The sequence below is a fragment of the Photobacterium sp. GJ3 genome (genome assembly GCF_018199995.1).
Taxonomy (GTDB): Bacteria; Pseudomonadota; Gammaproteobacteria; order Enterobacterales; family Vibrionaceae; genus Photobacterium.
Genome location: NZ_CP073578.1, coordinates 980003 through 1902748 on the forward strand (window position 1 = coordinate 980003; position 922746 = coordinate 1902748).

At 49.0% G+C, this 922746-nt stretch carries 780 protein-coding genes, 10 tRNA genes, 2 other RNA genes, 28 pseudogenes, 2 riboswitches and 1 other annotated feature (2 of these 823 only partly in view); of the genes and pseudogenes, 417 read left to right on the forward strand and 403 right to left on the reverse strand.

Annotated elements, in window-relative coordinates; genetic code table 11:
- The 4 genes from mepM to KDD30_RS04440 all read left to right on the forward strand — a co-directional run.
- Positions 1–898, forward strand: the 3' portion of a protein-coding gene (mepM, locus tag KDD30_RS04425; protein ID WP_211647573.1) for a murein DD-endopeptidase MepM. It extends 461 nt beyond the left edge of the window; the window shows 898 of its 1359 coding nt (coding positions 462–1359); the start codon falls outside the window, past its left edge; its stop codon occupies positions 896–898.
- Positions 899–1116: 218 nt separating this feature from the next.
- Positions 1117–1344 (forward strand): FeoA family protein, encoded by a 228-nt coding sequence (locus KDD30_RS04430; RefSeq protein ID WP_211647574.1) that lies wholly within the window; start codon positions 1117–1119, stop codon positions 1342–1344.
- Positions 1341–3647 carry a Fe(2+) transporter permease subunit FeoB gene (gene feoB / locus KDD30_RS04435; RefSeq protein WP_211647575.1) on the forward strand — a complete coding sequence of 769 codons (2307 nt, stop codon included), beginning with the start codon at positions 1341–1343 and terminating at the stop codon, positions 3645–3647. Before KDD30_RS04430 ends, feoB begins: the two co-directional genes overlap by 4 nt.
- Complete coding sequence (locus KDD30_RS04440) at positions 3644–3889, forward strand: FeoC-like transcriptional regulator (RefSeq protein WP_211647576.1); 246 nt, start codon at positions 3644–3646, stop codon at positions 3887–3889. The genes feoB and KDD30_RS04440 overlap by 4 nt, the downstream gene beginning before the upstream one ends.
- A 45-nt stretch (positions 3890–3934) precedes the next feature.
- Here the strand turns inward: KDD30_RS04440 and KDD30_RS04445 are convergent, their stop codons facing one another.
- Positions 3935–4363, reverse strand: coding sequence for an HIT domain-containing protein (locus tag KDD30_RS04445; protein WP_211647577.1), 429 nt, complete (start codon positions 4361–4363; stop codon positions 3935–3937).
- A 168-nt stretch (positions 4364–4531) separates the two neighbouring features.
- Between KDD30_RS04445 and KDD30_RS04450 the strand changes: the two genes are divergently transcribed.
- Positions 4532–5131 carry a DUF924 family protein gene (locus KDD30_RS04450; RefSeq protein ID WP_211647578.1) on the forward strand — a complete coding sequence of 200 codons (600 nt, stop codon included), beginning with the start codon at positions 4532–4534 and terminating at the stop codon, positions 5129–5131.
- 4 nt (positions 5132–5135) lie between these two features.
- On the opposite strand, the gene KDD30_RS04455 is transcribed toward KDD30_RS04450, so the two are convergent.
- Positions 5136–6188 carry a GGDEF domain-containing protein gene (locus KDD30_RS04455; RefSeq protein WP_211647579.1) on the reverse strand — a complete coding sequence of 351 codons (1053 nt, stop codon included), beginning with the start codon at positions 6186–6188 and terminating at the stop codon, positions 5136–5138.
- A 130-nt stretch (positions 6189–6318) separates the two neighbouring features.
- Positions 6319–8049: an arginine--tRNA ligase gene (argS, locus tag KDD30_RS04460; protein WP_211647580.1), complete on the reverse strand. Its 1731-nt coding sequence runs from the start codon at positions 8047–8049 to the stop codon at positions 6319–6321.
- Between the two features lie 391 nt (positions 8050–8440).
- Between argS and KDD30_RS04465 the strand changes: the two genes are divergently transcribed.
- Positions 8441–9022, forward strand: a complete 582-nt coding sequence (locus KDD30_RS04465) for a VOC family protein (protein WP_211647581.1) — start codon at positions 8441–8443, stop codon at positions 9020–9022.
- A gap of 51 nt (positions 9023–9073) precedes the next feature.
- Here the strand turns inward: KDD30_RS04465 and purU are convergent, their stop codons facing one another.
- On the reverse strand, positions 9074–9907 hold the full coding sequence (purU, locus tag KDD30_RS04470) for a formyltetrahydrofolate deformylase (RefSeq protein ID WP_211647582.1): 834 nt from the start codon (positions 9905–9907) through the stop codon (positions 9074–9076).
- Between the two features lie 222 nt (positions 9908–10129).
- Here purU and KDD30_RS04475 point away from each other — a divergent pair, with 222 nt between their 5' ends.
- From KDD30_RS04475 to rnd, 7 genes are all read left to right on the forward strand, one after another.
- On the forward strand, positions 10130–12082 hold the full coding sequence (locus tag KDD30_RS04475; RefSeq protein WP_211647583.1) for an ATP-dependent DNA helicase: 1953 nt from the start codon (positions 10130–10132) through the stop codon (positions 12080–12082).
- Positions 12083–12787, forward strand: coding sequence for a tRNA (adenosine(37)-N6)-threonylcarbamoyltransferase complex dimerization subunit type 1 TsaB (tsaB, locus tag KDD30_RS04480; RefSeq protein WP_211647584.1), 705 nt, complete (start codon positions 12083–12085; stop codon positions 12785–12787).
- A 23-nt stretch (positions 12788–12810) separates the two neighbouring features.
- Entirely contained in the window at positions 12811–13107 is a 297-nt protein-coding gene (locus tag KDD30_RS04485; protein WP_211647585.1) for a chromosome segregation ATPase, read from the forward strand.
- Positions 13108–13150: 43 nt separating this feature from the next.
- Positions 13151–13705 (forward strand): Slp family lipoprotein, encoded by a 555-nt coding sequence (locus KDD30_RS04490; RefSeq protein WP_211647586.1) that lies wholly within the window; start codon positions 13151–13153, stop codon positions 13703–13705.
- Between the two features lie 60 nt (positions 13706–13765).
- Positions 13766–14677: an alpha/beta fold hydrolase gene (locus KDD30_RS04495; protein ID WP_249199197.1), complete on the forward strand. Its 912-nt coding sequence runs from the start codon at positions 13766–13768 to the stop codon at positions 14675–14677.
- Between the two features lie 120 nt (positions 14678–14797).
- Positions 14798–16495 carry a long-chain-fatty-acid--CoA ligase FadD gene (gene fadD / locus KDD30_RS04500; protein ID WP_305800647.1) on the forward strand — a complete coding sequence of 566 codons (1698 nt, stop codon included), beginning with the start codon at positions 14798–14800 and terminating at the stop codon, positions 16493–16495.
- A gap of 277 nt (positions 16496–16772) precedes the next feature.
- A complete protein-coding gene (gene rnd / locus KDD30_RS04505) occupies positions 16773–17894 on the forward strand; it encodes a ribonuclease D (RefSeq protein WP_211647588.1) in 1122 nt (373 codons plus the stop codon).
- 52 nt (positions 17895–17946) lie between these two features.
- Here rnd and minE read toward each other — a convergent pair whose 3' ends face one another.
- Genes minE through minC form a run of 3 tightly spaced genes read right to left on the reverse strand, consistent with a single transcriptional unit; the run spans position 17947 to position 19712 of the window.
- Positions 17947–18207 carry a cell division topological specificity factor MinE gene (gene minE, locus KDD30_RS04510; RefSeq protein WP_211647589.1) on the reverse strand — a complete coding sequence of 87 codons (261 nt, stop codon included), beginning with the start codon at positions 18205–18207 and terminating at the stop codon, positions 17947–17949.
- Positions 18208–18213: 6 nt separating this feature from the next.
- Positions 18214–19026, reverse strand: coding sequence for a septum site-determining protein MinD (gene minD / locus KDD30_RS04515; RefSeq protein WP_211647590.1), 813 nt, complete (start codon positions 19024–19026; stop codon positions 18214–18216).
- Positions 19027–19046: 20 nt separating this feature from the next.
- Complete coding sequence (minC, locus tag KDD30_RS04520; RefSeq protein WP_211647591.1) at positions 19047–19712, reverse strand: septum site-determining protein MinC; 666 nt, start codon at positions 19710–19712, stop codon at positions 19047–19049.
- A gap of 227 nt (positions 19713–19939) precedes the next feature.
- Here minC and KDD30_RS04525 point away from each other — a divergent pair, with 227 nt between their 5' ends.
- Positions 19940–20221, forward strand: a complete 282-nt coding sequence (locus KDD30_RS04525; RefSeq protein ID WP_211647592.1) for a YcgL domain-containing protein — start codon at positions 19940–19942, stop codon at positions 20219–20221.
- 16 nt (positions 20222–20237) lie between these two features.
- Positions 20238–21209, forward strand: a complete 972-nt coding sequence (locus KDD30_RS04530) for a lytic transglycosylase domain-containing protein (protein ID WP_211647593.1) — start codon at positions 20238–20240, stop codon at positions 21207–21209.
- A gap of 129 nt (positions 21210–21338) precedes the next feature.
- On the opposite strand, the gene KDD30_RS04535 is transcribed toward KDD30_RS04530, so the two are convergent.
- On the reverse strand, positions 21339–21731 hold the full coding sequence (locus KDD30_RS04535) for an H-NS family nucleoid-associated regulatory protein (RefSeq protein ID WP_211647594.1): 393 nt from the start codon (positions 21729–21731) through the stop codon (positions 21339–21341).
- A gap of 372 nt (positions 21732–22103) precedes the next feature.
- Positions 22104–22284: riboswitch (Lysine riboswitch) on the forward strand.
- Between the two features lie 100 nt (positions 22285–22384).
- Between KDD30_RS04535 and KDD30_RS04540 the strand changes: the two genes are divergently transcribed.
- Positions 22385–23986, forward strand: a complete 1602-nt coding sequence (locus KDD30_RS04540) for a Na+/H+ antiporter NhaC family protein (protein WP_211647595.1) — start codon at positions 22385–22387, stop codon at positions 23984–23986.
- 179 nt (positions 23987–24165) lie between these two features.
- Positions 24166–24768 carry a thymidine kinase gene (locus KDD30_RS04545; protein ID WP_211647596.1) on the forward strand — a complete coding sequence of 201 codons (603 nt, stop codon included), beginning with the start codon at positions 24166–24168 and terminating at the stop codon, positions 24766–24768.
- A 113-nt stretch (positions 24769–24881) separates the two neighbouring features.
- On the opposite strand, the gene hisIE is transcribed toward KDD30_RS04545, so the two are convergent.
- The 12 genes and pseudogenes from hisIE to KDD30_RS04605 form a co-directional block, all read right to left on the reverse strand.
- Entirely contained in the window at positions 24882–25517 is a 636-nt protein-coding gene (gene hisIE, locus KDD30_RS04550; RefSeq protein WP_211647597.1) for a bifunctional phosphoribosyl-AMP cyclohydrolase/phosphoribosyl-ATP diphosphatase HisIE, read from the reverse strand.
- Positions 25514–26287, reverse strand: coding sequence for an imidazole glycerol phosphate synthase subunit HisF (hisF, locus tag KDD30_RS04555; protein ID WP_211647598.1), 774 nt, complete (start codon positions 26285–26287; stop codon positions 25514–25516). The genes hisIE and hisF overlap by 4 nt, the downstream gene beginning before the upstream one ends.
- Before the next feature lie 13 nt (positions 26288–26300).
- On the reverse strand, positions 26301–27035 hold the full coding sequence (hisA, locus tag KDD30_RS04560) for a 1-(5-phosphoribosyl)-5-[(5-phosphoribosylamino)methylideneamino]imidazole-4-carboxamide isomerase (protein ID WP_211647599.1): 735 nt from the start codon (positions 27033–27035) through the stop codon (positions 26301–26303).
- A 17-nt stretch (positions 27036–27052) separates the two neighbouring features.
- Positions 27053–27685: an imidazole glycerol phosphate synthase subunit HisH gene (hisH, locus tag KDD30_RS04565; protein WP_211647600.1), complete on the reverse strand. Its 633-nt coding sequence runs from the start codon at positions 27683–27685 to the stop codon at positions 27053–27055.
- Positions 27685–28755 carry a bifunctional histidinol-phosphatase/imidazoleglycerol-phosphate dehydratase HisB gene (hisB, locus tag KDD30_RS04570; RefSeq protein WP_371826066.1) on the reverse strand — a complete coding sequence of 357 codons (1071 nt, stop codon included), beginning with the start codon at positions 28753–28755 and terminating at the stop codon, positions 27685–27687. The genes hisH and hisB overlap by 1 nt, the downstream gene beginning before the upstream one ends.
- A 17-nt stretch (positions 28756–28772) precedes the next feature.
- Positions 28773–29827: pseudogene (gene hisC, locus KDD30_RS04575) on the reverse strand (histidinol-phosphate transaminase).
- 1 nt (position 29828) lies between these two features.
- Positions 29829–31151, reverse strand: coding sequence for a histidinol dehydrogenase (hisD, locus tag KDD30_RS04580; RefSeq protein WP_211647601.1), 1323 nt, complete (start codon positions 31149–31151; stop codon positions 29829–29831).
- Positions 31152–31156: 5 nt separating this feature from the next.
- Positions 31157–32053, reverse strand: coding sequence for an ATP phosphoribosyltransferase (gene hisG / locus KDD30_RS04585; protein ID WP_211647602.1), 897 nt, complete (start codon positions 32051–32053; stop codon positions 31157–31159).
- 47 nt (positions 32054–32100) lie between these two features.
- Positions 32101–32239, reverse strand: a sequence feature (His leader region).
- 161 nt (positions 32240–32400) lie between these two features.
- The gene (locus KDD30_RS04590) at positions 32401–32886 is read right to left on the reverse strand and encodes a YchJ family metal-binding protein (protein WP_211647603.1); all 486 of its coding nucleotides are present in this window, start codon (positions 32884–32886) and stop codon (positions 32401–32403) included.
- A gap of 3 nt (positions 32887–32889) precedes the next feature.
- Positions 32890–34104, reverse strand: a complete 1215-nt coding sequence (locus KDD30_RS04595) for an EAL and HDOD domain-containing protein (protein ID WP_211647604.1) — start codon at positions 34102–34104, stop codon at positions 32890–32892.
- 304 nt (positions 34105–34408) lie between these two features.
- A complete protein-coding gene (gene lpxH / locus KDD30_RS04600) occupies positions 34409–35140 on the reverse strand; it encodes a UDP-2,3-diacylglucosamine diphosphatase (protein ID WP_211647605.1) in 732 nt (243 codons plus the stop codon).
- A 48-nt stretch (positions 35141–35188) separates the two neighbouring features.
- Positions 35189–35686, reverse strand: a complete 498-nt coding sequence (locus KDD30_RS04605) for a peptidylprolyl isomerase (RefSeq protein ID WP_211647606.1) — start codon at positions 35684–35686, stop codon at positions 35189–35191.
- Between the two features lie 282 nt (positions 35687–35968).
- Between KDD30_RS04605 and cysS the strand changes: the two genes are divergently transcribed.
- The 4 genes from cysS to KDD30_RS04625 all read left to right on the forward strand — a co-directional run bounded on the left by cysS (position 35969) and on the right by KDD30_RS04625 (position 42298).
- Positions 35969–37348 (forward strand): cysteine--tRNA ligase, encoded by a 1380-nt coding sequence (gene cysS, locus KDD30_RS04610; RefSeq protein ID WP_211647607.1) that lies wholly within the window; start codon positions 35969–35971, stop codon positions 37346–37348.
- Positions 37349–37685: 337 nt separating this feature from the next.
- Positions 37686–39530 (forward strand): carotenoid oxygenase family protein, encoded by a 1845-nt coding sequence (locus tag KDD30_RS04615; RefSeq protein ID WP_211647608.1) that lies wholly within the window; start codon positions 37686–37688, stop codon positions 39528–39530.
- Between the two features lie 72 nt (positions 39531–39602).
- Positions 39603–41210: a D-arabinono-1,4-lactone oxidase gene (locus KDD30_RS04620; RefSeq protein WP_211647609.1), complete on the forward strand. Its 1608-nt coding sequence runs from the start codon at positions 39603–39605 to the stop codon at positions 41208–41210.
- 56 nt (positions 41211–41266) lie between these two features.
- The gene (locus KDD30_RS04625; protein ID WP_211647610.1) at positions 41267–42298 is read left to right on the forward strand and encodes a hypothetical protein; all 1032 of its coding nucleotides are present in this window, start codon (positions 41267–41269) and stop codon (positions 42296–42298) included.
- 36 nt (positions 42299–42334) lie between these two features.
- On the opposite strand, the gene KDD30_RS04630 is transcribed toward KDD30_RS04625, so the two are convergent.
- Positions 42335–43180: an ion transporter gene (locus KDD30_RS04630; protein WP_211647611.1), complete on the reverse strand. Its 846-nt coding sequence runs from the start codon at positions 43178–43180 to the stop codon at positions 42335–42337.
- Positions 43181–43797: 617 nt separating this feature from the next.
- Between KDD30_RS04630 and adhE the strand changes: the two genes are divergently transcribed.
- On the forward strand, positions 43798–46521 hold the full coding sequence (gene adhE, locus KDD30_RS04635) for a bifunctional acetaldehyde-CoA/alcohol dehydrogenase (RefSeq protein ID WP_211647612.1): 2724 nt from the start codon (positions 43798–43800) through the stop codon (positions 46519–46521).
- 132 nt (positions 46522–46653) lie between these two features.
- Here adhE and KDD30_RS04640 read toward each other — a convergent pair whose 3' ends face one another.
- From KDD30_RS04640 to KDD30_RS04680, 9 genes are all read right to left on the reverse strand, one after another.
- Positions 46654–47343 carry an SDR family oxidoreductase gene (locus KDD30_RS04640; RefSeq protein WP_211647613.1) on the reverse strand — a complete coding sequence of 230 codons (690 nt, stop codon included), beginning with the start codon at positions 47341–47343 and terminating at the stop codon, positions 46654–46656.
- Positions 47344–47596: 253 nt separating this feature from the next.
- Positions 47597–48118 carry a VC2046/SO_2500 family protein gene (locus KDD30_RS04645; RefSeq protein WP_211649546.1) on the reverse strand — a complete coding sequence of 174 codons (522 nt, stop codon included), beginning with the start codon at positions 48116–48118 and terminating at the stop codon, positions 47597–47599.
- Positions 48119–48206: 88 nt separating this feature from the next.
- Positions 48207–49355 (reverse strand): MalY/PatB family protein, encoded by a 1149-nt coding sequence (locus KDD30_RS04650; RefSeq protein WP_211647614.1) that lies wholly within the window; start codon positions 49353–49355, stop codon positions 48207–48209.
- Positions 49356–49463: 108 nt separating this feature from the next.
- On the reverse strand, positions 49464–50435 hold the full coding sequence (locus KDD30_RS04655; RefSeq protein WP_211647615.1) for an alpha-L-glutamate ligase-like protein: 972 nt from the start codon (positions 50433–50435) through the stop codon (positions 49464–49466).
- Positions 50436–50438: 3 nt separating this feature from the next.
- On the reverse strand, positions 50439–51944 hold the full coding sequence (locus KDD30_RS04660) for an inactive transglutaminase family protein (protein ID WP_211647616.1): 1506 nt from the start codon (positions 51942–51944) through the stop codon (positions 50439–50441).
- 100 nt (positions 51945–52044) lie between these two features.
- On the reverse strand, positions 52045–52800 hold the full coding sequence (locus tag KDD30_RS04665; RefSeq protein WP_211647617.1) for an ATP-dependent zinc protease: 756 nt from the start codon (positions 52798–52800) through the stop codon (positions 52045–52047).
- Between the two features lie 100 nt (positions 52801–52900).
- Positions 52901–53875, reverse strand: a complete 975-nt coding sequence (gene cmoB / locus KDD30_RS04670; protein ID WP_211647618.1) for a tRNA 5-methoxyuridine(34)/uridine 5-oxyacetic acid(34) synthase CmoB — start codon at positions 53873–53875, stop codon at positions 52901–52903.
- Positions 53876–53912: 37 nt separating this feature from the next.
- Positions 53913–54641 carry a carboxy-S-adenosyl-L-methionine synthase CmoA gene (cmoA, locus tag KDD30_RS04675; RefSeq protein WP_211647619.1) on the reverse strand — a complete coding sequence of 243 codons (729 nt, stop codon included), beginning with the start codon at positions 54639–54641 and terminating at the stop codon, positions 53913–53915.
- A gap of 160 nt (positions 54642–54801) precedes the next feature.
- The gene (locus tag KDD30_RS04680; RefSeq protein ID WP_211647620.1) at positions 54802–55677 is read right to left on the reverse strand and encodes a DUF72 domain-containing protein; all 876 of its coding nucleotides are present in this window, start codon (positions 55675–55677) and stop codon (positions 54802–54804) included.
- A 298-nt stretch (positions 55678–55975) separates the two neighbouring features.
- Here KDD30_RS04680 and aspS point away from each other — a divergent pair, with 298 nt between their 5' ends.
- From aspS to nadA, 18 genes are all read left to right on the forward strand, one after another.
- Positions 55976–57763 carry an aspartate--tRNA ligase gene (gene aspS / locus KDD30_RS04685; RefSeq protein WP_211647621.1) on the forward strand — a complete coding sequence of 596 codons (1788 nt, stop codon included), beginning with the start codon at positions 55976–55978 and terminating at the stop codon, positions 57761–57763.
- Between the two features lie 164 nt (positions 57764–57927).
- On the forward strand, positions 57928–58671 hold the full coding sequence (locus tag KDD30_RS04690) for a YebC/PmpR family DNA-binding transcriptional regulator (protein ID WP_211647622.1): 744 nt from the start codon (positions 57928–57930) through the stop codon (positions 58669–58671).
- A 3-nt stretch (positions 58672–58674) separates the two neighbouring features.
- Positions 58675–59196: a crossover junction endodeoxyribonuclease RuvC gene (gene ruvC / locus KDD30_RS04695; protein ID WP_211647623.1), complete on the forward strand. Its 522-nt coding sequence runs from the start codon at positions 58675–58677 to the stop codon at positions 59194–59196.
- A 170-nt stretch (positions 59197–59366) separates the two neighbouring features.
- Positions 59367–60824, forward strand: a complete 1458-nt coding sequence (locus tag KDD30_RS04700) for a methyl-accepting chemotaxis protein (protein ID WP_211647624.1) — start codon at positions 59367–59369, stop codon at positions 60822–60824.
- A 102-nt stretch (positions 60825–60926) separates the two neighbouring features.
- Entirely contained in the window at positions 60927–61547 is a 621-nt protein-coding gene (gene ruvA / locus KDD30_RS04705; protein WP_211647625.1) for a Holliday junction branch migration protein RuvA, read from the forward strand.
- A gap of 13 nt (positions 61548–61560) precedes the next feature.
- Positions 61561–62574, forward strand: coding sequence for a Holliday junction branch migration DNA helicase RuvB (gene ruvB, locus KDD30_RS04710; RefSeq protein WP_211647626.1), 1014 nt, complete (start codon positions 61561–61563; stop codon positions 62572–62574).
- 1049 nt (positions 62575–63623) lie between these two features.
- Positions 63624–65207: a cytochrome ubiquinol oxidase subunit I gene (cydA, locus tag KDD30_RS04715; protein WP_211647627.1), complete on the forward strand. Its 1584-nt coding sequence runs from the start codon at positions 63624–63626 to the stop codon at positions 65205–65207.
- Positions 65208–65232: 25 nt separating this feature from the next.
- On the forward strand, positions 65233–66369 hold the full coding sequence (cydB, locus tag KDD30_RS04720) for a cytochrome d ubiquinol oxidase subunit II (protein WP_211647628.1): 1137 nt from the start codon (positions 65233–65235) through the stop codon (positions 66367–66369).
- Positions 66370–66380: 11 nt separating this feature from the next.
- Complete coding sequence (gene cydX, locus KDD30_RS04725) at positions 66381–66500, forward strand: cytochrome bd-I oxidase subunit CydX (protein ID WP_211647629.1); 120 nt, start codon at positions 66381–66383, stop codon at positions 66498–66500.
- A complete protein-coding gene (gene ybgE, locus KDD30_RS04730) occupies positions 66481–66798 on the forward strand; it encodes a cyd operon protein YbgE (protein ID WP_211647630.1) in 318 nt (105 codons plus the stop codon). The genes cydX and ybgE overlap by 20 nt, the downstream gene beginning before the upstream one ends.
- 252 nt (positions 66799–67050) lie before the next feature.
- Complete coding sequence (ybgC, locus tag KDD30_RS04735; RefSeq protein ID WP_211647631.1) at positions 67051–67455, forward strand: tol-pal system-associated acyl-CoA thioesterase; 405 nt, start codon at positions 67051–67053, stop codon at positions 67453–67455.
- Positions 67456–68142, forward strand: coding sequence for a protein TolQ (gene tolQ / locus KDD30_RS04740; RefSeq protein WP_211647632.1), 687 nt, complete (start codon positions 67456–67458; stop codon positions 68140–68142).
- Positions 68143–68147: 5 nt separating this feature from the next.
- Positions 68148–68597 carry a protein TolR gene (gene tolR, locus KDD30_RS04745; RefSeq protein WP_249199198.1) on the forward strand — a complete coding sequence of 150 codons (450 nt, stop codon included), beginning with the start codon at positions 68148–68150 and terminating at the stop codon, positions 68595–68597.
- A gap of 8 nt (positions 68598–68605) precedes the next feature.
- Positions 68606–69652 (forward strand): cell envelope integrity protein TolA, encoded by a 1047-nt coding sequence (gene tolA / locus KDD30_RS04750; RefSeq protein ID WP_211647633.1) that lies wholly within the window; start codon positions 68606–68608, stop codon positions 69650–69652.
- A 13-nt stretch (positions 69653–69665) separates the two neighbouring features.
- On the forward strand, positions 69666–71012 hold the full coding sequence (gene tolB, locus KDD30_RS04755) for a Tol-Pal system beta propeller repeat protein TolB (RefSeq protein WP_211647634.1): 1347 nt from the start codon (positions 69666–69668) through the stop codon (positions 71010–71012).
- Positions 71013–71048: 36 nt separating this feature from the next.
- On the forward strand, positions 71049–71579 hold the full coding sequence (pal, locus tag KDD30_RS04760) for a peptidoglycan-associated lipoprotein Pal (protein WP_211647635.1): 531 nt from the start codon (positions 71049–71051) through the stop codon (positions 71577–71579).
- Positions 71580–71594: 15 nt separating this feature from the next.
- Complete coding sequence (gene ybgF / locus KDD30_RS04765; RefSeq protein ID WP_211647636.1) at positions 71595–72344, forward strand: tol-pal system protein YbgF; 750 nt, start codon at positions 71595–71597, stop codon at positions 72342–72344.
- Positions 72345–72498: 154 nt separating this feature from the next.
- Positions 72499–73560: a quinolinate synthase NadA gene (gene nadA / locus KDD30_RS04770; RefSeq protein ID WP_211647637.1), complete on the forward strand. Its 1062-nt coding sequence runs from the start codon at positions 72499–72501 to the stop codon at positions 73558–73560.
- A gap of 99 nt (positions 73561–73659) precedes the next feature.
- Here the strand turns inward: nadA and KDD30_RS04775 are convergent, their stop codons facing one another.
- On the reverse strand, positions 73660–74235 hold the full coding sequence (locus KDD30_RS04775) for a UPF0149 family protein (protein ID WP_211647638.1): 576 nt from the start codon (positions 74233–74235) through the stop codon (positions 73660–73662).
- Between the two features lie 245 nt (positions 74236–74480).
- Between KDD30_RS04775 and KDD30_RS04780 the strand changes: the two genes are divergently transcribed.
- The 3 genes from KDD30_RS04780 to KDD30_RS04790 all read left to right on the forward strand — a co-directional run bounded on the left by KDD30_RS04780 (position 74481) and on the right by KDD30_RS04790 (position 78261).
- Positions 74481–74568 (forward strand) — tRNA-Ser (locus KDD30_RS04780).
- Between the two features lie 763 nt (positions 74569–75331).
- Positions 75332–77167, forward strand: a complete 1836-nt coding sequence (locus KDD30_RS04785) for a M4 family metallopeptidase (protein WP_211647639.1) — start codon at positions 75332–75334, stop codon at positions 77165–77167.
- Positions 77168–77835: 668 nt separating this feature from the next.
- Entirely contained in the window at positions 77836–78261 is a 426-nt protein-coding gene (locus tag KDD30_RS04790) for an L-alanine exporter AlaE (RefSeq protein WP_211649556.1), read from the forward strand.
- A gap of 70 nt (positions 78262–78331) precedes the next feature.
- On the opposite strand, the gene mscM is transcribed toward KDD30_RS04790, so the two are convergent.
- Entirely contained in the window at positions 78332–81649 is a 3318-nt protein-coding gene (mscM, locus tag KDD30_RS04795) for a miniconductance mechanosensitive channel MscM (protein WP_211647640.1), read from the reverse strand.
- Between the two features lie 199 nt (positions 81650–81848).
- Between mscM and KDD30_RS04800 the strand changes: the two genes are divergently transcribed.
- The 17 genes from KDD30_RS04800 to KDD30_RS04885 all read left to right on the forward strand — a co-directional run bounded on the left by KDD30_RS04800 (position 81849) and on the right by KDD30_RS04885 (position 114937).
- Positions 81849–81936, forward strand: a tRNA-Ser gene (locus KDD30_RS04800).
- A 6-nt stretch (positions 81937–81942) separates the two neighbouring features.
- Positions 81943–82033, forward strand: a tRNA-Ser gene (locus KDD30_RS04805).
- A gap of 47 nt (positions 82034–82080) precedes the next feature.
- Positions 82081–82209: non-coding RNA, RtT sRNA (locus KDD30_RS04810), on the forward strand.
- A 47-nt stretch (positions 82210–82256) separates the two neighbouring features.
- Positions 82257–82385: non-coding RNA, RtT sRNA (locus KDD30_RS04815), on the forward strand.
- Between the two features lie 894 nt (positions 82386–83279).
- On the forward strand, positions 83280–84479 hold the full coding sequence (locus KDD30_RS04820) for a multidrug effflux MFS transporter (protein WP_211647641.1): 1200 nt from the start codon (positions 83280–83282) through the stop codon (positions 84477–84479).
- A 157-nt stretch (positions 84480–84636) separates the two neighbouring features.
- Positions 84637–85611, forward strand: coding sequence for a diiron oxygenase (locus tag KDD30_RS04825; protein ID WP_211647642.1), 975 nt, complete (start codon positions 84637–84639; stop codon positions 85609–85611).
- Positions 85612–85623: 12 nt separating this feature from the next.
- Positions 85624–86535, forward strand: a complete 912-nt coding sequence (locus KDD30_RS04830; RefSeq protein ID WP_211647643.1) for a cyclopropane-fatty-acyl-phospholipid synthase family protein — start codon at positions 85624–85626, stop codon at positions 86533–86535.
- 11 nt (positions 86536–86546) lie between these two features.
- Complete coding sequence (locus tag KDD30_RS04835) at positions 86547–91913, forward strand: non-ribosomal peptide synthetase (RefSeq protein ID WP_211647644.1); 5367 nt, start codon at positions 86547–86549, stop codon at positions 91911–91913.
- Between the two features lie 269 nt (positions 91914–92182).
- Positions 92183–93658: a phosphopantetheine-binding protein gene (locus KDD30_RS04845; protein WP_211647645.1), complete on the forward strand. Its 1476-nt coding sequence runs from the start codon at positions 92183–92185 to the stop codon at positions 93656–93658.
- Complete coding sequence (locus KDD30_RS04850; protein WP_211647646.1) at positions 93658–108966, forward strand: non-ribosomal peptide synthetase/type I polyketide synthase; 15309 nt, start codon at positions 93658–93660, stop codon at positions 108964–108966. Before KDD30_RS04845 ends, KDD30_RS04850 begins: the two co-directional genes overlap by 1 nt.
- On the forward strand, positions 108927–109742 hold the full coding sequence (locus KDD30_RS04855) for a thioesterase domain-containing protein (protein ID WP_211647647.1): 816 nt from the start codon (positions 108927–108929) through the stop codon (positions 109740–109742). The genes KDD30_RS04850 and KDD30_RS04855 overlap by 40 nt, the downstream gene beginning before the upstream one ends.
- 77 nt (positions 109743–109819) lie before the next feature.
- On the forward strand, positions 109820–110551 hold the full coding sequence (locus KDD30_RS04860) for a thioesterase II family protein (RefSeq protein WP_211647648.1): 732 nt from the start codon (positions 109820–109822) through the stop codon (positions 110549–110551).
- A 278-nt stretch (positions 110552–110829) separates the two neighbouring features.
- Entirely contained in the window at positions 110830–111402 is a 573-nt protein-coding gene (gene yeiP / locus KDD30_RS04865; RefSeq protein WP_211647649.1) for an elongation factor P-like protein YeiP, read from the forward strand.
- Positions 111403–111520: 118 nt separating this feature from the next.
- Entirely contained in the window at positions 111521–112039 is a 519-nt protein-coding gene (locus KDD30_RS04870) for a hypothetical protein (RefSeq protein WP_211647650.1), read from the forward strand.
- Between the two features lie 373 nt (positions 112040–112412).
- Entirely contained in the window at positions 112413–113174 is a 762-nt protein-coding gene (locus KDD30_RS04875; RefSeq protein WP_371826081.1) for a transporter substrate-binding domain-containing protein, read from the forward strand.
- A 70-nt stretch (positions 113175–113244) separates the two neighbouring features.
- Positions 113245–114192 carry an amino acid ABC transporter permease gene (locus KDD30_RS04880; RefSeq protein WP_211647653.1) on the forward strand — a complete coding sequence of 316 codons (948 nt, stop codon included), beginning with the start codon at positions 113245–113247 and terminating at the stop codon, positions 114190–114192.
- A 19-nt stretch (positions 114193–114211) separates the two neighbouring features.
- A complete protein-coding gene (locus KDD30_RS04885) occupies positions 114212–114937 on the forward strand; it encodes an amino acid ABC transporter ATP-binding protein (RefSeq protein WP_211649558.1) in 726 nt (241 codons plus the stop codon).
- A 202-nt stretch (positions 114938–115139) separates the two neighbouring features.
- On the opposite strand, the gene KDD30_RS04890 is transcribed toward KDD30_RS04885, so the two are convergent.
- The 3 genes from KDD30_RS04890 to KDD30_RS04900 all read right to left on the reverse strand — a co-directional run bounded on the left by KDD30_RS04890 (position 115140) and on the right by KDD30_RS04900 (position 117617).
- Positions 115140–115598 carry an RNA-guided endonuclease TnpB family protein gene (locus tag KDD30_RS04890; protein WP_211647655.1) on the reverse strand — a complete coding sequence of 153 codons (459 nt, stop codon included), beginning with the start codon at positions 115596–115598 and terminating at the stop codon, positions 115140–115142.
- Between the two features lie 33 nt (positions 115599–115631).
- Positions 115632–116900 (reverse strand): IS4 family transposase, encoded by a 1269-nt coding sequence (locus KDD30_RS04895; protein ID WP_211646538.1) that lies wholly within the window; start codon positions 116898–116900, stop codon positions 115632–115634.
- 90 nt (positions 116901–116990) lie between these two features.
- On the reverse strand, positions 116991–117617 hold the full coding sequence (locus tag KDD30_RS04900) for a hypothetical protein (RefSeq protein WP_211647656.1): 627 nt from the start codon (positions 117615–117617) through the stop codon (positions 116991–116993).
- A gap of 46 nt (positions 117618–117663) precedes the next feature.
- On the opposite strand from KDD30_RS04900, the gene tnpA (KDD30_RS04905) reads away from it, so the two are divergent.
- The 6 genes and pseudogenes from tnpA (KDD30_RS04905) (at position 117664) to KDD30_RS04930 (ending at position 121429) form a co-directional block, all read left to right on the forward strand.
- The gene (tnpA, locus tag KDD30_RS04905) at positions 117664–118068 is read left to right on the forward strand and encodes an IS200/IS605 family transposase (RefSeq protein ID WP_211647659.1); all 405 of its coding nucleotides are present in this window, start codon (positions 117664–117666) and stop codon (positions 118066–118068) included.
- Positions 118069–118240: 172 nt separating this feature from the next.
- Complete coding sequence (locus KDD30_RS04910; RefSeq protein WP_211647661.1) at positions 118241–118981, forward strand: 5-oxoprolinase subunit PxpA; 741 nt, start codon at positions 118241–118243, stop codon at positions 118979–118981.
- Complete coding sequence (gene pxpB / locus KDD30_RS04915) at positions 118978–119676, forward strand: 5-oxoprolinase subunit PxpB (RefSeq protein WP_211647666.1); 699 nt, start codon at positions 118978–118980, stop codon at positions 119674–119676. The genes KDD30_RS04910 and pxpB overlap by 4 nt, the downstream gene beginning before the upstream one ends.
- Positions 119658–120583, forward strand: a pseudogene (locus KDD30_RS04920) (biotin-dependent carboxyltransferase family protein). The gene pxpB and the pseudogene KDD30_RS04920 overlap by 19 nt, the downstream one beginning before the upstream one ends.
- Positions 120584–120614: 31 nt before the next feature.
- Positions 120615–121175 (forward strand): gamma-glutamylcyclotransferase family protein, encoded by a 561-nt coding sequence (locus tag KDD30_RS04925; protein WP_211647669.1) that lies wholly within the window; start codon positions 120615–120617, stop codon positions 121173–121175.
- Positions 121176–121177: 2 nt separating this feature from the next.
- Positions 121178–121429 carry a hypothetical protein gene (locus KDD30_RS04930; protein ID WP_211647671.1) on the forward strand — a complete coding sequence of 84 codons (252 nt, stop codon included), beginning with the start codon at positions 121178–121180 and terminating at the stop codon, positions 121427–121429.
- A 129-nt stretch (positions 121430–121558) separates the two neighbouring features.
- Here the strand turns inward: KDD30_RS04930 and KDD30_RS04935 are convergent, their stop codons facing one another.
- Positions 121559–122242: a DUF3108 domain-containing protein gene (locus KDD30_RS04935; protein WP_211647673.1), complete on the reverse strand. Its 684-nt coding sequence runs from the start codon at positions 122240–122242 to the stop codon at positions 121559–121561.
- 497 nt (positions 122243–122739) lie between these two features.
- Between KDD30_RS04935 and KDD30_RS04940 the strand changes: the two genes are divergently transcribed.
- Entirely contained in the window at positions 122740–122955 is a 216-nt protein-coding gene (locus KDD30_RS04940; RefSeq protein ID WP_211647675.1) for a hypothetical protein, read from the forward strand.
- A 187-nt stretch (positions 122956–123142) separates the two neighbouring features.
- Positions 123143–123628 carry a DUF2947 domain-containing protein gene (locus KDD30_RS04945; RefSeq protein WP_211647677.1) on the forward strand — a complete coding sequence of 162 codons (486 nt, stop codon included), beginning with the start codon at positions 123143–123145 and terminating at the stop codon, positions 123626–123628.
- A gap of 18 nt (positions 123629–123646) precedes the next feature.
- Here the strand turns inward: KDD30_RS04945 and KDD30_RS04950 are convergent, their stop codons facing one another.
- Positions 123647–124495 carry a pirin family protein gene (locus KDD30_RS04950; protein ID WP_249199199.1) on the reverse strand — a complete coding sequence of 283 codons (849 nt, stop codon included), beginning with the start codon at positions 124493–124495 and terminating at the stop codon, positions 123647–123649.
- Between the two features lie 124 nt (positions 124496–124619).
- On the reverse strand, positions 124620–126278 hold the full coding sequence (locus KDD30_RS04955) for a VRR-NUC domain-containing protein (protein ID WP_211647679.1): 1659 nt from the start codon (positions 126276–126278) through the stop codon (positions 124620–124622).
- Between the two features lie 223 nt (positions 126279–126501).
- Here KDD30_RS04955 and KDD30_RS04960 point away from each other — a divergent pair, with 223 nt between their 5' ends.
- Together KDD30_RS04960 and KDD30_RS04965 are read left to right on the forward strand one after the other, a co-directional pair.
- The gene (locus KDD30_RS04960) at positions 126502–128022 is read left to right on the forward strand and encodes a phosphatase PAP2 family protein (protein ID WP_211647685.1); all 1521 of its coding nucleotides are present in this window, start codon (positions 126502–126504) and stop codon (positions 128020–128022) included.
- A gap of 260 nt (positions 128023–128282) precedes the next feature.
- On the forward strand, positions 128283–131345 hold the full coding sequence (locus tag KDD30_RS04965; protein ID WP_211647686.1) for an FAD-binding and (Fe-S)-binding domain-containing protein: 3063 nt from the start codon (positions 128283–128285) through the stop codon (positions 131343–131345).
- Between the two features lie 70 nt (positions 131346–131415).
- Here the strand turns inward: KDD30_RS04965 and KDD30_RS04970 are convergent, their stop codons facing one another.
- The gene (locus KDD30_RS04970; RefSeq protein ID WP_211647690.1) at positions 131416–132252 is read right to left on the reverse strand and encodes a UDP-2,3-diacylglucosamine diphosphatase; all 837 of its coding nucleotides are present in this window, start codon (positions 132250–132252) and stop codon (positions 131416–131418) included.
- A 223-nt stretch (positions 132253–132475) separates the two neighbouring features.
- On the opposite strand from KDD30_RS04970, the gene KDD30_RS04975 reads away from it, so the two are divergent.
- From KDD30_RS04975 to KDD30_RS05000, 6 genes are all read left to right on the forward strand, one after another.
- On the forward strand, positions 132476–134401 hold the full coding sequence (locus KDD30_RS04975) for a diguanylate cyclase domain-containing protein (RefSeq protein ID WP_211647692.1): 1926 nt from the start codon (positions 132476–132478) through the stop codon (positions 134399–134401).
- A gap of 29 nt (positions 134402–134430) precedes the next feature.
- Positions 134431–134586, forward strand: a complete 156-nt coding sequence (locus tag KDD30_RS04980) for a hypothetical protein (RefSeq protein ID WP_211647694.1) — start codon at positions 134431–134433, stop codon at positions 134584–134586.
- Between the two features lie 324 nt (positions 134587–134910).
- Positions 134911–135459: a diaminobutyrate acetyltransferase gene (gene ectA, locus KDD30_RS04985; protein WP_211647695.1), complete on the forward strand. Its 549-nt coding sequence runs from the start codon at positions 134911–134913 to the stop codon at positions 135457–135459.
- Positions 135460–135482: 23 nt separating this feature from the next.
- Positions 135483–136748: a diaminobutyrate--2-oxoglutarate transaminase gene (gene ectB, locus KDD30_RS04990; protein ID WP_211647697.1), complete on the forward strand. Its 1266-nt coding sequence runs from the start codon at positions 135483–135485 to the stop codon at positions 136746–136748.
- A gap of 11 nt (positions 136749–136759) precedes the next feature.
- Positions 136760–137155 carry an ectoine synthase gene (locus KDD30_RS04995; RefSeq protein ID WP_211647699.1) on the forward strand — a complete coding sequence of 132 codons (396 nt, stop codon included), beginning with the start codon at positions 136760–136762 and terminating at the stop codon, positions 137153–137155.
- 151 nt (positions 137156–137306) lie between these two features.
- Positions 137307–138743, forward strand: coding sequence for an aspartate kinase (locus KDD30_RS05000; protein WP_211647700.1), 1437 nt, complete (start codon positions 137307–137309; stop codon positions 138741–138743).
- Positions 138744–138832: 89 nt separating this feature from the next.
- On the opposite strand, the gene KDD30_RS05005 is transcribed toward KDD30_RS05000, so the two are convergent.
- A complete protein-coding gene (locus tag KDD30_RS05005) occupies positions 138833–141121 on the reverse strand; it encodes a YgiQ family radical SAM protein (RefSeq protein ID WP_211647701.1) in 2289 nt (762 codons plus the stop codon).
- A 581-nt stretch (positions 141122–141702) separates the two neighbouring features.
- A complete protein-coding gene (locus KDD30_RS05010; RefSeq protein WP_211647703.1) occupies positions 141703–144084 on the reverse strand; it encodes a pentapeptide repeat-containing protein in 2382 nt (793 codons plus the stop codon).
- 386 nt (positions 144085–144470) lie between these two features.
- On the opposite strand from KDD30_RS05010, the gene KDD30_RS05015 reads away from it, so the two are divergent.
- Entirely contained in the window at positions 144471–146564 is a 2094-nt protein-coding gene (locus tag KDD30_RS05015; protein WP_211647708.1) for an endonuclease, read from the forward strand.
- A 123-nt stretch (positions 146565–146687) separates the two neighbouring features.
- Here KDD30_RS05015 and KDD30_RS05020 read toward each other — a convergent pair whose 3' ends face one another.
- The 4 genes from KDD30_RS05020 to queE form a co-directional block, all read right to left on the reverse strand.
- Positions 146688–148232 (reverse strand): PAS domain-containing methyl-accepting chemotaxis protein, encoded by a 1545-nt coding sequence (locus KDD30_RS05020; protein ID WP_211647709.1) that lies wholly within the window; start codon positions 148230–148232, stop codon positions 146688–146690.
- A gap of 450 nt (positions 148233–148682) precedes the next feature.
- Positions 148683–150083, reverse strand: a complete 1401-nt coding sequence (gene asnS, locus KDD30_RS05025; protein WP_211649569.1) for an asparagine--tRNA ligase — start codon at positions 150081–150083, stop codon at positions 148683–148685.
- Between the two features lie 211 nt (positions 150084–150294).
- Positions 150295–153147, reverse strand: a complete 2853-nt coding sequence (locus KDD30_RS05030; protein WP_211647711.1) for a hypothetical protein — start codon at positions 153145–153147, stop codon at positions 150295–150297.
- Positions 153148–153344: 197 nt separating this feature from the next.
- Entirely contained in the window at positions 153345–154013 is a 669-nt protein-coding gene (queE, locus tag KDD30_RS05035; RefSeq protein WP_249199200.1) for a 7-carboxy-7-deazaguanine synthase QueE, read from the reverse strand.
- Positions 154014–154300: 287 nt separating this feature from the next.
- On the opposite strand from queE, the gene KDD30_RS05040 reads away from it, so the two are divergent.
- Both KDD30_RS05040 and KDD30_RS05045 read left to right on the forward strand, forming a co-directional pair.
- Positions 154301–155518, forward strand: a complete 1218-nt coding sequence (locus KDD30_RS05040; RefSeq protein WP_211647713.1) for an ROK family protein — start codon at positions 154301–154303, stop codon at positions 155516–155518.
- A 141-nt stretch (positions 155519–155659) separates the two neighbouring features.
- Positions 155660–156025 (forward strand): thiol-disulfide oxidoreductase DCC family protein, encoded by a 366-nt coding sequence (locus tag KDD30_RS05045; RefSeq protein WP_211647715.1) that lies wholly within the window; start codon positions 155660–155662, stop codon positions 156023–156025.
- Between the two features lie 6 nt (positions 156026–156031).
- On the opposite strand, the gene KDD30_RS05050 is transcribed toward KDD30_RS05045, so the two are convergent.
- A complete protein-coding gene (locus tag KDD30_RS05050) occupies positions 156032–156601 on the reverse strand; it encodes an LON peptidase substrate-binding domain-containing protein (protein ID WP_211647721.1) in 570 nt (189 codons plus the stop codon).
- A gap of 146 nt (positions 156602–156747) precedes the next feature.
- Entirely contained in the window at positions 156748–158052 is a 1305-nt protein-coding gene (gene bioA / locus KDD30_RS05055; RefSeq protein WP_211649573.1) for an adenosylmethionine--8-amino-7-oxononanoate transaminase, read from the reverse strand.
- A gap of 147 nt (positions 158053–158199) precedes the next feature.
- Here bioA and bioB point away from each other — a divergent pair, with 147 nt between their 5' ends.
- From bioB to bioD, 4 genes are read left to right on the forward strand one after another with little or no spacing between them, the layout of a single operon-like run.
- Positions 158200–159249 carry a biotin synthase BioB gene (bioB, locus tag KDD30_RS05060; RefSeq protein ID WP_211647723.1) on the forward strand — a complete coding sequence of 350 codons (1050 nt, stop codon included), beginning with the start codon at positions 158200–158202 and terminating at the stop codon, positions 159247–159249.
- Positions 159239–160435 carry an 8-amino-7-oxononanoate synthase gene (bioF, locus tag KDD30_RS05065; protein ID WP_211647725.1) on the forward strand — a complete coding sequence of 399 codons (1197 nt, stop codon included), beginning with the start codon at positions 159239–159241 and terminating at the stop codon, positions 160433–160435. The genes bioB and bioF overlap by 11 nt, the downstream gene beginning before the upstream one ends.
- Entirely contained in the window at positions 160404–161231 is an 828-nt protein-coding gene (bioC, locus tag KDD30_RS05070) for a malonyl-ACP O-methyltransferase BioC (protein ID WP_249199202.1), read from the forward strand. Before bioF ends, bioC begins: the two co-directional genes overlap by 32 nt.
- Entirely contained in the window at positions 161224–161913 is a 690-nt protein-coding gene (gene bioD, locus KDD30_RS05075) for a dethiobiotin synthase (protein ID WP_211647727.1), read from the forward strand. Before bioC ends, bioD begins: the two co-directional genes overlap by 8 nt.
- A gap of 48 nt (positions 161914–161961) precedes the next feature.
- Here bioD and KDD30_RS05080 read toward each other — a convergent pair whose 3' ends face one another.
- From KDD30_RS05080 to KDD30_RS05090, 3 genes are all read right to left on the reverse strand, one after another.
- Entirely contained in the window at positions 161962–162630 is a 669-nt protein-coding gene (locus KDD30_RS05080) for a hypothetical protein (protein ID WP_211647729.1), read from the reverse strand.
- A gap of 642 nt (positions 162631–163272) precedes the next feature.
- Complete coding sequence (locus KDD30_RS05085; protein WP_211647731.1) at positions 163273–163953, reverse strand: hypothetical protein; 681 nt, start codon at positions 163951–163953, stop codon at positions 163273–163275.
- Between the two features lie 147 nt (positions 163954–164100).
- Positions 164101–164256 (reverse strand): hypothetical protein, encoded by a 156-nt coding sequence (locus KDD30_RS05090; protein WP_211647733.1) that lies wholly within the window; start codon positions 164254–164256, stop codon positions 164101–164103.
- Positions 164257–164536: 280 nt separating this feature from the next.
- On the opposite strand from KDD30_RS05090, the gene htpX reads away from it, so the two are divergent.
- The gene (gene htpX, locus KDD30_RS05095) at positions 164537–165418 is read left to right on the forward strand and encodes a protease HtpX (RefSeq protein ID WP_211647734.1); all 882 of its coding nucleotides are present in this window, start codon (positions 164537–164539) and stop codon (positions 165416–165418) included.
- Between the two features lie 91 nt (positions 165419–165509).
- Here htpX and KDD30_RS05100 read toward each other — a convergent pair whose 3' ends face one another.
- Together KDD30_RS05100 and KDD30_RS05105 are read right to left on the reverse strand one after the other, a co-directional pair.
- Positions 165510–166640, reverse strand: a complete 1131-nt coding sequence (locus KDD30_RS05100; RefSeq protein WP_211647736.1) for a PQQ-dependent sugar dehydrogenase — start codon at positions 166638–166640, stop codon at positions 165510–165512.
- Positions 166641–166740: 100 nt separating this feature from the next.
- A pseudogene (locus KDD30_RS05105) lies at positions 166741–168203 on the reverse strand (PLP-dependent aminotransferase family protein).
- Positions 168204–168303: 100 nt separating this feature from the next.
- On the opposite strand from KDD30_RS05105, the gene KDD30_RS05110 reads away from it, so the two are divergent.
- The 39 genes and pseudogenes from KDD30_RS05110 to KDD30_RS24460 all read left to right on the forward strand — a co-directional run.
- The gene (locus tag KDD30_RS05110) at positions 168304–169215 is read left to right on the forward strand and encodes a DMT family transporter (RefSeq protein WP_211647738.1); all 912 of its coding nucleotides are present in this window, start codon (positions 168304–168306) and stop codon (positions 169213–169215) included.
- A gap of 113 nt (positions 169216–169328) precedes the next feature.
- Positions 169329–169419: transfer RNA gene (locus tag KDD30_RS05115), tRNA-Ser, on the forward strand.
- 285 nt (positions 169420–169704) lie between these two features.
- Entirely contained in the window at positions 169705–184737 is a 15033-nt protein-coding gene (locus KDD30_RS05120; protein ID WP_211647739.1) for an interleukin-like EMT inducer domain-containing protein, read from the forward strand.
- A 53-nt stretch (positions 184738–184790) separates the two neighbouring features.
- Entirely contained in the window at positions 184791–186161 is a 1371-nt protein-coding gene (locus tag KDD30_RS05125) for a hypothetical protein (protein WP_211647740.1), read from the forward strand.
- A gap of 101 nt (positions 186162–186262) precedes the next feature.
- Complete coding sequence (locus KDD30_RS05130) at positions 186263–186598, forward strand: hypothetical protein (RefSeq protein ID WP_211647741.1); 336 nt, start codon at positions 186263–186265, stop codon at positions 186596–186598.
- A gap of 237 nt (positions 186599–186835) precedes the next feature.
- Positions 186836–187645, forward strand: coding sequence for an SPASM domain-containing protein (locus KDD30_RS05135; protein ID WP_211647742.1), 810 nt, complete (start codon positions 186836–186838; stop codon positions 187643–187645).
- Entirely contained in the window at positions 187645–187962 is a 318-nt protein-coding gene (locus KDD30_RS05140; protein ID WP_211647743.1) for a hypothetical protein, read from the forward strand. Before KDD30_RS05135 ends, KDD30_RS05140 begins: the two co-directional genes overlap by 1 nt.
- 596 nt (positions 187963–188558) lie before the next feature.
- Positions 188559–190151 (forward strand): radical SAM protein, encoded by a 1593-nt coding sequence (locus tag KDD30_RS05145; protein WP_211647744.1) that lies wholly within the window; start codon positions 188559–188561, stop codon positions 190149–190151.
- Between the two features lie 213 nt (positions 190152–190364).
- Positions 190365–190895, forward strand: a complete 531-nt coding sequence (locus KDD30_RS05150) for a tetratricopeptide repeat protein (protein ID WP_211647745.1) — start codon at positions 190365–190367, stop codon at positions 190893–190895.
- 48 nt (positions 190896–190943) lie between these two features.
- Positions 190944–192032 carry a tetratricopeptide repeat protein gene (locus KDD30_RS05155; RefSeq protein ID WP_211647746.1) on the forward strand — a complete coding sequence of 363 codons (1089 nt, stop codon included), beginning with the start codon at positions 190944–190946 and terminating at the stop codon, positions 192030–192032.
- Position 192033: 1 nt separating this feature from the next.
- A complete protein-coding gene (gene fliQ / locus KDD30_RS05160) occupies positions 192034–192297 on the forward strand; it encodes a flagellar biosynthesis protein FliQ (protein ID WP_211647747.1) in 264 nt (87 codons plus the stop codon).
- Complete coding sequence (locus KDD30_RS05165; RefSeq protein ID WP_211647748.1) at positions 192294–193076, forward strand: flagellar biosynthetic protein FliR; 783 nt, start codon at positions 192294–192296, stop codon at positions 193074–193076. The genes fliQ (KDD30_RS05160) and KDD30_RS05165 overlap by 4 nt, the downstream gene beginning before the upstream one ends.
- A 10-nt stretch (positions 193077–193086) precedes the next feature.
- Positions 193087–194136 (forward strand): flagellar biosynthesis protein FlhB, encoded by a 1050-nt coding sequence (gene flhB, locus KDD30_RS05170; RefSeq protein ID WP_211647749.1) that lies wholly within the window; start codon positions 193087–193089, stop codon positions 194134–194136.
- Between the two features lie 23 nt (positions 194137–194159).
- Entirely contained in the window at positions 194160–196193 is a 2034-nt protein-coding gene (locus KDD30_RS05175; protein ID WP_211647750.1) for a flagellar biosynthesis protein FlhA, read from the forward strand.
- Positions 196194–196874: a flagellar hook-basal body complex protein gene (locus KDD30_RS05180; protein WP_211647751.1), complete on the forward strand. Its 681-nt coding sequence runs from the start codon at positions 196194–196196 to the stop codon at positions 196872–196874.
- Position 196875: 1 nt separating this feature from the next.
- Positions 196876–197640, forward strand: a complete 765-nt coding sequence (locus KDD30_RS05185) for a flagellar hook-basal body protein (RefSeq protein WP_211647752.1) — start codon at positions 196876–196878, stop codon at positions 197638–197640.
- A gap of 89 nt (positions 197641–197729) precedes the next feature.
- Positions 197730–198320 (forward strand): flagellar basal body P-ring formation chaperone FlgA, encoded by a 591-nt coding sequence (flgA, locus tag KDD30_RS05190; protein WP_211647753.1) that lies wholly within the window; start codon positions 197730–197732, stop codon positions 198318–198320.
- Positions 198317–198895 (forward strand): flagellar basal body L-ring protein FlgH, encoded by a 579-nt coding sequence (locus KDD30_RS05195; RefSeq protein WP_249199203.1) that lies wholly within the window; start codon positions 198317–198319, stop codon positions 198893–198895. The genes flgA (KDD30_RS05190) and KDD30_RS05195 overlap by 4 nt, the downstream gene beginning before the upstream one ends.
- Positions 198896–198897: 2 nt before the next feature.
- Positions 198898–200028: a flagellar basal body P-ring protein FlgI gene (flgI, locus tag KDD30_RS05200; protein ID WP_211647754.1), complete on the forward strand. Its 1131-nt coding sequence runs from the start codon at positions 198898–198900 to the stop codon at positions 200026–200028.
- Between the two features lie 44 nt (positions 200029–200072).
- Positions 200073–200405, forward strand: a complete 333-nt coding sequence (locus KDD30_RS05205; protein ID WP_211647755.1) for a hypothetical protein — start codon at positions 200073–200075, stop codon at positions 200403–200405.
- Complete coding sequence (locus KDD30_RS05210; protein ID WP_211647756.1) at positions 200405–200818, forward strand: hypothetical protein; 414 nt, start codon at positions 200405–200407, stop codon at positions 200816–200818. Before KDD30_RS05205 ends, KDD30_RS05210 begins: the two co-directional genes overlap by 1 nt.
- Complete coding sequence (locus KDD30_RS05215; protein WP_211647757.1) at positions 200818–201093, forward strand: flagellar hook-basal body complex protein FliE; 276 nt, start codon at positions 200818–200820, stop codon at positions 201091–201093. The genes KDD30_RS05210 and KDD30_RS05215 overlap by 1 nt, the downstream gene beginning before the upstream one ends.
- A gap of 3 nt (positions 201094–201096) precedes the next feature.
- Complete coding sequence (locus KDD30_RS05220; protein WP_211647758.1) at positions 201097–202473, forward strand: flagellar M-ring protein FliF C-terminal domain-containing protein; 1377 nt, start codon at positions 201097–201099, stop codon at positions 202471–202473.
- Positions 202474–202603: 130 nt separating this feature from the next.
- Positions 202604–202861, forward strand: coding sequence for a hypothetical protein (locus KDD30_RS05225; protein WP_211647759.1), 258 nt, complete (start codon positions 202604–202606; stop codon positions 202859–202861).
- Positions 202854–203516 carry a hypothetical protein gene (locus tag KDD30_RS05230; protein WP_211647760.1) on the forward strand — a complete coding sequence of 221 codons (663 nt, stop codon included), beginning with the start codon at positions 202854–202856 and terminating at the stop codon, positions 203514–203516. Before KDD30_RS05225 ends, KDD30_RS05230 begins: the two co-directional genes overlap by 8 nt.
- Positions 203503–204822, forward strand: a complete 1320-nt coding sequence (locus KDD30_RS05235; RefSeq protein ID WP_211647761.1) for a FliI/YscN family ATPase — start codon at positions 203503–203505, stop codon at positions 204820–204822. The genes KDD30_RS05230 and KDD30_RS05235 overlap by 14 nt, the downstream gene beginning before the upstream one ends.
- Before the next feature lie 100 nt (positions 204823–204922).
- Positions 204923–205246, forward strand: coding sequence for a hypothetical protein (locus KDD30_RS05240; RefSeq protein ID WP_211647762.1), 324 nt, complete (start codon positions 204923–204925; stop codon positions 205244–205246).
- Positions 205227–206171 (forward strand): hypothetical protein, encoded by a 945-nt coding sequence (locus KDD30_RS05245; protein ID WP_211647763.1) that lies wholly within the window; start codon positions 205227–205229, stop codon positions 206169–206171. Before KDD30_RS05240 ends, KDD30_RS05245 begins: the two co-directional genes overlap by 20 nt.
- Positions 206149–206580 carry a flagellar hook assembly protein FlgD gene (locus KDD30_RS05250; RefSeq protein ID WP_211647764.1) on the forward strand — a complete coding sequence of 144 codons (432 nt, stop codon included), beginning with the start codon at positions 206149–206151 and terminating at the stop codon, positions 206578–206580. The genes KDD30_RS05245 and KDD30_RS05250 overlap by 23 nt, the downstream gene beginning before the upstream one ends.
- Positions 206581–206596: 16 nt before the next feature.
- On the forward strand, positions 206597–207739 hold the full coding sequence (locus KDD30_RS05255) for a flagellar hook-basal body complex protein (protein ID WP_211647765.1): 1143 nt from the start codon (positions 206597–206599) through the stop codon (positions 207737–207739).
- The gene (locus tag KDD30_RS05260; protein WP_211647766.1) at positions 207739–208455 is read left to right on the forward strand and encodes a FliM/FliN family flagellar motor switch protein; all 717 of its coding nucleotides are present in this window, start codon (positions 207739–207741) and stop codon (positions 208453–208455) included. The genes KDD30_RS05255 and KDD30_RS05260 overlap by 1 nt, the downstream gene beginning before the upstream one ends.
- Complete coding sequence (locus KDD30_RS05265; protein ID WP_211647767.1) at positions 208445–208720, forward strand: FliM/FliN family flagellar motor switch protein; 276 nt, start codon at positions 208445–208447, stop codon at positions 208718–208720. Before KDD30_RS05260 ends, KDD30_RS05265 begins: the two co-directional genes overlap by 11 nt.
- Positions 208721–208740: 20 nt before the next feature.
- Entirely contained in the window at positions 208741–208980 is a 240-nt protein-coding gene (locus KDD30_RS05270) for a hypothetical protein (RefSeq protein ID WP_211647768.1), read from the forward strand.
- Between the two features lie 28 nt (positions 208981–209008).
- Complete coding sequence (gene fliP, locus KDD30_RS05275) at positions 209009–209641, forward strand: flagellar type III secretion system pore protein FliP (RefSeq protein WP_211647769.1); 633 nt, start codon at positions 209009–209011, stop codon at positions 209639–209641.
- Positions 209642–209646: 5 nt separating this feature from the next.
- Positions 209647–210267 carry a sigma-70 family RNA polymerase sigma factor gene (locus KDD30_RS05280; protein ID WP_211647770.1) on the forward strand — a complete coding sequence of 207 codons (621 nt, stop codon included), beginning with the start codon at positions 209647–209649 and terminating at the stop codon, positions 210265–210267.
- A gap of 9 nt (positions 210268–210276) precedes the next feature.
- Positions 210277–210945: a M48 family metallopeptidase gene (locus tag KDD30_RS05285; RefSeq protein ID WP_211647771.1), complete on the forward strand. Its 669-nt coding sequence runs from the start codon at positions 210277–210279 to the stop codon at positions 210943–210945.
- A 23-nt stretch (positions 210946–210968) separates the two neighbouring features.
- Positions 210969–212303: a hypothetical protein gene (locus KDD30_RS05290; RefSeq protein ID WP_211647772.1), complete on the forward strand. Its 1335-nt coding sequence runs from the start codon at positions 210969–210971 to the stop codon at positions 212301–212303.
- Between the two features lie 57 nt (positions 212304–212360).
- A complete protein-coding gene (locus tag KDD30_RS05295; protein WP_249199204.1) occupies positions 212361–213248 on the forward strand; it encodes a glycosyltransferase family 2 protein in 888 nt (295 codons plus the stop codon).
- 347 nt (positions 213249–213595) lie between these two features.
- Positions 213596–214024 (forward strand): annotated as a pseudogene (locus tag KDD30_RS24460) (transposase); the annotation flags it as partial.
- A gap of 219 nt (positions 214025–214243) precedes the next feature.
- Here KDD30_RS24460 and rarD read toward each other — a convergent pair.
- Both rarD and KDD30_RS05310 read right to left on the reverse strand, forming a co-directional pair.
- Positions 214244–215158: an EamA family transporter RarD gene (gene rarD, locus KDD30_RS05305; RefSeq protein WP_211647774.1), complete on the reverse strand. Its 915-nt coding sequence runs from the start codon at positions 215156–215158 to the stop codon at positions 214244–214246.
- A gap of 100 nt (positions 215159–215258) precedes the next feature.
- Positions 215259–216197 (reverse strand): N-carbamoyl-D-amino-acid hydrolase, encoded by a 939-nt coding sequence (locus KDD30_RS05310; protein WP_211647775.1) that lies wholly within the window; start codon positions 216195–216197, stop codon positions 215259–215261.
- A 563-nt stretch (positions 216198–216760) separates the two neighbouring features.
- Between KDD30_RS05310 and dctP the strand changes: the two genes are divergently transcribed.
- From dctP to KDD30_RS05325, 3 genes are all read left to right on the forward strand, one after another.
- Positions 216761–217789: a TRAP transporter substrate-binding protein DctP gene (gene dctP, locus KDD30_RS05315; protein WP_211647776.1), complete on the forward strand. Its 1029-nt coding sequence runs from the start codon at positions 216761–216763 to the stop codon at positions 217787–217789.
- A 78-nt stretch (positions 217790–217867) separates the two neighbouring features.
- Complete coding sequence (locus KDD30_RS05320; RefSeq protein ID WP_211647777.1) at positions 217868–218377, forward strand: TRAP transporter small permease; 510 nt, start codon at positions 217868–217870, stop codon at positions 218375–218377.
- 36 nt (positions 218378–218413) lie between these two features.
- Positions 218414–219763 carry a TRAP transporter large permease gene (locus KDD30_RS05325; RefSeq protein ID WP_211647779.1) on the forward strand — a complete coding sequence of 450 codons (1350 nt, stop codon included), beginning with the start codon at positions 218414–218416 and terminating at the stop codon, positions 219761–219763.
- A gap of 677 nt (positions 219764–220440) precedes the next feature.
- Here KDD30_RS05325 and KDD30_RS05330 read toward each other — a convergent pair.
- The 4 genes from KDD30_RS05330 to KDD30_RS05345 all read right to left on the reverse strand — a co-directional run bounded on the left by KDD30_RS05330 (position 220441) and on the right by KDD30_RS05345 (position 223426).
- Entirely contained in the window at positions 220441–221697 is a 1257-nt protein-coding gene (locus KDD30_RS05330; protein WP_211647781.1) for a D-amino acid dehydrogenase, read from the reverse strand.
- A 42-nt stretch (positions 221698–221739) separates the two neighbouring features.
- Positions 221740–221943 carry a RidA family protein gene (locus KDD30_RS05335; protein WP_211647783.1) on the reverse strand — a complete coding sequence of 68 codons (204 nt, stop codon included), beginning with the start codon at positions 221941–221943 and terminating at the stop codon, positions 221740–221742.
- Positions 221940–222263, reverse strand: a complete 324-nt coding sequence (locus KDD30_RS05340; protein ID WP_211647785.1) for a RidA family protein — start codon at positions 222261–222263, stop codon at positions 221940–221942. The genes KDD30_RS05335 and KDD30_RS05340 overlap by 4 nt, the downstream gene beginning before the upstream one ends.
- Before the next feature lie 239 nt (positions 222264–222502).
- On the reverse strand, positions 222503–223426 hold the full coding sequence (locus tag KDD30_RS05345) for a LysR family transcriptional regulator (protein ID WP_211647787.1): 924 nt from the start codon (positions 223424–223426) through the stop codon (positions 222503–222505).
- A 281-nt stretch (positions 223427–223707) separates the two neighbouring features.
- On the opposite strand from KDD30_RS05345, the gene KDD30_RS05350 reads away from it, so the two are divergent.
- Positions 223708–225072, forward strand: a complete 1365-nt coding sequence (locus KDD30_RS05350; protein WP_211647795.1) for a dihydroorotase family protein — start codon at positions 223708–223710, stop codon at positions 225070–225072.
- A 33-nt stretch (positions 225073–225105) separates the two neighbouring features.
- Positions 225106–226035, forward strand: coding sequence for a hydantoinase/carbamoylase family amidase (locus KDD30_RS05355; protein ID WP_211647797.1), 930 nt, complete (start codon positions 225106–225108; stop codon positions 226033–226035).
- On the opposite strand, the gene tnpA (KDD30_RS05360) is transcribed toward KDD30_RS05355, so the two are convergent.
- The gene (tnpA, locus tag KDD30_RS05360; protein WP_211647659.1) at positions 226032–226436 is read right to left on the reverse strand and encodes an IS200/IS605 family transposase; all 405 of its coding nucleotides are present in this window, start codon (positions 226434–226436) and stop codon (positions 226032–226034) included. The genes KDD30_RS05355 and tnpA (KDD30_RS05360) overlap by 4 nt on opposite strands.
- A 46-nt stretch (positions 226437–226482) precedes the next feature.
- On the opposite strand from tnpA (KDD30_RS05360), the gene KDD30_RS05365 reads away from it, so the two are divergent.
- From KDD30_RS05365 to KDD30_RS05380, 4 genes are all read left to right on the forward strand, one after another.
- Positions 226483–227577, forward strand: a complete 1095-nt coding sequence (locus KDD30_RS05365) for an RNA-guided endonuclease TnpB family protein (protein ID WP_211647799.1) — start codon at positions 226483–226485, stop codon at positions 227575–227577.
- A 292-nt stretch (positions 227578–227869) separates the two neighbouring features.
- The gene (locus KDD30_RS05370; RefSeq protein ID WP_249199205.1) at positions 227870–228637 is read left to right on the forward strand and encodes a DUF1266 domain-containing protein; all 768 of its coding nucleotides are present in this window, start codon (positions 227870–227872) and stop codon (positions 228635–228637) included.
- Complete coding sequence (locus KDD30_RS05375; RefSeq protein ID WP_211647803.1) at positions 228634–231489, forward strand: J domain-containing protein; 2856 nt, start codon at positions 228634–228636, stop codon at positions 231487–231489. Before KDD30_RS05370 ends, KDD30_RS05375 begins: the two co-directional genes overlap by 4 nt.
- Positions 231490–231672: 183 nt before the next feature.
- A complete protein-coding gene (locus KDD30_RS05380) occupies positions 231673–232155 on the forward strand; it encodes a hypothetical protein (RefSeq protein WP_211647806.1) in 483 nt (160 codons plus the stop codon).
- A 63-nt stretch (positions 232156–232218) separates the two neighbouring features.
- Here the strand turns inward: KDD30_RS05380 and KDD30_RS05385 are convergent, their stop codons facing one another.
- Positions 232219–233898: an Hsp70 family protein gene (locus KDD30_RS05385; RefSeq protein WP_211647815.1), complete on the reverse strand. Its 1680-nt coding sequence runs from the start codon at positions 233896–233898 to the stop codon at positions 232219–232221.
- A gap of 260 nt (positions 233899–234158) precedes the next feature.
- On the opposite strand from KDD30_RS05385, the gene slyA reads away from it, so the two are divergent.
- From slyA to KDD30_RS05405, 4 genes are all read left to right on the forward strand, one after another.
- Entirely contained in the window at positions 234159–234641 is a 483-nt protein-coding gene (slyA, locus tag KDD30_RS05390) for a transcriptional regulator SlyA (protein ID WP_211647823.1), read from the forward strand.
- A gap of 6 nt (positions 234642–234647) precedes the next feature.
- On the forward strand, positions 234648–235706 hold the full coding sequence (locus KDD30_RS05395) for an HlyD family secretion protein (protein ID WP_211647825.1): 1059 nt from the start codon (positions 234648–234650) through the stop codon (positions 235704–235706).
- Positions 235707–235718: 12 nt separating this feature from the next.
- On the forward strand, positions 235719–236756 hold the full coding sequence (locus KDD30_RS05400; RefSeq protein WP_211647827.1) for a DUF2955 domain-containing protein: 1038 nt from the start codon (positions 235719–235721) through the stop codon (positions 236754–236756).
- 357 nt (positions 236757–237113) lie between these two features.
- Positions 237114–238730, forward strand: a complete 1617-nt coding sequence (locus tag KDD30_RS05405) for a methyl-accepting chemotaxis protein (RefSeq protein WP_211647829.1) — start codon at positions 237114–237116, stop codon at positions 238728–238730.
- Positions 238731–238741: 11 nt separating this feature from the next.
- On the opposite strand, the gene KDD30_RS05410 is transcribed toward KDD30_RS05405, so the two are convergent.
- Complete coding sequence (locus KDD30_RS05410; protein WP_211647839.1) at positions 238742–240418, reverse strand: EAL domain-containing protein; 1677 nt, start codon at positions 240416–240418, stop codon at positions 238742–238744.
- A 201-nt stretch (positions 240419–240619) separates the two neighbouring features.
- Between KDD30_RS05410 and KDD30_RS05415 the strand changes: the two genes are divergently transcribed.
- Positions 240620–242638: an alpha-amylase family glycosyl hydrolase gene (locus tag KDD30_RS05415; RefSeq protein ID WP_211647841.1), complete on the forward strand. Its 2019-nt coding sequence runs from the start codon at positions 240620–240622 to the stop codon at positions 242636–242638.
- Between the two features lie 61 nt (positions 242639–242699).
- Here the strand turns inward: KDD30_RS05415 and KDD30_RS05420 are convergent, their stop codons facing one another.
- A complete protein-coding gene (locus KDD30_RS05420) occupies positions 242700–244145 on the reverse strand; it encodes a diguanylate cyclase domain-containing protein (protein ID WP_211647849.1) in 1446 nt (481 codons plus the stop codon).
- A 337-nt stretch (positions 244146–244482) separates the two neighbouring features.
- Between KDD30_RS05420 and KDD30_RS05425 the strand changes: the two genes are divergently transcribed.
- The 4 genes from KDD30_RS05425 (at position 244483) to KDD30_RS05440 (ending at position 248516) form a co-directional block, all read left to right on the forward strand.
- Positions 244483–244992 carry a GNAT family N-acetyltransferase gene (locus KDD30_RS05425; protein ID WP_211647850.1) on the forward strand — a complete coding sequence of 170 codons (510 nt, stop codon included), beginning with the start codon at positions 244483–244485 and terminating at the stop codon, positions 244990–244992.
- Positions 244993–244994: 2 nt separating this feature from the next.
- Positions 244995–245555, forward strand: a complete 561-nt coding sequence (locus KDD30_RS05430; RefSeq protein WP_249199206.1) for a GNAT family N-acetyltransferase — start codon at positions 244995–244997, stop codon at positions 245553–245555.
- 154 nt (positions 245556–245709) lie between these two features.
- A complete protein-coding gene (locus tag KDD30_RS05435) occupies positions 245710–248052 on the forward strand; it encodes a glucose/quinate/shikimate family membrane-bound PQQ-dependent dehydrogenase (protein WP_211647852.1) in 2343 nt (780 codons plus the stop codon).
- Positions 248049–248516 carry a DUF1772 domain-containing protein gene (locus KDD30_RS05440; protein ID WP_211647853.1) on the forward strand — a complete coding sequence of 156 codons (468 nt, stop codon included), beginning with the start codon at positions 248049–248051 and terminating at the stop codon, positions 248514–248516. Before KDD30_RS05435 ends, KDD30_RS05440 begins: the two co-directional genes overlap by 4 nt.
- A gap of 40 nt (positions 248517–248556) precedes the next feature.
- Here KDD30_RS05440 and KDD30_RS05445 read toward each other — a convergent pair whose 3' ends face one another.
- Positions 248557–249246, reverse strand: a complete 690-nt coding sequence (locus KDD30_RS05445; RefSeq protein ID WP_211647855.1) for an RT0821/Lpp0805 family surface protein — start codon at positions 249244–249246, stop codon at positions 248557–248559.
- Positions 249247–249614: 368 nt separating this feature from the next.
- On the opposite strand from KDD30_RS05445, the gene KDD30_RS05450 reads away from it, so the two are divergent.
- From KDD30_RS05450 to KDD30_RS05465, 4 genes are all read left to right on the forward strand, one after another.
- Positions 249615–250715 carry a sensor domain-containing diguanylate cyclase gene (locus KDD30_RS05450; RefSeq protein WP_211647856.1) on the forward strand — a complete coding sequence of 367 codons (1101 nt, stop codon included), beginning with the start codon at positions 249615–249617 and terminating at the stop codon, positions 250713–250715.
- 43 nt (positions 250716–250758) lie between these two features.
- Positions 250759–251745 carry an alpha/beta hydrolase gene (locus tag KDD30_RS05455; protein WP_211647858.1) on the forward strand — a complete coding sequence of 329 codons (987 nt, stop codon included), beginning with the start codon at positions 250759–250761 and terminating at the stop codon, positions 251743–251745.
- The gene (locus tag KDD30_RS05460; RefSeq protein WP_211647860.1) at positions 251730–252170 is read left to right on the forward strand and encodes a DUF2214 family protein; all 441 of its coding nucleotides are present in this window, start codon (positions 251730–251732) and stop codon (positions 252168–252170) included. Before KDD30_RS05455 ends, KDD30_RS05460 begins: the two co-directional genes overlap by 16 nt.
- 130 nt (positions 252171–252300) lie before the next feature.
- Positions 252301–253668, forward strand: a complete 1368-nt coding sequence (locus KDD30_RS05465) for a glutamine synthetase family protein (protein ID WP_211647862.1) — start codon at positions 252301–252303, stop codon at positions 253666–253668.
- Between the two features lie 76 nt (positions 253669–253744).
- Here KDD30_RS05465 and KDD30_RS05470 read toward each other — a convergent pair whose 3' ends face one another.
- Positions 253745–254947, reverse strand: a complete 1203-nt coding sequence (locus tag KDD30_RS05470) for an MFS transporter (protein WP_211647864.1) — start codon at positions 254945–254947, stop codon at positions 253745–253747.
- A gap of 140 nt (positions 254948–255087) precedes the next feature.
- Between KDD30_RS05470 and KDD30_RS05475 the strand changes: the two genes are divergently transcribed.
- Positions 255088–255684: a TetR/AcrR family transcriptional regulator gene (locus tag KDD30_RS05475; protein ID WP_211647866.1), complete on the forward strand. Its 597-nt coding sequence runs from the start codon at positions 255088–255090 to the stop codon at positions 255682–255684.
- Between the two features lie 96 nt (positions 255685–255780).
- Here KDD30_RS05475 and KDD30_RS05480 read toward each other — a convergent pair whose 3' ends face one another.
- The 6 genes from KDD30_RS05480 to KDD30_RS05505 all read right to left on the reverse strand — a co-directional run bounded on the left by KDD30_RS05480 (position 255781) and on the right by KDD30_RS05505 (position 261538).
- Entirely contained in the window at positions 255781–256485 is a 705-nt protein-coding gene (locus KDD30_RS05480; protein ID WP_211647868.1) for an anti-sigma factor domain-containing protein, read from the reverse strand.
- Positions 256482–257015 carry a sigma-70 family RNA polymerase sigma factor gene (locus KDD30_RS05485; RefSeq protein WP_211647870.1) on the reverse strand — a complete coding sequence of 178 codons (534 nt, stop codon included), beginning with the start codon at positions 257013–257015 and terminating at the stop codon, positions 256482–256484. The genes KDD30_RS05480 and KDD30_RS05485 overlap by 4 nt, the downstream gene beginning before the upstream one ends.
- A 112-nt stretch (positions 257016–257127) precedes the next feature.
- Positions 257128–258255, reverse strand: a complete 1128-nt coding sequence (locus KDD30_RS05490; protein ID WP_211647872.1) for a HupE/UreJ family protein — start codon at positions 258253–258255, stop codon at positions 257128–257130.
- Positions 258256–258285: 30 nt separating this feature from the next.
- Positions 258286–259353 (reverse strand): lipopolysaccharide assembly protein LapB, encoded by a 1068-nt coding sequence (locus tag KDD30_RS05495; RefSeq protein ID WP_211647874.1) that lies wholly within the window; start codon positions 259351–259353, stop codon positions 258286–258288.
- 206 nt (positions 259354–259559) lie between these two features.
- Positions 259560–259928 (reverse strand): Ig-like domain-containing protein, encoded by a 369-nt coding sequence (locus KDD30_RS05500; protein ID WP_211647876.1) that lies wholly within the window; start codon positions 259926–259928, stop codon positions 259560–259562.
- 11 nt (positions 259929–259939) lie between these two features.
- The gene (locus KDD30_RS05505; protein ID WP_211647878.1) at positions 259940–261538 is read right to left on the reverse strand and encodes a DUF4331 domain-containing protein; all 1599 of its coding nucleotides are present in this window, start codon (positions 261536–261538) and stop codon (positions 259940–259942) included.
- A gap of 192 nt (positions 261539–261730) precedes the next feature.
- On the opposite strand from KDD30_RS05505, the gene KDD30_RS05510 reads away from it, so the two are divergent.
- Positions 261731–262342: a TetR/AcrR family transcriptional regulator gene (locus KDD30_RS05510; protein WP_211647880.1), complete on the forward strand. Its 612-nt coding sequence runs from the start codon at positions 261731–261733 to the stop codon at positions 262340–262342.
- A gap of 112 nt (positions 262343–262454) precedes the next feature.
- Here the strand turns inward: KDD30_RS05510 and KDD30_RS05515 are convergent, their stop codons facing one another.
- The 4 genes and pseudogenes from KDD30_RS05515 to uraH form a co-directional block, all read right to left on the reverse strand.
- Positions 262455–263825, reverse strand: a complete 1371-nt coding sequence (locus tag KDD30_RS05515; protein ID WP_211647882.1) for an 8-oxoguanine deaminase — start codon at positions 263823–263825, stop codon at positions 262455–262457.
- A gap of 106 nt (positions 263826–263931) precedes the next feature.
- Positions 263932–265325 (reverse strand): annotated as a pseudogene (locus KDD30_RS05520) (nucleobase:cation symporter-2 family protein).
- 151 nt (positions 265326–265476) lie between these two features.
- Positions 265477–266823, reverse strand: coding sequence for an NCS2 family permease (locus tag KDD30_RS05525; protein WP_211647884.1), 1347 nt, complete (start codon positions 266821–266823; stop codon positions 265477–265479).
- A gap of 277 nt (positions 266824–267100) precedes the next feature.
- Complete coding sequence (gene uraH / locus KDD30_RS05530; RefSeq protein WP_211647893.1) at positions 267101–267454, reverse strand: hydroxyisourate hydrolase; 354 nt, start codon at positions 267452–267454, stop codon at positions 267101–267103.
- 393 nt (positions 267455–267847) lie between these two features.
- Here uraH and puuE point away from each other — a divergent pair, with 393 nt between their 5' ends.
- The 4 genes from puuE to KDD30_RS05550 are packed head-to-tail and all read left to right on the forward strand — an operon-like array spanning position 267848 to position 271159.
- The gene (puuE, locus tag KDD30_RS05535; protein WP_211647898.1) at positions 267848–268771 is read left to right on the forward strand and encodes an allantoinase PuuE; all 924 of its coding nucleotides are present in this window, start codon (positions 267848–267850) and stop codon (positions 268769–268771) included.
- A 2-nt stretch (positions 268772–268773) separates the two neighbouring features.
- Positions 268774–269289 (forward strand): 2-oxo-4-hydroxy-4-carboxy-5-ureidoimidazoline decarboxylase, encoded by a 516-nt coding sequence (uraD, locus tag KDD30_RS05540; RefSeq protein ID WP_211649581.1) that lies wholly within the window; start codon positions 268774–268776, stop codon positions 269287–269289.
- Positions 269290–269309: 20 nt separating this feature from the next.
- On the forward strand, positions 269310–269855 hold the full coding sequence (locus KDD30_RS05545) for an ureidoglycolate lyase (protein WP_211647899.1): 546 nt from the start codon (positions 269310–269312) through the stop codon (positions 269853–269855).
- 47 nt (positions 269856–269902) lie between these two features.
- Entirely contained in the window at positions 269903–271159 is a 1257-nt protein-coding gene (locus KDD30_RS05550; protein WP_211647900.1) for a urate hydroxylase PuuD, read from the forward strand.
- Positions 271160–272289: 1130 nt separating this feature from the next.
- On the opposite strand, the gene nsrR is transcribed toward KDD30_RS05550, so the two are convergent.
- Entirely contained in the window at positions 272290–272721 is a 432-nt protein-coding gene (gene nsrR, locus KDD30_RS05555) for a nitric oxide-sensing transcriptional repressor NsrR (RefSeq protein ID WP_211647901.1), read from the reverse strand.
- Between the two features lie 113 nt (positions 272722–272834).
- Between nsrR and hmpA the strand changes: the two genes are divergently transcribed.
- A complete protein-coding gene (gene hmpA, locus KDD30_RS05560) occupies positions 272835–274007 on the forward strand; it encodes an NO-inducible flavohemoprotein (protein WP_211647902.1) in 1173 nt (390 codons plus the stop codon).
- Between the two features lie 262 nt (positions 274008–274269).
- Here the strand turns inward: hmpA and guaD are convergent, their stop codons facing one another.
- The 5 genes from guaD to KDD30_RS05585 form a co-directional block, all read right to left on the reverse strand.
- A complete protein-coding gene (gene guaD, locus KDD30_RS05565; protein ID WP_211647903.1) occupies positions 274270–275619 on the reverse strand; it encodes a guanine deaminase in 1350 nt (449 codons plus the stop codon).
- Positions 275620–275644: 25 nt separating this feature from the next.
- Entirely contained in the window at positions 275645–276490 is an 846-nt protein-coding gene (xdhC, locus tag KDD30_RS05570) for a xanthine dehydrogenase accessory protein XdhC (protein WP_211647904.1), read from the reverse strand.
- A 59-nt stretch (positions 276491–276549) separates the two neighbouring features.
- A complete protein-coding gene (xdhB, locus tag KDD30_RS05575) occupies positions 276550–278973 on the reverse strand; it encodes a xanthine dehydrogenase molybdopterin binding subunit (protein WP_211647905.1) in 2424 nt (807 codons plus the stop codon).
- Complete coding sequence (gene xdhA, locus KDD30_RS05580; protein WP_249199276.1) at positions 278966–280357, reverse strand: xanthine dehydrogenase small subunit; 1392 nt, start codon at positions 280355–280357, stop codon at positions 278966–278968. Before xdhA ends, xdhB begins: the two co-directional genes overlap by 8 nt.
- A 672-nt stretch (positions 280358–281029) precedes the next feature.
- The gene (locus tag KDD30_RS05585) at positions 281030–281215 is read right to left on the reverse strand and encodes a hypothetical protein (RefSeq protein ID WP_211647908.1); all 186 of its coding nucleotides are present in this window, start codon (positions 281213–281215) and stop codon (positions 281030–281032) included.
- A gap of 117 nt (positions 281216–281332) precedes the next feature.
- On the opposite strand from KDD30_RS05585, the gene uvrY reads away from it, so the two are divergent.
- From uvrY to KDD30_RS05620, 7 genes are all read left to right on the forward strand, one after another.
- Entirely contained in the window at positions 281333–281977 is a 645-nt protein-coding gene (gene uvrY / locus KDD30_RS05590; RefSeq protein WP_211647910.1) for a UvrY/SirA/GacA family response regulator transcription factor, read from the forward strand.
- Complete coding sequence (gene uvrC / locus KDD30_RS05595) at positions 281977–283812, forward strand: excinuclease ABC subunit UvrC (RefSeq protein WP_211647911.1); 1836 nt, start codon at positions 281977–281979, stop codon at positions 283810–283812. Before uvrY ends, uvrC begins: the two co-directional genes overlap by 1 nt.
- A gap of 86 nt (positions 283813–283898) precedes the next feature.
- A complete protein-coding gene (pgsA, locus tag KDD30_RS05600; RefSeq protein WP_211647913.1) occupies positions 283899–284456 on the forward strand; it encodes a CDP-diacylglycerol--glycerol-3-phosphate 3-phosphatidyltransferase in 558 nt (185 codons plus the stop codon).
- Positions 284457–285010: 554 nt separating this feature from the next.
- Complete coding sequence (locus tag KDD30_RS05605; RefSeq protein ID WP_211647920.1) at positions 285011–287896, forward strand: pyridoxal phosphate-dependent class III aminotransferase; 2886 nt, start codon at positions 285011–285013, stop codon at positions 287894–287896.
- Between the two features lie 69 nt (positions 287897–287965).
- Positions 287966–289210, forward strand: a complete 1245-nt coding sequence (locus tag KDD30_RS05610) for a carboxynorspermidine synthase (protein ID WP_211647922.1) — start codon at positions 287966–287968, stop codon at positions 289208–289210.
- Positions 289211–289291: 81 nt separating this feature from the next.
- The gene (nspC, locus tag KDD30_RS05615) at positions 289292–290425 is read left to right on the forward strand and encodes a carboxynorspermidine decarboxylase (RefSeq protein WP_211647924.1); all 1134 of its coding nucleotides are present in this window, start codon (positions 289292–289294) and stop codon (positions 290423–290425) included.
- A gap of 199 nt (positions 290426–290624) precedes the next feature.
- Positions 290625–290698, forward strand: a tRNA-Cys gene (locus tag KDD30_RS05620).
- 92 nt (positions 290699–290790) lie between these two features.
- Here the strand turns inward: KDD30_RS05620 and KDD30_RS05625 are convergent.
- The gene (locus KDD30_RS05625) at positions 290791–291426 is read right to left on the reverse strand and encodes a DsbA family protein (RefSeq protein WP_211647931.1); all 636 of its coding nucleotides are present in this window, start codon (positions 291424–291426) and stop codon (positions 290791–290793) included.
- The gene (locus tag KDD30_RS05630) at positions 291420–292286 is read right to left on the reverse strand and encodes an MBL fold metallo-hydrolase (RefSeq protein WP_211647933.1); all 867 of its coding nucleotides are present in this window, start codon (positions 292284–292286) and stop codon (positions 291420–291422) included. The genes KDD30_RS05625 and KDD30_RS05630 overlap by 7 nt, the downstream gene beginning before the upstream one ends.
- A 108-nt stretch (positions 292287–292394) precedes the next feature.
- Here KDD30_RS05630 and KDD30_RS05635 point away from each other — a divergent pair, with 108 nt between their 5' ends.
- The 19 genes from KDD30_RS05635 to KDD30_RS05725 all read left to right on the forward strand — a co-directional run bounded on the left by KDD30_RS05635 (position 292395) and on the right by KDD30_RS05725 (position 311333).
- On the forward strand, positions 292395–293309 hold the full coding sequence (locus tag KDD30_RS05635) for a LysR family transcriptional regulator (protein WP_211647935.1): 915 nt from the start codon (positions 292395–292397) through the stop codon (positions 293307–293309).
- A gap of 252 nt (positions 293310–293561) precedes the next feature.
- On the forward strand, positions 293562–295259 hold the full coding sequence (locus KDD30_RS05640) for a GGDEF domain-containing phosphodiesterase (protein ID WP_211647937.1): 1698 nt from the start codon (positions 293562–293564) through the stop codon (positions 295257–295259).
- Between the two features lie 266 nt (positions 295260–295525).
- Positions 295526–295723 (forward strand): hypothetical protein, encoded by a 198-nt coding sequence (locus KDD30_RS05645; protein ID WP_211647939.1) that lies wholly within the window; start codon positions 295526–295528, stop codon positions 295721–295723.
- A 741-nt stretch (positions 295724–296464) separates the two neighbouring features.
- Entirely contained in the window at positions 296465–296791 is a 327-nt protein-coding gene (locus KDD30_RS05650) for a hypothetical protein (protein ID WP_211647941.1), read from the forward strand.
- 5 nt (positions 296792–296796) lie between these two features.
- Positions 296797–303033, forward strand: coding sequence for a VCBS repeat-containing protein (locus KDD30_RS05655; RefSeq protein WP_211647943.1), 6237 nt, complete (start codon positions 296797–296799; stop codon positions 303031–303033).
- A gap of 5 nt (positions 303034–303038) precedes the next feature.
- Positions 303039–304166: an RHS repeat domain-containing protein gene (locus tag KDD30_RS05660; protein ID WP_249199207.1), complete on the forward strand. Its 1128-nt coding sequence runs from the start codon at positions 303039–303041 to the stop codon at positions 304164–304166.
- Positions 304159–304518 (forward strand): hypothetical protein, encoded by a 360-nt coding sequence (locus KDD30_RS05665; RefSeq protein WP_211647945.1) that lies wholly within the window; start codon positions 304159–304161, stop codon positions 304516–304518. The genes KDD30_RS05660 and KDD30_RS05665 overlap by 8 nt, the downstream gene beginning before the upstream one ends.
- Positions 304519–304774: 256 nt before the next feature.
- A complete protein-coding gene (locus tag KDD30_RS05670) occupies positions 304775–304927 on the forward strand; it encodes a hypothetical protein (RefSeq protein ID WP_211647947.1) in 153 nt (50 codons plus the stop codon).
- A 378-nt stretch (positions 304928–305305) separates the two neighbouring features.
- Positions 305306–305914 carry a hypothetical protein gene (locus KDD30_RS05675; RefSeq protein WP_211647949.1) on the forward strand — a complete coding sequence of 203 codons (609 nt, stop codon included), beginning with the start codon at positions 305306–305308 and terminating at the stop codon, positions 305912–305914.
- Positions 305911–306585 carry a hypothetical protein gene (locus tag KDD30_RS05680; protein WP_211647951.1) on the forward strand — a complete coding sequence of 225 codons (675 nt, stop codon included), beginning with the start codon at positions 305911–305913 and terminating at the stop codon, positions 306583–306585. Before KDD30_RS05675 ends, KDD30_RS05680 begins: the two co-directional genes overlap by 4 nt.
- A 265-nt stretch (positions 306586–306850) precedes the next feature.
- Complete coding sequence (locus KDD30_RS05685; protein ID WP_211647953.1) at positions 306851–307057, forward strand: hypothetical protein; 207 nt, start codon at positions 306851–306853, stop codon at positions 307055–307057.
- Positions 307057–307461, forward strand: a complete 405-nt coding sequence (locus KDD30_RS05690; protein WP_211647955.1) for a hypothetical protein — start codon at positions 307057–307059, stop codon at positions 307459–307461. Before KDD30_RS05685 ends, KDD30_RS05690 begins: the two co-directional genes overlap by 1 nt.
- A 556-nt stretch (positions 307462–308017) precedes the next feature.
- Positions 308018–308419 (forward strand): hypothetical protein, encoded by a 402-nt coding sequence (locus KDD30_RS05695; protein WP_211647957.1) that lies wholly within the window; start codon positions 308018–308020, stop codon positions 308417–308419.
- Between the two features lie 77 nt (positions 308420–308496).
- On the forward strand, positions 308497–308949 hold the full coding sequence (locus KDD30_RS05700; RefSeq protein WP_211647959.1) for a hypothetical protein: 453 nt from the start codon (positions 308497–308499) through the stop codon (positions 308947–308949).
- Positions 308950–309029: 80 nt separating this feature from the next.
- Positions 309030–309635, forward strand: a complete 606-nt coding sequence (locus KDD30_RS05705) for a hypothetical protein (protein ID WP_211647961.1) — start codon at positions 309030–309032, stop codon at positions 309633–309635.
- Positions 309629–310093: a hypothetical protein gene (locus KDD30_RS05710; RefSeq protein ID WP_211647963.1), complete on the forward strand. Its 465-nt coding sequence runs from the start codon at positions 309629–309631 to the stop codon at positions 310091–310093. The genes KDD30_RS05705 and KDD30_RS05710 overlap by 7 nt, the downstream gene beginning before the upstream one ends.
- A gap of 55 nt (positions 310094–310148) precedes the next feature.
- Complete coding sequence (locus tag KDD30_RS05715; protein ID WP_211647965.1) at positions 310149–310508, forward strand: hypothetical protein; 360 nt, start codon at positions 310149–310151, stop codon at positions 310506–310508.
- A 25-nt stretch (positions 310509–310533) separates the two neighbouring features.
- Positions 310534–310866, forward strand: a complete 333-nt coding sequence (locus KDD30_RS05720; RefSeq protein ID WP_211647967.1) for a hypothetical protein — start codon at positions 310534–310536, stop codon at positions 310864–310866.
- A 137-nt stretch (positions 310867–311003) separates the two neighbouring features.
- On the forward strand, positions 311004–311333 hold the full coding sequence (locus KDD30_RS05725; RefSeq protein WP_211647969.1) for a hypothetical protein: 330 nt from the start codon (positions 311004–311006) through the stop codon (positions 311331–311333).
- Positions 311334–311523: 190 nt separating this feature from the next.
- On the opposite strand, the gene KDD30_RS05730 is transcribed toward KDD30_RS05725, so the two are convergent.
- Together KDD30_RS05730 and aceB are read right to left on the reverse strand one after the other, a co-directional pair.
- A complete protein-coding gene (locus KDD30_RS05730) occupies positions 311524–311964 on the reverse strand; it encodes a heme-binding protein (RefSeq protein ID WP_211647971.1) in 441 nt (146 codons plus the stop codon).
- Between the two features lie 355 nt (positions 311965–312319).
- Positions 312320–313900: a malate synthase A gene (gene aceB, locus KDD30_RS05735; RefSeq protein WP_371826082.1), complete on the reverse strand. Its 1581-nt coding sequence runs from the start codon at positions 313898–313900 to the stop codon at positions 312320–312322.
- Between the two features lie 330 nt (positions 313901–314230).
- On the opposite strand from aceB, the pseudogene gcl reads away from it, so the two are divergent.
- The 4 genes and pseudogenes from gcl to KDD30_RS05755 all read left to right on the forward strand — a co-directional run bounded on the left by gcl (position 314231) and on the right by KDD30_RS05755 (position 319254).
- Positions 314231–316005 (forward strand): annotated as a pseudogene (gene gcl / locus KDD30_RS05740) (glyoxylate carboligase).
- A gap of 29 nt (positions 316006–316034) precedes the next feature.
- Positions 316035–316817: a hydroxypyruvate isomerase gene (gene hyi / locus KDD30_RS05745; protein ID WP_211647981.1), complete on the forward strand. Its 783-nt coding sequence runs from the start codon at positions 316035–316037 to the stop codon at positions 316815–316817.
- A 10-nt stretch (positions 316818–316827) separates the two neighbouring features.
- A complete protein-coding gene (locus KDD30_RS05750) occupies positions 316828–317715 on the forward strand; it encodes a 2-hydroxy-3-oxopropionate reductase (protein ID WP_211647989.1) in 888 nt (295 codons plus the stop codon).
- 264 nt (positions 317716–317979) lie between these two features.
- Positions 317980–319254, forward strand: coding sequence for a glycerate kinase (locus tag KDD30_RS05755; protein ID WP_211647992.1), 1275 nt, complete (start codon positions 317980–317982; stop codon positions 319252–319254).
- 3233 nt (positions 319255–322487) lie between these two features.
- Here KDD30_RS05755 and KDD30_RS05760 read toward each other — a convergent pair.
- A complete protein-coding gene (locus tag KDD30_RS05760) occupies positions 322488–323228 on the reverse strand; it encodes a GntR family transcriptional regulator (protein ID WP_249199208.1) in 741 nt (246 codons plus the stop codon).
- A 180-nt stretch (positions 323229–323408) separates the two neighbouring features.
- Positions 323409–324044: a transglutaminase family protein gene (locus KDD30_RS05765; RefSeq protein ID WP_211647994.1), complete on the reverse strand. Its 636-nt coding sequence runs from the start codon at positions 324042–324044 to the stop codon at positions 323409–323411.
- A 171-nt stretch (positions 324045–324215) separates the two neighbouring features.
- On the opposite strand from KDD30_RS05765, the gene KDD30_RS05770 reads away from it, so the two are divergent.
- A complete protein-coding gene (locus tag KDD30_RS05770; protein WP_211647996.1) occupies positions 324216–325283 on the forward strand; it encodes an alpha/beta hydrolase in 1068 nt (355 codons plus the stop codon).
- 135 nt (positions 325284–325418) lie between these two features.
- Positions 325419–326030 carry a 2OG-Fe(II) oxygenase gene (locus tag KDD30_RS05775; protein ID WP_211647998.1) on the forward strand — a complete coding sequence of 204 codons (612 nt, stop codon included), beginning with the start codon at positions 325419–325421 and terminating at the stop codon, positions 326028–326030.
- Positions 326031–326093: 63 nt separating this feature from the next.
- Here KDD30_RS05775 and KDD30_RS05780 read toward each other — a convergent pair whose 3' ends face one another.
- From KDD30_RS05780 to KDD30_RS05790, 3 genes are all read right to left on the reverse strand, one after another.
- Positions 326094–327401: an NCS2 family permease gene (locus tag KDD30_RS05780; protein WP_211648000.1), complete on the reverse strand. Its 1308-nt coding sequence runs from the start codon at positions 327399–327401 to the stop codon at positions 326094–326096.
- Positions 327402–327413: 12 nt separating this feature from the next.
- A complete protein-coding gene (locus tag KDD30_RS05785) occupies positions 327414–328532 on the reverse strand; it encodes an adenosine deaminase (RefSeq protein WP_211648002.1) in 1119 nt (372 codons plus the stop codon).
- Positions 328533–328640: 108 nt separating this feature from the next.
- Entirely contained in the window at positions 328641–329555 is a 915-nt protein-coding gene (locus KDD30_RS05790; RefSeq protein ID WP_211648004.1) for a LysR substrate-binding domain-containing protein, read from the reverse strand.
- Between the two features lie 133 nt (positions 329556–329688).
- Between KDD30_RS05790 and KDD30_RS05795 the strand changes: the two genes are divergently transcribed.
- On the forward strand, positions 329689–329955 hold the full coding sequence (locus KDD30_RS05795) for a hypothetical protein (protein WP_211648006.1): 267 nt from the start codon (positions 329689–329691) through the stop codon (positions 329953–329955).
- Positions 329956–330399: 444 nt separating this feature from the next.
- Positions 330400–331515 carry an alanine dehydrogenase gene (gene ald / locus KDD30_RS05800; protein ID WP_211648008.1) on the forward strand — a complete coding sequence of 372 codons (1116 nt, stop codon included), beginning with the start codon at positions 330400–330402 and terminating at the stop codon, positions 331513–331515.
- Positions 331516–332011: 496 nt separating this feature from the next.
- Here the strand turns inward: ald and KDD30_RS05805 are convergent, their stop codons facing one another.
- On the reverse strand, positions 332012–332659 hold the full coding sequence (locus tag KDD30_RS05805; RefSeq protein ID WP_211648010.1) for a murein L,D-transpeptidase catalytic domain family protein: 648 nt from the start codon (positions 332657–332659) through the stop codon (positions 332012–332014).
- Positions 332660–333139: 480 nt separating this feature from the next.
- Positions 333140–335446: pseudogene (locus KDD30_RS05810) on the reverse strand (chitinase C-terminal domain-containing protein); the annotation flags it as partial.
- Between the two features lie 405 nt (positions 335447–335851).
- On the opposite strand from KDD30_RS05810, the gene KDD30_RS05815 reads away from it, so the two are divergent.
- From KDD30_RS05815 to cyoE, 6 genes are all read left to right on the forward strand, one after another.
- Positions 335852–336610 (forward strand): sulfite exporter TauE/SafE family protein, encoded by a 759-nt coding sequence (locus KDD30_RS05815; RefSeq protein WP_211648014.1) that lies wholly within the window; start codon positions 335852–335854, stop codon positions 336608–336610.
- A gap of 508 nt (positions 336611–337118) precedes the next feature.
- Entirely contained in the window at positions 337119–338018 is a 900-nt protein-coding gene (gene cyoA, locus KDD30_RS05820) for a ubiquinol oxidase subunit II (protein ID WP_211648016.1), read from the forward strand.
- A gap of 8 nt (positions 338019–338026) precedes the next feature.
- Positions 338027–340054, forward strand: a complete 2028-nt coding sequence (cyoB, locus tag KDD30_RS05825; protein ID WP_211648018.1) for a cytochrome o ubiquinol oxidase subunit I — start codon at positions 338027–338029, stop codon at positions 340052–340054.
- Entirely contained in the window at positions 340044–340649 is a 606-nt protein-coding gene (gene cyoC / locus KDD30_RS05830; protein ID WP_211648020.1) for a cytochrome o ubiquinol oxidase subunit III, read from the forward strand. The genes cyoB and cyoC overlap by 11 nt, the downstream gene beginning before the upstream one ends.
- On the forward strand, positions 340649–340960 hold the full coding sequence (cyoD, locus tag KDD30_RS05835; protein ID WP_211648022.1) for a cytochrome o ubiquinol oxidase subunit IV: 312 nt from the start codon (positions 340649–340651) through the stop codon (positions 340958–340960). The genes cyoC and cyoD overlap by 1 nt, the downstream gene beginning before the upstream one ends.
- A 13-nt stretch (positions 340961–340973) precedes the next feature.
- Positions 340974–341837, forward strand: a complete 864-nt coding sequence (gene cyoE / locus KDD30_RS05840) for a heme o synthase (RefSeq protein WP_211648024.1) — start codon at positions 340974–340976, stop codon at positions 341835–341837.
- Between the two features lie 293 nt (positions 341838–342130).
- Here the strand turns inward: cyoE and KDD30_RS05845 are convergent, their stop codons facing one another.
- Entirely contained in the window at positions 342131–343321 is a 1191-nt protein-coding gene (locus tag KDD30_RS05845; protein ID WP_211648026.1) for a class I SAM-dependent methyltransferase, read from the reverse strand.
- A 179-nt stretch (positions 343322–343500) separates the two neighbouring features.
- Positions 343501–344901, reverse strand: coding sequence for a methyl-accepting chemotaxis protein (locus tag KDD30_RS05850; protein WP_211648028.1), 1401 nt, complete (start codon positions 344899–344901; stop codon positions 343501–343503).
- A gap of 87 nt (positions 344902–344988) precedes the next feature.
- Between KDD30_RS05850 and yccX the strand changes: the two genes are divergently transcribed.
- The gene (gene yccX / locus KDD30_RS05855; protein WP_211648030.1) at positions 344989–345261 is read left to right on the forward strand and encodes an acylphosphatase; all 273 of its coding nucleotides are present in this window, start codon (positions 344989–344991) and stop codon (positions 345259–345261) included.
- A gap of 38 nt (positions 345262–345299) precedes the next feature.
- Here the strand turns inward: yccX and KDD30_RS05860 are convergent, their stop codons facing one another.
- The 7 genes from KDD30_RS05860 to flgA (KDD30_RS05890) all read right to left on the reverse strand — a co-directional run bounded on the left by KDD30_RS05860 (position 345300) and on the right by flgA (KDD30_RS05890) (position 350355).
- Positions 345300–345629 carry a TusE/DsrC/DsvC family sulfur relay protein gene (locus KDD30_RS05860; protein ID WP_211648032.1) on the reverse strand — a complete coding sequence of 110 codons (330 nt, stop codon included), beginning with the start codon at positions 345627–345629 and terminating at the stop codon, positions 345300–345302.
- A 124-nt stretch (positions 345630–345753) separates the two neighbouring features.
- Positions 345754–346416, reverse strand: coding sequence for a Bax inhibitor-1/YccA family protein (locus KDD30_RS05865; RefSeq protein ID WP_211648034.1), 663 nt, complete (start codon positions 346414–346416; stop codon positions 345754–345756).
- Between the two features lie 230 nt (positions 346417–346646).
- A complete protein-coding gene (locus KDD30_RS05870; protein WP_249199278.1) occupies positions 346647–347723 on the reverse strand; it encodes an amino acid ABC transporter substrate-binding protein in 1077 nt (358 codons plus the stop codon).
- A gap of 231 nt (positions 347724–347954) precedes the next feature.
- Positions 347955–348728 carry a lytic transglycosylase domain-containing protein gene (locus KDD30_RS05875; RefSeq protein ID WP_249199209.1) on the reverse strand — a complete coding sequence of 258 codons (774 nt, stop codon included), beginning with the start codon at positions 348726–348728 and terminating at the stop codon, positions 347955–347957.
- Position 348729: 1 nt separating this feature from the next.
- Positions 348730–349161: a flagellar export chaperone FlgN gene (flgN, locus tag KDD30_RS05880; RefSeq protein WP_211648038.1), complete on the reverse strand. Its 432-nt coding sequence runs from the start codon at positions 349159–349161 to the stop codon at positions 348730–348732.
- A gap of 8 nt (positions 349162–349169) precedes the next feature.
- A complete protein-coding gene (gene flgM / locus KDD30_RS05885) occupies positions 349170–349451 on the reverse strand; it encodes a flagellar biosynthesis anti-sigma factor FlgM (RefSeq protein ID WP_211648046.1) in 282 nt (93 codons plus the stop codon).
- 91 nt (positions 349452–349542) lie between these two features.
- The gene (gene flgA, locus KDD30_RS05890; protein WP_211648048.1) at positions 349543–350355 is read right to left on the reverse strand and encodes a flagellar basal body P-ring formation chaperone FlgA; all 813 of its coding nucleotides are present in this window, start codon (positions 350353–350355) and stop codon (positions 349543–349545) included.
- Positions 350356–350430: 75 nt separating this feature from the next.
- Between flgA (KDD30_RS05890) and flgB the strand changes: the two genes are divergently transcribed.
- The 34 genes and pseudogenes from flgB to KDD30_RS06060 all read left to right on the forward strand — a co-directional run bounded on the left by flgB (position 350431) and on the right by KDD30_RS06060 (position 376551).
- A complete protein-coding gene (gene flgB / locus KDD30_RS05895; protein ID WP_211648050.1) occupies positions 350431–350790 on the forward strand; it encodes a flagellar basal body rod protein FlgB in 360 nt (119 codons plus the stop codon).
- Between the two features lie 5 nt (positions 350791–350795).
- Positions 350796–351230 carry a flagellar basal body rod protein FlgC gene (gene flgC, locus KDD30_RS05900; protein WP_211648052.1) on the forward strand — a complete coding sequence of 145 codons (435 nt, stop codon included), beginning with the start codon at positions 350796–350798 and terminating at the stop codon, positions 351228–351230.
- Entirely contained in the window at positions 351227–351901 is a 675-nt protein-coding gene (gene flgD, locus KDD30_RS05905; protein WP_211648054.1) for a flagellar hook assembly protein FlgD, read from the forward strand. Before flgC ends, flgD begins: the two co-directional genes overlap by 4 nt.
- 26 nt (positions 351902–351927) lie before the next feature.
- Positions 351928–353115, forward strand: coding sequence for a flagellar hook protein FlgE (flgE, locus tag KDD30_RS05910; RefSeq protein ID WP_211648056.1), 1188 nt, complete (start codon positions 351928–351930; stop codon positions 353113–353115).
- Between the two features lie 10 nt (positions 353116–353125).
- Positions 353126–353857 carry a flagellar basal body rod protein FlgF gene (locus KDD30_RS05915; RefSeq protein ID WP_211648058.1) on the forward strand — a complete coding sequence of 244 codons (732 nt, stop codon included), beginning with the start codon at positions 353126–353128 and terminating at the stop codon, positions 353855–353857.
- A gap of 17 nt (positions 353858–353874) precedes the next feature.
- The gene (gene flgG / locus KDD30_RS05920) at positions 353875–354660 is read left to right on the forward strand and encodes a flagellar basal-body rod protein FlgG (RefSeq protein WP_211648060.1); all 786 of its coding nucleotides are present in this window, start codon (positions 353875–353877) and stop codon (positions 354658–354660) included.
- Positions 354661–354683: 23 nt separating this feature from the next.
- Positions 354684–355346 (forward strand): flagellar basal body L-ring protein FlgH, encoded by a 663-nt coding sequence (gene flgH, locus KDD30_RS05925; protein WP_211648069.1) that lies wholly within the window; start codon positions 354684–354686, stop codon positions 355344–355346.
- Positions 355331–356467 (forward strand): flagellar basal body P-ring protein FlgI, encoded by a 1137-nt coding sequence (locus KDD30_RS05930; protein WP_371826083.1) that lies wholly within the window; start codon positions 355331–355333, stop codon positions 356465–356467. Before flgH ends, KDD30_RS05930 begins: the two co-directional genes overlap by 16 nt.
- A 21-nt stretch (positions 356468–356488) precedes the next feature.
- A complete protein-coding gene (locus tag KDD30_RS05935) occupies positions 356489–357007 on the forward strand; it encodes a rod-binding protein (RefSeq protein WP_211648071.1) in 519 nt (172 codons plus the stop codon).
- Positions 357004–358377 (forward strand): flagellar hook-associated protein FlgK, encoded by a 1374-nt coding sequence (gene flgK, locus KDD30_RS05940; protein WP_211648073.1) that lies wholly within the window; start codon positions 357004–357006, stop codon positions 358375–358377. The genes KDD30_RS05935 and flgK overlap by 4 nt, the downstream gene beginning before the upstream one ends.
- A gap of 10 nt (positions 358378–358387) precedes the next feature.
- A pseudogene (gene flgL, locus KDD30_RS05945) lies at positions 358388–359286 on the forward strand (flagellar hook-associated protein FlgL).
- Positions 359287–359301: 15 nt separating this feature from the next.
- Positions 359302–360339, forward strand: a complete 1038-nt coding sequence (locus KDD30_RS05950; protein WP_211648075.1) for a flagellin — start codon at positions 359302–359304, stop codon at positions 360337–360339.
- A gap of 282 nt (positions 360340–360621) precedes the next feature.
- A complete protein-coding gene (locus KDD30_RS05955; RefSeq protein WP_211648077.1) occupies positions 360622–360972 on the forward strand; it encodes a DUF805 domain-containing protein in 351 nt (116 codons plus the stop codon).
- Positions 360973–361037: 65 nt separating this feature from the next.
- Positions 361038–361592 (forward strand): zf-TFIIB domain-containing protein, encoded by a 555-nt coding sequence (locus tag KDD30_RS05960; RefSeq protein WP_211648079.1) that lies wholly within the window; start codon positions 361038–361040, stop codon positions 361590–361592.
- A 424-nt stretch (positions 361593–362016) separates the two neighbouring features.
- Positions 362017–362619: a DUF6624 domain-containing protein gene (locus tag KDD30_RS05965; protein ID WP_211648086.1), complete on the forward strand. Its 603-nt coding sequence runs from the start codon at positions 362017–362019 to the stop codon at positions 362617–362619.
- Positions 362620–362689: 70 nt separating this feature from the next.
- Positions 362690–363394, forward strand: a complete 705-nt coding sequence (locus KDD30_RS05970) for an acyloxyacyl hydrolase (RefSeq protein ID WP_211648088.1) — start codon at positions 362690–362692, stop codon at positions 363392–363394.
- Between the two features lie 105 nt (positions 363395–363499).
- Positions 363500–363904 carry a DUF1801 domain-containing protein gene (locus KDD30_RS05975; RefSeq protein ID WP_211648089.1) on the forward strand — a complete coding sequence of 135 codons (405 nt, stop codon included), beginning with the start codon at positions 363500–363502 and terminating at the stop codon, positions 363902–363904.
- Between the two features lie 104 nt (positions 363905–364008).
- Positions 364009–364389: a hypothetical protein gene (locus KDD30_RS05980; RefSeq protein WP_211648091.1), complete on the forward strand. Its 381-nt coding sequence runs from the start codon at positions 364009–364011 to the stop codon at positions 364387–364389.
- Positions 364390–364662: 273 nt separating this feature from the next.
- On the forward strand, positions 364663–365295 hold the full coding sequence (locus tag KDD30_RS05985) for a hypothetical protein (RefSeq protein ID WP_211648093.1): 633 nt from the start codon (positions 364663–364665) through the stop codon (positions 365293–365295).
- Positions 365296–365349: 54 nt separating this feature from the next.
- Positions 365350–366645, forward strand: coding sequence for an RNA polymerase sigma factor (locus tag KDD30_RS05990; RefSeq protein WP_211648095.1), 1296 nt, complete (start codon positions 365350–365352; stop codon positions 366643–366645).
- A gap of 107 nt (positions 366646–366752) precedes the next feature.
- On the forward strand, positions 366753–367604 hold the full coding sequence (locus KDD30_RS05995; protein ID WP_211648097.1) for a YciI family protein: 852 nt from the start codon (positions 366753–366755) through the stop codon (positions 367602–367604).
- 30 nt (positions 367605–367634) lie between these two features.
- The gene (locus KDD30_RS06000) at positions 367635–368024 is read left to right on the forward strand and encodes a YciI family protein (protein ID WP_211648099.1); all 390 of its coding nucleotides are present in this window, start codon (positions 367635–367637) and stop codon (positions 368022–368024) included.
- A 24-nt stretch (positions 368025–368048) separates the two neighbouring features.
- A complete protein-coding gene (locus tag KDD30_RS06005) occupies positions 368049–368402 on the forward strand; it encodes a DUF1428 domain-containing protein (protein WP_211648101.1) in 354 nt (117 codons plus the stop codon).
- A gap of 220 nt (positions 368403–368622) precedes the next feature.
- The gene (locus KDD30_RS06010) at positions 368623–369069 is read left to right on the forward strand and encodes an N-acetyltransferase (protein ID WP_211648103.1); all 447 of its coding nucleotides are present in this window, start codon (positions 368623–368625) and stop codon (positions 369067–369069) included.
- A gap of 229 nt (positions 369070–369298) precedes the next feature.
- Positions 369299–369946, forward strand: coding sequence for a class I SAM-dependent methyltransferase (locus KDD30_RS06015; protein ID WP_211648105.1), 648 nt, complete (start codon positions 369299–369301; stop codon positions 369944–369946).
- Positions 369947–370041: 95 nt separating this feature from the next.
- Entirely contained in the window at positions 370042–370446 is a 405-nt protein-coding gene (locus tag KDD30_RS06020) for a DUF2007 domain-containing protein (RefSeq protein WP_211648107.1), read from the forward strand.
- A gap of 162 nt (positions 370447–370608) precedes the next feature.
- Positions 370609–371295, forward strand: a complete 687-nt coding sequence (locus KDD30_RS06025) for a penicillin-insensitive murein endopeptidase (protein ID WP_249199210.1) — start codon at positions 370609–370611, stop codon at positions 371293–371295.
- Between the two features lie 300 nt (positions 371296–371595).
- A complete protein-coding gene (locus tag KDD30_RS06030) occupies positions 371596–373383 on the forward strand; it encodes a M28 family metallopeptidase (RefSeq protein WP_211648114.1) in 1788 nt (595 codons plus the stop codon).
- Positions 373384–373492: 109 nt separating this feature from the next.
- Positions 373493–374173: an HAD-IA family hydrolase gene (locus KDD30_RS06035; RefSeq protein ID WP_211648116.1), complete on the forward strand. Its 681-nt coding sequence runs from the start codon at positions 373493–373495 to the stop codon at positions 374171–374173.
- Positions 374174–374659 (forward strand): GNAT family N-acetyltransferase, encoded by a 486-nt coding sequence (locus KDD30_RS06040; protein ID WP_249199211.1) that lies wholly within the window; start codon positions 374174–374176, stop codon positions 374657–374659.
- 101 nt (positions 374660–374760) lie between these two features.
- Positions 374761–375213, forward strand: coding sequence for a hypothetical protein (locus KDD30_RS06045; RefSeq protein WP_211648118.1), 453 nt, complete (start codon positions 374761–374763; stop codon positions 375211–375213).
- Positions 375214–375240: 27 nt separating this feature from the next.
- Positions 375241–375450, forward strand: a complete 210-nt coding sequence (locus KDD30_RS06050) for a DUF3565 domain-containing protein (RefSeq protein ID WP_211648120.1) — start codon at positions 375241–375243, stop codon at positions 375448–375450.
- A 111-nt stretch (positions 375451–375561) separates the two neighbouring features.
- Positions 375562–376080: a GNAT family N-acetyltransferase gene (locus KDD30_RS06055; RefSeq protein ID WP_211648122.1), complete on the forward strand. Its 519-nt coding sequence runs from the start codon at positions 375562–375564 to the stop codon at positions 376078–376080.
- Between the two features lie 57 nt (positions 376081–376137).
- Positions 376138–376551: a hypothetical protein gene (locus KDD30_RS06060; RefSeq protein WP_211648124.1), complete on the forward strand. Its 414-nt coding sequence runs from the start codon at positions 376138–376140 to the stop codon at positions 376549–376551.
- On the opposite strand, the gene KDD30_RS06065 is transcribed toward KDD30_RS06060, so the two are convergent.
- Positions 376542–376997, reverse strand: coding sequence for a DUF302 domain-containing protein (locus KDD30_RS06065; protein WP_211648126.1), 456 nt, complete (start codon positions 376995–376997; stop codon positions 376542–376544). The genes KDD30_RS06060 and KDD30_RS06065 overlap by 10 nt on opposite strands.
- A gap of 109 nt (positions 376998–377106) precedes the next feature.
- Between KDD30_RS06065 and KDD30_RS06070 the strand changes: the two genes are divergently transcribed.
- The 6 genes from KDD30_RS06070 to KDD30_RS06095 all read left to right on the forward strand — a co-directional run bounded on the left by KDD30_RS06070 (position 377107) and on the right by KDD30_RS06095 (position 381082).
- Positions 377107–377769: a hypothetical protein gene (locus tag KDD30_RS06070; RefSeq protein WP_211648127.1), complete on the forward strand. Its 663-nt coding sequence runs from the start codon at positions 377107–377109 to the stop codon at positions 377767–377769.
- Positions 377770–377818: 49 nt separating this feature from the next.
- Positions 377819–378811 (forward strand): phosphotransferase enzyme family protein, encoded by a 993-nt coding sequence (locus KDD30_RS06075; RefSeq protein WP_211648134.1) that lies wholly within the window; start codon positions 377819–377821, stop codon positions 378809–378811.
- Between the two features lie 16 nt (positions 378812–378827).
- Positions 378828–379382 (forward strand): nucleotidyltransferase domain-containing protein, encoded by a 555-nt coding sequence (locus KDD30_RS06080; protein WP_211648136.1) that lies wholly within the window; start codon positions 378828–378830, stop codon positions 379380–379382.
- A gap of 158 nt (positions 379383–379540) precedes the next feature.
- Positions 379541–380140 (forward strand): SDR family oxidoreductase, encoded by a 600-nt coding sequence (locus KDD30_RS06085; RefSeq protein ID WP_249199212.1) that lies wholly within the window; start codon positions 379541–379543, stop codon positions 380138–380140.
- Positions 380141–380280: 140 nt separating this feature from the next.
- Positions 380281–380646 (forward strand): VOC family protein, encoded by a 366-nt coding sequence (locus tag KDD30_RS06090; RefSeq protein WP_211648138.1) that lies wholly within the window; start codon positions 380281–380283, stop codon positions 380644–380646.
- An 88-nt stretch (positions 380647–380734) separates the two neighbouring features.
- Positions 380735–381082, forward strand: a complete 348-nt coding sequence (locus KDD30_RS06095; RefSeq protein WP_211648139.1) for a DUF4144 family protein — start codon at positions 380735–380737, stop codon at positions 381080–381082.
- Here KDD30_RS06095 and KDD30_RS24465 read toward each other — a convergent pair whose 3' ends face one another.
- From KDD30_RS24465 to lafA (KDD30_RS06170), 15 genes and pseudogenes are all read right to left on the reverse strand, one after another.
- Positions 381083–381682, reverse strand: coding sequence for a hypothetical protein (locus tag KDD30_RS24465; RefSeq protein WP_249199214.1), 600 nt, complete (start codon positions 381680–381682; stop codon positions 381083–381085).
- Between the two features lie 207 nt (positions 381683–381889).
- Positions 381890–382474, reverse strand: a complete 585-nt coding sequence (locus tag KDD30_RS06105) for a polymer-forming cytoskeletal protein (RefSeq protein WP_211648146.1) — start codon at positions 382472–382474, stop codon at positions 381890–381892.
- Positions 382378–383328 carry a peptidoglycan DD-metalloendopeptidase family protein gene (locus tag KDD30_RS06110; RefSeq protein WP_211648148.1) on the reverse strand — a complete coding sequence of 317 codons (951 nt, stop codon included), beginning with the start codon at positions 383326–383328 and terminating at the stop codon, positions 382378–382380. Before KDD30_RS06110 ends, KDD30_RS06105 begins: the two co-directional genes overlap by 97 nt.
- A gap of 123 nt (positions 383329–383451) precedes the next feature.
- Entirely contained in the window at positions 383452–383763 is a 312-nt protein-coding gene (locus KDD30_RS06115; protein ID WP_211648150.1) for a hypothetical protein, read from the reverse strand.
- A gap of 57 nt (positions 383764–383820) precedes the next feature.
- Positions 383821–384785, reverse strand: a pseudogene (locus KDD30_RS06120) (flagellar motor protein MotB).
- The gene (gene motA, locus KDD30_RS06125) at positions 384785–385642 is read right to left on the reverse strand and encodes a flagellar motor stator protein MotA (RefSeq protein WP_211648152.1); all 858 of its coding nucleotides are present in this window, start codon (positions 385640–385642) and stop codon (positions 384785–384787) included. The pseudogene KDD30_RS06120 and the gene motA overlap by 1 nt, the downstream one beginning before the upstream one ends.
- Positions 385643–385657: 15 nt before the next feature.
- Positions 385658–386386 (reverse strand): FliA/WhiG family RNA polymerase sigma factor, encoded by a 729-nt coding sequence (locus KDD30_RS06130; protein WP_211648154.1) that lies wholly within the window; start codon positions 386384–386386, stop codon positions 385658–385660.
- Positions 386387–386393: 7 nt separating this feature from the next.
- Positions 386394–386879, reverse strand: a complete 486-nt coding sequence (gene fliL / locus KDD30_RS06135) for a flagellar basal body-associated protein FliL (RefSeq protein ID WP_211648156.1) — start codon at positions 386877–386879, stop codon at positions 386394–386396.
- A gap of 15 nt (positions 386880–386894) precedes the next feature.
- The gene (locus tag KDD30_RS06140; RefSeq protein ID WP_249199216.1) at positions 386895–387998 is read right to left on the reverse strand and encodes a flagellar hook-length control protein FliK; all 1104 of its coding nucleotides are present in this window, start codon (positions 387996–387998) and stop codon (positions 386895–386897) included.
- A complete protein-coding gene (locus tag KDD30_RS06145; RefSeq protein WP_211648158.1) occupies positions 387998–388303 on the reverse strand; it encodes a hypothetical protein in 306 nt (101 codons plus the stop codon). The genes KDD30_RS06140 and KDD30_RS06145 overlap by 1 nt, the downstream gene beginning before the upstream one ends.
- Positions 388296–388685: a flagellar export chaperone FliS gene (gene fliS, locus KDD30_RS06150; RefSeq protein ID WP_211648159.1), complete on the reverse strand. Its 390-nt coding sequence runs from the start codon at positions 388683–388685 to the stop codon at positions 388296–388298. Before fliS ends, KDD30_RS06145 begins: the two co-directional genes overlap by 8 nt.
- Before the next feature lie 10 nt (positions 388686–388695).
- Entirely contained in the window at positions 388696–390036 is a 1341-nt protein-coding gene (fliD, locus tag KDD30_RS06155; RefSeq protein ID WP_211648167.1) for a flagellar filament capping protein FliD, read from the reverse strand.
- Between the two features lie 553 nt (positions 390037–390589).
- A complete protein-coding gene (locus KDD30_RS06160; protein WP_211648169.1) occupies positions 390590–392125 on the reverse strand; it encodes a M28 family metallopeptidase in 1536 nt (511 codons plus the stop codon).
- Between the two features lie 460 nt (positions 392126–392585).
- Positions 392586–393467 (reverse strand): lateral flagellin LafA, encoded by an 882-nt coding sequence (gene lafA / locus KDD30_RS06165; protein ID WP_211648177.1) that lies wholly within the window; start codon positions 393465–393467, stop codon positions 392586–392588.
- 359 nt (positions 393468–393826) lie between these two features.
- Positions 393827–394705: a lateral flagellin LafA gene (gene lafA, locus KDD30_RS06170; RefSeq protein WP_211648186.1), complete on the reverse strand. Its 879-nt coding sequence runs from the start codon at positions 394703–394705 to the stop codon at positions 393827–393829.
- A 622-nt stretch (positions 394706–395327) separates the two neighbouring features.
- Between lafA (KDD30_RS06170) and KDD30_RS24470 the strand changes: the two are divergent.
- Positions 395328–395438: pseudogene (locus tag KDD30_RS24470) on the forward strand (IS110 family transposase); the annotation flags it as partial.
- Positions 395439–395528: 90 nt separating this feature from the next.
- Here the strand turns inward: KDD30_RS24470 and KDD30_RS06175 are convergent.
- From KDD30_RS06175 to KDD30_RS06220, 10 genes and pseudogenes are all read right to left on the reverse strand, one after another.
- Positions 395529–395798, reverse strand: coding sequence for a Txe/YoeB family addiction module toxin (locus KDD30_RS06175; RefSeq protein WP_211648201.1), 270 nt, complete (start codon positions 395796–395798; stop codon positions 395529–395531).
- A complete protein-coding gene (locus KDD30_RS06180; protein WP_211648209.1) occupies positions 395788–396045 on the reverse strand; it encodes a type II toxin-antitoxin system Phd/YefM family antitoxin in 258 nt (85 codons plus the stop codon). Before KDD30_RS06180 ends, KDD30_RS06175 begins: the two co-directional genes overlap by 11 nt.
- Positions 396046–396327: 282 nt before the next feature.
- Positions 396328–397134, reverse strand: coding sequence for a hypothetical protein (locus tag KDD30_RS06185; protein ID WP_211648211.1), 807 nt, complete (start codon positions 397132–397134; stop codon positions 396328–396330).
- Positions 397127–399219, reverse strand: a pseudogene (gene flhA / locus KDD30_RS06190) (flagellar biosynthesis protein FlhA). The gene KDD30_RS06185 and the pseudogene flhA overlap by 8 nt, the downstream one beginning before the upstream one ends.
- Positions 399220–399240: 21 nt before the next feature.
- Positions 399241–400371, reverse strand: a complete 1131-nt coding sequence (flhB, locus tag KDD30_RS06195) for a flagellar biosynthesis protein FlhB (RefSeq protein ID WP_211648225.1) — start codon at positions 400369–400371, stop codon at positions 399241–399243.
- Positions 400368–401147 (reverse strand): flagellar biosynthetic protein FliR, encoded by a 780-nt coding sequence (gene fliR / locus KDD30_RS06200; RefSeq protein ID WP_211648227.1) that lies wholly within the window; start codon positions 401145–401147, stop codon positions 400368–400370. The genes flhB (KDD30_RS06195) and fliR overlap by 4 nt, the downstream gene beginning before the upstream one ends.
- On the reverse strand, positions 401147–401416 hold the full coding sequence (fliQ, locus tag KDD30_RS06205) for a flagellar biosynthesis protein FliQ (RefSeq protein WP_211648229.1): 270 nt from the start codon (positions 401414–401416) through the stop codon (positions 401147–401149). Before fliQ (KDD30_RS06205) ends, fliR begins: the two co-directional genes overlap by 1 nt.
- Positions 401417–401427: 11 nt before the next feature.
- Positions 401428–402204 (reverse strand): flagellar type III secretion system pore protein FliP, encoded by a 777-nt coding sequence (gene fliP, locus KDD30_RS06210; RefSeq protein ID WP_211649608.1) that lies wholly within the window; start codon positions 402202–402204, stop codon positions 401428–401430.
- Positions 402205–402206: 2 nt separating this feature from the next.
- A complete protein-coding gene (fliN, locus tag KDD30_RS06215) occupies positions 402207–402605 on the reverse strand; it encodes a flagellar motor switch protein FliN (RefSeq protein WP_371826084.1) in 399 nt (132 codons plus the stop codon).
- A gap of 28 nt (positions 402606–402633) precedes the next feature.
- Entirely contained in the window at positions 402634–403449 is an 816-nt protein-coding gene (locus tag KDD30_RS06220) for a FliM/FliN family flagellar motor switch protein (RefSeq protein ID WP_211648239.1), read from the reverse strand.
- 513 nt (positions 403450–403962) lie between these two features.
- Between KDD30_RS06220 and KDD30_RS06225 the strand changes: the two genes are divergently transcribed.
- From KDD30_RS06225 to fliJ, 8 genes are read left to right on the forward strand one after another with little or no spacing between them, the layout of a single operon-like run.
- Complete coding sequence (locus tag KDD30_RS06225; RefSeq protein WP_211648241.1) at positions 403963–404850, forward strand: OmpA family protein; 888 nt, start codon at positions 403963–403965, stop codon at positions 404848–404850.
- Complete coding sequence (locus tag KDD30_RS06230; RefSeq protein WP_211648243.1) at positions 404850–406214, forward strand: sigma-54 dependent transcriptional regulator; 1365 nt, start codon at positions 404850–404852, stop codon at positions 406212–406214. The genes KDD30_RS06225 and KDD30_RS06230 overlap by 1 nt, the downstream gene beginning before the upstream one ends.
- Before the next feature lie 18 nt (positions 406215–406232).
- A complete protein-coding gene (gene fliE / locus KDD30_RS06235) occupies positions 406233–406583 on the forward strand; it encodes a flagellar hook-basal body complex protein FliE (RefSeq protein ID WP_211648245.1) in 351 nt (116 codons plus the stop codon).
- 3 nt (positions 406584–406586) lie between these two features.
- Positions 406587–408293: a flagellar basal-body MS-ring/collar protein FliF gene (gene fliF / locus KDD30_RS06240; protein ID WP_211648247.1), complete on the forward strand. Its 1707-nt coding sequence runs from the start codon at positions 406587–406589 to the stop codon at positions 408291–408293.
- A complete protein-coding gene (locus KDD30_RS06245; protein WP_371826085.1) occupies positions 408289–409299 on the forward strand; it encodes a flagellar motor switch protein FliG in 1011 nt (336 codons plus the stop codon). The genes fliF and KDD30_RS06245 overlap by 5 nt, the downstream gene beginning before the upstream one ends.
- Positions 409300–409302: 3 nt before the next feature.
- Positions 409303–410112: a flagellar assembly protein FliH gene (fliH, locus tag KDD30_RS06250; RefSeq protein ID WP_249199219.1), complete on the forward strand. Its 810-nt coding sequence runs from the start codon at positions 409303–409305 to the stop codon at positions 410110–410112.
- Complete coding sequence (gene fliI / locus KDD30_RS06255) at positions 410105–411442, forward strand: flagellar protein export ATPase FliI (RefSeq protein WP_305800644.1); 1338 nt, start codon at positions 410105–410107, stop codon at positions 411440–411442. Before fliH ends, fliI begins: the two co-directional genes overlap by 8 nt.
- Before the next feature lie 18 nt (positions 411443–411460).
- Positions 411461–411895, forward strand: a complete 435-nt coding sequence (gene fliJ, locus KDD30_RS06260; RefSeq protein ID WP_211648258.1) for a flagellar export protein FliJ — start codon at positions 411461–411463, stop codon at positions 411893–411895.
- A gap of 37 nt (positions 411896–411932) precedes the next feature.
- Here fliJ and KDD30_RS06265 read toward each other — a convergent pair whose 3' ends face one another.
- The 6 genes from KDD30_RS06265 to punC all read right to left on the reverse strand — a co-directional run bounded on the left by KDD30_RS06265 (position 411933) and on the right by punC (position 419504).
- Positions 411933–412565 carry a LysE family translocator gene (locus KDD30_RS06265; protein ID WP_211648260.1) on the reverse strand — a complete coding sequence of 211 codons (633 nt, stop codon included), beginning with the start codon at positions 412563–412565 and terminating at the stop codon, positions 411933–411935.
- Between the two features lie 379 nt (positions 412566–412944).
- A complete protein-coding gene (locus KDD30_RS06270; RefSeq protein WP_211648262.1) occupies positions 412945–414177 on the reverse strand; it encodes an OFA family MFS transporter in 1233 nt (410 codons plus the stop codon).
- 248 nt (positions 414178–414425) lie between these two features.
- Entirely contained in the window at positions 414426–414662 is a 237-nt protein-coding gene (locus KDD30_RS06275) for a YdcH family protein (protein ID WP_211648264.1), read from the reverse strand.
- A 329-nt stretch (positions 414663–414991) separates the two neighbouring features.
- Positions 414992–415342, reverse strand: coding sequence for a hypothetical protein (locus KDD30_RS06280; RefSeq protein ID WP_211648266.1), 351 nt, complete (start codon positions 415340–415342; stop codon positions 414992–414994).
- A 106-nt stretch (positions 415343–415448) separates the two neighbouring features.
- A complete protein-coding gene (locus KDD30_RS06285) occupies positions 415449–417911 on the reverse strand; it encodes a bifunctional diguanylate cyclase/phosphodiesterase (protein ID WP_211648275.1) in 2463 nt (820 codons plus the stop codon).
- Positions 417912–418289: 378 nt separating this feature from the next.
- Positions 418290–419504: a purine nucleoside transporter PunC gene (gene punC, locus KDD30_RS06290; RefSeq protein ID WP_211648277.1), complete on the reverse strand. Its 1215-nt coding sequence runs from the start codon at positions 419502–419504 to the stop codon at positions 418290–418292.
- A gap of 131 nt (positions 419505–419635) precedes the next feature.
- Here punC and punR point away from each other — a divergent pair, with 131 nt between their 5' ends.
- Together punR and KDD30_RS06300 are read left to right on the forward strand one after the other, a co-directional pair.
- Positions 419636–420538, forward strand: coding sequence for a DNA-binding transcriptional activator PunR (gene punR / locus KDD30_RS06295; protein WP_211648279.1), 903 nt, complete (start codon positions 419636–419638; stop codon positions 420536–420538).
- Positions 420539–420727: 189 nt separating this feature from the next.
- Positions 420728–420988, forward strand: a complete 261-nt coding sequence (locus tag KDD30_RS06300) for a hypothetical protein (RefSeq protein WP_211648281.1) — start codon at positions 420728–420730, stop codon at positions 420986–420988.
- Positions 420989–421054: 66 nt separating this feature from the next.
- Here the strand turns inward: KDD30_RS06300 and KDD30_RS06305 are convergent, their stop codons facing one another.
- The 12 genes from KDD30_RS06305 to KDD30_RS06360 all read right to left on the reverse strand — a co-directional run bounded on the left by KDD30_RS06305 (position 421055) and on the right by KDD30_RS06360 (position 433875).
- Positions 421055–421672, reverse strand: coding sequence for a CDP-alcohol phosphatidyltransferase family protein (locus KDD30_RS06305; RefSeq protein WP_211649614.1), 618 nt, complete (start codon positions 421670–421672; stop codon positions 421055–421057).
- Positions 421665–422318, reverse strand: a complete 654-nt coding sequence (locus KDD30_RS06310) for an ATP-binding cassette domain-containing protein (RefSeq protein WP_211648290.1) — start codon at positions 422316–422318, stop codon at positions 421665–421667. Before KDD30_RS06310 ends, KDD30_RS06305 begins: the two co-directional genes overlap by 8 nt.
- On the reverse strand, positions 422284–423978 hold the full coding sequence (locus tag KDD30_RS06315) for an ABC transporter permease (RefSeq protein WP_211648292.1): 1695 nt from the start codon (positions 423976–423978) through the stop codon (positions 422284–422286). The genes KDD30_RS06310 and KDD30_RS06315 overlap by 35 nt, the downstream gene beginning before the upstream one ends.
- A gap of 48 nt (positions 423979–424026) precedes the next feature.
- The gene (locus tag KDD30_RS06320; RefSeq protein ID WP_211648294.1) at positions 424027–425220 is read right to left on the reverse strand and encodes an ABC transporter substrate-binding protein; all 1194 of its coding nucleotides are present in this window, start codon (positions 425218–425220) and stop codon (positions 424027–424029) included.
- 9 nt (positions 425221–425229) lie between these two features.
- Complete coding sequence (locus tag KDD30_RS06325) at positions 425230–427452, reverse strand: FAD-dependent oxidoreductase (RefSeq protein WP_211648304.1); 2223 nt, start codon at positions 427450–427452, stop codon at positions 425230–425232.
- Positions 427449–428045, reverse strand: a complete 597-nt coding sequence (locus KDD30_RS06330; RefSeq protein WP_211648306.1) for a carboxymuconolactone decarboxylase family protein — start codon at positions 428043–428045, stop codon at positions 427449–427451. The genes KDD30_RS06325 and KDD30_RS06330 overlap by 4 nt, the downstream gene beginning before the upstream one ends.
- Positions 428046–428133: 88 nt before the next feature.
- The gene (locus tag KDD30_RS06335; protein WP_249199221.1) at positions 428134–428523 is read right to left on the reverse strand and encodes a hypothetical protein; all 390 of its coding nucleotides are present in this window, start codon (positions 428521–428523) and stop codon (positions 428134–428136) included.
- 184 nt (positions 428524–428707) lie between these two features.
- Positions 428708–429322 (reverse strand): TfoX/Sxy family DNA transformation protein, encoded by a 615-nt coding sequence (locus tag KDD30_RS06340; protein WP_211648308.1) that lies wholly within the window; start codon positions 429320–429322, stop codon positions 428708–428710.
- 130 nt (positions 429323–429452) lie between these two features.
- Positions 429453–429556, reverse strand: a riboswitch (cyclic di-GMP riboswitch).
- Between the two features lie 206 nt (positions 429557–429762).
- A complete protein-coding gene (locus KDD30_RS06345; RefSeq protein WP_211648317.1) occupies positions 429763–430776 on the reverse strand; it encodes a substrate-binding domain-containing protein in 1014 nt (337 codons plus the stop codon).
- A 373-nt stretch (positions 430777–431149) separates the two neighbouring features.
- A complete protein-coding gene (locus KDD30_RS06350) occupies positions 431150–431968 on the reverse strand; it encodes a heme ABC transporter ATP-binding protein (protein ID WP_249199223.1) in 819 nt (272 codons plus the stop codon).
- Entirely contained in the window at positions 431965–432969 is a 1005-nt protein-coding gene (locus tag KDD30_RS06355; protein ID WP_249199280.1) for an iron ABC transporter permease, read from the reverse strand. Before KDD30_RS06355 ends, KDD30_RS06350 begins: the two co-directional genes overlap by 4 nt.
- Before the next feature lie 66 nt (positions 432970–433035).
- Positions 433036–433875, reverse strand: a complete 840-nt coding sequence (locus tag KDD30_RS06360) for a hemin ABC transporter substrate-binding protein (protein WP_211648328.1) — start codon at positions 433873–433875, stop codon at positions 433036–433038.
- Between the two features lie 375 nt (positions 433876–434250).
- Between KDD30_RS06360 and hutX the strand changes: the two genes are divergently transcribed.
- Positions 434251–434739, forward strand: coding sequence for a heme utilization cystosolic carrier protein HutX (gene hutX / locus KDD30_RS06365; RefSeq protein WP_211649624.1), 489 nt, complete (start codon positions 434251–434253; stop codon positions 434737–434739).
- Complete coding sequence (hutZ, locus tag KDD30_RS06370) at positions 434736–435281, forward strand: heme utilization protein HutZ (protein ID WP_211648330.1); 546 nt, start codon at positions 434736–434738, stop codon at positions 435279–435281. The genes hutX and hutZ overlap by 4 nt, the downstream gene beginning before the upstream one ends.
- Before the next feature lie 62 nt (positions 435282–435343).
- On the opposite strand, the gene panP is transcribed toward hutZ, so the two are convergent.
- The 5 genes from panP to KDD30_RS06395 all read right to left on the reverse strand — a co-directional run bounded on the left by panP (position 435344) and on the right by KDD30_RS06395 (position 440547).
- A complete protein-coding gene (gene panP, locus KDD30_RS06375) occupies positions 435344–437017 on the reverse strand; it encodes a pyridoxal-dependent aspartate 1-decarboxylase PanP (protein WP_211648332.1) in 1674 nt (557 codons plus the stop codon).
- A 166-nt stretch (positions 437018–437183) separates the two neighbouring features.
- The gene (locus tag KDD30_RS06380) at positions 437184–437696 is read right to left on the reverse strand and encodes a hypothetical protein (RefSeq protein WP_211648334.1); all 513 of its coding nucleotides are present in this window, start codon (positions 437694–437696) and stop codon (positions 437184–437186) included.
- Positions 437697–437951: 255 nt separating this feature from the next.
- Positions 437952–438050 (reverse strand): MetS family NSS transporter small subunit, encoded by a 99-nt coding sequence (locus tag KDD30_RS06385; protein WP_211648342.1) that lies wholly within the window; start codon positions 438048–438050, stop codon positions 437952–437954.
- 1 nt (position 438051) lies between these two features.
- Positions 438052–439533 (reverse strand): sodium-dependent transporter, encoded by a 1482-nt coding sequence (locus KDD30_RS06390; RefSeq protein ID WP_211648344.1) that lies wholly within the window; start codon positions 439531–439533, stop codon positions 438052–438054.
- Positions 439534–439917: 384 nt separating this feature from the next.
- Positions 439918–440547: a hypothetical protein gene (locus KDD30_RS06395; RefSeq protein ID WP_211648346.1), complete on the reverse strand. Its 630-nt coding sequence runs from the start codon at positions 440545–440547 to the stop codon at positions 439918–439920.
- A gap of 393 nt (positions 440548–440940) precedes the next feature.
- Between KDD30_RS06395 and KDD30_RS24475 the strand changes: the two genes are divergently transcribed.
- The 5 genes from KDD30_RS24475 (at position 440941) to emrD (ending at position 446095) form a co-directional block, all read left to right on the forward strand.
- Positions 440941–441684, forward strand: coding sequence for a patatin family protein (locus KDD30_RS24475; protein ID WP_249199224.1), 744 nt, complete (start codon positions 440941–440943; stop codon positions 441682–441684).
- Complete coding sequence (locus tag KDD30_RS24480; protein WP_249199226.1) at positions 441681–442145, forward strand: DUF6363 domain-containing protein; 465 nt, start codon at positions 441681–441683, stop codon at positions 442143–442145. Before KDD30_RS24475 ends, KDD30_RS24480 begins: the two co-directional genes overlap by 4 nt.
- 270 nt (positions 442146–442415) lie before the next feature.
- On the forward strand, positions 442416–443708 hold the full coding sequence (locus KDD30_RS06405; protein ID WP_211648354.1) for an alpha/beta fold hydrolase: 1293 nt from the start codon (positions 442416–442418) through the stop codon (positions 443706–443708).
- A gap of 282 nt (positions 443709–443990) precedes the next feature.
- The gene (gene ribA / locus KDD30_RS06410) at positions 443991–444590 is read left to right on the forward strand and encodes a GTP cyclohydrolase II (protein ID WP_211648356.1); all 600 of its coding nucleotides are present in this window, start codon (positions 443991–443993) and stop codon (positions 444588–444590) included.
- 293 nt (positions 444591–444883) lie between these two features.
- Positions 444884–446095 carry a multidrug efflux MFS transporter EmrD gene (gene emrD, locus KDD30_RS06415; protein ID WP_211648358.1) on the forward strand — a complete coding sequence of 404 codons (1212 nt, stop codon included), beginning with the start codon at positions 444884–444886 and terminating at the stop codon, positions 446093–446095.
- A 65-nt stretch (positions 446096–446160) separates the two neighbouring features.
- Here the strand turns inward: emrD and KDD30_RS06420 are convergent, their stop codons facing one another.
- Positions 446161–446499 carry an HI1450 family dsDNA-mimic protein gene (locus KDD30_RS06420; RefSeq protein ID WP_211649626.1) on the reverse strand — a complete coding sequence of 113 codons (339 nt, stop codon included), beginning with the start codon at positions 446497–446499 and terminating at the stop codon, positions 446161–446163.
- Positions 446500–446698: 199 nt separating this feature from the next.
- Between KDD30_RS06420 and KDD30_RS06425 the strand changes: the two genes are divergently transcribed.
- Together KDD30_RS06425 and KDD30_RS06430 are read left to right on the forward strand one after the other, a co-directional pair.
- Positions 446699–447472, forward strand: a complete 774-nt coding sequence (locus KDD30_RS06425) for a nucleotidyltransferase domain-containing protein (RefSeq protein ID WP_211648359.1) — start codon at positions 446699–446701, stop codon at positions 447470–447472.
- 18 nt (positions 447473–447490) lie between these two features.
- Complete coding sequence (locus tag KDD30_RS06430; RefSeq protein WP_211648361.1) at positions 447491–449905, forward strand: DNA polymerase II; 2415 nt, start codon at positions 447491–447493, stop codon at positions 449903–449905.
- Between the two features lie 18 nt (positions 449906–449923).
- Here the strand turns inward: KDD30_RS06430 and KDD30_RS06435 are convergent, their stop codons facing one another.
- The 5 genes and pseudogenes from KDD30_RS06435 to KDD30_RS06455 all read right to left on the reverse strand — a co-directional run bounded on the left by KDD30_RS06435 (position 449924) and on the right by KDD30_RS06455 (position 455072).
- The gene (locus KDD30_RS06435) at positions 449924–450568 is read right to left on the reverse strand and encodes a response regulator (RefSeq protein WP_371826067.1); all 645 of its coding nucleotides are present in this window, start codon (positions 450566–450568) and stop codon (positions 449924–449926) included.
- The gene (locus tag KDD30_RS06440; protein ID WP_211649634.1) at positions 450540–451958 is read right to left on the reverse strand and encodes a cache domain-containing protein; all 1419 of its coding nucleotides are present in this window, start codon (positions 451956–451958) and stop codon (positions 450540–450542) included. Before KDD30_RS06440 ends, KDD30_RS06435 begins: the two co-directional genes overlap by 29 nt.
- 136 nt (positions 451959–452094) lie before the next feature.
- Positions 452095–453380: pseudogene (locus KDD30_RS06445) on the reverse strand (TRAP transporter large permease subunit).
- Between the two features lie 10 nt (positions 453381–453390).
- Entirely contained in the window at positions 453391–453915 is a 525-nt protein-coding gene (locus KDD30_RS06450) for a TRAP transporter small permease subunit (protein ID WP_211648371.1), read from the reverse strand.
- A 65-nt stretch (positions 453916–453980) separates the two neighbouring features.
- Positions 453981–455072: a TRAP transporter substrate-binding protein gene (locus KDD30_RS06455; protein ID WP_211648373.1), complete on the reverse strand. Its 1092-nt coding sequence runs from the start codon at positions 455070–455072 to the stop codon at positions 453981–453983.
- 414 nt (positions 455073–455486) lie between these two features.
- Between KDD30_RS06455 and KDD30_RS06460 the strand changes: the two genes are divergently transcribed.
- Complete coding sequence (locus tag KDD30_RS06460; protein WP_211648375.1) at positions 455487–455738, forward strand: DUF1289 domain-containing protein; 252 nt, start codon at positions 455487–455489, stop codon at positions 455736–455738.
- A gap of 59 nt (positions 455739–455797) precedes the next feature.
- Here the strand turns inward: KDD30_RS06460 and rplY are convergent, their stop codons facing one another.
- Entirely contained in the window at positions 455798–456076 is a 279-nt protein-coding gene (gene rplY / locus KDD30_RS06465; RefSeq protein ID WP_211648383.1) for a 50S ribosomal protein L25, read from the reverse strand.
- A gap of 354 nt (positions 456077–456430) precedes the next feature.
- Here rplY and KDD30_RS06470 point away from each other — a divergent pair, with 354 nt between their 5' ends.
- Positions 456431–458479: a TonB-dependent hemoglobin/transferrin/lactoferrin family receptor gene (locus KDD30_RS06470; protein ID WP_211648385.1), complete on the forward strand. Its 2049-nt coding sequence runs from the start codon at positions 456431–456433 to the stop codon at positions 458477–458479.
- A 71-nt stretch (positions 458480–458550) separates the two neighbouring features.
- Here the strand turns inward: KDD30_RS06470 and KDD30_RS06475 are convergent, their stop codons facing one another.
- Entirely contained in the window at positions 458551–460293 is a 1743-nt protein-coding gene (locus KDD30_RS06475) for a DEAD/DEAH box helicase (protein ID WP_211648394.1), read from the reverse strand.
- A gap of 122 nt (positions 460294–460415) precedes the next feature.
- Positions 460416–460910: an N-acetyltransferase gene (locus KDD30_RS06480; protein ID WP_211648396.1), complete on the reverse strand. Its 495-nt coding sequence runs from the start codon at positions 460908–460910 to the stop codon at positions 460416–460418.
- 330 nt (positions 460911–461240) lie between these two features.
- Here KDD30_RS06480 and rsuA point away from each other — a divergent pair, with 330 nt between their 5' ends.
- The 8 genes from rsuA to KDD30_RS06520 all read left to right on the forward strand — a co-directional run bounded on the left by rsuA (position 461241) and on the right by KDD30_RS06520 (position 472228).
- Entirely contained in the window at positions 461241–461930 is a 690-nt protein-coding gene (gene rsuA / locus KDD30_RS06485; protein ID WP_211648398.1) for a 16S rRNA pseudouridine(516) synthase RsuA, read from the forward strand.
- 293 nt (positions 461931–462223) lie between these two features.
- Positions 462224–463414, forward strand: coding sequence for a Bcr/CflA family multidrug efflux MFS transporter (locus tag KDD30_RS06490; protein WP_211648400.1), 1191 nt, complete (start codon positions 462224–462226; stop codon positions 463412–463414).
- A 33-nt stretch (positions 463415–463447) separates the two neighbouring features.
- A complete protein-coding gene (locus tag KDD30_RS06495) occupies positions 463448–464101 on the forward strand; it encodes a DUF2913 family protein (protein ID WP_211648401.1) in 654 nt (217 codons plus the stop codon).
- Positions 464102–464336: 235 nt separating this feature from the next.
- The gene (locus tag KDD30_RS06500) at positions 464337–465740 is read left to right on the forward strand and encodes an MATE family efflux transporter (protein ID WP_211648403.1); all 1404 of its coding nucleotides are present in this window, start codon (positions 464337–464339) and stop codon (positions 465738–465740) included.
- A gap of 369 nt (positions 465741–466109) precedes the next feature.
- Positions 466110–467774, forward strand: a complete 1665-nt coding sequence (locus tag KDD30_RS06505; RefSeq protein WP_211648405.1) for a GMC oxidoreductase — start codon at positions 466110–466112, stop codon at positions 467772–467774.
- A gap of 212 nt (positions 467775–467986) precedes the next feature.
- The gene (locus KDD30_RS06510) at positions 467987–468658 is read left to right on the forward strand and encodes an ABC transporter ATP-binding protein (protein WP_211648406.1); all 672 of its coding nucleotides are present in this window, start codon (positions 467987–467989) and stop codon (positions 468656–468658) included.
- Positions 468639–471101 carry an ABC transporter permease gene (locus KDD30_RS06515; RefSeq protein WP_211648408.1) on the forward strand — a complete coding sequence of 821 codons (2463 nt, stop codon included), beginning with the start codon at positions 468639–468641 and terminating at the stop codon, positions 471099–471101. Before KDD30_RS06510 ends, KDD30_RS06515 begins: the two co-directional genes overlap by 20 nt.
- The gene (locus KDD30_RS06520) at positions 471101–472228 is read left to right on the forward strand and encodes a lipocalin-like domain-containing protein (RefSeq protein WP_211648410.1); all 1128 of its coding nucleotides are present in this window, start codon (positions 471101–471103) and stop codon (positions 472226–472228) included. The genes KDD30_RS06515 and KDD30_RS06520 overlap by 1 nt, the downstream gene beginning before the upstream one ends.
- 4 nt (positions 472229–472232) lie before the next feature.
- Here the strand turns inward: KDD30_RS06520 and cra are convergent, their stop codons facing one another.
- Positions 472233–473219: a catabolite repressor/activator gene (gene cra, locus KDD30_RS06525; RefSeq protein ID WP_211648412.1), complete on the reverse strand. Its 987-nt coding sequence runs from the start codon at positions 473217–473219 to the stop codon at positions 472233–472235.
- Positions 473220–473495: 276 nt separating this feature from the next.
- On the opposite strand from cra, the gene fruB reads away from it, so the two are divergent.
- From fruB to fruA, 3 genes are read left to right on the forward strand one after another with little or no spacing between them, the layout of a single operon-like run.
- On the forward strand, positions 473496–474629 hold the full coding sequence (gene fruB / locus KDD30_RS06530) for a fused PTS fructose transporter subunit IIA/HPr protein (RefSeq protein WP_211648414.1): 1134 nt from the start codon (positions 473496–473498) through the stop codon (positions 474627–474629).
- Positions 474630–475625, forward strand: coding sequence for a 1-phosphofructokinase (gene pfkB / locus KDD30_RS06535; protein ID WP_211648416.1), 996 nt, complete (start codon positions 474630–474632; stop codon positions 475623–475625).
- Positions 475626–475635: 10 nt separating this feature from the next.
- Positions 475636–477381: a PTS fructose transporter subunit IIBC gene (gene fruA / locus KDD30_RS06540; RefSeq protein WP_211648418.1), complete on the forward strand. Its 1746-nt coding sequence runs from the start codon at positions 475636–475638 to the stop codon at positions 477379–477381.
- Between the two features lie 289 nt (positions 477382–477670).
- On the opposite strand, the gene KDD30_RS06545 is transcribed toward fruA, so the two are convergent.
- Together KDD30_RS06545 and KDD30_RS06550 are read right to left on the reverse strand one after the other, a co-directional pair.
- Complete coding sequence (locus KDD30_RS06545; RefSeq protein WP_211648420.1) at positions 477671–478429, reverse strand: hypothetical protein; 759 nt, start codon at positions 478427–478429, stop codon at positions 477671–477673.
- 279 nt (positions 478430–478708) lie between these two features.
- Complete coding sequence (locus tag KDD30_RS06550; protein WP_211648422.1) at positions 478709–479542, reverse strand: pyruvate, water dikinase regulatory protein; 834 nt, start codon at positions 479540–479542, stop codon at positions 478709–478711.
- Between the two features lie 220 nt (positions 479543–479762).
- Between KDD30_RS06550 and ppsA the strand changes: the two genes are divergently transcribed.
- Positions 479763–482126 (forward strand): phosphoenolpyruvate synthase, encoded by a 2364-nt coding sequence (ppsA, locus tag KDD30_RS06555; RefSeq protein ID WP_211648423.1) that lies wholly within the window; start codon positions 479763–479765, stop codon positions 482124–482126.
- A gap of 775 nt (positions 482127–482901) precedes the next feature.
- Positions 482902–483648: a hypothetical protein gene (locus KDD30_RS06560; protein ID WP_211648425.1), complete on the forward strand. Its 747-nt coding sequence runs from the start codon at positions 482902–482904 to the stop codon at positions 483646–483648.
- 89 nt (positions 483649–483737) lie between these two features.
- Here KDD30_RS06560 and KDD30_RS06565 read toward each other — a convergent pair whose 3' ends face one another.
- Positions 483738–484958: an MFS transporter gene (locus tag KDD30_RS06565; RefSeq protein WP_211648427.1), complete on the reverse strand. Its 1221-nt coding sequence runs from the start codon at positions 484956–484958 to the stop codon at positions 483738–483740.
- A gap of 191 nt (positions 484959–485149) precedes the next feature.
- On the opposite strand from KDD30_RS06565, the gene KDD30_RS06570 reads away from it, so the two are divergent.
- The 9 genes and pseudogenes from KDD30_RS06570 (at position 485150) to KDD30_RS06610 (ending at position 498214) form a co-directional block, all read left to right on the forward strand.
- Positions 485150–485917: an ABC transporter ATP-binding protein gene (locus KDD30_RS06570; RefSeq protein WP_211648436.1), complete on the forward strand. Its 768-nt coding sequence runs from the start codon at positions 485150–485152 to the stop codon at positions 485915–485917.
- A gap of 21 nt (positions 485918–485938) precedes the next feature.
- Positions 485939–486832 carry an iron-siderophore ABC transporter substrate-binding protein gene (locus KDD30_RS06575; protein ID WP_371826068.1) on the forward strand — a complete coding sequence of 298 codons (894 nt, stop codon included), beginning with the start codon at positions 485939–485941 and terminating at the stop codon, positions 486830–486832.
- Between the two features lie 26 nt (positions 486833–486858).
- Positions 486859–488835 (forward strand): Fe(3+)-hydroxamate ABC transporter permease FhuB, encoded by a 1977-nt coding sequence (gene fhuB, locus KDD30_RS06580; protein WP_211649644.1) that lies wholly within the window; start codon positions 486859–486861, stop codon positions 488833–488835.
- A gap of 203 nt (positions 488836–489038) precedes the next feature.
- Positions 489039–490823 (forward strand): IucA/IucC family siderophore biosynthesis protein, encoded by a 1785-nt coding sequence (locus tag KDD30_RS06585; RefSeq protein WP_211649646.1) that lies wholly within the window; start codon positions 489039–489041, stop codon positions 490821–490823.
- Complete coding sequence (locus tag KDD30_RS06590; protein WP_211648438.1) at positions 490810–491733, forward strand: GNAT family N-acetyltransferase; 924 nt, start codon at positions 490810–490812, stop codon at positions 491731–491733. Before KDD30_RS06585 ends, KDD30_RS06590 begins: the two co-directional genes overlap by 14 nt.
- The gene (locus KDD30_RS06595; RefSeq protein WP_211648440.1) at positions 491733–493487 is read left to right on the forward strand and encodes an IucA/IucC family siderophore biosynthesis protein; all 1755 of its coding nucleotides are present in this window, start codon (positions 491733–491735) and stop codon (positions 493485–493487) included. Before KDD30_RS06590 ends, KDD30_RS06595 begins: the two co-directional genes overlap by 1 nt.
- A gap of 10 nt (positions 493488–493497) precedes the next feature.
- A complete protein-coding gene (locus KDD30_RS06600) occupies positions 493498–494814 on the forward strand; it encodes a lysine N(6)-hydroxylase/L-ornithine N(5)-oxygenase family protein (protein ID WP_211648448.1) in 1317 nt (438 codons plus the stop codon).
- A gap of 168 nt (positions 494815–494982) precedes the next feature.
- Positions 494983–497210, forward strand: a pseudogene (locus tag KDD30_RS06605) (TonB-dependent receptor).
- 230 nt (positions 497211–497440) lie between these two features.
- Positions 497441–498214 carry a hypothetical protein gene (locus KDD30_RS06610; protein WP_211648450.1) on the forward strand — a complete coding sequence of 258 codons (774 nt, stop codon included), beginning with the start codon at positions 497441–497443 and terminating at the stop codon, positions 498212–498214.
- A gap of 87 nt (positions 498215–498301) precedes the next feature.
- Here KDD30_RS06610 and KDD30_RS06615 read toward each other — a convergent pair whose 3' ends face one another.
- A complete protein-coding gene (locus tag KDD30_RS06615) occupies positions 498302–499741 on the reverse strand; it encodes a glyceraldehyde-3-phosphate dehydrogenase (RefSeq protein ID WP_211648458.1) in 1440 nt (479 codons plus the stop codon).
- Positions 499742–500358: 617 nt separating this feature from the next.
- On the opposite strand from KDD30_RS06615, the gene KDD30_RS06620 reads away from it, so the two are divergent.
- From KDD30_RS06620 to KDD30_RS06650, 7 genes are all read left to right on the forward strand, one after another.
- Entirely contained in the window at positions 500359–501954 is a 1596-nt protein-coding gene (locus tag KDD30_RS06620) for an ABC-F family ATPase (RefSeq protein WP_211648460.1), read from the forward strand.
- An 84-nt stretch (positions 501955–502038) separates the two neighbouring features.
- Entirely contained in the window at positions 502039–502485 is a 447-nt protein-coding gene (locus KDD30_RS06625) for a YaiI/YqxD family protein (protein ID WP_211648462.1), read from the forward strand.
- Positions 502486–502724: 239 nt separating this feature from the next.
- Positions 502725–503321 (forward strand): hypothetical protein, encoded by a 597-nt coding sequence (locus KDD30_RS06630; protein ID WP_211648464.1) that lies wholly within the window; start codon positions 502725–502727, stop codon positions 503319–503321.
- A gap of 213 nt (positions 503322–503534) precedes the next feature.
- Positions 503535–504113, forward strand: coding sequence for a GNAT family N-acetyltransferase (locus KDD30_RS06635; protein ID WP_371826069.1), 579 nt, complete (start codon positions 503535–503537; stop codon positions 504111–504113).
- Between the two features lie 114 nt (positions 504114–504227).
- Positions 504228–504593 carry an STAS/SEC14 domain-containing protein gene (locus tag KDD30_RS06640; RefSeq protein WP_211648466.1) on the forward strand — a complete coding sequence of 122 codons (366 nt, stop codon included), beginning with the start codon at positions 504228–504230 and terminating at the stop codon, positions 504591–504593.
- 84 nt (positions 504594–504677) lie between these two features.
- A complete protein-coding gene (locus tag KDD30_RS06645) occupies positions 504678–505322 on the forward strand; it encodes an HAD family hydrolase (RefSeq protein ID WP_211648467.1) in 645 nt (214 codons plus the stop codon).
- 21 nt (positions 505323–505343) lie between these two features.
- A complete protein-coding gene (locus KDD30_RS06650) occupies positions 505344–506120 on the forward strand; it encodes a GNAT family N-acetyltransferase (RefSeq protein ID WP_211648470.1) in 777 nt (258 codons plus the stop codon).
- Between the two features lie 61 nt (positions 506121–506181).
- On the opposite strand, the gene KDD30_RS06655 is transcribed toward KDD30_RS06650, so the two are convergent.
- Positions 506182–507339 (reverse strand): ParB/Srx family N-terminal domain-containing protein, encoded by a 1158-nt coding sequence (locus tag KDD30_RS06655; RefSeq protein WP_211648472.1) that lies wholly within the window; start codon positions 507337–507339, stop codon positions 506182–506184.
- Positions 507340–507492: 153 nt separating this feature from the next.
- Positions 507493–507852 carry a glutathione S-transferase N-terminal domain-containing protein gene (locus KDD30_RS06660; RefSeq protein WP_211648474.1) on the reverse strand — a complete coding sequence of 120 codons (360 nt, stop codon included), beginning with the start codon at positions 507850–507852 and terminating at the stop codon, positions 507493–507495.
- 274 nt (positions 507853–508126) lie between these two features.
- Between KDD30_RS06660 and KDD30_RS06665 the strand changes: the two genes are divergently transcribed.
- The 5 genes from KDD30_RS06665 (at position 508127) to KDD30_RS06685 (ending at position 513960) form a co-directional block, all read left to right on the forward strand.
- Positions 508127–508480 carry a DUF3802 family protein gene (locus KDD30_RS06665; RefSeq protein WP_211648476.1) on the forward strand — a complete coding sequence of 118 codons (354 nt, stop codon included), beginning with the start codon at positions 508127–508129 and terminating at the stop codon, positions 508478–508480.
- A 230-nt stretch (positions 508481–508710) separates the two neighbouring features.
- Positions 508711–510750, forward strand: a complete 2040-nt coding sequence (locus KDD30_RS06670) for a methyl-accepting chemotaxis protein (protein ID WP_211648478.1) — start codon at positions 508711–508713, stop codon at positions 510748–510750.
- An 85-nt stretch (positions 510751–510835) separates the two neighbouring features.
- Positions 510836–511561: a tRNA-uridine aminocarboxypropyltransferase gene (locus tag KDD30_RS06675; protein WP_211648480.1), complete on the forward strand. Its 726-nt coding sequence runs from the start codon at positions 510836–510838 to the stop codon at positions 511559–511561.
- Positions 511562–511700: 139 nt separating this feature from the next.
- Positions 511701–512615: an N-acetylglucosamine kinase gene (gene nagK, locus KDD30_RS06680; protein WP_211648482.1), complete on the forward strand. Its 915-nt coding sequence runs from the start codon at positions 511701–511703 to the stop codon at positions 512613–512615.
- Between the two features lie 79 nt (positions 512616–512694).
- Positions 512695–513960, forward strand: a complete 1266-nt coding sequence (locus tag KDD30_RS06685; RefSeq protein ID WP_211648489.1) for a DEAD/DEAH box helicase — start codon at positions 512695–512697, stop codon at positions 513958–513960.
- A 68-nt stretch (positions 513961–514028) separates the two neighbouring features.
- On the opposite strand, the gene KDD30_RS06690 is transcribed toward KDD30_RS06685, so the two are convergent.
- The 5 genes from KDD30_RS06690 to KDD30_RS06710 form a co-directional block, all read right to left on the reverse strand.
- On the reverse strand, positions 514029–515111 hold the full coding sequence (locus KDD30_RS06690) for a ketoacyl-ACP synthase III (RefSeq protein ID WP_211649655.1): 1083 nt from the start codon (positions 515109–515111) through the stop codon (positions 514029–514031).
- A gap of 450 nt (positions 515112–515561) precedes the next feature.
- A complete protein-coding gene (locus tag KDD30_RS06695) occupies positions 515562–516932 on the reverse strand; it encodes a DASS family sodium-coupled anion symporter (RefSeq protein ID WP_211648498.1) in 1371 nt (456 codons plus the stop codon).
- A gap of 269 nt (positions 516933–517201) precedes the next feature.
- Positions 517202–517888: a vancomycin high temperature exclusion protein gene (locus KDD30_RS06700; RefSeq protein WP_211648507.1), complete on the reverse strand. Its 687-nt coding sequence runs from the start codon at positions 517886–517888 to the stop codon at positions 517202–517204.
- 178 nt (positions 517889–518066) lie between these two features.
- Complete coding sequence (locus tag KDD30_RS06705; protein WP_211648509.1) at positions 518067–519755, reverse strand: NAD-dependent malic enzyme; 1689 nt, start codon at positions 519753–519755, stop codon at positions 518067–518069.
- Between the two features lie 331 nt (positions 519756–520086).
- Positions 520087–520545 (reverse strand): TerB family tellurite resistance protein, encoded by a 459-nt coding sequence (locus tag KDD30_RS06710; protein WP_211648511.1) that lies wholly within the window; start codon positions 520543–520545, stop codon positions 520087–520089.
- A gap of 204 nt (positions 520546–520749) precedes the next feature.
- Here KDD30_RS06710 and hrpA point away from each other — a divergent pair, with 204 nt between their 5' ends.
- The 4 genes from hrpA (at position 520750) to KDD30_RS06740 (ending at position 543152) form a co-directional block, all read left to right on the forward strand.
- Positions 520750–524673 (forward strand): ATP-dependent RNA helicase HrpA, encoded by a 3924-nt coding sequence (gene hrpA / locus KDD30_RS06715; RefSeq protein ID WP_211648513.1) that lies wholly within the window; start codon positions 520750–520752, stop codon positions 524671–524673.
- Positions 524674–525343: 670 nt separating this feature from the next.
- Entirely contained in the window at positions 525344–534964 is a 9621-nt protein-coding gene (locus tag KDD30_RS06720) for a non-ribosomal peptide synthetase (RefSeq protein WP_211648521.1), read from the forward strand.
- A gap of 23 nt (positions 534965–534987) precedes the next feature.
- Positions 534988–539346: an amino acid adenylation domain-containing protein gene (locus KDD30_RS24485; protein ID WP_256449230.1), complete on the forward strand. Its 4359-nt coding sequence runs from the start codon at positions 534988–534990 to the stop codon at positions 539344–539346.
- Positions 539232–543152, forward strand: coding sequence for an amino acid adenylation domain-containing protein (locus tag KDD30_RS06740; protein WP_249199284.1), 3921 nt, complete (start codon positions 539232–539234; stop codon positions 543150–543152). Before KDD30_RS24485 ends, KDD30_RS06740 begins: the two co-directional genes overlap by 115 nt.
- A gap of 68 nt (positions 543153–543220) precedes the next feature.
- Here the strand turns inward: KDD30_RS06740 and KDD30_RS06745 are convergent, their stop codons facing one another.
- On the reverse strand, positions 543221–543916 hold the full coding sequence (locus tag KDD30_RS06745; RefSeq protein ID WP_211648525.1) for a DUF2786 domain-containing protein: 696 nt from the start codon (positions 543914–543916) through the stop codon (positions 543221–543223).
- Positions 543917–544155: 239 nt separating this feature from the next.
- On the opposite strand from KDD30_RS06745, the gene KDD30_RS06750 reads away from it, so the two are divergent.
- Positions 544156–545127: an FYVE zinc finger domain-containing protein gene (locus KDD30_RS06750; protein WP_211648532.1), complete on the forward strand. Its 972-nt coding sequence runs from the start codon at positions 544156–544158 to the stop codon at positions 545125–545127.
- A 58-nt stretch (positions 545128–545185) separates the two neighbouring features.
- Here the strand turns inward: KDD30_RS06750 and KDD30_RS06755 are convergent, their stop codons facing one another.
- Positions 545186–545656, reverse strand: coding sequence for a DUF411 domain-containing protein (locus tag KDD30_RS06755; RefSeq protein WP_371826070.1), 471 nt, complete (start codon positions 545654–545656; stop codon positions 545186–545188).
- 726 nt (positions 545657–546382) lie between these two features.
- On the opposite strand from KDD30_RS06755, the gene KDD30_RS06760 reads away from it, so the two are divergent.
- The 3 genes from KDD30_RS06760 to KDD30_RS06770 all read left to right on the forward strand — a co-directional run bounded on the left by KDD30_RS06760 (position 546383) and on the right by KDD30_RS06770 (position 549526).
- Entirely contained in the window at positions 546383–546739 is a 357-nt protein-coding gene (locus tag KDD30_RS06760; RefSeq protein ID WP_211648535.1) for a helix-turn-helix transcriptional regulator, read from the forward strand.
- An 84-nt stretch (positions 546740–546823) separates the two neighbouring features.
- Complete coding sequence (locus KDD30_RS06765; RefSeq protein ID WP_211648537.1) at positions 546824–547738, forward strand: Gfo/Idh/MocA family protein; 915 nt, start codon at positions 546824–546826, stop codon at positions 547736–547738.
- Between the two features lie 237 nt (positions 547739–547975).
- Positions 547976–549526 carry a BCCT family transporter gene (locus KDD30_RS06770; protein WP_211648539.1) on the forward strand — a complete coding sequence of 517 codons (1551 nt, stop codon included), beginning with the start codon at positions 547976–547978 and terminating at the stop codon, positions 549524–549526.
- A gap of 66 nt (positions 549527–549592) precedes the next feature.
- Here KDD30_RS06770 and rsgA read toward each other — a convergent pair whose 3' ends face one another.
- Both rsgA and KDD30_RS06780 read right to left on the reverse strand, forming a co-directional pair.
- Positions 549593–550651: a ribosome small subunit-dependent GTPase A gene (gene rsgA / locus KDD30_RS06775; protein ID WP_211648547.1), complete on the reverse strand. Its 1059-nt coding sequence runs from the start codon at positions 550649–550651 to the stop codon at positions 549593–549595.
- A 309-nt stretch (positions 550652–550960) separates the two neighbouring features.
- Complete coding sequence (locus KDD30_RS06780) at positions 550961–551671, reverse strand: DUF3581 domain-containing protein (RefSeq protein WP_211649658.1); 711 nt, start codon at positions 551669–551671, stop codon at positions 550961–550963.
- 669 nt (positions 551672–552340) lie between these two features.
- Here KDD30_RS06780 and KDD30_RS06785 point away from each other — a divergent pair.
- Entirely contained in the window at positions 552341–552658 is a 318-nt protein-coding gene (locus tag KDD30_RS06785; protein WP_211648549.1) for a hypothetical protein, read from the forward strand.
- Positions 552659–552661: 3 nt separating this feature from the next.
- Here the strand turns inward: KDD30_RS06785 and KDD30_RS06790 are convergent, their stop codons facing one another.
- Positions 552662–553888 carry a transglycosylase SLT domain-containing protein gene (locus tag KDD30_RS06790; protein WP_211648556.1) on the reverse strand — a complete coding sequence of 409 codons (1227 nt, stop codon included), beginning with the start codon at positions 553886–553888 and terminating at the stop codon, positions 552662–552664.
- Between the two features lie 130 nt (positions 553889–554018).
- On the opposite strand from KDD30_RS06790, the gene KDD30_RS06795 reads away from it, so the two are divergent.
- Positions 554019–554393 carry an MmcQ/YjbR family DNA-binding protein gene (locus KDD30_RS06795; protein WP_249199228.1) on the forward strand — a complete coding sequence of 125 codons (375 nt, stop codon included), beginning with the start codon at positions 554019–554021 and terminating at the stop codon, positions 554391–554393.
- A 44-nt stretch (positions 554394–554437) separates the two neighbouring features.
- On the opposite strand, the gene KDD30_RS06800 is transcribed toward KDD30_RS06795, so the two are convergent.
- Complete coding sequence (locus KDD30_RS06800; RefSeq protein WP_211648558.1) at positions 554438–554974, reverse strand: outer membrane beta-barrel protein; 537 nt, start codon at positions 554972–554974, stop codon at positions 554438–554440.
- 261 nt (positions 554975–555235) lie between these two features.
- Here KDD30_RS06800 and cobB point away from each other — a divergent pair, with 261 nt between their 5' ends.
- Positions 555236–556072, forward strand: coding sequence for a Sir2 family NAD+-dependent deacetylase (gene cobB, locus KDD30_RS06805; RefSeq protein ID WP_211648560.1), 837 nt, complete (start codon positions 555236–555238; stop codon positions 556070–556072).
- Positions 556073–556139: 67 nt separating this feature from the next.
- On the opposite strand, the gene KDD30_RS06810 is transcribed toward cobB, so the two are convergent.
- From KDD30_RS06810 to potA, 5 genes are all read right to left on the reverse strand, one after another.
- Complete coding sequence (locus tag KDD30_RS06810) at positions 556140–557162, reverse strand: extracellular solute-binding protein (RefSeq protein ID WP_249199286.1); 1023 nt, start codon at positions 557160–557162, stop codon at positions 556140–556142.
- 244 nt (positions 557163–557406) lie between these two features.
- A complete protein-coding gene (locus tag KDD30_RS06815; RefSeq protein WP_211648564.1) occupies positions 557407–558438 on the reverse strand; it encodes an extracellular solute-binding protein in 1032 nt (343 codons plus the stop codon).
- Between the two features lie 137 nt (positions 558439–558575).
- Positions 558576–559346 carry a spermidine/putrescine ABC transporter permease PotC gene (gene potC / locus KDD30_RS06820; protein WP_211648573.1) on the reverse strand — a complete coding sequence of 257 codons (771 nt, stop codon included), beginning with the start codon at positions 559344–559346 and terminating at the stop codon, positions 558576–558578.
- Between the two features lie 2 nt (positions 559347–559348).
- Entirely contained in the window at positions 559349–560206 is an 858-nt protein-coding gene (gene potB / locus KDD30_RS06825) for a spermidine/putrescine ABC transporter permease PotB (protein WP_211648580.1), read from the reverse strand.
- Positions 560190–561308: a spermidine/putrescine ABC transporter ATP-binding protein PotA gene (gene potA / locus KDD30_RS06830; RefSeq protein ID WP_211648588.1), complete on the reverse strand. Its 1119-nt coding sequence runs from the start codon at positions 561306–561308 to the stop codon at positions 560190–560192. The genes potB and potA overlap by 17 nt, the downstream gene beginning before the upstream one ends.
- Before the next feature lie 453 nt (positions 561309–561761).
- On the opposite strand from potA, the gene KDD30_RS06835 reads away from it, so the two are divergent.
- The 9 genes from KDD30_RS06835 to KDD30_RS06875 all read left to right on the forward strand — a co-directional run bounded on the left by KDD30_RS06835 (position 561762) and on the right by KDD30_RS06875 (position 569883).
- On the forward strand, positions 561762–562589 hold the full coding sequence (locus KDD30_RS06835; RefSeq protein WP_211648590.1) for a hypothetical protein: 828 nt from the start codon (positions 561762–561764) through the stop codon (positions 562587–562589).
- Entirely contained in the window at positions 562589–563350 is a 762-nt protein-coding gene (locus KDD30_RS06840; protein WP_371826086.1) for a glucosaminidase domain-containing protein, read from the forward strand. Before KDD30_RS06835 ends, KDD30_RS06840 begins: the two co-directional genes overlap by 1 nt.
- Before the next feature lie 2 nt (positions 563351–563352).
- Positions 563353–564018: a DUF2987 domain-containing protein gene (locus KDD30_RS06845; protein ID WP_211648608.1), complete on the forward strand. Its 666-nt coding sequence runs from the start codon at positions 563353–563355 to the stop codon at positions 564016–564018.
- Positions 564019–564158: 140 nt separating this feature from the next.
- A complete protein-coding gene (locus tag KDD30_RS06850) occupies positions 564159–564563 on the forward strand; it encodes an MbcA/ParS/Xre antitoxin family protein (RefSeq protein WP_211648616.1) in 405 nt (134 codons plus the stop codon).
- Position 564564: 1 nt separating this feature from the next.
- Positions 564565–565251: an RES family NAD+ phosphorylase gene (locus KDD30_RS06855; RefSeq protein ID WP_211648618.1), complete on the forward strand. Its 687-nt coding sequence runs from the start codon at positions 564565–564567 to the stop codon at positions 565249–565251.
- A 499-nt stretch (positions 565252–565750) separates the two neighbouring features.
- Positions 565751–566575 (forward strand): xanthosine phosphorylase, encoded by an 825-nt coding sequence (gene xapA, locus KDD30_RS06860; RefSeq protein WP_211648628.1) that lies wholly within the window; start codon positions 565751–565753, stop codon positions 566573–566575.
- A 15-nt stretch (positions 566576–566590) separates the two neighbouring features.
- Entirely contained in the window at positions 566591–567853 is a 1263-nt protein-coding gene (locus KDD30_RS06865) for a NupC/NupG family nucleoside CNT transporter (RefSeq protein ID WP_211648630.1), read from the forward strand.
- A 68-nt stretch (positions 567854–567921) separates the two neighbouring features.
- Positions 567922–568683, forward strand: coding sequence for a deoxyribose-phosphate aldolase (deoC, locus tag KDD30_RS06870; RefSeq protein WP_211648632.1), 762 nt, complete (start codon positions 567922–567924; stop codon positions 568681–568683).
- 309 nt (positions 568684–568992) lie between these two features.
- Positions 568993–569883 (forward strand): DMT family transporter, encoded by an 891-nt coding sequence (locus KDD30_RS06875; protein WP_211649662.1) that lies wholly within the window; start codon positions 568993–568995, stop codon positions 569881–569883.
- 91 nt (positions 569884–569974) lie between these two features.
- Here the strand turns inward: KDD30_RS06875 and KDD30_RS06880 are convergent, their stop codons facing one another.
- The 13 genes and pseudogenes from KDD30_RS06880 to ccoN all read right to left on the reverse strand — a co-directional run bounded on the left by KDD30_RS06880 (position 569975) and on the right by ccoN (position 583350).
- The gene (locus KDD30_RS06880) at positions 569975–570865 is read right to left on the reverse strand and encodes a LysR family transcriptional regulator (RefSeq protein ID WP_249199230.1); all 891 of its coding nucleotides are present in this window, start codon (positions 570863–570865) and stop codon (positions 569975–569977) included.
- Between the two features lie 327 nt (positions 570866–571192).
- Positions 571193–572680, reverse strand: a complete 1488-nt coding sequence (locus KDD30_RS06885) for a carboxypeptidase M32 (RefSeq protein WP_211648634.1) — start codon at positions 572678–572680, stop codon at positions 571193–571195.
- A 482-nt stretch (positions 572681–573162) separates the two neighbouring features.
- Entirely contained in the window at positions 573163–574092 is a 930-nt protein-coding gene (gene ttcA, locus KDD30_RS06890) for a tRNA 2-thiocytidine(32) synthetase TtcA (RefSeq protein ID WP_211648643.1), read from the reverse strand.
- A gap of 252 nt (positions 574093–574344) precedes the next feature.
- Positions 574345–575283 (reverse strand): universal stress protein UspE, encoded by a 939-nt coding sequence (gene uspE, locus KDD30_RS06895; RefSeq protein ID WP_211648646.1) that lies wholly within the window; start codon positions 575281–575283, stop codon positions 574345–574347.
- Positions 575284–575447: 164 nt separating this feature from the next.
- Positions 575448–576197 (reverse strand): FNR family transcription factor, encoded by a 750-nt coding sequence (locus tag KDD30_RS06900; RefSeq protein WP_211648648.1) that lies wholly within the window; start codon positions 576195–576197, stop codon positions 575448–575450.
- 75 nt (positions 576198–576272) lie between these two features.
- Positions 576273–576923 carry a sulfite exporter TauE/SafE family protein gene (locus KDD30_RS06905; RefSeq protein ID WP_211649666.1) on the reverse strand — a complete coding sequence of 217 codons (651 nt, stop codon included), beginning with the start codon at positions 576921–576923 and terminating at the stop codon, positions 576273–576275.
- Between the two features lie 23 nt (positions 576924–576946).
- Positions 576947–577156 carry a cbb3-type cytochrome oxidase assembly protein CcoS gene (gene ccoS, locus KDD30_RS06910; protein ID WP_211648656.1) on the reverse strand — a complete coding sequence of 70 codons (210 nt, stop codon included), beginning with the start codon at positions 577154–577156 and terminating at the stop codon, positions 576947–576949.
- A complete protein-coding gene (locus tag KDD30_RS06915; RefSeq protein ID WP_211648664.1) occupies positions 577149–579527 on the reverse strand; it encodes a heavy metal translocating P-type ATPase in 2379 nt (792 codons plus the stop codon). The genes ccoS and KDD30_RS06915 overlap by 8 nt, the downstream gene beginning before the upstream one ends.
- On the reverse strand, positions 579524–580015 hold the full coding sequence (locus KDD30_RS06920; protein ID WP_211648673.1) for a FixH family protein: 492 nt from the start codon (positions 580013–580015) through the stop codon (positions 579524–579526). The genes KDD30_RS06915 and KDD30_RS06920 overlap by 4 nt, the downstream gene beginning before the upstream one ends.
- 121 nt (positions 580016–580136) lie before the next feature.
- On the reverse strand, positions 580137–581114 hold the full coding sequence (ccoP, locus tag KDD30_RS06925; RefSeq protein ID WP_211648681.1) for a cytochrome-c oxidase, cbb3-type subunit III: 978 nt from the start codon (positions 581112–581114) through the stop codon (positions 580137–580139).
- 2 nt (positions 581115–581116) lie between these two features.
- The gene (locus KDD30_RS06930; protein ID WP_211648683.1) at positions 581117–581293 is read right to left on the reverse strand and encodes a CcoQ/FixQ family Cbb3-type cytochrome c oxidase assembly chaperone; all 177 of its coding nucleotides are present in this window, start codon (positions 581291–581293) and stop codon (positions 581117–581119) included.
- 9 nt (positions 581294–581302) lie between these two features.
- Positions 581303–581910, reverse strand: a pseudogene (gene ccoO / locus KDD30_RS06935) (cytochrome-c oxidase, cbb3-type subunit II).
- A 12-nt stretch (positions 581911–581922) separates the two neighbouring features.
- Positions 581923–583350 carry a cytochrome-c oxidase, cbb3-type subunit I gene (gene ccoN, locus KDD30_RS06940; RefSeq protein WP_211648690.1) on the reverse strand — a complete coding sequence of 476 codons (1428 nt, stop codon included), beginning with the start codon at positions 583348–583350 and terminating at the stop codon, positions 581923–581925.
- Positions 583351–583623: 273 nt separating this feature from the next.
- On the opposite strand from ccoN, the gene KDD30_RS06945 reads away from it, so the two are divergent.
- Positions 583624–584055, forward strand: coding sequence for a hypothetical protein (locus KDD30_RS06945; protein ID WP_211650169.1), 432 nt, complete (start codon positions 583624–583626; stop codon positions 584053–584055).
- 76 nt (positions 584056–584131) lie between these two features.
- Here the strand turns inward: KDD30_RS06945 and KDD30_RS06950 are convergent, their stop codons facing one another.
- The gene (locus tag KDD30_RS06950) at positions 584132–584821 is read right to left on the reverse strand and encodes an SDR family oxidoreductase (protein WP_211648692.1); all 690 of its coding nucleotides are present in this window, start codon (positions 584819–584821) and stop codon (positions 584132–584134) included.
- A 154-nt stretch (positions 584822–584975) separates the two neighbouring features.
- On the opposite strand from KDD30_RS06950, the gene KDD30_RS06955 reads away from it, so the two are divergent.
- The 3 genes from KDD30_RS06955 (at position 584976) to KDD30_RS24490 (ending at position 588743) form a co-directional block, all read left to right on the forward strand.
- Complete coding sequence (locus KDD30_RS06955; RefSeq protein ID WP_211648701.1) at positions 584976–586148, forward strand: FIST signal transduction protein; 1173 nt, start codon at positions 584976–584978, stop codon at positions 586146–586148.
- Positions 586149–586153: 5 nt separating this feature from the next.
- Positions 586154–588229 carry an ATP-binding protein gene (locus tag KDD30_RS06960; RefSeq protein WP_211648710.1) on the forward strand — a complete coding sequence of 692 codons (2076 nt, stop codon included), beginning with the start codon at positions 586154–586156 and terminating at the stop codon, positions 588227–588229.
- A gap of 364 nt (positions 588230–588593) precedes the next feature.
- Complete coding sequence (locus KDD30_RS24490) at positions 588594–588743, forward strand: helix-turn-helix domain-containing protein (RefSeq protein WP_249199233.1); 150 nt, start codon at positions 588594–588596, stop codon at positions 588741–588743.
- Positions 588744–588982: 239 nt separating this feature from the next.
- Here KDD30_RS24490 and KDD30_RS06970 read toward each other — a convergent pair whose 3' ends face one another.
- Positions 588983–591730, reverse strand: coding sequence for a DEAD/DEAH box helicase (locus KDD30_RS06970; protein ID WP_211648712.1), 2748 nt, complete (start codon positions 591728–591730; stop codon positions 588983–588985).
- A 288-nt stretch (positions 591731–592018) separates the two neighbouring features.
- Between KDD30_RS06970 and KDD30_RS06975 the strand changes: the two genes are divergently transcribed.
- Positions 592019–592402 carry a response regulator gene (locus tag KDD30_RS06975; RefSeq protein WP_211648720.1) on the forward strand — a complete coding sequence of 128 codons (384 nt, stop codon included), beginning with the start codon at positions 592019–592021 and terminating at the stop codon, positions 592400–592402.
- A 105-nt stretch (positions 592403–592507) separates the two neighbouring features.
- Here the strand turns inward: KDD30_RS06975 and KDD30_RS06980 are convergent, their stop codons facing one another.
- Positions 592508–592816: a DUF3634 family protein gene (locus KDD30_RS06980; protein ID WP_211648727.1), complete on the reverse strand. Its 309-nt coding sequence runs from the start codon at positions 592814–592816 to the stop codon at positions 592508–592510.
- A 45-nt stretch (positions 592817–592861) separates the two neighbouring features.
- Entirely contained in the window at positions 592862–593314 is a 453-nt protein-coding gene (gene matP / locus KDD30_RS06985) for a macrodomain Ter protein MatP (protein WP_211648729.1), read from the reverse strand.
- Positions 593315–593550: 236 nt separating this feature from the next.
- Between matP and KDD30_RS06990 the strand changes: the two genes are divergently transcribed.
- Together KDD30_RS06990 and fabA are read left to right on the forward strand one after the other, a co-directional pair.
- Entirely contained in the window at positions 593551–595263 is a 1713-nt protein-coding gene (locus KDD30_RS06990; RefSeq protein WP_211648731.1) for a Lon protease family protein, read from the forward strand.
- A gap of 68 nt (positions 595264–595331) precedes the next feature.
- On the forward strand, positions 595332–595847 hold the full coding sequence (gene fabA, locus KDD30_RS06995) for a bifunctional 3-hydroxydecanoyl-ACP dehydratase/trans-2-decenoyl-ACP isomerase (RefSeq protein WP_211648733.1): 516 nt from the start codon (positions 595332–595334) through the stop codon (positions 595845–595847).
- A gap of 129 nt (positions 595848–595976) precedes the next feature.
- Here the strand turns inward: fabA and rmf are convergent, their stop codons facing one another.
- From rmf to pepN, 10 genes are all read right to left on the reverse strand, one after another.
- Positions 595977–596150 carry a ribosome modulation factor gene (gene rmf / locus KDD30_RS07000; RefSeq protein ID WP_211648735.1) on the reverse strand — a complete coding sequence of 58 codons (174 nt, stop codon included), beginning with the start codon at positions 596148–596150 and terminating at the stop codon, positions 595977–595979.
- Positions 596151–596317: 167 nt separating this feature from the next.
- Positions 596318–598363: a DUF3466 family protein gene (locus KDD30_RS07005; RefSeq protein ID WP_211648742.1), complete on the reverse strand. Its 2046-nt coding sequence runs from the start codon at positions 598361–598363 to the stop codon at positions 596318–596320.
- Entirely contained in the window at positions 598363–600291 is a 1929-nt protein-coding gene (locus KDD30_RS07010; RefSeq protein WP_211648749.1) for an ABC transporter ATP-binding protein, read from the reverse strand. Before KDD30_RS07010 ends, KDD30_RS07005 begins: the two co-directional genes overlap by 1 nt.
- Complete coding sequence (locus KDD30_RS07015; protein ID WP_211648752.1) at positions 600278–600526, reverse strand: glutaredoxin family protein; 249 nt, start codon at positions 600524–600526, stop codon at positions 600278–600280. Before KDD30_RS07015 ends, KDD30_RS07010 begins: the two co-directional genes overlap by 14 nt.
- A gap of 33 nt (positions 600527–600559) precedes the next feature.
- The gene (gene rlmKL, locus KDD30_RS07020; protein WP_211648761.1) at positions 600560–602704 is read right to left on the reverse strand and encodes a bifunctional 23S rRNA (guanine(2069)-N(7))-methyltransferase RlmK/23S rRNA (guanine(2445)-N(2))-methyltransferase RlmL; all 2145 of its coding nucleotides are present in this window, start codon (positions 602702–602704) and stop codon (positions 600560–600562) included.
- A gap of 1098 nt (positions 602705–603802) precedes the next feature.
- On the reverse strand, positions 603803–604342 hold the full coding sequence (locus KDD30_RS07025; RefSeq protein WP_211648763.1) for a cell division protein ZapC: 540 nt from the start codon (positions 604340–604342) through the stop codon (positions 603803–603805).
- 409 nt (positions 604343–604751) lie between these two features.
- On the reverse strand, positions 604752–605771 hold the full coding sequence (gene pyrD / locus KDD30_RS07030; protein ID WP_211648765.1) for a quinone-dependent dihydroorotate dehydrogenase: 1020 nt from the start codon (positions 605769–605771) through the stop codon (positions 604752–604754).
- A 45-nt stretch (positions 605772–605816) separates the two neighbouring features.
- A complete protein-coding gene (locus tag KDD30_RS07035) occupies positions 605817–610646 on the reverse strand; it encodes an NAD-glutamate dehydrogenase (RefSeq protein WP_211648767.1) in 4830 nt (1609 codons plus the stop codon).
- Between the two features lie 422 nt (positions 610647–611068).
- Positions 611069–611290: a DUF2835 domain-containing protein gene (locus tag KDD30_RS07040; protein ID WP_211648769.1), complete on the reverse strand. Its 222-nt coding sequence runs from the start codon at positions 611288–611290 to the stop codon at positions 611069–611071.
- 88 nt (positions 611291–611378) lie between these two features.
- On the reverse strand, positions 611379–614003 hold the full coding sequence (gene pepN, locus KDD30_RS07045; RefSeq protein WP_211648779.1) for an aminopeptidase N: 2625 nt from the start codon (positions 614001–614003) through the stop codon (positions 611379–611381).
- A 401-nt stretch (positions 614004–614404) separates the two neighbouring features.
- Between pepN and pncB the strand changes: the two genes are divergently transcribed.
- Positions 614405–615601, forward strand: coding sequence for a nicotinate phosphoribosyltransferase (gene pncB / locus KDD30_RS07050; RefSeq protein ID WP_211648781.1), 1197 nt, complete (start codon positions 614405–614407; stop codon positions 615599–615601).
- A gap of 75 nt (positions 615602–615676) precedes the next feature.
- Here the strand turns inward: pncB and KDD30_RS07055 are convergent, their stop codons facing one another.
- The 4 genes from KDD30_RS07055 to KDD30_RS07070 all read right to left on the reverse strand — a co-directional run bounded on the left by KDD30_RS07055 (position 615677) and on the right by KDD30_RS07070 (position 619798).
- Positions 615677–616342, reverse strand: coding sequence for a lipocalin family protein (locus tag KDD30_RS07055; RefSeq protein WP_211648783.1), 666 nt, complete (start codon positions 616340–616342; stop codon positions 615677–615679).
- Between the two features lie 226 nt (positions 616343–616568).
- Entirely contained in the window at positions 616569–618572 is a 2004-nt protein-coding gene (gene prc, locus KDD30_RS07060; protein ID WP_211648785.1) for a carboxy terminal-processing peptidase, read from the reverse strand.
- A gap of 17 nt (positions 618573–618589) precedes the next feature.
- Complete coding sequence (proQ, locus tag KDD30_RS07065; RefSeq protein ID WP_211648795.1) at positions 618590–619228, reverse strand: RNA chaperone ProQ; 639 nt, start codon at positions 619226–619228, stop codon at positions 618590–618592.
- Positions 619229–619339: 111 nt separating this feature from the next.
- Positions 619340–619798 carry a GAF domain-containing protein gene (locus KDD30_RS07070; RefSeq protein WP_211648797.1) on the reverse strand — a complete coding sequence of 153 codons (459 nt, stop codon included), beginning with the start codon at positions 619796–619798 and terminating at the stop codon, positions 619340–619342.
- Between the two features lie 83 nt (positions 619799–619881).
- On the opposite strand from KDD30_RS07070, the gene KDD30_RS07075 reads away from it, so the two are divergent.
- The 5 genes and pseudogenes from KDD30_RS07075 to KDD30_RS07095 all read left to right on the forward strand — a co-directional run bounded on the left by KDD30_RS07075 (position 619882) and on the right by KDD30_RS07095 (position 628138).
- The gene (locus tag KDD30_RS07075; protein WP_211648806.1) at positions 619882–621714 is read left to right on the forward strand and encodes an ABC transporter ATP-binding protein; all 1833 of its coding nucleotides are present in this window, start codon (positions 619882–619884) and stop codon (positions 621712–621714) included.
- A gap of 52 nt (positions 621715–621766) precedes the next feature.
- The gene (locus KDD30_RS07080) at positions 621767–622957 is read left to right on the forward strand and encodes a paraquat-inducible protein A (protein ID WP_211648808.1); all 1191 of its coding nucleotides are present in this window, start codon (positions 621767–621769) and stop codon (positions 622955–622957) included.
- The gene (locus tag KDD30_RS07085) at positions 622944–625607 is read left to right on the forward strand and encodes a PqiB family protein (RefSeq protein WP_211648816.1); all 2664 of its coding nucleotides are present in this window, start codon (positions 622944–622946) and stop codon (positions 625605–625607) included. Before KDD30_RS07080 ends, KDD30_RS07085 begins: the two co-directional genes overlap by 14 nt.
- A 132-nt stretch (positions 625608–625739) precedes the next feature.
- Positions 625740–627176: a 16S rRNA (cytosine(1407)-C(5))-methyltransferase RsmF gene (gene rsmF / locus KDD30_RS07090; RefSeq protein ID WP_211648824.1), complete on the forward strand. Its 1437-nt coding sequence runs from the start codon at positions 625740–625742 to the stop codon at positions 627174–627176.
- Between the two features lie 369 nt (positions 627177–627545).
- A pseudogene (locus tag KDD30_RS07095) lies at positions 627546–628138 on the forward strand (FMN-dependent NADH-azoreductase).
- 113 nt (positions 628139–628251) lie between these two features.
- Here the strand turns inward: KDD30_RS07095 and KDD30_RS07100 are convergent.
- On the reverse strand, positions 628252–628566 hold the full coding sequence (locus KDD30_RS07100; RefSeq protein WP_211648826.1) for a DUF496 family protein: 315 nt from the start codon (positions 628564–628566) through the stop codon (positions 628252–628254).
- Between the two features lie 471 nt (positions 628567–629037).
- Between KDD30_RS07100 and KDD30_RS07105 the strand changes: the two genes are divergently transcribed.
- Entirely contained in the window at positions 629038–629247 is a 210-nt protein-coding gene (locus KDD30_RS07105) for a cold-shock protein (RefSeq protein ID WP_211648828.1), read from the forward strand.
- 384 nt (positions 629248–629631) lie between these two features.
- Entirely contained in the window at positions 629632–629841 is a 210-nt protein-coding gene (locus KDD30_RS07110; protein ID WP_211648830.1) for a cold-shock protein, read from the forward strand.
- 99 nt (positions 629842–629940) lie between these two features.
- On the opposite strand, the gene KDD30_RS07115 is transcribed toward KDD30_RS07110, so the two are convergent.
- Complete coding sequence (locus tag KDD30_RS07115; protein ID WP_211648832.1) at positions 629941–630423, reverse strand: tol-pal system YbgF family protein; 483 nt, start codon at positions 630421–630423, stop codon at positions 629941–629943.
- A gap of 14 nt (positions 630424–630437) precedes the next feature.
- On the opposite strand from KDD30_RS07115, the gene KDD30_RS07120 reads away from it, so the two are divergent.
- Positions 630438–630653: a cold shock domain-containing protein gene (locus KDD30_RS07120; RefSeq protein ID WP_249199288.1), complete on the forward strand. Its 216-nt coding sequence runs from the start codon at positions 630438–630440 to the stop codon at positions 630651–630653.
- Here KDD30_RS07120 and KDD30_RS07125 read toward each other — a convergent pair whose 3' ends face one another.
- The 11 genes from KDD30_RS07125 to KDD30_RS07175 form a co-directional block, all read right to left on the reverse strand.
- Positions 630654–631271: a LysE family translocator gene (locus KDD30_RS07125; protein ID WP_211648842.1), complete on the reverse strand. Its 618-nt coding sequence runs from the start codon at positions 631269–631271 to the stop codon at positions 630654–630656. It lies immediately after the preceding gene.
- A gap of 169 nt (positions 631272–631440) precedes the next feature.
- On the reverse strand, positions 631441–632049 hold the full coding sequence (locus KDD30_RS07130; RefSeq protein WP_211649668.1) for a pyridoxamine 5'-phosphate oxidase family protein: 609 nt from the start codon (positions 632047–632049) through the stop codon (positions 631441–631443).
- A gap of 168 nt (positions 632050–632217) precedes the next feature.
- Positions 632218–633621: a hypothetical protein gene (locus KDD30_RS07135; protein ID WP_211648844.1), complete on the reverse strand. Its 1404-nt coding sequence runs from the start codon at positions 633619–633621 to the stop codon at positions 632218–632220.
- The gene (locus tag KDD30_RS07140) at positions 633569–634780 is read right to left on the reverse strand and encodes a c-type cytochrome (RefSeq protein WP_211648846.1); all 1212 of its coding nucleotides are present in this window, start codon (positions 634778–634780) and stop codon (positions 633569–633571) included. Before KDD30_RS07140 ends, KDD30_RS07135 begins: the two co-directional genes overlap by 53 nt.
- Positions 634780–635340 carry a hypothetical protein gene (locus KDD30_RS07145; RefSeq protein ID WP_211648848.1) on the reverse strand — a complete coding sequence of 187 codons (561 nt, stop codon included), beginning with the start codon at positions 635338–635340 and terminating at the stop codon, positions 634780–634782. Before KDD30_RS07145 ends, KDD30_RS07140 begins: the two co-directional genes overlap by 1 nt.
- Before the next feature lie 125 nt (positions 635341–635465).
- On the reverse strand, positions 635466–635696 hold the full coding sequence (locus tag KDD30_RS07150) for a hypothetical protein (RefSeq protein ID WP_211648851.1): 231 nt from the start codon (positions 635694–635696) through the stop codon (positions 635466–635468).
- A 107-nt stretch (positions 635697–635803) separates the two neighbouring features.
- Positions 635804–637105: a hypothetical protein gene (locus KDD30_RS07155; protein WP_211648853.1), complete on the reverse strand. Its 1302-nt coding sequence runs from the start codon at positions 637103–637105 to the stop codon at positions 635804–635806.
- Between the two features lie 229 nt (positions 637106–637334).
- Entirely contained in the window at positions 637335–638318 is a 984-nt protein-coding gene (locus tag KDD30_RS07160) for a c-type cytochrome (RefSeq protein ID WP_211648855.1), read from the reverse strand.
- Positions 638319–638566: 248 nt separating this feature from the next.
- Entirely contained in the window at positions 638567–639481 is a 915-nt protein-coding gene (locus tag KDD30_RS07165; protein ID WP_211648857.1) for a hypothetical protein, read from the reverse strand.
- A gap of 95 nt (positions 639482–639576) precedes the next feature.
- Positions 639577–640542, reverse strand: coding sequence for a hypothetical protein (locus KDD30_RS07170; protein ID WP_211648859.1), 966 nt, complete (start codon positions 640540–640542; stop codon positions 639577–639579).
- A complete protein-coding gene (locus tag KDD30_RS07175) occupies positions 640521–640880 on the reverse strand; it encodes a hypothetical protein (RefSeq protein ID WP_211648869.1) in 360 nt (119 codons plus the stop codon). Before KDD30_RS07175 ends, KDD30_RS07170 begins: the two co-directional genes overlap by 22 nt.
- 424 nt (positions 640881–641304) lie before the next feature.
- On the opposite strand from KDD30_RS07175, the gene KDD30_RS07180 reads away from it, so the two are divergent.
- A complete protein-coding gene (locus KDD30_RS07180) occupies positions 641305–641535 on the forward strand; it encodes a hypothetical protein (RefSeq protein WP_211648871.1) in 231 nt (76 codons plus the stop codon).
- Positions 641536–641615: 80 nt separating this feature from the next.
- Here the strand turns inward: KDD30_RS07180 and KDD30_RS07185 are convergent, their stop codons facing one another.
- The 5 genes from KDD30_RS07185 to KDD30_RS24495 form a co-directional block, all read right to left on the reverse strand.
- Positions 641616–642140 carry a hypothetical protein gene (locus tag KDD30_RS07185; RefSeq protein ID WP_211648873.1) on the reverse strand — a complete coding sequence of 175 codons (525 nt, stop codon included), beginning with the start codon at positions 642138–642140 and terminating at the stop codon, positions 641616–641618.
- A gap of 581 nt (positions 642141–642721) precedes the next feature.
- The gene (locus tag KDD30_RS07190) at positions 642722–644710 is read right to left on the reverse strand and encodes a DUF3732 domain-containing protein (RefSeq protein ID WP_211648874.1); all 1989 of its coding nucleotides are present in this window, start codon (positions 644708–644710) and stop codon (positions 642722–642724) included.
- Complete coding sequence (locus KDD30_RS07195; protein WP_211648876.1) at positions 644707–645168, reverse strand: three component ABC system middle component; 462 nt, start codon at positions 645166–645168, stop codon at positions 644707–644709. Before KDD30_RS07195 ends, KDD30_RS07190 begins: the two co-directional genes overlap by 4 nt.
- A 43-nt stretch (positions 645169–645211) precedes the next feature.
- A complete protein-coding gene (locus KDD30_RS07200; protein WP_211648884.1) occupies positions 645212–646318 on the reverse strand; it encodes a hypothetical protein in 1107 nt (368 codons plus the stop codon).
- Positions 646319–646449: 131 nt separating this feature from the next.
- Positions 646450–646899 (reverse strand): tyrosine-type recombinase/integrase, encoded by a 450-nt coding sequence (locus KDD30_RS24495; protein ID WP_249199235.1) that lies wholly within the window; start codon positions 646897–646899, stop codon positions 646450–646452.
- 195 nt (positions 646900–647094) lie between these two features.
- Between KDD30_RS24495 and sbcB the strand changes: the two genes are divergently transcribed.
- From sbcB to cdd, 5 genes are all read left to right on the forward strand, one after another.
- Complete coding sequence (gene sbcB / locus KDD30_RS07210; RefSeq protein WP_211648893.1) at positions 647095–648516, forward strand: exodeoxyribonuclease I; 1422 nt, start codon at positions 647095–647097, stop codon at positions 648514–648516.
- Positions 648517–648814: 298 nt separating this feature from the next.
- Complete coding sequence (locus tag KDD30_RS07215; protein WP_211648895.1) at positions 648815–649363, forward strand: hypothetical protein; 549 nt, start codon at positions 648815–648817, stop codon at positions 649361–649363.
- A 62-nt stretch (positions 649364–649425) separates the two neighbouring features.
- Complete coding sequence (locus tag KDD30_RS07220; RefSeq protein WP_249199236.1) at positions 649426–649803, forward strand: CidA/LrgA family protein; 378 nt, start codon at positions 649426–649428, stop codon at positions 649801–649803.
- Entirely contained in the window at positions 649803–650480 is a 678-nt protein-coding gene (locus KDD30_RS07225) for a CidB/LrgB family autolysis modulator (protein ID WP_211648897.1), read from the forward strand. The genes KDD30_RS07220 and KDD30_RS07225 overlap by 1 nt, the downstream gene beginning before the upstream one ends.
- 226 nt (positions 650481–650706) lie before the next feature.
- Entirely contained in the window at positions 650707–651609 is a 903-nt protein-coding gene (gene cdd / locus KDD30_RS07230) for a cytidine deaminase (protein ID WP_371826087.1), read from the forward strand.
- Here cdd and KDD30_RS07235 read toward each other — a convergent pair.
- Positions 651594–651761, reverse strand: coding sequence for a hypothetical protein (locus KDD30_RS07235; protein WP_211648901.1), 168 nt, complete (start codon positions 651759–651761; stop codon positions 651594–651596). The two genes, cdd and KDD30_RS07235, sit on opposite strands and share 16 nt — an antisense overlap.
- Here KDD30_RS07235 and KDD30_RS07240 point away from each other — a divergent pair.
- Complete coding sequence (locus tag KDD30_RS07240; RefSeq protein ID WP_211648903.1) at positions 651753–652661, forward strand: DMT family transporter; 909 nt, start codon at positions 651753–651755, stop codon at positions 652659–652661. The two genes, KDD30_RS07235 and KDD30_RS07240, sit on opposite strands and share 9 nt — an antisense overlap.
- A gap of 61 nt (positions 652662–652722) precedes the next feature.
- Here KDD30_RS07240 and KDD30_RS07245 read toward each other — a convergent pair.
- From KDD30_RS07245 to KDD30_RS07260, 4 genes and pseudogenes are all read right to left on the reverse strand, one after another.
- Positions 652723–652944, reverse strand: a pseudogene (locus tag KDD30_RS07245) (transposase); the annotation flags it as partial.
- A gap of 173 nt (positions 652945–653117) precedes the next feature.
- Entirely contained in the window at positions 653118–654221 is a 1104-nt protein-coding gene (locus tag KDD30_RS07250) for an Ig-like domain-containing protein (protein WP_211648918.1), read from the reverse strand.
- Positions 654222–654229: 8 nt separating this feature from the next.
- On the reverse strand, positions 654230–655210 hold the full coding sequence (locus tag KDD30_RS07255) for an OmpA family protein (RefSeq protein WP_211648920.1): 981 nt from the start codon (positions 655208–655210) through the stop codon (positions 654230–654232).
- 90 nt (positions 655211–655300) lie between these two features.
- On the reverse strand, positions 655301–655513 hold the full coding sequence (locus KDD30_RS07260; RefSeq protein ID WP_211648922.1) for a hypothetical protein: 213 nt from the start codon (positions 655511–655513) through the stop codon (positions 655301–655303).
- Between the two features lie 956 nt (positions 655514–656469).
- Here KDD30_RS07260 and KDD30_RS07265 point away from each other — a divergent pair.
- Positions 656470–656792, forward strand: a pseudogene (locus tag KDD30_RS07265) (transposase); the annotation flags it as partial.
- Positions 656793–656917: 125 nt separating this feature from the next.
- Here the strand turns inward: KDD30_RS07265 and KDD30_RS07270 are convergent.
- The 3 genes from KDD30_RS07270 to KDD30_RS07280 form a co-directional block, all read right to left on the reverse strand.
- Complete coding sequence (locus KDD30_RS07270; protein WP_211648930.1) at positions 656918–658543, reverse strand: Ig-like domain-containing protein; 1626 nt, start codon at positions 658541–658543, stop codon at positions 656918–656920.
- Between the two features lie 260 nt (positions 658544–658803).
- Positions 658804–659784 (reverse strand): OmpA family protein, encoded by a 981-nt coding sequence (locus tag KDD30_RS07275; protein WP_211648932.1) that lies wholly within the window; start codon positions 659782–659784, stop codon positions 658804–658806.
- A 449-nt stretch (positions 659785–660233) separates the two neighbouring features.
- The gene (locus KDD30_RS07280; RefSeq protein ID WP_211648934.1) at positions 660234–660872 is read right to left on the reverse strand and encodes a response regulator transcription factor; all 639 of its coding nucleotides are present in this window, start codon (positions 660870–660872) and stop codon (positions 660234–660236) included.
- Positions 660873–661535: 663 nt separating this feature from the next.
- On the opposite strand from KDD30_RS07280, the gene KDD30_RS07285 reads away from it, so the two are divergent.
- On the forward strand, positions 661536–662462 hold the full coding sequence (locus tag KDD30_RS07285) for a LysR family transcriptional regulator (protein WP_211648936.1): 927 nt from the start codon (positions 661536–661538) through the stop codon (positions 662460–662462).
- Here KDD30_RS07285 and KDD30_RS07290 read toward each other — a convergent pair.
- The 9 genes from KDD30_RS07290 to KDD30_RS07330 all read right to left on the reverse strand — a co-directional run bounded on the left by KDD30_RS07290 (position 662459) and on the right by KDD30_RS07330 (position 673482).
- Complete coding sequence (locus tag KDD30_RS07290) at positions 662459–663070, reverse strand: response regulator transcription factor (protein WP_211648938.1); 612 nt, start codon at positions 663068–663070, stop codon at positions 662459–662461. The genes KDD30_RS07285 and KDD30_RS07290 overlap by 4 nt on opposite strands.
- 21 nt (positions 663071–663091) lie before the next feature.
- A complete protein-coding gene (locus KDD30_RS07295; RefSeq protein ID WP_211648949.1) occupies positions 663092–664273 on the reverse strand; it encodes an EAL domain-containing protein in 1182 nt (393 codons plus the stop codon).
- Positions 664263–665333: a hybrid sensor histidine kinase/response regulator gene (locus tag KDD30_RS07300; protein WP_211648958.1), complete on the reverse strand. Its 1071-nt coding sequence runs from the start codon at positions 665331–665333 to the stop codon at positions 664263–664265. The genes KDD30_RS07295 and KDD30_RS07300 overlap by 11 nt, the downstream gene beginning before the upstream one ends.
- Before the next feature lie 56 nt (positions 665334–665389).
- On the reverse strand, positions 665390–668023 hold the full coding sequence (locus KDD30_RS07305) for an ATP-binding protein (protein WP_211648960.1): 2634 nt from the start codon (positions 668021–668023) through the stop codon (positions 665390–665392).
- Between the two features lie 369 nt (positions 668024–668392).
- Entirely contained in the window at positions 668393–668794 is a 402-nt protein-coding gene (locus KDD30_RS07310; RefSeq protein WP_211648962.1) for a hypothetical protein, read from the reverse strand.
- Between the two features lie 157 nt (positions 668795–668951).
- On the reverse strand, positions 668952–671618 hold the full coding sequence (gene acnA / locus KDD30_RS07315; protein WP_211648977.1) for an aconitate hydratase AcnA: 2667 nt from the start codon (positions 671616–671618) through the stop codon (positions 668952–668954).
- 124 nt (positions 671619–671742) lie between these two features.
- Complete coding sequence (locus tag KDD30_RS07320) at positions 671743–672390, reverse strand: thiopurine S-methyltransferase (RefSeq protein ID WP_211648987.1); 648 nt, start codon at positions 672388–672390, stop codon at positions 671743–671745.
- A gap of 187 nt (positions 672391–672577) precedes the next feature.
- Entirely contained in the window at positions 672578–672871 is a 294-nt protein-coding gene (locus KDD30_RS07325) for a hypothetical protein (RefSeq protein ID WP_211648989.1), read from the reverse strand.
- A gap of 224 nt (positions 672872–673095) precedes the next feature.
- Positions 673096–673482, reverse strand: a complete 387-nt coding sequence (locus tag KDD30_RS07330) for a spore gernimation protein (protein WP_211648991.1) — start codon at positions 673480–673482, stop codon at positions 673096–673098.
- A gap of 345 nt (positions 673483–673827) precedes the next feature.
- Here KDD30_RS07330 and KDD30_RS07335 point away from each other — a divergent pair, with 345 nt between their 5' ends.
- Positions 673828–674295: a cell division inhibitor SulA gene (locus KDD30_RS07335; RefSeq protein WP_211648993.1), complete on the forward strand. Its 468-nt coding sequence runs from the start codon at positions 673828–673830 to the stop codon at positions 674293–674295.
- A gap of 118 nt (positions 674296–674413) precedes the next feature.
- On the opposite strand, the gene KDD30_RS07340 is transcribed toward KDD30_RS07335, so the two are convergent.
- From KDD30_RS07340 to phnW, 4 genes and pseudogenes are all read right to left on the reverse strand, one after another.
- The gene (locus tag KDD30_RS07340) at positions 674414–674818 is read right to left on the reverse strand and encodes a hypothetical protein (RefSeq protein ID WP_211648995.1); all 405 of its coding nucleotides are present in this window, start codon (positions 674816–674818) and stop codon (positions 674414–674416) included.
- 651 nt (positions 674819–675469) lie between these two features.
- Positions 675470–676279 (reverse strand): phosphonoacetaldehyde hydrolase, encoded by an 810-nt coding sequence (phnX, locus tag KDD30_RS07345; RefSeq protein WP_211648997.1) that lies wholly within the window; start codon positions 676277–676279, stop codon positions 675470–675472.
- A 35-nt stretch (positions 676280–676314) separates the two neighbouring features.
- Positions 676315–677700: pseudogene (locus tag KDD30_RS07350) on the reverse strand (aspartate aminotransferase family protein).
- Positions 677697–678833 carry a 2-aminoethylphosphonate--pyruvate transaminase gene (gene phnW, locus KDD30_RS07355; RefSeq protein ID WP_211648999.1) on the reverse strand — a complete coding sequence of 379 codons (1137 nt, stop codon included), beginning with the start codon at positions 678831–678833 and terminating at the stop codon, positions 677697–677699. Before phnW ends, KDD30_RS07350 begins: the two are co-directional and overlap by 4 nt.
- Before the next feature lie 264 nt (positions 678834–679097).
- On the opposite strand from phnW, the gene KDD30_RS07360 reads away from it, so the two are divergent.
- The 4 genes from KDD30_RS07360 to phnR all read left to right on the forward strand — a co-directional run bounded on the left by KDD30_RS07360 (position 679098) and on the right by phnR (position 683899).
- Positions 679098–680111, forward strand: a complete 1014-nt coding sequence (locus KDD30_RS07360; RefSeq protein WP_211649001.1) for a putative 2-aminoethylphosphonate ABC transporter substrate-binding protein — start codon at positions 679098–679100, stop codon at positions 680109–680111.
- Positions 680112–680284: 173 nt separating this feature from the next.
- Positions 680285–681361, forward strand: a complete 1077-nt coding sequence (locus KDD30_RS07365; protein WP_211649003.1) for a putative 2-aminoethylphosphonate ABC transporter ATP-binding protein — start codon at positions 680285–680287, stop codon at positions 681359–681361.
- Positions 681362–681373: 12 nt separating this feature from the next.
- Positions 681374–683104: a putative 2-aminoethylphosphonate ABC transporter permease subunit gene (locus KDD30_RS07370; RefSeq protein WP_211649005.1), complete on the forward strand. Its 1731-nt coding sequence runs from the start codon at positions 681374–681376 to the stop codon at positions 683102–683104.
- Between the two features lie 96 nt (positions 683105–683200).
- Positions 683201–683899, forward strand: coding sequence for a phosphonate utilization transcriptional regulator PhnR (phnR, locus tag KDD30_RS07375; RefSeq protein WP_211649014.1), 699 nt, complete (start codon positions 683201–683203; stop codon positions 683897–683899).
- A 74-nt stretch (positions 683900–683973) separates the two neighbouring features.
- Here phnR and KDD30_RS07380 read toward each other — a convergent pair whose 3' ends face one another.
- Together KDD30_RS07380 and KDD30_RS07385 are read right to left on the reverse strand one after the other, a co-directional pair.
- Positions 683974–684762, reverse strand: a complete 789-nt coding sequence (locus KDD30_RS07380; RefSeq protein ID WP_211649016.1) for a THxN family PEP-CTERM protein — start codon at positions 684760–684762, stop codon at positions 683974–683976.
- A 391-nt stretch (positions 684763–685153) separates the two neighbouring features.
- Positions 685154–685945, reverse strand: a complete 792-nt coding sequence (locus tag KDD30_RS07385) for a THxN family PEP-CTERM protein (RefSeq protein ID WP_211649018.1) — start codon at positions 685943–685945, stop codon at positions 685154–685156.
- Positions 685946–686320: 375 nt separating this feature from the next.
- On the opposite strand from KDD30_RS07385, the gene KDD30_RS07390 reads away from it, so the two are divergent.
- Positions 686321–687628, forward strand: a complete 1308-nt coding sequence (locus tag KDD30_RS07390) for an oligosaccharide flippase family protein (protein ID WP_211649026.1) — start codon at positions 686321–686323, stop codon at positions 687626–687628.
- Between the two features lie 63 nt (positions 687629–687691).
- Here KDD30_RS07390 and KDD30_RS07395 read toward each other — a convergent pair whose 3' ends face one another.
- From KDD30_RS07395 to folE, 9 genes are all read right to left on the reverse strand, one after another.
- Entirely contained in the window at positions 687692–690448 is a 2757-nt protein-coding gene (locus KDD30_RS07395; protein WP_211649033.1) for an immune inhibitor A domain-containing protein, read from the reverse strand.
- A 92-nt stretch (positions 690449–690540) separates the two neighbouring features.
- Positions 690541–690765, reverse strand: a complete 225-nt coding sequence (locus KDD30_RS07400) for a hypothetical protein (protein WP_211649686.1) — start codon at positions 690763–690765, stop codon at positions 690541–690543.
- A gap of 663 nt (positions 690766–691428) precedes the next feature.
- Positions 691429–691866, reverse strand: coding sequence for a GNAT family N-acetyltransferase (locus KDD30_RS07405; RefSeq protein ID WP_211649035.1), 438 nt, complete (start codon positions 691864–691866; stop codon positions 691429–691431).
- Between the two features lie 95 nt (positions 691867–691961).
- Positions 691962–693329, reverse strand: a complete 1368-nt coding sequence (locus KDD30_RS07410) for a hypothetical protein (RefSeq protein ID WP_211649036.1) — start codon at positions 693327–693329, stop codon at positions 691962–691964.
- 238 nt (positions 693330–693567) lie between these two features.
- Positions 693568–695001: a hypothetical protein gene (locus KDD30_RS07415; protein ID WP_211649038.1), complete on the reverse strand. Its 1434-nt coding sequence runs from the start codon at positions 694999–695001 to the stop codon at positions 693568–693570.
- 227 nt (positions 695002–695228) lie between these two features.
- Positions 695229–696626, reverse strand: a complete 1398-nt coding sequence (locus KDD30_RS07420) for a peptide MFS transporter (protein ID WP_211649040.1) — start codon at positions 696624–696626, stop codon at positions 695229–695231.
- Between the two features lie 415 nt (positions 696627–697041).
- On the reverse strand, positions 697042–698451 hold the full coding sequence (locus KDD30_RS07425; RefSeq protein ID WP_211649049.1) for an FAD-dependent oxidoreductase: 1410 nt from the start codon (positions 698449–698451) through the stop codon (positions 697042–697044).
- A 149-nt stretch (positions 698452–698600) separates the two neighbouring features.
- Positions 698601–700304 carry a murein L,D-transpeptidase gene (locus KDD30_RS07430; protein ID WP_211649057.1) on the reverse strand — a complete coding sequence of 568 codons (1704 nt, stop codon included), beginning with the start codon at positions 700302–700304 and terminating at the stop codon, positions 698601–698603.
- Positions 700305–700703: 399 nt separating this feature from the next.
- Positions 700704–701357, reverse strand: a complete 654-nt coding sequence (folE, locus tag KDD30_RS07435) for a GTP cyclohydrolase I FolE (protein WP_211649059.1) — start codon at positions 701355–701357, stop codon at positions 700704–700706.
- Positions 701358–701540: 183 nt separating this feature from the next.
- Between folE and moeA the strand changes: the two genes are divergently transcribed.
- Together moeA and moeB are read left to right on the forward strand one after the other, a co-directional pair.
- Positions 701541–702776, forward strand: coding sequence for a molybdopterin molybdotransferase MoeA (gene moeA, locus KDD30_RS07440; RefSeq protein ID WP_211649068.1), 1236 nt, complete (start codon positions 701541–701543; stop codon positions 702774–702776).
- 22 nt (positions 702777–702798) lie between these two features.
- A complete protein-coding gene (moeB, locus tag KDD30_RS07445; RefSeq protein ID WP_211649077.1) occupies positions 702799–703545 on the forward strand; it encodes a molybdopterin-synthase adenylyltransferase MoeB in 747 nt (248 codons plus the stop codon).
- Between the two features lie 77 nt (positions 703546–703622).
- Here the strand turns inward: moeB and KDD30_RS07450 are convergent, their stop codons facing one another.
- Positions 703623–705239: an ABC transporter substrate-binding protein gene (locus tag KDD30_RS07450; RefSeq protein ID WP_211649080.1), complete on the reverse strand. Its 1617-nt coding sequence runs from the start codon at positions 705237–705239 to the stop codon at positions 703623–703625.
- Positions 705240–705458: 219 nt separating this feature from the next.
- A complete protein-coding gene (locus KDD30_RS07455) occupies positions 705459–706298 on the reverse strand; it encodes a S1 RNA-binding domain-containing protein (RefSeq protein WP_211649089.1) in 840 nt (279 codons plus the stop codon).
- 275 nt (positions 706299–706573) lie between these two features.
- Here KDD30_RS07455 and KDD30_RS07460 point away from each other — a divergent pair, with 275 nt between their 5' ends.
- Both KDD30_RS07460 and KDD30_RS07465 read left to right on the forward strand, forming a co-directional pair.
- Entirely contained in the window at positions 706574–707917 is a 1344-nt protein-coding gene (locus tag KDD30_RS07460) for a hypothetical protein (RefSeq protein ID WP_211649091.1), read from the forward strand.
- 131 nt (positions 707918–708048) lie between these two features.
- On the forward strand, positions 708049–709518 hold the full coding sequence (locus KDD30_RS07465; protein ID WP_211649093.1) for a YdiU family protein: 1470 nt from the start codon (positions 708049–708051) through the stop codon (positions 709516–709518).
- 39 nt (positions 709519–709557) lie between these two features.
- On the opposite strand, the gene KDD30_RS07470 is transcribed toward KDD30_RS07465, so the two are convergent.
- On the reverse strand, positions 709558–710451 hold the full coding sequence (locus tag KDD30_RS07470) for a putative PEP-binding protein (RefSeq protein WP_211649095.1): 894 nt from the start codon (positions 710449–710451) through the stop codon (positions 709558–709560).
- A gap of 234 nt (positions 710452–710685) precedes the next feature.
- Between KDD30_RS07470 and KDD30_RS07475 the strand changes: the two genes are divergently transcribed.
- The 5 genes from KDD30_RS07475 to KDD30_RS07495 all read left to right on the forward strand — a co-directional run bounded on the left by KDD30_RS07475 (position 710686) and on the right by KDD30_RS07495 (position 716019).
- A complete protein-coding gene (locus KDD30_RS07475) occupies positions 710686–711747 on the forward strand; it encodes a 3-deoxy-7-phosphoheptulonate synthase (protein ID WP_211649104.1) in 1062 nt (353 codons plus the stop codon).
- A 72-nt stretch (positions 711748–711819) separates the two neighbouring features.
- Positions 711820–712305 (forward strand): YajQ family cyclic di-GMP-binding protein, encoded by a 486-nt coding sequence (locus KDD30_RS07480; RefSeq protein ID WP_211649106.1) that lies wholly within the window; start codon positions 711820–711822, stop codon positions 712303–712305.
- A 255-nt stretch (positions 712306–712560) separates the two neighbouring features.
- Positions 712561–714174 carry a glycoside hydrolase family 19 protein gene (locus tag KDD30_RS07485; protein ID WP_211649108.1) on the forward strand — a complete coding sequence of 538 codons (1614 nt, stop codon included), beginning with the start codon at positions 712561–712563 and terminating at the stop codon, positions 714172–714174.
- Positions 714175–714414: 240 nt separating this feature from the next.
- A complete protein-coding gene (locus tag KDD30_RS07490) occupies positions 714415–715032 on the forward strand; it encodes a DNA-J related domain-containing protein (RefSeq protein WP_211649116.1) in 618 nt (205 codons plus the stop codon).
- A gap of 144 nt (positions 715033–715176) precedes the next feature.
- Positions 715177–716019, forward strand: a complete 843-nt coding sequence (locus KDD30_RS07495; protein WP_211649119.1) for a pirin family protein — start codon at positions 715177–715179, stop codon at positions 716017–716019.
- A 57-nt stretch (positions 716020–716076) separates the two neighbouring features.
- Here the strand turns inward: KDD30_RS07495 and lpxL are convergent, their stop codons facing one another.
- Positions 716077–717009: an LpxL/LpxP family Kdo(2)-lipid IV(A) lauroyl/palmitoleoyl acyltransferase gene (lpxL, locus tag KDD30_RS07500; RefSeq protein ID WP_211649128.1), complete on the reverse strand. Its 933-nt coding sequence runs from the start codon at positions 717007–717009 to the stop codon at positions 716077–716079.
- A 519-nt stretch (positions 717010–717528) separates the two neighbouring features.
- Between lpxL and KDD30_RS07505 the strand changes: the two genes are divergently transcribed.
- From KDD30_RS07505 to KDD30_RS07525, 5 genes and pseudogenes are all read left to right on the forward strand, one after another.
- A complete protein-coding gene (locus tag KDD30_RS07505; RefSeq protein WP_211649688.1) occupies positions 717529–717822 on the forward strand; it encodes a helix-turn-helix domain-containing protein in 294 nt (97 codons plus the stop codon).
- 390 nt (positions 717823–718212) lie between these two features.
- Entirely contained in the window at positions 718213–718827 is a 615-nt protein-coding gene (locus tag KDD30_RS07510; protein WP_211649695.1) for a DUF2760 domain-containing protein, read from the forward strand.
- Positions 718827–720662 (forward strand): Hsp70 family protein, encoded by a 1836-nt coding sequence (locus tag KDD30_RS07515; protein ID WP_211649130.1) that lies wholly within the window; start codon positions 718827–718829, stop codon positions 720660–720662. Before KDD30_RS07510 ends, KDD30_RS07515 begins: the two co-directional genes overlap by 1 nt.
- A 149-nt stretch (positions 720663–720811) precedes the next feature.
- A pseudogene (locus tag KDD30_RS07520) lies at positions 720812–723630 on the forward strand (Hsp70 family protein).
- Positions 723631–723741: 111 nt separating this feature from the next.
- Positions 723742–723951 carry a helix-turn-helix domain-containing protein gene (locus tag KDD30_RS07525; RefSeq protein WP_249199238.1) on the forward strand — a complete coding sequence of 70 codons (210 nt, stop codon included), beginning with the start codon at positions 723742–723744 and terminating at the stop codon, positions 723949–723951.
- Between the two features lie 69 nt (positions 723952–724020).
- Here the strand turns inward: KDD30_RS07525 and KDD30_RS07530 are convergent, their stop codons facing one another.
- A complete protein-coding gene (locus tag KDD30_RS07530; protein ID WP_211649131.1) occupies positions 724021–724329 on the reverse strand; it encodes a hypothetical protein in 309 nt (102 codons plus the stop codon).
- Positions 724330–724872: 543 nt separating this feature from the next.
- On the opposite strand from KDD30_RS07530, the gene KDD30_RS07535 reads away from it, so the two are divergent.
- The 4 genes from KDD30_RS07535 (at position 724873) to KDD30_RS07550 (ending at position 728265) form a co-directional block, all read left to right on the forward strand.
- A tRNA-Pro gene (locus KDD30_RS07535) sits at positions 724873–724949 on the forward strand.
- Between the two features lie 122 nt (positions 724950–725071).
- Positions 725072–725254: a hypothetical protein gene (locus KDD30_RS07540; RefSeq protein WP_211649133.1), complete on the forward strand. Its 183-nt coding sequence runs from the start codon at positions 725072–725074 to the stop codon at positions 725252–725254.
- A 449-nt stretch (positions 725255–725703) separates the two neighbouring features.
- Entirely contained in the window at positions 725704–727173 is a 1470-nt protein-coding gene (locus KDD30_RS07545; protein WP_371826071.1) for an alanine/glycine:cation symporter family protein, read from the forward strand.
- Between the two features lie 564 nt (positions 727174–727737).
- On the forward strand, positions 727738–728265 hold the full coding sequence (locus KDD30_RS07550) for an AidA/PixA family protein (protein ID WP_211649137.1): 528 nt from the start codon (positions 727738–727740) through the stop codon (positions 728263–728265).
- Between the two features lie 118 nt (positions 728266–728383).
- Here the strand turns inward: KDD30_RS07550 and KDD30_RS07555 are convergent.
- The 10 genes and pseudogenes from KDD30_RS07555 to KDD30_RS07600 all read right to left on the reverse strand — a co-directional run bounded on the left by KDD30_RS07555 (position 728384) and on the right by KDD30_RS07600 (position 737236).
- Positions 728384–729278 (reverse strand): annotated as a pseudogene (locus KDD30_RS07555) (DMT family transporter).
- Between the two features lie 123 nt (positions 729279–729401).
- Positions 729402–730115 (reverse strand): AraC family transcriptional regulator, encoded by a 714-nt coding sequence (locus tag KDD30_RS07560; RefSeq protein WP_211649699.1) that lies wholly within the window; start codon positions 730113–730115, stop codon positions 729402–729404.
- Between the two features lie 146 nt (positions 730116–730261).
- A complete protein-coding gene (locus KDD30_RS07565) occupies positions 730262–731881 on the reverse strand; it encodes a peptide ABC transporter substrate-binding protein (protein WP_211649139.1) in 1620 nt (539 codons plus the stop codon).
- Between the two features lie 148 nt (positions 731882–732029).
- A complete protein-coding gene (locus KDD30_RS07570; RefSeq protein ID WP_211649141.1) occupies positions 732030–732362 on the reverse strand; it encodes a hypothetical protein in 333 nt (110 codons plus the stop codon).
- A 127-nt stretch (positions 732363–732489) separates the two neighbouring features.
- The gene (locus tag KDD30_RS07575) at positions 732490–733095 is read right to left on the reverse strand and encodes an HAD family phosphatase (RefSeq protein ID WP_211649143.1); all 606 of its coding nucleotides are present in this window, start codon (positions 733093–733095) and stop codon (positions 732490–732492) included.
- An 86-nt stretch (positions 733096–733181) separates the two neighbouring features.
- The gene (locus KDD30_RS07580) at positions 733182–733964 is read right to left on the reverse strand and encodes a transporter substrate-binding domain-containing protein (protein WP_371826088.1); all 783 of its coding nucleotides are present in this window, start codon (positions 733962–733964) and stop codon (positions 733182–733184) included.
- Positions 733965–734275: 311 nt separating this feature from the next.
- Complete coding sequence (locus tag KDD30_RS07585) at positions 734276–735058, reverse strand: DNA-binding response regulator (protein ID WP_249199239.1); 783 nt, start codon at positions 735056–735058, stop codon at positions 734276–734278.
- A gap of 484 nt (positions 735059–735542) precedes the next feature.
- Entirely contained in the window at positions 735543–735881 is a 339-nt protein-coding gene (locus KDD30_RS07590; RefSeq protein WP_211649145.1) for a nuclear transport factor 2 family protein, read from the reverse strand.
- Positions 735882–736017: 136 nt separating this feature from the next.
- Positions 736018–736275, reverse strand: coding sequence for a hypothetical protein (locus KDD30_RS07595; protein WP_211649147.1), 258 nt, complete (start codon positions 736273–736275; stop codon positions 736018–736020).
- A gap of 304 nt (positions 736276–736579) precedes the next feature.
- The gene (locus KDD30_RS07600; RefSeq protein ID WP_211649149.1) at positions 736580–737236 is read right to left on the reverse strand and encodes a haloacid dehalogenase-like hydrolase; all 657 of its coding nucleotides are present in this window, start codon (positions 737234–737236) and stop codon (positions 736580–736582) included.
- Between the two features lie 302 nt (positions 737237–737538).
- Here KDD30_RS07600 and KDD30_RS07605 point away from each other — a divergent pair, with 302 nt between their 5' ends.
- Entirely contained in the window at positions 737539–737850 is a 312-nt protein-coding gene (locus KDD30_RS07605) for a high-potential iron-sulfur protein (RefSeq protein WP_211649151.1), read from the forward strand.
- 86 nt (positions 737851–737936) lie between these two features.
- Here KDD30_RS07605 and KDD30_RS07610 read toward each other — a convergent pair.
- From KDD30_RS07610 to thrS, 12 genes are all read right to left on the reverse strand, one after another.
- Positions 737937–738010, reverse strand: a tRNA-Cys gene (locus KDD30_RS07610).
- Between the two features lie 146 nt (positions 738011–738156).
- Positions 738157–738939: a vitamin B12 ABC transporter ATP-binding protein BtuD gene (btuD, locus tag KDD30_RS07615; RefSeq protein WP_211649153.1), complete on the reverse strand. Its 783-nt coding sequence runs from the start codon at positions 738937–738939 to the stop codon at positions 738157–738159.
- Positions 738940–738944: 5 nt separating this feature from the next.
- Positions 738945–739937: a vitamin B12 ABC transporter permease BtuC gene (gene btuC / locus KDD30_RS07620; RefSeq protein ID WP_211649155.1), complete on the reverse strand. Its 993-nt coding sequence runs from the start codon at positions 739935–739937 to the stop codon at positions 738945–738947.
- 126 nt (positions 739938–740063) lie between these two features.
- Entirely contained in the window at positions 740064–741110 is a 1047-nt protein-coding gene (locus tag KDD30_RS07625; RefSeq protein WP_211649157.1) for a succinylglutamate desuccinylase, read from the reverse strand.
- 292 nt (positions 741111–741402) lie between these two features.
- The gene (ihfA, locus tag KDD30_RS07630) at positions 741403–741699 is read right to left on the reverse strand and encodes an integration host factor subunit alpha (RefSeq protein ID WP_211649160.1); all 297 of its coding nucleotides are present in this window, start codon (positions 741697–741699) and stop codon (positions 741403–741405) included.
- A gap of 439 nt (positions 741700–742138) precedes the next feature.
- Positions 742139–744526 carry a phenylalanine--tRNA ligase subunit beta gene (gene pheT, locus KDD30_RS07635; protein ID WP_211649162.1) on the reverse strand — a complete coding sequence of 796 codons (2388 nt, stop codon included), beginning with the start codon at positions 744524–744526 and terminating at the stop codon, positions 742139–742141.
- Between the two features lie 20 nt (positions 744527–744546).
- Positions 744547–745530: a phenylalanine--tRNA ligase subunit alpha gene (pheS, locus tag KDD30_RS07640; protein WP_211649171.1), complete on the reverse strand. Its 984-nt coding sequence runs from the start codon at positions 745528–745530 to the stop codon at positions 744547–744549.
- 248 nt (positions 745531–745778) lie between these two features.
- Complete coding sequence (locus KDD30_RS07645; protein WP_211649179.1) at positions 745779–747881, reverse strand: TonB-dependent receptor domain-containing protein; 2103 nt, start codon at positions 747879–747881, stop codon at positions 745779–745781.
- A 514-nt stretch (positions 747882–748395) separates the two neighbouring features.
- Positions 748396–748749, reverse strand: coding sequence for a 50S ribosomal protein L20 (gene rplT / locus KDD30_RS07650; RefSeq protein WP_027252114.1), 354 nt, complete (start codon positions 748747–748749; stop codon positions 748396–748398).
- Between the two features lie 40 nt (positions 748750–748789).
- Positions 748790–748984 (reverse strand): 50S ribosomal protein L35, encoded by a 195-nt coding sequence (rpmI, locus tag KDD30_RS07655; RefSeq protein ID WP_211649181.1) that lies wholly within the window; start codon positions 748982–748984, stop codon positions 748790–748792.
- Between the two features lie 96 nt (positions 748985–749080).
- Positions 749081–749632: a translation initiation factor IF-3 gene (gene infC / locus KDD30_RS07660; protein WP_211649718.1), complete on the reverse strand. Its 552-nt coding sequence runs from the start codon at positions 749630–749632 to the stop codon at positions 749081–749083.
- A 3-nt stretch (positions 749633–749635) separates the two neighbouring features.
- Entirely contained in the window at positions 749636–751564 is a 1929-nt protein-coding gene (thrS, locus tag KDD30_RS07665; RefSeq protein WP_211649188.1) for a threonine--tRNA ligase, read from the reverse strand.
- Positions 751565–751850: 286 nt separating this feature from the next.
- Between thrS and hutC the strand changes: the two genes are divergently transcribed.
- The 16 genes from hutC to KDD30_RS07745 all read left to right on the forward strand — a co-directional run bounded on the left by hutC (position 751851) and on the right by KDD30_RS07745 (position 767457).
- Complete coding sequence (gene hutC / locus KDD30_RS07670) at positions 751851–752558, forward strand: histidine utilization repressor (RefSeq protein ID WP_211649189.1); 708 nt, start codon at positions 751851–751853, stop codon at positions 752556–752558.
- A 299-nt stretch (positions 752559–752857) separates the two neighbouring features.
- On the forward strand, positions 752858–754081 hold the full coding sequence (gene hutI / locus KDD30_RS07675; RefSeq protein ID WP_211649190.1) for an imidazolonepropionase: 1224 nt from the start codon (positions 752858–752860) through the stop codon (positions 754079–754081).
- A gap of 12 nt (positions 754082–754093) precedes the next feature.
- Positions 754094–755101 carry a formimidoylglutamase gene (hutG, locus tag KDD30_RS07680; RefSeq protein WP_211649191.1) on the forward strand — a complete coding sequence of 336 codons (1008 nt, stop codon included), beginning with the start codon at positions 754094–754096 and terminating at the stop codon, positions 755099–755101.
- A gap of 25 nt (positions 755102–755126) precedes the next feature.
- Positions 755127–756809 carry a urocanate hydratase gene (gene hutU, locus KDD30_RS07685; protein ID WP_211649192.1) on the forward strand — a complete coding sequence of 561 codons (1683 nt, stop codon included), beginning with the start codon at positions 755127–755129 and terminating at the stop codon, positions 756807–756809.
- Positions 756810–756829: 20 nt separating this feature from the next.
- Positions 756830–758362 (forward strand): histidine ammonia-lyase, encoded by a 1533-nt coding sequence (hutH, locus tag KDD30_RS07690; RefSeq protein ID WP_211649196.1) that lies wholly within the window; start codon positions 756830–756832, stop codon positions 758360–758362.
- A 429-nt stretch (positions 758363–758791) separates the two neighbouring features.
- Positions 758792–759661: a fructosamine kinase family protein gene (locus KDD30_RS07695; RefSeq protein ID WP_211649198.1), complete on the forward strand. Its 870-nt coding sequence runs from the start codon at positions 758792–758794 to the stop codon at positions 759659–759661.
- A gap of 90 nt (positions 759662–759751) precedes the next feature.
- Complete coding sequence (hxpB, locus tag KDD30_RS07700) at positions 759752–760405, forward strand: hexitol phosphatase HxpB (RefSeq protein WP_211649208.1); 654 nt, start codon at positions 759752–759754, stop codon at positions 760403–760405.
- Between the two features lie 344 nt (positions 760406–760749).
- Complete coding sequence (locus tag KDD30_RS07705) at positions 760750–760953, forward strand: CPXCG motif-containing cysteine-rich protein (RefSeq protein WP_211649210.1); 204 nt, start codon at positions 760750–760752, stop codon at positions 760951–760953.
- A gap of 174 nt (positions 760954–761127) precedes the next feature.
- Positions 761128–761853 carry a riboflavin synthase subunit alpha gene (locus KDD30_RS07710; RefSeq protein ID WP_211649212.1) on the forward strand — a complete coding sequence of 242 codons (726 nt, stop codon included), beginning with the start codon at positions 761128–761130 and terminating at the stop codon, positions 761851–761853.
- 406 nt (positions 761854–762259) lie between these two features.
- Positions 762260–764065 carry a diguanylate cyclase gene (locus KDD30_RS07715; RefSeq protein ID WP_211649220.1) on the forward strand — a complete coding sequence of 602 codons (1806 nt, stop codon included), beginning with the start codon at positions 762260–762262 and terminating at the stop codon, positions 764063–764065.
- An 82-nt stretch (positions 764066–764147) separates the two neighbouring features.
- Complete coding sequence (locus KDD30_RS07720) at positions 764148–765518, forward strand: MATE family efflux transporter (RefSeq protein ID WP_211649228.1); 1371 nt, start codon at positions 764148–764150, stop codon at positions 765516–765518.
- 120 nt (positions 765519–765638) lie between these two features.
- Positions 765639–766691, forward strand: coding sequence for a DUF3080 domain-containing protein (locus tag KDD30_RS07725; protein WP_249199240.1), 1053 nt, complete (start codon positions 765639–765641; stop codon positions 766689–766691).
- 40 nt (positions 766692–766731) lie between these two features.
- Positions 766732–766992 (forward strand): DUF5062 family protein, encoded by a 261-nt coding sequence (locus KDD30_RS07730; RefSeq protein WP_211649236.1) that lies wholly within the window; start codon positions 766732–766734, stop codon positions 766990–766992.
- 160 nt (positions 766993–767152) lie between these two features.
- A tRNA-Val gene (locus KDD30_RS07735) sits at positions 767153–767229 on the forward strand.
- Positions 767230–767257: 28 nt separating this feature from the next.
- Positions 767258–767334 (forward strand) — tRNA-Val (locus tag KDD30_RS07740).
- A gap of 46 nt (positions 767335–767380) precedes the next feature.
- Positions 767381–767457: transfer RNA gene (locus KDD30_RS07745), tRNA-Val, on the forward strand.
- Here the strand turns inward: KDD30_RS07745 and KDD30_RS07750 are convergent.
- From KDD30_RS07750 to KDD30_RS07800, 11 genes are all read right to left on the reverse strand, one after another.
- Complete coding sequence (locus KDD30_RS07750; RefSeq protein ID WP_249199241.1) at positions 767446–768081, reverse strand: hypothetical protein; 636 nt, start codon at positions 768079–768081, stop codon at positions 767446–767448. The two genes, KDD30_RS07745 and KDD30_RS07750, sit on opposite strands and share 12 nt — an antisense overlap.
- Positions 768082–768186: 105 nt before the next feature.
- Positions 768187–769383: a phage tail protein gene (locus KDD30_RS07755; RefSeq protein ID WP_211649238.1), complete on the reverse strand. Its 1197-nt coding sequence runs from the start codon at positions 769381–769383 to the stop codon at positions 768187–768189.
- A gap of 324 nt (positions 769384–769707) precedes the next feature.
- Complete coding sequence (locus tag KDD30_RS07760; RefSeq protein ID WP_211649240.1) at positions 769708–769920, reverse strand: hypothetical protein; 213 nt, start codon at positions 769918–769920, stop codon at positions 769708–769710.
- A 433-nt stretch (positions 769921–770353) separates the two neighbouring features.
- Positions 770354–770923 carry a hypothetical protein gene (locus KDD30_RS07765; RefSeq protein WP_211649242.1) on the reverse strand — a complete coding sequence of 190 codons (570 nt, stop codon included), beginning with the start codon at positions 770921–770923 and terminating at the stop codon, positions 770354–770356.
- A gap of 688 nt (positions 770924–771611) precedes the next feature.
- The gene (locus KDD30_RS07770) at positions 771612–771794 is read right to left on the reverse strand and encodes a hypothetical protein (protein ID WP_211650171.1); all 183 of its coding nucleotides are present in this window, start codon (positions 771792–771794) and stop codon (positions 771612–771614) included.
- Positions 771795–771851: 57 nt separating this feature from the next.
- Positions 771852–772706: a M14 family zinc carboxypeptidase gene (locus tag KDD30_RS07775; protein WP_211649244.1), complete on the reverse strand. Its 855-nt coding sequence runs from the start codon at positions 772704–772706 to the stop codon at positions 771852–771854.
- Entirely contained in the window at positions 772658–773635 is a 978-nt protein-coding gene (locus KDD30_RS07780) for a hypothetical protein (RefSeq protein WP_211649246.1), read from the reverse strand. Before KDD30_RS07780 ends, KDD30_RS07775 begins: the two co-directional genes overlap by 49 nt.
- A complete protein-coding gene (locus KDD30_RS07785) occupies positions 773632–774486 on the reverse strand; it encodes an ABC transporter permease (protein WP_211649248.1) in 855 nt (284 codons plus the stop codon). Before KDD30_RS07785 ends, KDD30_RS07780 begins: the two co-directional genes overlap by 4 nt.
- A 5-nt stretch (positions 774487–774491) precedes the next feature.
- Complete coding sequence (locus tag KDD30_RS07790) at positions 774492–775415, reverse strand: ABC transporter permease (protein WP_211649250.1); 924 nt, start codon at positions 775413–775415, stop codon at positions 774492–774494.
- A 58-nt stretch (positions 775416–775473) separates the two neighbouring features.
- On the reverse strand, positions 775474–777009 hold the full coding sequence (locus KDD30_RS07795) for an ABC transporter substrate-binding protein (RefSeq protein ID WP_211649251.1): 1536 nt from the start codon (positions 777007–777009) through the stop codon (positions 775474–775476).
- Positions 776978–778885: an ABC transporter ATP-binding protein gene (locus KDD30_RS07800; protein WP_211649253.1), complete on the reverse strand. Its 1908-nt coding sequence runs from the start codon at positions 778883–778885 to the stop codon at positions 776978–776980. Before KDD30_RS07800 ends, KDD30_RS07795 begins: the two co-directional genes overlap by 32 nt.
- A 187-nt stretch (positions 778886–779072) precedes the next feature.
- Here KDD30_RS07800 and KDD30_RS07805 point away from each other — a divergent pair, with 187 nt between their 5' ends.
- The 5 genes and pseudogenes from KDD30_RS07805 to KDD30_RS07825 all read left to right on the forward strand — a co-directional run bounded on the left by KDD30_RS07805 (position 779073) and on the right by KDD30_RS07825 (position 784278).
- Positions 779073–779993, forward strand: coding sequence for a LysR family transcriptional regulator (locus tag KDD30_RS07805; RefSeq protein WP_211649259.1), 921 nt, complete (start codon positions 779073–779075; stop codon positions 779991–779993).
- A gap of 109 nt (positions 779994–780102) precedes the next feature.
- Complete coding sequence (locus KDD30_RS07810; protein WP_211649276.1) at positions 780103–780780, forward strand: SDR family NAD(P)-dependent oxidoreductase; 678 nt, start codon at positions 780103–780105, stop codon at positions 780778–780780.
- A 354-nt stretch (positions 780781–781134) separates the two neighbouring features.
- Positions 781135–782735 (forward strand): annotated as a pseudogene (locus KDD30_RS07815) (BCCT family transporter); the annotation flags it as partial.
- Between the two features lie 156 nt (positions 782736–782891).
- Positions 782892–783263, forward strand: coding sequence for a hypothetical protein (locus KDD30_RS07820; RefSeq protein ID WP_211649278.1), 372 nt, complete (start codon positions 782892–782894; stop codon positions 783261–783263).
- 133 nt (positions 783264–783396) lie between these two features.
- Positions 783397–784278 carry a TIGR00341 family protein gene (locus KDD30_RS07825; protein ID WP_211649280.1) on the forward strand — a complete coding sequence of 294 codons (882 nt, stop codon included), beginning with the start codon at positions 783397–783399 and terminating at the stop codon, positions 784276–784278.
- Between the two features lie 35 nt (positions 784279–784313).
- Here the strand turns inward: KDD30_RS07825 and KDD30_RS07830 are convergent, their stop codons facing one another.
- The 5 genes from KDD30_RS07830 to KDD30_RS07850 all read right to left on the reverse strand — a co-directional run bounded on the left by KDD30_RS07830 (position 784314) and on the right by KDD30_RS07850 (position 788339).
- Positions 784314–784907, reverse strand: a complete 594-nt coding sequence (locus KDD30_RS07830) for an MliC family protein (protein ID WP_211649288.1) — start codon at positions 784905–784907, stop codon at positions 784314–784316.
- Positions 784908–785008: 101 nt separating this feature from the next.
- Positions 785009–785431, reverse strand: a complete 423-nt coding sequence (locus KDD30_RS07835; RefSeq protein WP_211649297.1) for a MarR family winged helix-turn-helix transcriptional regulator — start codon at positions 785429–785431, stop codon at positions 785009–785011.
- 147 nt (positions 785432–785578) lie between these two features.
- Entirely contained in the window at positions 785579–786826 is a 1248-nt protein-coding gene (gene kynU, locus KDD30_RS07840; RefSeq protein ID WP_211649299.1) for a kynureninase, read from the reverse strand.
- 13 nt (positions 786827–786839) lie between these two features.
- Positions 786840–787469, reverse strand: a complete 630-nt coding sequence (gene kynB, locus KDD30_RS07845) for an arylformamidase (RefSeq protein ID WP_211649309.1) — start codon at positions 787467–787469, stop codon at positions 786840–786842.
- A gap of 78 nt (positions 787470–787547) precedes the next feature.
- Entirely contained in the window at positions 787548–788339 is a 792-nt protein-coding gene (locus KDD30_RS07850; RefSeq protein ID WP_211649311.1) for a tryptophan 2,3-dioxygenase, read from the reverse strand.
- Between the two features lie 149 nt (positions 788340–788488).
- Between KDD30_RS07850 and KDD30_RS07855 the strand changes: the two genes are divergently transcribed.
- On the forward strand, positions 788489–789364 hold the full coding sequence (locus tag KDD30_RS07855; protein WP_211649313.1) for a LysR family transcriptional regulator: 876 nt from the start codon (positions 788489–788491) through the stop codon (positions 789362–789364).
- Here KDD30_RS07855 and KDD30_RS07860 read toward each other — a convergent pair.
- The 8 genes from KDD30_RS07860 to KDD30_RS07895 form a co-directional block, all read right to left on the reverse strand.
- Complete coding sequence (locus KDD30_RS07860) at positions 789315–789806, reverse strand: GNAT family N-acetyltransferase (protein WP_211649315.1); 492 nt, start codon at positions 789804–789806, stop codon at positions 789315–789317. The genes KDD30_RS07855 and KDD30_RS07860 overlap by 50 nt on opposite strands.
- A gap of 39 nt (positions 789807–789845) precedes the next feature.
- Positions 789846–790265 (reverse strand): NUDIX hydrolase, encoded by a 420-nt coding sequence (locus KDD30_RS07865; protein ID WP_211649722.1) that lies wholly within the window; start codon positions 790263–790265, stop codon positions 789846–789848.
- 2 nt (positions 790266–790267) lie between these two features.
- Complete coding sequence (locus KDD30_RS07870) at positions 790268–790699, reverse strand: VOC family protein (RefSeq protein ID WP_211649317.1); 432 nt, start codon at positions 790697–790699, stop codon at positions 790268–790270.
- A gap of 35 nt (positions 790700–790734) precedes the next feature.
- Positions 790735–791481, reverse strand: a complete 747-nt coding sequence (locus KDD30_RS07875; protein ID WP_211649319.1) for a PhzF family phenazine biosynthesis protein — start codon at positions 791479–791481, stop codon at positions 790735–790737.
- Entirely contained in the window at positions 791468–792085 is a 618-nt protein-coding gene (locus KDD30_RS07880) for a DJ-1/PfpI family protein (protein ID WP_211649327.1), read from the reverse strand. Before KDD30_RS07880 ends, KDD30_RS07875 begins: the two co-directional genes overlap by 14 nt.
- 86 nt (positions 792086–792171) lie before the next feature.
- Positions 792172–793245 carry an endonuclease/exonuclease/phosphatase family protein gene (locus KDD30_RS07885; RefSeq protein ID WP_211649336.1) on the reverse strand — a complete coding sequence of 358 codons (1074 nt, stop codon included), beginning with the start codon at positions 793243–793245 and terminating at the stop codon, positions 792172–792174.
- 90 nt (positions 793246–793335) lie between these two features.
- Positions 793336–793926 (reverse strand): nucleotidyltransferase family protein, encoded by a 591-nt coding sequence (locus KDD30_RS07890; RefSeq protein ID WP_211649725.1) that lies wholly within the window; start codon positions 793924–793926, stop codon positions 793336–793338.
- Between the two features lie 4 nt (positions 793927–793930).
- A complete protein-coding gene (locus KDD30_RS07895) occupies positions 793931–794509 on the reverse strand; it encodes a DUF6151 family protein (RefSeq protein ID WP_249199243.1) in 579 nt (192 codons plus the stop codon).
- Between the two features lie 978 nt (positions 794510–795487).
- Between KDD30_RS07895 and KDD30_RS07900 the strand changes: the two genes are divergently transcribed.
- The 6 genes from KDD30_RS07900 to KDD30_RS07925 all read left to right on the forward strand — a co-directional run bounded on the left by KDD30_RS07900 (position 795488) and on the right by KDD30_RS07925 (position 798756).
- Entirely contained in the window at positions 795488–796507 is a 1020-nt protein-coding gene (locus KDD30_RS07900; RefSeq protein WP_249199245.1) for a DUF3289 family protein, read from the forward strand.
- Complete coding sequence (locus tag KDD30_RS07905; protein WP_211649339.1) at positions 796504–796827, forward strand: hypothetical protein; 324 nt, start codon at positions 796504–796506, stop codon at positions 796825–796827. Before KDD30_RS07900 ends, KDD30_RS07905 begins: the two co-directional genes overlap by 4 nt.
- A complete protein-coding gene (locus KDD30_RS07910; RefSeq protein WP_249199246.1) occupies positions 796752–797075 on the forward strand; it encodes a DUF3289 family protein in 324 nt (107 codons plus the stop codon). Before KDD30_RS07905 ends, KDD30_RS07910 begins: the two co-directional genes overlap by 76 nt.
- 3 nt (positions 797076–797078) lie before the next feature.
- Positions 797079–797402 carry a hypothetical protein gene (locus KDD30_RS07915; protein ID WP_211649341.1) on the forward strand — a complete coding sequence of 108 codons (324 nt, stop codon included), beginning with the start codon at positions 797079–797081 and terminating at the stop codon, positions 797400–797402.
- A gap of 247 nt (positions 797403–797649) precedes the next feature.
- On the forward strand, positions 797650–797967 hold the full coding sequence (locus tag KDD30_RS07920) for a hypothetical protein (RefSeq protein WP_249199247.1): 318 nt from the start codon (positions 797650–797652) through the stop codon (positions 797965–797967).
- Between the two features lie 177 nt (positions 797968–798144).
- A complete protein-coding gene (locus tag KDD30_RS07925) occupies positions 798145–798756 on the forward strand; it encodes a sugar O-acetyltransferase (RefSeq protein WP_211649342.1) in 612 nt (203 codons plus the stop codon).
- A gap of 57 nt (positions 798757–798813) precedes the next feature.
- Here KDD30_RS07925 and KDD30_RS07930 read toward each other — a convergent pair whose 3' ends face one another.
- The 7 genes from KDD30_RS07930 to KDD30_RS07960 all read right to left on the reverse strand — a co-directional run bounded on the left by KDD30_RS07930 (position 798814) and on the right by KDD30_RS07960 (position 809449).
- A complete protein-coding gene (locus tag KDD30_RS07930; protein ID WP_249199248.1) occupies positions 798814–799452 on the reverse strand; it encodes an imm11 family protein in 639 nt (212 codons plus the stop codon).
- Complete coding sequence (locus KDD30_RS07935) at positions 799452–800087, reverse strand: imm11 family protein (RefSeq protein ID WP_211649348.1); 636 nt, start codon at positions 800085–800087, stop codon at positions 799452–799454. The genes KDD30_RS07930 and KDD30_RS07935 overlap by 1 nt, the downstream gene beginning before the upstream one ends.
- Position 800088: 1 nt before the next feature.
- On the reverse strand, positions 800089–803292 hold the full coding sequence (locus KDD30_RS07940) for a PAAR-like domain-containing protein (RefSeq protein WP_211649351.1): 3204 nt from the start codon (positions 803290–803292) through the stop codon (positions 800089–800091).
- A gap of 298 nt (positions 803293–803590) precedes the next feature.
- Entirely contained in the window at positions 803591–806704 is a 3114-nt protein-coding gene (locus tag KDD30_RS07945) for an efflux RND transporter permease subunit (RefSeq protein ID WP_249199293.1), read from the reverse strand.
- Positions 806704–808092, reverse strand: coding sequence for an efflux RND transporter periplasmic adaptor subunit (locus tag KDD30_RS07950; RefSeq protein WP_211649354.1), 1389 nt, complete (start codon positions 808090–808092; stop codon positions 806704–806706). Before KDD30_RS07950 ends, KDD30_RS07945 begins: the two co-directional genes overlap by 1 nt.
- Before the next feature lie 10 nt (positions 808093–808102).
- On the reverse strand, positions 808103–808744 hold the full coding sequence (locus KDD30_RS07955) for a TetR/AcrR family transcriptional regulator (protein WP_211649356.1): 642 nt from the start codon (positions 808742–808744) through the stop codon (positions 808103–808105).
- A 102-nt stretch (positions 808745–808846) separates the two neighbouring features.
- Complete coding sequence (locus KDD30_RS07960; RefSeq protein ID WP_211649358.1) at positions 808847–809449, reverse strand: GNAT family N-acetyltransferase; 603 nt, start codon at positions 809447–809449, stop codon at positions 808847–808849.
- 203 nt (positions 809450–809652) lie between these two features.
- Here KDD30_RS07960 and KDD30_RS07965 point away from each other — a divergent pair, with 203 nt between their 5' ends.
- Positions 809653–810264: a beta/gamma crystallin domain-containing protein gene (locus KDD30_RS07965; protein ID WP_211649360.1), complete on the forward strand. Its 612-nt coding sequence runs from the start codon at positions 809653–809655 to the stop codon at positions 810262–810264.
- Between the two features lie 184 nt (positions 810265–810448).
- On the opposite strand, the gene KDD30_RS07970 is transcribed toward KDD30_RS07965, so the two are convergent.
- Entirely contained in the window at positions 810449–810850 is a 402-nt protein-coding gene (locus KDD30_RS07970) for an ACT domain-containing protein (protein ID WP_211649362.1), read from the reverse strand.
- 208 nt (positions 810851–811058) lie between these two features.
- Positions 811059–811253 carry a hypothetical protein gene (locus KDD30_RS07975; protein ID WP_371826072.1) on the reverse strand — a complete coding sequence of 65 codons (195 nt, stop codon included), beginning with the start codon at positions 811251–811253 and terminating at the stop codon, positions 811059–811061.
- A 1297-nt stretch (positions 811254–812550) separates the two neighbouring features.
- Between KDD30_RS07975 and KDD30_RS07980 the strand changes: the two genes are divergently transcribed.
- Positions 812551–813936, forward strand: a complete 1386-nt coding sequence (locus KDD30_RS07980) for a sodium:alanine symporter family protein (RefSeq protein ID WP_211649366.1) — start codon at positions 812551–812553, stop codon at positions 813934–813936.
- 257 nt (positions 813937–814193) lie between these two features.
- On the forward strand, positions 814194–814583 hold the full coding sequence (locus KDD30_RS07985; RefSeq protein ID WP_211649368.1) for a hypothetical protein: 390 nt from the start codon (positions 814194–814196) through the stop codon (positions 814581–814583).
- A gap of 91 nt (positions 814584–814674) precedes the next feature.
- Here the strand turns inward: KDD30_RS07985 and KDD30_RS07990 are convergent, their stop codons facing one another.
- From KDD30_RS07990 to KDD30_RS08010, 5 genes are all read right to left on the reverse strand, one after another.
- A complete protein-coding gene (locus tag KDD30_RS07990) occupies positions 814675–815424 on the reverse strand; it encodes an NAD(P)H-dependent oxidoreductase (RefSeq protein ID WP_211649370.1) in 750 nt (249 codons plus the stop codon).
- 40 nt (positions 815425–815464) lie between these two features.
- Positions 815465–816355, reverse strand: a complete 891-nt coding sequence (locus tag KDD30_RS07995; protein ID WP_211649372.1) for an EamA family transporter — start codon at positions 816353–816355, stop codon at positions 815465–815467.
- Between the two features lie 24 nt (positions 816356–816379).
- The gene (locus KDD30_RS08000; protein WP_211649374.1) at positions 816380–816952 is read right to left on the reverse strand and encodes an O-methyltransferase; all 573 of its coding nucleotides are present in this window, start codon (positions 816950–816952) and stop codon (positions 816380–816382) included.
- Between the two features lie 261 nt (positions 816953–817213).
- Positions 817214–817609 carry a hypothetical protein gene (locus KDD30_RS08005; RefSeq protein ID WP_211649376.1) on the reverse strand — a complete coding sequence of 132 codons (396 nt, stop codon included), beginning with the start codon at positions 817607–817609 and terminating at the stop codon, positions 817214–817216.
- 156 nt (positions 817610–817765) lie between these two features.
- Complete coding sequence (locus KDD30_RS08010; RefSeq protein WP_211649378.1) at positions 817766–817996, reverse strand: hypothetical protein; 231 nt, start codon at positions 817994–817996, stop codon at positions 817766–817768.
- Between the two features lie 139 nt (positions 817997–818135).
- Between KDD30_RS08010 and KDD30_RS08015 the strand changes: the two genes are divergently transcribed.
- Positions 818136–818660 (forward strand): TetR/AcrR family transcriptional regulator, encoded by a 525-nt coding sequence (locus KDD30_RS08015; RefSeq protein WP_211649380.1) that lies wholly within the window; start codon positions 818136–818138, stop codon positions 818658–818660.
- 21 nt (positions 818661–818681) lie between these two features.
- Here KDD30_RS08015 and KDD30_RS08020 read toward each other — a convergent pair whose 3' ends face one another.
- The gene (locus tag KDD30_RS08020; protein WP_371826073.1) at positions 818682–821054 is read right to left on the reverse strand and encodes an ATP-dependent helicase; all 2373 of its coding nucleotides are present in this window, start codon (positions 821052–821054) and stop codon (positions 818682–818684) included.
- Positions 821055–821070: 16 nt separating this feature from the next.
- Here KDD30_RS08020 and KDD30_RS08025 point away from each other — a divergent pair, with 16 nt between their 5' ends.
- The 3 genes from KDD30_RS08025 (at position 821071) to KDD30_RS08035 (ending at position 824449) form a co-directional block, all read left to right on the forward strand.
- Positions 821071–821244, forward strand: coding sequence for a hypothetical protein (locus tag KDD30_RS08025; RefSeq protein WP_211649382.1), 174 nt, complete (start codon positions 821071–821073; stop codon positions 821242–821244).
- Positions 821245–821266: 22 nt separating this feature from the next.
- On the forward strand, positions 821267–822370 hold the full coding sequence (locus KDD30_RS08030; protein WP_211649384.1) for a phosphoribosylaminoimidazolesuccinocarboxamide synthase: 1104 nt from the start codon (positions 821267–821269) through the stop codon (positions 822368–822370).
- Between the two features lie 210 nt (positions 822371–822580).
- Positions 822581–824449 carry a methyl-accepting chemotaxis protein gene (locus KDD30_RS08035; protein WP_211645322.1) on the forward strand — a complete coding sequence of 623 codons (1869 nt, stop codon included), beginning with the start codon at positions 822581–822583 and terminating at the stop codon, positions 824447–824449.
- A 79-nt stretch (positions 824450–824528) separates the two neighbouring features.
- Here KDD30_RS08035 and KDD30_RS08040 read toward each other — a convergent pair whose 3' ends face one another.
- The 7 genes and pseudogenes from KDD30_RS08040 to KDD30_RS08070 all read right to left on the reverse strand — a co-directional run bounded on the left by KDD30_RS08040 (position 824529) and on the right by KDD30_RS08070 (position 833647).
- The gene (locus KDD30_RS08040; RefSeq protein WP_211645323.1) at positions 824529–825038 is read right to left on the reverse strand and encodes a GNAT family N-acetyltransferase; all 510 of its coding nucleotides are present in this window, start codon (positions 825036–825038) and stop codon (positions 824529–824531) included.
- A 108-nt stretch (positions 825039–825146) separates the two neighbouring features.
- On the reverse strand, positions 825147–825743 hold the full coding sequence (locus KDD30_RS08045) for a DJ-1/PfpI family protein (RefSeq protein ID WP_211645324.1): 597 nt from the start codon (positions 825741–825743) through the stop codon (positions 825147–825149).
- Between the two features lie 327 nt (positions 825744–826070).
- Positions 826071–827615 carry a sodium:alanine symporter family protein gene (locus tag KDD30_RS08050; RefSeq protein WP_211645325.1) on the reverse strand — a complete coding sequence of 515 codons (1545 nt, stop codon included), beginning with the start codon at positions 827613–827615 and terminating at the stop codon, positions 826071–826073.
- Positions 827616–828018: 403 nt separating this feature from the next.
- Positions 828019–829614: an ABC transporter ATP-binding protein gene (locus tag KDD30_RS08055; RefSeq protein ID WP_211645326.1), complete on the reverse strand. Its 1596-nt coding sequence runs from the start codon at positions 829612–829614 to the stop codon at positions 828019–828021.
- Position 829615: 1 nt separating this feature from the next.
- The gene (locus KDD30_RS08060; RefSeq protein WP_211649734.1) at positions 829616–830671 is read right to left on the reverse strand and encodes an ABC transporter permease; all 1056 of its coding nucleotides are present in this window, start codon (positions 830669–830671) and stop codon (positions 829616–829618) included.
- Between the two features lie 25 nt (positions 830672–830696).
- Positions 830697–831793: pseudogene (locus KDD30_RS08065) on the reverse strand (microcin C ABC transporter permease YejB).
- A gap of 27 nt (positions 831794–831820) precedes the next feature.
- Positions 831821–833647 carry an extracellular solute-binding protein gene (locus KDD30_RS08070; protein ID WP_211645327.1) on the reverse strand — a complete coding sequence of 609 codons (1827 nt, stop codon included), beginning with the start codon at positions 833645–833647 and terminating at the stop codon, positions 831821–831823.
- Positions 833648–834029: 382 nt separating this feature from the next.
- Between KDD30_RS08070 and fusA the strand changes: the two genes are divergently transcribed.
- The gene (gene fusA, locus KDD30_RS08075) at positions 834030–836117 is read left to right on the forward strand and encodes an elongation factor G (protein WP_211645328.1); all 2088 of its coding nucleotides are present in this window, start codon (positions 834030–834032) and stop codon (positions 836115–836117) included.
- Between the two features lie 97 nt (positions 836118–836214).
- On the opposite strand, the gene KDD30_RS08080 is transcribed toward fusA, so the two are convergent.
- From KDD30_RS08080 to KDD30_RS08115, 8 genes are all read right to left on the reverse strand, one after another.
- Entirely contained in the window at positions 836215–836994 is a 780-nt protein-coding gene (locus KDD30_RS08080) for a DUF4922 domain-containing protein (protein ID WP_211645329.1), read from the reverse strand.
- Between the two features lie 470 nt (positions 836995–837464).
- Positions 837465–838637 (reverse strand): amino acid permease, encoded by a 1173-nt coding sequence (locus KDD30_RS08085; protein ID WP_211645330.1) that lies wholly within the window; start codon positions 838635–838637, stop codon positions 837465–837467.
- Positions 838638–839237: 600 nt separating this feature from the next.
- On the reverse strand, positions 839238–839537 hold the full coding sequence (locus tag KDD30_RS08090) for a metalloregulator ArsR/SmtB family transcription factor (RefSeq protein WP_249199039.1): 300 nt from the start codon (positions 839535–839537) through the stop codon (positions 839238–839240).
- Between the two features lie 24 nt (positions 839538–839561).
- A complete protein-coding gene (locus KDD30_RS08095; protein WP_211645331.1) occupies positions 839562–839981 on the reverse strand; it encodes a YeeE/YedE family protein in 420 nt (139 codons plus the stop codon).
- A gap of 4 nt (positions 839982–839985) precedes the next feature.
- Positions 839986–840408, reverse strand: a complete 423-nt coding sequence (locus KDD30_RS08100) for a YeeE/YedE family protein (protein WP_211645332.1) — start codon at positions 840406–840408, stop codon at positions 839986–839988.
- Positions 840409–840577: 169 nt separating this feature from the next.
- Positions 840578–840721, reverse strand: a complete 144-nt coding sequence (locus KDD30_RS08105; RefSeq protein WP_211645333.1) for a hypothetical protein — start codon at positions 840719–840721, stop codon at positions 840578–840580.
- A 193-nt stretch (positions 840722–840914) separates the two neighbouring features.
- Positions 840915–842570, reverse strand: a complete 1656-nt coding sequence (locus tag KDD30_RS08110) for an ABC transporter substrate-binding protein (protein WP_211645334.1) — start codon at positions 842568–842570, stop codon at positions 840915–840917.
- A gap of 79 nt (positions 842571–842649) precedes the next feature.
- Positions 842650–843261 (reverse strand): outer membrane beta-barrel protein, encoded by a 612-nt coding sequence (locus KDD30_RS08115; protein WP_211645335.1) that lies wholly within the window; start codon positions 843259–843261, stop codon positions 842650–842652.
- 374 nt (positions 843262–843635) lie between these two features.
- On the opposite strand from KDD30_RS08115, the gene KDD30_RS08120 reads away from it, so the two are divergent.
- The 3 genes from KDD30_RS08120 to KDD30_RS08130 are packed head-to-tail and all read left to right on the forward strand — an operon-like array spanning position 843636 to position 845929.
- Positions 843636–844340 (forward strand): CDP-alcohol phosphatidyltransferase family protein, encoded by a 705-nt coding sequence (locus tag KDD30_RS08120; protein WP_211645336.1) that lies wholly within the window; start codon positions 843636–843638, stop codon positions 844338–844340.
- Positions 844333–845265 carry a phosphatidate cytidylyltransferase gene (locus KDD30_RS08125; protein ID WP_211645337.1) on the forward strand — a complete coding sequence of 311 codons (933 nt, stop codon included), beginning with the start codon at positions 844333–844335 and terminating at the stop codon, positions 845263–845265. The genes KDD30_RS08120 and KDD30_RS08125 overlap by 8 nt, the downstream gene beginning before the upstream one ends.
- 7 nt (positions 845266–845272) lie before the next feature.
- The gene (locus tag KDD30_RS08130; RefSeq protein ID WP_211645338.1) at positions 845273–845929 is read left to right on the forward strand and encodes a lysophospholipid acyltransferase family protein; all 657 of its coding nucleotides are present in this window, start codon (positions 845273–845275) and stop codon (positions 845927–845929) included.
- 172 nt (positions 845930–846101) lie between these two features.
- Here KDD30_RS08130 and KDD30_RS08135 read toward each other — a convergent pair whose 3' ends face one another.
- From KDD30_RS08135 to KDD30_RS08165, 7 genes are all read right to left on the reverse strand, one after another.
- Entirely contained in the window at positions 846102–846605 is a 504-nt protein-coding gene (locus KDD30_RS08135; protein ID WP_211645340.1) for a hypothetical protein, read from the reverse strand.
- Complete coding sequence (locus KDD30_RS08140; protein WP_211645341.1) at positions 846580–846858, reverse strand: hypothetical protein; 279 nt, start codon at positions 846856–846858, stop codon at positions 846580–846582. Before KDD30_RS08140 ends, KDD30_RS08135 begins: the two co-directional genes overlap by 26 nt.
- Positions 846859–846921: 63 nt before the next feature.
- Complete coding sequence (locus KDD30_RS08145; RefSeq protein ID WP_211645342.1) at positions 846922–847908, reverse strand: serine protease; 987 nt, start codon at positions 847906–847908, stop codon at positions 846922–846924.
- A gap of 759 nt (positions 847909–848667) precedes the next feature.
- Entirely contained in the window at positions 848668–849927 is a 1260-nt protein-coding gene (locus KDD30_RS08150; protein ID WP_211645343.1) for a DegT/DnrJ/EryC1/StrS aminotransferase family protein, read from the reverse strand.
- 12 nt (positions 849928–849939) lie between these two features.
- Complete coding sequence (locus KDD30_RS08155; protein ID WP_211645344.1) at positions 849940–851298, reverse strand: hypothetical protein; 1359 nt, start codon at positions 851296–851298, stop codon at positions 849940–849942.
- 37 nt (positions 851299–851335) lie between these two features.
- A complete protein-coding gene (locus KDD30_RS08160) occupies positions 851336–852532 on the reverse strand; it encodes an MFS transporter (protein ID WP_211645346.1) in 1197 nt (398 codons plus the stop codon).
- A 536-nt stretch (positions 852533–853068) separates the two neighbouring features.
- Positions 853069–853494: a hypothetical protein gene (locus KDD30_RS08165; protein ID WP_211645347.1), complete on the reverse strand. Its 426-nt coding sequence runs from the start codon at positions 853492–853494 to the stop codon at positions 853069–853071.
- 127 nt (positions 853495–853621) lie between these two features.
- Between KDD30_RS08165 and KDD30_RS08170 the strand changes: the two genes are divergently transcribed.
- Positions 853622–854023, forward strand: a complete 402-nt coding sequence (locus KDD30_RS08170) for a YceK/YidQ family lipoprotein (RefSeq protein ID WP_211645349.1) — start codon at positions 853622–853624, stop codon at positions 854021–854023.
- A 146-nt stretch (positions 854024–854169) separates the two neighbouring features.
- Here KDD30_RS08170 and KDD30_RS08175 read toward each other — a convergent pair whose 3' ends face one another.
- The 14 genes from KDD30_RS08175 to KDD30_RS08240 form a co-directional block, all read right to left on the reverse strand.
- Entirely contained in the window at positions 854170–855615 is a 1446-nt protein-coding gene (locus tag KDD30_RS08175) for a S41 family peptidase (protein WP_211645350.1), read from the reverse strand.
- A gap of 67 nt (positions 855616–855682) precedes the next feature.
- Positions 855683–856990 carry an ATP-binding protein gene (locus KDD30_RS08180; protein ID WP_211645352.1) on the reverse strand — a complete coding sequence of 436 codons (1308 nt, stop codon included), beginning with the start codon at positions 856988–856990 and terminating at the stop codon, positions 855683–855685.
- Positions 856990–857721 (reverse strand): response regulator transcription factor, encoded by a 732-nt coding sequence (locus tag KDD30_RS08185; RefSeq protein WP_211645353.1) that lies wholly within the window; start codon positions 857719–857721, stop codon positions 856990–856992. Before KDD30_RS08185 ends, KDD30_RS08180 begins: the two co-directional genes overlap by 1 nt.
- A gap of 150 nt (positions 857722–857871) precedes the next feature.
- Positions 857872–858384, reverse strand: a complete 513-nt coding sequence (locus KDD30_RS08190) for a hypothetical protein (protein ID WP_211645354.1) — start codon at positions 858382–858384, stop codon at positions 857872–857874.
- A 316-nt stretch (positions 858385–858700) separates the two neighbouring features.
- Positions 858701–861343, reverse strand: a complete 2643-nt coding sequence (locus KDD30_RS08195) for a hypothetical protein (protein ID WP_211645356.1) — start codon at positions 861341–861343, stop codon at positions 858701–858703.
- A gap of 202 nt (positions 861344–861545) precedes the next feature.
- Positions 861546–862004 (reverse strand): GNAT family N-acetyltransferase, encoded by a 459-nt coding sequence (locus KDD30_RS08200; protein ID WP_211645357.1) that lies wholly within the window; start codon positions 862002–862004, stop codon positions 861546–861548.
- Positions 862005–862070: 66 nt separating this feature from the next.
- On the reverse strand, positions 862071–862478 hold the full coding sequence (locus tag KDD30_RS08205; RefSeq protein WP_211645358.1) for a GFA family protein: 408 nt from the start codon (positions 862476–862478) through the stop codon (positions 862071–862073).
- 145 nt (positions 862479–862623) lie between these two features.
- Complete coding sequence (locus KDD30_RS08210; RefSeq protein WP_211645359.1) at positions 862624–862992, reverse strand: DUF805 domain-containing protein; 369 nt, start codon at positions 862990–862992, stop codon at positions 862624–862626.
- A 160-nt stretch (positions 862993–863152) separates the two neighbouring features.
- Positions 863153–864163: a hypothetical protein gene (locus KDD30_RS08215; RefSeq protein WP_211645360.1), complete on the reverse strand. Its 1011-nt coding sequence runs from the start codon at positions 864161–864163 to the stop codon at positions 863153–863155.
- A 297-nt stretch (positions 864164–864460) separates the two neighbouring features.
- On the reverse strand, positions 864461–864880 hold the full coding sequence (locus KDD30_RS08220) for a DUF3010 family protein (RefSeq protein ID WP_211645361.1): 420 nt from the start codon (positions 864878–864880) through the stop codon (positions 864461–864463).
- A 105-nt stretch (positions 864881–864985) separates the two neighbouring features.
- Positions 864986–865552: a hypothetical protein gene (locus KDD30_RS08225; RefSeq protein WP_211645362.1), complete on the reverse strand. Its 567-nt coding sequence runs from the start codon at positions 865550–865552 to the stop codon at positions 864986–864988.
- A gap of 75 nt (positions 865553–865627) precedes the next feature.
- Complete coding sequence (locus KDD30_RS08230; RefSeq protein WP_211645363.1) at positions 865628–866104, reverse strand: DM13 domain-containing protein; 477 nt, start codon at positions 866102–866104, stop codon at positions 865628–865630.
- A gap of 117 nt (positions 866105–866221) precedes the next feature.
- Positions 866222–866629 carry a PaaI family thioesterase gene (locus tag KDD30_RS08235; RefSeq protein WP_249199294.1) on the reverse strand — a complete coding sequence of 136 codons (408 nt, stop codon included), beginning with the start codon at positions 866627–866629 and terminating at the stop codon, positions 866222–866224.
- 111 nt (positions 866630–866740) lie between these two features.
- Positions 866741–867013 (reverse strand): hypothetical protein, encoded by a 273-nt coding sequence (locus tag KDD30_RS08240; RefSeq protein ID WP_211645365.1) that lies wholly within the window; start codon positions 867011–867013, stop codon positions 866741–866743.
- Between the two features lie 269 nt (positions 867014–867282).
- Between KDD30_RS08240 and KDD30_RS08245 the strand changes: the two genes are divergently transcribed.
- Entirely contained in the window at positions 867283–867519 is a 237-nt protein-coding gene (locus tag KDD30_RS08245; RefSeq protein ID WP_211645366.1) for an RNA-binding protein, read from the forward strand.
- Positions 867520–867687: 168 nt separating this feature from the next.
- On the opposite strand, the gene KDD30_RS08250 is transcribed toward KDD30_RS08245, so the two are convergent.
- Positions 867688–868137 carry a hypothetical protein gene (locus KDD30_RS08250; RefSeq protein ID WP_211645367.1) on the reverse strand — a complete coding sequence of 150 codons (450 nt, stop codon included), beginning with the start codon at positions 868135–868137 and terminating at the stop codon, positions 867688–867690.
- Positions 868138–868233: 96 nt separating this feature from the next.
- Here KDD30_RS08250 and KDD30_RS08255 point away from each other — a divergent pair, with 96 nt between their 5' ends.
- Positions 868234–868386 carry a transposase gene (locus KDD30_RS08255; RefSeq protein ID WP_211645368.1) on the forward strand — a complete coding sequence of 51 codons (153 nt, stop codon included), beginning with the start codon at positions 868234–868236 and terminating at the stop codon, positions 868384–868386.
- Between the two features lie 48 nt (positions 868387–868434).
- On the opposite strand, the gene KDD30_RS08260 is transcribed toward KDD30_RS08255, so the two are convergent.
- The 4 genes from KDD30_RS08260 to KDD30_RS08275 form a co-directional block, all read right to left on the reverse strand.
- Positions 868435–868848, reverse strand: a complete 414-nt coding sequence (locus KDD30_RS08260; protein ID WP_211645369.1) for a hypothetical protein — start codon at positions 868846–868848, stop codon at positions 868435–868437.
- A gap of 209 nt (positions 868849–869057) precedes the next feature.
- On the reverse strand, positions 869058–869516 hold the full coding sequence (locus KDD30_RS08265; RefSeq protein ID WP_211645370.1) for a GNAT family N-acetyltransferase: 459 nt from the start codon (positions 869514–869516) through the stop codon (positions 869058–869060).
- Between the two features lie 465 nt (positions 869517–869981).
- Positions 869982–870392 (reverse strand): hypothetical protein, encoded by a 411-nt coding sequence (locus KDD30_RS08270; RefSeq protein ID WP_211645371.1) that lies wholly within the window; start codon positions 870390–870392, stop codon positions 869982–869984.
- A gap of 407 nt (positions 870393–870799) precedes the next feature.
- Complete coding sequence (locus KDD30_RS08275) at positions 870800–871399, reverse strand: LysE family translocator (protein WP_211645372.1); 600 nt, start codon at positions 871397–871399, stop codon at positions 870800–870802.
- 287 nt (positions 871400–871686) lie between these two features.
- Here KDD30_RS08275 and KDD30_RS24845 point away from each other — a divergent pair.
- A pseudogene (locus tag KDD30_RS24845) lies at positions 871687–871808 on the forward strand (IS110 family transposase); the annotation flags it as partial.
- Positions 871809–871862: 54 nt separating this feature from the next.
- On the opposite strand, the gene KDD30_RS08285 reads toward KDD30_RS24845, so the two are convergent.
- Complete coding sequence (locus KDD30_RS08285; protein ID WP_211645373.1) at positions 871863–873596, reverse strand: anti-phage dCTP deaminase; 1734 nt, start codon at positions 873594–873596, stop codon at positions 871863–871865.
- Positions 873597–873947: 351 nt separating this feature from the next.
- On the opposite strand from KDD30_RS08285, the pseudogene KDD30_RS08290 reads away from it, so the two are divergent.
- Positions 873948–874140: pseudogene (locus KDD30_RS08290) on the forward strand (IS110 family transposase); the annotation flags it as partial.
- Between the two features lie 40 nt (positions 874141–874180).
- On the opposite strand, the gene KDD30_RS08295 reads toward KDD30_RS08290, so the two are convergent.
- The 6 genes and pseudogenes from KDD30_RS08295 to KDD30_RS08320 all read right to left on the reverse strand — a co-directional run bounded on the left by KDD30_RS08295 (position 874181) and on the right by KDD30_RS08320 (position 882460).
- A complete protein-coding gene (locus KDD30_RS08295) occupies positions 874181–874723 on the reverse strand; it encodes a YniB family protein (RefSeq protein WP_211645374.1) in 543 nt (180 codons plus the stop codon).
- 550 nt (positions 874724–875273) lie between these two features.
- Positions 875274–875825, reverse strand: coding sequence for a copper-binding protein (locus KDD30_RS08300; protein WP_211645375.1), 552 nt, complete (start codon positions 875823–875825; stop codon positions 875274–875276).
- A 12-nt stretch (positions 875826–875837) separates the two neighbouring features.
- Positions 875838–878977, reverse strand: a pseudogene (locus tag KDD30_RS08305) (efflux RND transporter permease subunit).
- On the reverse strand, positions 878974–880680 hold the full coding sequence (locus KDD30_RS08310) for an efflux RND transporter periplasmic adaptor subunit (RefSeq protein ID WP_211645376.1): 1707 nt from the start codon (positions 880678–880680) through the stop codon (positions 878974–878976). The pseudogene KDD30_RS08305 and the gene KDD30_RS08310 overlap by 4 nt, the downstream one beginning before the upstream one ends.
- A 16-nt stretch (positions 880681–880696) precedes the next feature.
- A complete protein-coding gene (locus KDD30_RS08315) occupies positions 880697–882052 on the reverse strand; it encodes a TolC family protein (RefSeq protein ID WP_211649738.1) in 1356 nt (451 codons plus the stop codon).
- A 120-nt stretch (positions 882053–882172) separates the two neighbouring features.
- Positions 882173–882460 carry a hypothetical protein gene (locus tag KDD30_RS08320; RefSeq protein WP_211645377.1) on the reverse strand — a complete coding sequence of 96 codons (288 nt, stop codon included), beginning with the start codon at positions 882458–882460 and terminating at the stop codon, positions 882173–882175.
- Between KDD30_RS08320 and KDD30_RS08325 the strand changes: the two genes are divergently transcribed.
- From KDD30_RS08325 to KDD30_RS08340, 4 genes are all read left to right on the forward strand, one after another.
- Positions 882459–882773: a hypothetical protein gene (locus KDD30_RS08325; RefSeq protein ID WP_211645378.1), complete on the forward strand. Its 315-nt coding sequence runs from the start codon at positions 882459–882461 to the stop codon at positions 882771–882773. The genes KDD30_RS08320 and KDD30_RS08325 overlap by 2 nt on opposite strands.
- Positions 882774–882855: 82 nt before the next feature.
- A complete protein-coding gene (locus KDD30_RS08330) occupies positions 882856–883398 on the forward strand; it encodes a hypothetical protein (protein ID WP_211645379.1) in 543 nt (180 codons plus the stop codon).
- A gap of 1594 nt (positions 883399–884992) precedes the next feature.
- Entirely contained in the window at positions 884993–885247 is a 255-nt protein-coding gene (locus KDD30_RS08335; protein ID WP_211645380.1) for a hypothetical protein, read from the forward strand.
- A 38-nt stretch (positions 885248–885285) separates the two neighbouring features.
- On the forward strand, positions 885286–886626 hold the full coding sequence (locus tag KDD30_RS08340) for an IS4 family transposase (RefSeq protein WP_211645381.1): 1341 nt from the start codon (positions 885286–885288) through the stop codon (positions 886624–886626).
- 2269 nt (positions 886627–888895) lie between these two features.
- On the opposite strand, the gene KDD30_RS08345 is transcribed toward KDD30_RS08340, so the two are convergent.
- The 5 genes from KDD30_RS08345 to KDD30_RS08365 form a co-directional block, all read right to left on the reverse strand.
- Entirely contained in the window at positions 888896–889414 is a 519-nt protein-coding gene (locus tag KDD30_RS08345) for a protein disulfide oxidoreductase (RefSeq protein ID WP_211645382.1), read from the reverse strand.
- A complete protein-coding gene (locus KDD30_RS08350) occupies positions 889407–891518 on the reverse strand; it encodes a protein-disulfide reductase DsbD (protein ID WP_211645383.1) in 2112 nt (703 codons plus the stop codon). Before KDD30_RS08350 ends, KDD30_RS08345 begins: the two co-directional genes overlap by 8 nt.
- A gap of 59 nt (positions 891519–891577) precedes the next feature.
- Positions 891578–891943, reverse strand: coding sequence for a hypothetical protein (locus KDD30_RS08355; RefSeq protein WP_211645384.1), 366 nt, complete (start codon positions 891941–891943; stop codon positions 891578–891580).
- 151 nt (positions 891944–892094) lie between these two features.
- Entirely contained in the window at positions 892095–892484 is a 390-nt protein-coding gene (locus KDD30_RS08360; protein WP_211645385.1) for a DUF805 domain-containing protein, read from the reverse strand.
- A gap of 65 nt (positions 892485–892549) precedes the next feature.
- Positions 892550–893452 carry a LysR family transcriptional regulator gene (locus KDD30_RS08365; RefSeq protein WP_211649740.1) on the reverse strand — a complete coding sequence of 301 codons (903 nt, stop codon included), beginning with the start codon at positions 893450–893452 and terminating at the stop codon, positions 892550–892552.
- Between the two features lie 227 nt (positions 893453–893679).
- On the opposite strand from KDD30_RS08365, the gene KDD30_RS08370 reads away from it, so the two are divergent.
- Positions 893680–896496 carry an FAD-binding and (Fe-S)-binding domain-containing protein gene (locus KDD30_RS08370; protein ID WP_211645386.1) on the forward strand — a complete coding sequence of 939 codons (2817 nt, stop codon included), beginning with the start codon at positions 893680–893682 and terminating at the stop codon, positions 896494–896496.
- Between the two features lie 245 nt (positions 896497–896741).
- On the opposite strand, the gene KDD30_RS08375 is transcribed toward KDD30_RS08370, so the two are convergent.
- Positions 896742–898373, reverse strand: a complete 1632-nt coding sequence (locus KDD30_RS08375; protein ID WP_211645387.1) for a methyl-accepting chemotaxis protein — start codon at positions 898371–898373, stop codon at positions 896742–896744.
- Positions 898374–898957: 584 nt separating this feature from the next.
- Between KDD30_RS08375 and KDD30_RS08380 the strand changes: the two genes are divergently transcribed.
- The 7 genes from KDD30_RS08380 to KDD30_RS08410 all read left to right on the forward strand — a co-directional run bounded on the left by KDD30_RS08380 (position 898958) and on the right by KDD30_RS08410 (position 905308).
- On the forward strand, positions 898958–899776 hold the full coding sequence (locus KDD30_RS08380) for a phosphate ABC transporter substrate-binding protein (RefSeq protein WP_211645388.1): 819 nt from the start codon (positions 898958–898960) through the stop codon (positions 899774–899776).
- 93 nt (positions 899777–899869) lie between these two features.
- Positions 899870–900781, forward strand: a complete 912-nt coding sequence (pstC, locus tag KDD30_RS08385) for a phosphate ABC transporter permease subunit PstC (protein ID WP_211649742.1) — start codon at positions 899870–899872, stop codon at positions 900779–900781.
- A 74-nt stretch (positions 900782–900855) separates the two neighbouring features.
- Positions 900856–901674, forward strand: coding sequence for a phosphate ABC transporter permease PstA (gene pstA, locus KDD30_RS08390; RefSeq protein ID WP_371826089.1), 819 nt, complete (start codon positions 900856–900858; stop codon positions 901672–901674).
- 16 nt (positions 901675–901690) lie between these two features.
- Positions 901691–902440: a phosphate ABC transporter ATP-binding protein PstB gene (gene pstB, locus KDD30_RS08395; RefSeq protein WP_211645390.1), complete on the forward strand. Its 750-nt coding sequence runs from the start codon at positions 901691–901693 to the stop codon at positions 902438–902440.
- A gap of 274 nt (positions 902441–902714) precedes the next feature.
- Positions 902715–903047: a hypothetical protein gene (locus tag KDD30_RS08400; RefSeq protein ID WP_249199041.1), complete on the forward strand. Its 333-nt coding sequence runs from the start codon at positions 902715–902717 to the stop codon at positions 903045–903047.
- An 84-nt stretch (positions 903048–903131) separates the two neighbouring features.
- The gene (locus KDD30_RS08405; RefSeq protein ID WP_211645392.1) at positions 903132–904772 is read left to right on the forward strand and encodes a mechanosensitive ion channel family protein; all 1641 of its coding nucleotides are present in this window, start codon (positions 903132–903134) and stop codon (positions 904770–904772) included.
- Positions 904773–904873: 101 nt separating this feature from the next.
- The gene (locus tag KDD30_RS08410) at positions 904874–905308 is read left to right on the forward strand and encodes an META domain-containing protein (RefSeq protein WP_211645393.1); all 435 of its coding nucleotides are present in this window, start codon (positions 904874–904876) and stop codon (positions 905306–905308) included.
- Between the two features lie 12 nt (positions 905309–905320).
- Here the strand turns inward: KDD30_RS08410 and KDD30_RS08415 are convergent, their stop codons facing one another.
- Positions 905321–906997 (reverse strand): CHASE domain-containing protein, encoded by a 1677-nt coding sequence (locus KDD30_RS08415; protein ID WP_211645394.1) that lies wholly within the window; start codon positions 906995–906997, stop codon positions 905321–905323.
- A 203-nt stretch (positions 906998–907200) separates the two neighbouring features.
- On the opposite strand from KDD30_RS08415, the gene metR reads away from it, so the two are divergent.
- On the forward strand, positions 907201–908112 hold the full coding sequence (metR, locus tag KDD30_RS08420; RefSeq protein WP_211645395.1) for an HTH-type transcriptional regulator MetR: 912 nt from the start codon (positions 907201–907203) through the stop codon (positions 908110–908112).
- Between the two features lie 45 nt (positions 908113–908157).
- On the opposite strand, the gene KDD30_RS08425 is transcribed toward metR, so the two are convergent.
- On the reverse strand, positions 908158–908346 hold the full coding sequence (locus KDD30_RS08425; protein ID WP_211645396.1) for a DUF4250 domain-containing protein: 189 nt from the start codon (positions 908344–908346) through the stop codon (positions 908158–908160).
- 184 nt (positions 908347–908530) lie between these two features.
- Positions 908531–909202: a hypothetical protein gene (locus KDD30_RS08430; protein ID WP_211645397.1), complete on the reverse strand. Its 672-nt coding sequence runs from the start codon at positions 909200–909202 to the stop codon at positions 908531–908533.
- 312 nt (positions 909203–909514) lie between these two features.
- On the opposite strand from KDD30_RS08430, the gene KDD30_RS08435 reads away from it, so the two are divergent.
- Positions 909515–910738, forward strand: a complete 1224-nt coding sequence (locus KDD30_RS08435) for a GGDEF domain-containing protein (RefSeq protein ID WP_211645398.1) — start codon at positions 909515–909517, stop codon at positions 910736–910738.
- Between the two features lie 498 nt (positions 910739–911236).
- Here KDD30_RS08435 and cyaB read toward each other — a convergent pair.
- From cyaB to KDD30_RS08525, 18 genes and pseudogenes are all read right to left on the reverse strand, one after another.
- Positions 911237–911786 (reverse strand): annotated as a pseudogene (cyaB, locus tag KDD30_RS08440) (class IV adenylate cyclase).
- A gap of 47 nt (positions 911787–911833) precedes the next feature.
- A pseudogene (locus KDD30_RS08445) lies at positions 911834–912332 on the reverse strand (GrpB family protein).
- Between the two features lie 56 nt (positions 912333–912388).
- Entirely contained in the window at positions 912389–912922 is a 534-nt protein-coding gene (locus KDD30_RS08450) for a GNAT family N-acetyltransferase (RefSeq protein ID WP_211645399.1), read from the reverse strand.
- Between the two features lie 84 nt (positions 912923–913006).
- Entirely contained in the window at positions 913007–913210 is a 204-nt protein-coding gene (locus KDD30_RS08455; protein WP_211645400.1) for a hypothetical protein, read from the reverse strand.
- A gap of 713 nt (positions 913211–913923) precedes the next feature.
- Complete coding sequence (locus tag KDD30_RS08460; protein ID WP_211645401.1) at positions 913924–914712, reverse strand: DUF2071 domain-containing protein; 789 nt, start codon at positions 914710–914712, stop codon at positions 913924–913926.
- 120 nt (positions 914713–914832) lie between these two features.
- Complete coding sequence (locus KDD30_RS08465) at positions 914833–915369, reverse strand: AAA family ATPase (protein WP_211645402.1); 537 nt, start codon at positions 915367–915369, stop codon at positions 914833–914835.
- Positions 915370–915480: 111 nt separating this feature from the next.
- Complete coding sequence (locus KDD30_RS08470) at positions 915481–916350, reverse strand: PhzF family phenazine biosynthesis protein (protein WP_211645403.1); 870 nt, start codon at positions 916348–916350, stop codon at positions 915481–915483.
- Positions 916351–916446: 96 nt separating this feature from the next.
- On the reverse strand, positions 916447–916917 hold the full coding sequence (locus KDD30_RS08475) for a GNAT family N-acetyltransferase (protein WP_211649744.1): 471 nt from the start codon (positions 916915–916917) through the stop codon (positions 916447–916449).
- 60 nt (positions 916918–916977) lie between these two features.
- Complete coding sequence (locus KDD30_RS08480) at positions 916978–917493, reverse strand: hypothetical protein (RefSeq protein WP_211645404.1); 516 nt, start codon at positions 917491–917493, stop codon at positions 916978–916980.
- 65 nt (positions 917494–917558) lie between these two features.
- A complete protein-coding gene (locus KDD30_RS08485; RefSeq protein ID WP_211645405.1) occupies positions 917559–917993 on the reverse strand; it encodes an N-acetyltransferase in 435 nt (144 codons plus the stop codon).
- Positions 917994–918142: 149 nt separating this feature from the next.
- Entirely contained in the window at positions 918143–918739 is a 597-nt protein-coding gene (locus KDD30_RS08490) for a DUF998 domain-containing protein (RefSeq protein ID WP_211645406.1), read from the reverse strand.
- Between the two features lie 33 nt (positions 918740–918772).
- Positions 918773–919366 (reverse strand): LysE family translocator, encoded by a 594-nt coding sequence (locus tag KDD30_RS08495; RefSeq protein ID WP_211645407.1) that lies wholly within the window; start codon positions 919364–919366, stop codon positions 918773–918775.
- 235 nt (positions 919367–919601) lie between these two features.
- A complete protein-coding gene (locus tag KDD30_RS08500) occupies positions 919602–920051 on the reverse strand; it encodes a GNAT family N-acetyltransferase (RefSeq protein WP_211645408.1) in 450 nt (149 codons plus the stop codon).
- A 134-nt stretch (positions 920052–920185) separates the two neighbouring features.
- Entirely contained in the window at positions 920186–920554 is a 369-nt protein-coding gene (locus KDD30_RS08505; RefSeq protein ID WP_211645409.1) for a VOC family protein, read from the reverse strand.
- 194 nt (positions 920555–920748) lie between these two features.
- Entirely contained in the window at positions 920749–921219 is a 471-nt protein-coding gene (locus tag KDD30_RS08510; RefSeq protein ID WP_211645410.1) for a hypothetical protein, read from the reverse strand.
- Between the two features lie 109 nt (positions 921220–921328).
- Positions 921329–921694, reverse strand: coding sequence for a VOC family protein (locus KDD30_RS08515; RefSeq protein WP_211645411.1), 366 nt, complete (start codon positions 921692–921694; stop codon positions 921329–921331).
- 127 nt (positions 921695–921821) lie between these two features.
- Positions 921822–922328, reverse strand: a complete 507-nt coding sequence (locus tag KDD30_RS08520) for a GNAT family N-acetyltransferase (protein ID WP_211645412.1) — start codon at positions 922326–922328, stop codon at positions 921822–921824.
- A 42-nt stretch (positions 922329–922370) separates the two neighbouring features.
- Positions 922371–922746: pseudogene (locus tag KDD30_RS08525) on the reverse strand (MBL fold metallo-hydrolase); its annotated part runs 77 nt beyond the window's last position; the annotation flags it as partial.

A 922746-nucleotide genomic window follows, 5' to 3' on the forward strand; every position in this document is an offset into this window, starting at 1 on the left:
CGGGCGAATCAGTGAACTCTCCATTGAGCGTAGCCCGAAGTTTACCGACACCTATGTATTGTCGCCGACCGGATATACCCATCAGGAAGTAGAACGAACGGGTGAATTTAAGCCAGTGCGTCTCACAGGCCGGGTTTCTGGAAGTTTCTATCAGTCAGCTCGTGCTGCTGGTTTATCTCCAACGCAGATACAGACACTGGTGAAAGCCCTGCAATGGCGTTTTGACCTGGGTAAAGATGCTCGAAAAGGCGACCGTTTTGCCATCACGCTTGAACGTGAGTTTATTGATGGCAAAGCTGTCGGACAGGGCGAAGTGAAAGCACTGTATTACCTGAACGGTTCGAACGAAGTGTTTGCGATGCGTTACGACGATGGCGAGTTTTACGATGAAGACGGACGTAGCCTGAACCGGGCGCTGAACCGCTACCCGACCCAAAAACGCTTCCGGATCAGTTCTTCATTTGATCCGCACCGTAAGCATCCGATTACCCACCGGGTTTCGCCGCATAACGGGACAGATTTTGCTACGCCAATCGGTACCCCCGTTCTGGCTACCGGGGATGGTGTGGTCGTGAAAGCACAGAAGCACCCATTGGCCGGGAATTTCATCATGATCAAGCATGGCCGTGAGTATTCCACCCGTTATCTGCACCTGAGTAAAATCCTGGTGAAAAAGGGACAGAAAGTGCGGATGGGCGACAGAATTGCGCTGAGTGGGAATACCGGTCGTTCAACCGGGCCGCATTTGCATTATGAATTGCTGAAATACAACCGGGCCGTGAATGCAATGAAAGTGCCTTTACCTCAGGCAGAGCCTGTACCAAATAAAGCCCGCTCCGGTTACCGCAATCTGGCGAACCGGGAAAGGCAGAACCTGCTGGCTGTTATGCCAGGCTAATCTCTCAAAAACGCATCCAATCGGATGCGTTTTTATTTTTATCTCTGATGTAAACCGCTGTCCTGTTTCGCCTCTGCTCGTCTGGTTTCCAGACTGATTTCATTATTGAAAACATAGTGTTCAAAGTCTTCATCGGATCCGTTTGATATCGATCAAGTTTTATTGGACGCGCATCATTAACATTTAAAAATAAGAATGATTATTGTTGAGTGTTTTTCATGCGTTTATCAGAACTTTCTGTTGGAGATCATGCAGTGATCTCGGATATTGCAGGCTTGCCGTCTGAACAGCGAAAGCGTCTTGTCGCGCTGGGGCTATTGCCAAACACCCCGGTTCAGCTCATCCGCCGGGCGCCATTGGGTGATCCGTTGCAAGTCCGTCTCAGAGGATGTGATTTGGCCATTCAGAAAAGGATCGCCAACTGCGTCGAGGTCTGCCTGAAATGACCTCCCATATCATGCTGACCATTGGCAACCCAAACAGTGGTAAAACGACTTTGTTTAATGCTCTGACTGGTGCCCGTCAGAAAGTCGGGAACTGGCCCGGGGTCACGGTCGATAAGAAAACAGGCCGATATACAGCGCAGGACTGTCAGTATGTGATGACAGATTTGCCGGGACTTTATCAACTGGGCAGCGATGCCTCCGGCGCTGGCCTGGATGAAGCGATTGCTTCTCAGGTGGTGATGACGGAATCGGCAGATGTTGTGCTGAATGTCGTTGATGCTACCTGCCTGGAACGTGGACTGTATCTGACCCTGCAACTGCTGGAGTTAGGTTTGCCTGTGGTGGTTGTCCTGAACAAAATGGATGTATTACAGGCAAATCGTGAGCAGATCAACACAGAGAAGCTGGCTGTGCGTTTAGGGTGCCCTGTATTCACCGTTGCAGCGAATCAGGCTGAGTCTGTGGCCGGGTTTAAGCGTGCGCTGGCTCAGGTGCTTGCTGCGCCTGACTGGCAGGTCAGCAGGAGACAAACGGAACCTCGCTTTGAGGCTGCGATTGAAGCGGAAGTGGCGGTTTTACTGCAAATGGGGCTGAGAACAGAGGCAGGAAATGACCGCTTTCTGGCAACGCGAGGGATGGCGCTCAGAATGCTGGAAGGAGATGAACTGTTGCTCAAGGATCAGACGAAGACCTTGCAGCAGGCTGTTCAACAAAGCCGGTTGAGCATCGCATCACAGATCGATCCTGATATCAGTTTTGCAGAAACCCGATACAGTTTTCTGCATCAGCTCTGCACTCAGGTCCGTCGCCAGCAAGGTCAGTGCAGTCTGGCGGCCAGTGATGCGATTGACCGTTGGGTACTGCACCCCTGGCTGGGGTTGCCGATTCTGATGCTGGTGATGTATCTGATGTTTCTGGTCTCGATTAATGTTGGCAGTGCTTTTATTGATTTCTTCGATATCAGTGTCGGTACGGTGCTGGTCGATGGCGGACATCATGTGCTGGATGGCCGCTTGCCTGCATGGCTGGTGACCATTTTATGTGACGGGTTGGGGGGCGGTATTCAGACCGTGGCGACCTTTATTCCGGTGATTGCTTTTTTATACTTGATGCTTACCTTGCTGGAAAGCTCGGGATATATGGCCCGGGCAGCATTTGTACTCGACAAACTGATGCAAAAAATCGGCTTGCCCGGCAAAGCTTTTGTGCCACTGGTGCTGGGTTTTGGCTGTAATGTGCCCGCGATTATGGCAACCCGGACATTAGAGCAGGAGCGCGAGCGGCAGTTGGCTGCTGCGATGGCTCCGTTTATGTCCTGCGGTGCTCGTTTACCTGTCTATGCTTTGTTCGCGGCGGCGTTCTTTCCCCATCATGGGCAGCATCTGGTGTTTGCACTCTATCTGGCGGGGATTCTGGCCGCTGTGCTGACGGGTTTATTGCTAAGGCACACGCTTTTGCCCGGTTCCAGTGAAGCGCTGATCATGGAAATTCCAAGATATGAATGGCCTCAGGCCAGTGCTGTCCTGATACTCACCTGGCATAAGCTCAAACGCTTTGTGCTGGGAGCGGGGAAAACCATTGTGCTGGTGGTGACCTTACTGAGTTTCTTGAATTCAATCGGGACGGACGGGACTTTTGGTCATGAAGACAGTCCGGATTCTGTACTGGCGAAAACTGCACAGCTTGCGACGCCACTATTATCTCCCCTTGGGATTCAGCAAGAGAACTGGCCTGCAACGGTCGGGATCATGACGGGTTTGTTTGCCAAAGAAGCCGTTGTGGGAACGCTCAACAGTCTTTATGCCTCGCAGGACAACAGCAATGCGCCCTATGATTTGTGGGGTGGATTACAGGCGGCTGTAATGTCGGTTCCTGAAAATCTGGCTGCACTGAATTACAGTGATCCGCTGGGGATGAGTGTGGGTGATGTGGATGACACGACCATAGCTGCTTCTGAGCAGGGGGTCAGTGTTTCGGTCTACGACAGCCTCAGAACCGGATTCAACAGTGAGGCTGCGGCACTGTCTTATCTGATGTTCATTTTGCTTTATACCCCCTGTGTTGCGGCGGTGGGGGCGTATGCCCGTGAGTTTGGCCGCCGGTTTGCAATGTCGGTGGCGGCATGGACGATGTGGCTGGCCTTCAGTCTGTCGACTCTGTGTTATCAGGTGGCGCAACTGGGTAGCGGAAGCAGTGTCCGCTGGATAGCGGCAGTGCTGGTGCTGAATTGCCTCGTTGTCCTTGCTTTGAAACGTTATGGCCAGCGTCATATCAGCCAAAGGCTGAAGCGGGTACGGTCATGATCCTGCACCAGTTACGGGCACAGGTTGAACAGTCCGGCCGGATCAGTCGTCATCAATTGGCCCGGCAATTTGGTCTCAGTGAAGATGGGGTGGATGCCATGATGGCTCTGTGGCTGAGAAAAGGGGTGATTGGTCAGGAGCGTGGTGGTTGTCGCTCGGGAGATTGCTGTCTGCCCTCCGGTGAGGTCTGGTACCGGCTGCTCAAGCCGGATGAGCTACCGGTGACGGTGATCCTCAGATAATTCAGCAGGGAGAGCAGGGCTCTCCCTGCTTGTTTGATGTTTGAATTAGGCCGGTACGAAATCTGGCAAGACATGAAAAATAGATTTCAATTGCGCAACCAGGGCCAGCTCGTCATGGTTGCTGCGTTGTACCCCTTCTGTATTCCCCCAGACCGGGCCGGGCCAGGCAACATCAGTAGTGAAGCGGGCTATATGGTGAATATGCAGCTGTGGCACCAGATTGCCCAGAGCGCCGATATTGATCTTATCGGGATGAAAATGTGTCTCGAGCAGTTGTGCGGTGGCACAAGATTCAGTCATCAGTTGCTGCTGGTCTTCAACGGGCAGATGATGAATTTCGCGCAGGTTTTCGTACCTTGGCACCAGGATCAGCCAGGGGCCAATGGCTTCTCTGGATAGCAGGACCCGACATAAGGGTAAATCACCAATGACCAGAGTATCCGCGTTCAGTCGCGGATGAAGGTTGAAACTCATTGCAATATTCCTTCTTTTTATTAAGTGCTTCACAAGTCGGTTATCGGGTAGAAACAAATTCCATTCCCACCCGTTCAGCTCGCCCTAGGATAAACTACATATTGGAACGGCGGAAGCGGTGCGCCAAGCGTATCCCAAGCGACAAGAGACGAGGACAGGGGAAAATTCATGGCTGAAGATGAAAAGGTGTTAGATTACTGGTTTGGACCATTAAATGGCGATATCACTGAAGTGAATAAACAACGTCTCTGGTTTGAGGGGAGTGAGGCCATTGATCAGGAAATCACGGATAAATTTCGGATTCTTGTCAGTCAGGCGGGACGGGGGGAGCTGAATGGCTGGACGGAAACCCCCCGGGGCACTCTGGCGTTACTGATTTTACTGGATCAGTTCAGCCGGAATATCTACCGCGGGCTGGCGGCAGCTTTTCGTTATGATGTGCTGGCCCAGGCACTTTGTCGGCGCGGGCTGACAAAAAATTTTGACCGCGCCTTAGCCCCCATCGAACGGGTATTCTTTTATATGCCGCTTGAGCATTCAGAGGCACTGGAAGATCAGGAAGAAAGTCTGTTTCGTTTCGATCAGTTACGACAGTCGGTGTCACCTGAACATAAAGCGATGTTTGATGATTTTTATCAGTATGCGGTGAGCCATTATCAGGTGATCAAAGAATTCGGGCGTTTCCCGCACCGGAATGCAGCTTGCGGCCGCCTGTCCACGCGGGATGAAATCACTTTCCTCCAAACGGCATCCCGGTACGGACAATAATTGTTCAGCTCAAAGGCAGCACCCGGTTTCGTCCCAGATTTTTGGCCTGGAGTAAATATTTGTCCGCTCGGGCAAGGACTGCCAGGCCATTTTCCTTCCCGGACTGCTCTGCGACGCCCATCGAAGCGGTAATAGAGCGGACTGTTTTGCCAGACTGTTTGTCCTGCACGGCAATACTGGAAATCAGCTGGCGCAGTTGCTCTGCTTTTTGCCGCGCGAGCTGCAAATCGGCACCGGGCAGAATCATCACAAACTCTTCACCACCATAGCGATAAGCCTGCATACCTTGTTCGCACCAGGCTTGCAGGTGACGCGCAACCGAACACAGGACCTTGTCACCCATCAGGTGGCCAAAATCGTCGTTAAATATTTTGAAATGATCGATATCCAGTAAGATCAGGCTAAATGGGGTCTGGTATTGGATACAACTGTTCAGATCCTGCTGAAAAGCACGGCGATTGAGTAACAGTGTCAGTGGATCTTCATTGGCATGCTTCAGGCTGTCCTTGAGTGCTTTTTTCAGATTCTCGATTTCCTGCTGGGCATGATCCAACTGCTGATGGAGCAGGGTACTGGACTGATGCATGGTTTTGGATTCATCCAGTAGTTCCTGGACCAGTCCATTGGCTTCATGCACATTGACCCCCTGTGCGGCTTTCTGACTCAGCCGCTGACAGGTTCTGGTCAATGATTGCTGGAATGTATGGGTATCATTTCTGGATCCCGCCATGGTATGGCAGAGCTCATCCATAATGGCCTGCAGGCTGTGTGTAATCTGCCCCTGTGTACTGTCCGGCCGCTGAACTAAGTGGGTGCGGTAGAGGGAATCACTCAGGCTGGGCGGGCAATGACCATACTGTTCCAGACATTGATCCATGGCCTGATTGAGCATGGGGATCTGATTGGTGGTATAGCTGTACCACAATGCATAATTGACCGGTGTTGTCGGCACTTTATGCTTTATCATCAACGGAATTGTTTTACGCAACGTTTGAGTCGATGCGAGAAAATCGTCAGTTACACCGTTGTGGGTCACGTTTGAGTCGTCAAGGCTCATTACAACATTCCATGTAAAATTAAGCGTCAGATGATCCTGATTTACGGCATAAAAAAGCCTTCTTAGGATAACCCAGAAGGCTTTTTAAGTTTAGCACTGCTCTATTAGAGAACTGTGATATTCAGTCAGATTACATACGTTCTAACGTTTCGATACCCAGCAGATCCAATCCCTGGCGGATTGTTTTTGCTGTCAGCAGCGCCAGTTTCAGGCGGCTTTGTTTGACTGGTTCATCTGCATTCAGAATTGGGCAGGCTTCATAGAAGCTGGAGAAGTTTCCGGCCAGTTCGAACAGATAGCTGCACATCACATGCGGATGACCTTCACGGGCCACGGTCTCGACCGCTTCTTCAAACTGCAGCAGTTTCGACAGCAGCACCTGCTCTTTTTCGTCGTTGATGACCACAGGATGGGTTAGTTCATTTTCATTCAGACCCGCACGTTTGAAAACAGACATCACACGGGTGTATGCATACTGCATGTAAGGGGCTGTGTTGCCTTCAAAAGCCAGCATGTTATCCCAGTCAAAAACGTAGTCCGTGGTCCGATGCTTCGACAGATCGGCATATTTCACCGCAGCCATGGCAACAGTGGAAGCGATCTTCGCTTTCTCTTCTGCATCCAGTTCCGGGTTTTTGCTTTCGATCAGCGCAGTCGCACGGGATTCAGCTTCGTCCAGCAGATCGGTCAGACGAACGGTCCCTCCGGCGCGGGTCTTGAACGGACGGCCGTCTTTGCCCAGCATCATGCCGAAAGCGTGGTGTTCCAGAGACATGGTTTCAGGAATGTAGCCTGCTTTACGAACAATGGTCCAGGCTTGCATCAGGTGCTGGTGCTGACGGGAATCAATGAAGTACAGCACACGGTCGGCATTGAACTGCTCATGACGGTATTTTGCACAGGCAATGTCTGTGGTGGTGTACAGGAAACCGCCGTCGCGCTTCTGGATGATCACACCCATCGGCTCGCCGTCTTTGTTTTTGTATTCATCCAGAAAGACAACCTGTGCGCCATCATCTTCAACGGCCAGACCTTTGGCTTTCAGGTCTGCCACAATGCCAGGCAGCATCGGGTTGTACATGGATTCACCCATGACATCGTCACGCGACAGCGACACATTCATGCGGTCATAGTTGTGCTGATTCTGCTCCATGGTGATGTCGACCAGCTTCTTCCACATGTCCGCGCAGTACTGGTCGCCGCTTTGCAGTTTCACGACATAGTTTCGTGCACGCTCTGCGAAGGCTTCATCTTCGTCGTAAAGCTTTTTCGATTCACGGTAAAAAGCTTCCAGATCAGCCAGTTCCATGGAAATTTCGCCGGATGCCTGCTGAACACGCTCCAGATTGGCAATCAGCATGCCGAACTGAGTTCCCCAGTCACCGATGTGGTTGGCGCGAATGACGTGATGGCCCAAAAACTCCAGGGTACGGACCACGGCATCACCGATGATGGTTGAGCGCAGGTGACCCACATGCATTTCTTTCGCAACGTTCGGGGCAGAGTAGTCAACCACAATGTTTTGTTTTGGCTGGGTTGCAACACCCAGACGACTGTCCGCCAGTGCTTCTGATGCACGCTCAGCCAGCCATGCTTTATTCAGGAAAATATTGATAAAGCCCGGACCGGCAATCTCGACTTTTTCAGCCATGTCGCCCAGATCCAGCACATCAATGACTTTTTGTGCAAACTCGCGCGGGTTGGTTCCCAGCTTTTTCGCAACGCCCATCACACCATTGGCCTGATAGTCACCAAACTGAACTTTGGCGGACTGGCGAACGGCTGCAGGGCTGCCTGCAGGTGCGCCCGCTGCTTCCAGCGCCTGAGATACTTTGTCGTTAATGAGTGCTTGAATGTTCACACGTCTTTCCTTTAAATCGGGTCTGTCGCCTGCCGCACAGGCAAAACTCTTGGGTATTCAAAGTTGTATTCGTTACAGCCCAGTGCGATTACCGATGCTTAGCGTGGTCAGCAATGGCATCAGAAGGGAGCATTGACCACTCTGATGACAAAAAAAAGGTGATTCGGGTTACACTGACGAGAGCTTGATGGCTGCCTGAAAACGGCTGTATGAATACAAAAATCAGTTAGCCGTAATAATACCCATAAATACAGGGTATTTGGCAAGGTGAAAAGGCGAACATCGCCGATTTTTTTCCGGCTGAATGTCCGCAGCCTGCTTTCCCGGCAAGGCTTTTGCTGAAAAGGAATCTGTGGATAATGGGCGCCCTGAATGAGCGAGGAGAATTCATATGCAGGATTTACGGCAGGCAAACCTTCATCCGGAACAAATGCTGGCCCAGTTGCCTGAGTTTATGGCGAAAATTTCGGCACTGGCGGAACAGTTGGGGCTTGATTTATCTGCTTGTCAGGCCGATCACCTGGCACTGCGGGTGAATGATGCTGCCCTGGCCGCACAATTGCATCAGGCCTGGCTTGAGTATGGTGAGGAATGGTCAACCAATGAAATCAATGGCCGTCCGATAGTCGTGATTGGATTCCATCAGCTCCTGCAAGCCGGTGACTGGCAGATTGAAGCGCTTGAGCTGCCATATCCGGGCGATAAGCAATACCCGCAGCAAGGGTGGGAGCATGTGGAATTCGTCGTGCCTTGTCAGGCTGCAACGACGGATGCGCTGAAAACCGAGCTGGAAAATGTTTTCCCTGCGCTGGACTGGCAGGCGGTGGAACAGGCTGGCATACAGGTGAAAGCAAGCACACCCTCCGGTGAGAAAGAGCGGCTGGCAAATCCGACCTTTGCATTCAAAAAAGGGGGCGTTTGTATCAAGCTGCATCCCTGCTCACTGAAAGCTGTGATTGAAAGCGAAGGCTGAACTAAAAACGGGGAAGCTGGCTGGCTTCCCCGGCGGTTTGTTTTCTGAGCTTTACAGTACGACGGTACGGTTGCCGTAAACAAAAACTTTGTCGTCCAGCACCAGACTCAATGCTTTGCTCAGGACCGATTTCTCAACATCCCGGCCTGAACGGGCCATATCTTCAGCGCTGTAATTGTGATCCACTGGAATTACGTTCTGGGTGATGATCGGCCCTTCGTCCAAATCATTGGTGACAAAGTGAGCGGTGGCCCCGATGATTTTGACGCCGCGCTCGTAAGCTTGCAGGTAAGGCTTAGCCCCGATAAACGCCGGAAGGAAACTGTGGTGAATATTGATGATCCGGTGCGGATATTGGGCCACGAAATCCGGGGTCAGAATGCGCATATATTTTGCAAGTACCACGTAGTCTGGTGTGTACTGCGCAATGCAATCCAGTAGTTTGGCTTCGTGTTCTTCACGGTTCAGGCCTTCATGGTCGACGTGATGGAATGGAATCCCGAACTTTTCAACCAGATTTGCCAGCTTGTCGTAATTGCCCACCACGGCAGCAATGTCCACATCCAGCGTCCCGTCATAGGCTTTGACCAGAATATCACCCAGACAATGGGCTTCTTTGGTCACCATGATGACGATTTTCTTTCGCTCTGAGCTGACCAGTCGACGGTGACTGCCTTCCGGCAGTGCGCGGTCTAAATCGAACAGGAAAGTGTCATCATTGAATACGCCTTCCAGTTCGGTGCGCATAAAAAACTGGCGGTGGCCGTGATCGACAAATTCTTTATTGTGGACAATATTGAGCTGATGTTTGTAGCAGATGTTGGTGATTTTAGAAATCAGTCCCATTGCATCCGGGCAGTCGGTCAGCAGGGTTTTCTTTTCCATGGTGTCCTTCGTTGCGTGCATATTTTATGAGTTATATTGAGTGTCAGGCCATCCCCGTCGGGCATGGATGACAGAACCTCATTGTTTACATGGGATTGATCCCGGCGTCAAAACTTTTGTGATCTCTCTCAATAATTTTTTGGCAGCCTCGTGACTGGCTGTCACTCTGCTTTCTTGGCATAATCGGCCGATACTGGATAAATAACCAATAGACTGACCCGAATGATTGCGAAATTTTTTCAACCCGGCGGTGCGCTGGAAAAAGCCATTCCCGGATTTCAGGCACGCCAGCCCCAGATTGACATGGCAGAAGCGGTTGAGAACGCAATCAAGCATCAGCATCAGCTGGTGGTCGAGGCGGGCACCGGGACGGGAAAAACCTTTGCTTATCTGGTGCCTGCATTGGTGAAAGGCCATAAAACAATCATCAGTACCGGTTCTAAAAACCTTCAGGAGCAGTTGTTCAACCGTGATTTGCCTTTAATGACCGACGCGCTGGGATTTACCGGCAAAGTGGCATTACTGAAAGGGCGGTCGAACTATCTGTGTCTGGATCGCTTGAGCCGTCAGATCACTGAGAGCCACGGTGGGTTTGTCGATCAGGCTCAGCTCAGTCAGCTGGTGACTATCCGAAGCTGGTCTTCTGCAACCAAAACGGGCGATGTCAGCGAATGTGATGCCATTCCGGAAGACAGCCCGGTGATCCCCATGATCACTTCAACGAATGACAATTGTCTGGGACGCGAGTGTCCGTCTTATGAAGATTGTTTTGTGGTGAAAGCTCGCCGCAAAGCCATGGACGCGGATGTTGTGGTGGTCAATCATCACTTGTTCATGGCCGATCTCGCCATCAAAGAAACCGGGTTCGGTGAGCTGATCCCGGAAGCCGATGTCTTTATTTTTGACGAAGCCCACCAGATCCCGGATATCGCCAGCCAGTACTTCGGGCAGAGCCTGTCGAGTCGTCAGCTTCAGGAACTGGCTAAAGATATTACCATTGGCTACCGCACTGAAGCGCGCGATATGCGTCAGCTGGAGAAGATGGCCGACCGGCTCAGTATGGCTGCCTCGGACATGCGCATGGTTCTGGGCGAACCCGGCTATCGCGGCAACTGGCGCGATGCAGTCAGCAGCCCGGCGATTCAGCGGGAACTGACCCGGCTGAATGACGCGCTGGAACTGGCGCATGATGTGCTGAAATTGGCTCTGGGGCGGAGCGAATTGCTCGATGCCGCATTCGAGCGGACGACTTTACTCAAAGCCCGTCTCAAACGGTTGTGTGACACATCGATCACCGGCTATTCCTATTGGTACGAGTGCACGCCAAGACACTTTAGTCTGCATATTACGCCGTTGTCGGTCGCAGAAAAGTTTCATGAGCAGATTGAACAGCAGAAAGGCGCATGGATTTTTACATCGGCGACGCTGGCGGTGGACGAGGATTTTGGTCACTTCAGCCATCGTCTGGGTTTACAGCCTGCGGCACAGATGTCACTGCCCAGTCCGTTTGATTATGAGCAGCAGGCGTTGCTGTGTGTACCGCGTTTCTTGCCGGAGCCAAACAGTCATGGCATGGCCGCGAAACTGGTGAGCATGATGGCCCCCGTGATTGAAGCGAATCAGGGACGGTGTTTTTTCCTGTGCACCTCACATCAGATGGTCCGGGAATTGGCCGAAGGATTTCGTGAGTGCCTGTCGTTGCCGGTGCTGGTTCAGGGCGAAACCAGCAAACAAAAATTGCTGGCAGAATATCTGGAATTGGGAAATGCGCTGCTTATTGCAACAGGTGCGTTCTGGGAAGGCATCGATGTTAGAGGGCAAGCGCTCAGCTGTGTTATTATCGACAAACTTCCTTTTACCGCGCCGGATGATCCATTGCTGAAGGCCCGGATTGAGGATTGCCGCCTGCGTGGCGGGGATCCATTCTCGCAAGTTCAGATACCGGATGCGGTGATCACCCTGAAGCAGGGTGTCGGCCGTTTGATTCGGGACCAGCAGGACAAAGGCGTGCTGGTGATTTGCGATAACCGTTTGGTCACGCGCCCTTATGGCGCTGTATTTTTACGAAGCTTGCCGCCGATCCCCCGGACCCGGGATGTGAACGGCGTCGGGCAGTTTCTGTCTGGCCTGCATCAGGCGCAGGACATTGCAGACAGCCAGCATTCAGAGGCTTGAATGAGCAGTAAGATTTTAGCTGTAGATACCGCGACCGAGAATTGCTCCGTCGCGCTTATATCAGGAAGCGAAGTGATCGCACGTTGTGCGTTTGCGCCGCGTGAGCACACCACCAAAATTTTGCCTATGGTTGATGAAGTTCTGGCAGAAGCCGGATATCGTCTGGGCGAACTGGACGCACTGGCCTTTGGCCGGGGACCGGGCAGTTTTACCGGGGTTCGCATTGGTATTGGGATCGCTCAGGGATTGGCGTTCGGTGCAGATCTGCCCATGATTGGGGTGTCTACACTGGCGGCAATGGCTCAGGGGACGTACCGCAAACATCAGGCAGAATACGTTCTGGCAGCCATCGATGCCCGAATGGGCGAAATCTACTGGGGTCAGTATCAGCGTCAGGTCAATGGCGACTGGAAGGTTCTGGGCGATGAAGCCGTGTTCCCACCTGAATTGGCTGCAGATCGTTTGATTGCTGTGCCTGAAGCCCGCTGGTTGACCGCAGGGACCGGCTGGAAAAGTTATGAGGAACAATTAGCGGCGCTGGCGGTCGAAAAGCAAGTCAGTACAGTCCTTTATCCTGAAGCCCAGGATATGGCCTGGCTGGCTCAGTTTGCTTTGCAGCGTGGCGAAACGGTCGATGCTGAGCATGCCAGTCCGGTTTATCTGCGTGATGAAGTCACGTGGAAAAAATTGCCTGGTAGAGAATAAACGAATCAGGACATGACGCCTTTATGGTCACCATACCGCGTTTACCGACAACCACTCAGGCGCCGCAGCGAACCCGGCGGACGAACCGAAAGCAGAAAACTGAAATTTCTGCTTCGTCTGCACCTCAGCCGACTGTGGTGGCTCAAGTTGTTGCGGAAACGATCAAAGATCCGGCGCTGATAGAAAATGCGCGCAGTCAGGTGCAATACGATAGCCCGCAGGGCAAAAATAAACAGGCATTGTCAGCCTATATGGACGTATTGCATCAGGCCAAACGGGAAGAATACGCCCGGCTGCTTGGTATCGACTTGTTCGTTTAAGTGTTGCAGAGCTGTTCTTGAACGCTTCTTTGAAAAGGATCTTATGGTGAAAAAGTCAATTCTTGGCGTGACCCTGCTGTTATTGAGCGGCTGTAGCCAACTGCCGGAAAGTTTGCAAACCGCTGCCGAGCAGCCCATCACTGATCTGACGATGGTGATTGAAAATCCGCAAGGTGTGCAGGGTAAAGATGTCAGGCTTGGTGGCGTGATTGCATCCGTTGTGAATGAAGCCGATCGTACCCGGCTAGAGATCGCAAGCTTGCCCACTGATCGTTCCGGACGACCGGATATCCAGGCAAAGCCGCAGGGCCGCTTTATCGCTTATCTGGACGGTTTTGCCGATCCGATTGAATATGCTGCAGGTAAACTGGTGACCGTTGCCGGTCAGCTTCGCGGCAGCGAAATTGGTCAGATTGGTCATTTCGATTACACCTATCCGGTTGTTTTTGCACAAGGTCAGCAGGTCTGGCAGGTGAAAGAACGTATTCGTCTGGATGACATCGACGCCTATTACCGCTGTCTCGGGATACGTTGCCAGTATATTCACTACGGTTTCCGGCCGGGTGATGCGACCGTTCACTATCAACTGACGCCGTAGCCCTTTGTTTTACTGCGACCTCTGAATCAGAGATCAGCGCAGACCGAATGAGAATTCCCCATGATGCACGAATGCCGATTGCACCTGGCCGAAACTGAGTTGGCTGTCCTGGCTTCTTTCCAGCCCTGCCGGGGGGCCTTGCAGGCGGGAAGGCTGAAGGCGTTAGATTCGGAAAACCGGCCGATATTGCTCTGCCTGCATGGCTGGCATGATAACGCTGCCAGTTTTACACCTTTGTTTGAACCACTGAGTCAGGTATTTCATCTGGTTGCGATAGACTGGCCCGGACATGGGCTGTCAGCGCATCGCGATCCGGATAATTATTACTATTTCATGGATTACGTCGACACGCTGGCGCAGGTGATGCAGGCTATTTCCGGGGAATCTGTGATGCTGATGGGGCATTCATTAGGTGCGCTGGTGGCTGCTGCTTATGCAGGCGCTTATCCGGAAGCGGTGTCTGGCCTGATCCTTATCGAAGGACTGGTTCCGCTGTATGAAAATGCAGCCTTGGCTGCGGATCGGTTGCGCAGCGGGATCGACAGCCGGATGAAACGACGGCAACGACAGAAGCCCGCACTTAAGATGGACTCATTTCAGGCCGCATTGTCAGTACGTTGTCGTGTCAACGGACTAACTTCGGAACAATTGCTGCCTTTGGTGCAGCGCGCGATTTATCAGGATGGTGAAGGCTGGTCCTGGCGTCATGATGACAAGTTACGCTGTGACTCATTAATCCGGCTGACCGAGGCGCAGTCGAAAGCACTGGTCGCCAGCATTGAATGCCCGGTGCTTTCCATTGTTGGCGACAAGGGATTTGCTCACTTAAAAGCGCCGGAGTCAGGCTTGTCCTGGTTTGCCAGCGCAGATCAGATTGTCGTGCCGGGCGGGCATCATTGCCATCTGGAAAGTCCCCAAAAGGTTTGTGATCAGATTTTGCTGTTGACTTCAAAGTTCAAACAGCTGGTCTAATCAGTTGTGTTAATTCAATGTTAATTGTGCTGTAATGCTTGCTTAGAACAAGTGTTTGAATATTCCGCTACAGCAATTTTATGGCGTTTGAAGCCCAAAAAAATAAAAGGAGAGTGCATGGTGGATAAGGTTTGGCTTAACCGCTATCCGGAAGATGTACCGGCTGAAATCAACCCAGATAGTTACTCATCTCTGGTTGATCTTTTCGAACAGTCCATTCAGAAATATTCTGATCAGACCGCATTTATCAATATGGGTCAGGTGATGACTTTCAGGAAACTGGAAGAGCGGAGCCGGGCTTTTGCTGCTTATCTGCAAAATGATCTGAAGCTGAAGAAGGGTGACCGGGTGGCAGTCATGATGCCAAACCTGCTTCAATACCCGATTGCACTGTTCGGTATTCTCCGCGCAGGCTGTGTGGTTGTAAACGTTAACCCGCTTTACACGCCACGGGAACTGGAGCATCAGTTGAATGACTCCGGCGCGAAAACCATCGTGATCGTGTCTAACTTTGCACATACCCTGGAAAAAATTGTCGGAAACACAGCAGTTCAGCATGTGATTCTGACCAGCCTGGGCGATCAGCTGTCCCGTCCGAAAGGCACGCTGGTGAACTTTGTGGTGAAGTACATCAAAAAGATGGTGCCGAAATACCACCTGCCGCATGCCACGTCACTGAACCAGGCGCTGAAAAAAGGCCGTCGTATGCAGTATGTGAAACCTTTGATTGAGGCTGAAGATACGGCATTCCTGCAGTACACCGGAGGAACGACGGGTGTTGCGAAAGGCGCGATTCTGACCCACAGAAACATGATTGCGAACGTACTGCAGGCGAAAGCCGCTTATGGTCCGATCTTGTTTGAAGGCCGTGAATTTGTGGTCACTGCTTTGCCGTTGTATCACGTTTTCGCACTGACGGTGAACTGCCTGCTGTTTATCGAAATGGGCGGACAGAATTTGCTGATCACCAATCCGCGTGATATTCCGACCTTTGTCAAAGAGCTGAAGCGTTATCCGTTTACGGCGCTGACCGGCGTAAACACGCTGTTCAATGCGCTGCTGAACAATGAAGATTTCCACGAGCTGGACTTCAGCAAATTGCGTTTGTCTGTGGGTGGCGGTATGGCGGTTCAGCGCTCTGTGGCTGAAAAATGGCTGGCGACAACCAAGAACTATCTGCTGGAAGGCTATGGCCTGACTGAATGTTCGCCTCTGGTTGCGGCTTATCCGCATGATCTGACGGTCTACAATGGCTCAATCGGTCTACCGGTCTCTTCAACTGAGATTCGGATTGTCGATGATGAAGGCCAGGTGCTGGCGATGGACCAGACCGGCGAGCTGCAGGTCCGTGGTCCGCAGGTGATGAAAGGCTACTGGCAACGTCCTGAAGCAACCCGAGATGTGCTGACCGAAGATGGCTGGCTGTCGACCGGTGATGTGGTGCGTTTTGATGAAGACGGTTTCCTGCATATTGTCGACCGGAAAAAAGACATGATCCTGGTCTCTGGCTTTAACGTTTACCCGAATGAAATTGAAGACGTTGTCGCGCTGCACGGAAAAGTGCTGGAAGTGGCCGCCATTGGTCAGCCCCATGAAACCTCGGGTGAAGTCGTCAAAATTTGTGTGGTCAAACGCGATCCAAGTCTGACGAAAGATGAACTGCTGGCCCATTGCCGACAATATCTCACCGGTTATAAAGTACCGCGATTGGTTGAATTCCGGGATGAGTTGCCGAAAACCAATGTTGGTAAGATATTGCGTCGTGCTTTGCGTGAAGAGTCAGACCAGCAGGCTCAGAAAGAGACCGCGCAAGCATAATCTCGTAAAATACGATACACTGAACCCAAGTTTGTGCCGGTGGATTCGCCGGCACTTTAATTTTCATGCCACGTCATACCAATCGCAGTAAATAACTGGTCATCCTAGCTTGTTAAAATGTTCGATATCTGCGTTAGATTTTTTGATTGTAGAATAACTACTTATCTAAAAAATCTGCCTTGTTCTCAAACATTTTTCCTGCGCTATTTTTGATCACTTACTTACTTTGATTGGTATAAATTGAACAGGCTGATTTGGTCTGATGTAAAGGTGCGTTTTGAACTTTGAAATCATAACAACAAACGACAGACTCGCAGAAGTATGTCAGCTGGCCAGTCAGTACCCGGCAGTGATGCTGGATACCGAATTTGTCCGGACAAGAACCTTATTTGCCCAGCTTGGTCTGATTCAGCTGTATGACGGTGAGCGGTTATCATTAATCGATCCGCTGGCACTCACCGATATGTCTCCGCTCTGGGATTTACTTCAAAACCCGGCTGTCATTAAGGTGCTTCATGCCTGCGGAGAAGATCTGGAAGTCTTTCAGTCCGTGGCGGGCTGTATGCCGACCCCTATGGTTGATACGCAGATCATGGCGGCTTTCCTGGGACATGGTCTCTCAACAGGTTTTGGCGCACTGGTTCAGGAATACTTAGGCGTTGAACTTGAGAAAGGTGAGGCGAGAACGAATTGGCTGGCGCGTCCGTTAACGGCAAAGCAGTTGGATTATGCGGCGGCGGATGTGTTTTATCTGCTCCCACTGTATGAAAAATTACTGGCTGGTGTGGAAGCGAACGGCTGGATGGATGCCTTGCAGCAAGAGTGTAATACTTTGCTGGTGAAGCGTAGCCGGGTGATTGATGACATGCAGGTGTATCAGGACATCAAAAATGCCTGGCAGCTTTCCCCGAAGCAACTGGCGATTTTACAAAAGCTCGCGGCATGGCGTTTGAAGGAAGCCAGAAAACGCGATTTGGCCCTGAACTTCGTTTTCAAAGAGCTGAACCTCTGGAAAGTGGCGCGGTTTGAAATCACCTCGAAAGCTGTGATGGCGCAGGAAGGCTTTGACGAGCGTGAAATTCAGCGTCATGGCAACCGTTTGATTGCACTTGTCCGAGACGTCGAGCAGATGAGTGAGCTGGATTATCCCGCGCGTCTGACCCGGCTGGTTGATTATCCTGGCTATAAACAAATGGTGAAGCACATCAAAGATGAAGTGAATGCCGTGTCGGCACACACTGGCCTGGCGCCTGAATTCCTGGCTTCCAAAAAGCAAATTCACCAGTTTCTGAGCTGGGCCTGGAAAAAAGGCTGCCCTGAAGATGCATTGCCTGAAATGCTGTCTACCTGGCGGCACGCACTCTTTGCGCATCGCATTTTACCTTTGATTCAAAAATAAAATGCATCTCATCATTCAAAAAAATCCCCGGCCAGATGTGCCGGGGATTTTTTTATTTCTCATCAGGTAAGGTCACATTCAATTCCAGAACCGACAAATCTTCTTCTTTCTGGTCAAGATGTACCGTGACGTGTTCAGGGGACACGTCTACATACCGTCGGATGACATCCAGGATATCCTGCTTGAGTTGCGGCAGGTAACTTGGGTCTCCCATAGAGCCTGAGCGACGTTCAGCAACAATGATCTGCAGCCTTTCTTTCGCCACACTCGCGGTCGACTGTTTTTTGGGGCGGAAGAACTCTAGCAAAGCCATATGTCATTAGCCTCCGAATATTCGTTTCAGGAAGCCTTTCTTCTCTTCCTCAATGAATCTGAACGGGCGTTCTTCACCCAGCAAACGTGCGACCGTGTCCTCATAGGCTTGGCCTGCATCTGATTCTGAATCAAAGATCACAGGTTCACCTTTGTTTGACGCATTCAGAACAGACTGGCTTTCCGGAATCACACCCAGCAGAGGAATGTGCAGAATCTCTTCAACATCGGCCACACTCAGCATGTCACCCAGTGTCACGCGAGATGGGTTATACCGGGTCAGCAGCAAATGTTGCTTCACAGAAGATTCGCTGTTCTCTGCTCGGCGCGATTTGGAATCCAGGATGCCCAGGATGCGGTCCGAGTCACGAACGGAAGCAACTTCCGGGTTGGTGGTGACAATGGCTTCGTCTGCAAAATAGAGAGCCATCAGCGCGCCAGTCTCAATCCCAGCCGGCGAGTCACAGATTATGAAATCGAAACCCATTTCATCCAGTTCTTTCAGAACTTTTTCTACGCCTTCTTTGCTCAGTGCATCTTTATCCCGGGTTTGGGAAGCAGGGAGCACGAACAGGTTTTCTACGCGTTTATCTTTAATCAGTGCCTGATTCAGTTTGGCTTCACCGTTAATGACATTGACGAAATCAAAGACAACCCGGCGTTCGCAGCCCATGATCAGATCCAGGTTTCGCAAGCCAATATCAAAGTCGATGACGGCGGTCTTCTTGCCTTTTAGTGCGAGGCCAGACGCAATGGCCGCACTGGAAGTCGTTTTTCCAACGCCACCTTTACCTGAGGTCACCACGATAATTCGTGCCATCTGTTTATTCCTTTTCAAAGTTATACAGCCAGATGCTCTATATTTAAATTGTTGTCTGTCAGTGAGATAACGACACTCTTTCCCCAAAAGGTGTCGTGAATTTTATCGCTCAACCAGTAATTTCCGGCGATGGATATCAATTCCGATTGTAAATTATGGCAGAAAATCTGAGCGTGGTTTTCTCCGCTCGCGCCAGCAATCGCTCTGCCTCGCAGGCATCCATAAATATGAATGCATCCATCTGCAATGATTTCAGCACCTGCACTGACATGATTCAATACGACGAGATCGCAATTTTTAGCATAAATCTGTTGTCCTGAGCGAACGGGCGCACGGACAACTTTTGTCGGTTGCATGACTGGGCTCGTCGCTTTGGCCTGCTTCGCTGCGTTCATGATGGCAAAGCCTGCCGATTTCGCCTGCGCTTGCAGGTGTGACGGCTTACAACCACTGATCCCCACAGGAATCATGCCTGCATCCTGAATCCCTTGTCGAAGCTGTTCAAAATCCAGCTGCTCATGACTGGACTGACTGACATCAATCACAAGCGGTGCATGGGCAAAGAAAGCGGGCGCCTGCTCGACTTTATCTTTCAGGAAAGTGATTGCCTGATCCAATCCGCCGTCTGCCAAATGTAATGATGAGAGCGTGTAGCTGCTCCCTTTCAGTTCTGCCGTTTTTGTCATGGCTTATTCTTCTGCGCGGAGAATTTCGCGCTCAGGTACGTTATCACATAGGTTATAGCATGTTATATTCCCCGGCAGGTCTCAGCAAGTTCTCCATGTCAGAGTTCTGCATAAAGATTAAATGATGAGCATGAGAGGGCAGAGAAAAGCCCCTAAGGCCTCTGCAAAGGAATGTTTTCCTTTTCTCGTGGTCAGATAGTGGTGAAAGGTAACCTGCAGGTTGGTTTATGTTGTGTTCAATTTATAAAAGCCCAAAAAAAGAAAATACCTACTTATATATCAAGACAAAAGATGATTTCTCCGAGGTTCCGGAAGCCTTACTGAGCACATTTGGCAAGCCTCAGTTCGTGATGGTTCTGAAACTGGTTGAAGGGAGAAAACTGGCGCTGGCGGACATCAGTAAGGTCAGAGAATCGCTGACAACGCAGGGTTATTATCTGCAATTACCGCCACCAGTGACTAATCTTTTGGATGAATATAAAGCAAATAAATCACGGAATAATACCTGATGGTGAAAGGATGGATATGCGTAAGCAATGGCTCGTAGGTCTGGTGGCCTTAGGAATTGGTATTTCATCGCCGATGGCGTCGGCAGATGAAGGTTTTGATGACTATATCATTGGCTTGAAACAGGAAGCGCGTTCGAAAGGAATTGATGATTCAATTCTGGCGGAAGCATTTGCCGGTGTTCAGTTCATTGAACGTGCTGTCACAGCGGATAAGAATCAGCCAGAGAAAAAGCTGACACTGGATGAATATTTACCCAAAGCTGTGCCGCAATGGAAAATCGATCAGGCGAATCGATATTATCGCCAACACAAACAAGCGCTGGAGCGTATCGGGCGCCAGTATGGCGTACAGCCACGCTTCATCGTTGCGCTGTGGGGTGTTGAAAGTAATTTCGGTAAACTGACCGGCTCTTACAATGTGATCGAAGCACTCAGCACCTTGGCTTATGAAGGCCGACGGGAAGCTTTTTTTCGTGATCAGGTGATGGCTGCGCTGACGATCCTTCAGCAAGGTCACATCCATGCATCAGACATGAAAGGTTCCTGGGCAGGTGCAATGGGACAACCTCAGTTTATGCCAACGTCCTATCTGACTTTTGCCGTCGATGGAAATGGTGATGGGAAAGCGGATATCTGGAAGACTGAAGATGATGTTTTTGCGTCAGCCGCGAATTATCTGAGCAAGTCAGGCTGGAATGACACTTATACCTGGGGCCGTCAAGTCACGATTCCGGACAGCTTGAGTGACAGTCTGAAAGGGGTCGAGTTGCAGAAAGGAAAAACCTTATCTGAATGGCAGGCGTTAGGTGTGCGTCGACTGAATGGCGCAGCTTTACCTCAGGTGGATATTCAGGCGTGGCTGGTTCAGCCGGATGATAATCATGGGCGGGCTTACCTTGTGTATGGGAATTACCAGACACTCCTGAAATGGAACCGCTCACATTACTTTGCACTGGCTGTCAGCACACTTGCAGACAGTATTCGTTAAGCAAATCCTGAAGCATGGCTGGTATACGCAAAGTGCACTCAGGATGAAATGAAAAAGCCCGGCAATGTGAAGTGACCCCATAAAGTTGGACATTTCTGTTTGCCGGGCTTTTCTATTGAATCAGTACGATTAAATTTTGAAATCGTCCAGAGATTTACCTTCGTCCAGTGCTTTTTTCAGTGCACTTGGCGTACGGCCCTGGCCAGTCCAGGTTTTCTCTTCACCGTTTTCGTCGATGAACTTGTATTTTGGCGGACGAGCAGCACGCTTGGTTTTTGCTTTACCAATGTTTGCCATCAGCTCTTCCGGGTCAATACCATCAGCCATCAGCATGTCACGGTATTGCTTCAGTTTCTCTTCACGCTCTTTTTCTTTTGCGACTTCTTCAGCTTCTACTTCTTCACGTTCAGCTACAACGGTCTGAAGTTTTTCCAGTGCTTCTTTCAGTTGCTCCAGAGAATATTCGCGGGCAGTAGCACGAAGACTACGTAGATTTAATAGCGCTTTCATTGCATCAGACATTTCAAGATTCCTGTAGATGTTATACTAATAATTAGCGGTAAACTTTATAACAGCAATAGTAATACTTTTTAAAGCCATCTGCCAAATGAAATTTCTAAAACAGGAAAATAAATTGCGTATTTTTTATACGTGTCTGCTTAATTATCTTCAGAAAAAGGGAGAGGTTCACTTTTTCGCTTGTAATTAATTTGAGACATCTCTAATTCACTGAACCAATTAAATGCTCATCGGTTCATATTCTTTGCCTGTATTATCAGATGTAAATGTAAGTAAATTCAAACGAATGGTCAGTCGTGATTCAGCTCACTTGGTTAAAGTTGTGCTTTCATGGTTGCAAATTAGATAACAAAACGTAGAATACGCGATTCCTTGACTAAGGGTAGAGGTGCATTGTCTATCAGTAACTGACGGGAGGTGACCCCGATGAGCGTCAGTGAAAGGAGCCAGTGCCGAAGTGAGGTTGAACCGTCAATTCGCCTTGCTGGGGTTGTCATCGAACAGGGACAACACTGCCATAGTAACTTACAATTAACTATGGAGCGCTACTGTGGGGTCTGGAGAAGCATTTTGCTTCCTTCCTATGTCGCTTCCCAACACGGTGGAAACTGTGTTCAGCAGTAGATCTCCAACCTGAATCGGTTGTAGTAGAGATCATGAACCTTATCGATTTTTCCCAATCTTCAATTTCATTATTGCCGCCTTTAGTGGCATTAAGCCTGGCGATTTTGACCCGACGGGTCCTGCTTTCATTAGGTGTTGGTATCCTGATGGGCACATTATTACTCACAGACTTGAGTGCAGGTCATTCTATTACCTATCTCAGTCATAAGGTGAAAGCCCTCTTTATTGAGGATGGTGGCCTGAACACCTGGAATATGAGCATTGTTGCCTTCTTGCTCTTATTAGGGATGACAACAGCACTCTTAACGCTGTCGGGCGGAACCCGGGCGTTTGCTCAGTGGGCACAAACGAAAATCAAGAGCAAGCGTGGCGCCAAACTACTGGCCGCATTTCTTGGGGTCTTTATTTTCGTTGACGACTATTTTAACAGTCTTGCAGTCGGTTCTATTTCCCGCCCTGTGACGGATCGTTTTTATGTTTCCCGTTCGAAGCTGGCCTATATTCTCGATTCGACTGCGGCACCGATGTGTGTTCTGATGCCAGCTTCAAGTTGGGGTGCATATATCATTACAGTTGTTGGCGGTATTCTGGTTTCACATGGTGTTACTGAATATTCTGCGCTGAGTGCATTTATTCAGCTTGCCCCAATGAACTTTTATGCGGTATTCGCACTGCTCATGGTTTTTGTTGTGGCCTGGTTCCAATTGGATGTTGGCCTGATGAAAAAGCATGAAGTGCATGCCAGCCATGCCCGCGGATTTGACAGCGATGAAATACATGCTGAAGCAAAAGATCTGAATGATGAGCTGGAAATCGAAGAAAGTGAAAAAGGGAAAGTCGGCGATCTGATTATTCCGATTCTGGTTCTGGTTGCAGCCACCTTATTCTTTATGATTTATACCGGCAGCCAGAGTTTAGCCGCTGACGGGAAAACTTTCTCAGTTCTGGGGGCATTTGAATCAACAAATGTGGGTGCTTCGCTCTGTTATGGTGGACTGCTGGGATTACTGTCCTCGCTGATTGCTGTCGGTCGTCAGAAAATGCCGGCCAAACAAGTGCTGCACGCACTGTGGATTGGTGCCAAATCTATGTTCGGTGCCATTTTGATTCTGTTCTTTGCCTGGACAATTGGCAGTGTGATCAGTGATATGGCAACAGGTCAATTCCTGTCAACGCTGGTTCAGGGCAATATTGATCCGGTTTGGTTGCCTGTGATTTTATTTTTGCTGTCTGGCCTGATGGCTTTTTCTACCGGAACGTCCTGGGGCACATTTGGCATCATGTTGCCGATTGCCGGTGATTTGGCGGCGGCGACTGAAATTAGCTTAATGTTGCCGGTACTGGCAGCGGTTTTGGCCGGTTCTGTTTTTGGCGACCATTGTTCCCCGATTTCGGATACCACAATTCTGTCTTCAACCGGTGCCCGCTGTCATCATATGGACCATGTGTCGACCCAGCTCCCTTATGCGTTAGCTGTCGCGTTGGTTGCATCGGTTGGTTACGTGGTTCTGGGGATGACAGACTCGCTGGCTGTATCGTTTATGGCGGCAACAGTTACCTTCCTGCTGGTGTGTGTCGGCCTTGGCTGGCTGGCGAAGCAGCCGTTGAAAGGGACTCGCGAAGCCGTCCGGTAATTGTGTGCCACCGTGAAAAATTCAACCGGTTGAGCCTCTGCTCAACCGGTTTTTTTATGGGCGGAAGTTTGTTTCCTGCACGAATTGTTACGGAATGTCCTGATCAGCAGTGATCTGCTTCCAATGAACATCTATCTTCGGTAGCATCAGCCGTTATTCAGAGTTGAGCGGATAGCCTGATGGCACAAATGTATTTTTATTACTCGGCCATGAATGCCGGGAAATCAACGACCCTGCTGCAGTCGTCGTTTAACTATCGCGAACGCGGGATGAGACCGGTTATTTTTACCGCGGCGATTGATAACCGTTTTGGCACAGGTAAGGTCAGCTCCCGGATTGGCTTGTCTGAGGATGCAGAGCTGTACGGCACAGAGGATAACTTGTGGGAGAAACTGTCCCGGATGAATCAGGTGTCACGTGTGGATTGCGTGCTGGTCGATGAGTGCCAGTTTCTGACTAAAGCTCAGGTTCATCAACTGACTGAGGTCGTCGATAAACTGGATATTCCGGTGCTTTGCTATGGCTTGCGCACAGACTTCAGGGGCGAATTGTTTGAGGGAAGTCAGTATTTGCTGGCCTGGTCAGACAAATTGGTGGAACTGAAGACCGTGTGTCATTGTGGCCGGAAAGCCAATATGGTCATTCGGCATGATGCCTCTGGCAAAGCCATTGCTGATGGGGATCAGGTTGAAATTGGGGGCAATGACAGGTATGTCTCTGTGTGCCGTAAGCATTATAAAGAAGCGATTGAGGAAGCAAATGAGACGGCCGCATCACTCTGATCGGTTGTGTTGATTTGTATTCAAAGGAAGCCGAGAAAGGCTTCCTTTTTTTAATGAACTTTTTTCACTGATGCGGGATTCAAATCTGCCGAATATCAGAACACACTGACGGCTCAGCCGCCTGTGTGGCGTTCCTGAAGTTTTGCAATCACATCCGACAGACTCAACCCCTGGTCCTGAAGTAATACAATCAGGTGGTACATCAAATCCGCCGACTCAGAGATGACTTCCGCCTTGTCACCCGACGTTGCCGCAAGCGCGACTTCAACGCCTTCTTCACCCACCTTCTGCGAAATCCGCTTGGTGCCACGGGCATAAAGGCTGGCGGTATAGGACGATTCGGGATCGGCGCCTTTACGGGCTGCCAGCAATTGCTCCAGTCGGTGAAGAAACACCAGATCAGGGACAGTGGCAGATTCACCGTCGCTGGTGGTGCCTTGATCGAAGCAGGTCGTCGTTCCCAGATGGCAAGTCGGCCCGACAGGTTCAGCACTGACCAGCAGGGTGTCCTGATCGCAGTCGAGCTGGATTTGTCTGAGCTGCAGCACATTGCCTGAAGATTCACCTTTGGTCCAAAGACGTTGTTTACTGCGCGACCAGAAAGTTACCTGACGGGTTTCCAGCGTTTGATGCAGCGCTTCATCATTCATATAGCCCAGCATCAGCACCTGGCCGCTACGGCTGTCCTGGACGACGGCAGGCACCAGACCATTCACCTTGTCCCAATTAATTTCACTGCTCAGGTTCATAGTCGGATCTCCACCTGTTGTTGTTTGAGGTACTGCTTGAGTTCACCGATATTGATGACTTGCTTGTGGAAGACGGATGCCGCCAGTGCGCCGTCAACGCGTGCAATCTTGAAGGCATCTGCAAAGTGCGTCATTTCACCGGCACCGCCGGAAGCGATCAGCGGGACATGGCACAGATCGCGGACCAGATTCAGTTGGGTGAGATCATAGCCCTGGCGCACGCCATCCTGATTCATCATGTTCAGCACAATTTCACCGGCGCCACGGCGTTGGACTTCCTGAATCCAGTCTGCCGTTTCCCACTGCGTCACCTGAGTTCGGGTTTCATCGCCGGTGAACTGATACACCTGATATTGACCAGTCTCGGCATCAAAGTAAGAATCGATGCCGACCACGATGCACTGCACACCAAACTTATCTGCCAGCCGGGTAATTAAATCCGGGTCTGCCAGCGCAGGGGAGTTAATGGAAATCTTATCGGCACCAAATTGCAAAATTTGCTGGGCATCTTCTGCAGATTTAATCCCGCCTGCCACACAGAAAGGAATGTCGATCACTTCTGCGACACGTTCGACCCAGCTTTTGTCCACCACACGGCCATCACTGGAAGCGGTAATATCATAAAACACTAATTCATCGGCCCCTTCTTCGGCATAGCGTTTTGCCAGTGGGACAATGTCACCGATAATTTCATGGTTCCTGAACTGAACCCCTTTGACCACCTGGCCATCCCGAACATCCAGGCAGGGAATAATACGTTTTGCTAACATGTCAGGCTCCTTGTCATTCATTCCAGCAGGCAAAGGCCTGTTCTGCAGTAAACTTCCCGTCCAGCAGGGCGCGGCCAACAATCACGCCTGCAACGCCGGTCCCTTTCAGGGCAGCAATGTCATCTAATGAGCCAATGCCACCTGAGGACTGGAACCGGACATCCGGGTACTGTGCGCAAAGATCCCGGTACAGGGCGACGTTGGAACCTGCCAGTGTGCCGTCTCTGGAAATATCGGTACACAGTACATGCTTCAGACCCACGGTTTGAAAATTGTCGATCAGCGCTTCAATGGTGACGCCGGAATCTTCCTGCCAGCCGGAAACGGCAACTTTTCGCTGGCCGTCGGCATCAATATTGACATCCAGTGCCAGCACGATGTGCTCCGGGCCATATTTTTCCATCCAGCCTTTGACCATGTCCGGCGACTTGACGGCGGTTGATCCGACGACCACACGTTGTGCGCCGGCATTCAGCAGGTCGGCGACATCCTGTTCGGTTCGAACACCGCCGCCAATCTGAATCTTTGCCGGTGTACTGGCGAGCAGGGTGCGAATCAAATCCAACTGTCTTGCTGAAGTGTCTTTCGCACCGGTCAGATCCACGAGGTGGAGCCAGTCGGCACCAGCTTGATGGTACAGTGCAAACTGCTCTGCAGGGTTCACTTGATATTCAGTGACCTGGCCGTAATCCCCCTGAAAAAGACGGACGACCTGACCTTCAATTAAATCGAGTGCGGGAATAATCATAAGCAGTCCTTGTCATCCTACATTTCGAGAAAGTTTTTGATGAGCTGTGCGCCCGCTTTGCCGGAACGCTCCGGGTGAAATTGCACGCCGTAATAATTGCCGCTTTGAACGGCGGCAGTAAAAGGCTTGCCGTAATCGCAATGGGCGATGGTACGCCCTTGTTCAGTGTTGAAGGCGGGCATGGCGTAGCTGTGTACAAAGTAAAAGTAAGTGCCTTCAGGAATATCTTTGAAGAGCGGGTGTTCCGGTTCCGGCGTGATGGTGTTCCAGCCCATGTGGGGCAGAGGCAATTCGCCGGTCTCCATTTTTACAACCGGTGCCGGACACAGATTCAGGCAGGGAACCTGTTCTGTGCCATTCTGGCCCTGTTCTTCAGAATATTCGCCCAGTAACTGCATGCCGAGGCAAATGCCCAGCAGGGGTTGTTCGACCTGACTGACGAGGCGAATCAGATCGCGCTCAGTCAGATTTTTCATGGCTTCGCTGGCGGTGCCCACCCCCGGCAGAAAGAGTTTGTCAGCGCCGAGCACAACCTCTGGATCACGGCTGACGGTCACGTCATAACCCAGACGTTCAATGGCAAACCGGACCGAGGACACATTCGCGCAGCCGGTATCAATGATGACGACTTGTTGTGATGTTTGTGTCATTACAGGACCCCTTTACTGCTTGGCAGTTCATTCCCATCGACGCGAATGGCCTGACGCAGGGTGCGGCCGAAAGCTTTAAATAAACTTTCCACGATGTGGTGATCATTGTCGCCGTCGGAAGACAGGTGCAGGGTACAGGCCAGTGTATCCGTGAGTGAACGGAAGAAGTGCGGCACCATTTCGGTGGACAGATCACCCACGTTCTCGCGGCTGAAGCTTGCATCGAACTTCAGGTAAGGGCGGCCCGACAGATCCAGCGCACACTGTGCCAGACATTCATCCATCGGTAAGCTGAAACCAAAGCGGCCAATCCCGCGCTTATCGCCCAGCGCTTCTTTCAGCGCCTGACCCAGTGCCAGCGCAGCATCTTCGACGCTGTGGTGATCATCAATATGCAAATCACCGTCGACGGTCAGCTGGAGCTGGAACCCGCCATGGGTGGCAATTTGATCCAGCATGTGGTCGAAAAAGCCCAGACCTGTCTGGATGACGTTACCGCCTGACTGATCCAGATTGACCCGAACCCAGATATCGGTTTCCTTGGTTTTACGGACGACTTCAGCAATGCGCGGGCGTGTGGTGAGGTCGGTAACAATCTGTGCCCAGCCCATAGTATCGCGATTATACTGAATGCCACGAATGGCCATGTTATCGGCCAGTTGCAAGTCAGTCTGACGATCGCCAATCACGGCGGAGGTTGCAAAGTCGACACGGCCCTGTTGCAGATAATCTTTCACCAGCCCCAGCTTGGGTTTGCGGCAACTGCAATTGTCGTGGTCAAAATGCGGGCAGATCAGGACATCGTCGAACTGCACACCCTGCGACTCGAAAATGTCCATCATCATCTGATGGGGTGCATCAAAGTCAGCCTGCGGATAACTGTCTGTCCCCAGACCATCCTGATTGGTGACCATCACCAGCCGGTAACCGGCATCCTGCAATTTCAGCAGGGCAGGAATGACCGCAGGTTCAAGGGCCAGCTTATCCAAGCGATCGACCTGGAAGTCCACAGGCGGTTCGACAATCAGCGTGCCGTCACGGTCGATAAAGAGTATTTTTTCCTTGCTCACAATAGGATCCTTCCAAATTACGAAATCTTGTCGATCTGGGCACGAATGAAGGCCAGTGTTTTTTCACATTCATCCCGGCTGCCGATACTGATGCGAATGCAGTTTTCAATCGGGGAACGACGCAGAATAATGCCGCTGTCCCACAGGGCCTGAAATAAAGCGTTACCGTCCGGAAAACGCACCAGCAGGTAGTTGCCATAACCATCATAAACCGTGACGCCCGGCAGCATGCTCAAACCGGCCTGCAGATAAGCGCGATTGGCGCTCAGATCCAGGACCTGGAATTTGGTTTTCGCCAGTCCGGCAGGAGACAGCGCCTGAATCGCAATGTCAGCAACTGGTACGGGAACCGGATAAGGTGCAATCACTTTGAGCAGCAGCTCAATGACTGCCGGATTGGCTAGAGTGAAGCCACAGCGGAGCCCGGCCAGTGCGAATGCTTTGGACAGGGTGCGCAGAATCACCAGATTGGAATATTCCGCCAGCAGATCGACGGTGGATGCTTCCGGGCAGAAGTCAATATAGGCTTCATCCATCACCACGAGCGCTTTGTCCTGCGTTATATTCAGCAGCTCGATAATATCTTCACGACGGATCAGGTTGCCTGTTGGATTGTTCGGGCTGCAGACGAAAACCAGCTTCACGCCGTCCAGGTTGTCGCCGATTGCGGTCAGATCCAACTGCCAGTCCTGCGTCAACGGGACTTGCTTGACGCCGACATCAAAGGTTTCTGCGCTGATGCTGTACATGCCGTAGGTTGGCGGACAGTAAAGAATGCTGTCTTGTTTGGTCTCGCAGAATGTGCGAATCAGCAGTTCAATGCCTTCATCGGCCCCCGGGAGGTCAGCACCTGAGATGGATCCACTCCGGCATAATTCGCATAAGCTTCAATCAGGGCAGTGGGCTGGCAGGTACTGTAACGGTTCAGCCGATCGCACTGAATGTTGTATTCATTGACGAAAGGAGACTCGTTGGCATTCAGCCAGATATCACCGCTGCCACCCAGACGGCGTGCCGACTGATAGGGAGTCATGTCGCGAACGGTTTTACGAGCCAGTAGTTTAGGATTCATATTAAGCCTCTTTCATCGTCGATGGGCTGGTGGAAGACAGTTTGATTTTTTCGACCCGGATGCTGACCGCACGGCGGTGCGCATCCAGGCCTTCTGCAGTTGCCATGGTTTCAACCGTTGGGGCCAGGCCCAGCAAGCCGTCCGCACTCAGTTCCTGAACGGTCATGCGCTTGGTGAAATCGGCCAGCCCCAGGCTGGAGTAGGTTTTGGTGTAGCCATAGGTCGGCAGCACATGGTTGGTGCCGGACGCATAGTCACCGACCGATTCCGGCGACCAGTGGCCCAGGAAAATCGATCCGGCATTGTCCAGCAGGGAGACCAGTTCACGCGGGTTACGGGTTTGAACGATCAGGTGCTCCGGACCATAGTGATTTGAAATCGAGACGCACTGTGTGATGCTGTCTGCAATGATCATCAGGCTGGCGCCCAGTGCCTGCCGTGCAATATCTGCCCGGGACAGGCTTTGCAGTTGGCGGCCAATGGCATCGGCAACGCGATCGGCCATGCTTGGATCCGGCGTGACCAGCACGACCTGCGAATCCGGGCCGTGTTCAGCCTGACTGAGCAGGTCAGCCGCGATGAATTCCGGATCTGCCGTACTGTCGGCGATCACCATCACTTCCGACGGACCGGCAGGCATGTCAATGGCGGCGCCATTGAAGTCGTTGCTGACCTGTCGTTTGGCTTCGGTCACAAACGCATTGCCCGGGCCAAAAATCTTATCGACTTTGGCAATACTTTCTGTGCCGAAAGCCATGGCTGCAACTGCCTGTGCACCCCCTGCGTTATACACATCGGTAATGCCACACAGTTGTGCGACATAGAGAATCTCGTCTGCAATCGGGGGCGGAGAGCACAGAACAACGCGGCGGCAGCCTGCAATCTGTGCCGGTACACCCAGCATCAGGACTGTTGATGGTAGGGGCGCGCTCCCGCCCGGAATATACAGGCCAACGGCATTGATCGGACGGGTGACCTGCTCACAAATCACGCCGGGTTGGGTTTCCACCTGTAGCGGCTTGGTTTTCTGCGCTTTGTGGAACTTGGCAATGTTGCTGTAGGCCTGCTGGAGCGCTTGCTTCATGTCGTCCGACAAGCGGTTTGCGGCCGCTTCAATGGCTTCCGGCGAGACTTTGATGGATTCAGGCCGGATTTTGTCGAATTTCTCAGTCAGATCCAGCAGGGCTTCGTCGCCACGCGCACGAACATCGGCGATCACATCGCGGACGATGGCGGAAATATCCTGACCTGCTGAAATTGCCGGACGCTGTAACAGGGATTCACGCTGTGCTTCACTCAGAGATTGCCATACAACCGTCTTCATGGGGATCACTCCATCATTTTCTCAATCGGCAGAACCAGAATTGAACTTGCGCCCAGTGCTTTGAGTTGTTCCATAGTTTCCCAGAACAGGTTTTCGGAACTGACCAGGTGAACAGCTACGCGGGTTTTATCGTGGGACAGTGGCAGCACCGTTGGGTCTTCGGCACCTGGCAGAAGGGCGGTGACCTGCTCCAGACATTCGGTTGGCGCGTGCAGCATGATGTACTTGGATTCTTTTGCCTGAATCACACCCTGCATCCGGGTCAGTAAGCGCTCGATCAAGGCTTGTTTGTCGGCGCTGAAATCGCCGCTGCGCTGAATCAGCACGGCTTTTGACTGAAGAATGACTTCGACTTCTTTCAGGCCGTTGGCTTCCAGCGTTGCACCTGTTGAGACCAAATCACAGATCGCATCCGCCAGTCCGGCGCGAGGCGCAACTTCAACGGAGCCGTTCAGCATACAGGTGCTGAAAGACACACCTTGCTCGCTCATATAACGTTTTACCAATTGCGGATAAGTGGTCGCGATACGCTTGCCTTGCAGATCCTGAGGACCATTGTAGTCTTCATCCTTGTCGATGGCGATGGAGAGACGGCAACCACCGAAATCCAACCGGCGCAGTTTCACGTAGTTGCTCGGCTCATTCCGGGCAGCACGTTCAAGGCCGACTTCTTCCAGTTCATTTTCTCCAATAAAACCTAAATCAACCACGCCATCCATAATCAGACCGGGAATGTCATCATCACGAACGAGTAATAAGTCGATGGGCATATTTTCACTGTGAACAACCAAACGCTCACCGATCAGATTGAACTTCACGCCACAGCGCTTCAGCAAATCTTTACACTCTGTGCTCAGACGTCCTTTCTTTTGTATTGCGATTCTCAGTCGTTGTGTCTGCATGATGACATTCCCTATATGCTTGATTTCAATTTTTTATTGAGTGCTAAAACGAAAAACCCCCGGAAGATTTCTCTTCCGGGGGTCTGAATGCTGCTTTGTTGTAGCGACCACTGGAAGAGGCGAATTCTCGTCTTCCAGATGAGGCGTATCCTCCTGAAAGACTAGTCAGGATGATGGTGATGATGTTGTAGATTAACCATTGGGATACGCATAATTATTTGCTCTGTCTAAATCGTTATTGACTTTGAACGTGTCATTCACACTAACCAAGCTCTTGAGATTTTGCAACAGTTAATTAGTACATTTTCAAATTTTCTTGAGTGTCCGTCTGGCGCAGCGGCATGCGATTACAGGCAACATTTTTTAAATTTCTTCCCGCTGCCACAAGGGCAAGGGTCGTTTCTGCCTGTTTTCTCGTCTGCTTTCGGGGAAGGGTATTCGCCGTCGATGTAGAACCATTGCAGCTGGTTCCCGACCGTTTCCCGTAAAAAGCGTGAATTCTCGTGCAAACAGCACTCCTCGCCCTGTTCACGATAAAAGGCCTTGAATTCAACGTATCCCTCGGTATTGCTGGCAAGACTGCTGCCAAGGACTTCCAGGCCCAGCCATTCACTGTGAATGGACTCAGCAATAGCATCACGATACTGCCCTGCCTCACAACTGGGGTGATAGGTATTCACAACAAAATCAACCAGTCCCAGTACATGCGCACTGTAACGCGCCCGCATCAGCTGCTCCGGGTGGCTCGCAGCTGATGGGTTAAGATGGACGGGAGCACAGCAGGTTTCGAGTGGTTTTCGGCTGCCGCAGGGGCAAACAGTTGTATCTTTCATGGGTTATTGCAGTTCTTCAATGCGGGTGACCCATTCTACGGATTCCAGATAGCGCTTCGCAACGTTTTCGTTTTGCAATCCCAGCTGTTTGCACATCGCATCAACCTGCGACCAGTCTGCCTGATCGTAAGCACAGACGAGTGACAACAGATATCCCAGCTCACCATTGCGCTGAATCAGCGCATCCTGAATAGTGATATCCAGTGGCAGCATCGGGATCAGCACATCCATCGGCTGATCCAGTAATGAATCCAGCATGGAAAACAGGCCGGTCAGAAAGGCACGGTTACTGTTGAGTTTCGGAGAGATGTCCTCGGCCAGTAACTCACACAAATGCGCACGCTGTAAGGACAGGCAATATAAGGATGGTGGCTTGTTTTTGGTGACATGGGAGGTCGCGACAAAACTGATAAACCGGCGTAACCTTTCCTGTCCCAGATAAACCAGTGCCTGTTTGAACGATGAGATTGGTACGGCCCGGTTTGAAGTTATCGCATTGACGTGCCGGAGCAATTTATAAGAAAGAGATAAATCGGTCGCGATGACTTCTTCGGCGGCGTCGAAATTCACATCGTCCTGACAGATTTGCTGATACAGCCGGAGTGTTGTCAGTGCGGAGGGGCTGAGGGTTTTTTGCTGCATCATTTCAGGTCTGCTGAAGAAATAGCCCTGAAACAAATGAAACCCCGCAGCTTTTGCTTCCTGAAATTCCGCATACGTTTCTACTTTTTCTGCCAGAAACTGAATGGGTTTGTCCTGATGACGTCGAATAAAAAAGCGTGCTTTTTCAATCGGTGTCAATTGCAGATCAAATTTCACAATATGGACGAAAGGCAGAAATCGGTTCCATTCCACACTCGGATTAAAATCATCCAGTGCGATGAGAAATCCGCGTTGGAACAAGTCTTTGACGGTCGTCAGTAAAGCTTCTGAGGGGGTGCAGTCTTCCAGTACTTCAATGACGAAGCTGTTTGACGGGAACAGTAGAGGTGTACCTTGCAGCAGGCTTTTTTCAGGAAAATTGACGAATGCCAGCTTTCCACCACAGATGTCGTTTGAACCGTTCGAAAAAAAATTATCTAAAAGCAGGCGATTCGTCGCCTCTTCCGAAGGAACATTGGGAAAACAGTTCTTGGGACCGTCTCTGAAAAGCAATTCATAGCCAATGGTGGCTTTGTCTCGGTCTAATACGGGCTGTCTCGCAAGATAAGAATACATAGTATCAGTACTGTTTATGGTTATGTTGGCGAGGGGTTGCAAAGCCAGAAGTCCTTGTTGATGAGTCATCCGCATGACAGGGGTAGTCCATTAGATTACTTATAATTATCATTGATAGGTAATATTCGCAGCAGAACTTTCCACCGGATGTGAACTATCGCTGAGAAATTACGCGCCTTGTGATCTTCAGCCCAAAAGATGTGTTGGATAAATAAAAATAATCAGCACATCTGAAGGGACAACAGAAAGTATAATGGTCAATGATTGAGCTGATGAATGCCAGTGGCATGACTTTCATGTCATCTCAGGCTGCCTGAAATCGTCTGGTTTCAAGGTGATTCCCATCGGGTGTGCAGACGAGTACCGAACCCTGATCATACCAATCCCCCAAGACAATTCGTGTGGCCTGTTGATGGTCCACCTGAAGGGCATGGACAGCAGGGCGGTGCGTGTGTCCGTGGATCATGTGCTTCACCTGAGTTTGACGCATCAAATCAACGACGGCTTCAGGTGTAACATCCATGATCGCATCTGCTTTCATTTGATTCGTATTGCTGCTGTCGGCTCTCATTTTGCGACCAACAGCCTGTCGCCATGACAGGGGGAGTCGCAGAAACAGCCATTGAATCAGTGGATTGTGGACCTTTTTTCGATAGCGCTGATAACTTTCATCCCGTGTACACAGCGTATCGCCGTGAAGGATTAAGGTTGGGGTGCCATATAAGTCAATGACCGTGTGTTCGGGTAAGAGCGTCACACCAGTTTCGCGGCTGAATTGTTTGCCGATCAAAAAATCCCGGTTGCCGTGGATAAAAAAGCAGGGGACACCCGCATCCGTCAGCGTTTTGAACGCCTCAGTAATCTGCCGGTGAAAGGGAGTTTCATCGTCGTCACCAATCCACATCTCAAACAGATCACCCAGCACGTACAGTGCTTCGCATTGGGTGGCTTCTTCAGACAGAAATCGAAGGAAACAATTCGTAATATCGGGGCGATCTGCACTCAAATGCAAATCTGCAATAAAGCAAGTGGTCATAGCATCCAAAAGAACGTGACCGGTGAACCCGGCCACGAACAGAGTATTTTATTCTTCGATGGTGACGGAGTTGATCACCACTTCTTCAACGGGTACGTCCTGATGAACATAACCCCAGTTGCCGGTTGCAACGGCTTTGATTTTGTTCACAACATCCATGCCTTCAACCACTTCGCCAAATACACAGTAACCCCAGCCGTCTGGCGTCTCTGATTTGAAGTCCAGAAAGTTGTTGTCGTTCACGTTAATGAAGAACTGAGAGCTGGCTGAATGTGGTTCCATAGTGCGAGCCATCGCGATGGTACCCGTTTTGTTGCTCAGGCCGTTGCTTGCTTCATTTTTGATCGGATCGCGGGTTTCTTTCTCAACCATACCGGAAGCCATGCCGCCGCCCTGGATCATGAAGCCGTCAATCACACGGTGGAACAGGGTGCCATTGTAAAAACCATCACGGCAATATTGCAGGAAGTTGGCGCTGGTTTCTGGTGCTTTTTCTGAGTTCAGCTGAATTTTAATGTCACCAAAAGTGGTGTGAAGCGTTACCATGAGCTTATCCTTAACTGGAGTGTATTGCTTTAAACCCTGAATTCTAACGAACTAAGTCAAAGCGTCAATACACGTTGAACGGGCTGATTTTATCCCTTTAACTATAGAAGAGCGTTCTGAGAGGTAAAATCAGGCCGAAAACTCAGCGAACATCTGAGCCCGGAAGCGCTTGGGCACCGGACAGTAAAAGATGAAGTGGCCTGACTGCACCTAGCATCTTGAGGACACATGAGTATAATCAGTCCTTTGAATCGTAACCCCGAAAATGAGTAATTATCAGACATGTTAAAGATCTATAACTCACTGACTCGACAAAAAGAGGAATTTAAACCCATCGTGCCTGGCAAGGTCGGCATGTACGTCTGTGGGGTTACAATTTACGATTTATGTCACATCGGCCACGGTCGGACTTTTGTCGCGTTCGACGTGGTGTCGCGCTACTTGCGTTACAGCGGTTATGATCTGACGTTCGTCCGTAATATCACAGATATTGATGACAAAATCATCAAGCGAGCAGCAGAGAACGGCGAGAGCTGCGATATGCTCACAGAGCGTCTGATTGGTGAAATGTACGCCGATTTTGATGCGCTGGGTATGGCGCGTCCGGACGTTGAACCGCGGGCAACCAATTTTATTGCTGAGATTATTGCGCTGTGTGAGCGTTTGATCGAACGCGGTTTTGCTTATGTGGCAGACAATGGCGATGTCATGTTTGAAGTCAGTAAATACGACGAATACGGCCAACTGTCTGGCCAGGATCTGGAACAGCTGCAGGCCGGTGCGCGTGTTGATATCGAGACCGCGAAACGCAGCCCGCTGGACTTTGTGCTGTGGAAAATGTCCAAGCCGGGTGAACCCACCTGGGAATCGCCTTGGGGACCGGGTCGTCCGGGCTGGCACATTGAATGTTCAGCCATGAACTCAGCGATTCTGGGCGATCACTTTGATATTCACGGTGGTGGTTCAGATCTTCAATTCCCGCACCATGAAAACGAAATCGCTCAGTCTTGCTGCGCCCACGGCACCCAGTATGTAAATACTTGGATGCACAGCGGAATGGTGATGGTTGATCGCGAAAAAATGTCTAAGTCTCTGGGGAATTTCTTCACGATTCGCGATGTTCTGAATCATTATGATGCAGAAACCGTGCGTTATTTCCTGATGTCGGGCCATTACCGCAGCCAGTTGAATTACAGCGAGGATAACCTCAAGCAGGCACGTTCAGCGCTGGAACGTCTGTACACGGCGTTGCGTGGTCTGGACAGCACGGTTGCAGCGGCGGGTGGTGAAGCATTTGTTGAGCGTTTTAAAGCGTCAATGGATGACGATTTCAATACCCCGGAAGCGTATTCAGTACTGTTCGATATGGCGCGCGAAACCAACCGACTGAAAGCGGAAGATCTGACGGCTGCGTCTGCGCTGGGTGCGCGCTTGCGTGAACTGGGCGAAGTGCTGGGCCTGCTGGCTCAGGATCCGGAAACCTTCCTGCAAAGTGGTGCGAAGCAAGATGATGTCGCTGAAATCGAATCACTGATTCAGCAGCGTCTGGATGCCCGTGCTGCGAAAGATTGGGCTGCAGCGGATGCCGCGCGTGACAAGCTGACTGAAATGGGGATCATTCTTGAAGATGGTCCGCAGGGGACAACCTGGCGTCGAAAATAAGGTGTCACTGTTCCTGAGTGCATAAAATGAGACAGAAAAGAGCCACGAGAATTCAGTGGCTCTTTTTTTATGCTTATTTCCGGGAAATGCTAGGTTTTTCAATCAGAAAATTTTCAGCCTGTTTGTTTTTTGCTCTTATTAACTCATTCATAAATAAAATGAAGTGCTCTCACATCAGATTCTGTCCTGAAAAAACACTGCTAATAATGAACTTCTTTGTAAATGAGCTGATTTTTGCATGCGTATCTTGATGTATTTTGCAAAACCCTAAAACTTTCCTTTCATATAATGATTCACCGCTAGAGTTACGTTTACAGATAACCAGCGGATATTCGTGATGAAAAGAAGGTCTTTTTTAAAAGGTCTGGCTGGCGTGGCGATGACACCGGTCAGTCGTTATGCCTTTCCTTCGCCCGTATCCACCTCATTTCCCCAGAGCATTATGGATGCACATCTCACCGACCAGTCTGGTGAGTTGTCTTTGCTGTACGGGCAGTTGCCGGGTGACATGTTCGGGCATGTCTTTTTTGCGGAGGGCATCCCACTGGAAGAGGGGCATTTCACCCCCAGCGGTCGGGGAGCACTGACCCGGATTGATTTCCAGCCGAATGGCACCCCTCAGTTTACGCGTAAAATGATTCAGACGCCGTCTGTTCTCATGCAGCAGTCCATTGACAGCTGGCCGGATCGATTTCGCCTGCTGGGTGGCATGGTGCATTACAGCCCGACCATGGGGTTTGTGAATACATGCAATACTGCCCCGAATTATATGGGCAACAATCGCTTTGCGTTGAGTTTCGAAGGGGGTGTGCCCTATGAGTTTGATGCGATGTCGCTGGAGCTCATCACGCCGATTGGTCACTACGATGAATGGAAAAGCAGCCTGCCGCCTTTCATTGACGCACTTACGCCGGAAAAATGGTTATTTCCACAAGTGAGGACGACGGGACATCCTTATTTTGATCTGGAAACACAAGTGTGTTTCACCATCAATTACGGCGGCAATCTTGGCAACATTGGCACCGCAGAGGGTTTTGTTGACCTGATCCGCTGGGATCAACAGGGGGCACTCAAGCACTGGCAAGTGGTTGGCAGAGATGGCCGACCGGCGTTTATTGCTGCAACCGCGCACTCTCTGGGTGTCACCCGGCATCATATTCTGATTTTCGAAACGGCGGCCCAGGTCGAACCCCTGCGGATGATGGGCATTCGCAGTGTTGCACCGCAGCAGCACCGTACGCCGGTCTGGATTATCCGCAAGAAAGATTTGAAAGCCGGAAACACACAGGTTGTCGCGGACTATCTTGAGCTGAATTTCGACACCTCTGATGTGATGTGTAACTACGATGACCACGATGATGAAATCACGCTGTATGGCCAGTACTTGGGCGCCATGGATAAATCGGAGCCGCAATATCACTGGGAGCGATGCCAGTTCGGGGGCCGGGTGTCGGCGCGTATTGCCGGTTATCCGGCTGCACCGGTTGATGTGGGCGGACTGACCCGGACCCGGATTCAGGTCAAACCGGATCGCGTTCGCGAGATCCCCACAGATTTCCGGCTGCTGCGTGATGATCAGCTGTTCTGGGACATGAATGACCCTGCGTATCAGGGGCATTTTCAGTTTCCTGAAACCTTTGAGCATATCTACTGGGCCGCCGTCGGATACCGGCCTGAACATGTCGTGAAGCGGGTGGCCGATGCTTACAGCCAGTACCCGAATCGTTTCTACACCAACGACACCTTACCGCAGGAAACCCGACCTTCCGCTCTGGTTCATCTGGATTGCAACACCATGACGTTGACGGACGCTTATCAGTTTCCTGAAGACTGTGTCATGCGCACGCCCCAGTTTATGTCCAGGCCTGGTGCGAGCTCACAGCAGGATGGGTATGTGTTCACTGCAGTGGTGCGTCAGCAGCCGACGCAGGGGATCGGCAACGGGAAAGAGATCTGGTTGTTTGATGCTCAGAATCTGGCACAGGGACCCATGGCCATTTTAGGGCACCCTGCGCTGAATTTTGCCACCACCAATCATGCCCTTTGGGTGCCGGAGATTGGTCCGCGGCCAGACAACAGTTACCGGGCTGAGGTTGGTGACTTTTTCAGAAATCGTGCTGATGCGCACAGTCGTGCGGTCCGGGAAGTGATCGAAACTCAGATCTTACCGCGGTTTGGCTAAGGAAAACGGCCCCTTCACTCGTCCGGCGGTTCAGACAAACGGAAGGGCACAACACAGAAAAGGGAAATCCTCATGAAAAAAATCGGACGTTCGTTGTTTGTGCTGGTGGCCGCCGTCGGTGTGGCTTTTGTGATTCAGTCCAGTGAGCCGGAGACAACCCTGACCAATTATCAGGGCACTTATACCTGCCATCCGGGGGTGATTTATGATCCTGCCTCAGTCGAAGAAGTCGAGGCGATTGTGGCGTCAGCGCTGGCAGAAGGAAAAACCGTGATGACGGGAAACCGTAAATTTGCCAGCCAGATTGATGCGGCCTGTGCCGGGGAAGGGCAGGTTCAGATTACCCTGAAGAATATGGATAAGATTGTCCATTTTGATGCCGTTCAAAAGCAAGTGACGGTAGAAGCAGGAATGCGATTTAACGACCTGAATGAATTTCTCCGCGCTCAGGGACTGGCGGTGAATATGGTCACTGAACTGGGAACCTTTACCATCGGCGGCATGCTGGGCAGTGGGACTCATGGCTCGACGCTGGAAAAGCCCAGCAATATGCTGGCTGATTATGTGACGGCCATGAAAGTGGTGGACGGACAAGGGCAGGCCCGTGTCCTGACGGGTGATTTACTGAATGCGGCCCGGGTGAACCTAGGGGTGCTCGGCGTGGTGGTGGAAGTCACCCTGCAGCTGGAAGACGCGTTTAAGGTCAGGGCAAGCGTGAATGGCTATCGGAGTGATGACGGACTGGAAGATCAGGTGCTGGACATTGCTCGCAGTCATTATTCGGCCAATATCGCCTGGTTTCCCGGTCTGGGCCGCTATACCACAACCATTTATGAACCGGTGCCTTTAGAAACACCGGGAAATGCTTATAACGCGCAGGCGGATGTATCGGATCTGGAGGAGTTTTTCTTCGGCCTGCTGTTCAATGCGGCTCATGAGTTTCCGGGGAGCGGACTGCAGTGTCTGGCGGCTTCTGCCCGGTATCAGGCCAGAGCGGACTCTTATTTCCGGGATCTGGAGACAGGCCGGAAAGTGAGTGATCCGGTCGGGTATTCAGATCAGATGCAGTATTTCAAATGTAAAGATCCGAACCGCTGTATCTGGGACCGGTTGCCGATTGCGTTACAGGAAGTGGCGATTGATATCGAGCAATTACCGGACTGGATCCGGGATGTTCGCCAGATCGTTGCGGCTCACCCCAAAACTTGTTTCCCATTAAATGGGATCTATTTCCGCTTTGGTCAGGCTTCGAAAAGTTATCTGGGGATGAGTGCCGGACGGGATACAGCCTTTGTCGGCATCGAATATACCCTGCGTCAGGAAGGGAAGAAGGCCCCCAAAAATTACTTCGTGAATCTGGAAATCGAGCAGATGTCGCTGCGTAAATACGGTGCGCGGCCACACTGGGGCAAAAACTCGGTGGCGATCTTTGAAGACATGCCCTCCCGTTTCAATCGCTGGCCGGAATTCCTGCAAGCCAAAGAGACATTGGATCCTTTCAATGTCTTTACCAATCCGTTCTGGCAGCGAGTCAGTGGGGAAATCCCGCTGGAGGATTATCTGACCCCCGGCTGTAACACACGCGGAGAGTGCTACTGCCAGACCGACGCACATTGCGACACCGGAACAAGCTGTCAGGCCGGTTTGTACTTTGAAGATGCACGGATTTGTCGTCCTTAACCCTGTCACGGTGCGGCACGATGTTGTGCCGCACCGTGACTGATGGAGGCAGCAGCATGAAATTGATGGTGGCAGCCTGTGTGTTCTGGTGTCTGAGCTGGAGCACGCTGGCGACAACGTTGGACGACATTCGTCCTCATTCGCCGACGAGTCAGACGTGGAGTGAGCAATGGTTCTATTATCTGAATGATCCGCATGTCGGCTATTTCAAAATCAGCGCCCAGACGTATCTCACGCCAGAAATGACGACGCCACAAGAACGGGGTTACCTGCATGTGGTATATGCCCCGATTGGCGGTCCACAAGTGGTGATCGACCGGTATTTTGATCAGGTTGAACTGGCAGGTGCACCCGGTAGCGAAGCCTTCCGGTTTCATGTGCCTGGGTTGGTCGATATTGATCAGACCGGTATCCGGCTGTCTTTGCCAGATTTGTCTTTTGAGTTAGCTTATACCGGTGCGCATCGGCATTATGCCAACGGGAAAAATCCCGGTCAGAATCCGTTTGGCTGGATAGGTGATTTACCTGGTGTGGCGGTGAACTATTTTGTTTATACCCTGGGTACGCCCAGCGCATACCAGTTTCAACTGGGCAATATCCGCCATCAGGGTCAGGGCGTCACCTATCTGGATAAAGGCTGGTTTGATGCCGCGAAAAGTCAGGGTTTTATTTTTGTCGGCGCTTTTACGCCGCAACATCAGCTGATGCTGACCGGTGGTTCACAGGACGGATCGCCGCTGGAAATCTGGGTCGGCCGGATGATGTCTGAAGCGGTGGACTGGCGGATAGGGTCGTCACTGGTTGGTCTGAGTGTGACCAAAGAATCCGACGCTTGCCGGGGCTATCTGAAACTGACCGTGTCAAAGCTGGGCAGAAAAATGGAAGTGGAAGCCAGTTCGGATCTGACAGATTTCTATCTCTCTGCGATGCCATCTAAGGTGGTTTTCGACCAGACACTGCCAATCATGAAATCCATGAATGCGCAGATTACTGCGAAAGTGTACCACTGGGGAAAGCTGGTGGATGAAATGCAAGTGCCGCAGGGGCTGCTGGAATTCAGTGGCAGTGAAGCCTGTCCCCAGTTGTGAAGTGCCCGGCGCATTGCGTGCCGGGCAAGGTTGTTTTTAAGTGTCTGCTGATGGCACGACCCGGTGTTCCGGATCGGCCAGTTGGCTACCGCAATGTTTACAGAACATCGCGTCGGTTTCATGGCCGGACCGGGAACAGTTCATACATTTCACCAAAGTGCGGTGAAGTTGCGTTTGATGCCCGATCTCCGCGGAGATAATCCCGGTGGGGACAGCAATGATGGAGTAACCCATCAGCATGGTAAAAGAAGCCAGCGCTTTCCCCAGATCAGATTGCGGGACAATATCGCCGTAGCCCACGGTCGTCAGTGTGACGATCGCCCAGTAAATGCTGTAAGGAATACTGGTGAAGCCATTTTCCGGCCCTTCAATCACAAACATCAGCGAACCGAACACGGTGACCAGCACCGCGACTGTGGTAAAGAAAATCATGATTTTCCGGCTGGATTGCAGCAGAGAACGCAGCAGCAGGTTGGAGTCCTGCAAGTATCGCATCAGCTTCAGGACACGGAAAATCCGCATCACCCGCAGCAATCGGATGACCATCAGGTAATGCGCGGCCGGAAACAGAAAAACCAGATAAGTCGGCAATATGGCCAGCAAGTCGACCATGCCATAAAAGCTGCGCGCATAAGCCGCGGGTTTGGGCGAACTGTACAGGCGCAGCACATATTCAACAGTGAATATCAGTGTAAAGCACCATTCCATCCAGAAAAAAACTTTGCCCCAGCTCGAACCAATACTGCTGACAGAGCCCAGCATCAGGACGGTGATTGAAGCCAGAATAATCACAATTAAAGCAATGTCGAAGGTTTTACCCGCTGGTGTGTGCGTGCCAAAAATGGTGACGTAGATTTTTTCCTGAAGTGCTGAACGGGCCATAACATGTATCTGTTTGATTGAAAGACAAAAGCATACTGAAGTGTAGCGACCGTTGCCAAGTTGTTGTTCAGCGCCAGCGTGAAAATGGGAGACTGACTGTTTCTTTTCGCATCACTGCCGGATAGATGCCGTGCTTTTTATAATATGTGCTATGTTGCATTGATTCGTATAGAACCGTACAGGATGCGTTTTCAAAGAGTTCACGTTTTGGACGATTGTGGCTTAGGCTTTATGAGGTTTTCAAGCTCACCCGAAAGTGGTAGCTCAGCAAGAAGACGATTGTCAGAGGGCGCGGGTCTCCAAATTGAATCCACGTGTCGAAGAAATGTAATTTTTTTACATCAAGCAAAGCGCGATTAAATATTGATTTTGTGAATAACTCTTGAGTGAATTCTTTTAAATTGATGATTTTTAATGTATTTCATGGTGATTATCTTGGATTTGTGAACTGTGCATTTCACATGATCCAGATCAAATCTTATGGATGGATGAAGTCATAAAATCAGTTTTGAAAGCAATTTACTAAGTATGCGGAACCCAGGAAATACATCCGCCAGACAAGGAATCTGAGACGTATCCTTACTAAAAAGTTTTCAATCTTAAGTTAGGAGTTGACTATGCCTGTTACAAATTTGGCTGAACTCGATGCAATGGTTGCCCGTGTGAAAGCGGCTCAGAAAGTATTCGCGACTTTTTCCCAGGAGCAGGTCGATAAGATCTTCCGTGCAGCGTCGCTGGCAGCAAACAATGCCCGTATTCCACTGGCACAGCAAGCGGTTCAGGAATCTGGCATGGGGATTGTCGAAGATAAGGTCATCAAAAACCACTTCGCCTCTGAATTCATTTACAACAAATATAAAGACGAAAAAACCTGCGGTATTCTCGAAGAAAACGATGAGTACGGCACGCTGACAATCGCTGAACCGGTCGGCATTATCTGCGGGATTGTCCCCACGACCAACCCGACGTCAACCGCGATCTTCAAATCTCTGATTTCACTGAAAACCCGGAATGGGATTATCTTTTCACCGCATCCGCGCGCGAAAGAGTCCACCAATGCTGCGGCCAAACTGGTGTTGGATGCAGCGGTCGCCGCGGGTGCGCCGAAAGACATCATCGGCTGGATTGATCAGCCTTCCGTTGAACTGTCAAACGCGCTGATGAAGCACGATGATATCAACCTGATCCTGGCAACCGGTGGTCCGGGCATGGTGAAAGCGGCTTATTCTTCCGGTAAACCTGCCATCGGCGTGGGTGCGGGCAACGTACCTGTGGTGATCGATGAAACTGCGGATATCAAACGTGCTGTGGCGTCTGTGCTGATGTCGAAAACCTTCGACAATGGTGTGGTGTGTGCGTCTGAGCAGGCGGTCATTGTCATGGACGAAGTGTATGACGAAGTGAAAGCCCGTTTTGCCAGCCACAAAGGCTACGTACTCAACAAAGCGGAAGCCGATAAAGTGCGCAAGGTGATCCTGATTGAAGGTAACCTGAACGCGAATATCGTGGGTCAGCCAGCCACCAAGATTGCTGAAATGGCCGGTATCGCTGTGCCTTCAGATACAAAAGTCCTGATTGGTGAAGGGGTGGCCATCACGATTGATGAAGAATTTGCCCATGAAAAACTGTCGCCAACGCTGGGGATGTTCCGTGCCAGGACGTTCGAAGAGGCGGTCGAGATGGCCTGTCAGATGGTTGAACTGGGCGGCATCGGCCACACATCGGGTCTGTACACCAATCAGGATATCAATGAAGATCGAATCAAGTACTTTGGCGATAAGCTGAAGACTGCACGGATTCTGGTCAATATTCCAACCACACACGGCGGGATCGGCGACCTGTATAACTTCAATGTCGCGCCTTCTCTGACGCTGGGTTGTGGTTCATGGGGCGGCAACTCGATTTCTGAAAACGTGGGTCCGAAGCACCTGATCAACAAGAAAACGGTCGCGAAACGTGCTGAGAATATGCTGTGGCACAAACTGCCGAAATCAATCTACTTCCGCCGTGGCAGCCTGCCGGTTGCACTGACGGATCTGGAAGACAAGAAACGTGCGTTTCTGGTGACCGACCGTTTCCTGTTTAACAACGGATACGCAGATGAAGTGATGTCGCTGCTGAAAGCGCAGGGCATGGACGTTCATGCCTTCTACGATGTTGAAGCCGACCCGACGCTGACTGTGGTGAAAAAAGGCGCTGAAGCCATGAAAAGCTTCCAGCCTGATGTGATTATCGCGCTGGGCGGTGGGTCACCGATGGATGCGGCGAAAATCATGTGGGTGATGTACGAACATCCGGATACGCATTTCGAAGAACTGGCGATGCGCTTTATGGATATCCGTAAGCGAATCTATAAATTCCCGAAAATGGGTAAAAAAGCTGAGCTGGTTTGTATCACCACCACATCCGGCACAGGCTCTGAAGTGACACCGTTTGCGGTTGTGACTGACGATGAAACCGGTGCCAAGTATCCGCTGGCTGATTACGAGCTGACGCCTCAGATGGCGATTGTGGATGCAAACCTGGTGATGAATATGCCGAAATCGCTCACCGCCTTTGGTGGCTATGATGCGGTAACGCACGCACTGGAAGCTTATGTCTCTGTGCTGGCGAATGAGTACTCGGATGGTCAGGCATTGCAGGCGCTGCAATTGCTGAAAGACTATCTGCCATCCAGCTATGCCAATGGAGCCAAAGACCCGATTGCCCGGGAGAAGGTCCATAATGCGGCGACCATTGCGGGGATTGCATTTGCGAACGCATTCCTGGGGGTTTGTCACTCCATGGCACACAAGATTGGTGCTGAGTTCCACATTCCGCACGGACTGGCTAATGCGCTGCTGATTGCAAACGTGGTGCGTTATAACGCGAATGACAACCCAACCAAGCAAACAGCATTCTCTCAGTACGACCGTCCGCAGGCACGCCGTCGTTATGCCGAGGTAGCGGATCATCTGGGTCTGACTCAGCCGGGCGACCGTACAGCGAAGAAAATTGAGCGTCTGCTGAGCTGGCTGGATGAACTGAAAGACAATCTGGATATTCCGAAGTCAATTCAGGCGGCGGGTGTTTCTGAGTCAGATTTTCTGGCGAAACTGGATGAACTGGCTGTTGAAGCCTTTGATGACCAGTGTACCGGCGCGAACCCGCGTTACCCGCTGATTACTGAACTGAAAGAAGTGCTGCTGGCTTCTTATTACGGCAAAGCTTATGTCGAAGGCGAAACCGTGGAAGGCACCACAGTGATTCTGAAGAAAGCCGATCAGAAACCTGCGGAAGCCACAAAAGTTGCAGCTTCTGCACCGGAAGCGAAATCTAAGAAGGTTGCAGCGAAGGCTTAACTGCTGGCATGGGCTCACGCATTTGGGTCCAGTCATTCAGCAATGAAAGCTTGAATGCGTTGTGATTGCGACGAAAACCCCTTGATGAAAATCAAGGGGTTTTTTTATCAGAGAACGGAGAGGCGATGATACTCAGACCACCTCAGCTTCGATCATCCGGCCATTGAAATAGTCATTGGTGACAATATACTCCGCACTTCTGGCGATTTCATATTGCATCGGCATGCTGAGCAATGTACTGGGCGGCAGATCCTGACGCTCATCAAAGAGCAGGGGGAAAACACCCCCCACCCGGATGTTGTACTGGGCCAGCTCTTTCGACCAGCTTTGCGTAAACCCGGCCAGCATGGCTCGGGAACTGCTGGTGAGCGGAATCGGGTTGTCCGGGCGGCAGGCCGCCAGGTTAATGATGACGCCGTGATGTTGCTGCGCTCGCATGTAGCTGGCGGTTTGCTTCCCGAAAGATAAAAACGCAGATGTGCCTTCGGTCATCAGCTGGCAAAACTCTTCGACTGACGTTTGTGTCAGGAGCAAAGGCATTTCAACACCCAGCCAGCAGTTAATCAGAACGTCGATCTTTCCGAAGCGTTGGTGAATGGCTTCAATGGCATTGGCAATGGTGGATTCATGATGATCCTTCAGATAGAAAGAAAAGCAGTCAGCACCCCGGTTGCGGCATTCCTGATAATTAGACATCAGTCTGGCTTCATCGCTATCGACCAGTGCGATTTTTGCTCCAAGCGAAGCAAAATGAAACGATGCCGCTTTTCCAAGCGGGCAGCCTGCAGCCGTCACAAGAATAACTGATTCTGCAATATTCATAGCGCAATCTTCCTATGTGTGGATACATCGATGTAGTCATGATGCTCAATCAACAGGCGTCTTTCACCCACATGCTGTCTTTATTAATTAATTAAATAACAGCGGATTATTGTTAAATCTTAGTTAAGCAAAGATGGAAAGCGGCATTCAATTGTTCGGCTTATGACGGTTGTCACGAAATTTTACGCTTTGTGAACTTGCCCTAAGAAAATTTTTAATTAGCTGAAATGTAACAGAAATAATGGGGCGCTGATCAGTTGAAGGTGGCGACAGTCCCGTACATTTCTGCCGAGCGCTTGGCACGAATCAGATTCAGATACAGATCCTGAGGTGAGCCTTTCATCGGCTCCGTCTGAACGGGTGGCATCCGACGGCGCTCGTGACCTGAAAGGTTATGATAGAGCTCTTCCGGCAGGCCTTTGGTGTCCTGAGGTGGGAAGGTGATTGCGATCGGCTGCAGAGAACTGAGCAAGCGGGTTGCTGTCAGGCCGCCGACATGAAAAGCATTGGATTGTTCTGCGCCACGTGGGTAGCAGTACTCAGACGTGGTGAGTGGCCCGGGTTCCTGCAATTCGAAGTAGGTGCGTAGCTGTTCTTCCGTCGTGCTGGGCGGCAGTGGTTTCTCGGTCGGTGTCGTTTCAAGATAATCCGGCGACAACATTGCAAGCATCAGCGCGAAATCAGAACGGCGACCCTGCCCAACCGCATGGTTGAGAGAGTGACCGAGCTGCACTTCACTGATCAGATGTGCTTTGTCTAAGGTATGGATTTGCATGAAGTCCGACAGAAAATTAACCACGTGCACTTTCTATCGGACGCTTGAAGAAAATCTTTAGAAAAAAATAGTGTCGATTGCCGGAAAATTAACCAATTGAATCAATGGCTCGCTGCATTCGGCTCAGGGCAAGTTCCAGCGTCGCGCGGGTACAGCCAAAATTCATGCGAACAAAGCCGGGATTGCCAAAATCACGTCCGGGAGAGAAAGCCACCCCAGCTTCCTCGAAGAATTTATGTGGGTTGCTAACCGGTAATGCTGTCGCATCAATCCAGGCAAGATATGTGGCTTCGATCGGGTGCAGTGTCAGGCCGGGCATCTGATTGATTGCCGTCTGCAAGGTATCCCTGTGCTGACGTAAATAGTTCAGTTGCTGATCCAGCCAGGGCTGGCCGTCGCGATAAGCCGCTTCAGCGGCGGTATATGCCAAGACATTCACCTCTGGCACGATACCGGCTTTGGCCCGGTGAAACCGGCGTCGTAACTCAAAATTCGGAATAATGGCCATGGATGCTCCCAGACCGGCAATGTTAAAGGTTTTGCTGGGTGCAAGCAGGGTGATCGAACGCTGTGCGGCATCTTCATCCAGACTGGCGAATGGAATATGCCGGGCCTGTTCATCCAGAATCAGATCACAATGGATTTCATCAGAGCACACAATCAAATCATGTTGTTTGGCGAACTGATGCACTTCGTCTAAATCTTCCCGGGTGTGGACGGTGCCACCTGGGTTCAGCGGATTGCAAAACAGCATGACTTTAGCATTTGCCGGGACATCCGAAGCGGTGAAATCTGATAACCAGCGGCCCTGCTGTAAGGTGACCGGAACTTGGGCTAACGGGCGTTCTGCATGCTTGGCTGCGGCGAAAAATTTCGGATAAATGGGTGTCGGGCTGACGACTGCTTCATGGGCTTGTGTCGTGGCCCGGACTGCCAGATTCAACCCGCAAACCAAACCGGGCAGGTAGACAATCCACTCAGGCTTGATGTGCCAACCATACAGGGTTGCCATGCGCTCAACCAGCAGTTCACTCAAGGCTTCAGGCGCAGAACCATAGCCAAAAATGCCGTGGTCGACATGCTGATGCAAGGCCTGAGTGATGGCATCCGGCACTCTGAAATCACTGTCCGCCACCCACATGGGAAGAACATCCCGGCCCTGATATTTTTGCCATTTAATGCTGTTGCTGAGGGTCCGGTCAATGTGCTGATCGAATAAGTTCAGGGTGTCTGACATGAATGCTCCTGATGCCCTAGATGAATGTTGTTGATTCGAATAGAACTATTATGCGCAGAACCGGCGGGATGTAAAAAGCCCCAATCAAAAATTGGGGCTGAGCAGGGTTCAGAACTGAGGTTTCGCACCAAATTGCTCGGCGGCGTAGGCGACCCGCTCGGCAGGAGATGGCATCTTGTTTGGCGTACCCAGACTTTCAATATGATGCAGCCTGGGTAATAAACCACAGCCATTCGCGATCTGAATGGCCAGACCAGGGCGTGCATTGAGCTCCAGCACCATCGGGCCTTTGACTTTATCGAGTACCATATCGGTTCCCATATAACCCAGGCCGGTCATTTCCCAGGCGCTAGCTGCCAGCTCCAGTAACTTGTGCCAGTTGGGGACGGTCAGTTCGCTGAGCAAGCGTTCGGTGTCCGGGTGCCGTTCAACCGGCTGGTTAAACTGGACCGCCCGGACAGCTTTTCCGCTGGCAATATCAATCCCGACACCCACGGCGCCCTGGTGCAGGTTCGCTTTCCCATCCGAGGCTGCTGTTGAACAGCGCATCATCGCCATCACGGGATAACCTTTAAAGACGATGACCCGGATATCCGGTACCCCTTCAAAGCTGAATCCATCAAAGATATCGTCAAACTGGATCAGGTTTTCCACCATGGCCACATCATTTTTACCCCCCAGCGAGAACAAGCCTGCCAGCGTGTTGGTGATATGACGTTCGACATCCTGCTTATCGATGACGGCACCGGAAGGTTTGGTGTAGAAGCCATCGGCATGTTTGGTAATCACCAGAATCCCTTTGCCGCCTGAGCCTTGGGCGGGCTTGATGACAAAGCCCGGCCAGTCTTTCACCATGTCGTGAATATCTCTGACATGTACCTGGCTTTCGATCACGCCTATCAGTTCAGGCACGGTCGCGCCGGCACGCTGGGCCAGAATCTTGGTTTTCAGTTTGTCATCCACCAGCGGGAAAAGGCTGCGGTTGTTATACCGGCCAATGTAGCTGTGATTGCGTTTGTTCATGCCCATAATGCCGCGTTCGCGCAGCCGCCATGGCGTTGTATATCGGGATAGGAACATGGCTTAATCCTCCGCAAGCGGTTTGAAGCGGCGGAGCTCGCTCAGGCGGTAGCCTGTATAGTTCCCCAGCATCAGGATTAAGGCCATCACAATCAGTTGCAGGCCGATAAAGTTAAATGTCAGATGGCGCACCAGATCATTGGTCATGGCGACATAGACGATAATCGCCGTCAGCAGCGATCCGCCACCCTGGATCAGAACTTCTTTCGCTCCTTCTTCTTCCCACAGGATCGACATCCGTTCGATGGTCCACGACAAGATGATCATCGGGAAGAAGGTGATCGTCAGGCCTTCGACCAAGCCAATCTTAAAGGCAACCACGGTAAAGATAGAGATAATCAGGATCACCGACACGATTACGGCGGATATCCGGGCGACCAGCAGCAGGTTGAGCCGCGACAGATAACCGCGAATGATCAGGCCTGTCCCAACGATCAGCAGGAAACCGAGGACACCGGTGATCAACTGCGTCTGAACAAAGGCAACGGCAATCAGAACCGGCATGAAGGTCCCGGATGTTTTCAGGCCAACGATAACGCGCAAGAACACCACGATGAGAGCGCCAATCGGCACCAGCATAATGGTTTTGAACATTGCCTGTTCTTCAATCGGCAGACTGTGAATCGAGAAGTTCAGTAAGTCTTCAGCCTGTACTTTTTCCCGGGTGGCCTGTTGCGGCGTGATATCCTGAGAAATAATCGAAAAGCTGATATTGGAATTACGGCCACCGATGACGTCTAATAATGAATGTCCCTGCTGGTTCCAGACCAGCACATCATTGGGTTTACCTTCCTGACCCGTGTTGGGATCGAATAAATGCCATTTTTCGCCGCCCCAGACTTCGACCATGGGGGTGATACTCTGACGGCGTCGGCCATCTTCAAGCTGTAACCCCCCAACAATCCGGGAATGGATGCCTTCCAAAGACAACAAAGTGACCACGATGTTCTCTTTCTTGAATGCATTCAACAGCAAGGAAGCATTCTGGTTGTTCCTGTCATTGAGCTGTTTGAGGATTTCACGGGTCAGCGTTGTATTATCTGATGACAGTGTTTTAGCCTGAGCAAGAATTGCCTTGGCCGCAGTTTCCTGCGGGTTATCCAGGCTTGGCGCTTCAGGCTTGCCTCTGGGTTTGTCAGACGAGAAGGTTGCCTGTGGGTCGACCAGCATTTGCGTTTTGTAATACAGCACTTGCTTGCCGGATGCCTGACGAATAGACCATTCCGCACGACGGCCCTGATCCGTGTCGATCAAGGCAACCCCGTAGCCGGGGGAGGAGGTACTTTCATCAATCTGAGTAAAGCCTTTCTGGGTTTCCGGTGCAGCCATGGAAACTTTCACTGCCTGTCCGATCGCATCGAATTCTACCCGTGCTTCCAGCTCCCAGAGGGCACGCTTTTCACCGGGTGTCCAAGGCACGCCATAAACGTCATGGCGGTAAAGACTTAATGCAGTCCCGGCAATCACGAGCAAGGTGATCAGGAAATAAAACGGAATTCTTGACGTCATGACAACCTCTTTATTCTTTATCCTTTGTTGGTTGAATCAAGCAAAGTAATGAATATGAAAATGGGGCAGTGACAGAACGTCATGCCCCATGTAAATGCGATTACCGTCCCTGAACGAACTGTTTTCCGACGTCGACGAGTGCAACATCTTTAAAGAATTCGCGTCCGAGCAACACTGGATAAGTCATCTGTGTTCTGTCGGCCAGTGTAAACTGCGCTTTTTCGTGCAATTTCCCAAGCTTCAGCCACATTTCGACAACAGGGCGGCGCTCGCTGTCATCCGCGGACGACTGACGAATTTTAACCCAGCGGACGACCGGGGCTTCGACAATTTGATCGGCAGGCTGATTCTCTTCACCACTATGGCTCAGGTTAAATCGTGCCCATTGTTTCCCATCACGTTCGAAGACCTGAACATCCAGTGCATTAATGGATGAAGTGGTTGCGCCAGTATCTACTCTGGCCTTAAAAAAGGATTGCACTGAGTCCAGCCAGACCCATTCTTCCTCACCGAGGATCACTTTTCCGTGAGCAGTTTTCGGGTCGATGTCGATAGAATTTTGTGGTACCGGCACTATTTTTTTCTCAACAATTACTTCAGGTTTAGGGGGTGGAACAGAAGCCACTTTGTTCAAGTCTTCTGACATTGATGATAGCTCTTTTTCTAACTTAGCAATGTTTTCATTTTGTTCATTAATTTGCTGCGACATGCGATTGAGACGGAAATGAACATTGGTTTCCATCATTTCAATCGCTGTCAGCGTATTGGTGTCACGCTTCGGTGCGTGTTCGGCGCTGAGCATTGAGCAGCCGGATAGAAAAGTCAATCCAATAAAAATAGCGCTTCGGCCAAGCATTGTTACTCCCGAAAGTATGTTGTTTCGTTATAGGTTTTTTCTTTAGGGGCCGTAGTTTAGCTTACAAAAAAGGATGCGGAAAGCATCCTTTTGTTAACCTTTAGTCAGGATTTGTCGCTATGAGCACGGCCCGTCGTGGTGCGGGATACCCTTCAACCGTTTTCGAAGGATCTTCTGGATCCAGATATTCCGGCAATGAATTATTTGTCATCCAATCCGTCGAGCGCTGTTCATCGGTTGTGGTGACATTTTCATCAACAATACGAACATCCACAAAGCCGGTTTTTTCCAGCCAGACTTTCAGCGCTTTGGCCGACGGGAAGAAGTACACATTGTGCATTTGTGCGTAGCGGTGTGCAGGAACCAGCACCGCATTTTCATCACCTTCTATGACGAGTGTCTCCAAAACCAGCTCACCCCCGGTACGCAACTGGTTTTTTAACTGAAGCAGATGATCCAGCGGCGAGCGACGATGATATAAAACGCCCATACTGAACACGGTGTCGAACGCTTTCAATTCAGGCAGTTGCTCAATCCCCAGCGGCAGCAGGTAAGCGCGTTCATCTTGTCCCATCAGGCGTTTGATGGCTTCGAACTGGATCAAAAACAGGTTCGATGGGTCAATCCCCACGGTCAGTGATGCACCTTCGCCCAGCATCCGCCACATGTGATAGCCGTTGCCACACCCTACATCCAGCACTTTGCGGTGTTTGAGCGGTGAAATATGGGGCAGCACGCGATCCCATTTCCAGTCGGAACGCCATTCCGTGTCAATGTGGATTCCATGCATGTGATACGGACCTTTACGCCATGGATGCAGGAGCCGCAGCAGGCTTTCCAGCCTTTTCTGCTCACCGTCGGCAATGGGGACGTCGTTCTGTACGCTGACCTGAGTGTGCAGGTCGATGATATCCGGTTTGTCTGTCGGAAATTTTTTCAGCGCGCGCATCCAGCGACCCATATCGCCGTGCTGGGCGGCTTCCCAGTCGGATAATTGTTGCGGCAGGATATTGAGCCATGGACGCAGTTGCTCGTCGTTGGCCAGCAAGCGGTAAAATTCTGAAAAGCTAAACATGAGACGGAACGGATACCTTTAAATCAATCAAAGAGGCTTATTTGATGGCAAACAGAGAGCCGAAGTTGAAGCACTGGAACCAGACTTCCACACTGCTGAACCCAATATCGGTCAGGCGTTGGCGGTGAGTCGGAATACTGTCGGGGCGCATGACGTTTTCAATGGCACTGCGCTTCTGGCTGATTTCCAGTTCGCTGTAACCATTGGCACGCTTGAAATCATGGTGCAGGTCAATCAGCAATTCATGTGCCTGATCGTTTTCAAACACATACTTTTCCGACAGGATCAGAATCCCGCCCGGACGCAGACCCGCATAAATTTTTTCCAGCAACTGGCGACGGTCTTCCGGGGCCAGAAACTGCAGGGTGAAGTTCAGCACGACCACAGATGCATTGTGGATCTCGACATTCCGGATATCTGCTTCAACGATCTCGACCGGTGTATCCGAGCGGTAAGCATTCACATGTAAACGGCAGCGCTCCACCATCGCCGGAGAATTATCGACTCCGATAATCCGACAGCCAGGCTGGTTGATGTGGCGGCGCATGGACAGCGTTGCCGCACCCAAAGAGCAGCCCAGGTCATACACATTTGAATCCGGCATGGCGAAACGTTCGGCCAGCATGCCGATGGCAGAGATAATGTTGCTGTAGCCCGGCACCGAGCGCTGGATCATATCCGGGAATACTTCGGCGACCCGCGCATCAAAGGTGAAATCACCCAGCTTTTCAATCGGGGCGGCGAACAAATTATCGTGGCCTGCCATGTCTACTACCTCATTCAGTTACAGATGCCGGACGTTGCCTGTCCTTATCTGCCGTTCGGGGCAGATGTGATCCGGAGATTCCTTCCCCGCAGAAAAGGCGCGTATTGTAGATAAATTCACAACACTTGTCTTGTGCTTTGGCGACCCCGTCAGGGCGGGTTCAGAGTAAGGAAACCTGATCACCGCCTTCAGGCAGTTTCAGATCCGGTAGTGCTCCGGCGTGACCCGCCAGCGCGTGTTGTAACTGCTGATAAAGACGAACGGCTAACTCCGGCGCAAAATCATTGTCCGGCGTGTGAATGAACAGATAGGGCTGTTTGCCCTCTTCAAGCCAGTTCGGCAGGCGTTTCAGCCAGTTGGCAAAGAAAGCATCGTTCGCCGGCAAATCCGGATGTCCGATAAAGCGGACCACCGGATGCTGCGCCGTTGCGACCGCATGCACCGGAACTTTCGGCTTTTTCTGGTGGGCATCGATGACCGCATCTGTAGTCGGCGCAGCAGAGAAGACCGGGCGGGTATCCATGATAATCCGATTGGCCTGATGTTCCCACAGCAGACGATTGAGCGCGGTTTCAGCTTCCCCTTTCGCAAAGAAGGCCAGATGGCGGACTTCAACGCCAACGGTAAAATCCTGCGGGAATTGCTTCAGAAATGCAGACAGGGCAGGCAGTTCAGACGGGCCGAAACTGGCGGGTAACTGTATTTTCCAGATGCCGGTTTTTTCCGCGACTGGCGCCATGATGTGAAAAAACTCGCTCAGCTGGCTCTGACAATGCTGCAATTTGTACTGATGAGTAATGGTTTTAGGCAGTTTAAAGGTAAACCGGAATGAATCCGGTGTCGCCTGCTGCCAGTTGAGCACCGTGGCGGGCTTCGGCGTGGCATAAAACGTGGTGTTGCCTTCCACGGATGAAAAGGTTTCTGCATAGCGGCTCAGACGTTCGGTTGAAGGGCATCCCCGGCCATAGAGGCTGCGTTGCCAGGGAGCATGAGACCACATAGCCATACCAACGAAAAGCGGAGGAGAGAAATGCATTGTGAAACCTTTTCTGAGTCTTTGGGAACATCACCCGACAGTACATTGACGCGCATTTTGGAGAAGATCCCGCCATCTGGTCAACCTTGCGGCGGTGAAATGGCCTAATTTGCTTGATTTCAGTCCGAGGCTTTCCCTACAGTGGGATTTTTCATTTATAATGCCTCGTTATTTTCTTCCGGACGTTTGTGGCCAGTCATAAGCAGGGACAACGACCGGATTTGTCACCGTTGATGTCTGTCATCTTGATTGTGGGCGGACACACAGGATTGTAAGTAAACAGATCGGGAAATTCTTTATGCGCACCCAATATTGTGGTCACCTGAACAAGTCCCATGCGGGACAAACCGTGGAGCTATGCGGCTGGGTTAACCGCCGTCGTGATTTAGGCGGTCTTATTTTCATTGATATGCGAGATCGTGAAGGCGTGGTTCAGGTAGTGGTTGATCCGGATATGAAAGATATCTTTGAGGTCGCCAACCAGCTGCGTAATGAATTCTGTATCCGTCTGACCGGTGAAGTCCGCCAGCGTCCGGACAGCCAGGTGAACAAAGACATGGCTACCGGCGAAGTGGAAGTCATCGCCAAAGGTCTGGAAATCATCAACCGTTCCGATGTCCTGCCACTGGATTTCAACCAGAAGAATACCGAAGAGCAGCGTCTGAAGTACCGTTACCTGGATCTGCGTCGTCCGGAAATGAGCGATCGCATCAAGCTGCGCGCAAAAGCGTCCAGCTTTGTGCGTCGTTTCCTGGATGAGAACGGCTTTCTGGATATTGAAACTCCGGTTCTGACCAAAGCAACCCCGGAAGGTGCCCGTGACTATCTGGTCCCGAGCCGCGTTCATAAAGGCAGCTTCTATGCATTGCCGCAGTCACCACAGCTGTTCAAACAGCTGCTGATGATGTCTGGTTTCGACCGTTACTACCAGATCGTTAAATGTTTCCGTGATGAAGACCTGCGTGCTGACCGCCAGCCGGAATTCACTCAGATCGATATCGAAACCTCGTTCATGACGGCTGAAGAAGTCCGTGCCGTGACCGAGAAAATGATCACGGACATGTGGCAAGAGCTGCTGAATGTTGATCTGGGTGCGTTCCCGATCATGAAATATGAAGAAGCGATGCGCCGTTACGGTTCAGACAAGCCAGACCTGCGGAACCCAATGGAACTGGTTGATGTGGCGGATCTGCTGAAAGAGGTAGATTTTAAAGTCTTCTCTGGCCCGGCAAACGACAGCAAAGGCCGTGTCGCGGCACTGCGCGTTCCTGGCGGTGCGGCACTGACGCGGAAACAAATCGATGAGTACACCGCATTCGTTTCAATTTACGGTGCGAAAGGCCTGGCATGGCTGAAAGTGAACGATCTGAACGCGGGCATGGAAGGCATTCAGTCTCCGGTTGCAAAATTCCTGAGCGAAGCAATCATCAATGCCATCATTGAACGGACCGGTGCGCAATCCGGCGATATCATCCTGTTCGGTGCGGATAAAGCGAACGTGGTTGCAGAAGCCATTGGCGCGCTGCGTCTGAAACTGGGTAAAGATCTGGGCATCACCAATGAATCTGCCTGGGCACCGCTGTGGGTCGTTGACTTCCCAATGTTTGAGGAAGATGACGAAGGCAACCTGCACGCGATGCACCATCCGTTCACTTCACCACTGGGTGTGACGGCGGAAGAATTGGCTGCAAACCCTGCTGCGGCAAATTCGAATGCTTACGATATGGTCATTAACGGCTACGAAGTGGGTGGCGGTTCCGTGCGTATCCACAATGCAGACATGCAGGCCGCGGTATTCAACATTCTGGGCATTGACGCAGAAGAGCAGCAACTGAAATTCGGCTTCCTGCTGGATGCACTGAAGTTCGGTACACCGCCGCATGCGGGCCTGGCATTTGGTCTGGATCGTCTGGTGATGCTGCTGTGCGGTACTGAAAACATCCGTGACGTGATTGCCTTCCCGAAAACGACGGCAGCCGCGTGTCTGCTGACAGACGCACCAAGCCTGGCGAATCCGGCTGCGCTGGAAGAACTGGCGATTGCAGTCAAAGCTGCTGCAAAAGACGCTGAACAGAAAGAAGCCTGATCTGGCTAATCCCCGGGCTGGCGTCCTGCCAGCCCGATCACTCTTCATGACATTGCATTCTGCGATATATCTGTTTGATGTAAAAATGGCTCGCCGTGTTTTGAACAGTGATCAACGCCCCCGGCACGACCGGGAAACAACCCTCAGACAATTGGAGTATTGTGATGGCAGGTCATAGTAAATGGGCCAATATCAAACACCGCAAAGCGGCTCAGGACGCGAAACGCGGAAAAATCTTCACTAAATTGATTCGTGAAATTGTAGTGGCAGCCAAAGAAGGCGGCCCGGAAGCCGACAGTAACCCGCGCCTGCGCGCGGCGGTCGACAAAGCGCTGTCAAACAATATGACCCGTGACACCATTAACCGGGCGATCAGCCGGGGTGCTGGTGGTGAAGGGGATGACAACGTTGAAACCGTGATTTATGAAGGTTATGGTCCGGGCGGCACTGCGGTCATGGTGGAATGTATGACAGATAACCGGAACCGGACGGTCTCCGGGGTTCGCCATGCATTCAACAAAGCAGGTGGAAACCTCGGGACAGACGGGAGCGTGAATTATCTCTTTGATAAAAAAGGGGTGATTTCCTACGCGCCGGGTCTGGAGGAAGATGCGGTGATGGAAGCGGCCCTGGAAGGCGGTGCCGATGACGTTGAAAGCCATGAAGATGGTTCAATTGATGTCTACACCACGCCCGCTGAGTTTGGTGCGGTGAAAGATGCACTGGACAGTGCGGGCTTTGAAGCCCAGAACGCTGAAGTGACTCTGGTGCCTTCAACCAAAGCCGAGCTGGATGCCGACACCGCGCCTAAACTGCTGCGTCTGATTGACGTGCTGGAAGATCTGGACGATGTTCAGGAGGTCTACCATAACGGTGACATTTCTGATGAGGTTGCCGCGCAGCTTTAATCTATGGCCATTATTTTAGGGATTGACCCGGGCTCCAGAATCACAGGTTACGGGGTGATTCGGCAGACCGGCAGACAACTTGAATATCTGGGCAGCGGTTGTATCCGCACCAGCTGCGAAGATATTCCGGGGCGTCTGCATCAGATTTATGCGGGCGTGTCGGAAGTGATCACGCAGTTTCGTCCGGATACCTTTGCCATTGAAGAAGTCTTCATGGGCAAAAATGCCAGTTCTGCGCTGAAGCTGGGACAAGCCAGAGGCAGTGCCATTGTTGCGGCAGTGAATGCGAGTTTACCGGTGCATGAGTACGCTGCACGCCTGATCAAGCAAGCAGTGGTGGGAAAGGGCAGTGCCGATAAAACGCAAGTCCAGCATATGGTGTGTCATATGCTGAAGTTGCCCGGAACGCCACAGGCTGATGCGGCAGATGCCTTGGCCGTAGCAATCTGCCATGCGCACACCAATAAAACGCTGGTGGCGATGGCCGGGCAGGCTTCAGGTTCCCGGCGCGGCCGGTATCGTTAATCCACAAGACTCACACCTGTGCGACTTATCCCTTCCAGGTATAGTATGTGTCGGTCAGATCAAAAAAAGCAGCCGGGTGCTGCTTTTTTCTTTGTTAATTCATTGTTAACTGGAATATAGTGGTCGGAGCTGTTGGATAGCTCTTATAAAACAATGACAAGGATAACCACATGTCCCCAGTCGCTTTCTGGCGCGGTTTGTTCATGCCCTCCAACTCAGGGTGGCAAGGTGAAGAGGCCCGTCTTGTTGATACCCTGCTATTTTTTACGCTCATTTCATTTTGTGTTGGCCTGTACAGCTGGATCAAATGGGTCAGCCATGCCAATCCCCCTCTCGAGCTGACTTCTGTCACCTTGATGGGCGCAGAAATATTAGCCGGCTGCATCGTGCGCTGGATGAAGCAGATTGAGCTGGCTATCAATGTTGGATTTCTCGGCATGGTGATTCATGCCGTCAATATTGTTTATCAGAGCGGCGGCATTGTGATGTCGACGCAGGCGTTCTGGATGCCACTGCTCATTGTTGCCTTTTTTCTGGCTGCGAGGCCGGTTACCGCCATGGTCTGGAGCGCAATGGTGACTCTGATTTCAGCCTGGATGGTGAATGAACACATCTCGGGTCATGATTTTCCGCATTTGGTGCTGACACCCAGTGCAGAACGATTGGAAATCTGGTCTGGCTTGCTGCTGCCGCTGGTTGTGATTGGCATCGCACAGGCCTTTACAGTTCGTCAGCGGGAAAGCGCGCTGACGCAATCGTATGATGCCGAACGAGCCAGTACTGCGCTTGCGGAACAAGCGAAACAGGGTGAGCAGGCGCTTAGTAACGTGATGGTCAAAGCCAGTGACAATGCCGGTCAGCTTGCGCAGGTTGCAGAAGAGCTGGAAATGCAGTCAGAAACGCTGCACGGTCAGGTTAAAGCGCTGAATCAGAATTGTTTGTCTCAGGCCAGTGCCGCAGAACAGATGAGCCAGCAATTAGCACAGATGACTGAAGGTCTGGATGAGTCAGATCGCTTCGTCACTGAGTTGCGTCAGCGTAGCAGTACGATTGAACAACAGGCGCAACACAGTTCAGCGTCGTTGCAGGCATCGACGGATGCAATTGCCCGAATTTCCAGCTGTAATGCGGCAGTGATGTCGGCTGCCGAACTGATCACCGCAGTTGCCGAGCAAACTAATTTGCTGGCACTGAACGCAGCGATTGAAGCCGCGAGAGCAGGGGAGTCCGGGCGCGGGTTTGCGGTGGTGGCGGATGAAGTGCGTCAATTGTCGGCCAGGAGTAATGCATCTGCCACAGAAATCCGCGGCTTGCTCGAAAAAAGCCGACATGAAGTCGAAGCCGGACAGAAAGTCATTCACGCTACAGCGACCGAGCTTGGCAGCATTATTCATGAGATCTCCGGACTGTCTGAGGATGTCAATCAGCTGGCCGACACCCTGGGGGTTCAGGTGCAATCCCTCAAAGAACTGGATCAGGCCAGTACGGAGGTTGCACGAAGTGTGGTTGAGACCAATCGGGTGTCCGATCAGGTGGCGCACCAGGGCGCTGAACTTGCCAATCGTGTCGAAATGCTGAAAGGGTTGGCCGATGGACTGAATGGACTGGTTTCCCGTCATCAGGCTTGAAGCGGACCAAGAATCTCGGTGTCATTTCCACAAAGCGCTGGATATCCATCCAGCGCTTGATTATCCTAGGGCCAATTTTAACGGTGAAACAGAGGCAAGGCAGTGATTGGCCGACTAAGAGGAATCATCCTAGAAAAACAACCGCCAGAAGTGGTCATTGAAGTGGCAGGTATTGGTTATGAAGTCCAGATGCCGATGAGCTGTTTCTATGAGTTACCGGAGCCGGGAAAGGAAGTCACCATTGCGACGCATTTTGTGGTGCGTGAAGATGCGCAACTGCTCTTTGGCTTTAACAAGAAAAGTGAGCGGGATCTGTTTCGTGAAGTCATCAAAGCCAATGGTGTTGGTCCGAAACTGGGACTCGCGATTTTGTCGGCAATGACGGCCAGCCAGTTCGTGCTGTGCGTTGAAAATGAAGATGTGACGACGCTGGTGAAGATTCCGGGCGTCGGCAAGAAAACCGCTGAACGTCTGCTGATTGAGATGAAAGACCGTCTGAAAGGCTGGGGTGAAGGCGATCTCTTTACACCGTCACTGGACACGGCCGCCAGCCAGGCGCAACCGATGGTTTCTGACCAGAATCGTGCTGAAGACGAAGCCGTCAGCGCCCTGATTGCCTTGGGTTACAAGCCGCAGCAGGCGTCTAAAGTCGTGGCTCAGGTCGCACAGGACGGTATGGCGAGTGAAGGCATTATCCGTGAAGCGCTGCGTTCCATGGTGTGATGAGTGAGGCATTATGATAGAAGCTGATCGTCTGGTCTCGGGCAATTTTCCGATCAATAAAGAAGAAGAAGTCATCGATCGTGCCATTCGTCCGAAACTGCTCCAGGACTATCAGGGGCAGGATCATGTCCGTAGTCAGATGGAAATCTTCATACAGGCGGCCAAGCTGCGGGAAGAAGCTCTGGATCACTTGCTGATTTTTGGTCCGCCGGGGTTAGGCAAGACGACCCTGGCCAATATTGTGGCCAATGAAATGGGGGTCAGTATTCGGACGACCTCCGGCCCTGTACTTGAAAAAGCAGGTGATCTGGCAGCATTGCTCACTAACCTCGAAGAAAACGATGTGCTGTTTATCGATGAAATCCACCGGCTCAGCCCTCAGGTTGAAGAAGTACTCTATCCGGCTATGGAAGATTACCAGCTGGATATCATGATTGGTGAAGGCCCGGCAGCGCGTTCGATCAAAATCGACTTACCGCCATTTACATTGATTGGTGCGACGACGCGAGCGGGCTCTCTGACGTCTCCGCTTCGGGATCGTTTCGGCATTACTCAGCGGCTGGAGTACTACAAAGTTGAAGACTTGCAGGATATTGTCCAGCGCAGCGCCAATTGTCTTGGGCTGACCATGGCTTCTGAAGGCGCTTTGGAGATCGCGCGTCGTTCTCGCGGAACTCCCCGAATTTCGAACCGGCTGCTTCGACGGGTCCGTGACTTTGCTGAAGTGAAAGGTGATGGCCGGATCAGCGAGTCGATTGCCAGTCAGGCGCTGGATATGCTGGATGTCGATTGCAGTGGTTTTGATTACATGGACCGGAAACTGCTCATGGCCATCATTGATAAGTTTATGGGAGGACCGGTTGGCTTGGATAACCTGGCTGCTGCGATTGGTGAAGAGCGCGACACCATCGAAGATGTGCTGGAGCCATACCTGATTCAGCAAGGCTATCTGCAACGAACGCCAAGAGGACGCATTGCCACCCAGCGTGCTTATTTGCACTTCGGGTTAGATTTACCTGAAAGTTAAGCCGATACGGCTGAAATTGATGTTAACAACGGAGCCGTAAGGCTCCGTTTTTGTTTGTTTTTTCATCGATTCATTTCTTTTAAACGGCTTGAGTCACTGCATTTTTTTAACACATGACCGAGCGAAAGTGCCGGAGCCGGGCCAAAATTGGTCAGGAGCCTGCGTTAAAAATGTTCAAAAGCAGTCGTCTCCGCATGCTGAACACTTTGGGTGTTGAAATTTTAAGAAACTCTGGCACAGACCGACAGTGCTTAAAATGTGAACAGGCTCACCCTGGAACACATTGAGATTGTTAATAATCTGTCTCAGATCAATGCTTGAGGGGGATGTATTTCTGCGGCGAGTCCGTTGCAGTGAAAGAAGAACGCTGAGGTGGTGAATTAACATTATCATTAGAAAATATAATCCGATTTCTCCGGTGCGATTGTTGAGAATACACCGTAAGTGTCCCTGTTTTTCTTTGGAACTTCCCATAGTTATGCAATCGGGCTGGTCAAGTTTCACTGAGAAATTTTGCCCGTTTCAATCCCCGGATGCTGATATGCCCATTTGTGATTATTTTTTCATTTAAGGGGGTGGTTTTGTTTAAAAAATCACATTTATTTAAATTGTTAGCTACAGTTTTATGCATTTTGAAGAATTTTGATCTACCGCATGGTAATTGTGCGCAAACCTGATTTGAGGGTGATGCCGGAATGCAGCTTCATGCGCTTTTTGACAATTATCTTTGAACCTGACAGGTGAAGTCAGTAGTATTAGTTTAAGCTGACTGAGTTGTTGTTTTACATTAAAAACAATAATTCGAAACATGCCTGCAACATCCCTTGAACATGTCTTTGAGGACCCGTTTCAAGTCAATTTGAAGGGAAGGGCAGTGAGGTCAGCTGGAGTTTTCAGCGAAGTCTAATGATGAGCGTCGCGCGGTGAATTCACGAATCCATGATGACTGCCATATCAGCAGGTGTTGGCGGTGAGTCTCAGTGATAACTCAGCGTGCTCAATCTATCATGTCGTACGTTACCAGCTGGCTGGTGACTTAAGGAGTTATCATGTTTGATATCGTCGAACTATCGCGGCTACAGTTCGCAATGACTGCGATGTACCACTTTTTGTTCGTCCCATTGACTCTGGGGATGGCGTTTCTGCTTGCCATCATGGAGTCGGTGTATGTGATGACCGGAAAGCAAATCTACAAGGACATGACCAAGTTCTGGGGTAAGCTTTTTGCCATCAACTTTGCATTGGGTGTGGCAACCGGTTTGACAATGGAGTTTCAGTTCGGGACGAACTGGGCCTACTATTCTCACTACGTTGGTGACATCTTCGGTGCCCCGCTGGCGATTGAAGCCCTGATTGCCTTCTTCCTCGAATCGACTTTCGTCGGCTTGTTCTTCTTTGGCTGGGATCGTCTGACCAAGCGTCAGCACCTGCTGGTGACCTGGCTGGTGGCCCTGGGCTCAAACTTCTCGGCATTGTGGATTCTGGTTGCAAACGGCTGGATGCAAAACCCGGTTGGTGCTGAATTTAACTTTGAAACCATGCGTATGGAAATGGTCAGCTTCGCTGAGGTTGTCCTGAACCCGGTTGCGCAGGTGAAATTTGTTCATACCGTCGCATCTGGTTATGTCACCGGTGCCATGTTTGTGCTGGGTATCAGTTCCTACTACCTGCTGAAAGGTCGTGATATTCCTTTTGCGCGTCGTTCTTTTGCGATTGCTGCGTCTTTCGGTATGGCTTCGATTCTGTCTGTGATTGTGCTGGGTGATGAATCTGGTTATGAGCTGGGCGATGTTCAGAAAACCAAACTGGCCGCCATTGAAGCAGAGTGGTACACCGAAGAAGCTCCGGCAGCCTTTACCCTGTTTGGGATTCCGAATCAGGAAACCATGCATACCGACTACGCGATCAAAATCCCTTATGTGATGGGCATTATCGCGACCCGTTCTATTGATACACAAGTGACTGGCCTGCGTGATCTGAAAGACGAACACGAAGTACGAATCCGAAACGGGATGGTCGCTTACGGTCTGCTTGAAAAACTTCGCGCCGGTGAGAAAACGCCGGAAAATATCGCGGCTTTCGATGCAGTGAAGCAGGATTTGGGTTACGGCCTGCTGCTGAAACCATATACCGACAAAGTGGTGGATGCGACAGAAGAAGACATCGCCAAAGCGGCAGATGATTCATTGCCAACCGTATGGCCGCTGTTCTGGAGCTTCCGCATCATGGTTGCCTGTGGCTTCATTATGCTGGGCGTGTTCGCTGCTGCCTTCATCCAGACCTGTCGTCACAAGATCACAGAAAAGAAATGGGTGCTGCGTGCTGCACTGTATTCAATTCCATTGCCTTGGATTGCCGTGGAAGCGGGTTGGTTTGTTGCTGAATATGGCCGTCAGCCTTGGGCTGTGGGTGAAATTTTGCCAACAACCATGGCCGCATCGAACTTGGCCGCATCGGATATTCTGATTTCAATGGCTTCGATTATTGCCCTGTATACGTGTTTCCTGATTGCTGAAGTGTATCTGATGTTGAAGTTTGCACGACTGGGTCCAAGCAGCCTCAAAACCGGTCGTTATCACTTCGAGCAGAACGTTGCCCCGCATGATCTGACCGAACAACCCGCGATGAAATAATTCGAGACGGACAGGAGATTGATAAATGTTTGATTATGAAGTGTTACGTCTCATCTGGTGGCTGCTGATTGGTGTACTTTGCATCGGTTTTGCAGTGACGGATGGTTTTGATATGGGCGTGGGTGTTCTGACGAACGTGATCGGTAAAACCGACACCGAGCGCCGGATTATGATTAACTCGATCGCACCGCACTGGGACGGTAATCAGGTGTGGCTGATTACCGCAGGCGGTGCACTGTTTGCTGCCTGGCCACTGGTGTATGCAACGGCCTTTTCCGGATTCTATCTGGCCATGGTGATCACCTTAGCTGCGCTTTGGCTGCGCCCGTTGGGATTCGATTACCGCTCGAAGATTGAAGATCCAAAATGGCGCAATATGTGGGATCGCGCCATTTTCATCGGCAGCCTGGTGCCACCGGTTATTTTTGGTGTTGCGTTTGGTAACTTGCTGCAAGGTGTGCCGTTTGTGCTGAGTGACTTGCTGATCCCAACCTACAAAGGTTCGTTCTTCGGTTTGCTGAACCCATTCGCGCTGCTGTGCGGTGTTGTCAGCCTGGCGATGATTGTGACTCAGGGTGCGGTTTATCTGCAGATGAAAACCACGGATGAATTACATACCCGAGCACGCTTTGTGGCCTGCATCACCGCCCTGATCACCCTGGTTGCTTTTGCTCTGGCAGGCTTTTTTGCGAAGAACCTGGAAGGTTATGCGATGGTGTCTGAGATTGTGAAAGATGCTGCTTCGAATCCGCTGAATAAAGAAGTGACCCGCCAGACCGGTGCACTGATGGCGAATTTCAATGCCCAGCCGATCTTGTGGCTGGCGCCTGTGGTGGGTCTTGTGATGCCGTTGCTGACGGTTCTGGCGAGCCGGTTTGAGCGTGCAGGCTTTGCCTTCCTGTTCTCCAGCCTGACCATGGCGGGCATTATTCTGACCTTTGGTTTTGCGATGTTCCCGTTCATTATGCCATCGAGCGAGATCCCTTCGCACAGCCTGACGTTGTGGGATGCCACATCCAGTGAGCTGACGCTGAAAATCATGACCGTGGTTGCTTTCGTGATGGTGCCAATCATCCTGGCGTACACCAGCTGGTGTTATTACAAAATGTTCGGTCGTCTCGATAAGCAGTTTATCGAAGACAATAAGAATTCACTGTACTAAGGAGACTTGTCATGTGGTATTTCGCCTGGATTCTGGGAGTACTGTTGGCCTGTTCATTCGGCATCATCAATGCGCTTTGGTTAGAAACGACCGAGAACATGGATGCAAAAGATGGCGCAGACAGTGAGTAACGGACTCGACCTTTGGGTGAAGAAAAGCCATGCGTGGCTGGCCTGGAACCCATTGAGAGTGCTGGCTTTGATCATGGGGCTGGTTACCGGCGGACTGGTGATGTGGGATCCGGCCCTGTTTGCGCAGGCAATCGGTGGTTTTGGCCCTGTCGTGTCCCCGGCATTAATCTGGTCTTGTTGTGCTGCTATGATTTTCGGTGTGGGTTTCGTGCCGCACCGTTGGTATTGGCAACTCCTGTTCACGCCGTATCTGGCTTTGCCGATACTGGCCGTGATCCTGTGGCTTCGCTTGAGCTAAAGCGAAGTTTCCTCTCTGATAAACAGCCCGCTTTGATAGCGGGCTGTCTTTTTTGTTGCAATCAAAGATTCAAAATTCCAGCAGGGTCAAATTCTGAAAGGAAATTAAGCACACACAGGGCTGAGGGTTTCATTCTGTAATTTAACTCCGGTATAGTGATTGCTGGATTTTTTCTAGGACGTCATATTTTTGGCGTCTTATGCATCATCATTAACGCATCATCATTAACGCATCATCATTCGTGGTATTCAGATGACTGAAGAAAACGCCTTTGAGTGGCCAGTGACGATTTATATCGAAGATACAGACACTGGCGGTATTGTTTATCATGCCAACTACCTAAAGTTCTTCGAGCGGGGCAGAACGGAACTTTTCAGAAGCTTCGGAGTCAGCTTACAGGACATGTTGGCACAAGGATTTAGTTTCGTTGTCCGTCATATGGACATCGACTTTCTTAAAGGTGCAAAGTTAGACGATCACCTGAAGGTACGTACCTGGACAGCCAATGTACGTCGTGCCTCTATCGAATTTTGTCAGATTTTAGTAAACAATGAGGGGCAGTGCTTGTGTAAAGCCACTGTTCAGGTAGCCTGTGTCAACCCTCAAACAATGAAACCCATTGTGATCCCAAAGAATATATTGTCGGAGATAGCCTAAGTGAGTGCAGAACTTTCTATTCTGGATTTGTTTTTGCAGGCAAGCCTGCTGGTCAAGATTGTGATGCTCATCCTGTTGGGTATGTCAGTGATCTCCTGGGCGCTGATTGTGAAGCGTTCTCAGATCCTGTCTCAGGCAGCAGCAAAAGCTGAACGTTTTGAGGACCGATTCTGGTCGGGTATTGATCTGTCCCATTTATTTCAGGAAGTGCAGAGCCGAAAAGACAGCCTGACCGGTACGGAACAGATTTTTTACGCAGGCTTTAAAGAGTTTGCCCGTTTACACCGAAACAACGGCAAAGCACCTGAATCTGTGATGGAAGGTGCAGGTCGTGCGATGCGTGTATCACTGTCCCGTGAAGTGGAAGATATGGAAACACACTTGCCGTTTCTGGCAACTGTGGGTTCTATCAGCCCGTACATCGGTCTGTTTGGTACTGTGTGGGGGATTATGCATGCCTTCATCGCACTGGGTGCCGTAAAACAGGCCACACTGGCCATGGTTGCACCGGGGATTGCAGAAGCGCTGGTTGCGACAGCAATGGGCCTGTTTGCTGCGATTCCTGCAGTGATGTTTTACAACCGTTTGACGAACAAGGTTTCTAAGCTGGAGCATAACTACGCCACCTTCATGGAAGAGTTTTCCAGCATCCTGCACCGTCAGGCGTTTGCTGCAAACCAGGAGTAAACACCATGGCGGTTTATCAACCGAAAAAGCGCAAGATGACAGCAGAAATCAATGTTGTGCCTTACATTGATGTCATGCTGGTATTGCTGATTATTTTTATGGTGACCGCGCCATTTATCACGCAGGGGGTTGATGTTGAGCTCCCGGCGACACAATCTGCGAAAACTGCGGCCGAGTTAGCCGGTGAGAATGACAGTGGGGCACCCATTATTGTTGAAGTCGACAAAGACGGCCAACTGGGGCTGAGTGTCGACAATGCAGATATGGTGCGTGGCCTGGCGCTGAATGAGTTGCTGACCCGGGTCAAAGCAGAACTGCAATTGAATCCGAAAACACCAGTCATGGTGGGTGGCGATGCAAGAGTGCCTTATTCAGCCATCATCGAAACACTGGATGCACTGAATCAGGCGGGTGTCGGCTCTGTGGGACTGATGACTGAACCACTTGAGCAGTAGGAAAATCAATGAAAAAAAACAACTATACAGTTGCCATCGTTATTTCGTTATTTTTCCATGCTGTTCTGTTCGTTGCGCTGATCTGGGGCACCGATTTTACGATGTCCAAGCCGAAACCACACGGTTCGACGATTCAGGCTGTAGTGGTTGATCCAGCACTGGTGAATCAGCAGGCTCGCCAGATTCGTGAGCAGCGGGATGCGGCAAAACGTGCCGAGCAAGATCGTCTGGAACGTTTGGAACGTCAGGCTGCTGCGCTGGAAAAGCAGCGTCAGGCTGAAGAAGAACGTTTACGCAAGCTGAGATCCGATAAACTCGAGGCTGAAAAAGCAGCCCGTGAAGCCGATGCGGAGCGGGAGCGAATCGCTCGTGAGAAAGCAAAAGCTGCGGAAGAAAAGCGAAAAGCGGATGAAGATGCGCGATTGGCACGCGAAGCTGCGAACAAAGCTGAAGCAGAACGTCAGGCGAAGCTGAAAGCGAAACAGGAAGCGGAAGAAGCCGCTCGTCAGGCTGAACTGGCCCGCCAGAAGAAAGTCGAAGAGCAAAAACGTGCTGAAGAAGCTGCCCGTAAAGCGGAAGCGGATCGCCAGGCAAAAATAGCCGCGAAGAAGAAAGCGGAAGAAGAAGCCCGTAAAGCAGAGGCTGCCCGTAAAGAAGCTGAGCGGAAGGCGAAAGAAGCGCAGGAACTGCAACGTCAGCAGGAAGCTGCGTTGAATGACATGTTCGCCGGACTGGAAGCTGAAAGTGAATTGCGTGGGAGTGCCAAAGGGCAGTTTGTCACAGATGAGGCAACGCGTTATGGCGAAATTTATAAGCAAATGATCCAACAGAATCTTCTGTTTGACCAAAATTTTTCCGGCAAAGAATGCAATCTGCAAATGCGGCTGTCTGCGAATGGCTTGCTGTTAGATGTATCCGATGTCGGTGGAGATACCAGCCTTTGCCGTGCGGCAAAGGCTGCTGTTGTCAAAGTCAGTCAGTTTCCCATGCCTGAAGATCCGGCTGTGGTGGAGAAGCTGCGATCAATTCGCTTAACCGTGAAGCCAGTAAGTTAAGAGGGAAGGTGAAATGAAACGTTGGATTTTGGGCTTGTGTGCAGCCCTGCTCACCATGAGCCAGCTGGCACACGCGGAACTTGAACTCGTGATTACTGAAGGTGTCGATTCGGCGCGTCCGATCGGGATCATTCCTTTTCAGTGGCAGGGCGAAGGCGCTGCTCCTGTCGATATGGCGGCTGTGATTGCTTCCGATTTACGCCGCAGTGGTAAATTCAGCCCGGTTGCGCCAAACGAAATGCCGCAAACCCCGACCCATGATGCAGATATCAATTATTCTGCCTGGACGGCCATGGGCGTTGATGCACTGGTGACAGGGACCATCGAGAAAAATGCCGATGGAAATTATGTCGTTAATTACAAACTGATTGATGTTGTTCGTGGTCAACTGACAAATGGTGAAAGCCGCGGACTGGAAAACGGTCAACTGGTTCAGACCAGTGACCATATTTTGCTGCATAACCGTGCAACCATCCGACTGAACCGGATGCGTCAGTTTGCGCACCGGATTTCTGATGTGGTCTACGAGAAGTTGACCGGCGAAAAAGGGGCGTTTTTGACCCGGATCGCCTACGTCGTGATTGACGACAAATCAGGCTATCCATATCAGCTTCGTATTGCTGATTATGACGGTTATAACGAGCAGTTAGTGCTGAAATCCAAGCAGCCGCTGATGTCTCCGTCCTGGTCTCCGGATGGCAATAAACTGGCCTATGTCAGCTTTGAAAATCAGCAATCTCAGATTTTTGTTATGGACATTACAAATGGCACCCGAGAAATGGTCGCCTCTTTCCCAAGACACAACGGATCGCCGCGTTTCTCTCCGGATGGACGCAAACTGGCGATGGTTTTGTCAAAAAGTGGCAGTCTGCAGGTCTACACATTAGATCTTCAGACCAAACAGATGAAACAGGTGACAGACGGGCGTGCGAACAACACTGAAGCGTTTTGGGATCCAAGCGGTCAATCGATGATCTTCACGTCAGACAGAGGTGGTAAACCCCAGATATATCGAGTAAATTTATCTGACGGTTCGACCGAGCGTCTGACATGGCAAGGATCGCAAAACCTCGGTGGTCAACTGACTCCGGATGGTCGTTATTTGGTGATGGTGCACAGATCGGATTCTGGTTATAACATCGCCAAGCAGGATTTGAAAACAGGTGCATTGCAGATTCTGACGAAGACATTTCTGGATGAATCTCCAAGCATTGCACCGAACGGTGGCATGGTCATTTACAGTTCGGTGAATAACAAATCTAACGAACTGTCCCTGGTGTCGATAGACGGGCGATTCAAAGCGCGTTTACCTGCCACCAGTGGTCGAGTTAGGGCACCATCTTGGGGACCGTTTTTATAAGGTTCACCGCAATAAAGCGATATATAAGGAAAAATAATGCAACTGAATAAAGTTTTAAAGGGTTTGGCAATTGCGCTGCCAATGTTTACTCTGGCTGCTTGTAGCTCAACTGAGAGCACAGATAGTTCTGCGGCTCAAACGAATGCTGGTACAACTGGCTCAGAAACTACAGTTGTAACAACACCTGTAGATTCAGGTTCAGCGGCAATGTCAGAGCAAGAAGTTCGTAACCAGCAGCTGCGTCAGGAGCAGACGATCTACTTCCAGTTTGACAATGCTGAGATTCAGGAAAGCTACCAGGAAATGTTGGAAGCACACGCGGAATACCTGCGTAACAACAGCAACGTGAAAATCGTTGTTGAAGGCCACGCAGATGAGCGCGGTACGCCTGAATACAACATCGCGCTGGGCGAGCGTCGTGCGAATGCAGTGGCAAAATATCTGCAAGCGCTGGGCGTATCCTCAAGCCAGATTTCTATCGTAAGCTACGGTGAAGAGAAGCCGCTTGTACTGGGCCACACTGACGCCGATTACGCGAAGAACCGTCGTTCGGTTCTGGTTTACTAAGTTAAGGTAATTTAGATGAACAGTAACCTGATGCGAAACATCGCATTAACGTTGCTGATTGGTGCGGCGACCCCAGTGGTCGCCGCACCTGCTCCTGTGACAGAGCTGAATGCCAGCTCCTCAGGCAGTGACAGCAGTCTGCAACGTTTAGAACGCATGTTCGAAGCTCGGAGCCAGATGCAACTTGATATGCAGCGCCAACTGGATGAATTGTCCCGTGATGTTGGCGAGCTACGTGGCATGGTCGAACGGAACAGTTATGATATGAAGCAGATGCTGGAACGCCAGCGTGAGCTTTATCGTGAAATTGATAAGCTGAGCCGTTCAAAGCCAGCGGAAGTAAAAGAAGAAAAATCTGACAACAGTGGTGGTGAAACTTATGCTGCCAATGCAGATGAAAACTCGGCCTACGAAAGTGCTGTGAATCTGATTCTGAAAGAGAAAGATTACGTGGGCGCAATTACAGCCTTTAACGGATTCCTGTCGGCCTATCCGGAATCTGTCTATGCGGCAAATGCTCATTACTGGCTGGGTCAGTTGTACTTCACACAGAATAAGATGTCTGAGGCGCAATCGCATTTTCAATCTGTCGTAGATTTTCAGGATTCCAACAAGCGTGCCGATGCGCTGCTGAAAATGGGTGTCCTTGCTGAACGTGCGAACAAGCCGGATGAAGCGAAAAAGCTATATCAGCAAGTGGTCGCAGAATATCCCAATACCGCGACCTCACAACAGGCTGAAAAAAGCCTGAAATCCCTCAAATAATTCCCTACGTCATGCTGGCGTTTTGCTTCACCATCAACTTGTGATGTACAGGTTGGTGGTGTGGGCCTCGCTTTTACCGAGCATATTAGTATTACGGTGCAATTGCAGTGTATAATGCCCGGATTGAAAGGACGAGCTGGTAGAGCAAGACGTAATGAGCCTGACATTTGACCCTACAGAGATGGTTTACCCATTCCCGCCAAAGCCGATCCCATTAACGGTGAATGAGCAGGAAGACTACAAATCGAAGATCAAAGCCTTACTGAAAGAAAAAGAGGCCGTTCTGATCGCGCATTATTACACGGATCCGGAAATTCAGGCCCTGGCTGAAGAAACGGGTGGTTTTGTTGGTGATTCACTCGAAATGGCGCGTTTCGGGAATCAGCACCCGGCGAAGACCCTCATTATTTGTGGCGTTCGCTTCATGGGTGAATCAGCCAAAATCCTTACGCCTGAAAAACAGGTGTTGATGCCGACACTGGAAGCAGAGTGTTCTTTAGACTTAGGTTGTCCTGAAAAAGAGTTTACTGAATTTTGCGATGCGCATCCGGACCATACCGTTGTTGTCTATGCCAATACTTCTGCAGCCGTGAAAGCTCGTGCAGACTGGGTGGTGACTTCAAGTATTGCACTGGAAATTGTTGAGCATCTTGACAGTGAAGGCAAGTCCATCATCTGGGGCCCGGATCGTCACCTGGGCAGTTATATCCAGAAGAAGACAGGTGCAGAGATGTTGCTGTGGCAGGGAGAGTGCGTCGTTCACGACGAGTTTTCAGCCAAAGCTTTGAAAGACATGAAACACTTGCACCCCGATGCCGCAATTCTGGTTCATCCGGAATCTCCGGCGAGTGTGGTTGCTTTAGCGGATGCAGTGGGTTCAACCAGTCAGCTGATCAAAGCGGCGAAAAGCCTGCCGCAACAGAAATTGATTGTTGCAACGGACAAAGGCATTTTCTTTAAAATGCAGCAAATGGTTCCGGAAAAAGAATTGATTGAAGCGCCGACTGCAGGTGCAGGTGCAACTTGCCGCAGTTGTGCACATTGCCCGTGGATGGCGATGAATGGCCTGAAAGCGATTGAGACGGCACTTCGTGAAGGCGGTGAAAAGCATGAGATTTTTGTGGATGAGTCAATTCGCGTGAAATCTTTGATCCCGTTGAATCGGATGCTGGACTTTGCTGCGGCACTTCAGCTTCAGGTCAAAGGGAATGCCTGAGCATTCTTTAAAATAAAAAAGCGGCTTTGGCCGCTTTTTTATTGCCAGTTGTTTGCGCTCAGGACGGGATGTGTTGTCCCGTCCTGAAAACACAAGGGCTCAGCTGTTTTCTGTCAGTTGTTGTGCACGCTGCGTGAGCCCGCAGAGCATTTGCGGAATCGCATGATAGATTTCCTCAAACTGTGCCAGACCTTCGGCGCCTTGCTCAGACAAGGCTGCAATTGCATTCTCCGGATCATACAACAGGCTGACTGACAGCAACACGCCACCAAGCAGCGCATTGTCCTGGCTGTCTTCCGGCATAATCGTTTCCCAGTCATCACGGGCAAGCTGCCATCCCTGTAAGACGCCTTCAGCGAAGGCTCTGGTTTCTTCGGTTACCAGTTCTCTGTCGTCCAGTTGGCACGCCTCAGGCCATTGCCAGGCGCTCGTCAGCAGTGCCTGACGGGATTCATTCCAAATCTCGACAATCGCATTCGCATAGTTTTCGAGTTCTTCGGGCGTACTGAAAGGTGAGGTTTCCTCGCCACCCCAAAGGTAAGCCAGCCATTCAGCCGGATCCAGCAGATGAGGCGCAGCCGCCATTGCGGTGACAAAGCCTCGGGTTTGGTATTCAGACAGTAAGTGCTCACTCAGCTCTGTGTTTTGCAGGATTGCTGAAAGTTGTGCAGACATGTTGAGTTCTCTTCGCAATTGGGCAGACATTCCATCATGATGCCTGACTTTGAATGGCCCGTATTGTAGCAGGCAGAGCGGACAGACACAGTATTGAAGCGTTGAAAGGCATGAAAAAGGGGAGGTCGGGCTGGATTTGATTGAAAAATATTCACTTGATTTGTTTTGTGGGATATTCGGTTGACCCACAAGATACAGATCACTATAGTAACGCTCCGTCGCTGGCCAACAGTGATCAACAATTTGGTGAGGTGTCCGAGTGGCTGAAGGAGCACGCCTGGAAAGTGTGTATACGGCAACGTATCGAGGGTTCGAATCCCTCCCTCACCGCCATCTTCTGAAAAGACGTCTAAGGACGTCTTTTTTCATATCTGAAGGTGTTCAATGATTTGTTCCTTCTCCGGAATAGTCATGTGCTCAGGCTTACTTGCCGATCAGAATCCTGAAATCATCATTTCCGAGCCCATATCATTCTCTGGTGAAATAAAACTCCGGTATTTCCTTTTTGAGCTGGTCGAAAATACATCATCGTTATTGATTTTTAGCTGATTAATTTATTTTAACTGAGTGTAAAGGTAGATTATCTTTATTGGCTAAGCATGGTATGAATTTAAAATCAAATAAACTGAAAAAATTTCAAAAATATCTATTAGTCATTCTTCAAATATAAATGATTCTAAACTAGAATAAATTTGCGACTCACCATACAAAACTTATGATTTTATTGCATTTCATTTTTCAATTTCTCTATATCTATATATTCAATAAAGCCTATATGTAAAAATGAATATACACACAGATATGAATTAACTCTCTGTTTTCAAATGAGAATAGAGTAAAAACTCATAATTAATGTCTTTATTGTTACTAAGATGTTCATTTTCTTATACATTCCTCTTGGTATTTTTTGTATTTTTTGTTTGCAACAGATTGAAAAGATACGCCAAAGTTAAATTGCTTTAACAAAAAGCCAATTAATCGATAACAGGGCTGAAACAGGAAGTTCTCAGTTGTTTGGCGATGAATCTTTGAAGAAGTACTGATTTGTTGGTTGGGAGATGTAGGACAGCTCGCTAAAAATCTCTAGGAATGAGTAATGAAAACAAACAAACGACAAAAAGTAGCAGTATTAACGCTAGGATCTTTATTTACCTTACCAACACTAGCAGCAGACATGGTTGATGTCACGGATGTCTCTGTCTTAGAGCAGGGGCTGTCGGCACGTTCCGTGGCGCCTCTAAATAACAGTTTTAAAGCGGTCAAAACAGTGAATTTGCCGAATGGCAAACAAAAGGTTCGCTATCAGCAGCTCTATCAAGGGATACCCGTTTATAACACCGGTGTTGTGGCTACATCGAATGCCAAAGGGGTGACTCAGGTTCATGGTCAGATGGCTCAGAATGTTGAGCAGGATTTGCCAGCCGTTTTACCTGGTTTACAAGGAAAACAGGCACTGAATATTGCCAAAGCACATCATGCTGCGGCCCATGCACAACTGGCGCCGGAAGCACTGCCCGTGGAAAACGAGCAAGTGAAGCTGATGGTCCGCCTCAATGAAAGCAATCAGGCTCAGCTGGTTTATCAAGTGAGTTTCTTTGTCGCCAGTGAAGAGCCATCCCGTCCATTCTTTTTTGTTGATGCGAATTCTGGAGATGTGCTGGATACCTGGGAAAGCATTGCACATATTCAGGCACCGGGTACAGGCCCTGGCGGCAACACCAAGACCGGGCAATATCAGTTTGGCGTCGACTTTCCGAACTTCATGGTCGAAAAGAATGGCTCAACCTGTACCATGAATACCAGTGCGGTAAAAACGGTTGACCTGAACCATCGCACGTCAGGTTCAACGGCTTTCAGCTACAACTGTTCGACGGATGCAAACTTTAACGACCGGAAACAAATTAATGGTGCTTATTCTCCGTTGAATGATGCGCATTACTTTGGTCAGGTTGTTTTTGATATGTATAAAGACTGGCTGAATACCGCGCCACTGACCTTCCAGCTCACCATGCGTGTTCATTATAGTAATAGCTATGAAAATGCCTTCTGGGACGGACAGGCGATGACCTTTGGTGATGGTTATTCGACGTTCTACCCACTGGTCGATATTAACGTGAGTGCGCACGAAGTGAGCCACGGTTTCACCGAGCAAAACTCAGGTCTGGAATACCGGAACATGTCCGGTGGTATTAACGAAGCATTCTCTGATATCGCGGGTGAGGCGGCTGAATACTACATGCGTGGCAGTGTTGACTGGGTCGTTGGCAGCGACATCTTCAAGCAATCGGGCGGCTTGCGTTATTTTGATCAACCTTCCCGTGATGGCCGTTCGATTGACCATGCATCCGAGTACACTTCTGGTTTGAATGTTCACTATTCAAGCGGTGTCTTCAACCGTGCTTACTACCTTCTGTCGAATAAAGCGGGCTGGGATCCACGGAAAGGCTTTGAAATTTTTGCAGTTGCAAACCAATTGTACTGGACACCGAATTCAACCTTTGATCAGGGCGGTTGTGGCGTTGTGAAAGCGGCTCAGGATTTGGGCTATAACACGGCTGATGTTGTTGATGCGTTTAATACAGTCGGTGTGAACGCAGCCTGTGGTACAACACCGCCTCCAACGGGTGATACGCTGGAAAAAGGTAAACCAATCAGTGGCCTGACTGGTAATGCGAACGGCGAACTGCATTATACCTTTACCGTACCTGCCAATGTTTCCAGTGCATCAGTGAACGTTTCTGGTGGCGCCGGTGATGTGGATCTGTATGTGAAAGCGGGCAGCAAACCGACCACGACATCCTGGGATTGCCGGCCTTACCGTTACGGGAACAATGAAACCTGTAACGTCGCTGTGTCTTCCAATCAGACTTACTATGTCATGCTGCGTGGTTACAGCAGCTTCTCTGGTGTGACGCTGAGCCTGAACTACTAAGGGTACAGTCAGACCTTATCAGATGAAGGGAGCCTCAGGCTCCCTTTTTGTATTGCGCTGAGTGTGAATTAGATGTTACTCAATTTCATGGTTTATGTTTTTTTATTTCTGATGTGACTTGGAAGCTGCACGATTGCTTTCGTGTGTTTCAGGTCAGTTTCACTGGCATTGCTTAAGATTGGCTAAGAAAAAGCATCATTCTTTAGAGATTCCATTCATGAACCGGGCATGTGATTCCATTTTTGGTTGTTATTGAATCTTTAAGTTATTTATTTTCAATGAATTAGCGTCTGTTCTGATTTATTGATTCGATTTCATCGCGTATTGGTTCACTTGTCCGGCAGCGTGTAGAAATACGGTGTAAACCTTCCCGAACACTTCGGATCTCAACGGGTTTGTTGTCTGGTTTCAGTCTGTCTAAATCCCTGATTTCTTCTTTCTAGCACGTCACTGGTGCGTATGTAGCGGAAAATGCGGCTTTCATCACGCGATTAAGTTGTAAATTAACTACATATGGAAGAATATGGTGAGAAATTTTACGATAAAGCTGTTTTAATACGTCATATGACTGGGTTGATTGCTTTTATTTAGAGATATAGCCCGTTAATTTATTTTTTATCAGGCTTTATTTCTGTTTGGTCGGGGTGGCAGTGAAAGAACAATTTAATATGCGTCATGCTGCGGCAGACACATTCGCGATGGTCGTTTTTTGCTTTATCACAGGCATGATGATTGAAGTTTTTGTGTCTGGTATGACGTTACAGCAATCGTTAGCTTCTCGAACCCTGTCGATCCCGGTGAATATTGCGATTGCCTGGCCCTACGGGGTTTTCCGTGACTGGATGATTCGTCAGGGGACCCGATTGAGTCCGCAAGGCTGGATGAAGTTTGCTTCAGATATGCTGGCTTATGTGCTGTTCCAGTCACCCGTTTATGCCGCAATTTTGTGGGTTGTGGGGGCTGATGCTGATCAGATCATGACTGCTGTTGCCAGTAATGCCGTTGTGAGTGGGATCCTCGGAGGGGTCTACGGTCAGTTTCTTGAAGCATGTCGCCGTATGTTTAAAGTGCCGGGTTATTACCAGCAAGCCTGATTCATCTCTGTGACTCAATGTAAAAAGCAGCCACTGACTGGCTGCTTTTTGTTTTTCATCTCCCAACGGCTTAGCGACTCAACGGATGCCGTTGTTGCTTTTTGATGGCGACCTCGAGTTGCGGATGAGCAATTGAAATATCATGACGCAGGAATTTGCGTTTGATTCGGCTGTGCAGATCGTGTGTCAGGCTGAGCCGGTGCCCCGTTTCTGCAGCGTAGGCGCGTACTTCAAAGTTCTGTGCATCGGCGGTGATACTGAGGAAGAAAACCTCGGGCGCCGGGTTGTCCAGAACCAGCTCACATTCTTCTGCGGCATCAAACAGCAGTTGGGTGACCAGATCTGTGTCGGCGAGGTATTTGACACTGATGGAAATAGTGACCCGGGTGATTGAATCAGACAGTGACCAGTTGACGAACTGTTCTGTGACAAAGGCTTTGTTCGGCACAATTACTTCTTTTCTGTCCCAGTCGACAATCGTCGTGGCACGCGTGTTGATTTTGGCAACAACGCCGGTCAGATCGCGAATGGTCACCGTATCCCCGATACGAATGGGTTTCTCGAAGAGAATAATCAGGCCGGAAATGAAATTGGCAAAAATTTCCTGCAAACCAAATCCAAGACCCACACCCAAGGCCGCAATCAGCCACTGCATTTTCGACCAGTCAAATCCAATCAAAGCCGAGCCGATGATGATGCCAAAGAAAATGGCCAGATAACGGGTCAGCGAGGTAATCGCGTAGCCTGTCCCCGGACTCAGACTGATATGCTGCAATACCAACAACTCCATGGCACCCGGCAGATCTCGCGCCAGAATGGCGGTTAACCATAAGGCCAGCAATGCCAGCAGCACACTTTTCAGGGTGATATGACTGAGTTGCTCAATGCCATCAATGTTCGCATTGACATCCCATAAGGTAATATCCTCCAGAAAGCTGGTGGCCTGATATAAGTCTGAAGAGAGCAGGGCCAGCAGCGAAAGAAAGATCAGCAATAACAGGGATCGCAGCAGGCGCAGAGATTGCGCACTGATGATATCCAGATCGACTTCGGGTTCTTCGATGTCAATGTGCAGCTCATGACTGGCAGGCTCTTCTTTTTCTTCCAGTAATTCTGCTTTCCGCTGTGCCAGAATTTCCTGCCGTTTGGCTTTCGCCCGTTCAAAGGCGAGCCGCCGCCGCTGAATCAGCATTAATCGTTTGATCAGGTAATAGATCAGGAGCGTAAATACGCCAAGGACGGCTGCATATTCAAGTTTGGACATCAGCTTCTGAGCCGAACCGAGGTAACCCTGGAGCGCAAAATAGTTCAGCACTTGTGGCAGCAAAATCAGCAGCCACCAGAAGAGATGATGACCAATGTGCAACTGGCCTTGCGGCAAATCGCGATAGGTCATGGGAATCCGTTCATTGGCCATGCGCCAGAGAAAGAAACTGACGGCAAGGTTACTGATCAGAAATGCTAAACGACCCAGAGTCGCATTGACTTCGGAGTCATTGTAATCAATGGCGAAATTCTGAATGACCATCATCGGCAAGTACAGCCAGATCAGTCGCCGGTAATGACCAAAACACCGGGCCACCAGCGAAGGCTGCCAGTCGAAATGTTTAATGAGCAGACCATCCGGGCGGACCAGTTCACGCATAAAGCAGAACATAACCAGCGGCCAGGGCAGGGCTAGCGCCTGGCCAAGATGATGAATAAAGGGGAGTTGCCATAATGCAGTCAGCAACGCACCCACGACTGCAACAGTCAGAGGAACCGGCCATGCAAACAGCCCTGAGATAACCACGTTGATAGTGCTGAAACTGAATCTGTCTCGGGTGACTTTGCCGATCGATTGGCTGGTTTCACTCAGATATTTTTTCCAGCGTTTCCGGCACCAGCTTAAAGCCAGAATCAGCAGGCTGATAATGATCAGACAGAACCCAAGCAGGATTGGATCGGCAACAAAAGGAACTTTCAGCAGTCCGACCCAATGGGACGGCGAGAAAAACCATTGCAGTTTTTCCAATGTGTTTTCAACTAGTTTCAGGCTGAAGGCATTGGTATCCGGTGCCCAGAACAAAAGCCGGGCTGCATTATTTTTGAGCTGTTCCAGAGAGGTATTGAGTTTATCGAAAGCGACTTTTAACGTCGCCTGCTGATAAATCAGAATGTCGCTGCTATCAATCAGCTTTTCAAGCAGGGAGAGGTTGTTTTCAATCAGTTCTCCCTGCTGCGTTTTCTGCTCATCAGAGAGGTTCTTTGTCGGGGGAGAATCGGCAATATCCGAGAGATCTTCATATCGCTGCTGGTATTCGTATTTCCGAACCTGATTTTGAGCAATCTGATTGTCCAGTCCGCCCATGTTTGGCGGGCTGGGCAGCCGGCTCAGGCGGGTTCGCATGTTTTCACTGAAAGCCGGGCTGAGCGAAAGCCATTCAGCCATGTTGCTCAGATCTTCGGAGGTTTTGGCGACCTGCTCTAACTGATGATCCGTTGTTTCCTGTTGCTCCTGGACTTGATCGAGCTGGTCTGAAAGCGATGAAAGCACATTGGCATATCGTCGGTTCTCTTCGCTTAGTTGCTTCAGTTCCGGGGGTAAGTCTTCCAGTTCCTGAACCAGTGCATCCGTATCTTGTGCGGTTTGCTCGGCTTCTGTTCTGAGCAGCCGGTTCAGCATCAGCTGGAGATTATTCCGGTAAGCCTGCCGGGCTTCAATCTCGGCATTCACCAACTGAAGCTTTTGTTTGGTTAAGGTTCGGCGGTTATCTGCAGCAAGCAGTTCCGTTTCCAGCGCTGAAAGCTGATTATTGTAGAAAGCAAATTCAATGTTGTGGACCAGAAGCAGTTGCGTATCCCGGTCCCGTTCGGCTTGTTTCTGAGCTTTTTCAGCATCACCAATCTGCTGGTGAAGTTGTTCGGCTCGCTTTGGAAACGCGTCGATGTCGCGTTCAATATCTTCCAGTTCGTTGCGAAAGTTATGACGGCGCAGTTCCAGTTGTTCGAGCTTGTTGTCTTGATCTGCAATTTCAAGCGTCAGCTGATCTTGCCCCCATTGACTGAAATCGGGAAAAGTCGATGCATTAAAATCTTTGAGTTGCGCTTTCAGAGATTGCGTTTCTTCGCCGAAGTTATCCAGCAACTGGCGGCTCTCTTCAACCTGTTTCTGATAACTTTTGGCTTTTTCTAATTGATCCTGCGCCTGCAGCAGGCGTTCCAGCAACTTTTCATTCTCTGAAGTCGATTCCTGACTCTCTGTCAGTTCGATTTGTTTGTCCAGCGCTTGGCTGTACTGTACCAGTGGATCGCTGACCGGGGTGTCGGCTGCCTCTTCGCTTGCAACCGCAGAGCAGAGCGAGAAAAGTAACAGCAAAATAGAGAACGGTTCTAATAATTTGCGCATACTGAAACGACATGAAAGTAAAAGCGATATCTTACAAGTGTAGAAATATCCCCGTGTCAGGCCTAAGAAAAAAGCGATTTGATCTTTTCATCATCGTTTAAGCCAAGAAAGTGCAACTTCTTCAGAAAATTCCTTGACCCTCAAGGCTCCAGCCAGTACATTAGCCGCCGTTGCCGAGACAGAGCGCAACAAACAATTTGGTGAGGTGTCCGAGTGGCTGAAGGAGCACGCCTGGAAAGTGTGTATACGGCAACGTATCGAGGGTTCGAATCCCTCCCTCACCGCCACATTTCGGAGAGATGGCTGAGTGGTTGAAAGCACCGGTCTTGAAAACCGGCATACGTTAATAGCGTATCTAGGGTTCAAATCCCTATCTCTCCGCCACATTTTAAGAAACCGCTGAAGTCTCGGCGGTTTTTTTTCATCTGAACTTTGGCAAAATCGAGATAGGGTGCAGAACCCTAGCGTGGGTTCAGCCGAGCGGAGCGAGACCACGTTGCCTTCAGGCAACGCCCGTAGGGGCGCGAGCTTGCGAGCGATAAATCCCTATCTCTCCGCCACATTTTAAGAAACCGCTGAAGTCTCGGCGGTTTTTTTTCATCTGAACTTTGGCACAATCGAGATAGGGTGCAGAACCCTAGCGTGGGTTCAGCCGAGCGGAGCGAGACCACGTTGCCTTCAGGCAACGCCCGTAGGGGCGCGAGCTTGCGAGCGATAAATCCCTATCTCTCCGCCACATTTTAAGAAACCGCTGAACTCTCAGCGGTTTTTTTTCGTCTGGATTTTCGTAAGAACTTTGGCACAATCGAGATAGGGTGCGGAACCCTAGTGTGGGTTCAGCCGAGCGGAGCGAGACCACGTTGCCTTTAGGCGTACGAGCTTGCGAGCGGTAGGTCCTCCTCAATCGTCACCTGGCTCCATCATATTTATAAGTATCGGCTAAGCCCTAATGCTGAACAGTTCACTGATCCTTTGAGTGAGTCAGAATCAGCATTCATTCACTGATTTCCGATTTTTATGTCTGTTAACTCTTGCCTGGGTGATTCCGTCGAAGAGTCATCTGTCGATGTTTCTCAACTCACGACTTCGCTGAACACATCCCTTCAGAATGTGTAACCACTGTTGCATCCCTGCCATGTTGACATTGTTGGATTAAGGTTTTTATGGCCCAGATTTTTTCGTGAGAGCCCTGGTTTCATCTCTGTTATCGATGCTGGCAGGAGGCGACATAGCATACGCTCTTCTACAGTTATCTTGCTGATTTTAAATAAAAACACCCATGAAATGCTAATTTTTGGAAGCACTATTTAACATTGTGATCACAATAAATCAACTGCTTAGATCTTTTACTAACAATTTATACTAAAAAAACATTAAATAGATCGCATGATTAAAATAGTGGCAGTGCTATCAGTTGCATCTTTGTGTTTTATGTTTAACCTGTCATCAACTCAGCCATTTCATTGAATGAAAGTGATATCAACGGTTGAACTTTGGGTGAAGAAAACGCGCAACCAGCTGTTACGATTGGTTTTCTGGCCTCGTTGATGCTGGACGTGTTGTTCATAAACCCTTTGGAGCTACAGGCGACAGTACGCATTTTTTAATCGGTACACCTTTGGGGTTAGGTATGAGTAAAGCGTCAGGTAAAATGGATATCGTTCCATTTCTTTTATTGCTGTCATTATTGGCAGGTTGTATAGAAATAGATATGTCAATTCCGAGCTTTCCGGATATAGCTAAAGAATTCAACGCAGAAATTGGTTTAATACAGTTAACCATTGCGTTGAATTTTGTCGGGTTTGTGGTAGGTGCATTGATTTACGGGCCACTTTCTGAGAGCTACGGGCGCAGAAAAGTGATTCTGTTTGGTTCAATGATGATGCTATTGGGCGCGATTGGGTGTGTTTTTTCGACAAGCATTGAATTTCTGCTTTTCTCAAGGCTTATTCAGGGGATTGGTGCTTGTGCTCCAGTTGTCGTTGTTTTTGCAATTATTTCGGATAAATACGAAGGCGCAAAAATGTATGGCCTGTTTGGCCTTGTGAATGCATTTATGTCGATTGTGATGTCTTTAGCGCCGTTGGCTGGGGGCTGGGTTAACTATCACTTAGGTTGGCGAGGAAATTATGCTGTTGTTGCGATCATCACATTGATCTCATTCATCGCGTTAATGCTGTTTTTACCAGAGACGAAAAAAGATAAAGTCACTGTTAACTTGAAATTCTTAACCGACAGTTATCGTAAACTCGTCACAAGTTCAACTTTCTTGACTGCCTCTCTTGTTCCTTCTTTGCTGTTTTCAGCCTATATGGTATTTATTGCATCCTCAGCATTTTTGTATCGAGAAACGTTTGAGCTTTCATTATTTCAGTTTGTGATTCATTTCTTCATTGTTGTGGCATCATTTTCTGTCACCAGTTTACTTTCCACTAGGGTAACGACTTTGATTGGCGGTGCAGACAAAGCTGAGAAAGTCGGTATATTCATGGTGATCGCCAGCCTCTGTTTGCTTGTTATCTTTGGGGATGACGCAATACTGGTGACAACACTGATGAGTATTTTCTGTATTGGTTTTGCATTGTTGTATCCCATTGTATTTGGTCGTTCAATGAGTGTTTTTCCTGAAATGTTTGGTATTGCATCTGCATTTAATATGAGTTCAAGATCATTGCTTGTCGTTGGATCAACCACATTAAGTAGTTATTTATACACGGGAGATCCTCTAGAGATGGCATATATCATGTTGAGTGTTTCTTCAATTGCATTAGTGTTGACGATTATTTTTTACCTCCGAAAAGATAAGCAAACCTTCGCAGATTCATATTAAGATAAAATACCCGTCATTGAATATTCACTGAATTTTCATTGATGGGTATATTTTTGAACCAAGTAAACAAATATACTTTTAATCAATAGGTCGAACTGTAACCTATGGATAATTATCGCCTGAATTTATATTGATTGTTATCAGAGGAAATGAATTTATGGAAGAGAAGAGAAAAATCTCAATCAATGATAAAGATGCACGAGAAGGGCTATCACCCTTATATATACAGAAGTGGGAGAAACGATCTTCCATCAGAACGCGACCAGAAAAGAAAATTGACTTCACCATTGATGGCCATTTTTTCCCGGAGGATAACCAACCTGTATTACTGGATGAACGATTGAAAAATATCAGTGATGATGAAAAATCTGAACTCTTAATTCGGTCTCTTTTTAAATACTTAAATGATATTGTAACTTTAGAGATTAAGCTGATCAGCTCGGCGTGTAACAAATTAATCTACTCTGATTTACCTGTTTCTTATCCTGAGCAAATTAAAATGAACGCATACACGGTAATCATTGATGAGTATTATCATGTATATGTTGCTCGGGATTTAATGAATCAACTGAAATCCCAGTATCCTTACTTGAAGCAAGATGTTCTGCCTCAATCAGATTCTTATTATTCAGTCACAGAAATCATGAGTCGATTAGATGATGAGAATAAAGAACTATTCGAAATTATTGCAGTCTGTATATTTGAAACAACTTTGGTTAGGGAACTGGTCGAGTTTTTCAATGCAAAGTCTGTCCACCCATCGATCAAAAATTATGTAAATGATCATATGAATGATGAATCAAGACACTATATATTCTTTATGGAGCTCTTGAAATATACCTGGGGAGAGATGTCCGAATCATCGAGAAAAGATATTGGTCGTCATATCGCAGACTTCGTGAAAATGTACTTAAATGTTGAATCTGAGAAATCGTTTAATAAAAGCTACCTCGATAGCATGATTGATGATGAAGAAGAGAATAAGAATGTTATTGATAGAATTTACAAAGGTTTTGAAGTTACTCCTGATGTGCCTATCGTAAAAAATGTTATGCGTGCACTAAAGCGTACAGAATTATTAGATGACAAATATGTTAAGTCTGGTTTCATCAATGCTGGTTGGATTATTTAAAAGGTAAATACAATGACGACAATGGTTTCGCATAAGACAACATCTGAACTATCTCTTTCTGAAGAAACAAAAAATATTATATATGATATTAAAAATAGACTTATAGAAAACCAATCTAGTCTGATTCTTTCTTTAGAAGATACGTTGACTTTAGTTGATGAGTTAGCAACCTTCGATTTAGGCATTTTTCTACTACACAATCGTGGCTTGAATGGGTATTGGACGTCCTATATTTTCACGGAACAGTGTGATTCTGAGGATACACATCCACTGAAATACTGGCTGATGGAAAACTCATTGTTATGTCAGGCACGAGAAAGATTTCTTCGTTTTAAGCACCTCTTGAAAAATGAAATAGATCATGTGGATGCTATTGCCTCTATTCCTTGTGGCGTCATGGATGAGTTATTAGATCAGGACTATCGTGGTCGATCAGATGTGAAATTATTCGGTATTGATCTCGATCCGGAGTCTATAGCGTATGCGAAGAAAAAAGCACATCGCGTTGGATTATCTGATATATGCCGGTTCGATATTAAGGATGCGTGGTCTTTAGATTATTCTGATGAATTTGATGTGATTACAAGCAATGGTTTGAACATGTATGAATCCAACTCAGCACGTCTGATTGAATTATACCGTAACTTCGCGAATGCCCTTAAGCCAGGTGGAATCCTCTATATTAGTTTTCTGACGCCACCACCTGAACCGGGTGATTCTGAATGGCAGAAATATGGTATTCCTCAAGCTGATCTCATGAAAGAGTTTTCAATTTTTGGTGATATTTTACAAGCGACCTATTTGAATTTTGTCAGTGAAGATGAAATCAGAACTCAAATGGAGGATGCTGGTTTGGTGGTCACAGATGTTTACTACAACGAACGTGGCGTTTTACCAATATTGAAGGCAGTGAAGCCAGCGTAAAGGAGAAGGTCATGGGTATATTAAATATTTTAAGCCAAGTCAGTGATGATACAGTAAAGCAGGAGGTTATCCGTTACCTTGCTGATGCAGGGCATCAGGTTCACCTTGTGAGCTCTGAACTCTGTGATAGACCATCCATTGCTGAATACGACCATCATAATATTCGGCTTGTCTCGGCTCGGGATGTGGCGAATTATCAGATTGATTATGAGTTTTGTTATCCCGACGATACTTCATTTTCGGGTGCGAACAAGGTTCGACTTGGGTTAAATTGTTCTGAAGATCAGAATATTATATTTAATGCTATTGTAAGTTGTTCTGAAGTTGAAAGAGTTGTGTCTGTTTCAAATGCTTCAGAGGTTTATAGTAACTACCCAGAGACTTTGAATCTTCTTAAAGAATTGTTTATAGACTGTTTTATTGATTTAGGTCGTTCCGATTCTTTATCTCACTATGAATTATATCAGGGAAGCAATGATGCTCCACTCTGGTACGAAGGGAGTTTTATTAATCAGCAAGGAAAATATGAACTGAATCGGCAGGCAAAGTTACATGATGTGTTTATTACTGATGATGAAGTTAATCCTAAATGCTATGAGTCAATACAATTCAACTATGCTTGGAATAGTACGGAAACAACGTTGTTTCTGCTTTATATACAGTATATTTTAAATGCAAATCAAGAAACATTGTATGGGTTTCATAAGAAGGAAAAAAATAGTGAATTAACTCGGTATATTCTTCTGAAGGGGAATGCGCGTTATTCAGATCTTCTTCCGGAAATTAATGATGGCGATATAAGTAACATATTCATTGATCATCTTTATATACACTCGGATTTTCCTTTACCAAGATTTAGATTTTATGAACACTCTGAATTACCGTTATCTATGGATAGCGGTACCTTTTTTATTCAGATAGAATCCGATGGAATTCGCATGGTTTTCAATCAACATGTACCATTCTTTTCTCTGATTCAGAATTATATTGAAACCTTTCACAGTAGAATTGGCTGTTTTTTGTCAGGTGAATTAAATTGGGAAGAGTTGTGCCGTTTGCCAGAAGATACAGTTGCTTATTACTATCATGCAATGAATCCGGAAAAGCGAGCATACCCACAGAAAACCATCATCGAGTTGTTTCAGGAAAAGGTGACTCATAATCCTGACCGCATCGCATTGATAGCAGGAAAAACTGAACTAACTTATGCCCAGCTTCATTATCTTTCCGATGCTTTGGCTGGTTTCATTGCACATGAATTTAAGGTTCAACCCGGGGAAAGAATCGCAGTTCAAATGCAACGCGATGCCACATTAATCATCAGCTTGTTGGCGATACAAAAGCTACGTTGTGCTTATATTCCTCTTGATGAAAACTCTCCTGAGATTCGAATTCAGGCCATTTTGCAGGACTCTTCACCGGCACTGGTGTTATTGAGTGATGAGATGTCAAAGGCAAGGATACCAAGCCATATTTCAGTTCTGGCGGTAACGAAAGCGCTTGTGCATCGCTTAGAAAACACCAATTATCTATTGTCTCCGAGCCAGCCTAGTATTGATGATCTGGCTTACATTATTTATACCTCTGGGACAACAGGCACGCCAAAAGGTGTTGCTGTTCGACAGCGTAATTTTGTGAATATCGCATCTGACTTTTCGCAAAAAATTGGCTTAACAGAAGATTCCCGGATGCTTGCTTTAACAACACTGGCATTTGATATTTCTACATTAGAACTATTTATGCCTCTGATGTTCGGTGCTGGTGTGGTGTTGGCGGATCAAAAGAAGTTGCTTGATATGAACATACTCAAGCAGTCTTTAGAGAATAATGATGTTTCTCATATGCAAGCGACTCCTTCTTTTTGGCGGCAGGTTGTTTCTGATTTCGAAGGTCAATATCTGGACATCACTGTTCTTTGTGGCGGTGAAGCGGTTCCAATTGACGTTGCGCAAGGATTAGCGAAACTGACCCGTGATGCCTGGAATGTGTACGGGCCAACAGAGACGACAGTCTGGTCTACCGCATATCATCTGACGGCGACAAATCAGCGAGTCTATATTGGAAAACCATTAGCGAATACACAGTGCTATGTACTGAATGACGTCATGCAGCCGGTTGCTCCTGGTGTGATCGGGGAGCTGTACATTGCTGGTGAAGGGGTATCAGCCGGATATTTTAACCAACCGGAGTTGACTTCTGGTGCATTTCTGCCGAACCCATTCATAAAATATGGCGAGAAGCACAGTGACTATATGTATAAAACGGGTGATAAGGTTCGTTATTTACCCTCGGGCGATATCGAATTTATAAGCCGTGGTGATTTCCAGGTGAAGCTGAGAGGCCATCGGATTGAGCTGGGTGACATTGAGTTCGCAATGACGGAATACACGGATGTTCAACAAGCCGTTGTGCAGTTACAAAAAGATAAGGGACAGGACATCGAACCGTATTTGGTGGGATACTATACGGCGGAGTCTCCGATTCCTTCGGACATACTGAAACGATGGCTGGAGAACCGTCTGCCAGAATATATGGTCCCTGTTGATTTTATGTATCTTTCGTCTATTCCACTGAATATGAATGGTAAAATAGACCGAAAAGCTCTCCCTAAAATTCAACTCAGCAACCATGTGTTGTTTATTGCACCAGAAAGCACGAATCAGCGTAAACTATGCGAATTTTTTGCATCTGCTTTAGGTTTGGGAAATAAAAAAATTGGTATCAAGGATGACTTTTTCTCTCTGGGGGGGAACAGTCTTTCCGCGATAAAACTTGTTAATTTAATCAATACTAACTTTGATTGTGATATCAAGATTAAAGATATTTTTGAACAGAAAAATGTCTCATCTATCACGCCATTAGTTGAAGCGGGTAAAGGTGATTTCCTCTATCGGGATTATATTATTGAAGGGACTGATGTTGCCAGTCAATATCATCCGTTCACATTGAATAATGTACAGCAAACGTATTATTTTGGTCGGTTTAAAAACTTTGAGCTCAGTAATGTTTCTACGCATATTTATCATGAATATGTATTTGATTTTCTTGATCACAGTCGATTGGAAAATGCATTCAACCAGCTTATTCAACGTCATCCATCATTAAGAACTGTTTTTGAAAATGATGTTCAACGTTATCTCAATCAAGTGAGCCATTATAAAATCTCTTATCATGAGCTTTCAGATCCGCAAGAGCTTGAAGCAATACGATATGAGTACTCTCATAAGGTATATTCAACCGATACGTATCCATTGTTTGATATATTGCTTACAAAATGGCAGGGTAAATACATCCTTCATGTGAGTTTTGATGCAATTATTATTGATATGAAGAGTTTTGAAATTTTGTTTTCAGAATGGATTTCTCTATATCAAAATCCACACCTCATATTGCCTGAATTGCAGATTAATTACCGTGATTATCATATTCAGTATGAGCGAATCAGAGAAAGCGAACTCTTTGCGCAAGCTGAGCAGTATTGGCAGGAAAAGACACTTGAAATGTCATTCAAAATGAACCTGCCTTTGGTGAGTAACCCAGCAAGTGTGGAAAAGCCTCGCTTTAAGAGAATTTCTAAAACAATTCCGCATTCAATCTGGAATAAGGTAATTGAAAAATGTCAGGTTCATGATATCAGTCCAACGGCATTCATCGCTGAGTTGTTCTGTCGCCTTTTATGCTATTGGTCCGATCAGGATCGAATGACATTGAATTTGACCTTATTTAACCGACTGCCTTTACATGCTCAGGTGGATGATATTATTGGTGATTTTACAGTGCTCAGCTTGTTTGATTATCAACTGCGTTCTGATGTTTCTGCCCGGAGTCAGTTTGAAACCGTACACCAGCGATTACTTGAGGATATAGAGCATAATCTTTTTGATGGTGTTGATGTGCAACGGTTATTAAAAACTCACCATGGATTGCCCTCCAATCAAGTTGTTGCACCCGTTGTGCTAACCAGTGTGATAGGTATGAAAGGTCAGGCAAGTATGTTTGACCTGCCATTAGATGATAGTTATCAAGGCATGCAGTATGCCATTTCTCAGACGTCTCAAGTATGGCTCGACAATAAAGCCTATGAAACCGACGAAGGGTTTGTGGCGGAATGGGATTATGTTGAACAGTTATTTTCACCGCAGACTATTGAGGCGATGCATCAAGGCTATTGCACATTAATCGAGCAGGCCGTCGAACGTGACTGGGATCTGATGGCATTGCCGTCTGTTCGCTTGCCGGATTGGCAAGAAGAGATCATTCTTCATTTGAATAACACGGCTGAAAATTATCCTGCCAGAACACTCGTGGATTTATTTGAGCAGTCACCTGGTTTACTTGAGCCGTCAACCTCTGTTGCTGTAATTGATTCAGAGCTGAATCAGCGGTTTACTTATTCTGAAATTCATCAATGTTATGAGAATGTTGCTGCATCTTTGCTGCGTCGTGGAGTCGTAAAAGGGGATCTGGTTGCAGTTTTATCGGAAAAAGGTCACTGGCATGCCGTTGCCACACTGGGCATCATGAAAGCCGGTGCTGCCTATATACCGTTGCATCCGGACTGGCCGACAGAGCGTTTGAATGAAATCCTGTCACAATCCGGGTGTCATACCGTTGTCGCAACCTATGCGCAACGGACGAGGTTAGATGCTGAGCAATCTGTATTGCATGCATCTGTGCTGGACATCGAGACTCTCGCACAAGAAACGGCATCTCTTGAGCATGTCGCTTGGCCTGATGTTAGACCTGCAGATCTTGCTTATGTCATTTTCACATCCGGCTCTACCGGTCGGCCCAAAGGTGTCGCAATCAGCCACCATGGGGCAGTGAACACAATTGAAGCGGTGAATCGAAGATTTCAGGTGACTGCATCGGATAAGGTTTTTGCCTTGTCTGAGCTGAGTTTTGACTTATCTGTTTACGATATTTTTGGTGTTCTGGGGAGCGGAGGAACCGTTGTTTTTCCTCGTCAGGCGGATAGTAAGAATCCAGATGTCTGGTTGTCATTAATTCATGAACACCAAGTGACGTTATGGAATACAGTGCCGCAGTTGGCCGGATTACTGATTGATGAATATGATTCAAAGCCTGAAATACCGTTGAACATCCGGTTATTTCTTCTGAGCGGGGATTGGATCCCGATGAATCTTCCAGAGCGAATTTCAGCACTATCCCAGAAGGCTGAGGTTATCAGTCTGGGAGGAGCAACCGAAGGTAGCATCTGGTCGATTTGGTATCCAATCACTCAGGTTAATACGAACTGGACGAGCATTCCTTATGGAACTGCAATGCCAAATCAGGCGATGTATGTGCTTGATCATCGGGGTGAACACTGCCCGTTTGGTGTCACAGGGGAAATCTATATCGGGGGGATGGCGTAGCGCTTGAGTATTGGCATGCACCAGCATTAACGAAAGAGCGTTTTCTGAAGCATCCGAGACTTGGAAAAATCTACAAAACCGGCGATTTGGGTCGCTGGTCAGAGAACGGATACATCGAATTCCTTGGCAGAAACGATAACCAGGTGAAGTTAAATGGTTATCGGGTTGAACTTGAAGAGATCGCTGCACATATCAATAAACTTCAGGGCATTTCGCAGGCACTGGTTCAAATTCAGAATCGGGAAGACAACCCCGTGCTTGTAGCTTATTTGATTGAAGAGAAAGAACAACCAGTTCCGGTTTATGATGACAATAAAGATAGATTCATTCTGGAACAAAGAGGGATAGCCTCGACGGGTACGGTGGCTCATCAGCTGTCGCATGACCTTCGTCAGGACGACTACCTGATCCGTAAAAGCTATCGGAAATTTGCGGATTTACCGGTTGAATCATCCAGCATTCAGCGCGCACAGGAACATGTGCTGATGCAGTCTCAGTATTGTTTCTCCGCACAAGGAAGAACCGCGGTCTGGGAAGATTTGGCATATCTATTGTCGGCATGCGCTGCATTCACCATACCCGACCGAGCCCTGCCGAAATACCGCTATCCTTCTGCGGGTAGTACGTATAGTGTCCGGACTCAGGTTGGTGTTCCTACAGGGGCAGGTCTAGAGGACTACTATTATTATCAGCCGATCAACCAGACACTTCATACACTGACGCAGTCGGGTTCCGGGGCAAACTGTCCCTATATTGACTTCGTGATTTGCTGGGACGCAATTGTTCCTGTTTATCATGAAAGGGCAAAATCTCTGGCATTAAGAGAAGTCGGCCATATGCTGTCGTTACTGACCGGAAATTGTGCTGAATCGGGGATAGGATATCATGTGGAAGTCTTTGAGCCTGAAGATGGCGTTACGCAAACTTTAGCTTGCCGGATCTACCTTGAGTTCTCTAATGAATCAACGTTAAAACCTGAAATAAATATGGCCTTTATGAAACGTGATGGTCGTCAGTTTCAGGACCAGACAGGCGCTGCTGTGTATGACTTAGACGCGCAGTCCGTCTTTCTAAAATCGTCTGATATAAACCACATCATGAGCAACGCGCACGGTTTAATTCAATTAGAAGGTGAGCATTCAGCGTTGAATTATGTTTATTCAGGCTGGCTATTCCAGCGGCTTGGTGATGCCTTCATCGCTCAGGATATTGCAAGTTGTATGCTTGGTATTTGTTTGAATGAACAAAACCTGTATATGATGGCTATCGGCACTATCCGCAGAGAAGATAAATTGGTGAGTGATGTCACGGCAGAGGTGGCACCACTAAACACCGTGATCCGTGAACAACTGGCCCTGAGTTTACCTGAATATATGTTGCCTCAGCAGTGTATCGTCTTGCCGGAATTACCTTTATCGCCGAATGGAAAAGTTGATTTATCCCGGTTACCGAAAGTGGTCATTGAGAGTCAGATCAAATTGCCGTCGACCGAGATAGAAAAGCGTATTTGTGAAATCTGGGCTCAAATATTAAACCGAAATCCGGATGAAATTGATTGTGAGCGAAGCTTCTTTAACAGCGGCGGAAATTCTTTACTAGCCATGCGTATGGTTCGTCAGTTTGACCAGCAATTGAGTCTGCGAATCAAATTGGAAGATATTTATAACAATAGCTCCGTCTGTGCGATGGCAAAGATAGCAGAAAAACAGAATGGAAATCACGAACGGGAAATGGGAGTTCTGTAATGACATTAGTAAAACTGTTCAATGAATTAAAAAGTCAGCACATTTTTCTCTGGGTGAGCCGTGAGGGACAGTTAGGGTATTCATTCGACAAAGAAATTGGATTTCCAGAAGAAGTTAAGCAGCTGGTGATTCAATATAAAGAAGAACTGATTGAGTTGCTCAGTAATAATCAAATTCAAAGTGAAGAGCAAGCGAAACGAACACCGTATTTAGCGTTAGGAAAAGACCATTGGCCTCGAACCTTGTCTTCGATTCAGCAGGGAATGTATTTGCAGAGCCAAATCGATCATTTGCCATATACGTATACCATTCCATTATTTATCGCATTTCAGGATCTGGATGCAGTGCGTATGCATCAGGCAATTCATGCATTTTTAATGAGACATCCCATATTCTGTCAGGGGGTGAGTGACAATTTAGAATGGCATGCTTTGCCTGTATCGGATTTTGGATGTCCGGTCAGAGAAATCGCGGCGTCAGAGGTCAATGAATATAAAGACAGATTAGCCAAAACAGTTTTTCCTCTTTCAACAGGGCAATATACTTGTTTTGAGTTGTTACATATCACGGAGACAAACCAATGGATACTGGCCTGTATTCATCATCACATGTTTTCTGATGCCTATTCTGTGCCTGTGATTGCGGATGAATTGGCTCGCGCTTATGAAGATGTTGAAGCATATATGCAGGCATCGCCACAACCCGGCTATTTCGATTATTCTGCCTATGAACAGGAAAAAGAAATCGACCCAGCTGAGCATAAATTCAGATCGCAATTGATTTCTCAATTAAATGATGCAGATGTTCCTCAACTCAGAAAGCAATATTCAACGAAAGCACAGAATCATGCTAAACATCTGACCGCAGATTTAAGTGAGGCTGAGTATGATGTTTTGGTCAGTTTGTGCGGGCAGCATAATCTGACGCTCTATCCGCTGCTATTTACACATTTCATCCATGCAATTTCTGTGTATACAGGGCAGAAGTCTTCTTTTCCTGTTGGATTGACGGTTGCAAACAGACCCGAGAGCTTCCAGAGAGCGATCGGGCCATTTATCAGCACATTACCTATCGTGCCGAATCTCGATTTGTCGAAAAGTGTGCTCTGGAATGCGAAAGGGCTGCACCAGCACCTGATTCAATATCAAGCAATGAATGGGTTGAATCTGCAGCAATTGGTCCATGATATCGAAGGCGGCGCACCAAGGTTAAATGAGCTACTTCAAGTTTTATTTACACTCCATAACTTTGATGATTACTCAAGTGACGGGGTTCAGACACAATACGACATTCAGCCCTATACCGATCTGACTGAAAAATTTGGTGTGTCTCTGATCGCGGCTGTGAAATCCTCTGCTTTGTCATTTACGCTGACTTATGCATCCGATATCTATGAGTCTGAGCAGATTGAAGCCATTTTTCATCGTTTTGTGGATTCACTGCGGCAAAGCGATAGTCATGTTTGGCAGGCGCCATTACGTCAGCTTTTCGCTGTCTCTGATCAAGTGACATCTGATTTACTGGATCGCTGGAATAATACGGACTGTGCTTTCTCTGACCAGACACATGTTGCGGCAATTCTTGAAAACCAAGTAGAGAAAACCCCCGATCATTTGGCGCTGATTGATGAGGATACTCGTTTCACCTATCGTGCGCTGAACCGTCGGGCGAATCAGCTCGCGCATTATTTGCGCGATGCTGGTGTCAAGCGGGGCGACTTTGTTGCCTTATGTCTTGATCGCAGTGCAGAGACTGTGATGAGTATTTGGGCTGTATTGAAACTCGGGGCCGCTTACATTCCGGTTGAACCTGATTTTCCTCAAGATCGGATTGAATACATTCTGAAGGACAGTCAAGCGTCTGCTTTAATTATTCATCGTCAGTATGCGCCCGGACTGCATGATTTCAGCCATCAAATGGTGATCATTGATGAGACTGAAACAGAGCAGAAAATTAGCCAGCAGAGTATGGAAAATCTGTGTATCGAGGTGAGTCCGGATGATTTAGCCTATGTCATTTATACCTCCGGTACGACAGGTAAGCCCAAAGGCGTAATGTGTGAGCACAGAGGCCTGATTAACCGGATTGAATGGATGAACAAAGCTTATCCATTGTCTGAAAATGATAGAGTTCTTCAGAAAACCCCATATGTTTTTGATGTTTCTGTCTGGGAGCTTCTCTGGGCGAATTGGTATGGTGCTGCGATCGTGATGGCAAAACCAGGCGGACACAAAGATGCGGAATATTTGATCGACACGATCGAAAAAGAAGAAATATCCGTTATACATTTTGTCCCGTCAATGCTCAATGCATTTTCACAGTCACTGAGCACTTACAATCCGAAAGACGTCAATTTGTCCGGGTTAAAATATATGTTCTGCAGCGGTGAAGCTTTACATCTGTCACACGTGAAAGAAATAAAACAGTTGTTGCCTCATGTACAGCTCCATAATCTTTATGGGCCAACCGAAGCATCCATCGATGTTTTATATTTTGACTGTAATGACCCGGAATTGTCGAAAGTTTTGATTGGAAAACCAATCGATAATATCAAAATCTATGTTTTAGATGATGCATTGAATATTCTGCCTGTTGGCGCCGTTGGTGAGTTACATCTGGCTGGTGTCGGCCTGGCACGCGGATATTTGAATAATGTTTCCCTGACAAATGAAAAATTCGTAGATAATCCGTATCAATCTGAAGCGGATCAACGGTCTGGCAGAAATTCTAAACTGTATAAGACCGGGGATTTGGTTTACCAGCAGTCTGACGGTTCTGTTGTCTATCTTGGCCGGAACGACTTTCAGGTGAAGATTCGTGGATTTCGAATTGAATTGGAAGAAATTGCAGCTTGTCTGGAATTACATCCGCTTATCTCACGGGCTGCAGTTCAGGTTGTACAGGACAATCACCCTTGGCTTGCTGGTTATATTGTTGCAGATCAAAGCTGTAGTGATGCCATGATTCAGGCGTATCTGTCTGAAGCTTTGCCTGAATATATGATCCCAGAGGTTTATGTTCGGTTGCCGTCGTTGCCTGTGACAATCAATGGAAAATTAGATCTCAAAGCCTTGCCGATTCCTGTGCGCCAGGTTTCGGATGTGATTGATGAGCCTGAAAATGAATTGGAAGCTCATGTCCGGGCGATTGTTGCACATTTACTGGGGTACAAAGAGTCGCAACTTGGATGTACGTCAAATCTGTACCAGATGGGGTTAGACAGCATTATGGCTATCCGGCTGGTTAGCCAGATCCGGCAAGCGGCGCTGTTAGAAATCTCTGTAAAGGACGTGTTTGCCTTAAAAAATATCCGGGCAATCTGCCGTTTAGCGGATCAGAAAGTGACGCAGACAGCTTATCAGTCTGAGGAGGGTATTCTGGAAGGCGAGGCAACATTGCTGCCAGTTCAGTCGTGGTTTTTGACTCGTGAATTTCATCAGCCGTCGCATTGGAATCAGGCTTTCTGTATTGATGTGCCAGTACTGGATCAGCGTATTTTAGAAAATGCGCTCAATGCATTGGTCGGGCATCATGATGCGTTGAGATTGCATCTTGATTTGAACCATGGCGATCAACAACCACGTCAGCGGTATAAACCCGTTCAACCTGTCCATTTGATCACTGTGTCACTCAGCGAGCAGACAAGTGCTCAGGAACTGCATGACGCCATGACGGCGTGGCAAAGCCAGTTTGACCTTACGGAAGGCCCGCTTTATCAATTTGTTTATATTGAGGGACTGCAGCCAGATCGGGCGAAGTTATTCTGTAGTTTCCACCACTGGATCATGGACAGTGTGAGCTGGGGAATCATTGTTGAAGATTTACAAGCGCTGTATGAAGGAAGGAAACTGGCGCAAAAACGAACGAGTTACAGGCAGTGGGCAGCGTGTATGGCTCAGTATCCGCAGAACCATGCCGATGAGCTGGTTTACTGGCAGGGTATCATGGAGTCTTATGCTGAGCCAGATTTCAGCCACTTCATGGAAACGGAATTCACGGCTCATCAGGTTCGCTTTTCTGAGGGGGTGACCCGGCATCTGTTGGGGCGTTGCAATCAGGCATTTAACACGCAGATTGATGATATGTTAATCACGGCGGCAGACATTGCGCTCAAGCGAGTGACGAACAACGCGGTGACGCACATGACACTGGAGGGGCATGGCCGTGAATGGATTGACGATGCTCTGGACATCGACCGAAGCGTGGGTTGGTTTACAAGCCTTGCCCCCTATCGTCTGCAGTCTACCGCAGATCTCAAGCAATCATTCATTGGGTGTAAAGAACAGCGCCGAAAGATGCCGTCTAAAGGGGTTGGTTATGGTGCATGGGCACTGCAGGAGGGGCTGCCTTTCCCGCCGGTTTGCTTTAACTACCTGGGGCAACTGGATACGCCAGTTCAAGACGACTCCGTGCACAGTGTTCACTGGCGTTTGTCTGTGTCGGAGACAGGAGAAACGATAGGCAATCGTCAGGATTGGCCGTTCAGCGTGACTATTTTTGGCTATGTGGTTGATGGTCAGTTGTCTGTTGAAGTGAAGTCTTGTCTTGGTGAGGCATTTAATCAGGCTCTATTGAATCACTATGAGTCTGCGCTGAAAGATTTAATGGAACTTTGCGACCAACAATCGACACCTGTTTATACAGCAAGTGATTTCAGTCATATTCAGAGTGAAGCTGATCTCGCACAGTTACCACTACTTCCTCAACCGGATGAATCGCAAGATTTTGCGATGACTGAAATTCAAAAAGCGTATTTGCTGGGCCGGTTAGGACAATATGAAATCGGGAATGTTTCTAATCATATTTATAACGAATATGTTTATACGTCGCTGAATGTAGAAAGATTGGCGTCTGCCATGAATACACTGATTCAAGTGTGTCCGGTTCTGAGAACAGTTTTCGACGAATCGACATTACGTCAACGTTATCTGCCAGCGGATGCGATCGAACCTTATCAGGTCAGAGTCAATGAATTGAACCCGGCTCGGCAGGAATCGGAATTGATGTCGGTGCGAGAAAGACTGTCGCATACTGTTTATGATGTGTCTCGTTTTCCACTATTTCAATTTGAAGTCAGCCGATTGAAAGACCGTGATATTCTCCATGTCAGTATGGATTTAATCTTACTGGATGTACAAAGCCGACTGAAATTATTTACATTGCTGGATAAGTTATACAAAGGCGAAGACATCACTTCAGAACTCCCTGACGTCACGTTTAAAGATTATCAGGACTATACCGAAAACCTGCCGCATACACGCTGGTATGAACATGACAAGGCTTACTGGTTTGAGAAGCTGAAAACGCTGCCATTTCGCCCGAACTTGCCGCTGAAAACAGATCCGATGCGCGTAGATCACCCAACGTTTTCGGAGCATACATTGTATGTTGAGTCAGACATTTGGCAGCAATTTAAACAAAAAGCGCAGGCTTATCATGTGTCTTATTCGTCGGTATTGCTTGCATTATATGGTTATTTAATTGCGCGTTATTCAGGGAGTGATCAATTCCTGATCACGCTGACACTTTTTAACCGTTATCCGGTATGTCCATCTGTTGATGAAATTTTAGGTGATTTTACTTCAACCAACTTATTCCACTTTCAGGATGCGGGCAGCCAAATCCTGGAAACCGTCCGGCAAACACATGATCGGATGTGGGATGATGTAAACCATGCACTCTATAACGGCCTGAATGTGCAAAGAGAGCTGGTGAAGCAGCATCAGCTCGATGCCAATGCTGCCGTTTCACCGATCGTATTTACAGGTGTGGTCGGTCAGCAAACAGATCACTGGGATAAGCAGCGCTTTTTGGATGAGACTGAAATTCGTGAAGAGCGCTATTGGTGCGCGCAAACGTCTCAGGCATGGATAGACCTGCAGGCGGTTGAATCGGGTGATCGCTTTATGAGCAAATGGCTTTATGTCGATCAGCTGTTTGCCCCCGATTTTATCCCGCACCTTAATCAGTGTTACTGCGATTTGATCCGTTACTTGGCAACCCATGAATGGGATCAGGGTTTGTTGCCTGCATATTTGACGACAGTAGATCAGGAAAGTATTCATGCAACGAATGAAGCAACTCAAGCGAGCAGTGAATTCACCCTTCCCGGCCTGTTTGAACAGCAGGCGGAGCGACATGGGAATCGCACGGCTGTCTATGATGAACAGAGCGCAGAATACTATTCATACGCACAGTTGCAGCAGGACAGTGACTATCTGGCCGTGCAATGTGCCGAAATGGATGGTGACTTAATTGCGGTTTTAGCTGAGAAGGGATACAGCCAGCTTTGCGCTTGTCTGGCTGTGATGAAAGCAGGTAAAGGTTACTTGCCACTCCATGTTGACTGGCCGGAAGCCAGAATGAAAGGCGTGCTGGAACAAGCGGGCGTCAGTCAGCTTTTGGTCAGTCAGCTTCAACAGCAGCGGGATTTGACGCTGCTGGGTTCGGTGTCCCAGTGCTGTATTGAATCCGTGCTGTCTCAGTCAGAACCTGTGTCTGTCCCTTTACCACAGGTGCAACCGGATGATGTGGCTTATGTCATCTTTACATCAGGTTCTACAGGGAAACCAAAAGGTGTGACCATCAGTCACCGGGGGGCTGTCAATACTATCCTTGCTGTGAATACCGAATATCAGGTGAATTCGGACGATGCGATTTTTGCGTTGTCTGAGTTGAGTTTTGATCTGTCTGTCTATGACCTGTTCGGAGCGCTTGCTGCGGGAGCGAAGATTGTTTTCCCGGACCAGAACCATGTGAAATCACCTGACTCCTGGCTGGACTTGCTCAATCAGGAACAAGTCACCTTGTGGAATACCGTTCCTCAGCTAGCAGGGTTGCTGGAAGAAGCTGCGGAAGCCACAAAAACTGAAGTGCCTTCGTTACGCTTGTTTATGATGAGTGGGGATTGGATTCCGCTAAACCTGATCGACAAACTGGCGCAGACATTCCCGAATGCGGCACAAGTGAGTCTGGGAGGAGCCACGGAAGGGAGTATCTGGTCGATCTGGTATCCAATTGAATCCAGACATCCGGACTGGACGTCTGTGCCCTATGGTAAAGCCATGCCGAATCAGACCATGCATGTTTTAGATCAACAGCTACAGCAATGCCCGGTTGGCGTCACAGGGGAGATTTTCATCGGCGGGGTCGGTGTCGCATTGAACTATTGGCGCAATGATGTGCTGACAACTGAGCGATTTATTGAGCATCCGATGCTGGGACGCCTCTATAAAACAGGCGATTTAGGCCGTGTTGAACAAGATGGGAACATCATTTTTCAGGGGAGGAATGATTTTCAGGTTAAAGTACGCGGGCATCGCGTTGAATTGGGTGAGATAGAAAGTGTTATTGCTCAGTTTGAAGGTGTTGAACAGGCATTAGTGTTGACACAAAGCGTTGGGAATGATGCATCCGCAACTTATCTGGCAGGTTATTACGTCGCGAAATCATCCATTGATGAACAAGCGTTGCGCCAATTGCTCAGTGACAAATTACCTGAATATATGGTGCCGCGGTTCTTGATTGGTCTGGAAGCGCTGCCGCTGACTGTGAATGGAAAACTTGATCGCAGTGCGTTACCTGTGCCGCATACGGCATCGAAACCAACTTGTGTACTGGCCCGAAATCCGGTTGAGTTGCAATTGTCACAGTTGTGGTCTGGCATCCTAAACCTGCCAGCGGATCAATTGAGTGTTGAGGATGACATTTTCTCGTTAGGTTGCGATAGCGTGATGGCGATCCAGATGGTGGGTCGGATACGCCGGGAAATGCAGATTGAGATCGGATTGCGAGAGCTGTTCACTCATCGCTCAGTCGCTGCGTTAGCAAACTATATTTCCGAGTCTCAGGCTGAAGTTGAACAACCGGAAGAAGCAATAAGTCCGCAGGAACTGACAGGAGATGTTCCGCTGCTGCCTATCCAGCAATGGTTCTTTACGCATGATTGGGCTGAGATCAATCACTGGAATCAAACGGCGATGATTGTCACGCCAGCGCTGTCGTATGAACGATTGCAGCAGGCAGTTGATCGAGTGATTGCACATCATGATGCTTTTGCATTGCGGTTTCATGCCAATCCGCAGGGGGAGTGGCAGCAGCGTTATCAGTCAGAGCCGCCAGTGAGTCCGTATTGTCATTATCTTCATATTTCTGAATTGGCTATAGATGAGAGTCATGCGCAATTCAAGGATTGTCTGACTTCACGACTGGCTGTGTATCAGCAGCAGATCGATCTTTCTCAGGGCCCGCTGGGTGTATTGATTTATCTTGATGGCTTCAAAGACGGGCAGGGTCGGATTTTCATGGCCTGGCATCATTTGATCATGGATACGGTCAGTCAGTCTGTTTTGGTTGATGACCTATATCATGCATATCAGGGTGCGGTTCTGGGTAAAAAAGCATTGAGCTACCGTGAATGGAGTGCATCGGTTCAAGCGATTCAGGTTTCGGATGAACTGACGTCGTTCTGGGAAAACCAACGGCCGCAGGGCGAAAGAACGGCACTTGCCGAATTGGGTGGCGGTAAGAAAACAACCCATACAATTGCGCTGAATGCGGATGTAACCCATGCACTGATAGAAAAATTAAAGCCTTATGGGCTGCAAGTTCAAGATAGTCTGGCATCTGTACTCAGCGGGTATCTGCAACAACTGACCGGGCAACCCACGCACAGTGTATGGTTGGAAGGACATGGCCGTCAGTCGATTGATGGGTCACAGGATGTCTTCAGAACGCTGGGATGGTTCACCACGCGTTATCCAGTACGTTTTACCACGAACCCGGATGCACGGGCGCAACTGATCCAAACCAAGAATTTGCTGCGTTACTGTGCCGATCATAGCCTGGCTTTCGGGGCAGCCTTCCCAACACCATGTACCACACAAGATGGTGTCAGCCTGAATTACCTGGGGCGGGTTGATTCGCAGCAAGGCAGTGAATGGCAACTGGATATTCAGTTCAGTGCTTTGTCGAGCCATCCGGAAAACCCGGCAGAGCATCTGCTGGATGTGGTGTCATGGCTGGCCGATGGTCAGCTGGTTATCCTGGTGAAAACGCATCTGGCATCGCAAACGGCAGCTCAGGTTGCTGCATCGCTCGTCGCTCAGTTGTCCGCGCTGATTGATGATTTACCGGATGAAAATCGTACCTGGCTCACCGCTGCTGATGTGGATTATGTCATCGATCAGCACTATCTGGATCAACTGCAGCAACATCAGGAAATCGAGGCCGTTTTCCTGGCGAACAGTTTGCAACAGGGAATGATTCACCACAGTCTGATGTTTGGTGAGCAGGACTCAGCATACCGGATTGCAGTCCGCTGGGATTATCATGCAGAGGTTAACCCTGAACGACTGCACGCTTCATGGTTGGTGCTACAACAACAGATGTCTTGCCTGCGTTCGCGGTTTGACTGGCGAGGTGAGATCGTACAGGTCATTGATAAAATGGGGAGTTTCCCATGGCGCTATCATGATTTCAGTGGGATGGATAATATTGAGCAGCAACACGCCTTAGAAGAGATTCAACAGCAGGACAAAGCACATCCTTATGATCTTCAGTCCGGCGGCTTGTTCAGAGTGTGTCTGATTCGATTGGCGAAAGAACATTACTGTTGTTTACTCAATGTCCATCATGCCATTCTGGATGGATGGAGCAGCCCTCTCCTCATGTCATCGTTACATGAGATTTATGCAACTTTGGAACAAGGGCAAACGCCAGCTCCTTATCTGGACACGTTCCCGGCGGTACAACGTTACATGCAGCAGCATCAGCGGGATGATCAGACGTACTGGGAATCCTATCTTGACGATGTTGAAGAGGTGCAGCCATTAACGTCTCTGATGAATGCACATCTTGCGAAATCCGAGTTCAGAAGTCATCGTCAGGTCCGGGAGATGCGCAGACACCGTCTGTGCTTTGATCAGGCGCAACTGAACATGTTAACTGAATCGGCTCAGCAGCATGGCCTGACATTAAACTCTCTGTTCCTGTATGCCTGGCATAAATGGCTGGCTCTGTATTCTGGTGCGTCTAAGACGGTTGTAGGTACCGTTATTGCCGGTCGGATGTTACCCGTTTCAGGGATAGAAAATGCGATTGGCATGTTCCTGAATACGCTGCCTGTGAAACATGACCATCAGCATGCCGGCAGCTTTTTATCGCAGATTCAGTCGCTGCAGGATGCCGTGAATGAGGCGAACCATCGAGGGCTGGTGAATTTATCGGAGTTGCAAAAGCACGGGAACCGATTGTTTGATGCGCTTTACATCTTTGAGAATTATCCGGCACCAGCACAGCGAAACGATGAATGGCTTGAGCATGAGTTTGTGTCGCGTGAAGAGCACAGGGATTATCCACTTGCTCTTCAAATTGAGGTCAGTCAGACATCGCTGGATGTATATCTCGACTTCGCGGGTGAATGGTTCTGTTCAGAGAAAATGGCCAGTGCACTGGAGGTTTTGAAAGCGATTCTGTTACAGGTTTCTGACAATCCGCACGTTGGGCATTTAGACTTTCCTTCGATGGTACTGGAAGGGAAACCCATGCGGAATATGATCCCACAGATGCCTGCAGAACGGATGTCGGATGCAGTGCTTTGGCATGCAAGCCAGCAACCGGATACACCTGCTGTGCGTCAGGGAAGCCGCGTGATTAGCTACGCTCAGTTGAATCAGCAGATTTCTGCGATTGCTTATCGCCTGCAAACGGAGTACGGGATTTTACCGGGACAACGTGTTGCGATGCTGATGGCGAAAGAGACGACGGCACTGGCAACGATGCTGGCAATTGGACGGCTGGGCGCAGCCTATGTTCCTTTGTCTGATGACTATCCGGCCGAAAGGATTGCGTACATTCTTGAAGATTGCCAACCGAGTTGTCTGATCACAGATCAGGAGCATGAGACTTTGCTTGAAGCGGTTGCTGTTCCTGTTTTGCAACTGTCAGCATCAATCTTGGGCAGGATGGATGCGCTTCCTCCTGTGATGCAGTCTGAACCAGATCCAGACGCCATTGCGTATGTGCTTTATACCTCAGGCACCACAGGTAAACCGAAAGGGGTCGAAGTCCCCAATCATGCATTGATGGCCACACTGCATGGATTGTGGCAGGCACACTTTGACGGCCAGGCATCTATCAGCACCTATAGTATGACAAACATGGTCTTTGACATTTTCGGTGCTGAATATGGCTTGCCACTCTTGTCCGGTGGCTTGGTGACGCTGGGGGATTATCAGGAAAGCTATATTGATTGCAATGCCTATGATTTTATCCAGTCCACGCCCAGTATGCTGGAATTTACGCTTGAATCGTTTGAACAGGCAGAGCGTTGTGTTCTGATGGTTGGTGGCGAAGCGCTCCCAGGCCATCTGCTTGAGCGCGGACTGAAAAAGTTCTCGAAAGTCATCAATGTGTATGGGCCAACAGAAACCTGTATCTGGTCAACCAGTAAAACTTACACAGCAGAAACAGCACTGGATGAGTTGAGTATCGGCACCCCATTACCGGGCGAGCGCTGTGTCATTTTAGGGGAAGATGGCAAGGTTCTCCCTCAAGGTGCACCGGGTGAGTTGTATATCAGTGGGACGGGGGTTTCTCTGGGATACCTCAATCAGCGAGAACTCACATCGCAACGGTTTGTCACTTTGCCATTCTCTGATGAAATCTGGTACCGGACAGGCGACATGGTTCGGATGAATGAAAATGGTGATTTGGTATACCTCGGTCGTCAGGACGGCCAGCTGAAGGTGATGGGACACCGTATTGAGCGCGAAGATATTGAGCAGGCGATGCTTCGTCACCCTGCAATCAAACAAGCCACCGTTCAACTGATACGAACTGAAAACGCAGGTCAGTCTGAAATCTTGGTTGGATATTATGTTCCTGAATATCAATCAGTTGAACGCGAAAATTTACAGGCTTGGCTTCAGAGTCAGTTACCATCATATATGATTCCGGAGCAATTGATTGCTTTAGAAGCGCTGCCTATCTCAGTAAACGGAAAGTTAAATATCAGGGCACTTCCGGTTCCCAGCTACGAGAATCGTACCGAACCGGCTGGTACGCTGAATCAGAGTCATCTTCCCTTAGCTCAGCAATTACGGGAGATCTGGGAAAAACTGTTACCTGGGAAGCACATTGGACTGGATGATAAATTCTTTTCTCTGGGCGGGAACTCGATTCTGCTTACCCGGATGTATGGTCTGATGCCAGAAGTAATCCAAGCCCAACTGTCGTTGATCGACTTATTCAGGCTGCCAACAATTTCAGCGATTGTGAAGCATCTTGAGCACCTGTCGATGCCGAAAGCAGCACAAAGCAAGGTGCCAGAGAAATCTTCATCTGTCACTGATATTGCGATTGTTGGGATGTCCGGACGTTTTCCTCAGTCTGATTCTCTGGACGAATTCTGGGCGCATTTAAAAGCAGGAACGACGTTCACCACGCACTACAGCCGTGAGGACTTACAGGCGCATGTGCCAGAGGAGCAACTCAGGCATCCCAATTATGTGTATTCACAAAATAAGGTCGATGGGATCGAATACTTTGATGCTGGATTCTTCGGCTATACAGCCAAAGAAGCAAGGATGATGGATCCACAGCACAGGATCTTCCTTGAGTGTGTCTGGCACGCTTTTGAAGACGCGAATTGCGATCCAATGGCATATCAGGGAGAGATCGGTGTTTTTGCCAGTGTTGGTCAGAACCACTATGAGTCGGACTATGTTTTACCATCCTTAGGTCAAGCTGATCTCGCTGACCATTATCAGGTCATGATCAGTAACCAATCGCATTTTCTGGCGACCCGTGTTGCTTATGCCTTGGATCTGACCGGCCCAGCCATGACCATTCAAACGGCATGTTCATCATCTTTGGTTGCGGTGCATCAGGCCTGCCGTGCGATTCAGACGGGTGACTGCCGTATGGCGATAGCGGGTGGTATTTCTCTCGGGCAGCTTGAAAAGCAGGGGTATTTGTATCAGCCGGGAATGATCTTCTCGCCCGATGGACATTGCCGGCCTTTTGATGTCAATGCACAAGGGACGATTGAGGGGCAAGGCGTTGGTGTTGTTCTGCTGAAGTCACTTGCAGAAGCTATTGAAGACGGAGATCAAGTGATTGCGGTGATTAAAGGGACTGCAATTAATAATGATGGTAACCAGAAAGCTGGATTTACTGCACCGAGTGAGGATCGGCAGGCGGATGTGATTCGTAAGGCTATCGCCAGTGCACAAGTGACCCCGGAAGCGGTGTCTTATATTGAAACCCATGGGACAGGCACAAAATTGGGTGATCCGATTGAAGTTGCCGGCCTCTCTCAGGTTCTCTCCTCACCAAGTTCAGACCGAATCTGCCGGCTTGGAGCGCTCAAAGGTAATTTAGGACACTTGGATGTTGCAGCGGGAATTGCGGGATTGATTAAAGCTGCCCTGTGTATCCAGCACAAGACACTGGTACCGACCGTGAATTTTGCTCAGGAAAACCCAGCCTTGAAGTTACAGGCGCGTGGGTTCTCTGTGCAGCAATCCACGGAATTCTGGCCAGAAACGAACGGATTGCGAACTGCTGGCGTGAGCGCATTTGGCATTGGTGGAACCAATGCACATGCAATCTTACAGGAGTTCCCCGAACAGCGTTCAGATGAAGTCTCTGTCATTGAAGCGAGACCTTATTTGTTGTGCCTGTCTGCACCTGATGAAAAAGCTCTGAAGCGGCAGTCTGAGAAGATGGCTGAATTTATCAGAGATGCAGATCCAGAACTTCTGGTGCGCGCGGGTTATACCCTGATGCAATCGAGAAGACGATTTGCGTGTCAGCGCGTTGTCGTTGGGCAGACGCGGGAAGCCGTAATTCATGATCTGTCGATCAATAAACACAGTCTGCGTCCGATGATGGATGAACCTTCTCTTGTCTTTATGTTTCCGGGGCAGGGCTCGCAGTATCCGGGGATGACCGCAGCGTTGTATGAGCACGAACCCGAATTCCGCAATTGGGTCGATGCGTGTCTGGACCTGGTCAACCCGATGCTGACAGCAGCGTTAACTCGCGACGATATTCTGGCGACGAATTCACGCGTACACGAGACAGCGGTGACTCATCCGGCGATGTTTATCTGCGAGTTTGCTTTGGCGAAGTGGCTGATAGCGATGGGTGCAGAACCTGCCGCCATGATTGGTCACAGTCTGGGAGAGTATGTGGCGGCGTGTTGTGCAGGAGTGCTTTCTTTGCCGGATGCGCTGAAATTGGTGGTGAAACGTGGTCAGCTTCTGGCAGATTTACCTGCAGGGAGAATGGTTTCGGTACGTTGCCAGCCGGACGTGCTCATGCCGCTTGTGACTCGTGCCGATGTTGATATCGCGGTGATCAATGAGGATGCGTCTTGTGTTGTGTCGGGTTCACCAGACAAAGTGGCGGCGCTGGTCAAAGTTTTCGAGCAGGAAGAAATCACCTGGCGTGACGTTCAAGTCACCAGAGCGTTCCACTCGGCCATGCTTGATCCCGTGTTAGAGGAGTTCTCCCGTTTGGTAGAGACTGTGCAACTCAACTCGCCGACCATTCCTTATGTTTCCAATCTGGATGGTCATTGGGTTGATGCAGAGCAAGTTTGCCAGCCAGCTTACTGGGTGAAGCACCTTCGACAGACCGTGATGTTTGAAGCGGGTCTTTCCACGTTGCTCAAGACCCAATGGCTTTCAAGTGCCATCTATGTTGAGGTTGGCCCTGGGAAGTTTTTAAGCGGTCTCGTTAAACGGCATCCGGCCAGAAATCAGGTGTCTGTGATTCCTGGATTAGCTGAAAATGCCCCTTATGGATCCTTGATGGCAATGATTGGTCAACTGCATAACTTAGGGGCCAGTATTGACGTACAACGGTTATGGGGATTGAAGCCCGAACACAGGGTGAAATTGCCCGCTTATGCTTTCGAGCGTTCACGTTATTGGATCGGCGACAAAAAGAAGGCTCAGGAACTATGCGCTCCGAAAACGGTCTCGGAGCCCGTCTACCCGGCTGATGGCGATCGGGTTCAGCAAATTTCGGCGATTTGCTGCCATGTTTTGGGGGTAGACTGGGTCGATGCTGATGACGATTTCTTCGAACTCGGCGGTGATTCTTTGATGGCTGTACAGTACAGTGCAAAGGTGATGAATCAGTTTGGTTTAGCTGTTGAATTCATGCAGTTACCGCGTTTGAGTGTGAATGCCATTGTCAATGCCATAGAAACGGCAATGCTGGAGGAAGGGCTGACTCTCAGGGAAGTCTGGTTGCAATGCAGGCAGGGAACCCAGCATATCCAGCGATTTTCCTGATTCATCCAATCGGGGGAGATATTTATTTTTACCGGGACCTGGTGAAAGCCTTACCGAGTGAATATCCGATGTATGCAATCCGGTCGCCGATGCTGACCACTGAGGTTCAGTATCGTTCCTTGGAAGAAATGGCAAACACCTATCTGGAGATGATTGAGCCTTATCTGGGTGGTCTCACCCCAGTGCTTGCGGGCTCTTCTTTTGGCGGAATTGTGGCATATGAAATGGCCATGCAATATAAAGAAAAACATGATGTTTCTTTACCTGTTGCGATGATTGACAGCCCTTGTTATGGCAATTTGCCAGAGAGTATGTCTAGTCTTGAAATTCTTGATTACCTCATGACATTCGGTATGGCGGATATCAAACTGGATTGGAGTCAATACGATTCAATGGATAGTTTGGAGGAAAAAATTGAATATCTTGGTCAAGTGAGTCATGACACAGCATATGAATCTATTCTTTCTGCATCTTTCTTACCTAAGTATTTAAAGGTTTGGGAGTGTAATAATCAATTGATGCAGAACTATGAAGCGAAGGGCTCTGACAGTCATCTGTTATTTTTCTCCCATACGGAAGAGATTCCCGGATTTCCGACCGACCAGGATAAGTTCTGGAAGCGTTTAGGGCATGCCTCTTTCCGTGTTGTGCCGGCTTCCGGCAATCACTTAACGATGAATGGGCCACTGAATTCAGAATTTCTTGCTCGTCATCTCTCACAATGGAGTCAGGATAAATGTGTTGAAATGAGTGAACTTTCAGAGTCGTCATCATAATTGAGAGAAACGATTTGTAACAACGCTGGAGTTGAGGGCAACTCCAGCGATATTATTCTGAGTGAAAGGAATTTTTCATGTGGTTTGAAAAAAAGAAAGCCAGTCAATCTGAACATCAGGAACATATTTTATTTCTGTTTCCATATTCCGGTGGCAGTTCTGAGGTGTTTGATCAAATGATTGAAAAACTCCCGGTTCATGTCTCGGCCTATGTATTTCAGCTTCCGGGAATGGGGGTAAGGTTCACAGAACCTTTGAGTAATGATATTGATTATATTTTGAATGAATCTTTGAAAGTCATGGATAACATTCGAAATGGTCGAAATTTTTCTTTCTATGGTCATAGTACCGGGGCACTGTTTGCCTACTTATTTACCTTAAAAATGAACCCAAAGGGGGCGAGGCCGATGCATCTTTGGATTGCCGCGGAATCAGCGCCTCATGTAAATGAGTTTCATGAAGACCCAATCGTATTTACTGATCAGCAAATCGCGGAGAAGTTAAAAAGGTATGGAAAATTGTCTGATGAAGTGATTCATGATCCAGACTTTATGGAATTTTATTACCCCATCATGAGGAATGAATTTTCGATTAACTATCAGCTGAATGAAAGACTGAAGAACACTTGTCTTGATCAAGAATTAATTCTTATACATGGAGAAGAAGACTCGCATGTGAAGATTGATGAGATTTTGGCGTGGGAGTCTTATACGTCGAAATCAACTGCCGTACATCGGATTCAATCGGGTCATTTTTTTATTGAGGACAGAGCGCGTGAGGTTGTTCAGATCATTTGCAGCCAAATCTGAACACGCATGTGTTTCATGGCGTCACCAGCGAATGTAAACGAGCAGGGGATTACCTGGTATTCAATTGAAGTCAGTTCGGGCGATTCATCTGGGTTTGAAGCGCCAGCAAAAGTACTGAGATAGACGCACGTTTGATGACTTTTTCTATGCGTTTTAGCACCTTGTTCCGGTTTGGGATGCCAAGGGGTAAGAAAGCTCACTTTTTTTTCACTGCCTACTTGTCTTCATGCGGTTTCATGCTATTTTCTCGCCATCAACGATGAATCGGAGCGATAAAAATGCCAAAGGCGAGTGAGATTAAAAAGTCTGCAGCCATTGAACACGATGGTAAAGTTTATTTTGTAAAGGAAATCAATAAGCTGACGCCAAGTGGCCGTGCCGGTAGCAGTTTGTACCGGATGCGTATGTATGATGTTGCGACCAACGCGAAAGCGGATGTCAGCTTCAAAGCGGATGACATCATCACCCTGGCAGATTTCAGTCGTCACCCAGCGGCTTTTTCTTACATTGACGGTGAAGAGTACGTCTTCATGGACAATGAAGATTACACCCCGTATCACTTCCATAAAGATGTGATCGAAGAAGAACTGCTGTTTATCACGGAAGATACTCAGGGTTTGCATGTGTTGGTGGTCAATGGTGCGCCCGTGGCATTGGAACTGCCATCAACGGTTGATCTGGACATCGTCGAGACCGATCCGTCGATTAAGGGTGCATCTGCCAGTGCGCGGACCAAGCCTGCGGTGCTGAGTACAGGTCTGACGGTACAGGTGCCTGAATACATCGCAAACGGCGATCGAATTCGCGTTAACACGCTGGAACATAAATACATGAACCGCGTTGAGAAATAATCTGTATTTCTGAATGAGAAAGCAGCCGCCATTGAGCGGCTGTTTTTGTATCTGAAGATCGGAACCGGCCGTTTGGATCAGTCAAAGAAATCACGTTAAGCTATGCAACGGATTGGTTGTGATCACATGTCAAAAGGAAGGGCATTTTGCGAATGATAAGAAAGATACTTTCCCTGCTCCTGATTGTTTTGCTTCAGGGGTGCAGTGGCTATGTCGGGGGGATCTGGAAGATATTCAGATTGACCGCTATGTCCGCTATTGCGATGACACGCCGACAACCTATCAGATTCGGGTGACATCGAATGCCGTGAATGACTATGGCAGTGAGAATATTTCCGGCACCTTATCGACCTACACGCTGGGCCTGCTTCCAACCTACTGGCTTTCCCATGTCGATAGTAAAACCTCAATTCTGCGCGGTGGAAAAGAAATTTACAGCCGGGAAGACCAAAGCCGTATTCATACGTTTTATGGCATGCTATGGCTGATTTTTTTGCCGGAAACGGTGAATTCACTGCGGGCTGATGAGGGATCGGGGTTACGGGTCATTGAAGGGATCCGGGAACGGTCCGTCGCCAAAACCTTGCAGGAAATGCCAAAAGAGATTGATATTCAATCCGTTTGTCTTGTGCTTTGAGTGGCAGCAAAGGGGAAGGTTGCAATCATCCGATTTCAATACCAGCACGGCATATCTCAGAATGAGTGCTCGGTCATACTATCGAATAAAACATCATGCGTTGTGAATGCTTATGTTTTCCGGGATTCCGCCCGTAAACTGATGAGTATGTCATTATCTTCTGCTGCCAATGCTCTGTTTCGTGATTTTAAATCTTGGAATGGTGTTTCTACTTCATTCTGTGCTGGTCATTTTCTGTTCATTCTGAATTGAGCTCACAAGATTTTATTTGTTATAACCATTCTTGTATCAATCGAATTCTTCAATATTCAACAAAATTAAGGATACAAGGATGTTTAAGCGTAAATTTACCAGAATTATTGCTGCAGCCACGATGCTGATGGGCGCATCGGCGTCTGTTTCTGCCGGTCCGGTTCTGGACGATATTGTGAAAACCGGTGAACTCCGTGTCTGTTTTGACGCAGGTTATATGCCGTTTGAAATGAAAAGTAAAAATGGGTCATTTATCGGATTTGATATTGATATCGGTAAAATGATGGCCAAGCAGATGGGTGTGAAATATGTACCGGTGAATACCGCATGGGATGGGATTATTCCAACCTTGCTGACGGGCAAGTGCCACATGATTAACGCGGGTATGACGATTAATGCAAAACGGAATATGCGGGTGAACTTTGCAGAACCTTATATCATCGTTGGCCAGTCTATCCTGCTGTCGCCTGAGCTGGAAGGCAAAATCAAAAGCTATAAAGACCTCAACGACAGCAAATATACGATTGCGACCAAACTGGGTACTACAGGGGAGCAGGCAATCAAGCGTATGATCAGTAAAGCGAAACTGAATGTGTTTGAAACTCAGTCGGATGCTGTGCTCGAAGTGGCAAATGGTAAAGCGGATGCCTTCATTTACGATATGCCGTTCAATGCAATTTATGCGTCTCAGAATAACGGGAAAGTCGTTCACCTGGACCAGCCATTTACCTATGAGCCTTTAGGCTGGGCAGTGGCTCAGGGAGATATGGATATGCTGAATTTTCTGAATAACTTCCTGCGCCAGATTAAGGGAGATGGTTCCTACGAGCGTGTGTATAACAAATGGTTTAAAGATAACAGCTGGCTGAGCCAGGTGCAGTAACACCGATACCATGGCGGGGAAACCTGCCGTGGTATTGTTTCAGACCGCTAAACGGCTCAGGAAGAAGTAAATGAATAGGACGTCGAACCGTTGGTTGTGGCATGCAGCCTTTTTTGCCATTCTGGCTTTCTTGATGCTGGGTTTATATCAGGCATCGCAAAGTATTAACTACAACTGGCAGTGGCAGCGTGTGTTGCCCTTTATTATTGATACCTCGCCGCAGGAATACCGTGCTCAGGGAGATGGCACGGTTCAGATCAATGCAGATCACAGCATCACGATTCAACTGGATGACAGTGATGTCCCTCAGCGTATTCCGGCCTATGATCACCGGAATGTCCAACAAGGCGATTTAGTCTTTGAAGGGGATATCCTCGCCACCAGTCAGCAATGGACTATCGGACCTGTGACCATGGGGCTCTGGGTCACGCTCAAGATATCCGTCCTGTCCTTGTTCTTTGCGATCATTCTGGGCCTGATCGCTGGCCTGATGCGCATTTCCCATAATCCTGTCACCAAGAATATGGCGTTTCTCTATGTTGAGGTGATTCGTGGCACGCCATTACTGGTTCAGATTTTCATCGTTTATTTTTTTCTGGGCACGATCTTCGATCTGGAACGCTTTACGGCCGGTGTGGTTGCGCTGTCGATTTTTACCGGTGCATATATTGCCGAAATCATCCGCTCCGGCATCCAGTCCATTCCCCCTGGCCAGATGGAAGCGGCACGGTCACTGGGGATGAGTTATCCAAAGGCGATGATGTATGTCATTCTGCCGCAGGCGTTCAAGCGAACATTACCGCCGATGGCCGGGCAGCTCATTACCCTGATCAAAGATTCTTCGCTGGTATCTGTCATTTCTATTACGGATTTGACGAAGGCTGGCCGCGAGGTGATCAGTGGAAGCTTTGCCACTTTTGAAGTGTGGTTTGTGGTTGCAGCTTTGTACCTGCTACTGACGACAAGCTTATCCTGGGCAGTACAACGCATTGAGAAGAGGTTGGCGAGCAGTGACTAGAACATATCAGGGCGATGACATGATTATCGCAGAAGGCGTCAATAAAATTTATCCGAACCAATGCCATGCGCTGAAGGATGTGAGTGCGACTATCAAGCGGGGTGAAGTGGTGGTGATTATCGGCCCCTCCGGATCCGGGAAGTCGACTTTTCTGCGTACACTCAATCAACTGGAAGTGATTTCTTCCGGAAAGATTCAGATGGATGGCATGGATATGTACGCCAAGTCGACCAATATCAATGAACTACGTGCCAATGTTGGCATGGTTTTTCAGTCTTTTAACCTGTTTCCTCACAAAACGGTCAAGGGCAACGTGATGCTTGCGCCTCAGAAAGTGCTGGGCCGTGCGAAATCAGAGGTCGAAGCCGACGCAGAGCAGTTGCTCAGGCGTGTCGGACTTGCTGAGAAAATGGATGTTTATCCGTCGCAGTTATCCGGCGGCCAGCAACAACGGGTGGCGATTGCCCGTGCGTTAGCCATGCAGCCCGATGTCATGCTGTTTGATGAACCTACGTCTGCACTTGATCCGGAAATGGTGGGAGAAGTGCTGGATGTGATGAAAGATCTGGCGGCAGAAGGCATGACCATGGTGGTCGTAACGCATGAAATGGGATTTGCCAAAGAAGTTGCGGATCGGGTTCTGTTCATGGAAGACGGCGAATTGCTGGTGGGCGATATCCCCGAGCACATTTTTGATTCTCCCAAGCATCCACGTTTAGTGCAGTTCCTTTCCAAGCTTTTGTAGGCAGACCACGTCTTATTCACGTACAGGATAAGCGTCGGTGAACGGTGATCGCCTGTGACACGGAAGTTTCCCGGATGTCGCAGGCGATACAGCGTTTATTTTTTCCCTTTGTCTTTATGCTGGGCTTTGTCATGCCCCTTACCCGGATTATTGTTCCCCTGCACACTCCGGTTCTCTTGGTCTCTTTGACATCCTCCCCGAGCTAAAGCGCGGGGATTCCTACAGCTAGACGGCGATGCCCCGCCGCGAGAATATTGCTTGCCGCGTTTACGTCGCGGTCGTGCTCTGCTCCGCACTCAGAGCACACCCATTCTCTTATTCGCAAGCCTGCTCTACCTTTCGGACTGCTGTCGGGGATAGCCCCGCAGCACGAACAAGTTACGGTGGAGTACGATTCGTTGACTACTTCGAACACAACTGACCGCGCTATCGCTTTATATTCCAACTGTGTTTTGAGCATTGACCAACCAGCATCTAAAACCGATTTTGCCATCTTGGTTTTAACCAGCTTGGTACTGCTCACATCGCCAACGATTATCGCAGCGTTGTTATTTACAAGCTGCGTACTGAATTTATGTAAAGCATCCTTGCGACGATTTTTTATCTTCGCGTGAATTGCCTTAACTCGCTTTTTCTTATTCGCTCTCTGAGCGATACCCAAATCCGCTTCTAGATCGCGGTCATAGACAGGACCTTAAGCATTAAGCTTTTCATAAATTCCATCTAAGGTTCTGTCTTTCTTGGATTTTCTCTGAGCTGCTTTGCGAGCATTCATTGATATATATACCATAGCCCATTCCAGTCGCCCTGATATTTCAGACCTTGCTTGGTGCATCAAGCTTTCCAATATTGGAAGTAGCCAAACATCAACATTTTTTGCCGCTTTTAATACAGATACTGACGGCAGGCTGGTTATGGCAATACTTCGCCGAACAATCAGCGCTAGCAAACTGGCCCAAATCAGCCCCTCAGCAATGGCTTTTTGTGCCGTTACAAAACGACGCCAATTCGTATGCGACTTTAACTCCTTGAATAGCAACTCAATTTGCCATCGGCACCGATAGAGCGCCATGATATCGTCTGCTGAAAATTGTGATGTCGGCAAGTTTGTCAACCACAGACAAAAACGCTTTTCTTCAGCGAACCATCGACGCACCACCCGGAACTCGTACTTTCCTCGCTTGCATCTCAGGTCAAGAACTTCGGAGCGGTTAGTTTTTCGGCTAATATCCTTGAGTTTCATATCTATTAATCTTGGTAAACGCCGACCATTGCCATTGTGGGCACTAACAATTGTTGGGTTCAGTGATTTACCGCCACGGACGATAAAATGGCCGTTATGACGAGAAAGTTGCTCGAAATAGCTAAAATCCACATAGCCAGCATCGGCTAAAAGCAATTTTTTCTCTAGGTTGCCAGGTGTGGGCAAGTACGTCCGCTCAGATGCTGTATCTGCCGTTACTGTCATCGTTTTTGGTGACTGGTCAAACAGCGACATGGTCATATGACATTCAATCGCAGCAGGATAGTTTTTGAAGCGGCTTGGAAAAACCTCACGAAGTCCGTCGTGAACTCGAAAAGAACTGCCATCCTGCAGAATAACATCGTCGAAATGAGATAAATTTGCTGGCATTGAACGCGAACTCTTCTGGAACAGCTGAACTATTGCAAATTTGACCAGCTCTTTCATAAAGTCGGCAAAACTATCTTTTCGCAACTGGTTATGAAAAGGCTTATAAGCCACATTTTGCTTTTCACTCAGACACATCCCGTTGAACTGGCGATGAAGGTCGGCAATGGCGTGGCAATTGCCCTTGCTCAAAGCCGCGAGAAGGCTGAGTACCAATTGTTGAGGCTGAATTGCTCTGGCCCGCTGAGTAAAACCACACTTTCTTGCAGTTTTTTCGAGAAAACTGGCATCGAAGAATTGCACCAGTTGCTTTTTTAAAGAGATAATCGTCATCGGCTTCACGGTTGATTCTGGTTGTTTGTTTGGCGACGATTATCAGATCATAAGTGAAGCCTTTTTTCTATCTAAAATATGGGGTTAGAGCTAAAGATCCTGTCTATGACCACGCTCTAGCTTAGTGCCATCACTGCACGTCGCAGTGTCTTTAAGCCCTAAATCCACCCCAATGGCGGCTTTACCTGTGGCTGTGGGTAATTGCTCTACCTGTACGCACACATTGAAGTACCAACGCCCTCTAGAGTCTTCAGAGAAAGAACCAGAGGTGAATTCGTACTGTGAAAGCCCGTAGGTATCCCATACTTTAAAGATGTGCTTCGCAAACACTACCTGACCATTCTTCCACTTGGCCGAACCTTTCTTGAATGGAACAAAGCCCAGAGAGCGTTTAGAGCCAGAACTTACGCGCCAGCGTAACTTAGCACGTTTGAATTGCTTTCTTGCTTGAGCATGTTTGGCACATACCTCTTGCGCGGTGTGAGATGGGATAATAAACCCCGATTCCTTTCTGAACTTTAGAACAGGCTTTTGGGTGTCGTAAGCTGACATCCAGACAGGTTTAACCGCGCCAGCATCGCTATAGTTGCGACTAGCTTTCATGGTTAGTTCGTTAGCAAAGTTAAAGCACTGATTAACTTCATACGACATCTGCCTCAGCAGCTTCGCATGTTTATCTTTAACCCTAACACTTAAAGTTTTGGTCTGAATGCTCATATTCCTTTAACATAAGCGCTTTAAAGCTAATTGTAAAGGTTGGTCTATGGAGTTTCGGAAAGGGCGTCACTGTGTATTTTTGATGCACGTACACCTCATATTTATCACTAAGTACCGAGGCAAAGTGTTTACTGATGAGCACCTACAAACGATGCGGGGCATAATGGAAAAAGTCTGCGCTGACTTTGAAGCGGAGATCACAGAGTTCAACGGAGAGCAGGACCATGTTCATCTCCTGGTGAACTACCCGCCTAAAGTGGCTATATCGAAGTTGGTTAATAGCCTGAAAGGCGTATCCAGTCGGAGGTTGAAGCAACACCACCCCGAGTTGCATAAGCCAGCGTACCTGAAAGATGCTCTTTGGTCGCCAAGCTACTTTGCTGGCTCTGTTGGTGGTGCTCCGATAGAAGTGTTAAAACAATACATCGAACAACAAGATAGGCCGCATTAAGCTGCTTCGCAGCTTGCGCTATCCTTCTCCGCCCTACAAGGACGGAGCTTGTCGTGTTTTTTGGTCAGTGATCGAACCACTTGAGGTTGGCGGTGAATCTTTGGCAAACTCGTTATAATTGAATCAGGTAGATATTTTTTCAACGAGTTCTCAATGAGTGCTAAGGATTTGCATGAAACTGAACTGTGATATGGGCGAAAGCTACGGTTGCTGGCAGATGGGGGATGATCTGGCAGTGATGCCCTATGTTGATCAGGCGAATATTGCCTGCGGATTTCACGCATCAGACCCGGACACCATGGCCAGAACAGTGGCCAGTGCAGTGACACATCAGGTGACCATCGGTGCGCATCCGGGCTATAACGACAAGCCAGGATTTGGCCGTCGCAGCATTCCACACAGCCCCGAAGCCATTACCCATCTGGTGGCATACCAGACGGGGGCACTAGAAGCCATCTGTCAGTTACATGGCACGCAGGTTGCGTATGTGAAGCCGCACGGTGCCCTGTATCACGACATGATGAACCGGTCAGATGTCCTGGATGCGATTCTGAAGTCAGTCGCAGCGATGAACCGGCAACGGCCAACCCCGCTCGCGCTCATGGTGTTGGCGAAAGCCGATAACAGCGCCATTCAAGCCGCAGCAGCCCGGTATCAGGTGCCGTTACTCTTTGAAGCTTTTGCAGATCGGGCCTATGACGAACAGGGCAACCTGGTGGCGCGAAACCAACCCGGCGCGGTTCACCATGATCCGGTACAGATTCAACAGCAGGCATTGGCGCTGGCTACCGGTTCAGTGACCACGATCAACGGACAGTCATTGTCCCTGCAGGCCGATACCCTGTGTGTGCATGGCGATAATCCAGAATCCATTGCGACCATTGCCGAAATCAGAAAGGCGATGCAGTTATGATTCGCTTTGATACGGTCTCAGAAAGTACCTTGATGGTGCATTTTGCGGATGAGATTGATGTCAGCATGACGCCCTTGATTGCCCGCCTAACCAACCAGATTCAGGCCGACTTTCCGGAGCAACTGATCGATTTGCTGCCTTCCTATACGTCGATCCTGATTCATTTTCATCCGGACAAAATCACGGAGCGCGTGCTTCGTGAGCGTGTTCAGCATTGTTATCAGCAATGGCAAAACCAGCCTGTTTCGGCGCAGGGAAAACTGATTGAATTGCCCGTTTATTATCATCCGGATGTCGGGCCGGATTTGGCAGCCTTAGCCGCCAGTCAGGCGATGAGTGTCGACGAGGTCATTGCCCTGCACAGCGGCGCAACCTATACCGTCTGTGCCATTGGTTTCGCGCCGGGCTTTGCTTTTCTGGCTTCCGTGGATCAGGCTATCGCGACACCGAGGCATGCGGAGCCCAGACTTCGGGTGGCGGCGGGCAGTGTCGGGATTGCCAATCAGCAAACGGCGGTGTACCCGGCGCAGTCACCGGGCGGCTGGCAAATCATCGGGAACTGCCCCAAGCCACTGTTCAATCCGCATCAGGAGCCGATGACTCCATTTCAGGTTGGGGATCAGGTGCGTTTTCAGCCGATTGATCGTCAGACATTTCATTCGCTCGGAGGGGAAATATGGCCACACTGGAAGTGATCCGCCCCGGCACGCTCACACTGATTCAGGACACGGGTCGCCTGGGGGTTGCCCGTCAGGGATTAAGTCAGGGCGGGGCGGCAGATTTACATGCCTATTGCTGGGCGAATTATTTACTGGGTAATTCAATGGAGTGTGCCCAGCTCGAAATCACCCTGGGACAGGCCAGTTTTAAAGCGCATGCCGACATTGAATGCGCGCTGACCGGTGCAGAAATGCAGGCAACTTTAGACGGCGAACCCGTGGATACCTGGGCCACTTTTGTCATGCGCAAAGGGCAAACTCTGCAACTGGGCTATGCCCGCAGCGGGCTGCGCGCTTATCTGGCAATTCAGGGTGGATTTGAGACTCTCCCAGTCCTTGGCAGCCGTTCTACTGTGGTTCGTAATCAGCTTGGCGGGATCGATGGCAGCGCCTTAAAAGCGGGGGATGCGCTGCCGGTACAGTCCAGCTTGCTTCGCCACCGTCCCCGTTATGTGCCGCCCCGGTTTATACCAGACTACGACAGCCCGATCGAATTGCACCTGCTGGCCTCCTCGCAGTGGGAGTTTTTTCCACCGGACGCCAGAAATCAGTTTTTTGATAATCACTATCATGTGTTGCCTGAAAGCGACCGGATGGGATGCCGTCTGGAGGGCAACGCCATTCTGGGTGGTCCGGCCGGGATTGTATCTGAAGGGATTGCGCTGGGTGCCGTTCAGATCCCCCCAATGGACAACCAATCGTATTGCTGAACGACAGACAGACACTGGGCGGTTATCCGAAGCTGGGATGTGTCGCTCGTATTGATTTACCCAGACTGGCTCAGGCGCGCCCTGGAAAAGACATCCGATTTATTCGTGGTGATTTGGTATCATTGCGAAAAGCATGGCAGCGATTCTCGCATTTTTTTGGCCTGCCATTCTGAGACCAAAACTTTCCCGACAGAGGAGGAACGGATGTATATCTTTGGCTACGGTAGTTTGATCAATCGTGCTTCGCGTCAACGCACCGGACAGACCGGTGCAGCGATTCCGGCAGAGGTGGAAGGTCTTCAGCGTCACTGGGGGAAAGTGGATGGTTCTTATGCCATTTCCCCGCTGGTGGCGTCGCTCGGAGAAGGCCGCTGTAATGGCGTACTGCTGAAAGTTGAAGATCATTTCCTCGGCCATTTTGACCAGCGTGAACGCGGATACCAGCGGGTTGAGCTGGATCCGGCCCGAATTCTTCAGGATGAGCTTCTGTCATTCGATGCGCCAATCTGGGTGTATGTGAAAGAAAACCCAGCCCCGCCTTGCGACCAGCAACCGATCATGCAGACTTATGTCGACACGGTGCTGGCCGGATGCCTGTCGATTTCTGATGCCTTTGCCCGCACCTTTGTCGAGACGACTTCCGGATGGCACCACCCGCTGGAAAACGATCGAGAAAGCCCGAAGTACGGTAATCTTGCCGGGGTCGAGGAGGCGCATCTGCCTTGTATCGATCGCTTGGTTCACCGCTCCAGAAAGCCGTTCTGAACATGGCAAAACCCAATAAAAAAGGGCCGGAAAGGACGATTGAAATCTATTGCAGTCAGTGTCGGACGCTCTTGCTGAAATATCGCAAAGGCGGAAAGGGGGCGCTGGTGAAATGCTTTAAAGAGCGGATTGTCAGAGACCATACGACAACACCCTGCTGCTGCCCCGGATGTGAGCAAGTCTTTGCCCGCGATACGCTGGTTCGGGGCACACCCGCGTTCAAGATCATTGGTGGGAAAGCTTTTCAGAAATAGCCGGGAAGGGTTTATTTCCCGGCAGTCTGGTTTAATTTGCCAAAGCCGATTGTGCGGTCAACACATCCGGGTTGTTGCTGGTGAAATAGCTTTGCGGACACAGTTCTCGTTTGGTGCGCAGAACGGCTTTTAGGTCCAGAATTTTACGTTTGTACGTCCCCGGACCAGCTGATAATCCAGATCGGGAGAGAACCACAGGTGGACCTGACGATCTGGTTTTTTAATCTGTTCAACCCGGACAGTATTCACGGTGCCATAGTTGGTATTCAGTTTTTCTTCACCAGCCACCCGAAAATAGTAATGACTCACATCATCGGATTCCTGCATTTTAAAATCGAAGGTTTTCTTACCCTGAATCAGATTCAGCCGCATTTGACTGGCAACGGCTTCGACATCCAGTAAAGGCAGGTCGGCACTGTCAAACTTCATTTTTTCGCCGTCATTGACGATTTCGGAGTGTGTGCCATCCTGATTAAATTGAGCGCGGGTTTCACCATCCAGCAGACCTGTGATCGAACGATTGAAGGATTGGGTCAGGAAAGAGTTTTGGACGTCGGACCAAACCACTCGGGTGTGTTGCTCAAAGTTGGTTTTGGCCACAATGGCAGACAGACGACTGCGTGAGCGGATATCAACGGTCTGATTATTTTCCCAGCTGAGTTTGCGTTCAAAAAATCCAATTTTATGGCTGCCGTAGTACAAATCATAAGTCAGTGTTTTGACACACTGGTGCCATTCGGCAGGGGGAGAAGCCAGGACGGATAACGGGGACAGACACAGCATCAAGGCTGAAAAAAAAATAGTACGATACACGAAACCTCTCCCGGACTTTTCAATCTGAACCATGGGCCACATCAACCCACATTAATTAATTTAGCAAACCGCACAAGGGTTGCTCTCCATCATTGAGACAATAAACAATGAGAGGGAGTTCATGTCTGGCGTGATTGATGGGTGTATTTTGTCTGGATTTTCTCACCAGATTGCCTGAATCATCAGATGCTTATCCTATGAATTTGATGAAGTTTTTATGTCAGTTTCATGTCAGTAAATTCAGTAGGTTAGCTGAATGAATCAACATTGAGGCAGGAGGTTGCAGGCCGGAGATCGCCTAATTCACTGATCATGCGTTGGTGAACCCTGTCTTCGCTAGCACGCCAAGATGACAAAGAGATGTCGGAAATTTGACGCAATTTCACTCTGTACCTAAGGTTTATGGGCTCTGCGCATCTGCAACCACATCAAATGCCGACATGGTTGAGACGCAGACATGACCTGCCCGTAAAACCTGAAACGAGACGGAGGATTGCATGAAAAAGGCGAATGGTGCCTATCGGCTGCAGATTATTAAAGAGGTTGCAACAAAAAAGCGACTCGAAAGCAGTGATGATCCGATGGCAAACCATATTTATCATTTGCTGGAAACCAGAACGCACCCGGATAACCCTGAGCAACAGTTGTTCAATGGCAATCATTTTGATGATCACGCGGGCGGTTGGATCAGTAACTATTGGTCGGCAAAATAATGAGTAGACCCGAATCTGCGAGGTGATTTGGGTCTGCCTGTTGGTCTGTCGTGTACGGCCAGCCTGTCAGGCTGGCCAATTTCTGCCTGAAGTCTGTCTTTTACACTGGGGACTGAATAGACGCCGTCTGGCATCAGACGGCTATCTGCGGTACATTTCCCGGTCCTATTGTTTTCCGAATCAGATCATGCATTACATTGATATTAATACTTACTCCCGCAAGTGGATTTTCACCCATGCATCCATGCCTGTCCCGGCAGCGGATCTGGTCCAGATCCATCCTTTGACTCAGGCCCGATCGGCGACGTTATGGCGTGAACACATCAGTGCGCAAAGCCCGGATGCGGATCATTTCGGACAAGGGGACTGGCCAGCGCAAGATAAATGCTGGATTGACTCTGTGGACTGGCAAGATGCGTGGGATCATGATGATGACAACGCTTTGCCGGAAGCCCTGGCGGCTTTTCTGGCGTGGGAAGACAATACGCCGGTATATTTTTGCTACGAGAAATACAACCTGATTGAAACGCGCTGGGATGTGTTCAAGCGTCACTGGAAAAATTTCCTGTTCTTTGATGATGGCCCGATCCTGATCGCGAAAAAGCAAACACAAGCGGTGTGGTTCCAGTCTGACGGCACTTGCCGCATCGGTCATCGTGGCTCATCGGACTGATCTGCTGAGCGTGACCGCTCAACTGGGATCGGCCAGATGAACCGGGTGGCTTGCCATCAGGGCGGAAATGGTATCGCTGCCCTGATGTAAATTTTCGGGATTCGAGTGGACAGAACTGCCTGAGCTTAGCATCGGCTGGTTCAGCGGTTCACCCAGCACCAGGAAAAGGCGTGCACCTTTCTGACTGGTTTTGATATGAATCGGCAGTGTTGAGGGGTTCAGAATCCCCATTTGCTGGGGGTAAAGCTGATTCGCGCCGATATACACTGAGCCGGAGCGCATATACACAAAACCGGATACCAGTCGTTCATCCGGCTCCCAGTACCATCCTCCGTAAGGTGCAATCATAATATCCAGATAAGTCACCGGAATACTGGAGGCCAGTGGACTTTTCGCCTGTTTGTACTCACCAATCAGCACCTTCGTGGTTGCATCCATTTCTTCAACCAAAGGTAGACTGCCTGTCCCGATATACTGGCTGGATGCATCGGCCATTTCCCGTTCACCGGCTGGCAGTGCGGTCCAGAGGGCAAACGATTCTGCCCGGCCCCCGAGTGGCTGCATGGTGTCTCTATGAACGATGCCTTTGCCCGTCGTCATGATTTGCAGATCGCCTGTCTGCATGGTGACAGAACAACCGCACGAATCCATGTGATGCAAGGTACCGGTGACCGGATAGCTGAACGCTTCAATGCCAGAATGGCCGTGATAATCCAGCCCGGTTTCTTCTTTGATGCCATTGGCATCGAAATGATCCCACAGGACGAACGGATTCAGTTCTGAAAGGTTTTCCTGATAGATATAGGCTGTCATGGGGCCGGATTTCCGACCGTAGCGGATTTTATTGATCGTTCTTGTCGCCTGCATGATCACACCACTGAAATGCTGTACTTCTTATAGAAATAATCTTAGTTCATATGGTCTTTAAACGACTATTTGAACCGGGTTGTGTTCTTAAAATTAACCGGAATTTGACCTTTCTTGATAGAGTTCACATTTGCCAGATCACATGATTAATCCGGGCATCCAGCCCGATTTGCTGAAACAGCCGCAGCCAGCGTTTTTGATTCGCTTGCAGCGTATCGCCCGGTCCTTTGACTTCAACCCATCGGATCTGTCCGTTTTTAAACAGGATCAGATCGGGCTGGCCACTGCGGTTCTGCCGCGGATCGAACAGCAAGCGGGATAAAATGGTATGAAGGTGCTCATGGCTTAAGCAGGCAAGTGTGTTTGTGATGAGTTCAGGTGACACCAGCAGCCAGTTGACCCAATCGTTGGTGATGCCTTGCTTCTGATGAAATACCGTGAGCCATTCTTGCCACTGCCCGGTGCGGATGGCTTCCAGTCGCGAAGTCAGCATGGCCGCTCGTCGTGTTTTGAATTCGGGGTGGTACATATCTCTGGGCGCACGCTGGAAGGGATTGAGGAAAGCGCCGGATACCGGCGAAAAAATAATATCCCAGAAGGCCAGACCAAACAGCGCGCACAAGAGGGCGTTTTCTGTGTAATGCACCGTCCAGCCTTGCTGCTGGTAATACGCAGCAACGGCCAGCTCGACCCGTAATCCGGTTGCCGGTAAATGCAGGGTTTCTTCACAAAACTGCTCCCGGGCTGCTGGCTGGGCTGGGCGTTTAAGCATCCGGTTGAGTTTGAGCGTCAGCCGTTCCGCGATTTCCAGTTCTTCTTCATGGTGGGGTTGCTGGCGCATGGACTGGCAGATTGCCAGAGCCGTCTGCGGGCGGTTGAACTGAATCAGGATTCTAATCTGGCGCTCGCGACTGGGGGGCAGGGAACTTTGGCCGAATAAATACAACGCCAGATCAAATCGCCCGCAGCGCTCCAGATCGCGCGCCACCCGGTTCAGCAGGCGCTGACGACGGCGTTCAAGCGGTGGCCAGTCCGACGCAGGCGGCAAGGTTTTCGCGAAAGCTGCCATGGTATCAGGCTGCTTCGCGGGTGCGATGGTGTCGTAGTGCTGTGCCAGCGTTTCGAGTTGCAGCCACTGCACGATGTGGTGTCTTTGCTGGAACAATCGGGTGCTTGTGTCTGTCTGGTAGGATTCAAACCGATGCAATCCTAAATCGGCCAGAACAAACTGACTCAGATCCTGATACTGGTTGCCAAAAAATAACAGCAGGAAGGTTGTTAAATGGCGCTGATGTTCGACCCGGATCAGGCTATCGTTTAAGTTCAGGCAATCGGGAACCTGGCACACGATCGCTTCGATCAGAGCGTCTTTTTTCAGTTGCCTGAGCGCAGGATAGGCGTGCCATAACGCCGGAGACGAGCAGGCATCAAAAGATGCCAGCAATTCGGGTTTGGTAAACAGGTTCAGGAGAGATTCTTTCGGCCAGTTTGCCTGTGATTGCGTGATAAACCCGAAATGGACTAAGGATGTAATGGCCTGTCTGACTGTGTCTATTTCCGGGTAATTTAAGCGTGAAACCCGGAAAAATAAGCCTTTCCGTGAGAGCAGGCGAATATACAGCAGCTTTGCACAATCGGGGAGTTCGTGATATTCCGCCATCCAGCGACGTTCGGCCTGACTCAGTAAATCCTGATACTGGCGATCCACCTCCTCCAGCAGAATTTCAAAGTTCTGACGATAGTAGTCTGGAGCAAGCTCGGGGGATGTGGCTTGGGTCATCATTGTCTCACCAGTGAAAAGAGATGCGTCTATTGTGGGAACTTCTTGGGTATGCGTAAAGCCCGGCGATGCACCTGAGTCAAATCGAATTATGATGCCTGCGTTTTCTCAGTCTGCCTTTTCGGGCACTTGGGGATGCATCACACCCTGATGGATTTTTCGTGGTGGCATATGCTTTGCATTGTTAAAATTCTGAATTGTTAATGAGATATTAGAAAGGTTTCCAGTGAACAGACAGCGTGAACATTTTCGGCCGGCACAGGCCATGGCTGCCATGGCATTATTTTGCTTTTGGCTGATGTCATGGCCTTTGGCTGTGAATGCTGCAGAGGAAAACAGGGAAAAGTTTTTGCCGGAAACAAGCACTGTGGAACAACCCACAGATTTGGTTGGTGCTGCCTGCATTATCCGGCACGGAAAGCAGATGATCATGCTGACGGAAATTATCTCGCAAAAGTTATCGATTCCCGGTGGGTACATTGATCACCGAGATACAGCCAGTGTGACGGCACAGCGGGAAGCTAAAGAGGAAACCGGTCTAGACGTTGACGTTGTTCAGTTATTGCAATATCGCGATCGGGCTGCAATTTTTGCCTGTGTCACCAAGCAACCTATTTTAGTCGCGGAACGGATGGATCTGAATCAGCGGCATCAGGTTGCTTCCTGGAACGCCCTGCATTTTGGTTCAGAAGTAAAAAATGTGTATCTGATGTCGCCGTTGACGCTGGGGGAAGGGGAGTACCGCTATCCGGGGGATATTCTGTATTTATACCAGTGGATGCAGGCGACCCCGGAAAGCGACGTTGTGTTTTATCAGGATATCAGCGCGCAGGCGAACGGATTGCATCAGGTGGAATTGAAGATCATTCAGCATTTTCAGGCCTGGGGCAGTACCTTGTCATCGACGGCACGGACCTTGTTCGATACCCTGATGTGGTTGCTGAATCTTTCCGGTGAATACTGGTTCGTGTTTTTGCTGGCCGTTGGGATCGCGTCGCTGCTGGGGCCTGTTGCCATGCTGCAACTGGCGGCTGCCACCATCCTGGCGATCTTGTGTTCGACCTGGCTCAAAGATCTGCTCCATTCACCACGGCCCTTTTATCTGATCCCGGCTTTACAGCAGGGCGACGCCTTTGGCTTTGGTTTTCCGAGTGGTCATACGCTGCTGGCAACGGTTGTCTGGGGCATGATCTGGCTGAAATTCTGTGCGCGAAAGTCCTGGAGTCATGCGAAATCCGGTTTGCTGATCGTGATTGCACTGGTTGTGGGTCAGGCGGTTGCGCGGGTTTGGTACGGTGTCCATTTTATCAGTGATACACTGGCCGCCATGTTGCTGGGGATCTTACTTCTGGTGATTTTTGCCCGTGTGATCACTCCGGCAAGCATCCGCGGAAAGTCTATCTGGTTGGGCATCACAGTACTGACCGGATCGGCCGCCGGGTTGACGCAACTACCACAACATTCCTACCTGTTTGCCATTTCTCTGGGTGTGTTTCTGAGTCTGGACGCTTTACCGAAGCGCGCCCTGAGTTTGTCTGTGATGCGGCATATGCTGGTGGCTGTTTGCTTACTGGCCGGGGCGGGCAGCATTGCGTATTTCTCGACAGAACTGGCAGACCATTGCTCTGTCAGCCCGATTATTCTCAGCCTGCGGGCCGTCGGAGCTTTCTTACTGGCGATCTGGCTGGTTGCCGGTTCTTCCGTGATGCTGCGTTTACTGGCTGACCCTGAGCAGAAGCAATCATAAATCGTGAGAGCTATCTTTTTCAGCTTCACGTGTACGGGTGTTGATAGTCAGACCAACACCCGCAAGTGCTTTGTTTCATGCTTTGAGTGCGGTAAAGTGAGGGCAAACGATTATATCAATAAGGCATGTCCCTCATCTGCGGTGCTGAATCATACGGTCGGGAGCTGATCGGGTGAATGAGCCACTGCTTGTACGGGGAAACAGCCAGCATATTATGGAGCCAGTGGAAGCAGGAACGCCCGAACTGGACAAGGAGAGCAATGTTACCCGCACTGACTTACGAGCACAGTATCGATCCTGTCGTACTGTCATATCTGGATGCGCTGGAAGATGCAGGATTTTCCGGCGATATTGAACGCACTTACGCCAGCCGGTTGGCGGTGGCGACAGACAACAGCATCTATCAGCAACTGCCTCAGGCGGTTGTGTTTCCGAAAAGTGTGGATGATCTGATTCTGGTTGGAAAGGTCGGCCAGCAGGCTGAGTTTCTTCAGGTTAGTTTTTCTCCCCGCGGCGGCGGCACAGGCACCAATGGTCAGTCTTTGACTCCCGGTGTGGTGGTGGATCTGTCCCGTCACATGAACCAAATTCTTGAAATTAACCCCGAAAAAGGCTGGGTCCGGGTTCAGACCGGCGTGGTGAAAGATCAGCTCAATGATGCGCTGCGACCACACGGTTTCTTTTTCTCGCCGGATTTGTCGACCAGTAACCGGGCGACCATTGGTGGCATGGTCAATACGGACGCTTCCGGCCAGGGCTCGCTGCAATATGGCAAAACTTCAGACCATGTCCTGGCCTTGAAAGCTGTGCTGGTTGATGGCTCTGTGCTGGATACTGAACCCATGTCAGAAGCTGACGTCGCTACTTTTGCAGCATCAAGCGGGCAAGCCGCAGAAGCCGTGGCGGTGACGGCACGGGTTTGTCGTGAAAAGCGCCCGCAGATTCTGGACAAGTTCCCGCCCCTGAACCGGTTTCTGACCGGATATGATCTGAAACATGTCTATAACGACGATCTCAGCCAGTTCGATCCGGCTCGTTTGCTCTGTGGTGCGGAGGGCTCGCTGGCCTTTATCGCAGAAGCCAAGCTGAATATCACGCCCATTCCAAAAGCCCGAACGCTGGTCAACGTGAAGTACGACAGTTTTGATGCTGCACTGCGCAATGCGCCCGTGATGGTCGAAGCCAAAGCTTTGTCAGTTGAAACCGTGGATTCCAAGGTGTTGAATCTGGCGCGGCAGGACATCGTCTGGCATACCGTGAGCGATTTACTGACGGATGTACCCGGGAAAGACATGCAGGGCATCAATATCGTCGAGTTTGCCGGTAATGATGAAGCTTTGATTGCGGAACAGGTCAGTCAGCTGTGCGCGCGGCTGGAGAACCTGATTGGCCAGCAGGGCATTATTGGTTTTCAGGTTTGCGAAGAACTCGACAGTATTAACAAAATTTACAACATGCGTAAAAAAGCGGTGGGTTTGCTGGGCGCTGCAAAAGGCTGGCAGAAACCTATTCCTTTTGCTGAAGATACCTGCGTACCGCCGGAAAATCTGGCCGACTTTATTGTTGAATTCCGTGAGTTGCTCGATGCGAAGCAACTGCATTACGGCATGTTTGGTCATGTCGACGCTGGGGTATTGCATGTCCGGCCAGCGCTGGATATGTGCGATCCGGATCAGGAAAAAATGATGAAAGAAATTTCCGATCAGGTCGTTGCACTGGTCGCGAAATATGGTGGCTTGATGTGGGGGGAGCACGGTAAAGGCTACCGTTCGGAATATGGTCCGGCATTTTTTGGTGATGAACTCTTTACGGAGCTTCGCCGGATTAAAGCAGCGTTTGACCCGCAGAACCGTCTCAACCCCGGAAAAATTTGTACGCCACTGGACAGCGATGCAACGTTGGTGAAAGTGGATGGTGTGAAGCGGGGCAATTTTGACCGCCAGATCCCGGTACAGGTGCGAGACAGCTTCAAACAGGCGATGGAATGTAACGGCAACGGTCTGTGTTTTAACTACGACACCAGTTCACCGATGTGTCCGTCCATGAAAGTCAGTGCTGACCGTCGCCACTCACCGAAAGGCCGTGCCGGGCTGGTGCGTGAATGGCTGCGATTACTGGCCGCGCAGGGGGTTGATCCGGTCACAATCGAACGGGATCTGATGGAAAAATCCCCGACGGTGAAGCAGATTATGGACCGGTTCCGGAACAGCTTTGGCCGGAACCGCACTCAGTATGACTACTCCCATGAAGTCATGGAAGCCATGAATGGCTGCCTTGCCTGTAAAGCTTGTGCCAGTCAGTGTCCGATTAAAGTGGATGTACCCAGTTTCCGGTCACGCTTCCTGAATATCTACTACAGTCGCTACCAGCGTCCTGCCAAAGATTATCTGGTGGCTTATGTTGAAGATTACCTGCCACTAATGGCCAAAGCACCTTCGCTGATGAATGCTGTGATGCGCCCACGCTGGTCAAAATCGCTGACGGAAAAAATGCTGGGTTATGTCGACATGCCTGAGCTGTCGGTGCCAACGCTGATGCAGGGGCTGGATGGACATCATGCCACGCGGTTTGATTTGCAGTGGTTGCAGGCGCTGTCGCCGGAAGAGCGTCAACAATATGTGCTGATTGTGCAGGATCCGTTTACCAGTTACTACGATGCGGAAGTCGTTCGCGATTTTGTATTGCTGATCGAAAAACTGGGCAGAAAGCCAATGCTGGTGCCATTTCAACCCAACGGGAAAGCGCAGCATGTGAAAGGTTTTTTACGTCAGTTCGCGAAAACGGCTAAAAACACCGCTGATTTTCTGAATCAGCTGAGTGCGCTGAGCATCCCGATGGTGGGCGTGGATCCGGCACTTGTCCTCTGTTACCGCGATGAATATCAGGAAATTCTCGGAGAACAGCGGGGGGCGTTTCAGGTTGTGACGGCACATGAGTGGCTGACTCCACTGCTGAAAGAGCTGCGTGCTTTTGACCCGCGTGAAAATGAAGAACCCTGGTATCTGTTCGCACACTGTACTGAAAAAACGAAAATGCCAAATGCCGAGAAAGAGTGGGGCGCGATCTTCAGTCACTTCGGGGCCAGTATGAAAGCCGTCTCAGTCGGCTGTTGTGGCATGGCAGGTACATTCGGCCATGAAAAAGATAAGCTGGAGACGTCAAAAGGGGTGTATCAGCTGAGCTGGCAACCCAATCTGGCCACGCTTGACGGGGAACGTTGTATGGCGACCGGCTATTCATGCCGGACACAGGTGAAGCGATTCGAACATATTCGAATGAAGCATCCGGTTCAGGTGTTGCTGCGACTGGTCAGCACAGCCTGAAGTGACCGAAACTGTTGCTTGAAAGGATGACACCACACGGCGGACAGCACAGGCTTCCGCCTTTTTTGGCTCAGGCGACTTTGTCTGCCTGACGTTGCGGTTTTTCGATAATCACCCTTGGCGTATCGCGTTTGACCCGGAACTTATCTGAGCTGTTAAGCAACTCTGCTTGTTCAGTCCATCGAATCAATTCAATCACCCCGTCATGGTGTTCAGCCAGAAAAGTGCAATTCTCAATCCAGTCGCCATCGTTGAGATAAAGAATATCATCTTCTTCTGTAATTTCCGGGTGGTGAATATGGCCGCAGACAATGGCATCGACATCTTTGTGCTTGGCCATCGTGATCGCTGCGCGCCTGAAGCGGGCAATGGCAACATTCGCTTTTTCCACACGTGCCTTCAGATAGCTGGCCAGTGACCAGTAAGGCTGCTTCGTCATGCGGCGATATACATTCAGCCAGCGGTTCATAAATAATAAAAGGTCATAGCCCAGATCACCGAGCAGCGACGTCAGTCTGCTGTGGCAGACCAGACTGTCAAACTCATCGCCATGAAGTGCCAGAATGCGTTGTCCGTTTGCGCTGGTGTGAACGTATCGGTGGGCGAGTTCGACATTGCCCGGATTAAACTGAATGAACTTACGCACTGCTTCATCGTGGTTGCCGGGAATATAAACAATCCGACACCCTGCTTCAGCCTGTTCCAGAAGTAAACGAATCACACGGGTATGACTTTCAGGCCAGTGGTAACGGGACTTCAGGGACCAGAGATCCACGATGTCACCGACAAGAATCAGCGTATCAGCTTGATGGCGGGTTAAAAAATCCAGCAGATAATCTACTTTACAATCCCGGTTTCCCAGATGAATGTCTGACAGCCAAAGGGTACGGTAGGCGTTTTTTCCCATAGTCGATATGACCTGTTTATCAAGATATCAGATTCAGAAAAAGCGTAGTTTTTTAGTATGACGATGGGGTGTCGTAACGATGACGCATTCATTGCAATTGATACATAGAAAATGTGAAGAGCCGACCTTATCAGAGACTTAGACTGCGACATTCGTTCCACCCTTGGATATAATCGCTCCGATTCATATCTTACTTGGTACGCTTGACCGATTGATTTTTTAAATGGATTTAAAGCTTAAATATCTGATTAATTTAGTTATTCCTGTATTTCTGATATTGGTGACGGTGCTGATTTACGTCGGTTATTCCGATTACAAAGCCATTCAGCACAGTGCCTATGCGCAGTCACGCGCGAATGTAAATGTGGCGCAGGATTACTTGAACCAACACCATACGGCTGCTGGCAATCAGCTGTATTTGCTGGCTGAGATTCTGAAAAAGCAGGGCGATCTCAGCAGCTTTCTCAGTGCTGCTCAATATATTGTTGAGCGGCAGAATAAGTTTCTAGAAATTGGGCTGCTGATCGGGACGAGTTATTACGGCACGGATGGTTTCCGGGTGGATAGTGTTTCGGGCAAGGCTCCGGATCGCCCCTGGTACGACAAGGACCAGTTACCTGGTGAAACGTTTCTCTCACCCATCTATCAAAGTAAAAGCACACAGCAATGGTGTGTGGCCATGGTTCGGAAAGTTGCGGTTTCGGATCAAACTGATGTCCGGATTCTGATTGAACTGGATGTCAGTGCAATGTCGGCCGATCTTTCTGATCTGAAAACGATGGAAGATGGCTATGTATTTGGTGTGGATGTCATCACGCATGAGGTCGTCATTCATCCGGAACCGGAGCGATTAGGGACAAAGTCTGTCGGCACGAAATTAGGGTTGGTGAAACAAATTTCGGCTGGAGAGAAGTCGGGGGAAATCCCTTCCTACGAATACAAAAATGAATTTAAATTCAGCGTTTACGATACGAATGATCGCTTTGGCTGGGTCTTACTTTCGGGGACACGGAATCATGAAATCACCGCCAGTGCGCTGAAAATGGGCGTTGTCGGGGGGACGTTACTCATGATTCTGATTTTTATCCTGCTGGTTGGATATCTGTTCAGTCGGGTTCATCAGGTCGGCGGGCAATTACTGGATGCATTAGAATTTGAAGAATTGCATATCCAGTTGTCCAAACTGCTGAATGACACGATTGGCAGTAGTCAGGTCTATCTGTTTGTGATGAACGAAAAGGAAGGCATTCTTGAGGAACATTCTTACCACCTCAGGGAAAATGTACCGCCGGATTTATTTTGCCGCTTATCGGGTTGTCAGCAGTTAGGCCGCTACTGTCGACCCGAACAGGATCCGATCGTGCGACGTATCGCACCGCGGGAATCTTGCATCCGTTTGCCATTGGTGAATATGTCCCGTCACGGGGAGTCCTCCTGCCCGACGAAACAATTGATTGGCTTGCTTTACATTATCCGGCCGGGGATGACCTACCCTTTGTTTGCCAAAATGATTGTGAATTATGCCGTCAGTGCATTGAATCAGTTGTTGCTGGCGCACCATATTCGCAGCGAAGATCAGATGACCGGGCTGAAGAATAAGAACTTTCTCCGCAAGCAGATGGAAAGCCGGCTAGAAGATACAGACAATCGGTATTATCTGGCCATGATTGATATTGATGATTTCAAGTCGATCAACGACACCTATGGGCACCTGTTCGGAGATCAGGTGATTTTGCAGATTGCGGCGCTGATGCATCAAAGCTTTCATTCGAATACGGTGTTGTGCCGATATGGCGGTGAAGAGTTTGCGGTTTTAATGGAAGCTCCTGACAGCGAAACTGCCCGAGAAAAGCTGGTGGCTTTTTGCAGGAGTGTCAGTGCTGAGGACATCCATGCGCAGGATAAGCGATGTTCACTGACCGTCAGCATTGGTTTTTCGCTGCTCGCTGACGGGATGGAATTCACCATTTCTCAGGCCGATAAAGCGCTTTATCGGGTTAAATCGCAGGGAAAGAATCGGGTCCTTTATGCGGGGGAACTGAGTTCAGAGCCGCAAACTCCAGAGTCAGAGAGGAATGTGTCGCCAATCAGTGCTAAGTTGAAGAACAAAACGCCTTCTTCAGAAAACACGCACAGCCGCGAGTGTTGACTGTGGATGATGAATAACAGGGGAGTGGTATGCTGAAATTTGTCGTCATTGTGCTGTTGATTGCGTTGGCTTTTCTGCTCTCTCGCTTTCTTGATGAGCAGAAACAAAAGACACTGTTTATCGGGATGGGGATCTGTGCACTGATCGCCATTGCGGTGTTGATGGCCATTGAGCTTGCGCGCTAATTGTCTCTGTCCTCTGCTTTTTCCCTATCCGCGACACTTCATGACTCCCTTTTCAGGTTTCAATCCTTTTGACTTTTCTGACCCAGTTCAGAACTTTTCGTATGCCTTTCACACCATGAGCAGGCACGACTCCCCACTTTATGTGGCTTTGATGACACCTATATGATTAGTTCTGTAATAATTTGATTTGTAATCATTTTGTCTTTTTTATTTCTTTTAAATCAGATGTTTATACTTGAAATGTAATGGTTATCCAATTCTATGGGGTTGATTTAATTTATCTGAACCCTATAATTGTTTCTGAATTCATTAGAGCACTAAACAATGTGGCGACCAATGATTACAATGGCACCATGGGCAGAAGCCCCAGAAACATCGACCAAGACTCAGGAAGAGTTTGTTTTTCGAAAACCGGAGCGTTCAGATGGTTATCGAGTGCATTCACTGATCGAATCTTGTCCCCCATTAGATACCAACTCCTCCTACTGCAACTTCCTGCAGACGACTCATTTCAAAGACACCTGTATTGTCGCAGAGCTTGACGATGAGATGGCAGGATTTGTCTCGGCCTACCGGGTCCCGGAAAAAGAGCACACCCTCTTTATCTGGCAGGTTGCGGTCAGTGAGAAAGCGCGTGGTAAAGGGCTCGCTTTCAAGATGATTCAACAACTCCTGGCGCGTGATGACCTGAATGACATCAGGTATATCGAAACAACAATCACCCGCCTCAATAAAGCCTCTTGGGCGTTGTTTAAGAAGGTGGACCAGGCGAACGGCAACTTAGGTGAAGTCTCGCTGTTCCTTGACGAAGAGAAACATTTCGATGGTAAACACGATTCGGAATACCTCTATCGCATTCCACTGAAACAATAAATCACGACAAAACAGGATAAGTCATGAATATCTTTAATGCGCAGGAATCAAATGTTCAATGTTACGCCAACAATTTCCCGGTGGTATTTTCCTCTGCCAAGGGTTGCTGGTTGAACACCAGTGATGGCGAACGCTATCTGGATTTCCTGGCAGGCGCCGGTGCGCTGAACTACGGCCATAATAACCCTGTGCTGAAAAAAGCACTGATGGATTACATCGATCAAGATGGCCTCACGCACGGTTTGGATATGCATTCAGAAGCCAAAGCGGCTTTCTTAGAAAACCTGAAAAATTTCATCCTGACCCCGCGTGGTCTGGATTACAAAGTACAGTTTACTGGCCCGACGGGTACAAACGCCGTTGAAGCCGCGCTGAAGCTGGCGCGCAAAGTAAAAGGCCGTCAGAACATTGTTGCCTTCACCAATGGCTTCCATGGTGTGTCTTACGGTGCTCTGGCGGCGACGGGTAACCAGCACCACCGGGGTGGCGCGGGTATGGCTCTGACTGGTGTGACCCGTCTGCCATATGAAGGTTACGCTGAGCTGGATGGCCTGGCACTGTTCGAAACCATGCTGACTGATAACTCCAGTGGTCTGGATAAACCGGCTGCAGTAATTCTGGAAACTGTTCAGGGTGAAGGCGGACTGAACGTTGCTTCAAACGAATGGCTGCAACGTCTGAGCGACATCTGTCAGCGTCATGACATTCTGCTGATTGTTGATGACATTCAGGCAGGTTGTGGCCGGACAGGTACCTTCTTCAGTTTTGAGCCCGCAGGGATCAAACCGGACATGGTCACACTGTCGAAATCCATTGGTGGCTATGGTTCCCCGATGGCAGTCGTCCTGCTGAAACCTGAACTGGATAAATGGTTACCGGGTGAGCACAACGGTACATTCCGTGGTAACAACCATGCCTTTATCACTGCAGCGGCTGCCATTGAAGCCTACTGGCAGAACGATGACTTTGAGCAACATATCCATGCGCGTGCCGATCAGCTGAATGTGACGCTGAACAAACTGCTGAAACAGTATCCGGCAGTGTTTGAAAAAATCAAAGGCCGCGGCCTGATGCAGGGCATTGCCTGTCATGACGGCGACTTTGCTGGCGCCATTGGTAAGCTTTGTTTTGAAAACGGCATGATTATCGAAACCGCAGGTCCGAATGATGAAGTACTGAAGTTCTTCTGTCCGCTGACTATCAGCGAAGCCGAACTGGAAAAAGGCCTGCACATCTTCGAGAATGCTGTGGCCGAATTTGCGAAGTCTGAATTGAAGAAAGCGTCTTAAGGAGAATAAGAATGATTGTACGCACCCTGGATGAGTGCCGTGACAGCGACCGTCGCATTGTCGCAGAAAACGGAAACTGGGAAAGTGTTCGCATGTTGCTGCGTGATGACAACATGGGCTTCTCGTTCCATATCACGACAATTTTTGCGAACACCGACACCCATATTCATTATAAGAACCATCTGGAATCGGTTTACTGTGTTTCCGGTGAAGGTGAAATTCAGACCACTGCAGACGGTAAGACCTACGAAATTAAACCAGGCACGCTATATGTTCTGGATAAGCATGATGAGCACCAGCTTCGTGCGAATAAAGGTGTCGACATGGTCATGGCCTGTGTTTTCAACCCGCCTCTAACCGGGATGGAAGTACACGACAAAGATGGTGTTTACCCGGCTGCTGAATAACTGAAATCGAGACCATCTGATTTCCGCAAGCGAACCACCCTCCTTGCGATATCAACCCGAGGGTTCATCGAAAGGCGGTATCAGCCGCCTTTCAATCCCATCAAGTGTGAGATGAACTGTCTCCACTGGTGAAAAGAACAAGGAGTTCCCCATGACTCATACCGTTGAAAAAATCGGCGGTACTTCCATGTCTGCGTTTGATGCGGTGATGGACAATATCCTGCTGTATCCGGACAATCCTTATCAACGAATCTTTGTTGTCTCGGCCTATGGTGGTATCACAGATGCTTTACTGGAATGTAAGCGAACAGGTGAGCCCGGTATCTTCCGTCATATTGCAGAACGTAATGATGTCTGGCGCGAAAAGCTGAAAGCGCTGGAGCAGCGTATGCTGCTGATCAATGACACTATGTTTCCTGATCTGTTCTGCCGTAATCGCGCCGATAATTTCGTCAAAGAACGCATCGCAAATGCGATTACCTGTATTGAGAATATTTTAGAGACCTGTCAGTACGGACAGTTTTCACTGGCGAGTTATCTGCCGCAGATTCGTGAGTTTCTGTCTTCGATTGGTGAAGCGCACTCTGCATTTAACACCACACTGATGCTGAATAATGTTGGAATTCAGTCACGCTTCGTGGATTTATCCGGCTGGGGTGCGGAAAACAATGTGCAGGGTGATCTGGATGCGGTGATTCTGGATGCCATCAAAGACATTGATCTGAGCAAAGAGCTGCCGATTGTGACCGGTTATGTTTACTGCGATGAAGGCCTGATGAAGACTTACGACCGCGGTTACAGTGAAATGACTTTCAGCCGTTTGGCGGTGCTGAGTAAAGCCAGCCGCGCTGTGATTCACAAAGAATATCATCTGAGTAGTGCCGATCCGCGGATTGTCGGTCCGGAGCATGTGCGCCCGATTGGCAAGAGTAACTACGATGTGGCTGACCAGCTGGCAAATCTGGGCATGGAGGCGATTCACCCTAATGCTGCTTCTGGTTTGCGTCGTGCCGGCATTGAATTGGCGGTAAAGAATACCTTTGAACCGGATCATCCGGGCACAGTGATTTCTCAGGACTATCATCCGCAAACGGATAAAGCAGAGATCATTGCCGGACGGGATAAGGTTTTCGCGCTGCATCTGTTTGATCAGGCGATGGTTGGTCAGGTTGAAGATGTCAGTTACGATCTGATGGAAATTATCCGTGAGGAAAATGTTCAGCTGATCAGTAAAGAAATGAATGCAAATTCAGTGACTTACTATCTGGATGGTAGTACCTCAAGCCAAAATAAAGTGTTATCAAAAGCCGAGAAACGTTATCCGAAAGCTAAAATCACCGGAAAAATGGTGGCTTTAATCTCGGTGATTGGTTCTGCAATTGATACCAATAAAACCATGAGTCAGGGTGTGCTTTCACTGCTGGACAAAGATATCAGCCCGAAAGCGGCCCATGCGTCGCTGCGGAATGTGGATGTACAGTTCGTGGTGAAGGACAGTGACTATCAGGGGGCAATCTGCGCACTGCATGAGAGCTTTATGAGTGAAGACTCGCCAGTTGTGCCCTCTGCTGAGAAAGTTGTGGCTTAAGGTAAACGACTCACCAGATTCCCCTTCGGCATCAACAAAAGGCAAGCGCGATGCGCTTGCCTTTTTTATCGCTGTGATTTCAGCGCAGGTTATGCTCTGGCCCCACGTTTCCCAGCAGGTTTACTCCCTGATTGGGTTCTGGCGTTGCCACTTTGCTGAGGTTTCCCACCCGTTGCCGGGCGATTACTCTGCCCCTGTGACCTGGTTCTGTTTTGCCCTTTCCCTGAATTGCGTTGGCCTGCCGGTCCGTCTTTGCGGATATCTGGTTGGTTCGGGTGTTTGGTCGCAAAGCGCTTGGCACCATGACGGCTTGATCCCCGACGTTTGGCTGGCGTCAGTGAAGCTTCACTGCCTTCAGCCGGAATCAGGCATTCCGGACGATCGCCAATCAGGTGTTTTTTGCCCATACTGACCAGCGCTTCGCGCAGCAGCGGCCAGTTGGCCGGATCATGGTAGCGCAACAGGGCTTTGTGCAGACGACGCTGGCGATCACCTTTGGCAACAAACAGATCGTCTCGCTGTTTATACTTCACGCGTTTCAGTGGGTTGGTTTCCGAATGATACATCGCCGTTGCGTTACACATCGGAGACGGGTAGAAGTTCTGGACCTGATCGCACTGGTAATCATGTTTCTTGAGCCAGAGCGCCAGATTCAGCATGTCTTCATCGGTTGAACCTGGATGCGCTGAAATAAAGTACGGGATCAGGTACTGTTTTTTGCCTGCTTCAGCACTGTACTTTTCAAACAGTTCTTTGAAGCGGTCGTAAGTACCCATGCCCGGCTTCATCATCAGATCCAGTGTGTCTTTCTCGGTATGTTCCGGAGCAATTTTCAGGTAGCCGCCCACATGGTGCGTCACCAGTTCTTTAATGTACTCCGGAGACTCAATCGCCAGATCGTAGCGGACACCGGAAGCAATCATGATCTTATTGATGCCTTCGACTTCTCGTGCTTTTCGATACAGATCGATGGTGTGCTTGTGGTCTGTATCCAGCTTTTCACAGATCTTCGGGAAGATACATGACGGGCGGCGGCAGTTCTTTTCTGCACGCGGATCTGAACATCCCAGACGGTACATGTTCGCCGTCGGGCCACCCAGATCTGAAATGGTGCCCGTGAATCCCGGTACTTTGTCGCGGATATCTTCCAGTTCCTGCAAAATCGATTCGTGAGAACGGTTCTGAATGATCCGACCTTCGTGCTCGGTGATGGAACAGAAAGAACAGCCTCCGAAACAGCCGCGCATGATGTTCACACTGGTTTTGATCATGTCATACGCTGGGATCTTGGCTTTGCCGTAAGACGGATGCGGCACCCGCGCGTAAGACAGGCCAAAGACGTAGTCCATTTCTTCCGTGCTGAGTGGGATGGGGGGCTTGTTGACCCACAGCTCACGATCGCCATGTTGCTGAATCAGCGCACGGGCAGAGTATGGGTTAGCCTCCAGGTGCATGACCCGGCTGGCATGGGCGTACAGAATCCGGTCGTTCTTCAGTTTTTCAAACGAAGGTAAACGGACGGCGCTGGTGAAGGCATCGTGCCGCGATGGCTGAATCTGGACGGGCTGGGCTTTGATAGGCTCAGCTTCGGCTTTGTCTTTGTTGGTTTCACAGACTTCTTCTGTGGCGTACGGGTTCGGCATCACCATGGCTTTGCCCGGCTTGTCGATCCGAGTTGAATCGATAATCTTATACGCAGCCGGTGCTTCTTTCAGGATCACGGCCGTGCCGGCAATGTTGGTCATCGCCGCAACATCTTCACCTGCGGCAATCCGGTGAGAAACCTCAACCAATGCTCGCTCCGCGTTACCAAACAGCAGAATGTCGGCCTTGGCATCAAACAAGACAGAGCGGCGAACTTTATCAGACCAGTAATCATAATGGGCCAGGCGGCGCAGACTCGCTTCGATACCGCCCAGAACAATCGGGGTATCTTTATAAGCTTCACGGCAACGCTGAGAGTAGACCAGCACAGCACGGTCCGGGCGCTTTCCACCTTCGTTATTCGGTGTGTAGGCGTCGTCATGACGCAACTTCCGATCTGCGGTGTAGCGGTTAATCATGGAATCCATGTTGCCGGCGGTGATCCCGAAGTACAGATTTGGTTTCCCCAGTGCCATGAAAGCATCTTTATTTTCCCATTTGGGCTGAGAAATGATCCCAACCCGGAATCCCTGAGCTTCCAGCACTCGCCCAATCACTGCCATCCCAAAGCTTGGGTGATCGACATAGGCATCACCGGTCACAATGATAATGTCACAGCTATCCCAGCCAAGCGCATCCATCTCTTCCCGTGTGGTGGGCAGGAATGGCGCTGTGCCGTAGCATTCGGCCCAGTATTTTGGGTAGCGGTTAATTGGCGTGACGTCAGTGTGCATATTTTTGCCTCAGGTTCAGGAGGCGGGGATTATAACGGCTCCACATCACACTTACTAGTATTGTGAAACCCCGGGAATCCTCGTGGATGAACTTGCATCCGATTGCCTCCAAAAGGTGCCGTTAAAGCGTAGTTCATATGCGTTCAGAGCAGGAAGGAGGACAGGAAAACAGAAGGTTATGGTGCAGGTTTGCACCTGTAGACCTAGGTCGTAAGTCCTTTAAAATCAACCCTAAAATCACGTACTGGAAATAGTCAACGTTGAGTATCATACTTACGGCGTAAGGTGTTGTACTTGAATCAGCAAGAGGACAGAGTGATGGTCAAATCAAGAGGAAACAAAAAGTTATGGATTCTAATCGCACTGATCACTTTAACTTGCGCGCCTATGAGTTTTACAGCAAGTGCATGCCCGGATGGGTGGGTGCCTTGTAATAACGGGGATTGTTGTAAAGTATAAATTCAATCATGGCGTGGTCGGACTAAGATAGAATTATGCACAACTTTAATGGATTTTATAATTATTGACCCTAATACTCTCACCCTGTATGGATATCAGAGTGAGAGTAGTTTTGGTGATATTTATGACTTGTTTTCATGGCAGATTTTTTCATTTTCTTTCTGTGTATCATTAATTTTCAAATTATTGATAATTAATTTTACTTTTCTGGGTTCTAGAAAGCTGCTGTTGTAAATATATTTCTTATAGTTTTCAATGAATTCATTTTTTGACATGTTATGTTCGCTCTTTTGATAGAGTTTTGTTACTAGTCTATTAATAAGCCTAACTTCCATTTTTTCTGTACATAATAGTTTATTGTTGATTTCATTGCTTTTGTATTCAATTCCATCTTTGAGCATATCGCTAAGTATTGATAAAATGAATGGGTGATGCTCGGGGTTGATATATTCATTTTTCTTTAAGAATTTTCCATAGAAAGTCGAGTTTATCTCCGCGATGCTCTGGTCCTGAATTAGTTTTTTATAATCTATTTTTTGGAATTTTTTGTCGCTGGGTCCATATTCGGGCGGATAGATGATTTTAATGTCACTGTCGTAATTGTAGATATATTTTAAATTTTCATTATCTGTGGTGTGAAATTCCATTTCACGATATTTATTTGAATCAATTGATTTGTTGTTAATAAGTATTATGGTCGGTGTTATTTTTGTCTCATGGTTTAAAAAGTCAACTTTAATATCAGATATTCTATTGTTTTTAAATATTGAAGGTGATAAATCTGAAGCATCAACATTACAGTTGCAGTGTTTATCTTTATTATGTTCTGAACAGGATATGATATTTTTATTTATGTTTGAATTCTTTAGTGAAATGTAGCACATATTTAAGTTTTTTAATTGGGAATCTGTGATTTTTGTTGAGGAAATATCTGTATACTTCATTTTTGAATTGTTTAATATAACGTTGACTAAGTTAGAGCCATGAAGCTTAGCATAGGCAAAGTTAGTGTGAATAAGCTTGCTGTCTTCTATTTTTGAACCATCAAGATGAGCATTATAAAAATTACTATAACTCAGGTCACTGTTACTGATTCTGACTTGATATACTCTGCTATCTGTGAAGTCAGAAAATCGTAAATTCCTTTTGTTAATGATGAATGGTTCGATGAAGTGGCAAATATCATGACTGAGACTGACACATTTGTTCAGTGTTTGAATGTTCTTTGTAAATTCAATTGTATCTGAGTTGTTGATTTCAAAAAGTTGAGCAGATTTAGATAGTTCAAATATTTGTTTTTCAGATACATTAATGTTTGGGTATATATTTTTTATAAATGTTATCTTTTCAGAATAAAATTTCTCAAGAAATAATGGTGCACTGAGAAGTGTTATTAATATAACAGAAGTAACTAAAAACATATTTGTTGTTGAAATTTCAATAAAGCTCCACAGTTTTATACCAGAAAAATCCTTGATAGGGAATTTATGTTTAATACTACCCAGTGTTTTGAATGATTCTGCATGATGTAAGAGGAGTCTTATTTTTTCTGACTTCAAAGTTATGATTGATAATATAAATATAAAATAAACAATCTCAAAGTTTTCTAAGTAAGATTTAACGCAGTTGTAACTCACTAAAATGTCTAAAAAATAAAGAATAACTGGAATTTCAAGTGTGATAAAAAGCATCACGGTTGTGATTAAGATTGATGTGATATTGCGACAGAATATAGAGATTGAAACTAATCCAATGATATTGAAAACAAAGTCAGGGTAATTCTGTATTATGATGGATTTAATATCAAGTAGTTTTAAGTTGTTCTTGTCAGATAATAATATGTTTTCTTTGCTATAATCAAAGTGTGGAATAGGGTTGATATTGTTAGATGAGTTAATTATTTCGAATATTGAAGGATGGATTTGTATTGTCAGAAAATAAAACAGTGAGATTGTTATAAGAGACATTGCTAATGATCGACATGCAATACAAAGAGTGGGTGACTTTTTCTTGTAATATATTTTATTTCTTAACCTAAATAAAAGACGGCTAAACATTTTTTCATAGCCAACAATATATTCAGGGTTTGAGGTTCTCAACCAGTAATAAGCAGAAATTAAATAGGTTGAAAATACCATAATTAGGTGATAAAGGCTGATAGCCATATCTTGGTAATCAAGAAATCTGGCTAATAGATAGAATTGAATGAATATAGGGATGATTGACAATAAAATGGATATGCTAATAACAATTATTTTTTCTTCTAAATCACTATTGTTGTTATAAATTCTATTTATGAAGTTCAGGTTTATATTGTTTGTTCTTTCTTTAGTCAAAATACTATATGAGGGTTTATTTATTTTGTTTAAGTAAGTTAAAAGCAATTTACAATGTTCAAAGAGAGATGAATTTACAATGTAGGTAAGAAAGAAAACAAACAGCGGTGCAAAGATAAAAAAACTCACAACATCTACACTGAATCCCAGAAATGGAATGGCGTACATATCATTTCGCATTAGTAATTGCAGATCTGATACACCTGAGATTGTAATAAGGATGAAGAGTTCAGCAATGAGAAGAAACAGGAAGATGTATCGTATCTCATGTGCGGATTGATTGATTTCTGATTCTAACGCACTTAGATAAACTTGTCTTTTCATGTTCAACCTAGCTTTTGATGTTTTTCTATATAATATAAATCATCGTTTTTTGATGCATGCTCTAATTATAAGAATGATGACGTGTCATTTAAGTTTCAGTTCATTATCAAACTTAAGAGGCTCCAGAGGTCATTAGGCTGCAATACTCCTCTCAATGGCACCGTTTCAGTGCTTGAAACCTCTGGTGTCAGTGGTTTGCAATGTTCAGTTTGCAGCAGAAGGGCTAGGTAATGAAAGAGCGCACGAAATCATATTATAAGCTGCTGAGTGAAGTGGAAAAACGAATTCCTGATGTTGATGTGCAATTAAATCAACTGGATAAAGTACTGACAGGGAAGAAAAGCTGGCAGTCGATTGAAGAGAAAGAACGGGTAATGTTCAGACTCAAGAATATTACTCAGGAAAGAGAAGATGAAAAACGAATTGATTTGGACGATATTCAGGGTAGTTTGCTGGAACGCATCATCAAATTCAATGAACTATTGCCTATATCTTTTTTATATCGGGGGGCCCGGATCGCGAAAACCGTTGGCCGGGTAAACGTCCGGTCTGAATTAGGGTTGATCGGTCATGGGACAGCATTTATGGTGTCACCCCGGCTGATGATGACTAATAACCATGTGCTGGAAAATGAAACGACGGCCCGGTTCAGCATGCTGGAAATGAACTTTCGGGCGACGCCGACCGGAATGAGTCAGTCTTCTTTTTTCCGGTTGCTGCCAGAATTATTCTTTTTGACAGACGAGCACTTAGATTTTACGTTGGTGGCTGTCGAAGCGGTGAATCCACAAGGTGACCGAATTGCCGATTATGGATTTAACCCGCTCATCCGACAGACAGGGAAGGCGCTGGTCGGTGAACACGTGAATATTATTCAGCATCCGCTCGGCGAGCCAAAACAGATCTCTGTGCGTCAAAATAAAATTATTGGTAAGGAGGGTCCGTTCCTGCATTACGTCACCGATACTCAGCAGGGGTCATCTGGCTCACCTGTCTGTAATGATGCATGGGACGTGGTGGCGCTTCACCATGCCGGTAAACCCAAGCGGGATGAACGCGGGAATATTTTGCTGACTGATGGCAGTGTCTGGGACGGTAATCCGATGACGCAGGGGCAAATCCACTGGGAGGCCAATGAAGGGGTCAGGATCAGTGAAATTCTGAAAAAAACGGATGACCTCGTGGCTGACATGACTGCTTCAGCGCAGCAACTCTATCAGGCCATTTTCACAACAATACCGCCGGCAGGTGACATTGAATCTGCCGTTCATCCGCAATCCCGGCCGGACACACACCTGGCTCATCATGACGGACAGGATTCAGCGAATCTGTATTTTCGGGTGAATATTACACCGATGACAGAAGAAAAGCTGCGTCTTAGTCTGTTGGGAATACCGCACTCCGGAACGGATGTTGTCAAAGACGCAGAACGCCGGGAACCTCCGATTGTCATTTCTGGGAGTCACGCAGATAACATTCCGGACAGCCCCGCAGACCGGACCCGACTTGATTATTACGACCCCGATGCGGATAAAATCAGTCAAGAGACGTATTACGAGAATGTTGATCTGTCGCTGCCGCCGGAAGACCTGTATAAAGCCCTGTCGAAATTGCTCAGTCAAACACATACGACGCAGTTGTCCTATCGTGTGGCCCGTCTGGAGCATTTGTATCCGGTTGTTGATCGCCATGAATTCGGTAAGCTGAGAAATATCTATTCCGGAACAGTGCTTGATCCTGAAGAGGTGATTCGTGCTGAGAAAGCCATGATTCAACAACATGCGTCGGAAATGCGGATGCAGGTTGAATCGGAAGAGTTGTTATCTGAAGCGGCACGTGCGGAGGCGTTAGACATCCTGGAAGCATCACTCCCGTTCAATTGTGAGCATGTGGTGCCGCAATCCTGGTTTGAAAAGCGCAACCCGATGCGGGCGGATATGCATCATTTGTTTGCCTGTGAACCCGACTGTAACAGTTTCAGAAGTAATCTCCCCTACTGGCAGTTCGATCTGTTGGATGAATCCTTGCATACCGCCTGCGGTCGTCGTGAAGGAAACAAGTTTGAACCGGAAAACGGCCGCGGTGCCGTTGCCCGTGCAACGCTCTATTTCCTGCTGCGTTACCCGTTTGTTATTGGTGATGACCACAATGAGATGAAACTGGAGCGGCTGAATATTTTGCTGCAATGGCATCAGCAACACCCGGTTGATCGCTATGAACTGCACCGGAACAGTACAATCTTTGCGGTTCAGGGAAACCGGAATCCCCTGATTGATTTTCCGGAGCTTGCCGACCGAATTGATTTCAGCCTGGGATTTGCCTGAGTCGCGTTTGCTGAATGGCTCATGCGCCGGAATCAGCTCAAAGAACAAAGGCCGCATCAGCGGCCTTTTACCTAGATGCCATGACTCAAAAGTCACAGCGGTTTCAGGGGGAGCGATATGGGTTTAACCGAATGATTTACTCAGTCCTTCCAGTGAAGCAACTTTTGCTCGCATTTTTGTTGCAGCTTCTTCCATGCGGCTCATCATGGTCAGGTTGTTCGATGAAGAGGTCGAAATCTGATGCACATTGCTGCTGATCTCCTGGGCGACTGTGCCTTGCTCCTCGGCGGCAGCGGCGATCTGGGTCGAGATTTCCGCAATTTCGTCGACCATGGCAACCACTTCCATAATACTGGCGGCTGTCTCATTGGTATGGGCGACACATTGATGCGTTTTTTCGATGCTCTCTGCTGAGGTGGATTGCCACTGGTTCAGCGTCGCACTGATATTGACGATACTGGCCTGGATATTTTCGGTCGCCCCATGGGTGCGTTGCGACAATGCGCGAACTTCATCTGCGACCACTGCAAATCCCCGGCCTTGTTCTCCGGCGCGGGCAGCTTCAATGGCAGCATTCAGCGCCAGCAAATTAGTTTGCTCGGCAATGCCCTGGATTTCCAGCATCATGGTTTCAATTTGCTCGGAAACCTTCACCAGCGACTGTGCTGTTTGTGCGGCATTTTCCGTGTCACGGGCTAAGTCGTTAATATTGTTCTGTGTCTGTCCCAGCACTTTGGTGGTGTCTGCGCATTTTTGCTGTGCGGTAAGGACTTTCTCGGTGGTCAGTTGGGTATTCTGGGCGATTTCGGTTGCGACAGCAGACATCTGGGTGATGGCGGTTGCAATGTGTTGTGTGTCCTGATCCTGATTGGAAATCGAGTCACGAGTGGTGATCGTAATGTCAGTCAGCTCGTCTGTGACACCTTTAATGGTCGTTGCGGCATCGTCAATCCGACCCAGCACTGTTTTTAGCCGGGCGTCATCCAGTTTTAAATGGAAGTCTGCGATGGAAGCTGGTCCGTTACCACTGTAGATGATACGGGTCAGCGCATCGTAATTGTCAGATAGCTGCTGAAAAAAACGGGGTACTGCAAATAATTCACCCCGGCAAAGGATCGCAATGAATGCAAATGGCAACGCAGCGGAAAGGAAATCATATTCGGGAATAAAATAGTTTAATAAGCCAACAGTCATTGCAGTAAGAAGGGCGGTCAGCCCTAATTTACTCCAACTGGAAAGATGGAAGCCATATGGGTTTTTATTTTGATTCAATTGCTGGTAAATATGTGCGGCAGTTTCAATCATGTCTGAGGTTGGTTTCCGGCGAACAGATTGATAACCACACACTTTGTTGTTTTCATATAACGGGGTGACATAAGCATCCACCCAGTAATAACTGCCATCTTTACAGCGATTTTTTACAATACCCCGCCAGGGCTTTTCAGATTTTAAGTGGCTCCATAAGTCTCCGAATGCGGCTCTTGGCATATCCGGATGGCGAATGATGTTATGGTGCTGGCCTACAAGTTCATCAAAGCTGTAACCGCTGATATCTACAAATTCATCGTTGGCATAAGTGATCACACCTTGTAAATCCGTAGTTGTCACGAGCTGAGCATGATGATCAAGGACGACCTCGCGATCGGTCACCTGGCGGTTTTTACGCATGAGTTATCCCTCGTCGAAACGTATATTCAGAGTGCGTTTTAAATAGAACGCAGAGAAGCAGTGGGCTGCTTTTTTGTTTTATGACACGTCTGTCCCAACTCTAGATGACAGTAATTGATGGACCTATTGGAAATACCGGAGATTTGAAATGCTTCAAAGAATAAGTAAATGTCCCGAGAAAAAGTAAGCAAAGCTAAAATTAGTGATTATGATCAGTCTCTATAGATATTTTCTGCGCTCATCAACTAAGAATTGTTCTCGTCTTCCATGAATCTGCTGCCGCTTGAGTGTCGCAATACGCACAAAAACTGTAAGGAAATGGCGTCCTTTTTTGCCGGATATTTAGTTTTAAATGAAACTAAGTTGTTTGAATGGTGCTGGCTAGAGGGATGAGATCAAAAAGCCCTGCGGTGAGCAGGGCTTGAGTCGCTTTGTTCTGGCTTCTGAAAATCAGAAGTTTGCTGAGCGTGGCGTACGTGGGAATGGGATCACGTCACGAACGTTTGCCATACCGGTAACGTAAGACACCAGGCGCTCGAAGCCCAGACCAAAACCTGCGTGTGGTACAGTGCCGTAGCGGCGCAGGTCGCGGTACCAGTCCATGTCTGCCGGTTCGATGTTCATGGCACGCATACGCTCGTCCAGAACGTCCAGACGCTCTTCACGCTGTGCCCCACCGATAATTTCACCAATGCCCGGTGCCAGAACATCCATCGCAGCAACAGTGCGGCCGTCTTCATTCAGGCGCATGTAGAATGCTTTGATGTCTTTCGGATAGTTCTTCACAATCACTGGTGCTTTGAAGTGTTCTTCCGCCAGATAGCGCTCGTGCTCGGAGGACAGGTCAATGCCCCATTCAACATCAAATTCGAATGAGCGGCCAGAGGCTTGCAGGATGTCGATGGCATCGGTGTAATCGACCTGTGCAAAGTCAGAATCGACAAATTGCTCCAGACGGGTAATGGCTTCTTTATTGATGCGCTGCGCGAAAAATTCCAGATCATCGCGACGCTCAGCCAGAACAGCTTTGAACACATACTTCAGCATGTCTTCCGCCAGTTTGGCAACGTCATTCAGATCTGCAAAGGCAACTTCTGGTTCCACCATCCAGAATTCGGCCAGGTGACGGCTGGTGTTGGAATTCTCAGCACGGAACGTCGGACCAAAGGTGTACACTTTGCTTAGTGCACAAGCGTATGCTTCAGCGTTCAGCTGACCAGACACGGTCAGGAATGTTTCTTTTCCGAAGAAGTCTTCGTTGAAATCAACTTTACCATCATCGGTGCGTGGCAGGTTTTCCAGATCCAGCGTGGAAACGCGGAACATTTCACCGGCACCTTCTGCGTCTGCCGCAGTGATCAGCGGGGCAGAAGTCCAGAAGAAACCCTGCTCATGGTAGAAACGGTGAATGGCCTGAGACAGACAGTTCCGCACACGGGCAACGGCACCAATCACGTTGGTCCGCGGACGCAGGTGTGCTACTTCACGTAAGTATTCGATGGAATGACGTGTTTTTGCCATCGGGTAGGTATCCGGATCATCAACCCAGCCAACGACGTTGACAGCCGTTGCGGCCAGCTCGAAATCCTGACCTTGGGCCGGAGATTCAACCACCTTGCCGGTCACTTCAACGGAACAACCAGTCGTCAGTTTCAGAACTTCTTCCTGATAATTATTCAGTTCATTCGGGACCACGGCCTGAATCGGGTCGAAACAAGAGCCGTCATAGATGGCAAGGAAAGAGATTCCGGCTTTGGAATCCCGACGTGAACGGATCCAACCGCGAACAGTAACTTCACTGTCAACCGCGATTTTTCCGCTCAGTACGTCTGATACAGGCGCGTAAGTCATGATGTAATGATTCTCCGTTGAGGCACGACTGAGTGCTGTGCTTAATTTACAGTCCAAAGCAGCAATATTACCTGTCTCGTCTCAGGCATCAAGCTTTGATACGTGCTCCGGTGGGAAATAATCACATTGTGTCGGCTTTTGTGCTGAATTAGTAATCAGAAGCGGGGCTGAGAAAGAATCCGGCAGCGGTGAGGCTGCCGGATGGATGTGTTTATGGCGTGGTGGGGGGCGGGGTGAGATTACAGCTCAGTCCGTCTCGTAATACGGTGCCCGGGAATGGACTGCCGGGTTGTGGTGCATCGGTCGGGCTTTGTACCGACACAGATGGGGCACTGGCAGCCGGGATCAGTGTGACGATATCGCTCCACATTTCCCCTTGAGTTGTACTCAGGGCCGGGCTGGCACTTTCCCAGCGCGTGAAGTGGTTGAAACCTTTGATGGTCAGCTTGAGTCCGTCTGTGTCCGAGACTTTGATCCATTCCTGGAAATCTCCGGTCGGGAATCGTTTGGCACCGTTACTGAACACTGCATCGATTTCCGACTGTGCCATGGCATTTTCGTAATACAGGGTGCCGTCTGCTTCGAGTTTCCAGCGAATTGGAATATCGAAGCCACAACCGTCTGCATCGGTGTAGCGGCCCGTGTTGAACCCCGCTTGTGTGTCCGCCTGTGGGTTCAGCACCAGATGACGGGACGAATCCCCGGCAAACGTCAGTGCCATTCCAGCCAGCATGTTTTGGGTGAATCGCGGGGTGCGCCCTTCCCAGCTCACAATACAGCTGGTGGATTGATTGTCGAATTCGGTTTTGGTTCTTGCGGTCGCTGGCATCTGTGTACTGCTGTTCCAGCCCGAATCACTGGTTGTGCAGGCGACCAGCGTGTCCGGCGCATATTCCTTGGTCATCAGGTGGCTGATTTCTGTTTGATTGGCGCCCCCTAAATCCGTCTGACTGAAGGTTTTGATTGCCCAGAGCGGACGGGCGTCATATTTCTTGTGGGTCACGGCCCAGAGCGCGTAATCACTGAAAGTGTTGTGTCTGTCCTCGGTGAGCCGCAGGAAGCCAAGTTCATCCAGTGCCCATTCACGGTTGTCTGAGCCGGGTTGTAACACAGTATTGAGATAATAGTCCCAAGTTTTGTCACTGCGCAGAATGACAGCTTCCAGCTCGCCCAGCTCGGTCGAAATCTGCACCAGGTGCTGATCGGCAAGTGCATTTACACTGTCGGTTGTGAAGGTTTCATCGCCGCCACATTCGGTCACGGCGTTCAGGAATTGATCTTCTGTGGCCGGGGTGGTGTCGCCAAAGTCACAATCTCCGAATGGCGGCAGGTTATCGCGGGAAGCGACGGCATAAATCTGCTCTTTGGCGGCATTGTTAAATCCGGCAAAGTGGAAATCACTGTCTTTCAGCACGGCCTGTCCCTGATGGACGGCACCTTGATCAACGACCAGAAACAGATACGGCGTGTCGAACGGATAATGGTTCGCGAGTTGTTTGATCACGTCAGGGACCGTGAACTGGAACATCTGTATTCCCTGAGTGGTGACCGGCGACCAGAGGCCATCTTCAACGACAACCCAGTCATCCCCACCGATATTCACCCAATAGTTCACCTGATGCGTGTTATTGAAGACAAACTCCAGCACCACATTGTCGGTCAGATGATAGCCATTCACTTGCTCAATACTGCCTGAACCTGCCACAGAAACCAGATCCTCCAGCGTGGTGTAAGGCACACCCGGGTTGTCTCGGGGCGAGACGGAACACTCATCGCCGTTGACATCGGTGCTGCACAGCAGCATCCGGGTGGTTTCCGGATTCCAGGTGAAGTAATAGCCGGTTGAACCTTCTGCAAATGTGGCGTCATCGGGCACATAGCGGGTCATAAAGTGGTTTTCTTTGGTGGTCAGAAAATCATGCATGCGCTGGCCGGATAACGGATAGCTGTTGACGCGCATGGTAATGTTCCGGCTGTCACTTTCTGCCAGTCCTGCATCAGTCATGATGGCGGTGCTGCTGGAAGAGATCAGCACCTGAAAGTAATCATACAAATCTTTCCAGCCGCCTGAGGTCAGGATTTTCCCTTGAATGGCATTCTCTTTCTGATCGAACTGAACCAGTCCCTGCTCGCTGAGATAGCGAAATTCTTCGGCCAGGCTGATCTCACTGTCGCCGTTTTTGTGCCAGCGCCAGTCGATTTGCCGGGTTTCATTGGTTGCAGTATCCGGGCTGTTAAAGTCCATCATATCCGCTTCCAGTGTGCTGCCTGTCAGAGAACGCTGGCTGCGTAACCGCCAGAAGCCTGCATTGAACACCGTTTGAATCTGATCTTTCTGCGCGGTCAGCTCGGTGTATTTGCGGGTCATGATACCTTCAAGAATGTCATTGACGACGGTCAGAGACATCAGATTGCTCAGGCTGACCCCATTGAGGCCCAGCTTCGGAATCAGTGTGACGGCCAGTTCATCGGCCAGTTCGTTGATAAAGTCTCCAGCATCCCGGACATCAATATTGGCGGGTTCACTCACGGTTTCGATGAAGATGCCCCAGTTGCCGTCCCGGACAACGCGTTTGATGAGTGCCCGGTACGCCAGCGTGGTTTTCAGAGACAAAGCGATTTCTGTATCGGTCAGCGGCGTCATCAGCAGGTTGGTCGGCAGTTCATCCCCAATGGAAAATTGCGGTGGTTCCTCAAGGTTCAGCACCAGCACCCCCTGCAATAACAGTGGGCTGCGTGCCTCAATGATGTAGTTTCCATCGGTTTGCTGGAAGTTGGTGATTTCACCTTGTCCCATGGCTTTGCCCTGTGCATTCAGGAAAATGATGGCAAAGTTATCTTGAGTGAGAGTTGTTGTGGCTGCGTAGGCTTTGCTGATCAATTGCCAGCTGTTGCGCTGTTGTGCTGTCATGAGTCCGGCCGGTAAGTCGACGGTCACAGTGAACCTGGTTTTCGCCAGAGGCAGATCGGCGGGCTGAATCCCGCTCTCACCATCACCCCCACCACACGCAGAAAGCAGACCCGCCAAAATCAGGCTGAGCCCCATCATCAGATAGGCACGCATAGATTTTCCCCTGAACGATCAAAACTGTACTTTTATTCGAAACGCAAGATTGGTTTCGGTGTTTGGGGTGAGTATAGGTAAGTGGCGGGGAGGGAAATGTAAAACCAGACACCGTGTCTCACAGGCTGAGACACGGTCTGAGAATTAAGACAACGCTTGCCGGCATGGCCAGAACGCGCAGAAATTGCGGGTCAGTGTCAGGCGATGGACAGGTATTTGTGGGTTTGAATCGACAGTCGCCAGTTCCGGGCAATACAGGTTTCAATACACAGCTCGGTGGCCCGGGTTTTCTGACTGATCGGTTGCAGGGCAATGGTGACATCTGACCGGAGTGGGATGCCATCCAGAAGCGCATCCAGCTGATCGATATCTTTTTGGGTACCGACCGGATGTTTGATCTCATTGGCACGTTCCAGCGCGATTGGCAGGACAGGCAGTTTGCCTTTCATGTTAATTTTCGGAGAAACGGTGACCCAGGTTTGCGGAGTCGCAAGGACTTCGTAGGTGCCGCTGGTTTCAATCTGGCAGCGGAAACCATGGGCTTCCAGCAAGGTCGTGAGCGGGCGCAGATCGTACAGACAGGGCTCTCCGCCAGTGATCACCACATGACGAGCCGTATATCCCTGATCCAGCAGTAGTTGAACGATGCCCTGAGCATCCAGCGATGTCCAGGTGGGGGAATCACCACGTTTGTCCATCATGGCCTGAATGTTCACTTCATCCTGAGGTTCTGCACTCCAGGTTTGCTTGGTGTCGCACCAGGCGCAGCCGACCGGGCAAATCTGCAAGCGAACAAAGATAGCCGGTACACCTGTGAAAACACCTTCCCCTTGAATGGTTTCAAAGATTTCATTGATTTTGTACACGGCTGACCTCAAAACATCTGACAATTTTCACGGGGTCGCGGGTGTTTTGTTACCCGGAACGCTGAAGGGCGCGTATTATGTCAGAACCCGATGGGATTGTCTCTATTGCTGTGATTTCACATGAAGTGCACTGAGTGGCGCTCCGACATGTATACACATTGCCGGTGAAATTGCTGAAAGTTGGTGATTGGGTTCACGGCATTGGGATAAGTCGCTTCACAATTACTTCGCACTGTAAAAAAATTCAGTGCCTTGCGTATTTATAATCAGACAGAGGAAGTTCGCGCATGTACGTCGCTCAACCCGGTCACATCGATCACATCAAACGGAACAATGCCGGGAGCGTCTACAAACTTATTGATCAGTATGGCCCGATCTCCCGGATCGAGCTATCGAAAAAGAGCCAGCTGGCACCAGCCAGTATCACCAAGATTACCCGGGAGCTGTTCGAAGGCCATTTAATCAAAGAAGCTGAAATTCTTGAGTCCGGCAGTCGGGGACGACCGGCGATTGGTCTGGTTCCGGATAATGATGGCTGGCAGTTTCTTGGGATCCGGCTGGGTCGTGGATATCTGACGATTGCACTGCATGAGCAGGGGGGCGATATCCTGTTTGAAGAACGGCAGGACATTCTGGAACGCAAGCAGGATGAGGTGCTGAACAAACTGCTCACCGAAATTGACACCTTCTTTGCCCGTCATGCCAAATTGCTGGATCGGATCACGGCGATTGCGGTTTCGTTGCCGGGGCTGGTGAACTCTGAGAAAGGCATGGTGCTGCAAATGCCGCACTACGAAGTGAAAGACATGCCCTTGGGGCCCGCGATTCACAAGGCAACCGGCCTGCCTGTATTTATCGGTAACGATACCCGTTCCTGGGCACTGGCCGAGCAGTTGTTTGGCAACGCAAAAGATGTGGCCAATTCCATCCTGGTGTCTGTGCATCATGGGGTCGGGGCTGGGATCATTCTGGATAATCAGGTGCTACAGGGACGAATCGGGAATATCGGCGAATTGGGCCATATTCAGATTCAGCCGGATGGATTGCCCTGTCATTGCGGCAACCGGGGGTGTCTGGAAACCGTTGCCAGTCTTCAGGCGGTTCGGGAGCAGGTGAAAAAAGGCCTGAGTCTGGGCGAGGCATCCTCGCTTTACGGCCAGGACCTGACCATTGAAACGATCTGCGAAGCAGCATTGCAGGGCGATCCGCTGGCGCACCGTGTGATCACTGAGCTCGGGCATCACCTTGGCCGGGCGATTGCCATTATGGTGAATCTGTTCACGCCGGAAAAAGTACTGATTGGGGGTGAGCTGAATCAGGCCAAGAAGGTGCTGTATCCGGCCATTTTGTCTTGCGTGAAGGCGCAGTCACTCCCGGTTTACAACCAGGATCTGCAGATTGAAGAAACCAGCTTTTATACGCAGGCAACCATGCCAGCGGCAGCGTTGGTGAAGCAGGCGATGTACGACGGAACTTTACTGCTGAAACTGCTGGAAGAAGGCTGATTTTTGCAGCGTTCCATCCCTCCAAACGACATGATCCTGACAGCGGTTTCTGTCAGGATCAGCCAGACTTAAAGTAAACAGACCTCTTTGGGTGGCCATGGACACCCAAGAACACCCAAGAACAATTGAAGGCTGACACGCATGAAGAAAGAGAAGATCACGGTCTTTTATGATGGTGCCTGTCCCACTTGTGTTCGGGACCGGGTCTGGTATGAGACGTGGCTGGGACGTCATCCGGAGCTGGTGGTGTGGTATGACATCACCGGTGAAGACGAAGCGCTGAAAGCTATGGGGATCGATCCGGATAAAGCTTTGCGGGAGCTGCATGTGCAGGACCAGCAAGGCGTGGTCCATCGCGAAATGGACGCGTACATCCTGCTGCTCAATCAGATTTGGTGGTTGCGCCCGGTTGCCTTTCTGATGGGGCTCCCGGGCATCCGGCAGGGCTTGTCAGCAATTTACCGGCGCATGGTCGATCAGCGTCTGAACCGAGAAGGCCGGGGATAAGCCGGGTCAGAGATCGTCATGCTTGAGCTCCTCGTCAATCACATTGTGCAGAAAGGACAGCGCAGCACGGTGATCATTCCGGCTCATAAACCACTGTTTCTGATTGGTCTCCAGCGGGAGGATTTCCAGCCAGCGCTGGCACACCCAGGCCATGTCGGTGAAATCCGGGTCCGGATAATTCGACGCATAATCCGGGTACTCATCAAACAGCGCTTCCAGACTGCTCGCAATGGGCTTGTCGATGAACCGGGGGGTACTGGCAGCCCAGTTTCTGATTGAGCTGACTTCACCGAAGCGCAGACCATCTTTTTCCTGCCAATGATTGTTGATGACAAACTTTTCTACACCTTTGATGGTGATGCCCAGTAACCCGTCGGGGAGTTGTTCGAAATCGGTGATTTCGGCCCGGGTGCCGAAATGGCAGAGAGAATCTCCGTCTTTCATGCACAGGCCGAAACCGTGACCGGAGGACATGGCGAGCGTCACCAAGCGTGTATAGCGGGGTTCAAAAATCCGCAGTTTACTGACACCACCCGGTAAAACATAAAGCCGCAGTGGGAAAAGAGGTAACTGCATAAGAATCAGCCTTTCTGACGTCATATTTGCCTGGGCTGCCTGCCTTTCTGGACGATCTGACCTCCGAAAATGCAGGCATTCACCCTACTCTGGCGCTTCTTATGAGTATATCTGTTCAAAGATGAAGCTTTGTCTGTTTTTCGATATTACTGCAAGGATTGTAAAATAGCGAAAACCAGTTTTTTAAGCTGCTGATCCGTGGTGATAAAGGGCGGCATGATATAGATAAGTTTGCCAAACGGGCGTATCCAGACACCGTTGTCTACAAAACTTTGCTGAATGCTAACCATGTCCACAGGTGCATGCAGTTCCACAACACCAATCGCTCCCAGCCAGCGGACCGCTTTTACTTTGTCGGATTCCGTGAGGGCGGGCAGCAGTTCGGCGAGTTGCTGCTCGATCCGGTTCACCTGATCCTGCCATGCGTTGGTTGCCAGTAAAGCTAAACTGGCATTCGCAACGGCGCACGCAAGGGGGTTCCCCATGAACGTAGGACCATGCATAAAGCAACCCGCTGCGCCGCTGCAGACTGTATCTGCCACTGTTTTGGTGGTGAGCGTTGCGGCCAGAGTCATATACCCGCCGGTAAGGGCTTTGCCTACACACATGATATCCGGGCTGATCCCGGCATGCTCGCAGGCGAAAAGTTTGCCGGTACGGCCAAAGCCGGTGGCAATCTCATCAACAATCAGCAGTACGCCATAATCGTCGCACAGTTCCCGGACCCGACGTAAATAAGTTGGATGGTAAATCCGCATTCCTCCCGCACCCTGCACAATGGGTTCAAGAATCACGGCAGCCAGCTCCTGATGGTGCGCGGCAATCCTGGCCTTGAAATCTGCAATATCATCTTCCTGCCACGTGTCATGAAACCCAATTTCAGGTGAGTCTGCGAAGATGTGCTCCGGCAGAAAACCTTGATACAGGCTGTGCATGGAGTTCTCCGGATCCGTCACTGACATTGCTGCAAAGGTATCGCCGTGATAGCCATGGCGTAACGTCAGGAACTTGGCCCGTTGTTCTCCTTTGGCATGCCAGTATTGCAGCGCCATTTTCAGCGCAACCTCAACGGAAACAGAACCGGAATCGGCCAGAAAAACCTGCTGCAGCGGGGCAGGGCTCATGTCGATCAGTTTACGGCACAGCTCCACCGCAGGCTGGTGTGTTAACCCTCCGAACATCACATGAGACATCTGATCCAGCTGATCTCTGGCAGCCTGATTCAGCACCGGATGATGGTAGCCATGAATGGCAGACCACCAGGATGACATGCCATCAATCAGCTCACGACCATCTTCGAGGTAAAGATGCACGCCTTTCGCATGGCTGACCGGGTAGCAGGGTAAGGGGTTGATGGTGGAGGTATAAGGGTGCCAGACATGCTCGCGATCGTAGTCCAGATCGACCCCAGGCGCCTTACACTGGTTGGAGGTCTCGTTATTTGTGGTGATTTTTTGCACAGATGTAAACCTTGTGTTTTCTTTATGGTTGACAGTGTACCGACTCAAAGTAGACTTGCAAGCATTCAAACCCGTGGAATTCTTGCGGTTATCGTGACAGCGCAACGGGGATATAAGAACAATGAATGAGGTTTACACGTGGAAGTAAGACACGATTGGAGCATTGCAGAAGTACAGGCGCTTTTTGAAAAGCCGTTCATGGATTTGGTCTTTGAAGCACAGCAAGTGCACCGCCAGTATCATGAGGCGAATAAGGTGCAGGTCAGTACTCTACTGTCGATCAAGACTGGTGCCTGTCCGGAAGACTGTAAATATTGTCCGCAAAGTGCGCATTACCGGACCGATGTTGATCGTGAGCGGCTGATGGAAGTCGAGCGTGTACTGGATGCGGCTGAAAAAGCGAAACACTCCGGTGCGACCCGGTTCTGTATGGGCGCAGCATGGAAAAACCCGAAAGAGCGGGATATGCCTTATCTGCTGGAGATGGTTCGCGGTGTGAAAGCCATGGGTCTGGAAACCTGTATGACGCTGGGAATGATCAGTGGTGAGCAGGCAAACACGCTGGCCGATGCGGGTCTGGATTATTACAACCATAACCTGGATACCTCGCCTGAATATTACGGCAACATTATCACCACCCGGACTTACCAGGATCGTCTGGATACCTTATCCCACGTTCGTGATGCCGGGATGAAGATTTGTTCCGGTGGCATCATTGGCATGGGAGAAAGTGCCCGTGACCGTGCCGGCCTGCTGGTGGAACTGGCGAACCTGCCGGTACATCCGGAAAGTGTGCCTATCAATATGCTGGTGAAAGTGAAGGGCACCCCGCTCGAGAGTGTGGACGATGTTGATCCACTCGACTTTGTCCGGATTATCGCTGTGGCCCGAATCATGATGCCGAAGTCGGCTGTTCGCCTTTCTGCCGGCCGTGAAGGCATGAGCGCAGAAACCCAAACTTTGTGTTTCATGGCGGGTGCAAACTCGGTGTTTTATGGCTGCAAACTGCTGACCACACCAAACCCGGAAGAAGACAAAGACATGCAACTGTTCAAGAAGCTGGGGATTAACCGTCAGGAACAGGCGGCGAAACCAGATGAGATCCAGGAGCAGGAGCTGTTGGGCCAGGTCGCGCAACGCGTCGCTTCCCGTCCGTCGGCTGATGACCTGTTCTACGATGCCTCTTAAACAGCGCCTGCATCAGGCCCTGCACCAGCGAGAAGTGCAGGGTCTGTATCGTCAGCGTCGTACATTGGACAGACAGCTGTCTGAGGTCCGGCTGGCAGACAGCCAGCAACCGGTGCTGAACTTTTCCAGTAACGACTATCTGGGATTGGCGCAGTCACCTGAACTGATTCAGGCATGGCAGCAAGGGTTGTCTTCCTATGGTGCCGGCAGCGGGGCATCACCGCTGGTGACCGGTCATCACAGTCCGCATCAGAATTTAGAATCCCGGCTGGCGGAATGGCTGGGATTTGAGCGCGCGTTATTGTTCAGTACCGGATTCAGTGCCAATCAGGCCGTGTTGTTTGCGTTGCTTCAAAAAGGTGATTGCCTGATTCAGGACAAACTCAATCATGCTTCACTGATGGAGGCGGGCATGTTGTCCCCGGCGACCATGCAGCGCTTTGCGCACAATGATGTCGCTGCATTGCAGCAACAGCTGGCCAGACATGAGGGGAGTGATACGGCCCGGCTTGTTGTCACGGAAGGGGTGTTCAGCATGGATGGGGATCAGGCACCTTTGGCCGACATCGCATCCCTTTGTGAATCATCGCAAAGCTGGCTGATGGTGGATGATGCCCACGGTTGTGGTGTCCTGGGTGAAGCTGGGCGCGGCAGTTGCGATCAGGCCGGTATTCAGCCGGATCTTCTGGTGGTGACATTTGGTAAAGCCTTCGGCATGCAGGGGGCTGCCGTCCTGTGCAGTCAGGCAGTGGCAGAGTATCTGATTCAGTTTGCCCGGCATTACATCTATTCCACGGCAATGCCGCCTGCTCAGGCGTTTGCGTTGTGCACCGCGGTCGATTTGGTGCGTACCGAGCATTGGCGACGGGAAAAATTGCTGACCTTAGGTGAGATGCTGATCGAGACGCTGGCCCCGGACATTGGCCTGCAAGTCACTTCAACCCCGATTAAACCCATTTTGCTGGGAAACAGTGAACGGGCTATGTCGTTGTCGGCATCATTGGCGGAACAGGGCATTTGGGTCTCGGCCATTCGCCCGCCCACTGTGCCTGTCCATCAGGCGCGCTTGAGAATCACATTGACGGCGAGTCACACCGAAGCGCAGGTTTTGCAGCTTGCCCATTGTTTGAATGCGTCTTTTGAAGAGGTAACGGATGCAGCCAATCAAATCAATGAATCAGACTGATTCAGAATTATGGAATGTTCACTCTGCCGAGAAACAGGCCATTGCCGCTAGCTTTGGGAAAGCGGCATCGGGTTACGATCAATCGGCGGCATTTCAACGCCGGGTCGGGCATCTGTTGCTGGATCGGCGACCGGATGTCGTCACAGGAACACACTGGTTGGATGTTGGTTGCGGGACTGGCTATTTCACCCAGCAATTACAACAGTTGGAATGCCGGACGACAGCCATTGATCTGTCATTGCCGATGCTCGAACAGGCGCAACTGAGGTGCCAGCATCAGGGAGTGTTTCAGTTGGCAGATGCCGAAGCTTTGCCTTTTGAAGATCAGCGGTTTGATGCTGCATTTTCCAGTCTTGCGCTTCAATGGTGCCGTGATCTGAGTGTGCCATTGAAGGAGCTCCGGCGGGTCGTTAAGCCCGGCGGGTGGATTGGGTTCACCACGCTGGCCGCAGATTCATTATTTGAGTTGCAGCAAGCCTGGCAGGCGGTCGACCAACATCTGCATGTGAACGAATTCGACAGCCAGTCTGCTTTGCTCAGTGCAGTGAAAGCGGCAGGATTTACTCAGTTTGACCTCTTGCTTGAGCCTGTTGTGATGCATTATCCGAGTGCGATGGCACTCATGAAAGATTTGAAAGGGATTGGTGCTACACATTTGTCGCAACAGCGTCGGCAGGGTTTGTTTGGCCGCAATGCGCTCAAGCGGATTGAGGATGCTTACGCAAGTTTTCGGGATGATACGGGTCAATTACCAGCAACTTACCAGGTTTGTTTTGGAGTATTAAAGAATGTCTAAAGTTTTCTTTGTGACCGGAACGGATACCGACGCCGGAAAAACTGTGGCGACCCGAACCCTGATCGACGCGTGTGTGCAGGCAGGATTCCGGACCGCAGGTTATAAACCAGTTGCATCCGGCAGTACGCTGACGGCTTATGGAATGCGGAATTCTGATGCACTGTTTTTGCAGGCTGCCTCAAATCCTGAACTCCACTATGAAGCCGTGAATCCTTTCACCTTTGAGCCGCCCATTGCGCCGCATATTGCGGCAAGTCAGGCTGGTGTTGAAATCTGCACGGATAAATTGTCCAGTGGGTTATACCGTCTGCAGGAGCAATCGGATGTAGTTTTTGTTGAAGGGGCTGGGGGGTGGCGGGTCCCTTTGTCTGATTCAGTGAAGTTTTCAGACTGGGTCAGACAAGAGAATCTGCCCGTGATTCTGGTGGTCGGGATGAAACTGGGCTGCCTGAATCATGCCATGCTGACCGCGGAAACCATTGTCCGGGATGGACTGTTTCTGGCGGGATGGATTGCGAATCGGGTTGATCCGGAGGTCAGTTGTTATGCGGAAAATCTGGCTTATCTGGCAGCGAATCTGCCAGCACCCAAGCTGGGAGAGATACCTTATCTGCCGGATATCAGTAAACGGGATCTCACCGCATTTATTGATCAGGAACAACTGAAAGCCCTGATGTCATGAAACAATATGCCGCCAGTCCGGCGGCATGTTTGTGATTAGCGTGAATGACTATGCCTGTTGTTGTTTCTTGCCAATAAGCTTCGGCAGACAGTACCAGGCAGAGGCCGCGAGGATCAGGCTGTAACCCAGGAATTCTACCCCTTCTTCCGCCAGGTTTTTCGCTTCACGGACATAATTGTCCTGCATCGCGGTTTGCCACAGTTCCCCCATCCCGAATAGTCGTGAAAATACCATCAGAGTCGCCATACCACCAATCATCAGGCCAAAACTGGCATGTTGGCTGTAATTAAGAAGAGGCTGCCGGGTGCTTTGTGGGTGGTAATAAGCATAGGAAAGACCAGCAATGGCCACCAGCACTGCCGGAACTTTCCAGAAGCCATGTCGGATCAAATCAAAAACGCCATCCAGTTCGCGAATCAAGAGCACTAAAAAGAATGCCGATATCAATCCCGCAAAACTACTTTGTTCTGGATTCCTCATTGCAACAAATGCATAAAGCGTACTACAGATAACAAGATATAATTCCTGTGAATACTCGACGAGAGAATTTTCACCAAGATTGCCACTGAATAGAAGGATTTCAATTTGGATAATGAAAGCAGCGATAGCCGAAATACTCATCACAGCCAGAAAAATTGTCATTGGAACAAGGAGTTCGTATGCGGTTTTATTAGGTAATGTGCTGCCCAATGCATGTGAGTAGTCTTTGTTCATCATTTCATCTGTTCCATATCTATTATTTATTGTTGGGCTCGGTATCACGCAAATGCTTTGCGTGGTGAGGTGTTGGTTCCTTAATTGACCGATTCATCTTGATAAAATGACAAAGTTTAAATTTCGGGCTGAAGAGGTGAGGCAGAAGATCAGATATTTCAGTGTTGAATTATTGTGTGACTGAGATTGCATTCAGTTATTTACATCTACAGTTTCACTAAAATACTTTTTCGCATGCATGCAGAGAGCATTTTCACAATGAACTGTACAGTTTTCATTATGATTGATGGGGCTCAATCACTATGCTTAAATATAGGGTGAGCACCGGGAAAACCTTCCAAAAAGGAATATTTTAGTTTCAGTCAGAAATCTGAATTGGCAAGAGCAGAGGTTCCGAGCACACATTCCGTTTCCATAAGGAGAAATTATCTCCGTTCTATATTTTTGAACTTTCGTTTGCAATAGATAATGGATGGGATATATATTTTTTTTCAGGTGTTTTAATGTCGGATTTTTCTTTTTTCTTTTTTCTTTTGCTTCGTTAACCCTCCGTGGGTCCCGTTTTATTTGCCATTGGAATTTTCTGGCCAGCTATAAAATAAAACATGCCACCAGTTCGATGGCATGTTTTATCGTCAGTGTGAATTATTGAGCTTGCTGTTGTTTCTTACCGACAAGCTTTGGCAGACAGTACCAGGCAGAGGCCGCGAGGATCAGGCTGTAACCCAAGAGTTCTACCCCTTCTTCCGCCAGGTTTTTCACTTCACGGACGTAATTGTCCTGCATTGCGGTTTGCCACAGATCCCCCATCCCGAACAGTCGTGAGAACACCATCAGGGTCGCCATGCCGCCAATCATCAGGCCAAAACTGGCGTGTTTGCTGTATTGACGCAGGGGTTGCTGAGTGCTTTGCGGATGTTGGTACGCGTAGGCGATACCGCCAACAGCCACCAGAACCGCGGGGACTTTCCAGAAACCGTGTTTGATCAAATCCAGGACACCGTCCAGCTCGCGAATCAAGAGCACCAGAAAGAATGCCGATACCAGGACCGCAAAACCACGCAGTGCTGGCTTCTTCACAGCAACGGCTGCAAAAAGTGCGCTGCTCAGGGCCAGATACATTTCCTGCGTATACTCGACAAGTGAGTCCTCACCCAGATTCCCGCTCAATTGCAGCACCTCGATTTGGATGATGAAAGCGGCCACTGCAGCAATGACAGCGACAGCCATAAAGATTGCGATTGGAATGAGCAGTGTTCGTGCGTTTCCCTGCGTGTTGCTCTGCGTTGTTGCGCTATCCAATGCTTGCGAATAGAGCTTTTTCATAATTTACCTGCACAGTGTTCAGAATAATTTTTGGGACTAGTATCACATAATCAATCTGAATGAGAACTGTATTTACATTATTATGACGCAGAAATGACAAAGCCTCCTGTTAGGAGGCTTTGGATTTAGCACTTAATACAAGGGAAATTAGTTCGTGTTCAGCAGCGAAAGTGGGTCGATAGCTTCAGCGGATTGTGTCGCAGAAGGATCCAGTCCAAGCTCTGCACAGGCTTCTTCAGCTGTCATGCCAAGATGACAGCGCAGGATATCAATCGCAACTTGGTAGTTCTCGTGGTCAGCCATCTTGCCTCCTTTCTTTACTGAGTGAATTCCAATACCCAATGACAATAGTGAATGGCACGGTGAGAAACAATACGACCAAAGTCTAAGGAGTCGATTCAATGGAAAGAACTGGATGAAGCTCACAGGTCTGGTCAGGACTGGCTGGACTTACGAAAAGTAACAATTTCCCGCTTCCGCTTGTTTTATGATTAAACGACCATACTATAAATACTTGCTGAGACTGCATGTTTTAAGGCGTCGAAGCGTTGGATGGATTGACCTTTGTTGGAGAAAGAAAGGTATGAAACGAATTGCCTTGTTCCTGGCAACCAACCTGGCTGTCATGCTGGTATTCAGTATTGTGCTCAATATTGTATATGCCGTGACAGATTTACAGCCAGGGAGTCTGAGTGGCCTGCTGGTGATGGCGGCATTGTTTGGTTTTGGTGGCTCTCTGATTTCGCTCTTCATGTCGAAATCAATGGCTTTGCGTTCTGTAGGCGGCAGGGTGATCGAGCATCCCCGGAATGAATCCGAATACTGGCTGATGGAAACGGTTACGCGTCAGGCACAACAGGCCGGTATCGGCATGCCGACTGTTGCGATTTATGACTCGCCAGACATCAACGCATTTGCGACGGGTGCAAAGCGGGACGACTCGTTAGTCGCAGTCTCTACCGGGTTACTGCACAGCATGACACCGGAAGAAGCAGAAGCTGTGTTGGCTCATGAAGTCAGCCATATTGCGAATGGCGACATGGTCACCATGACGCTGCTGCAAGGGGTCGTGAATACCTTTGTGATCTTCATTTCCCGGATTATTGCGGGTGCCGTCAGTGGCGTGAGCAGCAATAATGAAGAAGGGGAAAGCGGTGGCAGCTTTATGACTTACTTCATTGTTTCGACCGTGATGGAACTGCTGTTCGGCTTCCTCGCGAGCATTATTACCATGTGGTACAGCCGTCATCGTGAGTTTAAAGCAGATGCCGGTTCAGCACATTTAGTCGGAAAAGAAAAAATGATTGCTGCCCTGGAGCGTTTAAAAGTCAGTCAGGAATCGCACCTGGAAGGGTCGATGATGGCTTTTGGCATCAATGGCAAGAAAAGCCTGTCTGAACTCTTTATGACACACCCGCCACTGGACAAACGCATTGATGCGCTGCGTCGTGGTGAACACCTGTAATCATTAAGAAATACGAAAGACTGAATGCCCCGGTTTGCCGGGGCATTTTTATTGATGTGTCTTTCTTTCCTGGGCTGGCCGCTTTGATGGATTATTGGGGCCGGATCCGGTATATCATGCCGCTGTCTGTCCCCAGGTACAGCCAGCCTTCCCGGCTCTGAGCCAGTGAGCGAATGCGTTCGTTCATGGACTCCAGCAGCCGTTCTTCCTGAACCGGATTGCCTTGCGCATCCAGTCCAATGCGATTCAGGTGCTGTAAAACCAGAGCGCCCGAAAATAAATTTCCTCGCCATGCGGGGAAAGCATCGCCGTTATAAATCAGCAGGCTGCCGGGTGCTATCGATGGGACATACACTTTTTTGGGCGTTTCAATACCGGTTTTTTCTTTGGCTTCGCCAACATCCAGTGGCCCCCAGTATTCTTTGCCGTGGGATGTCACTGGCCAGCCGTAGTTTTTTCCCGGTTGGATCAGATTGATCTCATCGCCACCCCGGGGGCCGTGTTCAATTTCCCAGAGGCGGTTCGTTGTTCGGTCAAACGCCAGCCCCTGTGGGTTTCTGTGGCCATAACTCCAGATTTCGTGGGAAGCATCCGAGCGTTCCCGAAACGGGTTGTCTTTCGGAATTGAACCATCCAGATTCAAGCGCATGATGGCAGCGGCATGATTGCTGAGATCCTGTCCGTTTGGTCGATGACCGCGATCGCCAACAGAGAAAAACACATGTCCCCGACCATCAAATGCGATCCGACTGCCGTAATGGCGACTGGTATCACTTTGGGAGCGGGTCACCAGTAAATCCTGCCAGTTTTGCAGTGTCTGTCCCGATAACTGGGCGCGTGCGAGTGTGGTCACACTGCTGTCACCAACGGGTTTACTGTAAGTGAAATAAAGCCAGCCCGCAGCCTGAGGATCCGGTGACAATTGCACATCAAGCAGTCCGCCCTGGCCCCGGGCATAGACTTCAGGCAAGCCCGAAACGTTTTGCTTTTGTCCGTTACGGGTATTGAAAAGCACGGCTTCACCCTGCCGCAATGTAATGAGCAATTTGTCGTCATCGATAAAAGTCATTCCCCAGGGCACCGGGAATCCCTCTGCGACTTTTTCGACCTGAAAAGCCATACCTTCACTGCGTCCGGTGGTGATGGGCTGTGCCAGTGCTGAGGCTGTAACTACGGCACAGAATAGCAAAGCGGAAAACGTAAAAAGTCGGGTCTGAATCATCTTTTTCCTTCCATAGATATCATGATGTTAAGGGGGTGCGCTGACAGACATGCTCTGTCATGAACTGCTGTGATCAACTCAGCGGATGGTCGTTTTAAGCCTAGCTGAACCCTGTTGATTCCGATGACATTGGTTGTAAATGTGAGGCAATCATCGCTGCCAGTGCAGTGATACCCTGTTGCCAGTCCGGTGTGTCTTCAAAGGCGGCATAACTCAACCGGAGACAGTGGCGATATTGCTTTTGTGTGCAGAACATACTGCCCGGCAGCAGGCTGATCCCAGCGGCGTGGGCTTGTTGATATAACTGATCACTGTCGCTGTGTTCCGGCAGGGACAGCCAGCATAAAAATCCCCCGTCTGGCTGATAAAGGTGGTAGCGGCCAAGCAGCCAGGGATAGCTATCCAGCGCAGTCGTCAGCGCATGGCAGAACTGCCGCTGATTTCGCTGATAATAACGTTGCACTTTTCGTAAATGAGCACGGTATTTGCCGGTTTTCAGAAACTCAGCAACAGCGGACTGCATCAGGTTCAGGCTGCCCATGTTATCGGCAAGCAGCCGTTTTTCAATCTGAGACTGATACCGTCCCGCAAGCAACCAGCCAATCCGAAGCCGGGAATCGAGTGTTTTCGACAATGAATTACAGTAGATAACACGCTGGCTGTCATCCAGACTGTATAAGCTGGCCGGGCGATCGCCGTAACCCAGATCCCCGAAGACGTCGTCCTCAATGATCGGAATGTCTTGGGTTAACGTGAGCAATTGCTGGCGAGCTTCGGCTGGCATGACTGAGCCGGTCGGATTGTTATAGCTTGGATTGATCAAAATTGCGGCCACCGGCCATTGTTTCAGGGCCAGAGCCAGCTGGTTTAAATCCATGCCAGTCAGCGGGCTGGCGGGAATTTCCACGGCTTTGAGGCCGAGAGATTCCAGCAGTAAGAGATTGCCGAAATAACAGGGTGAATCGATGACCACAGTATCACCGGGGCGGGTGAGTGCCTGAAGGGCCATGCTGATCCCTTGCTGGGCGCCATGGGTGATCAGGATCTCATGCGGGAATGCGGAAATCCCTAGCCACTGATTCACCGAAACCAGCTGTTTTCTCAACTGCTCATCACCCGGGGGAGCAGATAATGGCTGGGCTGTTGCGTTTGATATCGGCTCTGACGGCCGATTTCCGCATATAAAGACGTAATCGCCGGAAAGTGAGTATTGGGGTGGGCGCTTCCCATGGGCAAGAGATTACTGTTCAGGGTGTGCTGTAACACTTTCCGGCTGATGGATAACAAATCGACAAAATCGGGTTCGGGCAGTGTGCCCGATGAAGCCTGTGTCCGTTCGGCAACCCGGTACCCTGAACGCGGATGGGCTTCGATTTTCTGAGCCGCCTCCAATTCCTGATAAGCGCGAATCACCGTATTTTTACTGACGGCCAGTTGCTCACTCAACTGACGGATGGAGGGAAGCCGATCGCCGGCTTGATAGACACCTTGCGAGACGCGGACTTCCACTTCCTGTATCACCTGACGGTATTTGCTTTTGGAGCGGGGCGTCGATTGTTCCATGCTTTATCTGTACCCTAATAAATGAACAAAACTGTCACTTTTGTTAGTAACTGTACCCGCTATAGAGTAGAGAAACATTGGAGATTTCACCAGAGGCTTTGTGATGGCGCGTTTCATTCCGTTTATTTTTGTTCTGCTTTGGAGCACTGGCTTTATTGGTGCTCGCTTTGGATTACCTTATGCCGAGCCAGCGACTTTTCTTCTGATTCGTATGCTTGCGAACATTGCGATTTTTGCGGTACTGACTCTGGTCCTGAAATCTCAGTTGCCTAAAGGGGCAGCGTTTTATCATTGTCTGGTCACGGGCATGCTGATTCACGGTTTTTATCTTGGCGGTACTTATTATGCGATTTATCTCGGGATGCCAGCCGGACTCTGCGCCTTGCTTGTTGGGCTTCAACCCATCGTCACGGCCGTGCTGTTACTGGGACAGGAACGTCTTGCATGGTCACAATGGCTGGGTCTTTTACTCGGGATGCTCGGTATTGCTCTGGTGCTGCAGGGGAATATGAGCTGGCAGGATGAAACCCACCAAGCCGCTGCATTTGGTTTTGCTGGACTGGCCTTACTGGGAATCACCTTGGGCACACTGTATCAGAAACGTTTTTGCAGTCAGGTCGATTTGGTTGGCGGGTCTGTTGTGCAATACATGATGGCCGCCGCCGTTTTCATGCCGGTGATGCTGACGGCTGAAACCATGACGGTCACCTGGAACCTGACGTTTACGCTAACGCTCGCCTGGCTGGTGCTCGGGGTGTCGGTAACGGCAATCTGGTTGCTGCTTTATATGGTCAGGCACGGAGAAGCGTCTAAAGTCGCTTCCACCTTTTATCTGGTTCCTCCGGTCACTGCACTGGAAGCCTGGCTGGCATTTAATGAAACCTTTGATGCTTTCAGCGCCATCGGTTTTGCGATCGCCGCGGTGGCCGTTTTTCTGGTCATGCGAAAACCCGGTCAGTCAGTTTTCAGGAAAAAAGCGCAAGTCGATTCGCAAGCCAGCAGCACAATCTGATGAAACGTCCGGTAATATGTCTCATGAAAGAACGGATTGGCGATCATCTGCGCAGTCAGTTCAATGGGGTATTTACAACGCCGAATCGGCTGGGTATCATGCGCACCACTTACGGAGAGATGGCTGAGTGGTTGAAAGCACCGGTCTTGAAAACCGGCATACGTTAATAGCGTATCTAGGGTTCAAATCCCTATCTCTCCGCCACATTTGAAAGCCTCGTCGTCAGACGGGGCTTTTTTCGTTTTTGGCCAGGAAACGATTATCGGGATTTGAAAATCCCTCTATGCCTTGTTCTGAACGCATTCAACCCTTGCACCTTCACTCAATGTTCCCATATCCATCCCCATTGAAATGCAACTAACAAACCTATCATTTCACAGATAAGGTGACAAAAGACGTAAAAATCACTTTTTCTCGAAAAAAAATTAACTTTTCCCGGAAGAAACGTCCATTAGAGGGCGTCGATTATGAAATCAAAAGGGATTAGCTATGGCTGTTGTCATTGGTGGTGCGGGTTTAGGTCATTATGATGTTCTTGGACAAGCGGGAATTAAGCTGTCCAGCACCAAAGGGTTGAGTATCAATGCATCCACGGGGAATCTGGTTGTTCAGAGTAACGATCAGACCCTGGTGAGCCGGGGGTTAGATTTATCACTCGCTCGTACTTACAACAGCCAGGGCGCGAAAAACGATTTTGATGCCGATAACTGGCGTTTTTCGTTTGAGCGCCAGATCCGGGCGGTAGGCTCAGACCTGCACCGGATTACCGGTGACGGCCATGTCGCGATTTTTAAAAAACAGGAAGACGGCTCGTATCTGTCTGCGGCGGGTGGCGGTGCCCATGACACCATTGTCAAAGTCGGCAGCAACTGGGTGTACACGGAAGGCACCAGCGGGATTCGGGAAACCTATCAAAGTGCCGACGGCAAACTGATTCATTCCGAAGATAAACACGGCAACCGGGTGAGCTACCGTTACAGCGGTAACCGCCTGAGTGCGGTTTCAAATGCCAGCGGTGAAGAACTGCGTTTTGTCTATAACAGTAAAGGCCAGTTAACTCGCCTGGACAGTTATACCCAGGTAGATGGCAAGCTGACGCACTCCCACAGTAAAGTTCACTACAGCTACGATTCAAAAGGTCGCTTAAGCCAGGTCAAAGTTGACCTGTCTCCGGAAGATAAGTCGATCAGCGACGGTAAAGTTTTCACCACGACCTACACCTATCAGGATGCGAACAGCTACCTGCTGAAGTCCATCCAAAAAAGCGATGGCAGTAAAGTTTCATTCAGTTATCAGACGGTCGGCGGAAAAAACCGTCTGAGTAAAATTGATGACAACGGTATTGTGACCTTACTGAATTATCAGACGAACCGGGCCAATGGGCATCAGTTGCAAATCACGGATAACAACGGTGAAATCTGGTTCTATCAGCATGATGACAAAGGGCGTTTGGTGTCTGTCCTGTCGCCGGCGGTTGATTACAACGGGAATGTGGCGAATCTGCCGCGTGAAAACGGGCAGGTTCAGGGTCAGGTCACGTATCAGTATGACGATCAGGACAACCTGATTCTGGTCCGGGACAGTGCCGGAAAGACGATTCAGAACAAGTACGATGCGCAGGGCAATTTAACTGAAGCAACCCGCAACGGCGTGCTGTATCTGAAAAATGAGTACAAAAATAATCTGCTGGTTGCCAGCCATCAGTATGCTGGTGGCAAAGTAGCGTCGAGCGCTTACTTTGTGTATGACCAGCAAAATTTACGCTTTGAAATCTCTTCTGCCGGTGCGGTGACGGAATACCAATACAACGGCTTCGGTCAGCGGATCTCAATGCGACGCTATCTGGGTGCCGCCTTGCAGGCGACCAAACTGCCGGCATTGTCGGCCCTGACCTCTTGGGCGAGTCAGCAGAATCAACAATCGACCGAGCTGACGGAATACACCTATCAGCGGGGTGAACTGCACACGCAAACCACCTATCACCGGCTGGATACAGCGGGCCGCGGCGATACGATCCATGATCTGAAAATCACGTCATCCGGGTATGACTTTGCCGGATTCAGAAAAACGAACCGTGGCGTCACCATTGATGGCAAACATGCGGGCGGCAACGGACGGGGTCTGACGATCACGGTTGTTGATGCCAGCAATAAGCTGATCTCGACCAAAACCTTCGATACCTATGGTAAGGATGATGCCTCGGCACAGCTTGTGGCATATCTGAAAACGCTGAAAGCGACCACGACCGGCCACAAGATCATTGTCACTTCGTCTGACGAATGGACGCACCGTCTGAATCAGGACGCCAAAAAGGCGCTGAGTGGTCTGGGAATCGATCCGCAGACCCTGAAAAATGCGGAAACTCGCAGTGCTTTTATGGCGATTGCGGAAGCGAAAGACGGCAAGTGGGTGACGACCCATCAGGATTATCGCCCGCGTTACCCGGAATCTACCGTGAATTACACCCTGACCAATGCCGAGCATGTGCGAACGACCTATGATGCTTTTGGCAATTTGATTGGCACCCAAACGCTGACCGGTGATATTAAATCGGGCCGGCTGGATGTGAAGTCCACCACCACTCAGGTTTTTGACGGATTAAATCGCATCACCAGTACCACGGATGCTGCCGGTAACACCGTGGTCACTCAGTATCTGGATGCGAACCGACAGGTGTTGGTGACGACTGAGAATGGCGTCACAACACGACGAACTTTCAGTCAGCGGGGTGAGCTGATTTCTGAGACGGTGAGCGCCGCCGGAGAGTCGAGCCGTGAGCGTCAGTACATCTACAACAAGAGCGGCCAGCTGGTTGCGACGCAGGAAGCAAATGGCAGCCTCAGCGCCGTGTTCTACGATGATGCAGGCCGTCAGTGGATTACTGTGTCTGCTTCAGGGCAAATCACGGAATATCAGAGAGACAGTGAAGGCCGGATTATTCGTGAAATTCAGTACAACAGCAGTGTGAATACACAAAACTGGCTGTCGGGGGGGCAGTTGAGTGTGCGTGGTCAGGACGTGCTGGGTCTGATTGATGCTACGCAGGCGCACCGGGTGATCCGCAGTGAGTTTGATGCACTGGGCCGACTTTCCCGCACGATTGATGCTGAACAGCAGGTCACGGAATACATTTACGATGATCTGGACCGGCAAATTCAGGTACGCCATTACACCGAAGGCTATGCAAGCGCAGCCCGGGTGCTGAGCAGTCAGTATGATAATGCCGGACGTCTGACTGAGCAAAAAGATGCCGACGGCTTTGTGAAACGCTTCAGTTACGATGCCTCCGGCAAGCTGACGGAGACTCGGCTGTACAAGCCCCGCGGTGAGATGGTTTATCAAAACGGCCATGAAGTCGATTTAAGCAAATGGGAGGTGTACGACAAGTCTCCGGCAGGCGCGACCATGACCCCGAGATACGACGCGGCTTACGGCGGTGAAGTGATCGACCTCAGCGGTTCGGGGATGTCTAACGGCTACCGCTTTGCAAACAACAATGCGAACGAAAGCTGGAAAAACAGAGACATGCGCATGTTGAGCTGGGATATGAATTTCTCCCAGGACATGACGGTCTACATCAGCCTGCAAACGGAAAAAGGCCATCGTTATATCCAGTACCACATGGGTACTGGCGGCAGCAGTATTAAGAACGGCTATGCGCACCATTACATCGGCAAAATGAACAATGGGCAGTGGAATACCGTCACCCGTGATCTGGAAGCCGATCTGGCTGCGGTTGAACCGGACAATCAAATTCTGCATGTGAATGCGCTTTTAATCCGGGGTACCGGCAGTCTTGGTAAAGTTGCGCTTTCAGAGAAAGTGGCGGCAGGAAAAAGTGGAGCAGACCATTACGACAGTTCACATGTTTTCTATGACAGCCGCGGCCGTCAGCAGTACGCTCTGGATGAGCAGGGGTTCCTGACCGAAACGCGCTATCTGGACGGTGGCAAAGAGAAAGTGACTTACCGCTACACGAATGCGGTTGCCAACCGGCAGGGCGGAATTGAAAGTATTCTGCAACAGGCTGGCCGTGCGCAGCAAATCTCCCGGGATAAATTCGACGCAGCCGGCCGACTCATGTCAAGCGTCAATCAGCACGGCATTGAGACGCGCTATCAGTACGATGACGTGACGGGCCTGCTTCGTCAGCAAATCAGCGCCGCGAATACCAAAGAAAGCCGCTCAGTGTATATGGACTACAACAAGTTCGGTGAGCTGACCGGGCGTGTGGCTGTGGCGGGCAGTCAGGACTGGAAAACTGCGAACGTTACATCGCTGATTACGGCGCGCGGCAGCCAGTCGGTTTATAACACTATGGGCTGGAAAGTCAGCGACTATCACCCTTCGACCGGTAAAACGAGTTACGAATACGACAAGTCCGGGCGTCTGATTCAGCAAACGGACGCGCTGGGCAACACCAAGAGCACGGTGTATACCGCTTTCGGGCAGGTGAAACAGCAGCTGGTGGCCGGGGTTGTGAAATCTGAATATGCCTATGATAAAGCGGGCCGGGTGCTGCGTATTGTGGATGGTGAAAAAGCTGTCACCAGCTACGTGTATAACAAACAGGGTCATCTGGGCTATCTGGTGAAGCAGCACGTCAGTGATGCCTATCAGTCGTTCCTGTCCGGTACCGGTAACTATATCGCTCGTGACATCACGCACTACCGGTACGATGCGCGCGGGAATGTGATCGAACAGCGGGTCGCGAAAGATTATCGTGCCGGCAGCCGGATTTCCGGCGGGGATACGTTGTCAGATGTCCGCAAGCCGAGTGTACGTTATCAGGCGCAGTGGTCCCGGAAATATGATCACATGGGTCGTGTGGTCAGCGAGCGGGATGGTGCCGGTCGCGAGAAAATCGTGGATTACCTTCACGGCGGACGCGTAAAGACCGTGAAACTTTCCGGTGCATTGCAAGAGCGGATTGAGCTGGATGCACTGGGTCGGACGCTGTCACTGGCCAATGGTAAGGGCGAGACGACGCGTTATGAGTATGACGATACCCAAAATCAGGTGACTGTGGTTTCGCCGGGTGGCATTCGGACCGTGACTGAAAAGAACGCGCATGGCGAAACGACCTCGATCACCGATGCACTGGGTCATCGTCGTCTCTTCCATTACGACCATCAGGGTCAGTTGATCCGTTCAGAATTTATTGCCGCCGGCAGTACCACGCCTGAAATCCTTTCCCGCAAAGAATACGATGCCAACACGGGTCTGCTGAAATTCGAGACCAATGCCGAAGGTACACGCACTGAGTTCCGCTATAACGCGATAGGCCAGCAGTGGAAAGTGATCCGCGATGCGGATGGCGAGAAGCTGTCGACAGAATACGGTTACGACAAACAGGGCCTGCGGGTCTGGGAAAATACCGAAGACCAGCGGACTTATATCCGCTACGACAGCAACGGCAGAAAAGTCCGGGTCGAGCAGGGTGGGGTTGCAACGCTCTACATCTATGATGCGAATGGTCAGGTGCTGAAAACCGTAGAAGGGGCTGTGTCTGCCAGTGACCGGGTGCTTGAAGAGCGGGTCACTGAGTTCAGCTATGATGCAAACGGCAATCTGACCGGAAAACGCATCAAATCGGGCGCGGACTGGTCAGGCTCTGCGAGCAGTCAGACGACGTTGTACCGCTATGACGGCTCTGGCAAGGTGCTGGAAAAGGCCACGGCGATCGGTGCCACGACGCGGTATGTTTATGATGCACTGGGCCGGGTGAAATATGAAATCAACGCGCTGAACTATGTCACTCAGTTTGACTATGACGCGGCAAACCGGGTGGTCAAAACCACGCGCTTCAGCAAAGCGGTGGCACCTCAGGCGGTCTGGACGGAAGCGAGTCTGAAAGCAGCGATTACTGCCGATCCAGCGAAAGACAGAAGGACCGAAACCCGCTACGACAATGAAGGCCGGGTCGCCTTCGAGATCGATGAAAAAGGGTATGCGACGGGTTACGTCTACAATGCCAATGGCCAGGTCTCGACCACGACTCAGTACCAGAAGACGGTGCATGAGGCGAACTGGAACGTGAGTTCATCAAATAACCGTGTCAGCCAGTCGGTTTATGATGCACATGGTCGTCTTCAGTATGCGATTGATGCGCAGGGACGCATCAGTGAGCGCGGCTACGATAAAGAAGGCCGTATCACGCATACCATCCGTTACAACACCGATTTCCGGCTGGCAAACCGCTCGGCCACATCCATCAATGCGCTGAAAGCGCACTTGTCTCAGGAAGTGGAGGCGGGCAGGGTCAGCGCTGAACTCAGCGTCTATGACCCGCTCGGACGGCTCCGTTTCGCGATGGATGGTGATGGTTTTCTGGTGGAATATCAGTACAACCGTCAGTCTCAGAAGACCCGGAAGAAAGAGTATGTCGATAACACGGCGGTGCGCACAGCGCTGAATCACATCCGGGAAGGTAGTGCCACGGCTTCTGAATATGCTGTATTCCTGCAACTGACAGAAAGCCTGCAAAGTCTGGATAACGCCTCTGCGGAACTGAAGGCGAAGTTGTCTGAGCTGAATCACCAGCAGGGCCGGATTACCAGCTTGATTCAGGAACTGAATACACTCGAAGGGCAGATTGCGGCAACCAATAATGCCAACCACGATCTGGGGATCAGTATCGAGAATGCGAATCACCGGTTATCGGGTTTGCAGAACGAAGTGAAAGCTGAGCTGGTGCGTCATGGGAAATTGCAGGAAAAGATTGATGCCCTAGCCCTTGAGATTGCGAAGCAGGAAGCCCGTTTAAAAGGCCAGAATACGGCAGAAGTTGAGGCGGCAAAGAAAGCCGTTACAAATGCAGACAAGGCCCTTGCTGAAGCACGCAGTCATAAAGCACAAACGGCTGCTGCGGTACAGGCTCATGTGAAAGCCAGTGTACTCACCACACTTCATCCGGAATGGAAAGCCGATTACACAACGACCGGCGGCAAAATTCACGGGGCGGTTCAGAGTGATGCGGCGGCGAATGCGGCCTTGTCACTGATTGCCGGTCACCGGGACACGCTGGACCGCGAGAAAGCGACGTTGCAGCAGCAGTATCAGGCGGCGTTAAACCGTCAGGATACGGCGAAAGCCACACAGGCAAAAGACAAGCTGAATCAGGTCCTTGATGCCATTGAATTGCTGGATAAATTATCAGCTGATATTCAGGCGGATCGCACCGCTCGTTCAGGGGTAACCCACGCAGAGCTTGCATTGAATGCGGCGAAGCAGGCTCTGAATGAGGCCATTCAGAAGCAAAACAGTACCAATGCGGCGATCAACAGCAATCCGACCGTCCCGGCAGAACAGAGTGGCAGCGCATTGTCTCAGCCGCCCGTGTCAACCGGTGATGTGGTCATCCCGACGCCGGGCAGCACTACCACAGAAACGCTCGACAAAATTGATGCGCTGAAATCGAAACTCCAGATCTTAACGGCAAAAATCGATGCGCAGAAATCGACGCTTGAACTGACCGCAGCGACACTGACACAACGCGAGAATGAGTATGCGGTCGCCCGTGAGGCGTATAACAAAGCGCAGGCTGAACGTCAGGCGGCGATTAACGCGGCGAAGAAAGCGGTCAGTGACGCGCAGAAAGTCCGGGATACCGCCTGGGCTGAATATCAGGCCGCGTCGAAGCACCGGGACACGAGCCTTGCAAGTCAGAGTCAGAAACAACGTGCCTATAACACGGCGAAAGCAAATTATGATAAAGCACTGGCAGCGAAAAATTCAGCGCAGTCTGCGGCAAACAGTGCCAACAGTGCGTTAAATTCGGCGAACAAGAATCTTTCCGCGAAGCAGTCTGCATTCAATAAAGCACAATCTGATTACAACTATCACCACGGTGAATGGTCGAAAGCGAACACGCATTACCAGAATACCGTAAAAAACCGGGATGCAGCCAAGCGTGCACGCGATGCAGCAAAGAGAGACTATGATCGGGCTGCTGCAGAATATACGGCATACAGCAGACGAAGCTGGTACACCGAAGAGAACCCAAGCGGTAAAACCAGTGCAGGTCTGAACAGTCGCCGGGCCACACGTGATGCTAAATTGCGCACTTATCAGAGTAAAAATAACGCTTATAACTCCTGGGTAGATCAGGCTAATAAAGCCTACAGTGCCCGGAAAGCGAAGTGGGATACCCGAGCGCGTTATCTGAATACGCTCAATGCTGCGAAGAGCAACCTGAGTACCGCGACGACACAGAAAAATACAGCTCAGGCCAATGCCGACAAAGCAAATGCTGCACTGGCAGATGCGGTGAAAGCATTCGAGGCAACAAAAACGCCGCTGAATCATGCAACATCGGCCCTGAATAGCGCGAAAAGTACGTACTCAGCGGCGAACACTCGCTACAGCAAGGCGACTCAGGCTTGGAAGTCCGCCGAATCAACGTTAGCGGCGAAGAAGAAGAACCTTGAGGAAACCATTGCCACGCCTCAGGAGCAGGTTGACCTGGCTCAGGCGGCTTATGACTCAGCCATTGCAGAAAAAGCGGCTGCGGCACAGGCACTGAAGACGGCCACAACCTTGCGTGAGCAACTGTCGGCACAGCGTACGCAGCTTGCCGGTGAACGTGCGAAGGCACAATCCGGCTTTGATGCGATTGAGGGCAGTTATCAGAAAAGTCTCCGCGAACACACTGCTGCGGAGAAAAAACTGAATGACGCAGAGGCCGTGAAGCGAAATAGCGTTGCTGAACTCACGGCGGCTCAGAATAATCAGGCGAGCATCACGCAAGATCTGAAAAATGCACAAGACCGCTACAACAAAGCGGTGCCTGAAGTGAACGCAGCGAAGTCCAGACTGAACAGTGCCCGTCAGCATTTAAGCAATGCCGATGCCGCCTATAGGAAAGCGGTCGCCGGACGTCATACCAACGAAGAAGGTCATTCCTGGGGAACTTCACTGTCGGAAATTAACAGTAAGCGTGCAGCACGGGACAGCGCTGCAAATGCTGTGAAAGCCAGAGAGAATGAATATAACGCATGGGTGTCCAAGCGGAATGCGGCATCGAACGACATCAACCGGTTGAAAGTGGCAAAAGATACAGCGGCCACTGTGATTGATTCGGCCACCAAAAATTATAATGCGGTGTTGGTTACTGTCAGCACAGCGCGCGATGCATTGAGTCAGGTGTCGCGGCAGTTTGAAAGCATTTCGGCACAGTACCATAGCGCAGAAGCAAAACTCAGCAGTACGACCCAGTCTCACCAGCAGGTTGAAGCGCAATTTGCTCAGGCCGGTGTGCAAATTGAGGCAGCGCAGACTCGTGTGAGTGCGGCCGAAAATGCATGGGCCTCTGCGAAGCAAACGCTTGAGCTGCTGACCTCGAATGCGGCAGGTGATGCGACGACTGTTCAGTATGAAAAAGAAACCCGTCTGGCGTTGCAGGCAGCGAAAGCAGTACACGCGGATGCTGTCAGCAAACTGAATCAGTTACAAACGGAACGGGATCAAGCGCTTGAGGAACAAGCGATATTACTGAAAACATTGTCAGAAGGTGGCAAGGACGAAGATTCGCTGATTCATGCCACAGTTGACAGTCTGGACAGTGCAAATGCGGTGAAAGCGCAGGCGGAACGCGACATGCTGGTGAATCAGCAGAAAGTGACCGATCTGAAAGGCCAGCTTGTTGCTTTAGGTGACCGGATTGAGCAACAGCGCAACGAACTGGAAAAACAAAAACGAAACTATGATGAGAAGCTAGCTGCCCATGAGCAAAGCCGCAATAAGGCGGCGCGGATTGCCGATGAACTGAATGATCAGAACAATCTGCGTATCACCACTGAGTTGGAGATAATTTCCTGGGAAGAAGCGAAACGGACCGGGGCAGAAACCATTCGCGCATCTGAGCTGAATCTGGCCGGTAAAACACAGGTTCAGTCGAATGCATCCCATGCATACAACAGCGCGAACAGTATTCTGAGCAGCAATCAAGCCGTGCTGAAACAGCGGCAGGCGGATCGGGAAGCGACAAGAAAAGCGCTGGCGAATGCGGAAGCTGAGCTGAAAAAGGCAACAACCCATAAGTCGAATACAGCCACGGCGGTGAAAACGTTCCGTTCCTGGGGCGATGCGGTTTGGGTGGTTGAGGAAAACTTCCGGGATAAAGACGCGGTTTACCAGCATCGCTTAAATAATAAATACAGAAAGCTGTCTGAAGAACAGGGCGGTGGCAGTGTTGGTTATACGCAGGCACAGATTGATGCTGCGTTCAGAGACCGTAAGGCAGCCGCCGATCTGATGAACGGCTTTAAGCATCAGTTTACCTCGACTTCAGGCGCGATTTATCAAGGGCCGGACAGCAAAGCGAAGTCTGATACTGCATTGAAGCAGCAGAGTTATTATCAGGAGAAAGTGAAGTCACTGGCCGATCAGTTTTACGCCAGATATAAACATTCCCTGTCGGCGAAGAATACCAATGAGGAAGGCGTTTCTTCTAACGCCTATACACAGGCACAGATCAATGCATTTAAAGCGGAATCTGACCGTGCTGCCCGTGGTTTGAAATATGTCGCTGACGTTCGCACCAAACTCAATGATGATATTGATGCTCGGACGCGGCTTGAAAAAGCTCAGAGCGAAGTTAACCGGCTGAAAGGCAACCTGACAACCACAGAGAGTGCGCTGGCCGCAGCGACATCCAAAGTTGATCAGGCGCAGGCGGATGTGAATGCTGCATCCAGCGTTTTGAATACCGCGAATCAGGCGCTGGCGGCGGCGAAACAGAAAGTGGCCGATGCACACGCAACGATGGATCAGGCGGAAATTCATCTGGCAAAAGCCCGGGAAAAAATGGATGGCGTTGAGGATTCAATCGTCACCATTCGCCAACTGCTGGACGTTGCCAAATCTGATGAATCGAAAGCCCTGGCTGCGGTGGTTGCTGCCCGGAAAGAACTGAATGTTGCGCAAGGGGATCTGAACACCGCTAAAGGTGAATTGAATACCACGGTCAGTTATCTGAACAAGGTATACGCCGATCTGGATGCAGCCATGACGCTGCACCATCAAGTGAGTGCTTATCTGGATCGCGCAACAACTTATAAAGACCGGGCCGGTGCGACGCTTTCGGAGGCTCAGCAACTGGTGTATTTGTCGAAACAGGCGGTGTCCCGTGAAATCAATGCCGGTACTGTCAGCCATGATACCGACTACCGGTACGATGCACGCGGACAGCTGATTTCTGAACTGTCGGCGACCGTCAGTTATGTCGATGTGTCTGCCGACGGCAAAGTGATTCAGCATATCGGGCGGCTTGAAACCCGGTACCAGTACGACAGTCTGGGGAATGTGATTGCCAGTACCACGGCGGCCGGAACCAGCATGGCCAATACCAAGCGTTTTGTGTTCAATGTGATGGGGAACCAAACGCAGGCGAAAGGTCTGGCGGGCAGTTCGGTGATTTACAACGAACAGAATCTGGCGTCGGTCAATATCAACGCTGAAAACGGCCGTCGGGACAAAGTCTACGATCAACTGGGTCAGTTGCGCTTTGATGTGGACGAACTGGGTTTCGTGACGGAATACCGCTACGACGGCTACGGCCAGAAAACCGCCCAGACTCGTTACAGCAATGCATACAGTGCGAAACGTCCGGAAGGGACGGCCATTGCGCTGTCTGAGTTAGAAAAGTTTGTGGCGCAAGGCGGTGTCAGCCGCACGCTGGGCTGGCAATACGACCAGCGCGGACAGGAAATTTCAGCAACCCAAAGCAGCAGCGTGAACAGCGATACCATCCGGGATGACGTTGCTTATAACGCATTCGGCGAAAAAGTTTCCACGACACGCAGGGCTCAAAATGTATCGGTCACAACCGGACAACATCTGTACTCGCTGACCGGCCAGCTGCTGGCAACCCGAAACGCTGAAGGGTATGTCACGGCATATGGCTACAACGGTCAGGGCCAATTGGTTGAGCAACGTGAATTCACCAACCGCTTTACCGGCGAGTGGAGCCTGACAGCGCTTGAAGCCTGGCAGAATAAGCAGGGGACTGCACAACGGTTTGAAACCTATGGTTATGACCACCGGGGCAATCGTACGCAAGTCACCCGGCACAATGTGGTTTACCACGCCCACAATGGCAATACGGTCACCGAGAAAAAAGGTGACCTGATTACAACGACGTACCACGACTATGCCGGCCGGATGTATATGACGGTACAGGAAACGGATACGGTGAATGCGGCGAATCATGCGACGGCAGCCAATCGTGTTCTGCATGAGTTCGATGCCTTGGGCCGCCTGGTCACGACCTGGGGTAAGAAACGGGATTATGTGGTCACAAGCCTGTCGCTTTCGGTTGCCGGCGGCAATCCGCCTGAGCGTGATTCTGCGCACCAGCGCACCGATTATCTCTATGATGCTCAGGGCAATCAGGTCAGCACCATGACCGAAGGCCGCTCGACATTCCAGTACTTCAATCAGCAAGGTCAGCTGACCGGTCGTAAGGATGCCGAGGGGAACTATACCCGGATTGAGACCGATGCGATGAACCGTGTCGTCGGGGAAACGGTGAAGGTCTCTTCAAGCGGCGCGCTCAGCTATAGCTTCGACAGAGTGACCCGTTTCAGTTATGACAAAACCGGACGCCAGACGGCAACAACGGTGAATGCCTCTTCCGGCAATATTGCGGAATCTTCTGTCTATAACGCCTTTGGTGAAGTGACTGAAAAACGCCTGAATAACGTGGTGCAGGAAAAGTACCAGTATGATGGCTTTGGTCAGGTCACGACGGCTGAACGGAAAGGCATCACCAGCAATTATCAGTATAACTGGCTGGGGAAAGTCATTCGTGAAACGACTGGCGGCAGCCGGGTGGTGGTCCGCGATTACGACAAGATGGGGAACCTGACCCGCGAGCAAGGCGTGAGCTTTGACGGCAAGTCGCCGGTCACGACGCAGGTGCTGGATCGCTTCGGCAATGTGCTGTCCCGTAACGTGAACGGCAGTGTTTATCAGTTCAAATACAATCAGAACAATCAGGTGATTGAACAGACCGGTCCTGAGGTGGCGACAGTCGATGCCAAGGGAGCGCTTGCGAAGCGTAAACCGATCACCAAGATGTACTACGACCTGAACGGGAATCGGATCGCGGTTCAGGATTCAAACGGACACTGGCAGAAGAGTACCTATGACCTCGCCGGTCAAAAACTGTCGGATATCAATGGCGCCGGCGGGGCCACGTACTATTACCATGATGCCCGTGGCGATATGGTCGGCCGCATGAACACGCTGGGTCAGGGTGAACTGTTTACCTATAACAACAATGGTCAGTTGCTGTCCCGCTCCAGACTCGGGCTGGATAACAAATACGCCGAAGTGTATGCCAAATATTCTTATGACCAGCTCGGGCAGCGGTACAGCGAAGAGTGGGTTGGGGAAACCGGTTACACCCAGTGGACGCGCTTTGATCAGGCAGGCCGTGTGCTGGAAACCAAAGGCGGCGGCCAGCATCAGAAATTCACTTACGATGTATTCGGGAACAAGACCAGTGAAGCCTGGCTGGACGGTGGCAATGAAAAAGCCAGAAAGCGTGCGACGTTCTCGAACACCGGGCGTTTGCTCACCGAAACCCTGCTTGACGGCAGTGTGATCAGTTACAGCTACGATGCTTTCGGTCAGGTAACACGTAAGAGCGGCGGCGGCATGGATATCCGCTTTGAGTATTACACCAACGGATTACTGAAAAAGCAGGTTTCCGGCACGAAGCGTGAAACCTATGTCTATGACGTCAATGGCAAAGAAACACAGCGAACCCTGACGGACGGCGATCAGCAACTGGTGACGGTCAGCCAGTGGGACAGCCATGGCAGACTGGCCTCAATCGGCACCACCGCAGCGAAAGGCTTTGGGAAGACCCTTGAAAAATCCAGTGTCACCTATCAGTATGATGCTGTGGGCAACCGCCGGAAAGTGGCCAGTAAACGAGGCACCACGTCGGAAACACGCTGGTATCAATACGATGGCGATAACCGCATGGTGGCATCGCATCAGAATGCAGCCGAAACCCAGAGTATTGCCAATAAAGCTGGCAGCCGCCAGATTCAATACAATGCTGCCGGTCAGAAAGAAAGAGAGGTGGTCTGGACGTCCGTCACGCGGGACGGCAAAAAGGCCGTTGTGAAACAGGAAACTCTGTTTGGTTATGACGTGAATGGTCATATTCAGAGCATTCAGTCTTATGAATATAACGGTTCGACACGGTACCGCACCCGGTTCCTGACACAGACCAATTCGCGGACCGGACATGCGCTGGCGCAAAATGAACTGACAACCACTTATAAACATACCAATGGTCTGATTCGCGCCGGATCCGGGAAAACGGATACGACAAAAACCACCTATGTATACAGCGATGGGCGGCTGAAGCAGCAGGATGTGGTGACGAATAATAAAGCGACGCAAAGCTTGACGTTCACCTATCATTTCTCGGGTCAGCTTGCGAAACAGCAGACCAATGTGATTCAGGAGAAATTTACTGAAACGTATGTTTATGACTATCGCGGAAAAGAAAGCTTCCAGAAAGTGAAGATTACGGCGACGCGTGATCAAAAAGGCTACAAAACCGGGGTCACGGATTTCCGTTATAACTCAGCGGGTCATCTGACTCAGATCACCAGTACCAAGGATGCCAGTGAGCGTAAACTGCTAACCGGTTTCAATGGTCAGATCGCACTGCAACTGGAAGGCGGTAAGCTGAGTGCCGAACTGGCTGTCGGCGGGAACTCGCTGGCAAGACTGACTGACAGCAAACTGGATGCCGATTTGCTGAGTGACAGTGCAGCCGGTACGGGCGCTCAGCCCGGGGCTTACATTGTGAAAGGCAATGATACCCTGCAACGGATTTCGCAGGCTGTTTATGGTGACAGCCGTTACTGGTACCTGATTGCGGATGCCAACGGCCTGTCACCGAGCGACAAGCTGGTGGAAGGGAAATCGCTGGTCATTCCAAATCAGCATACGCAGACGTTTAACGGGGCAGAAAGCTTTAAGCCTTACAACGAAAGCGAAGTGCTGGGGAATGTGAACCCGGATCCGATTGCACCACCGCCACCGAAGAAAAGCTGTAACCCGATTGCGATGATCGTGATGGTCGTTGTGGCTGTTGTGGTGACTATTTATACCGCAGGTGCAGCAGCGCCAATGATTGCCGGAATGACCGGTGGCGTCTCGGCAACCGCAGCGACAACGTTTGGTGTGGGCATGGCAACCTTAGCGGGTGGCGGCAGCCTGGGGGTTGCGCTCGGTGCCGCTGCAATTGGGGGAGCCATTGGTTCAGCCGCTTCTCAGCTTGTTGGTAAGGGAATGGGGGTTGTTGATGACTTCTCCTGGAGCCAGGTTGCCTTGGGCGGATTGGCCGCTGCGGCGACAGCAGGTGTCGGGCACTATCTTTCTGGGGGGCAAACGCAGCCAATGGCGCGGCGAATGCCGGGGCTGCCGGTTCGACAACAAATGCTTCTCAAGCTGCGTCGGTGCCGCTTTCAACGAGAATCTCACATGGCTTAGTCCAGAGTACAGCGTCATACGCAACCCACTATGTTGGCAGTAAAGCGCTTGGCATGGATGCATCTTTCAGCTGGCAAAGTTTTGCGGCTTCCGCCGTCGGCTCTGTCGCCAGTGTGGGCAGTGCTCAGTTCACGTCAGAGCTCGGTATTCTGGGAGATACCCTGAATGGCTTCGCCGGCGCGGCGGCTTCCAATGCAATCCGGGGAAATTCATTCAGAGATAACGCCGGACAAATGATGACCGATGCCTTCGGCAATGCGCTGGCGAATGTGGCGAGACAGGGGATGCAGCGTCAGGAGCACATGGCAGCACTTGTTGAGCGGATGGATGCACATGATCGTTTGCAGGGTCTGAAAAATGGACAGATGGCGGTGGATCGTCAGGCATACGGTGCTGCATCAGAACGCCAAAGACAAGTTGCGCTCATGGATGAGGTGGGCAAGTTAAACCAGACCCGTGCAGATTCTCTGGCCGCGGACCGAAAGGCATATGTAGCCTCAGGGGCGACTCCGGTTAAACCGGCTAAAGTTGAAACGGTTGAGAGAAGGATGCCTTATGCTGCTGCCTCACCGTTTCCTGAAGTCAGGATTTGCACACCAGATAATCCGTTTGGATTGACTGCTGATGAAATGAAGGCAGGCGCATTAAGATTGGTTTCTGATTTGAATCGAAATCGAGCGGTTGATGCAATTAACTATCCTCAACAGGTACCCACAGGACATCGTTTAGAAGCGCAGCCAGCCGACTGGATGCAAAGACACATGGATTATCTGGAAGCGAATAGTGAGGCTGCGCAACGGAGAGAAGTCTTTAATAATTCAACTCACGGGAAAGTTGCTCAGGGGGTTGCAGATGCGGGTGCTGGGTTATTGTTAGCCAGAAATCCGGTGAAATTGACTGCTGTATTGGGAGGTGTCGAAATTGCAAAACAAACTTATGATAATAAAGATACGATTGTTAAAATTGCTAATGAATCAATGCAAAATGGTGGGGTTACAGTAGCTTTCGGGGTCACACCTAGCTTTTCGTTGGGATCTCAGCAGGGAGCGGTGGCTGGTGGTACATGGCTAGCATATGACCATGAAAATAGCTCTATGAACGGCGGTCTTTTTGGCAGTGCTGAGTATGGTGGAGACCTGTCTAGACCCAATATGACGTTTAATCTTGGTGTTGAAGTTACTGTTTACACCTCACCTGATTACTCTGGTGCTTTAAGTGGGTCATATCAGTCAGCTTCAACTGCTTATCATTCAAGCTCTGCGAGCTATATTCGTGCGGCAGATGGCGCGATCGATGGATATCAATATGCTTACGATTTCTACGGTAAGTCTGTCTACAATTACAAGCATGATGGGGCTGCGCAGGCAAGTTTCGGGGTCGGTGATTATCGGACCTGGTCACAAGTTGAAGAGTGGTTTAAGTAATGGTACATAGACGTGTCATATGGCCGATATTATTCGCTGCAATATTATTGATTTCTATTTTTATACTTCAACTGGATTCAAAAAAACTAGAGAAGCATATTGTGGAATTGAATAATCTCAGTTCTCAGTCTGTGTATCAGGTCCATGAGAATAAAGCCAGGCTTTATCATGTACCTTCACATGGGAGGTTGGGGGAAATGTATTCGTGCTTAAAAAGCTACCGCCCTCTGGCAACTCGTAAAGTGAAAAAAGAGGGTGAAGGTAAATCTGGCACGATAACGTTGGCGCTGGGAACTTATGAAATCTACCTTAGTGTTGCGCGGGGTGAGGCTTATGGAATGGTTCTCGAGAAATACAAATCGGATGGGAGTCTGGAGTGGCGAACGGGCCCATCCGCTGTAAATTGTGATCTGAATCTTCTGAAGAAGGAAAAATAAACTGAACAGATTGTTTGGTTGAAAACTCAATTGAAAAGCTCAGGCGAAGTTCTGAGCTTTTTTGTTTGACGGTTCGAGAGGGCGCAGGGCTACGGCCAGAAGTGGGAGGTGAAACTTGAATTAGCTTTTAAAGCTCAAAAGAACAATCCAAAGCTGCGATCAGCTTTCTCTTCAAAAAGGTGAGATTAAGTTGAGTCATCTAGAACCAGCACTAAGACAGCTATCACGAGACAGAACATGTGCTCATTCGAAAACAAAATTGACATTGTCGATATCACGGCAGGCGAACCCTTATTGTGTAAAACGCCCTTTCATCAGGTACTCGTCGATCAAAAGGGTGATTTGTACATCTGCTGTGGGTCACACATCCAAAACATGACGCCCGTTGCCGGGAACTTGCTTCAACAGGATGCGATGGACATCTGGAACAATGATATCTACAAGACCTTCAGAATGTCCTTTGCCGATGGCAGCTTGAGGTACTGTAATGACAAAACCTGCTCTGCGGCAGCCAATAAAGACAATCCGGCGCTGCGTCACCTGATCCATTCCGTGGATGAAATTGAAAACGATCCCGGCTTAAGCAGCAGTAACTTTTCCGACTATCTGAATGATCCGGAAGGTTTTGACGGCACACTGGGCAGCCCGCCGACCCGTCTCTATTTAGGCATGGATCCTTCCTGTAACTTGCAGTGCCCTTCATGCCGCAATGAATTGTACATGGAAGAGCAAGGGAGCAAGCGACTCGATACCATTTACACCAATTTGCGAAGTATTACGCCCGGGATTGAGTTTCTGGAATTCGATGGTGCCGGAGATGTGTTTGCCAGTCGCTGGTATCAGAAATTTCTTCATCAGTTTCCGGCAGATGATTTTCCGAACCTGAAAATGGTGACCTTGCGCTCGAACGGCATCCTTTGGACAGAAAAGAACTGGTATCGCATTCACCCTTATCTTCGTTCTCTGGTTGTTAACGCCTGTATTTCAGTGGATGCGGCCACTGCAGAAACCTATGTAAAGGTGCGGGGGCCTGTTATGAGACTCTGATGAAGAATCTGACATTTGTTCAGCGTTTGCGTCAGATGGGAGAAATCAGCGATATCACACTGGTGATGGTTTACCGAAAGAGCAACTATCAGGAAATTCCGGCTTTTATTGAGCTGGGGAAAACGCTTGGTGCAAGCTATCTGGTGATCCATCCGTTACAAGCCTGGTCTGAGTCGGCCTATGTGATTGAAGGAAATTATGACAGTGAGGCGATTCACCTGAAGTCTCATCCGCAACACAGCGAGTTTCAGGATTTTGTTTTGAAGCATGGCATTGTCAGTGGTTACAGTGAATCTGCATGGATTGATTTTGCTTAGTCGTTTGTATTCTTTTTATTGTGGTTGTTTTATGCGCAGGTGAAGACCGATGCTGAACATGAATCAACTCAGAACATCCGCCACACAGAATTTCAGACGCTTTCTTTCAGATTGAGGAATATCTTTTATTGTTGAGTGAAATTTCATCAAATATACCCTTGAAGTAATTTGTGACTGCTTGATGCTATTGATATTGCTCAAATGGGATGAGTAAATATCTTTTTGCTATTTCTTTCTTGGATCCATTATTTTAGTAAATGGATCAAATCAAATAAGAGTCCACCCACATTACATCTAATTAACCTTTCTTTAACTTTCAGCAGGCTGCTTATGTTATTTGGGTATATTTAGCTCTCGATTGAATTGTTTTTGAGAATAAATCTTTACGGAAGCAGTTTATCAAAAATGTAATGTCCATCATTTTTCACAATAAATGGAATCAACCATGAAAATATTTGCAATAACGTTGCAATAAATAATGTGAACGCTGCATATAAATCTAATTATTAATATTGTGGTGTCAAAATGCTGTCGGTATGATGCGTACAACGGATGGAGAGAGATTGCTTGTCGCTTATGAAATGAGCGAAAAAAGCATGGCTGTATGGTGTATGGATAAAATAGAAATCTTGGATGTCACAGACACGGAGGAAAATAACCTTCGCGTTTGGTTGAATTCGCAACTCGCACAACTGTGGGATGCGGATGCGTCTTCAATTTCTGAACTGATACAAAAGTACTTTGATGACAATCACCGTGCTGGACTGTACACCGTTGGCGTCACTGAAAGCTTCGGAAAACAGGAAGAACTGGTGTTTTCTGAGCATGAAACTGTTTATAGCGCCTGGAAGAAGACAAGCTCTCGTTCTTTTATCGAGTGGGCAAGAAACAATGGTCTGGATCAATTTCCCTATGTCATGAATGGCCGGGTATTTACAGACAATCGTGCAGATGTCATTCACCATCGCTTGCCATCCGATTTTATTACCTTGCGGTTACTGCGGAATTACCCGGCACCATTAAAAGCAATTTTGCAATGGAATGGTGTTCAAAGTCTGGATGCATTGAGTGCACTGGACGAAATTCAGCTGTTCCTGAGAAATGAACCGGCACTTCAGGACTGGGATTGGACAGAGGGCGTGCGGAATCAGAAAGGTGAAAACCTTTATTGTATTTCACCATTCCGTGAATTGATTCTGGTGAATGATGGTGCTTACTTTTGCTGTAGTGCCTGGCATGGTTATCCGAGTATCGGGGATCCCAGAGACGAAGCGCTCGACAGTTTATGGAATAATGAGGATGCGGCTGAATTCCGAAAATCGATTCTGGACGGTTCGTACCGGTATTGTCGTCATGACGTGTGCCCGAAACTGGTGAATCCGGAATCACAACTGAAAACCTTCAGGGAGTTACCTGATGCCATTCAGTACGGCATTTTGAAGGAGACCGGTGACTTAGAGACTGGGTTTGAGTTCATCAATTATGGTTTTGACCCTTCCTGTAATCTGTCGTGCCCATCGTGCCGGCATGATGTGATTCTTGCTGAAGGAAAAGCAGCCGATGATATCAAATTCATTGAGCGTCAGATTGAAGCAAACAGTGCAGATTTACAGGAGCTTTATATCTCGGGTGCCGGTGATGCGTTTGGGTCGCCGTTCTCAAGGGATTTTCTGGCACGGATGAAAGAGGAGAACTTTCCAAGCCTGAATTCAATTTTGCTCCATTGTAATGGTCAGCTGTTTAACGATTTTATCTGGCAAAAGTTACCGGATTTTGTCCGTGAACGTATTCACTATGTTGAGATATCTATTGACGGAGCTTGCCAGAAAACTTATGAAACCAACCGGCGAGGGGGCAGCTTCACAAGACTTCTGGAGAACCTGGAATTTATTCGTGAACTGAAGCAGCGTGGGGAACTGGGTTACATTAAATTCAGCTTTGTGGTGCAACAGAACAACTATCAAGAAATGCCTTCTTTTGTTGAATTTGCCAAAACCTATCATGCCGATTGTGCATTTTTCTCGCGATTGATGAATTGGGGAACCTTTTCAACCGATGAATATTTAGCCCGGGATGTTGCGAATCGATCACATGATCATTTTCCGGATTTGCTGCGGGTTTTAACTGATCCAGTTTTTAACAATGATATCGTTGATTTAACAAATTTGAATCATTTAATCAAAAATTAAAAATAAATGTTTTGCCGTGTTATGTGATGTTCAAAAAATACTCTTTGAATGATTGATATCATTGTTGTGAAATTTATTTTTGTGAAAAATATAATGAATATTACATTCTGTTTTGTGATAGAAGAATTCGAGGAACGTTTATCTTTTCTATAAGATCATCTTTGAAATAGTCTGAGCGAAAGACTGATCTATTTATTCGTGCGTGAGGAAACTATGCTGCACTTTGAAATGTTCTCTACAGAAGAGCTTTTGGCTTTTGCTGCGCTTGATCTTGAAAATGACAATCTTTTTCAAGGGATGGAAAAGCTTAAGCATTTAAAAAACAACCAGGTTGTATCGGACGAACTGGATTCAATGTTGGGCAGCGTTTATGCAAAGCTTCAGTTATTTGAACAAGCTGTTGAGCATTATTCAGCCCTGCTGGAAAGAACCCCCTCCCGCTTGCATGAACGATTTCAGTTGGGGATGGTGTACCGGGAAATCAATGAACTGGGGAAAGCCGCAGAATGCTGGGACATCGTGCTGGAGTCCGAAGAAAATTATCCGCCGGTACTGTTTCACAAAGCCTTGCTATTGATTTTGACCGGTGAAGACGCACAGGCCAAATCACTGTTGCAGCAACTGGTTGCGACAGCAGAAAGCGATAACTATTACGTCGAAAGAGCGCTTGGCGTCTTAGAGGAAATGGCGGCTGCGGTACAAGAGCCTTCTCCGGTGACGAAGAAGCTTGATCAGGTTCATTAATAGTAAGTGATAACGATGTCCCTTCAACGATTGAAAGAATTTCTTGAAATGGATCCCTCTAATGTGTTGCTGGCACTTGATCTGATCGAGGGGCTGGCGAAGCAGGGGGATGTTCAGGCGGCGCTGCACATTGTGAATCAGTCGTTGGCACTGAATCCGGATCATGCCGATTTGATCAGTTGGAAGGGACACTTGTGTCTGGCATTACAGCAGTATGATGCGGCTGTACAGGCATACCATGCATTGTTCCGGCATGGTTATACGCAGCCGGGGCTGAAAATCAATTGTGCGCTGGCATGTTTCCAGCAGGGGCAATATGAAGCGGCTCATGACCTGCTGGAACAGGTGCCTGAGCTGGATGTTGCCAATACGCTGCTGAAAGCACGCTGTCTGGCCCATATGGAAAACGTCTCACAGGCGATCGCAGAAACATATGGTTTGCTGACGGCGTGCACACCTGAGCAGCATGCAGAGGTGCATGGGCTGCTGTCGTTACTGTATCTGGATGATGCGCAGTACGAGGTGGCTGAAAAGCATTGTCGTGCATCGTTGCAGCTGGATCATCATCAGCGTGATGCTTTGATCACCCGCGCAAGTTTGTCTCTGTATCGTTTAGAGATTGATACAGCCTTGAAGGTTCTGGACCCCTTAATGGCGCAGTATCCGGAAATGGGACGTCTGATGGCGATGAAGGCTTTGGCCTTGATGTATGTTCATCAATATGATGCTGCCATTCAATGGTATGAAAAAGCCTGCCAGAAAATGCCGGGGCATGTCGGGAGCCGGGTGAATTTAGGCTGGTGTTATTTTTCGGTCATGAACTACGACGGTGCAGAATCCTGTTTCAAAGCCGGATTGAAAATCGACAGAAATTTTGCGGAATGTCATGGCGGACTGGCGATTGTGAATGCAATTCGGGAAAAATGGTCTGATTCGCAAGAACAATTCAAACGTGCGCTGAAGCTGGACGCAAATTGTGCATCGGCATTGTTTGCAAGAGCATTATATTTTCAGGTGAAAGGAAAAGCGAAAGAAGCTGAATCCATTATGACTGGGCTGATGGCATTCAAATCAGAGTTGAGTGCTGACAATCTGTCTGATGTTGTCATGAAAACGCTGATGAGTCGTCGGCATTAATATGGACAAAGATGCGGCCAGCTATTTGCTCAGTGAATTAATGCATGTGGCTTTTGTGATTTGTGGGCCGATTTTATTGGTGGCTCTTGTTGTCGGATTGCTGATCAGTATTTTACAGGTTGTGACACAAATACAGGAAATGACATTAACCTTTGTACCAAAAATGATTGCAGTTGCGCTCGTGATTATGGTGATGTCGAATTGGATGCTTGGGGTTTTATCTGAATTTACAATCAATTTATTTGAGTATGCGGCGAGTTTGTGACAGTAAATGCTGTATTAATTGACTGGCAATCTTATACGGTTGTATTTTTTCTCATCATTTTAAGAATTACTCCGGCCTTGGTGTTCAGGAGTATTAACCCGTTATCTATGTTACCGCCATTTATTAAACTGGTGGTGACCGTTGTAATTGGTGTGATGATTTCTCTTCACACAATCGATGACAATTTAATTCAACGCGCTGTGCAGTTAGAGGGTACGGCATTGGCGGTAGCGTGCCTGAACGAGTTCTTTATTGGTTTGGTTTTCTGGTTCGCTCTCGTTGTGACTTACGGTGCGATATTTACATTCTTGAAACTGCTCGATATGCAGGTGGGCTTTAACCCAATGGGGATATTTAATCCGGCGATGCAAGAATCGGAGCCGATTCTGACCCGGGCAATTATTATTTTTATTTCACTGATGTTTTTTGTCAGTAATGCGCATTACACCGTCATTGAATTACTGGCTGCTTCATTAACGCATTATCCGGTCTTGTCTGGTCCCGGAGAACCGCAATTAGAGATGATGATTGCATTGTTTTCATCACAGATGATTCTGGCTTTCCTTCTGGCGCTGCCTGTGATGATTGCCATCTTCTGGGTAGACCTGATTTTGGGGCTCTGTAACAAAGTGATGCCGCAAATCAACATTTACTTTGTCGGTTTACCGGCCAAGACTGCCGTGGCTTTCCTAGTTCTGGGGATTTCTGCCAGACATGTCAGTGAAATGACTGACCGGTTATTTGACGGTGTCTTTTCGTACTGGCTCTCGCTTTATTGAGGACACGCGTATGTCAACGGAAGAAAAAACAGAAGAAGCCACACAGCATAAGTTGCAGCAGGCCAGGCAGAAAGGGCAGGTATCCAAAAGCATGGATGTCAATGCGTTCGCGGGGTTGCTGGTCGTGCTGGTGACTGTCCTGTTCATTGCCAAAGAAATTGGTGAACAGCTGATGACGGTGATGCAGCACGTCTTCCTGTTCGCACCTGAAATTTCGGTGCAAAGTGATACTTGGCTGATCGGACAGATTTTTGAATCTTATCTCTATGCAACGATGCCTGTTTTACTGTTGGCGATTGTCGTCGGTGTCATTGTGAATTTCATACAAACGGGTGGGATTTTCAGTTTTCACCCGATGAAACCAGATATCAAGAAAATAAACCCGATTAAGGGGTTCAAGAAACTCTTCTCGCTGAAGTCGTTATTTGAGTTGGTGAAAAATCTGTTGCGGTTGTCTCTGGTGTCTGTTCTGGCCTATTTAATCTTCTACGATGAAGTTTTCACACTGCCAGATTCAATCAGTTACTCGCTGACGGGCACCTTAGATAAAGTGAATGATCTGCTGATTCAAACCATTGTCTTTTTCATTTTGGCGATGATTCCTTTTACGTTGTTTGATTTGATATTTCAGCGCTGGTCTTTCCGTAAAGAAATGCGGATGTCAAAAAAAGAAGTCAAAGACGAATATAAAAATCAGGAGGGCGATCCTGAAATCCGCTCGAAAAGGAAACAGATTCAGAAAGAGCTACGGGGAAAACTGGGTGCGCTCACGAATGTTTCCGATGCGGACATGGTGATTACGAACCCAACCTTTGTTGCGGTTGCATTGAAATATGATCCGAAAACCATGACTGCACCCAAGGTGGTCTCGAAAGGGAAAGGGAAGCTTGCATACAAGATCAGAGAAACAGCACGGAGCCATCAGGTTGTAATGAAAACAAATATCCCGCTTGCGCGGGCGTTGTATCAAAAAGTCAAAATTAACGCCGAAATACCGCCAGAACTCTATGACCAGGTTGCAGAGCTTTACCGTTGGTATTTTAACGCGCAGCATCAGTAAAGCTTTTAAATTAGGAATTCATCTTGTTTAAACAGTATATGCTTAAGGACTGGCATAGTAATTTATTTATCATCGGGGTTGTCCTGATTCTGATGGTGATTTTTTTGCCGGTTCCGCCTGAAGTGCTGGATTTCCTTCAGATTATTAACTTCAGTGTTGCCCTTTTAATTCTGTTGCTGACATTTTGTACGGACAAGCCACTCAGTTTTTCAACCTTTCCGTCTATTATTCTGATTGCAACTTTATTCCGGCTTTCCCTGAATATTTCTGCCACGCGTTTGATCCTGAGTGAAGGAGAAGCCGGGCACGTGATTGGCGCCATTGGGGAATTTGTGGTGGCCGGAAACTACGTGATTGGTTTTATCGTCTTCATCATTCTGGTGGTGGTTCAGTACGTTGTTGTGACCAATGGTGCACAACGCGTCGCTGAGGTTGCGGCACGGTTTACGCTCGACAGTATGCCCGGTAAACAGATGGCCATTGATGCTGACATGAACATGGGCCTGATTGATGAGCATGAGGCCCGGGAAAGGCGCTCGAATATCGAGCGGGAGGCGAATTTCTACGGGGCGATGGACGGTGCCACAAAGTTCGTCAAAGGTGATGCGATTGCCGGCATTATTATTATCCTGATCGATATCATTGGCGGGGTCTCCGTTGGGGTTGCGCAGCACGGGATGAAGTGGGGGGAAGCCCTCACGAAATATTCCCTTTTAACCGTCGGTGATGGCATTGTTACGCAGATCCCGTCGCTGATTATTGCCGTGGCGACCGGGATCATCATTACCCGCGCCGCGACAGACTATGAACTGAGCCGTGAGATTGGCCGGCAGGTTTCCTCTCATCCCAGAACCCTGATTCTGGTGACACTGGCGCTGATTCTGGCACTGTTTCTGGACGGTTTGCCAACGTTACCGATTTTGCTCGCCATCGCGATATTTGGCGGTTGTGTCTGGTGGGCCATCAAATCGAATCACGTGATTGAAGTGCAGGATACGGAAACGGATAGCAAAGACGATCTCGTGGATTACATCAAAATTCATCCGATTGAAGTGCGCCTTGGTAAAGAACTGAAACGGAATATTGAATCGGGCCACTGGGCGCTGGATAAGCGTCTGGAAGCGTTAAAAAAGCTGGTTGCAAAAGACTTCGGCTATATTCTGCCGGATATCCAGTTCAAGGCAGACAGTGAGCTGGGTGAAGATCGCTATGAAATCCATATTCATGGTTCCCGGATCGGGAAGGGTCAGATTCAAAGCAATCGCATGATGGTGATTAGCGCTCCGGAAATCCTGGCTGAAATGACCGGGGAAGCCACCAAAGAGCCGGCGTATGGCTTACCGGCTCTCTGGGTTGACGAGAGTATGCGGTCAATTGCGAAGAGCCGTTCCTGCACAATCGTTGAACCTGAGATGATTATTTTTACGCACATTTCTGAAGCGATTAAAAATAACCTTCAGGATGTGCTCTCCAGAAAAGACGTCGAACAGGTACTGAACCGCTTAAAGCAGGACAATGCGTCTCTGGTCGAAGAAATTGTGCCGCAGCTTCTGAGTATTTCTGATCTGCACCGGCTGCTCCGGCTCTTATTGAGTGAGAAGGTCAGCATTCGTCATATTGAGCTGATTCTGGAAGCCGCATCTGAACATGCGAGTGCGGAAGATAAAAATATCGAAAAACTGGTTGAGAAAGTCCGGGAGCGACTCGCGCTGCGACTGTGTGAGCGTTACCTGGATGCAGAAGAGCATCTGAATGTGATAACCATGACGCCGCAGCTGGAATCTATGCTGAAACGCGCGATTGGCGGTGACAGCCAGGACGGGCAGATTGCACCGGGTGAGGTTGAATCGGTACTTCAGCAACTGGTTCGCCAGTGTGAGAGCGTGATGGAAAAAGGTCTGGAGCCTGTCCTGCTGTGTTCCGGTACCCTGCGTGCCCCGCTGCGGAAGATCACAGAACGGGTGGTTCCCAGACTGGCAGTGATATCGGCGCAGGAAGTGAAAGGCATTCAGCTTATCCGTACTGTTGGTCAGCTCACCCATGGGGAAAGCCGTTAAATGGACAAAATTTCAGGCATCGTACTGCATTCCCTCAGCCGTGATATGCACACGGTGAATCAAATCAGCACCAATACGCAGCATGTGACGACGACCGGGTTTAAAGCCTTACTGGTATCCGATGCAGCGGTAACGGATCAGGTAAAAGCGCCGGGTCAGGTGATTGATATGGCACAGGGGGAACTGAAGCAGACAGGACGACATCTGGATTTAGCGGTTCAGGGCGCCGGATGGTTTGTGCTGAGGTCAGGCAAGACCGTGGCGCTGACCCGAAATGGGCAGTTCCAGCTTGATCGGGCTGGTTATGTGGTCGATAGCCGGGGTTTTCGGTTACAAAGCCTGAATGGTGATATTCAGTTAGACAGCACTCATATTCGCGTCGATTCGGATGGCAAAATCTCGGATACCAGCGGTAGTGTTGAGCATCTGATTTTGGCCAGTGTCGGTGAAATATACTCGGATCAATATCATCAGGGTCATATTCTTTACGAGAAAATGCCAAAACTTGAGATAGACAGCCAAAGTCAGGTTTTACAGGGGTATCTGGAGCAATCTAACGTGGATTCGGCTTCTGAAGTCGTGGAACTGATGACGGCGAAACGCCACATTCAAACCATGCAAAAAACATTAGCGGCATACGATCAGGTATTAAAGAAAACCATTAATGAATTAGGGAAATAAGATGATTGAAGCGCTGTCCAATGCAGAAATGGCACTCAGAACACAGCAAAAATATATCGACATGATTTCCAATAATGTCTCCAATATTAATACGCCTGGATACAAAGCCAGTACACCGGTCTTCAACAGTTTGCTGTCCGGCAGCACATCGACTGAAGGTGCTGAGCGAAATGCCACCGTTGGTGGCGGTGTTGAAATCAAAGATGCGATTTTCCGTTTTGTTGATGGCGAGTATAAATACACCGCGTCGCCGCTCGATCTCGCCATTCAGGGCAATGGCTTGCTTGAAGTGGAACTGGACAATGGTGAAACCGCCTATACACGTGTGCTGTCACTCCGCAAGCTAGAAGATGGTGCACTGGCAACGGTGCAAGGTCACCGGCTGGCTGCGAATATCATTGTTCCGCCTGATGTGGAAGAACTCAAAGTTTCCGGCGACGGTACAGTTTACGGGGTGATTCAGGGGGAAAGTGACATGCTTGAACTGGGTCAGCTGGAACTCACGGTTTTCGATGCTTTTGAAGCATTAAAGCCGGGCTCCGGTGGCGTGTGGTATCAGACGGAAGCGGCGGGTAAAAGACAATATCTGGTGCCGGGCGAAGAGGGGGCTGGCACCATTTTGCAAGGGTACACGGAAATGTCGAATGTGAACATGATTGATGAAATGGTGTCTTTGATGGCTGCACAGAGAGCCTATCAGTTAAATTCACGAGTCATACAGGCCAGCGATCAGATCTTAGAAACGATTAATAATCTCACCCGTTAATTGTTCTGCTCATGATTGGAAAAATATTATCCGCCGGACTGGTTTTGATGATGTTCTCGCCCGGTACATGTGCCAATTTGAAAACGCCGATGACGTACCTTTCAGATTATTTATTCTCGCAAGGATACGATAATTTAGTGATCAGCAAAGCCGGTTCTCATCCGGAAATGGATGCCGGATATCGGTTTCAGAAGATTGAATGTCGTTTTGAAATTCATCGCTGCCGGGTGAATGTAGAACAGACGGCCGCGGATGGGCGAACGACCACACATTCATTGTGGTACATCATTCGGAGTCAGCAGATCGGCTGGGAAGCAAAGCGCAATATCAGCGCGGGAGAAGCCATCAGAGAGAATGATTTCGTCTGGCGAATGACCGATGCCTTTTCCTGTAAAAATCAGTTGGCCAAATCAGACGATATCACCCGGAAGCCAGTGGTGATGACACGAATCAGAGCGGGTCAGGCCTTATGTGAATACGACCTGGAAAAGGGCATGGATGTACAGAAAGGTGACCTGATCACCATGGTCAGTCATTCCGATTCATTCGAAATAACCCTGAAGGTGAAAGCATTGACCGAAGGAAACAGAGGGGAAACCGTGAAAGTCAGAATTCCCGGTTCGGGAACCATGCTTGATGCAACGGTTCTCTCTTCAGGAAAAGTGGAGTTAGTCAGGTGACCAAAAATCGAAACATCTGGATGTTGGTTGTGTTGCTGAACATGCTGAGTGGTTATCCCGCTCTAGCTATCGAATTCAATATTGATAATTACCGGGCCAACTGGGCCGATCAGCGTGCCTATACCGTCGGGGATATTGTCACCATTCTGATTGAGGAGAATGCCAAAGCATCATCGTCTGCCGGAATTGATGCTGATAACCGGCATAAGATCGGCGTCAGCAATGATTTCCGAGGTGAGCAATTTAGCTTAGATGCCGGGCTTCAGAGCGAGATGGAAAATGACGCCAGCACTTCGCGCAGAGGGAGCATCAGTGCGACGATCACCGCCAGAATCATAGGAATTGACCCCTATGGTCTGCTGAGAATTCAGGGGTCTCAGTATGTGACGGTCAACGGAGAAGAGCAGCAAATCACGCTCAGTGGTTTTATTCGTCCGGATGATCTCAGTCCGCAGAATGCAATCATTTCTTCCCGGATTGAATCGGCACAAATTGAACTGAGCGGTGTCGGTGAAGTGAATGATAACCGGAAGCCAAGCATTTTCCGTTCTCTTTTCAGATGGCTGGGTTTTTAACGATGAACGTTTTGATTCAATCTTTAGTTATTTTTATCACGTTCGTTTTTGCGGCTAATAGTTTTGCCGCACAGACCTATGTCCGTCTGAAAGATATTGCCCGTATTGAAGGGGACCGGGAAAACGCCCTGATTGGTTACGGCCTTGTTGTTGGTCTGGCGGGCAGTGGTGATTCAAGACGGAGTAAGTCAACGATTCGCAGTATTTCCAATACGCTGCGCGAATTTGGACTGATTGTATCGGATGATGACATCAACAGCAGAAACGTAGCCGCGGTCATGGCCACCAGTGAAATTGGGAGCTTTTCCGAGCGTGGCGACCGGATAGATGTTGCGGTTTCAGCCATCGGAGACGCGAGAAGTCTGATCGGCGGTACGCTGCTGCTCACGCCTTTAGAAGCTATTGACGGGAAAACGTATGCCGTCGCTCAGGGGCAGATTTCTGTCGGGGGCTATAAATTTGAACAGTTTGGGAATACGGAACAAAAGAACCATCCGACCGTGGGGATTGTGCCGAAAGGCGGGACGATTGAGCGGGACAATACCGGTTCTCTGGTCAACAAGCATGGCAAGGTTGGGATTGTGCTGCGCGATGCTGACTTCGCGACCGCGATCAATATTACCGATGCCATTGCCACACTGGGTTATCAGGCGGAAGCCATTCATTCAGGCAAAGTTGAAGTGAGTTTGCCTTCAACCAACCGAAATGCGGTTGTCCGGGCCATTGCGAAGATTGAATCGCTGAATGTTCTGGCCGCTCAGAAGGCACTCATTATTGTGAATGAGCGAACCGGCACCATTGTTTCCGGTGGGGATGTGAAGGTGAACTCGCTGACGATTGCCCATGGCAACCTGGAGCTGAGTATCCGGACGCAATACAGTGTCAGCCAGCCGCGAGATGTAATTATCGGGCGACATATCGAGGGGAATCACAGTGAAACCGTTGTGGTACCGGATACGACGATCAATGTGAGGGACGATAACGCGAAAGTTGCTCATTTTAATAACACAACGACTGTATTCACATTGGTGAGTGAACTGAGAAAGCTGGGTTTATCAACGCGGGATATTATTGTGATTTTGCAGGCGGCGGATAAAGCCGGTGCAATTAACGGTAAGTTAATTCTTCAATAAATAAATGTTCACAATAGTTTTTGAATTTGAGAAAGGACATTTGAATGAATTTGGATATTCTTCTTGAGGAAATATCATCCTCGCTGAGTCGGTTATCTGTCGAATCCAGAGTTAATCATTATAATCTGGTCGCTGCCCGCCTTGGCGAGCAACAATATAAAGTGACGTTTTCTGAAACTTTGAATACAGAAGCTGTAACGCATCACGGTTCTCAATCTGGTGAACAAAATGCCGGTGTTCAGATTGAGCCACAGGAACAATCGATTGATGACATTTTGCTGAAGGCGATTGAATTATCCAGCCGGAATAACCGGCTGGTGACTTTGATGAATGCTCGGCTCGATTTGGAACGTATGATCATTAAAGGCGGCCGCTGATGGAAAAGCTGAGTGCCATCGATTTGATGTCTCTCTCCATGCAAATTGAAATGCAAAAAATGGAGACGGCAACTTACAACCTTTCCATCATCAATCAGTCTTTTGGCGACCGCTTGTCTGTGCCGCATGCACAGAAAGTGGATGTCGCAAACTTGCCGACCATTCACGATGTGGTTGCAGGTGTACTGCCGCAGGATGTGCAGGTGAACAGTCAGGATGACGGTAACGTCGTGGGGCGGGTGGTGTCCTATGAAAACGGCAAGCCTGTGATTGAATATCAGTCGGATATCAAAATTGAAGCACAAATGATTTCCCTGAACGAAGCCACACGGGCTTATGAAGCGAGCCTCAGGCTGTTCAATATTAACAAAGAAATGTCATCGAAAATCCTTCAAATCGGGAGTAAGCGATAATGAAAGTGGAAGCCATTTCGGGTGATTTACTGAAATCACTTCAGAGCGAAGCCTTATCCGGCGCTCAGCAAACAACGCAAGTCAATCAAACGAATTTTACCGAACAGCTTGCCAGTATTGACCAGCGTATTTTTGCTGTCTCGAAAGGTGAAAAGATTGAACTGCATGAATTAATGATTGATATCGAGCGCGCGAAGCTCAGCTTAGAATATTCAGTTGCATTGAGAGATAAATTGATCGATGCATATAAAGACGTCACCAGAATGCAAGTGTAGAACATGGAATTGAATCAACGAGGAAAAGTCCTACTGGCTGTAGGTGTGGCTGCGATTTCTCTGGCAGCAATATTCGCTTATTTTCTAATTCTGAATAAAGATTATGAACTTGTATTTACAGAACAGTCGCCGGAACAATTAGCCAAAGTTGCAACCAGCCTTGAAAACGCCGGCATGAAATTTCAGTATCCGGAATCCGGCCAGGGTATTCTGATTGAAAAAAGTAAGCTGGCCGAAGCAAGAGTTCAATTGTCAAAAGACCATGTATTCCAGAGTGATATCGCCGGGTTAGAAATTTTTGGCGAAGCACAGCATGCAATGTCTGATTTTTATCAGAAAATTAATTATCAGCGTGCGATTCAGGGGGAACTTGAAAAATCTCTGCTGGCAATTCAGGGTGTTGAAGCCGCACGTGTGCATTTAGCCATTCCGCGGGAAAGAACGTTTTCTCAACATAAAACCCCGGTGAAAGCGGCAGTGACGTTAACACTCTCTGACGCTGATCCGGTCAATCCAAGAGCATTGGTTGCCACGGTGAAACAGCTTGTGTCGAATTCGGTGATTGATCTGGATCCTGAAAATGTTTCTGTCCTGAACAGCAATGGCTTAATTCTTTCTGGTGGTGCCCAGTTGCTGGAAGAAAATGTCAGCTTTGGTATGAAGAAAGAAATTGAACAGGAGATTGAAAACAAAATTGTTCAGTTGCTTTCCGCTTATTTTGAACCGACTCAAATTGGCGTGTCTGCCTGGGCAATGGTGAACAACGACAAGGTGAAAGAGTCTTCCGAAGGGCTTGAATCTTCTGAAGCGCCGGTGGTGACCAAGCGGGTGACAGAAACGACTCAGGGCAGCAAAAAGCAGCCAAAGTCGACGGTGCTGAATGAGGAGTTCAGTTATAAGTCGGTGAAGCGGGATATTGATTACCAGCGCGGTAAACTGGAGCGTCTGACGGTCAGTGTCATGATACCGGCTTCGGAGCATTTCACCGCAGATGTGCTACAGAACCTGCTTCGCAGCGCGATTGGGATTGATGAGCGCCGCGGCGATCAATTGTCTGTGGTCTTGATCCCTGCCGTTGCGCTGAAGACAGCGGCTGTTGCTGCCGGGGTGGATCCGGTGCAGGAAGTGTCGGCGCCATTCACCGCGACAGAGGCGGTGGATACAGGCCGTGAAAATGCATCATTGAATTCAGGACAGGCCGCCTCAGGTCAGCTTTGGTTCTGGTGGGGCGTTGGTGTGGTCGTACTGCTGCTCGTCGCAGGTCAGCATATGTTGTACCGGCGTAAGCTGTTACTGAAGCAGGATGAAGAAGCGATGATCATGAAAGATGTGTCGCGATGGCTGGAGGGGCGGAACCTTGAGCAAGACATCAAACTATAGTTTTTTACTCTTAAAATCATCGCCCGAATTACAAGCGAAAATTCTGTCTCAGATGGATTCAGACCAACAGCATCTTTTGAAAGAAAAACTGCAAAACGTGCCCTTGGTCGGGCTTGAAAAGCTTCGGCAAATGAAAAGTCAGCTTTGCGCAGACACGTTGCCAACATTGTCTGAAACGCGGCTTGAGCCCGTGACCGGGATCATCCCTCAGGAAGAGATCTGTGATGATGCTGAGCCGATGCTCGACTTTATCATTCATTCGGATGTGTTTGATATTGAAACGCGACATGAGGCATCAGCCTGTTTGGCGCAGATGGAACCGGAAGCCATTCAGCTGATTCAGTCTTACATTCGGGAAACGCATCCAACGGAGTCTGGTGATGAGTGATTTGAATATGTCATCGCTGCCTTTGAGCGACCGCTCAATGAAAGGGTTTATCGAGAAAAACTTTCATGCTGAACTCGAACAGGCCTTTCAGGCGGAAAAGCAACGGGGCTATGAGGCGGGTCTTCAAGCCGGTCAGTTGCGTCTGTCTTCCCGGGAACGAGAGATCACGGAAAAGGAAGCCGAACTTCGGGAAAAAATGCAGCAATTTACGCTCAGAGAAGCGGCACTGACCCAAGAAGAGGCCATGCTGTCTCAGAACGCAGCACAGCTGGTGGCATTGATTGAAAATTTAGAAGCAACGGTTCAGCAGCACCGCGCGGATCACCGGGCGGATCTTCTGTTTGTTCTCTCCAGCGTTTTTCAAAGCGTTTATCATTCAGAACAAATGCAGCATTTGCTCATCGAACTGATTTCCGGTGAGCTGGATAAATTGTCAAAACCGCTGATTCATCTTGAAATTTCCGCTGAGACCCATGCATTGATTCGGAAAAATGACATTGAGATGCCGGGAGGCAGTCAGTTTAAGGTGGACGCTTCTTTGTCTCCGTTTGAAGCAAGAATTGTCACAGAAGCCATGTCGGTTAAAGTGTCTCCCAACCAGATCCGGCAAGTCTTTAAAAGCAATCTGATGGATTTGATCAATGCAATCGAATGAGTGGCTGCTGAAGTTACTGGCGGGCATTGCGGAAGCGCCGGTAGCGACTGAGTACGGACGTGTTGTGTCTGTTTCAGGGTGTTTCATTGAAGCATCACACACCGGTTGTGTGGTTGGAGAAGGGGTCACTATTTTTGCCCAGTCCCGGTCTGTGGCTGCGGAAGTCGTTTCGATTCAGGGCGATCGCTGTTTACTGGCTCCATTAACCGGTCTGGAGGGAGTTGGCGTCGGAAATGATGTGGAATACAAAAAGCAGTTGCCTTCAGCTGAACTGATGAAAAATCCGTTCGGCAAAGTCCTGAACGGTTTTGGTCAGGATATCTCAGCACCGCGGACTGACACGGAAATGACCGTTTCCGGAAGTGAACAATTAGCGCTGTCTATTGAACCTGCACCTGTGCATGCAAAGGAAGCCGTGACGGTAAAGATTAAAACCGGGGCAAGAATTATCGACGACATCTTTCCGCTGGGCATGGGGCAGAAGGTCGGAATTTTTGCCGGTTCAGGCGTGGGTAAATCGACCTTGCTGAACAAGCTGTATCAGGGCATGCAGGCTGATGTGAAAATTATTGCCATGGTGGGTGAGCGAAGCCGGGAAGTTGTTGATTTTTATCAGGAACAGATGTCTTCTGGTGACTGCGACGATACCATTTTAATTGCTTCTACATCGGATGATTCACCAAGCCTGAAACGACGAGCCGTATATGTCGCCCTTGCGTATGCCAGACATTTCTGCGCCCAGGGGAAAAATGTCCTGTTTGTGCTGGATTCGATCACCCGGCTCGCGCATGCCTTACGTGAAATCGGGATCTCCCGGGGCGAGCCGCCCGTCGCAAGAGGCTATCCGCCGTCTGTCTTTGCTGAATTACCTAAAATTGTCGAGTTATGCGGTAACTTTAAAAATCAAGGCAGTATTACCAGCATCATGTCTGTCCTGGTGGACGGGGATGATGAAAATGAACCTGTGTCAGACTTTATGCGGGGTGTGCTCGACGGTCATTTTATGCTCGATCGCAAGCTGTCGAACCATGGTTTATATCCTTCGATCAATATTTTAAAAAGCCGTTCCCGGGTGATGGAGAACTTATTTTCACCGGATGAACTGGCTTTTGAAAAGAAAGTCAGAGCGATCTACAGCGATTATGCCGAGGTGGATGACGTTGTCCGGACCGGGCTTTATCAGGAAGGCTCTAATGATGACATTGATCAAGTGATTGCCATGAAACGGCGCTTAGACCGGGCGTTGTATTGCTGGAAAAACCGTATGGATGAGGAGGTACGGAACGATGTCCTCAGGTATGAATAGCATCATCAAATTAAAAAGTATTGAGCAGAAAATTGAGGTGATGAAGCATTGGAAAAAAATTTCAAAGATAGAAAAACGGCAAAAAAAGATTCAGTCCCTCATGGGTGAAATTCATTCTGAATATCACGATTTAAATCATCATTTCAGTGTCAGTGAAAATGCTGAACTGAATGATTTGGCAATTCATCATGCCTCGTATTTATCTGCCATGCTGAAAAACCTGCACGACGAGTCTTCGTCTTTATCTGAAAAACACCAGCATGTGACGAAAGCACTGACGCTGGCGAATGCACGTGCAGACATTTTTGAGGATCTGGATAAGGAAGCATGTCAGCAAGCGGCTGCCAGAAAAGAGAAAGCGATGCTGGAATCTGACCTCACGGAAGCGACAGACAGGAAGAAGCATGACGCAGATCAGCAGTGAAACGTTTTTTCATCCGCAGCAATCTGGCGTTGAGAAGAAACAGTATCTAAAGCATCGCGACCGTTCGTTTGATGTATGCATGACAGAGAAAGCGGCGCATGTATTCCCGGGGAACGAAACCCGCAAGGCTCAGCAATTTGGTGCTGACGTCAATGCGAAAGAACAGATGGGCGATCCACGCCATGCTGAAAGTGAGCTGACAGCTGAACAGGAGATGCTGTTTCGTTTTCGTGACTCTGCATTCGAAGGAAAAGGGCACAGTACGCTGGTTGAACGGGCCTACCGGAATAACCAGAGAGAAAGCCAGATCGCTGAAGACCCGGCGGCTGAAGATTTTCATGATAACGCAATCAGTCAGGATATTGATGTTCTGGCTGTTTTATCCAATCGTGGCAATGAAGCAATTAATACCGGGAATTTCATTCATCAACTCGTTGCAACCGGACAGTTCGACAATATTCTCGTCATTGACGAATCCGGCGATATTCCGTTGCCATCATTGCATGGCGACACTGAACTGAATCGCTCAAACCACCAGATGCTATGGATCAGCACCGGGTTTCAGCCTCTCGTCACGGGTGAATATTCTGAGCGAATATCCTCAGCACCGTCTGTTTTCGCGGAAAGGGTTTTCTGGCGCGGGAAATCTCAGCAGTCGGCGAGAGCCGCTTTTCAGACTGAATCTGTGATGGATGCGTCTTATGTCCGGAAACCTGTTGTCTCAGAAGACTTTACCAAAACACTGTTAAAAACCTTTATTGAACCGGACAAAATCAGAGTCTGTTTCCGGGATTACGCCGGTCAGACCCATAAAGAATCGTTGATGAAGCTCATTCAGGCATTGCATGCGCAATCGAGCGGGCCAGTCTTCTTTACACATAACGGCGTGACGGAGGTGCATTATGGCAATACCACCCGTGGGTAGCGTGACGCAATCCCAATCGGCGACACAGCTGAATTCTGCGCTTGGACAAGACGATTTTATTAAATTGTTTATGTCTCAGTTAAAGGCACAGGATCCGTTGGAGCCAGTGAATAACCAGGATTTTCTGGCACAAATGGCTCAGTTTTCATTGCTTGAATCCAGCCGGATGGCCAATGAAGAACTGAGTCAAATTAAACAACTTGTTGAGTCAACACAGGGTGTTGGTTTGATGGGGAAATTCGCGGAAACACAGTCGGCGAATGGCAGTATTTTCGGTGAGGTTGTCTCGGTCGGATTTACGCAGAATGGCACCGTTGTCAGCCTGAAAATTAAAGATGAAAACGGTCAGGATTATTATGTGAATGATCTGCCCGTCACGAAATTAAGCCGGATATATGCCGGCGAATAACCGCAAAGGATAGAACATGTTTCAGTCTTTCTATAATGGCCTGTCTGGCATGCAGACAAGCTCAAAGGCATTGGATATTGTCAGTGATAATGTTGCCAATATGCAGACGCCAGGATTTAAAGCCAAAGATGTCTTTATGAAAAGCGTCAATGGCGGTAATCAAGGATTAGGGTCTCAGGTTGCTGAATCCGGTTATCGTTATACCAACGGGGAAGTTGCACAAACCGGCAATAATACCGATGTCTTTCTGGATGGCCGGGCATTATTTGCACTGAAAGATGGCGGCAATTTTTACTATACCCGGGCCGGAATGTTTACCCTGAACGATCAGGGGGTGTTGGTTGACCGACTCTCCGGGTTTGAAGTGGTTGGCATTGATGATGCGGGGAACCTGGGACCTATTCAAGTCGGCTCGAATAATGTGATTCCAGCTGTTGCCAGTACCGCTGTTTCGATTCAAGGTGAGATCTCCACCAAAGATACCAGCGTCGCGTTAGAAAAGGTCAACTATGTTGCCAGTGATGGCAGCCATCAGCAGCTCAGTGTGTCTCTTGAATATGATGAAAGTACAGAGAGCTGGGCCGTCAGCGTGAAAGATTCAGGTGGCAATGAAGTGGGCACCGGCAGCCTGGAATTCGATCTCGGCGGGACATTGAAAGTCGGAAAAAATGAAGTGACCGCAACACTCGCAGACGGTCAGACACTCAAAATTAACTTTGGGGAGGCAGGTTCACTCGCCGGTGTGACGCTCAGAAATGAAAATGATGAATCCAGCCTCAGCCTGGATGCTGTGGATGGTTCCGGTGAGTCACCATTTTCAGACATCAGTCTGACCAGTGATGGCCGGGTGATGCTTCAGTATGGTAATGGCGAACAACGAGAAATTGGTGTAATTGGCGTGGCGAAAGTGGAGAACTACAGCCATTTTCGTGTGAAAGAAGGACACCTGCTCGAAACCCGTGAAAAACCAGAGATACTTCAGATTGGCCGCGGACTGGATGCAAACCTGATCGCAGGTGCGGTGGAACTCTCAAACGTCGATCTGGCACAGGAATTTGGTGACATGATGGTGATCCAGCGATCGTATCAAGCCAGTTCACGTGTCATGAGTGTCTCGAATCAACTGATTGAGCAGCTGTATAACAGTACGGGTGGTTAATGAATAGTCCGCAAATCCAGCTCACGCATGATATCATCTCAGATTACTTGCTCGCTTCATTCCAACGAGTGTTTCAGGATTTAGCATGTCATGCTTGTTTATCCGTGGAAAGAAAACGTCCTGATCAGGTGAAAACGGAAGATTTGTATACTTCTGACCTTCAGGATCTCCCGGGCGTTACCCTGTTTTACAATGCTGGTTTTTCTTCTTTGCTGATGCGCAAAAGGTTTGGCGATAAGGTGAATGTTTCAAATCATGAAGATCCGTTCATCCGCCATGTTATTCAGCAGTGGCTTCTTGAGTGGTTTAAAAAAGAAGAGCTATTGTGGGATGCTTCGGAGCAAGATGAAAGAGCCACTTGTTTTCAAATTCGTTCCGGTGATGCTGAAATAACTCTTGTGTTTGCTCAGACGATTCTGAAGCGAATCCTGACTCAGAAATTATCATTAGATTTAAAGAAAAGGATAGACAGTCAGCGAATGCTGTCCTGTCTTCGTCATTCACCTGTGAAGTTAGCGATTGAGTTACCCAGTATTACGGCCACGGTAGAGGATGTTCGTCTCTTAAAAAAAGGCGATGTTTTAAAAACAAGCCGAAAGACAGACGATGGCTTAGTGCTGACTTTGGGCGATAAAGTGATCTCAAATCATGTTTTCGTTTCTTTTGACAACGGTGAAGCCAATTTAATTGTAGGGAGTGTATGTGATGAGCGTTGAACTGAAGAATAAAAGTGAGTCGGTTGAAGAAAAAGTATCGTTCAATACGTTTTCTGATATCGAAGTGAACCTTGATGTGTTGATTGGCGAGATTAAAACCGATATCGGTTCTTTGATGAATCTTTCTGCTGGTGACATTCTGAAATCAGATGTGAAAATCTCAAATAAAATCGACTTGAATCTGAACGGGAATAAAATTGCTGAAGGCATACTGGTCGAAGAAGACGGATATTTTGCCTTACAAATTGTGAGTATTCGCGGATGATGTTCAAGGAAGTGGACTCAGTGATGACACCGGGTTACTTTTTGCTGATTGCTTTCCTTTTTCTGACGTTGATTTTAGTCACTTGGTATAAACGAAAACTCAATCACCAGGAAGGAAAAGCAAACAGTAAAATCAGAGTGCTTGAGAAAGCATTTCTGGATAATAAAACAAAGTTGTTTGTGATTGAGTATGAAGGCAGTAAACATTTTATTGTTTCAAACTCAGCATCAGTCTCTGTCTCTCAAAAAATAGAAAATTAATTTTGTGTTCACCAGGAACATCATTTAGATGGATATCGATCTTACTCATCCTATTGTACAGTCATTTTTTCTGTTAACTGCTTCGGCATTTATTCCTGTTCTCTTGGTATCTGTGACCTGTTTTACAAGATATGTCATTGTCATTTCTTTGTTACGTACAGCGCTCGGATTACAACAAACACCGCCGAATATTGTCGTGATCTCGATTGCTCTGTTCATGAGTATCTTCACCATGGCACCTGTGTATCAGGATGTGAAGTCCGTGTCTTACGATCAATATGTATCTGGTGATATTTCACAGCAGGAGGCCATTGATAAAGGGGTTGAAAGTTTTTCTGAATTCTTAATTTCAAAGACATCAGAAAAAGACTATTACTTCGTGAAAAGTCTGAACACTCAGCAGATCGAAAATGAGAAGATATTAGAATTAACGACATTGATTCCAGCTTTTATGCTAAGTGAACTGAAGGCTGCATTTCAATTCGCATTTGTGATTTTCTTACCCTTTCTTTTGATCGATCTGATTGTCGCAAGTGTGCTGATGGCATTGGGGATGATTATGTTACCGCCCATTTCGATCTCACTGCCGATCAAGCTGCTTATTTTTGTGCTGATTGATGGCTGGACTTTACTGGTTGGAAGCCTGATCAGGGGCTTTTGATTTCTATGAATGCAGTCATTCAGAAAAATACAGCACTGAACACTGACGATGAGCATATAAGAGAGCAGCAGGCTACCTGGGGAAAGGTGGCGCCTTTGCTATCTTGGTGTGACATCATTGCAAAGCAGTTTGTAAGAAAACATAAATATAATCATGAGATGGATTTTGATGATTATAAGAATATTGCAGTAATTGCATTGTATGAAGCGCTTAATCATTTCAACCCAAATAAAGGCTCATTGAAACCTTACTGCTTTCAGTATATGTATTATGAGATCAATCGGGTTTTAATCCGATCGAATTATTATCTGTTTAATAAAGTCAGTCTTCATGCTGAAGATGGTTCTGATACAGAACAACTTCTGGAAATGCCAGGCATATCTGCTTTGTCTTCTAGCCTGAATGGCAGTCAGGAACAGGATGAGAATGAAGACGTTGCGGCTTTTATTTACATTGATAAGTACTTAACCGATTTAGGTCACGATAAGCAAAAAGTCATTTTAGAACATTATTTTAATGAGGTTCCATTGAGGGAGTTAGCGCTCAGTATGGGGCGTACTCCTTCAAGAATCTCTCAAATTCATCATAGTGCACTGAAAGAACTCAGCAGAAAAATAAATGTATAGGGTCAGACAATGGATCATCAATTAAGTTATCAAGAAATACTGAGATTAGCGGTTCATGCGGTTCAGAGTAAAGACTTCGTCACTGCGCTTCAGCTTTGTAAAAGCGTTGACAGGGATCAGATGCCGGATCAGAGCCTGAATTTAATTCATGCTGCAATCCTGAACCAAATTGGAATGTTCAGTGAATCAGTTGAGATCTATCAGATTGTGATTGAAAACGATCCGGAGAATCAACTGGCCCAGTTTCAATTAGGCATTGCTTATTTTTGGCGGGGTGACTTTTCTGAAGCAGAGAAACTTTGGGATGCGCTGCCGTATTTTGCGCATTTCACCACAGCCCTGCTGGAAGCGAAACGTAAAAATTATGCTGAAGCCGTCCGTTCTCTCAAAGCTTTTATGGCTGAAAACACAGATTATCCCGATTTGAATCTCGATGCTTTCAATCTAGCGGAACAATTTCAAACACTGATACCGGAAGTGAAGGCGAATGAGTCCGTGTCTGTTGAGTCAGTGCCTGTTGCGTCAAAGTCTGTTGATACGGCAGCAGACGCGATGGTGCGAAAGCCAGCTCAGGATGAAACGGCGACCCGCTTCAATATGGAAGACCGTCCAAAGGATGTGCCAGCAACCTCACTGAAAGATGTGAATGCACTTTTGTCTATTTATAAAGATGATTAATCACCGGAAGTGAGGGAAATCTGATGGAAACGGTACCGGTTCAGCTCAGAAAAAAAGTATGTATCAATTTATGGTCTGCGCCTTCAGTTGATGCTGAAGCTTTTCATTATCATGTCCGTGGTGAGGGAGCATTGCTGGAGGGGAAGGCTGATCGTTATGGGATGCTGGGCTCCGGCCGCTGTGCGATTGTTAATGGCGGGTTCATTAAGGGGGTGGGTCCGACACCGCTGGTGAATCAGGAACGACATTTTTATTCGACGGGGGGGTTGATTATCACCGATGCCATCATCGAAGTGATTTATCTCGATGCCATTGCCCGGCTCATTCCAGATGCAATTCAGCCCCTTTCCGTTTCTTTTACCGATCAGATGGAAGAAATTAATCTCGAATCTGCATTGGATGCTGGATACGACTTAGATGAAGTGCCGCTGGAGCGGAAAATTGACCATGGCTGTCTATTGGTCAGAGACATCCCGGTTCGGGTGGCTCATCTGTATCCGATGAATTTAACCCGGGAAGAAATACTCAGCTTCCTGGTGGCGCATAACCCGGAGATTGCCGATGAGAAGCCGTGCTTTATCATTCAGAAGTTCATCCGGAAGGTTTCAGATAATCTGGCCGTTTTATTCATGAACCGTTTTTCGGTCGGGACGACGGCTATCAGTAATTTCAGTATTCATGGTGTGCCTTTCGATGTGGCTTCCAGCTCATTTCTGCGGGATTTCAGAAATTGCTGGATTGCGAGCGGGAAAATTCCGGTCTGGGAAGAAAACCGATTCATTCTGAATGAGCTGGTCGCCTATATTGTCGATTTTCTGGGCATCTTTGACATCAATAATATTGATGAAGCGGTCGAGCTGATTGATGAAACCTATGACAAACTGGACTGGATCTGGGAGTCATCCTTAAAACGTGCTTCATTGCTGATGCTGGGGTTCACGCTGGATGAGATCGATCAGTTTGATCCGGATTCAGTCGTTGCGCTTCAGGATGGCATTCTGGGTTACTTGAAAAAAGACACCATTGATTACGATTTATATGACGGGGATATTGCAGACTGGCGCGCACCGAAGTGGGTGGGGCTGAATTTTGAGGAAGAGTTTCCTCGGTTGCTGATCGAGGGGACATCCACCTCATTTGAACCGCTGAATCAGGCTTTCAATGCGTTTGATTTTACTTTTTCAGATAAGCACATTCAGCGTTGTCAAAAGATCTGTGCTTCACGTTTGCCATTAACCAATGTGCCGACACTGGAATTAAAACTGCGCAATCTCCGTAATGTCAGCGGTGAGATCAATATAGACGGTTACCGTGCAGTTCTGGATGAAGCGATGGCCTATCTGGATGTCATTTTTTAAGTTCTTATTTGCCTGATGATGAAACTTAGTTGATAGATCTGGCTTACCGAGTAAATTATGCGCGACTTTATCGAAATTCTCATCGTCACCTCTTCGGCGGTGACTTGCCTGATGGCGATCATTTTACTGTTCACCTATGTCCTTCGAAAACCAGATGATCAGACATGCGAGCACCTGCCTGCCGTGACTGTTTTTGTTCCTTTTTTCAATGAAGAGGAATCGGTTCTATTAAAAACATTAGAGAAACTGGAGCAGCAAGATTATCCGACTCGCATTCAGGTACTACTGATTGATGACGGTTCAACCAACGGAGCATCTGCAGCTGCGCTTACCTGGATTAAATCAGCCCAACGACATCACTATCAATTTTTACGTCGGGAGGTCAATGGCGGCAGAAAAGGATTTGCCCTGGATTATGCGCTTGCGTCTGGTTTAGCTGAGGGAGAGATTTATGTGGTGGTTGACAGTGACACTTATATTGAACCAGACGGCATTCAGGAATTAGCCAGAAAGATCTGGAGTGATGAGCGTTATGCAGCGGTGTGCGGCTATATCGCACCGGAAAATCATCAAAGTTCCATGCTTGCGAAACTACAGCATTATGAACACATTGGCTATTACGGGGCAATTCGTTGTGCACAGGACAAGTTAGGGCTGGTGCCTGTTCTGGCAGGGGCATTCGTGGCACACCGTGCGCAAATCGTCAAAGAAATCGGTGGCTGGAGTGAATGGCTTGTGGAAGATATTGCTTGGTGCTGGCGGGCTATCGCTCATCAGTACCGCACCGGATATGCGCCTCTTGCTGTGGCTAAGACACAGTGCCCGGTGACTCATGCCGGGTTATTTAATCAGCGCAGACGCTGGGCGCGGGGCGGGTGGAGGCTTTTGCTGCTGCGTGGCATGTCTCTCCCTGGTCTGGAATCGCATCGACGCCTTGGTTTCTGATCACGACACTGCAGTATATTTTTCCTCCTGGATTATTATTAATTCCTGTGCTGATTTATTTGAATATCTTGCTGCCTTTGATGCTGGGCTGTCTAACGCTGTTGATTTACCTACTGCTATACAGTTTTTATGCAAAAAGCTATCCGAGGCAAGTTGCACAAAGCCATCACAAATTATTTGCGATTGCTTTTGCAACGATGTTGCTGGAGTTAGTTGTTTGGTTGCCTAACCTCCTTGGTTACCTTGATGAACTATTGGGAAAAGATAAGGCGTGGCTAACACGTTCATAGCGAGTGTGCCGATACACTGATTCGCGCTCTTCTTCCTCTTCCATATCATTAACAAAGCCCCTCTACCGCGCAAAAATGAAAGGACGCAAAAGTCAGCGGTCAGCCACGACGAACAGCTACCATCCGAGTTCGGCCAGCTACAGTCGGTCTGCAAAGGAAGCTTGGGTATTAGCAACGAACTTACCAGCTTCAGATATTAAACCCGTTCAGTTGGTGAAGCTGTACCGGAAAAGCATGCAGATAGAGGAAACCTTCCGGGATTTAAAAAGTCCGCTCTATGGCCTTGGTCTGAGACAAAGCCGTACACGCTGTCCGAAGCGATGCGACATCATGCTGCTGATAGCGCAGCTCCTCCAATTGGTTCTTTGGGGGTGGGTTTGATGGCGAGAGCTAAAGGTTGGCAAAAACACTTTCAAGCGAATACCGTTTGCACCCGAAACGTTCTGTCGGTCATCCGGTTGGGAGCAGAGGTTCTGCGGCACAGCGGATACCGATTAAGAAAACGGGACATACTCAAGAGCGCATTGCTGTTTCTTCGGGAAATCAGGAAAAACGGTGACGTATTGGCGTATTGATGAGGGGATCCTTCAGGGCAGAAGCCTGTGTGGGTTCACATTGTGAAAAGTGTTCGCATGTTCATTCGAATTCAAATTAAAAGTTCGTTACCTTGCTCTCTTTCCTTGTTGAAAGGCTCTCAACATCAATTCAAGCCGCAGGTTGAGATTGACGGGATTTGCGATTTTGATAGAAGCCATCGATGCTGAAAATCACCAGTGATGTCCAGATAAAACCAAAAGTTATCGTTTTATCCAAGCTGAACGATTCGCCATAAACGCCGACAGCCAGTAATAGCATCAGACTCGGACCAATGTACTGAAAAAAACCCAGCGTCGATAGTTTGATGCGGGTTGCTGCACTGGTAAAACATAGAAGTGGTGCGGTAGTCACCACGCCGGCAAAGAAAAGTAGCAAGTTCAGTGTCCAGCTGTTGGTTGTCAGATCGCTGGTGAATGAATTGGCAAAGCCAAACAGATATATCATCGCGGCAGGCAGCATGAGCATCGTTTCAATAAATAGCCCGGCTTGTGAATCGACCGACACTTTCTTTCGCAGCAAGCCATAACCACCAAAACTTAATGCAATGACGATGGCAATCACGGGGATGGAACCAAAGGCGATTAACTGAATGAAAACACCGATACCAGCGAGCCCCACAGCGAGCCACTGAAATGAACGTAATCGTTCCTGAAAGAAAATCATGCCCAGAATAACGTTCAGCAGAGGATTAATATAATAACCCAGACTGACATCCAGCATGTGGTGATGATTCACTCCCCAGATTAAAGTCAGCCAGTTGACACCAATCAGCACTGAGGTGGACAGCAAACAGATTAGGGTCGGTTTGTGGCGCAACATCCCGATCACTTGTCCCCAACGGCGGCCAAAATGCAGCAGCAGGGCCAGTAATACAAAAGACCAAATCACCCGGTGGGCAAGAATCTCGGCCGGACTAACCTGATCCACTGCCTTTAAATAAATGGGAGCGACTCCCCACATCGTGTGTGCAGCAATGGCATACAGCACACCTTGACGGACTTGTTGTTCTGAATTCATCGTCATTTCAGGTCACAGGATGTTGCGCGAAACACTGAAAATCAGTGCCATAGGTTTTGTGTCAACTTGAATCGGGAGCTCAGTGCTCTTTTTTGTTGCACCCATATCATTCTTCTGGGGGGACTGCGCCAGCTTGCTCTGTGATCAATTGGTAATACTCCGGCCGACGATGGGCCGTAAAATTGAACATATTTTCCTTGCCTTCAAGACACAAATCCAAGTCACAATCTGCCACGATCAACTCATCACCAAGACCTTGAGCCTGAGCGACAATCTCTCCTGTTGGAGCAACAATACAAGTTCCTCCGAACAGCTGATGCCCATCTTCAGTGCCTGCTTTCGCCACTCCGACAACCCAAGTGCTGTTTTGATAGGCGCCACTTTGCATACACAGGCGGCTTTGGAACATGCGCAGATGAGGATCCTGTTCAACTTTGCCATTGGTCGAGGGGGTGTTATAGCCAAGCACAACCATCTCAACACCCTGAAGTCCCATCACACGATAGGTTTCAGGCCAGCGACGGTCATTACAGATACACATTCCAAGAACACCCCCCATAGTTCGCCAGACATTAAAACCGGTATTGCCCACATCAAAGTAGTATTTTTCCAGATGCTGAAAGCGCCTTTCGTCTTCATATTCGGCATGACCAGGTAAATGTACTTTACGGTATTTACCGACAATCGTGCCGCTTTTATCTACCAAAATTGCGGTGTTGTAACGGCGGGTTTCACCCTGTTCTTCCACCAGTTCTGCATAGCCCAAGTGAAAACCCATGCCGAACTCCCGCGCGGCATCAAACAGAGGCTGGGTGACTTCGTTTGGCATTGAACGTTCAAACCACTGTTCAATTTCATCACGATCTTTCATCAGATAGCGGGGGAAAAATGTGGTAAGCGCCAATTCAGGAAAAACGATGAGGTCGCACTGCTTACGACGCGCTTGTTCCATTAATTGAATCATTCGGTTAACCGCTGAAGTGCGGCTTTCTGCTTTTTGTATCGGCCCGAGCTGAGCGGCTCCCACTGTAATCATTCTGGACATGGTGAGGATCCTCGCATTCGTTATTACTACTTTGTTGTCGTTTTGTTGCTCTCAGAGCTGAGAACGATTCCTGGATGAAAAAATCTTACGACATAAAAGTAGTCATGTCGCATGCCATTATTGGTCATTTGTAGTCCATTAGGTTATAGCAATCCGCTCATGCAATTTGACGAGCGAAACTTTCACGAAGGCGTTAATTACGCCATACAATCATGACCTTATCGCCCATATGGCAATGGATATCCCATGGCAGATTCTTAAGACCAGGCTGAAGCTATACCGCAGATCACGCAACAAAACATGATTGATTTACGGAATAACAGGTATAACCAAAATGAATAGATGATGACCTTTTTAGTATTTGATACAGTTGTCAGTTAGTGAAATATTAAATTTGTAAAGAGTATGTAATTGCCATGAGTGACTGTGGCCGGTCCTGAAGAGAGGCTACTCATTTCAAACTATGGAGAAATCAGATGTATTTCCTACAAAAGAAGAAACCTGCTATCCGTACACCATCGGTATATCGTTGTCTTCTCGGTACATTTCGGCACAAAGCCCGAATGCTGAGCACCGTTTGTCTGTTGATCCCTGCGTTGGGGATACTGAGTAGTGGAGCCAACGCTGCGACAGTTAAATATGTTGACCACGATCCGCTTGGCGGTATGCGACCACAGTTTATTAAAGACGTTTGGCTGAATGAGATAGAAAAACAGACAGACGGAAAAGTGAAATTTCAGGATTTTTTTGGTGGGACTCTATTCAGTTCCAAAGAATCTCTGAAAGGCGTTGGTGACGGCATTGCGGAAATGGGCTTTGTTTATCCCGGCCATTACCCCAAACGTTTGATTGCACACTCAGTCTTCTCGATGTTTCCAACAGGCCCCAATACATTTGAACAACAAGTCTGGTTGTATCGTAAAGCCTATGAAGAAGTCCCAGAGTTGAAAGCTGAACTGGCCAAAGCGGGTGTGATGCCTCTCATGCTCACCGCCGGACTTCCTGGTGCCTTTGCCAGTGTGAATCCAGTCACCAGCATCCATGATATCAAGTCTGAAAAGTGGCGTGCCGGAGGGAAATGGCTATTGCGTTATTTGCAAGCTGTAGGGGCTTCTCCAGTGGCTGTTCCATGGGGAGATATTTATGTGGCTCTGCAGACCGGAACGATTGATGGTGTCTTTACCAATTATGATGGTCTGCATGCAATGAAATTTGATGAAGTTGCACCCCATATGCTGATGTCGAAGCGGTTATGGTTCCCGGCACCTTTTATTCATGTTGCCAACATCCGGTTTTTCAATCGTCTGCCTGAAGAAGTTCAGGAAGCGATCCTGAACGCTTCTAAAATTGCCGAACAGAAATTCGCCCCCGTCTGGGATGCGGAATACGAAAAAATTAAGCGTGAGCAATTAGCCGCTGGTTATACCTTGACTGAGATGTCTGATGAAGACCTCGCGCTATGGGAAAACAAAGAGAAACTCACTGAATTACAGAATCAGTGGGTCGAAGAGGCCAAAAAGGCTGGTTTGACCGATGCGGCTGAGATTATGGAAAAAGTCCGTAAAATTCACGCAGTAGCTATACAGCAATAAACGCTATCGTCAATACCGTTCTCTGGAAGGCAATTGGCTGAATCGGGAACGGTTTTCTTGCTGTTACACGGAGGAATCATGGAAAAAGTAGTGAGCGCTATGAATCGGGCCCTCTCCGGCTTTACCGGGTGGTTGATGTTGATAATGATGCTGATCTTAGTCTGTGATGTTGTATTCCGGACGTTAGGCGCACCGATTCAAGGCAGTGCCGAGGTGAGCGTTTTCGTCATGATGATTGTGATTTATCTTGGATTAGCCCGTTGCGAGGAACGCTCCGAGCATGTTCGGCTGGAATTTATCCTCAATATGCTGCCAGGAAATGCAAAACGCAAAGTTAATTTTCTGGCTCAACTGCTTGCAGTGATCGCCGTAGGACTGTTGTTTTACGCCGTGACTCTGGATGCCTGGTCTTCTTATGAATCCGGAGATGCGATAGAAGGCACAGTCGAGTTGCCCATTTGGCCAACAAAGTTTGTCATGATTTTCGGGATGGTCTTCTTCCTGATTCAAACCATGATGAATCTTTTTTCTCCCAAATCCTCTGAAGAAGAAAAAACTGAAGACCCTATCAATGATGAATTACTTTAAATTCAGACTGTTTATTCAATAAAGGAGAATCGGCGCATGGATTTTATGACCGCCGGACTTATTTGCATCGGTTCACTGCTGTTTTTTATGGCACTAGGTGTGCAAATCGGCTTATCGTTTTTATTATCCGGTTTTATCTCCAGTTTTTTCATGTTGGGATTTGATAGTTCCATTTCCTTAATGGGGCAGGCGGCATATTTTTCGATTGCCTCACCGACATGGACCGCAATTCCACTCTTTATCCTGATGGGGGCATTCGCTTCAAACGGAGGGCTAGCGAGACTGGCTTATCAAGGGGTGCATGGGCTAAGTCGGGGTATTCCAGGCTCATTGATGGTCGCTACCTGCTTGAGTTGCGGTATCTTCGGCGCAGTCTCTGGTTCGTCAATTGCCACGACTGCAATCTTTGGCAAGATGGCTTTACCCGAAATGAACCGCCTTCGCTATGATAAAGCGCTATCTATAGGATGCATTGCATCTGCAGGCACTTTCGCCTCGATGATCCCGCCTAGCATGATGATGATCATTTATGCGCTGTTCACTCAGCAGTCCATCGGTAAACTTTTCGCGGCCGGAATCCTGCCTGGCTTGATGACCATTGTTGCCTATGCCGCTTTAATTATTTTTATGGTGAAGCGCAATCCAGCATTGGCACCCAATGATTGTGATTTACCGAGTTCGCATCCCCAGTCTGTCGGTGCGGCTGGCGTTCATCCTCGCAGAAGGGATGAAGTCATGCAAATGTGGCCGGTGATCGTCATTGCTGTTGTCGTACTGGGTGGATTATACAGCGGAATTTTCACACCAACCGAATCGGCTGCTGCGGGGGCATTGGTGACGCTAGGGTTGGCATTTTTCATCAAGAATTTTAAAGGCCTGAATCAGGTGAACTTCTCGATGCAAGAAGCGGCCAGTGTGACAGCGATGCTGTTTCTGATCAATATTGGGGCACTGTTCTACAGCCGGGTCCTCGCGGTTACACGCCTGCCAACCGAAATGACGATGCTGTTACAGCATGCGGATGTACCACCCTTTGCCATTTTATTGGGCATTTTGGCGATCATGTTTGTGTTAGGAATGGTCATGGTGCCTATTGGTATTTACGCGCTCACATTGCCGATTGTACTGCCTATCATTATGGAACTCGGCTACGATCCAATCTGGTTTGGTGTTATCGCTCTGAAACTGACTGAAATCGGTGCAATCACACCACCTGTAGGACTGAATGTATTTGCGATGAAAGGCGCGATACCCAAGGGGATGAATATTTCACTGGAACAGGTTTATAAAGGTTGCATGCCGTTCTTACTGGTGGATATCGCGATCCTGATCCTGTTGATTCTATTTCCTCAGATTGCACTTTGGCTCCCAGAAGTCATCGCGTAAACCATATATATAGTTTTTATTCGCCTGCCCCTGAATATTGACCTTGATATAAGGCAAAATTCAGGGGCGATTTCATTGGTGTATGAATTGGCCACTCGATGTGTCATCAGGTGCCACGCAGAAAGCGCCGCGACATTCAAAACATTGCAATGAAGCAGGCTTGGCGTCATGACGGTCGCTTCGTCGTGTAAACCAATATTGGTTGATGCAGATATATATCGAGCATTGCCTTGACGATTGGAATTGTTTTTATGGTTATCAACAGATAAGAAAGTGAATGAGTTGGAGAGAGGATCGTCTTGCCGACAACGTTTAATATCAATCGCAGTCAATCACGGGTCATCCTAGCTTGTTCAAATGTTCGATAACGGCGTTATATTTTTGGATTGTAGAATCACGACTTATCTAAAAAATCTGCCTTGTTCTCAAACATTTTTCCTGCGCTATTTCTGATCGTTAACTTACTTTGATTGGTAAAATAGAAATTCGGCAACGAATGAAAAGAGTGTCATTGATCGATCAGCTGGTGGAACATTGACTCACCCGCTGAGATTCACTGGCTGCTCCAAATCATACGCTGGAAAAGGCCGGTCAGCGTTACCCAACTGAGTGAGAAGGTTGCTGACCGGAGGATTGTCGCTGGCAGTCAAGAGCCAGTCACCCAAAGCAAAGAGTGGCTAGCGTTCGAGCGAAGTCATTCGCTTTTGGAGATTCATCGGCATCTCACTTCCGCCATCAATCATGTTCGCAACAATTTCGGCACTGCCACATGCTAACGTCCAGCCCAGCATTCCGTGGCCGGTATTGAGGAATAAATTATCCAGCTTAGAGCGTCCCAATAAAGGTGAACTTTGTGGTGTTGAAGGCCGTAGACCGCTCCACTGATGCAGCAGGTGATTGTAATCACCGGCTTTGGGAAAACGCGTTTTGGCCAGATTCAGCAACTGCTCAATTTTCTGATGTCGAACCGTTTCATCATATCCGATTAACTCAGCAATGCCTGCAATGCGCAATTTGTCACCCAGAGTGCAGTACACCATTTTATGAGCCGAATCGGTCACACTGATTTGCGGCGCGCCTGAAAGGGCAGGGACGGTGATACTGTAGCCTTTGATCGGATAAATCGGAATTTTAACCCCGATGGTTTTTGCCAGTAACGGACTGTGTGCACCTAAAGCAAAAACATAAGCGTCTGCTTCAATTTTTCCTTTATCTGTAAGTATATGCTGAATTCGATGACCAACACGGTGAATGTGCTCAACCCGATGACCCAATAAAAATTTGCAACCGTATTCCTGATGGCATATTTCCGCCAACGAGGTTGCAAACCGGTATGCATCACCCACTTCATCCAGTGGCGAATAAATTGAACCCGCAACGTCTGCTGCAATCTGCTTGAGTGCTGGTTCCTGATTCAACGTTTCCGTGGCATCCAGACATTCTATCGGGCATCCCAGTTCTTGTTTCCACTTCGATTGCAGGATTGCCTGCCGGAGATCGTTCTGGTGAGAGAAAACCCGCAATTTGCCTGCGATGCGGTGATCAAAATCAATGACACGCTCGTCAAGTAATTGATGCAGCACCTGGCGAGAATGCATCGCTAAATGAAAAACAGCCTGAGAGTTGTCTAACTCGCGCTTCGCCGTGCAGTTGCGCAGAAAACGAGTCCCCCATCCGAGCAGCTGCGGATCGAAAGAGGGGTGAATGGTAAAGGCCGGGTCTTGTCCGAGAATTAATTGTGGCAGTTTTGGGATCATTGATGGCGATCCCAGAGCATCGGTATAGGAATAACTTAACTGACTGCCATTCGCAAAACTGGTTTTATTCGCCACCGATGTTTCCGCATCGATAACCGTGACCTGATGGCCCTTTATGCCAAGGAAATAGGCGGTTGTGACACCGATAATGCCTCCACCCAAGACGACGATTTTCATAGCTTACAGCCTCTGTCATCGTGTTCAGCCTGCATCAGATTCTCATGAGACTGAACTGTTGTCATCTTTGGTGGATGATTCAATTTCAACCACCGCTTCAACTTCGACAGAGACGCCTCGGGGCAGAGAGCTAACCCCTACCGCTGCGCGGGCATGGCGGCCTTTGTCAGCAAACACTTCAGCAAATAAGTCAGAGGCCCCGTTGATCACCACAGAGTGTTGGGTAAATTCAGGGGTGGCATTCACAAAGCCCCCAAACGAACAATGCGCTTTACCCGACTCAAATCGCCGTCACAGGCGGCTTTGAGTTGAGCCAGTATATTGATTGCGCACAACTGCGCTGCACGATAAGCCTGTTCCGGGCTGATCGTGTCACCAACTTGACCGACAAAACAGGCTTGGCCGTTTTCCAAAGGAACCTGACCTGAAATAAACACATGGCTCCCCGAGATGACATAAGGGACGAAATTTGCCAGTGGCGTGGACGCCTCTGGTAAAGTTATCCCAAGCGACTGCAACTTTTCCTCTATGTTCTGTTGAACAACTTCCTGTGTATTCAGTGCCATGTTGAGTCCTTAATCGAATGACTGGATGCGCTTTCCTACCGTCTAGTGGAGGAAAGCCGCAAGAGAATTACAGAGCGTGAAGTTCATATCGTTCGGCTGTCTGGCTGGTAGTAAACTGACCTGCATGACCATAAAACCCTCGCTGCTGATAACTCTTTAAGGTTTCAACTTTTTCAAGAGGAAATCAAATACCAATAAAGTTGGATGGCATAACTATTAGTTATTCCAGGCAGACTCGATCATGATTCAGTGACCTGACCGACGGACTTGCTCACAGAGGCATACTCCAGAAATTTTTCTTCCAGAGAACGGATGAAAAGCTTGGCGACATTAGAAAGTGGCCTGTCTTTGGAATACAGCACGTACGCGGTGATCGGAATATTGGGAATAAAGGGTCTAACAACAAGGCCGTGATAGCTACCAGCATTGATAACGTATTCATCGACCAGCGCGACACCAGCGCCGCTTTCAACCAATGCACAAGCTGTATTACAAAATCGAGTTTCTACCGTCCACTTCAGCGTTTCTCCGGCCATCACAAAGGCCTTCTCAATTAATTTGCCCATTGGCGTCCCCCGTGTCATTGCGATAAACGGATACATTTTCAAATCTACCGGTCGAATCACATCCAGTTCAGCGAGTGGGTGATCTTGAGGGATAACGCAGACCATCTTGCCAATATGAACCGGGCGAGCAATAACGGATGGTCGTTCTGAGAAGGTGACAGCGACACCGACTTCGGCAATATTGGTTTCGATATGTTCGATGATGTCTTCCATTCGGCGAATATCCAGAGAAATCTGTACGCCGGGGCGAGCGGTTTGAAAGGCCTTGATTGCATGAGGAATGACTGAGTTCGCCATGCTGGGTATCGCGACCAGACGCACTCTGCCTGCTTTGGCATCACGAATATCATAAATACGATCCTGTACAGATTTAAGTGACTGAAACAATGGCGCAATTTCACGATATAGATTCTGTGCTTCTTCAGTGGGCACGAGGCGGCCATTCATCCTCTCGAACAAAATGATCCCTAAGCTCGACTCGGTATGCCGTATGGTCTTACTGACGGCAGGCTGAGAAACCCCGAGATCATATGCTGCAGCACTTGTGGTCCCTGCCGCCATGACGGCACGAAAAATTTCCAGTTGTCTTAGATTCATCCTATAACCTGAAGTTTTATTCTTGCTGAAATAAACTATACGACATTATTAATGCTGAATGCTACAGTTGATTAACATTGCATTAACGCGAAGTGCCTGAGTTCAGGGTACCATTCTCATAGTATTGATATGTTTATTAATTTGTGGGCTTTCACTGCTTGACCATCGTCGCTGACACAAAAATCGCAAATGCTAAACCGTCACATAACTAGAGCATGTGTGACATACCCGATCATGTTTTCAGGAAGGACTGAACCTACCAGTCGTAACAGGAGGTTAAAATGAGCAACGTCGACTTAGTGATCGTCGGTAATATCGTTACACCCGATATCGTGATTGAAAACGGATTTGTCAGTGTCACTGACGGTAAAATCACTGAAATTGGGGAGCGGTTTGAAGGTTCGGCCTCACGAACATTTGATGCAAAAGGAAAGTGGGTTTTGCCGGGTATCATTGACGGTCAGGTGCATACGGGCAGCCAAGCCGGTCGGGAAGGCATCGGTCTGGGGACTCGTGCGGCAGCGGCTGGTGGCGTGACGACCATTGTCGATATGCCTTACGACTCACCTATCCCGGTAACGACTGCAGAAATTTTTAAGCAGAAAGTGGATATCGTTGAACGCGATGCCCACGTAGATGTAGCACTTTACGGCACCATCGCAAAACAGGATGGCATGAGCGAAATTCAACCGATGATCGATGCGGGTGCCTGCGGTTTTAAAGTGTCTCAGTATGAAACGGATCCGAAGCGCTTTGCTCGTATTGCACCTTACGACATGCTCGAGGCTTTTCGTATTGTTGCGCCTTCCGGGCTGGCATGCGGGGTCCACAACGAAAATCAGGAAGTGGTCGATCATGCGATTGAATGTGTAAACGCCAGCGGCAATAACCATTACACCAGCTACGGTCTCAGCCGTCCGCCGATTTCAGAAACACTGGCCATCAATGAGGTGTATGAAATCGGCGTGGAAAGTCGTTGCCGGGCTCATGTTGTTCATTGTTCTCTGGACCGGGGCTTTGAGATTTGTGAATCCTATAAAGCCCTGAACTATTCAGTCTCGATTGAAACTTGCGTGCAATATCTCATGTTTTCAGAAGAAGATATGGCGCATCTCGGTGCCCAGATCAAACAAGGCCCCCCAATCCGTCCGAGCGAGCAGAAAGAAAAATTGTGGCAACGTATCGCCAAGGGTCATGTGGATTTCGTTTCTTCAGATCATGTCGCCTGGAGTCTGGATCGCAAACAGAAGGGGCATTTCCTCAGTAATTCTTCTGGCATGCCGGGATTGGAAACGTTGTTACCCGCTTTTTATACCGGCTGTGTGGTACGTCATATTCCAATCCCTGTGGTCGCCAAGCTGTTGTCTGAAAATGTGGCGAAACATTTCTGTATTTATCCGCAAAAAGGGGCGATTCAAGTCGGTAGTGATGCAGATTTCACTGTTTTGTCACCTGAGCCTTTCATTTTTGACGAGACCAAACAGCATGGCGCTGCTGAGTGGAGCCCGTTTCATGGAATGGAAATGGCTGGTCAGGTACAAGCAACTTTCCTCAGAGGCCAACAGGTATGGGATGGTGAAAATGTTCTGGCGCAGGCCGGTTACGGCACCTTTGTTCGTCCTCAGCATACGATAAAAAGCGCGTAACCTGCTTCAGCAACAGCAATGTAAGGATTCATCATGTCAGTTCAGATTCATAAGACGCGACTATGGGAAAGCATCGAAAAGCTGGCCGAATATACGGAGCCAGGTCAGCCATATACCCGTCGGTCTTTTTCGCCGATGTTTCTACAGGGACGGGAATGGCTGAAGCGCCAATTTATCGATGCAGGACTAGAGGTCGAAGTGGATGCCGGTGGGAATTTAATGGGTCAATATCCCGGACGAAACCCGGAGTTACCGCCGATTGTTTCGGGCTCCCACAGTGACACCGTTCCGGATGGCGGACGTTTTGATGGGATTGCCGGGGTATTAACGGCACTGGAAGTTGCTCGTACTCTGAAAGAAAACCATATTGAGCTCAACCGAACGTTTGTCGTCGTCGACTTTCTGGCCGAAGAGCCGAGCGATTATGGCTTGTCTCGGGTTGGCAGTCGGGCGCTGACCGGTGATCTGTCAGCAGACATGCTGCAATACACTGCTCCCGATGGTTCAACACTTGCGGAAGGGATTCAGCGGGTCGGTGGAAATAGCAGCGAGCTCAATCAGCCTTTAATGGCCCCTGGTGATGTCGCGGGCTTTTTTGAATTGCATATTGAGCAAGGACCGGTATTAGAAACGGAACAACTGCCAATCGGCATTGTGACGAATATTGTTGGCATCACCCGGGTCGACATGAGTTTTCATGGCAGACCGGATCATTCCGGTACGACACCCATGGATATTCGTGCCGATGCGCTTGCTGCAGCTGCTAAGGTTATCGCAACCGTCAATGACAATGCGCAAAAATGGCTGAAGCAACCAGAATATCTGGTTGCCACAGTAGGGAAGATAAATGTACAGCCTAATGCTTCTAATGTGGTGCCCGGCCGTGTTGATATGACCAAAAAACACGACAAGCTCCGTCCTTGTAGGGCGGAGAAGGATAGCGCAAGCTGCGAAGCAGCTTAATGCGGCCTATCTTGTTGTTCGATGTATTGTTTTAACACTTCTATCGGAGCACCACCAACAGAGCCAGCAAAGTAGCTTGGCGACCAAAGAGCATCTTTCAGGTACGCTGGCTTATGCAACTCGGGGTGGTGTTGCTTCAACCTCCGACTGGATACGCCTTTCAGGCTATTAACCAACTTCGATATAGCCACTTTAGGCGGGTAGTTCACCAGGAGATGAACATGGTCCTGCTCTCCGTTGAACTCTGTGATCTCCGCTTCAAAGTCAGCGCAGACTTTTTCCATTATGCCCCGCATCGTTTGTAGGTGCTCATCAGTAAACACTTTGCCTCGGTACTTAGTGATAAATATGAGGTGTACGTGCATCAAAAATACACAGTGACGCCCTTTCCGAAACTCCATAGACCAACCTTTACAATTAGCTTCAAAGCGCTTATGTTAAAGGAATATGAGCATTCAGACCAAAACTTTAAGTGTTAGGGTTAAAGATAAACATGCGAAGCTGCTGAGGCAGATGTCGTATGAAGTTAATCAGTGCTTTAACTTTGCTAACGAACTAACCATGAAAGCTAGTCGCAACTATAGCGATGCTGGCGCGGTTAAACCTGTCTGGATGTCAGCTTACGACACCCAAAAGCCTGTTCTAAAGTTCAGAAAGGAATCGGGGTTTATTATCCCATCTCACACCGCGCAAGAGGTATGTGCCAAACATGCTCAAGCAAGAAAGCAATTCAAACGTGCTAAGTTACGCTGGCGCGTAAGTTCTGGCTCTAAACGCTCTCTGGGCTTTGTTCCATTCAAGAAAGGTTCGGCCAAGTGGAAGAATGGTCAGGTAGTGTTTGCGAAGCACATCTTTAAAGTATGGGATACCTACGGGCTTTCACAGTACGAATTCACCTCTGGTTCTTTCTCTGAAGACTCTAGAGGGCGTTGGTACTTCAATGTGTGCGTACAGGTAGAGCAATTACCCACAGCCACAGGTAAAGCCGCCATTGGGGTGGATTTAGGGCTTAAAGACACTGCGACGTGCAGTGATGGCACTAAGCTAGAGCGTGGTAACTTCTACCGCGATCTAGAAGCGGATTTGGGTATCGCTCAGAGAGCGAATAAGAAAAAGCGAGTTAAGGCAATTCACGCGAAGATAAAAAATCGTCGCAAGGATGCTTTACATAAATTCAGTACGCAGCTTGTAAATAACAACGCTGCGATAATCGTTGGCGATGTGAGCAGTACCAAGCTGGTTAAAACCAAGATGGCAAAATCGGTTTTAGATGCTGGTTGGTCAATGCTCAAAACACAGTTGGAATATAAAGCGATAGCGCGGTCAGTTGTGTTCGAAGTAGTCAACGAATCGTACTCCACCGTAACTTGTTCGTGCTGCGGGGCTATCCCCGACAGCAGTCCGAAAGGTAGAGCAGGCTTGCGAATAAGAGAATGGGTGTGCTCTGAGTGCGGAGCAGAGCACGACCGCGACGTAAACGCGGCAAGCAATATTCTCGCGGCGGGGCATCGCCGTCTAGCTGTAGGAATCCCCGCGCTTTAGCTCGGGGAGGATGTCAATTCAATGTGTTTATCAGATGTAGGTACTGGACGGATCCAGTACCTATCGACTTGATTTCAGTCGAGCCCCACGCTCCCCACGACAGCTCAAACAATCACGACGTGCCCGTCTTTATCTCGTCAAAAATTTGGCATACGAAAGATCGGAGCCAGCCCCTGCAAACCTTTTTCAAACCAAGCTCACTCTCCCTTCACTGAAATGCCGCTCTTTATTGGCGCATGGCTTGAATCCGGCTATGCTACTGAACTCATTGTGTTTGATTCAGGAAAGCGGCATGTCTATCTCTGCTTATAAATTTGATCTCAGTCTGCCACATTGCCAATGGTGGTTAGCGATCACGTCTCCTCAGATTTGCTATAACCGCGAGCATTATGATTACGACATGCCCGGTATGCGGACATCTGAAGCGGGGTTGGCCGAGTGGGCAAAAAATATCTCGGAGTCCTGGGGGATAGAGACACGCCGCGACTGGCATCAGATGATACATCAACTGGCGATGGCTGAAGTGCATGGCAATGTGTGGCGCAGTGAGTTCAGTCGTCGGGCCTGTATGACCAATCAGGCATGGTTGCAGCGGATTGATGCGACAAAAAGTGAAGTAGCACAGGGCGAACTGCGATTTGTTGATGCAGTGTTCAGACATGTCGGTGTTGCCGGTTTCAAAGCCTGGGATTATTGCCGGGCCTCATTTCTGACCCGGGCTGGCTATGCCATCGGCAAAGTCACTCAGGAAGAGTTCGCTTTTCTACTGAATTATTTATCACGCCAGATTCAACGTGACTATTTGAGCTGGGAACAGTATCTGCAAAGTTTTATTTTTGGCCGGGCCTATTGGGAATACATGAATGATGAAGACGAGGATGAAGTGAACATTCCTTATTTGCTCAGTAATGGCTTTGGCATTGGTTACAGCCAGTTTTTCAATCTGATCGACAATGATCCGGACATTCCGATCCCGGCGCTGGCCTGGGACGTCAGGTTGCCGGACATTCAGGTGCCAGAATCTCTGAATGCATTATTGAATGAAACGAGTGAGGGATGACGATGAGCTGTTGGGACATTCTAGAGATTGCGCAAACCACCGACGAAAAAGCCATTCAAAAGGCTTACCGAATCAAGCTGCGTCAGCATCATCCTGAAGATGATCCAGAAGGTTTTCAAACCGTTCGGGCTGCTTATGAAGCCGCGATTGCCAGCCTCGAAACTCTGGCAAAAGGGCAGGACAATGCCCCGGTTCAGCCAATACTGGATGATGCCGAGGTTGTTCCGTTGGTACCGGATGCGCAGACGAACCGAGGGCGTGAGGGTAGCCCGCATGAGTTGATAACATCCCTGCAGCAATTACTGATGGATCCGCAACGACGGTTTCAGCCTGCGATGTGGCAAGACTGGATTGATGCAGTTCAGGGGTTGCCCATTACCCAGCAACAGGCAATTTCAGATGCAACCGTGACGCAGATCACGAACAACCGCTGGTTACCGGGCGAAATCATTGAACTGCTCTGGCATGGATTGAGCTGGGAGCTTTTATTGAGCGGGACACCTGAACAGAGCGAGCTGGGGGAGTTTCTCGAGGACTGGCGTCAGCAAGCGTTATCGATCACCTTGTCTCACCTGGATGCAATGCCGGGGGCTGAACAGCGGGCCGTGCTGAGCTTCTTGAGGCCATTTCATCTTGCCATGGGTTATGGCGAAGTCGCGGCGCTGAAGAATATTCTTTCGCAGCCGATGGCCACCAGTTTGGTTGCTTCCGTGACCTTTCGGGTCAGTCTGCTGAAGGGCTTTCTTGCCTGCCAGCAATTGCCGGAAACTCTGGCGGCGTATTTGGTTCACCAGCTGCTGGAGGCCGATCCCGACACCCTGACGCTTGGGCAGTGGGAAATTCTGGGTGAAGTCAGTCGCAAGCTGGGGGATCTGGAGGCAGTCCATCGGGTTTCTGAACGTTTGCTCGCGCTGAATGCGTTCGCCGAGGTGGCGGAGTTGCAATACCAGCAAACCGTACCGCATAACCGGCTGCTGGCACTGTGCTACGGGTTTCTTCGTCAGCAATGGCAACCTTTACCACAAGTTTACTGGCGTGCAGAACGTCAGCTTTTTCCACAACCGGAATCAGACCCGGAAAGCCGGCTGTTTTTGTGGTTGTATGGCCAACTGACCGGACATGATCACCCAGGATTCAGTCATCGGCTTGATTTTGCGGGCATGACCGGGATTGAAGCCTTGTTGACGGAGGCCTTCTGGGCCGGACGTTTTGGCAGTTGGGCGTGGCTGGCACAGATTCAGCAAAAACTGAATGCATTCGAAATAGCATTGCCTGAACACCAGTATGCAGTTGAGCTGACAAAAGCATGGGTACAACGACAATGCAACTTGAAGGCTGGCAGCACATCCTTACAGCAAAAATTGGATCTTTACGAAACAGATGCCTTCTTTCAGGTGGAGCCACTGACCGATCAGGAATTTGAATCGCTCAGTAAGGCGCAGTGGCTTGATTGCCTGGTCCGTCATCCGCTATTGCCGGATGCCTGGTTTCAAAAGTTCACTGAAACCGGCATCCTCACGCAGCAGGCGCTCTGGGATGCCAATACCTATCCGGCCTATGTTGATTCCCTGAATTTCTTCCGGTGTGTGAACCCCGATTTCCGGCTGGCCAGTTGCTGGCAGGACACGCCGTTTCAAGGTGTTTTTGATTGGGCATTGTTTTACTACGGGCATATGTCTCCGGTCGGGACGGCAAGGCAGTCGATGATTGATGCTTTGCCTTTACTTCCTGCAGAACAGCAGCAAGGGCCAATGGCGAAGTTGCTGCCTTTTGCGGCGTCGCCGGATACTTTCCTGCCGGATGCCGTTCAGGCGTTGAATGAATTTCCGGAACAGTTTGTTTACCGGACCCTTGTGGATGATCAGGTCACTTTGCTGACCCGTTCCTGCGATCAGACGCAATTGCTCGAGCTCGCACAAACCGGAGATATTACGGCTTGTTGCGCCTTGTCGCGTGTGCTGGCGAAGGATCATTTTGATGAAGCCATTGTCTTCTGGAACCTCACAGCGGCTGCGTTAAGGCAGCACCCGCATTTTCTGGATGTCGTGTCCTGGCAGCAGCAGTCTCTGATTCGTTTACGGGAAGAGAAAGGGCTGGATCAGGAGAACTATCGTGTGACTGAACCGACCTTTTTGTACGCCATGCTGACCCGAGATAAAGACTGGTTTATTCCGCCGGTAGAAATGGCTGATCATTCTCCGGTTGATGATGCCAAGAATTTTCATTATCCGATGTACCACCTGTTAACACAGTTACATCTGGGGTTGGGGGAGAAAGGGTATGACTTGTCTCCAATGAAGCATCTGGCTTACAGTCGAAAAGGGCAGACTGCGTTGCAGCAGGCAACGGCTGATATTGCGATTACCCATCTGGAGCAAATGTATCAGCATAAGCTGACGCAAGACATTCAGCAGAAAGGCAAACAAGCGGCGAGCTTCAGTCGTCGGCGTTTGCAGTGGCTGGCAATTTTCTTTTTTGTGTCCTGGTTGCTTTTCTTCACGCCAACGTTTTTTGAAGCCGACGGGCAGGCTCGTTCCCAGATTGCTGGCGTGAGTTTGCTGGTTTATCAGGTGTTGCTCTTTGTCTGCCACAGTTTTGTTGTGTGGCGAATTGGTCAACCCATCATTGAACGGCGAAACCGGATGCGTTATGCCGGCTATGCCACCTTTGTGCTGATTGCAGCCCTGTGGACGAAATCTCCGGTTCTGGCGTTGATCAACCTCATTACCCATTGGTTTACCGCAAGAGGGCTAACCCAGCTTTACGGAAATGGCGGATGGGAGAAAAAAGTGGTGAAAAAACGAACCGTCAATTTACGCAAATTGCTCGGGATGAAAGAAAAGAAAAAGTAAGTCCAGGAAGAGGCCGTATGGCCTCTTTTTTTATATCCTCGAGGGCTTTCAAGTTTGCAGGGCAGGATGCTAACGAATACATAGAAGTTATGCACTTTATTTCTTATCATGCATGTTTGTATCATTGCTATGGAAAGTTAATAGAATGAAAATAGCTATCTATTTGCCCCCCTAATCACTGGTTTGGGATTTTCTTCGTTTGCTGCTTCACTTGAATATGAGCCAGCTCAAGATTTGATTTTGGGTGAAAATGTCCAGGAATTACATATTGTTGACATTAATGGCGATCATCGTAAGGATCTGGTTTGGGTGACCACGACGGGCGATGTGAGATACCAATTAAAACGAAATGATTCGAAGGCAACATTGTCTAATTTACCGGGGACTCGCTGGCGTTTAGAGTACCGGAATGATAAGGGAATCAAATTTATTGATTTCACTTCTTCTGGCGGTGTCATGACAACAAGCAGTAACGTTGTTTATAAAATTAATCAGCTGATGATGACAGAAAATAATGAGCTTTCTTTCTGCACTGATGCTTCATCTGGTATGTCACAAACGGATTGTGAATGGGTTTACCGGGTTACAGATATTCAACCAAATACGATGACTGGTGTAGATGATAGAACTGGGCTTCTTTGGGATGCCTATAAATTAGTGCAATAGTGAGATTGAGCTTTCAGGGGCAATGATTGCCCCTGAAATTTTTTGAGTTCGATCCGGTACAGATTACGAAAAACCCCAGTGTTTCAACTGCACCTCAACTTCTTTCTTTGTATCCAGGATGATTTGTTGATTCTGGCTGTCCAGTGCCTGCGTAAATTGCAGGATCAGATGTTCAATCATTTCTCGCTCGTAGCCGAGTTTTTCTTCATAAAGTCGGTTGAGTTTTTCCGCCAGTGCGATGTTCGGTAACTGATCTCTCGGGTGGGTTTTCAGTTGCGCCAGACGTTCCTGACTGGCGCGCTTGTCGGCTTCGCTGAGGCCAACGGGCGTGCGATCAATCACCTGCTGGACTTTGGCATTGGTTGATAGAATCGTCACATCCACTTCGAGCAGGCCATTGATGTCATAACTGAAACGTACATCTATGGCTTCTTCTCCCGCCCGGTTCGGTGGTACTTCAATTTCAAACTCAGTGATGAAGATATTTTCGCGTGCCCAGAATCGCTCGCCCTGATAAACCGCGATCCGGACTTTATCCTGCTGGTCATAAGAGGTGTTGAAACGTTCGACCCGGGAGGTCGGAATCACGGTATTGCGTTCAATGATTGGGCTGAAGACATCCACTTGCCCGTTTCGGTTGGCGGCAATGCCCAGACTGAATGGGCTGACATCTGTCAGCACGATCTCCTGAACTGCCTGATCCCGAAGCCGACAGGCGGCCTGCGTGGCAGCCCCCATCGCAACAACCTGATCCGGGTCCAGCTTGCTCTGGCCAAACCGGCCGATCAGCCGGGTTGCCAGTTGCTGCACCTGACGCAGTCGTGTTGCGCCGCCAACAAAAATCAGTTCATCGATTTGATCGGTACTGATTCGGGCGTCACTCAGAGCACGGCGCAGGGGTTGCGAGAGCTTGAGTAAGGTGGATTTCCAGATGTCTTCCAGTTGAAATGGCGTCAGCGTGAACTGAGTATTGAATGGCTCAGGCAGGACGATTGTCATCTCAGGTTGCTGATTTTTTTTGGCAGCTTCGCAGGCGCTGAAAATCTTGGCCCGATCGCTCAGGCTGAGATCGCTTTCGCGGGTTTTCAGCTGATCTATCACATACGCTGCCAGCTGGCGCGTGAAATCTTCACCGCCAAGCTGGTTATCGCCCGCGGAGGCATGGACGTCGACAAAACCGTCCTGATGCTCAACCACTGTGACATCAAAAGTCCCGCCTCCCAGATCGAATACAAGAAAGCGTCGCTCATGGGTTTCATGCAGGCTGTACGCAAGGCACGCTGCGGTGGGTTCGTTGATCAGCCGGACGGCAATCAATCCCGCCAGTTCTGCCGCCTGATGGACTTGCTTGCGTTGTTGGTCGCTGAAATACGCCGGCACAGAAATCACGACTTCAAGAATCGCTTCGCCCAGATGTGCTTCGGCATCGGCTTTGAGTGATTGCAGGATCAGCGCGCAGAGTTCGGCAGGCGTATAGCGGGTCTGTCCGAGTAAATAGGTTTTTTCCGTGCCCAGAAAGCGTTTGAAAGCCGCGGCTGTTTCCTGCGGGCGGGTGAGCAACCTGGACTGCGCGGCTTCACCGACCAGTACCTGTCCCTGTTCATCAATACTCACCACTGAAGGTGTCAGAAAGTGGCCCAGTGCATTCGGGATCAGTTCGGCCTGACCATCACGCCAAACGGCAATGGCACTGTTGGTTGTGCCTAAATCAATCCCGATCGCCAGATGTTTGTTTGTGCTCACAGTAATCCCTATTGCATACCCACAGAAAGGCGCAGGATATCAAGAGATATGCTTTGAGCCAACGTGTTGATTTCAAAGATGTGAGACGTTGAGAAAAGCCTTGCTGATGGCATTGTGCTGCTTGGTTACCCAAAGCCGTCGGGTATTTCTGTGCATTCGCCTGCGCGTACAAGAAATGTGTGATTGAACTCACAACTATTTACTTGGCCTGCTGACTCGATTATATTACTTAGCAGGCTAACTAATTAGAGCGGTGAATCATGGTTCAGGACATCAATTATCTTCGGGATATGCCACTGGCAGAGCAACTGGGCCGTGTCTCCCGGTTATGGAAAATGGTCGCCGATCGTGAGCTGGCACCGCTCGGACTGACTCATCCCCGCTGGACAGCATTGTGGAAATTACAACGTCTGGGCGATCACGTCAGCCAGAAGACACTGGCCGAAGCGCTTGAAATCGAACTGGCGTCGTTGATGCGGACCCTGAAGCAACTGGAAGAACAGTCCCTGATCACCCGGCGATGCTGCGAGACCGACAAACGTGCCCGGATCGTCAGCCTGACTGAATCCGGCCGCCAGATGATTTTGCAAATGGAGACCCGCATCATGCAGGTCCGTCGTCAGTTACTGGCGGAGATTCGAGAAGAAGATTTGCAGCATCTGAGTCTGATGCTGGAGCAAATTGCGCATAACGCGCTGGATTCCCTGCACCGGGAAAGCGATAACCACGCACAGGAGAAGTAAGTCATTATGACACCCGATCAAAAATTCGCCCGCTGGATCCGCAATGCCTGTTTCGCTTTTATGCTTCTGTTCGCCTATTTTCTGGTGGCGGATCTGGCCATGCCTTTAACCCCACAAGCGATGGCAACACGGGTTGTGACCAAAGTGTCGCCGCAAGTGAGCGGACAGATCACCGATATTCATGTCAAAAACAACCAGGTGGTGCATCAGGGGGATGTCCTGTTTGATCTCGACCCGGCGCCGTATCAGCTGGCGGTTGAGCAGGCACGTCTGAATCTGGAAAAAGTCATTCAGAACAATGAACAGCTGGATGCATCGATTCTGGCTGCCCGTGCGGATGTAGAAGCCAATGACGCGGTGTTACAGCAGAAGAATCGCGAAGCGAACCGATTGAATGCTTTGTTTCACCGCAATGGGACCTCACAGCAACTGCGTGATGACGCACAGAGTGCCGCCAAGGCTGCAAAAGCAAATCTGATTGCTGCTCAGGCCCGCCTGAAAGAGCTGGAAGTTAGCCGGGGCGATGTCAGCGAGATGAACCTCAGTATCCGTGTTGCGAAAAACCAGCTGAAACAGGCCGAGTTGAATCTGTCTTATACGCAGGTGGAAGCCAAACACGATGGCGTGGTGACCAACCTGCAGCTTGAAAAAGGGGCTTATGCCGCGGCAGGAAATCCGCTGGTCGCACTCGTGTCCAAAGATGTTGATATCATTGCGGACTTCCGCGAGAAAAGCCTGCGCCATTTCTCACAGAACAGCCAGGCCATGATTGCATTCGACAGTCAGCCGGGCCGGGTCTTCACAGCGCAGATCAGCAGCCTGGATGCCGGGGTCAGTGCAGGTCAGTTTGATGCCAATGGCCGTCTGGCGTCACCCACGGAATCCAACCGCTGGGTGCGTGATGCACAACGTATGCGTTTGCATCTGAGCCTTGAGGGGGAATCGGTTCAGGCATTGCCTGCCGGTGCCAGAGCGACGGTTCAGTTGGTGCCCGAAAATGGCTTGCTGGCTTGGTTGGCCCGCACACAGATTCGGTTCCTGAGTGCCCTTCATTATATTTATTAATACGGAGTGGCTATGAAACTTTGGGATCACCCGATGTCGGAAAATGATTTCCGCCAGTGTCTGAGAATTGCTACCGGCGCCACGCTGGGTTTTACCCTCAGTAAACTATTTGGCTGGAATTACGGCGTATTTTTTACGGTCACACCGATGCTGTTGCTGGGCATGGTGCCGGTGATGAGCGCACATGCGGCCAGACAACTGATTGCTGCTGCGGTCGTTTGCGGGCTGGAAGTGGGCATGCTTGGCGGGTTGTTTGGCAGTCATCCCGGTATGATGACGATGATTGCGTTTGTGCTGTTTCTGTACAAATTTGCTTGCATGTCGAAGGGGCCGTTGTTTCTGTTTGGTGCCAACAGTGTCCTGAGTCTGAGTATCATGCTGCATTTCGCCAGCTATCCCAGCTCCGATTTAAATGATCTGATTTTCAGTAACCTGCTGGCCAATGTATTGTCTGTGGTGATTGCATATCTGATGACATTTCTGATTCCAGATGCGACGCCAAGGCCCGCGTCGGCCCGGCCGGTAGAGCCCAAAGGTTCGCACCGGATGCGTCATGAAGCTCTGATGGGGGCGACCATTGCAACGCTGTCTTTTATTGTGTTTCAGGTGTTTGATCTCAATGACTCCATGTCAGCTCAGGCGACGACTTTATTGCTTCTATTTCCGATGCATTGGAACGGTGCCTTGGGTTACGCCAGAAAGCGGGCAATGGGAACGCTGCTCGGCGTGTCGTTCGGTATGGCCGGACAACTGTTGCTTTATGATTGGTCAGACATGTTAATTCTGATTGTGCCTGTCCTTTGGATTGGTGCGATGATTTTCAGTTACATGCATGTGAAAGAGTCCAGTGGTTCGGGGGCAGGTTTTGGGGGATTAACGACACTGGGCATCTTGTTTGGCCAGTATCTGACGCCCGGGAATGATTTGATTTTCAGCGCCCTGTATCGCGTCAGCAGTATCTTTTTTGCCATTGTGGTGACGCTGCTGGTCACGTATCTGGTTCACCTGCTGCTCAACCGCTTTGAAGCGACCCGGTTCAGTGCCGCCTAATACCAATCGCAGTCAATCACGGTCATCCTAGCTTGTTCAAATGTTCGATCACTGCGTTAGATTTTTTGATTGTAGAATCACGACTTATCTAAAAAATCAGCCTTGTTTTCAAACATTTTTCCTGCGCTATTTCTGATCATTGACTGACTTTGATTGGTATAACAGATTCGATCCCGGTTATGCTTTGCTGCAACGGCACAGCAATCCACTGAATCTTCCTATGATTAATGTCGCATATCAGTGTTTTGGTTTATGCCTGAAGGGGATGATTTCCTATTTCTTTGACCTCAGATAAATAAGGGGAGACTTCACTCGGCCACAATAGGTGTTTTGTTGCTTATTTGGCATGGTGATCGCGTGAAATTAGGGAATATTTCGATAAAAATAAAATTACAGTTGCTGGTTGCCATTGCAGCCGGAATGATTGTCTCTGTCTGCATTTATAATCTGGCGTTACAACGCACGGCTGCTTTTCAGGAACGGGAAGGCAAATTGCGGGCACAAGTCGAAACGGCGCAAAGTATTATTCAGTATTTTGCCGGACAGGCATCTGAACTGGGCCAGACGCAAGCGCAGCAGATGGCTAAGCAAGCGATTGAACAATTGCGGTATGACAGCGACAACTATTTCTGGGTCACCAATCCTCGCCAGCAAGTGATCCTCCATCCGCTGAAGCCTGAACTCAACGGCGCGGATGCATCCTCGATCCGCGATGGGTCCGGCCAGTATCACTGGCAGGAAATGGCCCGGATTGCAGCCTCGGACGGACAGGGCTTTCTGGATTACACCTGGCGGGCGCCGGATGGCCGTCTGCATGACAAAATTTCCTACGTGCTTTATTTCCCGCAGTGGGACTGGATCCTTGGTTCCGGCATTCTTGTGTCTGATATTGAAGACGAGTTTTATCTCAATCTGGCCAAAGAAGCCGGTTTTGCGGCAGTTGCGATTCTGATCTTGGGTGGGCTTGGTTACCTGTTGGCACGAGACATTGTGATGCCGCTGAATGCGCTGGTCGATAAGGTCCATGTGATTGCGGACGGGAATCTGAAAGTCCGGCTGAACAAGCAGCGTACAGATGAAATCGGTGACATGGGCCGGGAAGTCGATCGCATGTTGGATAAGTTACAGGCCGCAGTGAAAGTCGCCAGTGATTCTGCCGCACAATCGCGGGATATGGCTAGCCGGATCGCTGGTGCCAGCGAGGAAACTGCCAGCAGTGTGGAGTCGCAGCATGTGCAATTGGAGCAATTGTCATCTGCGATGAATGAAATGTCGGCGACCATAAACGATGTGGCGCAGAACGCAGAAAGTACCTCAGAAGCTACGAAAGGGGTGTCGGCACAAGCCCATGACAGCAGTACGCGCATGAAAGCGACCAGCGATAACATACAGACGGTTGCGGAAAACATTACCGATGCAGACAGCCTGGTGAATCAGTTACTCAATGGTGTGAAAGATATTCATGCTGTGGTGAATGTGATTCAGGATGTGTCCGAGCAAACCAACCTGCTGGCACTGAATGCCGCGATAGAGGCCGCACGGGCCGGGGAAATGGGACGCGGGTTTGCCGTGGTTGCCGATGAAGTCCGAAATCTGGCGAGCCGGACCCAGCAGTCCACTTCAGAAGTGAAAGCCAGCATTGACCGGCTGACTCAGATTGCCGAGCAATCCAGCCAGACGATGCAAACCAGTCATCATCAGGCGGCAGCGTGCGTCGATGTGGCGCTGGCAACCCGAACGACCTTCGACACCATGGTGGCCGATCTGAATGAGACCACGGATCGGGTTGTGTTGATTGCTGCTGCAGCCGAGCAACAGGGCATTGTGGCGAATGAAATGAACGAAAATGTCAGCAGTATTAATCTTTCAGCGAATGCGATGAAAGAAGCGTCCATGAATCTGGCGATGGAAAGTCAGGCGATGGCAGAAGCCTCGGAACTGCTGAATCAGCACCTGGCGTATTTTAAAGTGTGATCGGAAGTTGCTCAGGGGGCGCTGCTCCCTGAGTCGGGTTGCTGTTTCTTTTGAACTGTGGCTTGCAGGGTATCGCTTTCTGCCGCCGGGAGTGTGGCCAACTGATCAAAAAAGTGCTCCAAAGCGAGAGGCTTGCCGTAAAAATATCCCTGAAAATAACGAATATGGCGTTGTTTGAGATAGTCTTCCTGGATTGCATTTTCAACCCCTTCTGCAACGACCTCAATATTCAGGCGTGCCGCCAGATCGAGCACGTTATCCACGATGTGATTTGGATGGTCCACAGTTTTAATCAGATTCGTGAAGCTTTTATCAATCTTAATGATATCGACATCAAACTGATTGATATAGCTGAGTGAGGAATGGCCGGTGCCGAAATCATCCAGCGCGATTTGTGCGCCTAACTGGTGCAGCTTTTCAAACAAATGATGTGTCTGACGTGTATCTTCAATGATGGCGCGCTCCGTCAGTTCCACAACCAATTGAAGCTTCCCTTCGGGAAGGTGGGACAGTAAGTTCAGACAGTCCTGATACAACTGGAGATCATCGCACTGGCTTGCACTGATATTGATCGCCAGGTGGAAATTGTCCGGTAGTAAGTGAATGTTTTGAATCAGGCATTCTTTCAATTGATAGAGAATCTGTGTGGTCATGATACTGATTAACCCCGTTTCCTCTGCCAGCGGAATAAAGAAATCCGGCCGGATAATGCCTTGGTTGGGATGTTGCCAGCGGATGAGTATTTCTGCACCGCATAATTGGCCTTGTCGATTAACGATAGGCTGAATAAAAGGAGAAAACTCTTGATTCAGGACTGCTCTTTTCAATTCTTCCTGAGGCGAACGGGGGCGATTTAACTGACGATAACGATAAGCGCTGACCAGAATGGCAATAAGGATGCAAAGGTATAAATGGATATAAAGTTCATGCTTCAAATAATTCATATACATCCCTCTGGTGATATAAGCTGAGATGGTAAACTCATTATTTATCGCACTCTGGGATATTTGAGTGGCGGCGGGCATATGAATACTAGCATGATTAAATTCCACAGACTGATGGTTGTTGAGGGTGATGGTCAGGGGAATATCTTTGGTGATGGTGTTCAGTAATTTTCTGACATAGCTGGTATCGATCATCGCTACCGCAAACCCATTGCTCCTTTGATGGCTGACAATTAAGGTTTTTCTATCGGGACTATAATAGCTCGAAGGAATCAGGAAAATGTTTCCCTGAATGGGTAGATAGCTGGTGATATTGTTTGAAATGGGCTGATTGAAAGCGGATGAACAATAAATGTGGTTATCTTTGACCAGATTGATTGTTCGAATATTTGAGTTGAGTATTGAAAGCCGCTTCAATTGATTTGATATGTCAAGGTTGCAGTCTTGGTCTAATAATTGGGCTGCCTGAAAGGTTGCGTCATATGCATCGTCGAGAATATTTTGCAGGAGCGTATTCAGAATCGTTTCTTTTTCGTAAATCTGGTTTTGAAGACTATACCTTGCATGAAGGTAAACACCTGAGAATCCAATTGCAATGATACCAAGAAAGATAGAAAGAGTGATGCAACATTGCCAGAGCGCTGTTCTATAAGAGGCCGTTTTTTTCTGTTGGCAACGAAAATTCATAATCAATAGTTCAGCATATTTTGATGAGAGGCTGAGTATTAGAATACCATGGTTCACTTTGTTTGGAATGTTATGTGAGCAAAACTGATAACAATATTTATATAAAACATCAAAATTGATCTACATCAATAAATGTGAATATCTGAGCAATCTCTCCACCCCCTGACTACGCCGGTAAAAAGAATGATAAGGCTGGTTTCTGAAAGAACGCCTTGATTGATAATACGGATCAATCATCAAGCGATCAGGGAGAGAAACATGAAGTCAGGACGCATATTATCGATTTTACTGTCCGGAATATTAGCCGGGTGCGGCAGTTCAGAAAGTTCGGATAACCCCGGTGATGCCCTGCGCATACCTTATGGGTGCCAGACAAGCATGGCGACGGAGGCAAATCAATTACGAATCTATCAGGTGATGGTTGAAAGTTTTGTCGACGGTGATCCTGCCGTTGGCCATGGCACGGGCTATGGTACCAGTCACCATCAGGGAGATCTGAAGGGAGTTATTGATTCGCTGGACTATATTCAGTCGCTTGGCATGAATGCCATCTGGCTGACGCCTGTGTTCGAGTCGAAGCCAATCATAGGGCAGGATCACTGGGCGGATAAGCTGGATGCGACCGGTTATTTTGCAACGGACTATTTCAGTATTGATCCGAGGTTCGGCACACTGGACGATGCACGGAATCTGGTTGAACAGGCGCATCAACGGGGCATGTATGTGTTCTTTGATGGTGTATTCGGCCATCACAAAGGTGAGGTGGTGCCGTCACCTTCGGGTCTGAAACCTGCCGGTGATTCGAACCCGGTCGGTTACCCGGAAAGTCTGCCGTTTTATCAGGAAGTAGCGGCATATTGGATCAGGGAACTGAAAATTGATGGCTGGCGTCTGGATCAGGCATATCAGGTCCCGCTGGATGCATGGCAGGCCATCCGCAAGACGGTTGATGAAGCCTCAAGGTCTGTGACTTACACCAATCATCAGGGAGTGCAGGTACATCCGCTGGGTTATATGGTGGCGGAAATCTGGAATAACGAGAATTATATCAACCAGGCCGGATATGGTCCGGAGGGATCACCGGGACTATGTTCGGCGTTTGATTTTCCATTGCGGTATCGCTTGGTCGAAATCTTTGCGGTGAACGAGAACGGCAATGGCGGGAAGGGCGGAGACTGGCTGGCAGAGGGCATGGATCTGCATCGCTTATATCCTTCTCATGCACAGCCGAGTTTGATGCTGGGCAATCATGATCTGGTTCGTTTTGGCGATTTGTTGCAGCGCGGCAATATTGCAGAACCTGAAGACGATGAATACTGGCAACGTCATCGTGCAGCCCTGTCTTTTCTGGCTGCTTATTCTGGCCCTGTGACGCTGTATTATGGGGAGGAAATCGGAGATGAAGTGTCGGGATTTGCGCAAAAAGTTTCCGGTGATACCTGTGCTTTGATCGGGCTTTGTGATGATCATGTGGCACGGTCCAGCGCGAAGATAGAAGGAATGACTCACTCACTGGATCTCCGGCAGCAACAATTAAAAGAGGATGTCGCCCGCCTGATGAGACTCAGAGCCAGTCATCCGGCTTTATATGCAGGGGAGCGGTTGAATGTTCTTGCCAATCCGCAGGTTTATATTGACCGCAAGCAACAGGCAGAAGACACAATTATTTTTATGGTGAGCACCACAGCGGACCGTCAAAACTGGACGCTGAATACCCGGGAGCTGGGTGCGCAAGGGCCGCTGACTGATTTACTGACGGGCCAGCAATTTCAACCGATTCAGGGACGTTATGATATTCCCCTCAATGGTTTTGAAGCCCGGTTTTTACAGGTTGAAACTCCGGTCACGCCAGTGATCAGCCGTACGCAGGCATCAACTTTACTGAGCGGCAGCGGCCGAATGGCAGATTGCCAGTTGCCGGATATTGATGAAACCGGCCCCGTTCGTGATCCTTTATATGTGGTCGGGGATTTCACGGATGCCGGCTGGCAGCATCGTCATCATCGTCAGCTCACCTATAAAGGTCAAAATCTCTATCAGGTGGTTGTCTCGGAACAGGCGGGCAGCTACCGGATGCAATATGCTGCAAAAGACTGGTCGCCGCAGTATACAGCGCAGGGACTTGTGCTTCGGCCGGGACTGGCAGAACCGCTGATCACGGGCAATTACGGCAAAGATACGGCAGCGACGTTGCCAGAGGATGGACGCTATGTCTGGAGTCTTTCTTTTACGGACACGGGCTTACCTGAGCAGGTGATGGTGTCAAAATGCCAATGATTGGCTGACTTGATGTGAACGACAGACTGGCGGTGGTTTTGAAATTTTCGTCAGTCTGTCCTTACGCTTTTTTACTCTGCATCAGCTCGGGTAAATTGGCCAGCGCCAGCTGAAACTGATTTTTGCCGTTCTTTTTGGCGCGATACATGGCTTGATCGGCGTGTCGGAGCAGGGTTTCCCGGCACTGACCATGGAGCGGATAAATCGCAATGCCAATGCTGGCACTCAACTGGATTTGTTTGCCTGCAATCAGGAACGGTGTCTGAAACAGATGCAGAATTTTATCTGCCACTTCACTGGCCGAATCATTGGAACTGATATTATCCAGAATCAGAATGAATTCATCCCCGCCAATACGAACCACGGTGTCCGTATCGCGAATTGAGTGCAGCATACGCATAGCAACCGCTTTCAGCAATTGATCCCCGGTTTCATGTCCGAAGCTATCGTTGACAGCTTTGAATCCATCTAAATCGACAAAAAGCAGCGCCATCTGGTTTTGATGTAAATGGCAGCGGCGAATCGCCTCGTCTAATTTCTCCTGACCGTAGCGAAGCGTTGGCAAATTGGTGAGGGCGTCATGGTTTGCCAGATGGCGTAATGTCATCACTAATTGACTGCGCTGTCTGATTTCATCCCGCAGTCTGAGAATCCAGATCCCCAGCAGCAACAGAATGACCAGCAATGTGGTCGCCCAGAGATAGGTGCGGCTATGATCCGTTGGGTCGACGACGGTAATCTGAGTCCATTTTCTCGAGATGTCTGTATGGGCTTGTGGGGTGAGTGCCGCGATGGCATCGTCGAAACGGGCAAGCAGTTCAGGTCTGTCTTTTCTGACGCCAATCGAAATAGGCAGTGAAAAATCCAGTTTGGCAATGATTTTTTTCTGAAAGGTGTCTTCTCTGAGTTGGCCCACCAGCGCATCTAATGGGGTGACAAAGGCATAGGCTTTGTCATCATCCAGCAGTTGTTTCGCATCAATGGGCGTCGCGGCATAGACTTGGCGAATCTCGGGAAAGTCTGCCTGAAGGCGAGTCATCACGGCGGTATTTTGCGGGCCGGCAATTGTTTTTCCGGCCAGCGAATTGAAAGAAGTTACCGTGGGCTTATCGGCTTTGGCAACCAGCACATTGTAAATCTGATAATAAGGCTGCGTGAAGTTAAGAAAATCTTGTCTGTCTTCGGTTGCGCTGATCGCCGGTAAAAAATCGCAATGGCCTTGCTGAAGTGCAACTAATGCTTCGCTCCAGTTTGGGGTGAAATACGGGATCAGCCGGATGCCCAGAGACTGTTCAAACAAGCGCAGGTAATCCGCGAAAATACCGATATGCTGCCCATTCTCAAGATATTCGTAAGGTTGCCAGAGCGGATTGAAGCAATAGGTGACCTCTGTTGTCTTCACCGGTGAAACAGACGTGGATTGTGTCTGTTGAAGGTGGACTGAATACAGTGGAGCCGGAGCGATTATCGCAACGAATACGACAAGATTGAGAAACAGGTTTCTCATTACTCCTCCCTGAATGAATCTATCCATGCCACTGTTTTAGAGAAAATGAATGTAAGTCTGAGATTGAAGTTTGACGAATCTCTCATGAGTCTATGCCAGGATAAAAAATATTCCGGCTGAAATGATGAAAATTTAACCTTCTGCACAAAGTTTATATGGCGCATCCTGAATGAGAATTGGACGCTTTATTACACATTCGCCTATGACATTGATGAGAAAGTAAGATTAATTCATGAGAGAAATGGATTTATGCAATCTGTTTTTATGCACTTCGGGTGTATTTCGCGCCTGAATTACGCTAGTTTAAACGTTTTTGAAAGTTGAATATGGATGAGCAATGAATATCAGACGCGTGAACCGGAATGATGCTGCGCAATTGGTTGGATTATTTGAGTCGCTGGATCATGAAACCTCATTTATGTTATTTGAACCGGGTGAACGGCAATTGACAGTCGAGGCACAATCAGAACTCTTACCGGGTTTTATTGATCACGCACATCAAGCGATGTTCATTGCAGAAGATGACAGCCAGAAAATCGCTGGGTTTGTGGTTGGGATCGGCGGAAAAATGAACCGCAATCGCCATGCGCTTTATCTTGTCATTGGTGTCCGGCAAGCGTATCAGGGGCATGGCTTGGGTCGGCGATTATTATCTGCCCTTGAACAATGGGCGATCGCGCAACAATTTCACCGGCTGGAACTGACTGTGATGGCGCATAATCAGGTGGCCAGAAAACTCTATCTTTCTGCGGGATTTCAGGAAGAAGGTGTCAAACGGGATGCGCTGAAAGTGGATGGTCAGTTTGTCGATGAAGTCTATATGGCGAAATTTTTAAATCAGGAGTGAGTATGGCAATGGCATTATTGGAAACAGAACGATTACTCATTCGCCCCTGGGAAAACAAAGATGCAGCGCCACTTGCGAAGATGGGTGCCAATCCGCAAGTGATGCGTTACTTTCCGTCTGTATTATCTCAGGAGGAGAGTGAAGCGTTACGTCATCGGGCACAGTCTCTGATTGAAGAGAACGGGTGGGGCTTTTGGGCGGTCGAGTTGAAAACAACCGGGCAGTTCATTGGCTTTGTGGGTTTGCATGCTCAGGATCTGGCGATTCCCAATACACCCTTCGTGGAAATTGGCTGGCGGCTGGACGCTGAGCATTGGGGGAAAGGTTACGCCCCAGAAGCGGCGCAACGTGCGTTGCAGTATGCGTTTGAATCACTGGATGCACCCGATGTGTATGCATTCACAACGGTGACGAATTTGCCTTCGCAGCGGGTGATGCAAAAGCTGGGGATGACCGACTGTGAGCAAAACTTCCTGCATCCGAAACTGCCTGCGGATCATGTGTTGGCAGAGCATTGTCTGTACCGGATTACCCGGGCAGAATGGCAGCAGAAAAAAACGTAACCTGTAAGCAAGAAATAAGGTATGCCCGCGTTTCAGCCGCAATGATCGGTTGATTCGGCGGTCAGAATTTCTGGCTTTCATCTGCTTGAATTCCTGTGCATCTTTACCGGATGGTCTACCCTTTGCTTGATAAGAACTTGAAGGGAATGGGTGTATGGGATTCATTGCTTTTCTGTATTCACTGATCGGTCTGGCGTTACTGGGGGGTGGACTGTGGCTGATTTCTCTGGGAGGGAGCTGGTATTTTGCGCTTGCAGGCGTTGTGCTGCTGCTGGTTGCAGCCAAGGTCAGAGCGAAACGGGGCAATGCTCAGTTGATTTACGGCCTTTTTCTGCTGGCGTCTCTGGTTTGGGCTTTGTGGGAGTCGGGGTATGACTGGTGGGCGCTTGCAAGCCGTTTAGGTTTGTTCCTGATCCTCGGGATTCCGCTTTTATTCTCTTATCGCCTGATGGGGCGTTCCAAAATCAGTCGCCTGACCGCTTACTGGTGGCTGGTGGCTCTGGTGACTCTGGGCAGCATGCTGAACACGACACACCAGCTGGAAGGCAAACTGAACACGTCGCCGCTGGTTCAGACCCCAAACTTAGGAGAGGTACCTGAAGGGGAATGGCACAGCTATGGTCGCAGCCTGCTCGGCCAGCGGTATTCCCCTCTGGAGCAGGTCACCCCCGCGAACGTCGGACAGCTTGAACTGGCCTGGCAGTATCAGACCGGAGATACCAAAGGCAAAGGGGATATCGGGGAATTTACCTACGAAGCCACGCCGCTCAAGATAGGCAATACCTTATATTTTTGTACCCCGCATAACTGGCTGGTCGCGCTGGATGCCGACAGCGGTGAAAGGCGCTGGCAGTACAACGCCAAAGTCGGGACCGACAATCAGCGCCAGCATCAGACCTGCCGGGGCGTGTCTTATCTGCCGCCAGCAACAGGTGAGCCTGTTGCGTTGACGGCTGCGGGATCAGCGCAAGCTGAAACACTGCCCAGTATTGCCTGCGATGCGCAACTTTATCTGCCGACATCAGACGCCAAGCTGATTGCACTTGATCCGGCCACAGGCGCACGCTGCCAGAATTTCGCAGACGATGGCGTGCTGAATCTGCTGCATAACATGCCCTTTACGAAGTCCGGTTATTATTACTCAACGTCACCGCCTGTGGTGGCCAAGGGAGTGGTCTTGGTGGCCGGTGCGGTAAATGATAATTACGACATAAATTCACCATCAGGCGTGATTCGGGCTTACGATGTCAAAACCGGTGTCCTGAAATGGAACTGGGACGCTGCAAACCCCACGGAAACCCAGCCCATCGCAAAAGATAAAATGTATGCGACCAGTTCTCCAAACAGCTGGTCTGTTGCCAGTGCCGATCCACAGCTAGGCCTTGCTTACTTCCCGATGGGGAACCGGACACCGGATCAGTTGGGCATGTACCGCACGCCGGATGAAGAAAAATATGCGTCCTCCGTCGTTGCCTTGCGGCTTGATAATGGCCAGGCCGAGTGGGTCCAGCAATTTGTGCATCATGATCTCTGGGATATGGATACACCGGCACAGCCCAGTTTGGTGGATATTCAAACCAGCAAAGGACTCATTCCCGGTTTGGTGGTACCAACGAAACAGGGTGATGTTTATGTATTGAACCGGGCCACGGGAGAGCCGATTCATCCGATCACCGAAGCCCCCGCACCACAGGGAACCATTGAAGGGGATTTCGCCTCTCCGACACAGCCTGTTTCTGCATTGACCTTTAATCCACCGCCGCTGGAAGAAAAAGACATGTGGGGCGCAACAGCCCTGGATCAACTTTATTGCCGGATTCAGTTCAGAAGCCTGCGTTATGAAGGACGTTATACGCCGCCGTCAGAGCAGGGCACCATTGTCTATCCCGGCAATTTCGGTGTCTTTAACTGGGGGGGCATCGCGGTGGATCCGGAACGTCAGGTGATGTTCGGCATGCCGCTGTACCTTGCATTTACATCGACTCTGATTCCAAAGGATACGAGCGATCTGGGCGAAGTGAATGTTGGGGAACATGGCGTGAATGCCAATGAAGGAGCAGATTATGCGGTAGAGCTGAAGCCATTTCTTTCGCCATTGGGCGTGCCGTGTCAGCAGCCGCCCTGGGGCTATATTGCCGGTGCGGATCTCGCTCAGGGGAAAATTATCTATCAGCAGAAGAATGGCACTGTTGAAGACCTGACGCCGCTGCCGCTGCCCATCAAAATGGGTGTGCCCGGTATCGGCGGGCCGGTGATCACCAAAGGCGGACTCGTCTTTATGGCTGCCGCCGTGGATAACTATCTCCGCGCTTATGATCTGGGCGATGGCGAGGAACTCTGGAAGGCCCGTTTACCCGCAGGAGGGCAGGCAACGCCGATGACTTATCTCAATAGTCAGGGGGAGCAAATGGTGGTGATTGTTGCGGGCGGGCATGGCTCCATTGGCACCAAACTGGGCGATTATGTCCTGGCTTATAAACTGAGAAGCCAGCGGTGATTCCCGCCGATCTTTTCAGCACTGTGGCTGACTTCGCAGGTGTGTTAGCGGCTTTCAGTGCCAGTTTGTTTTGCGGGGCAGCCAGTTATATCAGCCTTGTCGAACATCCTGCCCGGCTGGAATGCGGCGGAGAGCTGGCTGCAACCGAGTTTCAGCCCAGTTACCGTCGTGCCGCCCGGATGCAGGTGACGCTGGCACTGGTGTCGACGCTCGCGGCAATCACCGCTGCGGCGATGGGGGGACTCTGGCTGTGGCTGCTTGGTGGCGCGCTGATATTCGCGGTGATCCCTTTTACATTTCTTGCCATCATGCCAATCAACCGGCAATTACAGGCAACGGGGCTGAAGAAGCATTCGTCGGCGACCTTTGTATTACTGGAGCAATGGGGCAGGCTGCATGCCATCAGAACCGCGATGAGTCTGCTGGCCTGCCTGATTGATTTCACGGTTCTGATGGTGGATTAGTGAGTGGGATGTTATCCGCGCAGGAGCAACCGTACTGGCATTATCCGGTGGTCACGATTTCCCAGCGTCCATTGTCTAACTGGCAGGCGGTCCCCATCGCGGTGGCCGTCGTGTCATTGATGCGGGCTTCCTGAATAAATTCCCGGCAGTACCGGCCACTGGTGGTGGTGCCTTCCCGGGTAGGGGTGACCGAACCGGATGCGTTCTCCACCTGCCATTGGATGGCATTGCCCACGGAAACACGGGTTGCTTCAATTTGGGCCTGTTCAAGCTGACGTTGCTGGCGTTCTGTCATCTGATTGAGTAATTCAAAGTGGATGGCTGTAAATGCCAGCCAGGGTAAAGCTTCAGAATCTGTTTGCAGTTCACCGTATCCTGAGTACCAATTGCCATAAGGACGGGTGACCCGAATATCATGGACCATTCGATATCGGTTGGCTGGAACGGCTTGGATTTTTTGGTTTTTGATGGCCAGATACTGGTCGATATCAAACGACTGACGGCTGTCCATCACACCGTTTTTCAGTTCTTCTTTGCTGATCCGCCCGGTTTTCTTTTCAACAGGCACCTGAGGGTTATAAATGGGTTGCTGGGTACTGAGCAGGGCCAGCTGATGGCCTGCGCTGGGCATCAGGGGATTTGCCTGCGTGATGCCGGTCAGCGTGAGAAGCAACAGGGGAAATAACTGCACAGTAATATGATGGCGTCGGAAAAATCCTGTCGAAGACATGGGCGAATACTCCATATCAAAAGTAAACCTGATTGATATTTCTCATTCCATGATTGTTTTTTGTTCCCTGAAATCAGTATAGAAAGTGGAATCTTCGGGTTGAGGCTTCTCGATAGCTGTTCTCAGGATCAAGACGAACAGATGAGTTTACTTCAAGCTCGGGTGAGGAATGTTGATGTGAATCTTTGAATCCGCTCAATCGTCAGCTTACTCAGATCTCAAGATTGGCCGAATACAGTTTGTGCAAGGTGTTCCATAGACTATCTTTAGTGGGACTTATGCTGGCTATTGCATTTATTCCATGTATTTTTTCGGGCTAGCCAGTACTACGTCCAAATTGCAACAGCAGATTAAACAAAGGATTGTGTATGCAGGCTGAGTATTCTGAAAGTGAAAATGTCATTCGTCGTTTGCATGAAATTACCCAAGCCTATGACAAAGGGTTTAATGTTCAGATGGAAGCGCTCATTCGCCTGGGGATGGAACGTTTCAAGCTGGATATTGGGATTCTGGCAAGAGTTGAAGGGGACACTTATATTGTCGATAAATGTGTCTGTCCTGAACATATGCCGCTGAAACCCGGTGATGAATTTGAATTTGGCATGACCTATTGTGCCGTCACTTGCGAAGCGGATGGTGTAGTGGCTGTTGAGCATGTGGGTCAGAGCGATGTGCTGGGAACGCATCCGGCCTATCGTCAGTTTGGGCTGGAATCCTACATCGCTGTTCCGATCCATATCGGCGGAATGACCTGGGGCACGTTGAATTTTTCCAGCCCTGCGCCTTATCCCCGGGAATTCAAACCCAAAGATGTGGATGCACTTCAGTTGATGGCGAGCTGGATCGAAGTTGAAATGGTTCGGCGTCGACAGGAAGAACAACTGCGTACTCTGAATGCAAAACTGAAAGAGATGGCTTCTGTGGATCCGCTGACGAATCTGATGAACCGGCGTGCCTTTATGGATTTGCTTGAGCGTTCACTGAATCAGATGCAGCGATGTAAAAGCGGGGGTGAAGCCGCGGTGCTGCTGCTGGACATTGATTATTTTAAGTCACTGAATGATAACTACGGGCATCTGCTGGGCGACAAAATGCTGGTTGAATTCGCCAATGTCATGCAGCGGAATCTGAGAAGCTACGACGCAGTTGCCCGTTATGGCGGTGATGAATTTATTATCTGGCTTGGCGATACCAGTCGGGAAGGTATTGAGGCTGTGTGTGACCGCATGATGTCGGGTCTCAATCAATCGAAAGCCATTGATGAGAATGTGACGGTCAGTATTGGTATTTTTCATTTCAGAACCCGTGTGGCTGAGCAGGACTGGATGGCCGAATTTGTGCAGCCGGAACAGATTATTGATGTCATGATTGCCAAAGCCGATCAGGCACTTTATCAAGCCAAAGCGGCAGGCCGCGCGCGGTATCAATTTTACAGTGAAGGTTCTGTTTACCTGGATACACTCAGCTAAACTTTTCTGGCACGCAGATTGATGACGGAGCATCTGAGTACGTATGTCCCATCTCAATAGTGGTTTCAAATTATGGCTGTCGGCTTATCATGAGGCGTTGGCACATTTTGCTGCCTCGGGTCAGATTGCCACGGCCGACATGATTCGTGAGGGGCTGGCGACACTGACGTCAACTTACGTGACCCATGCGCCAGACGTCGCGCGGGTGATCGATACTTCTGTTCCGGCTGCATCTCACGTTATTCCGGTCCGGATGTATCACCCGGCGCCACACACGGCACTGCCAGTATTACTTTTTCTGCATGGTGGCGGGCATCTGGCGGGCAGTGTCGCTGTTTATGATTCGATCTGCCGTAAGCTGGCGGATGCGACCCGACAGATTGTGGTGGCTGTGGATTATCGTCTGGCACCGGAATCACCTTATCCGGCAGGACTGGAAGATGCGCGGCAGGTGCTGCGCCAGCTTGTTCCGCTGTGTAAACAACATCAGCTTCAATATCAGCCGGTGCTTTCGCTGGTGGGTGATTCAGCGGGTGGTGCGATGGCCGCGACACTCAGTGCTGATTTCCAGTCTGACCCTGACATTCAACTGGTCAATCAGGTGCTGATCTATCCCAGCCTGGATTACACCATGAGCCTGCCTTCCGTGGTGGAAAACGGCACCGGTCTGTTCTTGCAGCAGGAAAAAATGCGCTGGTATTTCGATCAGTACTTTCAGCATGGAGAAGACCGTCGGGCGGCATCGCCATTGTTTATGCCTATGTCAAAACACTTCCCCAGAACCTTAGTGATTACGGCGCAGTATTGTCCGCTCCGTGATGAAGGGGCTGCTTACGTTCAGCGGCTATCAGATGCCGGCGTATCGGTACAGCAATATCATCTGGATGACATGATTCATGCTTATCTGAATCTGGAAAACCTGGTGCCTGCACGATGTGAGACAACGTACCGGATGATTGCCGATTTTCTTGCCACTCCCCAAATACGGGACCCATCCACCAATCAGGACAAACGATGCTCGAACTCTTGATTCGTTATGCCCATTTTCTTGGAATTTTTATTCTTGTTGCGGTACTGGTGGCAGAACACCTGCTCCTCAAACGGCGTTTGACGGCTGAAGAAATGCACCGCCTTGCACGATTGGATGCGGTGTATGGTATTTCAGCTGTGATCGTTTTGCTGGCCGGGTTGTCGCTCTGGTTTCTGGTGGGCAAACCGCCCGAGTTTTATAGCGCTAATCCGGTTTTTCACGCCAAACTGACCCTGTTTGCGATTGTGGCAGCGCTGTCTGTGTTCCCGACGGTATTTTTTCTGAAACATCGCAAAACAACACGAGAGACGGTTCCGGTTCCCCCCATTATCGTGATGCTGATTCGTCTGGAGCTTTTGCTGCTCGCTGTTATTCCGTTGTTGGCGGTTTTCATGGCGCGGGGTATCGGATTGGGCTCGTCGTAGGGAGACCCTGTTTATCTTGCGGATTTCGCTGACGTCAGGGGCTGACTGACCCAAAACCGTATTCATCTCAGTCTCTTGCAAAATCATAGCTAAGCTTAAGAAAAGGCGGAGCCGGATAAGTGAGGTTGAGATGGATGCACGAGCGGTAAAAACCGTCGCAGATGCGATGGCGATTGTGGATGAACGAAAACTGACGCATATCAAAGTCGGGCTGTTTGATAACGATGGCATTATGCGTGGCAAATATATGTCGAAGGCCAAATTCTTTGCGTCTCTGGAAAAAGGCTTTTCGTTCTGCGATGTTGTGCTGGGCTGGGACGCCAAAGATCAGCTGTACGATAACACCACATATACGGGGTGGCACACAGGCTATCCGGACGCACCGGTCCGCATTTTACCGCACACTTGCCGGGAGGTTGTCGATGAACCGGGCATGCTGCTTTTTATCGCTGAATTTGCCGGTCAGGCCGAATCTGTCTGCTCGCGGGGCATCCTGAGAAAAGTGCTCGAAAAAGCCGATTCGCTTGGATTTGTGGTCCATGCGGCATTGGAGTATGAATTCTTTCTGTTTCAGGAAACCCCGCAGACTGCGCGGGAGAAAGGATTTCGAAATCTGCAGCCGTTCACACCCGACTGGTTTGGGTATTCCATGATCCGAAATTCAGTCGCCAATGAGTTGTATCACGACATTCTGTCGATGGCGGAAACCATGGATTTTCCCATCGAAGGCATTCATACCGAAACCGGGCCCGGCGTCATTGAAGCTGCGATTGCTGTGGATGAGGCAGAATCGGCTGCCGATAAAGCAGCATTGTTTAAAACCTTCATGAAAGTGCTGGCACAACGGCGAGGATTGCTGGCGACATTCATGGCGAAATGGTCCATGGATTATCCGGGCCAGAGCGGACACATGCATGTGTCGCTGCAACACAAAAGTGGTCAGTCCGCTTTTTATGATGCCAAAGCTGAACAGGGAATGAGCCTGATACAGCGTCAGTTTCTGGCCGGGCAGCAACGCCTGATGCCGGAGTTTTTGTGTTTGCTGGCGCCCACCATCAACAGTTATACGCGTATGGTTCCCGGTTTCTGGGCACCGACTCATGCAACCTGGGGGGTTGAAAACCGCACGACCGCACTGCGTGTCATTCCTGGCTCGGAAAAAACACAGCGCATCGAATACCGGCTGGGTGCGGCGGATGCGCATCCTTATCTGGCACTGGCGGCAGCCATTGCTTCCGGTCTTTATGGTGTGATGAATCAATGGGAACCGTGGGCAGCTGTTAAAGGGAATGCGTATGACCAGCCTCAACCTGATGCACTGGCGTTACCGGCGACACTCTGGGAAGCGGCGCAACGCTTGAAAGCATCGGATGCTGCCAAGGCGATGTTTGGCGAGCCCTTTGTTACCCATTATGCCGCCACCCGAGAGTGGGAAGAGCGAGAGTTCCGGAAACAAGTCACAGACTGGGAATTGAGCCGGTATTTCGAGATTATCTGAGCGGTTGCCGGAACTGGGCCATCTGAGCAGACAGGCGCTTTATCAGCGCGCCTGTCTGTTGTTCAGAAAATCGCCATTAAGCTGAGGCTGGCGCCTGGCTCGGCTTGCGTTGCAAGAGCCGGGAGCACAGCAAAGCGATCAGGAAGACGGCACCACCAGAAGCGATGGTGATAGCAAATCCAGCCTGAATGCCAAACGTATCAATCACCCAGCCAACAATGGCTGCCCCGGCAGCGATCCCAATCCCTAACCCAGTGATCATCCAGGTAAAGCCTTCCGTTAACTGACGAGCCGGGACGATGGTTTCAACCAGCCCCATGGTGACGATCATTGTGGGCGCAAAGAAGACGCCAGCGACAAAGACAGACATCGCCAGTGTTGTCGTCCCCGTCACCAGCAACAGCGGTAACGTGGTCAGGGCCGTCGCGAATGAGGCAATGAGTAATTGTTTTTCCAGCGGCATCTTGAGTTTGAGTGTCCCGAAGAATAACCCGGATAAACACGAGCCAGCTGCATAGGCCGACAGGACATAACTGGCGGCAACCGGATTGCCTTGCTGCTCGGCAAACGCCACACTGATGACATCAATGGTACCCACAATGGTGCCCAGGGCCAGTAACGCCAGCATCAGCATTTTCATCGAAAGCGCTTGAAGGGCCGATCCGCTGTGCATGGTGGTTTCCACTTCAATCGGGGGCTCCGTACGGGTTTGTCTGGCGAATAAGGTGACCCCGACACCCAGCAGAATGGCTGCGGCGAATGGCCCGGCTTCGGGCGCGACGGCAACACACAGGCCGACGGCCAGTGGCGGTCCGATAATAAAACACAGCTCATCCATCACGGATTCGAAGGAATAGGCGGTGTGGAGTTTCTCATTGCCCTTATAGAGTGCAGTCCAGCGAGCCCGGATCATCGCTGGCATGCTGGGCATAAATCCGGCCAGCGCAGCGAACAGGAAATAGGTCCAGACGGGTGCTTCATTGCGAATACACAACAGCAGGAGAAGGAGTGCGATGACACTGACGCCTGCCGCGTAAGGTAAGACACGGTGCTGGCCCAAGCGATCCACTGCACGGGAGATCTGCGGTGCCACAAGCGCCATGGTGAAGGTAAAAGTCGCTGCGACCGCACCTGCCAGCCAGTATGACCCGGAAAGTTGAGACAGCATGGTAATGATGCCGATGCCTGTCATGGATGTTGGCATCCGTGCGATGAGTCCGGACAGCGAAAAGGCCAGCGTGCCAGGCGCGCTGAATAATTCCTTGTAAGGGTTCGCCATGGTTTTCTCCATTGAGTGAAATCAAGTATTGTCGGGCCTGATATGCAATGCTTGCATACGCGGCGTATGTGAATCTAATTGACATACGCTGTGTATGTCAATTATAAAATGCAACAGAATGAATAAAAGAAGAGGAAGGCATGGCACGCCAAACACGCAACGAAATGATGGTGGAGACCCGGCTCAAACTGATTCGTATGGCCCGAAAGCAATTCGGCACGGTCGGGTTTGCAGGTGCCGTGATGGATGAACTGACCGGTGAAGCCGGATTAACCCGCGGAGCACTGTATCATCATTTCGGCAGCAAGAAAGGTTTGTTTCTGGCGGTTTATCAGCAGGTGGATCAGGAAATGGATCAGCGACTTCAGCAAGCTGAGCGCGATGCGGCGGATGTGTGGTCTGCACTGACAGGCAGATGCCAGGCGTTTCTGAGTATGGCCACAGAAGCGGATATTCAGCGGATTATTTTGCGGGACGCAGCCTCGGTGCTGGATAGTGAAGTTGTGCAGGCGGTACAGCTCAACTGTATTGCGGCATTGTCGAAACTGCTGAAAACACTGATGGATGAAAAGGTGATCGCACAGGCTTCCCCCATCGTGCTTGCACGCATGATGAACGGGGCACTCACCGATGCAGCCCTTTGGATTGCTCGCAGTAAAACACCGGCCCAAGCGCATTCAGAAGCATCTGAAACACTCCGCGTCTTTTTGAACGGATTACGGACAGATAACGCCTGAATCTTGCATCTGCCCCTGAATACAGGGGCAGGAAAGCAGACGCCTGATCCTGACTGAAGATCACGTTGTGACGTTGTCACTGGTTGTACGCTGGGGTCAGAACTGCACTAAATCAGCCGTGTAAAGTACCTTGGTTGGCAGCCCTGTCGGTGAGCCACCGAGCGGTTCTTCACTGACCGCCAACATTTTGATGTCAAGCTGATCAAACCGGGCATCCTTTGCCAGCGTCATGTCGCCTTGTTTGGGTAACAAACCCAGAGAGATCGGATTGGGTTCATGATTGGCGACCACCCAAAGCTCATAATCTCGGTTGGCTTCTCCCTGAAATGCAGAACCTGCTCGGACGGAGATCGCATCGGAATGGACTTCTACCAGCCAGTAGGAGGCAGTGTCTGTCCCTTTGATGACCGCGAGCTGCTCTGTTGGCGAGGCGGCAGGGAGCTGGATGGCTTGTTCCCGCCACAGGAAAACTGCCAGCACAAGGGAGGCCGCCGTCGCGACAGAAGCCAGCGCGGGCCACAGCCATGAAAGGCCACGGCGGTTGCTCTCGGGCTGGGAGACTGGGGTTTCATTGAAGCCTAACCGGCTGCAAATCTTTGTCCAGACCGCTTCATCGGGTTGAATCGCAGGAATCTGATGCTGGATGTCGTTGAGGTGATTTTCCCATTGCCAGGTGGCTTCGCGAATCCGGCCGGAGCCCATCATCAGCGACTGAAACCGTTTTCTGGCGGGGCCACGCAGGGTACCCAGCACATACTCGGCGGCAAGCATATCGATTAATGTCTGGTTGTCATATCTCATTGTGTCAGACACCTTTGCAACTGTTGAAGTCCCCGGCGAATCCAGCTTTTGATGGTCCCAAGCGGTTTGTCCAGATAATGAACGGCTTCCTGATGGCTGAACCCGTTAAAGTAAGCCAGATGAATCGCTTGTAGCTGTTCCTGGGGTAATTCATCGAGGCATTGGTTGAGCTGATGTACTGAGCCTGTATCAGCGAGTGTCTCCAGATCGATGGCATCGTCCTCTGCTTCATTGAACATGGGGTGTTCTTTGCGAACTTTCTGGTAACGCAATATATCGAGTGCGCGATACCGGGCAATGCTGATCATCCATGTGAGCACTGTCCCTTTGTGGCGCTGGTATTCAGCCGCGTTGTGCCAGATTTTCACATAAGCGTCCTGAATGGCCTCTTCCGCAAGTGCACGGTTGCCAAGCATTCTGATACAGATGGCCAGCAGCTTGCCGCTGGTCTGCCGATATAATTCGGCAAATGCTTTTCTGTCGCCCAGGGCTGTGGCACTGATCAACTTCAGATGAACGTCCTTCTCCATGGTCTTCCCTGTTTGCTGGCTGTTAACAGCCTGAATTTTAATACTGTTTTTAAAGCTAGCAGTTGAACCGGGTTAAGCCAAAAGTATTCAGTCTGTTTGGCATCTTTTGTTGTTACAGCCGCTCCAGCGACCATCGAATCGCCATCATTGCGATGAAGGCCGAACTCACTGGCATGATCCAGCGCTGGTAACTCCAGGTATGCCGCAGCCAGATCAGTCCGGGCAGAGCGATCAGTAAAATCGCAAGTTGTCCGACTTCAACTCCCAGGTTGAATGAAACGATGGCCAGAATGGTATGGCGGGCAGGTAAGCCTAAATCGCCCAGAACAGAAGCAAAACCCATCCCATGTAACAGGCCAAAACCAAAGGTAATCCAGCCGAGCCGCGTGACCAGCGGGAAGATATTATTCATGGCAGCAAACAGCACTGAGATGGCGATCATCAATTCGACCCATCGGTTCCCCGGCAATAAATCCAGAGCAGTTGCAGTCAGTGTGATGGAATGGGCCAGCGTAAATGCCGTGATGATCCATGTGGTGTTGATGAAAATTGATTTGGGGCTGTGGATGCCTTTCCAGCGCCCCTGATCACGGTACAGCACGCAGGTGAGCAGCAGAGCAAGCAGAAACAGGATGTGATCGGTGCCAATCAGAATGTGGATGATGCCCTGGTAAAGATATTCTTGCGCCGTTTCCAGACTGGAAGCACTGCCTGTAGAAAGCAGGAGTGTCGGCTGCCTAACGTCCAGAATCCGGTTCAGCGTTGCATCAGACAACATGATGTTGGCGATGAGTTTATGGCTTTGACTGAGTTCAAAAAAAGTTCCCTGATACTGAAGGCTGACCTGACCTGAATGCGGGCAGCCGACCCGGACTGGCAGCCATAAATAGGGCAGGTTAGCGTGAGAATCCAGCTTAAATCCGCCCGTTTGAGCCAGTGAGCAAAGCGCACTCTCCTGACTGAATTTCAGTTGCGCAAGGAGTGCGCTTGAAATCGTTTCTTCATGGTCTGAAATTTCGCGCCAGCTTAATTGTTGATCTGCGTTCTGATCCAGCGAAACCCCGTCCGCTGCCAGCAGTCTGGCCATATCGGTGAGTTGGACCTGCCAGTTGCCGGTGAAGTTTTTTCCGTCTTGCTGAAGGGTCAGATAAGACGTACTTAACTGATGTGCCTGAGCGAAACTGCTGATTAGCAAGAGTGAGCACAGCATCAGGATCAAATTTTTGATGTGGGATATCATGGCATGTCCTTTTCGGGTGATGACACTGACCTATGACTGAACGGCCATCGCTTGCTCAGCCAGACTCAAAAGTTGCTGATCGGCCTGTAGCCGATTGGTTTGCCAGTTCACTTTTGCCCAGTACAGGGCTTTGTCTGGTACAGGGCTGATTTCCAGGTAGTAGTGCGCAAGGAAGGCTGCATGGGAGATATCTTGCCGTTGCTCCCTTAATTGAACCCGTGCTTCAACTTGCTGGTGCCAGTCGCTTCGGGCGAGTTTGCGTTTTTCGGCCCGTGCCAGTTCAAGCAATAGTGCGTCATCCGGTAAGGCCGAAGACTGAACCAAATTGCCCAGTGTATTGAGGACACTTTCCGGGTCGCCAGCGGCGAGCTTGGCTTTGGCCCAGATTGTCAGATAGCTGATGGTCCGGTCAGGGCTGACAGGCAGCGCCAGATGTTGTATGGCTTCCTGAGGGCGATTCAGATCCAGTGCCATGGCCGCCAGCATCTCCATGACCCAGGCGGCAGAGGTTTCATCTGCCACCGCGAATCGCTCGGAGTACGAGGCCAACTGGCTATAGACAGCTGTTTGTTGGTCCGGGTGTGTTTGCTGATGAAAACTGGCATTCAGGCTACAGGCAGAGGTGATGAGCATGGGAGCCTGGTCAATGAGCATCAGGCATTGTTGTTTGGCAGCATCGAACTTGCCCTGAATGGTCATCACACTGGCCAGTAAGAGTCGTGCGGAACTGTCATCGGGTGATTGTTTCAATGCTTTTTGTAAGGTTTTTTCGGCATCGGCAAACTGGTGCTGATGCTGTTGAATTCTTGCGAGCAGGGACAATGCCTTGGCAGAAGCTGCGCCCGTCAGATAGGGCTGGAGTTGTTGCAAGGCCGTCTGAACGGTTTCTGGCGAAGCGCCAATGAATTGCGCTTGCATCATCAACGCTTCAATGCGATCCAGTGTGGCGGGTGTTGTCGATGGTGCCTGCATGTCTTGCGGGTTCAGTGCAATAATCGGCGCTTGTGGATCTTCAGGAATGCCGGGCTTCGCTGAAGCACTGGCGTGAGCGAAAGCCAGTCCTGTCATGATTAGGTAAACAGTTGCGTTCAGTTTCATTTGAAATCTCCAAAAAAGAGGCCTTCCCTGGCCGAACGAACACGAAGCGGTCTGAAATGCAGACCGAACACGCACACTTTATTCCGCCAGCAAATCATCATAAAAGTCAGGCTGACTGATATCGTTACTGACGTGACGCCCCCGCAGGCTTTTGGGCTCGCTGTTTTCCGAAGCGGCAAAAATCTCACGACTGAATGACGAGAAACTCAGTTGCAGGACTTCGATCGTGATGGAGACCACGGCGTTGACAGGCGGACTTTTGCCGTCTGAAACGCTGAAGGTGAACTGATCATTTCCGGTAAACCCAGTGATGGGGTGTAAGTAAACCGACCGTCAGGCTGGATCTGAACTGAGCCCTGCACGGGGGCGCTGACCAGTGAGAAGGTCAGTGCATCTCCGTCCGGGTCGTCAGCTTTCAGGTTGCCGGATAACGGTGTTTCGGTCTGAGTGACCCCTGAAAAAGGGGTCGCATTTGGCGCGGAATTCTCTGTACCTGCGCCATCATCGGAACTGCCGTTACATCCTGTCATTGCTGTGGCAATACACAGCAGAATGAGAGAGATCAAATACTTCATGGCTTTACTCCTCATTCTGCACCTGTGTCAACACCAGAGCCGGGCAGGGGCGGTGCCAGATAAGGGAAGCTGTCGTCCATCAGCGTGGCATTCACGGGTGCACCATCAGTGAAGGGAACATTGCCGACACTGGCATCTGAGGGTTCACACAGGCCCAGATCGGTTTCTTCACCATTCACCGGAATGGGGTAACACAGGCGGCCCATCACAACTCGCAGGGCAATATCAACCACGTCATCCCCGGGGCGGCGGCCATTAGGGAAGCCCGCCAGATCATCACCGGCCACGCCGAATGGAGATTGTTCCGCCACGGGTTTAGCTGGGATGCCTGTATTCAGGCGAAGCATTTCAGATGGCGTAACCGTTTTGAGCTGATTCACGCCTGGAAAACCGGTCAGAAAAGCGGTGACCAGATCATTTCGGGGAAAGTTGGTTGGTGCCAGCGTCGTGAAACTCGTCCCCAGAGTTGCATTGACAGCATCTTTGAATAGTATATTCAGCAGTTCAGGTAAGCTGGGGTGGGTCACATAGGTCGCAAACTGACCGTCATTCCGAGGCTGTGAAACGGAGAAGGTATCTTTATCTTTCAGACCGATGACCAGTTCGTTCACCAGCGGGTTTCCTAAGCGGGAAACTTGCGTAAGCGCACCCCCGTTAATTTCCGGACGGCTGAAGGTGGCGTAAGGATTCAGTATCCGGGCCTGCGGCAGGCTTGCCGTGGTCCATGCCCCAATCGTGCCATTCCCACTGCCTGTAATGCAGGACTTGGGCACTTCGATGGCCAGTTCGGTGACATTCTTAAATCTTAAATCATCATTCGACTGAGACTGTGTGATACCGCCTGGAAAACCGCCACCGTCGTTAGCGCCGGGGGCACTGTCCCCTTCAACCGGCACATAATTCACTAAATCAAAAGTTTTACCCAGATTGACAACAAAGGGATCTTTGCGCTGACCGGCAAACACTTTCCCTGCACCGGAACAACCCGGTATGCCAAATTCATACACGAACTGATTGGCATAATTGACGTATTCGCCTTCACTGCCAAAGGTTTTCGTGCCGATGAAATCCAAGGGCTTATGGAAGGTGTTTTGTCCGGTCGACAAGTTATTGAGTTTGCTTGCGTTGCCAAAACGCTGCTGACCTGTCACCAGACTCAGTGTGTAGGATTCACTGAAATTCGCAGCACTCTGATCGGCAGCGCTGATGCCCCCGACGACTTTCAGCGGGACAGCAACTGACTGGGTTTGACCGCTGTCGCCGATGTTGAGCATGACCCCCTGATTATTGTTGGGCAAAGCGTTGGTAAAACGGAACTGGAACGTCAGATCTTCAACGGCATCGCCATCGTTATCGATGTGAATGCTGTAGACCGCCGCAGGATCCATCGCGAAATAGTTTGGACCACCGTAGGCATCTTGCAGAGGGATGTAGTTAGCAATCAGGGTGACATACGCTTCACGGCCAGATTCATAACTGTTAAATGCATAGAAGTCTGTAGAGTCCAGTGTGGGCAAACGGGTAATGTTTGGTGCTTCCCGGTGGCTGGACGCAGAAACAATGCTTGAAATACTCAAGGCAAGGACACTGACAACGAGCTTGTGATACATGGTGAACCCTCATCTGTTGTTGTTCGTCCCTTTAGAAACGTGCGGGCAGAGGGTTTGGATGCAAACAATGCGCATTTTTCCGGAAAATTAAAATGACGCTGGATATCAGGTAAATAGGAGAGACAGACTTTGATTCGCGGGTCAGTTCGTCTAGTATGAGGCGTTCCATCGGTTGGAGGATGAAGTCAGGTTATGTCGCGTATTCGAGAAAAAAATCAGGAAGTGATCATTAAATATGCCGGGCGTTTGTTTGCCGAGCAGGGATTTGCCGCAACCAAAGTGGCGGATATCGCAAAACTGGCGGACGTACCCAAGCCGAATGTGTATTACTACTTCAAAACCAAAGAAAATCTGTATCGAGCGGTGCTGGAAAGCGTGACGGAACCTTTACTGGAAGCTTCAAAGCCGATTGAGGATCTGGATGATCCGGCGCAGGCTCTCACGTCGTACATTCATACCAAACTCCGGATTTCCCGCGATCATCCGTTTGCCTCGAAAGTGTTTGCCAATGAAGTCATGTCTGGCGCGCCTTACCTGCCGGAAGATATCCGCGAAGAACTGCTGGCACAGTCCCGGATGATCATCAGTAAACTGGAACGCTGGATTGAAAAAGGTGTGATGGCGCGCGTTTCACCGCAACATCTGATGTTTACCATCTGGGCATCTACACAGACTTACGCAGATTTCAGCTGGCAGATTTGCAATGTGCTTGAGAAAGACGCGCTGGATGATCAGGATTTCGCCAATGCGGCTGAGTTTCTGACCCAGCTTGTGATTCAGGGATGCAAGATTCAAGCGGCTTAAAACCTGAATCCCCCCGCAAAAGAAAGCGCTTTCGCCCCTGAGGAATCAAGACGAAAGCGCTTGGATTGTTCTGAACAGAGCGTGGTTTGTTTTACATGGTTGCTGAGGTGATTCAGCGGCGTTGCTGGAATCGTGCGACCAGCCGTTTCGCTGCGGCCTGATGTCGGTTCAGCAGGGCAGGTAAATCCACACCGATGACGTAGCCATCATGCACCCGCCACTGACCCGCAACCATGACCCGATCCGCCTGATGGGCACCACACAGCACCAGCGCTGCCAGCGGGTCGTGTGCGCCGGAGAAGCGGATGTCGTCCAGCCGGAACATCGCAATGTCTGCCTGTTTACCCACCGCCAGCGTGCCGAAATCTTCACGTCCCATGGCGCGTGCCGAACCGGAAGTGGCCCAGCGCAACGCATCAAAATGGGTGACTTCAGCCGAACCGTAGCGCAGTCGCTGGATGTACAGTCCCATCCGGACTTCATTCACCAGATTCGAGCCATCGTTCGAGGCGGAACCATCGACCCCCAGACCGACTTTGACGCCTGCGGCTTCAAGTTCTTTATTCCGGCAAATACCGGAAGCCAGCATCATGTTAGACGACGGGCAGTGACAAATCCCGACTTCAGCCTGACCTAAACGGTGGATCTCTTCGTCATTGAAGTGAATTCCGTGGGCCAGCCAGGTGCGGTGATTCAGCCAGCCGGTTTCTTCCAGATAGTCGACCGGGCGAAGGCCGAAACGCTCCAGACAGAAGTTTTCTTCATCGATGGTTTCACACAGGTGGGTGTGCACCATGACGTTTTCCCGTTCAGCCAGACGTGCCGTTTCTTTCATCAGATCCGTGGTGACCGAGAAAGGCGAACAGGGGGCCAGAGCAATCTGGGTCATCGCCCCGTCGCCCCGCTGGTGGTACTGACGGATCAGACGCATGCTGTCATCCAGAATCGTCTCTTCTTTCTGGATTGTATGGCGCGGCGGCAGGCCGCCTTCATCTTCGCCCAGACTCATCGAGCCACGGGTAAAGATAGAGCGGATGCCCAGTTTCTGAGCGGTTTCGACCTGAAGATCGATGGCGTGCTCCAGACCGGTCGGAATCAGATAGTGGTGATCCGACGCCGTAGTACAGCCGGACATCATCAGCTCCACCAGCGCCAGTTCAGTGGCTACCTGCATCATTTCTTCGTCCAGGCCAGCCCAGACGGGATACAGCGTTTTGAGCCAATGGAAAAGCTCTTTATTCAGTGCATCCGGATAGGCCCGGGTGAGGGTTTGATAGAAGTGATGGTGCGCATTGACCAGCCCCGGTGTGATGACATGCTCGCTGGCATCAATCACCTGATCGGGTGTCAGGCTGGGTTGTGCACCAAGCGGAACCAGCTCAATCACTTGAGTTCCCTGAATGACCACGCCGCCGCGGGCATCCTGTGCAGTGGTTGAGCCTGTGTAAATGGCTAAAGGGTTTTTCAGCCAAATGGTTTCCATTTCTTTCGTCCTTAGCCTTCTCTGCCGTTTCCGAGGAGAAGGTCTGATGGGGTTGACCCGGCCGAAACCGGGTCAGGGGTTAATAAAAGTATTGATGACCCTCTGTTCAGGATTGTTTTACGGTTTCAATGGTTTGCTTTTTTTCTGCTGACTCAGACGTTTGTACCGTCGATGCAGTTGCTTCGTCATCGTCAGCCGTTTCCTCAGTTTGATCGCTGACGGCAGATTCAGGCAGAATCTGATTCAGTAATACGGTAATGATGGTGCCTGTGGTGATCCCGGAGTGGAACAGGCTTTGTAAGTCATGCGGCAGATGCTGAATCAGGCGCGGTTCAATGGTCACAGCCAGACCCGAGGCCAGACCGACACAAATCACCAGCGCATTACGCTTGGTATCTGCGGCTTTAATCAGCATGCGAATCCCGGCATAGGCAATCATACCGAACATGATGAAGCCCACACCGCCCAGAACCGGTTTGGGAATGGTAACGGCAATGGCCGCCAGTTTCGGGAACAGGCCCCCAGAATCAGCAGACCGCCTGTGGCTGCAACCACATAACGGCTGGCAACGCCTGTAATTCCGACAATGCCGACGTTCTGACTGAATGATGCCAGCGGCATGGCTGTCAGGAATGATGCCAGGGTGCTGCCCAGACCATCGCCCAGTAAGCCACGCTTCAGATCATTGCCAGACAGTTTGACTTTACAGTTATTCGCCAGCGCCATGAAATCACCAGTTGCTTCCGCGATAACCACGATATAGACCAGGCTCATGCTCACAATCGCAGACAGACTGAAGCTCATGCCATATTCCATGATAGCCGGGCTGCCGACCCAGGCGGCGCGTGAAATCTGATCCAGATCGACCATGCCCATCGACAGTGCCACCAGATAACCACCAGCCAGACCAATCACGATGGCAGAAGCAGCAACGGCACCACGGCAGTAAATCGAGACAACAATGACAATCGCCAGCGAAATAAACGCCAGGAAGAGTTTCGGCATGGTGGCAAACTGTGCGCTGGAGTTCGGTGCATCGCCGACCCAGTTCATCGCTACAGGCAGGATGGTCAGGCCGATGAGTGTAACAACGACGCCGCTGACCACGTTTGGAAACAGCTGCTTTATCTTATCCATGAAGAAGCTGGCAGCGACCACGACAAAAGAACCGACCAGCGCGGCGCCCATGATGGCTCCGACCCCGCCGTCGTTGCCGATATTGATGGCTACGCCCAGAAAACCAAAGCTTGAGCCCATGACCACAGGAAGGCGAATCCCCACCGGACCAATCCCCAGACATTGCGCGATAGTGACAATGCCGGAAGCAAGAAGGGCGGCATTGATCAGCGTGACGACTTCGTCGGTTGGTAATCCGATCGAGGTGCCGACAATCAGTGGCACCGCAACGATACCGCCAATGGAGGCAAGCATGTGCTGAATGGCCAGGAGCAGGGTAATACTGTGGGGCGGTCTCTGGTTGAGCGTATAGAGAAGTTTCATCGTTATTTCTCCACAATTCATCCGATGAATTGGCAGCGTAGGGTTAATGTTGTGTTAACGTCTTTTTGGTTTTAAAGGGTGCAGGGACCCGCTTCTGTATCGTTGACAGAAGAGGTGTGCACCAAAATCGTTGCTGTTTATTGTTTTAGAATCAGAGGTATACCAGCTTGGCGACAAAGATTGCCGTCAGGATATACATACTGATGGAGACTTCTTTGGTCCGGCCGGTTGCGACTTTCAGAACCGTGTAGGTGATAAAGCCCAGTGCGATGCCGTTTGCGATTGAGAACGTCAGGGGCATCATCAGCGCGGTGATCGCTGCGGGAGCGGCATCGGTGAAATCGTTCCATTTCACGTGCTGCATACTGCCCATCATGACGAATGCGACGTAGATCAGCGCACCTGCGGTTGCGTAGGACGGGATCATCCCTGCCAGTGGCGAGAAGAAGATCGCAGCGACAAACAGCAGACCAATCACGATCGCAGACAGACCGGTACGGCCACCTGCCGCCACACCAGCGGCGCTTTCGACATAACTGGTGACTGGAGGACAGCCGACACAGGCACCGGCGACGCTGGCGATACTATCGGCTTTCAGGGCTTTGCTCAGACCTTCAATCCGACCGGTTTCTTTATTGCGCAGATGCGCACGTTCTGCCACACCCATCAGGGTGCCTGCGGTATCAAACATATTGACGAACAGGAAAGCCAGAATCACGCTGATCATTGAAATATTCAGGGCGCCGGTGATGTCCATGGCAAACAGGGTGGGTGCCAGACTTGGTGGCATGGAAACAACACCGTTGTACTGAACCAGGCCCAGCAGGAAGCCGACTAAGGTCACACTGAACATGCCGATCAGCACGGCACCGAAGATTTTTCGCTCGCTCAGGACTGCGATGATCAGGAAACAGATGGCGGCCAGCAGCGCTTGTGGCTGAGTGAAATCACCCAGGCTGACCAGTGTTGCCGGACTGTCGACGACAATCCCCGCTGTTTTCAGGCCGATCAGGCCCAGGAACAGACCGACACCGGCCGTCATTGAAAATCGGAGACTTTCAGGAATACTTTCGATAATCCATTCGCGGACTTTGTAGAAACTCATCGCGACAAACAGAATACCGGAAATAAAGACAGCGCCGAGTGCGACCTGCCAGCTGTAACCCATCTCCCCAACGACGGTGAAGGCGAAGAAGGCATTCAGGCCCATCCCCGGCGCCAGACCGACGGGCCAGTTGGCAAACAGACCCATAAGGAGTGTCCCAATCGCGGCACCAATGCAGGTGGCGACGAAGACTGCTTCAGCATCCATGCCTGAGGCCGACATGATCTGTGGGTTCACGAAAATGATATAAGCCATGGTGGCAAAGGTTGTTATCCCACCGACGATCTCGTTTCTCACATTGGAGCCGTGAGCTTTGAGTTGAAACAGGCGCTCTATCAGTGAAACCGGGCCGGCTTCAGAACGGCTGAGCGTTTCTGTTTTGGTATTGTTCATGACGACGCTTCCTTTTTGTGCCTGAAACTGCTGTGTGCTGGTAATTATTGGTATATCCAACTGCACAAATGAATCAGGGCTTCCCTCTATCTTCCAGGCCGTCACTTACTGAAATCCCTCTGGCGCGATGACTGCCCGAGACAACATGGTTTCTGAAGTGATTACGAATTAGCCTGCACTTTTGTATACAACTTCAAACTCTCTTGTCTGGTTTCCGAGACTGCATCTGACCTCAGCACCGGAAACCTTGTTTTTACTACTTTCGTTCTGTTTTGGATCAGCTGCCCCGGTATGTGGAGAAGCTGTACGGAGAAACCAGCAGCGGCACATGGTAGTGGCTTCCGGTATCTGCGATACCAAACCGAATCACCACATCATCCAGGAAAGGCACGGACGCCAGCTCGACACCTTGCTGACGAAAATATTCGGCTGTGTCAAAAATCAGCTGATATTTACCAGATGTCAGGGCATTGCCTTCCAGAATTGGCTGATCGGTTCGGCCGTCAGCGTTGGTATGAACGGTTTTCACCAAAACAAAATCTGTGCCTTCCTGGCGGTACAGAGAAACTTTGATTTCTGCTCCAGGTAAGCCTGAGGCTGTATCAAGCACGTGAGTAGTCAGTTTTCCCATGGATAACCTCGCGCGTTGCGCTCCTTAGTTGTACGAATATGGATGACGTTTTGCATACTTATTGTATGCCGTCGATGTGTGATTCGTTATCAGTTCGTCACATTGTATTTAACTATGTACACAACTTTGTCGATTAGTAAAGGCCCGTGTAACCGAAATGTTAACTCGGAAGTTAGGTGTTCTAAGCCCTTGTCGCGTATAGTATGTCATTAAGATATTGATCTTAAAGAAACCTATCTATAGATAACAAGCATTTAACTTTTTTTGATTGTTCACAAAAAATGTTAGGTACATTTTATTTACAAAAATTCTGGATATTGTATACAATCGCTGTTATAAATTGATTATCAGATGGTCAGGAAGAAGACCAATTAGGATCTAAAGGAGTCATGTGTGAGTAATGAGTATCCACGCAATCTGATCGGCTACGGTGCTGTGCCTCCGCACCCACGGTGGCCAAATGACGCCCGCGTCGCAGTCTCTTTTGTTCTCAACTATGAAGAAGGTGGAGAACGCTGCATTCTACACGGCGATAGCGAGTCAGAAGCATTTTTGTCTGAGATTCCAGCCGCACAGCCTTTTCCGGGTCAGCGTCATATCAGCATGGAATCTATTTATGAATATGGCAGCCGTGCAGGCGTGTGGCGTATTCTGCGCCTGTTTAAAGAATATGATGTGCCGCTGACGATTTTTGGTGTGGCTATGGCACTGGAACGTCATCCGGATGTGGCGAAAGCCTTTGTCGATGCTGGCCATGAAATCTGCAGCCACGGGTATCGCTGGATTGATTATCAGAACATGGATGAGTCCGCAGAGCGGGATCACATGATGAAAGCGATTGAGATCATCCGTAATCTGACCGGTGAGCGTCCTTATGGCTGGTATACCGGCCGTACCGGGCCGAATACACGTCGTCTGGTCGCAGAGGAAGGCGGTTTCCTGTATGACTCCGATGCCTATGATGACGACCTGCCATACTGGCATGAAGAGGGGCCAAAACCACAGCTGGTGATCCCTTACACGCTGGACGTGAACGACATGCGTTTCGCAACGGTTCAGGGCTTCAACGCCGGCGATCAGTTCTTCAACTATCTCAAAGACACCTTTGACACCCTGTATGAAGAAGGCGCGACCGCACCCAAAATGATGTCTGTGGGTTTGCACTGCCGCCTGATTGGCCGCCCGGGCCGGATCGCTGCACTGCGCCGTTTTCTGGATTATGTGCAACAGCACGACAACGTCTGGCTGTGCCGAAGAATTGATATTGCCAAGCACTGGCACGAGCATCACCCGCACCCAAGTATGAAGGAGTATTAATGATGGCACGTTTTTCGTCTTGCCAGCCGAGCCAAATGAGCCGGGAAGCTTTTGTTTCGCATTTTGCGGATGTGTACGAGCACAGCCCATGGGTGGCGGAAAAAGTGTATGACAATGGCATCAACGAAGCTGATGACGAGATCAGCACACTGCATGCCCGCATGGCCGATGTCTTGCTGTCTGCCAGCAAAACAGAACAACTGGCCCTGATCAATGCACACCCGGATTTAGCCGGCCGTGCAGCCATGAATGGTGAACTGACGGAAGCTTCGACCTCTGAGCAGGCCGGTGCAGGGATTGATCAGTGTTCCGCAGAAGAATTTGAAAAATTCAATCGTTATAACGACAGCTACAAAGCAAAGTTTCAGTTTCCCTTCATCATGGCTGTGAAAGGGGCCAATCGTTATCAAATCCTTGAGTCGTTTGAGGAGCGATTAGGTCATGAAATTGACGCTGAGTTCAATCAGGCGCTGAAAGAGATCAATAAGATCGCTTTGTTCCGCCTGCAGACAATGTAACCCGAACAGGAAGAGAAAGGATGAGTACTCCCGTGAGACAACTGACGATTGAACCGCTGACACGCGAAGCCTTTGCCCCTTTTGGTGATGTGATTGATAAAGAAGTCAGTGACTACTTTATGATCAATAATGGGTCGACCCGACGTTACCATGCGATGGCGAATGTGGATGTCGCAGAAGAAGGTGGCTCTGCAATCATCAGTATCTTCGAGGCCCAGCCACTCAGTTATCCGTTGCGGATAGCGATGATGGAGCGTCATCCACTGGGTTCTCAGGCTTTCATTCCTTTACTGGGCAATCCGTACCTGATCCTGGTGGCCCCGGCAGGGGAAACACCAGACCCCGCTCAGCTTAAGGCGTTTTACAGTAATGGACGTCAGGGCGTGAATTATGGAAAAGGGGTTTGGCACCACCCGGTGCTGGCACTGCACGAGAACGACCAGTTTTTAGTCGTCGATCGTTCAGGACCCGGCAATAACTGCGATGAAGTGTACTTTTCTGACGATGTCCGTATCGAATTATCACTGAGCAGTTTAGAGCAGGAAGCATCAACCGTCGTACTTTGATAAGCCAGAGAGCAATCAAAGAACGCATAACATAACAGGAGTTCGTTATGGATCCACATATGACGGAATGGCTGAATCTGGTAATCCGCTGGATTCACATGATTGTAGGTATCGCATGGATTGGTGCCTCATTCTACTTTGTCTGGTTGGAAAACAACCTGAACCGTGTCAACCCGAAAACCGGCCTGTCTGGTGATTTATGGGCCATTCACGGCGGTGGTATCTACCACCTCGAAAAATATAAGCTGGCACCGCCAAGCATGCCGGAAAACCTGCACTGGTTTAAGTGGGAAGCTTACTTCACCTGGATTACCGGTGTTCTTCTGCTGGGCGTCGTGTACTACCTGAATGCCGATATCTATCTGGTTGCGCCGGGTTCCGGTTTGGGAGCAACGGCATCGGTTGCTCTGGGTGTCGGTGCGCTGGCTGCCGGCTGGATTATCTACAGCCTGCTGTGTGACTCCGCGCTCGGTAAAAAACCGATGTTGCTGGGGATCATTCTGTTCTTCGCACTGGTTGGCGCGGCGTATGGTCTGAGCCAGGTCTTCAGTGGCCGGGGTGCTTACATCCACGTGGGTGCAATCATCGGGACCATCATGGTCGGAAATGTTTTCTTCGTAATTATGCCGGCTCAGCGTGGCCTGGTGAAAGCGATTGAAGAAAACCGCGAACCGGATCCGGTACTGCCTGCGAAAGGTCTGCTGCGCTCACGTCACAACAACTACCTGACGCTGCCGGTGCTGTTCATCATGATCAGTAACCACTTTCCAAGCACGTACGGGTCGGAGTACAACTGGCTGATTCTTGCTGGTCTGGCCGTGTTCAGTATTTTGGTTCGCCATTACTTTAACACCCGTCATGGCAGCCAGAAATATGCCTGGACCATGCCGCTGGCCGCGCTGGGCATGATTGCACTGGCATTTGTGACCTCCCCATACGCAAGCAAAATGGGTGAAACTGCGACGCCTTCAGCGAAGGTTGAGTCAACGGCATCACAGGCTGAGCAGGGCACAACGGCTTCAGCGCAGCCAGCAGCAGCGCAGGGCGTCAGTTTTGCTCAGGTCAATGATGTGATTCAGGAGCGTTGTACGGTTTGTCATTCGGCTCAGCCGACGCACGCCGCCTTTACCACAGCGCCTGCAGGTGTGATTCTGGATACACCGGAAGAAATTAAAGTGAATGCGCCACGCATTGTGGCCCAGTCGGTACAAACGAAAGTGATGCCACTGGGTAACCTGACTCAGATGACAGATGATGAGCGTCAGCTCATTGGCACCTGGGTGAAGCAGGGCGCGCAACTCTAGTGTTCCCCTCGGGGGCGAAAGCCCCTGTTATACCAATCAAAGTCAGTCAGTTATCGAGCATTTGAACAAGCTAGGATGACCAATGATTGACTGCGATTGGTATGATAGTCCGTTTGCCTGAACTTCCTGTGACTGCAGTCAGGCGGCATACAACGAATCGATTCACACAGATGGCAATCTGAATGGGTTCGGGGTAGGCAGCAGTCCGGGAGTGACGGCGACTCATCTCCTTTACATATCAATCCATAATATGTGACCAGCCCCATACGTGTTGTATCGGGGCTTTTTTTGTGGTTTCGAACGGCCCTTGCTGGATAAAAGGGGATGTGTTGTGACTTGTGATTCAATGAAATCACCACGCATTGAATTTACTCAATTTCATTATTGCGCGCAGGCGGGAGTCCATAGGGAGCCGAGTTAAAAGTACACGGAAATCATCATTGAAGAGATAGAATCACAACATGGTTCAGGCCATTCTGTAGCATCGTTCACAGCACTTAGACGAGACTCCATCGCATCAACGTCACTGGATTCCCGCCTGCGCGGGAATGACAAGGGTTTGGCATTTTATCTTGTGGTAAGATATTAAAACTGAAGGGAAAAATCATGCTTCTCAAGCAACACTCCCTCACACCGACAACACTCAATTTCGTCATTCCCGCGCAGGCGGGAATCCATAGGGCGCCGAGTTAAAAGTACACGGAAATCGTCATTGAACAGATTGAATCACAACATGGTTCAGGCCATTCTGTAGCATCGTTCACAGCACTTAGACGAGGCTCCATCGCATCAACGTCACTGGATTCCCGCCTGCGCGGGAATGACGATCTTTAAAAAATTCACTTGTCTGTTTGAATGATGAGTTTTCAGGGTGTTGTCTGCTGTTTTAATAATAAAAGATTAGAGTGTTATCTGTTTATTTAATATGAGTTTCAGAATCGAAAATCATGTTTTGTAATAGATCACTACACATCGAATGTATCCAGAATTCGTCATTCCCGGCAGGCGGGAATCCATCAATCACAGAGTTTGAAACACCAGAAGAATTTATTATTGAGATGATTCGGCAACAACAATGAGTCATGAAAATGAATCACTCTCAAGCCTCATCTGATGTTCGAAGGGGTTGTTCAATCCAGCGGCCGCGCCAACAATATCAACAATGCATCATTGTCGGTCAGCATATCGGCAATGGTGCATTCGTCCAGTTCAGCCAGAAAGGCTTCTTTGGCTCTGGCCAGATGGTTTTTCAGACGGCAGGCCGGGGTGATGTGACAGAACTCCGGTGCGCAATTCACGACTTGCAGTGGTTCTAAATCACGAACCACCTGGCCAATCACGATGGTTCCGGCTGGCCTGGCCAGACAGATTCCCCCGTTTTTCCCGCGGACTGTTTTCACATAGCCCAACTGACCCAGTTTATTGACTATTTTCACCATATGGTTTCTGGACACAGCAAAAGTCTCACTGACGTGAGTGATGCTGGTTAATTCCCCGTCTGGCAAGGATCCAAGCAGGATCAGTGCCCGTAGGCCATAGTCGGTAAAGTTGGTCAGTTGCACGGTTTTCCCTCATTTCGTTCGAAGGGCATTGTAATTCCTTTATTGACTGAAAGATATATTTCAGATACAACTTTAAAACATGCATTACAGATACATGTTTTAAGGAAGTCACTATGCTGAGTCAGAACACCATTGAAATCGTGAAATCTACCGCACCGCTGCTGGCCGAAACCGGCCCGAAACTTACCGCTCATTTTTATGACCGGATGTTCACCCATCACCCTGAGCTTAAAGACATTTTCAATCTGACCCATCAGGACAGTGGTCGTCAGCGAGAAGCGTTATTTAACGCGGTGTACGGCTATGCAGCCAACATTGATAACCTGGAAGTCTTGCTCCCTGTGGTTGAAAAAATTGCGCAGAAACATGCCAGTTTCAATATCACTGCCGAGCAGTACGCCATTGTTGGCGAGCATTTACTGGGCACTATCGATGAGATGTTTGCACCGGGTCAGGCCGTATTGGATGCCTGGGCAGAGGCTTACGGTGTTCTGGCGAAAGTCTTTACTGACCGGGAAGAAGCGATTTATCAGGCAAGTGAGTCTAAAACCGGTGGCTGGCGCGGATTGCGTGAATTTGAACTGGTTGCCAAAACGCGGGAAAGCGAGGGAATTACCAGCTTTGAACTGATGCCCACGGATGACCAGCCTGTTGCGGCGTACCAGCCCGGCCAGTACATCGGTATTTACCTCAAACCCGCACATTTTGAATATCAGGAAATTCGTCAGTACAGCCTGTCGGGTGCACCTCAGCAGAAGACGTATCGGATTTCTGTGAAGCGCGAATCGCAGGGACGTGTGTCGGCTTATCTGCACGATCACCTGAAAGTCGGCGATAAAGTACAGCTTGCGCCACCGTCCGGTGATTTCTTCTTCCGTTCGGATGCCCGAAAACCCGTTGCACTGATTTCTGCAGGTGTCGGTCTGACCCCGATGCTGTCGATGCTTGAGTCGTTGCAGGAGGCCCATCAGGCCCCGGTTCACTGGTTACATGCGGCAGACAACCATCAGCATCATGCATTTAAGAAGCATGTGGAAGCTTTGACGGCGGCATCAACGCAGATGACTCGTCACGTGTGGTACCGTGAGCCTCAGGGGGTTCAGGCTGATTTCGAAGGCTTGATTGATCTGACACAGCTTGAAGGCACGATTGACTGGCAACAGACCGATTTTTATTTCTGTGGTCCGGTTGGGTTCATGCAATTCATTGCCAGACAGCTACAGGAAAAGGGTGTCAGCACGTCGCAAATGCACTATGAGTGTTTCGGGCCGCATCAGGTGTTGTAATACCAATCGCAGTCAATCACTGGTCATCCTAGCTTGTTCTAATGTTCGATCACTGCGTTAGATTTTTTGATCGTAGAATGACGACTGATCTAAAAAATCTGCCTTGTTCTCAAACATTTGTTCTGCGCTATTTCTGATCATTGACTGACTTTGATTGGTATAATTTTCTGCGTTGAGCAGATAAAAAACGCCCGTCCTCGGCGGTTGAGACGTGAATACCGGGGGACGGGCAAGGATAGACGCATTGTGGAGACGCGAGTTTTTAGCTCGCTTTTTTCTTCGTTACCATTTCTGGTTCGGTTGGCGCTTCGACATCATAGGCTTTTTCGCCGTAGACGAAGGTTTTGCTGACCGTCCGGTCATCACCCAGACTCATCAGCACAAAGAGTTGTTCTTCCAGCGTTTTCGCCTGTTGCATCCGGAAGGACATCAGTGGCGTTGCATGCAGGTCCAGAACCACGAAATCAGCTTCTTTTCCGGGTTCCAGGTTGCCGATTTTATCGTCCAGATACAGCGCTTTCGCACCGCCCAGAGTTGCCAGATACAGCGACTTGAACGGGTGTAGTTTTTGCTGCTGCAATTGCAGCACTTTGTAACCTTCGCTCATGGTCTGCAGCAACGAGAAGCTGGTGCCTGCACCGACATCGGTTCCCATACCGACGCGCACGCCGTGGTGTTCCATTTTTGGCAGGTTAAACAAACCCGAGCCGAGGAACAGGTTTGACGTCGGACAGAATGAAATCGCAGAACCGGTTTCTGCCAGACGCTGACATTCGCAGTCAGTCAGATGTATGCCATGCGCAAACACAGCCCGCTTTTTGAGTAGCTTGTAATGGTCGTAAACATCCAGATAGGTGTCTCGATCCGGGAAGAGCTCCAGCACCCAGTCGATTTCTTTTTTGTTTTCAGAAAGGTGGGTGTGCATGTACACATCCGGGTACTCTTCCAGTAACTGACCAACAGTCGCAAGCTGTTCGTCTGTGCTCGTGGGCGCGAAACGGGGCGTCACGGCATAGAGCAGGCGGTCTGTCTTGTGCCATTTTTCGATCAGGGCTTTCGAATCCTGATAACCGGATTCTGGCGTATCGGTCAGATAATCCGGTGCATTGCGGTCCATCAGGACTTTCCCGGCAATCATCCGCAGTTTACGTTTCTGTGCTTCTTCAAAGAAAACGTCGACGGATTCTTTATGCACGGTGCCGAAAACCAGCGCGGTCGTTGTCCCGTTACTTGCCAGTTCATTCAGGAAAATGTTGGCCACCTGACGGGCATACACCGGGTTTTTAAACTTGAGCTCTTCCGGGAAGGTGTAGTTTTCCAGCCAGTCGAGCAATTGTTCGCCGTAAGAGGCGATCATCCCGGTTTGCGGATAATGGATATGAGTATCAATAAATCCGGCCGTGATGAGTTTATGCTGATATTCCGTCACCGTAAGTGAATCGGGCTGGCGAGCTAGAACGGCCTCCGCAGGGCCTAAATCGATGATGTGGCCGTTTTCGACAACCAGAACGCCGTCTTCAAAAAACTCAAAGCTGTTTTCAAGGCCCACTTCATGCGGGTCGTCAATGCTGTGTAAAATCGCGGAGCGATACGCTGTGCGTTGTGTTGTCATTTCAATATCCTTCGTTTTATCGCGATCAGGCGACTTGATGATCGAGGTTGTCATCAGATGCTGTGGCAGCAGCGTCGGCTTCACGTTTATCCGCAATGGGCGCGCCCTGATAATGGGCGATCAGTTCGCCGGCAACCGACACGGCAATTTCAGCCGGGTGCTTGCCTTTCACCGCATCAATCCCTATCGGGCAGACCATCCGACGCACGGTGGCGTCGTCAAAGCCGCGCTGTGACAGTCGATAATCAAACTTCTTCCGCTTGGTCAGCGACCCTATCATGCCAAAATATGCCATATCATTTCTGTTGAGAATTTCTCTCGCCAGCTCAAAATCCAACTGATGGTTATGAGTCATGACCAGGTAATAGATGTTTTTCGGCATATCCCGGATTTCGCCGACCGGATCGTCAGAGACCAGCTTGGTCACACCCAGTGGCAGCTCGGCAGGAAATTCGCTGTCTCTTTGGTCGATCCAGGTCACGCGGAAAGGCAATGTACTGACAATGTGGATCAAGGCTTTGGCAACATGACCGGCACCAAACAAAACCAGATGATGCTGTTGCTGCCCGATGGGTTCCAGGCTGAGTGTGGCCATACCGCCACAACACTGGCCGAGTCTGGCACCCAGATTGAAGTGCTCCACTCTGGGATGACGATCACCGGTCAGCAGCATTTCACGGGCCATCTTGATGGCTTTGTGCTCCAGATGACCGCCACCAATAGTGGCAATGATCTCATGTCGGGTCACCAGCATCTTGGTCCCGGCATCCCGCGGAACAGAGCCCCGTTCGGCCAGAACCGTCACCATGACACAAGGTTCTCCCCGTTGATCAAGTTCCGCCAGAGCATGAATCCAGTTGTCTTTAAACATTGCGCTTTCCTCATCAGGCGGGTCAGGGGAGACCCGCCAGTTACTGCTATGCCAGCGGTTTACTGGGTTTTTTCCGGTGTTGCTGTTTTCTCTGGCGCATTTTTTCTGCGACTCAGGAAAGGTTGCGCCTGTGAAGGCTGTACTTCATTGATGGCCCACAGCACACGTTCCGGTGTGGCTGGCGTATCCAGTTTCACCAGTGTCCCCGGTTCTGCGACAGCACGGATGGCGTCTTTAATTGCACTCCAAACGGACATCCCCAGCATGAACGGAGGCTCACCCACAGCTTTCGAGTTGAAGACGGTGTCTTCCGGGTTACTGCGGTTTTCCAGCAGCTGGGTGCGGAAATCAATCGGCATATCTGCAATGGCCGGAATCTTGTAGCTTGCCGGGCCACTGGTCATCAGGCGGCCCTGATCGTTCCAGATCAGTTCCTCTGTGGTCAGCCAGCCAACACCCTGAATGAATCCACCTTCAATCTGGCCGATATCAATGGCCGGGTTCAGGGATGCACCCACATCATGCAGGATGTCTGCGCGCAGAATTTTGTACTCACCCGTCAGCGTATCCAGCACCACTTCCGCACAGGCTGCGCCGTAGGCGTAGTAGTAGAACGGACGGCCCCGGGCTTTCTCATGATCGTAGTAAATCTTCGGCGTGCGGTAGAAACCTGTGCTCGACAGTGAGACCTGATTGAAATAGGCCTGTTGGATCAGTTCTTCAAAAGACAGTAAGTTCTCGCGGACCTGAACCATGCCATTTTTAAAGACGACTTCTTCCGGAGTCACTTTGAAATGACTGCATGCGAAATCGATCAGGCGCTGCTTGATGGTCAGTGCGGCATTCTGCGCCGCTTTACCGTTCAGATCGGCACCAGAGGATGCGGCAGTCGGCGAAGTGTTCGGGACTTTATCCGTATTCGTTGCCGTGATCTGAATCCGGTCAATATCGACCTGAAAGACTTCCGCGACAACCTGCGCCACTTTGGTGTTCAGGCCCTGACCCATTTCGGTCCCGCCGTGGTTCAGGTGGATACTGCCATCGGTATAAATGTGTACCAGTGCACCCGCCTGGTTCAGGAAGGTTGCCGTGAAGGAAATCCCGAATTTAACCGGTGTCAGTGCCAGACCTTTCTTCAGAATCGGACTGGTTTTGTTGAACGCTGCGATGGCCTGACGGCGCTCTTTGTATTCACTGCTGGCTTCCAGCTGCTCAGTAATGTCGTGGATGAAATTATCCTCGACGGTCTGGTAGTAGTGGGTGACGTTGCGATCTTCATGGCCGTAGTAGTTTTCTTTACGGACATCCAGCGGATCTTTACCCAGATACTGTGCGATCTCATCCATGATGTGCTCAATGGTCATCATGCCCTGAGGGCCACCAAAGCCACGGTATGCGGTGTTTGAAGCAATGTTGGTTTTACAGCGATGCCCGGTCACTGTTGCATCCCCCAGATAATACGCGTTATCGGAGTGGAACATTGCCCGGTCAACAATGGAGTTCGACAGGTCAGGGGAATAACCACAGTTCCCCGACACGGTAATATCAATGCCGTGGATTCGGCCATTGTCATCAAAACCAACTTTGTACTGGTTATAGAACGGGTGGCGTTTACCCGTCATGGTCATATCTTCCATCCGGGGCAGACGCATCTTCGTCGGACGACCGGTCAGTCGGGCAATCACAGCGGCCAGACACGCCGGACTGGCAGCCTGCGTTTCTTTCCCGCCGAAACCACCGCCCATACGACGCATGTCCACGACGACTTTATGCATCGGCACACCCAGTACTTCGGCAACCAGCTTCTGAACTTCTGTCGGGTTCTGTGTGGAGGTATAGACGATCATCCCGCCATCCTCAGTCGGCATCACGGAGCTGACCTGAGTTTCCAGGTAGAAATGCTCCTGACCACCGATGTGCAGATCACCTTCCAGCACATGCTTGGCGGTTGACAGCGCGTTTTCAGAATCGCCCCGTTTGTGCTGGTGGCTGCCGGACACGAAATGTTTTTTCGCCAGCGCTTCTTCAACATCCAATACGGCTTCCAGTGGTTCGTATTCGATGATGGCCGCCTGAGCGGCTTTACGCGCGGTTTCCATGTCATCTGCTGCGACGGCAATCACCGGCTGGCCGTAGAATTCTACGATGCCATCAGCCAGCAGTGGATCGCCCGGCAGCACGGGTCCGATGTCCAGCTGTCCCGGTACATCTTTGCTGGTAATCGCGATCGCAACGCCTTCAAACGCGTAACAAGGGCTGACATCCAGCTTGGTAATTTTTGCATGCGCATACGTACTGGTACGGGCATAGACGTGCAGCTGGTTCGGAAATTCCAGCCGGTCGTCAATGTAAATGGCTTCACCGGTCACTTGCTTTGTTGCGCTGTCATGCTTCACGCTTTTACCAACGCCAGTGGTGAGATCCTGCGCGAATTTCGCCACCATTTCATCGTGACTCAATGGATTCTGGTGATGACTAGACATAAGCAGTTACCCTTGTTTCAATTTGGCCGTTGGACTGTTGTTCGAGATAGAAACGGTGCAGCATGTTGGCAGCCGTGAGTGCACGGTATTCCTTGCTGGCACGGAAGTCAGACAGTGGCTCAAAGTCTTCCGCCAGCGCTGCCATTGCTTGTTTCACCGTTGCCAGATTCCATGGCTTGCCAACCAGTGCCGCTTCACAGCTGTCGGCACGTTTGGGGACGGCAGCCATCCCGCCAAATGCGATGCGTGCATCGGCAACTTTGCCGTCATCACTCAGGGAGATGTTGAATGCACCACACACCGCCGAGATATCGTCGTCCAGACGCTTCGACAGTTTATAGGCACGGAAATCGCTGCCGATGACTGGCTTAGGCACAATCACTTTTTCAATGAATTCCGAGGGCTGCTGCGCCGTGATTTTATAGCTGATGAAGTAATCTTCCAGCGGCATGGTGCGGCGGTCATTGCCGCGACGAAGCACGATGTGTGCATTCAGTGCAATCAGCAGCGGCGGGCTGTCACCAATCGGGGAGGCGTTTGCAATATTACCGCCCAGCGTGCCCTGATTTCGCACCTGTAGTGATGCAAAGCGATGCAGTAATTCACCGAAATCCGGATAGTACTTTTCAAGTGTGGCATAGCAGTCAGAAATCGGCAGGTTGGCACCAATTTCGATGCTGCTTTCCGTCTCTGTCATGATCTTCATATCACTGATCAGGCCAACGTTAATCAGCTTATCAATCGGACGGTGGAACTGAGTGACTTCCAGAGCCAGATCGGTGCCACCGGCAACCATCCGTGCATCCGGGTGGGTCAGAAGCAGGTTCGCCAATTCTTCTGAGGATGTCGGTGAGAAACCATACTGGCCGTCGTGTTTCAAAGTGGCATTGGACAGATTGATTTTTGACAGTCTGGCAACGGTTTCCTGTTCCAGAGCAGAGAACTGATCCATCAGTTGTGCTTCCTGACTCAGTGACAGGGCAGCATCGACAATCGGGCGGTAGCCCGTACAGCGGCACAGGTTTCCGGCCAGCGCTTCCATGACATCTTCTTTATCGGCAGCCGGTTTATTTTTGCTCAGGGCAAACATCGACATAATAAAGCCCGGCGTACAGTAGCCGCACTGTGAACCGTGATATTCCACCATGGCCTGCTGAACCGGGTGAAGCTGCTTGTCTTTCGACTGCAGATCTTCAACGGTGATCAACTGCTTCCCATGGAGAGAAGAAACAAAAGTCAGGCAGGAATTGACCGAGCGATATTGCAGCTTGCCATCGACAAGCTCGCCCAGCACGACGGTACATGCGCCGCAATCCCCGGAGCCGCAGCCTTCCTTGGTGCCTGTTTTATGAACATGGGTACGCAGGTAATTCAGTACCGTCATGTTGGGGGAGAGATGTTCTTCTTCCCGAACTTCCTGGTTTAGCAAAAACGTAATCAAGTGACCTCCTCACAGGCTCATGATCTGACCTATGAGTCAATTCTGGATTTACTTGACTCTTTAGTCAACTTTTCATGTTAATGCATTGTGATGACATCAGATGCATGGAAAAAGTAACTTAATGCCTATCAATCAATGATTTGATTGATTTTTAAACAGTTGTTTATATTTTTCTGTAGTCAATTTGTTTCGAAATGTTGTAAATTAGGTTGCATCGTATTGGATTGATATTGTTGTCATCAATAAAACAGTGAGAACCTCTGTAAATTCTAGTTCTTTTTAGTGAATTGTGTTGTTTCTGCTGGCGTTCAATTTGCGATGATTTTAATTTAAGTTGATGATTTTAAAGAGTATTGTTTAATGTTTCTCTTTGCTGAAAAGAATGTGAATACTCTGTGATCTGAAAGGCTTTTTTGATGCGCTCACTCGCAGTATGAAACAAGGACTGAGCTAAACTGAAGAGAGCAGAAAGCAGCTGATTTGCTGGACTCAGGAACGGTTGATACTGACACATGTTGTTCCTGATTGCTCTGAGGGGTGGGTCATTGATATAAAGAGACTTGTGAAGCGTTTTTTTTACCACACAAAATTAGTGGATAATTCATGATGAAATCATCATTGCGATGAATGATTGATAGCATGGTGTTTTTCATCCGGGTGGATTATAACACCGGATAAAACTGAATATTTTTCTGCACTGTTTCTTATGTGACTGTCCGGGTAAAGTTTTGATTGAACAGCTGAAAGTTGTTTTTGTTGCTTGACTTTGAGCGCAATGACACTGATTAAATCTTGTGCCATGGCGCATCAACAGTCAGCAATGGCGATTCCAAGTTCAGACAAAATTCGGTACTATCAGCAAAAGTTATCCCGCCAATTCCGGCAGGGTGCAGAGCCAAATCATATCGGAGATACAGCTTGATTAATGTATTCCTTGTAGATGATCACGAACTGGTTCGCACAGGGATCCGACGTCTTTTAGAAGATGTCCGTGGTATTAAAGTGGTAGGGGAAGCCATCAGTGGTGAAGACGCCGTAAAATGGTGTCGAAACGAACATGCCGACATTATCCTGATGGATATGAATATGCCGGGTATTGGCGGTCTGGAAGCAACGCGCAAAATTCTCCGGGTGAATCCGGATGTAAAAATTATTGTGTTAACGGTCCATACTGAAAATCCGTTCCCGACCAAAGTGATGCAGGCTGGTGCTTGCGGCTATCTGACTAAAGGCGCTGGCGCTGATGAGATGGTCAACGCGATTCGTACGGTCAACAGCGGTCAGCGTTATATCTCACCGGAAATTGCGCAGCAAATGGCATTGAGCCAGTTTTCTTCGAGTGCAGAAAATCCATTTAAGGATTTATCTGAGCGTGAATTACAGATCATGATGATGATCACCAAAGGGCAAAAAGTGACTGAGATTTCAGAGCAACTGAATCTGAGCCCCAAAACAGTGAACAGTTACCGCTACCGGTTATTTAATAAGCTGGATATTAGTGGTGATGTGGAACTGACCCACCTTGCAATTCGTCATGGCATGCTAGACACAGAGACGTTGTAGTGTCCGACACCTTTGATGCAAAAAGCTTTCTGAAATCAGTCACAAACCAGCCTGGCGTATATCGGATGTACGACCAGGCCGGTGAAGTGATTTATGTTGGAAAAGCGAAAGATTTAAAAAAGCGCTTATCAAGCTATTTTCGTGTTCAGGTTTCCAGCGAAAAGACCCGTGCACTGGTCCGTAACATTCAAAAGATTGATGTCACGGTCACGCATACAGAAACAGAAGCTCTGATTCTTGAGCACAATTACATCAAACAGTATCTTCCCAAATACAACGTCTTGTTACGGGATGATAAATCCTACCCTTACATTTTCCTGAGCGGTCAGCATCACCCCAGACTCTCTGTCCACCGGGGTGCAAAGAAACGGAAAGGGGAATATTTTGGCCCTTATCCGGACTCGGGCGCGGTGCGTCAGAGCCTGCATCTGCTGCAGAAAATTTTCCCGATTCGCCAGTGTGAAGACTCGGTGTATGCCAACCGCAGCCGTCCCTGCCTGATGTATCAGATTGGCCGTTGCCTCGGACCTTGTGTGAAAGGTCTGGTAAGTGATGATGAATACGCCGAGCAGGTGAATTACGTCCGGCTGTTTTTGCAGGGGAAAGACCAGCAGGTTGTCCATACGCTGGTGGAAAAAATGGAAGCCGCCAGTGCTGCACTGGCCTTCGAAAAAGCTGCACGCTACCGGGATCAGATTCAGGCATTGCGTCGGGTGCTGGAGCAGCAGTTTGTCAGTCAGGAAAGTGAAGACGATCTGGATGTGATTGGCATTGCGCAGGACAAAGGCATGGCCTGCATCCACGCGCTCTTTATTCGTCAGGGTAAAGTGCTCGGCAGCCGCAGTTATTTTCCCCGGATGCCAGCAGAGACCGATGTGACGGAAGTCATCACCAGCTTTATCAGTCAGTTCTATTTTAATCAGGCTGAAGGGCGGGTGATCCCATCGCTGATCTTGCTGGGGGAGTCACTGGGTGAAGAATCTGACAGTCTGTCCGCAGCGTTGACAGAAGTTGCCGGGCGTAAGGTGACGCTCCGGTCTCAGGTACGGGGCTATCGCGCCCGCTATCTGAAACTGGCGCAGACCAATGCCCAAACCGCGCTCATCAGTAAACTGAATCACAAGATGACGGTTCACCAGCGCGTGACAGAATTGCGCGAAACCTTGGGACTGGATTCACTTTCCCGTATGGAATGTTTTGACATTAGCCATACCATGGGGGAAAAGACGGTTGCTTCCTGTGTGGTCTTCAATCAGGAAGGTCCGGTCAAACAGGAATACCGTCGGTTTAACATTACCGGAATCACCGGGGGAGATGACTATGCGGCGATGGGGCAGGTACTGCACCGTCGTTACAGCAAACAGCTGGATCCGGATAAAATCCCCGACATTATTTTTATCGATGGCGGCAAAGGACAGTTGTCACGTGCGCATGAGGTTGTCAGCCCGCTCACGTCAGACTGGCCAAAAAGACCGTTGCTGGTGGGGGTTGCCAAAGGCACAACCCGTAAACCGGGACTGGAAACCTTGTTACTGGTTTCTGGTGAAGAATTTTCATTGCCGAGCGATTCGCCTGCATTGCATTTGATTCAGCATATCCGGGATGAGAGCCATGACCACGCAATCAGCGGTCACCGGGCGCAACGCGGTAAAGTACGGAAGCAAAGTACGCTGGAGGGCATTGAGGGGATTGGTCCGAAACGCCGGCAGGCACTGTTGAAATATATGGGGGGACTGCAGGAGCTGAAACGCGCCAGCAAGGAAGAAATTGAAAAAGTGCCGGGTATTAGCCGATCTCTGGCCGAAAAGATATATGACGCATTGCAACACGGCTAGCTTTGCGGCACCCTAAGGGACTGCTTTTCACCGAGTGGATTTCGGCGACAGGCAGTCACAATACGTCAAACATAAGAACGAACAATATGCGCTTAACAATTCCGAATATTCTGAGCTTCGTCAGGCTGGTGCTCATCCCATTTTTCGTGATTACCTTTTATTTGCCCTACGCTTGGTCACCCTTCGCGACTGCACTCATTTTCACCATTGCCGGGATTACGGACTGGTTTGACGGTTATCTTGCCCGCAAACTGGATCAGGCTTCGAGATTTGGGGCATTCATTGACCCGGTGGCCGACAAGGTGATGGTCGCTGCAGCCTTAGTGCTGGTGACTGAACATTATCACTCGGTGTGGGTGACCATTCCTGCAATGACCATGATTGGCCGGGAAATCATTATCTCTGCACTCAGAGAATGGATGGCAGAGCTGGGTAAGCGTTCCAGCATCGCTGTGTCCTGGGTTGGCAAAGTGAAAACAGCGTCTCAGATGTTTGCCTTGGTGATGTTGCTCTGGCACCCGAATGAGCTGCTTGAAACCATCGGATTTATTTCACTGTACATTGCGACGATTTTGACTTACTGGTCAATGTATCTGTACCTGAAAGCCGCCAAAGGTGATTTACTTCATCCGGATAACATGTGACAGAACAATACGCTACCCGATTAATAAAAGCGGCTTAGGCCGCTTTTGTTTTTTCTGAAATTGCCACATGAGAATGAATTTTTTTACTCAATCACAAATTCTGCTTGGCAATGAAAAGCCCGGTATGTTATTTTTCGCGCAATCTCAGGGGGCAACATATCTGAGACTCATCCGTCATCATGAATTCAGGCTGATTGCATGTTGACGATCCGTAGGTACTGCCGGCGATTGGCGCTGTCAGTAGAAGGGCATTAATCATGCATTCTTGCGACGTGGAAGCAAGAGCATCATTGAAGGAACCCAACTGTGAATATTTTAACGTCTCTTACCCAAATCAGCTTTGTCTTACCCAATTGCAGTATTATTACTGAGCCTTGATCGTCCGATCACCATGTCTTCAGCCGACAGTTTATCCAAGTACAGTGATGTGAATCGCTGGCGGGATTAGTTGTGTGCTGAGTCGCGCGTTTCCGGTAAGTATTTGACTTATCAATGTCTTTTATACTCAAAAGTACCACCGCTGGTGGGCTTCACTATTTTTGGATTACATACCAATGAGTAATGTGTTTGATTTAGACGATGTCAAGCATGCGTCCAATGTTCCTGTTGTTCATGACCTTTATGACCTGACCCCGGATGAGCTGCTGCTCAGTCAGGAGCACTATGAGTCGGAAGTGCGTTCATATCCGCGTCGTTTGCCGCTGGCAATCAAAAAAGCATCAGGTGTATTGGTCGAAGACACTCGCGGCCAGGTTTTTCTGGACTGCTTGGCCGGTGCTGGAACGTTGGCGCTGGGTTATAACCACCCTGAGATTAATCAGGCGATCATCGATCAGCTGAATGCGGGTCTGCCGTATCAGACGCTGGATATGACGACGCCTGTCAAAGATAAGTTTATCCGTGAAGTGATGAACTTCCTGCCAGATGAGTTTGCTGCCAATGCACGCATTCAGTTCTGTGGCCCATCGGGTGCAGATGCCGTAGAAGCAGCGATTAAGCTGGCGAAGCAAACCACAGGCCGAAATGTGATGATGGCTTTCCATGGTGCGTATCATGGGATGACTAACGGCACCATGGCAATGATGGGTAACCTGAACACCAAGGCTCGTCGTCAGGGTCTGATGGCCGACGTGCATTTCATGCCATTCCCTTACAGCCTGCGCTGCCCGTTTGGTATGGGTGGAGACGAGGGTGCGAAGCAAACCCTGCGTTATCTTGAGCGTATGCTGAACGACGACGAGAGCGGCGTTCAGAAGCCTGCGGCAATTATTGTTGAGCCGATTCAGGGCGAAGGCGGCGTGATCCCGGCACCGGCATTCTGGCTGCGTGAACTGCGCCGGATCACCAAAGAACATGGCATCCTGCTGATTTTCGATGAAATTCAGTGTGGTATCGGTAAAACCGGTTTCAACTTTGCCTTTGAAGAAGCGGGCATTCACCCGGACATTCTGTGCCTGTCAAAAGCCGTTGGTGGCGGTCTGCCCATGTCGATTCTGATCTTCGACAAGTCTGTAGACAGCTGGCGTCCGGGCGAGCACACCGGTACATTCCGCGGCAACCAGCTGGCGATGGCCACAGGTGCAAAAGCACTGGAAATCATCCGTCGTGACAATCTGGTTGAGCACGCACGTGTTGCGGGTCAGTACCTGCGTGAAGGTCTGGAGCGTATCGCAACTTATGTTGACTGCATTGGCGAGATTCGTGGTAAAGGCCTGATGCTGGGCATCGAGATCGTCAAAGGCGGCAAAAAGAATAAATTTGGCGAGCCGGAAGCGGATCCGCAGCTGACCATGCAAATTCAGCGTGCTGCGCTGGAGCGCGGTCTGATGATTGAAAAAGGTGGTCGTCAGGGGTCTGTCCTGCGCTTCCTGCCGCCGTTGATCATCAGTTTTGAACAGATTGATTTCGCGCTGGACGCATTAAGCAAAGCGATGATCGCAACAGCGGGCCCGGCCAAAGTGGTCGAAAAGTCGACAGTGACCGATGCTGACCAGTGGCGCTCGTTCTTCATCCAGACGGGTGAAGGTGGTGCTGATCAATTTGAAGCTGCACTGAATCAAACAACCAAAGTGCTGAAGCAAGTTTTTGAAGGCACGACGGCTCCTTACTCGGGGATGGCGCCTCAGGTTCTGAAAGACCTGATTAACAATCTGGAGCTGACCGATCAGCAGCAACCACTGGCAGCTGTGATTGATCAGGCGGGTGAACTGATTGCCAAGAACTCCATCATGGTTCAGCACCCGAATTGTATTGCGCACCTGCACACGCCACCTCTGGTTCCGGCTGTGGCTGCGGAAGCATTTATTGCAGCCCTGAACCAGTCGATGGATTCCTGGGATCAGGCAACCGCTGCAACCTTCGTTGAGCAGAAAGTGATTGACTGGCTGTGCGGCGTGTACGGTTACAGTCAGGAAGCGGATGGTGTCTTCACCAGCGGCGGCACGCAGAGCAACCTGATGGGTCTTCTGCTGGCACGCGACTGGTTCGCAGACAATCAATCTGGCCACAACATCCAGAAACAAGGTCTGCCTGAGTACGCGGGTAAGATGCGTATTCTGTGCTCGAAGAAGTCTCACTTCACGGTTCAGAAATCCGCGTCCCTGATGGGGCTGGGTGAACATGCGGTTGAGACCGTTGAGACACATCCGGACGGCACCATCAAGCTGGCATCTCTGGTGATGCGCATTGATGAGCTCAAGCGTGATGGCCTGATGCCATTTGCTGTGGTCGGGACTGCGGGCACAACGGATCACGGTGCAATTGATGATCTGGACGGTCTGGCGGATATCGCAGCACAGCACAATATGTGGCTGCATGTGGATGGTGCTTATGGCGGTGCGCTGATTCTGAGCCGTCACAAAACACGCCTGCACGGCATTGAGCGTGCGGATTCGATCAGTGTGGACTTCCACAAGCTGTTCTATCAACCAATCAGCTGTGGTGCCGTGATCATCAAAGACAAGAGCAAGTTCAAGTACCTGCTGCATCATGCAGACTACCTGAACCGCGAAGACGACGTTGTGCCAAACCTGGTCGACAAGTCTATTGCGACCACCAAGCGATTTGACGCACTGAAAGTGCTGATGACGATGCAGGCTGTGGGTACGCAGGCGCTGGGTGCGATGTATGATCATCTGCTGGGACAGACACAACAGGTGGCGGATCTGATCAACCAGTCTGAAGCGTTTGAACTGCTGGCTGATCCGGCGCTGTCGACTGTACTCTTCCGCTTTGTCGGCGCAGAAGGTGCTGATCTGGACAAACTGAACAAAAAACTGCGCTTCGAAGCTTTAGTGAGAGGTGTGGCAGTTCTGGGTGAAACCGTGGTTGACGGTAAGAGTGCCCTGAAGTTTACGATTCTCAACCCATGCCTGACCATGGCAGACTTTGAGAATCTGTTGAATGACGTTAACCAGCTTGCTTGTTCACTGGTTGACTGATACACGTGGCTTGCCTCAGTGGGGCTGGGGCAAGCCAATGATATATCTGAAGAAGACGGAATTATTAGTATGGCAATTTTACAAATCGGTGCTGGGGGTGTGGGCTGGGTAATTGCCCATAAAGCTGCTCAAAACAATGATGTGTTAGGTGATATCACTATCGCTTCGCGTACTGTGAACAAGTGCGAACAGATCATTGAATCCATCAAGGGTCGCAACAACCTGAAAGATCCGAGCAAGAAGCTTGAAGCACGTGCTGTGGATGCAGATGATGTCGATGCCCTGGTGGCACTGATCAAAGAGGTTCAGCCTGATCTCGTCATTAACGCTGGTCCTCCTTGGGTGAACGTTGCAATTATGGAAGCCTGTTATCAGGCAAAAGTGTCCTATCTGGATACTTCCGTGGCGGTAGACCTGTGCAGCGAAGGCCAGCAGGTGCCAGAAGCCTATGACCCTCAGTGGGCTTTCCGCGAGAAATTTAAAGAAGCGGGCATTACCGGAATTCTGGGTGCCGGTTTCGATCCGGGTGTGGTCAGTGTTTTTGCTGCTTATGCAGTGAAGCACCTGTTCGATGAAATTGACAGCATCGATGTGATGGATGTCAACGCAGGCGACCATGGTAAGAAATTTGCGACCAACTTCGATCCTGAAACCAATATGCTGGAAATTCAGGGCGATTCTTTCTACTGGGAAGATGGTGAGTGGAAGCAGGTGGCTTGTCACACCCGAATGATGGAATTTGACTTCCCGTTAGTGGGCAGCCACAAAGTTTACTCCATGGCGCACGACGAAGTACGTTCGATGAAAGAGTTCATCCCGGCAAAACGGATTGAATTCTGGATGGGCTTTGGTGACCGTTACCTGAACTATTTCAACTGTATGCGTGATATCGGCCTGCTGAGTCCGGATCCGGTCACACTGGGTGACGGCACCGTGGTTGAGCCCCTGAAAGTGCTGAAAGCACTGCTGCCTGATCCAACCACGCTGGCACCGGGTTACACCGGCAAAACCTGCATCGGTACCTGGGTTCAGGGCACCAAGTCAGGCGAACCACGCAGTGTGTTCATTTATAACAATGCCGATCACGAAGTGGCTTACAAAGATGTTGAGCATCAGGCAATTGCTTACACCACAGGTGTGCCAGCCATCACTGCGGCACTGCAGTATTTCCGCGGCGAGTGGGCGGATGCCGGTGTCTTCAACATGGAGCAATTGAATCCGGACCCATTCCTGGAGACGATGCCGAAGATTGGTCTGGACTGGCATGTTCAGGAGCTGGATCCCCGTCAGCCACACATCAATATTCTGAAATAATCACGATTGTGAATTTCATTGAATCGTACTCAGCCGGTGTCGGAAACGACATCGGCTTCTTTGAATGGAAGTGAAGCAAAAATGCAGCATCCAGAATTAAAAACCCCGTATTTCATGATTGATGAGACCAAGCTGATCCGCAATCTTGAAATCGCAAAGAAACTGAAAGAATTGTCTGGCGTGAAGCTGGTTCTGGCCCTGAAATGTTTTTCAACCTGGGGCGTGTTTGACATTATCAAACCGTACCTGGACGGCACCACCAGTAGCGGCCCGTTTGAAGTGAAGCTGGGTTACGACACTTTTGGTGGTGAAACGCATGCTTACAGCGTGGGTTACAGCGAAGACGACGTGAAAGAAGTCGCGGACATCTGCGACAAAATGATTTTCAACTCGCAGAATCAACTGGCAGCTTATCGTCATCTGGTGGAAGGCAAAGCAGAGCTCGGTCTGCGCCTGAACCCGGGTGTGAGCTACGCTGGTCAGGATCTGGCTGATCCGGCGCGGCAGTTCTCGCGTCTGGGCGTTCAGGTGAATCACATCAATGCTGAGGTTTTTCAGAACATTGATGGGGTGATGTTCCACATGAACTGTGAAAACAAAGACGTCGATGCCTTTATTCGTCTGCTGGATTCTATTTCTGATCAGTTCGGCCCTTATCTCGACCAACTGAAGTGGGTGAGCCTGGGTGGCGGTGTCTTCTTTACCTGGCCGGGTTACGATGTTGAGAAGCTGGCCGAGGCGCTGAAAGCATTCTCTGAAAAGCACAACGTTCAGTTATACCTTGAGCCGGGTGAAGCGATTATTACGCAAACCACCGATCTGGTCGTGACTGTGGTCGATATCGTTGAAAATGAGCTGAAAACAGCCATTGTCGACAGTGCAACTGAAGCGCATCGTCTGGATACTCTGATCTATAACGAACCCGCATCGATTCGTGGCGCGAGCGAGCAGGGCGATCACCGCTATGTGATTGGCAGCTGTTCTTGTCTGGCTGGCGACCAGTTCTGTGTCACGCAGTTCGATCAACCTCTGAAAATTGGTCAGCGTCTGCACATTATGGACAGCGCTGGCTATACCATGGTGAAACTGAACTGGTTCAATGGCCTGAAAATGCCGTCGATTTACTGTCAGCGTGCAAACGGCGATATTCAGAAACTCAACGAGTTTGGCTATGAAGACTTCAAACGCTCGTTGTCTCAGTGGTCTGTTCAATAATTGAGCATGACTAAAATTGAGGGCTGGTCGATGACCGGCCCTTGTTTTATCGGGCTCACAGCAGTATTGGTGCAGTTTTTGACTGGTTGAACGGAAAATTGAGCAACTGAATTAAAAATGACAATTAATGTTTGACTCAAAATTGAAAATCAGTAAATTAGCACCTGTACCGCGGCAACGTGAAGCGGTCTTACAAAATGGCGCGTTGGCAGAGTGGCTATGCAGCGGATTGCAAATCCGTGGACCTCGGTTCGACTCCGGGACGCGCCTCCATATTCGATTGAAGTGAAAGCATCACTTCGGTCCTGCAAGACATCAAGAACCCAGCTTTCCAGCTGGGTTTTTTGATCCAATCTGTATTGAAATCAGTCCGTTTCAGACAGGCGATTCAGAAAACTATCCCATGCATCCAGTTTGCCAAAGAATGACTGCACCGGAACCGATTGCCATTGGCCCTGTTTTTCCACCATCATGGATGGATAACCCTGAAGCTGATACTGCATCATTTGCCGGATTGATGCTGAGATAACATCCTGTTCATTCGTTGCTGTGAATGTTGCCTGCCAGATATCCGCCTCAATCCCCATCGTTTCTGCCAACTCAGCCAGTACCGCCGGATCATGCACGGTTTTTCCCTGCTGATAATGGGCAAGCTGAATCAGTTTCAGCATCTCGGTTGCTGGGAAACCACATTGCTCTGCCGCCAGAATTGCGCGAATTGGCAGCATTGAATCCAGGACGACGGTGTCTGCTTCACGCATTTTTGACTGATAAGATGGGCCAAATGCCACGCCACTGAGCGACTGAATCCGCTGATCGCTTTCCAGAAAATGTGCGCGGGTGCCTTTATCCAGCGCTCGGTTGTGAAACAGGCCACCCGGATGCATAACCAGCCGGATATCCTGACGCGTCTTCAGGTGTTCGATTAAAGGGCTGGCGCCGAAGCACCAGCCGCACATTGGATCGTAATAATAGTGAACGGTCGCAGCAGCGTTTACCATTTCATTTCTCCCATGTGGACTTTTGCACCAATGCTCAGTGCCATAGGCAGGCCGGCATCCGGATAACGGGCTGTCATTTTGTCGATGACCTGCTGACTGTTGTCACTGGATTTTACGGTGTGCTGGAATGCCTTCAGGTAGTCCAACGCAAATGTGATGTTTTCAGCCGTCATAGACGTGCCTGCTTTCATGTGGCCCGGAATGACCGTTTTTGGCTTTAGGGCCTCCATGGCTTCCAGTTGTTGTGTCCAGGCGTGTTGCTCAGCCTGAGACTGCGCATCCGCCATCCACAAATGAACATTGCCATAGACTGCAACATTGCCCAGGATGGTCTGGCTGGACGGGATCCACAGATAAGGACGGTGTGCCAGTTCGCCAGTGGTATCGCGAATCTCTACCGTTTCACCGTCAACGGTCAGTGTTGTTTTGTGATAAGCCTCTGGCAGCAAGGTTTGAGTGGGTGCGTTGCCGCCCATTTTTGGTGTCCAGAACGCGAGTTTGCCCGCCATTTTTTCCTTGATCACAGCGCGAACCGCAGGCGTGGTGATCAGGCGTGCTTCAGGAAACTGTTCTTTCAGAACCTGTGCACCAAAATAGTAATCCGGATCAGCCTGACTGATAAAGATCGTTTTCAGCGTCTTGCCGCTATCGAGCACCATGGCAGCGATACGCATCGCATCAGCACGGGTAAACCCGGTATCCACCAGCAGGGCATCGTGCTCACCATAAACCAGTGTGGCATTGACGTGGAAGCTATTGCCATCTGCGTTGTAAACCTGAGTGGCAAGCGGGGCTGCTTCGGCCAGTGTGGCAGTCGACAGTGCGATGAATGATGCGGCCATTAAGTATGTTTTTTTCATGGGTTTGCTCCAGAAGTTGACTTGGGAATGGCATGCATCATAGCGGTCTCATTTGATTGGATATAGAATCAATCTTCAACAACATTGTTTCTTAAATCGGACAAAAAGATGGACAGACTGACGGCTGCAAAAGTCTTTATTGATGTCGCAACCACAGAAAGTTTCACGGCGACAGCCGATCGGCTGGCGATGTCCCGCTCCATGGTGACGCGTTATATCACGACAATGGAAGACTGGATGCAGGCCAGACTGTTGCAACGAACAACCCGCAAAGTTGCATTAACGACGGCAGGTCAGCAATGCTTCAAAGAAATGAGGGTGTGGGTGGAGCAGGCAGAGCGAATTGCCGTCGCGCTTCAGCCAACCGGTCGGTTGTCCGGCCATATCCGGCTCACAACCAGTATGTCGTTTGGCCATGCACAGATGGCAGCGGCGTTACAGTCTTTCCTGAGTCAGCATCCGGACGTGTCGGTGGAAGTGGATGTCCGGGATCAGGTCACCGATCTGATTGCAGAGCGTTTTGATCTGGCCATTCGAATTGCCATGGCGCCGGACCCGGCACTGATTGGTAAACCCATTGCCCGATGTGATTCGGTTTTGGTGGCCTCTCCGGACTATCTGGCCGTTGCTCCGGAGATTCGCACACCAGCTGATTTAACCCGTCAGCAATGTCTGGGAAACCGTAGTTTCGAACAGCAGGTCTGGCATCTGACCCAATCGGGCCAGACGGAATCTGTTGAAGTGCAGTGCCGGTTTATTTCCAATGAAGCAACGGTGTTAAAAGCGGCAACCATCGCGGGAGCCGGGATCAGCATGCAACCGACTTATTTAGTTGCTGCAGAACTTGCCAGCGGCCAACTTCAGGCGATTTTGCCGGATTGGGCACCAAAATCGATGTCGATCTATGCCCTGTATCCTTCAAGAGAGTATCTGCTGCCAGCAGTCCGGGGATTGATTGATCATCTGGCAGAGGTTTTTGATGGGGTTGACTGGCTCTCGGGCTCAGCGATGGACGAACTGTAAATAAAACTGAACAAATTCAATCACACAGCGCAAAAATCATCCTATTCGTCAATTATGTAAGTCAGATATTCCGGAAATTGATACTTCCATAGCTTCATAATTTGACTTGAGTAGCAAAGTGAGTTTTTAACTGAGTTTTTTCTCTATATTGATTCATAAAGCACATCTTCGCTTTGTGGGTATATTTAAAACGTATCCCCGTGTGGTATATTGCGCGCTCATTTTTTCATCGGAACAGGGAACTGGTACAGCGTGAAATCAGGCATCATCGACATCAATTTAGCTGTAAATCAGAACCGTTTGTTAGAAATTTTTGATGCGGGCAGTGAAGGCCTGTGGGAATTGATGCCAGGGAATGTGGTCAAATTTTATAACACACGTTTCTACGAAAACTTCGAAGTGACTTTACATTCTTCGCCTCTGGAAGAATGGGTTGCGATTATGCATCCTGACGATATAGAGCAGTTCAAAAATAATGTGAATCAACAGGTTACAGAGCAGATTAGCTATTTCACCAGTCAGTATCGGATTCGAAACCGACAGAACGAATATCGTTGGATTGAAGCCATTGGCGTGCTCGGTACAGACGAAGACGGCGAACTGCAGTATTTGGTTGGCTCACACAAAGATATTACAGAAAAAAAGCAGCATGACGAAAAGCTGTTTCAACTGGCGTATCAGGATACGCTGACCGGGCTGGGTAATCGGCGTCAATTGGTTGAACAACTGAATGTGATGCAGACGGAGGGCACACCGGGCACCATTATTACTTTTGGTCTGAGTAAATTCAGCCAGTTTGTTGAAGTGTTTGGCTTTGAATCCGGCAATACGCTGATCAAAATGTGTGCTGAGGCCATCTCGGAAGTTTTCCCTGACACCGCGATGATTTTCCGTTCCTACTCCGACGAATTTGTCGTCATGCTCAAAGAGACCCAAGAAAGATCTTCCTTGTGCAGTACGATTAACCAGGCTATCACGGGCTTTGATCAACGATTCCGCGCGGCACACGACACAACCATTCAACGGTTAAGTGCAGGTGTCTATCAGTTACCGGGAGATCCAGCCGCGACTGAGGATGAAGAATCGATTCTGTATAAATCGATGCTGATCATGCGTTATGGCAAAGAGCATGACTCGCGCATTGCCTTTTATGCCGATGATGAACAGCGTGCAATTGAGCGACATTTATTCCTTGAAACAGGGATTGAAAAATCGATTCAGGATGATGAGTTCTATCTGATGTTCCAACCCATTGTCTGTGCCTCAACGGGCAAAATCAAAAGTGTTGAATCCTTGCTTCGCTGGCACAGTGCCTGTTATGGCGAAATTAACCCGGGGGAGTTTATCGGTATCGCGGAAGCCAATCAGGATATTATTCCGCTTGGCTATCATGTGTTACATCTGGCTTGTTCATTTATTGCTCAGTACCGTAAAACGCATCAGCACGACTTTAAAGTATCGGTGAATATTTCGGCAATTCAGTTGATGCAGGCAGATTTTGTGCAAAAGTTTCTGGCGATTGTCGAACAGCACCAGCTCTCTTCTGCGTATTTATCAATTGAAGTGACAGAATCTGTGGTTCTGGAAACCAATGTCTTTGCCGTTCAGCAACTACTGGCACTGAATAAACTTGGCTTTTCAATCTCACTGGATGATTTTGGCTCGGGATACTCTTCTTTAAATACGTTCTTTTCCATTCCGTTCACGCAGCTCAAACTGGATCGCTGTATTGTCAACAAAATGGCAGAAGATTCATCCGTCTTCTCATATGTTAAATTCCTGGTTGCGATTTGTCAGGAGAAAGAAATCATGGTGATAGCAGAAGGGATCGAAGATCTGGCACAAGCAGATCTGGTCAGAGAGGCGGGTGTCGATTTGATGCAGGGCTATTACTTCTACCGGCCGATGGTCGGGGAGAAGTTGATGGATCTGGCAATTCGCCCCGAGTAAAAGCCATTCTACGCCATGAATCAAGCAGGGCAGGTATTGTCTTGCTTGATTCAACACTTCACGTTGCTGCAATACTGATGTTTCCTCAAACGCCTTTCTGGCGATAAACAGATTGCGCTGAAAAGCCTCATCTCCTGATCCGTTTTCGTGGCTTTCAGCCCGAGTTCTCTGTCTTTTTGTCGTGTGCACTGTACAAGCTATTGTGATGAAGCAGTTAACTTCACATATTGGGTTTTTATCATAGAACGATGATCATGAAGTGAGAGATGACTGTATTGCAATACGCATTATATCCAGGGGGGAGCGAAGATAATGTATTCAAATTTGTTGCTGACTTTGCTGATGCCAATATCGCTATAATTACGCTTAAAATAAGAGTGAATGATGATTTAGATATTGCTGGTGATTTATTTTTTTGCATTAATTTCAACAGGGTTAAATGTGGGTTTAATGACTATTGGTAAAGTATATTTTTGTCCTGAGGGGGTTAGTCTTGGATTTTTCATTCGGCCTGTATTTTATGTATTCAGTTTACATGAATTAAATATCTATTTTTTTATGAGATAAATCTATTACCAATTCGAGCATTCCTCTCTTCAGCGATTGAACGCTGTTGGGTTGATGAATCAATCGGAGGCGATAAATGAAATGGCGCGAAAAAACGTTAAAAAATAAAAAACCTGACCATCAGCATATTATTCTTCTTTGAGCGGTTTACAATGGAGCAATCTTCGGTTCAGCAAACCAACCTCTTTTCTACTGAGCTATGACGGATTCCGAGTCAGCTTGGCTTTCAGTTTCACTGCATTATTTTGCTTTGGTCTACGATGCTTTATGCACGTTATTTCCTACCCAGTTCAAACAGGATTTTTGTATTGTCTCCTAAAAGACGAATGCCTTATTTCTATCATTCGAAAAGAGGTTTTCAATTGAATGCATAGATGTTGTTTTATCAATATAAGGAGTGAGAGAAGTGATGGGCGTGGCTATTTACGAGGGTGGCTCGATTAAAAATAGTCATTTTAGACTGAAAAATAGAATGGTCCGGACTCTTGTATTACATTTGCTGAACAGGGCTGGTTTCACATGCTCAGAACGGTTAGCATGAATGTATTCTATTCGGATATTACAATGTTACATTCTGAATATGGGTGTCAATAATTTAACGAATATTTACTGTAATCATCATTTCAGTTCCGGTAGGTATGAAAAAAATAACTTTGATATTGAGCATGACCCTTGTTGTGGCTTTAGGGAACTACTATCTCTGGTATCTGGATGGCCAGAAAAAACTTTCAGAAGCGCAGGAGCACCCACAAGATTCCAGCGACAGACAGTTTGTTGAAGACAGGTTTTCAGTTGATAAGCTGAACAATCAGGTCAGCGTAAAACAGTTGAGAAAACTTGTACTCAAGGATGAGCAAACAATATTAGAAGACTCTGCAAAGGAGCGGCAGGATACGGATGACTACGATCTCAATCAACTGGATGAAGAGATTTCCTCATTACAACAATATTTGAATAAGGAATAAAAATAATGTATCGCTTATTGTTGGCAATGTTCGTATTACTCACGCCTGTTTCTCATGCCAGTACAGTCGGAACTTTACCCGGTGAACTATTGGTGGATGCCGGTTCGGCGATGTATCAAATCCCGTTGCAGCTTCCGGAAGGTCGTGGTGGAAATACCCCGCAATTGACGATTGCTTATAGCAGTCAGGGTTCAGGTTATAGCTCATTGGGGCCAGGATTTTCCTTATCAGGGCTGAGTGTCATTTCGCGTTGTGGCTCAACATTTGGTACAGACGGATTTCAGCGATCTCCAAACTATACCTATGAAGATAATTTTTGTTTGGATGGCTCCCGATTGATTTCGGTTTCTGGTCAGCGGGGGAAAAGTGGATCGCGCTACAAAACGGAAATTGATCAGTATAGTCAGATCACGTTGACCGGCGATTCACTCGGTGCCTCAAGCCAGTTTATCGTCAGAACGAAGTCTGGTGATGTGCTGACTTATCAAAATGACTCAGAAAATTTAGTCTGGTTGCTCACTGAGTCAACGGATACAACGAACAAGAATGTTATCCGATACAAATACACTGACAGGCATCTGATTCGTCAGATGACTTACGATGTATACAGTATTGATTTTGCCTATCAAACCAACACATCGTCATTGCAAAATGGCCTGATCAGTAAGGTAAATGGCAAGGTCAAGCAGCAGTACGAGAAACTGTCCAAGGTAAGTATTGCGATCAACGGAAAACTAAAGAATACCTATCATCTGTCCTATTCAGGTTCAGATTTTCGGACGAATACTCCGACACGTCTTGTCTCTGTTCAATATTGCGGTGCAAACGGAAGCTGTTTGCCGAAAACAAACTTTCACTGGAACGGAAATTCGGCATTCAGTTTAAATCGCTCTTCTTCAGTCAAAGTCCCGAACTGGTCCTCTGGCGGTGTATCAGATGGGGCTTGGGTTGATGTTGATGGCGATAAGCAGCTCGATTATTGCCAGAAATATAACAAAGTCACAACAGATGGGCTCTACGAGTTTAGACCGAAGACAATCGATTGTAACTTAGGAAACGGGAGTTCTTTTACTCATACTTATCATTATAAAGCTGCGAGTGAAAGCTGGTGGCTGGATGTGAATAATGATGGGAAAACAGAATATTGTTCACTGTCTGATAGCCATTTATATTGTTCAAACTTTTCGAAAGGTGGCGTAACAAACTTTTCTATTCATATTGGTTCGTGGGGAACCGACAAAGACAGACGCTGGTGGCTGGATTTTAATGGGGACGGGAGAGTGGATTTCTGCCGCAGTGATGGCAGCCTGTTGCGTTGTAGTATGAATAAAGATGGCCGGTCTTTCTATGAGAAGAAATTTAATATCTCAAACTGGGGTGATATTCAACGAACCTGGTGGACAGATATCGATGGGAATGGCTTCCAGGATTATTGTCGTGCTGTGAGCGATGCGGGCCATGGCGGTACGTTGCGCTGTGACCTTTTTAATGGCGACAGAATCTATGCGACGAAAGATCTTCATGTTGATGACTGGGGCTATGACGATCGCCGTTGGTGGACGGACATTAATGGGGATGGAGCCAGCGATTATTGTCGTGCAGTCGGGGATAAATCAGGCGCAAACAGCAGGTTGCGTTGTTCACTGGGTTCTGTGGGGAAAGTGAATGACCTGAAAACAGGTTTTGAAGTTTCAGGGCTGGATTGGGGCTACAGCGATAAACGATGGTGGGTCGATTTCAATAAAGACGGCAAACAAGACTATTGTCGTGCCGTTGGTGGTAAACCCTACACCATGTTGTGCACTTCAATGAGTGGTTCGAATACTTGGTCGAACTACTCTTTTGTGATTTCGGATTGGGGATATACCAGCAAGAACTGGATCGTTGATATTAATAGTGACGGTAATATTGAATACTGTGGTCACGTTGGGAAAACCTCTGGATTAAATAGTTCTATTGCATGCCATAGCAATACGACAATCAAACCTTCTCCTGTTTTATTTACGGGTGCCACGAATGGTTTAGGGCATCATTCTTCCGTTGTATTCACAACGCTATTTGATAGTCAAACCTATCATAAGGATGCGCAATATCCTGGTGATACGCGTCAACTGAATTATAAATTTCCGCAACTGAATGCTTACGGCCCGATGTATATTGTGAAACAGCTCAAGTCTGAAAATGGTGCGGGTACAAATCAATTCAATACCTATGATTTCACGTATGGTACGGCCAGCTATCATTTGCTCGGACATGGTTTTTCCGGGTTTGCATGGATTCAGCAAAAAGAGAAAAACGGAAACAAGATTACGCGTGTTCGTGAGACTTATTACAATAACGAGTTTCCACTGAATGGCACGGTAAAAGAAAGTCGTGAATATTTTGGTCATAAGTCGGTTCTGTTGAATCAGAGCCAAAATACCTTTCATCAAGGTGTGACGTTAACATCTTCACATGTTGAACAGCAAGTTGCTGAAACGGTCAGCCTCAGTCCGATTTTTGGCAAAGTAGAGACACTGTCAACGGCAGAAACGAACCGCTATGAATTCTATCAGGCCAATGGGAAAAATTACCTGAAAACACCGGATCGATTTATTCCGATCCATAGTGATGTTGTGATTCCTGTTGTGATTCCATCTCATGAATTTTATTTATTTGATAAAGGGGGCGTTTATTCATATGACGAAAATGGTAACCCGATTCATTTAGCGACAGTCAAGAGTTTGTCTTCTGCCGAGATTGAAGCGGTGAGGCCACAACTTCAGGGGAAGTCTAGCGTTATTTATGAAATTTCGAAGGAGGGAACGGTATCGAATGGTCATCCGTACCAACTCTTAACGAAAACTGTTAACAAGGTGACGACGGCTCGGGTATATCAGGTCGAACAGAATAAAACAACAGAGAAAAGTTATGATCTGAGTGGCCAACTGGTTTCAACCGTGATCACTGAAAATGCAGACATCGATGAATTTGGAAATGTCGGCACAGTCACTGTATCAACAACCGCAAAGAACCCTGTTAGTTTCGCTGATGAAACGTTCAGTAAAGTAACGCAAAGCAGCTATAAAAATGACACATCGACATGGTATTTGGGCCGCTTAACAACATCGTCGGTGATCCATCGGGACCCAAGCGGACAGACTGAAACCAGAACGGCATCTTTCGAATATGATCCTGCAACGGGATTGTTGTCCAAAGAAGTCTCCGCTGCGGGAAGCTTACTGGCCTTAACGACCACATATACACGGAATGATGAGGGGGTTGTTGAATCCACTCTCGTCAGTGGTGATGCAGGCAATGGCGGTATTGCACAAAGACGGTCGACGGTTGAGAAAACTTACAGCGGTGATTTGGTCACGGTTGTGACAACAAATGCAATGGGGCAATCGTCAACTCAAATTATTAACCGCTATGAAAATACGGCGACGGTCAAAGACAGCAATGGGCTGGTCGCTGCGACTGATTACGATGAATTTGGCCGGGAAACGAATAAAGAAGTTCTGAAAGGAACAGCATCGCAACTCAATACTTCCATCCAGTATCTGCCAGTCAATAACTCGCAATGCCATGCGCTGAAACCCAACAATCAGATTGTTTACTGCGTGATCACCAAATCAGAAGGAAGCGGTGAAGTCAGGCAGTTCTTTGATCAATTCAAACGTGAGTGGCGTACGGCGAGATTGTCCGTTGGGGGCAAGCGTTGGATTCTGAAAGATACCTTCTATAACGAAAAAAATCAGATTGTCAGGGTCAGCCGCCCTTATTATCAGGGTGACACTCCCCAATATTCGAATACCACCTATGATGCACTGGGGCGCCTCCAGTCTGTTTCAGAGCCGGGGCCAGCAGGCAAAGGAGATGTATACGCTTCTTATGTTTATGCGCCGCTCAAAGTCACTGAAACCGATGCGCTCGGGCGGAAGAAAACAACCTACAGCAATGCCATGGGTTGGGTTGTTCGCATTGAACAACCGATGTCTGCAAGTGTGGTGAATGAATATAGCCCGACTGGAAAGCTGGTGAAAGCAACGGGCGCAGGCGGTGCAACCATCCTGAATACCTACGATGACCTGGGGAATAAGCAAACAACCCAGGATCCCGATTTAGGCTTCTGGCGATATGAATATGATTCGTTTGGCAATCTGCTGAAACAGACTGATGCGAAAGGGCAAAGCGTTGTGATGCAGTACGATGCGCTGAACCGGATGGTGAAGCGTATTGATGAAAAACTCATCGTTGAAAATCAGAAGCCGAAAAGCCAACTGACCGAGAGCAAATGGTATTACGACAGCTATGGGGGTGAAACCTGGCAGGGAGCACTGATTCGTTCAGAAACACCGGGTTATCTGAAGAAACTCAGTTATACCTCCCTCGGTCAATTGCAGAAAGAAGAGATTTTCACCGCGGATCATACGTTCGCGCGTGAGTTTGCCTATGACAGATTTGGTCGTGTGGTGAAAGATATCCGGCCCAATAACTTTACGCTTGAACATGAGTATGATGATGTGACTGGTGTGATGACGGGCGTGTATGGCGCACCGAGTCAGTTCAGGCTGGATTTCAATCCGACAGAATACAATCAGGTGATTAAGCCACTGCTGGCCGAAGCGCTGGCCAAAGCATCTGATTACGTCAGTAAGTCAAAAGAGCTTCAGCATCAGGCCGTGACTTACAGCCAGCGACGGGAAGAATACGAGTGGCTCTTGGATCAGGTGAATAACATTCGCGGTGGTGATGCTGATATTTATAGTCAGGTGAATCATAAAACGCTCTCGGTCTATCGTGATGCGCAAGGCGATCTGTATCTGGAAGTGCCGGATAACTTTATTCTGATTCACAATGACGTCAGTATTCCGGTGATCACACCACCGAATTACCATCTTAAACTGGTCGGTGATCAATTAAGTAAGGTGAGTCTGTCGGACTGGCAAAATAAAATCTCAGGTCTGACGGCCACCGGCGAAACCGCCTTCTTCGGGGATTACAACAACGATGGCCAGTATGATCTGACCCGGCTTGGAATCAGCAAGTCCATGCCTCAGATTTACGATAGTCTGGTGAGCACATACTTCCAGCGGTTGAATCAGCTGGCCGCTGAAATTCAGCGCCTTGAATATGTGGAAGCGCATACGCGGATGCAGGCGACCACTTATGCAGCAGCGGCGGCCCAACTCGTGACGCTCACCAAGCAAACGCTGTTGGTGGCTTCTCGCTATGAAGACATCGGTGAACAGAACCAGATCCAGTATGAGCAATTAACGGATCTGACCGAGCAGCAAATCAAGAAGAACCGGATTTATTACTGGAAACTGAACAGCTTGGATGCTGAAGGCAGGATTACGGCTGAGACTTACGGTAACGGGCTGCTCAACCAGTATGATTACAATGAAGGGAATGGGCAGTTACAGAACATTTCTACGCATCAGGGAAGAACGGCGAAACGATTGCTGCACTACCGTTATGATGCGATGGATAACGTTCAGTTGCGGGAAGATGTTATCACCGGGATTTCAGAGTCCTATACCTATGATGTTCTCGATCGTTTAAAAACGAATAAAATCGTCGATACGTTGGGTCTGAACCGTGACAATCCGCTGTTCAACAAAACCTATCGTGTGGATTATGACGTCAATGGCAACATCAGTTATAAATCTGATGTCGGCCAGTATGCGTATCAGGATAAACAGCATGTGCATGCGGTCACGCAAGCCGGTGACCAGACTTACACTTATGATCTGAACGGAAATATGCTGGAAGGCGATGGCCGGGTCTTTGAGTGGAGCAGTTTTAATAAGCCGACTCAAATAACCCGTGGCGAGCGCTGGGCTGCATTCAGCTATGGCCCGGACAGGGCGCGATATCTGAAAACGAATCACAAAGGGGACAAAACCTGGTATCTCGGTAAAGCATACGAACGGGTTGATTACAGCAACGGTGATGTTGAACACAAGCAGTTCATCAATGCGGGCGGTAAGCTGGTCGCGCTGAATATCGATAAGAAAACGACGAAAAATGATACGGAAGCATCTGTCGACAGGCAGTTGCGTTACTTCCATAGCGATGCGTTGGGCAGTGCCGATCTGATCACCGACATATGGGGCAATGTGGTCGACCGACGCAACTTTGATGCCTGGGGCAAAGAGCGGGATTTCGTCTGGGAAACGGACGCCTCTTTTGTCCAGCAGGCTTTAATGACCAATCGGGTTATACCGGTCATGAGCAGGTCGATGAGGTCGATCTGATTCACATGAATGGTCGGATGTATGATGCAACACTGGGCCGCTTTGTCAGCGCAGACACCTTCATTCAGGCACCAGACAATAGCCAGTCGTTCAACCGCTATAGTTATGTGCTGAATAACCCGATGAAGTACAACGACCCGAGTGGCCATTTCTTTAAGAAGCTGTTTAAGTCGATAAAGAAACATTGGAGAACAGTTGCTGCGATTGCAATTGCAGTCGTTGCGCCTTACGCGGCAGCATATATGTTAACCGTTGGATCGATTGCTGCAGCAGGTGGTTGGGCTGCTGCAATCGGTGCACTTTCTGCGGGGCAATTGGCCGCTGTTGGATTTGTCGCTGGCGCGATTGGTGGAGCGATTACCGGCCGATCCTTTAAGTCTGCATTACTTGGTGGTATCGCTGGTGCTGCTTTTGGAGCGATGCATGCCTGGAACCCGATGGGTTCAGAAATGGCTTTAAAGGCAATTGCTCACGGCGTAGCTGGTGGTTTTAGTTCAGTTATGCAAGGTGGTCAGTTTGGTGATGGATTCATTTCTGCATTTTCAACTCAAGCATTCACGTTGGCTGGTGGATTTGAAGCACTTGGGGCAACAGGCAGTCAGCGATTAGGGCAGAAATTGTATAATGCCATGATCAGTGCGGTTGTTGGTGGAACTGTCTCTTCTCTCTCAGGCGGAAAATTTGAGAATGGCGCAGTCAGTGGCGCATTTTCGAGGATGTTGAATGATACGATTCAAGATAAACTAGGTGTTGCTAAGTATAGTCGGGTCGTTGAGAAACAGGTTTTTAAAGATGGTATGCCAGTTCAAGAAGTTAGGCCAGTTAAAACTGGGTGGGTCGCTATTGAAGGTGCAAATGACTTTTTAGCTAAGGTAATAGGCAAAAACTTGAATGTTGAGTTAAGCGTTTTAGAGCAACAGAGCAAGGTCTTCAATCTTTATGAAGAAAATGTTTATTATGAAACGTATGGTTTAAAAGATGGAAAGTTACTTGAGATTTCTGACTTACAGCCAACAAATAATTTCCGATGGAGACCTACTGGCCAGGTGATTCAATCCAAGATTATAGATTTTAGGATTTGTCCTCTGAACTGTACTGTGATTAATTTAAGGGGAGCTCTAGGGCATGAATAAACATATTTATTTTGTGTTATTTTCACTGTTTGTTTTATGTGTGGCAGAAGCAGGAACAAGATATGTCTATAGATTTATTTCAAGTAATTCAGAGTACTCTGTTTTATTTGAGAAATTTAATGAAGACTATATGCTAACAGAGGAAGAGGTAGAGTTACTTGATCAGGCTCTAAGAAGAGAGAGTGAATCAAATGCATATAGACTAAGTAGCTCGTTTTTTATTCAATCTATCTTAAAATCAATTTCTTTTTTAGTGAATTTGTTTTTTATAATATATCTTCTTTTTTTGAGAGAGTTTAAGTTTTCATTTGGATTGTTTATGTTCAATTTATTTTACTGGTTGGTAGTTTGACTGTCACTTCTCAACCAGTGCCTATGGCGATTGTTAAGCGTTTTTTTGGGGACGATGTGTCATTTATAGTGGTTCTGTGATTATAAATGGCTATGATGATATTTTGGTTGTGAAAAAATTAATGCCATATTTTTTGGTGTCTAGCGGAAATGAAAAAATTTACTCATATAAGTCGTGGTGTTCAATGGGGGCAGATACAATTTAAAAAGAGAGCTTAGCTGACCGATATAATGATAATTGGAGGGGAGTGATTTTTTTGGAAACGGATGCCTCTTTTGTCCAGCAGGCTTTAATGACCAATCGAGGTTATACCGGTCATGAGCAGGTCGATGAGCTCGATCTGATGAACATTCTGAAAATAAAAGATACTATCGTTCACCTGATGACTGGCTACTCGTTTGGAGCCTAATGGTCATTTGAATACGAAGATTGAGTTGAAATTGATATCTCCTAGATGTTTCGGAATTTGCGGAGGTTCTGGAGTTAAAGCATGGTAACTTTCTTGATTATATTGGGTTTTATTTTTATTGTGGTGCTCGCTTTTAGAGGCGTTATATTGGCCAATATGCTTCAGTATCAGCTTGGCTTAAGGAAAGGGGGGCTCGAAGTTTACTATATCGTCCAGGTTGAAGCTTTTACACCAGGAGATTCAATATTTAACTTGGATGATGATAATAAAGTTTCGTTATATAAGTCGTGTGTAAATAATATCAGGCATATGTATTTTACAATATTTATATCAGTAATTTTAATATTTGTTCATGAACTTACTTAAACTGTCAGGTTGATGATGACGCGTGTAGCAGCAGTTCTTGACTGGACTGGTTCTGTGTTAAGTGGCGGGAAATTTGAGAACGGTGCTGTGTCAGGTGCGTTTTCGAGGTTGTTTAATGATGAGAGTCATCGTGAGCAAGAGGAGCAATCTATTGACGAATATATGCGAGAGAAGTTTGGGAAACTTGGAATTACGGATGAAGAGAGAGCTTTTGCTAAAGCTGATGACAGAAAAGCTTTTTGGACCTCACGTATGGAACGAGGTGACCCAATCGCAGCAGTCGCCCTTGGTATTGTTAATAATGAATCATTTGTGGGGTATAAATATGTTGGTGGGCGCTTGGCTAATATGTTTACGGGTCTAAAGGGAGAGGCACTTAATACATTAGGTGTTGACTTAATGGAGGCTCATATAAATTCTGTTGATTATGACTTTAATAATCACATTGGTATTCCTGGATTATTGAGTCCAACTCAAGCGGCAAATTATCACCATGAAGTATTTATCAACCATGGATTGTCGTCATGGCAATTTGGAGGAACACTCTTAAATACATCTCCAAATTTAATGAGAGCAATATGGTGTTCAGGCTGTGACTATGTCGGGGATAGAATTAGATGATAAGAAAAAAGTTAGTCGTTTTTTTGGTTTTTTTTGGACTTTTTTTGAGCCTCATGACTTGCGATGATAGGCAATATTCATTCACATTAGGTGGCTTTTCTTACAAAATACCATCTGATTATTTAGTGATACCACCACCTTATTTGGATGGTCGAAGCCTTGACAGTGATATTGGAATGGTTGCGTTGTCTTTTAATCGTGATGAAGTTTTTCGGGAGTATTTAGGTGCAAATTCTTGGCTTCCTAAAAGCTCTATTTTGGCAATTTTGTATTCACGGGAAGGTACAAAACTGACCGGGTTTTCACCTTCCTTTTCACAACTTGTAGACTTTTCGGTTGAAGGTAAGCAAGTTGTAGAGTTTGATACACTCTATCGAGTGTTCAAAGGTGATGAACGTACAGGTTGGCAGACAATTCCTAAGTTCGAAGCCAGTGTTGTCAATGGTGAAATCAAGGCAAAGTGGATGGCTGACTGTTTTCCTATGGGGGGAATGAAAGGGAGAAAAAAAAGTCGAGAATCCATAGATATTCCTACATCATGTAGTATAAATATTGAATACAAAAATGTGATTTTGAATCTGAAAACTTCTGAAAAAAACTTAGTAAATCATGTAGATGAAATTTTGAGATTGGTAATTAATAAAATAGATTCATGGATAGTTCGGCCTTAAAGTTTAAATGTTCTCTGTAGGGGGCTGTCTTGACTTTAAATGGGTCGAAGTACAAGTTGAGTTGTAGGACAGGTACCGTTCATACAGGCATTCACTTGTATGCTCTTTCTGGGGATAAATTTGAGAATGTGGCAGTTAGTGGTGGATATTCGAGGCTATTGAATGGTGCGGTCAAAAGATAAACAAGCAGAATAAAATTCACACAATCGGTTGATGGGGATTACCATAGATATTGTGTCAGTCAATTTATCACTCGGAGAATATTGTGGAAAGGACAAGTGTTAATATTACGCATAAAGGTCATGATTTTCACCCTGGTGATGTAACATATCAAGTTCATTTTGAGAAAGATAACTTATATTTTGATTTGATTGGAACAGGTAATGGTAGTGTACCATCTATAAAAAACTGGATAGGAATTCAGCTGTTTGTTCCTGGTGTTCAAGATGCAGTTAATAGGTTTGGACGATAATGGTTAACAAATTTTTAGTTATTCTTTTTTTTGTTGTTCAGTGTGTCTCCTGCCATTCTGAGGACATTCAACCATACAAAACATATATGGTTGAATATAATAATGTTAATAATGGCAAGGTTGAAAGTGTAATAAATGAGTTTTCAGTAAGAAATAACTTGTATTTATACAGGAAAGATGAAAGTAGCATGCAATATTTGAGCCTAGGTGAGCCTGCTTTTTTTAACGCTTTGTATTATCAGGATGATCCAGTTATTGTTATTACAAATGTTGGTGTTTCTGGAGAGTTGGTTATTACAGTTACAGATTATAAGAAGTTACCAGTTTCTACTTTGGATGGCTTGGCAACAGATTTGATAAGTATACTGGAAAATACTTTGAGCGTTGAAATCTATGAGCGTTGATTCATCTACTTTTCTAAATAGCTTATGACAATATGTATAAATTGTGGATAGGATGTATTCAAGTTATTGATTAGGTATTACCGTGAAATGCTAACGCCGGTGTTGTAAGGACAGACATTCGAATCAATCGGTAATGAATTGTGAGGAAGACACAATTCATAGTGGATTTTATTTGACCGTCTGATTATGGAAGGTTAGGCCATATTGTTGGAGAAGTTGGTTACGTCTTTGGATTGTTCGATGTTCGTCCAAGTATCACTGTCGGCAACAAGGCTATTCAGTTCATAGATAATCCTTTCACCCTGTCCAATACTACAATTACACTGGGAATACCATTTATTATGGCAGAGGTACTGGGCCGTCAAAGTATCGTTCGTATGGGGATTACAGTGTTCAATTTGGATTACACAAAAAAGCGCATACGTATCCATATCAGGCACTAGGGCCGTTATTTTTACCGACATATTTTATTGGAGGGGAAATATCTGGTCCGGCAGGAAATCCCTTTGAGAATGCAGCCATAAAATTATGGCAGGGGGAACGGAGGTTGGTGGCCATGGTAAAAAAAATGATGTCCTTACTATTGAACTGTGCTGTGCTACTTGGTTGCGATAGCTTCCCTGGGCCAACGCTCAGAAATGAGTTTCCTACTGAAATAAAAGTCTCGATTATATATGGCGATAGGACAAAATATTCAGAGACATGGCCATCATGTCGAACAGTTTCTGTAGGGGCTTCGGAGATTGGAAGATTTGGCGTAAGATCAAAAGAGGTTGGTATCGACCGGATAGTTGTTGAGGTTGAAAACAAAGTTGAGATTAACCTGGATAAGGAAGCGATAGATAAGCTCTTGGAAAGATCGACTAAAGAAAAGGGGGATCCGGTCTGGGTTTTAGATGGTTCTGGTATCCATTTTTCTACGCAGAGGGAATGTTCTTTGAACCAAGGCGGACAATGATCCGCCGAGTTGTGAGGACAAACATTTGAAATATCGCGATTGGTGGAGCGATTACCGGCCGATCCTTTAAGTCTGCATTGCTTGGAGGTATCGCTGGTGCTGCTTTTGGAGAGATGCAGGCACCAGACAATAGCCAGTCGTTCAACCGCTATAGTTATGTGCTGAATAACCCGATGAAGTACAACGACCCGAGTGGCCATTTCTTTAAGAAGCTGTTTAAAGAAATTGGGCGTTTTTTAAATAAATATGCGTTGACGATTGTACAGATTGCTTTAATCACCATGGCTTCTTTAGTTACTGGTGCAGGGCCATGGCTAGCAATGGGAATGGCTGCGATGTTTGGGTATGCGCAGGTCGGGGTTAGAGGTGCGTTAACATCTGTAGCGACAAGCTTGATGTTTATGGGGATTGGTAATGCATTTTTCAAATGCAAAAGTTGTATTTTGGGAAACTGTTTGGGCAACAAAAACACTGGTTCACGGTATTGCGGGTGGCGTTTCCTCAGTCATGGGAGGAGGAAAATTTGGTGATGGATTTCGGTCAGCTGCGGTGACCCAGGCGTTTGCTCCCAAGGATAACCGGAGATGGTGGCGTTGCAGTGATGGGCCGTGTGGCTGCTGCAGCGGTGTTAGGCGGGACTGGATCTGCGCTTAGCGGTGGAAAATTTGAGAACGGTGCTGTGTCAGGTGCGTTTTCGAGGTTGTTTAATGATGAAATACACTCGGATAGTTCTCAAGAGAGTAATAGCGATAATAAAAAAAGGAATAGACCATTGAATGTTTCTGTGGATTATATCGGGAAGATTTGGTCATTACCCAATACCATTATTGGTCTTATCTATGGAGGGTTAGGGCATTTGATTGGAGAGGTTGGACAATTTTTTGGCTTATACACAGCTGAACCGAGTATAAGTTTTGATAATAATGCAATACAATTTGAAAATAATCCATTAATGCTGAGCGCAATGACTTTAGGAAATGTAATTGTCTATGGTAATAGTACAGAGATGCAGCCAACATCTCTTAGATATAATGGTGCACATACCTTAGGTTTTGAAGAGATGCAACACACCTATCAAGCTCAGATATTAGGTCCATTTTATTTTCCGGCACATATCGTATCAGGATTGTCAGGGCTTATAAATAATGGTAATTGGCATGGAGGCTCAGCGTTTTTAGAGCGAGGCCCACACAGAAGGAGACCAACAGCATGGTAAGAAATAGCATCAAGATATTATTTTATATTATGTGCTTATTGCTTCTTCAAGGGGGCCCTAAATATGAAGAGATTATAATATTTAATAATACGGGAAACGATCTTTCTATAATACTTAAAGATAGTGTTGTCAATTTACCTAGAGATGAGTTTTTTATCTTAGATAAAGATATTCTGGGGCGAATGAAATGGGAAGAATATAGAGGGGTTTCCTTTCCTACCCTACAGGTTTTTCAGATGGGAGATACAATGACATATATCTTCGGTCGAAGAGGTTATGGCATACCTGAGGGGTATGTTAAGGATGTTCCTGGATCGTTTTTCAGTGTAAGTAAACACCAGTTTTACTTTCAGATTGAGAAGGATAATAATATGTATTTACGTTTTCCTTCTGAATCAATAGTTGATATTCAGAAAATAAAACAGCCTGTTGGATATCCTATTTCTCCTGAAAGTTAAGTTTTAAGTCAATGTGTTATATGATTTTTTAATTTTTCCAGTGGATGTTTATCGTATGCTATATAGATTTGTAAGAAATAATTTCAAACGATCAATGCTCGTTTTTTCACTACTGTTTGCACCTTTTTTGGCCCAGGCCAACTACTCCTGTGTTGGTGAAATCAAGCACTTTGGGATTGATACCTCAACGCTGCATGTCAGCAATGGTTTTGGGGTGCATAAACTGTGCAATGTCTCTGAGGAATATTGCAAAGCATGGATTTCGACTGCGCTGTCAGCCAAGATGGCGAACCAATCTGTGGTCATTTATTACAATCACCCATCTATTTCCGGAAATCAGAGTGGTGGCCGATGTCATGATATTGGTGATTGGGTCGTGCCAGAAGATAAAGTGTATTATTTCCAGGTTTGGTAAGTTCAATTTAAAAAAGGGAAGAAAAATGAAAAAATTCGTGCTATTTCTCGCAGCAGTCGCCTGTTCACCTTCGCATGTTTATGCAGAGTACAATGCGAACATAAGAGGGGTTGTGACTGAAGTGTTAACCTACACCGAAAGTAATATTATTCTGTTCCGGTTAAATAACCAGCCAGCCTCACATCCGACGTGTAAACCGGGTTATTTTTCGGTCGATGCAAGTGTGCCATCCGAAACCCGCCACCAGGTTTTATCCCGTTTATTGACGGCTTACGCTACAGGTAAACTGGTTAATATTGGTTACGATAAAGATGGAACCTGCTCAGGGACCTGGATCAGAACTCACCGGGTTGGATAAAACAATCTGACACGAATAAACCGCTCGGTTGGTTTGATGCTTTATGTTAGTTTCATGCGCTTCAATCTTATTTCAAGGGTGATCTCAAACACGCACTATCAATTGATTTGAAGGTGGGTGAGAGAGCAGGGAAATGCATGAACCAAATTTCCGCGAAAGAATTGCTGTGTACTGATGCGGTGCTGCTTTGCCCATCTTTGTTTCTGATTTGGGGAAAAGTGGCTCTCACGTTGCTGGCGCTGGGTGTGGTGATGTTGTTGGTCCGGGGATTGCCTTGGTTTCGTCGCTTTGCTCAATTCCCAGGGGCTCGCAGTTATGTGCACATCATTTTATGGGGAAGCCTGGGTGTTGCGCTGATGTCTCGGGTGTTCTCGCAATGGAACGTCTTCTTTATTTCTGCCTGGGCAATGTTTTATGTCTTACTGAGTCTCCGGCAGTCCGAGAAATGGATGAAGGGCCATCGATGATGGCCCTTTTTTTATTGTGATGAGACATTATACCAATCGCAGTCAATCACTGGTCATCCTAGCTTGTTCAAATGTTCGATCACTGCGTTAGATTTTTTGATTGTAGAATGACTACTGATCTAAAAAATCTGCCTTGTTCTCAAACATTTTTCCTGCGCTATTTCTGATCATTGACTGACTTTGATTGGTATTACTCAACTGCTTCGACTTCATCTGGGATGAGATTTGCAGCTTTAATCCCGGCGATGGCACAGAACTCATCAAGCTCTGATAAATCACCACTGATGCCGACGGCGCCCAGCAGGCACTGATCGTTACCACGAATCAGAACCCCGCCAGGGACGGGCAGCAGGTTTCCTTCTGCAAGCACATTCACCGCCGACATGAATGCCGGACGCTGCTGCGCATCCAGCGCCAGTTTGCGTGAAGAACAGCCCAGTGCCAGTGCGCCCCAGGCTTTTGCGATTGCAATTTCAGGACGCAACATGCTCGAACCGTCCTGACGCTGCAGGGAAATCAGTTTACCGCCACTGTCGAGTACAGCGACGGTCAGGGGTGCAGCACCTTTGGTCAGGGCAGTGCTGAATGCGCCCTTGGTAATTACCAGTGCATCTTCCAATGTTAAGCTCATAGTGATCCCTCCGATCAAGAATTAACTGACAAAACAATGCTTTTGATTCAAACGGCAACCTTTACTGTGGCTGCCGGGTATTCTGTTCTCTGTGCCACCAATCCTGCCCGGTGGGCGACGTGACTGATTTATACCCATCGCAGTCAATCACGGGTCATCCTAGCTTGTTCAAATGCTCGATTACTGCGTTAGATTTTTTGATTGTAGAGTGACTACTGATCTAAAAATCTGCCTTGTTCTCAATCATTTTTCCTGCGCTATTTCTGAACACTGACTGACTTTGATAGGTATCACTGTGTGACAAAGTCTACAGTCAACACCCTCGTCGCCCTGGGATAACGCCCTGAGCTTCGGATCAGCTCACCAGCAGCGGGTAGCTTGGCAGGGTCAGGAATGGTGCAAACTCGTCTGAGGTCGACAGCTCATCAAACAACTGCGCTGCATCATCAAACCGGCGTTGCGGGTGATTCGCATCCAGCTCCAGTTTCAGGCTGGCCACTTCCTGCGCCAGCCAGGTCCGGAACAGCGCTGTGGTAAACAGCTGACCGTCATCCAGCGTGACGCCGTGGTGAATCCATTGCCAGATGTTGGCACGTGAAATCTCGGCGGTGGCTGCGTCTTCCATCAACCCATGGATAGGCACACAACCCAGACCACGGATCCAGGCTTCGATATAAAGCAGCGCAATCCGGATGTTCTTGCGTACACCCGCTTCGTTTCTGTGGCCTTCACAAGGCGCCAGCAGATCTTCTGCTTTGATGTCGTTTGCTGCCGGTGGCAGATAATCAAGCTGATTCGGTTTACCGCCCAGACGCTGGTTAAAGACCGTCATGGCTGTTTCAACCAGCCCCGGATGCGCAACCCAGGTGCCGTCGTGCCCGTTGGATGATTCACGCTCTTTGTCTTCAATGACTTTTTCCAGAACCTGTTTCATCTCTTCCGGATCTTTGCTCGGAATGAAGGCAGACATTCCGCCCATAGCCAGCGCGCCACGCTGATGACAGGTCGCAATCAGCAACTGGCTGTACGCGGTCAGGAAGGGTTGCGCCATGGTGACGTCATGACGGTCCGGCAGGATGCGGTCTTTATGTTGTTTCAGGGTTTTGATGTAGCTGAAAATGTAGTCCCAGCGGCCACAGTTCATCGCGACAATGTAGTCGCGCATCGCATACAGGATTTCATCCATCTCAAAGACGGCAGGCAGGGTTTCAATCAGCACTGTTGCTTTAATTGTTCCGGTCTGCGCGCCAAAGTAGTTTTCAGTGAAACGGAAGACATCTGCCCACCATTCACCTTCTTCCATGGATTCGAGTTTTGGCAGGTAGTAATACACGCCCAGGCCTTTCCGGGCACGGGACTGGTAGTTATGGAAGAAGTAAAGGCCGAAGTCCATCAGGCAGCCTGGAATCGCTTTGCCCTGATACTGAATGTGCTGTTCAGGCAAGTGCAGGCCGCGCGGACGGGCAATCAGCAGCGCCGGCTGATCATTCAGGATGTATTCCTTCTGGCGGCGTTCGTCGACATAACGCATGTCGCCGAGATTGGCATCACGCAGGTTGATCTGGCCTTGCACCATGTTGTCCCAGCTCGGCGCAGTGGCATCCTCGAAACAACACATAAAGACTTTGGCGCCAGAGTTCAGTGCATTGATCACCATTTTGCGGTCTACCGGTCCGGTGATTTCAACGCGGCGATCCTGCAGAGGCTGAGGAATCCCGGCGATCTGCCAGCTTTTATCATTTCGGATCGCGGCGGTATCAGCACGAAAGCCCGGCAGTTTGCCCTGGTCAAATTCCTCTTGTCTGGCTTCACGTCGGGCCAGCAGATTGTCCAGACGACCAGAAAACTGGCTGACCAGCGCGGTCAGAAATGTCATGGCCTCATCGCTCAGGATCGCCTGATAGTCGGGTGACAGTGAATCAACAGCGAGCTGCAGGGATTCGGCTTGTGCCTCATGAGGTTGTTGGGTATCCAATTGCGTCTCCTTAGAACAAACGGTCTATCGTTTTGTATACATCTTATAATTTTCCTATTATCTATACCTCATCAGGCTAGCAGACGTAAAGTTGTTTTTATCATGATGTAAATCTGATGTTGTTTTTATGTATCTTATTTTTTGGTATTAACAGGTTGTTTTAAAATAACTTTATCCTGATTGGTAACATGAAGTTTGTTTTAAATTGAATCATGGCCCTTGCTAAGATCATTTTACTATGTCTAGAATACAATCATACACAACATTGTATACAATTATGCAGGAGGCAATATGGCGAAGATGAAGGCAATTGAAGCCGCCGTTGAAGTATTGAAAAAAGAAGGGGTTATTCAGGCATTTGGTGTCCCAGGTGCAGCAATCAACCCAATGTATGCAGCATTGAAAAAGCTGGGTGGCATTGATCATGTTCTGGCTCGCCATGTTGAAGGTGCGTCTCATATGGCTGAAGGCTACACCCGCACGAACACAGGTAACATCGGTGTTTGTATCGGGACTTCCGGCCCAGCGGGTACAGATATGATCACCGGATTGTATTCGGCCGCGGCGGATTCTATTCCAATTCTGTGTATCACCGGTCAGGCGCCGCGTGCGCGTCTGCACAAAGAAGATTTCCAGGCCGTAGATATCGAAAGTATTGCGAAGCCAGTCACCAAGTGGGCGACCACAGTGCTGGAACCAGCTCAGGTGCCTCGTGCATTCCAGCACGCCTTTCATCTGATGCGTTCCGGCCGTCCGGGACCGGTACTGATTGACCTGCCGCTCGATGTCCAGCTGGCTGAGATTGAGTTCGATATCGACACTTATGAGCCGCTGGAGCCCTACAAGCCAACGGCAAGCCGTGCTCAGGTTGAAAAAGCCCTGTCGATGCTGAATGAAGCGGAGAAACCCCTGATTGTTGCGGGGGTGGTGTGATTAACGCCGGTGCCTCTGATCTGCTGCAGCAGTTTGCTGAAATCACTGGCGTACCCGTGATTCCAACACTGATGGGCTGGGGCTCGATTCCGGACGATCACGAACTGATGGCCGGTATGGTTGGCCTGCAAACGGCGCACCGTTACGGGAATGCCAGCATGCTGGCGTCAGACTTTGTGTTCGGGATTGGTAACCGCTGGGCAAACCGTCATACTGGTTCTGTCGATGTGTACACCAAAGACCGTAAGTTTGTTCACATTGATATTGAACCGACCCAGATTGGCCGCGTGTTCTGCCCGGATCTGGGGATTGTTTCGGATGCAAAAGCAGCGCTGGAACTGCTGGTTGAAGTTGCGCGCGACATGAAAGCACAGGGCAAACTGGTGGATCGCAGTGCCTGGGTGGGTGAGTGTCAGGAACGCAAAGCAACGATGTTGCGTAAAACGCACTATACCGAAACCCCGGTCAAGCCAATGCGTGTCTACGAAGAGATGAACAAAGTCTTTGGTGAAGACACCTGTTATGTCAGCACCATCGGTCTGTCTCAGATTGCAGCCGCACAGTTCCTGCACGTCTACAAGCCAAATCACTGGATCAACTGTGGTCAGGCTGGCCCGCTGGGCTGGACGATTCCGGCTGCACTGGGTGTCCGGGTTGCCGATCCGAAGCGTCCTGTGGTTGCTCTGTCTGGTGACTACGACTTCCAGTTCATGATCGAAGAGCTGGCTGCGGGTGCGCAGTTCAACCTGCCTTACATCCATGTGCTGGTGAACAACTCTTATCTGGGACTGATCCGTCAGGCGCAGCGCCAGTTCGATATCGACTACTGTGTGCAGCTGGCGTTTGAAAACCAGAATGCTCCTGAACTGAACGGTTATGGCGTTGACCACGTTGCTGTGGTTGAAGGCTTGGGCTGTAAAGCGATTCGCGTTACGGATCCCGAGAAGATTGCAGATGCACTGCGTGAAGCTCAGGTGCTGATGAACAAGCATCAGGTGCCGGTTGTGGTGGAAGTGATTCTTGAGCGTGTAACCAACATTGCCATGGGCGTTGAAATTGACGGCATCAATGAATTCGAAGCACTGGCTGAAAGTCAGGACGACGCACCCACTGCCATTACGTTCAACCAATAATGTGCCACGAATAGCAAAAGGAATGTGACATGCCGAAATTAGCAGCAAATCTGTCCATGCTCTTCACGGAAGTTCCATTTATGGACCGCTTTGAAGCCGCCGCAAAGGCGGGCTTCCGTGGCGTGGAATACCTGTTCCCTTATGCCTTCGAAGCGGAGGCAATTCAGGCCAAACTGAATGCGTTGGGTCTGACTCAGGTGTTGTTCAATCTGCCTGCGGGGGATTGGGACGCTGGCGACCGCGGGATTGCAGTCGATCCAAAGCGTGTGGAAGAGTTTCGTGCCGGTGTGCCGGAAGCGATTCGCTATGCCAAAGCGCTGAACTGTTCACAGGTGAACTGTCTGGCGGGCATCGTCCCGGCTGGCGTGACACCGGGTCAGGCGGAAGCAACGTTTGTCGACAACCTGCGTTTTGCTTCGGCCGAACTGAAAAAAGCCGGCATTCACCTGGTGATTGAAGCAATCAACACCCGTGATATTCCGGGTTTCTTCCTCAATAACACCCGTCAGGGGCTGGATATTATTGAGAAAGTCGGCAGCGACAATCTGGAACTGCAATACGACATCTACCACATGCAGATCATGGAAGGCGATCTGGCGACCACGCTGAGTCGCGAACTGGGCCAGATCCGCCATGTTCAGCTGGCTGACAATCCGGGCCGCCATGAGCCGGGCACCGGTGAAATTAACTATGCCTTTCTGTTTCAGCATCTGGACGAGATTGGCTATGAAGGCTGGGTGGGCTGTGAATACAAGCCGCAAACCACGACTGAAGAAGGCCTGAGCTGGCTGAAAGCATACAATCAAATCTAAGGAGAGAATCATGACGACTATCGCATTTATCGGCACCGGTATCATGGGTAAACCTATGGCAGAGAACCTGCAAAAAGCAGGGCATCAACTGATTTTCTCTGACCATTACAATGAAGCACCGGCTGATCTGGTGGCGAATGGCGCTCAGGTTGTTCATTCAGCAAAAGCCGCTGCAGAAGCCGCAGAATATATCATTCTGATGGTGCCAAACACACCTCAGGTCGAAGACGTTCTGTTTGGTGAAAATGGCGTTGCACAAGCGCTGGATGCCAGTAAAACAGTTATTGATATGAGTTCAATCTCGCCGATTGAAACCAAGACCATTGCAGCGCGTGTAAAAGAAACGGGTGCCGATTATCTGGATGCGCCAGTCTCCGGTGGTGAAGTGGGTGCGGTCAACGCCACGCTGACCATCATGGTGGGCGGCAGCGAAGCCGGTTTTGCGAAAGCCAAGCCTCTGTTTGAAATCATGGGTAAGAACATCAATCTGGTGGGCGAAAATGGCGCAGGCCAGATTTGTAAAGTCGCAAACCAGATCATCGTTGCATTGAACATTGAAGCGGTTGCAGAAGCGCTGGTATTCGCCTCTAAAGCCGGTGCCGATCCTGCGCGTGTCCGTGAAGCGCTGATGGGCGGTTTTGCCAACTCGAAAGTGCTGGAAGTGCATGGTGAGCGTATGGTGAAAGGCACCTTTGATCCGGGCTTCCGCATTCAGCTGCATCAGAAAGACCTGAATCTGGCACTCTCGGGTGCTGAAGCACTGGGTATGTCGCTGCCAAATACTCAGTCTGCGCAGAATCTGTTTGATGCCTGTGTGAAACTGGGCGGCGAAGGCTGGGACCACTCAGCAATGATTCGCGCCATTGAAGAACTGGCAAATCATAATATCCGCCAGTAATCAGAACGTTGGCGGCCTTTCGTGCCGTAACAGGGTGCAGCAGCAGCTGTGGCTGCACCCTCATATTTTTCGTCACATAACAATTTTTGAGTCTCCTTTGGTTATGTGGTCCCGAAACCGCGGGTTGGATTAAAGGGGCTGGCTGCTTGTCAGAGGTGGCTCAGCTGGCCCCGACCAGTTCGATATCGTGTGGGTGACAGTGACGGTTTCGGGTTTTTTCCCCTGGTGAGCACCACCGGGAACAACTATGACGTGGAGCAAAACATGCACATGGAAACGCATGCATTTCTGACTGCACTGTTTAATCGTGCAGTACAACAGGCGCTGCCTGGTGAAACGTTAGCGCAATACCTGCCAGAAGATAAAACAGGGAAAGCTGTCGTCATTGGTGCGGGAAAAGCAGCAGCCTCAATGGCGAATGCACTGGAAGCCGTCTGGGAAGGCGAGCTGGAAGGTCTGGTGGTCACGCGATACGGCCATACCGCAGCGTGTCAGCAGATAGAAGTGATCGAAGCGGCACACCCGGTGCCTGATGATGCAGGCCGCGAAGTGGCAGAACGAATGCTGCATCTGGTGCAGGGGCTGGACGAAAACGATCTGGTGATTTGTCTGCTCTCCGGTGGCGGGTCAGCGTTGCTGAGTCTGCCTGCTCCCGGCATCACGTTCTCTCAGAAACAGCAGATCAATAAAGCACTGCTGAAATCAGGGGCAGCCATTGATGAGATGAACTGCGTTCGTAAGCATTTGTCTGCCATTAAAGGCGGCCAGCTGGCGAAAGCCGTCGCACCGGCAAGACTGATTACACTGGCAATTTCAGATGTGCCGGGCGATGAAGCAACCGTCATTGCATCTGGCCCGACCGTGGCGGACCCGACAACCAGCAAAGATGCGCTGGAAATTCTCAGCCGTTATCAGGTGAGTGTGCCCGATTCCGTAACGGACTGGCTGCACAGCCCGGAATCAGAAACGGTGAAGCCGGGGGATCCTTGTCTTGCGCGTGCATCATTTGAACTGATTGCCAGCCCACAACTATCGCTGGAAGCTGCGGCAGATGAAGCCCGGAAATGGGGGATTCCTGCCCATATTCTGAGTGATTGTATTGAAGGTGAATCGCGTGACGTTGCGAAAGTGCATGCTGCACTGGCCAAACAAATCGCGGAACGAGAACAACCTTTCCAGGCCCCTTGTGTGCTGCTCTCTGGTGGAGAAACCACAGTGACGGTTCGCGGTGAAGGCCGTGGCGGGCGAAACAGTGAGTTTCTGCTGAGTCTGTACCATGAACTGCAGGGTCATCCGCAGATTTATGCACTGGCAGCTGATACCGATGGGATTGATGGCGTTGAAGACAATGCCGGTGCCGTGCTGAATCCGCAGAGCTACCCTCAGGGGTTGGCCCTGGAACTGAATAGTCAGGATTATCTGGATAACAATGATGGCTACACTTTCTTCAAACAATTGGATTCATTGTTAACCACAGGTCCGACTTTAACGAATGTAAACGATTTTCGCGCCATCCTGATTCTTCCGAAGGAAGCGTGAACCCAGAATTACTCCTTGAGTGATGTTGTAAGTTGTAAGAGGCAACGGTAGGCACAGTTTTCTTTGTCCTTGGAGACTGTGTGCCCTTTTGGAATAGTGTCAGCGGCACTATTCCTTTTTTTATTTCTCACTGAGTGAATTGTCGTTACTCCTTTTTGATATCAATTTCTATTCACCGTTATTCTCAATAAAAATTCATACAATTCATGCGATTACCGTCATTCCTGCGCAGACGAGTGTCCAGTCAACGAGTGCATGTCTAAAATTGTGCGGGTATGTCGCGCTTGAGTTCAGTGTAAAATTGAACATTGTTTCATACGCGCCAGATACTCTTTGCTGGCACAAAGAGTACCCAGAAATGCCTTTTGTTTCTCTGGTGTAGGCCGGGCCGGTTGTAGGCGTTCCCAACGCCGACAACCTAAAAATTCATCCATGAATTTTTCCCTGGGGGTTGTGATTCCTTTTGATATCGCAAAAGCAAAAAACCGTCATTCCCGCGCAGGCGGGAATCCATAGGGCGTTGGGCTCAAAGCGCGTTCACAACATCATTGAGCAGATAAAATCACAGCGAAGTTCAGTCATTCTATAGAATCGTTCACAGCACCCAGACGTGGCTCCGGCGCATGAACGTCACTGGGTTCCCGCCTTCGCGGGAACGACAAATTTCATATAATTCATGAGATTACCGTCATTCCCGCGCAGGCGGGAATCCATAGAGCGCTGGGTTAAAAACGCACGAAAATCATCATTGAACAGATAAAATCTCAACGTGGTTCAGACCATTCTGTAGAATTGTTCACAGCGTTCAGACGTGGCTTCAGCGCATGAACGTCACTGGGTTCCCGCCTTCGCGGGAACGACAAATCACTTTAAATTCATCACCTTACCGTCATTCCCGCGCAGGCGGGAATCCATAGAGCGCCGGGCTTTAAGCGCATTCAAATCATCATTGAACAGATAAAATTTCAACGTGGTTCAGGCCATTCTGTAGAATCGTTCACAGCACCCAGACGAGCCTTCAGTGCACCAACGTCACTGGGTTCCCGCCTTCGCGGGAACGACAAATTTCATATAACTCATACGATTACCGTCATTCCCGCGAAGGCGGGAATCCATAAAGCGCCGGGCTTTAAGCGCATTCAAAACATCATTGAACAGATAAAATCCCAGCAAAGTTCAGCCTTTCTGTAAAATCGTTCACAGCACCCAGATGAGGTTCCGTCGCATGAACGTCACTGGGTTCCCGCCTTCGCGGGAACGACAAATCATTTTAAATCCATAGGGCGCAGGGCTCAAAGCGCATTCACAACATCATTGCACAGATCAAATCACAGCCAAGTTCAGCCGTTCTGTAAAATCGTTCACAGCGCTCAGACGAGCCTCCGGCGCATCAACGTCACTGGGTTCCCGCCTTCGCGGGAACGACAAATCATTTTAAATTCATCGCCCTACCGTCATTCCCGCGCAGGCGGGAATCCATAGAGCGCTGGGTTAAAAACGCACGAAAATCATCATTGAACAGATAAAATCCCAGCAAGGTTCAAGCCCTTCTATAGAATCGTTCACAGCACCCAGACGTGGCTCTGGCGCATGAACGTCACTGGGTTCCCGCCTGTGCGTGAACGACAAACTTGATAAAATTCATTTATTTATCGTCATTCCCGCGAAGGCGGGAATCCATAGGGCGCAGGGCTCAAAGCGCGTTCACAACATCATTGCACAGATCAAATCACAGCAAGGTTCAGCCATTCTGTAGAATTATTCACAGCGCTCAGACGAGCCTTCGGCGCATCAACGTCACTGGGTTCCCGCCTTCGCGGGAACGACGAACTTGATAAAATTCATACGATTACCGTCATTCCCGCGCAGGCGGGAATCCATAGAGCGCCGGGCTCAAAGCGCGTTCAAAACATCATTGAACAGATAAAATCCCAACAAGGTTCAGCCATTCGGCAGAATTGCTCACAGCGCTCAGACGAGCCTTCGGCGCACCAGCGTCACTGGGTTCCCGCCTTCGCGGGAACGACAAATTTCATACAATTCATACGATTACCGTCATTCCCGCGCAGGCGGGAATCCATAGGGCGCCGGGCCACAAACACACGGAAATCATCATTGAACAGATAAAATCCCAGCAAGGTTCAGCCTTTCAGTAAAATCGTTCACAGCACCCAGATGAGGCTCCGGCGCATCAACGTCACTGGGTTCCCGCCTATGCGTGAACGACAAACTTTATAAAATTCATACGATTACCGTCATTCCCGCGCAGGCGGTAATCCATAGAGCGCCGGGCTCAAAGCGCGTTCAAAACATCATTGAACAGATAAAATCCCAGCAAAGTTCAGCCTCTGTAAAATCGTTCACAGCACCCAGACGAGCCTCCGGCGCATGAACGTCACTAGGTTCCCGCCTTCGCGGGAACGACGAACTTCATAAAATTCATTTATTTATCGTCATTCCCGCGCAGGCGGGAATCCATAGATCGCCGGGCTCAAAGCGCGTTCAAAACATCATTGAACAGATAAAATCCCAGCAAGGTTCAGCCTTTCTGTAAAATCGTTCACAGCGCCCAGACGAGCCTTCGGCGAATCAACGTCACTGGGTTCCCGCCTGCGCGGGAACGACAAATTTCATATAACTCATACGATTACCGTCATTCCCGCGCAGGCGGGAATCCATAGAGCGCAGGGCTCAAAGCGCATTCACAACATCATTGCACAGACCAAATCACAGCCAAGTTCAGCCGTTCTGTAGCATCGTTCACAGCACCCAGACGCGACTTCGGCGCATGAACGTCACTGGGTTCCCGCCTGCGCGGGAACAACGAATGGCTTTAAATTCAACCATTTACCGTCATTCCCGCGCAGGCGGGAATCCATGGTGCGCCGGAGTGAAAGCGACGCTTTGACTTGATGTGATCTACTGAGCTTTATGTAGGTGCTGTTGAATGTGACCAGGCCCCCGCTGGTGCGATCATGGTAGTTATCATAGATTTTGTATACAAAGTGTGTATCTCATTGAAGCAAAGACAGATCAGGAAATACGAGGACATGGCACAGATGACTGGGAAAGCTTGGGCTAAAACAGGCGATTAGGGTAGGTGGGAGCGTGCAGCGACGACTTTATACAATACCGAACCGAACGCGTAGGCTGCATGCCCCACTGAAGTCAGTATAGGGCATGTCTAGATTGTATACAATGTTTGTTTTTGTTTTGTGGTGATATTGTTTCGGCTATCTGCGCTTTAAAACAACATCTGAGAATACTGCGTGCAGATCGCTGCTGATTGCCTCATCATCCAACGCCAGTTTGGCATTGATGTGGCCTAAGTGGTGGCGCATCAGCGTGACCGCTTTTTCTTTCTCGCCGGCTTCAATGGCATCCAGTAGCTGGTTATGTTCATCAAACGAACACTGGCCGCGGTTGCCCACTTCATATAAAGCAATGATTAAAGATGTCTGAGAAACAATACTGCGCTGGAAGGAGAGTAATGGCGGGTTGTTTGCCATGTGAGCCAACTGGATGTGGAATTCGCCCGACAGGCGGATTCCCCGGCCTACATCGCCCTGGTCGAATGCGGCATGCTCTTTTTCAACCAGTTCACGTAAAGTCGCCACTTGCTCACTGGTGGCATGTTCTACAGCCAGCTCGGTGATCGCTAATTCCAGCACTTCACGGGCCTTCAGTACTTGCCGGGCTTCTTCGACATTGGGCGCTGCGACAACTGCACCGCGGTTTGGCCGGATCTTAACAATCTGTTCTACAGACAGGCGTAACAAAGCACGCCGGATAATGGTCCGGCTGACGCCAAAAATTTCGCCCAGCGCTTCTTCATTCAGCTTGGTATTGGGTGGCAGACGCTGTTCAAGAATGGCGTCAAAAATATGGCCGTAAACAATATCGTCCTGAGTTTGTGCTGCACTTTCAGGGGGGGATTTCTTTAACGTTGACTTCTTTTTCACTGGCGTGGTCACTACTTCTCTCCTAAAGCTTCTCCAGCTGCTTTGTCATTGTATGCAATTGGCGTGAAAAAGCGAAATAACTTTTCAGCGTAAAATAAATATGCAGATGAAATCTGTGAACCAGCAGAAAGTGAGTCAGGGAGTGTCATTCTTCGAATGAATTGCACTCCGCTGACCCATGTTGATGAGTCATTATTGAAGCGGGGCCGTGTCATCAATGTGAAAAATGGCAGCAAAGCGAGGGTAAACCTCAACAGCGGTTTCCTGAATAAATTCAACCGGCATATCATCAAAATAACCGTGATATTTTACATACTCCATATGTTTGCTGCCATCTTTTGTGGCCGAATGGAGAATGGCATCATGTTCTCCATCAAATTCCAAAGCAGCCACATTAAACTTGTCACAAAGTGCCTGATGAAAGACGGGGGTCACTTTTATCCATCGGCCTTTCAGGAAGATCTCTGCATAGCCATGCAGTGCAAAGTAGTCTGTGCCCAGCCATTCGACTAGTGCCGGTGTTGATAAGTGATTGATAACATCTGCAAGTCCCAGACGTGCGGGGATCCCATTCAACCGGCAAAGTGCTACCATCAGCGATGCTTTTGGGATGCAATATGCCTGATAATTCTGTAAACAATAACTGGCTTTCAGGCTGGGTAATCCATCTTGCAGCGTGTAAGGGTTGTAAACAATTTCATCCCGGACAAGATAGTAAATTTGAATCGCTTTGTCTTTGAGGCTACGGGCAGTGACTTTATGATTAAAGGCTTCGATATCCGGGTGATGAAAATCGAAATATGCGGTTTCTTTCAGGTAAGCGTCCATGGTTGCTCTCTTGATTGTATTTTTATCCGTCTGGCATAGATTAGAGTCTGTACTCTAAGTTCGCGACTTCTCATGCTGAGTTTTGTCTCAATGCTTGAAGTGTTTCACATTGACTGAATCTTGACCTTCCTGGATGAAGCGCGGAAGCTTAGGAAAGCGAGGAGGGACTTTATGGTCTTAAAACATCGAATCAACCGGACGTTGCAACTGCTACTCAATGATCTTTCTGAGAAAGTGTCTGTCAACTCCACACAATGGAAGGCCGAGCTGGGGGAGTTGATTGAAACCGGATTACCTGCTGCACCGAGTGATTTAGTGATTGCAACACTCAATGGGGTGATGGGTGATGCTCTGGCGGAACGTCGGAGCCGTCTGGCGCAGACCTTGGGTTTCAGCAGCCAGATGGGGCGGCTGAGTCTGGATTCGCTGACGCTGGCGGGTCAACTGGTTTCTCCCCAGCCCCGGATTGCGATTTGTGTCCATGGCTGGTGCATGAACGACAGCCAATGGCAACGCAAACCACACGACCATGGCCGGAGCCTCGTTCAATTTGGCTATTCACCCGTTTATTTGCGCTATAACACAGGACGACATATTTCACAGAACGGAGAAGACTTTGCCCTGATGCTTGAACAACTGGTTCAGGCATGGCCGTGTGAAGTGAAAGAAATTGTCCTGATTGGCCACAGTATGGGTGGGCTGGTTTGCCGCAGTGCCTGCTTCTATGCCGCCAGACATCAGGTAGGCTGGCTGAAGAAACTGGCGACTTTGATGACGCTGGGCAGTCCGCACAATGGTGCACCGCTGGCCCAAATGGCGAGCTGGATTGAAGCACGCAGTGCTTCTGTCCCTTATTTGCGTCCCTTTTCAAATCTGACCGGCATGCGCAGTGCTGGCAGTAAGGACCTGAGCCGGGGCGTGATTTGCCACTCAGACTGGGAGCGGGATCCGCCTTATACCAGCCAGATGCGTCCGCCCTTGCCGGATCATGTGGCTTGTTTCGCGATTGCCAGTTGTCTGAGCCGGAGTGTGGAAGAAGAAAGGAATCGTCGCATCGGTGATGGACTGGTGCCGGTATCCAGCGCGCTGGGTGAAGCAACGCCACATCAACTGGCCGTGGAATTTCCGCCTGAAAACCAATGGGTTGGTGGCGGGATCACACATATGGAGTTACTGACTCATCCAAAAGTCGCGATGCAGATTCAGGGCTGGGTGCTCGGGAACAGTTTATCGGTATGATTGAATAAATTTGCCAGCATGATTGAATTTTTTTATCCATGAATTTTACTGCACGCATCCATGAATGAAATGATTTGAGTACCTGTGAGCGAGTGTCTATAAAGCCTGCATCTTAGGTTTACGAACAGGCTCACCATGGACATTGAAGCCATGATTGATGCTCTGCATATGCAGGGCTGGTGTGTGTGGGACGATTTTCTTTCGGTTGATGAAGTCAGGGCACTGTATCAGTGTCTGCCTTCCGAGTGGTCACAGGCTGGTGTTGGGCGGCAGGATGAGCATACGCTGGTGAAATCGATTCGCAGCGACAAAATCCATTGGTTGTCTGAAACCATGGGGCAGCCGGTTCAGGCTTATCTCGAGAAAATGGAAGCCATTCGTCAGGCGGCAAACCGGTCCCTGTATCTGGGCCTGTTTGAGTATGAGGCGCATTTTGCCAAATACGAGGAAGGGGCTTTTTATCAGAAGCATCGAGACAGCTTTCGTGGACGAGCCAACCGGAAGCTGACCACAGTTTTCTATCTCAACGATCAGGACTGGCAGGCATCGGATGGCGGCGAACTGGTGATATATCGGGATGATGAAAGTTTCCTGACACGGCTGACGCCTAAAGGTGGCCGGTTAGTGGTATTTTTATCGGAAGATTTTCCACATGAAGTTTTGCCCGCACACCGGAAACGCTTCAGTATTGCCGGCTGGTTCCGCCTGAACGGCGTCAATGGCGCAAGTCTGGATATTGCGGTGTAAGATTGCTAAAAAAACCTGCCGAGGCAGGTTTTTTTATTTCTGAATTGAAACAACGCCTGTCGATCAGTGGCCAGCAACGACGTAAAAGTAATAAATCATCGCCAGTGCAATGGCATAGACCGACCAGTGATCTTCTTTCAACCGACCGGTGGCCAGCTTCAGAAATGCATACACGACCATTGCCGCCGCAATACCATTGCCTGAGTTAAAGCTGAAGATAGTCATCGCCACACAAACGAAGGCAGGCAGGTACTGTGTGATGTCGTCGTAGTTCACTTTACGCATGGAAGACATCATCGAAAAGCCGATGTAAATCAGAACCGGCGCGGTCGCCACGGTTGGAATCAGTGTGACCAGCGGCGAGATAAAGAGCGTCAGCACGAAGAGTGCTGCAGTAAACACGCCGGTGAGCCCGGTCCGGCCTCCGGCTTCAACACCGGCAGAACTTTCCAGATAAGTGGTCAGAACCGGACAGGAAAACAGTGAACCAAAGGTTGTGGCACAGGAATCAACATGGAAGTTTTTCTCAATGCCCGGCAGGTTGCCGTTTTTGTCCAGATATCCCGCCTGTGCACCAACCCCCAGTAACGTCCCCAGTGTTGAGAAGAAATCCGGAATAAAGAATGCCAGCAGAAATGGCAGATATTGTGGTGAGAGTGCACCGGCGATATCGAGCTGGAACAGCAGGTCGTCGACACCACCTGGCATTGCAAACAGGTGATCCGGCAATTGAGTCACGCCAAGTGGAATCCCGGCCAGCGTGGTCAGTAATACGGCCAGAATGATGCCGCCCCGAGTCTTCCGGGCAACGAAAAACAGGACCAGAAAGAATCCGAAAAAGGCCAGTAAGGCATCCACGGAAGTGAGATCCCCGAAAATCAGCACATTCTTCTTTGCATTCGCGACGACAATGCCGGCCTGTTTCAGCCCAAGCAGGGCAATAAACAGGCCGATACCCACGCCGACGGATACTTTAATGCTTGGCGGAATGATCTGGACGATGAAGTTGCGGATCCCGAGGAAAGAAACCAGCATAAACAGCACGCCGCTGATAAATACAATGCCCGAAGCGACGGGCAGCGGAACGCCGCTTCCCAGCAGGGTGTATGAGAAAATTGCAACGCTGCCTAAACCCGGCGCCAGAATGAAAGGGCGGTTGGTGTAAATGGCCATCGCCAGTGTCGTCAGAATCGTCATGATGACGGTGACGGTCATCGCCGAGGCGAAAGGGATCCCGCCTTTACTCAGCATCCCGGGCACGACAGCCACGACATAGGCCATGGTGGCAAATGTGGTGAATCCGGCAATGAACTCAGTTCTGATGTCTGTGCCGTTTTCCCTGAGTTTAAAATAGTCCTTCAAACGTTCCATGGTTCTCTTCCGTTATTTTATTGTTTGTTCACGTCGATACCGGATCAGGTCTTCTGCACTGTCTCCGGGCTGGTCTTCAAGTGCTGCGTATAACGCATCGAACATGCGGCACCACTCAGCGGTCCACTGTTCTTTTTGAATCTGCGGCATCCAGCTGGCAGCCAGACTGTTGCACATCATGGTTTTCAGACTGAGTACATCAAAACCCAAATCTTCTACCATCACCTGATAACACTTGGTCGTGGTGGTGTCGTGCATATGCCAGTCATCCGTACACGGGATGATATTCAGCCCGGCTTTTGCCATGGCCCGGATTGGATGCTTCTGACACCAGGTGTCATGATCGGGCCATTGCTGCAGGAAGTAGGTGTTCGAGGGAACCACGGTGAAGGGAATCCCCAATGCCGCGTATTTCCGGGTCAGCGCCGGATTGTCGATGATGCTGTAGCCGTGATCAATGCGATCCACACCGATCAGCTCGATTCCGGTTTCAACATTGCGCCAGTGCAGTCCGAATTCAGAACAATGCGCGGTGAGCTGATAGCCGTGTCTGCTGGCCAGCTGATACGCTTTCCAGAAATGTTCGACTGGCGCCTGATGCTCTTTGTAATCAATGCCGATACCCAACACATAAGGGTGCGGGTGAGCAATCATGGCCTCGACCATGGCGACGGCTTCTTCCGGGCTTTTTTCACGGTTGATCGAAGGGATCAGCCGAATCGTGATCTCAAAGTCACGCTGGCTTTGCGCAATGGCTTTAATCAGTGCCTGATTCACGGTTTCATACGGCAGACAGACATCCGACGGATTCCAGAAAGTCTCAATATATTTCACACCGCTGTGGTGTGCATCTTCGGCAACTTCCAGTAAGACGCGTGCATAATCTTCCGCTTCCTGCATCAGGCTGTACAGAAAAGTCAACGCAGCAATCCCGCCCTTGCGGGGCCCGCCCGGTGTTTGATAAGCACGGTAGTAGCTTCTGGCCTCCGACTCAGGCAAATCGACGCCATACTTGCGGGCCAGATCAAGCATGGTCTCCAGACGGACGCCACCTAACAGGTGGTAATGAATGTCGGCCTTGGGCAGGCGGCGAATAAATTCAGTTAAACTCAGGGAACTCACAGCATCCATTCTCAGGGAATCACATCAATGACCGCAGTGTGTCGATCCCTGATGGCGTTGTGAAATGCCGTTTTTGGTATGTCTGTGCTGTTTCTGCATCGGCGGAGGTTGATGAAGCTATTGTTCCCGAATTAATTGCCAGCCTTGCGCAGTCTGTTGTACGAGAAATCGCCAGAAGGTTTCAGCCAGGTCCGGTAATCGTGCCTGATTGCGATACAGGCGGATTTTATAGGGAATCCGCCATTCATCCGGACGAATCAGGCACAAGGTATTCTGAGCGAGTTCTTCCTGAATCAGGCAATCGGGCAGCCAGGCGACGCCTTTACCTCGCAGTGCCATCTCTTTATGAAGCTGACACATGGAAGATTCAAAGACCGGATGACTGGGAAAACTGGCCGGTTGACCCAATGTTGTTTCGATGAGTCGTGCGGTATAGCTTTCGGGGGAGTATCGTAACAACGGTGTTTCTGAGCTGGCCGACGGCGTGAAGATCGGGGTCCCGGAAGGCTCGGTCGCTGAAACCAGATAAAAATGCCCCGTTCCGATGCAAAGATTCTGGAACGGCGGCTGGTGAAGTGCCAGCGAGTCAAATGCCAGCAGAAAATCACACCGGCCCTCGGCCAGAGACTCAATCGCATAGTCGAGCCGTAGAACATCCACGCTGTATTCAAGCGTCAGTTCCTTCGAGGCGATATCCATTAGGTTCATCAGTGTTGGCGAAGCCAGAGAATGCGGTGTTGCGATACGTAATGGTGTAAAAACAGGGCGCTGGTGGCTGTGGATCTGAGCAACACCCTGGTCGAGCTGACTGATGAGTGTCCGGGCTAAAGAGTGAAACTGCTTTCCTGCGTCGGTCAGGCTGACAGGGGTTGTACTCCGGTCAACTAACTGCATCCCGACGGCTTCTTCCAGTGATTTGATATGACGTCCGAATGCAGGCTGAGTGATGTGTCGGATTTCGGCAGCGCGGGAGAAATTTCTGACTTCACACAAAGCCACAAAATCTTCCAGCCATTTGGTATCTAAGTTCATTGAAGCTCACTTCTATCCTGCAACCCAGAGAAGAGTATACCCCGCTGGTGAAGCAATCGGCGAGAGTCATAGTGTTCAATGAGCCGCTGCGGTAGTATGAGCCTGAATTTCCCGATGAATGAAGGATAGGAACATGCAAGACGACGACATCATGACAGGCGAAATGCTTGTTGAAACGGTTGAGAACCAGCTGGCAGACGGCAATCCAATCAAAGTCAAAGAAACATTGATGCGTTTGGTGATGACTGGCACGCCAAGAGAAGAAGCGATTGAGATGATCGCTTGCGCGCTCTCCGTTGAAGTCTTCGACGTTGCCAAAAATGACGGTGAATTTAACCTGAAGCGCTATTCAGAACATCTGGATGCTTTGCCGGAAATGCCCTGGGAAGGGGACGAATAACCGCATTCAGAATCCTGAACATGCAACGCCACAGACTGTGGCGTTTTTTATGATCTCCTTGAAATCCTTTCTCAATAGTCATTCATCCCATTGAAGCGCGGTCTCAATCCCGCAGAACCAGCATTTAATTCGGTCTATCTAAACGACTCAGCATGACTGCACTTTTTTGATTTATTAATCTTATCAATAAGGATATATGTTCTGTGCTTTACATGATATTCAGACTTAAAGGCCATGATTTAGGGTTGAAACCAGTGATGGGGGCTGAAAATGGTGTTTTTTTTGAGCTTTTGTCGTGTGACGAAAGTCAAAAACAGCATGATATGCTGAGTTCTTGGTACTGATTGGTTTCATTTGTTGGTTTTAGGTTAAAAAACGGTGACACATTTCAGCTTTATTCCATTATTGTTTCCGCAACCTCTGACAAGCAGCAAGGAAACAAACATGATTATTGGTGTACCGAAGGAAATTAAAGTTCATGAGTATCGCGTGGGTATGGTGCCAGCTTCTGTGAACGAAGCGGTTGCACATGGCCACACAGTTTATGTTGAAACTCAGGCGGGTGCCGGTATCGGTTTCAGCGATCAGGACTACATCGATGCAGGTGCGAAAATTCTGCCAACTGCAGCGGATGTGTTTGCAGAAGCTGAAATGATTGTGAAAGTGAAAGAGCCTCAGGCTGTTGAGCGTGCAATGCTGCGTGAAGGTCAGATTCTGTTTACATACCTGCACTTGGCACCGGACCCAGAGCAAACGCATGACCTGGTGAACAGCAAGGCGGTGTGTATTGCTTATGAAACGGTCACCGATGATGCGGGTCGTCTGCCACTGCTGGCGCCAATGTCTGAAGTGGCTGGCCGTATGTCGATTCAGGCGGGCGCGTTTGCACTGGAAAAATCACGGGGTGGTAGCGGTATGCTGCTGGCAGGTGTTCCAGGTGTTGAACCAGCGAAAGTGGTCATCATCGGTGGCGGCGTCGTCGGTGCCAATGCAGCACAAATGGCTGTTGGCCTGCGTGCAAACGTCGTTGTACTGGATCGCAGCATTGATGTTCTGCGTAAGCTGGATGCTCAGTTTGAAGGCAAAGTTCAGTGCGTGTACTCAACGAAAGATGCGATTGAAAAGCACGTGCTGGAAGCGGATCTGGTGATTGGCGGTGTTCTGGTTGCCGGTGCTGCTGCACCGAAGCTGGTGACGGCTGAAATGATCAAGAAGATGAAACCAGGCTCTGCCATTGTCGATGTTGCAATCGACCAGGGGGGCTGTGTCGAAACTTCTCACGCGACGACACACAGCGAGCCAACTTTCATCGTTGACGATGTTGTACACTACTGTGTGGCGAACATGCCGGGTGCTGTTGCCCGTACATCAACGTTCGCACTGAACAACGTGACACTGCCATACATTCTGAAACTGGCAAACAAAGGCTACAAAGCGGCGCTGAAAGAAGACAAGCACCTGCTGAACGGTCTGAACGTTTATCGTGGCCAGATTACATGCCACGAAGTATCCACAGCGTTGGATCTGCCATTTGTTGATGCGGCTGAAGTACTGGCCTAAAAGCAACATCTCAAAAAGTATTGATAAATCCCTGCCTCGGCGGGGATTTTTTATTTTTATGACTCTTCGGCTCGGGTTGGTTTGGGTCACTTCGGAAAAGCGAAAGTGTGAGCATTTCATTGATGGACGTTATTGGGCCGCCAGTTCTTTCTATTTTCGTTCAGCGACGATCAGGTATTCATCACGCGGCAGGGAGAAATGAATCCTATTGAGGGGCAGGGTCAGGAAACTCAGAGAGAAGGCAGAAGGAAATCATCCATACATAAAAAATTGCCGGTATGACAACTGCGATTTATTTCAGAAACTAAGTCGGTTCTGTCTGAAGGTTTGGATAGTTTTGTCTGGGAATGAATTCATGGCAGGTAAAACAGAAACTGAAATTGAGATCACTGCATCAGAATTCGGGATGAAAGCAGGAATTGATATTTCTCTGACAAAGAAAAAAGCCTTTATGCGAACATAAAGGCAAAGATGAAAAGGAAGCAGATTGTTTGAATTATGCTCGAGCGTAGATCACGCTGCCACCTTTAATCGTATCAATGATTTTTTTCGATAAATGCTTCGGTAAAGCAGGGCAGCCCCAACTGCGGCCTAAATAGCCATGTCTGCGAATGAAATCTTCCGTTGCATAAGGCGCACCATGGACCACGATGTAGCGTCGACGCGCATTATCGTTCATCCCCTTGGTGAGTCCATCAAGACGAAGCGAGTAACCATTTCCACCGTAATACGTTGTATCGGTCAGAAATGTGCCCAAAGATGTCTGACGTGAATTAACGATGTTTGAGAAATGTTTTGCGGTTACCCCGCCACTGTTGACACCATGCGTGACATAGGTGTGAAAGAGAAGTCGGTTTGTTTTCAGATCGACCACAAAGAAACGTTTTTCAGTTGAAGGTTTACTGTAATCAATAATGGTCAGTAACTGTTTTTTACGGCCCTGCGCATTGTAATAAGCGTGATATCCATTTTTAAAGACATCGAAATCCAGCTTTCCTTTCAATCCAGCTTTCTCATACACATATTTTGCGACAAGATCTGTATTTTTTTGTGGTTGCTGAACCGTACTCTGAATAGTCGTTGCAGATGCAAATTGTGGTATATAACAAAAAATTAAAATAAAAAAGTAGATGGCTCGTTTCATTTCCCTGATAACACTCTTCTAATTGGTTTATGCCAAAGACAAAGCGACTCTATCATAGGATTTGAATTTTTTAGCCCTCTCTTTATAAGGATTTTGTCAAATCGAGTTAAGTCAGGGTCCTGTTAAATTTCTCACTCTTGATTCATTTATTAATATAAAACAGCACATTAAAAAATGAACATTGTTTAATCAAAGTTTATTTTTGTCATTTGTTTTGACAGACGATTGTTTCAAAATCGGAAATCTGAATCAGCTAGCTGTCTGTTTTCAAAAATAAAAAAACAAGACACAGCAGAGAAATAATAAAATTTACTCTATCCGTTCTGTTTGTTCGATTTTTGAGCTTTATCTCGAATTTTTTTGCCTAGCTCGTTTGTCTGTGGGTTAAAAAACAAACAGGCTGTATGCAGTGTTCTCGCAGGCGATGACAAAAAAAGCGGGCAAAACTGCCCGCTAAAGTTGACTCATCCTTTGAAAGGATTAAATGGTACAAACCGTTTCCCAACTGCCATCGCTGCCAGGGACAGAGCTCGTCCACCATTTGGCCTGATAGACAACGCCATTGTGGATAATTTTGTCACCGGTTGCTGCGTGGCTCGGATTACCTTGCCAGTCAGTTTGCGGCCAGTTTGGATAAGTATTCAAACCCGTTGTTGAGCAGGTACCGCCATTGTCACCGCCGCCGTTGTCACCACCACCATTATTCAGGTCAGCCAGTGGCAAATCAGGTTGTTCGAAGGCGAGGGCATAGTCTGTGTTGTTGATACGAACGCTGTAGTTTGCCGGACCGGAAATGGGCAGGAAGTAATTCAGCGTCAGTTCAAAGCTTTCGTTATTCGCCAGCTGTTTCCAGCTTGGCAGGGTGAAAGCAACACGATGGAAATTACCGTCCAGACCGCCGATGTTATCGCCACGGGTATGGCCGGATGCGATGACCTGCAGGTTTGCACCTGATTGATCGCTCATGTTGTCCGGCGTTGAGGTTGGAATATCGAACTGGAACTCTGTGCCGCCTGGCAGTGCCTGACCTGTTTTATTGGTCAGGGTCATGGTTGGGTTCAACGGATAGTTCTGATCACCAACTTTAAAACCGGACACAGCAACGTCAACGTTGACGGCATGTGTTGGAATGGCGCCTTCAGCAAGGGTATTGCCGTAAGGTGTCGCATTCGCAAACTTATCGTAGATGGCTTTGGTCATGGTATTACCCATGTGATATTCACCGTTGCCAGTTTTACAAGCGTTTTCTGTTGGATCGACAGTCGTACGGTTGCCGCTGGCATCCAGGTTATAACAGCTATAGTCGCCCGCCAGTTCCCAGAACATGATCCCGCCTATACCTTGATCGACGACGTAGTTCGCTTTGGTGTTGATAGACTCTTGATCCTCGGTAGACAGGAAGACTTTCTTCTCTGCATTCCATAGCCAAGGAGCAACAGAAACGCTGTCATAATGACGGGTGTAAGTACCGGTCAGTGCATCTTGCGGATCATTCACCGGATCCAGACCATAAGCGGCGGTATATGTCCCGTAAATACCGTTGGCCAGGTTCATTGCGTGCCACATTGGGTTCGAACCCGCGCCCATTTCATTGCCATTGGCATCTTTGTCGTGCCACATGTTGTCGATCCCAACCGCACCGTAACCACACTTGCTGGTTCCTGCACCTGTACCGGCAGGGCAGTCGCTCTGGTTTGGCAGAGCAGCCAGACCCCAGAGGCCGTTGGTTCCGCCATTCACGCCTTGCCAGCCACGCGTATAATACGGAACACCGATGTTAATTCGTCCGGCTGGCATGGAGCCGCGGAAGTAGTGGTAGGCCCAGTCGGTGTTCAGATAACCGGTTTTTTTGTACTGTGCTGTGCCGTAAACGTTGCCCGCTTCAAGCTCTGCATCCAGGCCGCTGTCAAACAGGGAAGCATTGTGACCGACATAGTCATTCCATGCCCCATGCAGGTCATAGGTCATGATGTTGACGTAATCGAGATACTTATTGATAGACATGGTTTCCATACCACGCAGCAGATAACCGGAAGACGGTGCTGCAATGGTCAGCATGTAGTGGTGTCCATCCTGCGCACTGGCTTGATCCAGCTTTTCACGCAACACTTTCATCAATTCATGGTAAGACTTCATCAAATGGGGGCGCATGGCATCTGAGTATGCGAAGTCATCCGGATTTCCTGCACCTTGCATGCTGGTCGGATACTCGTAGTCGATATCCAGACCATCAAATTGATATTGGCGCATCATTGCGACCGCAGAGTCAGCAAAGGTTTGGATTCCCTGATGATTGATGCTGCCGTCTGCATTGGTCGTCATGGTGTAGAAGCCACCATCAGCAACACGGTTGCCGTTTTCGTCGAAATGGCCACCGGTTTCAGCCCAGCCACCAATTGAGATGAGTGTCTTCACACCGTGTTTTGCTTTTGCTGTTGCCAGTGCACCGAAGTGACCTTTAAATCCAAGCGCCGGATCGACTTCAACACCAGGCCACTCTTTCCCAACGGCAGGGTTATTGGGATCGTTCACGTTCCCGATGTTCACTTTTCCGTCAGAACCGATACTGACAAAGGCGTAGTTAATGTGGGTCAGGTTTTCCCAGGGAATATCACTGACCAGATAGTTGTTCTGGTCGTCGCCACTGCTACGCCAGCTGGTGAAATAACCAATCACGCGTCGTGCATGATCGGCCCCCATTTTTTCACGGCCATCCTGATCATAAACCGTACAGTAAGGGACATTGACGCCCGGTGTTTGATACAGACCATCAGGCCGGCAGTTCGCCGCCGCCTGGGATTGAAAGCTTAATAAACACGCGGCACTCAGTGTGGCGAGCGTAAAGCCGCGCTTCGCATGCAGACAGTGCATTTTCAGGTTCAACATCACTATGGTTCCTTTAAGAGAAAAACAAACAAACAAAATAAGTAACAAGCTTAAAATTAGCTGTGAAATAACTATAGGATTTTTGTGGCAGATACCGAGCATATTTATTCATTTATTAGCTAATGATCACAATAAAAAAGCACATTTCTGTAACATTTATGATGTTATTTTGTGCAGGTAATCAAATCTCGCTTTAAATTTACAGGGTAAAAAATCAGGATCATCATGGCATTAGCGATACATTACAGATGAACTATGTTAATTTTCAGGTTTACATTCATTTGACAATTGAGGACAGGATTCCGAATGGACATCACCCTTTTCCATGCATCATTATTATTGTTCACGGGATTCATTGCAGGAATTATCAATACGTTAGCGGGTGGGGGATCTAACCTGACATTGCCTGCGCTGATGGTGATGGGGATGCCCGCTGAGGTCGCGAATGCGACCAACCGTTTAGGTGTTGTGTTACAGGCGATCACTGCAGTGTTTGGTTTTCGCCGTCACGGTAAACTGGATATGACGGACACCGGGCCCATTATGGTGCCAACGATCATCGGTGGTTTGGTCGGGGCCGCGGCTGCTGCATATGCCCCTTCGTCCTGGATTAAACCTTTGTTGCTGGGCACCATGCTGGCGATGGCGTTGATTATTCTGCTGAAACCAGCGGCAGTTGCGCCAGAGCCTGGCACCATTGCACGGAAAGTGGCAGACACACCCAGTTCCTGGTGGGGGTTGGGTCTAGCCGGATTTTATGGCGGATTCGTTCAGGCGGGAGTCGGGTTCGTCTTACTGGCGGCTTTGGCTGGAACATTAAGGTACGATCTGGTTCGGGCCAATGCGCTGAAAATGCTCTGTACGCTGATGTTCACTGTGGTTGCCCTGATCCTTTTTATATACGAGGGATTGGTGCTTTGGGTACCGGGACTTATTCTGGCTGCGGGCACCATATTCGGAACGCATCTGGCAGTTAAATTTGCGATTCAGGCCAGCGCAAAAACGCTGAAGTGGTTTTTGTTTTTAATGACCCTTTGTGGCTGTATCGCGGCAATGATTCATTAAATGCAAGGGATGATTTGTTAAATAAATGAACATCAAAACGGTGCCAAATTTATAAATAGCATGATTCGGCTCTTGCTGTTTTTATTATTCAATTTGTCACACATTCATACATGTTCAAATCGGAAAAAGCCGGGATTAACCTTTGTTGAAGTAAGGTTAATCCCGGCTTTTTTCTATTTTTGATTTTTTTTTAAGCATTATTTCAATTTGGGGATCTAAAGTTTCATTTTTAATGAGTGTTAACTCAGAAGCGAAAGTGGCAAACTATTTCAAGTGTAACAATTTGTATGGGAGTGTAACCAAAGCAGCGATAGGTATGTCAACTGTTACAATTTGGTTAACCAGTGAGCGTTTATGAAGCGTAGCACTGATTAGTCAGGTCAGCACATATTAGACATCAGCCCAATCCTGCGCATCTTGATTCAGATCAAAAATAATAACTCATGTAGTCACTGATTTGCGCTTGCAGATTTGATGACAACTTTTGCCCGAAAAGCTGAGAGAGAACATGAAAACCTCAAGATATAAAAATATCTTGTCGGGTGGTTTTGTCTTTTTGACAAGCCTTTTCCTGTCAGGATGTCAATTTGCGGTGCTTGATCCGAAAGGACGGATTGGGGTCGCAGAAAAAGAATTGATAATCACATCGATGTTATTAATGTTGATTGTCGTGATTCCCGTGATTTTGATGACGTTCTACTTTGCATTTAAGTACCGTGAATCAAATACCGGAGAAAAATATACGCCGGAGTGGGCTCACTCAACCAAGATCGAGCTGGTTGTGTGGACAGTGCCAATTATTATTATTGCCATTCTGGGCACGATTACCTGGCGTTCAACGCATGCGCTTGATCCAAGACAGCCCATCATTTCTGATGTGGAACCGATGAAGATCGAAGTGGTTTCACTTGATTGGAAATGGCTGTTTATTTATCCGGATCAGCACATTGCGACCATCAACGAAGTCGCATTTCCGACGGGTGTTCCGGTTGAATTCCACGTCACGTCGAACAGTGTGATGAATTCTTTCTTCATTCCTCAGTTGGGCAGCCAGATCTATGCCATGACAGGGATGTTGAACAAACTGAACCTGATTGCGGATGAGTCCGGTATTTACGACGGTATTTCATCAGGTTACAGCGGTCATGGTTTCTCTGGCATGAAATTCAAAGCGCTGGCTTTGCCTGACCAGGCAAGCTTTGACGAATGGGTTCAGAAAGTTCAGGGATCTGAGGAGCAACTGAAAACACTGAGCGACTTCCAAACCATCGCCAAGCCAAGCGAGAACGTACCTGTCAGTTATTACTCACATGTACCTTCCGACATGCTGCTGACCATTCTGAATCAGTTTGAAGGTTCTCTGACGTGTACCATCACGCCGGAATTTTCTGCTGAGCAAACATTCTAGGACATATTATGTTTGGACGATTAACACTGGACGCCATTCCTTTCCATGAGCCGATCCTCATGGCGACGCTGGCGGTCGTATTGCTGGGCGGTGCCGCCCTGGTAGGCGGCATTACCTATCTGGGTAAATGGCGCTACCTCTGGACAGAGTGGTTCACTACTGTCGATCACAAAAAAATTGGTGTGATGTACATCATCGTCGCGTTTGTGATGATGCTGCGTGGTTTTGCCGATGCCATCATGATGCGGAGCCAGCAAGTGCTGTCTGCCGCGGGTGAGACTGGTTATCTGCCGCCACATCACTATGATCAGGTCTTTTCAGCACACGGCGTGATCATGATTTTCTTCATGGCGATGCCGTTTATCATCGGCCTGATGAACATCGTGATTCCACTGCAGATTGGTGCGCGTGACGTTGCTTTCCCATTCCTGAACTCCCTGAGCTTCTGGCTGTTCGTTGTGGGTGTGGTGCTGATCAACCTGTCTCTGTTCGTGGGCGAGTTCGCGCAAACGGGCTGGCTGGCTTATCCGCCTCTGTCTGGTAAAGAGTACAGTCCCGGAGTCGGGGTTGATTATTGGATATGGGCACTGCAGATCTCCGGGATTGGTACGACCTTATCCGGGGTGAACTTCTTCACCACCATCATGCGTCTGCGTACCCCGTCGATGCCGATGATGAAGATGCCTGTGTTCACCTGGGCATCCCTGTGCGCGAACATTCTGATTATTATTTCGTTCCCAATCCTGACCGTCACCATTGCGCTGCTGACGCTGGATCGCTATCTGGGCACCCACTTCTTCACCGTAGATATGGGGGGCGACATGATGATGTACGTCAACCTGATCTGGGCGTGGGGTCACCCGGAAGTTTACATTCTGGTGCTGCCTGTCTTTGGTGTGTTCTCTGAAGTGGTTGCGACCTTCTCGCGCAAGAAGCTGTTCGGTTACACCTCGCTGGTGTGGGCAACCGGGGTGATCACCTTCCTGGCCTTTATCGTGTGGCTGCACCACTTCTTTACGATGGGTGCGAGTGCGAATGTGAATGCCTTCTTTGGGATTGCCACCATGGTCATTTCGATTCCGACCGGGGTGAAGATCTTTAACTGGCTGTTCACCATGTACCGTGGCCGGATCAAATTCACCACACCAATGCTGTGGACCATCGGTTTTATGTTCACCTTCACCATTGGTGGCATGACCGGCGTACTGCTGGCGGTACCTGCAGCGAACTTTGTGCTGCATAACAGCTTGTTCCTGATTGCGCACTTCCATAACGTGATTATCGGTGGTGTGGTCTTCGGATGCTTTGCAGGCTTTGCTTACTGGTTCCCGAAAGCGACAGGCTACAAACTGGATGAGAAATGGGGCGTTCGTGCCTTCTGGTTCTGGATCATCGGATTCTTCGTTGCCTTTATGCCGCTGTATGTGTTGGGCTTCATGGGAATGACCCGTCGTCTGAGCCAGCATATTGACCCGCAGTACTTCCCGATGCTGGCTGTTGCAGCCTGCGGTGCGGTTCTGATTCTGTGCGGTATTCTGTGTCAGATCATGCAGCTGTATGTCACATTCCGTGACCGTGAAGCGCTGCGCGATGTTACCGGCGACCCTTGGGATGCACGTACGCTGGAGTGGGCGACTTCGTCTCCACCCCCGTTCTACAACTTTGCCAAACTGCCTGAAGGCAATGAGCTGGATGCATTCTGGTATCAGAAAGAGCGCGGTGAAACGAATCAACCTATTCAGTATACGCCGATTCACATGCCGAAAAACACAGGCGCAGGCGTCATTATCTCTGCTTATGCGCTGCTGTTTGGTTTCGGTCTGATCTGGTACATGTGGTGGCTGGTTGCTGTGGGTGTGGTTGGCATGATCGGGACTTGGATCAAGCACAGTTTCAACGATGATGTGGACTATTACGTCACGGTTGAAGAAGTGAAAGCCATCGAAGAAGCTCATAAAGCACGTGTTGCGGGTGCAGCGCCGACACCAACTTCAAAAGACGACGAAGACGAGATGGAGGTCGACTATGCACACTAATGCGGTTGATCATCACGAGCACGACGAACACCATCACGATATCGGTGAAACCAAGCAGCTTGGCTTTTGGATTTACCTGATGAGTGACTGCATTCTGTTCGCAACGCTCTTTGCAACCTACGCCGTGTTGTGTGGCAACACGGCAGGTGGTCCGAGTGGTAAACACATTTTCGAACTGCCGTTTGTATTCACAGAAACCATGATGCTGCTGTTCAGTAGTATCACGTTCGGCTTCGGCATGATTGCGATGAAACGCAAAGATGTCGATGGCCTGAAACGCTGGATGTACGTCACCTTCTTGCTGGGCTTTGGCTTTCTGGCGATGGAAATTTATGAGTTCCATCACCTGATTGCGGAAGGTTACGGCCCGGATCGCAGTGCGTTCCTGTCTGCCTTCTTCACGCTGGTCGGAACTCACGGTCTGCACGTCACTGCCGGGATGATCTGGATGATTGTGTGCCTGATTCAACTCAATACTAAAGGGCTGAACGATGTCATGGAAACTCGTTTCCATTGCCTGAGTATGTTCTGGCACTTCCTGGATATTGTCTGGATCTGCGTATTCACCATCGTTTACCTGTTGGGAGTATTGTAATGGCGAAGCAAGAGCATCAAACCGGTTACGGTGATTACATCAAAGGGTTTATTGCGTCACTGATTCTGACCATCATCCCTTTTTACTTCGCAGCAACCAAAAGCCTGCCAACAACCGCAACGGTCGCCATTCTGCTGGTTTGCGCCGTGGTTCAGCTGGTGGTGCATTTGGTGTACTTCCTGCACATGGATCGCTCTGAGCAAGGATTGTGGAACTCCATGTCCTTTATTTTCACCGCGATTATCGTGCTGATTCTGATTGCCGGTTCCATCTGGATCATGGTGAATCTGCACGTGAACATGCTGCTGTAAACCGGATGACGATATGATCAAAGGTTATCTCTCGATTACTAAACCTGGGATCATCATCGGGAACCTCATTTCGGTGTTAGCCGGATATTTTCTGGCTGCGAAAACGGAGGGGCAGAATGGGCCCCTCCTCATCTACACCTTGATGGGCGTTGCACTGGTGATTGCATCCGGCTGCGTGATTAACAATATTTTTGACCGGGATATCGATCAGAAGATGTCTCGTACCCAAAGCCGCTTGCTGGCGACCGGGGCGATCAATGTTGATATTGCATTCGTTTACGCGATTGTACTGCTGCTGTCCGGGACAGTGCTGCTCTATCAACAGGCGAATCCGCTGTCTGCCGTTGTTGTACTGCTTGGGTTTGTGTTTTACGTGTTCTTCTACACCATGTGGTACAAGCGTACGTCGGTGTATGGCACCTTGGTTGGCAGTGTTTCGGGGGCCGTTCCGCCGCTGGTTGGCTATCTGGCTGTCACTAACTACATCAGCCTGGAAGCGATTTTACTGTTTTCGATGTTCTGCCTGTGGCAAATGCCGCACTCCTATGCGATTGCCATGTTCCGCATGCAGGACTACAAGAATGCTGGCATTCCGGTGTTGCCGGTTGTTGCAGGCATTCAGAAAGCCCGCCGTCATATGATGGCCTATGTCGTGGCATTTACCGCGGTCGCGCTGGCAATGTTTGCACTGGGCTTCAGTGGATATGAATACTTACTCGTGACGTCAGGTGTCTGCCTGTGGTGGTGTGTCGTCACGTTTCGTTCTCTGGATGAGAACAACTTTGTGCAGTGGTCAAAATCAGTCTTTAAGACATCACTGTTCGTGGTCACCGGGATCAGCTGTGTGCTGGGACTGGAGTTAATTCCGCTGGTTTAATGGCGGCACCACAAGTACCGATTCAACATGCTCTTGGCTAACAACTTTTATTAGCTACTTTTGTTCCGGTTTTGGTTTTTCCTGACTCGATACTATCTCCATCGAGTCAGTGAAAAACCATTTTTTTTTGTCGAATACCCGTCTTACTCGAAGCCGCAGCGGTGTTGGCTGCGTGCATTCCTGGAACGCCAGTCCGACCCAATCACATCGTTACCTATGGTCATGGGGATTCATTGACTTGCCGCCTACCTGCGACTCCAAGTCGTTTGGGTCTTGATTGAACACGAAAACGGTTACTTCACGTAACAGGCAAATCCTTTCAGATAAAAACCTTCAGGATAGGCAGAGTCCAGCGGATGATCCGCCGCCTGACTGAATCGTTCAATGAACTGAACTTCACGTTTTGCGTCCAGCGCAGCATCCGCAATAATCTTCTGGAACAGATTGTTGTCCATCAGCCCTGAGCAAGAGTAGGTCAGTAAGGTACCGCCTGGCTTCAGGATTTGCATCGCCAGCATGTTGATGTCTTTATAACCACGGCAGGCACCAACCAGCTGTGCCTTCGATTCCGCAAACTTAGGTGGATCCATGATCACCACATCAAACTGCTCGCCACGCTCACGATATTCACGCAGTAATTTGAACACGTCTGCATTGACGAATTCAGCGTGCTCAACCGGCAGACCATTGATTTCAGCATTTTGACGCGCAGTGTCCAGCGCAGGCTGGGAGACATCGACATTGATGACCTGATCAGCACCGCCTTTCAGCGCATAGAGGCCAAAACCACCGGTGTAGCAGAAGCAGTTCAGCACGCGTTTACCTTTCACGTACTTGATGGCTGCCTGACGGCTGTCCCGCTGATCCAGATAGAAACCGGTCTTGTGGCCGCCCACGATATCCACATTGATTTTAATTCCGTTTTCTTCAATGGTGACAACGGATGGCGGCGTGTCTCCATGCAGAACGCCCGTGCGTTGTTTCAGGCCTTCTTTCTTGCGGACAGACACATCTGAACGCTCATAGATACTACATTCCGGATAGCAGGTTTTCAGCGCCTCAACCAGATTGTCTTTCTGCGCTTCTGCACCGGCACTCAGCAACTGACACACCAGGAAATCCTGATAACGGTCAATGGTGATCCCCGGCAAGCCGTCAGACTCTGCAGCGATCAAACGGTAGCCCGTCAGTCCGTCACGTGCCGCCAGAATGTCACGCAGTTGCTGCGCTGCCTGCAGGCGTTTGATAAAGAACGCCGTGTCGATGGTATCGTTCTGGTCAAAAGTCCAGACACGGACACGAATTTGAGACTGCGGAGAATAGGCACCACGCGCCAGCCATTCGCCTTTGTGATCAAAGATGTCTACGGTCTCACCCAGACCCGGTTGACCTTCAACACGCTGAATTCCACGCGAAAAAACCCAAGGATGGCGGCGACGCAGCGATTTTTCACGCCCTTTCACCAGATAGATAGAAGCTGTCATGTTCAGACCAGAAGCAGTAAAAGAATGGGGGCGTATTATCTTGTCCGCAGGACGGAAAATCAACCGGAAGTCAGGGCATTTCAGGAATCGTGAAGTTCACCTGATCAAGGGGGAGCCTGGAAGGGATTTCCCTCCCCATGTGAAGGGGAGGGAAGACAGCAATTGCGGTTCGTTCTGAATCAGGCTCTGACGCCGTTCATCAGCACTTCGAGCTGTTGTGCCTGCTGGTTCAGGCGCTCAATGTCGGAAGCCGTCTGGCCAATTACTGCTTTGACCTGCCGGGATTGTTCCCGAACCTGTTCTACACTGCTGGCGATACCATCGGCGACAGTGCCTTGCTGCTCGGCGGCAGCGGCGATCTCGGTGCTGCGGTCCGAAATGTGCTGATTGCGATCGGCAATCTGTGTGATTTGCTGATCCACAGAATCCATCAGGGTCTCACTTTCCCCGGCATTGGTGACCGTACTTTGCATCACGCTCATCAGCGTCTGACTGTTTTTCTGCAGTGACTCAATCATCTGCTGAATTTCTACAGTTGCCGTTTGCGTGCGGCCCGCCAGTGTCCGGACTTCATCTGCAACCACGGCAAATCCGCGGCCTTGTTCACCGGCGCGCGCCGCTTCAATCGCTGCATTCAGCGCCAGCAGATTGGTTTGCTCTGAAATGGCATTGATGGTTGTGACCACGGCATCAATCTTCGCGGCATTGCTGTCCAGTTCATTCACCGCTTCAGCAGCCTGATGAATCTCGCGGGTCAGCTGGTTGATCGCTTGTTTGGTATTGCCGACCTGTGAACGCCCTTGCTCCGTCACTTGCTGCGCTTCTCGGGTCTGTTCAGACGTATCGTGCGCATGGGCAGCAACCTCGCGGATCGACGAAGCCATCTCTTCGGTTGCACTGGCCAGAGAATCGAGATGTTCTTGCTGCTCAGTCGACAGGCTTTCCGTTTTCATGCTGCGCTGGCGGAGCTCGCTGCTGATTTGCTGCATAAGAGCGGTGGCTTCCTGCGTTGCCAGCACCAGTTGTTGCTCTCGTTCAGCGACTTTATCAATCGTGATGGCAATCAGGCTGAACTCGTCACGGACTTTGAAAAAATTCAGACGCTGAGTCAGATCGCCATCTGCCAGCGTATTCAGGGCACGGTGTGTGGTAAACATCGCGCCGCCAATGAATGTCATGATGTAATAGACTGCCGCAAAAGTGATGATCATGATGCCAGCGGCTAACGTCAGTTGAAGTCCCGACAGAAAATCAAACAGGCCGGATTGATCCGTCGAAATCAGACTGTAATGCATGCCGGGTACCGGAACTGCATGTTCGCCGCGGCCAATCGCAATATGGGTTCCTTGTAATAACCCTGCTGCGTCCGGCTGAGACGCTTGTTGTTCAGCAAGTAAAGTGGCTGCAGATTCAAGATTGAGGGTGATAAGTGATTGATACTGCTTTTCACCAGCATCAGCTAAAATTGCACTGACAGTGATCATTCCCAAAAGGGGGAGGAGGAACAGTAAATAGAACTTCTCCTGAAGCTTGAGGTGAATGAGGTACTTGTCTATCCATCGAAATGCAACTTCTTTCATTTTCTCTTCCTGAATGAATGAGGTGTTGTGGCGTCAGTGAATACTAATCTTTTTATCTATGAAAACAGACTGATCTTGAGGTGATTTATGTCACAAATTTGTGTCATGGTTCGTGTAACGGGCCATGTTCAGGGGGTTGGATTTCGGTTTCATACCGCACATGAAGGGTTAAGAATTGGTCTGAGCGGATACGCAAAAAATCTACCGGATGGCAGTGTCGAAGTGCTGGCCTGTGGTAAGCCGGAGAAAGTTGAACAATTGGTTCAATGGCTGGAAACCGGACCCCGCACATCCCGGGTGGACAGCCTGAGCCGAGATGATATTGCCTGGCGGGCTTTAGATGGGTTTGAGATTATGTAGCCGGAGTGGTGGATACTCCGGCAGGTTATCGAACAGGCTTAAAGGCATTTGGCTGGTTTCGGCAGTCCCGCCAGTTTTGTGGCCTGTTTCGCCGGACCTTTTGGAAAGAGCTTGAACAGGTACTTTGAGCTGCCTTTTTCCTCACCGTACTGTTTTGCCATGGCTTTCACCAGCATTCGAATCGCTGGTGACGTATTAAATTCCAGATAGAATTCACGCACAAAATGGACGACTTCCCAATGGGCGTCTGTCAGCTTGACGCCTTCTTCCTGAGCCAGCAGCGGCACCAGTTCGGGAGCCCAGTCGGCCACATTCTTCAAATAACCCTGTGCGTCGGTTTCAATCGTTTTACCGTTCAGTTCAAGCATGGTACTTCTCGCAGTTGTTAACCCGGCAAGGATAGTGATTCCCGGAAAACGGTGCAAGTCTGGCTTGGCTGAAAAACAAAAAAGCGCCCCGAAGGGCGCTTTCGCAAGATGATGCGCGACTCAATTAGTCGTCGCTGCCCATCACACCCAGAATTTGTAGCAGGCTGATGAACAGGTTGTAAATCGACACATACAGCGTCACGGTCGCAGAGATGTAGTTGGTTTCACCACCACGAACGATATTCTGCGTGGTCAGCAGAATCGCTGCTGATGAGAACAGCACAAACATCGCACTGATTGCCAGCGACAGCATTGGTAATTGCAGGAAGATGTTTGCAACCATGGCAACGATAATTGCAATGAAACCAGCCAGCAGCATACCGCCCAGGAAGGACAGGTCACGCTTGGTGGTCAGCGCGTAAGCTGAACACACCATGAAGGTTAATGCCGTACCTCCCAGAGCTGGCAGAATCACGCTGCCCATGCCTGCGCCAATATAAGCATTCAGAATCGGGCCGAGGGTATAACCCATAAAGCCGGTCAGCAGGAAGGTGAACACCAGTCCCATGCTGTTATCACGGTTTTTCTCGGTCAGGAACAGCAGGCCATAGAAACCAACCAGCGTAATAATAATGCCAGGATATGGCAGGTTAAACGCCATCGAAACGCCAGCGACCATCGCTGACCACAGCAGTGTCAGAGACAGTAGGAAGTAAGTGTTTCGCAGCACCTTGTTGGTTGACAGTACGCCTTCGTAGCTATTACTACGGACAATACGATCGTTCATAAAATCTTCCCCTTAGGGTTATTGTTGAAATCCAGTATGCCTTATATGGCGACCATTTCGTCAGAAATCAATAGCAAGCGGTTGATTTCTTGAGCCGAAACAGAAGAAAAATATCTTACAGACCATACAGCTCATGATACTGGAGGACGTGTAAATCCCGAGTACAAAGATGTAACAGTCTGTAACTTTCTTGCCTGTCCGAGCCACAGAGCACGAAACTGAATCTCATGCTAGCGGATCGGGGGGGCATAGTGCAAGCCGCCTTGTGACCACAGATTATTTTGCGCACGCTGAATATGCAGGGGCGACTGGACACCCACAGTGCGATCAAAACTTTCGCCATAGTTGCCAACCTGCTTGATGATTTGATATGCCCAGTCCGGATTCAGGCCAAGGCTTTTGCCTTGCGGGCCGTCAAGGCCCAGGAAGCGGCGGATTTCAGGGATATCACTATTTTTCATCGTATCAATATTTTCTGACGTGATGCCCAGCTCTTCGGCATTGATCATGGCATTCAGTGTCCATTTCACGATGTTAAACCATTGGTCGTCGCCTTGCCGGACCACGGGGCCGAGAGGTTCTTTTGAAATGATATCAGGCAGAATCACGGCATCTTCCGCATTTTTCAGACTCAGGCGCAGCCCATAGAGGCCAGACTGATCTGCGGTCAGGACATCGCAGCGGTTTTCTTCAAATCCGACGATGGTTTCTTTGGCCGTATCAAAAGGCACCAGCGTATAAGTGAGCTGATTGAGCTTGAAATAATCCTCCAGATTCAGTTCCGTGGTTGTGCCCGACTGAACACAGATACTGGCGCCGGATAAGTCTTTCGCGGTATTGGCATTCAGCGATTTTTTGACCATAAAGCCCTGACCGTCGTAAAAAAGAATCCCGGCGAAGTGCAGTTCCAGCGCCGTGTCCCGCTGAAGTGTCCAGGTCGTATTTCGGGAGAGCAGATCAATGTCACCACTTTGCAGCGCTTTAAAGCGTTCCCGGGCATTGAGCGGAATGAATTTGACCTTGGCTTTGTCGCCCAGTGCCGCAGCGGCAACCGCCTGACAGAATTCGACATCCAGCCCATGCCATTCACCTTTGGCATTTGGCATGGAAAACCCGGGGAGTCCTGTGCTCACACCACATTCCAGATACCCTTTTTCTGTAATCTGCGCCAGCGTTGCAGAGAAGCTGATCTGATGACTCAGCCGCTCTCTCAGCGAATTGACTTCATTTTCCAGTTCAGTCACCCGGTTGGCATCCTGACTCAGGCTTATGGTGTCGGGTTGGGTGTCCAGCTGCTGTTCAAGCATCTCAACTTTATTTTCGAGGGCTTTGATCAGCGCTTTATTTTGTGCGTCTTCACGGTCACATCCGGAAAGCAGCAGACAAAAAATTCCAATCAGACCAGCCTGAATCGTCTCTGACATAACGTGTCCTTTTAGATGCACATGGAAAGGCCACTCATTGCAGGGCAAGTAGCGCATTAATAAATATATCAATGTTCAGTATAGGAACCGTTCGCAGATGTGCGAGGATCGCTGTTATAAGGCAATGAGGGGTTGGACTGGCGCCATATTGATGACGTTACGTTTGGCAAACAGATCCATCAGGATGCGGCTTTCCAGATCAGTCGGTGCCTTGGGGAGTGCCAACCAGCGGGCATCAGGTGATAACGCTGGGGGTTGCGTGAGTGCTTTCAAATCGACAACAGAGAGGAGCGCATGGAATTTATGGACATAGTCCCGGGTTTCACGGGGCAGAACCAGTTGACTGAACTGACGGCTGTTCGCACGTTTCATGGCACGGCTGACCCGGCCTTCACCGGCATTGTAAGCGGCCAGTGTTAACGATAAATCCTGATCAAATTTCTGGTACAGAAACGACAGATAAGCCACGGCTGCCTGCGTGCTTCTGGCGACATCAAACCGTTCATCGTGATCCTGTTCGACCCGAAGTCCGAAACGTTTTGCGGTGGCCGGGATTAATTGCCAGAGGCCGGCTGCATTGGCATGAGACACGGCATCAACCCGAAAGGTTGATTCAATCATGGGCAATAGAGCCAGGCTGAGGGGCAGGGATTTCTGCCGGAGCGATGTCTCAATCGCCAGCAGGGTCTCCCGGTTTCTCAGCAAGTGCCGTTCAATCACTTTTTTGTGTGGCAGAAGCCGGTCGACCTGGGCCTGCAGGGCTTCCGCACTGAGCGAGAAAGACGGGTTCGCCGGGTCAGCAGACGCAGTTCCCGGTATCCATAAAAACAGACCTGTCAGACACAACACAGCCATCAACCGGCTGCGGGTGCCGTGTCGTTTTTTCATCTCAGCTTTGCATTAACGCAGTGCCGTAATCTGGCTCACCTTTGAGCTGGCGTAAGACTTCGCCATAAGAAGCCGATAAATTGCCATTCACCTGATTGGTTTTCTGGCATGAATGAATCTGGCTTTCTAATTGCTGCCAGCTCTGACGTACCTTCAAGTTGAGCGGAGAAGGCAGTCGTTTCAGCAGCAACGCCATGCCGCGCTTGTCTCCGGGCAGACCCAGCGATTTCAGCAGGTCTGACCTGTGTTTTGCACTTTGCTGGAGCTGAAGCAGCAACGGCTCCTGACGACTGACCAGATCAGACAGAGAAGAGCCGTCGAATTGCAGATAACTTGCTTGCTGACGCAGCATCAGCTGACCCAATTGCTGATAAGCATGAAGATCGTGACGAATCCCCTGAATCAGTGTTTTCACTATCTGCTGTTTACTCATAAAAGACCTCAGTTGTGTCCGGTATGGAACTCAAGGATCGCACTGGACAATGTTTCTACGTCCAGTTTCAGATCACCTTTTGTCAGTGCTTGTTTAACGGCTGCAACTTTTTCCATGTCGATCTCCGGCAATTCGGCCAGCGCTTTCTGCGCCTCAGCAATCACTTGATTACTGGTGCTGATGACAGGTTCAAGGCTTTTCGATTTGCCTGCGGTTTCAAGTTGTGCCGGGCCGGATGGACGCTGAGTGGACGAGGCCACCTGAGAATTAAAAACTTTGTCGATTTTCATGAACTTATCCTGCCTGAAATTTTACCGCTGATTTTTGAATGAAGGTCAAATTACTTCCCTGAACAGGAAGGGCGACCGTTTCCGCCGGAAATTAAAAAATAGTTTGGACTTTTCCCCGGTCAACCACGATCACATCAATGACCTTGCCTGAAGTACTATTGCGGACAGAGATCTGCTCACCTTTAACCCCATTTTGCAGGGCCTCGCCTTTCATGCTCGCTTCCATCCCATTTTTACTTGCAATAATCATGACACTTTCGCCTTCCTCAACCAGCCACAGGGGCTGGAGCTGAAGCGGACTGATGACCTGACCACTGCGAATCCGGCGCAGCGTGCGCTGTCCGAGTACTTGTTCCGGGCGGGTCGCAAAGGCTTCATCCCGGCTAAGGGTGAGTGTCTGTGTTTTGAGCATGGTTGCCGAGAGTTTTGTATCCCGCCGGATATGGGTGGCTGCCACAATCACAGGAATTCTTAAACGTACCTGTGCCGTGACATTCAGTTTCCAGGGTTGTGAACCCGACTGGCATTCCACCTGACGTCTTAAATAGCCAACCGGCAGGTTCTGCTGATCCGCGGCACTGATATACAAAGCCGTCGGGCAGGCCGGCAAATGTTCTGCCGAGGCAGGAATACTGAGTTCAATTTCAGTTTCATAGTCAGGCCAGCGTTGTCTTTTCGCGTAACTGTCGATTTCCTGTTCGATTTTCGTGTTGACCCACGACGAAAGTTGGTTCGTTTCAAGCGGTGTTCTGTCACTGGCCTGCGCCGGCGACGCCAACACACTCAGGGTGATCAGGGCGGATATTTTAGCGCTGAATGCGACATTTCCTGACTTCCGCTTACGGGTTGAAATGCGGAAGTTCCGCTTCCCTTCCTCTTTGTAACTATCTGAAAAATAAGGCATAAAATATTGGCATGTTTCTTGTTTATGAATACAGCGTGACTAACTGCGTAAGCGTGACCGAATTAAGGAACAACAATGGCGATCAGTTTTGAAAATGCGCTCGGTGTTCATCCTGATGCGCTCAATTTCAGGGTACAGCGCAGCAAAGTATTGGCAAGCAACTTAGCAAATGTCGATACCCCTGGGTATTACGCCAGAGACCTGGCTTTTGAAACCGTGATGAAAAACACAAGCTCACGCGTGGATACCCCGCCACCGGAAATGGCTGTGAGTGCGAAATATCGCGTGCCTTATCAGAACAGTCAAACCGGCAATACCGTTGAACTGGGCGTTGAGCAAGCCAAGTTTGCCCAGAACAACATGGATTTTCAAACCAGCCTGACTTTCATGAACATGAAATTCAGCGGGCTGGCAAAAGCAATTGAGGGACGTTAATCACTATGGCTTTTACGGACATCTACTCAATCGCTGGCTCTGCCATGACGGCACAAACCGTTCGTCTGAACACGGTAGCCAGTAACCTGGCGAACGCCGATGCAGTCGCCAGCAACCCGAACGATACGTACAAAGCACTCAAGCCAGTGTTCGCCACAGTCTACGGCCAGACGCAACTGTCGGCCGAGAAAGACGTGTATCCGAATGCAGAAGTTCGCATTGTGGATGTGGTCAAGCACGAAGGCAAAATCGATAAGCGCTTTGAGCCGAGTAACCCACTGGCCAATGACGAAGGCTATGTCTTCTACCCAGGCATTGATGTGGTGGCGGAAATGGCAGACATGATGTCAGCCACGCGCAGCTACGAGACCAATGTGGAAGTGCTGGCGAATGTGAAAAGCATGCAGCAAGGCCTGCTGAGACTGGGAGAAGGACGATGAGTCTAGCACAGTACACCGCGCTGAACGGTGATTCACCGAATGCAGCGACAGGTGCCAATGCCGGTGTTCAGGCGAATGCGAACAGTGCACAGTCGCTGGAAAACGAATTCCTGACCCTGATGGTGGCACAGATTCAGAATCAGGATCCGCTGAACCCGCTGGACGGTACGGAATATGTGGGTCAGCTGGCGCAGTTCTCTCAGGTTCAGAGTACCGAGAACATGGCCAAGATGATGCAAAACAGCATGGTCTTGATGGACAACATGCAGGTGCTGGCAACCGCAGGTCTGGTTGGACAGACCGTGTATGTCGATACCAACGAGATGGCGCTGGATGAAGATAGTGTTCAGAGCGGAAAAATCGAACTGGCGCATGCATCAAACCAGGTCAACCTGATTCTGGAAGATGAATATGGCCGGAAATCCAAAGTTCCGCTGGGGGCGCATGGAGCCGGCGATTTAGATTTTTCGATTGATGCGGAAGAACTGGGGTTACCGAAAGGGAACTACACCGTATCCGTTGAATTGCAGGAAGGACAGGCTCAGCCAAAAATACTGCTGGCAGGTGAGGTTGAGCAGGTTCGAGTTCCGAGTAACGGGGGTTCTGCCCTGGTGAATGTTGCCGGTGTCGGCAGTGTTCCTTTCTACCAGATTAGCCAGTTCGGCAGCTGATTTTCATACAAGATAACGAGGATAACATGAGTTTTGATATCGCGCTGAGTGGCCTGGGTGCCACCAATACTCAACTGAATACCATCAGTAACAACATTGCGAACGTGTCCACCACGGGTTTCAAACAGTCCCGGACTGAATTCGCATCCGTTTACAACGGCCTGCAGGCTGGCGGTGTGGAAGTGGCTTCCATTTCCCAGAACTTTGATAAAAACGGCAACGTGTCCGGTACAGGCCGTTCACTGGATCTGGCGATTGGCGGCAGTGGTTTCTTTGTCACCAAAGATACGTCAGGTCAGGTGGTTTATACCCGTTCTGGTGTTTTCAACACAGATAAAGACAACTTCATCACCAGCAACACCGGAATGAAGCTGCAAGGCTACACCGTTGATGCCAACAACAACCTGCAGTCGGGCGCAACAGGCGATCTGCAGATTAAAACGGCTTCTCTGGCGGCGAAAGCGACCGACCGCATTGATTTTGTGGCGAACTTCGACTCCCGCGTAAATACCCCGGCGGTTGCACCGTTCAATATGACGGATCACGACACTTATAACTCGTCTTACACCACCAAGGTGTATGACTCGCTGGGTAACCCGCACACCATGACACAGTACTTCGTGAAAACGGGTGCGAACGCATGGGACATCCATGTGTCTGTCGATGGCGCAGCCCCTGCTGCACCCCAGGCAGCAACGTTCAATACTGATGGTACGCTGAATGCGCCGGCCGCGCCGTTTAACGTGGCATTTAACCCGGCGGGTGCAGACCCGATGAGCGTTGATATCGATCTGCAGGGCACCACGCAGTTTGGTGCAGACTTCGGTACCAGCACGAACAACCCGAATGGGTATTCTTCCGGTGAGCTGACCGGTGTGCGTGTTGAAGATAACGGCATGGTTTACGCCACTTACACCAATGGTCAGTCTCTGCTGCAAGGTCAGGTGATGCTGGCTGATTTCGCCAACCCGCAGGCGCTGGTGAAAGTAAGCAACACGGGCTGGCAACAGAGCTTCGCTTCTGGTGCTCCGATTACCGGTCAGCCAGGCAGCGGTACGCTGGGTGGTCTGACGCCGGGTGCACTGGAAGGTTCGAACGTGGATCTGACCAGCGAGCTGGTGAACCTGATGACGGCACAGCGCAACTATCAGGCGAACGCCAAAACTATCTCGACCACAGAGCAGCTGACTCAGGCGCTGTTCAACGCGATTTAAGGGTTCGTACATGGATAGTTTGCTTTATACAGCAACCAGTGGGGCCAGCCGGGTACTGAGCGCACAGCAAGTGCGCTCAAACAACCTGTCAAACGCAGACACCACAGGTTTCCGTGCCGACATGGAACGCGCCCGCAGCTACGCCATTGAAGGCCGTGGTTTTGATGGCAGCACCATGGTCGTGACCAACTCGGCTTCCACGCGTTTTGATTCAGGCGACATGGTGAAGACTGGTCGGAAACTGGATATCGCGGTGAACGGTGATGGTTTCCTGACCGTACAGCTACCGGACGGGACCGAAGCATATACCCGTGCCGGTAACATGAAAATCGATCAGGAAGGCAACCTGACCATCAACGGCTTCCCGGTGATGGCAGAAGGCAACCCAATCGTCATTCCGGCTTACCAGAGCATTGATGTGAGTGAAACCGGGATGGTTTCTGTGATTCCACCGGGTGGCGGCGCAGAACTTGAAGTCGGTCAGATCAAACTGGTGAAACCGGAAAACAATACAGTTCAGAAAATGAATAACGGTTTGCTTCAGGCGCGTGACGGCAACGATTTTGCTGCCGATGCGACCGTTAAACTGGCTCCGGAACATCTGGAAGGAAGTAACGTTTCCGCCATTGATGAACTGGTCAGTGTGATGTCTCTGACACGTAATTTTGAAATGCAGGTGCGGATGATGAAAACCGCAGAAAAACTCGCTCAGGCTGGTAACCGCCTGCTGCGCAACGGCTAAGAATAAGGAGAACTCGCATGCACTCTGCATTATGGGTCAGTAAAACAGGTATGGCGGCGCAAGACACGAAGATGACCGCCATTTCGAACAACCTGGCAAACGTAAACACAGTTGGCTTCAAACGCGATCGCGTTGTCTTCGAAGATTTGTTCTACACGATTCAGCGCCAGCCGGGTGCACCGGTGGATCAGGTGAACGAACTGCCGACGGGTGTTCAGCTGGGTAGTGGTGTGCGCGTTGTCGGCACCCAGAAGGTATTCACACAGGGCAACAACTCGAACACCAATCAGGAACTGGATATGGCCATCATGGGTGGCGGTTTCTTCCAGATCGAAAACTCTGACGGCGAGCTGATGTACAGCCGTAACGGCCAGTTCCACGTGAACTCTGAAGGCCTGATGGTAAACACTCAGGGTCTGCCATTGGTGCCTCAGATTGAGATCCCGAACAACGCAACCCGCATCAGCATTTCAGTCGACGGCATTGTGTCGGCGCAGGTTGCAGGCGATCCGCAGCCACAGGAACTGGGTCAGATCACTCTGGCGCAGTTCGTGAACCCGGCGGGTCTGGAAGCATTGGGCGGCAACCTGTATCGCCAGACTGAAGCCAGTGGTCAGCCGGATGAACTGGTGCCGGGCCTGGATGGTGCAGGCTCAATCAAGCAGGGCGCACTGGAAGGCTCCAACGTTCAGGTTGTGGAAGAAATGGTCGACATGATCACCACACAGCGTGCTTATGAAATGAACGCCAAAGTCGTTTCTGCTGCCGATGACATGCTGAAGTTCGTCGCACAGTCCGTCTAATGCTTACACCGAAAGGAAATCCTATGAAGTGGCTGATTCCATTTCTCATGGTGTTACTGACAGGGTGCACATTGCGCCCTGAATTCACAACACCGAAACCAGATGATGAAGCCTTTGCGCCACCGGTACTGGATTACTCATTGCCGGATGCAACCGACGGCAGCCTCTACCGAAACAACTATATGATGACGTTGTTTCAGGACCGTCGTGCATATCGGGTCGGTGACATTCTGACGATTGTTCTGGATGAAGAAACCCAGTCGTCGAAAAAGGCAGACACAACATTTTCAAAAGATTCAGAGGTGGGGATCACCGCACCGATCATTGGGAATTACACCGCCAATAATCTCTCGGCCAGCATTGATGCCAGCCGTGGTTTTGATGGGTCAGCGCAGAGCTCTCAGGGCAACAAGCTGAAGGGCGCGATCACGGTGACCGTGAACGAAGTGCTGCCAAATGGTGTGCTGCGCATTCGCGGTGAAAAATGGCTGCGTCTGAATCAGGGAGATGAATTCATCCGTTTGTCCGGCATCGTGCGTGTGGATGACATCAGCCGGAATAACCAGGTGTCTTCTCAGCGCATTGGTGACGCCCGCATTACTTACTCCGGTCGTGGCGCACTGGCCGACAGCAACTCAGCCGGGTGGCTGACGCAATTCTTCAACAGCCCATGGATGCCATTCTGATGAAATCGCTGAAAACTATTTTGCTGTTCACAGCAGTCGCACTTTGGGGGGCGCACTCCCTGACCGCCCAAGCCTCTGTGGCCATGCCAATTATGGATCTGGTCGATGTCCAGGGGATCCGGGGTAACCAGTTGGTTGGTTACGGTCTGGTTGTGGGTCTGGACGGAACAGGTGACCGGAACCAGGTGAAATTCACCAGCCAGTCCGTCACCAATATGCTGCGCCAGTTTGGTGTCCAGATCAGTGAAGGGACAGACCCGAAACTGAAAAACGTCGCGTCCGTCAGTGTGACCGCTTATGTGGATCCAATGGCCGGGAAAGGCCAGGAACTGAACATTGTCGTTTCTTCTCTCGGGGATGCGAAAAGCCTTCGCGGCGGTACATTGCTGCTGACACCGCTGCGCGGTGTGGATGGTGAGGTTTACGCGGTTGCACAGGGCAACGTGATCGTTGGTGGTGCCAGTGCAGAGGGTTTGAGTGGTTCGAAAGTCACCATTAACACCCCAACCACGGGCCGGATTCCGAACGGCGCGACGCTCGAGCGTGAAATTCCGACGGACTTCAACCAAAAGCCGCACATTACGCTGAACCTGCGTACCCCGAGTTTTACGACGGCGAAGAACATTTCCCGTGCAGTCAACAATACCTTTGGCCCGGGTGTCGCCACGGCGATCAACCAAGCCAAGATTGAAGTGCAGGCGCCGTTAGATACTCAGCAGCGCGTGACCTTCATGTCGATGCTGGAAGAACTGATGGTTGAAGAAGGCCGTCGTCCGGCACGTGTGGTCTTCAATTCCCGTACGGGCACCGTGGTGGTGGGTCAGAATGTGACGGTGAGTGCTGCGGCCGTCAGTCATGGCAGTCTGACCGTGACTATCCGTGAAATGCAGGCGGTGAGTCAGCCGAATGCTTTTGCTGATGGGGAGACCAAAGTGGTGAATAACTCGCTGGTTGATATCAATCAGGATGAAGCACCGATGTATATCTGGCCGGAAGGCACAGAGCTGAGCACCATTGTGGATGCGGTCAACAGCCTGGGTGCAACACCGGATGATCTGATGTCTATTTTGCAGGCATTGCATGAAGCGGGTGCGCTGAATGCGGAGCTGGTGGTTATTTAATCTGGCGAGGAAGGAGTCACCATGAAAATTGATGGTCAGGCCAATGTCATGCTCTATCACGACAACAGTGCCGTGAATAACCTGAAATATCAGGCGGATAAAAAGCAGGCACTTCAGGAAGTCGCCGGACAGTTTGAAGCGATGTTCCTGCAGATGGTGCTGCGCCAGATGCGGAGCAGCAGCGATGTGCTGGCCTCGGAAGACAGTCCGTTTTCCAGTAAAGAACAGGGCGTGTTCCGTGATTTTTATGACGGTCAACTGGCGATGAACATGGCGAAACGCCAGAGCGCTGGGATTGCCGACATGCTGATCAAGCAACTGAGCCCGGCCACGCCGGGCGCAGAGGGGAACGGTGATCACATTGCTGCAAATCATGCGGCGTATGAGCCGGTCGGCAAATTTAACGCCCAGTCAGGCCAGGCCGCCTTAAATCATGAGCAGACCAAGGCTGGCAATTCAACTTCTGCCATCAGCAGCATGGCATTTCAGCAGCCGTTAATTTCTAAGATTGATGCGAAAATGGAGCGCGGAACTGAATGAGTATTATCAATATTGCATTAACCGGTTTGAATGCAAACCGTGCAGGTCTTGACGTTACCGCGCAAAACGTTGCTAACGTCAACACACCAGGATACAGCCGCCAGCAGGCGCTGTATGCCGCGCTTGGACCAAGCGCTAAATTGGGCAACTCCGCGGGTAATGGTGTTGAAGTCACCAGTATCCGTCGTGTGTCTGATGAATATGTTGTGAAACAAACCTGGGCGACCCAAAGCCAGGCGTCCTATTCATCCCGCTATCTCAGCAATATGTCTCAGCTGGAAAGCGTGATGGGCGCGGACAGTTTCAATATCTCCATGGGGCTGGATAACTTGTACGCGGCACTGAACGATGCTTCGGTTAAGCCTGAATCGGCCCCGCTGCGTCAGCAGATTATCAGTGAAGCCGATGCCCTGACCCGACGCTTCAACACGTTATCGGAGTCTTATTACTCACAGCATAAAGACCTGAGCGATCAGCGTTCGGCTGCGGTAGCACTGAGCAACAGCCTGTTGCAGAACATCGCAGATGTGAATGACCGCATCGTCGAAATGAGTGCGACCAGCGGCAACCCGTCTCATCTGCTGGATGAACGTGATGCGTTGGTAGGCCAGTTGTCGGAACTGATGTCGATTAAAAGCAATAAGCAGCCGGATGGTAGTTTACAGGTGACACTGGCATCCGGTCAGCCACTGGTGTTGGGCGATCAGGCGGCGCAGTTGAAAGCGGTGCCTGATCCGGCGGATCCGTATCTGGCGGATATGGAGATTGATTTCGTTGGCCAACGCTTCCCGATTAAAGGTGATATTGGTGGAGAGCTGGGCGCGATTTCTGACTATCAGGTCGAGACATTGCTGCCATTCCGCCAGACGCTGGATGAAATGGCGGTAGCCATGGCAGATGCTTTCAACAATACCCTGGCAACAGGTCAGGATCTGAACGGAAATTCAGGTAAGCCGCTGTTTGCTTATGACCCGGCCAGCCCGTCTTCCAGCCTGAAAATTACTGCGCTGAAAGCCGATGACCTGGCATTTTCATCCGATGGTAAGCCTGGTAACAGTGATGTGCTAACGGATCTGATTGGTTTGAGTAACCGGACCTTTGCTATTACGGGTTACGGCAACGTATCAGTCAGTGATGCATTCACATCGATGGTCGGCGATACCGCCATTAAAGCGCGTCAGGTGACCTCGGATTCAAAAGCGGCCGATAAGCTGAATTCAGAAGCCATTGCGGTGAAAGAAAATCTGAGCTCAGTGAACAGTGATGAGGAAGCGGCCAATCTGATGGTGTTCGCAAATGCATATCAGGCAAACATGAAAGTGATTAGCACCGCAAACAACCTGTTCGATACCGTTCTTGCTATGTTTTAAGGGGTGACAAATGCGTATCAGTGACACTCAATTCAGCCAGATGATGCTTGCCAGCCTGCAAAATAATAATGTAGGTCTGGGCCAGGTGATGCAGCAGATGACGACGGGCGATCGTCTGACCAAGTTGTCGGATGATCCGATTGACTCAATCAAAATGCTCAGCCTGAACCGTCAAGGCAGTGCGCTGCTTCAGTATCAAGACAACATTGCGAACGTGAGAACAACGTTGTCAAGTCAGGAAGCATATTTAAATACGGCCAGCGAGAGTTTACGTAGTTTACGTGATCTTGTGCTATGGGGTGCGAACGGCACCATGACAACGGAAGACCGTCAGGGCATCATCTCGGAGATGGAGAGCCTGAAAGATGGCATGATGGCTGTCTTCAACGCTCAGGACGAAGAAGGCATTTATCTGTTTTCCGGCACCATGACCGGGACACAGTCGCTGACGGATACAGGTACCGGGTACACCCTGAACGGCAATGCGGACAAACGTCTGGTGACCGTGGCCAAAGGGGTCACCATGGAGTCCAACGTGACTGCGCAGGATTTGCTGAATCTGGGTGGCGGCGCAACGGTTTTCCAGAAAATTGATGATCTGATCGCCGAGTTTCAGGCACCGACAGCAAACTTCAGAACTGAAGTCGCTGCGACGCTGGACGCTATCGATGATACCTATGGCAACGTTTTAGGCGCCCTGACAGATATGGGGGGCGTCATAATAACCTGGAGCTGATGGCTGAAGGTCATGTTGATAACAAGCTGTTTGTCGACAAAGTTCAAGGGGACCTGAAGAATCTGGATTATGCAGAAGCTTCGGTTCGATTGAGTAACTATCTTGCAGCACTTCAGGCCTCTCAGGCCAGTTTTACCAAGATTAACGATCTGTCATTGTTCGATCGCTTATAAGGAAGAGAGAGCACTATGGTGAACTCGACTGCAGAGATCCGGCAACAGTCGGTATCTCTGCTGAAAAATGACAAGGCAACAATTACTCCACCGGCGCAAGCCGGTGGCTCTGTTTCCGCACTGAAGGAAACGCAAACGGTCAGTCGTCCTGCAGTGGTGCAGGGGGGTTACACAGCCGCCAGTGAACTGTTTTCACTAGGTCAGGAACAAGTCACACGGGGCCAGATTGCCTATCAGAGTCTGGTGTCGGTGGGACGCGACCTGCAGGGCATGAAGAAAATTCTGACTCAGATGCTCGGCAGTTCGACTGCCATTACACAGGGCAGAATTGATCAGCTTCAACGGCATCACAACCATGTGGGGCAAGCCCTGAATGCAGGCCGTTTCGAGGGTGATCGGGTGCTGAACAGCAAGCTGGAGTTTCAGGCGAAAGGTGAGCCAAAACAGGACTTCACAGTCAATGGGTTGAATCTGGTTCGTCAGCGCCAGCAAAGCGAGCAGCTGCAACTGACGATTCAGGATCGCGGTACCGTGCTGTTGTCACTGGATGCGACCAAAACAGACCGTCAGCTGACGCAGCACATCGATCGCGCTGTGATCCCGCTGGGTTTGCGCGCCGCGTCAAATGAGAATGGCGACATGGTTTTCTCTGCGGGTCATGCAGATTTTCAGGCCATGGGTCAGCATGTCACCATCAGTGGCCAAGGGCACCGCTATCCGGCAGGTCAGCCTAACCGGATTAAACTGCAGCCTGAGCCGCAGGGGATTGAGCATATGACCCTGAAGCTGGCGGATGGCGAACAAATTCGTCATACCATGCGTCAGGTGAATCAGGGGCTGCAACAGGTTTCGAAAGGGCTGGATCAGCTTCGTTCTTTCCAGAGCGATATGGATACCCGAATCGGAAAAGCTATGCCGGCGCAATCCTCAGAACAGATTGATGAGAAGCTTCAGAGCATGCGGAATCACCAGTCTTTTGCGGCGACTTTTCAGGTCGTGACTGCGCAGGCGAATGTCCACCGGCATACAGCGGTGGCACTGCTGAAATCATAAATCTGTCGGCTTTCGTCTCTCTGATTTCAACAAGAAGCGGTCTGCGTATGCAGGCCGTTTTTTCATACAGGTGAATATACGAATTAAATGTCCCTGATTTTAAATCATTCAATAAATATCAGTCTGAATTACTTAAGAAAATGTTAATGAAACCTGAAATAGGTCGCCTAAAGTCAACTGTGAAAGGTGTTTGATTGCAATCAAGTTGAGATTGAATTCTGGCTGAATATTTTCACAACTCATTATAATTGCATGAATTTAAGAAGGGAAAGGTTGGCTCAAATGACAAACTATATGCTTGTTCTCAAGAAATTTGCAGATTTCTCCGGTCGTTCAAGACGACGTGAATTATGGATGTTTAACTTAACAGCATTCATTCTGAATGTTGTGCTGATTGTGTTTGGTTATATCGTTGGGGTAAATGACCTTTTTATGCTATTGCATTCTTTATTCTTGTTTGTTCCGTCATTGGCTGTCGCCGTTCGTCGCCTGCATGATACGAATCGCAGTGGCTGGTGGCTGTTGGTTACATTGATTCCGGTTGTTGGTTTGGTATTACTATATTTCTTAGTGATTGATGGTGATGCTGGTGATAACCAATATGGTTCAAATCCGAAAGGTGTAACTGCTTAATCGTGTTTGATAGGAAGTGTTCATGACCTTTAAGCATAAACACTTCTTCGAAAAAGGTCGTATTCATGAAATGTACAAGCTGTAAACAAGGTCATTTAACCCCAAGCTTTATTGAAGGGCAGTTCAGAGCCCATACCTGTTCTTCATGCGAGGGGAACTGGATTCTGATTGAAGACTTCGTGGCCTGGAAAGACAGAAATCCCGACTATCAGTTTTCGGAGCAAATCAATTTCGAGCAGGATTCTCAGGATACGAAGAAAGCTTTATTGTGTCCGGTTACCGGCACCATTATGCACAAATTCCGTATCTCGGCACAAAACGATCATCGTGTTGATTACAGTGCGGCTGTTGGCGGCCTCTGGCTTGACCGGGGTGAATGGGAATTGCTGAAAAGCGAAGGTCTGGCAGGCACTCTGAATGCCGTTGTTACCAAACACTGGCAGCATCAGATCCGCGAACAAAGCACCCAACAAAATTTCCGTGATATCTATCAGGATAAATTCGGAGCAGAGAATTACGGTAAAGTGAAAGCCTTTCGTGAGTGGTTGCAATCTCAGCCGCAAAAAGCTGATTTGCGTGCGTACCTGCTGGCCGAAGATCCGTATTCTGCGGAAAAATAATGGTCGTAAAACAACCAGAAAAAGTGAGTAATTCGTGCTCACTTTTTTTGTTTTATTGAATCTGACTTTAGGGTGTACAGGAAGTTTTTCATGTCATGGCATGGCATGGCATGGCATGGCATGAATGATGTGACTCACTGACATGCACATGGAATGTCTTCTTCATCAGATTTGCTCAGCTAGGATCAACCACTCACAGCATCTCAACGGTCACCAGCCCTTTCGATACGGGGCCGTTTTCCTTCTCGAAATGTACTTTGCGCCGAACCACAGATATGCAAATAGACTCTCATTGTTTCGTGAAACTTGATCCGCAGCCGCTTATCATACCGTTTCGATGATTCCCTGCGTGGCTTGATTGCCATAGGCGGTAGCCTGCCTGTTGAATCCTAATGAGGCGTGAAATACAAAAGGTCTTCTGACAATGAAAAGTCTTTACTTCCTTATTCTGTTTTCCTTTTCAACCGTTGCTGAAGTCAACCTTCAATTGCAGTCTCAATTATCAGAGATGGCCGTAGTTGATCAGGATATCCGCCGGGTGCTTGGTCAGTCAGGCTGGCATCAAGCGCCTGAAGAATTACGCGCGCAGGTATCGGAGATAGATGAAGTGAATACATCGAAACTGAAAAGAATACTTGAAGGTCGTTCCTGGTTTACTGCCTCAGAGGTGGGTACGGAAGGCATTCGTGCCGCTTTTTTGATCATCCAACATTCGTCGGATTTAGAGTTTCAAGAAAAAATGCTCCCGATGCTCAGGCAATCTTATCTGAATGCTGAAGGGATCACCGGACAGCAACTTGCATTAATAACCGATCGAGTGCTCCTCGCAAAAGGCAACAAACAAATCTATGGCACTCAGGCTCGCTTTGATGAAGGCGCCATCGTGATTGAACCCATTGAAAATCCAGTAACAGTGAATGAGAGAAGAGCAGAAATGGGCATGCCGCCGTTGGATGATTATTTCAAACTTTTGGAAGAGATGTATGGCATCAAGGATCATCCTGAAATTAAAATGAATGTGTATTGAAATCGTATTGTAAGAAATCATCGAATAATTCCGTAATCTATCATTAGGATGGCATGAAACAGGCGGCGCAATGTTCAGTAAGCCGCCGACTATCCTGTATGAAGCACAGCAGGTTTTGCCTGCTGTTTCGCTTCACCCAATCGTTGAGGCAGGGGGCAAGTTGATCGTGACAGCAGCATCAAATCTCATGCATTGGCGGGCGCGGGACTCTGAATTCAGTGTCTCTGCTGTGTGGGGGCGGTTGCTGCTCATGTTCTGCGGTTTTTGCCTGTCGCCTCTGAGTGCAGCAGAAACGCTGAACTTAGAGAGCCTTAGCATTCGTGCCCGGATTTCTGAACAGACGCTGCTCGGCGAGGATGCGCCCGAGAATTTTGAGGAATATTCAGTCGCTGCGAACTATGGGTTTCCCTGGCAGCCTTATGCTTCGTCTAGGTGGGCCGTGCGGACTCGTTTGATGGCCAGTGGCGGCCTATTGCGAGGGGCGGGAGAAAGTGCACTGGTGATTTCTGCCATACCAGAAGTCACGCTGGGGACTGACGACAGTCGGTTCTTACTGGATTTAGGTGCCGGCGGCGCCTTATTCAGCCGACATCGGTTTGGTGTACAGGATTTCGGGGGACCATTTCAGTTTGCGCTGACTTTTGGTGTGTCTGTCCCTGTGTATGAATCGCTTGGCGTCGGCTACCGTTTTCTTCATTATTCAGATGCTGGCCTGAATGGGTCTGATACAACGGGGGCTGATTTTCACATGATTGAGTTCAGTTACCGGTTTTGATCATTTCAATACGCTGGATTGCGTTGAAACAATCCGAGGAAAAGTTACTTTTCAGAGGGCGTGTGCTCATGCGCGCTGCCACACTGACAGACAAAGGAATGCTCGATGGATAGAATTGTTTCTCAGCGTTTCGATGATTATCCGCAGGATGTCCGGTTAAAACTGCTTGAAATCAGAACGCTGATTTTTAAGATTGCGGATGACTTACAACTGGGGGATATCAATGAATCGCTGAAGTGGGGGGAGCCCAGTTATCACGTTCAATCCGGGAGTCCGATTCGTATGGACTGGAAGCTCAAATCTCCGGATTATTTTTACCTGTTTTTTAATTGCAATACCAAGCTCGTGGATACGTTTCGGGAGATTTACGGTGACGTGCTCACTTTTCAGGGCAACCGCGCGATTGTATTGAATCGCGGTGAAGCCATACCGGCGTCAGTGATTTTGCATTGTCTTACCCTGGGCATGACTTATCAGAAGGTGAAGCACCTGCCATTGCTCGGCGCTTGATCAGGAGACGAGAGATGATCGGCCATGTTCGCGTATGCCATTCATTCGGTGAGTGAGATGGGGCAATGAAGCTGTCGCCAACTGAACTGAAACACAGAAGTGCTGTGTGGGTTGCATTTTCTCATTTGTTTTTAGATGCGGATGTCGCCGAGAATTACCCATGGATTGTTCGGACCTGTGTTGCGTCTCCTTATGCTGTCGAAACACTAAAATCGATTTTATTTGATGAGGTTTCCCCTGCGTTATATCAAAACGTATTGAGCGTCGCGGGCGAGTGGGCCGGATTTGATGAAAACTGGCTTGTGGCAAGAATTGTCCAAATCAAGTCGGCACCTTATGCTTCGGTCTGCCGAATTCTGAATCTCAGATTGCAATGGTTTCATCGATCTTATCTCCGAAAACATTGGCATGAAATTGAAATCAGAATCCTGCGTGAAACTTCGCATTCAAATGCCAGGGTGAACGTGAGGGGGAAACAACAGTGAGATCTTTCTTTATCAGCGTACTTGTTTTGTATCATTCGGATGCTCAAGCATCCCGTTCAGCACAATGCTGGCGTTACGTTCTTTTGAACAAGCGGATTTTCTGAACCTTCAACCCGCATCGGTTTGAATTTTCTGTCGATGCCGATGTTGAAGCGATGCCGGAACCCATCGAAACGGCAACCCTCTCTGTGCTGTTGAAGCTATCTGATGAGAAGGATTATCTCACTCTGGTCGAAGATGCAGTACTCAATATAAAAGGATAATTGATTCAGCATGAAGTGGTGTTTGTTCCTAATTTTATCTTTAACGAGTTGCCAGACTGTTGCGATGGACATAAATAAGAATGAGACGAACCAATCTATTTTAGAAGCAATTCAGGTGCATGTCTGGGGAGGATTTGATACGCCAGATGATGTTCAATCAGTTATTTCTGATTTATTGGAAGAAGGCGCAGATGAGAATATGCTGCGTGATTCCGTCGGGACTGAGTTCAGCAAAAAGTTAGCTGCTGAGCCGTCCTGGCCAGAGGTAACTGATGTTGACCGACTCAAAAGTGTCTTTCAGGATTTAAAGAATAGAGGTGTTCTGTGTTTGCACAACGCAGGTTATACCCAGTCGGATGGTCATGAAGATGCGCAAGATGCAATCAATGCGTATCCGAAAGGTACATTCTTTGGCTATTGTTTTTATCACGGACAGGATGTAGAAAGTGCTTTGAATGGACGCGGTTTGTACCTTGCCTATGCGCATTTAAATTGGACCGGCCCTGAAATGCTCAACGTTGGACAAATGATACAGCAAGCGCTTGAGCGGGCTGGGTTTGTGGTGGACTGGAACGGTTCGGCTGAGCAGAGGATTCACATCCCCGAGTTGAAATGGCAACATCGTTCGCATCGTTCGAGATAAGGTTGCTTAGATGGCCGGGCTGATCAACTGATCGATGACAACAGAGGGAACGATATGACAGCACCTGTGGCAAAGCATGTTGTACAAGCCAGAATTGATGATGTGTACCGGCAGGAGGCTCGGAAAATCTATGCCAGCCTGATTCGCTTGCTGGGGGATTTTGATCTGGCCGAAGAAGCGCTTCATGATGCTTTCAGTACAGCACTTGCTCAGTGGCCGCAGGAAGGGATTCCTGAAAATCCAAGTGCCTGGCTCATTTCGGTTGGGCGTTTCAAAGTCATTGATCAATTGCGCAGACAAAAACGTCAGAGCGAGATTGTTTCGCAATTGCTGGATTCTCCTATCGAAACGCCCCTGTTTCAGCACAATCGTGAAGCGGCTTTTGAGTTCAGTGATGAAGTGATCGAAGACGATCAGCTTCGCCTGATTTTTACCTGTTGCCATCCGGCCATGGATGCCAAAGTGCAGGTCGCACTGACGCTCAGGGAAGTCTGCAGTCTGACGACAGAAGAAATCGCCAGCGCTTTTCTGGTGTCACCTTCCACCATGGCGCAGCGCATTGTTCGCGGTAAAGCGAAGATCCGGGAAGCCAACATTCCATTTCAGATTCCTGGCGAGGCAGAGTTACCCGACAGAATTGAATCCGTCCTGTCGGTGATTTATCTGGTTTATAACGAAGGTTATTCTGCATCCGCGGGAGCGCAGGTAACGCGTGCAGAACTGACCGCAGAAGCGATTCGACTGGCGCGCTTGGTCTTGTCTTTACTGCCAGATGCGGAAGTGGCTGGATTGCTTGCGCTGATGCTGCTGACTGAATCCCGCCGGGCAGCCAGAACGGATTCACAGGGTGATATTGTGTTACTCGAAGATCAGAATCGGCGTTTGTGGGATCAAGCGCTGATACAGGAAGGTTCCGCTTTGGTCCAAAGCGCGCTGGAGAGCAGAGATTTCGGGTATTACACCCTGCAGGCTGCCATTGCCTCGGTCCATGCCCGGGCGGCAGACAGTGCCCACACAGACTGGCACCAAATTGTGTCTCTGTATGCTTTGCTCTTACAGGTCGCGCCTTCGCCGGTGATTGAATTGAATCAGGCGGTGGCGATTGCAATGCGGGACGGTCCGCAGGCTGGTTTAGCTATCGTTGAAGCGCTGCTTCAGCAAAAAGTGCTGCAGCAATATCACCTGACGTATGCGACCTATGGTGAGCTTCTCAGCCGGACTGGCCGGGTACGCGAGGCGATCAGGCAATTTGAGCATGCCTTAACCCTGACTCAGCAAGTCCCTGAGCAGCGGATCCTGAGGAGAAAGCTAGCCCATTTATCTGACCTTTCACACAATCCCAAAAAATAAATTTTTTTTTCCGACGCTTGTCGATCGTCCCGGATCTCACTCGACTATTGTGTAGAGAGCTGAAAAGCGCCGCTCTTGAATTCATCTGAATATTATGGAGATGCACAATGAAAGTCATGGTAATCGTCAAAGCAAGCGACAGTTCAGAAGCCGGTCAAATGCCTGATCAGGCATTATTAACCGCAATGGGCGAGTTCAATGAATCGCTGGTCCAAGCCGGAATGATGATGTCTGGAGACGGCCTGAAACCCAGTCGTGAAGGTGTACGCGTCCGATTCAACGGTAGTGAGCGGACGGTGACCAAAGGTCCGTTTGCTGAAACTAATGAGCTGGTTGCGGGCTATTGGGTGTGGCAGGTGAACTCGATGGAAGAAGCCATTGAGTGGGTCAAGAAATGTCCGAACCCGATGACAGAAGCATCGGATATAGAAATTCGTCCATTTTACGAGATGGAAGATTTCGCAGATATTGATCGTGATGGTTCGGTTCGTGAGCAGGAAGACCAACTGCGGCAAACCATCGCCTTGCAGCAAGCGCAGTCGAATTGTTATCTGTTTTTCAATGGTTGCTGCGATGAAGCACTGGCGTATTATCAGGAACATTTAGGTGCCCGCATTCATCTAAAATTCCGGTTCAATGAAAGTCCGGATCCTGTTCCTGAAGGGATGCTGCCTCCGGGTTTTGAAAATAAAGTCATGCACTGCGAATTTACGGTCGGAAAGATGAGAATCTTTGCCTCGGATGGCTGTGGGGATGAAGGGCCATTTACCGGGTTTAATCTGACCCTGACGATAGATTCTGAAGCAGAAGCACGGCGTGTCTTCGATGCTCTGGCCGATGGCGGTTCCGTGCGGATGCCGTTGGATAAAACATTCTGGTCACCATTGTACGGCCAGGTCACTGATAAGTTTGGCATGGGCTGGATGGTGATGTTGCCGGGCGAAGAAGGTCAGCTGTGATTCGTTTATTCATTGGAGAGGATGACCAGAATGAAATATGTGGCTTTGGTGTATTACGACGAAGCGACAATGAAAACGCTGTCGCAAGCCGAATGGGATGCACTGAATCGAGAGTGTATGGATTGCGGTGAGTCGCTTCGTTCAAGAGACTATATGATCGGCGGTGAAGCGCTGCTGTCTGTTCAATCGGCAACCACGTTACGGGTGCGCAACGGTCAGGTGGATATCACGGATGGCCCTTTTGCTGAAACCAAAGAGCAGCTGGCGGGCTTTTATCTGCTGGATGTCCGGGATCTGAATGAAGCCATTCAGGTTGCCAGTAAGATCCCGCCTGCGCGCTATGGTTGTGTTGAAATCCGGCCGGTGCGTGAACTTCAGGCAGAAAACAATGTGAGTTATCAGGACCAAGATAGACGTTGAGCTAACCAGCAGAGGAGAATCATTATGAGTTATGTTGATGGGTTTGTTTGTGCGGTACCCACAGAGAAACGGGAAGTGTATCGTCAACATGCCGCCGAAGCGGCTGAAGTGTTTAAAAAGTATGGTGCACAGCGTGTTGTTGAAGCCTGGGGAGATGATGTCCCGGATGGCCAGCTTACGTCCTTCCCAATGGCTGTAAAATGCCAAGAGAATGAAACGGTCGTTTTTTCATGGGTTATGTGGCCTTCAAAAGCAGCGCGGGACGAAGGCATGGCGTTATTCATGAAAGATCCGATCTGTGATATGACGGTAAATCCTATGCCATTTGACGGAAAGCGTTTGATTTACGGTGGTTTCGAAGCGATTGTGGATTGTTAGACATATGCTTCAGGCTATCGAAAGGTGTTGAAAGACGAAGGGCGTCCTCTGCGATATTTCGTACTGAGGACGCTTTTGTCTGTTCTGCATCGGATTGGCAGCTACCGGGTGCTGTGGTTTATGGCACGCCGCTGAGAGCGGTTTCAGATTCACACTCTTGCGAATGATTTATATCAGATGTAAAAGATGGGGATGATCATCTCCAGGATTGTTTTTTTATATGGATATCAAATTACGACCCGTGGCAAAGAATGAATTTGAGCCATTATTTCACGTTGTAAAAAGAGGGATTTATCGGGACATCGAGTCAGTTTTTGGGTGGGATGACGCGTTTCAACGCGACAGATTAAAAACTCAATACCAATGGCATTGGTTTCATTGGATTGAGATAAAAGGCAAACGCGCAGGGTTACTGTGTTACAAATCTGTCGAGCGGTCCTTTCATGTACATTTCCTGATTCTGGAGCCCGGGTATCAAAATCAAGGGTTCGGAAAATCAATCATGCACCTCATTCACCGAATAGCCTGTGATCAAAAAAGAGAATGTATCACTTTATCTTGCTTTCAATGTAATGAAAGGGCGCTTTATTTTTATCAATCGCTCAATTACGAAATTGTCGAAAGTGATGAAGATTTTATCTCTTTAGCCTGCTACCTTCATTGCTGACACGCGCGACCTGACTGCGGAGCAGGTTATCCTGATCTTTGCACATTATCCGAAGCCTGGTCTTGGGGTTGGGTTTGTGCTTGGATTATGGATGGGTCCTGTTTATATTCAGAAGCTGACTACAGAAATACACTTTCAAAACGCGAAACAGCGTTGAAGCAAGAGCAATGTCCATATTGTTTATTCGGATTTGATTCAATCGGGTCTGGCTTTTTATATGGAGTTTTATATGTCACAAGAAAACCAATGGGAACAATTCGCACAAAACTTTGAAGCACGGAATAACTATGTTGTAGGTATGACGAATATTGACCTCCTCAAAGGTGAGCTAAGGGCGTTCTCGGATCCTGGCCGGCTGCTGGAACTGGGGTGCGGGAATGGTACTTATACCCAGTGTTTCCTTGATTCGGCGTCTGAAATCATTGCCACAGATATTTCTGAAGAGATGGTCCGCATCACTCAGGAACGCTTTCAATCCGCACTGAATGTGCGTGTTGAACTGGCAGATTGCTTTCAGCTGCCGTATCAGGATAGCGCTTTTGATACTGTGTTTATGGCGAACGTATTACACATTATTCCGAACCCGGAAATAGCGTTGGCGGAAGGTTTCCGGGTGTTAAAATCCGGTGGTCGTTTGATTGTCGCCAGTTTTACTTTGCATGGGATGAGCCTGATCCACCAGATGCTGATGCGATACCGGTACACGAAAATGTACGGCAAAAAATCTTCAACGGCGATTAAGCTGACACCAGGGTTGGCATCAGACATGGTGAGTGCCGCTGGATTCCATGTTGAAACGTGTCGGTTGATTGGCCATCACGTGAAAGCGGTTTATCTGGTTGCATGCAAGTCGGCCGATTCACACCGAATCTCGTAAACAGTCTATTTTTAACCCAAGTCAAACATCGATTGGTTGCTTACCGTAAAGGGGGCAACCCCTTTTCTGTTTCTCACCAAAATGAGAGGTTTCAGATGAAAGTTGTCGCAAGGTTTTCATTCCCACATGAAGCGCATATTGCGAAAGCGAGCCTTGAAGCGGCGGGTATTGAAAGTGTGATTGCAGATGAGCATACCATCAATGCGCAGTGGCTCTATTCTGATGCAATTGGTGGTGTTCGCTTGATGGTGACAGAGCCGGATCAACATGAAGCCATCGCAATCTTGGCAACCGATTTTTCAATGGCGGTTGAGCAAGGCACAGCCTTGAGTGATGAGATACGTTGCCCGCATTGTGGCGATCATCATTACACACCGTTCACTAAAGGCAAACGGCCAGCATTTGTCGTGTTTCTGCTGCTCGGATTCCCACTGTTTTATTATCAGCATGGTTATCAATGTCAGTCTTGTGGTGAATTTTTCAAGGCTGACGATGAGTAAAAAACCTGCAGGTTGATTGCATATGCTCAGCCGCGGATGGCAACTCAGTTGGAACGCCAACATTTATCATTGTCTTTTACTGGTCGCCCCATCAACTCGTTTGAGTCATGAACCGGTGTTCACCTCTGGTATTTTGTCAGCGATTGCAGGGACTGTTTGATTGTGAAAATTTTACTGAAATCAATTTTTTGCGTGCTGAGTGGTTTGGCCTCGACTGCGACTGCGACTGCTCAGGAAAGTATCTGTCACGGCACAACGTCAAACGGATCCCTTGAATATGGCGTACAGCTTCCTGCAAACGGAAATAACTTTACAGGGTACAGCACCATTGCCCGGTGGGCAGGGCGTACCTATGTCCACTCTGAAGTGGCGGACATTCTGCTGTCGGCTTATCAAAACCTTGAAACGTCAATGCCAGACAAAGTGTACAAATATGCAGAAACCGGCTTTGAATCTGGCGGTCAATTTAAGCCACATAAAACCCACCGAAATGGCCTGTCGGTTGATTTTATGACGCCTGTTGTGAATGAGAAGGGTGTATCGGTGCATTTACCCACTCATCCGCTGAACAAATTTGGGTATCGCATTGAATTCGATGCAGCGGATCAATACCACGGGATGTCGATAGATTATGACGCGATGGCTGCCCATATCGTCGAACTGCACCGGGAGTCCGTCAAACGGGGGCATGATTTATGGCGGGTGATTTTTGACCCCAAACTGCAGCCGAAATTATTTCAGACTCGATTTGGGGGATACCTGAAACAAAATATCCAGTTTTCCAAGCGCCGCTCTTGGGTCAGACATGATGATCACTACCACGTTGACTTCGCAATTCCATGTCAGTGAACCGGACATGATTGTTTTTTCTCCCGGTATCTTCAGAGAAACCAGCTTACTTTTTCAGCATCGTCAGTAGAGCCATCGGATAATTTTGTCAGGAGAAGCATTCTGTGTGTTTACTCAGTTTGTTGAAGTTGTGATGAAATGGAATACACTTTGCAAAATGGATTAAGTTGCAATGCGATTGGTTTGATATTGATTCCTTTTTCAAACATCCATTTGAACTTAACATATTTTTAACCTTGTCTTTCGACAACAATGATTGCGTTACATCGCTCATCGTTGACGAAAAACAAGGAGTCACTAATGCAAATGTGCATGACAACGAAAAGGACACTTCTCGCAGCAGCGATCAGTACAACCATGCTGAGTGGTTGTTACTGGAAAGACCCTAAACTGGCCGCGGCTTATGTCAGTAGCGAGATTGAACGTGAAGATGTGGTCGAACATTTAGTGGAATTAGAAGCCCGTGCCTCTAAAACCACAGATGGCAACTCAACAACCCGTGCTGCCGGCACAGACGGTTATCAATATTCCGTGGATTACATCATCGATGTGATGAAAGAGTACGGCTATAAAGTAACCACGCAAGCCTTTGATTTTCGTGCCTGGGAAGAATTGGCGGGCACAGCGCTGAATGTGAATGGCGTAGACTTAATCAGCACGCGTGAGGCGGGTGAAGGCGTTGAGCCGGATTACGCGGTGATGTCTTATTCAGGCGACTCAAATGGTCCGTTAAACGGTGAAGTTGTCTTTATCACACCTGATTTTAATTTCTCCAGCCCGAATTATGATGATACCGATGGCTGCGAAGCAACCGACTTCGACGGTAAAGCTGTCACAGGTAAAGTTGCTGTGATTCAGCGTGGTGGTTGTGCATTTAACGATAAAGTCGTGAATGCACAAAATGCGGGTGCGAAAGCCGTGATCGTCTTTAACCAGGGCAATGATCCGGGCCGGACGGATGTCGTGAACGGAACGCTGGGCAGTGATACCGCTGCGGTCATTCCTGCATTCGGTGCGCGTTATGCGCTGGGCAAAAGCTGGTTTGATCTGAGCGAAACGCAGTCTGTACCGGTTGCCCTGAACGTTGATGTGAAAGACGAAATGGTCGTGACGCAGAACGTGATTGCTGAAACCAAGCGTGGAAACCCGAATCAGGTGGTGATGCTAGGTGCCCACCTGGACTCCGTCCCAGAAGGTCCGGGCATCAATGATAATGGCTCCGGGACTGCAGGTTTGCTTGAGTACGCCATTACATTGGCTGAAACCAGAGCGCCGGTGAAGAACAAAGTTCGTTTTGCCTGGTGGGCTGCTGAAGAAGCCGGGCTGGTGGGTTCTGAGTACTACACCAAGGAACTGTTTGCACCGATTTATGATCAGGCGCAGCAAGAGATCATGGATGAACTGGGAATTGAAGATCCAAGTCAGCTGACAGAAGAGCAGATTGAACTGGTTGATGCGCGTTATTCTAAGTTGAATAAAGTGAAACTGTACCTGAACTTCGACATGATTGGTTCGCCGAACTATATCTTCGGTGTGATGGACGGTGACCTGTCTGATACGAAAGATAGTCCGGACAATGCCTACACCGGTGATTTCAAACCACCTTATGGGACTTCAGATATTGAAGCGACGTTCAACGAGTTCTTCACTGCGAAATCTTCTGCAACGGTTCCTCAGGCACTGTCGAAGCGTTCAGATTATGCAGGTTTTGCTGACTGGGGCATCGCATTCGGCGGCCTGTTCACGGGTGCCGAGAAGGTGAAAACGGCGGAAGAAGTCGAGCAGTTTGGTGGCGAAATTGATGTCGCATATGACAAGTGCTACCACCAGGCTTGTGATGATTTCAATAATGTCAGCCAGGAAGCACTGTATGTGAATACGCAGGCGCTGGCTTATGTAACGACTTACTACGCATTCAGTAAGCCGCTGTTCCCGCCGAAAGAAGCGCCAGCCGCGAAACCAATGACCCGCATGCACAGTGTTGAACAACCCACACAAAAACTGCGCATTGGTGAGAAGCTGAAAGCCGCAGACAGCCATTCTGACCACGGTCACTTCCATGGTGACTTTGACCAGGATCGTCAGTAATTTCGAGCGGATCATCCGTTTCTAAACCTGAAGAAAGCCACGCAGTTGCGTGGCTTTTTTATTTATGCAATTGTGTGCAATTGGTTTGAAATGATGGGGATGCCGTTCAATGGAAAAGAAGTTTGCTGCCATTTTGTTTGATCTGGATGGCACTTTAGTCGATTCAGCGGAAGCGGTCAGCCGGGCATGGGTTGCCTTTGCGACGAAATACAACATGGATGCAGCACAGATTCTGTCCTCGGTGCAGGGGATGCCGGGAAGCGAGGCGATTGCCCGGTTGCGGCCTTTGGCATCTGCTGAGGAAATAGAACAGGATGCACAATGGTTGGAAGATTTGGAAGCGAATGACACCGATGGGGTGGTTGCGCTGCCGGGTGCAATCGCATTACTGGAGCAACTGAATGCGCAGGCGATTCCCTGGGCCATCGTAACCTCGGGCAGTATTCCGATTGCCACTGCCAGAATCGCGGCTGCAGGGATTCCTGTTCCGGCCGTTTTGATTACGCCTGAAGCGGTGTCGCAGGGAAAACCTCATCCCGAACCTTATTTGCTGGGTGCAGAAAAATTAGGTGTTGAGATTGATCAATGTCTGGTGTTTGAAGATGCCCCCGCAGGCGTGACATCCGGGGTGAGTGCCGGTGCTTGCGTGATTGGCATCCAAACGCAATTTGATGCCGGGGTTTTAATGGCAAATAAGGCTGCAGCCTGTATTTCCGGGTATGAAGAAATTGTCGTCTCTGTGAATTGCGGCGAAAACAGATGTCGTATTCATCAAGCTTCAGGTGCTTAAGTGCTGCCTGTACTTGTCGGGCAGAAAGTGACATTACGTGCGATCAAAGCATCCGATGCAGAAGCGCTGCTGGCGATTTATTCTGATGTGAAAACGATGCGCTATATCGATGAACCTGTGTTTGATTCTATGGCAATGGTTGCACAAATGCTGGCGAGTGTCCGGAAACTGGCAGCAACAGGGGAATCACTCGAATGGGCGATTGAGTGCCATCAATCCGGCAATATGATGGGTACCTGTGGACTTCATAGTTTCTCAGCAGATAATCGTACCTGTGAAGTCGGCTGTTTGTTGGCTTCTGCATATTGGGGGAAAGGCTATATGTCTGATGCACTTCAGCAATTGATGCAATATGCCAGGGATCAAAAACTCAAAACTTTATGGGCAAAGGTTGACCCGCAGAATGGACGCTCGATACGATTGTTTCTCAAATTTGGCTTCCAGCCTGCTGCATCAGATACTTTTTATCTGTTTCTTGATAGATAAGTTATCTTTCGGCGTGAGCTTCAAGTATCGAGGGTGTGACGTTGCTTTCAACTTTGTTTCAGAAAAAGAAACCCAATATTTATTTGGGGACATTGGCTGTTGTGCCCAATAGCAAATTGAATCGATTTGAGAATTGGCAAAACTGGGGTGATGTCACGCTGGATGATCATTTAAGAACACTGATGGCATCGATTTTCAGTTTAGCGGAAGCAAGTTCGGTGTCTGAATTTGAAAAAGACGATTTGATTCTGGACGTTTTCATGGTTGATGTCAGACGGGGAGATTTTGGTTTACTCCGGGCTGACGGTGGCTTGTACCCGGTGGGTTACCGGCCCAAGATTCAGTTGATTTCAAGAATCCACCATGCCAGAACCGGACGCACCCGAAATACATTCCGGGTTTCACAGTCGGTTCGCTGGTCGGAATTTGTCCGCAAATCGATCAGCTTCAAAGGGCTGCTGGGCATAGGAACGCGCTATGGACAGGAAGAGATGGAAAAACTGCTGATGCTGGCCTGCCTTCAATTGCTGGATCAGATGCGTAAGACAGTATGAAGTGATTCGATTGGGGATGGGTGACGTATGAAGCAACCGATCACGGGTTACCATCTGGATGAGGCTGGCGATTGGGTTGCAGAACTCAGTTGCGGACACTTTCAGCATGTCAGGCATCAGCCCCCGTTTTTTTGTCGTCCCTGGGTGGTCACGGAACAGGGACGCGCCGCAATGCTGGGTTTCGAACTGGCCTGTAAAAAATGTGATGCAGGCGCACCGAAGGATGTTGGTGATTAACACTTTGGTTACGGTCTGGCGGTTGCATTCTTGAAACAACGTTAAACGGATAGACCAAAAATACCGGCTTTGTTGGGTGAAGACTAAAAAACAATAAGGAATTACATCACAATGGAACTCATCACGTTAGCACCTGAGCACGAATCGTCTTTTTTACACTTTTACCAGGATTTTGAAAAATTCGATCCGGAGAATGCAGGTTATTATGCTCAGGGAACAGAGAACTTCGCTGAGTACGTGAAACAATTATCGGATGAAGCGCAAGGGATCAATCTTCGGGAAGACTATGTTCCCTGTACCCATTTATGGTTGATAGATGACGGTGTGTTATTGGGAGCGATTCGGATTCGACATCATATTGAGAATGAGTTTCTGTCTCTGGAAGGCGGCCATATTGGATACGATATTGCACCTTCAGCGCGCAATCAGGGGCATGGCAAACGGATGTTGACACTGGCTTTGCCGGTCGCGAAAGCACTGGGAATTGAGAAAGCCTTGGTGACCGCAGATGAAGACAACCTGGCTTCAAGAAGCGTCATTGAGAAAAATGGCGGCAAATTTGAAAAAGTCATTCGCGGGAAAGTTTTTCCAGAGCCAATCGCTCGTTACTGGATCGAATGCACGGATTGATGTTCTCTGAATCGTGATTGAAACCGCAACAGCGATTGAAAGGCTAAGGAGCAGGGAATGACACCGGAAGCCATCTCAGCACTTGAACTGACAAGAATTGCTTTAGAATTCGTCAGATTTACCAACACTTTCTGGGGCGTGATAGCCACAGTGACGATTGCTTTACTGGGCTGGGTGTTTGGCAGCAACAAGAAGTGGGTCTTGATCCAGCGGGTGGCCACATCGGTTGCCTATGGATTGATCGCTTGCATTAATTGCCTGGCACAGTTGCGTTTCAATGGTTTGATTAATGCCTCTATTGCGGATTTGAAAGCGATGTCGGCGTCCCACCCTGAAATTGCAAACCTTCATGCACAACTCGTACATTTAGGCACGCTGGATGACGAGGTCATCGTGTTGATTTATGCCGTCATTGCCACAGCAGTGATTGTGATCACGCTCAGACAGAACCAGTTTGCCCATCAAGGCTGAGTCGCGATTTTGGCAAAGGACGCTAAAGCAAGCTCAATTTTCTGGATGACATCTTCACAACCTTCAATTTGGTGGCGGGCAACCAGATATTGCGGGTCGTTATACATGAGCCAGACCATGCCAAACTCATCCTGGCTGACCAGCATTTTCTGGGGGAGATCGAGTGCAACGCTTTGGGCGCAGACCATGAGTGGCGACCCGACTCTTGGATTCCCAAAGATGAGCAGGATGGTTGGCCGCAGGTGAATTCCCGCTTTTCTGGCCCCGGCAGCGTGGTCGATGCGAGCAAACACAGTCATGCCTTTCGACTTTAAGGCTGTTTCCAGCCGCTCAACAGTGGATGCCACCGAATGCGCACTTTTTAGCCGAATCAAGCCATTCTCCTGAGCGATTGCAGCAAGAGGAAAGCTCATCATGAGCACTAATGCAAGGGTAATGAATTTCATATTGCGTCCTGACTGTCGCATAAAGAGGGCACCAAAGTAATCATAAGCCTAGTGTGCTTCTGATCTGATGACAAACCTGAGCCGAGAGGCTGACAAGGAAAAAGGAAGGATGATGATTCATCGAAAAGGGTGTCTGATACGCTCAGTTGCGTGGTTGTCTGGCGTGTTCATTTCCGCGGGCGTTGCTGCGCAAAATGACGCTTTTCATTTAAAAGTGACTGAAATCTCTGCTCAGGAATTTCAGCAATATCAAGGGCAGGCACCTTCCTATAAGCAACCTGAACTGAAAAAGGTGACCGATTATCAGGCAACGCAAAAAGAACTCGGGAATCGGTTCAGCCTGAATGAAACGCTGGTGATTCAGGACTCCCTTGGGGAAGTGGTACGAGAAGAATCCTATTTTGAGGATGAATGTCAGTTTAATGCTTATTATCCGGTTGAAGAGATCATCTTTTTCACCTGCGGCCATGAAGCTGATACGTTGATTTCTCTTCAGACTGGCGAGGATTTACGCGGAAATCCGGAGCGAGCTGTTTATTCTCCGAATCATCAATACAGGTACATTGATGATTACAATGGGCAAGATAGTGAGCACTTTCTCCAGAAAAAGGTTGATCAGGAATGGGTGGATGTTTACGGGCATCATGAAAATGAAACTATGACGTTGTGGTGGGCAACCGAATTGACCTGGCTCAACGAGCAATCTTTTATTTTTAAGAAACCTTCCAATTCAGATTCAACATTGACCGAGTATTATCACGCGAAGTTTTGATCGAACTCATCCAATCCGCAGGGACAGGTGCGTCAGGGAAGACCACGACATGCAAGATGAAACCATCACGGATATTCTCCGGTTCTGGCCGAAAATATCGGGTGTGCAATCAGTGCACCCGGTTGCTTTGGGGGCAACCAATCGGATTTATCATGTAGCGGGTACAGAAAACTATTTTCTGAAACAGTATCAAACGCAAGATGCGGCTAAGGTGCAACGGGAGCATCAGGTGATATCACACTTATCGCAAATTCTGCCTGAAGTGATTGCACCAATGCCGACACAAACTGGGGCCGGGGAGCGTTTCGTTCAGGTTCATGGGGATCTGTATGCATTATTTCCCCAGGCAACGGGTCAACTGATTCCAACGGCGCAGCTGACCTGTCGGCATGCCAGTGCAGCGGGGAAGATGCTGGGTCGACTGCATCACTGTTTGCGGGACTATCCGGCCGAAGGGTTCCCGACAATCCCATTAGAATGGGACAACCAGCAATGGTGTCAGCGGTTGGAGCGGGTCATTGCCTTGATTCAGGCACAATCTGTGTTGCAGCAAGTCGATCACTGGGCGCTTCGCCGTGCAACCCAGCAAAAGCAATTTCTTCAGTGTACAGGACCGGTTTCGTCGTATCAGCCGCACTCACGTTTTCAGCTGATCCATGGGGATTACCATCAATACAATGTGTTTTTCGGTTTGGACAGTCAGGTTACTGGCATCATTGATTGGGATTTATTGATGCAAATGCCACCTGGTTACGAGGTGGCGCGTGCCTGTACCTATTTGTTTCAGATGCGTGTGAAGGAAAGTCTCTGTTTGATTCAAGCCTATTTGAAAGAGAACCCACTCACCGATGATGAACTACTGGACGGTGCCAACTGTTGGGGCATTTTTGCTGACCGCCATCTCTGGCCTCTGGAAGCCGTTTATCTTCATCAGAATCTTGCTGCGGCGAAGTTCATCCCGCAGCAGGATTTCGAACCCTGGGAGGCCCGCTGGCGGCCGGTTGAAACAATACTCAGAGCACACAGTATTGATGAGAGATAATTGAGGAGGAAAGGGTTTGGCAACCGAAAATGATCTCGTCGATTTACCCATTCAGCAGCAATGGGTCAACAGTGCGATTCAGGCGTTTGCGCCGGAATCTGATGTGGTCGCAGCAGTCCTAGTGGGGTCGCTTGCGAGTGGCAAAGGCGATCGGGTGTCGGATGCAGATGTACTTGTGTTTACGCAGCACGGTTTTCATCGCCGCAGTGGGCCTTGTTACCAGAGGTTTGAAACCGATAAAGATATTTTTTATCAGCTGGCTGGTGAACATCAGGGCAACGCCTGCTTCAAAAAGTATATTTTTGGCGATTTAACCAGCGCAGAAATCCATTGTGTTGATCTCACTGAGCCTTTCGAACTCTCTCAACCCTGTAAAATCCTCTTTGATAAGACAGGTATTGTTCTGACGAAAATGTCAGATAAGCCTGCACCAAGCCATGAAAATTTTCCGGTTTATACTCAAGGAGATGATGGCTTGATTTGGGAACTGTTTGACTGCATCAAATGGCTGAGCCGTGGCAATACAGCTCTGGCGAAAGATTACTTAAAGAAGCTGAGCGAGCAATTTTAAAGACGCCAGCAGCGCTCATCTGAGTTCTTGATCAAGGACTCAGGACAATCCGAAAACCTGAGAATGGGGAGCACAATCATGGAAACGATTTTCATCACCGGCGCGTCGCGGGGCATTGGTCTGGCGCTGACCCAAGCGTTTCTGTCAAGGGGGATAAAGTGATCGCGACCTATCGTGGTCAGCTTAGTCCTGCACTGGAAGATTTATCCAGTTCAGCAAATTTATATCTGCACCCGCTGGAAGTGACCGATGAGAAGGCGGTACAGTCATTCGCGGCTTCCATTGCGGATCATATCGATGTGCTGATCAACAATGCGGGTGTGATTGGACCGGAAGACCAGAGTCTGACCCAAGTGACAGAGAAAGACTGGCTGGAAACTTTTGCGGTGAATACCATTGCACCGCTGAGCATCAGCCGCGCATTCTTACCGCATCTGAAACGTTCTGAACGCCCGCGGATTGTGACCATTTCCAGCATGATGGGATCGCTCAGTGATGAAGGGACGGGCATGTATGCTTACCGGAGTTCAAAAGCTGCGGTCAACAAAGTGATGCAGGTGCTGTCACTGGAATTACGCGAGGATGGAATTACGGTGTGTCCTGTTCATCCGGGCTGGGTGCAAACAGACATGGGCGGTGCTAATGCGGAAATCACCCCACAAGCCAGTGTGGCTGGCATCATTGCGCTGGTGGATAAACTCACGCTGGACATGAGCGGTCAGTTTTACACCTGGGAAGGGAAAGAGCACCCTTGGTAATGATTGTGTGCGCTATGCAGTCAATTGACATTGTGACTGCCCGGTACACTGGCAAGGATTGAGAAAGCGACTTTACTGAAGTCAGTCAGGTCGTTTTTGAATGTGAAAACTGTCATTGGATCTTGTTCAGGAGTGTTGCGATGAACTCTCTTTTTCGTGCCGGACATAATATTGCCATGAAAATTCCAACTCACGAATACGCCCAAACCGTATCGTTTTACCGGGATGTTCTGGCTTTGCCCGAAATTGAAAGGGCGCAGGAAAGCGATACACCACGATTTCAGTTCGGGGATAAAGTGCTCTGGCTGGATAATGTTCCGGGCATCAGTCAGGCTGAAATCTGGCTTGAAATCGTGACACATGATCTGCACGCCGCCGCAGATTATCTGCAAAACAATCAAGTCATCCGGCGAGATGAAATCGAAGCCTTGCCTGAAGGATTTGCAGCCTTCTGGGTTGCAAATCCTGCCAACATCATTCATTTGGTTTCTCAGTCAGATGGCTAGCAGAGAGCGAGCACGGGTTTTTCGACTCGCTTGAAAGCGCGGGTCGTTGCAGGCATGATGCTTCTTTTCAGTTTTGGAGCAAACGCTCATGGTTGTCTGGCCTGCAATCCTCAAATACGACGGTGACCCAGAATTGTTTTATCTGCCGGCTCTGCAAAGCTGGCAGGAAGATGAAGATTTACACTTACTGGGATTTCAGCCGGAAGACCGATTGATTGATTCGGCGGGGCAGGTCTTTGCGATGCACTGGAAAAAAGGGCGGCCTGTTGAGTTGGTGAAAGCAGTTGCAGAGATTCCCCTGACGGAACTGTGTGAGATGATTCAGTCTCACCAGTCCAGTCAGGGGGCATGTTGCGCTGCAAAAGTCAGTTTCCGAACCACGGCTGAAGCCATCCGTGCCGTTGGCATCACTTGCCAGATGGCTCAGGCAGAATGATTATTCCCAGCCAAAGACGGCATCGAAGGTCTGACAGTTACTGACCAGCGATTCCGTACCTTCAAGATAGAGTTGCTGTTCGGCGGAGACAGGATAAGTCAGCCATTCAGAACACTGTGCGCTCTGACCATTGCCAATCACCAGTTTGCTGCCTGGGGTTAATTCACAGCGGGTCATTTTGTCCAGCGGCGACCATTGATAGCAGATTTCATAACCCTCCCGATACTGGGCAACTTTGCCGTTTGGCTGGCTGGTCGCCCACCAGGCACCAAACTGACTGTTTGGGTTGGTGCTGTTCCAGGCGCGGTAAATGGTCAGCGCTTCGCCATCTTTTACTTCATACACCTGTCCCTGACACAGCTTGCCTTGATTGGGTTCGCCGATGGCGTTGGTCAGTAAAGCGGGATCATCGACGGCAACTAATTTGCTGGCCCATGCAGCAGGGGGCTGTGTGGTTCCGATACACTGGCTGGTATCCAGAATGGTTTGTGTTGCCTGCGCAGCACTCGCCTGAGGGTTGGTGCTTTCCATCGTCGATGTACAGGCCGTTAAACTCAGTGTGGCAAAGATAACCGTGGTGAACGAGAGGTTTGTTTTCATCGCTGTTCCTTGTGAGGGTCTGATTTCCTTATGAATCTATTATCGTATCGGAATGTGGCCTTTTGACATGGCGTCGATTGCAAACCTGACTTTTGGGAAGCAGTTAACAATTTTCATGTAAGGCGCAAAATAGAGGGGATAACCAAAGAAAACCGGAACCTGAGGTTCCGGTTGAGAATGTGAGGAGCAGAAGATCAGGCGCTGGATTTATTTCCGGGCATTCGCTTGTTTTTTTGCATCAGTCACCGGGGTTGTTGCTGATGCAGTGCCTGATTTATGACCTGCAGCGCTGACTGTACCGCTCGGTGTTGTTTTATCCGTATTTGCAGCTTCGGCTGCTTTTAAAGGCGTTGGCGCAGGTGTTGCGGACTTTTGGTTTTCTGTTGATGCTGACTCGCCTTTCGCTGAAGTTTCTTTGTCGATGGTCACGACTTTTTCTTCATCTGCCGGATGGGTTTGACCCAGGAAGCAGCCACCACGTTCAATACAGATGTCGTTGGTGTAAATCACACCTTTGGCTTTACCTTTCTCCAGAATTTCGATGCTGTCGGCATGGCAGGCACCTTCGTGAAGACCGTTGATCACTACTTTGTTGGCATAGATCTCACCAGAAACGCGTCCGGTTGCACTGATAGACAACGTCATTTCAGTACGGATACGACCTTCAACGTAGCCATCCACCTGGATGTTGCCGCTTAATTCGATATCCCCTTTGAAGGAACAGCCTTGTGCAATGATAGTTGCAGTTGAGTGCTTGCCTGTGCTTCCAGCACTTTTACTAAAGAGTCCCATTGGATGCTCCTCTCATGGTTAAACAGATAGTCAAAGTTATCGGGCCCCCATTTCATAAAGTATTGAGGGTTTAACGCCCGACCCAGAAAACGAACCTCATAGTGGAGATGGGGGCCAGTTGAGGTACCACTGTTGCCGGATAGCGCAATTAAGTCGCCTTTCCGGACGAAATCCCCGGTTTTGACTTTGAACTTATGCAAATGTGCGTACAAAGTCATGAATCCATAGCCGTGGTCAACTTTCAGCAAGTTGCCATAGCCTTTCTTACTTGGACGAACCATTTCGATGACCCCATCTGCCGGAGCATAAACAGGTGTCCCCGTACTGGTGCTCAGATCGATCCCGAGGTGGCGACGTTTATTGCCATACACCGGGTGGTTCCTTGAGCCATAGCTGGAGGAAATCCGGCGATAATCTATCGGCGCGCCATTGGGGATCACTTTGAGCATGGCGACACGTACGGCAGAGTTGAGTGCAGCAGTATCCAGCCGTGTATCCAGCGGCTGTTCCCCTTCACTTTCAATGCCCAGTACGTTTTCCAGCTCATTCACCCGACCAGAAATCTGTTCCAGTTCGTAGCGTCGGTCTGCCAGATTCTGCTCGAGAGACTGTCGGTCGCTCTCCAGACTCTGGATTTCCTCCTTGAGCTCATTGGCGTGACGGCTGATCTGAGTCTTTTCCTGCTGTGACTGATCAACAGCACTCCACAGGTATTTGATGGAAAACGCCATCACGACCACAGAAACCATGAACACCAAAAACGTTGCCAGCAGGTTTCGTCTTAAATATTTTCCTAACTGAAAATGGTAAGAACCATTTATCGTTGATATCGAGATTGTGAGTTGATCTTTCATTTCGCTAAGCTCATTCGCTTTCTCTAATGCTTAGGCGACAAGCTGGTGGCAGGATTAACCTATATCAGGAAAGGGTGATGTAAATTTGTGCTCCCTGCCATGCATCATGCAATCTTTGTCCCTTCAAGCGATCAAAAAGAAAAAATACAGAAACAGAATAAAAGCCAGAAGAATGGCGGCCAGCGTCGGATAAATGATGTAGAAATCCCCGCTGCGTCTTGCCCGTTTAAAGCACAGGTAAGCCAACAGTCCGTTGTATCCAAACAACAGAAAACTGATGGTCGTCCCTGCATTTAACGTCATACTGTCCATGCGCAGCAGAAAATGACTGAGCAGGAAATAATCCAGAACAATCAGCCACAGGAATAACTTTTGCAGTCCATCTGGTCGGCGTTCGCGCGGAATCGCGGCAGAAGAAGATGCAGTTTTTTTCATCGGTAAACTTCGCTCATCGTGAACAGCCGGCAAAGAAAGTCTTTGCCGGCATCAGGCTTAAGAGTTTTTGACGAAATCCTGTCGAATCACAGGCTGGTTAAATTCAGCATGCTCACGGGCTTGCTGGACTGCCGGGCCATCCTCTACCTTTGATGGTCCTTTGAACAGGGTTTCCACCATACGGGCGGCAGATGTGGTCAGAACAAAGAGTTCAATCCGACGGTTCTCACTGGCATCCGGTTCATTCGGATTCAGTGGGGCCCGATCCGCCATGCCGGCAACCTGCAACACATGATTTTCAGGGGCTCCTCCGGCAATCAGGGTCTGGCGGGCAACATTGGCTCGTGACGCAGACAATTCCCAGTTGGATTTTTCACTGCGATTGCGGTTAAAGCGAACCGCATCCGTATGTCCGCTGATGATCAGCGGGTTTTGGATTTTGTGAAAAATCGGCGCCAGTTCAAGCAGTAAGTCCTCAAAGAAAGGCGTCAGTTCGCTGCTGCCACGATGAAACATGTTCTGCCGATAATCATCTTGCAGAACGATTCGCAGCCCCTGCGGAGTGACATCAACATGCACATTGCCTTCGGCAGAGGCTTGCTTTGCCAGTTCTTCTACAACTTTTGCTAAAACTTTCAGTTGTTCCTGTGTGTCATACGTCCCTGAACCAGCGATTCAGTGTATTGGCCGTCGCCATTGCCATCATAGAAAGAGGTGACGGTCATGGCTGCGTCGTGTGAGCTTAAATCAGACGCCTCACCCCCGAAATCAATCGGGGACATGCTGCTGGAACTGTCAAACGGGTTGCCGACGCCTTGGTCAAACAGGCTTGCACTGTTCATGTAAGCCACAATCGCCTTACGCTCTGACTGATCGACAATGGCTAGAATCCAGAGCACCAGAAACAGAGCCATCAGGGCGATCATAAAGTCGGCAAAAGCCACTTTCCACGCACCCCCATGGCCGACATCATGCTCATTGCGCCGTGCGCGTTTAATGATGATCTGATCGTGCCGTTGCATTATGCCTCCTGCTCAGACAGCCATTTTTCCATGTCATTGAAACTTGGTTTGATGTCCAGCTGAATATGTTTACGGCCTGCGTCAATCGCCAGCAAAGTTGGTTTTTTCGCGACGTAAGCAACCAATGTGGCACGAACACACTCGAATGCTGTCATATCACGTTTTACACGCTGAGAAATCGCATTACTGGCCGGGTCCAGCACACAGTAACAACCAAAAATACCCAGGAAAGTACCCACCAGTGCGGCGGCAACTTTGTATCCAATTTCAGCGATTGAACCATCAATGAACTGCATGGTGATGATGATGCCCATCACGGCAGCCAGAATCCCGAAACCGGGCAGGGCTTCAGCAGTGCGGTGCAGAGAACGGGAAGGCAGCAGCAGGTCGTCTTCAATCGCCATGATTTCCTGCTCCAGCAGGGCTTCCAGTTCATGGGGAGACATCTGACCCATGGCCATCAGGCGCAGGTTATCGGTAATAAAGGCAATCAGATGATGGTCTTCTTTGATCAGCGGATAACGCTCGAAGAGCTCACTGTTCTGCGGATCTTCGATGTGGCTGTCGAGTGATTTGAAACCACCGTTGCGGATCGTTTCCAGCAGCAGTTGCATCAGCCCCATCAGCTGCATGTAATATTCCTGCTCATTTTTCCGAGGCTTCATAATCTGGCGTAACTGAATCCGCATCTCACGAATCACGTGGGGTGGGTTACCGATGATGATTGAGCCCAGTGCTGCACCGGTGATAATGAGAATCTCAGCAGGCTGCCAGATGGCCATCAGCGTACCACCGGCCCAGAGATAACCGCCGAATACGCAGAGAAGAATGACGATTGCGCCGGTAAATTTTTGCATTTGAATTTGCTCCTGTCAGCAAAGATATTGGTTCAGTTGTTTCAGGGCCTGCTTGTGAAGCTGGCACACGCGTGGCGGTGTCAGGTTGAGCACCAGTGCAATTTCGTGCAGGTTCATATCATGTTGATAGAACAGCGTCAGTAAGAGTTGCTCCCGTGGTTTGAGCTTTGCCAGCGCGACGGTGAGCGTGCGACGAATATGTTCATGACGGACAGATTCACCGCCATCGTTGGTCATGGAAAAGTCGTTGCCGCTTTCGAGCAGTTGATCCAGGCTCTGCATTTCGCTGGCCATTGAGGCATTCAGGCGTTGCAGATAGTCGGCCTGATCCGTGCCAAGCGCTTCGATGATTTCCGCTTCGTTGGGTTGTCGGCCGAGTTTTTTCATTAAATCCCGGGTGACGTCATTGAGCTCGTGTGCCTGCTGGCGGGTCTGACGTGAGCGCCAGTCAAGGCGGCGCAATTCATCCAGAATCGAACCACGAATCCGGCAGACTGCAAAAGAAGGGAAGTTTGGATCTTCAACATTGCCATAACGACGACCGGCTTCCAGCAGACCCATTAGCCCGATTTGCTGCATATCTTCCAGACTGCAATGGGTACTGACATGGCTGCGGAGCTGGTTCACGACACGCTTCACAAGGATCAGGTGGTCACGAATGAGCTTATCTTCGTTGATGACCGGGCTGTTACGCCCGGTATCTTGCTCTTTCTCGTAATGTTCAGTCGGGTTGATATCAAGCATAGTCGCCTCACTGAATCACATATTTGGTCAGCAATACGTTGTCGATAGCGTGGGCGTAACGGGTTTTGTCAAAAGCTTCTAACAGCGTGCTCTTGACTTCATCCTGAAGCTCATCAATCGTGCGATCGTTTTGCAGCTGTTCGTAAGTTTTGTTGCTGAACAGCTTCAGCAGAGAATTGCGGACAACCGGCATGTAATTATCAATCCCTTCAATCGCTTCCGGACGACGGGTTTCCAGAGCCAGCTCCATCATGATGAAGTGCGTTTGACGTTCACCTTTCACAGACAGCACCAGTTTCTCCAACGGGTGGAAAATAGGATCGATGTTTTGCGGTTGAGAGAAGGGAAGTCTTAAATTTCCACCGCCATCGCCATGGTAACTTTTGACGTACCAAAGTGTGCCGCCGACGCTGGCCGCAGCCACCAGAATGCTGGTGATGAGCATGATGATAATGATCAAGACGAGGTTACGATGGGTTTTTTGCTGAGTCATGAAAATAGCTCCTCATCAGGCTCTGGTTGACAGCCAATGGCCTGAATCTGTTGTAGTTATCTGGTTGTCATCGGATGTTTGATTCGCAAAGATGACGGGTTGTGAGTCTTGATCTGCATGTTCCTGCTGCTGCCCCTGACGACCGTCGCCGACGTTGACATCCACATGAACAAAATTTTGATCCTGCAATTCAGCGCGAAGGCGCTCCGATACCTGCACCAGTGCATCACGGACAGCCGTCTGGTTGGCATGAATCTGAACACTGAGGCGATCACCATCCAAACGAACAGTGAGATCCAGTTTGCCCAGTTCCGGCGGATCCAGACGAATACGTGCTTCCTGAAGATTCTGGCTGGCCTGAAGTTGTACTCTGTCCTGAAGCACTTGCATCATTTGCTCGCCCCATTTGCCCTGCTGGCCCTGTGGCAGTTTGACACTGGCCCATTCAATCGGGTTTGCGGCTGAAGCTGCCTGAGCAGGGGCTGTTTGGGTATGTGATGCGCTTGCTGGGATATCAGCGGCCAGATTGTTCATCAGGGTTTGCAGCGCGGGCGAGCTGTTGGCAGCCCGGTTTTCCTGCATACCTGGGAAAGCACTGTCCTGCACTGAAGCTGGCTGGCTGCGCTGCCCAATGGATGAAAGACGCTCATTCGTTGCAGCCGTTGTCATCAGGCTGTCAGAGGACGTTGCCTGAGAGCCCGTTTGGCTTTGCTGAGAACCAAGATTCCCCATGGCTGCAACAGATGCAGCGCCTGCAGCCATGCCACTCACAGATTGAGCCTGCGTGCTGGCTGCCTGAGCCGACACGGTCCCGAGCTGTTTTTCAGCCTGGGCAAGCAGATTCGCGATAATGTCGGCGGCGACGGCAGGGGTCAGAGATTCTGCTGTCGGTGCCTGTTCCGTACTTTCTCCGCTGAAAGAGGCCTCAGTTGTGGCTTCTTTGTCGGTGGCGTGTTTCGTCAGCGCCTGACCTTGCTCAGAGGCAGTGGTGTTTGATTGCAAGGTGTCTGTGAAGCTGGAAGCTTTGTCACCATTTGCCGGCTTCACTGCACCACTCTTCATGTCGCTTTGTTCACTGCTGCTTTGAGTGAGTTTGGAGTGCGAGACGATAGTATTCATTAAAGCTCCATGTTCATGGCCATCTGATAGGCCAGAAGTCCTTCTTTGCCTTCACTGACGGCATTCATATCTTGTTGTAATTTATCTCTTTGTGCTTTCACTGCACTGACCGCAGCAAGGTGGCTGCGCTTCAGGTGAGTCAGCGCTTGAATCTGTGCTTCACTCAATGTGAATTGCTGCAAATTCAGTAAGACCTTTTGCAAGGTTTGATCAAGCTGCTGCAGGCGTTTCCAATCCTGACCCGCAACAGCGCGATCAATGTTTTGCACCAGGTTCTGCAATTGCGTCACCGTGATCTCAGCCATGCTGACCAAACCCTTCCCAACCTTCACGGATATTGGTCATCACGTTTTCTACCGTATCGAGATGCTCTGTTTTATTTTGCGAACTCGCTTTAAAGAGTTCGCCAATGCAAAACTCGTACAGGTCGTGCAGATTGGCAGCCAGCTCACCACCTGCTTCGATATCCAGTGCACTGTCGAGACCAATCAGAATATTCATGCATTTACTGATGCTTTTTCCTTTGGCTTCGAGACGCTTGGCTTCAATGTGACCTTTGACCCGGACGAGTTCATCCAGCAGGCCATCAATCAACATCAGCACCAGCTGATGGGGGTTTGCAGAAGCGGCCTGAGCATCCAGATCAACGCTTTGATAAGAATCAAAGCCCGAGTTTTGCATTAGCATGGGGAACTCCTTAAATTGAGAACAGACCGTTTGTCTGGTTCATTTGGGTCATTAACTGATTCATTTGAGTAAATTGAGCCAGATAGCGGTCATAAGACATTTTGTATTTGCGGTCCAGCGAAGCCAGTTTGTCGTCAACACGGCTAATGTTCTGCTGCAGGCTGTCTTTACGGCTTTTGAAGACACCGTCGGAGAAAGACAGATATGGTTTAACCGTCGCTTCCAGCGAGTCAAACAACTGATCTGTACCGTTAAACATTTCATTCAAGGCTGCTGGATCGGCTGCCTGTGCTTCCTCAAACTTCTTGTTATCAATGGATAACTTGCCGGTGCGGTCAATGCTGACACCAACAGAGTAAAGGCTTTTATCGCCGTAAGTTTTGCGGAACAGGGTGCTGATTTGGTTTTCCAGCGAGCGGATGGTCCCGTCACCGGCTAACACGCCACGTTTTTCATCTTCAGAACCGACTTTGGTGTACTTGTCGATTTCAGACATCAGGGCATTGTAAGATTCCACCAGCTTATTCAGCTGTTCTTTGGTGGCTTCTTTATCCGCACCGACCGAGATACCAATAGGCTGATCACCACTTGTCTGAGCCTTGGTGACGGTTAGGTCAACGCCATCAATCACACCTTCAAAGGTGTTGGAAGCGTTGGTCAACTTCATGCCAGTCCCTTCCGCACCCAGCCAGATCACCGCATCTTTTGGGGTGCTGATATCAGTGCCACTGGCAAAGGCCGTTTCAAATGCGGCATCACCAGTCCCGGAGACATTCACCGAAACGGTATTGGCAACGCCGGTTTCTTTACCAGCCAGCATGAAGTGCGTTTCACCGTTGGCGCGAACCAGTGTTGCATTCACGCCAGGGTTGTTTTCATCATTGTTGATGGCATTGGTCAGCTCCTGCAGTGTGGTGGTGCCATCACTGTCGGTATCAATTGTGGCCAGATCCAGATTCAGCGTTTTGCCGTCCATGGTGATCATCATGGTACCGACAGCCGGAATCGCTGTATCTGCTGTGGTGCCAGCGCCCAGGTCAATCCCCATCTGATGCGAAGTGGCCACCTGCTCAACAAACACCTGATATTCGCCAGCCAACGCTTTGGCGTTTACATTGGCTGAAATATTGCCTTCCTGTGAAAATGTTGCGCCATTTTTGACAACACTATCGTTCAGGCCATTCATATCTTCGACTGCGGTACGGAATGTACGCAGTGCGGACTCAATCTTGCCGTAAGCAGTAATCTGGCCCTGAAACTTATCTGTTTGTGCCTGATAACGTTTCTGGAAAGGCTGTACCTCATAGGTCGCCAGATTTTGCGCCATACTGATCGGATCAATGGAACTCATGGAAAAACTCCTTTATTTATTGCTACTAAAGCAAGTAGCGTGCCATTGGTTTATCTTGCTGAAATTAAGGGAATTTATCTGTATTAACTCCGATTGGCGGAAACGGGGTTTCCGATCAGGTTTCCGCTTTTTCTTCCGGTTATCGGCAAAGACTTCCTTGGGGGAAAATCGCAGCACCGGTTGCGTTGATAGATATCCCTGGAGGTTGTTCATCATCGCTGTCGCAGTGATGCAACTTCCATAGTGTTAGGGCGGCATATTGGGAAGGGGCATTAATACCAATCGCAGTAAATAACTGGTCATCCTAGCTTGCTAAAATGTTTGATAACTGCGTTAGATTTTTTGATTGTAGAATAACTACTTATCTAAAAAATCCGCCTTGTTCTCAAACATTTTTCCGGCGCTATTTCTGATCATTGACTTACTTTGATTGGTATAAGGTATGCAGGCTGCATTGTCGGCAGGGATAGACATAAAAAAACCGGACACCCTGAGGTCTCCGGTCGATTTTTGTTCTGAATTAAGCCCAGGGCTTTTCTCTGGCATTCACAGTTTATTGAGTGGAAGCTTTTAGTGTCACACCATTGAATTGAGAATAGCCATTGAGCAGGATGGAGTAGGTTCCTGGTGTTGCACCTGAGAAAGTACAGACTTCGTTATTCCCGTAGCGGTATGGCCGGCAATCCCAGTTTTGTTTGGTGGCCTCAGAACCAAAAGACACATAAAGATCGACATCTCCGGTCCCGCCACTGGTGCTGATTTGTAAGGTTTTCTGTGCTGGTAGTTCGAAGCTGTAGCGCACTTCACTGCCAGCAACACCAGATAAACCTGTGACAGGAACGCCATCTTTCAGCACATGACCGCCCGGAGGCGGTGGGGTTCCGCCGGTTGCATTGGCCATTTCAATTGCATAGGCCAGGCCCAGTTTGGTGAATTTTGTGGCATGAGCGCCAGTTGGATCGGAATTGGCCAGTGTGTCATGCGGGGTATGGATCATTGGATTGTAATCATTGAACTTCGCTTCAAAAGGCATGGCTGCAGAGAAACCGGCTTTATGCCAGGAAGCATGATCGGAACAGGCATAACCGCAGCGGTCGAAACCATACGTTAGGCTTGGCAGGTATTCGTCCACCAGCCGGGTCAGGAAAGTCGTCAGGTTACTGTCGGTATAATCAGTAATGAACACGATATCTTCCGCAGAACCCTGATAGTTCGTCATATCCAGTTGCAGGGCGGAAACCACATTTTTCCCTTCAGACTGATACTGATTCGCCAGATCCTGAGAGCCACGCAGGCCGACTTCCTCAGCCGCATACGCCATAAAGGCAATACTGCGTTTCGGCTGGAAGTTGTTTTCTGATAACACCCGGATAATTTCCGTCACGCTGGCAATCCCGGACGCATCATCGTCAGCCCCTGGTGCAACACTATTCTCGCCGGTGTGAGAACCAATGGTGGAATCCAGATGCCCGCCAAGGACAATCCACTCATCGGGCTTTTCTGAGCCAGTGATCGTCAGAACGACAGATTTCTGGTTATAACCGTAATGAGAAACCTGCTGAACACTGGCATTGGGCAGGGAGGCTGTGAGTGAGCGCCATTCGTTTGCGAGCCAGTCAGATGCCTGTGCACCAGAAGTTGTTGTATAAAAACGGTTGATGAAACTGGTCAGCGAGGTGATGGTGCCGGTAATGGCAGATGGACTAATCTGTGGCAGCCAGGCGTTCACGGTATCCTGTTGCGAAATATCCGGAATCGGAAAGGCGGCCAGCGATTGTGGCATGGTGCTGGCTGCGATCGCGCTTTCAGCCGTGTTGTGCACCATATAGCCGCCACAACGGTGATGATCTTCATGCATATGGTGAGATAATTCTGCCAATTGTTTGTAATTGACCTGACCTACCCAGGCTTGTCCTGCGCTGGCAAGTGATTCCGGCAGCACGGAACGGGCATTGGATTGCATCACAGATTTCAGCGTGTGCGTCGCATCGGAACCGATAGAGATCCACACTTTCTGATCTTCATTGGCATAAGCCTGTGAACAGAGTGCCGAAATAATCAGCGCCAGTGCCGTTGTTGTGTTTTTCATTCTTTTCTCCCTGTTGTGTTTTTGTTAAATCAACAAAACTTAAGTCAGAACAGAGAAAAAGCGAATTTTTCCTTTGACATCAATGTGTAATGACAGGTTGTCACAAGTCTATCAATAGGGGGTGAGGGCCGAAGATTTACCTTCATCGTTGTGATGAAATGCTTAATCAGTGCGAAAATTCAGATTGATATACAGATAAGTTCCGAAAGGTTAGTGTAAAAAATGGGATGAAGAAAATGATCCTGAGTTTCATTTTTGCGAGCGACTGCGAATTAAGCGTGGGGTATTTCTGGGTGACGAAGGGGTGAATCAAAGAGGATGCTTTCGTGATTACTGATTCATTTTCGTGAGCAATCACAGGTATCTGATTTTGTCGTGTGGTTTGTCACCTGGAGAATGAAAAAAAGCCCCGTAAACGGGGCTTTCCAATGGAGTGTCTATCTGTATGCTAATCCGGGGATTAACGCAGCAGTGACATTGCCATGCCAGACAGCTGGTTGGTTTGAGACAGTACGTTTGTACCGGCTTGCATCAGCATCTGGTTCTTCGTCATGTTTGAAGTTTCTACAGCGAAGTCGGTATCAGTGATACGGCCTTTCGCAGCAGTGGTGTTCTCAACCATGTTACCCAGGTTAGTGATGGTGTGTTCCAGACGGTTGATGTTCGCACCCAGTGCTGCACGAGCGCCACCGATAGTGTCCAGAGAAGCAGTGATTGCATCCATTGCCAGGCGAGCGTTACCTTGGTTCGCTGCAACAGTTGCACCAGTGTCACCGAAAGTTGCCAGAGAAGCAATTGTACCACCAGCTTGCAGAGCAGTCACTGCTGCGCCAACTTTACCGTCGATAGAAGCTGCGAAGTCCAGCTGCTCAGCAGAAGAACCACCGATTTGCAGAACGATACCGCCGCCCTTCACACCAGCTGCGTCAAACACAGTCTCGCCAGCATACTTGGTGTTTGCCATTACGCTGCCCAGCTCGTTGGTCAGTTCAGTGAATTCTGCGTACAGTGCTTCCTGGTCGTTTACAGAGTTCGTACCGTTCGCAGCCTGAGTTGCCAGGTCGTTCATGCGGTACAGGATGTTTGCTGTTTCGTCCAGTGCACCTTCAACAGTTTGCATCATGGAGATGCCGTCTTGTGAGTTGCGCATTGCAACTGACATGCCACGAGTTTGTGCTTCCAGGCGGCTAGAGATTTGCAGACCCGCTGCATCGTCAGCAGCAGAGTTGATGCGGTAGCCAGTCGCCAGACGCTCCATGGCTTTGTTCAGCATGTTACCTGTGCCGTTCAGCGTGTTTTGCGTAACCAGAGATGCGTAGTTGGTGTGCATTGATAGAGCCATGAAAGTTCTCCTTTGTTTTACATCTTTTATATCGTTAAAACTGCCACACAAGCTTGTATGTTGTTCCGTGTGGCCGTCATTCCTACTCGCTAATATGAGGCGGAAGATGCTCTGAGAACATTAATCATGAAAAACAAAAAATTGTTATTTAGGGATGTTTTTATGCCTCTGGGGTAAGGGTGGGTGGTGTTTTATTTCTTATTATTCAGTAATTTAAGGTTATTATTTAATGCTAAAATAAATGAGGTTTTTTTTTGAGAAAAACGAAAAAAGCCTCCCTTCGGAGGCTTTCGAATATCGGCTCACTGGTATGATGAGCTGAATAAAGCGGCTTTTTTTGTTCTGCTCTGAAATTAAAATTAGCGCAGAAGTGACATGGCCATACCAGACAGCTGATTCGTCTGAGACAGTACATTTGTGCCAGCTTGCATCAACATCTGATTTTTTGTCATGTTTGATGTTTCCACAGCAAAATCAGTATCCATGATCCGGCCTTTCGCAGCATCGGTATTTTCAACCATATTGCCCAGGTTCGTAATGGTGTGTTCCAGACGGTTGATGTTTGCACCCATTGCGGCACGTGCACCACCCAGAGTGTCCAGGGTTCCCTGAATTGCGGTCATTGCTTTGTGGGCTTCAGCCTGGTTCTCCGCAACGGTTTTGCCTGTATCACCGAAAGAAACCAGTGCACCCAGCGTTCCGCCTGCTTTCAGCGATGTGTGTGCTGCGGTCACCGCGGTATCAATTTTTGCAAAGCTCAGGGTTTCCGCGGTTGAGCCACCAATTTGCAGTGTCAGACCACCGGTTTTAATCCCCTTGTCGCTAAACAGTGCTTCACCGGCAAATTTAGTGTTTGCAATGATGCTGCCCAGCTCGGATGTTAATTCAGTAAATTCGGCTTGAAGTGCAGACTGGTCATTCACGCTGTTCGTACCATTCGCTGCTTGTGTTGCCAGATCGTTCATACGGTACAGAATGTTGGTGGCTTCATCAAAAGCACCTTCTGCCGTTTGCAGCATGGAAATACCATCCTGAGAGTTTCGCATTGCCACAGACATGCCACGGCTTTGCGCCTGAAGGCGGCTGGCGATTTGGAGGCCGGCTGCATCATCCGCCGCAGAGTTGATCCGGTAACCCGTGGCCAGACGTTCCATTGCCGTGTTCAGCATATTACCTGTGCCATTCAGTGTGTTCTGAGTGACCAGAGACGCGTAATTGGTATGCATAGATAGAGCCATGAGATTTCTCCTTTGTGCATTCAAGGTGGAATGCGATTGTTGTGTTCTTCGTTGTGGAGGATTCCTCCGTTCATGGTGATTAGGCGGTTTCGATCTGGCGTAAATTAATGTTTTTGGTTTGTTTTTCGGTGTATTCTTCTGTGAAATTAATATTTGTAGTGATAGATCTTGAAGGGGATGATTCTAGACCTGGACATGTGTACAAAAATTTTTTTGAGTATCGTGAATGATCATCGGGTATGAAGTGTTACGTATGACTCAAAATTAGTGCCCTGACTTTAATGTGATTCTCTTCGCATTTTTGTTTTTGTACATCGAGATGACAGATGAATCACTCTGATTTTCACACGGATCAGACGAGCGGAAACCCAGTGAGGCTAGAATCGTTCCAATCAGAACAGGCGGGTAAATCCAGCTTTGGCACTGAATTCATCTCACGCGCGAAGGAGCGGGGTAGGGCAATACCAATCGCAGTCAATCACGGGCTATCCCAGCTCGTTAAAATGTTTGATACTGCGTTCGATTTTTTGATTGTAGAATCATGACTTATCTGAAAAATCTGCCTTGTTCTCAAACATTTTTCCTGCGCTATTTCTGATCATTGACTGACTTTGATTGCTTTCACCCGGCATTCAAGAGCAGCGATCAGCGACTGCTGGTTGACAGGAGCCCCCGAAAAGTGGCGATCATCGCCTGTGTCTGGAAGGTGATTGTTATCTTAAATTCGATGTAGCGTGATGGCGTCTTATAGGAGGTAAAATCTGCTTGATTTTAAAGACTGACGCCATCGTCGTTTGTTAGTTACCGAGCGCTGGAGGTAGAATTAGTAGTGATAGCGACATGAAATAATCGTAATCGCTTGATGATCAACTGCGTAAACTAGCCGATTTGTATCATCAATACGGCGCGACCAAAAACCAGATAAGTTCTCCTTTAAGGGCTCGGGCTTACCAATCCCTTCAAATGGTGAACGCTTTACATCGTTGATTAATTTATTTATTCGCTTCAGTGTCTTTTTGTCTTGGGTTTGCCAGTATAGGTAGTCACCCCAAGCTTCATCAGTCCATGTTAGTAAACGTTGGCTATGACTCATCAATCAGGTCTCGTGTTGTTGTTTGACCAGCACGATACTGCGCTATTGAACGATTCAGGTGCTCTGCATTTTCAGGAGAGCGAAGCAGGTGCACTGTTTCCATCAGACTATTGTAATAATCCAGTGACATCACCACTGCATCTTCTGAATCTCTGCGTGTGATAACCGTTGTGTCAGCATCGTTCACGACACCATCGAGCACGGCTTTTAGGCTATTTCTAGCTTCAGTAAAAGATACGATTTTCATAGAACCTCCACACGTACATTTAGTGGAACAAGTATAGTGCTTGAAATTACACATGTACAGTCAATGGTACATATTAACCGCTCAAGTAGCGAACGCCTGCTTGAATCGCAGACTATGCACAAAATCAGTCATCTCACGCACGAAGGCGCGTGGCAGGGCCATACCAATCGCAGTCAATCATGACTGACTTACTTTGATGGGATAAGGCGGCGCTGTATTGCAAAGATGGGGGTTCCCTCATGCTGACTTGTCTTCATGAGGGAGAGAGACCCAGTGAACGGCTTACTTGACGACTTTCAGCTTACGCGGGGCAGCAAACGAGGTGGGGATGTCGCTGATGTAGCCAAAATAATAGCCAGCACCCAGACGGCGGAAGCGGATTAAATCGTGTTGCGTCGCGATGCGGCCCGCCACAAAATCCACTTCATGCTGTTTGAGAAAGCGAATCACAGGTAACAAGCCTTGCTTGAAGGTTGTGTCCTCGTTGACCTGAGCGATTTTGATCGCCATGGGCGGATAAACTTCGAGCAAAGGCAGATAAGGCGTTGGCAGCCGGATATCTAACCAGAACATCGGACAGACATCACTGAGCCAACTGAGTAATTGTTTCAGTTTAGGCTGATCTAAATCGGGCTGGAACAGTTGAATACAGGGAACAATTTCCCGCATCGCCTTACCGTGGTGTTCATAGAGTGCCGATAAAAACGTATGCCCCGGCTCCCAGTTCAGCAGGGTTTCCGCCTGCAAAGGAACCACCAATGGGTTGATCAGACTGGTGTGAATGGTTTCCTGCTGGAATTGAATATGCCGGATGGCCAGCAGTAAACCAAACAGATCCAGTGCATAGCGCATTTCATCCGATAAATTGAAGCGGTAAACACTTTGCTCACTGTTGCTGCCGAATCGTAACGTCAGATGCTGAAAGGAAACGGCATTGGTTTCCGTATGTCGGATGGGCTGACAGGCATGTCGAATGTCATTGTACTGCATGGCTTCAAGGAGGATGAAGTCATCCGGAGTTTGGGCTGCCTGAATCAGCAGCCCTTTTGCATGCTCGCCAAGGGCGGCATCGGTAAACAGCTTAGCCAAGGTTTCCTACCACGTTAATTTGCTTATGCTCTGGAATCTCATTATATGATAAGACGGCCAGACCCTGCGCAAATGTACGTGCATAACGTGACAGAAGTGGGCGAAGTTGCGGCATCACCAACAGAACGGGTGGCATGTTTTGTTGCTTCAGCTGCTGTTTCACCAGCGGCAGGTTTTGCTGGAACTGCTGCAGGATGTTCGGTTCCACCGGGAAACTGTCGAGCATCACCTGACCATTCGACTGTGCTTGCTGGAGTGATTGCAGCAGAATCTGCTCCAGATCATCGGCCAGCGTATAGACATTTAAATCTTTGCGATCACCATTGATCAGATTTACCAGTGTCCGGCGCAGGCTGCAACGCACATCGGCTGCCAGCAGAATCGGGTCTTTGGTGTTCTCCGTGCTGTCGAGCATCGTATTGGCGATGGTGCGGATATCTTTCAGCGGCACCTGATCCTGCAGCAACTGACGGAACACTTTCAGTTGTTGCGCCGGTGCCATGACGTTCCCCAGCGCTTCCGCCAGTTTCGGTGCCTGTGCAGACAGACGCTGCATCATGTTTTCCACGTCATCGTGTGTGAACAGTTCTGCCAGATTATTTTTCATGATCTTGCTCAGGTGCGTTGCAATGACGGTTGCATCATCAATCACCTGATAACCCATGTTCAGGGCTTTCGCTTTATCCCGGGGCTCAATCCACACGGCAGGCAGCTGATAGGCCGGGTCGGTTCCCAGAATGCCATCAATATCCCCATAAGTTTCGCCGACCGCAATAGCCATCAGGCGATCCGGCTCAATTTCGCCCTGTTCGATGATCTCGCCATGGACGGCAATGGTGTACTGATTCGGGCGAAGGCTCAGGTTGTCCTGAATACTGACTTCAGGTAACAAGTAGCCCACCTGCTCAGACAATGTTTTGCGGATCCCGCGGATGCGCTGAGAGAGTGGGGCGCCTTGATCTTTATTGACCAGATGAACCAGACGGAAACCAAGCTGCAGCGACAGACTGTGAATGTGCGGAATGTCATCCCAGGCAAGTGTCTGCTCACTTTCACGGCGCATGGCATGACCCAGTTGTTCAACCTGATCCAACTGATGATCATGCGTGGGAGACTTCGACTGTCGCCAGCCCGCGTAAGCAAGAACCCCGGCAAAGGCATAAAATGCCAGATGCGGCATACCCGGAACACTGCCGACAATGGCCATAATTGCAGCGGCGGTAAACAGCGTTGACGGTGTCGCCAGAAGCTGATTGCGCATGGACTCAGCCATGTCGTCATCGCTGTCGTTAATGCGCGTGACAATAATGGCCGCCGAGGTCGCCAGCAACAGAGATGGATCTGTGCAACCAGACCATCACCAATGGTCAGCAGGGCGAAGGTTTTGAACGCTTCGGCACCTGTCATGCCATATTCGAAGACGCCAATGCTGATACCGCCGATAATGTTGATAAACAGAATCAGCAGACCGGCGATCGCATCACCGCGGACAAATTTGGACGCACCGTCCATCGAACCATAGAAATCGGCCTCATTGGCGACGTCTTTCCGGCGTTGCTTTGCGCGCTCCTGGTCGATCAGACCTGCGTTCAGGTCGGCATCAATCGCCATTTGTTTGCCGGGCAGGGCATCCAGCGTGAATCGGGCTGCAACTTCAGAAATTCGTTCACCACCTTTGGTAATGACGACGAAGTTGATGATCATCAGAATCACGAAGACCACCATACCCACGACATAGTTACCGCCGATGACGACTTCACCGAAGGCCTGAATCACTTTACCTGCCGCGTCACCACCGTTATGGCCTTCAAGCAGAACCACCCGGGTTGAAGCCACGTTCAGTGTCAGTCGGAGCAGCGTAGCAACGAGAAGAATGGTCGGGAAAATCGAGAAATCCAGCGGCCGTTTTGCGGTTGTACTGACCAGCAGCACCATGATCGCCAGCACAATGTTGAAGGTAAACATCGCATCGAGCAGCATGGGCGGCAAAGGCAACATCACCATAGCCAGTATCATGAGCAGCGCAGCAGGAATACTGATCGTACTGCGCTTTAAATGGTTGAGTTGGGGTAGCCGGTTTAGCATGGGTTTGATCTCTCTCCTGCCTTAATACTGTAAGTGGCGTGGGATAACAAAAGTCGGTAGAGCCTGAGGCTGGCCGCCTTTCCCGGAACGGAAGGCTTTCAACTGCATCACATAAGTCAGAATATGTGCCACGGCAATGTACAGCTGGTTCGGCACGGCCTGTTCCAGCTGAGTCGTGTGGTAAATCGCTCGGGTTAATGGGGGAGAGTTGAGCACTTCCACCTGATTCTCTCGGGCAATCCGCTGGATATGCTGAGCCATTTCATCGACACCTTTAGCGACGACAAAAGGGGCGTCGTACATGGTTGGATCATATTTAATTGCCACGGCATAGTGAGTCGGGTTGGTAATGACGACATCTGCCTGAGGCACCATTTTCTCCACTTTCCGTCGCGCGAACTGTTGCTGGATCTGCCGGATGCGTTGTTTGACTTCCGGGCGGCCCTCGCTGTTTTTGAATTCTTCTTTAATTTCCTGCTTGGTCATTTTGAGCTGCTTCATGTGCTCCCAGCGTTGATAAGGCACATCCAGCAAGCCGAAAATCAGCAGCGCCACCCCCATCAGCAATACGCCGTCGAACAGAATACTCATGATCGTGACAATACCCTGACGCAGCGGCTGGTTTTGCATGGCGAGCAATTCGGCAAGGTGTGAATCCAGATAGAAATAAAGCAGCGAAAAAATGACCGTTACTTTGAGCGTCGATTTCAGCAGTTCGACCAGCGAGCGGGTCGAAAACATCCGCTTGATGCCGGAAATCGGACTGATTTTAGATAGTTTTGGCAGAACGCCCGCCGGGTAAAACAGCCAGCCACCCAGTAAGAGACTGCCACCCATGGCGGCCAGAAAAATCACGCCAAATAAAGGCAGCAGCAGTTCAATGACAATAGCCAGGCTTTGGCCGACGTGTTCTATGCCTTGCCAGGGAGATTCCAGATCCGCACGCGTCAGTTGCATATTGAACCGGAAGATCCCGCTGATCGCATTCCAGATGGCATCTAACTGCACTGAAAAGAAATACACGACCACCAGAAAGATGACCGCGCCGGTCAGATCTTTCGCCCGGGGAATCTGCCCCTGCTCACGCGCCTTCCGGATTTTCTGGGGCGTGGCCTTTTCTGTTTTGTCCTGCGTTGTACTCTGATCACTCATATGCCGGTTCCTGCGACGTAACTTGTCAGTGCTTGCAAGGTGGTATGGACAAACTGGGTATAACGACTCGGCACGCCGCTGATCGCAATCAGCATACTGAACAGGCCGAGCAGCATGGTCATGGGGAAACCCAGCGCATAAACGTTCAGGCTGGGGGCTGCACGGTTCATCACACCGAAGCTGATGTTTGCCAGCAACATCGAGATAATGGCTGGCATGGACAGCGCCAGTGCAGAGGCAAACATCCAGCTCACCATCGACACAACCTGATGAAGCGTGGCTTCACTGATCCCGGAGCCGACCGGCCAGATATAAAAACTCTGAACCAGAATATCAATCACCAGCAAGTGCCCCTCCAGGGCCAGAAACAGCAGGGTGCTGAACATCAGGAACATTCTGCCCAGTAACGCAACAGACATGCCGTTGACCGGGTCATTCATGATGGCCATACTCAGGCCCATCTGCATTGAAACGATCTGGCCCAGCATGGTCATGGTGGTGAACAGCAAATGGAGAAGGAAGCCAAAAAAAACGCCCCAGATGGCTTGCTCAAAAGCCAGCATGATGGCTTTGACCGACAGTGGGTCCACCGCAGGCATGGCGGGCATCAGCGGCGCAATCAGAATACTGATTGAAAGTGCGAATAAAAGACGAACCCAAATCGGAATGGCGCCATCACCAAAAAATGGCATGGCGACCAGCGCCGCACCCAAGCGGAAGAAAGGCCACCAGACTTGCCCCAGCCAGGCTGTGATTTGCGCAAAGGTCAGATCCATCAGCCAATCATTCCCGGAATGTTATGGAATAAATAGGTAAACAGATCAATCAGTTTCCTCAACATCCAGTGCCCGGCAAAAATCACCATCAACAGGGTGACCAGCAAACGGGGCAGGAAACTGAGGGTCTGTTCATTGATCTGGGTTGCCGCCTGAAAGACAGCAATCAGCAAACCAACCAGCAAGCCCGGAATCACCAGGACCATGACAATGGTAATGATCATCCAGACGGCGTTGGAAAACAGTGTGACCGCGAGTTCCGGTGTCATCCTGAAACCTCCTAACCGAAACTGGCCGATAGTGTGCCGACCGTCATGGTCCAGCCATCTGCCAGAACAAACACAACCAGTTTGAACGGCAACGAAATAATCAACGGCGACAACATCATCATGCCCATTGCCATCAGCACACTGGCAACAACCAGGTCGATGATCAGGAAAGGAATGAAGAGCATGAAGCCAATCTGGAAGGCTGTTTTCAGTTCACTGATCACAAAGGCCGGTAGCACAACTGCAAAAGACATGTCTTCCGCTTTCTGATCCAGCGGTTCATTGGCAATGTGCAGCATTTGTTCCAGAGAACTTTGCTGTGTCTGCTTCAGCATGAAATCCTTGACGGGTTTTTCTGCAATGGAAAACGCTTCCATCAGTGTGATTTCGCCGCCGTCGTAGGGTTTGAACGCATGCTCATAAATATCTGTCCATACCGGACGCATGATCAGCAGCGTTAATGACAACGCAATACCGACCAATACGCGGTTCGGCGGGCTTTGTTGCAAACCCAGGGCCTGACGCAGAATCGCCAGTACAATGATAATTCGGGTAAAGCTGGTGGCCATCAGCAAGAAAGCGGGAAGAAAGCTGAGTGCTGTCATCAACAGCAGTACCTGAAGCTTCACGCTGTATTCCTGATTGGCCGCACCGTCGGAGACGGTCATCAGCGTTAAACCACCGGTATCAGCAGCCCAGACAGCCTGAGAGGAAAATGTAAATAACAGAAAGCCGGCCAAGCATAGCCCGCCGGCGCGGGCTAGAACACGACAAAAATTGCGGAGCATCATCAGGATTCCACGGAGTTCAGCGGTGAGTCCACAATATCGATTAAACGCAGGCCGTATTTATCATTCACCACGACCACTTCGGCATGACCCATCAGAGAACCGTTCACTTTCACATCTAATGGTTCGCCATTCAGTTTGTCCAGCTCAATCACGCTGCCTTCACCGGCTTTCATCAGTTCGCCTAACGAGACTTCCGTGCTGGATACTTCCAGCGTGACCGTGACCGGAATTTTCTTGAAGAAGTTAATGTCGCGTGAAGGCACTTCATCATAGGGAATGAAAGGAGAAGCGTCAGATTCCTGCTGAAGCTCTGCATCGCTGTCCAGCTGGTCCAGATCCAGATCATCAAAGTTCAGATCGTCCTCGCTGAATGCGTTTACGTCAGTCATCTCATTCACATCAGTCATTGTTGGGTCCTGTAATTGTTTATTTGTCATTTAGAATCAGAACGAGTTGGCCATCTTTGTCGGCCACGCATCCGTTAAAAAGGTGTTCTTGCCCGATACGAACAGGCACATGAGTCAGCAGATCAATATTCAGCACATCATCCGGGCGGAGTTTGAGCACATCGTCCAGCGGCATTTTCTTTTGGCACAGTGTCGCGTTCAGGATGACAGGTGTGTCTTCCAGAACTTTCCGAAAGCCCTCGCCGAGTGACTCGTTGGTCTGAACTGCCATCTCGTCCATCAGCGACTGCAGCATGGTTTCATTCAGATACACGGTGAATTCCGCGGTTTTCTTGCGGTAGCCAACCATGAAGGTGGCCAGCAGCCCAACACCGACACTCAGGGTCTCATCTGTCATTTGCCAGCTGTCATTGTCGTCGATCAACGCACACAGCCGTTTCAGCAGGCGATGCTGTAAACGAAGGTCACTGGCGGTCAGCTTTGAAGCAGCATTTGCCAGATCACTGCGGTCAATATCCGCGTTGTAAAACTTATCCGACAAAGACAACAACATTGAAACATCAAGTTGTGCCTGAATCAGTCCGCCAGAGGAATGGCGAATCACAGAGGTGTGTTCCGTGTGCTCGGTCGGCTGTCTGCTTGCCAACTGAATGTCAGACAACCGGAACGACAGGTTCTTATCCTTCACCCAGCGTTGCAGATCCTGGGTGATTGACGAATCTGCCTGCGAGAAAGCTTTTTGTAACGATTCCCGGATGACATGGATTGGACGTCCTAAATGTTCAACGTTCAGCTTTGGGAATTGTTGAGCACTATTTAACTCAATTTTTTTCATATGGCATATCCGTCAGAACTCATATGCAACGAATTAAACGTTGCGGCTTTAATTACTGCTAAAAATATTCATCAGTATTAGTTTTACCTAAGTCTAGCCTGAGCTATTTCTTGTGTTTTAGTTATTGATTTTAAATTTGTGATGTTAGTCCACATGTTGATTATCGAGTCATTTATAGGGTTTTCTTATATATGAATTGATGAGACTTTTATGTCCGCTATAAAAAGCGCATTGTTTCAATCAGTGATATTAATCCCAACTTGCTGTTTTTGAAGCTATATCAAAGATTATTGGCGTCAGAAAACTCTGTCATGCTGGTGTCAATTTAGTGTCAGCGGTGCGTCAAATATAAATTGAATCAAGATCACCTTTGAGGTTTTAAAGTGATTTTGAGCAAGAAAAACAGACAAAGAAATATAAAAGCGATTTGGCTATTTAATAATATTGGCTAAGTTGGTTCTTACGGGCAAAAAATGATTTTTTGGTTATTTCCGAAATCAGAGAAGGGCAAAAATGTTAATTTCATTCAACAAGAAATACACATTCTTATTAATGACTCTTGCGGCGGCTTCCTCTGCTGAAGCACAGGTTGTTTCTACGCCAATGGATCTTGTCGAATGGAAATACCAAGGCGGCAAATTTCAGTGTTCATTAAACCAGCAGGTGCAACAGTTTGGTGAAGTCAGCTTTATTGCTGATGCCGGGGAAGAGCTGGTTCTGAAAGTCAAACCTCTGCGTCCTGTCGCTCAGTACGACAGTGCAGGCCTCTATCTGCAGGATGGCCCTTGGGTGGAATCACCGACTCAGAAACCATTGACTCCCGGTCAGCAAATGAGTCCGTTAGAAGTCACGTTTACGGGCATGGCTGATGCACTGCTGGATGGCATGATGGCCGGACAGTGGGCCAGGGTTTCCCTGATGTATCAACGCCCGAGTACGCCGGTTGATGTCATGCTTTCCAGTGTCAATATGTCCGGCCCGCTGGCGCAGTTCAATGAGTGCCGTTCCCGTTTACCGGCGATGTCCTATAAACAGGCTCGGGATCTGGTGTTCCAGTTCGAATTGGGGCAACGCACGGTGAGTACATCTCAAAAAGAAACCTTAAAGAATCTGGCGGATTACATTCGCCGGGATACATCGATTCGCAAGGTTCTGGTTGATGGCCACACAGACAGCGTTGGTTCCAATCTGGGCAACATACAGGTTTCAAAAGTCCGGGCGGATGATGTCGCCAGTTTTCTCCGGGAAGCAGGTGTGAAGGACGGCTTAATTCAGACAAGGGCACACGGTTCACGATACCCGGTCGCCAGCAATCAAACAGCTGACGGACAAGCGTTAAATCGCCGGGTCACGGTGAGGGTACTGCGTGCTGATAATCATGAAAAAAGCAGGGTGCAGTAATGTTCACAAAAACGATTCAGCTCATTGAGCCGGACAGACAGCAAGCCCAGCAAGTGATTCAGGTGCTGGAACAGGCAGGCTATCAGGTTGATTATCTCACGTCAGGCAAAGCAGGCCTGCAATCCCAGCGGGCTCTGATCACGCTGGTGAGTTCTGCATTGCCGGATATGTCGCTGACGGAGTGGGTACGCTTCAGCCAGACGGCTGCGGATCCTCAGCAACGCCGGATTGCGATTGCAATTGTCGATCAGCACGAAGGATTGCTGGCTGCAGAAGCCATGAAAGCGGGGGCGACAGATTATCTGCTGAAACCTTTTGAACCGGCGCAGTTGCTCAGTCTGCTGGCCCGGGTCGAAGCGTTGCAAAAACCGATGTCTGACATCGTGGCTGAATCGTGGCGAAGCAAGCAGATTCTGCAATTGGCGCACCGGGCGGCTTGTACCCATGCTAGTGTGCTGATCACAGGTGAATCCGGGACGGGCAAAGAAGTGCTGGCGCGCTATGTGCACCAGCAGTCGCCACGCAGCAAGATGCCTTTCGTGGCGGTGAACTGCGCTGCAATCCCGGAATCCATGCTGGAAGCCGTATTGTTTGGTCATGTGAAAGGTGCGTTTACCGGCGCAATCGGCAGCCAGAGCGGTAAATTTGAAGAAGCGAACGGAGGCACCATTCTGCTGGATGAAATTGCAGAAATGTCTCCACCGCTGCAAGCCAAATTACTGCGTGTGTTGCAGGAGCGTGAAGTTGAGCGTGTCGGTAGCCACAAAACCATCAAGTTGGATATTCGGGTGATTGCTTCTACGAACAAGGATCTGCGGATCGCTGTTCAGGAAGGTACTTTCCGTGAAGACTTGTATTACCGGTTAGATGTCCTGCCGCTGCACTGGCCACCTTTGCGCGAACGTCCTGAAGATATTCTCCCGCTGGCAGATTTTTTCATCCGTAAATATCAGCAGGGCAGTGCCTGTCAGATGTCATCAGATGCACAGCAGATGATGATGCACTACCACTGGCCGGGCAATATTCGCGAACTGGAAAACATCATTCAGCGGGCACTGGTCATGCGTCATGGTGATTTCATTACCGCTCAGGATCTGATGTTGCCGATCGACAGCAGTAAAGTTCAGGCTATCAAGCCGGACTATCTGCCAGCCGTCTCGGTCGCCATGGGCACGGAGCAGGGACATATCGGTGCGAAAAAACAGGCTGAATTTCAGTATGTGCTCGATGTGCTTAAACAGCATGACGGCAATCGGACCATGACCGCAAAAGCACTGGGTGTCACCACCCGGGCTCTGCGATACAAATTAGCGGCAATGCGTGAGCAAGGCATTGATATTTCACAAATTGGCTCAGCAGCTTAACGACTAGGAGACACAAGTATGCTTGCGACGAATCTGACGCAGACAACCACAGCCCAGCAGCTCATGCTGGATAAAATGCAGCTCATGCAAGCACAGGCAAATCAGGAATTTGCTGTGAAAGCCAACCCTTTGGATCAACAAGTCAAGCCACTTTCTTTTTCTTCGGCAATGACAGGGGTACTGGACCTTGTGAACAACCATCAGGCGCATGCGAGTGCGAAAATGACTGCGGTAGAAACCGGTAAAAGTGATGATCTGGTCGGGGCAATGATTGCCAGCCAGAAGGCCAGCCTGTCGTTCTCTGCGCTGATGCAGGTGCGAAACAAGGTGGTCGGTGCGTTTGAAGATGTAATGAAGATGCCGGTGTAAATTATGACCATGATTACTCAAGCAGAAGCAGCCGAGCTGACCGCTTCTGACCGTTCAAATAATCTGCTGAACCGGGCCAAGCTGGCCTGGCAAAGCAGTCAGCGCAATCTTGTTCTGTCTGCCGCACTGGCTGCTGTTGTTGCGGCGATTATCGTTGTCGCGCTGTGGACATCCACTCAAAGTTACCGCCCGCTTTACAGTCAGCAGGAACGTTTTGACACCAGTGAAATCATCTCCGTGCTGGAAGCGGAAGGTGTGCCTTACCGCTTGCAGGAAACCAACGGCCAGGTGCTGGTTGAGGAAGGCCGTGTCGCCGAAGTCCGCATGCTGCTGGCTGCGAAAGGCGTCAAGGCGAAACTGCCGACCGGGCTGGAAACACTTCAGAATGACTCTTCTTTAGGCACCAGCCAGTTCATCGAAACCGCGCGTTATCGCCACGGTTTGGAAGGTGAGCTGGCCCGGACCATTATTTCTCTGAATGCAGTCAATAATGCCCGGGTTCATCTGGCGATTCCGCGTCAGACACTCTTCGTCCGTCAGAACAGCGAAAAGCCGACAGCTTCAGTCATGGTTGAACTGAAATCCGGCGAAGATCTGAAGCCGGAGCAAGTGGAAGCCATCGTGAATCTGGTTTCCGGCAGTGTGACGGGCATGTCCATGGAACAGGTATCCGTTGTGGATCAGTTTGGTCGTCTGCTCAGTGTGGATATCGGTTCGGATTCCGCAGGCCGGATGAATACCAAGTATCTGGAATACCAGAAGAATCTGGAAAAGCAGATCATTCAGCGTGCATCCGACATGCTGACACCGATTGTCGGCCCGAGTAATTTCCGCGTGCAGGTGGCTGCAGATCTGGACTTCAACCGTATTGAAGAAACCCGTGAAATTGTTGATGACAATCCGGTTGTTCGCTCTGAGCACAGCATCGAGAACAACTCCATCGATAAAATTGCACTGGGTGTACCGGGTTCACTGAGCAACCAGCCGCCAACGGTGGAAGAAGACAACAATCCGGATGCGCCGAAAAATACCAGCGAGCGTTCTGAAGTGAACCGCCAGTTTGCGCTGGGCAGCAGTGTGCGCCATACACAATATCAGCAGGGTCAGATTAAGAAGCTGAATGTCTCTGTACTGTTGGATGACAAGTCCGCACCGGACGGCACGGCATGGAATGACGCCCAGAAAGCGGAGATCAGCCAGATGATTTCTGAAGCGGTCGGCCTGAATGCCCAGCGGGGTGACAGCCTGAGTCTGATGAATTTTGCCTTCAAGCCGGTCACGATCGAATCCGCCGCGCCAATGCCATGGTGGCAGGATACGGCACTGCAACAGCCGCTGCGCTACATCATTGGTGGTTTGCTGGGTCTGGCGATGATCTTCTTTGTCCTGCGTCCGCTGATCCGTCACCTGACCGGTGTCGATAAAGCGCGCCGCGAGATGGAAATTGCCAGCCTGCCAGATGACATTCTGAGCAAAGAACTGGATGAGAAAGCCCAGGAAAATGAGCTGAACCGTCGTCTGTCTGACCGTGGGTTAAGCAATACCACCAACGGTCTGGATGCTGATGCTGAAATGATGTTGCCGCCTTCCGGTTCACCATTGCACATCCAGCTGAAGCACCTGACTTTAATTGCCAGCGAAGAGCCGCAGCGTGTTGCTGAAGTCCTTAAACAATGGGTGAATGGAAATGAGCAAAACCGAGACAATTAATCCGGCAGATCTGGAATCGCTGAGCAGTGTTGATAAAACTGCGCTGGTTCTGTTGGGGATGGGTGAAGACGCAGCGGCACAGGTGCTGCGTTATTTCTCCCGCGAAGAAGTACAACGTGTCACCCGTTCGATGGCCAAACTCACGGGCATTAAAAGCGAGAATGCCAAACATGTGATTCAGCGTTTCTTTGATGATTTTCGTGCCCACAGTGGTATCCGGGGCGCTTCGAAAGATTATCTGTCGAACACCCTGTCGAAAGCGCTGGGTCAGGACCTGGCTAAAGGTGTCCTGAACAGTATTTACGGTGACGAACTGCGAAATAACATGCAGCGTCTGCAATGGGTCGATACGGATGTGATCGCCAAGTTCATCAGCCAGGAGCACCCGCAGATGCAGGCCATTTTCCTGGCCTATCTGCCGCCGGAGACGTCGTCTCAGGTGCTGAGCAAATTGCCATCAGAGCAGCATGATGAGCTGATTTACCGCGTTGCCCGCCTGAGCGAGATCGACCATGAGGTCGCACAGGATCTGCATCAGCTGGTTGACCGCTGTATCCAGCAGGTGTCTGGCGGACAGGGCGCATCTGTTCTGGGTGCCAAGCAGGCTGCCGATATCATTAACCGCTTTGAAGGTGATCGTGCTCAGCTGATGGAAATGCTGAAACTGCACGACGAGAAGATTGTCAGCGAAATCGAAGAAAATATGTTCGACTTCGTGATTCTGGCACGTCAACGCGAAGCAACGATGGACCGTCTGGTGCAGGAAATCACCATCGATCTGTGGGCAACTGCACTGAAAGGTGCCGATCTCAAGCTTCAGATGGCAATCAAACAGTCGATGCCGCAGCGGATGGCAAGTTCACTCGACGACGAAATGGCGATGCGGGGTGCGATGCCGCTGTCCCGTGTTGAGAAAGCACGTCAGGAAATCATGCAGGTGGTCCGCGAACTGGCAGATGCCGGTGAGATTGAACTGAGCCTGTATCAGGAACAAACGGTGGAGTAATCAATGCGTTCATTAAAAGTGATGCGCCTGACCCCCGGTGAATACCGTTCTCACCGCTTCCCGCCGATGGTGAAACCTGTGGTGCATGGCAGCGAAGAATCGGTGCAGGATCTGGATGGCTTTTCGGGCGAAACGCCGCTGAACACTCAGGAACATCAGGCTGCACTGCAAAAACGTCTGGAAGAAGGTTTCCAGCAGGGTTTGCAGCAAGGATATGACGAAGGACTGCGTCAGGGGACCGAGCAGGGTCGCCAGCAGGGCTTCAACCTGGGTCAGCAGGATGGCTTTCAGCAGGGCTACACCAAGGGTGAAGGTCAGGGACGTGAAAAGTATGAGTCGGTGATTGCGCCGTTGCAGGCACTGGAAACCCATATTCAGCAGTGGCAGAACGAGCGGGAACATGCGCAGCGTGAGCAAATCTGTTCGCTGGTTCAGAAAGTCGCGCAGCAGGTCATTCGCGCCGAACTGACGCTGATGCCTCAGCAGATTCTGGCGTTGGTTGAAGAAACCCTCGACAGCATGCCGGGGAACAGCGACAAAGTTGTGGTTCACCTCAATCCTCAGGATCTGGAGCGAATCAACAATCTGAGTCCGACCCTGCATCCGAGCTGGAAGCTGGTGGCGAACAAAGAGATGCCCATCGGTGGCGTTCAGCTGGTGACCGAACATGCTGAAGCCGATGCCAGCAGCGATGCGCGACTGGAAGCCTGTATGGAAACGCTCCGTGAGCACCTGCTGGAAGAAAATCAGCAGCCCGCTGCAGCAGCGGAGACGCAACCACAAGCGGTAAGCACGGAGGACATCCGTGAGTGACCCTGCTTTCCATGAGCGCTTGAACGATGCGATTGCATCAATGTCATCCATTCCGATTGCCCGGGTCACCGGGCGGTTGGTGAAAGTGAACGGCCTGATGCTTCAGGCCGTTGGCTGTAAATTCCGTCTGGAACAGCGTTGTCTGGTCGAAACCGATGATGGGGAAGCCATTGAAGCCCAAGTGGTTGGATTCGATCGGGATGTTGCTTATCTGATGCCAGTCCGGCAACTGGGTGGTCTTTATGCGGGTGCCAAAGTGGTGCCGCTGGATGGCGACAGTACGGTTTCACTGGGTGAGCACTGGCTTGGCAGGGTCGTGAATGGTCTTGGCGAGCCTTTTGACGATCTGGGGCCTTTAAAAGGCGGCGAAAAGGTTTCCTTAAATCCTGCCCCGATTAACCCGATGAAACGTCGATTAGTCGACACGCCGCTGGATGTCGGTATCCGGGCGATGAACGGGATTCTCACGTTGGGAAAAGGCCAGCGGATTGGCCTGATGGCAGGCAGCGGCGTGGGTAAAAGTGTCCTGATGGGCATGATCACCAAAAACACCAAAGCGGATATCGTGGTGGTCGGACTCATCGGCGAACGGGGCCGGGAAGTGCGTGAATTTATCGAGCGTAACCTCGGTGAAGAAGGTATGAGGCGTGCGGTGGTGATCGCTGCTCCGGCTGATGAATCGCCGCTGATGCGTCTGCGTGCGACCAAACTGTGTCACCGGGTTGCGGAGTATTTCCGCGACAAGGGCAAAGACGTTTTGCTGATGATGGACTCGCTGACCCGTTTTGCCATGGCGCAGCGTGAAATTGCCCTGTCTCTGGGCGAGCCACCGGCTTCCCGGGGCTATCCGCCTTCGGTGTTTGGTCAGTTGCCTCAGTTGCTGGAACGCGCCGGAAACGGGGAGCATCCGGATGGCAGTCTCACGGCGATTTATACCGTACTCGCAGACGGTGATGATCAGCAGGATCCTGTGGTGGATTCTGCGCGGGCCATTCTGGATGGTCATGTCGTGTTATCACGTACACTGGCTGAACAGGGTCATTATCCGGCGATTGATATCAATGCCTCGATCAGCCGTTGTATGGGCAGTTGTACCGAAAGCTCACATGTCACGGTGGCAAACCGGTTCCGCCAGTTGAATGCGAACTATCTGCAAGTGAAAGAGTTATTGCCGTTAGGGGGTTATCAGCCGGGACAGGATCCGGAGTTGGATCTTTCTGTTCGGCTTCATCCGCAGCTGAAAGATTTTCTGGTGCAGCAAGTGGATGAGGTGACCGATTACCAGCAGTCTCTGGTCCGTTTAGCAGAGCTGTTTACACAGACTCAGTAAAGCAAGTACAGGTGTGTGATGAAGGGTAAATTAAAAGCCGTCAGCCAGCTTCAGCAAATCGCGGAACAGCAGCGTGATCAACAGGGGCAGGATTTTGCCCGGCAACAGGAGCAGGTTGGTTTTTTTGCCCAGCAATTACAGGCTTTGGCTGTACTGAAACCGGGAAATGTTCAGCAAGGTGCAGGCGGTGTGAATCCGCTTGCGCTGCAAAACTCCACACAGGTGAATGCCATGCTGAACCGCCTGATCACCCATCAGCAGCATGAAATGGCGCTCATGCACGCAGAAAGCCAGCGCACGAAAAAGGCGCTGGAACAGAGCCAGGTGAAGGTGAAAGGCCTGGAAACCGTCATGGAACGCTGGAAAGTCAAACAGCGCTATGAACAGGCCAAAAAAGAGCAAAAGTTCATTGAAGACTTAATCAACGCCCGCTGCAAACGCAGAGCATTATAAGAAAAGCGCCGAAAGGGCGCTTTTTTCATAGATAGATTCAAGATGTTTGTCTGAAAAAAGCCAAGCCGGACGCCATGGCGACCAAGACAGAAGCAGAGGTTTTATTCAGAAATCTCAGACGCCGAAACGACAGGTATTTTGCCGCCTGAAATCCAGCCGTGGCGTAAGCTAGCATGACGGCGATATCAATGAGGATGGTGCAGGTTGCGTAGAGTACATACTGCATCAGGACAGGTTGGGTGAGATCAAGAAACTGCGGCAGAAATGCGCCAAAGAATAGCAATCCTTTGGGGTTCGATAAAGCGGCAAATAAACTCCGGCGAAAAGCGGCAGCAGGGCTGTGTACTTGTGCTTTTTTGAGTGTGTCTGAGGTGTAGGCATCAACAGACGGAACGCTGCGCCATAATTGATACGCAAGCCAGAGCAGATAGGCCACGCCACAGTATTTAACGACGAGAAACAGGCTTTCGGAGGCAGCCATTAATGCACCCAGTCCCAGACCGGCGGCACTGATTAAAATTGCGTCTGAAAGCGCCGCCCCCAGAATACCGTAAAACACAATGGTTTTGTTTCTGGAGATACCGTTCGTCAGTGACAGCAGCATTGTCGGACCAGGAATGATGGTGACGGTAAAAGAAGCGATGCAGTAAAGCAGGAGTGTACTCAGCAAAATAAAATCCTCTTATCCTTGAGTTGAAAAATATGCCGCAGGTTAGGTGCATTGTTGCATTTGATCTCGGCTGCCTCAATCCATTCATCCTTGAATCAGCAACATCAGTGATTTTATTGAAAAAATGTTTAATCAAACCAAAAATTGGACGCCTTAACTATTTGCTACCTGAGTACCCATGAAGATTGTTGTTAAGCCAATCGCACAGTCTTCAGCCGTGGTACTGAATAGCGCATATCCTGTTCCCGTTAGGAACATTTTCACCACTATTTGTTTACCCGATATCTTGTTGGTATCGGGTTTTTTTTGCCTTCAGAATATGAACCAATAAAAAAGCACAGCCAGTGGCTGTGCTTCTGTGTTTTCGGATCGCTTGTTGTTACGCAGCGGTCGCTAATTTTTGTTGCAGTGCCTGTGCGTTCACGGGTTTGGTGATGAATGCCAGCAGCACAGCAACGCCCAGCATGGCGGAACACACGGTGTAGGCCAGCGTATAAGTGCCTGTCATGTCCACGGCAACAGCAGCAACCACAGGACCAATGAAGCCACTCACACCCCAGGCCGTGTAGAGTACACCATAGTTTGCACCGTAGTTCTTCAGGCCGTAGAAATCTGCCGTAATGGATGGGAATACCGCCAGCAACGTACCGTAACCCACACCGGCAACGGCCGCGCCAACCATCATGCTGAACTCATTGTCGAAAGTGGCGAACATCACCATATTGATGGCTTGCATCACGAAGGCGATCAGCAGGGTTTTAACACCACCGATTTTGTCAGACAGCATTCCTGCAACAATCCGGCCACCTGAGTTGAAGACCGCCAGAATCACCACCAGAAACGCAGCATCAGATAAATCTGCCTGTGCCGCTGCAATCGAAGTGATGTTACCAATGATCATCAGACCCGCAGCAGAAGCGAATGCATACATCACCCACAGAGAGTAAAACTGAGGTGTCTTGACCATGCCGCGCCAGGTAATATCCACACTCGGTGCCTGTACAGTGTTTGCATCAGTATTGGCGGGTGCTTCAGGCTGATAGCCTGCTGGTGGGTTGGAGATCGTGCAGGCCAGTGGTACAGCAATCAGTAGCACGGCTACGCCCAGGATCAGGAAGCTTTGGTTAATGCCGTAGTCAGCAATCAGCGAAGCTGTCAGGGGCGCAAGATACACAGCTGCCAGACCAAAACCTGCAGCGATCAGGCCATTCACCATGCCTTTTTTAGACGGGTGGAACCATTTCATGGCCGAAGGGCTTAAACAGGCATAACCAAACCCGATACCACAACCGGTCAGGACACCAAAAGTCAGTACCAGCAACAGTGGGGTGGTAGCAAAACTGGAGATAATCATGCCCAGACCGACCATGGTGGTTCCTAACAGCAGAACTTTCCGGGGACCAATTTTATCCTGCAGAATACCCGCCATTAACAGGGACAGAGAGAAAGTAATAATGGCGACGGTGTAGGGAAGTGATGCGTCGGCATTTGACCAGCCCAGATCGACAACCAGCGCTTTCTTAAACACACTCCAGGCATACAAAATGCCCATACATAGGTTAATACAGAAGCCTGCCAGCAGGATTTGCTTGGCACGATCAAATGTTTTCATAGGACTCTCTATTGCGGAAAAGCTAACTGCTTCATTCGTTAAACAATTTTTGATATTAATCAAAAAAAGATGTATTTCTTGATAAGGGCGCGGATTCTATCAATAAATGTTGAAGAAATATCGAAGGGTAATATTTTGTTACAAATGGGATGATCAACTCGGAAGATGGTTCGGTGCTGATGTCTTCACCTCCATGGCGTGAAGGTGAAGACAGGGTGGATTTCCTGGGTGGGTACCTCAATGTTTGATTAATTCGTCAGGATGCTGTGAAGCTTATCCTTCAGTTGTAAACGTTCCATTTTCAGTTGGGTGAAGTGGTGGTCTTCGGTTGGAATATTGGTGCATTCCAGTCCCCGGATTTTGTGGTCAAGTTCGTGGTATCTGTCGGACATGGCTTTGAAGTTTTCATCCTGCGACTTCAGATCTCTGATTTTTTCCTGCATCTCGGGGAACTCAATGAAGAGTGCGTGATTTTCACCTAACATGTCTGTCACTCCATAGTTTTACGTGAATGAAAGCCCTGCTTTTTCTCCTTTAATTCTTATTCATATGCATCTGATGTGGTTTCAGGTCGGAGATTGATGCTGCTTTTTGCATTCCTTGCAGTCTAAAGTACGGCAGCACATTGTTAAGGATAGTCGAATCGTGCCACTTTCAAGCGAGTCAGCCCGAAAATGAGGGAAAGGAAGATGATTTGAAGTGACGTTGTCACAAAGGGTTGTGACAAACACAGCGTCAGAACAAAGCAGTCACGAAAGGGGAGTATCAAGGGGGCTGTCATCCATCACTGGCTCAGTGATGGATCATCATCGAATCAATTGCCTTTGTATTTTTTACTGCGCAAGTTTTTTTTCAGCGACTGAATGTAAGCAATGCGATCTGGGTTTGCCGGTGCAGCCTGAGTTTGCAGCTTTGTTTTGGCTTGTGCTTCTTCTGCGGTGAGGTAGCGGCCATTTAAGCGGACGTGCAGCGCTTTGGATTCTTGTTCCGCACGTTCAGAAGCATCTTCCTGAGCTTTTGCCAGCGCATCTCGGGCCAGACTCTGACTGGTTTTATCTTCCTGGCGTTGCTGAACCCAAAGGGGTTGCTGCTTGGATTGGGCTGGCTGTTTGGCTTGTTGCTGGCGTTGCTTGAGCACATTGTCCAGATAATCACTAAAGTCCATGGCGGCCTCCTCTTGGCTGGGCGCAATATTGTAAACCTCTGCCATCGAATGGCAAAGCAGATTCACGCCGCTTTTGTGCAAAGTTTCGAACCCATGCTGCTTCAGATCAGGAAATCGAGTGGCGTTTGAGATCAATCACAGCTGTTAAAAATTCAGTTTCAAATTGCGCAACGGGCAGGGGCTGACAGTACAGAAAGCCTTGAAATTCTTCGACACCGATACTGGCCAGAAAATCTGCCTGTCCCTGATTTTCGACACCTTCCGCAACCACGCGAATGTTCAGGTTATGTGCCAGTTCAACAATCGCATTGGTGATGGTGACTGATTCCCGGTTAATCGGCAGATCACGGACAAATTCCCGATCGACTTTCAGGATTTGAATGGGAAAGCGGCTTAAGTACGCCAGAGATGAGTAACCGGTACCGAAATCATCAATCGCGATTCTGACACCCAGCGCGTTGAGCTGACGCAGTTTGCTGAGTGCCTGTTTTACATCGGACATCAATACACTTTCAGTGATCTCCAGTTCCAGATAACTTGGGTCACACCGGTTGCTCTGGATGGCTCTCTGTATGGTTGAAACGATATCCGAATTCAGTAATTGCCGGGCGGAAATGTTCAGCGCAAAATGCAGCCAGTGGCCTTGTAACTGCCATTGTCGGAGTTGTTTGCAAGCCTGGTGAATCATGGCTTCACCCACATCAATGATGAGGCCCGTGGTTTCAAGAATGGGGATAAATTCTGTCGGAGACTGCATTTCTCCCTCATCGTTGTACCAGCGCAGCAAAGCTTCAACACCACAGAGTTTTCGGCTTCGTGAATCAAAGCGGCCCTGATAGTAGAACTGATATCGGTCTGAGCCACAGGTCTGCCGTAATTGCGCCTCCATCTCCAGCCGTTTCACACTGTTGACGCCCATCTGCCGGTTATAGACCCGGTACTGATGTTGCTGGCCTTTATCCTTGGCTTTATAGAGCGCGATGTCGGCCTGGCGGAGTAAATCTTCGCTGCTGGTCTCTTCCTGTTCGCAGTACGTGATACCGATGCTGGCGCCAACGACGACTTCTTTGTTGTCGATCACAAAAGGCTCATGAAGCTGATCCAAAATCCGTTCGGCAAGTTGTTCCAGCACCGGAAATCTCTGTTCTGAAACCACCAGAATCGCAAATTCATCACTGCCCAGCCGGGCAAGAATATCGTGTTCCCGCAAGGTATTTTGCAGACGCTGGCTGACAGCAATCAGCACCTGATCCCCCGTATCGTGGCCGAGGGATTCGTTAATCTGTTTAAAGCGATCCAGATTCAGCGTCATCAGCCCCATTTGAACAGCTGACGGCTGCTTCCTGAGCATGTCGATGTGTCTTTTGAGCATCAGACGGTTGGGAAGCTGAGTCAGTAAATCAAAGTGTGCCAGCTTTTCCAGCTTGGTTTCAAAGAGCACGCGCTCGGTAATATCTTTGCCTGTCGTAATGTAGTGGCTGATTTTGCCGCGGTTGTTACGAATCGGTGAGATTCTTTTTTCCAGATATCGCAGGCTGTTGTCTTTTTTGCGAAGTGAAATGATGCGGTTGACCGTTTGACCGCGGACCAATTGCTGCTGCAGTTTCTCCAGTTCGCTCGGACTTTGTAACGTGGCCAGGATCAGATGCGCGGCGTCGCTGCCGATCAACTCGTTGGCTTGCATGTCATTGATTTTCTCAAAGCTGTGATTCACATACTCAATGATGCCTCTGTCATTGGTAATGATGATCGAATCATCACTTTGCTCGAGTGCGCGTGACATACTTTTCAGCTTTTCTTCACGCTCAACCCAGGAGGTGATGTCACGGATATTCAGCAGTAACTCGTTCCCGTCGAGATAGGTCGTTTCAATTGCAATGAGCTCAAGGTGCTTAGGAGGGCTCATATGCAAAGTTATTTGCGTGCTGACGGGCTGGCTTTCTCCCTGGCGCATGGCTTGGTGAACTTGTTCCAGTAAATCCTGCACCTGCGCTTTGGCCTTCGGATCCGAGAGCAGATCTTCAATATGCATATTGCTGGCTTTGCCTTCTGCCGTTCCCAGAATCTGGCAGGCCGATTGGTTCAGGGTCACAATCCGATTGTCCTGGCTCAGAATGACCATGCCGTCCGGGGCGTATTTCAGCACATGGCCATATTTTCGCACCATGTCATGGAGTTTAGCTTTGAGTCGGCGTTCATGTCTGAGCGCTTTGTGTAAATGCCAGGCCAGCAGTAAACAGGCAATCAGGAAACCAAAAGAGACTAAAGAGAACAGGGTGAATTTTTGCAGTTTTTCCTGAGAATAAAGGTTGTTGAGGATGAAATGGTTCACACTGAACTGATTCAGAAAGGAATGCAGATCGCTGGCATTTTTCCATTCTTCTGCAATCCGGTGATAGGCGTAGGTGACATTCTGCTCAGTCACAGCAAGTGAGGAAGACGCGGTATCGGCTGGTTGAGCAGCGGAATCTATCCATGGCCCGCTGAAAATAACAAACAGAGCGATAAGAAGTATCAGAGGGACGAGCAAGAGTCGACGTTTCCGGAATAGGAGTAGATTTCTCTTCATATATCATCCATGACAGAACAGGCATCCAGTCACTGAGTATAGAAACCGGAATTCGGTTATCACAAAAAAGTCCTGTGAGTTTTTATGATGCTCTGATGAACAATAGACGATCTTCTGGCAGAGGAAAAAAATATACCCAGTATCCTGAGGTTACCGGGTATATAGAGGGGTACGTTTGACGCTGCGGGATTCATACCAATCGCAGTCAATCACTGGTCATCCTAGCTTGTTCAAATATTCGATCACTGCGTTAGATTTTTTGATTGTAGAATCACGACTTATCTAAAAATCCACCTTGTTCTCAAACATTTTTCCTGCGCTATTTCTGATCATTGACTGACTTTGATGGGTATAAGCGCGTCGTAAATCAGTGAAGGATTAACTGATGGCGGTGGCCGTCCCGCGGGTTTCTGCGGCCTGACTTTTCATCACCAGCGCAAAACCGGCCAGAACAAAGACACAGGTGCCGGCAATCCCGTAAGCGACAATATCCAATCCTTTATCTGCGTAAGCTGCCACAAGCGAGCTGGCTGCAAAACAACCCATGGTTTGCAGGAAATTCAGCAGGCCGGCTGCCGTTGCGCTGCAGTGTTTGAAATCTTCCAGCGCCTTGCTGATCACGATCGGGTAGATGGCACCATTGGCAATCGCAATAAAGCAGAAAGGGATCAGAATGGGCCAGATGGTGTCAGGTTGGGTCTGAACGGTAATCACCAAAATCACCAGCGCACTGCAAATGAACAATTTCAGCAGCCATGGCAGAATTTTTTTCCCTTCAGTCCGGCCCAGCAGCGCACGACAGCCGTAGCCGCCAATCAGGAAGGCAATTGTCTGTGGCACATAGCTCAACCCGATATCTTCGCTGGAATAACCCATGGCAGACATGACAAAAGGAGAGCCGGTCAGGTAGGCAAAGAATGCAGCCGAGCAAGCTGCAAAAATCATCATATTACCGATGAATTTTTTTGACTTGAGCAGAGAGCGATAGTTCACAGCCATTTCAGACAGCATTTTTTCCTGCTTGTCTTTTTTGGCTGCGCTTTCCGGCTGCCATGCGGTCATGAGTGCGAGTACGGCACCAAGCAGGATCAGGCTCAGGAAGATGGCACGCCAGCCAAAGTGAGACTGAATCGCTGCACCCACCAATGGCGCAAGGGCGGGTGACAGGGCAACCAGCGGCATAATTGTGGCAAACACCTTTTCAGCGACTTTGCCCTGATAGCGATCGATCACAATGGCTTGCCACAGGACGGTGGCACTACAGGCGCCCAGCGCCTGGAGGAAACGAAATGCCAGCAGGGTTTCGACATTCGGAGCCATGGCACAGCCAACGGTTGCCACACTGAACAGGAACATGGCGCCTAACAGGACTTTCTTTCGTCCCAGACGATCGGATAGCGGGCCGTAAATCAGCTGACCCACAGCCATGCCAAGTAAAAAGATGCTTAACGTCATGCCGATCAGGCTCGACGAAGTGCTTAAATCTGCCTGCATTGCACTGAAAGCAGGCAGATACATGTCTGTTGCCAGAAAGCCCAGCATGCTGAGTAAGGCAAACCAAACAAGTGTGGTGGCGGATGGTTTTGTCGTCATTTTATTTAAACCCGTTAAAACATTGTGTTTCAGATTTTAATCTTGGTGTTTTGTGCTGTGAAACGCTAAAATTTCAACATTACTTTCAAAAAATTTGATGCCAACTGTATTCTATTTTTCTCGAGATTAATATGTTTTCTTTCAATGATTTACAGGTTGTAGATGTGGTGGCTCGCCGGGGTAGTTTCTCCGCCGCTGCTGAAGAACTGCACAAAGTCCCCAGTGCGATTAGCTACACCGTTCGTTTAATGGAGGAAAAATTAGCGGTTGAATTGTTTGAGCGTCATCACCGGCAGGTCGCGTTGACGCCTGCAGGACGCTATTTCGTAGAAGAAGCCCGGCAACTGATTAAACACATGGAACTCATCAAACATCAGACGCAGCGGGTCGCCAATGGCTGGGCTGAAAATGTCTCGGTTGCACTGGATACCGTGGTTCGCCAGAGCCGGGTGAGCACCATGGTCCGGGATTTCTATCAGGCGTTTCCAGATGTTGAGTTGCATTTGACGATGGAAGTTTACAACGGGGTCTGGGATGCGCTGGCAGATGGCCGGGCGGATCTTGTGATTGGTGCCACTGCAGCGATTCCGGTGAGTGGTGATTTTGATTACCGGGATATGGGCAGCCTCAACTGGGTGTTTGTCATGTCCCCTGAACATCCGCTGACTCAGTGCCAGAACACGCTGGATGAATCCGAGCTGGCGAAGTATCCCGCAATTTGTCTTGAAGATACGTCTCGTGTCTTACCGAAACGAACCACGTGGCTGATGAACAATCAGCGTCGGGTCATGGTACCAGATTGGTCGAGTGCGTTTCAGTGTCTGGAAGCCGGGTTAGGTATTGGCGTGGTGCCAGAGCATATGGCGATGCCAAAACTGAAGGAAGGCGTGCTGGTGACCCGACTCTTGCCGAATTCACCACCGGTCAGTCCCTGTTGTTTAGCCTGGAATAAAGCAAGCCTGAACCCGGCATTAAATTGGTTATTGCAATATTTGGGAGACAGTCAACAACTTCATCAGGAATGGATGCGTTAGCACTGGTCCGACTTAATGTCTTTCTGACTGTGTACGCTTAGTCTGAGGGTGAGGCAGGGGTCTGGGTTCTGGGTGAAATTTGATCAATCAGGCGATTATCTCCACTAAAGTTGCGCTAAGTCATATTACTTTCATTCAAAGTCTTTAGGATGCCCTGCGTTAAATTTAATAAGATACTAAAGAATGACTATGGATCAGAATCTACAAGACAATCACGTGAAGTTGGCTACGGCGATTGACTATATCTATCACGCTTTTCCGAACCTGAGCTACCGGCCCAGACCGGATGATGTCAAACTGCTGGCTGCATTTCTGCAGAGCCAGAATCCGGACTCTCCTGCATTTTTAGGGGAACTGATGAAAAGCAGTTACGACGCGATTGAAATTGAGATCAATAAATTTCACAGTCGTTTGGTTAAACAGCATCAGCAACTGCCAGCCTTCAGTTAACAGGACGCTGTGTCAGTGAAGAAAAAGCTGCTCGGGAAGAGCAGCTTTTTTTATGGGGGGAGAAACTTATTCGTTGGCTGGTTTGAGTGTCTGATAACCCGCCCAGATTCGGGTCGCTGTGGTGATCCAGCATAAGGATCCGAAGATCCATGCGATGAGCGCAAAGTGCTCAGGCAGTAGGCAGAACAGGACGAAACAGGCGATGGTTTCACTGCCTTCCGTTAATCCACCCAAGTAGAACAATGATTTATGCTGGTACACCGGGTTCTCAATCTGACGCTTGCTGGCCATAATCGCAAATGCCAGAAAGCTGGAACCCGTACCGACGAAGGCAAAGATTAAGAATGCCCCCGCAACCGCATTCTGTTCGGGTTGGGCCAGGACAAAGCCAAAAGGAATGAGCGAATAAAACAGAAAATCTAAAGTAATGTCTAGAAACCCCCCGCAGTCTGTAATCCCTCTTCGACGCGCCAGAGCGCCATCCAGACCATCGAACAGCCGGTTCAGCAGGATCAGAATCAGTGCCAGCCAATATTGCTGTAAAGCCAGCGCCGGTAATGCCAGCAAGCCAATGACAAATCCTGCTACCGTGATTTGATTGGCGCTGAAAGGGCTTCTATCCAGCAGTTTTCCGAATTGATTTAAAGGCAGTCGAATCAGCTGTATTGCGTAACGGTCAAGCATCGTCATTCTCGCTCTGTTGCTCGGGCCAATGCAATAATTGTCCTTCGGGGGGCACATCATCCTGATCATGGGTCACCATGAGTGCCGGTATGTTTTGTTGACGGATTTGCTGAAATACGAAATCCCGAAACTGTACCCGCAGGGTTTTATCCAGCTTACTGAAAGGTTCATCGAGCAACAGCGCATCGGGTTCGGCCAGCAAGCAACGCATCAAACTGATGCGGGCACGCTGACCGCCTGAGATCTGATCGGGATGAGCCAGCGCTAAATCCAGCAGTCCAAGGGTATGTAATGTCTCCATGGCTTTTGCCTGGCGTTTTGCTTTCTTCACTTGGGGCGGCAGGCCGAAAGCCAGGTTTTGCCAGACATTCAAATGAGGAAAAAGCAGATCATCCTGAAAGAGCAGGCCAATCCGGCGCTGCTCGGGCGCTAACCGGTGAATGTCCTGATCGTTCAGACGGATCTGGCCGTTCGCTTGTGTGTCCGGTGCACTGTGCCCGGCAATCACATTCAGCAAGGTGGATTTACCGCATCCGCTCGGCCCCATCAGGGTGAGAATCTGTCCTGGCGGCACAGAGAACGAGAGCGACTTCAGTAAAATTTTGCCCCCGTTATTTATAGTGAGGTTTTTCACGGATAAGCACATCAGGCTCAGGCTTCCTTGTTGATGAGTGAGCAGTCATCTTCGACTGGTAAAAGCGGTTGGCCAGCATGGCTGCGACAAAGATCAGAAAAGGCACCAGGCCTTGCAGTAAACCGTAAATTGCGCTGATGCGCCGATCCTGCCCGCTGGCCAGTGCAACGGCTTCTGTTGTGAGCGTGCTGATGCGTCCGGCACCCAGACTGAGTGTGGGCAGATATTGCGCCAGACTGACACTGCAACCGACCGCAACAGCCAGACAAATGGCTGGCATCAGCATCGGACGTTTGACCTGCCACCAGGCTGCCATGGCTGAATATCCCAGACTCTTGGCGGTTTGTGTGTAACGGCAGTCGTAAGTCTGCCACGGACCGTCCAGCGCTAAAAACAGGTACGGGAAGACAAACAGGACATGGCTCCAGATCACCCAAACCACGTAATGTTGTCCGGGCACCAGATAAGTGGAGACTTGAATGCCAAACAGCAGCGAGACCTGCGGCAGCACCATGGGCATAGCAATCAGCCATCCGGGGAGGCCGATGCCGGTTTTGTCTCTGAATTCGAGACAGCCGATGGCCAGCAGTAACGCGATCAGGGTACTGATCACCGCCAGTAGGATGCTGGTGGTTGCAAGATCTGTGACGAACGCTGTTTCCTGTTGCCAGAATCGCACACTCATTTGGCTGGGGAGTATGTCCGGAAAACGCCAGCGTAAGCTGAGAGACCACAACAGCAGTACCGGGATCACCGTGAACGGGACGAGGATCAGCGGCCAATGCAGCGTCCTGCCCGGCAAACGGTGGACCCGCTTCCCGCTGAACTGCCAATGTGGATAGCCGTGGCAAATCAGCCATTCCAGAAACCGGAAAACAGCAATGCACAGCATCCCCAGTGTTAATAAGCCAAGGGCGCCCATTGCAGCTCTGGGCATCAGGCTGATATCCGGATCATTGAACCATTGCCAGACCAGCACAGCAAATGTCGGTGGCCGGTTGGGGCCCAGAATCATGGCCATATCGACCACAGACAGTCCGTAAGCCAGTACCGCATAGACGGGCAACCGCATCCGTGGCAACCATTGCGGCAGGATCACTTTGAGCCACACTGTTGTGCTGCTGTAACCTAATCCGTTTCCGGCAGCCAGTAAACGCTCGATATTGAGCTGTTGCAGCACGGATAAACTCATCAGCAGCAGGAACGGCGTTTCTTTGATGGCGAGTGCCAGTGTCAGCCCGATCCCCAGAGGATCCTGAATCAGATGGAAAGACTCAGTGTCCACACCGAATGTGGTCAGAAGGCGGGCGAGCATACCCGTTGAAGAGAAAGTGAACGCAAATCCGATGGCAAAAGCGACATGTGGGATCGCTAGGACAGGTGAGAGCCACGACTCCAGCCGGTGCCAGCGTGTGGTTCCCCAGCTTTTCTGAAGGATCAGAAAGGTAAAGAGCATGGCCATCAGTGTGCTGAGCACACCTGAAGCCAGCGTGAGCCCGATGGAGGTCGGCAGACCGGGCCAGGCCAGCATCATCTGCACAGCCTGTAGGTCCGGTGAATGAAACCCTGTGCCGGGTTGCCAGAAAAATGCGGGCAAGAGAATCCCGAATAATCCGGGCAGCAATGGCAGGCAGCACAGGATTAGCGTGGCAATAAACAACAAATACAACATATTGCAACGTGACTCTTTTCAATCAAAACATCGGCTTGCCGGGCTGACTTAATGCCCATAGCGTTGTTGCCAAGCAGCTTCAAGGGCGGTCTGCCAGCTTGGGTGTGGTTCGGCAATCGCGCGGAATAACTCGAACGTATGCGCTTCATCGGCACCGCTGAACGCATCGGTTGTTAACACGGACGGATCCCCCCAGATTTGACTGTTGGCCTTTCTGGCCTGGGCTTCAGGGCTCATCAGGAAATTGATGACCACGCGTGCGCCTGCTTTCGCGCTGGCATTCCAGGGGATCGCCAGAAAATGAATGTTGGACAAAGCGCCTTGTTCGAATGCAAAGGTTTGTGCGGTTTCCGGGAGTTCGCCACGGAGAATGGCTGCTTTGGCTTCATTGGGGTTAAAGGTGATCGCAACCAGCAACTGACGGTCATCCAGTAACTGCAGCATTTCCGTGGCGCTGCCTGGAAAGCGTTCGCCCTGTTGCCAGGCCACCGGATGCAGTTGATCCAGATAGCGCCAGAGTGGGGCGGTCATGCGGTCAAACTTCGCTTGATCTGCTGCAGGATCAATCGGTTCATACAGCGCCGGGTCTGCGTTGGATAATTCGATCAAGGCTGCTTTCAGAAAACTGGTCCCGTGAAACGCAGGTGGCTGCGGGTAAGTCACTTTTCCCGGAAAAGCTTTTGCAAGACTGAGGAGTTCGGTGAAGCTGGCTGGTGGATTTTTCAGCGTTTGAGTGTCATGAATGAAAACCAGCTGACCGATGCCCCAAGGGGCTTCCAGACCGTCGGTGGGTTCCGTGAAATCTTCGTATACGGGTAAGCGTTTATCTACGTGTTGCCAGTTCGGCAGTTTGGCCACAAAAGGGCCGTCCAGCAGATCATTGGTTTTGAGGGTCCTGAAGTTCTCACCATTAATCCAAACCAGATCGACACTGCCGCCACTGGCTTTTCCGGCTGCTTTTTCTGCCAGTAACCGCTGCGAAGTTTCTGCAATATCGGCAACTTTGACATGATTCAACGTGATACCGTAACGGCTTTTCACTTCGCGGGCGACCCAGCGCAGGTAGCTGTTAATAGGCTGGCTGCCGCCCCAGGCGTTGAAAAAGACCGTCTGTCCGCGCGCTTGTTGCTCAATTTCCTGCCAGCTCATCTGACTGGCTGGCTGCTTTTGTTCTGCAGCAGCAGCCATCCCGGGGATGGCTGCTGCAACGGCCAGACAAAGGGCGATCCATGTCTGCTTCATTTTTGTTCCTTATTTTTCCTGCAAGTGTGTTTGCTTATCAGCAATTGTCGCGTTCTGCGGGTGGTCGCTTGCATCTGAACCGCCCCGTTGCCAGTTGTGGAATTTCTCAAGCCAGCGCAGAACTCGCTCCGGTTTGTGGGCTTGTTTCCACACACCTGCTGTATATTTATTGGCTTCGCTCATGGTCGGGTAAGGGTGCACTGTGCCTAATATTTTATTCAGGCCCAAACCATATTTCATGGCCAGTGTAAATTCTGCAAGCAGTTCACCGGCCTGATTCCCAACAATGGTCGCGCCGAGGATGGTGTCTTTTCCTTTTGGCGTCAAGACCTTCACCCAACCATAGTCTTCTCCGTCGGCAATTGCGCGATCTAAATCATCAATCCCATAGGTGGTGACGGCAACTTCCAGTCCTTGTGCAGCGGCTTCTTTCTCGTTCAGACCGACTCTGGCTACCTCTGGTGCAGTGTAGGTGACGGCGGGCAGGACACGGTAATCGGCTTTGAATTTTTTGAAGCGGCCAAACAGACTGTTCACGGCTGCATACCAGGCTTGATGACCCGCTGCGTGAGTCAGCTGGAAAGGACCGGCGACATCGCCAACCGCGTAGATGTTGGGATAATTTGTCTGGAGATACTCGTTGATCTCGATGGTTTTGCGGGGGCCCAGTGTAATGCCTAATGTTTCAAGGCCAAAGCCTGTCACATTCGCCGCGCGGCCCAGCGCCAGGATTGCTGCATCGAACGGGACGTCATGATGCTGGCCCTGGTCGTCTTCCAGTACAACCCATTGCTCTTTTCCTGCAGCCGTTTCCTTTGTTCTGAATTCTACTGCTTTGTGGCGCAGGCGGATATCCACCCCATCGCGCTGCAGGCTGTCGAATACCAGCGCGGCCGCATCCGAATCTTCCCGAACCAGCAACTGATCGGCCATTTCTACCTGAGTGACCTGACTGCCTAAGCGCTGGAAGCTTTGCGCCAGCTCGCAACCAATCGGCCCGCCACCGAGCACCAGCAGACGCTTGGGTTGTTCGGTGATCGACCAGAGTGTATCCGAAGTCAGGTAGTTGACGGATTCAATCCCCGGAATGGGCGGCACGACAGGCCGGGCGCCTGTGGCAATCACCATATTTTGAGTTGTGATCCGAGTGCCGTTCACCTCAACTTCCCAAGGAGACAATATCCGGGCTTCTCCCTGAATACAATTCACCCCCAATTCACTGTAACGTTCGACGGAATCATGGGGTTCTATCGACTGAATCACACCGTGGACGCGCTTCATCACCGCGGCGAAGTCCACCTGAGGCTGTGCGGTGTCAATGCCAAACTCAGGACTGCGGGTGATGGTATGCATGGTGTGGGCTGCACGGATCAATGCTTTTGAAGGGACACAGCCGGTATTCAGGCAGTCTCCCCCCATTTGGTGCTTTTCGATCAGGGTAACTTTAGCTTTGACAGCGGCAGCAATATAGGCACTCACCAAGCCGCCGGCACCCGCACCAATCACCACCAGATTCTGATCAAACTTTTCCGGACGCTGCCAGTGCTGATACACGCGGCGACGCTGAATGAAAGCCATGACTGCTTTGGCCAGAAAAGGGAATATCCCCAGAAGCACCAGAGAGACCAGAACCGGGAAAGAGATCAGTCCAGACAAGGTTTGGATTTCACCGAGCTGGGTCCCTGCGTTTAGATAGACCGCTGTTCCAGGCAGCATTCCGAGCTGACTGACCCAGTAGAAAGTTTTGGCGCGCATCGGGGTGAGCCCCAAGAGCAGGTTGACCAGAAAGAACGGGAAGACCGGAATCAGGCGCAGTGTAAACAGATAAAAAGGTCCGTCTTTTTCAACCCCCTGATTGATCGCACCCAACCGGCGTCCGAATTGTTGCTGAACCCATTCCCGGAGTAGAAAACGGCTTGCCAGGAATGCCAGTGTCGCACCCAGAGTACTGGCAAAAGACACCAGTAACAGGCTCCACCAGAACCCGAATAACGCTGCACCCAGAAGTGTCATCACGGCAGCGCCGGGGAAGGAAAGTGCGGTGACAATGACATAGACAGCAAAGAAAATGGCACTGGATAAGATTGGCTGATCAGCAATGCTTTGCTGCAGTGAATGCTGATACGCTTTCGCCTGTTCCAGCGTGAAGTAAGCTCCCAAATCGAAAGCAAACCAAGCGATGATGGCGGCTGCGATCATCGCCAATAAGAGTGGCTTTTTAATATCTTTCATGAATCCTTACTCGTGTTGTGTGTTTGCTGTGGTTTTTCTGCGGGTGCCGTGGATTCCAATGGAATCGAGCAAAATGCCTGCGCGGGAACATCCAGTGCGGTGTTAAATTTAGCCGACAGGTTCTGAAAACTGACTAATGCTGTCAGTTCAATCAGCGCATCGTCGTCATACCATTTCCGAAGTGTATCCACCATGTGTTGTGTAACTTTATTACCAGTGACTGTCATGGCTTCTGTATAGACCAGGACTGCTTTTTCTTGTTCGTCAAAATGCGGGCTTTGCTGCCATTCGGCAAGCGCCTGTATTTTCTCGACAGAATGGCACCGTTCAGCCAACCGCATGCCGTTCGCATCCACGCAGAAAGCACAGTTGTTCAATTGTGAGACCCGAACACAGACTAAAGAGCGCATGACAGCTGACAGCGGGGAACCTTTGCGATCCAGATATCCGAAGAAACTGGCAACAAGATAGAAAAGTACCGGGCGCCGACCCCATAAGAGTGCCGGATTCAGCGGTTGCCCAAAATGGCGCTTTTGCAACCACAGTAAAGGGCGAATCAACATTGAGTAGCGGTTTTTTGGAGGTACACGCACCTGAATTCTCCGGACTGATCGTTTCAAATACCGACCGAGTCATGCCAGACAAATTTCAATTTTAGTGCGATTGAGTCAGAAAAAGTATTTAGTTGATTGAAATCTGAACAGAGCGGCTCAAAGGCTGGCTGGCAACGGCTTCCGGGGATACAGAATTCAGGATCAGATAGGTACTGATCAGGACGGGTAACAGGGCAACCAACATGGTTTTTCCGATGTGATATTGACGATACCAGTACTTACGGGCCTTCAGTTTCAGAACCATGCCCCAGCAGAAAAGCGCGACGTTAAAACTGGCAGCGATCAGACAAGGCGCCTGTAAACTTTGGTTATCAGCCGTCATTTGAGAAACAATCAGCAGAAATGCTGCGGGGAGCAGACTGACCAGCACTAAATAGCGCATCAGTTTTGGCCATTTGTGAAATTTATCTCTGAAGATGTTGTCGTTTTGGCCCGGAAAGGGGGTAGATGAGCGCATTTGACCTCCCTGCTGATGTAAAAATATACATTCTAAAGGCGGCGAGGCTGAAGAAAAGTTAACTGAGTGTTTTGTTATTAATGTTTGTGACTGGCGTCTGCCTTTTACACAGCCCTGACAGATGTCAGGGCTGTAGGGCAGGTCATTTCAGACCACGCAGGGGAAACAGCGTGATGAAATAATCTTAGTGGTGAGCGCTTGAAACAGGAGATTCCAGTTTCGAGAGCAGCTCATTTCGGCGTTGTGGCGTAATGACAGACCAGTGTTTACCACTGACTGCACCTTCCAGCGCCCAGAGCAAATCCAGACTCAAAGATTCGTGATGAGATTCCTGTAGTGCCTGAAACGCACCAATTGCACCCACTTCGAATAATTGGTCAACAGAGCTGATGCCCGCTTTTTTCAGCATGCGCTCGTTGGCCAGTCGAAGGTTCGGCAGATCTTTAATGCGATTCGGACTCGCCTGCATCTTTTTCTCTTTATCTGCCTGAGCAGCATTCAGAGAACGCTCCGCATGTTCCAAAATAATTTCTGTGTTATCCCACCAATTATCTGGAATGGCGTAGTGTTTTGTGACGACAGGAAAACCGCGTTTTTGATAAACGTACGGTTTCAGGCCAGCTTGCTTGAAGGCTTCTTCGTTTTTCGCATTTGCACGAAGGTGCAGCTTATCGTTTACGACCAGAGCAAACATCGTTTCGCCTGCGAAAATACCAAACCCGCCAAACATTGAGCGAGATTTTATTTGACCAAATTTCTCAAATAAACGAATTGAATCTTTCAGTAGTGGTTTGTCCATGCTTCTTTTCTCGGTGATGAATTTCAAAAAAGAAGTCACCAAACAACGGAGCGTGGATTCAATTGTGCATAAGATTATGAACCTTTTGTCATAGAAATGACAAAATTAGTCCAAAACCTTCACTTCATCCATCGGCAACCCCGCTACCATGAGCAATAACATTGTCACTAAGTCATTGCTTTTAGGCCGGAAGCTTTGCGTCCCATCCTTTCAAATGGTTTGCCTTGTTCGTGACTGTTTAATCATATATCAATAAGTTCGGTTTGATATTGATCGCACAAAAAAATTGTGAGATTTATCCCAATAAAAGTCGTCCTTTAACTACAAAAAGTAAGACTTTATTCCGAAAATTCCTACATGTGGTAGTAATATTCCATATGCAAATAGCCAATAAGGGGATAATTATTGGCTATTTTTTGTTCGATTCGAAGTTATATCGTTTATTTCTTATTTGAAATTGTCTTGACCGAATGACGAATCACCAGTTCCGGATTAATTTCAAAGGTTTGAAAGGCATGATTCTTATCTTTCACGCGCTCCATTAAGATTTCCACTGCGGTTTTACCCAAACGGCGTTTGGGTTGGTGAATTGTCGTGAGAGGCGGGGAAAAATAGGGCGCCAGATCAATATTGTCATAACCAATGATGGAAACATCTTCCGGTACTTTGATCCCTGCCTGTGCAAAAGTACTGATGAGCGCCATGGCCATGATATCGTTAAAGCAGAAAATCGCCGTCGGGCGGTTTTCCATCGCGATAAAGACTTTCGCAGCATCCACAGCAGATTCACACTCGAAGTCACCTTCAATAATCCAGTCTTCATTGACCGGGAGCCCTGACTCACTCATGGCTTTCCGGAAGCCCTTTAATCGTTCACGGCAGGTCGACTTGTAGGTCTGGCCGGAAAGGCAGCCAATGAGCGTATGGCCATTGTCAATAAAATGACGGGTCGCCAGATAGCCACCGAGTTCAGCGTTATCCTGAATATTATCGCTTTTCGGACGAGCAGGACCCCAGTCCATGATGACCATGGGCAGATCACGCTGTCTTTCCAGCTGTTCCAGCAATTGATCATCCAGATCCGAACACATCACCAGCAAGCCGTCGACCCGTTTCTCAGACAGCATCCGGAGATAATCTTTCTGCTTCGCGAGGTTCCCTTCGGTATTACACAGAATCAGTGTGTAACCTGCTTTGTAACAGTACTCTTCAACGCCATGCACCAACTCTGCAAAGAACGGGTTGGTGGATTTTGTCACCAGCATGCCAATGGTGCTGGTGGTATTACATTTCAGGCTGCGCGCGACGGCACTAGGTGCGTAGTTCAGTTCTTCTACTGCAGCCAGAACCTTCTTCTGGGTTGCTTCTGCCACGAAGCGTGTTTTATTGATTACGTGTGAGACTGTGGTCGTGGACACACCAGCCATACGCGCAACATCTTTAATCGTTGCCATAATTATTCTTCTAGTCATCAGGCCAAGGGTGTCTGTATACCCTATGGCCGGTTTATACCTGAATTTCAGCCAGACGCTAAAACGCCGCTTCTGCATCAGAAAGCGGCGGAAAAAGTGAGGCTCAGCCCCGGTGCTTACAATACATGACACCAGATAAGAAGTCTGACCTTGTCTATTACTCTTCGTTTCATAGGTTAATCGCTTGCGATCACATTTTACAAGGACTCTCGCACAGTGCAACGTTTCTCTTGATCAGTCGAATGAATCTTGATGAAGCTCAATAATGAGCTGCAACGATTGCACGGGTAAAGGGCGGTGAAAGAGATGATCTGAAATGAATTCAGGCATCCGAATTGATGCCTGTGGGTTGATCTTATGCCGAGAGCACAACAGGAAAATGGCCGCGGGGATGAGACTCTATCATCACGGGTGATCCATAAACAGACTGAATGTTTTCTGCGGTCAGCGTATGCCAGGCATCGCCATCGGCTTGAATTTTACCTTGATTGAGCAGAACAAGCCGGTCGGCATATTCGGCGGCCAGGTTGAGATCATGGATCACCAGAATCACGGCCGCGCCCTGAGCTGCCATTTCTTTTGCGAGCCGAAGACAACTGTGTTGGTGCGCCAGATCCAAAGCCGAGGTGGGTTCGTCCAGCATCAGGACACAACGTTCCCCCGCTTCACTGAGCTGTGCAAGGACACGGGCAAAATGAACGCGCTGTTTTTCACCGCCAGAAAGCGTGGGGTATAGTCGCGGGCCAAGATGAGCAATCCCGACATCTGTCATCATTTTTTGTGCAAGACGCTGACTGTCATTCTGCTTTAACCCCAATGGCATCGTGCCTAATTCTGCAACTTCTTGTGCCGTAAAACCAAACGACAAGCTGCTATGTTGTGGCAGCACACCTAAATGTTTTGCCAGATCTGCCGGTGCCCATTGTTGTCGCTTTTCTCCAAAAAAATACACATCTCCTTTGGACTGGACTTCACCACATAAGACTTTGAGCAGTGTACTTTTACCCGCACCATTTGGACCCAGCAAAGCTGTTAGTTCACCGCCGTGGAAACTGATACTTAAATTGTCGAGTAAGGTTTTCCCCCCCAGACTGAGGCGGAGTCCTTCCGCTGAAATGGCCGAGCGCATTCCCGCTGCTGGCTTAGAACGTGGACGAACGACATGGTGAATCATTGTAAGCGACCTCGTTGTTTCATCAGCAGTGTAATAAAGAAGGGCGCCCCGATCAGAGCTGTGATAATCCCAACGGGGAGTTCTGCCGGAGCGGCCGCTACACGGGCAAGCATATCTGAAATCAAAAGGATCAATGCACCCAGCAATGCGGACAAAGGCAGTAATGTTTTATGGTTTGGGCCAGCAAGCATTCGTCCGAGGTGCGGGACAATCAAGCCGACAAAACCGATCACCCCGGATAATGAAACCGCGACGCCAACCCCTGCCGCACAGAGCAGGATCAGCAGCCGTTTGAGCTGTTGGACATGAATGCCCAGATGCTTGGCTTCGGATTCGCCCAGCAAGAGTGCATTCAGTGCGCTGGCTCGCCGGTTAAAGAGCCAGAACAGGATGGCCAATGTTGAAAAAGCTAACGAGATCCCGGGCCAGGTCGCCCCTGCAAGCGATCCCATCGTCCACAGAGATAAATCCCGGAGCGCTTGATCATCGGCGTAGAAATTCAGCAGCCCTAATGCAGCACCCGACAGCGCACCAATTGCGACCCCTGCCAACAGCATGACGGTGACTGAAGTCCCGGAGCGGTCTGTTCCCAACTGATACACCACCCAGGTGGTCACAACACCGCCGATGAACGCGAACGCCGGAACGGTGCCGAGTGTCAGCAGGAGCGGGTAGGAGACAGCAAGGCCGCTGAACAAGACGATGGCCATTGCTGCCCCCAGACTGGCGCCGCCCGCAACACCAATAATGCCCGGATCGGCCAGTGGGTTGCGGAATAAGCCTTGCATGACGGCCCCACACAGCGCAAGTATCGCTCCAATTGCAATGCAAAGCAGTGTCCGGGGTAGACGGACTTGTTGAATAATCAGCTCAATATGTGGGGCAACGGTTCCTTTTCCTGGGAGCAGCGCCCAAAGCACATCTGAGACGTGGATGGACATCGGCCCGACAAGGATAGAGGAGATCGATGCAAACAATAACAGCCCCATGATCAGCGGCATCAGATATGCTGCCGGAATGCGTTGCCAGATGATGCGCCGTGCGCGGTTGATGACTGTGATCATGAATTACTGACCATAGATCGCTTGATTCAATCGCTCTGCTTCTTCCAGGCTTTTCAGGTTCAGTCCGCCAATCAGGGCAGTACCATCAATCGTTAATATCTTTTTCTGCTGGCCAGCAGGAGTCGCAGCAAGGAGTGGCAGTGTTTTTAACAGGCCATCAATCCCGCCAATCGTCTGGCTGGTATGGGTACTGAGTAGAATGATGTCTGGCTGCATGGCCAGCATGGCTTCTGCGGACAGCGGTTTGTAGGATGCAATTTGTTCTGCGGCAGGATTGATACCGCCAGCCAGTTGAATCAAGGTGTCGGCAGTTGTATGACGTCCGCCCACCATGGGTGCTCTGCCGCCATGAATGGTCAGGAAAAGTATCCGCTGGCGATCTGATTGTGCGGTCAGGCGTTGCTGGATGCTGGTCACCTGTTGATGAATGGTGTCTACCAGTATTTTTGCTGCTTCCTGTTTGCCGGTGAGTTCGCCAACCTGAATGACGCGGGACGCCAGATCCTCAACGGTTTCGCCAGAATTCAGAATATCAATTTTGATGCCCGCCTGACGCAGCAGGTTTAGCGTTGTTTCAGGCCCCATGTCTTCTGAGCCGAGCACACGATCCGGATGCAGAGCGATCATACTCTCAGCGGAGAGCTGTCTGTGATAGCCCAGTTTTGGCACATCTTCACCCACATAACTCTTACTGGTGATGTCTACAGCAACGATCTGGTCTTCAGCCCCAACGGCATACATGAGTTCAGTTATGCCTGAACCTGCGCTGATGATGCGTTCTCCTGCCCAGGCAGTGGTGGATGTTGTCAGAAAGAGCAGGGCGGATAATGCAGCATGTTTCATTCAAAGGTTCCTCACTTCACTGAAATATAAGGATTTCAGCAACATATTGGTCAATGTGTGAACAGATATATCAATAGCGCATAAAGTGTGAAAAGTAGCTCAATTTTGTAAACGAGAGCGCTATCAAAAGTGATAATTATTTTTAATTAAGAATGATTATCCATGAATGTCAAACAATATCAATTATCATTTGCAAAAGGGAGGGGCGGGCCTTATCATTTTCTGAAATACGATTCATTATCATTATTTTTATTGATGATTGCAGTGTGCGCGATTTCTTGACATGAGGTCAGGGAACTGCAATCGCGATGGAAGGAGCACGACGAAGTGTTTGAGAAGTTCAGTCTGCCTGAGTTAAAAGAAAAAGTCGGCACGATGTTAGAAGAAAATCCGAGCCTGCATGCCGTTTTGATGGCTGATGAGCTGGGTGTAACCGAGGGCGAGATCATCATGGCATTTCCTGATGAGCTGGTGACTCGGATTCAGGGGCATCATGCCCAGGCCATTTTAGAAATGCTGCCTGAATGGGGAATGATGACGACCATCGTGCATTCAATGGGGTCAATCTTCGAAGTCAAAGCCCCTTTCCCGAAAGGGAAAGAAGCCCGCGGTTACTATAATCTGATGGGGAAATCCGGAGAAATGCACGGTCATTTGAAATTGGACCGTGTGTCTGATGTCGTGCTGGTCAGCAAACCGATGCGTGGTAACGAAAGCTATTTCATTGGTTTTCTGGCAGAAAATGGTGAGTGTATCTTCAAAATTTATCTGGGCCGTGATGAGAAGCGCCAGCTGATTCCGGCTCAGGTTGAGAAATTTAATGCGTTAAAACAAGCTTTTGTGGTTGGAGAAGAAGCGTCATGAGTGAAGTCAAACAAGAACGTTTGCAGAACCGTCTGGGTCCTCAAATTCAGGAATTTCGTGCAGCATGCCAAACCGTGCAACTGGCAACCGTCGATGCCGATGGGAAACCGAACGTGAGTTATGCACCTTTCGCGTTACTTGAAGATGGTTACTACGTGCTGATTTCAAAAATTGCACGTCACGCACGAAACCTGCTGGAAAACCCACAGGTGTCTTTGATGATGATTGAAGACGAAGCAACGTCGAAAACCATTTATGCGCGTACCCGTCTGACATTCGAAGCAAATGTTGTTTTGGTTGAGCGTGAGACTGAGCGTTGGCAGGCAGGCGTCGAAGCGCTGAAAGCACGTTTTGGCGAAATCATTGATGGACTCAGTGGCCTGGAAGATTTCAAATTGTTCCGCCTGGAACCAACGCAGGGGCTTTTTGTGAAAGGTTTCGGTCAGGCATTTCAGGTCAGTGGTGATGATCTGGTTGATTTTGTTCACCTGACTGAAGGCCACAAGCGTATTGAAGACGGTCAGGAAGTCAAATCGGCCTGATTGTTCCGCTGCTGAATGAATCAACCGGACAGATTGGTTTCTGTCCGGTTTTTTTTGGTTGCTTAAGCGTGAGGGGAAGTGGTTTTCCCGGATTGGGCCAGGATTCTCGCTGTAATCGCTTTCACTTTCGGCAGGCTCTGCTGGCTGGTGAGTGCGAGTTCCTTCTGCTCGGCAAGTACATCTTTCAAAATGTCAGGTGTGGTCAGTGGGTTAGCCAGAACCACACGGAAGACCGTGGTGATTCGTCTGTCCCATTGTTCTGGCATCAATCGGGTTCTCGATACGAAAGATTTCCCGGATTCGCGCTGCCGCTTCTGAATGTATTGCGTGAGATCATTGAGCGCTTCATGAATGGCTTGCTTGTCTTCATCATTCGCTAAGGCCAGCGCTTTTTGCGTCTCTTCAGGCACATAGCGGTAAGTCAGCAGACAAAGTTCTGGTTCTGAAATTAACTCAAAATCAGGATCGTTTTTGATCAGTTCGGAAAAATAATGTGCTTTTTCAATACTGTGATTGATCAAGAGCTCATAACCCTGCCGGCTGATGATATTCAGGCTGGCATAGAGCAGCATTGCCATACCACTGCGTGATCCTTCCAGTGTATGACTGCCAAGGTCTTTGGATCCTTTTCGCAAAATGTATTCTGCGTGATGTTCAATAGCAGACATCAAGGCTGGGTTTTTAAAGATCACCATGCCAGCGCCCATTGGAATATAGAGCTGTTTATGAGCATCAATTGTCACGGAATCGGCTCGTTCAATTCCTTTCAGCAGCGTACGATATTGGTTCGACATCAGCGTCGCACCCCCCCAGGCTGCATCGACATGGAAGTGACAATTGTGGGCTAATGCAATGTCAGCCAGTGCATCCAGCGGGTCGATATTCCCGGTTTCAGTGGTACCTGCAACGCCAACAATCGCGAAGGGTTTGATGTTCCGGGCTTTGAGTGACTCGATGGTTGCTTCCAGATCCTGAGTACAGATTCGGTTGTTTGCATCGGTTTTCACCGCAACCAGATTTTCCCGTCCGATTCCCAGCACGTCTGCAGCTTTTTTCAGCGAGTAATGACCCCGTTCCGACACCAAAATAGCCAGATCATCATAACCGTAATGCTTCATGGCTCTGAACAGGCCTTCCTGCGCCACACCTTTGAACTCGCCGTCTGGCTTCAGCAGATTGTTACGAGCGACCCAAAGTGCCGTGATATTCGCGATAGTGCCGCCAGAGCAAAATGCGCCCAGTGAGTGTTCTGCACTGTGCATCCACCGCTGATAAAACGGCTCGGTTTCACCGTAGATCAGATTATGCAAAATCCCCAGCACCTGACGTTCTAAAGGCGTGAACGCTTTCGACGTTTCAATCTTGACCAGATTCTGGTTCAGGCCAATCATGATCTTTGAAAGTGGCATCAGAAAGTAGGGGAGTGCCGAAGTCATGTGACCGATGAAAGTCGGTGCCGAAGTATGTACCGACTGTGCGACCAGCTTGTCCAGCAGGAAATGCGTGTGCTCGGATACAAAACTGGGTTGCTCTGGCACGGTTGCTGATGAGAAATCCTTTTCGATTTCTGTCAGCGGTTTTTCCTGTGCAGCAATGTGCGTTTGTAAGAAAGCGTTGAGGTTTTCAGAGATCTCTTTCTCAATACGGCCAAGTGTTGAGTCTGGCGCTTCCGGCACGGTAAAGATCCGGTGCAGAGTTTCAAGAGATGCTTCAGCTTGTCTGTTTTCCACTGCCATAATCAGTTGTTACTTTTCGTTAACGTCGGCAAATCCAGCTAATGTACTGGAAATGAGAATGATTGTCTTGGAGAAATTCTCAAATCTACCCAGTGTACGCATGGTCTGCAGTGATCAGTGAGGATAATCACCGGACGGGGGTTCGTCCGGTGTGGTAGGGGTAGGCTTATGGACACACCGTTGCAGCAATGGCGCTCATTTGCTGGTTGTATGCTTTCAGGGGCTCGTCAATATCGTCCGGGTGGGTCAGCAGTTCAGCAAACGCGCTGCGCAGTTCGTAGTTTTTCGGATGAGGTGCACCCTGACGATCTTCGAACACTTTTTTCGCGTAATCGCCCAGTGTACCTTGCTGTTCAGACAGGGTTTTAATGTCCTGCTGTGTCAGCTTCAGCCATGATTCTACAGACTGAGATAAATCTAAATGGCTTTTGTCGTGTGTTAAATACCAGTCAACGGCCTCACGTTTCAGCTCAAAATGATGGGTACGACCTTCGAGAAACCAATCGCCGACTTCTTGTAAACCTGGATCCTTTTGTACGGTGAGTTGCACCAGTGACTGATACCAGGTCAGAGAGGCGTCGATGTACTTGTGGTATTTATCACTTTCACAGCTTTCTGTTGAAGCGAAAGCAGAAACGGGCAGCAGGGCTAATGAGAGAACAAACGCTGGAAACTTCATGGGCTTTCCTTGAACGATTTATTGTCATGCATTCTGGCACTTCATATATAACGTGCCGTTGCATCAGGATTATTTTTTTCAAATTGTAGCGGTAGAAGCTACTGAAAGGAAAGAAATCTGATGCGGATTGCGCCTGAGATTCTGCAGAATATGAAATAAAGCGCACTTTTGATGTGGTTTTAATGAAGTCTGTTGAAAACTTTCCCCAGAAAGAGGTAAAAGAAGAGGCCAAATGGCCTCTTCAGAATTGTGTTGCTATGCTTTGTTTTTCATCGCAACAGAGATGCAGTAAGCTGCGCCTCCCCAGGTAATTCCCAGGCCAAAAAGCATCATGATAATGGCACCAGCAGTCATATTATACCTCTCCGTTCGTGTTTGGTTTTGAAGCAACATTGATGAGCACAGCAGCAACGAACATCGCAGCAACCAAACCCCAGCCCAGCATCAGCAGATCAGACATGGCATAGCCGCCATAACCATCATTGAATGTATTCACCAGGTTTGTACCCAGAATAACAATCAACATAATCGGACTGATGAAGCGGATGCAGATCTCAAACCATTTACCGATTGAAAACTCAGAAATGCTGTTGACGTACGCACGAATGTCCGCGACTTTCAACAGCCAGCCGATCACCAGCAGTTCAATCAGGCAGCTTGCCAGCAGTGCAACGTTGTTGATGAAGTAATCCACCAGATCCAGCAGCAGCAAGCCGCCGTTTGTTGCAAAAGCCATCGAAACGACAAAGCCGATACCACACACCACAGAAGCGGCTTTTTTACGGCTCCATTTCAGTTTGTCCATCACGGCAGAGGTGACCGCTTCCAGAATTGAGATGTGTGAACTCAAACCGGCAACAACCAGCGCAAGGAAGAACACCGGACCCAGAATGTAGGGTGCTGGCAGCAGGTTAATTGCCGCGGGCAGGGTGACAAATGCCAGGCCTACACCTGCAGAAACAACTTCGGTCAGCGGCTTCGCTTGCTCTTGCGCCATGTATCCCAGCACTGAGAAAATCAGGACACCTGCAACCATAGAGAAACCACAGTTGATCAGCACTGTCATGAAGGCGTTATTGTTAATATCTGACTTTTCAGGCAGATAGCTGGAGTACGCAATCATGATGGCAAACCCGACACTCAGAGTGAAGAAGATTTGTCCGTATGCGGCTGACCAGACTTTGGCATCCAGGATTTTACTGAAGTCAGGCTGGAACAGATAGTTCAGGCCGTCCATTGCACCTTCCAGGAAGATCACCCGGGCAATCAGTGCCAGAACCATGATGAACAGCAGCGGCATCATGATTTTGCTTGCGCGCTCAATCCCGCCTCTGACACCAGTGAAAATTGCCGCAAACGTAATCCCCCAGGCAATCACCATTGGAATGGCAATGTGCAACTGCAGGCCGCCCAGATTACTCGGTGAGTTGTCGCCTAATTTCAGATACTCACTGAAGAAGAAGGCGTTTGTGTCTGTGCCCCAACTTTGTGTGAACGAAAAACCGACATAGGAAATTGCCCATCCGATGACTGCGACGTAATAAACAGCAATCACTGCGGCAATGAACACCTGAAACCAGCCAAGCCATTCCAGTTTGACACCCAACTTAGAAAAAGCTCTGGGCGCAGCCCCACGTAATTTGTGGCCCAGACTGAATTCCATAATCATGAATGGAATCCCTGCGGTCAGCATTGCAAAAAGGTAAGGAATAAAGAATGCGCCGCCGCCATTTTCATAAGCCATATAAGGGAAACGCCAAATATTCCCCAACCCAATTGCAGAACCCACGGCCGCCAGAATAAATCCGGCTCGGGTTCCCCATTGTTCGCGTTTCATAAGTATCTCCTTATGTACTGCTATTCTCCATGAAACAGCATTATTTAAGATTATTATTCTAAATATTTACTTCCTGTATCGTGGAATCTGGTTTGATACCCCACGAGATGAAATGAGATTAACCACTGATATTGGCTAGCGCAATAGACAGTAAGTTTTGTTCGATCTGTCAATTGCAGGGATAACTTTTGCGATTGACCTCCGTTCTGCGTGATTCACGACTTGTTAACAAAATGTATAGAAGATCTCACCACACACGACTTCTTACTGAGTGATTTATTTTCTTTAATTATTTGGTACCTATGACTAATAAATAGTCAAAAATTAGACTTTTGCAACATTATGACTATCAAACTCCCACAGCGCAGAGTTTAGTGTGGTTACTCAAAATACAAAGCTGACCCCCAGGTTGGTTTGATAAAAACTCAGCCAGTCAATATCTATATTGATATCACACGCTTGTGGGCCAGAATCCGTGTCGCAACTTGCGCTGGTTTTTCCATCAACACGGTTGGCAATCCAGCGCGCTTCCAGTCTAATTCTGACATTATTGTCAATAAAGAAGTCGGAACCGAAAAAGGCCCCGCCGGAGAATAAAATATCCTGTTTCGACCAGCTGGCTTCAATGAGGGTGCCGCCAACACTCAAGCCGATGAAGCTGGTCAGCATCGGTGCGATACGGTAATGGTTACTGGCCTGAAAATGAAAAATGCTGACACTTTCATCATTATCGGTAAATCCGTCTGTTTTCATGTTCATGTGCTGTGCTGTAAAACCAATTCTTCCGTTTTGATACCGTTGTTTTCCGTAATTCCCTTCGACGGTAATCCCAATGAGATCATTGTTGTCTGGGGCGATTTTGAGGCCGCCATCGGCATCAATGTTGTCAGGAAAGGCATAACCCCAGTAAGGCGTGATATAAACGGGATGGCTGTCGCTCGCGAACGCTGATGCTTGAAACCCCAAGAGGAAAATGCCGAAAAAATAAGGTAAGTATTTGTTATATAAAAGCATTAAGCTCTCCTTATACTTGGGTCGGGAACTGTGACCATCATCCTAAAACCATTTTTTCTGTATGGTCAAAGGCGAGGGATGACGCTACAATTTTTGAATATGTTACTTTTTGTTGCAGGCAAATTGATTGCGGCAACGTTCCAGGAGCTTTTATGAATCATCTGACCCCTGAATTTAAGGCTGCTTTGGTCGTGGCCTTCATCATTATGATAGTCCTTTTCGGATTTGGCCTGACGGCAATCACACACTAAATCTGTCAATTTCCGAGCTTTTTGGCTTTTGGGGACCAATAAAGATAAGTCCCTGCAAAATTTTTTCCCGGCCTCTTGATGTGCATCGCGCTTCAATAAGAGAATGGGGAACTGTTTGTTTTTGCTGAAGTGAGTATGTTGGATGAATCACTTGCCTTTTAGTCTCGGGGATTTGGATCTGAATCTGGTCGATACATTTGCGAACCAGCTGTCGGGGACCAAAAAGCAAAAAATTGCACTCGTGGTTCAGGGGGGCGGCCAGCGCGGTATTTTTACGGCGGGTGTGTTCGACGCATTTCTGGAAGCTGGCTTCGATCCTTTTGAGCTTTATATCGGGACTTCGGCTGGCGCTTTAAATCTCTCATCCTTTATTAGTCGCCAACACCAGTTTGGCCATAATTTCATTGTCAATTTAACGACGCAGCAAGAGTTTTTTAATCTCTATCATTATCTGAGCCAGCAAAAGCCCATGAATCTGGACTGGGCGTTTGACCAGCTGGATCAGCATGGTCATACCCCGCTTGATCTTGCGACTGCACGCCGGGTGCTGACTTATCGTCAGGCATTTGCCTGCGCGACTCGAAAGGATACCTTGCAGGATATTTATCTGCCGATGTATCAGGACAACTGGCGTGATGTGCTCAGGGCAACCTGTGCCATCCCATTGTTATACAATCTGCCGGTGAGTCTGAATGAACTGGAGTGGGTTGATGGCGGCGTCAGTGCTGCGGTCCCCGTGAAAGAGGCCTGGCACCGGGGGCTGATCTGGTTGTTGTTGTGCGAACCGAACCCCTTCAAACGGCTCAGCCATCTGCTGGAAAATTCGATGACTGGCGGGAACGGATTGAAGTTGCTTTACCTGAATATATTGAACGCTTCAGTTTGAATGAGTCGCTGGAGAAAGTGAAAGCGGTACACAGCGATCTCACCGAACGATTTGATCACTGGAAAAGTGCATGGCTGACGAAAGCCCAGCAGGGGATGGATGCGGCAAATGCTTTAAATCAGGAACTCGAAGACGATAAAAAAGCGGTAAATGGCTATCGGAAATGGCTCAGCGGATTAAATATAGAGCGATTTCTGTCACTCACGGGTAAACGTTCAGAAGTGCTTGATATGTTGAATAAGTACTATCAGAGCTATAAAGATCTGAATGAGTTTATGCTTTATCCGCCTGATTCCCTGAAGGTTATTCAGCTGGCACCAGAAAAAGCGCTGCATAGCAAGGCGCTGCTCAGTAGCCAGCAGGATCTGACGCTTGATTACCAGCATGGGCATCAGTTAGGCCGTGAGTTTCTGGAAAACTTTGCTGATATCCTCAATCGCCATACCAGCGTGCGGTCCTGAGTCCAAACTCCCTGAGACACTTCGTCATAAAAATGATTCGGACAATCGGCCTTCCGGGCTGATTGTCTCTGAATTTGATCGAACCTCCGCTACCCGGCTTTCATGGGCGCCATGTGTTTCTCTCAACGACTGTCGCATGATATGGGACGACCTTATCCCGAATTTGACACTGCCGGGCCAATTGAGCGAAAAGCCAAGGGATCTTCGGCAGTTTCAGGCATTTCCTGATAAAGTAGCGCAGTTTTTTAAGTCTGTGTTCATGGAGGATAAATGCAACAGGGCTTTTTTGTGGATGATATGTTTTGCCAATCCCACCAATTTCAACTGCCATTGGATTACCAGCAGCCGGGCGGTGAGCGGATTCAGGTGTTTGCGCGTGAGGTTGTTGCCAGAGGGCAACGGAATGCTGATTTACCCTGGCTGGTTTATCTGCAGGGTGGGCCGGGGTTTCCGTCGCCACGGCCTGAATCGGAAAGTGGCTGGCTGAAACGCGCGCTGAAAGATTTCAGAGTTTTACTGCTGGATCAGCGCGGGACAGGCCAGAGCCAGCCAGTGCATGCGCAAACACTGTCTGGGCTGACGCCGGCACAGCAGGCTGAATACCTGAGCCATTTCCGTGCCGACAACATTGTAAGGGATGCGGAAGCCATTCGTGAATCGCTGGGTGTTTCCCAGTGGTCGCTGCTCGGGCAGAGTTTCGGCGGATTCTGTGCGCTGCACTATTTGTCTTTTTACCCGAAAAGCCTGCATCACGTTTATATGACGGGCGGTGTTCCACCGATTCACGGTCATGCGGATGCGGTGTATCAAGCAACATATCGCCGGGTGCTGGAAAAAAATGCTGCGTTTTTCCGCCGTTTCCCTGACGCTCAGGCCCAATGTAACCGGATTGCAGATTATTTGCTGGCCCATGATGTCCGGCTGCCAAATGGACAGCAATTTACGGTAGAGCAATTTCAGCTGATTGGTATCAACTTAGGACGCAGCGGTGGTGATCTGGCGCTCTATTATCAATTGGAGAACGCGTTTGTTGACGTGAATGGCCAGTCTGAGCTGAGTTACAGCTTTTTAAATGCCATGCTGGCCGAGCAGGCGTATCAGACGAATCCGATCTATGCCATTTTGCATGAGTCGATCTATTGTCAGAAAGAAGCATCGCGCTGGTCTGCGCACCGGGTGCGTGACGAATATCCGCAGTGTCATTATCAGACAGGACAGAACTTTTGTTTCACGGGCGAGATGGTGTATCCATGGATGTTTGATCAACTGGAAACACTCAAACCGCTTCAGGCTGCTGCCGAACTGCTGGCTGAGAAATCCGACTGGCCCGTGTTGTACGATGCAAAACAACTGGCGCAAAACACAGTGCCGGTTGCTGCGGCTGTCTATGTTGAAGATATGTATGTTGAGTTTGACCTTAGCCGCCAAACGCTCAATGGGATGCCAAACAGCGATGCCTGGATGACAAATGAGTTCGAACACAATGGGTTACGTGCTGCGGGTGAGCGAATTCTGGATACACTCATTTGTAAAGCGCAGACGATTCAGGATCAATTGGACTGATAAAACAGTTTTGGTTTTGTTCTGTGCCGGTCAGGGCAATCGGGCTGGTTGTCCTGACTGATGGAAAAACCGGGTATCCAGACAAAATGTGTTATGTTATAACATCTTTTGTTGGCGCAAAAACAGAAGTCCTGAGACTGACTGTTTTCGTGTCATAATTTTAGATATTATCAGTCCCACATACAGACCGAGTGAGCCAAAGCGGATGCCGAGGTATTGCGGTAGATAACTGAGCAATCTTGTGTTGTCAGGCACGGATTGTGAGAGAGGTAGTAGAACAAGATGGTAAAAGTAAGGGCCAGAGTCCCCTTTAAAGTCGGTATGAACAGCCATATCCCCGCCGACATTCTCTCTTTTGATGGCCTGGATTCCGGTAAAGAGCATGTTGCTCTGATTTTTCGAAGTGCCGACAAGCAAACCACACCGCCATTAGTGCGCATGCATTCTGAGTGTCTGACGGGCGATGTATTCCATTCGTCACGGTGTGATTGCGGTGAGCAGTTGGATGAAACCATCGAGCGAATGGCTGAAGAAGGTGGGATTTTACTCTATCTGCGTCAGGAAGGTCGTGGCATTGGGTTGTACAACAAAATCGACGCATACTTGCTTCAAAGTCAGGGAATGAATACCTACGAGGCCAATAACCATTTAGGCTTTGGTGACGACTTGCGTGATTTCTCCGAGGCAGCGGAAATGCTCAAAGCACTGGGTGTGGCATCGATTCGGTTGATCACCAACAATCCGAAGAAAATTCAGGATCTGGAAGCTTTAGGCATTTCTATTGCTGAAGTTGTCGGCACCAAAGCACATCTGAAAGAAGGCAATGAAAACTATCTCCGTGCTAAAGCAAGCCGGGGCAAGCATCGTTTTCATTTTGACTAAGCTTTTCAGACACCAGATGAAGCGAGCTACGGCTCGCTTTTTTTTGCCTGGAACTGGTTGGTTTTTGAATTAGAAATTCTAATCCGAATCATAACAAACTATCGTGCTGTTTCACAAAGGATTTACTTGTTGTTCTATCAATCTGCCATTACTATCCCGCTCGAAGTGTTGTCATAGCGGCGCTCGCGACAAATCGGGTTTCTGAATCCACATCTCAATAATCGATTGTCGTGCCGCATTTTCGATGACCTGTATTTATCTTAAACCCTTCGTATTATGTAAGGAGTGAGGTTGTGCAAGGGCAATCTTATTCTGCCAGTGTGGCAAAAATTCTGTTTCTGATCATCATTCTGGCCGCTGTGGGACAAATGACCCAAACCATGTATGTGCCAGCGATTCCACAAATGGCTGCTGAATTTGCTGTGAAACCTGCTTTTTTACAGGCAGTGATGGCGGCATATCTCATTCCGTACGGTTTATCCCAGTTTATTTACGGGCCATTATCGGATCGGATTGGTCGTAAACGCGTCATGCTGATTGGCATGAGTATTTTCGTGGTGGGAACGACGTTTGCGTTGTTTGCGCCGACTTTTGAAATCTTCCTGATGGCCAGTTTCATTCAGGGGATGGGTACCGGCTGTGGCGGTGCCATGTGTCGGACTGTCACCCGCGATTGTTATGAAGGCGCTGAGCTGCATCGCGTGAATAGTCTGGTCAGCATGGGGGTGATTTTTTCTCCGCTGATTGCGCCGGTTCTGGGCGGCTATCTTTCAGAGTTATTCGGCTGGTCTGCGAGTTATGTGTTTTTGCTGGTGTTGGGTACGGCAGTCACGCTGATTATTCTGACGCAGTTTACGGAGACGCTACCTGTTGAAAAGCGCCGGATCGAGAAAGTCACCACCAGTTATCAATATGTCCTGAGTAACCGAAAATTTCAGGGTTATGTGCTGTGTCTGGTCGCGACTTTTGCCGGACTGGCAGTCTTTGAAGCCGCCGCCGGGGTATTGCTTGGGAACGTCCTGAAGCTGGATCCGACGACAGTCAGCTGGCTCTTTGTGTTGCCATTGCCCGGCTATTTGCTGGGATCGTTGATGTCGTCGAAGCTGGTGAAACGGATGGGACAGCAGCGCGTGTTGTATCTTGGCTTAGTGGCCCTGGCCTTTGGCGCGCTGACCATTCTGTTGCCTGGAATCATGGGCATGGTCACGGTGAGTTCGTTGATTGGGGGAGCATTCCTGTATTTCATCGGATCAGGGGTGATTTTCCCGGTCACGACAACGGCGGCAATTGAACCTTTCCCATACCATGCCGGCACTGCTGGTGCGGTGCTGGGTGGGTTGCAGAATCTGGGCGCAGGTTTGGCAGCTTTGGTCGCATCCATGTTGAGTGCGAAAGATCAGCTCAGCCTGGGAGCGATCATGATTGCGATGGTGATGATTGCGGTTGCCAGTCTGGTCTGGGTCAGACGCAGCCCGCAGGAAGAAACGCCAGTGCTGGTTGGATAACAGGGCCAGAAAAAACAGAAAAGCGGTGCTGATTCAGCGCCGCTTTTTCGATTCTGATGGGGGAATTAATCCCGTTTCCACAGAATATGACAGAATTTATTCTCTGGATCGCGGCTGATCAGCATGCGGGCAAAGATATCATCCAGCTCATCATTCGCTTCATTCACCAGGCCGATACGAACTTCTGCATAAGTGTCGTCTTCCACCGGAAAACCGACATGCTCTGGCCAGTCTGCACCGGTCTCAACCACTTCCGCAGCGCCACGGTCATCAAACTGCGCGGTAAATAACAGCACATCAGCGGGTTCTAAACTGTCCTGAGCCATTTCCAGGAAGATATCGTAAGCCGCTTCAATGACATCATCGAATGAGAGCAGCGCTGTATGCAGATCTGAGTTTTCCATGTTTTGTTCAACCTTGAGTGAATCAAGGGCGCAGTATATCAAGCCTGAACGGGCAAAGGCTACGCGGGAGTATGCTTTTTCTGTCCCGGACGATGAGAAGGCGATGCCGATTTCGGCAGTCAGAATGGCATCTCCCTTAATCACAATGACTTTCGTGCTATGATGCAGGCAGTTTATGTTGTGATCCAGGAAACAGCTTTTGGCACTTCTTCTTCCCGTCATTGATAATCAGCGTCCCTTTCAGCCCGTATTTCAGCCTTGTATCCATGAAGCTTTGCAGCATTTGAATGCATTGTTTAAAGATGCCCTGCACAGTGTTTATCTCTCTGGTAGCCTGGCTCGTCGGGAGGGCATTCCGGGCCGGTCCGACCTGAATCTGACGCTGGTGCTCAAGCGGCCGCTGAACGACCAGGAAACCAGTCGTCTGCACAGCCTGAACTGGCAAATTGCCAGACGTCACAAAGCGATCACCCGGCTGGATTTGAAACTCGCTTTGTGTGAAGACGTTCTCTCGCTGGAAGGTATTTTTGAATGGGGATTCTGGCTGAGGCATTGCTGTGTGTGTTTGAGTGGAAAAGATCTGTCCGACAGTTTTGGTGATTTTGAACCCAGCTGGGATGCGGCCAAATCTCTGAACGGCCCTCTGGAGCCCATCTTGAATGAGTACCGACAGAAAGTTCTGAAAACCCGCGTGGCTGAGCATTATCTCGACTACTGTGAATACATCGGCAAGAAAATGTTATGGACCGCGTTTACGCTGGTGATGCACAAAGAAAAAACGCTGGCGCTGTCGTTAAGTCAAGCCACGGCGTGCTTCTTACGAATATATCCGGATAAATCGCTTGAGGCCGAGCGCGCTGCCATGCTGGCCAGCCGGACGCAGGTCCCTAAAAAAGCAACCCTGTATCTGATGCAGCATTTTGGCCTGTGGATTGCGGATGAGTGGCAAAAAATTGAACGCAAGATCGGCTGATCCCCAGATAAGAGCATCATGAATCAAGTAAGCATACCGAAATATCAGCCAGACAACAGGCAGCAAAGAACAGGCTTCGTACTGACCCGGCAGAGCCGGGATGTGCAGGGCCGGACTCAGATTACGCTGTGGGTGAAAACCGAACAGGGGCCGTGCAAGCTGGTTGTTGAGGGGGACAAGCCTGTCTGCTTTATTCCCGCAGACGATCAAACACATGCTGAACAGTTACTGACCCGGCATGGCGTGCCGGCGACTTTTCGTCCGCTGGACCTGAAAAATTTTCAGCATCAACTCATGTCTGCCTGCTATACCGAGACGATTTCGACAAGCCAGCAGGCCAGTATTTTACTGGCATCTGAAGGGATCAAAGTTTACGAATCCGATATCCGGCTTGCCGATCGGTATCTGATGGAGCGCTTTATTCGCGGCGGGATTGCATTTGCCGGTCACGTGAGTGAACGGGCGGGGTATGCCGAATTTACGCAGGTCAAAACCAAAGCTGCGGATGATCAACCGATGCTGTCTGTCGTGTCTCTGGATATTGAGTGTTCAGAAAAAGGCATCTTGTATTCTGTCGGCCTGCATAGCGCGCAGGACAGCCGGGTGATCATGGTTGGCCAAGCTGCTGAAGACGCAGAACCATTGGATTGGATTCAATGGGTGAAGGATGAGAAAAGCCTGCTGATGGCACTGCAGGACTGGTTTACCCAATTTGACCCGGATGTTGTGATCGGCTGGAACGTGATTGACTTTGACTTCCGGTTGCTGCTGAGAAGGGCGGAGTGGCACCAACTCCCGTTACGAATTGGCCGGGGACGACAGACCCCGCACTGGCGGCAATCCAGTCAGAATCCGAATTCAGGCTTTATCACGTTACCGGGACGGATCGTAATGGATGGAATCGATACACTCAAAACAGCGACGTATAATTTTCGCTCCTGGTCACTGGAATCGGTGTCGCAAGCATTGCTGGGAGAAGGCAAGGCGATTCACAACGTGTATGACCGGATGGCTGAAATCAATCAGATGTTCCGGGAAGATAAAGTCTCGCTGGCCAGATATAACCTGCAAGATTGCAAACTGGTGACACGGATATTTGAAACCACCCATTTGCTGGATTTCGCGATTGAACGCAGCCGGTTGACGGGTGTTGAGCTGGATCGGGTCGGTGGCTCGGTTGCGGCTTTTACCAACCTCTATTTACCGCAATTGCACCGGGCTGGGTATGTGGCGCCGAATCTGGAAAGTGAAAACTGGATTGCCAGTCCCGGCGGTTATGTCATGGACTCCAAACCCGGTCTGTACGACTCCGTTCTGGTGCTGGATTTCAAATCGCTGTATCCCTCCATTATCCGTACCTTCCGAATCGATCCCATGGGGCTGGTGGAAGGTTTGCTGCTGGAAGAAGGCAGGGCTGATGATCAGGCGATTGCCGGTTTTCGTGGCGGACGTTTCCATCGCGAGAAACATTTTCTGCCGGAAATGATTGAAGATTTGTGGGCAGCCAGGGATCAGGCCAAACGGGATGGTGAAAAAGCGTTTTCTCAGGCCATTAAGATCATCATGAATTCCTTTTACGGTGTACTGGGATCGTCAGGGTGCCGTTTTTTCGATCATCGTCTGGCGTCTTCAATCACCATGCGGGGTCATGAAATCATGAAAATGACCCGTGAGCGGATCGAGGAACAAGGTTTTGAGGTGATTTATGGCGACACAGACTCTACTTTTGTGTCCCTGAAAAAAGCACACAGCGGCGAAGCGGCAGATGCGATTGGTAAAATGCTGGTCGCGGAGATCAATCAGTGGTGGACCACCTATCTGAAAGAGACCTACAACCTGACTTCTGCGCTTGAACTGGAGTACGAAACCCATTATCACAAATTTCTGATGCCCACGATCCGGGGGCAGGAAACAGGCAGCAAGAAACGTTACGCGGGCCTGATTGTCCGGGATGGGCAAGAAGAAATGGTGTTTAAAGGATTGGAGACTGTCCGCACCGACTGGACACCGCTGGCACAGGAATTTCAGCAAACCCTGTATCAAAAGGTGTTTCATCAGGAAGATATTGAAGAATACGTGCGTCAGTATGTCGAACGGGCCGCACAGGGCGAACTGGATGACAAACTGATTTACCGGAAAAGGTTACGCCGTCACCTTTCCGAGTATCAAAAAAATGTCCCACCCCATGTGCGGGCTGCCCGGCGGGCAGATGAAGTGAATCAGAAACTGGGGCGTCCCTTGCAGTATCAGACCGGGGGCTGGATTGAATACGTGATCACAACCAGTGGTCCTGAGCCGGTTGAAGCCCGGCAGAGCCCGATCGACTACGACCATTATATCGACAAACAGTTAAAACCCATTGCTGACGGGATTTTGCCTTTTATCGGCAAAAACTTCGATGATCTGATCGCGCCTCAGCTCGGACTGTTCTGATGCCACACGAGGCGTTGGTTAAATCAGGTTTTCTTTGACGGCGTAGGCTGTTATTTCAGCCGTAGAATTCAGATTCAGCTTGTGCTTGATATTTTGCCGGTGTGTCTCAACGGTTCTGGTACTGATCCCTAATTCCAGTGCAATCTTTTTACTGCTTTTTCCGGAAGCCACTTGCCGCAAAATCGTTTCTTCCCGTCGGCTCAGCGCTATCACCGGGGAGGTTGGAAGGGCAGACTGCGGCTCGATTGGTGCTGAAAACAGGGTGTTGGCTACCAGACGGCAGAAGTAGCTGCCGCCCTGATGAACCGCTTCTATCGCCTGGACCATTTCTTCGGCAGAGACTTCTTTGAGGATGTAACCACTGGCCCCGGCTTGCATCACCTGCAGAATGTATTCCCGGTTATCATGCATGGTCAGGATCAGGACTTTGATTGCCGGGAAGTCGCGGCGAAAAATGCGTGTCGCTTCAATGCCGTTCATTTCCGGCATACTGATATCCATCAGAACCACATCCGGCTGGTGTAACTGGGCCTGCTTGAGTGCTTCCGCGCCATTCGTTGCCGTTGCGACCACATCAATGTTTTTTTCATTGTCCAGCCGAGCCTGAAAGCCCTGCATGACGACCTGATGGTCATCAACTAGCAGGACGCGAATATTCGTCATCAAAGTCCATTCCTTTTGTTGTGCTCAGTCTTGGGGAATCTGTGGTGAGCGGGAGATTCACCATGACCTCTGTGCCTTCGCCGGGTTGACTGCTGATATCTAATTCACCACCCAGAAATTCCAGCCGCTCCCGCATATTCCGCAAGCCGATGCCTTTGCCATTCATGGCTTGTTGTACATCAAATCCGATCCCGTGATCACGGATAATAAACTGAAGCGTGTTCTGAATCACCGACAGCTCGATATCGATCTTTTCGGAATGAGCATGCTTGCTGATGTTCACCAGAGATTCCTGCGCCACCCGGTATAAAGTCGTCATGACATCGGTTGGTAAACACAGGTGATTGAGAGTCAGCGACCGATTGATTCGGGTGCCTGTGGAAGCGGCAAAGTCATTCAGCAGGTTATCCAGCGCTGCGACCAGCCCGATATCATCCAATGAACTGGGCCGGAGGTTGTGTGAAATTCGCCTGAGTTCTGCAATGGCCTGTAAAATGGCGGCTTCACTTAATTCGCGATGATAGAGGGCTTGTTCGGTGTTGGTTTGCATGAGTTGATGTTTCAGCAACTCCAGATGACATTTACCGGAGACGAGCAACTGATTTACCCCGTCGTGTAATTCCCGGGCAACATGCTTCTTCTCTTCCTCCTGAAACATCACGGTTTTATGTGCCAGCTCTTTAAGCCGGCTGTCGGCCAGCCGATGTTCATGCAAGTTGATCGCCAGGGTTGCGATCAGAATCAGCAGGGTGGTGATGGCCACCAAGACAATCACGGAAATAAAAGTCGTCTGAATATTGGCCTGAACAGCTTGCTCAACCTGACTCATCTGCAGCCGGATATCTTCAATATAAAGGCCTGTGCCTATCATCCACTGCCATTTGGGCAGCCATGCCGCGTAACTCAGCTTGGTGACGATTTGCTCGCTGGAAGGCTTATGCCAGAGGTACTGATGAAATCCCCCGCCTGATTTGGCCGTTTCAATTAAGGCCCGGATCAGGTAATCGCCGTTGGTATCCTGTAAGTCGATCAGATTTTTTCCGACCAGCTCCGGCAGGATGGGATGGGCCAGATTGGTTCCGTCTTCATGGTAGACAAAAAAATAGCCATCATCCCCGTAACGCAAGCCGCTGAGAATGCGCGTCACTTCTGCTTTTGCCTGCGCATCATCCGGACCCGCTTGCTGATAAATATGATGAATACTGTCGAGAGCCAGATCGACCGTATCTTTCAACGCTTGCTCTTTGGCGGCGATCAGGCTGGCCCGAAAGGTCGCGACTTCCTTCTCGCCCAGTGAGGTGGCCTGATGAATAGCAATCCAGCCAATCGCTCCGCTGATCAGGAGCAGCGGTAGCAATGTGAGGAGAATGAGCTTCACTTTGAGGGGCATGATCGCAACAACCTGTTTTATCTGCATGATTTGGTCAGCTCAGAATGTTAACAATTTGTTGAGGTGAACAAAGCAAAAAGACGGCACTTTGTGAGAAAAGTGCCGACTGACGCGACATTTATTGCGATTCATGTTGTCACGAAATACCGTAAAAGCCAGGGAAGAGCAGTACGGAAGCGAGCACCATGATCTGAATGGTAATAAACGGCATGACCCCTTATAAATATCCCGCGTCGTTATGCCGTCTGGCGCAACGCCTTTCAGATAGAACAGGCTAAACCCGAAAGGTGGCGTCAGGAACGAGGTTTGCAGGTTCATGGCAATCAGGATCGCAAACCACAGCATGTTGATACCCATCGCATCTGCAATCGGTGCCAGAATCGGGACGACAATGAAGCAGATTTCCACGAAGTCGATGAAAAAGCCCAGGATCAGAATGATCAGCATGGTCAGAATCAGGAAGCTCCATTGCTCGCCGGGCAATGCCATCATCCATTCTTCAACCAGATAATCCCCGCCAGTATAAGTGAAGGCCATTGAAAACGCAGTTGCCCCCAGCAATATTCCGAAGACCATGGCTGTGACTTTGACGGTTTCAAACGCGCTGTCATACAGCATCTTCCAGGAAAACTGACGATAAAGCAGAGACAGCAAGACGGCACCCATACCGCCGAGCGCAGCAGATTCTGTGGGGGTGGCAATTCCCGCGAAGATGGAACCCAGTACAACAATGATCAGGGCCAGCGGGGGAATCACTGCCTTCAGCGCGGTCATGACTTCCTGCTGGCGGGATTGGGTCGGATCTCTTTCCATCGGCTGTGTGGCGTCCGGGTTCATCCAGCTGTAGATCATGATGTAAACAATATACGCCAGCACCAGTACAAGGCCTGGCCAGACGGCCGCCTGAAACAAATCGCCGACCGGGATACCCAGGACATCACCTAAAAGAATCAGCACGATTGACGGGGGAATAATTTGCCCCAGGGTTCCTGAAGCACAAATGGTGCCGGTTGCCAGCCCTTTGCTGTACTGATACTTCATCATAACCGGCAGTGAAATTAATCCCATCGCGACAACAGACGCACCGACAACCCCCGTTGAAGCAGCCAGCAGCGAGCCGACCAGCACCGTTGAAATCGCCAACCCGCCGCGAACACTGCCAAACAGTTTGCCCATGGATTCCAGCAATTGTTCAGCCAGACGGGTTTTCTGCAGCACCAGTCCCATAAACACAAAAAGCGGCACTGCCATCAGCACAGTGTTTTGCATGATGCTCATGATCCGGAAAGGCATGAATGCGAAAATATCCGGACCTTCGGCCCAAAGTCCAAACAGGAGCGCAATGCCACCGAAGGTAAATGCGACCGGGAAGCCCAGCAGTAGGGCAAACAGGGCCACGATGAACATGATAATACCAACCACGGAATACTCCTTATTTATCGTGGAACAGGCTTGGGTTAACCAGGCGGTTGATGTTGTGCAGGATCATCCCGATCCCAGAGATTGCCATGAACAGAAATGACACCGGGATCAGGCTTTTGATCAGCCACCGGTGAGGCAGGCCGCCGGGGTCACCACTGGATTCGCCCAGCGCGTAGGATTCTTTGGCATAGTCGAGGCCATACCAGAACACGAGCAGACAAAAAGGCAGCAGAAATAAGACGGTTCCCAGCAGATCGATTAACGCTCGCGTTTTCAGGCTGAATCTTTCGTAAAACACATCCACCCGAACGTGTCCGCCTGCTTTCAGCGCATAAGGAACGCCCAGCAGGAACACCGCAGAAAACAGGTGCCATTCCATTTCCTGCATGGCAATCGAGACATTGTTAAAGACATAACGCATCACAACGTCGTAAAAGACATTCAGCATCAGCAAAATAAATAAGGTACTGGCTATCCAGCCAAGCAAATCGGAAAACCGGTTCAGGATTTTCTCAAGGGCAAAAAGGCTTCGCATAGAGACTCCGTCGCGAGGCAGCATGGAAGAAAAATACGCCGGATTGTCCGGCGTATGGGGTTGGATTATTCCTGTTCGGCCTGACTGTCGAGATAGGCTTTATCAGCAATCAGCGTCCATTCACGGGCTTTCTTCAGATAAGCCGCTTGAGACTCCAGGATTTCTTTTGCCAGCGGATCATTTTTGGCCTGCTCGGCAAGCAACTCATCGTTGGCTTTGCGAATGGCTGCCATGACTTCATCCGGGAAATTCATCACTTTGATATCCGGATACTCTTCTTTCATGGTTGACCAGTTCTCTGCACTGGCATGGGTATTCTGGATATACATGTCATAGGCAGACAGTCGCATTGCCACACGCAGAATTTCCTGTAAATCGGCAGGCAGGCGATCCCAGGAACGCTTGTTCACCAGAAATTGCAGTTCGGTTGCTGGCTCATGCCATCCGGTATAGTAGAACGGAGCAATTTTGTGGAAACCCATGCGTAAATCCAGCCCCGGACCGACCCATTCCAGTGCATCGATGGTGCGGCGTTCCAGCGCAGTATAGAGCTCACCGGGTGCAATATTGGTCGGGCTCGCACCCAATTTGGCTAGAACTTCGCCCGCGAAACCCGGAATCCGGATCTTCAGGCCTTTCAGATCATCCACGGTTTTGATTTCTTTCTGAAACCAGCCGCCCATCTGGACGCCGGTATTCCCACCGGGAAATGACAACAGGTTATGCGGCCCATAGACTTTTTCCATGAGCGCCATGCCACCACCATGGTAGAACCAGGCATATTGCTCTGCCGCAACCATACCAAAGGGCATGGTTGTGAAATAAAGGGTGTTCGGTACTTTGCCTTTCCAGTAATACGATGCGGAGTGGCCGATGTCGTACTGGCCAGCTTTCACCATGTCGAACACGCCGAGTGGCGCTTTATGTTTGTTGGCGGAGTCGATGCGGATCTGCAGTCGCCCGTTGGACATTTCCTCGGCCATTTTGGCCATGGATTTCGTGGTGTCGCCGAAAATCGGAAAGTTTGCGCCCCAGGTTTCAGCCAGTTTCAGGCGATAGACTTTTTCAGCTGAATAAGCAGCGGTACTTGAAAGTAAAACAGCAACTGCGCCGGCGGCAACCAGCGCGTTGCGTACAGTGCGTTTTACTAAACTCATGTTTCACGTCCTCATGATTATTGTGATATTGGGGATATAACCCTCTGCAATCAAAGCATTGAACAAAGCATAGGCGGGAACAAGCGCAATAACACGGAGTTGATTTGATTGTTGGTGAGGCGAATTCTCGACCAAGGTATTAGGTAGATCTACTGAGTGTCTCGGCAATGTATGTCTAATATTTTGTTTTTTATTGCTTTATTCAGAGTGGCATGAGGCGGATTTTGCGGCGTTTACGGAGTAAGACTTTTTGCTGATAATGTTCATTAAATGTATCGATTGTGAGTTGGCTCACTGAGGCTGGCTTGTGTCAGAACTCAGAAACGGCGAGAGCCCGTCAACTGGCGTTCTGCAGGCAAACCCGTTAGTATCTCGGTATGTCTATTTTTTCACCAATATCAGGCGGAGGCAGGGGTGGAGCAGTTAGAATTCTTTATCATCCCCAGTCCGTGTATTGGGGTCTGTCAGGTGAACAATCGCGGCTACTGTAAAGGCTGTCTGAGAAGCCGGGAAGAGCGTTTTCACTGGCAGGGAATGAGTAATGATCAGAAGCGGCATGTGATCAAACTGTGCCGGCAACGTTATCAGCGAATCAAGCGGCGTCAGCGCGAATTAGATGCCCAGGCTGCACAACAGGCTGAAAATCCACAACAAAGCTTGTTTTAAAAGGTACAAAAAAAGCGCCCAGAGGGCGCTTTTCTTTCAGCGTTTCCGCCAATCCACAATTAGATGCGGATGAAGTCCATGTGCTGAACTTTTGGCTTGAACGGGTGACGCTGGATGTCTTGAGGCTTCACGTTCACTTCTTTGCCGTCGATAACCAGAGTGATTGCTTCGTAGAAACCAGCTTTATCCATTTGGTTGATCACGTCATCGTGGTTCAGTTCGATAGAAACTGGTGCTTCTTCGCCACCGTAGATGATTGCAGGGAACTTGTTAGTGTGACGCAGGCGGCGGCTCGCACCTTTACCCAGGTCAGAACGTACTTGTGCTTCAAATTTCATGATGCTTACTCTTTATTGAGTGAATGAAAAAGGTATTCCGTAATGCGACCTTACCGAATACCGTCAAATCGAGCGCGGATACTAACACCCCGAATCTCCCCAGACAAGCAGATTTCCCGAAAACATCCCAAATCAGCGAAAAAATAAGCGGTTGCACGAATTGAGGTGTGATCAATGCTTTTTTTGGATATGCAATGATATTGGTCAAACGGGTTTCATCATTCGGACGGAGTTCCAAAATAATCGTGTAACTGTGATACAAATAACATTGAGATTGATAGTAATTCTCATTTTCTTTTGTATAATCCATGCCAATGACAAATTTTACTGATAAAGAAATTGATAGCAGGGATTATGAACCACAAACAATTATCACTGATTGCCAGTGCTGTGCTGCTGGCCCTTTCTCCTTCATTGCAGGCCCAGGAAGCGTCTCGCCAAGCCGATGAAACCATCATTGTCTCTGCTTCAAGACTTGAAGCGACACAGCAGGAAAAAACACGTTCAATTGATGTCGTTGACCTGAAACAACTGGACGAAACACAGCCGAACTCGGTGGCAGAGGCGTTGAAGTTTGAGCCGAATATTTCAATTGCCGGTGGAAATGTGCCAGGAAATCAATCGGTGAATATCCGGGGTCTGGAAGGGAATAAAATCCTTCAAATCGTCGACGGTAATCGTCAGAACTTTGATTATGACCATCGCCCGTCTTACTTCCTTGATCCTTCACTGCTCAGCAAAATTCAGGTCATTAAAGGGCCAATCAGTTCTCTCTATGGTTCAGGTGCGATTGGTGGGGTTGTTGTCCAGAATACGATTAACGCCACAGACCTTGTGGATGGCGAGGGGCTGGGGGGGCGTATCAAAACGGGCTATCAGGATAATGGCGATGTCTGGACCAATACGGCTGCAATCGCGCAGCAGGCAGGCCGTATCGATTGGTTAGTGGCGGGCAGCGTTCGGGATACGGGCGTGATGGAGCAGGGCAACGGTTATCAGCTGTATGGCACCGAGTCGACTGATTCCACAGGACTTGCGAAATTGAACTGGCAGGCGAATGATGCGAATCGTCTGGGTTTCAGTCTGCGTTACTCTGATCGTGACGGCCATCCACCAGTCGTCGGGACCACTGATCCAGCGGCAGTAAATACCTTAATTGACCGTGCAACTGAAGATCACAATGTATCGCTGAGTTATCAATTCAATCCTGCCAATGCGCTGATTCATCTGGATACGCGTGTTTATTACAATCAGACAGAAATCTCAGAAACGGCCGCCACAGGAACGGGCAAAGACCTGAGTAAAATCAAAACGACAGGTTTCAGTGCGACGAATCAGTCTGATCTGGGAGCGCTTCAAATTTACACAGGTGTTGACGGCTATCAGGATAAACTGAATGCAAAACGTGGCAATGGCGAGCAAGGCCGTCCGACACCGCCTGATGGTGCCAAAACAACAACACTGGGTGCTTTTGCTTATGTGAATTATGCGCTGACAGATACGATTGGTCTGGATGCCGGTGTGCGTTATGACACGTTCAAAGCAGAAGCCGATGGCCAGCAAGATAATGATGAATCGGCGGTTTCGCCATCCGCAGGTATCAGCTGGCAGGCTGCATCCTGGATGCAGTGGTCGCTGCGCTATGATGAAGCTTTCCGTGCCCCGACCACGACTGAACTTTACATGGATGGCACACACTTCACCATGTTCAGTATTCCTGGGATTGGCCCGGTAACGAATACCTTTATTCCAAATCCGGATCTGAAACCGGAGAAAGCTCAGAATATTGAACTGAAGGGCCAGTTTGATTTTGAAAATCTGATTGCTGAAGACAGACTGAGCCTGACGGCAGCGGTTTTCCGCAATGAAGTGGAAGACTTTATCAATTATGAGGTGATTGCTCCAACGGAAGCGGCGATGATGGGCTGTATCATGGGCAGTGGCTCAGGCATTGGTTGTGCTGGAACAAGCCGCTCAGTGAATGTTGATCGGGCTGAATTGAAAGGTTACGAACTGTCTGCTGCGTATCAGATCGCGAATCTGACAGCGGGTGTTTCTTATGGCCAGACCCGTGGTAAAGATAAATCCGATGGTTCCTGGCTGAATAATGTACCGGCTGATAAGTGGGTTGCGCAATTGGAATATGCTCTTTGGCAGATTGACACCAATGTTGGTACAAGAGCGCTGTTTGCGAGTGAGCAGGATCGTGTTTCCGGAAACGAGACTTACGACAGTTATAATACAGTCGATTTCTATGCAACATGGGAGCCGCTTTCCAATCTGGATGGTCTGAAAGTTGACTTTACCGTTGCGAATGCCTTTGATGAGAATTATCGCATTGCATGGAATGAGGTGTATCAGCCGGGACGTTCTTTCCGTTTGTCGGCGCAGTACACCTTTTAATAAACGCTGAAAGCAACATTAAAAATTTAGCCGCACGAGAGTGCGGCTTTTTTCTTTCTGAATCATCAGAGTTACTGTTTGTACTGATCCAAATCGAACAACTTATCCCGGATTGCCCAGAAGCGGCCGCTTTTGCGGGCGATAATGATTTCCGGCGGGCGAAGCCGGTGTTCGTTGCTGGCCACTTTGGTGGGGGCTGTCTCGGTAAAGGGCCGATGGCGGTCTACCAGATGCGGATTGATAAATTTCTTCAGGAATTCGGATTTCTGAGTTTTGTTCGTCAGTTGCCAGGTTTCACTGATCTGGCCGTCCTCTTCACTGAAATAGGTGACTTTCAACTGGGGTTTCCCGTATTGGTTTTTACCCGGCTCAAGCTGCATGTCGGTACATTTCATGATCATGGCGTCTTTGAGCTTGAGTGCATCCCGCAGCTTTTTGTCCGGATCGACCATTACCGCGTCGCACTGATGACAGCGCCGTGCCGCAATATCGTTGTCTGCACCGCATTCTTCACAGTATTTGGCCCGGAAACGGTAACCACATTCTTCCCGTTCACCCGTGTCATCGTCTTCAAAATAGCCCTGACAGCGGCGACCATAATGTTCGATCAGAAATCCAGCCGGATCGAGTTTGCCCCAGAAGCTGTTTTTAAAACCACAGGCCGGGCAGGGCACCATAATCACTTCGCTGGTGCTGTCCGGTTTAGGGTCGCCGACTTCCGGCTGATAGAGGTCATAACAGTTCCCGGCATATTCCAGCACCAGACAATCGGTTTTCCCTTCAGATAAACGCAAACCACGGCCCACAATCTGCTGATACAGGCTGATGGACTCGGTCGGACGCAGGATAGCAATCAGATCGACATGAGGGGCATCGAATCCCGTGGTGAGTACAGAGACATTGACCAGAAATTTGATCTGCTGGTTCTTGAATTCGGTGATGATCCTGTCCCGCTCTTCCAGCGGGGTATCTCCGACAACCAGTGCCGCTTCTTCGCCCGACAGATAGCCCATAATTTCTTTGGCATGATTCACTGTGGAGGCGAAGATCATCACGCCTTTGCGATCTGTTGCGTAATCAATGACCTGCTCAATAATCATGGGCGTCGCGCGTGCGGATTTGGCAATCACGGCGTCCAGATCCGCTTCGCGGTAATGACCATGATTGGCCGGTTTCAGGCTGGAAAAATCGTAGCCAATCACCGCCATATCCATCACTTTGGGTTCGGTCAGAAACCCTTCATCCAGCAGATAGCGGATCGGCAGTTCAAAAATGCAGTCCCGGAAGAAGCGGTCCTGCTCCGTACGGACCTGACCGCGCGTGTGATATTTGTAGATCCAGCCCATACCCAGCCGATAGGGTGTTGCGGTGAGCCCCAGAATCTTGATACCGGCATTGATGGCCTGAAGGTGTTGGATGACACGCTGATAAGCACTGTTCTCATCGTCCGGCACCCGGTGACATTCGTCGATGACCAGCAGAGAAAACTCTGCATCAAACTGATCCAGGCTGTTAACCATGGACTGCACCGAGGCAAACACCACCTGCTGATCGGTTTCTTTCCGCCCTAATCCGGCAGAAAAAATCGAAGCTTTTAAGCCGTAACTTTCATACTTGGCATGATTTTGCTCGACCAGTTCTTTCACGTGCGTCAGCACCAGTACCCGGCCCCGGGCAATCCGGGCCAGCTCGGCAATGACCAGGCTTTTTCCGGCACCGGTTGGCAGCGCCAGCACTGCTGGTGTGCTGTGTTTACGGAAATAGTGCACTGTGGCTTTCACACAGTCTTGCTGATAAGGACGCAGGGTATACATGGATTAGACTTGATTGATGAACAGCGCAGAGGAGTGTAACGGCTTTGAACTGTGGGAGACAAGTCTTGGTGCGACGGGTGTCATCAGGGCTCGTTGTGCAGAGCCCTGTGTTGATGTCGGATTCAGGACGCCATATTCAGTGGCAATTTTGTCGGTTTGATGGTTTTGGTCATCATGCAGAACTGACGGCGCGGGATAAAGTCATGTCTCTCATAGAAACTCCGCGCACCTTTGTTCCCGATATTGACCTCCAGTGTCAGTGCATGCACACCGGCTTCGGCGCAATGCGCTTCAATTTGTGGCATCAGCTCGGTCCCGATGCCTTGCTGACGCCATTCTGGTTTGAGATAAAACTGGTCGATCAGTGCGATACGGCCGCCGTGTTCCAGGCTGAAGCTGTAGCTGAGGATGATGTGACCGGCAATCATGGTGTTATCGCCGTCTTTTACTTCGATAAACCAGGCTTGCCCCAGCTCAGCGTTATTCAGGATCTGATGAACTGCCTGTGTGGTTTGCTCGCGTTTTTGTGGCAGGACTTCATATTCAAAGAGTTCCCCAACAAGTGTAAGCAGCATGTCCACAGAAGACAGGCTTGGCGCTACAAGTGAGATGTTCATAAGTCAACCTTAGTTGTTCGGTGTTATGGCATTGTAGTGATTCGCTTTAGCTAAGTGGTTATACGAATAACCCACACCACATGTCTATAAGTGAAGACCGTGAAAGTGGAGAAATGTTCTACTTTTTGAGCTTAGTGGCAGTTCAGGGAAACCGATGTAAAAATTTGTGATCAGGGGTTGCAATGAGTGATATCCCTCCAGCCTTGCTGTGCAGGCCGCTGGCGAAAATTTCGTCATCCTCACCCGGCAGCGCGGTCCGATCTTGCTGAACCGAGCATCTTGGTCAGACTTGCGTATATAATGGCGTTTTTGCAACACGTGGAGCCAGCCATGCGGCTTGATAAGTTTTTAAGTACGGCTTTGGGAATTACCCGTAAAGAAGCCGGTAAGCTATTAAAAGAAAAAAGAATTGAAGTAAATGAGGCAGTCGTGAAAAACGGCGCGCTCAAAGTCACACCAGACTGCGAAGTGACTTTTGATGACCATCCGCTTCAGATGACTGGCCCGAAATATCTGATGCTGAATAAGCCGCAGGGATACGTCTGCTCACATGTGGATGACTTTAACCCGACTGTTTACGTCTTACTGGATGAGGTTAGTCCGGAGAAACTGCATGTGGCAGGTCGCCTGGATGCGGATACAACGGGTTTGGTGTTGCTGACAGATGACGGTCAGTGGTCTCACCGCATCACATCTCCGCGTCATGTCTGTGAAAAAGTGTATTACGTGGAAACTGCTGATCCGATTCCGGAAAGCGCCATTGCCGCCTTTGCGGAAGGCGTCCAGCTTCGGGGTGAGAAAGAACTGACGCGTCCGGCGAAGCTTGAAATTCTGGGTGAGCGCGAAGCCATGATCACGATTTCTGAAGGAAAATACCATCAGGTGAAGCGGATGTTTGCGGCCATTGGAAACAAAGTGGAAGCGTTGCACCGGGAGCAGGTGGGTGCTGTGGGGCTGGATGAGACGCTGGAACCGGGTGAATATCGCCCGTTGACTGAAGAAGAAATCGCCAGTTTCTGACGCGAATGAAGTCTGCCCGAATGGCGCTGGATTTCTGTAGAGTCCAGCGCTATTGATGTTTGAGGGACTGGATTGCTGTCTGCACAGGCAAATAAACAATTTGAAAAACTTCACTCTCAGGCAAGAACCGTGAAATTTTTGGGATGTTTTTTGATCTTACGGACCATATAGCTCACAATTATTTGCTATCACACCGTCGAAAGAAAGTTATCATTTCCTGTCAGGAAAGATTCGCGTAGCGAAAATTGTCGTACAATCACATTCTTTCCCTTTTATCTTCTATTAAGTGGTTTATGAGTAAATCTGACAGTCCAGGCCTGAGTTTCACATTAATTCTGATCCTTGGTGCGATTGCCGCGCTGACCCCCCTTGCGATTGATATGTATCTTCCTGCGATGCCAACCATCGCGAAAGACCTTGGGGTGACACCAAGTTCGGTTCAGGTCACGTTAACGGCTTATACAGCCGGATTTGCAATTGGCCAGTTAATTCATGGCCCACTGTCAGACAGTTATGGCCGACGTCCGGTCCTGATCATTGGTGTGATTCTGTTTGCGCTTGCTGCGGTTGTCAGTGCTCTGAGCCATGATATTACTGAGCTGACCTGGATCCGTGCCGCTCAGGGTTTCGCCGGCGCTTCTGCCGCTGTCATCATTCAGGCGCTGGTGCGCGATATGTTTGAGCGCGAAGAGTTCGCCCGGACCATGTCTTTCGTCACGCTGGTGATGACAGTCGCCCCACTGGCTGCGCCATTAATCGGGGGCTATTTGTCCGTCTGGCTGGGATGGCGCTCGATTTTCTGGTTCCTTGCGTTGTTTTCGGTCATCGTGATTCTGGCGGTTCTGAAAATGATCCCGGAGACGTTACCGGCAGAAAAACGCCTGCCATTCCATTTAGGGTCAACGCTGCGAAACTATGCCCGTATGCTGACTTCACGCCCTGCCTTAGGCTTAGTGATGAGCAGCGGTTTCTCATTCTCTGGCATGTTTGTGTTCCTGACTGTGGGCTCTTTTGTTTATATCGATCTTTACCACGTCAGCACAGAAAACTTCGGCTTACTGTTTGGCTTGAACGTTGTGTGTCTGATCGTGATGACAACGCTGAACGGCAAACTGGTCCGGAAAATGGGGTCGCACTATATGCTGCGACTGGGCCTGAACATTCAGCTGATTGCCGGGATCGGGCTGGTGGTCGGACAGATTCTGGATCTGGGGCTTTGGGGCACTGTGATTCCTGTGATGTTGTTTGTGGGTGCCATTTCGACGGTTGCCAGTAATTCGATGGCTTGTTTATTAGCCAAATACCCGCATATGGCAGGTACAGCGTCTTCTCTGGCTGGTACAATGCGCTTCGGAACGGGGACGGTTGTCGGTGGTGTGGCTGCCTTAATGCCGGATACATCGGCCTGGCCGCTGGCGGGGACAATGGCAGCCTGTGCAATCCTTGCGTCACTGTTCTACTGGACGATGTCGAAAGACGCCTGATGGCATTAACACAGCAGAAAGAAAATCAATTGTATGGCTGAGTTTTATCAAGAGCTGAATCAACTGGTGAATGACGGTCTGTCAGCTTTGCAGACCTCGATTGCCGAGGGTAAAACACCGAATAACCCGGTGAGTGAAACGCACTTTATGAGTGCCTGGATTACCAAAGTCATCAAGCAACAGCGTTATGATCATTGTGTGGCGAAAACGCTGGCTGGCTGGCAGCAACAAGCCCGGAGTATGGGCAAGCAAGCGCAGCTGAAGCAAAAATTTGAGCATATTGCCTGGACTTTGTCGGGTGTGCTGAATGAAGCGGGGCAAACGAAGCCGCTGACACAGCAAGCTGTGCAGCACTGGTATCAGGCCCTTGAAGATGCGGGCTGGATGATCACCACAGAATACGAAGTGGATCGGAAAGTCACGCATCACACAGACGGACAGGCTTCGTTGGTGGTGTGCGCCAAGCAGGCAAGTACGGCATTTGAAGACGACACACTGAACAAAGCTTTGTCTGTGTATGTGCGGGGTAACAGCCAGCAATGTATCGATTTGGCTTATCAGTGTGGGTTGTTGCTGTATAAGGTGACCGATTATAAGTCTCTGGTGAAATACCATGGTGAATACCGGCTATATCCGGCAAATGCCGGGAACCATTTGCCGGAATTACCGACTCGCTTGAAAGACTGAGCAACACAGAAGAATGCAGCATCTGGCTGCATTTCTTTTGCCATCAATAATCATGATCCATGAGCGTATGACCGATAGTCTTCGCATCTTATTTTGTGTGATTTCACCACGGGGACGTTGCAGAAAGTGAATTGTGCTAAAATATTGAAAAATTTATATAAATCAATACCTTTTCGCTTGTGATTCTTCCCGGCCATTTTACACTAATCGTTCTTTCATCAATGGGTGTTACGACATGAGTTCTTCCCAGTCTGCTGTGCCATTTATTGAATGGGCTTTTGTGCGTCGCCTGATGGCGATTGCATTGCCCATTGCGTTGCAAATCGCATTGTTTTCCAGCCGGAGTCTGGTCGATATCCTCATGCTGGGTCAGCTCAATGAGTTGGATGTCGCTGCAATCGGCATTGCGGGCCGGGCTTTATTCGTCGTCACCATTATGCTGATTGGTGTCACAACCGGTGGGGCAATGCTGTCCGCACAGTACTGGGGGGCTGGGAATGCCCGCGGTCTGAAGCAAAGCGTGGCACTGACTTTGCTGATGACGACAGTGGTTGCTGGTTTGTCGGCACTGGTCTTCGTTCTGATGCCGCAGCAGGTGATTGGCGTTGCGACCGATCATCCTGAAGTGATCGCCCGTGGCGCGGAGTATTTGCAGATCACCGCAATCAGCCTCTTTGCTATCGCCTGGGGAAGCAGTGTCTCGGTTGGCTTGCGCGCCATGCATCAGCCGGGCATCAGCACCTTTTTCAGTACGGTCGGGATTGCGCTGAATCTGTTCCTGAATTGGGTGCTGATTTTCGGCAATCTGGGGATGCCGGCTTACGGAATTGTTGGCGCAGCCTGGGCAACAGCGATCAGCGGGCTGGTCGAAATCGTCCTGCTGTTTGGCTATCTGCATTTTAAACGTCACCTGACTGCGCTGACTTGGTCAGTGTTTCCAGAGGTGATGGACATGCAGATGATCAAACGTTTTCTGAAACTCTCTTTACCCACCACCTTGAATCATCTGGCCTGGTCGGGCGGCATCTTTATGTACCACGCCATTATCGGTCAGGCAGGTGTCGACGGGCTGGTGGCGCTGTCGGTGATGACGCCGATTGAATCACTGGCGCTGGCGTTGCTGATTGGTATTTCAAATGCGTCTGCGGTTCTGATCGGTAATCATTTGGGCGGCAACCGGATGGAGGAGGCTTACCGTCAGGCCTGGGCTGTCGTTGTGCTGAATCTGGCTTGTGGGATTGTGATTGCCGGGGGCATGTTGCTGATCCGGGATCCGATTCTGGATCTGTTCGCCGCAATGACACCACAAACCCGCGAATTAACAGAACATTTCTTTCTGATTTTCTGCATGGCGATGATTGTCAAAAGCCTGCCGATGGCGATGATCGTGGGCGTGCTCCGTGCCGGGGGTGATATTCGGTTCTGTTTTTATCAGGATCTGGGCGCGCAATGGCTGATCGGTATTCCGTTAACAGCATTTTGTGCCCTGATACTCAAGTTCCCGCTGGAGTGGCTGTACGCCATGCTGATGCTGGAAGAGTTTGTGAAAACTGCCGCTTCGACCTTGCGGATTCGTTCCAGAGCATGGATGAACAATCTGGTGGCTGATGAATCTCAAACCAGCCAGAACCCCGCCTGACCCAAACCAGTACGCTTTGCGACAGACATCATCACAGCCCAGTATGTGCCGGGCTGTTTCAATCTTCTCCCGGTTGTTAACTCCTTCACACTCCTGTGAAATGCCAATACAGCATATCTGTGATGTTTTCAGCCCAGGATTCATTTCAAACAAAATGATGCGGTGATCCGGCAATTAAATTGTGCTTTCTTGGCTTCCTTTTCTATTCGTTAGTCACCGTCAGACACGCCTGTTTGAAAGGCGTGACATGGCTTGGAAGAACAACAACGTCAGAAAAGGATAGAGATCATGGGAACTGCCGCAGCAAGTAATAAATTACAGTACGGATATCCAACACCTGGACCGCAAAGCCCAACCGGGCAAAAGGTGATGGATCATGTATTTTTCCTGTCGAATGCTGAGTGGAAAAAAGCCCGGGAAGACAATGATTACGATTATGTGGTTGTCGGAACAGGATTCTGTGCCCTGGCTTTTGCAGAGCGCACGTTAGCGCGCAATCCGTTTGCCCGGATTCTGATGATCGAACGCGGACCGTTCTTTTTACCGGAGCACTTCCAGAACCTGCCGTTACCATTCAAAGATACCTTAGGTGGATTGTCTGAAACCTTTCCCTGGACCATGTCCGCCAAGAATCATCTGGGTCAGGCTGGGACCATTCACTGGCAGCACGGTATGGTTCCATTTTTCGGCGGACGGTCAACGCTCTGGAGCGCGTGGTGCCCGCGGCCGAATGATGAAGAGTTTGCTGGCTGGCCAGCCGAAACGATTGCCGCCGCACGCAATAATTTCAAATCAGCAGAGACCTTGCTCAGAGTGCAGAAAGCCGATCAGATTGATGCAGGCCGCAGTAAAACCGAGCAGGCGCTGATTTCCGGAAACCGTCCGGTTTATGGTGAACTGCAACGCACAGTGCAGCATCTGCTGGAGCAATCCGGGACCTCGGTGAACGGCATCTACCGGACAGAAGCTGCACCGCTGGCATCTGCTTCCGAGAATATCAACGGGATTGATTTTCAGAAGTTTTCAACACCGGGCAGCATTCTGGCTCTTGCCGATCGGCAGGCAGCACTGCATGAGGCAGGCAAGGGGGCGAAGCTGGATATCGTGACCGATTGCGTGGTGGCACAAATCATTCAGCAAACGGTTGATGGTACGCCGCGTGCGACGGCACTGGAAACGTCCCGTGGTGTATTGCCGCTTGGTGCTGCACAACTGGTGCTGGCGATGGGGACTTTGCCACCCACCACGTTGCTGAGAAATTCTTTCCCGGATTATCCGGGCTTGGGTGAACGATTCTCTGCGCACTTTATCAGTTCGATTGTGGCCCGGGTGCCGAAAGCGGATCTCGATCCAAATGGTGCGTGGGGGAATCTTGAACTGGGTGCCTGTTATGTCGCAGGGGTCGCCAACAACAGTTTCGAACAGCAATATCATATTCAGTTATCTGCATTGTCGGATGACAATCCAATTGTGAACTCGTCAACCGCTTTACGTTATATGCCAGATGTTGTGGCCACGGCTTCTATGGCGCAATTACTGTCTTCAAAAGAACATGTCGTCTTTGTTTGCGCTGTGCTGGGTGAACTGGATTACACCAATCCGGGCAGTTGGTTTAAACAGAATCCGGATGACGGGGATATCACAACGAATTCTCTGCTTCAGATTGAAGAAAACGGCAGAGATAAAGAAACCTGGTCGGCGATGGATGAAGCCACATTCAGCATTTTGGAAACCGTGCTGTCGCCCAAAGGAAAATCGGCTGTCCAGTACTGGCATGGCAGCCCGGACCAGGGAGAATGGGCAGAAGCCCGTCCGAATACCCAAGCCATCCGGGTGGATGCACCGGTCCATGAAAGTTCCACACTGCATATCGGCAGTCAGCCGGATGCGCCGGTTGATCTGGATTACCGCTTCAAAGGTGCCAGCAATGTCTATGTCACCGGCGGTGCCCTCTGGCCGCAGGGTGGCTCATGGAACCCAACCCTGACAATGGTCGCACTGGCTCAGGATCTGGCGGATAAGTTGCAAAAGTAACCGTGTTCTGAAGAACCATTGAGATAAAAAAGCACTTTTCACTCTGGGAAGTGCTTTTTGCTTCACGGCCCTTTTTGTTTGTTTCCCGCGTCTGAATTGCCTTGTACTACACTTAACTCCTGAAACAGTCGTTCTGAAAATGGTTCAATTTCAGAAGGATACACATTGAATCATCCATCATTGTTCAGGATTTTGGGTCTTCGGAGGCAGGAATGTTACGACTTGTCGGGCTCTGCAAGGGATATCAGGATGGTCATGAGTACCATGCTGTGATTCAGGGGGCTGAGTTCTGTCTGGCAAGGGGCGAGCAAATTGCCTTAATGGGGGAAAGCGGGTCAGGGAAAAGTACCTTACTGAATCTGATCGCCGGGCTGGATAAGGTGGATGACGGGGAGATCTGGCTGGGTGAGACGCCGATTCACGGAATCTCTGAACGGATGCGGACGGCATTCCGGCGGCACCATATCGGATTGATTTTTCAGCAATTCAATTTATTGCCCACCTTAACAGTTCAGGACAACATTGAATTCTGCCGTCAGCTCAAAGGTCTGCCCGCGCAGCCGGAGCTGTGGCGCACCATTATTTCTGCACTCGATCTCAAACCGCTTCTGAGCCGTTACCCCGAGGAGATTTCTGGCGGTCAGCAACAACGGGCGGCGATTGCGCGCGCGCTCTATATGGAGCCGGATATTTTGCTGGCGGATGAGCCAACGGGCAGTCTGGATGAAAGAAATGCCACGGCAGTGATGAGACTGTTAATCAGCCTGACGGCTCATATGAACTGTTCCCTGTTGCTGGTCACGCACAGCCCGCAGGTGGCAGCCTACCTGAATGGCTGTGTGATGCTGAAAGGGGGCGTACTGGATGCACAATCCGGTCTTTAAAGCGTTATGGGGACATTACCGGCGTCATCCGTTACAGGCTGTGCTGCTATTGCTCGGGCTGGTGATGGGGATTGCATTGCTGGTTGGGGTGCTGGCTGTGAATCAACAGGCAAGGGCCAGCTATCAAGCAGGAGAAATGCTGTTTTCAACCCCTTTTCAGTTCGCGATTCGCCATCAGCAACCCGGCATGACGGTGCCACAAGGGCTGTATATTCAGTTGCGACGTTCTGGCTATGCGCAGTGTGTGCCTTATGAACAACACCGGATTGAGACTCAGGAAGCTGGCAATCTGACATTGGTTGGGATTGACCCTTACGTCATGCTGCCCCTGATGCAAACCGGTTCTCAGCGAACACAAACCGCCTTGCTGACCCGGCAAAGCAATCGTGTGCTGGTCAATCGTCAGATGGCGCAGCTCAAAAACTTTTCTGAAGGGCAGCGACTGACGCTGGTCACCGGAGAAACCGTCGGCGTGCTGCACATCGTTGAGGACAGCCGGGTTCAGGGGGCCCGGTTAGTGGCTGATATGGGGCTTGTACGGCAGCTGTTTCCGAGATCCGGGTTTACGGCGGTGTTGTGTGGTCAGCTGAATCAGGCGGCGCAACAAAATATCAGCCATTTGCTTCCCGGCGGGCTACAGCTGACGGAGAATGATCACACGCATCTGGAGCCGCTGACCCGGGCATTTCATCTCAATTTATTTGCGATGGGCATGCTGGCTTTCGTTGTGGGTTTATTCATTTTTTATCAGGCAATGTCGTTATCGCTGACACAGCGACAGTTTCTGGTCGGATTGCTGCGTCAGAGTGGTGTAACGGTACCGCAACTGGCGCGGGCTTTGTCGGCTGAACTCATCCTCTGGTTCAGTTTGGGAGTGATCGGCGGCAATCTACTGGGGCTGTTTCTGGCACAGCAACTGCTGCCGTCCGTCGCATCCACCCTGAGCGATTTATATCAGGCCAATCTCTCTCTGACGACAGAATGGCGCTGGCAGTGGGGGCTTTTCAGTCTTGCCATTGCTTTTCTGGGTACCTTGCTGGCTTGCGGCTGGCCATTGGTACGCCTGATCCGAACGCCGCCGGCCCGGTTAACTGCACAGATGACGATGGTCCGGGGGAACTGGCGAGAGTATCGCTGGCAGGCTGGGATGGCGGTTATTTTCATCCTGCTGGCAATGGTGATCTATGCGCTGGAACACAACCAGCTCTCCGGTTTTTTATTGATTGGCTGCCTGCTGGCAGCATCCGGCTTACTCATGCCGTTTCTGCTCTGGGTCGTGTTTAAAGGGCTGTCGAAATGGAGGCGTTCTCCCCGGATACGCTGGTTTTTCAGCGATGCGGCGGCAAGCCTGAGCCATCGGGGTGTCGCTGCCATGGCTTTTATGCTGGCGCTGGCAGTGACCATTGGCATGGATACCATGGTCGGCAGCTTTCGTCAGGCAACTCAGCAATGGCTTCAGCAACGTTTGGCGGCTGATCTGTATGTCATGCCTTCTGCGCCGCAGGCCTCGGCGATTGCGGATTGGCTGTCGAACCGGCAAGGGGTCAAAACCGTCTGGTGGCGATGGCGGACAGAGATTCCCGGCCAGACGGAGGAACAGCAGTTACAGGTGCTGAGTCTGGGCGCTTCACTGGGGGAACAACAGGCGTTGCCGATGAAAAGTGTGCTGGAGAATTACTGGCAGCAATTACATCAGCCTGGGCAACAGGTGTTTCTGGCCAGTGAATCGCTGGCATTGCGTCTGGGCTGGGAACCGGGTCAAAGGGTCGATTTGCCCCAACGATTGGGAAATGGCTGGCTGCTGGGCGGCATTTATTACGACTACGGCAATCCATACGGACAGGTGTTCATTTCAGAGCCAATGTGGCAGCAGCGATTTCACCGGCAGGGCAAAGTCAGCCTGGGTGTCCACCTGAATCAACCCGCGGAGGTTTCAGCTTTAAAGGCACGACTGAAAAATCACTTCGACCTGAGAGACACTCAGGTGAGCGACAATACGCAGATCATGGCTCAGGCCATGGCTGTGTTTGATCGGACATTCATTGTGACTTCCACGCTGGGAAAACTGACATTACTGGTTGCTGTGGTCGGATTGTTTATTGCCACGGTTGCCAGCGAGATTTCCCGTCAGCGGCAGTTTGCGCTGCTGCGGTGTATGGGGATGACGGGCAAAGAACTGGCGTTGCTGGGGGGCGGGCAACTGTTGGCGATTGGTTTGATGACTGCTTTGATTGCACTCCCGATGGGGTTATTTCTGGCACAGTTGCTCATTGATGTGGTGCTGAAATATTCGTTTGGCTGGACCATGCCTGTTCAGATTTTCCCGCTGCAGTATCTGCTGACACTGGGGACGGCACTGGCAGCATTATTGCTGGCTGGCGCCTGGCCAGTCTGGCAGTTGGTGAAGCGTTCAGCCATGTTGTCGCTACGGGAAGCGTTCTGATGGATGGCCGAATCCGATCGCTGATGAAATGCAACCGAATCGGGCTGGATTTGAGCAGGGGTTGGCTGTTATGGGGCGTGCTTCTGGCGGGTTGCGGACCACAACAGACGCCTGACAGTGCGATGAACCTGCTAACTCAGGGAAGTGATCCCGGATTTGAAACAGTTGTTCCGGGCAGAACATTTCGCTTCCCGGCGGATCACCTCAGTCATCCGAACTTCAGGACTGAATGGTGGTATCTGACGGCGAATCTGGCAACAGAGCAGGGCGAATGGCTGGCCGTACAATGGACACTGTTCCGCAATGCATCTCGTCCGGTCAGTCTGGCGAACCCAGAAAGCGGCTGGCAGAGTCCGCAGCGGTATATGGCGCATGTGGTGGTGACGAAGGCAGATCAGCGATATCAGGCAGAACGCTTTGCGCGTGGCGGGATCGGCCAAGCCGGTGTGCAAGGCCAGCCTTTTGCACTCTGGCTGGATAACTGGCGCTGGCAGGGGCAGGGGAGTGCGCCTTTTCCGGCGCAGCTTTCATTTCAGGATAAGGACATGGCGGTCCGTCTTGATATGCAGAATCGTGGTGGTATTGTGCTGCAAGGCCAGCAGGGCTACAGCCAAAAAGATCCGGCCGATCCGGCGCTCGCTTCTTATTACTACAGTATGCCGTTTGTCAGGTTGCGCGGAGACATTGTACTGGACGGTCAGCGCTATCAGGTCAGCGGCAATGGCTGGTTTGACCGGGAATGGAGCAGTCAGCCGTTATCCGCGCATCAGCAGGGCTGGGACTGGTTTTCAATTCATCTGGATGACGGGCGTGCCCTCATGCTGTATCAGTTGCGAAGCCAATTACATCCTGCACATGTGTTTGGCAGCCTGAGCCAGCCAGACGGGCAAACCGAGATCATCTCCCCCCAAGAGGCTAGCCTGACTCCCATTCAGACGGCAGACATTGCCGGGCGGGATTTTCCGGTGCGATGGCGGATTCAGATCCCGTCGCAGCACATTGCACTGGAAGTTCAGGCCAAAAGAACCGATCAGTTGCTGCCTTTTATTTTTCCTTACTGGGAAGGACCGATTGCTGTATCAGGTAGTCACACCGGCCAGGGATTCATGGAACTGACCGGCTATTGATGCATCAGCGAATTTTCAATTGACGGGGAATCACTTCGACACCCGGACAATAACGGCCTGCCGTGGCGTTCAACGCCAGCTCCAGCGCGCTGTCGGCGATCGCCTCAAATTGTTGGGGCAGGGAATGGACCCGGATCGGCAGAAAATCGAGCAAGCGGTGATCACCAAAGGTTGCCAGTTGCGTTGTTTTCATCAGGGTCGGGTGGGACAACAGGCAATCCAGCATGCCTTCGAAGAGCGCATACGACGTCACCAGAATACTTTCAGGCACCTGATTGTCGTCGATCCACTGCTGCAACAGCCGCTGTCCTTCTTCGGGGCTGAAATGATCGCCATACAGCGTTCGGGTCACCAGCGTGGCTTCTCCCTGATCGCGGACTGCAGCCAAAAAGCCCATTTCCCGCTGCTTGGAAACCCCAAGTTCAGGGACAGCGCCAATCAGGCCGACAGAAGCGGGGCCCGATTGGAGCAGTTGTCGGGTCAGCGCGTAGGCACCATCATGATCCTCGCTGATGACATTGGCAAAACATTCGTCATCTAAGCCTCGGTCGATGGCAATTACGGGCACACCCGCGCTTTGGATCTGACAATAAAAGCTGTGGTCGGCAGGCAGACTGCTGGCGACAATCAGCGCGTCAATTCGTCTGCTGATCAGTGTTTGCGCCACCTTCATTTCCGTGTCGATGTCATCATCAGAGCAACTGATAATCAGCTGGTAGCCTGCTTTGCGTGCATCCCGTTCCAGTAACTTGGCCAGTTTCGCATAACTGGAGTTTTCCAGATCCGGAATGATAAAACCGAGTGAATGTGAGCTGCCGGCACGTAAGGCGCTGGCTGCATGATCTGGTTTGAAATTGTGCGCCTCAACCACAGCCATGACTTTTTGCTGGGTTTTTTCACTGATGCGGTATTGGCTGGCTTTGCCGTTTATCACGTAACTGGCTGTGGTTCGGGAGACACCAGCCAACCGGGCTATTTCATCTAACTTCATTCTATTGATCACTCAGAAAGCAGCAAACTGTGGCTTGGATCATAGATTGAAAAAGGATCCGAACCAGAGTGTTTGCAATTTATGCTGAATCGTTACAGCATGTGTGCTGAAAGGTTTCAGCAAAGACAATAGTCTTATTCTATACGCTCTGGTGCATTGCTGAAACTTTTTATTTACAGGTTTGCTGAATCGTTTCAGCTTGGGTGAAACCAACATTAGCCACGACACTCAGGGCAATCCGGCCACAAAGAGCCGCGAAGACGAGGGGACCGAACCATGTTGTCACTGACGCAACAAGATATTGTGCTGAATCAATCAGCGACCGATAAAACCGCTGCAATTTCTGCGCTCGCCGGCGAACTGTCTCAGCACGGGCTGGTTGCGGATGGGTATGTCGATGGCATGCTCGCCCGGGAAGCGCAAAACTCAACCTTTCTGGGCCATGGGATCGCCATTCCGCATGGCACCACAGACACGCGGGATCTGGTGAAGCACACAGGTGTCAAAATTCATCACTATCCGAATGGCGTGAACTGGGGAGAGGGCAACACCGTCTATCTGGCCATTGGGATCGCTGCGAAATCCGATGAACATCTCGGGATTTTGAAACAACTCACCCGAGTGCTGTCCGCCGAAGGAGTGGCTGAACAAATTCAGCAGTCCACCGATGCCAGCAGCCTGATCGCTTTGCTCAACGGAGAAACGCAACTGGAAGCGGATGTCGATGCCTCTCTGATTGCCCTGAATTTTCCGGCGACAGATTTGCTTCAACTCACAGCCGTCGCGGGTGGCTTACTGAAAAACCATCAGGCTGTGGGGCGGGACTTTGTTGCTGATGTGATAGCGAAAGACGCCACTTATCTGGGTCAGGGGCTGTGGTTGGCAAGCAGCCGTCAGGATGTTCAACGGACCGCATTGTCATTTGTGACGCCGTCACAAGAGTTTCAGGTTGAAGATAAACCCGTGAAAGGCTTGCTGATGATTGCGGCAGGCAATGCTTCTTATCAAAAGCCGCTGAAGCAGGTATCGCAATGGGTGTATCAGCAACAAGTGCAACGGTTGTTTGAAAGCGATGCGGCCAAGATTTCATCTCTCTTTGCTGACTCTTCTGAACCACAGGCCAGTGCCGATGCCAATACGGCAGTGTACAAGATTCGCAATGCACACGGCTTGCATGCGCGTCCGGGTGCCATGCTGGTGAGTGTTGCTAAGAAATTCGAGTCCACGATTCAGGTGCGGAATCTGCAGGGCGATGGCAAATCGGTGAATGCCAAGAGCCTGATGAAGGTGATTGCTTTAGGGGTGAAGCATGGACACGCGCTGGAATTTACCGCAGAGGGTGCCGATGCCAGCGAGGCACTGAATGCGATTGGCGATGCGATTGCGACCGGATTGGGTGAAGGAAAATAAATGAATACCGAAGCCACAAAAGCCACAACACACCCGAAAGTGGTGGCTGTGAACCTGAATCCCGCACTGGATCTGACCGGCAGCTTGCCGCGTCTTCAGCCCGGTGCTGTGAATCTGGTCGAACAGGGCACTTTGCATCCGGCCGGTAAAGGGGTGAATGTTGCCCGTGTGCTGGCTGAACTGGGTGCGGCGGTGACGGTAACGGGCCTGCTGGGCACAGAGAATCAGGACCCGTTTTGTGAACTCTTCAGGCAATACGGCATTGAGGATGCCTTTGTCCGCGTCCCTGGTGCCAGCCGGATCAATGTCAAACTGGTTGAAGCCGATGGCCGGGTGAGTGATATCAATTTTCCCGGTGTCGCCGTGAATCCGGACGATGTTGCGGCGATGGAGCAGCAGCTTTTCGCCTTGGCCGAACACCATGATGTGTTTGTGATTGCGGGCAGTCTGCCCGTGGGTCTGAGCCCGCAAACCTGCGCCGGCTGGATGGCAAAACTCAAGGCACAGGGAAAGAAAGTCTTGTTCGACAGCAGTCATCAAGCCCTGAAAGCGGGAGTGGGGGCTGCCCCCTGGCTGGTCAAACCGAATGATGACGAATTGGCTGCATTGTGCGGTAAAACACTGGAAACGCAGGACGCGCTGCAGGCTGCGGCAGAAGCCTTACACCATCAGGACATTCAGAATGTGGTGGTCTCGCTGGGGGCTGCGGGGGTGATGTGGCTGGATGAATCGGGCTGGTTGCAGTCGCAGCCGCCGAAAATGGCCGTGGTCAGCACAGTGGGTGCCGGCGATACGCTGGTGGCGGGGTTGTGCTGGGGCTATCTGAATCAATGGTCAAAAGAAGAAACACTCAGGTTTGCAACAGCGCTGTCGGCGCTGGCGGTCACTCAGGTGGGCGTCGGTGTGCCGGATGAGGCGGTACTTTCGCAAACGCTGGCAAGTGTTCGGATGCTGAACGAGCAGCCTGTTGGTCAACACGTGAATTTGGAAGGATAAAGGTGACGACATGAAGATTGCAATTCTGACCGCTTGTCCGAGCGGTATCGCAAACACCGTGATTGCGGCCGGGCTGATGGAGCAGGCGGCTAAAGATCTAAACTGGACCGCCGAGATTGAATGCCAGTCCAGTATTGTACCGGCAAGCCCGTTGTCTCCGGCAAGTATTGAAGCCGCCGATTGCATTGTGGTTGTGGCAGATAAAGCGGTTGCTTTGACTCGCTTTGTCGGAAAGAAAGTCTATCAGGGCGGGATGGCGACTTGTTTTGCGGATCCCAAAGCGTTTCTGCAAAACGCTGTTGCAGGCGCTTCGGTTCTGAAAACAGCACCGGCAGTTGAACAGGAGCCTGTTCAGAGCACGGTTGATTCTGCCCCCGTTGGAAAACGTATTGTGGCGATCACGGCCTGTCCGACGGGTGTCGCACACACCTTTATGGCCGCGGAAGCGCTGGCCGAAGAAGCGAAGCGTCAGGGGTATGACATCAAGGTTGAAACCCGGGGATCCGTCGGGGCAAAAAATCAGCTGAGCGAGCGCGATATTGCCGATGCGGATCTGGTGATGATTGCGGCGGATATTGAAGTTGATCTCAGCCGTTTTCACGGGAAGCGGCTGTATAAAACAAGCACAGGGGCTGCACTCAAGAAAACGGCGCAGGAAATCAGCACAGCGTATGCGACCGCAAGTGTGTATCAGGGCAAGGCGGCCTCGGTTTCAGACAAAGTCAAAGGAGAAAAGACCGGACCTTATCAGCACCTGATGACCGGGGTGTCTCACATGCTGCCGCTGGTTGTTGCGGGTGGTCTGGCGATTGCGTTGTCGTTTATCTTCGGGATTGAGGCATTTAAAGAAGAAGGCACTCTGGCAGCCGCTTTGATGCAGATAGGTGGCGGTTCAGCATTTGCGCTGATGATTCCTGTGCTGGCAGGCTATATCGCTTACTCGATTGCTGACCGTCCGGGTTTAGCGCCCGGCCTGATTGGCGGTATGCTGGCCAGTTCGACCGGCGCCGGATTCCTTGGCGGTATCGTGGCAGGTTTTCTGGCAGGTTACAGCGCAAAAATGATTGCTGATTCTCTGCGGTTACCGTCCTCGATGGAAGCATTAAAACCCATCCTGATTATTCCCCTGATTGCCAGCCTGTTCACGGGGCTGGTGATGATTTATGTGGTCGGTGGTCCGGTTGCAGCTGCAATGAACAGCCTGACTGAATTCCTGAATACAATGGGATCGGCCAACGCGGTGCTGCTGGGTATTATCCTGGGTTGTATGATGTGTTTCGACCTGGGGGGCCCGGTGAACAAAGCCGCATATACCTTTGGGGTTGGTTTGCTGGCATCTCAGACATACGGACCGATGGCCGCGGTAATGGCGGCGGGTATGGTGCCTGCTTTAGGCATGGGACTGGCCACTTTTCTGGCAAAACGAAAGTTCAGCCCGCCAGAGCAGGAAGCCGGAAAAGCGTCGTTCGTACTGGGGCTGTGTTTTATCTCTGAAGGGGCCATTCCTTTTGCAGCCCGCGACCCGATGCGCGTGATCCCAAGCTGTATGGCGGGCGGTGCGCTGACAGGTGCGTTGTCAATGCTGTTCGGTGCAAAACTGATGGCGCCTCATGGGGGTCTGTTTGTTCTCTTGATTCCGAATGCCATTACCCCGGTGCTGATGTATCTGGTGGCGATTACCGCAGGCACCATCCTGACGGGTGTCACCTATGCTTTCCTGAAACGCACAGAAGAAGCAAAGCTGGCGACGGCTTGATTTGAAGATGAAAAAAGCCCCAGGCATTGAACGCCTGGGGCTATGCCACCGCTGCCTACTGAATCTGTCGATGACTGCCCTGATTTTCTGCTCCATTTCCCCAAAAAACGCAAGCTGAAGCAGAATTGGTATCATCGTTTTATTTTACGTAGGCGCTCCGTGCGAGTGAGTGTCGCCATTTGGCGAATGCGCAATATTCCCAGTTATTGTTATCAGCCTCAATGTCATCAGTGATGCATTGATGTTGTTATACCCGTCGCTGTCGTCAGTTTGTGTTGTTTTTATGGGGTTATTCTTCCACAGCATAAAGAATGTCGTCATCACTGGTGATAACCAGATAAGAATCGCCGGGTTCCAGATCCGGAATGCTGCATAAATCCAGCTGAATCGGGTCCAGATTATTGCCTGCTTCCCCTTTCGTTGCCGAGATTTCAAACTGATCGCCGCAACTGGCCATCAGAATCGGGGAGGACACCTTGCCGGCACCGACTTCAGCCGATCCGCTCGCAGTGGCCGACTCATAATCGATGCGGATATCTTTGTTCGGAAAGACCCGGATTCGGTATTGATCATCCGGCACATTGTCATCGTTTTCGCGGCGAATCGTTGTGACACGGAAACTATTGGTGGTTTCACCATCCAGCCACACGACAGTCCACCAGTCTTCCCCGTTATTCAGCAGGGTATTGGTGAGTGCGGGTTCTTCTTCCAGCTGATATTTACTGTCCCAGATCCCAATGGTGACGGACAGAGCTGAATTGTTCCCCCAGCGGTGCGTGTATTCGCGGTGAGTCCTGTCGACCAGATTGCCGCTTTTCAGATTGCCTTGCTGGAACAGGGTGGAATTTGATGCGTTTTCACCATTCGTGACAAACACATCCACGGGCTCACGTGCGGTGTTCACGAAGGTCAGGCGTGCTTGCCGATCCAGGAGATTACTGCCGTCCGTTCCGTTGCCGGAATCTGAACCCCCTGAGCCTCCGCCGCAGGCCTGAAGTGTCAGCGCAACCCCAACACTCAATGTCAAAAACCAAAAAGGCTTGTTCATCTGCTACCTCGATGGGATTAATTTATTCCTTTCTCAGTAAGCATATTTCAAGGTGTGGCGCTTTTTTGATGAATCCGGGCATGTCAGAAAAGTTTTCATTAATTAGTTCAATTTATGAGCTTTTTTGACTCTCATCATTGAGACAGGGTGATGGAAGGCCGTTTGTCATGAGGCGCAGACGGGGATCCCGTGGTGTGGCAAGCCGGGAAGTGTGAAAGAAAAAGCCATAGCAACGAACTATGGCTTGGTTAATTTTATAACATTATCAATATAATTTTATTAACACATTTTCCGTTTCAGCCCGCTGATATCTAACAGGCGGGTTGAAATTTCTTCGACCGACAGAGATGTGGTGTTCAGATAGGGAATCGCTTCGCGTCGGAACATGGCTTCGACCTTCGACAGTTCGCTCTCACATTGTCCTTCGCTGGCGTACTGGCTGTTGGCATAGCGCTCGTTTCTGATCGTCACCAGTCGCTCGGTATCAATCGTCAGGCCGTAAGTTTTATAACGGTAGGGTTCAATTTCTTTGGGCAGCTTCAGGCTGGTCATATCATCTGCGATGAAAGGGTAGTTGACGGCGCGAATCCCAAACTGCATCGCCAGATACAGGCTGGTGGGTGTTTTGCCGCAACGGGAAACACCAAGCAGAATAATATCTGCCTTATCCAGATTATTCAGGGAGATTCCATCGTCGTGGGCCAGTGTGTATTCAATGGCAGCGATGCGGTCCTGATAGCTGGCCGCGTCGCGGTTGATGCTGTGGGAGCGGCCAAGCATCGCATTGGGGGTCATGTTGAGATCTTTACTGAGCGGCTGCACCAGTGCATTCAGGACATCGTAAAGTTTTGCCTGACTCTGGTTGATGATCGCTTTCACTTCTGGCAGCACAATGGAGTAAAAAACCAGCGGTTCGATCCCGGATGCCTGATAAGCCGCGTCAATTTTGTCTTTCACCTGCTGTGCGCGTTCGACAGACTCAACAAAAGGCAGTGTGGTCTGACGGATCTCCAGGTCGAACTGACCCAGAACAGCATGTCCAAGTGTTTCAGAAGTAATCGCTGTACCGTCAGAAACGTAAAATACATCACGAAAATCAGATTTGCGCCGCATAATAAGTTGAGTCCTTTAAATGTTCCTGTAACGATTGGGGCCATCAATCAATTTATAACTATAACCCTACAGGGTAAGTGTTCTGCTGAGCAAGGTTTTGCCAGCAGTTTGTCTTGAGCGGACTCGATTCTGACGCAAGTTTTTTTTGAATGCCAAAGCAATCGTTTTCGTTGAGAGTTTGCCCACACAATACAGCTGATCCAATACAAGGAGACTTCCCGTGCAACAGAATGTTGTTTGGTATGACGCTTTATCAATGAACGATGTCGATAAAGTTGGTGGTAAGAACGCATCGCTGGGCGAAATGGTCGCCAACCTCGCGAATGCTGGCGTGAAAGTACCGAATGGATACGCAACAACATCTTATGCATTCAACCAATTCCTGGAAGCCAATCAGCTGAATGATCGGATTTACGATCTGCTGGATAAGCTGGATGTAGATGATGTGAACGCGCTGAAGCAGGCTGGTGACACCATTCGTAAATGGGTGTACGAAGCACCACTGCCAGCTGATCTGGAGCAGGAGATTCGTCGCTGCTACGTGGAACTGGGTGAAGGCGACGACATGTTGTCTGTCGCGGTCCGCTCTTCTGCAACAGCGGAAGACTTACCGGATGCCTCTTTCGCAGGTCAGCAGGAAACTTTCCTGAACGTTCGTGGCATCGATTCTGTCATCGAAGCGGTGAAACACGTTTTTGCCTCGCTTTTCAACGACCGTGCAATTTCTTACCGCGTGCATCAGGGCTTCGACCACAAAGGTGTGGCTCTGTCTGCCGGTATTCAGCGCATGGTGCGCTCCGACAAAGCCGCTTCTGGTGTGATGTTCACGCTGGATACTGAATCTGGTTTTGATCAGGTTGTTTTCATCACCTCGTCTGTTGGCTTGGGCGAAATGGTGGTTCAGGGTGCTGTTAACCCGGATGAATTCTATGTTCACAAACCAACGCTGGTCGCGGGTAACCCGTCTGTCGTACGTCGTACGCTTGGCTCGAAGATGCAGAAAATGGTCTACGGCGAAGGCAAGGAACTGGGGACTCAGGTGGTCATTCAGGAAACGACCCCTGAAGAACAAAACAGCTTCTCACTGACCGACGACGAAATCGAATCGCTGGCGAAACAAGCCATGATCATCGAAAAACACTACGGTCGTCCGATGGACATCGAGTGGGCGAAAGATGGCATCACTGGCGAGCTGCTGATTGTTCAGGCACGTCCGGAAACTGTGCGTTCCCGTGATGATGCCAAAGTGATGGAGCGTTTCCATCTGAACGGTCAGGGTAAATCTCTGGTCGAAGGCCGAGCAATTGGTCAGCGTATCGGCACGGGTGTGGTCCGTGTCGTGAACCATCTGGATGAGATGGATCAGGTGCAGGCGGGTGATGTGCTGGTGGCCGACATGACAGACCCGGATTGGGAACCTGTGATGAAGAAAGCAGCAGCCATCGTCACCAACCGTGGCGGCCGGACCTGTCACGCTGCGATTATCGCGCGTGAGCTGGGCATTCCGGCTGTCGTGGGCTGCGGCAATGCAACCGCTCTGCTGCAGGATGGTCAGACTGTGACTGTTTCCTGTGCGCAGGGCGAAACGGGCTACATCTACGAAGGCGAACTGGATTTCGAAATCCGTCGTTCAGAGGTTGATAACCTGCCTGAACTGCCGCTGAAAGTGATGATGAACGTGGGCAATCCGGATCGTGCCTTCGACTTCGCTTGTATTCCGAACGAAGGGGTTGGTCTGGCGCGTCTGGAATTCATCATCAACAAGATGATCGGTATTCACCCGAAAGCACTGCTGAATTACGATGCGCAATCGGATGAGCTGAAAGCCGAAATCGACCGTCGCATCGCGGGTTACTCGGATCCGGTTGAGTTCTACATTCAGAAACTGACTGAAGGGATCTCAACGCTGGCTGCGGCATTCTGGCCGAAGCGTGTGATTGTCCGGATGTCAGATTTCAAATCGAACGAATACCGCAATCTGGTTGGTGGTGTGAACTTCGAACCGGTTGAAGAAAACCCGATGATTGGTTTCCGTGGCGCGTCCCGTTACGTGTCGCCTCAGTTCCAGGATTGTTTTGCACTGGAATGTGAAGCCATTAAACGGGTGCGGAACACCATGGGTCTGCGCAACGTCGAAATCATGATCCCGTTCGTGCGTACCGTGAGTGAAGCGGCATCTGTGATTGATCTGCTGGCGAAATTCGACCTGCGTCGCGGCGAGAATGGTCTGAAAGTCATCATGATGTGTGAGTTGCCATCGAATGCCATTCTGGCGGAAGAGTTCCTGAAGTACTTTGATGGCTTCTCGATTGGCTCAAACGATATGACACAGCTGACGCTGGGTCTGGACCGTGACTCCGGTGAAATCGCCCATATGTTTGATGAGCGCAACGAAGCGGTGAAAGCCATGCTGTCGATGGCCATTAAAGCAGCGCGTAAAGCCGGAAAGTACGTCGGCATCTGTGGTCAGGGTCCATCCGACCATGACGACCTGGCCGACTGGCTGATGGAGCAGGGCATTGACTCTGTTTCTCTGAACCCGGATACCGTGGTTGAGACCTGGCTGCATCTGGGTAAGAAATAAGCACAAGTCAGCGAAGCTGAAATAAAGAATCAAAGCCCGCGCCAGTCGCGGGTTTTTTTACATCCGTGCCCACAGCAAACGCTTTCAGTTCCTCCCCCTTTTCAAGGGGGAGGCTAGGCGGGGGTTATTTGGCGGAGTCGCCAAATCTGTGCTCGGTTTACGACCCCCCTGATTCTCCCCTTGCCAAGGGGAGGGAATTGCTGAGCTCATAATGAATTCGGTTCGGTTCCTCCCCCTTATCAAGGGGGAGGCTAGGAGGGGTTATTTGGCGCAGTCGCCAAATCTGTGCTCGGTTTACGAACCCCATCCTGACCCTCCCCTTGCCAAGGGGAGGGAATAGTCGAGCTCACAACAGATTCGGTTCGGTTCCTCCCCCTTTTCAAGGGGGAGGCTAGGCGGGGGTTATTTGGCGCAATCGCCAAATCCGTGATCGGTTTACGAACCCCACCCTGATTCTCCCCTTGCCAAGGGGAGGGAATTGCTGAGCTCATAATGAATTCGGTTCGGTTCCTCCCCCTTATCAAGGGGGAGGCGAGGCGGGGGTTACAGGGCACAGGCGGAAATTCGTGTTCGTTCATTCATCAATTCATCGTTTTATTTCAATAAGTTAATTTAACCACTTTCCCTCAATATCACACTTGTTGTCTAAGCAGTGTGATCCTTATGCATAGAGTAAAAGCACTATATTGATATGCAATTCGCTCAGTGAAACCCTATGTGCATCACAGGGAGGAACCTGTTGATTTCATTTCATATTGCATATTGAGAGAGAAAGATGTTTAAAAAGAAATTATCCGTCGTTATGTTGGCATCGCTGGGCTTATTTGGTTGTGACTGGAATGACAGTGATAAAAAAGCGGTTGAAGAGGCCGTGAAAGAAAGTGTGACTGAGGAAGTGGTCAAGCCGGAAGGGATTAATGTTCAGGTGGAGTTGTATAATCAGATTCCTGAGTTGCTGACTGAAAATCAAGAATTGAAAGTTGATTTTGCTTTTGATATTGATAATTCAGGGAAAATTGAAAATAGCAGGGATTTTATGATTGTAGCCAGATTTAGAAATGGGAAGTCCAATATCTTTTTTGAAGCTATGTCATCATCTATAAGTGAAAAGAATGCTGAATTTAGAACTCGTAAATTTGTAGAACAGCTGGGAACGGCAAAGATAGAAACGATTGATGGTAAGTCTATTGTGAGCATCAATATTTTACCACAACCAATTTTGGCGACAGAAAAGGTTAATGAAACAGATATTCTGGTTGGTTCAGAGAAAGATGACCCAGTCCTGAATGAATACCTGGCGAGAATGGCTGCAGCAAAACAAGCACCAGCGATGAATACAGGAGTATTTTTTAGAGATAGCACACCAGATAACTATCTGGAATCTGGCGATACTCTCACAGACCTCAATGATTTTACAGAAGTGGTTCAGTTGAACTCTAACTCTATTCATGATTCAAAAGATGATTATACCGGCAGTTTGAATTACGCCGACATCGAGCGAGTTTCATTTAGCTTCGACTAATAGTGATCCATAATTTTTTATAAATAAGCCCGCATTTGCGGGCTTATGTGTCTCTGAAAATAAAAACTACCGTCATTCACTGTTTTATTTCACCGCTCCTCAACCACACGCACCACGGGTTTTTCCTTCCGTCGGGTAAAGGCAATCCCGGTGACCAGAACTGAAAACCCGAGACAGACCCACACCGGAAGTTGCGGGGAAATCACCACAGCACTTGCCAGCAGAGAGGCCAGACCATAACCCAGGGTGTGTGACATTGAAATCAAACCGGCGATTTTACCCGATTGATCCGGGTTGGTTTGGGTGGCCATGGACGTATAGGCGGGCACCAGTAAAGCAGCGCCAATCGCAGAGGCAACCATGGCGAGGGTAAAGATCCAGAATGCCGTGTTGAGAAAAAGCACAAAACCGATCAGCAGGGCAATGGCGCCCAATCGGTACATGGATTCGATGCCAAGCTTTTTCTTTTTGATCACCAGCACCTGCGTCAGCAAAGTAAAGGCGGCGCTCAGTGTCAGCAGTAAACCAATGGCCTGACTGATCTCATCTGTGGTCCAGGTGGTGATTGAACCGATCAGAGGTGACAGACTGTATTGCAGTAAAGCCACAACGGCACAGAGCAGCAATCCCGTGAGGAGAAATGGCAGCAGGGAGACATCAGGCAATTTGCGTTGCTGCTGTGTTGTTGGTGGGGTTGTTGGCGTGAACACAGGTTTCGGCAGCCAGCAGGCGCCAAGGAAAGCAACGACCGGAAATGCGACCATCAGTATCAGCGGTGCGTAAATATGAAGTTTGAGCGCGCCCATCGCCAATAAGGGACCAACCAAACGACCTGTACTTAACCCGATACTGACCGAAGTAATGGCCTGCAGTCGATGCTGACTGCCACAAAGTAAAATCGCCCAATGCTGGCTGGCGGGCACCATGCCAGCCACGGTACAGCCGTAAATAATCCGTGCGAGAACCAATCCGGCCAGCCACAGGTAGGTTTGTTCGCTGAATGTATCACTCAGAGCGGTGAAGATCAGCAGCAGCAGGAAGCTGATCGCCATACCTGCCAAGGCTTGCAGCACAACACCTTTGGGACCGTTTCGGTCACTGTAGCTGCCCCAGAAAGGCGCAGCGGGCAGGAACAGGAAACTGCCGATTGCAATCACCACCGACCAGGTGGGCAAGCCAAACGCTGAGTGTTCCACCAAAAAGGGGAGCGAGACCAGCAAACCGTTTTGCCCGATGCCCATTAAGGCGGCGATCAGGCCGATCAGTGTCAGATGAAGTCGATGAGAGGGACGGCTGGCATCTTGGGTCATGGTTCCTTCCTGATTGGAATGTAGAGAGAGTGCAGCGAACCTGCATAAAAACAAAGGAGAACTATTCGTGTTCTCATTCGATTTGGTGACGGGTATCCTACATATAAATATTGAATCTGAAAACTATTATCATTCACAGCCTGCTATGGTAGAGTGCGTCAAATCTGTTGTGCAACCCGTTTATCTCATTCATGTACCAACTTATTGACGCTGCCTTCGACGTCGAGGGAAAGCGGATTCTTCATCCGACCTCACTCTCATTTCAACCCGGAAAAGTGACCACCTTGCTGGGCCATAACGGTTGCGGTAAATCAACCCTGATGAAACTGCTCAGCCGGCAAAATACGCCCTCATCCGGACAAGTGTTGTTGAATGGCGATCCTGTCTGTCAGTTAGACAGTAAAAAGTTTGCACTGAATGTTGCTTATTTGCCTCAACACCCGCCCATCACCGATGGCGTTACAGTTCGGGAACTGGTGTGCTTTGGTCGTTATCCTTGGAAAGGGGCATTTGGTCGTTACAGTCAGGAAGATTACAACCTCGTGGATGAAGCAATTGAACGGGTCGGACTGACGCCATTTTCAGCACGTTTTGTTGCCACGCTATCCGGTGGCGAGCGGCAGCGGGCTTGGGTGGCGATGCTGCTGGCACAACAGAGCAAATGTATTTTGCTGGATGAGCCGACTTCTGCACTGGATGTGGCGCATCAGTACGAATTGCTGCATTTGATCCGGGAATTGAACCAAACGTTAGGGCTGACCGTGATCATGGTGTTGCATGATGTCAACATGGCGGCGAAGTTCAGCGATCATCTGATTGCCTTACACTCCGGTGAAGTGATTGCGCAGGGGACACCTGAAGCCATGATGACCCCGGAGACGCTCCGAGAAATCTACGGTATGGAGCTGGCTCTCTTCCAGCATCCGCAAACGGGGCAGCCCATCAGTTACATTCCATAACAACAAGAACAGGGAAAGACAGTGAAAAAATTCATTGCATTGTTTGTCGCAGTCTTTGCGATTCAGGCTGAGGCCATGACCGTTCAGCATGAACTGGGTGACGTTGAGATTGCTCAGATTCCCCAAAAAGTCGTGACCCTGGACTGGGCACTGACAGAAACCGTACTGAGTCTGGGCGTGACCCCCGTCGGTGTCGCTGATCAAGCAGGCTACCGGACTTGGGTCGGAGAGCCACAATTACCAGACGCTGCAAAGAATGTGGGCTCGCGTCGCGAACCGAATCTGGAACTGCTGGCCGAGATGAAGCCGGATGTCATTTTAATCAGCGAACACATGAGCCCGGTGTACCAGCAACTCAGCGCGATTGCACCAACGCTGGTCTATTCGGTGTACAACAAGGCCAAAACACCGTTGAACAATGCTGTGAGCATCACGCGTCAGTTAGGTTGGGTACTTGGCAAAGAAACGCAGGCGAATCAGGTGATTGAGCACACCATGGCCGTATTAAAAACCAATGGTGATGCTGTGAAAGCTTCGGATTCGGGTCATAAACCTCTGATGTTCATCCGTTTTATTAATGATAAAACCCTTCGCATCCACAGTGAGGGATCACTGGCACAGGATACAATTTCGGCCATGGGGCTGAAAAATGACTGGCAGGAACCCACCAATCTCTGGGGCTTTACAACAGCTGGTATAGAAAAAATGGCGGAACATCAGTCCAGCAATGTCATGATTTTCGGCCCTCTGAAAGCCGAAGAGCGACAGAAACTGACTGCATCGCCTTTGTGGCAGGCCATGGCATTTACCCGCGACAATGCTGTTTATGAATTGCCTGCAATCTGGACCTTCGGCGGACTGGTCTCTGTACAGCGTTTCAGCGATCACATCACTCAACAACTCACGAATCACTGATGCAGTCACAAGTTTCATCCATCCGAATGTTCATCCGATCGGGCGGAATTGCCCGGTCGTTTTTTGTGTGTGGCCTTTTACTGACCATCCTGGGTTATCTGCTCAATCTGACTGTGCCTTATGCGCAGGGGCTTCCTTTACTCTGGCAGACGCTGTTTCATTATGATCCGGCCAATTATCAGCACCTGATTGTTCATCTCACTTATCTGCCACGATTAAGCGTGGCCGTTTTATGTGGTTTTTCTCTCGCCGTTGCCGGTGCCGTGATGCAGTTTGTTCTGCGTAACCCGATTGCATCACCGACCACACTGGGCGTGGCGTCCGGGGCAGAACTTGGCATGGTGCTGGGTATTCTGCTGTTACCGGCTTCTTTGCATGTTTCTGCTTTTATTCCTGCATTTCTGGGCGGCTGTCTGGCGACGGCTCTGGTCTTCCTGCTGTCGGCGAAGCGGGGGTTTGCCCCCGTGCACATGGTTCTGGCCGGGATGGTGATCAGCCTGTTCTTTGGTTCCGTGAACACCATGCTGCTGTTACTGCATGAGCAAAAATTGGCCTCTGTTTTTGTGTGGGGAGCCGGATCGCTCAATCAAAATGGCTGGACATCGGTTCAGACGTTACTGCCCATGACGGTGCTGCCTTTGGGGGTGCTGATGTTGTTACAGCGGCCACTGGCATCGCTTCAGTTGGGAGAAGGCGTTGCGAAATCTCTGGGCGTGAATGTTAAACAAATCAAAGTGTTGTGTTTAGGTCTGGCCATCTTTATGACGGCTGCCGTGGTCAGTGAAGTCGGTTTGATTGGATTTGTGGGGATCGTTGCACCAGCCCTTGCAAGAATGATGGGCATGCGAAAGCTTTATCTGCAAATTCTGGTGAGCGGCGTGTTGGGATCCCTGATGCTTTTGCTGGCAGATCTGCTCATTCAGCCATTTTCAGGGGTTGGCGGAGAAATGCTGCCCACCGGTGCCATGACGGCGCTGATCGGCGCACCGTTTCTGTTGTGGTTACTCCGTCGGAAAACCATGCAGTCCGAATTGCGGGCAAGGGAAGAAGCCGTTCCCCAGTATCATCAAAGAGATTTTCATCAGACAGCCTGGTGTTTAACCGCGTTTGCTGTGTTTTGTGTGATCGCTGCGATAACGCTTGGCAAAGGGCAGCAGGGCTGGGCGTTAACCTTGTCTGACGCTGCCTGGGAGTATCGTGCCCCCAGAGTCATGGTTGCTTTGCTTGCAGGGGTGGGACTGGCACTGGCCGGCACCATCATCCAGCGTGTGACAACCAATCCCATGGCGAGTCCGGAAGTTTTGGGCATCAGCTCTGGTGCCGCCCTCGCGCTGGTGATCGGGGCGATGATGGGCATTTCAGTTCAGCGGCATGAACAGGTCTTGCTGGGCACTGCGGGTGCTTTACTTGCGACCGGCGTGATTTGGTTCATGGGGAAACGACACAAGTTCGCACCCACGCAAACCTTGTTAACCGGGATTGCGCTCAGTGCTGGACTGGATGCTTTTCTCCGGATTGCGATGACATCCGGGCAAGACAATGTCAGAGCATTGCTGACCTGGTTGTCGGGGTCAACCTATCTGGTTTCAACGCAGGATGTGCTTTTGCTGACGGTCGGTGTTGGTCTTTTGCTTGTTGTGACGCTGTCACTCAGCAGGTGGATTGATTTAATCGGGCTGGGTGAGGTGAGTGCAACCAGTGTCGGGATTGACTGTAAACGTGTGCGTCAGTGTTTATTGTTGCTGGTTGCCGCGCTGACAACACTCTGCACCATTGTCATTGGCCCGCTGAGTTTTGTGGGCTTGCTGGCCCCACATATGGCGCGTTCACTCAATCAGTACTCAGCGTTTCGTCAGCTGACCATTGCCTGTCTGCTGGGGGGCTGTCTGATGGTGATCGCAGATTGGATCGGACGTAATTTATGGTTCCCCTGGCAATTTCCGGCAGGATTGCTGGCATCCGTTATTGGGGGAGGATATTTCTTGTACCTCATGCGGAAATGATCTGATCCTTTTTCCATACATTTCGTCATGATAAGCCAGCGTGAATCGCTGGCTTTTTTATGCCTGAAGCGCCACATTCGGCGTTGAATTCATCGGTTTAAAGCAACGCTGAAAATTTAAAGGAGAATTCACATAAAAGTTATTGATTATGTTTTTGAGAATCATTAGCATTTGACATCATTGTTAAATGTAATGAGTAAATGATGAAAATACATAACGATTCGAATGAGATGTCAGTGGCTGGTCAGCATGATGTGGCTGCTGCATGTTTCCTTAATGCCCTTGCCCGCGAGTGCCGGGCGATTCAGTTTGAAACAATTTCAGGTGAAACCAGTTACATCATTCCGCTGTCGGCTGAACGCCGTATCCGCATTCCACTTAAGTATTATTCTGAGTTAGGCGTTCATGAGTATCGTTTTCCGGCGTGTCTGGAAAGTCAGATATCGGAGGCCATTTCATTTCAGGATGTGATGGCACTGATTCTTGCGGAGCAGGCTTTAGTCGGCCTGGTGACGGATGAGCAGAAGCACATTTTTACAACGCGCGTTCTGGAAAGTCACCGCAATACTTACGCTGCCGCCAGCCAGAATCCTTATGGTGAAACACTGTTTACGCAAGCTCTGAATTTTCAGCAGGCAGAACAGGGACTGTTGATTGGCCATTCTTTCCATCCGGCACCCAAAAGCCGCGAGCAGTTCAGCCAGGAAGATGCGAAAAAGTTCTCCCCTGAATTCGGCGGTCATTTTCCGCTGCGCTGGCTCGCTGTCGATGCATCCATCGTGATCTCAGGCAGTTCAGCGGATCAATCGGTTGCCGCACGAATGAACAGTCTGCTTGATGCGGATACGGCCTTTCCGGCGGAGATGCGCACTCAACTGAGCGACAATCAGGTACTGCTGCCAGCGCATCCCTGGCAGTGGCAGGTGTTCAGTCAGCATCCGGATGTGATTGATTATTGTGACGCCGGATTAATTCGGGATCTGGGCGAAGCGGGGTCGGACTGGTATCCGACGTCTTCAACCCGTTCACTCTATGCACCAGCGTTGCCTTATATGCTGAAGTTCTCGCTGAGTGTCAAACTGACGAACTCAATCCGGAACCTTTCCGTGAAAGAAGTGATTCGTGGCACCCGCCTGAATCAACTGTTTGCCGACACTGGCATTCAGGATGTACTGGGGAAAGGGGAAGGATTCCAGCTGATGCAGGAACCGGCTTACCTTGGACTGATCGATAAAAATGGTCAAGCCATTGATGAGTCGCTGGTGGCGTTTCGTGACAACCCACTGGCAGACAAAGTGGATGAAGAGGCGGTTGTTCTGGCGACGCTGGCACAACAAAACCCATTTGGCGGGCACAGCCTGCTGGCAAACCGGGTTGCGGCTTATGCTGCTGGTCAGCATATCGATCTGGAGCAAGCAGCCAAAGCTTGGTTTGCCGCGTATTGCCAGCATTGTGTGCTGCCGTTGTTCAACCTGCAGGCCAACCATGGCGTGGTTTTTCTCGCACATCAGCAAAACATTGTGATGCAGCTGAAAGACGGCTTCCCAGTCGGTATGTATTACCGGGATTGCCAGGGCACCGGCTATACAGATCTTGCGTTTGAGCGGTTCCCTGAGGCGCTGAGCGATACCAAGCAAGACATTGAGAATTACTGGAATCAGGACAAAGTCCGCCGGTATTTCGCTTATTACCTGATTATTAACTCAACGTTCAATGTGATCGGTGCAATCGGTGCTGGTACTGGTGTTGATGAAATGGCACTGGTTGCGATTCTGCGTGACCAATTGGAAGCGCTGAAAGCCAGTGGTGTTCGTGATTCAGCCTGTCTGGACTACGTGCTGAGTGACGAAGGTCTGTGCTGCAAAGGAAACTTCTACTGCTACCTGCAGAATTTCAATGAAAACTCCATTCCGGATCCTGCCGTGATTTATTTTGATTTAGCCAACCCACTCATCCAAGCCAAGGAGGCACTTCATGCATCATGCTAAGACTTTTCAAATCACGGAAGCGCAGGGGGAAGGGGTTTGGATTCAGCTGACGTTATCTGAGGCGGATTTTCAAAACCCGGCAGTCATCGGGCAGCTCTATGAGGATCTGGATCATGAATTCAGTCAGCAGCTGGAATGTGATCGCTTCTTCATTGATGCACCTCGGGATCTGTTTGCCCATGTTGCCGCACTGTTGCCTTTGAGTGAAGGCAACCTGCTGTATAAATCCATGTTTTATCAGTTGCCGCTGCACTGGCATTTACATAAGCCGTCCAGTCTGTTTCCACGGATTGAAGTTCAGTCCAATCCTCAATACCGGCACCATCCGTTGCGTCCTGCAAAACCGACGGGCACCGTCTATCAGCGCGATGACCATCAGGCTGAGGTGACCATTTCATTCCGCGTGTTTGAGATGGAACGAGACTTAGACCGCTTTGTTCGCTGGATGAACGATCCCCGTGTTGCTCATTTCTGGGAGCAGGCCTGGAGCCGGGAAAAGTTGCAGGAGTTTGCACAATCTCGCTTGAACGATGCCCATATTCTGCCATTAATCGGCGAGTTCAACGGTGAGGCCTTTGGCTATGTGGAAGCTTACTGGGTGAGCGAAGATCGTCTTGCGCCTTACTATGATGTGCAGCCTTACGACCGCGGGATTCACTTGCTGGTGGGTGAAGATCAATTCCGTGGCCCGCGTTACTTTAACTGCTGGATGCGCGCCATCAGTCATTACCTCTTCATTGATGATCTGCGCACAACCCGGATTGTGCTGGAGCCCCGTGCGGATAATCAGCGCTTGTTTAACCGGATCAAAGAAGTGGGATACCAGAAGCAGTTCGAGTTCAACTTCCCGCACAAACGTTCAGCCTTCCTGATGCTTGAGCGAAACGCCTTCTTTGGAGAACAGTGGTAATGATGCAACAGGCAATTCAACAATACTGGCCTAAGGCGAACCGCGCCATCGTCGCCAAAATGATCAGCGAGTTTGCTTATGAGCAGGCATTTCGTTTTGAGGTCACTAAATCGGGTTATGAGCTGAAGCTGGATAACGATGTTCATTATCAGTTTCGGGGGAAGGAAAACATTTGGGGGCAAGTGGTGATTGAACCTGAGTCCGTGACCCGAACGCCAGCCATTGAGCCCGTCCTGGCCACGCAGTTCATGATGGATATTCAATCCTTACTGAATATGCCGGATGAAGCGATGGCAGAGCATTTCGAAGATCTCAATGCGACCTTGCTGGGCGACTGTAAATTGGCCGCGAAAAAGCAGCGCCTGACCGCGAAGGATCTGACGCAGCTGAGCTGCGAATTACAACAAACCTATTTTGATGGACATCCGAAATTTGCATTTAACAAAGGACGCAGAGGTTGGGGGACGGACGATTTAGATTTGTATGCACCGGAATCTCAGCGAGCATTTCAACTGGGCTGGGTGGCAGTTCATCATGATATTCTGCAGCAGTCGACGAATGAAACCACGCGTTGGGAACAGCTGCTTGAATCTGCGATGACAGACGTTGAGCTAGACAAGCTGGCCCGGGCATTGGATGCATTTGACGTCGAACCGCAGGATTACACCATCATTCCAGTGCATCCCTGGCAGTGGTCTCAAAAGCTGTCGTTGCTGTTTATGCGGGAAATGGCAGAGAAAAGCCTGCTGTATCTGGGTGTATACGGCGACCATTTCCTGCCACAGCTTTCGATCCGAACGCTGAGCAATGTGTCGCGGCCGCAGGGCTACGACATCAAGCTGCCGCTGACCATTATGAACACCTCCTGTTATCGGGGAATTCCAGGGCGCTACATTCTGGCAGGTCCGATGGCATCAGACTGGATTGATCAGATTTTTCAAACGGATCCGCTGCTGAGCGGAAAAGGTGCTGAAGTCTTGCAGGAGCCAGCCGCAGCTTATGCATCACAAGCTGATTATCAGCGTCTGGCACAAGCGCCGTATCGTTATCATGAGCTGTTGGGTGTGATCTGGCGGGAATCGCTGGCATCGAAACTGAAAGACAATGAAACCGCCATCCTGATGGCAGCGCTGATGGAATCTGACGGCCAGGGACATCCCCTGATTGGCGAGTACATTGCCGCGTCTGGACTCTCGACGGATGCATGGCTGACCCGGTTATTTGATGCTGTGGTGATTCCGTTCTACCACTTACTGACCAAGTACGGTGTGTCCCTCATTGCGCACGGTCAGAACATCACCATCGTGATGGAGAATCATGCGCCGAAACGTATTTTACTGAAAGACTTTCAGGGAGATATGCGTTTGGTTGAGCGTGAATTGCCGGAGCAAGCTTCGCTGCATCCAGCGGTGAAAGCAGCCACAGTTCGTCTGCCGGAAGAACTGATTATTCATGATTTACAGACCGGACATTTTGTGACGGTGCTGCGCTTCATCTCACCACTTCTGGAAAAGCTGGGGTATCCGGAAAACCACTTTTACCGATTACTGGGCAACCGGATTCAGCATCACATGGAACAACATCCTGAACTTGCTGACAGGTTTGAGCGTTTGGATTTGTTTAAGCCGCGGATTTTGCGCCTTGGCTTAAATCTGGCGAAGTTCCGCCACAGTACAGACAGCAGTGCATCCCGGATGTTACCGGATATGGATGACATGCTCGACAACCCGCTCGTTTTGGCTCAAGAAAAATAAGGAAATCATCATGGAAAAGAACAACCACAAAGAATGTCTGGATTTGGCTGGTGTTGGCGTTGGCCCGTTTAATTTGAGTGTTGCGGCCCTTCTGGACACGAAAACCGAACTGAATAGTTGCTTTTTTGAAGGCCGGGAATCTTTCTCTTGGCATCCGGGGTTATTGTTAGATAACACCAACATGCAAACCATGTTTCTGAAAGATCTGGTGACGGCCGTTGATCCGCAAAACCCGTATTCTTTCCTTTCATATCTGGTTGATCAGAAGAAATTCTATCGATTCTTATCTGCAGAGCTGGGCTGTATCAGCCGTCATGAGTTCTCTGATTACTTAGCCTGGACGGCGCACCAGCTCTCTAATGTGCAGTTTGCCACGCGTGTTGAGCAGATTGAATATACAGGCGATGCCTTTGAAATACAGACCAACCAAGGATCTTATCTGGCGAAAAACCTGTGTATCGGAACTGGCAAGGTGCCTTCCATTCCTGAATGTGCGAAACCACATATCAGTGACAAAGTATTCCACGCGGCCGAAATGGGGTTGCGCGACCGTGACTTCACCGGGAAGCGCGTCATGGTTGTTGGCGGTGGACAAAGTGGTGCCGATATTTTCCTGAATTTGCTGAACGGGAAATGGGGCAAGGTGAAAAGTCTGGACTGGTTGTCCCGTCGTGCCAATTTCCAGCCACTGGATGAGGCTGCCTTCACCAATGAGTTTTTCACGCCTGAATATGTGGAAACCTTCCTGGGGCTGGAGCCCACGGTCAAACAAGCCGAAATTGATGCTCAGAAATTGACATCAGATGGGATCACTCAGGCCGCACTCCTGAGTATTTATCGCGAGCTTTACCACAGATTCGATGTTCTGAAAGAAGAGAAGTGGGTGCGGTTGTTACCCCACCGGAGCATGAGTTCTCTGGAAGATCGGGCTGGCAGTTATACCGTTCAGGCATTGAATGCGCTGAGTCAGCAAGCTGAAATGCATGAAGCCGATATTATCATTCTCGCTACGGGTTTCAGTGCGCCTTATCCGCAATGTCTTAAATCGATTTTGCCTTTGCTGGACTTGGATGAGAAAGGCCGTTATGGCATGACAGGAAACTTTGAACTGAAGTGGAAAGGCAGTGCGAAAAATAAAATTTTTGCTGTGAATGCTGGCATGCACAGTCATGGGATTGCAGAACCGCAACTGAGCCTGATGGCTTGGCGAAGTGCAACAATTATCAATCAGTTATGTCAAAAACCTGTGTTTGATCTTGAAAGTGATAAAGGGATGATTGAGTGGGTGACAGAAAGTTTGGTGACTGAGTACGCGAAAGCATCTTGATCAACTCAGCGTGTCGGTCAGGCCTTACAATTTCCTTAAGAGTTGTAAGGCCTTAAAAAAGTTCAATAAATTTGAACTTTTTTTTGGACGAATACTGGAAATAAAGTGGCAAATGAGTATTATTATCAAACTCTATTAATGATTAACTTAAAACAATAAGTGGTAACAATGGCAGTGAAAAAAGGGATGTTTCAATTGACGACAGTGGCGGCAGCCGTTGCTGCAACCACCTTGGTTTCTACTTCAGCATTTGCTCAAGAATACAAAACAACTGAAGATAAAATGGTCGTGGTTTCCAGCCGCGCACCCAAAGCAATCAGTGATATTCCAGGGACAGTCTGGTATGTCGACAGCGCTCAGATTGAGCAAGAGTACCGTGGCGGTAAAAGTCTGGGTGAGATTCTCGCCGCAGCCGTACCGTCAATGGATGTCAGCAGCCAGGGTCGGACCAACTACGGACAAAACCTGCGTGGTCGTCCGATGCTGGTCATGATCGACGGTGTGTCTCTGAACTCTTCCCGTTTGATCAGCCGTCAGTTAGATTCGATCGATCCGTTCAACATTGATCGCATCGAAATTCTTTCCGGTGCAACGTCCATTTATGGTGCGGGCGCGACGGGCGGTGTGATTAACATCGTCACGAAGAAAGCAGACAGCACTGAATTGCAGTTTGAAAGTTATGTCAGTACCACATCTGGCTTGAACAGCAGTGATGATTTCGATTACAAACTGGCTCAGTCCGTCAGCGGTGGCAATGAGCTGGTGAAAGGTCGTGCCTCTGTGGTTTATGGCGAAACCCAAGGCTATTACGATGCGAATGGCGATATCGTTGTGCCGGACATTACGCAGGGTTCTGTTCAGTTCAATGAGGTCATTGATGTATTGGGTACTTTGTCTATCACGCCGACAGACACGCAAACCATCAATCTGCTGGCGCAATACTACAGCAGCGAGCAGGACAGTCCTTACGGTATTTACTTTGGCCAGGATCTGGCTGGCGTCGATAAAAATATTACCGGGAATCCGGGTGACAAGAACCTAATTGAAGTTCGGGACGGGTTTGAGTCCGATCGCCAAGGTTCAACTGAACGCTGGATGCTGAATGCAGACTACATTCATTCAGATTTCCTGGGCCACGAGTTACTGGTTCAGGCATCTTACCGTCATGAAACTTTGAGCTTCATTCCTTTTATCTATTCGACTTACCTGGCGGCATCTGAGCAGGAAACAGACGTGATCAGTCTGCGTGCCGCGATGATCAAATCGCTGGAAAACCTGACGCTGACTTATGGTGTGGATGGTTACGTTGATAAACTAGACAGTAATCAGATGCTGTTTGACCGTCAAACCAGCTACAACTCGGGTGGCCTGGTGAATCGTCAGGCGTCAATGATTGGCCGTTATCCTGGCACCGAAGTGTCTTCCATTGCTGGCTTCGTTCAGGCGGATTATGCAATCACCGAGAACTGGCGTGTGGAAGGGGTTATCGTTTCCAGTACATGCAGAATAAAGTCGATGACTTTGTTGCTGGTGCTACACAGGTTGCGATTGCACAGGGCACAGGTACTTCTGCTGATCCGGTTCCTGGCGGCGAAACAGATTATGATATCGGTCTGTTTAACTTAGGAACCATCTACCACCTGACCGATACGGATCAGGTTTGGGCCAACTTCGCACAAGGCTTTGATCTGTCAGACCCGGCGAAATATTACGGTGTTGGCACGTATTCTGGCCCGGATGCCAACGGCCATTACAATCTGACTGGCAGCATCAATGTGGATGATTCCAGACTGTCCGGGATTAAAACCAACAGCTATGAAGTCGGTTATCGTCATGACAGCGGCGACCTGAACATCCAGACAGCCGTTTATTACTCACAATCCGATAAGAAAGTGGGTGCCAATAAGAAGACACTGAATATTGAAATTTCTGATAATAAGACGCGTGTCTATGGTTGGGAAGGTCAGGCTGCTTACTGGTTGAACGATGCCTGGCAGGCGGGTGTGAATGGCCACCTGGTGAAATCTGAAGTGCAGAATGCGAATGACGATTGGGTAAAACAATCCATTAACTATGCAAGTTCTTCGAAAGCAGGTGCGTGGCTGGCATGGTTCGAAGATAGCTATGCACTGAAACTGCAGAGCCAGACGACGTTTGATTTGAAGGATGATAAAGGCAAAGAAATTCATGGCTACACCGTCCTGGATCTGGTGGGTCATTATCAGTTGCCTGTCGGCAGCCTGGGTTTTGGTATTCAGAATCTGTTGGATCGTGAATACAGTACCGTTTGGGGACAGCGTGCCACAGGTTGGTACTCAAGCTATGGCCCAGCTGAAGTCTTTGATTATAAAGGCCGGGGCCGTACCTTCACACTGAACTATCAGGTGAAGTTCTAAAGTTCCATTTCGATTTATTACTGCCGAAAAACCGCCCGAATCATTCGGGCGGTTTTTTTTATATTCTTTTTTCTCCCGATAATGACAGATATTCAAAGTGAATTTGTGTAGTGATGAGGCATCGATCAAATTGCAAAATCATGCATTTATTGACTGTTTTGAAAAGGCCGCATTCCCAAGTGATACAAAAATGTTTCATTAAAATACAAAACGTAACATGAGGAGTACAAATGCGTAAAACAACACTGGCTGTCTTATTGTTTTCAGTGCTGGGTTTATCGGCCTGTGGGGGTGGTTCTTCAAGTTCAAGTCAGACAACGACAGGGGGCACTCAGGATTCAACAGTCTCTGGCGGCGGCACCATGAAGGAATATGCCGCTGTCCCAATGCAGATTCAGGTGAACTTCGCAGAGCAACTGCCAGCGGATTTTCCGGTTGATCAGCTTTTCGAAGTTGCTGTGAATTTTGATGTGAACAATTCAGGGGCGGTCGATGAAGGTGATGTCCAAGTCAGACTGAGACATACTGGCTCAGAGTGGATCAGCGCCACATCGAACCTTTACTATATTTTTGTTCAGGACGGCGGAAATACCGTGGTCTTTGATGAAGCGACCTCTTTTAAATCTGAAGGCGGGCGCATTACGCATTTAGGTGTCACTCAGGTGGGGACCATTGCGCAAACCGATGCCATGAGCAAAACAACCTTAACGTTTGATCTGGTACTGAATCCACAGCGTTCAGTGAATGGTGATCTGAATGGATCCGATGCTGTGTATACAGCCTTCGAGCAAGCGTTAGGGCAAATTAATCAGACAACACCGGTCAATGCCATTGTTGGCCTTGCTGATCAGAGTACTTCTCCGGCATCAACGGTGAGTTACGATGAAGTTCCTGATGGTGGTACTTACTTCCAGGGCAGTAATTCAAGTATTGATGATAATACGTCCGATTATTCAGGTGTCAGTGGTGAAGCGGATATAGAAAAGCTGTCGATGAGCTTCTAATGTCCGGTCAATAAAAAAGCCGCCTGAGTTAACTCGGGCGGCGAAAGTTCAGCAAGAGAAATCGTTATTATTGTTGTGGAGTCGGAATTACTTCAATGCCGGGAAGGTCTGATAACGCACACCCATCATTTGTTCCATACAGTGAACAACCTGGCAGCTGTAGCCGAATTCATTGTCGTACCAGATATACAGTACGCAACGTTTGTCCTGAGCAATGGTCGCGGCACCATCGACAACACCCGCATGACGAGAGCCAACGATGTCACTGGAGACAATCTCAGTTGATTGCGTGTAATCAATCTGGCCAGACAGCGCTGAATTCAGCGCAATGTTGCGCAGGTAGGTATTCAGTTCTTCTGCAGACACATCTGAATTCAGGTTCAGGTTCGCCACAGCCATCGACACATTCGGTGTCGGAACACGAATTGCGTTGCCCGTCAGTTTACCCGCCAGTTCTGGCAGAGCTTTCGCCACAGCTTTCGCTGCACCGGTTGAAGTCAGAACCATGTTCAGTGAGGCAGAGCGGCCACGGCGTTCGCCTGAATGGAAATTGTCGATCAGGTTCTGGTCGTTGGTGTAAGAGTGAACGGTTTCGATATGGCCGTTCAGAACACCGTATTTGTCATTGACAGCTTTCAGGACTGGTGTAATCGCGTTGGTGGTACAGCTGGCGGCAGAGATAATTGTATCTTCGCTCAGGATATCGGTTTCATTCACACCGAAGACCACGTTTTTAATGTCGCCTTTGCCTGGTGCGGTCAGCAGCACTTTTGCAGCGCCCGGACATTTCAGGTGCTGGCTCAGGCCATCGGCGTCACGCCAGATTCCTGTGTTATCAACAATCAGTGCATTGTGAATACCGTAAGTGGTGTAATCCACTTCTGCCGGGCTGTTCGCGTAGATCACTTGAATGTAGTTACCGTTGACAATGATCGCCTTGCGCTCTTCATCAACCGTGATGCTGCCGTTGAACTGGCCGTGCACAGAATCGCGGCGCAGCAGGCTGGCACGTTTTTCTAAATCGCCGTGTTTACCGCCACGAACCACAATGGCACGCAGACGCAGCGGATAACCTGCACCGCTTTTTTCAATCAGCAGACGGGCCAGCAGACGGCCGATCCGGCCAAAACCGTACAGAACAACATCGCGCGTCTGCAGAGAATCAGTGCTGCTCAGTGAGTCAGCCAGTGCGGTTTGCAGGAAATCATCCAGCGCACTGTCATCCTGATGATCTTTCCAGTAAGTGCTTGCCAGTTGGCCCACATCAATCCGGCAGGGGGACAGGTCCAGCTGGTTCAGCTTTTCGATAATCGGCAGGGTCAGAGAAGGGGAAATTTCTGTTTCTGTGTAACGTTTGCCGATGCGGTGGGCTTTAATCAGTTCAATGACAGATGCATTGACAACCTGACGACCGAACAACAGCACTTCGACGCCTTTTTGTCGATATAGCTGGCCAAGAATTGGTGAGATGGATTCAGCATTGGTTTGACTGGTTTGCCAGTCGAGGAGGTATTTTTCCGGACTCATCTTTACTTAGGACCTTTCACATATAGGGAAGAAAAACAGGCATTTATCCTGTGAACTGTTATCGTTTTTATGGGCAGGGATTGTAACGGTGAGGTTGTTTTTATCCTAGTAAAATTAATCACTTGTATTTGTGATCTTGATCTTTTGTAACTTGTGATCTCTATCATTAACGCAGAGAAATATACTGATAAAACTGTGATCCCAAAAATTACTTATTTCATGCGGATTATTAGGTTGTTTGTAATAAAACAAGATAATTTGCCGGTTTGACTTCAATTCCTGTCATTCGTTGGTATTTTTACAAAAATATTGAGGGCAACTGCGCCAAATGCAGGTCAAGAGGGGCCGGAAGGGCGGCCAGCTTGAAATTGAAACGTTTGCCTGCCTGTTTTTTCGTCATTCAGTTCCAAAGTTCCGGCTAAAGTCGCCGGCAGCGTGATTTTTGTGTGTTTCAAGAGAAACACCTGTCGGCGTCAGACAAAGGCCGGTGAAGGCTGACCGAGACAAAGCGTGATAAAACTCACGTCATCTGGTAGAATGCTGCCAATTTCAACAAAAAGCTGCCAGCAGTCACGGCAGCTTTTTTCATGTCTGTTTCAATGTTGTAGGAACTTATTTTGATCACAACAGCCAACATCACCATGCAGTTTGGCGATAAGCCACTGTTTGAAAACATCTCCGTTAAGTTCGGCGAAGGAAACCGTTATGGCCTGATCGGTGCCAACGGTTGCGGTAAGTCGACTTTCATGAAAATCCTGAGTGGAGAGCTGGAGCCTTCTGCTGGTGTGGTCAATAAAGATCCCAATGAGCGTATGGCAAAACTGGGTCAGGATCAGTTCGCTTTTGAAGAGTTTACCGTGGTCGATACGGTGATCATGGGTCACAAAGAGCTGTGGGAAATCAAAGCCGAACGTGATCGGATTTATGCTCTGCCTGAAATGTCGGAAGACGACGGCATGCGTGTTGCGGATCTGGAAACAGAATTTGCCGAGATGGACGGCTATTCTGCAGAAGCACGCGCCGGTGAACTTCTGCTGGGTCTTGGGATTCCTGAGCAGCTGCATTTCGGCTTAATGAGCGAAGTCGCGCCGGGCCTGAAAGTCCGTGTCCTGCTGGCGCAGGTTCTGTTTGCCGAGCCTGAAATTATGCTGCTCGACGAACCCACGAACAACCTGGATATTAACACCATCCGCTGGCTGGAGCAGGTGCTGATGCAGCGCAACTGCACCATGATCATCATTTCGCACGACCGTCACTTCCTGAACATGGTGTGTACGCATATGGCTGACCTGGATTACGGTGAGCTGCGGATGTTCCCGGGGAACTACGACGAGTACATGACTGCTGCAACTCAGGCGCGTGAGCGTCTGCTGGCTGATAACGCAAAGAAGAAAGCCCAGATTGCAGAACTGAACTCCTTTGTGAGTCGTTTCTCTGCGAACGCATCGAAAGCGAAGCAGGCGACTTCTCGTCAGAAACAAATCGATAAGATTCAGCTGGAAGAAGTGAAAGCCTCCAGCCGCCAGAACCCGTTCATCCGTTTTGAGCAGGAAAAAGAACTGTTCCGTAACGCACTGGAAGTGGAAGGTCTGAAACAAGGCTATGGCGACAATATCCTGATCAATGGCGTGAATCTGATGGTGGAAGTCGGTGAGCGCATTGCCATTATCGGTGAGAACGGGATTGGTAAATCCACTTTCCTGAACACGCTGGCAGGTGCAATGGCACCGATGTCTGGCCTGGTGAAATGGTCTGAAAACGCCAACATCGGCTTCTATGCACAGGATCATTCCGATGATTTTGAGACAGACATGAATCTGCTGGACTGGATGAGCCAGTGGAAGAAAGAAGGCGATGATGAACAAACCGTTCGCGGTATTCTGGGCCGGATGCTGTTCTCTCAGCACGACATTAAGAAATCTGTACGCGTGATTTCGGGTGGTGAGCAAGGACGGATGCTGTTTGGTAAACTCATCATGCAACGACCGAATATTCTGCTGATGGATGAACCAACCAACCACATGGATATGGAATCGATTGAGTCGCTGAACCTGGCCCTTGAAAACTACAGGGGAACCCTGATGTTCGTTTCTCATGACCGTCAGTTTGTTTCGTCGATTGCAACGCGCATCATTGAAATTACCAAAGAAGGCGTGAACGACTTCCACGGTACTTACGATGAATATCTGCGTAAACAAGGCATTGAATGCTGAGTTGAATCGTGAATCAGCCGCCTGGGATGGGCGGCTTTTTTCGATGTGTTTTCTATTGATAGCAGACGATAAAGGTATGATTGGATGAAGATTTGGGTGGACGCTGATGCTTGTCCAAATGTAATCAAAGAAATCATTTTCCGGGCCGCCAACCGTGTTGGGGTACAAACGATACTGGTCGCCAACCATGCAATTCGTGTTCCGGCATCGCCTCATATCCGGGCAGTTCAGGTGATGTCAGGGTTTGATGTGGCGGATAATCACATTGTTCAGCAGACAGAGCCGGGCGATCTGGTTATCACAGCGGATATTCCGTTAGCAGACGAAGTGATTACCAAAGGGGCGCATGCATTAAATCCCCGCGGTGAGATGTATTCAAAAGACACCATCAAACAGCGTCTGCAAATGCGTGACTTTATGGAAACCATGCGCAGCAGCGGAATTCAAACGGGTGGACCTGCACCACTCAGCCAGGCCGACCGACAGCAATTTGCCAATCAGCTTGATCGGTTTCTGCTCAAAGCTAAATAACCCGTACAATATGTATTCAGTCTGAGAATGATGTATGTCTGAATACATATTCAATTCACTCGGAAGTTGAACCCTTCCACAGTTTTATTCATCTCATCAATTTCAATATTTTGTTCTTTGATGCAACTGTTAATATAAGCCGCCTCTTTGAAGGGATTCAATTTTGTATTGATTACAATCGGACTGAATCGATTTCATTGAGCAGGTTATATTCAGATTAATATTATTCGAGAATTAAAATGCTGAAAAAGAATGTGATGTATGCAGCAGTAGGATTGTCTGTATTCAGTTTTTCTGCCCAATCAATTGCGGAAGTTGATTTTATTATCGGTGCTGGCTACGACTTTGGTGGCGATACCCTGTTGACAGCGTATTACACTGATGGGAGCTCAACCGATGTGAAATCTGCCGAAGGTTTGTCATTCTTTGGTGGTGTTGATTACTTTTTGCAAGAGTCGTTGAAACTCCGGGGAACTGTCGGGTATAAATTCTCATCGGCCAGTGCATCGAATGGCGAAGTGACCTTCAGTCGTATTCCGGTTGATTTTTTACTGCTGCGTGGCTATCAGCGACATCAGTTTGGTGCTGGTGTTACCTACCATACCGGCGTGGAATTTGAATGTGATGTCGGCGGTTATTATGGTGGTTGTGATGGTACGATCGAGTTTAAAGACAGCTTTGGCTTTCTGGTTCACTACGAATATCGCATCCCGCTGGAAAACAATAATGCCTTTGTGATTGGTACACGATACACACATATTGATTACGAAGTGAAAGATTTCGATTCAGAATTTGATGGTAGTGGATTCGGGGTGAATCTGGGCTTCACTTTCTAACCTTGTTCAAGATAGTGTGTAAAGAGAGCTTGATAAAAAAGCTCTCTTTTTTTCTCTTTTGATTGTGTATTTTTTCAATTTCCTTTCTGAATTCTCATTTTTTACCCTTGCGACTGACTCTTCCTTGTTGATTTATATAGAATCATGATATACAACACGTTTCATTTTGTGGGTGTTATCTTTCTGATGACTCAAATAATCAGGGATATGGAAATGATTCAGTTAAACACGGACAGGCTGGTGTTACGGCCGCTGACATTCAGCGATGCTGAACCATTATTTGATATTTTTTCAGACCCGGAGGTGATGCAATACTGGGACGGTTCGCCATGGCACACCCTTTCACAGGCGTATGAGGACATCCAATCCTCAAAGGCTTCACTGGATGAGCCAGAGAAACTGGTCTTGGGTATCTGTGATCGCGAAAGCCAGACATTCATTGGTAAATGTATGCTCTTTAATATTCATCCGACTTCCCGAAGAGCTGAAATTGGTTTTGGTATTGCGAAGGCATATTGGGGCAAGGGTGTCGTGTTTGAAGCCGCATCTGCACTGATTCGTTTTGCATTTGAAGAGATGAATCTGAACCGGCTTGAAGCAGAAATTGATCCGATGAACCGAGGCTCAGCTAAAGTGCTGCAAAAGCTTGGTTTTGTGGAAGAAGGCTATCTCCCCGAGCGATGGATTGTCGATGGTTATCTGTCTGATTCTGCCCTTTATGGTTTACTTGCGAAACAGTGGCAGAAACACCAGCAGTCATCCTCAATCGTATTGGCACTGAGTGAAAGATAACGATGTATCTGAAGAAAGATTTTAAGATTCACGAGGGTCATTCAGTCTAGCTCTAGCCGGACTGGCTGGCATAGGTAATACTTAATCACATTGTAATCAATCAAGGGGGTGCTGATGTTTCGTGTTGAAAATGTCGGTGACGACCGCCTGGATATCACCATCAGTGGCAAGCTGGACGCAGCAGAAATGCGGCTTGCGCTGGATGAACTTCGCACAAAATCGGTCCGGATTGAAGCAGGGAAAATGTTGTTCGATGTGGTGGATTATCACTTACCCTCCTTTGCTGCCATCGGTGTCGAGCTGTCCCAAATTCCCGGCATGATCAGGTTTATCCGCAAATTCCAGCGTGCTGCCGTGTTGTCGGATCAACAATGGGTGAAGAAAATCAGCGAACTTGAAGGCGCGTTGATTCCAGGCCTCACCATCAAAGCATTCAATCGGGAAGACAGGGAAGCTGCTGAAGCCTGGCTGGAAGGTTGAACGGCAGTGTAATTTTTCTGGCTGAAATGGCCGGGCGGAAAACATTCAGCAACCCAAACATAATAACGAAGGATAGTTGCAGGCATGTACCATGTGATGTTCGATGTAGACGATACGCTCATTCGTTCCAGCGGATTTGATGCGCACTGTTTTATGGATGCGGTGAAGCGCGTGACCGGGCTGGATTTAAACCGGGGACTGGATGAATACCCCCATGCAACGGATCGGGGAATTTTACGGACCTTTATTCAGAATCAGGCACCAGATGAACAACTGGACTGCCTGGAAGCGCGGGTCAAATCTGTATTTATTCAAAATATCCGGCTGTACCTTGAGCAGCATCCGGTTCAGGAAGTCAGGGGCGCAAAAGCTTTCTTACATTGCTTGCTGGCAGATGAACGATTTGTGGTTTCTGTTGCAACAGGTGGTTGGGGAGAAACGGCTCTGCTGAAATTGCAAGCCGCGGGTTTTCAGACCGACCAGCTGTTGATGGCTTCTTCAAACGATCATTATGTCCGGACTCAGATCATGATGAAGGCACGAGAAATAGCCGGGGATGTGAACGATTTACCACTGACCTATTTTGGTGATGCGGCGTGGGACCGCCAGGCCTGTCAGGATCTGGGGGTGAATCTGGTGATTGTCGGTGATAAAGTCAGCCACCATCAGCAAGTCCGTGATTTTCTGGACGTTGATCGATTGCTGCGCTTTATCTCCGGGAGTCGTTAACACAATGGGTAGGGAAACAAGATGAATCAACAGGAAGTCATGGCTGCCTATAATCATTATGAGCGGATCACGATTGAAATACCGGGTTTTGAAAAAAGTCTGTCCGATGGTCTGGTGCGTTTTCGTTCAGCCCAGGCGCAGGGTGGTTTTATTTCATTTTTTGATCTGGATGAGAACAATCTCAGTTCAGTGATTCACCGTCAGATTGCATACTTTTCGGAGGGGGCGCCATTTTTCGAGTGGAAAACTTACAGCACCGATCAACCTGCCAGTATCGGGCAATACTTAACGTCGCATGGTTTTCAGCAAGGCGCGCCCGAGTCCTTTATGGTTTTAGATCTGGCTGAAGTAACACCCGTGCGGCCTTCTCCCGGACTCATCACTGAGGTTCATGATTTCAAGGGCATTCAGGATGCCATGAAGGTTCAGGAAGCGGTGTGGCAAACGGATCAAAGTGACCATCTGGACAATTTGCTTTATCTGAAACAAACGCAGCCGGATACCGTCTCTGTTTATGTGATTTATGAACAGGAGGAACCAGTGAGTTCAGCCTGGATCATTTTCAACGGCCAAAGTCCTTTTGCGGGTGTGTGGGGGGGAAGCACGATCGCACGATGTCGGGGGAAAGGGTACTACACGGCTCTATTGCAGCAACGGATTGACGATGCTTGCCGACGTGGAAAACGTTATTTAACCATCGATGCCTCAGAAATGAGCCGGCCGATCGTCGCACGGCACGGTTTTCAGTGGGTTGCTGAAACCGTGCCTTATATTTATCGTGCTCCGGAAATGAGCTGAAGCCAGGCCATGAAACAGGCGAAGCTGAGCTTCGCCTGATTTACGGAAAGACTGGCACTGCCTATTGGCTTTCGTTTGTCTGGTTCTCTTCTTTTGTTTCAGCAGAAGTCGCTTCATCTTGTTTCGCTTTTTCTTCCGCTTCTTTGGCTTTTCTGGCTTCCAGCACCCGTTTCGGGGTTGATTCTTCTTGTTCACGAATCCGGTAAGCCATCGCGTAATGCCAGCTGGAGGTTTGTCGCGACAACAGTGAATCAAGCACTTTGGTATTCATTTCTTCAAATTTACCCAGTGCCTTCGCGGTTTTGCCACTGCCGGGGATTTCTTCATCATCAGGCGCGCTGACGATAATCGAAGCGGCTTCTTTTAACGCAGCCGTATATTGTTCCGGGTCATCCAGATCGTATTGTGAAATTTTCATGTGCTTGCGTAAATACTGGGCCCAGTGGTATTGCAGGTAGGGCACAGACATCGGCCGGATGAGTGGATTGGCCATTGGAAAATCTTTATCCGGATCATTGTAAGCGACGTTTCGCAGGAAAAAGACCAGCGAAAGGTATTTATCATGTTTGAGTTGCTTCATACCCAGATATTGCGGCAGATCCGAAGGCTTGATTTTATCGCCACGCGTATTATAGAGCCAGATTTGCCCGGCTTTTTTCATGGCATCCCATTTTTCATCAATATCGCCCTCAGCAAGACTGTGGGTGACTTTCACCAGCACAGGGACACTGGTCCCCCCGTTTGGCATATCCCAGAAGGTTGAAAGAATGTGATGACCGGAGAGCAGATACAGTGTTTTTCCGTCTGGTGCCACGAGCACGGTTGGCAGCGCATCTTGCTGGCTGCCTGATTTTTGTTTACAGGTATAGCTGTCCAGATCGGTCGGTTTGGAATCTTCATGCCAGGTTTGAATGCCACCGCCGCCGTTGGTCAGGCACAGATCATCGAACAGTTGAGCCGGTCGGGCTTCATATCGTCCCAGGCTGGCGAAAATTCTGTCGTACGCTAACACAGGCTGTGTCGGCAACAGTTCGTCCAGTTTGACAGTCAACACATCGCCAACCTGAATGTCAGAGTTCGCAGGTGCAGAGGCGTGATCGTTTTCTGCTGGAACGGCCGCCGCCGATTTTTCCTTTTCATCTGCCTGTGCTGAAACTGTGCCCGATAAAGCAGCACTCACAACTAGAGCTAAAAAACAGGCGATACGATGTAATCGCATGGGGGATCCTCATAAATCGTCGTGGCAAGTTGAGTGTAGCAAAACGCTAACCGTTGATTGTATAAGAAATAATACTGAAAAGAAGCCGGGCGAGTATCAGATGGTTGTCAAATGATTGGCGATGCTCCCGGCTGAGGCAGCCGGGAGAGTCATTCAGGCGAAACGTGTTTCTAAATACTGGATAATATCTTTTGACTCATACATCCATTCAATCTGACCGTCGTCTTTTTCAATCCGAAGACAAGGGACTTTGCGGCGACCGCCACCCTGAATCAGTTCCTGTTCAAATTCAGGTTGTTTTGCATCCTTGGTTGTCAGAGGCAGCGCCAGACGTTTCGCACTTCGACGGACTTTGACACAAAAGGGGCAGGCATCAAACTGATAGAGCTGCATGGCTTGAACTGCCTGATCGACAGTCTGTTGATCTTGCGTGGAGCGTTTCATTGCTTTTGGGGAAAAGACAGCATTGAGCAGCAGGATAATCTTGCCCAGAATCCAGCGAATAATTTTCATGACGTATCGTTCTCTATTGTTCCGTGTTGAGACGCGAAATTGTATACCATTTAGGGTCAGGTCGTCATCTGGATTACTTTTATCAGCAGTGGATTGCATTGTCCGGCTGATATCGGAGTCAGTAAATATTCTGCTGTGATGCTCACTGCTAAATTAGCCTTTTCTTATTGATAAATAAAATAGTTAACTTGTGCACAGATGCCATCAGCATGCTTGAAAATCGTCGCTGACACACTATGATCCGGGGTAGTGTAGGATGAATTAAGCAAATCATATGGTTGTTGAATCTGAAGGTTATCACGCGCTGATAGAGTATTTTTCCGAAAACTTACATGTGTTTGAGGAATCAGGAACAGACGCGAGTGAAGAAACCGTCGAAAATGTGGTCACGGATCTGATTGCGACTAACCTGATGGCGGTTTTCAATCAGAACCCTGACCTGAAACCAGATTTCCGATTTAAGCTCATGCAGGAAGCAGATGCTGTGCTGGAAGACTTATCCGAAATCCTGGGCGGGCTCTGGTTAAAACACCCGGGCGTCGAGCAAATTTCTTTTCTGGAAGACTATATCAGTCTGGTGAAGAACTTATTTGATAGCGTCATCAGTGAGCAAACCTCATTTGCTTGATTCTGGGTTCCTTTCAACAAAAAAAGCAGCAGGAGCTGCTTTTTTTGTCTCTATACCGCTCAGGTAACCATTCGTTTTTGTTACGCTTTTTTGTCAATTGACATGTTTTTGTCACATTGTTTCCGTATTTTACGGCGGAAATCATTTAGATAAAGATCACAATTGATGGCTCATGATTCTGACTCACGGAAGAGCACAGCCAGCAATTCTGATTGTGACAAAGGTTTATCATGACGAAAAAGCATACATATCAGACACGGCTGTCTGTTGTATTCCTGATACAGTCTGTATTTCTGCTTCTGGTGGTGATCGGGGGATTGCTGTCACTGTTTGGAAATCAGGGCCTGAATCGGGTTGCCGCTCAGTTCAGCTTGCTCAGCCAGCAGGCATTGCCGGTTGCATCTCTCAATGCCGACATGGTGAAAGGTTCGCTGGCTTCGGCGCAAAGCCTATCTGAACTGATGAACAGTCGGTCGATTGAGCATCTGGAGTCTTCTCTGGCGTCTCTTAAGGCCAATGAACAGCGTGTGGAAGATGCTGTCCGCAGTCTGGAAACATTAGCGAACCAGAACCAGCTCGGCTGGCTCTCGGATAAAGTGGCAAACTTCAGAACCGATCTTGCTGCGTTCAATCAGCTTGTTCAATCCATTTTTCAAACCCAGCAGCAGATTCTGACCCATCAGGCTAAGTTAGCGTCTGAGAAAGCGACGATGAACTATGCCATCACTTCCGTCCGTTCAGAGATGAGCCGAATCAGTATTGGGCTCTATGCCGGGGATCAGGGAGCAATGGGGCATGTGACGAATTTTATTAATCATTCTCAGGAAATGGGGACCAACATGATGGCCCTGTTGTTTGAAAGTGATTTGGCGAAAGCTGAAGCCATCGTGAAAGATCTGAAACGAACCAACCTTTCCGGGATGGAGTACGGCTGGAAAGAGCTGAATCGCATCAATCCGGAACTGGCCGAGTTCACCAGTCTGACCGTGCCATTTGAGATGGTGCAGGCACTTTTTGGTGAGCAAGGGATGGTGGCGCTCAAGCTGGAGACGTTGCGGTTGATTCAGGCGCAGGCACAGCAGGCTGCTCAGGCGAAGGCGCAGGTGAGTCAGATCATGCAGCAACTGACTGTTTTAGAAGCTGATTCCAGTCAAATGATGCATCAGAGTGAGCAAGGTGTGGTGACGGCCAGTGAGAATGCCAAGCTGATTTTTGTGGTTTTGAGTGCCGCAGGGCTCTTACTCGCGATTGCGAGTGGGATCTGGGTGAGCAAAACGGTTCGGCAATCTTTGCAGCGTCTGGATGATGTGGTGAAAGCAAACAGTCTGGGAGATCTGACGGTGCTGGCGGACGAAAAAGCGCCGCGTGAATTTGCAGAGCTTGCCGCGCTGCTGAACCTGTCCAACCAAGCGAACAGTCAGGCCATGGCTCAACTGAACCATAACAGCCAGCAGCTGAACATGGCCGCCGAGCGAAGCCAGTCTGCGTCAACACAGTCACGACACGCGATGAGCCAGCAAAGTGATCAGCTCAGTGCGATTGCCGCTGCAATTACAGAGCTGGAAGCATCCATTAAAGAGATTGCGCTCAGTACCACAGACTCTGAATCCGAGGCAGAAGCTGCCAATCAACTGGCGCAGGAGGGTGTGCGTATTATTGGCCGCAGTACTGAACGTCTGCAGTCGCTGGATGCACAATTTGCCCGCAATGAAACTTGTATGAAAGCGCTGGATACACATGTGAACAGGATTACGGAGGTTGTTGAGCTCATCAGCTCGATCGCCAATAATACCAACCTGCTGGCGCTCAACGCCGCGATTGAAGCTGCCCGCGCAGGTGAGCAAGGACGCGGTTTTGCGGTGGTTGCTGATGAAGTCCGCCAGTTAGCCCGCCAAACGAATCTGCAAACGGAGTCTATCCGCCAGACGATTGAAGAATTGCATCTGGCTGCATTGGACGCAAATACTGCCATGCAGGAAAGTCGGCGTGAGATGACGGCCTCGATTTCACTCAGTGGTGATGTTGAATCCGCAATTCACAGGATTCAGGGAGCCATTGCCCGGATCTCAGATAAAGTGATCACCATTGCTGCAGCCACGCAGCAACAGGAGAATGCTTCCGTCGAAGTCGGCCGGAATGTGGAAGAAGTGGCCGGTCAGGCGAACCTGAACAACCAGCAGCTTGCAACGTTAGTGGAAGAAGCCGCCAAAGTCGCTGACATTGCCCGCGAGCAGGAACAGTTGCTGACACGCTATAAAATTCGGGCGTAAAACACGCCGAAAACCGCTGACCGTCTTGTCACCGGATAACCAACGCCAGTAGAATGCTGGCGTTTTTTCATTCCGGAATATTTCTATGCGTATTCACGCCGTTCATCAGCTGTATGATGCCCGACTGGCCCGATCAACCCGTCCTTTTCTCGCCCGTGGCGGAAAAGTTGAGCGGTGCCGGTTTTGTATGCTTCGGGCGCATCTCTGTATTTGTTCTTTGAAGTCTGAAGTGGAATCAGACGCCGCGTTTATGCTGGTGATGTATGATGATGAAGTGCTCAAGCCCAGTAATACCGGGCGGCTTATTGCTGATCTGTTCCGGGATACCTTCGCCTTTATCTGGTCCAGAACGGCGCCTGATCCGGCTATGCTTGGCATCCTTGCGGATCCGCAATGGCAACCTTATGTGATTTTCCCGGCCGAATATGGGACGCCTGAGCGTGTTGCCACACAGATTTCCGTGGCACCCGGCAAACGTCCGCTGTTTATTTTGCTGGATGGCAGCTGGTCCGAAGCGAAGAAAATGTTTCGTAAAAGTCCGTATCTGGATGGGTTTCCGATGCTGTCGATTACGCCGGATTCACGTTCCCGTTACCGGGTGCGGGAGGCCGCGAAAGAGAATCAGCTCGGGACGGCGGAAGTTGCCGCACGGATCGTGGATGCTTATGGCGAATCGCAAAATGCCGAGGCATTGGATTTGTGGTTTGATGTGTTCCGGGAAAGCTATCTGGCGGGGAAGCTGAATCGCCCATTGCCGGAAGATTCTGCCGTCAGTCGGCTGCGTCAGACGGCCAGCGCTGAAGCGGTTTGAGCAATCCAGAAATTACATGATTTACTTGTTTTAAATGTGCACTGACGCTGACTGATGACTTGCTAAATAAGGCTCAGGTCACAGTCTGTATATCCTGAACGATGGATAATTTTCGCAGCGTAAAATAATGGAGAGAACGATGTATTACGGCTTCGATGTCGGTGGAACCAAAATTGAATTTGGTGCTTTTGACGAACAACTGCAACGCGTGGCGACCGAACGTGTCCCGACACCGGGTGATGATTATGACGCGTTAATCGAAACGCTGGTGGACCTGATTCAGCAAGCGGATCAGACTTTCGGCTGCGAAGGCAAAATCGGTATCGGGATTCCCGGCATGGAAGATGCGGAAGATGGCAGTGTGCTGACTTCAAACATCCCGGCTGCGAAAGGCCGCTTTTTACGCCGGGATCTGGAAAACCGCCTTGGACGCGCCGTGAGCATTGATAACGATGCCAACTGTTTTGCACTGTCTGAAGCCTGGGATGAAGCCCTGCGTGATGAGCCTTCTGTGCTTGGATTGATTCTGGGGACAGGTTTCGGTGGTGGTTTGGTTTTCGGAGGCAAAGTTTTCTCCGGCAAAAACCATGTCGCAGGGGAGCTGGGCCATACTCGCTTGCCGATTGATGCCTGGTTTCACCTTGGTGAGAAAGCACCGTTGTTCCAGTGTGGCTGTGACAATCGGGGTTGTATCGATAATTATCTGTCTGGTCGTGGCTTCGAACAGCTTTATGCGCATTATTACGGCGAGAAAGTACCAGCGATTGAGGTTATCCAGCGCTATCAGCAGGGTGAAGCCAAAGCCGTGGCGCATGTGGAGCGCTTTGTTGAACTGCTCGCTATCTGCCTTGGAAACCTGCTGACCGGGCTGGATCCGCACGTGATTGTGCTGGGCGGTGGACTCTCGAACTTCGCTCTCTTGTATGAAGAACTGCCGAAACGCTTGCCAAAACATTTACTCTCTGTAGCCCGTGCGCCGAAGATCATCAAAGCCAAACACGGCGATGCGGGAGGCGTTCGCGGCGCGGCGTTTCTGAATATCGAAAAAGTTTAAGCATCCATCGCCATTTCATTGGCAACATGAAGCAGCAGGGGCTAAAATCCCTGCTTTTTCGTATTCAGGTAACAACAACATGGCATTTTCCGGGTTAGGGCTACAGGCAGACATTCTTTCTGTCGTCGACAGACTGGGTTTTTCAGAACCAACGCCTGTACAGCAACTGGCGATTCCCGTTGCTTTGAAGGGGCAGGATGTTCTGGCCGCCGCGCAAACGGGAACAGGAAAAACCGCCGCATTCGGTTTGCCATTGATTCAGCACCTGCTGACCAAACCTGCGCCGGAGCGGTCGCAGGAGAGTCGTCAAGGCGCGCCCATCCGGGCACTGATTCTGACACCCACCCGAGAACTGGCGCAGCAGGTGCAGGATAATCTGACAACCTATTGTGCGTCACTGCCGGTGACTTCCGTTGCCGTTTATGGCGGCACCAGCATCAATCTGCAAACCAAAGCGCTTCGCGCATTCCCTGAGATTGTCGTCGCGACACCAGGCCGCTTACTGGATCATGCCCACATGGGGAATGTCGATCTCAGTCAAGTGGAGTATCTGGTGTTTGATGAAGCCGACCGAATGCTGGATATGGGGTTTCAGGTTGAAATTCAGCGGATTCTGAGACGCTTGAAGGCGTCTCGTCAGACCTTGCTGTTCTCGGCTACGTTTTCACAGGCCGTGAAAGCGCTGGCCTATAAAATGATGCATGAACCTGAAGTCATTGAGGTGACGCCAGCCAATACAACGGCAGAGACGGTGAAACAAATCGTTTATCCGGTGGACAAGCACCGGAAAGCTGAACTGCTGGCTTATCTGATCGGCTCCCGGAACTGGCAGCAAGTACTGGTGTTTACCAAAACCAAGCAGGGCTCAGATGCGCTGGTGAAAGAGCTCAAGCTCGATGGCATTCAGGCCGTATCGATTCATGGCGATAAAAGCCAGGGCGCACGCCAGCGGGCGCTGGATGATTTTAAAGCCGGTAAAGTCCGGGCCTTGATTGCGACAGATGTCGCCGCGAGGGGACTCGATATTGAGCAGTTGTCTCAGGTGGTTAATTTTGACCTGCCTTATCAGGCAGAAGATTATGTCCACCGGATTGGCCGGACAGGTCGTGCCGGCAGTGAAGGGCTGGCAGTTTCGCTGATGAGTCTGGACGAAGAATGGGCATTAAAAGCGATTGAGACCTTGCTTGATACACGATTGCCTCAGGAATGGCTGGCGGGTTATGAACCGGATCCGGCCATCGCTCCGCCTGAACATGCCCCGAAAGGGCGTTCTGCGGATAAGCGGCGGATGAAAAAGCAGATGAAGATCCATCAGGGGCGCGGCAAACGCACACAGCGCCGGTAAATCAGGTTCGAGAAGCATGAAAAAAGCCACTGTCATCAGTGGCTTTTTGGATCCATGGCGGCGAAAAACTATTTCACGCCGGTACAGTGATCAATCGCATTCTGCATGATTTCGCGCGCGGATTGGTCGCATGGCGGTAAGCAAGCGTCAGAAGTCCCTATTGGTGTGACTCGCTGTCCCCACTTGATAATGCTGGCTCCCCAGGTCAAACCGGCACCGAATGCCGCCGAGAGAATGGTATTGCCCGGTTTGATGAAACCCTGTTCGACCGCTTCACACAGCGCAATCGGCACGGTTGCAGCCGACGTGTTGCCGTATTGCTGGATATTGATAAAGGCCTTCTCCAGCGGAATGCCTGTGTGATCGCAGAGCGCTTCAATAATACGCTTGTTGGCTTGATGGGGAATGACGACATCAATCTCATCTTTACTCAGTCCTGCACGGTCAAGAACCGTGCTGGCGGCTGAGCCCATGCCGCGTACGGCGCGGCGGAAGATTTCACGGCCAACGAAATTGAAGGTGAAATGGCCCGGGTCGGGATCAAACCGATCCATGGACGTCCCAAAGTCAGGAATGGCCAGCACATCCCGTCCTTCGGCATCACAACCCAGCTGAGATTCCTGAAGACCGGTATTCTCTTCGGTCCGGCTGATGACGACTGCACCTGCACCGTCACCAAACAAAACAGCCGTATCACGTTTGCTCCAGTCAATCAGCCAGGACAGGCGCTCGGCCCCAATGACCAGCGCATGGCGGTAGTTACCGACCTGAATCAGACGGGTGGCTGTTTCAAGACTATATAAAAAGCCAGTACAGGCAGCGTTGATATCGAAGGCTGCCGCGCCGGTTGCACCCAGTTCAAGTGCAACTTTTGATGCAATATTTGGCAGCAGGGTGTCTGGCGAGCAGGAAGCGATAATCACCAGATCCATATCTTGACCGGTGAGTCCGGCGGCGGCCAGCGCATGGGCACCGGCGACTTCAGCCATCTGGGATGTGTTGACATGACTGATCCGACGTTCCTGAATTCCGGTACGGGTTTGGATCCATTCATCGGTGGTTTCGACAAACTGGCTGAGTTCATCATTGGTCAGAATTGCAGGGGGAAGGCATTTACCCCAGCCAGTAATTTCAGCGTGGTACATAGCGATTCTCTTTATTGTCTGTGGCAGGCTGAAGGATTCGCCTTTTGTGAATCCGTTGTCTTCTCTGCAGAAAAATGCAGGAAAATCGTTGAAAAAGTTTCTATTCAGTTCTTCATCTTACTTCAAGCGCTCAAGGCCATGCAACGACGAGGCGGCGGAGATTGTCAGTGTGATTGAAGAATTCAGACATGCGTTTGAAAATGGGCGTCAGCACGCTGATTTCGCAGGGGCGTAAAGGCTCAGGCAGGGTGCAAGAGATTTGGCGTGGACGCGAACGGAATAAAAAAAGGCGGCCGAGGTGACCGCCGGGAATAAAAGATATGGGTATTACTATACCTGAGACACTGTAGCCACGATGCAGAATCGATTGGCCGCCGGGCCACAGGATCTTCGGTATATTGTTATTATTATCAGGGAATAGTGTTCTTGATTGTTCCTGAACCGTTACCGGAACCGTTACCAGAACAGATATGCAATGATGGTCAGCAGCACTATCGCAACCAGATTCAGGTAGATTCCGGCGCGCATCATTTCACTCTGCTTGATATGCCCTGAGCCAAACATGATGGCATTCGGCGGTGTCGCAACCGGTAACATGAAGGCACAGGATGCAGCCACACCGATCAGCACCGACAGAATCACAGGTGAGACGCCCAGTGCTTCTGCAACGGATGCGAAAACAGGCACCAGCAATGCAGCACTGGCTGTATTACTCGCAAATTCAGTCAGGAAGACCACAAAGGCTGCAATGACCAGAATTGTGAACAGCAGGCCAGCCTGATCCAGGAAGCCACTCAGGCTGTTCGCCAGAAAGACGCTGGTACCCGTGTCTTTCAGAACGTTGCTCAGACAGATACCGCCACCAAACAGCAGCAGAACGCCCCAGTCGGTTGTTTTCTCGATTTGTTTCCAGTCAACCACGCGGGATGCACCCAGCAGCGCAATGGCAAACAGGGCCACCAGCGTGTCAAAACTACTCAGACCGCCCAGCATCGCGTTGATCGGCTTGCTGAAAATCCACAGACAGACAGTAATGGCAAAGATGACCAGTGTGATTTTTCTACCGTTCGTCCACTCAACAGGCTGATGATTCAGTTCGAAGGTATGGTTCAGGTTCGGCTTCAGCAGGAAGTACAGCACGGCTGCAGCCAGTGGCAACAAGACAATCGTAATGGGCAGACCAAACTTCATCCAGCCAGTAAAACTGATACCTGCCTCTGCAGCAGCGATGGCGTTTGGCGGGCTGCCGACCAGCGTCGCGATCCCACCGATGCTGGCGCTGTAGGCGACGCCCAGCAGAACAAAGACATAAGTGTTGCGCTGATCTTTGGCATCGACTTTGGCCAGAACACCCAGCACCAGAGGCAGCATCATGGCGGCAGTCGCGGTATTACTGATCCACATCGAGAGTCCAGCTGTTACGCCGAACAGCATAAAGACGGCGACGGACATTTTCCCTTTCGCCATCAGTAAGACTTTGTCGGCGATGGCCTTATCCAGCGCTTGGGTGCGGAGTGCAGCAGCCAGGGCAAAACCGCCTAAAAACAGGAAAATAATCGGGTTTGCGAAATTGCTCAGCGCAACGTTGGTTTTGAATACACCAAACCCAACGGCTAAGAGCGGGACCAGCAGGGCCGTGATGCTGACGTGAACGGCTTCGGTTAGCCAGAGAACGGCAACGAAAGCAAGAATACTGAGACCGGTGGCAACTTCCTTCTCAACGGGCAGCGTGTTGAGCAGAACGAAGAAGAGTGCGATATCTGCAAGCAGTATCAGGCTGTTCCGGTCAAACAGCCACTGTTTCAGTGTGAGTGCTAAGGCTGTCATAGAGGTTCCTTCAGATTGACTGTTGTTATTTTGGGTGTGTTGACACTGTGTTCGGAAACCCTTCACAGTGTTGTCAGGCTGAAATGTTGCATTTTTTTTAACGGTTGTTAACGCGTTTGTGGCCTGCACGGCAAGAAGTGATTGCTTTTGTGAGGTGGTGTTTTTTGAATGTGTGGGAATCCACCCATTGCTGAACCGGATCAACGTTGAAACGGGTCATCCTGTGCTGAGTCGGATGAGCTCAGGCATGCCCGTTTAGAATGTAAACATCAGGAATTCAACGGGCTGGGGGGCGTAGTTTCTGGCTGAGGCGGTGGCGTGAATATCGGTTCTTTGGGGCCGGGGAATCGCGGTTGTTCGTCCAGCACGTACAGATCGAGCCAGGCTTTTACGCGTGCCAGCACTTCCCGTAATCTGATTTTAAATCCGGCAACCCCATGCGGCGCAGGCACGGCCAGACAAATGGCATCAATCTGTTTATGCTCCGCAATAAAGAGCGCCCGCTCGCAGTGAAAGCGCTGGGTAATGATGGTGAGGCTGTTGGCTTCGAAGACATCCCGGGCGCGCATCACGGAGTCCAGTGTTCGGAATCCGGCGTAGTCCAGAACAATCACTTCATCCGGAATATTGGCTTTCAGCAGATCCCGCTTCATGGTCCAGGGCTCATTGTAGGAACGGTGCGCGTTGTCACCGCTCAGGAGCAGAATCTGGATTTTTTTCTCGCGGTACAGTTCAACGGCGGCATCCATGCGGAAGTTATAGTAAGGGTTCAGATTGTGGGCAATATATTTGCTGGTGCCCAGCACTAAGCCCACGGTGCGGGCTGGCACCTGTTCGATTTGGGTGTAAATACGATCAGACGTGGATGCAGCCACCCAACGATCCAGAATCAGGGAAACACCACATAAAAGAATGAGAAAAATGGCGGCATAACGCAGAAAAGAGCGCAGCTTCATAGGGTTCCAAAATATATAAATGACCTCGTTGACTCGGATAAGTGTAACCTAATTCGTTGATAATGTTGTGTAAAAATCAGGTCATACTTGTGATCATTTTTGGTTGGTATTTGCGCAGGTTGCGGAAATAAAAAACCCGCCACTGGCGGCGGGTTTGTTCAGGTGTGAGACCAGCGGATCAGAACGAAGTCCGTTTGTATCGGCGGTAACCGGATTCCCAGAAGTTCGCTTCAATCTTTTCCCGGATACGCTCATCGGTATTTTTCGTCGCTTTGCGTTGCTCAACCGCTTTCTTCGCCACGGCAAATGCGATATGGCGGGAAACGTTCTGGATATCTTCCAGTGGTGGCAACAGGGCGCCACGGCCGTGAATGGCCAGTGGAGAACATTCTGCCAGTGCACGACTGCTTTCCATCAGCATTTCATCGGTCACCCGGCGGGCACCGACAGCGAGCACGCCCAGACCAATGCCTGGGAAGATGTAGCTGTTGTTACACTGTGCAATCGGGTAAGTCTTGCCGTTGTAAACCACAGGCTCGAAGGGTGATCCCGTCGCAACCAGTGCCTGACCGTCCGTCCAGCGAATCAGATCTGCCGGCATGGCTTCAACACGACTGGTTGGGTTGGACAGCGGGAAGATGATTGGACGCTCACAGTGGGCGTGCATTTCGCGGATCACTTCTTCACTGAACAGGCCCGGTACGCCAGAAACACCAATCAGAATGGTTGGCTTGGCATTGCGCATCACATCCAGCAGAGAGATATTGTTGTCATCGGTTTCCCACTCGCTGATGCTCTGACGGGTCTGAACCAGTTTTTTCTGGAAATTCACCAGATTTGGCATGTCATCCAGCAGCAGACCCCAGCGATCCACCATGAAGACCTGGCAGCGTGCCTGTTTCTCTGAAATGCCTTCAGAAACCATCTGTGCAATGATTGCTTCTGCAATGCCGCAACCGGCAGAGCCAGCGCCCAGGAAAGTCACACGCTGTTCAGACAGTTTGCTGCCTGCCGCTTTACATGCAGCCAGCAGAGAGCCGACCGTCACTGCGGCAGTGCCCTGAATGTCATCATTGAAGCAGCAGACTTTGTCTTTGTAACGCTCCAGTAATGGCATGGCGTTTTTCTGTGCAAAGTCTTCGAACTGGATCAGGGCATCCGGCCAGCGGTGTTTCACGGCCTGAATGAACTCATCCACGAAATCTTCATATTCTTTACCAGTGATCCGGGTATGACGCCAGCCCATGTACATCGGGTCAGACAGACGTTGCGGGTTATTGGTACCCACATCCAGAACAACCGGAAGCGTATAGGCCGGGCTGATCCCCCCACAGGCGGTGTACAGCGACAGCTTTCCGATAGGAATACCCATACCGCCAATGCCTTGGTCGCCCAGACCCAGAATTCGCTCACCGTCCGTCACCACAATCACTTTGACGTTTTGACGGGACGCATTGTTCAGCATATCTTCAATGCGGTCACGGTTCGGATAAGAGATAAACAGACCACGGCCACGACGGTAAATATTGGAGAAGTTCTCACAGGCTGCGCCAACAGTCGGCGTATAGATGACTGGCATCATTTCCGTGATATGGTTTTCAACCAGACGATAAAACAGGGTCTCATTGGTATCCTGAATGTTCCGCAGATAGATATGTTTGTCCATATCGTTATCAAACTTCAGGTATTGCTGGTAAGCACGCTCCGTCTGTTCTTCAATGGTTTCAATCGCTTCGGGTAAAAGGCCTTCTAGGTTAAAGAACATTCTCTCTTCGACAGAGAACGCGCTTCCTTTGTTCAGGAGTGGAGTTTCAAGCAGGGCCGGTCCGGCGTAGGGGATATATAGGGGTCTTTTATCGTCTTTCATGCAATAGACTCTGTTTTTGGCTGAAATTGTGGCATTTCTTGTTATGAGTGGGACATCGTAGTCCTATCAACCTTTATATTCAAAGAGAAAATTCAAAAATATTGTTAAAAAGATCAACATTCTCAACTTTTGTTGAACATATCGAGGAATATTCTAAGAATCGAATAACAATAGAGAATAAATTTTGATTGTGGTTGACAATTGGTGGATTAAACTTGTTTCGGTGGATTTCTGGTGATTGACGCTAAGAATAGGGTGATTGGCAGAAATAAACGCTGAAATCACCCGTTTTCCGTCTTGTGCAGTGCGAATGACTGATACGGCTGAGGTATTACTCTGAAGCGCCGGCCTGTGCGGATAACTTCGCTTTAATGAAGGTTGCATGATCCACATAAATCAACTCGGCAACCTGACGAATGACCGCTTCTTCCAGCGGGTCGAGTACGCCATCTGAAAATGCAACCTGCCACATAGCTTCAATGAGCTGATAGCGTTCTTCAGGTGAGAGCGCCCGCAATTTACTGGTGAATTCATAAACGGAGACCGATTGCTCGCTGCGGGTCTGAGCATCGTGCAGCAAGGTCCGGGCCTGAACATCATCGACTTCCAGCAATTTCATCAGCCAGTGTACTTTTGCGGTTTCTTCACTGGGATCCCGGCTGTGATCGGCATTGGCAACCTCACACAGCAGCGAGGCGATGGCCAGATGCAGCGCGGGGGTATCGACAGCGCCGTCTTCACTGCCATCATTCATGATTTGGCGAAAGAGAATACGTAATTGCTGGAACATAGCCGTTTCCTTTTCAATAACTCATGACTGTATCATTGCAGGGGCAAAACCCAAATTGCAAGAGATTGTTGAAGTTTGCACTTGGCTGGGTTCTGTTGAACCGGAAAGTCTGTGTTAGAATTGCGCCAGTTTTATGATGATCGTGCTCCGGCTCGTTTTCTACCTCATGGCCAGAGCAACCTACTGATACAAGCAGGAATTCACTTGACTCAGTCTACAACGCCTCAATCTGAGCGAACCGACGTTCGTAACAGTGAAAAAACATTAAAAGCCGCGATTCAGGATTGCTTGATCCGTGATCGTTTCCGACTGCACAAACGGGTGCAGGGTGCGGCGAAGATTCAGAACGAGCAGGCTCGTCATGCCGTATTTGATGAGATTGCAATGGAGATTGCCCGATCGATGCAGGCCGTTGAAACGCGCCGCAAGAGCTGTCCGGCTATTCATTACCCGGAACTGCTGCCAGTTAGCCAGAAGAAAGATGATATTGCCGAAGCGATCCGCAATCATCAGGTGGTGATTGTCGCCGGTGAAACGGGTTCGGGTAAAACAACTCAGCTGCCTAAAATTTGTCTGGAACTGGGCCTAGGCACGACGGGAACCATTGGCCATACACAGCCACGACGGCTGGCTGCCCGTTCGGTTGCGAACCGGATTGCAGAAGAGCTGAACTGTGAGCTGGGCGCAACCGTCGGTTATAAAGTCCGGTTTAACGATCAGGTGTCTGACAAAACCCAGGTCAAGCTGATGACCGACGGTATTCTGCTGGCCGAAATTCAGAATGACAAATTTCTGAATCAATATGACACCATCATTATCGATGAAGCGCATGAGCGCAGTCTGAATATCGATTTCATTCTGGGATATCTGAAGAATCTGCTGCCGAAACGCCCGGATTTGAAAGTGATCATTACGTCGGCAACTATCGACCCGGAGCGTTTTTCCAAGCATTTTAACAATGCGCCGATCATTGAAGTGTCCGGCCGGACTTATCCGGTTGAAGTGCGCTATCGTCCGATGGTAGATGACAGCGACGATTCAGAGCGAGACCAGCTTCAGGCCATTTTTGATGCCGTCGATGAATTGTGTGACGAAGGGATGGGCGACATCCTGATCTTCATGAACGGTGAACGTGAAATTCGCGATACCGCCGATGCATTGAACAAACGTAATCTGAAACACACGGAAATTGTCCCGCTGTACGCACGCCTATCTGCCAGTGAGCAGAACCGGGTGTTCCAGTCGCACAGTGGCCGTCGCATCGTGCTGGCGACCAACGTGGCGGAAACCTCGCTGACTGTGCCGGGGATTAAATATGTGATCGACCCGGGCACGGCGCGGATCAGTCGTTACAGCTATCGGACCAAGGTTCAGCGCCTGCCGATTGAGCCTGTTTCCCAGGCTAGTGCAAATCAGCGGAAAGGTCGTTGTGGCCGGGTTGAGGCCGGGATCTGTATCCGTCTGTACTCGGAAGACGATTTTCTGTCGCGTCCTGAATTTACCGACCCGGAAATTCTGCGCACCAATCTGGCCTCCGTCATCCTGCAGATGACGGCGATTGGCTTGGGTGATATTCAGGCCTTCCCATTTGTTGAGCCGCCGGATAACCGCAATATTCAGGATGGTGTTCGCCTGCTGGAAGAGTTGGGTGCCATCAACGATAAAGCCAAAGACCCGCGGAAACGCCTGACCGAAATCGGACGCCAGCTGGCGAAGCTGCCGATTGATCCGCGGTTGGCCCGGATGGTGCTTGAAGCGCCGAAACAGGGTGCTTTGCAGGAAGTCATGATTATTGCGTCGGCGCTGTCGATTCAGGACCCACGTGAGCGTCCGATGGAGAAGCAGCAGGCATCTGATGAAAAACACCGCCGTTTTTATGATAAAGAGTCCGACTTTCTCACTTTTGTGAACCTGTGGGATTACATCAAAGAACAGCAGAAAGCACTGTCGGGCAATCAGTTCCGCAAACAGTGTAAGAGCGATTATCTGAACTATCTCCGGGTGCGCGAGTGGCAGGATATTTACTTCCAGGTTCATCAGGTGGTCCGCGAACTGAAACTGCGGCATAACGATGAACCAGCCAGCTATCAGTCGGTGCATACCGCACTACTGGCGGGCATGCTGTCGCATATTGGTCAGAAAGATCAGGAAAAAAATGACTATCAGGGCGCGCGGAATGCCCGTTTCCATATTTTTCCGGGCTCTGGCATTTTCAAAAAGCAGCCGAAATGGGTCATGGTGGCGGAGCTGGTCGAGACGTCTAAACTCTGGGGCCGGATTGCAGCTAAAATCCAGCCGGAATGGGTTGAACCGTTGGCGCAGCATCTGATCAAACGCAGTTACAGTGAACCGCACTGGGAGAAGAAACAGGCCGCCGTTCAGGCATTTGAAAAAGTCACGCTATACGGGATTCCGATTGTCCCGAAGCGTAAGGTGAATTACGGCAAAATTGATCCCGTGATTAGCCGGGAGATTTTCATTCGTTCTGCGCTGGTGGAAGGTGACTGGGAAACCAAGCACAAGTTCTTCCACCAGAACCGTCAGTTACTGCGTGAAGTCGAGGAACTGGAACATAAATCCCGTCGGCGGGATATCCTGATCGATGATGACGCCCTGTATGAGTTTTATGATCAGCGGGTTGATCATACCGTAGTCTCCGGTCGTCATTTTGATACCTGGTGGAAAGAAGCGTCCCGCAAAGACAAAGAGCTGCTGAACTTTGAACGGGAGATGCTGTTCCGGGGCGATGCCAGTCATATCACTGAGCTGGATTATCCGAACTTCTGGCATCAGGGCAGCCTGAAACTCAAACTGAGTTATCAGTTTGAACCGGGAGAAGATAACGACGGCGTGACAGTTCACCTGCCGCTGCCTGTCCTGAATCAGGTGGAGCCGGATGGGTTTGACTGGCAGATCCCAGGCCTGCGTCATGAATTGGTGGTCGCACTGATCAAGTCATTGCCTAAAACGTTACGACGTAACTTTGTGCCAGCACCGAATTATGCTGATGCTGTCCTGGCACGTGTACAGGCGATGTCGGTTCCTTTGCTGGATGCACTGGAAAAAGAACTGAAACGGATGACTGGTGCGACCGTATTGCGGGAAGACTGGAATCTGGAACAGGTTCCCGAACACCTGAAAATCACGTTCCGCGCGGTGGATCACCGTAATCGTAAGCTTCGTGAAAGCAAAGATTTATATGCGCTGAAAGACAGCCTGAAAGAGAAAGTACAGGAAACCTTGTCTAAGGTTGCTGATGACGATATTGAGCAGAGCGGACTGACGACCTGGAGCTTCGGCGCGTTGCCTGAGCGGTATCAGCAGAAGCGGGGCGGCTTTGAAGTGAAGGCGTATCCGGCCATTGTGGATCAGAAAGACGCAGTCGGGATCAAGTTGTTTGAAACCGAAGAAGAGCAACAGTCTGTGATGAAGCAGGGGCAACGCCGGCTGGTGCTTTTGAATGTCCCTTCGCCGATCAAATACCTGCACGCCAATCTGCCGAACAAGTCAAAACTTGGACTGTACTTTAATCCCTACGGCCGGGTGATGGACTTGATTGATGACTGTATTGCCTGCGGTGTTGATAAGCTGATTGAGCAAAAAGGCGGCCTGGCATGGGATGCTGAAGGTTTTGAAGCCCTGAAAGAGCACATCAGAGCGGAGCTGGGAGATACGGTGGTTGAGATCGCCAAGCAAGTCGAAGCGATTCTGACCACGGCTTTTTCAATCAACAAAAAGCTGAAAGGTAAGGTTGATTTGTCGATGGCTTTTGCGTTGTCGGATATCAAAGCGCAAATTGAAGGTCTGATCTTCAAGGGATTTGCGACCGAGTGTGGCTGGCGACGTTTGCCGGACATTCTGCGTTACATGAAAGCGATTGAGCGAAGAATGGAAAAGCTGCCGATTGATCCGAACAAAGACCGGATGCATATATTGAAGGTGGAGTCAGTAACGAAAGACTATCAGGAATTGCTGAACAAAATTCCAAAAGGCCAGCCTGTTCCGGAGAAAGTGAAGGAGATTCGCTGGATGATTGAAGAATTACGGGTCAGCTTTTTTGCGCAGCAATTAGGCACACCTTATCCGGTTTCTGATAAGCGAATTAAAAATGCAATCTCTGAGTGCTAATATTTTTATTCACGTAATTTTCATTGAGCTTTCATCCTGAATAAACAAAAAGCGGGTTTAAACCCGCTTTTTTTATTATGGACGTTTTTGCGGTGCTGAATATTTTTTTTGAAAAATTAACCCTGTTCATTTCACTTGCTTTGACATGGTTTCACTTAGCAATTCATCAAAAGTGATGTTCGGTGCAATCTTTCTTAAGCTTTTGAAAGTTAACATATATCTCCGGGTTTGATTCAAGTTTTTTACTTGCAGTTTTAATGTGAGATTAATCGTAAAAATTAAACACCTGTTACACAAAAATGTCACAAATCTTAAGATTTCCTGCTACGCAGCAAATTATCTTTTGCACTTTTTCTATTTGATTTTGCTTGCTTTTATATTGATTTCAATCTCAGTTACATTGAATTACACCATGCTTTCTTGTCACACGCAAAAACGCTTCTTCTCACTTGATGTGCTTTAGACAACTGAAACTCTCTTTTCTAAACTTCATCTCGCCGAGACGGGAATCAGGAATATCAGACAATAATATTTATATCCCGTTTCTAAATCCCCGGTTTTGATTAACCCAGGACATTTAATTTTCACCAGTTCTGTCAGTTGGTGTGTTGTTTGTATGCAGACCGGACGGTGAGTTCAATTGCGTATTAACAATATGATAGGGAATGTTATGAATAAACAGGCTCACTTCAGAGGAAATGAAATTCAGTCTCATCTGTCCAACCTTTCCGAAGAAAAAGAATTGCACGCGATCACGACGGCCCAGCATGAACTTTGGCTGAGTGAACGTATGGCCGCTGAGCAAGCGTATAATTTTTGGGGGTATGGCGTGGTTCATGGGGCCATTGACCGATCACTGCTTGCCCAAGCGGTGGATGCGATGATTTTCGATACGACGGCAATGCAGGCCAGATTTATCGAGGAAGGCGGAGAATTGTATCAATATCATGCCAGTCCATCATCAAATGTTCTTGAATTTATTGATTTTTCATCAGAGCCCGATGCGTTTCAACGTGCTTTGACCTGGATGCGCCTGGATGCGGATACTCCAATTTCGGCATTCGATCAAAAATTGTCTCGTTTTGTGCTCATCACGTTGGCACCTGAAAGCTATATTTTTTATCGCCGTATTCACCACATGCTGATTGACGGCCGGAGTGGTGAGGAATTTTCCCGTCGTATTGTGCTTTGCTACAACGCATTGGCGCGTGGGGAATCGGCGCCTAAGTTTGACAATTGCCGTTTTACCCAATTATCTGACAATGACCTCAAATACCAATCGTCTTCAAGACCCGCCAAAGACAGCCAGTTCTGGCAGCAATATATAGCGAATACGCCGCACACACTGACCCGAAAGGAAAAGCGGGTCAATTATTCTGAAATGAACATCAGCACGCACACACTGGTTCAGGCGGAGCTTGAACAAATCGAGCAGTGTGCGGCACAGGTTGGTGCACATCGTGCGCATGTCCTTGCAACTGCAGTGGCGGCGTGTTTTTACAGCCTGACTCAGCAGCCATCACTGAATTTCAGTTTGCCAGTCACCGGTACAATGGAGCGAAACAGTCTCGGGATGACCGCAAACGTTGTCCCGCTGATTTTCCAGCTGGACCCGCACGCTGATCTGGCAAGCCTGACCAAACAAGTTACAACAGAAATGGGCAAAGTCGTCCGGCGTCAGCTTTATCGGGGCGAAAACATTCGCCGTGACCGAGCAACCGCTGATAGCGCCTGGTTCGGACCGACCATTAACATCGTGACCTTTGATAATGGCGACAGTTTTCTGAACTGTAAAACCCGCTGGCATTACGGTGGCAATATTGCCGTCAGTGACATGCAGATTCTGTTTTTTGAAGACAGACAGGCTCAGGTGATGGATGTGATGTTTGTCGATGCACCCCATATCCATACGCTGGCGCAACTGGAACATTTACAGCAAAGGTTTCAGCAGATTCTGAAAGCCATTTGCCTGCATCCGGAGATGAGTCTTAAAGCGCTTGTACAGGAAGTGAGCCAGAAAGACAAAGCACATCTGGCCGATAATTTTTATGTCTACCGTCAGGCACCGCCTGCTGGCGGTGTGCTGCGCTGGGATCAGCCTGCGCAGGCGATGATCCGGCTTGATCATGCACTCAGCCATCCGTCTCAGGGATGTCCGCTCAAACTTGCTCTGCCAAATCGTCTGATTGGGATCGGGCAGATTGAAATTGAGAAGGATAGGTCGGATGCCTTGCCGGGCACTGTACTGAAAATCACTTCAGATCACTGGGAGGTTGCCATGTCGGCAGGGACGGTGAGAATTGGTCACTGGTTCAATGCGTCTGGCCCCATCACCTGCGGTGTTCGGCTGGCGCAACAATACGACATTCAGACGGGGCACACCTTGCCGATGCTGAATGACAGTCAATCCGCACAGCTTGCCGAACGTTTTTTGCAGGGGGCTGATTTTGCCTCTTTCTGGTCTTCCCGCCTGAATCAGCCCATGCCTTCCGCGTTTCCGGCCCGGCATCACAAGCAGGGCCAGACTGCATGGCAAACTTCGGATTGGGTGACCACGGGCGATACCCGGCTCGAATCTTTGCTCTCGGCTGTTGCGGTCTATCTGGCGCGAATGGGGTCACAAACCGATTTTCAGATTGGTTGGCTACAGCGCACTAAAAACACGCTGCTTTCTCATGCCATTTTGCCGGTACAGGTTTCGCTGGATCTGACGAAAAACTTCGCGGAAACCCAAGCTTTACTGCAGGTTGAATGTGAGCGCGTTCAGGCGCATTTACCTTTTCACCCTGAATTACACGCATTGCTGACGCCATCGTTCCGTTGGCCGCTGGCCGTTGAACTGATTGCTGAACCGCAGGCAGCCCCCGCGCATGCGCCGCAGACCTCCGTTTTGCTGCAGGTGTGTAAACATCAGGGGCAATTTCGCTGGGTGTATGATGAAGCCGCACTGAGCTCGGCCATGATCGATGCAGCCAGCCAGCATTTGCTGCAATTTCTGTCACAGGCGCAACTGCATTCGCAACAGTCCTGCCAAAGTCTGACATTCATCAATGCGCAGGAAACGCAGTTTCTGACGGAAACCTTGAATGCAACGGCCATTTCTCTTCCAAATAGCCCCAGCGTGCACGCCGGGATTGAAGCGCAAGCGGCTCAATCGCCGGATGCCATTGCGGTCCGTTGTGGTCATCAAACCCTGACTTATGGCCAGTTAAACGCCCGGGCGAATCAGCTTGCCCGTGAACTGATTCTGTATGGCGTCGGGGCCGAGTGTCGCGTCGCGGTCTGTGCTGCGCGCAGCCCGGAAATGATTGTTGCTTTACTGGCCGTCCTGAAGGCGGGCGGGGCTTATGTCCCGCTTGATCCGGCTTATCCCGGTGAACGGCTGAGTTATATTCTGCGCGACAGCGATCCCGTGCTGCTGCTGGCGGATGAAACCGGTCGGCAAGCCTTGGGGGAAACACATCTTCCGATGCTCCTGCTGGATGAGTCGTTACCGGCCACCATTGCTGCGGATAATCTCGCGGTCCAGATTCAGCCGGATCAACTGGTGTATGTGGTGTATACTTCCGGCTCAACCGGCCAGCCTAAAGGCGTGATGATTGAACATCAGCAATTACAAAACCTGATTGGCTGGCACGTTGAAGCCACCGGCCTGACAGCGGATGATTGTACAACCTCCATGGCGGGGCTGGGCTTTGATGCCTGTGTCTGGGAGATCTGGCCGACATTGTCCATGGGGGCGACCTTACTGATGCCGACGCCCGATCTGCTTGGTGACAGCGATGGCTTGCTGAACTGGTGGCAGAACAGCGATGCTCAGATCTCTTTCATGATTACGCCACTGGCCGAAATTGCACTGGCCAGCCAGCGCTTGCCTTCGCAGTTACGCATCTTGCTGATTGGCGGCGACAGCATTCGCCGATGGCCGCTGGAGTTACCGGAAGGCCTGACTTTGCTGAATAATTACGGCCCGACGGAAACCACGGTGGTGGCAACATCCGGTAACCCGGATACCGGTGCCACGGTGCCATCCATTGGTCGCCCGATTGCCAACACGCGGCTGTATCTGCTGGATGATGGCGGTCAGCCAGTGCCATTCGGTGCGGTGGGAGAATTGTATGTCGGTGGTGCGCAGGTGGCCCGGGGCTACCTGAATCAGCCGGAACTCACCGCAGCACGTTTTCTAGCGGATCCGTTCCTGGCCGGTGGCCGGATGTACCGGACCGGGGATCTGGTTCGCTATTTACCGGATGGCAGTCTGGAATATCTGGGCCGGAACGACCAGCAAGTGAAAATCCGGGGGTTCCGGATTGAGCTGGGTGAAATCGAAGCCCAACTGACAACGCATCCGGCTATATCGGATGCTGCGGTGGATACGATTGCCGATCAGGGCGATGAAAAGCGCCTGGTCGCCTGGGTGGTGTATCAGGCGGGTCAGGATGCAGCAATCAACCCCGTTGATCTGACGGCGTATCTTGCCGAACACCTGCCGGACTATATGATTCCGGGGGCATTTGTGACGCTGGATGCGCTGCCGTTGTCACCCAATGGTAAGTTAGATCGCCGTGCCTTACCTGAACCGGATCTGCACTCGCAGGGCCGGGCAGGTTATGAAGCGCCGCAATCGGAGGCGGAGAAACAACTGGCGGAGATCTGGCAATCTTTGCTCGGGGTTTCACAGGTTGGCCGGCAGGATAACTTTTTTGAACTGGGCGGACATTCGTTGCTGGTGGTGAAGCTGATGGCTCAGCTTCGCGACGCTGGGCTTTCCGCGGATTTACAGGCCATCTTTGCCTCGCCCACGTTAGCAGAACTGGCGCAAACACTGGGGATGCAAACCGAAATCCGGGTCCCGGAGAATGGGATTCAACCGGACAGTCAGCAAATTACACCCGCAATGTTGCCGCTGGCCGATTTGGCACAGGAGGATGTTCATGCCGTGATCCGTTCTGTGCCGGGTGGTATTGCTCAGGTGCAGGATATCTATGCGCTGTCACCGCTACAGGAAGGGATCTATTTCCACCATTTGATGGCTGAAGCAGGCGATCCGTATCTGTTGTCGGCGACTTTGCGTTTCGACAACCGGGAAAGGCTGGATGACTGGCTGGTCGCCATGCAGCAGGTTGTCAATCGTCACGATATTCTGAGAACGGCTTTTGTCGGGTCGGGCGCGGCGTCTCCGGTGCAGGTGGTCTGGCGCACGGCAACGTTGGATCATCGGGTGATCCAGCTCGATCCGGCAGAGGGCTCTGTCAGCGAGCAACTGTCCACCCGATATGATCCGAGTCATACCCGGATGGATCTGACGCAGGCGCCGTTATTTCATCTGGTCTCAGCACAGGAAGCGGATGGCAGCTGGTGTCTGCTGCAGCAATGGCATCACCTGATCGGCGATCACTCCACATTAGCCTTTATGGTCGAGGAAATGTCGCAGCTGATGTCTGGGCAGGCGGTATCGCTGAAACCGGTGCAGCCATTCCGAAATGCTGTCGCTCAGGCACGGCTGGGCGTCCGTGAAAGTGAGCATCAGGCATTCTTCCGGGACATGCTGTCTGAGATTCATGAGCCAGTGCTGCCATTTGGTTTGAGTCATGTCTACGGCGAAGGTTTACGAACGAATGAAGCCCACCTGACCGTCCCGGATTCACTCGATCAGGCGTTGCGCTCGCAGGCGAAGCGTCTTGGGGTCAGCTTGGCCAGTTTGTGCCATCTGGCCTGGGCGCAGGTGCTGGCACGAACCAGTGGCCAGAATACGGTCGTGTTCGGCACTGTTTTGCTGGGCCGGATGCAGGCAGGCGAGGGTGCCGATAGTGCTTTGGGTCTGTTTATCAATACGTTGCCGCTGCGTCTGGACATGGATGATCGGAGTATTGAAAGCGCGGTGCGTCAGGCGCATCAAAGCCTGAGCGGCTTGCTGGCGCATGAACATGCGTCTCTGGCACTGGCGCAGTCTTGCAGTGGGCTTACGGCAGGCACACCTTTGTTCAGTGCACTGCTGAACTACCGTCATAATGAAGGCGCAGAGCTGACTTTGCCGCAGGGCGTCAGCCTGATCTCAGCGAAAGAGCGGACCAATTATCCGTTTGCTCTGAATGTGGATGATGGGATGGACTCGCTGTCACTGACGGCACAAGTGATTGAACCGGTTGATGCGGCTCGTGTGTGTGCCTATATGCAGCAAGCTTTAAGCGGACTCGTCAATGCGCTGGCGAAGACGCCGGATTTACCGGTCTGTGAATTGCCGATTTTGCCGGATGATGAATATGACTTGCTGATTAATGAGTTGAACAGCACAACACGTGATTATGATCAGTCGGCGTGTCTGCATGAATTGTTCGAGGCGCAAGTCGTCCGGACGCCGGATGCGACAGCACTGATTTGTGGTGACGCGCATCTGACCTATGCGCAGCTGAATGCGCGGGCCAACCAGCTTGCCCATGCGCTCATGGCCCGGGGTGTCGGGCCGGACAATCGGGTTGCCGTCTGTGCAGAGCGCAGCCTTGATATGGTGGTGGCACTCTTTGGTATTCTCAAGGCTGGTGGCGCTTATGTTCCCCTCGATCCGGCATATCCGGGAGAGCGGTTGCAATACATCCTGCAAGATGCTGATCCGGTGCTGTTGCTGGCTGATCCGGCGGGTCGTGATGCGCTGGGTGAGCATCCGGTCCCTGTGCTGCCGCTGGAGCAGCGACTGCCAGCCGATCTCAGTGCGGACAATCCGATCCCGCAAGCCACCCCGCAGCATCTGGCTTACATGATTTATACCTCGGGCTCGACAGGCAAACCTAAAGGGGCAATGAATGAACATCAGGCGATCGTGAATCGTCTGATCTGGATGCAGGAAGCCTATGGCCTGACACCACAGGATAAAGTGTTGCAGAAAACCCCGTTTGGGTTTGATGTCTCTGTCTGGGAGTTTTTCTGGCCCCTGATGTACGGCGCTCAGCTGATTATGGCGAAACCGGAAGGCCATAAAGATCCGGATTATCTCAGTCAGACCATTTCTCGTGACGGTGTCACTACATTGCACTTTGTGCCCTCTATGTTGCAAAGCTTTCTGGCTTATAACGGTGCCAGTGAAGGGTGTGACTCTGTGGTGCGGGTGTTGTGCAGTGGTGAAGCCTTGCCCGCCAGTCTGGTGACCGAATTCTATCGCCAACTGCCGGAAGCGGAATTACATAACCTGTATGGCCCGACAGAAGCCGCCATTGATGTCACAGCCTGGCATTGCAGCCGATCCCCGGCGCTGGTGACCGTGCCGATAGGTAAACCTGTGGCGAATACCCGTATTTATCTGCTGGATGAATATGGCCAGCCAGTGCCGCTGGGAGCGGTGGGTGAACTCTATATCGGAGGGATCCAGGTTGCACGAGGCTATTTCAACCGCCCGGAACTGACCGCAGAGCGTTTCCTGAGCGACCCATTTTACGCCGGGCACGGTGGCCGGATGTATCGTACCGGCGATCTGGCGCGTTACCTGCCCGACGGCAATATCGAATATCTGGGTCGAAATGATCAGCAGGTGAAAATTCGTGGCTTCCGTATTGAGTGCGGTGAAATTGAAGCGGTTCTGGCTGCGCATCCTCAGATCCGTGAGGCGGTTGTTGATGCCAGAGAGGATGCGCACGGGGAGAAACGTTTATTGGCCTGGGTGCTGCCGACAGAAGACGGCGTGCCTGAATCGGTGCAATTGCAGGATTATCTGACCGGGCGGTTACCCGACTACATGGTCCCAAGCGCTTTCATTCCGATTCATGGGGTGCCGCTCTCACCCAACGGTAAATTAGACCGTCGCGCTCTGCCTGATCCAGAGGCGGTTGAACATCAGCGTGCCGTCTATGAGGCACCGGCGACGGAAACGGAACAATGTCTGGCGGAACTCTGGGAAACCTTGCTTGGCGTTGAACAGGTCAGTCGCCATGATCATTTCTTTGCACTGGGCGGTCACTCGTTACTGGCGGTCCGGCTGGCTAACCGGATGCAGCAGCTGGGCTATCCATTGCCGCTGCAGCAGCTCTTTGCTAATCCGGTGTTGCAGCAGTTAGCCCGCCAGATGGATCGGGCACAGCCAGCGCAATTACCGGCAATCCAGCCCGTGGCACGTGAATCACGTCTGCCGCTTTCTTTTGCGCAGCAGCGCCTGTGGTTCCTGACTCGCCTTGATGGTATGAGCGAGATTTATCACATGCCGATAGCCATCCGTCTGCGGGGTCGCCTGGATATTCACTTCTGGCAGCAGAGCCTGAACACGATTGCTGAACGTCATGAAGTGTTCCGGACCCGGATTTTGTCTGAGCAGGGTCAGCCTTATGCACAGGTGGTTGAGGCAGGCCAGTTGCCACTGTCGCATCATGATCTGCGACCGGAAGCCGCGGAAAACGAAACGGAGGCTGAGGTGCTGGCCCGTCAGTTGATTGCGGATGAGGCCGCAAAGCCTTTTGATCTGGACAACGGACCGCTGGCACGGGCAGCTTTGATTCGTCTGGCAGACGATGACCAAATCTTCTGCTTTACCTGCCACCATATTATTTCTGATGGCTGGTCCAACGGCATTCTGCTGCAGGAACTGGCGGCAACATACACGGCTTTGGTGAACCACCAGCCCAACCCGCTGCCTCCGCTGGCAATTCAGTATGTAGATTTTGCACACTGGCAACGGGCGTGGCTGACGTCCGACCGGCTCACCGAGCAGGCTCGCTACTGGCAGCAGCAACTGGGCGATGCGCCTGCGTTACTGACGCTGCCAACTGATCGGCCCCGCCCGGCGGTTCAGTCATTCGAGGGTGGTGCTGTTCCGGTGAAGATCGGACCGGCGCTGGTGCAGTCTCTCAGACAACTGAGTCAACAGCAGGGCACCACGCTCTATATGACGATGCTGGCGGCATGGGGGATCGTGCTGTCCCGGATGTCCGGTCAGCAGGATCTGGTGATTGGCACACCGGACGCCAACCGGCGACAGTTGGAGACCGAATCGCTGATCGGCTTCTTTGTCAGCACACTCGCGCTGCGTTTGGATCTCACCGAGGATCCGTCCGTGCCTGCATTCCTGGATCAGGTGAAACACACCTTGCTCGCAGCGCAGGCCCATGGGGATTTGCCTTTCGAGCAGGTGGTGGAGCAGATCAATCCACCGCGTCACCGGGGCTATACGCCATTGTTTCAGGTCATGATGAGCTGGCAGGATGGCAGTGTGCATCAAACCCGCTTGCCCGGACTGACTGCCGAAGCACTGATTGCAGATTACAGCGCGGCCAAATACGACATGACTTTGGATCTCACGGATCATGGTGATCAGGTGGAAGGCTTGCTGTACTTCGCCACAGCCTTGTTTGATCGCAGCACAGCGGCCCGCTATGTCCGTTATTTTGAGCAGGTATTGCAGGGAATGGTTCAGGCATCGGCTCAGGGGGCGGCGTTGCCAGTTTCCCGGATTGATTTGCTGACAGAGGACGACCGCCGGCAAATCCTGACGGACTGGAACCAGACCGGACAGCCCGCTGTTGATCTGGCGTGTATGCACCACAGATTTGAAGCCCAGGCTGCGCTGACACCGGATGCCATCGCCATCGAATATGGCGACGAGCAACTGACTTATCAGGCGCTGAACCGTCACGCGAACCGGCTGGCGCATCGGCTGATTGAACAAGGGGTTGGTCCGGATCGCTTCGTGGCGCTGTGTACCGAGCGCAGCCTGAACACCGTGGTTGCCATTCTGGCGATTCTGAAAGCGGGGGGCGCCTATGTGCCGCTGGATCCGGCTTATTCCGGTGAACGTCTGGAATACATTCTGGCAGATGCGAATCCGGTTCTGCTGCTGGTGGATCAGGCCGGACAAGATGCTCTGGGTCAGCAAGATGTCCCACAGCTGGTGCTGGATCAGCATTCACCCGAGGAAAGCACTTCCCCAGAACAAAACCCGCAAGTTCCGGGACTGACGCCTGAGCATCTGGCTTATGTGATTTATACCTCCGGCTCGACCGGTCAGCCCAAAGGCGTGATGGTTGAACACCGTCAGGTGGATCGCCTGTTTACTGCCACTGAGGCTGAATTTGGTTTCCGCGCCGACGATGTCTGGTGCCTGTTCCATTCCTTTGCTTTCGACTTCTCGGTCTGGGAGCTCTGGGGCGCGTTGCGTCATGGCGGCCGTCTGGTTGTGGTGCCGCAGTCGGTTGCCCGTTCGGCGACCGCGTTTTACCAGCTGATTTGTCAGTCGGGCGTCACGGTACTCAACCAGACCCCGAGTGCCTTTAAAGCGTTGATCCAGGCGCAGGATGAGACCCCCATCAACTGAGATACATCGTCTTTGGCGGCGAGATGCTGAATCCGGCCGATTTAATGCCGTGGTATGCCCGTCATGCTGACAATGCGCCTTTACTGGTGAACATGTATGGCATTACCGAAACCACGGTGCACGTGACTTACCGGGCGATGTCTGTTGCTGATGTGCATGCGGGAGGCAGTCCGATTGGTCACCGGATTTCTGATTTACGTCTGTATTTGCTGGACACACACGGACAACCGGTACCGCATGGCGCAGTGGGTGAGCTCTATGTGGGCGGCGAAGGGGTCGCCCGGGGGTATCTGAATCGTCCGGCACTGAATGCCGAGCGTTTTCTGGCGGATCCTTTCCATGCTGGTGGTCGTGTGTACCGTTCCGGAGATTTAGCGCGTTATCTGCCGAACGGTGCGCTGGAATATCTGGGCCGGAATGATCAGCAGGTGAAAATCCGCGGTTTCCGGATTGAGTGCGGCGAGGTTGAAGCCCGGATTCTGTCGCACGATCAGGTGCGTCATGTCGCCGTGGATGCCTGGCAGGGTGATGACGGGGAAAAACGTCTGGTGGCTTGGGTGGTGCCTCAGGCACAAACGGCGCGTGATACCTTTGCGGCAACGTTGCGCCAGTTCCTGAGCGGATTGTTACCGGATTACATGGTGCCTGCAGCGTATGTCTGGATGGATCATCTGCCGCTGACCACCAACGGGAAGCTGGATAAACGTGCTTTACCGGCCCCGGACAGTGGGGCGGCTGTGCGTCAGGCATTTGAGGCGCCCCGTGGTGAAAAAGAACAACTGCTGGCGACGTTGTGGCAATCCCTGCTCGGTGCTGAACCGGTCAGTCGGCTGGACAATTTCTTTGATTTAGGCGGCCACTCCTTACTGGCAGTCCAACTGGCAAACCGGCTGGAACAGGCGGGCTGGGTGATGCCACTTTCAGCACTTTTCGGGTCACCTGTGCTGCATGAACTGGCCACAACGCTGCGTGCTGTTCAGGACAGCCAGACCTTACCGATCCCGGTGATTGCCCGCGAGGGTCAGTATCCGCTGTCTTATGCGCAGCAGCGTTTATGGTTTCTGAATCAGATGGACAGCAGCAGCGACACCTATCACATCCCGCTGGTGCTGGATCTGAAAGGGCATTTGGATCGGGAAGCGTTTTCCCGGAGTCTGGATGCGCTCTATGCCCGTCATGAAAGTTTGCGCAGTATTTTTGTGGCTCAGGACGATCAGCCTTCTGTGGTGCTGTTGCCGGAAGGCAGCATGCCTGTTGCGTGGCACGATCTCCGTGGCGAGTCGCTTTCGAAAGCAGGGGTGATGGCACAGATCCGGGACGTGATGAAGGCACCGTTCGATCTGACAACAGGGCCGCTGATCCGGGCGCATCTGTGGCAGCTTGATGAAGAAAACACGTGCTTCCTGCTTGTCTGTCACCATATTGTGTCCGATGGCTGGTCAACCAAAATTCTGCTGCAGGAACTGGGAACGCTGTATGGGGCATTCAGTCAGCAGCAGCAAAATCCGCTGCCACCGCTGAGTCTTCAGTATGTGGATTACGCGCACTGGCAACGGACGCATCTGACGCAGGATAAGCTGGATGCACAAGCGCAATACTGGCGCGAAACGCTGGGACAGGCGCCGACACAGCTGACTTTACCCACCGACAAACCCCGGCCTCAGGTGCAGTCTTTTGCCGGGGCGTCCGTACCGTTTACCATTGAGCCGAAGCTGACTCAGGCGCTGCGGGCACTCAGTCAGCAACAGGGCACATCACTGTTTATGACGGTGTTGTCTGCCTGGGGCATCGTGTTGTCCAAACTGGCGGGTCAGGATGAAGTGGTGATCGGAATGCCGGAAGCTAACCGGGGGCGGCTGGAAGTGGAGCCCATGGTTGGATTCTTTGTCAGTACACTGGCCCTGCATTTGGATCTGCGTGACAACCCCTCCGTTGCCATGTTCCTGAGCCGGGTGCGACAGTCTGTGCTGAGCGCCCGCGAAAACAGTGATCTGCCATTCGAGCAAGTGGTTGAGGTGCTCAATCCGCCCCGGCAGCTCGACCGGACACCCGTCTTTCAGGTGATGTTGTCCTGGCAGGATGGTTCGGTTCACGCCCTGAGTATTCCCGGTCTGGATGTGACGGATGCCGGGCTGGATTATGACATTGCCAAGTTTGATCTGACGCTGGGCATGACCGAAACCGGGGATCATCTGACGGGCTCACTGAACTATGCTACGGCCTTGTTTGATCCGCAGACCGTGACGCGATTCACCGGCTATCTGAACGAGATCCTTGAATCGATGGTGTCGGATCCGGCTCAGCCCGTTTCTCAGCTCAATATGTTGCCTGCGTCGGAGCGGGAGCAGTTGCTGGTGCAATGGAATCAGACGGAGCGTCATTATCCGGCCAGCCGATCGGTGCATCAGCTGATCGAAGCGCAGGCCGCCCGGTCACCTCAGACGGTGGCCGTGATTTGCGGTGATGAAGTGCTGAGTTACGGCCAGCTGGACAACCGGGCGAACCGGCTGGCACAGGCGCTGGTGGCGAAAGGCGTCAGGGCAGAAACCCGGGTGGCCGTGTGTGCCGCACGGCGGCCGGACATGCTGGTAGCCCTGCTGGCGGTGCTGAAAGCCGGGGGCGCTTACGTCCCGCTGGATCCGGCTTATCCTGGTGATCGACTGCAATACATTCTGCACGACAGTGATCCGGTGCTGCTGGTGGCGGATTCCTGTGGCCGGAATGCGCTGGGAGAAATTCAGCTGCCGGTTCTGGCACTGGATGAACCCCTGTCGACGCCGGTGACGGCTGAATTACCGGATGTGGATGTCCGTTCGGATCATCTGGCTTATGTGGTGTATACCTCGGGCTCAACGGGGCACCCGAAAGGCGTGATGGTGGAACATGCCCAGTTGATGAACTTAATCGGCTGGCATCTGGAAACGACCGCTCTGCAAGCCAGAGAAAAAACAACCTGTATGGCCGGTCTTGGGTTTGATGCCTGCGTGTGGGAAATCTGGCCTGCCTTGTCGCAAGGGGCGACTTTACTGTTACCCCCGCCGCAGGTCACCGGGGACAGTGATGCCTTGCTGAACTGGTGGCATCACAGCGGTGCGCAGGTGTCCTTTATGGTCACGCCGCTGGCTGAAGTGGCATTGTCTGCTGGCCTGGTACCGCCGACATTGCGTCAACTGCTGATCGGGGGAGACAGTCTCCGTCGCTGGCCACTCACTGTGCCGCCGGGACTGACGGTGGTGAATAACTACGGTCCGACGGAAACGACGGTGGTTGCGACATCAGCAATCCTGGATCTGACGGCGCCCGTGCCAAACATTGGTCGCCCAATCAGTAACACGTGTATTTACTTGCTGGATGAAACCGGGCAGCCGGTTCCCCGCGGCAGTGCCGGTGAACTCTATGTCGGGGGCGTGCAGGTGGCTCGGGGTTATCTCAATCAGCCGGAACTGACCGCGGAACGATTCCTGACGGATCCCTTCCGTCCGGGCGGTCGGATGTACCGGACCGGGGATCTGGTTCGCTATCTGCCGGATGGGCAACTGGAGTTTTTAGGCCGGAATGATCATCAGGTGAAAATTCGCGGCTTCCGGATTGAGCTGGGCGAGGTGGAAACTCAGCTCGGAATGCATCCGATGCTGAAAGATGTCGCGGTTGATGCGCTCCCCAGCCGGGCGGGTGACAAACGTCTGGTGGCCTGGGTGGTGCCTGTCGCTGATGAAGAGCGCGTAGATGAAGCCACGCTGTCGTCATCATTGCGGGCGTATCTGGCGGAGCGGCTTCCGGATTATATGATTCCGGCAGCCTTTGTACCGATGACTGCGTTGCCGTTGTCTCCGAATGGCAAACTGGAGCGTCGCGCCTTGCCGTCCCCGGCAGATGAATCGGGCCGTGTTTTCGCAGCCCCGAGCGGGGCGATGGAGAGACTGCTGGCGGGTATCTGGTCGCAAGTGCTGGCGATCGAACCGTCGCACATCAGCCGGCATGATAATTTCTTTGAGCTGGGCGGACATTCGCTGCTGGTGGTGAAACTCATGGCTGCGCTGCGCCGCTATGGTTTGTCAGCCGGTGTGAATACGCTGTTTTCAGCACCGACGCTGGCTGCACTGGCTGCCGCGCTGGAGACACAAACGGTGATCGAAGTGCCTGAAAACCGGATCACCCCGGAAACCACTCAGATCACCCCGGCGCTCTTGCCGCTGGCCAATCTGACTCAGCCTGAGATTGATCATCTCCTTGCCACGGTTCCCGGGGGATCGCCAATGTGCAGGATATTTACGGCCTGTCGCCCTTACAGGAAGGGATTCTGTTCCACCATCTGCTCAGTGAAACCGGTGATACGTATCTGCTGTCAGCCATGTTGCAGTTTGATACCCGGGATCGCCTGAATGCCTGGCTGTCGGCGCTGCAACAGGTGGTGGATCGCCATGATATCCTGCGGACCGCCTTTGTCAGTCAGGGACTTTCGGAACCGGCGCAGATCGTCTGGCGTCAGGCTCGTCTGCCTGTGACGGAACTGGCAGTGGATCCGGCGCAAGGGAAAATTGCCGACCAACTGCTGTCGCGGTTTGATTCCCGCCATTCGCGTTTGGATCTGACTCAGGCACCGTTACTGAATCTGGTGATCACACAGGATGAAACCGGACGCTGGCTGCTGCTGCAACAGTGGCACCACCTGATTGGCGACCATTCCACCTCGGCGCTGATTGAAAGTGAAATCGCCACGATTCTGGATGGTCAGGCAGAGGCGCTGAATCCTGCACCGCATTATCGCGAGGTGATTGCACAGGCGCGGCTGGGGATCAGTCAGGCGGAACACGAAGTCTTCTTCCGGGAGATGTTGGCGGATATCGACGAGCCGGTGTTGCCTTTTGGTCTGAGTGACATTCGCGGGGATGGGCAGGATACGGTGACATCTCATCTGCGTGTTCCGGCAGCGCTGAATCTGGCGCTGCGGGAGCAAGCGCGGCAACGGGGCGTCAGTCTGGCCAGTCTGTGTCATCTGGCCTGGGCGCAGGTGCTGTCACGGATCACCGGGAAAGATACTGTGGTGTTCGGCACTGTCCTGTTGGGCAGGATGCAGGCCGGAGACGGTGCAGAGCAGGCGATGGGGCTCTTTATCAATACTTTGCCGTTGCGTCTGGATCTGAACGGCACGGATGTGGTGAAAGCGGTGCAGCTGGCGCATCAGCGGCTGAGTAGCTTGCTCCAGCATGAACATGCCCCGCTGGCACTGGCCCAGCGATGCAGCGGCATGGGGGCTGGCGCACCTTTATTCAGTGCCCTGTTGAATTACCGGCATAACCAGGGCAGTGAACTGGTCCTGCCTGGAGGCGTGACCTTACTGAGTGCCGAAGAGCGGACCAACTATCCGTTTGTGATGTCGGTGGAAGACGGCGGTGACTCGCTGGGTCTGACCGCACAAATTGCTCAGACGGTGGAAGCCGACCGGATCTGCGGTTATATGCTGCAGGCGCTGACGTCACTGGCGCACGCCCTGAGTGAAACCCCTGCCATGCCGGTGAGCACGCTGGAGATTCTGCCTGAAGCCGAATATCGCCTGCAGCTGGAACGCTGGAATCAGACCGCAACGGATTATCCGGCGGCAGCCAGTATCCAGACGCTGTTTGAACAGCAAGCTGAACGCAGCCCGTCTGCCATTGCGGTGACCGACGGCGCGACACAGGTCAGCTATGCGGCGCTGAATCAGCGGGCGAATCAACTGGCGCATACTTTAATCGCGCAGGGGGTTGAGCCCGGTGATCGCGTCATTCTCAAGCTGGGACGCAGTCTGGCGCTGGTTGTTGCCCAACTGGCGGTTCTGAAAGCCGGGGCTGTGTATGTCCCGGTTGATCCGACTCTGCCAGAGGTTCGTCAGGCCTGGATTATCGCCGATAGTGGGGCGCGTGTGATGATTGCCCGACAGGCGGGAACAGAAGGGTTGGTCTGGATCCGTCCGGATGCACTGTCGCCTTGTCAGGAGAATCCTGGCGTCTCGGTTTCCAGCACCCAGGCGGCTTATATCATGTATACCTCGGGATCGACCGGTCAGCCGAAAGGCGTCATGACGCCGCATCAGGGAGTCACGCGTCTGGTGATTAATAACCGGTATGCGGCATTCGACCAGACAGATACCGTGGCCTTTGCCGCGAATCCGGCTTTTGATGCTTCGACGATGGAAGTCTGGGCGGCGTTGCTGCACGGGGGCAAGCTGGTGGTGATTGCACCGGATACCATGATGGATGCGGCTCAGTTCGCACAAACGCTGGCAACCCATCAGGTCACAACGCTGTTTCTGACAACCGCGCTGTTTAATCAGTATGTCCATGTGATCGGGGAGACGCTGTCGCAACTCAGGTATCTGATTTGTGGCGGTGAAAAAGAAGATCCGGCCGCATTCGAGGCACTGCTGGCTCTGGGGGGGCGTGTCAGACTGATCCATGCTTACGGGCCTACGGAAACGACGACTTACGCCACCACGGCGCAGATCGATCGTGTGTATGGCCGCTCACGGTTGCCAATCGGTAAACCAATCGGTAATACCCGCACCTATGTGCTGGATACACAAGGCCGAGTCGTTCCTCGCGGAGCAGTCGGGGAGCTCTATATTGGCGGTGTCGGTGTCGCACTGGGGTATCTGAATCGTCCGGAACTGACTGCCGAACGCTTCCTGCCGGATCCGTTCAATACCGGCGGGAAGATGTACCGGACCGGCGATCTCGTGCGTTATCTGCATGATGGGAACCTTGAATATCAGGGACGGAATGACCGACAGGTGAAAATCCGGGGTTTCCGGATTGAAATGGGTGAGATTGAAGCGCAGCTTCTGAATTATCCTGCGCTGCGCGATGCCATTGTCGATGTCCGCAATCTGGGTGAGACACAAGGGCTGGTGGCCTGGCTGACGACCTCTCAGCCAATCCGGCCAGCTGTCGCAGAGATCCGTCAGTATCTGAGTGAACATTTGCCGTCTTATATGCTGCCGTCGTCTTTTGTCTGGCTGGATCAACTGCCGCTGACTCCCAATGGTAAGGTCGACCGCCGTGCACTGCCGGAACCGGAGAGTCAGGATTTTGCCGGTCTGACTTATGTGGCGCCCGCAGGGGAAACGGAAATGCTGCTGGCACAACTGTGGTCTGAATTGCTGGGGGTTGCACAAATTGGCCGTCAGGATCATTTCTTTGAACTGGGCGGTCATTCTTTACTGGCTGTGCGGCAAGTCAGTCTGGCGCAGCAACTGGGACTGGAGATACCGGTACAGGCGATTTTCGATTATCCGGTTCTGGCGGATTTGGCCGCGCATCTGGATCAGGCGCACACCGGCCAGCGTCCGCGTGTGGCACTGCCAGCACGCCGTTCAGGTCAGCAGTCCCCCTTATTCTTCCTGCCGACGGGCTTTGGGGATTACAGTTATGTCTATGAGATGGCAAAAGCCCTGAATCCGGATCATCCGGTCTATGCCGTGCCCTGGCCGGATATGTCGGAAGCATTACCCGACACCATGGCACAGATGGCGCAACGCTGCGCAGAGATGATCCGTCAGGTTCAGCCGCACGGGCCATATCATCTGTTTGGCTATTCTTCCGGCGGCGTTCTGGCTTATCAGGTGGCAGCTTTACTGGAGAACACCGGAGAGCCGATTGCCTTCCTTGGGCTGTTCGATACCATGCGTCCGCAACAGGCAATGCAACGTGAGACACAGTTGTTCCTGAGCTGGCTGGAAGTCGAGCATACTGATCTGCCGGAAGAATTGATGGCGCGTTTCCGGGCGATGCCCCTGAAAGACATCTTACTGACGCTGAACGAGATGGGGATCCGGACACTGATGGCCGATCCGCTTCAGGAACTGTCCCTCTGGCAGCAGCGATACCACTATGCAACGCTGGTGGGCAAGGCGCAGATTGTGCCGCAGCAATTCAGTCTGCATCTGTTCAAGGCGAAAGAGATGATGCCACCGATTCGCAGTGAGGACCTGATTCAGTACTGGAACAGCATCAAACCGGCCGGGTTCTGCCGGGACGATGATTCTGCACTGGGCTGGGAATCTCTGTTGCCTGCGTCGCTACTGAAGGTACACCGGGTGGATGGGGATCATGGCACCATGGTGTCGGATGCGCAGAACCGGGCGCAGCTGGGGGATTGCATCAATCAGCTCCTCTCGCCGGATGCCGTCAGGAAGGAGGCTGACGTTTAATCTGACGGATCAGAGATAAAAAAACCGGTGCGAGAGAAGCACCGGTTTTTCTTTGCATCCGTTTCGGGTCAGCTCAAGAGTTTAGTGGCTTGTTTCTGAGTGCCACCCACAGGCCGGTTGACCGAAATCGAGCGGCCTTTTTTCATGCCTTTCTCGTAGTCATCCGTCATGGCTTTCATCGCTTCCTGCAGCTGTTTCTTAAAGGTTTCCCGATCCAGGTTCTCGAATTCACGGTCGATGAAATTCGACATTCGCTGATCATGGTCATCATCGGTATTGAGTTCAGGCAGCTTTTCCAGTGCGCCTTCAATCCAGCCCGCAAGAAATGACGATACCCGGCGGGTCACTTCGGTCTGGCTCGCGCCGGTCCCGGCAAAACTGTTCCTGAACTGGCCGGTTTGCTGATTCATTTCGCGATACACCACATCAAAGGCAAAAGCCGCGAAAATCGCCCGCTCGGCGACCCCGATAAATTCAGCCTGCTTCAGGCCTTTGTAGTTCGTTAAGACGCATTCAACGCCGAAACGCCGGTTGATGCCGCGGATAATTTTCAGAATCTGCGGGCCGATGTCTGAAGGCAGCAGGGTTGCTGACTTTGTTTTCCCCATCTGAATAAATTCAATGTCATCTTTTTCCAGACCATATTTGAGCATCAGACGATGCGCCATTTTGATGGCCTGTGCAGCTTCATTGACATTCGCTGAGTTACCTAACTCAAGGCACTTCGCTATTTTTTTCAGTGCCTTTCGTTTCTGTTCAGACATCCACAACACCTAGAGTAAAAAAACGGTCACGTATTTTAGCGTGTTCGCGGTGAACTTGGCAAAGTTCTGCGTTGGTGATTTTTTGTTCTGAGTCTCAGGAGCGGGGTGTTTTCTGAAAGAGGGGATGTAAACAGGCAGAGGTCTGAACAGGGATATCATGACAATTGAGTGACTTACCTTGTACTGGCTGGGGATGGCACGCATAATGCCCCCGAGTGAATCCGAAGAGAGCCTGCGTCATGACGACCCTTCCGTCCATTGATGTTCCGTTTGAATATCGCCATACCTGCTGGTTTTGCGGGGAACCTTATTTCGAATGCCATACGTTCCGGCCGGTGCCGAACTATGACGGTGAATCACCTGTCCGGGTCCCGTGCTGTGAAGAATGTTATGGCATTTGTGCCAAGACCAAAGCCAGTGGTCTGGATATCCTGCGTGATCGCGTCAAAGAAAAGCTACACAGTCAATATCAGAAGCATCTGCAGATCGGGGTGCAATGGACCAAAGAAGAGCTGGAAGATTCTGAGCTGGAAGGGAAAGCCTTCGAAGGGTTTAAACACAGTGCCTGGCGGATGTTTGAAATTGCCAGAGAACGAGTGAATTACCCGGGCTGGCCGCTGGCGATTGATGGTCAGCCCGTTGGACAGGTCAGCAGTGCATTTCAGGTCACCCATGACGGGATCGTGTATCCGAGTCTTTCCAGTGCTGTGGAACAACTGGCGAAAAGCTATGCCATCCCTCAGGCCTATCTGGAACAGACGGTTGAACTCGTGGGCCGTGCACAATTGGGATTTGCGATTCGTTTCTGTAAAACCACGCATGGTTTTTCGGAAGCTCAGCAGGCGGCCAGTCTGGCAAGCCTGAAGGAAAGACTGGCAGAAGAAGCTGAGCTGGAGAAACCCAGTGCTGCTTATGCGGGAATTGAGGTTGCCCTGAAATTAATCGCGCCCCAAATTCTGCACCGCACGGAGATTTCGCCGTATGCGGTGCAATGGGCGTTACGACATGGGATTTGTACGCTGGCGCAATTGGCGGAACAGGAAGAGCAGTTTTTGGCGCATTTTGGTCAGGATTCGGAACTGACGGCATTTCATTATTTTACGGGCTTGCAGGTGTATCTGGAAAAACGGGCGGAAGATCCGCATTGGGCTGCACAAGATGATCCAAACCGGCAATGGTTTCAGAAACTGACAGGCAAACGAGAACGTTAGATTCGACGTGTGACATGAAAAAGGCCAGTCTGTGACTGGCCTTTTGTGTTTTCAGGGGTTACTTGGTTTGTGGTTGATGATGACTGGACCAGACAACCGTTTTCCCGTTTTCATCAAACGCCAGGACGTCATAGGGCGTGATCTGATTGTTATATTCCATCCCAGGTGAACCCATGGGCATGCCTGCCACGGCCAAGCCTTTCAGATGGTCTGGCTTTTCTGCCAGGAAACGTTTGACCTCTTCTGCCGGGACATGGCCCTCAAAGGCATATCCCTGAATGATGGCCGTATGACAGGATGCATATTCCGGCCGGATACCGCTGTCCTGCTTGATCGGATGCAGGTTGTTTTCAAAATTCATTTTCAGGGCAAAGCCATTCTCGTTCATGTGCTTGACCCATGCCTTGCAACAGCCGCAGGTCGGCGTTTGGTAGTTTTCACCCTGAATGGCTTCTTCCGCCAGAACTGGCATCGTGAACAGGAACAGGGATGCGGTCAGGGCTTTGATGTTTTTATGTTTGATTGTCATTGTATTTTCCTTCGATTGATTCTGATGAACCGTTTTTACACGGGATTGAGTCGGAGGTTCTGTTTCAAAACAGAACGGTCGGATAACTCACAGAAGAATCGGAGGCTTCAGAAATGACGTGACGGGTTCGTCCCAGTGTCGCAGCTGATACGGATGCAAAGCGAATTCGGAAACAGAGGCAGACAGCACAATCGTTGGTGTCAGGATTGAACAGGGATGCTGGCAGGAGGGCTGACAGAGCTGACTGCAATGGACTTGCATATCAGACGAACAGTCGCTGGACATCTTGTTTGATTGCATCTGAAGGTCATCGCAACAAGGCATCTGTTCGATCATGGGGGGGCAGTTCGGATTGGAACTCTGGAACGACACAGAGGATGCGTTGGCAAAAGGCAGAAACAGCAACGACAGGATCATCATGCATATCCTGAAAGCACTTGAACGAAGCGGTTGACTGTACACCTTTGATAACATGCGAATTGTGTATTCTTGCCTGTGCGTGGAGAACTTCAGGAGTATAACCCGCACTTGTTTGCGTTGCATAATCAAGATCAAGAAAACGTCAGATTTCTAACGTTCTGAAATCTCACCAACTTGCATAAACCCAGGTTTGATGCGGCTTTGCGGGGTTCTCATTTGAAAGAAGCCTAACGTTTTTCTGACATTTCCTGTCTGCCTTTAGGCTTTAATTGCGCTGAATTGAGATTTTTTGCGCTAGGAACAGGTATGCAATATACAGAAGAAGACAGAAAAGTCCTGTACGAAACATGGATGAGCTACAAGGCGAAGATGCGGGTCACTCAAATTGAGATGGCCAAGAAGCTGGGGGTCAGTCAGCTGTTCTTTTCCGATATCCTGCGGGGGAATTTGCCGCTGGAGCATCGTTTTGTCAGTCAGTTCTGTCAGTACATGGGGGTGGACCCGATTCTGACTATTCCGTCTCTGCGGGAGCAAATTGGGGGGGCGTTACCGAATACCGTGACCTTGACGAACACCTATATCGTTGATGGTAATATTAAAAATGTGCGTTATAGTGGAAACCAGATTGTCGTTGAATACGAACATAATGTGACGACGCATTGATTGGCATTGAAAGACGATGTCTTTCTCAGAAAGTTCTTGTCACGGATAAGGGCTTTTTTTGTGCCTGAAATATAAGGAGAGATGATGAAAATCGGGATGATTGGGTTAGGGGATATTGCTCAGAAAGCCTACCTGCCAGTGATCACGCAGTGGCCCGGCGTAGACCTGGTGCTGTGTACAAGAAATGCAGAGACGTTGCAGCGGATTGCCTCGGTTCACCGGATTCAGTCTTTCGTGACGGACTATCGTGCGCTGGTGGACTTCGGTGTGGATGGCGTGATGATTCATAGTGCGACTTCTTCTCATGCAGAGATTGCCAGTTTTTTTCTGAATCATGGCATCGCGGTCTTTGTGGATAAACCACTGAGCGATCATTACGCCGATTGCGAACGTTTATGTGATCTTGCCGAGCAGAAACAATTGCCGCTGTTTATGGGGTTCAATCGTCGCTATCTGCCTTTGGTCAGCCCCTATCTGACGCCCGATAAAGTCACGAATTCGCTTCAAGCGATTCGCTGGCAGAAACACCGGCTGAATCAACCGGGGGAACTGCGAACCTTTGTGTTTGATGACTTGATTCATCCGCTCGATAGTATCAATCTGACCGGGACTGTCAGTGCCGATATGCTTCACGTACGCACGCAACATTATCAGGGGCAGATTGCGCGTCTTGATGTTGAATGGCAGCAGCACGAGACGCTGTTTCAGGCCGCCATGAACCGAATGAATGGTGTGACCGCAGAGCAGATAACGCTGAATTTCGAAAATCAGACTTATCATTTCGATTCTCTGGCGACGGGGACGCACTGGGAAAGGGGCGTTGAGACGACACTGGCGCTGCCAGACTGGACACCGATGCTCGATAGTAAAGGCTTTACCGCGATGATTGCGCATTGGCTTGAGGTGGTGAAAGCCGGGAAAATGGCGACGGCCCTGATGCAGCGGAATCTGAATTCTCATTTTCTTGCCGAAGCAATTTGTCAGCAACTGGATCCATAAAGACGCATTTCGCGATACTTTCTTCAGGTCAATCTGGCGCTCAGGTTGACCATTTTATTTCGAACTCAAACTTTTTAAATGAATGCAAGGCGTCTTTTGCAAGCTTTGTATGAGTGACTAATTTCTGCTCACTTATGTTTGCTTACATTGTTTTTGTGCGAAAAATGTCCGATTCCGTTGGATTTACGAAAATGAAGCTGGTAGTGTGCGTTCCCTCACACAACTAGTGAGAAATTTATGTACTCCACCAAACAATTCGGAGCTGATCGATTGGTTTCAGTTCTAACGATTGGCTTCCTGAGCCTCTTTCTGATCGCAGCGATTGTCGATCTGTCTTGGGTATCTTCTGTCATTCAAACCTTATTTGGCCAGTCGACGGCGGCTTTCGGTCATTTCTGGCAGTGGTTGATGCTGCTGAACTTCATTCTGGCCGTCGCCATGGCGCTGTCACCTTTGGGTAAAGTCAAACTGGGTCAGGCCAAGCAACCAGAGATCGGTCAGTTCCGATGGACCGCCATGATCATGTGTACGCTGCTGGCTGGTGGCGGTGTGTTCTGGTCTGCTGCAGAGCCTATCTATCATTTTGTGACAACGCCACCAACCTTTGATGGCTTGCAGGCGGCTTCTGCTGAGGCCGTTGCGCCAGCGCTGAGTCAGAGTTTTCTGCACTGGGGCTTTTTAGCCTGGGCAGTGCTGGGGACGCTGGCAACCATTGTGCTGATGTATGCGCATCATCAGAAAGGCATTCAGCTTCGTCCGAGAGCTTTGCTCTATCCATTGCTTGGGGATCGGCTGGAAAACCATTGGCTGGGTTCGGTCATTGATGCATGTTCTATTATTGCGGTCGCTGCGGGGACCATCGGTCCGATTGGCTTCCTGGCTTCGCAACTGGGTTACAGTCTGCATGTTGTGGCTGGGCTGGATAATTCGGTGCTGACACAAGTGATGTTGCTGGCAGGTGTCGTGACCATTTACTCACTGTCAGCGGCAACCGGGATGGATAAAGGCTTGCAGTGGCTCAGTCGCTTTAACGTGATTGTGGCGGTGTGTTTGCTGGTGGTGATGCTGCTGTTAGGGCCAACCGGTTTTATTGTTGAACATTTTTCGCAGGCGATGCTCGTTTATATTCAGCATTTGCCGGAAATGAGCCTGACGAATGAATCTCCCGGCTGGAATGCCTGGTGGACCTGGTTCTTCTGGGGATGGTTCATTGGTTTTGCACCCATGATGGCGATTTTCATTGCCCGTATTTCTGTGGGTCGCAGCATTCGTGAGCTGGTGATGACGGTGGCGATTGGCGCGCCATTGGTGACGCACTTCTGGTTTTCTGTGTTGGGCGGTTCCGGGATCTTTTTCGAACTGATGCAGCCTGGCGTGATTTCCGAGCCGCTGAATGAAGGTGGTTTACCGGCGGTATTGCTTGCAACACTGGCTCAGTTGCCAGCGAGCGACTGGTTGATTCCTGCATTCCTGGTGCTGACCACGACTTTCGTTGTCACAACCGGAGATTCAATGGCTTATGCGATAGCGATGGTGACATCGGGTAAAAATGAACCGATGACCAGTCATCGTGTATTCTGGGCTGTCGCCATGGGTGGTGTTGCTGCAGTCCTGTTGATGGCTGGAGATGGTGGCCTGAATGCATTACAGTCATTTATTGTGATCACGGCTGTCCCCGTTTCTTTCCTGATGCTCTTTACTTTGCTGACGGGTCCTCAGGCGGCGGTACGAATGTATCGCGCGACTGTTAAGCCAGAGCGCAACGCCTCACTGGCCACAGAGTCGTGAATAACGACTCGCTCAGTGAGACGACAGGTTGATAAAAAGAACGCCCTCCATATGGAGGGCGTTTGTTTAGGCTCGGTTTTTTTGTTTCCGATTGTTTTTCTGAATGGCGTGATAATATCGGCCAAGTTGTTTTGATTTTGCACGCTTCTCGGCAATACTCGCTGAGTTGAATGCGATTTCCCGATTGAGCTTGTGATAGTTTCTGAGCCGTCGCTCGTCCAGATCTCCGGATTCAATGGCTTGCTGTACAGCGCATCCCGGTTCTTGCTGATGCGAACAATCGCCGAATCGGCATTGCGTTGCCAGTGCTTCGATATCCGAGAAGGTTGCAGTGATGCCATCCTCGCAATCTGCGAGTTGTAACTCCCGCATTCCCGGCGTATCAACCAGCAGTGCACCTTCAGGCATCAGATGAAGTGAGCGCGAGGTGGTCGTATGCCGACCTTTACTGTCATCTTCCCGGATACCGCCGGTTTGCTGTGCTTCGGTGGCCAGAAGCGTATTGACCAGCGTTGATTTACCTGCACCGGATGAGCCAAGAAAAGCGACTGTTTTTCCCTGGCCGCACCATGGCGATAATCTGGCGACGCTTTCCGGATCAAGCCCATTGATGGCTTCGACCATCAGCATGCCATCGATTTGCTGAACCTGCGCCTGAAGCTCGGCTGGATCCTCAACGCAGTCGGCTTTCGATAACACGATGACCGGTTCCACGCCAGCCTGATGGGCCAGCGCTAAGTAGCGTTCAATCCGGCTGAGATTGAAATCCTGGTTTAATGAGCAAACGATGAAGACCGTATCCAGATTACTGGCAATGAGTTGTTCTTCAACTTTACTGCCGGCAGCTTTGCGCCAGAAACAGGAAAATCGATCCAGTAAACGGACAAACTGCTGTTGGGGGGTGATCAGCACCCAGTCTCCGACAGCGAGCGAGGGCATCGCCGGCACAACCTGAAGTGACACGGAGCCATGCTCAGCAATGACTTCGATTCGGCTGCGATGGACAGCGCTGACGCGTGCAGGCTGACAGTGTTCCCACTCATCGAGAGACAGTTGTTGTTGTAGAAATGGTTTCCAACCCAGTTGATGTAGTGAAATGACTGGTTGAGAAATCAGTGTTGTCATGATGTGTTTACCCCTGACGCAATTGCGTCATTGACTGAAATAGAAAATTTTCAGGGGCAATGCGGCCCCGGTCAGAATGAACCGGGCAAGAATTGGGGAAGGGGCAGAAGCGAAGCGGTTGATGTATCGCGTATCGCTTACTGGCTCAATACCTGTGTCTGTGCCCGGCGGGTCATGAATACAATCATCTTGTGTCCTCCAAAATTAGGTCTTTTAAGTGCCTGAAATTTAGCAGGCAATCTTTAGCGTGTCCAGAACCGGCACGGAAAATTTGTGTTTGGTTCCGGACACAGCAGCAACTGAGCGAAATTAGGCGGTCAGAAAGGCATCTTTACGAGCGTTAAAGCGCTTAACCAAATCATCAATCTGCGTTTGACAGTATGGGCGCAAACCGCTCATCAGCATTTTTTTACGACCTTCGCCGACGACTTCACCATCTTCTGTAAAGCTGAATGCCAGCGTGACGCTGCCACGTTTGCCATCAGACTCAATGATGGAGTCTGTCAATTCAACTTGTGGGGATTCCAGATCCAGACGGCTGAATTCGAGTGCCATGCTTTCATAAATCACCAGCGGGCGGGCAGGGTTGATCATCACCTGCTCAGATTCCATCAGCGGCACCATAATATGCGGGAAATTCATTCCGGAAAACTTCACGTAGTTTTTCGTGACAGTCTCAATCAGCTTGGTGTTGTGTGAAATCTCACCATCGCGCGTGACATGCAGATATTCTTTTCCTTTTTCATCAACCAAAGATAAATCATTGGCTGATTTGGTGTTGATGGTCAGCTCAACGCCGTCAGTAATCATGCCAGCAAATTCAACGTGCATTTTCTGGCTCAGGCCTGTTTTGGCCAGCATCACTGAAAACAGCAGATCACCCGGAACGCAGAATCGTTTGTTGTCTGCATCGTGAATCGGGTTAAAGTCACCGGCGATTTTTTTAGCAAAATAGCTGGCTTGCTCACGGGAAAAAGAATAACGACCGCTGTGTTCAGCGAAGTAAGCATCTAGAAACATCAAGTTGTAACTACCTTAGATCATCGTAATCCGGGTAGTTTAACCGAAAAAAGTGGATTCAATGGTCCAGCCAGATGGGTGCTGTATCAGAAATAAGACATTGTTCGGGACTTTCAATAAAAGTGATGCAACAGATACCCTACTGGGGTATTATCCCGAGCCATTTGGGTAACCCCGAAACCGATCTGGACGTGTAGAAGAGGCCAGAGACTATAAGCGGTAGGGAAACTGCATTCGAAAAGGTGCTCAGACCTATGAGTCTGAGCACCTTATTATCTGGTTCAGTGTGAATTTGGTTTATGTCTGGCTGAATTCTGACGATCACAAAATCATCAGCAACAATCCAACAGCAAGAATGCAACCCCCGGCAATGGCTGTTCTGCCAATCAGTCCGATGAGACTCGGAACGATCATTTCATCATGATGATGCATCGATACCCTCCATTTGTTTTTATCATTTATTTATTCTGACCACCAAGATGCCCGTTGAATCATCAGCACGATGGTCTTTTTCTTCAGTATAGTCCAGGGCAGGAAGGGTATTGTTTCTGCAAAATAAAATTAATATTCCCTAGGATAAAAGAAGCGCCCAGATAAAGCGTACCTGAATCAAACATGCGTCTATACTCACAGAAAACAACAGCAAAAAAGTGGTTTGTGGTGAAAAAAATGACAATCTTCTTATTAGCATTGGGTGGTGTGATTCAGGTTGCTGCGACTTACGTGGCTTTTTTTACGCAGTTTTCCGGCCATTTGTATCTGGCTACTATTCTGATGGTGATCGCTTTAGCTAGTTTAATGGCCATTCGCAGTTTAATTGCCCCGGTTTGTTTGCTGGCTGGGATTATTATTGGCTTGGCAATTTCTCAAAACCAGGCTGATCTGAAATTCCTGAATCAGATGAATCAAATGATGAATCTGACTCACCAGCCTGAGCTTCATTTCAGCCCAAGTGTTTCCAAGGTTCATGACGCTGTGGCTGAGTAAACGTTAGGGTTGAACCGTTACCGGAACCGGAACCGGAACCGAAATCGGAACGAACAAGCGTTGCCCCACTTGAATTTTACTATTCGCGAGTTGGTTCACCTGCTGAATTGTATTGATAGAGGTGTCATTTTTTTGGGCGATTTTCATTAAAGTATCACCAGGCTGAATGAAATGAATCCGGTATTGATGCTTCGTATAGTGCGATTTATTATCCTGATAAAAATGCGCCAATTGTTTTTGTGGCAACAGTAAAATATTGTCGGTGTTTTTCAAGGTCAGGCCAGTACGATAAGCTGGATTTAATCGATAAAAAAACGCGCTGGACAAACCTGCATCATGCGCAACTTGCTTGAGTGGAATTTGCTGATTAATGATCACTTGGGTCAGTACGGGATGATCAGGGATGAATGCCAGGGTTGATTGCCAGGGTTGATAATTTTTCAGCAGTTGGCTTAATGCAAGCAGCTTTGGCACATAGTGTTCTGTTTCTTTAGGAAGATCTAAAGACCAGAAGTCGGTTGGTTTGCCCTGAGATTTGTTGCGTTTGATGGCTTTCCGTACCCGGCTTTCGCCAGTGTTATAGGCGGCAATGGCATGAAGCCAGTTTCCATCAAACCTCGCATAAAGATACTCAAGTAAATCCAGCGCAGCCTGTGTTGATGCAACAATGTCCAGTCTGCCATCATAGCCAGGCACAATGGATAACCCGAAGGCTTTTCCAGTGGCTTTGGTCATTTGCCATAATCCGGCCGCACCTTGATGCGAATAAGCATCCGGATCAAAAGCGCTTTCGATAAAGGGTAATAAAGCGAGCTCTGCCGGAAGCCCCCGGGACTGCACATGTTCGTAAATATAGAAGAGAAAGGGTTTGGCTCGTTCAGATACGGTGCTGATGTGTAAAGGGCGACTGTGATACCAGTGGCGATAGTAGCGTATCCGGGGCTCATCAGGGATGGCCATGAAAGAATCTCTTGAGATCCGATCCCAGAGACTGGCTTCTTTCATTAATGACAACTCAGGCAACGTCGGGCGCTGATAATTGCCGGGCAAGCCTGTTGCCAGATAACGGCCAGCCAGTTCATGATGGCCAATTGTGCACTGGCGAATCGTGTTTGGTGTCAGGGTGAGGGCTGTTTTAGCATTGGATTCTTTTGTTTCTGAAACAGACAGAGAAGAGCAACCGGTCAATATCTGAAATGAGAAAAGAAACAACGGTATGGCATACTTCATGGTTAAACCTGCCGGGGTGAATGAGACCAAGTTCAGACTTTTTTGTTGTGCATTTAAGATATAGCAAGACAACTTTGTGCAAACTGTCTGCATTTTGATACGGTTGCGCAATTGGTAGAGGAGAAGTGTTGTGTCCCCGCAGAATCAACGATTGCAGCAGATTGAAGAACACCTTCAGGCAATGATGGGTGTACAGGTGGAATTCCCGTTCGGACCTGAGCCGAAAGTGTTTAAAGTGGCTGGAAAGATGTTTGCCTGGACGGCTGTGAAAGATGGAATACCGGTAATGACGGTGAAAGCATCACCGGGCGATGTCGCTTTCTTAATTGATGAGTTCCAGGACATTACACCTGGGTATCATATGAACAAGCGTCATTGGGTCACGGTTCGTCTAAACGGGCAGGTTGAGCAAGGCATGTTGGAAGATTTAGCCACCACATCTTATACCTTGGTGGTTCGAAAGCTGACGAAGGCCAAACAAAAGTCGCTGGGTTTCACGGAATAATCAACGCCACAAAAGTGGCGTTGAAGCATAGGGGGGAGTTTGGGTCAGAAGTAGAAACGTGTACCGAATACGAAACGGGTAAAGCTGTCTTCTACACCATCTTTGGTCACACTGATGTCATCAGTCGCGATGTTATAGTTGACCTCAGCACTGATAGCGACATGCTGGTTGATAAAGTATTTCACACCCCCAGCAATCTTAATGTTCAGCGCTGTGACGTCTTCAATATCAAAGTCGACATCCTCATCATCATTTGCAGAAAGGTTCGCTAACTGTGCTGCAGCGCCTAAGTAGGGCACCCAGTTACTGTCGTTGGTAAAGTTATATTCGGTGAACATACCTAACTGGAAGGTTTTGGTACTGTCACTCATGTTGACATCAAGCACACCACCAAGCTCCCAGTTTTCTTTCAGGAAATAGCCGTATGATGTGTTTAACAGGAACAGGTAATCGTCAATATAGTCAAGATCCAAGCTCCCTTGTAAACCAAACTCTTGTGTACCTTCTTCCAGAGTCACTGCAAGAGCAGCCGGACTAGCCAACAGTGTTGAAACCAGTAATGCCAATGCTTGTTTCTTCATTTCTATCACTCCATTGTTTTTGTGATACAAAGGAAGCATAGACGAGCCTGTAAAATATTGCTCAAATGGCAATAAATTTTCACAAGATGTCTGTAAGGTATTTTGTGCTTTGTGTTGCGCGCTTACATCTTGAATTTCTTCATGTTGGTGTTCGGAAATTCTGAAGAGATGTATCCGTGCTGCTTGTCTTACTTGTAAGAAATTTGATCTACCTCTAATGCACTATAACTTGTAACCTTTGTCTATAAATCAATACATTCAATGTGTTTATTGAACCAACTCATTCACGCACTAAGACCATGGTCTGACAGGAAAGAAGTTAAATTCAGATCAGGTCAGTGGTATAACAAGAAGAAATGTGAACAAAGGCAAGGAAAGATGCATTTTCCCTATCGAAATATCGTCATACTCACTGGAGCAGGGATTTCTGCTGAGTCTGGCATCAAAACTTTTCGCGATCAGGATGGGCTGTGGGAAAACCACAGAATCGAAGATGTTGCGACCCCTGAAGGCTATCATCGCGATCCCGCTCTTGTTCAATCGTTTTACAATCAGCGGCGTAAGCAGCTCGAAAGTGGGACGGTGAAACCCAATGCTGCACACGACGCACTGGCCCGTTTAGAACAAGAGTTGGATGGCAAGGTGACCATCGTGACACAAAATATCGATAATCTGCACGAAATGGCGGGCAGTCATCAGGTCATCCATATGCACGGGGAACTGCTGAAAGCACAATGTAGTCATAGCGGGCAGACGATAACGTGGTGCGGTGATATCTCTCTGGATGACAGTTGTCATTGCTGCCAGATTCCAGCACCGCTTCGTCCGAATGTTGTGTGGTTTGGTGAAATGCCACAGAGTATGGATAAAATCTATTCGGCTTTAGTCGAAGCGGATCTATTTATTGCGATCGGGACATCCGGCTCAGTGTATCCGGCTGCTGGTTTCGTGCATGAAGCGGCGATGAATGGTGCGCATACAGTTGAGTTAAATCTGGAACCCAGTATTGTCGAAAGTGAATTTGAAGAAAAACGATATGGCCCTGCTTCAGTGATTGTGCCTCAAGTTGTTGAGGAACTGCTCTCAGCGAAAAATTGATGGTTAAGATCGACAAAGGCGCCATTTTTGGCGCCTTTCATGAGAATCAAAATGCTTTAGGCGACTTTTACTGTCCGGCTTTCAGCTTTTGGAAATACTCTTCATACAGTGTGACAGCATCGCCAACACTGTCCTGCCATTCGCCGGCATCCAACACTTCCTGAGGCGGATAAATGCTTGGGTTGTTGACAAATTCTTTTGGCAGCTTATCTTTCGCGGTTGCCACTGGGGTCGGGTAGCCGATTTCCAGCGCGATCTTCGCTGCATTTTCAGGCTTCAGCAGGAAGTCGATCATCTTATGAGCGGCTTCTTTGTGCTTCGCGCCAGCTGGGATGGCCAGACTGTCCATCCAGAAGATAGCACCTTCTTTCGGCCAGACAATCTCAATCGGGGCGCCTTCCTGGCGAGCCATATATGCCGAACCGTTCCACAGCATCCCCAGAGAGGTTTCGCCAGCCATATAAGGGTTTGCCGGGAAGTCTGAGTTAAACAGCAGGACGTTTGGCATTAGCTTTTTCAGTTCTTCATAAGCGGCTTTGATCTCATCCGGATTCTTGGTATTCGCCGAGTAGCCCAGTTTACGCAGTGCCATATGGAAGAACTCGCGGGCATCGTCCATCATCATCAGCTGGCCTTGCCACTTGCTGTCCCAGAAATTGCTCCAGCCCTTGATTTCTTCTTGGTTGATCATATCGGTATTGACCCCGATCCCCGTCGCACCCCAGATGTACGGAATCGAGTAGTCGTTACTCGGATCAAAAGGCTTGTTCAGAAAGTTAGGGTCTAATTCTTTGAAATGGCTCAGCTTAGATTTGTCGATCTTTTGCAGCATGCCTTCATCACGCATCTTAGAGACGTAATACGTGGAAGGAACAACCAGATCATAACCTGTGCCGTAGGTCTTCAATTTTGCATACATCGACTCATTTGATTCATAAGTCGAATAAATGACTTTAATGCCGGTTTCTTTGGTGAAGTCTTCCAGCACGTCGGCAGGAATATATTCAGACCAATTGTAGAAATACAGCTCTTCATCTGCTGCCAGCGCTGCATTGGAAACCAGTGACAGGGCGAATACACCGCCAGTCATAACTGAAGACCATTTGTTCATGTTTTACTCCTAACTTCGGGAGCCAAGTCGGGCTGCCCGGCCGGTATAGCTATGCCCACCTCGCTTGCGGACAATCACGCCAATCATGGTGACAATTTGATGTCAGAAAGACATTTCAAGTGCTTTCTAACGCATGGAATTCCTTCAAGAATCAGTGGGAGAGTATAGCAGAGGGGGGAAGAAAAAAGGCAACCAAAATGGTTTGGTTGCCTAAAGAAAAGACTTATTGACCAGCTTTCAGCTTCAGGAAGTTCTCTTCGTATTGTACATTGGCTTCGCCAACAGCATTCTGGAACTCACCGCGAGCCAGTTCTTCCTTCGGTGGGAAGAGGGTCGGGTTGTCTTTGTATTTCGCGTTTGATGCAGCAACACCGGTCAGATAACCGGTTTCTTCAGAAATCTTCGCTGCAACATCCGGACGCAGCAGGAAGTCGATCATCTTGTGAGCTGCGTCAACATTCTTCGCGTTATTGGTGATGGCCAGATTATCAACCCAGTAAATGCCACCTTCTTTTGGCCAGATCAGCTCAATGGGCAAGCCTTCACGCTGTGCTTGTGCGGCAGAACCGTTCCACAGCATGCCCAGACCAACTTCACCCGCCATGTATGGTGCCGCAGGGTTATCTGAGTTGAAGACCAGAACGTTAGGCATCAGCTCTTTCAGTTTTTCATAGGCTTCATTAATTTGTTTTGGATCTGTGGTGTTACCTGAGTAACCCAGGATTTTCAGTGCGATGTGGTGAACTTCACGGGTATCATCCATCAGCATCAGCTGACCGCGATATTTCGGATCCCACAGGTCTTCCCAGCTGTCGAAGTCAGCAGGGTCATACATTTCGGTGTTCACCGCCAGGCCCGTAATCCCCAGTACATGAGGAATGGAGTATTCATTGTTCGGGTCAAACGGCTTGTTCAGATAGGTCTCATCAAGATTTTTGAAGTTTTTCAGCTTCGACTTGTCGATCTTCTGCAGCATGCCTTCGTCGCGCATTTTGGCAACGAAGTAGGTTGAAGGAACAACCAGATCGTAACCTTCCGGATGTGCTTTCAGTTTGGCATACATGGTTTCGTTCGACTCATAAGTCGAATAGATGACTTTAATGCCCGTTTCTTTAGTGAACTGTTCACGTAATTCCGTAGAAATGTACGGACCCCAGTTCATAAAGACTAATTCTTCATTAGCTGCATTCGCACTACCAGATACCAAAGTAGCAGCGCATGCGGCGCTGGCCAGAAACGCGGACCATTTTTTCATTGATGTGATCACTCCAAAATCCCTGTTGGGATGGTTGATTAAAACAGGAGTCTTCTTCTCCTGCGTAAGCGGCCAGACTGAACAAAGCCTGGCCGCATTTCTTGCCTGATTATCAGGCAGAAAATTTTTAACGCAACTTATTTTATCTTGTCGCGGGTGATGACTTGTGACAGCACAACCAAAGTCAATGAAATCAACAACATTACCGTCGCCAGGGCATTCACTTCAGGTGAAATTCCCACTTTGACCATGGAATAAATCTTCAATGGTAAGATTTCATAAGTTGGGCCAGTGACAAATGAGCTGACAATCACGTCATCCAGCGACAGAGTGAAACTCAGCAGCCAGCCAGCAAATACAGCAGGTTTTGCCAGAGGCAGGATAATCTGTTTCAGAATGACCCATTCACTGGCGCCTAAGTCCCGGGCAGCTTCCAGCATCTTCACGTCAAACCCTTTCAGGCGGCTGTATACGGTGACCACGACGAAAGGCAAACAGAAGGTGATGTGAGACAGTAGCAAGGTCAGAAAGCCCAGCTTAGCGCCCATCAAAATGAAGAGGGCAAGCAGGGAGATGGCCATGACAATATCCGGAGACATCATGACCACAAACAACATGCCGTTTACAAAGCCTTTGCCTTTAAACTGGTAACGGAACAGGGCCACGGCGGTGAGACTGCCTATGATGGCCGCTGCCGTTGCCGAAAACACGGCGATATTGAGCGAGTGCCATGCGGCCTGCATCAGGCTGTCGTTGTTGACCAGTTGCTCATACCATTTGGTCGTAAAGCCTCCCCATTTCATACCAAATTTACTGGCGTTGAAGGAGTTGACGATCAGAATAATGATTGGGATATACAGAAATGCATAAACCACAGACATCAGGCTGAATTTAAAAATACGTCCCACGATTATTCCAGCTCCACTTTTCGATTCAGTAGCTTACCAGCGCGATAATAGGCATAGAGTAAGACGGCCATGGAGAGAGTCAGCGCAATACTCGTTGCTGCACCAAATGGCCAGTCTCGCGCATTGAGCACCTGGCTCTTAATCACGTTACCAATCAGCAGATTTTTGGCGCCACCCAGCAGGTCTGAAATGTAGAACATGCCCATGGCTGGCAGGAACACCAGCAGACAGCCTGCGATTACGCCCGGCATTGTTAATGGGGCGATGACACGAACAAAAGTCTGAAACTTATTTGCCCCTAAATCACGGGCGGCCTCAATGTAGGTGTTGTCCAGCTTTTCAATCGCTGAATACAATGGCAGCACCATAAATGGCAGCAGAATGTAAACCAGACCAACCATCACGGCATATTCGGTGTACATAATACGCAGCGGCTTATCAATGATGCCCAGCGCCATCAGGCTGCTGTTGAATACGCCTTGCGTCCCCAGCATGAGTTTCAGGCCATACGTTCGGATCAATGAGTTGGTCCAGAACGGAACGATGACCAGAAACAGCATAAACGGACGCCATTTTTCCGGCATTTTGGCAATACTGTATGCAAACGGATAACCCACCAGCAGGCAGAGCAGGGTCGCCATACCCGCCATATAAAACGAATGCAGCATGACCTGTGCGTACAGGGGATCAAACAGACGGACATAGTTTTCGAGCGTGAACGTCAAATCGATCAGATTTGCATCGTCACGGGTCAGAAAACTGGTTCCGATAATCATCAGATTCGGGATAAATACAAATAGCAGTAGCCACCCGACAATGACCGAAATGATGATATTTTGCAGATTAAGCTTCTTCGTCATCAGCCAGCACCACTTCCCAACTTTCAACCCAGGTAATCGCAACTTTCTGATTCAGCGAATGGTCAACGTCCGGATCATCTTCGTTAAAGAATTCACTCACCATGACAGATTTACCCGTTTCAATTTCAACGACCGAGTCCAGCGTCATGCCTTTATAGGTCCGCTCACGAACGTGACCCATCAGCCCCCAGCTTTCTTCATTCTCGTTGATTTCTTCCAGGCGAATATCTTCAGGACGGAGCAGCACTTTCAGAGCTTCGCCTTGCATCACGTCCAGATCGCAGTGGACCACCGCTTCACGACCTTCCACAATGGCCTTGATGCGCTTTTCATCCAAGCGCTCAATAACCTCTGCATCAAACACGTTGATCTCACCGATAAAGCGCGCAACGAACAGGTTGCTTGGTTCTTCATAAATCTCACGTGGTGTACCATCCTGCTCGATTTTTCCGTCCCGCATGACAATGATACGGTCGGACATCGACAGGGCTTCTTCCTGATCGTGGGTTACGAAAATAAACGTGATCCCCAAGCGTCGCTGAAGTTGCTTCAGTTCCAGTTGCATTTGTTTACGAAGTTTGTAATCCAACGCGGACAAGGATTCATCCAGCAGTAAGACTTTCGGTTTGTTGACCACAGCACGGGCGATTGCCACACGTTGTTGCTGGCCACCAGAAAGCTGATGCGGTTTACGCGGTGCAAACTGGTCCAACTGAACCATTTGCAGCGCTTCCATCACGCGAGGTTTGATGTCGCTTTCCGGCACTTTTTGCATACGCAGACCAAAAGCGACATTGTCAAATACCGTCATGTGCGGAAACAGGGCATAACTCTGGAACACAGTGTTCACATGGCGTTGTTCAGCATGAACCTGAGTGACATCTTGGCCAGCAATAATAATCTGTCCCTGGTCAGCATCTTCAAAACCAGCAATCAGACGAAGAACCGTGGTTTTACCACAGCCTGACGGACCCAAAATGGTTAAGAACTCACCGTCATTGACGTTCAGATCTAACCCTTGAATGATTTGTTTACCGTCAAAGCTCTTGCTCAGCCCTTTGAGCTGAATAACCGGTTCTTTGGATGTGATGTTTGTGTTCAACTCTACCTTGTCTCCACATCGTTCAATGCAACATTTTGTTTGCATTTTTTGGTCAATTTCAGGAGGCGGATAATAGACTCCTGTTCTTATATTTCAAAGCGTTTTTTCAGTCAGAAATGCGACTTTTTTGTACGCGTGTTTTGCCATAGATTTCTGATGATTTCATAGCAAAATTTCATGTTTTTCTAGGGTAATGATGCGGATTTTAGATTGCAAATTGACGACCGAAAATACATGAAGTCTGAACGAAAGTTGAACTTTCTTCGTCTCGTAACCTGACATTTTCACCCGTCACAGATAATGCAGTGGGATCCACCAGCTTCGAACTGCTCCAAGAAACAGACTGATTTTGTGGCTTTGAAGCATTTTTTAACCAACGCACGATTTGTTTAGCGGGAGGGGTAGCGTACAATCCGAGGCATTGTTTCGAATTACATTGAATGAACTATCTGCATGAATAACAAAAGTCTTCAGGTTGGCGGCTCCATCGAAAAAGCAGTTTCTGGTCAATCAGAGCTGCAAGCTGTCTCGGTATTGCAGGAAGCTTGGAAAGTGACTGCAAAACATTTTCTGACATTTTTTCCTGCGGTTGCGGGTTGGTTTCTGGCACAAATGGCCCTGTTGTTACTGGCGCTGAAAGTACAGCTTGGTGATCCCAATATCTTTTTTAATGCATTCATTTCTGGTGAAGGCCTGACGCCAGAAGTCGTCCAGGCAGGGGTGATGGCGAATTTTTGGGCGGAAGTGCTGAGCGCGCCGTTATTTGCCGGTGTCAGTTTAATGGCGCTGAATCATGCCGTTGGATTACCAACGAAACCCCGCCATCTGGTAAAAGGCTTTCCGTTTGCGGTGGTTTCTGCGGTCACCGTACTGCTGACGTCTTCCCTGCAGGGGGTGGGTAACGTTCTGTTCCCGATTTTGGGCTTGTTTCTGGCGATGGCTTTCAGTATGACCATCACCTTGGTGTGTGAAAAGCGCGTCAGCCCTTTGAAAGCCATTCAGTACTCGACTGTGGCCACTTTCCGTAAGATTCTGCCAATGTCTGCCATTTTTATTGTTGTGCTGATTTTGTTTTTCCTGTCTTTCGCAACCTTCGGGCTGGGTCTGATCTGGACGATTCCGTTTTTCTTTAACGTGAAAGCCATTATCTACCGGAATTTATTCGGGATTACGTTACAGGTCACAACGGTTCGTAAAAATGATGAAGATGACAACGACGATCAGGGTAACGACAAAGAAAATCATAATAAAGAAGAAGATACAAAGGTGTTCAACGCGTGATAAAAAAAATAAGACGAAGTGTGATTGCCAGCGGGGCACTGCTGCTTTTTGGCTGTGCCGAGCCGGAAAAGGTTGCTGAGGAAACAAAACAGGATACCCGACCGGATTTCAACGTCATGGAAGACGTTAACGCCAAGAAACAAGCTTTTTTTGATTTCCTTCGTCCTGCTGTTGTGGCGGAAAATGCCAGAATCAGTGAAGAACGAACCTTCTTACTGGCAATTCAGGCTCAGACACATGCTGGCCAGTCGATCAATCCGAGTGACTTGGATGAAGCCCGCCAATTGGGGGATTCATATAATCTTGAACTGACAGAAGACCAACTCACAGAACAGTGGCTGAATAAAATGCTGATTCGTGTCGATACTTTGCCTGAAGCACTGGTATTGAGTCAGGCAGCCAATGAATCAGGTTGGGGCACTTCCCGTTTTGCCGTCGAAGGAAATAATTTCTTTGGCCAGTGGTGTTACACACCAGGCTGCGGCATGGTACCCAATGCAAGAAGCGAAGGTGCCAGACATGAAGTTGCTGTCTTTTCCGATGCCAAACAATCCGTGCATGCATATTTTATGAATGTGAACCGTAACCGGGCTTATGCCGAGTTAAGAGAGATCCGTGCCCAGCAACGGGCCTCCGGCAATCGCTTGACCGGCCTCAAACTGGCAGAAGGGCTGCGCCGTTATTCTGAGCGTGGGCAGGATTATGTGAGTGAAATTCAAGGCATGATCCGACATAACAAACAGTATTGGCAACAGGGTTGAACATGATGAAACAGACTTTTTTATCGGTTGTCCTCGCAACTATGGCCTTGGGTGCATCGTCGCAGGCATTGGCTCAGAATATTGAAATGCGTTACAGCAACCTGTTCAGTAAACTCAAACATAATATCGAAGAATCACACCCGGATGTGAAAATCGCGCTGTATCTGATTGATCAGAAAACCGGCCAGACTTGCGCTGTTCATCAGGGCTGGATGCAAAAAGAAGAGCACTATGAAGAGTTGGTGATCCCGTCAGACAACGCATTAGTGATTCCATTGGACAACAACCTGCGGCAGGCAAACCCGGATGTCACCTTTGTGATTGACGATGGCATTACCTGTGATGTTTCTATGCAAGTGATTGCCAGCAAACCATTCGGGGCTTCGGTCAGCAAAGCTGAGCTTGCCGCATTACTGCCGCAAATGGACACACTGTTGAATGACTTGGGTGGCATGTTCTCATCCTGGTTTATGCCGGAAGTGGCGGGCGTCGTGATGCATTTCCCGCAAGAACAACAGGGCAGCATTCAAGTTTCAGCGCAACAAAGCATTGAGATTCAGCAAGGTAAAGCAGTCATCGTTCTCAGTGATGTGCCTGAAAATGCAGTGCTTTCCTTGCCTGCATCTCCAGAAAAAGTCACCCCGTGGCTGGCAAAATCTTCACAATAAACACTTCTTCCGGGGCTGTTGCTGTGTCCTCAGCCCTCATTTCCAATCTGACCCAAGCCTGTCTGTTTGTTTGAGCTTACAATGTTCATTAGTGAACATTGTGTTATAATATGTTCATAAATGAACAGAAGGAGAAGGTGATGAATTCGCATTCTGTCGCCGCGAATACGCCCCTTGAGAGTGCCGGGAATCAGGTGTTACCTGTTGTTTTCAATATTCTCGATAAATGGGATTGTAACCAAAACCAGCAAATGGCATTGCTGGGACTGTCCAGTCGTTCAACGCTGAATAAATACCGCTCACATCCTGAATCCGCTAAGGTCTCTAAAGATCTGCTGGAACGAATGAGTTATCTGCTGAACATTCATAAGTGCCTGAGAATTCTCTTCACTCATGAAGAAAGCGTTTATCGCTGGGTTCAAAAGCCAAACAGTCATCCCTTTTTTGCCGGTCGCAGTGCCATGGAGGTGATGGCGCAAGGGCGGGTCGCAGATTTATATGAAGTGGCAACCCGACTGAATGCATGGCGGGGAGGTCGCTCCTGACATGCAGAATCCGTATCCATCGAAGCAGTTTGAGGATCAGTCCTGTTTCCGGTTGATCCCTTCAAAATATCCGCCGATTAATCTTTATGAAGATGTCGCTGAACCGGAGCAGCTGGAAGCAATTTTTGCCGTCGAGGCGCTGACCAATCCGCGTTTGGCAGAAGAAACCGGTGATTTTTCCCGCGTGCCGGCAGATGAAAGGTTGGTCGGCATTCCGCATTGTAGTTTTGTGATGGCTGCGTTCACGCATGTGAATCCGGATGGCGGCCGTTTTAATACGGCAGATTTCGGGGCTTATTATGCTGCAAGTGATGTGAATACTGCGCTGAAGGAAACGGTTTATCACATGGAAAGAATTCTCGGATACACCAGGGAGCCTTCACAAGATATCCAGATGCGCAGCATTCAGGCCTGGTTTACAGCAGATCTGACCGATTTAACAGCACAGGCACACTTAGACTCAGCGCTGTATCATCCAACGCATTATGGCGCTTCACAGGCATTGGCGGTGACTCTGAAAGAAAGCCGTTACGACGGCGTATGGTATGAATCTGTTCGTCACTGCGGCCACCATTGTTTTGCTTTGTATAAACCGAATCTGGTTCATAAAGTGTGTCAGTCGGCCCATTATGTCTACAAATGGAATGGCAGTGCGATCAATACCGTCCTCGAAATGAGTATGGTTTAGTGAGTAAAAAGGGGCCAATTGGCCCCTTATCTGTAGGATTTACTTCAGGTAACGGTTTTCCAGGCGTACTTCTCCAGTCAACTGAATGTTGATCTGTTGGTGCTGGCGAAACAGTAAGGCTGAGCAACGCGACACTCTTCCTAAAGCAGCCTCTGAAGAAAGTTGAAGTATTCATTGCTCTTAATTCTCTCGACCTGATTTGGCATACCTCAAAAATTGTGACCAAGAAACGAAATAGTGGTTATTTCCACTAATCATTTTGCCCTTGTCCTGGATTTATATCACATTAATATTCTTGCTTACCCCTAGATAACTCTGTTGATTACGTGAGCTGAGTCAAATTTGCCATTCGCCTTTCTCTTTGCCTTGATACAAGTGAGCCTTCTGCGCATTTTATTATGCCAGTAAAAAGCATGATAACGCGTATTTTAACGATGGTTTTAAATCAGTATTGGCCATTACTATTTCTATAGACCTCACTAATAATAGAGATGTAGTTATGTCGTATGATCCAGTTATGAACGCCCTACAAACCATTCGTGAACGTAAACCCGGCTTTGCTCCGAAAGCAGCATTTATCCTTGGCTCAGGGCTTGGCGTGATTGCCGATGAACTGACAGACAGGGTCAGCATCCCTTATGAAGAACTCGATGGATTTCCGGTAAGCACCGTTCAAGGCCACTCTGGTGAGCTGGTCCTTGGTTCAATGAACGGCGTCGATATCGTGTGTATGAAAGGCCGTGGTCACTACTACGAACACCAAACCATGAAAGTGATGACGACACCAGTACGTACATTCAAAAAACTTGGTTGTGAGTTTCTTTTGGTGACAAATGCTGCGGGTTCGTTACGCCCTGAGCGTATTGATGTTGGTTCACTCGTGATTTTTTACGACCATATTAACACAATGCCCGACTCTCCAATGACGGGCGCAAATGATGAAGAGTATGGACCTCGATTCTTCAGCTTAGCGAATGCCTATGACAAAGACCTACGTTGTGAAATGAAGACGATCGCGAAGAAGAACTCGATCCACCTCAATGAAGGGGTCTTTGTTTCTTATACCGGTCCGAACTTTGAAACAGCGGCTGAGATTCGCATGATGCAAATTATTGGTGGTGACGTCGTTGGTATGTCTGTCGTGCCTGAAGTCATTTCTGCGGCACACTGTGGTTTACCTGTTGTCGCCCTGTGTGCAATTACCAACATGGCGGAAGGCTTAGGTGATGTCGAGTTATCGCATGACCAAACGCTGAAGTGCGCCAAGCTGGCCGAAGCAGATTTTATTTCCCTGATTAAAGCATTCATGGCTGAACACTTTTAAAACCAAGGAGCGACAATGTTTGCGATCGGATTTTTAGGTATAGCTGCCTTATTAGGCATTGGGTACGCAGCATCGACAAATCGTAAAGCGATCAAATTTCGAACCGTGGGTACCGCTTTTGTGTTGCAAATGGCTATTGGTGCGTTCGTGCTCTATGTTCCATGGGGACGCGCTGTTTTAGAAAGTATGTCCCATGGTGTTCATGCAGTTCTAAACAGTGGTAAGTCAGGCATTAACTTTCTGTTTGGTAACTTAGTTAACTTTTCAGTTGATGGCATTGGCTTTGTTTTTGCTCTGAACGTACTCCCATTGGTCGTCTTTTTCTCTGCACTGATTGCGGTCCTATACCACTTAGGAGTCATGCAATATGTGATTCGCATTATTGGCGGTGCGATGGCCAAGTTACTGGGTACATCGAAAGCCGAATCCATGTCGGCGGTGTCAAATGTTTTTGTCGGCCAAAGTGAAGCGCCGTTAGTGGTTAAGCCATACATGCCCAAAATGAGCGACTCAGAATTTTTTGCGGTGATGTGTGGCGGCATGGCGTCAGTCTCAGGCACCGTGCTCGCAGGTTATGCATTGATGGGCGTCGATATGGAATACCTTTTGGCGGCATCCTTCATGGCGGCTCCAGGTGGATTGTTATTTGCCAAACTGATTATTCCAGAAACCGAGCAGTCACAATATACGGTGAGCAGTGATACAAGTTTTGCTGAAAATCGCGCTGAGAACATCCTCGGGGCAGCAGGAGAAGGGGCGGCAAGTGGGGTAAAACTGGCCGTGGCGATTGGTGCTATGCTCATCGCCATGATTGGTCTTGTCACCTTGGTCAATACCGTGCTGGGTGGTATAGGTTCGCTCGTAGGTACGGATTTGTCACTGGAGTTAATTCTGGGTTGGATTTTCTCACCACTGGCTTTCTTGCTCGGTGTGCCAGCTGCTGACGTCACTATTGCAGGCTCGATGATTGGTAAGAAAATTATCGTGAACGAGTTTGTTGCGTATTCTGATTTAGCACCTTACCTCAAAGAGCCAAGTGTCGTGCTGGCGCAAGGTCTGCATGTTCTGGACGAGAAATCTAAGGTGATCATCAGTTTTGCATTGTGTGGCTTTGCCAATATTGCCTCAATGGGAATCCTGATTGGTGGTCTGGGCACGCTTTGTCCTCAGCGTACCAACTTTATTGCTAAAAATGGCGTGAGAACACTGATTGCAGCCAGTTGCTCGAACCTGATGAGTGCAGCAATTGCCGGTATCTTCATCTCGCTTGTTATCTAATCTCTTCCTTTGGAGGAGTGTCATTCTTAACGCGCTCCTTCTCTTTAAACACGTTACAAGGAAATGTCATGAACACACTTTCAACGGTGGCTCAACAAGCTATTGGGCTTTTAGATCTGACAACTTTAACGAATACAGAGACGGATGATTGTATCATCAAGCTATGCCAAAAAGCAGCGACCCCTTTTGGTTCCACAGCTGCTATTTGTCTCTATCCAAGATTTATTCCTATCGCCAAAAAGCAGTTAAAAGCGCAAGGAACTGAGGCGATTAAGGTGGCGACGGTGGTGAATTTCCCTCATGGCCATGACGATCTAGATATTGCGTTAGCAGAAACCCGTACAGCGTTGGCTTACGGCGCTGACGAAATAGATATCGTCTTTCCTTACCGAGCTTTAATGGCAGGCAACGAGCAGATTGGTTTTGAGATGATCCAATCTGCGAAAGCACTGTGCGGTAATGTTGCTCTTAAGGTCATTATCGAATCGGGTGAGCTTCAAACAGAAGCGTTGATCCGTAAAGCGACGAAGATTTCTATTCGTGCTGGTGCGGATTTTGTGAAAACCTCAACCGGTAAAGTGCCGGTTAACGCGACGCCAGAAGCGGCACGTATTATGGTTCAAACTATTTTCGATTTGGGCGTACAGCACAAGGTGGGTTTTAAGGCGGCGGGTGGTGTAAAAACTACGGAAGATGCAAAGCTCTACCTAGAGTCTGCAGCCGATATTATGGGTAGCGATTGGGTGACAGCGAAACATTATCGTTTCGGCACTTCTAGCTTATTGGTTGATTTACTCAACACATTAGGTGCTGAGTCTCAAATGGAGTAAGGGGATTATTGAGGTCATAAAAGGCCACCGTACTCGTCCTTGATCTCCTTGGTTTTGCTTACACGGCAGTTTCTGCGTTATACAACGATAAAGGCACCCACACGCTGGGTTATATCCCAGATTGGCGCTTGGAGAGTCACGTCGCTTAAGCTTCCTTAGGACAAGACGAAGTGATGAATGCGGCATCAAACAATGACGTGCTTGGTTCTGACATCGTGATTGAGGCAATAATTGCTCAATACGTTGGACTTTCAGCTCCTGAAAGTGGGCACTCTTTCTTACAGTCATAATATTAACTTACGTCTGACCATGAACATTCTATTCGCTATGATCCCTGCCTTTTTGTGGGGAACCACTTATGCGGCGACCCAGTACACTTTACCGGATTGGCCGCCTATCTTGCTTGGCGCACTAAGAGCATTGCCAGCAGGGTTACTTTTACTGCTTATTCGCCCTTCTTTGCCGACTGCTAAAGAACTGAAAGCATTGAATATATTGGGAATATTCAATATTGCAATTTTCTTTACTTGTATCTTTATTATGGCCTTAACGCTTCCATCAGCAGTGTCTGGCGTGGGGATGATATCTGTTCCGGTTTTTGCCATGATTTTTCATTGGATTATGGCGAGAAAGAAACCTACGGGTATACAAATGTTGAGCGGAGGGTTACTGGTTGTTTTAGCCTGGGTGTTGTTTAACCCAAGCTCATTAACGCTGAATCCAATCGGATTGATGGCGATGCTAGGGGCGATCGTGTGTCTCGTACTCGGCAGCAGTTTAACCAAGCAACTAGCCTCTGAAATGCATTGGTGGAAGGTGCTCACATGGCAACTGATTATTGGTGGTAGTCTCTTGCTGGTGCTTTCTTTCATCCATGCAATGTTCGATATAGATCAATACCGGAGCCTGATGAGTGAAATCCGTTTGAGAAACTTCCTAGGTCTGGCATGGCTGATCATCTTCACCACAGCCATTGCCTATGGACTGTATGTTTGGTTGCTACAACGCATGACCGTAGTTGAATTTACCTTTGGAGGGATTGCTAATCCAATAGCGGGAATCCTGTCTGGGATGCTGCTAGTCGGTGAAGTCTTTTCTGCTACGCAATACACCATCATGGGGCTAATGATTGCAACCAGTTTGCTCCCACAGATTTATACTCGGCTAAAGCAACCTAATTTTAAAATAGTTAAATCCTAGTCATATAGCATGGGGTAGCTGTGAAGACATCGACGCTAATCCAGCGTATTACTCATACCCCACTCATTGTAAGTGGGGTATTTTTTATGGATTAAAATTGCCCAGTAAAAGTTTTGACGGTAGGAGACATATCGCGAGGATCGTAGATCATACAAAGTCCTGCGGGTAAGTTTTCCTTGAGATTAACAAAATGAATGTGGTCCCAAGTATGCTGAGTAAAACTAGACGGGACTGCGGTGATGGTCATACTGGTCGAAACATAAGCCATCAGCGTCGTTGGTTCGACAAACTCATTTTTTATCAACGGGGTAAACCCTTGATGCATACAAGCGTCCATTACCAAGGCTGCTGAGGCAGAGTTTCGTTGCACCAAAAAGGAAAACTCTTCGTCTTTAAGATCCGCAAGGGACAATTTTTTCTTCGCTCGCAGGGGATGCTCATCTGACATTGCAATCACAAAGTTTTCATCTGTGATTCGTTTAGAGATAAGCGGGTATACATTCAACGCATCGGCAAATCGAGATAGGCCGACATCAATTTTTTTTTCAAGCAGTTGTTGTTTTTGTTGTTCAGGGCTGAGTTCTAACAGTTCGACACTAAAGTCAGGATAGAGATGGTTAAATTCTTTCAGCATTCGACCAAAGCCTGCCCAAAATGCCGAGCTGACCATACCAACTTTAAGCGTATTGGTTAGGTCACGGCTGGCCTTTTGGACACGGTAGAGAGAGCGGTCGACACTGCGAAAAAGTTGCTCACATTCGCCGTGAAGAATCTCTCCAGGTGACGTTAGCACTACACTTCTAGAGGTTCGCTCTAACAATGTTACGCCCAAAATCGATTCTAGTTCTTTAATTTGCGCACTGAGAGGAGATGGCGTGATGTTGAGGTTTTTCGCTGCTTGGTTGAAATGACCAGATTGGGCGACTTCATAAAAGTAGCGCAACATTTTTAATGTTACACGTTCAGAAAAAAAATCAGACATAGTGATCCCTATATAAAATCCCAAACCCAGAAACCTATCCACGCTGATGATGCAACATAATGAAGGATACAGGTTGCATTTGTGTAATTGAGCTGCTCCTCAAAAAAACGAGTCCAACCGAACCTGCGATATGCATTTTTATAACAACAAGCTTGGTGGCCTTGAAGCATGACTCATACTGCAATGCAGAAAGAAGAAAAAGCCTGCTCTCGAGCAACAAAGCTGTCTGAACTGGTTGTCCAAACTTGAGCTGAACTCATCAGCAGACTGCTTCAACTCCGTGCTAAACCATTCAGCGCAGCCAACGGCTGCGCTAGTGGGGTTTCATCAATTGTTCAGGTAACGGTTTTCCAGATGCGTTTTGAAGAAGGTCGGGTTCAGACTTTCTCCCGTCGCTTCTTTCAGCAGATCATCCGTTGACAGGAAGCTGGCTTTTTTCCAGACGTGTTTATCGAGCCAATTGAAGATAGGTTGCAGGTTTCGTTCACGGATCAGGTTTTCGACATTCATTTCACGGCTCATCGCAGCCATAAACTGAGCGGCATACATAGCACCCAGTGTGTATGACGGGAAGTAGCCAAAGCTGCCATCTGTCCAGTGGATATCCTGCATACAGCCATCCGTGAAATTTCCTTTCGTGGAAAGGCCCAGATATTCTGTCATTTTCTTGTCCCATAAATCCGGGATATCTGCGACTTCAATTTTACCTTCAATCAAATCACGTTCGATTTCATAACGCAGGATAATATGAGCCGGGTAGGTCACTTCATCGGCATCAACACGGATGTATCCAGGCTCAACACGAGTGCAGTACAAGGCCATGTTCTCGGTGCTGAGTGCTTTGTCGTTATTCCGATCGAAGACTTCACGGGCAAGTGGCGCAAGCACTTCAATAAACGGCTGGCTGCGTGATAACTGCATTTCAAAGAACAGACTCTGGGATTCATGAACGCCCATTGAGCGTGCTTCACCCACAGGTAAGCCAGCCCACTGAACAGGTAATCCCTGCTCGTAACGGGCATGGCCTGTTTCATGAATGACACCCATGAGCGCGCTGGTGAAGTCTGCTTCGTCATAACGCGTGGTGATCCGAACGTCTGTTGGGACACCGCCGCAGAAAGGGTGAGTACTGACGTCCAGGCGGCCGTGTTTAAAGTCGAAACCGAGTTTCCCCATAATGTCCAGGCTGAGCGTTTTCTGCTGTGCGACAGGGAATGGACCTTTGGGTGTGATGACTTCGTCACTCAATTGTTTCTGACGTACATCCTGAATCAGCTGTGGCAGCCAGGTTTTGACATCCCCAAAAATCTGGTCGATTTTTTCACAAGTCATTCCCGGCTCATACAGATCCAACATCGCGTCATAGCGGCTCAGTCCTGTGGCTTCTGCACGGATTTGTGCTTCCTTCCGGGCTAATTGCACGACTTTTTCCAGGTTCTGGCTGAACTCATGCCAGTTATTCTCTTTGCGCTGTGTGCGCCATGCATGCTCACAGGCAGAGCCCGCGAGTGATTTTTGCTCGACCAGCTCAGAGGGGAGCAGGTTTTCCATTTGCCACCGGCGTTTCATTTCTTTGAGGCTGATTTTCTGCTCAGCAGACAATGATTCAGCAGCCGCTTTTTCGTACCACTCAGCTAATTGAGGTGCTGTTGCCAGCTCATGGTGGATCAACGCCAGCTCAGCCATAGCTTCAGACCGTGCAGCATTGCCGCCTTCAGGCATTTTGGCAGCCTGATCCCAGCTGCAGATGGCTGATAGATGAGAGATTCGGGAAAGCTTTTGGGCATGTTGTTCCAGTTTTTGGTAATAAGTCATTTTTAATCCTTTATTGTGACTCGTGGCGTGCAGGACCACTGCAGATTGGATCGAATGTTGTTTTGTGTCTCTTATCATCAGCATGTGTCAGGCGAAAAAACACGGGTTTCAATAGATACAGCTCAGAAACCTTAAGGTGCCATGCTGAAAAATACTGGTCGTCCATTCAGCGATAAATGCGTTATGTAGCGGTGAGCCGTTGTGGCTCATGTGATGATAAGGACCAGAATACAGCAGTACCGAGATACATTGTGTATCATACGGCGAATGTTGCCACATAGCAGCCCGTTTTTCATTGTAAGTTTAGCGTTTTGTTAAAATAAATCACTCAGAAGTAGCATGTTTGTCTTCAGATGACGGCTTTACAGCAATCATCGTTTCATGGAGAACAAGTCAGGGGCAGCGTTTGGGATTTGAGGCTGAGATGCGGGCTAAGAATGATAAAGCCGCAGAATGAAGTGCGGCTTTATCGTCAAAGTTGGTTAATTGACCTGAAGGATATCCAGTTTTTCACCTGGATCAAACTCAGCAACCTCATCCTGAATGGCCGGGGTAGCAGGTAACTCTTCTTTATCAAAAGCGATATCGCCTCCATTGATCGCGCCTGAATCTTTATCGATGGATTTAAAATCAAACAGATTGAAATCAGCAAGATGCGAAGGCACCACGTTTTGCATCGCAGTAAACATGGTTTCGATGCGCCCTGGATAGCGTTTGTCCCAGTCACGCAACATTTCTTTGATGACCTGACGCTGCAGGTTGGGTTGAGAGCCGCACAGGTTACAAGGAATGATTGGGAAAGCTTTCATTTCGGAATAGCGTTCAATCTCTTTCTCACGGCAGTATGCCAGCGGACGAATCACCACATGCTCGCCATTATCGGAAACCAGTTTTGGAGGCATCCCTTTCATTTTTCCGCCATAGAACATGTTCAGAAACAGTGTTTCTAGCATGTCATCTCTGTGGTGACCCAGAGCAATCTTGGTTGCACCAAGTTCTTTGGCTGTCCGGTATAAAATGCCGCGACGCAGACGAGAACACAGTGAACAGGTTGTTTTCCCTTCCGGCACTTTTTCTTTCACGATCGAGTAGGTATCTTCATTGACGATTTTGTACTCGACACCAATAGATTCCAGGTATTCAGGCAGGATATGCTCCGGGAAACCCGGCTGTTTCTGATCCAGATTTACCGCAATCAATTCAAAGCTGACAGGGGCACTACGCTGCAGGCTACTGAGCATCTCAAGCATGGTGTAACTGTCTTTACCGCCGGACAGACAAACCATAATGCGATCACCATCTTCAATCATGTTGAAGTCTGCAATCGCCTGACCCGTGTTGCGGCGCAGTTTCTTTTGCAACTTGTCAAAGTTGTATTTCTGTGCCTTTGTAAGCTCTTGATTTGGATTCATTTTATGTCTCTGTTGCTGTCGCATAGCAAACCGAGGGCATGCGACGAAAAATCTTCATTTCACATTTTGTTCCGGAAAATGCAGACAATGGTCCGTTGGGAATCATTTGTCTGTCTCCGGTATGGAAAAGTATGGCGCGTATGATACGGATTCTTGTGACGGATTCCAGTTTGTTTTATGCAGAATAGGCAACATGGCGTGCATGGAAGTGAATTTTAATCGCCGCCTCGTGGAAGAGGCGGCGGAGTGCGGTTATTGATTTGGGTCCAGTGGGCTGATGTAACCTTCAGGCTTCAGAGCCAGCAGATCGCAGTTCAGGCTGTCGATGGTGTGCTCGGCGGTATTCCCGATGAAAACAGCAGAGATTCCGGTTCTGCCCGTTGTGCCCAGGATCACCAATTCAGCATCCAATTCTTCGGCAACTTTGGGGATGACATCTTCTGGCAGTCCTTCAACCACATGTGTATTCTCCTCATCAATCCCATGCTTTTGCCGCAGGGCTTTCATACTGGTCAGATGGTGTCCGCGAACAGCATCTGTGTAAGTAGCCGGGTCAAATTCAGGCAGTTCAATGGTAATGTTGACCGGCGTTGCCGGATAGGCATTGACCAGATTGACCTCTGCATTCAAGACCGCTGATAAAGACTGCGCTTCTTGCACAATTTTGTCGTTCAGGGCCTCATGGGTATCGTTTTCCGCAGCCAGGTTCACACAGGCGAGTACCTTTCCGTTTTCTGGCCAGCTGTGTTCTTTGACCAGCAGGACAGGGCAGGGACACTTCCGCAATAAGTGCCAGTCCGTAGGTGTGAAAATCACAGAACCGATTTTGTCGTGTTCATGGGTTGCTTTAATGAGCAGGTCATGATGCTGGCTGTAAACTTCAGCAATGATGGCCTCATAGGGTCGGTTATGCCAAACCACAACGATATCAATCTCAAAGCCATTCTCTGTATGAGGACGAGTAATGTCTTTTAGCCATTCTTCCCGCTGTTGAACAACCCCGCGACGCATGGCCTGACGTTCGTCAGAAGAGAGCATTGAGGTCATTTCATATGAAAAGTCATAGATGGCAAGAAATACCGTGATACGGGCTTGATCGGACTTTTCTGAGAGGTGGACTGCGCGTGACAGAGCAGGCTGATGATCCTGAAGTGGATCTGCGACGACCAGAATATTCTTATACACATTCATAACTGCCCCCTTTCTCGACGGAATAGCAATCGTCTGACCAGAAAAAAGCTTTGTATTCAGATTAGTATATTCACTGTAATGGATTGCTGCGAATAAGTTGAGGACTTTAGAAAGGAAATTCAGGAAAAATTGATGGGCATCAAGCCCACCAATTGTTGGTTAATTTATTTACAGGTGTTAGCGCCAGCAAGTTCTGCAAGCTGCTCACGTTGATGGATCGTGATGTATTTGCCTTTCACGCCGATGATTTCTGCTTTTTGGAAGCGACCCAGCAGACGGCTGATGGTTTCCACGGTCAGGCCGAGATAGTTACCAATATCGCCGCGTGTCATGGTTAACCGGAACTCCCGCGCCGAGAAGCCACGTTCTGAGAATCGGCAGGAGAGATCGTATAGGAATGCAGCCAGACGTTCTTCTGCATTTTTCTTCGACAGTAGCAGAATCATATTTTGATCGCTTTTGATCTCATGACTCATCAATCGCATAATTTGTTGTCTGAGTTTGGGCATTTCGCCCGCCAGATCATCCAGCGTTTCAAAAGGAATTTCACACACCATGGACGTTTCAAGTGATTGTGCAAAACTCTGGTGTTTGTTGTTGTTGATTGCATCAAAACCAACAAGATCCCCTGCCAGATGAAATGCTGTGATTTGTTCGTCGCCTTGCTCGGTAATGGTGTAGGTTTTTACCGTGCCAGAACGAATCGCATACAGCGATTTCAGTTCATCCCCGGCCTTGAAAAGTTCCTGGCCTTTTTGAATCGGTTTTTTACGTTCAATGATGCTGTCGAGTTGATCTAACTCCGACTCATTCAGTGTAAAGGGAATGCATAACTGGCTGATACTACAATCCTGACAATGGATTGCACATCCGCCTGACTGGATACGTTTTGTGGGGATTTTATCTGGATTCATAAACTATGGCCTAACCAAGCTCGGATACTGAGTTCACTTTACCATATTCTTATTCATGATGACGAGTATAAAACATTAGGAAAATTGTGTGATTGCGATATAGCCCGTGTGAATACCGTATACCAGCAGCAAAACTGCGCTTGTTTTCTTAAATATCTGATTAGAAAGCCAAAGCTTGAGGCGTTCAGCCATTGTTCCCACCAAAATCATGGCCGGAAGTGTGCCAAGGCCAAAGGCAAGCATGACGCCAGCACCAGAGACGGCATTCCCAGCAACCGCAGCCCAACTTAGGGTTGAATACACCAAACCGCAGGGGAGCCAGCCCCAAAGCAGCCCAAATGGAAATGCTGAAATTGGGGATTTGAGTGGCAGCATTGACTGTGCCAGTGGGGCAATGCGTCGCCAGAGAATTTGCCCAACAGCTTCAATTTTGGTCACCCCTTGCCACCATTGTCCGAGATACAGGGCAAGTAAAATCATCATGAGCGCCGCGAGCAGGCGAAGGTAAAGCAGGGTCGTGCTGAGGCCACTGAGCGAAGCCATACCCGCAACAGCGCCACCAATGAGTGCGCCCGCAGCGGCGTAGGAAACCAACCTGCCCAGGTTATAACACAACAGAAACGGGAATCGGCGTTGTTGTTGCTGACCGGGCATCCCCAGTGTAATTGCTGCGGCAATACCACCGCACATGCCCAGACAGTGGCCTGCACCGAGCAGGCCAATCATAAATGCTGCGAAAAAATCCGTGCTCAAGACGCTTGGTCCTTACCTTCAGGATGACTCGGCTTCTCAGAAGTGGCGGATGTTTTGTTTTTTTCTTCGTTTTCATCAAACAAGATGTCAAATCCCTGCCTTTCGAGGTCTTCAAACTGTTCAGATTTAACTGCCCAGATGAATACGGCCACGGCGATGCAAACGAAAATAATGGCAATAGGAATCAGCAAATACAGGCTAGCCATCTTCTTTTAACAACCTCAGCGAGTTAGATACGACAATGATGGAGCTGGCTGACATCCCGAGTACAGCAATGTAGGGAGCAACCAGTCCCGCGACAGCTAATGGGAGGATAACAAGGTTATACCCCAAGGCCCAGGCCAGATTTTCACGGATGATTTTTCGAGTCCTGATTGCCAGCTGGCGTGCTTCCAGAACCCGGTCAAGGTGATCCCCCAGTAAAACCATATCTGCAGAGGACTTGGCAACATCGGTTCCGCTGCCCATCGCCAGAGATAAATGGGCACCGGCCAGAACAGGTGCATCGTTGACGCCATCGCCGATCATGAGTGCAACCTGACGCTTGTCCAGCGATTGAAGGTATTGCAGTTTTCCCTGTGGCGAAGCACCACTGATGAGTTTGTCGACTGCCAGTGTTTCTGCAACACGGGTTGCATTCTCTGAATGATCGCCTGTCAGCATGGTCACCTGAATGCCTTCGGCCTGAAATGCACTCACGAGAGATTTACTGTCGCTCCGGATTGGGTCATCCAGCCGGAATGCTGCAATTGCTTGACCTTCGCAGGTCAGCCAGACCTGAAAATCCTGAGCAGAAGGTATCTGGTTTTGATCAGTAAAAGCAAATGCCTGTTTACCGATTCGCCATTCCTGATTAGCCCGGAAACCTTTCAGGCCAAAGCCGACTTCGTTTTCAACTGTGTCAAAAGCAAAATCAGCGTTTCTGTAAGCCGAGAATGCACGGGCAATCGGGTGGTTTGCATAGCGCTCGAGTTCAGCAGCAATGGAGAGAACATCATCTTCCGGAACATCGGAAAAACACGCAGTGGTCACAATTCGCACGTTGCCTTCTGTCAGTGTTCCTGTTTTGTCGATGACGAGCTGATTGACATTACACAGTGTTTCAAGCACATGCCCACGACGAAGCAGAATGCCAAAACGACCAAGCCTTGAGGTTGCACAGGTCAGGGCTGTCGGTGTTGCCAGTGAAAGTGCGCAAGGGCAGGTGGCGACCAGAACAGCCAGCGTGATCCAAAGTGCGTCTTCAGGCCGGTGTTGGTGCCAATAAAACCAGGTGCAGGCAGAGATGAGCAAAATCGTGGCCACAAAATAACGGGCGACGATATCAGCAATTTCGGCAATTTTCGGTTTGGATGCCTGCGCTTCATCCTGAAGACGGATAATGTTCGAAATCAGTGAATGCTGGCGATCCTGGGTGACTTCAATGCTGAGGTTTCCGTCTCCGTTGATGGTTCCGGCATAGACATCATGGCCTGGTTCCCGGCGAACAGGTAAAGGTTCACCGGTCAGCATGGATTCATCAATGACACTGCTACCTGAAATAATCACACCATCCGCAGGAAGGCTTTCACCCGGCAGGACAGTGACAACGTCACCAACTTTTAAGCTCTTGGCTGCAATCTGGCTGCCGTCTGCAAGGGTCGCCATCGCTGGAATCAGCTTCAGCAGGTTCGCACTGGCTGCTGCTGCTTTACGACGGGCGCGCATTTCCAGGTACCGACCGATCAGCAGGAAGAAGGTGAACATGGAGATGGATTCGAAGAATACTTCTCCTTGCTCGGTGACCGTTGCATACAAGCTGGCACAATAAGCGAAGATCAATGCAATTGAAACCGGGACATCCATCCCTAATGTTCTGGCTCTCAAATTCCGCCAGGCGTTGAGATAGAAAGGCAGTGCAGAGTAGAGCAGCACTGGCGTGGCAAACAGCAGACTAACCCAGCGGAAATAGTTTCTGAAGGTTTCATCCAGATCGCCAAAGACTTCAAAGTAGAGTGCAACCGCCAGCATCATCACTTGCATCGTTGCCAGGCCGGCAATGCCTAAACGATACAAGTAACTTTTCATGGTGTCGTGATAGTGCTGTTCCTGGTTATCTGCTTCAAAAGGTGCGGCTTTGTAACCCAGACGATGAATGGCAGACAGCAGTTGGCTCAGTTTGGTTTGTGCGGGATCCCAACTGAGTAAAGCGCGGTGGGTTGTTGTATTCACGCGAATATTGACCACGCCAGCTTCTCGCTTGAGGTGCTTTTCGATCAGCCAGGCACAGGCGGCACAGGAAACACCTTCCAGTGACAGTGTCACTTCATGGGTGTTTTCATTTTCACGGACGAAATCCTGTTGGATATCTTCGTTGTCGTAGAGTGACAATGATTGTAACTGCTGCGGCACGAGATCAGCTTTGTCTGCTGTTGCTGTCCGGTACTCATAATATGAGGTCAGCCCGCTGTCTACAATGGTTTGAGCAACAGCTTCGCACCCAGGGCAACACATTTGACGTGCTTGCCCCAGGATTTCAACGGTCCAAGTGGTGTCCTGCGGAACTGGATCACCACAGTGATAGCAAGGTGTATTCATCCCTGATTTTGTCCAAACAGCTGAATCGGATCACTGGAAGGGAGGTTCAGTCGACCATGTAATTTCCAGTCGCCTTTGAATGGCTCGACTTCAACAAACCAAGGGCCATCAATGGGCTCAGCTGTGCTGAAGCGGTAATGGCCTTTCATGTCAGGACTGACCATCAGGGTAAAATCTTGATCGGGTAGTGTACGATGCGTGAAGGTAACACGCAGGGTTGGATAGGCTTTCAAGTCACCTTTATTAAAAGCTAACACGATATTGGATTCAGCGACTGAAATGTTCGCCTGAAGATGCAGTGCATCTGCAACACGGAGGCGGGAAAAGTCCTGATTGATGCCTTTTCCTTTCTTATAGTAATCCTCTGCGACCAAATCCACTTTGTTCTGAGAGAAGAGATACAGTGCGGTCATACTGTATGTAATGGAAGTGGCTGGAATCGCAATGATGAACCAAGGCCAAAACTGCTTATACCATGGCTTTTGCATTCTGAATTCCTTTAAGTATGAATAAAAAGAGCCCCTGATTTTAACAGGGGCTCTGTGACAAGGCTTCAGTGAAATTGTCAGCAAACGTCAACAATTGACTGATTCGTAACAGAAATCGAAATTACTGTTCGCTATTGCTCAGACCCCAGACATAAGCAGAGATAAGCTGAACTTTCTCTTCTCCCAGGATGTTTTCCCATGCTGGCATCACACCTTGGCGTCCATGAGTGATTGTATCAACGACGGCGCTGCGTGAACCACCAAAGAGCCAGATATTATCTGTCAGATCCGGTGCACCAAACGCAGGGTTACCTTTACCATCTGTACCATGACAAGCCGCACAAACAACGAAACGTTGTTTACCAGCGGCAGCTTCTTTGGCATTCACTTTACGGCCTGACAGGCTCAGGGCATAGCTGGTCACTTCTTGTACACCCTGTTCGCCCAGCGTGTCAATCCATGCCGGCATTGCGCCCTGACGGCCATGCATAATGGTCGTTTTGATGGTTTCCGGTTCGCCACCGTAGAGCCAATCGTTGTCTGTCAGATTCGGGAATCCTTGCTGGCCCCGTGCGTCAGAGCCATGGCACTGAGCACAGTTTTGCAAGAACAAACGCTGACCGACACGACGAGCATCCTGATCGGCTGCAATCGCTTCAATCGGACGAAGGTTGTTTCCAGATTCATCGTAGGCAAGTGATTTAAACAGCTCACCGTAGGATTTCTCTGCGTCACCCAGTTCCTTGGCATACTGATCCAGCTCTTTGTTGTGCTGAGACTGAGCAATCGATGCTTTTGATTCAGCCACGGTACGGACCGTCTGGTCCGAACTCTGCCATCCCAGAAAACCTTTGAAGTTTCCTAAGCCCGGATATAGCGCCAGATAAACCAGTGAAAAGATAATGGTGCCCCAGAACATGTAGGACCACCATTTCGGCAGTGGGTTATTGATTTCACGAATACCATCGTACTCGTGTCCCATGTCTTCACCTTCTTCAACGCCCATTTTATCCCGGCTACACCAAGCCAGAATAATGGCAATACCTGCCAGGGTGCCAAGCGTGATGACTGAAACCCATATACTCCAAAACGTTGACATTCTTATTTGCTCCTGTCTTCTTCACGCGTGGCCGTATCTTTATCCTCATCTGCAAACACAAGGTTTGCAGCTTCTTCGAATTGAGATTTACGGCGTTTGCTATAGGCCCAAAGGACAATACCAATAAAGCTGCCGAACAGGATGACTGTCCAAATGCTATGAATGGTTCCAATATCCATGGTGCCTCCTTACTTCATCGCGTGACCTAAAGACTGAAGGTAAGCAATAAGTGCGTCCATTTCAGTCTTGCCTCTCACGTCATCACCAGCTGTTGCGATTTGTTCATCTGTGTATGGAACACCAAAACGATCGCGGAACAGCGCCAGTTTCTGAGAAGTGAATTCCCCGTCAAGTTTGTTGGTTTCCAGCCAAGGGAAGCCAGGCATATTTGATTCAGGCACAACATCACGTGGATTGATCAAGTGAACGCGATGCCATTCATCAGAATAACGACCACCAACACGTGCCAGATCAGGCCCCGTACGTTTTGACCCCCACAGGAATGGGTGTTCCCAGACACTCTCACCAGCAACAGAGTAGTGGCCGTAACGTTCCGTTTCAGAACGGAAAGGGCGGACCATCTGGCTGTGACATACGGTACAACCTTCACGGATGTAAATATCACGGCCTTCCATTTCCAGAGCGGTATATGGGCGTAGGTTTTCAACTGGCTCAGTGGTCTGGTCCTGATAGATCAGGGGGTAATTTCTACCAGAGCACCCAAGCTGATCGCAATGATGATCAGAATGGCCAGCAAACCAGCATTTTTTTCAACAAGTTCGTGACGAAAGCTCATCTGTTTTACTCCTTATGCTGGTTGCTCAATGGCTTTCAGGCTGTCTCGTGGTGCAGCGATAGTTCTGTAGGCGTTGTAAGCCATCAGAAGCATACCTGCAACGAAGATCAGACCACCACAGAAGCGCACGAAGTAGAACGGATAAGAAGCCTGAAGTGCTTCAACAAAGCTGTATGTCAGGGTTCCGTCGGTGTTCACTGCACGCCACATCAGGCCTTGCATTACACCAGAGATCCACATTGCAACGATGTACAATACAGTCCCGATTGTTGCCAGCCAGAAGTGAACGTTAATCAGTTTGATTGAGTACATGCGCTCCTGACCAAAGAGTTTTGGAATCAGGTGATATACCGAACCGATTGAAACCATGGCAACCCAACCCAATGCACCTGAGTGTACGTGACCGATGGTCCAGTCTGTATAATGCGACAGGGCGTTGACTGTTTTAATCGCCATCATCGGGCCTTCGAAGGTTGACATGCCGTAGAACGACAGAGAGACAACCAGGAAGCGCAGAATCGGGTCATAACGCAGTTTGTGCCAGGCACCGGACAGGGTCATGATACCGTTGATCATGCCGCCCCAAGACGGTGCAAACAGAACCAGCGACATCACCATACCCAGCGACTGAGTCCAGTCTGGCAGGGCAGTATAGTGAAGGTGGTGCGGACCTGCCCAGATATACAGAGAAATCAGTGCCCAGAAGTGCACGATGGACAGACGGTAGGAATAAACAGGACGACCCGCTTGTTTCGGAACGAAGTAGTACATCATTCCCAGGAAGCCGGCAGTAAGGAGGAATCCTACAGCGTTATGTCCATACCACCATTGAACCATCGCATCGACTGCACCGGAGTAAACAGAGTATGACTTCGTCATCGAGACAGGAATCGCCATGCTGTTTACGATGTGCAGAACTGCAACGGTCAGGATGAAGGCACCGAAGAACCAGTTTGCCACATAGATGTGGGAGGTTTTTCGTTTAATCATCGTACCAAAGAATACGACAGCGTAAGCAACCCATACGATGGCGATCAAGACATCGATTGGCCACTCCAGCTCTGCATATTCTTTACTGGTTGTTAATCCTAACGGCAGTGTGACCACTGCAGACAGGATAACGGCTTGCCATCCCCAGAAGGTAAACGCCGCTAACTTGCCACCAAATAACGTGGTTTGACAGGTGCGCTGAACGACATAGTAGGATGTCGCGAACAGTGCACTGGTACCAAATGCGAAAATCACTGCATTAGTATGCAGCGGACGCAAACGGCTGTATGTCAACCAAGGGGTGTCAAAGTTAAGTGCCGGCCATACCAACTGAGCGGCAATAAATACACCAACGCTCATTCCGACAATTCCCCACAGTATGGTGGCTATAGTGAATTGGCGGACGACCGTATAGTTGTAGTTTTGATCAAGCTGCTTTACTTGGCTCATGTTGCATGCTTCCACTAAAAATTTTCAACTACACTCTTGTTTCTATGCGAACAACTATATTTCGCAATGCCACCCAAAGCTTAGCAATATCCAGTGTTGTTTTTATAACCAATTCGACACGGAAATTGCTATTTTGTTGTAAAAGTGGCATTTTCAGCACGCATAATACTTTAGATAGAAAATGAATGACAGTGTGATGGTGGCGCACTTGTTAAGGCGCACTGTTTTTCTGCGAAAAATTTGAACTCTGTAACATGGGAAATGTATACAATCATGGCCGCACAAAAATTAACGAAAGCGAGGCTCATTCAAATTCTCTTCTTACTTGCAGTGTTGATCACAGCATTTACATGGAGAACAATTACATACGATCAATCCGAGGTTGCAGATGAAATTGCTGTAAGTTGCCAGAGTGATACAGGGGATTGTGTTGATCTATCCGTAAACAGGCAGAATGAAATGCGCTTATTTTATTTAGCTGATAAAGGTGGAAATCAATACCGCTTGGTATTGCCAATGTCTCTGGGGAATATGGAAGCCAACCTGATTTCAGCCAGAAATCTTGAATCTGTTACAAAGATTGTACTGGATACATCCAACTCATTCAAAATAGGAGATTTTTCACTCCCTGCCAATGCAAAGGATACTTCCGGTTATTTAGTGAAAGTTGAAACTGAAAAGATGATTTATATTTTGAGTTTTTGATTTGATAAAATTGTTTATAAACATCAACTTATGATTATTTAGCGCTAAAAATAAGACGCATGAGATCATTTGTTAGTTAAGTGTGTTTTTTCTCTAAAGCGCGGTCAGTGACTTTAAAAACTTGTCCGTTGATATGTGCTGTTTCTTTGCTCACCAGAAAACGTACCATAGCAGCAACATCACTGTATTGATTTACATCATTTTTTTCATCTGTTGATCGATTCAGATAGTGGCATACCGCATGAACCCGGACAGAAGGTGCCAGGCTATTCGCCAGTGATTCGGACAAACCGATCAGTCCCTGACTGCACACAGACAGCACTTCGCTGTGTCGGTCATCTTCATTCGGTGTCGGAATCACGTTCACGATTGCGCCCTGAGAAGATTTCAGTAAAGGGTAGCTCAATTGTGCAGAGAAAACTGCCGCAGTTAATTGTTGATGAAGCGCTTGATTCCAGTCGAACAAATCCAGTTCATGAAATGAAGTGAGATGGCCGGGAGGTGTGCTGGGTGGGTTATATATCAGTGCATCAAGTCTGCCGAATTGTGCTTCGACTTCTTCCAGTACAGCGCGAACATCGGACTCTTTCTGACTGTTTGCCTGACGAAAGCGAACTCGTGGATCTGATGCGACTAAATCGTAGCCTTCATTTTCGTTCGTACTCAGTGCAATCACGATGGATTGGGTTGCTGCAATTTCTTTGCAGATACGTGCACCTAAGGTTGATGTTCCTTCTGTAACGATAATCACTGGTTGTTTTGTCATGTCCGTATCTGCTTCTGTAAGTGTCGGTAACTACTAATAACGGTAGATTGCACGCAGACTTAAGAGTTTTTTTGATAAAAATTCAATCGCCTGCTGATCCTCAAATTGAAACTGTCTATTATGTGGAAGATACATTAGCAACCGCGAAAGAAGCATGGAAATTGTTACCAGTTACTCTACTTTGGATGTTACAGAGTCCGCGATTGGCGAGGCAGTTGAAAAACTGAAAGCCAGGTTGGTGCGCCCAAGCCTTTTGCTTGTCTATTTCTCAGGGCACGATGACGCTGCTCGCATCCGTCAGCTCCTGACCGATCATTTCCCGGATACGCAAATTTTAGGATGTTCTTCCTGCCAGGGCATTTTAACCGACCAGGGTTATTTTCCTGATCAAGTGATTGGGCTTTGGGCTGTTTTTGATTTTAACGGCGCCTATGGTTCTGCGTTGGTCTCGACCCATCAACAGTCGGGACAAATGGCCAGACAGGCTGTATTGAAAGCCATTCAAAACACAGGGCGTTCCGGAGAACTGCCGTCCATGATATTGCTGCATGCCAGCCCCGGTGCCGAGGAAGAAGCCATTGAAGCGATTTCTCAAGAGTTTGGGACCCCTGTACCCATCATTGGCGGGAGCGCGGCAGATACACACGTGTCTGGACAATGGCAGTTATTCACTCAGGATCATACGGCCACTGAAGGCGTAGCGGTCAGTGTGTTTTATCCGTCTTGTGAGGTGAGTTTTTCATTTCAGTCCGGATATGCGAAAACAGAGTTGTCAGCCGTCGCGACCAAAATTGAAGGCAGAGAGATTCTCGAGTTAGATCATCGGCCTGCAAAAGAAGTGTATGAAGAATGGATTGCTCAACCTCTGCGTTTCGGTGAGTCAATTATGTCGTTATCAGCACTCCATCCGTTGGGGAGAGTTGCAGGGAACTTGCATGGTTTACCGTATTTTAAGCTGGCACATCCCAATTCTGTGACTGAACGTGGTGGGATCACATTGTTTGCCTCTATAAAGGAAGGAGAGCGGTTCTATTTAATGACCGGGACGGAAGATAATCTGATCAATCGTGCCGGCCGTAATGTGGATGGCCTGTTGAGTGAGGGGCATGATGAGATCGAAACCATTGGTGGCATCAGTATTTATTGTGCGGGATGTATGCTTCAGGTGAAACCCAGAATGGCTCAGGTTGCTGATAAAATGCGTCAGGCAATGCGTGAAGCGCCTTATATTTGTCCCTTTACCTTTGGTGAGCAGGGGCAATTCATCGGTGGTGAAAATGAACATGGCAATTTGATGATTTCGAAAGTTTTATTTTATCGGGAATAATACGCATGACAGGGAGAGAAACAGAAACATTACAGGAAACCCTGCTTGCACTGCTCCGGAGTCAGGAACGGGAAAAACAGCTCAGAGATGAGTATTCAGCGATCTTAGCTGGCATGTCTGCGATGGCTGGCGCCAATAACAAGCGCCAGGTTTTTAACAGCCTTCTTGCGGTATTACGTAAGTATATTGGCTTTGAACACGCACTGGTGTTGACCCGGGAAGATGAGACTTCTCAGTTGGAAGAGCTGGTCACGACTTGTGTTCATTTCGAAGGATGTCAGTGGGAAGTCAGCCAGACCTTTATTCGTGCAATGAATGGCGAAAGTATTGCATTGTTTGATCCGGCACGAGTGGCGGAGTTCCGGAAATTACCGGATGATCGAATCCAGCTTTGCCGTTCAGTATTGATGACGGGGGTTAAAGTCAGTTCTGGGGATGCATTGCTTTTATTCATTCACTCCAAACCTGGCCAGTTTGGCGCCTCATGTAAACGAGTGTTGTCTCGCTTCAGACCGCTTTTGGAGCGTGCCATCATTGATATCGATTACCGAGAGCGATTACAGACCTTGGTTACTGTCCGGACTCAGGAACTCTTGCACAGTCAGCAGCGCTTTAAAGATTTCGCGAATACTGTGGGTGACTGGTTCTGGGAAATTGATACGGAGTTTCGTTTTACTTACATCTCTGCGCCCGATCTTTCTAACCATGTGATCGACAAAAAGAGCTTGCTAGATTTATTCGATGGCGAAAAAGACTTTCAGACGAAGCTCCGGAATAAACTGCTGAAGAACGAAGATTTTGAAGATCTGGAATGGCAATTGCCTGGTAACGAGGGCGGGGCATGGATCAGTTTCAGCGCCAGCCCATATTTCAGTAAACACGGTGAACTCCGGGGATACCGTGGCACTGCAAAAGATATTACCAGCAAGAAGCAACGTTTAGTTGAACTTCAGCAAGCCAGACAACAGGCAGAGTCTGCGAACGCAGCGAAATCACAATTTTTAGCCATGATGAGCCATGAAATCAGGACACCACTCAATGCTGTGTTAGGCCTGATGGATACATTGGCTGATTCAGGATTGAATTTCGAGCAGCTGAAATGGATTAATCAAATGGAGCAATCGGCACAGCTCCTGTTAACGATCATTAACGACATTCTCGATCTTTCCAGAATTGAATCTGGGAAGTTTGATTTGTATCTCGAGCCAATGTCTGTTGTCGATTGCGTGAATCTTGTTGTTGAGCAGCTTGAAGATCAGGCCATTAAGAAGGATATTTCTCTCAGTGTCTCGATAGATGATTTCGTTCCGAAGCAAATGCTGGGTGACAAAAATCGGGTGACGCAGGTCATGTTTAACCTGATTGGGAACGCGATTAAATTTACTGACCAGGGCTCGGTGCGTGTCACAGTTTCCACGGAAGGTGAAGATCTGACCGTAAATGTAATTGATACAGGTATTGGCATCTCAGCCGAAGCGCAGAAAAATCTTTTTAATCCGTTTGTTCAGGCTGACGGTAGCATCACACGCAAGTATGGTGGCACGGGTTTGGGATTAGCGATCAGCCGACATCTGCTGGAAAAAATGGAAGGGAGAATCTCGCTTCAGAGTACCTTAGGTCAAGGTAGCTGTTTTACAATCCATTTGCCCATTAAAGAAACGGAAGTCCGGGAAGAAAAAAGTGTTTATCAGCCAGCCAAAGCGCTTCGACGTCCGCTGAAAATATTACTCGCGGAAGATAGCCAAACCAATCAGATGGTCGCTAAACTGATGCTTGAAAAACGTGGCCATCATGTTGAGGTTGCGGATAACGGGCAGATTGCGTTGGACATGGTGTCCGCATCGCCGGAATGCTTCGATTTAATCTTGATGGATATTTCAATGCCGGTGATGGACGGCATGGAAGCGACCCGAAAGATCAGAGAGAACCATTTGAAACTGCCAATCATCGCATTAACGGCAAATGCCATGCATTCTGATCAGATTGAATACAGTAAAGCTGGGATGGATGGGTTTCTTGCCAAGCCAATCCGTGTGCCTGAGCTGGATAAGATGCTCAGTATGTACGCTGAGTTGATCTGATCACCGGACCAAACGAACGTTTTCGCGTTCGTTTGGTCCAGGTAATTACACGATCATTGAAGGACCAGGCAAACTGACCATTTGCAGCAGAACTTCAATAAAGTGTTAATTACCTATTTTATGGTAAATCAGCGTTATGGTTAAATGGCTCGTTTTTCAACGACGTCATGCTTAAAAAGAGCAGGTGCGGGGTTCCCAAAGACGGTTGATAATGGAGCTACCGGACACTCCATTTAACATAATGTACATAATACGTACTTAAGGTGTAAGATCTAGTTAGAAATGTCAGGTTTGAGCCAGATTGAAATGTCATGTTGTTCTAGCTTCAAAACACGCTTTCTTTAACCGTGTTTGGAGCCCGTGGATGCTATTAACCATGACTGACAGTGAATTACTGAGAATCAAGCTCATCCAAGACATCTGTGACAAACGGCTCACCGGTGTTGAGGCTGCCCGCTTACTTAAACTGAGCCCGCGCCAAGTTTATCGTTTGGCCAAACGTGTCGCCGAATAAGGCATAGCCAGTTTGAATTGGCTTCTTTTAGCGTGGCAAATCTGCTAATCATCGTTATGATGATCAATGAAATTGCAGACATGCTGCTGTATATGTCTGAGTTATCTCTGCATAAAACATTGGATATTTTAAAAGTTACAGGATCACTTATTTGTATTGGATTCTCCACGGCTTCCTCTCGTGGATGTTTTCATGATCGCTTCACTCGAGGGACTGCTTTTTATGGCTTCAAGTTCCCATTAAGTGACGGCGTCACTGATGTTGAGTCTTTCTAAAATCTCAGTGATGACGCGCTCTGGCTCCTTCTTCCACAGTTTGTATGGAACCGGGAGAACAGATAAGCCAGCACGCTGAAATGTACGATGCGTGTGAATATCAAAATATGATTCAAACTCGCCTTCATAACCGATCAAGTCCAGGCCTAATGTGTTGCCCTGGTGTTGGCAAATGATATCAATGTTTTCGCCGGCAACTGCCGAGTGAACCCAATACTGAATGCCAGCGTGCTCAAGTGACGCTTTCATCTGCTGAGCAAAGTCGCATAGGATGACGGTTGCTGAGGCTGGTTCGGCTGTCTCTTGATGGTTTTCCTGCAAATAACGTCGGAACAGATTCTGAGGGCTGAGATCGGTTGCCAGAACAGAATGCACAACGATTTGGGCTTGTCTGGCACGAGTGATCATGACATTAAACATATCTTCACGATTTAAATAAGCTGCTGCCCGGTTGCTTTGTGCGTCGATTGCCATGGATAGAATCATCAGATCCCGCTCCTCGCCCTGAAAACCAAAGGGCGTGGAAACTCTGATGGCGTGCCTCTGAATCACCTCATGTGGGAAAAATGATTCAATGGCTGACTCAAGATACATCGCCTGTTCGCGATATGGCGAAATCACGCCAATACTCAGAGGCAATGCTTCCGCTGTACTGGCGAGAATGTGTGTTTCAATCAGAGATAGCACGGCAGCCTTTTCCTGATCATTTTTACCTGTCCGACTTCTCTGGCCATCGGGTATGTATTGAAAACTTAATGCAGCCTGCTGTGACGCTGCCGGCCTGGCTTTCATGACTTTTAAGCGATTTTGATAGAAATACTGGTTACTGAAATGAATCAGATCAGGCTGACTTCGAAAGTGTTCATCCAGAAAAGTGACAGCAGTTTGATCGGTAATGCATGCAGAAACTAAATCAAGCAATGAACGATCTCGATACGCATACTTTTCGAGTTCACTTGGCGGCAGGTTTTCCAATTGCCAAAACTGAGATTGTTGCGCTCTGGAAAGAAATGAAATATGCCTGAGTTGCTTCACATCACCTGCGACTACAGCGCGTTTCGCGCGATAGATTGCAGGTAAAGCACTGGCAATATCACTTTGTGATGCTTCATCAAATATCACGAGATCAAACATCGATTCTTGTCGTGGTAACGACTGACTCAGCTCTTCAGTTGTCACCAGCCAAATTGGAAAAGCTTGATTAATGATTGAAAAGTCCGTGTTTGCAAAACGTTCTTCCTGAGTTTTAGAATGTCTGGCTTTCAGGGCATCCCAAAACTGATGTAGTTGTGCCCTGTTCTTCTGAAGGACGCGTTCGATTTGAGTCGCCCGGACTCGGTTGATTTCAGTCATTGCAACCTGATGATACAACTGCGTTGTTTCATGCAAATGCTTTTGTTTGTCCCAAAGCTTGTGATGGTCATTCCATAAGCTGTGAACACGTGCTTGAAGCTTCTTGAACCAGACGCCGGAGTTTTCACCACTGGCGAATCGAGAAATCCATAGAGCTTTGGAAAAGGTACGTTCTGCATGACGAAGCTGCTTTGCTGCGCTTTCGAGTTTCCGCTGCTGCGCTTGCGGAAAATTACCATGTGACGCTGTTACATTTATGCCGGAATGAAGAAGTTGCTCCAGATACTGCCGCATTGTCTTATTGAAAGAAAGACTGGTTGCGTGAACATAGCCATTGTCCAGGCCAAAGCTATCTCGCAGCTTTTCGGCAATCACGTCGATGGCCTGCTCAGTTTTCGCAACAATCAGTACAGACTCGCCCTGCATCATTCGGTCGATTGCCATGGCTGCAATAGTAAAGCTTTTCCCAGTACCAGGTGGTCCGGAGATCAGGCTGAGTGGATAATTAGCCGCATTATTCAGCGCGGCTTGCTGAGGGAGACTGAGTTGATAAGGTAGGCTGCAGTGGAATGTTTGATTCACATTTTTTTTGCTGGCCGGAGTGAAATCAGGTGCCACTTGCCTTGGGAATAACGCATTGAAAGGTTGTGAAAATGCGGTTTCACTGATCAGCTCATTTAATTCATGTAGAGTACCGCGTACTCCCCGACTTCTTTCGGCAAGGAATAACAGGCTTCCACATGACAGTTCCACTTTCCCTGTGCGAGGCATTTTCATCACTGCCTTGGCTGACTCTAATTGCGGCCAGTTGGCTAGATGTTCCAGGGCTGAAATTTGAGTATGAACCCTCAGCCAGTGACCCATTTGTGAAATATCGATGTCGCGAACTGGATAATCCGGCATTGGGAATGTATCGATTGTTTGCGGGTCGATATCCGGCTTCAAGATTTGCCGGAGGATGTCTCTGTTTAGTCTGATATCGTCAGTTTTTGCTTGAATGCAAAGATGGCCACTTTCATCTTTCTGGAACTCAGCCGGCATAAAAATGATGGGAGAACAAATCTGTCTTTCTGTTGAAAAGCCATGAGAAACACTGATTTTCCCTTTGACTAGGAATGTCCCATAAATTAAGCGTTTTTCTCGGCGCGATAAATCAGCTTGTATGGACAGAGATTCAGCGTCTGGATGGCTGACAGGTAACATTGGCAACATGCCAGAGAAAAGTAATTCTTCTTCTTCAATGACAACCCTGCGATCCGCACGTAATTTGGCGATATTCGAAAGAGAAAGATCCTGACTATCTTCACGATAACATCGTCGGAAGTAACTCAGATATGAATGGATTGGAGCGGCAGACACAAAATCACCTTACAAGCATTTGGTGTGGGTTTAGCTCAGGTAACATAGCATCAGAATGTCCAAGCTGTATGAGAAGTTCTTTGCAGCGTGAGTAACATCAAGGAATCTTCCTATGAAAGCTGTTGAGTGATGTTTCACTGTTTTGTGAGGATATAGATATTTTTAGTAAATACATAAGTTATAGTGCACTAGATGCATCAAGTAAGAGCTAATATTCCTAGAACAACGCTTAAAGTTTATCTACTTTAGCAATAGATAAATCTCTGGGAAATGAAAAGGATACTGTGAATGAAGAATGTGCTGATTATCGAAGATAGTAAAGTCATGGCGCAAATACTGGCACAGCTTCTTCGGAACAGTATTCAACCGCAAACACTGCTCTATGCGGGTTCAATCACGCAAGCTGAAGCGATATTGGAAAAGTCTAAACTGATTGGCCATACGCTCGATTGTATCTTCCTGGATTTGAATCTGAACGAACCACTTGATGGCTTGGCCTTACTCTCTAAAGTCAAAGAAGACAGCCCAGATCTGCCCGTTGTCATTGTCACCGGAGAGAATGAGATAGAGACGGTGAAAACGGTCATCTCCCATAAACCGTCAGGCTATATTGTCAAACCCCTTTCAATGAATAAGCTGAACCAGTGTATTGAGAAAATAACGCAATCCTAGTTTGTGATTTCGTTATTCTAAAGCAATGATTGACTCTCTCATAAGTTATAGTGCACTAGCCAAACGCAATAAAGCCTGCACTTGGCAGGCTTTTCTCAGCGAAAATCAGGCTTGCTTCTTGCCCGTTTTACGATTACTGACAGCAAACGGGAACACATTGTGAATTTTCTGTTTGACCTTCGCGGGAACACTTTTTGAGAAAACCAACTTCGTCGTGAATCGGTTCTTATACACTTTTATTTTCCCGGTGAATGGCTCTCGGTGTGCGATGTCTTTACAACCGTTTAAAAAGCCAGTGGGAATATTCCCTTTTGTTTGCTTGAGTTGACCCTGTTCAAACTGTAAAACCATCACAGGGCGATCTTTAAAGACCAGAATCAGTACCGCAACAGCTACTAAAAGAACATATTCCATTATTTCCGTCCTCAAAAAAACAGCGCTTGGTATAGGTATAGTGAATCATTCGATTTGAAGCAATTTACTTAAGTCTTGTTTCAGATCCTGGACCTTTTTGCTTGCTTCAACGGATTTGCTGCTCTCACTCAACAAGTATTCAATTGTGTCAGAGAGCGTGCAATCGAGCTCTCTGGACTTATCAGCAAGCTTCTCCCACACACGATAATCCAGATCGATGGACTTTTTCCGTGTATGAATCTGTTCAGCGTTAAAGTGGCGTTTCCGCTTTGCCCGGATTGCCTGTTTCATCTTGTTTTCCAGCACCGGGGACATATGCTTGTGAATCCAATCCATGACTTTGGTTGGCTCATGTTCAAGTTCCAACAACAATTGAACTGCTGCTTCAGCTTCACTGGTGTCAATGTACCGAGTGATGATTTCACCCTCTTTGTACTTTTTGACCAGATATCCCCACTTCCAACCTGCTTCCAGATTTTCCAATTGCTGATATTTCATAATCCGCTGCTTATTCGAGTTGTTGATGATGACAATGACTATACTGTGACAGTGTAACCAAAGGTCTTCCTGAGTACAACGGTGCAAGCACAGTAAACATTTGTTTTTAGTGCCGTGCTGAAGTCAGATCACGTCTGTATCGTATTGAAATGTTAAATCTGCACATCACCTATTATGCGACGTGCGATTCCATTATACTGCTGTCTTTTTCACAGTAACGGAAATTACACCAAGTTATGCAAGAAGAATCCTGGCGTACCATGCTTCCAGATTACTCGGCTTATCAGTCGGTTCTGGAGCAATATACAACTCAATCCCCTGCACCTACAGGCATTTTACAAGATCGTCTGTGCGATGCTGTACGCCGATTCACTGCTGTGAACATTCAACCCAGAGTGCTGAGAATCACAGCACCCGATAATCAGATCTATCGTCATTATATGATTGATTTGTTGAGACATTTCGATCGCATTCACCGTACACCTACCGATGAACCAACCGTTGTGATTGCAGGTGACAACGTCACTGAAGTCAATCTGTTCGGGGCGGTTTACCCGCCACTGGAAGATGGCAAAATTACTAAGCCTCAGGTCAAGCACGGCTTGCTGCATCAAGCTCACAATGGCTATCTGGTTTTATCTGTGGCTAGCATTCTGGCCAATCCAAGCCTCTGGCCCCGACTCAAAGCCGTTTTGATGAATGGACAGTTAGACTGGCAACCAATCACGCAAAAGAAACTCTACCCGCTACCAGCGACTGAAACACTGAACGTCAAGCTGGTTTTGATCGGTGATCGCTTTCTGATGGCTGAGCTTGAAAATGCAGAGCCTGATATTTTATCCGGATTCAGTATGTATGCCGAATTTGAACAGGACTTACGTTTGAATCAGGAAAGCCTGCCGAAATATCTGGCTTATCTGAAATCAGTCATTCGCAATGCCAACCTGCCTGATATCGCTGACCCAGAAGCCCTGAAGCTTCTGATGCGCACAGGTGCAAGACATGAAGAAGATCAATATCGTCTGCCTCTGTGTCCTATCTGGCACCAGAGCCTGCTGTGTGAAGCTGCGATTGAATCTCAGGGCGGCCCGATTCATGCTGAACATTTGAAACAGGCCCTGAAGGCGAAAGAATACCGAAGCTCATATCTGCCTGAACGCGCGATTGAAGACATTCATCACGGTCAAGTGATCATCAACTGTCAGGGACAAGAAGTCGGTCAGGTCAACGGACTGACCGTGGTTGAGATGCCAGGCCACCCGACAGCCTACGGTGAACCTGCTCGTATCTCCTGTGTCGTTCATTTTGGTGATGGAGATATCTCCGATGTTGAACGCAAGGCAGAACTGGCCGGAAATATCCATGCGAAGGGCATGATGATTATGCAGGCCTTTATCAGTGCCGCGCTGGACCTGGATCAACCCCTGCCATTCGCTGCATCCATTGTTTTTGAGCAATCCTACAGTGAAGTCGACGGAGACAGCGCCTCTCTGGCTGAGTTGTGCTCTCTGGTCTCTGCGCTGGCACAGCAGCCTATCAATCAGCAAATTGCCGTCACAGGTGCCGTCGATCAGTTTGGTCGTGTACAGGCGGTGGGTGGCATCAACGAAAAAATTGAAGGATTTTATAAGGTTTGTGCCTTCCGTGGCCTGACGGGCAAGCAAGGTGTCATCTTACCGAAAACAAACCGGAGTAATCTGTGCCTTTCCGATGAGGTTCTGGATGCCATTCAGCAAGGCAACTTCCATATCTGGACTGTCGAAAGTGTTGATGAAGCACTACCCTTATTAACGAACAAAGCCTTTCGCCGGGATAAGCACAACGAGGAAAGTGAAGAAACCACCTTACTGGATGTGATTGCAGAACGTATTGCTCATGCACATCATGGTCATGAGGAAGGCAGACCAGGCTTATTTACGAAGATGAGGAACTGGTTGGGCCACAACTGATCCGAGTTGTTTAGCGTACAGGTGTAAGCTAAATTGCCCCAATAATTTCAAAGAGAAATAAGCATCCAATGAAGAAATGCAATTCTTACAACCGTGACGATCTCCTCGAATCAAGCCAGGGTAAACTGTTTGGTCCTGGCCGCCCGCAATTACCAGCACCAAACATGCTGATGATGGACCGTATTGCCAAAATCACTGATGAAGGCGGTGCGTTTGGTAAAGGCGAAATCATTGCCGAATTAGATATTACCCCGGATCTGTGGTTCTTTGACTGCCACTTCCCGGGCGACCCGGTCATGCCTGGTTGTCTGGGTCTGGATGCCATGTGGCAGCTGGTTGGATTTTTCCTGGGCTGGATCGGTGGCGAAGGCAAAGGCCGCGCTCTGGGTGTTGGTGAAGTGAAGTTCACCGGCCAGATCCTGCCAACCGCTAAAAAAGTCACCTATGAAATTCAAATGAAGCGCGTGATTAACCGCAAGCTAATCATGGGTGTTGCTGATGGCCGCGTTCTGGTAGACGGTAAAGAAATCTACGTTGCCAAAGACCTGAAAGTGGGCCTGTTCCAGGACACTTCAACGTTCTAAGGTTCAGTAAGCTTTGTATACCGATAAGGCCGCATCTTGCGGCCTTTTCCTTTTATGGAAGCCAGATAAAATGAAGCCCCTACTCCGAAGGGGCTCTGTATGGTTGGATATGAGGGGGAAAGACTATAATTATTTCATTCGGCCAGAGTGCAGTTCTTCTCTTGCATCTCGCCAGCCACCTAGCCAATTCATACGGGCATCCACAGTTTGATATGGACATGTGTCACTGGAACGACCACTTAAACCAGCTTGATAGCCTCGAGATTGTGCGCGTTCCAGACGATCCCGCTTTTGTCTCTTCATAGTTCGATCCTCATCCTTATTCGTATTGATCATTACCATTACATAATGATGGAGCTTTTGTGACTCCACTTCTAAGGATTGGATATTTCGACTCAGATATCAACCTACAAAAAAAATCAGGCTCACAACTTGTGAGCCTGATTAAAAATTGAACAAATCTGACAAAATTACCGTTTCCGGCGTAACCCAAATAATGCAAGAAGTGACAACGTCACCAAACCAATTGAGCCACCTTTCCGGGATACCGTTTCTTTTTCTTCAACACGCGGTTGTACCGTCGCATCAACACGAGGCACCAGCTTCACCGCGACTAAACGTTCATCACCTTCACACTCAGCAGACTTACTCAGACTTTTATAGCCAGTGTCGCATTTCAGTGCAGTTGCCGAGATCACACCCGCATCATTGATGCCTGTGGCCTGAGCAATGCGAAACTGGTTCGCTTTACCACCCACAACATCATCATTCGTCAGGTCATCAAGCAACCAGGCTGATTTCGCTGGCAATGCATCCGTGACAACGTCACTACCGGACAGGTAAGTAAAAGCGCGTTGACGGCGCTGACGACCGTTCACCTGATTGACCGTTTCGGTATCGACCCAACCGACAATCTGGCCATTGTCATTGATCTCACTGGCGAACCCATTCGAACCCTGGAAGAACAGGCTGCTGACAGAGCTGTCCAACCAAGAGAAAGTATTATTGTTCACATCAAACAGGTACATTCTTTCTGCGAATGAACGTTCTTCAGAGCGGGCAGACTTGGCCACACCGATCACTTTGCCCTGCCCGTTAATATCTGTGGCAATGGTATAGCGATAGATACGATCGTTACCCGATTCAATATTCAGGTTCGGAATATAGGAAAATGTCCAGTCGTCTGCTTTCGGTGGCTGTGTGGTATCCACACCCTCTTTCAGTTTGTACACAGCAGCGCGGACCGCATAGTAATCGTTATCCACGGAATCTGTGGTGTAACCGACCATCACCGGTTTCTTATCTAGTTCACTTTCACCAACCAGTGCAACCGCACGGGCAGATGCCTGGAAAGAACGATTGCTGTCGTCCGGGTCGAGTGCAGGCCGGTCCGAAGGACGCGCGGCAAGCCGCTGCGCTTCCGGATTCGTTGAACCATCAACATTCCAGAACACGGCATCGTTGGCAAACACCATAAACTGACAAGCCCAGGACGCCTGATCCGTGCCAAACAACTGGGCTGGATTTGAAGCCTTAGTTTTACAGTTATTCAGATCCCCCCGGCTGATTGGCACATCGTCTGGCAACTTGATGTTGTTATTCAGCTCAGACGGTGAAAATGCCGCGCTGCCGACCACCAGCAAGTTACCTGCCGGAAATTCAACGGCATCTGTTGCCAGCGTTTGTCCTGTGTGCTTCACCAGGTCATTGCCTGCAATCGGTAACAGAGAAACCATATTACTGCCCAAATTCACAAAGCCACGCTTATTGAACTGACGGGCATAGCGATTGTTTTGGGTAAAGTATGCTGAACTGGTGACGCCAAGCGCGTAATCACCCAGTGTCGAAGATCCCACAGCACTCACCGCGCCGTTGGCAGAAACTTGGTCACCGCCATCCACCAGCGTCCCCAGTGACGGTGTCACAGCTGCATCATAACCGGTGGCGCTATTCGCGAACGTTGTCACACGATCGAAAGCGTCTGAGCCGTTGTCGAGCATTGGCAGCGTATTGGCATAATAATTGTTCCGCCAGGCAAACTGCTCTTTGCGCAAGCCCCCGAAGCCCTGTCCGTCTTCGGGATTATCTGTGTTATACCCCGTACCAAAGAAACGGGTATTGGCCCAGCTATCGCAGGTATTAAAGCCGAGGGATGCATCACAATAACGCTCTAGAGACCACTGGTCGTTGATCTGCTGAAAGTTATCCAACTGATACGGGATTTCATCGCGAATATCGATACCATCACTACCAAACCGGCTTTCACCAAACACTTTGTAGTTTGCTGCCGTACAGCTGGTTTCAAAGCATTTTTCACCGGAAGACTGGCTGATCCCCTGACCGTAAAACTGAACATTGTCTGTCAGTTCGCTTGTATTCTTATCGTAATATTGCAGTGCATCCACACCACTGCTGTCGCCAGAGACTTCAACGATGTCGTAGACAGCCGCCTGAGCCTGAGTCGCACTGGCGATCAAAACCGCCAGTGTCGAAAACGTAAACGTCTTATGTCGCATTAGGATTCCTTCTGCATTGCTTCTAGCTCTTCCCAGCGCTCAAATGCAGCTTCAAGTTCCTGTTCCGCCTCCGCAAGGCGTGACAGGGTCACTTTCGTGTCATCCGATGCGCTCTGGAAAAAGGCAGGATCATTAATTTTCACCTGCAGTTCAGCAATTTCATTTTCCAAATCTTCTAAACGAGCCGGCAGATCTTCAAGTTCCTTCTGGAGCTTATAAGACAGCTTCTTCGCAGGCTTCGCCCGGTTGGCTTGCTGCCGCTCTTTGTTTTCGGTCTTCTTCTTTTCAGCCTCAATGGCTTCAGCTTGTGCTTTCGCACGTTGGGCAACTGAGTTAGCGCGTTGTTCCTGAGCATCATGGTAACCGCCAACATACTCATTCACGACACCCTGACCTTCAAAAATCCAGCTTGTGGTCACTGTATTATCCACAAACTGACGATCGTGACTGACCAGAAGCAAAGTGCCTTGATAATTGGCAAGTATTTCTTCCAAAAGTTCCAGAGTTTCGATATCCAAATCATTCGTTGGCTCATCGAGTACCAGCAAATTATTCGGTTTCAGGAAGAGTTTGGCCAGCAACAGGCGGTTTTTCTCCCCACCGGAAAGCGCTTTGACCGGCGTTCGGGCACGTTTCGGATGAAACAGGAAGTCCTGTAGGTATCCCAGCGCATGACGGCTACGGCCATTGACCATGACTTCCTGCTTGCCTTCTGCCAGGTTGTCCAGCACTGTCTTTTCCGGATCCAGAATTTCACGATACTGATCGAAATAAGCCACTTCGAGCTTGGTACCACAATGGAAATGTCCTTCGGTCGCCTGCAGCTCACCCAGCATTAGCTTGAGTAAGGTACTTTTACCACAACCGTTCGGACCAATCAGTGCGATCCGATCGCCACGCATCACATTAAAGCTAAAATCTTTGATAATGGGCTTGTCATCGTAGCCATAGCTCAAGTGTTCAGCTTCAAAGACAACCTTACCGGAGCGACGCGCTTCCTGAAGCTGCATGTCGGCTTTACCCGTGACCTCACGGCGCTCGCTCCGCTCAACACGAAGCGCCTTCAGTGCACGTACCCGACCTTCATTACGGGTACGGCGTGCTTTGATGCCCTGACGAATCCAGGCTTCTTCCTGTGCAAGCTTCTTGTCAAACTCGGCATTCTGCTCGCTCTCCACGCGCAGCAACTCTTCTTTCGCATCCAGATACTTGTCGTAGTCTCCCGGGAAAGAGTTGAGCTGTCCGCGGTCAAGGTCAACAATCCGGGTCGACATCGAACGGATAAATGCCCGGTCATGCGAGATAAAGATGATAGAGCCCCGGAAATCTTTCAGGAAACCTTCCAGCCACTCGATCGTTGCAACGTCCAGGTGGTTCGTCGGCTCATCCAGCAGCAGAATATCGGGCTCACTGACCAGCGCACGGGCCAGCGCAGCTTTACGTTGCCAACCGCCCGACAGATCAGACAGTAATGTGGCCGGTTGAAGTTCAAGGTGCTCCAGAACCGCGGTGATCCGATTATCAAACTGCCAGGCATCCGCATGGTCGAGTTGCTCCTGCACCTTTGCCAGACGTGCAAAGTTCGTTTCGCTGGCGTCGGAGGTAATCGCATCAAGCAAATGGTGATAATCCCGGAGCAAGCCACCCACTTCAGCCAAACCCTCGGCAACATAATCGAACACATTGCCTGCTGCATCTCGCGGGGGATCCTGTTCCAGACGAGCCACTTTCAACTCGCTCATCCGCTGAATACTGCCATCATCCAATTGGACTTCCCCAGCGATGACTTTCATCAGCGTGGATTTGCCAGCGCCGTTTCGGCCAACCAGACACACTCTTTCATTCGGTTGCAGTAAGAATTCTGCGCCATCCAGTAAGGGATGGTCGCCATACGCCAGTTGGGCGTTGCTGATTTTAATTAATGCCATGAGTCTTTAACCAATTCGACAGTTCGCTGGCATCAAAAGGCCAGCCAAGCTCAGAAACAGAACCATTGATATTCAGGGAAACCACAGGAATAGTGACGCCGTAACGAGAAAACAGATCGTCATCGAACGCAATATCAATCACGCTGACCTGCCCGGCAACACCGACTTCTGTGAGCAGCGCATATGCCTGCTCACAGAGGTGGCACCCTTCTGTACTGTAAAGGATGATAGACAAGAAAAAATCCCTTAAATCTCAAACACAGGCGATTCAGGCATCGCCATCCTTATGGGTGATAATCCAGCAGTTATGAATCTGCTGATTTCGTGCAAAGTCCTGCGGTAATGTGGAAGCAGAGATATTCTTCGCCTGCAGGCCCAGCTCAGCAAGCTTCTCGAGATCCATTTTGAAATGGCGCTTATTATTCGAGAACACAATCTCTCCGCCCGGACGCAACATCCGCTTCAGATTTTCCATCAGCATGATATGGTCGCGCTGCACATCAAAGCTTTGTTTCATGCGCTTCGAATTCGAGAACGTTGGCGGATCAATAAAGATCAAATCAAAGGACTCATCCACTTCCTGCAGCCACTGCAGACAATCCGCCTGAATATATTCATGCTGACGGCCCACCTGGCCATTCAGCGCCATGTTTTCCTGTGCCCAACGCAGATAGGTATTCGACATATCGACGGTTGTCGTCGACTTCGCACCACCACAGGCCGCATGGACAGTCGCAGAGCCGGTATAAGCGAACAGATTCAGGAAATCTTTGCCTTCCGCCATTTCACCCAGTCGCCGACGGGTAATCTTATGGTCGAGGAACAGGCCCGTATCCAGATAATCAAACAGATTGACCTGAAGTTTTACGCCGTACTCCATTACAGTCATGTAACGTGAGGCATTAGACAGCTTCTGATATTGACTCTTCCCTTTCTGGCGTTCCCGAACCTTCAGAACCACCTTATCGCTCTCAACGCCAGTCACCTGAATCGTTGCACGCATGATATCCATCAACCGGCGACGGGCAGTTTCTTCCGGTACTGATTTCGGTGCTGCGTATTCCTGAATCACAATATGATCTTTGTACTTATCAATCGCAGCATTGTAATCCGGCAAGTCAGCGTCGTAGACGCGGTAACAGTCCAGCTTTTCTTTTGCAGCCCACTTGTCCAGTTTGGCCAGATTCTTCTTCAGACGATTCGCAAAATCCGGAGCAACCTGCTTCTCTTCGAGCTGCCCTTCATCCGCACCTTCAACCTGCTTCACACCACCGGCCGTAATCAGGTAAGTTTTCAGGACACAATCCAGCGCACCATTGCGCAGCTTGAATTGTTTGTCGGCTCGCATCCGCAAACAGCTCAGCAGTTCGTTGGACGATGAATAAATGGAAGCCACAGAACCCGCAAACGCCAGTTTCAGACGATTCCCGAACTCCGTATACAGAGAAATCAGCTCAGGCGTTGTGCCCAAACGCTCACCGTACGGCGGGTTACACAAAATCACACCGGCTTCAAAGCCATTCGGCTTGACCAGTTGCGTGGCGTCACCGTATTCAAAATCGATGAGCTCACTGACACCAGCGCGGCCCGCATTGTCTCTGGCCACACTCAGCATGCGTCGGTCTTCTTCCCGGCCGAAGAAACGGCAGGTGACTTTACCGACACCACGGCGTGCTTTCACGGAAGCTTCAGCGTGAATCTCTCTCCATGCTGGCTCATCAAAGTCGTTTAAGGCTTCAAAGCCCCAGCGCTTGCGTTTCAGGCCTGGCGCAATATCTGCCGCAATCAACGCGGCTTCAATCAACAGCGTGCCGGAACCACACATCGGATCCAGCATCGGTTGCTCAGGTGTCCATCCGCTTTTCATCACTAACGCTGCAGCGTGTGTTTCACGCAGCGGGGCTTTACCCGCCTCGGTCCGGTAACCGCGCTGATGCAAGCCACTGCCCGCCATATCCAGTCCGATAATCGCTTTTTCACCCGATAAACGAACATGAATCCGCAGGTCCGGACGCTCACGGTCGATGGTCGGACGCTGTTCATTGCTTTTCACAAAGCGATCCACAATGGCATCTTTGACTTTCATCGCACCGTACTGGCTATTGCGGATTTCGCGGTTGGTCCCGTTAAAATCAACAACAATACGTGTCCGGGAACTGAAGTATTGCCCCCAGTGAATCGCTGTCGCACCCAGATAAAGATCCAGGTCATTTCTGACATTGAATTCACTCAGCACCTGAACAATCCGTGAAGATACACGGGTCCAGAGGCAACACCGGTATGCTGTATGCTGTTCAGCAGAAAAACGGACCCCGGCATGCACGACTTTGACCTGTGATGCACCCAGTTGTGTCAGTTCATCGGCAAGGAGATTTTCCAGGCCACGGGAAGTAATAGCGAGATATTGGTTCATGAGTTTCTTTTCATACAAATGTTGACGGCGATTATAACTGATATCCCCGCCAAACGCCTGTATCACAACAATCAGCCGCACTTTTTTTGAAAAGTATCCTCGCAAGCGATTTGAAAACCACCAACCTGCATCCTTCAGGGACTGAAACAGCTTTGCTCTCTTGCCCTTCAAAGCACTGCACCCGCTCATTTTGCCATCGACAGATGTCAAGCAACCCGAAACCATCGTTTCCACAGGGAAACAAATTGATGGAAGTCACTGAAAAAACAAGCAGAACATCAAGTCTGTAAGCGCCCACACTAAAGCCCCACAATCGTTTCCTAAAGGAAACAATAATATTTAGTCATTTATTATCAATGCATTATGATTGGTAAAGATACAGATTCAGCCAGGTTCATCAGAACAAGGAACATTCGCCGGCTCTTCAAAGATGGTAAGCGCTCGCCTCGGTGCTGGCTTTGTATAGACAAGGACATCATTCTTTCCCGCTAGGAAATCATCGATTATTTCCCATCAGGAAATACAAAGCATGGCTCACTTTCACCTGTGTTTCTGAATTACAAAATAGAGGAAAACGAGGAAATATTGACACCTGTAGACAAAAAAAGACGCTGGATGATTGGCAATTTTTTGCCATTCTGTGACAAAAAGAGGCATGAAAAAGTGCAAAAATTTACTGTATTTTGACTTGGTTGCCACTTTTTCACGGGTACGGCATGCTGGTTATTCGCCCGATTGGGTGAAAAATCCCTCTGACAAGCCGCTCTATACCCCCAGGGATCTCTAACGGATGGGGACATTCACATGAGGTTTGTTTTCGTAACCTCGCTATGCGCTACCCGATTTTCGAATGGCAAATGAGATAGAACACATTCGCAGTCATCCCTGCATCAAGACATTGTCGGGCTTCTGTATGAACACAGATTGATTGAAGTCTCTTAAGAATCAGAAAATGGGGGGCAGATACAGTAACTGGTCAGTACTGTTCACAACATTGAAATTCAGATGATTGGCGTAGATTCAGGGGAGGAATTCGTGCGTTCAGGGTGGTAGATTGGTTTCAAAGAGGATACAGGCGGGACACGCCCAGGCCGGCTTTTAACCGACTAAAGCGAATCCCAGCTCCTGATTGAGCTGCACCGGCTGCATTCTGTCGTTCATCACCTTAATGACACAACAAAAGTCCAGATCTTTCCCGACAGCCAGGCGATGCGCATTGACATCAGCCAGCATACACAGGCTCGCACAGCCACTATTCTCGATCACTAAATAGGCAGCCGAACCAAATTCGGTGTCCAGCATGATGATTTCACCGTTCTGAGGGCTATATTCCCTCTCCTGCTGGGTGAAGAACCAGCTTTTCGGCATCATCGGTTTGTGAAAGCGGCTTGCCGCCACGGCGTTTAATGCCAGCTCAACCTTACGGGGTGCAGAAAGCGACAGCGCTTGAATGTTTTCAAGAAATGTTTGATACGTGCTGGCATCATCCACGGTGAATTCACCGCGGGTAAATGCACAGCTGACCAAATGCTTGCTCGGAATGGAAACGCGGAAAACCATCTCTTCGCCCAGATCGAGCATTAGAGAGTCATTCTTCTGGTCGTAATACCACGTCCACGAATTGTTTGGTTTTAACACGGTAGGCTCCAATGTCAGTATTCAGACTGTAATCAAAGCAAGAAAATGAGTACGTAAAGGGAATTGTACTAAGCAACTGATAAATTAAAAGGGGAAAAAACTTAAGAGATCATGAGGTTATAATGTGTAATTTTGACAATTTCGAGTGTTTTATCATGCTTATACCAATCAAAGTAAGTCAATGATCAGAAATAGCGCAGGGAAAATGTTTGAGAATAAGGCGGATTGTTTAGATCAGTAGTCATTCTACAATCAAAAAATCTAACGCAGTGATCGAACATTTGAACAAGCTAGGATGGCCAGTGATTTACTGCGATTGGTATTTCATATGAAAAAACGCTCACAAAATCGTGAGCGCTTGTCTGAGCATCTGAAGGTTATTCTGTGACGGCGTCACAAAAAGATTGGATTAACGCAGATCGCAATGCATCACGATGTCTTTGACCAGCTTAGGACCGTGATAAATAAAGCCTGAATAAATCTGAACCAGGCTTGCACCTGCCAGTAGCTTCTCACGGGCAGAAATGGCGGAATCAATGCCACCAACGCCGATAATCGGGATCTGGCCTTTCAATTCATGATTCAACATCCGAATCACTTCCGTGCTGCGATGCTGCAATGGACGGCCACTCAGGCCCCCTGCTTCATCACAGTGCGGCATGCCTTGCACCAGTGTACGGTCCAGGGTTGTGTTCGTCCCGATCACGCCATCGATCTCATTTCGAACCAAGGAATCCGCAATCTGGATCAGTTCGTGATCTTCAAGATCCGGTGCGATCTTCAGCGTCAGAGGGACATAGCGATTATGTTTCGCTGCCAGTGACTTCTGACGTGCTTTCAACTGCGTCAGCAAATCGTCCAGCGCCTCACCATATTGAAGCGTTCGCAGCCCAGGCGTATTCGGGGAAGAGATGTTCACAACGATATAGCCAGCATGCTCATAAACCTTATCCATACAGATCAGGTAATCCTCGGCACCCTTCTCTACCGGTGTATCTTTATTCTTACCGATATTAATGCCGATGATGCCGTCGTACGTTGCTTTCTTCACGTTTTCGACCAGATAATCCACCCCATGGTTGTTAAAACCAAAGCGGTTGATAATGCCTTCAGCAGGTTTAACACGGAACAGACGAGGCTTGTCATTGCCAGGCTGAGCTTTCGGGGTGACCGTGCCTACTTCTACAAAGCCAAACCCCATGGCACCAAACGCATCGATGCATTCGCCATTTTTATCCAGACCAGCAGCCAGACCGACAGGGTTTTTAAAGCGGAGTCCCATCACTTCAACAGGACGTTCAGGGAGGTGTTGACGGTAAAGAATATCGAGAGGTGTACCGGTGAAGCGAGAAAAGTTCTTAATAGCCAAATCATGCGCTTTTTCAGGGTCTAACTGAAACATGGCCGAACGCGCGAGGCGGTAAATCATTATACCTCCTTAAAAAAAAGCCCCGTATAAACGGGGCCACATTATTCACTGATTTGGTTTGCAATTCAAATTTAATAGCACCAATTCTCGCATAGCAACTGAGAATTTTGCGAATTCATGGGCTGTCCCAACTTTGAACTCAGCAAGCACACTTTCCCAGCGCTGAATCGCAGGATGATGATGTTCAACCCACAAATCAATCAGCGTTTCAGGCGCCTCTCTGCCCTGACCAGCACCAATCACAGCGGAAGTCAGCTGGCGTTGCTGCCAGTCCAGATCTTCACGGAATGATGCACGAGCCAGTGCCTGCCAGTGGTTTTCTACCGGCTGGTTGTGAACCTGCTGGAGGAACCAGTGCAGCGACAACTGCGCACCCAGTACGAAGTAAACGCGGGCAATAAAGCCAACTTCTTTGTCCATTTCCTTCGCAATCTGCGCGATATCCATGGCTGAGTACAGGCTGCTCAGGCGGGCAATGTTATGTGCCAGCGCTGCTGGAACGCCCTCTTTTATCATGCCTTGCGCCTGATCATCATGCTCCTTCACTTCATCGGCAACCAGGTAGCTTTCCAGATTGTCGCGCAGATCGTTCAGGGTTGGCTGATAGAAGGCAATCTGTGCTTCGATGCCCATCTTACGGTCGCGGTTGCGCAGGAACCAACGTGTGATTCGGCGCAGCATACGGCGGCAACGGTACATCATTTCGTATTGGATATGCGCCGGAACCTGATTATCCAGTTCACGGATTTGCTCGAAGAAGGCTTCAAAACCAAAGACTTCACGACCAACCGAATATGCTGAAGAGATTTCAGCCACTGTTGAGCCTGTCTCTTCCTGCAAACGTGTGACGAAGTTACAGCCCATTTCGTTCGACATCTGGTTTGCCAGAGAGGTTGCAATCAGCTCACCTTTCAGCGGGTGATTTTCCATCTGATCACGATATTTCTCTTGCAGCGCTTTCGGGAAGTAAGCCGGCAGCAGACGGTTATGATAAGGATCTTTGGTGATCTCATCCGTGACCAGTTCTTCTTTCAGAACCATCTTGCCATAAGCAACCAGTACAGCCAGTTCAGGACGCGTCAGGCCCATGCCTTCTTTCTCACGCTCAACCAGCGTGTCATCATCTGGCAGATACTCCAGCGCACGATCCAGCTTGCCTTCTTTTTCCAGGTGATGGATAAAGCGGATCTGCTCTTTCAGCAGGTTGACATGCAAATGCTGCGTGACAGAAATTGACTCACTCTGCGTATACGCATCATCCAGAACAATCTCACCCACTTCATCTTCCATCTGCTCCAGCAACTCATTGCGTTGCTTGTAAGTCAGATCGCCTGCGGCAACCAAGCCATTCAGCAGGATCTTGATGTTCACTTCGTTATCTGAACAGTCAACACCACCAACGTTATCGATAAAGTCAGTGTTTACACGGCCGCCATTCTTGGCAAATTCCACACGGCCCAACTGAGTCATCCCCAGGTTACCGCCTTCGCCAACGATCTTCGCACGCAGCTCATGACCGTTCACACGCAGACCATCGTTTGCACGGTCGCCCACATCGGTATGTGTTTCTGATTCAGACTTCACGTAAGTGCCGATACCACCATTCCACAGCAGATCAACTTCCATGGTCAGGATCAGTTTGATCACTTCGTTTGGCGTCAGAGTCTGCTTGCGCGTGCCCAGAAGCTTCTGGATCTGCGGCGTCAGTTTGATGGACTTGCTGCGACGGGAGAAAATACCACCGCCTTCAGAAATCAGCGCACTGTTGTAATCTTCCCAGCTTGAACGTGGCAGGTTGAACAGACGATTCCGCTCTTCCCAGCTGCTCGCTGCATCCGGATTCGGATCCAGGAAGATGTGCATGTGGTTAAACGCGGCAACCAGACGAGTATGTTTGGACAGCAACATGCCGTTACCAAAGACGTCACCAGCCATGTCACCGATACCCGCACAAGTAAATTCGGTCGTCTGGCAGTCCACGCCGATTTCGCGGAAATGACGTTTCACGGATTCCCAGCCACCTTTGGCAGTGATCCCCATCTTCTTGTGGTCATAACCATTCGAACCACCGGAAGCAAACGCATCCCCCAGCCAGAAGTTGTAATCAGCAGAGACAGAATTCGCCAGATCAGAGAATGTTGCTGTGCCTTTATCGGCTGCAACCACCAGATACGGGTCATCTTCGTCGTGACGAACCACATTGGCCGGATGACTGACGTCACCTTCAATGATGTTGTCCGTGACATCCAGCAGCGCTCGGATGAAACGCTTATAACAACGCTGACCTTCGGCAAGAATTTCTTCGCGTGTTGTCATTTGCGGCTGGCGCTTACAAACGAAGCCACCTTTCGCGCCCACAGGCACAATCACGGTGTTTTTCACTTGCTGCGCTTTCACCAGACCCAGGATCTCTGTCCGGAAGTCTTCCTGACGATCAGACCAGCGCAGACCGCCCCGTGCGACTTTTCCGCCACGCAAATGAACACCTTCGATATCTGGTGCGTACACGAAGATTTCAAAGAAAGGCACCGGTGCCGGAATCTCAGGGATCTCAGATGGACGTAGTTTCAGTGACAGCCAAGGCTTCGGCTGACCGCTTTCGTCCACCTGGTAGTAGTTGGTCCGCTGGGTCGCCAGAATCATTTCCATGTAACGACGAATGATCCGGTCATCATCCAGGCTTTCGACCGCTTCCAGTTTCTCGTTAATCTTCGCAATCAAGCCATCTTGTGCTTTCTCGCTGAATTTACGGGAAGGATCAAAACGCAGGGCGAAAAGATCGACCAGATCACGTGCCAGATCCGCATGATTCCCCAGCGTATCTTCGATATATTGCTGGCTGAATGGGAAACCCACCTGACGCATGTAACGGGCATAGCTTCGTGCGATGGTGATTTCTCTTCCGGTCAGACCGGCACAGAACAGAAGGCGGTTGAAACCGTCACTTTCCAGCTCACCATGCCAGATAGCGTCAAAGGCTTCCTGGAAGCGATCGCGAGCATCAGACAGATCGATCTCGTGACAGCCGTTGACCAGCATTGCGAAATCCAGAATCCAATACACCGTGCCATTGGCAGTCACGATTTCATACGGCGATTCACCAATCACACGCAGGCCAAGGTTTTCCAGCATTGGCATCACGTCGGACAGATGGATCGGTTCATCACGGTGATACAGCTTCAGCTTCACGAAGCGGGAGTCAGTCGCAACTTCCTGAGGACGATAGAACAACATCCCCAGTTTTTTGTCTTCACTCAGGCTTTCCAGTAACTCAATGTCTGCAACCGCAGAACCAGGCAACATCTGCTCTTTATAAGAACGAGGGAATGCACGCCCATAGTTTTTCACCAGAGGCGTTCCTTCATTTTCACCAAAATTGGAAATCAAAGAATCGCTGAGGCGATCTTCCCAGGAAGCCGCAGCTTCAACCAGGTTTCTCTCAATGGCTTTGACATCTACATCAAAATTATTGTTATCGACACGCACGATATAATGAGTTCTCGCTAGTGGGCTCTCGGAGAAGAATGTGGTGAAATCCACATTTTGATCAGAGCCAAAGTAATCTTTAAAAATCTTTTGCGTCTTGATACGCAGTTCGGTGTTGTAGCGCTCACGCGTGACATAAACCATGCATGAGAAGAAGCGGCCGAACGGATCCCGACGGACAAACAAACGCAGTAAATCACGGTCCTGCATACGAACGACGCCGCTGGCCACATCCTGCATTTCTTTTTCGCTGGCCTGGAACAGCTCATCACGCGGATAAGTTTCCAGAATATTGTTCATTGCTTTCCTGGAATGTGAACCTTCTGAGTAGCCGCTGCTTTCCAGAATACGAACCACTTTGTTGCGGATCAGCGGAATGTTCATCGCCGTCTGATGATAAGCGGTTGCTGCATACAAACCGGTGAAACGATGTTCACCAATCACATTGCCGTCTTTATCCAGACGCTTAATGCCGATGTAGTCGGTATACGCCGGACGGTGAATCTTCGATTTACCGTTGCTTTTCGTCAGAATCAGTAAGTTCGGTTTTCTCGCTTCAACACGTGCTGATTCAGGCAGGTCAGACAACATGAGTGAGCGGGCTTTCCCCGGCTTACTCAGCAGACCCAAGCCTTTTTCATCACACGGACGTAATTCAAAGTCGCCTTTCACAGGCACCAGATCATATTGGTGGTAACCCATAAAGGTGAAGTTATGGCGAGACACCCAGTCCAGAAACTCAATCGCTTCCTCACGATGGCTCTGTTCAACCGGGACTTTGGCAGATTTCAGCTCTTCTGCGATCTCAAGCATTTTGCTCTGCATGGCTTGCCAGTCATTGACGACTAGCTCAATATCTTGCAGCACCTGCTCAAGTTCATTTTTCAGCGCATCCATCTCGGCTTTATCAGAGAGACGATCCACCTCGATGTGGAATAAGGTTTGCAGATCGCCTGTTTCTCCACACGCTTCGATGATGACCCCTTCCTCATCGCGCTTGAAGAAATACGGGCCATTGAACATCAGATGGCTGGCAATGCCCTGACGATTCAAAGTCATCCGTACAGAGTCGACCAAGAATGGATGGTCAGGCGTCACAATTTCCACAACCGTGTGGGTTGACTGCCAGCCATAACGACTCAGTGTTGGGTTGTATACACGAACAGAAATTTGGTCGGGTTTGTTTTGTACCAGATGATGCCAAAGGCTGAGAACGGCACCATACAAGTCAGATTCATTCCGTTGAAGCAGATCGTCATCTGCCAGTTGTCCTAACAATCGTTGAGCAAACACTTCGACTAATGACTGCTGAGGGGTTTCTATCTTGTCCTGGATTAAGCCATACACTTTTTCAAGCAGTACCGGCACTATTGGGTCAGGTGCGGTCATAGCAGATGCTCCATCGTTATTACTTTTATCAATCTAGTATAGGGTTTGATAACGACGCCCTGAGTTCAGCACTAAAAAACTTCTCTCTGGCGAGGTTTTGTTGACTCGGGAGCTATTGTAGGGCGTTTTGTTGCTAAATGGTTACGATAATTACTCTGTATTTAGAAGAAAAAATCGAATATGTGACTAAGGTAGATGTTTTGAATGCCTAGGCCCGGAAAGGAATTATTTTCCATGCAATAACGGGCTTTCAAGCCGTTCTATCTGGTCTAACCATCTAGAAATAAAATAGTTTTTTCTAGCTGCGAAACTAGTCAAAAGTGAACAAACTGAAAGCAAAACGCTGTTGCCAGCGCCAGATAAAAACTCTCCATTCGCATAATTATGTAGAACATTTGTTAATATCTGACTAAAGAAAGGATTTAAGCGACTTTCTCCAACATTTCGAGCCGGTTATCTGGTGTCACACTCACCCGGAAACGTCCCCGGATGCCGACCTGACTCAAAAATGGCCGGAGCCGGCTCGCAGGTAGCTGCAGGCGTAATCCTTCGTCGGTGTAGACCAGCACAGCACTGGCAGCACCTGAGTAATGCTGGAGAAAAGTATGATAGGAAATGTCGACTGAAAAGGTGTATCTCTTCATGTGCACAGCCTGAATCTCGGTCCTGTGGGATTAGAGAATGAAAAAAGCTCCCTCTTGAAAGGGAGCTTTTGATTAAAGCAAACCAGTATTATTGTTCAAGTGCTTTTTCCACTTTCTCGAACAAATCTCTCGCCAGATTCTCCATCTTCGCCAGTTTTTCCAATTCGGCACGCATCAATCCCTGACGGGCTTCATCGTACAAGCGATACTTCAGGAAAGGCTCAATCAAGCGGGAAGCCACCTGAGGATTCGTTGTGTTCAGCTCGGTGAGAATCTCCGTCAGGAACTGGTAACCGCGGCCATCCCTTGCGTGGAAACGCGACGGGTTGTTGGCACAGAAACTCGCAACCAGACTCCGGGTCCGGTTCGGGTTTTTCAGGCTGAATGCGGGATGTTTCATGGTTTCATACACGGTATCCAACGCATTCTCAGCCGGATTTTTCCCTTGAAGAATAAACCACTTGTCCATCACCAGACCATCGTGCTGCCACTTCTCGCTGAAGTCTTGCATTTGCGCTTCGCGGCACGTCAGTTGTGCTTCGTTGGCTGCTGCCATCGCTGCCATGGTATCTGTCATGTTATCTGCCTGCGCATACTGAGCAGCAACCAGCTTTTCTCCCTGCGCTGTCAGCGCCAGATAAGACAGACAGCGATTCCGCAGTGAACGTTTGGCAATGGCTTCATGGGACACAACATAACCGGATTGTTTCAACGAATGGTAAATCGCAGCCAGTTCATCTTCCAGTTCTGTCGCCAGAATGGTTTCAAGCGCGCCCATCACGGTGTGAATGGCATCCACATCGATCACGTCATACCAGCCTGCCACTTCATTTTCGCTTGGCAGGGTCAGCATTTCCGCAATAAATGCCGGATCCAGTTTCTCATCCAGTAATGCACCTCGGAATGCATCTACCACAGTTTCAGGGAAGACAATTGTTTCACCCGACTGAACGGCAGACACATTCCGACGAATATATTTCGCCAGCAACATCTGACCTGCATCCCAGCGAGCGAACTCATTTCGCGCATAGGTCATCAGGAAAACCAGTGCTTCATCGCTGTAATCGTATTCCAGAACAACCGGCGCAGAGAATTCACGCAGCATCGAAATGACCGGCTGCTCGTATACTTCATCAAAGATGAACGTCTGCTCTGCCTGTGTCACATTCAGTACTTGTTCGACGGGCTCCCCGTGACGTTGTAACTGAATGACGTCACCTTTACTGTCATAGAGTTCAATGTCGAACGGGATATGCAGGGGTTGCTTGTCTTTCTGACCTGCGGTTGGCGCTGTATGCTGCTTCACCGTGACGTGGTAACGTTGTTCATCCGCATCATAAGCCGTTGTGACATTTACCACAGGTGTCCCTGACTGGCTGTACCATAAGCGGAACTGCGTGAGGTCCACACCCGAAGCATCTTCCATTGCCTGAACAAAATCATCACAGGTTGCAGCGGTGCCATCATGACGCTCAAAATACAGCTTCATCCCCGCCTGAAAGCCAGCCTCACCCAGCAACGTATGCATCATCCGAATGACTTCACTCCCCTTTTCATACACAGTCAGGGTATAGAAGTTATTCATCTCAATCACTTTTTCCGGACGAATCGGATGTGACATCGGGCCTCGGTCTTCCGCAAATTGCGGACCACGCATGATGCGAACATTGTTGATGCGGTTGACCGGACGCGAGCCCAGATCGGATGAGAATTCCTGATCGCGGAATACAGTCAGACCTTCTTTCAGACTCAGCTGGAACCAATCACGACAGGTCACCCGGTTGCCGGTCCAGTTATGGAAGTATTCATGACCGATGACGGATTCAATTCCCAGGTAATCGGTATCTGTGGCTGTGGCCGGATTCGCCAGAACGTACTTCGAGTTGAAGATGTTCAGACCTTTGTTCTCCATTGCCCCCATGTTGAAGAAATCAACGGCGACAATCATGTAGATATCCAGATCGTATTCCAGACCAAATCGCTCTTCGTCCCACTTCATCGAGTGAATCAGCGAGTGCATGGCGTGTTCAGCACGGTCCAGGTTGCCTTTGTCGACAAAAATCTCCAGCGCAACTTCTCGGCCACTGCCGGTTTGATAGGTATCGCGCAGAACGTCAAAATCACCACCGACCAGCGCAAACAGATAACACGGTTTCGGGAACGGGTCCTGCCACTGTACCCAGTGCCGGCCATTCTCCAGCTCACCACAGCCGACTTTATTGCCGTTGCTCAGCAAAAACGGGAAACTGGCTTTCTCTGCAATGACTTTGGTCGTAAAACGGGCCAGTACATCCGGACGGTCAAGGTAATACGTGATACGCCGGAAACCTTCCGCTTCACACTGAGTACAGAAACCACCGCCCGACTTGTATAAACCTTCCAGTGAGGTGTTCGCTTCAGGATTGATCTCTGTTTCAATCGTCAGCTCAAATGCAGCAGGGAGTTGACGAAGGATCAGACCCTGGCTGGTTTCTTCATAGTCTTGCCAGCGCTCACCGTTCACTTCCACCCGGCACAAGGTGAGTTCGTCGCCATCCAGTGTCAGTGACGTTACGCCTTCATTGACCTGCTTGACCTGGCTGACTGCAACAACCCGAGTTGCCGTATCATGCAGATCAAACGTCAAATCGATATCGGTAATGGTGAAATCCGGTGCCTGGTAATCAGCACGAAATTTAGCAGTCGGTTGTGCGGCAGTCGGTTGATCAGCCATATAAATCCTTCCTTAATCATCCATATTGGCAGTCTCGCGGTTTCCATGTTTTCATTCAAACTCAGCTTGCGAGACTGAAACGTTGCAAAAAACCCTCAGCGACAGGCCAACGGGTCAAACAGCCATAAAGGCAACCAACTCCCGTTGTCAGAACAACAGGTAACAATGCTTAAAAGTTGGTCAACTATACTTATACGTAATGTATAAAATGAAACGCTTTTTGCCTTTACACTGAATTAAGACAAAATGTTAGCAGATACCACTTGGACTGAAAATCTTATCTTTTTTACTTGTTACCTCTGTCTCGTCGCGTAACAATGGCAAACTCAAAAAAAATTCCAATTCTGACACTTTGCCCAAGCCAATTGATTTTAGTCGTTTAACAGGAATAACTCAGTCATATGAACCAAAATATTCAGCCTTGGATCATTGATTCATTGCTTGATACAGATGCGTATAAGCTCCATATGCAACAAGCCATCTTTCATCTTTACCCGGATGTCGATGCCGCTGCGGAGTTCCGGTGCCGCAGCGATGAAGATCTTCGTCCTTATCTGGCCGAAATTCAGCAACAAATTCAGCACCTGGGTGAACTGCGATTTACACAGGACGAAATCGAGTATCTGGCCAGCCTGCCCTTTTTCCGACAGGATTATCTGGATTTCCTCAGAGATTTCCGACTGGATCCGTCACAGGTTGTGGTGGGAGAAGATGAATCGCAACTGACAGTTCGCATAGAAGGTAAATGGCTGGATTTAATTCTCTGGGAAGTCCCTTTACTCGCGATCATTTGTGAAATTCGTTGTCGTCAGCTTTATCCGAACGCAACGCCTGAACATGCCATTGCCCATCTGAAAAGTAAGTTAACTCACTTCTTAACGTTAGCCGGCGATACTGATGTCAGGCAGTTCTCTCTGGTTGATTTTGGCACACGCCGCAGATTCTCAAAAGCCGTTCAGTATGCCGTTGTGGATCATCTGAAAGCTCATTTCCCGCAACTTGACGGGACGTCTAATTATCATCTGGCCCGAACCCGCCATCTGACGCCAGTCGGAACACAGGCACATGAATGGTTCCAGGCGCATCAGCAACTGGCAGGAGAGCTGGCCGATTCGCAGCAACTTGCGCTCAACCGCTGGTTGCAGGAATATCCGGATTCACTGGGAATTGCACTCACCGACTGCATCAATATGGATGCCTTCCTGCGTGACTTTGACCTAAGATTGTCTCAGCGATTCAGTGGTCTTCGTCATGACAGCGGGGATCCGATTGCCTGGGGCGAAAAAGCCATCGCACATTACCAGTCACTGGGAATAGACCCGAAAACGAAAACCCTGGTGTTTTCCGACAGTTTGACACTGGAACGAGCGCTGAATATCTATCAGCATTTTTATCATCGCATCAATGTCAGTTTTGGGATCGGCACCAATATGACCTGTGACATCCCTGGCGTCGACACCTTGAACATTGTCCTGAAACTGACTGAATGTGAAGGACGGCCCGTCGCAAAAATTTCAGATGAACCGGGCAAAAGTATTTGTCAGGACGAAGCATATCTCGATCAACTTCGTGAAGCTTTCAAGATAGCGAACGATTAAGACATCCTCATGAATCACTGAAAAAAAGAGAGAGGCTTTACGCCTCTCTCATCGTCATGTTGTAAAAAATCATTCTTACTGCCGTTGCATCACGGCTTCCATCCCAAACTGTTGGTTGGTCAGGGTCAATGTATTGTCCTTTCCTAACTTGAAGTGACTGTCATGTTGCCCGTCTTCATAAATCAGCACGATACGATCATCTTCAAGATAGTAAATTCCTTTGTGCTCTTTACGGGTACCATCCTTCCCAACCACCTGCGCTGAAAACAGAAAATCGGGCCTTAACGATAGTTTCAGTTCAGAGACGCTCTTATCAACATCCTGCCCTTTGATCATCGAGGATCGCCAGTGGCCGGGCAGATTTTCAGGAGCCAGTTTGGTAAACCGGGCGCCGTCTAACAGGAACTGATTATAACTCAAAACATATTCGTGCTGTTGCGATGGCTGGTCGACAGAGTTCATCGTGATTGTGGTTTCATCAATGTCATATTTCCCGCCCCATTCGTCAATCCGGCCGTTGGTTCTGAGTAAGCGTACCGTGAACCGATACGACGAATTGAACTTGATGTTCATCGCCCGGTAATGAATCCCTTCACTTTCAACCCCCTCATCTGTGGTGCTGAACCAGTACCAGTCACCCAGCAACAGTGGATAATCAAACTCTGTGAGTTCATCTGCAGTCGCAGACTGAACCCAGGACAAGACCCCAATCAGAAAAGAAAAAAGTACAGCTCGCAGCATGATAATACCCCAGAAAAATATCATCCCCTCTTATCACACTAGTTCCGCTTGCATTGTTGCGTGCAAGAATCTGACAAAGGTCACAGGTATTACACGCCATGTTTCAAATCCGAGACAGGTTGACAGAGGAAAGTTATCCGGGAATGCTGTGGTTTCACAGCATCATTCAACGAAAAAAACGGCGCATGAGCGCCGTTTTTACTGAGACATTTTTATCAGATAAGCATCAGCTTTGTTCTGCTTTAACCAGATCAGCGGTAATCGCAACCGCTTCATCCAGATACGCATCAGGCGCTTCATAATCTTTCGGGACATCTTTCAATGCCAGGAAAGGTTTTTTGCCCAGCGCTTTCTGGCGGGTATTCAAGCGTTCCAAACGTTCTTTCTCTTCCAGATCCTGCTCCATCCGTCGCTTCTGTTCATTCAGCGACAAGCTGTTCAGATCTTTTTCAGCTTTATACTTCGAAATATCATCGAAGATAAAACCAAACTCACGATCCTGCTTGATCCGCTGCATATGCTGCGCACGAAGGGATGGCAGTAATGGCGAGAAGTCATACATCTTCTGATAACCAGCGGGTTTAATGCTGTCCCAAGGCAAAGCGTTGTCTTCAACACTTTCACCGGTATCTGCCGGATCGACAGCCGTTGGGAAGCTGATGTCTGGCACAACACCCAGATTCTGTGTACTGCCGCCATTAATACGGTAGAACTTCTGAATGGTGTACTGAACATGACCCAAGGGCTTATCAAACAAGTCATAAATATGGTTCAGAGAGCGGTGCTGCTGCACTGTGCCCTTACCAAAGGACTGCTCACCAATAATGACTGCACGGCCATAATCTTGCATTGCTGCTGCAAAAATTTCGGATGCAGATGCACTGTATCGGTTAATCAACACAGTCAACGGGCTGTCGAAATAAACGCGGTCATCAGAATCCCCGTTGACTTTCACCCGGCCATAGCTATCACGCACCTGAACAACCGGACCACTATTAATGAACAATCCAGTTAATGCCGTGGCCTCGGTGAGTGCACCCCCGCCATTGTTCCGCAAGTCAATGACAATGCCATCCACCTGCTGCTGGTTCAGTTTCGCAAGCTCTTTCTTGGTATCTTCAGACAAACCCACATAGAAGCTTGGAATCTCAATGATACCAATCTTACGGCCCTGATAAGTCTCTACAGAAGACTTCGCTGCCCGATCTTCCAGGCGAATTTTATCGCGAACAATCGTGACACTGTAACTCTTAGCGTTCGATCCTTCCGGCAGAATTTCCAACCGGACTTTACTGCCCTTCGGTCCTTTAATGAGCTGGACGACATCGTCGAGACGCCAGCCAACTACATCGACCATATCTTTACCGTCCTGAGCAACACCGACAATGCGGTCGCCAGCAGACAGCTTCTTAGAGTTTGATGCCGGACCACCAGCAACCAGTGAACGAATCACCGTATATTCATCATCCACCTGAAGCACGGCACCGATCCCTTCCAGAGACAGATTCATTTCAGACTGGAATTGTTCGGCACTTCGGGGAGACAGATAGCTGGTATGGGGATCGACTTCGCGGGCAAATGCATTCATGTAAATCTGAAATACATCTTCGCTGTGACTCTGAGTTAAACGCTTTAACGCATTGTTGTAACGTTTACGCAGTGTTTCCTGAATATCTTTCCAGTCTTTACCTGCCAATTTCAGGTTCAGCTCATCGGATTTCACGCGCTCACGCCAGATCTCATTCAGCTCATTGCGATCTTTCGGCCAAGGCAGTTCTGAACGATCAATCACCATATCTTCCTGAAGACCGAAAGACATCGGCTTATCCAGTAGTGTTAATGCGTATTGATATCGATCGAAGCGACGTTTCAAAACGGTATTGAAGATGTCGTAGGCCGCCGTGGTTTCGCCACGTTTGAGCTGATCATCTAACTGATAACGCCATTGTTCAAACTGCTTGATGTCTGACTGGGTCAGGAAGCTCTTGTTGTAGTCCAGCATTTCCAGATATCGGTTGAAAATGTTGACTGAGAACTGATCATCCAGTGCAAACTGGCGATAGTGAGAACGAGTAAATCTGGAGGCAACTCGTTTGCTGGCGGTGGCATGCTGTTTTTCCGGTGTTAAAACAGGCAATTCACTTTGTGTGTGTGTGGCTTCCAGAGCCTGAGCTGATGCTGCCAGCACAATACCGGCAGCAATCAGTGAGAAACGGAATCGACAGTTCATACGTCGAGCATTCTCCTTTATGAACGCAGGTGCTCCGCTTTCACAACCATGGTCAGGCCATTAGTCAAACGGACACGCACATCGTCCTTATTAATTTCCACAATCGTGGCCGGCATGTTGCCAGTGCCCATATTCACACTGACATCCTTACCCACGGTCACTTCATCAGAAGACAAAGCGCGAGTGGTTTCTACCGGCTTCTTATCTAGCTTAGACGTTTTTGGTTTAACGTTTCTAGCTTTAGGCGATTTTGCTCGATCTTTCTTTGGCTTAGCGTCACCTTCTGTAGCGGCTTTCGCTGCAGCCTGCTCTTTACGTCGAGCACGAACCTTAGCTTTGCTTTCTTCAAGCGCTTTCTGTGCGTGCTCGACATGTTCCTGTTCTAACACACCACACTCATTGCCATCAAGGTCAATACGGCTAGCGCCGGCTTTAACACCATGAAGATAACGCCAGGAAGAAGTGTACTGACGAAGCGCTGCTCTCAACTGAGTCTTGCTGACTTTAGGATCGTCACTCAGTCGTTCAGCGAGGTCTTGGAAGATACCAATTTTTAATGGTTTAGCTTCACCTTCAACAGTAAAACACTTTGGAAATTGCGCAGCAATATAGGCAATCACTTCTTTACTGTTCGTTAACTTTTCAGAGTTTTCCATGGACTTTCCTGACAAAGCGAGAGTATCTCGCTGTTAGTGCTTTTTAATTAAAACCAATAAGTGCGGGCTATTATAATTACCTAATACTGAAAAACCACCGAAAGCATACAATTAGAGCTTAATTTGTAGTTCCTCAATGAATGAAGCTAGCCCGTCTTCGTCTTCCTGGTCAAATCTTGACAGACTTGGACTATCAATATCCAACACACCGTACAACTGACCATTCACCGAGAATGGAATCACGATCTCAGAATTGCTGGCCGCATCGCATGCAATATGCCCTTCAAATTGATGCACATCACTGATACGTTGAACTTTATTTTCTGAAATCGCCGTCCCGCAAACTCCCCGGCCGACCGGAATCCGGACACAGGCAGGTTTGCCCTGAAACGGACCGAGAACCAACTGATCTTCTTTCAACAGATAAAAGCCAACCCAGTTGATATCCTCTAACTCCATGTTGAGTAAGGCACTAATATTAGAAATATTCGCAATGACATCCGGCTCACCGTCAACCAGTGCAACCGCTTGCTGGGTCAGACGACGATAAAATGCTGGTTTGTTTTCCATGGCTTACTCCTTATATAGCCGCTAAAATGGCACTTTTTCCGAAAATAGGAATCGTTCTCACTGTGAAAGATACGACGAATCAAATGATTAACTGGTCATGGTTGATAAAGCAAGCAAAACATCACAAAAAGAGACTGGTTGCTGCCAATCTCATCGCTGTGGTTGCGACGCTAATCAGTGTCCCTATTCCATTGCTGATGCCTCTGATGGTCGATGAAATCCTCTTGCAACAACCAGGACAGGGCATCGCTTTACTGAATCATTTTCTCCCTGAATCCTGGCAGGCCCCCGCTGCCTATATTTTGCTGGTCCTGCTGATGGTTGTCCTGATGCGAACGGCCAGCCAGGCGCTGAATATCCTGCAAAGCCGTCAGTTCACGCTGGTTGCCAAAGACATTACGTATCAGATGCGCCGTCATCTCATTGACAAACTGGGCCGCATCAGCATGCGTCAGTATGAAGAACGTGGCAGTGGTGGGATTACCTCACACCTGGTGACTGACGTTGAAACCATCGATAAATTTGTGGGCGATACCCTGAGCCGTTTCCTGATTGGTGTGCTCACGGTGCTGGGAACTGCGATCGTTCTCTTATGGCTGAACTGGGAACTGGGCCTCTTTATCCTTCTGGTCAACCCTGTTGTCATCTATGCCTCCCGGAAAATGGGTAACCGGGTCAAACACCTCAAACGCCATGAGAATCAGGCGTTCGAAAAGTTTCAGCAACGGCTGGTGGAAACCTTAGACGGAATTTATCAGCTGCGCGCAGCAAACCGGGAAAAAGAGTTCCTGAATCACCTGAAATCGCATGCCGATGGGATCCGTCACAATGCCGATAAATATGCCTGGCAATCCGAAGCTGCCGGACGCATCTCTTTCCTGCTGTTTTTGATTGGGTTTGAGCTGTTCCGCGCCGCTGCAATGCTGATGGTCCTGTTCAGCGACTTAACCGTTGGTCAGATGTTTGCCGTTTTCGGTTATCTCTGGTTCATGTTAAGTCCGGTTCAGGAACTGCTGGGGATTCAGTTTGCCTGGTATGGCGCGTCTGCAGCCATGCAGCGTCTGAACCATTTGATTCAAATTGAAGAGGAAGTTCGCCCGGTTCCGAAAGTCAATCCGTTTACTGCACAGGCGCCAATTGCCATTGAGATCAACAACCTCGATTTCGCCTACGATGATGATAAAAAAGTCCTGAACGGTCTGAATCTATCGCTCCCAGCCGGCAAGCGCATCGCACTGGTCGGTGCATCCGGCGGCGGAAAGTCGACCTTAATCCAACTCCTGCTCGGCATTTATCAAAAAGACAGTGGCGATATTTTCATTAACGGCCATCCGGTTGAAGATGTCAGCTACGAAGCGCTGCGGGAAAAAATGGCGGTGGTCTTACAGCAACCCGTACTCTTCAACGACACTTTACGTCAGAACCTGACCCTTGGCGCTGAATACGAAGATGCCCAGCTCTGGCAAGCGCTGGAAATTGCCCAACTGACGGATGTAACACAACGTCTGAATGATGGCTTAGAGACACAGATTGGCCGGCAAGGGATTCGTCTGTCCGGCGGCCAGCGCCAGCGTCTGGCGATTGCGCGCATGATCCTGAGCAATCCAGATTTTGTGATTCTCGATGAAGCGACTTCGGCGCTGGATACCGCGACAGAAGCTGCATTACATACAGCCCTGAATGAGTTCTTGTGTGATAAAACCACCCTGATTGTGGCCCACCGGCTGTCTGCCGTGAAACAGGCCGATCTCATTTACGTGCTGGAAGATGGCCAGATGAGTCAGACAGGGACGCACTCCGAGCTGGTCAGGACATCCGGTTTGTATCAGACCCTCTATGGCTCTGTGCAGACTGGAGAGACTGAACCAAGTTTGAATCATGAGGGTGCGGCAGTAGCCAGGTTCAATACAAAATAATATAGTGTCAGTCAGCTGATATCTTTGATGAAAGAAGAGGACGGACCCGCCCATGTCAACAGTAAGACTCTGCCCTTGCTGTGATTTACCTTTGACCCCGATGGTGACACGTCTGGGTCAGAGCGCCTTCTGTCCCCGATGTGAATCTCGCTTATACCACGGCGGCATGCCTTCGCTCCGCGGTGATTTAGCCCTGGCACTGGCAGGGCTGATCCTGTTCTTGCCGGCCCACTTATATCCGTTGATTACCATTCGGCTGTTCGGGGTGATGATTCCTGCAACGATACCTTCAGGTGCCGTCACCCTGTCCGCCGATTTCCCTGCCGTCGCTGCATTGATTTTGTTTTGCAGCACGCTGGCCCCTTTTCTGGTTTTTGCTGCGGTACTCTCTGCCCAATACGGGTTAGCACGGCGACAACTGCGTCTCTTTAAAACATCTCTTTGGCTGATTGAAAAGCTCAAGCACTGGGCCATGTTTGATGTCTTTCTGGTCAGTCTGGGGATCGCCTGTTTCAAAGTGAAAGACTATGCCGACATCCATGTTGGCGCCGGATTATTTTGCCTTGTGATGATGCAGTTACTGATGGTCATCATGCTGACCCGGATTCATGTAAAACGCTATTGGGAAGCCTGGCAGCCCGAAACAGACCATAACAGTGAAGTGCTAAAGTTACATTGTCACGTATGTCATATGAGTCAGTCCAGTGGCTCCGATTGTCAGCGGTGCCAGGGGCCTATCCATCATCGTCAGCCTCATTCTGTCCAGAAAACATGGGCTTACCTGATCACCGCTGCTATCTTTACCATTCCGGCAAATCTTTATCCGATCTCGATATTTCTCAACAATGGCAAACGAATCGAAGACACAATCCTGTCTGGGGTCGCGAGCTTGATCAGTTCCGGGATGGAAGGGATTGGAGCCCTGATATTTTTTGCCAGTATTGTCGTGCCAATTGCCAAAATTTTAGGTCTTGCCTTTATCTTGCTTTGCATCCACTTAAAACTAGAGATCAACCACTTACACCGAATGAAACTGTATCGTATGATTCAGTGGATTGGAAAATGGTCAATGATGGACTTATTTGTGATCGCAATCATGGTGACACTCATTGACCGCGGACAGATTTTAGATTTTACCCCAGGCCCGGGCGCGATTGCCTTTGCGACTGTCGTTGTATTGACCATGCTCGCCGCTGAAAGTCTGGATCCTCGTTTGATTTGGGATAAACATGACAAAAAATAACAGCCCAGCGCAACCGCCTTTTGGACCACCAGTCGGTCCCCAACTCCCCCATCCGGTGAATGTGAAAAGAGACAGGCAAATATCCCCGCTTTGGATATTGCCCATTCTGGCACTGGGGCTGGCTGCCTGGCTGGTTTTTCAGGCTGTCAGTGAAGCCGGACAACGCATTACGATTCATTTCGACGATGCCGCCGGTCTGGAAGCTGGCAGAACCATGATCCGTTATCAGGGACTTGAAGTCGGAATCGTGCGTGAAGTCAAACTCTCCGAGGATTTACAGAGTATCTATGTCACCGCAGATATTTACCCGGAAGCTGTTCAGGTGCTCCGAAAAGGCACCCGATTCTGGCTGGTGAAACCCAAAGCCTCTATTACCGGCATCAGCGGGTTAGATGCGCTGGTTTCCGGCAACTATATTGCGCTGCTGCCCGGCGAAGGTGAACCTGAATCTCAGTTCACAGCGATCGATGGCCAACCCGCTGAAATGCCTGTCGGCAATGGGCTGACCATTCAATTACAGGCACCGGATCTGGGCTCAGTTTCTGTTGGTGCGCAGGTCTACTATAAAAAAATCCCGGTCGGTGAAGTCTATAACTATTCACTGAGCCACAGTAAGAAACGCGTACTGATTGATGTTCTGATCCAGCCGCAGTATGCCAATTTAGTCACCAACAAGAGCCGTTTCTGGAATGTCAGCGGCGTCAGCGCCAATCTCGGATTCAGCGGTGTGGATGTTCAATTCGAAAGCCTGTCTGCGCTGATCGCAGGCGCGATTGCTTTTGATTCACCCGATGAAGGCTTGCCTATTCAGCCCAATCACCTGTTTCGTCTCTATCCTGATTTAAATACCGCAGGTCGGGGAATTGCGATCACCATCGATCTGCCCGAGGACAATCAAATCAGTGCAGGCGGTGCACCGATTGTTTATCGCGGGCTTCAGATTGGTCAGATTTCGGATCTTCGACTGGATCGAAACCAACAACGCGTGGTTGCCCACGCTGCAATTGAACCCAGTATGAGCGATCTGCTGACCACTGGCACTTCCATGCGCTTAGAGGAAGCAAACCTTTCTTTGACTGGGGTGAAGAATCTGGGCAACCTGATCAAAGGGAATTTTCTGACCCTGATGCCCGGTGACGGTGAGCCAGCCCGCCATTTTCAGGCGTTCACTCAGGCACAGCTGGAAGAAAAGCGTCCTGGTGCCCGGGTCATCACACTCAATGCCGATCAAAGCTACGGCATCAGTCGCGGGACTGCCGTGACGCATAAAGGGATGCCAGTCGGCAGCGTCAAACAAGTTCGGCTGGATGAAACTAAAGTTCGCTTCGATCTCATTATCAAGCCCGAATATGCCTCACTCGTTCGCAGCCAGAGCCGCTTCTTTATTGATGGCGGGATACAAGCCGACATAAGTGCTGCAGGCATGCATATTTCCGTACCACCAGCTGAGCAACTCATCAGCAACAGCATCGCTTTTACCAGTGCTGGACAGGGTGCCCCGCAACAGCATTATCCGTTATACAAAAGCAGAGCGCTGGCAGATCTGGCCGGAAATCAGCAACAAGGCAGTGCGACTGTTACAATTTTTGCCGACACACTGCCTTCTGTCAGTGAAGGCAGTCCGGTGCTGTATCGGAACCTGCCTGTTGGAAAAGTACTTAGCTATGCCCTGACACGTGACGGCGTCACGTTGAAATTAGCCATTCAAAATCAATACCGGCACCTGATTCAGTCCGACACCGTTTTCTGGGACCGGTCTGGCGTAGAAGTGGAAGCCGGTTTGGGCGGCGTAAATATCAAAGCCAGCCCACTCACCACATTGATCAAAGGCGGGATTGCATTTGACAGTATGCCGGATGTACCCAACCGGGTCGGAAAACAATTCAAACTCTTCCCAAGCCTGAAAGACGCAAAAGAGTTCGGGACTCAAATCAGCCTGACCGCTACTCACGCCAAAGGCATCTCCCCGGGGACAAATATTCAGTATCAAGGGGTGACCGTGGGTAAAATTCTGACGCTGACGCCAGACTTTAAAACCGGACAGATTCAAATTGATGCCAGACTCTTCCCGCAATTCGCTGAAACACTGGCCCGGGAAAACTCTCATTTCTGGCTGGTGACGCCCAAAGTGGACCTCACTGGCGTTCAAAACCTCGACAGTATTCTGAGCAGTTATATTGAGGTGGCTCCGGGTGACGGAAATTATCGCCAGACATTCACCCTGTCGGAACAGAGTGAAAAAACCTTCAATGGCCTGACCGTCATTCTGGAAAGCATTGCACGAGCCTCTGTGCGTCCGGGAACACCACTTTTGTTCCGTGATATTCAGGTCGGTCAGGTCAGTAAAGTAACTTTGGGTGAACTGGCCGACCGTGTGCTCATTGAAGCGCAAATCGATCCCGGCTACAGGCACCTTGTCCGGAGTGATTCCGTGTTCTGGAATACCTCGGGGCTGGATGTCAGCCTTGGCCTGACTGGCGCGAATATTCAGGCAGGAACTATCGATACGTTGTTGCGAGGCGGGATTGGGTTGTCCACACCAGAAGGCCAGCCACTGTCTGCCCCCGCTCAAACAGGCGATCGCTTTTTACTGCATGAAAAAGCCAATCCCGAATGGAAAAAATGGCGGACAGCCATTCCTGCCGAGTAAATTGCTACGCTGATCAAAGGCAAGCCATTGTGCTTGCTTTTTTATGGCTTCTGTCTATGGCACCGGGCAGTTTTCCCGGCAGTCAGTTTGAGATAGACTTGCCGCCTCTGCATTCCAACTGAGAAAGATCAAGTGCATCAGTCCATTTATATTCCAGACGATTTCATTCAACATATTCAGAAGATTCTGCCCGACGGTCTGGACATGGAAAGTTTCCTTACCTGCTGTCGCACCCCTTTGCGCCGTAGTATTCGGGTGAATACATTGAAGATCTCCGTCAGCGATTTTCTGGAGCGGATCAAAGACAAAGACTGGCAACTGACGCCAGTTCCCTGGTGCCGGGAAGGGTTCTGGATTGAGTACGATGAGCAGCAAACGGAATCGCTGGGTAATACCCCGGAACATCTGGCCGGGCTGTTCTATATTCAGGAAGCCAGCTCCATGTTACCCGTGACCGCGCTACTGAGCGGAAATGATCAGCTTGACTGTGTGTTGGATATGGCCGCAGCACCGGGTTCAAAAACAACACAACTCGCTGCTGCGATGGAAAATACAGGCGCGTTAGTTGCCAACGAGCTATCGGCCAGCCGAATTAAAGTCCTGCACGCTAATCTTCAGCGCTGTGGTGTTTCTCATGCAGCAATGACTCATTTTGATGGCCAGATCTTTGGCGACTGGACGCCAGAAGCTTTCGACAGTATTTTGCTGGATGCCCCCTGCTCTGGTGAAGGTGCCATCCGTAAAGATGAAGATGCCATGGCGAACTGGAGTCTGGCACACATTGAGGAAATTGCGGCCATCCAGCGCAACCTGATCGTTAGTGCATTCCAGGCGCTCAAGCCAGGCGGCGTGATGGTTTATTCAACCTGTACGCTGAATCAGAGAGAGAATCAGGATGTATGCCAACACCTGAAAGAAACCTTTGGTGACGCCGTCACGTTTGAGTCACTAAAAACCCTCTTCGACGGCGCTGAAAAAACCTGCACACCGGAAGGGTTTCTTCATGTATTCCCTCAGGTCTACGACAGTGAAGGATTCTTTGTAGCCCGGATTCGAAAGCTGGCTGCCGTCGAAACAGAGCCGGTGAAAAAACGAAAAGCGAAGTTCCCTTTCTCGCCGGCTTCACGCAAAGACAGCGAGCTCATTCTGGCGCAACTGAACCAAGATCTGTCTCTCTCAGTGCCGGACGATCGAGAGATCTGGCTTCGCGATCAGGAAGTCTGGCTCTTCCCTGCCCGACTTCGTCCATTATTGGATCAGATCAGATTCCAGCGTATCGGCATTAAACTGGCTGAACAGCACAAAAAAGGGTATCGGTGGCAGCACGAAGCAATCATGACACTGGCAACAGGTCATGAAAGTCAGTGTGTTGCATTATCTGATGAAGAAGCCAATGAATGGATTATGGGACGAGATATCCGGCCAGAAATCGTTTCAGGCAAAGGCGAAGTCATTGTCACGTATCATGGATATCCCTTCGGGATCGGTAAGTGGGTCGGAAATCGTATCAAAAACGGGTTACCCAGAGAGCTGGTCAGAGATACAGGTTTATCTGGAAATCGCAGCTAATTTTGGAGCAGAGCATTCATTAACGGAAAGATCTTAGTAGCCTCCGCTGTCTCAGGGCTAAAACTGGCAAAAAATGCTGCCTGAACTAAGATTAATCATGTAATTGATCTCCATTTACAAACCAGTTAGCGCAAGGCTCTCACGAGCCATTCCCCTAAGCCCGAAACAGGAGTCGTTTCGGGCTATTTTTTATCCCGTCAGCCCCTGAATACCGCAGTCAATCTGCCTGCTTACGGCACCAAATCGCCTTCTTTCAAAAATGTCGAACGACTTACACAAGTTTTTGAGCTTTTAGTCAATGCCCTAAGCCTCTAAGATAAGCATCAAGTTAGAAACATGGCTCAAATATTCAATCTCAGAGGCTGCATTATGTCTAAAGTTCTCGTTCTGAAATCCAGTATTCTTGGTGGTTACTCTCAATCTAATGCTTTGATTGAGCATCTTCTCAACGTAAAAGAAGATCAAATCACGACGATCATCGAGCGTGATTTAGCCATCACCCCACTCCCTGTTTTAGACGGTGAATTAGCGGGTGGCCTTCGGGGGGTGACAACCTGACACAACGCCAGAAAGACGCGATTGCACTGTCTGACCAGTTGATCGAAGAAATTCAGGTAAGCGACACCATCATTATTGGTGCACCGATGTATAACTTCAGTATTCCGACACAACTGAAAAATTGGTTCGATCTGATTACCCGTGCTGGCGTGACCTTCTCATATACAGAAAATGGTCCCGTGGGTCTGCTGAAAGACAAAAAAGTCATCGTTGTGACTTCTCGTGGTGGGTTGCATAAAGACAACGCCACTGACACCATGGTGCCTTACCTGAAAACCATTTTAGGTTTCGTCGGTATGACTGAAGTTGAATTTGTCTATGCCGAAGCGCTGAATATGGGTGATGAACTGGCAGACAAAGGTCTGATCACCGCAAAAGCACACATCGAATCCGTCGCAGTTTAAAAACAAACGACCATTCTGAACCACAAAAAAGCCGCATTCATAATGCGGCCTTTTTAGGTTGTCTGACTTTGAACTCACAATGTGGCTCAAAGTGTATTGCAGACAAGAGCACCTTACTTCGAAGGACGATTCGCAAGTTCTGTGCGCTTTTGCTCTTTTAATTGCTTGCTGGCTTCCCGGCGTTCTTTGGAGAGTTCTGCACTGATGATGATATGGTCATCTACACGATCTTCATAATCGCCTTTCATGGTTTCAATAATGCTGACAATTTCATCATGCGTCATTTCAGGCTGAATATAGTCAATCAGATTTTCAAGCAATTCAACACGCTTGCGGTTATCCCTGATTTTGCGGTCGTTATCCAGAATCTCACGTTTCAGCTTATTTTTGCGTCTGGCAAGACGAACCAATTCCAGGATGTTGTTCATAATTTGTCCTTTACTGTGAACTTTGAAAGCCCTAATTGATTGGGTTATATCAGAAACTCCGCAGATGACTCAAGTCAGATCTTCATTAAATCAAAGCACCCTTCAATTCATTGATCTCACACAAAAGTTGACTCATTTCCCGAGATAAGACGCACAAAGTATAGAGTCAATCTTTACAGTTCCCATGACAAAAGTTTTTCATTTATGCGACAAGGAGTTAAAAACAAAATATGCGCATGGTTTCTTGTTAGCTGACTCACAATCTTCCGCTGAATAATTTGCTTTTAATATCCCAGAGCCTACTCTTTTCAGGTACCAGTAGTGATTTGGAAAAATGATGCAACGCAAGTGCGACACTTCTCGACAGAGTTCTCTGATGAAAACTGTTTCTCTGAAGCGAGCGATATGTTGTTCTGTTGATTCAAAAAATTATTGGTAAGCAACGTAAGAGTTAGAGATTCAGGAGACAACATGTCTAAAGCAACAGGTACCGTTAAGTGGTTTAACGAAGAAAAAGGATTTGGTTTTATCACTCAGGATAACGGTGGCGCCGACGTATTCGTACACTTCCGCGCGATTACTGGTGATGGCTTCAAAACTCTGGCTGAAGGTCAGAAGGTCACTTACGACGTTGAGCAAGGTCAGAAAGGCCTGCAAGCGGCGAATGTCGAAAAGATATAAGTGAACAATACGTTAGCGACAAAAAGGGCTCATTTGCCCTTTTTTTGTATCCAGTGCTCGGACCAATATTCGCAACACATATCAACTCTAAAAGTTTGAATCTGTTTCAAAATTCAACACATCTGCTGAACTCTTCACAAATTATCAGGAATTTTTAGGTCCAACTCACTATTTGCTTGCTGTAACCCGTGCATTGTGGCCTAATGGGTTTGCCTATAATGCAACGCTATTTATGCAACAAAGTGAAAAGTATACTTCGTTACACCCGCTTCACCTAAGCGCCGTTGTCCTGAAGAGCTACATCCTTGTCCATAAGTAATCCATTATATTGGCATGAAGCACGCCCTATGGCGTTATTTATTCCTATATTTCAGGAGACATACAATGTCTAAAGCAACTGGTACTGTTAAGTGGTTTAACGACGAGAAAGGTTTCGGTTTCATCACTCAAGATAACGGCGGTGCAGACGTATTCGTTCACTTCCGCGCTATCCAAGGTGATGGCTTCAAATCTCTGGCTGAAGGTCAGAAAGTGAAGTTCGACATCGAACAAGGCCAGAAAGGCCCTCAAGCTGCAAACGTAGAGCGCGTATAAGCCCTCCTCGTTACAGAACATGATGAAGAGCGCCCAAGGGCGCTCTTTTTGTATCGTTCGTTGATATATGACCATCTCAATCTCATACAGCAATCTCCCTTACCACTGTTTATCTAAGTTTTCAGCATATAAGCGGATCGCACGCTGGTAAGCTTGAATTTGAGTGCTGGAAGTCGTTTGCAATAACAACTCAAGTAACATTGCCATCGCTTCCTGATGACGTCCCAAATTGTGTAAACACATCGCGTGAAAGGGCTGAACCTCGATCAAATCGGGAAAATCATGTTTTGTTTGCTCAAAATATTTCAGCGCTTCATGATAATTTCCCAGACTTCTCAAAGTACTGGCCAGTCCAAACACCGCATCAAAACGCTCATTCTCAGAGATTGGACCTTTCAACGCGGCTTCATAATGCGCCACCGCTTCTCTTTCTTTACCTTCATTATCATAAGACCAGGCAATTTGCAGATGTGCCTTCGCCTTCAGCGCCTCTTCTTCCAGCATCGTGGTCAGGATAGTTCGGGATGCTTCATATTGCTTTGCTTTACGAAGTGCCAAAGCTTCTTCAAACTGAGTATTCATGGCTAGAGATTCCTATCTTTGAAGAGACACCAACGGGTACTGTTCAGTGGTTTAACGACGAGAAAGGTTTCAGTTTCATCACTCAAGATTACGGCGGTGCAGACCTGTTCGTACACTTCCGCGCGATCCAAGTTAAAGGCTTCCAATCTCTGTTTGAAAGTCAGAAAGTGACGTTCAACATCATACAAAACGGCAAACGAAGAGCGCCCAAGGGCGCTCTTATACAATAGCTAGCGCTGGCCTGACAACGCTAAACCTGCCCCAAAAAATAAATAACATCCACCACCAGCACGCGTGACCCACAATTGCCCTTTTCCCTCAGACAACCTCGCCTTCAGCCTGCCAGCACACATTGCGTAAAACGAATGTATAACAATGACGATCACACTGAAAGTCACAGCAAGAATCATCAACTGCATCGCATGATCTGCCTCTCCGTGCACGAATTGCGGAAAAAGTGCCATAAAAAAGAAGAGCGGTTTGGGATTCAACATCGTTATCGCCACCCCTTCCAGAAATCTCCGGCTGATGCTTCTGGGTGCTATAAGTTGTTCATTAAACGAAATCGTAGATGTAGAACGCAGCATTTTGATGCCAAGGTAAATCAGGTAAGCAGCACCAACATATTTCAAGAGCGTAAGGATAGTTGCAGATTGCGCCAATAAAACGACCAAACTCGTCGACGATATCATGGCCAGGAGCAACATCCCGATTGCAATTCCGACGATACCAGGCATTGCGCTTCTTCCGCCACACCGAACCGCCTGTGACAACGTCAGAATCACACCAGGCCCTGGGCTTGCAATTGTTGCAATGGCAACAGTAATAAAAATAAGATAATTTTCCATAAGTTAGCCAATAAACTCGATAAAAATAGCGACCATAACAGAAATTTCAAAGCACACATATCCCCTAACATGTTCTTCCATTATCCTGCCCCCAGACGGAAGACCCACTGCGCCGATCTTTTGGTCGTTCAAGATGTTCATCTGGATTCCGTCCCTCAAACTTAGCTTGTTACAGCGACTCGCGATAATAAGCTATCATTTCTTCCTGACCCATCACCTCTTCCTGCATATTTTGCTGGGCTTTCATGATCTGAGCCAGCGACGGCAGGATGTTACGATCCACCCGATAATGATTATCCCAGAGTCTGGCGCGCATGATCGCTTTACCGCAGTGGAAATATGCCTCTTCAACAGCCACTTTCATCACAAGCTTGGCGGGTTTTGCGCCGTCTGGGCAACGTTCTGAATAATGTGGATCAGTGTGCAGACTCACTCTGCCCTTAATTCTGACAACTTCGTCAACGCCTGGCACTAAAATCATCAGACCCATTTGCGGACGTTCCAGAAGATTCCGAAAGCTATCGATCCGATTATTGCCCGCACTGTCGGGAATCAGCAAAGTCTTACGATCCAGCACTTTCACAAATCCCGGCTGTCCCCCTCGTGGAGACACATCGGTAAACCCGTTCTGATCTACCGTCGAAAGAACAATGTACGGACTGTGCTCAATCATCGTTCGACTGAAATCATCGATGTGATCCATGGCTTTGTTTTTTGCGCGCTTGCTCGGTTCACCATACAAAGCACTTAATTGTTCCAGAGAAGTTATCTGGCTCATCATTACCTACAACATTGATGTACTGCGATCAGGTCTTTCATCAGTACAAATGGTTCAAAATGGATATCCCACCTGAAAGGACAGGCCATATGCTACCGCGGGAATATCCATTTATCTATGACTGATTCATTTTATGGCGAACATGGAAACATCTGATGGCTTGACGTTTTAAGGCATCATCGCTTGCAAAGCTTCACGGCTGATGCGAAGGTTTTGCTGATGCTGGAAATGGGTATCAAGGCATGCGGGCGTTTGTGCCCAACGTACCTGCATATGCCAGCCACCATGTAAACATTCAAGATACATATGAGTTTGCGGATTGGATATCAGAACATTCGGACCAAAATACAGATCAATTGATTCTTCGTGACGACTCGCTCGTGACCGGTTCACTGCAAACCTCAGTTCCGGCTTCACTTTCACTTCGGCAGGAACAAAAAATGAAATACTGCTGTTTGCGATAGGAATCATTCGCTGCTCAACGCGTGTTGCTGCGGGAGAGACGTGTCTCTGAACAGGATGTCGCGGAAACACCCAAACCGGAACAAACACCTTGTTATTTTTTAATACGTTAAAAATCGCCTCCGTGATTAAATCTACATCGTTGTCGGCACCATAGGTCTGCAGTGAAAATGGTGCATTCTGTCCAATAAGTGCAGCGTTTACCCACAGACGAATTTTTCTTTTGATGTCACTGAGCGACAGCAATGCAGGGTGAGCATTTTCATAAACCGTAAACTGCTGAACAAGCCTATCCCAATGAAGATACATTTGCCCGCGCGGTTGATTGTAATGTGTCTCCAGTGACCAAACCGTCACAACCTGTAATTTATCATTCCAGTTTTGCCCGGCCGCCGGATCGTCACTTGGTAAATGAATTCCCATCAGTCCTTTTAAGGTTTCCCGCCAGGAAGGCACCGTCATTCCCCGAAATCCAACGTAATCACTCATAGTATTTTCAGGAAGCACTGTGTCCAACTTTGCGACAAATTCCGCGGGGTGCCTTCTCCCCTGCTGATCAAAAACAAAGCACATCGGGAAATCTCCCAGCATGGTCTTCATATGCGTCGAACAATCTAAATCCAGGCTCTGTACATCCACCCCATCGACAATAAAGTAGGTTTCAGCAGCCTTCGGTTTCGCCGCCAGAATCCGGTACCCCTTTTGTGCCGCTAAACGTGACAAAACTGCGATATCCCTTTCAAGCCCTCGTGTATCAAAAGCGCCGCTGAACCAAACCAGCGCTTCACCGGGATAGTAATCTGGGTGGTCACTGACAATACTGCCAATATCAAACTCTGGCTGATTAAACCCAGTGTTATCCTGAGCTATCGTACCGAACTTGGGGACGAACCAAATCAGACCGGGATCCTCGGTATCCCCGAATAAATAAAACTTGCTGAGGACCTCATAGCCAAACTCAGATTCCACGTTCCTGATCGTCGGATCAACAGGCGCAGCCATCACGACTCGCACAGAAGCGAAAAGGATGAAACACTGAAAGATGAACATTCCGATTTTATGATTCTTGGTCATTCCATTTACCCTGACATAACTGTTGATGTGTTTCATTTGGGCAGCCTGATTTAATCCAGATGCCCAATAGCTGAATGAGTTGCGAAGGGAGCGGGCGGCCTGTTGCTGGCATGCCCGCTTTCGCTGCCCCCATGCCAAACGCTTCTTCTTTCTCCCGGATCGCTAATCGCTGATACAAGGCTCTGGCATCTTTTGTCTTCAGCCAATGCTCAATTTCCCTTCGGCTGGCCATACTGAACGCATCTTTGGCACGCCCTTCGATACCATGGCAATGCACACAACCGGTATCCCGCCAGAAACGGTGCCAGATATACTTCAGTGCTTTCGCTGAAAGAGGTTTTTGAGGTAATCGCTCGAAGTTCAGTTCGATTTGTGAAACGGCCTGAGCCAATTTGGATTCGCTGCGGGCCCGGACATCCTGAAAATACGCATAGAGATCATGTGCATCCCGACGCGACACTGTCATTCGAGGCATACTTCTGCCTGCGACAACTTGTCCGTTCGCGTACTGCTCAATCCAATGTGCAGAGAACAAACTCATCGCCGTCGCGTTGTAGCCAGACGGCTGACTTGCGTCGTGGCATGTTGCACATTTCTGGTCAAACAACGTTTTTCCTCTCTGAACAGAGCCCTGCCGTTCCCACTGTGTTTCCGCCGGAATGGCACTGAAATGTTCACTGATAGCAAGAACATCAATTTCAGAAATGCCGGTATAAGCCATCATTTTTGGTGCAACACATGCGTCATCACTGCACGTTCCGTGCGGCGCATTTAAAAAATTCACGAGTGTCTTCCGATTCACTCGGGCAGATTTGGATTGAAATACGGGCCAGACTGGCGCATCCAAATAAGAAAGCGGATAATCCGCCATCGACTTCAGCCGCTCGTTCTTGACAGGCAAGGCCACATATCTGAAGTCATCGATCCCTTGCCGGTAATGACTTGCCACTTCATCGATCTCGGTATGGCATGCGACACATTTTTGATCTGTCCATCGAGATGCACCATTCGCTAAAGTCCCGACTGGCTTCATCCGGTTCTCAAAATGACAGCCATGACATTCCTGCGCTATCGCATTGTGATACACGCGCTGATCCAATTCGACCGCAGACAAGCCGAACGAAATGAAGCCGAGAGCAATCCATAAAATGGTAAGTCTCAAACACGTTGGATTACGGCCGACCACATGAAGCATCAATACGAGACCTCGAGCAAAGGCGTTGAGGGGACGGGTGCCGAGATTACGATTTTCTCAGCCGCGGATTGCTTGGAAATCATCTTTAAATCTGGATGTCCCTCCACGGGCTGAAATAAGTCAACCAACTGACTCCAGCGCTGGAACAATAACGCGGAATCAACCGGCCCTTCAGCAAACCCAAATAAAACCGGATCGAGCTGAGCGGTGTAAAAATGAATGCCACGCTCAAAGCCATACCAGTCCGTCTTGAGGTGAGAGCCCGTCGTTGATGCATCCCCAGCAGAGAGCGGCCATTGCTGTTCCAGTACGTTGCGTTCGGCCAGATGCTGAACAATACTGGGCACCTCAATATAAACCCCAGGCACAGATTGACTCTCCGGGTCAGACAAGGCGAATTTCAGATGCATCAGTCGTTTCGTATCGATCAACTGAAACAGTTTTTCTTCTTTTTCCGCAGTTGTCTGGTAACGAATCACCAAACTGCACAACTTTGGATAGCCTTGCGGGCGTGTGGATACCGAAACATATTCAAAGGTGGCCAGTAATTGTTGCAACACCTCCGTTGGCTGACAGAGCGTCGCATTTTCAGGAAGAAGTACTTTTCGGTTCGGACGGAGATTGTACGCTTCTGTGAATGCTTTCAACGCACCACTGAGAATACTCTGAGGAACAAAACTAACGGTCAGCGTTTTCGTTCGGTACGCGCCAGGCGCGGGTAAGACATAATCATATTCATAGTCACGAAACCAAACATACCCCGTCCCCGGGTGGAATTTTTATAGGGTGCAAACACAATGTCACCATTGTCGATCGCGGCATTAAAATCTAACAATGACAATTGATATTGACTGGCATGCGCCGAAGCCGCCGTCAATAATGCAGCACTCGCAAATATACAGATGAATCTAAACATCGGTCGTCCTTGAAATAGCCCACATCGCTGTGGGCTGAAGATTGTACTTATGTCGCAGAAAATCATCCGAGATTACGGCAGACACCGTAATCCCGGCATCCATTCAGTTAAGGTGTTGTCCAATCATCAACAATGGCATGACACCCTGTATCCGTACTCCATGCCACAGGCGTGCCAAATCCACCCTGAACACAGTCGACACTCATTTCTGTTTGAACAGCCTCCATTGACATCCCAGGATTCCAGTTAATCATTCGGGTTTCGTGGCGTTTCAGGACTTGCTTCTCGTAGTTCGCCCGTAATGTCCACATCGCATTGGTTCTCGTATCGACCAGCCCAAGCTGTGATTGACTGTATTCCCGAATTTGGTCAAACAGCTCGGCTTGCAGATCGGCCCGAACCCCTTCAACCGCCCGGATGAAAGCCGCCTGATTTGGCGCCTTGGTTTCGTACTGTCGGGTTTCAGGGTTGTAGTACTCGACATAAACACCCTTCCCTTCCTGTACGAGCTTTTTGAAGAAGCTCTGCAGCTCTATGTCGACACAGGCATAATTGTGATAAGCCGCAAAAGCATGCGCTTGTTCAAAGGTCTGATTCCAATCCACGGTCACCCGAGCAACACGGGTTTCTCTTTCAGTTTCTAACTCCCAGTCAACAACCAGACTAAAATATGGTGCCAGACTGCTTCCGACGGCGAGATCCTGCTCTATTAAATTGCTCATTTCATTATTTGGCAGTGTCATGAGCTGAAACGGGATGTTCACCGAGGCACTCGTTCTGCCACTGGGCACTTTGGCATAGGCTCTTTCAATCACTGTCGCTGGATATTGCCTGCCATCCACAGCGGTGACAGAACAATTTTGAATATTCGCCGTGTATTGATTTCCGAATTGATCTGTCATGGTTAACGGATAGGATTCACATTGAACATCCACTCGCCCATCGGCGTCCACATCAATCCCATCTACGATTAAACTCGCAGTCCCGCGCTTTACAACAGCAGGCGAGACGCTGAATCCCACTTTTTCTGCTTCAGTCTTCAGGAAGTTCACATCTTCAAGACGACCCATGGTGTTGAATGATCCCCCCATCCGAATCTGCGACTCACCAGCCCGAAGTGCAGCCCAGATTCCAAATTGAGGTACATAGCGTGTCGCATTAAAATTCGGACGCGTGTTTTGCCCGCTGCCCCGGTACGCGACGTAACCCGTTTTAGGGACATACCAGATCAGATCCTTTTTGTGAGAATCTGTATATAAGTAGTACTTGCTCTCTAATTCAGCCGAGACACTGGCAGGAAAATAGCGGTATGCATTGTCATCATTTGGATCCATGGGGGCAGCCATCACCGCACCACTGATCAATGCTGAAGCCGCAGCGGCCAGCTGAAGAGTCTGAGTTTTTTTCATCTTTTCCTCAAATTAATAAAAGAATTTATAATTCAAGCGCTTGAGTGATGAGTATGCTCAGCGATGTGATCCAAGATGAAGGAATCCCTCTCAGATATGCAGACTCGTTCGAGAACACAAACTGATAAAATCCTGGCCTTCTACAAATTTATGAGAGTGAATTCATGCTTTTATGGATGATTGGTATGTCAGTAAGCGAGAACAACAGAAGCAAATACGGCTCCAAATATTACCGGTCTTCATGCATTGCGGTTTCACTTGGAATGCATATCTTTTCATTCTTTTCATCTGGACAGCCTGACTGAATCCAAACCCCGATTAAACTGAGAAGCTGAGGCGGTAACGGTTGTCCAGTTGCAGGCATCCCCGCAGGGATCGCTCCCATCCCGAACGCCTGCTCTTTCTGCTTTATTGCTAATCGGCGATACAAAGTACTGGCATCACTTTCATTCAACCAATGCGCTATATCTCCCCGATTCGCCATGCTGAATGCATCTTTTGCCCGACCCTCGATCCCATGACAATGGACACAGCCTGTATCCCGCCAAAAACGATTCCAAATATAAAACCGGGCTTTGGCTGACAGATTTCCTTCTGATATTTGATCAAATTGCGACTCAATTTTTGCAACAGCCTGAGCAAGTTCCTTTTCTCTGCTCGCTCGCGAATCCTGAAAATACGCATAGAGATCATGTGCATCCTGCCGTGAAATCGATAGTTTTGGCATCGTTCTTCTTGCGCCTAATTCGCCATTGGCGTACTGCTCAATCCAATGTGCAGAGAACAAACTCATCGCTGTCGCGTTGTAGCCAGACGGCTGACTTGCGTCGTGGCATGTTGCACATTTCTGGTCAAACAACGTTTTTCCTCTCTGGACAGAGCCCTGCTGTTCCCGCTGTGTTTCCGCCGGAATGGCACTGAAATGTTCACTGATAGCAAGAACATCAATTTCAGAAATGCCGGTATAAGCCATCATTTTTGGTGCAGCACATGCGTCATCACTGCACGTTCCGTGCGGCGCATTTAAAAAGTTCACGAGTGTTTTTCTGTTGACCCTCACCGTTTGATTTTCAAAAACTGGCCACATCGGTGCATTCAGATAAGGAAGGGGGTATTTTGCCATCGATTCCAGTCGCTCGTCCTTAACCGGAAGTGCCACATATCTTGGATCATGAACCTTATTTCGGTAGTTCTGGGCAATATCATCGATCACGGTATGGCAGGCAAAACATTTTTGATCCGTCCATTGTCGAGCCCCATTCGGTAAAGTACCCACAGGCTTGATTCGGCTATCAAAGTGACAACCATGGCACTCTTGTTCAATTGCATTCTTATATACATGCTGATCAATTTCGAATGCGTACAGATTCAAAGACATCCATAACGTTGCGCCCGGTAAAAATACCGGAACGCAACGAAACCATATAATACACAGGACATTCATGAAACGATGCATAAGCATCAGTAAGAGACCTCAATAAATGGCGTTGAAGGTAAAGGTTCTGAAATCACGATTCTTTTCTCCGCATGTTCATCAGGAATGACCCAATAACCGGGTTGCCCCAAGACGGGTTGAAATAGTTCAATGAACCGAATCCAGCGTTGAAACAACAGTAATTTGTCTACGCCTCCATCATCAATCCCGTACAACGTGGGATCAATATGAGACGAATAAAAATTAATTCCATGATCAAGGCCATACCAGCCAATATCTATATGAGGAATACCCAGTTCACTCGGGGTCGGCGGTAATGGTAAATCCTGCTCGAGTATTTTCTGGTCAACCAGCTGAGATACAATCGTGGGAACTTCAATATAAACCCCAGGCGCAGATTTATTCGGATCATACAGCGCAAATTTAGCGTGCATGAACTGCTTTGTGTCCACAAGTGCAAGTAACCTGGCTTCTTTTTCTGCACTCGTATTGTAGCGGATCACCAAACTACAAAGCTTCGGATATCCCGGAGGTAAGGTCGAAACTGAAGCATATTCAAAGGTCATCAGTAACTGGGTGACCGCTTGTGTCGGTTCACATAGCACGGCATCTTCAGGAACAATGGTTTCCCTGTTTGGACTGATGTTGTTTTCTCGCACAAACAGATCAAACTCTCCGCTTTGGATACTTCTCGGAACAAAATTCACCTTCAGTGTTTTTGTTCTGTATTCTCCAGGAGCCGGCGTTAAATAATCATATTGATAATCACGAAACCAGACATAGCCCGTGCCTCGCGTCGTTTTTTTAAACGGTACAAAAATAATGTCACCATTGTCGATCATAGAATTGAAGTCTAACAATGATAATTTGTAATCATTCGAATAGGCTGAAGTCGCCGCCATGAGTGCGGCACTCGCACATATATAAGTGAATTTATTCATGGTCATTCCTTGGAACAGCCCACAAACAGCGTGGGCTAAATCAGGTAAAAACGTCACAATGAAATAACGTGCGTTATGGGATACTCGGTACGCTTTTAAAGCTTTGTGACATCATCAACAATGGCTTTGCAACCAACATCCGTACTCCACTCAACCGGCATTCCAAAACCACCAACAACGCAGTCGATACTCATTGATGTCTGAACGGTCTCCATCGACATACCCGGGTTCCAGTTAATGTTTCGGGTTTCGTTGATTTTCAATATTTGCTTTTCATGATTCGCACGTAATGTCCACATTGACGTTGCGTTTGTATCCACTTGTCCGAGAATCGGATCACTGTACTCCTGAATCTGATCAAACAGCTCTGCTTGCATGTCAGCTTGAATCCCTTCAACAGCCTGGGTGAAAGCAAGATCGTTTGGCGCTTGATCCTGGTACTTTCCAGTTTCGGGATTGTAATACTCGACATAGACCCCTTTCCCTTCCTGGACTAACTTCTTAAAGAATTTTTGGATTTCGATATCGACACAAGCAAAGTTATGTAGAGCAACAAAAGAGCTGGCTTGTTCAAACGTCTGGTTCCAGTCTACGGTAATCCGTGCTGCACGGGTCGCGCCTTCCAGTTCCAGCTCCCAATCAACAATCAGGCTGAAATATGGGGCCAAACTGTTCCCAACCGCCAGGTCAGTCTCAATGGCATTGGTCATATCAGAGTCAGGCAGTGTCACCAGTTGAAAAGGGACATTGACAGAAGCACTGGTTCTTCCACTGGGCACTTTAGCGTACGCTTTTTCAACAATTGATGTTGGGTGCTGTGTACCATCAACCGACGTCACATAACAATTATTAATGACGATATTGAGAGTCTGACCCGTCAGTGGATCCGTAATGGTCAATGGTTGATCAATACATTCGACATCAATTCGTCCATCAGCATCTGCATCGATACCATCTACAGCAAAAATTGCTTTGCCTCGTGTCACCACTGCCGGAGACACACTGAAACCCACTTTTGCAGCTTCCGTTTTTAAGAAAGTTACATCCTCAACACGTCCCATGGTGTTGAATGAGCCCCCATTCGTATTTGCGATTCTCCCGGACGAAGGGCTGCCCACATCCCAAATCTGGGCACGTAACTCGAGGCGTTAAAGTTAGGGCGGGTATTGCTACCCGTACCAAGGTAAGCAACAAAACCTGATTTCGGTACATACCAGAGCAGATCATTTTTATACGAATCTGTATACAGGTAATATTTACTCTCTAACTCTGCCGATACTTCCGCCGGGAAATGACGGTAGGCATTATCATCATTTGGATCCATTGGCGTCGCCGCAGCAAAGCCACTGAAGAAAGCTGCAGCGATGCCGATCAGCTTAAGAATCTGAGTATTTTTCATATTTTCCTCATTATGTTTAAAGCCAACTGAATAGAAGCGTTTTTATACAACCAGAGGAATATAGGTTGGGGTATCCAAGAAGACACACATAGTGAAGATAGTATTTACCATAATGTGAACTCTTCTGCATATCTATATGAAAATGACAATAATTATCAATTTATGATGGAATTAAGATCTCGGTATCAAGACTTTTGGCGCTCCTTTTTGAAGTATTGAACAAAGGAAGAAACGCTGAATGTCTTCATCGTCAATGGCACTTGGCCATCAAACTCCGACCTGAGAAGCAGAAACTGCAGATCCATGAAATCTCCAGCCAGAAAACAAACCAATATCCTGATCAGTTTTGCCAACATGAGGACTTCTCAAGTACCCAAAGTCTGGTGAATATCTGTGTACAACATACTTTGGTCGTTATGCTTATATGCAGATGATGCGGAGTGGTACGCTAGAATTCAATGTTAAAACACAAGATGCGTTTGCCAACATCGGCCTCACCTATGTGGATACAACGGATGTGAAACGCCTTGTTTCCATTGATGAAAAAACTGTTTTCATCTCAACTCAGGGTGAAATGAGCTTCTTCCTTGCTGATTCAGATGAAGATAATTCAGGGAAAGTACTTCTCAATATTAAACGCGTGAATATCGATTAAATCGGTCCACGATCAGTCATGTTACGGCTCGATTCGGATCAAGCCGCCACATTTTTGTTTGCCAGAATGATATCCGTCATCTACTTTTCCGTCGCAGGTATTGAGATACCGTCCTCCTGTACCCCATTCATTTCTAATTCAATGGCCCAATTAAACAGATAAGTTCTGACTTTGTTTAATACTCGGATAAATAAAGAACGAGAAATGACAATGGCATACTGTGGTTGATTCTGAGTGGATTTACTGAACCAGTGCGGTTGTTCGCCATAACACGGATGGTAAATTTCATGACCCATCCGATTCAGCGCATTCTCTATTTCTACTATTGAATCATATAGATAAGCCGTTCCACTGTTGTTTTCATCCCATTGAACCGGCACCCAGCCATGACCATAAAATGCACCCACCTGCCCACGCAGTTTACGATATTCAGGTAACTCAGACTCTGAACAAGCATATCCTTCCATTTCATTTTTCAGCCATCGTGAGAAATCCGTCAGCGCCAAATTCTGAGCTAAGGCGAAGGCTTTCATTAGCAATAGTGAAAGAGAACACTCTGAATTCAGCGCATCCTCCTGAATTTCTTGAATAATTGACTTACTCACCCTATGCTCCCAGTTTCATCACCAGCCACTGTGTATAAAATATAGAGTGAATCTGTCATATTTCTAATTCAAAGTTTGATCCTGATAGCAAAACAGTCTTTAGTATTTTTATGATTCTTATTTGAACGCTGTAGAGAAGGAAGTGTTCAAGAGACGGAACGCATCACGCCAAAGATTGATTGAGCTATCGCAATAGGGACAACTTTTCTGGACCAGGGATGATACTGTAATCCCCCCGCTGTCGATGTATCGTATAAGTGAATACGCCCAAATAAGTGACACCGTCACACTTTAAATCTGAGAAAAATCATGAGCATTCTCCCCCACCTTAGACTTTGGCAGAAGCAACGGACCAGTCGACACCACAGTTAATCAGTCATATAGAAGTTCTGCGATGTTCCAAGTCAGTAGCAAAGCCACAATTTACAAATGGCGGCAGAACCGCGGCTTTCCTGATCCGGTAACACTCATGCCCCTACGCTGGCTACGGTCAGCGGTTGAGGAATGGAAAGATAGTGTTGGGGGTTTGGGCGTTAATGGCTAAAAGCGGCCGGGTGGCCGCTTAGATAGTTTCTGCAAAATTAAGCAATAAAGCCTCTGTTTCTCCAACGTGCTCTAACATATTTATCAAATTTTCTATCTTTGCTTAATTTTAAATTATCCGCATGATCGGTAATTATGATTTGAGGCATAATTCCAGTTTCTTCTTCTGTTGACTCACAAAAATCAATAATTTCATTAAAGAAATTTTCAACTGACTTTATATCCTCATCAACTTGATACTGCTTCCCTTCCTCAACTAAGTTTCTTGGAACAAACTCACCTTTATTGTCCGAGCTAATATTAGGGAAATAAACTTGTGTAGGCTGATCAATGAAAAGAATTGGTGGTATCATACAACTCTCTTTTCTCACACAGAATAATTTATGCATGGACATGAAAAGAGCTAAGTGACAATATAACCAATTTGCACCACTTCCCATAGAACGTAAAAAGACTTTATTTTTGCCTTGTTTGTGCCAAATATCAAAAGTGTCAAACGAAAAACCTAAATTAATAGGCATGTATGACTTTTCAAAATCTAACCTATTGCCTATTTCATTCATTGTTTTTGAAATAAACAATTGAGCATTTTTCATCTCAGAATCAACATTATATTCATGCAACTTATCTTCAACGTCTTTTATTCTAGTTTTTAATTTACCAACTTCAATTTCTAAATCTGTAGGCTTTTCATCATAAGTCAAATCTTCTAAAAAGTTTTCAATATTTAATTTAGACTTTAAAGCAACTTCATATAGTGATTTTTTCCTCTTAAGCTCATTGTTAGCTTCATTCAGTAATCTAAGCTGATTATCGAGTTGATAAAGCTCTTTCTTTTTATTAAATATTTTTCTAGATACTTCTTTTTCTTTAGCCTTATAAGATTTACTTAAGTATGGAGTTTTCCGTAGTTCTGAATTTAACCAGTTGACTGCCTTAGAAAGCTCATCATATTCATTTTCAATTATATTTGATTCACTTTCACAGAAAGGACACAAAGAAATGGTTTCCACCACTTCATTGGGATAATTTAATGTTGACAAAAATTCCTTATACTCTTCAACATACTTAATGGAAGACTTATATTCTCTTTGTATTCTTTCTAGTTCTCTAAGGTCTTTCGTCAACTCCAATCTTTGTGTTTCTTTTTCTTGAATAGCTTTAGTGTTTTCATCTGAAGTACTATCGATGTTAATATTGATTGACTGAATTACTCTTAGCCATTTGAATGGATTTCTTACAAGATTTGAAGCGTCAACATCAACTAAACTGGTTCCAGAAGCAGATTTATACTCATGCAATCTAAAGTTTAACTTTGCTAGTTTCTTATTAAACTCTTCTCTCTTTTTAGGTATTAAGTTTTCTACTTTTCGCACCTCCCCCCTTAACATATTTAATTCTTGGTTTAATAAGAAGTAGTCTTGATCTGCCATTCCCAAGAATATTTTAATGTGCTCAATTACTTGATCTCTTTTTTCCTTTTGATCAAACCTAAAAAAGACAGCATGCTTATTTGCAATCAAATTTTGGTGTTGAAGCATAAAAGAGGTAAAACTTCTAACAGTAGGGGAAGCACTTTTCTTTCGACGATACGTGATATCATCTAGATTTACATCAACATCCGTAATATCCAGACCAAAATAACCACCTAGCTCCTTATTAAAATCCGTAAGAGGAAGAAAATATTTTTTCTCAAAAAAATCAACTGGAAAAATAGGTTCGTCATCAACTATAGAAATACAATCAACATCTCTGATAAATACTTTTTTGGACTTTGGTTCTCTCGCTAAGACTAAAAAGCTATTCTTCAATTTAAAAATCACAAAATAAACAGAACTTTTATTAGTTATCTCACCAACAGGAATTGTAAAATCAGAACTACCGAAGCAATAATCAAATATCTCCATCAAAGCACTTTTGCCAGTAGATGATTTACCGGTAATAACATTCAACCCTCTATCAAAAGAAACAGAATGTGTTTTTTTGTTTTTATCTATCACTCCAATAAATAATATATATGGCTTCATAGCTCTTTAATCCCTAATATTCTAAAGCAATCAACAACCTGATAGTCATTTAATAAAATAGCCAAATTTTTCGTAGCTCGCATTTGATCTTTATGCAATGCAGATGAATCAATATTGTACTCATTAAAAGAGACTAAAAAATTATCATGCAATCTAAGAGAATCAAACTTAAACGTTAAGAAAAGACATGAATTTGTTGATTTTTTGTAGTCTTCAACTCTCTCTTGAAGCCCGGAAAGTAGTTCTCTATCACTAAATAGAGTATGTAAGGTTGAATTTTTATTGGCATATTTTAACTTTCCCATTGTTTTAGGGGTAAGAATTAATGGGAGAACTAAATACGACAATAATAAATTTTTTTCTTTCTCTTTCAGATGAAAATAGAAACACTCAAAAAGAGGTCCAAAAATATAAGGATTTCGATTAAGAGTCCCTAAGTAATCAATTGCTGTACCCATTATCTAAGCTTCCACTTTATATCTTTATCTGAATCATCCATATTCATATGCAATATACCATTCCTAAAACTTTTCGTGGCTGATTCATATCCGGAGAATGGTGGCGGGCTAATAACATACAGTCATCATAAAAGTCTTGTGAATCTCTGATGACATCTGACGAACACCCCCTAGATGAGCGCTTAAACTGCCTTTTAAAATCCGAAATAACAGAGTCTTGGAACTCATTCAAATATTTTTGCAACGTTCCAAACTTAAATTCTTCAGCAATAATCAAAGATGATGATATATAATCATCATAAGCTTCTTTAATTTCATCACTATAGTTGATATCAATGATTTTCTTTATAAATAGCCTATCATCCAAATTAGACTCATTTTCAATAGTTTCTAAATCTGGCTTGCTTGGAAAAACTCGGCTATTTGACTGTAATTTCTGTGTTAACACACCAACTTCAGTTGTGAAATCTTGATATGATATTTTCCAACCATTTCCTTCCACAACCATTGGTGTGAGTATAAAACCGAGTTGAGCATTAATAAATGTCTCTCTGTTTTTTTCCAACACAGATTTACCATAAATATCTAATAATTGATTATACCTTTCAGTGAAAATTGGTGATGAATCAAGTATTATAAACTTCTCAAGTACATTTTGTATCTTCTGAGTGTCGATGTTATCGATAACACTTCTAATGTACTTAGGAGGACTAGGTTTATTTTTCTTACCCGTTGTATTACTGCTGTATTTTTGTAAAGATAATTCATATCTTTGTTCAGCACTTTCAGAAATTTTTTTTAAAACTTCTATTTTTTCATCTAAATTACTTTCATTCCATCTGATAAATTTACTACGATCACCGATAGGTTGGGTGGTTAATAGAATTAGATACTTATAATTTGAATCATCAAAGCTATCATTCAACCAATTTGATAAGGTCTTCCAGAAGTTATCATGAGAATCTGTAAGAGAATCACCATAGTTCTTAACTTCAATGTTGGATTGATCTGAAATCGAGATATCTCCAAACTTCTCAATATATAAAGACTGCCCTTTTGTAAGTTGCCAACACCAATGAACAGCCTCATAAAACTGATAAAGAATCCCTTTGATTGCTTTGCTAGCATCCTGGTTAACTATCTTGCTCAACTTTAACCTACCTTTGTCTTCAGCATCGCATTTACCATAATAAAGATAAATTATGCACAACCCCTCTATTATTGTCATCATATCATGACAAAAAAGACTATAAATCAGTACATTGTTTAGTGTACAAGCTGTTAACTTTGGGGGGTTATATCCATCATTAACCTCTCAGAATACAACTCATACCCCTCCAACTGCTCTTCCAACCAGTCGTGCTTGTTGTAAACGGCCAGTACGCCGCCCAGCTCATGTCCCAGCATCTTTTCAACCACATTCGGCATCACATCAAGCTCTGAAGTCCCGGTTGAAAGAGAACTTCTGAAATCATGGGTCCGCCACTCTTCAAGCGGAAGGCTAGCGCGTATGCGACGAATGTAACGGTTGGCAGCTGAAATGGTGATTGGAGTATTGAGAGCATGCCCAGGGAACAACACGTCATCGTAGGTTTCCATGACACGCTCTAAAATGGCCCAAGTTTTGGAAGGGGTTGGTCGTCGAATCGGTTTAATCGATTTGCTAAGCGTTTTGTTGGCGGTACTGCCGCGGCTACGCTCAATCGCCTGCCAAATCCCCTCATTTTCCACATGATTTGTGGTTCCACCTTGCCTCCCTCTGGGTAGTTGCGGGATACTTACTCCTTTGAGATTCACAGGCTGCTGCCGTTGGATCGACGCACTCTGGAAAGTAAGTGTTTTCGGTGGGTGATTTCCGGTGCAGTGAGACAAAGCCACGTTGAGAACAAACACTTCATACGAATCCGGTGGCTTCAGGAAACAACGATGAATGATACAAATACGCCAACCCTGTTTTGGCTCGACTATGAAACCTTTGGTGCCAACCCTTCGATTGACCGCCCGTGTCAGTTTGCCGGGGTGCGAACCGATATGGATTTAAATGTGATCGGTGAGCCGCTGGTGATTTACTGCCAGCCGCCGAGCGATTACCTGCCGTCACCGGAAGCCTGCCTGATCACGGGGATTACACCGCAGGAAGCGATGGAAAAAGGGCTGCCCGAACATGAGTTCATTGCCCGGATTCATGCGGAATTATCTAAGCCGAATACCTGCGTGATTGGGTATAATAACGTTCGTTTCGATGACGAAGTCACCCGTTATACGTTGTATCGCAACTTTTATGATCCCTATGCCTGGAGCTGGCAAAATGGTAACTCCCGCTGGGACATGCTGGATATCATGCGTACCTGCTATGCATTGCGTCCGGATGGCTTGAACTGGCCGACGAACGACGAGGGCTTTCCGAGCTTTAAGCTGGAAGATCTGTCTGTGGCGAACGGCATTGAGCACAGTAATGCGCATGATGCGATGGCGGATGTGTATGCCACCATTGAACTGGCGAAAAAAATCAAAAACAGTCAGCCCAAACTCTTCAGCTATCTGTTCAATTTGCGCCACAAACGCAAATTGCAGGAGCTGATTGATATTGCAGAACTGACCCCGCTGGTGCATGTCTCTGGCATGTTTGGTTCTGAGTGCGGCAATACCAGTTGGATTGTGCCGATGGCCTGGCATCCGGACAATAAGAATGCGGTGATTTGTGTCAATCTGGCGATGGATCCTGCCCCGCTGTTTGCGCTGGATGCCGATGAGCTGCGTGACAGACTGTACACCAAGCGTGCCGATCTTGGGCCGGATGAATTACCTGTCCCGCTGAAGCTGGTTCACTTGAATAAGTGCCCGGTCCTTGCACCAGCCAAAACCCTGACGGCAGAGGATGCCGCTCGCCTCGGCATTGATCGGGAACAGTGCCTGACGCATCTGAAAGCGCTGAAAGCACAACCCCAGATTCGCGAGAAACTCCTGAATGTGTTCAGTCAGGCACGTGAATTTGAGTCGAATGACAATGTCGATTCCCAGCTGTATCAGGGCTTTTTCTCGACAGCCGATAAATCGACCATGGATATCATCCGTGGCACAGCACCGGAAGAGCTGGGTAAGCTGGAACTAAATGTGGATGACAAGCGAATCAAGCCATTGCTGTTCCGTTACCGTGCACGCAATTTCCCGATGACGCTGAATCATCAGGAGCAGCAACAATGGAAATATCATTGTCAGGATTTCTTCGAATCCAAACTGCCTGCGTATATGCAAAATCTGGAAGCCGTTGCGATGGAACATCAGAGTGATGAGCGAAAGATGAAAATCCTCAAAGATGTGTACGACTACGTAGGCAGCCTGGTTTAAAGATTCGATCACAACACAGATGGCGAGCTCAACGCAAACCACCTGATCAGTCAGGTAAATTTCTCAGCCCTGATCGCGCCTGCGCTCAGGGTTTCTTTTTTCAGACACTTTTCCCGCCACTGAGGTTTGAACTTCAGACAAAGGGCTATAACACTTAAGTCAGGGTCAAATGGCCCCGGGCCGGAACGTTCTGTCTTGGAGACTGCAAGGATTCTGGCTTTGGCTGGCTCTCCCATGGTGTTTATTGCCAGACAATGAAAGGAGTACATTCGGCAATAATTTGGAAGAAGTATTGGATATGGCAACTGAATCTCTTACCCGTTGTTACCGGTTCAGCCGGGTTGATTTTGAACCTGATCTGAGGCTGCTTGTCTGGCCGGATAAATCAGAAACGGCACTCACTCTGCATGAAACCCGTCTGTTGGAAGCACTGTGCTACTTTGCCGGTGAAGTTCTGAGTCATCAGGTACTCTCAGATAAAACCTTTTTTCCTCAGGATTCCTTATCACAGGTTCAGCAAATCGATCTGGCGTCGGTCTTCAATTCCCTGCGCCGCAAGCTGACGGTGAACGGCGTGATGGCCATCCCGGTCGAGGTCTTACCCCGTTACGGATTTCGAGTGCCGTTGCCGAAAGAAACCTGTCGTCACATCCATCGTTTTCAACAACCAGAGACGCTGCCTGCACAAGTGCCTGAGCCATTGGCCAAAACAAGCCAGAAACCACGACGGCCAAAACCCAAAGTGTCCGCCACCGAGCACATTGTGAAACACAGTTTAATGCACAAGCTGTCTGTCATCCTCTTGGCTGCTGCGGGCGTTGCCATGGTGATTGTTTCGAACTTGTAATCTGTTGCGCCGGATCAACGGCTTCCCTCAAAGAAGTGTGGTGTAGATCTCATCTTTTTTGTATGATTGCGACACCATTCATCTTCATCCTTGTGTATATGAGCTACCTGCGTTCATTTGCCATCATTGCCATTTTCCTCATGGCCGGGAAAGGATTTCAATCTCTGACTCAGATTCCGATCCCAGGCAGCATTCTTGGCATGCTTTTGTTGTTTACTGCACTTTCCACGGGCTTACTTCCGCCGAACTGGGCCAAACCGAGCTGTCATCTGCTGATTCGCCATATGGCGATTCTTTTTGTCCCTGTCGGTGTCGGCTTAATGAACTATCTCGATTTGCTTCAGGCCAATGCCCTGCCAGTGTTGGTCAGCACGCTGGGGAGCAGTCTTGTCGTGCTGCTATTCGTCGGCTGGTATGTACAGCGAAAGGAGTCTGACTGATGTGGATTCTGGTCACTGTAGTGGTTTTTTGGCTCGCCCGTCTTTTATCAAAACGCTTCCAGCACCCTGTTTTGAACCCGCTTTTAATTTGTCTGGTTGTGATTATTCCTTTGCTGCTGGTCCTTCAGGTGCCCTATGAAGTCTATTTTGAAGACAACAAATGGATTCACTACTTGCTGGAGCCGGCTGTCGTGGCACTGGCGTTCCCTTTATACGAGCAGTTGCCTCAGATCCGCAGTCGCTGGAAAGTAATTGTCACCGCCGGTCTTTGTGGCAGCGTGCTGTCAATGATCACTGGCACCGCCATCGCCCTGGCCCTTGGGGCCGACCTGCAACTTGCCGCCAGCATTTTGCCCAAATCAGTCACAACGCCGATTGCAATGGCAGTTGCCGAACAAATTGGCGGGGTGCCTTCGCTGGCTGCGGTTATGGTGCTGATCGCGGGTGTCTTCGGCGCCGTCCTTGGTTATCCCCTGTTTCAACTGGCCCGGATTTCTCATCCGATGGCCAAAGGTCTCAGCATGGGAACGGTGGCGCATGCATTAGGCACGGCTAAAGCTGCTGAAGAAAATTATAAAGACGGGGCATTCAGTTCGCTGGCGTTAGTCCTATGTGGTGTCATCACCGCTATTCTGGCTCCTGTGATCTACCCGATTCTCTTGTCTGTTTTCCAGTAAATTTCCATTCACTCAGTAACCAGCAAAAGCCCGCTACCACCGTTGCGCTGCAAAATCGTAGTGCATTGCTATGCGGCCTTTACTGCATTGAAAATGCATACATTTTTCTCACAAAACATGTGAGAACACTCACTATTCAGTGAAAATAATGAAATGACACGACACCAAAGGTGATCATTGTCACTAAAAATATTCCTTAACGCTCTACAATGCGAAAGTGAATTCAATAAGGAGAATCACTATGCGCGCTGAAGTATTGGAAGCTTTAAGCAAACTTCCCCATGAGCTGTCGCAGGCACTGAAGCCAATGATGACCGCTCCAGGCTTTGACGCCTCCCTGAGCCCGGAAGAATTTCAACACCTGATGGCAGTAAGCCAGTTATCCGATGCCGAACTCCGGATTCAATTACTCAGCATTGCTGCAGCTTATTCCATTGCCAGTATTTCGAACTTCTATGTGGGTGCGATTGCCCGCGGCACTTCAGGTCGCCTGTATTTCGGCGCGAATATGGAATTCGAGTCAACCTCAATGTCACAAACCGTGCATGCCGAGCAATCGGCAATCAGTCATGCCTGGTTGAAAGGTGAAGAAGGAATCAGCGATATTACCGTCAATTACTCTCCCTGTGGTCATTGCCGACAGTTCATGAATGAACTGAGTACCGCACAAAGCCTGGTGGTTCAGCTCCCTGAACGAACGCCAAAAGCGCTGCAGGAATATCTGCCGGAATCATTCGGCCCCACAGATCTGGGCATCACCGATTTGCTGTTGTCTGATAAAACGCATGATTTACAGCTTGATTCAGAAGACGCGCTGCTGACGGCGGCCTGTCAGGCGGCAGATAAATCTCACGCACCGTACAGCAAAAACTTCGCTGGGGTTGCACTCAGAGCTAAAGATGGCCGGATATTTTCCGGTATGTACGCAGAAAACGCAGCATTCAATCCAAGCCTGCCACCATTGCAAGTCGCCATGATCCACATGAATATGGCGGACTATCCACTTTCAGAGATAACGGAAGCAGCACTGGTAGAGCAGAAAAGTGCGCCAGTCAGCCTGCTGGCAGATACCCAGACGACACTGGAAACCTTCAGTCCGGATTTACAGCTCGCCTACGCTGCAATCTGACCTGTTTTTTCTTTCTTTTCCTTGCAACCGGCAAAGCATCCTGTTTTGCCGTTTTTTTCGCCTGATGCCTCGAAGAGAATTATTTTGAGGTCTGCCGTGATCAGCGTATGATTCCAGATTATTTTTGATCTGATTAATACGTTATGACTCATCGACATAATCCAATTCAGGGTGCCTGCTGGATGTTAACGGCGGGAACAGCCTTTGCTGTTGTCAACAGTATGGTGCAGTACCTGAGTGTGGTCTTCCATCTGCCTTCCACCACTGTCGGGCTGATTCAGTACTTTATCGCTCTGATTGTCATGCTGCCTTGGCTTCAAAAGATCGGGCTGCGCCAGGCATTAAAAACCCAACATTTTGGTATGCACTGTTTTCGGGTTTTCCTGTCTGTGATTGGCATTCAGTTGTGGCTGTGGGCTTTGGCCTATCCGGTACCGATCTGGCAAGGGATCGCACTGCTGATGACTTCTCCGCTTTTTGCGACGATCGGTTCGGGATTATTGCTGAAAGAAAAGGTTGGTTTTGTTCGCTGGATGGCCACACTGGCAGGATTCGGCGGTGCCATGATCATCCTTGAGCCCTGGTCTGATGATTTCAATTGGGCATCTGTACTTCCGGTGGGGGCTGCATTTTTCTGGGCAAGCTATTCCCTGATGGTGAAAAAGATGTCTCATCATGATTCGCCAACGACCATGGTTGTCTATCTGCTGATCCTGATCACACCGTTTAACCTTTTTCTCGCGGTGCCTGATTTCACCATGCCGGCGAACCATCAAACCTGGCTCCTCTTGCTCGGTGCAGGCATGTTTACAGCACTGGCAAACTGGGCCATTGCAAAAGCGTATGCCATGGCTGATGCGTCTTTTGTGCAACCTTTCGATCACGCCAAACTGCCATTGAACGTACTGGCCGGGTTTATGGTGTTTGGCTGGGTCCCTCCGGGCCGTCTCTGGCTGGGCGCAACCATCATTATCGGCTCTGTCGCTTTCATCACTCAATGGGAACGACGCAGACCTGTGATGCCATCCAAAACCATTGGCGAAACCTCCTGACGCCCGATTGTATTCACTAGCAAATAGCCGCCTTCTCTGTGAAGGGGGCTTTTTGACGTTGTCAGATTATCTTCAGCGCTAATTGAGCCTCGTGCTCTAACTCTTTCTTGTCTTGATGTCTTACATATCGCCTGACTATCACTTTATTCACTCCGGCTGTATCGAAAAAGTTTCCTCGCGCCCAAAAATGATTCCCCCATAAGTTTTTACGAATAAGTGGAAACTGATTGAACAGCCGAATCGCCGAGTGCCCCTTCATCACTCCCATGAGCATTGATATTGAAACATTCAAGAGCACTATCGCGACTCAGCGAATATAGTTCTGGGTGAAACTCGTGGTAAATCAGAGGAGTACTTCAAACATGGGCATTTCTTCGGTCAAATAGCCCGAAAGAACAATCACCACCGCCATAGGCGGTGGTTTAGGGATGACAATGAAACGCCCCACTCATTACTCTAAAAAATAGTTGCGGTGCAGGTTACGTAGAGCGGAACAACCGGATTAGCAGAAAGGTAAATGCCCTGATTCAGATCATACTCAGCAGAGCTTCTTGATCCACGGCTTGCGCTATGTACGTAATTTGTCCCGGTCGGCCAACCTCGTATTGCATACACATTGTTGCTGAGCCTATTGGTTAAAGTACCTATCTCATCTGCTGTTGCTATATACCATTCGGAGAGTCCAGCGAGCTTCTGAGTATTATATAAATCACATAATGATTCCACTTCTTCGTTCCAGCTGAATAAGTAAAAATCTCCTACAGGACCTTTATCGCCGGTTTCTGAAAAAGTCCCGCCATTGACACTACCACCGAGACGGTCCAGATAAGCGACTGAAGGTGAGCTGGTATACAGCAACAGCCCTCCCTTGAAAGAATAAGTTTTCGTATCGACGAAGACATCAATACACGGACCAGCTAAGTCGCTGCAAACATTCACCTCTACCGGATTACTGATGATGCCATCTTTCATGACCGTGAGTGTGGTCGTCCCCACTTCAACGCCGGCCACTTCAACACCGGATAGCACGTTAGTTGGGTTCACTGCAGCGATACTGGTATCCAGCAACCACGTCAAGGAATCACTCACATCAGTTGAAGTGTTGTCACTGTAGGTTAATGTAACGGTGATCGGCTGAGTCCGGCCTTTAACGACACCGACATACTCAGGTACCACGGTAATACCCGTAATCACAGCGTCAGTCACATCAACATCCACAGTGTGACTGGCGAAGCCATCTTTCAAGGCCGTGACTGTCGTCCCCCCCACTTCAACACCGGTCAGTAAACCCGCGGGAGTCACAGTTGTAGTCGCTTCATCGACTGGCATCCATGTGACAGTATCACTCACATCAATTGACGTGCCATCACTGTACACTGCCATCGCCGTCAACTGCTGAGTCTGACCTCTGGCAACTCTTACAGTCTCAGGCGTGACGACAATTTCCATGAGCACCGCTGAAGGATCAGAAAAAACACCTTCCGAATTACAGCCACTAAGTAGCACCACTAAAGGTAATACTATTGCGGCTAATAATCTTTTAATAATATGTCTCATCATAATACAACCTATTGTTGATACTGAAAATCTGGGATAGTAATTTCAACTCTGCGATTTTTAGCTCGCCCTGCCTTCGTGCGGTTATCAGCCACTGGGCGAGACTCGCCTTTACCCAAAACCTCAATTTGAGCTGGGTTGACCCCTAAAGCAATCAGTTGATTCCCGACCAGCTTTGCACGTCTTTCAGACAGTACCTGATTATCCGCCTCTGAGCCGATTGAATCCGTGTGGCCCACAACCACTACATGAGATTGAGGGTAAGTATCCAGTACTGAAACAATTTCTGATAAATTATCAATTAAGTGTTGACTGGGTTTAGCCGAACCAAACTCAAAGGATTCATGCAAAGTTTTCGTTAAATAAGTCAATGTTTGAGGTGGTGATTCAACTGGCACAGGTTCGTTAGCAGGCGTTGATAAGTTTTCATCTAACGTAGGTTTCGTTGAATCACCAAAGGTATAGCGAATCCCGACCAATAATCCATGGCTGTCATATTTACCCGTATTCGACTTACCAATACTGTCGATGTACTGATAACCGGCAGAGAGCCGCAGGTTTGGGGTCAAAGTATAGTCAACACCCACTTCGCCAAGTGGAGATAAACCTGTCGCATTCAGCTTATCTGAAGCACGGTTCGTTTTTTCTACATCCCAGTAAGCAGCACCCAGTCGACCATATAAACTCAGGTTATCTTTCACATACCAATCGTAACGGATTGCACTTTCAATCAGCCAGGTTTTAACGTTGATCGATGAAGAATCCGCTGTTAAATCATCATGATATTGATAGCCGACATCCCAACTCCAGGCAGGCGTGAATTGTAATCCACTATAAACCCCAAAGATCGCACCGTCTGGATCTGAATGGTTATAATTGTCGTCCGCAGCCCATTGATAACCTCCCTTTGCACCAATAAAAAAACGAGGTGATTCAGGCGTCGCCCATGCAGGGAGACTAATAAAACTAAGGCATAAAATTATTTTTTTCATATGGCTTCTTCTTTTTAAAAAATAAATTAATTATAATAAACAGTTATTGAACAGGGACATTGGACTCTAAAATAATATCTTCAGGTGCAGTCAAAACAACCCAAAATAACCACCAAAAATGGTTTCATCATTGTCACACGCTCTAGCACTTGATTCACATGCATCATGATAATGTGACCAACCAGTTCGAAGGCCGATATAAGCTCCATGTTCATTTTGAGCTTGTGTTGGAGATACCGTATTCGAAAGGGCCACAGGGCTAAATAAAGTTAGAAAAGCAAATAAACGAGATCTGATTAGCATAGACTACACCTCTACCTTGACATGAACAATAAACATATTTACTTCATGTAAAATGAAATTCAGATAAGTGATGAATTCAAGAGATTTATCAGAAAGTTTAATTATATAGTTAGTACTTATGACACTCTCGTCACTTGTAAACCTTGAAAAATAAAATTCGCAAAATAGCGATATTCTTTTTCACCCTCAGTGCGTAAAGATATCTTACATAAATACACAACCCAGTTCTATGATCATATCTAATAAAAATCATCAGATAAATTCACCAATTCAATAAATTAATATCGCTCTGAAATAATTTCAATTAAAAATCACACTCATGATACTTAAAGCGCTACGTTTACGATTAATTAATATTAACCGTGTATTTTAAAATCAGCAAACAGGCAGAAGATATCAAATATACGATATTATAATGAAAAATCAGGCCTTTACTCCCCAATGTAGGTAAGGGAAAACCTTGTCAAAATAGATTTATTTAGAATATTTTCTTTGTAAATACAATCATTAACTCAGAACTTTCCGCTCAAAAAAACAAAGCGCACTCTATCGAAATGAAGAAAAAACCTACACCATAGCAATCAGAACGCTTCGTGAAAATCACGAAAAATAAGACTATTCTGACAATTTAAATGACCAGATTAATTTTAATTACGACCTTTTTAAAACAGAACACAGCAAAGGACTCACACATAAACCCTGAATATATTCGCGCATGTAGGAAAAGCAAACTAGAAAATAAGAATTATCTTACAAAAAAATATTTCAGATCAAGATCTCGGAGAAACACCTATTCACAGACCAGGGAGGGATTTAACGATATTTAAACTAAAAATCATTTCGGCTCTAAACGCTGGGCTCCAACCCACCCGTCTTCACTTAGGCTTTGTTAATGATATGGACACTTCCACTCACCACCTAAACTAACAGTTGGTGAACTGAATAAGGAAGAGACCATGACCATTGCAACCTTAGGTATCGATTTAGCCAAATCATCTTTTGCTCTGCACGGCGTAGATTCATTCGGAAAGGTTCTTCTTAAGAAAAACGTCAGCACGAGACGTTAATCATTATGCCTCCCTGCCTTATTGATATGGAGGCTTGCGCCAGTGCTCACTATTGGGCAAGAGTATTCAAGCAATTTGGTCATGACGTAAAGCTTATGCCGCCACAGTTTGTTAAGCCCTATGTGAAATCAAATAAGAATGATACCACTGATGCCGAAGCAATCTGTGAAGCCATGACTCGTCCCAACATGCGCGTCGTGCCTATAAAATCGATTGATGATCACTGACTCACTTCGATTGGTATAAATCAGCGGATTCACATTCAATTTCCACTAAAAAAAACGCCAGTCCGAAGACTGGCGCATAAATCATAAAACGTTCAATACTATGTTCGATATTATGGTTCTGAGACGCAGGTCGCGAAGCGCCCATTGGCCGGGAGAAGGCTGCCAACATCGCCGGTACTGATACTCACAAGGAAATAGTAAGTATCATTAGTCTTCGATGAATCAACCTCCGATGACCAGTAACCAGCACCGTTCGGCCAGCCTCGCGCGGCATTCAAATCCCCAGGCACACCCACCAACTCCACTTTGAGTTCATTTACAGTTGGCACACGCCAATTGGAACGCCCTGCGAGATTCACACGATTATATGTATCGCACAATGTGTTCGCGTTGCCCCAGTTGAACGGAGGAAATATAAAGTTTTCCGGTGGGACACTTGTTTCACTTCCCCCGATACTGTTCAGGTAAGCGGTTGATGGTGTGTTGGTGAACAACTTCCCACTCCCCGCATCGAAGGCATCAATGCATGCATCTTCGAGTGATCCGCACACATTCACATAGACTGTGTTACTGGTGATGGCATCTTTCAGGGCAGTGACTGTTGTGGTCCCCCCTGCCACACCAGTCAACAACCCAGCAGGCGTCACTGTCGCGATCGAAGTATTCACAGGCACCCACGTCACCGAATCACTCACATCGGATGACGTGCCATCACTGTAGGTTGCCATCGCCGTTAACTGCTGGTCTGATATACCACTGATCACATCCACATTCGCCGGGGTCACAGTAATCTCCGTCACCACTGCTGCGGTCACATCGACATTTACCGTGTTACTGACGATGCCGTCTTTCGAGGCAGTCACTGTCGTAGTCCCAACGTCAACACCATGCAACAAACCCGCAGGCGTCACTGACGTGATCGAAGGGTTTGCTGGCGTCCATGTCACGGCATCACTCACATCGGATGACGTACCATCACTGTAGGTTGCCATCGCCGTCAGAAGCTGAGTTTGACCTTTAGCCACAACAATAGTCTCAGGGGTCACGACAATACCCGTCATCACTGCCGGGGTCACATCGACATTCACCATGTTACTCACGATGCCGTCTTTCGCGGCAGTCACTGTCGTGGTTCCAACGTCAACACCATGCAACAAACCATTACTCATTAATACCGCAATCGAAGGGTCTGCTGGCGTCCATGTCACGGCATCACTCACATCAGATGACGTACCATCACTGTAGGTTGCCGTCGCCGTCAAGAATTGATTTTGACCAATGGCCACAACCACTGTCGCAGGAGTCACGGTAATACCAGTCAGCTCTGCTGTGGTCACTTCTACATTCACCGTGCTACTCACGATGCCGTCTTTCGAAGCAGTGACTGTTGTGGTTCCCCCATCCACACCGGTCAGCAAACCCGCAGGCGTCACTGTCGTGATCGAAGGGTTTGCTGGCGTCCATGTCACGGAATCACTCACATCAGATGACGTACCATCACTGTAGGTTGCCGTCGCCGTCAGCTGTTGCGTTTGCTCTTTTGCAATGCGAACGCTCGCAGGTGTCACCGTAATCTCCATCACCCTTGCTGCGGTCACATCGACATTCACCGTGTTACTGGAGATGCCGTCTATCGTTGCAACCACAGTGACAGAACCTGGCGAATGACCACCGGTTAAAATACCCGGTGCATCAAAATACCCCCTATCAGTGTTACTTGAGCGCCAATTACTCATCGTTAAATCAGTTAATGTTCGCGACGATCCATCCGAATAGTAACCCACTGCGACAAAGGTTTGTGTATTCCCCGCAGCCAACGTCAGGTGACTCACTCCTCGTGTTGCTACTGGCGAAGGAGTGATATCTATACGTTCTAATTTTACGGTTGACTCGGAAAAAGCACCGTCTGAATTGCAACCCGTCAATAGCATCACTAAAGGTAATACTATTACTGCAAATAATCCTTTAATAATATATCTCATCATAATACAACCTATTACTGATACTGAAAATCTGGGATAGTAATTTCAACTCTGCGATTTTTAGCTCGCCCTGCCTCGGTTCGGTTATCAGCCACAGGATGAGACTCTCCTTCACCCCGGGCCTCAATTTGAGTTGGGTTGACTCCTAAAGCAAGCAGTTGATTCCCGACCAGCTTGGCACGTTTTTCAGACAGTACCTGATTATCCGCCTCTGAGCCGATTGAATCCGTGTGGCCCACAACCACCACATGAGATTGAGGGTAACTCTTGAGTACTGAGGCAATTTCTGATACCTGCTGAATTAAATCTTGGCTGGCTTCAGTAGAACCAAAATCAAAAGATTCATACAAAGTTTTTGTTAAAAAATTCAATGTTTGAGGTGGCGCTTCAACTGGCACAGGTTCGTTAGCAGGCGTTGATAAGTTTTCATTTAACGTAGGTTTCGTTGAATCACCAAAGGTATAGCGAAGCCCGACCAATAATCCATGGCTGTCATATTTACCCGTATTCGACTTACCAATACTGTCGATGTACTGATAACCGGCAGAGAGCCGCAGGTTTGGGGTCAAAGTATAGTCAACACCCACTTCGCCAAGTGGAGATAAACCTGTCGCATCCAGCTTATCTGAAGCACGATTCGTTTTTTCTACATCCCAGTAAGCAGCACCCAGCCGACCATATAAACTCAGGTTATCTTTCACATACCAATCGTAACGGATTGCACTTTCAATCAGCCAGGTTTTAACGTTGATCGATGAAGAATCCGCTGTTAAATCATCATGATATTGATAGCCGACATCCCAACTCCAGGCAGGCGTGAATTGTAATCCACTATAAACCCCAAAGATCGCACCGTCTGGATCTGAATGGTTATAATTGTCGTCAGCAGCCCATTGATAACCTCCCTTTGCACCAATAAAAAAACGAGGTGATTCAGGCGTCGCCCATGCAGGGAGACTGATAACACTAAGGAATACAACTATCTTTCTCTTCATATAGTTATCTCTGGATTATATTTTCAGGGTGGGATCAGGCCTACTCTATTAATTTCAATATAAACCTGTCATTTTTATCCCGAATGGCAATGATGGCTCCAGATGTATGGCGCCAATCATCTTTTTAAATAGATAAAACAATTATTTAAAAGCTACCCAACGCATACAAAAAACAAATCACAACAGCTCTTAAATTAGAAAATTACGACACATATATCATAATGGATATAACTTTCATCAATCAAACTTAAAAAACAGCTCACAATAAGTAAGGAAAAATCCTACAAGTAGCCGACCGCATTCCCACGCTGTTATAGAGAGCTACTTCAAACAATTATTAAAAAATTCAGTCCATGACTTAAATTAATCATCCACAATACCGGACAGAGCTCGACAACGATAACCAACATATTGCCATCGTCAATAGATCCTACATTGTGAATATAACGCTAAAATAGAGGCGAATATTTCTTATTCATATTCGCAACGTGATCTTGGTGAGACTTTAATTCGATCACATTATTTACTTGATATTTTGTGAAGATACGTTTTTTGTATGTACTTATCGTCTTTTCACTGAGCGATAATATTTGGGATATCTGCTTATTCGTATGCCCTTTCATTAGATAATTCAAGACTGTATTTTCCCGATGAGACAGAGAGCGAGATTTAGATTGTGTTTTTTCACCACAACTTTGCTTAAAAACAGTAAATCCTAAACAAATTTGTCTGACCGAATGAAGAAGAAAAGCCGTGCTTTCTAATTTAGACACATATCCATCTGCCCCAGCCTGCTCGGCAGCTTGAGAATATTTTTCGTAAGGCAGGCTTGAATACACTAAAACTTTGGGTGACATCGCTTGACGACGGTAAATAAACTCCAATGAACACCCATCACTCAACTCAACTTCAGTAATAATTAATTGAATTGCCTGTTTTTCCAGGACTTTTCTAGCCGATGACAAATCGCTTACGCTAAATATTTCAGCATACATCAAGCCTTGAGGTAAGATTTGTTTCAAAGCTTCTTGCATTAAGGGTTGGGGGTCAATATGTAAAACTTGATAATTCATTGGCATTTTCATCATCAAACCTCATCGCTTCCAGGTGTAATACAGACCTGTCATGATCCCGCCAATTTTGGCAACATCAGCCGATCATGTATCTACTTCATTTGGTATTTTCATCTTGAACATCTGTTCAGTCGCCCGTTTATCATGAAAATAGAACGATTCACGCCACAAAATACTGACACGGGTTGCATGGTGAATCACGCTTAACCGAAATAAACACGACTCTTCCAATCGCACAATCACTGAGATTACGTCCAATTTTATGTTCAGACTTAAGCGGAGATGTATTCAGGGGGATATGCGGATATCATTTCTTGCTGACCGTCATCTGTTGGCCTTCCGCATCACACTCAATCCCTGAGCGCATTCTCTATTTATACTAAACATCGTCGAGCAAGCGCTCATCCTCTACAGGTGTCGATACCTTACCGGACACTTCATGGGCGGCTCACTCGCAGTTTTTGCTTGAACTCAACAAGCTTACGCTTGTTTCACTTCTGGTTCACGACCCATAGAGCCACTTGTTCAGAATACCTTTTTCGCTATACACATCACTTACCCAAGTCATTACAGACATATTCTTACATGTATCTGTCTAAATCTAGGAAATCCTTTCTTTCCAAAATGGAAATTTTGGGCTATTTGTAATAACAAGGTAGTTAATGAATAGATTTCAAAATGAACGGACAATCCGATATTGATTTAAATTTGCTGCGAACCCTACGGGTTTTGTGCCTGAAAGGTAGTATTAAAGCAACTGCGCATCAGCTAAAAATTTCCGAGAGTGCAGTCAGTAAGCAGATATCCAAACTGTCCAGTCAATTAGGCCAAACACTTTTTGAACGTAATCATTACGGAATGCAACCGACTGCCTATACACAACAGATCATTTCAAGATTAGAAAAAAACTTAGACCAAATTGAACTCCTGCTTACACCGGAGAATTTTGACCCCGATCGTTATCAAGGACATATCTCTCTCGCCCTACCCGCAATATTAATTGAAAGCCATGGCTTTGAATTATATAAAATTTTTCATCATCTCTTCCCACGGAGCAAATTATCTTTACTCACCTGGAACCCCAAAACTGTCGAACAAATTGAACGTAATGAAATCACTTTAGGTGTCAACGTTTGGCATGATTCTTTCTCACAGAAAATTTATCAGACTAAAATATGTGATTTTGATGTTGGCTTAGTGTCAGCGAAACATTTTAATATTCACGGGGAAAAAATGTTAGAATTACCTTTTATCCATATGGAAATCCCTGGGTGGAATGACAATAAAAGGTATGTATTAGATTACTTGATTTCTTCTGGAATACCCATCCAGATTGATTATTACCTAGACAATATATCACTATGTTGGGAAATTTCCGATAAGCAACCTGTAACTTTCATTGTTCCTGATTGTTTTGTCAAGCCTAACTTTAATTTTTTTTGCCTTAAAGACATGATAGAAATTAACCTTCACATTGGTGTATACCTCCCATTAATTCAGCGAAGCAGTCCGTTACACAAACTGATTGTCTCTGAATTGCAACGCTTTTTTCATAGTTTGTATCACCAAGATGAAGCAATCATAGCGCCTTCAGCCAAGAGTTAGTGCAGCAAAGACTCATTCACACCCATTAGCTCAACAATAGAGTTAACTTTAAATTTATTCAAAATACGTTTCTTATACGTGCTGATCGTTTTCTGACTGAGTAGCATAATCTCTGCAATCTCTTTATTATTTTTACCTTCAATTAAATATTGAAAAACAATCGCCTCACGATTTGATAGTTTCACTTGTGATGCTGCGGGTTTTGTATCCAGCAGATGTTTAAACTTAAAGAAACTGTAACCATTCATGATCGCGTCAATGGCATCATGGATGAGAGACATATCTTCACTTTTACTGATATAACCATCCGCACCCAGTCCAAAAGCTGTTTCTGAGTATAAAAGAGAACTATTACCAGATACGTACAATGCCTTTCCTTTATATCCATGTGCTTTTACACGACGTAAAAATTCAAATCCATCACTATTTTCCAGGCTAACATCAATAATCAGCATATCAACTTGATTGCTCTTGATAAAACTTATTGCTTCTTGAGTATTTGTAAAAGTATAAATGTGAGTAAAACGCTCAGTTGGTCTCAACATGGCCACAATCGCGCTACACACAAGCGGATGATCATCCAAAATGACACAAGTTTGACTATTCATCGATGAATTTTCTCCTAATTATTATTTATCCATAAGTAATAGCATTTCTTCAAAAGGAATAGGTTTAGAAAGGTAGTAACCTTGAGCCTTTTGTATACCTAATGTTGTGATATAATCCAATGTCGCCTTATCTTCAATGCCTTCTGCTACAACTTGTGCTCCCAGACTTAATGCGAGTTGCGACGTAGTTGTGACGATTGATTTACACCGGTCATCCAGTAAACAACTGGAAACAAAAGAGCGATCAATCTTGACTTCACTGAATGGTAATAAAGCTAATTTGTGCAGCGAGGAATATCCAGTGCCAAAGTCATCCACAGACAAAGAAATACCGTGGATGCACAAACGAGCAAAATTTTCTAACATATACGACGTTTTGCTGCATTCCTCAGACTCCACTAATTCAATCGTGATTCGTGAAGGGGGAATCTGATACTGATGGCAAAGTTCTAACACGCGATCAGAAAATCCATGGCGGTCAAAGCTCATATGACTGACATTAATTGCAACATTTTCCGGCATCACCTCATTTTGCATATGCTGTAAAATCATCTCCAACATATAAAAAAAGATCTTGTCAGCATGCTCTGCGTCGTTAATCAGAGATAAGAAAGCATCTGGAGGTAGCAAACCATAAACTGGATGTTGCCAACGAATTAAAGCTTCGCAACCGATAATATCCCGCGTAGTAAGACAAAACTTCGGTTGATAATATGTAATGAACTCACGGCGACTCAAACCTAGAATGACATCCGAAATGTTGATATTCCTGATGCCTTCACTTAACTTTCCAGAATCTTCTTTCTCATAAAAATAACTTACATAGCGATAACTCATCGCCTCTTTCAAACCATCTAATTTTACAGGCTTTGATATTTTTTTGATAAATTGAAAGCCACAGTCATCACACATCCGAAGCGCAACATCGATAATATTCTGGCTCTTACCACTGACGATGCAGACACCTCCTCTGTAATTTGCCGCATCCAATCGACGTAAAAAAGTTAAGCCATCCATTCGCGGCATATCTAAATCACAGACAACGAGGTCAAACTCTTGCTGGCTACACAGCTCCAAAGCATCACTACCACATTCTGCAAGACTGATATTTTTAACCCCTAATTGGTTGAACATGTTTTTTGTCACATGAAGCTCAATCAGGTTATCATCCACGACCAAAATATTATGGGAGCTAGTTTGCATTGTGTTTTAACCATTTCTCGGTTTGTTGGATATACTTATGCATGACCTGAGTCAAACTGGATAAGTAAATATCCAGATTTTCATCACGCCGCTCAGTCGCCTCTTCCAAACGTTTGGCATGATCACTAATCTCATCAATATTGATTGACAAAGCTCCCCCTTTAATACGATGGGATAGTTGTCGAATTGAGTTATGATCACCCTGATTTTTCATTTGGTATTTCTTCAACTTATCTAAATCACCAGACATCGATTGCAAAAATATATTCGCCATAATTTCCTGCTCATCGTCACTAAAATTTTCCCACCAATGACCTTGAGCCACTTCTACCGTTTCTTCTTGGCTGACGTTATTCTCTAAAGGCAGGTAAAGGCTGAGTAACCTCGCCATTTTATCGATGCCATAAGGTTTATACAGCATATCGTCAAATTCATACTCATATGAACAGTTTGGTTTTGCTCGCACATCAGCAGCAGTGCAACCAATAATCGGCTTATCATTAAACTGCGGTAACTCTGAACGAATCTTATTCGTCAATTCGAACCCATCCATATTTGGCATATGGCAATCGGTGATTAACAAATCAAAATCCTGGTGATGTTGTTGCAGAAGACTATAAGCAGCCTCACCATCAGAGACGATTTGTACATCAACCCCTAACTTGGTTAATTGCTTGCGAATAAGTAACTGATTGATTTGATTATCTTCTGCAACCAATACACTCCCGATAAACTGGTTCACGATATATAAGGGCTCATCCGTCACCCCGCTACTGATACTGATTAGAGAGTCGAGCAATAAGTCTGGGTACAGTGGTGAAGCCAATAATTTAGTCAATTTTCTATCTGTACGTTTGAAGTCCGTTACAGATTGGCATAATAATATATGGTGTGAATTTTCACTTAATTTAAAATTCCCGTGATGATATAGTTCCACATCAACTTCATGATCAACACAACTCTCACCGGTCCAAATTGTTAACCATTGTTGGATATGTTGTTCATCACCAGAGTAGGCCGCATTCAATGAGCTTAGATTTTGTGAAAAATTGGAGACCACTTGTAATGGAACCCAAAAATTTACACGTGTCCCTAAACCAATGATTGAATTGATTGTTAATTCCCCCCCATTAAAGAAACTAAATCTTTTACAATAGTCAGTCCTAATCCTGTCCCACCATATTTGCGAGAAATTGAACCATCAGCTTGTACAAAGGGATCAAATACTTTTATTTTTTGTTCTTCAGTCATCCCGGTACCAGTATCGCTAATATTCACATCAACCCGGTCCATTTGAATGTTTACGTGAACAGTGACCCCACCCCGTGAGGTAAACTTAATCGCATTAGATAATATATTGTGAAGAATCTGATTCAAACGCAAGTTATCAATTTCAACTTCATTAATATCTGTCGGCTGGAAATCAAGTTCAAAATAAAGATTTTTCTTGTTGGCTGCCACATGATGCGTACGAAGGACTTCACAAATCTCACGAATAAGGCAGGTCTTATTCAAGTCTAATTGTAACTGATTCGCTTCCAGCTTAGAAAAATCTAAGATATCATTCACTAACATATGTAAGTTATGTGTCGCAGCCGCAATATTATCGAGAATCAATTTTGATTCACTTTCTTTCAGTTGCATCATCAGCATTTCAATCAAACCAGACATTCCAGCAATGGGCGTCCGTAACTCGTGACTCATACTCGCCAGAAATTGCTCACGAGCAACGACGGCTCCTTTTGCTAATTCAGTCGCCGCGATCAACTCTGCTTGTTGTTCTTTTTGCTTTGTGACGTCATTAATTGCCGTTAATACAAGAGGACCTTTGCCCCGATTATTTACAATACACTTCCGGTAAATATGAACAGCTTTCATTTGTAAACGGCAATTTTTAATTTCAGTCACACGATCGACAACGTCGTTATCCTGAATGACACGCTGAATTTCTTGTGGATTTTCTATTAAATAATCGGAGTTTACCATTTCAGGTTTCATTTCGCAGCTTGTACAACGACCGTGGATAAACTCTTCACAATTGGTCAGCAACAGTTGATTGTTGCTATTGTGAATGAAGACTTGGATAGGCAATCCGTTAATAATCCCTTGTAATAGATCCAACTCCTTTTGTGTATGCTGTGCTTCTTTTTTACTGTGAGATATTTTTCTGCTTAGATTCTTCCATCCCCAATACCCCACTAAAATAAGAAAGACAAATGCCAAGATACCAGCAACAATGATTTTGATCACTCCAGTTTTTTCGTAACCATAAGATACATTAAACATGGTGTAATTTCGTTTCAGTTCTTTTAACTCAAAATCATTTAATGTCATGAATGTGCCATTGAGCACATCCGCAAGTAACCGATTATTCGCTGAAACCCCCATCGATAAATTCACACTACGATAAACATCAAAATTCACGACAAATCGCTGGTCAATTTGCTGCGCAATAATGAGATCAACAACATTTTCACTCACAAAAGCCCGCTGTATCTCATGATCATCCAGTGCAACGACTAATTGCATGAAGTCAGTAAAATATTCAACATGATCACCAAAATCAGACTCATTTAATGAATCCATATAGCTTTCTTCATGTTGACCAGCGAGCAAGACACCGACTTTTTCAATCGAAGGATCGACACCTTCCTTTAGCTCCATGCTCACAAACTTTATTTTCAAATAAGGTTTTGTTGACCTGATTTGATTCACATCACGTGTTTCATTGATAATAATTGGTAACAAATCCACCTTACCTTCAGCCAGCATTTCCTCTGGTGTTTCCCCCTCGATAAGAGGAACGTATTCAAAATTTAAGTTCGATCTGCTTTCCAATCGATTTAGCACATCTAAAACATAACCTGTCACATGACCAGATACTGTTCGATAAAACATTGGGTAGAGATCATTTTCTAAAGTATATCGAATAGGTTCTTTGAAAAGTTCATTTTTTTGTACCATTGCATTGATTTTATCCGTTTTATGGTACGGACTTTCAGATACAATCGTATGTTTCGTCTGGCCTAATTTTTCTCGCTTTAATACCTTATTAATGACATTGATCAGTAACTGATTATCTGGTCGAGCAAAGGCTGAAACCTTCAGTGCTTCTGCCCACATGGGTGTGTAAAGTTTACCCATCACAATATTCGTGTCATTAGAGTATTCAATCAACGACACATAGCTTTCTAAAATCGTATCAGATTCACCTTCATTCAATGAATCAACAGCTTCAAAAAAACTGTTTACTTTTTTAATATGTAAATAGCCACGTTCTTCTAAAATATCACAGTAGATTGTATCGCTGACACAAACCCAATTCAGCTCACTTTCTTTTTCTAATACTTTATCCGTATTCCGATATCCAACAGCAATCGTACTGCTGTACATACTATCCGTGAATATGAAATGATGCTCACGTTTAGCTGTCCGTGTAAACCCTGAGGCAAGATCAACCTCCCCTGTAAGCACAGCGGAATAAATGTTCCTGACCGATGGATAGCTGATCACTTGAGTTTTCAGGCCGAGTTCATCTGCTATTCCTTGAATATAATCAATACTGATATCAAAAAATTCATCGTTGCGATCGACCCGTTCCTGTTCATCATTATTTTCAGACAGCACAGCGACGCGCAAAACTGATTTATTTTGCACATAACGACTCTCTTCTTCACTCAGTGCAATCGGCATTGCCCAGGATGCAGTACTCATCGCACAGAATAAGAAATATAAAAAATACCAATGCATGATATCTGCCTAAAAATATGAATCATGTAATAGTATTCCGGCGTATCATACTGTCAAATTACTCAAATACGCGACAGCGCATTAATAATCTGATTTAAAAGGTTTTTCTAATTTTAGTTCAATGATTCCTACAAAAAAAACAGAGAAGGACTACAAGCCTGGAGAGCGACACACAGGTAAATTAGAATCATCCGTACAGCATTCATGACACAAATGTTGTGCATAAAATACCGCTCATCGAACACGCAAAGATGACCAAATCTATGAATAACGCTGTAAAGTTGTGCTGGCCACGCTCAAATAGGCAGAAGTCTGACCACAAAAAAGCTGGCAGTTGCCAGCTTTCTTGTGGTTCGTGAATTGAATTTGTCAGAAACGGACTCTCACACCCATCGCCGCTTCCAGTTCGACATCGACATCTTCAACCATATACAGGGTTGGACCCACTTCGCCGTAAAGCTCAAACTGGTTCACCGGGATTTCAATCCCCACACCGGAACGGACACCTAACTTATCCCAGTGATCATCCACAAACTGAGCACCGACAAAGGTGTAACCCATGTTCAGTTGCGGGTTGTGCGTCAGTGTTCCCAGATTAAAAGTTTTATCGACGGCAAATCCAAACTCGTCCAGACCCAGTGAGAATCGTAAATCGTTATGCTTCAGTTGCACACCGCTCATCGGCGAGCCCAGAAAAATACCGGCGGATTGTGATGCAAACGCAGACGTCGACAGTCCGCACAATAACAAACCAATCAATGACTTCTTCATGTTACTGTCCATATTCCTTGAACTTCGCTCTACTAATAGAGTTGTTTTTAAGACTTAAACTCTACTTTATCTGCTATTTCGCGGCAATACGAACCTGTTGCACCACAAATGACAAATAATTGACATGGGTGATGTCAACAAATTAGCAATGAAGGTGTCAATCAGCCTTTATCCTCGCTCTCAGAACGTAATGCAGTATCCCACCTGCTTTCAGATAGGCCAGCTCAGTTTGCGTGTCTACTCTGGCTTTCACCTGAGACTCACGGTTGTTACCTTGTTCATCCGTGATCACCAGCGTTAGTGAAGCGCCCGGGGCCAATGTCTCGATGCCTTTCAGTGATACACGCTCACGACCCGTGAGCGACATGCTGTCCCGTAAACCCGCAGGTAATTCAACCGGAATGACTCCCATACCCACGAGATTGGAACGATGAATCCGCTCAAAGCTTTCTGCCAGTACCGCCTTCACCCCAAGCAAATTCGTTCCTTTGGCGGCCCAGTCACGGCTGGAACCGGTGCCGTACTCTTTTCCGGCGAAAATCACCAGTGGCGTGCCCTGCGACTGGTACTGCATGGCCGCATCATAAATCGACATCACTTCTCCGGACGGTTGATACAAGGTATAACCGCCCTCTTTGCCATCCAGCATCAGATTTTTGATCCGGATGTTGGCAAACGTCCCACGCATCATGACTTCATGGTTACCACGTCGGGAACCATACGAATTGAAGTCGGCGGGGTTGATACCATGCGCCTGCAGATACTGACCCGCGGGACTATCAGGCTGAATACTGCCAGCCGGAGAGATATGATCTGTGGTAATCGAATCCCCAAACAATGCCAGAATAGCTGCATTGCTGATATCCTGCAGAGGTTGTACTGGCTCAGCGATACGTTCGAAAAACGGCGGCAGGCGCACATAAGTCGAGTCTGGTTGCCATTGGTAAGTTTTACCTGCATTCACCTGTATCTGCTGCCAGATATCATCTCCGGAGAAAATATCGGCATATTCCTGCTCGAACAACGTGCTTTTGACTTCTTTCATTGCTTGCGAAATTTCATCCTGGGAAGGCCATATATCCCCCAGAAAAACGGGCTGCCCTTGCTGATCGACGCCCAGCGGCTCCTGCGTCAGATCGATTCGGGTTGTCCCGGCCAAGGCAAAAGCAACCACCAGCGGCGGCGATGCCAGCCAGTTCGCTTTCACTAACGGATGAACCCGACCTTCAAAATTCCGGTTTCCTGACAGTACAGAAGAGACAGTTAAATTGCCCTGCTGAATCCCTTGCTCAATGGGCTGTAACAAAGGCCCGGAGTTCCCGATACAGGTTGTGCAGCCGTAACCGACCAGATGAAAACCGAGTTCATCCAGATAAGGTTGCAGGCCGGAATCCGCAAAATAGCGGGTGACCACTTTTGAACCCGGCGCCAGTGACGTTTTTACCCAGGGTTTGCGCTTGAGCCCTTTCTCAACGGCTTTTTTCGCCAGTAAACCAGCGGTCAGCATGACGCTGGGGTTAGATGTGTTGGTACAGGACGTAATCGCCGCAATCACGACATCGCCATGTTTGAGCGCAAATCCACCGTCCTCAGTCTCGACCGGGACTTTCTGATCCGGATCCAATCCATTCAGTGACAACAGATCCGACGTTGCCGATTTGATCGCAGGTAACGAAACCCGATCCTGTGGCCGTTTCGGGCCAGCCATACTGGAAACAACATCAGTCAGATCCAAAGATAAGGTGTCGGTATATAACGGTTCCGGATGACTGGAGTCCCGCCACATCCCATTCGCTTTTGTATAGTGTTCAACACGAGCCAGAATCGTTTCATCACGGCCGGACAGACGCAGATAGTTCAGCGTTTCTTCATCGATGGGGAAAAAGCCACAAGTGGCACCGTATTCCGGTGCCATATTGGCAATTGTCGCTCGGTCAGCCAGCGGTAAGCCGTCGAGACCGGGACCATAAAACTCGACAAATTTGCCGACGACGCCCTTCTTGCGCAGCATGTCCGTGACGGTCAGCACCAGATCAGTCGCAGTGACTCCCGGCTTGAGTTTGCCACTGAGACGAAAACCGATCACTTCAGGAATCAGCATGGAAATCGGCTGCCCGAGCATGGCCGCCTCAGCTTCAATCCCACCCACACCCCAGCCCAGCACGCCCAGGCCGTTAATCATCGTGGTATGAGAATCGGTACCAACCAGGGTGTCCGGAAAGAGCGTATCTTCATCCTGCCAGACCGACTGGCCCAGATATTCCAGATTCACCTGATGGCAAATGCCAGTGCCCGGCGGGACCACACGAAAGTTTGAAAAGGCCTGCTGCCCCCAGCGAAGGAACTGATACCGCTCGCTGTTGCGCTTCATTTCCAGTTCAACATTGCGGGCAAATGCACCTTCCGACGCATAGACATCGACCATCACCGAATGGTCAATCACTAAATCAACAGCCGACCTGGGGTTGATACTTTCCGGATCTTTGCCAGCAGCGGCGATGGCATCCCGCATTGCGGCCAAATCAACCACAGCCGGAACGCCGGTGAAATCCTGCATGAGAACGCGCGCGGGACGATACTGAATTTCACGATCAGATGAACGCTTTTCCAGCCACTGAACAATGGCCGTAATGTCGTCTTTCGTGACCGTTTCACCATCTTCAAACCGAAGCAGGTTTTCCAGTAATACTTTCAGCGAAAAAGGTAATCGATCGATATCGCCAAGATGGCGCAGCGCCGACAAATTGAAATACTGATACGGCGTTCCGTCGATATTGAGAGACTGCTTGCTTTGAAAACTGTCCACCGGGTTTTCTGATTTCATTGCTCACCTCCATCCTGCCTCTTTCATGAGAGACTAAAGTATTGATGGAATAAGCCTAATCTTCAAAATACCCGGCTAACAGCAAGGTTGTTTGATCTGTGACCAAACACACAAATGCAGAGGTTTAAGCAGGTGTCTGAATCAGCCAGACTTCTTCCGCAAAGCGGGATAATCCTTGCTGCATTCTTGGGTGGGAAGCGTCCGCATCCTCACGTCCCAGGTGTTTGACATCGCAGCCTTTAAACAGCGATTCAACATCGGGTGCGGGCACACTGAATGGTGGGCCAGACATTTCCTGTTGTGGGTAATCGAGTGTCACCAGCAAAATTTTCCCGCCTGGTTTCACCCGTGACAGCAAATGCTGAACATAACTTTCCCGCATTTTTTCGGGCATCGCGATGAGTGCTGCCCGGTCATAGACTGCATCCACAGTGTCAACAGGTACAGTGAAAAAGTCCCCGCAATAAATCCGGACTTCATCAAACTCATATAACGTGTGGCCATTTCCCAGCGTTGTCACTGTCGGAATATAAAGGTGCTCAGAAAAGTAGGCACGGACTGCAATCTCACTCAGTTCTACGCCAATGACTTGATGATGGCGCTCTGCAAGCCAGGTCAGATCCAGTGATTTTCCACACATTGGGACGAATACGGTTTCATCACGGCTGATGCCCAATTGTGGCCAGAATTGCGGTAATACAGGATTCGTCTCACTCAAATGGAAACCAATTCGGTTTTCAGCCCAGCGGTTGTGCCAAAATTCTGAATCCATGGATGCTCTCTCAATCTCGATTTACAGATAATGGGCCGTATCAGACCATAATTCATCCTGGAGATCCAGCCGTTGCCAAGCCACTTCTGGCGACAAACACAAGCAAAAAAAGATGCCGAAGCATCCTTTTTGAGCCACCAGCAAGCCAGCGGCGAATCCGTTTTTATTTCTGTATGCGAGACGGATATCAACCGATACGGAACAGTTTGATGGAATCGCGACGAACAGTCACGCCACGGAAAGTGACAGGCTCAAGCAGTGTCATCAGTTGTTTCGACACAAAAAACTTGCCGCCATAGCTGCGATCACCACCACGGTTAACCCACGCTGCAAATTCATCTGCCAGGTTGAACATTGAGTTCCCTACAAGTAAAACCAGGACTTTCGCAACTTCACTGTCGTTTTGCTTATTGAATTCTGAGTCACGAACCTTCTTGCGGTATTCATCGACAATTCTCTCAAGGCACTCAAATCTGCTCATATACACCACCACACAAAAAAGAGGTGCGGATACTACTGTTCAATCCCCCCGAAATCAACCCATCCGCGTATGAATTTGGCTATTGCTAACACAAATCAGTCTGGTGCTATCAAAATCGCAATGAATCCATCAAAAAGGCTCAAAATCCCCAAAGAATCGATAACGAATCATTCACTTATTTAAGATTTTGGTTACTCGTCAGCATCGAACAAAGCCCAATCACCTCAACGGTAATAGTCGATCACCTGTACACGAATCGGTGTTTTCTGAGGTTGAATCAGCATTTTAAACTGAGATTGACTTTCGACACTAAGACTGGAGCCTGCTTCACCGGTCACACTCACCCCTTCAATCTTGGTAAAAGGCTGTTCCTCGCCGTAAAACATGTTCACCACCAAATCCGTTTCCTGGTTGGTGCTGAGTTCAAACTGACATATACCGCGAGGACAATAGACGTTTAAGACCCGATCATTGATGTCTATCTGGTCAACATCCTTCACGGGCTCAGCAGAAATGGCAAAAGGCTCACTGCAGCCTACCGTGAACAGATTTACCGACAAAAGAAAGATCCCTGCAACCTTTGTCGCAGCAAAACGGGTTTGTTTTTTCATTGGGCAAACGTCCTCTCACACTGTTGTTTGTCACTCAGTCTACTGTATCAACCACTGTATAAACTACTGTATAAACGCCAGTCTCTGCGTTTCCCGCGCCAACCTCAGACTGAATGACAGGTTTACCGTCAAACTAACCAAAACGAAGAAAAAAAACAAAATTACACTTAATTTACAATTGCTTATATAAAAACAACGCACAAACCCACCCTGAAACCTGAGCCAAGATGTGAAGTGTTCCCGAAAAAAAAGCTTGCAACCCCTGAGGAAGAAAACTACTGTATAAGCATACAGCATGTACAGATACACACTATTCGGTGAATTTTTTCAGAGGATGGAACTCTCATGACAGCACAATTAGACAGCTTCCAATCGGTAACCGCTTCTCAGGTGTATAAATCAACGTTTCTGTCACCCACTTCTCCCCTGAGTTCCATCCAGGTTCAATATCCGATTGAAGTCAGTTTCTGCGATCAAGAACAAGCCCAACTGGCCTATTTACTCCGGTTGCTGAAACAAGCCAGTGCGCAGAACCGCTGGATCATGTTCATTGGTCATGATGCATTATTGGATCGCAATCTGCTGAAAAGCGCAGGCGTCGATCTCAATAAAGTCATCCTGCTCAATAAAAAAGACGGGCAACAAACTCAGGCGCTCATGGCCAAAGCATTGCAAATGGGGAATTGCAGTGCAGTCATTGCCTGCGGTGACGTCCGTGATTATTGCAACCGGACCATCCATGAAGCAGCAATTCACGGGAACGCCATGGCATTCGTTATCCGCCGAAGTACGCACAATCCACTGCTACACTGAAAGCCACACAGTGAATAAACCCGCGTCACGGTCTGCAGACTAGTCTCAATGAAAAACGCCTGTACAACAAAACATGCTATACAGGCGTTTTTCTCGAAGAGCGATTGGCCGTTTCGCTTCAGAGCGGATTCAATCGGATGTGTAACTGCTCTCCATGACTTCCGACTTCCTGAATCTCACAGGAAGCTTTTTCCTGAATCAAAGCCAGCTGTGTTTCGTCCAGTGCATAAGGCAGGCAGACATTCAGTTCGGATATCTGCTCCATTCGCGCCAGTCTCAACAATCGAATCAGATTGTTCACATCACTGGTATTGGTCGACAGCACCTTCAGGGCCTGGCTCTGTAAGCGCTCAGTTTTACTCGAGTACGAGCCATAAGTCCTGCCCCAGGAAAATTCCAGTGCAGGCAGCATCACTTTGAATGCATCCCACAACGTTGGTCTGTAATGACACAACACAGACAGAAAGGAGGTGTAATCAAACACAATCTCTTTCGCTTGTTGGGCTTCAACTGATGATTTCATAATTATCCTTCACAAGAATTCAACAGCATAAATCTGCAAGCTAAAGTAAATTGGACGAGTGCCACACACTATATAGTCATCCAGTCCTGCTTACTTTTTTATCTCTTCAATTTTTTGCGCGTGATCTTACTTTTTCTTGCTTTGCAGCAATTAAAAAATACTGAAAAAACACTTGATTAACATGAATTGCACGTTAATTAAACAACCACTCACGCTTTGTAATTTGTCTGTTTCTGAGCTGTTCGAACACGCTTCGAGACAATCACGTTGTATTCCATACCAAACTTTTACATTCCATTTACTTTTTCATCGCTTTCCCTGTTGCTCAAAGAATCAGAATGACACAGCAATATCTAAGCCAAATTCAATAAGCATTCAAAACGAACAGGAACGGATCTATAAAATATCGATGAAAAACAATGCATTAAAAATTATACTTCCCGATGAAAAACGTCGTGTGTCATCCATTCGGAGAGAGAATGATGTTTAAAAATCATGCATTTGCACTCATTTGGTCAGGCGAGACCTGAAAATTCAGGAAACAAATTAAGTGCAACAAAGAGATGAGAACCAGACAGCTCAGCAGATAAAACCGCAAGTCATTCCTGAACCGTCTGGCAAAAGAGGGAGAGTTAAGTCATCAAAATCAGGTTAAGGCCGCTCACCTGCCGCTAAACGTCGATTAATATCAACAATGACTGCAGGTAAATCAGCAATGGTGTCGATTTGATAATGTGCATGAGAACGTTCAAATGCTTTTTTCGATTTTGCTCTGGCTAAGTCCAGCGCTGATTCAGATGCATTCAGGAATTCCTGTTCTGTCAGACCCGCTTCATTCCCAGACAGCAAGAGTGCCACCGTCCACATCCCCGCATTGTGCCCTTCTTCGATCCCTGGGACGGAGTCGTCAACTTTGATGCAGGCAGCAACATCTTGTATGCCTAATGCAATCACGTTCTGCAATGCCATGAACGGCCCCGGACGCCCACCGGCAGCCAGATCATCGGTTGCCACCACGTAATCGGGTTTAAAGCCATTCGCTTCCGCAGCCGGGAGTAATTCATCCATCACTACGCGTGGATAGCCGGAGCAGGAGCCCATTTTGATTCCGTATTCCCGCAGGTGACTGACCACATCGAGCGTCCCCGGAATCAGATCCGCATGCTGGGCAACCTTTGCAACCTGTAACGGCATAAAAGTCTGGTAGATATTATCGATGTCTTCCCGCGTCATTTCCCGGCCAAATTGCGCCTGCCAGCGTGCGGCCACTTCAGGTAACGCCCCCACCGCCTGAATGTGATCCCATTTCCCAAGCCCCATGGGTACCCGCGCTTCTGCCAGTGAAATATCGAAATCATATTCGCGCTTGAACGCTTCTACGAAAATGGTGGTCGGCGCAAATGAACCAAAATCAACCACGGTTCCGGCCCAGTCGAAAATTACGGCTTGCACTTGTTTCATGTTTCTCTCTCTTATTCATCAAATACTGAATGTTGTCAGCTTACGAAATTAAAGTTGGCTCACTTCTGCAATGGCCTGCTCGACCCAATCCAGCGCCTGAACCAGTGCTTCGCGGGAAATAATCAGCGGCGGACTCAGTTGCAAAACATTGCCCTGCGACACCTTAAAACTCATTCCCAGTTCCAGGCAGCGATACATCACCTGCTCTGCGGCGGCAAAAGCACGGCTTTTGGTTGTCCGGTCTTCCACCAGTTCGATCCCCCACAGTAAGCCGATGCCACGAACATCGCCGATGAACGGGTATTTCGCTTTCATGGCTTGTAGTCGATCGGCAATATAAATCGCATCGTCCCGGACTTTCTGTAACAGGTTTTGCTGTTCAATCACTTGGATCGTGGCCAGCGCGGCAGCACAGCCAATCGGGCTTTTCTCGTGGGTGTAATGCCCGAGTGAAATCTGAGTGGCTTGGTTATATTTGTCTTTTGTCAGCATGGCCGCCATGGGCACAACGCCGCCACCCAGACCTTTGCCGATACAGAGAATGTCCGGCTCAATCCCGAATGCCTGATGGGTGAACCAGTGACCGGTCCGTCCCATGCCATTTGGAATATCGTCAATAATCAGCATGACCCCATGCCGGTCGCAGATGTCCCGCACGCGCTGCCAGTAGGCTTGGCTGGGCACCTGCACGTCGGTATTGCGCACACCTTCAGCAATAAATGCCCCGACACCGCCTTCTTTTTCGATCACATACTCCAGGTAATCGGCATAATGCAGATCTGAACCATCCGGTGATGGCAACGCGCCCCGATAACGAACGGGTGGCGGAATCCGCTCGACCCCGGCCATCAGCGGTCCCATACCTTCACGGAAGCAGGCTTCCCCGCCGACAGAAATCGCATCCATCGACGCGCCGTGAAATGAATCCCACAGCGAGATCACTTTGGTATTGCCGGTAATGTAACGGGCAAGCTTGAGCGCCATCCCAACAACCGAGGTGCCCCCGGAGCAAAAAGCACCCGGTTCAGCTCCCCACCGGCCACCCGCGTGAGCGCTTTGGCGCAATCGACTGCGGTCTGATGGGTAAAGCGACGCGGCGCAAAGGGCAATGTCGCGAGCTGTTTCTGAATCGCGGCAAGCACTTCAGGATGCCCGTACCCCAGCTGATGCACGTTGTTCCCATGAAAATCCATGTACTGTTTTCCGGCAACGTCAGTCAGATAGATGCCATCCGCGCTTGCCAGTGCATCCAGACAAGGCGTCGACATGGCCTGATGCAAAAAATACTGACTGTCTTCTGCCAGCAGCTGCTGTGTCGCCGGATCGGCAAGGGTCTCCGTCCAGCGGGCTCTTGAAGGCGACGTATTGGTGTCGCCTTCGCAGGCATGTGCACGCTGGCTCAAACCGGACGCTTGACTCATGCCTGTTCTCCTGCCTCAGCCGTTTCTGCAGTCCAGTACATCGACGCTTCGATTGCCGTGAGCAGGCGTTCAATATCCGCCGGATACACATCACCAATATTCCCGATCCGGAAACAGTCCGCATCCGACACTTTGCCCGGATAAATCACAAATCCCTTGGCTTTCAGGCTGTCATAAAATCGCTTGAAGTTGTAAGACGGAGATTCCGGAGAATAAAACGAGGTAATGATCGGAGAATGTAAGGTTTCATCCAGCAGGCAACAAAAGCCAAGTTTCTGCATGCCTTTCACCAGCGTGGTTTGATTGGTGTGATAGCGCTGGTAACGTGCAGACACACCACCTTCCCCGGCCAGTTCCGTCAGTGCCTGTGCGAAAGCGCGAACCGTATGGGTCGGAGACGTAAACCGCCATTTCCCCTGATTCACTTCCATGCAATGCCATTGATCGTAAAGATCCAGACTCAGCGAACGCGCCTGACCTTTGCATGACTCAAGCAGTGCGCGCCGGGCAATCACGAAACCAAAACCCGGTACACCCTGAATACATTTATTCGCCGAGCTGATCAGGAAATCGATTCCCAGCTCGCCCATATCCATCGGAATTCCACCAAAGCTGGACATGGCATCCAGAATCATCACTTTTCCGGCAGCCTTCACGCGCTGTGCCACAGCTTCGAGCGGGTTCAGCATCCCTGTCGTGGTTTCACAGTGAACCATCGCCACATGGGTGATCTCTGGCTGATCAGACAGCAACTGAGACAATGCGTCGAGATTCGGCTGACTGACCTCCCCCAGATCCCAGTTCAGGTGGGGAATATTCAGAACCTCAGCAATTTGTGCGATCCGGGCCCCATAGGCACCGTTATTGATCACCAGCACACGACCGTCTGCCGGGATGACAGAACCCAGAGTCGCCTCAACAGAGGCTGTGCCGCTGCCCTGCATAAGCACGCTGGTATATCCGTCGTGGCAGGTTGCAAGCTGAACCAATTGCTGACGGATATGCTGAACAACGCCAAGGTTGTATTCATCGTCCCAGGTACACCAGTCTTTCAGCATGGCTTCGCGAACGGTGCGAGAAGTCGTGAGAGGGCCCGGAGTCAGAAGCAGATATTGATTATCAGAGTGTGCCATTGTCTTTTCCATTTGGACTATACCAGATTTACAACGCACTATAGCGAGGGCCTCGCCACGCTGTAAACGGACCGGAAGGACTCTTCATAAAAGATTCATAATGACGATGTTCGGCGATCTTTCGCGTGAATTTGCGCTGGATCACGATCACATCACGCTCATAAAACTGACATCTACAAATCATAGAATTGTCACAAAGCCCGCCTAGCATTTGCCGTGTTGAATAAATCTGGTACAGACCAAATTGACCTTTAGGATGAATCAATGAAAAAGACATGGCTTGTTGCACCACTGACCGCGCTGATGGCGCTGACCAGCACACAAACGTTCGCGGCTGAGGAATTAACGGTTTACACCGCATTTGAAACAGACATGCTGGCGAAGTTTAAAAAGGGATTTGAACAGGCAAACCCAGACATTGAAATCAAATGGGTGCGCGATTCAACCGGTATCATGACGGCCAAGCTTCTGGCTGAAAAATCCAACCCTCGCGCAGATGTCGTCTGGGGGCTGGCGGGCTCTTCTATGGCTCTGCTGAAAGAAGAAGGGGTCCTGAAGCCTTATCAGCCAAAAGACCTGAAGAAAATTCATACCAATCTGATTGACCCGCAAGCAAACCCGGCCTGGTTCGGGAACGATGCCTTTTTCAATGCGGTTTGCTTTAACGAAAAAGTGGCCAAGCAGCTTGGCCTGAAAAAGCCAGCATCCTGGGAAGATCTGCTGAAGCCTGAATACAAAGGCCAGATTGCGATGCCGAATCCGGCCTCTTCCGGTACCGGCTATATGCAGGTTTCTGCCTGGTTACAAACCATGGGTGATCAGCAGGGCTGGGACTACATGTCAAAGCTGGACAAAAACATTGCCCATTACACCCACTCGGGTTCTAAACCTTGTGTTCAGGCAGGTATGGGTGAAGTCGCCATCGGAATTTCTATGGCCATCCGTGGGGCCAAACTGAAATCTCAGGGCGCACCGATCGACATTATCCTGCCGAAAGGCGGTGTGGGCTGGGAAGCCGAAGCGGTCGGTCTGGTCAATACCCAATCCGATGCGGCGAAACGTCTGGTGGACTGGTCGCTGTCGAAAGACGCCAACAAACTTTACAACGAGTTTTATCCGGTCGTGGGTCATCAGGAAGTGAACAAGCCCGTGAAAAACTACCCGAATGTTCAGCAGGCCATGGTGAAAATGGACTTTTCGAAAATGGCAGTCAGCCGCGAAGCTGTGCTGAAAACCTGGTCTGAGAAGTTCGACGCAAAATCTGAACCGCGTTCTTAATCCTCCCTCACCGCTGACATCAGAACAGCCAGTATTGACTGGCTGTTTTTTTATTTTTTTGATTTGACGCACAACGGGACATCCGCTGTCTTTTTTTCGTCAAGCTTCTGTCATCGAAGTGTCACTCACGCCATCTAAATTTGGTATATACCAAACAGAGAAATGATTTTGCTATGGAAACTTACCTGAAAATCTCGCATGTCGGTAAACAGTTCGGCCAGTTTACTGCCCTGGAAAACATCTCGCTTGAAATGAACAAAGGCGAATTTATCTGTTTTCTCGGGCCGTCCGGCTGCGGAAAAACCACCCTGCTGCGTGCCATTGCCGGTTTGGATCTGGCAAGTTCCGGCACCATAGAGCAAGCGGGAAAAGACATTACTTACCTGCCGCCGGAAAAGCGTGACTTTGGCATTGTGTTTCAATCCTATGCCTTATTTCCAAACCTGACCGTCAGCGAAAATCTCAGTCTGGGGCTCCGCAATCAGGGCAAATCTGTGTCAGAAGTGGCCGACATTGTGACGCAATGGCTGGAAACCATTGCCCTGCCCAACGCCGGACACAAGTATCCTAACCAGCTTTCCGGTGGTCAGCAGCAGCGGGTTGCACTGGCCCGAGCCTTATCATTATCGCCAGGATTGTTACTGCTTGATGAACCCCTCTCGGCGCTGGATGCAAAAGTCCGGGGACACCTGCGGGAAGAAATTCGCCGCTTACAGCGTCAGATGGGCATTACCACCATCATGGTGACCCATGATCAGGAAGAAGCCCTGGCAATGGCAGACCGCATTGTGGTGATGAATCACGGCAGTGTTGAGCAGGTTGGGACGCCGCAAGAGATTTATCAGTATCCGGCTTCCCGCTTTGTCGCTGAGTTTGTCGGTCAGATGAACTTCCTGCCTGCCTCCGTGGTCAGCGAACATCAGATGCGAGTCGGTGAAACGCTGCTGCCTTTACCGGCAGAGCAATTGAAACGCGGCGAACAGGTCGAACTGGGGTTACGTCCGGAAGATTTACATTTTCTGCCAGCCGGAGAGCAAAGCGACAGCAGCCTGCTGGTCCAGGTGAAAGATCTTGAGTTTCAGGGCACCTTTCTACGCGCCGACTGCCAGCTTCAGGGGGCACATCGTCTGCCAAGCATCAAAGTGGACGTGCCGATTCGGGAAACCCGGCAGCTTGGCCTGAGCCGGGGTCATTATCTGCACCTTCATATTGCAGAGAAACACATACAGATTTACCGCACAAGCCAATAACAGGACGCGATCATGACTCAACTGACACACTCGCAAGTTGCCGTGAAACCGGGTCTGTTTCAGTCCCTTATCCACCTGAGACACAGCCTCGGCAGGGATAACCTGACACTCGGGATACTGCTGACTGGCTTCGCCGGTCTGATGGCCCTGTTCATCGTTGCCCCTTTGCTGGCCATGCTGCAAAAAAGTATCGAAAACGCAGACGGTGAGTTTGTCGGCCTGGCGAATTTTGCAGAATACTTTGCTTCACCTGCGTTATGGCTGTCCCTGCAAAATACGCTGGTCATTGGCGGTATTGTCACTGTCTTCGTCGGTGTTCTCGCTTTTGGTTATGCTTATGCGCTGACCCGGAGCTGTATGCCACTGAAAGGCCTGTTCACCATCATTGGTTCTGCACCAATTCTTGCACCCTCACTGCTGCCAGCGATTAGCCTGATCTATCTGTTCGGTAATCAGGGCATCGCCAAAGACATCCTGATGGGACACAGTATTTACGGTCCGATTGGGATTGCCATCGGCCTGATTTTCTGGACTTTCCCTCACGCACTCATGATTGTGACAACGTCACTCAAAACGTCCGATGCCCGCCTGTATGAAGCGGCAAAAGCGCTTAACACATCGCCCATCCGGACTTTTTTTCTGGTCACCCTGCCAGGAGCGAAATTTGGTCTGATCAGCGCTTTGATTGTTGTGTTCACTTTGGTGGTCTGTGATTTTGGTGTGCCCAAAGTCATTGGTGGCCATTACAACGTGCTGGCCACAGATATTTTCAAGCAGGTTGTCGGACAGCAAAACTTCGCCATGGGAGCCGTGACCTCTGTCGTGCTCTTACTCCCGGCTCTGCTGGCTTTCGCCGGAGATCGCTGGGTTCAGAAAAAACAACAACATCTGTTCGATGCCCGCTCAGTCGCTTACCAGCCTGAGCCAAACCGCCTGCGGGATGGGTTTTGCCTGGTATTTTGCACCGTAATTGCGCTGGCGATTCTCACTGTGATTGGCATGGCCATTTATGGTTCCCTGGTCACTTTCTGGCCCTGGGACACTTCTCTGAGCCTCAATAACTACAACTTCTCAGAATTCAGCACTTACGGCTGGACTCCCTATTTCAGTTCCCTGAAACTGGCCGCTGCTGTCGCCCTGATCGGGACAGGGGTCATTTTTACCTGCGCTTACTGCATTGAAAAAGGCCGCAGCTTTGCCCCATTAAGAAACCTGCTACACATGCTGGCAATTCTGCCGATGGCTGTGCCGGGTATGGTCCTTGGTCTGGGTTACATTTTCTTTTTCAACCAGAGCGAGAATCCCCTGTCCTGGTTGTATGGCACCCTGACAATTCTGGTTGTGAATACCGTCACCCACTACTACACCGTGGGCCATATGACAGCGCTGACAGCCCTGAAGCAGTTACCGGGCGAAATTGAAGCCATCTCTGCTTCTTTGAATGTGTCGCAGTTCAAAACGTTCTGGAAAGTCACGGTTCCGGTCTGCATGCCTGCCATTCTGGATATCGCCGCGTATTTGTTTGTAAATGCGATGACCACAACGTCGGCCATTGTCTTTCTCTACGCGACCGATACCATGCCAGCATCGGTCTCGGTCCTGAATATGGATGATGCAGGTCAGACCGGGGCTGCGGCAGCCATGGCGGTGATGATTCTACTCACAGCAGCCGGAATTAAATTACTCCACCTTGGTGCCAGTAAAATCAGTGACCGCTACACTCAGGCTTGGCGAAAACGTTAAAATCTGAGCATGCTGAACAGACTGCGCTCACGACAAACGGCCATGAGCGCCTATCATATCGAACCGCAAGAAACGGTCGGAACAGGATAATTAAACGTGCAATATCTAAAAATCATGGAAGCCATTAACGAGCAGATTGATGCGGGCCTCCTCTCCGGCGGGCATAAACTGCCAGCGGAACGAAAATTGGCAGAGTCTTTCAGTACAACGCGCGTGACGCTGCGTGAATCACTGGCGTTGCTGGAAGCAGAAGGCAAACTTTACCGGGAAGATCGTCGTGGCTGGTTTGTCTCGCCTGATCCGCTGATTTACGATCCGACCTACACCACGGATTTCCCGGCCATGGCAGCGTCTCAGGGACGGAGAGCCCGCTCAGAGCTATTATCAGCCAAGCGTGTTCCGGCAAGCCGCCGTGCAGCATCTTTACTGAATGTGAAGCCGCTGACCGAAGTGTACCGGATTGATCGGTTGCGTTTTCTAGATGAGCGGCCCGTTGTTGTTGTCACCAACTTTATCTCGCCCCAGCATTTCCCGGATCTCTTTGAGCACGATATTACGGACTCGCTCACCACAACCTATCGCGAGCAATACGGCGTGATCTATTCCAAAACTCGGTTTCGGGTCCGGTCAACCTCTCTGATGGCAGAAACAGCGCATCACTTGCGCGCCACCTCAGGAACACCCGCCATGTTTGTGGAACGGGTCAACTACGATCAGCACGGCAATCTGATTGACTGTGATTTAGAGTACTGGCGCCACGACGCCATTCTGATCGAGTCCACAGCGACTATCTGAGATATTCAGAACCTGCCATCCAAAAGAAAAGGCGCGATGCGCCTTTTCTTTCCAATCAGCTGTATCACTCGATCTTATTTGCGTTTTTGATTCATCCGACGGCGCATCGCAGCCAGACCCAATAACGCCGTTCCCAGATACGCAATGCTGGCAGGCTCCGGCATTGGCACACCGACACCCGTGGCAGAAATATTCGCGATGATCACTGCGGTATTAATATTCTCTTCAATGGTTTCAAAACCAGTCGCAAACCCACCATTTGCCAGAAAGCCCTGAATGTTGATCGTATAGTTGATGCCATTCACCGTCACCACATCGGTAAAATCAGCGGTTGTGACCGTGATGATATCGGCGCAGCCATTGATATTCACGCCCGAGCCATTTGCCCCCCCATTTGCACAAGGATCGTCCCCGTTGGGCGTTTCGTTATGCGTAAAGCTAAAGACAAAATCAAGGTTAATGGGGGTGCCACCGTCAATGGTGACTGTGGTACTCAGCATCAGATCGGTCGAGAGCAAGCTTGCACCATCGCCTGAGATGATATTATTACGATGTGTAAACATCCCCAGCTGGAAATCCGGGCTCATCATGGCGTCGGTATCAAAAGCTGTAGAAAACCCTGTGACGGCGTCAAAATCATAACCACTTTGCGGGCCGCCCGTGTTAAACGGAACCCCCCATCGTAACAGTGGGTTGCTTGTTCCATCACCCAATGCAACCGGCTGGCCGCTCCCGCCTGTCGCAGTGCTGTTCACCCAGGAACCGGTGAAATCTCCGAAATCGACCTGTACAATGGCTGCACTCGCTTGTGCACCAGCCAACATCATCACACTGTATAACGCATATTTACTGAACTTTTTCATGGTACTTCTCCACTTCCCCAAACAACATTGTTGTGTACGAAACAGATCAATCAAAGTGCGTGCCAACGGCAGTTACATCGCTCTCAGGAATAAGAAAAATACCAATACGCCCATGCCGTTTGCTGAAAAAACAATAGGTTGTCAACATCACTTTTCTGGAAACTCAATCAGCCGGAGGACACCAGTATGACGCAATGTGGCCGAACCTGACCCCGGATGTAAAGATTCCTGACAAGGATGTAGAGATGACTGAAAAGGATGTCTTGATGTTTGTTGAGATGATTGGGGCAGGTTTGACATTTCTGGAGAGAACAACAGGCGGTTAGCGTTTCTATAAAGCAAAAGGCGCGTAAAGCGCCTTAAATCAACCGATGTCAATTTTCGTGACAGATCACCGACGCCGGCCTAAACGACGGCGGATTGCCGCAAAGCCCAGTAACGAGGTGGCCAGGTAGGCTAAACTGGCCGGCTCAGACACAGGCACGCTGATATCCGTTGCCGAGATATTGGCAATAATGGTAGCAAAGTTGGTGTTTTGCTCAATCGTCTGAAAACTTTCAGCGTACATCCCATTCGCGAGGAAACCCTGAATGTTGATGGTATAAGCAATGTTATCAATCACAATCACATCGCTGAACTGTGCTGTCGTGACTGTAATGATATCTGCGCACCCATTAATATTCACGCCACTGCCGTTTGGCATCCCGTTTGCGCAAGGATCCGCCGGATTTGGTGTTTCGAAATGTGTAAAACTAAATACAAAATCGACATCAATCGGTGAACTACCATCAATAGATACGGTTGTACTCAACTGCAGATCCACTGATTGCAGACTTGAAAAACCGTCGCTGATGAAAATTGGGTTATTTAAGTGTGTAAACATACCTAGCGAGAAATCTGTACTACTCCCGGCATCAGTATCAAAACTGGTTGCCATAGCGGGCATTGATTGAAAGTCGTATCCACTTTGTGGATCATTTGCTGAAGGCGGTGTTCCCCATCGTAGCTGAGGGTTGCTTGTTCCGTTTCCTGTTGCGACGGGTTGTCCCGCTCCAGCCGTCGCAGATGCATTGATCCACGAACCAGTAAAATTACCAAACTGAACTGTCACGATATCTGCATACGCATTTCCGGCAGCAATCAGTGACAAACTGAATAAAGTTGTTCTAACCAGACGTTTCATGTTCGCTCTCCTTCTATAAGGTGCACACTCAATGCAATTCATGTGTTACAAGGAGCATGCCAATTCTGGTGTGTCGCGACGGCCTCTTACCTCACCAGAGATTGAACATTGGAAAAACGCTTATTGAAACAGCCTGTTAAAACAAAACTTTTGTCACACTAAAATTTTAATCTCCCTACGTGGCAGCTCTTAAAATTAAGAATCCAGTCTCAGAATTCAGCCAAATGTAAAATCCGCTGACACTTTCCCGGACATGAGAAAGCTGCGCGTTCCCAAAGATTGCGCTCAAAACCACAACGCTGTTCGTATCATCCTTTGGCACAGGCATACTTCTCTTTTATGCTTGCTTGAACATCAGCCCAAAGAGTGATTTGAATGGACGCAACCACTTTTCCCCGTCAAACACAGACGGCCTATCTGAAATCCGGCAGTTTAATCATGTTGATGAGCCTGTTATTCGGATTTGCAGCCGACTATGGATTTAATCTGGTTCTGAGCCGGGTCTTGTCCCCTCACGCCTACGGCGACTATAAAGTTGCCTATGCGTTTGCGGTGTTATCCAGTGTTGTGATTTTGCTCGGTGGCGACAGAATTGCGCCCCGGATGCTTTCAGCGGCAATCGTCAAAAACGAAACCGGATATATCTTCTCGTTTGTCCGTTTCTATGTGTGCCTCTCGCTGATGTTGTCGGTGATTCTGATCCTGGCGACTTATCTGGGGGGCTTACTCCATCTGGGAACCACCGATCCCGAAGCGCATCATCCCATGTTGCTGATGTCATTTTTTATTCCCGTAATTGCATGTGGTGCGCTGCTGAGCCGGGTTCTTCAATCTGCCAAACTGCTTGCCTTATCGAACTTACCCTGGCGGGTGGCATTGCCTTTGCTGAAAATGGCAGCAATCGCCGTCCTGCTGTTCGTGATGCAGGAGGTCCAGCTCTGGCAAGTCATCGTCTCCGGCGGGATTGTGGCGACGGCAATCGCATTATGGCAATGGCGGAAAACCCAGTCGCTCGGATTACTGATTTACCATCCAGATATATCAGCGCTCAAAGAAAAACGTCAGCTCCTGTCGTTATCCGTTCCGATGATGCTGGCGATGCTGATCACAATGGCACTCAATCAGATTGATTTGCTGATGCTGGAAGCACTGGCCGAGGAACATCAGGTTGGCTATTTTGCGGCGGCGGCAACGACTGCGCATCTGTTACCCGTCGCACAGGTCACCATTGCCGGGATCTTTCTGCCCTTATTTGGCACGGCAATGGAATCATCCCTTGATCAGGCAAAAGTACTGTTCTGGCAGGCCCAGAAAATCATTCTGGGTGTGATTATCACACTCGCCTTAGCGGGTTTTGCAGGCGGCGACAGGTTACTTTCCTTTTTTGGCCCCGATTTCCTTGCAGCAGAGCCGGCGCTTTATTGGTTGATCGGTGCTTACGCGCTTTGGGGTGTCAGCGGATTAGCCTCGACCTGGCTGCAATATACCAACCGAGGCCAGGATGTTGTCGTGATTGGTTTGATCGCGCTGATCACCGATGCCGGGCTGAATGTCTGGCTGATTCCGGCTTATGGCATTCAAGGCGCTGCAATCGCCACCTTTGTCTCAATGCTGATGGCGGGTGCTTGTGTCTGGTACCGATTCTTTTCTCCGGTAACGACCGATCTGGTAACCACTGAATAATCAAACAAAAAAAGCGCAACCCCTCAGGATTGCGCTCTCATTTGATGGCTTACGAACGTTTGATTACAGGTTGACCTGAATCACTTTCGTCGTAATACCGCCATCATTGTCCATGATGCGCAATGTCACTTCATGCGTACCGTAGCTTGGGAAAATCGAGGTAAAGATGCGGCCTCGTTTTACCTTGCCGTTCGGCAGTGTCCACTCTGTGTCCACAATACGGCCATCGCTGTCTGAACTGGTTGACCACATGGTCACCCAGCGACCCAGATGAATATACTCTGCGCTCGCTTCAGGCAATGCATTCGGCGCTTCAACAGTCACGGTATAACTGTAGGTGTCGGTTGCACCTTTATCGTCAGTCACCTTCAGGCTCACGGTGTAACTGCCTTCCTGTGCATACTGCCAGCTCGGCGCAGCTTCATTGCTGTATTTGCCGTTGCCGAAGTCCCACTGATAGCTGATGATCTGGCCATCTGTGTCGACGCTCAGGTTGGTTGCAGACACAGACAAACCGTCCACATTCAGCTCAAAGCTCGCTGTCGGAGCCTGATTCTGATCCGCCACTTTCGACAGACGCACCACGCCGTATTCATTGTTCTGGTCCTGCTCGACAACGTCGATCATCAGGCCAAACTCCGTCAGCTTGCGGCCAGAATCCGGTGACATCGGTGAACTGTAATCTTCAGCATCCGAGAAGTTCGCGTTGCCAATCAGGCTCATGTCTTCCAGCACATCACCGGTTGCATCGACCAGACGCAGTGGTGCCTGATCGTTCAGCGAGAATGCAGCGTCACGAACCTGGAAGCGGGTCTGTGCTGCCTGACCTGAATTTGCCCAAACCAGCGCATTCTGATCCGCATCGACAACACCTAACCAGCCTTCACCCGGGTGTTTACCCACCCAGTTATCTGTCATGGACTCATCCACGTACCAGACAATCAGGCCCGGTTCGAATGACATGAGCTGCCCCATACGTTTGATGTTCGCCAGGCCTTCATCCACACCCGTGTGGTTCCGCCATTGCAGCAGATAATAATGTGCAGCATCGTGGAAGCCGTCAGACAGTTTGTAACCGTTGAACGCAAACGTCGAACCACTTTCGCCATTATCAATAGCAGTCACTGCGCCATCCACGTCCAGCACCAGATTGTCCAGATACAGACCATCCATCGCCAGACCGCCATCGGTCACATAATCAAAGCCCAGTGTGACTTGCTGGCCTGCCCACTGGCTCAGATCAAACTCAGCGTCAATCCAGCCGTTTGAATCACCACCGATCCCCGGGACCAGACCTGTGTTATACGGGTCATCCATCGAGGTGATGTTCCCGCTCACTGCCTTGCCATTGATCAGCACGCGCGCGAAATCGTAGTCTTTCTCAATCTGATACCAGACTTTGAATTTCAGCGTTGCTTTCGCTCCTGCCGGAATCGTCAGCGTACGACTCATGCCGTTCCGCAGATCATCGCCTTTACCGGAATGGAACGAATACTGACCTTCAAATGGCTTCAGTGTTTCAATCCGCTTGCTTGGCAGCGTCACTTTCACCATGTTTGGCTGTGTATTGTCCGTGGTCTGATACAGCTTGAATTCGCGAGGGGCGTTTTCCAGCTCGTGAATTGCAACTTCCTGATTGTTGACCCACTGGCCACCAATCGACTGCTGCAGGAATTGCTTCGCCCAAGAACTGAAGGCTGTAGGTTGCGTGCCGCCAATCTGGCCTGCCCAGCTACCGGAAGACATGATGGACCAGTAAGACACCGGTTCACCCTGCCCAGTGTATTGCGTGTCGTACTCATCCGGCAGACCCAGGTCATGACCATACTCATGAGCACACACGCCCGCGGCCGCATCAATAGGCTGAATCGTATAATCAAAAGCAGCGTACTGACCATTGAATCGGCCCGGTACATTGCTCTTGGTGCCAGACAGCACATGATACTGACCCAGATTAAAACGGTGAGACCAGATCGCATCCGCACCCAATACACCACCACCCGCTTCTTCGCCTACAGAAGAATGGAACACCATCAGGTGGTCGATCACACCATCCGGTTCACGGTAGTTGCCATCGCCATCGTAGTCGTAACGATCTTCAACATCGTAATCGGCCAGATTAATATTCGGATCCTGCGCCAATTGATTCAACGCTTCACGAACCAGTTCCTGTGCGTTCAGATCGTTATCTGTTGTTGGTGAGTTTCCACCATAGAATGCAGCATTCTTCGATGCACGATACCAGCCAGCAGCTTGCCCCATGACAGAATAAGAATGACCGGACTCCTGTTCGTAGAACTGACGCATAGAAATCAGGTTCTCGCCGTTCGGACCGGTGTAACCTGCGCCGGAGAACAGCAGCTCCTGATAATGACCAGGCAGATAGCTGTCATACAGCATTTCAGTGTGTTCTTTGGTCAGACGATTGTCATTCCAGGGTAAGTCCGGAAAATCAATCAGCAGGGCCAGTACTTTGTCGGTGCGCTTTTCACCCATTTCCAGCGCAAAGACATTTGCACGTTGTTTGCCATTTGTTTTTTGAATGGCTTTCAGAACCTTCGCGCGTTTTGCTAAAGCTTCTTTGCCAAACTGAGCATCACCTTTAAATCCGGAACGGATTTTATTTTCAAGATATTTATCTAACGCTACATGCTTTTCTTCTGGGGTTGCATTCGCATCAACCACACCATTTCGCACCAGCATTTCGATTAATTTATCTTCATTCACCACACCCATATCAACCGGTGTATGCGCATAGCCACTGCCACTAAATAAAGTGAACATTGCTGTTGCCAGCAATGTTTTCTTCATATGTTTCATTTACTGTCCTTATTTATATTTTCCATCGTCAAGTTGTCAAAACCCCAGCCGAACCCAAGGGGTTCAGCTGTAACAACACAGGTCATCAGAGATTATTCAGGCGAAATACATTCGACTTTTTCAGTCTCTGATAAATCTGAATGCTTTGTTGTGTCTTTCACTTTCTGTTTTTGATTGTTCAGGCTGGCTTTGCGGCTGAGGTAGATTCTGAGGGCTTCTTGCTTTTCAGCATAGGTCAGTCCCTGGCAAATCACGCCTCTTTCTTCCAAAGCACGAATGAGTCGTTCGTCATCAGGCTGTGCCTGAGCAAAGCTCATCAGAGGAAACAACGAGAAAGCGATGAATAGACATGCACCTTTCACAGCTCACCCTCCTTTTGTAAACAATGTGTAACAAAATATATGCAACGATTTTGTCCAACAAGCGGGCAATACAAGACAAGTGGCTGAATATCACATCTTCAACAGATTGAGTGAACTATCAACTTTAGAGTAAATACTTAACATGTGATTTTTAAAGCACTTTCCCAGCATAAAAAACCACAACCACACCTTATCCTCACGCACAAAAACCAATCAAATTGCATATCAGCCATTTATGACTCGGTCACATCTTTATATCCACATAGAACGAACCAATGATAAAAACAGCGTCAAAGTGAATAGAAATTTTTGGACGGTCATCATTTAACCTGTTGATTATTCTTTGAAGTGAGTCGAAATATTGCTTCCATTTCAATAAAATAGTTCAAACATATGAATATCAATGAAACATGCGAATAAAAATGGAAGCAGCTGAGATAAATAAGAACTTTATCCCGTGAACAAGATTGCATGAATTGCTGCGCGAGTTCATTGACTGAAGCGCATATGAAGCTGTGGTTTTCCGCAAGTATAGGCAAAAGATGGAATCAGGGGATCCCAAACGGAAAATTCCCCCAGCAAAGCAAGATCATTCGGGAGAGAATGAGGTTCAGGAGGTTATGTCAAAGGCAGGGCAAACTTGTAAGATGTCCGGTGAAAACCCGAATGTTCGTAGAAAACCGCTGTTTGCTCACGTATTTCGGAGCTGGTGACTTCCAGACAGACACAATCTTGCTCCGCCGCCAGTAGCCGGGCATGCGCCAGTAGTTCAGTGCCGATCCCCTGCCCCCGATAGCTGTGTTCAACCACAAGTGCCGTGATCCGTGCATACCGGGCAGCCGCTGGCAGATAGTCAAAATAGACCAGAGAGATCAGCGCAACAAGCTGATCGTTTACTTCTGCCACGACGATCGTTTCAGAGTCCGAGTCAGCCACATAAATCATGTGCTCGAGCCGTTTCGGATCGGTCTCATAACCCAGCTGGGCCATCAAACGTATGAGGGCAGATGCATCGGCAGGTGTTGCGGGACGGATGTGAAGCTGAGGTGAATGCATGAAGAAATCCTTTTGATGAAGTGAGAGCTCGGATTCGGTTTTCCATACCTTACCCCAGTTCCCACTTCATCGTCATGCCGTTCCAGATGAAAGGTTTATTGCCAATGCTTGTGTAACGCTTTCGCTAAAGCTTTGTTCTGTGTCATGAGGATAGTCTGAGGATTGTCATTCACAATGTTCTGCTTCAGCAACGTGACCCCAGCCTTTGATGTATCTGTATCCAGAATCATTGTGTTGTTATTGCTGAACTCAATTGTGAGGGTCTGGAAACTCTCGTTTGGATCGGATGTAAAACCCCACTCCGCTTCATAGGCGTCCGCCCCCATCGGATTGATCGACACACGGGTGGCAGAAAGAAAGACGAGCTCATTGAGTTCAGGCACCGGAGGCTCTTCTTCTTTTGCTTCTGGTCCGGCGGCATCTCTCAGGAGGTACCAGATTTGCCCCGTGAAATCCTCTTGGGCCAGATCAGTGCTCCCGTTCAGATAATCCGCCTCGGATTGCCAGAACGTCAGAAACTTCTTCGAAGGATCATGATAGACATAACCCAAGGCGATATCCGGGGAAACATACACAAAATCGATCTTCGTTTCTGGCTGAGAAGCCATGGTCACGGATGTACCTGAAACCTGATAATCCGTACCTGCCTGAATGTAACCAATACTGCTGCTGGTAATTTTTCCATCCGTAAATGTGAGATGGTGTGGGATATCAATTGAAGCATTGAGCCACTGCAGGAATTTCACGCCCGTATTTCCTTCGAGGAAGGGCTGGATTCCTTTCACACGCTCAGACTGACTGAACTGTCCGTTCTTACCCAGCGTTAAAGTGACGGTATCAAAATCGACCTGATTATTTTCCAGTTCCTGAATTTTGTTTTTCAGGTTCTGAATCCAGATTTTCTGCCCTTCTAAATCATTTTCAGACAGCGTTGCTCCGAGCATCGCATTCATCGTCCGCGCATACAAATGGACTTTCTTGGCATCAGGATTCGACGATTTTAACGCCACATAGTCCTGACTGAGCAGATTGGCATCCAGATTCAGGCTGGCCGCGTAATCAGCAAGGCTTTGACCGTTTAAATACGCCAGCGTCGAAAAAGGGCTCAGAATGGTTTGGCCAGCGGGGGCATAGAGTTCAGCATCCTGCCAGACAAAACCTGGATGATCACTGTCTGAAGATTCACCGGCAATCACTCTGGCAATCAACGGGTACTGGCTGTCACTTGCAGAAATGATGATTTGACCGTTGCCATTGGTTTTTTCAATCAACAGTTCGCCTGTATCACAGTGCGCATTGCGATTTCGGTCGACACACAGTTGCGCATTCGACAAATAACCGTCAATCACCTGAACAGTGACCTTGCCGTCGAGATTCTTCCCATCGTCATTATCTGAGTCCGAACCCCCGCACCCAGATAAAATGGCTGCTGTCACCACAACCGATAAAAGCGATTTCCTCATACGCAACCCTCACATTCAAAGCTGAATAAATATCAAACAATATTCATCTAGGTTATGAGTTTATGGCGCCATATGTCCACCCACGCATAACGACAGCGTGCGTGTAATCGAATACACACTTTGAGAAGCAGGTCGCAAGAACGCAAAAATTTACATGGAGTATCAGATAAAGAGAAACGGAAGCGCACTTATTCGCTTGACTTCATTCCGTTTCTCTTTGTGGAACTACAATATGACGCTATTGCTGCCAGGCTTGATAAATGGCTTCCGCCAATGCTTTATTCCGGGTCAGAAGCACGATAGATGCCGCATCGACCTCGCCTTCATCGAATCTGATGTTCATCATCTCTTTGGCAATCACAATATCCTGATGATGAAACAGCGTTTGCAATACCATACCTTTTGCACCCGCTAAGCTCTCTCGCAATGCGATGTCGCCATAAGGGATCCGGATGATTTGCATGTAAGGCGGGTTGTTCGGATTGGGCAGTTCATTCTTTGGCACGATGGTCCAGCTGGCATCAAACGCCGCTTCCCCACGCGGCTGAATTTCAATTTGGCCCTCAGTACCGAACCTGATCTCTGTGAATGCAGGTTTCGATGCCGCGGCTCTGCCATCCCGGATACTTGCCAGATCACGCAGGTGATACCAGGTCTGCCCGACAAAATCGTCTGCCGTCAGATACGTATTATCGCCACTGGCAACATCTCGCTCCGACCAGACACTCAGCAGATTATAGGCGTTGGTATTCTGATCGCGATCAGGCGTCATAAAACTCAGGGCAACCGCATCATCCACATAAAGAAAATTGGTATGCAGCAGATCCGATTTCAGTTTCAGGCCTGTCACTTCATATTCAGACGTAAAGCCTGTCGCAGGATCATGAATCGTGCCATTCTCGAAGATATTTTTCCGTGGCTGGTATTCGAAGGTATTCAGAAACGTTGTGTACAGGGTTCTGCTCTCCAGATACCCGGCTAAGTCTGTAAAACGCGCGGAACGGGTAACCGTCCCCTGTGCATCGACTGACAAATCAACGGTACCCAGATCCACATTCTGATTCACCAGGTTCTGAATAAAGGCTTTCAGTTCCTGCACCTGTACTTTCTGGGTTTCTGTATTGTTGGCCGCTAAGGTGCTCCCCAGCATCTTCATGATAGAACGTGCGTATAAATGAATTTTTTCAGCTTCGGGATTGGTCGCTGCCAGTGCCACGTAATCCTGAGTCAAGAGGCTGGAATCCAAATTCAGGCTGGCCGCAAAGTCTAACATCGTTTGTTGGTTGAGATGTGCCATCGTCGTGAAGGGTGACAGGAACAGGCTTCCGGCTTCGGCATAAAATTCAGTATCCTGCCAGACCACATCGGGCTGATCGTTGTCTGACGTTTCACCGGCGATAATACGGGCAATGAGCGGATACTGGCGGTCCTCAGCTGAAAGGGAAGTCTGCCCCTTCGTATCCGTTCTTTTGGCAAGCAATTCGCCAGCATCACAGGCTTGGTTACGGTTTCTGTCAACACAGACTTCGGCATTCGAGAGATAGCCATCGATCACCTGAATCGTGACCGCTCCCTTTTCATCCGGATTTGGTCCGGCATCAGAATCAGAACCCCCACCGCACCCCGCCAGCATGACCGCCGGAATCACAACGGCTAACAGCGACTTTTTCATACACGACTTCCCTTTCCATATGGGTCAAAATAATGCAACAATTTGCAAAGGGTATGTTTCAGACTTTCAATGTGTCCAATGGTTTATATTCACGTCGTGATTGTAATCGTATACAGGAAGTGAGAAGTAGCTCGCAATACCAATAAAATATGAATTCAGAATTTCACGGATAAAAAAACGGGAGCCAATGCTCCCGTGATTCAAACTCACCCTGACATGTTGGCAGGTTAGGCTTCTACTGGTTTGCCATTTGGCCCAGTTTCCGGCTGTGTGGCGACTTTCCCTTCTGCACCATGCATCCAGCGGATCAGTTGATTCGAGAATACGACCAGAATCAGACCAGATGCTGCGGCAGTCAAAGCAATACCACCGAAGATGGCTAATGGGCCAGATTCACCCACGTGTGCACCAATCATACCGGCAACATAGTTTGCAATGGCGTTGAAACCGAACCACACGCCCATCATCAAAGACGCCAGGCGCAGTGGCGCAAGTTTGGTGATCATCGACAAACCAATCGGGGACAGACACAGCTCACCCATGGTGTGGAAATAGTACGCGGCCACAATCCACAGCATGGAAGTTTTCGCTGTCATGTCATCACCTTGCTGCAGCACCGCACCAACCATACACACAAAACCAATGGCCAGCAGGAAAAGTGCAATCGCAAATTTAATCGGTGAACTCGGTTCCTTATCCCCCATTTTCACCCACAAAGAGGCCAGTAAAGGTGCCATCGTGATAATGAATAATGGGTTCAGGGACTGAAACCAGGCCGTTGGCACTTCAAAACCACCAATCATCCGGTCGGCATATTCCTGCGTGTAAATGTTCATCAGGCCACCCGCTTGCTCAAAGCCAGCCCAGAAGACAACCACAAAGAGGCCCATGATCATGATCACTTTCAGGCGATCAATCTCCTGCTTTGTTAACACCTGATTTCTGCCTGTCTGAGACATTGACGCCGCACGCTTGGCTGCAGGGACCTTGCCCACATCACCCAGTAGTTTTTCTGCAAACAGCATCTGAAATACCAGGCTGAACACCATACCAATCCCTGCTGCCAGAAAACCGGCTTTCCAGCCATAGGCAGCTGTTGCTGCACCCGCGACAATCCCTGCCAGCAAGGCACCCAGGTTGATCCCCATATAAAAGATGGTAAAGGCACCGTCACGGCGATGATCACCTTCTTCGTACAAGTCGCCAACCATGGTTGAAATATTTGGTTTAAACAGACCGTTACCCACGATCAGTAACGCGAGACCTAAATAAAAGGCTGTGGTTGCATTGGGGTCAACCATAGAATGAGGTAAGGCAAGCGTAAATTGACCCGCCGCCATCAGCAGGCCACCGATAATAATAGAACGACGCTGACCCAGAAAATTATCTGCAATCCAGCCGCCGATCAGGGGTGTGATATAAACCAGACCCGTATAAATACCATAGAGACTCAGTGCGTCTTCAGTGGACCATCCAAGACCACCACTGACAGTTTTATCTGTCAGATAAAGTACCAAAATGGCACGCATCGCATAGTACGAAAAGCGTTCCCAAAGTTCAGTACCAAACAGCAGGAACAAACCTTTAGGGTGCCCAAACAGGGTCCCACTTCCTTTGTTGCTCATAATTATTCTCTTCGTTGAGGTAGATATGTATCCATAAATCCGCCCCATTTTATAAATCACAAAGTAAAACACTGCAAATATTAACATTAACAGAACAAAACACGAACAATTTAAGTTTTTGATTTATAAGGATTAAATTTATAGACTCAAATGTGAAACATTACTTTCCACCTCAACGTAAGAATAAAACACCAAAATCATGAGTCTAGCGATATGAAAAACCACATCTATTTAGAGTATTGGTTTTTTATTTTATTTTTTACACTCATTCATAGAAATGGCGCATTACAGGACAAGCGTGCAAAAAACATTCAGGTTCAGTGCTTTTAAAATACGTACATTTTGGCAACACGATGAATAAAAAAAGCAGGCTTATTCACCTGCTTTGACGCGCATCATTGATCCAGGATGAAAATCAGGCCTTATCCGCTTTCCCTGCAAAATTTGCGAATTTTGCCAATTGACGGTCTATCCATCGGGGCGTTTCGTGCTTATCTTCCGCGAACTCTTTGCGGCGAATCGCATTCCTGACAAGATGCGCTCCAAACCAGCGGAATGGCTCTGGTGGAAATTCGCTGACAGGGCCGGTAGCCAGCGGGGAGCGCGTCCATTCATTGTCTTCGCCTAAGATCAGCGAAGAAAGAATCTGTCCGCCGATCCAACTCTGCACCACACCATTACCGGAATATCCCAAGCCGTAAACGATGGCAGGATTCTCCGGAAAACGACCAAAGAAAGGCATCCCGGTTGCAGAGCGGTCAGATGCGCCTGTCCAGGTCGTTTCGATGGCTTCCGGGCCGATTGCAGGGAAAAAGCGCTGAAACGCTGAGCGGAGAATCTGCTGATAACGGCTGGGTTGATCGAACACGGCAGACATTCGGTTCGCAAATGCAAAGTAGTTACCGCCCTTCCCCAGCATCAGTCTGCCATCTGGCGTTGAGCGGTAATAATGGACAAATGTTCTGCCATCCACCACGCTTTTCCCATCGTTCAGACCGAGTTTTTCCAGCTGTGTTGGGATCGGACGCGTGATGGCCATATCTGAGGACACCAGCACAACCGTATTTTTCAGTGCAGGAAATACTGCCGGAGTCCAGGCATTGAGTGCCACAACTACTTTTTTAGCTTGAATCTGTGCTTGTGGCGTCGAAACGGTGACCGGAAACGTGTTGCTGTCCATCGCCGTCATCGGTGTTTGTTCATAAATCCGGACGCCCATTTCTTCAGCGACTCGTTTCAGTCCTCTGGCCAATAACGCGGGCTGAACACTGGCGGCAGCCCCAGAGAAGTGTCCTTCAAGGTGTACGTCTGAACCAGCCGAAGACTGAACCCGCGAGGTTTCCCAGGCTTGCCACGCATTGATCCCAGCATTGTCTAGCGCAGAAAGCACTGGATCAAGGTTCCCCATTTGTGCCGGATTCGTTGCCGTATAGAGGGTGCCGTGTCTGCGCAGCTGTGCATCAATCTGATGGTGCTGGCAAAAAGTATCAATCGCTTCGACGGCCTGTTCAGAAGCCATGACCAATCGTTTGGCTTCTGCTTCGCCATAATGCTTTTTCAGACTCAGATATTTCGTCGACCAGGTCAGCATACAGCCACCATTCCGGCCTGAAGCACCACTGCCACACAGAGACTTCTCTATCACGGCGATCTGAAGCGACGGCTCCTTTTGCTTGAGCTGAATCGCAGTCCACAATCCGGTGTACCCCCCGCCCAAAATGCAGACATCAACCTGAATATCCTGCTGTAAGACGTTCACAGCCGCATCCGGCTCACGCGCCATTGCCTGCTGAAACCAAAAAGAACTGTGCTGAGAAGTATGCATCGGATCACCAAGTGGTCTATACCAAGATGGCGTTACTTTACGCAACACAATGGGTTGACTCAAGAGGTCAACGGACCTTGCCACAGAAAATTCATCGAAATGAAAAATGCCCCGTTCATCGGGGCATTTGAGAGCTTGGCTCGGAACACTCAACGATAACGATTCATCGCAATATAATCGTGCTCTGCAGGCACTGAGGATTCATCATCATAACCATAGATATCCTCCCGGATTTGCAGCCGCCCCTGATCATCCAGCCAGGCGGTACGATAAATGAAATCAACAGCCAGTGTTTTTCTCAAATTGATGGTTGCTGTCGTGCGCTTGCGCAGCAGGTTCTGATAGCTGGCACTTTGCCCTGCCCGTTGACGTTCCAGCAAATAATTAGCCAAATCATGTGCACGTTCCACCCGGACACAACCCGAGCTGAAGTCACGTTTACTTCGGTTGAACAAACGTTTTGCCGGGGTATCGTGCAAATAGATTGAATAATCATTGGGCATCATAAACTTCACCTGACCTAAAGCATTGCTTGGACCGGGCCGCTGCTGAAATTCATACGGGAAGTTACTGGCCGACACCGTGCTCCAGTCGATCTGGCTGGGATCAATGGATCCAGCATCACTCCATCTGGAGACCATTCTCATATTATGTTGCGCCAGATAATCCGGTGAACGCTTCAGGCTTGGGATCACATCTTCTTCTTTAATCGTTTCCGGCACATTCCAGGTCGGATTCACCACCATATGATTGATCGCAGAGGAGAATAAGTAAGTTGGCCGTTGGCTGCGTCCGACAATCACTTTTGACTCAAACACAACTTTATCTTCATCCAGTATCCGCAGCATGAATTCAGGAATATTCACCTGCAGCACCTCCCCCGGATAATGACGCTGCAAAGCACGGCTTCGCTGCATATTCAGCGCCAGTAACTGCGCCACCTGCTGGTAGGAACGTGTCAGATTGCGGGCGGTTGCAGGACCAATAATGCCATCATCCTGCAATCCGTGACGCTGTTGGAAACGGCGAATCGCTTCATGTAGAACCCCACGGTTGGCATAAGGATCGCCAATCCGAATGATGCCAGCGGCGGCATCTTCAGGCTGGGCGGAAGCCAGGTTGGTATAGTCCTGGTCAGACAAATCCCCATACACATTCAGCATTTTTGCCAGCTTTTCACCACGCGGGATCGGATCACCAAATTCTATCGCAGGCCTGCCAGAGAGGTGAACACCATGGGGGGCTTGCTGCTCCAGTACATTCATCTGCGCAACCAGTCGTTGGAAATTCTCCTCCACCGGCCGGAGCTGTTGTAACTGAGCCATCGAGACTGGCAAGCTGAATGCCGGGATGCTTAACTGATCCTGTGCTGTCAGCTGAAATACTGCAGACCGGTACAGTGAGCTGGGATCCCGTTCCATTTTTGCAATCACGGCCTGATAAACTAGATAGGTATCCGAGGCCAAGAGATCAAATCCTCTTGAATCCCGATCCGCCCGGAGTTGCTTCAATTCCTGCAATCGCTGCATCATCCCCGGAACCCGGTCACTTTCCGCCAGTGCCGACAGTTGCAGGAAAAACTCCTCCACAAGACTTTCATCCAGCCAGACAGGCATGAATTCATGGCTCGCATAAAGATTCTGTAACTTATCAGGGAAACAGAGCTGATCCGTCTGTGCCGGACAAAGCGACCGTGAGCTGTGCAAGGTCAGATCAGCTAAACCATGCCGCCCCAACTGAGGGGTGAATACACTGGCAGAGACGATCGCCGTGGGCACAGCAACAGGCCGGATCATCCCCTCCTCGGCAAACACGGACGCGGTCGAAAGCAAGGCCGTAAAACCAATCAACAAACCCATTCCTGAAACACGTCGTTCCGATACCCTGTAACGTTTAAAATAACGCATCACTGACAACCCCAGATTCAGTTAAGCGTGAATGAATGCACCTGAACTCTCCCGCAACGTCTTTGGATAAGTCCATGGCATCAGGTATTCACAGCACGGTTGGAAGTTTCTTAGTTCAAGTTTATGCAAAGACAAATGGTGACGGTGTTCAAATTTTAATAATCGCTAAACTAAAATCTCACCACAGGTGAACAAAGAAGTGTCAGGTTAATCATCGGTGATTTTTACCTGAAATATCATACAAGATTTCGTAATTTATTCTTGCGGATATGGATGGTAGCAGAAAGAAGCCAATACAATGCGTCACTGTATTGGCTTCTTCAAACTTTCAGAAAAAGACTATGGTTAACGTAAACCGTGCAGGAACTCCGCCCGAGTTGCAGGAATACGTTTAAAAATACCACCAAGCGCTGTTGTAGTTGTCTCGCTGGTTTGATCCATCACACCCCGGGCTTTGACACAATAATGGGTCGCATCAATACGCACGGCAACATCATCACTTTCCAGCAGCGTTTGTAACGCAACCAGGATTTGTTGTGTCATGCGCTCCTGAACTTGCGGTCGCTGTGCAAAGAAACGCACAATCCGGTTAATTTTAGACAAACCGATAATTTTCCCGCGTGGGATATACGCGACGGTCGCCTTGCCATCAATGGTCACTAAATGGTGTTCACAGGTGCTGGTTAGCGTAATGTCTTTCACACGAACCATTTCGTCACAGTTCATTTTATTATCAATCACTGTGATTTTCGGAAAGTTGGCATAATCCAATCCGGAGAAGATTTCATCCACATACATCTTCGCGATGCGTTTTGGGGTATCCATCAGACTGTCATCCGTCAGATCCAGAGACAGCAACTCCAGAATCTCACGCATGTGGTATTCGATACGCTCTTTTTTCTCGGCCTGATCGACGACTTTATCTGTCATCGGTGTTTCCAGCCCACGTGCTTCAAGCGCCTGACGGACTTTCAATGCTGATTCGCTTAATGCTGTCATACTCTCCTCCAACTGGCTCAGGCCGGGGTTCAAGCCTGTTCTGCCTTGCCAGTAAACACTGAGCCCGAAGGATACCCGTATTTCAGATGAATTACACCCCGAAATTGTTCGGGCCATTCGTTCTGCAGAGATTTTTTTGTCATAATAGTCAGCAATTAAGCATATCGACGAAGGAAGAACATCATGGGCGTATGTGAGGCACCAGGCCTGATGCCGGTTGAAGAAGCAATCCAAAGAATGCTGGATGTTGTCCAACCCATCAGCCATACAACACACTTACCACTTGAAGAGACCCTTGGACGAGTCCTCGCTGCTGATGTGATTTCGCCCATCAATGTCCCGCCTTTCGCCAATTCCGCCATGGATGGTTACGCGGTGAAACGGGCTGAACTCGATGCCCGTGACACACTGACACTGGCAGGCCAGTCTTTCGCGGGTACCCCGTTTTCCGGTGAATGTCAGCCCGGTCAATGTATCCGCATCATGACAGGTGCTGAATTACCCGCGGGTACAGATACCGTGATCATGCAGGAAGAAACCGAAGCGAATGGCGATCAAATCCGCTTTCTGGTTCGCCCGCGCGCTGGCGACAATGTCCGCCCCGTCGGTGATGATATTCACCAGGGAGAAATCGTCGTTGCCAAAGGGACCCGAATGACGGCAAGAGAGCTTCCCTTAATTGCTTCGCTGGGCATTGCGGAAATCCCGGTGGTTGCGCGTCCGAAAGTGGCCTTCTTCTCCACCGGCGATGAACTGCGCCCGCTGGGTGAACCGCTTGCTACCGGACAAATTTACGACAGTAACCGGTACGGCATTCGCGCACTGCTGAAACAGTTTGGATGTGAGGTACTGGATCTGGGCATCATTCCGGACGATCCGGTGCAACTCGACGCAGCATTTACCCAAGCCACCAGCGCGGCAGATGTGTTGATTACTTCAGGGGGTGTAAGCGTCGGCGAAGCCGACTACACCAAGGATATTCTGACCAAACAAGGCGAAGTTGGCTTCTGGAAAATTGCCATGAAGCCCGGCAAACCTTTTGCGTTCGGAAAAGTGAATGAAACCTGGTTCTGCGGGCTGCCTGGCAATCCCGTTTCCGCCATGCTGACCCTGTATCAGATTGTCCAGCCAATGCTGGCACAGCTTTCAGGCCATACTCAGTATCAGGGGCCGCAACGCCTGCCTGCTGTCGCTGGCACCGTTTTCAAAAAACGTCCGGGGCGAACAGACTTCCAGCGCGGGATCTACCGGGTGAATGCGCAGGGCCAGATTGAAGTCGTAACCACAGGCAATCAGGGGTCCGGGGCATTCAGTTCCATGCATCAGGCGAACTGTCTGGTGATTCTGGAACAGGAACGCGGCAAGGTTCAGCCCGGTGAAATCGTGACGATTGAGCCCTTCAACGCCACCATGTATTAACAGACGGTAAGCAGGAGTCAGAATGGAAGAATTATCTGATCAGGAAATGCTGCGCTATAACCGGCAAATAATTTTGCGGCAATTTGATTTTGAAGGACAGGAGGCACTGAAAGCCGCCCGAGTCCTGATTCTTGGCGCTGGTGGCTTAGGCTGTGCTGCCAGCCAGTATCTGGTCGCAGCAGGCACTGGTCACATCACCCTGATCGATGACGATAAAGTTGAACTGTCAAACCTGCAACGGCAAGTGCTGCATCACGATGAAACCGTTGGCATGCTGAAAGTTGAATCGGCAAAACTGGCGCTGACACGGCTGAACCCGCACAGTCAGATCGACACCATTGCTGAACGATTGGATGACGCCGCCCTGCTGGCTTTGATTCAATCGCACACCCTGGTTGTCGATTGCTCTGATAATTTGCTAACCCGAAATCAGCTCAACCGCTTGTGCCATCAAACGCAGACGCCTCTGGTGTCTGGTGCCGCCATTCGCATGGAAGGTCAGGTTTGTGTCTTCACCTATCAAGCGGAAGAACCCTGTTATGCCTGCCTGAGCAGCTTGTTCGGAGAACAGAATCTAACTTGTGTTGAAGCCGGTGTCATGTCGCCGCTGGTCGGTATCATCGGAGCCGTTCAGGCCATGGAAGCCATTAAAGTGATTTCAGCCATGGGAACGCCTGTCACCGGAAAAATTCTGATGTTGGATGCCATGACCATGCACTGGCAGGAAATGAAGTTAATGAAACAGCCCGCCTGTCCGGTGTGCAACTGAAATCAATGCTGAAAAAAAAGAGCCTGTATCAGGCTCTTTTCTCATTCGTTGACGCACCCGTTTTCGGGCACGCTCACTTACTTCATCAGGTACAGATCACGTGTATATCGGTATGCTGATGCATTTGTGGTCGAATATCCCCCGACTTTCGGCGACTTTACGACGGTTTTGGTATAGAAATAAAGCGGAATCGCAGGCATCTCTTCCGAGAAAATCCGCTCGGCTTCCTGATAAAACTTGTTCCGTTCTGTTTCCGATGTTGCCGCCAGTGCATTGGCCATAGCCTGATCATACGCCGGGTTAGCCCAACGGGAATAGTTCATCCCTTTGCTTTCAAAGTAAGACAGGAAAGTCGACGCTTCGTTGTAATCTCCCACCCAGGCATAACGAGCCAGACCAAAATCTTTCTGTGCCAGCTTTTCTAAGAACGTTTTCCATTCCTGATTCGCCAGATCCACTTCAACCGGCAGGCTTTGCTTCCACATGGACATCATTGCCAGCGCAAGTTTTTTATGCGCTTCATTAGTGTTGTAAACCAGCTCAAATTTCAGCGGCTTATCTTTACTGAAGCCCGCTTCAGCCAGCAATGCTTTTGCTTTCTGATTCCGCTCTTTCTGGTTCAGTTTGGACCAAGGCAATACCGGGGCATCAAAACCAGCCACTGCAGGAGGCGTCACACCGTAAGCAGGAATCTGCCCCTGACCCAGAATAATCTTCGTTACCACATCCCGATCAATGGCATACGCCAGAGCTTTCCGCACACGGACATCATCAAACGGTTTCTTCTCTAAATTGAACAGATAGTAGTAAGTCGCCAGCGACGGCATGGTCAGTAACTCATCCGGACGCTCTTTTTTGATCTGCTTATACTGTTCCAGCGGGAAAGTCGATGTAATATCGATTTCACCGGTTCGGTAGCGGTTGTATTCAGCCGTTTGGTTTTCAATCGCGAGGTAAGCCGCTTTATTGATCACTGTTTTGGCGTCATTCCAATATTTCGGATTTCGCACCAGATCAATCCGCTCATTCACAACCCAGTTGGTCAGCGTGTATGCACCAGAACTGACAATATGTTCCGGACGTGTCCAGTTGTCACCAAATTGCTCAACAACCTTCCGGTACACCGGGAAAGTCGATGGATGAGACAGTGTTTTCACAAAATAAGGCGTTGGCTGCGTTAACGTGAACTGGACGGTGTGTTCATCCAACGCTTTCACGCCCAGCGTTTCTTTTGCTTTTTTGCCGTCTGTGATTTCAACTGCATTCAGGATATTGGCTGTTGCCAGATACCAGGAATAAGGCGCTGCTGACGCCGGATCAGCATTTCGCTGAAAGCTATACACAAAATCGGCAGCCGTCAGGGGTTCACCATTTGACCATTGCAGGCCGTCTCGCAGATGGAAAGTCACGGTTTTACCGTCCGCTGAGGTTTCCCAGTGCGACGCTAAAGCCGGAATAATATTCCCTTCCGTATCTTCTGTGACCAGACCGTCAAACAGATCGCTGATGACTTTGCTGCTGGAGTCATCTGTAGTCATGGTCGGATCAAGCGTTGGCACCTCAGTGCCCAGGCTCCAGACGATTTCCTGTTTATCTGCTAATTGAACGCCAGCCGGGACTTCGGCGGCAAAAGTTGCACCAGAGAGCAGCAGCGTAATCCCTGCTGCCAGTGCTTTCATCTTCATTCCTTGCATGTTTTTTCCTTGTCACACGAGATGATGTCAGGTTGATTGACCTTGGATGGGCACCTAACACGCTGACGAATGATGGCTTCATTCCTTAGCCACCCCGGCCTCCCCTCAAGGGACAGGCCCAACCAGACAAACATACGCTGATTATGAAAACGAGGGAATAACATGCGTCACAAAAAAGCCGGCGATGATCACCGGCTTGAGACAAAAAATGCAGAATCTTTAGTTATCGTTGAGACGAATGCCACCATTTTCGATCACGATCAGTCCTTTCTTATAGAGACCACCGATCGTTTTCTTGAAGGTCGCTTTGCTGGTCCGGAACACCTGGAAAATATCTTCCGGTGAGGATTTATCGCTCAGTGCAATAAAACCACCCTGCCGTGCCAGCTCAGACAGAATTTTATCCGCTAAATCATCAACTTTTGCCTTACCGGCTTTTTGCAGCGACAGACTGATTTTGCCATCAGCCCGAATTTCTTTGATGTAGGCTTTCAAACGTTTACCGACAAACAGTTTGCCGAACGATTCAGTTTTGAAGATCAGACCCCAGTGCTGATCTTCAATCACGGCTTTATAACCCAGGTCAGACACTTCTGCGATCAGCACCTGAACTTCCTGGCCGACTTGATACTGTGGCGGTGTTTTGTCCAGAAAGCGGTTAAATTTGGTGGAACCGACAATGCGGCCAGAAGCTTTGTCCGTATAAACGCGTACCATAATCTTCTGGTCGACTTCCAGACGACGACGCTGCTCACTGAATGGCACCAGCAGATCTTTCTCCAGCCCCCAGTCGACAAAAGCGCCGACGCCAGAAATGCCCACAACCTTGAGCTGCACAAAATCACCCACTTGAGCCAGCGGTTGTTTGGTTGTTGCAATGATCTCATCATTCGAGTCGAAATAGACGAATACTTCCAGCGTATCTCCCAGAGATGTTCCTTCAGGAACGGACGACTTCGGCAGCAAAATATTGCCAAAATCCTCACCACCATCCAGAAACACGCCAAAATCTACCATTTTTACGACTTCTAACGTGTTGAACTGACCAATTTTAATCATAAATATGTCACTCTCAGGGTAATATCATCCGGCGACTATCCGCCTTGGTCTCCCGATACTGCACGGACTGTCAGCATTCAGTGAGTACAGCAGCGGCTGCGCAATTTTCGAATCGCGTATTATACGTGATGTTGATTCCGCCTGCCTGACCAAAATGGGATTTTCTGAGCAAAAAAACCGCTTTCAAGCCATAAGTGATTGTCAAGTGGTGCTATTTCACCTCGTGTTCAACTAGAATTACTGAATTACATAAAATTGAGAGGAATATCCGTAAAGTGATCACCGTTGAAAAGAAAGATGGCCATAACCTGAAGTTGTCCCATGTCATCCATGAGGCAAAAAATCGTCAGCTTGATATTTTTCTTTTTATCCCCGGTGAGCTTGGCCTGAATGCCAATATCATGGCGGAAGACGAGTTCTACCATAACGTGATTCACGGCAAACGGACCTACTTCAGTGATGTTCACCACCTGCCACTGGTTCACAGCCGGTTAGCCAGTCGGGGAAACCTGTCTTCGGGGCAATATCGTTTAAGCCTGAGCCTGTTTGCTTACCAGTATGCTGTCGCTTTAGAAGAAACCGTCCACCAGTTGCTGGATGATAAAGTCGAACGAACGACAGAGGAACTGGAAGAGATTTTGCAGGTTTCATCCGGGATCCTGAAACGGCTTCGCCGGAATGTTCCGAGCGATGAAGAACTGCTGAAATACTATCAGAACATCGACAATTACCTGTCGTGGTTTACCGAACAACGCTTCTTATCGCTGGTTGCACACCTGCCCCGGGCAGAAAATTATGGCGAGATCAAAAACCAGTATCTGGAGTTTTGTCAGTCTGAATCGGATCATCGCTTAACGAATCACTACAACTCAGAACGCGCCTCGGCCGATCCAACCCGGATGTCGAACAAAATGCGTCTGCTGCGGCGTTTAATTGAGTACCCAGTTACCATGAAAGAAAACACCATAGAGCTCGGGAATACCACCAAGAAAGTGGTGACTGGTTTTGCGGCAGGCTTTGTGATGATTTTTGTCACCATCATGCTCATTGAGGCACGCGGTGTCCTCGGCGACATTACCGCATCTTTCATTTTGGTCCTTTCCGTGATTTATGCTGCCCGCGAAGTTTTCAAGGATGACCTCAAACATGCTTTGTGGCGGTGGGTCCGTAAGGGCAAACCCAAGTGGCGAAAACAGTTTATCGACAGCAACAGTAATCAGCTGATCGGACGACAGCTTGAATGGCTGGAATATTTGAAATACGACGCGCTGGAAGATGACGTCAAAAAAGCCCGGAAGCACAAGGTTTCAGCGAAAGAAGAAGCCATTCTGCATTATAAAAGCACCACGCGAATGTCGACGACCAAATTTCTGACTGGCTACGAGCAAACCAAAGAATCCATTTTGTTTGATCTGCGGTTTCTGTCCACGCTGATGGAGAAAGGCTCTCAAAAGATTTATGTGGTGCGGGATGGTCAGGTGGCACGCGAGTCCGTAGAAAAAAGGCATCTGGTGAATCTGATCACCCGTGAAAGTGACGAAGGTCAGGCGCCCAAAATTCAGCGTTGGAAAATCATCCTGAACCGTTCCAAAATCGTTGACATTGAAGCAATTGATTAAGCTCAAATTCACTGACAGCCTTATCGGCCTCTTCTAAGATCAGTAGAGGCCCACAACCCTACTTTTTGTCTCTTGTTAACCGGCCACATCTTGTTACCCTAGTGGTCTATTTCTTCTTCATGGCGGCACGCATGCGAAAACTCTCCGAACTGATTTTCAATAACACTTACAGTGAGTTACCCAGCCATTTCGGGACACGCGTGATCCCACAACCTTTGGATAACCCTTATCTGGTCAGTGTAAATCCTCTCATCTGCGATCTGCTTGAGCTGGACCCGGCAGAAGCCGGCACTGCCGATTTCGTGGATGTGTTTACCGGCAATGACGATTTGCCCGGGTTTGAACCGCTGGCCATGAAGTATACCGGCCATCAATTTGGCCAGTATAATCCGGACCTTGGGGATGGACGGGGGTTACTCATGGGTGAAACGCTGACCTCCGCCGGAAAAAAATGGGATATTCACCTGAAAGGTTCCGGGCAGACGCCTTATTCCCGTATGGGAGACGGACGCGCCGTGCTGCGCTCCAGTATTCGGGAATATCTGGCCAGCGCAGCCATGAAAGGACTGGGGATTCAAACTACCCATGCGCTGGCCGTTTTCGCCAGTGACACCCCTGTTTACCGCGAGAAAACCGAAAAAGGTGCGACGCTGGTTCGGGTGGCAGAAAGCCATCTGCGATTTGGTCACTTTGAATACTTGTTTTATACCCAGCGCCATGATGACCTGAAGCTACTGGCAGATTACCTGATCAAACACCACTTCCCAGACTTACGGGTACATACCTCCCCTTATGCAGCCATGTTTCAGCGCATTGTCGATTTAACCGCTGTCCTGATTGCCGACTGGCAGGCTGTCGGGTTCGCTCATGGCGTGATGAATACCGACAATATGTCGGTCCTGGGGCTGACGTTTGATTACGGCCCTTACGGATTTCTGGATGACTATGTCCCGGGATTTATCTGTAACCATTCGGATTACACAGGCCGATACGCTTTTAATCAACAACCATCGATTGCAATGTGGAACTTATCTGCACTGGGCTATGCGCTCACGCCATTGCTGGATAAAGAAGCGATCGACACAGCCCTGCACAGTTATCAATCCAGACTCCAGCAGGAATACAGCATTCGTATGCGAAACAAGCTGGGACTGATGGCGCGACATGAATCAGACAGCGGCCTGTTCAGCCAGATGTTTGACTTACTGGCCAGTCAGTCCGTTGACTACACCTTGTTTTTCAGAACACTGACGGGCATTCCGGCTGAAGCGCTTTCTGAAAGCGCTCCTGCATTTTCGGAACTTGTTTCGGACCTGTCTCCGCTGCAAACCTGGCTGAACACTTATGCCAAACGACTGACCCTTGAAACTCAGGAAGACAGCGCGCGTCAGAGACTGATGCAAATGCACAATCCAAAATTTATTCTGCGAAATTACCTGGCACAGCAAGCCATTGAGCGAGCGGAAAACGGCGATCACCAGATGGTTGAAGATCTGCTACACGTACTCGCCAATCCTTATGACGAGCATCCGCAATTCAGTCATCTTGCTGTCAAGCCCCCCCAATGGGGAAAAACACTGGAAATCAGTTGTTCTTCATAAATCATGGCAACAGGCGCTCAATTGAGCGCCTGAAGAAAACTAACCCTGCAATAGCCGGGAGACATCCCGCTCCTGAAGCCAGCGCTGGCATTTTGCCGACTGGCGTACAGATTCACTGATGAGCAAGGTGCAGGGTTTACTGACTGCCCGGCTCATTTTCAGCGCATGCTGAGCCTGAAATAACACGGCATCATGATCGTGAACAGCATAATCCAGCGCCTGATTATCCGGATCAGTCGCCAGTGTAAAACTGGCCAGCTGCGGCATATCCACAACCATGCCATCAAAATAATGCAGGAACTTATCTGCCATCAGTGCATTGGCGGGTAAATCACACATAAAATACACCTGCAGCCCCGATTTTCCCCGGAACAATCCATGCTCGGCCAGCAAGTCATGGACAGAAGCCGCATCACTGTATGTCCGGATAAAAGGCACAACAATAGCCAGTGGCAAATCCCCGGTCACATGCCGGAGACGTTTCACGATCCGGCATTGCAAAGCAAAGATTTCACGCCAGGCCGGATGGAGATAACGAGACACACCCCGCAGGCCCATCATGGGATTATCTTCAGCCAGAACAGACGGTTCCATAATTTCTGCCCCGCTCAACTTGAGCTGAAGAACCGGTTGAGTGATCCCGGCAGCAATATGCTTTTGCGCAAAATCAGACAGGGCAGCCACGAGCCTATCCACCCGCTCCTCCGTTGCTGACTGATTGTTTTTTATCCGGTTCAAATCTGCCTGTTGCTGCGCATTCGGGGTATCGGGGCAGCAAAACGCCGTAAAATCGATACCAACCTCCTGAAACAACCCCTCCAGCGCAACCAGACCAATCTTTGCAGCTTCAGCGGTCGGCACGTTTAATTGGGCACAAGTTGAAGCAATCCCCCATGTTTCAGCCTGTGTTAACTGTGTTTGCGAGCCTTCCATGTCTCGATTCTCCCTTACGATAATCCGCCAGTTTGACTATTTTTAATGCATCAACATAGCAATTCTTTTTCGTGCCTGACAATCTTGAATTGAAGACATGAAGAGGATTCATCAGAATGAATGACGCAGCCCAGAGCGCCGTAAACACAAGACAAATGAAACGTTTGGTTTATTCCTGAAGGCTTTTAAGCTATCTTTACCCGTCATGATGTTATCCCTGAATACAGGCGTATTATGCCAAGAAAAACCGATGAACTTCGCACTGTGAGTCTGGGTCGGATGCCCACCCCGGATGAAGTCGAAGCCGCGCACCCCATAACAGATGCCATTGCCGATCACGTTGATCAATCCCGCCTCGACATCGAAAACATTCTGACCGGAAAAGACCAGCGACTGCTTGTCATCGTCGGCCCCTGCTCTGTTCACGATCCGGAAGCAGCTCTGGACTATGCACAACGTTTACTGGTGCTGAAACAGCAATATCAGGATCAGCTTTGCATTGTCATGCGCACCTATTTCGAAAAACCACGGACTGTGGTCGGCTGGAAAGGTCTGGTCTCAGATCCCCATCTGGATGGTAGTCTGGATTTAGTTGCTGGCTTATATAAAGCCCGAAAACTTCTGCTCGATATCAACCAAATGGGCATGCCCACGGCAACTGAATTTTTAGATATGATCACCGGCCAGTATATTGCAGATCTGATCAGTTGGGGGGCGATTGGTGCCCGAACCACAGAATCACAGATTCACCGTGAAATGGCCTCAGCCTTGTCTTGCCCGGTTGGCTTTAAAAACGGCACCGACGGGAACGTGAAAATCGCCATTGATGCCATTCGGGCAACCCGGGTTCCGCACGTTTTCTGCTCCCCGGCCAAAAATGGTGACATGACTATCTACAAAACGGCGGGCAACCCGCATGGCCATATCATCCTCCGTGGCGGAAAAATGCCAAACTATCATGCGGAAGATATTCAAGCAGCCTGCACGGCACTGGCAGATGTCGATTTACCGACCCGTCTTGTGGTCGATTTCAGCCATGGGAACTGCCAGAAACAACATCAGCGTCAGTTGGATGTCGCCGCCGATATCTGCCGCCAGATCATGGATGGCAGCCTGTCTATTGCGGGAATCATGGCAGAAAGTTTTCTCGTGGAAGGCAACCAGTCTCTGGAAGAGGGATTGCAGCATGGCCTGACATACGGACAGTCCATCACGGATCCCTGCCTGAGCTGGGAAGACACTGTCGATATGATTAAAATGCTGGCATCTGCCGTAAAAACCCAGCAAGCGCGCTGACACTCACTACCTTTTCGCCCGGGTTTTATGTTATAAAGCGCACATTAAACAATGATGAGCAGGAATTAAATCATGCCTTCTTTTGATATCATCTCTGAAGTCGATACTGTGGAATTGAAAAATGCAGTCGACAACAGCAACCGTGAACTGGATACCCGGTTTGATTTTCGGAACGTTGAAGCGTCTTTCAGTCTGAATAAAGAGGTTGTTAAAATCTCTGCAGAAGCTGAATTTCAGGTCCTGCAAATGCGTGACATCCTTCGTGCGAACCTCGCCAAACGTGGCGTAGATGCACGTGCCATGGAGCCTAAAGAAATTGTGCATTCCGGCAAAACCTTTTCTCAGGATGCCGTGTTTAAGCAAGGGATCGATACCCCCATTGCGAAACAAATCGTCAAGCTGATCAAAGACTCCAAGATCAAAGTGCAAGCATCCATTCAGGGTGAGCAAGTTCGTGTCACCGGGAAAAAGCGTGATGATCTTCAGGCTGTGATGGCTTTGATCCGAAATTCTGAAGAACTGGACAAACCTTTCCAGTTCGACAATTTCCGCGATTAATCTCCCAGTACACTCGACAGGAAGGCAACCTCAGTCTTCCTGTTTAAAACAATACCCTCACTTTTTATCCACCACCAATTAAGTTATTGCTCAGTATCACAGATTCAGAGCAACGACTCAGTACATACACTCAACCCCGTTGAATCCTCTCGCATATTGTTCATTCCCTGCAGGAAAATTCTTCTGAAAGGGTTACCTTGAAACAGTCTATTTTTCCGGCCAGTTTGCCGGGTTACTGCACTTAAGGAACCAATCATGAACAATCGCTTCCCACAAAGGACGCTCAAGACCTTACTGGTCAGTAGCGCCTTATTTTCGGCCAGCGTTCTGGCCACCGCGAATTATAATGCCAGTGGTGTTTATCAAGCTGGCGAACAGGTCGTCTATCAGGGTGTCACCTATCAAGCGCTGCGACTCACAGAAAATGAAGCACCGGACGCTTATTTGAACGATGCATGGCAACCTGTGAACACGCAGGTTGCCTCTGCCACTGCCAGTTATCCAGCTTATCAGGCCAGCGCCGTCTATGTGGGTGGCGATCATGTCTCTTACAGTGGCCAGATTTACAAAGCCAAATGGTGGACACAAGGCGAAGCGCCGGATGCATCCCCCAGCACTGGTGTCTGGGAATGGGTCAGTGTCGACAACAACCCGGATCCAGGCCCAGGTCCCGGACCTGATCCAGAGCCAACGCCGGATCCTGCCAACGGAATCATCGGCCAGAACCCGGATGGCAGCTACATCATGAGCAAAGCCTTTCTGGATGCCCGTGAAGCTGAGCTGACCAGCGCTCCGGAATTCACCAAAGTGCTTGAATCGATTAGCACACGTGATAACGCCATTGTGGATGCCGTCCTTCCCGGCGCTTCAACCAATCCGGATAACGTGAAACGTGTCGAAACGCTGATCAACGAACAAAAATGGGATCAACTGTTTCCAGAACGTAATGCAGCCTATACCTACACCAATTTCCTGAAAGCCGTCGCAAAGTTCAAAGGATTCTGTGCCACGTATACCGACTCGCGTGCTGCACAGTCGGATGACATTTGTGCGAAATCCCTGGCGGTGATGTTTGCCCACTTCACCCAGGAAACCGGCGCGCATAACCCGCACTCCCCGTTTGAAGAATGGCGACAAGGTTTGTACTTTGTCCGTGAAGCCGGCTGTTCGGATGATCCGTCATCCTGTGGCTATAACAGTGAATGTGCAGCCACCAACTGGCAGACTGAACAGTGGCCATGCGGTAAAAACCCTGACGGCAGCTATGTGAAGTACTTCGGACGCGGCGCGAAACAGCTGTCTTACCATTATAACTACGGCCCGTTCTCCGACTTCATTTTCAATGATGTCAATGTGCTGCTCCAGGATCCGGATCGCGTTGCCAGCAGTTGGCTAAATCTGGCATCTGCTGTGTTCTTCTTTGTCTATCCGCAGCCCCCGAAACCTTCAATGCTCCATGTGATTGATGGCACCTGGCAGCCCACCGCAACCGACATCGCTGAAAAGCGTGTCCCCGGCTTTGGCGTCACCACCATGATCATCAATGGTGGCATTGAATGTACGCTGGAAACGGAAAAACCGCAGTCAGTCAATCGTATTAAATACTATCAGGGCCATGCTGCAGCACTGGGTGTGCCAGTTCCTGCCGATGAACAGCTCGGCTGCGCAGGGATGAAAGCCTTTAAGAAAACCGGCGACAGCACTTTTGGCCTGTACTGGGAAAATGACTGGAGCTACAACCCGAATAATCCGGGTGGCAGCAGCTTCGCCTGCCGGATCGAGTCAGGCTACCAAACCGCGCATACTACTTTGAAAAAAGGCGACTACGCCAAGTGTGTTCAGAAATACTACGGCGTCACGATTGAGTAATCGTTCGACCTGATTTCAGGCACCTGCAAGCCGGGCTGAATCATTCGCCCGGCTTATTTTTTATTTGAGCCATCACTTTATTTCATACGAATAGTGCTCAGGCTGTGACACTGATTCCCCTATCTGTGATTTACCGAGAGATTTCTTTCTGTCCTGGACACGAGTTTGCTAGAGTCCAAGTGTCTGATCCTCAACAAAACAGCTTTGGATGACTTTACCTGATAACGAACGGAAATTTGCATGACTCTGCCCGAACGCCACAGCGATGAACAACCGGAAAACCCGCTGATCTGGCCTATTCTAGGCATCCTGGAAAAACAGCATGATGGCTGGATGGTTCATACTCTGGCCGATGCACTCAAGCAGCAGGACTTGATGAAAACGCTGGATGACGCGCCTGATCAGGACTTATTCAAGCGCAATTTTCTGCTGATGAATGCCCTGTACCAATTGCAGGAAATGCTGTTACCGGAGCAGTGGTTGCAAGCGCATGCAATGGATATCCGGCTGATGGCCAACACAGGGACACAGCAGATTGATACAGCGGATCCACTCAGAGAATACTATCTGGACTGGCAAAACTATGAAACCGACGGAGATGCCATTCGTGAACTGCTGTCTTCGTTCTGGAAACGCTATCAGCAGCATATTGGCCAGCGCAATGTCAGCAATAATGTTTCCTGGCAACACGATCTGGCCATTTTAGAACTGCCGGCTGACGCCAGTCCGGTTCAGATTCGCCGACAATGGCGCAGACTGGCACTACGCTGGCACCCCGACCGCCCTTCCGGCGACAGCGACAAGTTTCGTGAAGCCTGTGAAGCCTGGCAGCGCATTCAAAGCCGGTTACACAGCTAACCAAGCCTGTGAATGCCGAACACACGCTTATTCGATTTTTTCTAATATCCTGTTCGTCGGGCTGAACTGTTCTGGGGACTCTACCCGGCGTACACTGCTCTCCAACAACCGGACAACCCCGGTACCAGAGACTTGGAGGCAATTATGGCAATCAGAGGAATCAAAAGTATCCAGCGTTCGCACCCCTCATCTGATGGTGATGGTGTAAAAATCCAACGAGTCCATGGCTTTGATCATGCTGCTTTTTCACCCTTTCTGATGATCGACGAACTCAAGTCCGATCAGGCAGCTGACTATATTGGCGGCTTTCCGCCACATCCGCACCGTGGCATTGAAACCCTGACCTATATGCTCAAGGGCCACTTCCAGCATCAGGATCATTTGGGCAATACGGGTGAGCTGAAAGATGGCGGTGCTCAATGGATGTCTGCGGGACGTGGCGTGATTCACAGCGAAATGCCCATGATGTCTGATGGACAGCTCCACGGTTTTCAGATCTGGATCAATCTGCCTGCCAGTAAAAAAATGCTGCCCGCGCAGTATCACGACTTTCAGTCGGAAGTCATTGCAGAGAAACAGCTCGGCAAGAGCAACCTGATCCGGGTAATCGCCGGTGATCTGACGATTGATGGTGATACGATTACCGGTCCGCTACAGGAAACCGGTGTACCCACAACCATTGCCGACTGGCGGGCGACAGCGGGATCGCATCTGAATTCATGCCTGAATCCGGATTTCCAGGCCATGCTGTATGTCTATCGGGGTGCGATTGAAATTGAAGGCAAACAGGCCGTAGCCGGAGAGCTGGTGATGCTGGAAGCCGGAGAAGGACTCGCCATGACCGCGCTGGAAGACACAGGATTACTGTTGCTTTCCGGGATGCCAATCCACGAAACCGTTGTGCACTACGGGCCGTTTGTGATGAATAGCATGGATGAGATTGAACAGGCGATTCGGGATTATCAAGCGGGGACACTGACCGGCTGATCGCAGCGACTCACCCCGGCAGTTGAAAAAGGCCCGTCATACGGGCCTTTAGTTTGTTCATGAATATAATGACGCTTCACCTTCAGGACGCGTTTTAAAGCGCCGGTGCAACCACATATATTGTTCAGGCGCTTCCTGAATAATCGGCTCAATGGCATTGCGGTTAATAAACTCAGCTGCCGCCTCTGGATCTTTGTGCGGAAAGCCTTCAAGCGGTTTAAAGATCTTCAGAGTATACAAACCGTTATCAGTATCCCGAATGATCGCGATGGGCACAATGGCACAGTCGGTTGCATCCACCAGAATACTGGTACCCGTGGTTGTACAGGCTTTATCGACCGCAAAGAAAGGCGCGAACGTTGATCGGCGCGGACCATAATCATGATCCGGAGCATACCAAACCCGCTCACCTTCACGTAGTGCTCGCAGCATGCCTTTCACGTCTTTTCGATCCAGCATGTAACGGTTCGAACGAACACGACCTTTAAACTGAAAATAATCAAAGCACGGATTGTTATTCGGGCGATAAACACCCACACCCGGGGCCCGGACACCAAATGCACGGCCACCGATTTCCAGATTCATGGAATGCGCCGCAACCAGCAAGACGCCCCGCCCCTGCTGCTTCAGTTCATCCAGATACTCCACACCCTCAAAACGCACATGGCGTTTGATGCGCCACTCAGGCCAGAACCAAGCCATACCGGTTTCAAATAATGCCAGCCCCGCATTATCGATATTCTTCTGAATCATGACTTTTCGTGCTTCCGGTGTCATCTCCGGAAAACACAGTTCAAGATTACGCTCAATCGTAAAACGCCGCTTTTTCATCAATTTGATGGCAAGCCTGCCAATGCCCTTACCCATCAGGAACTGAATGCGGTACGGAAGTAAACTGATGAGCATCATGGTGCCAAACATCAGCAAAGTCGGCCAGTAGCGTGGGAGGAGAAACTCGGCTTTGAATGCCGGTGCCGTCAATTTGCTCATAACAGAGACGATTTTCCTTATTGTTTAAAGCCAAGCCTGCGCTGTCTATCGTCACGGCAGACAGGAAAAGAACAATGTATTGTATACCAGCATCCTCAGCATGCAAGATTCGCTGTTTTCGCTCGGTGTGATGCGCACGCCATCCAAAAAGAAAAGCCACCCGAAGGTGGCCCAGTTGAAATTATAGTTTTAGTCATTTCTTATTATTATCTCTTATCCCCGCAAATGATCAGCGCGTCCCCTAAGCCCTGAAGCAGTGATAAAAGGCTCCCTCTACACATCGGAATGGTTGTGGACAGTTGTCTGTCTCATCGGTGCATAAATATAAGCATGAATCGGGCCAGCTTTTTCATATCACAACATTTCAACATGTTAGCTGCTGCAGCCATTGAGCCCTGGTTGAACATTGTCAAAAAAGCTGACAGTTTCTCTGCGACCACCTTATGCCCGTTCATCCCTGCCGCAATTAGTGTTAACCTGACTTTCTTGCCAAACGTAAAGGGAGTTCACACTGCAACCATGTCTATTAGCAAAACAAAATCAAGCTTTTACCGTCGCCTTTATGTGGCCCACTTGATCGATAAAGGTATTGCCACCGTCCCGGCCCTGATTGAATACACAGGCATGCCGAGACGAACCGCTCAGGATACCATCAAGAGCCTGTCAGACTTAGATATTGTCTGCCAATTCAAACAAATTGAAGGCGAAAGAAACCGGATCGGGCGATATGAGGTACTGGACTGGGGCGCCATCAACAAAAACTGGATCGAAGAGAACCTGACTGAAATAAAATCAGTCCTTGATTATCCCTGAATAACGTTTTCATTTTGCGATGAGTTGCAACTTGCAAATCATATTGCAAAGCATTCTGCTCTCTCCGCTGTCCACATCGGTCTGGTTACACAAAGCGTCAAAAAATAGACTAAAAAGAAGATGGGGTCGTAAAAAAGATTGCTTTCAAGAGACTTGTGTTCCGTTTTCTTGCCCCAATACCATAAGACGAACCAGTCAGTGACAGGAATTTGTCATAACGACTTGGTTGCAAAGTAACCTAAGGGGCTGTTTCTCGTGTAATTCGCGCGAAAATAGCGTGCTCACTGGCTGTATTAGCAATCTGTTGTGTTAGTATTCGGCCAAATTTTTCCAATAAGACAGTTTGTCACGGACAAAGAGAAGACGAATATGGCTTTAGACTTTTCAAACATGACGGTGGATTTATCCGCAATGCCAACCACGATTGATATGGGCCACGCTTGGCTTGCCGCGCTGGTTGTGATCCTTTTACTCTTGTATGTCACCAAAAAGGGTAAACCAGTCGAGGTTGAAAAAATCGTTGAGAAAGAAGTCGAAGTTGAAAAAATTGTCGAAGTCGAAAAACCGGTTGAGAAAATCGTAGAAGTCGAAAAGATCATCGAAGTCGAGTCCAAGCTCAAAACCGCGGAAGCGGATGCGGCGCTGCAGTTATTATCTCTGCTTCAGAAAGAAGCACGATTCATTGATTTTATGCAGGAAGATTTAAAAGGCTTCGCCGATGCTGAAATCGGTGCGGCTGCGCGTGTAGTTCACGAAGGCGGGAAGAAAGTACTGGACGAATACTTCCGTTTTGTTCCTGTTCGTGTCGAAGAAGAAGAAAGCCGCGTCACGCTGCCGGAAGGATTCAACGCCGCTGAAGTCCGCCTGACCGGCAATGTGGTTGGCAGCGCACCATTCACCGGCACGCTGACTCACCGTGGCTGGAAAGTCACCGAAGTAAAATTACCCAAAATGGCAGAAGGCCACGATCCCCGTATTCTGGCTGCTGCTGAGGTAGAGCTCTAATGCAAGACATTCAAGCACATAAATTCAGTGTGGGGATCGACCTCGGGACGACCCACTGCGTTCTGTCTTATGTTGATTTACAACAAGACGAAGCCCCTGTCCATGTGATGCCGATTGCCCAGCTCACCGCTCCGGGCAGTGTTGAAGAGAAGTCTCAGCTCCCTTCATTTATGTACCAGGCGCATGAATCTGAATTGGCACAGGGCGACACTGCCCTGCCATGGGATGCGCAACCGAAAGCCCTTGTGGGCACTATGGCCAGAAACCTGGGCAGCAAAACGCCAATCCGCTTGATCGCCAGTGCAAAAAGCTGGTTGTGCCATGGTGGCGTCAACCGCCGTGATGCTTTCCTGCCACTCAATGCGCCGGAAGAAGTCGCGAAAGTCTCGCCTCTGGAAGCAACCCGCGCCTATCTGGCACATCTGGCTCAGGCATGGAATCACCAGCATCCGGACGCTTCACTGTTTGATCAGGACGTGACAATTACCGTCCCGGCTTCCTTTGACCCAGCAGCGCGTGATCTGACGGCTGAAGCAGCCCGGGAAGTTGGCTTTAAACATCTGACGCTCCTTGAAGAACCACAGGCTGCTGTTTACAGCTGGATCAAAAACAACGATGACACCTGGCGTGATCAAGTCAGCGTTGGGGATGTGGTTCTTGTCGTCGATATTGGTGGCGGAACGACCGACTTATCTCTGGTTGCTGTGACCGAAGAAGAAGGCAATCTGACCCTGAACCGTGTCGCGGTCGGTGATCATATCCTTCTGGGCGGCGACAACATGGATCTGGCGCTGGCCTACCGACTGAAAGCCAAACTGGCTCAGGAAGGAAAACAGCTGCAACCCTGGCAGATTCAGGCCATCACCCATGCCTGCCGTGATGCCAAAGAAGCGCTGCTGAATGATCACAATTTGAATGCTGTACCCATTGTCGTCCCGAGTCGGGGTTCTAAACTTCTGGGCGGCACCCTTCAGACTGAACTGACGCAGGATGAAGTACAGCAAACTCTGGTTGAAGGCTTCTTCCCGCAAACCCGTGTTGAAGAGCATCCGGTTGAAATGCAGCGCGGCGCTTTAACTCAAATGGGCCTGCCCTATGCGCAGGATGCCGCGATCACACGTCACATTGCTGGATTTTTAAGCCGACAGTCTGCTGCGGTCGATGAACTGTTTGATCACTTTGAACAGATTCACGATGGCTTTATCCGTCCGACAGCCGTGCTTTTTAACGGCGGTGTGCTCAAATCTGATCTGCTGGCAACTCGTTTGATGTCGATCATCAATCAGTGGCTGGCAACGGCTGGCAGCCCAGAAGCCAAACGCCTGCAAGGACTGGATCTGGATCTGGCGGTTGCCCATGGCGCTTCATACTATGGCTCGGTCCGGAAAGGCAAAGGCGTTCGGATCCGCGGTGGGATAGCCAGCAGCTATTATGTCGGCATTGAAAGCGCTATGCCTGCGATTCCGGGAATGGAACCGCCAGTAGAAGCCTTGTGTGTTGCACCATTTGGCATGGAAGAAGGCAGTCATGCCGACGTTCCAAACCGAGAGTTTGGTCTGATCATCGGTCAGCCGGTCACCTTCCGCTTCTTTGGATCCACAGTCCGCCGTGAAGACCAACCCGGCACTCTGATGGACTGGTGGCAACCGGAAGAGCTGGAAGAACTGCCTGCGATTCAAGTGACATTACCTGTCGCGGATGGCCGCAGTGCCGGACAGATTGTCCCGGTCAGACTGGCTGCCCGTGTCACTGAACTGGGCACCTTGTGTCTGGAAGCAATCCCGACAGACGGCGGCCAGAAATGGCAGGTCGAATTCGATGTCCGGGAAAACTAATCAACTGACATTGATCTTCTTAACGGCGCATTGATTGCGCCGTTATTTTAGCTGGCCGCAGCAGCATTATCATCACAACAAGCCGCAGTCAGAGATCCGTTTTCACCATCCACATCAGGATCTGATTGGAAAAAGGCACGGAGTTATACATGTCTTCTCCCCGTTATCTGGTGGGTATAGATTTAGGCACCACGCATACTGTTGTCGCTTACTGCCCGATTACCCCGACCCTACAGCATGAAATTGTAAAAATTTTCGACATTGATCAGCTCATCGGTCCCGGTGAAGTGTCGCGCAAGCCATTGCTCCCCTCATTCCGTTACCATCCAACACCCGGAGAAATTGCACCGGAACAATGTGTCCTGCCCTGGGCGCCCACACCGGTTGAAGGTGATTTTCCCGAAGCGATCATTGGCGAATATGCCCGTGAACTCGGCTCGAAAGTCGAAGGCCGGCAAGTCACCAGTGCAAAAAGCTGGCTTTCACACACAGGTGTCGATCGCAATCAGCCCATTCTTCCCTGGGCTGCTGCCAAAGGGGTGCAAAAAGTATCTCCGGTCATTGCCAGTGCCAGCTATCTGAATCACGTGCGCCAGAGCTGGGATTATCATCATCCGGATGCCAAGCTTGCCAGGCAGGATGTGGTTCTGACCATTCCGGCTTCATTTGATGAAAGTGCAAGAGCCCTCACGGTTGAAGCGGCAAAACTGGCTGGGCTGAACAACATCGTCTTACTCGAAGAGCCTCAGGCAGCATGTTATGACTGGTATGCGCGCCATCAGGAACAGGCAGCGACACAACTGAAAGATATCCCACTCTTGATGGTCTGTGATGTCGGTGGCGGAACAACTGACTTAAGCTTGATTCGAGTCAGTCACGAGCATGACAGACTGAAGCTGGACCGGGTTGGTGTGGGCGATCATTTAATGCTTGGGGGTGATAATCTGGATCTCACACTGGCCCATATTGCAGAAGGCCAGTTGAATCAAGGCGGTCAAAGGCTCAATGCAGCCACGCTATCAAAGCTCATCCAGCAAACCCGCCGTGCAAAAGAGCAACTGCTGGCAGAGCATGCGCCTGAGTCCGTGAATATTACGTTGTTGGGCAGTGGTTCCAAATTAATTGGCAGCAGCCGTTCAACCGCGCTCAGTCAGCAACAAACCCGAGCAGTCACACTGGATGGCTTTTTCCCGCTTTCTGACATTGAAGCCCATCCAGAAAAACGCCAGAGTGCAGTGGTCGAATTTGGACTGCCCTACGCCGCTGACCCGGCAATTTCGAAACATCTGGCCCAATTCATCAGTGAGCACCAATCCGTTTGCCGGGATGCCGTGTCAGCGCACTCAAGCCTTGCCGATGAAAGCCACACCATCATTCCACCCGCCGTATTACTCAACGGCGGTGTATTCAACAGCCCGCTACTTTCGAATCGCTTGCTGGATATCTTCTCAGCCTGGAAAGGTGACAGGGTCACTCAACTGGATAACCCACACCCAGATTTAGCAGTCGCATTCGGCGCTGTGGCTTACGGTAAAGCCAGACATGGTGCACAACTGAAAATTGGTGGTGGCTCGGCCCGCTCATTCTTTCTGGCGCTGGATCAGCCCCCCGCTGCTTCAGGCGTGTGCCTGCTCCCCGGGGGACCGAAGAAAGCATCGAGCTTCAGCTTCCCGACCGAAAATTTGCGCTGACCCTTGGTGAACCCGTTCGCTTCAATCTGGTTGCCTCAACGGATGATACATCGGTTCAGGCAGGGGATCTCACCCCCTTAGATCACGACCATTTAGTTACCTTGCCCCCATTTATTGTCACGCTGGACAGTGAAACCGACAGAGCCACACTGGCAGCCAACCAAAAAGAACGGGTTGATGTGACACTCGCCTGCCAGTTAACCGAAGTTGGCACACTGCAACTTGAATGTATCAGTACCGAAAATGCAGCGCAGCGTTGGCAGGTTGAATTCAGTATCCGAAAAAACACGTCAGCCAAAGCAACCCAAGCGCCAACAGAGTCACCGGAATCCGCAAAATTAGATCAGGCTGAAGCCCTGATCAAAAAAGCCTATGGTGGCAGTAAATTACATGCCGATGATAAACCCGCCAAGTCCCTGCGCACAGACCTGGAAGCGCTTCTCGGAAAACGTGAACACTGGGACATGTCCACGCTGAGACCCTTAGCGGATACCTTACTGGACAGCAAAAAGCGTCGCCGCCGATCGGCGGTACACGAGAGAAACTGGCTGAAACTGGCTGGATTTACCTTGCGGCCGGGATTTGGTGATCCGGTTGATGACTGGCGTATCAGTCAAATTTGGCCGCTTTATCAGCAAAGCCTGCAATTTCATCAATCCACTCAGAGCTGGAACGACTGGTGGATTTTCTGGCGCCGGATAGCCGGTGGCTTGAATCAGACACAGCAAGAGCTGATTTACAAAGAGATCGCAAAATACATCAATCCAAGTGCTGCGCGTCAACCAAAACTCAGTAAGGAAATGCAGGAAAAGGGCTATGAGCAAATGGTGCGTTTGCTTGCATCGCTGGAACGTCTCTCTTTCGAAAAGAAACTCCAGCTCATTGAATGGTTATTTGCCCGTTTGCAAAAGCCACAGTATGCCCAGGCACACTGGTGGGCCATAGGCAGGATTGCATGCCGGCACCCACTTTATGGCAGTCGCCATAATCTGCTTACTGCGCAGCATATCGCCTATTGCCTGCCCGAGCTCATGGATTATGACTGGCGGAAAGAGCCAGAAATTGCACTTGCAGCCGTGATGATGTGCCGGAAAACTGGCGACAGAACGCTGGATATTGATGATGATTTACGTCAGGAAGTCATCGAAAAGCTCGAACAGAGTAAAGTGCCGGAATCTTGGGTTGCGATGGTCTCGGAAGTTAAAGTACTGACTGAAGAGGAAAATTTACGTGTTTATGGAGATTCGCTTCCAAGCGGCTTGATGCTTATCGAGTAAACTTCTGCTTATTAAGCTTACGTTAGGGTATAGCTGTTATCATTCCGCGAATCAGAACTGTCTGGATTGGTATACTCAGCAGTCCTAATAAGGAATAACAAGCGAGAAGTTATGGCAATGACACGAGAACAATATAAAGTAATTGCGGATCGCATTTTCAAGTCCCAAAATCAACGCGTCGCTGTTGAAGCTGTCGTCTTCGAAGGTTTATCAAGCTACGAGGCAGAAAAACGGTTTGGCGTACCAAAAGGGACGCTTTCACGAAATGTCCGTAAATATAAAAATGAAGTTGACTACATCACCACAGTAAGTCTAGCGTAATAAAAAAGGAGAGTTCAGACTCTCCTTTTCTATTTCTAAATACGCTCTTTCAGCCAAAACACAATCAGACTATTCTTCCGCTGACGATGCATCAAACAGTTCTTCTGGATGCACGCCATCTTTTTCCATCATGGCCAGAATCTCAGTCATTCTCACCTGACGCGCTTCTTCTTTAAATTCATTCAGAACGGCGATGAGATCATTGATCTTTTGTAGTGGAATGCGTTTGATAACAGCTCGCTGTCTGCCTGGGACTTCATCAGCAAAATCAATCAGCGTCTGGCGGTAGTCCGTTCTGGCATCCTGTGGGCCTTTACCATTCTCTACATTCTTAAGCATTGCACTCAGTGCTTTTTCCGCATCTGAAAAGTTTGTCATGAATTACCTCTAAACACTATTTTCGTCAAATAGCACTTTCTTGTCATTGCGACAGTTCATGATGACAACCTCTGTGCTATTTGAAATAGAGTAAACATTAATAAAGATTAAATTCTTGTTCCGGTGAGCAGTTACGGGAACTGCATTCAGCCAATAAACTAACGTTCTGACCCTCGCTGGCGCGTTTGTGAGAAAGCGGATCACACATAATTATAATAGAGAACTCTAACGAGGATGAAAGAGTCGTCAGCGAATCCTGAAATAATACTCTCAGTCTTTGCCCTTGTGAACATAATTTTTGTCAGCTTGACAATTCTATGGCCAAAGAATGCGAATCAGCTTAAATTGCCGGATAATTTGACAACAATATATGCATTGATGAACGAAAGACAGTCCAGACTGCTGGCTTTCAAGCGTTCAGTCTCTTCAAAATGTTCATGTGGCGAAAATATCGCCTGTTTCTCAACAATTTAGCTTTGCCAAAGTCTCAAGTGCTTGCTAATATAGCGCTCGTTGAGTTAACTTAACAGAAAAGCTCTTTGGCGGACATTAGCGCAGTTTGGTAGCGCACTACTCTGGGGGAGTAGGGGTCGCTGGTTCGAATCCAGTATGTCCGACCAAAGGGCTTTTTTATTTTCTCTTCTTTTTGTATAAATTTTGTTCTTCATCGAACTTTTGCTACCCAGAACTTTAGCATTTGCTAATAAACACTATCCTGTGCTTTACAACGAAGGAGCATAATATGGAACAGATCCCATATTGTAAGGCATGCGGTCAGGATGAAGAATTCATTGTCATTGATGAATATAAGTTCGTCTGTATCTGCGGTTATCAATTCACATCAATATCAATTCTTCCTGCGATGACTCCCGTTAAAAAAGAAACCAAGCCCCTGCCGATACCGTTTGAGTTTCATATTCATTAAGCCTTAAATTGCTCCCAGCTCAACAGTTCCGCTCTGTTTCTATCCCACTTGCGCACCACCAAAACCCAACGTATCAGAATAACTTCCCGTATGAAAAACCACCAAAAAACGTTAAATCCAGTTTAAAATTTTGTTATCGCACCATGATTTTCAAGTTTTTATCCTGTATCAGGCAAATTCACCAGAAATATATTAAACCCATGAAAATAAAGGAATTAAACATCGTTTCATTGTAAATTTTTTGATATGACCCTTCATCATCCCAGCAAAAACGTGATCAAGATCCTGCTCACTTTTCAGGATTTTATGCTAACTTCTGCCTCGCAAATTAAGTAATCATATCAATACATGGGGATTCCTTTTGCTGCGATGGCATCGGATTGCACCCATCACTTGGAACATCTGTTGTTGTTCCGCTTTTAGTCAGTATGACATCACAGGATCATTCTATGAATGCAACGATTAACACGCTCAATGAGCATTTAATGGCTGTCATTGGCGATATCAATGGAGTACTCTGGGGTCACCTTCTTGTATACCTGCTTGTTATTGTGGGTATCTACTTTACCGTTCGCCTCGGATTTATTCAGATTCGCCAATTTGGTCATGCCATTTCTGTCCTGAAAAAAGGGAGAGACGTAGAATCTGGCATCAGTTCTTATCAGGTATTCTGCACCTCAATGGCAGCCCGTGTGGGCACCGGTAATATGGCAGGTGTCGCTGTTGCCCTGACCGCTGGTGGCCCGGGTGCTATCTTCTGGATGTGGGCAATGGCAATGTTCGGTATGGCAACTGCTTTTGTCGAATCCACGCTGGCTCAGGTCTATAAAGTCAAAGATGTTGACGGCCAGTATCGCGGTGGCCCGGCCTATTACATGGAGCAAGGTCTGGGGCTGCGCTGGATGGGAACACTCTTTTCTGTCTTCCTGATTATCGCGTTTGGTCTGGTATTTAATGCGGTACAGGCCAATACCATTACAGACGCACTGAACCACTCTTTCGGTTTCGATCGCTCAATCATGGGCATTGCTATCGTGGCAGGTTCCGCTTTCTTCATTATGGGTGGCTTGAAATCTATTGCTCAGGCAACGTCACGCATCGTTCCAGTGATGGCGATTGGTTATCTTGCCATTGCCCTTCTGATTGTCGTGATGAACCTTTCCGAGTTGCCGGATGCTATCATGCTGATTGTGAAGAGTGCATTTGGCTGGCAGGAAGCTGCTGCTGGTGGTGTTGCTTATACAATCGCACAGGCAATGCAAAGTGGTATCGCCCGTGGCCTGTTTTCTAACGAAGCCGGTATGGGCTCCGCTGCCAATGTTGCTGCAAGTGCGACCCCGAATCCAAACCACCCTGCATCTCAGGGTTATGTCCAGATGCTGGGTGTTTTTGCGGACACCATTGTGATCTGTACTGCCTCTGCAGCCATGATTATGTTGTCTGGTGTGATGGAGCAGCCGGATGCAGCTTCTGGAATTGGTCTGTTGCAACAAGCACTGACAAACGAGCTGGGCGATTGGACCACATACTTTATGGCCGCTGCCATTCTGCTGTTCTGCTTTACGTCCATTATTGCAAATTACAGCTATGCAGAAACCAACATTATGTTCCTGAACGGCAACACTAAAAAAGGCCTGTTTGCTTTCCGTCTGGTTGTGTTGGCCATGGTAATGTTCGGCTCTGTTGCATCACTGCCGGTTGTTTGGAACATGGCTGATGCATCGATGGGCATGATGGCTTTGATTAACATTATTGCCCTGGTCTTATTGTCCAACCTGGCCATTAAAGTGATCCGAGACTACGAAGTCCAGGTGAAACATGGCAAAGTGCCAACGTTTGATCGCAGCAAGTTCCCTGAACTCAAAGGTTTGGACAGTGCCTGGCACCCAAGACCCAACTCTGCGAAAGACGCCAGATAATACATCCGTATCTTCCCCACGAAAAGCCAGCATTGCTGGCTTTTTTTCATGGGGCCACACGTTCATTCGCACCCGATTCACATCTCTTACTCAGTGAATCATTGAAGTCATACTCTGACTCCCCAGTTCAATTTTTGCTCCTGTGTGGCGAAGTATTTTTCATGCTCCAGCAATCCTGAGCGTCAATCGCTTCAAGACGCGCGACTGTTCTCATTGCATCAACGAATCGACTCGTCATGACAAAATTGATGAATGTAATTTTAGAGGGATAATGATTACACCTAGATTTGCGGTGAATCGAAAAAAGATGACCTGTTTATCCCTCATTTTATATCCTACTGAAAAATAAGAAATTTATACTTTTTTCTGCCTTTCATAAAATTAGACCTTCATAAAATCTTTGCTAGGCTCAGACACATAGAGAGACGACTGATTGAATGATGTGTTCAATTTCATTCAAGACTTTCTTTATTCATTTCCGGTGTATTTGAGAGCACGAAAAACCGCATTGTTCGTGATCTCAAAATGGAATCATCTTCCAGATATCAAGAGGGACAATACATCATGGCTACAATAAGAAAAGTAGAAATTGTGATTGATTGTGAGTCAGTTGAGCATGGCGCTTCCGGTAGCTCTGTTGTACAAATGTTTTCGGATCCGAGCATTGTCTTGGATAATTCACAAGGCAGCTATGAACTCAGCATTCAGGTGAACAATGATGATGTGATTCGCTGGTCAGTGTATCCAAAAGTGACAGAGTCTGAAAGCGGCAGTCACTACTCTGTCATCATTGATGCGAAGCATGACTGGAACAACGATACCCTGCTGAAAGAGTGGACGGCTTATCAGGGACATACTCAGGTGTTTGTATACGATCAAGATGCCGTTCCAATGAATGAGTTTGTAGATGTGCCAGTGTCCCGACAAACCGCCTATATGCCTTTTGTTCAGGCAAATGCAACACTGCCTGGTCGCCCGAATGTGGGTGACAAACAAAAAGAAGCTTATACGTTTTATGTGAATGTTTACAAAGATGATACGCTGATTGGTCAAATCAATTGGGACCCATACGTCACAGTTTATCAGCCATAAATCGATCCTCTGTTTCCATCACCATCAATAGCGAGAGATTTCACGCTCGCTATTTTTATTATTTTTTCTGCCGAGATACACCTTTCAGACAGAACATCACGAATGAATCGATCAACAGTCAACTTTTCGACTGCATGAATAAGCAGATAACAATCAATGCCATTCCAATCCATCCAAAAACAGAAATAGATTCACCCACAATCAAGACTGCCAACCCAGCCGCAACAACAGGCTCGAGTAATGTCAGTAAACTCGCACGGCTCGCTTTCACGTATCTGAGCCCGAAACCAAAAGCGAGATAAGCAAGACACATAGGAATCAATGCCATATAACCAAGCACGTACAAATTCATCACCGAGCTGAATAAAGCTTCCCCAGTGAAGAGTAATGTGGGGAGTAACAGCATCGCCCCATCCCGAAAATGCCCCGAGAGCAGATTGAGACTGAACCCCTGCATCTATCATCGCTTTTGCAGCCCAGGCATAAATGGCATACGTCAAGCCTGCAACAAAGCCAAGCGCAATCCCGAGTTGTCTTGAACCCTCCTCAGGCTGAAGCACGCTTGTTGATTCAGCAGAAACAAGCAGCACAATCCCCAACAGACCCAAAACGAAACTGAGGAGCCATGCGCTCGTTAAACGACCATCTTTGCTAAAAAGACACTCCAATAACATCGTGAAAAATGGCGCCGTTGCTATTGAGATCACTGTGCCTATTGCTACACCAGCAAGTTTCATTGACGAATAAAAAGCCAGCGGATACACCGCAAGGGCCAGTGCACTCACTGTGAGTATCTTCTTATGCCGCAGAATGTTCCCCCAATCACTTCTCAGGTTTTTGAAGGATAAACACGCCTGAAGCAGCCCACCAACGCCCATCGAGAAGGCGCCAACTGCCAGTGAATTGATTTCCGGAGCAAAGCTTGCTGCGGTTCCTGTCGTGCCCCACAATACAGATGCGAACAATATAGACAAGCAACCATACTGGTATTGTCTGGAAGGGTTTTGAATCATTGCCTTTGTCATTACGTTTTCGACCCATTGTCAGATATTTCATTCTGAGAAGAATCTTAATCAACAAATGGCATCTCTATTTTGCAGAAAAGACGCAATTATTGCTCAGACAGACTGGATAAGTCAGGAACGCGAAAACGTTCGTGGCGACATTCCAAAATATGCAGAAAATCGGCGACTGAATGCAGACAGATCGCTGTAACCCACTTTTTCAGCAACAAGCTGAACTGGTAAATCCGTATGGGTCAGCAGCGCTTTGGCTTTTTCCATGCGTTGCTGCGTAATGAATTTGTGAACACTGGTCCCCAGATTTTCTTTGAACGTTTTTTTAAATTGCGTTGGGCTGAGGTATGCAGCCTGAGCCAGCGCCGTAATGGACAGCGGCTGATCCAGCTGTTCAATGATCATCGCTTGCACCGCACGAATACGCGGATCGATCAGTTGAGTCACTTCCTGCTGCCCCAATAACATTGTAAAAACTTGGATGATCGATGCTTCAATCCCACTATCGACCTGAGATTCAAGTTGCTTTTCAACAAATTGGATAAAGCTGAGCAAAGGCAGGCTGATTGAAAAAACCGCAAACGTACTCTGAAGTAAATTGGCTGGCAACTGATCCAGATCCGCTACAATGAAACGTGCCGCTTCATCAGCCTTAAAAGCATGTGCGACACCCTTTGGAATGACGACACATTCACCTACCGTCACTTTACCTGTATAGGCTCCCGTATCAATACTGATATTGCCCTGAATCGGCAGTACGAGTTGATGGTAACAGTCATGCACATGACTGTTCAGTTGCTTCGTGTAGGAACGGATACTTAAGCTCGGTTTCATCACAACAGTCAGCTCGTTCGGGTGAAAAACAGGAACATCTTACTCAGTGACAAACAATCACCCACGAAGATTACCCACATCACAATAACCACCGCCCCTGGCGGTGGTTCGATTCATGGAAAAGATCGAAAGATCCTGGCTTACTGTCACTTGGCGATGAAGTACAGATCCTTCGCGTAAATATTTCCCTTGGGGTTATTGCTCGGGAAACCTTTGAGGTTACTTTTCACCAGCCGGGTGTGGTTGTAATGATATATCGGCATCACGGGCATGGATTGATCCAGAATTTGCTCGGCCTGACGATACAAGCGATAACGTTTTGTTTCATCCTGTTCATCAGAGGCACGTTTTAGCAGCGTATCAAACTGGGCATCACAAAAGCCGGTTTCATTGTTCACATGGTGACAAGTGAAGCTGTTGAGTACAGAAGAAGGCTCCGCGTAATCCCCAAACGCATAGGAGCGTGCAACCGTATAATCTCCGGCGGCCTTGGCTGCCAGATAGGCATTCCATTCCATATTTTCCAGCGCGACCTGAACCCCTAAAGTTTTCCACATCGAGGCAATGGCAAGCGCCAGCTTCTTATGATTTTCACTGGTGTTGTAGGTCAAAGTCACTTTCAGCGGATTCGACGCGCCATATCCTGCTTTGGCCAGTAACAGTTTTGCTTCACTGAGACGTGACTGATGCGCCTGTGTCTGGAAGGCAGGCGCGAAATTAGTGTAATGCGGAATCATATCCGGCACCACGGAAAACGCTGCAGGTTCGCCCTGCCCTGTGACTTTTTCGACCAACACATTCCGATCAATCGACATGCTCAGTGCGCGTCTGACATCAGGATTATCAAACGGCGGCTGTTTAGTATTAAAGGCGTACACATAAGAGCCCAGCAAGCGCAGTGACTGAATCTGTTCCGGACTTTCTTTGAGGAGTTTCTGATAATACTCAAGCTGAACCCGGTTCGTCATGTGGATTTCACCGGCCTGATAACGCATCATTTCGGCATTTTGCGAAGATAAAGCCAGATAAGTCACCTGATTGATTACCGTATTACCGTTATCCCAGTAACGTGGGTTTCTGACCACTTCGACGCTCTCATTCGGTGTCCACTGCTTCAGCACATAGGCACCATTCGAGACAAAATGCTCCGCACGTGTCCAACCATCACCATAGGCTTTCACCTGATGCTCCGGCACAGGGAAAAACGTTTTGATGCTCATCAGGCTGAGAAAATAAGGCGTCGGTTTACTGAGGCTGACCACGAGCTGATATGGATTTGGCGCGACGACGCCTAGTTTTTCAGCGGATTGCTGTCCTGCGAGAATAGCCTGAGCATGTTCAATGTTTGCGGTCACCAGATTAAAGCCGCTGTTGTTGCCTGTGGACGGATCGACTGCCCGACGCCAGGCAAATACAAAGTCCTGCGCGGTGAGTGGCTTTCCATCCGACCATTGCAAGCCTTTACGCAGCTGGAAAGTATAGGTTTTTCCATCCGGTGAGACCGTCCAGGATTCTGCTTGTCCCGGACTCACCTCACCTTGCAGGTTTTCAATCACCAAGCCTTCAAATAAATCATTAACGATGACATCACCAGGGCTGCCCGAACCAACAAAGCCCGGATCGATGGTGCTCGGCTCTGCGCCATTTGCACGAACCAATTGCTGCTTTTGGGCTAATGAAACACCTTCAGGGACTGTGGCAGCGTGCGCTGGTGACAATACGGCGGTCAATGCCAGGCTGAGGCTGGAAACGAATCGTTTATCCATAATGCAAAATCCTTTTACGACAGGCTTTTGGGGAGCAGAAAAATTGTGTATCGCAGATCAATAAGGAAGAACGGATGGGAAGTAAAGAGAAATGATGCCAGACCCACAATTCTGTGAAGTCTGGCATTCAGAGCGATTGGGCACTCAGTTATTTCGGGATATTAAAGTTTTTGTCGTTCAGGCACGTAAATGTGTAGTAATCCGAACGCTCATTAAAATGACTAAACCCTTTCCCCTGGCAGTAAGCGCCATTCAGCTCATTCATCACGGTCAGCGTCTGCTGACTCTTGACTGAGAAATAGCTGTCATTGTCACAGACGACCCGGATCTTGCCATCATCTCCCTGAGAGAATGACTGTACTTTTGCTGCACACAGCGAATAACTGACATCAACAAAGTCATTGGCTCTCTCGTCAACCGAGGCACTACAACCTGCAAGTAAGACCGCTGAGACTGCAGCGAGACTAATTAAGGCTTTCACGATCATCTCCTCTCAAAAATACCTCAGTAAGATTGTAGTGCGACCATAAATAAATCGCATTAATTAATTGCTGATGAATCAAAAATAAGTCGCATGGAATCATAAATTTAGTCAATTCTAATATTGACTAATCTAACTGCGAAACGGAAGTAAACGCCTTAATTTCCCCCGCTTCGATGAGAAAACAGTCCATTCCTGCCGCAAGTGCAGCCCGGCGACCCAGTGCAGTATCTTCAAAAACGACACACTGATGCGGGGAAAGGCCCATTTGCCTTGCCGCTTCCAGAAAAGTGTCTGGGTGAGGTTTGTGGTTTCGGACATCATCTGCGGTGACGAGCACATCTAATGAAGGCAAAATATCCGTCACGGTCAGCAATTCAAGTGCGTTGCGCTTTCGGCACCCCGTGCCGACTGCAATTTTCTTGTCACCCCGGTATTGCATCAGCAAATCGTAAGTCACCGGGATCACATCTCCTTTGTGAGGAAGCTTGTCAAAATATGTCCATTTGGCGTCTGCGACAGCTTCTGCATCATGATCCAACTGGTATTTCTCATTCATGAGCCCGGCCGTTTTGATCGTTGGTGAGCCACCAAGGCTCAGGAGCCATTCTGGCTCGAAAGGGATCTGAAAAGCCTGACACGCGGCTTGCCAGGCATCCAAATGAGCAGGCATTGAGTCAATCAACGTCCCATCCATGTCGAAAATTAATCCTTGATATTGAGACAAATCCATCTTTCACCTCCTGCACGTCGCTCATGCCATATTGACTTAAAGCGACAGCGGAAATCCAGCGCTGTTTTATCTATCCGCTCAGAAAGCTACTCGATCTCCATCACAACCAGTCCCCACTTCTCGGCAATTCGATCAAAAAAACCCTGCGTTTTCTTCAGCTCAATCCAATGATTGATAAAGTTAATCCAGACCTGATCATCTCTGGGCATTAACATTGCGAGCGGGGTCGCCCGACGCATTCCCTGTACATGAGGCACCGCCAGTTGCGGAAAACGACTGGTCAGTGTCGCGGCTTCAATATTGGACGTCACAATGACATTGGCACGGTTTGAGAGGAGTTCCTGATAAGGCTTTCCGCTTTCCAGTACTCGCTGCCTGGCTTTTGGAAAAAATTCCTTCACCATGGTTTCTTCGACCGAATTCTGGCGCGAAGCAACGGTCACGCTTGCCGTGTTAAAGTCAGCCCAAAACCGGAATCGGCTTTGATATTGTTTCTGGGTTATCGGGACAAAGGCCAGATAATAATAAGGCTGACTATAGCCCACAATCTTCGCCCGGTTAATATTGAGCGCAGCACTGCCCGTCAGATCATATTTTTCCGTGACGATGCCACTGACCAGAGCTTTCCAGTCTGTCGCCACATACTCAACCGTGACGCCAAGATCCTTGGCTAACTCCGTGGTGATATCAATATCGTATCCTTTGTAAAAGTTTGTGGCGGGATCTCGCATCGTCATCGGGCCCCAATCTCCAGTCGTTCCTACACGCAGCACACCTCTGTCGATCACTTTCTGTAAGCGGCTTGATGCCGCATGTGCCTGATTCAGCAAAACAAAGCTCATGAGAAGAATAGGAAGAACGCGCTTCAGGAAAAAGGTGAATCTCATTGGGACACCCCCGAATACTACGATGCATTTTGATTTTCTTTTGAATAAAGATAGCAGTGTCTGGGTGAGATTTTGCGCTGGGGTTGTATTTATTTGTGTATCAGTTTTGACATTGATGGAAAAGATTCAGAATTTGGATAAGAAATCAATCATTGTCTTGTGGATGAGAACCTAACAGCAAAAAAACTGCACTACCGGGTAATGCAGGAATAAGAGAATAAGAGAATAAGAGAATAAAGAAGATTGAATATTACCCATATCTCTGTAACGGATATTCATTCTGTGTGTCCGGTTCAATTATGATTCAGATTATGTTTCCGCATCCGAAATTCACCGGGTGAACATCCCATATGCTTTTTAAAGACCCGTGAGAAATAAGAGACATCCTTAAATCCTGCCGAGTTTGCGATTTGAGAAATTTTCTCACGGTCAGAACTCAGTAATCCACAAGCCAGATCCAATCTTTTCTTAATGATGTACTGCTTCAGCGTCACCCCCATAATGCTATGGAATAAACGCGAAAAATAGGTTGGAGAATAATGACACGCGTTGGCCAGATCCTCTTCACGTAAAGGAGAGCTGAGATTTTCATCAATGATCTTTAACGCAGGTCTGATTGACATTTCCCTGTTTTCGAATCCAGGCTCGACATCAGACTCAACATGATGTGTATGCAATCGGCTGAAACATTCCTCCAGATCTTGTCGGCTCGCATTCGCCGACAGGACATCTTCACCACCAGCTCTCAAAACATTCAGAGCCAGATTTCCATCCAGATTATGATACACAACAACCACCTTGGCTGCCGGGAAGCGACTTTTCACAGCGCGCAAAAGTTCAAATCCTTCTGATGTCGAGTCAATGACCTCAAGAAATATGAGTTCTTGCCCAGTCATTGATGACAATAACTCGTAAGGCGAGATCTCGACGACTTTGTGCGAAAGCTTCAGGTTTTCTTTCGCTTCAACCTGTTTGTCATGATGACTACTACTGACCCAAATCACACATTCACCTTCAACTACTTGTGTCATATTCCCATACGCAGAATTACCATGCGCATGAATGGCGGTTGACACTCCTTGTCGATGAATAAATTTTAATGATAAGAATTCGTATGAATATCAGGGCAAAAATGTTTTTACATAAAATAATTAATGTTCAAAAAACTAAATAAATCCAGCCAGTCTGATTTGTTTCAAATATAAGTATCAATTTATAAAAAGTCTGCTATGAGTAAGACATCAATCAGTTGGAATCGTTCGGACAAAGCGAAAAGCAATTTTCTTATCACGATGTATTCTATGCGATAGCCTTTATATCACAAACAAGTCTAACTTTTTCACATTCAAATCATGCTGAAAAAAATTCTCAAGCACAAAAAAGTCTGACAGTTCTGGCCAGAATGCGTGTCATTTTTCAGGAATAACTTGAAATTCAAGCACAAATGATTTGTGAATTACTTCAGATAACCTGTGAGTTGCTGGTACAAATCGAAACTGCTGTCTTCCAGCCAGCATTCAGAGATTTGCCCCTCTTCATGCCGAAATTGAATCATGCCTGTCATTTGAATGACTTGCTTCTTCCCCGGAATACTGAGCCAGCCCCCTGGTATTGTGCCTGGCAGCGATACCGGACCACCGTCAGTGGCGGTTGACTGATGACGTCTGCGATAGAAAAGGTCAGGGACTTAAACTTTTGGCGCCAGAGCTGGAGATAGGTCAGATAACTTTCATGTGAAATCTGCTGCCTGCGGCCACCCGGCAAATGAAAGATAAATGGATCCGTCACGTTGGCGCTCAAACTGGCACTGCTGGCATTGGTCCAAATCTCCAGAAACCAGGCATCTATCCATGCCATGGTTTCCTCTTCAGCCACAGTGCTGCTTAAATTGAACACCATAAAGATCCTTTCACACGATGCCATCCTGTTCATGGCATCAAAAACATCGTCTCAATTTATCCTAGACCCGTGTCGGATCCTATGCCGAAGATACCGAATTCAATATTTTCTTCGCTCAACATCAAATTTACCCACGCTAGTGTTCAGCAAACTGCCGTTTCCACTGCAAGCTGAGCCGATAAAAATCCTGCCGGGTTGATTCCGGTACAGCGTCTAAAAATGGCTTCGCCTGCTCCAGATAGAACAAAGCTTTCTGACTGTGTTCCAGCAAGAGATGGTGATGGACAATCAGACCAAGCAAGTCTACAAAAACACTTTTATCATGACTCTGGCTTGCCTGAGGTAGCATCGACTGGAAGATCATCAGGCTAACTTCCGGTGTGTTCGCAGCCATTATCTGCGCCAGATCCGGCCGGCGCGTTTCTGAGGTTGTATAACAATAGGTTTTGATCGGATCCGCCCATCCCCACTGACTCAATAGTAAAGCGTAAAAGACAATCCAACACCGGCAAAAGTTCTTCATCGACAGTTTGATGCTCCAAACACAAATGACGCATCTTTATCACCTGTTTATCCTCTTGCCGAGGTATTTTAGCTGACTTTGTATCCCACTTATCACAGAGCAGGTAACAGCAAGCAAAATTACACCAAACGCTTGCATACTGTCAGCATTTTTAAGATAGCCTCCCACGATTTGATTAGGACATATTCAGACGGGACAATACAGCCTGAAAGTAACTCAGGCTGGGAATATGGAGCTGATGACTGAGTTTTCTCCCGACAGCCACAAAGTCATAGCCCAGTTCCTGAGAGGCCCGGTGATTCCACTCCCCTTCAGCAAAAACAATCCGTCGTTTAAATGTCATGCCTGTATCCTGCTTTGCCCGAAAGGCTGCCAGCGCCATAATCTCGGTCCGGCTTGTCGCATCTGAGGACGATGCAAACGTCATCCGCCCCACATCAATACCCACAGCTTGAAGCTTCAGACGACTGGCGGACGCCCAACCGCTGCTGGTAATGGCAATATGTGTATCCTGTCGCTGTTTCATCTGCTCCAGAAACTCCCGGCCGCCACACATCAGGGAAGCGCGTTCAGGCAAAGCATTTAACTGCTCACCCAAATATGACAGATACTGTTCTTCGACCTGTCTGTGAACCATCGAACGACTCGTGCTTGTGGGAAAATGAAGCAAGATTTCATCCAGCAGCGCCGGATCGGTTTCAACCCTTTCCTGATAACGTGATTTATCTAAAGTAATGCAGAGTACCGCTTCCACTGCCCGAACAAAGCAGTCTCTGTCGATTTCTTTGAAATCCACCAATGCGCCATCGACATCAACTAACAACAGATTCATCAATTTTCCTTTATCCCGGACATCTTTAATCAAGGCACACAGCATAGAATGTAAATAAAATGTTGCAACAACAAATTTGTTAAACATGATAACTTCTTGAAAAAAGTCATGCCTTTACCAGGAGCTTCAATGCAGCGATAAGCCAGGCTGTTCTCCAGCTTGCCAGCAAAACTATCCGTGATGACAAAAACTTAACACGGTGTTTTCTTAGCAGAATCCTGAATTCTTTCCCACAATTACCCCGTTCACCTGATTTTTGCGTGAACGGCATGTGAGCAAAACAACGATAAAGGATAATCCTCATGAAAGGATCAACAGACCGTCGACGTTTTCTGCGTCTGACCATGGCGGGCATTATTGGTCTCACCTTAGGTGATCAGGTCTTAAGGCGCCAGGTTCTGGCCAGTGAAGAACTGCCTCACTTGGCTGAAGATAATGCACAAGCTGCCGCACTGAAATATACCCATCAGTCTCCTCAGGAAGATCAACACTGCGGTAACTGTATATTGTTACAAGGTAATGAAGGTGATGAATGGCGTCCGTGTTCAATTTTCCCGGGCCATACTGTCAATGTGAAGGGCTGGTGCTCGGCCTGGACGGCAAAACCTGCGTGATCGACAACAAAGCCCGTTCTGCGGGCTTTTGTTTGCGAACGAAGCGCAGACAATTTGAATCAATAGGACTGAGAAAAGAAGATGAATGGAGGCGCGTCCCGGAGTCGAACCGAGGTCCACGGATTTGCAATCCGCTGCATAGCCACTCTGCCAACGCGCCTGAATTGAAGCTTGTCTCAGAAGACGTTGCGCATTATCCAAATCCTGACAGGAAGTACAAGCCTTTTCTCATTGTTTTGACTTAACTGATGATTCTTACAGCAATCAGGACCTCTCATTTGATTCGAACCCTCCAATAAAATCAGCTCAGTGAAAAAACAACCCGATACGATCCTGCAATTGGACCTGCTCTACTTTCGTGGCAAAGGTTCCCTCAAGACACGGCACGGTCATCACCTGATCCGGGCTTCCCTTCGCAACACAAGAACCACCTTTCAGCAATAAAACCCGATCCGCGTGCCTCAGTGCCCGGTTCAAATCGTGATTCGCCATAACAATCGCAATCCCCTGTTCAGACAGATAAGACAGTAATCGATACAAAGCCGCTTCCTGTCCGATATCCAATGCCGTTGCAGGTTCATCCAGCAGAAGTAAACACCCTTCTGGATTCAGTGATGGCCAGATTTGAAGGCATGCCGCCGCGATTCTGACCCGCTGCCATTCCCCACCCGACAATTGCTGAATATGCCTTGTCAGCTTATCCGTGATGGATAACCATGCACTTACCGACAGAATAGCCTGATGGATCATGTCTGAACCAGGCTCAGGCAACGCAGAAACAGACAGCTGCAGATACTGATACACACCCACGGCGAAGCCCGGTTTGTCCTGCTGAGAGAGATAACTGCGATATCTGGCCATATCTGCCAGATTCATCTCAGTCAGTAATGTACCCGCCAGAGCGACTTGGCCATGACAGGGAAATAAACCAGACAGACACTGAATAGCCGTGCTTTTCCCGCTGCCATTCGGCCCGATAAAATGAATCACCTCACCCCGGCGAACGGAAAAACTTAAGGGCAATAAGCGTGGCGGCATTGCGATATTTTCTGCCTGCAGGATAGTTTCCGTATTGTTTGTGATTGTCATCCGGTTTACTCCACCTGTGACCGCAGCAACATCCAGATAAACACAGGTGCTCCCAATGTTGTCGTGACGACACCCACAGGTAATTCTGCTGTTGGGAGTGCCACACGGGCAAGAACATCAGCAACAGCCAGCAGTAACGCGCCAAAGCCTGCGGACAGAGGCAATAAGAATCGATTCTCCGCTCCCAAAGCCAGTCGCAGTAAATGCGGAATCACCAGACCAATAAATCCAATCACGCCCGCCAGCGCCACAGAAGCCCCGACAAGCAATGCGATCACCAAGATCAACCGCCAGCGTAAAGCCGGAACATCCAGTCCGAGCTGACGAGCATGAATGTCGCCCAGCATCAGCACGTCCAGCTGCTTGCCACGGGTACAAAGCCAGACCAAGGCAGGGAAAAGTAATATCAATACACTTAAGTGCGACCAGCTCACGCCCCCGACGCTCCCCATCAGCCAATACATCAATTGCCGCTGACTGAGATCATCACTGAAATAGAATGCCCAAGTCACCACAGCGCCCGATAATATCCCCAGCGCCACGCCAATCAGCAGCAACCTTGTGGTCGACACCCGACGCATCCGCGCCAAACTGACCAGCAGAAAGGTAAAAACAAGCGCCCCTCCCATGGCAACCAGCATGGTCAGCCAGGGACCGGGAACCCAGGGTAAAAGAAAGAGTAAAATGACTAACGCCAGACTCGCTCCGCCCGAGATCCCCAGAACACCCGGCTCAGCAAGCGGGTTTCCGAGTAACACCTGTAACACAGCGCCTGAGGCCGCTAACGCCGCACCAATTGCCATTGCCGCAATCAAACGCGGCATACGAAGCTGCCAGAGTAATTGTTTTTCCAGCTCTCCCTGAGGCATCCAGGGCAGCATCCAAATTTCGCCAACCGACAGGGACAATAAGCCGCAGATCACCAGTAAAATTGCGACCAGCCAGAAACTGACTTTCCATTTCCATTGCCGCTGCTGCAATGTACGCTCTAAGTGCATGAATTTGATTATTTTCGATGGATGAACTCAGAGGGGAAACATACAGTGTCTGGCATAAAATGAAAAGCAAGCCGTTTCCGTTGGCTTGCTTTTTCAGTGTGACGCTTAAAAATAACGGAGATAAACTCAGATTTTGGCGATCACTTGATCCGACAATTCAATCTCGGCCTGTTGCACCAGAAGACAAGCGCGCTGCCCCAAAGCAACATTCGGATTTGGAAATACCACGGACTCCCCGCCTTTCGCAGCAATAAAAGTTTCACCTGCATCTGAGCCCAGCAGTTCACCTTCCGGGAAGTAGGTGAAATTGGCCTGATTGGCCGGGAAGGTAAATGAAAAGCCCTCTGTCCGCTTAGTTAAAGTCCGTGTCACCCGATAGACACAGACTTCTTTGTCGCCATCGTAGGCTGCCAGTGCATCTTTTGAAACCAATGCCAGCATCGCCTGATGAAATGCGTCCAGGCGCTGCAAGTCATTTTCCCCAAAACGGGCGACCCGGCCCAGCTCCATCGTCAGTGCCTGAGCGCCATAATAGTGCGCGCTGTACCAGCTGAATGTCGGTGAAGCTGAACCTGAAAGCATCATGGCTTCGATTTCAGCATGATGCAGGAAATTAAAGAGCGCCAGACCCCGGGTCTTCTTCTCACTGTAAGGGCTGACTGCAAAGGTATAGTGTGCAGAATCGCGAATCGCACTGTGTAAATCCAGATGCCAGCGCTCGGCATTTGGCTGCGGTGAATGCTGATAAAAATCATCCACGGCTTCCATCAGACGGTTCGCCTGAGTGCGATCCACATTGGTTTCTTCATTCACACCCGCGAATAGCCGGTTCATGTTTTCATCAATAAAACGGGTGTGCGCGTTAATTGCCTGCGGGTGTCCAATCATGAGTAGCAAACGGTGTTTTGGTACCAATTCGCCCAGCATGATTTGTTTAACCATCTTCTGAAGAAGCTCGATTGGCCCAGTTTCATCACCATGAACCCCAGAAGAGAGAATGATATCTTTGCTGTCAACTGACAGCGAAGGGGGCGTCACGGTCAGCACACCACGCGCGGCTAAATTGCAGCGAACGCCATTGTCCAGTTGCCACTGGCCTGCTTCAAAAGGTGCTGAAAGATTCAGCGTTGCAGAAAGGAAATCCCCTTGTTGAACAGCCGCTAGCAAAGTCATTGAACCTCCTCGTCCTTGCCATGTGATGTTCTTGAATGAAGGTTTTATGCAGCAGATGCAGATAAATAACCAAGAACACCAAAAATTGACATAATTTCAGCGAAATAAACTGCATTCACTATACATCTTGGCTACATAGTTTCAACAACATCTTGGGTCGAACGGTGAAGAATGAGACAACAGAAAGGTCTGGACGCTATGACGCTGGATACGAAGGGAGAACAGTGCATACGCACAAATGAAAAACCCAAGTAAGTACATCCCTTACTTGGGTCTTTAGAACTTAAACCGCTTACTTTTCGATTTTGATATTCTCAACGCGTGCTTTAAGCTTCTGGCCCGGGCGAAATGTCACCACTCGACGAGCCGAAATTGGAATATCTTCACCGGTTTTCGGGTTTCTTCCAGGCCGCTCATTCTTGTCACGCAGATCAAAATTACCAAAGCCAGATAATTTCACCTGTTCGCCACTTTCAAGTGCCTTTCTGATCTCTTCGAAGAAGACTTCCACCGTATCCTTGGCGTCCCGTTTGCTTAGTCCCACATTCTCAAACAGGTTCTCAGCCAAATCGGCTTTTGTGAGCGCCATAGATAACTCCCTCAAGACTATGTTGAACGATTAGTAAGCATATCCGAATATGCTTACTGCGAATTAGCCATTATTAGTCAGGTTTCCTACTATGCATTTAAATGCATTATAGACGTCACATCAGTGGCTGACCTTAACTAGTCACAAGTTTATGCCAACTAGCTGATTTCCGCCAACTTTTTTAGGTAAACTTATCGTCAAACCCTTGATTTAAATATACCGAAAAAGCATGACAACATGCATCTGGTTGTGCTTAAACTTGCAATCCGACAACAATAAATGCCAAAAAAACCACCCATACCAGTCAATATGACTGATAAAGTTAAGCGTATAAGGAATTTTTACTATTTATCAGAATCTTAGCTTTCTCTGGAAAAAAATCAAAAAAAAGCAGCCATCATGGCTGCTTTTTCATCAATTTCAAATGAAATACAGAAGCTTAGTCACGTAAGCTGGCGCCAAAGCGCTCACCCAACACAGCGACGATTGCTTCAACTGCTGTGTGAATATCTGCTTCTTCCAGGGTACGCTCCGCAGATTGCAGATAAAGTGCGATCGCCAGGCTCTTCTTCCCTTCTTCCACACCTTTACCACGGTACACGTCGAACAGGTTCACATCGGTCAGCAGATCTCCGCCGTTCATGCGGCATGCTTCAATAATATCACCCGCGGCAATTTCTTCTGCCACAACAACAGCGATATCACGACGGTTGGCCGGGAACTTAGAAACCGGTTTTGCCTGTGGAATCGCACGGCTTGCAACGGCCTGCCACTCGATTTCGAAAACAATGGTACGACCATTCAGATCGAACTTACGCTCCAGCTCCGGATGAACCGTACCGATAAAGCCAACTTCTTTGCCATCAATCAAGATTGCAGCAGACTGACCCGGGTGCAATGCCGGATGCTTCGCAGCCTTGAACGTAAAGTCAGCATTTTTCGAAGTCAGTTCCAGAACCGCTTCCAGATCACCTTTCAGATCAAAGAAATCAACGGTGTTTGTCGCGATGTCCCAATGCTCTTCACTACGGGTACCGGCAATCACACCAGCCAGCATGGTTTCCTGACGGATACCATTTTCAGCAGATGCGTCCGGAATAAAACGCATACCTGATTCAAACAGACGAACACGTGGCTGCTGACGCTTCTGGTTGAACGCAACCGTATTCAGCAGGCCAGGCCACAAGCTCAGGCGCATCGCAGACATTTCGGCAGAAATCGGGTGCGGCAGAATGATCGCATCGACATCCGGCACAATCAGTTTCTGTTGCTCAGGTTCAACAAAGCTGTACGTAATTGCTTCGTGGTAACCCCGGTCAACCAGCAGGTCCCGAACACGTTTCAGCGGCTGATTGGCTTCCTGATGCAGGTTCATGCTCAGGGCAGCAACAGGTGACTGAGTCGGGATATTGTTGTATCCGTAAATACGACCAACTTCCTCAACCAGATCCTCTTCAATAGCCAGGTCAAAACGCCAGCTTGGTGCGACCGCACGCCAGCCAGAATTTGTCGGCTCAACAATACAGCCCAGACGGCCCAGAATTTCCACGACATCTTCGTCAGAAACAAAGTGGCCCAGCAAGTTGTCCAGTTTGGTGCGGCGCAGAATAATACTGCGTTGTTCCGGCAGATGTTGTTCAGACTCTGCTTCAACGATCGGCGCAACGTCACCACCACAGATTTCAACCAGCAGCGCAGTTGCCCGCTCCATCGCTTTCGTTTGCAGCGCAGCATCAACACCACGCTCAAAACGGTGTGACGAATCCGTATGCAAGCCATAGCTGCGGGCACGGCCACGAATCGTATCCGGGGCGAAGAAAGCACACTCCAGCAGAACATCTTTGGTGTTTTCGCTCACACCAGAGTGCTCACCACCAAAAATACCCGCCATAGCCAGCGCTTTAGACTGATCCGCAATCACCAGCGTGTCGCTGTTCAGTTCAGCTTCAGTCCCATCCAGCAGCGTCAGTTTCTCGCCCTGCTCTGCCATGCGCACAATAATACCGCCGTCGATCTGATTCAGATCGAACGCATGCATTGGCTGACCCAGTTCAAGCATTACGTAGTTGGTGATATCAACAATCGGATCGATCGAACGAACACCACAACGACGCAGTTTTTCCTGCAGCCACAGCGGGGATTCAGCTTTCACGTTCACATTGCGAATAATGCGGCCCTGATAACGCGGGCAAGCTTCCGGTGCTTTGACTTCAATGGAGATTGTGTCGTCAATCGCAGGTGCAACCACGTCAAATACAGGTTCAGTCACCGCGGCACGGTTCAGAACACCCACTTCACGTGCCAGACCGGCAATGCTCAGGCAATCGGCACGGTTTGGTGTGAGATCAACATCAATGATGACATCATTCAGGCTCAGGAATTCGCGGAAATCCGTGCCGATCACAGCACTTTCCGGCAGTTCCAGAATGCCATCCGAATCCACATCAATGCCTAATTCAGAGAAAGAACACAGCATGCCGTGTGAAGGCTGACCACGCAGTTTCGCTTTTTTGATTTTGAAATCGCCTGGCAGAACAGCGCCCACAGTTGCCACTGCAACTTTCAGGCCCTGACGGCAGTTTGGTGCGCCGCAGACGATATCCAGCAGTTCTGCTTCACCCACATCAACTTTGGTGACACGCAGTTTGTCTGCATCTGGATGCTGACCACATTCAACGACCTGACCGACTTTGACACCGCTAAAGCTGCCTGCAACAGGGTCAATACCATCAACTTCCAGGCCCGCCATGGTGATCTGGTGAGCTAGTTCTTCGCTGTTGTTCGCAGGATTCACCCACTCGCGTAGCCAAGATTCAGAGAATTTCATAATTTGCTAGCCCCTAATGCTTACTTGAACTGTTTCAGGAAACGAAGATCGTTTTCGAAGAATGCACGCAGGTCATTCACGCCATAACGCAGCATGGTCAGACGCTCGACACCAATACCAAAGGCAAAGCCAGAGTATTTTTCCGGGTCGATGTTTACAGCGCGCAATACATTAGGGTGAACCATACCGCAGCCTAGGATTTCCAGCCACTTACCACCTTTACGACGAACATCCACTTCAGCTGAAGGCTCTGTAAACGGGAAATATGAAGGACGGAAACGAATTTCCAAATCTTCCTCGAAGAAGTTTTTCAGAAAATCGTGCAGAATCCCTTTCAGCTGTGCAAAGTTGACGTTTTCATCAACCAGCATCCCTTCCACCTGATGGAACATTGGGGTGTGAGTCTGGTCGTAATCGTTCCGGTAAACACGGCCCGGCGCAATAAAGCGCAGCGGCGGCTGGCTGGCTTCCATCGTACGGATCTGCACACCAGAAGTGTGCGTACGCAGCATCAGATCAGGATTGAAGAAGAAGGTATCGTGATCGGTACGAGCCGGGTGATCTTTGGCAATATTCAGTGCATCAAAGTTATGGAAACCATCTTCGATTTCCGGGCCGGACTCAACAGTAAAACCCAATTCACCAAAGAAGCTTTCAATGCGCTCCATGGTGCGGGTCACCGGATGCAAACCACCATTTTCAATACGGCGGCCCGGCAGGCTGACGTCGATGGTTTCTGCAGCCAGTTTGGCTTCCAGCTCAGCGCGCTGAAGTGCATCTTTACGTGCGGCAATTGCCTGCTGAACAGCCTGCTTCGCCAGATTGATCTGCTGACCGGCTTCGCGACGCTCTTCAGGTGGCAATTTACCCAAGCTTTGCAGTTGTAGGGTCAGTTCACCCTTTTTACCCATATACTGGACACGGACTTCGTCCAGAGCAGCGACTGAATCAGCCTGCTCAATTGCTGCCGTTGCGTTGGCAATAATCTCTTCTAGATGTTGCATCGTTTCCTCATCCACACTCAGGTGGCGTCCTTCAAGGGAGATGATAAATTCGCGTAACGATACATATTAAAGAAAGCTGGTGCTAAATCCAAACGCAATCGCGACTTAGCGGTGTATTTGCTTAAAAAAATTACCAGCTTGACCAATGAAAGTCAGGAATCCCTTCCTTTGTACAATCACTTTGCCTCGTTATCCCTCCGACTCCCGTAAATCAGGGAGCCGGACGCGCTCCCCTCAGCGCAATGGCATCACCATTTGTAGGCAACCGTCAGACGAAGATCACGCCCTGGACCCGCGACGCCGGATGACAAATAAGGTTCGTCATACCGATCCGTCAGATTTTTCACCGCGAGTCGGGTGATAAAATCCTGATTCGAAGGAACCGGTAGCCACTCCGCATAGAGCTCCTGCAGTGTATACGAGTTACTCGGCACGGATGGATAGAACAAATCATCTTTCGGTGTGGTTCTGTGCTGTTCATCGTACCAACGTACTGCCCAGCCAGTTGTCAGTCCTTCATACCACTCATAACCCAACCCCAGGTTCACATTGAGCGGTGCAATACCCGGCATGTACTCATTCCTGCCGGTGCTGTCTGCCAACGAGCCTTCATGTTTCCCACGCAGCAGACTGGCGGATAAATCCGTATACCAGCCATTCAGACGATAAAAGGCCCGGAAATCTGCACCATAAATATGGTAACCATCCAGATTCGTACGCCAGCCCTGTAACTGCTCCGTCGATTTTTCTCGCCGGCGCTGCGCGACATCATTTTCAACCTGATTCCAGTGCAGCGTCAGCTCGGCTGCAAGGTGGTCTCCATTGGTCAGGAAACCTTTTTCCTGATGCAGCGCGCCTAACTTATAGGCATGGATACGTTCCGGCTCCAGATCGCGGCTGCTGCTGATAGCTTTGCTCGCACGGGCATACTGAACCGAGTAAAGATCATCAATACTTGGGGCTTTCAGGCTGTAAGCATAAGCAAAGTTAAATTCTGTGGTCGGCAGCCACTGGTAATTAATCGCCAAACGGGGACTCCAGCCACGATGAGTCACTTCGCTGTAATCATGGCCAGCTTCCGGGTCGCTATAATCACTCGCCAGATTCCCCTTCCCTTCACTGACAATATAGTCATACCGAATAGAAGGCGTAATCAGCCATTGATCGGCCAGGTGATAATCATCTTTGAGATAGAAAGAATAGGTATCCTGCGTTCCGGAAGGCTCAAAATATGGCGTGTAGTAGCCATAATTTTTATTTTCACTCTTCGCTGCACTTTTATTGTACACATGGGAGTTTCGGTCGATCGATTTGTACTGCAATCCGGTTTCAACGACATGCTTGCCCAATTGGGCAGTGTTGGTCAGGCTGGCATAATCGCGACTGTAACTCAGCCAGGATTCATGACCGTAGTTCCCAACGCTGACGTACATGTTTTTCCAGGCGATGTCTGGGCGGATCCAGTGACGTTCGTTACTCGAGTGTGCCAGAACCAATTCGACATCAACCCACGGACTCATCGGAGAATACTGATAATTAAAGGTGGTCGTTTCATCCGTGAACGTATTATCTACGGTATAGGCATACAATGCTTGCTCGTAAGAACCGTACTTATCAATCAGCCGATCCATGATCTCCGGCATCTTATCCCGTCGTGTTGCCCATGGTTTCTGCCCGGTATCCTCATAACGGCTGTGGCTCAGCATGACACGATGATTCAGGCTTTCGTAAGTCAGTTTGGCCAGCATGTTTTGCTGCTCGTAAGCGGAATACGCCAGTTGTTCTCCATCACCGAGCGTGACATCCTCTGATTCACGGAAAACCCCGTTCACCAGATACTGCCAGTTTTCCCCCAGTAATCCGTAAACCGTCGCGCTGTAGCGTTGCAAATCATCGTTCGTGTGATAGCCAGCTTGCAAACGCACCCCGAAGGTATCACTGCCCCGCAAGAAATCAGATGCATCCTTGGTTGTCAGTTGCATGGTGCCGCCAAAACCACCATTACCGGTGCGGACTTCATGCGCTCCTTTGGTCAGATACACTTCACTGATCAATGCTGGATCGAAGAAAAAGCTGCCGTAACGATATTGCTGAAATCCAATCGGGGCGCCGTCTACCATAATATTGATGTCATCGGGATCAGAAAAACCCCAGATATTGATACGTTCACCACTGGAACGCGCGCCCCCATCAATACTCACCCCTGGAATGGCATCTGCCAGCTCAGCAAGATTTGTTGGCTGAAGCGCCTCAATTTCATCCAGAGTCATGGTGACTTCACCCGGCTGGGTCAATACGACAGGTTTGGTCATCCGTTCACCGATAACATCGATGGTTTCAACACCAGACATGTTTTCAGTCAATTGACTCGCCGACGTGACAGAAGAAGACAACGCGAGCAGAACCGCTGCTGAGCAGCTACTTAGCCTAAATAACATCATTTTTATCAAAAATTTAACCTGAGAATAGATAAACCGACCGAATATTATCCCAGCAGCGCATCCGATTAAATGAAAATAGTTATTATTTAGACAAAGAGAGATTTAAGTGCTGCGTTTTTCAGCAGAGCAAACGAAGTCATAAAGGAACGAGGTTGCTGCGAACAGGTGTATACAGCAAAGGAATCATGCCATTCAAAGTCAGTGAGTGTGATCAGAATAGCGCTGGAGAAATGTTTGAGAACAAGGCAGATTTTTTTCGATATGTTGTGATTCTACCATCAAAAAAATCTAACGCAGTTTTCAAGCATTTGAACAAGTTAGGGTGACCAATGATGAACTGCGATTGATATCAATAGAACGCTTTGGACAAACCAAAGAAAAAAGGAGAGCCGAAGCTCTCCTTTTCCATCAAACTGAACTGAAATTACAGTGCAGCTTTCGCTTTTTCAACCAGAACGGTGAAAGTCGCTTTGTCGAAAACAGCGATATCAGCCAGGATCTTACGATCGATTTCGATAGATGCTTTCTTCAGACCGTTGATGAAAGTGCTGTAGGTCATGTCGTTTTGACGTGCCGCAGCGTTGATACGTGCAATCCACAGTTGACGGAAAGTACGTTTCTTGTTGCGACGGTCACGGTAAGCGTATTGACCGGCTTTAGTAACTGCTTGGAAAGCTACGCGATATACACGTGAACGTGCACCGTAGTAACCTTTAGCTTGTTTAAGAACTTTTTTGTGACGTGCACGTGCTTGTACACCACGTTTTACGCGAGGCATAGGAAACTCCTAACTAAAATTAAACGAAAACCAAAAACAATTAAGCGAACGGAAGCATACGTGCAACTGCTGCCACTTCACATGCTGGAAGGATAGAGTTTGGACGTAGCTGACGCTTGTTCTTAGTAGTACGCTTAGTCAGGATGTGACGCTTAGTCGCACGCTTGTACTTAAAACCACCAGCAGTTTTCTTGAAACGCTTAGCAGCACCTTTGTTGGATTTCATCTTAGGCATGATGAGACTCCGCATTGTTGATAGTGAATAACATAGTAATCAGGCGAACAAAAAGCGCTGCGTTCAGCAGCGCTTTGTGCTACTTGAAGGCCTGAATTACTTCTTCTTAGGGGCAAGCATCATGGTCATTTGGCGACCTTCAACCCTAGTCGGGAAGCTCTCGACGACAGCGATGTCGGCCAGTTCATCCTTAATACGGTTGAGCAAGTCAATACCCAGACCTTGGTGGGCCATTTCACGACCGCGGAAACGCAGCGTGACTTTACCCTTGTTGCCCTCTTCTAAAAAGCGAGTCAGGTTGCGCAGTTTTACCTGATAATCGCCTTCATCTGTACCAGGACGGAATTTAACTTCCTTCACTTGGATTTGTTTTTGCTTTTTCTTTTGCTCTTTAGCAGCCTTGCTCTTTTCGAACAGGTACTTGCCATAGTCCATCACACGACAGACAGGTGGCTCGGCATTAGGGCTGATTTCAACGAGATCGACACCAGCTTCATTCGCTGCATTGATTGCTTCTTCAATCGAAACAACACCGATAGATTCGCCATCGATTCCAGTTAAACGAACTTCGCGTACGCCACGGATCTCACCATTGACACGGTGTGGGTTTTGCTTAACTGGTGCTTGAGTTCTTCTTCCGCCTTTAATACCTTATTCCTCCAAAACATTGAGCTTTCGACTGCTAATTTCTTGCTGCATGTAAGCAACAAAATCATCAATCTTAAATTTACCCAAATCGTTACCCTTGCGAGTACGAACCGCAATCTCGCCTGCTTCGACTTCTTTGTCGCCACAAACAAGCATATACGGAACTCGCTTCAAAGTATGTTCGCGGATTTTAAAGCCTATTTTCTCATTTCTCAAGTCCGCGTTGACTCTGATGCCACTTTTTTGCAGTTTTTCTACAACTTCACGTACATATTCTGACTGGCTGTCAGTAATATTCATGACGACTGCTTGTTGTGGCGCCAACCAGGTTGGGAAATAACCCGCGTATTCTTCAATGAGGATACCGATGAAACGCTCAAGTGAACCCAGAATCGCGCGGTGAATCATCACAGGTGTGTGACGTTCGTTATCTTCACCGACATAAGTGGCACCCAAACGCTCAGGCAGAGCAAAGTCTAGCTGAACTGTTCCGCACTGCCAAGCACGATCCAGACAGTCATGCAGCGTAAATTCGATCTTCGGACCGTAGAATGCCCCCTCACCTTCCTGAATTTCATAAGGAATGCTCATCGATTCCAGTGCAATTTTCAGGTCAGATTCAGCGCGATCCCACATTTCGTCAGAACCCACACGCTTTTCAGGACGAGTCGACAATTTCACAACAATATTATTGAAACCAAATGTTTCATAGGTGTCGTAAACCATCTTAATACAGGAAGTCACTTCTTCTTGTACCTGATTCTCGGTACAGAAAATGTGGGCATCATCCTGCGTAAAACCACGGACACGCATCAGACCATGCAACGCGCCTGACGGCTCGTTACGGTGGCAACTGCCGAACTCAGCCATACGCAATGGCAAGTCACGGTAAGATTTCAGCCCCTGATTGAAGATCTGAACATGGCCCGGACAGTTCATTGGCTTGATCGCATACTCACGCTTTTCAGACTCAGTCGTGAACATGTTCTCCGCATATTTGTCCCAGTGGCCAGAACGTTCCCACAGCACGCGGTCCATCATCAGCGGACCTTTCACTTCCTGATAATCATATTCAGTCAGTTTGTCGCGAACGAAGACTTCCAGCTCACGGAACACAGTCCAACCATTATGGTGCCAGAACACCATGCCGGGTGCTTCTTGCTGCATATGATACAAATCAAGCTGCTTACCCAGTTTACGGTGGTCACGCTTCGCGGCTTCTTCCAGACGAGTCAGATGCGCTTTCAGCGCCTTTTTGTCGTGGAATGCAGTGCCGTAGATCCGCTGAAGCATCTTGTTGTCGCTGTTTCCGCGCCAGTATGCGCCAGCAATATTCAGCAGTTTAAAGTGCTGACAGAAACTCATATTCGGCACGTGCGGGCCGCGGCACATGTCGATATATTCTTCGTGATGGTACAAACCCGGGCGATCATCGCGCGAAACGTTCTCGTCCAGAATTTCCATTTTGTAAGGTTCGCCGCGAGATTCAAAGGTATCTCGCGCTTCCTGCCAACTGACTTTCTTCTTGATGACTTCGTATTTGGTTTTCGCCAGCTCGACCATACGTTTTTCGATCTTTTCCAGATCTTCGGTGGTCAGCGGCTGCTCCAAATCGACATCGTAATAGAAGCCGGAATCAATTGTTGGGCCGATCGCCATTTTCACATCAGGATACAGTTGCTTGATCGCATGACCGAGCAGGTGAGCACAAGAGTGGCGAACGATTTCCAGACCGTCATCGTCTTTCGTGGTGATAATTTCCAGATTAGCGTCGTGCTCAATCAGATCAGACGCATCAACACGGGTACCATCAACACGGCCGGCAATACAGGCTTTCGCCAGACCAGGACCGATTGATAGCGCAACGTCCATCGTCGAAACCGGGTTATCAAACTGGCGTTGACTGCCGTCAGGAAGTGTAATTACAGGCATTCATTGATCCTATGTTCAGTGGTGCCACATACCAAGTAGCACATGCAAGTTTTTGTTTGACCGACTGCCAAGATGCAGTACGGTGATGAGATTGTGTCTGTTTCGGTATGAATTTTGGTACAAATCAAAATTTCTGACCCCAGACTAAGACGCGAATTGTAATGGATTGACTCATAAAACTAAAGGAGGAAAAGCCTTTGGGATGTGAGTCACTTGCAAAAAAAGGCAAAAGTTGCTTTCATTTGTATAGGCAATTTAAAAGCGTGTACGGCGCAGAGACAACACCATGGCAAACGCACCGCGTTATCAGCAAATCAAAGATTATCTCGATCAGAAAATTCAGAGCCGTGAATGGCCGCCGGGTTTCAAAATCCCAACCGAAATTGAGCTGTCCGAACAGTTTGAAGTCAGCCGGATGACGGCCAATAAAGCCATTAAAGAGTTAGTCAATGAAGGCTACCTGGAGCGAACACCACGTCTGGGGACATTTGTGTGTAATAAGAAGGCAGAGTCTCCCCTGATGGAGATCCGTAACATTGCCGCCGAAGTCACCAGTCGCGGCCACAAATATTCCAGTAAAGTGATCACCCAACAGCAAGTCAAAGCCAGAGATGATATTGCTTTAAGACTGGGTGTTCGCCATGACACCACGGTCTACTTTACACAAATCGTTCATTATGAAAACAGTGTCCCGATTCAGTTGGAAGAACGCTGGGTCAATCCGCATTTTGCCCCGGATTACATTCATCAGGACTTCACTTCACAGACCCCGAACGAATACCTGATGCAAACCTGTCCGCTGAGTGACATCGAGCACACGGTTGAGGCCATTTTACCACCGCCGCACATCAGCGAACTGCTTGAAATCGCTGACGCATCGCCATGCCTGCTGCTGAACCGTCGTACCTGGAGCAGCACCAACCTGATCAGCACCGCATTGCTTTACCATCCGGGCGACAAGTACAAACTGAGCTCAAGAACACGCGTGAGCTGATCCCGCCCTCGCCCCCTTCGACGCATTCAACACACGATCCTGTCACCAGCACCTGAACACTGATTCAGGTGCTGGCTTCACATTCACCACACCATTTCAGCCTTTCCTTTGCAGATGCCCCCAATCGGCTATGCGCCTGGTTGTACCTCAAAGCTGGATTTTTTCTGTATTGAATCAGATTGTTAATAGAATCATTCAATATCGATCACATTTTTATTACATCATGTCTTGAGTTTTATCTGATTTCAGACTTTAATTTGTATATACATAAACAACACACTCAAGAGACGCTGCATCCTATGGAACGCATTCTGACCCATCTGAACCTCGTCACCATGGCACCTGATCACGGATATCAGGTCATTGAGAATGCCATGGTGATCATCCGTGAAGGCAAGATCAGCTATGCCGGTCCCTATCAGGCTGACTTACTGAGCCAAACCAAGGGTGAAGTGATGGATTGCCAGCAAGCCCTTGTGACACCGGGATTGATTGATTGCCATACCCATCTGGTCTTTGCCGGTAACCGGGCCAATGAATTTGAGCAGCGTCTGAATGGCGTCCCCTACGAAACCATTGCCAAAGCTGGTGGCGGTATCTTGTCGACGGTGCGTGCAACCCGCGATGCCACAGAAGATGAATTGTTCTCGCTTGCGATGGAACGTTTGGCGGGCCTGAAGCGTGACGGCGTCACGACTGTCGAAATCAAATCCGGGTACGGCCTGACGACAAATGATGAACTGAAAATGCTTCGTGTGGCCCGCCGGATTGGCGAACAGGCCGATATCAAAGTCTCAACCACCCTGCTGGCGGCCCACGCGCTGCCCCCTGAATTTGCAGGACGCAGTGACGATTACATCACGCTGGTATGCGACGAAATTATTCCTGCAGCAGCAAAAGAAAACCTTGCAGATGCCGTAGACGTGTTCTGTGAAGGGATCGGATTTTCAACGGCACAAAGTGCACGAGTTTTCGAAGCAGCCAACGCCCACGGCCTGATGATTAAAGGCCATACAGAACAGCTTTCCAATCTGGGCGGCAGTGCACTGGCAGCCCGGATGGGCGCAAAATCAGTCGACCATATTGAGTATCTGGACGAAGCCGGTGTCGATGCGCTGGCAGCACACAACACAGTCGCGACCCTGCTACCGGGCGCCTTCTATTTCCTGCGGGAGACACAGCAGCCCCCGATTGCATTGCTTCGTGAAAAAGGCGTGCCGATGGCAATCTCGACCGATTTCAACCCCGGCACCTCTCCGATTGCTTCACTGCGCACCATGATGAACATGGCCTGCACTTTCTTCCGCTTAACGCCAGAAGAGTGCCTGCGCGGTGTCACCGTGAATGCGGCTCAGGCACTGGGCATGCAGGAGAGCTGTGGTCAGATTCAGGTCGGCATGGCCGCCGATCTGGCCCTGTGGCGCGTCAGTTCACCGGCAGAGCTGTCCTATCGGATGGGGGTTCCGGATTTAATTGCCCGCGTCGTGGACGGTGAATTCTTTTATCAACCGGACAACCGGTAAACAGGAGGCTGTATGCCAATCGAAATGAATGTCTGGCAAGGACGCAGTGATCCTGAAGACGGCAACAAAGGCTTGCGCTGGCATCAAAAAGTCCAGCCAGCCGATCAGGCGAATGACAGCGGCATAATGCTGCTGGGTTTTGCCTGCGATGAAGGCGTTTCCCGCAATAAAGGCCGGACAGGTGCCTATGATGCCCCCGTGGCGATTCGTCGCGCGCTGGCCAATCTGGCCTGGCATCACGAAGGACCCGTCTATGACGGCGGCAACATCAGCTGTGATGACGGCAATCTCGAGCTGGCCCAGTATCGTCTGGGGGAAGATGTCAGCCGCGCCCTGCGCCAGAAGCACAAAGTCATCGTTTTTGGCGGCGGACACGAAGTTGCCTGGGGCTCCTTTCAGGGGATTGGCAATTATTTGCTGCAAAAACAGCAGGTGATCGCAGAAGGCAGCGACGCCGCTCATCCGCCTCGGATCGGCATCATCAACTTCGACGCTCATTTTGATCTGCGCAACCCGCCGGGTGGCCAGCAATCAGAAAAAGGCAGTTCAGGCACCCCGTTTCATCAGGCTGCCCGCTTTTGTGAGCTGCACAACTGGCCGTTTAAATATGCCTGCCTGGGGCTGGCTCGCACCAGCAATACTCAGGCGCTGTATGAAAAAGCCGATCGCCTGGGCGTGCTGTACAAAGATGACCATGAACTGACTTATGCAAACATCGAGCAGACGCTGGTCGAACTGCAACGTTTCATTGACCAATGTGATCATCTGTATCTGACCATTGATCTGGATGTCTTCCCGGCAACCGTTGCCCCCGGCGTCAGCGCCCCGGCAGCACGCGGCGTGCCATTCGACATCGTTGAAATGCTGCTGGAACCGATTTTAAAAGCCAGAACCCCAAAAGGTGAATCCAAGATTCTCGTGGCGGATCTGGCGGAATACAACCCTCGTTTTGACATTGATCATCAAACTGCACGGTTAGCTGCACGGCTGGCCTGGACAATCGCCCGCGCGATTCGCTGATGCGAAAAGCGGCAAGGAGAGCAACATGACACAACAAGATTCACGACTGGACACAACCCGGACTATCAAAGCGCCAACCGGCACTCAGCTGAACGCAAAATCCTGGCTGACCGAAGCCCCGTTGCGCATGCTGATGAACAACCTGCACCCGGATGTGGCTGAACACCCACATTCGCTGGTTGTTTACGGTGGCATTGGCCGTGCAGCCCGTAACTGGGAATGTTATGACAAAATCGTTGAAGTACTGAAGCGTCTTGAAGATGACGAAACGCTGCTGGTTCAGTCGGGTAAACCTGTGGGTGTTTTCAAAACACACAGCAACGCACCCCGCGTCTTGATTGCCAACTCAAACATTGTTCCGCACTGGGCAAACTGGGAACACTTCAACGAGCTGGATAAAAAAGGCCTGATGATGTATGGCCAGATGACTGCGGGCAGCTGGATTTACATCGGCTCTCAAGGCATCGTTCAGGGCACATACGAAACTTTTGTTGCCATGGCCCGCCAGCACTTTAACGGTGATGCATCTGGTCGCTGGGTACTGACCGGCGGCTTGGGCGGCATGGGTGGTGCTCAACCTCTTGCTGCAACCATGGCTGGCTTCTCGATGATTGCGGTTGAATGTGATGAATCACGAATCGATTACCGCCTGCGAACTGGCTATGTAGATTGCAAAGCAACCACGCTGGATGAAGCTTTGGCGATTATTGAAGAATCAAAACAAACCGGCAAAGCTGTTTCCGTGGGCCTGCTGGGCAACGCCGCCGATATCTTCCCTGAGCTGGTGAAGCGTGGCATCGTGCCAGACTGCACCACAGACCAGACCTCAGCGCACGATCCGCTGAACGGCTATCTGCCAAAAGGCTGGACCATGGCATATGCAGCAGAAATGCGTCAGAAAGACGAAGCCGCCGTTGTCAAAGCTGCAAAAGAATCCATGGCCGTTCAGGTTCAGGCGATGCTGGATCTTCAGAAAGCCGGTTCTGCAACCGTAGACTACGGCAACAACATCCGTCAGATGGCACTGGAAGAAGGCGTAGAAAACGCATTTGATTTCCCTGGATTTGTACCGGCTTACATCCGCCCACTGTTCTGTGAAGGCGTCGGTCCGTTCCGTTGGGCTGCCCTGTCCGGCGATCCGGAAGATATCTATAAAACAGACCAGAAAGTCAAAGAGCTGATCCCGGATAACCCGCACCTGCACAACTGGCTGGACATGGCACGTGAGCGTATCCAGTTCCAGGGACTGCCGGCACGTATCTGCTGGGTCGGTCTGAAAGACCGTGCCCGTCTGGGTCTGGCATTTAATGAAATGGTTCGTAACGGTGAGCTGAAAGCGCCAATCGTCATTGGCCGTGACCATCTGGACTCAGGTTCTGTCTCCAGCCCTAACCGCGAAACCGAAGGCATGATGGATGGTTCAGACACTGTGTCTGACTGGCCGTTGCTGAACGCTCTGCTGAACACAGCGTCCGGGGCAACCTGGGTTTCACTGCACCACGGTGGTGGCGTAGGCATGGGCTTCTCCCAGCACTCTGGTATGGTGATTGTGTGTGACGGGACGGATGAAGCTGAAGAGCGCATTCGCCGCGTCCTGCGTAACGACCCAGGCACAGGTGTGATGCGTCACGCTGATGCCGGTTACGACATCGCCATCAACTGTGCCAAAGAGCAGGGCCTGGATCTGCCAATGATCACTGACAAATAATTCGAGCAGGAACACACACTATGTACGCATTAGAAATCATCCCGGGAAAACTGAATCTGAAGCAGCTGCGTGAAGTCAGCCGCAACCCGGTCACCTTATCTCTGCATGATTCTGCGCTCGAAGGCATGCGAATCAGTACCGAAGCTGTCGAGAAGATCATTCGTGAAGACCGTGTCGTATACGGCATCAACACCGGTTTTGGCCTGCTGGCCAACACCCGGATTGCGGTTGAAGATCTGGAAACACTGCAGCGCAGTATTGTCCTGTCACACGCCGCCGGTATTGGCGAATTCATGGACGACGCCACGGTACGTCTGATGATGGTGCTGAAGATTAACAGCCTGTCCCGTGGTTTCTCCGGCATCCGCCCTGAAGTGGTGAATGCACTGATCACGCTAGTGAATGCAGAAGTTTACCCATGCATTCCGAAGAAAGGTTCCGTCGGCGCATCCGGCGATCTGGCACCACTGGCACACATGAGCACCGTGTTACTGGGTGAAGGTCAGGCACGTCACAACGGCGAAATCATTTCTGGTGCTGATGCACTGAAAATTGCAGGCCTGGCACCGATTGTTCTGGCCCCGAAAGAAGGTCTCGCGCTGCTGAATGGTACGCAAGCGTCCACAGCCTTTGCGCTGGAAGGCTTATTTGCCGCAGAAGATCTCTTCTCTGCAGCGACAGTTTGCGGTGCAATGTCTGTTGATGCAGCGCTGGGCAGCCGTCGTCCGTTCGACCCGCGCATTCACAGCGTTCGTGGTCATCGCAGCCAGATGGATTCCGCAGCCGCTTATCGCCACATGCTGGATCACAACAGTGAAATCGGTAACTCCCATGTTGACTGCGAAAAAGTACAGGACCCATACTCTCTGCGCTGCCAGCCACAGGTGATGGGCGCGTGTCTGCAACAAATCCGTCAGGCGGCAGAAGTCCTGCTGGTTGAGTCGAATGCAGTGTCCGACAACCCGCTTGTTTTCGCGGAAGATGACGACATCATCTCAGGCGGTAACTTCCATGCAGAACCGGTTGCTATGGCCGCAGATAATCTGGCTCTGGCGATTGCCGAAATTGGCAGCCTGTCTGAGCGCCGCATGGCGCTACTGATTGACAGCGCACTGAGCAAACTGCCACCGTTCCTGGTCGATAATGGCGGTGTGAACTCAGGCTTTATGATTGCGCAAGTCACGTCAGCGGCACTGGCAAGCGAGAACAAGACCCTCGCCCACCCGGCTTCCGTCGACAGCCTGCCGACCTCTGCAAATCAGGAAGACCATGTTTCCATGGCAACTTTTGCGGGGCGTCGTCTGGCCGATATGGCAGAAAACACCCGTGGTATTCTGGCCGTCGAACTGCTGGCTGCGGCACAGGGTCTGGACTTCCGCACGCCGAATAAGAGCTCTGAGCGAATTGAAGAAGCGAAATCGCGTCTGCGTGAGCGTGTCACCTTCTACGACAAAGACCGCTTTTTTGCGCCGGATATCGAAAAAGCGAATCAGTTGCTGAAAGAAGCAAGCTATAACAACCTGATGCCTGAAGCGCTGCTCCCAAGCGTGTAATCCATCTGAGTTCGTGCATTTAAAATTGAAGCCGGGGAGATTGAACTGCCCCCGGCTTTTGTTTATCCACGATAGTCAATGTTCGCAGAGCTTCAGGCCACGCCTTATCCTTTCTCGTTATATCAATACGTTCTGATATAAATATTGAATTTCCTGCATCCCAATTGCCTGTTTTTGCTATTTAAGTCATTTCATCCACAAAGAAATAGTCTAAGCTGTGATGAGGTAAAGCCCAGGGCAATCAATTTCAGTCAATCAACAGGACTCATTCCAACAAATCATATTGACCTTATCCCGAAGCATTCAGTGCTGAGGATAAATATGTTGCCCTGATATTTGGCGTCATTTTCTTTTTACATTCAGCCCGACCCGGCTGTGTGGTTGTATGTTTTGATTTGTACCCAAACTGGTTTGTACCCGGAGGATGCTATGTGGCAAGCGATTTCCGATCAACTGTCAGACGCGCTTGGACAACCTTTCAATATTCAGGAACGGGACTCGCTTCCCGGTGGTGATGTCAACGATTGCTATTGCATCAGCGATGGCGACCAGAGGTACTTCATCAAACTCAATGAGAAAGAGTATTTAGGTGTGTTTGAAGCGGAAGCCGAAAGCCTTCGTGTACTCGGTGAAACCGAAACGGTCACGGTTCCGAAAACGCTGCATATGGGAATCAGCCGTGACAAAGCATTTCTGGTGCTGGATTTTCTCCCCATGAAAGCCATGGATACAGAGGCTGCGCATACCCTTGGACAACAACTCGCCCATTTACATCAATGGGGAGAGCAGCCCGAGTATGGCTTTGACATGGACAATTTTATTGGCCTGACCCCGCAGCCAAACCAGTGGCGGCGGAAGTGGTGCCGATTCTTCGCTGAACAGCGCATTGCCTGGCAGTTGCAGCTCTGTGAGGAAAAAGGCATCGACCTCGGAAATATCGATGTAATCACTGGCAATGTGATTGATATTCTCTCTGCGCACCAGCCCAAACCTTCCCTGCTTCATGGCGATTTATGGCATGGCAACACAGCGCTGAGTGTTGATGGCCCGGTGATTTTTGATCCTGCCTGCTACTGGGGAGACCGGGAATGTGATATTGCCATGACTGAATTATTCGGCGGCTTTCCCGACAGTTTCTACAATGGCTATCAGTCCGTCTTCCCGCTGGATGAGCACTACCACCAGCGTCGTGATCTGTACAATCTGTATCATCTGCTGAATCACTGTAATCTTTTCGGCGGCGAGTATCTGGATCAGGCCGAGCATTGCATTCGCAAACTCAACCTGGATCACAGATAAACCACCGGGAGAATCAACTACCGTCTTTATGGCTGAAGTGATAAGGTTCACACTCTTTCCTTTATCATTTCAGCCCGAGACAGGATTTACATGTTAAAAGCAGCAATTTTCGATATGGATGGCCTTCTGGTCGATTCTGAACCTTTCTGGCAACGTGCTCAGGTCGAGGTATTTTCATCGCTGGGTGTGACAATTTCTCAGCAGGAAACACTGGAAACCATGGGGCTGAGAATTGATCACATTGTGGATCTCTGGTTTGAACGTCAACCCTGGCAAGGCTCGAACTGTGCAGAAGTGAATACCCTGATCACCAAGCGTGTGGAAGCACTGGTGAAGGAACATCAACCCATGCTGCCGGGTGTTCGTGAGGCGATTCAAGCCTGTCAGGAACTGGACCTGAAAGTTGCGCTGGCGTCTTCCTCTCCGATGAGCCTGATTCACGCCACTCTGGATGCACTAGCGTTAACCGATGCTTTCAGTGCGCTGTTTTCTGCAGAGCATCTGCGTTTCGGCAAGCCTCACCCGGAAGTTTATCTGAATGCTGCAGACGCACTGGGTGTGTCGCCGCATGAATGTGTTGCGTTTGAAGACTCTCTGAATGGCTTACTGGCCGTAAAAGCCGCAAGAATGAAAGGGATCGCCGTGCCGGAAGCACACCTGAGCGCCGATTTACGCTGGTCGATTGCAGATAAAAAACTTAACTCGCTGCTCGAAGTAAATAAAGAATTAATTCTGAGCCTCTAATCAGCTTCAGGAATGATTGGCGTTTCATTGAAATCTCCTCTGAAATGCCAATCGTCTTATCTCACGGAAATCAGAATAATCACAAAGATACTGTGACATTTTTGACACAAAGTAACGCCACTCACTTCATATATTCATCCACTTGTCTACTCTGTCTTGAACAAGATGACCGCTCAGTTTTCGCCAAGACGTAAAACCCCACTGCAAATCAAAGTTTGTGGTTAATTCACGGCAAAAACTAATCCGGCTCGCTAGGATTAACTGAACGAACACGTATCAGTAAGGAAACTGACCGCGTTTTCTATGTGCCATCAAGTCTTAGGTACAGAGTTAAGGAGTCTCCAATGAAAAATTACAGTGAGCAGAGCGTCACTTGTCCGCATTGCGGCCACCATATTCGTATTACGCTGGATAGCAGTGCTGGCAGCCAGGAGTTTTATGATGATTGCCCCGCATGTTGTCATGCGATCCACCTGAACATGCAAGTGGATGATTTACACAAAACCATCCATTTATTCGTCGATGCGGATGATGAACAAATCTTCTGATTCATGCCCCCGTACAACCCATCGCCCTGCCAATGCGCAGGGCGATTTTCTTTCAATCGGACTTTGTCGTAGTCTTTTACACCCTGCAACGCCTCAGAAACGAAAGTGATATGATTCCGGATTCAAAGTGCAGGTGATAACATCAGCACTTCGCTACAACAGGGGAAACAAACAATGTTCACAGGTATCATCCAATCCGTCGCGGTGATTTCATCAATCCATGACCATCAAGGCATCAGAACGTTTCAAATCGACTTTGAACCCGGTTTCTGTGAAAACCTGGACATTGGCGCCAGCGTTGCCGTTGATGGGGTCTGCCTGACCGTGACCGAGATCATCACGCCAACACAAGTAAAGTTTGACGTGATGCTGAAAAGCCTTGAAATTACAACGCTCAGTGAATACAAACAGCACCAACGCGTGAATGTTGAGCGCGCCGCAAAAGATGGCGCAGAAATTGGCGGACACCCGCTCTCTGGACATATTGATTTCAACACGTCGGTCCTGGACGTGCAGCAAATCGACGATAACTATCGTATCCGTATTTCGATCCCACGTGACTGGGCGAAATATATCTTCCCGAAAGGCTACATCGCCTTGAATGGCGCCAGCTTAACTGTGTCTGACGTGAATAAACACGAACACTGGTTTGATGTCTGGTTAATCCCAGAAACACGCAGAATGACGACCTTTGAAGAAAAGCAAAGCGGCTCAAATATCAATGTTGAAATTGAGCGAGGTACTCAGGTTGTCGTCGATACGGTTCGCGACGCAATTGACGAAAAAATGGGCCCACTGATGCCACTTTTCGAAAAGTTCCTGGCTGCAAATAATGTGGACATTGATACCATTGGCCAAGCGGCCCAAAGAGCACTGTCAGATTCTGAAAATCAATCATAATCATGTGTTCTGGCTAGGGCGATTTGCCCTAGCTTTCCGGGCAATCAACACAACCGATGAACACGACTCCGGCTCGCCAGCCGAAACACCTCAGCCCTTTGCGATAAAAACGAATTAAAATCAACTAGTTGAACTCAGGTTAAGCAACCTTTCCCTGGCAACAACTCGCCTTAACAAAAGAAGACAATCGCTTTCAATCACAATACAAATACAAAAATTGTACACTTGTGCCAAAAAATTGTGATTCATTTGTATTTGATACAGCAAGTCATTATCCTTACAAACCGTGCTGTTTATTTGCAAAATTTTGCTTCACTACTATCACATGCCCAAGACACCGACGAACCATCTGGGATTTCGAATCCAGTTAACGCTTATCACCATCATCCTGATCAGCACAATCGGGGTGAGTTCGATCTGGTATAAAAGTTCGGAGCGTGCTGTCTCCCTCGCGATAGAACAATCGTATCGGCAAAACAACGATGTGGTCAAAGACCATCTGGATGACTACTTCAATCAAATCCGCCTCATCTACAAACAGCAGGATTTGAAAGACAACGCGCTTGAGGCACTGATTCATAACAAAGACCAAATGCAGCGCTATCTCATTGAAGCATTAAGACAACACCCGACCATCGAGCATTTTTACTTTGCAACACCTGACGGTGGGATCAATTTTGCAGGACGAAAGCCCGATACCCTGCGGTATCACTTGCCACAAAGCTATGCAAACTTCTTCGAACTGGTTGAAACAGACCAGTTGAAAGCAGGTCGCTTGAATCGCTATGTACTCCATCCACTGAAAAATGAAAAAATCCTGATTGACGACCTGTCTATTTATGATGCGCGCAAACAGCCCTGGTTCTATGAAGCCTTATTGAGCAAAGATGCCGTCTGGAGTGAATTGATCGAACAGCAAAAGAAGCAAGGGGAGCTCAGCCTCACTTTGTCAAAAGCCGAATACAGTGATACCGGCAAGTTTCTTGGCATCTGGGGCATGGACATTCATCTCGCACCACTGCTCGATGAACTGACACAATCCAAAATCAGCCCGAACAGTATCATCACAATTCTGGGGCGTCAGGGTACCATTCTCACCAGCACCCATCCTGCGCATCGTTCGAAATTCACAGAACTTAGCACCATCAGTCCGCAACAAACCCCTTTGTTATTTGAAGTCTGGAAATACAGATATGGGCATGATGCCAGTTCCAGGCCCGTTTATCAGTTCAGCTATGATGGAAAAGACTGGCTGAGCTATACCGGTTATTACCCGCTGGATGGTGACGATCGAATCACGATCATGATGCTGTCTCCAATGAGTGATTTTACGGCGGTCTTCTTTACCGCAAAAAATACGGCGATCATCCTGACGCTGGTACTGATTCTGATCGCAACCTTATATGGCCTGTATGGCAATCGATACATTCTTTCTCCTGTGCAGCAACTCACACGGGCCATTAATAACATCAGTCTGGGCAAATGGGGCCAAACACTTGATCTGAACCGCAGTGATGAATTGGGAAAACTCGCTGATGCTTTCGACAATATGAGCCGGCACCTGGAATGGACCATTACACATTTAGATCGGGAGCGTCAGGAAACAACCCGTCTGAATATTTTACTGGAGAGGCAGAATCAGGAACTGGAAGCCAGAGTCACCGCACGGACTGCTGAACTCAAAGCAGCGAACAATCAGTTGGAGAAGCTGGCATTCTATGACCCTTTAACCAATGCACCCAATCGTCGTTATTTCTGGCAGCGCTTCAACGAAACCAAAAAGCAAGGACCATGCTGGCTGATGTTGCTGGATGTGGACGACTTTAAACAATTTAATGACACCTATGGGCACCAGGCCGGAGATTTCGCATTGCAGCATCTGGTCAGTGTCTGTGACGAAATGCTGCAGACCCCTGATTTCATGGGTCGCGTTGGTGGAGAAGAATTTGCCATTTGCAGCCAACTCAGCGACCCACATCAGGCCTATGCTTTAGCAGAGCAAATTCTGGAAACTCTCTCGACAACACCGATTGTTTTCGAAGCGTCACAACTCACCATTACAGCCAGCATGGGTATGGTCGAATGCGAGCCTGGCAGCACCAGTTGTTACGCACGGGCTGATAAACTCTTGTATCTAGCCAAGCGTACCGGAAAAAATCAGGTGTTCATGGAAAGCATGAAGGATCGAGCCGAAAAGAATGCGATCGTTTGAATAAAACATTGTCTGATCATTTGGAGCCGATATAATCGGGGCAAAACCCCTGTCTTTCTTCACCTGCCTGCTGGAGCCATTCGTGCATTTGTATCGCCAAGAAACTCAGCGATTATTAAAACTCGCTATTCCCGTTCTGATCGCTTCCGTTGCTCAAACCGCAATGAGCTTTATCGACACCGTCATGGCTGGCGGTGTGAGCGCCACAGATATGGCCGCCGTTTCGGTGGCATCCAGTGTCTGGATGCCTGCTATTTTATTTGGCATCGGTGTCCTTTTCGCGATGGTGCCTATCGTCGCTCAACTCAATGGCTCTCAACAGAAAGACAAAATTCCGTTTCAGGTTCAGCAAAGTTTCGTGCTGTCATTACTCATGTCCGTGCCGATTATTTTCGTGCTGTATAACGCAGGCGTCCTGATTGATTACATGGCCGTTGAGCAGGTACTGGCAGAGAAAACTATCGGCTACTTACATGCAGTGCTTTATGCCGTTCCGGCTTTGCTGATGTTTCAGGCACTGCGTAGTTTCTCGGAAGGTCTGTCTCTGACTGTTCCGGGCATGGTGATTGGATTTATCGGCCTGCTGGCCAACATCCCGCTGAACTGGATATTTGTCTACGGTAAATTTGGTGCGCCAGCCCTCGGTGGCGTGGGTTGTGGCGTTGCAACGGCCATCGTCTACTGGCTGATGTTTTTCTCTATGCTGGTTTATGTGCTGGTGAACCGGAAACTCAGTCAGGTGGGCCTGTTTATGACCTGGTACCGCCCGGAACTGAAAGCGATTCTGCGCCAGTTTAAACTGGGCTTTCCAATTGCTGCAGCCCTGTTTTTTGAAGTGTCCATCTTCGCCGCGATCGCCTTACTCATTGCGCCATTGGGTTCGATTGTTGTGGCTGCCCACCAGATTGCGATTAACTTCTCTTCTCTCGTCTTCATGCTGCCGATGAGCTTAGGTGCAGCCGTCAGCATCCGGGTTGGCCATCAATTGGGAGAGCAAAACTTTGATGGTGCCAGAATCTCAAGCCATTGTGGCATTTGGGTGGGTGTTGCAATTTCAATCGCCACCGCCATTTTGACCATCATCTTCCGCGAACAGATTGGGCTGCTGTACACCGACAATCCGGAAGTCATCGTCCTTGCAACCCAACTGCTGTTCCTGGCGGCTGTGTATCAGTGCAGTGACGCCGTTCAGGTTGTCGCTGCTGGCGCATTGCGGGGTTACAAAGATATGCGGGCTATCTTCATCCGCACCTTTATTGCCTACTGGATCTTTGGTCTGCCTGCCGGATACGTGCTGGGTATGACAAATCTGATCACTGAACCTATGGGCCCGCATGGCTTCTGGACAGGTACAATTGTTGGTCTGACTGCAGCCGCATTGATGCTGACCGTCCGGCTGCTTTGGCTGCAGCGTCAGGATCATGATTTTCAGCTGGCAATGTCCGTGCGATAAACAAGCGTTCTACCAAAGGCAGCGACAGCTGCCTTTTCTTTATCCCGAATGATTCCGCTGCACAATGAACCGCGAAGCCTTCACATATACTGAGAATAAAACGGTGATTGATACACAAACATGATGAACCCATGCCGAACGATTGTAACTTCCTCTCTTCTCCTGCTGTTGTGCATCGTCAGCCTCAGTGGCTGTGACAGGCCATCGTCCGACAGCAGCTTTGAGAACTATTCAGAACGGTTAGCCTCTGTGCTGGAGACCAATGCGCCCCCGCCTCCGAAAACATCAATTCCCCCTCTGCCAGAAACCAGCGATGTCCTACAACACACGCAAGACATTCGGATGGGTTTGCTGGATGCATATGAGCTGCGCCAGTGCGGATTATTCCAGCTCATCGCGGAACGGAATTCCGTCTTAGGGAAAGTACAGGACAGAACCCGGCAGCTTCGTTACGAACTCTTGTTACTGGATGGTATCGGCCATTGTCTGACGACCTTATCGGAAGACACTATACTCCACTCGCAGCTGTTCGACGTACAGCAAGCCAAGCAAACGGACCTCCCTCGCTATTTCTGGAACATGCTACTCGCAGGCGAAGAATGGCAAAAACAACTGAAACCAACCCACATCGCATTTATGATTGACCAGATGCCCGGTGCGACAGAAAGCCTGGAAAGCTTCAGGGGGCTGGCACAAATCGCCCAACAGATTACAGCGCAGCAATCTGTTCCGGCGAAGACGGCCGAGAGCCTGCTCACCTTTCAGGAAGCCATTCATGCTTATCGCTATCTCGGGCGACTGTTCTATTCAATGGCCCGAGCAAGAGACTGGCTGAACGCAACCACCGAAATGCTGCAAAATCAGGACAGCCGTGTTCATTGCGGCCCGAACCGGAATCAGCAAAAAGCGACTTACCTTGAAAACGTGTTTTACAAGTTTTACATTGACGAGATCCAGCCTTACCTCGCCCGACTCGACAGCCAGTATCAGGAAATTGCACCTGATCTGAAAACCCTGTTTGCCACCCCGCAACGCCCCGATTCACTGACAGATTATCAGGCCCTGTACATCGACGGGACATTACATCTTGAATTTCATCAAGCCACCCTGAACCATGTCACCTATTGGCAAAATCTGTTCAAGCGCTGCGGCATCAAAGTCGGACAGCCCTGAACTATGCTTGATGAATGACATCACGAAGGAGCGTGACACCATGAAAAAGATAAAAAATGAACAAAAGCTACTCAAAAAAGCCATGGAACTGGGGCTTGCATTCGCCAAAAAGCAAGGCTACGAGGATTTTGGCAAAGGTATTTCCGAAAAAGACAAAGTTGAATGTATTTACCGGCTCTTAGTGGATGTGAAGCAAATCACCCCGCTTGCCCCGGATCAGGAAGATGGCCCCAACATGAAACACAAACTTGCGATCTGGATATCAAGATTGTTACCGCCCGATCACGAGTTACTCCAGTAAAATTTCAGGAAAAACAGCGACTCACTGACCGAATCCACACCAGGCCGTACAAGTTGCAACCAAACGGTCACGAAAAATAAAAAAAGCCAACTCAAACACTTGCACCAAAGGGAGGGAGTCGCTAATATTCACCCCGTTCTCAGGCAGGACACAAAACAATACGACCGTAGCTCAGCTGGTTAGAGCACCACCTTGACATGGTGGGGGTCGGTGGTTCGAGTCCACTCGGTCGTACCAAATCCTGCATTAGAATAACTTAAAATTTGCGTCTGTAGCTCAGCTGGTTAGAGTATCGCCTTGACATGGCGGGGGTCGGTGGTTCGAGTCCACTCAGACGCACCAAATTTTTTCAATATGCTAAAGCGTGTTGAAGCAAAAACTGAATAAAGCGTCTGTAGCTCAGCTGGTTAGAGTATCGCCTTGACATGGCGGGGGTCGGTGGTTCGAGTCCACTCAGACGCACCATACAGAGAAGCCCGTTCGAAAGAACGGGCTTTTTCTTTGCCTCAAATTCAGGAAGTACCAGGCAGTCCTTCCGTTTTCACATGAATAAAATTTGGTCAGATCAGCTTTTTCCTTTTCGGCGGCGGTGTGCTGTTCGGCAGAGAGTTTCAGCCCTTTGGTGTTCGCTTCGAACAGTGCGATCAATTTCTGCCCCTGTTCGTGACTGACGTCATTGGGATGAATTCCGACGCTCAGGTATTTAAAGCCTTCTTTGGTGACTTTACTGATGCCGAGTTCGTACCACTCCACCTCTGCACGTAGTCGACCGCGGTCGGTAAACAGGCGACGCACCACCGCCCCGGCACCGTTTTCAGGCTGGTGCGCAAGGTCGATGTTGATTTCCTGGCCATAGACGTTCTCGTTGAAGTTTTTGACCAGGTCATCGAACATTTGCTGGGTCAGTTCGAATTCGCCATAACGCGGATCGTTAAATTTGCCGGTTCGGGTAATGGTGACAACACTGCGTTTACTGCTGCTGTGGGTATCCACCTTCACAGCATCCGACAGGAGATGAATGGCCCCGCTGGCCGGTGCTGCACTGAGTGCCAGCACAACACTGGCGGTAAGAAAGGATTGTTTGCTCATGTCTCTGCCCTAAAACGGAAAAGCCCCTGAGGATTAACTCAGGGGCTCGGTCGCCATCAATGTGGGGAGAGTGGCAGAGAGTTAGTGGCTGTGGGAGGGGTAACGTTACTGCTTTACACAATACAATAGAGCAATAAATGGAGGCATATTATTGTGCGAATTATTACCACCAACAACTGAAGTTTGATATTTTTGATATTTACCGCCATTTCTAGCCCAAAAATCAGCACTAGGGCCACCGTCCCAATCTAGCCTTCCCCACGGGACTCTATATCCAGCATGGGAATGAGCTGGCATTTCAGATACCGTTAGTTTGTGATTTTCTTCACCACCATTATTTCCTAGCTTCCAATTGGTTAATACCTGTCCATTTTGATCTTTATTGCTTTCATTGTTATTCCCTATACCGAGGATAAACCGCCCCTGCGCTCCCCTAAAGGGATGCCAGCCCCAACCAGTTGGACATTTTTCTAAATCAAATGCCATTACAGCCCCACTTGGTATTTTAGGGTAAGAGCTTAATAATTCCTCCAAATCATCAAGTCTAGCATTCAATCCATCCATCGTAATTTCTTTTATAATTTTACCAGGCAATTTCATTGATGGCCTCGTATATCCCAAGGTAGTATTAAGATTTACTGATACAGATTCACTTGCCTCTTTATGACAGTCCAAAACAAACTTGTCAGATGTTATTTTGATTGGTAAGGGTTTATTATTATATGTGCATTTTACAGATGAAGGTAGTATTGACTTAATTTCTAAACTTTTAGGGTCTCCCACTCTTTTATAATACCTCACAAAGATAAAAAAATTATCGAATGAAGGTTGAAGTTCAGCAAAAGCATATACCCCTGAATCTTCAATTCTTTTATTCAGCATATCTCGTATACATGTGTTCCATGATGTCAATAGACGTTGGTCAATCATAGTTTTAACTGAGCTAAAATATTCCTTCTGTCTAAAATCAGAAAACCTTGAAGAACAAAATTTATCTCTGTATAGCTTAAATACATTATTATCTTGCTTGGCCTCAGCATTCAATCCCAAGAGCATACTCCCCAAAGGGATGCTTAGGCCAATTTTTCCAGCACTATCACTCATTTCAGAATAAGAATTAAATTTCTCACTACAAATTTCACTTTGCAATTGAATAAATTTATCCCTATCACTAATTACTTGTTCTCTATTACTAATTCCTTGGTCTAGTACAGCATTACAAAATTCAGGTGAAATCTGCTGTGCCAATAACATATTGGCATTAAGGACAAAAAATATAAATATAAAAAACTTAGATGCCATAACTAAGCCCTCTGTTAATCTATGAATTCTTAACAACAGATTTATAATAGCTACATCAATAAATATAGATGTACAACTAGTAAGACATTTTCATCCACTAAGTTTAAACTGAATTAAATCATCCCACCGGCACTTCCACCCACCGCTTACACCGGCACAGCGCTACACCCTCTGCGACTTTGACGCAACGGGAGCGGATGACGCCTTGCTGGGTGAAGATGCAGTGGCCGCATTCGCAGACGACGGCTGGGTATGGCCCCGCCAGTTCCTGGTACATGGCATCGAGTCGTTTTGGTTCAAGTTCGGTGACGTTGGCCTGTACCATCATTCTGTCTCCATCTTGAGTAAGGCGATATCGAGCTTGTCGCCGATAGATGCAAACAGATAAAAGAGTTGTTCAGCAGTGAGGGTTTCAACCGGGCCTGAGGTTGCGCCGGAGATTGCGGCTAACCCGCCAATCATTTCCCGGGCTTCGAGGACTAAGGTGTGCGGATCTTTGTTGGTTGCTTGGAAAACAGAAGCTGAGTTATTAGACATTAGATGTCTCCTGTGCAGTGCAATCAAACGTTGCCACACGGAGACGCCAATACTCACGATGGTGGCAACTCGGACAGGGTTGGCGTAACCAGCTACACAGGACCTGGCGCGACCGAAGTCGCCCCCATCCGAGCCGCCATAGAATACATCATTTTCTAGGTATGCGTGAACGCCGCCCAACAAAAAAGACGCTGAGCGCGTCTTCCGGGCTCTCTTAGTGTGCTGGACGCCAATCCAGATAACAGATTTTGCTGTTATGGATATGAGCTTAACTGCGCATTTTTGGGGTGTCAGGCATCAATGCTCATAATGATACGCTCGAAAAAGAGAGTATCAGGTCACAACTCGATCTGCAGGTCAAACAGGATTAAATTGGTCATACAATGTTCACGATCTCACCCTGGGTAAGTTTCAAACAATTTAAATACTAATATCATGTGATGAATATCAAAATAGTAGCTAATACTAAAGAAATAACACTTAGCCATGCCCCTAATGCCGCAATTCGATAATAAGCACTACGATAGATTACTTCTGGTATCCAATTATCTAATTCTTCTTGTTCAGCTTCAATGTATGACTTATCTACCATTTCAGTTGTTTTGCCCCAACTAAGTTGTAATAAACAATTTAAAGCCGAAACAATAGAAGCCGCCCAAAACACCCAAAAAAATATGATCAAAACTGACGAAGGATATAATTCTTTACAAACAACTCCAATTAAGATAGCCAACAAAGACATAAACTGTAAGAGCGTAGCACATCGATCATTTATAACATCTAAATGTTTCCATAAAAATTCCAGCCTGTCACTTCCATATTCACAACTCCAGGCTATTTCTTCTTTGTATAAATTTTTTCCTTTTTTTATATAACAAAAAACTCTCAGATAATTATCCCACAACTTAACTCTTTCATTAAACTTATCAGCATCATACAATAGTGGAAACTCATCCTTACAATCCATGATTGGCCGAAATGAACGCCATATTGAATTATTCACCCTCTACCTCCTTTACGGAATATAATCTAAACCTCAACAATAAGTTTAATCACCGTAAATTTAAACATAATAGTTATGGTGTATATCTTTCAAGTATAAACTTATAGATACCCCCCTACAGTATCATTCTCAATAAATATCAACTTATTTTTTGACTTGCCATACCTTGGAATAAACTATGGGTGAATTTATTTTAGCCGATGGACTATTAACACATCGTTATTGCTCTTGAACTATGATAGTTTACTACAAGTTACTGAATTCACAAGATGCTGTCCCATCCGCATAAAAGGTTACAAGAAATTATTTGCCATCTTGGGTTAATTTCGAAATGTTACCCAAAAATAACCAATTTATTAAATCCAGCACTACTCTCAGGAGGTCGCGAGCGAATAAAATTAAAACCTACCGAATAGGCAGGTTAAAGTAAATAATATATAATGTTTAGGTTTGTCAATTACTTCCCGTTTTAATCGGCACACTCACCCACCGCTTACACCGACACAGGGCAATGCCCTCGCCGATCTTGACACAGCGAGATCGGATCACGCCTTCGCTGTCGCAGATGCGGTGGCCGCATTCGCAGACAACTTCATTCACAATGGGTTTCACTGAGTGGTACTGAGGGAGTTGTTGTGCGGTATTCAAGGTTTGCTCGTAGTTTTCTACCCTTCCCGGCTCTGGCCTTTCAACCAGCTGATACGGTCGGTCTGGCTGGTTCTGTTTCCTCTGTCACTTCATCCACAAACATCACTTGCTCATAACTCAGCGTATTGGGATGAGCCGGCCACGGGCTTTTGCCTTTCGACTTGACCTCGCTGAAGTCGAGGGCCGATTCCCGTTCCTCTTCCTGATCAATCGTCCGGCCCATTCGATGCCGTGGTCGACCCGCACTTTCAGCGTCATATTCAGATCCGCCAAAAACAGGTTATTTTTGCTCAGCCGATCCCTTCACCAAACTCAATTGCTTTAAAGACTGAAAAACGTCATACGCAGCGAGCACAGTGGCCATCTGAATATTGTGGCCCGCAATAAAATCATGATCAAAGATGCTTTCATCTGGGTACTCTGTGAGAAGTTGAAGCGGCACATCACATTGCTCGACTGCTGAAATAACACATGGGAATTGGTTAATTAATCTGAATCCAGTCTCTCCCGCATGGATTTCATACAAACGAATCTGTTTTTTGTTCATCGCTATCACTTCTGGATAACGATTCAGTTTCCGAGTCAGTGCCTGAATAAATCGCTCAGCAAATTCGGCCCAATCCGATGTATTTTGATACCGTAAAACCAAGAAGAATCCCTTGGGAATGGTCCACATCTCAAAACCTTGGGGAACATAACCTGATAAGGGTCTTGTCCATTCATGTGAAGGGTAACCGTGCAGATTAATATGTAATTGTGCGCCACTCAGCTGAAAAGCTTGCCGGCGTATTTCTTTTTCATACCAAGGTGCTTTAGAGCGAAACTCGAGATCATCGCCCAAAGCAGTATATCTGGAGGCATGGTGCATATGTTTCGCATTGTCTCTGATCAGTTCATGATGTAATGCATAACCATCTGGATTTTCTAAAGGTGAAATGACAAAGTGAGCCTGTGGACGCGCTGACAAATGCGAAGCAGCTCTTAATGCACCAACCACCCCGGTTGTTTCATTCGCGTGTTGTCCCCCACTGATCATCACTGCACTCTCATTCCCTTGACGATAAATGGCCCTCACCTTATTTCCGGTCACTGTCTCGGCCTCAATGGACCTGCCCGGGATTGCTGCGAGCGCCATACAGACTTGCCGGGGGATAAAGGTTGAAACGCTTTATCCAGCGGTTGCAACTCACTTTCGGGAATGAAAAACGGGTATGGTTCAATGTCTAAATCATAATCATAACCCTGATGAGAAGAATGGCAGATAAAAGGAATGATTTGCCCAGGCTGAGAATTTCTCTCCGTTTTGCACTTCCCTTCCCGAAATTTAAACCACTCCTGAATTGAGAAGTAGAGATCTTCATGCAGTGCTTCTTTCAGACTCATGACTTCATGTTCATATCCCACGGGTTCATCCTTTACAGGAATCGCCACTCTGACACACAATCGCTCGAAATAGGGTGGCTTCTCAGGCCATGGATAGGATTGAACCACGTTCATCAGCGCCTGAAATACTTTTTCATAATCAGTCGCCAGACGTTCGTCCCGAAGACATTCACCTTGTGGGTTATAAAGCTTAATCCATCCCGTCGGTGACAGACTCTCCTCACCCGTGATCGAGGATGATACATGGTTGGGTGCAAAAACAGTCACTGTTTTACTTTCATCCAGTTCATTACAAAAAGTGACTGAATAACAGTCTGAACAGGTTTCATCCGGGAAAAAGCGAAGCGGTTTATCCTTGAGCATCGCGCCCAGAGGATAAGCTTCAAGCAGAAAGCGCTTTTCTGATGCATGTGGACTGACCGGATAACCAATTTCAATGGATTGAGATGGGTACTGTTCGAAAGAAAAAGATTCGAGAAAAAAGTGCACTAAAGGTTTATAAGCACTGAATATTCTGGCTTCGATCCCCAATTGTCTCAGCTTTTTTTCTGCGGCCAATCGAGTTGGATGGTCCGCGAATACCCAGACTTCAAGCTGAAATCCCTGATAATCTTTGTGCGAGAACCCATCTATCAGCGCTTCCAACGTCGAGCGGGATGTCCCTGAACTTAAATGGCTCATTTAACTGTCCTCCCTGTTGGATCTAAGGTATCGCGCAACCAATCACCCAGCAGATTCAATCCCAGAACTGTCAGCAAAATTGCAATTCCCGGGAAAAAGCTCACCCACCAGGCCGTTTGAATATAAGTTCTGCCATTCGCCAGCATCCCTCCCCAGCTGGGCGTTAACGGATCAACGCCGAGTCCCAAAAAAGTCAGGCTGCTTTCCAGCAATATATTATTGGCGACATTGAGAGTCATCAGTACAATCACAGGACCAATCAGATTTGGAAGTAGATGACTGAACAAAATATGAAAGTGGCTTACTCCAATCGCTCTGGCAGATTGTATAAACTCCCGATCACGAAGTGAAAGAACTGAGCCTCTGACCAAACGCGCATATTGAACCCATTGAGAAATAATGAGCAAAATAATCATATTTGTCAGCCCCCCGCCGACAATGGCAATAAAAGTGATGGCTAACAAAATAAAGGGCATCGCCAACTGAATATCAGCAAAACGCATGACAATGACATCAAAAAAGCCCCGAAAATATCCTGCAACAAGTCCCATGAGCACACCAAAAACCACTGCCCCCATCACTGAAATAAATCCAACCTTCAATGATACTGTACCGCCGGAAACAACACGTGCCAGAACATCCCGACCTAAAGGATCTGTACCAAACCAGTGCTCCGCTTGCGTAAAAGGAGCAACAAGCCGAGCAGACAAATTGATTTTGTCTGCCATCCCCTGAAATAAGAGGTCTGAGCACAAAACCAGTAAAATGATTCCACCCGTCAGGATGAATCCGAATATAAATTCAAATTGTTTAAAATGTCTGAGACGACATGCCTGTGTCAACGTTGTCATCAGTCTCACTCCGTTCTGATCCGGGGATCAATCAGTCCATATGCAATATCCACAAGCAAGTTCACCCCAACAATCAACATCGATAAAACGGTAATCACGGCTTGTAATACCGGATAATCACGTGCACTCACTGCATCGAACGCTAATGTGCCCAAACCAGGCCAGCTAAATACTTTCTCAATGACGACGATGCCACCCAGTAGCCCCCCAAATTGAAGACCAAAATAGGTGACCAGTGGAATGGCACAATTACGGAGTGCATGCTTATAAAGTACCTTGTTTTCACTCAAGCCTTTCGCTCGCGCAACCATGACATATTGTGACTGCAACGTTTCCAGCATCGCCGTTCTGACCAAGCGAACATTTGTGGCAGTCAGAATAATGGCCATGGTGATTGCAGGCAGAATAAAGCTACTGATGCTATCTTTCCCGCTTGGCGGGAGCCATTGAAGCGTCACTGAAAACACCAGCACCAGCATTAAAGCCAGCCAGAAGTTTGGAAACGACAAGCCAATCAATGAGCCAATCCGAATTATTTGATCAACCCACTTTCCTCTCGAGACTGCTGCCTGAACGCCTAATGGCACCGACACAAGTATGGAAATCGCCATCACAACGAGTGCCAGAGAAAGCGTTGCTGGCATGGCCGGTCCAATTAATTCAGCGACTGGCGTCCCTCCCATAAAACTATTTCCAAAATCGCCGGAAAACAGCCCTTTCACAAACTCGGTGTACTGGACCCAAAATGGCTGTCCCAACCCTAAAGATTCTCGAATCAGAGCCAGATCGGCTTCCGTGACACTACCCGCCCCCTGAGTAAGCATTAAGGCAGGATCGCCAGTTAAACGAATGGCATACGCAACCACCAAAGTGATGGAAAACAGTACAAAAGTGGCTTGAATCAATCGCTTTATCAGAAAGCTGATCATAAACACGTCCTTATGCTGGCTGAAGCAACACGACTCCTATGCTGCGCAGCGTGGCAATTTACAACGAATCCACAGTGACTTCAGTAAAACGCAAACGGCTGTCCGGCACCGGTTCAAAATGCTTCACACGATCCGACACCCCGAAAATGGCATTCAGACTGTAAAGTGGCATTTCTAAAGCGCGCTCAGCGGTATAGCTCGCGATATTTTTCAATATGGATTCACGTTTTTGCCTGTCAATCATTGAACGCTGTGATTCCAGTAAACGGTCTAACGCTGCATCGCTATCATACGGATTCCACTTTTCGCCCGTGTGATACATGAAGTAAGCCGTATTATCATAATCAAGCGTCCATCCGCCCCAGGACTGCTGGAACAAGGCTCCGGTTTTCCCTGCCGGGATAATGTCGTTTAACAGCACATTCGTTTCATAAGGCTTAATTACTGCATTCAGGCCAATGATCTGTAAATAACTGGCAACAGCCTGCGTGACTTCATTAAACGTTGCATCGTTACCCCGGATATCAATCTGGACGGATGTCCCCGGTTTTACTCCAGCCGCTTTCAATAACTGCATCGCCTTTGCTGGATCGTACGGTAAAGGTTTCATCTCCGGATCATGGCCAAACGAAATCTTGCTCTGAAAGCTCGCAATCGGTTCTGCTTGTCCCGCTAATATCGAGTCAATAATTGCCTGTCGATCAACACCATAGATCATCGCTTTTCTAACCCGCTCATCCTTGGTGATACCACTTTGCGAATTAAAACGCAGCGCATAAACTGTCGGACTTGGTGTGGTCACCACAGAGAGATGAGGAGCTGATTGAATTGTTGGAATCATCGCAATCGGGATCGTTGGCGGAATGACCAAGTCGACTCGCCCGGCCTGTAATTCCGCAACGGCTGTCGAAGGTTCAGAAATGAAGCGATATTTCACTTCCGAAAGCTTCGGTGCGCCGCCCCAGAACTTTGGATAAGCTTGCAATTCAATCGAAACTTTAGGTTGATAAGCTTTAAACTGAAACGGGCCAGTGCCAACAGGATTCGTATTAAAATACGCCTCACCTTTCTCTTGAATATATTTCGGAGGCACAATCATGGCCCCATAACCGGCAAGTTTAGTCAGCAATACCGGATCCGGCGCTTTCAAGTAGAAATCAACCGTATAATCATCAACAACCTGAACACGTTCAATCGCAGTGTAATTCGAACGCTGTGGCCCTTTTTTACCTTCATCCCCGAGCAAGCGATCAAACGTAAATTTAACCGACTCTGCATTAAACGCTTCCCCGTTATGAAACGTGACATGCTCGCGGAGGGTGAAACGAATTCTTTTTCCGTCATCGAGTTGCTTCCAAGAGGTCGCTAAGCCCGGCTGCAATTTCAGATCGGGCCCCCGATATGTTAAACCGTCAAAAATATTCGTCGCAACAGATGCCCAGTTCACTAAAAAGGTATCAATCGGATCCCAACTCCCCGGATCCTGTGGTGATGAAACTGTCAGTGTTCCTGCAGCCATACTCAGTGCAGAATACGTGAGACCTGCTGTCAGAGTAACTGCTTTAAGCCAGTGTTTCTGAATGGGTGTTTTCATCAATACGTTCTCCATCAAAGTATGATTGTTGTGCCCCATTTACCGGGGGTTGGGCAACATAATGTCCTGGTGCTAACTCGGTATAAACCAATCGCGCCGGCTCATGACCCACGAGCCGGACAGGACTGGGAATATCTCCTGTCATCGGGATGTTGACCCGCTGATGATTTGGATCGGCAACAGGTACAGCACTGAGCAGCCGTTTTGTATAGGGATGACAAGGTGATTCAAGAACCTGAGATCGTGGACCGATTTCAACAATTTGTCCTAAATAGAGCACAGCAATTCGATGACTGACCTTTTCCACCACAGCCATATCATGACTGATGAACAAATAGGCAATGCCAAACTCCTCCTGCAGTGCCATAAATAAATTCAGTATCTGCGCTTGTATTGAGACATCCAGCGCTGAAAGTGCTTCGTCTGCAATAATTAATTTGGGCTTGGATGCGAGCGCTCTGGCAATACAAATACGTTGCCGTTGCCCACCGGAAAATTCATGAGGATATCGATTCGCATGTGCTGCATTCAATCCCACCCGTTCCAACAACTCACCAACCAGCTGCTGAATCTGGGCTTCATCGGTCAATAAGCGATGTGTCCGAATGGGCTCCGCGACCGAAAAACCAACCGTTTTTCTGGGATCAAGGGAAGCAAATGGATCTTGGAAAATATACTGAATTTCTTGCTTAAGCCGATGCCGCTCACGCTTCGATAACGCGCCAATGGGTTGACCTTCATAATAAATGTCACCACTGGTGGCCTCCTGTAACTGCTGAATTGTCCGCCCGATGGTTGACTTACCTGAGCCAGATTCACCCACCAATGCCAAAGTCTCACCCGGATAAATTTCAAAACTCACATCTTCAACAGCATGAACCCTGTGTGTATCCTTTCCCCAAAAGTTCTTTTTCACAGAAAACCGCGTCACCAGGTGCAGCACTCGCAATAAAGGATCAACCTGATAGTTGGCAGTATCCTGCTCTTTTTCCTGACCGACGACTTTCAACTGATCGTTTTCCAGGACTGTTACAGGAAAACGACACGGATGCTGTCGTCCTTGCATACTCCCTAAACGAGGAACCGCTGATAATAAAGCCTGTGTATACGGATGCTGAGGCGCATGAAATATCTGCTGGACCGTGCCTTGCTCAACCTTTTTCCCTTGCCACATCACAACGACGTCATCCGCGATTTCGGCAACGACTCCCATATCATGGGTAATAAAAATGACAGCCATATCCAGCTCTTTTTGCAATTCGGCTATGATTGCGAGAATTTGCGCCTGAATCGTGACATCCAACGCTGTTGTCGGTTCATCTGCAATTAAAATTTTTGGCCTGCATGCCAGCGCCATGGCAATCATGACTCGCTGCCTCATTCCTCCTGAAAGCTGATGAGGATACCGCTTCATCATCTCTGCAGCGTCGGGTAATCGAACCAAATGAAGCAACCGCTTTGCTTCTTCGAATGCCTCAGATTTCGAAATACGCTCATGCAGCAGTAACGCTTCACACAATTGTTCTCCAATGGTAAAAACCGGATTCAGCGACATCATTGGTTCTTGGAAAATCATTGCAATTTCTTTCCCGCGAATCAGGCGCATTTGTGGCTGTGTTAATGTCAGCAAATCAATCGAAGCCGATTGAGAAGTCTGATACTGAATGCGGCCGGACGGGTAACTTGCGCCGCCTATATCCGCCAATCGCATGATTGACTGTGATGTCACCGATTTCCCTGACCCGGATTCACCAACAATTGCAAGCGTCCTGCCTGGCACAACATCAAAACTCAAATCATCAATCACCCGCGTCCTCCCAAATTGAACGGAAAGGTTGCATACGGAGAGAATTGGAGTTTCCGAAATTTCGGTCATTTGCACATCCTTGTTCTGAACAATTTACCGTGTTCAGGGCTTGATTGGTTGTCATGACTCGCTAAGCCAAGCAGACACGCCTGCCAGACAAACCAATGCTGTTGACTTGTAACCATCTTGTAAATTAAATTCGATACCAACAACTTATATTCATGCATATTCAATGTGTAAATGTTATGGGCCTTGAATGAAATTTCGACAGATTGAAGCATTCCGCAACATCATGTTACGTGGAACAACAGCCGCAGCAGCAGTAGAAATGCATGTCACTCAGCCTGCAGTCAGCCGACTGATCAGTGATTTAGAAGACTCACTGGGATTTCGCTTATTTGATCGAAAAAAAGGACGTTTGCACCCAACGCACGAAGCCGGTGAATTTTTCCGTTCTGTCGAAGAGAGCTTTTTGGGGTTGGAAAAATTGACATCCGTTGCTGAAGCAATCCGAAGTCGTGCACCCAGAGAACTTAAAATCGCCAGTACTTCAGCCATTGCCAGCACACTCCTGCCACTCGCCCTGAAAGAGCACAGAAAATACTACCCGGATGAAAAGTTCATCATCCATACCGATGGCATGGCTGAAATCATCATGAAGTTGCAGTCTAATGCGGTTGATCTTGCTGTGGGTCTTCAACTCCCTCAGTTGAATGGTATCGAGCAAGAGTTTATCGGGAATGCACGATATGTCTTTGCAGCCAAGAAAGGTCACCCGTTACTCAAAAAAAGCGTTGTGACGGCCAACGATCTCGCTGGTGAATCGGTGCTGACAGTTTTAGACACCAATCCGAATTATTGGAATCAACTGACATGTGCCGTGAATGATGTCTCATCAGAACTCACCCGGCATTTATTTATTGATACCTCCCACACTGGCTACTCTATGGTGGCAGCGGGTTTAGCTGTTGGAATCATTGAACCCTTTGCCGCCAGAGTCTGGGCGAATCATGAAGTCATGACTCGCCGCTTTGAACCTGCCATTTTTTACCCGTATGGATTTTCTTATCCAACAAACACACGGCACCATCCCTCCTTATATCGACTCACCGAGTCCATTAAACGCTGCGCCAAATCAATGCCGGAGTTTATCAAAACTGATGATCAAATTGAGTAGAAGTCCTGTACGCCCATTTCATCGTCACTAAGTCCTGATATATCAAAGCCACACAGAGGGAATCTCGCTATACTTGCCTGTAAACACAGAAGAAACAAAAAGGTAAGCTATGATTCTCATCACCGGAGCCAGCAGTGGTTTGGGCGCTGCACTGGCAAAACAATATGCCCGCGATAAGATTGCGCTGACCCTGACCGGACGTCACGAAGAACGGCTTCATGCAGTAGCACAACAATGTCAGCCAGCCAACATCTGCACCCTGACCGCAGATCTGGCCGATCCCCAAGCGGTCACTCAGCTGTTTGACCATCTGCCCCACGCGCCAAAATCCATTATTTTCTGCACGGGCAGTGGTTATTTTGGCCCAATAGAAAAACAGGAACCGGATGCAATCACGCAATTGGTTCAGAACAATCTGCTCTCCGCCAGTTATTTTCTGCATGAAGTCGTGAAGCGTTACCGGAACACGCCGCTGACCTGTGCTGTGGTGATGTCGACAGCCGCGCAGTCGGCCAAAGCTGGTGAATCGACCTATTGTGCTGTGAAATGGGGCGTCAGAGGTTTAGTTGAATCGGTTCGTCTTGAACTCAAAGGCAAACCCATGAAACTCGTTGGCGTCTATCCCGGTGGGATGGCAACTGAATTTTGGGCCACCAGCGGTGAAACCATGGATACCCGGGAGTGGATGACCCCGGACGAAACCGCGACCATGCTCAGAAATGCCCTGCAGCAAGCCAAACATGGCTATATCTCTGATATCACAATCAGCCGAAATGAACTGTTCTGAGTCAAGATGGGCCCGACGTGATATCCGAATGTTATCCGTTCATCACGCCCCTGAAAAAACAAGTCAAGTGACCGTTTTTTCTGACATGCCTGAGCAATACGATTTTTTGTCCCTGAACTGATTCAGAACCTGGCACACCGCCAATAAGTAACCCGGCCCGCAGGTCTCATACTGCAGGCCTTCTTTCCCTCATTTTCCTCGCCTTTGAAGCATCTGCGTTTGACAGCTCGACTATAATCAGCACTGAACTGAAACCTGATTTCGTCCGCTCGGTGTCTCATCATTTGTCAGAAGTCTGGCTGTGACAATGAAATCATTCAGCATCATGCGAACCCAAAACGTCCGGAGGTTGAGATGTCGTCTACGAAGTTCAATGACATCATTGATAAACCCACTTTTTTTGGTTCCCTCTTCCTGTTGCTGGCAGTCACGCTCCCTCTGATTTTTTTCCCGGAAGCCGGTGCTGCCTGGGTCAAATCCGCCAAAGATTTTGTTACCGATCAATTGGGTGTGCTTTATCTGATCCTCGGTCTCGGGGCATTTATTTTCATGATCTATGTGACTTTCAGTGATATCGGTCAGATCAAGCTGGGAACACCGGAAGAAGACCCGGAATTTTCTACTTTCTCCTGGGCAGCCATGCTGTTCTGCTCCGGGATTGGGGCATCGATTCTGTACTGGTCGATGATCGAATGGGCTTACTATTACCAGACCCCCCTTTTGACATTCCCGGTGGCACTCATGAAGCGGCGAAGTGGGCTGTCACTTACGGCATTTTTCACTGGGGACCGCTGGCCTGGTCAATCTACCTGATCCCTGCCCTGCCAATCGCTTATTTCTACTATGTCCGCAACCACAGTGTCCTGAAAATCAGTGAAGCACTGATGCCGGTTCTGGGGGATGAACGCGCTCGTGGCTGGCTTGGTAAAGTTGTGGATGTCTTCTTTATTTTCGGGATGCTGGGCGGCGGCGCCACTACGCTGGGCTTGGCTGCCCCGTTAATTAATCAGGGCGTGCATGAGCTCTTTGGTGTCCCGAATAATCTGTATACCCGCATCGTGGTGCTGATCGTCTGTACCGCCATCTTTGGCTACAGTGCTTATGCCGGGCTGAAAAAAGGGATCAAGTTGCTCTCGAATATCAACATGTGGCTCGCCGTCGGAATTCTGGTCTTCATTTTTGTCACGGGCCCGACACTTTTCATGTTGAACACCGGGTTAGATTCGCTGGGCCGAATGATAAATAACCTGTTTGAAATGGCAACCTGGACCGAGCCATTTGCTCAGTTCCGGCAATTCCCGGATACCCACTTCCCGCAAGACTGGACTATTTTTTACTGGGCCTGGTGGCTGGTGTTTGCACCCAGCGTCGGCCTGTTTATTGCCCGGATTTCCCGAGGCCGTACCATCAAAGCCATGGTTGTGGGCTCAATTTTCTTCGGTACTCTGGGGTGTTTCCTGTTTTTCATGATTATGGGTAACTACGGAATTTACCTGCAGCTTTCGGAACAGTTAGATGTCATTTCCATCCTGAATCAGGATGGGGCAACAGCGGCCATCTTTGCCATGCTCAACACGTTAGCGCTGAGTAAGCTGGTGATTCTGGCCTTCACCATCCTCGCGGTGATTTTCACCGCCACCACCTTCGACTCAATTTCCTACATTCTTGCTGCCGTTGTTCAGAAGGAAATTGACGAAGAACCTGCACGCTGGAACCGGCTGTTCTGGGCATTCGCTCTGTCCTTCATGCCAATCACCCTGATGTTTCTGGGTGGGTTGGATACCCTGCAGACCGCTAGTGTGATCGGCGGTGTACCGCTGCTGATCGTGGCGGTGCTGCTGTGCGTTTCGATTATCCGAGCGGCGCATTTCGATCTCAGATACCAGCCTGACTATGAAGATAAAGAAATCTATATTGAAGAATTACCCGAAGATGACCCCTGGACAGAAGAGGGTTCCTGGGATCTGGAACCACCAGAGGAGCACGGTGTCTCCCATGATGACAAGCCCCATGAAGAAGGGGATCCCGACAGCCACCCTTCAAGGCTGTAAATATATGCGCCTGCAAAATCAGAAACAGGCGCCTGACACACCCTGCATCCGGGGGGTGTTATGCGCCTGATGATCGGTTTACTGGGTGTGTTCATTGCCTTCGTGGGTCTGATCATCGCGGCAGAACCGAGATTGATTCTGGACTTTCTGTCCCGGCACAAAAAAAAGCTCTGGCTTCATGGTGTTGCAGTGGCATTCCGTTTACTTGTGGGCTATCTGTTGATTGAGTTTGCCGATTCAACGGCCATCCCGCTGGTTGTGGCTGCCGTGGGCTGGTTTGCCATCATCGCCGCGATATTTCTGCTCATTCTGGGCAGAGCGAATTTTAAAAAACTCATCAGTTGGGCCGTTGAACTGAACGATGCACAAGGACGCGCCGCAGGGATCATTGCGACGCTGTTTGGCGCTTTTATGGTGTATATCGCGTTATAAAGGGATATTTATGTCGCAACGAGTCATCAAAATCATCTTGCCCCCGAACTGTCAGGACAAAGCGAAAGAATTACTGGATGAAGATTCAAACACGCTGTACTGGCAGGAATAAATTTCTGACAGCACGCTGGTGATGTGCGCCCTGACCGAATCCGTGCACAGCGAAACCGTGATGGATCAGTTTGAACGCCAGTTTTCCTCGGTCGAGGGATTCCGGCTGATTCTGTTTCCGATTGAAGCGTCCATTCCCCGTACAGACACGGCTGAAGTCAAATCGGATATCCCGCTGGACAGCACGAATCCACCAAAAGCCGCGGCAATGCGGATCAGCCGTGAAGAACTGTACGAAGACATTGTTTACAGCACCCGGTTGTCTACGGTTTTTATCGCCATGACTGTCCTGTCAACCATTGTGGTTGCCATTGGCTTACTGACGGATAACGTCGCCGTCATCATCGGAGCAATGGTCATCGCCCCGTTTCTCGGGCCATCCGTAGCGCTCGCCCTGGCCACCTGTCTCGGCGATCTGGAACTGAGTAAAGATGCAACCCGCACGCTGGGCACTGGCATACTCACGGTTGTCACCCTGACCGCACTGATGGGGGCATTACTGGATGTTCCCGCACAAAGCCATGAAATTCTGACCCGAACCCAACCCCAGTTTACCGATATTCTGCTGGCACTGGCTTCAGGATGTGCCGGCGTCCTGGCGTTTACAACCGGTGCTTCGTCCACAGTCATTGGTGTCATGGTTGCAGTGGCCTTACTGCCACCACTCTCTGTGTTCGGGTTACTCCTGGGTGCTGGCCATTATCATGTCGCATTTGGCGCGTTGCTGTTGTTTGCAACCAACATCATTTGTATCAATCTGGCGGGGATCACCACGTTTTTACTTCAGGGGGTCAGCCCGAGAATGTGGTGGCAGGCCGATAAAGCGAAAAAAGCCAGCCGCAAAGCACTGATATTATGGTCTTCCACTTTGGTGTTGCTGGCAATTGTGATTCTGTTCTGGTAACTGTTTCGCAACGTCTCAAAGCGCGCGGCGGCATTTCAGTTCGGGAGCGCCATAGCCCCAGCGGATTGTCGCCTCCCCTGATGTTCCCACAGACTTTCATTCCGACCGGCATACCGAGCGCCACTGCCACTTTCCTGCTGGTACATCAACGCCACACTGTCGCCCCGTTCCGCGATTAAAGTAGGCGGATCCGTTGGGAAAAAGGTTGCGATCACTTCACTGCCCGGCTGATCATCGCAAAGATAAGTCACCGTTGCAGTAAGCGGGATTAACCGATATTTCGCTTGCAGTGCTGCAATACGCAGCTGATATTCTGAGGTGACACAAGCTTGAGGCTCAGCCGCTTTCCAGCATTCATTGCGGCCTTTGATCCATCCGCGTTGCTCTGCTTTCAGGACTGGCGGATGTTCATTCGTTGCTTTTGCAGCGGCCTGCCTGTAAACCTCAGCCAGCTGATTGTCTAAAACAGCCAGAGCGGGATCCTGACAAATCATGGCTTCAATACTCCCGGCATCAACGTCATGACAGTCGAACGATGGCTGTTGTGCTTTCACTTGTGTATAGAGCAACACACCTGCCGCAGCAATACTGAAAACCAGCCAGCCGAATCTCATTTTGCCCAATTTCATCCGGCCTCCGAGAGAAAACCTTCGTCATCTAATCAACTATAGGCAATAGAACTTCGCGTGCCAGAAGAATCAACTCAAAGTACATTTTGCTGAGCGGGTGATTATTTCAGTTTACCGAACAGACCAATCAACTGATTCACCTGACTACTGGTCAGCCCCTGAGCCACCATTTCAGCACTATGGTTAAAACTGACCAGTGCTTCCTGATAAATCGTCTGACCTGTTTCAGTCAGCTTCACCAGACTGACTCTGGCATCCCGGCTGTTCTTCTCTTTTTCAACCAAATGGTTTTTCTCCATCGGATTCAGCAACCGGGTGACGCCGGAGGCGGTTAACCCGATCGCTTCAGCCAGCGCGACCCGGCTCATCACTTGCTCGGGGGTGTCGCTCAACTGATGCAAAACCAAAAATTCCGACAAACTGATCCCATGCGCGCTCAGTTTTCGATCCATATTTTTCGTCAGTCGGACCTGCGTCTGCGCTAACGTGGTAAACAATTGTGCCTGTGAATTCATTGCTGTCATTGAGGATACCCTTGCCTTTTTGTTGATCACTCAAGTATTCATCAACAATGAACGTCCAGTCAAGGGACATCAAAAAAGCCGGAGCAACTGCATCCGGCTGATAGATTCAAGGGGCTTTCGAGAGGTTTCAGGCAACCATGAAACGATTCAGGTCACTGCCGTTAATTGGTGATAAGCAGGCTGATCCCAGAGATTATTTTCCATGATATCGGCCAGTGCATCGACGCAATCCCACAAATCAACATAGCGAAGATAAAGCGGGGTAAACCCAAATCGCAATATTTCGGGTGCCCGGAAATCACCAATGATATTTCTCGCAATCAATGCCTGCATGATGGCAAACCCCTGTGGATGGGTCAGGGACACCTGACTGCCGCGGACTTCGGGATCCTTTGAAGAAGCGAGGCCAAACCCGAATTGGCTGCAACGCTCTTCCACCAGCGCAATAAACAGCTGCCCCATCCGCATAGATTTCTCACGAATCAGATCCATACTGGCAGAGGCCATCAAATCCACCCCGACCTCCAGCAAACTCGCGCCCACGACAGACGTTGTGCCACACAAGGTGCGTTCAATCCCGGCTGCCGGTTCATAATCGTCCCGCATCGCAAACGGATGCGCATGGCCAAACCAGCCACTCAGTGGATGCTGCAATGTGGCCTGATGCCGTTTGGCCACATACAGGAATCCGGGAGCGCCGGGCCCACCATTGAGATATTTGTAACCACAACCCACAGCAAAGTCGGCCTGAACCTGATTAAGATGAACCGGCACTGCACCTGTGCTGTGGCTCAGATCCCAGACCACCAAAGCACCTTTTGCATGGGCTTTCGCGGTCAATTCGGCCATATCGAACATCGCACCGGTTTTGTAGTGAATATGGGTCAGCACCACAACAGCGGTGTCTTCATCGATTGCATCCAGCAACCGCTCTCTGGGTGCTGTCACCAGCCGGACCTGACCGTCCAGAAAGTGCTCCAGGCCTTGCAGGATGTATAAATCGGTCGGAAAGTTCCCCGGTTCAGACAGAATTTTACTGCGTCCCGGATTTTGTTTTACTGCGGCGGCAGCCAGCTTGAACAGATTCACCGACGTCGAATCCGCCACAATGACTTCGCCGGGATCGGCACCAATCAGACCGGCAATTTTATCGCCGATCCGGCGCGGCAGATGAATCCAGTCATGGGTATTCCAGCTTCGGATCAGGCCATTGCCCCATTGCCCTTCAACAACATCTCTTGCTTTTTGTCTGGCTGCCTTGGGCAACGCGCCCAAAGAATTACCGTTCAGATAGATGTGTGCCGGAGGCAGTTCAAAAGCTTCACGAAAATGTGCCAGCGGATCCGTGCGATCCAGAGATTCAAAATAAGCCCTGTCCAGTGTTTGCATCATCATATACTCCTGCAACTTATGCGACACTGCGCAGCAATGCCCGAACGGGTGATGCATCCAGTGCATCCAATTTGAGTGGGGGGGCAATCAGCTCATAATGACCAACCGGTACATCATCCAGAACCAGCCCTTCCAGAATCGCCATCCCATGACGTTTGATGGCCTGATGGGCCTGCATGGTTTTTGAGGTTTGCGGATCCAGTGAAGGACTGTCGATCCCAATCAGGCAAACCCCGCGTTCAGCCAGCAAGTCGATCGTTTCCGCTGCAACTGCCGTGAAGTCAGACACCCACTGATCATGCGGAAATCGTTGATAGGTTCTGAAAATGACGCGCTCAGCCTGATCCGGTAACTGATCGATAATGTCCTGCGGTTTCACCCAGCCAATCGCATGCGTCGCGTCAATCAGGACACAAGGCCCGATGTAATAAGACAAACTGACCGCCGCCATGGCTTTGCCCTGCGCATCATAATGGACCGGGGCATCAGCATGGGTGCCGGCATGACAGGACAGCGTAAACTGCCCCACGTTCACCGGACAGGCATCACTCATTTCCCAGTGAAAATGAGACTGGAAAGCTGTATCCCCCGGCCAGACGGGTAAGCCCTGACGCAAGGTTTGTGAAATATCCCAGATCTTAGTCATGCTTTACCCCTTCAATGGAGGTTCGCACCGACCAGAGTTCGGGGAAAAATTGTAAATCCAGCGCTTTGGTCAGATACTTCACACCCGATGTTCCCCCGTGCCCCGGCGGTATCCGATGATCCGCTCCACAGTTTTCATGTGGCTGAAGCGCCATTTCTGGAAGTTGAACTCCAGATCCACCAGCTTTTCTGCCAGTTCGTATAAATCCCAGTATTCATGACTGTGCTGATAGATCCTTGCCCAGATGGCTTCAACCGCTTCGCAAGGCTGATACGGCAGTGAAAAATCGCGGTGAAGTTGCGACTCAGGCACGTCAAACCCACGTGATTTCAACAGCGACAACGTCACATCATAAATACTTGGTGCGTGGAGCACCCGTTTGAGATGATCGTAATATTTCGGATGCGCCCGGTGGGCCTGAATCATGGCTTCATTTTTATTGCCCAGTAAAAATTCCAGTTCCCTGTACTGATAAGACTGGAAACCGGAACTCTGCCCAAGCTCGTCGCGGAAGCTGGCATAATCTGCTGGCGTCATCGTCGCCAGCACTTCCCAGGCGTTGAGCATTTGAGATTGAATTCTCGCCATGCGGCTCATCATCTTAAATGCGGGTCTCAGCTTGTCCTGACGAATGTTTTCAACGGCCCCGTAGGCCTCGTGTAAACACAGTTTCATCCACAATTCAGAAACCTGATGAATCACGACAAACAGCATTTCATCATGCTGCTCTGTCACCGGGTGCTGGCAGGATAACAGCGGGCCCAGGGCAAGATACTGGCCGTAACTCATGTCCTGATCCCAATGAACGGATTCCTGGGCCAGATCCACTTTGAGTGTTGGCTCTGCCTGTTCCTTATCCACATGGCGCATAGCGTATATCCTTATTCCTTCAGAGTAATTAACCTTTCAGAATTCAGTTTACGAGACGTTTTTTTGCCTGTACATTTCATAAAATATTCAATTTTCATTAACTTTTTTCATACATTATGGCCACCAAAATCAGCACTCGGCACTTGCAAATGGTGTTAGCGATCGCTAAAGCAGGCAGTGTCTCTGAAGCCGCCAGTCAAATCGGCCTGACACAATCTGCGGTCAGTCACCGGATTCGTGAAGCAGAGCGGCTACTCAATACTGAACTGTTTTACCGGCAGCATAAAAAGCTGATCCCAACCAGTGCCGGGAAGCGATTACTGCTGTCTGCATCCGTGGTGCTCAGTGAGCTGGAACGCGCCGAAAATGACATTGATAAGTTATCCGTTGGCATTGAGCATGTGATCCGAATTGGCAACGAGGCCTTTGGGGGCTACCACTGGATGCCGACATTTATCCGGCAGTTCAATCAACAATATCCGCGCTATTCTGTGGAAATTATCCCGGATGTCTCGCTCGATCCTTTCAATGCCCTGCGCAATGGCACCATTGATGTGTCGATTGTCTCAGGCACAATCACACAGACAGGGTTTCGCTCATTGAAATTGTTCCGGGATGAAATGGTCGCAGTGATGCACAAGGCGCATGTGCATGCCGGGAAAGAATGGCTGACCGCAGAAGAAATTGCAGCGAATACCTATATTACTTATCACACCACACCCGCGCCCGGCCGGGAGTATGAGCAATTGTTCAGCCCGAACCATCTGCTGCCGCCGAAAGTTATCCGTGCGGGTGTGACGGAGGCCGTGGTTGCTTTTGTTGAGGCCGGGATGGGCATTACCATCATGCCAAGCTGGGTGATCAAACCCTATCTGAAGAATCCCGATCTGGTTACGACAAGGGTAACTGCGCAAGGGCTCTATATCGACTGGCGCGTCCTGTTCAGAAAAGATGAACGATCAGACTCGCCCATCGTTACTTTTGCCAAAGCGTTGAAGCAGGCTGATCTGCAGGCATTGTCGTGACAGACAAATGACAGACTAAAGGCTGATAGCGCAGCCCGGCCAGCTCAGCCGGGCTGCCACTTTTTTCAAAGCCAACGGCTTCATAAAAGGACACCGCATTCAGAGAAGCTCGCACCGAGAGCTGCGGCTGCCGGCAATGCGGCAGCAAGGCATTCAACAGGTTCTTTGCAATCCCTCTTCCCTGGCATTCAGGCAGAACAAACAACATGGCGAGATGCGCGCCCTGCTTCAGCTCAGCCATGCCAAGAATCTGCCCGGCTTCTTCATGAACCAGAATCAGATGATCCTCCTGCATACGCAGCAACAGGGCTGCTTGGGAAGCAATTCTGAAAAAGGTCTGAACCCCGGCCTGAGACAAACCCGGTGCGACGCCAGTCATAAACGCCGTTTTCACTAATGCCTCAACCTGCCCGGCATCTTCAGGCATCATTCGTCTGATCACGATGCGTATCCCCCCTCATGTTCAAACCTGCAAAACAAATTAACCGGTGGCGTTATTTTCATTCAGCATCGGCAAAATCACCCGCCGGTATTCAGCCAGAGCAATATTGTCTGCGGCCACAGTGGCGGGTTCTGATTCGTACACCGAGGTCCAGATGAGATCTTCGGCTTCCTGGGCGGAAAGCGAACCTTGCCAGTCCGTCACCACAAAGTAATGCAAACGCTGTAACTCAGTGGTCGGGTGATACAGGCTGCACAGCGGAAAATAAAGTAAAGGTTTGACGGTCAGCTCTTCTTCCACTTCCCGCAATAACGCATCGACCAGACTTTCGCCGGGCTCTACATGCCCGCCGGGAATCGCCATCAACCCCGGATCGACCGTTTTCGTCAGCTTGCGCTTTTCCAGTAAAATCTGATCGCCACGGATCAGCATAAATGACACGCAGTCATGGACTTTCAGATTCATGATTCAACCCTACCCCGGTTCGCCATTGGATGATCGGGACTAAATTGCAGCAAGTCCCATAAGTTTCCGTACAAATCTTCAAATACGGCAACGGTGCCATAGTCCTGTTCTGCTGGCGGACGAACGAAATGAATGCCGTCAGCCACCATCCGGTGATAATCCCGCCAGAAATCATCCGTGCTCAGGAACAGAAAAACACGCCCGCCAGCCTGTTGACCAATCACCTCTTCCTGTTCGGGTTTCGAAGCGCGAGCAAGCAGCAGCGTCACACCATTGGAGCCAGGCGGAGAAACCACCACCCAGCGTTTATCCTGCTCGGGTTGATAGGTGTCTTCAATCAACTCAAACTTTAGCTTATTCACATAAAAATCAATCGCTTCGTCGTAATCTTTGACGACCAAAGCCACATGCACAATCGCTTGTTTCATTCACATCCCGTTTTTCGTTGTTTCGTCTTAAACATTCAGATTCGCTGAACAGTCGCAGGGAAGACTCGCCCGCCCACCCAAAGCTGACCATCGACCGCATGCAGGTGTATTGCATTGTCATAGGCCGGAAAGCCCATGTAAACGACCTTTGGTGTGGTCAAGGCAATGGGTAGCGCCGCACAACACACCGCGCAGGCCGCATCTTCTGGAATATTGAATAATGGGTTGCTCGCCCGGGCATAAAGGCTCTGTTCAGTGATGGCATACAGAATATACCCGCTAAAGTTTTTCCCCTGATTCCAGCTGGCTAACGCTTCGATATCAAACTGAACGGCGTTTAATGCATCCAGCGTATCCAGTTGGATACACCATTTCGCTTTTCCTGCACTAAAAATACCCTGAGAGCGTATTTGGTGAGGCATCAATCCAAACCATCGCGCTTCAGGCAGTTCGCGAAACGAAGGCGCAACTTCGACGGGTAACGACATGCTCACAGACACTAAATCACCGTCTTTTCGGACGTCGCTGATGCCGGAACCCGTCTCCACCCGAAAAGCTGAAGATGGCAAATGATAAGCTGCACCCAGCAAAGCATGACCACAGATGGGCGCTTCTTTCGAATCCGGATAAAAAAAGCGAAACCGCCAGTCCGCTGTCTGCGAAGCTGAAATCACCACCACCACAGGCATCCCTGAATCCGCCGGATTCTCAGCCACTTCGGAGACGGCCATCAGATTGCCCCCTCTGTTCTCGCTCTGACCAAACACCTTATACATTGACATGAGCGCCCTCCAGATAGGGGGAGACCACGGCCATACAATGTGCCACAGTGGACGATTTCTCTCCGACGGGTGCCACATAATGAATGGCTTGTTCAGCTTCTTCAGGACTCGCCAACTGGGCAATCAGCCAGGCAGCAAGATACTGTGAAGCCATACAGCCGCCTGCGGTTGCGACCTGATTCTGAGCAAGAAATGGCTGATCCAACACTGTCATGCCCGCTTCAACCACCCAAGGGCGTGTCGTTAAATCTGTACAAACGGGCGCATGGTGCTCAATACCAAGCGCTGGCAGCCAGAGCACACCGGAACATTGTGTCGCCAGTAATTGTCGGGTCGGATCCAGTGACAATGCTGACAGAATGGCCTCATCCCTTACCAGTTGACGTGTCAGGCTGCCGCTGCCAAGAATGACAGCATCGGCGTTATTGGCATAACGCAAAGGCTGATGCGCAGACAAGGTTAATCCGTTCATGGAAGTCACGGTTGGCGTCGGGCTGGTGATTTGTACCTGCCAGTTTTTCGCTTGAACCCGGCTCAGAATCGCGTATGCCACGAGTGAATCGAGCTCATTGAATCCTTCAAATGTCAGTATGGCAATCTTCATGACAGGCTCCTTCCCTGAACAAAAGCAATGCTGTCAGATTACCCCGAATAAACAGAGATTTACCAGCAGCAATTCCCCCCGTTCTGCTATTTCCCCGGCTTCGGTACATCATGAACATTGACCTGCTTTTCCTGAATGATCTCCTGCGCCCAGGTTTCATCTTCGAGTTCTGGCTGTAATCCGTTGTGTTTCTGGGATGCCATTGGCTCAAGGTAAAGTTCGGTATACAAAGCAAAGTGATCGGAGCCGATAGAGGGCAAACGCTGAATCTTGTGCAAAGTGAAATGATGGCTGTGAAAAATATGGTCCAATGGCCAACGCATGAACGGATAGTCTGCATGAAAGGTATTAAACATCCCCCGCCCGACTCTTGGGTCGAGCAGACCGCTGATTTTCCGGAACAGACGGGTTGTTGCAGACCAGGCAACATCATTCAGGTCTCCGGTCACAATCAGCGGTTGTGTTGAACCTTCAACACTGCGGGCAACGAGAATCAGTTCAGCATCACGCTCCGCAGATTCAGGATTTTCCGTCGGACTGGGTGGTGCCGGGTGCAGAAAATGCATTCTGACCCTCTCACCGCACGGCAATACCAGCAAGGCATGCATGGAAGGGACGTCATCTTCAATCAGAAACTCAACGCTGGTATCTTCCAGTGCAAAGCGGGAATACACATGCATGCCATACAGGTTGTCCAGCGGGCATTTCAACGTGTAAGGCATGTCACGGACCAGCGTATCTAATTGAGATTGCCACCACTCATCCGATTCCAGTGTCACCAGCACATCGGCCTGAAATTCATGCACTTGTTTGATCAACGCATCCGCACGGCGATTCGGTGTCAGCACATTGGCAGTGATCACTCTGAGCCTGCGATTCACATCATCGCCTTTTGCGGAATTGACTTCACAACGCCAGAGACGTGTATACGGTAGAATCCACCACAGATGCCAGCACAGGCAAGCCAGTGCGAGCACAAACAATCCCCATGCCTGAAAAAAGCAAAGATTCACAACAAGCAATACAACCGCAAACACAGCCAGTTGCAGACGCGGAAAGTCCCACCCTCTGACGAGCCAGTGAGGATGCCGCCAGACAGGTAAAACGGTGGTCAGAACCAATAAAGCAGTCAGCAGAGTCAGCGCAATCTCCATACCCATTGGATTCACTAAAATTCAAATGATAAACGCCGGGCCATTCGAACGGTCCGAGCCTAAGTATTTGTTCTACCAGTTGAGTTTAGGCTGATTTTACTGAAATGAGAGATCAGATTCTGAACGCAGGGGAATCACCTGTAACATCGGCCAACGGGTAAGCCATTGTTTTTCAGCGATACGAGCTTCAAAAACAGCGCGAGGCCGTCGGGGATTATGGGTGAGATGTCCGGCAAACAAAGAAGCCAACCCAAAGCCTGAAATAATCGCCAGCGTGTCATTTTCCAACCTGACAGCGACTGCAGTTTCCTGTTCCACCCAGTAACCAATCGCATCCAGCGTACTCTGATAAGGCGGATCATCATGACGGGTATGCATCAGCGCCTGATTGCGAACCTGCCAGACACAATGTGGATGATGTTGATTGAGCCAATCTTCAATTTGCCAGGCTGTTTCCTGCGTCTCCTCTGTGGGATCGAAGTAAATGACATCCACATCGTTCAGCGGTGTTGTGACACTGTCACCAAGAAGACGGTCCCAGACCAGATTCCGCACAAATCCAGCCCCGATATAACATTGTGGTAAATTCAGCGCAGCAACAATGGCCAGAATCTGCATGCGTCCCTGATCCTGCCTGAGCCATTGTTGCAGCTGATCTTCCCGTTGAGTTTCTTCGTCGCTCAACATCACATCAACGTGTTGAATCAATGACTTCCGGCTGAGATACCGGCTGCCCTTTCGGGTCAAAAAATGGATTAGGTTTTCCTTTTCCGGTGAGCTTCCATCCCAGAATCTTCAGCATGACCCGGATCATCATCGGCCAGACACGGTTGTGTTGCAGGATGTCTTGCGGCAACCTCGGATTTGCATGTTGCGGATAAGCATGTGCCCGGACTGGCCCCAAATTCTTATCCGTTCTGTCTTCCGGTGCAATCGCCGTTTCAATCAGGCCGACAAAAGGAAAACTTGGCTTGAGCGTATTTGCCAGAGGGGTCTGGCAACAGCCTGCATACCAGCGGTGTAAACCCGCTGCGGTCAGTCGCAAACAGCGAATATGTTCAACCCCCTGATGCCACTGAATACTGGAAGGGCTCACCTGGAAAATCGCCGTGCCACGATGAGGCGTCAGGATTTTTTCGGGCTGAAGCTGCATTGCAAACGCCTGACAATCCTTGCAATAACAAACAACCCGGTTCCCAGATTCAGGTGACGGTACTTCAGCTTTCCCCTGTATTTCTCCACACGCACATCGTAAATGCAGTGTTGTCATCAGTGTGTCCTCGATTAGCCTTCAGTTTGCTTGTGCCGCCCGTGATGGCTGTGCCTGATTCAATTGCACTTTGAGTGCTTGTGCATATTCGCGTAAACGTAACGCATTATTCGCAAACTTTTCGTGACCGCAAGCAATCTCCTAAGAAAAACAGCCTCTGGAAACTCTCGCACCACTGTATTTATCCGAATGCCTCAAATTCATACGACTGACGATACATTGCGTTTGAGCTCACAGTTCATCTGAATAGAAGCAACCAAGATGAAGCGTGTTTTCAAGCCGTTTTGAACGGCTAATTCACCCATTCTTACTGCGAGATGCGTCTTACTGAGCCGCTTGGCCCAAATAACACAACATTTTCCTTTCATTTGATAAAACCATCTTAGTTAGCTTATTGAGCTATTTCATTGATGCGCCTGTCGCTAACTTAAAGTCAAAATCATCGAACGTTTTGTGCTTTTAGTCATTGCGTCAGCTGTTATGTATCTAGGCGATGATGACACCTCTTATCAGGTGGCCAAATTAACTCTGAAACTTCACCGAAACATATACTGTCGGTCATTATATCCGCCAGAAATGGCGTATTGGGAACAGTTAGCTCTACGATCTCGGTGTCGATTTCAAGAAAGATGCCTCATGTATTATCTGGATGGTGTGGTGGAAAATCTAGCTTTAGTCAGGCGTTTCGTCACGAATATTCTCAGACAGTGTGGCTATGAACTCTCAAGTCAAAAGATTGGGTTAAAAAAGTCAGCTTGGAGAGATGTTTATAGAAGTAGTGTATCTTTGGGTTGTAGAAAAGTGTACTCGCGTACCTGACCAAGATCCACTCTTTGAGGCGAAAAAACAATCACCCTGAGCGTCTGAATAGTCAAATTAATCATTTCGTTGATTTTCACCTCAAATTGCCTTGTTAAAGATGATACTCACTGACATTATTGATATCATCTCTATTATTTTTTATATGAGTAAACGCGTATGCGGTATGAATCGTTACCATATAAACCTGAAAAAAAGAAAGAAACCACAAGAGAAAGAGCAGAGCGCCAACGTCAAGAGCGCAGAGCGGAATTAACCTATACAGCTCAAGATTATGAGAGATGGGCTAAAGAGCGTGCAAGAGTTCTTGCTGAACGTGCGATGGCAACAACCACAGAAGATTGGAAACCCGTAAAAGGAAGTTTTCCGCTATTGGTTTTTGAAACACGAAAAAAAATGGATGACTTTGATGCTCCAGATATGAGTTTCGGAGATGAAGAGCGTTTTAAAATAGAGTCTTACGGATTTATGCAGCCATTTGCTCAAAGTGTCAATTATGACCCTGATCATATTGCTTCAGATGGTACGCATTCATCCCTTAGTGAAGACCAATTTTCCTTGCCTGCATGTGAGCATTTCGAACGTATGCGTAATTTAGGAACTGTGTTTTCTAATCAAACATTAGGCGATGTTCTGGGATTTGAAACAAGCTCAATTTTTTCTGAAATGGTTGATAAATTTGAGCGTAACGAGGGCGGTTATTACAGTAATCCATCGCTAAATAAAGCACTGCAAGAGCACGAGACAACTCAACGTTTTCATGACGCTCTGAAAAATTGTTTAGAAGAAAGCCTTAAAAATGGAAGATTGCCTGATGATGTTCTTCGTGTTTCAAGTCAATACATGATGTCCTCAAAAGGAGAGATGTTACCTAAATTTGATTCAAGTCCACGCGGTAAAGACCTTTACAACGGTACAGTTCTCAGTGTTCATGATATTTGGTCATTGCGTGTTTATGCTGAAAGACTTGAATACAAAGGAAATGAAATTAGAGGGATATTTCAATATGAAGTCCAAGATCACTTTGGACTCGATACCAATGACATTAATCATGATTTTAGTGATGGTATTAAGAAGCAGTATGAGCAATTAGAAGGATTCCGCTCTTGGTATCTGCTTCAACATTTTAAAGGATATGGTTATAAGCCATTCATAACTAAAATAGATTTTAAACTATGAGAGTATTAATTAAATGGGTTTTGCTTGCTATTCCTCTTTTCTTTTTAGGTTTGGCTTGGCTCGGTGTGGTCTTTGGAATAGATTTAATCCCAGATGGCTTTTTACGTGATGATACATTTGAATATAGCGGAGATGGAAAAAAGCCAACTGGGCTTGTATCTCAAAGCTGGTTTGATTCAGTATCCATTGTAGCTATGGTTCCCGGTTTTTTTGTTGGCTCTATATACACCGCCTACAAAAAACTATGGTGGTGGTTTGGGGCGTACATGCTTATCGGTGGTTTGCCCATCGGTATTTTTTTAATCGCTGTTTTTTTGTAACTATTCACCAGTGGTGTGTTGACTCGCCAGAAGCCCGCCCTAGGACATCCGGGTTCAGGCATGAAATTAGAGGTGTGTTTAAGTACAAAGTTCAGGATCATTTTGGACTCGATTCGCGTGATATCGATCATGATTGGAGTGAGCCGCATCGTTGGTATGAAAAGTTGGAAGGGTTCCGCGATTGGTATTTGCTTCAGCATTTTCAATGGGTATGGGTATCAGCCTTTTATCTCAAAAATAGATTTTGAATTATGAGTCAGACTTTTCGATATTCTTTGTTGTTAATTCCCTTATGTTTTTTGGTTTCACTTTGGTTGGATGTGGTTTTCGGTGTCGATATAGTTCCTGATGGTGTACTCTATGATGACACGGTTGAATACACTGGTGATGGTATAAAACCTAGTGGTTTGATACCTACCAGTCTATTTAATTTATTTGGGATTATTGCAATGATCCCTGGTTTTTTCATTGGTTCAATCTACACCGCCTACAAAAAACTTTGGTGGTGGCTTGGGGCGTACATGCTTATCGGTGGTTTGCCCGTCGGTATTTTTTCAATCGCTGTTTTTTTATAACCATTCACCAGTTGTGTGTTGACTCGCTAGAAGCTAGCCCAAAGAAATCCGGATTCAGGCATGAAATTAGGGGTGTATTTAAGTACAAAGTTCAGGATCATTTTGGACTCGATTCTCGTGATATCGTTCATGATTGGAGTGATCCGTATCCTTGGTATGAGTAGTTGGAAGGCTTTCGTTCTTGGTATTTACTTCAGTATTTTACTCGTTATGGATATCAGCCATGTATTACAACGATTGAGGTTGAATGATGAGGTTAGTCTCTAGATTTTTACTCGCAATTCCTTTGCTGTGGTTTGCTTTTCTTTGGTTATATTTCGTTGTTGATATTGACCTCACTCCAAGTTGGTTATTTTATAATGCAGCGCGAAGACCGGAAGAACCACCAGCAGAAGGATTGCTTCCTGACGATATTTTTCCATTGTTGTTTTTTTTCATCAGCCCAATCCTGTTTTTCATTGGTTCAATCTACACGGCTTACAAAAAACTTTGGTGGTGGTTTGGGGTGTACATGCTTATCGGTGGTTTGCCCTTCGGTATTTTTTCAATCGCTGTTTTTTTATAACCATTCACCAGTGGCGTGTTGACTCGCCAGAAGCCAGCCCAATGAAATCCGGGGTCAGAATGTCTAAAATTCGTACGACTGACGATAAGTTGCGTTTGAGCTCACAGTTCATCAACATAGAAGCAGCCAAGATATTTCTGGAACATCCAATGCAGCAACCCAATACAGGTAGCGACCATGGCGGATAAGTTAACTGATTTCAACACCAGACGATTGATTGATCAGGCACTCATTGATCACCAGATGGAACGACGGGAATTACTCTACGAGTTCAATCACTCCCGGCCGGGCGAGCATCAGAAACGTCGGGATTTACTGAAACAGATTCTCGGTCACTATGAAGGAACCCACATCGAGCCCCCGTTTCGGTGTGATATGGGCAGCCAGTTAACCATCGGAAAAGGTGGATTTATTAACTATGGCCTGATTGTGCTGGATATCGCCCCCGTGAGTATTGGCAACCATGTACTGATTGGTCCGAATGTTCAGCTTTGCGCTGCCAGCCACCCTATCCTGCTGTCGGAACGAATCCAGCCTTACGCCTGTGGCGATCCGATTCAAGTGGGTAACAATGTCTGGATTGGCGCCGGAAGTATCGTGCTTGGTGGAGTTTCGATTGGGGAGAATACCGTCATTGGTGCCGGAAGCGTGGTGACCCAAGATATTCCGGCCAATGTTGTCGCTGTCGGGAACCCTTGCCGAGTCATCCGTACGATTGAACAGGGTGATATACCAACAGAGGCAGAAATTCAGGCCCTTTACCAGACACTCGGTGTGGGAGATGATTGAACGCGTTTTAGGATGTACAACACCAGGCAGAAGCGGATTCAGAAGAAAGGTCGAAACCTACAAGTCGTCATAAAAATCATCTTCCTCATCTTCTGAGGCAAAAGCGGCACCTGGTCCCCAATCTTGAAGACTTAAAAAGCCTACGCCAGTTAACCCAGCTAACTTCAAAGCGCTTACCACGGATTCATGATAAAGATAATGTGGCTTTTCATGTAGCCTGAACACCAAACGTTCTTGTAAAGGAATGTTATCCAATACATCTTCATTCAAAACCATTTGTCTCAATTCAAACGCATCATTTTCATAAGTCCCATCATAAACCGATCGCTTTGGATCTAAAGCACGATAGTTTTGCCAGATGTGCACTAAATAATGCTTATCCCACGTTTTTTCACGATTCTCGATATATGCCGGGTAAAAATCAACACCGGGTAACTGAAATAAATCCAACACTTGCTTGAATTTTTCAGACACTAGCCCTGCGGGTAAAACTTCATGATAATCACAAGGATTAAATCGACCATCATCACCCATTGTGATATGCACATAGCCAGGCCCAAGAACTTCACGCTGAATCGAACGCAATGCTAGCAATCTCAATAATCCATCATCAGATTTCCGATTCTTCGCCAGCATATAAGGTGCAGAATCGGCATCTTCTGTCAGTAAATAATACTGAGAATCATACTTCATCATTACAAGTCGTCATAAAAATCATCTTCCTCATCTTCTGAGGCAAAAGCGGCGCCTGGTCCCCAATCTTGGATATTCATAAAACTCACCCCGGTTAATCCTGCTTGTTTCAACGCCTTTACAACTGTTTCATGGTACAGATACTTAGGATCTTCATTCAAACGAAAAACCAATCGTTCTTGTAAAGGAACTTTATCTAAAACCTCAGTATTTAGTGTCATTTTCTCAAGAAGAAAACGATCATTTTCATAAGTCCCATCATAAACCGATCGCTTTGGGTCTAAAGCACGATAGTTTTGCCAGATGTGCACTAAGTAATGCTTATCCCACGTTTTCCCTCGATTCTCGATATATGCCGGGTAAAAATCAACACCAGGCAATTGAAATGATTCAAGTACGTTCTTGAACTTTTCAGACACTAACCCTGCAGGCAATACTTCATGGTAATCACAAGGATTAAAACGTCCATCATCCCCCATTGTAATATGTATATAACCAGGACCAAGAACCTCACGCTGAATCGAACGCATTGCAAGCAATCTCAATAATCCATCATCAGATTTCCGATTCTTCGCCAGCATATAAGGGGCAGAATCTGCATCTTCTCTCAGTAAATAATATTGACTGTCGTATTTCATCTTATTTCCCTACCTGTAACTTACCGTTAAACCTCCCTTTTCCAAAACCATGATCACGGTTTTGGAAAGGACAATGTTCAGTTCGTTTATCCGTTTTTACTTCTTTAAATGACTGTTTATCATTTTTTTTAGCACCACTACAGCCATATTTTGAATTGGGACGATAATCCCGACTATCCCAATCAATTGTCCATGTGAAATCATTGATATAACTTAATACTTTTTTACTGACTTTTTTCATTTCATTTGCAAAATCTTTACGTGCATTCACCATCGTTTTCTTTGATTTACAAAACTCACCTTTCTCAACTAAATGCAATACTTTAAGCGATTCATTTTTTGCAGCCTTCGTATAAGCTAAAAATGGTTTTGCTGTCAGAAGCTTTTCACTAAAATCATTTAATTTTTTCGCATTATCGTTATTCTCATGCTGAACTAATCGATTAAAAGCTCTCAAATCTGACTCTAAAGCAACACCGTAGTCATGGTTCGTTTGATGCCGCTGAACACCCAGTTCACACGCAAGTTCTGGTTTCATCGGAAGCGCAACAAGATTATCTACTGTATTGATATCGAAGCTAAAATCATCAAAAGCCTTTTCAAAGTCAGACTCTCCTTTCACAGCATCTACTGGAATAATATGATGCACTGCTATCGTTGCCGGCCCTGCATACCAAGGATGTGTCGAAGGGAAACCACCGGGATAATTTTTCCCCATGTTCTTCCTATGATTTTTTGCATAGGTGATGCCTTTGCCTGGCTTTAAACGATTCCGGTTCTTACATGTCGGATCACTGCAAATCGGGCAGTGTTTCGGCAAATTAGTTTCATTCTCCGTCTCATGCTGTTTCTTTTTATGATGATTCAGCATCAGCTTTTTGTTCTCTGCGATCTTCATCAGCACTTCAATCAGGCCTTCCAGACCTTTACCGGCATTTCTGGCCGTCACACCTCCCGTGATTGCAGCGGCAGCAATGGGGGCTGCGACACCAGCACTGGCTGCACCGGCCAGTGCTGTTCCACCGGTGACCGCGGCTGTATCTATCCCTTTTTGGGTGATCTGCGAAACGGCAAAACGCGTGAATTCATCGGGCGGCATGGCCTGCATCAAACGGCGTGGCAAGCTGGCGAGATATTCACGGGTTTCCGGTTCTGATAACAAAAGCAACAGAATCTCCATCGCCATACTGGCTTGCTGCAGACCCAGTTTTGCCCGATCGATCTGATCTAAACGCCGCTGCAGGATGTCGATGTCCCCTGTTGCAATGGCTTCGACCAGGACGTCTACCCCGATATCTGCCGCGTCCATCAGTTCACCGAACTCGCCGAAATCCGGGATATAGTCGGTGACCCCGGTACTGACGCCTAACCCGGCATGCTGTGCATAACGCCAGCTTTGTTCCAGAAAAGAGAGATCATCAAACGCATCTTTCCGGTGCTCCATTTCCGCTAATTCTGCTTCCACAGATGCCTGTACCAGCGCAAACAGCTCAGGTTCAACTACGGCGACTGGCATCGTCGCAGCTTCACGACGGGCAATACTCACCATCTCTTTGAGCAATGGCTCCATCTGATCCGGAATTTGTTTGATCAGATCAGGGATCGCGGTTTCAGCCTTTTTCGCTTCACCTTCATCACCAAACTCAATCTGTGCGCCCACTTGAGGAACGCCATACAAAACGACACTGCCTTTAGCATCCAGTTTCCCTTCATGTGTTTCACCATTGGCAAACATCACGGTATAGGGCACGTATCCCGCTGGCGTGCGTTCGATATCATCGTAGGCCAGGTTGATCGCCAAAGGTGCGGGCATCGCTTTCAGAGCATGTGCCACATCATTGATACTGCTGCCCTGTGTTGTGCGTTGCTGCTGACTCAACACCACCGTAGGCGCTTCACCTTTCGCCCGAATCGTCGTGATTTTCTGTTGCAGGCCTTTCATGGCTGCCGAAACATCGTCCGGAAGAGAACGGCGAACGGTTTTGATGGCATCCCGGTGTGCTTTCAGGTTGTCTGTAATCAAGCTGTACCCACGGGTGTCGGCATGCAGACTGACCGTCTCTAGCCTTTTGTCTGTCTGTTCAAGGATTCGGACACAGGCGCGGCTCAGTTCAGTCGACTTTGCATCCCAGTCGAGCTGATCCAGCCAGACTTGCGGATTCCCCCGGCCAATATACCGCATGGAAGCCAGCAGATTCTGACCGGATTCTTCTTTGTGGTACTTCACAAAGAGCTCAAACAGAACGCCTTCTTTATCCAGCACGGGCATCATCGTACTGATTAACCCCAGAACCTCCTGCTCTGGCACAGTCTGCTGCTCAAAGAAGTTCATCAGGCGCGCTGCGATATCTTCCACTTGCCCGGGTTTCGGGTTGAGCGGCAGCGCGGCGCGGATTTCCACTTCAAGCATCTGACGGATGTCCATGCTGTCTGTCAGCACTTCACCAACATAGCCCCAGGATTGTTTTTGCATATCCCCGCGCGGGATCCAGAACGGTACACAACGCTCAGAGGCTCGGTCAAAAAATATATCATCCGGCAGGGTTGCCTGATTCGGATTCACAGAACGCGGATAATTGACCGTAAAAGGTGCGGGAGCTTCACCATATTCGACGGTGCATCCTTGGGTTGGCAGGCCGTCGACAATCGCTTCCCCCTGACCGTTTAGCGTCCCTTCTGCCAGCACGGCACCGGATTCATCTTTCAGTTTGAACGGTGCATCGGCCAATGGATAACCTGTACTGTAACGGCAATGAATGCGCAAAGCATGGGTTTGATCCTCGTCCGGCTGGACCGTGACAGACGGATTTTCACATCCGAAGCACACGGTGTTCCCTGCGTTCATGGTCATCATATCGGTTTTACGCGCGACCCCAACGCCCTCAATTTTTACCGTTGAGGAAGCGGACGTAAATTTGGCTTCAGCTTCTGTGGTACCGGACACCAGCCCTTTCTGATCGCCACCGGCATCCCCTGTGCTGCTCGAGAAAATACTGTTTTTCAGCGCAATACTGTTGCCGCCATCTGCGGTCACTGTCGTGGTGCCATCGGCCAGATCTGCCGACTTTGCGTGATTGCCATAGGGAATCGGAACCACAGGTTTACCAACCGTTGTCAGACAAACATCAGGCACGGAAGCATTGGCTTCACCGCCGGAACCTTGATGAACAATACTCAGACCATCCGCACTGATCGTGACACCCATGACGCTTTCCTCATGAACTGAACAAGAATAGGTCGATATTCTATCAGATGCTTAGCAACTCATCCTATTGATAAAAAAGAAGAAATAGCCTGTCAAAATCACTTTTTGACCTGTCATTCCGACACTTGTTCATATCTGTGAAGCGGATCAATGTCGTCAAATTTTTGAACATCACGGAGCGTCTGGCATTCAAAATGTGCGGTAACTGAATCCATCGAAGTGAAGACGATGGTTGATTTCAGCGTACTGAAGCGAAGGTCCGAATCCCATGGCGACACATTCCCTTGGGCTTCAGATCTCAGCTTTCCGTCACAGGTACCCGGCTTTTATGCGCCTTCAGAGCACGATAATCAGCCAGAATGCCGTAAATGCAAGGCACCACGAACAACACCAATAGGCTTGCGGCCAGTAAACCGAACGTAATGCTGATCACTAACGGGATCATGACCTGCGCCTGCAGGCTGGTTTCGAATAACAAAGGCAGCATGCCAGCAATGGTGGTCACGGTTGTCAGTAACATGGCCCGGAGACGCGTTTCACTGGCTTTTCGGGCTGCATCCTGCAAGGCCATCCCCTCCAGAACATTGGCTTTCACATAAGTCACCAGCAAAATAGCATTATTCACCACAATGCCAGCCAATGAGACAAATCCCACCATGCTGGGCATGGTCAGCGGATACCCCATCAACATATGGCCCGCAATCACACCGATCAGTGACAACGGAATCGCCAGCATCACAATCAAGGGTTCAGCATAAGTCCGGAACTGAATACTCAGCAGCACAAAAATACCGATCAATCCGATCAGAAACCCATTGCGGACCGAGGTCTGGGTGATGCGGCTGTTTTTTATCTCGCCTTCCACCTGAAGGGTGATGCCTGGAAAGCGGGTTTGCAATTCAGGCAGAAAACGCGCAAGTGTATCCGTCACCACCACTTGGGCATTGGCTTTCTGGCTGTGAACTGCGCCAAATACAGTGACGGTCTGCTGACTGTCGATGCGATGAATCCGCGAGTAATCCCGCTCAAAATAGATATCAGCCACACTCAGCAAGGGGATACGGTCCCCGGTCCGTGGATGAAGTAAAGGAAAATATTCCAGAGATTCAAGATCCAGCTGACTCTCGGCGGCAAGCTGTACTGTGATTTCCAGATCATCAATTCCCCGGTAAATCTCATCGACGGTCACACCATGAAATGCCTGCCGGAGCTGCGCTGCAACCTGAGCAGATGTGAGGCCCGACGCCAGAGCTTCCGGTTTGAGCGTAAACCTGAGCTCGGGCTTACCCGGCCGTAAATCATCGAACACGTTATAAACGCCCGCATACCCTTTCAGCCATTGCTGAAGTCCGTAGGACGCCTCTGATAACTGCGCAAGATCCCTGCCCTGCAAGCGTAATTCAATGGCTCTGCCCGCAGGACCAAGGGACGGCTCGGTGAAAATCACCTGAGCAACCTGAGGCAACGCCGGTAGCGCGTCTGACCAGGCCTGAGTCAGGGTATCCATTTCTGTCACCCGCTGCTCAGCCGTGAGCAAGTCCACACTGATCGTTGCCAGATGCGCGCCGGTCTCAAAGGCATCCGCATTGTGGCTGTAGGTGACGGTAACCGCTTTCACCAGCGATTCAGATGCTTGCGACGCCAGTGAATCCGTGGCTTGGTTCAGCGCACTCAGTACGCGATCAACCGACTGCGCTGTGACATGGAACGGAGTCCCGGACGGAAGGATCAGCCTTGCTTCCAGCACATCCCCATCCATGTCGGGCAGGGCCTGAAACTTCAGATGACCGCTCACCAGCATCCCAACCGAAAGCATCAGTAATGCGAGACTTCCCCCAAGGACGGCATAGCGGTAATGCATGGCACTTTCAACCGCCTGCCCCGTGCGCTGCTGCAATTGCAGAAATACCTGATTGATTCGGATCCTGAATCGGTTGTCCGGCGATGGTTTGTCATGCATCAGGGTATGATGCAAATGGCTGGGTAATATTAAAAACGCCTCAATCAAACTGACCGAGATCACCACGAGTAATACCGCAGGAATCACACGAAGGACCTGTCCAATCTCTCCTTCAATGAATAATAAGGCCCCAAAAATCAACACCGTGGTTGCAAAAGAAGACAGCACGCCGCTGGCCACACGAGCGACCCCGTCTGTCACTGCTGCCAGCGGCTTTTTTCCCAGCCTCGACTGCTCGGCAATGCTTTCTGAAATAACAATGGCATCGTCCATTAAAATGCCTAATGCCAGTAACAGCGCGACAATACTCATCATATTGAGCGTGATGCCAAGGGATGACAGGACAAAGAAGCTCGCCAGAAAACTCACGGGTAATCCGGCAACCACCCAGAAGGTAAAACGCAGGCGAAAAAACAGCAGCAAACTCAGAAACACCAGAATCAATCCCTGCCAGGCGTTTTCTATGAGCATGTTTAACCGATCCACCACGATCGAGGTATTGTTCTGAATCAGGGTAAGTTGAACACTCTCGGGGAGATGGTCATGCTCAGCCGACACAAAGGACTCAACTGCGGCAAGTACAGACAAGCTGTCATCCGTGATATTTTTCCGGACATTCAGCAAGGCCGCTGGCTGGCCGTTTAATCGGGCCTGATTTTCCGGCTCACTGAATCGTTCTTCAATCGTCGCCAGATCGCTCAATTGGATCTGACTGCCCGTGTGCCCGCTTAAAATGGTCAGATTGGCCAGTTCAGCCGCGGTGACACGTTGATCATCCAGGCTCAGATCATACGTTCTGGACACAGTCTCTATGGTTCCCAGAGGCAGACTCAAATTCTGGGAAGCTATCCGCTGACTGACCGCTTCCAGTGTTAAACCGTAGAAACGGAGTTGCTCCGGACTGACTGACACCCGAAGTTGCCGCGTTGAAAAGCCTTCAATCCGGACGATCGGTATCTCAGGTTGCTGCAACATTTTGGTTTTCAACTGCTCTGCCAGTGTTTTTAGTTCCGTCTGGGACAGACCGGACGCCGTCACAGCAATCGTCACCACGGGGCTGGTTCTGCCCATCTCTTCAACGACTGGGGTTTCCGCTTCATCCGGAAAGCTGTCAATACTGTCAACGGCTGAGCGGATGTCTTCCTGAAATACCGAAAAGTCCCGGCCTTCCACCATGGTCAGTGTCATCTGCGCGAGGTTATTCCTGGCCTCACACAAGACTTCAAGCAGATTGGGGATCGCTTCCGTCGCATCTTCCAGGGGGCGACATATCCCGTTTTCAACATCTCTCGGACTTGCTCCAGGATAGGGCACCAGCACACGTACCGTATCTAAAGCAAGCCTGGGGAAGGTCTCCCGTTGTAAGGATGGCAGTGTCAATAACCCTGCCAGAATCAGCAGGATCATCAGCAAGTGAGCCGCCGTCGGGTGGCTGGCAACATATCGGATCATCACTGGCCCACTCCTGCCGACTGCGCCAGCATGATCGGTGTGGCTTCCAGGCGATCCGGCGTCAGCGATAACGGTAATCCATCCAGTGCGGGCTGTACATCACTGGTGATCACTCGGGTACCGTTCGGAATATGACCCGGTGTAAACAACGCCCAATCCTGCATCGTCAGGCTGGCCGTCGCAGACACACGGCTCAAACGCCCCTGCTTGTCGGCAGTCAGAAGCGCGCCAGCATGCAGCGCATGGCGCGGCAGAACCACCGCCTCAACCGGGGAACCCACCAGCGTCGCAATGACTGGCATCCCTGCCAGCAAAGGCGGCTTTTTGCCCGGCGACAAAAACCGGTATGGCTGATCGACCGTCAGGGTAATACTCAGTGTGTGCGATTGCGGATCCAGCGACTCCCCCAGATTCACAATCTGCCCGCGCCAGACCGATTCTGAAAAACCCGGCACCTGAATCCGGGATTCAAGCCCCAGTTGACTCAGCAAGGGGCCGAATTGTTCCGCATCCGTCAGATCAATCGCAGTGCCGTGATCTTCAAACAGTAGCTTCAAAAAGGGTTTGAGTTTCGCGATAGGGAACTGCGCTTTCACTTCCATCTGATCGATACCGCTGGCTTCAAATAAGCGTTGTCCCGCAGGCACATACTGGAAGCGATCCGTATGAACGGCGGTCAGCCGACCGGTAAAAGGCATCACAATCCGGGTTCGGTCTAAATCGCGCTGGGCCTGTGCAATTTTCGTTTCTGCCAGTGTATGTTTTGCTTCCAGCACATGGCGTCTTGCTGGCAGCGTGGCGATTTCATTTTCCAGTATCGCTTGCTGCTGTCGGAGCTGAATCAGTTTTTGACGTTCACTGTCGACCTGAGAATCGGATTGTGCGCCCCGCTCGCTCAACGTCCTTTTCCGCTTCAGTTCACGCTGTGCCACTGCGATATTCTCCTGAATCAGCGCGTCACGCTGTGTCAGGTTCTCCGCAGTGGTATCGATTTCCCGTAAATTCGCTGCTGCAATCGCCCGTTCCGCTTTCGCCTGAGTGAGTGCCAGATGATAGTCCGCAGGATCCAGCTCAACCAACACCTCCCCCTGATTCACCAGACTGCCTTGTTTTAAATGAGGCGAGACCCGGACCACATTTGCAGACACTTCAGCCAGTGCCACCACTTTTTGGGTCGGTTCAATAAAACCATGCCCCACCAGTTCGGGACGAATCGCCCTTGGCGCCGTTTCGATAAAAGTTACAGCCATGGGCGTCATTTCAGTTGACTGGTGATTGACTGGCGGGCGTGTTTTGAACAGCACAGCCAACATCAGCAATCCCACCACAGCGAGCATGGGCAACGCGAGTTTGGATTTTAAAATGACTTTCAGACGATTGCGTTTCATGTGGAGCCCCTTACCTGGGCGGACTGCCCAAACCTTGTGTGAGTAATAACGTCAGATGCTGTTTCCAGGCACTGGAGCGAAGCACCTGGCGATCAACGCCCAGTACATCCTGAATCAATGGCTCGGCAATCATTGGAAAAGCCATCAGACTGATCAGCGATGCGGTGGCAAATTTCGGATTCATATCTTCACGGAGAATGCCTTTCTGCTGCAAAGTCGTGAACAGAGTTAGCAAGGATTCCCCCATCCGGGCAGGAAAGGTTTTTACGAAATGCGCTCTTAGTTTGGCTTCGCGGGTCAGCACTTCATCTTTAATCAAATGAACCAGCCATGGCTCTTCAGACATCATGTCTGCGATCCGGTCAACCAGCACAGGTAAAACGGATTCTGGCTGCGTTTCAAGTAAAGCCACAACTTCCTGTATCCGCTGCTGGCGCTGACGCCCGCTCCGGTCCAGAAGCGCGATAAACAGCCCTTCTTTGTTCCCAAAGTAGTAACTGATCATGGCGGATTGTGTGCCGACTTCCGCTGCCAGCTCACGAATGGTGATGGATTGATAAGATTTTTGATCCAGTAATCTTTCGGCAGCATCAAGGAGTGCCGACATCATCTGTGCCTGTTTTTCGGGATCTTGCGGTCTGCCTCGGGACATGATCTCTCATTTCATTAATCAAGTGATTAACGAAATCATAGATGCATTCGGTGAATGATTCAATCCTGTCATTCAGAACGCAGATCAAAACTTAAGAAAATGTCAGTCGCCGCGCAGGTGATAGATCATGGTGGTTGAACCGGAGAAGCCGATCAGGCGTTTCAGGGAAGGAAAGGATTCACTTTTGATCGCAACGAACCCTTTTTCAGTGTAGAGCTTTCTGGCTCTGGGATTGGAATCGATCACATCCAGCCGGACCTGCAGGTACTGATCTTCATCTGCAAAAGCAATGACTGAAGACAACAAAGCAGAGCCAATCCCCGCCCCGCGACATGCGGGGTCTACAGCAATGCCATCCATGATCAATTCCCCAGAAACAGGCTGACGTTCAAATAAACTCAAAATGGCTGCGGCGCGTATTCCCTGCCAGAAACCCAGCACCCGGAAAAGGGATTTCAAGGTGATCCCGCCGGTCAACGAACCTTCCGGCGTTTGAAAACCCGCAATACCGACAATTTTATTTTTCTGGGTCGCCACAAATGAATATTCAGGATTGAACGACTCAGCCAATAAATGAATCCGCTGTGCCTGACTCGGTATCGCAACCTGAAACTTATGACCAAATGCCAGCTCGTATAAAGTCGCCACTTCCAACGCTCGGGACCGGTGCCACCCCTGTTCAATATCAATATGTCGCTCGTCCATCAAATTCTCCTTTCAGATCCGGGGGATCGGGAAAGATCGCCCGCTCTGGGTACCTTTGTTTGAAACACTCACGAATAGTTGTGTTTTGTTTTTTATTTGTAAATCAATGGCATGCATTCACACTTTGCACAATAGATTCTGACGTCTAGGGTTTATTTGGCTGTGAGAAAAGCCGAAAATCAATAACATCAATAGGTGAAAAAATGAAAAAAACAACGGATGTGGCATTTTATCGTGAAAAAAATTTTGGGGGTTCTCCTGAATATTACGGGTTAGGGGATGATGTGACCTTTCACTACGGAGACAACTTCAATGATAAGTACCGCTCTCTGAAAGTGATTAACCCGGTTAAAATCAATTGCTATCAACACTCCGACGGTTCAGGAATTTTTAAAACCTATACACAAGGCGACTACGCTGATCTGGCAGAAATCGATGGCCTGTCTAAATTTCAGATCCTTGAAATTGATACCTACTTCTCGATCAGTATGCGTCTGATCGATCAAAGCGGCGGAGAGCCACGTCAGTTTCTGATGACCTTCAACGCACATAACATCGGACAGGCAGAATTCTGGTCCGGCAATAATGACTATACGGCTTTACCCGTCACTGATAACAGTGATTTGGTCACGTGCGCCATTTATATCCGAGACATGTCCAGTGGCGAATATATCAGCAATGGTTCCATGTATTTTCAGTACAATCCGCAGCATGGCATGATTGAAATTGTGACAAACAGCGAAACTTTTCCGTCTAACCTGAAAGTGCAGCGCATTGACAATACCAAGTTCGATTTCACTTTGTTGAGCCGGTAATCACGCACTACATTGTACATCCTGCCCCGGCACATGTGATTTATCTGCCGGGTCAGGTATTCAATTCATCAGAATAAAATACAACCTGCGCTTTCTTTGCGATACCCGCATCACAATAGTGATCCGATCACTGACCTTGATATTCTGTCATCCATTTATCTTGCTGTGTATACGTGCCAGGGTCTTATGCTGATTGTGTAAGTTGCTGAAGTACGGTCATCGCCTGCACAGCTTTTCCTGCAGGCACAAAGATATGATCGTGATAGTACGCGGCAATGACGTTCGCACTGATGCCCTGTTCGGCCAGTGCAGCGGAAAACGCCGCCGTTAATCCCACCGCTTCCAGACTTGAGTGTACCGTTAACGTAATACACCGGAAGATCCCTTCGTAACTGAGTCCTGCATGTTCAGCGACCTGACGGGACACAACCAGAGTTAACCCTTCTTGTTCAATAAAAGTCGCCAATGGCGCCAAATGCACATAATCGTTCAGATCACCCGACACCGTACAGAAGACATAATCTTCCTGCTGCATCTTTGGCGACAGCGTGCGAATCATTTGTTGTAAATCGGTCATCCCTGACATGCCGTCCTCCCGTTATTCCTTGAAACATTTGTGCATCACATCAGGATCAACTTCACCTAAAACGCGATGCCGATAAGCCGCAGGTATCGTGCCCACAATGCTGTAACCGAGCTTTTGCCACAATGCCACTGCCGCTACATTGGTTGAGACCTCAGAATGAAACTGCATCGCTCGGAATCCCATTTCCCGCACAACCTGCTGAGAATACTCACATAATTTCCGAGCAACGGACGACATCAGGATGTTTTGCCGTCGCCTGCTCGTGATAAATATCTGCCAGATAACCGGCCAGTTCACTTTCAGCGAGTTCTGCCGGAATAACCACATCATAGACTCGGACGCGCAGTGAGGTTTGAGATTCAGAAAACAGCAACCACTCGCCAGAAATTCGCTGAACGGTCATCAACTTTCCATAAACAAGAAAACGAATCCGCATTTTCAACTCATGCAACAATCAATCGTGAGTAAAAGTATGCCTGAGCCATCCCCAAGGGTCATCTGTCAGTATCACAAATCGTTGTTCAGAGTCTGCGCGGCAGGAAAAATCGGTATGAGAGAGCGATGAATCCGGGAAAATGCCATCACCTGATTCGATAAACGGCTCGTCGCAAACGTACGGAAGAGAAGAGAAAAAAACAAGCGCCTGGAAAAAAATCGGGGCTTTTCAGCCCCGCACTCAAGGAACCATAGTTCAGTTTCTTATTATTATTCGGTTGTCATCCAGCGAAATGCTGGGAGACCAATAGGTTAAGACTATGCAATCGATTCATTTCTCGCGAGAAAATGAACAAAAAAAGCATCAAAATCTCGTCAAGATCACGAAAGATTCAAGGATTTTCTGAGATTTTACAAGAAGTCAGCACGAAGGAGTGACGATAAGAGGTTCAAACCTGACAACGAAAATCCAAGTGTTATCCTGAGCTGCATCATATTTGACCAGAGTAACATTGAAATATGACAGTTCAATTCTTTCATTTATAGCACTGAATCACAGAATGGTTGACGTTTATCAATTTCGAATACATCTATGCAATCACGCACGGCGATGTAATCCCTTTCTCAACCATTCATTAGGAAAGAAGAATACATTTTCTTATAACCTTTGGCAATTATTCTCTTTGGTAATATAACTATCATCATGTCCTTATTTCTTTCATAGAGAGATGCCTTCCAGGTTGCTTATTTCTGATCCTCCGTCAAAAAACCATCACAATCGACTGGCTTGTCTCCGGATAATACCTTCCTTCAACCAAACCACTTTTTGTGGGCAGGTGAGCCGGGAACAATCTATCGGGAGCATCATACATCTGAAAGCTGAACATCAGATCTTGAGAAGCATTTCCCAACGATGGTGCATCCGGTTGCAACAGACATGCAATTTATTTCGACATCCGTAATCATCGGACGGTCTAAGCAACCTGTCCGGAGACAGGACATAATATCATCCAAATGAAACTTCTTTCACATAAGATAACCCACGATAAAATCATTAGACATCAAACTATTAACCCCACCCGAACTGTATGAAATTCCGACAAAATATAATTTATACACTGTTTCAGCTCACATTTTTATTGATATGCATCGCGATTGATAGCAATTTCACCTAGGGTTTACTCGGTTTATACAAAGAACCTGATCGAGCGATTTCATTTGCACTCTAAGCAAAAAATCATTTCAAACTGCACAGGATGTCACTCATGATTGAAACATGGATTCATGCTTTTGTTGGATTTGTTTGGGGAAAACCCATGCTTATCCTCCTGGTCGGCGGCGGACTCTTCTTCACGCTGTACGGCAAGTTCACGCCATTTAGATACATCAGGCACAGCTTTCAGCTGCTCACCGGAAAATTTGACGATGGCACTGGCAGCGGAGATTTATCGCATCGTAAAGCACTGGCAGCAGCCCTGTCCGGCACATTGGGGTTAGGAAACATCGCAGGGGTTGCATTAGCACTCAGCGCTGGCGGCCCCGGTGCTGTATTCTGGATGTGGCTCACCGCACTGCTGGGCGTATCCACCAAATTTTACACCTGCACACTCGGCGTGATGTATCGCCACCGAGATGCGCAAGGTCGTGTTCATGGCGGTCCAATGTACACAGTTCAGAATGGCCTTGGTGCTCCTTACCAATGGCTAGCCATCTTGTTTGCGATTGCTGGCTTAATGGGGTTTGTCCCTTCGTTTCAGATCAACCAGCTCTCTGCCGTGATTCAGACTCAGTTATTTCCGGAAGTCAGCTGGCTCGACAGTCAGGCTTTCTCCTGGGCGCTGGGGCTGATTCTGGCTGTCTTTGTGGGTTGTGTTATCTGGGGCGGATTGAAACGCGTGGCCGATGTGGCAAGTACGCTCGTCCCCTTGATGGCTGGCAGTTACTTCGTGATGGCAGCGCTGGCATTACTGCTCAACGCAGAAAAGATTCCTGCCGTTTTCTCATCGATCTTTGAAAGTGCATTCGCCCCGCAAGCGGTATTCGGCGGTGTCCTCAGTGTCATCATTATTGGCGTCAGCCGGGGCGCATTTTCGAATGAAGCCGGAATTGGTACCGAGGTGATGGCTCATAGTGCTGCAAAAACAGATGAACCGGTTCGAGAAGGGCTGGTTGCCAGTCTGGGACCGATCATTGATACTCTCATCGTTTGCAGTTGCACTGCCCTGGTGATTCTGGTGACTGGCGTATTGGATCAAAGTGAAGGCATGCAGGGCGTCAGCCTGACGATGGCCGCATTCCAGTCCGCTTTTGGGACGACGGGAACCTGGTTACTGGCAGTGCAAGTACTGATTCTGTCCTTCACGACGGTCTTCACCTTCTGGTATTACGGCTACAAATGTTTCGTGTATCTGTTCGGCGAACAGGCGGGTGAATACTACAAATACCTCTATCTCGGATTAGTGGTCTTAGGTGCAGTCGTCTCTGTTGATGTCGTCTTTCTTTTCCTGATTGGCGCTTACGGACTCATGGCTGTGCCCACCATGGTCTCTGGCATTTTGCTTGCCCCCAAAGTAAATCAGGAAATGAAACGCTATTTCGGAGAAGAGAAGCACCGACTCAATATCGCCAGAACCTCTCAGCAAACGGATTAAAAAAAATTGCCCCGGTCTCCTGAAAGGGGCAATGATTATCAATGGTCTTAATGAGAAGCAGATCGAAAAACTGGAAATAAAGCGCAAGACAATCTCAAAATAAAATTCCGCGCACTACAATTCCCGTACATGCACCAGATTCATGCATAATTATCTTCGGAGAGAAGTGTATTAAATTGAATCCGAACATTTTAAATCAAACACCATTCTGGTATTCGAAATAACGAATGACTATTTAGTCTAAAAAGGAGATTGTCATGAAGATCGCATTAAAAGCAGATAACAACAAATATCTGAGTCGAATTCGTCGTGGAAGCATCGATCCAATCGAAGCTGAAAAGTCCAGCATTGATGTATTCTGTCAGTTTGAAGCCTTCCTGCAGCCGAACTTTACCGTCGTTTTAAAAGCTGATAATGGTAAATACCTGAGCCGTATTCATCGCAATGGCATTGATGCAATTGAAGCAGCGAAAGATCACATTGACCAATTCTGTCAATTTGAAATCAGTCACCTGAACGGAAATATTGTCTTCAAAGCAGACAATGGAAAGTATTTAAGCCGTATCCATCGCAATGGTATTGACGCAATTGAAGCAGAGAAAGATCAGATTGATATTTACTGTCAGTTTGAATTAATCGGGTTATAAAAAAGTTAAAAGTCAGTCACTTTTCATAGCCACTGATTGATTCACACATCGATATTCAGTGGCTATTTTGTTGAGAGCGTTTAATGGCACTTTATTCAACGTTCTTTACTGTTTGCATAACTTCAGCACCCTGCTCATCCCAGCAATCCCACCCGGGAAATACCAGTGGCTCAATCGTTTCCAATTGGCAGACGTGATGTGCCCAATCCGCTAAGTTCGCTTGTAAATCATGCTCAAATTGTTCTGTCGATTTATAAGTGAAGCCTTTGTTCTGGATCTCCGTAGACAAATAAGGCGGTAAAACTGTAAACCCCATATAGTGCAGAGAAAAATTGATAGACCGAAGTAGTAACTCTATTTCACCACCCCCACGCCCCTGTTCTGTGAACGTAGCTCGTGGTGCGCCAGAAGTCACAGAGCAAATCGCTCGTTTCCCTCTAAAATATCCATTGTCATATCGCATTTTACTGGTATACAAGCCACCACCAACAAATACGCGATCAAACCAGCCTTTCAGCATCGCTGGCTGCTGATGCCACCAAAGCGGAAATTGTAAAATCAGCAAGTCACATCTTTCCAGACGCTCAATTTCGCGCTGAACATCAGCAGGCAATGTCTGAGTCCGATACGCATGTCGCTGCTCGGATAAAATATCGAACCGGCCCTGCTCTGCCCTGTTTGAGTAATGTACAGCTTTCTCAACAGGATCAAAGTTTTCCCGATATAAATCAGAAACGTCTACCTGATGGCCCGCATTTTCTAACGCGCGAATCGCTGTCGTCGTCAAAGATGCATTAAAGGATGTGGGTTCAGGATGACAATGGACAATCAAAATCTTCAAAACTTCTCCTTGAGTAAGTGCCTCTCAAAAAACTTTCTTTTTAAGTCATCTCATCTATCACGTTAGCTTTAGCACTCAGCCACCGCCCTCCCAGCACACAAATCGATAAGCCCATAAAAATCAATCCAGCACCGAACATTTCCGGCTCAGTCATCCCCTCTCCCAGCACCAAAGACGCAGTGATCAGACCAACGACGGGAATCAACAGTGCAAAAGGTGTCACCGTGGCAGCCGGGTAGGTTTTTAGCAAATACCCCCAAAGAGCGAACGCAAGCAATGTCGACAGGTAACTGACATACCCAAGCGCGAGCCAGATATCCAGTTTGGCAGTGCTCATCAATATCCAAGGCTCCGACGATTCTGTCAGATAAGACATCAGTAACAGTGGGATGGGCGGGATCACGCAGACCCAGACCATAAAGTGCAACAAATTCACACCTTGCATCCGCTTCATGATGGTATTGGCGATCCCCCAGCAGAACGCCGCTGCCAGAATCATACTCAGGCCGAACAAGGTGATATTGCCATCGCTTTCAAGGAAGAAAAGACCGAAACCGACGATAGCGACCAACATACCCAGTGCCTGATAGCGGCTGATGACTTCTTTATAAATCAGAACACTCAGTCCAATTGTGAAGAAAACCTGAGCTTGTAAGATCAGAGAAGACAGCCCAGCAGAGGCATCCGCTTTCATGGCCATAAAGAGTAAACCAAATTTCAGCACACCCAGAAAAAGACCAACACCCAGCACATGCCATACCGAGGTTTTCGGGAAAGGAACGAACAGCACTGCCGGAAATGCCACAACGGCAAAACGTAAGGCTGAGAACAGTAAAGGCGGTAATGCCTCAAGGCCGACTTTGATTGCTGAAAAATTGATACCCCAGATAAAGACGACAATCAGGGCCAGGCCGATATCTCTCGATTTCATGCGACAACTCCTTTTTCCACATGTTCAGGCTTGATGGACAACAAACTCCCCTTTCCCCACAGGGATTAAACAAGTGGTCAGCCCTTCTTGTTGGTTCAAGACCGACATGAAGTCGACCAGCTCGGCATGATGGGAAATCGCGTTGTCGCAGATCAATACGCCGCCAGAAGATAAACGAGAGAGAATGGGTTCGATATAACTCAGATAAACCGACCTGTCCGCATCGAGAAAAATAAGATCAAAGCTTTCTTCAGTTTGATTCAGATATTCACCCGCATCGCCCTGTATCTGAGTGATCCGGTCTGCAAGTCCGGCACGCGCGAAATTCGCGGCGGCCATTTCCGCTTTTTCAGATAGCTTTTCAATGGTCACAACCCGGCCTGTGGCCGGAAGCGCATTCGCCAGCCAGAGGGTGGAATAACCATTGGATGTACCGATTTCCAGAACCCGCTGTGCACGCACCGACTTCACCATCACCGCCAGAAACTCACCGGTATCGCGCGTAATATTCAGCAGTTTTTTTGCTCTGTCTGTTTCCGAAGCATCGTTTCGGGTGCCGTGTGCTTCAAGTTCCAGTAATAAATCTGATAAAGCCATGTTTCCCTCCAAAATTTGAAACTGTCCATCAATGACAGTGCATTCAAATATGCACAACCGACCATATCAAGAGAACAGTTCTTGAGCAATCTCTGTCTGGAAACAAAAAAAGGCTGCACAAGGCAGCCAAGCATCACAACTAATTGGGGGTTCATCCCCCCATTCTTATACCGTTCAACATCTATCTGCTCACTGGCAGAGAAATGTATCAATAGAAGATAACGACCAACAGCCACACAACATTAAATGCCAAGTGAAAAATCAAGGCTGTTCGCGACATGGTGCAATTTGCTTTTCCTGATAACCACACATCACCGGATAAGCTTTCGCATGACTGAGTTCGGGCTCAACCATCAGGACATGATCTTTATAGTGACGCCAGGTGTATTCCGCCATACGAACACAATAGGCAGGATTGGAATCTGCCGTACACTGCTTTCGCGCACGGATCAAAGCAGACATTTCCACCTGACACACGCCGACTTGCGCCACATCCTGATAAAGCTGCTCACAGAGTGCGAGTTGTGTTTGTCCCGATTGGGCAGGTTGCACCTGCTGCACTAAATGACGGCTGATATCCCGCCAATGAACTTTTGGCGAGGCACACGCCATCAGCATTGCAGCCAACTGAACAATCAACAGCCATCGTATCCACATCTGTGCTCCCTCTCCCATTTCAGCCTCTGAGACGACATGGGTATCAGGCGACCATTCAGCTGGGGTTCATAAACAGACGTTTGTTCAAAAAAAGAAAGCATCAAAAAGCCATGCAATCGCATGGCTTTCAGGAGCGCTGATGGCGTTCAGGATCCGCTACCCTCTGGCAACAACCGGATGTTCAGATGTGTGATATGCCTTCTTTAATTCAGCCAGGGCCGTTTTCGGGCCAAGAATCAATGAGAGGAAAGCAACGCCTCCCAGCATTAAAACACTGCCAACAATCGGCCCGACAATAAAACTGTAAAAACCAAGAAATGGCAGATACACCGTATAACGCAGTATGACCAGCAACAGGGTCTTCATGGGTTGTAACTGATTCATCATATTTGTCTCCATCAACTAAAATTGAGCGCGCTCATTTATGGTAATTTGAGCGCACTCATTTTTCAACCTTCTGACTAAACCTTTTGATTGGTATACGTTATGATATCTATTCTGTTTGACGATCCCCGGCAACAAGACGATGAAAAAAAGAGAGCAAACCCGCTTAAAAATACTGGATGCAGCCTGGCTGCTATTTCGGGAAAACGGATATCAGGACACGACAACACGCCATATTGCTGAACAAGCTGGCGTTGCAGCGGGAACGGTGTTCAGTCACTTTCCGAAGAAACTTGATTTACTGAAAGCCGGGCTGACCTCGCAAATCGATGAAGTGATTGACCATGCCGAATCGGAACAGCCCGACGGATGCCCGCGCCTCAAGCTACTGCATTTCGCAAAGCACCTTTATACGTTTTACTGTGAGGAATCAGACTTCAGCCGGGAATTATTCCGGGAACTGATCTGGCAGCAGAAAGAATTTGAACAGCAACTGGACGGATTTCGTCACAAACTCTTTGTGCAGACTTCTCAATATGATGCCTGCAAAGCTGCCGTGATGATGGACTGTTATTTTATGACGCTGGTTTCAGGGCTGAATGCTGTGCAACCCGACGCTGCCCGAATGCTGAAACAATTGGAACGCAAACTACAAACGTTTGCCTGAAAGGCACTGCCTGCAGACAACTCAGCGCAAAACTTGCCGGCGTGCATGGGCGACTGCAATCAGCCTTTTGGAAAGAACAGATCTTTTCGAAGGGTCGGCCTGCTCTAAATCCCGCAGCAAACGCGTGATTTCCCCATCCAGATACCGGGCATTTTTGGTTCTGATCAGCGAGCGAATGACTTTTTCTGCATTCTCCGGCAAGGGTTGTGACATTGCCCACTGATAACTGTAGTTTTCCGGCTGAGACGGAGAAACACGCGAACGGGGTTGTACCGGAACAGGTTTTGCCGTGACGTCTTCAGTCCGGCCGATCCTGTCGACGTACCGCTCAGCCATCGGCGTGTCCAATGCAGGGAGCATTCCCGTTCCGTATAGCTTCGGCCCCAGAATCCCTGCCTGCTCTAATGCAGCTTCACGCACGAACACACTGGCAGCCCGCTTTCCTTTCTTTTCAGTGTCGGTGTAATACACCGCAGCGAAATCTTTCGCCCGGGTTAATGCCACATAGGCCAGACGGCGCTCTTCCTCATGATCGGTTTTCATATCCGAGGCCGCCGGATTACGATAAGGAAACGCATCACTGTCCCAGAAAGGTAAATAAACCCGGCTGTATTCGCAGCCTTTAGCCCGGAAAATGGTTGTCACCTGCAGCCGCGTCCCCTGATCTCGTGTGGGGTTTTGCTTATCCTGCGGACGCTGCGATTGTGCTGTGTAAAATTCAAAATATTGCAGTGCTTTCTCGCAGCGCTGATCCATCGATTCTAAGACGGTAGACACAGCATCCAGCCGGTCGATCGCTTCTTCGATCTCGCTGGCTGTCGCTTCCGTTTTCCAGATCCAGGCATCCAAACCACTTTCACGCCGATACTGCTCAAACACATCCACCGCTTTTTGCCCGCCTTTACGGGTGATGCGATGTAAAAGTCCCAGCCGTTCAATCAGCGTATCCAGCTTCAGATTCGGATACGCCTGACCATATCGCTCGGCAAAGCGAACCCAGTCGGCGCTGCCATATTTTGCCAACTGATCACACAGAGGTTTCAGCGATTTATTCGGAACAAAGCAATGCGGAAACGACAGCAGTTGAAACAGCAACGCAGATTTTTCCTGATCACTTCCCTGATTCAACCGACCGGTTGCTAATTGCATGACTTCCATCAGCAACCGGACTTCTCTGCTGTTTGCCAGCACAGAGGGGACCGGCATTTCATAAGGGATCTGCTTACTCAGAAAAGCCAGCTCAAACATGAGTGTCTGCGACCAGCGGCGCACCAGAATTACGATGTCCGAGGGGTGTCCCCCCTCCTCCAGATACCTTTGGATATTGGCGACAATCTCTCCCACCTGACGTGGGGAGCCCGTCAGATTCACCTGAGTATCTGTCACGGATTCCGCCGGGGTTGTGAGAAAGTCTGAAAACCGGGCCTGATTATGGGCAATCAGATGACTCGCCGCGAGCGCCAGGCTGTGGCCAAACCGGAACGTCTGTGACAGGGTATAAACCGTTGCAGGTGCAAAATCACGCTCGAAGTTCAGCATGAACTGTGGCGCACTGCCCCGCCAGGTATAAATACACTGGTCGACATCCCCGACGGCTACCAGTTGCGATTCCTCGCCTAACAATTGCTTGAGTAAGCGATACTGTGCGTTGTTAATGTCCTGAAATTCATCCACAACCAGCAGACGGCAGGACCGCTGATACCGCACTCTCAGCGTTTCATTTTGCGCTAGCAAGCCAACAACCGTCACCAGCCAGTCATCAAAAAACAAAAGTTTCTGAGCTTTTCTAAGTTGCTCAAACGCCTGATACGCATCCACGATAAAACGGTATTCGCCGCTGATGCCTGCCATCGAAAAGACTTCACCGGGCGGCAGCATGTGCGCCTTGACCAAGCCGACAAAACTCAGCAATAGCTCCAGCGTTTTAGGATCTTTATACACTTGCTGTTTCGTGTAAGCCGATTCTTTCCCAGCCATCTGGCGTAATACCTGCTTGGCCAGACTCTTGTCATTTTCGCCGGGATGAAAATCGACCCGATAGCCCGTTTCGGCCAGAAAACCGGACTGCTTGAGAACACTCAGGCAGAAGCTGTGAAACGTATGTACAGGCACAGGTTGCGTGATCCCTGCCCGTTCCAGTTTCTGGCGGAAGTCACGACGGATGTCACTATTGAACATCAGCACCAGCATTTCGTTCGGAGCGCGCTGTTGCAGCTGAGACGCCACCAGCCCCACTAATGTGGTGGTTTTACCTGTCCCGGCACCAGCGATACACAACGCATTTCCGCCATCATGCTGAATAAATCGCTGCTGCTCGGAAGTAAAATGGGTCATGTTCAGGGAGTCGCCTTTGCTCGGAATCAGAAACAGGCCGGGATTTTGCCATATTTTCATCTCAGGCACGACCGGGATGAACCGCTTTGCGATTTCCCCTGAAATTTCAGGTGCTGCTTTAAATTTCATCGGATCGAAAACCAACAAGGCAAACGTTTGCTTTTTTGCTGAAAGCCAAAAATACTTCTGCTATGATCAGCCACGCCTTCAGGGCATTGTTTGCCCCGGCCTGAAATTTTCAATGTATTGACTCTTGAAATAGGAACTTCGCCATGAGCCTTGCTGATCAAGTTCTCGCTGTAAATGATGATCTCCCAATCCGTACCGACCAGCCGGTTCACAGCGGAAAAGTCCGTTCTGTATACTGGCTGACTGAAGCTGACAGCCGCCGCTTGATTCAGGAGAAAGGCTACAATGTCAGCCCGGATGCACCGCTTGCAATCATGGTCATCAGTGACCGCATTTCTGCTTTTGATTGCATCTGGCATGGCGAAGGCGGTCTGAAAGGTGTCCCTGGCAAGGGCGCTGCACTCAACGCTATCTCAAACCACTGGTTCCGGTTATTCAGGGAACAGGGTCTGGCAGACAGCCACATTCTGGATATCCCCCACCCGTTTGTCTGGATTGTCCAGAAAGCCCGTCCGATCAAAGTCGAGGCGATTTGTCGTCAATACATCACAGGTTCCATGTGGCGTGCTTACGCCAACGGTGATCGTGAATTTTGTGGCATCGCTGTGCCGGATGGTCTGCAAAAAGATCAAAAGCTGCCTGAGTTACTGATCACCCCGTCAACAAAAGGCATTCTGCACGGAATTCCGGGTGTACCTGCCGTTGATGATGTCAATGTCACCCGCAACGACCTGCTTCAGAACTTTGATGCGTTCAACTTCAGTCAACCGGAAGATATTGCTCATTACGAAATGCTGCTGAAACAAGGATTCAATGTTATCAGTGATGCGCTGGCACAACTGGATCAAATTTTTGTTGATACCAAGTTTGAATTCGGCTATGTCACGGATGCCGAAGGCCGTGAAAAAATGATCTATATGGACGAAGTCGGCACCCCGGATTCTTCCCGAATCTGGGATGGCCCTGCCTACCGCGAAGGCAACATCGTTGAAAACTCCAAAGAAGGATTTCGTCAGCTGCTGCTGAATCACTTCCCGGACCCGGACATCCTGCTGAATAAAGACCGGATGGATGAACGTGATGCGCTCGCGCGGGATAATGCACTGCCGGAAGAAGTCCTGATGCAGGTTTCCCGGGTCTACACCGAAATTGCAGAAAAAATCACCGGCCAAGCCATTGCGCTGGGTGGCAACCCAAAAGAAGAAATCATTCAAATTCTGCGCAGCAAATACGACCTGATCGATTAATACGCCTTCAGTTGAGTATTCCAGGGCAGCATTTGCTGCCCTTTTTTATCTTTACAACATACTCAACTGGCAACAAATGCATTATTCCTCACAAAACCATCCCTCAAAAGCATTCACGCATCACAATTACACTCTTTTGCTATTAAGGCTTTTTTGCTGTGCACCGACAATATAGGGACAAAAAATACAAAGCCGTAGTTGAGGGATCACATGAAGTTCAGCCATAAAATCGTTGCCACTTCGTCGGCAATCCTGTTTGCCGCCTTAGTCTTACTCTCTGTCATCCAGTACTTGCATACCAGGGACGATGTTCAGAAACTCGTCAACAATAGTATCAATGAGGTCGTTTCGGGGGTCAGTCAGACCTTAGTGACCGAAATCGCCAGCCGTACCAAACTCGCCAATATGACAGCGGACATGGTCGAATTAGATATGTCATCCGCCAGTATTCGCGCCGTCATCAGTCAACCCGTTTTGGCATCAACCTTTGAGCTGACTGGCGTGGGATTTGAACGCGACGGTTCTTATCTGATCAGTGACCCGAGCTGGAAACCTGCTGCAGGATGGGATCCGCGGAAGCGTCCCTGGTACATTCAGGCTAAAGAAGCCGATCAGATGATCATTACGTCAGCCTACCGTGACTCTGTAACCAATGAAATTCTGGTTTCTTTTGCTGCCCCGCTGAAACAACAGGGCCGCTTCGTCGGAGCGATTTTCTTTGATGTCAGCATGAGCAAAATAGCCAGTTTGATCAATCAGGCCTCCCTGTTCAATGCCGGTTTTCTGTTCCTGCTGTCGGATGAAAAGACCGTTATTGCCCATCCGGATAAAGCGATGAATGGAAAGACGCTGTCGGAGGTTTATCCGGGGATGAAGATGACAGACACGCCAGTGGATACAGTGCTGGACAATGAATCCGTGAATGTCAGTTTCCATCAGGTTGAAGGACAAAACCTTCAGATTGGTGCCGTCCTGAAGAATGATGTTGCTTTTGCAGCCGTGGAGCAGATCAAGCAGAACGCAATGATATATTCCACCCTCTTCATTCTGGTGGGATGTATTGCGGTGTTCCTGATGGTAAAGCGTCTCATGCGGCCGTTGGATCTGGTGAATCAGGCCATGAAGAGTATTGCTTCAGGTCAGGCCGATCTGACGCAGCGTTTGGATACCCGTGCAGAACCTGAATTTGCGGCGCTGGCGCATAGCTTTAATCAGTTCGCTGAACGGATGCAGCAACAGATCATTCGTTCACAGGATCTCAGCCGGGACATTATGCAGGGCACAGAATTAACAGCTGAAGGGGCAAACCGCTCTGCGGAAGCGATGAACAGTCAGTTACAACAGCTGGAACAACTGGCAACCGCAATGAATGAAATGGCTTCAACCTCAGCCAATGTGGCCGACAATGCGCAGAGTGCAGCCACCGCAGCCACCGCGGCAGAAGCAGCAGCGCAGGAAGGCAGTGACGTCGTCTCACGCACCTCCATATCGATTCATGACTTGTCCGATCAAATTGATCAGGCCGTCGATGTTGTCCGTGAACTGGAATCGGCAACGGGCAATATTGAACGCATTCTTCAGGTCATCAATGACATTGCGGATCAGACCAACCTGCTGGCGTTGAACGCAGCCATTGAAGCCGCAAGGGCTGGAGATTCTGGCCGGGGGTTCGCGGTGGTTGCCGATGAAGTCCGGACACTGGCGCAGCGCACACAGCAGTCCACCACAGAAATCCGCCAGATGATTGAACAGCTTCAGGCCGGGGCAACCACCGCCACCAGCACTATGGCCTTAAGCAAAAATACCGCTGGGAATACAGTCGCAATGGCGCAGGAAGCGGATGAAGCGCTGTCCCGGATTCGCGAAGCCATCCAGCAAATTAATGATATGAACATGCAAATCGCTTCTGCTGCCGAAGAACAAAGCCTGGTTGCCGAAGATATTAACGGCAACACCATCAGCATTAAGGATTTATCCGTTCAGGTCGCGGAAACAGCCAGCGATACCAGCATTGCAATGGAAACTCAAATTCAGAATGTTCGTGAGCAGAACGATTTGATGAGACAGTTCACGGTCTAATGCATCGAATGTTTCGTCTGAACAAAACGCCAGTCATGCTGGCGTTTTTTATCCGAGGGGATTGATGCCGAACTGGGCTTCAGAATGCGCCCCGTTGATAGATATGGTCAGCATACAAGTGGCCACCGATTTCATAGGCAAGCGGGATTTTTTCTTTCAGGGTAAAGCCACACTTCTCCAGAACGCGCTCTGAAGCAATGTTCCCTTCGGTCACCACAGCTCTCATCTGATGTAGCCCTTGTGTTTCTGCCCACTCAACCACAGCCTGCAGTGATTCAGTGCCGTAGCCTTTGCCATAAAATTCAGGCATCAGCAGGTAACCAACTTCCGCAATGCCATGCTCGACAAAAAAGCCAGTAATACCGACGGGTTTACCCGATTCTTTTTCCGCAATCGTCAGTGTTAACCATGCCCCACTCTCTGGTGCCCAGGGCTGAAGACGTCCCTGAAATTTGTCTTTTAAGTCATCTTCACCGGGCGCATCGAAACATTTTTCAATCACCAAGGATGTTGTGTGCAGCGCATGAAAGAGTGACCAATCCTGCTCCCGGATTGGTGCCATGATTAATTGTTGTGTTTCTAGTTTCATCCGAAAATCACATCCTTTTTATCTAATGAATCAGCAATATAACAAACAAGATATGAAACACCACACTTGATCTCGAGCAACAGATATGAAACCAGTCACTCACCCATTTCAAGCATCTGCAATCGATTGGCTGATCAGCACTTCAAAGACTTCCTTCTGGCCTGCTGGGATTAATTGTCGATGAATCTCCCGGCGCTTCTCCACACCATAGAATCGTTCAGCCAGCCAACCCGTCAGATACATCTGAGACAAGCATCCACCAGCCGTTGCGATATTGCCATTCACCACTAAAGGTTTATCCAGCACCTGTATTCCTTCGGCTTCCAGCGCTGTTTTGGCATCCGGATGTGTTGTGGCTGGCTGACCGTCCAATAAACCCAGACGCGCAAGAAAAAATGCACCGGCGCAAATGGAGCCAATCAATTGCTTGTCAGGATCAAGATGCAATGAATCCATAAACTCAGGATCCTTTAATGCTGCAGGCACACCCCGGTACCCACTACTGAACAGCACAGCGTCTGATTGTGACATCTCGGATAAATGCCCATCTGTTTTCACCACCATGCCCAGAGATGAGCGATGAGAAGATTTTGTTCCCAGTACTTTCACAGTCCAATCGGACTGACTTCTGCCCAGAATATCTCTCAGCAGAAAAAAATCGATATCCGTAAAATCATCAAAAATCACAATGGCGATTTGATACATTGGTATCCTCACAGCTTCAATGGCGGATGCTAGATCAACAGATTTCCCAGCGTTTCATCCCCGCGAAATCACTCAGTATTCATTTTTTGATCATTTCAGCTTGTCACAGCAGCATGACGCGTACTGATACAGACTTTCAGTCACCAGATGTAACAAAATATGAACAGAAGCAATATAACACAATAGCAATAGCGCGCATATTATCTGACCCTACTCCCTTCATGATCAGTCTATTTGCGAACACTATCGCGATGGTGTATTCGAAAGGAACAAAAAAGGCCAGCAAACGCTGGCCTTTGAATTGAATATACCTGTCTGTATTTTTCTTTAGAGCGGAGACTTCGCTGTGCCAGACGTTGACTCACCGCCAAGATCTGGTGCTGTCTGACCTTTACGTTTCAGACGCTCTTCCCAGTAGTCTGCGCCTTTGATACCCAGTCTCACTGGATCGAAGACATACTCTTTCACACCGGCTTTCTTCTGGGCTTCATAGTCTTTCAGTGCTTTCAGCGCTGGTTTCGCCATGAAGAAGATGATCAGAATGCCCACGATGTTCAGCCACGCCATCAGGCCTACACCAACATCACCCAGCGCCCAAGCCAGATCCGCGGTTTTCACTGCACCGTAGAACACTGATGCCAGCAAGAACAGCTTCAGGACAAACATCAGGCCAGGAACGTGAACGGTCCGGTGAATGTACGCAACATTGGTTTCAGCAATGTAGTAATACGCCAGAATTGTGGTGAATGAGAAGAAGAACAACGCAATTGCAACGAATGGTTTACCCAGACCAGGCATCGCTGTTTCAATGGCCATTTGCGTAAATACAGGGCTGTTCGCAGCAATGTCCGCAGGCAGGTTTTGAATCAGGAATGCACCTTCTGCGCCGTGAACGTTAAATGCACCTGTGATGATAATCATAAATGCAGTTGCGCTACAAACCAGCAGGGTATCGATGTAAATCGAGAACGCCTGAACGAAACCTTGTTGTGCCGGGTGATCAACCTGTGCCGCTGCAGCAGCATGAGGACCCGTACCCTGACCGGCTTCATTGGAGTAAACACCACGTTTTACACCCCAACCGATGGCAGCACCCACACCCGCCATTGGCGAGAAGGCGTCACCGACGATCGTCGCAAACACGGTTGGCACCATATCAATGTTCAGCAGGATGACCACGAAGGCAATCACGATGTAACCCAGCGCCATAAATGGCACCACAATCTGGGTAAAGTGCGCGATACGCTTCACACCACCAAAGATGATGAATGCCAGAACCACACAAACAATTGCACCCGTGATGATCTTCGCAGAACTGAATGTACCTAAAGTTGTTTCGATCATGTCACCGGAGCCGAATGCTGCAGCCACTGCATTACCGATACTGTTCGACTGAACGCCCGGCAGGAGCAGACCACAGGCAATGATGGTTGCAATGGCAAACACCCATGCATACCACTTCTGACCCATTGCTTTCTCGATGAAGTAAGCCGGACCGCCACGGAACTGACCTTCATCTTCTTCTTTATAAATCTGAGCCAGTGTTGACTCATAATAAGCCGTTGAAGCGCCTAAAAACGCAACAACCCACATCCAGAATACTGCACCCGGACCACCAAAACCGATGGCGGCTGCAACACCTGCAATGTTACCTGTGCCCACGCGGCCAGACAGAGATACTGCCAACGCCTGGAAAGATGAAATCCCTTTTTCTGAACTCTGTCCTGCGAACAGCAAACGGACCATCTCGCCAAAGTGACGAACCTGCATAAAACGTGTGGTAATGGAATAAAACAAACCGGCGCCCAGGCAAAGATATATCAATGCCGGACTCCAGATGATTCCGTTCATAAAATCGACCAATGACTGCATGTGAGTCTCCCTCTTATAGTCTGTATGGTTACAACTCGAGCAGTATAATACGCAGATTGTAACCTAATTGTTAAGAGTTTTATTTCATCAGCCCCGATACGGCCAAAGAAAGCACAAAATAACAACAAATCATCAACAAGCGGTTATTCAAACCATTTTTATAAAATGATGCAGATTTTACACCTTTGAATATTACTTACACCCTGTAATCATTTGTATAACAATTAACCAGCACTATCTGAAAAGATTTCAATAATGTGCAGTAAGTCAGCATAAAGCGGGTGATTACGCACACGGTTGTACAACACGCTGTATCTCAAGCATAAATCACAGTCAGGAAAAAGACGTATAAAATCTGCGCCTGCTCCGTTCAAAAACACAGGCGCAGACCCTGAGGGAACGATCAGCTGTGGAACGACAAACTGACGAGCTGGCGGGTATAGTCGGCTTTGGGTTCCTGAAATAATTGCAGGGTTGGCCCCTGCTCAACAACCAGCCCGTCCTTGAGCACCAAGGTATAATGACAGAGCGACTTCACCACATTTAAATCGTGGCTGATAAAAAGATAACTCAGCCCATACTTCTGTTGTAATGCTTTCAGGAGCTGCAAGACCTGATGCTGCACGGTTCTGTCGAGCGATGAAGTCGGTTCATCCAGCAAAATAAACTCTGGTTTCAGGACCAATGCTCTGGCAATCGCAATGCGCTGCCGCTGACCACCGGAGAATTCATTCGGATAGCGATAACGCGTCTCCGGATCGAGCTCGACATCCCGCATCGCCTGGCAGATCATTTCATCTGATTCCTGTTCAGACAGATTCTGCTGAACTTTTAAGCCTTCACCAATGATCTGCGCCACGGACATTCTGGGATTTAATGCAGAAAATGGATCCTGGAACACCACCTGCAACCGGCTTCGGTAAGGCAACATAGCTTTCCGGCTTAACCCGCTCAGTTCATTGCCATCAAAACGAATACTGCCTTCACTCTTCAGCAGTCTGAGAATTGCCATCCCTGTCGTTGATTTTCCCGAGCCACTTTCACCCACAAGGCCGACACTTTGTCCTTGCTGCAAGACAAAACTCACATCCGTGACCGCTTTGATATGACCGACGACACGCTTTAGAATTCCACCTTTCACCGGAAACCAGACCCGCAATTTGTCGATATCAAACAAAGATTTTTGTTCGCCCTGAACAGGAACCGGCTCGCCCGACGGATCGGCATGAATCAGTTTCTGAGTATACGGATGAGCAGGCGACTCAAAAATGGCATCCCGAGTGTTGGTTTCCACCAGTTGGCCGAGCTGCATCACCGCGACACGATCGGCAATCTGACGGACAATGCTGAGATCATGGGTAATAAACAACATGGCCATACCCATTTCCTGCTGCAACTGATTCAGCAGTGTCAGAATTTGCGCTTGGACAGATACATCCAAGGCTGTGGTTGGTTCGTCAGCAATCAGCAAATCCGGCTCATTGATCAGCGCCATAGCGATCATCACTCTCTGCCGCTCACCACCAGACAGCTCATGCGGATAGGCATTCATGCGTTGCTCCGGATTCCGGATCCCCACTTTTTTCAGCCAGGTCAGTGCCTTTGCTTCTGCAGGTTTTTGCCGCATGCCCCGGTGAATGGCAAGGGTCTCACAAAGCTGCCTGCCAATCTTATGGAGCGGATTGAGCGACATCATGGGTTCCTGAAAGATCATGCCAATCTTTCCGCCTCTCAGTCCTCTGAGCTGACGCTCGCTGCATTTCAGCGTATCCAGACCGTCATACAGAATCTCTCCCTCCAGATAACGCGCCGTCGCCTTGGGTAAAAGGCGCAGAATCGCATTAGCCGTGACCGATTTACCGGAACCACTTTCACCCACCAGTGCCAGCGTTTCTCCCCGCTTGATGGTCAGACTGACTTTTTCGGTCACAGGCCGTACGGTTTTACCACTGGCAAATCCCACGGATAATTGATGAATCGTTAGCAGTGCATCGCTCATACTACTTCCCTGAAAACGAATGTTGATGATGTGGATCGAAGGCATCACGCACGGCTTCACCAATAAACACCAGTAAGCTCAGCATGATCGACAACACAACGAAAGCAGACAGCCCGAGCCAGGGTGCCTGAAGGTTTGTTTTCCCCTGCGCCAGCAATTCACCTAAAGACGGTGAGCCGACCGGTAAACCAAACCCCAGAAAATCAAGAGAAGTCAGTGTTGTCACCGAACCGCTTAAGATAAAGGGCATCATGGTTAAAGAAGCAACCATGGCATTCGGCAACATATGACGCAGCATAATGCGGGTATCATTCACTCCCAGCGCCTGTGCAGCACGAACATAGTCCAGATTCCGACATCGCAGAAACTCTGCCCGCACAACGCCCACCAGCCCCATCCAGCTGAACAGCACCATGATGCCCAACAACCACCAGAAGTTTGGTTCCACGAAACTGGACAGAATAATCAGTAAGAATAACGTGGGCATCCCCGACCAGATTTCGATAAACCGTTGGCCGAATAAATCCAGCCAGCCGCCATAGTAGCCTTGGCCGGCGCCGACCAGAACGCCAATCACCGTCGAAATAATTGTGAGCGCAAATCCAAACAGAACAGAGACACGGAACCCATAAATAATCCGGGCCAGCACATCACGGCCTTTGTCATCGGTTCCCAGCCAGTTCACCTGATCCGGTGCCGAAGGTGCCGGTCCGGACAAATTATAATTGATGGTGTCATAGCTAAACCGAATCGGCGGCCAGATCATCCAACCTTCCGCTGTGATGAGTTCCTGCACATAAGGGTCGGTATAGTCGGCTTCGGTCGCAAACTCTCCCCCGAATTCAGTTTCGGCATAGTGCTGCGCGATCGGGAAATAATAATCGCCCTTGAAGCTGATCAGTAACGGCTTGTCGTTGGCGATTACTTCTGCAAACAAACTCAGAATAAAAAGCACAGAAAAGATCCACAGCGACCAGTAACCCCGACGGTGTGCTTTAAATCTTTCCCAGCGCGCTCGGGTCAGTGGATTCATGGACAATCGTGGTTTCTTCAGCATCGCATTCAAGTTTTTTGAAATCATACTACCTGGCCTCAAAATCAATTCGCGGATCGACCAGGGTGTAAGTCAGGTCAGAAATAATGTTCATCATCAGGCCCAGTAACGTCATGATGTAGAGCGTACTGAACACAATCGGATAATCACGCTGAATTGTGGATTCAAAGCCAAGTAAACCAATGCCCTCCAGAGAGAACATCACTTCGATCAACATCGAGCCGGTAAAGAAGATACTGATGAAAGCACTCGGAAAGCCCGCAATAATAATCAGCATGGCATTCCGGAATACGTGCTTATATAAAATGCTGTGGTCATCCAGCCCTTTTGCTCTGGCGGTAACCACATATTGCTTATTGATTTCATCCAGAAAAGAGTTCTTTGTCAGCATGGTGAGTGTGGCAAACCCGCCGATCACCATGGCAATAATCGGCAGTGTTAAATGCCAGAAGTAATCACCAATCTGCTGATACCAGGTCATCTGGTCAAAGTCTGCTGAAAATAATCCCCGAAGCGGAAACCAGCTGAAATAGTTACCACTGGCAAAAAAGATGATCAGCACAATGGCGAATAAAAAACCGGGAATCGCATAGCCGGTAATGACGAGCGCACTGCTCCAGATATCAAACCGGCTGCCATGCTGAACAGCTTTGGCAATCCCCAAAGGAATGGAGATGAAATAGATGATTAAGGTGCTCCACAGTCCCAGCGAAATCGAGACCGGGAGACGATCGATAATCAGATCAATCACATTGCCGCCACGAAACAGGCTTTCGCCAAAATTAAAGGTGGCATAGTTTTTCAGCATGTCGACATAACGTTCCCACATCGGCTTATCAAAACCAAACTGCTTGCGGATTTCTTCGACCACTTCCGGATCCAGCCCACGGGATCCCCGATAGCCGCTGCTGCCATTGCCATTTGCTGAATCGGAATCGGTTTGCTGAACTTCCTGCCCCCCCCGGTAAATCGTTCCATAATGCCGGATGAATGCCCTTCCAGCTGCGCGACTGCCTGCTCGACCGGGCCACCGGGCGCAATCTGAATCACAAAAAAGTTAATCGTGATGATGGCCCAGAGCGTTGGAATCACCAGCAAAAGTCGCCGGATAATATATGCGGTCATACTGCTTTCCTTGAACCTGATTCAGAATTATCGACGCTTTTCCGGGAGTTTTGCTGCTTTTTCCGGATCAACCCACCAGGTATCGACACCCAGAGCATACTTGGGCCGAACCGACGGACGGTCAAACTTATCCCAGGTTGCAATCCGGAACTTGCTCAAGTGCCATTGCGGTATCACAAAAAAGTTCCACTGCAGCACCCGGTCCAGCGCGGGCCCCAAAGCTGCCAGGGCTTCCGGATCGCGCTGATGGGCTGCAATCTGCTCGGTCAGGGTGTCAATTGCGGCATCCTGCACGCCCGCAGTGTTATAGGTTGAATCCAGATAATTGCTGTTCCAGGCAATCAGCAAGTTCTGCGTTGGGTATGGATTGGCGGCATAGCTTGAAGAAACCATATCAAAGTCGCGATCGCGAAGCCGTTTGATGTACTGAGTGGTATCCACGGTGCGGATTTTCATGTCGATGCCCAGCTGTTTCAGGTTCTTTTGCAGCGGAATTGCGATCCGCTCGGAGGTTGGGCTGTAAATCAGCAATTCAAAGGCCAGGGGTTCACCTGTTTTCTCATTTGTCATGACTTGATCTTTGAGCGACCAGCCTGCTTCTTTGAGCAATGCGAATGCTTTTCGTGCCTGCTGACGAATCCGCCCAGAGCCATCTGTGACCGGCGGCTGATAAGTTTCAGTCAACACACGGGCCGGAATTTTATCTTTCAGAGGTGTGAGATAAGTCAGCTCTGCCGGGGTTGGCAGACCTTTCGCTTCATATGGCGTGTTCTGGAAAAAACTTCGGGACCGAGTGTACTGGCTATAAAAAAGCGTTTTGTTCATCCACTCGAAGTCCATCGCATAGTTCAGCGCTTCACGAACGCGGATATCCTGAAACACCGAACGTTGTGTATTGAAGACAAACCCTTGCATGGCCTGCGGGATCTCATGGCCAATCTCTTCTTTCTTAATGAAACCATTGTCGAAGTTATTGCCTTCGTACAAGGTCGCCCAGAATTTGGCGACATTTTCCTGCCGGAAGTCATACTCCCCTGCTTTAAAAGCCTCCAGCGTCACGGTGTCATCCCGATAGTAATCGTAGCGGATTGTATCGAAGTTATGCCGCCCGACATTCACGGGCAGGTCAGCCGCCCAGTAATCCTTCACCCGGGAATAAGTGACACTTTGCCCGGGCTGGTAACTGGTAATCTTATATGCGCTACTGCCAACCGGAGGCTCGTTTAAAGGCTCACTCAGCTTTTTATCTTTCCAGAAATGTTCCGGCAGCACATTCATACCTTCGACCAGAGAATAGAGCCTCTCCCGATTTGGAACCGCCATATCGACCCTTGCCGTCAGAGGCGCTTTCACGGTCACGGACTTCACATCTTTATAAAAGACGCGAAACTGCGGAACCCCTTCTTTCATGAACTTATCGAACGTAAAGGCAACATCTTTGGCTGTAATGGGCTGCCCGTCGTGAAAACGTGCTTTTGGGTTGATGTCGATTTCCATCCAGGAAAAATCGTCGGCATATCGCACTTTTTGCGCAATCAGCGGGTAATGACTGTCGATTTCATCCTGCGCAGGCACAAAAAGCGTGTCATAAATTTCCTCAGCACCCGCGGCAGAAACGCCTCTCGAACCATAGCGATTAAAGCTGTCGTAAGTGCCGACTTCTGCATAAGTGATGCTCCCGCCTTTCGGTGCATCCGGGTTGACGTAATCAAAATGAGGGAAATCCGGTGGGTATTTGGCAGTCCCGAAACCGACCACACTGGCCGACTCAATCACTTCTGCGGCAAAACCGGGTGCAGATCCGAATGACAAACCTGCCGTTATTAACAATCCCAGTACAAAACTCTGTCTCATATCCCCTCCAAAACATTTCAGCCACCCTGGCGGACCATTCGGTTAAAAATCGTTGTGTTTTCATTATTGTACGAATGGTCAATAGGTTGTGTTGACATGTACCACAAATATATACCATAAGGAAATAACCCGCCTGAATCGCTGGGTATATCCTCAAAGTTATTTTGCCGATTCGGCTCCACTCGTCTTCAGCGTGAACAGGGACACTGGAATGTCATTTTCTGTGTTTTTATTGAGCAATCATTCGGTTCCTGCCTGATTCAACGGGTTAAAAGCCAGCGAATAATCATTAAATTACTCAGATCTATGTTCTGATACTCGTAAGTAGTGCTATACTCCCCACCCTGACATGTGACAACAATTGTTCATATAGAGAAAAACAATGGCAGATCTATCTAAATACAGAAACATTGGTATTTTCGCGCACGTAGATGCGGGTAAAACCACTACCACTGAGCGTATCCTGAAGCTGACCGGTAAAATCCATAAAATCGGTGATACTCACGACGGCTCAACGACGACTGACTTCATGGAGCAGGAAGCTGAGCGTGGTATTACAATCCAGTCTGCAGCAGTAAGCTGTTTCTGGAACGATCACCGTCTGAACGTTATCGATACTCCGGGACACGTTGACTTCACCGTTGAAGTTTACCGTTCTCTGAAAGTACTTGACGGTGGTATCGGTGTATTCTGTGGTTCTGGTGGTGTTGAGCCTCAGTCTGAAACAAACTGGCGTTACGCGAACGACTCACAAGTATCTCGTCTGATCTTCGTGAACAAACTGGACCGTATGGGTGCGGACTTCTTCAACGTAGTTGATCAAGTGAAAAACGTACTTGGCGCCACGCCTCTTGTAATGACCCTACCTATCGGCCGTGAAGAAGACTTCGTGGGTGTGGTTGACGTTCTGACGCGTAAAGCTTACGTGTGGGATGACACGGGTCTGCCAGAAAACTACGAAGTTCAAGATATCCCAGCGGACATGGTTGACGACGTAGAAGCTTACCGTGAAGAACTGGTTGAGACTGCCGTTGAGCAAGACGACGCCCTGATGGAAGCTTACATGGAAGGTGAAGAGCCTTCTGTAGAAGATCTGAAACGTTGTATCCGTAAAGGTACTCGTGATCTGGCCTTCTTCCCGACTTTCTGTGGTTCAGCATACAAAAACAAAGGTATCCAACTGGTTCTGGACGCCGTTGTTGACTACCTGCCAGCACCAACAGAAGTTGACCCTCAGGACCTGACTGATCCAGAAACTGGTGAACCAACGGGTCAAGTTGCAACTGTATCTGCAGACGAGCCATTCCGCGCTCTGGCGTTTAAGATCATGGATGACCGTTTTGGTGCCCTGACTTTCGTCCGTATCTACTCTGGTAAGCTGAAGAAGGGTGACACCATCCTGAACTCTGCGACCGGTAAAACTGAGCGTATCGGCCGAATGGTTGAGATGCAAGCAGATGACCGTAACGAGCTGACTTCAGCACAAGCGGGTGACATCATCGCTATCGTTGGTATGAAGAACGTTCAGACGGGCCACACACTGTGTGATCCTAAGCACGAATGTACTCTGGAACCAATGATCTTCCCTGTCCCAGTAATTTCTATCGCTGTTGCTCCTAAGGACAAAACAGCTTCTGAGAAACTGGGTGTCGCACTCGGTAAGATGGTTGCAGAAGATCCATCGTTCCAGGTTGAAACTGATGAAGATTCTGGCGAAACCATCCTGAAAGGTATGGGTGAGCTGCACCTGGACATTAAAGTTGACATCCTGAAGCGTACTCACGGTGTTGAACTGACTGTAGGTGCTCCACAGGTTGCTTACCGTGAGACGATCACTCAGCCAATCGAAGACAGCTACACGCACAAGAAGCAGTCTGGTGGTTCTGGTCAGTTCGGTAAGATCGACTACCGCATCAAACCAGGTGAGCCAAACTCTGGCTTCAAGTTCGTTTCTACTGTTGTTGGTGGTAACGTTCCTAAAGAATTCTGGCCTGCAATCGAAAAAGGCTTCGCTGGTATGATGAGTACTGGTGTTCTGGCTGGCTTCCCAGTGCTGGACGTTGAAGTTGAGCTGTTCGACGGTGGTTTCCACGCAGTTGACTCCTCTGCTGTCGCGTTTGAAATCGCAGCGAAAGGCGCATTCCGTCAGTCTATGCCTAAAGCTGGTGCTCAGCTGCTGGAACCTATCATGCACGTTGACGTGTTCACTCCGGAAGATCACGTTGGTGATGTTATCGGTGACCTGAACCGTCGTCGCGGTATGATCAAAGACCAGCAAGCAGGTGCAACTGGCGTACGTATCAAGGGTGATGTACCTCTATCAGAAATGTTCGGTTACATCGGTACGCTGCGTACAATGACTTCTGGTCGTGGTCAGTTCTCTATGGAGTTCGCACACTACGCACCATGCCCAGTGAACGTTGCTGAAGCAGTAATCGCAGAAGTTAAAGAGCGTAACGCTAAGAAATAATCCATTTCTTAACGGACGAAAATTGAAAACCCCAGCTTTAGCTGGGGTTTTTTATGCGCTCTGAGTTTAGATTTCAAGCAAGGCAAGCAACATGTGCTTACGCACTGCATTCAGCCAGAAAACGCATCAGGCCGTATTCTTCCAACCAAGCCAGTTGATCCGGTTGCTTCACCAGAAAACGTCCACTGTAGTTAATGCCGTTGGCGAACAAGCCTTCAATGTTATTCGCGCTTCGTGGCAGAATCAGCAACCAGCGCTCCGTTACCAGTACGTTATGTGGCAAACACACTTCCCCGCCTTCCTCAATCAGCGAGAGTGCATGCATCCCTTCGGTATAGGCAGCATACAACTCATCGGTTGTCATCGCTTCCACCAGATACAGCCAATGCCTGAATGGCAACTTTCCGCCTGCAATCACCTGCTCTAGCGGAATTTCACTGCGAACCAATTGCATGTGACGGTGCGGCTGACTGGCTCCGGCTAAAGGCCCGCTGTTATAAAACCCAAGAACATCCGCATGGGTGAATCCACCCAACCAGGCGTGCCAGTCTTCCCAACTGAGCGGAGATTCCTGAGGCACAAAAGTTTTTGAGCAAATCAGCAAATGCGGGGTAATCACGGGAAATTTATTCAGCAGGCACACATGATGCTCGCCAGCTTCGCACACATACATCGATTTTTCATAGGGTAAGAAAGGATTCGAGCCAGCAGCACCGGATGTGATTCCCTGCAGTTTCTTACCGGCATTTGCCGTCACCACATGCCCCAGATAAGCCACGCCCTGCTCTTCTATCATTTCGGCATCTGTTGCGATAGGCATCAGACTGCCCTCCGCCAGCGCCTTTTCAGCCACCTGCTCTGCGAGTTTCCAGTTCATATCCACATCCCATGTTTTTTTACCAAGATACTCCAACTTGGCTTCCCTGTCATAGTGCAAAAGCCAATTGACCCGTGAAAGAAAATTCAGGGTAAGGCGTTGAATCTCCTCACGGGAGACCCTGAAGAGGGTGTATTTAATAGTTTACACTTTGCGCTTTTTTGTCCATTCATGAAAACACAGCACTCCCTAGCAGCAAGGCAGGAAACTCGGTAAGATTCACGCAGATTTTTGAGGATACGTCTCCTGCTGCTATATCTGTGTCAACAGATCACTACTCCTGCGGTCAGGTTGTTTCAGCGTTCGGTCAAACCTGAATCATCCCAGACGTTATCGGTCCTGTTCGGTCAAACAGATCAATAGCATCCTCAAAACAATATCGGTTTCCGGTATTGCCTCCTATAAAAAAGGCGCTTCCTGATGGAAGCGCCTTTTTACAATTGAATATCTTTGTTCCTGCAACGCGCCTTTTAAATCAATTCAGCCATCAGCAAAAAACAACCAAACAGGAAACTCAGACTCATTGCCATCATCCCGCCACGAACCTGATAAACTTCACCCTTCACGGATTGATCCTGATTTTGTCGTGATTGACGCACTTTCAGCGTCATTGCCATCGGAACGAATACCGCCAGAAAAACCAGAATAATCCCTGCATAGCTCAGCACAGACAAGAATTGATTTGCTGCCAGTAACGCGCCCAGCATGGGCAGAATAAACGTCAGCACGTAAGTCACAGCGCGATTTTGGCGGAATGTATCTGCATTCTGGTCAAACAACGCCATCGCCACACCCAGAAAAGACGTCAGTAACGCTAAACCGGTGAAGACTGACAGAATCAGTTGCATTCCGCTCCGGTTCACACTCAAGGCTGTGATCAGTTCAGATACATCCTGGAACCCGATCAATTGTTCCGGTGACAGATTCCCAATGGCGGCGTACAGCCAAAACAGATAAGACACCAGAGGAATCAAGGAACCCACAATCACCATGTTTCGCAGTTGTTTTTGCGTTGCTTCATGGTTGTAGGTCACCAGGGAAGGAATCACCACCATAAAGCCAAAGCTGGTAAACAGCACAGAGCTGGTTTTCACCAAAGCAATCTTATTGTCGCTGCCGACTGAGGCAAGATTATCCAGACTGATCCCCGGGACCAGCGTGATGAGCGTCATTGCCAGCATGAGCACCATGGCCGCAAAAAGCATGCGGTTGAGTTTGTCGATGACTCCGGTTCCCGCTGCAACCACCAGACCAGCAATGACGGTGAAAGCAATTTGTGCCTGAGACGGTGTCAGCGCAAGTCCAACTTCACTACCCAGCTTTTTCACCAGATCACCGGCGCCGATAATATAAGCCATCAGCAAACAAACCAGCAGCGCATAGAGTAAACCATTGGTCACAACCTGGCCGCCTTTTCCTAAAGTCTTGCGGGCGATCGAGTTCATACCCAGTCCCCCACCAGCTTTAATACTGGCTTCAAGCAGCAATAAGGCCGCATAGGTCGTCCCGACCCAAATCAACAGCATCAGCATGGTGCCCCACAACAGCCCGAACTGAGCCAGCACCATTGGGATCGCAAGCATCCCCGCACCTAAAGCCGTACCCGCGATAATCAGGGAGCTACCCAATAATTTCATATTCACAATCTTTGTCCTTTCCCCAGGTTACCCGCTACCCTTGGCGTGCACCTGAGCTTCATCGTTATGATCAGACGCGACAAACCGCCCCTGTTTTGTACAGTTTCACCAAGTCATCTGTTTTTAAACGCTTCAACAATCAACTGAGCGGCAGTTCCTTTTGAAAGGCAGGCTGAGGCACTTTGTTGAAAAAGAAAGGATAAATCGCAGCCAGAAAAGAGCAATCATGCTGAAAAGTGGAGGCTGATAAGCATTGTGCGCCAAGCAAGGCACGAAAAGGTGCAGTGATCCCTCCCGGCATCGAAGCCAGGCTGAGTGATCGAGGGTGTATTATCATGAATCGTACTCCTGATACGATAATATTTCGGTCATTTCGATGAAAAATCAGCCAAGTCAGCTGGAATTTCATCACTTACCAGGTCAAGGTAAGGCGTTCGGTCAGGTAGCAACTTAATGAGGCATAGCACAAACTACAACCCGCATATGTGAAATCTTTGATTTTGATCTTGAAAAAGATGGGAGGAAGGTCAATCTGACCAAAAGAAACATGAGATGTGGCAGAACAGCCTGTACAGAAGTTGAGCAAGCTGTTCTGAGTTGTACGCTTTATTCAGTGCAGTAGTGTTTGTGCAGCATTGCGATCATATCAATCACAGCCGCATTATCCAGACGATAATAGATGGTCTGCGCTTCACGGCGAGTTTTCACAAACCCGGCCCGACGCAACCAGGCCAAATGCTGTGACAGGGAAGACTGAGGGATAGGAAACCGCTCGTTCAGCTGTGACACAGAAAGTTCTTCTTCCTGCAATACACACAGAATCATCAACCGGTGTTGATTTCCCATGGCCTTCAGCAGTTCAACGGCCTGCTCTACATTGGCCTCCATTTTTGAGTAATCTCGCATTCTCCCCTCATACGGCTTCATATATTATTTTAGTAGACGATCGATAGTGCCAGAAAACTGCATTCCCGCCAACATCGCAACAACAAAGCCAATCACTTTTATGTTACCGCTCAACAGATTAGCGACAGCAGGCCCCGGACAAATACCAACAAGTCCCCAACCCAATCCAAAAAGAAGCGCACCAAGAATCAATGGTTTATCAATCAACTGGTTGGTTGGAACATAGAACGTACTCCCGAAGACGGGCTTGTCGCGCCCCTTCACCAAAAATTGATAGCCCAGCCCAAAAACGATCAGTGCGCCACCCATCACCAAGATCAGACTTGGATCCCACTGCCCTGTGATATCTAAAAAATTCAGCACTTTGTTCGGATCAACCATTTGTGACACGGTTAATCCGGCACCAAATAGTAGACCTGCAATTAAGGCGATGAAAAGTTGCATAACATTAAACTCCAATCAGGTGACGGACGATAAAAACAACCATGATCGCGACAACCATGAAAATCAGAGTAGCCACAATCGAACGCGGCGACAGACGTCCGATGCCACAGATCCCATGACCACTGGTGCAACCTGACCCCAGTCGGGTCCCCAGGCCCACCAGAAATCCACCAATGAGAATCAAGGACCAGCCCACATCAATCTGTTCCGGTAATTGAAGCCCGAACGGGGCTGCCAGCAACGGGCCAAGCACCAAACCGAGAAGAAACATCCAGCGCCAGGGTGCATTTGGATCACTCGGTTGCATCGCACCACTGACAATGCCGGAGATACCGGCGATACGGCCATTCAGCACCAATAACATCAATGCGGCACCGCCAAGGATGAAGCCGCCCATCAGCGCACTCCAGGGAGTAAATTCAGTCATGATGATGACGCTCCTTTCTCTGATTTCAGTTTGCTGTCGTCAGGCGAGACGTAGAGTGAACTGAGCGACAGCGGAATTTTAAGACAGGCCGTCTGGTTCGTTTCTGCGGCAGGCATCTGTCCGCTGCGAATATTGACCTGAACGGATGGATACAAAAGTTTCGGTACATCTATTGTTTATCCGCAAACGCTGTCCAGACCTTGCCTGAGTCCGCTGCAAAATCGTGAACACTGTCGATAACCGCGGCATGACCACCCGATTGGTCATAAACCACGTAGCTGATGGTGCTAAACGCTTCAATGCGAGGTTTCATGATGATTCTCCGGTTGCGATCATATCATTTAATCGTATATTGCACATATACAATTTAATAGATCAAGTTTCTGAGATCATCCTGATCACCCTTCGGATGCATTGCATGGCTATTCAGACATTAAACTGACAAGAAGCAGGCTTGTCTGTCGAGTCTCGATCCCAGGTTTTCCCGAACGACGGGGCACCGACCTTTATTCCCCATCTATCCAGAGTTTCTGAAAATCACTGTATCCGGTTTTTCTGACCTGGATACCACGGACCTGACACGTGTTCATCACCACCTCTTTCCCTGCGAACAAAGGCAGATAGTGATGTGATTTTAAAAGAGACTGCTCAATGGCCAGCAAGGATGTGACAGGAGAATCAGAAGAAACAGCGGATTCAACCTGAGCCTGATGTGTCTGCCAGCTTGCCGCATCCGGGTATAAAAAACGTAACCCGGATGCGGTGAGCATCCATTCATACACACCGTAATCATGGGGCTGCTCGATCACTTCTTCCAGAAACAGCATATCCGCACAATCTTTCATCTTTTCAGGATGGCTGATGTCCGTCAGTTCAATCACTTCCAGCGTGATACCGGTTTGACGAATCGTATGGTGCAGCCACTCAGCCAACTGTTCCAGATACGGAATGGTCCAGCGGGGTTCAACCAGAATCAGTTGACCGGAAAGCCGGACGGGTGCCGATGGTGGCACGTCCTGCACGGGCGTAAAAGACAAGCTGGACACAGCCTGTCCGGCAGTGAACGTTGGCTTTTGGCGAACAATGTAATCCATCAGAAGCGCTAAGTTTTGCGGCGAGATTCCTGCATCAGGCCGATGCCGGACACTCAGGTAAGAAAAAGACTGCAAGGTATGCACTTCTTTCTCTCCCGGCGCCTGGTTGAAACTCAGAAATTCACTGAACGCTTCCCCCTGACAACTCAGGGTAATCCGATTCAGTAACGCTGACGGCCCGAAATACTGTGAATGTCGCCGAAGCACCAGATTATCTTTGTCCCAGGACTCAATCTCAAACGGCCCGGTGCCAACGAATGCAGAACGACCATCCTCAAAATGCATCCGCTGTTTCATCACAATGGCTGCATGCGGCATGGCCAATGCGTGGAGAAACAAAGGATTGGGTGACTTGAGCATCAGGCTCAAGCACTGTGATGAAATCTGGTCAACCGTGTCGATCTGACTGAACAGAGAACTGACAGGGCCAGTCAGATGGACCAGACGCAGCAAGCTCTCAGCGATATCTGCAACCGACAGCACCGCCCCGTCATGCCGCATTACATCGATGCGGATCCAAAGCCGAATCTCACGCCCTGCCACTTCCCAGTCATGTGCCAGCCCCGGCAGGAGCTTGCCCTCGCGATCCTGTACCAGCAGTGTGTCGTAAACACTTTTTACCACCTGCAGTTCAGCCAGCCTGAAGGTCTCGGCCGGATCCAGACTATCCACCCAGGGGTACTCAGTAATCAGCAACTGATGATGGGCTTCATTCCAGGCATTTTGCTTTTCTGTCACCAGGGTCACCGCTTTCACTGCTGTCGGTCCATACTGGGCGAGTAGTTTCGAAAATTGATCAAACTTCCCTTTGGCGATGCTTGGTTCAATCATCAAGCAAATCGCATCCAACAATGAAACCCGGATCAACAACTGGCTTGTTTTGCTTCTGCCAACCGAAGGAGACCAGTCGATCCAGCCAATCTCAGACAGCCGACTCATGATGGTTGAGGTATTTCGCCGCGAAGTCGAAAAGACACGCTCTAAATCTTCAACCTGCACCTGATGCACAGTCTGAGAGGAATATTGTTTGAGGAGCTGATGCAGTCTTCTGAGGATTGCTTCATTCATGGGATGTCTTCTGCGGGAATCACGGGGTTTGAATGTAGCACAGTGCATCGCATGAACAAGGAGACACTGTGCTTGCGGATCAGAAGTGGTAGCTTAAGCCCACAGAAAACTGCTGAAACTCGGGCTCAACACTGAGCGATGCATCTGCGACATGAATCAGTTCCAGTTCCGGCTTCATGTAATCCCAGCTCGCTCTGATCCTCAGATGCTCAGTCAAAGCATATTCAGCGCCCAGACCCGCCATCAGCGTCGTATCGCTGGTCGAAACTGTGGTATAGCCTGAATAGCCGTACGCCCCGTTGTTCGCAATAAACTCGGCACTGAACCGTGCGATACCGGCTTTTGCATATACGGAAAAAGCATCCGTCAGTGGCAAAGACAGTTTCGGCTGCAGCGCGAAATACATCATATCGCCGACGGAAAGATATGCGTCATCGATCGCATCCATCCCACCCACGGTGAACTCAACCCCCAGATAAGGGTTGAAGTTATACCCTGCGAATAAACTACCGCTCAGCATGGATTCACTGGCATCGTAAGATTGCGATCCCGACATGCCAAAAGCCCGGCCTTGAATCTCCACACTTTTAATGCTGCTCTGACCGAGACTGGCACCGAGATAGCTTTCTGCCTGTGCTGAAAATGAAGCAATACCTGTGATAAGCATTGCAAGAGGGAGCGTTTTTTTCATGGTGACATTGCCCTGTTTCTGATTGATTGCTGCTGCTCGTCCCTGGGCAAGAAATGTCAGCACTCCTTCGACTGACCAGCGCGCAATCTTGAAGAAAATCAATGGATTTAAACAGGAACAAAACCGATGAAAACCTGCTTGTTTTTGTAAACAATAATTCGTAAGTGAAACAAAAATTTTCTATGCTCTGTGCATCCGGACAGTCCGAACCTGACACCAGTTCAAAAAAGCACACTCAATTGCTTGCCATACAAGCGATACGCATTATGTTGAATCTTTTCGCCCATAAACTCACAGCAAGCTCAGTCGATTTTCAATCGCTGCGTCCCATGATTGCTGAAAGTCAGGGCTCACTTATTGAGTGATGTGGTGATATGAAGCATCAAACCAAATCAGAAGAGAATCGCAGGCCATTGGCCGTGCGGGATGTCGCATTGACAAAGCAGGTTGCTGTCTGGCTGAGTCAGAAGCAAATCACACCGAATCAGATATCACTGATGAGCATTGTCTTTGCCGTTTTTGGCTTTGCCGCGATGTTCTGGTATCAGTCCCGGCCAATCAGCGGTTTGCTGCTGATTGCTGCAGTCTGTATTCAATTACGCCTGTTGTGTAACCTGTTCGATGGCATGGTTGCCGTAGAAGGCGGGAAGAAAACGCCTGCCGGTGAGTTATTTAACGATGTTCCGGACCGGATTGCCGATCCGCTGCTGATCCTCGCCGCTGGCTTTGCGACCCAATCGGAGTACGGCATGATGCTGGCCTGGCTCAGTGCGCTCATCGCCGTGTTGACTGCCTACGTACGTGTCTTGGGTGTCAGTATGGGCTGCCCGGCAGATTTTCGCGGCCCGATGGCCAAACAACACCGGATGGCTCTGCTGACTGGCAGTTTCATCCTGCTCTTCCTGAGCCAGGCTTTCAGCTGGCTCCCGGAAATTCTGGGGTACACCATTGATGCAGCACTGGCCGTGATGGTGATCGGCACCCTGATCACCACATGGCGACGCTTGCGGGGCATCTACCGCTTTAAAGCAGAAGAAGCTGAGCAGCAAGTACACCAAGCAGAGGGAAAGCATGACTGACATTCCATTGCATTCGCTTTATCTGATGAGCGCGATACTCGGTGTACTGGTCGCCGGGACACTGGTTTATCTGTGGAAATCCCGCACCCATCCGGAAACAGATTATCTGGAGCTGAAACTGCGGATTCGCTCCTGGTGGTGGATGATCGGCATTGTCTTTATCGTTCTTTACCTGCCGCTCACCTATACCCTGTTTTTTGTCGGCTTTCTGAGTTTCATGGCCCTGAAAGAATTCCTGTCGATTGTGCCGACCCGAATGACCGACCGCCGGGTGATCTTCTGGGCCTACCTGTCGATTCCGTTTCAATATTACTGGCTGTCGATTGGCTGGTACGGCATGTTCATCATTTTTATACCGGTGTATGTCTTCCTGTATCTACCCATGGTCATGGTGTTGATTGGAGATACCCGGGGATTTATCCGTTCCGCAGGGATCATTCACTGGGCGATGATGCTGACCGTCTTCTGTATCAGCCATATGGCTTACCTGCTGGTGCTGCCCAGCCTGAACCCTGAAGCAGGATCTATGGGCATGTTGCTGTTCCTGCTGGTGTTTACGCAACTCAATGATGTATCGCAATACGTTTGGGGGAAATCATTCGGAAAACGCAAAATCGTCCCTAAAGTCAGTCCGAACAAAACCTGGGAAGGGTTCCTCGGTGGCAGCGCAACTGTGATTCTGCTGTCTTATTTTGCCGCGCCCTGGCTGACACCGCTAACCTCATTACAAGGTCTAGTCGCCGGGATGATCATTGCCTTCAGCGGCTTTATCGGTGATCTGGTCATTTCATCCGTCAAACGCGATTTGCAGATCAAGGATACCAGCCAGTTTATTCCGGGGCATGGGGGTATTTTGGATCGGATTGACAGCCTGATGTTCACGGCCCCTCTGTTCTTCCACTACATTTACTATCTCTATTACTGAGGACACTATGGCTCGGATTCTCAAGGTGTTGTTCGTTTTATTCATCGTCAAACCTCTGGTCTTTATCGGCCTGGGACTGAACATTATCCAGCGGCAAAATCTACCCACAGACGGCCCGGTTGTGGTTGCAGCGAACCACAACAGCCATTTGGACACCTTGGTATTACTTGCCTTATTTCCGATCGCCATCGTTCACAAAGTCCGCCCGGTTGCCGCAGCGGACTACTTTCTGTCCAATAAAATGGTTGCCTGGCTGTCACTGAACATCATCGGGATTATTCCGCTCAAACGCTCCCCTTCTCCCAGTCAGCGCGAGGCAGTTCTGAACGAATGTCATCAAGCCTTAGCCCAGGGAGAAATTCTGATTATCTTTCCGGAAGGCAGCCGGGGTGAACCTGAAGTGATGAGCGGTATTAAGAAAGGTATTTATCATTTAGTCAAAGCACATGCAGGTTGCCCGGTCACCCCGGTTGTCATGCGGGGTTTGGGTCGTGCTTTACCCAGAGGAACGGCCATGTTCGTCCCTTTTAATTGTGATGTGGTGATTGGCGACCCGATTACTCAGTTTGAAAACGCTGAGGATTTCGTTCACACCATGCAAGCACGCTATCAGGCGCTGGCACAACATTGCATTACGCAAACCAACGGAGAGCATCAGCCTTAGCTCTGGTTCAAGCGGGGCTGAGTTCACTACAGCACAGTACAGAAATAGCCTTGATGGGGGCTGTCGGACTGAGCTGCTCTCTAAAAACCCGCACTTTCGTATAACCGGCGTGCAGAACGCTTCCCTGCCAGCACATCCATCGTGCCTGCGCACCTTGTGATGCGCCAACCCCCTAATGAATTCCTTTTTGTACAACATGCCAACCGCCAAAGAGCCTGACGGCGAGATAGTAAAGTTTCCGCAATTTGAAATCGCCCAGCATTTGCAGAAACAAACGATCAATCTCTGATCTGGCGATCGGCACCGAATCTAAATACTGATAAAGGGCATCATGAACCAGCGAGGCGTCGTACGTATAAGGACGCATTGTCCGGTAATTGACATGACCATCAGGCACACCGATCACCCATAAATTCAGAATGCTCAGCTTTGGCGTACAACCATCCCAGCTATACCCCGACTTGTTTGCTTTCACAGTGATCAGCCCGTTCTTAGAAATTTCCAGCCACTCCGCAATAAAATCGGCTTCAAGTTGCCAGTCCGTCTGATACGTAAAATCTTCAGTGATCTTAAAAATGTAGGGAAAGTTGCCTCGACGAATTTTATGTCTGGGCGTTGGCCAGTCCTGCCTTGTCGATAATTGGAAGAGATTATTGTGAACGGTACGTCTGTTCATCCAGGGACTTCCGTGGCATTGCTTTTAATGACTCGATTGTTTCTTCAGAAGCCGTCAGCCAAATCTGAACCGGAAAGGACTCCAGCACGTTCACATCTTTCACCAAGCCTTTTTTCTCGAGGCTTTCAACTTGCGCCAGTACAGGATCATTCGCTTCCGCACTGCCCAGAATCATCACACGTTCCCAGGAATTCTCCGCTGTCGAACAAGCCTGAATCATCGTAATCAAAAGCACCGCAATATATTTTTTCATCTGTTTGACTCCCAACAAGATAGCCCGACAACGTCAGGCTATCTTCATGATGCTATCCCTGTTTTAAGGATACTTCGTAATCCAACCCTTCACGGTGTTATAGACTGAACTGTTCATGCGGGTACCACAGTTTCGGGTCGTAGAGCCCGTTGTGTGGATGCCGCGCACATAATTGCCGCTGTCTTTAATCCCGCTGCCACTCTGGCCACCCGCCGTATCCAACGTGTAACAAACACGCGAGTCTGAAATTGCGGACGTCGAGCCTGAATCTGTCCACATGGTGCCCGTTGGTTTATCACCCGGATAACCCGTCACACTATGCGTGCCACCAGAATAAGTCCCCCAACCTGAATGACCCCCATGTGGCTCGCTGTTCAAAATGATAAGCGCATAATCGTAGTTGGTATCGCCATTGTTATGCCATCCCGACGTTGTCACAGCATTCTTCCACGTGGTTGTGCCCCAAGGCTTATAGGAACCATTCTGACCCGCGGTGAAGTCCAGCGACTTATACCAGCCACCCGAACCATTCGAAATACAGTGGCCGGCTGTCAGTACATGCTTCTTGGTGATCAAGGTTCCCGTACAACCCACCGCAATACGCCCATTGTACAAATGAGGCTTCGCTTTTGTGTTGGTCACACGAACCCGGTTGTCATTCCCGATCACTTTCAAGGAAGAAAAAGTATCATCCGGTAATGCAGGTTTCGTTGGGTCATGGGGCTCCGTTGTGAAAATACTGCTGTCTAAACCCTGAGCCTGCATGGCTTGAACCGCCTGCTCCAGCACAGCCAGTGTCTCTTCCGAGATGTCAGCTTTGTACTGTGTGCCATCCGCAGAAACCGCAACCGCACTCATCGCAGCAGCTTTTTCGGCCGTTGAATAAACCCGAGCAAATGAATAGTCACTCACCTCTGGCACTTCAACAATATTTTCACCTTCAATAAAGATTGCTTTTTCATCCATTTTGACAAAATTCGTCAATTCATTTGCATGGGCACCGGAAATACAAAGCCCGGCAATCGCAAATACGATCAAATTCCTGTTCATTATTATGTATCCTATCTTTAATTTTTCATTGAAACATTCAAGGTTATGAATGCTGCGAAATAACCGCCAACTATTTTTCGCAGGAATAAATATAGGACACAATGAAATAAGTTTCACAAACAATGAGAGAATTAATCAAATTCAAAACAATACATAGAAATTGTTCGAAATGACAGAACAATATAACTTACAATTAAGACTATAAAGTTGTTCCCTTTGGAATCAGGAAGTATTGAATATATTTATAGTGAATACTATCAAATTAAACAAATTATCTATTAGTGTTAAACCCATCTTTAAACATAATGATTAATAAACAAAAACAGGCTATCCCCTGAAAATTCGATACTTTAATCCAGTTCAGATCCATTAGAATCCGCCCTCGCCTGAAGTGATGCCATCAATATTAAAATCAAAAATAAAAACTTCATCATTTATCCATCAGAATGACAAACGCTCAATTTCATCCATTGCCTGAACATCAAACGGTATGAGACACGTTCGCCGCGTAAATAAGGTTCGATCTGATATTCAGATTCGACTTTTTCCAGCACGCCTATAAATAAGTCATCATCCAGAATAGCTCCACTGTATTTTAGCTGAATCAAGGTTTCTGAATGAATCTGTGATTTTATTTCAAAGAATCAACAGACCATCACGCAGGGAAATTCAAAAGAGGCAGGTAATCTTCATGAAACAATCGCCCCCGTCTATGGGGGCGATTGGCATTTTTCTGAGATAGCGCGGGTCAGGCGCAGGCTACTTTTTGTAATACTCGTAGACTTTGTTCAATGCCGTCGCAAAATGTGACATGTGCTGTTCGGTGTAAACCGGATGTGTATGGAAAACAATGGATGTGTTCCCAAAATGCCGGGCAGCCGGACAGTCGGTTCGGGTGTAGTCCATCTGGCGATGTGCCGGATCATTAAACGGATAGTTCTTCTCACCAAACCCATTCTGTTGCTGGAATGCCGCTTCGTTATAAACTTCCGGCCATGGCACCGGATACCCTGGGACACCTTCCGCATCTAAGGCTTGAGTGAACGTTTTGATATCGCAGTTCAGCAAACTCATATCCAGCACAAATGGGGCCCACCAGAAGGAGTTCACCCGGATTTCGTCATCCACCGGCGCATGCTTCACCAGTGGATGCTCCTGCAACAGCGCACTCAAGAAGCGGCCATTGCGGACCCGTTGCGCCAGCGCTGTTTCCCTGAAGCGGGCCAGTTCCCGAATCCCAATCGCAGACTGAATCTCTGTCATCCGATAATTGAAACCAACCTGCGTGTGGATGTAAGGCAGTTTCTGTGAGATTTCGAACAACCCCAGCCGCTTCTCAACATCATAGCCATGATCGCGGAAAGACCGGCATTTCCAGACCAGATCTTCCGAGTTCACATAGACTGCGCCACCTTCACCGCCTGTTGTAATATGTTTGCTCTGACAAAAACTGAAGCATCCCACATCACCAATCGTTCCCAGGTATGCGCCTTTATATTGAGAACCTAATGCCTGCGCACAGTCTTCAATCACCCTGAGATCGAACTTTTTCGCAATCGCCATGATGGCATCCATATCGGTCGCCACACCAAATGTGTGGACCACAACAATCGCTTTCGTTTTCTCGGTGATTTTACTTTCGACAGATACCGGGTCCAGCGTATGCGTATGGTCAACATCGGCAAACACTGGCAGAGCGCCCGCCTGCAAGACAGAAAATGCAGTCGCAATAAAGGTATAAGACTGACAGATCACTTCATCACCGGAACCAATCCCGAGTGCAGCAAAAGCCGTATGTAGCGCAGATGTGCCGTTGGTTGTTGTGACGACATACCCCTCCCCCAGGAAATCAGCCAGGTCTTTCTCAAAGGCCATGCCTCGCTTTCCGGTCCAGTAATTAATTTCTCCGGTCTGCAGAATCGACTCAATGTCAGACATGACAGATACATCCAGACTTGGCCAGGCCGGCAAAGCTTCTGAAATCACAGGGGTTCCGCCTTGAATTGCAAGTTTATTCATGATTTTTCCTACTTAAAGATGTGACGCAAGCCAACGTGAGAGTGAACAAATCGTTAAAGCGGGATTCGCAATGCCCAAGCGGGGAAATGCACCCGGCCCAATCGCGTATACGCCCGGCATAGCAGTCAGTTCTAATGAATCTGTGAGCGCAATATCGCCGTGGCCGCCAATCGGATGCGTGCAACTCTCATGCTCATAAGCCCCGTAAGGGAACACGAATCGGGTATAAATATTGGTGCGTTCCGTTTCATTCAGTGCATTCAGTGCCTGCTCGAAATCAATGCCTTCCGAGGCACCAAAAAAAGCCTCCGACTGCTCGACAGCCGTGTCATGCAATGGCGATAACCGGACTCCCAGCTGAGTACTGGCGAAATCCACAATCCGACTGGCAAGCTGGTTATAATTTTCAATCACAGCATCCGAATGTTTCGACTGGATCTCCAGGGTGGTTTTCCCTTCGTGGTAGCGACAATGCAATTCACTGTAATCAGACAGCGCCGGATTCTGTTCCATTACGGCCATCAGCAGCAGCAAACGATCTCCGTTGTCAAAGTTGTTCCGCTCGACCACAAAAATATTCGCGTTCAGATCATGATGTTCACTGAATCCATGCCACAGCATTTCATGGCGATAATCTGCAATTCGCTCCCCTTCACGCACTTTCACAGCGACACCAATACAATAATGATCGGTAACTTGTGCAATCGTCGAACGGGCCAGTGACTGCGTAATAATCTTGTTATTCACCAGAGCAGAAGCCGATAAAATGCACCGCTCAAACCCCGTTGTATTCACGGTTTGGCCCTGCGCATCCACCAGATAAAAACCATCTGATTTCTTTTCGACTTGGCTGATCGTGGCCCGCTCAATCGTAATCACGCCATCCCGAATCAAGGGTTCAAGCTGATATAACGGACTGTAGGAAGTAAATGCTGCGCTTTCACCCACCACAGCTGCTTGCGGCGCATGGTGCAATGGCAGATTCACGGCCTGATTCCGGCTCATTTCCGGATATTTCGCGGTAAATTCCTGCTGAAGCTGATGATATAAACCCGCTGGACCCTTTAGACGCTTCTGCCAGATTTCCGGCCAGCTGTTCAGCGCCTTCTCTTCCAGTGGCAGCATCACACCGTGATAGCACAGGGAACGCCCCCCCAAACGCTCGCTGATCCCTCCCAGGGCCCAATGCTCATCTGCAGTCCAATGTACTTTCTTCTCATCCCCATCAAACACACGTGTATCAAAGTGCACATGGTTTGTCCGTAACTGCGGGCCAGCTTCGTATATCACAATACGATGACCTTTCAGAGCTGAATGAAGTGCGAATTCAAGACCCGCAAGCCCTCCTCCGACTACACAAAACGTCGACATATTTTCTCCCTAATGAAAAGACCCTTCCGGGTTAGAATTACCGTCTGTCAGCGAGGTAAAGAATCATTAACCCCAACAAACCAACAGCCGATGAAATAAAGATGGTTTTACCGATATCGAAATAATAATTACCAACAAAATACACAACAGATGAAACTGAGGATGAGATAAAAAATGAAATAGATAGTAATGAACTGCCGATCCCAGGGCGACCTTCTGCCAAAGATTGCAAAAATCCAATCGGAATACTGATTAAACAGGCAGCCCCCAATGCAATCATCGGAATCAATAAGTACACATGCACGATATCCTGCGTGACAGACAGCAACATCGTTGACAGGGAAAAGATAAACGCACCGGTAATAATGACGCTTGAAGGCTTCTTGCGCTGCGCTGTTTTCGACCAATAGAAAATAAAGAACACTTCGAAGACGGCAATACAGGCTTCAAAGACACCGATATCTGAATACTCGCCCTGCACTTGATTCACAATAATAAAAGGTACTGTCGCATCCAACGTGAACAGCATGTTTGTGACCAGCGAGACACTCACAAGCTTAATCACATTTCGGCGGTGAAAAACCTGAGAGATGGGTTCAGATGCGAGTTCAGACTGATAGCTCTCATTAACAAACTTTTCTTTCAGATAAAGCGAGAAAATCAAACAGCACATCATGCCTGAAAACAACCAGATGAAGATCAATTCTTCTTTCTGCAACGCCAACATCCCAATCATCCCCAGGGTCAGCACATAGCCCATGGAATAGGTCGACCGCAGTGCCGCATTTTCATTGTGCGCATTCGAGTTTCCTTCTGCATCCACGCTCCGTTTGGCAGCGGCATAGCCAAAGATCAGAGAGTTCAGAACGCAAAAAACAGGCAGCAGCAGACAGTTGGCTAAAAAGTAAGTCAGTGGATTCGGCCAGAAATAGACGGCAATATTTCCCAAAATACCGCAAACACTGCAAAGCACGATAAATTTGACAAAACTCCCTTCCTTATCAGATTTCATGCCAAAATAAATACTGAAGAAAGTAATGACGACCCCTGAAAACAAAATCACCAGGCTATAGTAGATTTCAGGCAAGCCGATGACATCGACCCCGAATATATTTTTGTATGGATTCACCGCTGCGTTTGCACTGGCAAAAAGTAAAATCGCAAAAACCTGTTTATTCAGAAATAATGCGGCGGGTGAATCCGACCTGCCAAGTGATTTTAATATATGAAACATAGGGCGCCTTTGCTCGCAACTCTTGAGAGCACAATCTAAAAGTAGGGATGTGTATTTCCTGACAATTAAGAGATGTGTCAGTTGGCGAGAGCGTAAGGGTAAGCAAAACTTTTTTAAATCATCAAAATAAATTTTCTCGAGTGACTTTATACTCCTTAGCAATATTCATCATTGCGCATACACTAAAATGTGAAGCAGATTTAACAGCACTCAGTCGACATCAACAGTATCATTCTGAGATAGAATTTATTTCTCGCCATGATTCACTGAAGACACATGAATCACAGCCAGACATTCACTACAATTCCCATGAAACTCAATGCTTTATGCCACCAGGCACTTTATGTCAACCATGCTGGAAGTTGAGTCAGGCCGCCATGAAAAAATCTGACGCTTTCCGGGGGTTCAAACTCAGCATGAAAAAAGGCCATGACAGAAGCATGGCCTGAATCAGTGATTCCATCAGATTGAAATCCAGTTTTCTCAAGTCAGCATGACTGTTTCCTCGTAAACAGTCATGGCACGACGCTCAGGAATTAACTGGCACAGGTTTTCAAATGCTTTGCTTTTTCTGCACTCTGTTCAATCAGCGCCGCGACATCTTTGTCTTTCACAGAAGATAACACCTTATCCAGCAGGCCTTCCGCCGTTGCTTCTGATGCAGCGTCCATAAAACAGCGATACGCATTGGCAATGTGCTCTGTGGCATCAACCACGGCCGTTGGATCGGTCAGATCCGTTTTTGCCATCTTCTCAACAGAACCCGCAAAATCTTTCGCCGACTGCGCGGCATCCCCCAACTGGTCAAAGCGCAACTGGCTCAAATCGACCGATTCAACGGTCTTTTGCACATGACTCACCGCTTGATTCGCAGCATCCTGTGCTTGGTTCATGGCGTTCGTGGCCTCTTCACATCCAACTAAAACAGACATCAGCGTCAATATCATCAGAGACTTTTTCATTTTGGCCCTTAAAGCAATCAGTTACGGTGGACGGCATACTAATGCAAGGCGTTGCGCCGTAGAACAAAAATACCGTAACGGAGTGTTATCCGGGTTTACCTGCCGTTTCCCCCCTTGATACACAGATGTGTCTGAAGAATATGATTTACATTTCACTAAACTCTCGTGTCTATGTGTCGCCTTTCTTATTCACACATCATACAAACACGACACAATGAAAAAACTTTCTGTCCTTCTCCTCGCCATTTTGCTTTCTGGCTGTTCCAGTCTCATCGCCCGGGTCGGTGAAAATCATCAAAACGGTCGTCCGTATGCAGGCTTTGACTATGCGCTGGAAAACGCGGCAAACTGCAACTTTGCGTTATTTGTCAATGCCCCACCCTTAATCATATTCATGATTCCAGTGTCCCTCGCGGATATACTGACATCTGCCGCCATGGATACTGTTCTTTATCCGGTTGATGCATTGATTGAAAATGATAATCGGTATAAATCGACTTTGTGCCATTTCAGCCTGAACCACCACTGATATCCAGACGGCGGATTTCAAATGCGACCACAACACGAACCTGAACGCTAAAAAGCCCCTGTCGCGCTCAGCCTCATTGTCGACACATCACAAAGCAAAAAGGACATTAAATGATGTCCTTTTGCCTCTAAAACGACACGCTGGTCTTATCGATTGTTCTGTATCACTTCGAAAGCTTTTTCCAAGGCCGAATCCAGACCAGCTTCTCTCGAACTTCTCTCATAAGGATGAACATCAATATCTGGCAGAACACCTGTGACTTCAGCGTTCACACTATCGCTGTTTTGATAATATTCATTGCTCATTTCATACATCCAACCATTCGGAAGCATGCGTAGAAACGTATCGGAAGTCGCACCACCAGTTGCCTCACCGAGGATCCGCACTTGAGGAAGCGCAGCCATAGCTAATGCAAATGTTTCCCCTGCACTGAATGTCCCATTTGAAGTGAGTAAAATAACATCGCCCTGATAACGGCGATCACGCTCCGGTTTCGCATAAACTAAATTGCTGGGCCATAATTTCCCTTCAAAAGCCGTACTGATATCCCACACAAGTTGCTCATCTTTCAAAAAACGTTTGATCAGCTCAAGTGCCTGCAAATCATAACCACCTTCATTATCACGAACATCAATAATTAACTGTTCTGTTTCATTTAAATTTTCGAAAATTTCATCCAATAAAACATTGAATTTTTTATTTGCATAGGATATATCTTCCTTTTCTATACCAAAGGAGTCGATATAATTCACAAAATGATCTATCGATAAATATCCAGTTGAATTTCTGTCGTATTCAACAATCCCCCAGTTCACGCCCAGATTCTGATTTTGAGCACGCTGAATATACCCAGTACGAGTCTGTGCATTCATATACAGGCTTATGTTTTCAATGATCTTTTGACGTTGATTTTGAATATATCCGTCAATCTGCTCACCAATTAAACCATCCTCAATAGCTTCCTGCATCAACAGCACACTCAAGTGTGGTTTTGCTTCATAACTAATCGGTTCCTGTTCAAGGTCAAAATATAAACGCGTATGCCCGTCATTTAATTGCTTTAATATTTCAGAGAATACTGCGAGCAGTCCAGCCTCATTCTGATTAGATAAGTCATCATAATAATTCTCATCAATCTCTTCCCAGTCCATTTTTCGTTCTTTCAAGAAAGCATAATGTTCTTTCATATCCAACCAAAATAGACGAAACACTTCTTGGGCATTAAACTGGTAATCTGGATCATCAATGGTCCGAATCAGCCCACCAGTACAAATTTCGTCTAAATTTTGAATGCGAGTGTAGGACACAGGGGCTGTATCATAGGGACGGTGATAAATCAGCGTGTCACCGAGACGAACGCTATTCTTTCTCATTAAATCAAACGGGTCCTGGGTAATGCTCTGAAAGCAGATATCTGACGTCACTTGCCAGGTTTGAACATCATTCACCGAGATTTGCTTGATTTCACCATACAGCGGCGAATACCACAGGCCTTTCATTTGCTCATCTGAAGCTGGTGGATGGTCAGAATTGCATCCCATCAATGCAGCGCAAAGTAACGGTATCGAAAAGTAAGCGTTGAAATTCATCATCTTTCTCCCTTCATTCTGTTGTGAAAATGTCAGGAAAAATTCTAATCTTTCAACGCGTTAATTTTCGTCACTGTTTTGTCTGTTTTTGTCTATTGTTTGTCGCAGACAACGCCCTGTGATCTGTGAATTGGATTACAAATCGCGCCCCACCCCACTGACTTCTTTCCACCGTGATTGATGCCTGATGCTGATGAAGTATTTCTTGTACGATCGCAAGCCCTAATCCAACACCGCCAGTCTCCTTAGAACGGCTTTCATCCAAACGGTAGAATGGCTGGAATATTAACGCTCTTTTTTCTTCTGGTATCCCAATCCCATCATCTTCAACGATTAAATAAATCACTCGCTCACACTGATTTAATGACACAGAAATATGTTGTGCTGCATACTGGTCCGCATTGAACACTAAATTATTAATGACACGCTGAATGCCGATTTCTGATGCAGAAATATAAATGAAAGGTTCACAATAGAGTGATATTGGTTTATCACAATGCTGCCTCAACGTTTGAACTTGATTTCCAATCAGTTCACTCAAATTGACAGTGAACAACTCTGGCGGCGAGGATAGTGATTCGTGCTTACTGAATTCAAGAATTTCAAAGATCAATGATTCCATTTCATCACAATCTTTCAATAACGATTTTACCCGCTGTTGCGTATTGGCAGGGAGCTCATCCAGGTCAATTAAGTCCAACTTCAATTGAAGCCGAAACAAAGGTGTCTTCAACTCATGAGATATAGCACGTAACAGACTTCTTTGCCGGTGAAACATGAGTTGAAGTTTATCTGCCATATGATTAAAGGTTTGATTCACGCGCCCCACGGCTTTAAAACCTGTATCTACCCGGATAGATAAGTCTCCGTTTGCAATTAACTGACTTGCATTTTCTAGTTTCCGCAATCGGTATTGAAGCCATAAAGTATAGAAAAAAAAGCTTAAAACAATCAGGCCCAATGGCAAAATGAATTGAATCAGAGTTAAAATGAATTCAGCATTTTCATCTACATCAAGTGCTGATAGTTGAATGAGTTCTTTATCCAATATTTTTGCTGTAATCGTTTGTAAATGCTCGTCATGAATATGTTCTACTTTAATCCTCGGTTCTGTCGTAATATCTTCATCAGATGGTAACGATTGAATTTTTAAGTTGGTTTTGGAAGAGATTTCATCCAGAAGTTCATACCACTGATTTTCAGACAATGAAGGTCTTGCCGCTTCCAGAGCATAAACATAAGCAAGATAATCTAACTCAACATCTTTTTTTAAACTGCTGGAAAAATATTGTGTTGCAACGGATGCCAGCCAAGGGTATATTTGTGAGAAAACAAACATAAACAGAATTGCTTTTAATGTAAATCGTATTAACAACATTATTCCTGCTCATCATTAACAAGTAAGTATCCCTTTCCCCTGACTGTAATAATAAATTTGTAGGGTAACTCATCTCCAATCTTTTTTCTTAGGTTCATCACTTTATTATCGATTGAACGATCCAGTCCATCAAAATCTCGGCCAAATAGTTGTCTTGAGATATCATCACGCGTCACAATATTATCAGCATTTCTTGCAAGCAAACTGAACAGTTGAAATTCGCTGTCTGTCAAATCCAAACTTTCCTCACCTTTATAAACCGAGCGGCGAGGAATATTCAATTGGAACTGTCCCACCTTCAACTGTTCAGTATTCTGGCTACTACGGTGATTGGCAGACAATCGGATTAAATTACGTAACCTTGCAAGAATAATACGAGGATTGACAGGTTTTTGAATATAGTCATCAGCCCCCATTTCTAACAGCATAATTTGATCAATATCATCTTCACTTGCAGTGAGCACAATGATTTTTCCCTGATATCGGTTTTGAAGCGCACGACAGATACTAATCCCATCAACTTCGGGCAACATCAAATCCAGTAAAACAAAATCTGGTTGATGCTTCAGCGAATAATCAAGCCCTGATTTTCCTGAATGTTTCAAACAAACATTGAAACCATTTTTTTCGAAGAAAACACTGAGTAAATTAGCCAATTCAATATCATCCTCAATGATGACTAAATGTTTTTCATCATTTTTTGATTTCTCATGAAACTCTGAAGACTTCAATTTCACTCTCCTTCGAACATTATCTATTTGATTCAACAATCATGTTCACCTTGGCAATAAACCGCCGAAGAAAACTCATCAACATTTTAACCTGTTTTAAAACCCAATAATTCTAAAAAATATCCACAGCTTCACCCAAAAATAAACCCATCAGGTGTTGTTATATTTTTTCGACAAAATGAAAACCCGCTCAGTCTTATTCTTCCAGCAAAGTGACAAGGGTATACTGAGAAGAAAAATCAAAAAACTACCTTGTTCAATCATGACTACCGATAGCAGAACATTCACCGCCCATAATACAGTTGTGAACAGTCTATATTTTCTGAAAGATTGATACAATTGCCAAAACTGGCTTACGACAGGCCCCAAGAATATGAATAAAATCAAACCACCCCGAAGTATGAAGTATCCCTCACCGCTCTCCAGATACCATTTCAGATGCATTAATAACATTGGCATTGAAAAATATGCCATAAAAATTAAGAAAGGAAATAATCGCTCCTGAATTGAAAGTCTTTCCTTTCTAAATTGATGAATTTTGTATAAACGATCAAACCTCACAAATCGCTTTTCTCTTTTTGTAAAGAAATATGCAATACCAGGTAAAGACAAAAGCCCAATGAGAATCATGATTGGCACCAGAAACAGCACGAATATTTCCATTATTTTCCTATTGATATACAGCGCCCGCCACACCGGACCCATCCTAACGCAGTCACCCAAGAATCACTGCTTTCACCCAAAGTGCATCAGTTTATCATGCTAGGCCGATCACGCATCTTCATCACACGAAAATGCCATATCCCCTGAATGTTCATCTCAACCTTCATGAATCAGGGATGGAGGGTACTCACGCCTGTTCACCGACAACACAACAACATTCAATCGGGTCATCATTCAGCGTCTTCGCTGGCATATAAAAACCCCGCATCAATGCGGGGTTCAGACACAACATGCAGAGAACTAGAAACCTGCTGCTTTAAACAAAGTTCAAAAACTTTTCCCGATCCGCTGCATTCAGCAAATCAACCGCGGCGGTGATTGCTGCTGCAATCTTCCTCTCCCGCGCAGCCAGCATTGGCGGCTCATCAGGGTCTATCTCATCTTTATGGCGATAAATATTGAGCACGGTTTCGTACAGGCGCTTCAGACCTTTGTCATCACTGAAGTCCTCCAGATCATTCTGATACTCGTTGACCTGATGCACCACCAGAATCCGGGACAGAAACGCATACTTCTCGTCTATTTTAAGATCCGTCAGAACATCGCAAAACGCTTCCACTTCATCTGCGGTCGCGTCAGAACAATACCTGCCACCTTCAGAGTATTCAATAAAGCTGAGCAATAAGGTTGTCGACGGGAATAACTGCAGAATCAGTTCATACAAACACAGGTATTGCTGCTTCTGTGGTTTGTTTGCCACTTGGGCAACATACAACATCGACGCCAGAATCATGCCGATTTCATCAGACACGAAGAGTGACGTGCTTTCCTTTTCATCCTCTTCCGCTTGATTGAAGACCAGTAACTCACGGGCAAAGGCAAGCGCCTGCTCTCTGGAAATCGGGGCGTCAGACTGTGCTGCTTCATCCTGTTCTGAGACCTGCAAAAAGCGAGCAAACACCCCCCCAGCGGCTTTCGCCTGTGCATCGACATAAGCTTGGATGCCAGTGATCAGGCGCGCGGCTTTCTCACGTTCATCTTCTTCAAACGAATGATTCAAAGCTTTCAGCTTTTCCAGTTCACGATAAAAACTCGGGAAGAGATGCTGATGATAAAACGCCCATAACGGTTCCAGTTCCGGCTCAGCAATGAAACCACTGGCTTCCTGAGCCAAAATATAAGCGACCGACAATAACTGAGCGCCCTTCGCATATTCGGTCTGATTCAGCGCAGGAACAACCGCTAACAAATCCTCCGGGGTATCTTGATACGCGCGCAAAATAATATCGTCCAGCATCTCGCCGAAGCCTGATTTATCCCGCTGATAAAGCCCGTGAATCTCCTCAAGGCGTGTCAGACCCATATGACTGCGCAAGGGTTTGTTGATTAAGACGTAAAGCCTTTGCCGAATCTCTTCGGCACTCAGCGCTTTGATCGTAAAACGGGCAGCGGCTTCCTGTTTAGTGCACAGCTCGAAATCATTCGCGATAATTTTGAGTTCTTCGCCACTCAGCTCTTTTTTCCCCAATAAACGCACCAGGACATCCAGCGTTCGCAGGCACTTGTCGTTCTGAGCGGCTTCCCCTTCATCTTCAATAAAAAAGCTGTCCGGATTTTGATAGGTCACCAGAAAACGTTCAATGATGTCTTTCAGCGTAATATCCTGAGCCAGATTTGAAGACAACCGCCAGCCGCCGGATCCGAAATATTCAAAACGCTTGTAAATATAGTGTTTGTGCTCAAACGCCAGCTGTCTGAAGTGGACGGGCTGCAACTGGTCCAGAACTTCGGGATGCTGGTTCTTTTCGATATAAGCCAGAATCTGCTCACCGTTGGCGAAACACTTCAGGAAAAAGCTTTTGTTGGTTTCGTACTCGTTATACTCGTCATATTCCTGATAGAAGGGGTCATCCTGAATATCAGCCAGCGTGGTCGTTTCGTCATAAACAGGTTGATCGTAATACCAGAGATCTTTCAGGGGCACATCTTTCACCGCGTCATACAACGCCTGACGAAATACCTCTCGCTCCTCTGCAATGGTCCGGCCATGGAAATTCAGATCATCAAACTCGCCCGCGGCTGCTTCCCGCGAGATCAGCGCATCCGCAAACGTGTCGTCGTCATGATAAGCATCGCTGACTTGGCTAAAGCCGTATTCCATCAATTCAAAGGGATCAACACTGGCAACATCTCTGGGCCGGCGTTTGAATGCCTGAATCCGCGCTTCTTTGTAATATTGATAACGGCTTTCATCAGCTAAGAAACATTTCAGCAGATCGGGGACGAAATTTTCCGACGCCATGTAATGCGACAGGATACAGCCAAACACCTCTTGAAAGTGGCAACTGGCGTACGCATCCAGCACCAGAGGACTATAGCCATGCTGATAGAAGAGATACGCCATATAATTAGCGCCGTGATACATGATCTGGTTAAAGTCACTGTCTTCCGGGTAGTACTCGCCAACCAGATATGCATATTCCGGATACTTCTCTGCCAATAGCACCAGTAGGTAAATCCCAAACATCATATCGGATGAAAAAAACAGTTCGTTGGAAGAATTGACCCGCAGACTGAAATCCACCAGCGCTTCGCAGAAGGCGACGATCAGGGGTTTCAAATCTTCATGTTCTAAGGCGTGCTGAAACACCACCATGTGGGAAAAGCGCAGGTACGCATCATTTTTGCTGAGCCTGAGGAGTGCTTCATCCGTCAGGGATTCCATGGGTTCGGACTCAAGCGGATCGTCACTGCTCATCATGAAGATCGCTTTAAACTGATCCGGGTTGAACAGGTCGCAGGGCTGAAACTGTTTTTGATCGTGAGCAATAAAACCACCGACGTTATCAATCAATTCACCGGCTTGATAGGCGCGCTGTAATTGAGATTGAAACGCCACAATGGCTTCTTTTAATGATTCTTTATCTTTTAAATTGACCTGGATAAACGGCTGTTCCATGACTGTCCCGTAAACGTTTTTTTAACAGGTTTGCACCCCTATAAACGGCCTGCTCTGGTTACTCAAAGCAGTCGATGTTCATCAACAAATAAAAATAATGAATTGAATGATTTAGGCGGCATCAGCCGAATCTGAAAGAAAAGGAATATTCCTTTTTGGGAAAACCATCACAAGCGATGCGATCATTTCGATAATGAAATCATTAAAAATACGAAGGGACTGAAGATTGAAGAAAACGCGGATGATATGAATGGCAAAAACAGTTTGTTCCCTGTAATCGCGAAAAACCAAGTTTTTGATAAAACCCATGGCCAATGTCACTGTGTAAATAAACTGCTTTCGCGCCATGTTGTTCGAACAGAATCTGAGTCGCCCTGCGCACAATCTGAGATCCAAAGCCCTGATAGCGCATTTCCGGCGCTGTTGCGACAGAGCCAATCCCGAAACACCCTTCCTGAAGACCAAACTGACCCGAATAGACAATCAAAGAAGCCACCGGCTGGCCGTCAACGGTCAGCACAAACCAAGCGCCCGATTGATACTTGGCGCTTTTCCGGCAGCCTTCAAGATACGCATCCATCGAAAGTCCATTCCCCCAGGCATCAAATCCCATCCGGTAAATTTGTTCGAGCTCCTGTTCTCTGGCTTTTCTCAGATACATTCAAGGCTGCCTTTGCTGATTCCGCGAATCACTTTGTCGTTTCAATCTGAAGAGGGAAAAGAGAATTTATGTTTCACGGCCTTCAGCAAATGCGGGAAGATCCCGATTTAATTCACACCAGTTCGCTTTGTACGCAGTATAAATCTGTGCATCAATGGTGACCGGAATGTCTTCGTCAAATGTGGCAATCGCAAGTTCAATGGCTTCGAGTGGCGCCTCTTTCCCACGAAAACCAAGACTGGCGCCGCAGTTCGGACAAAAGGAGCGAATCGTACCATTGGCAGCCACATAATCTTTCAGTAACGCTTGGCCTGATATCCAGTTGAGCCCTTGGACACCGACCAGGGTTCCAAAGGCTGCACCATGAAATTTACGGCACATCGTGCAATGGCAATTGGCGGCTTGCTGTTGAAAACCACGCACAGAAAACCGAATGCTTCCGCACAAACATGACCCGTGAAATATCTGACTCATCCTGAGCTCCTCGTTCTCTCTCATCCTTTCTCAACCGGTGAGAACACGCTGTGACACTGAGTGTGACTGCCTTTGTCCTTCGTTGCAACCGGGCGGATTCAAATCACAAGCCGCCTGATACACACGAAAGATGCAAATCCGCCGTTCAGACCGGATGCGTGAGATCAATAACGCCCTTTGGATCCGGACCGTAGTCATTGTCACCCGGCGAGCCCTGCTCCACCAGCAACATCAATCCAATCAACACACCGACAAAAGGAATCAGTACCACGAGCATTGACCAGCCACTCCGATTGGTATCATGCAGACGCCGGACAATCGATGTTAAAGCAGGAATAAAACTCAAGGAAAGATACACGGCAATGAGTGCATGATCATCTTGAATCAATTCTCCGAGAAAAAGTGTCAGATAACAGATTCCATAATGCACTAGCCAAAACAGCCAAAAATCTTTGCGTCGTACACGGCCATCAGAATTTGCAAAATTCTTAACCGTGGCGATGTAACTTCCCATACCTGCCAACCCTTGATGATTTATTTGTCGCGAAGACTGAAGCCATACGACAAACCGGCATTGCAGGTGAAGCTTTGCTGACCATGAACCCCGAAAATGTCGCACCCAATTAGGGGCGACGCTTTCAGGGATTCATTAATTCGAATTGAACACGCAGCAATTAATACGCTGCCTCTTTCAATTTTTTGAGCGCGAACTCCCCTCGTTCTGAGACAGCAATAGATTTATCCGAAGCAAAAACATCTGCAAAATCTTTCGCAACAGATCCCAAGCTATCCAACTCTCTGATCAACATCTCTGCCGAAACGCGCCGAACAATCGACGATGGATCAGCCGACGACAATTTTAGCAAGGTTAGAAATGGCATCTCAGCATCAATTTTTCTCTCTGCGAGAATGGGTTTTAAACTACCTTGATGATATCGTTTATCGGTCCAAACCCATTTCCGACCTGCCATCCATACAATTCGACAATCAAACAAACTACGATAGGCTTTCGCCCGAAGTGAAGGCTGGACAGCACAAGTCGCAATTTCACCAATTCTGCCGTCAAGTATCGGTGTGCGCCCAAGCTGAGAAAAAAGAGATGGCATGGGCCCAGCAGGTGATGAAATTAACTTAGCTCTCAGCGACTCTGCCGTTTCTTTTTCACACATTATTTCTAGAAGAACAGCTTGCCCTGAGGGTTCAATCCTCCCCCACGAACTCCAATTGGGAAGAACGGCACAAAGTGTATCAACAACAAACTTTGGATCGGATGCTTTAGCTATCTCTGGCAATTTTTCTTTTGCAGCCTCTCGTACTTGCGGGACCCAATCATTCAACCGACGCAGAACAAGGGAGAAAAAGAAGGCGTTTGGTACAGGTCCAGACAGAGCACGTAGTGCTTTTTCACGTTTGTGCCCATCCCAACTGATCACGTCCAGCCAAGTGAGAATGTTCTGAGGTTTTGACCAAAATTTCCATTGGGGTATTGCACATTCTCTGATCGCAGAAGCATATTCAAAGCGAATCATACCCTCCCAATAGTCAAAACTAGTGAAAGTCAGCTGAGATGTCATATGAGTTAATGTACTCATAGCAGCATTGACTTTACGACCCGAGTGAATTGAATAAGCAAAGTCCCTCACCGCTGAAATAATTTCATCTTCGCTCACTTGTGATTTTTTCACTCGCATTTACCTCTTAAAGAATGGGCTCTTCATCTTGATGAACAGTTACGACTTTTCCCTCAAGACTTCATCTCTGAAATTATTGCTTGGAACAAAGCTACCGCGCTGAATGGCATAGAAAACCTAAATTGATTGCGACACGAACGAACAAAGCATGCTGACTAAGGTGATGCTTATCAACAGAGCACGACCCAGTTGTCTCGGTGCATCTCACGCCCCTGAAACTATCGGCATGGCAAATTTCACTCATTCTTGAAAAGATTACGCATTGTTTGAATGAAATCACTGCTTCTAAATCTATTTATCAAAACCTGCCATCGCTGTGAAAAATGCATTGTGCTGATATTTATTTAATTCACTCGGTGCGACGGCATTGTTTTTCTTTTGATAAGAAGCAATTGCCTGAGGAGAAACCAAGATGACATCGTTGGCATCTGAGTCTTGTATCATCGCTTCCATTTTAAAAGTATCCGCGCCTCCGGCAAAGTCCCCTTTTTTAGGACGTTTTTTAATGTACACTTTTTCAACTGAGTTCGTGGCAAGCAGTTGATTGATTTCTTCTTTAAAATCTTTAACACTTTCCCGACGTTCACTATCATTAAGCGTAATTTTCTTCTTCTCAGTTGCTTTCACGATAAAACAATTATCCGCTTGCTTTTCCAGAACCGTCACAATCGCTTCATGGCCTTTTAATTCAATCCCGCATATATGAGTCATCCCAAAACATCCTTCTAATTTTATATCTATTTTCTCTTGTGCAATTCACGCTTTAAAATTAAACACGATATACGATAACACAATATTTCACAATCGAGACTCACATTAATAACCAATTAAACCCGCCTCCAAAAGCATACCCAGTAATAACATCAAATGAAACACACAACCAACAAAAATTGCAAGCCAATTCCAACCTGAAAACCTTTCGTTATTGATAAAATCAGGGATGGCTTCTTTGTTAACACTGGAAGCAAGACGATTCGCTGGAATAATAAACAGGAAACTTAATAAGGAAACAAGCCAATATGGATCAGGCAATCTCGATAAGAACTGAAAAACAAAATACATACCGCCAAGAAAAAGTACAGGCAATGACTGTGGCATGTTTTTTTCATTGGCAGATTTTTTGATATGTTCAAAACAGCTAAATGCCCAAATCGGCGAAAAAAATGCCCGCCAAAAAGGCATCATATTTTGTCCTGTTCTTGCTCTAATAAGCATCCAATTTTTATAGAACCAATAAAAATTATAGATCCCCACTGTGCATATCGACATCACGACCAGTTTGAACGTAGATGTGGAGAAAAAGTATACCTCTGAGTCTCGTTCCAGTGTTTTTTCTGCTGATTGAGTCGGTAGCGCATCTGGATTTAAGTTTTCTGCTTGCAAGTGACACTCCTTTGTATTCCTTACCCCTTTCGAAGGGGTCAAACAGATTATGATTCATGCGTATGTGCACTATGATTATTGGTATTTAGCCGACGTGATAAATTCGCCAAATGACTCACACCACACAATGACCGTATTGTACCCCGATAGGTCGATATCTTTTGGTACTTTCACTACAAAATTTTCAAAAGTCTTCACATCCCCCACAAGCGCCATCTCATTTTTCAGCCGTTGAAAATCAGCTTCGGTTTCGACGAACGCCGGAGACACATACAACTTATAATCCGGGCCAGGCGCAAGCTGCCCCATGAATGTGATGAATTCAGCAGTCAGGGATACTTGCCCCTCTCCCCAGTGAAACGCATCGCTGTCTTTCAGGTCTTTTCTGAACGTGGCTGAATACTGTGCCTGCGATGAGATTTGAATCACTTCAGCTTCAGTGGGTGCTGGCGGGGCAATCAGGATAGGCAGCAGATATATCCCAAGCACAAAACCAAGTACTCCTACAGACAAGTGAGTTACCGAGAGTGTCATGAATGTTTTGAGTTTCATAAGTCAGCTCATTGTTGTGAAAATTTAGTCTAACCGGGATGTCTGAAACACAAAACCCAGCATGACAAGAATAGTCCAGGGTTGGCAGAAAGCTCACCGCCTCAGAGGCATGCGTCATCAGGGTTTCTGTTCATCAATTTTATGAATTGTTCCAAGAGAAACCGCGACCAGTTTTTCTTCCCCTTCGGTTTGGGCATAGACCTTACACTCGCATGTTGCTTGGCGTTTTCCAGCGTATAAAACGGTTGACCTGGCGATCAATCTGTCGCCGATTGCGGGCCTGACATAGTTCACTTTGTATTCTGAAGTGACACATCGTCCCAGTACGGATGCTCCGGCAAAAGTAATACAGTTATCAGCCAAATAGCTAACGACACCACCATGGGCAAACCCATTGTTTTGCTTGAGGTCATCTCTCACCTCAAGGCTCAATTCAGCCGTTCCTACCTCATAAGCGTCCAATGTTGTTCCCAGAAGCAAACTGAAAGTCTGCTGTGACAGAATCTCTTTCCCTTTCTCTAACATATTGCTCAATGTTCAGCTCCTTACTGATCATCCGGAAATCCAACAAATGGCATGGACTGCCCCGCATCAAAATTGACCAAATGACCACTGAATCGATCCAAAAAATTCTCGCTAATCAGTCGGACACAAATAGGATCCGACCAAGGGTACTTCCACTCTTTCAGCCGTTAAACTACCTTCGACATCAATGTTTAAAGGATTCGATGAAATTCTGGATTCATCCACCGGCACGATCGAGTTTTGAATGCGGTATTGCAAAACACCATGCTCTTCAGGATATGAAAACACCATTCCGGATAAAGTTTCGGTGTCTTCTTGCCGGAGTGCAAAACGACTACGAATCACAAAGTGATCAGACTGCGCTTCAACATGTTGTTGAGGCACCTATCAACAACTTCTGGCAGATAAGAAACCCAAAATAATGGCGATCATCGCCTGTGCAGAAAGATGGTTATCATCCTGAATTTGATGTTGCGCGTTGGCGTCCTATAGGTGAACAATCAGCATCGTTTGAACGATTGACACCTGAGTGATCCGGTATGCACTCACATGCCTAAAGTGTCACTATTTTTTGGCAAAGTTAAACTATCGCTTGGTGGTAACTGCCTTTATTGAGACAATACTCTTCGTAACTTCTATACCAATGGACAACCATGAAACTCTTAGTTCGCAACCTTGCCCGCACAACAACTGAACACGATATCCGCAAACTGTTTTCTGAACACGGTGCAGTCGCTGAATGCACGCTCGTTTTAGATCAAGAAACTGGTTTATCGAAAGGCTTTGCTTTCGTCGAAATGCCTGACGTTTCAGAAGCAGAATCTGCGATTGCGGCACTTCATCTGACAAGCGTTGCCAAAAGCAAGATTCGAGTCAAAGCAGCTCAGTAAAACAGATTCTTAAACCAGCTGAAAATGCTGGTTTTTTATTGTCCCAACTACTGCACAACGCTTGGCAATGCAACCATTCAACTCAAACACAACAATCCGAGCAACCGTTATTCAAAGCCAAAAGTAAAACCACTTCCAGAGAGTTCCTTGCGAGACGTTGTGATGTGTTTACTCAACGTATTCTTGTTCAAACCGTATCCCGTTAAATGTATGCGTACAACACTTACAAAATGGTCGTAATGTTGACTCGGTTACTTCAGGATTTGTTATTTTCAGAATACCCCGTTCATCGACATACAAACCGCTATAGTAACTCCTTTCACCAAGACGAACATAGTCTTTGGCACTCTCAAATTCTAATGATACCAGCCAATATATGGGTTCTTTTTTATCGAGCCTCGAAATTGCCTCACTCAACACCACATCCCATTCATTTCCAACTTTAGAAAGAAGAAACTTAAACAGCGGTGTGTAATCTAAACCTCGCGAACCCCTTTCCTCATTCCAAAAGCCGTATCTTTTCTTCGACGGTCCATAATCACCACCATGACAATGATGGACACCATAAGTTCTGGTATTCACCCTTCGATATAAAGGTTTCTTCTCAAACTTTTTCACTTCAGCCTCTCGAGCACAGAATGAATGACATAGGCTCCCCTGCTTTTGGCTTTGCCACACTTGGTCAGTCTGATTACAAAATCGCCTGTGGCCACCATGTCACCATCTGTCTATGGCATTGATTTAGCCAATATCCCGCCAGCCATTATCGGGATGGAAGCTTGTGGTGCTTCCCATAGCTGGGCTCGAGAGCTGACTAATCTCAGTCATGCACCAAAGAGCATTCTATGTTGCGCGATGGCGTCTTAAGAGATGAAAAATCAGCATGATTCTAATGATTGACGCCATCGTCGTTTGTTATGTTTCGTAGCCCAAGACTTCGATACCCTTCTCAGTCCTCACTATCGGAAATTCACCAACTTTACAGAGTTCCTTCAGAAACCTCTCTAAATTCAGGTCTCGGTGTGTAGTAGGAGCATTTTCATAAGGCTGATATGAATAAGTTCTTGGGATGAATATACGTTCAATGTGCTTGTACTCGACAGGTCCAGCACGGCCTTTAACGGGATCATCAATTGCCGAATCCCACACCTGTTGGTTACTAGGAGCATGACCAAAGAAAACTCTTTCAGTATCCGTAAAGTGATATTCAATACCAGAAAAATCTGCTCCATACTCTACCATTGTAAGAAAGAACTTCATCCACTTATGGTTGGACATTAGACGCACTGAGTATCTCTGTCTCAGAGCTTTATCATTTTGAGCTTTCATTTAAACCTTCTAGAAACCTAACGAATGACATGCCCCCTCATCAGGCTTTGCCACACTTGGTCAGTCTGATTACAAAATCGCCGAAGGTCACCATGTCACCATCTGTCTATGGCATTGATTTAGCCAATCTCCCGCCAGCAATTAGCGGGATGGCGTCTTATGGGATGAAAAATCAGCATGATTTTAACGATTGACGCCATCGTCGTTTGTTATGCCGTTACTTTTCGTTTTAACTGAACTTCTGTCGCTTTTGAACCATCAGCTAATATGAATAAGTCTGACTCAAATCGTTGAGCCACATGAAAACCTAAGGCTTCAAAAATTGTGACGTTACCCGTTTCCTCAACACACCAAACTGAGACTGAATGAATAAGTTTATAGTATGTCCCGAGAAATTGAACCAGACTTCTCGCTACACCTTTTTTGCGAAAACTTGCTGCAACAGCTAACGAGCTAAGCTGTAGTTCTGAGCCAACCAATTTAGCTTCAACAACACCAACTAAGCACCCATTGACATGGAAACCGAAACAGCTCCACTTACTACTTTTAACGCTGTTTTTATTGCTAACTGCGACCTCGGTTGGCCTGTAAAATTGACGAAGTTCATCAAAGCAGCTTTTTGACAGCTCAACCACTGACTTGTCGTTTACATCAAGTTGCACGATCATCAATTTCACCTTAAACATAACGAATGACATACCCTCTTGCCACACTTGGTCAGTCTGATTACCGAATCCCTGGAGGCCACCATGTCACCATCTGTCTATGGCATTGATTGAACCAAACATCATTTCAGTATCCACGGTGAGGATCACCAAGACAAGCTATTGACCCACTGAACAATATCCCACCAGCCATTATCGCGATGCAAGCTTGCGGGGCTTCCCAGAGCTGGGCTCGAGAGCTGACTAATCTCAGTCATACACCAAAGATCATGGCATTCAAATATGTTGCGCCTTTCAGAACGGGGGCCAAAAACGATCTCAATAATACCGATACGATTTGTGTGGCTGTCACCCGTCCTTCAAGGCGCTTGATTCGAATCAAATCCGCTGAGCCGCAGGCAATATTATTCCTGCACCGTGCGCGTGATCGTGATCGTTAGACATCACTCTGAAATGCTTGTTATAAAATTAAAAGACATCAGTGCAGTCACTACCACCTAAATCCACACCATCAAAAGCGTCTGTCGAATCACGATAGGTATTTTTTGATGTTGAACCATGAATTGAAGCGTATTCTAAATAGGCATCAAAATCTGGAAGACAATCTTGTTTAAACAATATATTCCCAACTTCCCGATGAAACTCGGATTGTGACCCAAAAGATGTCGACAAGCCCAAAGACATGAAGAAACTATGGCTGGTAAACATACCGTGCGCATAATTTTGGTAATTAAGATCCTTAGATTTTCCAATAGCCCCTAAAGCCCAGTCTATTTCTTCAGGACCGTAGTGTTCCTTTTTTCCGTACTTAACTGAAAGTCTTAGGGGAAGCTCTCTCGCAACAGATTTGATAATGTTCTTTTTCGTCCACTGAAACATATTCTCTCCTAATTACATAACGCCAGCAGCACGCGCGGCTTAGAAATGAAGGCACGACCAACTTACCTAATCAAGCTCTTCTCTTTGTTGCAGAGAAATACAGAAATTTAGTGAACTTACCTGCATTTGTGATCCTTCCATCGAAATCAAATAGTGTTTCAGTATCCACGGTGAAGATCACCAAGGCAAGCTATTGATCCACAAAACAATAACACGATCGAAAGTTCTCTCGACGTTTGCAACATCCCACCAGCCATTTTCGGGATGGAAGCTTGTGGTGCTTCCCATGACTAGGCCCGAGAGCTGACTAATCTCAGCCATACAGCAAAGATCATTCTATGCTACGCGATGGCGTCTTACGAGATGCAAATCATCATGATTCTAATGATTGACGCCATAGTCGTTTGTTAATTGTTGAAACTCACAGCGGATACATAAGAAAAATACACCAAGCACATCCCCGCTATAATATTTACAACCATACTAACCTTCGAGAAATCGCCCCTTTCTTTTGCTAAAAAAAATATATAACTACATATTGCAGTCCATACAGACATAACTAGCACATGCAATACAGAAAGGTATAGGTAGGTTGAAAATTCAATACCTGCAAAAATTGGCACTACTGTTACATAAAACAATAGGGCTTTAGCATTAAAAATATTTAATAGGAATGCTTCTTTAATACTTGTCTCTTTGAGTTCATTGAAGCTGCCATTTCGAAACTCTAACCCTAAAATTAAAAGTCTCACGCCAATATAAAACAAAAATATAATACCCACCAGCTTCAAAGTATTTAGCAGAATCACATTTTTCACAATGAAACTAGAGAAACCTGCGCCCACAAGTGATCCATGGACTAATATACCCAGCCCGGTGCCCACGATGACTTTAAAAGCGCCTCTAGCCCCTGAAGCTGAGGCATTTGATATCGCTAGAGTGAAGCTGGCACCAGGAGACAGTGCTATCGGTATCATTGCAAACACAAAACCTTGTAAATCAATCAATATACCGCCTATTTCCTGATCATGGAGAGACAACTAATGCCGCATTAAGAGGCGAACAACTCATTCTATACAAACTAAACCATTGTGCTGTAAACACTTAATCTAATTCAAACCAAAACTGCCAAGCGTTGCGAGTCCCTCTTGAACAGTTTGTATGGATAATGAACCCGGCTTAAGGGTAAAGTGAGGCCCAGGCTTTCACTGCAACGATAGCTTTCTATGGGCTCGTTCGATTGAACGCTAGCTGCTCTATTGAGAGACCGATAGCAAACATGAACACCACATATGGACAACGCGCCAAAACAGACAAGCTCGATGCCAAACTCATCGCCCACTATGCTGAAACTATGCTGAAGCAATCAAACCCACACAAACCCAACTCAAGCCAGAGAGTATGCGGCTGATGGCGTCTTATGGAATGAAAAATCAGCATGACTTTAATGATTGATGCCATAGTCGTTTGTTATAAAGCCATCATGTGCCCAATTTCATCCTTAATAGGCAAAATCTGTTCATAGAGTCGGTGGTACGCTTTACCAATAGCTCCCCTAAACTGAACAAGTTCCGGCACATTGTCTCCTATGTTAATGATATGCTCTTTAGCTATGCCTGGATAAGGATCAATGTACACAATTTCAGACATCCCTAACTGGTAAGCTTTCTTTGCACATAATTCACAAGGACTTGCAGTAGTGTAGAGCTTCCCCCCCTCAATACCGCTGCTGCCATACTTTGTTAGCTGTAGAAAAGCATTTTCTTCAGCATGTAGAGCTCTGGTGTGAACCTGGTTACCTTTTTTATCTAAACTATTATGGATATCTTTAAAGCAGTAAGATAAGTTATGCCCATCAAAAACTTGGTTTTTGGCATTTATTTTTCGAATTTTTATTAGTTGCTCATTCGCTCTAGATCGGAATTTCTGGTTGTTTCTTTCATAGTTACTGTAAGTTAACGGATCAAACTCTTCTATTACCCCATTAAGCGAACGCATAGAACATGGCACTTGCCCTTTCGCAACGTCATTCCAACCAACTGACTTTATTGAATTATTTTTATCAGTAACAACGGCACCAACCTGTCTTGAAATACAACCAGAGTTCATTTTCATTGTATATGCAACCTGCATAACCCTTTCCATTGACGATGGTGGTATAAGTCCCGGGTGCTGCATTAGCGCAACGTACCAAACTATCTGAGCTTTTAAAATGTTATTGTTATCAAATTCATTCTTGGGGTTGAAGAGATGGATATCCGATATTTCAATGCATTTTTTTACATTTTGAGTCGTGAACTTTACGTAATCACCCTCGGATTTACCTGACTCGATTTTTTCAATATTTTCTATTTGGTCTGGAGAAAACTTATGCAGTTGTTGCATATATTTGCTACGGTGCTCGTCAGGAGCATTAATAGAAACTAAGTGGAATGCTGCATACCTGTCTTTAAAAAACTTAGCTTCATAAGGGTTCCTGATAGCATCAATTACAATATAAGCCTTATTTTTTGTCACCTTACGAATCATTTTTATAATTCGATTGATCGTTTCTGGTAAGTGGAAAACACATGCAGGATCAAACTTCGCCTTGTCATAGTTATTTTGAACGCTGCCAGTTTTTCGAATTGAATTACCACATGCTTGATAAGTTGAAACATATAAGCCACGAGTTATATCTTCTAGTTCTTCTTTGAAATCTCGAGTAAACTTTCTAATCAACGTTAAGATACGAATGAAGTCATCTGCTTCTTTATTCGTTACATTAAGCTCCGTTGAGTGATCTAATAGGTTATGAAGTAAAGTACTATAGTTAGTCACTAGCCTGTTTTTAGAAAAAGATCCGCTAAGTAATTTTTGGTATACTAAGTTTTCATCAATCTCAGCAAGGCTATTACTAACAATAAACTTAGCTGCATGAGCAGAAGACAAGCTCAAGAGGTAGGTCGAGATCAAATCACTAACTTTTATAGAATAGAAATTATTCCAGTGCTGTTCCGCATACTTTTTAACTATTCTATATCGATTAACATCAAGACCTGAGTAAAAGCCATCTAAATGCTCCGGCGAAGGGAAACTTGGCTTCTTACTTTCTAAAATATTTGCTGTCGTAGTACATCCAGAACCAGTTCTTCCAGTCAAACCAACCAAAATGAACTGACTATTCTCCAAAAACAACTGACTTAAAAATTTCTTATTTTCCATATGCTTCTCTTATTTTTATACGAACCTAATTTGGATTTATGACGAATGACATGGACTCCGCCTCATCAGGCTTTGCCACACTTAGTAAGTCTGATTACGAAATCGCCGGAGGTCACCTGTCACCATCTGTCTATGGCATTGATTTAGCCAAACATTCGTTCAGTATCCATGGCGAAGACGAACATGGTAAGATACTGATCCAGCTTACAATAACTCGCTCGATAGTCCTACCAATATACCGTCAGATATTGTGGGAATGGAAGCCTGTGGGCTTCACACTATTGGACGCATGAACTCACTAAGCTCGGACATACTATTAGGATAATGGCGTCAAAATATGTGGCGCCTTTCAGAATTAGACCAGTTCTACACATAGCGATGTTCCGCCATACAGTGTAACCCTGTTTTTAAACGCACCTATCAACGACTTCTGGCTGAAGGAAAACCCAAAAAAGTGGCGATTATCGCCTGTGTCAGGAAGATGGTTATCATCCTCAATTCTATGTTGTGCGATGACGTCTTATGGGATGCAAAATCAACATAATTTTAACGATTGACGCCATCGTCGTTTGTTAGCAATATGTTCAAAAACCGAGCACCTTAACTAAAATAGCACCTACTACTGCCACTACAATCGGCGCAACATACAATTTATGGAGATTTGAAAACATACCACTATTTGGAACAAAAACTGTTTCAGCGATCTCAGAATGTGTTCTTGCAACACTGCCTTTTGCCGATTCTTCTATTATCTGGTCTTCAATTTTCTTCTGAATTTTTCTTAGACGAACGGATAATTTCTTACCTAAACCCCAAAATGTAAGCCCTACAAATATCGTTATGTATATCATGATGAAAGGTATGTTGTCTGGCTCTGCTAAGTGCATGTGATTTGGAGTTGGTGATTTTTTCCAAAAAATAATTAGGAATTCTGTGTTCTGATAAATAAATGCTACTAGATTTTTGAATGGGGTAGCAAATGCCGAACCAAGTTGAGACCCATCATCTAACCGGAAATAGATCATTTTTAGAAATGAAATAACCGTAGATACTACGCAAGGAGCAACAATTGCGAACCCAACAATTCTGTACAATATAGATTTTCGTTTTGCTTCGTAAAAATTCAAAATATCTCCTTATATTGCTAACATTTTATTCAACGACATCATGTCGTATATCTCGCTTTTGTATCAATTTCTATGTAACTGATTCACATATGATTTCATCATTCATGTTCTTTGCATTGTAAATCAGGGACAAGTGAGTCGAAATAATAAAGCGATTTTCTATAGTCTCAGGTCTGTTCATTTACAGCCGTTCAAATATGGCTGACATGCCACCACCGATTCATCAACATTCACACAAGTTTTTCGACCATCTGGTATTGCAAGCCAATGCCGCTCCGATCACGCAAAAGACAGCCTTCAATACGTTGTTGTTTCTGTGCCGGGAACAGCGTCATCAACGCAATTTCAGAGACGCTACCGCCCTTCACATTCAAGTAAATTGGATGATAGAAATTTGACGCATATGCATCATATGTAGATATGGCCGATGTTTCACGCTTTGATGTGTTTTAGATTGCATATCTGTGCTTTGGGGCAAGGTTCTGAGGCGAGAAAAAAGGAGGCGTTGCCTCCTTTTGCAAGTTGGAGTGAAGGGGCTGATGATGCGGGGTTACTGCACCATCACACTCTTCACCATACCGGCTTCAGCATGGCCGGGGATGTTGCAGGCGAACTCGACACTGGGTTCGCCGTGGAAGTGCCAGAGCAACTGTTTTGCCTGTCCTGGTTTCACCGTCACCGTCGAGCCGCTGTCGTGGTCATGACCGGCAGTCATCTGACGCATCATTTCACGGTGTTTGAGCTGTTCTTCCATTGAGCCGATGGAGAATTCGTGGTCAATTTTGCCCACGTTCATCACCACAAATTGCACGATGTCATCGGGCTCGATGTCGACTTCTTTCTTGAAGCGGATTTTCATGTCATCCGACAGCAGTACATGCACCACTTTATCGGGTTTGGCGCCCTGAGCAGGCATCCCGACTGCCGACATCCCTGCCATCGACATGCCGGTATGATCCATTTTGTCAGAGCCCATCTGGCTATGATCCATCTTCGCGTGGTCCATTTTACCGTGATCCATACTGCCATGGCCCATTGCATCGGCCAGTGCTGGGGTTGCCAGCGCAACAGACATCATGATTGCAAATACAGTTTTCTTCATGGGATTTCCTTCTTAGTGTGTCGACACAACTTGTGTTTCAAGGTCTTTGCTTTTCCAGAGTTTAAAAATGGCCGGAATCACCAGCAGCGTCAGAATCAACGCAGAGGCCATGCCGCCAATCATGGGGGCGGCAATCCGCTGCATGACTTCCGAGCCGGTGCCCGAACCGTACATAATCGGAATCAGACCGATAATGACGGTGCTGACCGTCATCATGACCGGTCGGACCCGCAGTCCAGCCCCTTCACGAATCGCATCGGTCAGATCCTGCGCCTGAAGTGGCTGATTGTTTTCCGCAGCATGTAACTTACGTCCATGCCAGGCCTGATTGAGATACACCAGCATGATGACCCCGATCTCAACCGCCACGCCCGCGAGTGCAATAAAACCAACCCCGACAGCAATCGAGAAGTTATATTGCAGGACATACAGCAGCCAGATACCGCCCACCATCGCCAGTGGTAAAGTGGCGAGAATCACCAGCACCTCACCGACCCGCCGGAAGCTGAAATACAGCAGTAAGACAATAATCATCAGAGTGATCGGCGTGACCACACTCAGCCGGGCCTTGGCGCGTTCCATGTATTCATACTGACCGGACCAGCTCAGCGAATAACCGGCAGGCAGCAAAAGCGCATCGGCGACCACCTGTCTGGCCTCGGCGACATAAGACCCCAGATCCCGGCCGTCGATATCGACAAACACCCAGCCATTCGGCCGCGCATTCTCGGTTTTGATCATCGGCGGGCCATCTTCGTAGCGAATCTCCGCAACATCGGCGAGTGCAATCCGGGCACCGTTCGGCGTCACCAGCGGCAGGTTCTGAAGCTTCACCACCGAATCACGGTAATCCTGCGGATAACGGACATTGATTGGATATCGCTCCAGCCCTTCAATGCTTTCTCCGACATTCATCCCACCGACAGCAGAGGCAATCACTTGCTGAACATCCTGGATATTCAGTCCATACCGGGCTGCCTGCCGACGCTTGATATCAATGGTGACATAACGTCCGCCCGCAACCCGCTCGGCATACACAGACGCCGTGCCGCTGATGCCGTTGAGAATCGGTTCAATCTGCGCGCCTATCTGCTCGATCACTTTCAGATCCGGACCGGCAATCTTGATGCCGATCGGCGTTTTGATCCCGGTCGCGAGCATATCGATGCGGGTTTTGATGGGCATCACCCAGGCATTGGTCAGCCCCGGAAACTGCACTAGATCATCGAAGGTTTTACGCAGCGATTCTGTGGTCACACCATCGCGCCACTGATCTTTCGGCTTCAGCTGGATCACGGTTTCAATCATGGTCAGCGGCGCCGGATCCGTCGCGGTTTCCGCCCGGCCAATCTTGCCCCACACGGTTGCCACTTCCGGCACGGTTTTAATCAGCTTGTTGGTTTGCTGAAGCAACTCCCGCGCCTTCCCGATTGAGATGCCGGGATACGTGGTTGGCATGTACATCAGATCACCTTCATCCAGCGGTGGGATGAATTCGCTGCCGGTGCGGGTCGCCGGATAATACGCCGAGGCCAGCAACGCCAGCGCCACCACCAGCACGGATTTCGGATAGCGCAAACTGAGATTGAGCAGCGGCCGGTACAACGCCACCAGCCCGCGGTTGGCCGGATTTTTGTGCTCCGGAAGGACCTTGCCGCGAATGAAATACCCCATCAGCACGGGCACCAGCGTAATCGCCAGCCCGGCAGCCGCAGCCATGGCATAAGTTTTGGTGAAGGCCAGCGGGGCGAACATTTTGCCTTCCTGCCCTTCAAGCGCGAACACCGGCACAAAGCTCAGGGTAATGATCAGCAGCGAGAAGAATAACGGCGCACCGACTTCTTCCGCGGCTTTGCCAATCACCTGCCAGCGGTTTTTGTCCGTCAGCGGCGTGCGCTCAATGTGCTTGTGAACGTTCTCAATCATCACAATGGCGCCGTCCACCATGGCCCCGATCGCAATCGCGATACCGCCGAGCGACATAATGTTGGCATTGATCCCCTGCCAGTGCATCACCACAAAGGCAGCCAGAATTCCGACTGGCAGGCTGATGGCGATCACCAGAGAAGAGCGGATGTGGAACAGGAAGATCGCACACACAATCGCCACCACGATGAACTCTTCCGCCAGCTTCTGCCAGAGATTCTCAACCGCTGCATTGATCAGGGTCGATCGGTCGTAAGTCGGCACGATCTCGACACCATCCGGCAGGCTGCGCTGCAGATCGGCCAGCTTGGCTTTCACCGAATCAATCACCTGACTGGCGTTCTCACCGTAACGCATGACGATCACGGCACCGACCGCCTCGCCTTCGCCATTCAGTTCTGAAATCCCCCGGCGCATCTGCGGCCCGATATTGATATCCGCAATATCGCCCAGCAGTAAAGGTGTCCCTTTTGCCGTGACTTTCAGTGGAAGCGCATTGAGATCGTCGATCCCGGTCAGATAGCCACTGGTGCGAACCATGTGTTCCGCTTCAGCAACCTCAATCACGGAAGCCCCGGTTTCCTGATTCCCTTTCTGAATCGCCTGATTGACCTGCTGTAACGTCAGGTCGTATGCCCGCAGTTTGGCCGGATCAATCTGAACCTGATACTGCTTCACCATCCCGCCGACGGTCGCGACTTCCGAGACGCCGCTGACGGTCTGCAGTTCATATTTCAGAAACCAGTCCTGCAGGCTGCGCAGTTCCGCCAGATCGTGCTGACCGGTTTTATCCTGCAACACATAGCTGTACACCCAGCCCACCCCGGTTGCATCCGGGCCCAGCGTCGGTTTGGCGTTGTCCGGGAGTTTCGGCGCGACCTGACTCAGATACTCCAGCACCCGGGAACGCGCCCAGTACATATCGGTGTCGTCATTAAAAATGATGTACACATAGGAATCCCCGAAAAAGGAATACCCGCGCACCGTCACCGCACCGGGTACAGCCAGCATGGCGGTCGTCAGCGGATAGGTCACCTGATCTTCCACCACCTGAGGTGCCTGTCCCGGGTAGCTGGTTTTGATGATGACCTGGACATCGGATAAATCCGGCAGCGCATCCACGGGGTATTCTTCACGCTGTATAAGCCGCCGAATGTCAGAAACACCGTGGCCATCAGCACCAGAAACCGGTTCCGGAGCGACCAGCGAATGATGGCACTGATCATTGTTCACCCCCGGATTTTTCCAGCTGTTTCAGGGTGTATTCACTGCCGTTGCGTGCAATCAGAAAGCGGACGGTTTGGCCCTCACTGAATCCGGACAGATCCACTTGGTCATCCACCGTGAAATTCATTTCACCGGCCTGCCACTGCCACTCAGACACCGCCTGATGCGACAGGGTGATCATGCCGAAATCCGCCATCAGCAGCGTGATATTGCCGTCGACCCAGACTTCACGGGCAGCGGCTTCCCGCACCTGATAATCCACCACTTCAAACTGGCCGGAATCCGCTTTGGCGATTTCAAAATCCAGAGCCTGACCCGTTGTCAGCGACGCGATATCCAGCCCGTCGGCCAGCGTGAAATTCATCACCATTCCCGGCCACTCCCATTCGGGAACAGGCTGATGGTTGATGGTTAGCATCCGGTGTCCGGTCATCACGTCCGTGATCTCTCCCGTCGCCCACACCGTTTCCTGCGGAGGCTCGACACCATTGATCCGCGCCAGATCTGCCGTCTGACTGGATTCAGAATCCAGCATGAAGTGGGCCGAGGTGACGACGCGATCCTTCGCAGTCAGACCTTGCAGCACCTCGATATTTCCTGCGGCTTCACGGCCGGTTTCAATCCGGGCCGAGCGGTATTTGCCTTCCCCTTCAGCCAGCACCACCCGGGTCATGCCACCGGAACGAATCACGGCAGCAGCCGGAATCGTCAGCACTTCGCTGTCTGTCACCGGTTCCAGCGTAATGTTGGCAAACATGTTGGGTTTAAGTTCGCCATTCGGATTTTCAAAATTCAGGCGCATCCGCAGCGTCCGGGTGGCCGGATCCAGAATGGGATAGACATAATCCACCTTGCCCTGCCAGGTGCGACCGGGCAAAGCATCCAGCCGCATGCTGGCCTGACTGCCGGCGCGGATCCAGTGCGCCTGACGTTCAAAGACTTCCGCATCCACCCAGACCGTATTCAGCGGGCCGGCACTGATGACAGCCTGCGCCGGCGACAGATACGCCCCTTCCCGGATATTCAGCGTGGCGATCACGCCGTCTGCCGGCGCTTTGATCTGGATGGTTTGGACTGCCCGCCCCCGTTTCACGATGGCCCGGATCTGTGCCTGATCGACGCCCATGGCAACCAAGCGGTCAAACGCGCCCTGAATCAGGCCGTCACGTTTTGAGCGGTAAGCATTGAGTAATTCTTCCTGTGCTTTCACCAGTTCCGGCGAATACAGGGTAAACAGTACATCGCCCTTGCGGACCTGCTCACCGACCGCATTGATCGACAACGTTTCGACCCAGCCACTGACACGCACATTGGTCTGCCACAGGTGCCGTTCATCAAATGCGATATAACCCACAGTCTCAATCCGGGGGGACAGCGGCTGCAACGAAACCTGTACCGTTTTCACACCCAGGTTGTTTTCAACTGCCGGATCGATCCGAACCGTTCCGGGTTTACTTTTTGCCGATCCGCCCGCCTCGTCATACACCGGGATCAGATCCATCCCCATGGGTGACTTTCCCGGCTGATCCCGCTTGTAATTCGGATCCATTGGCGCAACCCAGTAGAGCGGCTGCTTTTCCTGCGTCATGGAAGAATCTGCCGCGCTCGCAGCGGCACCGTGGCTGCTCAGATACTGGCTGCCCAGATAGCCCAGCCCACTGCCGATCAGCAAGGCCAGCGTTGTCATTGTGATGGTTTTCATAGGTTCTCCTTGCGAATCAGTCCGACAGCGGCTGCGCTGCCAGTGACGGGGCAATCTCCTGCAATGCGCGCCCCCCGAGCAAAAAAGCCAGATTGCTGTTGGTCTGGTTCAGATCCGTGGTCAGCCGGGCCAGTTCAGTTTCAATAGCCAGCGCATCGCTGGCAGCCAGAATCACCTCGCTGAACTGCGCCGTATTGTTCTGATAACCCCGCTCCACCGCCTGAGTGCGCGCTTGTGCCTGAGGTAAAAGACTCGACTGATACCGGGCCAGCCTTTGCTGCTGATTCGTGCGATCGGCCACCAGCGCATTCACCCGGGCATTCATCTGCGCAAGGATCAGATCTTTCTGTGATTTGGCGGCTCCCACCTGATACTGGGCCGCAGCCTGCTGGCGATCCTGACGGTTGCCGGTAAACAACGGCAGATCAACGGTCAGAAAGGCACTCAGCAGATCCGACGCGGGTTCACCCCGCATATTGTTGGCCTGGCGGTAGCCATACATCACTTCGACCCCGAATTGCGGCTGATAGGCTTCGCCCGCGATTTCTGCCTGCGTTTCGCTGGCCGCAATGGCGGTATCGGCGACTTTTGCCAGCGGATGCGTATTGAGGAATGAAAAGTAATGGCGGGACTGGCGCTCAGCGTTCAGCATGGCGTCCAATTCCTGCCAGGAGAGATCATGATTTACGATGAGGCCCGACGTTGCCGCTAACCAGTCTGCACCCAGCCACTCAGACATCTGAGCGATCAGGTTCCGCTGCTTTTGCTGATTGGCCTGGATCTTGTCGTCCAGTGATGTCACCTGAAGCTGCGCTTTCAGCAGATCCTGTGCTTCACTGGTTCCGATGGCGTAGTTGGTTTCAATAAAGCCAGCCAGTTCCGACATCAGTTGCCGGTTCTCACGCAACAAGCGTTCAGCCGTCTGCTGATAGCCCAGTTCCAGCCAGAGCTGGGTGACTTGATTGGCAACATCCCTTTGTCTGACAAGGCGTTGCCAGTCAATGCCATCCGCCTGCTGGCGTACTTTTCGGGCCTGAAGTGCGAGCGTATCGCCCCGTTCAAACTGCTGCATCAGTCCGACGGAAATATTCGTCATCGGGTCTTCATCAAACTGAAAACTGTCGACAGGCAACCCGCCGACACCGAATTTCAGCTTCGGGTCCATCTGAGTTGCGCTGGCAATTGCCGTCTCACGCAAGGCGTCAGACTGGGCTGTCAGCTGCTTTTGGCTGGCATCGTTGACCAGCGCGAGCGCGATCAGGGTCTGCAAAGAGACCCGCTGAGTCTCGGACTGAACAGCAAAGACGACTGTCCCGGTTGCCATCACAGGCAACGACATCAGCCCGAGCGTACTGAAGCTCAGTACGATCATGGATAGTTGTTTTTTCACTTCTGAATCCACTCTGTTTTTGTTGACTGCCGGACAGCGGCAGCAAAACAACATTCACTGCCAACGTGGTATGTGCAGTGTTACCCGGAGTAAAAGCTGGATTCAGGCGATGGGAGGACGGTACAGCGACGACGCTGTCGAGACCGCAGCCACAACGGCTTCGGTGGGTCGCAGTGCCAGTTGGCTCAGGAGATTGAAAGGACGATAAGGCGCAGGCAGCACCATGGCCGTTCCGCACAACACGGTGCAGCAGGGATGAGCATCTTTATCATGCTTGCAGGGGCCGCTCACGTTGTCTTGCGGCGGCTGTGCGTGCCTGTCATGGCTGCCGGATGCATGATGGTGCGCGTCGGACGTCATGCTGCCTTCAGGCTCGGCATGATGAGGCATGCCTGCACAATGTATCATTGCGGTTGAAGATTGCGCTGGGGCAGACAAACTGTCACTGATCATGCTGATCGCCATCAGCGATGCACTGTTCGCCACACTCGACACCAGAAGTGTCAGTGCAGTCAGCAGTGTGATCCAGATTGTCCGGTTTGAATTCCGACGCATCATCAGCCTTAAGCAGTTACAACGGCATCACCATAAAGCTTCCCCTAGGGGGAAGGTCAATATTGATGAACTCATCTTCTGTAAAAAATGGACAAAGGACAAAAAAGTGCAAGCTGTTCAGCCACGAGACTGGTGGTTTTACGGCTGATTCTCAGCACTGTGACAGATTCGCGTCGCGATGAGGTCCCATAGAGACCATCATCTGAAGAAGGATTAGCTGAGGATCGGATATGAAAAAATGGGCAGTTCCTACCTGGGCGCTGGTTGCCACTGGGCTTCTGCTGAATATTCTCTCGGCCCTGATGACCAACTTTTATATCGAAGGGACAACGGTTGAAGCGAACCGTCTGGTACAGCAGCAGCATGGAAACGACAAGCTGATCAGCCTGACCTGGCAGCAAATCGAATCGCTCGAGCAGAAAAAAGAGCTCGTCCTGATTCTGGTTTCAATATCGGAAACCAGTCAGGCAAGTCTACCGGTATCCGTCGCCCAAGAGTTACAGCGCCAGCTGGAACACTGGCAAGTGTCGATCCCCGCAGCCCTGTCAGCAGAAAGCGTCCAGCACACCATGACAGCGGTCAATGCGGAGCAGGCCCTGCTCAGAGACAAAATCAATCAACTCTTTATTGATAATCTGGCCCTGAATTCAGAGTACGCCCAGCGTATGACAACCATCTCCGGGTTGAGAAGTTTGGCTCTTTTTCTGCAAATTATCGGACTCGCGCTCATTCTTGCCCGGGATCTCAGCTGGCGGCAGGATCGGAATGAGTGAGTCTGTCGTCATGTGTCATTGCAGTTAAAATAACCTTTGGTCGTTCCCGTGCAGGCGGAAACTCATGTAAGACAATGATTTTAAAGTCATTCGTCGTTCCCACGAAGGCGAGAACCCAGTGACGTTCATGCGCGGGAATGACGGTAAGTGGTTGAATTTAAAATCATTCGTCGTTCCCGCGCAGGCGGGAACCCAGTGACGTTCATGCGCCGAAGCCTCGTCTGAGCGCTGTGAACAGTTCTACAGAATAACTGTACTTTGCTGGGATTTGATCTGTGCAATGGTGTTCTGAACGCGCTTAGAGCCCAGCGCTTTATGGATTCCCGCCTGCGCGGGAATGACGATAAGTAAATGAATTTAAACATATTTGTCGTTCCCGCGAAGGCGGGAACCCAGTGACGTTCATGCGCCGGAGCCTCGTCTGAGCGTTGTGAACAGTTCTACAGAATGACTGAACTTTGCTGTGATTTGATCTGTTCAATGGTGTTTTGAGCGTGCTTTGAGCCCGGCGCCCTATGGATTCCCGCCTGCGCGGGAATGACGGTAAGTAAATGAATTTAAAGTCATTCGTCGTTCCCGCGAAGGCGGGAACCCAGTGACGTTCATGCGCCGGAGCCTCGTCTTCGCGCTATGAACAATGCTGCAAAATGGCTGAACTTTGCTGGGATTTGATCTGTGCAATGATGTTGTGAACGCGCTTTGAGTCCGGCGCCCTATGGATTCCCGCCTGCGCGGGAATGACAGTAAGTAGATGAATTTAAAGTCATTCGTCGTTCCCGCGAAGGCGGGAACCCAGTGACGTTGATGCGCCGGAGGCTCGTCTTCGCGCTGTGAACAGTTCTACAGAGTGGCTGAACTTTGCTGGGATTGTATCTGTGCAATGATGTTGTGAACGCGCTTTGAGTCCGGCGATCTATAGATTCCCGCCTGCGCGGGAATGACGGTAATCGTATGAATTATATAAAATTTGTCGTTCCCGCGAAGGCGGGAACCCAGTGACGTTGATGCGCTGAAGGCTCGTCTGAGCGCTGTGAACAATGCGACAGAAAGACTGAACTTTGCTGCGATTTTGTCTGTTCAATGATGTTTTGAACGCGCTTAGAGCCCAGCGCTTTATGGATTCCCGCCTGCGCGAAAATGACGGTAAGTAAATGAATTTAAAATCATTCGTCGTTCCCGCGCAAGCGGGAACCCAGTGACGTTCATGCGCTGAAGCCTCGTCTGAGCGCTGTGAACAATGCGACAGAAAGACTGAACTTTGCTGCGATTTTGTCTGTTCAATGATGTTTTGAACGCGCTTAGAGCCCAGCGCTTTATGGATTCCCGCCTGCGCGAAAATGACGGTAAGTAAATGAATTTAAAATCATTCGTCGTTCCCGAGAAGGCGGGAACCCAGTGACGTTGATGCGCTGAAGGCTCGTCTGAGCGCTATGAACAATGCTGCAAAATGGCTGAACTTTGCTGGGATTTGATCTGTGCAATGATGTTGTGAACGCGCTTTGAGCCCTGCGCCCTATGGATTCCCGCCTGCGCGGGAATGACGGAATTTTGCATTGACGGTATCAAAAGAAATCACAACCCCAGGGAAAAATTCATGGATGAATTTTTAGGGTGTCGGCGCCGGGAGCGCCTACAACCGGCCCGGACCACACGAGAGAAACAAAAGGCATTTCTGGATACTCTTTGTGCCAGCAAAGAGTATCTGGCGCGCATTAAAAAATGCTGCATTAGGCACTGTTCTCAAGCGCGACATACCCGCACAACTTTAGACATGCAAGCGCTGAATGGATTCCCGCCTTCGCGCAATGCTGATCGTTTAAGGAAAATTAAGGACTTGAACGATCCTTAATTTCGAGCAAACTATCGGTTCAACTGAAAGGAGCCTGTATGTTTGCTGCTGAATTAGAAGACTTTTCTTCAAGCTACCCACTCAAGAATGATTATTTAGAGGTGTTAAATGCTCACTTGCCCTTTGAGTGGGTCAACAATGCCTTGAGCATGACATCTCATGCTACGGTCAGGCGTCGCAAAATTCAGCCGCAAGATATCCTCAGGCTCGTGATTGGAATGTCTTTGCTTAGGCAAGAGTCTATCCATACGGTCGCTGAGCAATTAGCTTTAAATTCCAAACAGTTAGATAATGCACTGCTGTCTGCTAAAAGCTCATTAACTGAGGCTCGTAAAAGGTTGGGCGTCGAGCCCATTCAGTGGCTCTTTCATCAAAGCGCCAGTCACTGGTCAGAACAAGTTGAGGTCGATAAATGGGAAGGTCTCAGAGTTTATGCCATTGATGGTACCCAATTCCGTGTAGAAGATACGCCAGAATGCCGAGAGCATTTTGGCTCTGCAAACACGGCTTCCGAGTACCAGTCCGGCTATCCAGTAATGCAGTTGACCTGCTTAATGGATACCGCTTCGCGGTTGATCCTTAAAGCAGCAGCCGGACCTTATCGAGAGGCTGAAATCACGCAAGCATCACAGTTGGTGGATGATATCGACGATCACTCAGTCCTGCTGATGGATAAGCTCTATCATAGTGCTGAGTTGCTTCATCATATTGAAAGTCGAGGTCATGATCGCCACTGGGTGACACCATTGAAGAAAGACATCAACTTTGAAATCGTGGATAAATACACGGATAACGACTGGTTGGTGAAACGAAAGCTAAGCCCCCATGCGCGTAAACAGTCACCATCATTACCGCAAGAGTGGCACTTTCGGGTCATCCGCTATCAATTTGAAGGCTTCCCGGAACGCTTTCTCGCGACATCGTTACCGAAAAGTCAGTATGATGCCGCTAAAATTATCGAACTCTATCATCAGCGTTGGGAAATTGAACTAGGATATCGTGAAATTAAATGCACGATGCTCCGCAAAGCCATTGCCTTAAGAAGTAAGAAAATTACTTTGGTCTACCAGGAATTATACGGGCTGTTACTTGCTTATAATTTGATCCGTTACGAAATGGCTCTAGCGGCAAAGGAGGCGAAAGTTAGCCCTCTAAGAATCAGCTTTAAACTCGGTTTTAAGGTCGTTTTGTATGATTATACAGCGATATGCCAGACGAAAAACTTACAGTCGATACCAGCACGACTCAAAGATTTAACGGATACTCTGAAAGATCTGATTCTCCCCAAGCCAGACCGCCCAAATTATGAAAGGGCGGTCAAGATGAGGCCGAATAAATATCCGTTAAAAAGCAACAGAAAAAAGAAGGAATCCTCTTAACCGAACAGCATTGCGCCTGCGCGGGAATGACAGTAAGACGATGAATTTAAAGTCATTCGTCGTTCCCGCGAAGGCGGGAACCCAGTGACGTTCATGCGCTGGAGCCTCGTCTGGGTGCTGTGAACCGTTCTACAGAGTGGCTGAACTTTGCTGGGATTTTATCTGTGCAATGATGTTGTGAACGCGCTTTGAGTCCGGCGATCTATAGATTCCCGCCTGCGCGGGAATGACGGTAAGTGGTTGAATTTGAACATATTCGTCGTTCCCGCGAAGGCGGGAACCCAGTGACGTTCATGCGCCGGAGCCTCGTCTGAGCGTTGTGAACAGTTCTACAGAGTGGCTGAACTTTGCTGGGATTTTATCTGTGCAATGATGTTGTGAACGCGCTTTGAGCCCGGCGCCCTATGGATTCCCGCCTTCGCGGGAATGACAGTAACCATATGAATTGTATTAGATTTGTCGTTCCCGCGAAGGCGGGAACCCAGTGACGTTGATGCGCCGGAGCCTCGTCTGAGCGCTGTGAACAGTTCTACAGAATAACTGTACTTTGCTGGGATTGTATCTGTTCAATGGTGTTTTGAACGCGCTTTGAGCCCGGCGCCCTATGGATTCCCGCCTGCGCGAAAGTGGCGGTAAAATGATGAATTTAAAGTCATTCGTCGTTCCCGAGAAGACGGGAATCCAGTGACGTTCATGCGCCGGAGCCTCGTCTGAGCGCTGTGAACAATGCTGCAAAATGGCTGAACTTTGCTGGGATTTGATCTGTTCAATAATGATTTTCGTGTGTTTGTAGCCCGGCGCTCTATGGATTCCCGCCTGCGCGGGAATGACGGTAATCGTATGAATTATATAAAATTTGTCGTTCCCGCGAAGGCGGGAACCCAGTGACGTTGATGCGCTGGAGCCTCGTCTGAGCGCTGTGAACAATGCGACAGAAAGACTGAACTTTGCTGCGATTTTGTCTGTTCAATGATGTTTTGAACGCGCTTAGAGCCCAGCGCTTTATGGATTCCCGCCTGCGCGGGAATGACGGTAATCGTATGAATTATATAAAATTTGTCGTTCCCGCGAAGGCGGGAACCCAGTGACGTTGATGCGCTGGAGCCTCGTCTGAGCGCTGTGAACAATGCGACAGAAAGACTGAACTTTGCTGCGATTTTGTCTGTTCAATGATGTTCTGAACGCGCTTAGAGCCCAGCGCTTTATGGATTCCCGCCTGCGCGAAAATGACGGTAAGTAAATGAATTTAAAATCATTCGTCGTTCCCGAGAAGGCGGGAACCCAGTGACGTTGATGCGCTGAAGGCTCGTCTGAGCGCTATGAACAATGCTGCAAAATGGCTGAACTTTGCTGTGATTGTATCTGTTCAATGATGTTGTGCATGCGCTTTGAGTCCGGCGCTCTATGGATTCCCGCCTGCGCGGGAATGACGGTAAGTAAATGAATTTAAAATTATTTGTCGTTCCCGCGAAGGCGGGAACCCAGTGACGTTGATGCGCCGGAGCCTCGTCTTCGCGCTATGAACAATTCTGCAAAATGGCTGAACTTTGCTGGGATTTGATCTGTGCAATGATGTTGTGAACGCGCTTTGAGCCCGGCGCTCTATGGATTCCCGCCTGCGCGGGAATGACGGTAATCGCATGAATTATATAAAATTTGTCGTTCCCGCGAAGGCGGGAACCCAGTGACGTTGATGCGCTGGAGCCTCGTCTGAGCGCTGTGAACCGTTCTACAGAATGACTGAACTTTGCTGGGATTTTATCTGTGCAATGATGTTGTGCATGTGCTTTGAGCCCTGCGCCCTATGGATTCCCGCCTGCGCGGGAATGACGGAATTTTGCATTGACGGTATCAAAAGAAATCACAACCCCAGGGAAAAATTCATGGATGAATTTTTAGGGTGTCGGCGCCGGGAGCGCCTACAACCGGCCCGGACCACACGAGAGAAACAAAAGGCATTTCTGGATACTCTTTGTGCCAGCAAAGAGTATCTGGCGCGCATTAAAAAATGCTGCATTAGGCACTGTTCTCAAGCGCGACATACCCGCACAACTTTAGACATGCAAGCGCTGAATGGATTCCCGCCTGCGCGGGAATGACAGTAAGTAGATGAATCATATAAATTTTTCAGTTACGACATAAGCGGGAATGACAGTTTTTTGCTTTGACGGTATCAAAAGAAATCACAACCCCAGGGAAAAATTCATGAATGGATTCCCGCAAAGGCGGGAACCCAGGTAATAAATTGATTTAAATGACAAAACCCACCTCAGGCCAGCCAGAGACGCGCGAGCATCCCCATTGGCGTGGTGATACCACTGGTGATGGATTCAACTTTGCCATCCCGGACGATGAAGATCGTCGGGGTGAAAGCCACACCCCACTGGCGGCCCAGCACATTATTTGGATCGTTCACATTCGGAAAATCCAGCGCTTTATGCTCGAAATATCGCTGCAACTTTTCATCCGGTCCGGATGAGAGCGAAATCCCGACTGTCGGATAATACTGGCTCAGCCAGTTGACACTCGGCGTCACAAAACGGCAGACACCACACCAGGTGGCCCAGTAATAGACCAGCACGGGCTGGTCCTGACTCAGCGCAGCCAGATCAACTGGCTGGCCGTGAATATCTGTCGCTTTCAGCGTAAAAGGCACATCATCCGGTACAGACTGGCTTCGCCAGAGATCTGCCGCCACGGTCACCCCCGTCAGCAGCACGGAAAAGAACGCAATTTCCCTGAGCCACTTTTTCCAGCCTGTCGCTTTCGATGTCGTTTGCTCAGCCATGTTCCGCCTCTCCTTTGGCCTGCTCAATCGCCTGCATCACTTGTTCACTGGTATAAATTACGGGCAGCGGGATCCCTTCCGGGGCCGCGGGTCCGTACACAATATTAAACGGCACACCAAATCGTCCATAGGATTGTAAATACGACGTGACCGTATCATTCGGGATGGTCCAGTCACCACGGATCCGGACCATGCCCGGCTGCTGAAGTGCATCATAGACAGGTTGCTGCAACAGCACTCTGATTTTGTTCGCTTTACAGGTGATACACCAATCCGCAGTGACATCCACAAACACGGTATTCCCCTGCGCAACGGCCTGATCAATCGCCTGAACCGACAGCGGTTGCCATTCGAGTTCCGGTGGCAACGGTGTTGCCCATCGATCAGCCGTCATACTGCCCATCAGCAGCACTGCAGCCCCACCCAGCAGGAAGACACTGCTCAGAACACCCACAGATTTTCCGCCATAAACGCGCACGCTACGCCAGAGAATCCCGGCAACCGCCACGAGCCCGGTCAGCCACAAGGTCCAGATCGGCCAATGGGGAGACAACAGCGTCAGCAACCAGACTGTGGTCGCCAGCATCATCAGTCCAAACACGACCTTCATTTTCCCCATCCAGGCACCGGGTTTAGGGAACAGGCGCACCAGAGACGGGAACACCGCAATCACAATCCAGGGCAGTGCCATGCCGAGTCCCAGACCGGTAAAGATCCACGCCAGTTGGAGATAACTGCCCGCCAGCGCAAAAGCCACCGCCGTGCCCAGAAATGGCGCCGAACACGGGGTAGCCAGAAATGTCGCAAACATCCCTTGCGCGAAATGTCCGCTGTAGCCATTTCCGTTCCGGGTGCCCAGCCAGGTGCTGAGTCCGGAGGGTAAACGAATCTCAAACAAGCCCAGCATGTTGGCGCCGAAAATCAAGGTCATGCCCGCCATGAGCGCCAGAAAGCCAGCACTCTGAAACTGAATCCCCCAGCCAATCACCTGACCGGAAAATTTCAGCACACCCAGCACCAGTGCAATCAGCCAGAAAGCACTGACAATCCCACCGGATGATGCCAGAAACTGCCATCGAATCTGACGCTTTTCCTGATGTTCTGCGGTCAGCACGGTTGACAGCTTCATCCCCAGAACCGGTAATACACAGGGCATGATATTCAGAATCAACCCGCCAACCAGCGCCAGACCAAACATCACCAGTACGCTGGTTTGTGTCGCTGATTGAATGACTCCGGCTTCAACCTGGACCGGATATTCAGCCAGCATGGCCTGGTCTTTCACAGTCAGCCGGACAGACTGGCCACTGAGATCGGGTTCACCAAACCAGCTGGACACACGAAATACCGCCGTCAGCGTATTCCCGTCGATTTGCACACTGGGTTTGGCGAAGCTGCTGTCTTTCACGGCATCGGTATCACCATCGATAAAAGCATCCGGCTCTTGCCAGCCTTGCGGGCTGGTCAGCGTCACCTGTAACTGTTGCTGCTGTGTATCCCAGATGGCCCGAACCGATTCAGGCGCGGCAGGCGCCGCCGGGACCAGACTCATCGCCTGTGCATAGCGGCTGACCTCAGGGCCGGATGGCTGTAGTTCCGACGGAATAAATGACAGATCAACCGGATAATCGGTGATCACGCAAACGGTGGAGCAGGATGACAAACTCAGGTTTGCCAGCAGAATCACCGGTTGCGAAAAGTCTTCGACCGTCAGTGTCATCGGGAAGATCACATCCCCGGCATAACCAATGGTTTCCACACCGAGCACGTCATAGCGCTCCGGCGCTGGCCAGTGCCAGGACAGATCGCGCAGGTTGGCAGAATCCTGCCAGTTCATCGTAGGGGCGACACCGCCTTCACCCGGGGATCGCCAGTACGTTTTCCAGCCCTTGGCTAACCGGACTTCCAGATAACCTGCCACCGTGCCCTGCGACGGATCAGTCTGGCCCGTCAGCACAAAACGTGTTTCCACCGGTGGATGTTTGGGATCGCTCAACCAGGGCGTACTGACTGGCGCCGCCTGAATGGCTGCAGCAAACCACAAACACAGGCCCAGCCACCCGAAGCGGAACAGGCGTAATATTAAGAGGGAGTTACTTCGCATTTTCTTTCCTATATGAATTCACAAGACACATTCTCTGAAGGGTTCAGGAGACGGATCTGTCATTCACGGAAAGTACAAAACTGAAGGTGTAATCGTCGTTTGGGAACCTTCGGCTCCCGAAAAGGCGGCGGAGATATCCGGCTGGCACCAAAGAGTCCGGCAATCAGCAGCAACAGACCCAGCACCGGCAGGAAGAATAAATCCAGCTGTTGCCATTGCATCTGCACTAACTGGCTGGAGAGCTCACATTCAGACGCTGAAGTGGCCTCGGAAGTCTGAGTGTCCTGCTGCACCATCGCCACATGCTGTACCGCAGACGCCCCATTCGGACACATTGACAGCAGACCGAGATTTTTCGTCAGACACACCAATATCACCCAAAGCGTCAGCATCAGGGCGTAGCGGGCATTTGTCGGATGTTGCAACAATCTCTGCATGTCGATGGTGAACCGGAAACGATAGCCGTTGGACGCTGGCGCGCCGTAAAAGTTTCAAACGGAAGGCAAGATAGCACGAACCCGTCGAACCGGATAAGTCTCCGTCTGTTACAAGACGTATCCGTTGCCGCACACCGGACTACACCGACATCCGCCCCATACCCGGCTCTTCTTTAGGATTCAGGCCATATTCGTTCTCGCCGGGCTGACCGTCCTGTACAAAAAAGATCACCAACACAATGAAGCCAAGAATGGGCACCAGCACCAGAAGCATCCACCAGCCAGAGCGGCCAATGTCATGCAATCGTCGTGCGCCGACGGCCAGAGAAGGCAGCAACACGGCAAGCGAATAAATGCCACCCAGCATCCCTGTTCCATCCTCAGCACCGGGGGTCTGCAGCAGATGATCCACAATCCCCAACGCCAGCGTAATGATCAGATTGATCAGGAAGAAGTACCAGTATTCCTGTCGTTGTGCGCGTCCTGAAAACACCGCGTACTTTTTCAGCGCATATAAATACCAATTCATGCTCTGCCCCCAGTACATTTACACTCAATTATAGGAGGCAGATCACAATCAAATCGGTTTTGTCTTTAAAAATAATGAGAAATCGCCTGATAGGCTTGCCGGAGATGCTCGATCAGCATGCGAATTTTTTGTGACGGTTGCCGGGTAAACGGATAGACCGCATAGATCCCTAACCTTTTCCCGACCCGATTCGGCAACAAATCCACCAGCGTGCCCGCCATCAGATCGTGATACACCAGACAACGCGGCATATAAGCAATGCCATACCCTGCCAGCGTCGCTTTTCGCAACGCGGCGGCATTATCTGTCGTGAAGTTCCCGCTGATTTTCAGGGTGTAACCCTGCCCCTGTTCATCCAGAAACTGCCATTCGGCTGCGCCCGTCGACTGATAAGCATACTGCAGACAATTGTGGCGAAGTAAGTCTTCCGGGGACACCGGTTTGCCCTCGCGACGGCAATACGCCTCGGAGGCACAAACCACCCACTGTGAGTCAATCAGGTGCCGGGCAATCAGGCTGGAATCTTCCAGATAGCCGGTGCGGATCACCAGATCGTATCCCTCGCCGACCACATCGACGAAACGGTTTTCCATCGACATCTCAATGGTAATTTTCGGGTGCTGATGACAAAACCCCGCGACAGCTTCTGCCAGCAGTAATTCGCCGGAAATTGTCGGCACCGACATTTTGACGTGTCCGCTCAGACTTTCGCCAAATCCGCTCACGGCATCCACCGCTTCTGCAGCGGCCTGTTTCACATGCTTTGCGCCCTGATACAGCACTTTACCGGCTTCACTCAGGCGGATGCTGCGCGTGGTCCGGAAAAGGAGCTGTACGCCAAGCTCATCTTCCAGCCGGGCAATATGCTTACTCACCACAGACCCGGTGATCCCCAGATTTTCGGCCGCTTTACTGAAAGAGCCATCTTCAACCACCTGAACGAACAGGATCAGATCATCTGTTTTTATCATCGAATTCAATCAAATTTGGAAGGAATGAATTTCATTATTTCCATTTATTGCAAGAAAAGAAAGCGATAGGGTTCACAACCGATTCACAAAAGCACCCCATCAATGAAAAGCTGAGATCACAAACAGCCGCTGCGGGTGATCAAACGCTACACTTGAAACATCCTGATGTTTCATAAATAAAAACAAAGCATTTCACTGATTTCAGCCTCCGAGCAAGGGCAACTATGACAGACATTCACCAGCAACTCCTTTCGCGCCTTGAACCTGTTCTGGACGCCACACAAATCATCACCGATGAAGCCAGACGACTCGCCTATGGCACCGATGCCAGTTTTTACCGGATGGTGCCCCAAATCGTACTCCGGCTAGACAATCTGTCTCAGGTTCAGCAGGTCATCGCCCTCTGTGCCGAGCTGCACGTTCCCTACACATATCGCGCAGCGGGCACCAGCTTGTCCGGACAGGCCGTGTCTGATTCTGTGCTCATCACACTGAGCGATCAATGGCGCGGGCATCGCATTGAAGCAAACGGCCTGAAAATCACACTTCAGCCGGGCGTGATTGGTGCCGATGCCAACCGTTACCTGGCCCCATTCGGGCGTAAAATCGGCCCGGACCCGGCCTCGATCAATACCTGTAAGATCGGCGGTATCGCGGCTAATAATGCCAGCGGCATGTGCTGCGGGACGGCGCAAAACTCGTTTCGGACTGTGAATGGCATGACTCTGCTGCTTACTGACGGGACAGTGCTGGATACCCGGGATGAAGCAAGTACCGCAGCCTTTCACCAAAGTCATTCACACCTGCTGGCCGAGATTGAAGCCCTGCGGGACGATGTCCAGGCCAATCCGGCACTGAAAGAAAAGATTCAGCATAAATATCGCCTGAAAAACACCACAGGTTATGCCCTCAATGCGCTGACGGATTTTCAGGATCCCATCGACATCATTGAACACCTGATGATTGGCTCTGAAGGCACCCTAGGGTTCATTGCCGATATCACTTACAACACCGTTGAAGAACATCCGCATAAGGCCTCTGCCCTGCTGGTGTTCGACAGTATTGAAGAAGCCAGCGAAGCCACCGCTGTGCTGGCCAGAACGCCTGTTTCTGCCGTGGAAATGATGGATGGCCGGGCCATGCGGTCGGTCGCGGACAAACCCGGCATGCCCGAGTTTATCGCCCGGCTGGATCTGGAAGCGGCGGCCTTGCTGGTGGAAAGCCGTGCAGGTTCTGAAGAAGCGTTGCTCAGTCAATGCGAAACCATCATGCACAGCATGGCCGCATTCACCATTATTGAGTCCGTCCCCTTCACCTCGGAACCCACCACGGTGAACACACTCTGGGCGATCCGGAAAGGCATGTTCCCGGCGGTGGGGGCGGTGCGGGAAACCGGCACCACGGTCATTATTGAAGATGTCGCGTTTCCGGTGGCCGATCTCGCCAAAGGCGTCCGGGATTTACAGGCCCTGTTTGAACAGTTTCGCTATGACGAAGCCATCATTTTCGGCCATGCGCTGGAAGGAAACCTGCACTTTGTCTTTACGCAGGGGTTCGACACTCAGACAGAAATTGATCGCTATGGCGCGTTTATGGATGCCGTTGCGGAACTCGTGGCCGTGAAATATCAGGGGTCGCTGAAAGCCGAGCACGGGACTGGCCGGAACATGGCCCCGTACGTTGAACTGGAATGGGGAAAAGATGCATATCAGCTGATGCAACGCATCAAGCGTGTGTTCGATCCGCAAGGCCTGCTCAATCCCGGCGTCATCATCAACGACAATCCCAAAGCGCATATTACTCACCTGAAGCCGATGCCAGCCGCAGATCCACGGGTTGATCGCTGTATTGAATGTGGTTTTTGTGAACCGGTCTGTCCGTCCCGGACGTTGTCTCTCTCCCCGCGACAGCGCATTGTGTTGTACCGGGAGCTGCAGCACCGCCGCAGACAAGGCCAAACAGCTGAAGCCAAAGCACTGGAGGAAGTCTTCAACTATCAGGGGATCGATACTTGTGCTGCAACCGGGCTCTGCGCAGAACGTTGCCCGGTTGGCATCAATACCGGGGATTTAATCAAGCAGCTGCGCACCGAAAAATATCAGCGTTTTACACCCATTGCCCGCTGGACGGCCAATCATTTCGCCACCACCACCCGACTGGTAAAAACCGGACTGGGCAGCGCACACTCAGCGAAGTCCCTGCTGGGTGAAGCACGTCTGACCCGGATCAGCGATCGCCTCCATCGTCTGAGCCAGGGCCGGACGCCACAATGGCTGCCCGAGCTGCCCATGATGAACCGGCATCAACTCAGTCAGGCGAGCAGCACTCAGTCGCACGGCGAGCGAAAGATTGTCTACATGCCGTCCTGCGCCAGCCGGACCATGGGCCAGCAATCTGACAACCCGGACACGCGCTCCCTGACAGAAGTGACATTGTCACTGATTGAGAAGGCCGGCTTTGATGTGATCATCCCGGAAACAGTCAATGATCTCTGCTGCGGGATGCCCTACGACAGCAAAGGGATGCAGGCACCGGCACGTCAGAAAATCAGTCAGCTCGAGGATTCGCTCTGGGAAGCCAGTCAGCATGGCCGCTATCCGGTGCTGATCGATACCAGCCCCTGTGCCAAGCGAAGTCTGGAACACTTCACCAAACTCATGCACATCGTTGAGCCGGTCGGTCTGGTGCTGCACTATCTGATGCCGCATCTGACGCTGAAACGAAAACAGGAAACCATCATGCTCCATATCACCTGCAGCAGCCGCCGCATGGGGCTGGAACATGAAATGATAGAGCTGGCCAATGCCTGCGCCAGCCGAGTGGTTGTGCCGGAACATATTCAGTGCTGCGGCTGGGCCGGTGATAAAGGCTTTACAACCCCCGAACTGAACGCGGCATCCCTGTCGCCCCTGAAAGCGCAAATCCCGGATGAATGCACTCGGGGCTTCAGTAACAGCCGAACCTGTGAAATTGGCTTATCGCACCACAGCGGTATTCCCTACGAGTCGATTCTGTATCTCGTCGACGAAGTGGCACACTGACCCACCGAGGATAGATTGGATGATCATGCACGGGTGAGTAAACATGCTCACCCGGATGCATAATATTTCAATCCACGAGAATAAATGCTCACCTGAAAGTGTTAACCAGCGCTCATTTCTCACCCTTAAGACAGTCATTTTGAGGGGCGAGCACTAATATCAGTAATGCCTTTAGGTCTTACAGGTAAAGAAAAAACCCGCCAATGACACTTCATTTGGCGGGTTTATTATTTGTGATTTTACAATCATTTAACCTGAAAGAAGCTCACCTGCTCTCTCACGTCCTGGCTGACGCGCTGCATGTCGTCACTGCACTGAACCGTATCGGACGCAATGGCTGAGGTTTTATCCGACAGGGCCTGGACTGTGTGAATATTCTGGCTGATATCTGCAGCCACTGCGCTCTGCTCTTCAGCAGCCGTGGCGATTTGCTGGGTCTGCTCATTCACTTCGTGGATCATGTTCATGATGTCGGCCAGCAGCTGATTGGTTTCAGCCATGCGAGATTCTGCCTGATCCGCCTCTGACGTGCTGTCGGCCATCATATCGACAGCACTGCCGCATGCCTGTTGCAGCTGAGTCAGCATCTGCTCGATTTCATTCACCGAAGTTTGAGAGCGTTGTGCCAGGCCGCGAACCTCGTCGGCGACCACAGCAAAACCACGGCCCTGCTCTCCGGCACGCGCGGCTTCAATGGCGGCGTTCAGTGCCAGCAGGTTCGTTTGTTCCGCAATCCCGCGAATCACTTCCAGAATGCTTTCAATTTTTCTGGATTCGCCATGCAGGTCATTCACCACACCAGACGTTTCCTGCAAGGTGGACACCAAGCGCTGCACGACGGACTGGGTATGATTGGATGACTCAATCCCCCGCTGGGCCAGTCCCATCATTTGATCGGAAGCTCGGGCAGAATCCGAGGTGTTGGAAGCAATGCTCTTACTGGTTGTCGACAACTCTTCAATCGCGGTAACCGCCAGAATGGTATGTTCCGACACTTCCCCGGCAGCAACCTGAATATTGTTGTTGGCTTCCTGAAGGATCCGACTGTTCTCCGCCACCAGGCTGCTGGAACTGACAATGCCGCCCAGGGTGTTTTTCAGACGCTGGACTGTACTGTCGATGGCACGGCTCAGCACAGACACTTCATCTTTACCGGGGACATCTGACAATACATCCAGATGACCGCTTGCCAGCGCTTCCGCGGTTGCTTTCACCCGGTTGATCCCTTTGACCAGTCCACCCGCGATCCATTGGCTCAATACAAAAGCAATCACCACAGCCAGTAGAATAGAAATATAGAAGACGATATTGGCGTTGCTGATGGCCGCCACGGTGTCGGCATTGGCCTGAACAGCCCGGTCATTACTGGCCTGTTCTATCTGGTCAAACTGAAGGTTCAGCACTTCATAACTATCGACAAAGGCTCTGAACACCGGATAAGGGGCCTGATGATTGGGTGAGTTTTCCATGTCGCTGACAAACTGCCGGGTATTGTTCTGGTAGGTCTGGAGTTTGTCTTCAAATGATTCCAGTAACTGGGGATCGCCACTGTAATTTGCCTTCAGTGCCTTCACCAGCTCAGGGGTTTTGGACGTGTTTTCGTCGATAATTGCGCGAAACTCTGGCACCTGTTCCAGCAGGCCGAGCAGATACACCACCTGCAACCCTCTGACGTTGCCAATGATGTCTGCCTGCGCCTGACGAATCTGGCCGATCAATAACGACACCTGATAATTATGCTGATAAAACTGATTGAAGTTATTGCCAATCCGATCATTGGCCGATTTGATGAAAAGCATGGCAATCACGAACAACAAAGAGACCGCACTGCCGAGCACAAGAATTTTGTTGCGAATCGATAAATGACTTAACTGCATGAAAGTATCCCAACAACCGATTGACTGATAGTAGTGTTCACAAACTATTCACAAATTGAACACCGAAGGCAATAAAATGCTGCAAGAGAATGCCATAATGCCACTCAGGCTCAAATTTTTGCATAAAACTTATCAGGAAGTTTAAATTTGAGTTGAAAGTCAACATTTTCTCTACTTCACCAATGTATACAATTGCAAGTGAAACCAGACACCTATATTCGTGAGTCCTGTGAACATGGATCTGACACACGACCTATTTCATGCTTTCTGGCATCAGTACAAATGTCATTGAAGTGAAATAAATCACCGACGATGCAGTTTGGCGGTCCGTGATGGCGAGAGACTCATCCCAAAAATCGTCGCTCTTTTTGGCATTGATTATCGCTGTCAGGCATAGTTAATCTCATTTTCGAAATCTTAATTCCTGCTATTTCAGGCTTTTACGCTATGTATCAGCCACTTACTCCGACGTTCATAGAGTGTTCAACATTCTGTAACAGACCTGTCATAAAACTCTCCTAACCTGTGCCTCGTTCGTTAAACACATGATTGGCAAACACGCCAAAATCGAAAGGATTAGGAAAATGAAAGCAAAGGTTCTCGGCGCAATCGCAGTAGCAGGCTCAATGATTTTCAACCCGGCCATGGCGGCCGAAACCGTGTCAGTGGTCGGTTCATCTTCTGTAAGCCCGCTGATGGAAGTTTTTGGCGAAACTTATGCAAAAACGCATGACGTTGTTGTTGAAGTGCAAGGCCCTGGTTCATCTGCCGGTGTTCGTGCAGCGCACGACGGTTCTGCTGACCTTGGGATGAGCTCACGTGCTCTCAAATCATCTGAAAAAGCAGCTGACATTCAAGAAGTTGTGATTGCACGTGACGGTATCGCCGTTGTGGTTCACAACTCCAACCCAGTCAAAGACCTGACGAAAGAACAAGTGTCTCAAATCTATAAAGGCGAAATCACCAACTGGAAGCAAGTCGGCGGTGAAGACAAGCCAATCGTAGTTGCAACCCGCGATACCGCTTCGGGTACCCGTGGCGCCTTCGAAGACATCATGTCTCTGAAACGTAAAGTGAACGGTAAAAGTGTTTCTGCCATTTCTCAGCGTGCTCAGGTTGCCAGCGGCAATGGTCAGCTGAAAACAATGGTTGCCAGCAACCCATTCTCAATCGGCTACATCTCTCTGGGCTCTGTCGACAACTCTGTGAAGCCACTGTCGATTGAAGGTCATCAGCCATCTGTTGAAGCCATCAAAACCGGTGACTACTCAGTTCAGCGCCCATTCCTGGTCGTTTATAAAGAAGGCCGTCCTTCAAAAGCTGCCCTGGATTTCCTGGACTGGATCAAAACTGCAGACGCTCAGAAAATTGTTTCTGACAAAGGCTTCATTGCAACACACTAATTTGCCATACCTTTTGTCCGGCCTGACCTTCAGGCCGGATATTTTGATTCCTCAGTACCTGAATGAATTCCTTCAGGATCTGGAGTAAGCATGATGACCATCGCAAACAACCTTGAAAGCGCCAATAAAAAAGCCGCACTGAAAGCTGCGGACAAAATCGACTGGCGTGAACTCTTCTTCAAATATCTGTTTTTAGCGAGTGCCGTTCTGGGCATTCTCTCTCTGATCACCATTGCCTATTTTATTTTCCGTGAAGGCTATGCCGCGTTTGCAGAAGCCGGTGTTGGCGGGATTGTTCTGGGTGATGAGTGGCTGCCACCTGCATTATTCGGTATTTTCCCGATGATCGTCGCATCTGTTGTCTCGACAGCAGGGGCGGTGATTCTGGGTGTCCCGGTGGGTGTGATGACCGCTATCTTCATTGCTGAAATCGCGCCAAAGCGCGTTGCAGATATCATTCGCCCGATGGTGGAACTACTGGCAGGCATCCCTTCTGTAGTTTACGGTTTCTTCGGCCTGGTGATTATCGTTCCCCTGATTCAGAACGTCTTTGAAGTTCCGGCCGGGAATACGGTTCTGGCCGGGATTATCGTTCTGGCAGTGATGATTCTGCCCACGGTGATCACGGTTTCAGAAACCTCGATTCGTGCGGTACCGCGCAGTTATAAAGAGGGCTCGCTGGCACTGGGTGCCTCGCACATTTTCACCATTTTCAAACTGCTGGTGCCAGCAGCACGTTCAGGCATCATGACCGGTGTGATTTTGGGGATTGCCCGAGCGCTGGGTGAAACCATGGCGATCATCATGGTCATGGGGAACTCTCCGGCACTGCCACGCGGTATTCTTGATTCCGCCCGGACCCTGACTGCAAACATTGCGATCGAAATGTCCTACGCCACCGGTATTCATGCCAGCGCACTGTATGCCACAGGCATTGTCCTGCTGGTGTTTATCATGATGCTGAATGCGGCCCTGCTCTACCTGAACCGTGAGCGTGCGAGGTAATCACAATGACTGTTTCAAATTCGAATTTCATTCAGCAGGCCGGTAATCCTGCAAAACAAAACCTGAAAGACAAAATGTATCTGGGCGTGATCTGGACGTGCGCCACCATCACTGTGGGCTTTCTGCTGTGGGTGGTCTGGTACATTCTGAGCAACGGCCTGTCCTATGTAGACTGGACGTTTATCTCCAGTAACTACACCACGCTGGGCGAAGAGTCCGGGATCTGGCCGATGATTGTCTCCACCATTTATATGGTGCTGGCATCGATTCTGGTTGCAGCGCCGCTCGGCATTATGACGGCCATATATCTGACCGAATATGCCAAAGTCGGCAGCCGTCTGGTGAAAGTGATCCGCTTCTGTACCGAGTCACTGGCCGGGATTCCGTCCATTATTTACGGTCTGTTCGGGATGACGTTCTTCGTCGTCGTCCTGGGATTCGGTTTCTCGATTCTGTCTGGTGCGCTGACGCTGAGTATCCTGATTCTGCCCGTCATTATCCGTACCACAGAAGAAGCCCTGATGGCTGTACCGCAAACCTATCGCGAAGGTTCTTACGGTCTGGGTGCTTCTAAAATTTACACCATCTGGCGTTTGATTCTGCCCAGCGCAATGCCAGGCATCGTTACTTCTATCATCCTCAGTGTAGGTCGTGTCATCGGTGAATCAGCGCCGGTCTTCATGACAGCAGGTATGGTGGCGCGTCTTCCGGAAAGTCTGCTGGACTCCGGCCGGACGCTGACCGTTCACCTGTACAAGCTGACTCAGGAACTCTACACCATTCATGAATGGCACCAGGCCTACGCAACGGCCACCATTCTGATTGTTGTGGTTCTGGTCATTAACCTGATTACCAAGCTGATTGCAAAACGTTTCAACACGGCGACTTACTGATTTCGAGGAAAAACACATGAACAAATTTAGCATTGAAAATCTGGACCTGTTTTACGGCGACAACCAGGCCCTGAAGAAAATTAACCTGCCGATTCCAAATCGTCAGGTCACAGCACTGATCGGCCCTTCCGGTTGTGGTAAATCCACGTTGCTGCGCTGCCTGAACCGCATGAACGACCTGATTGAAGGCGTGAAAATCAAAGGCAAGCTGACCATGGATGGCGAAGACGTGTATGGCAACATCGATGTGTCCAAACTGCGTATCAAAGTCGGCATGGTGTTCCAAAAACCAAATCCATTCCCGATGAGCATTTACGAGAACGTTGCTTACGGCCTGCGCGCCCAAGGCGTGACCGATAAAAAGCAGTTAGATGAAGTGGTCGAGAAATCCCTGCGCGGTGCTGCGCTGTGGGATGAAGTGAAAGATCGCCTGAAATCCCACGCCTTTGGTCTGTCAGGTGGCCAGCAACAGCGTTTGTGTATTGCCCGCACCATTGCCATGCAACCGGAAGTGATCCTGATGGATGAGCCGACTTCCGCACTGGATCCAATTGCCACCAAGAAGATTGAAGATCTGATGGAGTCGCTGAAAAAGGATTTCACCATAGTGATCGTGACGCACTCCATGCAGCAGGCACGCCGGATTTCAGACCGCACTGCCTTCTTCCTGATGGGTGAATTAGTCGAGCATGACGATACGCACGCCCTGTTCAACAGCCCGCGTGATGATCGCACTCGCGGCTATGTCAACGGTGACTTCGGCTGATTTAACAGCCCGCCCGCTTTGTTTTGTGCAGGGATCACCTGCCTTCCTCGAAACGCCAGGATAATAATAGCGATGGTAAACACTTGCCCCCTGAATCTGGGGGCTTTTTTTTGCATGTTTTTTACCCGTCTCTGACATTTGCGATTTAGAGCCGCCATACACTGCAACTGAACACTGAATTATTCTTTTCAGAACCAGCCAGGCCGTTGTTCGCAGTCAGGTGTTTAAAATGCAAAAAAGCCAAGTAATTTCACAAGCAAGATCATGGATAGACATGTTAACCGCGCTGGAGAGAAAACCGCGTCTGACAGGCATTATCCAGTCATCCCGTATCGTTTCTCAGCAACTCGCCGCATTTTGCCGGCTCAACCATCTGATGTCGTTTGTTTATTCTCAAAGCAGCCACCAGCAATTGCTGGCTGAAACGATCGCCGTCTCGGCTTGCGACACGCTGATCTGTGACCAGCGACACTACCCGGCGCTCTGGTATATGCTGCATCAGGTGAAACGGCCTATGCTGATCATTCTGAATCAGGAAGAATGGACGCCTGACTGGTGCTGGCAGTTTGGTCAACATCAGTTCTTGTGTCAGCAAGATTTACGCTGAAAAATATGACACCCTAGACCATGATTGTTTCGCGGCACCCCGGTGACCGCGTTTTGTTCTTTTATTTACCCGGAAAAATGTTGAATGATACGTCAGTTTTTACTCCTCCTCCTCTGCCTTACCTGGAGTGTCAGCACACTGGCACAACCGGAAAGCACCCCGAACAAACTGGACGATCTCGCCCAGCTCAATCAGGAAGTCACTGAACTGTACCAGGCCAGCCAGCAGCGTGCCGGTTCCAGCCGGGATGTACTGCGGATGCAGGTTCTGAATAAAAACAATGACTTAAGAGAACTGCTCGGCGAATTGGTGAATCACCCGCCTGAAGGTGCTGAAAACACGCTGATTCAGTCTGTCAAACATCAGATCCGCTACACAGCCGCTGCGGATAACTATCTGAATGAAAAAATTAATTCCGACGAACGCGTCATGGATGCAGCCCCTCAGGAAGAGCAACTGCTGAAACAGAAACAACTGAATGAAGAACGCCTGTTGTCTGCAGAAATGCTGGGGGATCAGTGGGAAAACTATCTCTGGCTGGAGCAACTGGGCATTCCGGCTGAAAAAGAGAAAACCAAGTTGTCGAAGCGTATTTCAGAACGTCTTGAGTTCGTTTCCGCGTCGCTGGAATACAACAACCAGCAGGAACGAGTACTGACGAAGCAACTGAAAGATGCATCTGAAAGCGAAAAAGCCACCCTTCAGCTGATGCATATTCTGGCGCAACGCAAAGTCACCAGCGATACGGATCGGCTGAATTATCTGATCACCTTAGGCGATAAGGCACAGATCGATACATCAACATACAAAATGCAGCAATTTGAAGTCACCGGCGATCTGACCAATAACATTCTGAACGTTCAGGTGATCTACTCCATTCTTTCCACCTGGACAGAAAAACTCAAAAACTGGCTGATCGACAACACGCCGCAAGTGCTGTTCAAAGTCTTCATTTTTGTGCTGGTGATTCTGATTTTCCGGTTGCTGAAAAATCTGACCCGCCGGGTTGTGAAACGCGCCGTCTCCTCGCCGAATCTGAAAATGTCTCAGTTGATGCAGGACTTCTTTATTTCGATGTCAGGGAAGACCGTCTTTTTCATCGGCCTGCTGATTGCCCTGTCGCAAATCGGACTCAACCTTGCGCCGGTCCTGACCGGTTTCGGGGTCGCGGGTGTGATCATTGGTTTCGCATTGCAGGATACGCTGTCAAACTTCGCCTCAGGCATGATGCTGCTGATTTACCGGCCATTTGATGTCGGTGATTTTGTAGAAGCTGGTGGTGTGTCGGGGAAAGTCAGTCATATGAGTCTGGTGAACACCACCATTCGGACCTTCGACAATCAGATCATTATTGTCCCGAACAGCAAGATCTGGGGCGATACCATCAAGAACGTGACACATGAACGTGTGCGCCGGGTCGATATGGTCTTCAGCATCGGCTATCACGACAGCATTGAGAAAGCCGAAGCCGTTTTACATGAAATTATCGACCAGCACCCGGCTGTCCTGCGGGCGCCGGAGAAAACCATCAAACTCCATACACTGAATTCCTCATCGGTGGACTTTATCGTCCGCCCTTGGGTTAAAACCGACGACTATTGGGATGTGTACTGGGATGTCACCCGGGAGGTCAAACTCCGTTTCGATCAGGCCGGGCTGACCATTCCTTTCCCACAGCAGGATGTGCATTTACACATGGTCAAATCAGACGATTCGAATCAATAACCAACAGCGCGCAAATCGGTTCTACAATAAAATCAGTTGCGCGCGGAATTTTTTGCCTTCCCGAAAGTCAAAAATTTCTCATCCATCTCAGGGGAAAACCAATGAAGAAACACCTGCTGACAGCCATGGGCACTGCCCTGTTTTTATCTGCCTGCGCCGGGACCGGCGGCAGCACTGCCTCGAAGTCATCGGATGATCTGACACAGTATGAATGGGAACTGACGAAAATCGATAATCAGACGGTGACCATTCCATCCATGGGTGCGGTGCCGACTCTGGGGTTTGAAAACACCACCATGGCGCACGGCCACTCTGGCTGTAACCGCTACTTCGGCAGTGCTGAAGTGAAAGACGGGAAATTCCGGATTGAAAAAATGGGGATGACCATGATGGCCTGTCCGGAAGATGCCATGAAACTGGAGCGCGTGATGAGTGACACACTGAGCCAGTGGAGCAACGCAGAAATCAGCGGCAATACTCTGACGCTGACGACTCAGCAGCACACGCTGACTTTTAAAGCCACCCAGTCCATGTAATCTACAGCTCCCTCAGTCGAGCACCTGCTCGGCTGAGGTTTCCCGTCTGATCACCCGCACACTCAGTTTCTGATGTCCTTCCTGCTGGGCGGCCTGAAGCTGCGATTCGGCAAAATGAAACACGCTTTCAGCCGTCAACCCTTCCAGATCAAATACCGTCAGCGCTCCGATGGAAATCGTGAGATACGGAGACGAATGCGTCGTCTGCTCTGCCAGATTCAAGCGTTCCGCCGCCGTGCGTAATTGCCTTGCCACCACTTCGCCATTATTCGTATTGGGCAAAATCGCCACAAAGCGATCATCATCCAGACGGGCCAGCACATCCGCCGGACGCTTCAGCGTTCTGCTCAGTTCTGCCGCCAGTCGGCGAACACTGTCTTCAAACTGCTCAGGCGACAACTGATTTGCGAACATCGCAACATCATCAATCTGGATCACCAGCAGCGCCATCGGTGATAAATCCCGCCGGGCAATTCGTACCGTGATATCCAGGCTTTCTTCAAACGCGCGCTGGTTAGCGATACCGGTCAGCGGATCTTTCAGGCTGAGTCGTTCCAGCTTTTCATTCACGGCCCGTAATTTGTCATGCTGTGCCGTCAGTTGATCATACGTCTGCTGATCCCGTTTGAACACAAAGAAAAGGACGGTGGCAGCCAGGATGAACAACAGATTTACACCCCCGAAAATCCACCAGGGCATCAATGAAGCCTGCGCCTGAATATACTCAAGCCGGGGCATGGCTTCGATCACCCAGCGTCGGCCCCCTTTCGTCAGTACCTGATGAACGTATCGATAGCGGGTATCATAATTCCCGGAGACCTGATCAGATGCGAGATTTTTCTGAACGTAATGAAAACGCGTTTGCTGACTGGCCAGCCCTTTCTCAGCTTCAGGAACCAAGCTGAAAACGACCCGGTTCCCCGCCGGGGCCAGCGTATCAATCAGAGTAAAAGAAAAAGGTTGGACCACCTGATTTCCAGCCGAGGACAGAAAAATATGTGCCGGACTGAACACGCCCCCGACAAAACCAATCAGGCTTTCCTGACGTTCAACCGAGGACATCGGTTCCGGAAATTCATACACAGGCAAGAGACTGAGAATCCCCTGCGATTCCCCCTGATGACGCAGTTGCAAAGGCACCGTTAACTGGAGACGGCCACTGTCCCGCGCCCTTTGAACAGCTTCAAATCGAAATGCATGCGCACCCAGATCGTACCCGATCACCGCTTCATTTCCGGCCATCGGCGCGACATACAGTGCCGGATAGTACACACTTCGCTCTCCCGCAGCGACACGCTCGCCAGATGCGACCTGCTCCGTCACAACGTATCCCGGCAGCCATCTTGCCGCCTGAGCTTCATGTGCATCACGCTGTTCCTGCGGGACCTCCGGGATCCATTCCAGCGCAGTGATGGCCGGATAACGGCGAAGGATTTTTCCGGTCAGGGTCTCAAATCCTTCCGCGTCAGGAATGCCCTGCGTATCCAGCGTTAACTGCAATGAATAGAGCGCTTCAAAATGCGCGTTCATGGCCTGAATAAACGCATGCCCGGTTTCCGTCACATCCGACTGAAATTGTCGTTGGATCCGGTTGGTTTCAAGGTGACTAAAGAAAAACCACAGGGCAACCGACAGCACCAGTCCTGCTGCCAGCAATGACCCCATCACAGTCAAACGTTGCTGCTTCATTGATTTCCCTTGCGATGTTGAAGTTTCACCTGTGTCATCCTAGTTGTATGTGACTGACTGAATATTTGCCAATTTATCAGTAATTATTCTCAATATGCGGCTGCTATTCAGCCCGAATGAAATTATTTATAGACGTCTAGATGTTTACACTGCTTTGAATTCCCAGTACTCTGACGGACAGAGCATTTCAGGGATGAGAACACATGATAGAAATTAAACACCTTCGCACGTTAGCCGTGCTGAGAGATACCGGCTCCCTGACCGCAACAGCCAATACCTTGTGCCTGACACAGTCTGCACTCTCACATCAGATCAAAGATCTGGAGCAGCGGATTGGAGCGCCCTTATTTCTGCGCAAGACCCGGCCGGTAAGATTCACAGCGGAAGGCGATATTCTGCTGAAACTGGCCGATGACCTGATGCCCCGCATCGTCCGGGCTGAACACGAACTGGCGAATCTGAAAGAAGACGCAAAAGGCCGGCTTCATATGGCCATTGAGTGCCATTCCTGTTTTCAGTGGTTGATGCCGGCACTGAAGGAATATCAGATCCACTGGCCTGCGGTCAGCCTGGATTTTTCGTCCGGGTTCAGCTTCGAGCCCATTCCGGCGCTGGCAGCCGGTGAGCTGGATTTGGTGATCACTTCAGATATCAACCCGCGTGCCGAAGTGCATTATGAGCCTTTGTTTGATTTTGAGATGCGTCTGGTGGTGTCGCCCCAATCCCCGCTAGCAGAACTGGCCACCATTAAGCCGACCGATCTTGCCAGCCAGACCATGCTGACTTATCCGGTGCATAAAAGCCGCTTGGATGTGGTGAAGCATTTTCTGCAACCCGCGGGTATTGAACCACGGGTGTGGAAACAGGCCGACAATACATTGATGCTGGTGCAGATGGTTTCGGCAGGGTTAGGTGTTGCCGCACTGCCGAATTGGGCCATTCATGATTTTGCCCGGCAGGGATTGATTGTGAGTAAACCGCTCGGAAAAGGGCTCTGGCGCAGACTCTATGCCGCGATTCGGGCATCAGAGCGCGACAGGCACTATCTTCAGGCTTTTTTTGCCACGGCCCGGCAGCAATGCCAAACCCACCTCGAAGGCATTAAGGCAGCCTGAAACAACAAGGGCGCTGTATTCGCGCCCTGGGTTGAATCCAATCCGCTACTTGAACTGATTTGACAGGGGATCGTACCGAAATCCCAAGGCTGCCATTTTGTCCCGCAGCGCTTGCTGATCAACGTCATAACGACTGGCAAGTTCTTCAATCGTGTCACATTCTAAGCGCAGCTTTTCATTCACGATACCCAGTACAATATTGCCATCCATACTGAGCAGGTTGCTGATTTCCACATGCCCTCCTCCGGCCAAAATGCCGTCTGCATATCCACCCGCCAGACAAAACTGACTTCCCGTAACCAAAGCATGGGGCTGCATTCAGAGCCAGCGGAACAGGTGATGTCTGCGATGACCTTGCTTCTTGTCATGCTTTTAGCATAGACACTTCACACAGACACTGCATGCGGAATCTGAGCCGTTAGATGAACGACAGTTGTAATCCAACCGAGCCAGACAGCAGCAGCGCAGCAAAGAGCAGTTGCCAGAAGTTGACGGTTTTGCTCAGCAAAATATGACCGCCCCAGACCACCTGGGCAGCAATCAGAAGCACCAAGGCTGCACAGATTGCCAGCACGTCCGCTTCTACAACGGATACGGGCAGACCATAAAGCACCCAAAGCAGCAACAAGACACTCAGCATGGCACTCAGTAACCCAACCGCAGGTAACACACGGTGGAACGCTTGCAGCCGGGTTCTCGCTTGGGTCAGCAGCACATGCGCCAGCAACGAACCCAGTAAGGCGATGGCGACAAAACTCATTCCGGCAACGGGTAATGTGCGTTCAGAGGCCATCATCAGCCAGCACACACCCGCCAGACCTGATGCCGTATACAGTGCCCATAAGGGTCCGGCATCCCGGGTTTTTCCTGTTTTCACCTGAAACGCAAACCAGGCTAAAGCCAGCAGGGGGAGCACCGCAACAGGCGAAACGATGGCAACCAGTAACCACCCCACCAGTAGAATCGGCAAGGTTTTGTGCACACGCCCGCGCTGACCGGGACAGATTTCCCCTTGGGTCAGAACCAGTGTCAAAATCAGTTGTGCTCCCAATAAAGCAGGGATCAAGAACGTACTATAGGCAATCGTCATAAATATCATGAATACAAAAGGCTGATAAAAAACCGCGGCATTATATCAGACATTCACAAGGAAACCCTTCGCCGGAGAGCATCGCTGAAGAGACTTGTTTTGTATTCCATTGCAGAATTCAGTCAGATAACCGTCCGCCATCAGTCATTTTTCCGTACAAATTTTCGAGTGGCTCACACCGTTTCGCATCCTGTATATGAATCAAGATCACGGTTTTAGGTGCGGTCATGTAGAATAATTGTCCAATTATAATAATGACGGACGATGACCGTCTGTTTTCTTCAACAGATGTCGGCTGAGCTGGAAGCAAAGATGATATCGACTTTTAACCGTTTTCACAGACAACTGTGCCAGTCTCTCAAACTCTATGTTCCCGATTTATGGAGCGCGAAAGCACACAGTCAAAGTTTTCAGAATACACGGAGCGGATACCTGCGCAGCCGGATTTCCTTGCTGTGTATTGTCTGGGCCGTGCTGATCATTGCATGGATCCCGTTTGACTTCTTCTATCTGGACGATAGCGAAGAAATACGGATCGTCATTGCCCGACTCATGCTGGCCACTTTTCTGCTTCTGATTGCACGCTTCAATGAATCGCACACCACACTGTGGCAATCCCAGTGTTGCCTGATGCTTCTGGTCACCGGGCTGAACCTGTTTTATTGCTACTGTATTTGGGTGCTCGGCTTTCCGAAGGTGTACAGCGGTTTTGAATATGGCTATACGCTCCTCCCGATCCTGCATGTTGCGATTCTGACGATTCTTCCGATCACCCTAAAGGAAAGCCTGTGTTTGCTGGCACTGACAGCAGTGACAGAAATCGTTGTTGATGCTCAGGCAGGCACCCTGCACACACCGGAAACGCTGGCCAACTACTGGCTTCAGAATGTCCTTGCGATCATGGTGATCTGGTCACAATTATCCAAACTCTACATGCTGATGCGCCTTTACCGGCAAGCAACACTGGATCCGCTCACGGGTATCTACAACCGACGGATGCTGATGCAGCAAGCACAAAAATCACTGGATGCCTGTCAGGCAAAACGCCAGCCTTTTTCACTGCTGCTGTTCGATATTGACCGCTTCAAACGCATCAATGACTCCTGGGGTCATGGCATTGGGGATAAAGTGCTCAGAGGATTTGCGGACCATTTGCAACAGTCTTCACGGAAAACCGACTTGTTTGGCCGCTACGGTGGTGAGGAATTTATTCTATGCCTGCCCTACTGTGATACGTTTTCCGCGCAGAAAATCGCAGGCCGGATGCTGCAAGAGATTCGTGATTTAGCAATATCAACGGATATCGAAGATACACAAATTGCCATTACGGCATGTATTGGCATTGCGACCTTTACCCCGGGTGACAGCCTGATGGCCATGATTGATCGGGCAGACCGCGCTTTATACGAGTGTAAAGATGCCGGACGTGACTGTTTCCGTTTTCATCCGCATGGCTATCGTCCATCCGAACGGGATCGGCGTAAGTCACAGGAAGCACACGCTAAAAGTGCACCGCAGGTTGTTGTGGTGGAATAGAGCGCCTAAAATGATGAATCTGGCTGGGCCATAGCTCCCAGCCAGATTGGTTAGAAATGACGACGACAACCCTTTCAAAAGCCGAAAAAATATACACGACACGACTCAGGAGGAGCATGCAATATCCCCGAGCATCCTGTCTTGGTTTACCGATTCATTTTGAGTGCGACAGGGACTGTTCATTCACCAGTGATCGAGTGATCCCTCGAACAATCACCATTTCAAACGGAAGATAACAAAATGGTTTTCCTGCAAGAATGATGCTTTCAGCATTCTTGGTGAAAGATCATGCATTCAACATCTCCAACATTGAATCATGAGAAGCGCATTCAGCCAATGATACATGCCATCCCCCGGAATCATCCTGTTGCCCTTCTTGATGGATCGACCTGAGACACAGATTTATCCGGAACAGGACTATTGTGAGGCCCCTTGTCTGGCATGCTGTTTTTCCCCTGAGATTTGAGTCAAGCAGCCATCCGCAAAACGCACCCATGGTCAATGTGCGGCAAACATATCTTTGTAGGACTGAGTTTCAATATCCGCATCCGACAGACCAAACTGACTGGCAAGCGCAATCAATGCTTCTCTGTAGGCAGACAATCTGGTTTCATCATCCGTCATGATGGCAAATTCAGCAAAATCGCCAATGCCATAGAGAGAATCGACCGTAATGTGGAATTGGCCAATAAAATAGATACTTCGCGTCTTCGTTGCCCTGAGCACAACCCGATAACCCAACGTCTGGAGCATCCGTTTGGCATTGTCCGCATTCGTGATATTCGTCGCTTCACAACGGTCTGCTTCGGGACCTTTCACTATCCAGAGCTTGATCCCCGAAGGTTCCATCGTTCTGATACACAGACTCTTATTCTGCGTGCGCAGCGTGTTCTCAGGCGTATCGAAATAGCAATCAGATTCTTTCTGTATTGTCTTCAAGCATCACTTCATGTGGCATTCGCTTTAAACGTTCGAGAAACGTCGATTTCGACACCAGCCTGTACTTCAATTCAACTTCGTATTTTCCCTGAAAATGTTGATTGCTCATCCAAGTACACTCCTCCCAAAGTGGCTATCCTACCATGCCTGACCCTGTCAGATGCGTCGGAGTGATTGGTTGAAAGATGCCTGAGCAAGTACAGATCTGACAAAAGCCGATTTTTTACGCCGGTATGCAGTCTGGGACCAGCCACTGCAGGATAATTTCAGAGCATTGTATTGCGCGACGAGGCAAGGATTCGAACGCAACTGATCGCGGAACACTAAAAAATCTTCAAATTCAGAGCCAAGTGAGACGACCTGTAAGGCCACATCATCCCCGGTCGTGGACGTTAACATGCACAGTTCCGCAGTTCTTAACGTGTCGCTTTTCACCTGAAAACCTAACGGAACCAGGCATTGGATGGCAGGTTCTAGTTCGTGTGATTCAACACCGATAAAGATGTAGATCCCCCTTCGATACCGCATTCGGGATCGAGGAGGCACCGATATGCTCAACGCATGCATCGGGCAACCGTTTTTTAATTTCACGTTCATAGTGAAGAAAGAGCACTTCACAAGACGTCTGATAAGCTTCAGCACGATAGAATTCCATTGCTTTCCTGGAAAAATATACTGTCCTCATCCGTCGTTCGGGTGAATCACGTCCCCTCAGTCACAGTTGAACAACTGGCTGACGGATGCCGGTGACGATAATTTTTTTTCGTAAAACTGAACAGGCATGCCCTGATAAGCGCCCTGCTCTCGTCGCTCAAATCCAAGTTTCAACAGAATATGATGGGAAGCAGCATTCTGAAGATCAACCAGCGCAATAATGTGCTGATAACCCATCTGCAGCGCAAAAGACAAGACAGCATGACTGGCTTCTTCTGCATACCCCTTGCCCCGCGCAGAGGTTTTCAGCCTGTATCCAAGTTCGACGGCATCCTGCCCCTTGTCAGGAAACGACTCTATCCCACAATAGCCAATGAGTTCATCCGACACCGTCTCAATCACAGCCAGCTTCCCTATCCCTTTCACTGAAAAAGCACGGACAAGCGCTTCAAATCTGGATTCGGCTTGCTGCTGTGACATTGAACCTGTGGGTGAAAAAGCCATAAAATCAGGATCCATCAATAGCGGAATAACCTGTTGATGGTCTTCCTTGATAAATTTCCTAAGCGTTAAACGAGATGTTTGAATCACGATTGCCTCCATGCACCCATCGGTTTATCAGCATCATGCCCTTAAAGCACGATGAAGGACTTCAAGGTTCAATCAATGAACCAATTAATATTCCCCGGAAACAACGATTTCATGACCTGAGTGTTCAATCACAAAAGCAACCGACCCTTCAGCATTTTGAAATCCAACGGAGCAAATGGCCATTGAACCTGAGCCACATGTAATTTCGGGGTACTCGTCATCCATCGAGGTTTCGTCCTCTGCCTGAGGGACAACGGTCCAGCCCTGTGCGATCATTTCACTTTTCACGACACTGTATTTTTTTCCTTGATACTGTGAAAAGTCGGATTCATCCGCGCAGGTCATCGTACTAAAGCCAAACATTACAGCGATGAATAAACTCTTTTTCAATCTCACGGATCTCTTCTTTCATTTTTACTGCCTAAAAATATACATTCAGACATGTCACTCACCGAAACTGTGACTCATTCATTTTCGACTGTCTTTCTGCCACAGTTTTCACAAATGATATGACGTGAAAACTCGTCCATCGCTGCCAAAAACGGCCCCACAGCCAAGCCTTTGATAAAACCAGCGATAAACTCCTTGTACTTTCGATGGTTAGATTCAGCAAAAGCGCTCGGATTTCTGATCAGAACGATGATGTGACGAGACTTCGTCTGACATGTTGAACATGGATACATCTCTATTTGGTGTAGCACGTACTTTCTCCCGAATACAACGCCGCCATAAATCCCATTCATCGACCCCTGCACAATGAGGGATATCTGATTTCAGGTTCATGAATCGCAGGCAATTCACCATGTCGTTTTCACATGGAATAAGCTAAAAATCGCTTCAGTGTCCATGGCAAGGATCCACAGGACAAGCTGTTGATCTGTATACCCTCAAAATTCTGAAGGAATCACACACGATGAGCAAATAATTGATTCATCAGAATAAATCAGCCAATGCCATTCTGATGAGCGCTGAGAGGTTCAACGCAATGCGTTGTTTATCGGTTACCCAATGACTTGCGGAGGCAGATAAATCGTAAATTCATTCAATGGCTCAACTAAGACACTGTAAGGTGCGTTTTGCTCCGATTCTTTTACAATCCCCAGGTCAGATAAAAGCTTGAATTTTGCTGATTTTAATTGAGCTGGCTTCACTTTCAATTCATGGTGCCAGACCCGGTAAGTTCCCAGCTGATGATCTCTGCGATAATAAAATCCAGCCAGAGGGTGTGTCAGATAAACGAGTGCCGACTCAGTATCAGGAAAACCAACAAAATTGAACGCATCCGTCTCTGATTGCACCAAATCAACCGAAGCTTCAGCCCAATCCGATGTCGTTTCCATATGATACTTTTCATACAGCCCTGTGAGCTCGTTCAAACGACAATCGAAACGAACTTTCCCCGCATGCCAAGGCAGATTCCACAGATATCTCGGCACCGATAAAGTCCAGGAATCAAGCGTTGTCCCCAGAAACCACACACAACGCTCGCCTGTGTAAGAATCGATAATATATATACGATAGTTTGTTTGACCCATTGTAAATTTAGGGAATGGAAAAACAGCCGAAGTAAAATCAACATCAATAAATGGAACCACGGAGATCAACCCCATTTCCTGATGATTGATTTCAACGGTATCTAATCGGAATCGTTCAGGAAATAATCCTTGAAATCGCTCAGCCGGTACAGCATAAGTAATGATCGCGAAATGCTTCAAACCACATAGCACATCCATACCTTTTGGCTGTGGTCTCTCGGTCAAGTAATCTTTAAACTGCCTTGGTTCTTGCATCAGACCTCCTCTTCAACAATACGAAATCAGCAAAGACACGGATGACAACATCTTAAAATAAAACGATGCGACTGAAAGGATCGCTCAGCAGCCCCAGGCCCATATTCTTCTGATCCTTGGCTATGCCCGACTGATTCTCTCCAGGATAAACGCGGCCCTTTCCTGAACAGAGCATTTGGGAACCTCAATCAGTTCATAGCCAAATTTTTGATAGGCTTTCACCATTTCCCGGTAGGTTGCAACAGCCGTATGAAAATCTTGTTTCCGCTCTGCATCTTTGTTGTAAATCGATTCCCAGGGCGGAAAAATGAAGACATTCTGATCGTAAATCAACTCATGGCAGCTTGTTAACAACTGCGCTGAAACAGGAATGCCTTCCAGTTGACTGTATCCGTATGAGTCAATCACACTTCGGTCAAAGAAGGTCGTCTCAGCATGGCTATCCGCTGCGTACTGGTTCATCTCGGCCAGAACCATTTCATCACGAAAGGCCACTTTATCCATCCAGGGCAATGCTGTCCCCTGCTGTTCAACTTGCTTTTGGATGACTTGGCGGCCCACTTCGGTTGCTGTCTGATAACCCAAATGCTTCAAATAGGTGATCACAGCGGTTTTCCCGGCACCGGGTCCACCCGTGAAAACAATGCGATGGTTCACTAAAACCTCTTCATTCAAAACGAAGTATGGAAAGCTTTCTTCAACACACTCTTGCGGAAACCACAGTGTTGTCCAACTCGCCGGAAGGCAGGCGTCTGCTTGAATGACTTATCACACAGAAATTGACTGCATTCCAAACGTGTGGGCCTCACCACCGACCCTGACTTTGATCACGGTCTGATCGTCCGACTCAACAGTCGCTGTAATTCTGGAAACACAGTTCATTGCCCGCCCTTGCTCGAAAATGAAATCATTCGAATGCTCACCACGACAGTGCTTGGTTAAATAACATGCCAGTGCGCCACTGGCACTGCCCGTGGCTGACTCCTCCGGAATGCCAAACAAAGGTGCAAAATTTCGGCAACTGGCCGTCAAGCCACTGTCTTTCTCACACAATTCGAAAGCATGGAGACCCACAAGATCATGCGCTTTACAGAAGTCAGATAATAACGTTTCATTCACTTGGATTTTGTCCAGATACCCATGCGGTACAGGAACAATCAGATCAGGTAAGCCGGTTGAAATCACTTCGTTCGGTAACTGTGTCGATTCAAGAACCGTTTTATCAATGCCAATGAGCGCCGATATCGTCTCAGGATTAAATTCACCCAGGTATTCAGGTAACGCCTGCGCCATCACGATATGCCCCTGAGGCGCGATTGTGACGTTAAGTAAACCGGCTTTCGTCCGTTGAATATATTGCCCTTCGGTTACGATCCCTTTGTGATACAGTGTTGAAAAAGCCGCTAAGGTTGCGTGGCCACAAAAATCTACTTCACCCGTCACCGTAAAGAAGGATAACGCAAAGTCGACTTCATTATCCTGAGACACAAAGGCTGTTTCAGAGTAACCAACCGCTTGTGCAATGATTAATTTTTCCTGGCGAGTTAAGTCATCAGCGTGCAACACCACACCCGCAGGATTGCCTCCGGTTTCATTTACGGTAAAGGAGTTCACCAGATACGCTTCAACGTTTTTCAATTTAACTTTCTCCATGGAGCAATAGGATTGCAGTCAGCCAGGCATTGCCCACTCTTCTGCTGCAAACTGAAAAATAAAGTACGCTTCTTGAACGATTTATTCGCCGAGCATCTTACACAGAATGTGTGATTGTGCCTTAAACCCCAGCTTCTCATAAAAGTGTTGGGCTGGCTGGTTAAAAGCCATCACCTCAAGCCTGATTTGCGCCGCGCCCTGGCTTTTAGCCCAGCGGCTACAGGCCTGCATCAGTTCAGTACCAACGCCGGAAGTCCGGCAGTTTTCATCAACAACGATCGTCCCAACACGGCAGATCGGGCAGCGAACAAGAAATGGAATCGCCTCATTCTTCGAGATGAATGCCGTGAGAAAACCGACAACACGATTCTCAATTTCTGCAACCAAGAATAACCGCGACGGATCACTCAGAGCGTGCTTTAAAAATTCTTTATCCGCTTCAGAGGGCTTGATAAATGCTTCAGGTGCATTTTCAAAATGAAGCATACCTATTTGCTCATTCAAGACCAGTAATGCGGTTAAATCTGTTGTTTTTGCTTTTCTGATATTCATCATTTCCTTCGACATTGATATATCCTCATCACACAACAACAAATGAGCTCTTACAATATTTCATACAGCGTAATCTTTATCATTCCTTGAATCGATCAACTGAACTCTGAAACCTTCAGATAAATTATATTGTTGAACAACCGACAAAACAGATTCTGTTTTCACGATAGAAGATATCATGAGAAAAAGCTGATCATACATACGATGTAACACCTCATAACACGTGTCATCAGGAAGGCCTTCGTGATAAGGAGTCAAATCAAAACTTAATGTGCTTAATATTTCTTCAAGCTTTTCACTGGGCGAAACATCCACATTGTATAAATAGAATTTCCAATCTGTCGTATAGTAATCACTCTCTTTCTTCACCTTTTCTTCCCAGGCGTCTTCTCCTGTGACTAAGAAGTTAATGATAAACTCACACGCATGATCAGGGTTAAATTCAAAATCGATTACCTGAATTTCATAGTCAGCGAAAAAATCGCGTTGACTATCAAGATAACTTGTCAGTTCTTTCAGTAATAACGGTTGATATTTATCAATCACATTGGTTTTAAAATTTTCAATATCAATCATACTTCAATCTTTTGTGAGAACACAGACATAAAAACCATATCGTGCAAGGTATGGTTAAACGTAACCTAGTGATTTGACGCCAGCGAAAGTTCCATTTCGATCAAACAGTTAACTTCTGAACGCTTCGTGAAACCTTTAGATTCATATAACTTAATGGCTGGATTTTCACGAAACACACGCAGCACAAGTCGCTGACTTTTCCGCTTGAGTGCATGGTGCCGAACGATGTCAAGACATTGAGTGCCAATCCCTTTTCCCTGAACGTCTGACACAAGCTGTAAATCTCTTAAATAGGTCGTACTCTCACTGTAACTCAAACGAACAACACCAACACGGATCTGACCGTCATAAACCTCGTAATTGTCGAACTCATCCCAAGAACATAAAAACTGATGCCGATCCCAAACGATCCCATGGGTTTGATAGTAACCTGACATATTCGTTTTGGTGAGATGTTCTGCGAAGAAAAGATCTGTCCCTCTCACGAACGTTACTTTCATACTTGTTCTCTTGGTTATCTTTTTCTGTCTCTGAGAAGTGACCTGAAAATGAAATGATGGCATATTGAAACCCAATCAATCCCGCCTAAATTTATCCCCTATATAGAAACCATCGCCAAATTCAGGCAGGATTCATGCCTTCTTCATGCTCACCCAAGCTCGAAGAAGGAATAACCAAACAGCCAGAGTATTTGAAATCCATAACTGAATCGTTGGTGAATACCCGGTACAGTTTTGGCCTTAAAAGCAATCGCCAAACGATACGAAAAAAACAAGCACCCGACAATACACACCAATGAAAACAGTCTGATAAAAAGAGGATAAGCCGTTGAAAAAACAATGATAGAAGGTGCAATGATAAGCGACATTAACATGACCATGCCCGACCAAGCGTGAATGTGACCACTCATTGATGGCTTGGACGTATAGGGATCTGCATCCATTGGAAAAAATCCGCAAATCCAAGTCGACAATCCATGGACGATGACCATCGCTCCAACGAAAAAGGTAGGCAAATACGTTGCGTGAGTCGTGGTAATGAAATAGCCATATAAGATAAACATCACACCTAATGGGTAATTATTGATCAGGGGTGATAATTTCTGAGTCGGGCTTCCAAATGCGCCAAGTTCACTGCAGAACTGTCTTGAATGACTATAATTCGGATAGAATAAAGAAGCGACGAAGATCCCCATAATTATCCATACTGAGGCAGCAATGCCAGTATATTGAATCCAATTCTCCATATTCACCTCCAAATACTGAACATCACCGATGATTTATTTTAGCTGGGTATATAATAAAAAACACGCTGTTGAAACCAGCAGGAAACCCATCACCCAATTAAATACCTTTAGCCTGAGATCACTATTTAAAATAATTGTAGACTTTGCCCCAAGAAACGACCACAGAGCCAATGAAATATAACAAACAATAAAATAAATCAGTGAGAAAATGAAAAACCGTGTATCACCTTCAGGTGATGAAAAAATCGATACACCAGCAACACATGCAAGCCATGCTTTGGGATTTAACCATTGCAGGAGAAAACCTTGCAGAAAGGTGGGCCGACTCTGTTTTTCTATCTTCACCTCGGGCTTGGCGGTTGCGATCAAATACCCCATATAAATAATAAATGTCGAACCGGCGACAGACAGGTATTTTAGAAAGTATGGGTACAGTTCGATGACTTTATAAAATCCAAGCCCGATGAACACCAGGAGCAACGTAAATCCTATTGTTGCTCCGGAAACAAAATAGAAAGTCTTCCTGATCCCGTAATTGGCTCCAGAAGATAGAATCACAAAATTGACTGGACCAGGCGAAATAGACATTGCCAGCGAAAATGAAACCATTGCTAAAATTAGAGACATTAATTTCCCTTCCTATGGAGAATTTTCAAATATCATCACATTTAGATCTGCGCGATTCATACCACTACATTGCGATCACGAAACCCAATCCGTGCAGATCATACCTGATGTCGCGAATCACTGTGAAAGTCTTTTTCAGATCTCTTCATGGCACACCATTTCGATATTGTGCCCGTCCGGGCCAATCACGCAGAGCATGAAGATTCTCTCATAAGCGCTATTTATAGAGGACAACCTATGGATTCGGTGAAATCCTAAGTACCATTATGAACTTAGTTTCTTCAGTACAGACAACGCGAAAACCATGATTTTCATATAGTTGCACGAGGTGCTCTTCGCAACGAAGATATAACGATGGTATTTTCAGCGTCAACGCTTTGGCTTTAGAAAATTCGATAAGTGCTTTTGATATCCCTTGCCCACGATATTCAAAAGGGACATAGATACCATCTAGCCAATGATTGAAGCCTGGGTAGGATGAGTACTTTCGATATTTAATTTCTCCCGCACCAGCTAATTTCCCGTCAATATGAACCACAAATGAATTTCGATTTGCAAATGAAGATATTTTTTTAACAACACTTTCTAAACTCGATTCTGAATTTTTGTAATCCCACTCATGAAAATACCAATTGGCGACAGCTTCAATGTCACTCGGGCAATCCTCTAAATTTGAAATTTTCATTATCCCTCGATAAATCATGACGTCCTGTTAAAGGGTTAGCCTCATTGTATTAAAGCTAAACCACTGATTTGCGATCACGAAACCCAATCCGTGCAGATCATACCTGATGTCGTGAATCACTGTGAAAGTCTTTTTCAGGTCTCTTCATGGCACACCATTTCGATATTGTGCCCGTCCGGGCCAATCACGAATGCCGCATAATAGGTTCCGCTATAATTCGGACGCAAACCTGGTGCACCATTATCCTGGGCTCCGAAATCAAGTGCGGCACGATGAAAGCGATCAACCTGCTCTCTATTTTCAGCAACAAATGCCAGATGCAGATGAGACGGGGTTTCTATCTGTTGAAGCCGGATACACAATGACGTTTTGCCATCTGAGCTCAGTTCTATACCGAGCTCTCCTTCAGAGACAATCTCTATGCCAATCGGCTCTAACACTTTGAGAAAGAACGATTTACTTTGTTCATAATCACTCGCTCCGAATACGACGTGGTCAAACATATATGCTCCTTGCTTTCAATTGATTCATTACGGGCGAACAACCCAAACAGAAGTCACCAAGCATTGCGAATCCTTCTCAGTCCGTTGGCTAAGCGCATAGCCGCAGTGGGTCAAGTCGGTTTTCGCATGCCTTGGATTTTCACGCACAACGACTATCTATCGCACTGATAAAATGCGAATTCCCTTGTGTGTTCCTAGGCTTTCTTCACGAAAACAAAAACACTTTCAGGTGGCCAAAGCCAATCATCTGATGCACGATAGCCACGTAACCAAAGTCCTGCATCATCAGCTCTGAGATAAAACCCTGTTGGATGGATTTCATCTGAAAAAGCTGGGATTGAAGCCACAGTTAAAATCGTTCCCTTGTCCTGGGTTAGATACGTCAATCTCAGATATGCTGCCAGCTCAAATGCACAAGGCGCTAATCCTTGATGTTTGGCTGCTTTCAATATATCGGCAAACAAAGTGCCTTCGGTGAAACCTAATTCATGAACGCTCACCCCCACGAGCTCTACCGTTTGCCGTTCAGTTGAAACTTCAAAGGCTTGAGACATGAACAGCATTGCGGCGTAAGCATTGAGATTGATTTTATACTCCGAAAGCGCAAGCAGTAACTGCGCTTTACTGTGAGTCCCCGTCTCTACTTTCCATGTTTTGCCTTCCATCAAACTGATTCCCTGATACAGATACCTAAGCTAAACTTTCGAGTCTCCAAAAATACATCGATTTTTCCTCAGATTTAGAGATGTGTTTCAGCTAAACACTCTGTCAGCGCTATTTATTTTCAGCGATGCGCCATAACACACCACTGGGATCAGTCAGGCAAAATTCAAGCATTCCCCACGGTTGTTCAACGAGATCGGTCACTTGAACATCATACGTTTCAGAAACATTCAGCTTCAATAAGTGTTCGTGCCAACTTTTCGCATCCTCAACCAAAAGATGCATCATATAATTTTTGCAATGTTCTGGTTCATAAAAATCTTGAAGTAAAAATGCGCAAGCGCTTGATTTAAAATAAACGACACCGTCAAACTCAGATGCCATTTCAAAACCTATCTGCTGATAAAATCGCTTCGAGCATTCAAAGTCCTTCGCAGGGACGAAAGATTTCATTTCAACTATATTTAAATTTTCCATTTCTTTCCCTCTGGCCGACTGTTATTAGACGCATTTGAATCTGTTTACAATACACGCGCAAGCCAAGCCTGTGAGTTTTTTCGTGCGAAACCAAGGCAAAGAAACAGCGCCATATCAACGCAATTTTCTAGACTTTCACTCGCTTGGTCATCAAAACATCAATGATGGTTGTCTCTTCGAATACTTCGGATATAAAACCATCAGAGAAATTAAAACCATGTTTAGAATAGAATTGAATGGCTGATTCGTTATTATCGAGTACATAAAGGTGAATGTTTGTCATTCCCAGGGCTTGAGCATCTATTTCCAGGTAATTTAGAAACCTGCTGCCCAACCTTTTCCCATAAACGGTCGGACACAGATACAGCTTACTCAGCTCTATCGTTCCAACCTGCTCAGGATGGACACTGTAAGACATAAAACCCACAACCTTATCACCAGACTCAGCAACAACGACTGTCTCGGCATTCGAACGGATTATTTTTTGCCATTCTTCCACACGATCAGGCAGTGTGTAGCTTTCAATATACCTGTCCGGCATCAGTCCATCGAATGCCGTTTTCCATGATCGAACATGGATATCTGCGATTGTGTGAACATCTGCTTGTGCTGCGTTTCTTAAATGAATTTCCACGGCATCTTCCTTGAATGATGACTCTCACATCATTGGTGAATGGGAGCTGTCCTTGGCAAAGGATTGAACATCAGGCGGCAAGAATTGACTGTTGCCTCTACTTTTATTCGCTTGCTCTATGGCCAATTCAAGCCCTTTTTCAGTCAGAATCACTTCGGAACCATACATTGATTGAAGATACTCTGCGCCCCCGACGTGGTCTGAATGTCCATGAGTGACGAGGATATGGCTCACTGGCTCCTGCTCTAATCCCAGCTTTTTTAAGTTCGCCGGTATCCACTTGCTATACGGAAAATCAAGGGTATCTATCAGGACAAGCCCAGATGAAGTTTGAACAACATATGACGAAACCCACTGGTCACCAACGTAGTACAAGTTATCAAACATTTTAAAAGGCTCAACATAGCCATTTTTGCCC

What these genes read in the sequence shown, in the direction of transcription:
- KDD30_RS06515 (WP_211648408.1), top strand. Translation starts at nt 468,639, where the DNA reads ATGCACAATCCGGTCTTTAAAGCGTTATGGGGACATTACCGGCGTCAT.
- hutG (WP_211649191.1), top strand. Translation starts at nt 754,094, where the DNA reads ATGCCAATCGAAATGAATGTCTGGCAAGGACGCAGTGATCCTGAAGAC.
- rsuA (WP_211648398.1), top strand. Translation starts at nt 461,241, where the DNA reads ATGCGGCTTGATAAGTTTTTAAGTACGGCTTTGGGAATTACCCGTAAA.
- KDD30_RS07220 (WP_249199236.1), top strand. Translation starts at nt 649,426, where the DNA reads ATGATTGCGACACCATTCATCTTCATCCTTGTGTATATGAGCTACCTG.
- KDD30_RS05985 (WP_211648093.1), top strand. Translation starts at nt 364,663, where the DNA reads ATGAAGTGGTGTTTGTTCCTAATTTTATCTTTAACGAGTTGCCAGACT.
- fliL (WP_211648156.1), bottom strand. Translation starts at nt 386,879, where the DNA reads ATGACTCAGCAAAAAACCCATCGTAACCTCGTCTTGATCATTATCATC.
- KDD30_RS05605 (WP_211647920.1), top strand. Translation starts at nt 285,011, where the DNA reads ATGAGTAATGTGTTTGATTTAGACGATGTCAAGCATGCGTCCAATGTT.
- ybgC (WP_211647631.1), top strand. Translation starts at nt 67,051, where the DNA reads ATGACTGAAGAAAACGCCTTTGAGTGGCCAGTGACGATTTATATCGAA.
- KDD30_RS05430 (WP_249199206.1), top strand. Translation starts at nt 244,995, where the DNA reads ATGGCAATGGCATTATTGGAAACAGAACGATTACTCATTCGCCCCTGG.
- KDD30_RS04875 (WP_371826081.1), top strand. Translation starts at nt 112,413, where the DNA reads ATGCTGATGGGCGCATCGGCGTCTGTTTCTGCCGGTCCGGTTCTGGAC.
- minD (WP_211647590.1), bottom strand. Translation starts at nt 19,026, where the DNA reads ATGGCACGAATTATCGTGGTGACCTCAGGTAAAGGTGGCGTTGGAAAA.
- KDD30_RS07285 (WP_211648936.1), top strand. Translation starts at nt 661,536, where the DNA reads ATGAACGGACAATCCGATATTGATTTAAATTTGCTGCGAACCCTACGG.
- KDD30_RS06850 (WP_211648616.1), top strand. Translation starts at nt 564,159, where the DNA reads ATGAATTCGCATTCTGTCGCCGCGAATACGCCCCTTGAGAGTGCCGGG.
- KDD30_RS06385 (WP_211648342.1), bottom strand. Translation starts at nt 438,050, where the DNA reads ATGACTGCTGGTGCCATTATCATGATGCTTTTTGGCCTGGGAATTACC.
- KDD30_RS04650 (WP_211647614.1), bottom strand. Translation starts at nt 49,355, where the DNA reads ATGTCAGACACCCTGAACTTATTCGATCAGCACATTGACCGGACCCTC.
- cmoA (WP_211647619.1), bottom strand. Translation starts at nt 54,641, where the DNA reads ATGGCAGGCCACGATAATTTGTTCGCCGCCCCGATTGAAAAGCTGGGT.
- KDD30_RS06065 (WP_211648126.1), bottom strand. Translation starts at nt 376,997, where the DNA reads ATGAAATTCATTACCCTTGCATTAGTGCTCATGATGAGCTTTCCTCTT.
- KDD30_RS06650 (WP_211648470.1), top strand. Translation starts at nt 505,344, where the DNA reads ATGAATCAACAGGAAGTCATGGCTGCCTATAATCATTATGAGCGGATC.
- flgA (WP_211648048.1), bottom strand. Translation starts at nt 350,355, where the DNA reads ATGCCTTATTTTTCAGATAGTTACAAAGAGGAAGGGAAGCGGAACTTC.
- flgD (WP_211648054.1), top strand. Translation starts at nt 351,227, where the DNA reads ATGAGTCTAGCACAGTACACCGCGCTGAACGGTGATTCACCGAATGCA.
- hmpA (WP_211647902.1), top strand. Translation starts at nt 272,835, where the DNA reads ATGCTGAGTCAGAACACCATTGAAATCGTGAAATCTACCGCACCGCTG.
- ruvC (WP_211647623.1), top strand. Translation starts at nt 58,675, where the DNA reads ATGGCCATTATTTTAGGGATTGACCCGGGCTCCAGAATCACAGGTTAC.
- KDD30_RS06900 (WP_211648648.1), bottom strand. Translation starts at nt 576,197, where the DNA reads ATGAATCCAGATAAAATCCCCACAAAACGTATCCAGTCAGGCGGATGT.
- KDD30_RS04980 (WP_211647694.1), top strand. Translation starts at nt 134,431, where the DNA reads ATGCTGAAATTTGTCGTCATTGTGCTGTTGATTGCGTTGGCTTTTCTG.
- cyoE (WP_211648024.1), top strand. Translation starts at nt 340,974, where the DNA reads ATGATCAAAGGTTATCTCTCGATTACTAAACCTGGGATCATCATCGGG.
- KDD30_RS07195 (WP_211648876.1), bottom strand. Translation starts at nt 645,168, where the DNA reads ATGGGTACAGCAATTGATTACTTAGGGACTCTTAATCGAAATCCTTAT.
- KDD30_RS08130 (WP_211645338.1), top strand. Translation starts at nt 845,273, where the DNA reads ATGGCTCGGATTCTCAAGGTGTTGTTCGTTTTATTCATCGTCAAACCT.
- KDD30_RS07770 (WP_211650171.1), bottom strand. Translation starts at nt 771,794, where the DNA reads ATGGGCCGGACGATTGATCAGGAAGAGGAACGGGAATCGGCCCTCGAC.
- hisH (WP_211647600.1), bottom strand. Translation starts at nt 27,685, where the DNA reads ATGACACAAACATCACAACAAGTCGTCATCATTGATACCGGCTGCGCG.
- KDD30_RS05930 (WP_371826083.1), top strand. Translation starts at nt 355,331, where the DNA reads ATGGATGCCATTCTGATGAAATCGCTGAAAACTATTTTGCTGTTCACA.
- KDD30_RS05135 (WP_211647742.1), top strand. Translation starts at nt 186,836, where the DNA reads ATGTGCTCATTCGAAAACAAAATTGACATTGTCGATATCACGGCAGGC.
- KDD30_RS04465 (WP_211647581.1), top strand. Translation starts at nt 8,441, where the DNA reads ATGCAGGATTTACGGCAGGCAAACCTTCATCCGGAACAAATGCTGGCC.
- KDD30_RS07760 (WP_211649240.1), bottom strand. Translation starts at nt 769,920, where the DNA reads ATGTCTAATAACTCAGCTTCTGTTTTCCAAGCAACCAACAAAGATCCG.
- KDD30_RS08325 (WP_211645378.1), top strand. Translation starts at nt 882,459, where the DNA reads ATGCCTGCACAATGTATCATTGCGGTTGAAGATTGCGCTGGGGCAGAC.
- KDD30_RS06335 (WP_249199221.1), bottom strand. Translation starts at nt 428,523, where the DNA reads ATGCGCTCATCTACCCCCTTTCCGGGCCAAAACGACAACATCTTCAGA.
- KDD30_RS05935 (WP_211648071.1), top strand. Translation starts at nt 356,489, where the DNA reads ATGAAAATTGATGGTCAGGCCAATGTCATGCTCTATCACGACAACAGT.
- KDD30_RS08510 (WP_211645410.1), bottom strand. Translation starts at nt 921,219, where the DNA reads ATGGAAGGCAAAACATGGAAAGTAGAGACGGGGACTCACAGTAAAGCG.
- KDD30_RS08140 (WP_211645341.1), bottom strand. Translation starts at nt 846,858, where the DNA reads ATGAAAAAATATATTGCGGTGCTTTTGATTACGATGATTCAGGCTTGT.
- KDD30_RS04785 (WP_211647639.1), top strand. Translation starts at nt 75,332, where the DNA reads ATGAAAACAAACAAACGACAAAAAGTAGCAGTATTAACGCTAGGATCT.
- KDD30_RS07175 (WP_211648869.1), bottom strand. Translation starts at nt 640,880, where the DNA reads ATGAAAAATACTCAGATTCTTAAGCTGATCGGCATCGCTGCAGCTTTC.
- KDD30_RS07450 (WP_211649080.1), bottom strand. Translation starts at nt 705,239, where the DNA reads ATGCAAGGAATGAAGATGAAAGCACTGGCAGCAGGGATTACGCTGCTG.
- KDD30_RS05155 (WP_211647746.1), top strand. Translation starts at nt 190,944, where the DNA reads ATGGATCCCTCTAATGTGTTGCTGGCACTTGATCTGATCGAGGGGCTG.
- KDD30_RS07405 (WP_211649035.1), bottom strand. Translation starts at nt 691,866, where the DNA reads ATGCATTCACCTCAGCTTCACATCCGTCCCGCAACACCTGCCGATGCA.
- KDD30_RS07235 (WP_211648901.1), bottom strand. Translation starts at nt 651,761, where the DNA reads ATGAGTCATAACGTATTAATCAGATCAAAAATAATCTGGAATCATACG.
- rmf (WP_211648735.1), bottom strand. Translation starts at nt 596,150, where the DNA reads ATGAAGAGACAAAAGCGGGATCGTCTGGAACGCGCACAATCTCGAGGC.
- rplY (WP_211648383.1), bottom strand. Translation starts at nt 456,076, where the DNA reads ATGAAATTTGAAGCACAAGTACGTTCTGACCTGGGTAAAGGTGCGAGC.
- KDD30_RS06950 (WP_211648692.1), bottom strand. Translation starts at nt 584,821, where the DNA reads ATGACAAAACAACCAGTGATTATCGTTACAGAAGGAACATCAACCTTA.
- KDD30_RS07180 (WP_211648871.1), top strand. Translation starts at nt 641,305, where the DNA reads ATGCAGATGATGCGGAGTGGTACGCTAGAATTCAATGTTAAAACACAA.
- KDD30_RS07850 (WP_211649311.1), bottom strand. Translation starts at nt 788,339, where the DNA reads ATGCGCCATGTGGATAAGGAACAGGCAGAGCCAACACTCAAAGTGGAT.
- ttcA (WP_211648643.1), bottom strand. Translation starts at nt 574,092, where the DNA reads ATGAATCCAAATCAAGAGCTTACAAAGGCACAGAAATACAACTTTGAC.
- KDD30_RS08150 (WP_211645343.1), bottom strand. Translation starts at nt 849,927, where the DNA reads ATGAATAAACTTGCAATTCAAGGCGGAACCCCTGTGATTTCAGAAGCT.
- fliR (WP_211648227.1), bottom strand. Translation starts at nt 401,147, where the DNA reads ATGGATCTGACCTTTGCGCAAATCACAGCCTGGCTGGGGCAAGTCTGG.
- KDD30_RS04595 (WP_211647604.1), bottom strand. Translation starts at nt 34,104, where the DNA reads ATGTATTCTTATCTTGCGAGACAGCCCGTATTAGACCGAGACAAAGCC.
- KDD30_RS05805 (WP_211648010.1), bottom strand. Translation starts at nt 332,659, where the DNA reads ATGAAACGAGCCATCTACTTTTTTATTTTAATTTTTTGTTATATACCA.
- fhuB (WP_211649644.1), top strand. Translation starts at nt 486,859, where the DNA reads ATGTTCATCCGATCGGGCGGAATTGCCCGGTCGTTTTTTGTGTGTGGC.
- KDD30_RS05015 (WP_211647708.1), top strand. Translation starts at nt 144,471, where the DNA reads ATGAAAGAGCGCACGAAATCATATTATAAGCTGCTGAGTGAAGTGGAA.
- KDD30_RS04640 (WP_211647613.1), bottom strand. Translation starts at nt 47,343, where the DNA reads ATGAATATTGCAGAATCAGTTATTCTTGTGACGGCTGCAGGCTGCCCG.
- KDD30_RS04495 (WP_249199197.1), top strand. Translation starts at nt 13,766, where the DNA reads ATGATGCACGAATGCCGATTGCACCTGGCCGAAACTGAGTTGGCTGTC.
- KDD30_RS08235 (WP_249199294.1), bottom strand. Translation starts at nt 866,629, where the DNA reads ATGTTAGAGAAAGGGAAAGAGATTCTGTCACAGCAGACTTTCAGTTTG.
- minC (WP_211647591.1), bottom strand. Translation starts at nt 19,712, where the DNA reads ATGACAAAAACGGCAGAACTGAAAGGGAGCAGCTACACGCTCTCATCA.
- KDD30_RS05495 (WP_211647874.1), bottom strand. Translation starts at nt 259,353, where the DNA reads ATGAAACTGAACGCAACTGTTTACCTAATCATGACAGGACTGGCTTTC.
- pfkB (WP_211648416.1), top strand. Translation starts at nt 474,630, where the DNA reads ATGAATACCGAAGCCACAAAAGCCACAACACACCCGAAAGTGGTGGCT.
- KDD30_RS07950 (WP_211649354.1), bottom strand. Translation starts at nt 808,092, where the DNA reads ATGAAACGCAATCGTCTGAAAGTCATTTTAAAATCCAAACTCGCGTTG.
- punR (WP_211648279.1), top strand. Translation starts at nt 419,636, where the DNA reads ATGTTTTCTTTCAATGATTTACAGGTTGTAGATGTGGTGGCTCGCCGG.
- KDD30_RS06710 (WP_211648511.1), bottom strand. Translation starts at nt 520,545, where the DNA reads ATGTTCCAGCAATTACGTATTCTCTTTCGCCAAATCATGAATGATGGC.
- ald (WP_211648008.1), top strand. Translation starts at nt 330,400, where the DNA reads ATGATTATTGGTGTACCGAAGGAAATTAAAGTTCATGAGTATCGCGTG.
- KDD30_RS04485 (WP_211647585.1), top strand. Translation starts at nt 12,811, where the DNA reads ATGGTCACCATACCGCGTTTACCGACAACCACTCAGGCGCCGCAGCGA.
- KDD30_RS05185 (WP_211647752.1), top strand. Translation starts at nt 196,876, where the DNA reads ATGATTGAAGCGCTGTCCAATGCAGAAATGGCACTCAGAACACAGCAA.
- KDD30_RS07940 (WP_211649351.1), bottom strand. Translation starts at nt 803,292, where the DNA reads ATGGGTGTCACGATCAGTGCGGATGGTCTGAGTATTGTTCATCAAGGT.
- flgI (WP_211647754.1), top strand. Translation starts at nt 198,898, where the DNA reads ATGAACGTTTTGATTCAATCTTTAGTTATTTTTATCACGTTCGTTTTT.
- kynB (WP_211649309.1), bottom strand. Translation starts at nt 787,469, where the DNA reads ATGACTAAGATCTGGGATATTTCACAAACCTTGCGTCAGGGCTTACCC.
- prc (WP_211648785.1), bottom strand. Translation starts at nt 618,572, where the DNA reads ATGAACTGTCGATTCCGTTTCTCACTGATTGCTGCCGGTATTGTGCTG.
- KDD30_RS04895 (WP_211646538.1), bottom strand. Translation starts at nt 116,900, where the DNA reads ATGACGATTATCTCTTTAAAAAAGCAACTGGTGCAATTCTTCGATGCC.
- KDD30_RS05860 (WP_211648032.1), bottom strand. Translation starts at nt 345,629, where the DNA reads ATGCTTGAACTGAACGGTAAAACGATTGAAACCGACGCACAGGGTTAT.
- KDD30_RS06975 (WP_211648720.1), top strand. Translation starts at nt 592,019, where the DNA reads ATGAAGAATGTGCTGATTATCGAAGATAGTAAAGTCATGGCGCAAATA.
- panP (WP_211648332.1), bottom strand. Translation starts at nt 437,017, where the DNA reads ATGGCAGTGGAAAACAGACAAGCTGAAGCATCTCTTGAAACTCTGCAC.
- KDD30_RS06145 (WP_211648158.1), bottom strand. Translation starts at nt 388,303, where the DNA reads ATGGCTGAGATCACGGTGACGCAATTGCAGAACCTGGTGCAAAACATT.
- phnX (WP_211648997.1), bottom strand. Translation starts at nt 676,279, where the DNA reads ATGAAACAAGTGCAAGCCGTAATTTTCGACTGGGCCGGAACCGTGGTT.
- KDD30_RS06180 (WP_211648209.1), bottom strand. Translation starts at nt 396,045, where the DNA reads ATGAAAATCGTATCTTTTACTGAAGCTAGAAATAGCCTAAAAGCCGTG.
- fliJ (WP_211648258.1), top strand. Translation starts at nt 411,461, where the DNA reads ATGAAGGGTAAATTAAAAGCCGTCAGCCAGCTTCAGCAAATCGCGGAA.
- KDD30_RS07550 (WP_211649137.1), top strand. Translation starts at nt 727,738, where the DNA reads ATGGCTACAATAAGAAAAGTAGAAATTGTGATTGATTGTGAGTCAGTT.
- KDD30_RS05660 (WP_249199207.1), top strand. Translation starts at nt 303,039, where the DNA reads ATGAATGGTCGGATGTATGATGCAACACTGGGCCGCTTTGTCAGCGCA.
- KDD30_RS04545 (WP_211647596.1), top strand. Translation starts at nt 24,166, where the DNA reads ATGGCACAAATGTATTTTTATTACTCGGCCATGAATGCCGGGAAATCA.
- KDD30_RS24485 (WP_256449230.1), top strand. Translation starts at nt 534,988, where the DNA reads ATGCTGAATCCGGCCGATTTAATGCCGTGGTATGCCCGTCATGCTGAC.
- KDD30_RS06490 (WP_211648400.1), top strand. Translation starts at nt 462,224, where the DNA reads ATGAGTAAATCTGACAGTCCAGGCCTGAGTTTCACATTAATTCTGATC.
- KDD30_RS08115 (WP_211645335.1), bottom strand. Translation starts at nt 843,261, where the DNA reads ATGAAAAAAACGCTCCCTCTTGCAATGCTTATCACAGGTATTGCTTCA.
- KDD30_RS07155 (WP_211648853.1), bottom strand. Translation starts at nt 637,105, where the DNA reads ATGAAAAAAACTCAGACTCTTCAGCTGGCCGCTGCGGCTTCAGCATTG.
- flgK (WP_211648073.1), top strand. Translation starts at nt 357,004, where the DNA reads ATGAGTATTATCAATATTGCATTAACCGGTTTGAATGCAAACCGTGCA.
- KDD30_RS07755 (WP_211649238.1), bottom strand. Translation starts at nt 769,383, where the DNA reads ATGGCATCTAAGTTTTTTATATTTATATTTTTTGTCCTTAATGCCAAT.
- fabA (WP_211648733.1), top strand. Translation starts at nt 595,332, where the DNA reads ATGAAGAAATGCAATTCTTACAACCGTGACGATCTCCTCGAATCAAGC.
- KDD30_RS05005 (WP_211647701.1), bottom strand. Translation starts at nt 141,121, where the DNA reads ATGCACACTGACGTCACGCCAATTAACCGCTACCCAAAATACTGGGCC.
- KDD30_RS07130 (WP_211649668.1), bottom strand. Translation starts at nt 632,049, where the DNA reads ATGAGCCAGATAACTTCTCTGGAACAATTAAGTGCTTTGTATGGTGAA.
- KDD30_RS04975 (WP_211647692.1), top strand. Translation starts at nt 132,476, where the DNA reads ATGGATTTAAAGCTTAAATATCTGATTAATTTAGTTATTCCTGTATTT.
- KDD30_RS07475 (WP_211649104.1), top strand. Translation starts at nt 710,686, where the DNA reads ATGCCAAGAAAAACCGATGAACTTCGCACTGTGAGTCTGGGTCGGATG.
- KDD30_RS05585 (WP_211647908.1), bottom strand. Translation starts at nt 281,215, where the DNA reads ATGGCACAAGATTTAATCAGTGTCATTGCGCTCAAAGTCAAGCAACAA.
- KDD30_RS06230 (WP_211648243.1), top strand. Translation starts at nt 404,850, where the DNA reads ATGTTCACAAAAACGATTCAGCTCATTGAGCCGGACAGACAGCAAGCC.
- KDD30_RS06220 (WP_211648239.1), bottom strand. Translation starts at nt 403,449, where the DNA reads ATGAAAAAAATTGAGTTAAATAGTGCTCAACAATTCCCAAAGCTGAAC.
- xdhB (WP_211647905.1), bottom strand. Translation starts at nt 278,973, where the DNA reads ATGTCTAGTCATCACCAGAATCCATTGAGTCACGATGAAATGGTGGCG.
- KDD30_RS06655 (WP_211648472.1), bottom strand. Translation starts at nt 507,339, where the DNA reads ATGCGATTACATCGTATCGCCTGTTTTTTAGCTCTAGTTGTGAGTGCT.
- rpmI (WP_211649181.1), bottom strand. Translation starts at nt 748,984, where the DNA reads ATGCCTAAGATGAAATCCAACAAAGGTGCTGCTAAGCGTTTCAAGAAA.
- KDD30_RS07105 (WP_211648828.1), top strand. Translation starts at nt 629,038, where the DNA reads ATGTCTAAAGCAACAGGTACCGTTAAGTGGTTTAACGAAGAAAAAGGA.
- flgE (WP_211648056.1), top strand. Translation starts at nt 351,928, where the DNA reads ATGAGTTTTGATATCGCGCTGAGTGGCCTGGGTGCCACCAATACTCAA.
- KDD30_RS05260 (WP_211647766.1), top strand. Translation starts at nt 207,739, where the DNA reads ATGAATAGTCCGCAAATCCAGCTCACGCATGATATCATCTCAGATTAC.
- KDD30_RS04955 (WP_211647679.1), bottom strand. Translation starts at nt 126,278, where the DNA reads ATGATGACCCAAGCCACATCCCCCGAGCTTGCTCCAGACTACTATCGT.
- KDD30_RS05630 (WP_211647933.1), bottom strand. Translation starts at nt 292,286, where the DNA reads ATGAAAAAAACATACTTAATGGCCGCATCATTCATCGCACTGTCGACT.
- KDD30_RS06000 (WP_211648099.1), top strand. Translation starts at nt 367,635, where the DNA reads ATGAAATATGTGGCTTTGGTGTATTACGACGAAGCGACAATGAAAACG.
- KDD30_RS06225 (WP_211648241.1), top strand. Translation starts at nt 403,963, where the DNA reads ATGTTAATTTCATTCAACAAGAAATACACATTCTTATTAATGACTCTT.
- fliE (WP_211648245.1), top strand. Translation starts at nt 406,233, where the DNA reads ATGCTTGCGACGAATCTGACGCAGACAACCACAGCCCAGCAGCTCATG.
- KDD30_RS05645 (WP_211647939.1), top strand. Translation starts at nt 295,526, where the DNA reads ATGACTGTATTGCAATACGCATTATATCCAGGGGGGAGCGAAGATAAT.
- KDD30_RS05435 (WP_211647852.1), top strand. Translation starts at nt 245,710, where the DNA reads ATGGGATTCATTGCTTTTCTGTATTCACTGATCGGTCTGGCGTTACTG.
- KDD30_RS05480 (WP_211647868.1), bottom strand. Translation starts at nt 256,485, where the DNA reads ATGAGATATGACAACCAGACATTAATCGATATGCTTGCCGCCGAGTAT.
- KDD30_RS06855 (WP_211648618.1), top strand. Translation starts at nt 564,565, where the DNA reads ATGCAGAATCCGTATCCATCGAAGCAGTTTGAGGATCAGTCCTGTTTC.
- matP (WP_211648729.1), bottom strand. Translation starts at nt 593,314, where the DNA reads ATGAAATATCAGCAATTGGAAAATCTGGAAGCAGGTTGGAAGTGGGGA.
- rsgA (WP_211648547.1), bottom strand. Translation starts at nt 550,651, where the DNA reads ATGACAACACTGATTTCTCAACCAGTCATTTCACTACATCAACTGGGT.
- KDD30_RS07465 (WP_211649093.1), top strand. Translation starts at nt 708,049, where the DNA reads ATGCGAAAACTCTCCGAACTGATTTTCAATAACACTTACAGTGAGTTA.
- hutC (WP_211649189.1), top strand. Translation starts at nt 751,851, where the DNA reads ATGGCAAACGCACCGCGTTATCAGCAAATCAAAGATTATCTCGATCAG.
- KDD30_RS06440 (WP_211649634.1), bottom strand. Translation starts at nt 451,958, where the DNA reads ATGCCCCTCAAAGTGAAGCTCATTCTCCTCACATTGCTACCGCTGCTC.
- KDD30_RS06695 (WP_211648498.1), bottom strand. Translation starts at nt 516,932, where the DNA reads ATGACAGCCTTAGCACTCACACTGAAACAGTGGCTGTTTGACCGGAAC.
- KDD30_RS06325 (WP_211648304.1), bottom strand. Translation starts at nt 427,452, where the DNA reads ATGAAAGATATTAAAAAGCCACTCTTATTGGCGATGATCGCAGCCGCC.
- KDD30_RS05950 (WP_211648075.1), top strand. Translation starts at nt 359,302, where the DNA reads ATGGTGAACTCGACTGCAGAGATCCGGCAACAGTCGGTATCTCTGCTG.
- pal (WP_211647635.1), top strand. Translation starts at nt 71,049, where the DNA reads ATGCAACTGAATAAAGTTTTAAAGGGTTTGGCAATTGCGCTGCCAATG.
- bioC (WP_249199202.1), top strand. Translation starts at nt 160,404, where the DNA reads ATGCAGCCAATCAAATCAATGAATCAGACTGATTCAGAATTATGGAAT.
- KDD30_RS07295 (WP_211648949.1), bottom strand. Translation starts at nt 664,273, where the DNA reads ATGCAAACTAGCTCCCATAATATTTTGGTCGTGGATGATAACCTGATT.
- KDD30_RS08505 (WP_211645409.1), bottom strand. Translation starts at nt 920,554, where the DNA reads ATGTTTGACCACGTCGTATTCGGAGCGAGTGATTATGAACAAAGTAAA.
- KDD30_RS06310 (WP_211648290.1), bottom strand. Translation starts at nt 422,318, where the DNA reads ATGTGCTTATCCGTGAAAAACCTCACTATAAATAACGGGGGCAAAATT.
- KDD30_RS05665 (WP_211647945.1), top strand. Translation starts at nt 304,159, where the DNA reads ATGAATAAACATATTTATTTTGTGTTATTTTCACTGTTTGTTTTATGT.
- ybgE (WP_211647630.1), top strand. Translation starts at nt 66,481, where the DNA reads ATGGCGCAGACAGTGAGTAACGGACTCGACCTTTGGGTGAAGAAAAGC.
- tsaB (WP_211647584.1), top strand. Translation starts at nt 12,083, where the DNA reads ATGAGCAGTAAGATTTTAGCTGTAGATACCGCGACCGAGAATTGCTCC.
- KDD30_RS06030 (WP_211648114.1), top strand. Translation starts at nt 371,596, where the DNA reads ATGCAAATGTGCATGACAACGAAAAGGACACTTCTCGCAGCAGCGATC.
- flgH (WP_211648069.1), top strand. Translation starts at nt 354,684, where the DNA reads ATGAAGTGGCTGATTCCATTTCTCATGGTGTTACTGACAGGGTGCACA.
- KDD30_RS06020 (WP_211648107.1), top strand. Translation starts at nt 370,042, where the DNA reads ATGAAAGTTGTCGCAAGGTTTTCATTCCCACATGAAGCGCATATTGCG.
- KDD30_RS05525 (WP_211647884.1), bottom strand. Translation starts at nt 266,823, where the DNA reads ATGAACAATACCAAAACAGAAACGCTCAGCCGTTCTGAAGCCGGCCCG.
- ccoS (WP_211648656.1), bottom strand. Translation starts at nt 577,156, where the DNA reads ATGGCTAGCCTGTATTTGCTGATTCCTATTGCCATTATTTTCGTTTGC.
- KDD30_RS07825 (WP_211649280.1), top strand. Translation starts at nt 783,397, where the DNA reads ATGTGCGCCCTGACCGAATCCGTGCACAGCGAAACCGTGATGGATCAG.
- KDD30_RS08125 (WP_211645337.1), top strand. Translation starts at nt 844,333, where the DNA reads ATGACTGACATTCCATTGCATTCGCTTTATCTGATGAGCGCGATACTC.
- KDD30_RS04820 (WP_211647641.1), top strand. Translation starts at nt 83,280, where the DNA reads ATGAGTAAAGCGTCAGGTAAAATGGATATCGTTCCATTTCTTTTATTG.
- KDD30_RS08335 (WP_211645380.1), top strand. Translation starts at nt 884,993, where the DNA reads ATGGATGAATTTTTAGGGTGTCGGCGCCGGGAGCGCCTACAACCGGCC.
- KDD30_RS05490 (WP_211647872.1), bottom strand. Translation starts at nt 258,255, where the DNA reads ATGATATCCCACATCAAAAATTTGATCCTGATGCTGTGCTCACTCTTG.
- KDD30_RS07600 (WP_211649149.1), bottom strand. Translation starts at nt 737,236, where the DNA reads ATGAATCTGTTGTTAGTTGATGTCGATGGCGCATTGGTGGATTTCAAA.
- KDD30_RS04590 (WP_211647603.1), bottom strand. Translation starts at nt 32,886, where the DNA reads ATGAAAGATACAACTGTTTGCCCCTGCGGCAGCCGAAAACCACTCGAA.
- KDD30_RS05875 (WP_249199209.1), bottom strand. Translation starts at nt 348,728, where the DNA reads ATGAAAAAACGACACGGCACCCGCAGCCGGTTGATGGCTGTGTTGTGT.
- KDD30_RS07380 (WP_211649016.1), bottom strand. Translation starts at nt 684,762, where the DNA reads ATGAAAAAGTTCAGTAAATATGCGTTATACAGTGTGATGATGTTGGCT.
- KDD30_RS06455 (WP_211648373.1), bottom strand. Translation starts at nt 455,072, where the DNA reads ATGAGTTTAGTAAAACGCACTGTACGCAACGCGCTGGTTGCCGCCGGC.
- KDD30_RS06990 (WP_211648731.1), top strand. Translation starts at nt 593,551, where the DNA reads ATGCAAGAAGAATCCTGGCGTACCATGCTTCCAGATTACTCGGCTTAT.
- KDD30_RS08260 (WP_211645369.1), bottom strand. Translation starts at nt 868,848, where the DNA reads ATGAAAGCTCAAAATGATAAAGCTCTGAGACAGAGATACTCAGTGCGT.
- KDD30_RS06755 (WP_371826070.1), bottom strand. Translation starts at nt 545,656, where the DNA reads ATGACAATCAAACATAAAAACATCAAAGCCCTGACCGCATCCCTGTTC.
- KDD30_RS07885 (WP_211649336.1), bottom strand. Translation starts at nt 793,245, where the DNA reads ATGGGTATGGAGATTGCGCTGACTCTGCTGACTGCTTTATTGGTTCTG.
- KDD30_RS24475 (WP_249199224.1), top strand. Translation starts at nt 440,941, where the DNA reads ATGAATCACTTGCCTTTTAGTCTCGGGGATTTGGATCTGAATCTGGTC.
- KDD30_RS08180 (WP_211645352.1), bottom strand. Translation starts at nt 856,990, where the DNA reads ATGTTGTTAATACGATTTACATTAAAAGCAATTCTGTTTATGTTTGTT.
- KDD30_RS04430 (WP_211647574.1), top strand. Translation starts at nt 1,117, where the DNA reads ATGCGTTTATCAGAACTTTCTGTTGGAGATCATGCAGTGATCTCGGAT.
- KDD30_RS06395 (WP_211648346.1), bottom strand. Translation starts at nt 440,547, where the DNA reads ATGCTTTTATATAACAAATACTTACCTTATTTTTTCGGCATTTTCCTC.
- flgB (WP_211648050.1), top strand. Translation starts at nt 350,431, where the DNA reads ATGGCGATCAGTTTTGAAAATGCGCTCGGTGTTCATCCTGATGCGCTC.
- KDD30_RS06615 (WP_211648458.1), bottom strand. Translation starts at nt 499,741, where the DNA reads ATGAGTCCGGAAAAATACCTCCTCGACTGGCAAACCAGTCAAACCAAT.
- KDD30_RS04910 (WP_211647661.1), top strand. Translation starts at nt 118,241, where the DNA reads ATGAAACTGAACTGTGATATGGGCGAAAGCTACGGTTGCTGGCAGATG.
- KDD30_RS08015 (WP_211649380.1), top strand. Translation starts at nt 818,136, where the DNA reads ATGAAAAAAAGAGAGCAAACCCGCTTAAAAATACTGGATGCAGCCTGG.
- KDD30_RS08035 (WP_211645322.1), top strand. Translation starts at nt 822,581, where the DNA reads ATGAAGTTCAGCCATAAAATCGTTGCCACTTCGTCGGCAATCCTGTTT.
- pheT (WP_211649162.1), bottom strand. Translation starts at nt 744,526, where the DNA reads ATGAAATTCTCTGAATCTTGGCTACGCGAGTGGGTGAATCCTGCGAAC.
- KDD30_RS07530 (WP_211649131.1), bottom strand. Translation starts at nt 724,329, where the DNA reads ATGACAAACTTTTCAGATGCGGAAAAAGCACTGAGTGCAATGCTTAAG.
- KDD30_RS05345 (WP_211647787.1), bottom strand. Translation starts at nt 223,426, where the DNA reads ATGAATCTAAGACAACTGGAAATTTTTCGTGCCGTCATGGCGGCAGGG.
- KDD30_RS08165 (WP_211645347.1), bottom strand. Translation starts at nt 853,494, where the DNA reads ATGAAAAAGTCTCTGATGATATTGACGCTGATGTCTGTTTTAGTTGGA.
- KDD30_RS07485 (WP_211649108.1), top strand. Translation starts at nt 712,561, where the DNA reads ATGAACAATCGCTTCCCACAAAGGACGCTCAAGACCTTACTGGTCAGT.
- KDD30_RS08135 (WP_211645340.1), bottom strand. Translation starts at nt 846,605, where the DNA reads ATGAACAGACGTACCGTTCACAATAATCTCTTCCAATTATCGACAAGG.
- KDD30_RS08100 (WP_211645332.1), bottom strand. Translation starts at nt 840,408, where the DNA reads ATGACTGAATTTACTCCCTGGAGTGCGCTGATGGGCGGCTTCATCCTT.
- KDD30_RS05515 (WP_211647882.1), bottom strand. Translation starts at nt 263,825, where the DNA reads ATGGAAACCATTTGGCTGAAAAACCCTTTAGCCATTTACACAGGCTCA.
- KDD30_RS06300 (WP_211648281.1), top strand. Translation starts at nt 420,728, where the DNA reads ATGGATCAGAATCTACAAGACAATCACGTGAAGTTGGCTACGGCGATT.
- KDD30_RS07470 (WP_211649095.1), bottom strand. Translation starts at nt 710,451, where the DNA reads ATGGAAGGCTCGCAAACACAGTTAACACAGGCTGAAACATGGGGGATT.
- KDD30_RS06590 (WP_211648438.1), top strand. Translation starts at nt 490,810, where the DNA reads ATGCATCATGCTAAGACTTTTCAAATCACGGAAGCGCAGGGGGAAGGG.
- KDD30_RS04540 (WP_211647595.1), top strand. Translation starts at nt 22,385, where the DNA reads ATGAACCTTATCGATTTTTCCCAATCTTCAATTTCATTATTGCCGCCT.
- ccoN (WP_211648690.1), bottom strand. Translation starts at nt 583,350, where the DNA reads ATGAGCCAAGTAAAGCAGCTTGATCAAAACTACAACTATACGGTCGTC.
- KDD30_RS06640 (WP_211648466.1), top strand. Translation starts at nt 504,228, where the DNA reads ATGTTTCGTGTTGAAAATGTCGGTGACGACCGCCTGGATATCACCATC.
- KDD30_RS07100 (WP_211648826.1), bottom strand. Translation starts at nt 628,566, where the DNA reads ATGAACAACATCCTGGAATTGGTTCGTCTTGCCAGACGCAAAAATAAG.
- KDD30_RS08375 (WP_211645387.1), bottom strand. Translation starts at nt 898,373, where the DNA reads ATGCAGTTAAGTCATTTATCGATTCGCAACAAAATTCTTGTGCTCGGC.
- KDD30_RS06095 (WP_211648139.1), top strand. Translation starts at nt 380,735, where the DNA reads ATGGTTGTCTGGCCTGCAATCCTCAAATACGACGGTGACCCAGAATTG.
- KDD30_RS05725 (WP_211647969.1), top strand. Translation starts at nt 311,004, where the DNA reads ATGAACCAAATTTCCGCGAAAGAATTGCTGTGTACTGATGCGGTGCTG.
- KDD30_RS07010 (WP_211648749.1), bottom strand. Translation starts at nt 600,291, where the DNA reads ATGGCATTAATTAAAATCAGCAACGCCCAACTGGCGTATGGCGACCAT.
- KDD30_RS06450 (WP_211648371.1), bottom strand. Translation starts at nt 453,915, where the DNA reads ATGCGAAGCCTTTTTGCCCTTGAGAAAATCCTGAACCGGTTTTCCGAT.
- tnpA (WP_211647659.1), top strand. Translation starts at nt 117,664, where the DNA reads ATGGAGTTTCGGAAAGGGCGTCACTGTGTATTTTTGATGCACGTACAC.
- KDD30_RS08030 (WP_211649384.1), top strand. Translation starts at nt 821,267, where the DNA reads ATGAGCCTTGCTGATCAAGTTCTCGCTGTAAATGATGATCTCCCAATC.
- flhB (WP_211648225.1), bottom strand. Translation starts at nt 400,371, where the DNA reads ATGAGTGATCAGAGTACAACGCAGGACAAAACAGAAAAGGCCACGCCC.
- KDD30_RS07070 (WP_211648797.1), bottom strand. Translation starts at nt 619,798, where the DNA reads ATGGAAAACAAACCAGCATTTTATCGTCGTCTGACCCAGCAAGCGGTT.
- KDD30_RS07525 (WP_249199238.1), top strand. Translation starts at nt 723,742, where the DNA reads ATGGCAATGACACGAGAACAATATAAAGTAATTGCGGATCGCATTTTC.
- KDD30_RS06770 (WP_211648539.1), top strand. Translation starts at nt 547,976, where the DNA reads ATGTACTCCACCAAACAATTCGGAGCTGATCGATTGGTTTCAGTTCTA.
- KDD30_RS07260 (WP_211648922.1), bottom strand. Translation starts at nt 655,513, where the DNA reads ATGCTAATCAGATCTCGTTTATTTGCTTTTCTAACTTTATTTAGCCCT.
- KDD30_RS05785 (WP_211648002.1), bottom strand. Translation starts at nt 328,532, where the DNA reads ATGGATGCTGTGAGTTCCCTGAGTTTAACTGAATTTATTCGCCGCCTG.
- ectA (WP_211647695.1), top strand. Translation starts at nt 134,911, where the DNA reads ATGTGGCGACCAATGATTACAATGGCACCATGGGCAGAAGCCCCAGAA.
- KDD30_RS05475 (WP_211647866.1), top strand. Translation starts at nt 255,088, where the DNA reads ATGGCACGCCAAACACGCAACGAAATGATGGTGGAGACCCGGCTCAAA.
- uraD (WP_211649581.1), top strand. Translation starts at nt 268,774, where the DNA reads ATGGCACGTTTTTCGTCTTGCCAGCCGAGCCAAATGAGCCGGGAAGCT.
- moeA (WP_211649068.1), top strand. Translation starts at nt 701,541, where the DNA reads ATGGGCGTATGTGAGGCACCAGGCCTGATGCCGGTTGAAGAAGCAATC.
- KDD30_RS07110 (WP_211648830.1), top strand. Translation starts at nt 629,632, where the DNA reads ATGTCTAAAGCAACTGGTACTGTTAAGTGGTTTAACGACGAGAAAGGT.
- KDD30_RS04965 (WP_211647686.1), top strand. Translation starts at nt 128,283, where the DNA reads ATGTTACCCGCACTGACTTACGAGCACAGTATCGATCCTGTCGTACTG.
- moeB (WP_211649077.1), top strand. Translation starts at nt 702,799, where the DNA reads ATGGAAGAATTATCTGATCAGGAAATGCTGCGCTATAACCGGCAAATA.
- KDD30_RS06270 (WP_211648262.1), bottom strand. Translation starts at nt 414,177, where the DNA reads ATGAAAACATTTGATCGTGCCAAGCAAATCCTGCTGGCAGGCTTCTGT.
- KDD30_RS04455 (WP_211647579.1), bottom strand. Translation starts at nt 6,188, where the DNA reads ATGAGCCTTGACGACTCAAACGTGACCCACAACGGTGTAACTGACGAT.
- KDD30_RS06360 (WP_211648328.1), bottom strand. Translation starts at nt 433,875, where the DNA reads ATGAAACATGCTGCATTATCCGCCCTGCTCTTTCTGACAACATCCACC.
- KDD30_RS04645 (WP_211649546.1), bottom strand. Translation starts at nt 48,118, where the DNA reads ATGCAAATCCATACCTTAGACAAAGCACATCTGATCAGTGAAGTGCAG.
- KDD30_RS05415 (WP_211647841.1), top strand. Translation starts at nt 240,620, where the DNA reads ATGAAGTCAGGACGCATATTATCGATTTTACTGTCCGGAATATTAGCC.
- hutZ (WP_211648330.1), top strand. Translation starts at nt 434,736, where the DNA reads ATGAGTGAAGTCAAACAAGAACGTTTGCAGAACCGTCTGGGTCCTCAA.
- KDD30_RS07805 (WP_211649259.1), top strand. Translation starts at nt 779,073, where the DNA reads ATGAAATTTCGACAGATTGAAGCATTCCGCAACATCATGTTACGTGGA.
- pncB (WP_211648781.1), top strand. Translation starts at nt 614,405, where the DNA reads ATGAACCAAAATATTCAGCCTTGGATCATTGATTCATTGCTTGATACA.
- KDD30_RS04775 (WP_211647638.1), bottom strand. Translation starts at nt 74,235, where the DNA reads ATGTCTGCACAACTTTCAGCAATCCTGCAAAACACAGAGCTGAGTGAG.
- hxpB (WP_211649208.1), top strand. Translation starts at nt 759,752, where the DNA reads ATGTTAAAAGCAGCAATTTTCGATATGGATGGCCTTCTGGTCGATTCT.
- KDD30_RS07170 (WP_211648859.1), bottom strand. Translation starts at nt 640,542, where the DNA reads ATGGGACGTGTTGAGGATGTAACTTTCTTAAAAACGGAAGCTGCAAAA.
- KDD30_RS04825 (WP_211647642.1), top strand. Translation starts at nt 84,637, where the DNA reads ATGGAAGAGAAGAGAAAAATCTCAATCAATGATAAAGATGCACGAGAA.
- KDD30_RS06705 (WP_211648509.1), bottom strand. Translation starts at nt 519,755, where the DNA reads ATGAAAGACGATAAAAGACCCCTATATATCCCCTACGCCGGACCGGCC.
- uspE (WP_211648646.1), bottom strand. Translation starts at nt 575,283, where the DNA reads ATGAATGTGTATAAGAATATTCTGGTCGTCGCAGATCCACTTCAGGAT.
- KDD30_RS05285 (WP_211647771.1), top strand. Translation starts at nt 210,277, where the DNA reads ATGGATCATCAATTAAGTTATCAAGAAATACTGAGATTAGCGGTTCAT.
- KDD30_RS05040 (WP_211647713.1), top strand. Translation starts at nt 154,301, where the DNA reads ATGTACGTCGCTCAACCCGGTCACATCGATCACATCAAACGGAACAAT.
- KDD30_RS05995 (WP_211648097.1), top strand. Translation starts at nt 366,753, where the DNA reads ATGAAAGTCATGGTAATCGTCAAAGCAAGCGACAGTTCAGAAGCCGGT.
- KDD30_RS05720 (WP_211647967.1), top strand. Translation starts at nt 310,534, where the DNA reads ATGAAAAAATTCGTGCTATTTCTCGCAGCAGTCGCCTGTTCACCTTCG.
- KDD30_RS05500 (WP_211647876.1), bottom strand. Translation starts at nt 259,928, where the DNA reads ATGAAGTATTTGATCTCTCTCATTCTGCTGTGTATTGCCACAGCAATG.
- xdhA (WP_249199276.1), bottom strand. Translation starts at nt 280,357, where the DNA reads ATGACGGTACTGAATTACCTGCGTACCCATGTTCATAAAACAGGCACC.
- flgA (WP_211647753.1), top strand. Translation starts at nt 197,730, where the DNA reads ATGACGTACCTTTCAGATTATTTATTCTCGCAAGGATACGATAATTTA.
- deoC (WP_211648632.1), top strand. Translation starts at nt 567,922, where the DNA reads ATGAACACACTTTCAACGGTGGCTCAACAAGCTATTGGGCTTTTAGAT.
- acnA (WP_211648977.1), bottom strand. Translation starts at nt 671,618, where the DNA reads ATGAAATCAGAAAACCCGGTGGACAGTTTTCAAAGCAAGCAGTCTCTC.
- hisG (WP_211647602.1), bottom strand. Translation starts at nt 32,053, where the DNA reads ATGCAGACACAACGACTGAGAATCGCAATACAAAAGAAAGGACGTCTG.
- KDD30_RS07420 (WP_211649040.1), bottom strand. Translation starts at nt 696,626, where the DNA reads ATGAGCAACAAAGGAAGTGGGACCCTGTTTGGGCACCCTAAAGGTTTG.
- KDD30_RS08490 (WP_211645406.1), bottom strand. Translation starts at nt 918,739, where the DNA reads ATGGAGAATTGGATTCAATATACTGGCATTGCTGCCTCAGTATGGATA.
- KDD30_RS04655 (WP_211647615.1), bottom strand. Translation starts at nt 50,435, where the DNA reads ATGTTCCTATCCCGATATACAACGCCATGGCGGCTGCGCGAACGCGGC.
- KDD30_RS04630 (WP_211647611.1), bottom strand. Translation starts at nt 43,180, where the DNA reads ATGGCCCGTTCAGCACTTCAGGAAAAAATCTACGTCACCATTTTTGGC.
- KDD30_RS07275 (WP_211648932.1), bottom strand. Translation starts at nt 659,784, where the DNA reads ATGAAGAGAAAGATAGTTGTATTCCTTAGTGTTATCAGTCTCCCTGCA.
- KDD30_RS06005 (WP_211648101.1), top strand. Translation starts at nt 368,049, where the DNA reads ATGAGTTATGTTGATGGGTTTGTTTGTGCGGTACCCACAGAGAAACGG.
- KDD30_RS04535 (WP_211647594.1), bottom strand. Translation starts at nt 21,731, where the DNA reads ATGTCTGATGCAATGAAAGCGCTATTAAATCTACGTAGTCTTCGTGCT.
- KDD30_RS04790 (WP_211649556.1), top strand. Translation starts at nt 77,836, where the DNA reads ATGCGTCATGCTGCGGCAGACACATTCGCGATGGTCGTTTTTTGCTTT.
- KDD30_RS08145 (WP_211645342.1), bottom strand. Translation starts at nt 847,908, where the DNA reads ATGAACAGGAATTTGATCGTATTTGCGATTGCCGGGCTTTGTATTTCC.
- KDD30_RS05100 (WP_211647736.1), bottom strand. Translation starts at nt 166,640, where the DNA reads ATGATTCAGACCCGACTTTTTACGTTTTCCGCTTTGCTATTCTGTGCC.
- KDD30_RS08300 (WP_211645375.1), bottom strand. Translation starts at nt 875,825, where the DNA reads ATGAAGAAAACTGTATTTGCAATCATGATGTCTGTTGCGCTGGCAACC.
- flgC (WP_211648052.1), top strand. Translation starts at nt 350,796, where the DNA reads ATGGCTTTTACGGACATCTACTCAATCGCTGGCTCTGCCATGACGGCA.
- KDD30_RS06090 (WP_211648138.1), top strand. Translation starts at nt 380,281, where the DNA reads ATGAACTCTCTTTTTCGTGCCGGACATAATATTGCCATGAAAATTCCA.
- KDD30_RS05790 (WP_211648004.1), bottom strand. Translation starts at nt 329,555, where the DNA reads ATGAACTTAGATACCAAATGGCTGGAAGATTTTGTGGCTTTGTGTGAA.
- KDD30_RS05505 (WP_211647878.1), bottom strand. Translation starts at nt 261,538, where the DNA reads ATGTATCACAAGCTCGTTGTCAGTGTCCTTGCCTTGAGTATTTCAAGC.
- KDD30_RS06760 (WP_211648535.1), top strand. Translation starts at nt 546,383, where the DNA reads ATGCAATATACAGAAGAAGACAGAAAAGTCCTGTACGAAACATGGATG.
- cyoD (WP_211648022.1), top strand. Translation starts at nt 340,649, where the DNA reads ATGGCGAAGCAAGAGCATCAAACCGGTTACGGTGATTACATCAAAGGG.
- KDD30_RS07310 (WP_211648962.1), bottom strand. Translation starts at nt 668,794, where the DNA reads ATGAAGAAGTCATTGATTGGTTTGTTATTGTGCGGACTGTCGACGTCT.
- KDD30_RS08010 (WP_211649378.1), bottom strand. Translation starts at nt 817,996, where the DNA reads ATGATGAATCAGTTACAACCCATGAAGACCCTGTTGCTGGTCATACTG.
- KDD30_RS07240 (WP_211648903.1), top strand. Translation starts at nt 651,753, where the DNA reads ATGACTCATCGACATAATCCAATTCAGGGTGCCTGCTGGATGTTAACG.
- KDD30_RS06875 (WP_211649662.1), top strand. Translation starts at nt 568,993, where the DNA reads ATGAACATTCTATTCGCTATGATCCCTGCCTTTTTGTGGGGAACCACT.
- KDD30_RS07925 (WP_211649342.1), top strand. Translation starts at nt 798,145, where the DNA reads ATGGCGGATAAGTTAACTGATTTCAACACCAGACGATTGATTGATCAG.
- KDD30_RS05955 (WP_211648077.1), top strand. Translation starts at nt 360,622, where the DNA reads ATGACAAACTATATGCTTGTTCTCAAGAAATTTGCAGATTTCTCCGGT.
- KDD30_RS07880 (WP_211649327.1), bottom strand. Translation starts at nt 792,085, where the DNA reads ATGAAGATTGCCATACTGACATTTGAAGGATTCAATGAGCTCGATTCA.
- KDD30_RS05550 (WP_211647900.1), top strand. Translation starts at nt 269,903, where the DNA reads ATGGATCCACATATGACGGAATGGCTGAATCTGGTAATCCGCTGGATT.
- KDD30_RS04680 (WP_211647620.1), bottom strand. Translation starts at nt 55,677, where the DNA reads ATGCATTTCTCTCCTCCGCTTTTCGTTGGTATGGCTATGTGGTCTCAT.
- KDD30_RS07795 (WP_211649251.1), bottom strand. Translation starts at nt 777,009, where the DNA reads ATGAAAACACCCATTCAGAAACACTGGCTTAAAGCAGTTACTCTGACA.
- KDD30_RS08210 (WP_211645359.1), bottom strand. Translation starts at nt 862,992, where the DNA reads ATGGGAAGTTACATCGCCACGGTTAAGAATTTTGCAAATTCTGATGGC.
- nspC (WP_211647924.1), top strand. Translation starts at nt 289,292, where the DNA reads ATGCAGCATCCAGAATTAAAAACCCCGTATTTCATGATTGATGAGACC.
- KDD30_RS07785 (WP_211649248.1), bottom strand. Translation starts at nt 774,486, where the DNA reads ATGACAACGTTGACACAGGCATGTCGTCTCAGACATTTTAAACAATTT.
- pstA (WP_371826089.1), top strand. Translation starts at nt 900,856, where the DNA reads ATGTATCTGGGCGTGATCTGGACGTGCGCCACCATCACTGTGGGCTTT.
- folE (WP_211649059.1), bottom strand. Translation starts at nt 701,357, where the DNA reads ATGACAGCATTAAGCGAATCAGCATTGAAAGTCCGTCAGGCGCTTGAA.
- KDD30_RS08515 (WP_211645411.1), bottom strand. Translation starts at nt 921,694, where the DNA reads ATGGAAAATTTAAATATAGTTGAAATGAAATCTTTCGTCCCTGCGAAG.
- hisA (WP_211647599.1), bottom strand. Translation starts at nt 27,035, where the DNA reads ATGATTATTCCCGCACTCGATTTAATTGAAGGTCAGGTCGTCCGTCTT.
- KDD30_RS05690 (WP_211647955.1), top strand. Translation starts at nt 307,057, where the DNA reads ATGGTTAACAAATTTTTAGTTATTCTTTTTTTTGTTGTTCAGTGTGTC.
- KDD30_RS06665 (WP_211648476.1), top strand. Translation starts at nt 508,127, where the DNA reads ATGGTTGTTGAATCTGAAGGTTATCACGCGCTGATAGAGTATTTTTCC.
- pstB (WP_211645390.1), top strand. Translation starts at nt 901,691, where the DNA reads ATGAACAAATTTAGCATTGAAAATCTGGACCTGTTTTACGGCGACAAC.
- KDD30_RS07340 (WP_211648995.1), bottom strand. Translation starts at nt 674,818, where the DNA reads ATGAAATCATCAGTTGAAGCCCAACAAGCGAAAGAGATTGTGTTTGAT.
- KDD30_RS08025 (WP_211649382.1), top strand. Translation starts at nt 821,071, where the DNA reads ATGAACCGCTTTGCGATTTCCCCTGAAATTTCAGGTGCTGCTTTAAAT.
- cysS (WP_211647607.1), top strand. Translation starts at nt 35,969, where the DNA reads ATGTTAAAGATCTATAACTCACTGACTCGACAAAAAGAGGAATTTAAA.
- fruB (WP_211648414.1), top strand. Translation starts at nt 473,496, where the DNA reads ATGTTGTCACTGACGCAACAAGATATTGTGCTGAATCAATCAGCGACC.
- KDD30_RS07930 (WP_249199248.1), bottom strand. Translation starts at nt 799,452, where the DNA reads ATGATGAAGTATGATTCTCAGTATTATTTACTGACAGAAGATGCCGAT.
- KDD30_RS05485 (WP_211647870.1), bottom strand. Translation starts at nt 257,015, where the DNA reads ATGGAGAAGGACGTTCATCTGAAGTTGATCAGTGCCACAGCCCTGGGC.
- KDD30_RS07320 (WP_211648987.1), bottom strand. Translation starts at nt 672,390, where the DNA reads ATGGATTCAGAATTTTGGCACAACCGCTGGGCTGAAAACCGAATTGGT.
- cydA (WP_211647627.1), top strand. Translation starts at nt 63,624, where the DNA reads ATGTTTGATATCGTCGAACTATCGCGGCTACAGTTCGCAATGACTGCG.
- KDD30_RS05085 (WP_211647731.1), bottom strand. Translation starts at nt 163,953, where the DNA reads ATGAAAAAGCTCTATTCGCAAGCATTGGATAGCGCAACAACGCAGAGC.
- KDD30_RS05140 (WP_211647743.1), top strand. Translation starts at nt 187,645, where the DNA reads ATGAAGAATCTGACATTTGTTCAGCGTTTGCGTCAGATGGGAGAAATC.
- hutX (WP_211649624.1), top strand. Translation starts at nt 434,251, where the DNA reads ATGTTAGAAGAAAATCCGAGCCTGCATGCCGTTTTGATGGCTGATGAG.
- KDD30_RS07455 (WP_211649089.1), bottom strand. Translation starts at nt 706,298, where the DNA reads ATGATTAAAATTGGTCAGTTCAACACGTTAGAAGTCGTAAAAATGGTA.
- KDD30_RS04950 (WP_249199199.1), bottom strand. Translation starts at nt 124,495, where the DNA reads ATGCAGGCGACAAGAACGATCAATAAAATCCGCTACGGTCGGAAATCC.
- KDD30_RS06050 (WP_211648120.1), top strand. Translation starts at nt 375,241, where the DNA reads ATGAAGCAACCGATCACGGGTTACCATCTGGATGAGGCTGGCGATTGG.
- lpxL (WP_211649128.1), bottom strand. Translation starts at nt 717,009, where the DNA reads ATGAGCAAATTGACGGCACCGGCATTCAAAGCCGAGTTTCTCCTCCCA.
- KDD30_RS07140 (WP_211648846.1), bottom strand. Translation starts at nt 634,780, where the DNA reads ATGCTTCATGTGGTCGGCCGTAATCCAACGTGTTTGAGACTTACCATT.
- pgsA (WP_211647913.1), top strand. Translation starts at nt 283,899, where the DNA reads ATGCGCTTAACAATTCCGAATATTCTGAGCTTCGTCAGGCTGGTGCTC.
- KDD30_RS04490 (WP_211647586.1), top strand. Translation starts at nt 13,151, where the DNA reads ATGGTGAAAAAGTCAATTCTTGGCGTGACCCTGCTGTTATTGAGCGGC.
- KDD30_RS08050 (WP_211645325.1), bottom strand. Translation starts at nt 827,615, where the DNA reads ATGCAGTCATTGGTCGATTTTATGAACGGAATCATCTGGAGTCCGGCA.
- fliQ (WP_211648229.1), bottom strand. Translation starts at nt 401,416, where the DNA reads ATGACACCGGAACTCGCGGTCACACTGTTTTCCAACGCCGTCTGGATG.
- KDD30_RS06780 (WP_211649658.1), bottom strand. Translation starts at nt 551,671, where the DNA reads ATGTTTCTAGATGCTTACTTCGCTGAACACAGCGGTCGTTATTCTTTT.
- KDD30_RS06035 (WP_211648116.1), top strand. Translation starts at nt 373,493, where the DNA reads ATGGAAAAGAAGTTTGCTGCCATTTTGTTTGATCTGGATGGCACTTTA.
- KDD30_RS04940 (WP_211647675.1), top strand. Translation starts at nt 122,740, where the DNA reads ATGAAAAAGGCGAATGGTGCCTATCGGCTGCAGATTATTAAAGAGGTT.
- KDD30_RS05325 (WP_211647779.1), top strand. Translation starts at nt 218,414, where the DNA reads ATGGATTTTATGACCGCCGGACTTATTTGCATCGGTTCACTGCTGTTT.
- KDD30_RS06480 (WP_211648396.1), bottom strand. Translation starts at nt 460,910, where the DNA reads ATGAACATCTCACTTGTAGCGCCAAGCCTGTCTTCTGTGGACATGCTG.
- KDD30_RS05420 (WP_211647849.1), bottom strand. Translation starts at nt 244,145, where the DNA reads ATGAGAAACCTGTTTCTCAATCTTGTCGTATTCGTTGCGATAATCGCT.
- KDD30_RS08080 (WP_211645329.1), bottom strand. Translation starts at nt 836,994, where the DNA reads ATGAACTGGAAACTCGCAGAGCAGGTGGCTGAAAAGGCGCTGGCGGAG.
- KDD30_RS06980 (WP_211648727.1), bottom strand. Translation starts at nt 592,816, where the DNA reads ATGGAATATGTTCTTTTAGTAGCTGTTGCGGTACTGATTCTGGTCTTT.
- KDD30_RS07425 (WP_211649049.1), bottom strand. Translation starts at nt 698,451, where the DNA reads ATGCATACTTCTCAGCACAGTTCTTTTTGGTTTCAGCAGGCAATGGCG.
- KDD30_RS24490 (WP_249199233.1), top strand. Translation starts at nt 588,594, where the DNA reads ATGCTATTAACCATGACTGACAGTGAATTACTGAGAATCAAGCTCATC.
- KDD30_RS04450 (WP_211647578.1), top strand. Translation starts at nt 4,532, where the DNA reads ATGGCTGAAGATGAAAAGGTGTTAGATTACTGGTTTGGACCATTAAAT.
- KDD30_RS07995 (WP_211649372.1), bottom strand. Translation starts at nt 816,355, where the DNA reads ATGAAATCGAGAGATATCGGCCTGGCCCTGATTGTCGTCTTTATCTGG.
- KDD30_RS06585 (WP_211649646.1), top strand. Translation starts at nt 489,039, where the DNA reads ATGAAAATACATAACGATTCGAATGAGATGTCAGTGGCTGGTCAGCAT.
- KDD30_RS07595 (WP_211649147.1), bottom strand. Translation starts at nt 736,275, where the DNA reads ATGGCTGCGAACACACCGGAAGTTAGCCTGATGATCTTCCAGTCGATG.
- ccoP (WP_211648681.1), bottom strand. Translation starts at nt 581,114, where the DNA reads ATGTCAACGTTTTGGAGTATATGGGTTTCAGTCATCACGCTTGGCACC.
- flhB (WP_211647749.1), top strand. Translation starts at nt 193,087, where the DNA reads ATGTCAACGGAAGAAAAAACAGAAGAAGCCACACAGCATAAGTTGCAG.
- potB (WP_211648580.1), bottom strand. Translation starts at nt 560,206, where the DNA reads ATGACGAAGAAGCTTAATCTGCAAAATATCATCATTTCGGTCATTGTC.
- KDD30_RS08315 (WP_211649738.1), bottom strand. Translation starts at nt 882,052, where the DNA reads ATGATCGTACTGAGCTTCAGTACGCTCGGGCTGATGTCGTTGCCTGTG.
- KDD30_RS05010 (WP_211647703.1), bottom strand. Translation starts at nt 144,084, where the DNA reads ATGTACGCCATTCCATTTCTGGGATTCAGTGTAGATGTTGTGAGTTTT.
- KDD30_RS08090 (WP_249199039.1), bottom strand. Translation starts at nt 839,537, where the DNA reads ATGCGAGATTACTCAAAAATGGAGGCCAATGTAGAGCAGGCCGTTGAA.
- KDD30_RS04860 (WP_211647648.1), top strand. Translation starts at nt 109,820, where the DNA reads ATGTGGTTTGAAAAAAAGAAAGCCAGTCAATCTGAACATCAGGAACAT.
- fruA (WP_211648418.1), top strand. Translation starts at nt 475,636, where the DNA reads ATGAAGATTGCAATTCTGACCGCTTGTCCGAGCGGTATCGCAAACACC.
- KDD30_RS06285 (WP_211648275.1), bottom strand. Translation starts at nt 417,911, where the DNA reads ATGAAGAGAAATCTACTCCTATTCCGGAAACGTCGACTCTTGCTCGTC.
- KDD30_RS08245 (WP_211645366.1), top strand. Translation starts at nt 867,283, where the DNA reads ATGAAACTCTTAGTTCGCAACCTTGCCCGCACAACAACTGAACACGAT.
- feoB (WP_211647575.1), top strand. Translation starts at nt 1,341, where the DNA reads ATGACCTCCCATATCATGCTGACCATTGGCAACCCAAACAGTGGTAAA.
- KDD30_RS06645 (WP_211648467.1), top strand. Translation starts at nt 504,678, where the DNA reads ATGTACCATGTGATGTTCGATGTAGACGATACGCTCATTCGTTCCAGC.
- KDD30_RS05290 (WP_211647772.1), top strand. Translation starts at nt 210,969, where the DNA reads ATGGAAACGGTACCGGTTCAGCTCAGAAAAAAAGTATGTATCAATTTA.
- proQ (WP_211648795.1), bottom strand. Translation starts at nt 619,228, where the DNA reads ATGGAAAACTCTGAAAAGTTAACGAACAGTAAAGAAGTGATTGCCTAT.
- KDD30_RS07960 (WP_211649358.1), bottom strand. Translation starts at nt 809,449, where the DNA reads ATGGACGAGCGACATATTGATATTGAACAGGGGTGGCACCGGTCCCGA.
- KDD30_RS06115 (WP_211648150.1), bottom strand. Translation starts at nt 383,763, where the DNA reads ATGAAAAAAACTGCATCTTCTTCTGCCGCGATTCCGCGCGAACGCCGA.
- KDD30_RS24465 (WP_249199214.1), bottom strand. Translation starts at nt 381,682, where the DNA reads ATGAAAACAAACCTCTCGTTCACCACGGTTATCTTTGCCACACTGAGT.
- KDD30_RS04625 (WP_211647610.1), top strand. Translation starts at nt 41,267, where the DNA reads ATGAAATTGATGGTGGCAGCCTGTGTGTTCTGGTGTCTGAGCTGGAGC.
- KDD30_RS07135 (WP_211648844.1), bottom strand. Translation starts at nt 633,621, where the DNA reads ATGAAACACATCAACAGTTATGTCAGGGTAAATGGAATGACCAAGAAT.
- KDD30_RS05225 (WP_211647759.1), top strand. Translation starts at nt 202,604, where the DNA reads ATGAAAAGTCAGCTTTGCGCAGACACGTTGCCAACATTGTCTGAAACG.
- KDD30_RS05295 (WP_249199204.1), top strand. Translation starts at nt 212,361, where the DNA reads ATGCGCGACTTTATCGAAATTCTCATCGTCACCTCTTCGGCGGTGACT.
- purU (WP_211647582.1), bottom strand. Translation starts at nt 9,907, where the DNA reads ATGGAAAAGAAAACCCTGCTGACCGACTGCCCGGATGCAATGGGACTG.
- KDD30_RS07800 (WP_211649253.1), bottom strand. Translation starts at nt 778,885, where the DNA reads ATGACCGAAATTTCGGAAACTCCAATTCTCTCCGTATGCAACCTTTCC.
- KDD30_RS04615 (WP_211647608.1), top strand. Translation starts at nt 37,686, where the DNA reads ATGAAAAGAAGGTCTTTTTTAAAAGGTCTGGCTGGCGTGGCGATGACA.
- tolA (WP_211647633.1), top strand. Translation starts at nt 68,606, where the DNA reads ATGAAAAAAAACAACTATACAGTTGCCATCGTTATTTCGTTATTTTTC.
- KDD30_RS06140 (WP_249199216.1), bottom strand. Translation starts at nt 387,998, where the DNA reads ATGAATACTATCGTCTCGCACTCCAAACTCACTCAAAGCAGCAGTGAA.
- KDD30_RS07390 (WP_211649026.1), top strand. Translation starts at nt 686,321, where the DNA reads ATGGACGCAACCACTTTTCCCCGTCAAACACAGACGGCCTATCTGAAA.
- KDD30_RS05400 (WP_211647827.1), top strand. Translation starts at nt 235,719, where the DNA reads ATGAAACTTTGGGATCACCCGATGTCGGAAAATGATTTCCGCCAGTGT.
- KDD30_RS06560 (WP_211648425.1), top strand. Translation starts at nt 482,902, where the DNA reads ATGTTTAAAAAGAAATTATCCGTCGTTATGTTGGCATCGCTGGGCTTA.
- KDD30_RS07395 (WP_211649033.1), bottom strand. Translation starts at nt 690,448, where the DNA reads ATGAAACATATGAAGAAAACATTGCTGGCAACAGCAATGTTCACTTTA.
- KDD30_RS06785 (WP_211648549.1), top strand. Translation starts at nt 552,341, where the DNA reads ATGACAATCTTCTTATTAGCATTGGGTGGTGTGATTCAGGTTGCTGCG.
- KDD30_RS08435 (WP_211645398.1), top strand. Translation starts at nt 909,515, where the DNA reads ATGATATCGACTTTTAACCGTTTTCACAGACAACTGTGCCAGTCTCTC.
- KDD30_RS05655 (WP_211647943.1), top strand. Translation starts at nt 296,797, where the DNA reads ATGTATCGCTTATTGTTGGCAATGTTCGTATTACTCACGCCTGTTTCT.
- KDD30_RS08195 (WP_211645356.1), bottom strand. Translation starts at nt 861,343, where the DNA reads ATGGAACAGCCGTTTATCCAGGTCAATTTAAAAGATAAAGAATCATTA.
- sbcB (WP_211648893.1), top strand. Translation starts at nt 647,095, where the DNA reads ATGAATGATACAAATACGCCAACCCTGTTTTGGCTCGACTATGAAACC.
- KDD30_RS05395 (WP_211647825.1), top strand. Translation starts at nt 234,648, where the DNA reads ATGACACCCGATCAAAAATTCGCCCGCTGGATCCGCAATGCCTGTTTC.
- KDD30_RS05765 (WP_211647994.1), bottom strand. Translation starts at nt 324,044, where the DNA reads ATGGACGCTTACCTGAAAGAAACCGCATATTTCGATTTTCATCACCCG.
- KDD30_RS06420 (WP_211649626.1), bottom strand. Translation starts at nt 446,499, where the DNA reads ATGGAAAACTCAGATCTGCATACAGCGCTGCTCTCATTCGATGATGTC.
- KDD30_RS05330 (WP_211647781.1), bottom strand. Translation starts at nt 221,697, where the DNA reads ATGAAAATCGTCGTCTTGGGTGGAGGCATTATCGGTGTCACAACCGCC.
- KDD30_RS07810 (WP_211649276.1), top strand. Translation starts at nt 780,103, where the DNA reads ATGATTCTCATCACCGGAGCCAGCAGTGGTTTGGGCGCTGCACTGGCA.
- KDD30_RS06475 (WP_211648394.1), bottom strand. Translation starts at nt 460,293, where the DNA reads ATGTATACCCTGCGTCCTTATCAGCAAGACTGTGTGAAAGCCACAGTG.
- KDD30_RS07115 (WP_211648832.1), bottom strand. Translation starts at nt 630,423, where the DNA reads ATGAATACTCAGTTTGAAGAAGCTTTGGCACTTCGTAAAGCAAAGCAA.
- KDD30_RS05370 (WP_249199205.1), top strand. Translation starts at nt 227,870, where the DNA reads ATGTCTATCTCTGCTTATAAATTTGATCTCAGTCTGCCACATTGCCAA.
- KDD30_RS08175 (WP_211645350.1), bottom strand. Translation starts at nt 855,615, where the DNA reads ATGATGAATTTCAACGCTTACTTTTCGATACCGTTACTTTGCGCTGCA.
- rplT (WP_027252114.1), bottom strand. Translation starts at nt 748,749, where the DNA reads ATGCCTCGCGTAAAACGTGGTGTACAAGCACGTGCACGTCACAAAAAA.
- KDD30_RS07325 (WP_211648989.1), bottom strand. Translation starts at nt 672,871, where the DNA reads ATGAGCAGATTTGAGTGCCTTGAGAGAATTGTCGATGAATACCGCAAG.
- KDD30_RS04900 (WP_211647656.1), bottom strand. Translation starts at nt 117,617, where the DNA reads ATGAGCATTCAGACCAAAACTTTAAGTGTTAGGGTTAAAGATAAACAT.
- KDD30_RS05755 (WP_211647992.1), top strand. Translation starts at nt 317,980, where the DNA reads ATGCACATGGAAACGCATGCATTTCTGACTGCACTGTTTAATCGTGCA.
- KDD30_RS05090 (WP_211647733.1), bottom strand. Translation starts at nt 164,256, where the DNA reads ATGGCTGACCACGAGAACTACCAAGTTGCGATTGATATCCTGCGCTGT.
- KDD30_RS07605 (WP_211649151.1), top strand. Translation starts at nt 737,539, where the DNA reads ATGAAAGGATCAACAGACCGTCGACGTTTTCTGCGTCTGACCATGGCG.
- yccX (WP_211648030.1), top strand. Translation starts at nt 344,989, where the DNA reads ATGTCACAAATTTGTGTCATGGTTCGTGTAACGGGCCATGTTCAGGGG.
- KDD30_RS07255 (WP_211648920.1), bottom strand. Translation starts at nt 655,210, where the DNA reads ATGAAAAAAATAATTTTATGCCTTAGTTTTATTAGTCTCCCTGCATGG.
- KDD30_RS07945 (WP_249199293.1), bottom strand. Translation starts at nt 806,704, where the DNA reads ATGATCCGATATGTTGCCAGCCACCCGACGGCGGCTCACTTGCTGATG.
- KDD30_RS04620 (WP_211647609.1), top strand. Translation starts at nt 39,603, where the DNA reads ATGAAAAAAATCGGACGTTCGTTGTTTGTGCTGGTGGCCGCCGTCGGT.
- KDD30_RS07415 (WP_211649038.1), bottom strand. Translation starts at nt 695,001, where the DNA reads ATGAAAAAGTCGCTGTTAGCCGTTGTGATTCCGGCGGTCATGCTGGCG.
- KDD30_RS08400 (WP_249199041.1), top strand. Translation starts at nt 902,715, where the DNA reads ATGTTAACCGCGCTGGAGAGAAAACCGCGTCTGACAGGCATTATCCAG.
- KDD30_RS05650 (WP_211647941.1), top strand. Translation starts at nt 296,465, where the DNA reads ATGAAAAAAATAACTTTGATATTGAGCATGACCCTTGTTGTGGCTTTA.
- KDD30_RS06660 (WP_211648474.1), bottom strand. Translation starts at nt 507,852, where the DNA reads ATGAAAATTATTCGCTGGATTCTGGGCAAGATTATCCTGCTGCTCAAT.
- KDD30_RS06790 (WP_211648556.1), bottom strand. Translation starts at nt 553,888, where the DNA reads ATGAAGTATGCCATACCGTTGTTTCTTTTCTCATTTCAGATATTGACC.
- KDD30_RS06055 (WP_211648122.1), top strand. Translation starts at nt 375,562, where the DNA reads ATGGAACTCATCACGTTAGCACCTGAGCACGAATCGTCTTTTTTACAC.
- KDD30_RS05850 (WP_211648028.1), bottom strand. Translation starts at nt 344,901, where the DNA reads ATGAAAGAAGTTGCATTTCGATGGATAGACAAGTACCTCATTCACCTC.
- cmoB (WP_211647618.1), bottom strand. Translation starts at nt 53,875, where the DNA reads ATGTTTAGCTTTTCAGAATTTTACCGCTTGCTGGCCAACGACGAGCAA.
- KDD30_RS07565 (WP_211649139.1), bottom strand. Translation starts at nt 731,881, where the DNA reads ATGGATAAACGATTCGTTTCCAGCCTCAGCCTGGCATTGACCGCCGTA.
- KDD30_RS05265 (WP_211647767.1), top strand. Translation starts at nt 208,445, where the DNA reads ATGAGCGTTGAACTGAAGAATAAAAGTGAGTCGGTTGAAGAAAAAGTA.
- KDD30_RS06315 (WP_211648292.1), bottom strand. Translation starts at nt 423,978, where the DNA reads ATGTTGTATTTGTTGTTTATTGCCACGCTAATCCTGTGCTGCCTGCCA.
- KDD30_RS05320 (WP_211647777.1), top strand. Translation starts at nt 217,868, where the DNA reads ATGGAAAAAGTAGTGAGCGCTATGAATCGGGCCCTCTCCGGCTTTACC.
- hisIE (WP_211647597.1), bottom strand. Translation starts at nt 25,517, where the DNA reads ATGAACCTGAGCAGTGAAATTAATTGGGACAAGGTGAATGGTCTGGTG.
- KDD30_RS08270 (WP_211645371.1), bottom strand. Translation starts at nt 870,392, where the DNA reads ATGTTTCAGTGGACGAAAAAGAACATTATCAAATCTGTTGCGAGAGAG.
- KDD30_RS08265 (WP_211645370.1), bottom strand. Translation starts at nt 869,516, where the DNA reads ATGATCGTGCAACTTGATGTAAACGACAAGTCAGTGGTTGAGCTGTCA.
- KDD30_RS07820 (WP_211649278.1), top strand. Translation starts at nt 782,892, where the DNA reads ATGCGCCTGATGATCGGTTTACTGGGTGTGTTCATTGCCTTCGTGGGT.
- KDD30_RS07730 (WP_211649236.1), top strand. Translation starts at nt 766,732, where the DNA reads ATGAAAAAGATAAAAAATGAACAAAAGCTACTCAAAAAAGCCATGGAA.
- KDD30_RS06015 (WP_211648105.1), top strand. Translation starts at nt 369,299, where the DNA reads ATGTCACAAGAAAACCAATGGGAACAATTCGCACAAAACTTTGAAGCA.
- KDD30_RS08320 (WP_211645377.1), bottom strand. Translation starts at nt 882,460, where the DNA reads ATGCCTCATCATGCCGAGCCTGAAGGCAGCATGACGTCCGACGCGCAC.
- KDD30_RS06865 (WP_211648630.1), top strand. Translation starts at nt 566,591, where the DNA reads ATGTTTGCGATCGGATTTTTAGGTATAGCTGCCTTATTAGGCATTGGG.
- KDD30_RS05120 (WP_211647739.1), top strand. Translation starts at nt 169,705, where the DNA reads ATGGCTGTTGTCATTGGTGGTGCGGGTTTAGGTCATTATGATGTTCTT.
- KDD30_RS06070 (WP_211648127.1), top strand. Translation starts at nt 377,107, where the DNA reads ATGATGATTCATCGAAAAGGGTGTCTGATACGCTCAGTTGCGTGGTTG.
- KDD30_RS07915 (WP_211649341.1), top strand. Translation starts at nt 797,079, where the DNA reads ATGAGTCAGACTTTTCGATATTCTTTGTTGTTAATTCCCTTATGTTTT.
- pyrD (WP_211648765.1), bottom strand. Translation starts at nt 605,771, where the DNA reads ATGATTTACCGCCTCGCGCGTTCGGCCATGTTTCAGTTAGACCCTGAA.
- KDD30_RS08110 (WP_211645334.1), bottom strand. Translation starts at nt 842,570, where the DNA reads ATGAATGAAGCAATCCTCAGAAGACTGCATCAGCTCCTCAAACAATAT.
- fliP (WP_211649608.1), bottom strand. Translation starts at nt 402,204, where the DNA reads ATGCTCCGCAATTTTTGTCGTGTTCTAGCCCGCGCCGGCGGGCTATGC.
- KDD30_RS06345 (WP_211648317.1), bottom strand. Translation starts at nt 430,776, where the DNA reads ATGGCAACGATTAAAGATGTTGCGCGTATGGCTGGTGTGTCCACGACC.
- KDD30_RS07190 (WP_211648874.1), bottom strand. Translation starts at nt 644,710, where the DNA reads ATGAAGCCATATATATTATTTATTGGAGTGATAGATAAAAACAAAAAA.
- KDD30_RS07955 (WP_211649356.1), bottom strand. Translation starts at nt 808,744, where the DNA reads ATGTCCCGAGGCAGACCGCAAGATCCCGAAAAACAGGCACAGATGATG.
- KDD30_RS07040 (WP_211648769.1), bottom strand. Translation starts at nt 611,290, where the DNA reads ATGAAGAGATACACCTTTTCAGTCGACATTTCCTATCATACTTTTCTC.
- KDD30_RS07965 (WP_211649360.1), top strand. Translation starts at nt 809,653, where the DNA reads ATGAAAAAAACAACGGATGTGGCATTTTATCGTGAAAAAAATTTTGGG.
- KDD30_RS08095 (WP_211645331.1), bottom strand. Translation starts at nt 839,981, where the DNA reads ATGCAACTTTTCATCGCCTTAATTGCAGGTCTACTATTTGGTGCCGGA.
- KDD30_RS06745 (WP_211648525.1), bottom strand. Translation starts at nt 543,916, where the DNA reads ATGTCTGAACAGAAACGAAAGGCACTGAAAAAAATAGCGAAGTGCCTT.
- KDD30_RS07875 (WP_211649319.1), bottom strand. Translation starts at nt 791,481, where the DNA reads ATGTCAATGTATAAGGTGTTTGGTCAGAGCGAGAACAGAGGGGGCAAT.
- KDD30_RS06610 (WP_211648450.1), top strand. Translation starts at nt 497,441, where the DNA reads ATGCGTAAAACAACACTGGCTGTCTTATTGTTTTCAGTGCTGGGTTTA.
- KDD30_RS08055 (WP_211645326.1), bottom strand. Translation starts at nt 829,614, where the DNA reads ATGAGCGATGCACTGCTAACGATTCATCAATTATCCGTGGGATTTGCC.
- tolR (WP_249199198.1), top strand. Translation starts at nt 68,148, where the DNA reads ATGGCGGTTTATCAACCGAAAAAGCGCAAGATGACAGCAGAAATCAAT.
- KDD30_RS07710 (WP_211649212.1), top strand. Translation starts at nt 761,128, where the DNA reads ATGTTCACAGGTATCATCCAATCCGTCGCGGTGATTTCATCAATCCAT.
- KDD30_RS07490 (WP_211649116.1), top strand. Translation starts at nt 714,415, where the DNA reads ATGACTCTGCCCGAACGCCACAGCGATGAACAACCGGAAAACCCGCTG.
- hyi (WP_211647981.1), top strand. Translation starts at nt 316,035, where the DNA reads ATGCCGAAATTAGCAGCAAATCTGTCCATGCTCTTCACGGAAGTTCCA.
- KDD30_RS06750 (WP_211648532.1), top strand. Translation starts at nt 544,156, where the DNA reads ATGACGACCCTTCCGTCCATTGATGTTCCGTTTGAATATCGCCATACC.
- KDD30_RS06885 (WP_211648634.1), bottom strand. Translation starts at nt 572,680, where the DNA reads ATGACTTATTACCAAAAACTGGAACAACATGCCCAAAAGCTTTCCCGA.
- KDD30_RS05915 (WP_211648058.1), top strand. Translation starts at nt 353,126, where the DNA reads ATGGATAGTTTGCTTTATACAGCAACCAGTGGGGCCAGCCGGGTACTG.
- KDD30_RS06880 (WP_249199230.1), bottom strand. Translation starts at nt 570,865, where the DNA reads ATGTCTGATTTTTTTTCTGAACGTGTAACATTAAAAATGTTGCGCTAC.
- KDD30_RS05815 (WP_211648014.1), top strand. Translation starts at nt 335,852, where the DNA reads ATGGACATCACCCTTTTCCATGCATCATTATTATTGTTCACGGGATTC.
- KDD30_RS05460 (WP_211647860.1), top strand. Translation starts at nt 251,730, where the DNA reads ATGCTCGAACTCTTGATTCGTTATGCCCATTTTCTTGGAATTTTTATT.
- KDD30_RS04835 (WP_211647644.1), top strand. Translation starts at nt 86,547, where the DNA reads ATGGGTATATTAAATATTTTAAGCCAAGTCAGTGATGATACAGTAAAG.
- KDD30_RS05150 (WP_211647745.1), top strand. Translation starts at nt 190,365, where the DNA reads ATGCTGCACTTTGAAATGTTCTCTACAGAAGAGCTTTTGGCTTTTGCT.
- KDD30_RS06075 (WP_211648134.1), top strand. Translation starts at nt 377,819, where the DNA reads ATGCAAGATGAAACCATCACGGATATTCTCCGGTTCTGGCCGAAAATA.
- KDD30_RS05425 (WP_211647850.1), top strand. Translation starts at nt 244,483, where the DNA reads ATGAATATCAGACGCGTGAACCGGAATGATGCTGCGCAATTGGTTGGA.
- rarD (WP_211647774.1), bottom strand. Translation starts at nt 215,158, where the DNA reads ATGACGATGAATTCAGAACAACAAGTCCGTCAAGGTGTGCTGTATGCC.
- punC (WP_211648277.1), bottom strand. Translation starts at nt 419,504, where the DNA reads ATGACGACAAAACCATCCGCCACCACACTTGTTTGGTTTGCCTTACTC.
- KDD30_RS04945 (WP_211647677.1), top strand. Translation starts at nt 123,143, where the DNA reads ATGCATTACATTGATATTAATACTTACTCCCGCAAGTGGATTTTCACC.
- KDD30_RS05730 (WP_211647971.1), bottom strand. Translation starts at nt 311,964, where the DNA reads ATGAGCTTAACATTGGAAGATGCACTGGTAATTACCAAGGGCGCATTC.
- KDD30_RS07855 (WP_211649313.1), top strand. Translation starts at nt 788,489, where the DNA reads ATGGTGTTAGCGATCGCTAAAGCAGGCAGTGTCTCTGAAGCCGCCAGT.
- KDD30_RS07280 (WP_211648934.1), bottom strand. Translation starts at nt 660,872, where the DNA reads ATGATGAAAATGCCAATGAATTATCAAGTTTTACATATTGACCCCCAA.
- KDD30_RS04850 (WP_211647646.1), top strand. Translation starts at nt 93,658, where the DNA reads ATGACATTAGTAAAACTGTTCAATGAATTAAAAAGTCAGCACATTTTT.
- KDD30_RS06520 (WP_211648410.1), top strand. Translation starts at nt 471,101, where the DNA reads ATGGATGGCCGAATCCGATCGCTGATGAAATGCAACCGAATCGGGCTG.
- nagK (WP_211648482.1), top strand. Translation starts at nt 511,701, where the DNA reads ATGTATTACGGCTTCGATGTCGGTGGAACCAAAATTGAATTTGGTGCT.
- KDD30_RS08480 (WP_211645404.1), bottom strand. Translation starts at nt 917,493, where the DNA reads ATGATTGATATTGAAAATTTTAAAACCAATGTGATTGATAAATATCAA.
- KDD30_RS04925 (WP_211647669.1), top strand. Translation starts at nt 120,615, where the DNA reads ATGTATATCTTTGGCTACGGTAGTTTGATCAATCGTGCTTCGCGTCAA.
- KDD30_RS05020 (WP_211647709.1), bottom strand. Translation starts at nt 148,232, where the DNA reads ATGCGTAAAAACCGCCAGGTGACCGATCGCGAGGTCGTCCTTGATCAT.
- KDD30_RS07560 (WP_211649699.1), bottom strand. Translation starts at nt 730,115, where the DNA reads ATGAAACCGAGCTTAAGTATCCGTTCCTACACGAAGCAACTGAACAGT.
- ectB (WP_211647697.1), top strand. Translation starts at nt 135,483, where the DNA reads ATGAATATCTTTAATGCGCAGGAATCAAATGTTCAATGTTACGCCAAC.
- rlmKL (WP_211648761.1), bottom strand. Translation starts at nt 602,704, where the DNA reads ATGAACCAATATCTCGCTATTACTTCCCGTGGCCTGGAAAATCTCCTT.
- minE (WP_211647589.1), bottom strand. Translation starts at nt 18,207, where the DNA reads ATGGCTTTGCTAGAGTTCTTCCGCCCCAAAAAACAGTCGACCGCGAGT.
- KDD30_RS06380 (WP_211648334.1), bottom strand. Translation starts at nt 437,696, where the DNA reads ATGAAGTTTCCAGCGTTTGTTCTCTCATTAGCCCTGCTGCCCGTTTCT.
- fliF (WP_211648247.1), top strand. Translation starts at nt 406,587, where the DNA reads ATGACCATGATTACTCAAGCAGAAGCAGCCGAGCTGACCGCTTCTGAC.
- KDD30_RS06320 (WP_211648294.1), bottom strand. Translation starts at nt 425,220, where the DNA reads ATGAAGCAGACATGGATCGCCCTTTGTCTGGCCGTTGCAGCAGCCATC.
- KDD30_RS08485 (WP_211645405.1), bottom strand. Translation starts at nt 917,993, where the DNA reads ATGAAAGTAACGTTCGTGAGAGGGACAGATCTTTTCTTCGCAGAACAT.
- KDD30_RS08040 (WP_211645323.1), bottom strand. Translation starts at nt 825,038, where the DNA reads ATGAAACTAGAAACACAACAATTAATCATGGCACCAATCCGGGAGCAG.
- KDD30_RS07835 (WP_211649297.1), bottom strand. Translation starts at nt 785,431, where the DNA reads ATGACAGCAATGAATTCACAGGCACAATTGTTTACCACGTTAGCGCAG.
- KDD30_RS07870 (WP_211649317.1), bottom strand. Translation starts at nt 790,699, where the DNA reads ATGAAACAAGCGATTGTGCATGTGGCTTTGGTCGTCAAAGATTACGAC.
- KDD30_RS04995 (WP_211647699.1), top strand. Translation starts at nt 136,760, where the DNA reads ATGATTGTACGCACCCTGGATGAGTGCCGTGACAGCGACCGTCGCATT.
- KDD30_RS07910 (WP_249199246.1), top strand. Translation starts at nt 796,752, where the DNA reads ATGGTGGTGGTTTGGGGCGTACATGCTTATCGGTGGTTTGCCCATCGG.
- KDD30_RS06675 (WP_211648480.1), top strand. Translation starts at nt 510,836, where the DNA reads ATGCGTATTCACGCCGTTCATCAGCTGTATGATGCCCGACTGGCCCGA.
- KDD30_RS05280 (WP_211647770.1), top strand. Translation starts at nt 209,647, where the DNA reads ATGAATGCAGTCATTCAGAAAAATACAGCACTGAACACTGACGATGAG.
- KDD30_RS07920 (WP_249199247.1), top strand. Translation starts at nt 797,650, where the DNA reads ATGATGAGGTTAGTCTCTAGATTTTTACTCGCAATTCCTTTGCTGTGG.
- cyoA (WP_211648016.1), top strand. Translation starts at nt 337,119, where the DNA reads ATGAAAACCTCAAGATATAAAAATATCTTGTCGGGTGGTTTTGTCTTT.
- KDD30_RS04855 (WP_211647647.1), top strand. Translation starts at nt 108,927, where the DNA reads ATGCAGGCAGGGAACCCAGCATATCCAGCGATTTTCCTGATTCATCCA.
- mscM (WP_211647640.1), bottom strand. Translation starts at nt 81,649, where the DNA reads ATGCGCAAATTATTAGAACCGTTCTCTATTTTGCTGTTACTTTTCTCG.
- KDD30_RS07695 (WP_211649198.1), top strand. Translation starts at nt 758,792, where the DNA reads ATGTGGCAAGCGATTTCCGATCAACTGTCAGACGCGCTTGGACAACCT.
- KDD30_RS07125 (WP_211648842.1), bottom strand. Translation starts at nt 631,271, where the DNA reads ATGGAAAATTATCTTATTTTTATTACTGTTGCCATTGCAACAATTGCA.
- btuD (WP_211649153.1), bottom strand. Translation starts at nt 738,939, where the DNA reads ATGACAATCACAAACAATACGGAAACTATCCTGCAGGCAGAAAATATC.
- pepN (WP_211648779.1), bottom strand. Translation starts at nt 614,003, where the DNA reads ATGGCTGATCAACCGACTGCCGCACAACCGACTGCTAAATTTCGTGCT.
- KDD30_RS08350 (WP_211645383.1), bottom strand. Translation starts at nt 891,518, where the DNA reads ATGCGAAGTAACTCCCTCTTAATATTACGCCTGTTCCGCTTCGGGTGG.
- KDD30_RS04970 (WP_211647690.1), bottom strand. Translation starts at nt 132,252, where the DNA reads ATGGGAAAAAACGCCTACCGTACCCTTTGGCTGTCAGACATTCATCTG.
- KDD30_RS08120 (WP_211645336.1), top strand. Translation starts at nt 843,636, where the DNA reads ATGAAGCATCAAACCAAATCAGAAGAGAATCGCAGGCCATTGGCCGTG.
- pxpB (WP_211647666.1), top strand. Translation starts at nt 118,978, where the DNA reads ATGATTCGCTTTGATACGGTCTCAGAAAGTACCTTGATGGTGCATTTT.
- KDD30_RS08220 (WP_211645361.1), bottom strand. Translation starts at nt 864,880, where the DNA reads ATGACTCATATATGCGGGATTGAATTAAAAGGCCATGAAGCGATTGTG.
- KDD30_RS05205 (WP_211647755.1), top strand. Translation starts at nt 200,073, where the DNA reads ATGAATTTGGATATTCTTCTTGAGGAAATATCATCCTCGCTGAGTCGG.
- tnpA (WP_211647659.1), bottom strand. Translation starts at nt 226,436, where the DNA reads ATGGAGTTTCGGAAAGGGCGTCACTGTGTATTTTTGATGCACGTACAC.
- cydX (WP_211647629.1), top strand. Translation starts at nt 66,381, where the DNA reads ATGTGGTATTTCGCCTGGATTCTGGGAGTACTGTTGGCCTGTTCATTC.
- KDD30_RS08405 (WP_211645392.1), top strand. Translation starts at nt 903,132, where the DNA reads ATGATACGTCAGTTTTTACTCCTCCTCCTCTGCCTTACCTGGAGTGTC.
- hutH (WP_211649196.1), top strand. Translation starts at nt 756,830, where the DNA reads ATGTACGCATTAGAAATCATCCCGGGAAAACTGAATCTGAAGCAGCTG.
- KDD30_RS05775 (WP_211647998.1), top strand. Translation starts at nt 325,419, where the DNA reads ATGGACATTGAAGCCATGATTGATGCTCTGCATATGCAGGGCTGGTGT.
- flgM (WP_211648046.1), bottom strand. Translation starts at nt 349,451, where the DNA reads ATGAAAATCGACAAAGTTTTTAATTCTCAGGTGGCCTCGTCCACTCAG.
- ribA (WP_211648356.1), top strand. Translation starts at nt 443,991, where the DNA reads ATGGTAAAAGTAAGGGCCAGAGTCCCCTTTAAAGTCGGTATGAACAGC.
- KDD30_RS07780 (WP_211649246.1), bottom strand. Translation starts at nt 773,635, where the DNA reads ATGAGCCATTTAAGTTCAGGGACATCCCGCTCGACGTTGGAAGCGCTG.
- KDD30_RS08475 (WP_211649744.1), bottom strand. Translation starts at nt 916,917, where the DNA reads ATGAATATCAGAAAAGCAAAAACAACAGATTTAACCGCATTACTGGTC.
- KDD30_RS08230 (WP_211645363.1), bottom strand. Translation starts at nt 866,104, where the DNA reads ATGAAACTCAAAACATTCATGACACTCTCGGTAACTCACTTGTCTGTA.
- KDD30_RS06105 (WP_211648146.1), bottom strand. Translation starts at nt 382,474, where the DNA reads ATGGGACTCTTTAGTAAAAGTGCTGGAAGCACAGGCAAGCACTCAACT.
- KDD30_RS07075 (WP_211648806.1), top strand. Translation starts at nt 619,882, where the DNA reads ATGATTAACTGGTCATGGTTGATAAAGCAAGCAAAACATCACAAAAAG.
- KDD30_RS07985 (WP_211649368.1), top strand. Translation starts at nt 814,194, where the DNA reads ATGAAGATCGCATTAAAAGCAGATAACAACAAATATCTGAGTCGAATT.
- KDD30_RS07625 (WP_211649157.1), bottom strand. Translation starts at nt 741,110, where the DNA reads ATGACTTTGCTAGCGGCTGTTCAACAAGGGGATTTCCTTTCTGCAACG.
- KDD30_RS05545 (WP_211647899.1), top strand. Translation starts at nt 269,310, where the DNA reads ATGAGTACTCCCGTGAGACAACTGACGATTGAACCGCTGACACGCGAA.
- KDD30_RS06495 (WP_211648401.1), top strand. Translation starts at nt 463,448, where the DNA reads ATGGCTGAGTTTTATCAAGAGCTGAATCAACTGGTGAATGACGGTCTG.
- KDD30_RS08005 (WP_211649376.1), bottom strand. Translation starts at nt 817,609, where the DNA reads ATGTGGATACGATGGCTGTTGATTGTTCAGTTGGCTGCAATGCTGATG.
- KDD30_RS05080 (WP_211647729.1), bottom strand. Translation starts at nt 162,630, where the DNA reads ATGATGAACAAAGACTACTCACATGCATTGGGCAGCACATTACCTAAT.
- KDD30_RS08255 (WP_211645368.1), top strand. Translation starts at nt 868,234, where the DNA reads ATGTCACCATCTGTCTATGGCATTGATTTAGCCAATATCCCGCCAGCC.
- KDD30_RS08160 (WP_211645346.1), bottom strand. Translation starts at nt 852,532, where the DNA reads ATGTTTCATATATTAAAATCACTTGGCAGGTCGGATTCACCCGCCGCA.
- KDD30_RS05255 (WP_211647765.1), top strand. Translation starts at nt 206,597, where the DNA reads ATGTTTCAGTCTTTCTATAATGGCCTGTCTGGCATGCAGACAAGCTCA.
- cra (WP_211648412.1), bottom strand. Translation starts at nt 473,219, where the DNA reads ATGAAGTTAGATGAAATAGCCCGGTTGGCTGGTGTCTCCCGAACCACA.
- KDD30_RS06630 (WP_211648464.1), top strand. Translation starts at nt 502,725, where the DNA reads ATGCTGAAAAAGAATGTGATGTATGCAGCAGTAGGATTGTCTGTATTC.
- KDD30_RS08340 (WP_211645381.1), top strand. Translation starts at nt 885,286, where the DNA reads ATGTTTGCTGCTGAATTAGAAGACTTTTCTTCAAGCTACCCACTCAAG.
- KDD30_RS06010 (WP_211648103.1), top strand. Translation starts at nt 368,623, where the DNA reads ATGGATATCAAATTACGACCCGTGGCAAAGAATGAATTTGAGCCATTA.
- yeiP (WP_211647649.1), top strand. Translation starts at nt 110,830, where the DNA reads ATGCCAAAGGCGAGTGAGATTAAAAAGTCTGCAGCCATTGAACACGAT.
- pstC (WP_211649742.1), top strand. Translation starts at nt 899,870, where the DNA reads ATGACCATCGCAAACAACCTTGAAAGCGCCAATAAAAAAGCCGCACTG.
- KDD30_RS07365 (WP_211649003.1), top strand. Translation starts at nt 680,285, where the DNA reads ATGGAAACTTACCTGAAAATCTCGCATGTCGGTAAACAGTTCGGCCAG.
- KDD30_RS06815 (WP_211648564.1), bottom strand. Translation starts at nt 558,438, where the DNA reads ATGAAAAAATGGTCCGCGTTTCTGGCCAGCGCCGCATGCGCTGCTACT.
- KDD30_RS08360 (WP_211645385.1), bottom strand. Translation starts at nt 892,484, where the DNA reads ATGAATTGGTATTTATATGCGCTGAAAAAGTACGCGGTGTTTTCAGGA.
- KDD30_RS04525 (WP_211647592.1), top strand. Translation starts at nt 19,940, where the DNA reads ATGTTGTGTTCAATTTATAAAAGCCCAAAAAAAGAAAATACCTACTTA.
- KDD30_RS05240 (WP_211647762.1), top strand. Translation starts at nt 204,923, where the DNA reads ATGGGTGAAATTCATTCTGAATATCACGATTTAAATCATCATTTCAGT.
- KDD30_RS07705 (WP_211649210.1), top strand. Translation starts at nt 760,750, where the DNA reads ATGAAAAATTACAGTGAGCAGAGCGTCACTTGTCCGCATTGCGGCCAC.
- KDD30_RS08460 (WP_211645401.1), bottom strand. Translation starts at nt 914,712, where the DNA reads ATGCAAGAACCAAGGCAGTTTAAAGATTACTTGACCGAGAGACCACAG.
- KDD30_RS06160 (WP_211648169.1), bottom strand. Translation starts at nt 392,125, where the DNA reads ATGAAAAACACAACAACGGCACTGGCGCTGATTATTTCGGCACTCTGT.
- KDD30_RS07645 (WP_211649179.1), bottom strand. Translation starts at nt 747,881, where the DNA reads ATGTCTGGTGTTGAAACCATCGATGTTATCGGTGAACGGATGACCAAA.
- KDD30_RS05845 (WP_211648026.1), bottom strand. Translation starts at nt 343,321, where the DNA reads ATGACAGCTTCTATCTATCTGGTGAAAGGGCGTGAAAAATCGCTGCGT.
- KDD30_RS04660 (WP_211647616.1), bottom strand. Translation starts at nt 51,944, where the DNA reads ATGACGTCAAGAATTCCGTTTTATTTCCTGATCACCTTGCTCGTGATT.
- flgG (WP_211648060.1), top strand. Translation starts at nt 353,875, where the DNA reads ATGCACTCTGCATTATGGGTCAGTAAAACAGGTATGGCGGCGCAAGAC.
- KDD30_RS08155 (WP_211645344.1), bottom strand. Translation starts at nt 851,298, where the DNA reads ATGTCGACGTTTTGTGTAGTCGGAGGAGGGCTTGCGGGTCTTGAATTC.
- KDD30_RS07970 (WP_211649362.1), bottom strand. Translation starts at nt 810,850, where the DNA reads ATGTCAGGGATGACCGATTTACAACAAATGATTCGCACGCTGTCGCCA.
- KDD30_RS05975 (WP_211648089.1), top strand. Translation starts at nt 363,500, where the DNA reads ATGGATAGAATTGTTTCTCAGCGTTTCGATGATTATCCGCAGGATGTC.
- KDD30_RS08060 (WP_211649734.1), bottom strand. Translation starts at nt 830,671, where the DNA reads ATGCTGAAGAAACCACGATTGTCCATGAATCCACTGACCCGAGCGCGC.
- KDD30_RS07400 (WP_211649686.1), bottom strand. Translation starts at nt 690,765, where the DNA reads ATGAGCTTTGCTCAGGCACAGCCTGATGACGAACGACTCATTCGTGCT.
- hutI (WP_211649190.1), top strand. Translation starts at nt 752,858, where the DNA reads ATGGAACGCATTCTGACCCATCTGAACCTCGTCACCATGGCACCTGAT.
- KDD30_RS07305 (WP_211648960.1), bottom strand. Translation starts at nt 668,023, where the DNA reads ATGCATTGGTATTTTTTATATTTCTTATTCTGTGCGATGAGTACTGCA.
- KDD30_RS07410 (WP_211649036.1), bottom strand. Translation starts at nt 693,329, where the DNA reads ATGAGGAAATCGCTTTTATCGGTTGTGGTGACAGCAGCCATTTTATCT.
- thrS (WP_211649188.1), bottom strand. Translation starts at nt 751,564, where the DNA reads ATGCCTGTAATTACACTTCCTGACGGCAGTCAACGCCAGTTTGATAAC.
- hutU (WP_211649192.1), top strand. Translation starts at nt 755,127, where the DNA reads ATGACACAACAAGATTCACGACTGGACACAACCCGGACTATCAAAGCG.
- kynU (WP_211649299.1), bottom strand. Translation starts at nt 786,826, where the DNA reads ATGATGATGCAAACACTGGACAGGGCTTATTTTGAATCTCTGGATCGC.
- KDD30_RS05970 (WP_211648088.1), top strand. Translation starts at nt 362,690, where the DNA reads ATGTTCAGTAAGCCGCCGACTATCCTGTATGAAGCACAGCAGGTTTTG.
- KDD30_RS06625 (WP_211648462.1), top strand. Translation starts at nt 502,039, where the DNA reads ATGAAGATTTGGGTGGACGCTGATGCTTGTCCAAATGTAATCAAAGAA.
- KDD30_RS06955 (WP_211648701.1), top strand. Translation starts at nt 584,976, where the DNA reads ATGGAAATTGTTACCAGTTACTCTACTTTGGATGTTACAGAGTCCGCG.
- KDD30_RS06175 (WP_211648201.1), bottom strand. Translation starts at nt 395,798, where the DNA reads ATGAGTCATAGCCAACGTTTACTAACATGGACTGATGAAGCTTGGGGT.
- KDD30_RS06280 (WP_211648266.1), bottom strand. Translation starts at nt 415,342, where the DNA reads ATGGACTTTAGTGATTATCTGGACAATGTGCTCAAGCAACGCCAGCAA.
- KDD30_RS07505 (WP_211649688.1), top strand. Translation starts at nt 717,529, where the DNA reads ATGTCTATTAGCAAAACAAAATCAAGCTTTTACCGTCGCCTTTATGTG.
- KDD30_RS06600 (WP_211648448.1), top strand. Translation starts at nt 493,498, where the DNA reads ATGGAAAAGAACAACCACAAAGAATGTCTGGATTTGGCTGGTGTTGGC.
- KDD30_RS08500 (WP_211645408.1), bottom strand. Translation starts at nt 920,051, where the DNA reads ATGAAAATTTCAAATTTAGAGGATTGCCCGAGTGACATTGAAGCTGTC.
- KDD30_RS05710 (WP_211647963.1), top strand. Translation starts at nt 309,629, where the DNA reads ATGGTAAGAAATAGCATCAAGATATTATTTTATATTATGTGCTTATTG.
- KDD30_RS08000 (WP_211649374.1), bottom strand. Translation starts at nt 816,952, where the DNA reads ATGGCTTTATCAGATTTATTACTGGAACTTGAAGCACACGGCACCCGA.
- cyoC (WP_211648020.1), top strand. Translation starts at nt 340,044, where the DNA reads ATGCACACTAATGCGGTTGATCATCACGAGCACGACGAACACCATCAC.
- KDD30_RS05680 (WP_211647951.1), top strand. Translation starts at nt 305,911, where the DNA reads ATGATAAGAAAAAAGTTAGTCGTTTTTTTGGTTTTTTTTGGACTTTTT.
- KDD30_RS05145 (WP_211647744.1), top strand. Translation starts at nt 188,559, where the DNA reads ATGGCTGTATGGTGTATGGATAAAATAGAAATCTTGGATGTCACAGAC.
- bioD (WP_211647727.1), top strand. Translation starts at nt 161,224, where the DNA reads ATGTCTAAAGTTTTCTTTGTGACCGGAACGGATACCGACGCCGGAAAA.
- btuC (WP_211649155.1), bottom strand. Translation starts at nt 739,937, where the DNA reads ATGCACTTAGAGCGTACATTGCAGCAGCGGCAATGGAAATGGAAAGTC.
- KDD30_RS05960 (WP_211648079.1), top strand. Translation starts at nt 361,038, where the DNA reads ATGAAATGTACAAGCTGTAAACAAGGTCATTTAACCCCAAGCTTTATT.
- dctP (WP_211647776.1), top strand. Translation starts at nt 216,761, where the DNA reads ATGCTGAGCACCGTTTGTCTGTTGATCCCTGCGTTGGGGATACTGAGT.
- tolB (WP_211647634.1), top strand. Translation starts at nt 69,666, where the DNA reads ATGAAACGTTGGATTTTGGGCTTGTGTGCAGCCCTGCTCACCATGAGC.
- xapA (WP_211648628.1), top strand. Translation starts at nt 565,751, where the DNA reads ATGTCGTATGATCCAGTTATGAACGCCCTACAAACCATTCGTGAACGT.
- KDD30_RS06470 (WP_211648385.1), top strand. Translation starts at nt 456,431, where the DNA reads ATGAACCACAAACAATTATCACTGATTGCCAGTGCTGTGCTGCTGGCC.
- cobB (WP_211648560.1), top strand. Translation starts at nt 555,236, where the DNA reads ATGTGTTTATTGAACCAACTCATTCACGCACTAAGACCATGGTCTGAC.
- asnS (WP_211649569.1), bottom strand. Translation starts at nt 150,083, where the DNA reads ATGACTTACGCGCCTGTATCAGACGTACTGAGCGGAAAAATCGCGGTT.
- lpxH (WP_211647605.1), bottom strand. Translation starts at nt 35,140, where the DNA reads ATGACCACTTGCTTTATTGCAGATTTGCATTTGAGTGCAGATCGCCCC.
- KDD30_RS05865 (WP_211648034.1), bottom strand. Translation starts at nt 346,416, where the DNA reads ATGAACGATCGTATTGTCCGTAGTAATAGCTACGAAGGCGTACTGTCA.
- KDD30_RS05310 (WP_211647775.1), bottom strand. Translation starts at nt 216,197, where the DNA reads ATGTCCAGAATGATTACAGTGGGAGCCGCTCAGCTCGGGCCGATACAA.
- KDD30_RS05625 (WP_211647931.1), bottom strand. Translation starts at nt 291,426, where the DNA reads ATGGTAAACGCTGCTGCGACCGTTCACTATTATTACGATCCAATGTGC.
- KDD30_RS07360 (WP_211649001.1), top strand. Translation starts at nt 679,098, where the DNA reads ATGAAAAAGACATGGCTTGTTGCACCACTGACCGCGCTGATGGCGCTG.
- KDD30_RS07080 (WP_211648808.1), top strand. Translation starts at nt 621,767, where the DNA reads ATGTCAACAGTAAGACTCTGCCCTTGCTGTGATTTACCTTTGACCCCG.
- hisF (WP_211647598.1), bottom strand. Translation starts at nt 26,287, where the DNA reads ATGTTAGCAAAACGTATTATTCCCTGCCTGGATGTTCGGGATGGCCAG.
- KDD30_RS07250 (WP_211648918.1), bottom strand. Translation starts at nt 654,221, where the DNA reads ATGATGAGACATATTATTAAAAGATTATTAGCCGCAATAGTATTACCT.
- KDD30_RS06920 (WP_211648673.1), bottom strand. Translation starts at nt 580,015, where the DNA reads ATGCAAAAGCCATGGTATAAGCAGTTTTGGCCTTGGTTCATCATTGCG.
- KDD30_RS07370 (WP_211649005.1), top strand. Translation starts at nt 681,374, where the DNA reads ATGACTCAACTGACACACTCGCAAGTTGCCGTGAAACCGGGTCTGTTT.
- bioF (WP_211647725.1), top strand. Translation starts at nt 159,239, where the DNA reads ATGCCTCTTAAACAGCGCCTGCATCAGGCCCTGCACCAGCGAGAAGTG.
- xdhC (WP_211647904.1), bottom strand. Translation starts at nt 276,490, where the DNA reads ATGTTTAAAGACAACTGGATTCATGCTCTGGCGGAACTTGATCAACGG.
- KDD30_RS05375 (WP_211647803.1), top strand. Translation starts at nt 228,634, where the DNA reads ATGACGATGAGCTGTTGGGACATTCTAGAGATTGCGCAAACCACCGAC.
- KDD30_RS05715 (WP_211647965.1), top strand. Translation starts at nt 310,149, where the DNA reads ATGCTATATAGATTTGTAAGAAATAATTTCAAACGATCAATGCTCGTT.
- KDD30_RS04830 (WP_211647643.1), top strand. Translation starts at nt 85,624, where the DNA reads ATGACGACAATGGTTTCGCATAAGACAACATCTGAACTATCTCTTTCT.
- KDD30_RS06110 (WP_211648148.1), bottom strand. Translation starts at nt 383,328, where the DNA reads ATGAAAGATCAACTCACAATCTCGATATCAACGATAAATGGTTCTTAC.
- KDD30_RS05355 (WP_211647797.1), top strand. Translation starts at nt 225,106, where the DNA reads ATGTCAGTTCAGATTCATAAGACGCGACTATGGGAAAGCATCGAAAAG.
- KDD30_RS08370 (WP_211645386.1), top strand. Translation starts at nt 893,680, where the DNA reads ATGACAGACATTCACCAGCAACTCCTTTCGCGCCTTGAACCTGTTCTG.
- KDD30_RS07790 (WP_211649250.1), bottom strand. Translation starts at nt 775,415, where the DNA reads ATGATCAGCTTTCTGATAAAGCGATTGATTCAAGCCACTTTTGTACTG.
- KDD30_RS06765 (WP_211648537.1), top strand. Translation starts at nt 546,824, where the DNA reads ATGAAAATCGGGATGATTGGGTTAGGGGATATTGCTCAGAAAGCCTAC.
- KDD30_RS08105 (WP_211645333.1), bottom strand. Translation starts at nt 840,721, where the DNA reads ATGAAACCTCGCATTGAAGCGTTTAGCACCATCAGCTACGTGGTTTAT.
- KDD30_RS07225 (WP_211648897.1), top strand. Translation starts at nt 649,803, where the DNA reads ATGTGGATTCTGGTCACTGTAGTGGTTTTTTGGCTCGCCCGTCTTTTA.
- KDD30_RS08045 (WP_211645324.1), bottom strand. Translation starts at nt 825,743, where the DNA reads ATGTATCAAATCGCCATTGTGATTTTTGATGATTTTACGGATATCGAT.
- KDD30_RS06845 (WP_211648608.1), top strand. Translation starts at nt 563,353, where the DNA reads ATGATGAAACAGACTTTTTTATCGGTTGTCCTCGCAACTATGGCCTTG.
- KDD30_RS07270 (WP_211648930.1), bottom strand. Translation starts at nt 658,543, where the DNA reads ATGAGTAATTGGCGCTCAAGTAACACTGATAGGGGGTATTTTGATGCA.
- KDD30_RS08410 (WP_211645393.1), top strand. Translation starts at nt 904,874, where the DNA reads ATGAAGAAACACCTGCTGACAGCCATGGGCACTGCCCTGTTTTTATCT.
- KDD30_RS04690 (WP_211647622.1), top strand. Translation starts at nt 57,928, where the DNA reads ATGGCAGGTCATAGTAAATGGGCCAATATCAAACACCGCAAAGCGGCT.
- ihfA (WP_211649160.1), bottom strand. Translation starts at nt 741,699, where the DNA reads ATGGCGCTCACAAAAGCCGATTTGGCTGAGAACCTGTTTGAGAATGTG.
- KDD30_RS05450 (WP_211647856.1), top strand. Translation starts at nt 249,615, where the DNA reads ATGCAGGCTGAGTATTCTGAAAGTGAAAATGTCATTCGTCGTTTGCAT.
- nadA (WP_211647637.1), top strand. Translation starts at nt 72,499, where the DNA reads ATGAGCCTGACATTTGACCCTACAGAGATGGTTTACCCATTCCCGCCA.
- KDD30_RS06550 (WP_211648422.1), bottom strand. Translation starts at nt 479,542, where the DNA reads ATGCGGCGCAAATCTGATTTTCGTGATGTATTTTACGTTTCTGACGGT.
- fliP (WP_211647769.1), top strand. Translation starts at nt 209,009, where the DNA reads ATGGATATCGATCTTACTCATCCTATTGTACAGTCATTTTTTCTGTTA.
- KDD30_RS06570 (WP_211648436.1), top strand. Translation starts at nt 485,150, where the DNA reads ATGTACCAACTTATTGACGCTGCCTTCGACGTCGAGGGAAAGCGGATT.
- KDD30_RS08020 (WP_371826073.1), bottom strand. Translation starts at nt 821,054, where the DNA reads ATGAAAATATGGCAAAATCCCGGCCTGTTTCTGATTCCGAGCAAAGGC.
- KDD30_RS07035 (WP_211648767.1), bottom strand. Translation starts at nt 610,646, where the DNA reads ATGACCGCACCTGACCCAATAGTGCCGGTACTGCTTGAAAAAGTGTAT.
- KDD30_RS05770 (WP_211647996.1), top strand. Translation starts at nt 324,216, where the DNA reads ATGGTCTTAAAACATCGAATCAACCGGACGTTGCAACTGCTACTCAAT.
- KDD30_RS06930 (WP_211648683.1), bottom strand. Translation starts at nt 581,293, where the DNA reads ATGGATATTGGAACCATTCATAGCATTTGGACAGTCATCCTGTTCGGC.
- KDD30_RS06390 (WP_211648344.1), bottom strand. Translation starts at nt 439,533, where the DNA reads ATGAAACGCGAACAATGGGGAACCCGAGCCGGATTTATTCTGGCGGCC.
- KDD30_RS04445 (WP_211647577.1), bottom strand. Translation starts at nt 4,363, where the DNA reads ATGAGTTTCAACCTTCATCCGCGACTGAACGCGGATACTCTGGTCATT.
- KDD30_RS06800 (WP_211648558.1), bottom strand. Translation starts at nt 554,974, where the DNA reads ATGAAGAAACAAGCATTGGCATTACTGGTTTCAACACTGTTGGCTAGT.
- KDD30_RS05250 (WP_211647764.1), top strand. Translation starts at nt 206,149, where the DNA reads ATGGCAATACCACCCGTGGGTAGCGTGACGCAATCCCAATCGGCGACA.
- KDD30_RS05220 (WP_211647758.1), top strand. Translation starts at nt 201,097, where the DNA reads ATGGAATTGAATCAACGAGGAAAAGTCCTACTGGCTGTAGGTGTGGCT.
- KDD30_RS06595 (WP_211648440.1), top strand. Translation starts at nt 491,733, where the DNA reads ATGATGCAACAGGCAATTCAACAATACTGGCCTAAGGCGAACCGCGCC.
- KDD30_RS06915 (WP_211648664.1), bottom strand. Translation starts at nt 579,527, where the DNA reads ATGAATACACCTTGCTATCACTGTGGTGATCCAGTTCCGCAGGACACC.
- KDD30_RS05030 (WP_211647711.1), bottom strand. Translation starts at nt 153,147, where the DNA reads ATGCGTGCCTATCTGATGATGGGGCTCAGCCTGATTTTGGCGGGTCTG.
- KDD30_RS07495 (WP_211649119.1), top strand. Translation starts at nt 715,177, where the DNA reads ATGGCAATCAGAGGAATCAAAAGTATCCAGCGTTCGCACCCCTCATCT.
- KDD30_RS06960 (WP_211648710.1), top strand. Translation starts at nt 586,154, where the DNA reads ATGACAGGGAGAGAAACAGAAACATTACAGGAAACCCTGCTTGCACTG.
- KDD30_RS06545 (WP_211648420.1), bottom strand. Translation starts at nt 478,429, where the DNA reads ATGAACAAGCCTTTTTGGTTTTTGACATTGAGTGTTGGGGTTGCGCTG.
- uraH (WP_211647893.1), bottom strand. Translation starts at nt 267,454, where the DNA reads ATGGGAAAACTGACTACTCACGTGCTTGATACAGCCTCAGGCTTACCT.
- KDD30_RS06505 (WP_211648405.1), top strand. Translation starts at nt 466,110, where the DNA reads ATGGATCATGTATTTTTCCTGTCGAATGCTGAGTGGAAAAAAGCCCGG.
- KDD30_RS07005 (WP_211648742.1), bottom strand. Translation starts at nt 598,363, where the DNA reads ATGCGACATAAGACGTTTACGTTTTCGACACTGGCGGTTTTGATCGCC.
- KDD30_RS04700 (WP_211647624.1), top strand. Translation starts at nt 59,367, where the DNA reads ATGTCCCCAGTCGCTTTCTGGCGCGGTTTGTTCATGCCCTCCAACTCA.
- pheS (WP_211649171.1), bottom strand. Translation starts at nt 745,530, where the DNA reads ATGCAACATCTAGAAGAGATTATTGCCAACGCAACGGCAGCAATTGAG.
- KDD30_RS06060 (WP_211648124.1), top strand. Translation starts at nt 376,138, where the DNA reads ATGACACCGGAAGCCATCTCAGCACTTGAACTGACAAGAATTGCTTTA.
- KDD30_RS07590 (WP_211649145.1), bottom strand. Translation starts at nt 735,881, where the DNA reads ATGGTGTTCAATTTAAGCAGCACTGTGGCTGAAGAGGAAACCATGGCA.
- KDD30_RS04880 (WP_211647653.1), top strand. Translation starts at nt 113,245, where the DNA reads ATGAATAGGACGTCGAACCGTTGGTTGTGGCATGCAGCCTTTTTTGCC.
- KDD30_RS06435 (WP_371826067.1), bottom strand. Translation starts at nt 450,568, where the DNA reads ATGACGAATATTCGCGTCCTGCTAGTTGATGACCATCAGGTCGTCATG.
- KDD30_RS05510 (WP_211647880.1), top strand. Translation starts at nt 261,731, where the DNA reads ATGTCGCGTATTCGAGAAAAAAATCAGGAAGTGATCATTAAATATGCC.
- KDD30_RS08415 (WP_211645394.1), bottom strand. Translation starts at nt 906,997, where the DNA reads ATGAAGCAGCAACGTTTGACTGTGATGGGGTCATTGCTGGCAGCAGGA.
- KDD30_RS05365 (WP_211647799.1), top strand. Translation starts at nt 226,483, where the DNA reads ATGAGCATTCAGACCAAAACTTTAAGTGTTAGGGTTAAAGATAAACAT.
- KDD30_RS07900 (WP_249199245.1), top strand. Translation starts at nt 795,488, where the DNA reads ATGCGGTATGAATCGTTACCATATAAACCTGAAAAAAAGAAAGAAACC.
- KDD30_RS07515 (WP_211649130.1), top strand. Translation starts at nt 718,827, where the DNA reads ATGCAAGACATTCAAGCACATAAATTCAGTGTGGGGATCGACCTCGGG.
- KDD30_RS08190 (WP_211645354.1), bottom strand. Translation starts at nt 858,384, where the DNA reads ATGGAAATATTCGTGCTGTTTCTGGTGCCAATCATGATTCTCATTGGG.
- cyoB (WP_211648018.1), top strand. Translation starts at nt 338,027, where the DNA reads ATGTTTGGACGATTAACACTGGACGCCATTCCTTTCCATGAGCCGATC.
- KDD30_RS07480 (WP_211649106.1), top strand. Translation starts at nt 711,820, where the DNA reads ATGCCTTCTTTTGATATCATCTCTGAAGTCGATACTGTGGAATTGAAA.
- KDD30_RS08345 (WP_211645382.1), bottom strand. Translation starts at nt 889,414, where the DNA reads ATGGCTGAGCAAACGACATCGAAAGCGACAGGCTGGAAAAAGTGGCTC.
- KDD30_RS07905 (WP_211649339.1), top strand. Translation starts at nt 796,504, where the DNA reads ATGAGAGTATTAATTAAATGGGTTTTGCTTGCTATTCCTCTTTTCTTT.
- KDD30_RS06350 (WP_249199223.1), bottom strand. Translation starts at nt 431,968, where the DNA reads ATGATTCACCATGTCGTTCGTCCACGTTCTAAGCCAGCAGCGGGAATG.
- KDD30_RS05455 (WP_211647858.1), top strand. Translation starts at nt 250,759, where the DNA reads ATGTCCCATCTCAATAGTGGTTTCAAATTATGGCTGTCGGCTTATCAT.
- lafA (WP_211648177.1), bottom strand. Translation starts at nt 393,467, where the DNA reads ATGGCTCTATCAATGCACACCAACTACGCATCTCTGGTTACGCAAAAC.
- KDD30_RS05180 (WP_211647751.1), top strand. Translation starts at nt 196,194, where the DNA reads ATGGACAAAATTTCAGGCATCGTACTGCATTCCCTCAGCCGTGATATG.
- KDD30_RS05675 (WP_211647949.1), top strand. Translation starts at nt 305,306, where the DNA reads ATGATGACGCGTGTAGCAGCAGTTCTTGACTGGACTGGTTCTGTGTTA.
- KDD30_RS05695 (WP_211647957.1), top strand. Translation starts at nt 308,018, where the DNA reads ATGGTAAAAAAAATGATGTCCTTACTATTGAACTGTGCTGTGCTACTT.
- KDD30_RS07330 (WP_211648991.1), bottom strand. Translation starts at nt 673,482, where the DNA reads ATGAAAAAACAAACCCGTTTTGCTGCGACAAAGGTTGCAGGGATCTTT.
- KDD30_RS07290 (WP_211648938.1), bottom strand. Translation starts at nt 663,070, where the DNA reads ATGAATAGTCAAACTTGTGTCATTTTGGATGATCATCCGCTTGTGTGT.
- KDD30_RS06130 (WP_211648154.1), bottom strand. Translation starts at nt 386,386, where the DNA reads ATGCTTGATATCAACCCGACTGAACATTACGAGAAAGAGCAAGATACC.
- KDD30_RS05045 (WP_211647715.1), top strand. Translation starts at nt 155,660, where the DNA reads ATGAAGAAAGAGAAGATCACGGTCTTTTATGATGGTGCCTGTCCCACT.
- slyA (WP_211647823.1), top strand. Translation starts at nt 234,159, where the DNA reads ATGGTTCAGGACATCAATTATCTTCGGGATATGCCACTGGCAGAGCAA.
- KDD30_RS05245 (WP_211647763.1), top strand. Translation starts at nt 205,227, where the DNA reads ATGACGCAGATCAGCAGTGAAACGTTTTTTCATCCGCAGCAATCTGGC.
- KDD30_RS05215 (WP_211647757.1), top strand. Translation starts at nt 200,818, where the DNA reads ATGAAAGTGGAAGCCATTTCGGGTGATTTACTGAAATCACTTCAGAGC.
- KDD30_RS05965 (WP_211648086.1), top strand. Translation starts at nt 362,017, where the DNA reads ATGAAAAGTCTTTACTTCCTTATTCTGTTTTCCTTTTCAACCGTTGCT.
- KDD30_RS07895 (WP_249199243.1), bottom strand. Translation starts at nt 794,509, where the DNA reads ATGACAACACTGCATTTACGATGTGCGTGTGGAGAAATACAGGGGAAA.
- KDD30_RS08310 (WP_211645376.1), bottom strand. Translation starts at nt 880,680, where the DNA reads ATGAAAACCATCACAATGACAACGCTGGCCTTGCTGATCGGCAGTGGG.
- KDD30_RS05210 (WP_211647756.1), top strand. Translation starts at nt 200,405, where the DNA reads ATGGAAAAGCTGAGTGCCATCGATTTGATGTCTCTCTCCATGCAAATT.
- KDD30_RS07575 (WP_211649143.1), bottom strand. Translation starts at nt 733,095, where the DNA reads ATGGATTTGTCTCAATATCAAGGATTAATTTTCGACATGGATGGGACG.
- motA (WP_211648152.1), bottom strand. Translation starts at nt 385,642, where the DNA reads ATGCAAAAATTTACCGGCGCAATCGTCATTCTTCTCTGCGTATTCGGC.
- KDD30_RS06670 (WP_211648478.1), top strand. Translation starts at nt 508,711, where the DNA reads ATGACGAAAAAGCATACATATCAGACACGGCTGTCTGTTGTATTCCTG.
- KDD30_RS04530 (WP_211647593.1), top strand. Translation starts at nt 20,238, where the DNA reads ATGCGTAAGCAATGGCTCGTAGGTCTGGTGGCCTTAGGAATTGGTATT.
- KDD30_RS07750 (WP_249199241.1), bottom strand. Translation starts at nt 768,081, where the DNA reads ATGAGCAAACAATCCTTTCTTACCGCCAGTGTTGTGCTGGCACTCAGT.
- KDD30_RS07830 (WP_211649288.1), bottom strand. Translation starts at nt 784,907, where the DNA reads ATGAAATTGGGCAAAATGAGATTCGGCTGGCTGGTTTTCAGTATTGCT.
- hisD (WP_211647601.1), bottom strand. Translation starts at nt 31,151, where the DNA reads ATGAAGACGGTTGTATGGCAATCTCTGAGTGAAGCACAGCGTGAATCC.
- KDD30_RS04885 (WP_211649558.1), top strand. Translation starts at nt 114,212, where the DNA reads ATGATTATCGCAGAAGGCGTCAATAAAATTTATCCGAACCAATGCCAT.
- aspS (WP_211647621.1), top strand. Translation starts at nt 55,976, where the DNA reads ATGCGCACCCAATATTGTGGTCACCTGAACAAGTCCCATGCGGGACAA.
- KDD30_RS06355 (WP_249199280.1), bottom strand. Translation starts at nt 432,969, where the DNA reads ATGCCGCTGATCATGGGGCTGTTATTGTTTGCATCGATCTCCTCTATC.
- KDD30_RS04440 (WP_211647576.1), top strand. Translation starts at nt 3,644, where the DNA reads ATGATCCTGCACCAGTTACGGGCACAGGTTGAACAGTCCGGCCGGATC.
- KDD30_RS06430 (WP_211648361.1), top strand. Translation starts at nt 447,491, where the DNA reads ATGAATCAAGTAAGCATACCGAAATATCAGCCAGACAACAGGCAGCAA.
- metR (WP_211645395.1), top strand. Translation starts at nt 907,201, where the DNA reads ATGATAGAAATTAAACACCTTCGCACGTTAGCCGTGCTGAGAGATACC.
- lafA (WP_211648186.1), bottom strand. Translation starts at nt 394,705, where the DNA reads ATGGCTCTATCTATGCATACCAATTACGCGTCTCTGGTCACTCAGAAC.
- cydB (WP_211647628.1), top strand. Translation starts at nt 65,233, where the DNA reads ATGTTTGATTATGAAGTGTTACGTCTCATCTGGTGGCTGCTGATTGGT.
- phnW (WP_211648999.1), bottom strand. Translation starts at nt 678,833, where the DNA reads ATGGCACACTCTGATAATCAATATCTGCTTCTGACTCCGGGCCCTCTC.
- KDD30_RS06305 (WP_211649614.1), bottom strand. Translation starts at nt 421,672, where the DNA reads ATGCTTGACCGTTACGCAATACAGCTGATTCGACTGCCTTTAAATCAA.
- KDD30_RS08070 (WP_211645327.1), bottom strand. Translation starts at nt 833,647, where the DNA reads ATGAGACAGAGTTTTGTACTGGGATTGTTAATAACGGCAGGTTTGTCA.
- KDD30_RS06720 (WP_211648521.1), top strand. Translation starts at nt 525,344, where the DNA reads ATGAATAAACAGGCTCACTTCAGAGGAAATGAAATTCAGTCTCATCTG.
- KDD30_RS05350 (WP_211647795.1), top strand. Translation starts at nt 223,708, where the DNA reads ATGAGCAACGTCGACTTAGTGATCGTCGGTAATATCGTTACACCCGAT.
- KDD30_RS06945 (WP_211650169.1), top strand. Translation starts at nt 583,624, where the DNA reads ATGGCCGCACAAAAATTAACGAAAGCGAGGCTCATTCAAATTCTCTTC.
- adhE (WP_211647612.1), top strand. Translation starts at nt 43,798, where the DNA reads ATGCCTGTTACAAATTTGGCTGAACTCGATGCAATGGTTGCCCGTGTG.
- KDD30_RS08200 (WP_211645357.1), bottom strand. Translation starts at nt 862,004, where the DNA reads ATGTATCTGAGAAAAGCCAGAGAACAGGAGCTCGAACAAATTTACCGG.
- KDD30_RS05235 (WP_211647761.1), top strand. Translation starts at nt 203,503, where the DNA reads ATGCAATCGAATGAGTGGCTGCTGAAGTTACTGGCGGGCATTGCGGAA.
- KDD30_RS05445 (WP_211647855.1), bottom strand. Translation starts at nt 249,246, where the DNA reads ATGTCTTCGACAGGATTTTTCCGACGCCATCATATTACTGTGCAGTTA.
- fusA (WP_211645328.1), top strand. Translation starts at nt 834,030, where the DNA reads ATGGCAGATCTATCTAAATACAGAAACATTGGTATTTTCGCGCACGTA.
- KDD30_RS06500 (WP_211648403.1), top strand. Translation starts at nt 464,337, where the DNA reads ATGAGTTCTTCCCAGTCTGCTGTGCCATTTATTGAATGGGCTTTTGTG.
- KDD30_RS07540 (WP_211649133.1), top strand. Translation starts at nt 725,072, where the DNA reads ATGGAACAGATCCCATATTGTAAGGCATGCGGTCAGGATGAAGAATTC.
- KDD30_RS05635 (WP_211647935.1), top strand. Translation starts at nt 292,395, where the DNA reads ATGGACAGACTGACGGCTGCAAAAGTCTTTATTGATGTCGCAACCACA.
- KDD30_RS05125 (WP_211647740.1), top strand. Translation starts at nt 184,791, where the DNA reads ATGGATGCATCTTTCAGCTGGCAAAGTTTTGCGGCTTCCGCCGTCGGC.
- ybgF (WP_211647636.1), top strand. Translation starts at nt 71,595, where the DNA reads ATGAACAGTAACCTGATGCGAAACATCGCATTAACGTTGCTGATTGGT.
- KDD30_RS06635 (WP_371826069.1), top strand. Translation starts at nt 503,535, where the DNA reads ATGATTCAGTTAAACACGGACAGGCTGGTGTTACGGCCGCTGACATTC.
- KDD30_RS06685 (WP_211648489.1), top strand. Translation starts at nt 512,695, where the DNA reads ATGGCATTTTCCGGGTTAGGGCTACAGGCAGACATTCTTTCTGTCGTC.
- KDD30_RS06340 (WP_211648308.1), bottom strand. Translation starts at nt 429,322, where the DNA reads ATGGACAAACCACTACTGAAAGATTCAATTCGTTTATTTGAGAAATTT.
- KDD30_RS05780 (WP_211648000.1), bottom strand. Translation starts at nt 327,401, where the DNA reads ATGGAACGTTTGAAGGACTATTTTAAACTCAGGGAAAACGGCACAGAC.
- KDD30_RS07085 (WP_211648816.1), top strand. Translation starts at nt 622,944, where the DNA reads ATGACAAAAAATAACAGCCCAGCGCAACCGCCTTTTGGACCACCAGTC.
- KDD30_RS08285 (WP_211645373.1), bottom strand. Translation starts at nt 873,596, where the DNA reads ATGGAAAATAAGAAATTTTTAAGTCAGTTGTTTTTGGAGAATAGTCAG.
- KDD30_RS08380 (WP_211645388.1), top strand. Translation starts at nt 898,958, where the DNA reads ATGAAAGCAAAGGTTCTCGGCGCAATCGCAGTAGCAGGCTCAATGATT.
- fliS (WP_211648159.1), bottom strand. Translation starts at nt 388,685, where the DNA reads ATGCTAATGCAAAACTCGGGCTTTGATTCTTATCAAAGCGTTGATCTG.
- KDD30_RS05610 (WP_211647922.1), top strand. Translation starts at nt 287,966, where the DNA reads ATGGCAATTTTACAAATCGGTGCTGGGGGTGTGGGCTGGGTAATTGCC.
- guaD (WP_211647903.1), bottom strand. Translation starts at nt 275,619, where the DNA reads ATGACAACACAACGCACAGCGTATCGCTCCGCGATTTTACACAGCATT.
- KDD30_RS07975 (WP_371826072.1), bottom strand. Translation starts at nt 811,253, where the DNA reads ATGACCGTTCAGCGAATTTCTGGCGAGTGGTTGCTGTTTTCTGAATCT.
- KDD30_RS06510 (WP_211648406.1), top strand. Translation starts at nt 467,987, where the DNA reads ATGTTACGACTTGTCGGGCTCTGCAAGGGATATCAGGATGGTCATGAG.
- KDD30_RS08495 (WP_211645407.1), bottom strand. Translation starts at nt 919,366, where the DNA reads ATGTCTCTAATTTTAGCAATGGTTTCATTTTCGCTGGCAATGTCTATT.
- KDD30_RS07545 (WP_371826071.1), top strand. Translation starts at nt 725,704, where the DNA reads ATGAATGCAACGATTAACACGCTCAATGAGCATTTAATGGCTGTCATT.
- KDD30_RS05050 (WP_211647721.1), bottom strand. Translation starts at nt 156,601, where the DNA reads ATGCAGTTACCTCTTTTCCCACTGCGGCTTTATGTTTTACCGGGTGGT.
- KDD30_RS07510 (WP_211649695.1), top strand. Translation starts at nt 718,213, where the DNA reads ATGACGGTGGATTTATCCGCAATGCCAACCACGATTGATATGGGCCAC.
- KDD30_RS05870 (WP_249199278.1), bottom strand. Translation starts at nt 347,723, where the DNA reads ATGCTTGAACAGCAGCTGGACACCCAACCCGACACCATAAGCCTGAGT.
- KDD30_RS07725 (WP_249199240.1), top strand. Translation starts at nt 765,639, where the DNA reads ATGATGAACCCATGCCGAACGATTGTAACTTCCTCTCTTCTCCTGCTG.
- htpX (WP_211647734.1), top strand. Translation starts at nt 164,537, where the DNA reads ATGAAACGAATTGCCTTGTTCCTGGCAACCAACCTGGCTGTCATGCTG.
- KDD30_RS05750 (WP_211647989.1), top strand. Translation starts at nt 316,828, where the DNA reads ATGACGACTATCGCATTTATCGGCACCGGTATCATGGGTAAACCTATG.
- fliD (WP_211648167.1), bottom strand. Translation starts at nt 390,036, where the DNA reads ATGAGTTCCATTGATCCGATCAGTATGGCGCAAAATCTGGCGACCTAT.
- KDD30_RS04665 (WP_211647617.1), bottom strand. Translation starts at nt 52,800, where the DNA reads ATGCTTGGCCGAAGCGCTATTTTTATTGGATTGACTTTTCTATCCGGC.
- KDD30_RS08430 (WP_211645397.1), bottom strand. Translation starts at nt 909,202, where the DNA reads ATGACGATTGCCTATAGTACGTTCTTGATCCCTGCTTTATTGGGAGCA.
- KDD30_RS05340 (WP_211647785.1), bottom strand. Translation starts at nt 222,263, where the DNA reads ATGGCACTGAATACACAGGAAGTTGTTCAACAGAACATAGAGGAAAAG.
- KDD30_RS07165 (WP_211648857.1), bottom strand. Translation starts at nt 639,481, where the DNA reads ATGAATAAATTCACTTATATATGTGCGAGTGCCGCACTCATGGCGGCG.
- ruvB (WP_211647626.1), top strand. Translation starts at nt 61,561, where the DNA reads ATGATAGAAGCTGATCGTCTGGTCTCGGGCAATTTTCCGATCAATAAA.
- KDD30_RS07890 (WP_211649725.1), bottom strand. Translation starts at nt 793,926, where the DNA reads ATGTTGAGCGACGAAGAAACTCAACGGGAAGATCAGCTGCAACAATGG.
- KDD30_RS07055 (WP_211648783.1), bottom strand. Translation starts at nt 616,342, where the DNA reads ATGCTGCGAGCTGTACTTTTTTCTTTTCTGATTGGGGTCTTGTCCTGG.
- KDD30_RS06810 (WP_249199286.1), bottom strand. Translation starts at nt 557,162, where the DNA reads ATGACTGGCGGTGTATTCGCCCTGTCACTGGTTTCCAATGCAGCGCTG.
- KDD30_RS05795 (WP_211648006.1), top strand. Translation starts at nt 329,689, where the DNA reads ATGCAAGACGACGACATCATGACAGGCGAAATGCTTGTTGAAACGGTT.
- KDD30_RS05470 (WP_211647864.1), bottom strand. Translation starts at nt 254,947, where the DNA reads ATGGCGAACCCTTACAAGGAATTATTCAGCGCGCCTGGCACGCTGGCC.
- flgN (WP_211648038.1), bottom strand. Translation starts at nt 349,161, where the DNA reads ATGAGTAAACAGCAGATAGTGAAAACACTGATTCAGGGGATTCGTCAC.
- KDD30_RS06275 (WP_211648264.1), bottom strand. Translation starts at nt 414,662, where the DNA reads ATGTTAGGTGAAAATCACGCACTCTTCATTGAGTTCCCCGAGATGCAG.
- KDD30_RS06405 (WP_211648354.1), top strand. Translation starts at nt 442,416, where the DNA reads ATGCAACAGGGCTTTTTTGTGGATGATATGTTTTGCCAATCCCACCAA.
- KDD30_RS05465 (WP_211647862.1), top strand. Translation starts at nt 252,301, where the DNA reads ATGGATGCACGAGCGGTAAAAACCGTCGCAGATGCGATGGCGATTGTG.
- KDD30_RS05990 (WP_211648095.1), top strand. Translation starts at nt 365,350, where the DNA reads ATGACAGCACCTGTGGCAAAGCATGTTGTACAAGCCAGAATTGATGAT.
- fliQ (WP_211647747.1), top strand. Translation starts at nt 192,034, where the DNA reads ATGGACAAAGATGCGGCCAGCTATTTGCTCAGTGAATTAATGCATGTG.
- KDD30_RS07775 (WP_211649244.1), bottom strand. Translation starts at nt 772,706, where the DNA reads ATGGCGCTCGCAGCAATCCCGGGCAGGTCCATTGAGGCCGAGACAGTG.
- KDD30_RS08330 (WP_211645379.1), top strand. Translation starts at nt 882,856, where the DNA reads ATGAAAAAATGGGCAGTTCCTACCTGGGCGCTGGTTGCCACTGGGCTT.
- KDD30_RS04605 (WP_211647606.1), bottom strand. Translation starts at nt 35,686, where the DNA reads ATGGTAACGCTTCACACCACTTTTGGTGACATTAAAATTCAGCTGAAC.
- KDD30_RS06565 (WP_211648427.1), bottom strand. Translation starts at nt 484,958, where the DNA reads ATGACCCAAGATGCCAGCCGTCCCTCTCATCGACTTCATCTGACACTG.
- KDD30_RS07335 (WP_211648993.1), top strand. Translation starts at nt 673,828, where the DNA reads ATGACAGCACAATTAGACAGCTTCCAATCGGTAACCGCTTCTCAGGTG.
- KDD30_RS07935 (WP_211649348.1), bottom strand. Translation starts at nt 800,087, where the DNA reads ATGAAATACGACAGTCAATATTATTTACTGAGAGAAGATGCAGATTCT.
- fliH (WP_249199219.1), top strand. Translation starts at nt 409,303, where the DNA reads ATGCGTTCATTAAAAGTGATGCGCCTGACCCCCGGTGAATACCGTTCT.
- KDD30_RS07215 (WP_211648895.1), top strand. Translation starts at nt 648,815, where the DNA reads ATGGCAACTGAATCTCTTACCCGTTGTTACCGGTTCAGCCGGGTTGAT.
- KDD30_RS08205 (WP_211645358.1), bottom strand. Translation starts at nt 862,478, where the DNA reads ATGAGTCAGATATTTCACGGGTCATGTTTGTGCGGAAGCATTCGGTTT.
- KDD30_RS05000 (WP_211647700.1), top strand. Translation starts at nt 137,307, where the DNA reads ATGACTCATACCGTTGAAAAAATCGGCGGTACTTCCATGTCTGCGTTT.
- KDD30_RS07980 (WP_211649366.1), top strand. Translation starts at nt 812,551, where the DNA reads ATGATTGAAACATGGATTCATGCTTTTGTTGGATTTGTTTGGGGAAAA.
- KDD30_RS06835 (WP_211648590.1), top strand. Translation starts at nt 561,762, where the DNA reads ATGAATAACAAAAGTCTTCAGGTTGGCGGCTCCATCGAAAAAGCAGTT.
- KDD30_RS06905 (WP_211649666.1), bottom strand. Translation starts at nt 576,923, where the DNA reads ATGATTGGCCTGCTCGGTGCAGGCCACTGTCTGGGCATGTGCGGTGGT.
- KDD30_RS05230 (WP_211647760.1), top strand. Translation starts at nt 202,854, where the DNA reads ATGAGTGATTTGAATATGTCATCGCTGCCTTTGAGCGACCGCTCAATG.
- KDD30_RS04475 (WP_211647583.1), top strand. Translation starts at nt 10,130, where the DNA reads ATGATTGCGAAATTTTTTCAACCCGGCGGTGCGCTGGAAAAAGCCATT.
- KDD30_RS07150 (WP_211648851.1), bottom strand. Translation starts at nt 635,696, where the DNA reads ATGTTTAGATTCATCTGTATATTTGCGAGTGCTGCATTATTGACGGCG.
- KDD30_RS04930 (WP_211647671.1), top strand. Translation starts at nt 121,178, where the DNA reads ATGGCAAAACCCAATAAAAAAGGGCCGGAAAGGACGATTGAAATCTAT.
- KDD30_RS06700 (WP_211648507.1), bottom strand. Translation starts at nt 517,888, where the DNA reads ATGAAGCTGCGCTCTTTTCTGCGTTATGCCGCCATTTTTCTCATTCTT.
- KDD30_RS07385 (WP_211649018.1), bottom strand. Translation starts at nt 685,945, where the DNA reads ATGAAACGTCTGGTTAGAACAACTTTATTCAGTTTGTCACTGATTGCT.